Source organism: Allobaculum sp. JKK-2023, from assembly GCF_034745455.1.
GTDB lineage: Bacteria > Bacillota_I > Bacilli_A > Erysipelotrichales > Erysipelotrichaceae > Allobaculum.
Map to the genome: position 1 here is coordinate 2,306,860 of NZ_JAYERV010000003.1, position 922,746 is coordinate 3,229,605.

The 922,746-nt window shown below is 45.4% G+C and carries 687 protein-coding genes, 27 tRNA genes, 21 rRNA genes, 2 other RNA genes, 9 pseudogenes, 3 CRISPR repeat arrays, 2 riboswitches and 2 other annotated features (2 of these 753 cut by a window edge); of the genes and pseudogenes, 472 read left to right on the forward strand and 274 right to left on the reverse strand.

Features of this window, described 5'->3' with window-relative positions; translation table 11 throughout:
- From U4956_RS09300 to cysK, 13 genes are all read left to right on the forward strand, one after another.
- Window positions 1-1,059, forward strand: partial view of an extracellular solute-binding protein gene (locus U4956_RS09300; RefSeq protein ID WP_323090357.1) — the 3' portion only. 249 nt of this gene lie to the left of the window's left edge; 1,059 of the gene's 1,308 nt are visible here — the last part of the coding sequence; its start codon lies beyond the left edge, outside the window; its stop codon occupies window positions 1,057-1,059.
- Window positions 1,060-1,390: 331 nt separating this feature from the next.
- Window positions 1,391-2,791, forward strand: coding sequence for a carbohydrate ABC transporter permease (locus U4956_RS09305; protein WP_323090358.1), 1,401 nt, complete (start codon window positions 1,391-1,393; stop codon window positions 2,789-2,791).
- Complete coding sequence (locus tag U4956_RS09310; protein ID WP_323090360.1) at window positions 2,791-3,669, forward strand: sugar ABC transporter permease; 879 nt, start codon at window positions 2,791-2,793, stop codon at window positions 3,667-3,669. Before U4956_RS09305 ends, U4956_RS09310 begins: the two co-directional genes overlap by 1 nt.
- Before the next feature lie 547 nt (window positions 3,670-4,216).
- Window positions 4,217-7,294 (forward strand): glycoside hydrolase family 2 TIM barrel-domain containing protein, encoded by a 3,078-nt coding sequence (locus U4956_RS09315; protein ID WP_323090361.1) that lies wholly within the window; start codon window positions 4,217-4,219, stop codon window positions 7,292-7,294.
- Window positions 7,295-7,548: 254 nt separating this feature from the next.
- Window positions 7,549-9,591 carry a beta-galactosidase gene (locus U4956_RS09320; protein ID WP_323090362.1) on the forward strand — a complete coding sequence of 681 codons (2,043 nt, stop codon included), beginning with the start codon at window positions 7,549-7,551 and terminating at the stop codon, window positions 9,589-9,591.
- Window positions 9,592-10,316: 725 nt separating this feature from the next.
- Window positions 10,317-10,616, forward strand: a complete 300-nt coding sequence (locus U4956_RS09325) for a type II toxin-antitoxin system RelE/ParE family toxin (RefSeq protein ID WP_323090363.1) — start codon at window positions 10,317-10,319, stop codon at window positions 10,614-10,616.
- Window positions 10,617-10,632: 16 nt separating this feature from the next.
- Window positions 10,633-11,691 carry a HigA family addiction module antitoxin gene (locus tag U4956_RS09330; RefSeq protein WP_323090365.1) on the forward strand — a complete coding sequence of 353 codons (1,059 nt, stop codon included), beginning with the start codon at window positions 10,633-10,635 and terminating at the stop codon, window positions 11,689-11,691.
- A 467-nt stretch (window positions 11,692-12,158) separates the two neighbouring features.
- Window positions 12,159-13,208, forward strand: coding sequence for an A/G-specific adenine glycosylase (gene mutY, locus U4956_RS09335; protein WP_323090367.1), 1,050 nt, complete (start codon window positions 12,159-12,161; stop codon window positions 13,206-13,208).
- Window positions 13,209-13,429: 221 nt separating this feature from the next.
- Entirely contained in the window at window positions 13,430-14,353 is a 924-nt protein-coding gene (locus tag U4956_RS09340) for an HAD family hydrolase (protein ID WP_323090368.1), read from the forward strand.
- A 152-nt stretch (window positions 14,354-14,505) separates the two neighbouring features.
- Window positions 14,506-15,000 (forward strand): S-ribosylhomocysteine lyase, encoded by a 495-nt coding sequence (locus U4956_RS09345; RefSeq protein WP_323090370.1) that lies wholly within the window; start codon window positions 14,506-14,508, stop codon window positions 14,998-15,000.
- A gap of 523 nt (window positions 15,001-15,523) precedes the next feature.
- Window positions 15,524-17,983 (forward strand): preprotein translocase subunit SecA, encoded by a 2,460-nt coding sequence (gene secA, locus U4956_RS09350; protein ID WP_323090371.1) that lies wholly within the window; start codon window positions 15,524-15,526, stop codon window positions 17,981-17,983.
- Window positions 17,964-19,065, forward strand: a protein-coding gene (gene prfB, locus U4956_RS09355) for a peptide chain release factor 2 (RefSeq protein WP_323090372.1) whose coding sequence is annotated in 2 segments (ribosomal slippage) — window positions 17,964-18,035 and window positions 18,037-19,065 — 1,101 coding nt in all. Because the reading frame shifts where the segments join, the coding sequence is not laid out codon by codon here. Before secA ends, prfB begins: the two co-directional genes overlap by 20 nt.
- A 590-nt stretch (window positions 19,066-19,655) precedes the next feature.
- Window positions 19,656-20,588 (forward strand): cysteine synthase A, encoded by a 933-nt coding sequence (gene cysK / locus U4956_RS09360; protein WP_323090374.1) that lies wholly within the window; start codon window positions 19,656-19,658, stop codon window positions 20,586-20,588.
- A gap of 248 nt (window positions 20,589-20,836) precedes the next feature.
- Here cysK and U4956_RS09365 read toward each other — a convergent pair whose 3' ends face one another.
- The 3 genes from U4956_RS09365 to U4956_RS09375 form a co-directional block, all read right to left on the reverse strand.
- On the reverse strand, window positions 20,837-21,310 hold the full coding sequence (locus U4956_RS09365; RefSeq protein ID WP_323090375.1) for a MarR family winged helix-turn-helix transcriptional regulator: 474 nt from the start codon (window positions 21,308-21,310) through the stop codon (window positions 20,837-20,839).
- Window positions 21,311-21,385: 75 nt separating this feature from the next.
- Window positions 21,386-22,765, reverse strand: coding sequence for an MATE family efflux transporter (locus tag U4956_RS09370; RefSeq protein WP_323090376.1), 1,380 nt, complete (start codon window positions 22,763-22,765; stop codon window positions 21,386-21,388).
- Window positions 22,766-23,104: 339 nt separating this feature from the next.
- The gene (locus U4956_RS09375) at window positions 23,105-23,623 is read right to left on the reverse strand and encodes a DUF308 domain-containing protein (protein WP_323090377.1); all 519 of its coding nucleotides are present in this window, start codon (window positions 23,621-23,623) and stop codon (window positions 23,105-23,107) included.
- A 413-nt stretch (window positions 23,624-24,036) separates the two neighbouring features.
- Between U4956_RS09375 and U4956_RS09380 the strand changes: the two genes are divergently transcribed.
- Both U4956_RS09380 and U4956_RS09385 read left to right on the forward strand, forming a co-directional pair.
- Window positions 24,037-24,585, forward strand: coding sequence for a DJ-1/PfpI family protein (locus U4956_RS09380; protein ID WP_323090378.1), 549 nt, complete (start codon window positions 24,037-24,039; stop codon window positions 24,583-24,585).
- Entirely contained in the window at window positions 24,582-25,919 is a 1,338-nt protein-coding gene (locus U4956_RS09385; protein WP_323090379.1) for a hypothetical protein, read from the forward strand. The genes U4956_RS09380 and U4956_RS09385 overlap by 4 nt, the downstream gene beginning before the upstream one ends.
- A 261-nt stretch (window positions 25,920-26,180) precedes the next feature.
- On the opposite strand, the gene U4956_RS09390 is transcribed toward U4956_RS09385, so the two are convergent.
- On the reverse strand, window positions 26,181-27,041 hold the full coding sequence (locus tag U4956_RS09390) for a patatin family protein (RefSeq protein ID WP_323090380.1): 861 nt from the start codon (window positions 27,039-27,041) through the stop codon (window positions 26,181-26,183).
- A gap of 438 nt (window positions 27,042-27,479) precedes the next feature.
- Window positions 27,480-29,324 carry an IS1634 family transposase gene (locus U4956_RS09395; protein WP_323088213.1) on the reverse strand — a complete coding sequence of 615 codons (1,845 nt, stop codon included), beginning with the start codon at window positions 29,322-29,324 and terminating at the stop codon, window positions 27,480-27,482.
- Window positions 29,325-29,620: 296 nt separating this feature from the next.
- Between U4956_RS09395 and U4956_RS09400 the strand changes: the two genes are divergently transcribed.
- The 6 genes from U4956_RS09400 (at window position 29,621) to U4956_RS09425 (ending at window position 32,352) form a co-directional block, all read left to right on the forward strand.
- A tRNA-Arg gene (locus U4956_RS09400) sits at window positions 29,621-29,696 on the forward strand.
- A 102-nt stretch (window positions 29,697-29,798) separates the two neighbouring features.
- Window positions 29,799-29,876: transfer RNA gene (locus U4956_RS09405), tRNA-Arg, on the forward strand.
- 365 nt (window positions 29,877-30,241) lie between these two features.
- The gene (locus tag U4956_RS09410; protein WP_323090382.1) at window positions 30,242-31,012 is read left to right on the forward strand and encodes an alpha/beta hydrolase; all 771 of its coding nucleotides are present in this window, start codon (window positions 30,242-30,244) and stop codon (window positions 31,010-31,012) included.
- 17 nt (window positions 31,013-31,029) lie between these two features.
- Entirely contained in the window at window positions 31,030-31,389 is a 360-nt protein-coding gene (locus U4956_RS09415) for a PTS lactose/cellobiose transporter subunit IIA (RefSeq protein ID WP_323090383.1), read from the forward strand.
- The gene (locus U4956_RS09420; protein WP_323090385.1) at window positions 31,386-31,682 is read left to right on the forward strand and encodes a PTS sugar transporter subunit IIB; all 297 of its coding nucleotides are present in this window, start codon (window positions 31,386-31,388) and stop codon (window positions 31,680-31,682) included. The genes U4956_RS09415 and U4956_RS09420 overlap by 4 nt, the downstream gene beginning before the upstream one ends.
- A gap of 499 nt (window positions 31,683-32,181) precedes the next feature.
- Complete coding sequence (locus U4956_RS09425; RefSeq protein ID WP_323090386.1) at window positions 32,182-32,352, forward strand: hypothetical protein; 171 nt, start codon at window positions 32,182-32,184, stop codon at window positions 32,350-32,352.
- A 336-nt stretch (window positions 32,353-32,688) separates the two neighbouring features.
- Here U4956_RS09425 and U4956_RS09430 read toward each other — a convergent pair whose 3' ends face one another.
- A complete protein-coding gene (locus U4956_RS09430) occupies window positions 32,689-33,312 on the reverse strand; it encodes a histidine phosphatase family protein (RefSeq protein WP_323090387.1) in 624 nt (207 codons plus the stop codon).
- Window positions 33,313-33,845: 533 nt separating this feature from the next.
- Here U4956_RS09430 and tkt point away from each other — a divergent pair.
- Window positions 33,846-35,843 carry a transketolase gene (tkt, locus tag U4956_RS09435; protein WP_323090391.1) on the forward strand — a complete coding sequence of 666 codons (1,998 nt, stop codon included), beginning with the start codon at window positions 33,846-33,848 and terminating at the stop codon, window positions 35,841-35,843.
- 305 nt (window positions 35,844-36,148) lie between these two features.
- A complete protein-coding gene (locus U4956_RS09440) occupies window positions 36,149-36,667 on the forward strand; it encodes a flavin reductase family protein (RefSeq protein ID WP_323090392.1) in 519 nt (172 codons plus the stop codon).
- A 242-nt stretch (window positions 36,668-36,909) separates the two neighbouring features.
- Here U4956_RS09440 and U4956_RS09445 read toward each other — a convergent pair whose 3' ends face one another.
- The 10 genes and pseudogenes from U4956_RS09445 to U4956_RS09485 all read right to left on the reverse strand — a co-directional run bounded on the left by U4956_RS09445 (window position 36,910) and on the right by U4956_RS09485 (window position 43,350).
- Window positions 36,910-38,079 carry an MGDG synthase family glycosyltransferase gene (locus U4956_RS09445; RefSeq protein WP_323090394.1) on the reverse strand — a complete coding sequence of 390 codons (1,170 nt, stop codon included), beginning with the start codon at window positions 38,077-38,079 and terminating at the stop codon, window positions 36,910-36,912.
- Window positions 38,067-38,690, reverse strand: coding sequence for a glycerol-3-phosphate acyltransferase (locus U4956_RS09450; protein ID WP_323090396.1), 624 nt, complete (start codon window positions 38,688-38,690; stop codon window positions 38,067-38,069). Before U4956_RS09450 ends, U4956_RS09445 begins: the two co-directional genes overlap by 13 nt.
- 197 nt (window positions 38,691-38,887) lie before the next feature.
- Window positions 38,888-38,963 (reverse strand) — tRNA-Asn (locus tag U4956_RS09455).
- Between the two features lie 31 nt (window positions 38,964-38,994).
- A tRNA-Asn gene (locus tag U4956_RS09460) sits at window positions 38,995-39,070 on the reverse strand.
- Between the two features lie 463 nt (window positions 39,071-39,533).
- A tRNA-Asn gene (locus U4956_RS09465) sits at window positions 39,534-39,609 on the reverse strand.
- A gap of 169 nt (window positions 39,610-39,778) precedes the next feature.
- A complete protein-coding gene (locus U4956_RS09470; RefSeq protein WP_323090398.1) occupies window positions 39,779-39,982 on the reverse strand; it encodes a hypothetical protein in 204 nt (67 codons plus the stop codon).
- A gap of 18 nt (window positions 39,983-40,000) precedes the next feature.
- Window positions 40,001-40,477 carry a hypothetical protein gene (locus tag U4956_RS09475; RefSeq protein WP_323090401.1) on the reverse strand — a complete coding sequence of 159 codons (477 nt, stop codon included), beginning with the start codon at window positions 40,475-40,477 and terminating at the stop codon, window positions 40,001-40,003.
- A gap of 63 nt (window positions 40,478-40,540) precedes the next feature.
- Window positions 40,541-40,660, reverse strand: a pseudogene (locus U4956_RS14455) (HNH endonuclease); the annotation flags it as partial.
- Between the two features lie 15 nt (window positions 40,661-40,675).
- Window positions 40,676-41,275, reverse strand: coding sequence for an RNA-guided endonuclease IscB (gene iscB / locus U4956_RS09480; protein WP_323090402.1), 600 nt, complete (start codon window positions 41,273-41,275; stop codon window positions 40,676-40,678).
- 530 nt (window positions 41,276-41,805) lie between these two features.
- Complete coding sequence (locus U4956_RS09485; RefSeq protein WP_323090404.1) at window positions 41,806-43,350, reverse strand: transposase; 1,545 nt, start codon at window positions 43,348-43,350, stop codon at window positions 41,806-41,808.
- A 658-nt stretch (window positions 43,351-44,008) separates the two neighbouring features.
- On the opposite strand from U4956_RS09485, the gene U4956_RS09490 reads away from it, so the two are divergent.
- The 8 genes from U4956_RS09490 (at window position 44,009) to U4956_RS09525 (ending at window position 51,581) form a co-directional block, all read left to right on the forward strand.
- A complete protein-coding gene (locus U4956_RS09490; protein WP_323090406.1) occupies window positions 44,009-44,677 on the forward strand; it encodes a hypothetical protein in 669 nt (222 codons plus the stop codon).
- A gap of 69 nt (window positions 44,678-44,746) precedes the next feature.
- Window positions 44,747-45,637 carry a Cof-type HAD-IIB family hydrolase gene (locus tag U4956_RS09495; protein ID WP_323090409.1) on the forward strand — a complete coding sequence of 297 codons (891 nt, stop codon included), beginning with the start codon at window positions 44,747-44,749 and terminating at the stop codon, window positions 45,635-45,637.
- A 173-nt stretch (window positions 45,638-45,810) separates the two neighbouring features.
- Window positions 45,811-46,398 (forward strand): manganese efflux pump MntP family protein, encoded by a 588-nt coding sequence (locus tag U4956_RS09500; protein WP_323090411.1) that lies wholly within the window; start codon window positions 45,811-45,813, stop codon window positions 46,396-46,398.
- Between the two features lie 166 nt (window positions 46,399-46,564).
- A complete protein-coding gene (locus U4956_RS09505) occupies window positions 46,565-47,485 on the forward strand; it encodes a calcium/sodium antiporter (protein WP_323090413.1) in 921 nt (306 codons plus the stop codon).
- A 157-nt stretch (window positions 47,486-47,642) separates the two neighbouring features.
- Window positions 47,643-48,185: a nitroreductase family protein gene (locus U4956_RS09510; protein ID WP_323090414.1), complete on the forward strand. Its 543-nt coding sequence runs from the start codon at window positions 47,643-47,645 to the stop codon at window positions 48,183-48,185.
- 163 nt (window positions 48,186-48,348) lie between these two features.
- A complete protein-coding gene (locus U4956_RS09515; RefSeq protein WP_323090415.1) occupies window positions 48,349-48,882 on the forward strand; it encodes an AAA family ATPase in 534 nt (177 codons plus the stop codon).
- A 194-nt stretch (window positions 48,883-49,076) separates the two neighbouring features.
- On the forward strand, window positions 49,077-49,733 hold the full coding sequence (locus U4956_RS09520; protein WP_323090416.1) for an HAD family phosphatase: 657 nt from the start codon (window positions 49,077-49,079) through the stop codon (window positions 49,731-49,733).
- 222 nt (window positions 49,734-49,955) lie between these two features.
- A complete protein-coding gene (locus tag U4956_RS09525; protein WP_323088133.1) occupies window positions 49,956-51,581 on the forward strand; it encodes a transposase in 1,626 nt (541 codons plus the stop codon).
- Between the two features lie 331 nt (window positions 51,582-51,912).
- On the opposite strand, the gene U4956_RS09530 is transcribed toward U4956_RS09525, so the two are convergent.
- The gene (locus U4956_RS09530) at window positions 51,913-54,699 is read right to left on the reverse strand and encodes a transglycosylase domain-containing protein (protein ID WP_323090418.1); all 2,787 of its coding nucleotides are present in this window, start codon (window positions 54,697-54,699) and stop codon (window positions 51,913-51,915) included.
- Window positions 54,686-55,234 carry a Holliday junction resolvase RecU gene (locus U4956_RS09535; protein WP_416347423.1) on the reverse strand — a complete coding sequence of 183 codons (549 nt, stop codon included), beginning with the start codon at window positions 55,232-55,234 and terminating at the stop codon, window positions 54,686-54,688. Before U4956_RS09535 ends, U4956_RS09530 begins: the two co-directional genes overlap by 14 nt.
- A 385-nt stretch (window positions 55,235-55,619) precedes the next feature.
- Here U4956_RS09535 and U4956_RS09540 point away from each other — a divergent pair, with 385 nt between their 5' ends.
- Together U4956_RS09540 and rnpB are read left to right on the forward strand one after the other, a co-directional pair.
- Complete coding sequence (locus U4956_RS09540; RefSeq protein ID WP_323090421.1) at window positions 55,620-56,069, forward strand: DivIVA domain-containing protein; 450 nt, start codon at window positions 55,620-55,622, stop codon at window positions 56,067-56,069.
- A 20-nt stretch (window positions 56,070-56,089) separates the two neighbouring features.
- Window positions 56,090-56,438: RNase P RNA component class B (gene rnpB, locus U4956_RS09545), an RNA gene on the forward strand.
- A 319-nt stretch (window positions 56,439-56,757) separates the two neighbouring features.
- Here rnpB and U4956_RS09550 read toward each other — a convergent pair.
- The 11 genes from U4956_RS09550 to def all read right to left on the reverse strand — a co-directional run bounded on the left by U4956_RS09550 (window position 56,758) and on the right by def (window position 68,760).
- A complete protein-coding gene (locus U4956_RS09550; RefSeq protein WP_323090422.1) occupies window positions 56,758-57,663 on the reverse strand; it encodes an alpha/beta hydrolase in 906 nt (301 codons plus the stop codon).
- Entirely contained in the window at window positions 57,647-58,516 is an 870-nt protein-coding gene (locus tag U4956_RS09555) for an alpha/beta hydrolase (RefSeq protein WP_323090423.1), read from the reverse strand. Before U4956_RS09555 ends, U4956_RS09550 begins: the two co-directional genes overlap by 17 nt.
- 185 nt (window positions 58,517-58,701) lie before the next feature.
- Window positions 58,702-60,114, reverse strand: a complete 1,413-nt coding sequence (locus U4956_RS09560) for a PTS transporter subunit EIIC (RefSeq protein WP_323090424.1) — start codon at window positions 60,112-60,114, stop codon at window positions 58,702-58,704.
- A 203-nt stretch (window positions 60,115-60,317) separates the two neighbouring features.
- The gene (locus U4956_RS09565; RefSeq protein ID WP_323090425.1) at window positions 60,318-61,295 is read right to left on the reverse strand and encodes a LacI family DNA-binding transcriptional regulator; all 978 of its coding nucleotides are present in this window, start codon (window positions 61,293-61,295) and stop codon (window positions 60,318-60,320) included.
- Between the two features lie 279 nt (window positions 61,296-61,574).
- On the reverse strand, window positions 61,575-61,925 hold the full coding sequence (locus U4956_RS09570; protein WP_323090426.1) for a TIGR04076 family protein: 351 nt from the start codon (window positions 61,923-61,925) through the stop codon (window positions 61,575-61,577).
- A complete protein-coding gene (locus U4956_RS09575) occupies window positions 61,912-62,166 on the reverse strand; it encodes a hypothetical protein (protein WP_323090428.1) in 255 nt (84 codons plus the stop codon). Before U4956_RS09575 ends, U4956_RS09570 begins: the two co-directional genes overlap by 14 nt.
- Before the next feature lie 237 nt (window positions 62,167-62,403).
- Window positions 62,404-62,946, reverse strand: coding sequence for an energy-coupled thiamine transporter ThiT (locus tag U4956_RS09580; RefSeq protein ID WP_323090429.1), 543 nt, complete (start codon window positions 62,944-62,946; stop codon window positions 62,404-62,406).
- A 26-nt stretch (window positions 62,947-62,972) separates the two neighbouring features.
- Window positions 62,973-63,069: riboswitch (TPP riboswitch) on the reverse strand.
- A 262-nt stretch (window positions 63,070-63,331) separates the two neighbouring features.
- Window positions 63,332-64,570, reverse strand: a complete 1,239-nt coding sequence (locus U4956_RS09585; RefSeq protein WP_323088158.1) for an ISAzo13 family transposase — start codon at window positions 64,568-64,570, stop codon at window positions 63,332-63,334.
- Between the two features lie 180 nt (window positions 64,571-64,750).
- Entirely contained in the window at window positions 64,751-65,623 is an 873-nt protein-coding gene (locus U4956_RS09590) for a hypothetical protein (protein WP_323090430.1), read from the reverse strand.
- 300 nt (window positions 65,624-65,923) lie between these two features.
- On the reverse strand, window positions 65,924-67,879 hold the full coding sequence (locus tag U4956_RS09595; protein ID WP_395529363.1) for a ribonuclease J: 1,956 nt from the start codon (window positions 67,877-67,879) through the stop codon (window positions 65,924-65,926).
- 335 nt (window positions 67,880-68,214) lie between these two features.
- The gene (def, locus tag U4956_RS09600) at window positions 68,215-68,760 is read right to left on the reverse strand and encodes a peptide deformylase (RefSeq protein WP_323090432.1); all 546 of its coding nucleotides are present in this window, start codon (window positions 68,758-68,760) and stop codon (window positions 68,215-68,217) included.
- A gap of 59 nt (window positions 68,761-68,819) precedes the next feature.
- Here def and U4956_RS09605 point away from each other — a divergent pair, with 59 nt between their 5' ends.
- The 6 genes from U4956_RS09605 (at window position 68,820) to U4956_RS09630 (ending at window position 76,729) form a co-directional block, all read left to right on the forward strand.
- A complete protein-coding gene (locus U4956_RS09605; protein WP_323090433.1) occupies window positions 68,820-69,140 on the forward strand; it encodes a hypothetical protein in 321 nt (106 codons plus the stop codon).
- 43 nt (window positions 69,141-69,183) lie between these two features.
- Entirely contained in the window at window positions 69,184-70,536 is a 1,353-nt protein-coding gene (locus U4956_RS09610; RefSeq protein ID WP_323090434.1) for an FtsW/RodA/SpoVE family cell cycle protein, read from the forward strand.
- Window positions 70,537-70,831: 295 nt separating this feature from the next.
- The gene (locus U4956_RS09615; RefSeq protein WP_323090436.1) at window positions 70,832-71,041 is read left to right on the forward strand and encodes a hypothetical protein; all 210 of its coding nucleotides are present in this window, start codon (window positions 70,832-70,834) and stop codon (window positions 71,039-71,041) included.
- A 155-nt stretch (window positions 71,042-71,196) separates the two neighbouring features.
- On the forward strand, window positions 71,197-71,706 hold the full coding sequence (coaD, locus tag U4956_RS09620) for a pantetheine-phosphate adenylyltransferase (protein ID WP_323090437.1): 510 nt from the start codon (window positions 71,197-71,199) through the stop codon (window positions 71,704-71,706).
- Complete coding sequence (rnc, locus tag U4956_RS09625; protein ID WP_323090438.1) at window positions 71,703-72,386, forward strand: ribonuclease III; 684 nt, start codon at window positions 71,703-71,705, stop codon at window positions 72,384-72,386. Before coaD ends, rnc begins: the two co-directional genes overlap by 4 nt.
- Entirely contained in the window at window positions 72,386-76,729 is a 4,344-nt protein-coding gene (locus U4956_RS09630; protein ID WP_323090439.1) for a PolC-type DNA polymerase III, read from the forward strand. The genes rnc and U4956_RS09630 overlap by 1 nt, the downstream gene beginning before the upstream one ends.
- Window positions 76,730-76,923: 194 nt before the next feature.
- Here the strand turns inward: U4956_RS09630 and U4956_RS09635 are convergent, their stop codons facing one another.
- From U4956_RS09635 to U4956_RS09690, 12 genes are all read right to left on the reverse strand, one after another.
- The gene (locus U4956_RS09635) at window positions 76,924-77,679 is read right to left on the reverse strand and encodes a ChbG/HpnK family deacetylase (RefSeq protein WP_323090440.1); all 756 of its coding nucleotides are present in this window, start codon (window positions 77,677-77,679) and stop codon (window positions 76,924-76,926) included.
- A 276-nt stretch (window positions 77,680-77,955) separates the two neighbouring features.
- Window positions 77,956-79,401, reverse strand: coding sequence for a PTS transporter subunit EIIC (locus tag U4956_RS09640; RefSeq protein ID WP_323090441.1), 1,446 nt, complete (start codon window positions 79,399-79,401; stop codon window positions 77,956-77,958).
- Window positions 79,402-79,467: 66 nt separating this feature from the next.
- Complete coding sequence (locus U4956_RS09645) at window positions 79,468-80,355, reverse strand: PRD domain-containing protein (protein ID WP_323090442.1); 888 nt, start codon at window positions 80,353-80,355, stop codon at window positions 79,468-79,470.
- An 87-nt stretch (window positions 80,356-80,442) separates the two neighbouring features.
- The gene (locus tag U4956_RS09650) at window positions 80,443-80,919 is read right to left on the reverse strand and encodes a PTS sugar transporter subunit IIA (protein WP_323090443.1); all 477 of its coding nucleotides are present in this window, start codon (window positions 80,917-80,919) and stop codon (window positions 80,443-80,445) included.
- A 236-nt stretch (window positions 80,920-81,155) separates the two neighbouring features.
- Window positions 81,156-81,998 (reverse strand): copper homeostasis protein CutC, encoded by an 843-nt coding sequence (locus tag U4956_RS09655; protein WP_323090444.1) that lies wholly within the window; start codon window positions 81,996-81,998, stop codon window positions 81,156-81,158.
- On the reverse strand, window positions 81,995-83,101 hold the full coding sequence (locus tag U4956_RS09660; protein WP_323090445.1) for a Sapep family Mn(2+)-dependent dipeptidase: 1,107 nt from the start codon (window positions 83,099-83,101) through the stop codon (window positions 81,995-81,997). Before U4956_RS09660 ends, U4956_RS09655 begins: the two co-directional genes overlap by 4 nt.
- Window positions 83,102-83,139: 38 nt before the next feature.
- Window positions 83,140-84,114 carry a N(4)-(beta-N-acetylglucosaminyl)-L-asparaginase gene (locus U4956_RS09665; RefSeq protein WP_323090446.1) on the reverse strand — a complete coding sequence of 325 codons (975 nt, stop codon included), beginning with the start codon at window positions 84,112-84,114 and terminating at the stop codon, window positions 83,140-83,142.
- A gap of 162 nt (window positions 84,115-84,276) precedes the next feature.
- Window positions 84,277-84,801, reverse strand: a complete 525-nt coding sequence (locus U4956_RS09670; protein WP_323090447.1) for a GrdB-related putative oxidoreductase — start codon at window positions 84,799-84,801, stop codon at window positions 84,277-84,279.
- 145 nt (window positions 84,802-84,946) lie between these two features.
- A complete protein-coding gene (locus U4956_RS09675; protein WP_323090448.1) occupies window positions 84,947-86,353 on the reverse strand; it encodes a PTS sugar transporter subunit IIC in 1,407 nt (468 codons plus the stop codon).
- Between the two features lie 254 nt (window positions 86,354-86,607).
- Window positions 86,608-86,937, reverse strand: coding sequence for a PTS sugar transporter subunit IIB (locus U4956_RS09680; RefSeq protein ID WP_323090449.1), 330 nt, complete (start codon window positions 86,935-86,937; stop codon window positions 86,608-86,610).
- Window positions 86,938-87,286: 349 nt separating this feature from the next.
- Entirely contained in the window at window positions 87,287-87,913 is a 627-nt protein-coding gene (locus U4956_RS09685) for an RDD family protein (RefSeq protein ID WP_323090450.1), read from the reverse strand.
- 112 nt (window positions 87,914-88,025) lie between these two features.
- Window positions 88,026-89,930, reverse strand: coding sequence for a BglG family transcription antiterminator (locus tag U4956_RS09690; RefSeq protein ID WP_323090451.1), 1,905 nt, complete (start codon window positions 89,928-89,930; stop codon window positions 88,026-88,028).
- A gap of 136 nt (window positions 89,931-90,066) precedes the next feature.
- On the opposite strand from U4956_RS09690, the gene U4956_RS09695 reads away from it, so the two are divergent.
- From U4956_RS09695 to rrf (U4956_RS09715), 5 genes are all read left to right on the forward strand, one after another.
- Window positions 90,067-90,954, forward strand: a complete 888-nt coding sequence (locus tag U4956_RS09695) for a YitT family protein (protein ID WP_323090452.1) — start codon at window positions 90,067-90,069, stop codon at window positions 90,952-90,954.
- 4 nt (window positions 90,955-90,958) lie between these two features.
- A complete protein-coding gene (locus U4956_RS09700; protein ID WP_323090453.1) occupies window positions 90,959-91,348 on the forward strand; it encodes a hypothetical protein in 390 nt (129 codons plus the stop codon).
- Between the two features lie 597 nt (window positions 91,349-91,945).
- Window positions 91,946-93,474: ribosomal RNA gene (locus U4956_RS09705) — 16S ribosomal RNA — on the forward strand.
- 354 nt (window positions 93,475-93,828) lie between these two features.
- Window positions 93,829-96,709 (forward strand): 23S ribosomal RNA (locus U4956_RS09710).
- A 297-nt stretch (window positions 96,710-97,006) separates the two neighbouring features.
- Window positions 97,007-97,113, forward strand: a 5S ribosomal RNA gene (rrf, locus tag U4956_RS09715).
- The 16S, 23S and 5S rRNA genes sit together here, the layout of an rRNA operon.
- A 128-nt stretch (window positions 97,114-97,241) precedes the next feature.
- On the opposite strand, the gene U4956_RS09720 is transcribed toward rrf (U4956_RS09715), so the two are convergent.
- The 4 genes from U4956_RS09720 to U4956_RS09735 all read right to left on the reverse strand — a co-directional run bounded on the left by U4956_RS09720 (window position 97,242) and on the right by U4956_RS09735 (window position 99,860).
- Window positions 97,242-97,799 (reverse strand): flavodoxin domain-containing protein, encoded by a 558-nt coding sequence (locus U4956_RS09720; RefSeq protein WP_323090454.1) that lies wholly within the window; start codon window positions 97,797-97,799, stop codon window positions 97,242-97,244.
- On the reverse strand, window positions 97,796-98,287 hold the full coding sequence (locus tag U4956_RS09725; protein ID WP_323090455.1) for a MarR family transcriptional regulator: 492 nt from the start codon (window positions 98,285-98,287) through the stop codon (window positions 97,796-97,798). The genes U4956_RS09720 and U4956_RS09725 overlap by 4 nt, the downstream gene beginning before the upstream one ends.
- Window positions 98,288-98,458: 171 nt before the next feature.
- A complete protein-coding gene (locus U4956_RS09730; RefSeq protein WP_323090456.1) occupies window positions 98,459-99,604 on the reverse strand; it encodes a type II toxin-antitoxin system HipA family toxin in 1,146 nt (381 codons plus the stop codon).
- Window positions 99,573-99,860 carry a helix-turn-helix transcriptional regulator gene (locus tag U4956_RS09735; RefSeq protein ID WP_323090457.1) on the reverse strand — a complete coding sequence of 96 codons (288 nt, stop codon included), beginning with the start codon at window positions 99,858-99,860 and terminating at the stop codon, window positions 99,573-99,575. The genes U4956_RS09730 and U4956_RS09735 overlap by 32 nt, the downstream gene beginning before the upstream one ends.
- Before the next feature lie 455 nt (window positions 99,861-100,315).
- On the opposite strand from U4956_RS09735, the gene U4956_RS09740 reads away from it, so the two are divergent.
- The 3 genes from U4956_RS09740 (at window position 100,316) to rrf (U4956_RS09750) (ending at window position 105,447) form a co-directional block, all read left to right on the forward strand.
- Window positions 100,316-101,844: ribosomal RNA gene (locus U4956_RS09740) — 16S ribosomal RNA — on the forward strand.
- Between the two features lie 322 nt (window positions 101,845-102,166).
- Window positions 102,167-105,047 (forward strand): 23S ribosomal RNA (locus tag U4956_RS09745).
- Between the two features lie 293 nt (window positions 105,048-105,340).
- Window positions 105,341-105,447 (forward strand): 5S ribosomal RNA (gene rrf / locus U4956_RS09750).
- A gap of 226 nt (window positions 105,448-105,673) precedes the next feature.
- Here the strand turns inward: rrf (U4956_RS09750) and U4956_RS09755 are convergent.
- The 4 genes from U4956_RS09755 to U4956_RS09770 all read right to left on the reverse strand — a co-directional run bounded on the left by U4956_RS09755 (window position 105,674) and on the right by U4956_RS09770 (window position 110,836).
- The gene (locus U4956_RS09755) at window positions 105,674-106,723 is read right to left on the reverse strand and encodes a MupG family TIM beta-alpha barrel fold protein (RefSeq protein ID WP_323090459.1); all 1,050 of its coding nucleotides are present in this window, start codon (window positions 106,721-106,723) and stop codon (window positions 105,674-105,676) included.
- Window positions 106,713-108,167, reverse strand: coding sequence for a PTS transporter subunit EIIC (locus U4956_RS09760; protein ID WP_323090460.1), 1,455 nt, complete (start codon window positions 108,165-108,167; stop codon window positions 106,713-106,715). The genes U4956_RS09755 and U4956_RS09760 overlap by 11 nt, the downstream gene beginning before the upstream one ends.
- Before the next feature lie 330 nt (window positions 108,168-108,497).
- On the reverse strand, window positions 108,498-109,388 hold the full coding sequence (gene murQ, locus U4956_RS09765) for an N-acetylmuramic acid 6-phosphate etherase (protein WP_323090461.1): 891 nt from the start codon (window positions 109,386-109,388) through the stop codon (window positions 108,498-108,500).
- Between the two features lie 548 nt (window positions 109,389-109,936).
- Entirely contained in the window at window positions 109,937-110,836 is a 900-nt protein-coding gene (locus U4956_RS09770) for a MurR/RpiR family transcriptional regulator (protein ID WP_323090462.1), read from the reverse strand.
- A 101-nt stretch (window positions 110,837-110,937) separates the two neighbouring features.
- Here U4956_RS09770 and U4956_RS09775 point away from each other — a divergent pair, with 101 nt between their 5' ends.
- The 3 genes from U4956_RS09775 to U4956_RS09785 all read left to right on the forward strand — a co-directional run bounded on the left by U4956_RS09775 (window position 110,938) and on the right by U4956_RS09785 (window position 113,002).
- Window positions 110,938-111,117 (forward strand): hypothetical protein, encoded by a 180-nt coding sequence (locus U4956_RS09775; protein ID WP_323090464.1) that lies wholly within the window; start codon window positions 110,938-110,940, stop codon window positions 111,115-111,117.
- 440 nt (window positions 111,118-111,557) lie between these two features.
- Window positions 111,558-112,178 carry a TetR/AcrR family transcriptional regulator gene (locus U4956_RS09780; protein ID WP_323090465.1) on the forward strand — a complete coding sequence of 207 codons (621 nt, stop codon included), beginning with the start codon at window positions 111,558-111,560 and terminating at the stop codon, window positions 112,176-112,178.
- A 149-nt stretch (window positions 112,179-112,327) separates the two neighbouring features.
- A complete protein-coding gene (locus U4956_RS09785) occupies window positions 112,328-113,002 on the forward strand; it encodes a hypothetical protein (protein WP_323090466.1) in 675 nt (224 codons plus the stop codon).
- Between the two features lie 223 nt (window positions 113,003-113,225).
- Here U4956_RS09785 and U4956_RS09790 read toward each other — a convergent pair whose 3' ends face one another.
- Together U4956_RS09790 and U4956_RS09795 are read right to left on the reverse strand one after the other, a co-directional pair.
- Entirely contained in the window at window positions 113,226-114,512 is a 1,287-nt protein-coding gene (locus U4956_RS09790; protein ID WP_323090467.1) for an MFS transporter, read from the reverse strand.
- Window positions 114,513-114,576: 64 nt separating this feature from the next.
- The gene (locus U4956_RS09795; RefSeq protein ID WP_323090468.1) at window positions 114,577-115,914 is read right to left on the reverse strand and encodes a helix-turn-helix domain-containing protein; all 1,338 of its coding nucleotides are present in this window, start codon (window positions 115,912-115,914) and stop codon (window positions 114,577-114,579) included.
- A gap of 262 nt (window positions 115,915-116,176) precedes the next feature.
- Between U4956_RS09795 and U4956_RS09800 the strand changes: the two genes are divergently transcribed.
- Entirely contained in the window at window positions 116,177-117,610 is a 1,434-nt protein-coding gene (locus U4956_RS09800) for an MFS transporter (RefSeq protein WP_323090469.1), read from the forward strand.
- Between the two features lie 581 nt (window positions 117,611-118,191).
- On the opposite strand, the gene U4956_RS09805 is transcribed toward U4956_RS09800, so the two are convergent.
- Entirely contained in the window at window positions 118,192-119,565 is a 1,374-nt protein-coding gene (locus U4956_RS09805) for an IS4 family transposase (RefSeq protein ID WP_323088166.1), read from the reverse strand.
- A gap of 1,203 nt (window positions 119,566-120,768) precedes the next feature.
- Here U4956_RS09805 and U4956_RS09810 point away from each other — a divergent pair.
- From U4956_RS09810 to U4956_RS09915, 22 genes are all read left to right on the forward strand, one after another.
- On the forward strand, window positions 120,769-122,004 hold the full coding sequence (locus tag U4956_RS09810) for a CAP domain-containing protein (RefSeq protein WP_323090472.1): 1,236 nt from the start codon (window positions 120,769-120,771) through the stop codon (window positions 122,002-122,004).
- 259 nt (window positions 122,005-122,263) lie between these two features.
- A complete protein-coding gene (locus U4956_RS09815) occupies window positions 122,264-122,542 on the forward strand; it encodes a type II toxin-antitoxin system RelB/DinJ family antitoxin (RefSeq protein ID WP_323090473.1) in 279 nt (92 codons plus the stop codon).
- Between the two features lie 383 nt (window positions 122,543-122,925).
- Window positions 122,926-124,155 (forward strand): serine hydroxymethyltransferase, encoded by a 1,230-nt coding sequence (gene glyA / locus U4956_RS09820; RefSeq protein WP_323090474.1) that lies wholly within the window; start codon window positions 122,926-122,928, stop codon window positions 124,153-124,155.
- A complete protein-coding gene (locus U4956_RS09825) occupies window positions 124,148-124,621 on the forward strand; it encodes a 23S rRNA (pseudouridine(1915)-N(3))-methyltransferase RlmH (protein ID WP_323090475.1) in 474 nt (157 codons plus the stop codon). The genes glyA and U4956_RS09825 overlap by 8 nt, the downstream gene beginning before the upstream one ends.
- 426 nt (window positions 124,622-125,047) lie before the next feature.
- Window positions 125,048-126,760 (forward strand): hypothetical protein, encoded by a 1,713-nt coding sequence (locus U4956_RS09830; protein ID WP_323090476.1) that lies wholly within the window; start codon window positions 125,048-125,050, stop codon window positions 126,758-126,760.
- 528 nt (window positions 126,761-127,288) lie between these two features.
- Window positions 127,289-128,470, forward strand: a complete 1,182-nt coding sequence (locus tag U4956_RS09835) for a phosphoglycerate kinase (protein WP_323090478.1) — start codon at window positions 127,289-127,291, stop codon at window positions 128,468-128,470.
- A 301-nt stretch (window positions 128,471-128,771) separates the two neighbouring features.
- On the forward strand, window positions 128,772-129,518 hold the full coding sequence (gene tpiA / locus U4956_RS09840; RefSeq protein ID WP_323090480.1) for a triose-phosphate isomerase: 747 nt from the start codon (window positions 128,772-128,774) through the stop codon (window positions 129,516-129,518).
- Between the two features lie 675 nt (window positions 129,519-130,193).
- Window positions 130,194-130,586, forward strand: coding sequence for a hypothetical protein (locus tag U4956_RS09845; protein WP_323090481.1), 393 nt, complete (start codon window positions 130,194-130,196; stop codon window positions 130,584-130,586).
- A gap of 1,020 nt (window positions 130,587-131,606) precedes the next feature.
- The gene (locus U4956_RS09850) at window positions 131,607-132,902 is read left to right on the forward strand and encodes an NlpC/P60 family protein (protein WP_323090482.1); all 1,296 of its coding nucleotides are present in this window, start codon (window positions 131,607-131,609) and stop codon (window positions 132,900-132,902) included.
- A 232-nt stretch (window positions 132,903-133,134) separates the two neighbouring features.
- Entirely contained in the window at window positions 133,135-133,617 is a 483-nt protein-coding gene (ispF, locus tag U4956_RS09855; RefSeq protein ID WP_323090483.1) for a 2-C-methyl-D-erythritol 2,4-cyclodiphosphate synthase, read from the forward strand.
- On the forward strand, window positions 133,614-134,063 hold the full coding sequence (gene dtd, locus U4956_RS09860; RefSeq protein ID WP_323090485.1) for a D-aminoacyl-tRNA deacylase: 450 nt from the start codon (window positions 133,614-133,616) through the stop codon (window positions 134,061-134,063). Before ispF ends, dtd begins: the two co-directional genes overlap by 4 nt.
- A 62-nt stretch (window positions 134,064-134,125) precedes the next feature.
- Window positions 134,126-134,977 (forward strand): bifunctional methylenetetrahydrofolate dehydrogenase/methenyltetrahydrofolate cyclohydrolase FolD, encoded by an 852-nt coding sequence (folD, locus tag U4956_RS09865; protein WP_323090486.1) that lies wholly within the window; start codon window positions 134,126-134,128, stop codon window positions 134,975-134,977.
- Window positions 134,978-135,190, forward strand: coding sequence for a DUF951 domain-containing protein (locus U4956_RS09870; RefSeq protein ID WP_323090487.1), 213 nt, complete (start codon window positions 134,978-134,980; stop codon window positions 135,188-135,190).
- A 176-nt stretch (window positions 135,191-135,366) separates the two neighbouring features.
- Window positions 135,367-136,467: a redox-regulated ATPase YchF gene (ychF, locus tag U4956_RS09875; protein ID WP_323090488.1), complete on the forward strand. Its 1,101-nt coding sequence runs from the start codon at window positions 135,367-135,369 to the stop codon at window positions 136,465-136,467.
- A gap of 372 nt (window positions 136,468-136,839) precedes the next feature.
- On the forward strand, window positions 136,840-137,505 hold the full coding sequence (locus tag U4956_RS09880) for a site-2 protease family protein (RefSeq protein WP_323090490.1): 666 nt from the start codon (window positions 136,840-136,842) through the stop codon (window positions 137,503-137,505).
- A 595-nt stretch (window positions 137,506-138,100) separates the two neighbouring features.
- Window positions 138,101-139,357 carry an ABC transporter substrate-binding protein gene (locus tag U4956_RS09885; protein WP_323090491.1) on the forward strand — a complete coding sequence of 419 codons (1,257 nt, stop codon included), beginning with the start codon at window positions 138,101-138,103 and terminating at the stop codon, window positions 139,355-139,357.
- A gap of 60 nt (window positions 139,358-139,417) precedes the next feature.
- Window positions 139,418-140,296 (forward strand): branched-chain amino acid ABC transporter permease, encoded by an 879-nt coding sequence (locus U4956_RS09890; protein WP_323090492.1) that lies wholly within the window; start codon window positions 139,418-139,420, stop codon window positions 140,294-140,296.
- Between the two features lie 3 nt (window positions 140,297-140,299).
- Window positions 140,300-141,262: a branched-chain amino acid ABC transporter permease gene (locus tag U4956_RS09895; protein ID WP_323090493.1), complete on the forward strand. Its 963-nt coding sequence runs from the start codon at window positions 140,300-140,302 to the stop codon at window positions 141,260-141,262.
- On the forward strand, window positions 141,262-142,041 hold the full coding sequence (locus U4956_RS09900) for an ABC transporter ATP-binding protein (RefSeq protein WP_323090494.1): 780 nt from the start codon (window positions 141,262-141,264) through the stop codon (window positions 142,039-142,041). The genes U4956_RS09895 and U4956_RS09900 overlap by 1 nt, the downstream gene beginning before the upstream one ends.
- A 7-nt stretch (window positions 142,042-142,048) precedes the next feature.
- Window positions 142,049-142,762, forward strand: coding sequence for an ABC transporter ATP-binding protein (locus tag U4956_RS09905; protein WP_323091492.1), 714 nt, complete (start codon window positions 142,049-142,051; stop codon window positions 142,760-142,762).
- 45 nt (window positions 142,763-142,807) lie between these two features.
- A complete protein-coding gene (locus U4956_RS09910; RefSeq protein WP_323090495.1) occupies window positions 142,808-143,455 on the forward strand; it encodes a CBS and ACT domain-containing protein in 648 nt (215 codons plus the stop codon).
- A gap of 409 nt (window positions 143,456-143,864) precedes the next feature.
- Window positions 143,865-145,178, forward strand: coding sequence for a cation:proton antiporter (locus tag U4956_RS09915; protein ID WP_323090497.1), 1,314 nt, complete (start codon window positions 143,865-143,867; stop codon window positions 145,176-145,178).
- Between the two features lie 155 nt (window positions 145,179-145,333).
- On the opposite strand, the gene U4956_RS09920 is transcribed toward U4956_RS09915, so the two are convergent.
- The 3 genes from U4956_RS09920 to U4956_RS09930 form a co-directional block, all read right to left on the reverse strand.
- On the reverse strand, window positions 145,334-145,765 hold the full coding sequence (locus U4956_RS09920) for an SMI1/KNR4 family protein (RefSeq protein WP_323090498.1): 432 nt from the start codon (window positions 145,763-145,765) through the stop codon (window positions 145,334-145,336).
- Between the two features lie 399 nt (window positions 145,766-146,164).
- On the reverse strand, window positions 146,165-147,442 hold the full coding sequence (locus U4956_RS09925; protein WP_323090499.1) for an L-serine ammonia-lyase, iron-sulfur-dependent, subunit alpha: 1,278 nt from the start codon (window positions 147,440-147,442) through the stop codon (window positions 146,165-146,167).
- Between the two features lie 35 nt (window positions 147,443-147,477).
- Entirely contained in the window at window positions 147,478-148,191 is a 714-nt protein-coding gene (locus tag U4956_RS09930; protein ID WP_323090501.1) for a hypothetical protein, read from the reverse strand.
- Between the two features lie 294 nt (window positions 148,192-148,485).
- On the opposite strand from U4956_RS09930, the gene U4956_RS09935 reads away from it, so the two are divergent.
- From U4956_RS09935 to tpx, 11 genes are all read left to right on the forward strand, one after another.
- Window positions 148,486-149,016 carry a DUF3783 domain-containing protein gene (locus U4956_RS09935; RefSeq protein ID WP_323090502.1) on the forward strand — a complete coding sequence of 177 codons (531 nt, stop codon included), beginning with the start codon at window positions 148,486-148,488 and terminating at the stop codon, window positions 149,014-149,016.
- Window positions 149,017-149,477: 461 nt separating this feature from the next.
- Window positions 149,478-150,893 carry a Trk system potassium transporter TrkA gene (gene trkA, locus U4956_RS09940; protein WP_323090503.1) on the forward strand — a complete coding sequence of 472 codons (1,416 nt, stop codon included), beginning with the start codon at window positions 149,478-149,480 and terminating at the stop codon, window positions 150,891-150,893.
- A complete protein-coding gene (locus U4956_RS09945) occupies window positions 150,890-152,548 on the forward strand; it encodes a TrkH family potassium uptake protein (RefSeq protein ID WP_323090505.1) in 1,659 nt (552 codons plus the stop codon). Before trkA ends, U4956_RS09945 begins: the two co-directional genes overlap by 4 nt.
- Window positions 152,549-152,903: 355 nt before the next feature.
- The gene (locus tag U4956_RS09950; protein WP_323090506.1) at window positions 152,904-153,245 is read left to right on the forward strand and encodes a hypothetical protein; all 342 of its coding nucleotides are present in this window, start codon (window positions 152,904-152,906) and stop codon (window positions 153,243-153,245) included.
- Window positions 153,246-153,575: 330 nt separating this feature from the next.
- Complete coding sequence (locus tag U4956_RS09955) at window positions 153,576-157,811, forward strand: DNA-directed RNA polymerase subunit beta (protein ID WP_323090507.1); 4,236 nt, start codon at window positions 153,576-153,578, stop codon at window positions 157,809-157,811.
- Window positions 157,802-161,716 (forward strand): DNA-directed RNA polymerase subunit beta', encoded by a 3,915-nt coding sequence (gene rpoC, locus U4956_RS09960; protein WP_323090510.1) that lies wholly within the window; start codon window positions 157,802-157,804, stop codon window positions 161,714-161,716. Before U4956_RS09955 ends, rpoC begins: the two co-directional genes overlap by 10 nt.
- A 607-nt stretch (window positions 161,717-162,323) precedes the next feature.
- A complete protein-coding gene (locus U4956_RS09965; RefSeq protein ID WP_323090512.1) occupies window positions 162,324-162,704 on the forward strand; it encodes an electron transfer flavoprotein subunit beta/FixA family protein in 381 nt (126 codons plus the stop codon).
- Window positions 162,705-162,797: 93 nt separating this feature from the next.
- Window positions 162,798-163,112 carry a hypothetical protein gene (locus tag U4956_RS09970; RefSeq protein WP_323090514.1) on the forward strand — a complete coding sequence of 105 codons (315 nt, stop codon included), beginning with the start codon at window positions 162,798-162,800 and terminating at the stop codon, window positions 163,110-163,112.
- Between the two features lie 12 nt (window positions 163,113-163,124).
- Window positions 163,125-164,324 carry an electron transfer flavoprotein subunit alpha gene (locus U4956_RS09975; RefSeq protein ID WP_323090515.1) on the forward strand — a complete coding sequence of 400 codons (1,200 nt, stop codon included), beginning with the start codon at window positions 163,125-163,127 and terminating at the stop codon, window positions 164,322-164,324.
- Window positions 164,317-165,723 (forward strand): FAD-binding oxidoreductase, encoded by a 1,407-nt coding sequence (locus U4956_RS09980; protein ID WP_323090516.1) that lies wholly within the window; start codon window positions 164,317-164,319, stop codon window positions 165,721-165,723. Before U4956_RS09975 ends, U4956_RS09980 begins: the two co-directional genes overlap by 8 nt.
- 384 nt (window positions 165,724-166,107) lie before the next feature.
- Complete coding sequence (gene tpx / locus U4956_RS09985) at window positions 166,108-166,599, forward strand: thiol peroxidase (protein ID WP_323090517.1); 492 nt, start codon at window positions 166,108-166,110, stop codon at window positions 166,597-166,599.
- Between the two features lie 366 nt (window positions 166,600-166,965).
- Here tpx and U4956_RS09990 read toward each other — a convergent pair whose 3' ends face one another.
- From U4956_RS09990 to U4956_RS10015, 6 genes are all read right to left on the reverse strand, one after another.
- A complete protein-coding gene (locus U4956_RS09990; protein WP_323090518.1) occupies window positions 166,966-167,388 on the reverse strand; it encodes a PPC domain-containing DNA-binding protein in 423 nt (140 codons plus the stop codon).
- 547 nt (window positions 167,389-167,935) lie between these two features.
- Window positions 167,936-168,952 carry a hypothetical protein gene (locus tag U4956_RS09995; RefSeq protein WP_323090519.1) on the reverse strand — a complete coding sequence of 339 codons (1,017 nt, stop codon included), beginning with the start codon at window positions 168,950-168,952 and terminating at the stop codon, window positions 167,936-167,938.
- 233 nt (window positions 168,953-169,185) lie between these two features.
- Window positions 169,186-170,112, reverse strand: a complete 927-nt coding sequence (locus U4956_RS10000) for a hypothetical protein (RefSeq protein WP_323090520.1) — start codon at window positions 170,110-170,112, stop codon at window positions 169,186-169,188.
- 689 nt (window positions 170,113-170,801) lie between these two features.
- Window positions 170,802-172,043 (reverse strand): hypothetical protein, encoded by a 1,242-nt coding sequence (locus tag U4956_RS10005; protein ID WP_323090521.1) that lies wholly within the window; start codon window positions 172,041-172,043, stop codon window positions 170,802-170,804.
- On the reverse strand, window positions 172,043-172,750 hold the full coding sequence (locus U4956_RS10010) for a C39 family peptidase (RefSeq protein ID WP_323090522.1): 708 nt from the start codon (window positions 172,748-172,750) through the stop codon (window positions 172,043-172,045). Before U4956_RS10010 ends, U4956_RS10005 begins: the two co-directional genes overlap by 1 nt.
- Window positions 172,751-173,361: 611 nt before the next feature.
- Window positions 173,362-173,514, reverse strand: a complete 153-nt coding sequence (locus U4956_RS10015) for a hypothetical protein (protein ID WP_323090523.1) — start codon at window positions 173,512-173,514, stop codon at window positions 173,362-173,364.
- Window positions 173,515-173,610: 96 nt separating this feature from the next.
- Between U4956_RS10015 and U4956_RS10020 the strand changes: the two genes are divergently transcribed.
- The 4 genes from U4956_RS10020 to U4956_RS10035 all read left to right on the forward strand — a co-directional run bounded on the left by U4956_RS10020 (window position 173,611) and on the right by U4956_RS10035 (window position 179,608).
- Window positions 173,611-174,948, forward strand: a complete 1,338-nt coding sequence (locus U4956_RS10020; protein WP_323090524.1) for a helix-turn-helix transcriptional regulator — start codon at window positions 173,611-173,613, stop codon at window positions 174,946-174,948.
- A 277-nt stretch (window positions 174,949-175,225) separates the two neighbouring features.
- Complete coding sequence (locus U4956_RS10025; protein ID WP_323090526.1) at window positions 175,226-177,919, forward strand: cation-translocating P-type ATPase; 2,694 nt, start codon at window positions 175,226-175,228, stop codon at window positions 177,917-177,919.
- 1,103 nt (window positions 177,920-179,022) lie between these two features.
- A complete protein-coding gene (locus U4956_RS10030; RefSeq protein WP_323090528.1) occupies window positions 179,023-179,181 on the forward strand; it encodes a hypothetical protein in 159 nt (52 codons plus the stop codon).
- Window positions 179,150-179,608 carry a hypothetical protein gene (locus U4956_RS10035; RefSeq protein ID WP_323090529.1) on the forward strand — a complete coding sequence of 153 codons (459 nt, stop codon included), beginning with the start codon at window positions 179,150-179,152 and terminating at the stop codon, window positions 179,606-179,608. Before U4956_RS10030 ends, U4956_RS10035 begins: the two co-directional genes overlap by 32 nt.
- A gap of 212 nt (window positions 179,609-179,820) precedes the next feature.
- On the opposite strand, the gene U4956_RS10040 is transcribed toward U4956_RS10035, so the two are convergent.
- Complete coding sequence (locus tag U4956_RS10040) at window positions 179,821-181,194, reverse strand: IS4 family transposase (RefSeq protein ID WP_323088166.1); 1,374 nt, start codon at window positions 181,192-181,194, stop codon at window positions 179,821-179,823.
- A gap of 195 nt (window positions 181,195-181,389) precedes the next feature.
- Here U4956_RS10040 and U4956_RS10045 point away from each other — a divergent pair, with 195 nt between their 5' ends.
- Both U4956_RS10045 and U4956_RS10050 read left to right on the forward strand, forming a co-directional pair.
- Window positions 181,390-181,629 carry a hypothetical protein gene (locus U4956_RS10045; RefSeq protein WP_323090530.1) on the forward strand — a complete coding sequence of 80 codons (240 nt, stop codon included), beginning with the start codon at window positions 181,390-181,392 and terminating at the stop codon, window positions 181,627-181,629.
- A 208-nt stretch (window positions 181,630-181,837) separates the two neighbouring features.
- Window positions 181,838-182,332: a hypothetical protein gene (locus U4956_RS10050; protein WP_323090532.1), complete on the forward strand. Its 495-nt coding sequence runs from the start codon at window positions 181,838-181,840 to the stop codon at window positions 182,330-182,332.
- A 189-nt stretch (window positions 182,333-182,521) separates the two neighbouring features.
- Here the strand turns inward: U4956_RS10050 and U4956_RS10055 are convergent, their stop codons facing one another.
- From U4956_RS10055 to U4956_RS10065, 3 genes are read right to left on the reverse strand one after another with little or no spacing between them, the layout of a single operon-like run.
- Window positions 182,522-182,941, reverse strand: a complete 420-nt coding sequence (locus U4956_RS10055) for a hypothetical protein (RefSeq protein WP_323089020.1) — start codon at window positions 182,939-182,941, stop codon at window positions 182,522-182,524.
- Between the two features lie 18 nt (window positions 182,942-182,959).
- Window positions 182,960-183,769, reverse strand: coding sequence for an ExeA family protein (locus U4956_RS10060; RefSeq protein ID WP_323089019.1), 810 nt, complete (start codon window positions 183,767-183,769; stop codon window positions 182,960-182,962).
- Window positions 183,769-185,034 carry a DDE-type integrase/transposase/recombinase gene (locus U4956_RS10065; protein WP_323089018.1) on the reverse strand — a complete coding sequence of 422 codons (1,266 nt, stop codon included), beginning with the start codon at window positions 185,032-185,034 and terminating at the stop codon, window positions 183,769-183,771. Before U4956_RS10065 ends, U4956_RS10060 begins: the two co-directional genes overlap by 1 nt.
- 163 nt (window positions 185,035-185,197) lie before the next feature.
- Here U4956_RS10065 and U4956_RS10070 point away from each other — a divergent pair, with 163 nt between their 5' ends.
- The 11 genes from U4956_RS10070 to U4956_RS10120 all read left to right on the forward strand — a co-directional run bounded on the left by U4956_RS10070 (window position 185,198) and on the right by U4956_RS10120 (window position 195,911).
- The gene (locus tag U4956_RS10070) at window positions 185,198-185,371 is read left to right on the forward strand and encodes a hypothetical protein (RefSeq protein ID WP_323089017.1); all 174 of its coding nucleotides are present in this window, start codon (window positions 185,198-185,200) and stop codon (window positions 185,369-185,371) included.
- Window positions 185,372-185,895: 524 nt separating this feature from the next.
- On the forward strand, window positions 185,896-187,305 hold the full coding sequence (locus U4956_RS10075) for a transposase (protein WP_323090533.1): 1,410 nt from the start codon (window positions 185,896-185,898) through the stop codon (window positions 187,303-187,305).
- A 13-nt stretch (window positions 187,306-187,318) separates the two neighbouring features.
- Window positions 187,319-187,963 carry a hypothetical protein gene (locus U4956_RS10080; RefSeq protein ID WP_323090535.1) on the forward strand — a complete coding sequence of 215 codons (645 nt, stop codon included), beginning with the start codon at window positions 187,319-187,321 and terminating at the stop codon, window positions 187,961-187,963.
- A gap of 50 nt (window positions 187,964-188,013) precedes the next feature.
- Complete coding sequence (locus tag U4956_RS10085) at window positions 188,014-189,009, forward strand: C39 family peptidase (protein ID WP_323090536.1); 996 nt, start codon at window positions 188,014-188,016, stop codon at window positions 189,007-189,009.
- Window positions 189,010-190,333: 1,324 nt separating this feature from the next.
- On the forward strand, window positions 190,334-191,047 hold the full coding sequence (locus U4956_RS10090; RefSeq protein WP_323090537.1) for a hypothetical protein: 714 nt from the start codon (window positions 190,334-190,336) through the stop codon (window positions 191,045-191,047).
- Window positions 191,048-191,132: 85 nt separating this feature from the next.
- The gene (locus U4956_RS10095; RefSeq protein WP_323090538.1) at window positions 191,133-191,597 is read left to right on the forward strand and encodes a hypothetical protein; all 465 of its coding nucleotides are present in this window, start codon (window positions 191,133-191,135) and stop codon (window positions 191,595-191,597) included.
- 752 nt (window positions 191,598-192,349) lie between these two features.
- Window positions 192,350-192,874, forward strand: a complete 525-nt coding sequence (locus U4956_RS10100) for a hypothetical protein (protein WP_323090539.1) — start codon at window positions 192,350-192,352, stop codon at window positions 192,872-192,874.
- Window positions 192,875-193,252: 378 nt separating this feature from the next.
- Window positions 193,253-193,519: a hypothetical protein gene (locus U4956_RS10105; RefSeq protein ID WP_323090540.1), complete on the forward strand. Its 267-nt coding sequence runs from the start codon at window positions 193,253-193,255 to the stop codon at window positions 193,517-193,519.
- A 3-nt stretch (window positions 193,520-193,522) separates the two neighbouring features.
- Window positions 193,523-193,969, forward strand: coding sequence for a Fic family protein (locus U4956_RS10110; RefSeq protein WP_323090541.1), 447 nt, complete (start codon window positions 193,523-193,525; stop codon window positions 193,967-193,969).
- Between the two features lie 13 nt (window positions 193,970-193,982).
- Entirely contained in the window at window positions 193,983-194,282 is a 300-nt protein-coding gene (locus U4956_RS10115) for an HTH domain-containing protein (RefSeq protein ID WP_323090542.1), read from the forward strand.
- Window positions 194,283-194,399: 117 nt separating this feature from the next.
- The gene (locus tag U4956_RS10120; RefSeq protein WP_323090543.1) at window positions 194,400-195,911 is read left to right on the forward strand and encodes a phosphomannomutase/phosphoglucomutase; all 1,512 of its coding nucleotides are present in this window, start codon (window positions 194,400-194,402) and stop codon (window positions 195,909-195,911) included.
- 215 nt (window positions 195,912-196,126) lie between these two features.
- Here U4956_RS10120 and U4956_RS10125 read toward each other — a convergent pair whose 3' ends face one another.
- Window positions 196,127-197,383 (reverse strand): CAP domain-containing protein, encoded by a 1,257-nt coding sequence (locus tag U4956_RS10125; protein WP_323090545.1) that lies wholly within the window; start codon window positions 197,381-197,383, stop codon window positions 196,127-196,129.
- A 1,328-nt stretch (window positions 197,384-198,711) separates the two neighbouring features.
- Here U4956_RS10125 and U4956_RS10130 point away from each other — a divergent pair.
- The 3 genes from U4956_RS10130 to U4956_RS10140 are packed head-to-tail and all read left to right on the forward strand — an operon-like array spanning window position 198,712 to window position 199,561.
- Window positions 198,712-199,041 (forward strand): DUF6442 family protein, encoded by a 330-nt coding sequence (locus U4956_RS10130; protein ID WP_323090546.1) that lies wholly within the window; start codon window positions 198,712-198,714, stop codon window positions 199,039-199,041.
- The gene (locus U4956_RS10135; RefSeq protein WP_323090547.1) at window positions 199,038-199,256 is read left to right on the forward strand and encodes a helix-turn-helix transcriptional regulator; all 219 of its coding nucleotides are present in this window, start codon (window positions 199,038-199,040) and stop codon (window positions 199,254-199,256) included. The genes U4956_RS10130 and U4956_RS10135 overlap by 4 nt, the downstream gene beginning before the upstream one ends.
- A gap of 2 nt (window positions 199,257-199,258) precedes the next feature.
- A complete protein-coding gene (locus tag U4956_RS10140) occupies window positions 199,259-199,561 on the forward strand; it encodes a hypothetical protein (protein WP_323090548.1) in 303 nt (100 codons plus the stop codon).
- Window positions 199,562-199,959: 398 nt separating this feature from the next.
- Here the strand turns inward: U4956_RS10140 and uxaC are convergent, their stop codons facing one another.
- Window positions 199,960-201,375, reverse strand: a complete 1,416-nt coding sequence (gene uxaC / locus U4956_RS10145; protein ID WP_323090549.1) for a glucuronate isomerase — start codon at window positions 201,373-201,375, stop codon at window positions 199,960-199,962.
- A 485-nt stretch (window positions 201,376-201,860) separates the two neighbouring features.
- Here uxaC and U4956_RS10150 point away from each other — a divergent pair, with 485 nt between their 5' ends.
- Window positions 201,861-203,345, forward strand: coding sequence for an altronate dehydratase family protein (locus U4956_RS10150; protein WP_323090550.1), 1,485 nt, complete (start codon window positions 201,861-201,863; stop codon window positions 203,343-203,345).
- Window positions 203,346-203,424: 79 nt separating this feature from the next.
- Complete coding sequence (locus U4956_RS10155) at window positions 203,425-204,918, forward strand: tagaturonate reductase (RefSeq protein ID WP_323090551.1); 1,494 nt, start codon at window positions 203,425-203,427, stop codon at window positions 204,916-204,918.
- A 338-nt stretch (window positions 204,919-205,256) separates the two neighbouring features.
- Here the strand turns inward: U4956_RS10155 and U4956_RS10160 are convergent, their stop codons facing one another.
- The 13 genes from U4956_RS10160 to U4956_RS10215 all read right to left on the reverse strand — a co-directional run bounded on the left by U4956_RS10160 (window position 205,257) and on the right by U4956_RS10215 (window position 219,264).
- Window positions 205,257-205,904 carry an ATP-binding cassette domain-containing protein gene (locus U4956_RS10160; protein ID WP_323090552.1) on the reverse strand — a complete coding sequence of 216 codons (648 nt, stop codon included), beginning with the start codon at window positions 205,902-205,904 and terminating at the stop codon, window positions 205,257-205,259.
- An 87-nt stretch (window positions 205,905-205,991) separates the two neighbouring features.
- The gene (locus tag U4956_RS10165) at window positions 205,992-206,693 is read right to left on the reverse strand and encodes a hypothetical protein (protein WP_323090553.1); all 702 of its coding nucleotides are present in this window, start codon (window positions 206,691-206,693) and stop codon (window positions 205,992-205,994) included.
- Between the two features lie 146 nt (window positions 206,694-206,839).
- Window positions 206,840-207,337, reverse strand: coding sequence for a transposase (locus U4956_RS10170; protein WP_323091494.1), 498 nt, complete (start codon window positions 207,335-207,337; stop codon window positions 206,840-206,842).
- A 9-nt stretch (window positions 207,338-207,346) separates the two neighbouring features.
- Complete coding sequence (locus U4956_RS10175; RefSeq protein ID WP_323090554.1) at window positions 207,347-208,288, reverse strand: IS110 family transposase; 942 nt, start codon at window positions 208,286-208,288, stop codon at window positions 207,347-207,349.
- A 588-nt stretch (window positions 208,289-208,876) separates the two neighbouring features.
- On the reverse strand, window positions 208,877-209,959 hold the full coding sequence (locus U4956_RS10180; RefSeq protein ID WP_323090555.1) for a hypothetical protein: 1,083 nt from the start codon (window positions 209,957-209,959) through the stop codon (window positions 208,877-208,879).
- 52 nt (window positions 209,960-210,011) lie between these two features.
- Window positions 210,012-210,287: a YiiX/YebB-like N1pC/P60 family cysteine hydrolase gene (locus U4956_RS14460; protein WP_416347414.1), complete on the reverse strand. Its 276-nt coding sequence runs from the start codon at window positions 210,285-210,287 to the stop codon at window positions 210,012-210,014.
- Window positions 210,288-210,543: 256 nt separating this feature from the next.
- Window positions 210,544-212,088: a transposase gene (locus U4956_RS10185; protein ID WP_323088323.1), complete on the reverse strand. Its 1,545-nt coding sequence runs from the start codon at window positions 212,086-212,088 to the stop codon at window positions 210,544-210,546.
- Window positions 212,089-212,286: 198 nt separating this feature from the next.
- Window positions 212,287-212,649, reverse strand: coding sequence for a hypothetical protein (locus U4956_RS10190; protein WP_323090556.1), 363 nt, complete (start codon window positions 212,647-212,649; stop codon window positions 212,287-212,289).
- Between the two features lie 414 nt (window positions 212,650-213,063).
- Window positions 213,064-213,465, reverse strand: coding sequence for a YxeA family protein (locus U4956_RS10195; RefSeq protein ID WP_323090557.1), 402 nt, complete (start codon window positions 213,463-213,465; stop codon window positions 213,064-213,066).
- A gap of 598 nt (window positions 213,466-214,063) precedes the next feature.
- Window positions 214,064-215,602, reverse strand: a complete 1,539-nt coding sequence (locus U4956_RS10200) for a hypothetical protein (protein WP_323090558.1) — start codon at window positions 215,600-215,602, stop codon at window positions 214,064-214,066.
- A gap of 469 nt (window positions 215,603-216,071) precedes the next feature.
- The gene (locus U4956_RS10205) at window positions 216,072-217,445 is read right to left on the reverse strand and encodes an IS4 family transposase (protein WP_323090559.1); all 1,374 of its coding nucleotides are present in this window, start codon (window positions 217,443-217,445) and stop codon (window positions 216,072-216,074) included.
- A gap of 135 nt (window positions 217,446-217,580) precedes the next feature.
- On the reverse strand, window positions 217,581-218,090 hold the full coding sequence (locus U4956_RS10210; RefSeq protein ID WP_323090560.1) for a recombinase family protein: 510 nt from the start codon (window positions 218,088-218,090) through the stop codon (window positions 217,581-217,583).
- 172 nt (window positions 218,091-218,262) lie between these two features.
- Window positions 218,263-219,264, reverse strand: a complete 1,002-nt coding sequence (locus tag U4956_RS10215) for a LacI family DNA-binding transcriptional regulator (RefSeq protein WP_323090561.1) — start codon at window positions 219,262-219,264, stop codon at window positions 218,263-218,265.
- A 1,012-nt stretch (window positions 219,265-220,276) separates the two neighbouring features.
- Between U4956_RS10215 and U4956_RS10220 the strand changes: the two genes are divergently transcribed.
- The 11 genes from U4956_RS10220 to U4956_RS10270 all read left to right on the forward strand — a co-directional run bounded on the left by U4956_RS10220 (window position 220,277) and on the right by U4956_RS10270 (window position 233,821).
- Window positions 220,277-221,341: a TRAP transporter substrate-binding protein gene (locus tag U4956_RS10220; RefSeq protein ID WP_323090562.1), complete on the forward strand. Its 1,065-nt coding sequence runs from the start codon at window positions 220,277-220,279 to the stop codon at window positions 221,339-221,341.
- Complete coding sequence (locus U4956_RS10225; RefSeq protein ID WP_323090564.1) at window positions 221,338-221,859, forward strand: TRAP transporter small permease; 522 nt, start codon at window positions 221,338-221,340, stop codon at window positions 221,857-221,859. Before U4956_RS10220 ends, U4956_RS10225 begins: the two co-directional genes overlap by 4 nt.
- Entirely contained in the window at window positions 221,856-223,166 is a 1,311-nt protein-coding gene (locus U4956_RS10230; protein WP_323090565.1) for a TRAP transporter large permease, read from the forward strand. The genes U4956_RS10225 and U4956_RS10230 overlap by 4 nt, the downstream gene beginning before the upstream one ends.
- A 510-nt stretch (window positions 223,167-223,676) precedes the next feature.
- Window positions 223,677-224,696: a hypothetical protein gene (locus U4956_RS10235; protein ID WP_323090566.1), complete on the forward strand. Its 1,020-nt coding sequence runs from the start codon at window positions 223,677-223,679 to the stop codon at window positions 224,694-224,696.
- Between the two features lie 1,475 nt (window positions 224,697-226,171).
- Window positions 226,172-227,191: a TRAP transporter substrate-binding protein gene (locus U4956_RS10240; protein WP_323090567.1), complete on the forward strand. Its 1,020-nt coding sequence runs from the start codon at window positions 226,172-226,174 to the stop codon at window positions 227,189-227,191.
- A gap of 6 nt (window positions 227,192-227,197) precedes the next feature.
- On the forward strand, window positions 227,198-227,719 hold the full coding sequence (locus tag U4956_RS10245; RefSeq protein WP_323090568.1) for a TRAP transporter small permease: 522 nt from the start codon (window positions 227,198-227,200) through the stop codon (window positions 227,717-227,719).
- Window positions 227,716-229,023 (forward strand): TRAP transporter large permease, encoded by a 1,308-nt coding sequence (locus tag U4956_RS10250; protein WP_323090570.1) that lies wholly within the window; start codon window positions 227,716-227,718, stop codon window positions 229,021-229,023. Before U4956_RS10245 ends, U4956_RS10250 begins: the two co-directional genes overlap by 4 nt.
- A 727-nt stretch (window positions 229,024-229,750) precedes the next feature.
- Window positions 229,751-231,172: a group II intron reverse transcriptase/maturase gene (gene ltrA / locus U4956_RS10255; RefSeq protein WP_323090572.1), complete on the forward strand. Its 1,422-nt coding sequence runs from the start codon at window positions 229,751-229,753 to the stop codon at window positions 231,170-231,172.
- 440 nt (window positions 231,173-231,612) lie between these two features.
- Window positions 231,613-231,840 (forward strand): AbrB/MazE/SpoVT family DNA-binding domain-containing protein, encoded by a 228-nt coding sequence (locus U4956_RS10260; RefSeq protein WP_323090573.1) that lies wholly within the window; start codon window positions 231,613-231,615, stop codon window positions 231,838-231,840.
- A gap of 175 nt (window positions 231,841-232,015) precedes the next feature.
- Entirely contained in the window at window positions 232,016-233,098 is a 1,083-nt protein-coding gene (locus U4956_RS10265; protein ID WP_323090574.1) for an acyltransferase, read from the forward strand.
- Window positions 233,099-233,359: 261 nt separating this feature from the next.
- Window positions 233,360-233,821, forward strand: coding sequence for a hypothetical protein (locus U4956_RS10270; protein WP_323090576.1), 462 nt, complete (start codon window positions 233,360-233,362; stop codon window positions 233,819-233,821).
- Window positions 233,822-233,935: 114 nt separating this feature from the next.
- Here U4956_RS10270 and U4956_RS10275 read toward each other — a convergent pair whose 3' ends face one another.
- Together U4956_RS10275 and U4956_RS10280 are read right to left on the reverse strand one after the other, a co-directional pair.
- Entirely contained in the window at window positions 233,936-234,454 is a 519-nt protein-coding gene (locus U4956_RS10275; RefSeq protein WP_323090577.1) for a hypothetical protein, read from the reverse strand.
- A gap of 56 nt (window positions 234,455-234,510) precedes the next feature.
- Window positions 234,511-235,014 carry a DUF4430 domain-containing protein gene (locus U4956_RS10280; RefSeq protein WP_323090579.1) on the reverse strand — a complete coding sequence of 168 codons (504 nt, stop codon included), beginning with the start codon at window positions 235,012-235,014 and terminating at the stop codon, window positions 234,511-234,513.
- 60 nt (window positions 235,015-235,074) lie between these two features.
- Here U4956_RS10280 and U4956_RS10285 point away from each other — a divergent pair, with 60 nt between their 5' ends.
- The 3 genes from U4956_RS10285 to U4956_RS10295 are packed head-to-tail and all read left to right on the forward strand — an operon-like array spanning window position 235,075 to window position 240,003.
- On the forward strand, window positions 235,075-235,755 hold the full coding sequence (locus tag U4956_RS10285) for a hypothetical protein (protein WP_323090581.1): 681 nt from the start codon (window positions 235,075-235,077) through the stop codon (window positions 235,753-235,755).
- A complete protein-coding gene (locus U4956_RS10290) occupies window positions 235,745-238,207 on the forward strand; it encodes a homocysteine S-methyltransferase family protein (RefSeq protein WP_323090582.1) in 2,463 nt (820 codons plus the stop codon). The genes U4956_RS10285 and U4956_RS10290 overlap by 11 nt, the downstream gene beginning before the upstream one ends.
- Complete coding sequence (locus U4956_RS10295; RefSeq protein ID WP_323090585.1) at window positions 238,204-240,003, forward strand: bifunctional homocysteine S-methyltransferase/methylenetetrahydrofolate reductase; 1,800 nt, start codon at window positions 238,204-238,206, stop codon at window positions 240,001-240,003. The genes U4956_RS10290 and U4956_RS10295 overlap by 4 nt, the downstream gene beginning before the upstream one ends.
- Before the next feature lie 383 nt (window positions 240,004-240,386).
- Here U4956_RS10295 and asnA read toward each other — a convergent pair whose 3' ends face one another.
- The gene (gene asnA, locus U4956_RS10300) at window positions 240,387-241,394 is read right to left on the reverse strand and encodes an aspartate--ammonia ligase (protein ID WP_323090587.1); all 1,008 of its coding nucleotides are present in this window, start codon (window positions 241,392-241,394) and stop codon (window positions 240,387-240,389) included.
- A 361-nt stretch (window positions 241,395-241,755) separates the two neighbouring features.
- Between asnA and U4956_RS10305 the strand changes: the two genes are divergently transcribed.
- From U4956_RS10305 to U4956_RS10360, 12 genes are all read left to right on the forward strand, one after another.
- On the forward strand, window positions 241,756-243,354 hold the full coding sequence (locus tag U4956_RS10305) for an MATE family efflux transporter (RefSeq protein ID WP_323090589.1): 1,599 nt from the start codon (window positions 241,756-241,758) through the stop codon (window positions 243,352-243,354).
- A 228-nt stretch (window positions 243,355-243,582) separates the two neighbouring features.
- The gene (locus U4956_RS10310; protein WP_323090590.1) at window positions 243,583-244,647 is read left to right on the forward strand and encodes a branched-chain amino acid aminotransferase; all 1,065 of its coding nucleotides are present in this window, start codon (window positions 243,583-243,585) and stop codon (window positions 244,645-244,647) included.
- 199 nt (window positions 244,648-244,846) lie between these two features.
- Window positions 244,847-245,470, forward strand: a complete 624-nt coding sequence (locus U4956_RS10315) for a sugar O-acetyltransferase (protein WP_323090591.1) — start codon at window positions 244,847-244,849, stop codon at window positions 245,468-245,470.
- A 230-nt stretch (window positions 245,471-245,700) separates the two neighbouring features.
- Window positions 245,701-245,919, forward strand: coding sequence for a hypothetical protein (locus U4956_RS10320; RefSeq protein ID WP_323090592.1), 219 nt, complete (start codon window positions 245,701-245,703; stop codon window positions 245,917-245,919).
- A 342-nt stretch (window positions 245,920-246,261) separates the two neighbouring features.
- Window positions 246,262-248,304, forward strand: a complete 2,043-nt coding sequence (locus U4956_RS10325) for an LTA synthase family protein (RefSeq protein ID WP_323090593.1) — start codon at window positions 246,262-246,264, stop codon at window positions 248,302-248,304.
- Window positions 248,305-248,968: 664 nt separating this feature from the next.
- On the forward strand, window positions 248,969-250,651 hold the full coding sequence (gene ilvB / locus U4956_RS10330; protein WP_323090594.1) for a biosynthetic-type acetolactate synthase large subunit: 1,683 nt from the start codon (window positions 248,969-248,971) through the stop codon (window positions 250,649-250,651).
- Window positions 250,651-251,214, forward strand: coding sequence for an acetolactate synthase small subunit (gene ilvN, locus U4956_RS10335; protein WP_323090595.1), 564 nt, complete (start codon window positions 250,651-250,653; stop codon window positions 251,212-251,214). The genes ilvB and ilvN overlap by 1 nt, the downstream gene beginning before the upstream one ends.
- 490 nt (window positions 251,215-251,704) lie before the next feature.
- Window positions 251,705-252,724, forward strand: coding sequence for a ketol-acid reductoisomerase (gene ilvC, locus U4956_RS10340; protein ID WP_323090596.1), 1,020 nt, complete (start codon window positions 251,705-251,707; stop codon window positions 252,722-252,724).
- Window positions 252,725-253,069: 345 nt separating this feature from the next.
- A complete protein-coding gene (ilvD, locus tag U4956_RS10345) occupies window positions 253,070-254,728 on the forward strand; it encodes a dihydroxy-acid dehydratase (RefSeq protein ID WP_323090598.1) in 1,659 nt (552 codons plus the stop codon).
- On the forward strand, window positions 254,725-255,930 hold the full coding sequence (locus tag U4956_RS10350) for an ATP-binding protein (protein ID WP_323090599.1): 1,206 nt from the start codon (window positions 254,725-254,727) through the stop codon (window positions 255,928-255,930). The genes ilvD and U4956_RS10350 overlap by 4 nt, the downstream gene beginning before the upstream one ends.
- Window positions 255,914-257,110, forward strand: coding sequence for a threonine ammonia-lyase (ilvA, locus tag U4956_RS10355; RefSeq protein WP_323090600.1), 1,197 nt, complete (start codon window positions 255,914-255,916; stop codon window positions 257,108-257,110). Before U4956_RS10350 ends, ilvA begins: the two co-directional genes overlap by 17 nt.
- Window positions 257,111-257,347: 237 nt before the next feature.
- Entirely contained in the window at window positions 257,348-257,749 is a 402-nt protein-coding gene (locus tag U4956_RS10360) for a RidA family protein (protein ID WP_323090602.1), read from the forward strand.
- Window positions 257,750-257,950: 201 nt separating this feature from the next.
- On the opposite strand, the gene U4956_RS10365 is transcribed toward U4956_RS10360, so the two are convergent.
- A complete protein-coding gene (locus U4956_RS10365) occupies window positions 257,951-258,292 on the reverse strand; it encodes a hypothetical protein (RefSeq protein ID WP_323090603.1) in 342 nt (113 codons plus the stop codon).
- Between the two features lie 530 nt (window positions 258,293-258,822).
- On the opposite strand from U4956_RS10365, the gene U4956_RS10370 reads away from it, so the two are divergent.
- Both U4956_RS10370 and U4956_RS10375 read left to right on the forward strand, forming a co-directional pair.
- Window positions 258,823-259,458 carry a hypothetical protein gene (locus U4956_RS10370; RefSeq protein WP_323090605.1) on the forward strand — a complete coding sequence of 212 codons (636 nt, stop codon included), beginning with the start codon at window positions 258,823-258,825 and terminating at the stop codon, window positions 259,456-259,458.
- Window positions 259,459-259,730: 272 nt separating this feature from the next.
- Window positions 259,731-261,338 (forward strand): LTA synthase family protein, encoded by a 1,608-nt coding sequence (locus U4956_RS10375; RefSeq protein ID WP_323090606.1) that lies wholly within the window; start codon window positions 259,731-259,733, stop codon window positions 261,336-261,338.
- 1,042 nt (window positions 261,339-262,380) lie between these two features.
- On the opposite strand, the gene U4956_RS10380 is transcribed toward U4956_RS10375, so the two are convergent.
- From U4956_RS10380 to U4956_RS10415, 8 genes are all read right to left on the reverse strand, one after another.
- The gene (locus U4956_RS10380) at window positions 262,381-262,623 is read right to left on the reverse strand and encodes a hypothetical protein (RefSeq protein WP_323090607.1); all 243 of its coding nucleotides are present in this window, start codon (window positions 262,621-262,623) and stop codon (window positions 262,381-262,383) included.
- Window positions 262,624-262,792: 169 nt separating this feature from the next.
- Window positions 262,793-262,868: transfer RNA gene (locus tag U4956_RS10385), tRNA-Lys, on the reverse strand.
- 4 nt (window positions 262,869-262,872) lie between these two features.
- Window positions 262,873-262,948 (reverse strand) — tRNA-Thr (locus U4956_RS10390).
- A gap of 2 nt (window positions 262,949-262,950) precedes the next feature.
- Window positions 262,951-263,026, reverse strand: a tRNA-Val gene (locus tag U4956_RS10395).
- 637 nt (window positions 263,027-263,663) lie between these two features.
- Window positions 263,664-263,737: transfer RNA gene (locus tag U4956_RS10400), tRNA-Gly, on the reverse strand.
- A 10-nt stretch (window positions 263,738-263,747) separates the two neighbouring features.
- A tRNA-Lys gene (locus U4956_RS10405) sits at window positions 263,748-263,823 on the reverse strand.
- A 4-nt stretch (window positions 263,824-263,827) separates the two neighbouring features.
- A tRNA-Thr gene (locus tag U4956_RS10410) sits at window positions 263,828-263,903 on the reverse strand.
- Between the two features lie 4 nt (window positions 263,904-263,907).
- A tRNA-Val gene (locus tag U4956_RS10415) sits at window positions 263,908-263,983 on the reverse strand.
- A 654-nt stretch (window positions 263,984-264,637) separates the two neighbouring features.
- Here U4956_RS10415 and U4956_RS10420 point away from each other — a divergent pair.
- Both U4956_RS10420 and U4956_RS10425 read left to right on the forward strand, forming a co-directional pair.
- The gene (locus U4956_RS10420; RefSeq protein WP_323090608.1) at window positions 264,638-265,321 is read left to right on the forward strand and encodes a response regulator transcription factor; all 684 of its coding nucleotides are present in this window, start codon (window positions 264,638-264,640) and stop codon (window positions 265,319-265,321) included.
- Window positions 265,314-266,546, forward strand: coding sequence for a sensor histidine kinase (locus tag U4956_RS10425; protein ID WP_323090610.1), 1,233 nt, complete (start codon window positions 265,314-265,316; stop codon window positions 266,544-266,546). Before U4956_RS10420 ends, U4956_RS10425 begins: the two co-directional genes overlap by 8 nt.
- 148 nt (window positions 266,547-266,694) lie before the next feature.
- Here the strand turns inward: U4956_RS10425 and U4956_RS10430 are convergent, their stop codons facing one another.
- Window positions 266,695-269,187, reverse strand: a complete 2,493-nt coding sequence (locus tag U4956_RS10430) for a hypothetical protein (RefSeq protein WP_323090611.1) — start codon at window positions 269,185-269,187, stop codon at window positions 266,695-266,697.
- A gap of 765 nt (window positions 269,188-269,952) precedes the next feature.
- Between U4956_RS10430 and U4956_RS10435 the strand changes: the two genes are divergently transcribed.
- The 6 genes from U4956_RS10435 (at window position 269,953) to U4956_RS10460 (ending at window position 276,047) form a co-directional block, all read left to right on the forward strand.
- Entirely contained in the window at window positions 269,953-270,162 is a 210-nt protein-coding gene (locus U4956_RS10435; RefSeq protein WP_323090612.1) for a FeoA family protein, read from the forward strand.
- A 35-nt stretch (window positions 270,163-270,197) separates the two neighbouring features.
- Window positions 270,198-270,422 carry a FeoA family protein gene (locus U4956_RS10440; RefSeq protein ID WP_323090613.1) on the forward strand — a complete coding sequence of 75 codons (225 nt, stop codon included), beginning with the start codon at window positions 270,198-270,200 and terminating at the stop codon, window positions 270,420-270,422.
- A 23-nt stretch (window positions 270,423-270,445) separates the two neighbouring features.
- A complete protein-coding gene (feoB, locus tag U4956_RS10445) occupies window positions 270,446-272,587 on the forward strand; it encodes a ferrous iron transport protein B (RefSeq protein WP_323090614.1) in 2,142 nt (713 codons plus the stop codon).
- An 800-nt stretch (window positions 272,588-273,387) separates the two neighbouring features.
- Entirely contained in the window at window positions 273,388-274,254 is an 867-nt protein-coding gene (locus U4956_RS10450; RefSeq protein WP_323090615.1) for a SprT-like domain-containing protein, read from the forward strand.
- Between the two features lie 78 nt (window positions 274,255-274,332).
- The gene (locus U4956_RS10455) at window positions 274,333-274,809 is read left to right on the forward strand and encodes a hypothetical protein (protein ID WP_323090616.1); all 477 of its coding nucleotides are present in this window, start codon (window positions 274,333-274,335) and stop codon (window positions 274,807-274,809) included.
- A gap of 341 nt (window positions 274,810-275,150) precedes the next feature.
- Window positions 275,151-276,047, forward strand: coding sequence for an AraC family transcriptional regulator (locus tag U4956_RS10460; protein WP_323090617.1), 897 nt, complete (start codon window positions 275,151-275,153; stop codon window positions 276,045-276,047).
- 110 nt (window positions 276,048-276,157) lie between these two features.
- Here the strand turns inward: U4956_RS10460 and U4956_RS10465 are convergent, their stop codons facing one another.
- The 3 genes from U4956_RS10465 to U4956_RS10475 form a co-directional block, all read right to left on the reverse strand.
- Window positions 276,158-277,642, reverse strand: coding sequence for a glycoside hydrolase family 32 protein (locus tag U4956_RS10465; RefSeq protein WP_323090618.1), 1,485 nt, complete (start codon window positions 277,640-277,642; stop codon window positions 276,158-276,160).
- The gene (locus tag U4956_RS10470; RefSeq protein WP_323090619.1) at window positions 277,632-279,539 is read right to left on the reverse strand and encodes a glucose PTS transporter subunit IIA; all 1,908 of its coding nucleotides are present in this window, start codon (window positions 279,537-279,539) and stop codon (window positions 277,632-277,634) included. The genes U4956_RS10465 and U4956_RS10470 overlap by 11 nt, the downstream gene beginning before the upstream one ends.
- 72 nt (window positions 279,540-279,611) lie before the next feature.
- Window positions 279,612-279,971: a hypothetical protein gene (locus U4956_RS10475; protein ID WP_323090620.1), complete on the reverse strand. Its 360-nt coding sequence runs from the start codon at window positions 279,969-279,971 to the stop codon at window positions 279,612-279,614.
- Between the two features lie 240 nt (window positions 279,972-280,211).
- Here U4956_RS10475 and U4956_RS10480 point away from each other — a divergent pair, with 240 nt between their 5' ends.
- Both U4956_RS10480 and U4956_RS10485 read left to right on the forward strand, forming a co-directional pair.
- Complete coding sequence (locus tag U4956_RS10480) at window positions 280,212-281,756, forward strand: transposase (RefSeq protein WP_323088323.1); 1,545 nt, start codon at window positions 280,212-280,214, stop codon at window positions 281,754-281,756.
- A gap of 376 nt (window positions 281,757-282,132) precedes the next feature.
- Window positions 282,133-284,358, forward strand: coding sequence for an alpha-galactosidase (locus tag U4956_RS10485; protein ID WP_323090622.1), 2,226 nt, complete (start codon window positions 282,133-282,135; stop codon window positions 284,356-284,358).
- 120 nt (window positions 284,359-284,478) lie between these two features.
- Here the strand turns inward: U4956_RS10485 and U4956_RS10490 are convergent, their stop codons facing one another.
- The 5 genes from U4956_RS10490 to U4956_RS10510 form a co-directional block, all read right to left on the reverse strand.
- Window positions 284,479-285,390 carry an ROK family protein gene (locus U4956_RS10490; RefSeq protein ID WP_323090623.1) on the reverse strand — a complete coding sequence of 304 codons (912 nt, stop codon included), beginning with the start codon at window positions 285,388-285,390 and terminating at the stop codon, window positions 284,479-284,481.
- A 332-nt stretch (window positions 285,391-285,722) separates the two neighbouring features.
- The gene (locus U4956_RS10495) at window positions 285,723-287,315 is read right to left on the reverse strand and encodes a hypothetical protein (protein ID WP_323090624.1); all 1,593 of its coding nucleotides are present in this window, start codon (window positions 287,313-287,315) and stop codon (window positions 285,723-285,725) included.
- A 310-nt stretch (window positions 287,316-287,625) separates the two neighbouring features.
- The gene (locus U4956_RS10500; protein WP_323090625.1) at window positions 287,626-288,927 is read right to left on the reverse strand and encodes an MFS transporter; all 1,302 of its coding nucleotides are present in this window, start codon (window positions 288,925-288,927) and stop codon (window positions 287,626-287,628) included.
- Window positions 288,928-289,282: 355 nt separating this feature from the next.
- On the reverse strand, window positions 289,283-290,659 hold the full coding sequence (locus U4956_RS10505) for an MFS transporter (RefSeq protein ID WP_323090626.1): 1,377 nt from the start codon (window positions 290,657-290,659) through the stop codon (window positions 289,283-289,285).
- Window positions 290,660-291,084: 425 nt separating this feature from the next.
- Window positions 291,085-292,146 carry an AraC family transcriptional regulator gene (locus U4956_RS10510; protein ID WP_323090628.1) on the reverse strand — a complete coding sequence of 354 codons (1,062 nt, stop codon included), beginning with the start codon at window positions 292,144-292,146 and terminating at the stop codon, window positions 291,085-291,087.
- A gap of 373 nt (window positions 292,147-292,519) precedes the next feature.
- On the opposite strand from U4956_RS10510, the gene U4956_RS10515 reads away from it, so the two are divergent.
- Window positions 292,520-293,287: a uracil-DNA glycosylase family protein gene (locus tag U4956_RS10515; RefSeq protein WP_323090629.1), complete on the forward strand. Its 768-nt coding sequence runs from the start codon at window positions 292,520-292,522 to the stop codon at window positions 293,285-293,287.
- A 90-nt stretch (window positions 293,288-293,377) separates the two neighbouring features.
- Here U4956_RS10515 and U4956_RS10520 read toward each other — a convergent pair whose 3' ends face one another.
- The 3 genes from U4956_RS10520 to U4956_RS10530 all read right to left on the reverse strand — a co-directional run bounded on the left by U4956_RS10520 (window position 293,378) and on the right by U4956_RS10530 (window position 295,081).
- Window positions 293,378-294,121, reverse strand: coding sequence for a DUF1828 domain-containing protein (locus U4956_RS10520; RefSeq protein ID WP_323090631.1), 744 nt, complete (start codon window positions 294,119-294,121; stop codon window positions 293,378-293,380).
- A 379-nt stretch (window positions 294,122-294,500) separates the two neighbouring features.
- Window positions 294,501-294,575: transfer RNA gene (locus U4956_RS10525), tRNA-Gln, on the reverse strand.
- Window positions 294,576-294,628: 53 nt separating this feature from the next.
- Window positions 294,629-295,081, reverse strand: coding sequence for a hypothetical protein (locus tag U4956_RS10530; protein WP_323090632.1), 453 nt, complete (start codon window positions 295,079-295,081; stop codon window positions 294,629-294,631).
- Between the two features lie 97 nt (window positions 295,082-295,178).
- Between U4956_RS10530 and U4956_RS10535 the strand changes: the two genes are divergently transcribed.
- The 4 genes from U4956_RS10535 (at window position 295,179) to U4956_RS10550 (ending at window position 298,488) form a co-directional block, all read left to right on the forward strand.
- A complete protein-coding gene (locus U4956_RS10535; RefSeq protein WP_323090633.1) occupies window positions 295,179-296,141 on the forward strand; it encodes a rod shape-determining protein in 963 nt (320 codons plus the stop codon).
- A gap of 148 nt (window positions 296,142-296,289) precedes the next feature.
- Window positions 296,290-296,508: a translation initiation factor IF-1 gene (infA, locus tag U4956_RS10540; protein ID WP_323090634.1), complete on the forward strand. Its 219-nt coding sequence runs from the start codon at window positions 296,290-296,292 to the stop codon at window positions 296,506-296,508.
- Window positions 296,509-296,593: 85 nt separating this feature from the next.
- Window positions 296,594-297,547, forward strand: coding sequence for a DNA-directed RNA polymerase subunit alpha (locus tag U4956_RS10545; RefSeq protein WP_323090635.1), 954 nt, complete (start codon window positions 296,594-296,596; stop codon window positions 297,545-297,547).
- Window positions 297,548-298,260: 713 nt separating this feature from the next.
- Window positions 298,261-298,488 carry a hypothetical protein gene (locus tag U4956_RS10550; protein WP_323090636.1) on the forward strand — a complete coding sequence of 76 codons (228 nt, stop codon included), beginning with the start codon at window positions 298,261-298,263 and terminating at the stop codon, window positions 298,486-298,488.
- Between the two features lie 375 nt (window positions 298,489-298,863).
- Here the strand turns inward: U4956_RS10550 and U4956_RS10555 are convergent.
- The 3 genes and pseudogenes from U4956_RS10555 to U4956_RS10565 form a co-directional block, all read right to left on the reverse strand.
- Window positions 298,864-299,605: pseudogene (locus tag U4956_RS10555) on the reverse strand (carboxymuconolactone decarboxylase family protein).
- A 382-nt stretch (window positions 299,606-299,987) separates the two neighbouring features.
- The gene (locus U4956_RS10560) at window positions 299,988-301,484 is read right to left on the reverse strand and encodes a glycoside hydrolase family 1 protein (protein WP_323090637.1); all 1,497 of its coding nucleotides are present in this window, start codon (window positions 301,482-301,484) and stop codon (window positions 299,988-299,990) included.
- Between the two features lie 280 nt (window positions 301,485-301,764).
- Entirely contained in the window at window positions 301,765-302,550 is a 786-nt protein-coding gene (locus tag U4956_RS10565) for a glucose PTS transporter subunit IIA (RefSeq protein WP_323090640.1), read from the reverse strand.
- 119 nt (window positions 302,551-302,669) lie between these two features.
- Between U4956_RS10565 and U4956_RS10570 the strand changes: the two genes are divergently transcribed.
- Both U4956_RS10570 and U4956_RS10575 read left to right on the forward strand, forming a co-directional pair.
- Window positions 302,670-302,969, forward strand: a complete 300-nt coding sequence (locus tag U4956_RS10570) for an excisionase family DNA-binding protein (RefSeq protein WP_323090641.1) — start codon at window positions 302,670-302,672, stop codon at window positions 302,967-302,969.
- Window positions 302,915-303,262 carry an IS607 family transposase gene (locus U4956_RS10575; RefSeq protein WP_323091495.1) on the forward strand — a complete coding sequence of 116 codons (348 nt, stop codon included), beginning with the start codon at window positions 302,915-302,917 and terminating at the stop codon, window positions 303,260-303,262. The genes U4956_RS10570 and U4956_RS10575 overlap by 55 nt, the downstream gene beginning before the upstream one ends.
- A 210-nt stretch (window positions 303,263-303,472) precedes the next feature.
- Here the strand turns inward: U4956_RS10575 and U4956_RS10580 are convergent, their stop codons facing one another.
- Window positions 303,473-304,894 carry an IS110 family transposase gene (locus U4956_RS10580; RefSeq protein WP_323090642.1) on the reverse strand — a complete coding sequence of 474 codons (1,422 nt, stop codon included), beginning with the start codon at window positions 304,892-304,894 and terminating at the stop codon, window positions 303,473-303,475.
- A gap of 367 nt (window positions 304,895-305,261) precedes the next feature.
- Between U4956_RS10580 and U4956_RS10585 the strand changes: the two genes are divergently transcribed.
- The gene (locus U4956_RS10585; RefSeq protein ID WP_323090644.1) at window positions 305,262-306,998 is read left to right on the forward strand and encodes a zinc ribbon domain-containing protein; all 1,737 of its coding nucleotides are present in this window, start codon (window positions 305,262-305,264) and stop codon (window positions 306,996-306,998) included.
- Between the two features lie 361 nt (window positions 306,999-307,359).
- On the opposite strand, the gene U4956_RS10590 is transcribed toward U4956_RS10585, so the two are convergent.
- The 3 genes from U4956_RS10590 to U4956_RS10600 form a co-directional block, all read right to left on the reverse strand.
- Window positions 307,360-308,454: a PTS transporter subunit EIIC gene (locus tag U4956_RS10590; protein ID WP_323090645.1), complete on the reverse strand. Its 1,095-nt coding sequence runs from the start codon at window positions 308,452-308,454 to the stop codon at window positions 307,360-307,362.
- A gap of 128 nt (window positions 308,455-308,582) precedes the next feature.
- Window positions 308,583-309,272 carry an SIS domain-containing protein gene (locus U4956_RS10595; protein WP_323090647.1) on the reverse strand — a complete coding sequence of 230 codons (690 nt, stop codon included), beginning with the start codon at window positions 309,270-309,272 and terminating at the stop codon, window positions 308,583-308,585.
- Window positions 309,208-309,480: a hypothetical protein gene (locus U4956_RS10600; protein ID WP_323088065.1), complete on the reverse strand. Its 273-nt coding sequence runs from the start codon at window positions 309,478-309,480 to the stop codon at window positions 309,208-309,210. Before U4956_RS10600 ends, U4956_RS10595 begins: the two co-directional genes overlap by 65 nt.
- Window positions 309,481-309,673: 193 nt before the next feature.
- On the opposite strand from U4956_RS10600, the gene U4956_RS10605 reads away from it, so the two are divergent.
- Both U4956_RS10605 and U4956_RS10610 read left to right on the forward strand, forming a co-directional pair.
- A complete protein-coding gene (locus U4956_RS10605; protein ID WP_323090649.1) occupies window positions 309,674-311,440 on the forward strand; it encodes an ABC-F family ATP-binding cassette domain-containing protein in 1,767 nt (588 codons plus the stop codon).
- 480 nt (window positions 311,441-311,920) lie between these two features.
- The gene (locus U4956_RS10610; protein ID WP_323090651.1) at window positions 311,921-312,502 is read left to right on the forward strand and encodes a PTS glucose transporter subunit IIA; all 582 of its coding nucleotides are present in this window, start codon (window positions 311,921-311,923) and stop codon (window positions 312,500-312,502) included.
- 91 nt (window positions 312,503-312,593) lie between these two features.
- Here U4956_RS10610 and U4956_RS10615 read toward each other — a convergent pair whose 3' ends face one another.
- On the reverse strand, window positions 312,594-314,438 hold the full coding sequence (locus tag U4956_RS10615; RefSeq protein WP_323088213.1) for an IS1634 family transposase: 1,845 nt from the start codon (window positions 314,436-314,438) through the stop codon (window positions 312,594-312,596).
- A 214-nt stretch (window positions 314,439-314,652) separates the two neighbouring features.
- Here U4956_RS10615 and U4956_RS10620 point away from each other — a divergent pair, with 214 nt between their 5' ends.
- From U4956_RS10620 to U4956_RS10655, 8 genes are all read left to right on the forward strand, one after another.
- Entirely contained in the window at window positions 314,653-314,910 is a 258-nt protein-coding gene (locus tag U4956_RS10620; RefSeq protein ID WP_323090653.1) for a hypothetical protein, read from the forward strand.
- A 68-nt stretch (window positions 314,911-314,978) separates the two neighbouring features.
- Entirely contained in the window at window positions 314,979-315,581 is a 603-nt protein-coding gene (locus U4956_RS10625) for a hypothetical protein (RefSeq protein WP_323090654.1), read from the forward strand.
- Between the two features lie 827 nt (window positions 315,582-316,408).
- Window positions 316,409-316,630: a helix-turn-helix domain-containing protein gene (locus U4956_RS10630; protein WP_323090655.1), complete on the forward strand. Its 222-nt coding sequence runs from the start codon at window positions 316,409-316,411 to the stop codon at window positions 316,628-316,630.
- 322 nt (window positions 316,631-316,952) lie between these two features.
- A complete protein-coding gene (gene smpB, locus U4956_RS10635) occupies window positions 316,953-317,423 on the forward strand; it encodes an SsrA-binding protein SmpB (protein ID WP_323090657.1) in 471 nt (156 codons plus the stop codon).
- A gap of 431 nt (window positions 317,424-317,854) precedes the next feature.
- Window positions 317,855-318,234, forward strand: a transfer-messenger RNA (tmRNA) gene (gene ssrA / locus U4956_RS10640).
- A 948-nt stretch (window positions 318,235-319,182) separates the two neighbouring features.
- Window positions 319,183-319,545 carry a hypothetical protein gene (locus U4956_RS10645; protein ID WP_323090658.1) on the forward strand — a complete coding sequence of 121 codons (363 nt, stop codon included), beginning with the start codon at window positions 319,183-319,185 and terminating at the stop codon, window positions 319,543-319,545.
- A gap of 157 nt (window positions 319,546-319,702) precedes the next feature.
- On the forward strand, window positions 319,703-320,335 hold the full coding sequence (locus U4956_RS10650) for a histidine phosphatase family protein (RefSeq protein ID WP_323090660.1): 633 nt from the start codon (window positions 319,703-319,705) through the stop codon (window positions 320,333-320,335).
- A gap of 131 nt (window positions 320,336-320,466) precedes the next feature.
- Window positions 320,467-321,432: a ketopantoate reductase family protein gene (locus U4956_RS10655; protein WP_323090662.1), complete on the forward strand. Its 966-nt coding sequence runs from the start codon at window positions 320,467-320,469 to the stop codon at window positions 321,430-321,432.
- Between the two features lie 204 nt (window positions 321,433-321,636).
- Here the strand turns inward: U4956_RS10655 and U4956_RS10660 are convergent.
- Window positions 321,637-321,712: transfer RNA gene (locus tag U4956_RS10660), tRNA-Ala, on the reverse strand.
- 526 nt (window positions 321,713-322,238) lie between these two features.
- Here U4956_RS10660 and U4956_RS10665 point away from each other — a divergent pair.
- Window positions 322,239-323,390, forward strand: coding sequence for a Type 1 glutamine amidotransferase-like domain-containing protein (locus tag U4956_RS10665; protein ID WP_323090663.1), 1,152 nt, complete (start codon window positions 322,239-322,241; stop codon window positions 323,388-323,390).
- A 523-nt stretch (window positions 323,391-323,913) separates the two neighbouring features.
- Here U4956_RS10665 and U4956_RS10670 read toward each other — a convergent pair.
- The gene (locus U4956_RS10670) at window positions 323,914-324,357 is read right to left on the reverse strand and encodes a Spx/MgsR family RNA polymerase-binding regulatory protein (RefSeq protein WP_323090664.1); all 444 of its coding nucleotides are present in this window, start codon (window positions 324,355-324,357) and stop codon (window positions 323,914-323,916) included.
- Between the two features lie 1,112 nt (window positions 324,358-325,469).
- On the opposite strand from U4956_RS10670, the gene U4956_RS10675 reads away from it, so the two are divergent.
- From U4956_RS10675 to pyk, 5 genes are all read left to right on the forward strand, one after another.
- Window positions 325,470-326,156: a Fic family protein gene (locus tag U4956_RS10675; protein WP_323090665.1), complete on the forward strand. Its 687-nt coding sequence runs from the start codon at window positions 325,470-325,472 to the stop codon at window positions 326,154-326,156.
- A gap of 396 nt (window positions 326,157-326,552) precedes the next feature.
- Complete coding sequence (locus U4956_RS10680; protein WP_323090667.1) at window positions 326,553-327,731, forward strand: transposase; 1,179 nt, start codon at window positions 326,553-326,555, stop codon at window positions 327,729-327,731.
- A 188-nt stretch (window positions 327,732-327,919) separates the two neighbouring features.
- Window positions 327,920-328,375, forward strand: a complete 456-nt coding sequence (gene bcp, locus U4956_RS10685) for a thioredoxin-dependent thiol peroxidase (RefSeq protein ID WP_323090668.1) — start codon at window positions 327,920-327,922, stop codon at window positions 328,373-328,375.
- 269 nt (window positions 328,376-328,644) lie between these two features.
- Window positions 328,645-329,607 (forward strand): 6-phosphofructokinase, encoded by a 963-nt coding sequence (pfkA, locus tag U4956_RS10690; protein WP_323091496.1) that lies wholly within the window; start codon window positions 328,645-328,647, stop codon window positions 329,605-329,607.
- 62 nt (window positions 329,608-329,669) lie between these two features.
- Window positions 329,670-331,094, forward strand: a complete 1,425-nt coding sequence (gene pyk / locus U4956_RS10695; RefSeq protein ID WP_323091498.1) for a pyruvate kinase — start codon at window positions 329,670-329,672, stop codon at window positions 331,092-331,094.
- A gap of 77 nt (window positions 331,095-331,171) precedes the next feature.
- Here the strand turns inward: pyk and U4956_RS10700 are convergent, their stop codons facing one another.
- The 3 genes from U4956_RS10700 to U4956_RS10710 form a co-directional block, all read right to left on the reverse strand.
- Window positions 331,172-332,626: an alpha-amylase gene (locus U4956_RS10700; RefSeq protein WP_323090669.1), complete on the reverse strand. Its 1,455-nt coding sequence runs from the start codon at window positions 332,624-332,626 to the stop codon at window positions 331,172-331,174.
- Between the two features lie 387 nt (window positions 332,627-333,013).
- Window positions 333,014-336,358 carry an FtsX-like permease family protein gene (locus U4956_RS10705; protein WP_323090671.1) on the reverse strand — a complete coding sequence of 1,115 codons (3,345 nt, stop codon included), beginning with the start codon at window positions 336,356-336,358 and terminating at the stop codon, window positions 333,014-333,016.
- Complete coding sequence (locus U4956_RS10710; RefSeq protein WP_323090673.1) at window positions 336,358-337,059, reverse strand: ABC transporter ATP-binding protein; 702 nt, start codon at window positions 337,057-337,059, stop codon at window positions 336,358-336,360. The genes U4956_RS10705 and U4956_RS10710 overlap by 1 nt, the downstream gene beginning before the upstream one ends.
- A gap of 917 nt (window positions 337,060-337,976) precedes the next feature.
- Here U4956_RS10710 and U4956_RS10715 point away from each other — a divergent pair.
- The 5 genes from U4956_RS10715 to rpsR all read left to right on the forward strand — a co-directional run bounded on the left by U4956_RS10715 (window position 337,977) and on the right by rpsR (window position 341,492).
- Window positions 337,977-338,864 (forward strand): DegV family protein, encoded by an 888-nt coding sequence (locus U4956_RS10715; protein ID WP_323090674.1) that lies wholly within the window; start codon window positions 337,977-337,979, stop codon window positions 338,862-338,864.
- A complete protein-coding gene (locus tag U4956_RS10720; protein ID WP_323090675.1) occupies window positions 338,839-339,735 on the forward strand; it encodes a DegV family protein in 897 nt (298 codons plus the stop codon). The genes U4956_RS10715 and U4956_RS10720 overlap by 26 nt, the downstream gene beginning before the upstream one ends.
- A gap of 528 nt (window positions 339,736-340,263) precedes the next feature.
- Window positions 340,264-340,557, forward strand: coding sequence for a 30S ribosomal protein S6 (gene rpsF / locus U4956_RS10725; protein WP_323090676.1), 294 nt, complete (start codon window positions 340,264-340,266; stop codon window positions 340,555-340,557).
- 9 nt (window positions 340,558-340,566) lie between these two features.
- Window positions 340,567-341,247: a single-stranded DNA-binding protein gene (gene ssb / locus U4956_RS10730; protein ID WP_323090677.1), complete on the forward strand. Its 681-nt coding sequence runs from the start codon at window positions 340,567-340,569 to the stop codon at window positions 341,245-341,247.
- Window positions 341,248-341,261: 14 nt separating this feature from the next.
- Complete coding sequence (rpsR, locus tag U4956_RS10735) at window positions 341,262-341,492, forward strand: 30S ribosomal protein S18 (protein ID WP_323090678.1); 231 nt, start codon at window positions 341,262-341,264, stop codon at window positions 341,490-341,492.
- Window positions 341,493-341,914: 422 nt separating this feature from the next.
- Here the strand turns inward: rpsR and U4956_RS10740 are convergent, their stop codons facing one another.
- Window positions 341,915-343,153, reverse strand: a complete 1,239-nt coding sequence (locus tag U4956_RS10740; RefSeq protein ID WP_323088158.1) for an ISAzo13 family transposase — start codon at window positions 343,151-343,153, stop codon at window positions 341,915-341,917.
- Window positions 343,154-343,359: 206 nt separating this feature from the next.
- On the opposite strand from U4956_RS10740, the gene U4956_RS10745 reads away from it, so the two are divergent.
- Window positions 343,360-344,253 (forward strand): site-specific integrase, encoded by an 894-nt coding sequence (locus tag U4956_RS10745; RefSeq protein WP_323090168.1) that lies wholly within the window; start codon window positions 343,360-343,362, stop codon window positions 344,251-344,253.
- Window positions 344,240-345,457, forward strand: coding sequence for an IS91 family transposase (locus U4956_RS10750; RefSeq protein ID WP_323090167.1), 1,218 nt, complete (start codon window positions 344,240-344,242; stop codon window positions 345,455-345,457). Before U4956_RS10745 ends, U4956_RS10750 begins: the two co-directional genes overlap by 14 nt.
- A gap of 404 nt (window positions 345,458-345,861) precedes the next feature.
- Here the strand turns inward: U4956_RS10750 and U4956_RS10755 are convergent, their stop codons facing one another.
- Window positions 345,862-347,241 (reverse strand): MATE family efflux transporter, encoded by a 1,380-nt coding sequence (locus U4956_RS10755; RefSeq protein ID WP_323090679.1) that lies wholly within the window; start codon window positions 347,239-347,241, stop codon window positions 345,862-345,864.
- Between the two features lie 82 nt (window positions 347,242-347,323).
- Between U4956_RS10755 and U4956_RS10760 the strand changes: the two genes are divergently transcribed.
- Window positions 347,324-347,947, forward strand: a complete 624-nt coding sequence (locus U4956_RS10760; RefSeq protein ID WP_323090682.1) for a Crp/Fnr family transcriptional regulator — start codon at window positions 347,324-347,326, stop codon at window positions 347,945-347,947.
- Between the two features lie 100 nt (window positions 347,948-348,047).
- Here U4956_RS10760 and U4956_RS10765 read toward each other — a convergent pair whose 3' ends face one another.
- The 3 genes from U4956_RS10765 to U4956_RS10775 all read right to left on the reverse strand — a co-directional run bounded on the left by U4956_RS10765 (window position 348,048) and on the right by U4956_RS10775 (window position 352,098).
- Complete coding sequence (locus U4956_RS10765; RefSeq protein ID WP_323090683.1) at window positions 348,048-349,322, reverse strand: AAA family ATPase; 1,275 nt, start codon at window positions 349,320-349,322, stop codon at window positions 348,048-348,050.
- 165 nt (window positions 349,323-349,487) lie between these two features.
- Window positions 349,488-351,857, reverse strand: coding sequence for a hypothetical protein (locus tag U4956_RS10770; RefSeq protein ID WP_323090684.1), 2,370 nt, complete (start codon window positions 351,855-351,857; stop codon window positions 349,488-349,490).
- Entirely contained in the window at window positions 351,844-352,098 is a 255-nt protein-coding gene (locus U4956_RS10775) for an ATP-binding cassette domain-containing protein (RefSeq protein ID WP_323090685.1), read from the reverse strand. Before U4956_RS10775 ends, U4956_RS10770 begins: the two co-directional genes overlap by 14 nt.
- Before the next feature lie 177 nt (window positions 352,099-352,275).
- On the opposite strand from U4956_RS10775, the gene U4956_RS10780 reads away from it, so the two are divergent.
- Window positions 352,276-353,589 (forward strand): ISL3 family transposase, encoded by a 1,314-nt coding sequence (locus tag U4956_RS10780; protein ID WP_323090686.1) that lies wholly within the window; start codon window positions 352,276-352,278, stop codon window positions 353,587-353,589.
- A gap of 204 nt (window positions 353,590-353,793) precedes the next feature.
- Here U4956_RS10780 and U4956_RS10785 read toward each other — a convergent pair whose 3' ends face one another.
- Both U4956_RS10785 and U4956_RS10790 read right to left on the reverse strand, forming a co-directional pair.
- A complete protein-coding gene (locus tag U4956_RS10785) occupies window positions 353,794-354,252 on the reverse strand; it encodes an ABC transporter ATP-binding protein (RefSeq protein WP_323090687.1) in 459 nt (152 codons plus the stop codon).
- 494 nt (window positions 354,253-354,746) lie between these two features.
- The gene (locus tag U4956_RS10790; protein WP_323090688.1) at window positions 354,747-356,453 is read right to left on the reverse strand and encodes an IS1634 family transposase; all 1,707 of its coding nucleotides are present in this window, start codon (window positions 356,451-356,453) and stop codon (window positions 354,747-354,749) included.
- 728 nt (window positions 356,454-357,181) lie between these two features.
- Between U4956_RS10790 and U4956_RS10795 the strand changes: the two genes are divergently transcribed.
- A complete protein-coding gene (locus U4956_RS10795) occupies window positions 357,182-357,637 on the forward strand; it encodes a hypothetical protein (RefSeq protein WP_323090689.1) in 456 nt (151 codons plus the stop codon).
- Between the two features lie 362 nt (window positions 357,638-357,999).
- Here U4956_RS10795 and U4956_RS10800 read toward each other — a convergent pair whose 3' ends face one another.
- Genes U4956_RS10800 through U4956_RS10810 form a run of 3 tightly spaced genes read right to left on the reverse strand, consistent with a single transcriptional unit; the run spans window position 358,000 to window position 360,512 of the window.
- Window positions 358,000-358,419 (reverse strand): hypothetical protein, encoded by a 420-nt coding sequence (locus tag U4956_RS10800; RefSeq protein ID WP_323089020.1) that lies wholly within the window; start codon window positions 358,417-358,419, stop codon window positions 358,000-358,002.
- A gap of 18 nt (window positions 358,420-358,437) precedes the next feature.
- Entirely contained in the window at window positions 358,438-359,247 is an 810-nt protein-coding gene (locus U4956_RS10805) for an ExeA family protein (RefSeq protein WP_323089019.1), read from the reverse strand.
- The gene (locus U4956_RS10810; protein WP_323089018.1) at window positions 359,247-360,512 is read right to left on the reverse strand and encodes a DDE-type integrase/transposase/recombinase; all 1,266 of its coding nucleotides are present in this window, start codon (window positions 360,510-360,512) and stop codon (window positions 359,247-359,249) included. The genes U4956_RS10805 and U4956_RS10810 overlap by 1 nt, the downstream gene beginning before the upstream one ends.
- A 163-nt stretch (window positions 360,513-360,675) precedes the next feature.
- On the opposite strand from U4956_RS10810, the gene U4956_RS10815 reads away from it, so the two are divergent.
- The 4 genes from U4956_RS10815 (at window position 360,676) to U4956_RS10830 (ending at window position 365,836) form a co-directional block, all read left to right on the forward strand.
- On the forward strand, window positions 360,676-360,849 hold the full coding sequence (locus U4956_RS10815; protein WP_323089017.1) for a hypothetical protein: 174 nt from the start codon (window positions 360,676-360,678) through the stop codon (window positions 360,847-360,849).
- Between the two features lie 665 nt (window positions 360,850-361,514).
- Window positions 361,515-362,189 carry a response regulator transcription factor gene (locus U4956_RS10820; protein WP_323090690.1) on the forward strand — a complete coding sequence of 225 codons (675 nt, stop codon included), beginning with the start codon at window positions 361,515-361,517 and terminating at the stop codon, window positions 362,187-362,189.
- A complete protein-coding gene (locus tag U4956_RS10825) occupies window positions 362,182-363,276 on the forward strand; it encodes a sensor histidine kinase (RefSeq protein WP_323090691.1) in 1,095 nt (364 codons plus the stop codon). The genes U4956_RS10820 and U4956_RS10825 overlap by 8 nt, the downstream gene beginning before the upstream one ends.
- A 1,183-nt stretch (window positions 363,277-364,459) precedes the next feature.
- A complete protein-coding gene (locus U4956_RS10830; protein ID WP_323090692.1) occupies window positions 364,460-365,836 on the forward strand; it encodes an IS1380 family transposase in 1,377 nt (458 codons plus the stop codon).
- Window positions 365,837-366,513: 677 nt separating this feature from the next.
- On the opposite strand, the gene U4956_RS10835 is transcribed toward U4956_RS10830, so the two are convergent.
- The 3 genes from U4956_RS10835 to U4956_RS10845 form a co-directional block, all read right to left on the reverse strand.
- Complete coding sequence (locus U4956_RS10835) at window positions 366,514-366,936, reverse strand: hypothetical protein (protein WP_323090695.1); 423 nt, start codon at window positions 366,934-366,936, stop codon at window positions 366,514-366,516.
- A gap of 1,677 nt (window positions 366,937-368,613) precedes the next feature.
- Window positions 368,614-371,055, reverse strand: a complete 2,442-nt coding sequence (locus U4956_RS10840; RefSeq protein WP_323090697.1) for a hypothetical protein — start codon at window positions 371,053-371,055, stop codon at window positions 368,614-368,616.
- On the reverse strand, window positions 371,042-371,725 hold the full coding sequence (locus U4956_RS10845) for an ABC transporter ATP-binding protein (RefSeq protein ID WP_323090698.1): 684 nt from the start codon (window positions 371,723-371,725) through the stop codon (window positions 371,042-371,044). The genes U4956_RS10840 and U4956_RS10845 overlap by 14 nt, the downstream gene beginning before the upstream one ends.
- A 234-nt stretch (window positions 371,726-371,959) precedes the next feature.
- Here U4956_RS10845 and U4956_RS10850 point away from each other — a divergent pair, with 234 nt between their 5' ends.
- The 3 genes from U4956_RS10850 (at window position 371,960) to U4956_RS10860 (ending at window position 373,651) form a co-directional block, all read left to right on the forward strand.
- On the forward strand, window positions 371,960-372,418 hold the full coding sequence (locus tag U4956_RS10850) for a DUF5684 domain-containing protein (RefSeq protein ID WP_323090699.1): 459 nt from the start codon (window positions 371,960-371,962) through the stop codon (window positions 372,416-372,418).
- A gap of 606 nt (window positions 372,419-373,024) precedes the next feature.
- Entirely contained in the window at window positions 373,025-373,264 is a 240-nt protein-coding gene (locus U4956_RS10855; RefSeq protein WP_323090701.1) for a hypothetical protein, read from the forward strand.
- Window positions 373,265-373,651 (forward strand): type II toxin-antitoxin system death-on-curing family toxin, encoded by a 387-nt coding sequence (locus U4956_RS10860; RefSeq protein WP_323090702.1) that lies wholly within the window; start codon window positions 373,265-373,267, stop codon window positions 373,649-373,651.
- Between the two features lie 338 nt (window positions 373,652-373,989).
- Here U4956_RS10860 and U4956_RS10865 read toward each other — a convergent pair whose 3' ends face one another.
- Window positions 373,990-376,392 (reverse strand): hypothetical protein, encoded by a 2,403-nt coding sequence (locus tag U4956_RS10865; protein WP_323090703.1) that lies wholly within the window; start codon window positions 376,390-376,392, stop codon window positions 373,990-373,992.
- Window positions 376,379-377,062: an ABC transporter ATP-binding protein gene (locus U4956_RS10870; protein ID WP_323090704.1), complete on the reverse strand. Its 684-nt coding sequence runs from the start codon at window positions 377,060-377,062 to the stop codon at window positions 376,379-376,381. The genes U4956_RS10865 and U4956_RS10870 overlap by 14 nt, the downstream gene beginning before the upstream one ends.
- Before the next feature lie 284 nt (window positions 377,063-377,346).
- On the opposite strand from U4956_RS10870, the gene U4956_RS10875 reads away from it, so the two are divergent.
- The gene (locus U4956_RS10875) at window positions 377,347-378,222 is read left to right on the forward strand and encodes a hypothetical protein (RefSeq protein WP_323090706.1); all 876 of its coding nucleotides are present in this window, start codon (window positions 377,347-377,349) and stop codon (window positions 378,220-378,222) included.
- A 243-nt stretch (window positions 378,223-378,465) separates the two neighbouring features.
- The gene (locus U4956_RS10880; RefSeq protein ID WP_323090707.1) at window positions 378,466-378,675 is read left to right on the forward strand and encodes a hypothetical protein; all 210 of its coding nucleotides are present in this window, start codon (window positions 378,466-378,468) and stop codon (window positions 378,673-378,675) included.
- A 394-nt stretch (window positions 378,676-379,069) separates the two neighbouring features.
- Here U4956_RS10880 and U4956_RS10885 read toward each other — a convergent pair whose 3' ends face one another.
- Window positions 379,070-379,252 (reverse strand): hypothetical protein, encoded by a 183-nt coding sequence (locus tag U4956_RS10885; protein WP_323090710.1) that lies wholly within the window; start codon window positions 379,250-379,252, stop codon window positions 379,070-379,072.
- A 213-nt stretch (window positions 379,253-379,465) separates the two neighbouring features.
- On the opposite strand from U4956_RS10885, the gene U4956_RS10890 reads away from it, so the two are divergent.
- From U4956_RS10890 to U4956_RS10910, 5 genes are all read left to right on the forward strand, one after another.
- Window positions 379,466-381,409 (forward strand): DHH family phosphoesterase, encoded by a 1,944-nt coding sequence (locus U4956_RS10890; RefSeq protein WP_395529446.1) that lies wholly within the window; start codon window positions 379,466-379,468, stop codon window positions 381,407-381,409.
- Between the two features lie 2 nt (window positions 381,410-381,411).
- Complete coding sequence (rplI, locus tag U4956_RS10895; protein ID WP_323090712.1) at window positions 381,412-381,864, forward strand: 50S ribosomal protein L9; 453 nt, start codon at window positions 381,412-381,414, stop codon at window positions 381,862-381,864.
- 3 nt (window positions 381,865-381,867) lie between these two features.
- Window positions 381,868-383,220: a replicative DNA helicase gene (dnaB, locus tag U4956_RS10900; protein ID WP_323090713.1), complete on the forward strand. Its 1,353-nt coding sequence runs from the start codon at window positions 381,868-381,870 to the stop codon at window positions 383,218-383,220.
- The gene (locus tag U4956_RS10905; protein WP_323090714.1) at window positions 383,210-384,316 is read left to right on the forward strand and encodes an MBL fold metallo-hydrolase; all 1,107 of its coding nucleotides are present in this window, start codon (window positions 383,210-383,212) and stop codon (window positions 384,314-384,316) included. Before dnaB ends, U4956_RS10905 begins: the two co-directional genes overlap by 11 nt.
- Window positions 384,317-384,673: 357 nt before the next feature.
- On the forward strand, window positions 384,674-385,303 hold the full coding sequence (locus U4956_RS10910) for a phosphoribosyltransferase family protein (RefSeq protein WP_323090715.1): 630 nt from the start codon (window positions 384,674-384,676) through the stop codon (window positions 385,301-385,303).
- Between the two features lie 207 nt (window positions 385,304-385,510).
- Here U4956_RS10910 and U4956_RS10915 read toward each other — a convergent pair whose 3' ends face one another.
- The 4 genes from U4956_RS10915 to U4956_RS10930 form a co-directional block, all read right to left on the reverse strand.
- On the reverse strand, window positions 385,511-387,166 hold the full coding sequence (locus tag U4956_RS10915) for a transposase (RefSeq protein WP_323090717.1): 1,656 nt from the start codon (window positions 387,164-387,166) through the stop codon (window positions 385,511-385,513).
- Window positions 387,167-388,089: 923 nt separating this feature from the next.
- Window positions 388,090-388,374, reverse strand: a complete 285-nt coding sequence (locus U4956_RS10920; RefSeq protein WP_323090719.1) for a hypothetical protein — start codon at window positions 388,372-388,374, stop codon at window positions 388,090-388,092.
- A 15-nt stretch (window positions 388,375-388,389) separates the two neighbouring features.
- Complete coding sequence (locus U4956_RS10925; RefSeq protein ID WP_323090720.1) at window positions 388,390-389,517, reverse strand: hypothetical protein; 1,128 nt, start codon at window positions 389,515-389,517, stop codon at window positions 388,390-388,392.
- 1,168 nt (window positions 389,518-390,685) lie between these two features.
- A complete protein-coding gene (locus U4956_RS10930) occupies window positions 390,686-391,216 on the reverse strand; it encodes a DUF1643 domain-containing protein (protein WP_323090722.1) in 531 nt (176 codons plus the stop codon).
- 927 nt (window positions 391,217-392,143) lie between these two features.
- Between U4956_RS10930 and upp the strand changes: the two genes are divergently transcribed.
- The 13 genes from upp (at window position 392,144) to U4956_RS10995 (ending at window position 403,044) form a co-directional block, all read left to right on the forward strand.
- Window positions 392,144-392,764, forward strand: coding sequence for a uracil phosphoribosyltransferase (gene upp, locus U4956_RS10935; protein ID WP_323090723.1), 621 nt, complete (start codon window positions 392,144-392,146; stop codon window positions 392,762-392,764).
- Window positions 392,764-392,952, forward strand: a complete 189-nt coding sequence (locus U4956_RS10940) for an AtpZ/AtpI family protein (RefSeq protein WP_323090724.1) — start codon at window positions 392,764-392,766, stop codon at window positions 392,950-392,952. Before upp ends, U4956_RS10940 begins: the two co-directional genes overlap by 1 nt.
- A 5-nt stretch (window positions 392,953-392,957) precedes the next feature.
- A complete protein-coding gene (locus tag U4956_RS10945; protein ID WP_323090725.1) occupies window positions 392,958-393,341 on the forward strand; it encodes a hypothetical protein in 384 nt (127 codons plus the stop codon).
- Window positions 393,338-394,045 (forward strand): FoF1 ATP synthase subunit A, encoded by a 708-nt coding sequence (locus tag U4956_RS10950; protein WP_323090726.1) that lies wholly within the window; start codon window positions 393,338-393,340, stop codon window positions 394,043-394,045. Before U4956_RS10945 ends, U4956_RS10950 begins: the two co-directional genes overlap by 4 nt.
- A 181-nt stretch (window positions 394,046-394,226) precedes the next feature.
- Window positions 394,227-394,469, forward strand: a complete 243-nt coding sequence (gene atpE / locus U4956_RS10955; protein ID WP_323090727.1) for an ATP synthase F0 subunit C — start codon at window positions 394,227-394,229, stop codon at window positions 394,467-394,469.
- A gap of 19 nt (window positions 394,470-394,488) precedes the next feature.
- Complete coding sequence (atpF, locus tag U4956_RS10960) at window positions 394,489-395,004, forward strand: F0F1 ATP synthase subunit B (RefSeq protein WP_323090728.1); 516 nt, start codon at window positions 394,489-394,491, stop codon at window positions 395,002-395,004.
- Entirely contained in the window at window positions 394,998-395,531 is a 534-nt protein-coding gene (gene atpH / locus U4956_RS10965; RefSeq protein WP_323090730.1) for an ATP synthase F1 subunit delta, read from the forward strand. Before atpF ends, atpH begins: the two co-directional genes overlap by 7 nt.
- A gap of 15 nt (window positions 395,532-395,546) precedes the next feature.
- Entirely contained in the window at window positions 395,547-397,067 is a 1,521-nt protein-coding gene (atpA, locus tag U4956_RS10970; RefSeq protein ID WP_323090731.1) for a F0F1 ATP synthase subunit alpha, read from the forward strand.
- 1 nt (window position 397,068) lies between these two features.
- Window positions 397,069-397,917: an ATP synthase F1 subunit gamma gene (gene atpG, locus U4956_RS10975; RefSeq protein WP_323090732.1), complete on the forward strand. Its 849-nt coding sequence runs from the start codon at window positions 397,069-397,071 to the stop codon at window positions 397,915-397,917.
- A gap of 18 nt (window positions 397,918-397,935) precedes the next feature.
- On the forward strand, window positions 397,936-399,381 hold the full coding sequence (atpD, locus tag U4956_RS10980; RefSeq protein ID WP_323090733.1) for a F0F1 ATP synthase subunit beta: 1,446 nt from the start codon (window positions 397,936-397,938) through the stop codon (window positions 399,379-399,381).
- Window positions 399,378-399,782: an ATP synthase F1 subunit epsilon gene (gene atpC, locus U4956_RS10985; protein WP_323090735.1), complete on the forward strand. Its 405-nt coding sequence runs from the start codon at window positions 399,378-399,380 to the stop codon at window positions 399,780-399,782. Before atpD ends, atpC begins: the two co-directional genes overlap by 4 nt.
- A 499-nt stretch (window positions 399,783-400,281) precedes the next feature.
- Window positions 400,282-401,184 (forward strand): UDP-N-acetylmuramate dehydrogenase, encoded by a 903-nt coding sequence (murB, locus tag U4956_RS10990; RefSeq protein ID WP_323091500.1) that lies wholly within the window; start codon window positions 400,282-400,284, stop codon window positions 401,182-401,184.
- 174 nt (window positions 401,185-401,358) lie between these two features.
- Complete coding sequence (locus U4956_RS10995) at window positions 401,359-403,044, forward strand: ammonium transporter (RefSeq protein WP_323090736.1); 1,686 nt, start codon at window positions 401,359-401,361, stop codon at window positions 403,042-403,044.
- A gap of 658 nt (window positions 403,045-403,702) precedes the next feature.
- Here U4956_RS10995 and U4956_RS11000 read toward each other — a convergent pair.
- The 3 genes from U4956_RS11000 to U4956_RS11010 all read right to left on the reverse strand — a co-directional run bounded on the left by U4956_RS11000 (window position 403,703) and on the right by U4956_RS11010 (window position 406,590).
- Window positions 403,703-404,680, reverse strand: a complete 978-nt coding sequence (locus U4956_RS11000) for a GNAT family N-acetyltransferase (protein WP_323090737.1) — start codon at window positions 404,678-404,680, stop codon at window positions 403,703-403,705.
- A 246-nt stretch (window positions 404,681-404,926) separates the two neighbouring features.
- Window positions 404,927-406,042 carry a VanZ family protein gene (locus tag U4956_RS11005; RefSeq protein ID WP_323090738.1) on the reverse strand — a complete coding sequence of 372 codons (1,116 nt, stop codon included), beginning with the start codon at window positions 406,040-406,042 and terminating at the stop codon, window positions 404,927-404,929.
- Window positions 406,043-406,374: 332 nt separating this feature from the next.
- Complete coding sequence (locus U4956_RS11010; RefSeq protein WP_323090739.1) at window positions 406,375-406,590, reverse strand: hypothetical protein; 216 nt, start codon at window positions 406,588-406,590, stop codon at window positions 406,375-406,377.
- A 200-nt stretch (window positions 406,591-406,790) separates the two neighbouring features.
- Window positions 406,791-406,906: riboswitch (FMN riboswitch) on the forward strand.
- Window positions 406,907-406,983: 77 nt separating this feature from the next.
- Between U4956_RS11010 and U4956_RS11015 the strand changes: the two genes are divergently transcribed.
- Both U4956_RS11015 and U4956_RS11020 read left to right on the forward strand, forming a co-directional pair.
- On the forward strand, window positions 406,984-407,637 hold the full coding sequence (locus tag U4956_RS11015) for an ECF transporter S component (protein ID WP_323090741.1): 654 nt from the start codon (window positions 406,984-406,986) through the stop codon (window positions 407,635-407,637).
- Window positions 407,638-407,984: 347 nt separating this feature from the next.
- Window positions 407,985-408,452 (forward strand): pyridoxamine 5'-phosphate oxidase family protein, encoded by a 468-nt coding sequence (locus U4956_RS11020; RefSeq protein WP_323090742.1) that lies wholly within the window; start codon window positions 407,985-407,987, stop codon window positions 408,450-408,452.
- Between the two features lie 298 nt (window positions 408,453-408,750).
- Here the strand turns inward: U4956_RS11020 and U4956_RS11025 are convergent.
- The 4 genes from U4956_RS11025 to U4956_RS11040 all read right to left on the reverse strand — a co-directional run bounded on the left by U4956_RS11025 (window position 408,751) and on the right by U4956_RS11040 (window position 413,663).
- Window positions 408,751-408,826: transfer RNA gene (locus U4956_RS11025), tRNA-His, on the reverse strand.
- A gap of 310 nt (window positions 408,827-409,136) precedes the next feature.
- Complete coding sequence (locus tag U4956_RS11030) at window positions 409,137-409,886, reverse strand: class I SAM-dependent methyltransferase (protein WP_323090744.1); 750 nt, start codon at window positions 409,884-409,886, stop codon at window positions 409,137-409,139.
- Window positions 409,887-410,314: 428 nt separating this feature from the next.
- Window positions 410,315-413,107 (reverse strand): hypothetical protein, encoded by a 2,793-nt coding sequence (locus U4956_RS11035; RefSeq protein WP_323090745.1) that lies wholly within the window; start codon window positions 413,105-413,107, stop codon window positions 410,315-410,317.
- A gap of 334 nt (window positions 413,108-413,441) precedes the next feature.
- Window positions 413,442-413,663 (reverse strand): hypothetical protein, encoded by a 222-nt coding sequence (locus U4956_RS11040; RefSeq protein ID WP_323090746.1) that lies wholly within the window; start codon window positions 413,661-413,663, stop codon window positions 413,442-413,444.
- Between the two features lie 797 nt (window positions 413,664-414,460).
- Between U4956_RS11040 and U4956_RS11045 the strand changes: the two genes are divergently transcribed.
- The 4 genes from U4956_RS11045 (at window position 414,461) to U4956_RS11060 (ending at window position 418,538) form a co-directional block, all read left to right on the forward strand.
- On the forward strand, window positions 414,461-415,687 hold the full coding sequence (locus U4956_RS11045) for a peptidoglycan bridge formation glycyltransferase FemA/FemB family protein (protein ID WP_323090747.1): 1,227 nt from the start codon (window positions 414,461-414,463) through the stop codon (window positions 415,685-415,687).
- A gap of 187 nt (window positions 415,688-415,874) precedes the next feature.
- Window positions 415,875-416,537: a hypothetical protein gene (locus U4956_RS11050; RefSeq protein WP_323090748.1), complete on the forward strand. Its 663-nt coding sequence runs from the start codon at window positions 415,875-415,877 to the stop codon at window positions 416,535-416,537.
- Window positions 416,538-416,863: 326 nt separating this feature from the next.
- Window positions 416,864-417,442, forward strand: a complete 579-nt coding sequence (locus U4956_RS11055) for a sugar O-acetyltransferase (RefSeq protein ID WP_323090749.1) — start codon at window positions 416,864-416,866, stop codon at window positions 417,440-417,442.
- 154 nt (window positions 417,443-417,596) lie between these two features.
- On the forward strand, window positions 417,597-418,538 hold the full coding sequence (locus tag U4956_RS11060) for a LysR family transcriptional regulator (RefSeq protein ID WP_323090750.1): 942 nt from the start codon (window positions 417,597-417,599) through the stop codon (window positions 418,536-418,538).
- 224 nt (window positions 418,539-418,762) lie between these two features.
- On the opposite strand, the gene U4956_RS11065 is transcribed toward U4956_RS11060, so the two are convergent.
- The 7 genes from U4956_RS11065 to U4956_RS11095 form a co-directional block, all read right to left on the reverse strand.
- Window positions 418,763-419,416: a nitroreductase family protein gene (locus tag U4956_RS11065; protein ID WP_323090751.1), complete on the reverse strand. Its 654-nt coding sequence runs from the start codon at window positions 419,414-419,416 to the stop codon at window positions 418,763-418,765.
- A 3-nt stretch (window positions 419,417-419,419) separates the two neighbouring features.
- A complete protein-coding gene (locus U4956_RS11070; protein ID WP_323090752.1) occupies window positions 419,420-419,851 on the reverse strand; it encodes a MarR family transcriptional regulator in 432 nt (143 codons plus the stop codon).
- Window positions 419,852-420,295: 444 nt separating this feature from the next.
- Window positions 420,296-420,369, reverse strand: a tRNA-Gly gene (locus U4956_RS11075).
- Between the two features lie 5 nt (window positions 420,370-420,374).
- A tRNA-Asp gene (locus tag U4956_RS11080) sits at window positions 420,375-420,451 on the reverse strand.
- Between the two features lie 8 nt (window positions 420,452-420,459).
- Window positions 420,460-420,533: transfer RNA gene (locus tag U4956_RS11085), tRNA-Gly, on the reverse strand.
- A 5-nt stretch (window positions 420,534-420,538) separates the two neighbouring features.
- Window positions 420,539-420,615: transfer RNA gene (locus tag U4956_RS11090), tRNA-Asp, on the reverse strand.
- Between the two features lie 4 nt (window positions 420,616-420,619).
- Window positions 420,620-420,710: transfer RNA gene (locus tag U4956_RS11095), tRNA-Ser, on the reverse strand.
- Window positions 420,711-421,199: 489 nt separating this feature from the next.
- On the opposite strand from U4956_RS11095, the gene radC reads away from it, so the two are divergent.
- From radC to U4956_RS11135, 8 genes are all read left to right on the forward strand, one after another.
- Complete coding sequence (gene radC / locus U4956_RS11100) at window positions 421,200-421,880, forward strand: RadC family protein (protein ID WP_323090753.1); 681 nt, start codon at window positions 421,200-421,202, stop codon at window positions 421,878-421,880.
- Window positions 421,881-421,935: 55 nt separating this feature from the next.
- Window positions 421,936-422,775 carry a rod shape-determining protein MreC gene (gene mreC / locus U4956_RS11105; RefSeq protein ID WP_323090754.1) on the forward strand — a complete coding sequence of 280 codons (840 nt, stop codon included), beginning with the start codon at window positions 421,936-421,938 and terminating at the stop codon, window positions 422,773-422,775.
- Window positions 422,772-423,365 (forward strand): hypothetical protein, encoded by a 594-nt coding sequence (locus U4956_RS11110; protein WP_323090755.1) that lies wholly within the window; start codon window positions 422,772-422,774, stop codon window positions 423,363-423,365. Before mreC ends, U4956_RS11110 begins: the two co-directional genes overlap by 4 nt.
- Window positions 423,366-423,539: 174 nt before the next feature.
- Complete coding sequence (polA, locus tag U4956_RS11115; protein WP_323090756.1) at window positions 423,540-426,116, forward strand: DNA polymerase I; 2,577 nt, start codon at window positions 423,540-423,542, stop codon at window positions 426,114-426,116.
- Window positions 426,116-426,973: a bifunctional DNA-formamidopyrimidine glycosylase/DNA-(apurinic or apyrimidinic site) lyase gene (mutM, locus tag U4956_RS11120; RefSeq protein ID WP_323090757.1), complete on the forward strand. Its 858-nt coding sequence runs from the start codon at window positions 426,116-426,118 to the stop codon at window positions 426,971-426,973. Before polA ends, mutM begins: the two co-directional genes overlap by 1 nt.
- 225 nt (window positions 426,974-427,198) lie before the next feature.
- Window positions 427,199-427,831 (forward strand): dephospho-CoA kinase, encoded by a 633-nt coding sequence (gene coaE, locus U4956_RS11125; RefSeq protein ID WP_323090758.1) that lies wholly within the window; start codon window positions 427,199-427,201, stop codon window positions 427,829-427,831.
- The gene (locus U4956_RS11130; protein WP_323090759.1) at window positions 427,821-429,128 is read left to right on the forward strand and encodes a DnaD domain protein; all 1,308 of its coding nucleotides are present in this window, start codon (window positions 427,821-427,823) and stop codon (window positions 429,126-429,128) included. Before coaE ends, U4956_RS11130 begins: the two co-directional genes overlap by 11 nt.
- 106 nt (window positions 429,129-429,234) lie before the next feature.
- Window positions 429,235-430,170, forward strand: coding sequence for an ATP-binding protein (locus tag U4956_RS11135; RefSeq protein WP_323090761.1), 936 nt, complete (start codon window positions 429,235-429,237; stop codon window positions 430,168-430,170).
- 198 nt (window positions 430,171-430,368) lie between these two features.
- Here U4956_RS11135 and U4956_RS11140 read toward each other — a convergent pair whose 3' ends face one another.
- The 5 genes from U4956_RS11140 to U4956_RS11160 all read right to left on the reverse strand — a co-directional run bounded on the left by U4956_RS11140 (window position 430,369) and on the right by U4956_RS11160 (window position 436,283).
- Window positions 430,369-430,740 (reverse strand): hypothetical protein, encoded by a 372-nt coding sequence (locus tag U4956_RS11140; RefSeq protein WP_323090762.1) that lies wholly within the window; start codon window positions 430,738-430,740, stop codon window positions 430,369-430,371.
- A gap of 293 nt (window positions 430,741-431,033) precedes the next feature.
- Window positions 431,034-433,532, reverse strand: a complete 2,499-nt coding sequence (locus tag U4956_RS11145) for a hypothetical protein (protein ID WP_323090763.1) — start codon at window positions 433,530-433,532, stop codon at window positions 431,034-431,036.
- Window positions 433,522-434,199 carry an ABC transporter ATP-binding protein gene (locus U4956_RS11150; RefSeq protein WP_323090765.1) on the reverse strand — a complete coding sequence of 226 codons (678 nt, stop codon included), beginning with the start codon at window positions 434,197-434,199 and terminating at the stop codon, window positions 433,522-433,524. The genes U4956_RS11145 and U4956_RS11150 overlap by 11 nt, the downstream gene beginning before the upstream one ends.
- A 51-nt stretch (window positions 434,200-434,250) precedes the next feature.
- Window positions 434,251-435,609, reverse strand: coding sequence for a HAMP domain-containing sensor histidine kinase (locus U4956_RS11155; RefSeq protein ID WP_323090766.1), 1,359 nt, complete (start codon window positions 435,607-435,609; stop codon window positions 434,251-434,253).
- Window positions 435,603-436,283 (reverse strand): response regulator transcription factor, encoded by a 681-nt coding sequence (locus tag U4956_RS11160; protein ID WP_323090769.1) that lies wholly within the window; start codon window positions 436,281-436,283, stop codon window positions 435,603-435,605. The genes U4956_RS11155 and U4956_RS11160 overlap by 7 nt, the downstream gene beginning before the upstream one ends.
- A gap of 732 nt (window positions 436,284-437,015) precedes the next feature.
- Between U4956_RS11160 and fba the strand changes: the two genes are divergently transcribed.
- The 6 genes from fba (at window position 437,016) to U4956_RS11190 (ending at window position 443,703) form a co-directional block, all read left to right on the forward strand.
- Entirely contained in the window at window positions 437,016-437,882 is an 867-nt protein-coding gene (gene fba / locus U4956_RS11165) for a class II fructose-1,6-bisphosphate aldolase (RefSeq protein WP_323090770.1), read from the forward strand.
- A gap of 573 nt (window positions 437,883-438,455) precedes the next feature.
- A complete protein-coding gene (locus tag U4956_RS11170) occupies window positions 438,456-440,375 on the forward strand; it encodes a S9 family peptidase (protein WP_323090772.1) in 1,920 nt (639 codons plus the stop codon).
- A complete protein-coding gene (locus U4956_RS11175) occupies window positions 440,365-440,856 on the forward strand; it encodes a PTS glucose transporter subunit IIA (protein WP_323090773.1) in 492 nt (163 codons plus the stop codon). The genes U4956_RS11170 and U4956_RS11175 overlap by 11 nt, the downstream gene beginning before the upstream one ends.
- A 376-nt stretch (window positions 440,857-441,232) precedes the next feature.
- A complete protein-coding gene (locus U4956_RS11180) occupies window positions 441,233-442,513 on the forward strand; it encodes a UDP-N-acetylglucosamine 1-carboxyvinyltransferase (RefSeq protein WP_323090774.1) in 1,281 nt (426 codons plus the stop codon).
- Between the two features lie 271 nt (window positions 442,514-442,784).
- Complete coding sequence (locus U4956_RS11185; protein ID WP_323090776.1) at window positions 442,785-443,510, forward strand: LytTR family DNA-binding domain-containing protein; 726 nt, start codon at window positions 442,785-442,787, stop codon at window positions 443,508-443,510.
- 19 nt (window positions 443,511-443,529) lie between these two features.
- Window positions 443,530-443,703, forward strand: coding sequence for a hypothetical protein (locus U4956_RS11190; RefSeq protein ID WP_323090777.1), 174 nt, complete (start codon window positions 443,530-443,532; stop codon window positions 443,701-443,703).
- 34 nt (window positions 443,704-443,737) lie between these two features.
- Here U4956_RS11190 and U4956_RS11195 read toward each other — a convergent pair whose 3' ends face one another.
- Together U4956_RS11195 and U4956_RS11200 are read right to left on the reverse strand one after the other, a co-directional pair.
- On the reverse strand, window positions 443,738-443,953 hold the full coding sequence (locus tag U4956_RS11195; RefSeq protein ID WP_323090778.1) for a hypothetical protein: 216 nt from the start codon (window positions 443,951-443,953) through the stop codon (window positions 443,738-443,740).
- Window positions 443,954-444,084: 131 nt separating this feature from the next.
- Complete coding sequence (locus U4956_RS11200; protein ID WP_323090779.1) at window positions 444,085-444,540, reverse strand: low molecular weight protein-tyrosine-phosphatase; 456 nt, start codon at window positions 444,538-444,540, stop codon at window positions 444,085-444,087.
- A 587-nt stretch (window positions 444,541-445,127) separates the two neighbouring features.
- Here U4956_RS11200 and U4956_RS11205 point away from each other — a divergent pair.
- The 9 genes from U4956_RS11205 (at window position 445,128) to U4956_RS11245 (ending at window position 455,141) form a co-directional block, all read left to right on the forward strand.
- Window positions 445,128-445,901 (forward strand): HAD-IIB family hydrolase, encoded by a 774-nt coding sequence (locus U4956_RS11205; protein WP_323090780.1) that lies wholly within the window; start codon window positions 445,128-445,130, stop codon window positions 445,899-445,901.
- 15 nt (window positions 445,902-445,916) lie between these two features.
- A complete protein-coding gene (gene cdaA / locus U4956_RS11210) occupies window positions 445,917-446,966 on the forward strand; it encodes a diadenylate cyclase CdaA (RefSeq protein WP_323090781.1) in 1,050 nt (349 codons plus the stop codon).
- Window positions 446,956-447,846 carry a YbbR-like domain-containing protein gene (locus U4956_RS11215; RefSeq protein WP_323090782.1) on the forward strand — a complete coding sequence of 297 codons (891 nt, stop codon included), beginning with the start codon at window positions 446,956-446,958 and terminating at the stop codon, window positions 447,844-447,846. Before cdaA ends, U4956_RS11215 begins: the two co-directional genes overlap by 11 nt.
- Window positions 447,847-448,025: 179 nt before the next feature.
- On the forward strand, window positions 448,026-449,369 hold the full coding sequence (gene glmM, locus U4956_RS11220; protein WP_323090784.1) for a phosphoglucosamine mutase: 1,344 nt from the start codon (window positions 448,026-448,028) through the stop codon (window positions 449,367-449,369).
- A 114-nt stretch (window positions 449,370-449,483) separates the two neighbouring features.
- Window positions 449,484-450,140: a response regulator transcription factor gene (locus U4956_RS11225; RefSeq protein ID WP_323090785.1), complete on the forward strand. Its 657-nt coding sequence runs from the start codon at window positions 449,484-449,486 to the stop codon at window positions 450,138-450,140.
- Window positions 450,141-450,148: 8 nt separating this feature from the next.
- Window positions 450,149-451,744, forward strand: coding sequence for a HAMP domain-containing sensor histidine kinase (locus U4956_RS11230; RefSeq protein ID WP_323090787.1), 1,596 nt, complete (start codon window positions 450,149-450,151; stop codon window positions 451,742-451,744).
- Window positions 451,741-452,739 (forward strand): Gfo/Idh/MocA family oxidoreductase, encoded by a 999-nt coding sequence (locus U4956_RS11235; protein WP_323090788.1) that lies wholly within the window; start codon window positions 451,741-451,743, stop codon window positions 452,737-452,739. Before U4956_RS11230 ends, U4956_RS11235 begins: the two co-directional genes overlap by 4 nt.
- 339 nt (window positions 452,740-453,078) lie before the next feature.
- Window positions 453,079-454,155: a M42 family metallopeptidase gene (locus tag U4956_RS11240; RefSeq protein ID WP_323090789.1), complete on the forward strand. Its 1,077-nt coding sequence runs from the start codon at window positions 453,079-453,081 to the stop codon at window positions 454,153-454,155.
- 161 nt (window positions 454,156-454,316) lie between these two features.
- Complete coding sequence (locus U4956_RS11245) at window positions 454,317-455,141, forward strand: histidinol-phosphatase HisJ family protein (RefSeq protein ID WP_323090790.1); 825 nt, start codon at window positions 454,317-454,319, stop codon at window positions 455,139-455,141.
- 239 nt (window positions 455,142-455,380) lie between these two features.
- On the opposite strand, the gene brnQ is transcribed toward U4956_RS11245, so the two are convergent.
- Window positions 455,381-456,457 carry a branched-chain amino acid transport system II carrier protein gene (brnQ, locus tag U4956_RS11250; RefSeq protein ID WP_323090791.1) on the reverse strand — a complete coding sequence of 359 codons (1,077 nt, stop codon included), beginning with the start codon at window positions 456,455-456,457 and terminating at the stop codon, window positions 455,381-455,383.
- 149 nt (window positions 456,458-456,606) lie between these two features.
- The gene (locus U4956_RS11255) at window positions 456,607-457,608 is read right to left on the reverse strand and encodes an AraC family transcriptional regulator (RefSeq protein ID WP_323090793.1); all 1,002 of its coding nucleotides are present in this window, start codon (window positions 457,606-457,608) and stop codon (window positions 456,607-456,609) included.
- A gap of 1,466 nt (window positions 457,609-459,074) precedes the next feature.
- Between U4956_RS11255 and U4956_RS11260 the strand changes: the two genes are divergently transcribed.
- A complete protein-coding gene (locus U4956_RS11260; protein ID WP_323090794.1) occupies window positions 459,075-459,326 on the forward strand; it encodes a hypothetical protein in 252 nt (83 codons plus the stop codon).
- Here the strand turns inward: U4956_RS11260 and U4956_RS11265 are convergent.
- From U4956_RS11265 to U4956_RS11285, 5 genes are all read right to left on the reverse strand, one after another.
- Entirely contained in the window at window positions 459,323-459,991 is a 669-nt protein-coding gene (locus tag U4956_RS11265) for a sugar O-acetyltransferase (protein ID WP_323090795.1), read from the reverse strand. The two genes, U4956_RS11260 and U4956_RS11265, sit on opposite strands and share 4 nt — an antisense overlap.
- A 519-nt stretch (window positions 459,992-460,510) precedes the next feature.
- Complete coding sequence (locus U4956_RS11270; RefSeq protein ID WP_323090796.1) at window positions 460,511-461,329, reverse strand: hypothetical protein; 819 nt, start codon at window positions 461,327-461,329, stop codon at window positions 460,511-460,513.
- Window positions 461,323-462,168 (reverse strand): GHKL domain-containing protein, encoded by an 846-nt coding sequence (locus U4956_RS11275; protein ID WP_323090797.1) that lies wholly within the window; start codon window positions 462,166-462,168, stop codon window positions 461,323-461,325. Before U4956_RS11275 ends, U4956_RS11270 begins: the two co-directional genes overlap by 7 nt.
- On the reverse strand, window positions 462,165-462,887 hold the full coding sequence (locus tag U4956_RS11280; RefSeq protein WP_323090798.1) for a LytTR family DNA-binding domain-containing protein: 723 nt from the start codon (window positions 462,885-462,887) through the stop codon (window positions 462,165-462,167). Before U4956_RS11280 ends, U4956_RS11275 begins: the two co-directional genes overlap by 4 nt.
- A 1,415-nt stretch (window positions 462,888-464,302) precedes the next feature.
- Window positions 464,303-464,923 (reverse strand): HAD hydrolase family protein, encoded by a 621-nt coding sequence (locus U4956_RS11285; RefSeq protein ID WP_323090799.1) that lies wholly within the window; start codon window positions 464,921-464,923, stop codon window positions 464,303-464,305.
- Window positions 464,924-465,082: 159 nt separating this feature from the next.
- Here U4956_RS11285 and U4956_RS11290 point away from each other — a divergent pair, with 159 nt between their 5' ends.
- The gene (locus U4956_RS11290) at window positions 465,083-466,456 is read left to right on the forward strand and encodes an IS4 family transposase (RefSeq protein WP_323090195.1); all 1,374 of its coding nucleotides are present in this window, start codon (window positions 465,083-465,085) and stop codon (window positions 466,454-466,456) included.
- A 222-nt stretch (window positions 466,457-466,678) separates the two neighbouring features.
- On the opposite strand, the gene U4956_RS11295 is transcribed toward U4956_RS11290, so the two are convergent.
- On the reverse strand, window positions 466,679-466,927 hold the full coding sequence (locus U4956_RS11295) for an HAD-IIB family hydrolase (protein ID WP_323090800.1): 249 nt from the start codon (window positions 466,925-466,927) through the stop codon (window positions 466,679-466,681).
- A 366-nt stretch (window positions 466,928-467,293) separates the two neighbouring features.
- Between U4956_RS11295 and U4956_RS11300 the strand changes: the two genes are divergently transcribed.
- From U4956_RS11300 to rrf (U4956_RS11315), 4 genes are all read left to right on the forward strand, one after another.
- Window positions 467,294-467,716: a hypothetical protein gene (locus U4956_RS11300; RefSeq protein WP_323090801.1), complete on the forward strand. Its 423-nt coding sequence runs from the start codon at window positions 467,294-467,296 to the stop codon at window positions 467,714-467,716.
- A gap of 483 nt (window positions 467,717-468,199) precedes the next feature.
- Window positions 468,200-469,728 (forward strand): 16S ribosomal RNA (locus U4956_RS11305).
- A 322-nt stretch (window positions 469,729-470,050) separates the two neighbouring features.
- A 23S ribosomal RNA gene (locus U4956_RS11310) occupies window positions 470,051-472,932 on the forward strand.
- Between the two features lie 295 nt (window positions 472,933-473,227).
- Window positions 473,228-473,334, forward strand: a 5S ribosomal RNA gene (gene rrf, locus U4956_RS11315).
- Between the two features lie 173 nt (window positions 473,335-473,507).
- Here rrf (U4956_RS11315) and U4956_RS11320 read toward each other — a convergent pair.
- From U4956_RS11320 to U4956_RS11340, 5 genes are all read right to left on the reverse strand, one after another.
- The gene (locus tag U4956_RS11320; protein ID WP_323090802.1) at window positions 473,508-474,098 is read right to left on the reverse strand and encodes a GNAT family N-acetyltransferase; all 591 of its coding nucleotides are present in this window, start codon (window positions 474,096-474,098) and stop codon (window positions 473,508-473,510) included.
- Window positions 474,099-474,421: 323 nt separating this feature from the next.
- The gene (locus U4956_RS11325; protein ID WP_323090803.1) at window positions 474,422-478,903 is read right to left on the reverse strand and encodes a hypothetical protein; all 4,482 of its coding nucleotides are present in this window, start codon (window positions 478,901-478,903) and stop codon (window positions 474,422-474,424) included.
- On the reverse strand, window positions 478,903-479,571 hold the full coding sequence (locus tag U4956_RS11330) for a DUF6063 family protein (RefSeq protein WP_323090804.1): 669 nt from the start codon (window positions 479,569-479,571) through the stop codon (window positions 478,903-478,905). Before U4956_RS11330 ends, U4956_RS11325 begins: the two co-directional genes overlap by 1 nt.
- Entirely contained in the window at window positions 479,568-481,148 is a 1,581-nt protein-coding gene (locus U4956_RS11335; protein WP_323090805.1) for a hypothetical protein, read from the reverse strand. Before U4956_RS11335 ends, U4956_RS11330 begins: the two co-directional genes overlap by 4 nt.
- Before the next feature lie 132 nt (window positions 481,149-481,280).
- Window positions 481,281-482,261 carry a Wadjet anti-phage system protein JetD domain-containing protein gene (locus U4956_RS11340; RefSeq protein WP_323090806.1) on the reverse strand — a complete coding sequence of 327 codons (981 nt, stop codon included), beginning with the start codon at window positions 482,259-482,261 and terminating at the stop codon, window positions 481,281-481,283.
- A 780-nt stretch (window positions 482,262-483,041) separates the two neighbouring features.
- Between U4956_RS11340 and U4956_RS11345 the strand changes: the two genes are divergently transcribed.
- From U4956_RS11345 to U4956_RS11360, 4 genes are all read left to right on the forward strand, one after another.
- Window positions 483,042-484,570 (forward strand): 16S ribosomal RNA (locus tag U4956_RS11345).
- Window positions 484,571-484,885: 315 nt separating this feature from the next.
- Window positions 484,886-487,767: ribosomal RNA gene (locus U4956_RS11350) — 23S ribosomal RNA — on the forward strand.
- A 294-nt stretch (window positions 487,768-488,061) separates the two neighbouring features.
- Window positions 488,062-488,168, forward strand: a 5S ribosomal RNA gene (gene rrf, locus U4956_RS11355).
- Between the two features lie 350 nt (window positions 488,169-488,518).
- Window positions 488,519-489,406, forward strand: a complete 888-nt coding sequence (locus U4956_RS11360) for a histidinol-phosphatase (protein WP_323090807.1) — start codon at window positions 488,519-488,521, stop codon at window positions 489,404-489,406.
- A gap of 427 nt (window positions 489,407-489,833) precedes the next feature.
- On the opposite strand, the gene U4956_RS11365 is transcribed toward U4956_RS11360, so the two are convergent.
- The 4 genes from U4956_RS11365 to U4956_RS11380 all read right to left on the reverse strand — a co-directional run bounded on the left by U4956_RS11365 (window position 489,834) and on the right by U4956_RS11380 (window position 495,139).
- Window positions 489,834-491,267 (reverse strand): 6-phospho-beta-glucosidase, encoded by a 1,434-nt coding sequence (locus U4956_RS11365; protein ID WP_323090808.1) that lies wholly within the window; start codon window positions 491,265-491,267, stop codon window positions 489,834-489,836.
- Between the two features lie 280 nt (window positions 491,268-491,547).
- Window positions 491,548-493,002: a glycoside hydrolase family 1 protein gene (locus U4956_RS11370; RefSeq protein ID WP_323090809.1), complete on the reverse strand. Its 1,455-nt coding sequence runs from the start codon at window positions 493,000-493,002 to the stop codon at window positions 491,548-491,550.
- A 361-nt stretch (window positions 493,003-493,363) separates the two neighbouring features.
- Entirely contained in the window at window positions 493,364-493,873 is a 510-nt protein-coding gene (locus U4956_RS11375; protein ID WP_323090810.1) for an AAA family ATPase, read from the reverse strand.
- Between the two features lie 378 nt (window positions 493,874-494,251).
- Entirely contained in the window at window positions 494,252-495,139 is an 888-nt protein-coding gene (locus U4956_RS11380) for a MurR/RpiR family transcriptional regulator (protein WP_323090811.1), read from the reverse strand.
- 183 nt (window positions 495,140-495,322) lie between these two features.
- Between U4956_RS11380 and U4956_RS11385 the strand changes: the two genes are divergently transcribed.
- On the forward strand, window positions 495,323-496,558 hold the full coding sequence (locus tag U4956_RS11385; protein WP_323090812.1) for an MFS transporter: 1,236 nt from the start codon (window positions 495,323-495,325) through the stop codon (window positions 496,556-496,558).
- A gap of 806 nt (window positions 496,559-497,364) precedes the next feature.
- Window positions 497,365-498,060 (forward strand): hypothetical protein, encoded by a 696-nt coding sequence (locus tag U4956_RS11390; protein ID WP_323090813.1) that lies wholly within the window; start codon window positions 497,365-497,367, stop codon window positions 498,058-498,060.
- A gap of 369 nt (window positions 498,061-498,429) precedes the next feature.
- Here U4956_RS11390 and U4956_RS11395 read toward each other — a convergent pair whose 3' ends face one another.
- Window positions 498,430-498,798 carry a metalloregulator ArsR/SmtB family transcription factor gene (locus U4956_RS11395; RefSeq protein WP_323090814.1) on the reverse strand — a complete coding sequence of 123 codons (369 nt, stop codon included), beginning with the start codon at window positions 498,796-498,798 and terminating at the stop codon, window positions 498,430-498,432.
- A gap of 172 nt (window positions 498,799-498,970) precedes the next feature.
- Here U4956_RS11395 and U4956_RS11400 point away from each other — a divergent pair, with 172 nt between their 5' ends.
- From U4956_RS11400 to U4956_RS11415, 4 genes are all read left to right on the forward strand, one after another.
- On the forward strand, window positions 498,971-499,186 hold the full coding sequence (locus U4956_RS11400; RefSeq protein WP_323090815.1) for a cation transporter: 216 nt from the start codon (window positions 498,971-498,973) through the stop codon (window positions 499,184-499,186).
- A gap of 15 nt (window positions 499,187-499,201) precedes the next feature.
- The gene (locus U4956_RS11405; RefSeq protein ID WP_323090816.1) at window positions 499,202-501,094 is read left to right on the forward strand and encodes a heavy metal translocating P-type ATPase; all 1,893 of its coding nucleotides are present in this window, start codon (window positions 499,202-499,204) and stop codon (window positions 501,092-501,094) included.
- Window positions 501,095-501,325: 231 nt separating this feature from the next.
- Window positions 501,326-501,970 carry a hypothetical protein gene (locus U4956_RS11410; protein ID WP_323090817.1) on the forward strand — a complete coding sequence of 215 codons (645 nt, stop codon included), beginning with the start codon at window positions 501,326-501,328 and terminating at the stop codon, window positions 501,968-501,970.
- Window positions 501,967-502,563, forward strand: a complete 597-nt coding sequence (locus tag U4956_RS11415) for a hypothetical protein (protein WP_323090818.1) — start codon at window positions 501,967-501,969, stop codon at window positions 502,561-502,563. Before U4956_RS11410 ends, U4956_RS11415 begins: the two co-directional genes overlap by 4 nt.
- A gap of 209 nt (window positions 502,564-502,772) precedes the next feature.
- Here the strand turns inward: U4956_RS11415 and U4956_RS11420 are convergent, their stop codons facing one another.
- The 3 genes from U4956_RS11420 to U4956_RS11430 all read right to left on the reverse strand — a co-directional run bounded on the left by U4956_RS11420 (window position 502,773) and on the right by U4956_RS11430 (window position 505,315).
- A complete protein-coding gene (locus U4956_RS11420; protein WP_323091501.1) occupies window positions 502,773-503,666 on the reverse strand; it encodes an IS630 family transposase in 894 nt (297 codons plus the stop codon).
- Window positions 503,667-504,074: 408 nt separating this feature from the next.
- A complete protein-coding gene (locus tag U4956_RS11425) occupies window positions 504,075-504,998 on the reverse strand; it encodes an IS3 family transposase (RefSeq protein WP_323091464.1) in 924 nt (307 codons plus the stop codon).
- A gap of 17 nt (window positions 504,999-505,015) precedes the next feature.
- Complete coding sequence (locus U4956_RS11430) at window positions 505,016-505,315, reverse strand: hypothetical protein (protein ID WP_323089689.1); 300 nt, start codon at window positions 505,313-505,315, stop codon at window positions 505,016-505,018.
- A 130-nt stretch (window positions 505,316-505,445) separates the two neighbouring features.
- Window positions 505,446-506,968: a CRISPR direct-repeat array (repeat unit 33 nt; unit sequence ATTTCAATCCCCACATCTCATACGAGATGCGAC).
- 564 nt (window positions 506,969-507,532) lie between these two features.
- On the opposite strand from U4956_RS11430, the gene cas3 reads away from it, so the two are divergent.
- The 7 genes from cas3 (at window position 507,533) to cas2 (U4956_RS11465) (ending at window position 515,625) form a co-directional block, all read left to right on the forward strand.
- Entirely contained in the window at window positions 507,533-509,728 is a 2,196-nt protein-coding gene (gene cas3 / locus U4956_RS11435) for a CRISPR-associated helicase Cas3' (protein WP_323090819.1), read from the forward strand.
- A gap of 506 nt (window positions 509,729-510,234) precedes the next feature.
- Window positions 510,235-510,957, forward strand: a complete 723-nt coding sequence (gene cas5c, locus U4956_RS11440; protein ID WP_323090820.1) for a type I-C CRISPR-associated protein Cas5c — start codon at window positions 510,235-510,237, stop codon at window positions 510,955-510,957.
- Window positions 510,957-512,738, forward strand: a complete 1,782-nt coding sequence (gene cas8c / locus U4956_RS11445) for a type I-C CRISPR-associated protein Cas8c/Csd1 (protein WP_323090821.1) — start codon at window positions 510,957-510,959, stop codon at window positions 512,736-512,738. The genes cas5c and cas8c overlap by 1 nt, the downstream gene beginning before the upstream one ends.
- A complete protein-coding gene (cas7c, locus tag U4956_RS11450) occupies window positions 512,738-513,625 on the forward strand; it encodes a type I-C CRISPR-associated protein Cas7/Csd2 (protein ID WP_323090822.1) in 888 nt (295 codons plus the stop codon). Before cas8c ends, cas7c begins: the two co-directional genes overlap by 1 nt.
- A complete protein-coding gene (gene cas4, locus U4956_RS11455) occupies window positions 513,622-514,293 on the forward strand; it encodes a CRISPR-associated protein Cas4 (protein WP_323090824.1) in 672 nt (223 codons plus the stop codon). Before cas7c ends, cas4 begins: the two co-directional genes overlap by 4 nt.
- Complete coding sequence (gene cas1c, locus U4956_RS11460) at window positions 514,290-515,321, forward strand: type I-C CRISPR-associated endonuclease Cas1c (protein WP_323090826.1); 1,032 nt, start codon at window positions 514,290-514,292, stop codon at window positions 515,319-515,321. The genes cas4 and cas1c overlap by 4 nt, the downstream gene beginning before the upstream one ends.
- 13 nt (window positions 515,322-515,334) lie before the next feature.
- Complete coding sequence (gene cas2 / locus U4956_RS11465) at window positions 515,335-515,625, forward strand: CRISPR-associated endonuclease Cas2 (RefSeq protein WP_323090827.1); 291 nt, start codon at window positions 515,335-515,337, stop codon at window positions 515,623-515,625.
- A 169-nt stretch (window positions 515,626-515,794) separates the two neighbouring features.
- Window positions 515,795-517,725: a CRISPR direct-repeat array (repeat unit 33 nt; unit sequence GTCGCATCCCGTCTGGGATGTGTGGATTGAAAT).
- A gap of 823 nt (window positions 517,726-518,548) precedes the next feature.
- Here the strand turns inward: cas2 (U4956_RS11465) and U4956_RS11470 are convergent.
- Window positions 518,549-520,675 (reverse strand): Tex family protein, encoded by a 2,127-nt coding sequence (locus U4956_RS11470; protein WP_323090828.1) that lies wholly within the window; start codon window positions 520,673-520,675, stop codon window positions 518,549-518,551.
- A 441-nt stretch (window positions 520,676-521,116) separates the two neighbouring features.
- On the opposite strand from U4956_RS11470, the gene thrS reads away from it, so the two are divergent.
- The 9 genes from thrS (at window position 521,117) to U4956_RS11515 (ending at window position 532,059) form a co-directional block, all read left to right on the forward strand.
- The gene (gene thrS, locus U4956_RS11475) at window positions 521,117-522,868 is read left to right on the forward strand and encodes a threonine--tRNA ligase (protein WP_323090829.1); all 1,752 of its coding nucleotides are present in this window, start codon (window positions 521,117-521,119) and stop codon (window positions 522,866-522,868) included.
- Entirely contained in the window at window positions 522,847-523,818 is a 972-nt protein-coding gene (locus U4956_RS11480; protein WP_323090830.1) for a hypothetical protein, read from the forward strand. The genes thrS and U4956_RS11480 overlap by 22 nt, the downstream gene beginning before the upstream one ends.
- A 104-nt stretch (window positions 523,819-523,922) precedes the next feature.
- Window positions 523,923-524,123 (forward strand): hypothetical protein, encoded by a 201-nt coding sequence (locus U4956_RS11485; RefSeq protein WP_323090831.1) that lies wholly within the window; start codon window positions 523,923-523,925, stop codon window positions 524,121-524,123.
- Between the two features lie 297 nt (window positions 524,124-524,420).
- Window positions 524,421-525,008: an RdgB/HAM1 family non-canonical purine NTP pyrophosphatase gene (gene rdgB, locus U4956_RS11490; RefSeq protein WP_323091502.1), complete on the forward strand. Its 588-nt coding sequence runs from the start codon at window positions 524,421-524,423 to the stop codon at window positions 525,006-525,008.
- Window positions 525,005-525,523 (forward strand): tRNA (cytidine(34)-2'-O)-methyltransferase, encoded by a 519-nt coding sequence (locus U4956_RS11495; RefSeq protein ID WP_323090832.1) that lies wholly within the window; start codon window positions 525,005-525,007, stop codon window positions 525,521-525,523. The genes rdgB and U4956_RS11495 overlap by 4 nt, the downstream gene beginning before the upstream one ends.
- 896 nt (window positions 525,524-526,419) lie before the next feature.
- Entirely contained in the window at window positions 526,420-527,847 is a 1,428-nt protein-coding gene (locus tag U4956_RS11500; protein ID WP_323090833.1) for an NlpC/P60 family protein, read from the forward strand.
- Between the two features lie 929 nt (window positions 527,848-528,776).
- Window positions 528,777-529,985 carry a M16 family metallopeptidase gene (locus tag U4956_RS11505; RefSeq protein WP_323090834.1) on the forward strand — a complete coding sequence of 403 codons (1,209 nt, stop codon included), beginning with the start codon at window positions 528,777-528,779 and terminating at the stop codon, window positions 529,983-529,985.
- Complete coding sequence (locus tag U4956_RS11510) at window positions 529,978-531,288, forward strand: M16 family metallopeptidase (protein WP_323090835.1); 1,311 nt, start codon at window positions 529,978-529,980, stop codon at window positions 531,286-531,288. Before U4956_RS11505 ends, U4956_RS11510 begins: the two co-directional genes overlap by 8 nt.
- A 444-nt stretch (window positions 531,289-531,732) precedes the next feature.
- Window positions 531,733-532,059: a single-stranded DNA-binding protein gene (locus tag U4956_RS11515; RefSeq protein ID WP_323090836.1), complete on the forward strand. Its 327-nt coding sequence runs from the start codon at window positions 531,733-531,735 to the stop codon at window positions 532,057-532,059.
- Between the two features lie 319 nt (window positions 532,060-532,378).
- Here the strand turns inward: U4956_RS11515 and rpsD are convergent, their stop codons facing one another.
- Window positions 532,379-532,987, reverse strand: coding sequence for a 30S ribosomal protein S4 (gene rpsD, locus U4956_RS11520; RefSeq protein ID WP_323090837.1), 609 nt, complete (start codon window positions 532,985-532,987; stop codon window positions 532,379-532,381).
- Window positions 532,988-533,564: 577 nt separating this feature from the next.
- On the opposite strand from rpsD, the gene U4956_RS11525 reads away from it, so the two are divergent.
- The 9 genes from U4956_RS11525 (at window position 533,565) to U4956_RS11565 (ending at window position 546,120) form a co-directional block, all read left to right on the forward strand.
- Entirely contained in the window at window positions 533,565-534,041 is a 477-nt protein-coding gene (locus tag U4956_RS11525) for a TMEM175 family protein (protein ID WP_323090838.1), read from the forward strand.
- Window positions 534,042-534,587: 546 nt separating this feature from the next.
- The gene (locus U4956_RS11530; protein WP_323090839.1) at window positions 534,588-536,372 is read left to right on the forward strand and encodes a septation ring formation regulator EzrA; all 1,785 of its coding nucleotides are present in this window, start codon (window positions 534,588-534,590) and stop codon (window positions 536,370-536,372) included.
- Window positions 536,369-537,496, forward strand: coding sequence for a cysteine desulfurase family protein (locus U4956_RS11535; protein ID WP_323090840.1), 1,128 nt, complete (start codon window positions 536,369-536,371; stop codon window positions 537,494-537,496). Before U4956_RS11530 ends, U4956_RS11535 begins: the two co-directional genes overlap by 4 nt.
- A complete protein-coding gene (thiI, locus tag U4956_RS11540) occupies window positions 537,480-538,682 on the forward strand; it encodes a tRNA uracil 4-sulfurtransferase ThiI (RefSeq protein WP_323090841.1) in 1,203 nt (400 codons plus the stop codon). Before U4956_RS11535 ends, thiI begins: the two co-directional genes overlap by 17 nt.
- A gap of 159 nt (window positions 538,683-538,841) precedes the next feature.
- The gene (locus U4956_RS11545) at window positions 538,842-539,618 is read left to right on the forward strand and encodes a methyltransferase domain-containing protein (RefSeq protein ID WP_323090842.1); all 777 of its coding nucleotides are present in this window, start codon (window positions 538,842-538,844) and stop codon (window positions 539,616-539,618) included.
- Window positions 539,608-541,104, forward strand: a complete 1,497-nt coding sequence (gene rlmD / locus U4956_RS11550; RefSeq protein WP_323090843.1) for a 23S rRNA (uracil(1939)-C(5))-methyltransferase RlmD — start codon at window positions 539,608-539,610, stop codon at window positions 541,102-541,104. The genes U4956_RS11545 and rlmD (U4956_RS11550) overlap by 11 nt, the downstream gene beginning before the upstream one ends.
- 155 nt (window positions 541,105-541,259) lie before the next feature.
- Entirely contained in the window at window positions 541,260-542,888 is a 1,629-nt protein-coding gene (locus U4956_RS11555; RefSeq protein ID WP_323090844.1) for a hypothetical protein, read from the forward strand.
- A 291-nt stretch (window positions 542,889-543,179) separates the two neighbouring features.
- Complete coding sequence (locus U4956_RS11560; protein WP_323091503.1) at window positions 543,180-544,298, forward strand: alpha/beta hydrolase; 1,119 nt, start codon at window positions 543,180-543,182, stop codon at window positions 544,296-544,298.
- 349 nt (window positions 544,299-544,647) lie between these two features.
- A complete protein-coding gene (locus U4956_RS11565) occupies window positions 544,648-546,120 on the forward strand; it encodes a C69 family dipeptidase (protein WP_323090846.1) in 1,473 nt (490 codons plus the stop codon).
- A 169-nt stretch (window positions 546,121-546,289) separates the two neighbouring features.
- Here U4956_RS11565 and U4956_RS11570 read toward each other — a convergent pair whose 3' ends face one another.
- The gene (locus tag U4956_RS11570) at window positions 546,290-546,547 is read right to left on the reverse strand and encodes a heavy metal-associated domain-containing protein (protein WP_323090847.1); all 258 of its coding nucleotides are present in this window, start codon (window positions 546,545-546,547) and stop codon (window positions 546,290-546,292) included.
- 269 nt (window positions 546,548-546,816) lie between these two features.
- On the reverse strand, window positions 546,817-547,461 hold the full coding sequence (locus tag U4956_RS11575) for a hypothetical protein (protein ID WP_323090848.1): 645 nt from the start codon (window positions 547,459-547,461) through the stop codon (window positions 546,817-546,819).
- Window positions 547,462-547,811: 350 nt separating this feature from the next.
- Between U4956_RS11575 and U4956_RS11580 the strand changes: the two genes are divergently transcribed.
- Window positions 547,812-548,687: a MurR/RpiR family transcriptional regulator gene (locus U4956_RS11580; protein WP_323090849.1), complete on the forward strand. Its 876-nt coding sequence runs from the start codon at window positions 547,812-547,814 to the stop codon at window positions 548,685-548,687.
- 353 nt (window positions 548,688-549,040) lie between these two features.
- Window positions 549,041-549,943, forward strand: coding sequence for a BglG family transcription antiterminator (locus U4956_RS11585; protein ID WP_323090850.1), 903 nt, complete (start codon window positions 549,041-549,043; stop codon window positions 549,941-549,943).
- 363 nt (window positions 549,944-550,306) lie between these two features.
- Here the strand turns inward: U4956_RS11585 and U4956_RS11590 are convergent, their stop codons facing one another.
- The 5 genes and pseudogenes from U4956_RS11590 to U4956_RS11610 all read right to left on the reverse strand — a co-directional run bounded on the left by U4956_RS11590 (window position 550,307) and on the right by U4956_RS11610 (window position 554,641).
- Complete coding sequence (locus U4956_RS11590) at window positions 550,307-551,770, reverse strand: zinc ribbon domain-containing protein (RefSeq protein ID WP_323090851.1); 1,464 nt, start codon at window positions 551,768-551,770, stop codon at window positions 550,307-550,309.
- 78 nt (window positions 551,771-551,848) lie between these two features.
- Window positions 551,849-552,043: a hypothetical protein gene (locus U4956_RS11595; protein WP_323090852.1), complete on the reverse strand. Its 195-nt coding sequence runs from the start codon at window positions 552,041-552,043 to the stop codon at window positions 551,849-551,851.
- Window positions 551,994-552,440: pseudogene (locus U4956_RS11600) on the reverse strand (IS607 family transposase); the annotation flags it as partial. The pseudogene U4956_RS11600 and the gene U4956_RS11595, both read right to left, overlap by 50 nt.
- Before the next feature lie 177 nt (window positions 552,441-552,617).
- Entirely contained in the window at window positions 552,618-554,126 is a 1,509-nt protein-coding gene (locus tag U4956_RS11605; protein WP_323089548.1) for an IS110 family transposase, read from the reverse strand.
- A gap of 272 nt (window positions 554,127-554,398) precedes the next feature.
- Entirely contained in the window at window positions 554,399-554,641 is a 243-nt protein-coding gene (locus U4956_RS11610) for an excisionase family DNA-binding protein (RefSeq protein WP_323090853.1), read from the reverse strand.
- An 81-nt stretch (window positions 554,642-554,722) separates the two neighbouring features.
- On the opposite strand from U4956_RS11610, the gene U4956_RS11615 reads away from it, so the two are divergent.
- On the forward strand, window positions 554,723-554,956 hold the full coding sequence (locus tag U4956_RS11615; protein ID WP_323091505.1) for a class II D-tagatose-bisphosphate aldolase non-catalytic subunit: 234 nt from the start codon (window positions 554,723-554,725) through the stop codon (window positions 554,954-554,956).
- A gap of 193 nt (window positions 554,957-555,149) precedes the next feature.
- Here U4956_RS11615 and U4956_RS11620 read toward each other — a convergent pair whose 3' ends face one another.
- The 4 genes from U4956_RS11620 to U4956_RS11635 form a co-directional block, all read right to left on the reverse strand.
- Window positions 555,150-556,628 (reverse strand): ATP-binding protein, encoded by a 1,479-nt coding sequence (locus tag U4956_RS11620; protein WP_323090854.1) that lies wholly within the window; start codon window positions 556,626-556,628, stop codon window positions 555,150-555,152.
- Between the two features lie 266 nt (window positions 556,629-556,894).
- Window positions 556,895-557,491: an N-acetyltransferase gene (locus U4956_RS11625; protein ID WP_323090855.1), complete on the reverse strand. Its 597-nt coding sequence runs from the start codon at window positions 557,489-557,491 to the stop codon at window positions 556,895-556,897.
- A 359-nt stretch (window positions 557,492-557,850) separates the two neighbouring features.
- Window positions 557,851-559,272 (reverse strand): amidophosphoribosyltransferase, encoded by a 1,422-nt coding sequence (locus U4956_RS11630; protein ID WP_323090856.1) that lies wholly within the window; start codon window positions 559,270-559,272, stop codon window positions 557,851-557,853.
- 174 nt (window positions 559,273-559,446) lie between these two features.
- The gene (locus tag U4956_RS11635) at window positions 559,447-559,722 is read right to left on the reverse strand and encodes a rhodanese-like domain-containing protein (RefSeq protein ID WP_323090857.1); all 276 of its coding nucleotides are present in this window, start codon (window positions 559,720-559,722) and stop codon (window positions 559,447-559,449) included.
- 459 nt (window positions 559,723-560,181) lie between these two features.
- On the opposite strand from U4956_RS11635, the gene U4956_RS11640 reads away from it, so the two are divergent.
- The 8 genes from U4956_RS11640 (at window position 560,182) to U4956_RS11675 (ending at window position 569,357) form a co-directional block, all read left to right on the forward strand.
- The gene (locus U4956_RS11640) at window positions 560,182-561,243 is read left to right on the forward strand and encodes a zinc ribbon domain-containing protein (protein WP_323090858.1); all 1,062 of its coding nucleotides are present in this window, start codon (window positions 560,182-560,184) and stop codon (window positions 561,241-561,243) included.
- A gap of 241 nt (window positions 561,244-561,484) precedes the next feature.
- Window positions 561,485-562,078 carry a gamma carbonic anhydrase family protein gene (locus U4956_RS11645; RefSeq protein ID WP_323090859.1) on the forward strand — a complete coding sequence of 198 codons (594 nt, stop codon included), beginning with the start codon at window positions 561,485-561,487 and terminating at the stop codon, window positions 562,076-562,078.
- A 504-nt stretch (window positions 562,079-562,582) separates the two neighbouring features.
- Window positions 562,583-563,080, forward strand: a complete 498-nt coding sequence (locus tag U4956_RS11650) for a GNAT family N-acetyltransferase (protein WP_323090860.1) — start codon at window positions 562,583-562,585, stop codon at window positions 563,078-563,080.
- 398 nt (window positions 563,081-563,478) lie between these two features.
- Window positions 563,479-564,777 carry a helix-turn-helix domain-containing protein gene (locus tag U4956_RS11655; RefSeq protein ID WP_323090861.1) on the forward strand — a complete coding sequence of 433 codons (1,299 nt, stop codon included), beginning with the start codon at window positions 563,479-563,481 and terminating at the stop codon, window positions 564,775-564,777.
- 61 nt (window positions 564,778-564,838) lie between these two features.
- Window positions 564,839-565,426, forward strand: coding sequence for a CDP-diacylglycerol--glycerol-3-phosphate 3-phosphatidyltransferase (gene pgsA / locus U4956_RS11660; RefSeq protein ID WP_395529323.1), 588 nt, complete (start codon window positions 564,839-564,841; stop codon window positions 565,424-565,426).
- A gap of 309 nt (window positions 565,427-565,735) precedes the next feature.
- Window positions 565,736-566,875, forward strand: coding sequence for a recombinase RecA (gene recA, locus U4956_RS11665; protein ID WP_323090862.1), 1,140 nt, complete (start codon window positions 565,736-565,738; stop codon window positions 566,873-566,875).
- 233 nt (window positions 566,876-567,108) lie between these two features.
- Window positions 567,109-567,717 carry a cysteine hydrolase family protein gene (locus tag U4956_RS11670; RefSeq protein ID WP_323090863.1) on the forward strand — a complete coding sequence of 203 codons (609 nt, stop codon included), beginning with the start codon at window positions 567,109-567,111 and terminating at the stop codon, window positions 567,715-567,717.
- Window positions 567,718-567,911: 194 nt separating this feature from the next.
- Complete coding sequence (locus tag U4956_RS11675) at window positions 567,912-569,357, forward strand: nicotinate phosphoribosyltransferase (RefSeq protein ID WP_323090865.1); 1,446 nt, start codon at window positions 567,912-567,914, stop codon at window positions 569,355-569,357.
- A gap of 114 nt (window positions 569,358-569,471) precedes the next feature.
- On the opposite strand, the gene U4956_RS11680 is transcribed toward U4956_RS11675, so the two are convergent.
- Window positions 569,472-570,761, reverse strand: a complete 1,290-nt coding sequence (locus U4956_RS11680) for a hypothetical protein (RefSeq protein WP_323090866.1) — start codon at window positions 570,759-570,761, stop codon at window positions 569,472-569,474.
- Between the two features lie 1,348 nt (window positions 570,762-572,109).
- On the opposite strand from U4956_RS11680, the gene U4956_RS11685 reads away from it, so the two are divergent.
- The 4 genes from U4956_RS11685 to U4956_RS11695 all read left to right on the forward strand — a co-directional run bounded on the left by U4956_RS11685 (window position 572,110) and on the right by U4956_RS11695 (window position 576,174).
- Window positions 572,110-573,405 (forward strand): peptidoglycan bridge formation glycyltransferase FemA/FemB family protein, encoded by a 1,296-nt coding sequence (locus tag U4956_RS11685; protein ID WP_323090867.1) that lies wholly within the window; start codon window positions 572,110-572,112, stop codon window positions 573,403-573,405.
- 380 nt (window positions 573,406-573,785) lie between these two features.
- Window positions 573,786-573,950 carry an RRXRR domain-containing protein gene (locus tag U4956_RS14465; RefSeq protein ID WP_416347424.1) on the forward strand — a complete coding sequence of 55 codons (165 nt, stop codon included), beginning with the start codon at window positions 573,786-573,788 and terminating at the stop codon, window positions 573,948-573,950.
- Entirely contained in the window at window positions 573,880-575,106 is a 1,227-nt protein-coding gene (iscB, locus tag U4956_RS11690; RefSeq protein ID WP_323090868.1) for an RNA-guided endonuclease IscB, read from the forward strand. Before U4956_RS14465 ends, iscB (U4956_RS11690) begins: the two co-directional genes overlap by 71 nt.
- 51 nt (window positions 575,107-575,157) lie before the next feature.
- On the forward strand, window positions 575,158-576,174 hold the full coding sequence (locus tag U4956_RS11695; protein ID WP_323090869.1) for a hypothetical protein: 1,017 nt from the start codon (window positions 575,158-575,160) through the stop codon (window positions 576,172-576,174).
- Window positions 576,175-576,430: 256 nt separating this feature from the next.
- Here U4956_RS11695 and U4956_RS11700 read toward each other — a convergent pair whose 3' ends face one another.
- Window positions 576,431-577,351 carry an alpha/beta hydrolase gene (locus tag U4956_RS11700; protein WP_323090870.1) on the reverse strand — a complete coding sequence of 307 codons (921 nt, stop codon included), beginning with the start codon at window positions 577,349-577,351 and terminating at the stop codon, window positions 576,431-576,433.
- A 632-nt stretch (window positions 577,352-577,983) separates the two neighbouring features.
- On the opposite strand from U4956_RS11700, the gene U4956_RS11705 reads away from it, so the two are divergent.
- From U4956_RS11705 to U4956_RS11740, 8 genes are all read left to right on the forward strand, one after another.
- Window positions 577,984-578,277, forward strand: a complete 294-nt coding sequence (locus tag U4956_RS11705) for a hypothetical protein (protein ID WP_323090871.1) — start codon at window positions 577,984-577,986, stop codon at window positions 578,275-578,277.
- Between the two features lie 1,181 nt (window positions 578,278-579,458).
- Window positions 579,459-579,692 (forward strand) — a binding site (T-box leader).
- A 38-nt stretch (window positions 579,693-579,730) separates the two neighbouring features.
- The gene (locus U4956_RS11710; RefSeq protein WP_323090872.1) at window positions 579,731-580,774 is read left to right on the forward strand and encodes a methionine ABC transporter ATP-binding protein; all 1,044 of its coding nucleotides are present in this window, start codon (window positions 579,731-579,733) and stop codon (window positions 580,772-580,774) included.
- Complete coding sequence (locus tag U4956_RS11715; RefSeq protein ID WP_323090873.1) at window positions 580,758-581,435, forward strand: methionine ABC transporter permease; 678 nt, start codon at window positions 580,758-580,760, stop codon at window positions 581,433-581,435. Before U4956_RS11710 ends, U4956_RS11715 begins: the two co-directional genes overlap by 17 nt.
- A gap of 351 nt (window positions 581,436-581,786) precedes the next feature.
- Window positions 581,787-582,683 (forward strand): MetQ/NlpA family ABC transporter substrate-binding protein, encoded by an 897-nt coding sequence (locus U4956_RS11720; protein WP_323090874.1) that lies wholly within the window; start codon window positions 581,787-581,789, stop codon window positions 582,681-582,683.
- A gap of 1,345 nt (window positions 582,684-584,028) precedes the next feature.
- Window positions 584,029-585,129 carry a mannonate dehydratase gene (uxuA, locus tag U4956_RS11725; protein WP_323090875.1) on the forward strand — a complete coding sequence of 367 codons (1,101 nt, stop codon included), beginning with the start codon at window positions 584,029-584,031 and terminating at the stop codon, window positions 585,127-585,129.
- A gap of 721 nt (window positions 585,130-585,850) precedes the next feature.
- Window positions 585,851-587,467, forward strand: coding sequence for a mannitol dehydrogenase family protein (locus tag U4956_RS11730; protein WP_323090876.1), 1,617 nt, complete (start codon window positions 585,851-585,853; stop codon window positions 587,465-587,467).
- A 17-nt stretch (window positions 587,468-587,484) separates the two neighbouring features.
- Entirely contained in the window at window positions 587,485-588,129 is a 645-nt protein-coding gene (locus U4956_RS11735) for a bifunctional 4-hydroxy-2-oxoglutarate aldolase/2-dehydro-3-deoxy-phosphogluconate aldolase (protein WP_323090877.1), read from the forward strand.
- A complete protein-coding gene (locus U4956_RS11740) occupies window positions 588,122-589,159 on the forward strand; it encodes a sugar kinase (RefSeq protein WP_323090878.1) in 1,038 nt (345 codons plus the stop codon). The genes U4956_RS11735 and U4956_RS11740 overlap by 8 nt, the downstream gene beginning before the upstream one ends.
- Before the next feature lie 1,466 nt (window positions 589,160-590,625).
- Here U4956_RS11740 and iscB (U4956_RS11745) read toward each other — a convergent pair.
- The 6 genes from iscB (U4956_RS11745) to U4956_RS11770 form a co-directional block, all read right to left on the reverse strand.
- Window positions 590,626-591,912, reverse strand: a complete 1,287-nt coding sequence (iscB, locus tag U4956_RS11745; RefSeq protein WP_323090879.1) for an RNA-guided endonuclease IscB — start codon at window positions 591,910-591,912, stop codon at window positions 590,626-590,628.
- Between the two features lie 367 nt (window positions 591,913-592,279).
- On the reverse strand, window positions 592,280-593,422 hold the full coding sequence (locus U4956_RS11750; RefSeq protein WP_323090880.1) for a hypothetical protein: 1,143 nt from the start codon (window positions 593,420-593,422) through the stop codon (window positions 592,280-592,282).
- A gap of 471 nt (window positions 593,423-593,893) precedes the next feature.
- Complete coding sequence (locus tag U4956_RS11755) at window positions 593,894-595,183, reverse strand: helix-turn-helix transcriptional regulator (protein WP_323090881.1); 1,290 nt, start codon at window positions 595,181-595,183, stop codon at window positions 593,894-593,896.
- A gap of 938 nt (window positions 595,184-596,121) precedes the next feature.
- The gene (locus U4956_RS11760) at window positions 596,122-596,994 is read right to left on the reverse strand and encodes a helix-turn-helix transcriptional regulator (RefSeq protein ID WP_323090882.1); all 873 of its coding nucleotides are present in this window, start codon (window positions 596,992-596,994) and stop codon (window positions 596,122-596,124) included.
- Window positions 596,995-597,315: 321 nt separating this feature from the next.
- Window positions 597,316-598,737: a glycoside-pentoside-hexuronide (GPH):cation symporter gene (locus U4956_RS11765; RefSeq protein WP_323090883.1), complete on the reverse strand. Its 1,422-nt coding sequence runs from the start codon at window positions 598,735-598,737 to the stop codon at window positions 597,316-597,318.
- A 284-nt stretch (window positions 598,738-599,021) separates the two neighbouring features.
- On the reverse strand, window positions 599,022-601,316 hold the full coding sequence (locus U4956_RS11770) for a glycoside hydrolase family 2 protein (protein ID WP_323090884.1): 2,295 nt from the start codon (window positions 601,314-601,316) through the stop codon (window positions 599,022-599,024).
- Window positions 601,317-602,300: 984 nt separating this feature from the next.
- On the opposite strand from U4956_RS11770, the gene U4956_RS11775 reads away from it, so the two are divergent.
- Entirely contained in the window at window positions 602,301-602,774 is a 474-nt protein-coding gene (locus tag U4956_RS11775) for a hypothetical protein (RefSeq protein ID WP_323090886.1), read from the forward strand.
- Between the two features lie 609 nt (window positions 602,775-603,383).
- Here U4956_RS11775 and U4956_RS11780 read toward each other — a convergent pair.
- Window positions 603,384-604,805: a glycoside-pentoside-hexuronide (GPH):cation symporter gene (locus tag U4956_RS11780; RefSeq protein WP_323090887.1), complete on the reverse strand. Its 1,422-nt coding sequence runs from the start codon at window positions 604,803-604,805 to the stop codon at window positions 603,384-603,386.
- A gap of 1,342 nt (window positions 604,806-606,147) precedes the next feature.
- Between U4956_RS11780 and U4956_RS11785 the strand changes: the two genes are divergently transcribed.
- Both U4956_RS11785 and U4956_RS11790 read left to right on the forward strand, forming a co-directional pair.
- Window positions 606,148-608,424, forward strand: a complete 2,277-nt coding sequence (locus U4956_RS11785) for a glycoside hydrolase family 3 protein (protein WP_323090888.1) — start codon at window positions 606,148-606,150, stop codon at window positions 608,422-608,424.
- 523 nt (window positions 608,425-608,947) lie between these two features.
- Window positions 608,948-610,924, forward strand: a complete 1,977-nt coding sequence (locus U4956_RS11790; RefSeq protein WP_323090889.1) for a serine hydrolase — start codon at window positions 608,948-608,950, stop codon at window positions 610,922-610,924.
- Between the two features lie 272 nt (window positions 610,925-611,196).
- Here the strand turns inward: U4956_RS11790 and U4956_RS11795 are convergent, their stop codons facing one another.
- Window positions 611,197-612,090, reverse strand: coding sequence for a class I SAM-dependent methyltransferase (locus tag U4956_RS11795; protein WP_323090890.1), 894 nt, complete (start codon window positions 612,088-612,090; stop codon window positions 611,197-611,199).
- A gap of 363 nt (window positions 612,091-612,453) precedes the next feature.
- Window positions 612,454-613,827: an IS4 family transposase gene (locus U4956_RS11800; protein WP_323088465.1), complete on the reverse strand. Its 1,374-nt coding sequence runs from the start codon at window positions 613,825-613,827 to the stop codon at window positions 612,454-612,456.
- A 798-nt stretch (window positions 613,828-614,625) separates the two neighbouring features.
- On the opposite strand from U4956_RS11800, the gene U4956_RS11805 reads away from it, so the two are divergent.
- From U4956_RS11805 to U4956_RS11855, 11 genes are all read left to right on the forward strand, one after another.
- Entirely contained in the window at window positions 614,626-615,798 is a 1,173-nt protein-coding gene (locus U4956_RS11805) for a hypothetical protein (protein WP_323090891.1), read from the forward strand.
- A gap of 248 nt (window positions 615,799-616,046) precedes the next feature.
- Entirely contained in the window at window positions 616,047-618,329 is a 2,283-nt protein-coding gene (locus U4956_RS11810) for an ATP-dependent helicase (protein ID WP_323090892.1), read from the forward strand.
- Between the two features lie 212 nt (window positions 618,330-618,541).
- A complete protein-coding gene (locus U4956_RS11815) occupies window positions 618,542-619,888 on the forward strand; it encodes a chloride channel protein (RefSeq protein ID WP_323090893.1) in 1,347 nt (448 codons plus the stop codon).
- Between the two features lie 536 nt (window positions 619,889-620,424).
- Window positions 620,425-622,419, forward strand: coding sequence for an NAD-dependent DNA ligase LigA (gene ligA, locus U4956_RS11820; protein ID WP_323090894.1), 1,995 nt, complete (start codon window positions 620,425-620,427; stop codon window positions 622,417-622,419).
- On the forward strand, window positions 622,412-623,533 hold the full coding sequence (locus U4956_RS11825) for a CamS family sex pheromone protein (protein WP_323090895.1): 1,122 nt from the start codon (window positions 622,412-622,414) through the stop codon (window positions 623,531-623,533). Before ligA ends, U4956_RS11825 begins: the two co-directional genes overlap by 8 nt.
- A gap of 226 nt (window positions 623,534-623,759) precedes the next feature.
- Entirely contained in the window at window positions 623,760-624,053 is a 294-nt protein-coding gene (gene gatC / locus U4956_RS11830) for an Asp-tRNA(Asn)/Glu-tRNA(Gln) amidotransferase subunit GatC (RefSeq protein ID WP_323090896.1), read from the forward strand.
- Window position 624,054: 1 nt separating this feature from the next.
- A complete protein-coding gene (locus tag U4956_RS11835; RefSeq protein WP_323090897.1) occupies window positions 624,055-625,425 on the forward strand; it encodes an amidase family protein in 1,371 nt (456 codons plus the stop codon).
- Window positions 625,418-626,842, forward strand: a complete 1,425-nt coding sequence (gatB, locus tag U4956_RS11840; protein WP_323090898.1) for an Asp-tRNA(Asn)/Glu-tRNA(Gln) amidotransferase subunit GatB — start codon at window positions 625,418-625,420, stop codon at window positions 626,840-626,842. The genes U4956_RS11835 and gatB overlap by 8 nt, the downstream gene beginning before the upstream one ends.
- A gap of 85 nt (window positions 626,843-626,927) precedes the next feature.
- Window positions 626,928-627,635: a hypothetical protein gene (locus U4956_RS11845; protein WP_323090900.1), complete on the forward strand. Its 708-nt coding sequence runs from the start codon at window positions 626,928-626,930 to the stop codon at window positions 627,633-627,635.
- Window positions 627,636-628,345: 710 nt separating this feature from the next.
- Window positions 628,346-629,305, forward strand: a complete 960-nt coding sequence (locus tag U4956_RS11850; protein ID WP_323090901.1) for a YcjF family protein — start codon at window positions 628,346-628,348, stop codon at window positions 629,303-629,305.
- A gap of 156 nt (window positions 629,306-629,461) precedes the next feature.
- Window positions 629,462-630,241 carry a DNA polymerase beta superfamily protein gene (locus U4956_RS11855; protein ID WP_323090902.1) on the forward strand — a complete coding sequence of 260 codons (780 nt, stop codon included), beginning with the start codon at window positions 629,462-629,464 and terminating at the stop codon, window positions 630,239-630,241.
- 233 nt (window positions 630,242-630,474) lie between these two features.
- On the opposite strand, the gene U4956_RS11860 is transcribed toward U4956_RS11855, so the two are convergent.
- A complete protein-coding gene (locus U4956_RS11860) occupies window positions 630,475-631,929 on the reverse strand; it encodes a patatin-like phospholipase family protein (protein WP_323090903.1) in 1,455 nt (484 codons plus the stop codon).
- 409 nt (window positions 631,930-632,338) lie between these two features.
- Here U4956_RS11860 and U4956_RS11865 point away from each other — a divergent pair, with 409 nt between their 5' ends.
- The 4 genes from U4956_RS11865 (at window position 632,339) to U4956_RS11880 (ending at window position 636,535) form a co-directional block, all read left to right on the forward strand.
- The gene (locus tag U4956_RS11865) at window positions 632,339-633,058 is read left to right on the forward strand and encodes an ABC transporter ATP-binding protein (protein WP_323090904.1); all 720 of its coding nucleotides are present in this window, start codon (window positions 632,339-632,341) and stop codon (window positions 633,056-633,058) included.
- Window positions 633,051-634,703 carry a hypothetical protein gene (locus U4956_RS11870; protein ID WP_323090905.1) on the forward strand — a complete coding sequence of 551 codons (1,653 nt, stop codon included), beginning with the start codon at window positions 633,051-633,053 and terminating at the stop codon, window positions 634,701-634,703. The genes U4956_RS11865 and U4956_RS11870 overlap by 8 nt, the downstream gene beginning before the upstream one ends.
- A 270-nt stretch (window positions 634,704-634,973) precedes the next feature.
- Entirely contained in the window at window positions 634,974-636,029 is a 1,056-nt protein-coding gene (locus tag U4956_RS11875) for an XRE family transcriptional regulator (protein WP_323090906.1), read from the forward strand.
- Window positions 636,026-636,535, forward strand: a complete 510-nt coding sequence (locus U4956_RS11880) for a PIN domain-containing protein (protein ID WP_323090907.1) — start codon at window positions 636,026-636,028, stop codon at window positions 636,533-636,535. The genes U4956_RS11875 and U4956_RS11880 overlap by 4 nt, the downstream gene beginning before the upstream one ends.
- A 264-nt stretch (window positions 636,536-636,799) precedes the next feature.
- Here the strand turns inward: U4956_RS11880 and U4956_RS11885 are convergent, their stop codons facing one another.
- The 5 genes from U4956_RS11885 to U4956_RS11905 all read right to left on the reverse strand — a co-directional run bounded on the left by U4956_RS11885 (window position 636,800) and on the right by U4956_RS11905 (window position 643,411).
- Window positions 636,800-637,690 (reverse strand): hypothetical protein, encoded by an 891-nt coding sequence (locus U4956_RS11885; RefSeq protein ID WP_323090908.1) that lies wholly within the window; start codon window positions 637,688-637,690, stop codon window positions 636,800-636,802.
- 642 nt (window positions 637,691-638,332) lie between these two features.
- Window positions 638,333-639,220, reverse strand: coding sequence for an ArdC-like ssDNA-binding domain-containing protein (locus U4956_RS11890; RefSeq protein WP_323090909.1), 888 nt, complete (start codon window positions 639,218-639,220; stop codon window positions 638,333-638,335).
- A 106-nt stretch (window positions 639,221-639,326) separates the two neighbouring features.
- Window positions 639,327-641,213: an ABC transporter ATP-binding protein gene (locus U4956_RS11895; RefSeq protein ID WP_416347425.1), complete on the reverse strand. Its 1,887-nt coding sequence runs from the start codon at window positions 641,211-641,213 to the stop codon at window positions 639,327-639,329.
- 4 nt (window positions 641,214-641,217) lie between these two features.
- Window positions 641,218-642,960 (reverse strand): ABC transporter ATP-binding protein, encoded by a 1,743-nt coding sequence (locus U4956_RS11900; protein WP_323090911.1) that lies wholly within the window; start codon window positions 642,958-642,960, stop codon window positions 641,218-641,220.
- Window positions 642,932-643,411 carry a MarR family winged helix-turn-helix transcriptional regulator gene (locus U4956_RS11905; protein WP_323090912.1) on the reverse strand — a complete coding sequence of 160 codons (480 nt, stop codon included), beginning with the start codon at window positions 643,409-643,411 and terminating at the stop codon, window positions 642,932-642,934. Before U4956_RS11905 ends, U4956_RS11900 begins: the two co-directional genes overlap by 29 nt.
- Before the next feature lie 928 nt (window positions 643,412-644,339).
- Between U4956_RS11905 and rlmD (U4956_RS11910) the strand changes: the two genes are divergently transcribed.
- On the forward strand, window positions 644,340-645,704 hold the full coding sequence (gene rlmD, locus U4956_RS11910) for a 23S rRNA (uracil(1939)-C(5))-methyltransferase RlmD (RefSeq protein ID WP_323090913.1): 1,365 nt from the start codon (window positions 644,340-644,342) through the stop codon (window positions 645,702-645,704).
- Window positions 645,705-645,941: 237 nt separating this feature from the next.
- Here the strand turns inward: rlmD (U4956_RS11910) and U4956_RS11915 are convergent, their stop codons facing one another.
- Entirely contained in the window at window positions 645,942-646,289 is a 348-nt protein-coding gene (locus tag U4956_RS11915; protein WP_323090914.1) for a hypothetical protein, read from the reverse strand.
- A gap of 189 nt (window positions 646,290-646,478) precedes the next feature.
- On the opposite strand from U4956_RS11915, the gene U4956_RS11920 reads away from it, so the two are divergent.
- Together U4956_RS11920 and U4956_RS11925 are read left to right on the forward strand one after the other, a co-directional pair.
- Window positions 646,479-647,270, forward strand: coding sequence for a DeoR/GlpR family DNA-binding transcription regulator (locus U4956_RS11920; RefSeq protein WP_323090916.1), 792 nt, complete (start codon window positions 646,479-646,481; stop codon window positions 647,268-647,270).
- A gap of 61 nt (window positions 647,271-647,331) precedes the next feature.
- On the forward strand, window positions 647,332-647,460 hold the full coding sequence (locus U4956_RS11925) for a hypothetical protein (protein ID WP_323090917.1): 129 nt from the start codon (window positions 647,332-647,334) through the stop codon (window positions 647,458-647,460).
- Between the two features lie 157 nt (window positions 647,461-647,617).
- On the opposite strand, the gene U4956_RS11930 is transcribed toward U4956_RS11925, so the two are convergent.
- Window positions 647,618-648,460, reverse strand: coding sequence for an HAD family hydrolase (locus U4956_RS11930; protein ID WP_323090919.1), 843 nt, complete (start codon window positions 648,458-648,460; stop codon window positions 647,618-647,620).
- A 617-nt stretch (window positions 648,461-649,077) separates the two neighbouring features.
- Between U4956_RS11930 and U4956_RS11935 the strand changes: the two genes are divergently transcribed.
- Complete coding sequence (locus U4956_RS11935; protein WP_323090920.1) at window positions 649,078-649,746, forward strand: DeoR/GlpR family DNA-binding transcription regulator; 669 nt, start codon at window positions 649,078-649,080, stop codon at window positions 649,744-649,746.
- Window positions 649,747-649,972: 226 nt separating this feature from the next.
- Here the strand turns inward: U4956_RS11935 and U4956_RS11940 are convergent, their stop codons facing one another.
- Window positions 649,973-651,346 (reverse strand): IS4 family transposase, encoded by a 1,374-nt coding sequence (locus tag U4956_RS11940; protein WP_323090921.1) that lies wholly within the window; start codon window positions 651,344-651,346, stop codon window positions 649,973-649,975.
- 1,371 nt (window positions 651,347-652,717) lie between these two features.
- On the opposite strand from U4956_RS11940, the gene U4956_RS11945 reads away from it, so the two are divergent.
- From U4956_RS11945 to U4956_RS11960, 4 genes are all read left to right on the forward strand, one after another.
- Entirely contained in the window at window positions 652,718-652,873 is a 156-nt protein-coding gene (locus U4956_RS11945; RefSeq protein WP_323090922.1) for a hypothetical protein, read from the forward strand.
- 390 nt (window positions 652,874-653,263) lie between these two features.
- Window positions 653,264-655,501, forward strand: coding sequence for a PTS transporter subunit IIBC (locus tag U4956_RS11950; protein WP_323090923.1), 2,238 nt, complete (start codon window positions 653,264-653,266; stop codon window positions 655,499-655,501).
- Window positions 655,502-655,540: 39 nt separating this feature from the next.
- On the forward strand, window positions 655,541-656,365 hold the full coding sequence (locus U4956_RS11955) for an endonuclease/exonuclease/phosphatase family protein (RefSeq protein ID WP_323090924.1): 825 nt from the start codon (window positions 655,541-655,543) through the stop codon (window positions 656,363-656,365).
- 723 nt (window positions 656,366-657,088) lie between these two features.
- Entirely contained in the window at window positions 657,089-661,954 is a 4,866-nt protein-coding gene (locus U4956_RS11960; RefSeq protein WP_323090925.1) for a Spy0128 family protein, read from the forward strand.
- A 202-nt stretch (window positions 661,955-662,156) separates the two neighbouring features.
- On the opposite strand, the gene U4956_RS11965 is transcribed toward U4956_RS11960, so the two are convergent.
- Window positions 662,157-663,248: a LacI family DNA-binding transcriptional regulator gene (locus U4956_RS11965; RefSeq protein WP_323090926.1), complete on the reverse strand. Its 1,092-nt coding sequence runs from the start codon at window positions 663,246-663,248 to the stop codon at window positions 662,157-662,159.
- A 2,160-nt stretch (window positions 663,249-665,408) separates the two neighbouring features.
- Between U4956_RS11965 and U4956_RS11970 the strand changes: the two genes are divergently transcribed.
- The 4 genes from U4956_RS11970 to rrf (U4956_RS11985) all read left to right on the forward strand — a co-directional run bounded on the left by U4956_RS11970 (window position 665,409) and on the right by rrf (U4956_RS11985) (window position 674,276).
- Complete coding sequence (locus U4956_RS11970) at window positions 665,409-668,402, forward strand: collagen-binding domain-containing protein (RefSeq protein ID WP_323090927.1); 2,994 nt, start codon at window positions 665,409-665,411, stop codon at window positions 668,400-668,402.
- Window positions 668,403-669,143: 741 nt separating this feature from the next.
- A 16S ribosomal RNA gene (locus tag U4956_RS11975) occupies window positions 669,144-670,672 on the forward strand.
- Window positions 670,673-670,994: 322 nt separating this feature from the next.
- Window positions 670,995-673,875: ribosomal RNA gene (locus U4956_RS11980) — 23S ribosomal RNA — on the forward strand.
- A gap of 294 nt (window positions 673,876-674,169) precedes the next feature.
- Window positions 674,170-674,276: ribosomal RNA gene (gene rrf, locus U4956_RS11985) — 5S ribosomal RNA — on the forward strand.
- A 119-nt stretch (window positions 674,277-674,395) separates the two neighbouring features.
- Here rrf (U4956_RS11985) and U4956_RS11990 read toward each other — a convergent pair.
- The 3 genes from U4956_RS11990 to U4956_RS12000 form a co-directional block, all read right to left on the reverse strand.
- The gene (locus U4956_RS11990; protein WP_323090928.1) at window positions 674,396-675,691 is read right to left on the reverse strand and encodes an MATE family efflux transporter; all 1,296 of its coding nucleotides are present in this window, start codon (window positions 675,689-675,691) and stop codon (window positions 674,396-674,398) included.
- A complete protein-coding gene (locus U4956_RS11995; RefSeq protein WP_323090929.1) occupies window positions 675,675-676,643 on the reverse strand; it encodes a LacI family DNA-binding transcriptional regulator in 969 nt (322 codons plus the stop codon). Before U4956_RS11995 ends, U4956_RS11990 begins: the two co-directional genes overlap by 17 nt.
- 160 nt (window positions 676,644-676,803) lie before the next feature.
- Window positions 676,804-677,316, reverse strand: coding sequence for a gamma-glutamylcyclotransferase family protein (locus U4956_RS12000; RefSeq protein ID WP_323090930.1), 513 nt, complete (start codon window positions 677,314-677,316; stop codon window positions 676,804-676,806).
- 452 nt (window positions 677,317-677,768) lie between these two features.
- Between U4956_RS12000 and U4956_RS12005 the strand changes: the two genes are divergently transcribed.
- Complete coding sequence (locus tag U4956_RS12005; protein WP_323090931.1) at window positions 677,769-678,854, forward strand: sugar kinase; 1,086 nt, start codon at window positions 677,769-677,771, stop codon at window positions 678,852-678,854.
- Window positions 678,855-679,389: 535 nt separating this feature from the next.
- Here the strand turns inward: U4956_RS12005 and U4956_RS12010 are convergent.
- The 3 genes from U4956_RS12010 to U4956_RS12020 form a co-directional block, all read right to left on the reverse strand.
- Window positions 679,390-680,766: an IS1380 family transposase gene (locus U4956_RS12010; RefSeq protein ID WP_323090932.1), complete on the reverse strand. Its 1,377-nt coding sequence runs from the start codon at window positions 680,764-680,766 to the stop codon at window positions 679,390-679,392.
- A gap of 445 nt (window positions 680,767-681,211) precedes the next feature.
- Window positions 681,212-682,123, reverse strand: a complete 912-nt coding sequence (locus U4956_RS12015) for an IS66 family transposase (RefSeq protein WP_323091508.1) — start codon at window positions 682,121-682,123, stop codon at window positions 681,212-681,214.
- A gap of 13 nt (window positions 682,124-682,136) precedes the next feature.
- Window positions 682,137-683,597 carry a hypothetical protein gene (locus U4956_RS12020; protein ID WP_323090933.1) on the reverse strand — a complete coding sequence of 487 codons (1,461 nt, stop codon included), beginning with the start codon at window positions 683,595-683,597 and terminating at the stop codon, window positions 682,137-682,139.
- A 905-nt stretch (window positions 683,598-684,502) separates the two neighbouring features.
- On the opposite strand from U4956_RS12020, the gene U4956_RS12025 reads away from it, so the two are divergent.
- The 10 genes from U4956_RS12025 to U4956_RS12070 all read left to right on the forward strand — a co-directional run bounded on the left by U4956_RS12025 (window position 684,503) and on the right by U4956_RS12070 (window position 696,301).
- Window positions 684,503-684,901 (forward strand): hypothetical protein, encoded by a 399-nt coding sequence (locus U4956_RS12025; RefSeq protein ID WP_323090934.1) that lies wholly within the window; start codon window positions 684,503-684,505, stop codon window positions 684,899-684,901.
- Window positions 684,902-685,605: 704 nt separating this feature from the next.
- Window positions 685,606-687,134: ribosomal RNA gene (locus U4956_RS12030) — 16S ribosomal RNA — on the forward strand.
- Window positions 687,135-687,489: 355 nt separating this feature from the next.
- Window positions 687,490-690,370: ribosomal RNA gene (locus tag U4956_RS12035) — 23S ribosomal RNA — on the forward strand.
- Between the two features lie 234 nt (window positions 690,371-690,604).
- Window positions 690,605-690,711 (forward strand): 5S ribosomal RNA (gene rrf, locus U4956_RS12040).
- A gap of 354 nt (window positions 690,712-691,065) precedes the next feature.
- A complete protein-coding gene (locus U4956_RS12045) occupies window positions 691,066-691,677 on the forward strand; it encodes a TetR/AcrR family transcriptional regulator (RefSeq protein ID WP_323090935.1) in 612 nt (203 codons plus the stop codon).
- A gap of 6 nt (window positions 691,678-691,683) precedes the next feature.
- Window positions 691,684-692,580, forward strand: coding sequence for an ABC transporter ATP-binding protein (locus tag U4956_RS12050; protein ID WP_323090937.1), 897 nt, complete (start codon window positions 691,684-691,686; stop codon window positions 692,578-692,580).
- On the forward strand, window positions 692,561-693,346 hold the full coding sequence (locus U4956_RS12055) for an ABC transporter permease subunit (RefSeq protein ID WP_323090938.1): 786 nt from the start codon (window positions 692,561-692,563) through the stop codon (window positions 693,344-693,346). The genes U4956_RS12050 and U4956_RS12055 overlap by 20 nt, the downstream gene beginning before the upstream one ends.
- A gap of 362 nt (window positions 693,347-693,708) precedes the next feature.
- A complete protein-coding gene (locus U4956_RS12060) occupies window positions 693,709-694,221 on the forward strand; it encodes a hypothetical protein (RefSeq protein ID WP_323090940.1) in 513 nt (170 codons plus the stop codon).
- A 78-nt stretch (window positions 694,222-694,299) separates the two neighbouring features.
- A complete protein-coding gene (locus U4956_RS12065; RefSeq protein ID WP_323090941.1) occupies window positions 694,300-694,527 on the forward strand; it encodes a hypothetical protein in 228 nt (75 codons plus the stop codon).
- 106 nt (window positions 694,528-694,633) lie between these two features.
- A complete protein-coding gene (locus U4956_RS12070) occupies window positions 694,634-696,301 on the forward strand; it encodes a hypothetical protein (RefSeq protein WP_323090942.1) in 1,668 nt (555 codons plus the stop codon).
- 419 nt (window positions 696,302-696,720) lie between these two features.
- On the opposite strand, the gene U4956_RS12075 is transcribed toward U4956_RS12070, so the two are convergent.
- The 4 genes from U4956_RS12075 to U4956_RS12090 all read right to left on the reverse strand — a co-directional run bounded on the left by U4956_RS12075 (window position 696,721) and on the right by U4956_RS12090 (window position 700,085).
- Window positions 696,721-697,407 (reverse strand): DNA alkylation repair protein, encoded by a 687-nt coding sequence (locus U4956_RS12075; RefSeq protein ID WP_323090943.1) that lies wholly within the window; start codon window positions 697,405-697,407, stop codon window positions 696,721-696,723.
- Between the two features lie 90 nt (window positions 697,408-697,497).
- Entirely contained in the window at window positions 697,498-698,643 is a 1,146-nt protein-coding gene (locus U4956_RS12080) for an asparaginase (RefSeq protein ID WP_323090944.1), read from the reverse strand.
- 907 nt (window positions 698,644-699,550) lie between these two features.
- Window positions 699,551-699,633: transfer RNA gene (locus tag U4956_RS12085), tRNA-Leu, on the reverse strand.
- A gap of 176 nt (window positions 699,634-699,809) precedes the next feature.
- Window positions 699,810-700,085, reverse strand: coding sequence for a hypothetical protein (locus U4956_RS12090; RefSeq protein WP_323090945.1), 276 nt, complete (start codon window positions 700,083-700,085; stop codon window positions 699,810-699,812).
- 1,006 nt (window positions 700,086-701,091) lie between these two features.
- Here U4956_RS12090 and U4956_RS12095 point away from each other — a divergent pair.
- The 9 genes from U4956_RS12095 (at window position 701,092) to U4956_RS12135 (ending at window position 712,542) form a co-directional block, all read left to right on the forward strand.
- Complete coding sequence (locus U4956_RS12095; protein ID WP_323090946.1) at window positions 701,092-702,294, forward strand: hypothetical protein; 1,203 nt, start codon at window positions 701,092-701,094, stop codon at window positions 702,292-702,294.
- Between the two features lie 50 nt (window positions 702,295-702,344).
- A tRNA-Thr gene (locus U4956_RS12100) sits at window positions 702,345-702,420 on the forward strand.
- Between the two features lie 111 nt (window positions 702,421-702,531).
- The gene (locus U4956_RS12105; protein ID WP_323090947.1) at window positions 702,532-703,593 is read left to right on the forward strand and encodes a M23 family metallopeptidase; all 1,062 of its coding nucleotides are present in this window, start codon (window positions 702,532-702,534) and stop codon (window positions 703,591-703,593) included.
- Window positions 703,594-704,138: 545 nt separating this feature from the next.
- Window positions 704,139-705,512, forward strand: coding sequence for an RsmB/NOP family class I SAM-dependent RNA methyltransferase (locus U4956_RS12110; RefSeq protein ID WP_323090948.1), 1,374 nt, complete (start codon window positions 704,139-704,141; stop codon window positions 705,510-705,512).
- Between the two features lie 3 nt (window positions 705,513-705,515).
- Window positions 705,516-706,406, forward strand: coding sequence for a YitT family protein (locus U4956_RS12115; protein ID WP_323090949.1), 891 nt, complete (start codon window positions 705,516-705,518; stop codon window positions 706,404-706,406).
- Window positions 706,407-706,876: 470 nt separating this feature from the next.
- Complete coding sequence (nagA, locus tag U4956_RS12120) at window positions 706,877-708,013, forward strand: N-acetylglucosamine-6-phosphate deacetylase (protein WP_323090950.1); 1,137 nt, start codon at window positions 706,877-706,879, stop codon at window positions 708,011-708,013.
- Window positions 708,014-708,015: 2 nt separating this feature from the next.
- Window positions 708,016-708,675, forward strand: a complete 660-nt coding sequence (locus U4956_RS12125; protein WP_323090952.1) for a hypothetical protein — start codon at window positions 708,016-708,018, stop codon at window positions 708,673-708,675.
- Window positions 708,676-709,148: 473 nt separating this feature from the next.
- Window positions 709,149-711,722 (forward strand): ATP-dependent Clp protease ATP-binding subunit, encoded by a 2,574-nt coding sequence (locus U4956_RS12130; protein ID WP_323090953.1) that lies wholly within the window; start codon window positions 709,149-709,151, stop codon window positions 711,720-711,722.
- A gap of 58 nt (window positions 711,723-711,780) precedes the next feature.
- Window positions 711,781-712,542 carry an NAD-dependent protein deacylase gene (locus tag U4956_RS12135; RefSeq protein WP_323090954.1) on the forward strand — a complete coding sequence of 254 codons (762 nt, stop codon included), beginning with the start codon at window positions 711,781-711,783 and terminating at the stop codon, window positions 712,540-712,542.
- Between the two features lie 232 nt (window positions 712,543-712,774).
- Here U4956_RS12135 and U4956_RS12140 read toward each other — a convergent pair whose 3' ends face one another.
- The 7 genes from U4956_RS12140 to U4956_RS12170 all read right to left on the reverse strand — a co-directional run bounded on the left by U4956_RS12140 (window position 712,775) and on the right by U4956_RS12170 (window position 721,574).
- Window positions 712,775-714,247 (reverse strand): glycoside hydrolase family 1 protein, encoded by a 1,473-nt coding sequence (locus U4956_RS12140; protein ID WP_323090955.1) that lies wholly within the window; start codon window positions 714,245-714,247, stop codon window positions 712,775-712,777.
- A gap of 179 nt (window positions 714,248-714,426) precedes the next feature.
- Window positions 714,427-715,899: a glycoside hydrolase family 1 protein gene (locus U4956_RS12145; RefSeq protein WP_323090956.1), complete on the reverse strand. Its 1,473-nt coding sequence runs from the start codon at window positions 715,897-715,899 to the stop codon at window positions 714,427-714,429.
- Between the two features lie 444 nt (window positions 715,900-716,343).
- On the reverse strand, window positions 716,344-717,393 hold the full coding sequence (rhaD, locus tag U4956_RS12150) for a rhamnulose-1-phosphate aldolase (RefSeq protein WP_323090957.1): 1,050 nt from the start codon (window positions 717,391-717,393) through the stop codon (window positions 716,344-716,346).
- Window positions 717,362-718,603 carry an L-rhamnose isomerase gene (locus U4956_RS12155; RefSeq protein ID WP_323090958.1) on the reverse strand — a complete coding sequence of 414 codons (1,242 nt, stop codon included), beginning with the start codon at window positions 718,601-718,603 and terminating at the stop codon, window positions 717,362-717,364. Before U4956_RS12155 ends, rhaD begins: the two co-directional genes overlap by 32 nt.
- A gap of 226 nt (window positions 718,604-718,829) precedes the next feature.
- The gene (locus U4956_RS12160; protein WP_323090960.1) at window positions 718,830-720,191 is read right to left on the reverse strand and encodes a rhamnulokinase family protein; all 1,362 of its coding nucleotides are present in this window, start codon (window positions 720,189-720,191) and stop codon (window positions 718,830-718,832) included.
- Window positions 720,192-720,678: 487 nt separating this feature from the next.
- The gene (locus U4956_RS12165; protein WP_323090961.1) at window positions 720,679-721,041 is read right to left on the reverse strand and encodes a helix-turn-helix domain-containing protein; all 363 of its coding nucleotides are present in this window, start codon (window positions 721,039-721,041) and stop codon (window positions 720,679-720,681) included.
- Between the two features lie 443 nt (window positions 721,042-721,484).
- Window positions 721,485-721,574 (reverse strand) — tRNA-Ser (locus U4956_RS12170).
- A 736-nt stretch (window positions 721,575-722,310) separates the two neighbouring features.
- Between U4956_RS12170 and U4956_RS12175 the strand changes: the two genes are divergently transcribed.
- Complete coding sequence (locus U4956_RS12175; RefSeq protein ID WP_323090962.1) at window positions 722,311-723,570, forward strand: tetratricopeptide repeat protein; 1,260 nt, start codon at window positions 722,311-722,313, stop codon at window positions 723,568-723,570.
- Between the two features lie 2 nt (window positions 723,571-723,572).
- On the opposite strand, the gene U4956_RS12180 is transcribed toward U4956_RS12175, so the two are convergent.
- Window positions 723,573-724,142: a hypothetical protein gene (locus tag U4956_RS12180; protein ID WP_323090963.1), complete on the reverse strand. Its 570-nt coding sequence runs from the start codon at window positions 724,140-724,142 to the stop codon at window positions 723,573-723,575.
- Between the two features lie 1,133 nt (window positions 724,143-725,275).
- Here U4956_RS12180 and U4956_RS12185 point away from each other — a divergent pair.
- From U4956_RS12185 to U4956_RS12245, 13 genes are all read left to right on the forward strand, one after another.
- Window positions 725,276-727,387, forward strand: a complete 2,112-nt coding sequence (locus tag U4956_RS12185) for an FHA domain-containing protein (protein WP_323090964.1) — start codon at window positions 725,276-725,278, stop codon at window positions 727,385-727,387.
- Window positions 727,362-728,672, forward strand: coding sequence for a protein kinase domain-containing protein (locus U4956_RS12190; protein WP_323090965.1), 1,311 nt, complete (start codon window positions 727,362-727,364; stop codon window positions 728,670-728,672). Before U4956_RS12185 ends, U4956_RS12190 begins: the two co-directional genes overlap by 26 nt.
- 264 nt (window positions 728,673-728,936) lie before the next feature.
- Complete coding sequence (gene iscB, locus U4956_RS12195; protein WP_323090966.1) at window positions 728,937-730,223, forward strand: RNA-guided endonuclease IscB; 1,287 nt, start codon at window positions 728,937-728,939, stop codon at window positions 730,221-730,223.
- A 147-nt stretch (window positions 730,224-730,370) separates the two neighbouring features.
- Window positions 730,371-732,428, forward strand: a complete 2,058-nt coding sequence (locus U4956_RS12200; RefSeq protein ID WP_323090967.1) for a hypothetical protein — start codon at window positions 730,371-730,373, stop codon at window positions 732,426-732,428.
- Window positions 732,403-735,819 carry an FtsK/SpoIIIE domain-containing protein gene (locus U4956_RS12205; RefSeq protein WP_323090968.1) on the forward strand — a complete coding sequence of 1,139 codons (3,417 nt, stop codon included), beginning with the start codon at window positions 732,403-732,405 and terminating at the stop codon, window positions 735,817-735,819. The genes U4956_RS12200 and U4956_RS12205 overlap by 26 nt, the downstream gene beginning before the upstream one ends.
- A gap of 71 nt (window positions 735,820-735,890) precedes the next feature.
- Complete coding sequence (locus U4956_RS12210) at window positions 735,891-736,142, forward strand: hypothetical protein (RefSeq protein WP_323090969.1); 252 nt, start codon at window positions 735,891-735,893, stop codon at window positions 736,140-736,142.
- A 68-nt stretch (window positions 736,143-736,210) separates the two neighbouring features.
- Window positions 736,211-736,501 (forward strand): WXG100 family type VII secretion target, encoded by a 291-nt coding sequence (locus U4956_RS12215; RefSeq protein WP_323090970.1) that lies wholly within the window; start codon window positions 736,211-736,213, stop codon window positions 736,499-736,501.
- Window positions 736,502-737,056: 555 nt separating this feature from the next.
- Window positions 737,057-737,341 (forward strand): WXG100 family type VII secretion target, encoded by a 285-nt coding sequence (locus U4956_RS12220; protein WP_323090971.1) that lies wholly within the window; start codon window positions 737,057-737,059, stop codon window positions 737,339-737,341.
- Entirely contained in the window at window positions 737,338-737,526 is a 189-nt protein-coding gene (locus U4956_RS12225; RefSeq protein ID WP_323090972.1) for a hypothetical protein, read from the forward strand. Before U4956_RS12220 ends, U4956_RS12225 begins: the two co-directional genes overlap by 4 nt.
- On the forward strand, window positions 737,501-738,067 hold the full coding sequence (locus U4956_RS12230) for a hypothetical protein (RefSeq protein ID WP_323090973.1): 567 nt from the start codon (window positions 737,501-737,503) through the stop codon (window positions 738,065-738,067). The genes U4956_RS12225 and U4956_RS12230 overlap by 26 nt, the downstream gene beginning before the upstream one ends.
- Before the next feature lie 39 nt (window positions 738,068-738,106).
- Window positions 738,107-738,304 (forward strand): hypothetical protein, encoded by a 198-nt coding sequence (locus U4956_RS12235; protein ID WP_323090974.1) that lies wholly within the window; start codon window positions 738,107-738,109, stop codon window positions 738,302-738,304.
- Between the two features lie 162 nt (window positions 738,305-738,466).
- Window positions 738,467-738,751 carry a DUF4176 domain-containing protein gene (locus U4956_RS12240; protein WP_323090975.1) on the forward strand — a complete coding sequence of 95 codons (285 nt, stop codon included), beginning with the start codon at window positions 738,467-738,469 and terminating at the stop codon, window positions 738,749-738,751.
- A 229-nt stretch (window positions 738,752-738,980) separates the two neighbouring features.
- A complete protein-coding gene (locus U4956_RS12245) occupies window positions 738,981-740,396 on the forward strand; it encodes a hypothetical protein (RefSeq protein WP_323090976.1) in 1,416 nt (471 codons plus the stop codon).
- Window positions 740,397-740,701: 305 nt separating this feature from the next.
- Here U4956_RS12245 and U4956_RS12250 read toward each other — a convergent pair whose 3' ends face one another.
- Window positions 740,702-741,622, reverse strand: coding sequence for a hypothetical protein (locus tag U4956_RS12250; RefSeq protein ID WP_323090977.1), 921 nt, complete (start codon window positions 741,620-741,622; stop codon window positions 740,702-740,704).
- A 1-nt stretch (window position 741,623) separates the two neighbouring features.
- Window positions 741,624-742,775, reverse strand: a complete 1,152-nt coding sequence (locus U4956_RS12255; protein ID WP_323090978.1) for a peptidylprolyl isomerase — start codon at window positions 742,773-742,775, stop codon at window positions 741,624-741,626.
- A gap of 1,143 nt (window positions 742,776-743,918) precedes the next feature.
- On the opposite strand from U4956_RS12255, the gene U4956_RS12260 reads away from it, so the two are divergent.
- Window positions 743,919-745,523 carry a transposase gene (locus U4956_RS12260; RefSeq protein ID WP_323090979.1) on the forward strand — a complete coding sequence of 535 codons (1,605 nt, stop codon included), beginning with the start codon at window positions 743,919-743,921 and terminating at the stop codon, window positions 745,521-745,523.
- A gap of 24 nt (window positions 745,524-745,547) precedes the next feature.
- Here the strand turns inward: U4956_RS12260 and U4956_RS12265 are convergent, their stop codons facing one another.
- Window positions 745,548-747,164, reverse strand: coding sequence for a transposase (locus tag U4956_RS12265; protein WP_323089942.1), 1,617 nt, complete (start codon window positions 747,162-747,164; stop codon window positions 745,548-745,550).
- Between the two features lie 616 nt (window positions 747,165-747,780).
- On the opposite strand from U4956_RS12265, the gene sufC reads away from it, so the two are divergent.
- From sufC to U4956_RS12305, 8 genes are all read left to right on the forward strand, one after another.
- The gene (gene sufC / locus U4956_RS12270; RefSeq protein WP_323090980.1) at window positions 747,781-748,596 is read left to right on the forward strand and encodes a Fe-S cluster assembly ATPase SufC; all 816 of its coding nucleotides are present in this window, start codon (window positions 747,781-747,783) and stop codon (window positions 748,594-748,596) included.
- A 5-nt stretch (window positions 748,597-748,601) separates the two neighbouring features.
- Complete coding sequence (locus U4956_RS12275; RefSeq protein WP_323090981.1) at window positions 748,602-749,390, forward strand: SufD family Fe-S cluster assembly protein; 789 nt, start codon at window positions 748,602-748,604, stop codon at window positions 749,388-749,390.
- Window positions 749,380-750,648: an aminotransferase class V-fold PLP-dependent enzyme gene (locus U4956_RS12280; protein WP_323090982.1), complete on the forward strand. Its 1,269-nt coding sequence runs from the start codon at window positions 749,380-749,382 to the stop codon at window positions 750,646-750,648. The genes U4956_RS12275 and U4956_RS12280 overlap by 11 nt, the downstream gene beginning before the upstream one ends.
- 15 nt (window positions 750,649-750,663) lie before the next feature.
- Complete coding sequence (sufU, locus tag U4956_RS12285) at window positions 750,664-751,131, forward strand: Fe-S cluster assembly sulfur transfer protein SufU (protein ID WP_323090983.1); 468 nt, start codon at window positions 750,664-750,666, stop codon at window positions 751,129-751,131.
- On the forward strand, window positions 751,128-752,543 hold the full coding sequence (gene sufB / locus U4956_RS12290; protein WP_323090984.1) for a Fe-S cluster assembly protein SufB: 1,416 nt from the start codon (window positions 751,128-751,130) through the stop codon (window positions 752,541-752,543). The genes sufU and sufB overlap by 4 nt, the downstream gene beginning before the upstream one ends.
- A 43-nt stretch (window positions 752,544-752,586) precedes the next feature.
- Complete coding sequence (locus tag U4956_RS12295) at window positions 752,587-753,426, forward strand: 5-formyltetrahydrofolate cyclo-ligase (RefSeq protein WP_323090985.1); 840 nt, start codon at window positions 752,587-752,589, stop codon at window positions 753,424-753,426.
- Entirely contained in the window at window positions 753,423-754,082 is a 660-nt protein-coding gene (locus U4956_RS12300; RefSeq protein WP_323090986.1) for a GDSL-type esterase/lipase family protein, read from the forward strand. Before U4956_RS12295 ends, U4956_RS12300 begins: the two co-directional genes overlap by 4 nt.
- 214 nt (window positions 754,083-754,296) lie before the next feature.
- Window positions 754,297-755,358 (forward strand): hypothetical protein, encoded by a 1,062-nt coding sequence (locus U4956_RS12305; RefSeq protein ID WP_323090987.1) that lies wholly within the window; start codon window positions 754,297-754,299, stop codon window positions 755,356-755,358.
- 249 nt (window positions 755,359-755,607) lie between these two features.
- Here U4956_RS12305 and U4956_RS12310 read toward each other — a convergent pair whose 3' ends face one another.
- Window positions 755,608-755,814: a cold-shock protein gene (locus U4956_RS12310; protein WP_323090988.1), complete on the reverse strand. Its 207-nt coding sequence runs from the start codon at window positions 755,812-755,814 to the stop codon at window positions 755,608-755,610.
- Between the two features lie 545 nt (window positions 755,815-756,359).
- On the opposite strand from U4956_RS12310, the gene U4956_RS12315 reads away from it, so the two are divergent.
- From U4956_RS12315 to U4956_RS12325, 3 genes are all read left to right on the forward strand, one after another.
- Window positions 756,360-757,802: a leucine-rich repeat domain-containing protein gene (locus U4956_RS12315; protein WP_323090989.1), complete on the forward strand. Its 1,443-nt coding sequence runs from the start codon at window positions 756,360-756,362 to the stop codon at window positions 757,800-757,802.
- A 319-nt stretch (window positions 757,803-758,121) separates the two neighbouring features.
- Entirely contained in the window at window positions 758,122-759,078 is a 957-nt protein-coding gene (locus U4956_RS12320) for a C39 family peptidase (RefSeq protein WP_323090990.1), read from the forward strand.
- A gap of 230 nt (window positions 759,079-759,308) precedes the next feature.
- The gene (locus U4956_RS12325) at window positions 759,309-759,491 is read left to right on the forward strand and encodes a hypothetical protein (RefSeq protein WP_323090991.1); all 183 of its coding nucleotides are present in this window, start codon (window positions 759,309-759,311) and stop codon (window positions 759,489-759,491) included.
- A gap of 300 nt (window positions 759,492-759,791) precedes the next feature.
- On the opposite strand, the gene U4956_RS12330 is transcribed toward U4956_RS12325, so the two are convergent.
- Window positions 759,792-759,876: transfer RNA gene (locus U4956_RS12330), tRNA-Leu, on the reverse strand.
- Window positions 759,877-760,469: 593 nt separating this feature from the next.
- Between U4956_RS12330 and U4956_RS12335 the strand changes: the two genes are divergently transcribed.
- From U4956_RS12335 to U4956_RS12355, 5 genes and pseudogenes are all read left to right on the forward strand, one after another.
- Complete coding sequence (locus U4956_RS12335) at window positions 760,470-760,988, forward strand: hypothetical protein (protein ID WP_323090992.1); 519 nt, start codon at window positions 760,470-760,472, stop codon at window positions 760,986-760,988.
- Between the two features lie 454 nt (window positions 760,989-761,442).
- Window positions 761,443-761,992: pseudogene (locus tag U4956_RS12340) on the forward strand (IS607 family transposase); the annotation flags it as partial.
- 22 nt (window positions 761,993-762,014) lie between these two features.
- Window positions 762,015-763,778 (forward strand): zinc ribbon domain-containing protein, encoded by a 1,764-nt coding sequence (locus tag U4956_RS12345; protein ID WP_323090993.1) that lies wholly within the window; start codon window positions 762,015-762,017, stop codon window positions 763,776-763,778.
- A 404-nt stretch (window positions 763,779-764,182) separates the two neighbouring features.
- Window positions 764,183-765,193 (forward strand): annotated as a pseudogene (locus tag U4956_RS12350) (DHHW family protein); the annotation flags it as partial.
- A gap of 494 nt (window positions 765,194-765,687) precedes the next feature.
- Window positions 765,688-766,998 (forward strand): hypothetical protein, encoded by a 1,311-nt coding sequence (locus U4956_RS12355; RefSeq protein WP_323090994.1) that lies wholly within the window; start codon window positions 765,688-765,690, stop codon window positions 766,996-766,998.
- 207 nt (window positions 766,999-767,205) lie between these two features.
- On the opposite strand, the gene U4956_RS12360 is transcribed toward U4956_RS12355, so the two are convergent.
- Window positions 767,206-767,718: a DNA-deoxyinosine glycosylase gene (locus U4956_RS12360; RefSeq protein WP_323090995.1), complete on the reverse strand. Its 513-nt coding sequence runs from the start codon at window positions 767,716-767,718 to the stop codon at window positions 767,206-767,208.
- 465 nt (window positions 767,719-768,183) lie between these two features.
- On the opposite strand from U4956_RS12360, the gene U4956_RS12365 reads away from it, so the two are divergent.
- Window positions 768,184-769,320, forward strand: a complete 1,137-nt coding sequence (locus U4956_RS12365) for a zinc-ribbon domain-containing protein (protein ID WP_323090996.1) — start codon at window positions 768,184-768,186, stop codon at window positions 769,318-769,320.
- A 203-nt stretch (window positions 769,321-769,523) separates the two neighbouring features.
- The gene (locus U4956_RS12370) at window positions 769,524-769,961 is read left to right on the forward strand and encodes a GNAT family N-acetyltransferase (RefSeq protein ID WP_323090997.1); all 438 of its coding nucleotides are present in this window, start codon (window positions 769,524-769,526) and stop codon (window positions 769,959-769,961) included.
- Between the two features lie 183 nt (window positions 769,962-770,144).
- Here U4956_RS12370 and U4956_RS12375 read toward each other — a convergent pair whose 3' ends face one another.
- The 7 genes from U4956_RS12375 to U4956_RS12405 form a co-directional block, all read right to left on the reverse strand.
- Window positions 770,145-770,804 carry an ATP-binding protein gene (locus tag U4956_RS12375; protein ID WP_323090999.1) on the reverse strand — a complete coding sequence of 220 codons (660 nt, stop codon included), beginning with the start codon at window positions 770,802-770,804 and terminating at the stop codon, window positions 770,145-770,147.
- A 96-nt stretch (window positions 770,805-770,900) separates the two neighbouring features.
- Window positions 770,901-772,916: a hypothetical protein gene (locus U4956_RS12380; RefSeq protein ID WP_323091000.1), complete on the reverse strand. Its 2,016-nt coding sequence runs from the start codon at window positions 772,914-772,916 to the stop codon at window positions 770,901-770,903.
- A gap of 27 nt (window positions 772,917-772,943) precedes the next feature.
- Entirely contained in the window at window positions 772,944-774,728 is a 1,785-nt protein-coding gene (locus U4956_RS12385; protein WP_323091001.1) for a VWA domain-containing protein, read from the reverse strand.
- The gene (locus U4956_RS12390) at window positions 774,725-775,699 is read right to left on the reverse strand and encodes a MoxR family ATPase (protein WP_323091002.1); all 975 of its coding nucleotides are present in this window, start codon (window positions 775,697-775,699) and stop codon (window positions 774,725-774,727) included. The genes U4956_RS12385 and U4956_RS12390 overlap by 4 nt, the downstream gene beginning before the upstream one ends.
- A gap of 502 nt (window positions 775,700-776,201) precedes the next feature.
- The gene (locus U4956_RS12395) at window positions 776,202-777,182 is read right to left on the reverse strand and encodes an aspartate-semialdehyde dehydrogenase (RefSeq protein ID WP_323091003.1); all 981 of its coding nucleotides are present in this window, start codon (window positions 777,180-777,182) and stop codon (window positions 776,202-776,204) included.
- A 178-nt stretch (window positions 777,183-777,360) separates the two neighbouring features.
- On the reverse strand, window positions 777,361-778,746 hold the full coding sequence (locus tag U4956_RS12400) for an aspartate kinase (protein WP_323091004.1): 1,386 nt from the start codon (window positions 778,744-778,746) through the stop codon (window positions 777,361-777,363).
- Window positions 778,743-780,017 (reverse strand): homoserine dehydrogenase, encoded by a 1,275-nt coding sequence (locus tag U4956_RS12405; RefSeq protein WP_323091005.1) that lies wholly within the window; start codon window positions 780,015-780,017, stop codon window positions 778,743-778,745. Before U4956_RS12405 ends, U4956_RS12400 begins: the two co-directional genes overlap by 4 nt.
- A 327-nt stretch (window positions 780,018-780,344) precedes the next feature.
- Here U4956_RS12405 and thrC point away from each other — a divergent pair, with 327 nt between their 5' ends.
- Genes thrC through U4956_RS12425 form a run of 4 tightly spaced genes read left to right on the forward strand, consistent with a single transcriptional unit; the run spans window position 780,345 to window position 783,908 of the window.
- The gene (gene thrC, locus U4956_RS12410; RefSeq protein ID WP_323091006.1) at window positions 780,345-781,835 is read left to right on the forward strand and encodes a threonine synthase; all 1,491 of its coding nucleotides are present in this window, start codon (window positions 780,345-780,347) and stop codon (window positions 781,833-781,835) included.
- Window positions 781,832-782,740, forward strand: a complete 909-nt coding sequence (thrB, locus tag U4956_RS12415) for a homoserine kinase (protein WP_323091007.1) — start codon at window positions 781,832-781,834, stop codon at window positions 782,738-782,740. Before thrC ends, thrB begins: the two co-directional genes overlap by 4 nt.
- Window positions 782,733-783,167, forward strand: a complete 435-nt coding sequence (locus U4956_RS12420; protein ID WP_323091008.1) for an ACT domain-containing protein — start codon at window positions 782,733-782,735, stop codon at window positions 783,165-783,167. The genes thrB and U4956_RS12420 overlap by 8 nt, the downstream gene beginning before the upstream one ends.
- A gap of 12 nt (window positions 783,168-783,179) precedes the next feature.
- Window positions 783,180-783,908 (forward strand): DUF1461 domain-containing protein, encoded by a 729-nt coding sequence (locus U4956_RS12425; RefSeq protein WP_323091009.1) that lies wholly within the window; start codon window positions 783,180-783,182, stop codon window positions 783,906-783,908.
- 239 nt (window positions 783,909-784,147) lie between these two features.
- Here U4956_RS12425 and U4956_RS12430 read toward each other — a convergent pair whose 3' ends face one another.
- Window positions 784,148-785,926 carry an oleate hydratase gene (locus U4956_RS12430; RefSeq protein ID WP_323091010.1) on the reverse strand — a complete coding sequence of 593 codons (1,779 nt, stop codon included), beginning with the start codon at window positions 785,924-785,926 and terminating at the stop codon, window positions 784,148-784,150.
- A gap of 276 nt (window positions 785,927-786,202) precedes the next feature.
- Complete coding sequence (locus tag U4956_RS12435; protein WP_323091011.1) at window positions 786,203-786,784, reverse strand: TetR/AcrR family transcriptional regulator; 582 nt, start codon at window positions 786,782-786,784, stop codon at window positions 786,203-786,205.
- A 299-nt stretch (window positions 786,785-787,083) separates the two neighbouring features.
- Between U4956_RS12435 and U4956_RS12440 the strand changes: the two genes are divergently transcribed.
- From U4956_RS12440 to U4956_RS12460, 5 genes are all read left to right on the forward strand, one after another.
- Window positions 787,084-787,632: a Maf family protein gene (locus tag U4956_RS12440; RefSeq protein ID WP_323091012.1), complete on the forward strand. Its 549-nt coding sequence runs from the start codon at window positions 787,084-787,086 to the stop codon at window positions 787,630-787,632.
- Window positions 787,633-787,807: 175 nt separating this feature from the next.
- A tRNA-Thr gene (locus U4956_RS12445) sits at window positions 787,808-787,881 on the forward strand.
- A 732-nt stretch (window positions 787,882-788,613) separates the two neighbouring features.
- Window positions 788,614-788,868 carry a hypothetical protein gene (locus U4956_RS12450; RefSeq protein WP_323091013.1) on the forward strand — a complete coding sequence of 85 codons (255 nt, stop codon included), beginning with the start codon at window positions 788,614-788,616 and terminating at the stop codon, window positions 788,866-788,868.
- A gap of 17 nt (window positions 788,869-788,885) precedes the next feature.
- Window positions 788,886-789,206, forward strand: coding sequence for an HU family DNA-binding protein (locus U4956_RS12455; RefSeq protein WP_323091014.1), 321 nt, complete (start codon window positions 788,886-788,888; stop codon window positions 789,204-789,206).
- A gap of 70 nt (window positions 789,207-789,276) precedes the next feature.
- Window positions 789,277-790,875: a putative manganese-dependent inorganic diphosphatase gene (locus tag U4956_RS12460; protein ID WP_323091015.1), complete on the forward strand. Its 1,599-nt coding sequence runs from the start codon at window positions 789,277-789,279 to the stop codon at window positions 790,873-790,875.
- 372 nt (window positions 790,876-791,247) lie between these two features.
- Here U4956_RS12460 and U4956_RS12465 read toward each other — a convergent pair.
- Both U4956_RS12465 and U4956_RS12470 read right to left on the reverse strand, forming a co-directional pair.
- Window positions 791,248-791,321, reverse strand: a tRNA-Gly gene (locus U4956_RS12465).
- A 5-nt stretch (window positions 791,322-791,326) separates the two neighbouring features.
- A tRNA-Asp gene (locus U4956_RS12470) sits at window positions 791,327-791,403 on the reverse strand.
- Window positions 791,404-792,032: 629 nt separating this feature from the next.
- Between U4956_RS12470 and U4956_RS12475 the strand changes: the two genes are divergently transcribed.
- The 9 genes from U4956_RS12475 to cas6 all read left to right on the forward strand — a co-directional run bounded on the left by U4956_RS12475 (window position 792,033) and on the right by cas6 (window position 801,417).
- Window positions 792,033-793,331 (forward strand): CRISPR-associated DxTHG motif protein, encoded by a 1,299-nt coding sequence (locus U4956_RS12475; protein WP_323091016.1) that lies wholly within the window; start codon window positions 792,033-792,035, stop codon window positions 793,329-793,331.
- Between the two features lie 110 nt (window positions 793,332-793,441).
- Entirely contained in the window at window positions 793,442-793,798 is a 357-nt protein-coding gene (locus U4956_RS12480) for a hypothetical protein (RefSeq protein WP_323091017.1), read from the forward strand.
- 260 nt (window positions 793,799-794,058) lie between these two features.
- Complete coding sequence (gene cas10 / locus U4956_RS12485; RefSeq protein ID WP_323091018.1) at window positions 794,059-796,449, forward strand: type III-A CRISPR-associated protein Cas10/Csm1; 2,391 nt, start codon at window positions 794,059-794,061, stop codon at window positions 796,447-796,449.
- Between the two features lie 160 nt (window positions 796,450-796,609).
- Window positions 796,610-797,116, forward strand: a complete 507-nt coding sequence (csm2, locus tag U4956_RS12490; protein WP_323091019.1) for a type III-A CRISPR-associated protein Csm2 — start codon at window positions 796,610-796,612, stop codon at window positions 797,114-797,116.
- Window positions 797,116-797,772: a type III-A CRISPR-associated RAMP protein Csm3 gene (gene csm3, locus U4956_RS12495; RefSeq protein WP_323091020.1), complete on the forward strand. Its 657-nt coding sequence runs from the start codon at window positions 797,116-797,118 to the stop codon at window positions 797,770-797,772. The genes csm2 and csm3 overlap by 1 nt, the downstream gene beginning before the upstream one ends.
- A complete protein-coding gene (gene csm4 / locus U4956_RS12500) occupies window positions 797,769-798,746 on the forward strand; it encodes a type III-A CRISPR-associated RAMP protein Csm4 (protein WP_323091021.1) in 978 nt (325 codons plus the stop codon). The genes csm3 and csm4 overlap by 4 nt, the downstream gene beginning before the upstream one ends.
- Window positions 798,743-799,942 (forward strand): RAMP superfamily CRISPR-associated protein, encoded by a 1,200-nt coding sequence (locus U4956_RS12505; protein WP_323091022.1) that lies wholly within the window; start codon window positions 798,743-798,745, stop codon window positions 799,940-799,942. The genes csm4 and U4956_RS12505 overlap by 4 nt, the downstream gene beginning before the upstream one ends.
- A gap of 97 nt (window positions 799,943-800,039) precedes the next feature.
- Window positions 800,040-800,678, forward strand: coding sequence for a hypothetical protein (locus U4956_RS12510; protein ID WP_323091023.1), 639 nt, complete (start codon window positions 800,040-800,042; stop codon window positions 800,676-800,678).
- Window positions 800,656-801,417 carry a CRISPR-associated endoribonuclease Cas6 gene (gene cas6, locus U4956_RS12515; protein ID WP_323091024.1) on the forward strand — a complete coding sequence of 254 codons (762 nt, stop codon included), beginning with the start codon at window positions 800,656-800,658 and terminating at the stop codon, window positions 801,415-801,417. Before U4956_RS12510 ends, cas6 begins: the two co-directional genes overlap by 23 nt.
- 275 nt (window positions 801,418-801,692) lie before the next feature.
- On the opposite strand, the gene U4956_RS12520 is transcribed toward cas6, so the two are convergent.
- The gene (locus tag U4956_RS12520; protein WP_323091025.1) at window positions 801,693-803,552 is read right to left on the reverse strand and encodes an ISL3 family transposase; all 1,860 of its coding nucleotides are present in this window, start codon (window positions 803,550-803,552) and stop codon (window positions 801,693-801,695) included.
- Between the two features lie 225 nt (window positions 803,553-803,777).
- On the opposite strand from U4956_RS12520, the pseudogene cas1 reads away from it, so the two are divergent.
- Window positions 803,778-804,596 (forward strand): annotated as a pseudogene (gene cas1 / locus U4956_RS12525) (CRISPR-associated endonuclease Cas1); the annotation flags it as partial.
- Between the two features lie 27 nt (window positions 804,597-804,623).
- Window positions 804,624-804,884, forward strand: a complete 261-nt coding sequence (cas2, locus tag U4956_RS14470) for a CRISPR-associated endonuclease Cas2 (protein ID WP_395528476.1) — start codon at window positions 804,624-804,626, stop codon at window positions 804,882-804,884.
- 81 nt (window positions 804,885-804,965) lie between these two features.
- Here the strand turns inward: cas2 (U4956_RS14470) and U4956_RS12530 are convergent, their stop codons facing one another.
- Complete coding sequence (locus tag U4956_RS12530; protein WP_323088158.1) at window positions 804,966-806,204, reverse strand: ISAzo13 family transposase; 1,239 nt, start codon at window positions 806,202-806,204, stop codon at window positions 804,966-804,968.
- 286 nt (window positions 806,205-806,490) lie between these two features.
- Window positions 806,491-809,516: direct repeats of the CRISPR family, unit length 31 nt; unit sequence GTTACGTATCGTTCTTATAAAGGTTCAAAAC.
- Between the two features lie 585 nt (window positions 809,517-810,101).
- On the opposite strand from U4956_RS12530, the gene pepT reads away from it, so the two are divergent.
- The 9 genes from pepT (at window position 810,102) to U4956_RS12575 (ending at window position 819,665) form a co-directional block, all read left to right on the forward strand.
- A complete protein-coding gene (pepT, locus tag U4956_RS12535) occupies window positions 810,102-811,304 on the forward strand; it encodes a peptidase T (protein ID WP_323091026.1) in 1,203 nt (400 codons plus the stop codon).
- Between the two features lie 2 nt (window positions 811,305-811,306).
- Window positions 811,307-812,479, forward strand: a complete 1,173-nt coding sequence (locus tag U4956_RS12540; protein WP_323091027.1) for an NADP-dependent malic enzyme — start codon at window positions 811,307-811,309, stop codon at window positions 812,477-812,479.
- On the forward strand, window positions 812,472-813,386 hold the full coding sequence (locus tag U4956_RS12545) for a patatin family protein (protein WP_323091028.1): 915 nt from the start codon (window positions 812,472-812,474) through the stop codon (window positions 813,384-813,386). The genes U4956_RS12540 and U4956_RS12545 overlap by 8 nt, the downstream gene beginning before the upstream one ends.
- A gap of 78 nt (window positions 813,387-813,464) precedes the next feature.
- On the forward strand, window positions 813,465-814,670 hold the full coding sequence (rpoD, locus tag U4956_RS12550; protein WP_323091029.1) for an RNA polymerase sigma factor RpoD: 1,206 nt from the start codon (window positions 813,465-813,467) through the stop codon (window positions 814,668-814,670).
- A gap of 235 nt (window positions 814,671-814,905) precedes the next feature.
- Window positions 814,906-815,247: a hypothetical protein gene (locus U4956_RS12555; protein ID WP_323091030.1), complete on the forward strand. Its 342-nt coding sequence runs from the start codon at window positions 814,906-814,908 to the stop codon at window positions 815,245-815,247.
- A 480-nt stretch (window positions 815,248-815,727) separates the two neighbouring features.
- Entirely contained in the window at window positions 815,728-816,534 is an 807-nt protein-coding gene (locus U4956_RS12560; RefSeq protein WP_323091031.1) for an HAD-IIB family hydrolase, read from the forward strand.
- Window positions 816,509-817,387, forward strand: a complete 879-nt coding sequence (locus U4956_RS12565) for an aldose 1-epimerase family protein (protein ID WP_323091032.1) — start codon at window positions 816,509-816,511, stop codon at window positions 817,385-817,387. Before U4956_RS12560 ends, U4956_RS12565 begins: the two co-directional genes overlap by 26 nt.
- An 845-nt stretch (window positions 817,388-818,232) precedes the next feature.
- A complete protein-coding gene (locus tag U4956_RS12570; protein ID WP_323091033.1) occupies window positions 818,233-819,381 on the forward strand; it encodes an IS110 family transposase in 1,149 nt (382 codons plus the stop codon).
- 50 nt (window positions 819,382-819,431) lie between these two features.
- Window positions 819,432-819,665 (forward strand): hypothetical protein, encoded by a 234-nt coding sequence (locus U4956_RS12575; RefSeq protein ID WP_323091034.1) that lies wholly within the window; start codon window positions 819,432-819,434, stop codon window positions 819,663-819,665.
- A 231-nt stretch (window positions 819,666-819,896) separates the two neighbouring features.
- Here U4956_RS12575 and U4956_RS12580 read toward each other — a convergent pair whose 3' ends face one another.
- Complete coding sequence (locus U4956_RS12580; protein WP_323091035.1) at window positions 819,897-820,478, reverse strand: hypothetical protein; 582 nt, start codon at window positions 820,476-820,478, stop codon at window positions 819,897-819,899.
- Window positions 820,479-820,672: 194 nt separating this feature from the next.
- Between U4956_RS12580 and U4956_RS12585 the strand changes: the two genes are divergently transcribed.
- Together U4956_RS12585 and U4956_RS12590 are read left to right on the forward strand one after the other, a co-directional pair.
- Complete coding sequence (locus U4956_RS12585; RefSeq protein ID WP_323091036.1) at window positions 820,673-821,887, forward strand: SIS domain-containing protein; 1,215 nt, start codon at window positions 820,673-820,675, stop codon at window positions 821,885-821,887.
- A complete protein-coding gene (locus U4956_RS12590; RefSeq protein ID WP_323091037.1) occupies window positions 821,884-822,324 on the forward strand; it encodes a PTS sugar transporter subunit IIA in 441 nt (146 codons plus the stop codon). Before U4956_RS12585 ends, U4956_RS12590 begins: the two co-directional genes overlap by 4 nt.
- A 398-nt stretch (window positions 822,325-822,722) precedes the next feature.
- Here U4956_RS12590 and U4956_RS12595 read toward each other — a convergent pair whose 3' ends face one another.
- A complete protein-coding gene (locus U4956_RS12595) occupies window positions 822,723-823,901 on the reverse strand; it encodes a helix-turn-helix transcriptional regulator (RefSeq protein WP_323091038.1) in 1,179 nt (392 codons plus the stop codon).
- A gap of 920 nt (window positions 823,902-824,821) precedes the next feature.
- Between U4956_RS12595 and agaB the strand changes: the two genes are divergently transcribed.
- The 15 genes and pseudogenes from agaB (at window position 824,822) to U4956_RS12670 (ending at window position 841,166) form a co-directional block, all read left to right on the forward strand.
- Window positions 824,822-825,298, forward strand: a complete 477-nt coding sequence (gene agaB, locus U4956_RS12600; RefSeq protein ID WP_323091039.1) for a PTS galactosamine transporter subunit IIB — start codon at window positions 824,822-824,824, stop codon at window positions 825,296-825,298.
- A 37-nt stretch (window positions 825,299-825,335) separates the two neighbouring features.
- Window positions 825,336-826,130 (forward strand): PTS sugar transporter subunit IIC, encoded by a 795-nt coding sequence (locus tag U4956_RS12605; protein WP_323091040.1) that lies wholly within the window; start codon window positions 825,336-825,338, stop codon window positions 826,128-826,130.
- Window positions 826,120-827,022: a PTS system mannose/fructose/sorbose family transporter subunit IID gene (locus U4956_RS12610; protein WP_323091041.1), complete on the forward strand. Its 903-nt coding sequence runs from the start codon at window positions 826,120-826,122 to the stop codon at window positions 827,020-827,022. Before U4956_RS12605 ends, U4956_RS12610 begins: the two co-directional genes overlap by 11 nt.
- 314 nt (window positions 827,023-827,336) lie before the next feature.
- A complete protein-coding gene (locus U4956_RS12615) occupies window positions 827,337-828,002 on the forward strand; it encodes a GNAT family N-acetyltransferase (RefSeq protein ID WP_323091509.1) in 666 nt (221 codons plus the stop codon).
- Window positions 828,003-828,215: 213 nt separating this feature from the next.
- Entirely contained in the window at window positions 828,216-828,932 is a 717-nt protein-coding gene (gene nagB, locus U4956_RS12620) for a glucosamine-6-phosphate deaminase (protein ID WP_323091042.1), read from the forward strand.
- A gap of 372 nt (window positions 828,933-829,304) precedes the next feature.
- Window positions 829,305-830,123 carry a class B sortase gene (gene srtB / locus U4956_RS12625; protein WP_323091043.1) on the forward strand — a complete coding sequence of 273 codons (819 nt, stop codon included), beginning with the start codon at window positions 829,305-829,307 and terminating at the stop codon, window positions 830,121-830,123.
- A 675-nt stretch (window positions 830,124-830,798) separates the two neighbouring features.
- Entirely contained in the window at window positions 830,799-831,893 is a 1,095-nt protein-coding gene (gene murG, locus U4956_RS12630; protein WP_323091044.1) for an undecaprenyldiphospho-muramoylpentapeptide beta-N-acetylglucosaminyltransferase, read from the forward strand.
- Complete coding sequence (gene murB / locus U4956_RS12635; protein WP_323091045.1) at window positions 831,894-832,814, forward strand: UDP-N-acetylmuramate dehydrogenase; 921 nt, start codon at window positions 831,894-831,896, stop codon at window positions 832,812-832,814.
- On the forward strand, window positions 832,789-833,976 hold the full coding sequence (locus tag U4956_RS12640) for a hypothetical protein (RefSeq protein ID WP_323091046.1): 1,188 nt from the start codon (window positions 832,789-832,791) through the stop codon (window positions 833,974-833,976). The genes murB (U4956_RS12635) and U4956_RS12640 overlap by 26 nt, the downstream gene beginning before the upstream one ends.
- A gap of 751 nt (window positions 833,977-834,727) precedes the next feature.
- On the forward strand, window positions 834,728-835,087 hold the full coding sequence (locus U4956_RS12645; RefSeq protein WP_323091047.1) for an Asp23/Gls24 family envelope stress response protein: 360 nt from the start codon (window positions 834,728-834,730) through the stop codon (window positions 835,085-835,087).
- Between the two features lie 11 nt (window positions 835,088-835,098).
- Window positions 835,099-836,733 carry a DAK2 domain-containing protein gene (locus U4956_RS12650; RefSeq protein WP_323091048.1) on the forward strand — a complete coding sequence of 545 codons (1,635 nt, stop codon included), beginning with the start codon at window positions 835,099-835,101 and terminating at the stop codon, window positions 836,731-836,733.
- A 308-nt stretch (window positions 836,734-837,041) separates the two neighbouring features.
- A complete protein-coding gene (locus U4956_RS12655) occupies window positions 837,042-837,476 on the forward strand; it encodes a Spx/MgsR family RNA polymerase-binding regulatory protein (RefSeq protein ID WP_323091049.1) in 435 nt (144 codons plus the stop codon).
- A 386-nt stretch (window positions 837,477-837,862) separates the two neighbouring features.
- Window positions 837,863-838,594, forward strand: a pseudogene (locus U4956_RS12660) (DUF5131 family protein).
- A 389-nt stretch (window positions 838,595-838,983) separates the two neighbouring features.
- Entirely contained in the window at window positions 838,984-839,883 is a 900-nt protein-coding gene (locus tag U4956_RS12665; RefSeq protein WP_323091050.1) for an ROK family protein, read from the forward strand.
- Window positions 839,884-840,425: 542 nt separating this feature from the next.
- Window positions 840,426-841,166, forward strand: coding sequence for a metallophosphoesterase family protein (locus tag U4956_RS12670; RefSeq protein ID WP_323091051.1), 741 nt, complete (start codon window positions 840,426-840,428; stop codon window positions 841,164-841,166).
- Between the two features lie 348 nt (window positions 841,167-841,514).
- Here U4956_RS12670 and U4956_RS12675 read toward each other — a convergent pair whose 3' ends face one another.
- The 4 genes from U4956_RS12675 to U4956_RS12690 form a co-directional block, all read right to left on the reverse strand.
- Window positions 841,515-841,901 carry a DUF2752 domain-containing protein gene (locus U4956_RS12675; RefSeq protein WP_323091052.1) on the reverse strand — a complete coding sequence of 129 codons (387 nt, stop codon included), beginning with the start codon at window positions 841,899-841,901 and terminating at the stop codon, window positions 841,515-841,517.
- Window positions 841,879-843,060, reverse strand: a complete 1,182-nt coding sequence (locus U4956_RS12680; RefSeq protein ID WP_323091053.1) for a GYF domain-containing protein — start codon at window positions 843,058-843,060, stop codon at window positions 841,879-841,881. Before U4956_RS12680 ends, U4956_RS12675 begins: the two co-directional genes overlap by 23 nt.
- Before the next feature lie 722 nt (window positions 843,061-843,782).
- Window positions 843,783-844,754, reverse strand: coding sequence for an L-lactate dehydrogenase (locus U4956_RS12685; protein WP_323091054.1), 972 nt, complete (start codon window positions 844,752-844,754; stop codon window positions 843,783-843,785).
- A 458-nt stretch (window positions 844,755-845,212) separates the two neighbouring features.
- The gene (locus tag U4956_RS12690; protein ID WP_323091055.1) at window positions 845,213-846,370 is read right to left on the reverse strand and encodes a S1C family serine protease; all 1,158 of its coding nucleotides are present in this window, start codon (window positions 846,368-846,370) and stop codon (window positions 845,213-845,215) included.
- 218 nt (window positions 846,371-846,588) lie between these two features.
- Between U4956_RS12690 and U4956_RS12695 the strand changes: the two genes are divergently transcribed.
- Both U4956_RS12695 and U4956_RS12700 read left to right on the forward strand, forming a co-directional pair.
- Window positions 846,589-848,556 (forward strand): hypothetical protein, encoded by a 1,968-nt coding sequence (locus U4956_RS12695; protein WP_323091056.1) that lies wholly within the window; start codon window positions 846,589-846,591, stop codon window positions 848,554-848,556.
- Between the two features lie 64 nt (window positions 848,557-848,620).
- Window positions 848,621-848,875, forward strand: a complete 255-nt coding sequence (locus U4956_RS12700; RefSeq protein WP_323091057.1) for a hypothetical protein — start codon at window positions 848,621-848,623, stop codon at window positions 848,873-848,875.
- Window positions 848,876-849,173: 298 nt separating this feature from the next.
- On the opposite strand, the gene U4956_RS12705 is transcribed toward U4956_RS12700, so the two are convergent.
- A complete protein-coding gene (locus U4956_RS12705; RefSeq protein WP_323091058.1) occupies window positions 849,174-849,479 on the reverse strand; it encodes a hypothetical protein in 306 nt (101 codons plus the stop codon).
- On the opposite strand from U4956_RS12705, the gene U4956_RS12710 reads away from it, so the two are divergent.
- Window positions 849,478-850,614 (forward strand): glycoside hydrolase family 3 N-terminal domain-containing protein, encoded by a 1,137-nt coding sequence (locus U4956_RS12710; RefSeq protein WP_323091059.1) that lies wholly within the window; start codon window positions 849,478-849,480, stop codon window positions 850,612-850,614. The genes U4956_RS12705 and U4956_RS12710 overlap by 2 nt on opposite strands.
- An 81-nt stretch (window positions 850,615-850,695) precedes the next feature.
- The gene (locus U4956_RS12715; RefSeq protein WP_323091060.1) at window positions 850,696-851,010 is read left to right on the forward strand and encodes a hypothetical protein; all 315 of its coding nucleotides are present in this window, start codon (window positions 850,696-850,698) and stop codon (window positions 851,008-851,010) included.
- A gap of 206 nt (window positions 851,011-851,216) precedes the next feature.
- Here U4956_RS12715 and U4956_RS12720 read toward each other — a convergent pair whose 3' ends face one another.
- The 6 genes from U4956_RS12720 to U4956_RS12745 all read right to left on the reverse strand — a co-directional run bounded on the left by U4956_RS12720 (window position 851,217) and on the right by U4956_RS12745 (window position 857,614).
- Window positions 851,217-853,169, reverse strand: a complete 1,953-nt coding sequence (locus U4956_RS12720; RefSeq protein ID WP_323091061.1) for a M56 family metallopeptidase — start codon at window positions 853,167-853,169, stop codon at window positions 851,217-851,219.
- Window positions 853,166-853,537, reverse strand: a complete 372-nt coding sequence (locus U4956_RS12725) for a BlaI/MecI/CopY family transcriptional regulator (protein WP_323091062.1) — start codon at window positions 853,535-853,537, stop codon at window positions 853,166-853,168. Before U4956_RS12725 ends, U4956_RS12720 begins: the two co-directional genes overlap by 4 nt.
- A gap of 301 nt (window positions 853,538-853,838) precedes the next feature.
- Window positions 853,839-854,684, reverse strand: a complete 846-nt coding sequence (locus U4956_RS12730) for an ABC transporter ATP-binding protein (protein WP_323091063.1) — start codon at window positions 854,682-854,684, stop codon at window positions 853,839-853,841.
- Between the two features lie 4 nt (window positions 854,685-854,688).
- On the reverse strand, window positions 854,689-855,663 hold the full coding sequence (locus tag U4956_RS12735) for a FecCD family ABC transporter permease (protein ID WP_323091064.1): 975 nt from the start codon (window positions 855,661-855,663) through the stop codon (window positions 854,689-854,691).
- Window positions 855,656-856,663: an iron ABC transporter permease gene (locus U4956_RS12740; protein WP_323091065.1), complete on the reverse strand. Its 1,008-nt coding sequence runs from the start codon at window positions 856,661-856,663 to the stop codon at window positions 855,656-855,658. The genes U4956_RS12735 and U4956_RS12740 overlap by 8 nt, the downstream gene beginning before the upstream one ends.
- Window positions 856,664-857,614, reverse strand: a complete 951-nt coding sequence (locus tag U4956_RS12745; protein ID WP_323091066.1) for an ABC transporter substrate-binding protein — start codon at window positions 857,612-857,614, stop codon at window positions 856,664-856,666.
- Window positions 857,615-858,175: 561 nt separating this feature from the next.
- Between U4956_RS12745 and U4956_RS12750 the strand changes: the two genes are divergently transcribed.
- Window positions 858,176-859,549: an IS4 family transposase gene (locus U4956_RS12750; protein ID WP_323091067.1), complete on the forward strand. Its 1,374-nt coding sequence runs from the start codon at window positions 858,176-858,178 to the stop codon at window positions 859,547-859,549.
- Between the two features lie 146 nt (window positions 859,550-859,695).
- On the opposite strand, the gene U4956_RS12755 is transcribed toward U4956_RS12750, so the two are convergent.
- Entirely contained in the window at window positions 859,696-859,986 is a 291-nt protein-coding gene (locus tag U4956_RS12755; RefSeq protein WP_323091068.1) for a hypothetical protein, read from the reverse strand.
- A gap of 208 nt (window positions 859,987-860,194) precedes the next feature.
- Between U4956_RS12755 and U4956_RS12760 the strand changes: the two genes are divergently transcribed.
- Window positions 860,195-860,347, forward strand: a complete 153-nt coding sequence (locus U4956_RS12760) for a hypothetical protein (protein WP_323091069.1) — start codon at window positions 860,195-860,197, stop codon at window positions 860,345-860,347.
- Window positions 860,348-860,498: 151 nt separating this feature from the next.
- Entirely contained in the window at window positions 860,499-861,716 is a 1,218-nt protein-coding gene (locus tag U4956_RS12765; RefSeq protein ID WP_323091070.1) for an NADP-dependent isocitrate dehydrogenase, read from the forward strand.
- A 191-nt stretch (window positions 861,717-861,907) separates the two neighbouring features.
- On the opposite strand, the gene U4956_RS12770 is transcribed toward U4956_RS12765, so the two are convergent.
- Complete coding sequence (locus tag U4956_RS12770; RefSeq protein ID WP_323091071.1) at window positions 861,908-862,795, reverse strand: hypothetical protein; 888 nt, start codon at window positions 862,793-862,795, stop codon at window positions 861,908-861,910.
- Window positions 862,796-863,016: 221 nt separating this feature from the next.
- Between U4956_RS12770 and U4956_RS12775 the strand changes: the two genes are divergently transcribed.
- From U4956_RS12775 to U4956_RS12800, 6 genes and pseudogenes are all read left to right on the forward strand, one after another.
- Window positions 863,017-863,490 (forward strand): IS607 family transposase, encoded by a 474-nt coding sequence (locus tag U4956_RS12775; protein WP_323091072.1) that lies wholly within the window; start codon window positions 863,017-863,019, stop codon window positions 863,488-863,490.
- A gap of 272 nt (window positions 863,491-863,762) precedes the next feature.
- Window positions 863,763-865,271: an IS110 family transposase gene (locus tag U4956_RS12780; RefSeq protein ID WP_323089548.1), complete on the forward strand. Its 1,509-nt coding sequence runs from the start codon at window positions 863,763-863,765 to the stop codon at window positions 865,269-865,271.
- 216 nt (window positions 865,272-865,487) lie between these two features.
- Window positions 865,488-865,595, forward strand: a pseudogene (locus tag U4956_RS12785) (IS607 family transposase); the annotation flags it as partial.
- Window positions 865,596-865,982: 387 nt separating this feature from the next.
- On the forward strand, window positions 865,983-867,356 hold the full coding sequence (locus tag U4956_RS12790) for an IS4 family transposase (protein ID WP_323091073.1): 1,374 nt from the start codon (window positions 865,983-865,985) through the stop codon (window positions 867,354-867,356).
- Between the two features lie 447 nt (window positions 867,357-867,803).
- Window positions 867,804-868,223 (forward strand): hypothetical protein, encoded by a 420-nt coding sequence (locus U4956_RS12795; protein WP_323091074.1) that lies wholly within the window; start codon window positions 867,804-867,806, stop codon window positions 868,221-868,223.
- A gap of 82 nt (window positions 868,224-868,305) precedes the next feature.
- Window positions 868,306-869,451: a transposase gene (locus U4956_RS12800; protein WP_323091075.1), complete on the forward strand. Its 1,146-nt coding sequence runs from the start codon at window positions 868,306-868,308 to the stop codon at window positions 869,449-869,451.
- A 475-nt stretch (window positions 869,452-869,926) separates the two neighbouring features.
- On the opposite strand, the gene U4956_RS12805 is transcribed toward U4956_RS12800, so the two are convergent.
- Window positions 869,927-870,394 (reverse strand): hypothetical protein, encoded by a 468-nt coding sequence (locus U4956_RS12805; protein WP_323091076.1) that lies wholly within the window; start codon window positions 870,392-870,394, stop codon window positions 869,927-869,929.
- Window positions 870,395-870,576: 182 nt separating this feature from the next.
- Window positions 870,577-870,927, reverse strand: coding sequence for a hypothetical protein (locus U4956_RS12810; RefSeq protein WP_323091078.1), 351 nt, complete (start codon window positions 870,925-870,927; stop codon window positions 870,577-870,579).
- Between the two features lie 261 nt (window positions 870,928-871,188).
- On the opposite strand from U4956_RS12810, the gene U4956_RS12815 reads away from it, so the two are divergent.
- On the forward strand, window positions 871,189-872,562 hold the full coding sequence (locus U4956_RS12815; protein WP_323088465.1) for an IS4 family transposase: 1,374 nt from the start codon (window positions 871,189-871,191) through the stop codon (window positions 872,560-872,562).
- A 351-nt stretch (window positions 872,563-872,913) separates the two neighbouring features.
- On the opposite strand, the gene U4956_RS12820 is transcribed toward U4956_RS12815, so the two are convergent.
- Window positions 872,914-874,260 carry a citrate synthase gene (locus tag U4956_RS12820; protein WP_323091079.1) on the reverse strand — a complete coding sequence of 449 codons (1,347 nt, stop codon included), beginning with the start codon at window positions 874,258-874,260 and terminating at the stop codon, window positions 872,914-872,916.
- A gap of 153 nt (window positions 874,261-874,413) precedes the next feature.
- Here U4956_RS12820 and U4956_RS12825 point away from each other — a divergent pair, with 153 nt between their 5' ends.
- The 17 genes and pseudogenes from U4956_RS12825 (at window position 874,414) to U4956_RS12905 (ending at window position 893,487) form a co-directional block, all read left to right on the forward strand.
- Window positions 874,414-876,336 (forward strand): aconitate hydratase, encoded by a 1,923-nt coding sequence (locus U4956_RS12825; protein WP_323091080.1) that lies wholly within the window; start codon window positions 874,414-874,416, stop codon window positions 876,334-876,336.
- A gap of 355 nt (window positions 876,337-876,691) precedes the next feature.
- On the forward strand, window positions 876,692-877,387 hold the full coding sequence (locus U4956_RS12830; RefSeq protein WP_323091081.1) for a hypothetical protein: 696 nt from the start codon (window positions 876,692-876,694) through the stop codon (window positions 877,385-877,387).
- A 74-nt stretch (window positions 877,388-877,461) separates the two neighbouring features.
- Window positions 877,462-878,397 carry a Cof-type HAD-IIB family hydrolase gene (locus U4956_RS12835; protein ID WP_323091083.1) on the forward strand — a complete coding sequence of 312 codons (936 nt, stop codon included), beginning with the start codon at window positions 877,462-877,464 and terminating at the stop codon, window positions 878,395-878,397.
- Window positions 878,398-878,461: 64 nt separating this feature from the next.
- Window positions 878,462-878,684: a binding site (T-box leader), on the forward strand.
- A 301-nt stretch (window positions 878,685-878,985) separates the two neighbouring features.
- On the forward strand, window positions 878,986-880,101 hold the full coding sequence (locus U4956_RS12840) for an ATP phosphoribosyltransferase regulatory subunit (protein ID WP_323091084.1): 1,116 nt from the start codon (window positions 878,986-878,988) through the stop codon (window positions 880,099-880,101).
- Window positions 880,098-880,739: an ATP phosphoribosyltransferase gene (hisG, locus tag U4956_RS12845; RefSeq protein ID WP_323091085.1), complete on the forward strand. Its 642-nt coding sequence runs from the start codon at window positions 880,098-880,100 to the stop codon at window positions 880,737-880,739. Before U4956_RS12840 ends, hisG begins: the two co-directional genes overlap by 4 nt.
- Window positions 880,732-882,045 carry a histidinol dehydrogenase gene (gene hisD / locus U4956_RS12850; RefSeq protein WP_323091086.1) on the forward strand — a complete coding sequence of 438 codons (1,314 nt, stop codon included), beginning with the start codon at window positions 880,732-880,734 and terminating at the stop codon, window positions 882,043-882,045. Before hisG ends, hisD begins: the two co-directional genes overlap by 8 nt.
- Entirely contained in the window at window positions 882,042-883,067 is a 1,026-nt protein-coding gene (locus U4956_RS12855) for a pyridoxal phosphate-dependent aminotransferase (RefSeq protein WP_323091087.1), read from the forward strand. The genes hisD and U4956_RS12855 overlap by 4 nt, the downstream gene beginning before the upstream one ends.
- Window positions 883,068-883,536: 469 nt before the next feature.
- The gene (gene hisB / locus U4956_RS12860) at window positions 883,537-884,115 is read left to right on the forward strand and encodes an imidazoleglycerol-phosphate dehydratase HisB (protein ID WP_323091088.1); all 579 of its coding nucleotides are present in this window, start codon (window positions 883,537-883,539) and stop codon (window positions 884,113-884,115) included.
- Window positions 884,112-884,756, forward strand: a complete 645-nt coding sequence (gene hisH, locus U4956_RS12865) for an imidazole glycerol phosphate synthase subunit HisH (RefSeq protein WP_323091089.1) — start codon at window positions 884,112-884,114, stop codon at window positions 884,754-884,756. Before hisB ends, hisH begins: the two co-directional genes overlap by 4 nt.
- Window positions 884,753-885,544, forward strand: a complete 792-nt coding sequence (gene hisA, locus U4956_RS12870; protein WP_323091090.1) for a 1-(5-phosphoribosyl)-5-[(5-phosphoribosylamino)methylideneamino]imidazole-4-carboxamide isomerase — start codon at window positions 884,753-884,755, stop codon at window positions 885,542-885,544. The genes hisH and hisA overlap by 4 nt, the downstream gene beginning before the upstream one ends.
- Window positions 885,538-886,293, forward strand: coding sequence for an imidazole glycerol phosphate synthase subunit HisF (hisF, locus tag U4956_RS12875; protein WP_323091091.1), 756 nt, complete (start codon window positions 885,538-885,540; stop codon window positions 886,291-886,293). Before hisA ends, hisF begins: the two co-directional genes overlap by 7 nt.
- On the forward strand, window positions 886,290-886,610 hold the full coding sequence (gene hisI, locus U4956_RS12880; protein ID WP_323091092.1) for a phosphoribosyl-AMP cyclohydrolase: 321 nt from the start codon (window positions 886,290-886,292) through the stop codon (window positions 886,608-886,610). Before hisF ends, hisI begins: the two co-directional genes overlap by 4 nt.
- Before the next feature lie 2 nt (window positions 886,611-886,612).
- Complete coding sequence (gene hisE / locus U4956_RS12885) at window positions 886,613-887,041, forward strand: phosphoribosyl-ATP diphosphatase (protein WP_323091093.1); 429 nt, start codon at window positions 886,613-886,615, stop codon at window positions 887,039-887,041.
- A 511-nt stretch (window positions 887,042-887,552) separates the two neighbouring features.
- On the forward strand, window positions 887,553-888,737 hold the full coding sequence (locus U4956_RS12890; protein WP_323091094.1) for a hypothetical protein: 1,185 nt from the start codon (window positions 887,553-887,555) through the stop codon (window positions 888,735-888,737).
- 659 nt (window positions 888,738-889,396) lie between these two features.
- Window positions 889,397-889,946, forward strand: a pseudogene (locus U4956_RS12895) (IS607 family transposase); the annotation flags it as partial.
- Window positions 889,947-889,968: 22 nt separating this feature from the next.
- The gene (locus tag U4956_RS12900) at window positions 889,969-891,720 is read left to right on the forward strand and encodes a zinc ribbon domain-containing protein (protein ID WP_323091095.1); all 1,752 of its coding nucleotides are present in this window, start codon (window positions 889,969-889,971) and stop codon (window positions 891,718-891,720) included.
- Window positions 891,721-892,878: 1,158 nt separating this feature from the next.
- Complete coding sequence (locus U4956_RS12905) at window positions 892,879-893,487, forward strand: hypothetical protein (RefSeq protein ID WP_323091096.1); 609 nt, start codon at window positions 892,879-892,881, stop codon at window positions 893,485-893,487.
- Between the two features lie 142 nt (window positions 893,488-893,629).
- On the opposite strand, the gene U4956_RS12910 is transcribed toward U4956_RS12905, so the two are convergent.
- Window positions 893,630-894,925 (reverse strand): helix-turn-helix transcriptional regulator, encoded by a 1,296-nt coding sequence (locus U4956_RS12910; protein WP_323091097.1) that lies wholly within the window; start codon window positions 894,923-894,925, stop codon window positions 893,630-893,632.
- Window positions 894,926-894,993: 68 nt separating this feature from the next.
- Between U4956_RS12910 and U4956_RS12915 the strand changes: the two genes are divergently transcribed.
- From U4956_RS12915 to U4956_RS12940, 6 genes are all read left to right on the forward strand, one after another.
- Window positions 894,994-895,149, forward strand: coding sequence for a hypothetical protein (locus U4956_RS12915; RefSeq protein WP_323091098.1), 156 nt, complete (start codon window positions 894,994-894,996; stop codon window positions 895,147-895,149).
- Window positions 895,150-895,339: 190 nt separating this feature from the next.
- Entirely contained in the window at window positions 895,340-895,576 is a 237-nt protein-coding gene (locus U4956_RS12920) for a hypothetical protein (protein ID WP_323091099.1), read from the forward strand.
- A 612-nt stretch (window positions 895,577-896,188) separates the two neighbouring features.
- A complete protein-coding gene (locus U4956_RS12925; RefSeq protein WP_323091100.1) occupies window positions 896,189-896,869 on the forward strand; it encodes a hypothetical protein in 681 nt (226 codons plus the stop codon).
- Window positions 896,870-896,928: 59 nt separating this feature from the next.
- Entirely contained in the window at window positions 896,929-897,519 is a 591-nt protein-coding gene (locus tag U4956_RS12930) for a hypothetical protein (protein WP_323091101.1), read from the forward strand.
- Between the two features lie 863 nt (window positions 897,520-898,382).
- Entirely contained in the window at window positions 898,383-899,099 is a 717-nt protein-coding gene (locus U4956_RS12935; protein WP_323091102.1) for a response regulator transcription factor, read from the forward strand.
- The gene (locus U4956_RS12940; protein WP_323091103.1) at window positions 899,096-902,425 is read left to right on the forward strand and encodes a HAMP domain-containing sensor histidine kinase; all 3,330 of its coding nucleotides are present in this window, start codon (window positions 899,096-899,098) and stop codon (window positions 902,423-902,425) included. The genes U4956_RS12935 and U4956_RS12940 overlap by 4 nt, the downstream gene beginning before the upstream one ends.
- A gap of 118 nt (window positions 902,426-902,543) precedes the next feature.
- On the opposite strand, the gene U4956_RS12945 is transcribed toward U4956_RS12940, so the two are convergent.
- The gene (locus tag U4956_RS12945; protein WP_323088133.1) at window positions 902,544-904,169 is read right to left on the reverse strand and encodes a transposase; all 1,626 of its coding nucleotides are present in this window, start codon (window positions 904,167-904,169) and stop codon (window positions 902,544-902,546) included.
- A 536-nt stretch (window positions 904,170-904,705) separates the two neighbouring features.
- On the opposite strand from U4956_RS12945, the gene murI reads away from it, so the two are divergent.
- From murI to U4956_RS12960, 3 genes are all read left to right on the forward strand, one after another.
- Window positions 904,706-905,473 carry a glutamate racemase gene (murI, locus tag U4956_RS12950; protein ID WP_323091104.1) on the forward strand — a complete coding sequence of 256 codons (768 nt, stop codon included), beginning with the start codon at window positions 904,706-904,708 and terminating at the stop codon, window positions 905,471-905,473.
- Window positions 905,474-905,475: 2 nt separating this feature from the next.
- Complete coding sequence (locus tag U4956_RS12955; RefSeq protein ID WP_323091105.1) at window positions 905,476-906,867, forward strand: aminopeptidase; 1,392 nt, start codon at window positions 905,476-905,478, stop codon at window positions 906,865-906,867.
- 261 nt (window positions 906,868-907,128) lie between these two features.
- Window positions 907,129-907,968: a GH25 family lysozyme gene (locus U4956_RS12960; RefSeq protein ID WP_323091106.1), complete on the forward strand. Its 840-nt coding sequence runs from the start codon at window positions 907,129-907,131 to the stop codon at window positions 907,966-907,968.
- 403 nt (window positions 907,969-908,371) lie between these two features.
- Here U4956_RS12960 and U4956_RS12965 read toward each other — a convergent pair whose 3' ends face one another.
- A complete protein-coding gene (locus U4956_RS12965) occupies window positions 908,372-909,673 on the reverse strand; it encodes an IS30 family transposase (RefSeq protein ID WP_323091107.1) in 1,302 nt (433 codons plus the stop codon).
- Between the two features lie 918 nt (window positions 909,674-910,591).
- On the opposite strand from U4956_RS12965, the gene U4956_RS12970 reads away from it, so the two are divergent.
- The 3 genes from U4956_RS12970 (at window position 910,592) to rrf (U4956_RS12980) (ending at window position 915,693) form a co-directional block, all read left to right on the forward strand.
- Window positions 910,592-912,120: ribosomal RNA gene (locus tag U4956_RS12970) — 16S ribosomal RNA — on the forward strand.
- Window positions 912,121-912,472: 352 nt separating this feature from the next.
- A 23S ribosomal RNA gene (locus U4956_RS12975) occupies window positions 912,473-915,353 on the forward strand.
- Between the two features lie 233 nt (window positions 915,354-915,586).
- Window positions 915,587-915,693 (forward strand): 5S ribosomal RNA (rrf, locus tag U4956_RS12980).
- 215 nt (window positions 915,694-915,908) lie between these two features.
- Here rrf (U4956_RS12980) and U4956_RS12985 read toward each other — a convergent pair.
- On the reverse strand, window positions 915,909-916,931 hold the full coding sequence (locus U4956_RS12985) for a hypothetical protein (protein ID WP_323091108.1): 1,023 nt from the start codon (window positions 916,929-916,931) through the stop codon (window positions 915,909-915,911).
- A gap of 874 nt (window positions 916,932-917,805) precedes the next feature.
- Between U4956_RS12985 and U4956_RS12990 the strand changes: the two genes are divergently transcribed.
- A complete protein-coding gene (locus U4956_RS12990) occupies window positions 917,806-919,665 on the forward strand; it encodes an ISL3 family transposase (protein WP_323089107.1) in 1,860 nt (619 codons plus the stop codon).
- 56 nt (window positions 919,666-919,721) lie between these two features.
- Here U4956_RS12990 and U4956_RS12995 read toward each other — a convergent pair whose 3' ends face one another.
- The gene (locus U4956_RS12995) at window positions 919,722-920,597 is read right to left on the reverse strand and encodes a hypothetical protein (protein ID WP_323091109.1); all 876 of its coding nucleotides are present in this window, start codon (window positions 920,595-920,597) and stop codon (window positions 919,722-919,724) included.
- A 14-nt stretch (window positions 920,598-920,611) separates the two neighbouring features.
- Window positions 920,612-922,228, reverse strand: coding sequence for a transposase (locus U4956_RS13000; RefSeq protein ID WP_323089942.1), 1,617 nt, complete (start codon window positions 922,226-922,228; stop codon window positions 920,612-920,614).
- 401 nt (window positions 922,229-922,629) lie between these two features.
- Between U4956_RS13000 and U4956_RS13005 the strand changes: the two genes are divergently transcribed.
- Window positions 922,630-922,746: the 5' end (the start) of an IS4 family transposase gene (locus U4956_RS13005; RefSeq protein ID WP_323091110.1), read on the forward strand. It continues 1,257 nt past the right edge of the window; the window shows 117 of its 1,374 coding nt (coding positions 1-117); its start codon is at window positions 922,630-922,632; its stop codon lies off the right edge, out of view.

Below are 922,746 nucleotides of genomic sequence, written 5' to 3' on the forward strand. Positions count from 1 at the left end.
GCTTTACATCCAAACTGGAACATTACATTTGAATACAAAGTCATTCCGGAGGGATCTGCTGGTGACGAACTCGCAAAAGACCCTGCTGCCGGTCCTGACGTATACCTGTATGCTTCTGACCAGATCGGCCGTCTGATTGAAAAGAATGCCATTTCCCGTTTCGGTGGTGCAAACCTCGATGTGATCAACGAAAGTACAGATCCTTCCCTGGTAAATACTGTTACGTATAATGACGGCGTTTATGGTGTTCCATTTACTTCCAACACTTGGTTCATGTACTACAATAACGAAACTTTCTCTGAAGAAGACGTTAAAAACCTGAACACTATGCTGGAAAAAGGCACGGTAACCTTCCCAATTGATAACTTCTGGTATTCCGCATCCTTCTTCTATGGTGCAGGATGCACAATGTTTGGCGAAAACGGAACGGATCTGTCGGCTGGTGTAGACTTCGACAACGAAAACGGCCTGAAAGCCCTGAACTACCTGATCGACCTGGTCAACAATCCTAACTTCGTCAACGATGGCGTTGGTACTGGTATTGGTTTAAGTAAAGTCCGTGATGGTTCTGCTGGTGACTTCTTCTCCGGTACTTGGGATTACGATGCAGTTGCAGGCGACTTAGGAGACAAACTGGGTATTGCCGGTGCTCCATCCTATGATCTGGATGGCACAGCAACTCCACTTCGTGCGTATCTGACTTCTAAAGCCATTGGTGTTAACCCAAATACTTCCGACCCAGAAGTTGCAAACGCATTAGCTCTGTACCTCGGTGGTAAAGATGCTCAGAAAGCCCATTGGGAACAGCGTTCTATCGTTCCTTGCAACCTTGAACTCTTAGAAGAACCTGATATTGCTTCTTCCGCCCTGGTTACTGCTCAAAACGATACCGTCAGCAACGCTGTACCACAGCCATCCTTCTCCGCTATGGCCAACATCTTCACATATGGTGAAAACTTCGGTAAATCTGTAGTTTCTGGCGAAGTTACAAAAGACAATGCTGCAAGCAAACTGACTGACTGGAACAAACAGATGAACGATGCAGCGAAAGCGGAATAATTCTTCTCTTTTAAAAAGTCTTGAAGCAGTCTGTTTCAATACAGACGAATCTGAATACGCGAAAACACGTATACGTGTTTTTTAAATCCTTACAGGATTTAAAAAACCTTGAACCGTCTGCCTGCCGGTCTTTGTGGCGAAGGTCTGGTCAGACTCTGAAAAAACGGTTTTGAAGAGTTGATTTGAAAAGATATGTGAAGACTCAAAAGGCTGAAACGGTTTGCAATTCTGAAAATATGATGCGCCGCCGGCTTATCGATCTGATGACCTGATGATCGGCTGGCGGCTGCATTCTTTATGATCAGGAATCAAGATTGGAAAGGTAAATCGAATGGCTAAAGAACACAAACGCGGCTTCTTTGCCAGAATGTTCAAAAAGAACACGGAGTTTATTTCTCCTTATACCGTGATGGATGCTGCCCGCCATGGAAACATGAAGACGAAAATCTCGTTCTTCATCATGGGCTTTGGAAACATGGCGTATCATCAATGGATTAAAGGCCTCCTGTTCCTTCTGGTTGAAATCGCATTTATTGCTTTCATGGTTCTTTTCGGCGGTCACTGTCTGGCTATGCTCCCAGGACTGGGTGATGTGGCACAAGGTGAAGTCTGGAATGAAGCCAAAGGTATTTATGAATATACAGCCGGTGATGATTCACTGCTGATTTTGTTATATGGGATCGCAACGATTTTCATTATCGTTGGTTTCTGGATTATCTGGTGCGGCACCGTTAAATCGGCCTACAAAGCCCAGATAATGTATGAAGGCGGAAAGAAACTTCCGACTTTCAAAGAAGATATTGCCGATCTTTTCGACAAGAAGATGCACTACACGCTGCTGACTCTGCCCGTGATCGGAATTATCATCTTTACGGTTTTACCACTGGTCTTCATGATCAGCATGGCGTTCACCAACTACTCCGTTATCGGTAACCACCTGGTTCTGTTTGACTGGGTTGGCTTCAGAAACTTTGGGGAGGTTCTGAACTTTGGCAGTGAGATCGGTTCTCAGTTCTGGGCGGTACTGGCCTGGACACTGACCTGGGCAGTCTGTGCAACGTTCTCGAACTATATCCTCGGTATGATTCTGGCTTTGATCATCAACCGCAAAGATACCAAGGGAAAAACATTCTGGCGTTTCTGCTTTATCTTATCGATTGCCGTTCCTCAGTTCGTATCGCTGCTGATCATGCGTCAGATGCTCAATGAACAGGGTGCTATCAATACGCTGTTATTGAACTGGGGCTGGATCAGTTCGCCGCTGCCATTCTGGACGAATGCAGCCTGGGCCCGGGTGACGGTTATCGTCATCAACTGCTGGCTGGGTATTCCATACACCATCCTGCAGGTAACCGGTATTCTGGAAAGCATTCCTGGCGATCTGTATGAAGCGGCTAAGATTGATGGAGCCAACGCGGTTACGACCTTCTTCAAAATTACGCTGCCGTACATGCTATTCGTAACCACTCCTTATCTGATTACACAGTTCACCGGTAACGTAAATAACTTCAACGTTATTTATCTGTTATCGAGAGGTGACCCGACTCAGGTTGGTCATACTGCCGGTGATACCGACTTGCTGGTAACCTGGCTGTACAAACTGACCATCGACCGCAACTTGTACAACACGGGTGCGGTAATCGGTATCTTCACCTTTATTGTCCTGGCAATTGTTTCTCTGGTGACCTACCGCACCAGTGGATCCTATAAGAACGAGGAGGGCTTCATGTAATGGCAAATAAAGTGATTAACCCGGAATCGTATGCTCTTAAACGAAAAATTGTCAACATCCTGGTTTACATTCTGCTGACGGTTCTCGCCGTGATCTGGGTCATGCCGCTGGTGTGGATCGCCCTGCAGTCGTTCCGTGCAGGACGTGGTGCCTATGTCGCATCCCTGTTTCCTTCGAGCTATACCATTGACAACTATGTGGCGCTGTTCCGGGATACAAACAACCTGAACTTCCCACGTGCATTCATGAACACCTTTATCGTTGCGGTGTTCAGCTGCATTATCTCGGTGTTCTTTACGCTGTCGGTCTCTTTTTGCTTCTCCCGTCTGCGCTTCAAATGGAGAACCCGTTATATGAACCTGTTCATGATTCTGGGGCTGTTTCCTGGATTCATGGCCATGCTGGCAACCTACTTCATTTTGAAGGCATTAGGTCTGACGCAGGGAGATCTGATTAAAGTCGCACTGGTTCTGGTGTACTCCGCCTCAACGGGTATGGGCTTTACAATCTCCAAAGGTTTCTTCGATACCATTCCAAAGGCATTGGATGAAGCTGCGTATGTGGATGGTGCCACCAGATGGCAGGTGTTCACAAAGATCACTATCCCATTATCAAAACCGATTCTGGTCTATACCGCATTACAGGCATTCATGGCTCCATGGATAGACTTCGTTTTCGCAAAGGTTATCTGCGGCGCCAATCAGGATCAGTACACTGTTGCTTTAACGATGTGGAACATGTTAGAGCGTGAATATATCGATACCTGGTTTGTCCGTTTCGCGGCTGCCGCCGTTCTGGTTTCGATCCCAATTTCCATCATGTTTATCAAGATGCAGGGATTCTATACGAACGGTATGGGTGGTGCCGTCAAAGGTTAAACTCAGCTTTATGGACTCTTCAAAGATCGAATGGCGCTTTGCTGTTCGATCTTTTTTTGATTTGTTTAAAATCGGCCCCTGCAGTTTCGATCTGGCTTTACAGGCAGCCAACATTGAAAAACCAGGAAAAGAGAAGCGAAGTAAACATGAGTAAAAATTATTTTTTTATTCGAACCCTGTATCTTGAATTCCAATGGATGGAGAACAGTATTTCAAAAGCGAATCTGGCCTTCCCAAGGAAAGTTTCAGAAAAGAAAAAGGTAAACACAGAAAATGGTTTCGAAGATCACCGCCTTCAGACTATGTTTAAAATCCTTTAAAAATAAAGCGGATATACCTATTCTTTCAATAGACGAAAAGCGATCTGAAAAATTGGCTGAGGGGCAGATTATGGGAAATTATCGAGTTGCTGAAAATCGCTTGTATTTTCTTGGGGCGGGTGTAAATTAATCGAGAATTTACTAAAACTCGAACTAAAATTCTGGTAAAATTTAGTTGTCTAAACATGCTCCTGACGAGAGAAAACTTAGAAAGCAGAGGAAACATTATGAAAGCTGATCACGCAAATCTGGAGTGGCTCAGGGATCCCGAAGTCTATACGGTCAACCGTCTCGATGCCCGCAGTGACCACCGGTACTATCCGGATGCAGAAAGTGCTTTACAGCCAGCAGAAATGATCTGGCGCCAGTCTTTGAACGGCGACTGGAAATTCAGATTTTCCAAGGATAAGGACAGCCGTCCAGCTGACTTTTATGCCAAAGACTATGATGCCAGCGACTGGGAAACGGTTCCTGTTCCTGGCCATGTTCAGTTCTATGGTTACGACCAGATTAACTATGCCAACAAACAGTACCAGTGGGATGGTGTAGATGCCATTCTGCCCCCTGAACTGCCAACTTATAATCCAGCTTTCTCCTACATCAAAACCTTTGAAGTGGACCCGGCTTTAAAAGGCATGCGCAAAGAGCTGGTTTTCAATGGGGTGGAAACTGCTTATTATGTCTGGCTCAATGGCGTATTTGTGGGCTATGACGAAGACAGCTTTACCCCTTCAAGATTTGATGTCACTGACCTGATCAATGAAGACGGTGAAAACGTCCTGGCGGTTGAAGTCTGGAAAGCATCGACCGCAAGCTGGATTCATGACCAGGATATGTTCCGCTTCAACGGAATCTTCCGTGATGTTGAACTGTTCGGTATCCCGGCCTTACATATCAATGACCTGGAAATTCGTACCGAGCTTTCGGATGAATTGACCAAAGCCAGAGTGGACTTTACCCTCAAGCTCAACGAGGCCAAAGCCCATGAAATCCGCCTGCAGATTCTGGATGCAGATGGCCAGGAAGTCGTTGCCGCCAACGCGTGCCAGCGGGCCCAGAATCAGGACCAGTTTTGCGTGAACATGGACAATATCCATCTGTGGAGCGCAGAAGACCCTTATCTGTACCAGGTTGTTCTTTCACTCTACAACGAAAACGGCGAACTGGTTGAAGTGGTTCCTTATAAACTCGGTCTGCGTGACTTCCGGATGGTGGATGGCGTCATGATGCTCAATGGCAAGCGGATTGTTTTTCGCGGCATTAACCGCCACGAATTCAAACACGACAGCGGCCATGTTCTTGATGAAGAAACCATGGTATGGGATATCAAATTCATGAAATCGCACAACCTCAACGCAGTGCGCACCAGCCATTATCCAAACCAGACCAGATGGTATGAACTTTGCGATGAGTATGGTCTGTATGTCATTGACGAAGGCAACCTTGAAGCCCATGGCATGTGGGAAATCATCAAGAAGATTCCTTACGACAAAATGGTTCCAGGTGACAATCCAAAATGGACGGGAACCCTGATCGATCGTGTCACCAGCATGGCTGAACGCGATAAAAACCATCCATCCATTCTGATCTGGTCACCAGGTAACGAATCCTGGACCGGAACCAACCTGAATGCGATGACCAAATATCTGATGGACCGCAACGATGGCCGTCTGGTGCAGTATGAAGGCTGCTACTGGAATGAAGACAAGCAGTGGGAAGTCGAAACCCAGATTGAAACCCGCATGTACCCGCCAGCTGCCGTTGTGGAAGACTACCTGAAATCAAATCCGGCCAAACCCTATATCAACCTGGAGTACTCCCATGGTATGGGCAACTCCTTAGGCGGCCTTTGCAAGTACATCGAACTGGAAGAAAAATATGACCAGTATCAAGGTGGATTCCTTTGGGATTATGCCGACCAGGCAATTGAACACATCGACCAGTGCGGCAAGAAAGCTTTAGGCTATGGCGGTGATTTCCGTGATCGCCATGCGGACTACAACTTCTCGGGCAACGGTGTTCTGTTTGCGGACCGCAAACTCTCTCCAAAAGTGCAGGAGATGAAATACCAGTATCAGGATGTCAAACTGTATCCAAACGAAAATGGCGTCAAGATTTTCAATAAGGCCCTGTTTACCAATACGAATACGTATGATCTCCAGTACACCCTGAGCAAGGAAGGCGAGATTCTTGAACAGGGCATCCTGAGTGCTGATGTCAAGCCAGGCGAAACCTGTCAGATTGATTTTGACTGGAACCTCGATAAATACCGCAATGGTGAAAAATATGATGATGAGCTGGTACAGACGGTTTCGCTTTTACTCAAGGAAGATCGCAAATATGCACCAAAAGGCCATGAAATCGCCTTTGGTCAGAACGTTCTGGGCGCCTACAAGAATCCGGCAATCGCCAATGGCGAAATCAAAATGGTTTTGGGCGACAAGGATACCGGCTTTTATGGCGATGGCTTTGAAATGAAATTTGAACAGGGACTTGGCATGACATCACTTCGGGTGGATGGTCATGAATATCTGGCTTCCAGCGGCAAACCAGCCTTCTTCCGTGCTCCAACGGACAACGAAGCGGGTTACCAGCATGACTATCAGACCTCCATCTGGGCATCCGGCACAATGTTTGAAAAAGTAGACTCCATGAATGCTTATCTGTCCGAGGATAAGAAAACGGGGACCGTGGACTATGTCTATAACGTACCAGGCCTTTCTAAAACCAATGAGCCAGTTCAGGTGAAAGTGACCTACACCATTTCTTATCCTGGTATCGTCAAAATCGATGCCGACTGGAAAGGTCAGGAGGGTTTGCCGGAAATGCCGATGTTTGGAATGGATTTCCGATTCTACAATGATCTGACCCATTTCAATTACTATGGCAAGGGACCAGATGAAAACTACATCGACCGTAAGGATGGGGCAAAACTGGCCGTCCACTCTTCTACGGTCGCCCAGAATATGACGCCATACCTGCTGCCCCAGGAATGCGGCAACCGGACGGATGTTCGCTGGATCGAACTGCTCGATAATGAAGAAAAGGGTCTGCGCTTTACCATGACCGATGCCCCATTCCAGGCCAGCATTCTGCCCTACGATCCATTTATGATCAGTGCTGCCCTCCACCAGGAAGAATTGCCAGATTCTTATTACACCTTCGCTTCCATCCGTGGCTTTAACATGGGAGTTGGCGGGGATGACTCGTGGGGATTGCCAGTTTTGCCAGAGTATTGTCTGCCATCCAATGTGGATCGCCATTTCTCCTTTACCATCACGCCGGTACGGGATGAAAAAGAATAGAGAAAGAACCAGCACTTCATAGGCTGGATAGTGGGGCAGTGGATGACTGATTACGGTGATCAAAACAGTACAATAAAAGAACTCCAAAGATGCCTCTAAGACTGAATCAGTGCCCAACTCAGGAAACGGAATGAAGATTTAAGCATAAAAAACATGTTTTATAAGCGGCTGGGACTGCTTTAAGGCATTTTTTCCCGCCGCCAAAAAGAGGCGTGTGCCTCTTTTTTAGTGGACTTAGAATTGGAGGGACCATCATGTCTCATTTTATTTATGAAGATGAGATCCTGTACGGATCTGCTTACTACTACGAATATCTGCCCATTCGTGATCGCCAGAAGCGTCTGGAAGCCATGCAGAGAGATTTTGATCTGATGAAAAAAGCTGGACTGAATACCATCCGGATTGCGGAAAGTACCTGGAGCACGTGGGAACCAGAAGAAGGAAAGTTTGATTTCTCAGATCTTGTCGATATGCTCGAACTGAGCAAGAAAAATGGTCTGCATGTGATTATCGGCACCCCATCCTATGCTATCCCAGCATGGCTGTATAAAAAACACCCGGAAATCATGGGAGTTGGTGCGGATGGCCGCCCTGCTTTATATGGCCATCGTCAGTCTTTCTATTTAGGCAGCAAACCTTATCAGGAAGCTGTCCGTAAAGTGGACGAAGAGATGATGAAGATCGTCAAAGACTACGATCATGTCATCGGTTTCCAGATCGATAACGAAACGCACCATCAGAATGTGTTCAATCCTGAACTGCAGGAAGCGTTCGTTGAATCTTTGAAAGAACGCTATGGGGATGATCTGGATGCGTTCAATCGTGATTTTGGTCTGCACTACTGGAGTAATGCCATCGCTTCATGGGACGATTTTCCAGCTCTGAATGGGTCGATCAATGCGCAGCTGCTCAATGAATTCGAAAAATTCCGCCGCAAAATGGTTGAAGATTTCTGGGCCATGCAGATTGAAGCCGTGGATCAATATCGCCGCCCAGATCAGTTTGTCACCCAGAACTTTGACTTTGGCTGGACCAACCATTCCTATGGCATCCACCCGGAAATCAACCAGTTCTCGGCGCAGAAACTTTTTGATGTCATGGGCGGAGATATCTATCATCCGTCTCGTGAAGATTTGACAGGAAAGGAAATTTCCTTCGATGGTCATCAGATGTATGCCTACAAGAAAAAACCATACCTGATTCTGGAAACCCAGGCTATGGCTGGAAATGGTTCGACTCCTCTTCCAGGCCAGCTCGAACTCAACGCCATTGCCCACATCGCCAATGGTTCTCGTATGGTTGCGTACTGGCCATTTGCGGCAATCCACCACTCCAAAGAAGCCATGCTCGATGGACTGGTAGGCCATGATCGTAAGTGGACCCGCATTCTGGATGAAGCCACACGAATTTCCAAAGACTTTAAGAAACTCCAGCCTGTGATTGCTGGAACCTATAAGAAAGCCAAAGTCGCTTTACTCATGAACAAAGAATCCCAGTACATGATCAGCCAGTATGACTGGATGGAACAGAGCCGCACCTACAATGCATACAACGATATGATGCGCTGGATGGCTGACGTGCTGTACGAAATGAATATTCCTTACACACTGATCGATCCGGAATATGAAACAGTTGAAGACCTGTCCCAATACGATCTGCTGATTGCTTCGGCTTTCATCTCTACAACCGATGCCATCCAAAATAAATTGCGTGCTTACGTCGAACAGGGCGGCCACTTACTGGCTACCTTCAAAAGCTTCCAGGCCAACGAACGTATCGAACTGTACATGGAAGCCCGTCCTTATAAGATGACTGATGTCTTTGGTCTGGAAACGTCCATTGGCTGTCGTCCAACCCAGAAGGAAATTGAACGGGAAGGCCTGGATCCCCGGGCATTTGTGGAAGAAATCAATCCAACTACAGCCGTGACCGATATGGTTTTCGAAAAAGGGGATACCGAACCTGTTCTCTATCGCAATCAATATGGAAAAGGTACAGCATGGTATTTAGCCGCCATGATTACTTCTGCCAAGCTCAAAGATGTCATGCGTCAGATCCTGATGGAATCTGGTATCCAGCTGGCGAAAGTGGAATATCCAATCGTTGTTGAAAGACTTTACCATGACGATGGTCATGAAGTTGTGTTTGTGATGAACTTCTCTGATCAGAAGCATTATTTCAACGTACCAGAAAATGCCAAACAGATCGTAGTTGCAACCGGTGAAGATGAATTACCATCTTTGGAAAAGACTGTGTGTCTTCATCCATGGCAGGCTCTGGTTTTTGAACTGGCCTAAATTTTTGGCCTGTCGCCTGCAGAACAGACTGAATGGATCCCCATTTTGTCTTTGCGTTTCATTTCTGAATCTGTAAACAATATTTGCCCCGAATCCAGACTGGATTTCCAGTCAGGGTCCGGGGCTTTTTTCGGAAGATACAGGATAAGTAAAGGATAAATAAGATTAGATTGGGTAAGGCAGGCCAGAGAAATGAGGGAAGAAAGAAATTGGATGAAAGAAAGCAGTTGATCAGTTATCAAACAGGAGCAATCGCAGGCGAGTCCTGTTTGGGCTGCTCTGTTCTTGGTTCGAAAAAAGGGCTGTGGTGGTGGAGGAGAAAGTTAGCCTGACGGGCAGTTCTTTTGATGCAAACATTTCGTCTGAAGAAACGAAAATTTCGAAAAAACACATTCATTGTATCTGTTTTACGTATATAGAGATGAAAGGGCGGGAGAACCACAGCCGTTGAATTGGCTTCGGATGGTTTGTTCCTGCCACCACGTGGGCGCCCATTGGTCCAGAGAAAAAGGACAAATTGGCAGACAAGGCAGAGATCTATGGCAAGGAATCATCGATTATCCCAAGGCTTGCAGATAAGCCGGGTAAGACGTATTGATGATTGCTTTTAGACATCTGCCGCAACCTATAAATTTACCTGAAAGGTAAATTTCGTATTTGACGAAAAAGAAACTAGCAGTTAAGATAAATTTACCTAACAGGTAAATTTCGGTTAGGAGAACAGCATGGAAATCATCTACAAGAATCGAAAAATTCAAAAGATTTGCACAGACTGGAGTCTGGCCAGCAAAACTTATGGGAATGAAATGGCAGATAAAATCCACCATCGCATTTACGAAATTCAGTCTGCCGCGAGTGTGGAGATGATGGTGACTTCTAAAATCGGAAGATGTCATCCACTTTCGCAGAATAGGAGAGGACAATATGCGGTGGATCTGGTTTGTCAATACCGACTGGTATTTGAAGTGAAAGAAAAAAGGATTCAAGTCGCAAATATACTGGAAGTAGTTGATTACCATGGATAGTCAGGGGGAGCCTAAGATGACAAGACGAAGTCGAACATACGTTGCCATTCCGCCGGGAGCCACGATTAAAGAGCAGTTAGAGACCAGAGGAATGAGCCAGAAAGAGTTTGCGGCAAGAATGGGTTTATCCGAAAAGCATACAAGTCAGCTGATCCATGGAGATGTCCAGCTTACACCAGAAACGGCAGTTAAATTAGAAATGGTTCTTGGTGTACCAGCTCAGTTCTGGTTAAATCTTGAAGCGATTTATCGAGAAAAAATCATCAAAGTGGAAGCTGAAAATGATATGGATGAGGATGAAGTAATTGCAAGAAAGTTTCCTTATAACGAGATGGTTCAGCATGGATGGATTGCACCGGCCAGAACCACGAAAGAAAAAGTTGTTCACTTAAGAAAGTACTTTGGAGTGGTTAAGCTTTCTCTTTTAGGAAATGAACAGATCACAAAAATCGCCTGCAGAAGATTGAAAACTACAGAGAAGAGTGACCTGGCCCTAATGGCGTGGAGTCAGGAGGCTAAAAAAATGGCTTGTGATCTTCAGGTACCACCATTTGCGGAAAAGAAAATAACGACGGTTCTTCCTCAGATCAGAAAAATGACGACGCAAAAGCCAGAAGAATTTATGCCTCAACTGAAAGAATTCCTTCTGGAGTGTGGAGCAGCCCTTGTGTTTTTACCTCATTTGCAAGGGTCATTTTTGCAGGGGGCTTCTTTTATGGATGGAAATAAAGTCATTGTAGGTCTTACGACCAGAGAATGCGATGTGGATCAGTTCTGGTTCAGCTTATTTCATGAACTGGCCCATATTATTCTTGGGCATCTTCATCAGCCAGAGGGAACGTCAGAAAGCGATGAAAGAAAGGCTGACCAGTGGGCTGAAAACACATTGATTTCTGAAGTCGATTTTGAAAAGTTCCTGGACAGAGAAGACTATTCACAAAAAAGCATTCTTAACTTTGCCCATCAGCTGGATATTGCCCCCGGAATTATTGTCGGCAGACTTCAAAGAGTGGGGCTGCTCAAAGACCATCAGCTGAATACCCTCAAAGAGAAGTATGAGCTTCTGGAGTTTTGAGGTGTGTGATGGTTTCGGGCATATAGAGCAACTGATCAGATCTCTGAATAGAGTTTGAGCAAAAAAATGTCAATCAAACGAGAACCATATTGGAAGGACATGAAGATGATTAAACGTTGTTCTCGTACAGGACAGTCAATCCAGACAAAAGCATTCACTTTTTTCCTGAAACTATTGTAATTTTTGAACGCTATAAAGTTTGAGATCCTTGTATTTTTTGAACAGAAGATTCTGGCATTCCCAGAGAAGCAAAGCGGCCGGAAACACGTTGATAAAGGTGTTTTCCGGCCGCTTTCGGTTTTGATGAATTGTTCAGGTCAGAAACTGAATGCTGAATCAGCCTGGTCAGAACGACAAATCCTTCTGATTTCACTCTACGATGGTTTCGAATAAGGGGCTATACACCATTTTGGTGCTTGAAGCAGTGCAATGAGTTCTCATCTGTATTCGATCAGAATTGAAAAGGGATGAGCTTTTTTCAGGGCGGTAAGTCCGCTATACTATCGGCTATGGATCAGAATTCACTTTTAACATGGTATAACAAAGAAAAACGCGACCTGCCGTTTCGCAAAAACCGCGATCCCTACCAGATCTGGATCAGTGAGATTATGTCCCAGCAGACGCGCATTGAAGCGATGCTGGATCACTATGAGCGCTTTATTGGGCGCTATCCGACCCTGACGGATCTGGCTGGCGCCGATGAGGATGAACTGCTCAAGCTCTGGCAGGGGCTTGGCTATTATTCCCGCGCCCGCAATCTGAAAAAAGCAGCCCAGGTGTGTGTGGAACAATATGATGGTCATCTGCCCGCAACGAAGGCAGAACTCAAGAAACTGCCGGGAATTGGTGACTATACAGCCGGAGCGATTGCTTCGATTGCCTATGGACAGCGGGTCACGGCCATTGATGGCAATGTCATCCGGGTATGCTCCCGGTATTACTGGCTGGAAAATGACTTCAATCAGCCTAAAGAAAAGAAAAAACTCGAAGCTCTTTTGTTGGAGATTCTGCCCGCGTCTGAACAGATGCCGGATTTTACGCAGGCTTTGATGGAACTTGGAGCGAGGGTGTGTCAGCCCAAAACGGCTCGCTGTGACATCTGCCCGTTAAAATCCACTTGTAAAGGGGCTTTGCACGATCACCCTGAAAAGCTTCCGATCGCCCGCAAAGTGGTCGAAAAGAAAAGCGAAGACAAACAGGTCATCATCTGGATGGCCAGACACGAAGGCCAGTGGATGATCCGGGTCCACAAGCGTCCTGCAAAAGGCCTTCTGGCCGGTTTGTATGAATTTGATGATCATCTGCCTGAAACGGTTCTGGATACCTTCCCCCTTGGTGAATACAGTCACATTTTTACGCACCGGATCTGGAATATGAAGGGCACGCTTGTCATTACCGAGTATGATGCATCCTTCATGCCAATGATCCAGTGCGAAACGGAAGCGGCTGTTCCTTCGGCCTTCATGCCGTTTTATGAAAAAGCGCAAGAAATTATCCAGAACCTGGCTGAGAAATGATTTTGACTGTTGTGGCTTGTCATTATATATGGAAAAGACAAAATAACTGAATACAGGCAAGGCAGACAGAAAAACTGGTGCATAGAATTCAGGCTGGTAAAAACAGATGTTGAATTCTGGCCTTTAGAGAGGTCAGGCACATAGAGAAGTCAGGGGTATAGAGATACAGGTACACGGAAACAATAAATAAATAAATAAATAGAGGAAAAGGAGATGGAGAAATGGGTAGTTCAATCAAAATGGTTGTCTGCGATCTGGATGGGACATTGTTGAAGCATCCAAAGAAAATATCGGAACGAAATAAGAAGGCCATCCGCGAGATGCGCAAGAAAGGGGTTCTGTTTGGCGTCTGCTCGGGCAGATCGGCCATTGCCCTGCAAAAGAAGCTCAAAACCTGGGGCATTGACAAGGATGTAGATTTCGTTCTGGGTTTTAATGGCGCAATGTACTGGGATCCCGCAACGGATGAAGTCCAGGCAGCCTATGCGTTGAATGCCGAAGATATTCCTCCAATTTTAGAAGTATGCAAAGGATATCCTTTTTCCTTTTCTCAATACGAAGGACTGAAGATGCTTTCGACCAAAAAGAACTTCCTGACCAGTGCAATGGCCGGGCGCAATGAGCTGGAATTTGTGACCGTCCCCATAGAGGAGCTGAAAAAGCGGACCTATAAATTCATGGCGGTCGGCATGCCCTGGACGCTTTCCAAGTGGCTGAAAAGCGGCAGGAAAGATGAACTCAAGTCAGCTCGCGTATTCCGCTCGGGACCGTTTTTGCTGGAATTCGTCAATCCACATTTAAGCAAGCTTGAAGGCGTGCGCATGGTGGCGAAGAAATATGGCATCAAACTGGATGAGATCGCGGCTTTTGGCAATGATAACAATGACTTGGAAATGATCGAAGGAACAGTTGGTGTTGCCATGTCAAATGCCCTGCCGGCCGTAAAGGAAAAAGCCAGCTATATTACGGATTCTAACTGGAAAGATGGCGTAGCAACATGGGTTGAACAATACGTGCTGGCAGATAATCCGCCAAAACCCGTCATGAAATATAAGGATAAGTACCTGGCGGAAACAACAGCGGCTATTGCTGAGGCTGTCAAGCCTGCTGACGCTGCATCTCCAGCGGCTTCCAGAGCAGTGTAACGAGAACGGCCGGGATTGCTGCTTGAGAACGTGGATTGCTATTGGGGAATCAGAAACGATCGGATCAGATAGAATCGGATTGAATCAGATTCAATCTCAGATCATTTTGAAAAAATCAGAATATGAACCATAAGGAGGACAACAAGGACACTATGGAAGTACAGGAAACAAAACCACAGGTTGAAATTGAAAGCTTTACTCTGGATCATGATGCAGTCATTGCACCCTATGTCCGTCTGATTGATACGACAAGCGGACCCAAAGGGGACACAATTTCCAATTTTGATGTCCGTCTGAGCCAGCCTAATGAAGAGTTTATTGATACAGCCAGTCTGCACACACTTGAGCATCTGCTGGCCAAATATCTGCGCCCGCAGATTGAAGGCTATATCGATTGCTCGCCGTATGGATGCCGGACGGGATTCCATCTGCTGGTCTGGGGAGAACTGTCGAGTCTCGATGCGGCCAGAGCCCTGAAAAAGGCGCTGGAGCAGACGCTGGAGACTTCGTGGCAAGAAGTGCCGGGAACGGCGCGTAAAGAATGTGGCAACTATCGGGATCATTCGCTGGAAGGGGCCAAAAAGTGGGCGGCGAAGATTCTGGAGCAGGGAATCAGCGCTGACGCTTTCGTTCATATCCCTGTCTGATTTGGGCTGGCTTTCTGGCCGGCTCTGGTCGCAGGCCTGGGGCTGTTTCCCGATCGATTCTGATCGGACGCCTGCCCGGTTTCCAGGCCGATTTTGGTCTGGCTTCTGGCTGACTCTGCCCTGATTCTGTTGGCATACAGCCAAAGAGAAATTTTTCTGGCAGCCCTTGGACAATGTGATCCAGCACAGAATCAGCGTTTTGAAAAGTGAAGTAACTGAAAATCAGGGAAGAGCCGCTGTTTTTCCCTGATTTTGTTTACTCTACGTGAAAATTATTATATTATGGACAAGTTTACTAAGGTAAAACATCTTGTTCATATTATTTTTTTGCCTGAATATCTATTTTTTTCAATCAATGGCAAGCGGACTGAAAAAAGTGGAAAAGCGTCCAGAAATGGTTAAAGTGTGTAAAATACGGGTACAAGAGCAGAGTGTGAAGAAGAAGAGACCGCTTGCTTTGGGGTGTTTGAATCCCCTATGCTAAAATGTAATTTGCTAAAGTTTGACTTGAGAGGAGAAATAAATGGCTCTTTTTGGAGGACTGTTCTCGGAAGAAGCAAGAGAACTGAAACGGCTGGAAAAAACAGCAGATCAGGTTCTTGCTCATGAAGATGAGATGAAAGCTTTAACTGACGAACAATTAAGAAACAAAACTGAAGAATACCGGGAACGCCTTAAAAAAGGCGAAACCCTGGATGACCTCTTGCCAGAAGCCTTTGCGACGGCAAGAGAAGCAGCCAGCCGGGTCATCGGTGAAAAACCATATAAAGTTCAGATCGAAGGTTCTGCGGCAATGCACCGTGGTGATATTGCGGAAATGAAGACCGGTGAGGGAAAAACCCTGACCGCGACGATGGCCGTATATCTGAACGCCCTGATGGGAAAAGGCGTACACGTGATCACCGTCAACGAATACCTGGCTGGTCGAGATGCTGCGTGGATGGGTGAAATCTACCGTTTCTTAGGCTTGACGGTTGGCGTAAACAAACGCGAACTGTCTGCGGCTGAAAAACGTGCGGTTTATGCCTGTGATGTAACGTACACCACCAACTCCGAACTCGGATTTGACTATCTGCGTGACAACATGGTAACGGATGTAAATGATCGCGTTTTACGCGGTTTGTACATGGCCATTATCGATGAGGTCGACTCTGTCCTGATCGATGAATCCCGTACCCCGTTGATTATTTCCGGTGGTAAAAAAGACACCGCAAACCTGTATATTGCAGCGGACCGCTTTGTCAAAACTCTGGTAAAACCAGAATACGAATACGATAAACTGTCCAAGGAACAGAAGATTGTTTCCGGTGACTACGATATCGATGAAAAGACCAGACAGGTCATGCTGACAGATTCCGGTGTTGAAAAAGCAGAACGCTTCTTCAACCTGAAAAACCTGTATGATCTGGAAAATACGCAGCTGGTTCACCACCTCAACCAGGCATTAAAAGCCAACTTCATCATGATGAAGGACGTTGAATATGTGGTTTCGGACCAGAAAGAAATCGTCATTGTTGACCAGTTCACCGGTCGTACAATGCCTGGCCGTGCGTACTCTGATGGTCTGCATCAGGCCATCGAAGCCAAAGAATGTGTCCCAATCAAAGAAGAAACATCCACGCTGGCTACAATCACTTACCAGAACTTCTTCCGCCTGTATGAAAAACTGGCCGGTATGACGGGTACTGCGAAAACTGAAGAGGAAGAATTCCTCAACACTTACAACATGCGTGTTGTAGTCATTCCAACCAACCGTCCAATTGCCCGTCAGGATTTACCAGACGAAATCTACGGAAAAAAAGATGACAAATACAAAGCCCTGGTTCGCAAAGTCAAAGAACTCTACGAAAAAGGCCAGCCAGTTCTGGTTGGTACCATTGCGGTAGAAGTTTCTGAACTGATTCACCAGATGCTGCTTAACGAAGGCATTCCCCACGAAGTGCTGAACGCCAAAAACCATGCACGAGAAGCCGAAATCGTTGCCAAAGCCGGCCGGCCAAAAGCCGTTACGATTGCGACAAACATGGCTGGCCGTGGTACCGATATTAAGCTGACCAAGGAAAGCCGCGCCTTAGGCGGTCTGGCTGTTCTTGGTTCTGAACGTCATGAATCCCGCCGCATCGACAACCAGCTGCGTGGTCGTTCCGGACGTCAGGGTGACCCAGGATTCTCGAAATTCTATGTCTCTCTGGAAGATTCTTTGATGGTTCGTTTTGGTACGGACAAGCTGAAATCCCTGTTTGCTTCCCTTGGTGATGAGCAGATTGAATCCAAACAGGTTACCCGTTCCATCACCATGGCCCAGAAGAAAGTTGAAGGCTTCAACTTCGATACGCGTAAAAACCTGCTGGACTACGATGATGTTCTGCGCCGCCAGCGTGAAATCATCTATGATCAGCGCAACAAAGTTCTCGAAAGTGAAGATGTGCATGACATGGTCCGCCTGATTTTTGAAAAAGTCATCGAACAGGCTATTCAGGCCAACCTTTCCGAAGGCCGTAAAGCGGAAGTTGATCTGCCGGGTCTTGTCAAATCGCTGGAAGTTCTTGGGGTAAGTGGTGATCGTGCCATTCACGTTGAAGAACTCGAAGGCAAATCCTACGACCAGCTTAAAGAGTATATCTTTAACAAGGTCTGGGGTGCTTACGAACACGAAATCGAACTGGCCAAAGCACAGTTCTTGCCATTCGAAAAAACCGTTGTTTTACGCAACATCGACCGCAACTGGGTTGAGCATATCGACCGCATGGACAAACTGAGAAATGGTATCTATCTGCGTTCCTATGCTCAGAATAACCCGCTGCAGCAGTACGTTCAGGAAGGTTTCGACATGTTTGAGGACATGAACCGCCGGATTGACCGTGAAATTGCTTCTTACCTGTTAAAAGTACGCATCCGTCAGGAAAAGCCACAGAATAAAGTGGAAGAAGCCAGAAGTGCTCATGAAGCGAGGATGAATAAAAATGGAACTGTTCGAGCTTAAACAGATTCTGTCTACTCACCTGGAGAAGTTGGACGCTCTGGGTGAGTCACTTTGACCTGCCTGAAAAAGAAAAACAGATTCAGGCTTATGACAAACAGATGCTGGAAGATGGATTCTGGAGCGACCAGAAGAAAGCCCAGAATACCATCCGCAAACAGAACTCCCTCAAGGAAATCGTCAGCGGCTATAAAGAGCTGCGTGAAATCTTTGATGGTTTAGCCGAAACGGCTGAAGTTCTGAAAAGCGATCCGGATGAAGAATTACTGGAAATGGCGTCCATGGAAGCTGAAGAAGCGACCGCAAAAATGGATGACTTTGAAGTGAAAGTTCTTCTGTCCGGCGAGTATGACAACTCCAATGCCATTCTCGAGTTTCATCCAGGAGCAGGCGGAACCGAATCCTGCGACTGGACCAGCATGCTCTATCGCATGTATACCCGCTATGCCCAGAACAAGGGCTTTAAAGTCACCGTTCTGGACTTCCAGGAAGGCGAAGAAGCGGGCATTAAGTCGGCTACGATTCTCGTTGAAGGCGAGAAGGCCTATGGCTATCTGAAAGGCGAAAAAGGCGTTCACCGTCTCGTGCGGATTTCTCCCTTTGATGCCGGTGCCAGACGCCATACCTCCTTTGCCTCCGTTGAGGTCATGCCGCAGTTCAATGACGACATTGAAATTGAAATCAAACCGGAAGATCTGATTGTCGAAACCAAGCGGGCTTCCGGGGCTGGCGGCCAGCATATCAACAAGACAGACTCGGCCATCCGTATGGTCCACAAGCCAACCGGAATTGTTGCTACCTGTCAGTCTGGCCGCAGCCAGATCCAGAACCGCGAAGAAGCGCTTAACATTCTGAAGTCCAGACTGTTACAGCGTGAAATCGAGGAGCAGCAAAAGAAGATTGCCGCCCTTAAAGGCGAAACCAAAGCCAATGAATGGGGCAGCCAGATTCGAAGCTACGTTCTGCATCCATATACCATGGTTAAAGATGCGAGAACCGGATACGAAACCAGTCAGGCCCAGTCTGTACTGGATGGAAATCTGGATGGATTTATCTTTGCCTGGTTAAAATCACAAATCGCATAGGCGCAAAACGGCGGCTGTCATTATGGGGGACAGCCGCCGTTTTTGTGTAGATGACGATTCAGAAAGCAGTGATTTGAGGACAATAATCTGAGGACAGTGATTTTAGAGCAGTGATTTTAGAGCAATGAGTTTAGGACAGCAATCCAAAAAGATAGTAGTCAGGGGATAGTGGATTGAGCAGAGCTATTTGAAAGTCTGTGATGAAACGTTTTCTGGATAAGACGGAAAATGCAACAGAAAAATAGAGGGATGCGTGTATACGATCCAGACAAAAATGATTCGTTTCAGAATAAAATGAAACAATTTTCTGTAACGTTTGAGCCTGAGACTTTTCAATCAGCTAAAAGATGGCTATCTTCAGTCCCATAAGCGAGGACAAATTATGCATCTTAAAATTTTGTGTTGTTCTTCCTGCTCCCGCCTTTGATTTCAAAGCGGATAGACTTGAAAACTCAGGCTTTCAATCGTTTGTTTCAAGAGCAGACCAGTCAATTTGAAAGCTGTGGATCTATACGTTTTAGGTCCTTTTATTGATCCATAAACTGTTAAACCGTCAGAAGACAGGAAAGTGAACCCAAAGGAGAAACGAAATGCCTATTCATTCCAGTATGCTCGATCTGGTAGGAAAAACCCCGCTGGTCGAAGTCCAGAACATTGAAAAGAAATATGATCTGCCCGGACACATTGCCGTCAAAGTCGAAGGATTCAACCCCGCAGGCTCTGTAAAAGACCGTGTGGCCGCTAACATGATTAAAACCGCCGAAGCGGATGGCCGCCTCAAACCTGGCACCACCATTATCGAAGCGACTTCAGGCAATACCGGTATTGGCCTGGCTGCTATTGGTGCTTTGAAAGGGTATCCGGTCGTCATCGTCATGCCAGATACCATGTCCGTGGAACGCCGCAATCTGCTTAAGGCCTATGGCGCCAAGCTGGTTCTCACTCCAGGCGCTCAGGGCATGAAAGGGGCGATTGCGAAATCCGAAGAAATTGCCAAAGAAGTGGGCGATGCATGTATTGCCGGCCAGTTCGTGAACCAGGCCAATCCGGCTGCTCATCTTGCAACCACAGGCCCTGAAATCTGGGAAGATACCGATGGTAAAGTCGATATCTTTGTATCCGGTGTTGGAACCGGCGGAACGATTTCTGGTGTTGGTGAGTATCTCAAAGCCAAGAATCCAGACGTAAAAGTTGTTGCGGTAGAACCTGAAACTTCTGCTGTTCTTTCTGGCGAACAACCAGGAAAACACGGAATCCAGGGCATTGGTGCGGGCTTTATCCCCGATACGCTGGATACTCATGTGTACGATGAAATCATCAAGATTACAGACCAGGAAGCCTATGAGGCGGGCCGTGAACTGGCGCAAAGCGAAGGAATTCTGGCTGGAATTTCCTCTGGTGCAGCTTTAGCCGCCGCCAAACAGTTAGCGGCCAAACCAGAAAACAAAGGAAAACTGATCGTTGCATTGTTGCCAGATACGGGGGACCGTTATCTTTCGACACCAATGTTTGCCCAGGAATAACTCCTCTTGCCGATCAATCCTGAATCGAAATCCCATCAAACGAAAAACAGACAATCAAACACTTGGATTGAACCGGAATGCCAGTATTCAATGGCCTTCCGGTTTTTTTTTACTGTATGCCCTGTCCAGCCCACTAAAAAAGCCTGCCTTTCGACAAGCTTGAATCCACTTTGAGGTGGACTGAATTCATCATAAAAACAGAAACAAGGACAGGGGGCTAAGAAAAAGAAGAGAGGAAAGCCACTCTTTTAAGAGGCTGCGGGGAACTGTTCTTTCAGATTCTTTTCCAGAGCTGTCACATAGCGGCGAATGCTTTGGAGCATGGTTTCAATTTCCTGATCGCTCAAGGTTGCCAGCGCAGATTGTTCAGCGGCATGGATTTTTGCCAGATAGGGAAGAAATTCAGCTTTTCCTTTTTGGGTCAGACAGACGCCCTTGCTTTTACGGTTGTTGGGCAGACTGACCAGCTCAATCAGGCCTTTGCTGGTCAGCTTCGTGAGGGCGGAGTTCACAGTCTGAACAGGCAGGTAAAGATTGCGGGCAATGTCAGCCTGCCGAAGAGGTGTCTGATTCTCTTCAATTTCCAGAAGTATCCAGAGTTCGTTTTCCGTAAGGTTCATGGACTTCAGACAGATTTTATACACATCCCAGGCCTGACATTCGAGAGATAGAAAGTCCTGATGGGCTTTTTGAAGATTAAGAGCATGCAAATTCGGCTGCATCACAGTCATCCTCCTGTTTTCTTGATCATATCAAATATTAACTGTTTAATATCATTCCAGAGCGGGCAGCGCTTTTCAGAAAGCGAATTTCTGGATAAAATTCCAGCCGGTTTTGAAGTATCCATACTGATGGCGGAAACAATACACAAGGAAAGCCGTGATCACAACGGCCATCGCTTCCGCTGCGACCATGGAAAACCAGACTCCATTCAGTCCCCAGAAAAGTGGAAAGATCAGAATAAAGCCAATCTGGAAAACAAGGGTTCGAATCAGCGAAATGGCTGCTGAAACGGGGCCGTTGTTCAGAGCAGTAAAGAAGCTGGAGCCAAAAATCGCAAATCCAGAAAACAGGAAAACGGGCGAGCAACAACGGAAGGCCTGAATGGTCAGATCCATCAATTCTGGATCATATCCCGCAAATAAGCTGGCCAGTGGCTCTGCCAGCAATTCCGCCAGACCAAACATTGAGACTGCACCAATCAGAAGAATGACCAGTGATTTTTTGAGCAGGCTGGAAAGCTCCTGATGGCTGGCAGCACCATACTGATAGGAAACGAGCGGGGAAACGCCAATACTGTAGCCGATGGAAACGGCCATGAAGATCATGGAGACATACATCAGCGTTCCATAGGCCGCTACTCCATTTTCCCCCGCAAATCGTAACAGCTGAAAGTTGTACAAAATGGAAATAATCGAAGTTGCGGCATTGGTAAACAACTCTGACATGCCATTGACCATCGCAGATCCCACTTCACGGGCAGTGATGGTAAAACGACAGAAATAAAGAGCGTTTTCGCCTTTTCCAGCCATTGGTTTTACAAAAAAGACCAGACTGAGGAGTGCGGCCAGACTTTGTCCAAGACCTGTCGCACAAGCCGCTCCGGCAGCGCCCCAGCCAAGAGTTCCGACCATCAGCCAGTCCAGAAAGATATTCAGCACGCCTGCGCAAAGAGTAATAACAAAGTTATGCAAAGGTCGTGCAGCGGTGACAAAAATGGTCTGAAAGTACATCTGAATCATCGAACAGGGCAGAAAAGCCAACAGGATAAGCGCATAGGTGTACGCATCCTGGCGAAGCGCGGGCGTACAGCCCATCAGATCCAGAACTGGATTGAGCAGGGCACGTCCGGCCAGACTGGTTCCAATGCCCAGAATAAGGGAAACGACGAACAGTCCCGTCAAAAGCTTCCGGGCTTGATCGGGACGCTTCTGACCGATTGTTTTGGCGATAAGAGCTGAAGAACCGGAACCCATCATATAACCAAGGCTGGTCAGAATTAAGGTATAGGGCATGATAAAGTTTACGGCCGCAAATGACAGCTTTCCGGCAAAATTGGAAAGAAAGAAGCCATCGACGACTCCGTAAATCGATGTTACAACCAGACCGAGAATAGTTGGTAAGGTAAAGCGGAGCAGTTTTTTATAATTGTAGTGCTCCGAGAGTTTAAGCTGCATAAAAACCTCCTGAGTGAGCCGATATCGCAATACAATCCGAAATCGGATTATCCGATATCAGCGAAAACGATAATATCTGATTTCGGATAAAATAAAAAGGAAACCCATACTTTCACAAAAAAAAGAAAAATGGATTGTCGTTTGTAAAAAAGAAAAAGGAAGCTACCTTGTGGAGTTATCGAGCAGCAACTTAAACGACTGTCCTGGAAAAGGTTGAATTCCAAGGATGCAAAAAGACCTGGCTACAGCCAGGTCAAAGAGTCAGCAAACAAGAAGAGGATAGATGAGATGGACTCAGGAACATCAAAAGAGTCACCAAAAAGGAATGTCAGAATCTGATCAGGCTTTGATAAACGCCTGGACAGTCAGAATCACTGCTTCTGCAATCAGGGCAATTCCGGTAAAACTCATGATCATATTGATGACACTTGACGGACGGATCATCAGAATGATTCCGATAAACAACATGATCAAAGCTGCGACCATACTCAGCATCCAGGAGGAAATCCCGGCCCGTTTGAGCACAAGCGATTTCTGAATCTGGGTGATGGAGTTAAAGGTTAACAGGACGCCGGCAACAATTGGGAAAAAGTTAATCAGCATATGGGGCCAGACGGCCAGAATCAGACCAATGATGATTCCTGGGATTCCGATAACCATCGGTGAGAGATTCGTCGATTTTGTGATCACGAAATACTGATACAGATTATAGCCGCCGTAGACAACCAGAAGGATGCCCAGAACACGAACGATGGTTGTCAGAATGGAGCCGGAAAAGAAGCACAGGACAAGGCCAAATAACAGGTACATCAGCGCCATGGATAACATTTCGTTGCGTGATGGATTTAAACGATTCATAAAAGTCCTCCTTTAAAAGATTTCTTGATTTTATTCTGTCTTTATTATCAGTGAAAACGGGCAGTTTTTCTTTGTGCAGACCCGAAGTTTGCAGGCAGCCTGTCCAGATCATAAAAAGCAGATTTTTTAACAGGCTTATTCTAACCAAATCAACCAAACAAAGAAGAAGAAAAATCTTATTAAATTCAGAAGAAATCACATAAAAACAAGAAGGATGAGTACAAAGAGTTGAATGAATTCGGATGGAATTGATGAAAGATAAAAAAGCAAAAGGCAGTACGGAAAGAATTCGAGCAAGGACGAGTCTTTGGAAATAAAAGTCTGAAGATTCTGAAGATAAGGTTTGTAAAAGCCGCATCAGGAGTGTTGCGTTAAAATAGAGAAAGTACGATACGTACGAAAGCGAGGTATTGATGATGAAAAAAGCCGCAATTGTCATGGACAACGGTTTCGAAGAACTCGAAGCCATGGGTCCAATCGCCCTGTTACGCCGGGCTGGAATGCCGGTTGATCTGGTCAGTGCTGCCAATACGGATTCAGTAACGGGTCGTTTTGGCGTTACCTATTCGCCAGCAACTCCTCTGAAAGATTATGATTTCTCAGATGTAGATGTCCTGATCATTCCAGGCGGTGCTCATGCTCCAAAACTTGAAGCCAACGAAAAAGTCAAAGAAGTCATTACTGAGTTCTACAATGACCCTGAAAAATATGTAGCGGCCATCTGCGCTGCTCCAACCATCCTTGGTCATATGGGTCTGCTTGAAGGGAAAGACTACACTTGCTTTACATCAATGAACGATGAATTCGGTGGAACGTATAAAGATCAGCCTGCCGTAGTCGATGGCAAACTGATCACCGGACGCTCTGCTGCAGCCGCGATTGATTTTGCCTGGGCGATTATGGAAACTGTTTTAGGCAAAAAGCACACGGATGAAGTGAAAGCATCCATTTTCACGCTGTGAAATCCATTGAAAAGCAATGGCTTGACTATATAGAAGACCATCTGCAGGAAAGCCATAAAAGTGCATTGGAGGTCAGCCGGACCATTCAGAACTCTCCATTAGAATATGAAGTTCCCAATCAGAGCAGTGCCGTGCCGATTTATACCCGCACGCTTCATCTTCCCAAGTTCTTTACCCAGCAGGATAAAGAGAATTTCGAAAAGCTCTGTCAGACTTTTTATTCGATCTTTGAAAAGACCATCGCTGCTTACCAGAATGATCCAGAGATACGCGCTCTGTTTCACTTCTCGCCAGAACTGGAGGAGCTCATCGCCCTGGAACCTGGCTATCAGGCAGCCATCCCGGTTCTACGCATTGATGTTTTCTATGATGAAGAAACCGGCGATTTCAAGGTCTGTGAGTTCAATACAGACGGAACTTCCGCCATGTACGAGAATGATTTGATGTTTAAGTTTCTGGCCCAGAATAACGTCTGGAAGGCCCTGAAACCAGAGGTAAGTTATATGCCGCTGATGAATCCGTTAGTGGATGCTTTGCTTCTGGATCTGGAACAGGCGACGAAAAAAAAGAAGCCGGTGATTGCCATTTCAGACTTTCTGGAAAATGCGTATCTTCCAGAACTGTATGCGATCGAACAACTCCTTCAGGATCGAGGATATATAGCGCAAGTCGTCGATATCCGCGATCTGCAATATGATGGAGTATCGCTCTACAGTCCCAAAACAGGTGTTTACTATGACGCCCTGTATCGAAGAGCCGTCACGCAGGACGTGCTGGACCATCTCGATGAAATCAAGCCGTTTTTACAGGCTGTAAAAGAGGGGAAGATTGTGCTGGCCGGGGCGTTTAAAACCCAGATTCCACATTCCAAAACGATCAGTGAAGCGCTCTTTGAGCCGGCTTTACAGAAATACTTCACCGAGCAAGAAGTGAAGTGGATTGAGGCACATTTGCCCGAAGCGTTTGATCTGACACCGGAAACTGCCAGACGGGTCAAACAAGACCGAAAGCACTGGATCATCAAGCCCAAAGAAGGCTATGGAGCTAAAGGTGTCTATGCAGGTGTCGATCTTGCCGAAAAACACTGGCCAAAGCTGGTCGATGGTCTGGCCGAGCATGGCTATATCGTGGAAGAATATATTCCCCATTATCAGTCGATGAACATCGATCTGCTCGGACCGGATGGTCTGAAACCGTATTCCAATCTGACTGGTCTGTATGTTTTCAATGGCCGGTTTGCGGGCGTGTATTCCCGCCTGTCCGATGCTGGAATTGTTTCGACGCAATATAACGAGCGTATGGTCCCCACGCTCTTTCTTAAAGAAGACCAGTAAACCAGAAAACTGGAGGATCAGAAGGCTGGAACCCGAGCAAACCCGATGAACGCAAAGAAGCCGGATCTCATTCGATTTGAACAAGATCCGGCTTTTCTGCTGGTCTGTTGACCGGGATTGGTCTGCCTCATACAGAGGCGTAGAGATGTGCTGGACAGTTGGAAAAAGAAAGGGATGGCTGAAAAGTTCTGGTGCAGGGAGCGCTTTGCGGCGATGAGAAGCCTGGAAACAGACGTCACAGCCATTTGATCCTTCTTCCGCTTATACTTCTTGCGCCTGGCTGGCGGGGACAAGGAAGTCTTTAATCTTCTGTCCGTCCTGGAATCCTTTGAGGTACAGGCGATGCAGGTTGTTTGGATTCCGGTCAAGTGTATCGACGCCGCATGTATCATCGGGAGCGACAATCAGAACCTTGCCTTCTTTCTCCAGCTCTTTGGCTTTTGCGACGACTTCGTTATAACGGTCGGCTCTTGAGCGAAGACCCTCAGCGGCTTTGGGGTAACAATGCATGAAGGCAGCAACAGCCTGGTCTTTATAGGGCTTGCGGTCGATATCGCTTGGCTTGGTCAGAATGATAACGGCTTTATCGGCACCAAGTTCGAAGGCTTTATCCAGTGGGATTGGATCTGAGAGGGCACCATCAAAAAATGGCACGCCGGCAATCATATAGGGATGGTTGACAACGGGAATCGAGCAGCTGGCCTTGAAAATGTCGTACCGGTTTTCCTGAAGCCAGTGGCGGTCAAAGTAGGCAGGCTTGCCGGTAATCGCATTGGTCGCTACAACAACCATCTGGATATCAGAGGCATTGAAGGCATCGAAATCCAGCGGGTTTTCGCCATCCTTGTTGGAAAGAGTACTGTAGATGTAGTCCATGTTGATAAACGAACCCGTTTCAAAGTAATTGTGGAATGACATGTATTCTGGTCTTCCGGAATATTCTCGATAAAACATATAGTTCCGGCCGAGCTGATGGGCAATATAGCTGCAGACGTTGGCTGAACCAGCGGAAATTCCAATCGCAATATCGAATTTCACGTCATCAAACATACAGGCGTCCAGAACGCCTGCTGCATACATGCCGCGCATCCCTCCGCCAACATCAATGACTGCGGTTTTCATAAAAAGATTTCTCCTTTACTGATTTACTTTTTTATTTATTCCTTACTTATTGTGCTCATTTTAGATTGGCACTGGATCTGAATCCTGCCAGATGTCAATGGAGTCCTGAATCCAGGAGCTTTTCAGAACAAAGCAGAATCCAGCTTCCATGAAATGGAAGTTTTGCATGACCATTGTAAGGAAAAATAGAAACAGAATGAACGAACAGAAGCGAAAAAGTGCGGGAAAATTCCAGAAGAGCCATGCAAATTCAAAATTCGACAGACCTGAAAGCGGTTTGCCAGAGGAGAAGTGCCTGCAAGAATGATCGGATCCGGATGAAATATCGCTCAAAACGGGTCGGTTTTTGGTGGGACTTGATTTTAAAAGGGGTGTGCAATAAAATAATTGTACGCTCTCTAGTTTTGCAGTTTTTAGAAGATAAAAAGGCCAAATGGCTTAATTTAAAGCACTTTTGGCCTTTTTTACTTGTGCACGAACTTGCGTAACATTTTTGCCTTTCGAATTTTTCAAAAATTTTTTTAAATTTTGTAGAGTAATCACTTCTCTATCTACATTATAGTTAAAAATATCTATAAGTCTGTCTGTTATTACGTTTCTCTCAAATGATGGCACATAATAATCGTTCTTAAGGCGATGAACATTCATTTGTCGGAGTGTTTTAAAAATTTCAAAGCAGCTATCCATGCTTTCCAGATATTGCTCCAGAATTCTGTAGACTAACAGAGCTATGAAGCAGATTAGCAGGTGTCCTTTGATAGCTTCTTCCCGGCTAACGTAGATTGGTCTGCTTTCAAGTTCTGACTTCATGATCATGAAACTTTCTTCAATCTCCCAACGGCTGTGATTAGCTGCCAGTATTTTATTTACATCATCATATAAAAGATCTGTTGCCACGCAATAAAATCCATCATATTGAGCTTCTTCATCGATTCTTGCCTGGTCCAGTTCATAAATTTCGTGATCTGCAACTTCTCCTTCCTGGGTGACGCTCGTTTCTGAGATGTAATATCGTGGATCACGGTTATTATTACTCTTCTTCACTTTCCCCTGTTTAATCAATTTCCTAGCTCGTTCCAATTTCTTTTCACGTATAAATTCATTATATTTCTTATATTTTGTGTTGTATGTAACGACAATGCGTTCCGTCAGCTTCTCCTTTTTTCCGGTTAACTGAGACTTCTTCTCAGTTTCCATCCAAATCTCTTTATAGAAAGTAAGCCGTTTTGTTTCATATTTAATTCCGTCTATATTAATTGTATCCTTTAAGTTATTAATCGAAAACTCGCCTTTAAAGCCGCTTAACTTCCAGCCGTCTGGCTTCAAAGCCCACTCTTTATAATTATTCCTGAGTTTTTTTATAGACTGAGTGACGATATAGGCTCTGTTTTTCTTTCGGTCGTTATAAATCTTATTTTCAAATCCATTCAGTCCGGCATCTGCACATACGATAAATTTTGAGTCTTTAAAATCGGCGTCAATTTTATCCTCGAGAGTTCTAAGTGAAGCTTGTTCATTCTGATTGCCATCAAAGACGATATCTGCCAGGGGGATTCCCTTTGAATCCATAAAAAGACCGTACTGAACAATCGGATTCGGACGATTTTCCTTACTTTTGCCATACTTTCTGAAATCATCTTCATCTTCTGTCTCGTAATAGAAATTTGTGCAGTCGTAAAAGAGAACGGTGGTATCCCTTTCGCATATTTTTGAACTTTGGTCATAAAGCTTTGACTCAATGAAATATCGTTCTGAAGACAGGATTGGGAGTGATCTATAAATATCATCGAGGGAATAAGTTATCGGGTCGAAGAATTTTTTTACTTCGCGAAATACAGATCGCTTAGATCCCGGGAAAACGACTTGAGCACAAACAAGATCAGAAACAATCCTTTCCAATGGAAATTTAAATTGATATTTGGCTTCTATTTCTTCACAAATTCCTTTTATGGAGAGCATGTGAAGAATTTTATTTGGAAACAAGTATCCCACGTTGTAGATTGGAGCATCCATTGGAATCTTCTTGTTTTCATCGAGAACGACATTAACAAGATTTGACCCAGGTGCTTTTCGTTGATCGTCTTTTTCTTTAGCCAGCTTTTTTAAATGAGCAACAACAACCGAGGGATCATTGGTGTTCAGTTTTTTAAACCAGTAAGTCTGGTTGCCCAGTTTTTCGACAACTTCTGTAGACCGTTTCTTGGTCTCTGGATTTGTGTAGTCTGAGATTATAAAAAACGAAACAGAATTTTTTGATTTAGATTGTTTGAGCCGATACGACATATGATCACCCTATTGCATCATATAGAATTACGAAAAAGTACGCATTTTAAATGACTGAAAATTTGACAACAAAAAAAGTCTGCCGTAACTCGCTACTGCTGACTTATAGATTTTTATAATTAAGATGTAAATCACCTATCAAATCTGACTTTTTCAAAAACTGCAAAACATCCGGGTTTGCCAGAGGAGAAGTGCCTGCAAGAATGATCGGATCCGGATGAAATATCGCTCAAAACGGGTCGGTTTTTGGTGGGACTTGATTTTAAAAGGGGTGTGCAATAAAATAATTGTACGCTGTGCCCGTAGCTCAATGGATAGAGTAACAGATTCCGATTCTGGTGGTTGGAGGTTCGAGTCCTCTCGGGTGCGCCATTTTTTTTTTGCCTGTTTTCTCTCAAAACGGCTAAAATAAATAAGAAGCTTGATTTCAGAATTCATCAATTCTGAAGATTGATTCGTTTATGGCGTGAACAGGTCCACATAGCTCAGTCTGGATAGAGCACGTGCCTCCTAAGCACGGGGTCGGAGGTTCGAGTCCTCTTGTGGACGCCACTTTACAGATAAAGCTGCCTATCAAAATGCCTTGCCGCATCCGATGGGCAGCTTTTCGTTTGTCATCCAAAAGCGCTGGCCCCCTTTTCCTGAATGCTCAGACCCGGTCGTTCAGGAGGTTTGATGGATTCAAAAGATTTGGCGCAAATCTGCAAGTGGATCAAGCCAAAACATTGGAGAAGACAATGTGGCGCTATTTGTGTCTGTTTAAAATTTCTTCGAAAACTTGATCATTATTTTCGACAAATCGCCAAAGGCGAATTAAATGGAAATATGAGCTCAAAAAGAGGACTCAAAATGAGTTTATGAAGACCAAAAGGCCGGAAATGGATACAATAGAAAAAGAGGCGAAAGGAAGGGATTTCATGATAGATCGTTTTCCAGTAAGAATGGATCCGCTCAATCGCCTGGGATGGGTGGATGTCTACCTTCCGGATGATTATTTTTATTCCAATCGGCGCTATCCGGTGCTGTATATGTTTGACGGTCAGAACCTGTTTTTTGATCAGCAGGCGACATTTGGCCGTTCGTGGGGACTTAAGGAGTTTCTCGATTCCTGTATGGATCCCTGCATAGTGGTTGGGCTGGAATGTGACCCGAAAGACCAGAACCGGCTTCACGAATACACTCCCTATCCATTGGCAGAAACGTTCTTTGGAGCCACAGTTGGCGCCGGAGCGGTGTTAATGGAGTGGATTGTCCAGGTGCTGAAGCCGATGATTGACCATAAACTGCGAACCTGGCCGCAAAGAGAAGCAACTGCCATAGCAGGCAGCTCCATGGGAGGCTTGATGGCCTTCTTTGCGGTTACCCGGCATAACTCTGTATTTTCCAAGGCGGCTTGTCTGTCGCCGTCCCTGTTTCTTTGTGAAGAAGAAATTTCCAGAGAACTGGAACATGGCGGACTGGATCCGGATACACGGATTTATTGGTCATTTGGATCCAAAGAATTGTCGGCTCCCATGCGTGTGGAAGCAGAAATGCTTCTGGTGGAATACAAATGGGCTCTGGAGCGGCAGGGAGGACTTGGCAAAGTCTCCATTGTCGAAGATGGCTCTCATAACGAAGAGTGCTGGGGAAAACAGAATCCAGAATACTATCGCTTTTTCTGGAATGACCCCAAAGATCTTGACTGAGCTGCTGAGGTAAGGGTATGACAAAAGACGAACTCGATATGGTATCATTTGGCATCATTGCCGATGCCGGCGATGGCAAATCTTACGCGTTTGACGCGCTCAATGCAGCCCGTAAAGGGGATTTTGGCGGCGGTGAAGCTTTGCTTGCCAAAGCTCGGACCGCCATTGAAAAAGGACGGCGTGCCCAGACAGACTTGTTGTTTGCGGAAATGAATGGTGAACATCACGATGTCAACGTTTTGCTGGTGCATTCACAGGACCATCTGATGGATGCCATGCAGACGATGGATCTGGTCACGGAACTGGTTACACAGATTAAAGAACAGAAAAAATTAGAAAAACGAATAGAAGAGCTGGAAAGAAGGGTAGACAAGTGAAAATTGCACTGATCTGTACTGGCGGCCTTTCAACCAACTGGATCATTAAACGGCTGGAAGAATTCGCAAACGATCATAATGAAGTGGTTGACTTAAAAGCGTATGGACTGACGGACTATTATCCAGCAGTTGCGCAGGCTGATGCGGTGCTTCTTGGACCGCAGATCAGCTACTATAAAGGTGAAATTGAACAGAAACTTGGCCATCCAATCGGCGTGATTTCCGCCAATGATTATGCAACGGCCAATGCAGAACATATTTTCGCTCAGGCATTCGAACTGGCAGGCAGGTAGCCTGCTTTTTTTCGTCTTTTGGATATGAAATTCAAATCTTATTCATTTGGTATCTTTGAGATAAAATATCAGTCACTTGAAATAATTTCTTGTCTTAAACAAACAGACCAAATGGATTCAGGCAGCCATGAAAAAGAACAGATGCAAACGATCATTTGTTCGAAGAAAGGGATGAAAAATTAAGAAATGATCAAAAACAGAATTGTATAAATACCCAAATTATCTGAAATTGTCGAATGAAAGTTTTCAGCAGGCATGAAAGTTTTCTTTTTCTTTCAAATCAGTATGATGAAGTGGCAGGCTTAAATGTTTGAGAAACGATACAAAACAACGCAAATGGTTTCATTTTAGCTTTGAACCAATAAAGAGTAATCAATTATTTGGAAAATCTTAACAAAATGCCGTTGAAAGAAGTTTCTGAAACTGATAACATTGAGCCAAGCTCAAATTTTTCATCATCTGAAAAATTTCTGAAAATATTTACAGGAGGAAAACGTATATGGCATCTGCAGTGAACGAGATTCAGTTAAATGACCTCGAAGGAGTTCAGGTTGTAGTCGATGAAGAAAAAGCTCTCTCTTCCAAAAAGCGTGATAACCGTTTTGCTGAACTTCTTGAGTATTTCTGGAATGAAGACGAAAAGGCTGAGGCTGTTCTGAACGAAGACTAGTTCTGGACCAACTGTCTGAACTCAAATAGCTCAGCACTGATAATTTTTGATTGAATAGTTGATAAAAGATGAGGTGATCTTCACGGACAACAAGACTGCCTCTTTTTTTATGCCATTAATTTTATAGTTCGAGATCATTGGCTTTACGGATCGCGACTGTTTCTTTTGTTTTTTTTTGCTGTGGCCAAAGAAAAAGACTGCCAGAAGCAGTCTGAAATCCTGGGCCTGAAAACAGGAACAGCTGGATTCAAAATTGAATCCTGAAAATGGAGAGAATTGAACAGATTTTATGATATTAAACAGTTAATATTTGATAGCCATTCAGAGAAGAGGCTGTTACTGGTCAATCATGACGGACAGCTGCGATGGCGTATCTGGTTTGAGGTCTTTGACATGCTCATTGATGATGTCGTTGAGAGTGAATTTGCCATCTTCATAGTCGAAGTCGTAAATAATGCAGTTATCAAACTTGCGAAGTTTCTTTGCTTTCTTTGGGTCGATGGCATTGGCAAAACGAAATGAGCAGGCACCATGCGCGCAGGCAAGAATCGTATGGCCCGGATCTTTTTCCATAATATCGGTCAGTGTATCGACCATTCGCTTTTCGACCTCTTCACGGGCTTCGCCGCCAAAGGGAACATACATATGGGCCGGATCTTTGCCGCCTGGATTGCCTTTGCTGATTGGTTCGCCTTCAAGAGTGCCGTAGTGAAATTCTTTCAGGCCAGGAACCCGCGTATATGGTTGATCTGTAATCTCCTGAATCGTCTGTTCGGTCCGGCCAAGCGTCGAACAATAATAGGAATCTGGCTCAATGTGGTGTTCGTCCAGCCATTTGCGAACCGCTCTGGCCTGTTTATGGCCAAGCGGAGTCAAAGGGGAATCGCACCAGCCCTGAATCAAATTTTTTTCGTTGAAAAGTGTCTGGCCATGGCGGACCAGGTAAAGTTTCTTTTTCATAATGGCTCCTTTCTGCACAAAACAAAGCGGATTCAAAAAAATACTCCGGAATTCGACAGATGGCTTTGTTTTGCACGGATCCGTAATTTCTTTGTAAATAGAATCGCATCGGATGAAATCGATCCGATATAAGGCACATAGTTAGTCTAGACTTTTCCACAATTCATCGAAAGTGAGAGCCTCAGCTTTTATCTGGCTGGTCGTCCATAGTGGATGAAACTGTAAGATGGCGGTACAATCTGAAAGGAAGAAACTCCCGTATTTTCGGCCTTTTAGCCAAAATGCACAGGAGGAAAAGAGTTTGAAAGAGTTTGAATACAAGAAGATAAAAAGCTTTAGAAGAATGTTCAAAGGGATGAATCCAGAAAAGAAGCTGGGACTTGGGCTGTACACAATCCCTGGCAGACTGGCAGAATAGGAGCAATCCCTGTCGGGATTCCAGAATCGTTTCTTGTGAATATCTAGACTTTTTATACTTTTAAGGTATTCTATAAGCGGCCGTATAGGTAGGCCTGATGGTTAAGGACAACAACATGACAAAAATAGACGAATTATCCGTGAATGCAATCCGGACGCTTGCAGCTGACCAGATTCAGAAAGCAAACTCCGGCCACCCTGGAGCCCCTTTAGGAACGGCTCCAATGATGTATGAACTTTACGCGAATGCGATGAATCACAACCCAAAAAATCCGAAATGGGAAAATCGCGACCGTTTTATTTTATCCGGTGGACATGGCTCTGCTGGTCTCTATGCTTTGCTTCATCTGTTTGACTATGGAATCACTCTGGAAGATCTGAAAAACTTCCGGCAGCTGAATTCCCTGACCCCTGGACATCCTGAATATGGACACACCACTGCTGTTGAATGCTCCACTGGACCTCTTGGTTCCGGCCTTTGCGCAGCGGTTGGTATGGCCGCAGCTGAAGAATTTTTAGCTGATAAATTCAACCGCCCAAATTATCCGATCGTTGATCACTATACCTTTGTTGAAGTCGGGGATGGCGATCTGATGGAAGGAATTTCCCAGGAAGCTCTGTCTTTGGCAGGTACGCTGAAACTGGGCAAAATGATTATTCTTTACGATTCAAACAACATCACCATTGAAGGCGACACTGCACCAGTCTTTAGTGAAGATGTGAATAAACGCATGGAAGCTCTAGGGTATTCCACATGGATTATTGAAGATGGCAACGATCTCGAAGCCATTCATAAAGCCATTGAAGAAGCCAAAGCTGATACAGAGCATCCTTCTTTCATTACTGTAAAAACCAAAATTGGTTACGGTTCTCCAAAAGAAGGCAGTGCCTCCAGCCATGGTGAACCCCTTGGCGAAGACAATGTCAAAGCGCTCAAACGCAACCTTGGCTACCCGGAAGAGGAACACTTCTATGTTCCGGAAGAAGTGTATGCTCACTTCAAAGAACTCTCCAGACGGGGCGAAAAGGCTGAAGAAGAATGGCAGAAAATGTATGACACCTACAAGGCTGAATATCCAGAACTGGAAGCTGAATACCGCGCCATGTTTAACCAAATGCCAGATCAAAAAGCTCTGGAAGAGGCCAACCTGTTTGATGTAACGGACAAACCAGAAGCAACACGTGCTTCTTCTGGAAAAATCCTCAACAAACTCAAAGATGTAATGCCAAACCTTGTCGGCGGTTCTGCTGACTTAGGTCCATCCAATAAGACCATTATGGCAGGGGAAGGGGATTTCTCCCCTGAAAACCGCAGCGGCCGCAACTTCCACTTCGGTGTAAGAGAGCTTGCTATGGCTGGCATTGCCAATGGTCTGGCTTTAGCTGGCTTAAGACCGTATGCCGCAACTTTCTTTGTCTTCTCTGACTATGCAAAACCAATGGCAAGACTGGCTTGCTTAATGGATCTGCCAGTGACTTATGTCTACACGCATGACTCCATTGGTGTTGGTGAAGACGGCCCAACCCACCAGCCAATTGAACATCTGGCAAGCTATCGCTCTATTCCAAACATGGTTGTCTTCCGTCCTGCTGATGCAACAGAAACGGCTGCCGGCTGGACATTAGCTGCCACCCGTGTCGATGGCCCAACGGCCCTGATTCTGACTCGCCAGAATGTTGAACAGGTTCCAACGACATCCAAGGAAGCCTTAAAAGGCGCCTATGTGGTTAAAGAATCCAAAGGCGAAGTTCCAGAAGCGATCTTCATTGCTTCCGGTTCTGAAGTTGCACCAACAATCAAAGCAGCTGAACTTCTTGAAAAAGAAGGGGTAGACTGCCGCGTTGTTTCCATGCCGAGTATGGAACTCTTCGAAATGCAGCCTCGGGAATACCGCGAAAAGATTCTGCCCAGATCCGTCCGCAACCGTGTTTCTGTTGAAGCCTCTAAAGACTTCGGCTGGGGCAAGTACATCGGAATCGATGGCCAGATGGTTGGCATGAAGAACTTTGGTACTTCCGCACCGGGCAGCCTGCTGTTTGAATACTATGGCTTTACTCCTGAAAACATCGCCAAGACGATGCAGGATGTCATTGCGGAAAATAAAGAAGCATAAGCCTTCTTTTGATAGAAGTGAGACGGAAAACATTCTGAGTCTTTGCTTCGGTCTTCTTTGATTCAATTTCACTTGTGTTTTGCCCATCAGGCAGTCAGAGATAAAGAACTTCTGACTGCCTTTTTTTATGACTTCTTTTGGGTCGGGCCGGGTCGATAACAGTCCGAAAAAGATTGGAAGAAGGGATATTGTGCCAGAGAAAATCAAAAAGGGAAGGACCAAAATGCAAATTAAAATTGAAAACGATGGTTTTGTCATGAAAACGCTTGTTCGTGTTATTCTGAAAATAAGAAAGAGGTACTTACATGCGACGAATTCCAATCAATATTTATGAATATGCCGGACAGATTCTTGAACAGCTGCCAAAGGGGATCCTGTTATCTACTCGTGCCGATGACAAGATGGATACCATGGTCATCGGCTGGGGAACATTAGGAACAGATTGGGGATTGCCGGTCTTTACGGTATTTGTCCGCCAGAGCCGCTATACGAAAGTTCTTCTGGACAAAAATCCAGAGTTTACCATTAACGTTCCGCTCAAAGATGCGGATGTACGCCGGATTATTGGCTTTTGTGGAACAAAATCCGGCCGTGATTACGACAAGTTCAAGGAAATGGATCTGACGGTCGTCCCGGGTGAAAAAGTTTTGGCACCAGCTATTGCCCAGTTTCCAATCACGCTGGAATGCAAAGTGATTTACCAGCAGGACCAGGATGCAGCAGCCATTCCAGCCGACATCAAAAAGCGCTACTATCCAACCGGTGACTACCATACGGCTTATACCGGGCAGATCATTAACGCGTACCTGCTGGTTGGCGAATAGACAGATCCAGGCCTTTTGAGGCGAAAAACGACTTGTCTGGCGAAAACTTCAGCCAGAAGAGGCAATCTCCAAAGAAGAGCGCCAGAGCTGAAGCTGCCTGATTTCCAGTTTTTACCTTTTTTCAAATCTCTGTGCTTTCGGCAAAATAGCACCAGACAAAAAAGGTTCTTCTCATGCAAAGAAGAATCTTTTTGTCTGATGCTGTTTTGATTTGTAAACTTGAATGAAGACTGGAATCTGACTTAATCGTTTTTGAAAGAAGCAGCTGAACTCTGAGCAGGCGATGCCGGGATTTTTTCGTTGAGCATGACCGCGCATTCAACCCAGTCGGCCAGGCGTTTGGTATTGTCTGCAAACCAGGAGGGCTTTGAAGAGCCTTCCAGTGGTCTGGCCAGAAGCTTTTCTGTCATTGGACGAATATCAGCCGAGCTTCTGGCATACAGGGCCAGATTGTGGTGTTCGAAAAACTCGGCGTTGGCACTTTCGCAGCCCGGAATTGGATTGGCCAGCAATAAAGGGGTGCTGCAGGCACTGGCTTCGGTGATCGAAAGGCCGCCTGGCTTGGTGATGTAAACAGAACAAAGATGCAAATAGTCAACCATCTGATGAGTAAAACCCAGCGGATGGACATGAGGCTGCCTGGCACGGGTGATCTGTTCTTCCAGTCCCTGATTGCTTGCGCAAAGCACCAGTGCTTCCAGATCCTCCTGGCTTTCCAGCAAAGGAACCAGTTCTTTTAAAATGGAATAGATGCCATTGGTTCCCATACTGCCGCCGCCAATGAGAATATAGCGTTTTGAAGCATCCAGTCCCAGGTTTTGGGCAGCCTGCTGGCGCGAAAGCGGTCTGGAAAAAACTGGGTTGATGGGAATACCGGTTGGAATCAGCCACGAACAAGCGACTCCTTCGGCATGGAACTCATCTGCCAGGGCTGGATAAGGCAGGGTCATCCAGGTCGTGTTCACATCACACTCGAAAGGAATGCAGGTGTAGTCAGTTGGAACCATAATGGAAGGCGGCACAGGATAGCCATGCCTGGCCAGCCAGGTAAGCATGAGGCCGGGATAGGGCTGGGTACAGATGACAATGTCGACGGGATTGGCCTGCAGCCATGCATACAGGGCTTTTGCGGTGTGTGCCTGGACGGCTAAAACAGGATCAGGCAGACCAAAAGCTTTTTCTGCTTTCAGGTACAGTTCGCCAAGTTTATAGACATCGCCAAACAAAGCAGGGGAAAAGCGGACCAGGCTGACATAACTGTCCCCAACGCGATCCGCGGTTTTCTGGGAAAGCAGGGTATACGGATCAAAGAAGTGCGTTTTCCAGCCGCGCAGATTGAGTTCATCTGTAATCGCCTGGCCAGCCACATTATGACCGCCGCCGGTTGAACAGGAAAGAATCAGTGCTTCCATACAAGTTTTACCTCCAGTCTGTTTTTGATTTCTTTGGATAAAGCCATACGCACCAGAACCACGCCAGAAATGAGCAGCAGTCCATAGCGCACAAACAGGTTTACCGGTTCCAGAAAGCTGATGGCGGGACACAGCAAGTAAACAAGAATTGTCAGATAATAGTCTGGAGAAACCTGGATAATCCCTTTAAACAGAAGAAACAGAATCGCAAACGTGCCCAAAGGCCAGAATCCGAGACCGCCCGCCCATAAAGCAGCCAGAACGCCGAAAGTTGTCGTGATTCCCTTGCCGCCGCGAAAATGCGAAAAAATCGAGAAGTCATGGCCCAGAATCGGAGCGGCCATGACCAGACCGAGTCCATAGTTCAATGGATCTGGCGCCTGCAGCAGATAGATCCCGACTGGAAGAAAGCCCTTGGCCAGATCGCCGATCAATACAAAAAGGCCAGCTTGAAAACCTCCATAGCGAAAGGCGTCAAATACGCCGGGATTGTGGTCTGCAGCCTGGGCGGCCATATCACGATGGGCAAAAAACCGCCCATAAAGATGGAAAAACAGAATGCTTCCACAAAGATATCCCAAAAGAATATAGAAAATCAGGATTTTTATCATGCCTCAATTATATCGGCCGGTAGATTGGGCCTATGGCTCGAGGCACAAAAAGATGAAGCGGGAGAATTGAAGCAGGGATGAATGAAGCAGGAGTGAATGAGGCAGAAATGAAAAAACGTGTTGAGGGGCAAACAGAAAGCGTGGGATCAGAAAATAAAAAAATCGCCGATCCAATGGATCGACGATGAATTTTCAAGTGGCGCCTGAAACAAGACTCGAACTTGTGACCTGCCGGTTAACAGCCGGATGCTCTACCGACTGAGCTATTCAGGCAACTTAAAAATAGAAATATAAACAAACAAAATGGCGCCTGAAACAAGACTCGAACTTGTGACCTGCCGGTTAACAGCCGGATGCTCTACCGACTGAGCTATTCAGGCGTCTCTTGATTGCTTGATAAGGATATCATTTTTATCTGGGTATAGTCAACAAAAAAGTTTCGGTTTTTTGGAGAGTTCTATATAGATTGATTTATATATTGATTATAGTTATACTTGCCGCCTGTTTATCCAGCCTACTGTCAGATTTATCTAGAATTTCAAAGAATCTGACGGATTTGCTGATCTATCCGATAAATCTTCAAGGATCAGGCTTACCCAGGGCACAACAATCGGATGGTTGTCGCAAAGACTGCTCTCCGTGAGAAAAAATCGCAGACAATAAGCGACAGAATAAAGGCAGGCCAGTCTTCTTGAGGGACGAAAAAGCGTATTGGAAAAATCTTATGGGACTCTAGGACGGCTTCATTTTATCCGTATAGCAGGATTAGCGAAAAATGGGCTGCGGTGGATAGACAGCAGAAACAAAAAAAACATCCACTTTCGTGGATGGGTCGATTTCAAATGGCGCCTGAAACAAGACTCGAACTTGTGACCTGCCGGTTAACAGCCGGATGCTCTACCGACTGAGCTATTCAGGCGTCTGCTGACTGCTCAATTACAATAGCACAGGGACGGTATCGAATGCAACCGGGAAGTTGAAAAGTATTGTTTTCTGGCTGATAACAGCTCACAAAGTCTGGTTGTCTGTGTTCTTTGTCCGAACGCATCAGATCACTGGTTTTTAGAGTCCTTTATGGGCGCCAAAATCTAGTTTTTCTGGTCTTTGGCTTGTTGCTCAAGCTGCTCTTTGTAAGCTTCTTCGAGAATTTTACGGCCTTCTGGATCTTTTTTAAAATATGTAGCTCTTTCGCGCAAGACAGGATTCTTGATCTCATCCGGATTTGTGCAGGGCAGGTTATCTAATGCGGCAAGGAAACCCCATAGCTTGCTGTGGGGAGGAATTGCCGCCAAGCATCTGCTGTTCGATATTTACAATGCAGCTTTTTGCTTATCAATAAGCCATCCATTTGATGACTCAAGTCTTTTTAATTTCTTCCAGGGAACAGAAGCAGATACCTTGGTTCCATCAAGCATCCTGATATCGAATCTGCCTGATGTTCGTTTTCCAAAGATAAAACACTCTGTTTTCTGGTATCTGATCTTATCGAACAGCTGAAAGCCCATAATGACCTTTGCGGACTGATTCAGTTTTCTGATGCCGCCTTTAGAAGGATTGAATTTATGAATCTGTCGGTTATGACATCGCACTTTCCTGCTAAAAAAGACGGTTTGAGCAGGTCTTGCTTCTGGATGGCCTGCAATGCATCTGGCATCAACGTAGTGCTCTTTGGGAAGACCATGCCCAAGACGTTCTGCTTTGGTCAGATATCCGAATGTTTCTTCTACAGGAATGGGACTGAATTCTGTCTGGGCTCTTTCCAGCAGCGTCTTTCGCATGACCCCCATAAAAGCCGCATCTGCAAATGAAGCCGGCTTAAGAATCTTATCTGGAAGTTTGATATTTCCTTTATGGTATTCCTGATGGCAGTGTTTGCAGAGCGTAACCAGATTTTCCGGACGGTTGCTGCCGCCATCTTTTCTTTGGTGAATATGATGGACCTGCAGTTCCTTATCTTTGGATTCTCCTTTGCAGCACTGGCAAGTTTATCGATCCCGGTACAGTACATAGTCTTTGACGTTGAGCCAGTCTTTCATTTCACCATTCTGGTAATCTTTGCCTTCAGGAAGTTTTTGCCCTGCAAGCTGTGCTTTCAGTTTCTGTGTATCAAAAGAGGCTGCCTCTATCACGATCTTTGAAACAGGTAGGATCTTTGTCACTTTCCGGATGACATTTAAATGGCATGTAATCTTTTGTTCCACAGAAGGCGCCAGCCATCCTTTGTGTTTTGAATGCACCCGGTGGTTAAACCTTGGCTTTCGATATCTTGTTTTGCGGTTTCTTCTTGTTCTTCTCGCCTCTCTTCTTGCGGTCAGTTTTTTAGACACATCGGTTCTCAACTTTGCATCTTCTGCATAGAGTTCTTTTGCGTCTGTACATGGGGACAATCCAATATGTTTAGATCCTGCGTCGACGCCTAATGTGATCTGCTGAACCACATGAGTATCAGGTTCATATAAAAGCTGAATGGTAAAAGGAGTTCTCTTTACGACTTTAGCTTTCTTTGCTTTTAAGAGTCTGCAAACCTTTTTGCATCGTTTGGTCGGCATCAATGGATTGCCATCAATGTCCAGAACATAGATCAAAGCTTCCGTTCCCTGTTTCTTTTCTTTCTGAATCCCACTTTGCTCATCCCATCAATCATTGGATCTGACTTTGATCCTTCTCCTCTGTTTTGAGAAATGGCTGAATTTCATACAAATCAAAATTTTTCGAAAAAAGTTTTCTCCTGCAAAAACAGAACAGTATCTTTCGCGTATATGGAGTCAGAAAGGGTGTCCAAAGCCATGTGAAATCAATTTTGACTGTAAAGAACAAAGACCAAAGCAAAACCTCCTCGCAAAGCATAAAATTCATCAAGCCATAAATTCGATCAGGACTTGAAAAGAACGTTTTTGCGACAGCGTTTTGATGATAAGAATCTGAATATTCGGAGCACTCTCATAAATTCTAGGAGAAATCTGAATAAATTATTAACTAATTATTAATAAAATATTAGCTAAGCGGCTTTTATTAGTTTTGCCTTTCTCAAAGAAAGTTTTGAGAAGCCAGTTTCAGTCGATCTGAAAAAAAGGCCGCACTAAAAAAAGTAGGAATACTAGTTTGTTTTTTTACACTAATTATTAGCTGCCTTTTCCTCTTTTAACCAGGCATCTGTATGAATGTTTACACATACAAGAAAGGTTACAAATGATATCCGGCGCTGAGTACGTGTTTTCGTTTTATGGAGACCGTAATCATTCAGACAACGATTGTTGACTCGCTCACAGCTTGTCCGATTGTTATAAACTGTCTTCCACTCTTTGGTTCCATGCTTCTGCATAGCCCTTTCTCTGGCACTGTTACACTTCAGGTAGACGGAGAGGCCATAGGTACCTTTTGAACATTCGTCACGATGGGAGCACTCCGGAATTCGCTTCATAACATACGGACAGCGATATTTATAGGCATTATGTGTTTTGTCAAAACCAGTACAGTACATCTCTTCGCCTGATTTGCATATTGGCTTGCCGGTAGAGGAAATGGTTACGCTGCCTTTTTCGGTTCCTTTTCCTCTTCTTTTATTGAGGTCGATAACGGGATTGATAGACCAGTTTTCGCACAGCTGAAAAGTCGCTTCATTATCACTGGCGCTGTCCAGACAGAGATGAGTAATGTTTATGTTCGGATATAAGTGCCTGACCTGGTTTATTGCTTTAATCGAAATGGTTGAATCGTGTTCTCTGGCAGATTCGATCATAAAGTGGATTGGCAGATCAATATTTTTATCGGAGTTATGAACAACGTTAAAATAGCCTGTAAAGCCAAAATAGTAATCTCCCTTATCACTGTCAAAACCAATACTGGCATCAGGATCAGAATAACGACGAAGGGTATCAAATTTTTCGGTTCCAGTGTATTCTAATAGATGATGACCTCTGTTGTTTGCGTGAACATAGACAGCGGTTCCATCACCCGAAAGAATGAGATTACCCGGATCGATCAGGCCCATTGCGATAGATGGTTCCACCGCAATTTCTTTAAATAGAGCTTGAAGAATCCTGATAGACCTTTCTGGGTCAATCTCACCCATTTGAGCCTGAATCGCCAGGGAGGTTGTCGCCCCGGGAGGATTCAGGTTCATTTTTTCTCCCTTTCTGGTTGGATTTGGTGTCCCGGACTGATCAATATCAGAATCTGGAGGACTGACAGAGTTTTTTGGCTTTCGTCCCGGCCTGCCTTTTGGCTTTTTAGCTTTCTTAGGCTTATTATTCTTTCCTGCGGGAAGGATGTTCACAGAAATATCCCACAGATAAAGTCGATCCATTAAGGAATAATAGGTCCCGACTGCTGGGTTGCGTCCACTGATGCCGCAAAGTACCCGGAGTAAAAAGTCGTACTCAAGGCGGTCATGCCATAACTGAATACTGGTTTCCTGGAAGTGATACATAAGAACCAGAGAACGAATAAGCATCCGTGGATCGGCAGCAGGTCGCCCTCTGGAGGAATACAGGTGAGAAATCACATCTATAACTGGATCCAGATTAAGCAGAGCGACCTTACCTAAAGCCATGGCGTATGACAGATCGTTAAGCCTGTCAATTTGCGAAGAGTGCATGATGGCTATCCGGCCATTCAGATCCTGTAAAAAATCCTGGTGAGTACTAGAAACGGTTAACATCTCGACTGCTCCTTTCTAAAAGTCATTTTTCTGATCGGCATGAGGCCGCAGAAAGGTGTTAAGTTTTCAACGCTCAATCCAATGCTTAATAAAAAGTTAATATTTATTCAAATAAAAAATACCATTTTTCGCTTCTGAATGTAGGAAAAACGAAAAATGGTGAATATAAAATCCATGACACCTAAAGGTGTTTCGAATTTATGAGAGTCGTCATTCGTTCAAAAAGAAAAACTCACTGACCCCATGGCAAGCCATGGGGGTTGAAATACACCCCTGTTGTTTGACAGGACAGCTTCGGCTGTTGTCTGTGAGTAGCCTTGGTGAATATTGTCTTCGGACGATACGAACTCCGTTGTTTATGTCATCACACCTTTAAGATATCGTTCTAGTCTTAAGCTCTGTGGCTCTGCTTTAAAAGTCTGTTCGGGGTAACAGGCGGTGAGTTTGAGCGTAAAAAGCATTTACAACATTGGCGAAGGACACCTTACAGCCTTCGGGCTGGTTTATTTACCGAAAGGAGGCATCTGTAATGCCGGGAGAACGTGAGGTCAGAAGAAGAGGATAACCAGAATCTATATTTGGATGCGGATCCAGACAGAATGGGAAAGAGACCAGTTTCATCTGGTTCAATTGCGCTTACAATCTTACCTTGCAAAGAATGCAAAGAGAAACGGAAAATGGCGGATTGGGAAAGCTGGTTGAAACTCATGCGAAATCCTGTGCGTATCGTTATACTGACCCCGAAAGGGGTGACGGGCTCTGTAAACACTGCCATCAGGAATACCATAAAGGGAATATCAAACTTCCAGATAAGATTCTTAAGCCGGCTTCACTTGCAGATGCGGCTTTTATGGGGGCCATGCGAAAGACTCTGCTGGAAAGAGCGCAGACAGAATTTGCTCCCATTCCTGTAGAAGAAACATTCGGATATCTGACCCAAGCAGAACGTCTTGGGCATGGTCTTCCCAAAGAACACTACGTTGATGCAAGATGCATCGCAGGCCATCCAGATGCAAGACCCGCTCAAACCGTCTTTTTTAGCAGGAAAGTGCGATGTCATAACCGACAGATTCATAAATTCAATCCTTCTAAAGGCGGCGTCAGAAAACTGAATCAGTCAGCGAAGGTCATTATGGGATTTCAGCTTTTCGATAAGATCGGATACCAGAACACAGAGTGTTTTATCTTTGCAAAAAGAACATCAGGAAGATTCGATATCAGGATACTTGATGGAACTACGGTATCTGCATCTGTTTCATGGAAGAAATTAAAAAGACTTGAGTCATCGAATGGATGGCTTGTGGATAAACAAAAGGCAACAGTATAAATATCGAACAGGAGGTGAGGGCGGCAATTCCTCCCCACAGCAAGCTATGGGGTTTCTCTGCCGCATTAGATGACAACTTTATCGAAGCCGGTTAAGGCAATTGTGATGGACATGGATGGAACCCTGTTAAATGAACGGGACAAGATTTCCCCGGTAACCAGGGACTATCTGATTGGACTGGAAAAACAAGGTGTCCGGCTGGTTCTGGCCAGCGGACGCAGCTATACAAGACTTTTGGGATATGCAGGGCAGCTGGAGATGGAAAAGTACGGCGGCTACCTGCTCGAAATTGATGGCGTGGCTCTGTATGATTTGGCAAACCAGCAGCGGACAAAATTCAAAACCATGAGTCCTGAAGAGATCCACGGTATTTTCTCGTATCTGACGACGCAGAATGCGGAAAGCCAGGCCATGTTTGATGACGGTCTGTTTGACTTCTTTACGCCGGAAATCTATGAAAAGAAAAAGCAGATCCGCCAAGAGCAGAATCTGCCGGATGATTTCCCCTGGACGGCAGGGCCATGGAACTGGCTGACAGACTTCCGGGATGGCTATGGCAATCTGCACTACCTTCAGAGTGCAGATGAAATCAGCTGTCCGATCAATAAATTACAGATCATGCAGGAAGAAAAGCCGTTGGCTGAACTGTTTGAAAGACTTCAGGACAAATTCTCGGATTCATTTGCGATTTATCGTACAACCCCAAGACAGCTTGAGGTTTTGCCTTTTGGCTATTCCAAAGGGATGGGAATTCGTAAGCTGATGGAAAAAGAAGGCTGGGGCAAAGAGGAAGTCCTGGTGTTCGGGGATGGGGAAAATGATGTCTCCATGTTTGGTGAAGTTACGCATTCTTTTGCGATGGGCAATGCCAAACCTTTTGTGCAAAAACGGGCTCGTTATGTCACAGGGACCAACCGCGAAGATGGAATCGTTCAGGCGCTTAAAAAGCTGGGAATTTAACGGAAAATTTACATGGAAACCTGCCAGGAGCGGTAGAATAATAGCCATATGTCTGTCTGTATTCAAAAAAATTGAAGAAGCAAACCGCTGGAATGAGCAGAGAACACTGACTTCTGGCCGGGATTCTTTAGTGATTTGTCGAAGACAGGGATTTGAATTTTGGGAGGGATTGAATGTCTTTTTGGACCATTTTAGTTCTGGGTGCCAGCCTGTCGATGGACGCATTTGCGGTGTCGATCTGTAAAGGTCTGGCCTTGCATCGCGTAAACTGGAAAAATATGCTTTGCGCGGGATTGTGGTTTGGTATTTTTCAGGGGATGATGCCGGCGATCGGTTATATTCTTGGAAATCTGGTTGCGGGAAGTGTTGAAGGCTTTTCAAGCTGGATCGCCTTTGCACTGTTAGCTTTTATTGGCGGCAATATGATTCGTGAATCCTTCAAACCGGAAGAAAAAGCCAATGATTCCATGAAAGCCGGGGAAATGTTTATGCTTGCCATTGCTACTTCGATTGATGCGCTGGCGGTGGGTGTAACCTTCTCGGTTGTACCGGTAGCCATGTTCAGTGGTCTTTCTACCTTTGCCAATACGATGCTTGCCTGTCTGATCATCTGCATCGAAACCGGTCTTTTTTCTGCGTTTGGTGTCAAGCTTGGATCCATTGCGGGTGCGAAATATGAAAACAAAGCCAAACTGGCCGGTGGTGTCGTACTGGTTCTGATTGGTCTGCGAATCGTATTGTCCCACTACCATATTCTTTAATTTCAGAATTCTTGAATTTCAGAAAGTTTGGAACTTCAAAGTTTCTGGTTTGGACACCTGCTGGAATCGTATTGGTTCAAGCAGGTATATTTTTGAAATTCTGCCTTTTCTTTTTGGTGAAAAGCGGGCAGAATTTCGTTTTCAGAAAGGATTAATTTAATATTTTATGGCTTATATCTGGTTGCTTGCCGGCTTTGTTTTGCTGGTCAAAGGCGCTGATTTCTTCGTGGATGGCGCTGCCGGCATCGCCCGGCGGTTTCATGTACCGTCTGTCATTATCGGATTGACGATCGTTGCTTTAGGAACTTCTCTGCCTGAAGCGGCGGTTTCCATTACGGCTTCCGTTACAGGAAGCAATGCCCTTGCCATTTCCAATGTCATTGGCTCAAACATTTTCAATACCTTAGTGGTTGTTGGCGCTTCGGCTTTGATTACACCGTTTTTGATCCAGCGTTCTGTTATCAAACGCGATCTGACGTTCAATATTTTCTGTACGGTCCTGCTTTTTTGCTGCATCATGACTGGTGAAATCAACCGCTGGATGGGGATCGGTTTTCTGGTTTTGCTGATGGCTTACTTATACGTTCTGATTCAGGATGCGATGAAAAATCCGGCTGAAAAAGAAGAGGAAGAGGACCAGAAAGAGCCATGGAAGCTGGCTGCTTTTCTGATTCTGGGCGGAGCGGCCATTATGATTGGCGGCGATGTAACGGTGGACAGTGCCAAAACGATTGCCGCTCAGCTTGGGATGAGCGAAAACCTCATTGGTCTGACGGTCGTATCGATTGGAACTTCACTGCCAGAGCTTGTTACTTCCATTACGGCAGCACGCAAAGGCGAAAGCGGCCTTTCGATTGGAAATGCGATTGGATCCAATATTCTGAACATTCTGTTCATTCTTGGTCTTTCCTCCGCCATCAGCCCGCTGACAGCCAATTTCTTCAACCTGATTGATACGGGGATCCTGATTGCGGTTGCCATACTGATGTTTGTGCTGGCCTGGAGTTCTCCAAAGATGACGCGTTCAAAAGGTGTATTCATGATCGCTTTGTACGCCTGCTTCATGGTTTATACGATCCTTCGATAAGCCAATTGTTCAAAGTCATGGAATAATAGGGAAAACTGACCAGAATCTGATCATCCAGATCCAGGCGGAACGCTTTTGATTCTGGCTGATTTGAAGAAGTGAAGCAGCTGAACAGAATGCAGCATCATTTCGCAAGGTCAGGGAAAGTGAGTAAGATATGAAATTTGAGAAAGTTCTGGAAGGACGGCGCAGCATCCGCAAATACAAAGAAACGCCGGTTGATCATGAAGTTCTCAAACGATTGATCAAGGCAGCTTCCTATGCCCCAAGCTGGAAAAACTCTCAGTGTCCGCGCTGGTATGTCGTGACCCAGGATCACATCCTGGCGGAACTCAAACAGAATGCGCTGCCGCCAGTGAATCAGGCAAAAGTCGAAAAGGCGCCCTGTCTGATTGTGGCCGCTTTTGAAGAAAAACTTTCAGGCATCGGAACCGAACCAGGCGTCTATGCCAATGAAGTCGGGGAAGGGTGGTCCTACTTTGATCTGGGACTTGCGGTTGAAAACCTCTGCCTGGAAGCTTACCGGCAGAATCTTGGAACTCTGATCATAGGCATTCGCAATGAAGAAGTCATTCGTTCTATTTTGAAAGTACCCGCCAGTCAACAGATTGTTGCAGTCATTGCGGTTGGCGTTCCAGACATTGAACCCAAAATGCCAGCCCGGCATAAAATTAAAGAGACGACAGTCTTTGTTGAGTAAGAGGTGCGCTGAAAGAAAGACTTTCGTTTCAATCGGATTTCAAGCAGGAAGTCATTGTGGTTTCCTGCTTTTTCTTTATTGTTGTTGAGTCCCGGGCGCTATCTGGATCTCGGATTCTATCAGGCGCAAATAGACAAGAAATGGTTTAGAACGGAGGAAAAAGATGATTCTTTTAATCACAGGGGCATCCCATACCGGCAAGACAGTTCTTGCCCAGAAACTGCTGGAAAAGTATAAATATCCGTATTTATCGATCGACCATCTGAAAATGGGGCTGATTCGCAGCAAACAGACCACTCTGACTTTGGAAGAGGATGACAAACTGACTGAGTATCTGTGGCCGATTGTCCGGGAGATGGTAAAAACGGCCATTGAAAATAAGCAGAATCTGATTGTGGAAGGTTGTTACATCCCCTTTGACTGGGCGGATGATTTTGAACAGAAATATCTCGACCAGATCCGATATCTCTGTCTGATCATGAGCGAAAAGTATATTCATACTCATTTCAGTGACATCAAGAAGTATGCCTGCGCCATTGAAAATCGTCTGGATGATGAAGGTTGTACGATGGAAAGTGTTCTGGAAGATAACGTCCGCTATCTGGAACAGGCCAGGAAGCATCAGGTAAATTATGCGCTTATCGATGGAAAATATAAGATTGACATTGAGAACAAACTCAAAACATACAGAATCTGACCAATCTTGATCAGTCTGAGCAATGTCATGAAACGGGCGGAAAATTGAGCAGAAAAAAGCAGCGCCTGCAGAAAATAAGGAATTTTGAAGAAATGGTATAAAGAAATGGTACATCAAGAACGTAACGGCAAAAATATGGATTTCTGGCTCTTTCGCTTCTTCGTATAATGAAGAAAAGAGGAGAGAAAACAAAGATGAAACGTGCTGTGATATTTGATATGGATGGCCTGATGATCGACTCCGAACGAGTAACGTTTGAAGGCTATCAGGAGCTTTGTGCCAAAGAGGGAAAAATCCTCGACGAGCCAACCTACCTGCTCTGCCTGGGTAAGCCAGTCCCGGGGATCCACCAGGTTTTCTATGACGCCTTTGGCGATGATTTTCCAATTCCCCGCATTATGAAGGAAAACCATCTTCGAATGGCCCGCGTCTTTGCGAGTGAAGGCGTACCGGTCAAAGAAGGGCTGATCGAACTGCTCCACTATCTTAAGGACAATGGCTATCGGACCATTGTAGCAACCAGTTCGGAACGAAATCGTGTGGATACGATTTTTGAAGAAGCAGGCATTACGGATCTGATTGATGATTCCGTCTGCGGCAGTGAAGTCGAACGCGGCAAGCCCAATCCGGACATCTTCTTAAAGGCGCTGAACAAAGCTGGTGTACGTAAAGAAGAAGCAGTCATCCTGGAAGACAGCGAAAGCGGCATTGAAGCGGGTAGCCGGGCTGGAATTGATGTCATCTGCATTCCGGATATGAAGCAGCCAGAAGAACAATATGCAATCAAGTGCCGATCTCTGGAAAAAAGCCTGCTTTCCGTTTTGCATCAGCTGGAAAACGGTGAACTCTAAGCTGACGACAAACATGAATAGTCAACAAGGCTGCACTTTGTAAGTGCATGACCAATTGCTTTGCAATTTTGATGATTCATCCTTAGATAATCAGGAAAGTAGAAGCACACTGTCTATTTTTCCAACAAACCCTTTAAGCATCAATTAAATTTCATATCTTCCTCGGTAGAACTATACTAAATGTGCTTCTACTTTGAAGCATAGAGGAGTGTGCTTCTACTTATGGCTTATATCAAGGTTCAGAAAATCGTTCGTGATGCTGAAAATAACATAGTCTCTGGGTCCGCGGCCATTGTTAAGTCTATTTATGCGCCAGAGAGGAAAAACCATTCTGCTCAACAGGTTTTAGAACGTCTTGGCAAGGTGATTTCACTTGCTGAGGATAAGAAATCCGGGGTTTTTCTTTCTCCAACACGTGGTTTAGTTCACTATAACGTGACTACGGATACTTTTTCTCCTGTTTCAGAAGAAGAAAAAGAGAACCAATGTAAGCTGGTTTTCCCAGAGCCGCAAATTCATACGGTTTTTGGTGACTCATATCTACTTCTACAATTTTTAGAAAAACGTGGCCTGCTGGAGGTTTTCAAAACGGTTTTTCCAAAAAAAGAAGAACTGGAAAGGGTTCTTGCTCATATTCTTCATGGAGTTCTCAGAGATGGATCAAAAATTGGCTGTGATGATTTTCTTGAAAAATCTTATGCATCTTATTTATTTGAAGACTTGCCAATTCAATCCCTACACTCCGATACAGCTTTTTTCTCTTTGCTGGGAAGCGATAAAACCCGGGTGGCATTCTTCAAAGAGTTTATAAAGCTGATGAAGAAACAAAATCCAAAATTTGGCCAGGGATGCTACGTAGACTCTACTCCTCTTCCAAACCAGATTACCAACAACCCTTTTAATGCACTATGCTGCCATGGACTTTCGTCATCTGAAATTCAAATCCGCCTGGTCTTGGTTTTAGACGATGCGACTGGCCTGCCAGTTTGGTATGACATCATTCCTGGCAATGTGCTGGATTTAAGCACGGTGATGAACATTGTCAATGATGTCGCTTCGACTTTGGATATTGAAATTGAATCGCTGGTTCTTGATGCTGGCTATGTATGTGAGCCGCTGATAGCCGCTTTCCATATTGGAAGTTCAAAATCCGTCATCAGCCGGATGCCAGCCAGACGGGGGTACCCGTTCAAAGAACTCTACTGGCAGTTCAAAGACCAGATAAATAAAGGGAAATACCAGTTTGTTCGTAAGGATCACACCTATTTCGGAAGAAAGAAGAAAATCAAACTATACGGAAAATATGACGAATACGCCTACGTTTATGTAGATCAGAACAATGCGCTTTACCACTTTATTGATTATCTTGAAGACCACAAAGATGAGTTTCAAAAGATGAAGGATAAAGACAAGGACTGGATGACTGTCAAATTCGGATATTTTGTTCTTCTATCCAACATCGATACTTCTCCTGAAGATTTGCTTTATCGGTATTTCTGCCGCACTGAGATAGAGACAGTTTTCAAAACCAGTAAAGAATATTTGGAACTGCTTCCTCTTTCAAAATGGAGCGATACAACAGTCAGAGGGAAAATCCTGCACGATATTATCGATACAATCATTCTGTTGCTCGTTCGAAAACAAATGGAAAATACCGGCGTATCTACATCACGATTATTTGGGAAAACCCAATCGTTGATGTGCTGCCTAGGACCTAATAAAAAAGTTGTGATCGAAGTTCCTAACAAGCACGTAAAACAATTTTATAAAATTTTAGATATAGAAATTCCAACTCATCTAAACCTTGATAAGGAACGAAGTAGAATGCGCGGCTATACTCATCTGTAACAGTCATTGATGTGTATAGCTAAACTAGTTTAAAATCCAAAGTTGTGCTTCTACTTTTTCGATTATCTAAGGTTCATTCTTTCTCATTGACTCAATATCATTTTATGTGTCTGTATCGTCTATTCGGTGCAGACTTTTTTTCTCAAATTCCAGCGAAAGACCAGATTGAAAATTGTCAGACTGAAAGAAGCCGGAGAAAAGAAATCATGCAAAAAACTGATCAAAGCGGCTTTCTGAAGAAGTACGCAAAAAGAAAAAGGATGATCCGCGAAAATCGCTAAGATCATCCTTTGACTGGTTTTTATCCATTGAGCTTGAAAATCCTTCAGGATCAGGCTGTAAAGGCCTGATTCTGATAGAAAGCACGCCGTCTTTGTTCGGCAGGTGAGCTGGCTGGATAGAAGCTGACACTCACATTCGAACGAGTGTGGAAGATGGAGTTCTGGGAGTAGGAAGTAAGGGATCTGGCTGTTGCCACGATCGCATTTTCAATCCCAGAGCTTTCCTCGGCACTTTCTGCAGCATCTTCACCTTCAACAGGAACATCAGGCAGCGCTGGTTCATTCACATCCCCGCCCTGGCCTGGGTTGTTGATGATTGGCTGGTCTGGCTCTTCAGCTGGTGGATTTACCTCACCGCCTGGCTGATTCACATCCCCGCCTGGCTGTTCTGGATCAGGCAAGACTGGTTGCTGGTTGTTATTACCATTGCCATTACCATTACCATTACCATTGCCATTGCCATTGCCGTTGTTATTTCCTGGCTGACTCGGCTGTTCACTTTCTGATGGTTTTTCAGAAGGTTTTTCGGAAGAGTCAACGGCTGGCAGACAGGCTGAACCATTCAGCTCATAGCCATCCGGGCAATGGCAGGCTCCGTTGTCAAAGCTTCCGCCAGAGCCTTCGCAGGCACTTCGCTCGGCATCTTTTTCTTCGGAGTCTGTGTAGTCCTGGTTCACAACAGGTGTACTGTTGGTATCCCCGCGGGAAGCAAATTCACTCTTAATCAGACCGCCATTATAATCGCTGATTCCATCTGGACGTTCGATGGGGTGGTAGTCACCGCCAGTTGCCAGGTAGTCCAGCATGTAGCGGTTAATATGGAAGGCCGTTGCGGCTTCAAGTTCGGTCCAGGTCATGTAGTAACCTTGCATAAAGTAGACTGGCAGGTACCCGGACCATGTTGCAATCGAATAGGTACTGGTGTATCCAAGCGACCATTCGTCTTTCATAACGCCGGATGGAATTCCATATTGGGCGCCTTCGCTGCCCCAGTCAGATGTACCGGATTTACCATAAGCGGTATAGTTCGGGCTGGCGAGAACTTCGTTGTAGTTCTGGTAGCCGCCATAGACAACATCCTTGAGCAGGGTAGACATCATATAGGCTGCCTGCGTTGAAATCAGTTCGTATGTTGTAGAGTTGCCGTTGATTTCCGCATTGTCTGAACGACGGATAATGCGGCGGATGCGGTGGGCATTGACGCGGGTTCCCTGATTGGCAAACATCGAGTAGGCGCTGGCCATCTGAACCGGCGAAGCGTACATGTCGGCACCACCAATGGCGTACTGAGGCGCAAAGCGTTCTGCAACTTCGTCATCAAAGCCAAGATCTTTACAGAACTGGATCCAGTAGGCGGTTCCAGTTGTGTCTACCAGGTCGATCATCGCCTGGGCAGCCGGGGTGTTTTTGGAAACACCAAGGGCTTTGGCCAGAGACATCGGACCATCATATTTACCATCCGCATTTCGCAGGTTGCTTCCGGCATGCCAGTAGTCTTTTGGCTGGTCGACAACGGTGTGCGTGGTAGCCCAGCCAAGAATATCAAAGGTAGAGCAATAGGCGAGCAGCGGTTTCATGGAAGAACCAGGCTGCTTGGTATTGATCGAGTTGTCCTGTTTGACGGAAGAGTCAGAATGGTAATGACGGCCAGGGCCAACCGCAATGATTTCACCGGTGGCGTTATCCACAATTGCGGTTCCGACGTCCATCATTTCATTCGGGAATGGAATGATTTCGCCATTCATGATTTTATCGAGCTCAGCCTGAGCACCGGTGTTGAGGGCTGTGTAAATATCCATCGGGATAATAGCAGGGTCCTGACCGGACAACTGCTGGGCTTCGACAATAACCTGGTCAATGTAGGCCTGGTTTGGATCGATGGTGATTGTTTCTTTCCAGTCGAGCGCAAAGGCTAAGTCAGCATTGCGTTCCAGGTCATATTCTTCCTGCGTAATGTAGCCATGTTTGAGCATCAGCTCAAGGGTCGCGTTGCGGCGTTCCTGGCCCGCGGCAAGGTGGTCAATCTGGCCAGCCGATTCATCGGTGCTGGCGTGAATGTTGTTGAGCGGGTTGTTGGTGTAGGGAGCGTTGATGGAACCTGCCAGGAAGGCAGCTTCTCCAAGGTTCAGCTGAGAAACGTCTTTGTCGAAGTAGTACTTGGCAGCTTTCTGCACCCCGCGGGTATTTCCGCCGGATCCAAACCAGATCCGGTTGAGGTAATATTCAATAATGTCCTCTTTATCGATGGTCTGCTCAGCAATCAAAGACAGGTAAATTTCCTGGATCTTGAGTTTGACCTGCTCCAGTTTGGAGATGGAGCCTTTTTCCGCCAGCATCTTGCTTTCCTGGTTTTTGGTGAAGGCGTTATCGATCATCTGCATGGTCAGTGTCGAACCACCCTGGGAAAAGTTGCCGGATCTCAGGTTGGCAAGACCAGCTGCCATGAATCGGGGCAGGTCGAACCCGTTATGGGTAAAGTAACGGGAGTCTTCGACAGCCAGGAAGGCATCAATGAGGTTTTGCGGAACCTGTTCATAAGTAATATCGTCACGGATTTCGGCACCAAACTCATAGATCATGTTGCCCTGGTTGTCGAAAATCCGGGAGTTGGACATCGTAGACAATCCGTCTTTGGAAAAGCGCATTCCATCCGGATCGTTGATGATATTGACCAGTACAAAGAAGACAGAAACACATCCGACTAAAAACAGAGTCAGAACGGCAACCGCCATCTTGTTCCAGATATCGAGTTTCCGTCTTGGCTTTCGGCCTGAACCGCGGTTTTGGCCAGACGGATTGGAAGCAGACTTGTCGTCTGCGTTTTTATTCGTTTTCATGAACATCTCCTTTCAGATATCGTCTGTCGACTGCTTTAAGGTAGTGGATTCGAGGATACAGCCCCACCTCCAGTAAATCCCCATGTTCTTCAAACCATTCATAGGGGATGGATTGCCGCAAAGAATCGTTGTGGGCTTCGATCATTTCCATGGCGTCCACCAGAAATGTCTTGCGCAGTTTTGTGAACCGTACAATAAAAAAACCAATTCCTCCCTGCTCATGAACCATCTGCAGATGTTCGATCTGGTGGGGCTGGATCAGGTACTTTGGGAAACTGGTCCGGTTCTGGGTCTGTTTGGCTTCGAAGTCAATATATTTTCCCCTGTACAGACCATTATAGTCTGTTGTGGAGGGGGTGCGATAATAGGCTTCGGTGATTTTGGCCCGTCCACGTCTTGGATAATCTACGCTGACAACCTGAATGGGGGTCGGCTTTTTGTAGATCAGGGCAGTCTTTTTTTCTTTGTAATACAAGTTGGAAGCGTTGAGATCGTCTTCCAGGCTCGAACCGCGGTCGGCGTGGTTATCCGACATCCGGGTGACAACCCGTGGGCGGTTGAGCTTGTTCGGGTATTGAACATTGTTAGTCACAGGCAGATTATATAGAAAATAATGAGCTCTTTCAATGAAAGCAGTGTGTGGCAATGGCTTTCAATCGTGGGAAATTGTCGTGAATTAGACTTTATCTAAAGTGATTTTAATCCAGATGCTCAGAGAGTCTTTAAATTGGTGAAGATTATTGTAAGATATCTGCCAGAAACGATCGGGCCAGCCTTAAAATGCCCGAGATGCGCAAGCGGATACATTTTCTTGGACTGAATACAATTGTGATAAAATGTAAAATTATCACAAAAACAGTCGTCCGGGACTTGTCTTGCTTATGCAAAATGCTATAATCATCAAGCATGGAGGAAATTTTATGCCAGTAATTTTGTCAGCACAGGACATTTATGATAAAGAGTTTTCGGTTGATTCGCGCGGTTATTCTGCCGGTGAAGTAGATGCCTACCTGGATCAGATTATTGAAGATTACCAGGAATACGAAGAACAGACCCAGAAACTTTCCAGTGCCCTGGTCAGCTGTGATCAGAAGATCAAGGAACTCAGTGAAGAAAACGCTGGGCTCAAAGCCAGCCAGAAACAGCTGCAAGAACAGCTGGAGTCGGCTCAAAAGCAGCTTGAAGAAGCCAAGGCACAGGCCGCACTGGCAAAAACGAGCCTCGATGATACTTCGGCACCACAGGAAATAATCGATGCTGAGGTCGTTGAACGTTCAACGGCAGTGACTCCACAGTTCAAAGCAGAAAGCAAAGAACCAACGCTGGAAGAAAGAGTCGCTAAACTTGAAAAAGCAGTATTTGGCCGCTAAAATTTTGTTTCAACCTATACAGATGGATGCAGCTGCTGGCGTTACCAGACGTTAGAGGAAAGTCCATGCTCGCACAGTCTGCGATGACTGTAGTGTTTGTGCCAGTCCAATCAATAAGGCTGGGATGCCCGCAAGGGTAGACGGCTGAGTCGAAGCCTAAAGGATTTATCCCATGGCCAAGACCTTTAAAAGTGCCACAGAGACGAAGCTTTTCTGGAAACGGAAAAGGTGGAACGGGTAAACCCCGCAAGCGAGAAACCCAAATTTGGTAGGGGAACCGTCGGATGCGAACTGAAGCGGAAGATGGATGCGAAAGCATAGATAAATTGCTGCACTTACGCAAGTAAGAACAGAACATGGCTTATGAAATCTGTATAGTCCAGCCACTCGAAAGGGTGGCTGTTTTTTCTTTTTTTTGCTTTCTGCGTTTTTCATCCTTCTGGCAGGAACGATTTTGCTGGTTGTGAAAACTTCATTGACTGGAAAAGAAGAATTCGATTCTGAAGGAAGATCCAAAAGAAAAAGGGCAGTTTTGGATAAGGGCGTATCCAGAACTGCCAGGAGAAATAAGCGCGAAAGCGGGCTGAGATGTCAAGGACCAGAATAAGGTCAGTATCGATTCAATTCGTTCAATGTGTCAATCCAGCAAAGTGGTGATCTTTAGCTGGGACAGCGAGAAAAAACAGAATCAGTTTTTGGAGTCAGGATGGGTATGAATTTTGATAAAATCAGCCATCCGTTTCCAGGCATCTTCTGCTTGTTTGGGGCTGTATTCTTTTAAATGTTCATGTGTAAAGCCGTGGCAGACCCCAGGGTAGAAGACAAACTCTGCATTTGTGCCCTGGCTGCTGGCTTTTTTTACAAACTCTTTTTCTTCCTGACACAGGGAATCATACTCGGCGCCGATAACCAGAGCATCGGGAAGATCACTCAGATCGGCCAGCAGCGGCGAAGCCAGCGGGTCCTCCAAGTCTTTCAGATCATTGAAGTACCAGCTGATGTATTGAAGCATGCGGCTTGGTGCAATGGCTTTCGAAGGTTCGAGGGCTTTACGATCGTTTTCAGAAACGGATTGCTTCAATGGAGCATAGTCAAGAATCTGGCCTTGCAGAGCAAGTTTCTTTTCCTTTTTATTGAGCAGACAGATATCGGCTGCAATACATCCGCCTGCACTGTGGCCCATGACAATGACCGAGTCAGAATCCAGATGATAGAGATCGGACTTTTCAAGGATTTTCTGGATGGCCTCATAGCAGGCCAGAGGAGGTTTGGGAAATTTATGCTCAGGTGCAAGCGGATAGTCCACATTGATCAGGGCGCATCCGCTCAGATTGGCCAGTTTCTGGCAATACGGGCCATCGGTTTCGTAATAGCCAAGAACAAACCCGCCTCCATGGAAACTGAAGACGGCTGGCAGAAGTACATTTTCGTCGGCGGATTCAGGACGATAAATCATGAATTCAATCTGCCCGTATTCAGTGAGAACGCAGTCTTTTTCAAAATGTCCTTCCAGAGCTCTGGCTATAATTGGAGCATTCAATTTATCTTTGGATGCTCGATATTCATAAACGGTCTCATCAGGAATCGTATTCATTGTTCTTCTCCAAGGATTTCATCCAGATTTCTGCCAGATATGGCCATACCCGTAAGGCTGGATCTTCGTTTGCCAGCCCTAGGCCGTGACCACCATGAGAAAACAGATGATATTCGCAATTGATTTGGTTATGCATCAGTGTCTGAGCCAGTTCCAGACTTAAATTAGGACTGACTACGGAATCGTCCACTGAATGCCAGATAAAAGTTGGAACAGCACTTTGCGGCTGAACGTAGTTTTTAAGTTTGACGGATTCAATCTGCTCAAGTGAGGGATTCTGGGTTCCATAAAGAACCTGGTTGACCAGTTCAATGTTGCTTGAAGCAGCCGAACAGCTAAAATTTCCGGGATTGTCCGCCACCATGGGATATCCAAGAACCAGACCGGCAGGCTTGAGCTCATTACCCTGGGGAGTGAAGGAAAGCTGACTGACCAGTTCTGGATCATTCCAGCGATAGCCGACTGTTCCCGCTACATGCGCTCCTGCTGAAAATCCAGCCAGGAAGATGGCATCAGAATCGATAAACCATTCATCGGCATGCTCACAAATCAGGTGGATAGCTTCCATCAATTCGATGGACGGCGCCGGGTAGCGAAGTTTGACATTGACTCCTTTTTCCGGGTGAAGACGGTCTGTAGCTACTGTATATTTGAGTACAAAAGTATGGAAACCACGCGCCAGAAAATTCAGCGCGACAGGTTCTCCTTCCTTTGTTGCATGAATCAGATAAGCGCCGCCTGGACAGATAATCAGAGCCGGGCGTTTTGTATAGGTCTGAAAGGAGACGGCTGGGTCTTGAATATAGAGATCCAGAACGGCTTCTTTTGAAATTGGGATTGTTTTTGTGATCATATATAGGGCGGTATAGGGCGGTTTTCGGCCGCGTTCCTTTCTTTTGAAAGTATGGAAAGAAAACCAGAATCTCTGCTGGTTTTCTTTCCACTTTTATTTTAGCTTTTAACTTTAATTTTTAATGAACCGATTGGACAGACCGTTTTTGCACTGTTCCAGTCGGAAAACGGGCGGATCGGAATCCATCAGGCAAGAGCGGTTTTTTTCTGGTCTCTTCTTAAAACAATGAAGGTAATGACTGCGGAACTGACTAAAGCAAGCACGCTGGCAATGACTCCGTTAATCAGGTTAGCGCTGCTTGCACCAGTAAAGCATAAGAGGCTGGTCAGGTTGGTGGATGGAACCAGGGTGGCGGAAATGACTCCGGTCAGTCCAGAATACAGGCCGCCGATAAAGCCGCCGCCAAGCAGCCCTAAGAAAGGGGATTTATAACGGGCGCAGATTCCGTAAAGGGTTGGTTCGGATGTTCCAGCCAGCACGGCAGTGATCGCAAATTCTGCGGCTTCTGCTTTTTCTGCTTTGTTTTTTAAGGCCAGAGCGGCACCGATGGCCGTTCCCATTACTGCGAATGCGGAAATCGTTAAAGCCGGAGCGGCAACACCATCGTAGCCAACTGTGGCAAAAACCTGGAATAAAGCAGCGATGATCATCATATGCATACCGGTCATTACCAGCAGCGGGTACAGACCGGCAATCAGAGCTGTAGCGATAAAGCCAGCATAGTTCCCAAGACCGAGCAGGAAGCCAACCACATAAGTGCCCAGATACGAACCGAGCGGACCGAGAATGCACAGGGAAATGGGCAGCATGACCGCAATGGTTAAGGCAGGTGCAAAGACGTTGCGTAAAGAACTTGGAATTTTCTTGTTGAAGAATTTTTCAATGTAGCTCATGACCCACACATTCAGAATGATCGGGATAACGGTAGATCCATAGTTCTGGAGAAGGCAGGGGATTCCAAAAACAGTAAAGTCATTTACTCCTTCGGTCGCCATGGAAACCAAGGTTGGATGCATCATGATACAGCCAAGCAAAACGCCAAGAACGGGGGTAACTCCAAATTTTTTGGCAGCTGTCAGACCGATTAGAACGGGGAAGAAATAGAAGCCCGCATCTCCGACAAAGGTACAAAGAATATACAGGCTGCTTTCTTCTGTAATCCAGTTGAGCATCCCCGGCCCCAAGATAGCCGGAATCATTTTGAAGAAGGCGCAGGCAACAATGGCTGGAATCACTGGACCCAGGCATCCAGATAAAGCATCAAGAATGCTGCTGCCAATCGATTTGAGTGTGATTTTCTTCTTTTTGGCAGGAGCAGAAGTATTTGCCTGAGCAGCGAATTCTGTTTCAAGCCTGGTCTGGAGAATGTCATAGACCTTGCTGACATCTGGTCCGATGATGACTTGCAGCTGTTCCCCGACTTTCTGAACGCCCAGCGTACCATTGAGCTTTTTGAGTCCTTCAATATCGACCTGATCATAATCGGCAATATTAAAGCGCAGGCGGGTGGCGCAATGGAGCAGGTGGGTGACGTTCTGTTTTCCACCAACCAGCTCGAGAATCTGATCTGAAAGTGTGTCGTAATTTTTCTCTGACATATTCTGTTCTCTCTTTCCTGTTTACATGTTCAGAATAAACTGTTTACCTATCTAAGTCAACCGTTTATTTAACGAAGTTTATGGAATGAATAAACCGTTAACTTAAAAGGGCCTTCCAGTAAGGAAGACCCTGAATTTCATCAACAGGAGAATCAGAAAGAGAAAGCAGAAAGGAACGTGTCCGTTGCGAGTAACAAGGCTTGTCAGGTCGTCTGGTTGATCTGCAAAGAAACTGGAACGGTCAAATGGTCATTGGTTGGATGACCGCCTTCGATCAGGTCAGCGAGCAGGGAAACCGTTTTTTTGGCAATCAGGTCGGTGTTTTCCTCAAGAATCGTCAGGCGGGGAACGGCATACGACCCAAAATAAGGGCTTCCACAGCCAATAACTTTGATTTCTTCAGGAATTCGATAGCCAAGGTCCTGGAGTGTTCGAACGCATTCGAGCGCCAGCGTCTGGGATTCAGCAAAAATACCATCCGCTTCGGGATGATCCATCAACGTTTCCGTGATCATCTCTTTAATGGCCCGGGAATCGTTATGATCATCCGCAAGAATCGTCGGCCAGGCGACGAGTTGGTTTTTTTCCAGCTCCTGATAAAAGCCCCGATACCGATGATCGTTTTTCAGACCAGAATTGGAATTGGAAATATAAAGCAGATTTTTGCACCCGCGGCTGAGCAGGTGACGGGCAGCAATTCGGCCCATGGACAGGTTATCTGCACTGACACTCGGGATTTCCGGGGCAATTTCCAGTCCGGCAGAAACTACCGGAAGGCCAAGATCGGTCAGCTCAGCCGGGTGGTTCAGCATCACACCGACAATCAGACCACTTACTCGATGGCGGCGAAGCCAGGCCGCAAATTCTTCGCTGTTGAGATGTTCATAGGCCGAAGAACAAAGCAAAAGCCCATATCCATAATCATAGGCGGCCGCTTCAATGCGTGAAGACAAAACACCGAAATAGGGAATGTGAGAGAGCGGGACAATGAGTCCAATCGTGTTGGCACTATTGTTGTTCTCTTCGGCAGCCATTGAGGGAAGAGTATAGTTGAGCTCTCGGGCAGCTTTTTCAACTTTATAAATCGTGTCGCGGGAAAAGCTGCCTTTGCCATTCAGGATCCGGCTGACCGCGGCTTTAGAAATGCCGACACGGTCGGCTATATCTTTTAACGATGCCATAGAAACCTCCAGTAAACGATGGGTAAACAAGTTTACTTTATTTCTTTCATCTTGAGGGGTTGGCCTTTCAAAATCAAATGGTTGTCTTCCTGTTAGAGCAGAATTGATCGAAATTTATTGGCTGCTGCTAAAAAGGATGGCGTACCAGTCAATAAGAACAGAAAAAGAAAAGACCTGTTTCCAGGTCTGAAAAGAAGAGTTCTAAAAAGAGAAAGAAGAGGGCGCAGGTCTGCAACAGGCTGCCTGTTTTGGGTGCTGTTGCCTGTCTGGCCTGGCTTTTTATTCGCAACTTTCTGCGCTGGAATTTTGTTCGCTGTAATCTGGATCAGATTCAATTTTTTCCAGATAGAAGCTCATCGGCCGAAATCCATCCGAGCAGCTGACCATCGCTGTTCCCGGCTTTTTCATCCAGCCGTCAAATAGATTGTCAGCGCCACTGGCCAGCGCAAAGATGTAAGGATAAAGGCTTTGCCATGCGCTTGGACAAAAGCCCGGGGGCATAGTGCATTCATCACTGATCCATTCCTGGCCAATATGGAGAGAACAGGGATCAGGTAATGGGTTTTCATACCGGTCTTCCAGTTCGGGATAACGGGCCTGCGCCAGAGCGCTGATCTTAATGCGATACATGGATTTTCTTTCCCTCTTTTTTATGATGATGGCGGTACATCAGATACAGAGCAATGAGCGCAAAAAGAGCAGCTGGAATCAAAAATTCAATCGCCCGTACAACCACAAAGGCCCAATACGGTGCAGATGTGGTGACGGCATGGCTGGAAAAATGGTGAAGGTAGTCGAGCAGACAGGTAAATCCAAACAGGACTGCCATAATTCCAGAGGCCAGCCACCAGAGTTTAATCGTTCTGTTCATATTTTCCCCCCCCCCCTTTTTTGAATAAGGTGATGCAGTGAAATGATTTTTGGCAACTTCATTGTAGCATTGGAATCAGGCGACCACTCAGATCAATATAAGAGTGGCGCATAAAGAAGTGAGGCATAAAGAACGAGGCATAAAGAAAAGGAAGGCTTTCGCCTTCCGTGCACGACAATTGAATGAGTTTCCCTAATCTTATTCTCTTTCTGTTCTTTCATTACTTACTTACTTTAATTACTTATGGGAAACGTTTTTGAAAAAACGTGGTCCCATCGCCTTGATCAGAAGCGGAACCAGAATCAGGCCAACAATGGTGGTTGGAATCAGATACGTTGCCTGGTAGACAATGGATCCCCACAGATCAACACCATAAAAAACAACCCCGCTGATGGTCGATGAGATAAATCGAACCAAGTTGGTGATCAGAACACCGGAATAGAAATATTTATAGTTGGGGAACAGGCAGGCCAGACCATAGGCGCCAAACGCAAAGAAATAGTCTAACAAAAACTGTGTGAATCCCAACAGATACATCTGTCCGGTCATGAACTGAAGCAGAATGGATAAAAGAGATGTCATCAAGCCAAGCTTCCAGCCTAGCTGATAACTTGCCAAAAGCAGAGCGATCGTACCAAGCCCTAACGTTCCGCCATTTGGCATCCGAAAGAGCGGCAGACTGTTGCTTAAAAAGTCAAGGACATAAAACAAAGCCAGATACATGGCCACATAGGCTACGTCCTTGGTCGTCAATTTTGTTTTGACGTTCTGAGTTGTCATAAAAAAATACCTCCATGGAAAGAGGCGCAGTTCGTCTTTCGACTTCCTACGCTAGTTCGAACTAGATCAGGTTCAAAGGGTATTTTTCTCAGCTGCCCTCAGGCAGCACCCCTGTCGTGACAGATTTATTATAAAAACTCAGGGTCTTTTGGCAAATCCCTGCAGTTTGTTTTCCATCGGACGACAGTCAAAAACTAAAAGAATGGTGGTTTCTTTTTGAGCAGCTCTTCAGGAATTCCTCTCAAAGGAAGAAAGTCCCAGATCCAGAAATGAAAAACGCGTCTGTCCACAACGAACAGACGCGATATTTGTTTTTCACAGATGAAAATGCCGGATGGCATCAGAAAAGCGGGATCTTAGGAACTGCGTAAAAATAAATCCCAATTTATTCAGACTTAAGCCCCTTGATTATATAATTCCAATGTGCTTCATTCCCGAAATGTGTGATGTCGATTTTGGACATTTCCTCATCCGATACCTTTTTGCCAATTGGATATTCGTGATCGTCTACAACGCATTTAACCTTCAGTCCGGTTTTTGTCGTTGTTGAGCTGATAAGCTCAACTACTGTCTCGATATCATAAAGCGGTTTGCCCTCCCAGTTTCGGGTGATATAACAAAACAGCCGATGTTCGACCTTGTTCCACTTGCTTGTTCCAGGAGGAAAATGGCTGACCCAGATCTCCAGTCCTGTTTCTTCAGCGAGTTTAGCCAGATCTTCTTTCCATAAACGGCATCTGCTTCCGTTGCTTCCTCCACCATCACAGTTGATGTATAGGCGCTTTGCATTTGGAAAGGTCGGTTTTCCGACAGTATTCCACCATCTGCGGATACTTTCTATGGCAAAATCACTCGTATCGTGATCTGTTCCCAGATTTACAAACCCTGTATTGTTATTGAGAAGATAGACCCCATAAGGATTGACCTTTCCAAGTTCTTTATCCAGAAAGTCATGGTCCAAAACAAGTCTGGGATCATGAGCCGGCCGGTATTCCGTACCGTTATTTTTAAAATTGCCAAGGTTCTCTTTCTTCTTTGTATCTACGGAGATGACTGGGTCCCCCGCGTCAAGGAATTCTTTGACGGTCGCGTTAATCGTCTGAAACTGTTCATCACGGTTTGGATGCGGTTTGCCTGCCTGAAGCATCTTCTTGTTGTTCTGACGGCTATATCCTTCTTTTTCAAGGAGAATGCCAACTTCAGAAGGGGAGACAGAAATCTGATATTCTTCCATGAATTTTTCGGAAATTTTGGATTCAGAAAGAGTGGTCCATGACAATGGATTCATCGGATTGCCATAGGTATGGTCGTCAATGATCATATGAAGGTCATCCAAAATCTCTGGGTGATGGTCTATGACTGTTTTACGGCCTGATCCCTTGAGCCTTTGGCGTCCCTGCTCTGGAGTTGGAACCTCCCCATGAAGTTCTTTTCTGCCCCGCTCAATCGTTTTAGGGTCAGTATGGGTAACGGTCTGGACATAGTGCTGAGTTCCGTATCCACACTTTTCGCAGATCCAGGCAAGAGCTTTTCGATTTGTTGGTTCATCAAAGCTGTCCTGCATGGCATTGTAGAATTCAAGGTAGTAATTAACTTCATCACTGGGTTCGTAGGCTTTCTTCATTATCCATACCTCCAAAGGAAAACGAGTTCTTCGGTTAAAGTATAGAACGAATGGAAGCTAAAATCAGAAACACAGTTTTGTCTCAGTGGATTCGGTCGGACTGAGAAAATCAATTATGGGAATTATGTGTAGCATTAAATATGGAATTACTTTTACGAAGTTCCTTATTGGACAAAAAAGCTAAGAATTTGTATGGCACAAAGTCAGGTAGACAATCTCTACCGGAGAATTGAGTCTGGCCTGGACATCAATGCAGCCAATTCCATTAGAAATCAGATATGGGAAGTTTAACTGCTGTTGATGGTTACGGTTGATCTCCCGGCTGCCATTAAAGATCTTGTAGCCGCCAAGAACCGGCCAGTCGATCTGGGTGCCATGCGAGTTGCCGCAAAGAGCGTAATTGGCATTGAGGGAATTCTGGTCAGCCGCTAATAGATTGTCTGGATAGTGTGATAAGAGCAGGCAGAATTGTTCATTGAGAAAACTGTCTTTGAGAAAGAGCGCATCGGCATTGACATCAAATCCACCTAACCGGATCCCGCTGGCGGACTGGTTTGCCAACAAAACAGAGCGATTGTTGAGCAGCTCAACCTGTGCTTTGCGATAAACGTCTTCAACAATCAGTCGATGGTTTTCGCCAGCCAGATCCTGTTCGCCAAAGACTCCGAATTTTCCAAGCGGAGCGCTGACGGAGGAAATCCAGTTGACCATCTTCTCGCGGACCTCATCTGTCAGTTCGGCATTGGCGGAAAACAAATCGCCGCCAAACAGCAGAACATCCGGATTGAGTTTCTGGACCTGCTTGAAAAGAGCGTCCATTTTTCCTTCGGGATCAGTCTGTTCATCATATTCAATATCACTCAGAAAAACCATGGAGACCTGGTCCATCGATTCAGGAATGAGCGGGCTCGAAATGGTCTCGTAGCGGGTGGTAATGTGTTGAGGATTATAGAAAAAGGCTCGATACAGGGTGACATCAAAACAGAGCATCAGCACAGTCACTGTACCAAGAAAAATCATCAGTATTTTCTGCCAGCGGGGAAGACGACCCATTCCTCTCACTCCTTTCCTGTGGTTTGATTTCAAGTCTTGACTCTGACTTCAGGCCAGAGCTTTTCAATTTCTCAATTATAGAACATCTGCGTACAATTCCAAACTGGCGCAAGAAAACTTGCTGGAATGAAAGCGGACGTGCTTGGCGGATTTCTTCTTCCAGAGAGATTCAGATCCGCATAGGGGGGCAGACTTTGACTTCAACAGGGGGGCTGTTTCTTTCCTGACTGCCAGAACTTGTCATCCATCCAGTCTCTGGAACCGATGAAAAAGGCCCGCATGGACTGCGGGCTGATGAGGCTATTCTTGCGTCGGGGTGTTGGTTGGGCCGTCGGAATGGTTTGCACTGCTGCCATTGTTGTTGTGATCATGATGATCACGATGGCTGTTGTAGTTTCGGCCATTTGGGCGATGGTTCTGCCGGCGGTTCTGGGTGCGCAGCCGATGCTGGGCGGCGATTTCTTCCATCGCTTTGCGGGAGTTCAGGATAACCGGAATGACGATCGGGTTGCGGTGCGTCTTTTTATAGAGATAAGGTTCGAGGGAGGAACGAATGCAGTTTTTGATATCCGCAAAGGTCGTTCTTTCCTTCATCTTATTCTGAAGGGCATTGGCAATGATGAATTCCGCTTCTTTGATCAAAGCCTGTGAGTCTTTTAAGAAGACAAAGCCGCGGCTGACGATGACCGGCCGGCTGAGCAGGGAGTTGGTCGAAGAATCAATCGGCACAATGACTGCAACCATGCCATTGTCAGCCAGGATTCGACGGTCTTTGAGAACAGCAGTAGACAGGCCGGAAATATCGTTGCCATCCACATAAATATCATCACCCTGATAGCGCCAGTCAGACTGAATCACTTCATGGTTTCGTAACAGCAGGACGTCGCCGTTGGCGCAGACGAAGATATTTTCTTTTGGAATTCCCAGTTCCATGGCGCTCTGGCGATGCTGCATGAGCATCTTGTGCTCGCCATGGATGGGCATAAAGTATTTCGGCTTGATCAGCTGCATCATCAGTTTCTGCTCCTGCTTGGAAGCATGACCGGTCGTGTGCAGATTGTTGAGGATCGATTTGTTTAAAACCGTTGCGCCGGAGCGGAACAGCTTATCGACAATCTTGTTAACCGAGGCATCGTTGCCTGGAATCGGGTTAGAGGAGAAGACTACGGTATCGGTGGGTTTGAGGTGAATAAACCGATGGGTACCGTTGACAATCCGGCTCAAGGCTGCTAATGGCTCGCCCTGGCTGCCGGTGCATAAAATGCAGACTTTATCATCCGGGGTTGATCGCAGTTCTTCAGGCGAAAGCAGATCGGAGTTTCTGATCTTGATGACGCCCATTTTGCGGCCGATTTCCACGACATTTTCCATGGACCGTCCAAAGACAGCGACTTTGCGGCCGGTTTTGATGGCCGCATCGATAATCTGCGCAACCCGGTACACATTGGAAGCAAAGGTCGCGATGATGATGCGGTCTTTGGAGTTTTTCATGATCTGCAAAATTTCTCGGGCCACATCTTTTTCCGAAATGGAGAAGCCTTCCACACCGGAGTTGGTGGAATCTGACATGAGCAGATCGGGTTTCAGGGCGCCGATGTAGGCCATTTTCTGGTAATCCGCGTTCTGACCAACTGGCGTCAGGTCGAATTTAAAGTCACCGGTATGAACGATCGAACCGTTTGGTGTGTTGATCATGACCCCTAAAGAATCTGGAATGGAGTGGATCGTGTTGAAAAAGCCAATGTTGAAGTATTTGGTTTTAACAGCCGAATCTTCATTGATTTCAATAATGGGGACTTTGGGGGCGTCTTTATGTTCAGCCAGTTTTTTTTCGATTAAAGCTTTCGCAAAGCGGGGAGCATAAATAGCATCAATGTTCACCTGCTTTAACAGAAACGGGATGCCCCCGATATGGTCTTCATGACCATGCGTGATGACCAGAATCTTGCGCTTGTTGTTGCAGCGAATCAGGTGGTGGTAATCTGGAATGACGTAATCGACGCCAAGCAGTTCATCATCAGGAAAGAGCACGCCGCAGTCGACAATGGCAATTTCATTGCCATGTTCGTAGCAGTACATGTTCTTGCCAACTTCGCCTAAACCGCCCAGGGCATAAATCTGGGTGTCGCCATCGAGTACTTTGGTCTTGTTGGCCGCGTTGTTTGAAGAAATCCGCCGGGGCACACGGACTGTTTTGTGAAAATTGGAATTCTTTTCTTTATGAGTTGATGGGTTGGTATTCTGATTGGTATTCATTGTAGACAATACAGCTTTCATCCTTTCTTAGCCGAATAAGATGGAATCTCCCCGATCCAGACTGGAAGAGTAGAAAACCTGTTCCACAGGTCATCAGACGCAAAAGAACAGACAGAACAAAGGGAACAGAGATTCATGGATTCGTAATAAAACCGGCCTGAAATATGATTGAAGCCGGCTGCTTTCAAAATAGAGGGGGATCCATCGCAATTGAGACAGAACAAGGTGTCTTCATATTGCATTTATTCTACCATGTTCGACCGGTTCAAAGAAAAAAGCGGCTCAATTGAGCCGCAATTCCAGTCTTACATTCCTGAGATCGTTTGATTTCTGTCTTATTCAACCGCGATCATGTCATCCGTTACCTGGTCAACGATCCGGTCATAAAAGAGAATCCCAGAAAGATGGTCAATTTCATGCTGGAGGACAATAGCCGGGTAGCCGGTTTCTTCAATGACAACGTTCTGATCCGTTAACAGATCATAGGCGCGCACTTTGATGTGATTGGAGCGGACAACCGGTCCTTCATGAAGGTCAGGTACACTCAGACACCCTTCGCCCCCTGGCAGATACGCTTTGCGCACACTCTTGGAAATAATTTTTGGATTGGCCAGAGCGTATTCTTTCGTTGTACCATCTTCCATGGGAACGACAACGGCTAAAAGCTTTTTCGGGATTCCAACCTGGATGGAGGCAATGCCTACGGCTGGCGAAAGGTTGCGTTTTTCGCACAGCTCATCATCCTGGCTGTCTTTGACATACTGATACAGTGCCTGCAGCAGTTCTTTGTCTTCTGCATTTAAAGGCAGGGGAACATTCGCACTGGACTGACGAATGCGTGGATCGGTATCAAAAATAATATTTTCATTGGAAAGTTCCATCGTGATCAACTCCTGTTTACTGGTTGTTTAAAACTCAAAGGGATCTTTGCAAAAATTGGATGCGAAATGTTCAGGCCCAGCAAAATGCGCAGGGTCTGTCCTGGTGGCATTGGATCTGCTGGCGTTTGGCAGATCAAAATCAGTTGGCTGCGCGTTTGTTTTCAGGCAGACGTTTCTTGATAGAAAACAGCCGGATCAGAAAGAAAAAGATTGCATCATCATCCGCTTCAGAGATACCTTTGAAGAACAGGCCAGGTTTTCTGAATGAAGATCCAGACCACTGGATTGCGGATTCAGAAAGGAAGGGCCTGTATCATGCCTATTCTAATGGTTTTGCCAGTCGGTTTCAAACGCTGACGAAAGGCGGCACAAAGCTCTGAGATGGATGTGATAGAATAAGAAGAATTCAGGGGGGATGATTTCTTGCAAGCTTCGGCAAAAAAACAGAAAAAAGCAGAAAAGCTCTCTTTGGGCGAACGGCTCAGGCGAGTCGTGATTCCAAAATCTGGAACTGACAAATCCATCACTCTGGCCATGGTCTGTCTGATGATTTTTGGATCGGCGATGGTCATTTCAACCAACCTGGGGACAACCGTCGGGCATGTGAGGGATATGTACATTGGCATTATTCGACAGGGAATGTTCTGCGTTCTCGGGTGGTTCGTCTATTGTTTTCTTTCCTGGGTTTTCAATTATCGACGGGTAAACCGCATTTTGCAGTGGATCCTGGTGGGGGCATACTTTGTCGTTCTGGTCTACACTGCGATTGCCGGAATCGATGTGAACGGTTCTAAAGCATGGATTTCCCTGGGATTGGCAACTGTTCAGCCTTCCGAATTTGGTAAGCCTTTATTGATCCTGATGCTGGCCCTGTCCATCCACAACATGAAGGAGCTGCCAAAAGAGAAGCAGACGTTCTGGCATGTTTTCACGATTCCGCTTGTGCTGCTGCTCTTTTCGGTCGTCTTTGTCGGCGGTCTGCAAAAAGACTTCGGATCCCTGATTATTACATTGGGAATCGGGTTTGTCGGCATCATGGTTCCAAGCTATAAAAATCTGAAAGGCTGGCAGCACTGGCTGCTGTTGTTCTTTCTGGTGATGGTGATCCTGTTTGTGGTGGGCGTCTATGTCACGGACTGGTTTACCGAATGGTTCAGTGATGTTCCACTCCTTCGCCATATTGCCGTTCGAATCGCCAACATGAAAAATCCGTATCTGAGCATTCATGATGAGGGCTATCAGCCAGCCAATGCTTTGTATGGAATTGCGGATGGCGGTCTGTTTGGACAGGGATTTGGCAGTTCGGTTCGTAAATACGGCTTTTTAACCCAGGCAGAATCTGACTATATTCTGGCGATTGTCATTGAAGAAACCGGAATCATCGGCCTTGGTGTCATTGTTGCCTTATATGGTCTGCTGGTGTGGAGACTGCTGTATTGGGCTTTACATGTAAAAGAAGGCGCCGATAAAGTGCTCTTTACCTGCACGGCTGCCTATTTCATGCTCCACTTTATTATCAACGTGGGGGGCGTCAGCACCTTGCTTCCCATGACAGGGGTGCCGCTGCTTCTGATTTCAGCCGGCGGTTCTTCCCTGATGGCGGTCTGCATCGCCCTTGGAATTGCCCAGGCCAGAATTGTGGCGATCCGCCCTCGCATTGAAATGCTGCAGGATATCGAGCACAAAAGCAAAGCGGCCATGGATGAATACCACAACCTTCAAAATGGCAGAAGGCAGAAAAAAACAACGCGTAAGCCGCGCAGAAGGAGAGCATAGGTGGATCCGGTTTCGCCAATTCAGTTAAACGGATCTAACCGGGCAAATTCACTTGCGCCTGATGAAACGGATTCAATTCAGTGCATTCACTCAAGCTGGCAGCCTGGATCAAATCACCAAATCAAATCGAGAACAGGGTGCAAATTGAATTCTTGGCCGGGATTGAATAGAATCGCCGTGCCCAATGTCATAAAATAGAGAAGGAAAGCTGAGTCTGAGGATTCGGCTTTTTTTCAGCCTTGTTTCTTTGCTTTATGAGGAACACCTGACTGGCGAAAGAGGTTCAGTGCTGTTTGTGGATTTTGGATATCTGCCATACAGGCTGCTTCAACAAGAGAACAGCACAAAAGAAAAAAACGGAAAAAAGAACGAACCGAAAGAAAAAATTGGAAGCCATCGAAAAAAGCGCAGTGCCCAAAAACAAATTTGGACAGGTGTTTTCAATATCCGAAAAAACACCGGCTGCCTGGAAAAAAGGCAAGAATCACAAGCAATTGCTTTTTGAAGGGATTACAGTATCCTGGCAGCCTTGCCACACTTTCGGCGGGCACGATAAAAGATCGGATCTTTTTGCTGCCCAATTGCATCGCCTGGCAGGATTCTAAAAAATCAGAAAGCACAGACGCAACAGATCGAATTTTTGAAAGGAAGGTCTTTACAATGAGTACAGGAGTATTTGCGGGATCATTTGACCCGCCAACCAAAGGCCATGAAGATATCATTGAACGCGCAAGTAAACTGTTTGATCGCGTGATTGTCATGGTCAGTCCCAATTCGGCCAAACATGGACTGTTTACGACCGAACAGAAACTTGCCTGGCTTCAGGACATGACAGAAGATCTCGACAATGTCGAGGTGGCTCTCTGTGATGGTCTGACCATTGCCAGAGCCAGAGAACTTGGCGGCACGGTATTGATTCGCTCGATGCGCAATGAGAGCGACTATCTTCCAGAAGCCAACAACGCCTGGCTCAATGCCGAAATGAAGCAGGGAATGGAGACTCTGTTTCTGCTTGGAAAACCGGAACATTCTCTGATTTCATCCAGCAATGTCCGGGAACTGCTCAAATACAACCAGAGCATCGAATTTATGGTGCCGGAATGCGTATTTGAAGCCCTGCAACCCCAGTTTGCCTGCAAGGCAGATGTCAACAAGGAGGAAAAACAATGAAAACTTTGACGGACTGGCTGCGAAGCAAAGGATTTACGCCTGACAATATTCAGCTGTATTACGAGGCGTGTACCCATTCTTCCTATGCCAATGAACACCATTCCGGGATCGATAACAACGAACGTCTGGAATTTGTCGGAGATGCTGTGCTGCAGATCTGGTCTGCCACTGCTCTCTATAAATTAATGCCCAAACTTCATGAAGGGAAAATGACCACTATCCGGGCCCAGACAGTCTGCGAATCCACGCTGGCCAAACTGAACGAGCAGCTTGGCTGGTATAAATTCCTGCGACTTGGAGTCGGGGAAGAAAAAAGCGGGGGACGTATGCGCCCATCTATTCTGGCTGACCATTTTGAAGCGTGCATCGGCGCGATCTATCTGGATCTTGGCTATGAGGCTGCCGCCAAAATCCTCGATGAGTACATGAAACCATTGATCACGGCTGAAAAACCAGAAGATGTAACCGACTATAAAACCCAGCTGCAGGAATACGTGCAGACCGATAACAAACGCACCATCCAGTATCGCCTGCTCGATGAAAGCGGCCCAAGCAATTCCCCGACTTTCAAAATGGGTGTTTTCCTTGATGACATCTGCATGGGGGTAGGCGAAAGCTCAACCAAAAAGAAAGCCGAACAGAAAGCTGCGCGCGAAGCCCTTAGAAAGCTGGCGATTTAATGGCGCGGCCGATCAGTGACCTGCTTGCGGATTGCTTAAGTGCCGACCTTCTTGAACTGCTGCGTGATGCGACGCTGAAAGAAACACCAATTTACCATTCGAAAAGCCAGAAACTGGATATGAAATGGGATCTTCCAGCCCCTTTGCGGCTGGAAGAGTATGAACGGATTGTTCACGAGCTGCGCATGGCGCTCCATACCGATATTCATCTGAATTTAAACTCCACCAGTGCCGAGTGTCCATTAGAGCTTGTTGAGCCCTACCTGAACCGGATCTGCGCACTGGATGTCCAGCTGGAGGCCTTCAAGGGCCTCCATCCTACTTTCAACGGAGCCCAAAGCCTGCTCTATACCACGACGCGCCCGGATAACCATCAGGCGATGCTGGAAAATCGCAGCCGTCTGGAACAGCGCCTGGCAGAGCATGGTCTGCCCTTGCAGGTCATGTGCCAGTATGAAGATCCCGGAGAAATTCCAGGGCCTGTGGCTCCCGTACCAGAAGGCTATGTTCCGCAGGCCTCAAGACCTGCCCCCTTGCACCCCGCCGAAAATAACTACCGCAATGGCCGGTCGGGATCTTATGGAAGCAAGAAAGCGGAAGAAGTCGCCATTCGCGATCTCGTTGACGGGATGCAGTTTGTTACCATCACTGGCCGGGTATTCGCGGTGGAAATCAAGGAAATCCGTTCGGGCCGCAAACTGATGGAGCTTTACATCAGTGATGACGATGAAGCCATTCTGTGCAAGACCTTTGAGCGCCGCAACTTCACGGCTGAGCAGATGGAAGAAATCCGGGTCGGGGATTACCTGCACGTCAGTGGCAATGTCAGCTACGACACCTATAAGCGCAATATTGTCCTGCAGTTCAGCAAAGTGGAACCAGCCCGCAAGCCCAAACGCAAAGATGATGAAATTGAAAAACGAATTGAATGGCACGTTCATTCCACCTTCTCCGAAATGGATGGCGTGTGCGGCATTGAGTCTTTCATTCAGCAGGCCTGGGACTGGGGCATGAAGGGCATTGGTCTTTGCGACCATAACGTCGTGCAGGCCTTCCCAATGGCCCAGCACAAAATTGAAGCTCTCCAGAAAAAAGATCCAAATCGCCAGTTTAAAATGTTGTATGGCTGTGAAATGACGATGGTTTCTTCGGAATACAAGATTGTTCACAACCTGCGGGATCAGCGGCTCGAAGATGCCGAATATGTCATCTTCGACCTGGAAACCACGGGTCTTTCCAATCGCCTGGATGACATCATTGAATTTGGTGCCGTCAAGATGAAGGAAAGTGAAATCATTGACCGCAGGCAGTTTTTTATCAACCCGAAACGGAAAATTCCGGTTTCGATTTCTGAACTGACGCATATTCAGCAGTCCGATGTCGATGACGCAAAACCGATTGAAGAGATGTTTGATGTCATCAAAGACTTCATCGGCGATGCAATCCTGGTTGCCCATAACGCGACTTTCGACGTGGGCATGCTCAACGCGGCGGCCAGAAAACTGGGGCGTCCGGAATTTACCAACCCGGTCATTGATACACTGCCAGCCAGCTATTCCATGATGGATCTGCGCAGCTATCGTCTGGGAAATGTGTGCCGCCATTATGAAGTGGATTATGATGGCGAAGGCGCGCACCGTGCCGACTATGATGCCGAAGTCCTTTCCCAGGTTTTCCTGTACATGCTGCGCGAATGGGGACCTGATGCGACTCTGGAATCCGTCAGCAAGCTGGATAACTCCACGGCCCTGCGTAAAAACCATGGCAAGCACATTACAGTTTTTGCCAAAAACAAACAGGGACTCAAAGAACTCTTTGAACTGGTTACCCTGTCCCATACGACCTATCTCAAATACAACCCGAATGCAACCAACGTAACTGGCGCGCCGATCATCCCGCGCCATGTGCTCGAAGAGTATCATGCCAAAGGCAACCTGTTGTTTGGCTCGTCCTGCCAGAATGGAGAAATCTTCGACCTGGCTCATACCCGTTCCGAAAAGGAACTGGTCGAAGCAGCCAAGTTCTATGACTATCTGGAAATCCAGCCATTAGCGGTCTACAAACATCTGCTCGATATGCAGACCGTCCATTCGGTTGGGGAGCTCCAGCAGATTCTGCGCTTTATTCTGGATGCCGGCGCCAAAGCCGGTGTTCCGGTCATCGCCTCGGGGGACTGCCATTATGTAGAACCCCGTCAAAAGCGAGTGCGCGATGTCTATATCAACGCCAAAACCAGTGGCAATTCCCGCCATCCACTCTATTTTCGAAACTTCCAGCAACGTAAAGAATGCTCTTCGCCCGATCAGCATCTGCTGACGACTGGTGAGATGTTAGCGGCATTTGACTGGCTGGATGAAGCAACAAAGCGCGAAATTGTGCTTGAAAATCCCAATAAGCTGTTTGAGCAGACGGAAGTCCTCTTGCCAATCAAGGACAAACTGTATCCGCCTGATATTGAAGGATCTGACCAGAAACTTTCAGATATCTGTTATGAAACCGCCCGCAAAAAATATGGGGATCCGCTGCCTGAACCGGTTGAAGCCCGCCTGAAACGTGAACTCGATGCGATCATTGGTGCTGGTTACTATGTGGTTTACTACATCTCTCATCTGCTTGTTAAAAAGTCCAATGAAGATGGTTATCTGGTTGGTTCGCGAGGATCGGTTGGATCGTCCTTTGTTGCGACCATGTCGGGAATTACCGAAGTCAATCCGCTTGCGCCTCATTATCTGTGTCCAAACTGCCACCACTTGGAATGGATTACCGATGGCAGTGTGCATTCCGGTTTTGATTTGCCGGATAAAAACTGTCCGGAATGCGGCACACCGATGAAAGGCGATGGGCAGGATATCCCATTCGAAACCTTCTTAGGGTTCCATGGTGATAAGGTTCCGGATATTGACTTGAACTTCTCCGGTGACTACCAGCCAAACGCGCATGCATTCACCAAGACGATCTTTGGGGACGACCATGTCTTCCGTGCCGGCACAGTAGGCACTGTCCAGGAAAAGACGGCTTATGGGTATGTCAAAGGGTATGAAGAAGAAATGGGCCTGGAATACCAGCCGTTTTCTGAATACAAACGGACTGACCTGGCCAATGAATGTGCCGGGGTGAAACGAACAACGGGCCAGCATCCAGGCGGCATCGTTGTTGTGCCGCTGGATATGGATGTCCATGACTTTACTCCGGTCCAATACCCGGCCAACAACCCGTATGCGGAGTGGAAAACCACTCACTTCGACTTCCACCAGATTCACGACAACATCCTGAAATTCGATATCCTGGGCCACGTTGACCCGACGGCCATGAAAATGCTCGAACGCATTACCGGCATTGATGTGACAACGATTCCGATGAACGACGAAGCGACAATGAAAATCTTCTCGTCCTGTGAATCCTTGGGCCTGGATACAACGCTCTATAAAGAAACCACTGGAGCAGCTGGGATTCCAGAGTTTGGTACGCCCTTTGTCCGGGGAATTCTGGAACTGACCAAGCCGACAACCTTTGCCGAGCTGGTTTCGATTTCTGGTCTTTCCCATGGAACCGACGTCTGGCTGAACAATGCCAAAGATCTGATTGATGCTGGAACCTGCAACCTGCGTCAGGTTATCGGATGTCGAGATGACATCATGGTCGATCTGCTTCGCTATGGGGTGCCGAGTAAGGAAAGCTTTACGATCATGGAAAGTGTCCGGAAAGGCAAAGGCCTGAAGCCAGAATGGGAAGAGTTGATGGCTGCGCACAATGTACCGGAATGGTTCATGGATTCCTGCCGCAAAATCAAGTACATGTTCCCGAAAGCCCATGCGGTTGCCTATGTGATGATGGCTATCCGTATCGCCTGGTTTAAAGTCCACCGGCCAAGAGCTTACTATTGCCAGTTCTTCTCGATCCGCTGTGATGCGTATGATCTGGCGATTATGACCAGCGGGCTTGGCGCTATCCAGAAGCGCATGCATGAAATTGCGATGGCCAAAGCCGATAAGACGCAGAGAGTTGAAAAGAAAGAACAGGATCTTTACGACACGCTTGAACTTTGTAATGAGATGTATATGCGGGGATATAAGTTCTCCAATCTTTCCATCACCCGCAGTGATGCCAAGGAATTCATCATGGATCCGGATGATGACAAAGCGATTATTCCACCGTTTACCGCTGTGGATTCCTTAGGCGAAAACGTAGCCAAAACTATTATCAAAGCCCGCAATGAAAAGCCATTTTTGTCTAAGGAAGACTTGCTCAACCGGACTTCCTTATCCAAAACCCTGATCGACCGCCTTGATATGCTTGGCGCTCTGGAAGGGCTGGATGATGAAAACCAGCTGACACTGTTCTAAGCCAGATCTGGCAGCAAGCTGGAATCTCGATCAGACAACCGATTGACTGATCGATCAGACCTGCGATACAAAAAGCCTGAAATTCTCTTGACGTGAGAGAACTTCAGGCTTTTTCAGTTGCATGGATATGCATAGATATATCGGATTAAAGAGAGCGGTATTGGTGGAATCAGTTGTCAGGTCGTGAGGATCGATCAGGCAACATCCGCATAGGTGATAAATTCAATGCCCCGGCTTTCCAGCTCCTCTTTCAGCTCCTGGTCCAGGGCCATATCGACTTCCAGGGTACGGGGATTGAGCAGGGAAGAGGTTTTGAGAAGATAAGCATCCAGATATCCCGGATGGCAGACCAGCGTGGGGATGTTTTCTTCATGATCTTCGTTTGCGATACGGTGCAGGCTGGCTTTGGGATCATAGTCAGCAGCCATGGAATCCATAATCATATCCATCTTTGAATTTCGAAAAGAAACAGGACCAGAAAAACTCATCCCGAGATAGTCGCAGCCATGTTTTCTGGCTACGGCTTCAAGACCTTTGAAGAAATTGTCACTGGCTACGGCGTGGCCTTCAAAATAAACAGGTTTCTGGCCAGTCAGTTCAACAAAGCGCTGGTATTGCGCTTCGATTTCAAGCATGACTTCATCCAGATCGACAAAGTCCTCTTTAGCTGTCCGATACGCTTTCGAAGGCTTGAATTCGCCATTTTCCTGGACAAGGCTGGGGATTAAAGCGGGATCTGTCAGCGGTTTGCCAACACAGATGTTGGTGTGTAAACCAAGGCAGGGATGGTCGTCTTTGACCAGTTCCAGTCCGGCCTTCGTTTCGGGCATATTGACCATGACGCCAACCGATTTGATGATGCCGCCTTTTAAGGCATCCGCAATTCCATAATTGACGCCTCTGGAATAGCCAAGATCGTCGGCGCGCACTAAGATTTGTTTCTTTGACATTGTCATAATTTCCTTTCTGTATCGATTCAATATCTTTTCCACTATCTTTATCTGTCTTTTTTCAGTCTATCTGTTTTTGGACTGCTGTGGAGATCTTTTCGGATTTACGGACGGTTCTTTTTCTGGGAGGGAAAGTTGCGGGCTGCAGGATTGATTTTAAAGAAGCAGCCAGAAATCACCCGAACGCAGAAAAAGGAAAAGGGACAGTCGGCCAGCAGCATGCAGCCGCCTGATGACTGTCCCTGAACTGTCAGGATCAGATCTTTGTTTCTGTCATTAGATCTGAATGATTTCGGAGAATTCTGGCAGTTCTTCTGAAGCGGCAGACGTTTTGGTTTCTTCTTCAAATCCGCCTAAAACATAGGTGGCAACCGCTGCAATGATCATCGAAAGGCAGGAAGCAATCAGACCGTTCATGATATTGGCACTGCCACCGGCTACAAATCCCAGCGTGCCCAAAAAGTTGGTCGCCCCCATCACATAAGTCGTTACATGCGTCAGGCCGGCATATAATCCACCGCAAAATCCGCCAATGGCCAGGGCGATAAATGGTTTCTTATAGCGAAAGCCAAGACCAAACAGGGCAGGCTCCGTTACACCGCCAAGAAAGCCGGAAATAAAGTAAGAAAGAGATTCTGCTTTGCTTTCTTTGTTTTTCTGCTTGAAGAAAGCGCCTAAGGCAATGCCAAAGGCTGCCCATGTGGCGATGCCCCCAGCAACTAAAACAAAGGAATCCGAACCGATCTCAAGCATGGCGGTAATCGCAAACATGATCAGAACAGAATGCATCCCGGTCATGACCAAAAACTCCCAGAGTGCAGCGACAACCGCAACCGCAAGGAATCCGCCAACATTGCCAAAGCTCAGCAGAGCGCTTCCGATGATATTGCCAAGATAGCTTCCAATTGGAGCGCACACACAGAACAGGACCGGAACCATAACAACTAAAGTCAGCGTAGGAACAAAAATTGTACTTAAAGCATCCGGAATGACTTTTTTAAAGAATTTTTCCGGATACGTCATCAGCCATACGCCAAGCAATACCGGTACAACGGATTGGGCATAGCTGGCCACAGGTGCCGGGAAGACACCATAAATATTGATGGTTTCCTGGACTCCGACCAGATTGACAAAATCAGGAACGAGCAGCAGGGTACCCATCATGATGCCCATGGTGACAGAAGCATTGAGTTTTTTGGCAGCCGAGTAGCCGAGAAAGGCCGGCAGGAAATAGTAGAATGCATTGTAAACCATGTTAAGCAGCACGTAAGCGTCACTGCCTTCACTGACAACGTTAAGCATATCTGGTCCGAGCAAAACCAATGCGGTTTTGAACATAGCTGCACCAATCATGACCGGAATCAGGGCAACCATGGAACCGGACAGATAGTTGAGAATGTTGCTTCCCGCTTTTTTCAGCGTGAGTTTTTCTTTGGGACCATCCAGGTTCTCATCGACGGCAGCCTGTTGGGCCAGACCGGTCATTTCGCATAAAGCTGCGTAAACTTTAGGAACGTTCTGTCCAATGATGATCTGGTACTGACCACCGGAGTGGGCAACACCGATGACACCTTTGATTTTTTTGACAACTTCATCATGGGCAAGACTTTCGTCTTTTAAGTTCAGACGCAGTCTGGTCATGCAGTGAGTGGCAAAGGTAATGTTGTTTTTTCCTCCGACTTTTTCAAGAATGTCGGAAGCAATCTGTTGATTCTTTTCCATGTTTTTCTCCTGCTTTTTGTGGTTCTCTTGTATTTCTCATGTGGTATTCGACTACTTTTTAGAACTTTAATTCTGGCTTTCGATAGAATTTTCAGGATGTCTGGCTGGTGAAGACTGAGGATCTGCTTTTTGAACCAGGCGCTGGAGATGGATCATCAGATAGAGCAGCTCATCTTCAGAGCAGTTCGATCCATATTCTTTGTAGAGGTAGTCATTGATTAAAATCAGGCAGCCGTAAGCGTCGAGATACTGCCTTTTCATCAGTTCAAACAGCTCGTAGTTCTGATCGGCGAGTTCTTCATTGGCCTGTTTGCGCTGCACAAAGTAGTTGATGTGCTGGCGAAAACGAAAATAGGAACTGTCGGTGCGGCTGATGTGCAGATCGAAATAGTTTTCGATGATGCCTACAATATTTTTGAGAATCCGGCTGCGTTTTTCTTCAAGCGTTTCCTGACCAGTTTTTGGAGATCCTGCTCTGGCATTGATCAGATGCATGGCAATGCAGCTGATTTCGCCTTTGGGAAGACGGACCTGGAAGTGGTGATTGATGTTTTTGACAATCCAGAGTGCGTAGGAAGTGATCCGGGGTTCGCTTTCTTCAATTTCATGAAGATAGGGAAGATCAACTTCCATGCCGCTTCTTTCACGTTCAATCGCAAATTGGATATGATCGGCCAGGATCACGGTCAGGTTTGGCGACCATTTTTCAGTTGTGGACATCTTGATCTTTTCGACCATCTTGGAGGTCAGCAGCAAGACTTTCTCATCCAGATCGGAAAACAGGTCATACAGACGGCGGTCAACGTTGTAAAAAGTCTGTTCAATTTTGGAATAATCGGTCAGCTCGTATGGCGGAGTCTGAAATCCGAGTCCTTTTCCAAAGACCACAATTTCGCGGTTGTTGTTGTCCAGAGCGATCGCGACGTTATTATTGATTTTCTTGATAATCTTCATCTGCGCGTCCTCCTCTCTGTATCTCTGGTTGTCCTCTTGGCGCCTGATTTCTGGTGGTGCGAAGTATGTGAGGTTTCTGCTTCAATCTTAACCGATCAGCCGGTCCCCTTTGTTCACCATTTTGGGGTTCACCTGGATCTTGCTTGGAAAGCCGTCGGTGAAGATGACCATTGTGGTGGAATCCAGCTGATGTTTTTGGAGCACCTGTGGATCAAATTCCACCAGCAGATCGCCGGCTTTCACTTCATCTCCCTGACTGACCTTGACATGGAAGCCTTCACCATTGAGGCTTACGGTATCCAGTCCAACGTGAACTAGAACCTCCACACCGCTTGGAGTATGAAGACCAAACGCATGCCCGGTCGGAAAGACCGATACAGCACTGCCACTGACTGGAGCATAAATTTTTCCGTTTTCAGGAACGATCGCAAACCCTTCGCCCATCATCCGGCTTGAAAACACTTGATCCGCGACTTCCCCAAGATCGATCAGCCGCCCATCAGCCGGCGCAAGAACTTCAAATTTTGAGGATTTCTGGGGGACTTTCTTTTTAAAACCAAACATCTCTGTAGATCTCCTTTCAAAACGACGGGACCAAAAAAAACTCGGAGACATACCTGTACCAGCAGTAAGAGGTCTTTCTTACTGTGATTGGTGATGCCTCCGAGTGGAGTAACAATCCCGAATGTTTTTTGCAAGAACAATATAGCTCTTTATGAAAACGCTGTCAACAACAATTTTACCGGAATTTGGGGACTTTTCGGTCTTCTATTCTGAATCGTCGCTGAGCCAGGGCAGCATCAGCTTTTCAGAGAAGAATGGTCAGGACGCAGGCTGCCAACCAGATTGCGGACAAGATTTTCGCTGACTGTATCGTAATCGTCATGGTGGGCGCCTTCCAGATAGGCATAACTAACCGCATTACCGGTTGTAGTTGGATCACAGGCATAGCTTTTGCAGGAAGAATGAATCTGGTGGATCCCCGTTTTTTCAATCATTTCTTTCGCGTTAGAGGCATTCATGCCGCTGCCAGCAAGAATCTGAATCTGATCGCCGAATTTTTGCTGCATCGCTGCAATCCGGGGCATGCCATCCATGGCTTTGGGCATCTGCCCGCTGGTTAAAACCCGATCTGCCCCCAGTTCACAAAGAATTTCAAAGGCTTTTTCATAATCCGGTGTGACATCAATGGCGCGATGGAAGACCGCTTCTTTGCCATAGTGGTGAATCAGATCGATCATTTTGCGGGTGGCCTCCTGATCAATCTGGCCATCTTCTTCAAGAAAACCAAAGGCAATGCCATCCGCACCATTTGCAAGAAAACTTCTGGCTTCTTCAAACATGATCTTCTTTTCAAGATCGTTGTAGTGAAAACCCGCGGCTCTTGGACGGACCATGCAGATGACCTGCAGGTCGGTATCGCGTTTAACGGCTTTTAAGGTCGCTTCGGTTGGGGAAAGACCGCCTAAAGCCAGAGCACTGTTCAGTTCAACCCGATCTGCACCGCCATTGGCGGCAGCCAGACAGTCTTCATAGCTGCCCGTGCACACTTCTACGACAGGAAAACTGGATTGAAGAGTCTGGAGAGATTGAGATGACTGGATGGGGTGGGTGGATTGGGTAAGTTGATTTTGATTTGTCATACGTTTGCATTTCCTAGTCTTAACGTGCTGAGGGCATAGATTCTGGCGTTGCTCATCAGGTCATCCACATTCATCCACTCATCTGGCAGATGGGCAATTCCTTTCTGGCCAGGAAAACTTGGCCCGAAGGGAACGATGTTGGGCATTCGCTTGGCATAGGTGCCGCCGGTTGTGGTGACCGGGGTGCCATCGAGATGGCTGATTTCTTCATAAGCTGACTGTAAAACCTGACAGAGCGTTCCGTCTTTTTTGAAGAAAACAGGTTTCCAGTCGCTGACACACTGCAGCTTGTCTTCAGGTTTCAATGTCGCTGCAATCCGCTGTTCAATTTCCGAATTTTCAATGCAGGGCGGATAGGAAACTGAGAAGCTGACCTGACCCGGTGCAATTTTCGTGTTGCGGATGTCCAGACGTCCAAATTCCGGATCGACAACATCCAGTTTCAATGCCCGTTCAGCACTCATGTTATTGAGCAGGTAAGCATTGGTCCAGATAAAAAGGTCGGCAGGGTCTGCAAAATCAATTTCATACACTGAACGGCCTCGTTCAGCATAGACCACTGGAAATTTGCAGTCCGGTGTCCAGCCAGCGATTGGCGGCTTTTTATGTTCCAGATAGGTCGGGATATCATTCATGCCGGTTTCTTCGTTGGTGCCAAACAAAATCCAGATAGGATGTTCTGTTTCCAGATTCAGATCTTTCATGGCTTTCAGTGCATACAGGCAGGAAAGAATCGGGCCTTTGTTATCGAGAACCCCGCGGCCATACAACTTTCCGTCTCGGATTTCGGGCTTGTAGGGATCGGAAGTCCAGCCGGTTCCTTCAGGTACGACGTCGAGGTGGCCTAAAATGCCGATATAGTCATCCCCCTGACCATATTTTACGATACCGACCTGATCAGCGACTACTTCAGTTTCAAAACCAAAGCTTTCGGCCAGTTTTAAGGTTTCATCCAGTGCTTTTCGAACACCAGTTCCATACGGAGCCTTTTCGACAGGTTCGGATTGTTTGGAGTCAATGGAAACAATCTGGCAGATGCCGTCGATCATTTCCTGCTTCTGGGCATCAATGGCTTCAAGAAGCCGCTTTTCATTTTCGTTCATGTCCATTTCCTCTCGTTTGTTCGTTCAAGGATTCAGGGCTATTTCCAGACCAGAGGAGCAGTTCTGGTTTTCATGTAGTTGTCCATCCACTCTTTGGAAGCTTCTTCGAAATACTGTTTTCCATTTTCGTCAAACTGAACCAGATAAACGGTTGGCTTGAGATCTTTGGTGGCTACCGCAAAAGAGAAGCCTTTGATGTTGGTCGCACAGCCCCATTCGCCCTTATTGTTCATGGCAATTAAAGACAGATCGCCCGCTTTTGAGCGTTTCTTTTTCAGTTTTTCATCAAGTTCGGCCACAGCACTTTCGCAGGCTTCCTGCGGGGACATGCCCTCTTTCATGCGGCGGACAATTTCATAGGAGATGCAGCCTTTCATCAGGTCTTCACCAAGACCCGTTGCACTTGCTCCACCTACTTCACTGTCAACATATAAACCACTGCCGATCACTGGGCTGTCGCCAAGCCGGCCGGCCTTTTTCATGAACAGACCCGATGTACTGGTGGCAGCAGCCATTGAACCTTGCTGGTCCAAAGCAACCATGCCGACCGTGTCATGACCAGCATAGGGTTTTAACTCCCGTTCCTGATTTGCTTTATGGTTTTCATCAACCAGCCGGTTGTGATAATGGGTGCGGGCACGATCCGTTAACATGTTCTTTCTTTCAAAGCCATGTTTATGGGCATACTTTTCGGCTCCGGCGCCTACCAGGAAGTTGTTGACTGGTTCTTTGGACAGTCGTCTTGCAACGGAGACTGGATTGGCAAAGTCTTTGATGGCACCGACGGCTCCGATCGAAAGGGTATCGCCATCCATAAAGGCAGCATCCAGTTCGACTTCTTCGTCTTCATTGGGCAGGCCGCCATACCCAACAGATTTATAGTATTCAAAATCTTCAACCGCCCGAATGGCTGTTTCCAGAGCATCGGCTGCGGATGCGTCATGTTCAAGCATGGTTTCGGCTTCACTGATTCCTTCCAGGGCCATGCGCCACGTTGCGATGATTCCGTACATTCTCATTTCCTCCTTAGAAAAAAGAGAGCAGAAGCTCTCTTGGATTTATGTTTTTGATGGGTTCGATTTTATATTTTTCATCCCGTTCAGAGTCTGGAGAAAGGTGCGCTGCAGGCACATGTTTCAGTCCAGATTCACTGACCGGATAAATTCTGGCTGAATTTAATAGCAGAATTCTTTTCTCATTGTTGCGGTGTCTTTGTGATCGGCCAGAGCTGCGCCTAACTGGCACATGTGCTCAAGAGCATCATTCAGACCCACTTCACCTTTTTTCGGGCCTCTGACAATGGGAATCAGGTCTTTGTATTTCGCGATCGTTTCTTCGTTTTCTTTGGACATACAGGCGACGGCAGGAACATCGGTATTCTTGTTGATACTTTCGCACACTTCAGCAGCCATCAGGGCGTAGTCCTTGTAGTTGAACGCTGGACCACAGAAGACGAGATCTGGTTTCAGCTTCAGAGTCAGCGCAGTGATTTTGCGGACGATTTCCTGGGGATTGGCCAGAAACGTTCCATTGCCGCAATACACGCAGGCAACCACTTTTTCATCGTTGGCTTTTAAATAGCGCTCCATCATTACAGCAGGGCCGACTACTTCTTTGGTGGCTTTTAAAGGAACCATTTTATCGTCTTTGGTTCCTTGTCCAGCCTGGATCTGGTCATAGACCATCATGACTTTTTTCATTTCGTTACCTCTTTATACTCTCTTATTCGAGTCGAGAAAAAACAGGGACAGCCCCAGAGCCCTTATGGCACTGGGGCTGTCAAGGTGAATCGAAGGATTCAGGAGGGTTTAGCAGATTGAACAGCGTACAGCAGTGTTGAATCGATCAAAGGTCATCTAAATCCAGATCATCCAGATCGATTTCTTCTTCACCGGAATCGGCAGCCGCTTTTTCTTCGTCTAAATACTGGCGATCCAGGATCTTGATGAATGGCAGGTAAATGAATACGCCAAGAATCAACAGGAAAGCCTGGAACAGGGCGCCGACCCAGTTGGTTGCCAGGAATCCGGAAATGATGACTGGCATGGTCCATGGGATGTTAATGCCATTACATGGCGGGAACATACCCATCGACATTGCAACATAAGTCAGGATAATGTTCAGGGTTGGAACCAGAATGAATGGAATGGCAATGATTGGGTTCAGCACGATTGGCAGACCAAACACGATTGGCTCGTTGATGTTGAAGATACCGGCAACCAGAGACAGTTTGCCCAGTTCCAGAACACGTTTTGACTTACAGAACAACAGCATCGCAATGAGCAAGGATAAAGTCGATCCACATCCACCGAAGGTTGCGAATAAATCCTGGAACTGCTGCGAAATAATATGAGCGCCATTGGCAACCGTGTAGCCGGCAGGGCCAACAGCACGATATAAATCAAGGTTTTCCAAAGCAAGGGTCTGCAGGATCGGATTGAAGACGGCACCGACAACGGAACCACCGTTAATACCGAAGAACCAGAACAGGTGCAGGAAGATGTAGGCGACGATCATTGCACCCAGAGTATCGCCAAGACCAAGCAATGGTGTCTGCAAGAACGTGAAGATGAATTCAAAGGCCGTTGTTTTGCAGGCAACAAAGATCAGGTTGATTAAGAAGAAGACGGTCATGACGATTGTTGCTGGGATCAAAGCAGAGAAAGAAGCAACAACCGTTGGCGGAACACCAGCTGGCATCTTGATAACCCAGCCTTTGCGCTCTACCCATGCATAAAGCAATACAGACGTGATTGCGACGATAATGCCGACAAACAGACCTTTCGATCCGAGCCAGCCAAACTGTAAGCCGCCAACGACTGCGTTTGCGCCTTCAGGAATATTCACCAGTTCGCCTGTTGCATCCATCAAAGAAGAAATCTTCGCATTGAAGGAGAAAGGCATCAGGATGAACCAGGACATTAAAGCAACGGCAGCACCAAAGATTGGCGTCGTTCCTTCTTCGCGAGCCATGGAATATCCAATGCCGACAACGGCGAAGATAGCCATTAACGAGAAGGTTGCATCAGAACATTTCGATAACAGATTGGCAAAGGAGAGATCTCCGATATACCAGTTTTCGACAAAATTCACCCATGCAGTAATTGGGAAGTTTGCCAGAAGCAGGAAGATGGATCCGGCGATTAACAATGGTGTAGAAACCAGGAAACCGTCACGGATCGCAATCAGAAACTTGTTGCGCCCGATGGCACTTGCCAGAGGCATTAACCATTTTTCTAGTTTGTCCATCATAATAATTTGTCTCACTCTCTATGATTGAAATTTGAATTTGAAACGTATCTGTCAGATGAGTGATGGTGGATGACTTGCGCCAGAGTCATTCAGATCCATGACTCATTCTGTACAGAGGATCGGCTTTATGAAACCAGAAGGCAAAGTGGCTGATGGAGAGAAAGTATGCCTTGCGCCAAAAAGCCGGACAGGGGAGTTATAGATCTGGAGCGAAAAGTCGAAAGAACAGGACGCTTCGCTCACGGCCAATGCGATTAAGCAGCAGCTTTGGCTTTTTTCATTTTGGCAATGGCGGTTTTCAGCACTTTTTCGCCGTTCATCATGCCGTAATCACCAGAGTCAATGACCATGATTGGAATGCCCGACTTGCCGTATCGTTCTTCCGTTTCTTTTAAGAGATATTTGACCTGGGGGCCTAACAGGATCGCGTCGGGGCGATCGTTATCGATAATTTCACCGAGTTTTCCATGAGGGAAAGCTTTAACGGTAATTGGCAGGTTATGTTTGTCAGCGACTTTCTGCATGTCGGCTGCTAACATGCTGGTTGACATTCCTGCGGAACAGAACAAATAAACTTTTTTCATGTGTTTCCTCCTTTGTTCTAACTGTCTCTATTCTATTTGAAATATGGGGAAAATATGGTATACGATTTTCCCATCGCGAGGAAGCGCTTTCTCTGATTTCCTCGCTTTTTGAAAAAAATTTTAAATCTTCAATTCATACCGTAATCAGAATCATTATTTATGAGATTCGATTGATTCCCATAAATCACATCTTTTCCTATATTTGTGATTGGATTTCCTAACGCAAGGAAGAAATTCCCCGTTGACAAACAGCTGAAAATGAGAAGTCGAAAAACGGCCAGTCTTTTTTGAATATTCAAAAAAGACTGGCCGCAGTCAAGAGGATCTCAAATCGAAGGAATGAAAAGGTTCAGATAGATTGATCGCGTCCTTTCAGAGCAACTTCTTTTTCGGCTGTTCCAGCCAGATAGTCATGGAGCATCCGTCTGCTTGGCGCACTGAAAGCGATCAGACCGGAAACCAGAGTGATTGCAATGGAAAGATAGAGCAGATAGCCGGAAAAATTCAGACCACTGGCAAGAGAAATCATATCCTGCCAAAGACGGCTTGGATTGAACAGTACGCCTTCCAGAACGAGCAGGCCAAGACCCTGGCGTAAAAGAAGGTCTTTGAAGCGCAGGCTGGATCCGTCTGTCTTTTCGATCTGGATGCCCATTGTTTTCTTTCCAACAGTCTGGCCGGGGTAGATCTTATAGGGAACCCAGACGTAATAGAAGAAAGCCAGAAGAAGTCCAAGTCCACCTAAAATCAGGGCGGTTGTGAGGCTGGAAGCGTCAGCCAGTTTGAAGACATTGACGTGTACCATATTTTCCTGGTCATGAGTCAGAAACATCCAGCCAAGGCAGAGGGGAAGCATCATACATAACGCACCCAGAAACCAGTCAATCAGATAGGCGATCATCCGTTTGGACTGATTGACAGGACATCTTGTCTGATCCAGCAGAGTGAACATTTGCAGCTTAAGATTTGAAAACATCAGCATTTCCTCCTTTTTTTATTTTCGTTTCTCTTTGTTCATTGAGTCCGATTCATCTTATTGATTGCCTGTGGCGGTCTCGGATCAACAGACAAAATTCAGAATGGCAGTATTATTCTTCAAGCAGAATACTCATAAAGGCTTTGTAATTTTTCTGGCGTTTGAGACGGTTGAAGCGAATCTGGTTGGATACGATACTGATCCACCAGTCAAAGAAAACGCGAAGCAGTTCATGGTCACTCGGCCGGATGGCCAGCAGAATGACGAACTCAACATCAAAGGCGCCCCAATGAATCGGATGGTCCAGAAAAGCGATGGAAATAATCGATTCGGCCACATCACAATCCAGAGCATGGGGCAGTGCGAAGCCCATCACAAAGGAAGTCGGGGCAAACTGTTCACGTTCAAGAACACTCTGGGCATAGTTTTCCGGTGCAATGCCAGCATTAATCAGCGGATCAGCCATGGATTTGAGTACACCTTCAACACTTTCAGCTTTGAAGTTTTCGTAAAAATACTCAGGCCGGATCAGGTTCTTGATTTTGGACAGAAATTCCGCATGTCCTTTTTCCTTATCCAGCCGGTTAAGACAGCTGAAAATGGCAGCTTCATTTTCTGGAGTATAGAAAATGGAAAGCTCAATGGTTGGAATGTCCATTGAATGTCCCAAAGGAATCGTGGTCAGAATCAGATCTGGATTCAGTTTTTTCACTTTCTGTTCTTCAAAGGTCTTCTCTACTCCGATAATGTTCATCCGATCTTCAAACTGGGTACGGATTTTGGAAACGACCAGGTTGCTTAAGGCCTGGTCATTGGGAAAGAAAAGCAAAGCGCGATAGCGTTTGGCTGCTGTAGCCCGGTTGTAACTGGCCCCAAAATGTAAAGCCAGAAATCCAAGCTCATCCTGGGAAATCTTCAGACCGGTAATGGCTCGCAGCTTATCCCCGGCACAAACCGCCATATCGAAAATGAGTGGGAAACGCCAGCGAATTTCTTCAAGGTAGAAGTTTTTGATGGAAGTGTCATGATTGAGGCGATCGCTCAGGGAGCGAAGGTGCAAAGACAGTCCCCGGATCAGGTCTTCATCTTCCGTCATGTTTACCCCAAAATGATGATAGATGGAATTGAGCATCTGAATTGTGATGTCATTGAGGTCGTAAACCCAGCCGTTGATTTCGATAATGTTATCGGTATATTCCATCGCCCGCTTACCCAGTAAGAGCAGGGCAACCTGTTCGATTTCATCGTTGTTGACTTTAATGGGGTAGAGATGACTGATTCGCTCGTACAGATCCTGAGCAACTTTATATTCAACTGTCTGTTCCAGTCTGGGTTCACAGGGGCGATCTTCAATCAAGTTGAACTGCATCATTCGTTTTAAGGCGACCCCAATATGCATCAAAATCATTGGGATTTCCATCTCGCGGATTGAATACCCATGACTTTCCATACAGCTGGAGAGGATTTCTTTACACCGATACAGATCAAATTCCGGATACAGGCGGGCAATGCAGTCGAGATTGAAGAAGTTTTCTTCCACTTCCTCCATGAGCAGCCGCTTAAACAGCCGTCTTTTGTCATATTCATCCCCATTAAGGGAAACCTGACCTTTTCGGTAAACCAGATCCAGTTCGGAATCTTCTCTGAGCATTCCCCGGATCGCTTTGAGATCCTGTTCCACCGTATAAATGCTTGCGCAGACCTGATCGCTCAGATCGGTCATGGAACATTCTTTGACCGAAAGCAGCTTTTTGAGAATATAGTTACACCGTTCCTTGGGATTCTGAGGAATTTCTTCTTTATTGATCAGAGAATTTGAACTCGCCTCTAAATGCAGGCGATATCCCTGCTGATAGGAAGACTCGATCCAGCCGTCTTTGATCTGGCTGTTGATGGTTTCGATATCACTTCGGATTGTCCGAGTGGAAACATGCATGATCAAAGCCAGATCCTTTCCTTTCACCCAGTCTTTTTCCTTGTCAAGAAACGCAACAATTTTTGTTTGTCTTTCATTCATCGCGCCAGACCTTCTCTTTCTGTATATAGTATGGAGTTTTATTCCCTGCCAGGCAGACACCATCCTTTCCTAATGCGCGGAAAGAAATGAAGGCGGAAAAAAGTAAACGTTCCCTATACTGTCCGTGGTGATCAAAATGTTCAGAAAATTACTCGACCCAAATTCCATTCACTCCAGAAAACTGCGACTGACTTATTCTCTTGTGCTGATTGTATTCAGCTCCTTGCTGCAGACTTTTGTGCTTCAAACCTTCATGAATCCCTGCAATCTTTTATCCAGCGGATTCACTGGCCTGGCTTTATTGATCAATAAGATTTCGCTGGCCATGGGGATGGATATTCCAACTTCTGTATTGATTCTGGCCCTGAATATTCCCTGTGCCCTGTTTTGCGCAAAGCGGATCTCTAAACGTTTTACGTTTCTGTCTTGCGTACAGTTTTCCTGCACCTCTTTTTTTCTGACTATTTTCAATTTTCAGCCGATTGTGGATGATATTCTGCTCAATATTATCTTTGGCGGATTCCTTTATGGGATGGTCACGGTTATCGCTTTACGGACTGACGGCTCCACGGGTGGAACGGACTTTATCGCCCTGTATGTTTCCGACATTCTGCACAAGAGCATCTGGAACTACGTCTTCATTTTTAATATGTGTCTGATCATTATTTTCGGCGCCATGTTTGGCTGGGAATACGCCGGATATTCGATCCTGTTTCAGCTGATTTCAACCAAGACGATTGATAATTTCTATAATCGTTACGCTCAGGTGATGATCGAAGTGACAACTCAGGACCCAGATACCGTGACTGAGGCTTTCCAGAGAGATTTTCATCATGGGATGAGTGTAGTAAAAGCTTATGGTGCCTATAAACATCAGATTTATTATTTATGCCGCTCCATTATCTCGACCTATGAAGAAAATGAAGTGGTTCGAGCAGTTCGCAAAGCAGATCCAAAGGCGATTATTTATTCGAATCGCATTGATAATTTTTACGGAAGCTTCTATCGTCGCCCTATTGAATAAATCTTTGGTTCAACAAAGCAATCGAAAATGGCGGCTTGCAGGCGGAATCAGCCAAGTTGGCGGTGAAGACCGCCTGCTGGAGAAGTCAGTAGTCGAAGCGCACCGAACAAATACTAAGGAAAGGACATACAGAGCGCCTGATCGGATAGGGACGGTAAATGTAGAAGATAAGCAGAAGACAGAGCTTGTTTTATGCTTTGAAGCAGGCAGTCTGGAAAAGCAGGCGGCCTGCTTTTTAGTCGTTAAGAATAACGGCTTTATGAGAATTTCACCGTTGCCAGGATACGTTTTTTGCCTGAAGGGACTTTACCTTATAACAGTTTCGATTGTATTCAACTCTGTAAATTTGGCAATATCCAGAAAACATCTCAACCAAGTGGCTGCTTTTTTGTGATCCGCCTTTGCCAAAGCAGCAAATAAGGAGAAAGGAATGAACTTTTTCAAAGACTGCTCGATCAGAAATGAAAAGCTGATTAATGATTTGAGAAGCGAAAGATAAATTCCTTGACATCCCCAGATTTGAAGTGTAGCGTTGATGACGCTGGCTTTGGAAATTCGGATGGCTATTCTATTCTGGTAAGAAACAGAGGGGAAGAGCCAGAGAAGATCTAAACCCAGCATGTGAAAACGTAAAATTATTTCACAAAAATGCTTGACTCGGGATACTGCCCGGTGTTATAGTAATTGAGCGTTAAGAAAACGCGGCAACAAAGCCGCTGACCTGGCGCGAATCATCTTTAGATATCGAAGAAATCATTGATTGTGAAATTCTTAAAAATATTTCACAAAAGATGTTGACGAATGATCTGGCTGATGATAAGATAAACAAGCCTTGTGAGGGAAATTGACTCACTCACAAACGGATGGCTCTTTGAAAACTCTGATTACAGACAATTCAATATTCGAAATTAACACGTCGATTCTTGAAACAACACTTAATACTTCAATAATCAATTCACGAAATATAAACGCAATAGCGTTGAGTCAATATCAAATGGAGAGTTTGATCCTGGCTCAGGATGAACGCTGGCGGCATGCCTAATACATGCAAGTCGAACGGAACACTTTTGTGTTCAGTGGCGAACGGGTGAGTAACACGTAGATAACCTGCCCATATCCGGGGGATACGCTTTGGAAACGAAGTCTAAAACCCCATAGGAAAACAGACGGCATCTTCTGTTTTTGAAACAGGCCCTAAAGCCTGGGAGATGAATGGATCTGCGGTGCATTAGTTAGTTGGCAGGGTAAAAGCCTACCAAGACGATGATGCATAGCCGGCCTGAGAGGGCGATCGGCCACACTGGGACTGAGACACGGCCCAGACTCCTGCGGGAGGCAGCAGTAGGGAATTTTCGTCAATGGGCGCAAGCCTGAACGAGCAATGCCGCGTGAGTGAGGAAGGTCTTCGGATCGTAAAGCTCTGTTGCAGGTCAGAAAAGAAGGAAAGAGGAAATGCTTTTCTTTTGATAGTAACCTGCCAGAAAGTCACGGCTAACTACGTGCCAGCAGCCGCGGTAATACGTAGGTGGCAAGCGTTATCCGGAATGATTGGGCGTAAAGGGTGCGCAGGCGGCGTGGCAAGTCTGAAGTGAAAGGTACGGGCTCAACCTGTACAGGCTTTGGAAACTGCCACGCTCGAGGACAGGAGAGGGCGGTGGAACTCCATGTGTAGCGGTAAAATGCGTAGATATATGGAAGAACACCAGTGGCGAAGGCGGCCGCCTGGACTGTTACTGACGCTCAGGCACGAAAGCGTGGGGAGCAAATAGGATTAGATACCCTAGTAGTCCACGCCCTAAACGATGAGGAGCAGGTGTCGGGGGTAATGCCCCGGTGCCGAAGCTAACGCAATGACTCCTTCGCCTGGGGAGTATGCACGCAAGTGTGAAACTCAAAGGAATTGACGGGGGCCCGCACAAGCGGTGGAGTATGTGGTTTAATTCGAAGCAACGCGAAGAACCTTACCAGGCCTTGACATGGGATGCGAAGACTTAGAGATAAGTTGGAGGTTAACATCCACACAGGTGGTGCATGGTTGTCGTCAGCTCGTGTCGTGAGATGTTCAGTTAAGTCTGGCAACGAGCGCAACCCTCGTGATCTGTTACTACCAGTAAGATGAGGACTCAGATCAGACTGCCGGTGACAAACCGGAGGAAGGCGGGGATGACGTCAAATCATCATGCCCCTTATGGCCTGGGCTACACACGTACTACAATGGCGCCTACAGACGGAAGCGAAGCTGTGAAGTGGAGCGAACCCGAGAAAAGGCGGCCCAGTTCGGATTGAAGTCTGCAACCCGACTTCATGAAGTTGGAATCGCTAGTAATCGCGGATCAGCATGCCGCGGTGAATACGTTCCCGGGCCTTGTACACACCGCCCGTCAAACCATGGAAGCCGGCAACGCCCGAAGCCGATGGCATAACCTGAAAAGGAGTGAGTCGTCGAAGGCGGGGCCGATGACTGGGGTTAAGTCGTAACAAGGTATCCCTACGGGAACGTGGGGATGGATCACCTCCTTTCTAAGGAGAAAGTACAAGGAAGCATTAAGTAACTAAGTTGGAGTCTGTAACAGAGTTTTGGAAGAGCGATCTTCCAGGCTGAAATTCATCTTCTTCTCGAAGAACAAAGTTCAAAAGAGAAGTACAGAAGAAACAGTCTAAAACATGGATCTTTGAAAAACGAACATCAGTATAAGACATAACAGAAGGTCTGACGTAAGTTGTAAGTAGCAACGTTACGAAAGTAACCGACTGAAAAGAGAGAAAAAATTCAATCTTTGAAGTCACAAGATTTACCAAGTCAGAAAACAGTTAACAGTTCTTATTAGAAAAATCTCGAAAAAGCATAGTTAAAAACAAGCATATTTGAAACTAGATCAAGCAAGGAAGAGCGTACGGAGGATGCCTTGCCACTCTTGAATGATGAAGGACGCATCAGACTGCGAAAAGCTGCGGGGAGCTGTCAGGAAAGCGACGATCCGCAGGTATCCGAATGGGGGAACCCGGCTGGAGTCATATCCAGTCATCCATATTTTTGATATGGAGAGCAACCCGGTGAACTGAAACATCTAAGTAGCCGGAGGAAAAGAAAACAACAGTGATTTCCCGAGTAGCGGCGAGCGAAAGGGAATTAGCCCAAACCATAGCGATATGGGGTTGTAGGAGCGCACCAGACAAAACGCGAGTGAACAGGAACGTGATGGAAAGCACGGACACAGAAGGTGAAATCCCTGTACTGGAAAGCAAGCGAAGTAGTCAGCGAGATCCTGAGTACGACGGGACACGTGAAATCCTGTCGGAAGCAGGCGGGACCATCCGCCAAGGCTGAATAAGTAAGAGTGAGCGACAGTGAAGAAGTACCGTGAGGGAAAGGTGAAAAGAACCGCGCAAGCGGAGTGAAAGAGAACCTGAAACCGTATGCCTGCAAGAAGTCAGAGCCCGTCAAAGGGTGATGGCGTGCCTTTTGTAGAATGAACCGGCGAGCTGCTTTTGGATGCAAGGTTAAGCAGGAAAATGCGAAGCCGAAGCGAAAGCGAGTCTTAACAGGGCGAATGAAGTAGCCAGGAGCAGACCCGAAACCGGGTGATCTAGCCATGGGCAGGTTGAAGCAGAGGTGAAACTTTGTGGAGGACCGAACCGACCATCGTTGAAAAGCTGGCGGATGACCTGTGGCTGGCGGAGAAATTCCAATCGAACCCGGAGATAGCTGGTTCTCCCCGAAATAGCTTTAGGGCTAGCGTTAATGTAAGCCTGCGGAGGTAGAGCACTGAATTCATGATGGCCCCATCCCGGGGTACTGAATGGAATCAAACTTCGAATGCCGCAAGGAGAAAAGTTGGCAGTCAGAGTGTGGGTGATAAGGTCCATGCTCAAGAGGGAAACAGCCCAGACCGCCGGCTAAGGCCCCAAAATGATGACTCAGTGGAAAAGGATGTGGGGACGCACGGACAACTAGGAGGTTGGCTCAGAAGCAGCCACCCTTTAAAGAGTGCGTAACAGCTCACTAGTCGAGTGGCCCTGCGCCGAAAATGTACCGGGGCTAAGTCATCTGCCGAAGCCGCGGATAAGGATTGAAAGATTTTTATGGTAGGGGAGCGTTGCATGTTCATGGAAGCAGAATCGTGAGAGTCTGTGGAGGGCATGGAAGTGAGAATGCCGGTGTGAGTAGCGAGATGCAGGTGAGAATCCTGCACACCGAAAGCCCAAGGATTCCAGGGGAAGGTTCGTCCGCCCTGGGTCAGTCGGGACCTAATGATAAGCCGACAGGCGAAGCAGATGGAAAGCAGGCGAAGATTCCTGCACCCGCAATAAAGGCGATGGAGTGACAAAGACGGGAAGTGTGACCCTCTTAATGGATTGAGGGCCAAGCGCGGCAGTACGGATCCAGGCAAATCCGGATCAATGTGTACAGAGCGTGAAGGGTAAGCGAAATCGAAAGAAAGTAGCCAAGCACATGGAGCGGCTTTCAAGAAAAGCTTCTAGCTTAAACTTTATTGCGGCCCGTACCAAAACCGACACAGGTGGGCGCGCTGAGCAAGCGAAGGTGAGCGAGAGAACTGTTGCCAAGGAACTCGGCAAAATTGCCCCGTACGTTCGCAAGAAGGGGCGCTCGAGAGAGCCGCAGTGAAAAGGCCCAAGCGACTGTTTAACTAAAACACAGCTCTATGCAAAGCCGCAAGGCGAAGTATATGGGGTGACACCTGCCCGGTGCTGGAAGGTTAAGGGGATCTGTTATCCGCAGGGAGAAGCAGTGGTCCGAAGCCCCAGTGAACGGCGGCCGTAACTATAACGGTCCTAAGGTAGCGAAATTCCTTGTCAGGTAAGTTCTGACCCGCACGAAAGGTGAAACGATTTGGGCGCTGTCTCGGCAGCAGACTCGGTGAAATCTTAGTACCTGTGAAAATGCAGGTTACCCGCAACTAGACGGAAAGACCCCATGGAGCTTTACTGCAGCCTGGTATTGGGTTTTGGATGATCATGTACAGGATAGGCGGGAGGCTATGAAGAAGGAACGCCAGTTTCTTTGGAGCCGCCGTTGGGATACCGCCCCTGATGATTTGAAGCCCTAACGTGAAGAGAGAATCTTACAGACAGTGCCAGGCGGGCAGTTTGACTGGGGCGGTCGCCTCCTAAAGAGTAACGGAGGCGCCCAAAGGTGCGTTCAGTCTGGATGGAAACCAGACAGAGAGTGTAAATGCAAAAGCGCGCCTGACTGCGACACCAACAAGTGGAGCAGGGACGAAAGTCGGGATTAGTGATCCGGCGGTGCCGAATGGAAGGGCCGTCGCTCAACGGATAAAAGCTACCCTGGGGATAACAGGCTGATCCCGCCCAAGAGTTCACATCGACGGCGGGGTTTGGCACCTCGATGTCGGCTCATCGCATCCTGGAGCTGGATTCGGTTCCAAGGGTTGGGCTGTCCGCCCATTAAAGCGGTACGCGAGCTGGGTTCAGAACGTCGTGAGACAGTTCGGTCCCTATCTGTTGTGGGCGCAGGAGATCTGAGGGGAGCTGTCCTCAGTACGAGAGGACCGGGATGGACCTGCCAATGGTGCATCGGTTGTCACGCCAGTGGCACAGCCGGGCAGCCAAGCAGGGAATGGATAAGCGCTGAAAGCATCTAAGTGCGAAGCCAGCCCCAAGATAAGATCTGCGGTAGATAAGACCCCTTGAAGACTACAAGGAAATAGGCTGGGTATGGAAGTTACGTGAGTAATGAAGTTGGCCAGTACTAATCGGTCGAAAGCTTAATCTAAGATAACGAGAGCGCCTGTTGGAGTGATGAAGAATTGATGAAGGATATGGAAGCAGAGTCAAAGAGGCAAGTTAAAGACAATGATTCCAGAATCATTCAAAATCACAGACAGGCGGTAATAAGAAGTAAACGATCAGAAATGATCAGATCATAACTGTAATCAAGGTTATGTCGAAGCTGGTGTTTGTTTTTGAAAGATTCATGTGAAATGAAATCAACCCTCGGTACTCGCAAGAATACTGAAACCGAATCTGTCATTGAATAATCATCCAAAGATGCGCTGATTCAATGAAATGGTATGGTGACGATAGCCAATGGGTCACACCCGTTCCCATCTCGAACACGGCCGTTAAGCCATTGAACGCCGACGATAGTGTAAAAGCAAAAATAGGAAGTCGCCAGACAAAAGCGCAACCCGAAGAATAAAGGAGAAATCCAATATTCTTCGGGTTTTTTGCTTAGATGATGTTGGCCTTTATTTTTCTGTGCGGATTAGGGACATAATTTTTCAAGCCAGACTGGGCGGGCGCTTTCAATCATTGAGATCTGATGGAGTGGTTTTTGTTTCGATTGCGGATACGGCAACAAGGATTGGTTCGATGGCTTTTGGATCACTGATATCGTAAGAAGAGACAATCATCTCACTCATCAGCTTTTCATCTTCAGTTTTATTCTTTTTGGCTTTGATCATACTGGCAAATGCTTTCATCAGCAGTCGATTGCCGGGGGACATCTGATCGTAGTTCAATCCGCCTGGACAATAAAAGGTCAGGGCAGGATCAATTTTCAGCAATTGACTTCCAGCCTCCAGTGCTTTTTGAGAATCAGGAGAAGCGATTGGACTGGCACCAGTGCAAAACAACAGGACAGGTTTCTGAGGATACTTTTGTGCGATGGCTGCCAGTTTGTTCAATTTATAGATACTTCCGGCATGCATCCAGCTGCCCAAGAGCAAGACATCGCAAGCAGACAAGTCGGCTTTGATTGCTTCGGTAAGAGAGTAACAGTCTGCATGGGTCTTTTCGGCAATCCAGTCAACGTATTGTCTGGTAAATCCAGTCTGGGAATGATAAAGAATCGCAAGTTTCATTTGTTTTTTCCTTTCGTTTTCTGTTCGAAGATGTTTACGCCATTGAGAAGGTTGATCAGCAGCGAAAACAGGGCTTGAATTTCTTCCTTTTTCAACGTGGCAAAGAGTTCATTGAGTTGTTCGCGATAAGGCGCAAATTCTCCTTCGAAAAACTGATCGGCTTTTTCAGTAGGAAGAATCATCAAAGAGCGGGGACGATCAGGGTTGTTCTGGATGGTTACAAATCCCTTTTGTTCTAAAGATAAGGCCAGCTTTTTAATGTTCTGCCTGGAACAGCCAAGCAGGTTTCCGCATTCTCCCAGGCTTAATGGCTTTTGAAGTGGGCGGATGGTGGACAGCAGCATGAATTGACGCAGTGTCAGTTCTGGGATCTGTTGATCAAAGACGGTCTGGAGGCGGTTGGTCAGAATAAAGAGCAGATTGAAGATTGCTTTGCATTGATCTGGCGTGGATCCTGAAAACTTCTGGATCAGTTCGTTCTCGTTCATTTTTTCTCCTTTTATAGGTAACTAGTTACGTGTTTGAGAATATGCCTTTATTGGATCGTTTCAAGTCCCATGATCGCAAACAGAAAATTTGGAAAAGAAAAAGGCATGATCTCTTTCTAAATTGGACAAAAAGACCATGCTGAGCGAACAGGGATTGCTGGAAGAAAGAATTTAATGGGTGGTGTGATCTTCCAGAATATCCTTTAGATTCTGGTTTACAGTTTTCTGGATGGATTTGATGATGCTTCTGGCCTCTCTAGCCGAAAGACCGATAGAAAGGGCTGCCTGTTCCAATTCAGAGGGGCCAGGGTTCTTTCCATTGCCATGAATGGTTGTTGCATGTTCACCACCAAAGGAACGACTCCAGGTCAAGTCGTATGCTGGGGAAAGTTTCCATTGACCGTTCTGGTAGAGAAAGGAGAAGTTTTTCGCATGATCATCCCGGTTGTGACTGAAGACGTTGAAGCAGGCCAGCCGGAACATTCGCTTGACTTCTTCCATGTTCTTAGTCACCAACCACGTCAGCTTCAAAAGAATTTCGTAGTCAAGATTAGGAATACGATAGCTGGTTTCCAGCAGGGCGCCGGCTGAAATCATATGAATCTTGCCTTGATCGGTTCGATCAAAACGTTGGCAGCCAAAATAGCCAGTGGTTCTTTCAGAAGGAAATAATCGAAACTCTGGAACTTCAATTTCACATTCCCTGGCGCAGCAAAAATACTGATACTCTTCTTCACCGATCGAAGCCGGATCAAAACTGGCGGGAAATTTTACGATCCATTCCTGTCCATCGATTGTTGTATTGACTTTTGGTCTGGCTCCTCCCGATGATCCACCCATTTCAAATAATGTGTCTAGGCGATCAGAAGGTTTATCTGCCAGAATCCGGGCACACTCCTGGGCAAGGTCGTCAAAAGGCAGAACAGAAAAACTTTCCTGAAGCGCAACAGAAGGACGATACTCTAAAAGGCCTTTGCCATTGCTTCCGACCAGAGCCAGACGTTGGAGCGTGGTCAATGAATTGGGATCGATACTATAAGAACGCAGTAGACGATCCGTCAATAAAGAACCCCAGCCATCCGGAAGACTGTCCGCAAATGCCCCAAACAGACCATCAAAGGGATCATAGGATTTTGGAATGAAAACACCTGGCTTAAGAGGAAGGGAAAAAGGACTGATGGAAAACCCCGCCTGCAGCCATTCGGAACTATACTCAAAAGCAATGCGATGATCCGGAAGTTCGGCCAGTGTTCCAACTTTCTGATCATTCGCATAGACATCGAGACTAATGGGGTTTGGAATTGTTGTTTTGGGCAAGCTGGATCACCTCCTCAATGGACTGGTATTCTTTCTTGCAAAACAGGCCATCAAAACTCTCTGCATCATCAAGTGCTCCCGCGATTTTTAATAAGGAAGTCAGCGAGATTTCATTGGACTGTTCAAATCGCTTAATCGAGCCAAGGCTTACACCGGACAGTTCGGCCAGTTTCTGTTGGGAAATACGTTTTTCTTTGCGTCTTGCTACAACTCTCTCTTTCAGATCATTCTGGATCTGAGGAAGAGTTCGATACATATTGAGATCAATCATAGCTAATATATTAGCGTAAAAACCGCTATATCGTCAAAACAGGCTAATATATTAGCTGCCATTATCAGAATTAGAGTGTGAAAAAAAGAATTTATAAAAAAGCATAAAGTACTTGCATTATGATTGGGATAGAGGTATGATACTCAAGCACTTACGGAAATAATTTCCGAAGCGTCTAAATCATCTTTAGATATCGAATAAAACGTCGATTGTGAAATCCTTAAAAATATTTCACAAAAGGCATTGACTTCTGAATCTGCTGATGATAAGATAAACAAGCCTTGTGAGGGAAATTGATTCACTCACAAACAGATGGCTCTTTGAAAACTCTGATTACAGACAATTCAATATTCGAAATTAACACGTCGATTCTTGAACAACACTTAATACTTCAAATAATCAATTCACGAAATTTAAACGCAATAGCGTTGAGTCAATATCAAATGGAGAGTTTGATCCTGGCTCAGGATGAACGCTGGCGGCATGCCTAATACATGCAAGTCGAACGGAACACTTCGGTGTTCAGTGGCGAACGGGTGAGTAACACGTAGATAACCTGCCCATATCCGGGGGATACGCTTTGGAAACGAAGTCTAAAACCCCATAGGAAAACAGAAGGCATCTTCTGTTTTTGAAACAGGCTTTTAAGCCTGGGAGATGAATGGATCTGCGGTGCATTAGCTTGTTGGCAAGGTAAAAGCTTACCAAGGCGATGATGCATAGCCGGCCTGAGAGGGCGATCGGCCACACTGGGACTGAGACACGGCCCAGACTCCTGCGGGAGGCAGCAGTAGGGAATTTTCGTCAATGGGCGCAAGCCTGAACGAGCAATGCCGCGTGAGTGAGGAAGGTCTTCGGATCGTAAAGCTCTGTTGCAGGTCAGAAAAGAAGGAAAGAGGAAATGCTTTTCTTTTGATAGTAACCTGCCAGAAAGTCACGGCTAACTACGTGCCAGCAGCCGCGGTAATACGTAGGTGGCAAGCGTTATCCGGAATGATTGGGCGTAAAGGGTGCGCAGGCGGCGTGGCAAGTCTGAAGTGAAAGGTACGGGCTCAACCTGTACAGGCTTTGGAAACTGTCACGCTCGAGGACAGGAGAGGGCGGTGGAACTCCATGTGTAGCGGTAAAATGCGTAGATATATGGAAGAACACCAGTGGCGAAGGCGGCCGCCTGGACTGTTACTGACGCTCAGGCACGAAAGCGTGGGGAGCAAATAGGATTAGATACCCTAGTAGTCCACGCCCTAAACGATGAGGAGCAGGTGTCGGGGGTAGTGCCCCGGTGCCGAAGCTAACGCAATGACTCCTCCGCCTGGGGAGTATGCACGCAAGTGTGAAACTCAAAGGAATTGACGGGGGCCCGCACAAGCGGTGGAGTATGTGGTTTAATTCGAAGCAACGCGAAGAACCTTACCAGGCCTTGACATGGGATGCGAAGACTTAGAGATAAGTTGGAGGTTAACATCCACACAGGTGGTGCATGGTTGTCGTCAGCTCGTGTCGTGAGATGTTCAGTTAAGTCTGGCAACGAGCGCAACCCTCGTGATCTGTTACTACCAGTAAGATGAGGACTCAGATCAGACTGCCGGTGACAAACCGGAGGAAGGCGGGGATGACGTCAAATCATCATGCCCCTTATGGCCTGGGCTACACACGTACTACAATGGCGCCTACAGACGGAAGCGAAGCTGTGAAGTGGAGCGAACCCGAGAAAAGGCGTCCCAGTTCGGATTGAAGTCTGCAACCCGACTTCATGAAGTTGGAATCGCTAGTAATCGCGGATCAGCATGCCGCGGTGAATACGTTCCCGGGCCTTGTACACACCGCCCGTCAAACCATGGAAGCCGGCAACGCCCGAAGCCGATGGCATAACCCTTAAGGGAGTGAGTCGTCGAAGGCGGGGCCGATGACTGGGGTTAAGTCGTAACAAGGTATCCCTACGGGAACGTGGGGATGGATCACCTCCTTTCTAAGGAGAAAGTACAAGGAAGCATTAAGTAACTAAGTTGGAGTCTGTAACAGAGTTTTGGAAGAGCGATCTTCCAGATTGAGTGATAGAGAAATCTTCATTTGATCACAACATGGATCTTTGAAAAACGAACATCAGTATAAGACATAACAGAAGGTCTGACGTAAGTTGTAAGTAGCAACGTTACGAAAGTAACCGACTGAAAAGAGAGAAAAAATTCAATCTTTGAAGTCACAAGATTTACCAAGTCAGAAAACAGTTAACAGTTCTTATTAGAAAAATCTCGAAAAAGCATAGTTAAAAACAAGCATATTTGAAACTAGATCAAGCAAGGAAGAGCGTACGGAGGATGCCTTGCCACTCTTGAATGATGAAGGACGCATCAGACTGCGAAAAGCTGCGGGGAGCTGTCAGGAAAGCGACGATCCGCAGGTATCCGAATGGGGGAACCCGGCTGGAGTCATATCCAGTCATCCATATTTTTGATATGGAGAGCAACCCGGTGAACTGAAACATCTAAGTAGCCGGAGGAAAAGAAAACAACAGTGATTTCCCGAGTAGCGGCGAGCGAAAGGGAATTAGCCCAAACCATAGCGATATGGGGTTGTAGGAGCGCACCAGACAAAACGCGAGTGAACAGGAACGTGATGGAAAGCACGGACACAGAAGGTGAAATCCCTGTACTGGAAAGCAAGCGAAGTAGTCAGCGAGATCCTGAGTACGACGGGACACGTGAAATCCTGTCGGAAGCAGGCGGGACCATCCGCCAAGGCTGAATAAGTAAGAGTGAGCGACAGTGAAGAAGTACCGTGAGGGAAAGGTGAAAAGAACCGCGCAAGCGGAGTGAAAGAGAACCTGAAACCGTATGCCTGCAAGAAGTCAGAGCCCGTCAAAGGGTGATGGCGTGCCTTTTGTAGAATGAACCGGCGAGCTGCTTTTGGATGCAAGGTTAAGCAGGAAAATGCGAAGCCGAAGCGAAAGCGAGTCTTAACAGGGCGAATGAAGTAGCCAGGAGCAGACCCGAAACCGGGTGATCTAGCCATGGGCAGGTTGAAGCAGAGGTGAAACTTTGTGGAGGACCGAACCGACCATCGTTGAAAAGCTGGCGGATGACCTGTGGCTGGCGGAGAAATTCCAATCGAACCCGGAGATAGCTGGTTCTCCCCGAAATAGCTTTAGGGCTAGCGTTAATGCAAGCCTGCGGAGGTAGAGCACTGAATTCATGATGGCCCCATCCCGGGGTACTGAATGGAATCAAACTTCGAATGCCGCAAGGAGAAAAGTTGGCAGTCAGAGTGTGGGTGATAAGGTCCATGCTCAAGAGGGAAACAGCCCAGACCGCCGGCTAAGGCCCCAAAATGATGACTCAGTGGAAAAGGATGTGGGGACGCACGGACAACTAGGAGGTTGGCTCAGAAGCAGCCACCCTTTAAAGAGTGCGTAACAGCTCACTAGTCGAGTGGCCCTGCGCCGAAAATGTACCGGGGCTAAGTCATCTGCCGAAGCCGCGGATAAGGATTGAAAGATTTTTATGGTAGGGGAGCGTTGCATGTTCATGGAAGCAGAATCGTGAGAGTCTGTGGAGGACATGGAAGTGAGAATGCCGGTGTGAGTAGCGAGATGCAGGTGAGAATCCTGCACACCGAAAGCCCAAGGATTCCAGGGGAAGGTTCGTCCGCCCTGGGTCAGTCGGGACCTAATGATAAGCCGACAGGCGAAGCAGATGGAAAGCAGGCGAAGATTCCTGCACCCGCAATAAAGGCGATGGAGTGACAAAGACGGGAAGTGTGACCCTCTTAATGGATTGAGGGCCAAGCGCGGCAGTACGGATCCAGGCAAATCCGGATCAATGTGTACAGAGCGTGAAGGGTAAGCGAAATCGAAAGAAAGTAGCCAAGCACATGGAGCGGCTTTCAAGAAAAGCTTCTAGCTTAAACTTTATTGCGGCCCGTACCAAAACCGACACAGGTGGGCGCGCTGAGCAAGCGAAGGTGAGCGAGAGAACTGTTGCCAAGGAACTCGGCAAAATTGCCCCGTACGTTCGCAAGAAGGGGCGCTCGAGAGAGCCGCAGTGAAAAGGCCCAAGCGACTGTTTAACTAAAACACAGCTCTATGCAAAGCCGCAAGGCGAAGTATATGGGGTGACACCTGCCCGGTGCTGGAAGGTTAAGGGGATCTGTTATCCGCAGGGAGAAGCAGTGGTCCGAAGCCCCAGTGAACGGCGGCCGTAACTATAACGGTCCTAAGGTAGCGAAATTCCTTGTCAGGTAAGTTCTGACCCGCACGAAAGGTGAAACGATTTGGGCGCTGTCTCGGCAGCAGACTCGGTGAAATCTTAGTACCTGTGAAAATGCAGGTTACCCGCAACTAGACGGAAAGACCCCATGGAGCTTTACTGCAGCCTGGTATTGGGTTTTGGATGATCATGTACAGGATAGGCGGGAGGCTATGAAGAAGGAACGCCAGTTTCTTTGGAGCCGCCGTTGGGATACCGCCCCTGATGATTTGAAGCCCTAACGTGAAGAGAGAATCTTACAGACAGTGCCAGGCGGGCAGTTTGACTGGGGCGGTCGCCTCCTAAAGAGTAACGGAGGCGCCCAAAGGTGCGTTCAGTCTGGATGGAAACCAGACAGAGAGTGTAAATGCAAAAGCGCGCCTGACTGCGACACCAACAAGTGGAGCAGGGACGAAAGTCGGGATTAGTGATCCGGCGGTACCGAATGGAAGGGCCGTCGCTCAACGGATAAAAGCTACCCTGGGGATAACAGGCTGATCCCGCCCAAGAGTTCACATCGACGGCGGGGTTTGGCACCTCGATGTCGGCTCATCGCATCCTGGAGCTGGATTCGGTTCCAAGGGTTGGGCTGTCCGCCCATTAAAGCGGTACGCGAGCTGGGTTCAGAACGTCGTGAGACAGTTCGGTCCCTATCTGTTGTGGGCGCAGGAGATCTGAGGGGAGCTGTCCTCAGTACGAGAGGACCGGGATGGACCTGCCAATGGTGCATCGGTTGTCACGCCAGTGGCACAGCCGGGCAGCCAAGCAGGGAATGGATAAGCGCTGAAAGCATCTAAGTGCGAAGCCAGCCCCAAGATAAGATCTGCGGTAGATAAGACCCCTTGAAGACTACAAGGAAATAGGCTGGGTATGGAAGTGGAGTGATCCATGAAGTTGGCCAGTACTAATCGGTCGAAAGCTTAATCTAAGATAAACGAGAGCGCCTGTTGGAGTGATGAAGAATGAAGGATATGGAAGCAGAGTCAAAGACGCAAGTTAAAGACAATGATTCCAGAATCATTCAAAATCACAGGCAGGCGGTAATAAGAAGTAAACGATCAGAAATGATCAGATCATAACTGTAACCAAGGTTATGCCGAAGCTGGTGTTTGTTTTTGAAAGATTCATGTGAAATGAAATCAACCCGCGGTATTCGCAAGAATACTGAAATCGAATCTGTCGTTGAATACTCATCCAAGGATGCGCTGATTCAATGCAAAGTATGGTGACGATAGCCAATGGGTCACACCCGTTCCCATCTCGCACACGGAAGTTAAGCCATTGAACGCCGACGATAGTGTAAAAGCAAAAATAGGAAGTCGCCAGACAAAAGCGAAACCCGAAGAATAAAGAAGAAATTCAATATTCTTCGGGTTTTTAATTATCGCTTAGTTAGTCTTAGCTAATGATCATACCACTAATCTGAATTGCAAACGATTATAGACTCAAGCCGAACACAAATGAATAGAATACCAAAATGCCCTGCAGGAAGAGGAGATTCTCCTTGCCTGCAGGGCTTTCAGTCTTTTCAAAATCGAATTGGCCGCATTGGTCTTACTTATACAATTTGTTCAGACCGTACTGATCTGCCTGAACCAGCTGGATCTTTGCACCATTGGGGATAAAGTCCAGCAGCTCAGCATACCGTGGATGCACACGACCAATGACATTGACCTTATCATCGGCTGGATAGTCGGATGTGGTAATCATGATTTCACCCGCATAGCGGCCATAACTTTCATTGTCCTGACATAGACTTCCACGAACACGTCTGACTGTATTGGATGGGGCAATCAATTTTGCTGGATCATGCATCAGACGGCTTTCCGCCAGACGGCGCAGCGTCTTAGGCGAATCAGCCCGGATCGTAAAGGGCTTATCCAGAATGGATGAATCCGCAAAGTCCTCCAGAAGTACAGGGATGAGATAGCACCCCTGCATTGCCTGCTGGATAAAGTTCAGCTCGCGTTCACTTAAGCCGGGATCTCCAACCAGAATCTGGTCGATGCCAAGGCGTTTAAATTGAGTCCATGCCACATACGGTGCCCCATGACGATGGGATTCCAAAGTTGGAAGCCCCTGAAACAGTGGACCGCGCAACACCTCGTCACCGGGGATAAACACAGAAAGATTGGCTGCTGGAACACCTTCGTTCATCGTACAGAATGTTTCCAGATCTAGTCCGGTTTCCGGACGTGGATAGAAGTTGTGCACAAATAGAAGACTGGGATGGCGGGCCAGAAGCCATTTCTTTGTTTCCGTTTCAATCGTTGAAGCATTTAATGCGACAGGAATCCTGAAGGCAATCTGGTCAATTTCCTCCAGAGTAAATCCAAAATCCAGACGCAGAATATCCAGATCCATAGCCCTGGCAAACTCATCCAGAGAGTCAAACCCATATTGGCTGGCTGTCTGGTCGTCCACATCACACATGACCTTCGCTTTTCTTGCATGGAGCTGGTCAACCAGATCTTTGAGTTTGGATGGATCACTCTGCGCTTCGGGAATATGAGCCGAAGTAAAAACCAGAGAACCCTCCTGGATGCAGGAGGGAATCTCTTGGAAGGAACCCGGATATAAAGAAGTTCCTAAATTATTTTGCATCCGCAACAGCGGAGGATTTGATACCAAAGTAGGTGATGATGAAGCCAGCAACATAGGAGATCACCAGACCGATAAAGAAGTTCAGCATGCCACTTGTTCCCTGCATCAGAGGAATGGCAACTAGACCGGATGGTCCAAATGCGTTGGCCATGACGTGTGTCAGCATGACATACGCCCCACCAAAACCGGCACCGAGGCCAGCAGTGATAAACGGTTTACCTAAGGGAAGAGTTACACCGTAAATCAGTGGTTCGCCAACGCCCAGGAAGCCTGCAGGCAGAGCACCGGCAATGATTTTTTCCATTTTGCGGTTGCCAACTTTCTTAGCCTTGATCCAGATCGCAATTGCAGCGCCAACCTGACCGGCACCAGCCATCGCCAGAACTGGGAACAGTGAAATACCGCCCATGGTTTCAAGCTGAATGGTATAAATAGGGATCAAACCTTGATGCAAACCGAGCAGAACCATCGGTAAGAACAGTGCTGCCAGAACATAACCGGAGATCACGCTGATCACTGGGTTGCTCGAGTTCAGAAGCAGAGACAAGCCATCAACGAGCCAGTCGGAAACAAATCCGGCAACCGGCATGATCGCAAAAATCATCAGAAGTCCAGTGATTAATAAGGATAGGAACGGAGTCAGGATCAGGTCCAGCAGATCTGGCATACGTTTGCGGATCCATTTTTCTACGATGGACAGAACCCAGACACCTAAGATGACACCCACAACGCCGCCTTTACCGGTGGTCAGAATGGAGTTTAGAGGAATTTCTTCATTATACAGTCCGAGCATCGTGGAGATCGTAACAATGTTGGCACCAATCGAGATGCCGCCGATCATACCACCCATGGCAGGGGTTGCACCGAACACTTTTGCAGCATTAATACCTGTGTAGATGACCAGATAGCCCAAGAAGGAGCCACCAATCAGGTTGAATACCAGCTGGGACATTGTCCAGAAATCACCTGCAATTGTTCCGGACGAAATCAGCTGACCAATCAACGATCCGAAACCGTTGAACAGACCCGCTGCAATAATTGCTGGCAGCATTGGAACAAAGATGCTTGCGATCATGTTGGCAAAATCTTTAAACGGATTCTTTTTCTGCTGGGCTTTTACCCCTGCTTTGTTGGATTTCCAGTCGCCATCCAGATTCATTTTTTCATCGGCTGGAATTTCGGTATCTGTACCGGTCAGACCAGTCAGATCCTTGAATTCGTCCGTGACTTTCTGAGCCTTGCCAGGTCCTAAAACGATCTGGAAGTAGTTGTCATTGGTAATGACACTTAAAACTTCCGGTGCTTCTTTGATCTCTTCAATCCCGACAAGAGCTGGGTTATTGACATGCATGCGCAGTCTTGTCATGCAGTTTGCGGCATCCTGAACATTCTGTTTTCCACCGACTTTTTCCAGAATGAACACTGCCAGTTCTCTGTTGTTCATAGCGTCTCCTTTCACAATCCCATGGATTGGGTCTTAAATTGTTGCGTTTTGATAGTTGTATTTGCAGGTCAGAGAACGATGTAGTCCGAAATTGGGTATTTCGGAATGAATCAGGTTCTGACCTGAATCAGAACCGATTGACGATCCGATTGATGAAATCGATCAATCAGATCCGCTCAGCCGGATTTCTGTCCTCAAATAATTTTTGTCCTTATTTTTCGGTTCAGCTTCGATGTGCGACTCCTGATTTCTGATCAAAACCAGAACCAGGCATCCGATCCAAAATTGATTCCAGAAATTCAATCTGGAAATCCGGTCCGTAAACCAGGTTTAGAGAATTGGATCAATAAAACCGTTGGCTTCATTTAAAAGCTTGCGGGCTTCAAAGGCATCGACGTCTTTGGAAACCATCACGACTGCCGTTTTGACTTCGTTTTCTGCTTTCTCTAAAGTATCCCTGGCTTTGTCTTCATCGCATCCGGTTAGAGTACGGATAATGTTTACACCTCTGGCACGAAGCTTCTCGTTGGTCATCTTGACGTCAACCATGTAGTTCTTGTAAATCTTGCCTACTGACTTCATCGAAATTGTTGAAATCATATTGAGAACCATCTTGGTTGCTGTTCCGGCTTTTAAGCGGGTAGATCCAGTCAGAATTTCTGCCCCGGGCAACAGTGTGATTGTGTGTTCACAGAGTTTGGAAATGGCACTGTCAGTCGAACAGACGACTGCAGCGGTTGCGCAGCCAAGACTTTTAGCATACTCCAGAGCGCCAATCACATAGGGTGTTCTTCCGCTTGCCGCAAGACCAATGACCATATCGTCTTTGGTTAAATCAATGCCCTTAAGATCCTGCTCACCCAGTTCTCTGGAATCTTCAGCACCTTCTTTAGCTTTGACAAAGGCGCTGTCCCCTCCGGCAATCAGACCGACAACCGTGTTATAATCCACGCCAAACGTTGGCGGGCATTCGACTGCATCCAAGACCCCCAGTCTTCCGCTGGTGCCCGCGCCGCAGTAAATGATGCGGCCATTTTTTTGCAGTGTAGAGGAACTCTGCTCAATCACCTTGACGATCATGTCTTTTGCGTTGGCGACTGCTTTGACAGCGTTCAGATCTTCTTCATTCATCAATGTCACTGCTTCTTCAATACTCATTGATGAGAAATTCTCACTGTTCGGATTTCGTCCTTCAGTGTTTAGTATTGTTAAATCGATCATGTTTTTCTTTTTCCTTCCCTGTGACCACAGCATACTGTACAAAAAAAACGATCACCAGAGTTTGGGACTGTGTTGGATTGTGGATCCGCTTCATGAATCTGAAAGCCATTTCATGTCCAGAACGGTCGTTAAAATGTCCTGTTTGGCTATATTCATGAATGAATATCCGCAGATTCAATATGGTTGAAATGAAATGGAATTCGCACAAAATGGTAATCCTGCCTGTAAAATGATTCTTGAATCGGTCAATTGCGGATCAAAGACCGCAGCCAGAAACCATTCAACAGTCACAGACTGTCAGCCCGCCGGAGGCTGTCCCAAACCTCGGCGGCTTCTCCTTAGCAAGGCATGAAAAAAGATCCAGCCCGAAAGCCAGATCCAGAACATTCATAATCTATACCTATTGTCTACCGCCATTAATCATCTGTTATCCACTGTCCATTTATCCAGGGAACTCTCTTCCCGAATGGAATCCGCTCTTCCCATTCAAGTTGTTTTCCGAAGCGACTCATTTCAGGAAACAACAACCCTAAGCTTCCCTGCAGCATCTATTCCATATCATTGGTCAGAACTTTATCCAAATCCAACTCCGCATCCGGCATTTCAACCTTGGCTTTTTCCAGCGTCTGGCTGCTTTTGAGAATACGCTCATAGTCTTCCTCATAGTTGCTGGCAAGAAACCGACGGTAAATGATATCGATCATGGCAAGCATGCTAATACGGCTTGATCCGGCACCGACTCGGATTTCTTCTTCAATGCGCGGCACATAGAAGACATAATCCGCCAGTCTGGATAGTTCATTGGGTGAATATTGCGTAATCACCACCAGCACGCCACCGGCCTCATGAACCATCCGGGCTACCTTAATCATCTCTTCGGTCTGACCTGTATAGGAGGCAATAAGACAAAGATCCCCAGGTCGTACATTGCCTGCGTCGACCAGCTGGAGATGCAGATCATGAAACAGCAGCACCGGTTTCTGGATCCGGGTCAGCTTTTGCATAAAGTCTTCCACCACCAGATACGACGCACCAATTCCATACAGATGAACCAGCGGGGTCTGCTCCAGACGACGGACGACCGCCTCCAGAGTCCTGTAATCCATCAGCTTCCAGATCTGCCGCAGCGCGGTGATCGATTCTTTTAAAACCTCGCCAACCATCGTGACACTGTCCTGTTTTTCATCGTAGTTGGAAAAATGCCTTGAATTCTGATACCCGATCTCCTCACACAGCGCCAGCCGGAATTCTCCATAGCCTTTAAATCCCAGCTTCTGACAGATCCGGATCAGCGTCGCACTCGAACAGTACCCCGAAGCACTCAGCTCTCGGACATTCATCTCCGTTGCCTGCTTAGGGTGACGTAAAATCGTCAGAATCATCTGCTTCTCCGTTTCTGTAGCCTGCGTTTCCAGATAATTTCTCAGCTCTGATGTTACATTGCGCATGGTTATCCCTCCGTTTCTTGCTGCTTTTCCCTAAATCCTGGGCGATGCCGTCGGTCGACATCGCGGAAATCTGCTGTATATGCTGTATATATGGTATTGTGATGTTCAACGCTTCTGTGATCGATGCCCTTACCAGTATCTATGGCGTGACCAGTACCGATTGTATGGCGATCAATGGTATGGTCAGACAGATGGATAAACAGACAGTTCTACTATCCATTGAATACCGTGGCTCCAGACTCAGTTCTGTCCCCATTATTGGTTCGTCCTTATTCTTATAATCTCGAACCTTGCCCATCGAACCTTGTCCATCTAATCTTGTTCATATAATATGGTATTCAAAACATAAAGGGGCGATTTCGTTGGTTCCAATTGCAGACCAGTGCATTTTTGACGAATCTGATGCGGCCCTCAGCCGATCAAATTCACCTGCAACCATCACAAATCCATCTAACAACGCAAAAAAAACAGTCTGTCTTCACGAACAAAACTGCTTCGCCCTTTGTAGCTAGGCCGTTATATGTATATTCAGGAAAGGCAGATCGTCAGTCATTTGTCGGTTAAAACCGATACTTACTTTTCAGCATTGGCGCGACTGGTTTTATACGACAAAAAGAGAAGGATAAAGACCTGATAGTTAGACAAATCAGTTTGAATTTTGTTAGGTTCTGTGGAAAAATGCGAGTACAATGATTCGAACTATCCGGGATCTGAATATTGAATGCTGACCGGATTGCAGAAAGCGGGGATCCAGATGAACAGACAGGTCACCTCTCAGGAAGAAATTCTGAAAGTCTGCCGTGAGATGATTGCTTCCAATCAGTCTTTAAATCTTCGACAGATAGCGGCTCGGCTGCATGTGGCAGTCGGATCGATTTACCATTATTTTCCCTCGAAGACCGAATTGATGAATGCAACAGTGGAAAGTGTCTGGATGGAGATTTTTGAGGACTATGGGCAGCATCGGTCTTTCACAGGCATTCGTGAGTGCGTGGAATGGCTGTTTGCCTGCTTGAATAAAGCCGATCGGCAATACTCAGGCTTTCTGTCTTTACATGGCCAGATGCTTACGCAGCTGGCTTCCAGCCAGAATCTGGGTGATGAGGAGGCTACAGTCAGTGAGCAGAAGATGTCACAGTCTTTGCACTGGCTTTTAAATCCCCTGAAGCAGGTGATCGACCAGGATCCTGCCTTTCAAAAGCAGCACCAGAATGAAAACTGGAGCAGTGAAGATTATGCTCAAACATTGCTTACCCTGATTCTTTCGTCATTCGTTCTAAAGACAATCGATGAGTCAGTTATCCTTCGTTTTATTGAATATACTGCCGGATGTCAGAAATGAGTCCGGCTTTTTTCTGCTTTTTGTCGGCTGTCGAAAAGAACAAAACTTTCGATGCAATTGCTTGGGACATCGATGCTTATACGCTATACTGTTCAACGTGAACAATGTTCACTTTGAAATAAATGATTTGATCGAGGAGGTTGGAAAGAATGCGAGCGATCTTTGAATCACTATTTGATGTCTGCTATCTGATTTTTGTCATCACCATTGGAATTTTGATGATCAGAAAAGCTAAAGGAAATAAAGAATACACATTGTTTGGAGCAATGGCCGTTGTTCTTGGAGCGGGAGATTCCTTTCATCTGGTTCCCCGTGTCCTTGCGCTTTGCACGACAGGAATGGAAAGTTATACGGCAGCCTTAGGTTTTGGCAAGCTGGTTACTTCGATTACGATGACTTTGTTTTATGTAATGCTTTACTATGTATGGCGGATCCATACGCATACTAAGGCGCGGCAAGGATTAACTTGGGCGGTTTGGATTCTGGCAGTTGTCCGGATTGGACTTTGCCTGTTTCCGCAAAACGACTGGTTCTCAGCAGTGGAGCCGCTTTCCTGGGGCATTTATCGCAACATTCCGTTTGCGATCCTGGGAATTGTGATGATTGTTCTCTTTTATAAGAGCGATGGAAAAAATCCAGAATCATCGTTTCACTGGCTGTGGCTTGCCATTGTTTTAAGTTTTGGCTTTTATATTCCAGTGGTTCTGCTTGCCCAGAAAATTCCGGCTGTTGGCCTGTTAATGATTCCAAAGACCTGTGCTTATGTCTGGATTGTGTGGATGGGCTGGCGGGCTCTTAATCGCTGGCTGAAGCACCAGGTTTAAAGACGTTTTGCGAGCTGATCGGCTGGAATCGGATAGCCTGCCTGGATCAGATTTACGCATTTTGAAGAAAAATGACAAATTTGCAAAAAAAATCCCTCGAAGGAAAAAGGTTGCCCTGCTTCCTCTGGGGGATTTTTTGTTTTGATCAGTCAAAAGCCAAAAGAGTAAAATTTGTGTGGCTTAGGGTAGGCATAAATCAGATTAAAAACGTTAATAATGTAGTTTACTTCTTTTGAAGATTTCCAAAGTGCAGGAAGATCTTTTCGCAGCTTTGACGGTGGACAATCCAGGTAAAAAACAAAACGGTCATACCCAGTCCTGCACCGATCATCATGACGCTCGGCGCACTGAGAAAATCACCGATCCAGCCGAAGACCAGAATCAAAAGAGAGGAGGTCCCATACAGCAGAAGCGTCTGGAAACTGTTGATTCTGGCCCGCATGGATTCGGGAATATAGCTCTGGATAGCCGGAGTACGCAAGGAAAAAGAGATTGATCCCAGCGTGCCAACGCAAAAGCGATTGGCCAGCATGAATGGGTAAGGCAAAAGAAGCAAAATGCCATCCATGAGGTTGTAGACGATCATGACCATCAAACTAAATCCGTAGCGGCGTGATGGCTTGATTTCTTTCAGGTACTGACTGGCCCCGCCAAGCAGCCGGCCCATGCTTTCAGCAACCGAGAAAAAAGAGAAGGATAAGGCACCAAGACCGGGCGTAGACGAGAAAAAGGCGATCAGAATCGGGGAGCAGGCGTTAGCCACGCCATTGCTGAAAGCCGCATAAATAAAAAATGCGAGCAGACCCGGTTCATTTTTGAGATAGGCAAGAACCTTTTTCAGATCCAGCAGCCAGGATTTGAAAGTGATCTCTTTGATGTTTTGCTTGAGATCGTGGCTTAAACGCATATGGCTTTCCACCCATGCCGCAGCTAAAGAAAGGCATCCCTGACTGATCAGAATCATCGGCACTCCGATCCACTCCATTAACAGAGCTGCAATGGGCATCATAATCAAATTGAGCAGAGGATAGACCATCCCGGCGGCCGCATAACTTTTCTGTTCTTTTCCTGGCGTAATGACCATCGGAAGGATCGAGTCGTAGGCCAGTTCATCAACGCTGGAAGAACAAGCCAGCAGCAGGGAATAAAACAGGTAGCCAAGGTAGGAAAAAGGCTGAAACTGCATCCAGAAACCCATGACCAGGTATAACAGGCCATTACAGAAGTCGCCGGCAACCAGAACCGGTTTACGCGGCAGTCGGTCAAACAGCGGCCCGGCGATCAATGGCAAAAACAGAGAAGGGATCAACCGGATGGCCAGCGAGAGCGCTGAAGCAAAGACGGACTGTGTCTGTTCGTAGACGACAAAGGAAAGAGCGTAAATGCCCGCAATGGCGCCGATGCTGCCAAGAATGGTTGAACTCATCAATAAGGTAAAGTTTCGGTTCCAGACCTCACGAGTCTGTTGTGAAGTCTGCTTGAAGTGATTTAATTTGCTTACGTTTTTCATGAAACAATCGTAAAACGGAAGCAAAAAGAAGGCTATCTGTTCTTATTGGGAAAAAATGATCTGTTTAGCTTGCCTCAGGCAGGATAAACAATGGCTTTCCAGGAAAATTTTCCAGAATTGCTGCTGCCTTTGCATATTGACGGTTTGCTTTGAGATACTGAATGACCCATGGCAGGTGAAATTGGGCAAAACCTTTATGTGTATCTGTCTGGGCCAGTTCCTGATAGACATCCAGAAGCAGTTTTCCATAAGCTGGCTGATGAACCCAGTCTTCCTGACTCAAACGGATTTTAGACAGCTCAAAGATCTGATCAATCAATTTTGGATTCCATCCAACATAATCTGCCTGCTTATACAGATCTATTTTCTGCAAGGCTTCTTCTTTACGATTGAGCCACTCCAGACAGATCATCTGCTTATGCAGGTCCATGACGGAAGGATGTTTTACCTGCTCAAGCAGAGCAAGAGCCTGTTCACTGTTTCCTTCTTCCAGTGCCAGACAGCCCAGATTGTAGCGCAGCTGGTCGAGTGAGTCCTCGTCATCCAGTTCAATAAATAACCGAAATGCACGATGAAAATATTCCTTTGCCGCGGGATGATCTTGCATGTTGGCACAGACAATTCCCATGATGTGACTGATTGTAGCCATCAGATATGGATATCCTTCTTTGGCAGCCTGGGTGTAAGCTTTTTCCAGTCGTATGAGAACTTGATAATCGGATTGTCTGCTCTGATAAAGCCCAAAAGCAGCAATCAGCTGGACCCAGCCTTCCTGGCAATAAAACGTTGCCCGGTCAAAATCTTTGGCAATCAGGGAACAGATGGCTTTTTGCTCATTATTCAGACACGGATTCAACTCCTCCGGATCAAAGACTGAAAACAGATCGAACAGCTGAAACAGCCCCATGAATAAAAGGACATCTAAAGAACAGGGATGACTGGAATCAAACAGATTGGAATCTGGAAGAGTTCGAGAGGAGCCATGGAAAAAGCCAGGAACCAGCTTTTCTGAGAACTGCTTTTGGACCTCGTCAATATGGCCGCTGCGCAACCGCTGCCACAGGACAGCCATTTCCCGCGGACTGAACGAGCTGGTTGTTGGGGAGGCTGTTTCTTGTCTAGTGTCGGTTTTTTCTGCTTTCTGCTTTGTTCGTCTATTTTCAGACGGCTTGAGAAATTCATGATCATTGATTTCTTCGGTTTGAAATTCTGGAAGTTCCATTTCCAGTGCTTTAGCCAGGTCTTGTAGAATTGAAATTGCCGGGATGACATTTCCCGATTCAATTTTGGAGTAGTACGAAACGGCGCAGATCCCTTTACAGACCGATTCCTGTGACCATCCTTTCTGTCTGCGGTTTGTTTTCAATAAAAGAGCAGTGTAGCGGGCATGATTGTCGTCCATGAATATTCCTCATTTTCTTTACTTTCTTGGTGCTTTTCTTTCTTTCTTTCTTTCTTTACTTACTTGCTTTCTTGGTGTTTGTGCTTATTTCTCTTTGAGGCATTCTGCTTTTAAGCCAGGTTGAGCAGGATAGGGAGCCATCCCAGCAGAATTGCCAGAGTTTGGATGATTCATCCCAAATGCTTTAAGTCATATGATAAGCATGAATTTTCTGCTTTGTTAAGATTGAATTAACACAATCCCATAAAGGAGGAATTCAATTATGGCAAATGTTGGGCAAATTCCGGCGTTGAGCGATCAACAGCGCAACCTGACCTTTATTGGCTGCCTGCTGCTGGCCCTTTCAATGTCAGCTTTTGGTCTTTCTCTGGCGAATATTCAAGGCGCAGTTCTCGATTCGATGAATGGTGCGGCTTCTTTTTCGCTGGTTACTGCACTTGGCAGTGCGGCTTTATGTATTATGACTCCAGTCGGAGGATCATTGATGGATTTGATTGGTACGAAGAAAGTAGTCCTTTACTTTGGTGCTATGGTTTGCATCTGTGCAATTCTGCTGGCGTTTACAGGAAATCTGTTTTTGTATATCCTGCTTCGTGTCTTATTATCCGGGGCGCAAGGTGCATTTGCATCGGTTCCATTTATTGTTCTCCGTAAACTCTTTGCACCTGAAAAACTGCCAACGTATACGGGCTATCTGTCCGGGGCTCTGGCAGCTGGCGGCTTTCTCGGTTCCTGGGTTGCCGGATGGCTTCTGGATCATTCCATGGTTGGTCTGGCGAGCTGCTTTCCAGCCATCTTTTTAGCAGTTGGGATTTTCCTGATGCTGAAATTCGGACCGGAAGATGTACTGAATCGATCTAAGAAAATTGATCTTCTTGGTGTGGTGATTCTGGCGGTCACTCTATTATCACTGGTCTTTGGCTTAAATTTTGGTCCGACCAAGGGCTGGACTTCGCCGATGGTTCTGCTTTGTCTGGCCGGTCTGGTGATCGGTCTGATCGTTTTGATCTGGTGGGAAAAAAAGACTCCGAATCCATTGATTCCATTAAAATTATTCCACAATAAAGCCTATGTCATCCTGATTGTGGTATCAGGACTTCTGGTCATGTATATGACTGCCATCAATACTTACATCCCACAGGCTTTGCAGAAACTGATGGGACAGTCGGCCGCAATTTCCGGAACTGTTCAGATTCCAAAAACGATCGTCTCAATCATCGTTCCTGGACTGGCCGGTGCCTGGGTTGCCCGCTCTACCAATAACTTCTGGAAGGCACTGGCAGCTGCAGCTGTTGTGCTGATTGTTTCCTGCTCACTGTTAGTTTTCATTGGCCCGAACATGCCGCTCTGGTTTGTCATTACCATGGTTGCGTTTACCGGTGCTGCAGATTCTTTCCGGACTGTATCCACTGTTCCAGCGGCTCTGTCATTGTTAAAGATGCAGGACATGGGAATTGGCACGTCCATGATTGGTTTCATGATTTCCTTATCCGGTGTTCTGGCTTCTGCCTTGTACTCTATCGCTTACAACACTCTGGTTCAGGCAACGCCTGGTCAGCGTGGACTGATCGATGGCATTGATACGGTGTTGTTGATCTCGGCTGCAGCGGCATTAATCGCCTTGCTGCTGGATGTTCTGGTCTTCCGGGTTATTTATCCCAAAGCACTGGCGAAAGCAAAAGCGGAGAATAAATAGGTTTTATCCCCTTAAAAAGAAGAAACAGTCCAAAACAAGGAAAAAAGTACTTCTCAATCCATAAAAAAGTCAGTTCTGCTGCAGATCTGACTTTTTTTGATCTTGCCGCTCAGATAAGACCTGTATAGGAAGACCTGTATAAAAAAGAATAGAAGGCAAATAAGTTCTGAAAAGTCGAGGAAGAAGAAATGAAAATGGATAGATCTGGCGCGGACCAGAAAACGGAAAAAGGGAATGGGAAAGCGGACCAAGCCAGAGTGCTGAATGGATAAAGCGGACGGATTTCGCAGGTCAGGCGTGCAGAAAATGAAGAAAGCGGAGAATTTTTTAAAGGAACAGAACCAATGTCATTTAGCTAGAAAAATATGACCTCAAACTTTGTATAAAAATCAAAGACAAAGTGGATGATAGGAATAGAATTTGCTGCTGATTATATCCATATGCACCAACCAAGCACAAAATATACTGATTGATTTGGCTGTATTCATCAAAATAGGTGCACTAAAAACAACCCTTCGATAAGAGCCGTTTTTAAGAATTGTATGGGTGGTTTGTATCAATAAGATGCGCATATAATGCACTTATCGATAGGTGAACCATATCAAACGATTGGGATGGAGATTTCGCTTGAAGCTCCTTTCCGGCCGAACGGGCAGTTTTTCTCTTAGCAGCTCCTCGGTCAGAGCTTGAAACTCCGCTTTTGTAATTTGACAGATTGTTCGTTTTTTCGTCCATTTCGGAGTAAACGTGTTCCTGATAGCCCGTATCGCCTTAGTTGTATTGATTTGGTATTCATAAGTTGTCTGCTTCTCTTCTTTATTATCCGATTGAGATGATTCAAGAACACACTTTTTGATCTCGGAAACCAGATTGTAGAAGATAAGGGATGAATAAATCTCCTGAATGATGTATTCTGCTTTTATCGAGTGGATACGTTTCATTCCTATTCCATATTTAAGCCAGGAGAAACTCTGCTCGATTCGCCACCTTAGGTGGTAAATAAATCCAAGAGCCTCCGGAGGAAATTCTGCTTCATCCAGATTGGTAATCAGTCCTTCCCAGACGTTGTCGCCAATCTCGATAGCTACCACCCTGCAGTCAAAATCAATAAATTCAGATTCTTGATCAATCTGTCTCATTGATTTTTTGACCAGGTATTTCATCTGGGGGTTTTCTTTTTCCTCTTTTCTTTGGTGGTGGGTAAGAATGCGGCTGATCTGCTGGTCTTCTGTATGGTCAAGCTGTGTATAAGTCAGGCAGCTATACTCTCGTTCTTTCATACGTATGAGGTATTTGTGCCCTAAGGATTCAATAAGCTTACACAATGGATAAGAAAAATACCCTCTGTCCATGACAAAGAGAAATGTCTCGCCAGGATAAGCTTCGTGAATCTCCTTGACCATTTTCATAGCAGCGGCCCGTTCGTCTTTGGACCTCTGGTCTTGAGTGACGATGGCTAGATATTTGTCATTAAGTACGTCATAGGCAGCGTTAATGTGAATACCGGCCCGGATGATGGTTTCCTTGTTCTTGGCATAAATGATGTAGTCAGGTTCATCTTCATTTGGCGCAACAGGTTCATTGGTTCCATCAAAGGCTATTACCCTTAGCCCTTTATATTTTTTATCCATGTAACAAAGTGCCAATGTGGCTTTGTGCAGTGCTGAAAATACGCTGACTGGAGTCTTGGCTTTTGTCTGAACAAGTGCCGAAGCAGATGGTCTTACACTGCCCATGCCGAAATAGTTCATGGATAAATCGGAGAGTGTTGATCCATTCCCGATAATGGATGTATTCAGGAAATGGAACAAGTTTATTTTTGATGATCGATAATGACTTCGTGAGAAAGCTCCTGTTTGAGAAGCAAGAATCTTCTCCTGTTTGTGGGCAAATTCCTCAAGGAATTTCATGAATCTTTGATAAATCACGGACGGCGAAGTAACTTTAGTTGCCATATTTTCCTCCTTATAAAGTTATGTTTTCAACGTGATAAGGATTAAATTAGACAATTATAGAGTTGTTGTCAAAGCTAATTTTCGTTAAACCAGAAAATATAAAATCCACCATCTGTGCACGGATGGTGGACAATACTAACTATCAAAAACTAAGCTAAATGACATTGGGAACAGAACGCGAAAGGAAACTGGATCTGGTGGAAAAAGACCAGCAAAGAAAGGGCAGAAAACCTGGCTTTGCGACGTTCCCCTGTGCAAAGAAAAAGGGAAAGAGCGGATCGGGCAGGACTTTATCCATCAAAATGGTAAATCTAAATATGTGAATAAGAAGGGAATTTGTGGAATTAGAGGAAAAGAATACCGTGAAATCGAAAAAAGTGCGATAGTTAAGCCCGTAGATCTTATTTCGAACTGTGATGAAAATGTTTCAGAAAGCGCTATATCATACTTTTTCTTGAAAACATTCTAAACAAACTCATAAGTTCTCGTGAACGACAAGTAAAGGAAAAATGAGATTCAATGCACCCAATGGACTGCTTTTTTATACTGAAATGCATAATTTGCCTTGCATTGAGCGTCGTGAACGACAAAAATAGAAACAGATAAATTTTCGAACTTATCCGATGACGGTACAATCTTTCTTGGATGAGAGTAATATTTTAATATGGTTTGAATTTGCTCTGATATGTGCTGAAATTGTGTTGTTTCAACTGAAATGAGTGCTCTGTTTGCTTTGTGCCTGGACAAAGGATCTGGCTCAAAGGGCAGAACAATTCTGATTTCTTCCATTCCATCTGCCCGATCCCAGTCCGGAAAACTTCAGCAATTCGCCAGTTTCTGACTTTGTTGGTCAGATCGGAAAAGTCATCTTTAGAAAACCATTGAATCGTTTTCGCCTGCGTCTATTTGCAGGCATAGAGATACCTGTCTTCTTTTTTCGGTTCTGTTTTAAATCTTTGATTGCTTTGATTGTCTGAAATCTGAAACGGCGAGAAACCGACAGGATAAAAATCTGCATCCTATTCCCCTGCTTTTGAATGCAGTTGCTATCGAAGTCCTGGTAGTACTGGTATTTGCATACCCCTAAGCAATGTCCTTTCGGACATCCAACCAACGCAGTCCCTGAAATCTTCCGCTCAGGACGCGTTATTTTTTCCACCTCCAGAATTGTCTGGTGCCTGGAAATAAGAACAGGAGAGAGATATGAGACTAAAATCGTCAAAAGCTGCTGCAGCTCTTCTGAGCGCGGCGCTGGCCGCCGGCTCACTGCCAGTTCTGGCATCCAATGAAAAAACCAGTACTCCATACGTTGAAGCCTATACGATCGAAGAGGGCGACCAGTATTCCTACACGCAGGAAAGCGTTTATGCCTATCCGACACCCGAAGAAATTGCTGCCCTGACCGCTCCTTATCGTGACAACCTCACCGGAAATGGGGTCATTGGATTCTTCCTTTCCTCTGGAGATGATATGGCGGCCGCCATCGTTGCCCGTGGCGTGAATGATGGAATCGTCAATCTATATGATCCCAACGATTGTGCAACGCTTCAGCATATGAAGGATGCTATTTTCTACTTACGCACCGCCAACGAACTGCGCGCCCGTCATGGAGCCAGTCAGTTAAGTGTTGATCCGGTTTTAATGGCCATTGCCATGGTTCAGGCCGATGCGTCCCGAAATGCTCTGGTCCATTCTGAACTGTATCCGGTTTCTGAAAACCTGGCAGTGGGCGGCCAGATTGGAGTTGGCATGGGGGTGACTGATTATGGAAACCCATTTGATCTCTGGTATACAGCTGAATCGATTCGTGACTATAACAACGGCCACTTTCTGAATCTGATTCGTCCAACCTTTGTGACCACTGGCTTTGCGGTTGGAACAAACTGTACGATCTATCCATCTTCCAATACGATTTTCTCCCAGACGTTCAGCTATGGGCCGATTGCAGGCACCACCTACAGCATCGGAGATTATGAAACCAAACTGCATTCCTTTACGGATGCTGGCTTTATTGATCAGGAAAATGGCGAAACCTATCCAATGCATCGTCTGTACAACCCAAACTCTGGCGAACATCTGTTCACTCAGGATACCAATGAAAAAAACGTCCTGGCCTCAATTGGCTGGCAATACGAAGGGATCGGGTGGTTTGCTCCAAGAGAGGGCGGCGAGCCGGTGTATCGTGTCTACAATCCAAACTCTGGCGATCATCACTACACCATGGATCCAGAAGAGCGCATGGCCCTGATTGGTTATGGCTGGATGGATGAGGGAATTGGCTGGTATTCCGATCCCCAGCAGCGTGTGCCGCTGCTGCGTCAGTTTAATCCGAATGCCGTGACCGGCACCCACAACTACACCAAAGACGAAGCCGAAGCAGCAACCCTGATCAGTCATGGCTGGATTGCCGAAGACATCGCCTGGTATGGTGTGCAATAGTCATCTGTTTTCTGTCAATACGTGATTCAATCAATGCATGATATTAAACGGTTAATATTTGATTCAACCAATGAATGAAGCGAAAGAGGCGGCCTGGCTGCTTCTTTTTTTCTGGATTTGCAGATCTGTTTTTTGTCTGAAACCGATCAGAAGGGATGAAATGCGCCGGACAATTCCATCCCCAGACACGAAGCGGAAGCTGACTGGAAACGAGAGAAATTGGACATGGTATAATCTCGAATGAATGGAGGATCGTACGATGGCTCAGACAAACGTTAGCTTTGAAATGAATGAAAAACTTCGCGATCAGATGGAAGAGATCTGCGACGAATTAGGCATGGATCTGGAAGATGCATTTAAACTGTTTGCCAAGAAAATGGTCAACGAGCAGCAGATTCCTTTTGAAGTAACTGTAAACGACATCCCCAATGATGATGCAGACGAAAAAATTATTCGCTTCGTCAAAATCAGTGCAGTCATTGCAGCGGTTGCCGCAGCAGTTTCTTTAGTGATTCATCTTTTCCGCAAACTTCGTTAGTTCGAAAAGAAGATGACCAGGCAAACCTGAGAAAATTCCAATTCAATCAACAACAAAGACGCCAGATCCATCAGAATCAGCTTGTCTGCCAGGCAGGCGCAGGCTCCTTCTGAAAATGATGGCGTCTTTTCTCTTTTCGAACTCTTCTTCTCCAGCTTCCTTTTCGAGCTCTTCTTTTCGAGCTTCCTATGCCGGCTTTCATTTCCAGCTTCCGTTTCCCGTTTTGTCAGGAAGGCGAGCCTTTGCAATACAGTAAAAGTTTCAAAAACAGAATGAAAACGGATGAAAAAGTGTCGGGATCCTTCAAAGACTTCTCTGGCCTTTTCTAAGCGCCTGCCAAATCTGTTAATGTTAAAGCCATGACAGAAAAGGAGTAACTCTACATGCGAGATCTTGAAATGTTTGAAATTATCTCCAGAGAGGAGAAACGTCAGAAAGACAATATCGAACTGATTGCCTCTGAAAACTATGTTTCGCCGGAAATCCGCGAAGCGCAGGGATCTGTTTTAACCAATAAATATGCCGAAGGCTATCCAGGCAAACGCTACTATGGCGGCTGTATTTATGTCGATCAGGCCGAAGAGCTGACCAGACAGCGTGCCAAAGAACTGTTCCATGCTGAACACGCAAATGTCCAGGCTCACTCGGGAAGCCAGGCCAATATGTCTGTATACAACACCGTCCTTGAACCAGGTGATACGGTTCTGGGGATGGATTTAACCAGCGGCGGCCATTTGACGCATGGTCATCCACTGAACTTCTCCGGCCGGACCTATAACTTCATTCCCTATAATGTCGATCCAGAAACAGAACGGATTGACTATGACAAACTGGAAGAACTGGCCATGGAACACCATCCAAAATTGATCGTTGCCGGCGCTTCAGCTTATCCACGCATTATTGATTTTGAACGACTGGGCCAGATTGCCAAAAAATCCGGCGCCTTGCTGATGGTCGATATGGCTCATATCGCAGGTCTGGTTGCGGCTGGACTCCATCCATCGCCGGTTCCTTATGCAGATTTTGTCACGACCACAACTCACAAAACACTGCGCGGCCCCCGCGGCGGTCTGGTTCTTTGCAAGGAAGAATACGCGAAGAAACTGGATTCCAGAACGTTTCCTGGCATGCAGGGCGGACCCCTTGAACATGTCATTGCCGCAAAAGGAATCGCGCTTTATGAAGCCATGCAGCCTGAATTCAAAGAATATGCAAGCCAGATTCTGAAAAACGTCCAGGCTATGGCCAAAGTCTTTGATGAAGAAGGCATCCGTATGGTCAGCGGCGGAAGCGACAACCACCTGCTGCTGCTCGATACACTCTCTTCGCTGAACATGACGGGAAAAGAAGCTGAACGTCTGTTAGACGAAGCGGGCATCACCGTGAATAAAAACACCATTCCATTTGATACCCAGAAGCCATTCATTACTTCCGGCATCCGCCTGGGTTCAGCTGCGATGACAAGTCGCGGGCTGAAAGAAGCTGAATTTGAACAGATTGCACGCTGGATTGTTCAGGTTCTGAAAGCTGGCGATGATCTGAGTGCTCATCAGGTCAGAGAAGAAGTCAGAACTCTTACCGCTAAATATCCAGCTGAGGCGGTATTTGATTAAGCTGTTCTGCATCGGGAAAAACAAAGACGCTTCGCTGCGCAAGCTGGAAGACGAATACAAAAAAAGACTTTCAGCTTTTGACAGACTGGAAGTCGTTGAATTCAAGGATGAACCGGACCTGCATTCTGAACGCGAAAAAGAAGCCTTGCGCATCAAAGAAGTCGAAGGGGGCAGAGTCCTGGATAAAATCCGTCCGGATGACTTTGTTATTTTACTCGATCTGCATGGCAAGATGGTGACTTCGGAAAAGTTTGCGGATCTGCGTGCCGGCTGGAGTGCATCTTCAAGACCATTAGTCTTTGTGATCGCGGGTTCTTTAGGTCCCAGTCAGGCCCTGGTCAACCGGGCTGATTATCGCTGGAAGCTTTCGGATCTGACCTTTACACACATCATGTGCCGGGTGCTGGTTCTCGAGCAGATCTATCGCTCGTTCATGATTGAAAAAGGCCGTCACTATCACAAGTAACCAACATGCAGCCAGTTAACCGGAAAGCGCCCAGTTTTCTGTTTTTTCAACCGATGAGATTTTGAAGATCCATCAAACGGTCTGTTCGCTCAGGCCGTTTTTTCGTGGACTTTTTTACGAAGCAGACATGGCCAAACCTTGATTAAATCAAGACCGGATCCTGACAGATTCAGACAAGATTCTGAAAAGAAGGAGAAAAAGGTCTGGGTATGCAGATTCCCCTTGTATCCATCAGATCTGTAAGATGGCAGGCAAAACGACGATCTAAAAAGGCCAGTTTTCAGGCTTAATGCATAGAAGGGCCGGGACTTGGTATAATTGGGGCGATCTGTGAATTCAGTCAGCCAACAAGATTCACAAAGGCCTCAGCCAGTTTTTCTGACTGGCGAGGAAGAGCGCTGGCTGGTAAGAGATAAGAGGATTTTTATGAAACGAAGCGCAAAAAATTATCTGACTGTGTGCGTCGGTCTGCTGATGATTTATTTTCTGTGTCTGGCTATTCTGGCGGGCAGTGAAGAGCAAAATGCTTTTCTCCGTCTTCATCCCGGGCAGACCAGTGAGATTTCCTTGTGGTGGTATATCGCCATGGGGTTGTGTGGGGCTGTTGCATTGCTTTGTCTGGCATGGATGATTGTTTCGAAACGAAATCAGCTGACCTTTGCCCAGGTGATGGCCAGGCATCTCGATCTGGCTGCCGTTGTAATCTCGCCTGTTCTGGGTGCCGTTGCCGCGGTAGCCGTTGGAATCAATGCCATTGGCAGTCTTCCCCAGATGCACATGCCAAGTTTTTCAAACAATACGAATCCGGTTGCAGACGTAAGCGCAAGTGAGTCCGCCCAGAATACGACGGAAGCTTCTTTACAAGAAGCACCGAGTACGGAAGTCTCACAGGCTCCGATTGAAAACAACCAGGATATCAGTCTGGAAACTTCGCAGTCCATTGCGGATGAAAGCCACTACATTCCCCCAATTCCGGAACTGCCGCCTTTATGGCCTTCGACCAATCTGATTACCAAAGCCCAGGGCGTTCAGACGATCAGCGATATTCAGACGCTCGATGGAAACTATTCTTCCAGCCAGCCCGATTTTTCGTGCCTGCTGGCCAAAGATGCCGCTCAGATCACAACCGATCATGCGGTATTCAATAAAACCGGCTCGGTCAGCGATGGCGCTCTGGCCAGCAAGTACGGCATCAACGCGGCTGTTCTGGCTGCTGACAGTGCTTCGGTGAATATGCTCAGCTCGATCGTTACAGCCAATGGTGATGGGGCCGATGGCGTGGCGGTCAATGGCATGAATGCGACGGCTTCAGTCAATAACTGCGATGTAACGGTCAAAGGTATCAATTCTTCGGCCTATTTTGCAGCCTTCCAGGGCCAGATGCGGGTTTCAGGGGGCAATGGAATTTCAACCACTGATTCTTCGCCTTTATTCGCTCCAAGATCCACGGCTTCCATTCAGGCGGATATGGTCAACTGTCAGACCAATGGCAGTCTTTCGCCAATCGTGCGGGCTTCTGGGGCGTTTGCGGCAACCAATCTCAATGCCAACACCGTACTCTCCAGTTTTGGCCAGATTGAACCAGGCGGAAGCATTACGATGTCTGAGTCTAAATTTACCGTTGGTGCCATTCAGAGTGACACGGGGCATCAGGGCGTTTTCATTTTTGACAACCAGGAGGACACCCAGAAACAAGAGCCAGGCCATTTAAGTCTGACTGGCAACGAATGGATGATCAACCCGGCTTCAGCGGCAGCGCCTTCTGCTTTCAGCTTTGTGGTCAATGGGGCTTCCGCCCAGATTGATCTGACCAGCAATACGATCTACCAGGTCCCGCAGTGTGCGCAGGTTACCAACGGCAAGATGACCATCAACTGCACCAGCCAGGCTTTGTCAGGACCTGTGCTGGTGGATGAAGCGTCCAGCTTTGAACTCAACCTGACCAGCAGCAGTTCCTTCAATGGTCATATCAACCAGGATCGCTCGAGCCAGAATGTCATCGTTCATCTCGATGGCACATCCAGACTGATTTTAACCGGCGACTGCTATTTGAGTGAGTTCAGCAACGATGATCCATCCAATGCCAATATCACTACCAATGGTTTCCACATTTATGTTGGTGGCAATATGCTGATCTGAGCATCAGCCTGAATCAAGCTCTTGAAATCTGTACCCATTGAAAATCAGAAATGTCCATATTTTCTCAAAATCCGGATCCCGTTTCCGGGTTTTTTTGTGGTCAGTTTGAATGGAGCGGCACAAGGATGGACGAAATCAGAAAACAATTTCGCTTTTCTCTTTCTCCAGTCGCTCCAGAAACAATTCCCAAATTCAGCCTGAATCTGACCGGCGAATGTGGGAAAGGTCAGGAGCCATTTCAGGACAGACCACAAAAGAGCCTGACCAATCGGATTTGAAAGCGCATCAATGAAAATAGCGATCATTTTTCATGAATGTTCAGAAAAGTCAAAGGTTGTCTGTGAAGACTTTGACATAAAGGCGGAATGAGAAGGATTCAATCCAAAAAAGAGCGGATATTGTGAAAAACAGGACAAATGCAAAAAAGAGCGGGAGGTGGGTTTTGAGACTTTGCCACAAACAGTTTAGGGGGTGATATACTTTTGAGTATGTAGAGTGCAAATGCACATTTAGGAGGAAATAGCATCTATGGCTAAGAAAACTGTCAAAGATCTGGACGTGAATGGCAAAAAAGTCATTGTTCGTGCGGATCTGAACGTACCCCACAAAGGCAGCGAAATTACAAACGACAATCGTGTGAAAGCTGCTGTCCCAACTCTGAAATATCTGACAGACAATGGCGCCAAAGTCATCCTGATGTCCCACCTTGGAAAAGTGAAGACTGAAGAAGATAAAGCCAAAAACGATCTGGGCATCGTTGCTCCACGTCTCCAGGAACTGCTCCCTGAAGTCACTGTAAAATTCTGCCCTGAAACTCGCGGCGCTGAACTGGAAGCAATGGTTGACGCCCTGAAACCAGGCGAAATTCTGTTAATGCAGAACACTCGCTACGAAAAAGGCGAATCCAAAAATGATCCAGAACTTGGCAAATACTGGGCAGGTCTGGCCGACATGTTCGTAGAAGACGCATTCGGTTCTGTACACCGCGCTCATGCTTCCACGGTTGGTATCCCAAGCAACTTACCAGACAACGCTCTTGGTTTCCTGGTTGAAAAAGAAGTAAACATGCTGGGCAAAGCTGTTGATGACCCTGTTCATCCATTCGTTGCAATCCTTGGCGGTGCGAAAGTATCCGATAAGATCGGCGTAATCGAAAACATGCTCGACAAAGCTGACAAAGTGATCGTTGGCGGCGGTATGGCTTACACATTCGATAAAGCACGCGGCTATAACGTAGGAAGCTCCCTGCTCGAAGAAGACAAAATTGACCTGGCTAAAACCATTATGGAAAAAGGCAAAGACAAACTGGTTCTGCCAGTTGACACAGTTGCAGCTGACAAATTCGCCAACGATGCCAACACAATGGTTGTTGAAGGCAACATTCCTGATGGCTGGATGGGCCTCGATATTGGACCAAAATCCATCGAACTGTTCAAAGATACTCTGCAGGGTGCTAAGACTGTTGTCTGGAACGGCCCAATGGGTGTATTCGAAATGCCTAACTTTGCCAAAGGTACTCTGGAAATCTGCGAAGCAATCTCCGAACTGCCTGATGCAACCACTGTAATCGGCGGCGGCGATTCTGCTGCAGCTGCAATCCAGCTTGGATTCGAAGACAAATTCAGCCATATCTCCACTGGCGGCGGTGCTTCCCTTGAATACATGGAAGGCAAAACTCTGCCAGGTATCGCGATCATTTCTGAACAGTAAAAATTGCTGCCTGAATTCTGACTGGCGAATACCCCTACAGTCTGAACTCTTATCCGCTTAAAAGAGTTCAAGGCTGATCATTATTGCTCTTCAGTCTGCCTTCTTTTTGCTTACTGGAAGGCAGACTCAATTTTCTGTATCATTCACTGCTCGATTTGCCAGAAAGGATGAATCCTGATTCTGGCAGGTTGATTCTTCCTGTTTTCAGATCACAGCCATGCAGCTTTGTCTGGGCAATCAGCAAACTGGTGCAGGCAAACTGAAAACAGGCATCATCATTCATAGAGAAGAGGATATAACCATGAGAGACCAGATTATTGTCGGAAACTGGAAAATGAACAAAAACAATGCTGAAACAAAGGCATTCTTTGAAGAAGTTGACGCAAAAGCGGTCAGCGACAAAGGCTTATACGGTGTCGGCGTTCCTTTTACAGATCTGAAAACTGCTTTAGACGAAGCGAAAAACCTGATCGTTGCTGCTGAAAACGTACACTTCGAAGACAGCGGCGCTTTCACAGGCGAAGTTTCCGTTCCTATGCTCGAAGAACTCGGCGTGAAATATTGCATCATCGGTCACTCCGAAAGACGCCAGATGTTTGGTGACACCAACGAAACGGTAAACAAAAAAGCGAAAAAACTGCTGGCTGCCGGCATCACTCCAATTCTTTGCATCGGCGAAACCGAAGAAGAATATGACAACGGCAAAACAAAAGATGTAATCACTGAAGAACTCAAAGGCTCTTTAGCTGACATCGCTCCAGAAGAATACGCAAATATCGTTCTTGCTTACGAACCAATCTGGGCAATTGGTACCGGTAAATCTGCATCCGTAGAAATCGCTGAAAACTGCTGCAAACTCGTTCGTGACGTTGTAAAAGATATCGCTGGCGAAGATGCAGCTGAAAAAGTACGCATCCAGTATGGTGGATCGGTTAAACCTGGAAACATCGTTGAATATATGGCTCAGCCTGACATCGATGGCGCTTTAATCGGCGGCGCTTCCTTAAAACCAGATTCCTTCATCGAAATCATTGAAAAAACAAAATAAGCTGGCAATCAATCAAAGGTCGTCTTTCGCAGGCGGCCTTTTTCTATGCCTTTTGATTTTCGTTTCATTCGCTCCAAACGATAAGAAAGGACGGTTTCTTTTCGCACAGACAGACTGGCGATGAGATTTGATGGTCACGGCCGGCCCAGGGAAGAGTGGGCAGACAATGTCTTTAATCAATAAACAAAAATAAGAGAATATACTGCTTAAATGCACAAAGCGCACAAATAAGAAAATTGAAAAAGAACAGAAAAGGAATAGAGATGCTGATCAGAACCAATTTTTGACGGACTTTATGGAAAGTTTAGACTGAAATGCAAAAAATACTGGATAGAATCTTTAAACCAGGGGCGAACGATGTAAAATTACCTTAACGAAGCAAAATGGTTCATTCCAGATAGAAAGTTCCAGAAATGCCCGATTTGGATTTAAAAACAACCATAATACTATTCAAATCTGAATAATTCATTCAAAATCCAGAAGGGATCGTTTTGCTGCGCACTTCTGAAAGTGAATTGATGAACATGCTGTCTTAACACATTTCCGGTTTTTATCTTTGTACCTTGATAATTATCTGCTTATGCGGACTGTTAATTTTGTAAAAGCAGAGTATACAATCAAAAAGCCGCTGGCGTTTGGATCAATGTTCATGACATGGAACTGGAGGGAATGACGATGATTAATTTAACGAAAGATGAATTTATCAAAATGATTGTTCGTATAACGTCCACCTATCACGAAGACTGGATGTACTCAAAAGTCCGCGCTTTTGCAAACGGCGTCTATCAGAACTCCATCCCCCAGGAATTGGGCGTAACGGATCGTTTCGTGATTGCCGGATATACAGTTCTGCTGGATAAGGATGTGGAAAGCAGGGAACTGTGCGATCCGGAAGCAGACCTGATGGTCAATTTTCTTCTTCCGCAGACGGGACTGAAAGAATATCTGAAAAAGACGGTCGTGGACTGCGGCTATACGGGAGATGATGTCGATGGCGAAGCCAGCCAGGTCATTCGGGCGATCAAGCAAAAAGGCAAAAGACGCTCGCTGCGTTTTGAAAAGATGTAGCTTCTGCTTTTGATGCCCCACCCAATTGGATACGAATCAAAATCACTGCGAATGCCTGCACCCATGTAAGAAGGGGCGGCATTCGCTTTTCTTTTGCATACCGCCATTCATTCTTCTTTACCGGACTCTTTGAAGGGAAGGCCCGGGGGATGAGTCTGGATGGGCCGGATTTGCGCGGCTGCAAGTGAAAAGTGTGACAGAGGAGGGAAGAGGCGATAAAGAGGAGGGAAGAGCGGAAACGATGAAAAACAATCGCTCGAATTTCTTCAGATTTTTGAGACGGCCAGAATTGGACACCGCCAGAAATTTTAAGAAAATCGCTCGACTTTGCTTCAGTTTTTTTTCAGATTGAAAAAAACATAGTTTAGCCAGAATAGAAAAATTTTCCCACCAATCTGACTGGTCTGAAGTTGGACACACAGTATGTGAAAATAAACGGACAAAAGAGCTGTGTGCTTGTTTCCAGAAGAGGAAATCCCCATAAATTAGGCAGAATTTTGATCCCATACTCTGTGTTTCCCCATTGTTTTTCCAAATGATTCTGATTGTTTTGACACAAAACGGATGAGAAATCATCCTGCGTTTTGTTTGTTTATTCAAAATTTATATAGATGACGATCTTCCTTATCTTTACTTAATTTCAAAAGAGCGGTAAATCGAACAATTTTTGAGCAAGTTTTATAAACTTTCACGACAGAAATGCAATCAATATTCCCTTACGAGTTCTATTTTTGTCCTAAAAGTTAAAATATGCGTAAAAATTGAATGATCCATGCAATAGTGCATAAAAAGTGCGACAAAGTAAATGTGTGAGACTCATGTTTTTAACTCTGGGCGGTTGTCAGACCCCCTTTTCTCGGTGTAACTTATTAAGTGACAAATTCTAAATGTAAAGCGTGCCGGTTATGGTAATCCCTTTCAAGCCGCGCTCCTTCCATTGATCCGCTTCTAAAAAACACAAGCTTGTTTGGTGTAATCTTTAGGGATTGTTCTGAATTTGTTCAGAAAACGAGGTGTCACATGAAATTCTTAGAAAAAGATGGAAATAAATTAGCTGCCGCTCTGACTGTCGCTTCTGCTCTTGCCGCCGGCTATTCCGTACATACAATGTTCTCCGCCCTGAACTCTCCAGTCGCTCTTGCTCAGGAAAACCAGGACGAAAAGCTGGCTAAGGAAGTCAGTGATTCATACTACATCGAAGAACAGGCCGAAACTTCTGTACCGGAAGCTTTATCCCTTGCCGATACCAATTCGATTCCAGAACAGTCAGAAGAACTGAATGTTGTTGAATCGGATTTACAGACCGAACCAGAAGCTGCTCCTGAAGAAATGGCGGCTTCTGAAGAAGTGATTACTCCCGAAGAGCCTGCGGCTTCAGAAGCCCAGCCGGCAGTTCCAGCAGAGGCGGAAGTTCAGATTTATATGGCCCAACAGCCAGAGGCTCCGGTAACCGAAGTTGTGGAACAGCCATCGGTGACGGAAGCGGTTGAACAGGCGCCCGTTGAAATGGAAGCTCAGCCGGCCATTCAGGAAGAGGTCGTACAGCCAGAAGTCCAGCAGCCAGAACCTGCTTTACCAGTGGTTGAGGAAGAAGCCCCAGTCGTTCAGGAAGAAGCTCCAGTGGAAGTGGCTGAACAGATTGCGCCTGAAGAAGTGGTAACGGATGCCAGCGATGGCCCAACTGCCGAAATTTCTCCAGATCCAGTGGCTGAAATTCCAGTTTTGGATGAAGCTCCAACCTATGAAACCGCAGAAGATCCAACGGCTGAAACACCAGAACCAGCTCCGGTAGAGCCAACAGAACCTGCTCCAGCTGATCCTGTTGTCCCTGATCCCGTTGTCCCCGATGATGTTCCTGCTCCAGAACAACCGGTTGAACCACCAGTTGACCCAACGCCAGTGGATCCAGTAGAAGATCCAGCGGATTCTCCAATCGTTGAAGCTCCAAGTGATCAGTATGCGGATCTCAATGCCCGTATTGCCGATGAAGCATTGAAACTGGTTGGCGTGACCGACGGCTGGCAGTGCACTGAAGTGGTTCAGGCCGCTTTAGCCAATGCCGGTGTGCAGGATGCTGCCACCCTGTGGCCGCGTGAATATGAAGCGATGTATGGGTATGCGACGGACAATCCACAGGCTGGAAATCTGGTTTACTACAACCAGGGTGGTGATGGACTTGACCATATTGCTGTTTATATTGGCGATGGTCAGGCTGTTCATGGCAACTACATTACCGATGGCGTTTCTCAGACGGTTGTGGCTAGTGTTGAGGTTCCAGGCTGCACGGATTACACCTACATCCAGGTAGAACGCTAAAGCCAAAGATCTTTCAGATCGGTCAATCAGGCCAGTCAGATCGGTCAGACCAAAGCAGAAGGAAAAAGGCCGTTTCAGTCCATTGCGATTACAGGCCCCAGAATTTTCATTCCAATCGGGAATTGGCTAGAATAAAGGCGGTTCCCTGTCTGCATTTATCTTGAATTTTTAGAGAAACCATATCGACCAGGGAGTTTTCTCTGGTCTTTTTTCATAGAAAGGAAGCCTCTGTATGTTTCGAATTGGACAATCCATCGATATTCATCCTCTTGAAGAAGGACGCCGGCTTGTTCTTGGTGGTGTAGAGATCGACTCTTCCAAAGGACTGGTCGGTCATTCGGATGCCGATGTTCTCACCCATGCCATTGGCGAAAGCATTTTAGGTGCCCTTGCCCTTGGGGATCTGGGCAGTCATTTTCCGGATACGGATCCAGCCTATAAAGGAATCAGCTCCATGATTCTGCTGGAACACATCTATCAGCTGATGAAAGAACAAGGCTATTCGATCGGCAATGTGGATGCGACCATTCTGGCTGAAAAGCCCAAAATCGCTCCTTATATTCCGGCGATCCGTGAAAATCTCGCCACAGCCCTGCATACTGGTCTTGACCAGATTTCCGTCAAAGCCACGCGCGGCGAAAAACTTGGCTTTATTGGCCGTCAGGAAGGAATGGCGGCAATGGCCATCTGCCTGTTAGAAAGGGATCCTGAATGAGAGTTGTCTTACAGCGTGTCAGCCATGCAAGCTGCACGGTGAATGGCCAGGTGACTGGCGCCATTGAAAATGGCCTGTGCCTGTTTGTCGGCTTTGCGCCTGACGATACCGACCGGACTCTTGAAAAGATGATTCATAAAATTCTCAACCTGCGCATTTTTACGGATGAGCAGGACAAAATGAATCTGAATGTGCAGCAGGTGGGCGGAAGCATTCTTTCCATTTCGCAGTTTACCCTGTATGCGAGCTGCGTAAAGGGCAACCGGCCGGGATTTGGCGAAGCGGCGCCTGCGCAAATAGCAAGTCTGATGTATGATAAGTTCAATGCTCTTCTCAAAGAGCAGATTCACACCGAAACCGGCATCTTTCAGGCCGATATGAAAATCGACCTGCTCAACGATGGCCCGATCACCATTGTTCTGGACAGTAAAGAACTCAAATTCTGATCGAATGCCCATCCAGAAGAAAACTGGTCTTACGGTATGAGAAAAAAAAGAAGAGGAAGCCTATGATTTTATATGGAAGTGAACTGGCCGTCAAATTGCAGGGCCAGATGAAAGAAAAGATCGACCGCTTAATTGAACAGGGTGACAGACTGCCTTGCCTTTCTGTGATTCTGGTTGGCGACAATCCGGCCAGTCAGTCCTATGTTCGTTCCAAGGCCAATGCCTGCCATAAAATCGGAATTGAAAACCGGACCATTCATCTGCCGGCCGATATTGACCAGGCCGAACTGGAAAAAGTCATTCAGGCTGAAAACGAAAATCCCAAGGTTGATGGCATTCTGGTTCAGCTGCCGCTGCCCAAGGGACTCGATGAAAAAGCCGCTTTACTGGCAATTTCACCGGATAAAGACGTCGATGGACTCCATCCGGCTAATGCCGGCGCGCTGGTGCTCGATCGAGAAGGATTTGTTCCCTGCACTCCAAAAGGGGTCATGGCGATCTTAAAAGAAGCCGGTCTGGATGATCTGTCTGGCAAACGGGCGGTGGTCATGGGCCGCAGCAATCTGGTTGGCAAACCGGTCGGTCTGCTGCTCCAGAAGAAAAACGCCACAGTGACGACGATTCACTCGCGCACTGCCCATGCAGCCGATATCTGTAAAGAAGCGGATATTCTGATTGCGGCCATTGGCAAGCCAGAATATGTCACAAAAGATTTTGTCAAACCCGGCGCTGTTGTGATTGACGTGGGGATCAACCGCGTCGATGGCAAGCTCAAAGGCGATGTGCTCTTTTCCGATGTCGAACCAATCGCCTCGGTTATCACGCCGGTTCCCAAGGGTGTAGGGCCGATGACCGTGTGCATGCTTCTGGAAAATACCATCGAAGCCTGGAAAAAACACGAGGAAAATAAATAAATGACTGAATGGAATTATGATCTTGGGGATATCGTAGAGATGAAAAAAGAACACCCCTGCCATCTGTCCAAAGAATGGAAAATCATTCGGATGGGTGCGGATATCCGGATCAAGTGTCTTGGATGCCAGAGCAGCGTTCTGATGCCCCGTTCCAAATTTGAAAGCAAGCTCAAACGAATCGTCCGCAAAGCGGATCCGAGTTTGGAAGAATAAGGAAGTTTCGAACCGAAAGTCCGTTTCGAACGAATCCAGATGATTTATTGAAGAACGAAAACTCAGTGGCTGTGCAAACTGTCCGATTTTGAATCCTGGTTATGCCTGACGCCTGAAAAGGGCAGAAGCTGCTGAGGACAGATCAAGAGGATCTGAATGTAGAAAGGAAGATTTTCATGTCATTAACAGCTGGAATTGTCGGACTGCCAAATGTTGGCAAGTCGACTCTGTTTAATGCCATTACCAACTCCCAGGCTGAAGCCGCCAACTATCCGTTTGCGACGATTTCGCCAAACGTTGGCGTTGTTGAAGTCCCAGACGCCCGTGTAAAGCGTCTGTCGGCTTTGTTTCAGCCGAAGAAAACGATTTATACCACTTTTGAATTTACCGATATTGCCGGTCTGGTCAAAGGGGCTTCCCGTGGGGAAGGACTGGGCAACCAGTTTTTAGGCAACATCCGCAATACCGATGCGATCTGTCATGTTGTCCGCTGCTTTGCGGATCCGAACATCACGCACGTTGAAAACTCCATTGATCCAAAACGGGATGCCGAAACCATCAATCTTGAGCTGATCTTGGCTGACTTACAGTCCATCGAAAACCGGATTGCCAAAGTGGAGCGCAAAGCCTCCAGCGGTGACAAATCCGCCAAGGAAGAAATGGCTGTGCTCTCCCGCCTCAAACCGCACCTTGAAGCCGGAAACCCGGCCCGTTCGTTAGAGTTCACAGAGGATGAAAAACAGATTGTACGCAATTATTCACTGCTGACGATGAAACCGGTCATCTACGTGGCCAACATGGATGACGAAGGTTTTGCTGATCCCCAGGCCAATGAATACTATCAGGCATTAAAAACAGTTGCGGATGCCGAACAGGCCAACATTGTTCCAATCTGCGCCCGTCTGGAAGAAGAACTCTCTGGTCTTGAACCAGAAGAAAAAGAAGCCTTCCTGGAAGATCTGGGATTGCCTGAATCGGGTCTGGATACGCTTATTCAGGCTGCTTACAGCGCATTGAACCTGTGCACTTTCCTGACAGCGGGAACGGATGAATGCCGCGCCTGGACATTTAAACGCGGCATGAAAGCGCCGGATTGCGCCGGTGTCATTCACTCTGACTTCAAACGCGGTTTTATCCGGGCGGAAGTCTATGCGTTTGATGATATCGACAAACTCGAAACCGAACAGGCCGTCAAAGAAGCCGGCAAACTGCGGGTGGAAGGGAAAGATTACGTCGTTCAGGATGGCGACGTCATGCATTTCCGCTTTAACGTTTAAAATTCAGTCTGTCTCTTTCTGTTTGCAGAAAGAACAGACTTTTTCTTTGGCAAGAAGAAAATGAGAGAAGAGGCAAGAAGCATTCTGGAAGTAAAGACAGATTGTAAAGAGCAGATGGTTTTGAAAAGCAGAAAGCCAGGTGAGCAGAAAAGCGATTCGAAAGAGAAATGGAGTGCCGGTATTGCAGCAGTTACTCATTGCAGCAGTCAGTCGATGGTTGCGATATCTGGTGAGTATGATACATTGTTCGTTGGCTTTTCTAGAAAAATCTGCAAAACTCAATGTATCCCGTCTGGATGATTCTGTTGTTTGGAATTGTTTTGAGGGAAAACAATCGAATGGCCTCTGGCCAGAAAGGAGATTGTCAGTTCGATGTTATCTATGTTTCGATCGATGAATATCCGGATGATCATTATCCAGATTATTGCGGTCATTCTGGCTATGTCAGTTCATGAAATGGCGCATGCCCTGGCGGCCAGCTGGCTGGGCGACCAGACCGCCAGAAATCGCGGGCGGGTTTCGTTAAACCCATTGGCGCATATTGACTGGGCAGGTCTGCTCTGTCTGCTGTTGTTTGGATTTGGCTGGGCCAAACCAGTGCCCATTGATCCCTGGCACTATAAAGATCCAAAAGCGGGAAGTGTCTGGACAGCTTTTGCCGGCCCGATGGCAAACTTTATTCTGTCGTTTGTGTGCATCCTGATTTTTGAAATCCTGGTGTATTTTACCGGTGGCTTTGTCAGCACAGCTGTAGGGTCGTTTTTGATCTCGACGCTTTCCACGACTGCCATCCTGTCGGCTGGTTTTGGAATTTTTAACCTGATTCCGGTCCCGCCGCTGGATGGGGCCAAAGTGTTCTGGGCTTTTTTACCAGACCGTGAGTATTTCCGTCTGAATAACCCGCCTGCCTGGGTGAACCTGTTATTTATGGTTGTTATTTTCTCGGGCATTCTGAGCAGTCCGTTATCCATTATGCGTTCTACCCTGATTGGCTGGATGGAAAGCGGTGCGCTGGCGATTGTCCGGCTGTTGATCTAAGTCATTGAAAAGGTAAAAATGTCAGCAGGAAAGCTGGAAACCAGCTGAATTCTGTCTGCCTTCGTTTTGATCCGCTCTGTCATGCGACAGGGCTTTTTTTTCGTTTTATTGGGCCTGTGTCTGATTCTGTAATCCTTTCTGTCTTGAATATCCTGTTTTTGGAATGGCTTTGCTTTTGTGATCCAGTCGAGAAAGAGACAGGAATTCTTGTTTCGTAAGACCTTCCACATTCTCGAAAATCTTCCCATTCCATAAAAAATCCCCTGTAAATTTCTCGCTTTTCGAAGCACTATCCCTTGAAAAGAACGAACAGACTGCGCAATTGGATTGGAAATCCAACTTCAGCCCGGATTCTGGCGGGATTTGATGGAAAAGGCGGAAAATTTTGGAAAAAGTGACGAGCGATTTTTGAAAAGCAGGAATGAACATTCTTTGTTAAATTGTTCATTTCTCTGGATTCTGCTGGTTTTCTGTAAGAAAAAATCGTCTTTTTTCAGAAAATAATACGAATTTTCATTGAGTTTGTGAATCGTGATTGTGCTTCTGAAGGATTGTGTTTAAACTTTGGTCTATCTTTTATAGAAAGAGGATACGAATGAACAAACACATCTGGAAATCAGCTGCTGCGATGGCATTAGTTTCTGCTATGGCGGCTGGCTGCTCACAAGGAGGATCTGCTTCCTCAACTGCCAGCTCTGCTGCTGGCTCCACTGATGACTCCACAGCTGCAAGTACGGCCAGTTCAACTGCAAGTACGGCAAGCACAGCTGGGGGAGCTCTTGGTGATACTGTTAAGATCGGCCTGAACTTTGAACTGTCCGGCGGCGTTGCTGACTACGGTACAAAGGAACTTAACGGTGCCAAAATTGCGATCAATCAGTTTAATGCAAGAGAGGACAAACCTTTCACAGTGGAAGGCGTTGAAATCGATGACAAAGGCGAACCTGCTGAATCCATCAACGCAATCCAGAAACTGATTGAACAGGATGGTGTTGTCGGTGTTGTAGGACCTGCTACTTCCGCAAGCTCCATCGCAACGTATGAATTTGCAACTTCCAAAGCGACTCCTGTTCTTTCTCCATCTGCTACCCAGGTAGATGCCATGATGAAACAGGACGGTACTCCATATGAATATGCCTGGCGGATTTGCTTCGAAGACAGCTACCAGGGCAAAGGAATGGCTGACTATGCCTACAACGATCTTGGTTTACGCAAAGTTGCAGTCATCAACGAAGTTTCCGACTATGGAAACGGACTGGCAAAAGCTTTCTCCGAGGAATTCAAGTCTTTAGGCGGTGAAGTGGTTGATGAAACGCAGTACCAGTCTGGCGACAAAGATTTCGCAAGCTTCATCACAAAACTGAAAGACAAAGATTTCGACGGTATCTATATCGGCGGTTACTACAACGAAGCTGCCCAGATCGTGAAAGCAGCTCAGGCAGATGGCATTGACAAACCAATCATCGGCGCTGATGGCTTTGACTCTCAGGACTTCATTGACCAGGTGGGCACAGATGCAGCCAATAACATCTACTACACAACGGCTTATACCGCTATCGATCCATCTGATGAACTGAAAACATTCATCGAAGACTACAAAGCTGAATATGGCGAAGATCCAAGCATGTTTGCTGCCCTTTCCTATGATGCAACCAACCTGCTGCTCTCCAGCCTTGAAGCTTCTGGCGAAACAGGTGCAGCCCTCAACGAAGCGATCAAAAAAGCTGACTTCTCTGGTATTACAGGATCCTTCAGCTTTGACGAATCCAACCACACTCCAGTCAAATCTGTTCTGGTTGTCGAACTGGTTGACGGCGTTCAGTCCAACGTCAAAGAAGTAAAAGCTGAATAATGAAATCCGCTGCAGGGGAAACCTTCCCCTGCATTTTTTTAGGAAGGAGTCCAATCCAATATGAGCCAGTTTCTTCAACAGATCGTCAACGGGCTTTCTTTGGGCAGTATCTACGCCCTGGTCGCTCTTGGCTACACGATGGTGTATGGAATTATCAAACTGATCAACTTCGCCCATGGTGACATCTATATGATTGGCGCCTATACCGCCTTTTTTGTTACGACCTATATGGGCATGAGTTTTCTTCCCGCACTGCTGGTCTGCATGATTGTGTGCGGCATTCTCGGTGTGCTTATTGAGCGCGTCGCCTACAGACCGCTTCGCAAAGCCCCTCGCATTACCGCGCTGATTACCGCCATTGGTGTCAGCTACGTCATCGAGTACACCACCCAGTTTTTCATGGGAACTTCGGTTAAGACTTTCCCGAAGCTTCTGCCAGATACCAGCTGGGTTTTTGGCCCGATTAAAATCACGTACATTCAGATGGTTATCTTTACCGTCACAATTGTTTTGATGGTTCTGCTGACCTTTATTATTCAGAAAACAAAAATCGGCCGCGCAATGCGCGCCGTATCCGCGGATGAAAATGCCGCAAAGCTGATGGGAATTTCGGTGGACAACACCATTTCCATGACCTTCTTAATCGGTTCGGCCCTGGCTGGGGCAGCCGGTATGTTAGTAGGTCTGTATTACAACGCCGCCAGTCCATTAATGGGTATGGTTCCAGGCCTGAAAGCGTTTGTGGCCGCTGTATTTGGCGGAATCGGATCGATTCCGGGTGCCCTTGTCGGCGGTTTGTTTATCGGTATTGCCGAAACCATGGTCGTTGCCTATGGCTCCTCGCTGTATCGTGACGCCATTGTATATGCCATCCTGATCCTGGTGCTGATCATCAAGCCAACCGGTCTGTTTGGCAAAAACGAAAGAGAGAAGGTGTAGTCCATGGCCAGACAGTTATATTCCAGAACCAATATGGTCTGGACCGTCCTGATTCTGTTTGTCTTTTCCCTGATCCAGGTTCTGATCAGTATGGGGGTCATCAACTCTTACTATGAATCCACCCTGTTTACGATCTGTATCAATATGATTCTTGCGGTTTCCCTGAACCTGATTGTCGGAATCTGCGGGCAGTTTTCTTTAGGACATGCCGGATTTATGGCCATCGGTGCGTATTGTGCGGGGATTGTGACGCGCATGATGCCCAACTATGGCGGTATGGTCATTGGTATTCTGGTTGGTTTTGCCATTTCCAGTATTGCCGCGCTGATCGTTTCCATTCCAACGCTGCGGCTTCGCGGGGACTATCTGGCCATTGTTACGCTGGGCTTTTCGGAAATTATCCGTATCTGCATCCAGAATATGAAAATTACCAATGGGGCAGCCGGTCTGACCGGAATTCCAAAACTGACGACCTGGCCGATTCTGTTTGCGGCCGTTGTGGTTTCGGTGATCGTCTGCACGAACTTTGTGCGTTCGGCTCCGGGCCGGGCGGCCAGGGCAATCAACGACGATGAAATCGCCGCTGAAGCCATGGGTGTCAATACAACCAAATATAAAGTCATTGCCTTTGTGGTCGGCGCAATTTTAGCGTCACTGGCCGGCAGCCTGTTTGCCAACTATTTCTATGTTCTGAATCCAAACCAGTTTACCTTCAATAAATCGATTGACATTCTGGTTATGGTTGTCTTTGGCGGTATGGGTTCGATGTCTGCCTCTGTTCTGGCTGCCATTGTCATCGGTATTCTCAATATGTATTTGCAGCAGTTCACAGACCTGCGCATGATTATTTATGGTGCGGCTCTGGTTCTCATGATGATTTTCCGTCCTCAGGGTATCCTGGGTTCCTGGGAACTTTCGATTGAGCGCTGGATGAAAAAGCGCGCCGCGAAAAAGGAGGCAGCCTGATGGAACCAATTCTTGAAGTCACCAATCTGTCAAAAAACTTCGGTGGTCTGGCAGCTGTTTCCGGCATCAACATGAAAATTGAAAAAGGACAGCTGGTTGGTCTGATCGGTCCAAACGGGGCTGGCAAAACCACGTTCTTTAACCTGTTAACGGGCGTCTATGAGCCAAGTGAAGGCCTCATTGAGCTCAACATCGATAACAAGAAAAAACAGATCGGCGGCATGAAGCCTTACAAGATCACCGAACTGGGCCTGGCCCGGACCTTCCAGAACATCCGTCTTTTCAAAAGCATGACGGTTCTGGAAAACGTCAAGCTGGCCATGCACAAAAATGCTGGCTATGGTCTTCCTTCGGCCCTGTTAAGAACATCCAAGTTTTACAATGCCGAACGCTGGATTGAAGAAAAAGCCTGTGAATATTTACAGGAAGTCGGTCTGTACCGCAAGCGCAATGAACTGGCGACCAACCTGCCCTATGGTGAACAGCGTCGTCTGGAAATTGCCCGGGCGCTGGCCACTGAACCGGTGATTCTGTTTCTGGATGAACCGGCTGCCGGCATGAACCCGCAGGAAACCGATGATCTGACGAAGCTGATTTACCATCTGCGGGATAAATACAAGCTGACAATCGTTCTGATTGAACATGATATGTCGCTGGTCATGAGCCTTTGCGAAAACATCTTCGTTCTCAATTATGGTCAGCTGATTGCCCATGGATCTCCTGAAGAGATCAAGAACAACGAATTTGTCATCAAAGCCTACCTTGGAGAGGAGATTTAAGATGAGCCTGCTGGAAGTTAAAGATCTGCACGTCCATTACGGCGTTATCGAGGCCCTCAAAGGGGTATCCATCAAAGTTGAACCGGGTCAGATTGTGACCCTGATCGGAGCAAACGGGGCCGGAAAGACTTCCCTGATGCATGCGATCAGCGGTATTGTTAAGAAAACAGGCGGAGAAATCCTGTTCCAGGACAACTCCATTTATAAATCCTCTCCGCGTTCGATCGTATCGAGCGGGCTGGTCCAGGTTCCGGAAGGCCGGCATGTTTTCCCAGGCCTTTCTGTTTATGAGAACCTGATGATGGGGGCTTACTTAAGAAAAGATAAGAAAAACCTTCCTGACGATCTCAAGAAGATCTATGAACGGTTTCCAATTCTTGAAAAACGAAAAAACCAGGATGCTTCAACGCTGTCCGGCGGTGAGCAGCAGATGCTTGCAATGGGCCGGGCACTGATGGCGCGCCCAAGTCTGCTTTTGCTAGATGAGCCCTCTATGGGTCTGGCCCCGATTCTGGTCAAGGAAATCTTCTCGATCATTTCTGATATCCAGAAAACCGGAACGACCATTCTGCTGGTTGAGCAGAATGCCCGCATGGCCCTTTCTGTTGCGGACTATGCGTACGTTCTGGAAACCGGAAAAGTCGTTCTGGAAGGGCCAGCCGCTGAACTGGCCAAATCGGAAGATGTCCAGAACGCCTACCTGGGCGGATCCGCCAAGTAAAAAGGCGCCAGCGCCTGAGAGTGCAAAACGCACAAAGGAGATCCTATGTTTCGTGTAAACGATTTTATGACCAGAAATCCGATCACGGTCGGTCCGGATGAAAAGATTTCAGCGGTCATCGATCTGATGAAATTCAACAAGATCCACCGTATCCCGGTTGTAGATTCCAGAGATCAGCTGGTGGGGCTGATCACTGAAGGCATGATTGCGGCGGATAATACAGCCACGAGCCTGAGTATTTACGAACTCAACTATCTGTTATCCAAAACAGAAGTCCGTACCGTAATGGTTAAACATCCAATTGCGATCAATCAGAATGCTCTGATGGAACAGGCTGCCGATAAACTGCTCGCGCACGACATCGGCTGTCTGCCGGTTGTGGATGACGACAACAAAGTTGTTGGCATTCTGACGCAGAACGATATTTTCCGCGCGTTTTTGGATATGCTGGCCTGGAACAAGAAAGGCAGCCGTCTGGTTATCCGCGTTCCGGAAGGTCTTGGCATTTTAGGAAAAGTCAGTTCATTGTTTGCAAACCAGGGCATTTCGATCAACTCGATCAATGTCTATGAACTCAATGACAGTGCGGCTGAAATCCTGATTAAAACCAAAGGACCCATTGCCAAAGAGAAAGCGGAAGACATTCTTGGCAAAGAAGGATTTACTCTGTTAAGTTTTGAGGATGCCCAATAAGCGAAAAAAACAGACTGATTTCTGATCCTTTTGAAAAGTAAAAAACAGAGGTTCTAAAACCTCCCAATCAGGGAAGCGTCCAGAACCTCTTTTTTCTTGCCCAAAAGAGCAGAAAAGACGTTTCGAAAGGATTTTCCTGCCCGGTTTTGGCAGGATGGTCTGTGGAAAAGAGTCAAGGACTGAGTCCATAAAAAGCAGAGAATTGAAAGCCAGATTCCCATAAAAAGCTGAAAGCGCTCCATTATTTTCCAAAAAGCCCTCGAATTTATCCAGGAATTCATGGAAGATCTTGAACTTTTGGCGATCCGTCGCAAACTGGAATACGCAAAATGTTTCAACTGGAAACAATGAACCTGCCAGACGAAGAGAGTGCTGCTCTTCTGTTCCGGCAGTGAAGGAAGGAAAAATCATGAATTATGCTCTCAGTGTTGCCTTTGCGATTCTGCTTGGCCTTCTGGTCACACGGATTGGCAACAAGTTCAAGCTGCCGGATGTCACCTCTTATCTGATCGCCGGTCTGCTTCTTGGCCCTTGCCTGCTTGGGGCCTTGAATATTCCAGGTCTTGGATTTCACACGTTTGAGGATGTTGAAATTCTCAGCCCTTTTAATGATGTCGCTTTAGGCTTTATCGCTTTTGCGATTGGCAGTGAATTCCGTCTGTCCCATCTGCGCAAGACCGGTCATGCGGCCGTCATTATCGGGATCATTCAGGCGGTCTGTACGACCCTGGTCGTCGATCTGGTTCTGTTCGGTGTTCATCTGATCATCCCTGAAACGCTTACTCTGAGGGATGTACTCATTCTGGGGGCTATTGCCTCGGCGACTGCGCCAGCGGCTACGCTGATGGTTGTCCGTCAGTATAAGGCCAAAGGGGAAGTGACTTCAACGCTGCTTCCGGTTGTGGCTTTAGATGATGCGGTGGGGCTGGTCCTGTTTGCGGCAAGCTATGGCATTGCGATGAATCTTGGGGATGGCGCTTCGGCTGATCTTCTGACTTTGCTGACGGGTCCGCTGCTCGAAATTGTCTGCTCGCTGGCTGCCGGGGGTGCTCTTGGCTGGCTGCTCACTCATACTGCCCGGATTTTCCATTCCAACCGCAACCGGATCTCGCTGATTACTGCTTTTATTATTTTCGGCGTTACGATTGCCACCATCGAATTCCATGTGGGTTCGATTGAATTTTCGCTGTCGGCACTGTTGGTCAACATGATGCTGGGTACGGTCTTCTGCAACTGCTGCAAGAAGTCGGCGGATCTGATGGATCGGGCGGATCGCTGGTCGGCCCCATTGATGACCTTATTCTTTGTTTTATCCGGTGCCGAACTCAACCTGGCCACCTTCGCCAATCTTCCCGTACTGATCGTCGGCCTGATTTATATTATTTCGCGTTGTGCGGGGAAGTACTTTGGCGCCCGTTTCTCTTCTGCGCTGGCTCATTCTTCCAAGGCAGTCCAGAAGTGGCTTGGAATTACATTGTTCCCGCAGGCTGGCGTCGCTTTAGGGATGGCGGCAACAGTTGGCCAGCGCATGGGAGCGGAAGGCCAGCTGATCCGGAACATTGTTTTGCTTGGTGTCATGATTTATGAGTTGGCCGGCCCCTCCCTGACGAAATATGCGCTGACGCAGGCGGGTGAAATTCATGCCAAAGAGCAATATCTGGCCAGGACTCCTGTTCCTGCTCCAATCGAAGAAGAGCAGGCAGAACCCCAGAGCGCTGTTTAATCCTGCAGGTTTGGGCTTTGGATTCCAAGAGAAAAGAAACGAAAAGAACTGCCCGCGGGCAGTTCTTTTCGTTTCTTTTCTAAAGGGAGACTGAAGGATAGCTGAAGAATAAAGAATAGTTCTGTTTCCAGCATTGAAGATTGAGGATTGAGAATTCAGCTATTTTGCGCAGTCTGGTTGAGCAGATAGAAAAAATGATCGATGCCGGTACAGATTTTCTGCCGGTGATGAAGGTCGTCCAGACGAACAAAGTAGATGTTCTTGGTAAAGGTGTCATAGACAAAATCATCCCCTTCTGCTGAGATCGCAAAGGGAAAGCAGCCTTTGCCAAACAGGTTGGAGGTCTGGCAGATTTCCAGAATGTGGTCCACTGACATCGGGCCGCTGAACAGGGGCAGCATGCCATAGACTTCAAAGGTTTCCTGTCCGGCACGAAGACAGACGGGCTTGATGGTCTGGCAGTTGTACTTCATGTAATAGTCTTTTAGAACCTCAGGAAGATGAAGATCAAAACGTTCTTCCAGTTCAGTCAGTTCCTGGGCACTGACAGGTTCCGGTCTGCTTTCAGGGTTCAGAAATGAATACATATGCCCCTCCTTTTTCCAGTTTCAGTATAAGGGACAGAGTATGCGGATAGAGAAGTCTTTTTCGAACTCTACAGAACTTTAATGTGAAACATGAATATGTGAAAAGATGGAATAAAGACCGGAATGAATAACATTTCATATTAACGGAATGTAACAATTTACATTTATGCTTTGCCTGACTTTGAAAAACGATGGCTTGCATCCATCTGATCCATCTGATGTTTTCCATCCCTGAATCTTTTCATCCCTGAAGGTTAGAAGATTGAACTGTCAAAAAGAACATCATGGAAAGACAAAATCAAAAAAGGTCTTTCTGACTGAAACAAAGCCAGTCCAGAAAGACCCTTGGAAGGTGTTGATTCTGAGTGTCTGCATGCAAAGGTTGGATTTTGACGAATCTTAGTTGTCATCGCCTTCGTCGTCTTCGTTATCTGCGCCTTGGTGCATCATTGGACCAGGCTGGCCATATTTGCCATCTTCCATGACAACGACCGCCAGGCCATCCAGAGAAGTCTCTTTGAGTTCCATGGGCAGTTTCTTGCCGGTCAGATTCATCGTGCGCACAACCATATCAAAGGAAACCCGGTTTTTCTTCACATTGCGCAGATACTTAGCCAGTCTGGCTGCATCGACAGCCCGCGTGGAGGCGACCGCATTGCGTTCAATACACGGGATCATGACATAGCCCATAACGGGATCACAGGTCAGCCCCAGATGATGTTCCAGACCGATTTCAGCGGCACATTCAATCTGCTCATTGCTCATTCGATCGCAGCTGGCGCAAAACGCCGCAGCCATGGCACAGGCAGCACCGACTTCAGCCTGACAGCCCGCTTTGGCGCCTGAGATGGTCGCATTTTCCTGGATCAGGTTTCCGATCAGGGCGGCCACTTTTAAGCCGTTCAGAATGGTTTTGCGGGGCATTTCTTTATCCATTGCGTAGTGATAAACAAGCGAGGGAAGCACACCGCACGATCCCATCGTCGGGGCGGTCACAACCGTTCCGCCTGACGCATTCTGTTCACTGGCTGCATAGGCATAGCTCTGTAAAAGCAGGGCATCTTTATCGGCTTCGTTGTCACAGGACTGGGCGGATTCAAACAGGGCATAGGCCACCCGGTCAAGTTTGAGCTTACCAGGCAGCCGACCGGTTTTGGACAGGCCTTTTTTAACGGAGTTGATCATGGCTTTGTAAATCTTGAGAATATAGGCATCAATCTCCTTGCCCTCAACCTGGGTGACGTATTCATCCAGGCGCAGGTAGTTTTTCTTGCAGTAAGCCTGAATGTCATCGAGCGTTGTATGTGGATAGATGTCTTTGGCACTTTCTGGCATCTGGCCATCGATCATAATCTTGCCGCCGCCAATCGAAACATAGGTTCGCATCAGGGATGTGCCATCGGAGTTGATGGCTTTGATGGTCATTGTGTTGGGATGTTCCTGCGGGGTTTTCCAGTCAAACTCAATGCTGACTTTTTTGCCTTTGAGGGTCTTTTTCAAAATGGCATCGGTTAAATGGCCCTTGCCCGTTAAAGCCAGTGAGCCATAGAGAACAATTTCAAATGCATCCGCCTTTGGCGCACTTTGAAGCATGTCCTGGGCCGCCCGCATCGGGCCAAAGGTATGGGAGCTTGATGGTCCGGGACCGATCTTGAGCAGTTCTTTGATTGTCTGCATAGTTTATCCTTCCTGATTCCTGTCTGTTTTGTGAATTATTGGTCGTTTGACTGTTCCTGTCCCCATGTACTTAAATCATCGGGGAAAGCAACGACGACATTTTCGTCCATGGCCAGAATCTTGATTTCAGCTTCCAGATCAAAATCGGCGCTGGCACTTTGAATATCATAAACACCATGCAAATCGAGATCGACCGAACGCATCTGACCATCGACAATTTCGGCTTCGAGCATGCCCTGCTCAATGGACAGGGCGCCATAGGAATCGAGCAAGGTATTGATTTTGGACGGGCTGAACGTGAATGTGTACACATCTCCCTCCACCTTGGCCGAATCAAATAAAGCCTCACGCTCATCCCGGCTTAATTCCAGAAAAGGATTGGGCAGATGGAACCCATTGTCATCTGTAAGGCCAAGATTGGCAGCCACAGAGGAAGAGCGGGTGCCTAAATAATCGAGATACGTCTTGCCATCCCGTATGTAAAAGGAGGCGAGGGGAAGACCGGATGAAGTGGCTTTGATGGCGACTGCCTGCGGTTTTGAGGTGTAGGCGGCTGAAAAACCGGTTTCCAGGCCGCTGAATTCAATTGTTCCTTCGGCCTCTAAAGAACTGGCTTCGCAAAGCCGGTTGTAGGCGGTAAAAAATGTATCCACAGCGGCGGCTTTCGAACTGGTATTCTGGCAGCCGCCAAGAAGTCCGAGCGAAGAGAGGGAAAGAACGCCGCAAAGTAATCTGGTTTTTGTATTCATGAAATTTCCTTTCCGATCCTGTCTTTTTGAGTTGTTCTTCATGGATTTTCTGATCAGAGAATCTGGTTTGTCGTCAGGCAGGATCACTTTAACTTTATTATAGTAGAGGAAGACTTAGCCGGTGAAATGGCTGGTCTTTTTTCCTGTCTGTCTTTGAAAAGTGAACAGGAAAGTCTTGGATTGTCTTTTTGTTGAACATCAGATCCAGACAGACAAACCGTCAGAAGAGATAAACTTACATTATTTATATAGGAAAATAACCTAAATAAACAGTATATGAGTATGAGGAGGACAATGATGATTCTGTTTTATCCAGGTTCTTTACAGGCTGATCCAGAGGCCATGAAACGATTTGAAGCCATCACCAGAAAGGAAGAAGTTCACTGCCTGTGCGATGAAGACCTTGATCGCTCGCTTAAAGAACTGACAGGTGGCAAGCCGATTGAATATGATCCCAGAAAACTTTCGCAGACGGTGCCGTTTCTGTATTTTTCAGGGTATGAAATCGCGGAGGTATCGCGCCTTCAAAATGAGATCGAAAAGGCAGGTCTGCCCATTGCAGCCATGGCCATTGCGACCGCAAACAATCAGGAAATGCTTCTGAAAGATCTGATGGAAGAAGTGGGACGTGAGGCGGCCTATTTTGCCAGGCGGGAAGAACTGGCCAGTCTGCTTGAGCATATTGATCCCGTAAAGCTCCAGGCCAATCCCGACTATTTCAAGTGTGCCATGTTAGCGGCCAGCCTGCTGAAGGAAGAAGAGCTTTCGGAAAAAATGCTGGATACGGCGCTGACAATCATGCATTCCTTTGAATCTGACCAGTAAGAAGGATTGGATTGGAAAGTGGAAAGAGAGAAGATTTTCGCGCAAGCCAGGGACAGAGCGTAAGAATACGCCCAAAACCGCTCAATGGAACGGATAAAGTCCATCAAAAGCGTGCTGGTGTTGGTTTGCAAAGGCGTTCTGAACGCTTTGGTAGGGACGTTTTGTTAGAGCAAATTCCAGTTTTTGGCTTAAAAACGGAACAATTCAAAAAGAGAGACTCTCTTTTGTGTTGATCCGCTAAAATGAATAGACTGGGCCTTTGCAGGCCGGCTTGAAAAGAACAGTCAGGCCCCCAAAAAAGCGGCTGGACTTTTACTGGATTGCATAAACAAAAACACAGAAATTCAACGTCAGACTCAGTCTTTGATCCTGTCATCTGCCAATCAGAGTGAACCGCTGACCAAAGAAAGCTGGGCCTGCCATCAGAGGATGCATCTCAAACTTTAAGAAAGGGTGAAATCATGCAGATTGTAATTGCAGGATTGGGAAAGGTAGGAACCTTCCTGGCCGGAGAACTTTCCCTGGAAGGACATGATCTGACCGTTGTCGATACGCGATCGGAACGCGTCCGGGCGGCGACCTCGAGCTTTGATGTCATGGGGATGACCGGCAATATTGTCGCTCCAGATACCATCAATGAAACGGGACTGGATGAGGCAGATTTGTTCATTGCGGTGACGACCAATGATGAAGTCAACCTGCTGTCCTGCCTGCTGGCGAAAAAAGCCGGCTGCCATCGGACGATTGCCCGCGTGCGTTCGCCAGAGTATTCCGCGGACATGGACTATTTAAAAGAACAGTTAGGACTGGATATGATCATCAATCCAGAACTGCTGGCCGCTCAGGAAATCGAACGTGTTCTGGCTTTGCCAGGTGCCATTGATGTCGATACATTTTCACATGGCATCGGGGAAATTTATAAATTTAAAATTCTGCCCAATTCCGTTCTGGATGGCCTGGCGGTAAAAAACGTACGATCCCATGTGGCTGATAACGTCCTGCTTTGTGTCGATGAGCGCAATCAGCTCGCTTATATCCCGGATGGCGACTTTGTACTCAAAGGCAAAGATAAGCTGTATTTGGCTGGCAGCCGAATCAATGTCATCAAATTCTTCCGCAAAGCCGGACTGCCGACGGCGCCAACCCAGCGCGTCATGATTATCGGAGCCGGCAAGATTGCTCACTACCTTGTCGAAGATCTGCTTAAAGAAGGGATGGAAGTGACGATCATTGATCATGATCTGGCCACCTGCGAACAATTCGCGCTGCTCCATCCAGGCTGCATCATCATCCATGGCGATGGCGCGGATGCGGACCTGCTGCTGGAAGAAGGGCTGATGGAAATGGACGCCCTGGTTTCGCTGACGGGCTTTGATGAAGAAAATGTCTTTCTGTCCATGTTTGCCCACCGCAAAGCGGGCCTGAAGACCGTTACGAAGGCCAACCGGATGTTTGATGAAGTGATTCAGGATCTGGATCTGGATACTCTGATCAACCCGAAAAAACTGACTGCTGAATTTATCGTGCGTCATGTCCGTGCAATTGCCAACGGCACCGGAAGCAACGTGGAAACCATGCATAAACTGGCCAATGACCAGGTTGAAGCCCTCGAATTTACCGTCTGTGAAAATGCGCCGGTCATTGGCAAGCCGCTCTATCAGATGGATCTCAAGCCGGGGGTGCTGATTGCTTTGATTACCCGGGGAGACGAATCGATTCTGCCGCACGGTTCTGATCAGATGCAGGCTGGTGATTCGGTGGTTGTCATCACCAATAACTGTGGATTTACCGATATTTCGGACATTCTCAACACCACGCCTTATCCCCGTCAGAATCAGTCCACCAGCTCGGCTAAAGGAAGAAAGGTGAAACCATGAATCTAAGAGCCGTTCTGTATGTGCTCGGTCAGGTGTGCAAAGCCGAAGCGGCCTTCTTGCTGCTTCCGATGATCTGTGCGATCTGCTATCAGGAATATAATGTGGCGCTGATTTACTTTCTGGTTGCCCTGCTTTGCCTGGGACTTGGCTTGCTGCTGACCTGGGGCCGAAAATCGATGGGCCGCTTTCGAGCGCGTGAAGGGATGGCCGCGACGGGACTGGCATGGATTCTGATGTCGATTCTTGGCAGTCTGCCCTTCATTCTGGCTGGTGAGATTTCCAATCCGATCGATGCCTTTTTCGAAACGGTCTCCGGGTTTACGACAACTGGCAGTACCATCATTCCGGATCTTTCCACGATCAGCCATGGATCCTTATTCTGGCGTTCTTTTACGCATTGGATCGGGGGGATGGGGGTTCTGGTGTTTTTGCTGGCTCTGCTGCCAAGTACCTCTGCCAAGTTCATGAACCTGATGATTGCCGAATCCCCAGGACCGGATGTGTCCAAACTGGTTCCAAAAGTCAAAGATACCGCCAAGACCTTGTATATGATGTATATCGGCCTGACACTGATTCAGATTGTTTTTCTGCTTTTGGCCGGGATGCCGCTGTTTGATACGCTTTGTCTGACCATGGGCACTGCCGGCACGGGCGGATTTGCGGTCCGGCCTAACGGGTTTGATGACTATACCATGCTCCAGCAGGGAATCATTGCGATCTTTATGATGCTGTTTGGAATCAACTTCTCCTTCTATTTCCTGATGCTGCGCCGCAAATGGAAACAGGCGTTCCACATGGAAGAAGTCCTGACTTATATTGGCATCATCCTGGTGGTGACCTTTGTCATTGTCTTATCTGTCCGGGATCGTTTTCCAGATTTGTGGCAGGCGATTCACCATGTTTTCTTCACTGTCTCGTCTTTGATTACGACCACGGGCTATGCGACGGTTGATTTCAATTTATGGACGCCGTTAGCAAGGACTTTACTGATCATCATTATGTTTATCGGCGCCTGCGCCGGTTCAACCGGGGGTGGAATCAAGGTCAGCCGTTTTAACGTTATGGTCAAAGGCATCAAAAAAGAATTTCGCAATCTGCTTCATCCAGGACTCGTAGAAAAAGTCCATATGGACGGAAAACCGATTGCGCATGAAACCGTTCGGGCCATCAATGTTTTTCTGGCTATTTATCTGATCGTGTTTGTGAGTGTCCTTCTGGTTGTCACGATTGACGGCAAGAATCTGGTGACAAACTTTTCTGCAGTCGCCGCCACCATCAACAATATTGGTCCGGGTCTTGGCGATGTGGGTCCAATGTCTACCTTTGCCGGATTCTCAAATGTGGCAAAACTGGCTTTGTCTTTTGCCATGCTGGCGGGTCGTCTGGAACTGCTGCCGATTATTTTGCTGCTTGTGCCGGCGATGTGGCAGGGAACGCATCGCATTACCAAACGGGATCTGAGTGAGCGAAAAGAAGAATGGGAACATTCCCATGCCAGAAAAGAAGAACCGGATGCACCCTGGGCAGGCGAACAACAGAATTCTTCGGATTCAACAGGAACTCCGCCCCCTGTTGCCCGACATGTGCGCATCCCGGAAGAAGAAGACGATCCGGAAGTGGCAGCCCGAAGACGAAGCCGTCGGATTGCCGGATAACCACTCTCCTTCTTACAGCTTTGAGCACTGCTCCGCTGAATCAGAAACTGGCAAAAGATATTTCTGGTGGAAACCATACCGGTACTGGTCTGGCAAATCTTTCAAATTGAAAACAGAGAATCAAAAGCCTGTCGGCAGCTGCAGACAGGCTTTTTCAGGTTCAGATTTTGGAAAAGAGGGGAGGTTCCATGTTGTCACACGAATCCGATAATCGATTCTACGAAAATATTTAAAGGAATCTGCATCGATCTTGCATAGTATAGTCTGGTATCTATTCTTCTTGACGCTCAAAAGGGGCTGTTTGCTTAAAGCAAACAACCCCCTTGAATCGTCCACTGAAGCAGGACCTCTCTAAATGTATCCCGCAAATACATCCTTCCTCCTCATTCTGTCTCTCTTTTTTACAAAAAACAATGTTCGTTTGTCCATCTTTTATAAGCAGAGCTTAGAACAGTCTTGTTTCAGACAGGAAAGCCAGAAAACAGGGGATAATTTTCAAAAGGCAATTGTGGTTGCAATTTCCACAAAAAAAGAGTATGAGCTGCAGGGCAAATCAGATGGCTTTTTGAACGAAGAGGCACAAACTGAATGGAAGAATCGGTTGATCAGGCTGGGCGTTGAAGTTGAAAAAGTGACAAAGACATCGAAAGGTTGTACTCTGTTCTTTCCTCTTCGGATCCCCCGCCGAAGAAATTGAACAGATTCGCCCTGAAAAGTGATCTTTCAGGCAGATGAAAGGCACAACAAGGGTTTAAAAGTTGAAAATGATATCGAGATGCAAAGCCCGCAGACAGAAAGGATGCGTGTGAAGACCGGAAAAGAGCTGTATACGTCTTTTCAGGATGTAAGTCAAGACTTGTATTTTAACTCAAAATCTGAAAAGGTCCAAAAAATGTATAAAATACCCATAAATTAAAGGGGTTGCAGGGAATCTCATTTGCAAAAGGGTAAGGACCATCATACACTAGTAAATTGCATAATAGCCGAAAACTGGCTGTTGTTCAATACTGAAGAAAGGATCGTGCGCATGGAAGGCAATAAACCATACCAAATCGTTCCGGAAGGAAAAAAAGCATTTAGACGGGACTATTCAAAAGTCTCCGGAAAGCTGGAGCTTCCAAATCTGGTCGAAATTCAGACGAATTCCTACGACTGGTTTACCAAGCAGGGAATTGAAGAAGTTTTCAATGAAATCTTCCCGATTGAAAGTTTCAACAAGAATATCAAACTGAACTATAAAGGATTCCATTTTGCTAAACCAAAATGTACTCCGCAGGAAGCCATGGAGAAAGAGTGCAACTACGCTGCTTCTCTTGAAGTTGACATGGAACTTGAAGTGGTCAACGAAAATGGAGAAGTCATCACCAAAGCAGACAGAGTCTATCTTGGTGAATTTCCCCAGATGACGGAAACTGGTACATTCATCATCAATGGTGCTGAGCGTGTCATCGTTTCTCAGATTGTTCGTTCTCCTGGCGCGTATTTCGCGGAATCTTATGATAACAAGACTGGCCGTCAGAATTACAGTTGTGAACTGATTCCTAGCCGTGGTACATGGCTTGAGTTCATGACCGAACAGAAAAAGAACACGAATGGCCGCGCCATCAATGTTTCCATTGACCGTCGCCGTAAGATCCTGTCCTCGATTTTCTTTAAAGCCTTAGGAATGAGCTTCTCTTTGGAAAAAGGAGAAGACGCTTTTGACACCAAGCCTTTGGATACGTTCCTGAAAGCCATTGGCAAGGAAGCAAAAGACGTGGCTGTCGATGAGGGCAACCGCGAATACATGAATCAGTATCTCATGTTATTCAACGGCTTCTTTGGAAAATCTGAAGAAATCGAAAACACACTGCTCGCTGATAAAGTCAAAACAACAGAAGAAGCCCTGCTTTCTTTCTATGAAAACCAGCGCTCTGACGAAATCCCGACTCTGGATGGATCCATCACCCTCATGCAGGCCAAATTCTTTGACCCGCGCCGTTATGATCTGACCAAAGCCGGCCGTTATAAACTGGGCAAAAAGCTCAATGCTGTAGCCCGTACCATGAATACAACTCTTGCCCACGACATTATTGGCGTAGATGGCGAAGTATTCATGCCAAAAGGAACTCATGTAACCCGTGATGAACGCAACGCTTTGCGCGGCGAACTCGCAAAAGGTCTTTACATGAATCCATATCCTTTCAAACCAGAATTCCTCGAAGCGGATATCGTAACCATTCCTGCCTCTTATAAAACAGGTCTGATTGGCCGTGTCCTGGCTGAAGATATCACGCTGGATGGGGTTCTGCTTGAACAGGGTCAGGTTCTTACTCCTCAGGATGTAGAACAGATCGTAAAATTTGACAAACCTGTCAAGATTTATGCGGGTCTGGTGGCAAAACCTGTCACATTAACAGACGAAAATGTTGACGCCGTCCTCAACTATGGTCAGCGTCTGCTCACCTTAGGCCGTCTGACAGATAAAGATGGCCGTGATCTGGTGAACTCCGATCTCGAACCGATTGCCGGCCGCTACACCATTGGTGTAACACCGGAAAAACTGGATGACGCCGCTGTCTTTGATCTCAAAGGCCGCATGCAGAACGAAGATGTTACGGCATGGTTAATCGGTGCAGCCGTTCAGGAAATCGATGTCGAAGATAAAAATGGCCAGCTGGTTCATATTACCGGAAATGATCCGTTTGCCAATATGCATACCGTGACAATTCCAGATATTTATGCATTCTTTGCCTATGATCTGAATGTTATGGAAGGAATTGGCGAGACCGATGATATCGATATGCTGGGCAACCGTCGGATCCGTTCGGTTGGTGAACTGATCCAGAACCAGTTCCGTATCGGTTTAAGCCGAATGGAACGTGTGGTGAAGGAAAGAATGTCCATCCAGGAAGTTGAAAACATCAACCCGAAAAAACTCACCAACGTTCGTCCATTAACTGCAGCGATTAAAGAGTTCTTCTCTTCTTCTCAGCTGTCCCAGTTCATGGACCAGCAAAACCCACTGGCTGAACTGACCAACAAGCGCCGTATTTCCGCTTTAGGCCCAGGTGGTCTGACGCGTGACCGTGCCGGATTTGAAGTTCGAGACGTTCACTCCTCTCACTATGGCCGAATCTGCCCAATCGAGACCCCTGAAGGTCCAAACATTGGTCTGATTTCCAACCTGACAACTTATGCAAAAATCAACGAATATGGATTCATCCAGACTCCATATCGAATCGTAAATAAAGATGGCACTGTATCCGAAAAGGCGGTATACCTGTCTGCGGATGAAGAAGCCGATTACGTGATCGCCCAGGCCAACGAAGTTCGTGATGGCCGTCTGATCCACGATCGTGTCGTTGCCCGTAAAAATGGCGATACAATCATCGCTGACAAATCCGAAGTCGAACTGGCCGACGTCAGCCCGAAACAGATCGTTTCGGTTGCAACTGCCTGTGTTCCATTCCTGGAAAACGATGACGCCTCCCGTGCCCTGATGGGTGCCAACATGCAGCGTCAGGCCGTACCTTTGCTCCAGCCGCATTCCCCGTATGTCGGCACTGGTATTGAATACAAGATTGCCAAAGACTCCGGTGTTGGTATCGTCGCAAAAGAAGACGGAACCATTACCTATGTAGACTCCCTGCGCATTGTCAACACCGACAAAGCCGGCAAGGAACACACCTACATGCTCCGTAAGTTCTCCCGTTCCAACGCATCGACCTGCATCAACCAGAAACCAATCGTTAAAGTTGGCGAAGAAGTTGAAGCCGGCGATATCCTGGCCGATGGACCATCCATGGAAAATGGCGAACTGGCTTTAGGTCAGAACGTAACCATCGCTTATATGACCTGGTACGGCTACAACTATGAAGATGCCATCATCATGTCTGAACGGATGGTCAGTGATGATGTCTACACCTCAATCCACCTTGAGGAATACGACATCGACTGCCGGGATACGAAGCTTGGACCGGAAGAAATCACCCGTGATATTCCAAACGTATCCGAAAACACGCTGAAGAAACTCGATGAGAATGGCGTCATCCTCAAAGGTTCTGAAGTTCACGAAGGAGATATTCTGGTTGGTAAAGTTACGCCAAAAGGCCAGTCCGAAGTTTCTCCGGAAGAAAAACTGCTGCTCGCGATCTTTGGTGAAAAATCCAGAGAAGTGCGCGACAATTCGTTGAAAGTTCCACATGGCGGCGCTGGTATTGTTCACAGCACCAAAGTCTTCAAACGCGGGGATGGATCCGACCTGCCCCCTGGAGTCAATACCCGTGTCAAAGTCTACATTGCTCAGAAACGTAAGATTTCTGAAGGGGACAAGATGTCCGGCCGTCATGGTAACAAAGGTGTAATCTCCAAGATCATGCCAATCGAAGATATGCCATTCATGTCCGATGGTACCCCAATCGATATCATCCTGAACCCATTCGGTGTACCTTCCCGTATGAACATTGGACAGATCCTGGAAATCCACCTCGGCTATGCAGCCAAAAAACTGAACCAGAAATTCGCGACACCTGTATTCGATGGTCTGTCCAACGAAGATCTGGCTGATGTCATGAAAGAAGCACAGATGACATTCGATGGGAAACAGGTTCTTTACGATGGCCAGACTGGTCTGCCATTCGATGAACGGATTTCCGTTGGTGTCATGTATATGATCAAACTCGCGCACATGGTTGACGATAAACTGCACGCCCGTGCAACTGGACCTTATTCCACCATTACGCAGCAGCCATTAGGTGGTAAAGCACAGAATGGCGGCCAGCGTTTTGGAGAAATGGAAGTCTGGGCACTGGAAGCTTATGGTGCCAGCCATACTCTGCAGGAAATCCTGACCATCAAGTCTGACGATATTCAGGGCCGTATTGAAACCTACGAAGCGATCACGAAAGGTAAAGACATTCCAGAACCAGGCGTTCCAGAATCCTTCCGCGTACTGATCAACGAACTTCAGGGTCTGGCCATTGATGTCACACTGCTCGATGACAACAACAACGTTGTTTCTCTGAACTCTTCCAACAAGAATGACAATGCCGTTGAACATGACGACGATTCCATCATTACAGTTGAAGCCAGAGAAATTCCGGAAGGCGAAGAAGAAGCCGGTGAACCACCTCTTGAAAATGATCTGGATCCATCGGTTGTTGCTGAAGCCTTATCGGGAACAACTTTCGAAGGTGATGACACAGAAGACGAACAGACTGAAGACGACGAGTTTGAAGAAGAACGTAAAGAAGTGGAGGATGTACAGATCGAATGTCAGTAAACAATTTCTCCTCGATTCAGGTCAAACTTGCCTCTCCAGAAGCCATTGAAAAATGGTCGTATGGAGAAGTTCTCAAGCCTGAGACGATTAACTACCGATCCCAGAAAGCAGAAAAGGATGGCTTGTTCTGCGAACGCATTTTCGGTCCAACCAAGGATTATGAATGTGCCTGTGGAAAATATAAGAAAGTAAAGCATTTTAATGGCGTCAAGTGCGAACGCTGCGGTGTTGAAATCACCAAGTCCAGCGTGCGCCGTGAGCGGATGGGTCATATTCACCTGGCCGCTCCAGTCGCCCATATCTGGTATCTGCGCGGAATTCCAAGCCGGATGGCGCTGCTGCTGGATCTGACACCAAAACAGCTGGAAGAAGTTGTCTATTTCGTCAGCTATGTAGTCACGGATCCAATGGACAGCGGTCTGAACTACAAACAGATTCTGTCTGAAAAGGAATACCGTGAAAACCAGGCGATTTATGGCCCAACTGGCTTTAAAGCCAAAACAGGTGCCGAAGCGGTTCTCGAGCTGCTTCAGAATGTTGACCTGGAAGCCGAATATACCAAAGTTACGGAACAGCTTGAAAAAGCAACCGGTGAAAAACGTAAGAAATTAATCAAACGTCTGGACACCATCAACGCTTTCCGTCATTCCGATAACAAACCAGAATGGATGATTCTCCAGAACATTCCAGTCATTCCACCTGATCTGCGCCCAATGCTGCAGCTCGATGGCGGACGTTTTGCGACCAGTGATCTGAACGACTTATATCGTCGTGTCATCACCCGTAACAACCGTCTGAAAAAACTGCTGGATTTAGGCACTCCAAACATCATCGTTCAGAACGAAAAACGTATGCTTCAGGAAGCTGTCGATGCTCTGATCGATAACGGCCGTCGCTCCAAACCAATCACGGGTGCCGGCGGACGTGCCTTAAAATCACTGTCCCACTCCTTAAAAGGTAAACAGGGACGTTTCCGTCAGAACCTGTTAGGTAAACGTGTAGACTTCTCCGGTCGTTCGGTTATCGCCGTAGGACCAGATCTGAAGATGTACCAGTGCGGTATTCCACGTGAAATGGCGATCAACCTGTTCAAGCCATTCGTTATCAACGAAATGGTGAACTCTGAAATCGTCGGCAACGCCAAACAGGCTGAAAAAATGATCGAAGCCCGTGACGAAAGAATCTGGCCAGTCGTAGAAAAAGTAATCGAAGGCTATCCAGTTCTGCTCAACCGTGCGCCTACGCTGCACCGCTTAGGCATTCAGGCCTTCTTGCCAAAATTGGTTGAAGGAAGAGCCATGCGTCTGCACCCGCTGGTATGTACCGCATTCAACGCCGACTTCGATGGTGACCAGATGGCCATTCACGTGCCTCTGTCTGAAGAAGCCCGGGCGGAAGCACTGGTTATGATGCTTGGTTCCCATAACATCCTGGGTCCAAAAGATGGTAAACCTATCGTTACCCCTGGCCAGGACATGGTTATGGGCAACTTCTATCTGACAATGGAAGAAACCAAACAGGAACTGCTCGATGAAGCGGAACGCTATCGTCAGGCCGGTGTCGAAAAAGAAGCAGCAGCCTGGGAACGCTATGCCAACGCCGAAGGTACAGTTTACTCCGATATCGATGAAGTTATGCTGGCTTACAAGACTGGACAGGTTCACCTGCACAGCCGGATTGCCTTGCCAGTATCCGGTCTGAACAAAGAAAGCTTTGGTCCAGAACATGCCAATGATTATCTTGCTACAACTGTCGGTAAGATCATCTTCAACGGTATGTTCCCATCTGACTTCCCATATCTGAACGAAGTTTCCAAAGAAAACTTTGAAAAGACGCCAGAAAAATACTTCATCAAGCCAGGAACCGATGTTAAAAAATTCATCGCGGACCTGCCAACGGTTGAAGCTGTAAAGAAAAAAGACTTAGGTAAAGTTATCGCCGAAGTATTCAAACGCTACAAAGTCGATGACGTTGCCGAAATTCTTGATGAAATTAAATCCCTTGGATTCAAATACTCGACCGTGGCCGGTATCACTGTTGCCCTGTCCGATATCGAAGTTGCTCCAAATAAGGAAAAACATATCGATGAAGGCCGTGAAAAAGCTGACCAGCTCAAACACCTCCAGCAAAAAGGTCTGCTCACCATGGAAGAATGGGAGCGTCACCTCAATAAACTGTGGGCTGATGTCAAAGACGACATTGTTGAAGAGCTGATGAGCAACCTGCCGCGTAAAAACCCAATCAACATGATGGCGACCTCCGGTGCCCGTGGTAATACGTCTAACTTTACCCAGCTGGCTGGAATGCGTGGTCTGATGGCCCGCCCTGCCAAAGGTAAATCCCGTGCCGGTGAATATGTTCCATCCATCATCGAGGTACCAATCTACTCTTGCTTCCGTGAAGGTCTGAACGTATCTGAGTTCTTTATTTCCACTCATGGTGTACGTAAAGGTCTGACCGATACCGCCCTGAAGACTGCCGAATCTGGTTACCTGACTCGTCGTCTGGTTGACGTTGCGCAGGATGTCATCATCAAAGAAGACGACTGCGGAACCGATAGAGGCTTCTGGGTAGAGGATCTCGTTGACCGTAAGACAAACACGGTCATTGAACCTCTGTATGATCGTCTGGTTGGTCGTTACTCCAAACAGGATGTTGTCAATCCGGAAACTGGCGAACTGATCGTCGAATCCGATACGTACATGACGGAAGACATCGCCAAAAAGATCGTTGATGCCGGCGTTACAGGCATGTACATCCGTTCGCCTTTCACCTGCAAATCCACCAATGGTATCTGCGTGAAGTGCTACGGTAAAAACATGGCAACCGGTAAAGTCGTTGAAGTCGGTGAAGCCGTTGGTACAATGGCTGCCCAGTCTATTGGTGAACCAGGTACTCAGCTGACCATGCGTACATTCCATACCGGTGGTGTAGCCGGTGGTGATGGTGGAGATATCACCCAGGGTCTTCCTCGTGTAGAAGAGCTGTTTGAAGCCCGCCATCCAAAAGGTGTTGCCGTTATCGCCCAGATTTCTGGTGAAATCGTCTCCATCAAACGAATTGATGGTACACTGCGCCAGGAAGTTGAAATCAAAAACGAAACCGAATCTGTTTCCCATAAGATCAATGCCAACCAGACCCTGCGTCCATGGGTACAGGTTGGACAGGAAATTGAAGCGGGTCAGCCGCTGACTGAAGGTCCACTGGATCCAAAAGAACTGCTTGCAGTTGCCGGTGTCAACCAGGTACAGAACTATATCCTCAAAGAGGTTAAGAAAGTTTACCAGTCTCAGGGTATCGAAATTTCTGATAAACATCTGGAAGTCATGATCCGTCAGATGATGAAGAAAGTCATCGTCACAGATCCAGGCGATACGGATCTGAATACTGGTGTTCAGTTGTCCTTAAATAACATTACGCAGATTAACCGTGATGCACTGCTGCAAGGTAAAGTTCCAGCGACCTTCCAGCCAATTCTGTTAGGTATTTCGAAGTCCTCTGTTGAAACCGACTCCTTCCTGTCGGCTGCCTCTTTCCAGGAAACCACAAAGGTTCTGACGGATGCCACCATCAAGGGTAAAGTCGACCACCTCGTTGGTCTGAAAGAAAACGTCATTATCGGTAAACTGATTCCTGCTGGTACCGGATGCAAAGGTCACCGGGCCCAGAATGATGAAGTCCGTAAGATGGCTAAGAGACTGCGTGACCGCCGTCTGGCTCGTCAGGTGGAAACGCACCACGATACCAACTTCGAAAAATTTGCCAGCCAGGCCATGAAGGAACCAGAAGAGATTGATCCATTGCTGCCAGAAGTGATTGAAGATCATTCCTTACTGGAAAATGATTCCATCCTCAATGACCCGGAAAGCTTTGCTGAAGCTCTCGAAAAAGCGGACGCAAAATAAGCCAGCAGCTATGCCCATTCAGGCAGAAAACCAGGTTGTCCGTTTTAAAACCTGATCTGCCCGGATTGAAGCCATCCTGGCTAACCTCGGAGTTGCTGCTTTCAAGACATTTCCTCACATCAAAGCCGTTTTCCTCATCGATAGACATCGATAGAAGAAAACGGCTTTTTTGATTTTCATGTGCCAATAGCCAATAGCCAATCGGCTGCAGGTGGCAGGTGGCTGTCTGTTTCACTGTCTGTTTCACGCCGTACCCATGAAAAAGCATTCCGGCTTATGCATTTACGGTTCGCTCCATATGGTCTTGTCCGGTCTTGTCCATTTCATACACTCTTGTCCACTCTAGATGTTCTTATGGCATGGCTTTGTACCTCTTATGCATACTGTGAATGCGTTTTCGAATTTCTGAATAGGCTTTCAAAAAATGGGGAATCGCACTTGCATTCTTGATGATGGAGTTTTATGGTAGGGATAGAAAACATATTGGTGGGACCAATTCGATTAAAGAAATGGTCGTACCAATTTATCCGTAAACTGGAAGCGGTATTCCGCTGCTTTCCAGAGATTCCTTATGAAAAGTCGCTCTGCTCGACAAGAAGGAGAACATATGAAAATTTTAGTCTGCATCAAGCAGGTGCCAGAATCGAATAAAGTTGAAGTCGATCCCGTAACTGGCGTCATTAAACGCGATGGGGCTGCCTGCAAAATGAATCCTTATGATCTGTATGCTCTTGAAACGGCCTTTAGAATCCGCGAAAAAATGGGTGGAACCGTGGATGTCATCTCGATGGGACCTCCTCAGGCTCAGGCAGTCATCCGGGAAGCCTTTGCGATGGGCGCAGATAATGGAACCCTGATTTCCGATCGCGCATTTGGCGGTGCGGATGTGCTGGCAACCAGCTATGCGATCAGCCAGGGCATTCAGGCCAGCGGCGAGTATGATCTGATTCTCTGTGGAAAACAGACCATTGATGGTGACACCGCCTAGGTTGGCCCGGAAATCTCGGAATGGCTGCAGATTCCATCTGTTGCCAATGTCAGAGAAATCCGTGATATCGATGAGGATTCGATTACGATCGCCATGGATCTTCCAGACGAAATTGAAATCGCAAAAGTATCGATGCCTTGCCTTTTAGCTGTGGATAAAGATATTTTTATGCCGCGTCTGCCGTCATACGTACGCAAGATGGCTTCTAAAGACAGAGAAATTACAATTCTCAGTCTGAAAGACATGAATGATAAAGATGCTTCTCATTATGGACTGAATGGTTCCCCAACCCAGGTCCAGCGTATTTTCCCGCCTGATTCTTCCACTCACCAGGAAATTTGGAACGGATCGGGGCCTGTCCTTGCCGACCGTCTGTGTGACAAGCTGACAGATCTGAAATTTATCTAGAGGAGAGAGATCATGGCAAAACTTGTAATTCATCCCGAATATATTGAAGATCCCCAGATTTTAGTTGATATCTGCCCATTCGGGGCAATGGAGTTGACCGATAAAGGCCTGCAGATTAACGCAGCCTGCAAAATGTGCAAACTGTGCGTTCGCAAAGGCCCCAAAGGAGCAGTCACATTTGAAGAAGATGCTCCAAAACCAAGTGTAGATAAATCCAAATGGAAGGGAATTGCGGTTTACGTCGACCATGTAGATGGCAATATCCATCCGGTTACTTATGAGCTGATTGGCAAGGCGAAAGAAATGGCCGAAGTCATTCATCAGCCTGTCTATGCACTGTTCTTAGGTCACAATATTGAAGAACAGGCTCATAAACTGCTTCACTATGGTGTAGATGAAGTTCATGTCTATGACTACCCAGAACTTGCCCGATTTGAAATTGAGCCATACACGGCAGCATTCGCTGACTTTATTGAAAAGATTCATCCTTCCTCGATTCTGACTGGCGCCACCACCGTTGGCAGACAGCTTGCACCGGGTGTCGCGGCCCGCATGAAAACCGGCCTGACCGCTGACTGCACAATCCTGGAAATGGAAGAAAACACCGACCTGTCTCAGATCCGTCCAGCCTTTGGCGGAAACATTATGGCCCATATCAAAACGCCAAATAACCGTCCACAGATGGCCACCGTTCGTTACAAAATTATGAATGCTCCAGAGTATCAGCCAGAAGAAACAGGAACGATCATTGATGAACTCATCAATCCGGAAAAACTTGCTTCTCATGTTGAAGTTCTGGATATTGTCAAGAAGCCAAAAGAAAAAATGATTGAAAACGCCGATGTTCTGGTTGTCGCAGGACGGGGCGTGAAAAAACCAGAAGACCTTGAAATGCTTCAGGAACTCGCTGATCTGCTCGGTGGGCAGATTGCCTGCACAAGACCCCTTGTCGAAGCTGGGGTTCTTCCTGCAACAACCCAGATCGGTCTGTCAGGACGGACCGTTCGTCCAAAACTGATCATTACCTGCGGTGTCTCCGGAGCTGTCCAGTTTACAGCCGGTATGGATCATGCCGATACGATTGTGGCTATCAATGCCGATGCCTCAGCCCCGATTTTCAAAGTGGCCCATTATGGCCTGGTTGGTGATCTGTATGATGTTATTCCTGAATTGATCACCAAAGTGAAAGAACAGAGGAAAGCCCATGTCTGATTACAAACGAGTCGATGCCAATGATATTCTGGCAATTCGCAATATTATCCGTGACGATACCCGTGTTCTGTATGCGGAAAACCTGTCTGATGACTATGGTCATGATGAACTTGGCGGAACTTACTCCATGCCGGATGTCGTCGTTCGTGCTAAAACAGCCGAAGAAGTTTCAAAGATTATGAAATATGCTTCCTTCAACTGCATTCCCGTTACCCCGCGGGGCGCTGGAACCGGCCTGGTTGGGGCAGCCGTTGCGATGGAACATGGCATCATGCTGGATACCACATTGATGAACCAGATCCTCGAGCTGGATGAAGAAAACCTGACGATTACTGTAGAGCCTGGTGTTCTGCTGATGGATCTGGCCGCTTTCGTTGAAGAACACGATTTCTTCTATCCTCCTGATCCAGGGGAAAAATCTGCGACAATCGGCGGCAATATTTCAACCAATGCCGGTGGGATGCGCGCGGTAAAATATGGAGTTACCCGTGATTTTGTCCGCGGCCTGGAAGTCTGTCTGCCCAATGGGGATATCGTCAACTTCGGCGGTAAAGTCGTAAAGAACTCTTCGGGTTATGACCTGAAAGATCTGATCATCGGTTCGGAAGGAACACTGGCGATTATCACAAAAGCCACCTTAAAGCTGCTTCCAAAACCGAAAAAAGCAATCTCCTTGCTGATCCCATTCCCGACACTGAAGGATGCGATCAGTACCGTTCCACTGATTATCAAATCCAAATCGATTCCAACGGCCATTGAATTCATGCAGCGGGAAGTCATCGAAGATGCGGAAGAATATCTTGGCAAACCATTCCCGGATAAGCAGTCCGATGCCTATCTGCTTCTGAAATTTGATGGTAACTCTACCGAAGAAATTGAAGCGGCTTACGATACCGTCGCAAAACTCTGCCTGGACAATGGCGCTGTGGATATTCTGGTTTCTGATACCGAAGAGCGTGAAGAATCCATCTGGAAAGCCAGAGGCGCTTTCTTGGAAGCCATCAAGGGATCGACAACTTACATGGATGAAGTCGACATGGTCGTTCCAAGAAACCGGGTCAATGAAATGGTTGAATACCTGCATGGTCTGCAGGAGGTTGTTGATCTGCGGATCAAGAGCTTTGGCCATGCGGGAGACGGCAACCTTCATGCCTATATGCTCAAAGACGATCTGTCTGATGAGGAATGGGAAAAACGTCTTCATGAAGCCATGGAAGCGGTGTATGCCAAAGCCAGAGACCTTCACGGACAGGTATCTGGTGAACATGGAATTGGCTTTGCCAAAAAACCATACCTGTATGAATCTCTTCCCGAAGATTCGATGGAACTGATGGTCGGCATCAAGAAAGTCTTTGACCCGAAGAATATCCTGAACCCCCATAAGGTTGCCCAGCCTTAATGGAACGAATCCAGGAAGCGGTCAATCTTGAAGCAAAGCAGGGAACAATCCCATCCCGCCCTGCCCAGCAAAGCAATTAAAAACGAAGTACTGAAGTAGATTAAACCATCAGGGATCATGACAGCCTGGATCTGGTGATACAGAATCTGGGTCGATCAGGTCCCTGATTTTTTGGTGAAATGGCCGATATCCATATGGTCATCTCAATATGGAACTGGAAAACAGTCCACTACAATCAAACAAGAAGAAAAGCTGCCGGTGCGCTGATCGTGCCGTTTGTTCTGCCTGATTTTCGTTCGTCTGGCATCATTTTTACTCGCTCCATCCTGACAGCCGGACAGTCAGGTAAAAACGGCAGCTTGAACTGAATTGAGGAGAATTAGTATGACAACATTTTTAGGCAATCCTGTTACTCTGGAAGGAACACCATTGGAACCTGGCATGATGATGCCGGATTTTGAAGTCATTGACGTGGCTCTCAATCCTGTCCATCCGATGGAAACAAAAGGAAAGAAGATCATCCTGGCTGTACCGAGTGCGGATACGGGCGTATGCTCCCTTGAACTGGCCAAATTTATGAATAAAATGAAAGGCCATGAGGATGTAGAAGTTCTTTCCGTCTCCGAAGATCTTCCATTCGCATTGGACCGCTGGTCGAAAACAGAGCAGAATACTGTAATTAAAACGTATTCTGATTACAAAGATCATGACTTTGCAAAGAAGACCGGCACCTACATGAAAGAAAACGGCTTGCTGGCAAGATCTGTTTTTGTCACGGATGAAAATGGCCAAATCGTTTATGTTGAATATGTCGATGAAGTCAGCCATGAGCCAGACTATAAAAAAGCCCTGGCTGCAGCCGGAATTCAAGAGTAATTCGAATTCAGCAGCTCTTTAGAAATCCACTGATTAACTGAGTCACTGGTTAACTGATTCAATTGGATATAGAAGTGGAACCTATAGAATCACCTATCGCTGGTCTGACTCTGGAAAGTATGTCATTTTGGAGAGTATCCATAAATGTGTACAGTTTCTTAGATCGATTCCTGAAGCTACAGGATGGAAGGTAGTGAAAAACAGCTTATCTGTTTCGAAGTTCAGACGTTCAGAAGTATCAGTCCACTCAAGGCAAAGAGAAAGGCCGGAATTCTTCGGGTTGAAGAATTCCGGCCTTTTTGCGACAGGATCGATTAGTCTGAACAATCTCTTTTGGGCTTATTGATTCTGGGTGTGTGTTTTCTTTCAGGAAAAGCAGAACAGGTTCAGTCCGATTTCTTCACTGAATTCGCGATCGACAACGCCTTCGATGATTGTAATGATCATCTCGCAAGTGGCGCTGATATTGGCTTTGTTGAGGTGGCCGCCAAAAACCTGGCCCTGATCATTGCCGGCACTCATATGCAGATGAGAGTAAAACTCGCCATGCATGGTGTTGATTGTGCCAGTCAGCGAAACAATTTCATAAGCTCCTTCAAAGTGGTTGGCATGGTATTGCTTTGTCTTCGTGTCGAACACGCCGACGGTAAAGTCATCGACAGCGCCCAAAGCCTGTACGCTGGCCAGCTTGATGGCTTCTTTTTGGGCAATGATTTTGATCTGTTCCAGAATGTCTTCGCCCGTGTCCAGACGGGCAACGATCGTGTTGTTAAATCTGCGGTAATCCAAGTTCAATTTCTCCTTTATTTTCAATGTCCTGATTCAATCTCCTCATTCTAAGAGGCTTTATGAAACAACTCTGTCAGAGGACTCCGTGGTTCGGGCGCTTCTGATTGAGGTTTACTCTTTATATTATGAACGATAGTTCACCATGTTCATTGAAATGAACTGTCCAAAATCATTTTTATCCTGAGCAAATTCAGCGGTTGTAAATACTCTTTGAAAGGCTGCCATTGCCTTGAAAATCAAAATGGTACTTTTGCATTCTGGCATTCAGACGATTATGAAGATCGATGCACTTTGAGTGAAGAGCCACTTATTTTGCTTACAAGGGATTTACGCTTTTTCTTCTTGTCAGTAAGATCGACGAATTTTATCTGAATGTTTTGTACTGGACTGAACTTGAAGCAGCCTTTGATATAGAAACTCAGATCACGGTCAAAAAGAAATAAGAAAAGCCCCATTTCTGCCTAAGAAATGGGGAAATAAAAGCAGTCTGTTCAACGAAATGGACAATCAGAAAGATAGTCATCTGGAGCAGAGACCGAACAGGATGCTATTGGTTCTTGATGCTCATAAAGGTCATTCCATCAGGCGTATACAAGGTATAGGATCCTGGGAAGCTGTCTTTGAGATTCTCTGGAAGAATGCTGTATCTGTCCTGAACGAAGGCAGGATAGTCTTCAATCGGTTTATCAGGAGAGGCAATGTAGAAATCCATTGGGGCGTACAGGCCAGCGAATGGTTCCAGCATGATCTTGGAAAGATTTCCCTCATGGAGGACTGTATTGACCGGCTGGATTAAGTCGCTTGAAACGACGTGAACTTTCCAGGTATAGTCATCAACTTTGACTGGATCTGAAAGCTTTCCCGTAAATTCGCTATATTCAGAAGCGATGCCTGGCCGGATAGAAAGTCTCGTATTGGTTTCCCGATAGGTTCCATCGGCATTGATCGTCATCGATACACTTGGTCCGCCAGCGCCACCCCAATTCTTCAAGGTGAATTCCTGCCCAGCAAAGCGTTGATATAAAGATGGATCTGTTTCTTCATATCCATCGCCAAGCACATTCCAGGCTACCTGGTCATACAGCCATCCCGAGCCAATCAAGGAATCCTGTTCGGTGCGGCTTGTTGTATAGTTGTGGGAACCTGATTTTGCGTTTGGATTGTAAGCCGAGTAAAGACTGATATCGCCGCCAGAATAGAAAACAGGTTGGGCACCATTGTCCATCTGCCACCCGGCAGCAACCAGAGAGTTGGCTTCATTCAGATCTTTGGTGTAATAATGGTCGCCGCCATCCGCATTAGGATTGTAGACTCTGTAAACAGGCGCGCCTTCTGTCGGCGCCACCCATCCAACACCTTCAAAAATCCATCCTTTTTGGACAAGGTCGGCTTTTTCATCAGAGTTTGAAGTGTAGAAGTGTTCGCCGGTGTGTCCATTATAAAGGCGATAAATGTCCTGACCAGCCATGATAGGCTGATCGTCTGCCAGAACTGGGGCTGAAAACAGAAGTGATGTGCAGCAAACCGCCGCAAATGTAGAAAGAATATTTGTTTTGTGTTTCATACTTAACCTCCGGGATACCTAAGCAGCAAACAAGTTGTTTTCGAACATATACGCAATTCTCATACTCCATTCTATCTGATGCCAGACTCCTGTTATTTACGTTTAATAAAGGAAGATTCGAGCGAATCATAAGAATTGCTATTTCAGTTTGAGAACCTGTGACGTGTCCTGTCAGATGACAGTCAAGTTCTAAAAATCCGCCGGATTTTTCAGTGGCCTGAAAATAATCGCAATCAATACTTTTTCTTGCGCAAAACCGTAAAACCAGTTCCAGCCAGGGCAGTACCGCTGATTGCGAGCAGAGCACTGTATAAGGAACCATCCACAAAGACAGCAGTATCTGGTGATTTTTTGACAGTTGTAGTCGAAGTGGTGCTGGTGGATGGCTGACTGGCGTTCTGGGAAGTCTGAGAAGTACTCAGAACGGCCAGATTGAGCTCAGCCGGACCAGCCAAGGCTGAGTTGCCAAGAGCATTGGCAATGCTGGCAGAGACTTCTTCACCTTTATAGGTCACTCCACTCATCGCTTTCTGTAAAGCAGCGGGAGAACCATCGGCTTCTGTTCCATCATACTGAACATACAGATCCAGCACACCGCGAGTATTGGCAGGAATCTGAACGCTCGAAGGAACATCGGAAGTCAGAATATAACCGGCTGGAACATTGACTGCATAATTGGTATCCAGTGTATAGACAGGAGTACCACCACCAGCAGCTCGATAGTACTTAAAGGTCTGTGAATTGATCAGAGTGCCATCTGGAAGCCACAAGTTAACAGTCAGAGCGGAAGTGGAATCTTTTTTCTGGGCGCCATAGATGGTATTCAATACTGTATCGTCCGTAATAACAGGTATATCGACCATGGAAGAAGTACTGTTGTAAGACTGGCCAGGCGTTGCGAGCAGATAACCTGCAGGAAGATCAAAATCATCATCCGATGCAATTTCACTTCCGGCGGGAACAGTCTGAGTGGCCACAATATATCCGGCTGGATCGACAAAGTTACAGATAGTAGCTGAACTTTCAGGATCGGTTTCGTACCGAACGGCTGGATGGATTTGAGCCACGGAAGCCGGCGCAGAAGCTGCCACAACTGGAGTCGTCGCCAGCATCAGCGTGCAGACTGCACCGAGAATATGTGAACATTGTTTTCTTTTCATGAGTAAATCTCCTCGTATTTTGTTTTTTGCTTGGTATTGATGTGTTATCATCTTAAATGGTATATGTTTCTTTTTCAACCAATAATAAGAATATTAATGAAAATTTAATTTCCGAAGTCAAACGGCAAAGTGAACTATACTATCTAAAAACAATCCATATAGTTGTTTGTTGTGATTTAAATGGAAAGACATGGATTATTTTAAATATTTACAGGAATATTATAAGTGAATTTTCAAAAGTGAAGCCTGATTTTGACTTAAGTAGAAAAGCGAAAAGGTTTTGAACAGCGCACACAAATGCGAACCTGTTCAAAACCTGAAATATGGATCCTGATCTATATATCTGGCCGAATTCTCTGGCTGAAACGCTTGGTTCACGCAGAACTTTCATAAAGGGAGGAGGACTTTGGCTGAACTCATAATTGCCAGAGAGTATACAACTAACGGATATTGGCCAGCTCCTAAAGGAATTGCCATTCTGTTCAGGAGTCCTGTAAAGAGTTTTACCGATCATTGTAAAGCCATGAACATCAAAATCGAAGAAGTGCCATTGCCTTTTCAGTACAGGAATTTTGAAAGACAAGGGGGAAAGGCAAGTGACATCTTCTTCAAGGAGATACGGCTTTTGAGAAGCCGGCCTTTACAGTCATGGTGGGGATATGACAGAGCGAGGACGGCTTTATAGATCTTTACAGGTGGACTATATAATAGTGTGGATAATGGACAATCTGATTTTCATCAGATGTATAGGCATCAATATAAATCAGGACATTCTGGTCATCGATTCTGTAGTAATTTGAAATCCCGGAAGGAAGATTTGAGATTTTCTGAATTTCCAGTTCTCCATTCTCCACAGTCGCAATATTAGTATTCGCATCAAAATCGACATAGAACAGACGATCATCAAAAGCTGCTCCAAGATTTTTTTGGCCTAAATCACCATTCTCGTTTTTTAAAGGTGAGATGGATCCATCCCTGAAATCAAGAAAGTCATAAACAAAATTCTTGATATCGGCCTGGTTTCTTCGTCCAAGAATGATTCCATCCTGAATTGGAATGACAACAGAAGCAACAGAATCGTAGGGAACAGAAGTCAGTTTCCCATCGCGATAATAATAAACATTGATTCCGTTATTACCCTGGGTAGTAAAAGCCGGAATGGAATAATCATCATGGAGTTTAGAGTTGGTAATCATATGCTCATTGCTTTCGCTCGTTTTTGAAGACCAGATCGGAACAACTTCCAGGTTGGAGTCAATCTGATAAAGTGTTTCTACAGAACTGTCTCCTTCAAGTGTCCAGGCAAAGAAGGTCACGATTCCATCGTTTGTCCCAAAAAACGGGGTGATCGAGGCGTCGATTATTGTTCCTTCCCAGATTTTGTTGCCATCTACTGTAATGTAAGCACAATATCCATCATCTGTTGCGGTCACAAGAGACTCATAAAGATGACCATCCTTTTCAAAGAAGTCCCAGACTCTTTGATTGGATTGCGGATCACGGGTATGAATTAGTTCCAGTTTCTGGTTGTCCAGATCATATCGATACTGACTGACGGTTGGATACAGATAGCTGACCGATGGATCCAGAGTCTGAAGATAGAGTGTTTTATTCGTAAGATGGTCATTCTGTAAAAGTTGACCTTCTGTTAGTGTAAGGCCATCAAGCGGATGAATCTCTTTCTGACTGACTTCACTGGTTTCGTTGACCTTACCGGATATGTGGCTTGCAGGTTGATCAGATGTTTCTGAGCTGTTTGACTCATTGGTATTCTCCAATCCAGAAATCTGCTGGTCTTTGGAAGATGAAGTTTCGGTCGTTTCTGGCGGTGATGCAGATGGATTCTGACAGCCAACGAGCAGAAAACCCAGTGCAAAAAGATAAATTAATCCTTTTTCAATATAATGACGGATTCTTCTCAGGAGAGTCATTAGAAGATATAATAGCCGCCATTTGCGTTAAGTGCGGATGACATTTCACCGGCCGAACAGTACCAAATATCAACGGCCATGCTGGGGTTTACATCCCAAAACCAAGTCGTCTGGCCATTTCCGTAACCAATTCCAACAACGCCATGACCAACGTTTGGTCCACCGTTCAAAACGGATGAGTTAACACTATAGATTACTGGATAATTAGCGTTGATATCAGCAACCATGTTTGGGTAGAAATATGACTGCGAGTTATTGCCAAGCTCATAACTAGCGCCGGTAAGCTGGGCAATTACCGGAGCAGCCCTATCTACATAAGTGCCGTAAGAAGGGTTTGTACCCATGCTGGCGGCCAGGTCAGACTGAGAATATTTAATGCCGCGAACATACTGGATGACAATCTGCGCACATGCAGGAATGCAGTAATATCCATTTTCCTGGGTGTATTTGGGAACGTTTAAAATCTTATCTCCAGCACGGGTGGTTGCGGTTTCATTAGCCAGAGGCTTCATTGACTCAATCTTTCTGTTGAGTTTGGCGATGTTCTCTTCAGACCAGAATTCTTTTTCACCTTCTGGGCTGATGGAATTCATTCTGACTTCTTGTTGCTCATCTGTTTCAGTTTCTTCAGCATAGAGGGAAACTGGACTTGAAAGAATAGTTGCTGCTACGGAAAGAGCACAGAACATTTTATAACGATTTTTCATATTTTTCTCCTCATATAGATAAAGTCTTAAGGAACCGCTAAATATTAATTTCCAAAATCAATTGATAATATTCTTTATATAGCAAATTTAGCAGATGACTCTTGGGCTTTATTTCGATGCTGTTCCTTATTGATAAGTAGTAGATAGAGTGCCCGAATCATTTATGTGTCCATGAATGTTCGGGCGGTTCCTGTAAAAAAGCAGTCGACAGAACTTCATATTTTTCTCCTGTTTAAATGAGGATCTTACGCAAATGTGGTTTTTAACACTAATAATCGTGGCAAATGAATAAGCTTGCATCATTCATATTGTTGATTAAATAACAGCGCCTAATTCAAGATGAGTTTTCCTATCCCATTTTGGGTTGTTAAGCTTAATCGCAATTGTCATCGCCGATAATAGTGATGATAGCTAAACACACTATTTACGTAAGAGCCTTAAATGACCATGTTTCTTTTTAGTAGATTCCAATGTTATTGCATGATTCTCTTTTGTCTTTTCTGAAATTTCGATTTCTTTCACCCTTCACCATTTTTGTATTCTTTTAAAAATACACTTCTCTTAGTGGTTTTATTTACGTATAGTTAATTAGCAAGATGGAGGATAAGTAGTTATTCTGATACTTCACCATTTCCTCCGTGAGGCATGATTTCTTTGATCCAGCAATAGTCTTCAGTCTGATGCACAGGGCAAAATAATGGAACTATTGTCAGACCAATTGATAAAACGATAGCGAAAATATGGGTCACTGTTGTTTTTTTCATTTTTTCCACTCCTCCGGTCTTTACAATTTAAGTCTAAAGTGGGTTTGAGAATAAGCAAAGCCCCCTAAAATTCGTGAACTTAACGGTAAAAATAAAATGAATGTATATAGTAATCTTGGTTTTTTTGAAAAGCAGCTACGAAAGAGCTGCGGCTATTCTTTGGAAAATGTGTCACATGATATTGGAATTTCAAAAGGTTTTTTGAGCGAGGCTGAAAATGGAAGAAGAATTTTAAAGCGAGAAGCTTTTACCAGATTTCTGGAACGATATGGAATTGATTTTTCTTTGGACGAATCCCCTGCAAACATGGCCCAGTCTTTATTAAATGATTTTGTATTGGCTTGGATCGATCGAGATTTTGCGGATGAAGAGAAGATCAAAAGAAGGCTGGCGCATAATCGGCCTATCTTACAGAAGTCTTTGGGATGTCTGCATTTACTTCTAATCGATATCTTTTTATCTGTTCACCGTTATGCGCAGGTCCCCGATGTTCGAATGAAGAGATACTTAGAAGAAATTGATGACTATCTGCCTTTCTTCTTGCCAGACGAACAAGCTTTAATCAATTTTCTCAAAGGCTTTGAAGCAGTGAAAAAAAAGAAATATCCAGCTGCACTGGATCGCTATGAGAAAGCTTTGAATATATTAGACCGCAAACAATGGCCGGAACTGGAAGGCATCATCAAATTCCATCTGGCTCATGTCCTGGGGACTACTGTTTCGTTTTTTCAGGCGTATAAAACAGTACAGGAAGCGCGTTCCATTTTTGTCAACCATAACAACCATATACGGATGCTTCTGTGTGATAACAATAGTGCGTCTTATCTCATCAGTATGCAGGAATTTGAGGCGGCCAGGGAGTGCATTCGGAATATGCAGCGTTGTCAGAAACGATGGTTTCATGACAATCAGACCTATTCAAATACAACGACGCTTATGATTCTTGCCTTAACACTGGAGGAAGAATTCGGGCAAGCTGTTCAATTTGTCAAAGATCATCCTTTTCCAATTGAAAATGGTTTTATAGGAAATCTCTCATTGATTCCATATTGCCATTACAGACTGGGACAATATGAAGAATGCCTGAAAGTGATTGAAGATTTATCAAAAGAAAAGCCGACTGCCGATGACTGTGCACTTTTTGAGATTTTAAAGTGCATCCTGAAAAAGGATTCTAAAGGTGTTGAAAAGGCGAAATTGAAAATGGCGCAGATCTGCAGCAGACAAATGAACTGGTGCATGTTAATGGTTCTCTATCAACTGATGATTGCCTATTATGAATCAGAAAATGAAATAGAGCTGCTCAATGAAGCCTATCGTCAGCAAGTGCAAATTTGGCGGCATAAAATGCCTGAATATCATAAAAATTTAAAACAGCAAGACCCAAAAGTTCACACCCAAACTGGTGTTGCTTCCAACAAAGTTGGAGTCTGATTTTCGCTGACAGAGTGGGTGTGATCCTAATTCATCCTGAATTTTCAGGACTTTTCTACCAACTAAACTGTATTCATGAATTCGTACAACTTTTTTAGATCGACCCCTGCTGAATCTATAGGAAAGGATCAGAACGAATTGGACAAGAAATTCAATCTGTCCAAGGCGCAGGCTTTTTGCTGGTCAAAGGACAGAAGCTGTTTAAGAGGGTCGGGCTTGATGGAAAGGGAGAAAATGGAGGCCTGATATAATTTGGGCATCTGAAAGGTGGAATTTGATGCAATTTCATAATCTCTCTGTCCAGCAGACTGCTGAAGAGCTGAAAACCAGCTCATCCAATGGTCTAAGTGGGCAGGAAGCTGAAAGTCGACTATCCAAGTATGGTCCCAATCAGCTGAAGGCCAAGAAAAAACAATCCAAGTTCTCGAAGTTCTTAGATCAATTTAAAGATCCGATGATTCTGATTCTGCTAGCGGCTGCCGCAATTTCGCTGGTGGTTTCCATCATGAATCACGAAGGCATCAAGGGGTTGTTTGAACCGTTTTTAATTGTTCTGATTGTTGTTGTGAATGCGGCAATGGGGGTAGCCCAGGAGGATAAAGCCGAAAAAGCACTGGAAGCTTTACAGTCCTTGTCGGCTCCAAAAGCCCGGGTAATTCGCGATGGAAAAGAAACGTTGGTCGAATCGAAAGATCTGGTTCCTGGAGATCTGATTCGATTAGATGCTGGAGATTTTGTGCCGGCTGACGCTCGGTTAGTCCGTTCATCATCTATGAAATCGGATGAGTCGGCTCTGACGGGGGAAAGTGTACCAGCAGAAAAAGAAGCTACGGCTGTCATCGAAGAAAAAGCACCGCTGGGAGACCGTAAGGATATGATTTACTCTGGCTGTACGATTTCGTATGGCACCGGTATGGCAATTGTTACGGCAACCGGCATGGATACGGAAATGGGTAAAATTGCCAACCTGCTCGACAGTGAGCAGGAGACGATGACCCCTCTTCAGAAAAAGCTCAACCAGCTTGGAAAATATCTGGGAATTCTGGCGATTGTCTGCTGTGCCATTATCTTTGTGATTGGCTTGATGGATGGTCAGAATCCGTTGGAGCTGTTCATGACAGCTGTTTCGCTGGCTGTTTCAGCAATTCCTGAAGGTCTGCCAGCGATTGTAACGATCGTTCTTTCGATTGGTGTGCAGAGGATGGTTAAGAAAAATGCCATTATCCGTAAACTGCCAGCTGTTGAAACATTAGGCTCGGCTTCAGTCATCTGCTCAGATAAGACTGGAACCCTGACCCAGAATCGCATGACGTTAACGGAAGCCTATGTGGATGGTTCCAATGCGATTGAAGACATTACAACATCCAACTCGGATGGTGTTAAAGAATTACTGAAATATGGAACACTCGATTCGGATGGATCGGTTACCTGGGATGGCAAAAAATGGATCCATATCGGGGATCCAACGGAAACCTCAATTGTTATGGCTGCCCAGAACAACGGCATGCCAAAAGATGAACTGAATAAAGAATATCCGCGGATAGCTGATCTGCCTTTTGACTCCGATCGTAAAATGATGACAAGTATTAATAAGGTTGGAGATAAGTATGTAGCCATCACCAAAGGGGCTTTCGACCAGATGCTGCCACGCATTACACATGGCAATACGGAAGAAGCCAAGAAGATTAACCAGCAGATGTCTGAAAATGCACTGCGTGTGATTGCAATTGCCAAGCGTGAATTTGATTCCATGCCTGAAAATATCACCAGTGATGACATTGAAAAAGACCTGACCTTCTTAGGCATGGTCGGTATGATTGACCCACCTAGAGAAGAAGCAGCTCAGGCAGTTGCCGAAGCCAAGAAAGCAGGGATCCGTACTGTGATGATTACGGGAGACCATGTTGTTACAGCCTCCGCAATCGCAAAAAAACTCGGAATCTTGCGTCCGGGTGATAAAGCTGTCACTGGGGCAGATGTCGATGCTATGACAGACCGGGAACTGGAAAAAGAAGCTCCACAGATTTCGGTTTATGCCCGTGTTTCTCCAGAAAATAAAATCCGGATTGTTAAAGCCTGGCAGAAACTTGGCCAGACTGTTGCCATGACCGGCGACGGTGTCAATGACGCTCCAGCCTTAAAAGCAGCAGATATCGGTGTTGCGATGGGGGTTACCGGAACGGATGTTGCCAAAGGCGCTTCGGATATGACACTGAGTGATGATAACTTCGCGACAATCATTGCGGCTGTGCGAGAAGGCCGTGGTATTTATGCCAACATTAAAAACGTTGTTGGCTATCTGCTGGGAACCAATATTGGTGAAGTCCTTGTTGTATTCTTTGTGATGCTGCTGTGGAAACAGTCCGCGCTGCTTTCGATGCAGTTATTATGGATTAATATGGTCACTGATTCGCTGCCTGCCATTGCGCTTGGCATGGAGCCAGTTGATGATGCTGTTATGAATCAGGCGCCAACGCCAAAAAATCAGGGGATTTTTGCGAATGGCTTTGGCACCCGGATTATTTTACAGGGAATGATGTTTGGTCTGCTGGCCATTATTGCCTTCAGAATTGGTGAAACCTGGACCGGTTCGGAAATGGGAGGCCGCAGCCTGTGCTTCATGGTTCTTGCTTGTTCTCAGGTTGTCCAGGCGTATAACATGCGTTCTGAAAAGAGCCTGTTTAAGATTGGTCCATTTACCAATAAGCATCTGAATATGGCTGTAGCAGCTTCGACTGCCATGATGGTCATTGTTCAGTTTATTCCAGGCATTATGACTGCCTTTGGTGTGATGTATCTACCATGGCAGCTGTATCTGATTGGCGTGCTTTTGATTTTTGTTCCTGTTCTTGTGATGGAAATTTCTAAAAAGTTTGGCCTGATCAAGCATGCTGAAAATGTAGAAGAAAAGTACCATGAGAAAGTCGAAAAGGAAATCGACTCTCGGACCTTAGATCCTGAAGACAAATAGTTTCATTTGTTTTGTCTGCAGGATGAACATAGGCGTTCTAAATTTGTAAGTGGTTTTTAAATCACCGGCTCTAAACCATTGGGTGGATTTTCCATCTCACAATTGGTTTAGAGCCTTTTTGTATGCCGTTTAGCAGGCTTTTCCAGAACGTAGGAGAACAGGGTTGCAATATCTTTTCCAATTGCCGAAGCCAGGTGCGTTTCGTTTCAGTGTCTGGATGATTCTGTTCCTGTCATCAATCAGACTGGAATTGAGATGGCTGTCTTGCCGGGAAATGCCGGGACAGGCTTATCAATTCATTGTTTCTTGTTCAATGGAAGCAGGCAGAACCCAACAAATAGGATCCAGGAAACCCCCACCAGAATCCATCCGATCTGGGAATAGTTGAAGGACAGTGTTCCGGCCATCATGCCTTCAGGTTGATGGAAAGAGGGAAAACTATAGCCAACAATCAGCAAAACAACACAAAGTAAAAGGAACCAGTACAGTCTTTTGCTTTCTGGTAATTGCTTCTTCAGCCACACCCAGAGAACTACAATCAAAACAAAGAGAAGAGCCATGATTACAACAACCCATAAACCTTCTGAACCAGAGTGAGACAGAAATCCGAACAAATTGAGTAGGAGAAAAAACAGTAGAAAAAGCCAGAAACGGGATCTTTTTCCGGATGAATTTTTGGTATGCATCGAATCGTCCTCCTTGAATATGATTAGCAAAATATACCTGCAAAAACAGTAAGATGAGGATCCATGTGATCTTTACTCCAAAGCTGTCAATTACATTTGCTTAATCGACATTAAAGAATATAGATAATTTATAAGAGGTTATTGCACTTCGGGTGGATAAAACTGACAAAATAGAGTCTCCTTGGAAAACCGTCTGCCATTTCCCATCTCACTTAAATTGCCTTTTGAAATTTTTAAATCTTTTGAAACATTGTCTAACGAAAAGCTATGCTTCTTTCTGAGCATTTTTTCGATGAAGCCTAAATTATTAACAGCATCCCCACATCTTTCCCCCTTATGTTCTCGAATTTTTGGGGCTATAAATCGTGCGAAGAACATACTAGTATTAAATCACAAAAAAGAAGGAGAAAAATCTTGATGAAGTATTTTAAGACATTGATTTTAGTTCTAAGCCTTTCGTTACTCATCGGAACAGCAATCAGTCCAAAGTTCTGTGAAAAGCATCAAGTAGATGATTATTGTTGGATAGAAGAGGATAGACCTTATGGTGGAACAGAAACAACAATGGAAGACTAATAAATTTAATATAAGATTATGTTCTCTTAACTTAGGAATTATACTGACGCTTACTTTATGCGGATGTCAGGAAGATTTATCTTTGATTTCTGATAGTTTACCTTCGAACAATAGTCAGAGTAGTCAGAGTACTAATATCAGTCAGAGTACCAATATGGAAACGTCAAGTAGCGAAATAAAGACACTGAGTGAAGCAATAGTTGTTCCTCCTTCAACTTTGGACTATGATCAAGTGCCTATTAGTGGGTTGTTTGTTGATTCAAAGAGGTATGAGTATCCTAATGACACTAAATTTATTCTTACCTATTTAAGCGAGGATAACGTCCTATATGGCGAAGGAGATGCATCCAGTGATCGAACAGCCTTATTTTTGGCATCTTATGATTTAAATGATGGAGAGCAATGTCATTTAGCTAGAAAAATATGACCTCAAACTTTGTATAAAAATCAAAGACAAAGTGGATGATAGGAATAGAATTTGCTGCTGATTATATCCATATGCACCAACCAAGCACAAAATATACTGATTGATTTGGCTGTATTCATCAAAATAGGTGCACTAAAAACAACCCTTCGATAAGAGCCGTTTTTAAGAACTGTATGGGTGGTTTGTATCAATAAGATGCGCATATAATGCACTTATCGATAGGTGAACCATATCAAACGATTGGGATGGAGATTTCGCTTGAAGCTCCTTTCCGGCCGAACGGGCAGTTTTTCTCTTAGCAGCTCCTCGGTCAGAGCTTGAAACTCCGCTTTTGTAATTTGACAGATTGTTCGTTTTTTCGTCCATTTCGGAGTAAACGTGTTCCTGATAGCCCGTATCGCCTTAGTTGTATTGATTTGGTATTCATAAGTTGTCTGCTTCTCTTCTTTATTATCCGATTGAGATGATTCAAGAACACACTTTTTGATCTCGGAAACCAGATTGTAGAAGATAAGGGATGAATAAATCTCCTGAATGATGTATTCTGCTTTTATCGAGTGGATACGTTTCATTCCTATTCCATATTTAAGCCAGGAGAAACTCTGCTCGATTCGCCACCTTAGGTGGTAAATAAATCCAAGAGCCTCCGGAGGAAATTCTGCTTCATCCAGATTGGTAATCAGTCCTTCCCAGACGTTGTCGCCAATCTCGATAGCTACCACCCTGCAGTCAAAATCAATAAATTCAGATTCTTGATCAATCTGTCTCATTGATTTTTTGACCAGGTATTTCATCTGGGGGTTTTCTTTTTCCTCTTTTCTTTGGTGGTGGGTAAGAATGCGGCTGATCTGCTGGTCTTCTGTATGGTCAAGCTGTGTATAAGTCAGGCAGCTATACTCTCGTTCTTTCATACGTATGAGGTATTTGTGCCCTAAGGATTCAATAAGCTTACACAATGGATAAGAAAAATACCCTCTGTCCATGACAAAGAGAAATGTCTCGCCAGGATAAGCTTCGTGAATCTCCTTGACCATTTTCATAGCAGCGGCCCGCTCGTCTTTGGACCTCTGGTCTTGAGTGACGATGGCTAGATATTTGTCATTAAGTACGTCATAGGCAGCGTTAATGTGAATACCGGCCCGGATGATGGTTTCCTTGTTCTTGGCATAAATGATGTAGTCAGGTTCATCTTCATTTGGCGCAACAGGTTCATTGGTTCCATCAAAGGCTATTACCCTTAGCCCTTTATATTTTTTATCCATGTAACAAAGTGCCAATGTGGCTTTGTGCAGTGCTGAAAATACGCTGACTGGAGTCTTGGCTTTTGTCTGAACAAGTGCCGAAGCAGATGGTCTTACACTGCCCATGCCGAAATAGTTCATGGATAAATCGGAGAGTGTTGATCCATTCCCGATAATGGATGTATTCAGGAAATGGAACAAGTTTATTTTTGATGATCGATAATGACTTCGTGAGAAAGCTCCTGTTTGAGAAGCAAGAATCTTCTCCTGTTTGTGGGCAAATTCCTCAAGGAATTTCATGAATCTTTGATAAATCACGGACGGCGAAGTAACTTTAGTTGCCATATTTTCCTCCTTATAAAGTTATGTTTTCAACGTGATAAGGATTAAATTAGACAATTATAGAGTTGTTGTCAAAGCTAATTTTCGTTAAACCAGAAAATATAAAATCCACCATCTGTGCACGGATGGTGGACAATACTAACTATCAAAAACTAAGCTAAATGACATTGTGATGGAGAGTTTAAGAAAATTGCTGATATGAATAGCCAATCAGAACAAGCCTCCATTGGAATAATTTCCGCTGATAAAGATTTAGTCATCTATGAAGAAAGTGATCAATCTAATAATACTTCTCGATATTATTTATATGATTTAAAAAACGATAGTGCTAAAGAAATCTACTCAATTGCCAATATTCCAGCTTTGCATTATACACAAGCGGTCATTTCATCAAATGGAATAATGTTTAATTTTTATAACCCAGAGAATGGATTTTAGGTTCTTACGCAAATGTAGTTTTTAACACTGGTGATCAGTAGGGATTGTCCGCAATGACAGTCCCTTTTTTGATCATTTAAATAAATTAATTATCTTTATTAGGTTTGTTAAGCATCTATAATCAATAACCTTATTGCTCATTATTGTTTATTTCATTATCATAGAATTTCATGCTCTTTAAGGGGTTTCTGAAAGGACTGTGGTGACAATGAACAAACTGAGTTTTATCCGTATTCACGAAGAGAATAAGCCTGTTCACGATATTGAGTCCTCTCTCTTTGGTGAAGATTTGATTAAAGATGCTGACCGACAGGATTATCGGGACAAGTATGGCTGCCTCCACTTTTTTCGTATTCATGCTCCAGAAACCGGGAAAATCAGTGGACCAAACGGTGAAAAATGTATTTCCACAAATGGATATCAGGAACGCATCTGTCAGACCATGCCTGTTGGAGGCCAGACTGCTTATGTTCATATTCGCCAGGAACGCCTTGTCTACTTCAATAAGCATGGTAAGAAAGTTACTTTTGTGCTTCCTGTCAAGGGATACCGCTTTAATCAGCGGAAAAGTGACGAACTTACTGTTTTTCTGCTGTCTATTTCACTCTTCTGCTCGGCAAATGTGGCAGCACACGTGTGCCAGTCCATGGGCATTGATGTCTGCCATGATACCTTTGTTACGCGTCGAATTGATTTGACATAATACGTTAATTTTTATTGCAGTTATTTGCTCCAGAAATCTTTCTAAACATCTTGATTTCAATAAATCGATATGAATTATCGCGTCACTTTCTTTTTCAAAAATATGACCCTTGGCTTTTTGATAAAATTAGTTATTGATAATTAAAAATGAGATCCGATGCATTTCTTGCATCAGATCTCGTTTAACTATTCAGAAAGGCAATTCTGTATTTGCCCATTCTTTCGCTTTTTCGAAACTATAGTATTCGTACTGGGCTACAGGGTCTACCGTGTCCCAGATCCGATAAGGCCCAAAGATAAACTCTTCAATTTCAAGACTTTTCATCTCCTGATTTTTACTGCTTCCGTACGCACCAGTTCGGGCCTGTACAAAAACTGTACGGTGATCAGGATCATAGCCTGTAATTGTATAGCGCGGCTCTTCAATGCCATCTGACCTTACAACGACTGCGTGGCAATGCTCCGATGAAAGGTACTTTCGGATGAGATATTCATAGGCCGGAATTTCTTCGTTGCGTGTCTGTACTGCCTGCGCAGCTTCTTCATAGCTTGATCCTTCTTTCTTCAGGTAGTGAAAGAGATCATAAGGATTAAATGTTGAATACATCATCTTCATCTCCAGTTCATTTTAAATGTCAAGTTCACAGTCTTCACGGGCAATGGTTACAATATCAGCTGTGATCTGCCGCTTTTTCTGTGCAGCTGCTTCAATCATGCTTTTGGAAAGAAGCGAATCCATAACCCTTACTGAACCCTGCGAAAAGCGCCAGGCTGCTTCAATGGCATCTTCAGAAAATACCGGTTCTTCGCAGCCCGATTCCTTCAGACACCACTCAACATACTGTCCTGCTTCTTTTCGACTCAGGCCATTTGCGTGATAATTCACGATGATTCGCTGTCTGAGAGATTCGTTGATGCTCTGTTTTAAAATTCGATTCAGTCCGGGAAGACCCGAGAGAATCAGAATGCAGCAGTCACGAGAATCCATTTCAAAGTTCAGAAGCATAACCAGATCCCGCAGAATGGCATTGGATAAATATTGTGCTTCATCAATGATAATCACCGGCGTACATTTCTTTTCCTCGCACTGATAGCGGATTTCATCTTGGATTTGCCGAAACAGGTCAACCTTTTTATATTGCGGCTCAAGACCAAGCTCACTTGAAAGCATCCGAAAGAACTCCGCAACAGTGACAGTTGTCATCTGCAGGTAAATCACTTTAAACGAAGCTGGATTAAGGTTGTTGGTAAATTCACGGATCGCAGCAGTCTTGCCAGTTCCGGGTTTGCCAGTAATCAGACCAATTCCGCGAACCTTTTTTAAATGTTCCAGTCGACCTTCAAGCTGCTGAATATCTTCTGTTTTGTAAAGATGCCGGTAGCGTGAAGATTTCTGAAAGGGCAGCTGCCGCAGGCCAAAGAATAATGTCGGTTCCATTACTGTGTCTCCTTATGCGGGTAAACAATATGGCGTTTGCGATGGGTATAAGCATTTTCATGCTTATCTACCTTTTTTACAGAAATCTGCTTGTTTGAGATCGGATCCAGGATCCATGCCCGATCATCATTAAGAGGGTCGATAAAAATTTCGATTTTCTGCTTCATGAATTCTGAAGGAACTTCGTAAAGGACATTCTGAACCGAAACAGTCGAGTTTGTTTTGACTTTTCGCTCATACCTGCAGACAAAGATAGAATCCAGTTTTTCCAGAGGAATTTTATGGATGTATTCCTGATCCATAAGGAATCTTTCTCTTGGTGTCAGACAGGTACCATCCTCTTTGGCTAGAGAAGAGTGAGGTTTATTGATATACTCAGGGTAGAGATAGTGACTGAACGAGCTTTTTACTTCTGCCAGGTCGTTGAAACTTGTCCAGTCAATCTGATTGAGCCATCCTTCCTTCAGGGTTCGGTTCAATCTTTCTACCTTCCCCTTCTGGGCCCCATCCCGCACAGCACAATAACGCAAAACGATTCCTGCTTGTGCGCAGGCTAAGGCCAGATGGTGGTTTTCATAGGTTCCGCCGTGATCAAGAAGCAGCTTTTCCGGTCTTCCATTCCGAGCGATTGCGTCCTTAAGCACTTCAAGAAAATTCGCGGCATTATCGTGGGTATAGATACCGTACCCAACAACCATCCGGCTGGCATCGTCCACAATGAGCATCAGACAGACTTTTTCACCATTTAAATTCTGCAAGAAAGTGGTGTCTGCCTGCCAGCACTCGTTGGCATGCCGGAACTCAAAAGCCTTCCTGTCCTTATTCTGATGAATGGCAGGGAGCTTTTTTTCTGGTCTGGCCGTTCTGACAAAGCGATCAATTGTTGACTGAGAAAGCGAATCATCAATAATACCCTCGTCTTTCAGCCTTTCTCTCAGCTTCACGTTGGAAATTCTTGGAAACTGATCAAGGATCTGACAGATTCGGCTTTGAACCTGGGGAGTAAGGGCGCGAAACACCCCCTGGTCTTTTCTGCTGCGCGAAATAAGACCATCCAGTCCCGAAGATTCAAAGCAGTGGCACCACCAGAGAAGGGTGCGTGGACTGTAAAACTTTGATACCCCAGTGACAGGGTTCATCAATGGCGATGAAGCGATTTTTTTGGCTAAGGCATGTCTGGATTCATCCTCTTTTTTCCGATGAAGGATAGGGGAAATGACGCCAACTTTCCAGATTGCGATCTTTTCTTTGTTTTCCTGATTCAAGATTTCACCTCCAATAAGATCAATCCCAACATACCATCAAATCGGCCGCTTCTACTATGTCCAAATGATTTGAGTGTGGTCATATGCATAAATTCCATACCCCATAACAGATGAACGACCAGTGGCTTGATATTGGAAAGTGACGCGTAAAAAAAGATTCACTGTGGATGTGAAGAAAATCAACAAGAAAGTCTATGAGCCTCTTAGAAGACTGGGCAAGCTTGCAGGCTGTCCGGCCTCTGGACAACTGATTTTGATGGGCAAGTCTGGTCTGCATAATTCTCCAGTCCTCGGCCGAGTAACGATTAATCAGGCTGCGAATGGTGGATCGGGGTAAATGGAAGTGCGTGGCAGTCGTCTGAAACTGCTCTTTCCCCGGGCCATAAAAATAGCCAAGAACACATACCAGAAAACTATATGTAAAGACACAGAAAGGACATATCCAGAGCGGTAAAAATGCATGATATGGATGTTCACATGTTTTACATTCGCAACGAAAGACGGTCACAGTCAGATGAAATGGTTTTGAATTTTTACTGGTATATAGATAGCGTTGGTAATGGGAATGAACCTTCATTTTGCCAACAGTTCCGCAACAGGGACACTTAGAACGTATCCTTAGAGCATTTTTTAGATCCCGGTCATAACGGTTTTGAAAGTTGGATGAGTATGAACTTGGATCAATGCTTGGGAGTTTTCCGACAATACACATGATAATCACCTTAGAATAATTTTAATCCAACTGTTAACGTTCTAAAATGTAAATTTAATATGATGCAAAAAAGCACAATCCATTTCATACCTGCCTAGGCAGGTATGAAATGGATTGTGCTTGAAATCCCGAAATCTATGTAATACAAGATGCCTCGTAACACCATCACCAGAATCTACAAAAACATTACAATCGTAGATAACCCTGATATCAAGGCCATTGGTGTCGATGACGTCAGTTCCAGAAAAGGGCGAACCTACCACACAGCTATTTACGATCTGAAAACGCACCAGGTTATTGCGCTGCTTGATGGAAGAGATGGCCAGGCACTTAAGGAGTGGCTGAAAAAACACCAGAAGGTTAAGATTGTAACCCGTGATCGTGCTTCCGCTTTTGCTTCAGCGATTTCTGAGATCTTGCCAGACTGTACTCAGATAGCAGACCGTTTCCACTTATTCCAGAATCTTGTAGGCCGTATTAAGGATATTTTGAAGTGTGAAATTCCATCTACACTCTATGTAAAGGATGGAGAGATTACTTCAGTAAAACCTGAGACAGAGAAAGCCGCGCCTGCTGTTGCAGAAAAAGTGGAATATGACAATACACCCGTTGCCGAAACAAACTGCCAGATCATCAAAGACAAAGCCAAAAGTGACGATTTTTACGCAGAACAGTATGAAAGACAGGCAAAAGTCTGTTCTGATAAGTACGCAATGATCTGTTCTTTGCGAAAAGAATGGGCTGAGACCGTGAAGCCTAAGTTCAAGGATTTTCAGGAGAAATATGACATCTCCTATCCTACTTTAAAAAAATACCTGAAGATGACGGAAGAGGAAGTTGAAGGAATAAAAGAGGTTAGAAAGCGACCAAAGTATAAGACAGACATGGATAACTATATCAATATAATTTATAAAATGGTTATTGATGGCCATAAACCCGCTGTCATCTATTCATACCTGCAATCTAAAGGATGCAAGGCCTGTTATGGTACGGTCTTGCATTATATTCATCAGATGAAGAATACTCATATCAAAGACGAACTCATAAAGCCTTTTGACTATGACAGGGGCACTGAAGCGGTTCAGGTCAAACGCTACGACATCGTGAAATACATGGTAACCAGCGATCGGGACAAGATGAAGGAGACTGAAGTTGCGAAAGTGTACGAACAGATTCTGGATAAGTATCCTGCAGTGAGATTCTGCGATCAGCTCTGGAAGGATTTCCATGAGACATTGATGGGAGACAATCCAGATAAACTTGACTGGTTCTGTACCAAATATGAGGAGAGTAGAATCCAAGGCTTTATAAACGGCATAAAAAAAGATATTGCGCCGGTCAAGAACGCAATATCCTATGAGCATAGCAGCGGGTTCGTTGAAGGCGGCAACTGCCGCTATAAGCTTGTCAAACGCACCATGTTTGGCAGAGCCAACATTGAACACCTGTTCCATAAGTTTTATGCCCAATCTAGTATAACGTGTGGTGGATTAAATGCCAGAACTTTGTTAGCAGACTGGATTGAAAAATCACGTTGGGAAGACAAAACGGTCATTTAAACAATGATCATGAATGAGAAACAGTCAGAATGAGAGGCTTCTACTGATCACTAGTGTTAAAAACTACATTTGCGTAAGATCCGGATTTTATACGAACCAATTCTATTCATTTCAAGATGAAAATTTCACCGTTGTTGAAAATGATAACTGTGGATTTCCAATCGAATGTAATGGATTATGGTATTATCTCAAAATTGACAATCAAAACTTAGTAACCCAACTGATCGAGCTCGATTTGTCCACCCGAAATAAAACTGTTCTATACGAAACTAATAATGGAGATAATTATATTTCAGGTCTATATAGCAATGGGAATGAAATGTTTATCACGGTAAACAAGGGGAATGAAATATATCTTGGGCGAGTAGACTTAGAAAACTGCCAGATTGAATATTTGATTCAATCAGATTGGATTGAATCTGTTCAAGTGAACGAGGATTATATTTCATGGCTAGGATCAAATACATTATCTGATCGAGTTCGCCCACAATATTACTTATATGGTATCGGCAAGGGTGTATTGTATCAAAACGATGGCGGACCGATATTCCTTGCGGATAATTCAATGGTCTGGGTCGAGTATAAAAAGAAGGATTCCGAGATAAATAAGGGCGAAATATATCAGAATGGAAATACTGATCTGGTTTTGAAAAACTAATCATCTTTTTTAATCTCGTGCTATCTGTCTTTAGACGAAAGGGTTGACTTATGAAACTATTTAAAGCAATACTTATAACTTTCCTTTTTGTGAACGGATTTCCTCTTTTAGGGTGCTCTAACGCGACCGATCAAACTTCAGAATCTAAAAAAACTTTATTCGAAGAATCTTCACTTCTAAACGACAGAAGTATCAATTCAAGCGATTCTAAAGGAATAGAATTGGTGACTGATTCTTCTTCTGACAGCACATTAAAGGATAGTGAGTCTGAAACCACTAAGTTAGAAAATAGTGCTTACGATAGTAAAAACACAGGAGCAGCTGGAATCAAAATTGGAGCAGAAAATGGTGGGAATCAAATTAGCCAAGAGAAAATAAATTCAGCTGATAAGGTGGAAGGACCTTTTGAATCAAATGATCTGGAGCAGACACGATCGGAAGAAAGCACCAGAATAGTGAATCCAGAAGATCAGGGAGCCCGAATTCTAGTTGATAAGATTCGCCTTCCACTTGAATCTATTGTCCAGGAAAATAACTATTATTGTGTTCCAGCTTGTATGCAAATGGTCCTTCGATATAAAGGGATTGAAAAAACGCAAACTGAACTTGCGGGTGAAATGAATACTAGCCCTACCACTGGGACTGAATACGCGGATTTGACCAGGATAGCTAATAAATACTTATTTCAAAATGAAAATGTAGGACCTAATGAACCAGGATACCATATTCAAAGAATTTCGCGTTACGATACAAATCCTGATTTATATACCCAATTTGAACAGCGGGTGCGACAGGATATCGGTACCAATGATCCAATTTTTGCAGCAGTAGATGTTCAGGCATTATATCCTCAACATAAATCCGCCAATCACATGGTCTTGATTACTGGGTATGCTTTGTTTGCGGAAACAGACAATATTGCTTACTACTACTATATCGATCCCTACTATGAGCAGGACAGTGTATATGGAGGTTTAAAAACCGTGACGGCTGAGCAACTAATGAATGCTATTGTCATCAACGAAGAACCGGCCTATATTTGGTAAATAAAGTTGTCAAACCTGAACGATCAAACCATAGAAGCTTTAAATCAGTCTGATGGTGTTCAAGCAGTTTATCCTAAACTTTTCAAAAGTTTTGTTACCTGCTGATATTTACCACTAGTTTTCCGCTAATAGTAATAATTTCGACATCTAGAAAAAGTCAATGAAACGTTTTGAATTGATGACTTAAAATAAACAGTTATCACATATTAAATCGATTTAATTATATATCATTTCAGATTCTTTTTGTTGCTATAGGTGATATTCTCCAGCGGATGAAACATGAATATTTCACGTTAGGGAAATGTTATGGTAAGTATATGAGTAATACCTTTTAGCCGAGTAAGAGCATAGACACAGCTGGTTGATATAACAGCTGGTTGATATATAGGTAACAAAACGCTGCCTATATCTACTTGTGATTTACGTATCTACTTGTGTTTTACGAAAACCGGAAAGGCAGATAAAGCTGCACCTGGCTATGGAAGGGTACTGATCGAAGGACACTGATCTAGGAACAAGAATAGTCAGGTTGAGATGAATTCAAGTCTTAATATGATGAAACGGAGTGCTTATCGGGATAATGTGGGAAAAGACAGCATTTTGATGGAGAGATAACTTACATTTTGATTTCTTTTGAAAGCCGATATTCTGTAATACTTTCGTAACGTATGTTGTTTAGTCTTCTTAATAGATAAGGGAGGAGATGAATTTGAATTATGGAACCACCGATTTCAATGACACTTGAGGCAAAAGGTAAGCCTCTAGAATTATGGTCTTCATTAAAGTATCTCATAAACAATAGAAAGTGGGATCTTGGTCTCATACGCAAATAGAGTGTATAGTTACTATGACTATTATCGACGATAGTGATTACTGCTTAGAACAGTAACTCACAATACAATATATAAACTCGTTTCGGATTAGGTAATGTTGCTTAATCAACAACGCGAACGATTCCAGCTTATTTATTCGCCAGGATTATCGGTGTTAAAAACTACAATTGCGTAAGATCCGGATTTTGTGCGATGCTTGTTCTAAGACTTGGCTTTCAAATGATTATGAAAATATTCAATCTCCCGTTAATGATTAATTAGGATAGAAATAACTCTTATGTCTATCGTGTCTATCAGGCAGATTTCTTATGAAAACATTTGAAAATTGTGAAACAAACTATTCGGAATAAACATCGCTCAATATCCGATAACAACTATGAGGTATAGCAAATATCTGACGATGACCCTCATGTCATATCACAATCTATAACTGAGCGGCTGCTGGCATAGAGGAACATAAAAACTATTGCCGTTTATACAAGGAGAAAAACGTGAAATTATTGTATGCCTTTGCTTTAACTTCCTCACTTGTAGCTTCAGGTGTCGCACCGGTACCCCATCCGGAAGACTTGATTACAAATGAAGTTACAGCGCTTAAAACCGAATTCAAAGAAGATGAAAAAAACTTAGTGACTCCTGAAGACAGCCTTAAAACACAAGCAGAATTATTGGGGGCTGAAGTGCTGGTTTTTCAGAAAAATACAGAACTAGTAGACAACAGCTCTATTCATTCACAAGAAAGTAGTATCAGCAAAAAAGTCAGATCTGAGAAGACAATTTACTTTATTTCTAAGGACCGGTATTCAAGATCTGTTCAACGCATCGCTAATAGTCATGGTACGAGCACGTACATTGTCAGTAATGCGGCAAGAATTAACTCCACTATTGTGTATGATGTTTATACTGACTCTAGTCAATTTAATCATGGGAAACTTCTGAGTACTTCGGGATCCGTCTCCAATTTTAACTCTGGATTCAGGTTCAGTTATGCTACGGTCGTCTTAGGTTCATCAGGAATTGATTATCCACAGCAGAGCGTTACTTCCACTACTTACTCTTCTTCGTGGAGTTTTAGTGCACCTTCTAACTGGGGATATAATCTGATGGGTAATGGATTCTGCTCGATTGGCTCTACCGTTACAGCCTATATTACACGGGACGGAAATACGTTGTATTCAGGAAGCTGTGTTAATAATGTGGGATAACCGGCCTAAATACAAAAAGCAGCTGGGATTGATTGGATTGTTTTTTCTTGTGGGCTGCTCAAATGCTCCAAAGTACTCAGCTTCCGTGATTGAAGATTACCAGCCCTCTTTCCAGGCCAGTGAATACGATCAGTCCACCGTTTTTTACAATTGGCAGTTTTCTGAAATGGAGCCTTTGTCTCGGCTTCGCGTATCTTTTAAAGATTCTTCTTTCAGCGCAACAACTGTATTTCCAGATTCGTCTAATGTATTAAGCGTCGGAGTTGAAGAAGACGGTAAGATCTATCTGTTTATTGAAGGGACAAATGAAAAAGGCGGATCTTTAGGTGGACTGGGAAGCAGCTTCACTGAAACTGCAAAACCAGGCTGGACTTACATTGAGCCTCATACAACCGAGCAAATCCAGTTCAACCAAGAGTTTCCACTGCTTACCTTTCACTACAACCATTCGCAAGATGAACAATGTAAAGAGGATTGCATGGTCTTCCAAGGAGAATTGCTGGAAGAAGACCCGCAATATTCTGAAATTAATGCCTGGCAATTCCGATAAAGCCACTCTCATGCCCTTTCAGCAATCATCCGTGCTAGTTAGATAGTCCCAAGCTTAATTTAAAATGACAGCTATCGTGATCAGGTGATTTTCCCTTCTACAGCGCACAGGCTTATCTAAGGCATCAGAGACCTGACCGTATGAAGATCTGGTTTTGGACGACTAATTATCTGAAAAGCCAGATCTTTTCTTTTTAAAGGTTTGTTTGGTTGAGAGAACTTTTTAGCTACGTATAGCTTATATTCACAGTTAAATTATAACTATCAGGAGCTATCTCATTCCAAGGTTCCCGGTTTTTCTATGGATATTTGTTTCGGTAAGCCTGAATCACACCAAATTTTTCAGCGATTCTTTGTTTTACGAAAACCGGAAAGGCAGATAAAGCTGCACCTGGCTATGGAAGGGTGCTGATTGAAGGTCACTGATCTGGGAGCAAGAACAGTCATGTTGAGATGAATTCAAGTCTTAATGTGATGAAATAGGGTGTTCATCGGGATAGTGTGGGAAAAAACAGCGTTTTGATGGGGAGATAACTTACATTTTGATTTTGCTGTGTAAAAAATGTTGATGATTCAGATTTATCCATTACAATAAAGACAAAATTACTCTCGTGACCTGAGTTTAAATCATTGAAATCTCAAGAAGGATAGTCTGGCGTATCAAAAAGCTCGCTTTTTCTGTCCTGGCAGATTTGCAGGGATGAAACGTCGAGTCCAGGGAGTGAAGAAATTGAAAACGAAAGGGAGATTGTGATGACCACGATGAAACACGCAAAACGAATCGCAGCGGGATGTGTATCGTTGATGCTGATGGCAGCCGCCTATCTGCCAAGTCAGGTGCAGGCTGCTGGAAGTTATCCGCTGTATCGCCTTTACAATCCAAATACAGGTGAACATTTCTACACTGTCTTTTCAAATGAAAAGAATTCTCTGATCTACAATGGATGGACTTATGAAGGTGTAGGTTGGAACGCTCCGGATGAAGGGTGGTATGTCTACCGTCTTTATAATCCGAATACAGGCGATCATCACTACACGATGGATACTGACGAACGCGATTATTTAGCCCGTATTGGCTGGCGCGATGAAGGGACTGCATTTGCTTCTCCCAGCTTAGGCTGGGAAAATACTGCGACTGCGCAGGGAAAACCAGTTTATCGTCTTTATAACCCGAATGCCACTGTGGGTGCTCATTATTATACCACCAGCGCCCGGGAAGTTAATGCGCTTCACAGACTTGGCTGGCGGTATGAGGGCATTGGCTGGTATGCACTCTAAAATATCAGTCAAAACATGTGAGTTCAAAAAGATAAAATAACCTTAACTTGTTGAATAGAAATTGAATTTGGATTGTATTGAACGCAGAGCTCTTCAATGAGATCTGCGTTTTTTGCATCTGATGGAAAGAGCTAGCTTTGTTCATCAGAGAAAGGAGGATTCTGTAGCGGGAAGTCCAAAGAAATCCAGTTTGCCAGGCAAGTGCTCTTAGACATTAGGACCAGAATTCGCTTGCCCAGACAAAAACAACTGAAAACATCTGAACTCGGAGCCGTGATATGGTAAAAGAGAATTGCAGGCTGGGTGACTGAAACTCGATCAAATGCAACTGAACGATGCAACGATTAGATGGATGGAGATGCGAAGGGGAAAATGAAGATGGCCGATGAATATATTCCACCTTTTACGGTAACTGAAGAGATAACTGGTTTGTTGGGTGAAATTGCCCAATATGTCGAATTGATTACTGCTTTTGAGATGCTTCATCCAAATCCGGGACTGAGAAAAGAGAACCGGCTTCGCTCGATTCATTCTTCACTTGCCATTGAACAGAATACACTGACACTTGACCAAGTCACAGATGTAGTAGATGGGAAAGGGATTCTTGGCCCTCCCAAAGATATCGCTGAAGTCAAGAATGCGTAGGAGGTGTATGACAAGGCATCCTTGTTTGATCCATATAGTGTAAAGGATCTGTTACGAGCGCACACAATCATGATGAATAGGCTGGGTAAAGAGGCTGGACGATTTCGTTCTGGAAATGTCGGAGTCTATAATGGGGACCGACTGATTCATGCGGGAACACCAGCCAATTATGTACCCGATCTGGTCCGCCAGCTCTTCTCATGGCTGAAAAAATCTAAATATCATCCTTTGATTAAGAGCTGTGTCTTCCATTACGAATTTGAATTCATTCATCCGTTTGCGGATGGAAACGGCAGAACTGGAAGACTGTGGCAGTCTTTACTTCTTCAAAAGTGGCAGCCGGTATTTGCGTGGCTTCCGATTGAGACGATGGTCCACGAACATCAGGAAGAATACTATCGAGTTCTTCAAATGGCAGACAATGCAGGAGAGTCGACCTTTTTTATTTGAATTTATGCTGCGGATGATTTGCGAAACTCTCAGACAGATTGCAAAGACCCAAAACGAAAGACAGGATGTCGGTACAAATGTCGGCACAAATGTCGGTACAAATGGCGAACCCAAGGAAGAAAAGCTTCTGCAGCTGCTCAGACAAAAGCAGACACTTAGCGCCAGAAAACTGGCTGCTCTTCTTAACCTGACTCAGCGGCAGGTAGAACGAATGCTGGCGAAACTGAAAAGAGAAGGCCGACTGATCCGCCATGGAGCTTCAAAGAATGGATACTGGGAAGTAGTCGAACAGGATAAATCCCAATTATTTTAGGCCTGAAACTGACTGGTCCTTCAGCTCTTCCGGTCCCCAGTCCTCTTGCTGTCAAACCCTCTTGATATAATGAAAAAGCAACGAATGCAGTTTCGCGAGTCAGAAAGAAGGAACAGTATGAATTTAGATGAACTCCAAAATGGAAGCGATATTCGAGGGGTCGCTCTGGATCTTAACCCAGATGAACCTGTAACTCTCACTGAAAATGAAGTCAGAGATCTTGCCCGCGCCTTCACCGCCTGGCTGCGCAAAAAAACAGGCAAAAAAGATATGACCATCGCGGTCGGCCGGGACTCTCGCTTATCTGGACCAAAACTGGCCAGAGCAGTGATGGACGCCCTGGTTTACGATGGAGTTGATGTGTTTGATACGGGTCTTTCCAGCACCCCGGCCATGTTTATGTCGACTTTGTTTGAAGACTTTGATGCAGATGGAGCCATCATGTTAACTGCCAGCCACATGCCGGCAAACCGGAATGGCATGAAGTTTTTCTATAAAGGCGGCGGTCTGGACAGCGATGAGATCAAAGAATTGATTGATATCGCAAAGAAAAAGAAATTTAATCATGGAAAAGGCGGATCCATTACCAAGTCGGATTTGATGAGTGTCTACTCCGAACACTTACGCAATATCATTACGGAAAAACTGGAAGCCTCGCAGGCGGATGTGAATCCTGAAAACCCGTTGGAAGATCTGCATGTGGTCGTCGATGCCGGCAATGGTGCGGGTGGTTTCTTTGTTGAACAGGTATTGAAACCTTTAGGGGCCAATACAGAAGGATCGCAGTTTCTGGAACCAGACGGAAATTTCCCGAACCATATTCCAAACCCGGAAAATGCCCAAGCAATGGCTTCTTTGATCCAAGCAGTCAAAGAAAACCATGCAGATCTTGGCATTATCTTTGATACGGATGTTGATCGCTCCAGTGCAGTTGACAGCAATGGCAATCCAATCGGCCGCAACGATATTATTGCTTTAGCTTCTGTTCTTGCCGCTAAGCATCATCCTGGAATGACTGTTGTAACCGATTCAGTCACTTCGGATGAACTGGGCGAATTCCTTGAAAAGAAAGGGATTCACCAGCATCGTTTCAAACGCGGTTATAAGAACGTGATCAATGAAGCCAAACGACTCAATGACGAAGGCGTAGATGCCCAACTTGCTATTGAGACAAGTGGACACGCTGCTTTTAAAGACAACTATTATCTGGATGATGGTGCCTATCTGGCTTCCCGAATTGTCGTCGAAGCAGCCAGCCAGTCGATCAGTGATTTGCTTAAAGATCTGGCCCATCCAAAATCAGAAAAGGAACTGCGTCTGAAAATCAACGAAAAGTCCTTTAAAGAATATGGTAAACAGGTCATCGAAGACTTGCAGAATTTTGCAAAGGAAAGTGAATACATTACCGTTGTTGAGCCCAACTATGAAGGCTGCCGGATCCGTTTTGATACTGATCATGGCAGCGGCTGGGCCTTGTTAAGAATGTCCCTGCATGAAAACCTTCTGCCATTAAACATTGAATCCAGTCAGCCGGAAGGTGCAAAGATTATGGCGAAAGAGTTGTATCACTTCCTCAAACAGTATCCTTCGCTGGATCTGAGTCAGATCGAAGAATTCGTCAAAGACTGATGCGCAATATCAGGATTTACGAGATATCCAGCTCTACAGCACATCTCTATAAAATATAAGGAAACAGAAATATCAGAAAACAAAGAAAATCGTCTGCTTTCATCATTCGAAAACGAAGTGAGAAAGCCAGACGATTTTTCTGCTTATGATTGACTTGGTGGTTATCAAGCTAGGGCGAATACCCCATGGCTTGCCATGGGGTCAGTGAGCAACGATTAATAGCCGCTGGCAAGCCACGCCACATCTTCTTCCTGCCAGTGGTAGACAGTCACCAGGGCAATGGCTTCATCGACATCTGGCGTGTAGTTATGGCTGCCGGCTTTTGCGTTTGGATTGTACTGACGGAAAACCGCAAAGCCTTCTTTTTCTGCGGAATACCAGCCGATGCCTTCATCCCGCCAGCCAAGACTGACAAGCGCGTTCTTTTCATCTACGTTGGTGGTGTAGTGATGATCGCCGGCGTTGGGATTATAGATCCGGTAGACCGGAGTGCCTGATTCTTTTGGGGCAATCCAGCCAATTCCTTCATCATTCCAGCCTAATGCGACCAGGCCATCACGTTCGGATGGATCTGCTGTATAGAAATGCTCACCGGAGTTTGGGTTGTACAGCCGGAGCATCTGTACATATTTGCCGCTGTTGAGGGCTGAACTGCTCAGGTTGGATGGCTTCTTATTGGATCCCGTTGGCTGATAAGACTGACCACGCACCTTTTTGTAGTAGGTGTCAAACAGGTTCTGAAACTGACCAATATTCATTGCGCCCGCCGCATACAGATTGCGCTGGGAACAGAAGGTCTGTGAATAACCGAATTTATGGCCATTCGCATTCGTTGTTCCATAGGCCAGACCGGTAACGGTATTGGTGGGCGTCACAATATTGCGATATTGCTGGGTCCCATCCCGCCGGCCAGTCATATAGCGGGCTTTTTCTTCGTCATACCAGCTGCTGTAGGGATTGTCCAGATCCCAGGCGAGGTTTTCAGCGACCTGGTAGCTTTTGGCATGGTAGTTATTGCGGTTTGCATAGTTGAGCTGGACCTGGGCCACAGCCATTAAGGAAGGAGAGACATTGAAATCAGCCAGAGCAGTCTGCTGGGTCTGGTTTTCAATCTGACGATACTGATTCACCCGAGGCAGTTCATCGACAGCCTTTTTCATATTTTTGATGCTGGTAGCATCACTTCCATCAGCTGGATTGGTGAGGCCTTTACCACTGTTGTTGCGTAATCCTTTGGAAGGCTGACCGGTAACGATCCGATAGGCCAGTCGGGCGTCGGCCTGTTGTTCAGCTGAAAGACCGGCTGCTTCATAGGCAAGGTAGCGAAAGAAACCGGCAGAGCCTTCACTGGCCTGATAAGAGCCGGAGGTCTGGACATAAACGGTGTCTTTGGCAAGCAAAGAAAGCGGACTGGCAAAAAGAAGCAGGGCACAGAGCAGAGCGCCTGTTCGATGCCATTTGATTTTCTTCATGATTCTGTGGGATTTTTCCTTTCTAAATCTAAATTCAATGAGTTTACACGCTTTTTTGAAAACTCTTACCATCCATTATCGAAATTTCAAAACTAAAAGTAAAATCGAAGCTGAAAAGGCAGAAAATATTTGGCCGATTCGAACAGATTCCATCAGGAATTCAAACACAGGGGAATTTTGACAACGAAGTCGATTGGAAAGCATCCTGCCCGCTGAGTGGATATTCAAATAAGATATGACCAGAACAGTTAATTTTATTGATAAAAGTGAAAAATGATCAGAAAGTCTGACAGAATCGTGAAAGAGGTTTCTTCGCAAAAAGAAATCGAAAGCGTCCGGATTGTCTGAAAGTGCAGACAATCATTCGCTCTGTGCAAGGAAGAAATCTGTTCGAGATATATCTGAAAAGAGATGTTTTCTATTTCTGCCATAGAAGACCAGAGAAATGGAAGTAGAGTTTTTTAAGGCCAAAACTGCCTATTCTTCAACAGAATACGGTAAAAAATGCCGAGAATCAGCCGGATGATGTCCATCGATGCAATACAGTGGCACGAACGTTGTATACTTTCTTCAGGTGCAGGAAATCTGCGACAGATGTGTTAATAAAAATAATTCAGGTCTGTCTTTATCGACGCTTCATTGAGTTTACCCCACCAATCACCTGTCAAGAAGGCTGTTGTGTCGGAACGGTGAATTCTTCATCAGATGGATTGAAAAAAATTCAGTAGAAAGCGAGGCAGCGCCACCAGGCAGATTCTGGCGGCTCGTCTTACCAACACGATTATCCAACTCAAGACGGTCTTTTCCGTCCTTGTTTTTTTCTGTTTTGAACAATAAACAGAACGTCAGAGCCAAGAATCCAGACACCATAAATATTCCGCCGTTCTCCGGTGTCGGATTGGAGGAGTGCGCCTGTTGGCGGATCTATCCTGCACCTGCACTTTTAAATCGTCTGAAATCTAACCAGCAAAAAGGAAGAATGTTCTCTTTTTGCGGATACCATTTCAGATTTGCGCCTTTGCGCAATCTTTTTGTCTTTGCATGGACCGTGTTCGTGCGAAGACTTTTTTTATGGCCGCAGCCGAAATGGTCCGCCAACGAAGAAAGCTATAAATACAGAAGTTAAAAATATGGAAAGGATATAGAAGGATTACAAGAGTTGTAAGGATAAGAGTTGTAAGGATAAGAGTTGTAAGGATAAGAGTTGTAAGGATATTGAAGATCTGAATTTTTTGAAAGGAATAAGCAGAACGCCAGATTGACAAGTAAACTTGTCATCTTCTATAATTATGACAAGAAAACTTGGCAAGGAGAGTGAAATACTGAGTATGAATAAAGATCAAATCTTACAGGCCAGCCGTAATGAGTATCGTCGACAGGACCTGTCGGAACTCGAAATCAGAGTTCAGAGCGGCTATTGGGCCAGTGTTGCCGGTGCAATTGCACTGGCGGTTGTTATGGTCCTGGGTGGATTTGCATGGGGAGTCGTTTTCTATGCCCCGGTTTTCATTTATTTTTCAATGATTGCTGCGCAATGGACTGTCCGCTTTCTCCGCTTACGCCACAAAACCGATCTGGTTACTGCCATTACCTGTGGCGCCGTGGCCTTGTTGGCGCTTGGTGGTTTTGTGTATCGATTGTTTGGGGGAATTCGATGAATGAAGAGCTGAAGCTGAAAAACCATCTGAAAGAGGCCAGAGCAAAAGCCCACCTTTCGCAGGCCCAGCTGGCCGAACTGGTCGGCGTTTCGCGTAACACCATCAGTTCGATTGAAACAGGCCAGTTTAATCCAACGGCCAAACTGGCGTTGATTCTCTGTATTGCATTGGACAGTAAATTCGAAGATCTGTTTTATTTTCAGGAGGATGAATAACGATGGAAGATATTGCCTTGCTCGTTCTGGGCATTCTGATCAGCATCATGGGAATTGTGAACTGTACCGGAAATATCAGTACGATTCACAGCTACAATCGCCGGAATGTCAAAGAAGAAGATATTCCGCACTATGGAAAAGTCATGGGAATTGGCTCCTTAATCATCGGTCTGGCCTTGATTGTCGCCTATATTCTGAAATTGACGACGAATCTGCCTGCTGAGCCGATCATTCTGCCGGCTTTTATCGCTGGTATTCTTGTCCTGTTGTATGGACAGATCAAATACAACAAAGGGATCTTCTGAACGGGGATCGATTGAAACAAAAATGGCTGCCTGTAATCAATACAGACAGCCGAAAGAATCAGAAGGCAGAACAACTGACTCAAATGGTTGTTCTGCCTTTTGATTTTGGTTTGATTTGTTATCCAGAGATCAGAAATCACTGTTCATTCTGGATATTTCCTCCAGATCCCGCTTGATTTCGGGCTTCCCAAGGAAGCCCGAAAAGAGAGGGCGGGTGTGGCACAATGTATAGAAGGAGGATCAGATGCCGCGATCGTTTCAGTCTATGGCTTTATTCACCGCAGCTTTTCAGGCTGGACGTTCCTGAATGCCACGATGAATAAGGCAGAAAAGAGCACACGGCTCTATGTCCATTCAAAATATGAGTGACGTCTGAAGTCTTGTTTTTGAAGAAAGACTTATTTCTTTTCCAGATCGAATCCGAAGTAGTCAACAGCGTTGTTGTAGCTGATACCTTTTACGATTGGTTCGAGCAGATCATCATCAGCTGGGAATTCACCATCTTCTACCCACTGGCCGATCAGATTGCACATGATGCGACGGAAATATTCATGTCTTGGGTAGGACAGGAAAGAACGGCTGTCTGTTAACATGCCGACAAAGTTGCCAAGCAGACCCAGGTTAGCCAGGGAAGTCATCTGTTTGATCATGCCGGTTTTGTTATCGTTGAACCACCATGCAGAACCCTGCTGGATTTTGCCAACAGCATCAGAGTTCTGGAAGCAGCCGATTACAGTACCGATCAGTTCGTCGTCAGCTGGGTTCAGGGAGTAGATGATTGTTTTTGGCAGGCCGGAGTTGGAGTTTACCGCATTCAAAAAGCCGGACAGCTGAGAAGCTGGAGCGTAGTTGGAGATGCAGTCGAAACCAGTATCTGGTCCCATTTTTTCGTACATCTTCGTGTTGTTGTCACGCAGGCATCCGTAGTGAAGCTGCATGACCCAGTTTCTGTTTTTATATTCGCCAGCAAGGAACTTGAGCAGAGCTGTCTTGTAGGCATCGACTTCACGAGCAGTGAGTTCTTCACCATTTCTCTTCTTTGCGAAGATGGCTTCGATTTCTTCGTCTGCTGCAGGTACGTTTACAACGTAATCTAAGCCGTGGTCAGATACGGAGCATCCGTTTTCCTGGAAGAAGTCGAGGCGGTTCACCAGCGCTTTTTTCAGATCTTCGAAAGTGTTGATTTCGATACCAGCAACGTTTGCAAGCTTGTTGATGTATTCGTTGAAATCTGGCTTGTTGATATTTGTTGCTTTGTCTGGACGCCATGCAGGCAGAACCTGAACGTCAAAGGTTTCGTCTTCTTTGAGCAGTTTGTGCCATTTCAGATCATCAATTGGATCGTCCGTGGTGCAAAGCAGGGTTACATTGGATTTTTTGATGAGGTTGCGCACAGACATGTCATCCTGCTGCAGTTTTGCGTTGGCGAGATCCCAGACTTCTTTCGCTGTTTTTTCACTTAAGACGCCATCATAGTCGAAGAAACGCTGCAATTCGAGATGAGACCAGTGGTAGAGGGGGTTGCCAATGGCTTTGTCGAGAGTTTTTGCGTAGTTGTAGAATTTTTCCCAGTCGGAAGAATCACCGGTGATGTATTTTTCATCGATGCCGTTGGAACGCATCTGACGCCATTTGTAGTGGTCGCCGCCCAGCCAGACTTCAGTGATGTTGTTGAATTTGCGATCTTCATAGATTTCCTGAGGGTTGATGTGGCAATGGTAATCCAGTACAGGAACCTGAGCAGCAAAGTCGTGGTACAGGTGTTTTGCTTCGTCAGTTTTCAGCAGGAAATCCTTATCCATGAATTTTTTCATATATGTATTCTCCTTAACGATTTCAATATCTGTAAAAAGCAGGTAAGTATCTAAACCTATCATAGTTGAAAATGATCAGGAAAACAGTTCAGAGAATCCGCTCCAAGGTGAACTGTAAGCCCTTCAGGCTTTTTCCAGATGTGGAAACCTTTACACAACAGAGTTTACAGAAATCCATCCTTTGGTGCAAGAGAAAACAGAGAAAAAGGCCAAAAAAATTCAAATCATACATTGCGTCGAAAATATCGGAAATCGATGATGAATAAAGTTTATTTTATAAGTCATCTGAATTGACACCCGGGAATGTAAGGGGTTTAGGAAAAAGACGCATGAGAGAATGACTTGAAAAGTTCTGCAAAATTTCTTAAGGATTCCCATTGACATAGGTATGGAAAAAACTGTATAAAATGTGTAAGCCTTTACCCATGAGACGGGTAAAACAACGAGTTCAAGGCTTAAAGGATTGAACGAAAGGATTGAAACGTATGGAAAAGAAATGGATTCAGATTCATCCTTCCGACAAGGTTGCTGTCGCACTGACGCCATTGGCGAAAGGCGAAAAAATCGAACTGGCAGATCGCACAATTGAACTGCAGGAAGATATTGCCCAGGGACATAAATTTGCCCTGGTGCCAATGAGCGAAGGAGAAACTGTAATTAAGTATGGCCAGCCGATCGGAAGGCTGACTGCCCCAGTCCAGGCTGGTGAGTGGGTGCACATTCATAATATGAAAACGCGCCTGGGTGATCTTCTCGAGTATACCTATACCCCCGAGGTGACGCAGATCGAGAAACAGGAAGAGAAAACATTCATGGGCTACCGTCGTGCCAATGGCAAGGTGGGTGTTCGCAATGAAATCTGGATTATTCCAACGGTTGGCTGTGTCAACAACATCGCCCAGGCGATCGAAAAAGGCGCAAGCCATGTTGTTTCTGAAAATATCGAAGCAGTTGCTGCTTTCCCGCATCCATATGGATGCTCCCAGATGGGCGGCGACCAGGAAAATACCAGACAGATTCTGGCTGACCTGATTGAACATCCAAATGCCGGCGGGGTGCTGGTTCTGGGGCTGGGATGTGAAAACTCCAATATTGATGTACTGAAAAACTATCTCAAGGATTACGATCCGGAACGGGTTGAATTCCTTGTCTGCCAGGATGTGGAAGACGAAATTGCAGAAGGAATCAAACGTGTTGAAAAACTGGCCGAAAAAATGAAGGACGATCATCGTGAACCGGTTGGAACGTCCAATCTGATTATCGGCATGAAATGCGGGGGATCTGATGGTCTTTCCGGCATTACCGCAAACCCGACTGTCGGCGGCTTTTCTGACTTGCTGATTGCTCAGGGTGGAACCACGATTCTGACTGAGGTCCCTGAAATGTTTGGCGCCGAAACACTGCTGATGAACCGTGCACAAAATGAAGAAATCTTCAATGAAACCGTTGATCTGATCAATGGCTTTAAAGAATACTTCAAATCCCATAACCAGACCGTGTATGAAAACCCATCCCCCGGAAACAAAAAAGGCGGGATTTCCACACTGGAAGACAAATCCTTAGGCTGCACCCAGAAAGCTGGATCTGCTCCGGTTGAAGGCGTTCTGAAGTATGGCGAACAGGTGAAAAAACACGGCCTGAATCTGTTAAGCGCACCAGGAAATGATCTGGTTGCTTCCACTGCGCTTGCTGCCAGCGGAGCTCAGATTGTTTTATTTACCACTGGGCGCGGTACACCATTTGCTTCTCCGGTTCCAACGATGAAGATTTCGTCCAACTCCCGTCTTGCCCAGGGCAAACACAACTGGATTGACTTCAATTGTGGAGCATTGCTTGAAAACAAGACTCTGGCTGAGCTGAGCCAAGACCTCTTTGATGAAGTCATTGCGGTGGCCAGTGGCAAACAGGTAGCCAGCGAAAGAGCCGGCTTCCACGATATGGCTATTTTCAAACAGGGTGTAACCCTTTAAGAAACCAAAGCAATATCCCCCCAAAAGCAATATCCCCAAAAAGGAATAAACCAAAGAAAGGATCGTAAAGGATCAGTATATGAAAAAACTCTCTTATGAAACCCTGAAAGAACAGGGATACGATGGTTATCTTCTCGAAAGCGCACCGGAAAAAGTGCTGCAGTTCGGTGAAGGGAACTTCATGCGTGCTTTCGTTGACTACTTCTTCAACGAAATGAACAAGAAAGCCGGCTTTAACGGTAAAGTTGTTCTGGTACAGCCAATCGGCAATGGCTCTTTCCGTCTCAACGACAAAATCAATGAACAGGACGGTCTGTACACTCTGTATCTGCAGGGTTTCCAGGATGGCAAAGAAGTCAGAGAAAAAGAAATCATGTCCTCTGTTTCCCGCTGCCTGAATGCGTATGAAGACTGGGATGCCGTTCTCGAAACCGCTTCGAATCCAGATCTGCGTTTTATTTCCTGCAACACCACTGAAGCTGGAATCCACTATGATCCTTCCTGCAAGTTTGAAGATGCACCTGCTTCCTCCTATCCTGCAAAACTGACTCAGTATCTGTACAAGAGATGGCAGAATGGCCTGCCAGGGTTCATTATTCTTGCCTGCGAGCTGATTGATGACAATGGCAAAGAGCTGAAAAAAGATGTTCAGCTGCATGCTAAAGACTGGAACCTGCCAGAAGAATTCCAGAAATGGATCGATGAAGAAAACGTCTTCTGCTCTACACTCGTTGACCGGATCGTTACTGGGTATCCAAGAGCTGAAGCCGCTAAACTGACAGAAGAAAACGGCTACGAAGACAATGTCATGGATACAGGTGAAATCTTCGGTGTATGGGTAATTGAAGGCCCACAGTCCATCTATGATGAACTGCCAATCAAAGAAGCCGGTCTGCCAATCCTGGTTACTGATAATCACAAACCATACAAAGAAAGAAAAGTCCGCATCCTGAACGGTGCCCACACGTCCATGGTTTTAGGTGCATTCCTGGCTGGCCAGAGCATCGTCCGTGACTGCATGTATGATCCAACCATCTCTGCTTACATGAATGAAGCGATCTACAACGAAATCATCCCAACTTTGTCCTTGCCAGCTGAAGACTGCAAAGAATTCGCAGCTGCTGTGACTGAACGTTTCAAAAACCCGTTCATCGACCACGCCCTGCTCGCGATTTCTCTGAACTCCACCGCAAAATGGAAAGCCAGAGTGATGCCTTCCTTAGTTGGTTACGTTGAAAAATTCGGTAAACTGCCAAAAGCCCTGACCACTTCTCTGGCCAGCTACATTGCATTTTACAGAGGTCATGAACTGACTGCCGATGGTCTCAAAGCCATCAATCCTGTAACCAAAGAAGAATACATGATCAAAGACGACCCAGAAGTTCTGGAATTCTATGCGGCCAACGCCGGGCTGTCCAACAAAGAACTCGTTCACAAAGTCCTGACCAACAAAGACTTCTGGGACCGTGATTTAACCGAAATCGAAGGTCTTGAAGAGGCAGTTGTTGAAGCCCTGGATACAATCGACCAGAAGGGTGCAATGGCTGCTATGGAAGCCTGCCTCGAAAAGTAAGTTGGATTGTCGCAGACTGACTTGCTTTTTGACTTGGATTTACCAATTCCCCAAAAGTGAAAGAGCGCTGCAATGTGCAGTTAATCACCAAAACCAGGCCCCTTTTCACAACCCTTGATGAATCAGTGAATCAGATCGTCAGAATACCGCTGACAAATCAAAATAGAAAGAGCAGTTTTCCCATCGCACAGGAAAACTGCTCTTTTTTGTCGGGTTCAGATTAAAAAGATAAACGAAACGGATGTGTTTTCAAAAAAACTAAGAAGCTGAGTCAACGGATCGGCTCAAAAAGCCCCTTAAAGTCACAAAAGAATCCCATTTACAAATTGAGGATGTCTTTACCTGATTGTGTTATTTTCAAGCAGTAAAATTCGATCGGCAGTGACTGCCATTTGCTGATCATGAGTAACCATGATAATGGTTTTTCCCAAATCTTTGAGCTTCAGAAGTAATTTGGCAATCAAATCGCGATTTTCAGGATCCAGATTAGCAGTAGGTTCATCAGCAAGAATCAGGGAGCAAGGGGTGAGTAATAATCTTGCCATCGCAACTCGCTGTTGTTCTCCACCGGAACACTCAGCAACCTTCTTCTTTTCAAATCCTTGCAGAGCAACCAGTTTGAGCGCTTCATGAATCCGTCGTTCAGAGTCTTTTGTTCGAGAATTTTCTAAGACGATTTTCAAATTGTATTTAACACTTTTGTCATCCAATAAAGCGTAATTCTGAAATAGAAAGCCGATTTGGTTGCGCAAAATCTCCCGTGCCTTTGCAGAAAATGGTTTTGGGGCAGGCTGATCAAAAAGCATGAATTCTCCATTATCCGGCTGTTCAAGCAGACCGATAATATTCAGAAGTGTTGATTTTCCTGAACCGGATTTACCTTGAATCGCTACAAACTCTCCCTGCTGAATTGACAAAGTCACATCAGACAGGACCTGCGATTTTCCATATGATTTATTTAATTTGTTGATACGAATAATGTCCATTAACCGATTTCCTCTTTCTATCCAGGTTCAAGATTTGCAGATGAAACTCATTGTCTGCGAAGATAAGAATAGGTCTATCCATCGCAGTTACATTCCTTTTATGGTTGGCAGGATCTTCTTTTTTTCGAACCATGAGATCCAGACCATACTGACCAGTAACTGAAGACTGAATACAAACGGTGGAAAGATTCGAACAAGTCCAATAATCGCTTCATCACTGCGAATATGAGTAATTCCCTCTACGCCTGCCATCTGCGGTCTCCAGAGGGGGATCGTCAGGACTGTTGCCATTAAACAGACCAAAAGGATAAAGAGTAAATGCCTGTAACATGCCCACCTTGTTTTTCCCTGGATGGAAAATACGCTGATTTTCTTTTTCGATACTTGGAGCCAAAAAAATACCAATGTGGAAGCAGTGACCAAAAGTAAAATAATCGGCAGTAGAGCCTGCAAAAACATATCAAAAAAGAGTTGACGATAAAAACCGAGTTTGCGCGTTATAAATGGTGTTGTCAGCATCCAGGAGGCATCGATTCCGTGGCTTTGCTCATAGTTTTTGATACTCGTTAGGGCAGGCGAATCGACTGGAATAAAACAAGTGGTCAGGCTTCCATTGAATGGAATCTGTTGCGCAGGGACAATATCAAGAATGCAGTTTTCAAACGATATAAAACTCGTCCGGGTATCCGGGCGATAGCTCCAGACAGGCTGACTGGGATAGGAAAAAACCTGAACGTTTTCTGCTCCTGATAAATCTTTATATTTCAGGTTTTCCGGAACCAGAATCAAGTGCTCGTTTTCATTGAGGATTTCTTCTATCGATTTTCCGTTTTTATCTTTTAGGACAAAATGTGAGAGTCTTTAGTACGAATTGACACGACAAAAAGACCTCTTTTCAAAGGTCGATTTTTTTATTACCGTCGTTAAAGTCTGCGTTACTCTATTGACGGACGTTGTAAGGGACCATTTTGAAACGTAGCCCTAATTCCTAACTGTTCCAGTAAGAACTGGACTTTCTCTGCCACTTCAGGATCTTTTTCCATTGTCATAGCGACAAGCTTCTGGGCTGTCTGTTCGATTGCTTCTTCTTTCTTCAGCTGCTCAGAGGAAACGGTACTCTGTTCGCTGTCAACAGATTCGGAAACAACCTGATCATCCTCTTCGAGAAGTTCAGTCGGATTGAAATATTCCCCTGTCATGAACATGTGGTATACAGCTACCATCATCTTTCTGGCAATAGCGATTAAAGCGATCTTCTTGCAGCGGCGTCTGCTGATTGCCTCATACTTACCAGAGTAGTAAGGATGCTTAATCGCATTCAAAGCACATTGCACTAATACAGGCTTAAGGTATTTCCCGCCTTTTCCAATCTTTACTGATTTATGCTTGTTGTTGCTCTGATTGCTTTGGGAGCACAGGCCGCACCAGCTGATGAAGCTCTTCTAATTCTGAATCTGAAAGGGTTCGATATCTGGACCAATCTCGGAGAGGATCTGCATGGCAGAAAGTCTTGAAATTCCTGGAACCGACTCAAGAAGATCAAGATAACTCTTGAAAGGAAGCAGTGTTTCGTTCATCATAGTTTCGTAGTCTCGGATCTGGGCGTTGTATGAGTCGATTCTTTCATACGCCTTCCGAAGCTCAAATTTTTGTTCGGGGGAGAACTTTGCGCCGCTAAACGCTTTTAGAAGTTCTTCCTCTTTTTTCTTGCTTTCTTCGACACTTTCGTACTTCATAATCCGGCAGGATTTTCTGATTCGCCGTTTTATTTCTCCAAGTTTCGGTTCGTCTGTCTCCATAAGGTATTCAATAACCTTTCGGGCAGACTCTCCATCAATACTGGTGAAAATCAGATCCATACGGATATTTGCCTCGGTCAGGACGTTTTGAATTCTGCGGACATCATCCTGCTTAGCGTGAAGAATATTTGTACGGCTTCTTGATAAGCGCCGGGATGCCCGTATTGCCTTTTCTGGGATATAGGATTCGCGCAGCAGGCCGTTGATTCCAAGCTCTGCAATCCAGGCACAGTCTTTCTGGTCTGTTTTCTGACCGGCAATTGTTCTGACATGTTTTGGATTTACAATATGAGGTTTCGTTTTGTTCTGTTCGCACACATCATAAACAGGTGTTGAGTATTTTCCGGTTGATTCCATATAGACATCAATAGATTCTGTTACCTGCTTGCCAAGGATCTTTTCCGTCGTTTCTTTAATCCAGTTACACATTTCTGTGAGATCGGTATGATTGGACAAGAATTTTTTAGTTTTGAAAACCAGGGTGTCTTTCTTCTTGTTTGGATCTTTGGCACAGACGCAGGCCCAGACGTTATTTCTATGAACATCAAGTCCAACGCAGACGGACTTTTTAATTCGAATGGCCATTATCGTCATCTCCTTTGAAATAAAATAAGAAGACAAGGGGAAGAAAGTGGCCGACCATGTGAACTCGCCGGCAAGCCGACGGCCAAAACAAAATGTACAGATTGTTCAATACGAACTTCTAACCATGGGTACTATCAGGACCAGCAGTGACTTATAAAAAAACAATTTTATGCAAGAAAGAAGTAATCTTCTGCAAGCAATATTGTGCTATCGTACTTTTTCGTGGCCTTGTCTGCGAGATATCATACCCAAACCCAAAAATAAAAGGGGCCGAAAGGCCCTCCGCATTCTTAACTCATCCATGGGTGGGGTTCTGCGTGCTGAACCCCATGAATAAAAAAAGGGCTGTTTTAACCTGCCGTTAAAAAACAGCGAGTCGCTACAGCCACTTCCTGGAAATCCAGACTGCCTGTTAGGCTCGTTAAAAAGCTCTTTATTCACGGGATGTCGAGCTAAATACTCTCAAATTTCTTCGTTGAAGATGACTTTGCGGGCACATAGGCGAACTATAATTCAAAAGGGGGTTTGAAACTCCGACTGCAGAGTCTCTTTTTTGCAGGCAAATAAAGAACTGCGTTCGCACCCAGATCAGCTGGTCGAACATTTCAAAAATAAAAGATAATCAGAAAAACCGAGTTCTTCAAGATTTACAGTCCCCAATGTTCGGTCCGTCAGACAATAGCTATAGATAACTGCCCGATAGGTAAAGTAGATTCTGTCTTGGTCGACTGAGATGAATGGATTTGGTCCACTTGCATATGGATACTCATAATCGATAACGACTGGAACAACTTCTCCTGTTTCAGGCCAGAGAAGGACGATGGGGATGTGACGATCTGTCTGGGCTGATGTCCGTTCCAGAACCAATACACCATCAGGAGCGTTTTGAACAAAACTTCCATTGGTCGTATAGGGAAGAGTATAGGAATTCACGATCGCATGGCTTTCCAGACTGAATACGTCAATTATATTGGGATACATCGTCTCAAAGGAATTCGGGTCCTTCTGGGCATATCGATTAAGATAAACTAGGTCTTCCAGGAGTACAAAAGAAGAGTAGGCTCCATCATAGAATCCAAGATCATAATCAGACTGAACCTGGAACTCGGAATCCAGGAATAAAAGATGGTTTTCATTATAAAAACTATCTGTCCCGGAAGGATGGATAGAGATCAGAAAAATCCAGCCTTCATTAAACGGAAGAATTTGCCAGCACCTAAAACCTTCCACATTTTGTTCCTGTATCCATTTAAGAGAGTGCTCTTCTATCAAATCCAGATTTTTATCGTATCGGCAGATCACCAGCTCTCGAAATCGGTTTGCTGTAGTCAGAAGCTCAGTTCCATTAAACGCCATACAGTCTGTGTCGCCATAGTCAAATTCCTTGCGCGTTACTTGCACAGGATCTTTGCTTATTTTTTCCAGATATACTTTTCCGCTTTTATCAATACAAGTCTTTCCATAATAAAATTCATCATCTTCAAAAAACATATTGGTAAAATAAAATAAGTTTTTGTCCTTTGAATAACGTTCTTTCTTTTCAACTGTTTCCCATGAGGAAGGCCCATTCAGAGTAGCCAGCTCTTCATCCGTTATGAGAAGGTAATCAGCGGCTGCTAAAGGCTGTTCTTTGACGCAGCCAAATTGAAAAAGAATTAGAGATAGAATCATTATCTTGCAGAGGTAGTTCTGGAGGACCTTTTTTCTTCTAGAACCGTTTTTTTTATGGCTCATAGCGATAAATCAGCTCTGTTGCGCCACCATGAAGCAAATCTGCTGGAAAAATCACACCCGGAGTACTGTGAGGTAGTGTATATCCAGCCCCTAAACGATAAGCCTGATAAACCAGCTGTGAGCAATAAAACGTATCAGTCGTGGTAAGGGTACTCCTCCAATCGTACGGCTTCCCAATCCATTGAGATGCCATAATCGCGGCTTGCTGGTCTTGCTCTATACTTGTAGTGATCACTCCACATTGGTAAATTCTTCTTCCCTGCATATCTTCTCGACTCGGCCAATATCCGCCCACTGCTTGAACACCTGCAGACGGATTTAAAGCTTCTATAGTTTGAGAGCACTCTCATAAATTCTAGGAGGAATCTGAATAAATTATTAACTAATTATTAATAAAATATTAGCTAAGCGGCTTTTATTAGTTCTGTCTTTCTCAAAGAAAGTTTTGAGAAGTCAGTTTCAGTCGATCTGAAAAAAAGGCCGCATTAAAAAAAGTAGGAATACTAGTTTGTTTTTTCACACTAATTATTAGCTGCCTTTTCCTCTTTTAACCAGGCATCTGTATGAATGTTTACACATACAAGAAAGGTTACAAATGATATCCGGCGCTGAGTACGTGTTTTCGTTTTGTGGAGACCGTAATCATTCAGACAACGATTGTTGACTCGCTCACAGCTTGTCCGATTGTTATAAACTGTCTTCCACTCTTTGGTTCCATGCTTCTGCATAGCCCTTTCTCTGGCACTGTTACACTTCAGGTAGACGGAGAGGCCATAGGTACCTTTTGAACATTCGTCACGATGGGAGCACTCCGGAATTCGCTTCATAACATACGGACAGCGATATTTATAGGCATTATGTGTTTTGTCAAAACCAGTACAGTACATCTCTTCGCCTGATTTGCATATTGGCTTGCCGGTAGAGGAAATGGTTACGCTGCCTTTTTCGGTTCCTTTTCCTCTTCTTTTATTGAGGTCGATAACGGGATTGATAGACCAGTTTTCGCACAGCTGAAAAGTCGCTTCATTATCACTGGCGCTGTCCAGACAGAGATGAGTAATGTTTATGTTCGGATATAAGTGCCTGACCTGGTTTATTGCTTTAATCGAAATGGTTGAATCGTGTTCTCTGGCAGATTCGATCATAAAGTGGATTGGCAGATCAATATTTTTATCGGAGTTATGAACAACGTTAAAATAGCCTGTAAAGCCAAAATAGTAATCTCCCTTATCACTGTCAAAACCAATACTGGCATCAGGATCAGAATAACGACGAAGGGTATCAAATTTTTCGGTTCCAGTGTATTCTAATAGATGATGACCTCTGTTGTTTGCGTGAACATAGACAGCGGTTCCATCACCCGAAAGAATGAGATTACCCGGATCGATCAGGCCCATTGCGATAGATGGTTCCACCGCAATTTCTTTAAAGAGAGCTTGAAGAATCCTGATAGACCTTTCTGGGTCAATCTCGCCCATTTGAGCCTGAATCGCCAGGGAGGTTGTCGCCCCGGGAGGATTCAGGTTCATTTTTTCTCCCTTTCTGGTTGGATTTGGTGTCCCGGACTGATCAATATCAGAATCTGGAGGACTGGCAGAGTTTTTTGGCTTTCGTCCCGGCTTGCCTTTTGGCTTTTTAGCTTTCTTAGGCTTATTATTCTTTCCTGCGGGAAGGATGTTCACAGAAATATCCCACAGATAAAGTCGATCCATTAAGGAATAATAGGTCCCGACTGCTGGGTTGCGTCCACTGATGCCGCAAAGTACCCGGAGTAAAAAGTCGTACTCAAGGCGGTCATGCCATAACTGAATACTGGTTTCCTGGAAGTGATACATAAGAATCAGAGAACGAATAAGCATCCGTGGATCGGCAGCAGGTCGCCCTCTGGAGGAATACAGGTGAGAAATCACATCTATAACTGGATCCAGATTAAGCAGAGTGACCTTACCTAAAGCCATGGCGTATGACAGATCGTTAAGCCTGTCAATTTGCGAAGAGTGCATGATGGCTATCCGGCCATTCAGATCCTGTAAAAAATCCTGGTGAGTACTAGAAACGGTTAACATCTCGACTGCTCCTTTCTAAAAGTCGTTTTTCTGATCGGCAGGAGCCTGCAGAAAAGTGTTAAGTTTTCAACGCTCAATCCAACACTTAATAAAAAGTTAATATTTGTTCAAATAAAAAATACCATCTTTCGCTTCTGAATGTAGGAAAAACGAAAAATGGTGAATATAAAATCCATGACACCTAAAGGTGTTTCGAATTTATGAGAGTCGTCTTTGATTATAATAGGGAGCCGCAGCTACAATTCCGGCGTGGCCATAATTTACTGGTCCCAACTTAGCATCCGATACGCAGATCACGCCATCTCGAAGGCTCCAAGTTCCAACTGTTGTCCGTGAAGCTGATTGATCTTTATCACTTACCAACGGGGCTTGGTCTGCGTATTGGAACGCATCTTCTGTTAATTTGTCCACTTCATCCTTGGATATATGAAAATATTTATAAAAATCATTTTCATCTTCACTGATTGATGAAGTGTTTACCATCTCGTTAGCATGGATTGGTGTTGTTAAAGCAGAACTGGCTAACAAAATACAAAAAAATGCTTGTTTTACATTCTTCATTTATAATACCGTCCCTTTCTTTATTTAAAAAATAAATGGATGCTTTATAATTGTCAATAATAAAAACTAAAGAAGTAAAAAATAATGTTAGATTGGCAAAACCGTTAATACCGAAAATGTATTCTCAATTGATGAATTTTGATCGCTATCCGAAAAATGAGTAGGCTCGATTTTTTTCTTATCAAAAACAAAGTATGCCAATAATCACAAAACGTTCTTTTGTGTATACATTTCAATGCCAAAATCGCAAGAATCTGCTCTGTATCAGAAATTTAGATTGGTCTGAACAAAAAACGACTGGAATTCATTCCAGTCGAAGATAAAAAGCGTTGGCAGGTGCAGATAAATAGTCAATGGCGGACAGACTGTTTTGAATTCAATGCCGGGCTTGCAACTGATTTTTCGTAGTTTCAGTCACTTTGAATCGCTGGATTCGACGCTTTGTTCATGCTGCAGGGCGCTGATCGCCGAAGAGGGAACGTCTTTTTCTTCGGTAAAAATGGCGTTGACTACGCCGCGAATGGGCTGGACTTCAAGTTTAACGTAGGTGCCATCTGTCGGCAGTTCGTCCAGACCAAAAGTCAGGTCCTGGCAGTCTCCATTTTCATCACAGGCTGGCAGATTGATCCGATAGTTACATCCGCCGGCACCGGAAAAATCAACGATGCCCCCAGCTTCCCGAACATTTTCTTCCGCTTTGGAGGAATCAATCTGGGCATAATACTCACCGCCGGAAACCATACATCCGCCAAGCATGAGCGTTGAAAAACAGGCAATTGCAATCCCGGTAATCTTTGAAAGAATTGTTTTATTCATGCTGATCACTCCTTTTCGATGATTTGATTGTGACAGGATTGCCTGCAGGCTGCCTGACCGGCTCCGGCCAAAGGACTTTCAGTTGTGCAAGCTGAAAGTCAGATTGCCAGGAAACAAAAAGCTACAAAAAAACTGCATCGCGAAGATGCAGTTTTTTTCAGATTTCGGTATTTATCTTTCTTTGTTTTTGCCTTGCAGTTTTTCTGCTTTGGTCTTGCGGTTTTTCTGGCTTTACCGTAGCCTATTTTTAGCTAATCCAGCTATACGGATAAAATGAAGCTGCCCTAGAATCCCTACGGCTGGTTCCTCTGCTGGGTTGAAAAAAGCTCTTTCACCTTCAGAGCAAGGCTAATGATCCGCTGGCCATTAACCGGGATGAAGGATAAACTTTTCCGTGCCCAACAAACTTGCGTTTGTACAGAGTTGGACTCGCTTCATATATAGCGGACTGCAGATTAAATGCATTTCAAAAATACATTGCAAGACACCTTGGGCTTTCGCCCATGCCGCAATAAAACAAGTGAGGCCACTTCAATCAAGTGGACTAAGAGGCTGAATTTTCAAAGCAGAATGGACTTACATCATTGCTGAATGCCAGTTACGCACATGGTTTTGATGCCTTTGTTTCAGACTTCTTTGTTTCAGTTTTCTTTGCTTTGGACTTTCCTTTTTTGGGAGGAATATAGAATTCGCTGTAATTCTGAGCCCGCCGGGCAATCACATAGGCTGCCGCCTGATGACGGCTGATCCCCAGCTTTTCAGAGTACTTCTCATCCCCAAGAACGGATGACCAGTAAGGGGAGACGTAATAAAGGGGAACACCGCTTTTAAGTGATAATGCTTCACAGTTGTCCATATATCTTAAGTATGGGAAATTTGAAATCATTCGGTTATATTTTCTTTCCCATCTCTTTTGAATCTTTGTTTTCTTCTTCGTAAGATTGATTGTCTCGATGGCAACCCCATAATGGAGCTTCTCTGCTCTGGTAAAAATTTCAGACAGCTTCTGAGCCATAACGGTGGCATTTACCGCTTTGGAGCCTGAATTTGAATAGGTGATATCCTGGGAAGAAACAAATTTTCCCTGGCCGTCACTTTCAGTAACCGAGAAGAATCCATCATTAATATCGATTCCAAGCATTCCCTGTGGTTCATAGGTTTCTTTTTTCTGGATTGTAACCATCGGCTGGATATACAGTCCTTTATCTTTCAGAACAAAACGATAGGAAACAGAGCGGTTTTCGAGATTGTCTTTCAGTTCTTTTTTCAGATATGGAATCCGCACTGCGATGTGATGCTCAGTTTTGTCATCTTTAAACCCGCTTCTAAGAAGCAGACTGAACCAGTCAGAGCCAAGTTTAGATTCTGGTGTTAATTGACACAACTGGTTTCCCTGAGTCTCATCCGAACTGCCAAACAGATAATAGCTTTTCTTTCTGGCTTTTCTCCAGGCCGCTTTCCATTCCTCGTGGTTTGCAAATCCTGCTTCTATTAAATGGTATTGAGCCTTAAAGAGTTTTCTAGATCCAAAGCAGCATGAAAAAGAACTGTTTTCAATTTTTTCTTTCCAGTTAGCCAGTTTCTGCTTCATTCCATGGAGGCGGTTTTTCATGTTGTTGAGTTTTCGCTTCCAGTATCTGTTTTTCTGGCAGTCACCTTTTTGCGGCTTATGCCAGTTTACGCTCTCATGCCATTCTTTATGTTCTTTTTTCTGCTCTTCAAGCAGATCATTATAGGCGTTGATTTTGGCTTCAAGTTCCTCCACCTGTGTCGCTTTGAGAGCGCTCAGAGAATTCATTTTGGTGCGGGCCTGGTTGATTGCCGCATTCGCTACTCTCGATTTAACAGAATACTTTTCGACAAGAGAAGCTTTAATCTCGCCATCTTCCATTCCATGGCAGATCATCACCCATGCCGAATGAACCATCTGCGAAAAATGTTCTGCCATTGTTTCAATATAGGCTCTAAGTTCCGCCAGCTGCGCCACAGCTTCTTCCTTTGGTTTGAGCAGTGATTTTTTATCCAGACATCCTTCTTTACCAAAACGGCCGGAGGAAGTGAGTGTAAACGATTCTTCATCAAAAAGAGCTGCTCTTTGATAAGGGACTTTTTCTCGAATCTTCATTTTTGTCGCCATATATGCAGCTCCTTTCTTTTACAGGCCTCCCAAACTCTTGTTTCTTCCTGTTTGAGAGGTTCTTCAATTGCTTCTTTGGCCTGTTGGGCAATCTTTTTTCTTTGAGAACTTCTCATTCCATACATTTGCCCGGAAAAGAAGGCAAGGAGCGACATCATATCGTCTACCAGCTCCTCCTGATAGTTCTTATCCGGCTTACCCTCGGTCACTATGATTTTGACTCCATGGGCCAATGTCATTTAGCTAGAAAAATATGACCTCAAACTTTGTATAAAAATCAAAGACAAAGTGGATGATAGGAATAGAATTTGCTGCTGATTATATCCATATGCACCAACCAAGCACAAAATATACTGATTGATTTGGCTGTATTCATCAAAATAGGTGCACTAAAAACAACCCTTCGATAAGAGCCGTTTTTAAGAATTGTATGGGTGGTTTGTATCAATAAGATGCGCATATAATGCACTTATCGGTAAGTGAACCATATCAAACGATTGGGATGGAGATTTCGTTTGAAGCTCCTCTCTGGTCGAACAGGTAGTTTTTCTCTTAGCAGCTCCTCGGTCAGAGCTTGAAACTCCGCTTTTGTAATTTGACAGATTGTTCGTTTTTTCGTCCATTTCGGAGTAAACGTGTTCCTGATAGCCCGTATCGCCTTAGTTGTATTGATTTGGTATTCATAAGTTGTCTGATTCTCTTCTTTATTATCTGATTGAGATGATTCAAGAACACACTTTTTGATCTCGGAAACCAGATTGTAGAAGATAAGGGATGAATAAATCTCCTGAATGATGTATTCTGCTTTTATCGAGTGGATACGTTTCATTCCTATTCCATATTTAAGCCAGGAGAAACTCTGCTCGATTCGCCACCTTAGGTGGTAAATAAATCCAAGAGCCTCCGGAGGAAATTCTGCTTCATCCAGATTGGTAATCAGTCCTTCCCAGACGTTGTCGCCAATCTCGATAGCTACCACCCTGCAGTCAAAATCAATAAATTCAGATTCTGGATCAATCTGTCTCATTGATTTTTTGACCAGGTATTTCATCTGGGGGTTTTCTTTTTCCCCTTTTCTTTGGTGGTGGGTAAGAATGCGGCTGATCTGCTGGTCTTCTGTATGGTCAAGCTCTGTATAAGTCAGGCAGCTATACTCTCGTTCTTTCATACGTATGAGGTATTTGTGCCCTAAGGATTCAATAAGCTTACATAATGGGTAAGAGAAATACCCTCTGTCCATGACAAAGAGAAATGTCTCGCCAGGATAAGCTTCATGAATCTCCTTGACCATTTTCATAGCAGCGCCCCGTTCGTCTTTGGACCTCTGGTCTTGAGTGACGATGGCTAAAAATTTGTCATTAAGTACGTCATAGGCTGCGTTAACGTGAATACCGGCCCGGATAATGTTTTCCTTGTTCTTGGTATAAATGATGTAGTCAGGTTCATCTTCATTTGGCGCAACAGGTTCATTGGTTCCGTCAAAAGCGATTACCCTGTGTTCTTTATATTTTTTATCCATGGAATAAAGTGCCAATGTGGCTTTGTGCAGTGTTGAAAATACGCTGACTGGAGTCTTGGCTTTTGTCTGAACAAGTGCCGAAGCAGATGGTCTTACACTGCCCATGCCGAAATAGTTCATGGATAAATCGGAGAGTGTTGATCCATTCCCGATAATGGATGTATTCAGGAAATGGAACAAGTTTATTTTTGATGATCGATAATGACTTCGTGAGAAAGCTCCTGTTTGAGAAGCAAGAATCTTCTCCTGTTTGTAGGCAAATTCCTCAAGGGATTTCATGAATTTTTGATAAATCACGGACGGCGAAGTAACTTTAGTTGCCATATTTTCCTCCTTATAAAGTTATGTTTTCAACGTGATAAGGATTAAATTAGACAATTATAGAGTTGTTGTCAAAGCTAATTTTCGTTAAACCAGAAAATATAAAATCCACCATCTGTGCACGGATGGTGGACAATACTAACTATCAAAAACTAAGCTAAATGACATTGCTCCATGGGCATTAAAAAACTTTTCAAGATAGCCGTATCCAAATCTGGTGAGTCTGTCTTTATGAGTAATATAGAGGACATCAATCTTATTATGAATGACCTCATCTATGAGTTTATTTAGTCCTTTGCGTTCTGTATTCAGGCCGTTGCCAACATCAGAAAAGATCATTGCGCCAGAAGCTTTCTGGCAGAGCCTGCCGATCTGTCTGTCCAGATCACCATGTTTCTTTTGATCATGGGAAGAAACCCTGGCATAGATAGCATTCTTTTTCTCGGAATTGTTCCATAACCCGAGTTTTTTCAGATAATCAATCAGGTCTTTTTTATCGGCATACCAGAACCCGGAAACTGGATCCTGCACCATATTAATCATGCCCTTGTTTTTATGAAGGGCAATTGTATGGTAGTTTTTCCCTACAAGTTTCCCAATTTGTCCAGTGGTATAGCGTTCTCTTCTTAAATCTTCAGGGCCGATCATAATGTCATCACCTGTTTGAATGATACCATAAAAAGTCCACAATAAGTTGAATTATAAAATAGTTATATAGGAATATTGATATCTTGATTCGCCAAGATAAGGTAACAGTTGGGTACCCTTCATATTTTCCAGGATTCACTGATATCTTCAGTCTTCCTGTTTTTCAGGCACCTTATTCTTCTGTCTGGTTTGTAGACATTTTTGTTACGAGAGTACCGGAGAACACAGAGTCGCGGGGATAATCTTTGCCATCAAGAACCTGAACCATGCAGGAAACGGAAGTATCACACAGGTAATTAAGCAGGTTGTCGTACGAGGTGATTTCGCAGGGCGGCATATCGGAGAGCAGGGAGTTGTTATAGCCTGTGATCTGTACCTGATCTGGAATGGAGAATCCATGATTGAGACAGTACTTCATCGCAAAAACAGCAATTTCATCATCCACACAGAGAATGGCATCAAAATCCTGGCCATCCAGGACTTCTCCAACATGCTCGCTCAGTTTCCGAGATGGATCAAGCTGCAAAATCCGGCCTTCAGTGGTGATTCCAGCTTTCTGGCAGGCTTCTTCAAAGCCTTTAACTTTTTCTCGGGCAGAAAAAGTCAGCTTGCGGGTCAGAAGAATTGGTTTTTTAGATCCACCATTGAGAACAACCGTTGCCAGCTCTTTCATGCCTTTGACATCATTACAGCGAATGGAATGAACTTTTGAGTTTTCCAGCAGACCATTCATTAAAATGACCGGAATCTTGCTGGCAGCCTCTTTGATATACATATTGTCCCGGCCGCTCTTTTCGACAAAACCGGATCCGATCAGGAAGATAACATCTACATTCCGCGAAAGTAAAAGCCGCATGGCTTCCTGTTTGTTTTTCAGTTCAGAGCCGGTGCAGGCAAGCAGGGTTGTATAGCCCTGTTTGCGCAGCGCGTTTTGCAGGTAGTAAATGCATTCCGCCTGATATAAGTCACGGGAATCTGTGCTCAATACGCCGGCTAAAGACATGGTTGAAGTCGCCATGCCTTTGGCAAAAGGGTTGACGGAATAGCCCTTTTCATCGATGACCTTCATGATTTTCTCGCGGGTCTTTTCAGAGACGTACCCGGAGTTATTGATCGCGCGGGAAATTGTAGCAATCGAAAAGCCAGTCTCCTTGGCGATATCGTACATATTCATAGAAAAATCTCCTTTGTTTGGTATGGATGATCCGGAAGAAAAAGCAAGAGTTTCTTCTGGAGGACAGACAGGGAATGAAAAACAAATGCAGGAAAATGAAAATAGAGTTCAAAGAATTACAGATGAATGAGAATTCATATCGAATTGTTTTGCTCGGAAAGAAGTGTGGCAGACTCTTTGAGCGATTGTTTTTTTTATATGAAAAAACGAAAGTAAATATCTGTAACCTTTTCCACATTTGAAATTATTATATCGGGCAAATCTTCTGGACTCAACTGGTCAACCTGATTTTTGAAACGGGAAAGAAACAAAATGCTGGGAATGAAAGCGAACAACAATGACCAGCACAGAAAAACAGCAGAGGGAAAAGTTCGATAGATAAAATGAAATTATGCATAATCGAAAATGCAAGTGCACAAAAGAGAAAAGATATAGTCTTTGGCCTGAAAGATATTCCACATTAAATCCCCTGAAAATCCGGTATTTTCCAGTGAAACTTCAATGAAAAGGGTTACGGGATATTTGTTGGCGGACACTCTTGGATTTACCATTGTCTGCATTGGATTTCTCTTCAGAAAAGAGATTGACGGTCCGATAAATTCCAGGCGTGTGACCTGTATCTTCTTTCCAATTGCAATCCAGCAAGCCTTTCAAGCGTTCTTGAACGATCGGTTGGAGGCTTGCTTTTCATTTTTGAATGTGAAGACCAGAGAAGAAAAAAACGGGATCATTTTGCACAAACGTATCAGAATATGAAACGGCTTTCGGAAAGTGTAACAGGGAAATGGTAAAAAGAGGGGAGGAATCAGATGATAATTTGTGAAATATCATTCATTAAATAAAGCTTACATAAAGATTATTTTCGAAAACTAATCGAAATCAATATGGAAATTATGTAAAAAAGGCTTTTTTTGTGGGCAATAAAATTTTCAAAGTAAAGCCCTTACAGTATCTTAATGTCTGTAAAGGGTTACACAATAAGTAATTGAACTCAGAAAAAGGAGAAACTGAAATGAAGCGAATGAAGCAACTGGCAGCCGGTGCGGTCTGCCTGGGCATGGCTCTTACATTTAGCGGATGTTCCTATACGGGCGGAAAACGAATTGTCCGAATTTCCCATGCCCAATCTGAAGAACATCCAGAACATCAGGGCCTGCTGAAGTTCAAAGAAGTCGTTGAAAGCAAGCTCGGCGACAAATACGAAATCCAGATCTTCCCAAATGAGCTGCTTGGCTCGGCGCAGAAGGCAATTGAATTGTGTCAGACAGGTGCGATTGACTTTGTCGTGGCTGGAACCGCAAACGTAGAAACATTTGAAGGCGATTATGAAATCTTCTCGATGCCCTATCTGTTTACCAGCCGGGATGCCTATCACGCTGTCATGAACGATGTGGACTACATGTCCCAGCTCTACAATTCGACCGATGAATCGGGCTTCCGTGTTCTGACCTGGTTTGATGCGGGTGTCCGAAACTTCTATTCCACCAAGAAAATTGGAACGCCAGAGGACCTGAAAGGCCAGAAGATTCGTGTTCAGCAATCTCCGGCATCGGTAGCCATGGTGAATGCCTTTGGAGCAGCTGCCAGCCCGATGAGTTTTGGTGAAGTGTACACTGCCATCCAGCAGGGAGTCATTCAGGGGGCCGAAAACAATGAACTGGCCTTAACCAACAATAAACACGGTGAAGTTGCGAAGTATTACACCTATACCCAGCACCAGATGGTGCCGGATGTATTGCTCGGCAATACAAAATTCCTCGATTCTCTGAGTGATGAAGAATATGACGTTTTTATGGAAGCTGCCCAGGATGCAACGGAACTGGAAATGTCTGAATGGGATAAAGCTGTTGAAGAGGCCTACATCTATGCCAAAGACGTTCAGGGTGTTGAATTTGTCGATGTCGACATTGAGCCATTCCGTGAAAAAGTCCAGGGGGTTCAACAGGACATGATCAAAAAGAACCCGGGTATTGAGGAGATGTATGAGCATATTCAGAAAGTTAATCAGGAATATGAAGACAAGAATTCGAACACGAGTTCAGATACAGCTTTAATCGAGGAAGGAGAAACCAAATGAAAACCGATAAAATCATCCGCAAATGGATGGACAAGATCATCATGGGAGCCTGCGTCTTCATTTTCGGCTTCATGGTGATTCTGGGCACCTACCAGATTGTTACGCGTTATGTTTTCAACGCTCCATCGACCTTCTCTGAAGAATTACTGACTTACAGCTTTACCTGGCTGTCGTTGCTTGCGGGAACTTACGTATTTGGCAAACGCGATCATATGCGTATGGCATTTATTGCGGACAAACTGACCGGCAGGCCCAAACAGATTCTGGACATTGTCATTGAAGTGCTGATCTTTATCTTCGCCTTTTTGACCATGGTCTGGGGCGGCTGGAGCATCATGCAGCTGTCCATGCAGCAAAAAACTGCCTCGCTAGGCGTTTCAATGGGCTACATCTATTCCATCCTGCCTGTATGCGGTGTTGCCATCTGCGTCTATTGCATTTTGAATATCTACGACCTTGCCAAAGGCGAAAAACTGAAATTCGAAAACGGATATGAAGAGAAAGGAGATATCGCATGAGTATCGCAACACTTTCTGGACTGATCATTCTGGTCCTTCTGGCCATCATGCTCATTATGGGGGTGCCGATTGCCATTGCCTTAGGCATCGCCTCTGTCGCAGCTATCTTGCCGATTATGCCCGCAGATGTAGCGGTCGTTACTGCCTCCCAGCGGATATTTTCCGGAATCTCCGTGTTCTCCTTACTTGCCATTCCATTTTTCATCCTGGCTGGCAACATCATGAATAAAGGCGGCATCGCCATCCGCTTAATCAACCTGGCAAAAATTATGACTGGCCGCATGCCTGGTGCTCTGGCCCAGACCAACGCGATTGCCAATATGTTATTCGGTGCAATTTCCGGCTCCGGAACCGCCGCCGCTTCCGCAATGGGTTCTATCATTGGTCCAGTTGAAGAAGAAGAGGGCTACTCAAAAGACTTCTCCGCCGCTGCTAACATTGCCACCGCGCCGACTGGTCTTCTGATTCCACCATCAAACGTTATGATTACTTATTCGCTGGTTGCTGGCGGCGCTTCGGTATCCGCCCTGTTCATGGCTGGCTACATTCCGGGTATTCTCTGGGGTCTGGCCTGCATGGTTGTCATTTACTTTCTGGCCAAAAAGAACGGCTACCGTTCGACGGTGAAATACACCGCCAAAGAAAAAGGCAAAATGTTTGTTCAGGCGATTCCTTGCCTGTTATTGATCATTATCGTCATCGGCGGCATCATCTTTGGTGCCTTTACCGCCACTGAAGGTTCTGTTGTCGCCGTTGTGTATTCCTTGCTGCTTTCGATCTATGGCTACCATTCCATGAAATGGTCCGACGTACCAAAAGTTTTGAAAGAAAGTGCGGAAATGACTGGCATCATCATCTTCCTGATCGGTGTTTCTTCCATTATGTCCTGGGTTATGGCCTTCACCGGCATTCCTCAGATGGTTTCCTCGGCCATCCTTGGCATGACCCACAGTAAAGTCATCATCCTGTTGATGATCAACATCATTCTGTTAATCGTCGGAACCTTCATGGATATGACCCCAGCTGTCCTGATCTTCACTCCGATTTTCCTGCCGATCTGCACGGAACTCGGTATGGATATGATCCACTTCGGAATCATGATCATCTTCAACCTGTGCATTGGCACCATTACGCCGCCAGTTGGAACGACCTTGTTTGTTGGCGTCAGAGTCGGCGGGGTTACAATCGAGTCGGTCTTCAAGCAGCTGCTTCTGTACTTTGGAGCGATCTTCATTGTCCTGATGCTGGTGACCTACATCCCGCAGCTGTCCCTGTGGCTGCCAACGGTAATGGGGGTTTTGAAGTAAGACGATTCATTTAAGACTGATTCACTGTCTGAATCCAGCCGTTTAAAATTTATCCTGTCCATTTGTCCCCGGCTTCAATTCAAAAGCCGGGGACTTTTTGCGGTTGCCTACCATGGCCTTTGAGGATGAAAATCCACTATGGGACAGATCTCTGCAATGCATGGTGGTAAATGTCTTGAAAGTCCAGGGCATAAGAATAGGATTGAACGAGATCTGGACTGTATAATTTATCCAACAATCAGTTTTTTTTTGAATTAAACTTTTATATTTTATGACCGTAGAAGCAGGAAATCCAAAAGTAAAACAACTGGATACACTATAGGTAAAGCACTGATTGGAAGATCTGAACTATACGGTCAAAGTGTTCGGGAGATCAGACTGTATTTCAGGAGTTCCTGAATCTGAGCTTTGGGAATGTGATGTTTATTCATTTATAAGCCGCTTTGGGGTTCTTCATCTTGTAAGTTCAGTCTTAGAATTTCTCTCGAAATAGGAAAGAGGTAAGCCAAAATGAAACGCTTAATGACTATGGATACGCTGGCAGCAGGACTATGCTGTGCAGCTCTTCTGGGTTCCACTCCAGTTCTGGCAAATGATCAGCCGGGAATTTCCGGACAGGATATTTATCGGCTTTATAACGGATACTCAGGTGAGCATTTTTACACTTCAAATCCTGACGAAAAAGCAGCACTCATTCAAAAAGGCTGGGTGTTTGAAGGCGTGGGCTGGATCGCTCCATCAACCGGAGATTCAGTCTACAGACTTTACAATCCGAATGCGCAGGGAGGCGATCATTACTATACGAAAGATCTCGATGAAGCTGATTCTCTGATTTCATCAGGATGGCTGATGGACAATGATGGTCGGCCAGTCTTCTATTCGGGCGGCGATATCAATCTTTATTCTGCCTACAATCCCAATGCAGTGTCTGGTGCTCATAACTATACGACAAACCGCAGTGAGCAAGATTCTTTGATCCATTCAGGATGGCTGTATGATCAGGTTGCCGGGAAAGCGCTGGATAACGGATATGAAGAAACAGATCCATCCTTATATGAACGTTTTGCCGGACAGAAATTTGTCAAAAACATCTGGGGATTTGCGGGGGGACCAAGCGCGTTTCTGACTATTAATGCAGATGGAACTTACCAGGAATCCAATGTAAGACTTTCGGTTCGCCCTGGGATTGGCGCTGAATACAGCGAGTTCACTGGACAGTTTTCAGATCCGGTCAAAGTAGATGACTATACCTGGAAAGTCCATGTGATTTCGAGCAATCTGGTTTTGCCTGTGGATACCATCATTGATGAAGGAAACCAGGGAACCAAGATCATGATGGAGCCATTTGCGGGCCTTTACGCCCCAATGGATTTCTACATTGCGTCTCCCGAAAAGCCCATTGAGGACTATCCGGATTTTATTCAGGCGCAATATAATAAGTATCCAGAGAGTCTTAAAACGGATTTTCCTGGATCCTACGTTCTGTATACGCCTGATGGCATGACTTTTATGAGTGTCGTAAGCGGATAGTTTCTGTGAATTATCAGAGACGGCCTTTAAACGATAACGCCCTGAAATGCAGTACTAATAAAAATGGGATAGTGAGTTTTGGGACTATAGATAAAACATAAAATATGCTTTAACTAAAGAATATATTTCCAACCAATCTACAAATAAGTTATTTAATTGTTAGCTATTTTACCTTAGTCATAATATGACTTAGGTAAAATCCCGTATATTAATTAATTTAGCTTACTCACAACGAATTCAATATACTGCACTTAAAGTTATCTATATTCTGCTAGTATGTATCTTCTCGGGGTATATATTCGCTTTTTTAGTTCTGAAAATGTGGGAGTTATCGTTTAAATTTACGTGAATTCAAAGGTTTTTCAGTTGGTAAATCTGGTCCTTCAAATTTTCTGAAGGTTTAGACTTGTGTGAAAAAGGTGGCTGGACTGCATTTTGATCATGGAGCCAGGGATAAATATAAACGCACGAAAGCAAAAAGATGAAAAATTGAAGTGCTCTTTGCCAATGAAGACGAGAAAAAACAAAAGTATTATCTAAAATATGCGAAGATCTAGCCTTATCAATCGGTTGGATCTTTTTTTGCGTGCAATCTTTTCGGTGTGGGCAGATTGATACCTGAAACCTTATTTTCCCTGCGGCCTTTCTAAGGAAGTGGGCCGGATTCAGCTCCCTGAGTGGGCTTTTAAAGAAACACCAAGTCGAGGATAAAAAAGAGCTGGACCAAGGCAAAATAGAAGTCCGGTAAAAATGTTTTGTCATATAAAAGGAAATCAATGTTAAAGAACAACTTTAGCTGACCAAATCAAATCCAGAATTAAAGTCAGTTCATAAACGGAAAAAGTAAACGGTTGCGGTGAAAAGACATTCTCTTCCATGAATTCCCATAGAGTCGTTAAAAGATCAAACTGTGCAAACTCAGAGGCTGCTTACAGTCAGGGATTGATCCGCTTAAGAGGTAGGAGTCGTTGATTTTGAAGGAAAATGTGTAATAGCTTCCATAAAATGAAGCATATTCCGGCATTTTGTTTCCATAAATTGACGAGAGCAATTTTATACGTGTCAATTGATGTGCCTATAAACAAATCAGGATAGTCTGATAATCTGAATAAGGTTTTTGATTCTTCTGGCAGAATACGGTATAAATAGAGTCCTACACTCATTGTGAATTTGATAACAAAGAGATGAATGGCTTTCTGTCCAGACAGATGACTGAAGGAAAAGAAATTTTGAATGGGAAAGAGAAGTTTCAGGCCTTTTCGACCCTGAAAACGCATTCATCATGGAATGAACAATGGCGATTTGGCTGGACAGGGGCGCTTCTGGAACGAAGGAAGCCATATTTGGCAAATCATTTACTTCCAAAAAGTTCAGGAACCCCTTGCATCTGAAAGCCAAAATCAGTATTCTGTTTCTGTAAGTGTTTACACATAGGGTTACAGAGATTTGTGATCATCAAGAAAGGAGTTCCTCAAATGAGAAAGAGATTGATGAAGATTTTTTCAGGATTTTTCGTCCTCGCACTGGCTCTTGTCATGACAGGCTGCAGTGCTTCCAATGGAAAACGAATCATCCGCATTGCTCACGCGCAGTCCGAAACGCATCCTGAGCATTTAGGTCTGCTCAAATTCAAAGAGATTATTGAAGACAAACTGGGCGACCGTTATGAAGTAGAGATTTTCCCCAATGAGCTGTTAGGCTCTGCACAGAAAGCCATCGAGCTGACCCAGACCGGTGCGATCGACTTTGTTGTCGCAGGTACCGCCAACCTGGAAACGTTTGCCGATGTGTATGAAGTATTCTCCATGCCGTATCTGTTCACTTCCGAAGAGGCGTATCACGAAGTCATGAACGATAACGACTACATGCAGCAGGTTTACCACAGCACAGACGATTCCGGTTTCCGTGTCCTGACCTGGTATAACGCTGGAACCCGTAACTTCTATTCCACAAAACGAATCGAAACCCCCGAAGATTTGAAGGGACAGAAGATCCGTGTTCAGCAGTCTCCTGCATCCGTAAACATGGTCAACTCCTTTGGTGCCGCTGCTTCGCCAATGTCTTTTGGTGAAGTCTATACAGCAATTCAGCAGGGTGTTATTCACGGGGCTGAAAACAACGAGCTGGCTTTAACCAACAACAAACATGGTGAAGTTGCCAAATATTATTCCTATAACAAACACCAGATGGTTCCTGACATGCTGATCGGAAATGCAAAACTGCTCAACGACATGTCTGAAGAAGACCTCAATGTCTTCATGGAAGCTGCGCTGGCTTCGACTGAAGTCGAACTGGCTGAATGGGATAAAGCCGTTGAAGAAGCGAAAAACATCGCCATCAACGAACAGGGTGTTGAATTCATCGACGTTGATGTTCAGAAATTTAAAGACGCCGTAAGCAACGTACAGGAAGACATGCTCGAAGCAAACCCTTCGATTCAGGAACTGTATGACCACATTCAGGCTGTCAATGCAAAATACGAAGGAAAGGAATAATCATTCATGGAAGCTGTAAAGAAAATCCGCAAAGTGATGAATACATGCCTCATGAGCTTATGTATCTTCCTGTTTGCGTTAATGGTGGTTGTGGGAACCTATCAGATCTGTACCCGCTACTTCTTTGGCCGTCCTTCCACTGTATCGGAAGAGCTGCTGACTTACTCTTTTACCTGGATGGCTCTGCTGGCCAGTGCGTATGTATTCGGTAAACGCGATCACATGCGTATGGGATTCATCGCCGACAAAATCAAAGGGAAAGCCAAACAGATTCTGGACATCGTTCTGGAAGTCATGATTTTTGGATTTGCATCCCTGGCGATGGTCTGGGGCGGCTACTCCATCATGATGCTGTCTATGCATCAGAAAACCGCATCCCTGGGAATTCCTATGGGTTACGTCTATACCGTTCTGCCTCTTTCCGGTCTGTTCATTGCGATCTATGCCATCCTGAACATTATTGATATGGCGCATGGCAAAGATCTCGAACTGAAAGATGGTATCGAAGAAAAAGGAGACATCGCATGAGTATCGCAATCCTTTCCGGCCTGATTATCCTTGGCGTTCTGATCGTTCTTCTGATTCTTGGCGCCCCAATTGCGGTGGCACTGGGAATTGCTTCTGTGGCTGCCATTCTTCCGGTTATGCCATTTGACGTTGCTGTCCTTACCGCTTCACAACGTATTTTCTCGGGTATTTCCGTATTCTCGCTGCTGGCTATTCCATTCTTCGTTCTGGCTGGCAACATCATGAACAAAGGCGGCATTGCCATCCGCTTAATCAACCTGGCAAAACTTGTGACTGGTCGTCTGCCTGGCGCGCTGGCTCAGACTAACGTTCTGGCTAACATGTTATTCGGTTCGATCTCTGGTTCCGGTACGGCTGCGGCTTCCGCTATGGGCTCCATCATTGGTCCGGTCGAACTCGAAGATGGATATGATCCTGCTTTCTCGGCTGCAACTAACATTGCCACAGCGCCTACAGGTCTTTTGATTCCACCATCAAACGTAATGATTACTTACGCTCTGGTTTCTGGTGGCGCTTCTGTATCTGCACTGTTCATGGCTGGTTATATTCCTGGCTTCTTATGGGGGCTTGCCTGCATGATCGTTGTTTACTTCATTGCCAAGAAAAACAACTATCGTTCTGAAGTCCGCTACACGGGAAAAGAAGCAATGAAAGTATTCCTGGATTCACTGCCTTGCTTACTGCTGATCATCATTGTTATTGGTGGAATTATTGGTGGTGCTTTCACTGCGACTGAAGGTTCGGTTGTAGCCGTTGTGTACTCGTTAGTTCTTTCCTTATTCTTCTACAAGTCCATTCAGTTCAAAGATCTGTATGGAATCTTCAAGGAAAGTGCTGAAATGACAGGTATCATCATCTTCTTAATCGGTGTATCGTCCATCATGTCCTGGGTTATGGCGTTCACGGGTATTCCACAGATGGTATCGTCCGCAATGCTGTCCTTAACCGATAACAAGTACATCATCCTGCTTCTGATCAACATCATTCTGTTAATTGTTGGTACATTCCTGGATATGACGCCAGCCTGCTTAATCTTCACACCAATCTTCTTACCGGTGTGCGAAGCATTAGGCATGAGCGTGATCCACTTCGGTATCATGATGATCTTCAACTTATGTATTGGTACCATCACGCCGCCAGTTGGTACGACCCTGTTTGTCGGCGTTAAAGTTGGTAATGTAACGATTGAATCGGTATTCAAGCTGCTGCTTGTTTACTTCGCTGCGATCTTCGTAGTCCTGGTTCTGGTGACTTACATTCCTGCCATCTCGTTATGGCTGCCAACTGTCCTGGGTGTCATGTAAGAAACAAAACTGATCTTCTCTGTACAACTCAGTATTGAATATCCTGACCAGAACTGCCTGGTCCAAAAAGGTTTTCTCTCTGACCTTTTCAAAAAACTTTCTTAAAAACGATATGAATCTATCCCCTATATTGTTTTGATCGCCAAAGATATTGTTTTGATCGCCAAAGAGCCGCTCATCCGGCTCTTTTTTTGGTGTGCCGGGCATGGCACTTAACTTGCTGGTGAAAGTCCAGCCACGGGTTTACATCGCCAAGTGTAGAAAAGCCCAAGGGTCCTGACGCAAGAAGGGATCGCGAAGGCAGGGTGTATCAAAACTTCGAGCCTATGAACAAAAACCTGATAACAAGGCCGTCAAGGCGGGAGAGGGCGCCTATGTACCTTAACCCTAATGATGTACGTAGCCGCAGCGGTAAATCAGGAGGCCATGAAGTGAAAGCTAAGTGTCTTACCCCGGGAGATCCCGCAGACGGAGCAAATCCGAGCGCTTTAAAATCAGCAATCGGTCCCTCACGTTCGAAAAAGGTTAACTGCGGGAAGTCAGCAGAGGCCATAGTAGGGAGAAATCCCGAAGGGCCGAACGTAATTATCATGATTCCTCTAGAGTATAAGCTGCTCCAGCTTCGAAGAAAGAACACCACAAGAGTGGAGTCGTAAGCCAGTCGAATGGATCTGTATCGGACGGAAGGTCGGAATAGCTGTAGAGGATAGGAAGGAATCAAGCAGAAATGTCTTTTAGTAGTGATCCTGTAACCAGAGCGATCCTTGAGGAATGGGACTACACATCCAACCTCAGCAAATACGCTTTACAGGATGAGAGAATTGAAGAAGCCATCAAGAAGGTGAAGTCCAATAAAGGAGTCCCCGGAGTTGATGGCATGAAGGTTGATGATCTTGAAGACTATTTTCATGATCACCTTGATGAAATTCGGGAAACTATCCTGAGCAGGAAATACAAACCGCAACCGGTAAAAAGGGTGTATATTCCCAAATCCAACGGTGACAAAAGACCGCTGGGCATTCCAGTAGTGGTGGACCGGGTAATTCAGCAAGCCTTTGCGACTGCTCTATCCAGTGTTTTCGAACCAGAATTTAGCGAGTTCAGTTATGGTTTCAGGCCCGGAAGAAGTGCTCACATGGCAGTCGAGCAGGCCGCGGAGTTTTTGAATGAAGGGTATGAATGGGTCATTGATCTGGATATCCAGAAATTCTTCGACACAGTAAACCACGACAAGCTCATCTCGCTGGTGCGCAAGCGTGTGCCTGAAGACATCACACTCAGCACCATACGTAAATTCCTCAAAGCGGGATATATGGAAAACGGAGTTGTAGTCAAATCCGAACTCGGCCAGCCGCAGGGTGGTTGTATAAGTCCAATACTATCAAATATCTATCTAAATGAGTTAGACCAAGAGTTGACCAAGCGAGGAATCAGATTCGTCCGCTACGCTGATGATACTTTACTTTTCGCTAAATCAGAAAAAGCGGCCAACAGAATCATGAATTCTGTTAGCCACTGGATTGAAAAACACCTGTTTCTCAAAGTCAGCCCGACCAAAACTAAAGTAGTCAGACCGAATAAAGCCAAGTTTCTTGGATTCTCATTCTTCAAAACAAGAGGAAAAGAAGGGAAATGGTGTCCCTGTGCTCATAAAGAGTCCAAAGTGAGCCTATACAGAAAGATCAGAAAGATTCTGTGCCGCAGAAGAGCGGCCGCCAGAAATATCAATGATGTCTTCTGGTCGCTCCATCTGACAATTGTGGGGTGGATCAACTATTACAAGATTGGGCATATTGAATCTTTCTGTAAACGGCTGGGAGAATGGCTCCGCCACAAAGTAAGGGTAGTCATCCTGAAACAATGGAAAAAGAGGAAAACGATATTTAAAAACTTGATTAAGATCAATCGTAGCCTCAAAGGATACCAGAAGGCCGTGAAAGCCCAGCTTGGAATTGATTGGCATCCAGCAGTCCAGGATGAGGAATACATCTACGCCCAGTGTTATACAAGGGTGGGATGGTATCGACTTGGCAATAATCAGATCGTAAACAACCTCCTGCATCCCTATATACTTCAACTTAAAACAAGGCATCGTATGGGACTAATTAACCCAGTCGACTACTTGCACCACGCACTATCTAAGGATTAATTTCTGTTCATGTTAATTACGAAGCGCCGTATACGGATCCGTACGTACGGTGCTGTGAGAGGGAGTCATAATATTAACTTATGACTCTCTACTCGATTGCTTTCGAAGATGAAGAGATCAGATCGAATGCAGAGAGAAAGCCAAGAATGCCTATCGGAATGGAGTGGATATCGGACTCGGAATGGATAGAAGAAATCGGTTCTCTGCAAAAATCAGATGGATCCAATTACGACGATCCGAAAGCGGATGTGGTATAGTTTTCCTATAAATCATACAAATCATACAAATCATACTTTTCATACCTAAATGCAACCCCATCAGAAAGGAGACTGGCTTTCAGCTGTTAATTTTGAAGGAAAATGGCTGCAGAAAGTTTCCATTTTCAAAAATCCGCCAGTATAGAATGAAATGAATAACGACAACGAACAGGAGAAATGAAAATGCGAAAACCAAAAGGAAAATACGCCTGGACCGCAACGGTCGGAGAAAAAGGACAGATCGTGATCCCCAAACAGGCCAGAGATCTTTTTGATATTCATCCCGGCGACCAGCTTGTAATCCTGGGGGATGAAAAACGCGGTATGGCGATTCCACCCAAAGAAAGCCTGGAAATGTTTGCCAACGCGATCTTTGAAACAGATCGGGCAGATCAGCAAGAAGAGCACTGAAAGGCGCTGGATTTTCTGTTCAGAGCTGACTGACTTTTTTAAGACAGGCGGAGCAGAAATGAATGAGCAGCGAAAATAGCAGTAAGAACGACCGGTCGAAAGGGAAAGCCACAACTTTGAGGATGCATGAATTTGAGGAGAGATGAAAAGGTGGATTGGAAATTGAGGCATTACGATGAAAACCTGGTATCTGAACAATATTAAACGGACAACAGTGGCTCTGGTTGTCTTCTATCACGTCTGCTACATCTTTAATGGTGTCGGCATTCTTGGAGCCATTCCCGGCAGTCAGACGCTTCCGTTTTTTGATGACTGCGCTACATTTATTTATCCATGGTTTATGGTTTTGATGTATGTGGTTGCCGGTATTGACAGCTGGTATGCCCTGCAAAAGAAAACAGTCCGTCAGTTTTTAAAAGCCCGGACGATCAAACTGTTGATTCCATCCACGCTGGGGCTGATGGTCTTTCAGTGGATTACGGGATATGTGGGCATGCTGGCCGGCGGGCAGGCTGATCTGATTCCGCCTGCCTTGCGATGGCCAATTGCGGTGCTTTCCGGAACCGGGCCGCTCTGGTTTGTGCAGGTGCTTTACATTTATTCCTTGCTGATCGTGCTCTACCAGAAACTTGATCCTGAAAATAAACTGCGCGCTCTTTGTTCCAAAGCCAATTTCTGGGTTTTGCTTGCGCTGGCCCTGGTCATTTATGCATCGAGTTTTGTTTTGAATCTGCCGGTTTTGACGATGTACCGGTTTGGAATTTACTTTGTCTCGTTCATGATCGGCTATTTGTTTTTCTCCAATGAAAACATTCAACAACTGCCAGCCCGCTATGCGCCATGGCTGATGAGTGCCGCCATTGTGTGTGGTCTTGGCTATGTCTGGCTTTATCATGGACAGAACTTTACCAGCGATGCCATCTTGCAAAGTCTGCCAACCAATCTGTATTTATGGCTGATGGTGCTGGCGATTCTGGGTATTTATCAAAGGTATTTCAATACGCCGACTTCTTTCAGTATTTGGATGAACAAGACAAGCTATGGCGTTTATGTTCTGCATTATCCAATTTTGCAGACAATCTGCTATTTCAATGTACAGATCTTCCATCTGCCAGGCTGGCTCTGTTATCTGGCAGGATTTGTCCTGGTCTATCCGCTTTCTTTATTGCTTGAAGAAATTCTGATCCGGATTCCGCTGGTCCGGGTTCTGGTTCTTGGCTGGTCTTCCAAACCTCATCAAAAACAGATTTCTGGCTGACTGGATGATGAATCTGAATCGATGCTGTCACAAAACGAATTGTGACAGCTTTTTTCGGACAAAAAACAAGAAGGCTTAGAAATCCAGAAGAGCCGAAAGAAGAGGCTGGGAACGAAAGAAGAGGGATTTCAAAGGGATTTTTCTTTGAAATGAACGCGTGATGGTCTTTTATTCCATTTTGAATGAGCAGTGAGAGAATGGCCTGATAAACTGGAAACAACAAGCCTGAAAATGGATCAGGCAAAGAAGGAGAGATATTGAATGAGTTCGTATCAGATCAAAAAAGCCGGTCAGCGGCTGTTCAGAACTGTTAAAAAACCGAAGATGCTACAGACGTCTAACCAGGATTTTGTCATGCCGATTGAGTTTGGCGCCTGGAGCTATGCTTTTGATCACGAAGGCGTGAAATCAGAAGATCTTCGCGAAGGATATGTGCTGGCAGCCATCTATTTCGCTGAAAAAGACAAAGAACAAAAAAGCGATCTTTCGGCAGACAAAACAGAAGCCAACCAGGCTGTCTGCCAGATTTGCATTGACCAGTTTGAACCACAAATTGAGGCAGGAATCCTTTCAAAAGAAAAGGCAATTGGTCTGCTGGCAAGATTAGTGGATTCGATTGACTTCGCAGAAAAGCACTATGGCCATAACGGATATCTCAAACATACCGCCAGACCTTTCCGGGCCCCAATCCAAAAAGCAGTTCAGAATTCTGCTTCTGAATAAAGTCTTAAATCCCGATACAAAAAGCACCCCACCTTTGAGCCAGACGGCCAGGATGGGGTGCTTTTTGTTTGGATGAAACGAATGGATGGACTGAATGAAATGAATGGAACGGATTTACTGGATATGGTAGGTGTCTTTCAGGTGTGTCAACAGTGTGTAGAGCGGTTTATAGAGCAGCAAAATGATGACAAAGTTTCCTGCGCCATGCAGCAGATCAAAAAGCACTCCATTTTGCCACCAGACAAACGCAGCGTTCCACCCCTCCAGACCAAGAAGCCATAAAGCACAGAGCGCGCCAAAACAAAATCCATATCCGGCGCCAATGAACGCCCAGAATAAAGCTGAATGCATAAAGCGAAAGGCCATTGTCAAGGCAAACAGCACAAGCCACACATAGGCATAGGGAAATGACCAGATCCCAATGCCCCAGACCAGCCATTCACAGGCAATGTACACATATACGGCAGCTAAAGCCGGCCAGCCAAAAACCTGCGCCAGCAAGATCACAGCCAGGGAAACTGGTTCAATATTGGGCAGGCTGGCCATCGCCATTTTTGCGACAAAGACCATCGCTCCTAACAGGGCAAACAGGCACAGGCTGCGCAAAGACTGACGGCTTTTTGGTTTTGGCAAGGACACTGGGCCAGGATCAGTGGAGCGAAAACTGGAGCACAAAAAGCGAAAGCGCATCAGTTGACCGTATAGACAAACGAATAGGTGCTTCCGTTTTCAATATTTGTCGAACTGACTCCTACAGATGATTCTTCGCCATTGACTAAAAACTTCCACCAGCCTCCATCTTTGCTGTAGTCAGCTGTTTCACCATCCACTTCAGTGACGAATAAACCATATTCGCCTTGGTCACCGGCAATCAGGCCGGCATCAAGCAGGGCTTGATCGAGCGTGGTTTCCGTGGTGGTCAGTGTCTTTTTGGTGGTCGTTCCATCTTTGTGGATCACCTCAAAGAGATATTCTTTGGCGGCATCCGGGCTGGAACTCTGGGATTGGCCGGCTTGAGCAGACTGGCTGGTGTCCAGAGAATGCAAATCTGCTGCAGAGTTGGCTGAAGGGTTGTTGTTGCAGGCCATAAAGCCAAGAGTGACCGCGATGATCGCCACGACAACCGCCACAATCACGGTCAGTTTTTTCTTCATGGCTGCGGCTTGTTGTTTTTTATTATTTTTATCCGACATTTAGTATCTCCTTCCAGATTTAGATTCGCATCTTAATCTCAACCATTATAATCTGTTGGCATGAAATGGAATGAAAATGATCTTCGTATGGCCCTTCGCTATGCGCATATCAAGGACGAAAAGGCCTCATTGTTTCGAGACTGGCTGATGGCTCTGGAGCCGGTTTTGCAGGAAGTGATCATGCCCAAAGTGACATGGCGGGTGTTTTCCTGTCAGAAAGAGGTGGATGGCATGGCTTTAGAGCCGGGCCATCTGGTCCTGCCCGGAAATCTTGCCAGATCCATGCTGCGTGATTGCCAGCAGGTGATTGTGGCGGCTGCAAGCCTTGGTCATGGATTTGACCGGCAGACCAGTCTTTATGAAGCGTGCAATGAGCCGGCCCGGGCTTTGTTATGGGATGCAGCCGGATCGGTCTGGATCGAAAAAGTAATGGACGAACTTGAAACCGTCCTCAAAGCCCGGCCAGAATTTGAAAACCGATTTTTTACGGATCGATTTTCCTGCGGCTATGGGGATCTGCCGCTTGCTTTGCAAAAAGAAATCGGTGCTTTGCTCAATCTGCCGCTGCGCTGCGGCATTCAGGTGCTTGATTCTTGCATGATGGCCCCAACCAAAAGTATTACGGCTTTCATTGGGGTGGCAGATAAACCGCAGCCTGCCCGCATCCGCGGCTGCGCAGTTTGCAGGATGAACTTGCAATGCACCTATCGCCAGAAAGGAAAAACCTGTCATGAAAGCTGATGTATTCAATCCCGCCAATGGGGTTCTTTTATTGGATGGCGCCATGGGCACCATGATCCAGAAAGCCGATCTGCCGCCCGTGCCGCTGCCGGAGTATTACAACATTGAGCAGCCAGAGGCCATTGTGGCAATTCATCGGGCGTATATCGATGCCGGGGCCAAAGTCATTTATGCTTCTACTTTTGGGGCAAGCCCGCACAAATATGAACAGGAACGCTACACCTATGATCAGGTGATTGAAGCCGGCATTGCCAATGCGAAAAAAGCAGCCCAAGGATCAGATGTAAAAGTGGCCCTGGATTTGGGACCGCTTGGCGTACTGATGGAGCCGATGGGCAAAACAACTTTTGAAGATGCGTATCAGGAATATGCCCAGATGGTCACAGCGGGTGTGGCAGCTGGTGCAGATCTGATTGTCATTGAAACTATGACAGATCTTTATGAAGCCAAAGCTGCGCTGCGCGCGGCCAAAGAAAACAGTGATCTTCCTGTCCTGGTGACCATGACGTTTGAGGCCAGCGGCCGTACCTTTATGGGGACTCCTGTTGAAGCGGCTGCGCTCACTCTGGAAGCCAATGGAGCAGATGCCATTGGGATCAATTGTTCCCTGGGTCCAGACCAGCTGCTGCCCTTGCTGGAACGCCTTTGCAAAGTGACGGCTCTTCCTGTGGCAGCCAAGCCAAACGCCGGCCTGCCTGATCCGTTTACTGGTCATTACCATCTGCCCGATGATGAATTTGCCAGGACGGCGGTGAAATTTATGGAGGCAGGTGTCTCCATTCTGGGCGGGTGCTGCGGAACAACGCCTGCAACCATTCAAGCCCTTGATCAGCTCATTGCCAGACGCCAGGAGCAAAGCTGCAGGGCAGAACGCACGAAACAGGAAGGCATCTGTTCTGCTCTTCGCGTTCTGGATCTGGATGGAATTCGGGTGGTTGGCGAGCGGATCAATCCAACAGGCAAGAAGCGTCTGCAGCAGGCTCTGCTGGAAGGGGATCTGGATCTTTGCGCCCGACTGGCGATTGAACAGAAAGAAGCTGGAGCCGATCTGCTCGATGTGAATGTCGGCATGCCAGGCGTAGATGAAGTCAGCCTGCTTCCGGCTGTTGTCCGCAAAATCCAGAGTGTATGTGACTTGCCGCTTTTGCTGGATTCAAGCAATCCCAAAGCCCTGGAAGCTGCCCTGCGCGTGGTCAATGGCAAGGCGGCGATCAATTCGGTCAATGGCAAACAGGAAAGCCTGGATGCGATTTTGCCGCTGGCTGCCCGTTATCATGCACCCCTCGTCGCCCTTTGCCTGGATGAAAACGGCCTGCCTGATACGGCACAAAAACGAATTGCGATCGCAAAAAGAATTGCCGATGAAGCGGCGAAGTACGGAATTGATCGCAGTCTGTTGTGGTTTGACTGTCTGTCGCTGACCATCTCAGCCCAACAGGACCAGGCCAGAGAAACCCTGAAAGCCATCACCTGGCTCAAAGACAACTGGAAGGCCAGAACCATTCTGGGCGTTTCCAATATTTCCTTTGGCCTGCCGGCAAGACCGATGATGAACCAGACTTTTTTAACTGCTGCCATGCAGGCCGGACTGAATTTTGCCATTATCAACCCTTCGCTGACGGGCCTGATGGATGCGGTGGCCTGCTTTAAAGCGATCAGCGGGGAAGATGAAGGCCTGCGTGACTATGTGGCCCGCTTTGCAAACCGCCCCGACCTTAAGCTAATCCCGACGGCTTCTATGCCCCAGCCTGTGGCAGAAGAAAATTCCTCTTTCGATCATCCGCTGCAAGCAGCGATTTATAAAGGTCTGAGTGCCCAGGCTGCCAAAGAAGCCAGAGCACTGCTGGCCAGTGGCCAGGGGGAGCTGGAACTGACAGAAACCCACCTGATTCCGGCTCTTGACTGGGTAGGCAAGGACTATGAACAGGGAAAACTCTACCTGCCTTCTCTTTTGCAGGCGGCCAGTGCTGCTCAGGCGGTCTTTGAGGTCCTGAAAGAATCGATGGCTGCCAAAGGAGAAAAGCAGACCACCAAAGGCACGATCGTTCTGGCCACTGTGCAGGGCGACATTCACGATATCGGTAAGAACATCGTCAAAACCCTGCTGGAAAACTATGGCTATAGTGTGATTGACCTGGGCAAGGACGTTGCACCGGAAACGGTTGTGGAAGCGGTCGTAAAATATCAGGCTCCCCTTGTTGGCCTTTCGGCTTTAATGACGACCACCCTGCCTGCCATGGAAAAAACAATTGAACAGCTTCACCAGCTGGCCAATCCACCCAAAATTATGGTTGGCGGGGCAGTGGTCACGCCCGAGGCTGCGATCGCAATGGGAGCAGATTATTATTGCAAGGATGCCAGAGAAGATATCGCGGTGGCAGACGAAGTGTTTGGCACGCTTGCCTCTGAATCGGCATCCAGAACGGATCAGCCTCAGGAGGAGCAGCGATGATTTCATTTCCTTTGATTTTTGATGGAGCGTATGGAACCCTTTATGCTCAATTCACTGGCCGACCGTCCACTCTGGTCGACCAGGCATCGATCGATGAGGCCGACCAGGTCATTGCGATGCATGAAGCCTATCTGCAAGCTGGGGCAATGGCCTTAAAAACCAATACCTTTGGCTTGCCCCAGCTTGGTTTGGCCCATCAAGACCGGGCGCAGGCCCTGATTCAGGCGGCAATCGCGTGTGCACGAGCGGCGAGCGAAAAGCAGATCGAAAAAGGAAAGAAAAAACCTTTAATTTTTGCAGATCTGGGTCCGGTTTTGCCGCAGGCAGATCCATTGACTGTCTATTTGCCGCTGGTCGAGACTTTTTTACAGGCTGGCGTGGATGGATTTCTGTTTGAAACCCTGCCGGATATTGACGGTATGGCCGAAATTGCTGCCTTCATCAAAGAACAGTGCCCGAATGCGTTCGTGATGGTCAGCCTGGCGGTCGGCACCGATGGACTCAGCCGCAGCGGCCTTTCCGGGCGAGTGCTGCTTCAAGAGCTGGACCAGATCGAAGCAGTAGATGCCATGGGGTATAACTGTCTGTGTGGTCCGGCGCATATGCACCGCCAGCTCCAGGATTTACCCGCTTTTTCAAAGCCTCTTTCGTTTATGCCCAATGCCGGCTATCCCAGTGTGACCAACCGGCGGACTGTGTATGAAGGAACGCCGGAGTACTTTGCCAGCCAGATGGCGGGCATGGTTCTGGAAGGAGCATCCATTGTAGGCGGATGCTGTGGAACGAGTCCAGATCACATTGCCATGCTGGTCCAGAGTCTGGAACCTGAGCTGGCAGAGTCTGCCAACAAAACGGGTCTTAAAACTCTTCTGACTCTGGATGAAAACGAAAATAAACCGGACAAGGCAGTTTCTGTTCGCCAGCCTGATTTGCTGGACCGGCGGCGCATGGCCGGCCAGAAAGCCATTCTGGTGGAACTGGATCCGCCGGAAAGTGACCATGTCTCCGGATTTTTAGAAGATGCCTCTCGGATTCACCAGGCGGGAGCAGATCTGTTAACCATTGCAGATAACCCGATTGGGCGGCCCCGCGCAGATTCTTCAATCCTGGCCTGCAAAGTCCATCGAGAGCTGGGAATGGATGTCCTGCCGCATCTGACCTGCCGCGATCGAAACTTGAATGCGATTAAAGCTTTACTGCTGGGACTTTCTATGGAAGACGTTCACCAGGTCCTGCTGGTCACTGGCGATCCGCTGCCGCTGGAAAGCCGGGATGAAGTGCGATCGGTCTTTTCGTTTAATTCCCGCACCCTGGCCGCCTTTGTCAGAACGCTCTGCCAGCAGGGGGTCTGCAGACCATTCCATACGCTTGGGGCTTTGGATGTGAACGCCCGCAATTTTGAGGTGCAGCTGCGGCTGGCCAAAGAAAAAGAAGCCAACGGCATCGAAGGCTTTCTTACCCAGCCGGTCTTTTCACCCCGCGCCCTGAAAAATCTGCGCCAGGCCAGAGAAGAGCTTGGTGGCGCCATTTATGGCGGAATCATGCCCATTGTCAGCTATCGCAATGCCTGCTTTTTAAAAAACGAGATCACCGGCATGGATATTCCGGATGAACTGGCTGAAAGCTTCCAGAATAAAACAAGAGAAGAATGTGAAGAAATTTCCAAAGCCTTCTGTTTTGAAAAGATGGAAGAAATGAAGGATCTGGTCGATGGGTTTTATCTGATGACGCCTTTCCGGCGGATCGGTCTGATCTGTGATCTGATCCAGCAGGCCAGAAGACTGGAATCGGTGTGATGAACGAGTCAATGATCCCACCCAAACTGCACAGCAATTTGGAAGGCTCCCTTACCTGAATCATGAAAATCAAAAGCCACAGAAACCGGGTGCTCTCTTTTCTAGAACATGACTGGAGAAGAAGACCGGTTTCTGTGGCTTTTTGGATTGCGTTCATCTTGGATTGCGTTGATCTTGGATCGGATTCATTTTGGAGGAACACAATTGGGACCAGGTTCATGTTGAATCCGATCTTTTGATGGCTCTCTTGAGCAAGGCAAAAGAAAACTGCAGTCTGAATCCTGGACAGGACAAGGCTGCAGTGGGATGGATGGTTCAAATACAGAACAGGCAGCGATTGAAGATTCAAAGCCGAGTCAGTACAAGTTAGATGGATCGATCAATTACAGAAGCTGAATGCCAGCTTCCTGGCAGGCTTTTCGCATGTCTTCTGGCCACAGGGAAGCCTGGACCTCACCAATGTGGGCTTTCTGGAGCAGGAGCATGCAAAGCCGGGACTGACCGATACCGCCGCCAATGGTGTAGGGCAGCTGGCCGTTCATGATTTTCTTGTGGAAAGGCAGTTCGAGCCGGTCAAGAGCATTTTCTTTTTTCAGCTGGGCAAGCATGGCAGTTTCGTCCACGCGGATTCCCATGGAAGAGACTTCAAAAGCAGACTGCAACGGTTCATACCAGAACAGGATATCGCCATTTAAAGCCCAGTCATCATAGTCCGGCGCACGGCCATCATGCTTGTTGCCATCGGGCAGCAAATCCCCGATCTGCATCAGGAACACAGCACCGTATTCTTTACAGATCGCATTTTCTCTTTCTTTTGGACTCAGATCTGGATAGCGCTCATACAGTTCATACGTCGTAATAAAGTGAATATCATCCGGCAGGTGGTTTACAGCATGCGGGTAACGATACCAGACTTCATGTTCCATATGCTTGATGACCTGATAAATGGTCCGGACTTCGCTTTTCAGGGTTTTAAAAGTACGGTCTTCTTTGTTGATGACCTTTTCCCAGTCCCATTGGTCAACGTAGGAAGAATGCAGGTTGTCGAGTTCTTCATCCTTGCGGATAGCGTTCATGTTGGTGTACAGGCCTTCACCTGGCTTGAAACCATATTCGCCTAAGGCGTTGCGTTTCCATTTGGCCAGCGAATGAACGACTTCAATGTCTTCACCAGGCAATGCGGCCATGGTAAAGGAAACCGGTTTTTCAACACCGTTCAGGTTATCGTTGAGGCCAGAAGAACGGGTGACATAAAGGGGTGCTGAAATTCGTTCCAGATGCATTTTTTTGCCAAACTCATGCTGGAAGGTGTCACGGATATATTTGATGGCTTCCTGCGTTTCGCGCACGCTCAAAACGGGATCATAGTTTTCGGGAATATACAGATTCATAAAATTTCCTTTCTTGAAAATGAAACCAAAATGAAAGACTGAAAAAGTATAGCACAATGGATTTTCACCGAAAGGGAAAGCCCTGGCCAAATTGGTCTTCCCTTTGCAGGAAAGATTTGTTTTGTCTTCTTTTTGGCTGAATCGGACATAGGAATCTCATCTCAATTCGAACAGAAAGTCTCTTTTCCAAACTGAAGAAGAGTGGCTCTTCAACACAGGGAAGTCCATGGATGTTCATTTCAGGCGCGTTTTGAGAAACTGAAAAGGCGACATGCTCGGTTGCGATGACCAAAAAGAGGATTACAATCGAGATGCGAAGTCTGAAACAAATGATTCGGATTGCAGGAAAGAAGGGAAGCGGATGAAAATCCATTTTCATGATTCAAACACGCTGCTGATGACAGAAGGACCGATTGGACGGCAGATGATTACCTTTGCGATTCCAATTTTTCTGGGCCAGCTGTTTCAGCAGCTGTATAACACAGTCGATACGATTATTGTTGGCAACCTGTTAGGCGACCATGCTCTTTCGGCTGTTGCCAGCAGCGGCAATCTGATCATGCTTCTGGTCGGATTTTTTAATGGCATGTCGATGGGCGCATCGGTTGTCATCTCGCAGGCCTTTGGCGCCGGTAAGCAAAAAGAGCTGACGCGAACCATTCACACCAGTATTGCGCTGGGTCTGGTTCTGTCAGTGATGCTGGCACTGCTTGGCCGATGGCTTTCCCCGATTATTCTGGTCTGGATGCAGACCCCGCCGGAAGTTCTGCCGCTTTCCAATTCTTACTTTGAAGTCTACTTTACCGGGATTATCGGCCTGGTTCTTTACAATATCTTTTCGGCCATTTTAAGAGCCGTCGGCGACTCGAAGCATCCGCTGTACTTTCTGATGATTTCTTCGGGGCTGAATGTCGTGTTGGACCTGGTCTTTATTGCGGTGTTTCACTGGGGTGTAGCCGGGGCTGCCATTGCCACGGTGATTTCCCAGGCGATTTCGGCCATCCTGGCTTTACGCACCTTGCAAAAAGCCGATGGCCCGCATCGTGTCGACCTGACCAGACTGCGCATTCACTGGCCGCAGTTCAAACAGATCGTCCGCTATGGCATTCCAGCGGGCGTGCAGAATTCGATTATTTCGCTGGCCAATGTTGTGGTCCAGTCCAATATCAACAGTTTTGGCTCGCTGGCCATGGCGGGGTGCGGGGCGTATTCGAAAGTCGAAGGGTTTGTTTTTTTGCCGATTATGTCCTTTGGCATGGCCATTTCAACGTTTGTCGGCCAGAACCTTGGCGCTGGTGACACCGTCCGGGCAAAATCAGGGGCTGACTTTGGGGTGCGCTGTTCGTGTGCGATGGCTGAAATCGTGGGGGTTCTTTTCTTTCTGTTTGCACCATCCATGATCTGGCTGTTTGACCAGAACCCAGAGGTCATTGCCTTTGGTGCCCTGCGGGCGCAGACCAATGCGCTGTTTTACTTCCTGCTGGCGTATTCCCATGCAATTTCGGCTGTCTGCCGGGGCGCAGGCAACCCTGCTGTGCCAATGAATGTGATGCTTGTATGCTGGTGCCTGATCCGGGTCGGTTTTCTGTGGATCACAGCGCCTTTCCATAACATTGCCTTTGTCAACTGGGTTTATCCATTGACTTGGGCGCTGTCGTCGGTGTTCTTCTTCTGGTATTCACATCGCAGGAATTTTTTGACCTCTTCGATTCTGGCGGCTGCTCAAGACGAATCAGCCAAAGAAACAGAGAGCAAGACTGTTTCTTCCCATCCGGCTTCTTTACCAGCTCTGGCTGTGCAAGCCAAAGATGCCCTCAATGAAGAAAACGAAGAATCGATATCTGTTCTGGATTCGATTTCCAGACAGGAAGAGTCTTCCAGATCTGTTTTTGGCGGGACAGGATGTTGCTGCGTGGATGGCGGGCGGAATCTACGGCCAAAACCGCTTGATGAAAACTGAAATTGATTTTTGAATGAAATGTCCAAGAGAGCAAGATCAAAAGCGAGATCAAGAGTGAGCAACTGACTGTAGGGAATGTAAGACTGTTTTCGTCTTTCAGAAAACAGTCTTTTTTCTTTCAAAAAATCTGGAATTTAGAATGGAAACCGGGTCGAAAATTGAACGGTCTGGCAGACAGGTGTATTTTTAAGAAAATTTCATCTACAGATGAGAAAGGATTTTAAGATTATGGATTTTCAGTTTGAACCAAGAAAAGACTTAAAAGAAAAACCACAGGGCCCGCTTGGCTTTGGCAAATACTACACCGACTATATGTTTGTCGCTGACTATGATGCAGATCAGGGCGGCTGGCATGATGCCCGCATCGTCCCGTTTGGTCCAATTGAAATGGACCCCGCCAGCATGGTTCTCCACTATGCACAGGAAACATTCGAAGGTCTGAAAGCTTACCGCACAAAAGATGGAACCATCCAGCTGTTCCGTCCAGAAAAGAACGCGCAGCGTTTTGCCAACTCCAACGATCGTCTTTCGATGCCCAAAGTACCAGTAGACATGTTCGTGGAGGCGATCAAGGAACTGGTAAAAGTCGAAAAAGACTGGGTGCCAGACAATGAAGGGGAATCTCTCTACATCCGTCCATTCATGTTCGCAACCGAAAAAGCAGTTGGTGTTCACCCTGCGACTTCCTACAAATTTATGATCATCCTCTCCCCAGTTGGCGCTTACTATCCAGAGGGCATGGCGCCAGTAAAAATCTGGGTTGAAGATGACTATGTCAGAGCCGCTCCGGGTGGAACCGGCTTCACCAAATGCGGCGGTAACTATGCCGGCTCTTTAAAAGCCCAGGAAAAAGCGGAAGAACAGGGCTATACCCAGGTTCTGTGGCTGGATGGCGTCCACAAAAAATACGTCGAAGAAGTGGGAAGCATGAACGTTATGTTCCTGATCGATGGCGAAATCTGGACGGCACCAACGGAAGGCACCGTATTACCGGGGGTAACCCGTGATTCGATTCTCCACCTGGTTCGTGACTGGGGCTATCCAGTTCATGAAGAACATCTGGCTATTGATGACCTGATGGCCGCTGCCAGAGATGGCCGTTTGCAGGAAGCCTGGGGAACCGGCACAGCTGCTGTTATTTCTCCAATCGGAGAACTTTGCTACAAAGGTGAAAAAGCTACCATCAATCATTTCCAGACTGGTGATCTGACCCAGAAACTGTACGATACCCTGACGGGCATTCAATGGGGCAGCCTTGAAGATCCATATCAGTGGACCTGCACAGTTGACTAACCTTTAAAAATTGAAATTGTTTACAATAGAAGGATGAAAAGGTACATCCTTCTATTTTTATATCCGGCTATTTTTATATCCGGTTTTGGATCCGGCAGGATGGAAACAGCCAGAATGATTGTGAACATCTGCGGATCAGGCCCTTAAAAAATGAAAATGAAGGACTGGATGAAAGTGAAGGACTGGAAAGGAAAAAGAAATGACTGAACGAGAACGCCGCCGTAATGGCCTTTTATATGATTGTTATCGGGTAAAAGACGATTCCTACATGAAAGCCCGCAAATTGCTGCTGGAAGTGAATGCCTGCAGGACCTCTGAGGATGCCAGAGCCTATTTGCAGCAGATGCTTGGCCAATATCCGGACAGTGCCGCCATTGTCCCGCCCTTTTACTGTGATTTAGGGCCGCATATTGAACTGGGGGAAAACACCTTTTTGAACATGGACTGCATGATTCTCGATGAGGCAAGAGTGATCTTTAAGGATCGTTGCGCCATTGGTCCAAGATGCTGCTTTTATACTGCTATTCATCCCATGGATGCCAAGGTACGGGCAACAGGTCTTGAAATCTGCAAACCGATTGTCATTGAAGAAGATGTCTGGATGGGCGGCAGCTGCGTAGTCAATGGCGGCGTGACGATTCATGCCGGATCGGTGATTGGCTCCGGTTCGGTGGTTACCCATGACATCCCGCCTCATGTTTTTGCGGCGGGCAATCCATGTCGAGTCATCCGCGAAATCGGTGAAGAGGAGCAAAAATACTGGCAGGATCAGTACGAGGAGTACCAGAATTTTCTTGCAAACGATCAGAAAAACAATCAATAACGGTCGCTGAAAAATCATCTAGAGATTATAAATTGTACGAAAACTGTATGTGAAAAGAACCTGGATGGATCAGATGGGCAATTGATATGCCTGAAATATGGTAAAGTATGAGCAGCATGAAGAAAAGAAAACGCTTGAAAGAAGGATTCGAATCAGAAGGAACTGCGATCTCTATCCCAAATTGATTTGGAAAATTCTTTAGAGTAAACTTCTGCTAGAGGGTAAAGTCAATGAATCCAATTGTAAAAGAACTGACCGATATCAAGGGAAAGAAGCACATCGTCACATCCATTGAATACGACACACCAACGGAAGCCAGCCAGGACGTAGTTTTTGATACTGTCCGCGATATTCTGGCCAATGATCTCGAAGCTTTTTCCAAGATCACTTTTGATGTGGAGCCAGATGGTTCAAAAGTAAAAGTGGAAGTCAGCGAAAGCCGATCCTGAGAAAAAATCCGCGTCCAATTGTGGGCGCTTTTTTCATATCCGTCTATTTCCAGTGCTTTGCTGTCCGGCGCCTGTGACAGGGAAAATTCCCTTTAAGAAGCGGGCAGCGTCCTTGCAGGAAATCGACCATATGTCAACTCATTATCGAAAGATTGCGGCTGCAGTTTATTTTCTGATGGTAATTCCCCAAAAAACCTTGTATCTTAGCCAAGGAATGCTTAACATTGCCATGCGGAGAACCAACCTCTCCGATAAAGCCTGGCAGGCCCTGCCTGATCCAGTGCTCTTTTTTTGATCGCATTCAGTCCTGACTCCCTGGAATGACTTAGAAAGGAATAGACTATGTGGATTTTTATTGGAACTTTGATCTACCTGCTGTTCTGGCTGACCTGCATTGTAGCCTACACCGTTCATTATCTGACGGATACAATTCAGCTCACCAGCTTTTCACAGGTAATTTATACCCTGAGCGCCGGTACTGAAGGGGCTGAGGGAACTGTCGGGGAAGCCATTGGCGGCTTCTTTCATAACTATTGGCTGCTGCTGATTGTAGGAACGCTGATTTTTGCTTACTACATTTACTTCTGCCTGCAGCACAATAAAGCAAAAAAAGAAGGTCGGACTTTCTTTAATGGCAAACGTGCCGGCTATGTCTTCAACTGCTCCGTTCTTGGTGCAGCATTGGTCATCGGTGGTTTGTTCAGCTCCCAGCTCTATCAGGGGTGGGAAGTATTGGGCATTGGCGAATACCTCGACAATGCCGGTCGTGAATCGACTTTATATGAGGATCAGTTCGTTGAACCAACGGACGTGAAAATTACGTTCCCGGCTCAGAAGAAAAACTTGATTCATATCGTGGTGGAATCGATGGAATCTTCCTACACCAGCCTGGAACATGGCGGCGGCTTTCAGGACGATCTGATTCCTAACCTGTACAATCTGGCAAAGGCCGACAATGCAACTGACTTCTCTGTAAAAGGCACAACGGAATTAAATGGTGCGAATGTCACCAATAACTCTGGCTGGACCGTAGCAGGTCTGGTTGCCATGTCTGCCGGTGTGCCGCTCAATGTCGGCAACGGTCAGTTCAACCATAATTTCTCAGCGTCTGACAAGTTCATGCCGCATCTGACCACGATGGGCCAGATTCTCAAAGAAAACGGCTATAACAACTACTTCATGTGCGGTTCTGATGGAGCTTTCGCTGGCCGAAGCAACTATTATGAGCAGCATGGCGAATATGATATTTTAGACTACGCCCGCGCCGTGCATGATCAGGCGATCCCGGCCGGTTATCGCGTATGGTGGGGATTTGAAGATAAGAAATTGTACAGGTGGGCTGAAAGCAAGCTGACGGAGCTGGCAGGCCAGGACGCACCGTTCAACCTGACCATCATGACGGCCGATACACACTTCGCAGATGGGTACAAATGTGAAGAATGTAAAGACGAACACGAAACCCAATACGAAAACGTGATTTCCTGTACGGACCGCCAGCTGACTGGATTTGTCAACTGGATCCAGCAGCAGGACTTTTATAAAAATACAACCGTAGTGATCACTGGTGACCACCTTTCCATGGATGCCTCTGTTGGCAAAACCACTGGTTCTGGGTATCAGCGCCAGGCTTATTCTGTGATCCTCAACGGCCCGGAGTACACGCTTGATAAAACCCGTGATTACTGCACGCTGGATATGTTTCCAACCATCATGGAAGCGATGGGGATTGAGATTGAAGGCCATCGTTTAGGTCTTGGTGTCAGCCTGTACTCCAATCAGCCAACGCTGATTGAACAGATGGGCCTGGCTGCTTTAAATGCGGAAATCTCTGCAGATTCCAAGTACTATACGGATGTCATTCTTTCTGGTGACGACACCAAACGGCCATTGAAGACCGAAGAGGCAAAGGATACCAACGAAGAAGAAAATAAGGATGACAACCAGAACAGCGAAGCGCCATCCGATCAGCCGCAGGAACAGATCCCGCAGTTCGAACCCGCAACGGGCGGCCAGACAGCTGTTTATCCAACGACACCTGTTGTACAGCCGGATACAAACACCAATACAAATACGTATACCCCGGTATATACACCGACACCAGATTACAACTACACCCCGGTGGATCCAGCCCCAATAACGCCAGTGATACCGGTCGAGCCTGTTACGCCAGTCCAGCCAGTGGATCCGTCCCCGGCTCCTGATGTTCCGGTTGATCCAATTATCCCGGTTGAGCCAACCCCAGAACCAACTCCAGAACCAACTCCGGATCCCACGCCAGTTCCCGATGTTCCAGCAGAGCCGACAACGCCTGTTGAACCATCAGAACCAGTCGTTACCCCCGAACCAGCGCCAACACCCATTGGCTCCCCTGAGGCAAACGAATAATCTGTGCGCTTGTTTTGGACGGATCGAGTTTTAGAAGAGACAATCAAGATTCAATTTGCAGACTGCATCCTTGTGTGGTCTGCTTTTTTTTCGGTCCAATCGGCATCGGTGCCTTCGATCCGTCAACGGTTTTAAACTGGCCAGACCAGACCAAATAAAAGAGACATCATCATGAGATTAAGCAGTTCATATTTGATCCAAGGGCAGTCATTTGTGGAGCTGGATACAGATCCCTTCCAGATCCTTTTCTGTCGCGCAAAGAAAGTAAGGCGGTGCCCTTTGGATCGGGAAATAAAACGGATTTTTGAATTGTAATGCGAAGAGGTACATTTCCAGACTCTTTTGTTGCAAGATGCAAGCCAGATGTCAATGCTTCTTTGATTTCGGGTTTTTGTGTGATTACAATGGAAGAACGCCCGGAAAAACACCGTAAATCGGTGGTCGATCAGTCAATCTGTGCTCAAATTCAGATTGCTGATCTTTTTTCCATCTTCTTTTTTTCTTCGACTTTCTACCCACTGGACGTTTTTAGAAGCTGATGTAAAGGAATGAAAGAAAATGGAAAAAACATGCAAAAAACATAACCGTTTTCAGGGGGCTGTTGAAGGCAAAAACCGTAAGTGTTATAACGGTCGTAACACAATTTGTGAAAAGGAAGGTAATTATGAAAAAAAGCGGTGCTGAAATCATCGTTGAGACCCTGCTCGAACAGGGTGTCGACACTGTCTTTGGCTATCCTGGCGGACAGGTCATTGATCTCTATGACGCCCTTTATGAATATTCGGACCGGCTGAATCACGTGCTGACCAGCCACGAGCAGCACGCCTGTCATGCCGCTGACGGATATTTCCGGGCGACAGGAAAGACTGGAGTCGTCATTGCGACCTCAGGTCCTGGAGCAACAAACCTGGTCACCGGTATTGCGACCGCTTATCTGGACTCTGTTCCGCTGGTCGCTATCACCGGCAACGTTTCAACGTCTTTAATTGGACGGGATTCGTTTCAGGAAGTCGATATTACCGGCGTCACCTTACCGGTAACGAAACACAACTTCTTCGTTCATTCCGTTGAAGATCTCGCCATCACCCTGCATAAAGCGTTTGAAATTGCCAAATCCGGCCGTCCAGGTCCAGTCCTGGTCGATGTGCCAAAAGACGTGCAGCAGGCGGTGACTGAATATAAGCCTTTAGGCCGGGCGCGCAAGATCCCGGAAAAAACCGTGAATGGTTTTCAGATGAAAGAAGCGGCCCGCATGATTAATGCGGCAAGCCGTCCTTTTATCTACATTGGCGGCGGTTCTTTAGGCGCAGATGTCTCCCAGCAGGTGATGGAACTTGCCGAGAAAATTGATGCCCCGATCGGCAGTACATTAATGGGTCTTTCAGCGATTCCAACTGATTATCCAAGGTTTTTAGGCATGCAGGGCATGCATGGCCACTACGCAAGCTCCATGGCTCAGAACGAATGCGACCTGATCATTTCGATCGGCTGCCGTTTTTCGGATCGGGCAACAGGGAATGTTAAAAAATATGCCAAACAGGCCAAGATCATTCAGTTCGATATCGATGCGGCTGAGCTGAACAAGAACATCTCTGTTCACTTAGGCCTGGCCGGGGATATTCATGATGCAGTCTGCCGTCTGATCAGTGAAGTGGAACAGACAGAACATCCGCAATGGCATGCCCGCATTGCTCAGCTCAAACTGGAAGAACAGTTCCAGCAGGATCAGCTTCTTGATCCCCGCAAACTCACTCCGCAGGCACTGATTAACGAAATCACCAAATATACCGACGCTTCGACACCGATTGCGACGGATGTCGGCCAGCACCAGATGTGGGTAGCCCAGTACTATCCATTCCAGAAGCCAAGAACCTTTATTTCTTCTGGCGGTCTTGGAACGATGGGGTTTGGCCTTGGCGCTGCGATTGGAGCCGCCTTTGGTTCGAAAAAGCGCACGATTCTCTTTACTGGAGATGGCAGCTTTGGCATGAACCTGGGCGAACTGGCTACGCTGTATAAAACCCAGGTTCCGGTTGTGATCGTTGTTTTCAATAACGGCACGCTGGGCATGGTTCGTCAGTGGCAGACCCTGTTCTATAACCAGCACTATTCCAATACCGATCTGTCTGACAGAAAGTCAGATTTTGTCAAAATTGCCAATGCTTTTGGCATTCCGGGCTTCCATGTGGATACCCTGGAAGAGCTGCCGGAAACGGTCGCCAAAGCGATGGCCAAATCCGGACCAGTGCTGATTGATGTCAAGATTGATCCAGATGAATTTGTTCTGCCCATGCTGCCGCCTGGTGGAAGTATGGATGACATCATCACGATGCGGGAGGAAATCTGATGGAACGATTTGAAATTGCCTGTCTGGTAGACAACTCGGCCGGTGTTCTGACCCGTGTCACCAGCATGTTTACGCGCCGGGATTTCAACATCAACTCATTAACCGTTGGTGCTACCGAAGATCCTCGCTATTCACGCATTACGATTTCGGTAAACGGAGATGAAAAGATTCGTTCACAATGTGTCAAGCAGCTGCGCAAACTCTACAACGTCAAACACGTCAAGGAAATGGTGGTCAACGACCGCGTCTCTCGTGAACTGGCGCTGATTAAACTGAAAAATACCCCGGAAACCCGCCAGGATATCGTTTCGGCGGTGGATATTTTCCGAAGCAAGATTATTGATTATTCACCCAATACGCTTTGCGTTGAAATCACGGGTGAGTCCAGCAAGATTGATGCGTTTTTAACCGTTGTGGCTCCCTATGGCATTCTGGAAATGAGCCGCACGGGGGTTGTCGCCTTGCAGCGCGGCTGCCATTACTTAACCGATGCGGAGCAGGATGATTTTGCCCTGATGGAACTGAACCGGGCAGCCCGCATTGATCAGCTGGAAGGCAATTAATTGCTGGTTTTTACGGAATCTGAAAAGTCATTTGAAAGGCAACTTGAAAGATCATTTAAATTTGACTTCGCGTTTTGCGAAAGACAGCCAGAAAAACGCTGAACGGATCTGGAGTTGATCCAGGCTCAGTTCAGTCAGTCTGGTAGCAGGATGGGGGAAATGGCAATCTCTGTAAACCGCTTTCAAGAAATGAGAGGACAAAACAAATGAAAACAATTTTCAATGAAAATGAAAAAGCTTGAAATAAAATTCTTGATCTTTTGTTGAAACTGCGTCAAAATTCGCAGACAACAGCCCAAAAAAATTCGAAAAACTCAGAAACGACTTTGACAAAGCCAAAAGCGGGCCGCAAAAAGATGCGCCCTCTTCCCAGATCTGGACAGAAGCCCTGCTCCAGGCAAGACAAGGATCTTCCAGCCAGTCTTGAAAACGAAATGTCAAAGCCATGAGGGATTCGTTCGATACGACTGCGATCAGAAAGGAACTCTTTATGGAAAACAGAATTTTTTATGAACAGGATTGCGACGTTAACCGCCTGAAAGGCAAAAAAGTCGCCATCATCGGATATGGCTCACAGGGCCACGCTCATGCTTTAAACCTGCGCGACTCCGGCGCTGATGTTGTGATTGGTCTGTACGAAGGAAGTAAATCTGCTGCCAAAGCCAAAGAACAGGGCTTTGAAGTTCTTCCAGTCGCTGAAGCAACAAAAGCGGCTGATATCGTTATGGTCCTGATTCCAGACGAAAAACAGAAAGATGTTTACCGTAAGGAGATCGCACCAAACCTGAGTGCTGGCAAAACTCTCGCATTTGCGCACGGCTTCAACATCCACTTTGGCCAGATTGTTCCACCAGCTGACGTCAACGTCATCATGGTTGCCCCAAAAGGACCAGGCCACACGGTTCGTTCCGAATACGAAGCGGGTAAAGGTGTTCCATCCTTAATTGCGGTTGAACAGGATGCGACTGGCGATGCGCTTGACCTCGGTCTTGCGTATGCAGCCGGTATCGGTGCAAGCCGGGCCGGTGTTCTGGAAACGACATTCCGTACGGAAACAGAAACCGACCTCTTCGGTGAACAGGCTGTTCTTTGCGGCGGTGTGGTTGCCCTGATGCAGGCTGGTTTTGAAACCTTAGTGGAAGCTGGTTATGACCCGCGCAATGCTTACTTCGAATGCATTCACGAAATGAAGCTGATCGTCGATCTGATCTATCAGTCCGGATTTGAAGGCATGCGTTACTCCATTTCCAACACAGCTGAATATGGCGACTACATCACGGGTGAAAAGATCATCACTGCCGAGACCAAGAAAGCCATGAAACAGATCCTCAAAGACATCCAGGATGGTACATTCGCCAAAGACTTCCTGCTCGACATGTCCGATGCGGGCGGCCAGGCTCACTTCAAAGCGATGCGCAAACGCGCCAAAGAGCATCCAAGCTCCAAAGTCGGCGAAGAAGTTCGCGCTCTGTACAGCTGGGCTGATGAAGACAAACTGGTCAACAACTAAGTTTCGTCTTTCGATGATTCCCATTCAGGCCATTGTTGATCCAGTCTGCTTCCGTGAAGTCTTCCTGCTTCAAAAAGTAGAAAGATGCCCGAAAGAAGATAGAAAGAAGTCAATGCAAAACTGCCTGAATCTTACAATTTGAACCAATCAAAAGCCCGTTAGCGGGCTTTTGTTCTATCTGGCCATCTAAAAGCCGTCTGGATCCTGGAGAAGTTTTCAGAAGATGGACGAAAAAGAAAAGCGAATGGATGAATCCAGCACAGAACCTAAATTCTCCTATAACCCCTATACATATATACAACCCATACATATACAACCTATATACACATAAAGGAAAATACGAAGATGAAAAGTGATGAGATGAAAAAAGGGCTGGAAAAAGCCCCGCAGCGAAGCCTGCTGCATGCTCTTGGTCTGACTGAAGAAGAAATCGACCGTCCAATCGTCGGCATCGTTTCTTCCTACAACGAAATTGTTCCCGGTCATATGAACCTCGATAAAATTACTCAGGCCGTAAAAACCGGCGTTGCCATGGCTGGCGGAACACCAATCGTATTCCCGGCGATTGCGGTGTGCGATGGGATTGCCATGGGCCACAACGGAATGCGCTATTCCCTGGTGACGCGCGATCTGATTGCGGATTCTACGGAATCCATGGCTTTAGCCCATGCGTTTGACGCCCTGGTGATGATTCCAAACTGCGATAAAAATGTTCCCGGTCTGCTGATGGCCGCTGCCCGGCTGAATCTGCCAACGATCTTTGTTTCCGGCGGTCCAATGTTAGCCGGCCGGATTGATAATCATAAAACGTCGCTGTCCAGCATGTTTGAAGCCGTTGGCGCCTATAAAGCCGGCAAGATCGATGAAGCCAAGCTGCGAGAATTCGAACTGAATACCTGCCCATCCTGCGGTTCGTGCTCGGGTATGTATACCGCCAACTCCCACAATTGTCTGTCCGAAGTTCTCGGTATGGCTTTAAAAGGCAATGGAACCATTCCTGCTGTCTATTCCCGTCGCCTTGAACTGGCTAAACACGCCGGGATGCAGATCATGGATCTGATTGAAAAAGACATCCGTCCCCGTGACATTATGACCGAAGCTGCCTTTAAAAATGCGATCACCGCGGATATGGCGCTTGGCTGTTCCACCAACTCCATGCTCCATCTGCCGGCAATCGCCCATGAATGCGGCATTGATATCGATCTGGATGAAGTAAACCGCATCTCTGAAAAGACACCAAACGTCTGCCATCTCGCTCCTGCTGGCCCAACCTATATGGAAGATCTGGATCAGGCTGGCGGCGTATATGCCGTTCTTAAGGAGCTGGAAGAGGCTGGCCTGATTGATACGAGTGTGATGACGGTTACCGGCAAAACTCTTCATGAAAATATCGCGGATGCCATCAATCTGGATGAAACCATCATCCGTCCAATCGACAATCCATTCACCGCAACCGGCGGGCTGGCGGTCTTAAAAGGCAACATTGCGCCTCAGGGATGTGTCGTAAAACGCTCCGCTGTGGCTCCCGAAATGCTTCGCCATACCGGCCCGGCCGTTGTCTTTGACAGCGAAGAAGAAGCCATTGTCGGCATTTTTGGCGGTCGCGTGAAACCTGGGGATGTTGTGGTGATCCGTTATGAAGGACCTGCTGGAGGACCGGGTATGCGCGAAATGCTTTCACCAACCTCGGCCATTGCCGGGATGGGCTTAGATAAAGAAGTTGCCCTGATTACAGATGGTCGTTTCTCGGGGGCAACGCGTGGGGCAGCGATTGGTCATATCACACCGGAAGCTGTCAAAGGCGGTCTGATTGCCTATGTCAAAGATGGGGACAGGATCTCGATCAACATTCCCGACTACTCCATTGAACTGCTTGTGGATGAAGAAGAACTGGCAAAACGGAAAGCCGAAATGCCGGTCAAAGAAAAGAAAGATGTGAAGGGCTACCTCAAACGCTACTCCCGCCTTGTTTCGGGTGCTGATAAGGGAGCGGTTCTTTCATGATTGACGGGCTCAATCAAAGGCTTCACCAGTTAGCGGTGTTCATGCCGCTCTATGACAATCCGATTTTCTGCGCATTCGTTGAAATGCTGGATGCCCATGCCGAAAAGAGCAGCCGCTTTTTACAGGCGGCTGCCCGGTTTACCGGCCTGCTCTATGAACAGAACACGGATGACTGGGGAGAATACCTGCGCCAGACGATCTTTTCTCTGGATACATGCCTGGCAAGACTGAGCACGCAGACCAACCGGGAATTTCCCGAGCGGATGCTCAACAGCGCGATGAGCGAGCTGAATGCCCTTGGTCAGGCGGCGGCCGTGATTCCGGAAGATTTAGGCCTGAATGGGCGCACCGGCTGGTATGGCAAATGGATCGACATGCAGGCAGAATACCTGAACTGTCTGATGGACATCGATCGCCGTGGAATCGGCATGTTTGCCAGGGCCACTATGTTCCGTCTGAAAAACCAGCCGGAGCTGGAGCTGGCAGCCGTGCGCAATCCGGATCCAATTACATTCGATCAGCTGTATGGCTATGATTTCCAGCATGAGGCGATGATCGACAACACCCAGGCTTTGTTAGATGGTCTTCCAAGTTCCAATCTGCTTTTATATGGCGATGCTGGAACCGGCAAATCCGCCTCCATTAAGGCTTTGGAAAATCACTTTGCCAAGGAAGGCCTGCGCTTAATTGAAGTGTCCAAAGATCGGCTGGATGTTCTGCCGGATCTGTTAGACAAACTGGCTTTAGAACCATTGAAATTTGTGGTTTACATTGATGATCTGTCTTTTGCGGAAAACGATGATTCTTTCTCGGCTCTGAAAGCGGTCCTGGAAGGATCCGTTTCGGCCCGCAGTTCCAATACTGTCATTTATGCCACCAGCAACCGCCGCCATCTGGTCAAAGAATCCATCTCGGCCAGAAGCGGTGATGATATGCACCGCCGGGATACCCTGCAGGAAACCTTATCGCTTTCGCAGCGTTTTGGACTCTGCCTGTTCTTTGAAAAACCCAACGCGAATCAATACCTCGATCTGGTTCACCAGATCGCTCAGGAATATGGTCTGGACCTGACCGGTTCTGAACTTGACCATGAAGCCGAAGCCTTTGCGCTTGCCAAAGGCGGGCGCTCGGCACGCTGTGCCCGTCAGTTTGTTGAAACCCAGGCCGCTAAGAAAGGATTACCGAATGCTCAGTTTAGATAAAATCTACCATGCCAGATACATCCTCAAAGACACGGCCCGGACAACGGACTTGATCCCGGCTTTGAAGATCAAAGAGGGTGTGGATGTCTTCTTAAAAACTGAAAATTTGCAGCGTACCGGCAGTTTCAAACTGCGGGGGGCTTACTATAAAATTTCCCAGCTCTCTGAAGAGGAAAAAAGCCATGGCGTTATCGCCTGCTCAGCGGGCAACCATGCCCAGGGGGTAGCTCTTGCTGCCCAGGAAGCAGGCATTGAAGCCACCATCTGTCTGCCAGAAGGCGCACCGATTTCTAAAGTGGAAGCCACCCGCTCCTATGGAGCCAATGTGGTTCTGGTGCCAGGGGTTTATGATGATGCCTATCAGAGAGCTTTAGAGCTGCGGGATGAAAAAGGCTATACCTTTATTCATCCGTTTGATGATGAAGAAGTCATTGCCGGCCAGGGAACCATCGGTCTTGAAATTCTCGACCAGCTTGATGAGGTGGAAGCCATTGTTGTTCCCATCGGCGGCGGGGGGTTAATCTCGGGAATTGCCTTTGCGGTCAAATCTTTACGCCCGGATGTCAAAATCTATGGCGTTCAGGCCGAAGGGGCTCCAAGTATGGCCAAATCCCTGCTGGAAGACGAAATCATCTGTCTGGAAGAAGCCAGAACGATTGCCGATGGCATCCAGGTGAAAGAACCGGGCGAACATACTTTCGATCTGTGCCGCAAATATGTCGATGAAATCGTCACCGTCAGTGATGATGAAGTGGCTGGAGCCATTTTAAAGCTGATCGAAACGCAGAAACTGATCACCGAAGGAGCTGGCGCGGTCAGCGTAGCGGCTGTGATGTACGACAAGATTCCAGTGGCTGGCAAAAACGTTGTCTGCCTTCTTTCCGGCGGCAATATCGATGTTACGATTCTGTCGAAAGTGATCGAACGCGGCCTGCTCAAATCCGGCCGGTCGGATACTCTGGCGATTCAGCTGGAGGATCGTCCAGGTCAGCTGGCCAAAGTTTCACAGCTGCTCGCTTCACTGAATGCCAATGTTGTCAGTGTCAGCTATGAAAAAGCCAGCGAAGGAACATCCATCACCGCCTGCATTCTGCGCATCAATATCGAAACGCGTGATTTCCAGCATATCCAGGAAGTTCATGATGCCCTGCGTGCCAACGGCCTGCGGCTGGTTGAGTAGTTGAAAGAATGAATTTGAAGAATTGAATTTGGACAGAGAAGAAAAGAGTCAGATGAAAAGTTCCTGACAAATTCCGCTTGTTTTTGGAGCCGGAAAGGCACTTTTCTGTCTTCAAGATCTCTAAAGTCCTATAACAAGATCAGAAAATAAAATCACAAGTCAGCCTGAAAGGGCGTTGTCAGAGAATTGACTGCTTTTTCAGGCGGACCTGCCTGATAGAAAGAAGAGAAATTCAAAATGGAAAGAATCAGCACAGCCAATGCACCAGCAGCGATTGGTCCTTATTGCCAGGCTGTAAGGGTGGATGACTTTGTCTTTACATCTGGACAGATCCCACTCAACCCAAGAACTGGGGAAATCGAAGGCACAACCATCACGGAACAGACTGAACAGGTCATGAAAAACCTGAGCGCCGTTTTAGAGGCTTCTGGCTCCGGATTCCAGCACGCAGTCAAAACAACCTGCTATCTGGCCGATATCGCCGATTTTGCAGCCTTTAACGAAGTTTACGCCAAATACTTCATCAACAAGCCAGCCCGCAGCTGCTTTGCGGTGAAGGACTTGCCAAAGGGCGCTTTGTTAGAGGTTGAAGTCATCGCCAAAGTTGCCAAAGAACACAAAGATTACGTTGTCGACTAAGCAAAGCCTGTAAGGTCAAGTCAAAATCTGAAACTGCCTATCGCGCAGAAGATGGAATTTTGGCTGAGTACGGGTTTTACTGCTTAATTCAGGCCATCATTTGAACAGGATGTTCGAAGGATGGCCTTTTTATTGCTTTTGAATTCTGTTTGACCGATTCGAACGGACAGAAAAAACGCGGAAAAAAGCAGGGAAGACTGATTACTCGTCCCAGGGGGCAATTTCTTCAAGGCGCAAGACTTTCACAATATTTTGATAAGCAGGACCTGCCTCAACGAAAGCATCCAGAACCTCCTGCTCGGTATAATCGTGAAACAGATTTCTGAAGTCTTTGCGAATTCCCAGATAGGCGAGAATTGACCATGACTTGTATCCTTTATAGTTATGTGGGACGCAAAGAATTTTGTCATCCAGAATGCGAGTCGAGACATCCCGGGTCAGATAGGCATAAACGACACGAGCCCGATCGATTTTTGAATATTCCAGATACTCTCTTTTCCTGTTTCCAGGCCTGAGAGCCGGTAAATGAATTCTGTTTTCCATATCGGCAGCATAGCAGCTTTGAACCGCCAAAAAAAGCACAACTGATCATAAGGGGCATCCTGTCTGGGTCATTTCATCGCAATAAAAATTCAAGCTGGTCTGGAACGCTGCCCCGCAGACGACAGGGATGAACGATTCCCATCAAAATAAAGAGAAGTTACTCTGGAAAGCCCTTACAGATCCGACACGATCCGGTGATCTGTTCTGGCCGGCAGACTGAAAAATGGTTTCTGTTTCGCTTTTGGCAAGCAGAAGTGAATGCAGAATGGATTCATATTTCTCGATCAGGATTGAGAAAAAACGATAATGATGGACTGAAGAGGCTGAAACAACGGTTGCACTCCGGCAAAATCTGTAACTGATCGTTTTCAAAGCGGAAAAAGATCGGATGAAAAAACAAGAATTTTATCTGAAGATACTCCTGACAAAACTTCAGGCGAAAAAATGCAATAAGAATATCTGGAAACAGATTACACACCAAAAGAGCTGGAGAGAGAAAGCCGGAAAGTGGCTTTAAAGGAGAGGATAGGATGAATAAACAAAAAATCGGGATGCTTGCCATGGGTGTGCTTTTCATCGGAATTGGAATTGGATTGTTCCGCTATACCGCGGCCGGATCGGATCCTTATACTGCAATGGCAATCAGTATTTCAAATTTAACCCAGATCAATTTTGGAACCTGCATGATGCTCGGCCACCTGATCATTCTCGTACCGGTCTTTTTTCTGGATCGCTCGCAGATTGGCCTGGGCAGCCTGATGAATATGTTTGGCGCCGGCTACATTGCTGATTTTGTATTTTCTGTGACCGGCATGATTTTCCCTGTGAATCTCGTTTCGCAAAGCGTTGCAATGATTCTGGCGATTGCCTTGTTGGCCATCGGCCTGGCTCTTTATATGCTGCCTGATGGCGGCGTAGCTCCTTATGATGCCCTTGCTGTCATTTTGGAAAAACGAATGAATGGGAAAATTTCCTATGGTTTATGCCGCATGCTTACAGATGGCGCCTGCATCGTTCTTTGCCTGCTTTTTTCCTGGCTGGCCGGCAGCAGCCTGATGGGCGTGATCGGAGTGGGAACCATCGTCTGCATGGTTTTTCTTGGCCCGCTGGCCCAGATGTGCCGATCTTATTTCATCGAACATGTATTCAGAGGCAGATTTGCATAAAGCAGATGCCTCTTTTTTTAGCCTGTATGGACGGAAACAAGCCATTGAGGGCAGTTCAGTCAACACTAGAAGCGTTTGAAAAAGTATGTCCACCATCAGGCTTCGGGACGAATGCTTTCTTCGAAATTTTGTCACTCTAAGTGTTTATGGGGATTTTTTTCATCAATGAACGACGCTTACAGAAGCGAAAACAGCGAACAGTTGCTGACAATCACGAAATGTGATGGCTTTGTAATTTTGTTTTCCTCTCAAAGACGACTAGAATAATCATCATGAATAAGAAGAACAGGAAGAATCTTTCCATCTGGATTGGAACCTCGGCCTACATTCTATTTCTGTTAGTCTGCATTGTCTTATATGCGATTGACTACATCACCAATATTGTACAAGTTGAGTCGTTCTCTCAGTTTCTGTATACCATGCAGGTTGGAATGGGAGGGGCCAGTAATACAATCATTCAGATTTTGCAGGGCTTTGCACTGAATTATCTGTTCTGGATCGCCTGTGCAACGATCTTATATGGCGCGTATATGAAGGTTGCCCTGGGCGATCGCAAACGGTTGAAAGAAGGGAAACGGCCGCTCTGGTCCAGCCAGACGATTGTAACTTTGAATTCAACCGTTCTGGTCACGTCTGTCATCACTGCATTTGTGCTTTGTTATCAGGTGAGTCAGGGATATGATGCCCTGAAAATTGACGATTACCTGGAAGAACAATCTACGGTTTCAACTTTGTATGAAGATCAGTATGTAACGACATCTGATCAGTTGCTGAAGTTCCCTGAAAAAAAGAAAAATCTTATCTATATCTATATGGAGTCCATGGAAACCACATACACGGATCAAGCCGATGGGGGAGGATTTGAAGACAATCTGATTCCAGACCTGACACAGATTGCCAATGAAAACACCAATTTTAAAGCGGCAGAGGATTCGAATTTAAATGGCGGCCTGGTCACCAACCAGACAAGCTGGACGGTAGCGGGCATGGTTGCCCAGACTTCCGGAACCCCGCTTGGCGTTGCCAATTCGAAATATAACCACAGCTTTGACGAAAATATGCTGTTTATGCCAAATGTCACTTCACTGGGGGATCTGCTGGAAGAGCAGGGGTACAAGAATGTACTGATGTGCGGTTCTGAGGCCAGCTATGCCGGTCGTTCCAACTATTTTCGCCAGCATGGTGATTATGAAATCATTGACCTCGATGCGGCTCACCAGAGCGGAATGCTGCCTAAAAGCTATCATGAGTGGTGGGGCTTTGAAGATTCCAAGCTCGTTGATTTTGCCAAAGACAAAATTACAGAACTTGCCTCTGAAGATGAGCCTTTTAATTTCACGATGCTGACAGCCGATACCCACTTTAAAGACGGCTATCTCTGCCCGGATTGTCCGGACACGTATGACGAACAATATGAAAATGTCATTGCCTGCTCCGACAAACGGATTGCAGAATTCGTCAGCTGGATCCAGCAGCAGGATTTCGCAAAGGATACGGTGATCGTGCTTTCTGGTGACCATTTATCAATGGACAGCCTGATCAACCAGAGTGTCGGCCTGGATTTTCCACGCCGGACTTACTTTGCGATTCTCAATGGCAAAGAATATACCCTTAACAAAACACGTGAGTTTACAACACTGGATATTTTTCCGACAACATTAGAAGCGATGGGCGTTGAAATTGAAGGCCATCGCTTAGGGCTTGGTACATCCCTGTATGCGGATCAGCCGACCTTATGCGAACAGATGGGCTTTGAAACGCTCAATGAAGAGATCTCCCATCGAAATGTCCGCTTTGAAGAAGAGATTCTCAAAGACGACGGCCTGGAACCAGATGCCGAAAACCTGCCGGTCAAAGTCGTCAAAACGGAGCGCGGATAATCGACAGAAAACTGGACGAATGCGCTCATCCTTTGGATTTAGAGATTCAACCATTTAAGAATGAATCCATCCGAGAGGGAATCGGATGAAGAACGAACCAGACAAAGAACTCAATTGAAAACCATCTTCAAATGACTGCCGCTCATGGAAAAGATGGTTTTTTTATGTCTGTTCGTTCGCTGGCGAATGGGCACGGATCGATTGTTTGGGGCATTTGTGTTCTGGGCGGTCTTGTTTTTTGAAAGCAAGATTGGACAAGATTGGATAGGTGAAGCTTTCTGGTCAGGAAAAAAGTAAGCTTGTGCTGTTTTTGCCGGGAAACCGGACGAATTGGGCAGGAAGATTCGATTCAGGTTGCCTTATTACCCAGTTTCCTACACAATAGAGACATTCCCACAATCTTGCGTCAAAATCATCGTAAATGATTGATAAATCCATCTGATTATAGAGGGATTATCAAATGAATAAAGATGGTTGATGTAAACACGAGAAGAAGGAAGACATGTATGGATAACAGAGAGAAAATTGAAAAGGAACCTGCGCTGAAACCTGAGTATGTGGATTTCATTATTGGTGCAGTCCTTCTGATTGTTGTGGCGGTTGTCACAGTACTTGGAATGCAATAATTGCCTCTGTCTCTGCTGGACCGGAATTCTTTTTCAACTTCGATTCAGAGTGGCTCTGACAAAATGGCCGATGAATTGAACAGGCAGAAAATCGATTCAACAAAGGATTGTAAGCTGGTGGATCAATCTGCGGCCTGAAAAACAGATTCAAATTCTAAAATTCGAAACGATACAACTGATGAAAGGGAGGAGATGTGGGCTCCTCCTTTTTGCACTTCAGCTGACTTGAAACCATCCAATCCAAAAGGGGAGAAGAGAAAGGAAGAGTCCAGGGCGGCAAGAAAAAAATGAGAAAAGAAAAAGGCTTCAGCTGCCCGCAAAAAACCAGCGGTAAAGGCCGCTGGTCAAAGAAAAGGTGTAGAAAGGCCGTCTTTGTGTTTGTTGCACAAAAGAGTCACAAGTGCGCTGGAAGCCGCTTATTTGTCTTTGGAGTCAGAATTCGAAGCCTCATGGTCTTTTGGGGATGCAGTGAGCACATCAAAGTCTCTGGACAGTTTTGCGGATGCCGGAAAGACTTTACGCAGGATCAAAGCGATGGCAAGCATCACAATCGCGAAAATGAGCCATGGGGTATCTAAAGACCAGGCAAATAAGAGAAATCCGACAGCGGCCGCAAAGAAGCAGCATGAGGTCAGAATTAAGGCAGTTTTTGGTTTCATGTCTTCAGTATACGCAATCCGGTTTCAAACGGAAAAAACAGAACCGGAAATATGAAGGCCGGAAAGAATTCGTGAAGATCAAAAGAGAAGACAGGAAGAGAAGACAGGAAGAAAAGAAAAACGGAAATAAAAAACGGACCCGTTGAAGGATCCGGTATAAACAAAAAAATGGTGACTCGGCAGGGATTCGAACCCTGGACCCCTTGATTAAAAGTCAAGTGGTCTACCAACTGAGCTACCGAGTCACAATGGTGCCGACTAGAGGACTTGAACCCCCAACCTACTGATTACAAGTCAGTTGCTCTACCAGTTGAGCTAAGTCGGCAATGGTGGAGGCTAACGGGCTCGAACCGCTGACCCTCTGCTTGTAAGGCAGACGCTCTCCCAACTGAGCTAAGCCTCCATTGCTTAAGTGCTTGATCATTATAGCAAATCAGATCGTCATTCGCAAATACTTTTTTCAAAACTTTTTTGAAGAGAAGTAGGATTTGCGATGACTGGCTGTTCGCCGTAACAACGAGACTTATTATTGCACATTTTTGGCCAGATGCAAGAAGAAACATCAGATTTCTGAAGAAAATATCATGAGAACGTTTACACGCAAAACCGGCTGATTTTTATGCAGAAAGAATGCCCGGCGGCTGGAATGATCCTGAAAAAATACTACTGCCCTGGCAGGGAAAAAGAGAGCGAAGATGCCTGAAAATCGGGAGATTTCGAGATCGGATGGAGTGGCTTTGATTTATCGGCAGGATGACTTGCAATTTTGATTGGGAGAGGCAACAAAGAACAGGCAATGAAGAAAGGTATGAATCAAGACTGGACCTTGGACAGACCAGAGCCTGGGGCAAAATAGCCTGGATACGAGAGGTCTGGATTTGAAATGAGAATGAAACTGGAAAGTGAAGAGCAACGATTCTTCCTGTTTACTGAATAACCTGCATTCCAGATGGATCTGCAGGGAAGAAAAGTGCAAAAAAAATACCAGCCATCTGGCCGGTTATCAAACTCAGATCCGAAGATCTGAAGGAGTAATCGATTGGAGCAGGTGATGAGAATCGAACTCACGTAGTCAGCTTGGAAGGCTGAAGTTCTACCATTGAACTACACCTGCAAAAAATAAATGGTGACTCGGCAGGGATTCGAACCCTGGACCCCTTGATTAAAAGTCAAGTGCTCTACCAACTGAGCTACCGAGTCATGATGGTGCCGACTAGAGGACTTGAACCCCCAACCTACTGATTACAAGTCAGTTGCTCTACCAGTTGAGCTAAGTCGGCAAGATGGTGGAGGCTAACGGGCTCGAACCGCTGACCCTCTGCTTGTAAGGCAGACGCTCTCCCAACTGAGCTAAGCCTCCATCGCCACAACGCTTGACTATAATAACCGATATCCGCAGAGAACGCAAGACAGAAAACGAAAAAAATCAAATTCTGGAAATAAATAAATTTCGAGTCAAAAATAGCTTTATCTAAAGGGGATAACTTGTGGGACTCCGTAAAGAAATTGTATTCATATCCAGATTAAGAGCAAAAATCAATCTGGATTCTGGAAAATTCAGCCGTCAGTTCAGATGGATTCGGACAATTTTATTTGAAAATAATATCAGGTTTGAAAAAAAAGATTTTCTGGCGGGCTTTTTCATCCGTTTTAATCGGATTTTTAAGCTGCTCTTTACAATAGCAGGGATAAAAACGCGAACAGCGACGAAAATGCTCTTGCCAGCAAGATCTGTCGATTTCCAGTTCATTGGTTTGCTCGTTGTACAGGTATAGTTGAAGTAAAGAAGCTGTAACCAGAAATGAGGCTGAATAGTAAAAATCCAGAAGAGAGCAGCCAAACAGATGGAAAATAGAAGCTGCTAGGAATGAACGATTGGCAGAAAGAAAAAACGACAGGTATTGAAATCGATCAGAATTTACTGGTAAGAATCCATAAGAAACGAAGCAACGGATCAAAGAGAAACTGCCCGTCGACTTAAATTCATATTCAAGCGATGAAAGGAGAAATTGCGATGAAAATATTGATTGTTGAAGACGAAGTGAATCTGGCCCATGCAACGGCCGCTATGCTTTCCAATCATGCCTACAATGTTGAGATTGCCACCGATGGCGAAACGGGTGGTGAAAAAGCGAGCAGCGGCATTTATGATCTGGTGATCCTGGACGTCATGCTGCCCAAAAAAGATGGGTTTGAAATTCTGGAAGATATACGGGCTCTTGCTCCGGAAACCAAAGTCATCATGTTAACGGCCCGCGGCGAACTTCCCGATAAGCTGAAAGGATTGAAAAATGGTGCCGATGACTACATGACCAAGCCTTTCCATATGGAAGAGTTGCTGGCCAGAGTTGATATTCAGCTCAAGAAAAATTCACCGATTGAAAAAGACCGGCTGGAACTGGGCAATACGTATCTCGATTTAAAAAGCGGCATGTTCGGTTCGAAAGCTACGGGGGATGCGATGCCTGTTTCCGGGAAGGAATACGCACTACTGGAGTACTTTTTTTCTCATCCTAACCAGATCCTCACCCGTGATCAGATCTATTCCAAAGTCTGGGGCTGGGATAACGAAATTGAATCCAACAACCTTGAAGCGTACCTTTCTTTTCTGCGCAAGAAGCTGCGCCTTCTGGAAAGCAATGTCGAAATTAAGTCTGTGCGCGGCCTTGGATATCGCGTAACCGCCAAAAATGATTGAGTTAAAACGCCGGATGATGGCGATGCTGTTTGGGGTCTTTTCCTTGCTGGTGGTGGTTGTACTTGGTGTTCAGAACTACCAGGAATACGAATCGGAACGCGTTTTTCTGATTGAAGCCTTGAATACGCTTGGCCAGACGGCCAAGCAGTTTTCCGCACCGGATATGGTCGGACCTTATCTGCCCAAAGAGGAGGGTAAGCAGACTCCTGATCTTGACACTCTGTCTTTGATCTACTCCAATCCGGTCTGCATTGTGACCTTTGATAACGGAACACCACTTCAGGTATATGCCTCTGATCTGGAACATGTGGATATCAACAGCGTGATTGACCAGGCAAACCGGATTTATCAGGCGGCTTATCCGGGTGAATATTCGGTTGGCAATCTTTATTTGGATGGAACCTGCTGGCAGCTGACCAAAACGAAAGCTGTCATCTTGATTGATACGATCAAAATCCAGAAGCGGCTTTTTCGCCGGATGATCGGCTCGGCTCTGCTTGCCTGTGGATTTGAGGTCATTCTCTATCTGATTTGCCGGGCTGTGGTGGCAAGGATGATTGCTCCAATTGAGACAACCTTTAAAAAGCAGAGGCAGTTTATTGCGGATGCCAGCCATGAACTGAAAACGCCAGTTGCCGTCATTCTGGCCAACGCGGAAGCAATGCAGCAGGATGACGATCCCAAGTGGCTGACGAACATTGAAGAAGAAGCTATCCGGATGAATGGCCTGATTACGTCTTTGCTGGATCTGGCTCGCTCTGAACAGGCACAGCTTCAGCTTGAACCGGTCAATTTAAGCCGGCTGCTGGAAAAACAGTGCCTGATCATGGAAGCGGCCATGTTTGAAAAGCATCTCGAACTGGTGGAACATATTGAAGAGGATGTTAAAGTCATGGGGCAGCCTTCTTCTTTGGTTCAGGTCATTGCGATTCTGATTGATAACGCCATTGAGCATTCACAAGGCAAAGTTATCGCAACCTTGCGCCGCCAGGGCAAGGAAGTCGTTATGATGATTTCCAATACCGGTGTCCCCATTCCACCTGAAGAAAGAGAGCGGATTTTTGAGCGCTTCTATCGTGCGGACACCTCCCGAAACCGCGCTGCGGGTCGTTATGGCTTAGGTCTTGCGATCGCGAAAAGCATTGTGGAAAGCCATCACGGAAAAATCCGGGTGGAATGCAGCGGTGACGTGACCTCTTTTGTGGTGACTCTGAAAGCGGCCTGAATATCGACTTTTTCAGTTCAGACAATATGGATCTATATTGAAATCTGCTCATAAAAATGAGATCTGCCCATAGAAATCTAGAAAAGCGGCCTTTGAGCGAGTAATACGCCCAAAGGCCGCTTGTTTTCGTTGAGGGGATGAGGGTTGATCAGTTGGCTGGGTTGGCCAATGGTGAATTCTGGCTGTTCTGATCTTCGAAGAAGGTCTGAACCTTTTTGAGAACGGATTGTGGTTCATCAAACAGGCTGATATAGCCATACAGGGAAGACGCTTTGGATTTAAAGGCGCTGCACTTCTGGAACAGCAGAATCAGACTCTTGTACTTGGCATTTTTGGCATCCTGGATCATGTTGAGGGCTGCGCTGTTGCCATCCAGCCCGATTAAAATTGAAGGCTGGCGCTTAAAGATCTCATAGGAAACACTCTTGTAAATGCCCAGTTCTTCGGGCTCCAGTGCAACCCGGATGGGGAGCTTGCTGGCTTTCAGGCGGGCCTCATCGGCTTTTAAAATTGTGCCGGGAACAAACGCAAAGATTTCAAAAGGTTTGGCCAGCTTCTTGTTCTGTTCAACCAGAAAAGCTTCATAGCCTTTCAGTTTGTGGCCAATGACAAAGTAGACTTCTTTTGGATTGAGGGTGATCAACAGATCATTGATCAGTTCTTTGCCATCTGGACGCATCCGGGTAACATGGCGGTCTGAATTGAAGGATCCACCCATCAGGATGATCGGTGTCTTGCCAGTTGGCAGAGGCTTGATTTCGTCCGCAAAAGCCTGTAAAGATGGGGTCCGGTCTTTGGAGGAAGGCGAAACTTCGCCTGTATGGGCTTTTTCAATCCGTTTCTGGTAAAACTCAGTGCAGTTTTGACCTTCGCTCAGTTTCTCGTAAGCTCCCATTTTGTCATGGAAGGCTTTTGTGGCTTTTTCAATGATCGAATCTTCCGTTTTGCGCATGGCTTTAAAATCATTGCGGTCGAGTTTGAGCAACCGCTCAAGCGAGAGCTGTTCATCGACAGAGTTAGAGCCATAGATGGCGCCGCCATCGGTGCCCTGAACGCAGCGGACACCAGCTTTGAGATAAGCCTTGAGTGGGTGGTGAGCGAGACTGGAGAGGTTATTGAGACGGACGTTGGAGGTGATCTGGAATTCCAGCGTGACATGGTCCTCTTTCAGTTTGGATAACAGCTTCTTGCCTTGCACGCTGGCCAGGTTGGCGGTATACAGCCCATGCCCAATCCGCACCGCCGGCATGGGCTGGCCATCGGCCAGACAGTCTTCCACTAATAAAACGGAGTTGAGAACGTTGTCCCGGATGCCATCGTTTTCACCCGCATGAATCCGGATGACAAAGGAGGGTTCGTCCCTGGCAATTTTGACAAGTTGTTCAATGACTGGTTTCAGATCCCGGATATCATTAATTTCTTCACCCAGAATATCAGAACCGGCTACGTAGGGATCCATGGCAACGGCTTTGAGCGTTTCCAGATTGTCCTGATAATCCGCACTCTGAATCTGGTCTTTGACAATGGTTAATGGGATACGGCGCAAGGCAGCCAGAAACAGCATGCGCACACCGGTTTCCTCATAGATGGCCGGCATGGCCTGATGGATTTGCTCCAGCATTCCGGCGGCTGCCTCTTTTTTGACCAGACCGGTATCCGAAATTTCTGCCAGCTGGATGCCTTTGGACTGATACATCCGCCCTACCCAGAGCAGCTTGTCCTGGAACAGACTGAAGTCGGCGTATTTCGGATTCTGGTCATCGGCAAGCATCTGCATGACCATCCGGGCAATATCGGCATCCGGAATCTGATCGACATGCGCCAGCTGGATGGACTCTGCACTGGGGATGCCTTTGGAAAAGACATAGCGGTACAGATAGACTTTTTCCAGATTGGTGAAGACGGCCTGACCATCTTTCATGATGGACAGCGAAGCCCGGATTTTTGGCAGGTTTTGTGGGGCGTTTTCCAGATTGTTTAAAATCAGATCCGCAAAGTTGATGAAGGTGTTGTCATCGATTTTACGATCGAGATACTTGCCTTCCAGCGGACTGTTGGCAAACTGCGCACTGACTTTTGCGCGATCAGCAGCGAGTCTTTCTTCCTGGGCAGCAGAAAGTTTCAGCCCAAGTTTTTTGATGTAATAGAGCGGATAACGAACCTGATGGACAATCCCGAGGGCAATCAAGGTATCTGGATGAAGATTGGCATTCATGTGGGTATGCAGGTCGGTGCGAAATTTCAAATCTTCAAGAATATAGGATTTGATGATCGTCTGCTCCAGATTCAGGCGATAGTTTTTGGTCTGAGACATGAGCGTTTTGGCAATCGCAGGAATGGCAGCCTTGCGCTCGATGGTTCCATCCGGGTAAATGTTGGCGCATTTGGTTCCGCCAAGCCGGAAAATATAGACTTTGTTATTGTCGCTGTCCAGATAGCCGGGGACTGTGCCCTGGATCTGTTTGAGTCCCTTGTCATCAAAGGTCAAAGGCAGATCACAAAGTCTGGCCAGGTTGGTAATCAGATTTCCAGTGTGGTGGTTTGGAGTGCGTAAGGTATAGGAAAGAACATCTCCATCCATCGTCAGATCAACGACGATGTCCTTTTCCTGGTCAAGATAAAAGGTTCCAAATTTTTCCATAGGGCACCTGCTTTCTATGTGTGGGGAAACTGAGAGTCAAAGAATGAGATAGACTCTTGGATTTTCAGCAGCGAAAATCCATATGGGACATGGTTTGGGGCCGAAAGATGGATCAGATCTTCGGTTCAAAGAAGAAAAATTTCTGGTAAAGAAACTGGACTTTTCGGGCAGAAAACTAAAGAGAAACAATAGAGATGAACGACTGGTGCAAGCCAGTTTTTTTGTTGGGTTGATTTTTCAGCTTTCTGGAAACCAGAGAATCTGATCCATTCTATTTTTCGCCTTTGGCAAGGTTGAATGAAAATCTGTTGCCTGACTTTGCCTGCATTTCTGACTGGATGAAAAGGTTCGAAAGGAAAGAAAGAGAATCTGGCAAAGACAGAAGCGCACAAGTGCTCATGCGTCCAACAGGAGAGAAAACCCGGTTCGCCAAACAAAACAAAGAAAAATGAAAAACAGACAGAAATCAGAAAAATCACATATGCCCGATAAAAGGAGTTTTACAAAAGAATTGTGGCCAGCAAAGGATAGAATCGATGAATTCGAAAGGGAACTGACGGGAACCTGAATGAAAATAAACAGGATAAAAGACTCTGTATGACTCTATATATAGAGAGAATACTTACAAAGTTAGGAAATACTAATATGAGGCTTGACCAATACAGTTAGTCGGAGTAAACTTTGAATCGCTTAAGTTAGAGTGAACTAATTCAGATAATGCCAGTCTGAGCGAAGGTTCAGAACTGACAGGGAGGACCTATGTCTATGCCGTTATGTTTCGCAAAGGAAAATACAAATTATACGATTTCGCGCATTACCGGAAAGGATGAGGTACGAAGTCATCTTAGAAATCTGGGGCTGGTAGAAAATGAAACCATCTCCGTGAAGCAGTCTATTGCCGGCAGTCTGATTGTCGAAGTCAAAGGAGTACGGATTGCCCTCAATAAAGATCTGGCCAGACGAATCATGATCTAGACAGACCAAAAAAGAAAAAGACAGGAGAAAACGCAATGACTTTAAATGAACTTCACCCTGGCGACAAAGCCAGAGTCATCAAAATTGCAGCCACTGGTGCCCTGAAGCGCCGGATCATGGATATGGGACTGACCAAGGGATGCCAGCTTCTGGTCCGCAAACTTGCCCCGCTTGGCGATCCAATGGAGATCAATCTGCGCGGGTATGAACTGACGCTGCGCAAACAGGAATGTGAAGCCATTCAGGTTGAGAAAATCTAAGAAAATCAAAAAAGGAGAAGATTATGATCAAGATTGCACTGGCGGGCAACCCGAACTCCGGGAAAACCACGCTGTTCAATGCGCTCACTGGATCCAGTCAGTATGTTGGAAACTGGCCGGGAGTAACCGTTGAAAAGAAAGAGGGCCGCCTCAAAGGACAGCCGGAAATTGTCATTCAGGACTTGCCGGGAATTTATTCACTTTCTCCCTATACGCCTGAAGAGGTTGTTACCCGTAACTATCTGATTCACGAAAAGCCCAATGCCATTCTCAATATCGTGGACGCATCGACTCTGGAAAGAAATTTATATCTGACCAGTCAGCTGCTGGAGCTCAATCTGCCGGTTGTGGTGGCTTTGAATATGATGGACATTGTTCGCAAGCAGAAAGACAAGATTGATGTGGAAGCATTAAGCAGACGGCTGGGCTGTCCGGTCATTGAACTTTCTGCGGCCAGTGGACAGGGAATTGACGAGGTTTCCAAAGCGGCTGTTGCAGCAGCGCTTGGAAAAAAAACACCGCATGTCAGTGAGTTTTCAAAACCAGTTGAAGATGTCCTCAGTTCGATTGAAGTGTTGCTGCCAAAATCAGAAGAAAGCCGCTGGTATGCGATTAAAGTTTTTGAAAACGATGCGAAAGTACTGGATGAGCTCAAGCTGGATCCTGCCAGTCTGAAGAAAATCAACGTCCTTCGTGAAGGACTGGAAACAGAGATGGATGACGATGCAGAGAGTATCATCACGGATGAAAGATACACCTGGATTGCTGGAATTCTTGATGGGGTCTACAAGAAAAACAGAACGCATACGCTGAGTATTTCCGATAAGATCGATAAAATCGTCACCAACCGCTGGCTGGCTCTGCCGATTTTCGTTCTGGTCATGGGACTGGTGTACTACCTGTCGATTTCAACGATCGGCACCTATTGCACGGACTGGGTCAATGATGTCTTTGTTCCGGAATGGTGTCAGGCGAACATGACAACGTTTCTGGAAAGTCTCCATGCTTCGGACAGCGTCATTTCTCTGGTCGTTGATGGCATTATCGGCGGTCTGGGCGCTCCGCTTGGATTCGTTCCACAGATGGCTGTGATCTTCTTGTGCCTGTCTTTTCTGGAAGACTGCGGCTACATGAGCCGGATCGCTTTTATCATGGACCGGATTTTCCGCCGCTTTGGTCTTTCCGGCAAGTCCTTCATTTCCTTTATGGTTTCAACTGGATGCGGAGTTCCTGGCATTATGGCTGCCCGCACGATTGAAGAAGAACGGGATCGGAAAATGACAATGATCGTCACCACTTCGATGCCCTGCGGAGCTAAACTGCCAATCATTGCATTGATTGCCGGAGCCATCATGGGTGGCGCGGATGCATGGTGGATTGCCTGGGCGACATATATCTTTGGCATCTTTGCGATCATTCTTTCTGCCCTGATTCTCAAGCACACAAAGATGTTTGCGGGCGAACCGGCTCCATTTATCATGGAACTTCCGGCTTACCACTGGCCAAGAGTTAATAACGTTCTGCGTCAGACCTGGCAGAGATGCTGGCACTTCATCAAAAAAGCCGGAACGATTCTGTTTGTGTGCTGCGTTGTGACCTGGTTCTTATTAACGTATGGCTTTACGGCTGATGGATTTGGCATGGTCGATGAAGTCGGCCAGTCTTTAATGGCTGCGATCGGCGGCTGGATTGCTCCTTTATTTGCACCACTTGGCTGGGGCAACTGGCAGGCAACTGCAGCTTCGCTGTCCGGATTTGTTGCCAAAGAACAGATTGTTTCGACAATGGGTGTTCTGGTCAATGTCCTCGATGAGACGGGTGAAGATCCAGCGTTATGGACAGCCGTGATGACGATGTTCCCATCTGCATGGGCTGCTCTGTCCTTTTTGGCCTTCAACCTGCTGGATGCGCCATGTCTGGCTGCCATTTCTACGCTGGCTAAAGAGATGAACGATCGCAAGTGGACCTGGTTTGCGATTGGCTGGCAGATGTTCTACGCCTACACGGTTGCCCTCATCATTGATCAGCTTGGCACCTGGTTTACTGGCGGCGGCTTTGGCATTGGAACAGCAGCTGCTTTGGTCATTCTTGGCTGGTATCTCTACATGATTTTCAAGCCAATGAAAAAAAGCGTTCCTTCCCGGGTTGGTATGAATGCTGCCTGAACGAAACTTGATAGAAACCGGTAAGCGCAAGAGTAGTCAAGTCTGAAGAAAACCGGTTGAAATCTGGAAAATCGGCATAGAAAACAAAAGATGCAGGCTGTTGTTTGCCTTTTTGGTACAATACCTGAACCTGACTTTAACCTCTTAAAAAGACTGCAGTTCTGAAGGATGTTCAATGATCTGCGGTCTTTTTACATGTTGCCTTAAAATTGAATAAAATCTGGAATAAAGCTTGAAAAAACATTCAAAATGAATTATAGATTTCGTAGAATCATACCCGCCATTGATACCCAAAAAGAATTCTTGAAACAGCCTGGTTCCAGCAAGGTCAACGGCACGAAAATGTCATCAGTATTGCAGACCAGAATGGAATTCCAGTTCTGGCTTTTGTCGTACATGGATGCGTGAAAAACAGCTGCTTTCCTGTTGGATCCATTTCGGGCGAAGCAAAAATCAGGACTCAAACCCTTGAATAGAAACAGCTTGAATCAGACAGGGAATTCGATGGGCGAAAAATCGGAAAGAAGAAATGGATGTATAAGTAAATCGGTCTTGTTCAGACAAAATAACAATTGATCATGTCTTTTCATGAATGAAAAGCCAAAAAGAGAAATGGAAAAATGATAAACTGGCGGGTATTCATCGCGATCTGCTTTGCATTCTTTCAGGGAGGCGATAGATTTTTCAGGGAAATAAGAATGGCGCAAGGAAAATCAGATATTTTTCAAGCCAGGTAAATGACTTGCCTGCTGTCCATTTGAGGACGGCCCGAAAATACAGGTCTGGAAAGGAGGACAACCATGGCTCGATCAACATCAAAATCCAGAAAACAACGGAAAACCAAGAATATGAAGAAGATGACAGATACGGAAATGACCAACTCAAATTCCGCTCCAGCTTTAAGTTCTGCTACGCTGACGATGACTCGCGGCGTAAGTGAAGACAGGACCGGTGAAGTCTGGCATCAGCTGAATATTCCGGAAATGGTTGAAAAGTCATATGCGGAAATCGTGGAGAAAAAATACGAAGATCATAATCGTGAAGTGGCCAGACGTCATAAACCTGATCCTTTAGGACAGGTCCTGGAACGTGCGGATGGCAGCTATGAGCAGCCCACTGAACGCTGGATGGAAATTTATCTGGACGTCTGCGAAGATCTGCAGATGCTCGGATTCCCCATTCACCTGGCCGACCATGTCAGTGTCCGCCGCACCCTGCGCACTTCACTGGGGAAATGTTATTGTGAAAAAATCTGGGATAAAGAAAGTAAACAGCTGGTCAGACATTATTATATTTACTTTAATCCCGCTCTGTTAGAAGTGGAAAACGAGGAAGTCATTCGTGACACGTTTGCTCATGAGCTGATTCATACCATTGATTCCTGTATGAATCATTCTGAGCGTTTTAAACACTACGCTGCCCTTGCCAACTATGTTTTAGGCTATCATGTCACGACGACCTTCCATAAAGAAACCTACGAAGAGCTGAGTGAACACGATCAGAAGATTTTATCCTTTCGGGCCGAAAATCCTGCCAAAGACCGTTACCAGCTTCAATGCACAGGCTGCAGCAAAATTTACAGCCGCCAGAAAATGTCGGCTGTGGTGAAACACCCGGAAGATTACCGTTGTTCGATCTGTGGATCCAAACTGGTTCGGATCAAGTAATTGTAACAAATTGAGTGGTCTTGAAAGAATCCTGACATCCAGTGTGAGTCCGTTGTCATTAATGATAGAATGTATGGTATGAAAGCATATCTGACAAAATACTGGTGGCTGATGGGGATCATCGGCTCCTTACTGTTGCTGCTGTGTTCGCGCGTGGGCTGGTATGCCCTGGTGAATTTTTTGATTGTGGGCATGGCTGTGTATGTCAATCGTCAGGCTTCCCAGCGCAAGGTCCGGATTGAAGGCAACCTTGCAACCCTGCGCAAAATGAACAAAGTGCAGAAACGAAAGTTTTTAGAGGCTGATGCGAAGGAAGTCCGCACGATTCAGTCTTCAAACCGAATGCTGATGTACTTGTGTCTGGGTGCAGCCATTCTGGATGCCTATACGTTCTTTTATAACTCCAAGGAGAATATTCGAGCGGCATTGATTCAGAATGTGATTCCAGAAACTCTGGATCCATATCTGCTGGCTTTTGGGCTGGCACTGAATCTTGTTTTCTATTTCGCCTTTGTGATGCGAATGAACGAAAACATGGTGAAAGGCGTGAAATAGATCCTGCAGATTCAATGCTGAATCTGACCGACCTGGATCTGCCTGAGCTGGACTCAATCTGAACATCCGGATACACACCATTCAAAGATCCGATTTTTTCTGTCTGCAGCAGAAAGAATCGGATCTTTTTCTATCTTCGTTTCTTTGCTTCCTTCTTTGCTTCTTTGATTCTCTCATTCTGTATTTTTTGACACAAAGAGAAAAGCCAAGGAAGAGAATGCCTGTTTTTCTTTCGATTCGAGTTGAATCAGGGAGTGTCTATTTTGGCTTTCGAACGCTATTCTTGAAAGAGAAGAAGTGGACGAACTCCCCCAATCTGTCTGCGTAAAAAGGTGATCATTATGCAAAATTTTGTTTTCTCCAATGACTTTTACAAGACCATTGATCTGATGGTTCATACCTCAGGTCACGAACGATGCAAGCCTTCTCACAGTTATGGACCGGCGGTCCGCAATTCATATATGCTCCACTATATTCATTCCGGCAAGGGAATTTATCAGACTGGCGGTAAAACGTATTCTCTTCAGGCGGGAGATTTATTTTTGATGATTCCTGGCGAGCGGATTTTTTATCAGGCAGATGAAAAAGACCCCTGGGTGTATTCGTGGATTGGGATTCAGGGGATGAAAGCGGAAGAATACATTCGCCGCTCCTGTCTGTTTAAGCAGAAAGTCTGTCGACTTCCAGAAAATTCGAAAATTCCAGCGATCTTTGAAAAGTTAAAGCCGCTGGAAATTTCAAAAAATTTCGATTTGCTTTATAACTGCTGTGCATGGGAAATGGTCTACCAGTTGGCTGAAGAGTTGCCCGTTGCCCGCCCGAAAGAAGCTTTGCATGCTTCAGACTATATCAACATTATTCTTAATTATATTGAACAGAACTATGATCGTCCCATCAGTGTTCAGGAAATCGCTGACCATATGGCTCTGGATCGCAGCTATGTTCATCGGATTTTTAAAAAAGCCATGGATATGTCCGTCAAGGAGTACATTCTTTCCGTGCGGCTGGCCAATGCCTGCTCTTATCTGCTCTACTCTGATTTGCCAATCGGAGACATCAGCCGCTCGGTCGGATACGAAGATGTCCTGTATTTTTCAAAACTGTTTCACAAAAAGAAAGGAATGTCTCCCAGTCAGTACCGAACTGAAAAACGCGTTGAATATCAGATTCACTCGGGGGCGCATCCTGACCACCTGCCAGAAGCAAAACACGCATTTTCCATGACTTTATCAAAATAGCCGGAGGACAGTACCAGAACTGCGACTGGGATTTCGAATTTCCTTCACTTAAAAGGCCCCCGGAATGGATTCCGAGGGCCTGCCAAAGTAAATCGGTATAGATTTGACAATCAGGCTTGTGATGATGTAGAAAGGGGGACTTCAACGGCCAAGGTAGACTTTTCAAGGCCAAGTGCGGGGGAATAGTCAATTTCAATCGGGTGCATCTGGGCAAGAGTTCCATATAAAGGCCGATCAGCCTGAAGAAACAGTTTTTGATCCTGATCATAGACGCGGCTGGAAAGAACGTACTGACCATGATTGAGAAAAATCTCCACCGAACTTTCGTCACTGAAAATCTCCAGCTCCATACAGGAGTCCAGTTCGATATGACGGGCAGTGCGGCCTTTCCCGCTGCCATCTGGATCAGAAAAACGAAGCGTAAAGAGTTTTTCATCATAAGCCGCTTCAAGATCATGGCGCAGACGCAGAACAAATGGTCTGTTTTCGGGATTCAGTTTTAAAGCAAATGTCCGGGTGTTTAAAACTCTGGCTTTTTTTCTGATGCAGATTGGTTTTTCGACATCTTTTAAAGTCAGAATTTCTTCGACAGGGTATTGGAAAACTCGACCGTTTTCAAAGCGGATCGTGCGCGGCAGACTCAGACAATGCACCCAGTTCTGTTCTTTTTCCGGATTGTCATAGGGGGCATCAGGAATTCCCATCCAGCCAATCACTATTTCACGCCCATGATGATCGACGAAGCTCTGTGGGGCATAAAAATCAAAGCCATAGTCCAGTGTCTGAAAATCTTTGGCGATCCATTGATTCGTTTTGTCCTGGCTGAGCCGGAAAAGACCGTTCTGATAGACGTTTTCGTACTTGTATCCCTGTCTGGGTACGCCCTGGGGACAAGCCATCAGATACAAATCATCTCCATTTGCAATCAGGCCGGGGCATTCCCACATATAGCCAAATTTCTCGGGAGAATGGATGGTCTGAACGTATTCAAGATGACAGAGATTGTCAGGATCCGCCTGATAAAGCAAGGCGCATCCGACATCTTTTCTGGTTCTGGCTCCCAGAACCATCCAGGGCCTTCCCTTGACCACAGTCAATTTAGGATCCCGGACATGGCAGGACATATCCGCCGGATAATCTTCGTTGCGAAGCAGAACCTCTTTGGGCGAAAAGTGCAGCCCATCGGTTGATTCCAGATGGTTGGTATAGTGACCGCGCCCGCTGTATATGTAGTCAAAATCTCCAAAGGAGAGAATATTTCCCGTATAGAAAAGATGCAGCTTTCCTTTCCATGAAAGCGCACTGCCTGAATAGCAGCCATCTTTATCAATGGGCTGATCAGGGACCATCAAAGTTCCCTGGTCGATATAGTGAATCCAGTCTCTGGTCGTATAGTGGCCCCAGGATTTGGACAGGCCAAGATCGGCTGCCGGAGTGTACTGATGGCAGATATGAATCGTGCCGTTGTGATCGCAAAGTCCATTGGGATCTGAGATCCACCCAATATCCGCCATAAGATGAAACTTCTGCCGTCCTTTGGCAGCAGAAGTTTCATCCAGACGACTTTGCAAAGCAGCCTGAATTTCAGTTTTCATGGACAATCTCCATAACCGATTCACCCCAGTTGACTGCTCCGGCATTGGTGATGCGAACCGGCTGCATACTGGTAACAATCAGTGGTGTTTCAGTGGACAGAGATTCGGCTTCAATCGCTTCCAGATCCATTAAAGCCAGCTTCTGACCGGCTTTGACTGTGTCGCCTTCTTTAACATAGAGTTCGAAGGGCTTCCCTTCCAGGCTGACCGTATTCAGTCCCATATGAATGAGAAGTTCCGTTCCATTTTCAGCCCGCAGTCCAATGGCGTGCTTGGTTGGGAAAATCATCAGAACAGTTCCGTTGACCGGAGAAACAACCAGCCCATCTTCAGGAGTAAACACCATGCCATCGCCCATGGCTTTTGAATTGAAAACTGGATCCGAACACTCCTGAATTGGGGCTGCTTTTCCCTTGATCGGGGAATACAGTACATTTTCTTTTACTTCAAGGACAGGAACTGCTTCCTGTTCTTTTTTTGCTTTTGCTTTCTGCTTTTCATCTTTGTGGAACACGCCTAAAGCCATGGTTAAAACAATACCCAGAACTAAAGCGATCAGATGCGCAAGAATGTAGTTCAGATAGCCATTGTTGGCCGGATTGGCAATAGCAAGACCAGGCAGAGCGGTTGTACCAAAGCCAAGGGCAGTCAGATGCGTCCAGTAAACATAGGCTCCGGCGCCGGCGCCAGCCAGGCAGCCGCCAATTAACGGATATTTATGGCGTAAGTTGACGCCAAAGATAGCCGGCTCAGAAATTCCAAACAAGGTAGACAGGAAAGAGGGGATGCAGATTTCGCGATCTTTCACGTTTTTCCAATGTAAGATCAGATAGCCAAGTACCGCACCACCCTGGCCCATTAAAGCAACAGACATTAATGGATTCAGGAAGTTTGTTCCTGTATCAGCGATTAACTGGGCTTCGATTGCCCCGAAAATGTGATGCAGGCCAGTAATCACAATGATCTGCTGAACACCCGCAAATAACATATACCCCAATACACCTAAATTTTCAGTAACCCAGATCAGACCGTAGGTAATCCAGTTCGACAGCGTTCTTCCGACTGGGCCAATCAGTGTGAACAAAAGCAGGGTAGAAACCAGAACAGTCAGCAACGGGGAAACAAGCAGTTTGATGGCATCTGGAATTTTTTTGTCAAAGAACTGATCCAGTTTTGCAACCACATAGCCAATCATCAAAGCAATGATGATCCCGCCCTGGAAACCAACCAGTTCGATTGGAACACCAAACAGGCTAAGTGTTTCAGGTGTGGCAAGTCCCTGGGCTGCATCATAAGCGTTCGTCAGATTGGCCGATAACATGATGGCGCCCAGAACGATACCAAGAATTGGTTTGCCGCCATAGCGTTTGACAGCGGAATAGCATACAGCAAGCGGCAGGACATCAAAGATACCGGCCGATGCAATGGTAACCAGACGGTTGATCGCATAGAGCGTTGCGTTATTTTTGACAAAATCAAGGTTGTTAAGAACACCAGTCAGGCCAAGAAGCAAAGCAGCAGCCAGAATTCCCGGCATGATTTCGATAAAAACATCGGAGAGCGATTTAATCGCGATCTGAAGCGGATTGTGTTTTTTGGATCCGGCTTCTTTAATATCGGTCAGAGACATGTTTTCAGTATGGGTATATTTAGAGAAAACATCATAGACATCATTAACCAGGCCGGCTCCAAAGATCATCTGGAGCTGGTCGCCAGCTACGAACGTTCCTTTACATAAATCGATGTTGTCAAGTTTTTCCATATCCGCTTTGTCATTATCCTTGAGAATAATGCGAAGTCGGGTAGCGCAGTGTGCAGAACCGGCGATGTTGTCCATGCCGCCAACTGCATCGACGATTTCCTTGGAAATCTGTTCATACCTTTCAGTTTTATTCATCTTTTTCCTCCGTGGCAGAAGACCATCTGCAGCTGGCGCTTTCTGTCTTGATTACGGTTACAGTCTATCAGTTTAAAGGGATGGCGAATATTGACGGATGTTGAGCATGTATGGAATTTTGTGAACAAGCATAGCCGTCCAAGACCATCTGTCAGTTTTTTGATTTCTGTAAACGAACGTATCATGTATAAAATATTCCTTACCTATAGATGCTTTTAAAATTTTCTTTTCTTTGGACAACAACGGATATTCTTTTGACCCATATTGACAAATGGTGATTTGTCCACAGCTGTCCATCTGAGTCTTCAGAATTGGATGAAATTCAGTCTCGAATACAAAGTGGTGCGCTTCTGGAAGTAGAAATACAAATTCCGAAGGCAACGAAAGTCCATAAATAGTGTCTGGATCTGTCACCAGGAAAACATCTGGCATGAATCTGTCTGCTGCTTTTTTACTTTTTGACGACTCTCATAAATTCGAAACACCTTTAGGTGTCATGGATTTTATATTCACCATTTTTCGTTTTTCCTACATTCAGAAGCGAAAGATGGTATTTTTTATTTGAACAAATATTAACTTTTTATTAAGTGTTGGATTGAGCGTTGAAAACTTAACACTTTTCTGCAGGCTCCTGCCGATCAGAAAAACGACTTTTAGAAAGGAGCAGTCGAGATGTTAACCGTTTCTAGTACTCACCAGGATTTTTTACAGGATCTGAATGGCCGGATAGCCATCATGCACTCTTCGCAAATTGACAGGCTTAACGATCTGTCATACGCCATGGCTTTAGGTAAGGTCACTCTGCTTAATCTGGATCCAGTTATAGATGTGATTTCTCACCTGTATTCCTCCAGAGGGCGACCTGCTGCCGATCCACGGATGCTTATTCGTTCTCTGATTCTTATGTATCACTTCCAGGAAACCAGTATTCAGTTATGGCATGACCGCCTTGAGTACGACTTTTTACTCCGGGTACTTTGCGGCATCAGTGGACGCAACCCAGCAGTCGGGACCTATTATTCCTTAATGGATCGACTTTATCTGTGGGATATTTCTGTGAACATCCTTCCCGCAGGAAAGAATAATAAGCCTAAGAAAGCTAAAAAGCCAAAAGGCAAGCCGGGACGAAAGCCAAAAAACTCTGCCAGTCCTCCAGATTCTGATATTGATCAGTCCGGGACACCAAATCCAACCAGAAAGGGAGAAAAAATGAACCTGAATCCTCCCGGGGCGACAACCTCCCTGGCGATTCAGGCTCAAATGGGCGAGATTGACCCAGAAAGGTCTATCAGGATTCTTCAAGCTCTCTTTAAAGAAATTGCGGTGGAACCATCTATCGCAATGGGCCTGATCGATCCGGGTAATCTCATTCTTTCGGGTGATGGAACCGCTGTCTATGTTCACGCAAACAACAGAGGTCATCATCTATTAGAATACACTGGAACCGAAAAATTTGATACCCTTCGTCGTTATTCTGATCCTGATGCCAGTATTGGTTTTGACAGTGATAAGGGAGATTACTATTTTGGCTTTACAGGCTATTTTAACGTTGTTCATAACTCCGATAAAAATATTGATCTGCCAATCCACTTTATGATCGAATCTGCCAGAGAACACGATTCAACCATTTCGATTAAAGCAATAAACCAGGTCAGGCACTTATATCCGAACATAAACATTACTCATCTCTGTCTGGACAGCGCCAGTGATAATGAAGCGACTTTTCAGCTGTGCGAAAACTGGTCTATCAATCCCGTTATCGACCTCAATAAAAGAAGAGGAAAAGGAACCGAAAAAGGCAGCGTAACCATTTCCTCTACCGGCAAGCCAATATGCAAATCAGGCGAAGAGATGTACTGTACTGGTTTTGACAAAACACATAATGCCTATAAATATCGCTGTCCGTATGTTATGAAGCGAATTCCGGAGTGCTCCCATCGTGACGAATGTTCAAAAGGTACCTATGGCCTCTCCGTCTACCTGAAGTGTAACAGTGCCAGAGAAAGGGCTATGCAGAAGCATGGAACCAAAGAGTGGAAGACAGTTTATAACAATCGGACAAGCTGTGAGCGAGTCAACAATCGTTGTCTGAATGATTACGGTCTCCACAAAACGAAAACACGTACTCAGCGCCGGATATCATTTGTAACCTTTCTTGTATGTGTAAACATTCATACAGATGCCTGGTTAAAAGAGGAAAAGGCAGCTAATAATTAGTGTGAAAAAACAAACTAGTATTCCTACTTTTTTTAATGCGGCCTTTTTTTCAGATCGACTGAAACTGACTTCTCAAAACTTTCTTTGAGAAAGACAGAACTAATAAAAGCCGCTTAGCTAATATTTTATTAATAATTAGTTAATAATTTATTCAGATTCCTCCTAGAATTTATGAGAGTGCTCTTTTTTATAAGAAACAAGATGAATGCTGATTTTGGAGAAGACAGAGAAGTTATTGAGAAAGACAGAAAAATGAAGATATGTATTTTTGTGGTCTTGATATGGAAGGATGCGAACGCCTTTGAAGGACGGATTGAATCTGCAAAACGACTGTCTATAATCGAAGCCATATGAAACCCGAGAAGGAGAAAAGAATATGCCGATTCATTTTAAAGAGTCTTCAATGACCTTCCATTTGTTTAACCAGAAGTTCAGCTATATCCTGAAAATTCTTCCTGAGGGGATACCCGTTCAGCTTTACTTTGGGGCTCCTTTAATCGATAAAGAGAACTGGGACTATCTTCTTGAATCTGTTCATCGTCCCATGCAGGTCGCCTATTCACTGGAAAAACCTGAATTATCTCTAGAACACCTGCGTCTGGAATATCCATCCAGTCTTTCTGGAGACATGCGCCCGGGAGCCATCGATCTGCTTCAGGAAAACGGCAGCCGGGTTGTGGACTTTCAATATGAAGGGCATTCTATTCAGCGTGGAAAACCTTCGATTGCTCCATTACCTGCATGCTATGTCGAAGAAGATCAGGAGGCTGAAACTTTGCAAATCCGGTTGTATGACAAAGAAATCCAGACTGAACTGGTCCTGTCTTACACTTTGTATGAAGACTGGCCAGTTTTGTGCCGGAATGCACGGATCACCAATTCAGGTTCTCAAAAGCTTGTGCTCAACAAACTGATGTCTATGTCTTTGGATCTGCCTGATGATGACTGGCAGGAACTGGTTCTGCCAGGGGCCTGGGCAAGAGAACGCAATATTGAAGTCCATCCTTTGCACACCGGTAGTCAGTCCATTTATTCGCTGCGCGGACATTCTTCTCATCACTACAATCCATTTCTTTGCCTGAAGCGGCCAGATACCAGTGAAAAGCAAGGAGAATGCATCGGTCTGTCTTTGGTATATTCTGGAAACTTTCTGGCGGATGTAGATGTGAATCCATACCATACCACCCGGATTTCTATGGGAATCCACCCTTATACTTTCTCGTGGCCTCTTGCATCGGGCGAGTCTTTTCAAAGCCCGGAAGTGGTGCTGGTCTACTCGGATGAAGGGCTGAATGCGATGTCGCAGGCATTTCATTCTCTGTTCCGGTCCCGGCTTGCCAGAGGTGAATTTCGCGACAAGCCGCGTCCATTGCTTTTGAATTCCTGGGAAGGCATTTACATGAATGTCGAAGAAAAGAAAGTCCTGGAGATGGCTCAGGCCACGGCAGATCTTGGCCTTGAATTGTTTGTGCTGGATGATGGCTGGTTTAAAGGACGAAACAGTGATCGAAGTGCGTTGGGTGACTGGGTCTGTGATCCAGCAAAACTGCCCGGCGGTCTGAAAAACCTCAGTGAGAAAGTAGAAGCGATGGGACTGCAGTTTGGCCTCTGGTTCGAACCTGAAATGGTCAGCCTGGATTCTGATCTGTACCGAAATCATCCCGAATGGGTGCTTCATGTCCCGCAACGACGCCTGTCAGCTGGACGCAATCAGTTTGTTCTGGATTTTTCTAATCCTGATGTAGTCGATTATATTGCCACGGCAATGGAAGCCATTTTGGATGAAGCAAAGATTTCTTATATCAAATGGGATATGAATCGCTCGTTATCTGAGGTTTATTCCAGCGCCAGCAGCCCCGAGCAGCAAGGAACCATTTATCACCGCTTTATTCTGGGGGTCTATGCGCTTTATGAGCGCCTTACCTGTAAATATCCCCAGATTCTGTTTGAATCCTGCGCCTCAGGAGGTGCCCGATTTGATCCGGGAATGCTTTACTACGCTCCACAGGCTTGGACCAGTGACGATACCGATGCTGTAGAACGTCTGAAAATTCAATATGGCACCAGTATGGTCTATCCGATCAGCTCCATGGGTTCGCACGTATCGGCTGTTCCCAACCATCAGCTTCATCGAAAGACTTCTTTGCAGATGCGATCGGCCGTGGCGATGTTTGGCACGTTTGGCTACGAACTGGATCCGCTGCTTCTCAGCTCTCAGGAAAAGGCAGAGATTCAAGAACAGATTGCTTTTATGAAGAAATATCGCAAATTGATCCAGTTTGGCGAATTTTACCGGCTCCAGTCACCTTTTGAAGGCAATGAGACAGCATGGATGGTGGTTTCACCGGATCGAAAAACTGCTCTTGTCGGCTATTATCGCGTTCTCCAGCAAATCAATGTTGGTTTTCGCCGGCTGAAGCTGCAGGGCCTGCTGCCGGATGCCCTGTATTCCATTTCCAATAAAGAAGAAATGGAATACGGTCTTGAACTTGAGCGGGCAGGAATGGTGCTCAGTGATGACTCTTCCTCAGAAAACCGCAATACAGATGAAGGTGACTATCTGGCAAGATTGTACCTTCTTCAAGCACAAGAGCCAGAGTAGAACACGACAATGTTAGACTTCTGAGAGCATAACTTTTGAAGGGATCATAAAGGAACAACAATAAAGAAACACCAGTTCGATGGATGAACTGGTGTTTTGGTATTTGCACTGTTTGGGATTCTAGAGCTGATCGGTCAGGTCCAAATAATGGTAGAGCGCGCCGATCAAGTTGGCATCGGAACTGAATGTACAGCTGCAGATTTCTGGCTGACTGGCTGGATTGAAAGAAGGCAGCCTCGTAAAAAGTTCGCTCATTTTCTCGTTGAGTGTGTCGACCAGAACGGGTTGTCTGGAGATGCCCCCGCCGATTGCGATCTTGTCGACATCCAGAATGGTCTGTAGACCAAACATGCCGCGGGCTGTTTCAGCGCAAAACTCTTCGAGAGCTTTCTGGGCTTTCTCATCTCCACTTGCATGGAGAGCAAAGAAATCACGTCCAGAGAAAGCAGCCGGATCGATTCCTTTTTGACTGGCCAGACGGTCAGTCAGAGCATGAGTATTGGCGATAAAAGCCCATACCTCAAAGCCATCCTGATTTTTCCAGTGAACAGGGATCATGGAAAACTCGCCAGCGGCATGGGTGCTGCCTCGATACAATTTTCCATTAAGAATGAGAGCTCCACCAATCGCGGTACCAATCGTCATGACGATCCCGTTGGAAACTCCTTTCATTGATCCTTGCCAGAGTTCGGCCTGGGCAGCGGCTTTGGCGTCGTTTTCAAAGACGACTGGAACTGGAATTTCTTTTTCCAGAAGTTCCTTGAGATTCACCTCATGAACATAGGTTAAAGAACCGCCGGTATAGAAATAGCCAGTGTTCGCATCAATGCGGCCTGGAGCAGAGCCTACAACGGCTTCAATTGGCTCGTTTTCATAATGGTGATAAATATTAACCAGGGCCTGGATGTAGTCATCCAGAGATGTCATGGGCGTTGGAACTTCAGACTGGTCGAGAATCTTTCCCTGATCATCCATCAGAGCGTATTTGATTCCTGTACCGCCTACATCAATCCCTAAAAAGCGTCGTTCCATTTTTTAATACTCCTCTCTTATCTGAAAAGCGGTCGAATGCGTTTCAAGCTGGCTGAAGAAAAGCCCTCTCATAAAGTCTGCACCTCGGATCAGTCAGAGTGAAAGAGGAAGAATCCACTTGTCTTATGGACTTTTTTCCTCATTTTTATTGTTACCAATTCATTCAACACTTTGCTTCATACTTTAAAAGTATCTCAGTCTGTTTTGAAAAAGAATCTATGAATTTGCCGGATCGAACTTTCAAACAGAGAAGCCGATCCTTGATTTCAGGTCCCCTTGGACAATTTTGCACTTTGTAGATCTGAATAGGACAGTTTTTTTGAATCTGTCGGTCAGATGGATTTTTTGACCAGATATTTTTGGATCAGATAGGAAGGTGTACAGCTCCAGGCGTGGCAATAGCTGGAAATAATCGGATTTCCATAAGGGGAGTAGTCTGGACGGTCAGGATCGAAAGCTTCCCAGAACGTATCTGCACCCAGTTCAATCATTTTTCCCCAGTAGTCTTTCATCAACTTAACGGCGGCATCGGTTAAGCCGGTTTTAAACAGAGCTTCAGTAATGTGAGAATACATATACGGCGTCGCAATGTCCCGGACAGGAAACAGAGAAGCCAGGGTGTTTTCCATGACACGTTTGGCCTGCTCACAATCTACAGGGACATTGGCAAGAACCATCCAGACCTGCGAAGCGATATTCTTTTCGCCATCCCGAGTCTGGAATAAGCCATCTTCAGCATCGTATAAAGTTGTACGAGCGTAATCAAGCAGCTGAGCGAGCATCTGTTCATAGAAGGCTGGATCCTGATTCATCTGTCGAGTCAGATCAATAAACTGGCGGAGAGCATAAATCGTAACCGCCTGGGCACAGGCTTCTTTGTTGAATTCATTGGACCAGTCTACAAAAACGGGATAGTTTTCATCGAGTTCGATAAATCCTTCTGGGTTTACAAAGCTCAATGCCAGATCCATCTGCTGCTTGGCGGCCGGATACAGATCCTCCAGAACGGTTTTGCGGCCATATTCATTCATGTAGTCGCTCAGGATGGAAATGAAGAATAAGGAATAATCATACAGGAAAGTGTCATCTGCCACTTCCTTGGGGCGCACAAACACATTGGCACTGATCCGGCCATCACTGGCAGGCATTGCTCCAAACAGATAGAGGCAGCGAAGCACCAGGTCTTCATTATGGAAGGTTGCATAGTTGCTGAGCGCTTGGAGTCGTAAATCCCCCATCCATAACCGGCGGTCGCGTTTTGGTCCATCTTCAAAGACATCGGTCATGCAGTCGGCAAGTGTTTTTACCGAAACTTTCCAGATGGCTTCCAGTTCAGGATCTTTTAAATGCAGAGGGGGAATGTCGTTGGTGCTGACCGCATTTTCAGTGATGACAACCGGATTGGTGAAACGAACTTTCCATTTTGGAGAAGTATCCAGCACTTTGATTTCAACAAACCGGAAAGAATAGCGGCGCGGCAGGGTGATTAGGGCTGGAAGTTCATCGATATGCAGAAATTCTTCCTGGATCCAGCTGGAAGAAAGCCAGCCATCATATTCACTGGAAGAATGTGCCAGTTCTGCGGCAACTTCTGCAAAACGAAGCCGAATATGAAGCGGAGCATCCATCGGGGATCCGACAGATTCGGCCTGGATGAAGAAACTTCCGACACGATGGTCATGGAAATCCAGAATGATCGTGTCATCCTGGCCCAGTAATAGCGAGGACAGATTTTCATTGGTTTCTTCAACACCCACTCGTTCGAGCTTGATGGGGTCTTCAATCAGGCGCACGACGCCGGCACCCGCAAAGTTTTCGCGTTTTGGAGCAGGGATTAAAGAACGGCTTTTTTCAAGAAACTGTTCATTGCGCTGAAACTGAATGTCGTTATGAATCTGGAATTTGAAGGCCATAAGAGTTCTCACTTTCTTGTTTCTTATTTCGTTGTCTTTGCAGACTATAGTTTGTTTGTCAGAGAGCGTAAGGTTCATACTCATGCAGAAAACCAGGAAATTGCAATTTTCCAAAGCAGAGGCAGCAGGCTGACGGAAAGCAATGAGGGGAGATGGAGAAGATCAGGATGAATCCCTGTCATGACTGCTGCCAGAACGCTTGGGGAATTTTTGATGGGTCAGAGTAAATCAAAAGTAAATCTTTGCGTCAGGTAAATCTTTGAGGATTGGTCAGGCTTTCTCTTTGATTGTCATCTGGGAAACCATTGAGAAAAAGGAACTTTTAGTGGATTTCAGCAATTTGTTCCAAATCAGCGAGCTCTGCCGCGTTATTGGTGGTTGTGCCTACGTTGTGTTTTTTCTGCAGACGGATCTGGATGAATCCGGCAACGCCAGCAGCTGCAATCAGTCCCGCAAATCCCATCATGGTCATGTAGATGTTTTCTGGCAGAACCAGAGTTGGCGTGATGACGGCGAAGGCTGCACATAACAGACGGGAAGTGCCGTTGATGAATCCCTGGATGCCGCTGCGAACACTCGATGGGAAGGATTCCTGAGTCCAGACTTTATACATGGCTTCACCGGCTAAAGTAGAACCAACGTTCTGGAAAGCCAGGCAAAGAACAATTAAGAGGATGGAAGTTCCGGAGTTGGCAAGACCAACCAGTGCGGCAATCATCACGATAATTCCAATTCCAAAAGCGATGTTGCGATATTTTCCGCCAGCAATTTTGGAGAACAGCTGGGCAATGACCAGGCAGACAAGAGTCAGGACCACGCCGCATCCGGTTGCCAGTGTCTGAGAAGCATTTGCTTTTACAAGCATGAAGGTCTGGAACTGACCGAAGGTATTGGCCAGTAAGTTCCATCCGCAATAGAAGAACAGGATGCAGATCAGAAATGCCAGGTAAGGCTTGGAATGATCTTTGAATAAAACCTGGAATACAGAGGCTTGTTTTGTATTGGAAGCTGTGCTGGTTTCATCAGGCGCATTGGCATGGATTTTTTGAACGGCTTTGTTTTTCGTCCGGTAATAGATTGTTACCAGAGCAATCAGGCAAAGAACACCCATTGCGATGCGGGCCGACCATGCGCCGCCAAGCCCTGAAGTAACGAAGGCAATGAGAGTGGACAGTAAGATACCGATAGTCCAGTAAACCTGCGAACCGGAAACCAGTTCCGCACTGATTTTTTCATTTGGAGCGTCATGAGAGAGCATCGTCAGGCTGACTGGTAAGTCACAACCGCTCGCAAATCCGGCAAGAATGGCGCCAGCCAGTAACATCCAGTAGCTGCTGGCAGCCATGCAAAGAGCGGCACCAGCCAGGAAAACCACATTCATCCAGTCGAAGGCTTTGCGCAGGCCAAATATTTTGGTAATCTGGCCGGTCAGCAGCGAGCCAAGAGCGATCGCAAAGGTCAGAGCACCGGAGATAGTTCCAACCTGGGCGTCACTCAGAACTAAAGCGCTTTGCCAGACTGTGATGGTGCTGGCAAGAGAGACGATGATGCCAGATCCAAGAACGGATCCAAATCCAGCCGCATAAAGAAGCGGTTTGTAGTTTTTAATCGAAGAAGTCGTCATAGTTATGCCTTTCTTTTCCTGTTCGATAAGTGGGAATAGAACTTAAAATGCATGTTTCAACTGCAATATTTTAGAAATCACTAAAATGTATGGGTATGCAGAGTCTGTCTGCCATCTGTTTAGAGGCGGGATCGCGTTTTTCAGTTTTGAGAGATGATCTTTTACGCTGAAAGGGACAGCTTAGAGATCTCTGGGTTATTGATGACTCTGAAATCCAGATTCAACAGGGGGATGGATTTCAGACCTTTTCTGGCGGGGCTTTGCCTGGATGGAAAGAAAATTCCGACAAAAATCCGCCATGGTTAAGGCCGTTATGGATTCAAGTGTTGGTGATGCGGGGAAAACAGAGAGTAAGTCAGTTTGCAACAGAAGTTTTCTTTCCTTTTTCAAGGTCGGCGCGGATCTTTGGATAAACGGAATCCAGATTATAAAAAGCCATGATGATCATGGAAATCACGATGCAGACAATCGGGATGTACAAGTACATCAGGCGAATGGCTGCCAGCGCATTGGCTGTCTGAACTTGGGAGCCGCCGATATAGCCGCCCCAGCTGATTAACAGACCGGAGATACCGCCAGCGGCAGCTTGAGCCACTTTGCCAAGGAAACCATTAACAGCGGACAGGGAACCCGAAGTATCCACACCAGTTTTCCAGATGCCGTAGTCAACAGGATCAGCCTGCATCGAGAAGTAAATTGAGTTTTTCAGACCATATCCAATGGCACTTAATGCGGCACCGATATAGATGGCAATTCGATTCAGGCCGCCGGCCCAGATGACCAAAAGCCCAATCAGCTGCAGGCCGCTGCCCAGTTCAAACAGGGTGCGCTTTTGCATCATCTTCGATAAGAAGGGGACACAAAGGTTTGCACCAACGGGAACGATCGACATGATTGTTGCGACAGTCACGGAAAGCTCAGCACTGCCCAGCACAGCGGTGTAATAGTAGACCAGCGCACCGGCCTGCAAGAAGTAGCCGCCCCACATAAACAGGATATTGAGCGCGAAAATTTTCCAGGGACCATTGTGGGCAAGGGATCGCAGGGCATCCAGCAACGATGTCTTTTCTTCCTTTTCATCTTCGGTGGTGTTTTCATGAACAGTGAAGAACGTGAAGAAGAAAATCAGGGAGCTGATGATGCCGAAAATCAGCATGACGATTCGAAAGCCTTTGCCCATATCAGCCCCGCCCAGGCTGGAAACCAGTTTAAGGGCGAAGGCACTGACAATGCTCGAACCCAGGAAGGCAAAGAACTGACGGGTCGTTGCAAGGTTGGTTCTTTCATCGGGATCTTCACTTAAAGCGGGAAGAATGCTGGCCATTGGAATATTGACGACCGTATACATAAAGGACAGACCAATATAGGTGACATAGCACCAGGCCAGGCGGCCTCCTTCACTCCATCCGGAAGGAACGCTGAAAGCCAAATAGGCAAAGATCGCAAAGGGAATTGCACCCCATAAAAAATAAGGTCGTGATTTGCCCCAGCGGGTGTGAGTATGGTCGATCGCATAGCCAATCAGCAAGTCCGTAATGCCGTCGATAAATCGACAGACAACGAACATGCCTGCGATAGCAAGACCATTGAGGTTGGCAACGTCGGTATAGTAGTAAAGCAGATACAGGGAGATCATCTGCCAGATCAAATTGCAGGCAAAATCCGCAGAGCCGTAGCCAATACGCTGGCGCCACTGCATGGATTTTGTGGGGGATTTCATGGTGGTATCCATAAGTTTTCCTCTCTTCTTTTTTTCTTTGTCAACTTCGTTTGGGCCGGCTTTCTTTGTTGATTGACACCTAAAGAATATTTCGAAAAAGCGTTTTCAAACAGTGTGGATCATGACAAGATGATTTGATTTTTTTTGATGTTTTCCTTTGATAAAGTCCGGTAAGGAAAGACGAATAGTCGCCAAAATACTTTAAATAAAAGATAGACACGACGAAAAGTAGAGAAAATCCGGGGCGTTTTGAGTGGGTTCAAAGAAGAAAAGGCGATCGGACGGGACAGAAACCATCGAGCCAGATAATTTTTGATTATGGCTTGACGGGCAAAAAAGGAGGCTGTCATAAATGAAAGACAGCCTTTTGAAGTACGATGAAAATGATAGAAGATAAATATATAAAATGATTTAGATAGAGTAATATAAATTATTCACTATTCCCGATGGGCTTTGCGGTATTGAGAAGGGGACTGATTCATCCGCTTTTTGAACAGGCGGGTAAAGTGCTCAATCGATTCGAATCCCGCACTGGAAGCAATCTCTGCAACCGAGCGGTCCGAAGTTTCTAATTGCGTGCAGACTTGATCAAATTTGATCTCTTGAACGATTGCAGTAAAGGATTTTTGCGTTGCTTTCTTGAGATATCGCGAAAGATAGGCAGTCGAATAGCCGAAATGGTCAGCCAGTTCGTTGAGAGTAATACTACGATAGTTCTGCTCGATGTATTTAATGATTTCAACCGCCCGATTTTCAAGCTTCTGGGCATGCGGCAGACGAATCTGGTCTTCATAGTTTTGAAGCAACAAGGAAAAAAACAGAACCAGCTGTGAGTTTTTGACCAGGTTGCGATACTCACGGGCGCAAAGCTGCTGATCGAGCATATCCAGCAGTAGTTCCCGGAAGGAAAAGTCAGCCTGGGTAGAAGCATACAGGTAGGCGTTTTGCTGATACAGATACAGGGAGCCGGAGAAGAAATCAGACAGAATGTTGGAATGACACAGCAGGCTGTGAAACATGTTTGAAAAGGCAGTTCGAGAGATCAAGATATTGATGACGATGGAGTCGTCAAACACACCAATCGAATGCTCAGTAAACGGAGCGATCAGGCACAATTCACCAGTATGCAGAACAACTTTTTGCCCATCGATTTCATTGGTGCATTTGCCTTCGAATACGTACAAGATCTCAAAGAACGTATGACGGTGCTTGAAGACAGGTGTATAGCGATTGTGTTTGCACAGCGTAATGGTTTCGTTGTCTTCCAGACGGATTGAACCCATTTGTTCATCACGCATGTCGACCGGATACCAGCTCCCCTCTACTTCGGGAAAGATGAGTCTTTTCTTATACAGCTCGGCTCCCCGATCTTTCCATTGGTCATAAAAATCCGCAAACTGCTCAGGATCTTGCAGAGCATCATAGCGCTGATGGTAAAACTGCTCGTGTTCATTTTCCTGGTACAGATATTCCAGAATTTTTTTCTCGTTTCGTTGCATACATTCCCTTCTTTCTATCCGGACTCTTTTCTTTCTATCCGGACTCTTTCTTTCTATCCGGACTCTTTCTTTCTGAATTTCGACAGGGATGAGGATCGGCCCTGTTCAAAGTCAGATCAGTTCAAATTGCTTGGATCAATAGGAATCGATTTGGTCGTCTGCTGATTCAGACAGATAGAATTGCTTCTCTTAATGATTGTAAAACGATGTACTTTTCTGACAAAAAGAATTTGAGAATCGGTCGAATACCAAGAGAATTCAGAACAGATTGATTTGGGCAGGCAAAGAGCGAAGGGACAAGAGCTGTTTTGTGAAGAAGAATTTGTAGGAGAAAACGATCAGGGTAATAAACAATCAGGATAATAATAGAGGTATGACAAATAGAAATATGACAAAAGAAAACCAACCTTTATCTCCAGCCAAAATTTCTTCGGCTTTGAATTCTGATGAGAATACCGAAAAGCAGACGACTGAATCTTCCTTTGAACAATTCATTGAAGCCATGAAAGCCTGTCGCCATTGTCAGAAAGACTTTGGCTTTGAGCCCCGGCCCATTCAATGGGGAAATCCAGATGCGAAGATTGTCCTGGTCAGCCAGGCGCCCGGGCAGAAAGTTCATGATCTGGGAAAACCCTTTTCAGATCTGAGCGGTAAAAAGCTGCGGCAGAAATGGTTTTATGTCACGGAAGAACAGTTCTATAATCCTTCAAATTTCTACTTTTCCATGGCCGGCCATTGCTTTCCTGGTAAAACCAGTAAAGGCTCTGATCGCAAGCCGCCTAAAGTCTGCTGGCAGCGCTGGACAAGCCAGGAACTGGAGTATTTAAAACAGGCCGAATTGTTTCTGGTCATTGGTCAGGAAGCGGCAAGCCGGCTTTTTCCAAATCAGAAATTTGAAGATCTGGTTTTTTCCCATCAGATCCTCTATGGCAAGCCTTGCTATGTTCTTCCACATCCATCACCTTTGAATTACCGCTGGACGAAAAAACATCCCGAATTTGAAGAACACTGGCTGCCGGAAATTCGCCAGAAAATTTATGAAATTCTTGACCTCCCCCAAGCACAGATGGAAACGTATCGGAATCTCAAATCGCCTCAAAAAGAAAGCTGGCAAAAAGGCGGATCGCAGAAAGAGTGTTGACTGGATCTTGTTTTACGCCAGAAAAAAAAGCGCCAACAAGGATAAGGATCCTCAAGTTGACGCTTTTTCTTTGGGGATAGCCAGAGATATTCAGCTGAAATAATCAATATGGTTTGCTAATTCGGAGAATTTGAAGCATTTGACATCGTATTGGGTGAGGACGTCATCAAAATCTCGAAAGGCAGGATTATTGTCATTTACAATCACGATAAACTCAGATCCTTTATCACGGTTATTTTTAATGTCTTCCCAAATAAAAGCCGAATTCATCGCTTTTTCTTTGGTTGCATGATTCACGGTTACGCAAAGCCGCTCCGGATGCCCCCGATTTTTTGAAAAGCAAAACTGAATAGCTTGATTAAGACCACTTCGACCTTTGATTTCGATGGAAGGCACATACGGTACATCGTTTTCATCAAAAAATAGTTTAACGTCATCCATAAAAAGCGAAGCGACTTGATTCTTAGATGTTATGTACATATCGTCAATCTGAAGCATGATCTGACCAAATGAATGAAGGTCTTGTGGCAGACGCGTGCGCTTGGATTCCACTCGCAGTTCCATATCTGTCAAGGTGATATTATTAATTTCACAAAGATGCTCTATCGCTTCTTTTCTTTTCCCTGTTAGGTTTAAACCTGAGATGGCGAGATTGGTCAGAATGGAACCATCGTCACTGATTACAAAAGAATCGCCGTTTTTTTCGATATAAGCAGAAATCTGATCACCATTTCTGTCGAACAGGGGAAAAAGAAATTCCGTAGACTTTCCAAGATTCCTGATTTTAGTGAAGCGGCGCAGATAATCCAGGTATTCTTGCTTTATGTTGTCCATATTCTCGTCCCCTCCTTTTTTGTATGTGAATCAGTTGAATAGTGTTGGTCTGATATTGATAGGATCTGGTTCTACTACATTCATTTTACGAATGAAGGCAAGGTGATGATCAACCGGATCTTCACATTCAACATCAAATTTGACTGTTGCTCTGGTGCCGTATATTTCGTTGCAAACCTGAAGGTGAGGACTTTCCGACCTATAGGCAGACCATGTTTGGCTTCACCCTGATAGAATGGAAAAAGAGTCATGTCCGAAAGTTTAGAAAAGTAAAGGACAAGGTAAACGCGCTGTCCTTGAAAAGGGATAAGCAGGAAATAAAAAAACGCCTGCCCAAAGCAGACGTTATTACGAAGTCAGTGCTTCGTTTCAATCAAAATGGCTGGAGTAACTGGATTCGAACCAGTGAATGCAGGAGTCAAAGTCCTGTGCCTTACCGCTTGGCTATACTCCAAAATATGATCCTGAAAGTTTTGGGTAGACAGAGATCATACCTGAAGCATTGTATCAAAGGGCCGAAATGATGTCAATCTGGTTTGTAAGTCGGTTCTTGAGGTAGCGGTATTGGGCTTTCAGGGCAGACTCGAGCATATTTTCGATGGCTGAAGCATTGATCCGGCGGGTCTGGTGCAGGATTTCATCACCATCTTTAAGAATTAAAGAAGGGAAAATATAGCAGCGTTCCTTGCCAAAAACAGGTTTGACCTGCAGGCATTCATAGAGAATAGCGGCTTCTTCTTCAGAAAGGGAAGAAAACGAAACACTGTCATCGAAAAAAGCAGCGATCGCTTTTTGCTCGTCAAGGGTACAGTCAGTAAAAAACTGCAGACGCAGATTCAGGGCGTGAAACCAGGAACTGTAGCGGGAAGCAAGATCCAGCTTTTTTAAAGAGCTGGTTTCAGGCAGACTGGGAATCAGGATAAAAAGATCAAGTGGATGGTCTTTAAGGAGTTCTTTCATTCCGGGCCTCCTTTAGTTGTCTAGTTGTTCTAAAGCCAATATACAACATATGTATCTGATGTGTGAGTCGTTCGTCAAAGAAAAAGGAGAAAATGCCATGGTCATAGCGGGAATTGATATTGGAGCTCATTCATTGCGTCTGGTTTTGCCCCACGAGGGACTGGTGTTTGAAGAACCGGCGCTGGGCGCTTTTAATGATAAAAACGAAATTCTGGCCATCGGGCACAAGGCGCTGGAATTGAAAGGAAAAAATGAGAAAATCAAAGTCCTCGCCCCGATTCATGAAGGGACGGTGGATCTGCCGGTTCTGGAAGCCATTTTGGATGAGCTTTGTTATGAGTTCAAACTCTTTCGTATGTTTCAGAAGACCATCCTGCTGGTGAGCTATCCAACCGTTCTTTCCGATGACATGATCGAACGTCTCAAGGATGCCTTTATGACCCTTGGTGCCAACGCGATTTACTTTGATCAGGAGATCTGGATTTCAGCGGTCGGCAGCGGCCTGGACTTATTCCTGCCGGTTTCAAGTTGTGTATTAAATGTCGGATTTTCAAATTGCGACATTGCCTTATTTCATCAGGGCAGTATGGAGGCAAGATGGTCTTCGAGGCTTCACAATGGAGAAAAGGCCGCTGAACTGGTCAGTCGCTGGCTTGAGCGAAAGGAGAATATGGAAGTGTCTCCTTCCACCATCGACCTGCTGGTCCAGAAACTGGGGACAGTGAAATTAACCCAGCAGCCAAAAGCCATCAAAATCCGGGGCATTGACCTCAACAGTCAGGCTTTACGGGAACTGGTCGTCAATGAAAATGACATGGCGGCAATTCTTGCACCGCTGGCCCGTGAACTGGGACAGTGGGTTTCACGGTTTCTTGACAGTCTGGATGAACAGCATCGAAAGGATATTAAGGACCGGGGAATCATCGCCTCGGGTGGAACGATGAAAATCAAAGGGCTGGCCGAGGCGCTGCAGACTCTGGCAGACTGCCCCGTGTATGTGACCGATGCGCCGGATCATACCGCCGCAAAGGGGCTTGAAGCTTTGATGAGTACGCTGTAAAGCCCGAAAAGACCGGTTTGAGACAGGTTTTTGATCCTTAAAAGGTTTAAGAAGATCCTTCAATTGCAAACCGGGACAAATAAAGTTATATTGATATATGGCAATTTGTGCTTAAATTTACAAAAGATAAAGGAGGTCTGGGGACTACATGGCAAAACAGGACATGATCGAACTTGATGGTTTGGTAATTGATACACTTCCAAATGCCGCTTTTAAAGTAAAACTGGAAAATGGACATGAAATTCTCGCCCATGTTTCAGGTAAAATCCGGATGCATCATATTCGTATTCTCCCGGGCGACAGAGTCAGAGTGGATATTTCACCATACGATCTGACTCGCGGCCGTATTACATTCAGATACAAATAAACAAAGCTTTTTTGGCTTCTGGCTGTCCTTAGCGGCGGTCAAAACTGTACCATAAATCAGAACTGGATTTTAAGGAGGTTTCACTATGGAAGTATTTACCAGAGCAACATTCAATCAGCTTCCTGACAGCACGGCTGACCGCGCTTCATTCACATTTGAACCACTGGCAAGAGGATTTGGCACGACGATCGGCAATGCCATCTGCCGCACTTTATTATCAGACCTGCCAGGCACGGCAATCATTGGTCTGAAAGTCGCAGGTGCCGACCCGGATGCTCTTGTTCTGGGTCAGATTGAAGAAGACGTAACCCGTCTGAAACTGAATGCGAAAGCATTGCGCATCGATTCAGGCACCGACGAAGTGGTACCGCTGCACATTTCCAAATCCAATGGCCCTTGCACGATTACTGCAGCCGATCTGATCTGCCCGGAAAGCATTACCGTTGCGGATCCGGACCAGGTCATCTGTCATCTTAAAGAAGGACAGACCCTTGAAATGGATCTGTATGCGGCAGCAGGCACTGGTTATCAGACCGCTTCAGAGATCCGGGAAGAGTACAGAGATCTTCCTGGTGGTGCCGTGACTCTGGATACTACATTTACCCCAATCAAATCTGCGGAGTGCAAATCAGAACCGACACTGCTCGGTCATGATACAAAGTACGATAAAGTCACTTTCGACATTCACACCAACGGCAGCATTACCCCGATGACTGCCCTGACAGATGCCGCTCAGATTCTGATCGACTCACTGGATGAACTCGTTCCGCTTGCAGGAATGGACCTTGAAGAAAGCTTCACTGTTCAGCTGCCAGCACCAAAAGAAACTGCAAAGTCCAGTGCAATGATGATCGAAGATCTTGAACTGTCCGTTCGTTCTTACAACTGCCTCAAACGCGCAGGCATCCAGACTGTAGAAGAACTGACTCAGAAATCTGAAGAAGAGATGATGCATGTCAAGAACCTCGGTAAGAAGTCTCTCCAGGAAGTTAAAGAACGCCTTGAGAGTCTTGGCATGGGCTTTAAGAAGTTTGACTGATTCACCAAGTACGAAGGACAAGGATGCGGATTTCGCCGTGTCCTTTTTCTTTTTAAAATTTCGTGTATAATCTTATCGTTGTAATTTAATTTCAAACAACCTTAGATTTTTCTTTTGAAAGTCCATGTATTCTTCTGCATGCAATTTCACGGGCGGTTTCGATCGGGCTGTTTTCTGGCTTGCCCGTTCTGGCATTTTTTCAACTCCCGTTATTCCAGACGCTAGACGGTCGTGAATTTTCAATCTGACTTTTGATCTCTTTTTTTAGTTTGAATCACTTTGTACATCTTTAGAATTCCATATTCATGATCAATGCGGGCATGCTGCTCAGTTTGGCCTTCCAATTGGATTAAACTGAAAAGGACAAACTGAATTGAAAAGTAATACGGTTGAAACGTTTCTTTTGGGATCGGATTCGGGTCATAAACAATCCAGATTGAAGGGTTTTTCCTTCGAAAACCACAGGTTAACTCAGGCTAACTGAATCCGCTTACAGAACAGAAAGTAAGCAATAGAATGCACTCTTTAGAAAAAGATAAGAACAATCGTATTGAAGCCGTTTTCCAAATTCGCTATCATGAATCTGGCTAAATGTAAGAGAATTTCAGATTTTGTAAATTGTAGTTATATTCCAACAATTCGCCCGATTTCTAACTTTTTTGAAAGAATGAAATCCGGTTTGAATCATATGTTTTAGAAAGAGAGGACTGTATATGGCTAAAAATTATTTCAAGGAATGCAAAGCAATTATTAATGCGATTCTGGAGTCCATGTCCAGTAAAAATGAATTTGATGATTCACAGTATTACACCATCGACATTCTGGACGTAGATGATGACAGCGCAAAAGTAATGGTCTGCGACCAGTACCAGTACCTGGCAAAAGAAGCAGGAAGCTGGGTTGTTCTGCCTGAAGAAAAATCACTCAAGCAGATTGCGTAATCCTAATCGTATCTACGAATAAATTATTCAAAGAAAATAAATGATTCAGAGAAACCGGAACCAATCTGATGGATGGAGTTCTGGATTTTCTGACCTGAAAAAGGGATGCAGGCGGAAGATCTTGCCTCGTGCAAAATTCCAGCCTCATTCCATCGTTTCAATGTAAAAAGCAGAAAAAGTGAAGCCACAGCTGACCTATCATGATCAGCAGCGGCTTCGCTTTTTTCTGGACTCAATCCAGGAATCTGGATTTTTTTTCTTTCAATCGATTTGAATCTTATCTCATGGAAAAAATAGAGGCGAAGTTTGTCGGATTGAAAGTCTGGCAAATTGCAGGCGGAAGCCAAGGTTTTAGAGAAGAGTCTGAAATCCGGTTTATTCAACAGCTTCCAGCCATGTTGTTGAGGCGTTTTTTCCTGGCAGATTGATGGAAAGGTGAGAGAACCAGTGGTTGTCATCTGCGCCATGCCAGTGTTTCGCGTTGGCTGGAATGCGGATTACCGATCCCGCTTCCATCAAAACCGGCTGTTGTTCCCATTGCTGGTACCAGCCTCGGCCGCCGGTGCAGACCAGAACCTGACCACCGCCCTGATCAGCCTGATGAATATGCCAGTGGTTTTTGCAGCCTGGTTCAAAGGTGATGTGGTTGATTCCATCAGCAGCGGGCGCACTGTAGCTCTTGCCTTCAAAGTAGGGAGCAAATTTTACGTTTTCTTCACCAATCTCGTAAGCAATGGAAGCCTGGTATTCTTCTTTGGTCTGCAGGGAACTGGAATAAACTTCTTTCGCCAGACGGAAGGCCGCCCACGCCTTTGGCCAGCCAGTATACATCGCCGTATGCGTAATGGCACCGCTCATTTCATCAGCGGTCACCCCCCTGTTTTTTTGCATTCTGAATATGGTGGGCCAGAGAACTGTCCGTGATGCCCTGACTGGTTAAGGCGCAGACGGTTAACAGACCTCTGGTTTTTACGTCGAGGGATGGGTCGTTCCAGACTTCCCCAAACAGAACGTCATCGTTAAGGTGAGCAAAGAGAGGGGCAAATTCAGAAAGCTGTCTGTGTCCGGTGGTATTGGTAATTGTGGTTCTTACGCAAACAGTGTGTTTAGCTATCATCACTATTATCAACGATAACAATTGCCGCTAAGTCCGATAACCCAAAATGCGATAGGCAAACTCATCTCGAATTAGGTATTGTTATTGAATCAACAATATGAATGATGCAAGCTTATTCATTCGCCAGAATCATTAGTGTTAAAAACTACATTTGCGTAAGATCCGTAATTGTTTCCTGGGATTTCATACTTTTTTCCTTTCAATTCGATTTGTTCGATTTGTTCGAACTGTTTAAAGAAGTTGGCGGGCAATCTTTTGCCTGAAAAACGCGCGTGATAGTCTTTGGGTTTCTATCCTTGTGTGGGTTGTTATTTTTTCTGCTTTTGACTTTTTTGTTTATTCAGAACTGTCGATTGTCTTAAATTTCTGTCGGGCTGAATTTCTATTGCTCTAAGGCAGCCTGGCCATTGCTTTCAATGACCTGCTTGTACCAGTAGAAACTGTCTTTTTTATGGCGGGAGAGATCTCCGGAACCATCGTTTTGCTTGTTGACATAGACCATGCCATAACGTTTGTCCATCTCACCGGTAGAGGCACTGACAAGATCCGTACAGCCCCAGACGGTGTAGCCCATCAGCTCAACGCCATCTTCAACAGCTTCATGCATAGCCTGAATGTGACGCTTCATATAATCGATGCGATAGCTGTCATGAATGCTGCCATCTTCTTCCATCGTATCTTCGGCGCCCAGACCATTTTCCACGATAAATAAAGGCTTCTGATAACGATCGTAGAGCTCGTTGAGGTACCATTTCAGACCATTCGGATCAATGGTCCAGCCCCATTGGCTCGATTTGAGGTAAGGATTTCCGGGACCGCGCATCATGTTGCCGCTGGCGATGGGCACATCTGGATTATCGGTTGCGGTTGTACTGGAGTAGTAGCTGAAGGAGACAAAATCAACCGTTCCTTCTTCGAGGATTTTCTTGTCTTCGTCACTGACTTCAACATAGACCTTATCTTCTTTCCAGATCTGCGGCGCAAAGGCTGGATATCGGCCGCGGACCTGAACGTCGCCGACGTAGTAGTTGGCTTTGCGCATCACTTTCTGCGCTTTGAGGACATCTTTTGGATCACAGGAATAGGGATAGGCAACCCGACCGAGAATCATGCAGCCAACCTGATTTTCAGGGTTGATTTCATGGGCGAGTTTTACGGCCAGCGCACTGGCAATCAGCTGATGATGAACGGCATTATAACGAAGCTGCGGATTGTCCCAGCTTTCATCGACTTGAACTGCGGTTCCCACAGCCGTTTTTTCACCTTCTGGAACAATGCCGCCACCGTTGATGTTGCCATAAACGCCCATGAACAGAATGTTCAGTTCATTGAAAGTCAGCCACAGTCTGACTTCGTTTTTGTATTCTTCAAAAACAGTTTTGCAGTAGCGAAGGAAAGATTCAATCGGCTCACGGGTAGACCAGCCGCGCGTTTTGGATGCCAGCTTGTAGGGCATTTCGTAATGGCTGAGAGTGACGAGCGGTTCAATTCCATATTTCTGAAGTTCATGGAAAACGTTGTGGTAAAAAGCAATGCCTTCAGGATCCGGTTTTTCTTCAAATCCGGTTGGAAACAGGCGGGCCCAGTTGATGGACATGCGGAAAACTTTAAAGCCCATCTCGGCATACAGAGCAATGTCTTCTTTATAGCGATGGAAGAAATCGACAGCTGTGTGGCTCGGATAATACAGATCCGGATCCACGGTCCGGGTGATGTAACGTGGCGCAGTTCTGGATCCACCGGTCATCATGTCCGGTACGGAAAGACCGCGGCGGTGACCTTCCAGGCCGCCTTCAAACTGATGAGCGCTTGTGGTTCCGCCCCATAAAAAATCGGGCGAAAATACACTGGCTGCAGGATTTGGTGTGGTGAAATTCATAGACTGTCCTCACTTTCTAAAAATGGCCGAAAGCAAAGAAGGCTTTGGCTTTGTTGATCTGGCAAAGAGATTTATAGCTTGGAGGAAATGCCACTTCAGTCAGATTCTGGGATTTTGAATCTGACTGGGGCATGAGATTGTGTTTTATTGATACGTTCGAATTCGTTCTTATTTGAATTCGTTCTTAGGGGTGTTCATTCAGTTGCTTTCTGTCTTTTTTGAAGGCTGAATGATGAAGACAGAGCGCGTATGGGCGCATGAAATTGTCAGCAGACTGCTTTCAGACCAGGATCAGCTGTTCCGGGTTGTCCAGATCGAGAGTGACTTCACTGTAAGCAGCTGTATTGGTCAAGATGACGTTGACAATTGGGCTGTATCCGGCCTTTTCAATTTCCTCGATGTCGAAGCGGAGCAATGGCTGGCCGGTCTGGAAGGTTTGATTGTTTTCGACAAGGACTTCAAAGCCTTTGCCTTCCATATAGACGGTGTCGATGCCGATGTGGATCAGAACCTCACGGCCATCATCGGAAACAAGACCGATGGCATGGCGGGTTGGGGCGATCATCATGACCTGTCCCTTAAATGGGGCAGTGATCAGACCGGTTTCAGGGATGATGCCGAAGGTTTCGCCCATCAGGCCGGTCGAGAAGGTTGGATCTGGAATTTCGCTTTTATCGATTCGTTGACCTGTGCAGACATTGACAAATTCGCCTGGACGACTTGTGGAGCGGATTGGATCTTTGACTGGTGCAGGGGTTTGGCTGGCAGCACTTGGTGTGGCAACTTTTTTGCTTTGGTGAACCCAGACTTTCTGGAGAATTACGACCGCAATTGCGGTAACAACGATATCAATCGCCAGCGCAATGATGATGTTGTAGAAGTACTGCATGGATCCATCCCCGATATACATCACAACGGCCGGAAGTCCGGAAGAGCCAGTGGCAAAGCGGTGAGTATGCGTTAATCCGGCATATAACCCGCCGGCAGCGCCGCCGATCATGCCCGCAAACAGTGGATGTTTTTCAGGCAGGTTAATTCCGTAAATCGCAGGTTCAGTTGTGCCCATCAGGCCGGTAATTCCCGAGGAAATACCAATTTGACGGATTTTAACAGTTGGTTATATTGGGTTTTTAAGGAAAAAGCAGTCCATAATGAATATAGATGCGTTATTATAAATCCATGAGAATGAAGGTGTCACAAGCCTGCAAATACCTTGGGGTTGCCAGGCACACCTTATACAAAATGATTGAAGATGGAATGCCTGCCCATCGCTCTATTGGCGGACACTACATGTTTGACCAGGAAGAAATGGATCAATACATTGGCAAAGCTCCTGCTCTTCCTGAACGAATGGCCGTTGGCTATTGCCGGGTTTCAACCAAAATGAGAAAAGATGACCTTGAAGACAAGCAGATGTGGCTGAAATCTATATGCAAAAGCAAGGCTGGAAATATCAAATCATTGAAGATACTGGATCTGGGATGAACTATAAAAAGCCGGGGCTTTTAAAACTGATCGATCTTTTACTGGATCGAAAGATCAGCCATATTGTCATTACCCACAAAGACAGGCTTCTTCGTTTTGGCTTTGAGTTGATTGAATACATTGCCAAAAAGATGGATACAGAAATCGTAGTTCTTAACCAGGGCGAAGAAAGAAACAGCGCCCAGGAATTAACAAATGACTTGATTGCGATCATTACTGTATTTTCAGGACGGCTGTATGGCTCCAGAAGTAACAAGAACAAAAAATCATTGAGGAAAGTAAACGGCTGTTGAAAGCCTAACTATTAAATGTCAAGTGTAAATGCAGAGTAATCAGAAAGAAATCAGTTTTGCCATATGCAGGTACATTTGCCTTGATAGAGAAGGCAATATCTGGATTACGTTTATGTTTTTTGGTAAAAATGGGCACACTAAAAAGAACTTTACAGAAGCAAAATTTCTGAAAGCGGTTTCACGTGCTTGCTGTCAGGAAACAGTCGTGATTCAGACGGATTCCATTGTGGTTTGGGAGCTGTACCTCACCGTATAAACAAACGGATGAATATCTCCAAATTCATCTTCATAGTGATAAACAGCCCTCAAATTCTGCTCTGGAATCTCAGTGGTAATGTTTTGGGAGAACGTTATTCGGGTCTCTTCCGTCAGCTTTAATAGATCTTTGAAATTGATTACGAAATACTCTTTTTCATTTTTCAAAATGGAATAGATATACCGCAAAAGTTTATTGGCGACGGCGACCAGTGCAAGGAAGTGCCGTTTCTTCTGTCCTGCTTTAAGCCGCTCAAACAGCCGGGCAAGGACAGGGTTATGCCTCCTGGCAAATTCGGCAGCGATGACGACAGCGTGCCGCAGGTACCTGGAACCATTTCGGGAGATTTGCCCTTCTGTATGGACAGAAGATCCAGAACGCTTATTCACCGGGTCCAGCCCTGCATAAGCAATTAAGGCGTCAGCACTTTTAAACCGTCCAATATCCATTACTTCAGCCAATACGGTAGTGGCTGTTACTGGCCCAAATCCAGGCATGGAGAGCAGGGCCTGATAGCCAGGCAGCTTTTGACCAAGTTCATGCAGTCTGGCCTTAGAAGCCACCAGAGATGCTCGCAGGGCCATGAGGTGTTCTACGAGGTCTCTGATGATTCTGCGATCAGATTCAGTCGGCTCAGTCTGGCTGAGCGAATCCTTGCAGGCTGCAATCAGCTCGTCCACCTTCTTTTGGCCAAAATGGTTCTTGCTTGCCTTCTGAACCAGTTCCAGTAGTTCCAGATTATCGGCGTGGATGATATCATAGGTGCTGGGATATACAGCTAGTACCTTCAGAAACGTCATCCCTGTCCCGAGTACTTTGGTGAGTTCCGGACAGTGAATATCTGCCATACCAATCAGGCGCGTGGATTCTTGAGTTTCCATCTTCTTAACCTGGTGGTAGCGATGAGTTTCAGATTTTACTTCACTGTAATCCCTTTTTTCGTGGACAAATGAAGGACTCACTGTTTTGAAATCGCGTTCATAAGCGATGATCTGGGCAATGGACTGGGCATCAAGCGGATCAGACTTGCTTCGTTGGTGCAGCTTGCACCAGCTGTTAACGTAAGACGGCTTAAGGATCAGGATCTGTTCCTTTTCGCCAGCCAGGGAGGACAGGTAAGTATAGAAGGTGCGGTAGTAAATACCGGTATCTTCCATAGCGTAGACGATTCGGGTACACTGCTCGTCTGTGTAACTTAAGATGGTCCGACGGAAGTCTTCGACTGAAGATTTAGTGAACTCTACCTTGATTCTTTTCCGACGCATCTGGTCCTTTCTGGATCTGTCAGGATAGACCAGAAGAAGAGCTGCATCAGCTTTTCCTTTGGCGATGTCGATGCCGACATAAGCGATACATTCGGGCTTAGCTTTTTTCATATACGGTAACCTCTCGTAATCAGTTTTGAATTGCACCTCTCTATCAAGACAAACGCAGCCTCGCAAATGGGCAGACACTGATGAAATCAGGCTGAAACTAACTTATTCGAGTATTCGGAGAAGTCTTGAACTTGAGGAATAAGGCTTTATTAGGCGGACATTGGCAAGAAGCCGCAAGGAGAATGACGATAACCTTGGTTCAAAACAGGACCATTATCTTAGATAAAGAAAATGAGAGCAACTCGACCAGGAGTCAGGCGAGAATTTCCTTGGGCTAACCCCCATGGGGGTTAGCCCAAGGAAACCCCATCTGTTGGAGACTCACTTGGTTCTGATTACTCTCATACAATACGAGGAGATGGAGCAGATGAGCAAATCGAAGAAAACGATTCAGATGGTTTCAATCAAATTGAATGATGACCAGCAGATGTTCGCCGAGAATTTGTTTACTGCTTACATGGAAACCTATAACCTGCTCTCTCCTATTGCCTGTTCCATCGATTCTTATGGGCGAAGTGCAGAAAAGATCCGGGACGATCTGCGCAAGCAAAAGCAGGTGTTAAAAGACATCACGACTCATGTTGCAAAAGTAACTGGGGTCGCTTTTCCTGATGGAATGCTTCCATCCTGGCTATGGACAATGGCTTTGCATTCTGCAGTAGCGAACCGCAAGTCTATGGATGAAGAAATCTTCAGGCGGATTCAGGAAGAGCTGTACGCAGATTACAAGATGACGACCCATGAAGCGGCAGTTGTTATGTATGTGGCTAAATCTCCCAAAGTCTTCAAGAAGATCCTTCAAAAAAGAATGTTTGAAGTCCCCAAAAAATTTTCAAACAAAGAGATCAATGGCCATCTGCGGCAATGCGATCCTAAGCGGCTCCACAAACTCATTGCCCATGCAGCAAGAAGATACAGGCAATACCTTCGGCCAGTTCATACGAATAAAAATACATGGATGAAGATCGATAAGAATGGATATAGCATCCAGCATAAAAATGGAACGACTTTTATTTCTATGCACAGCTTAGGCAGCCAGAAAGGATTCAAGGTTGAACTGAAAGGAATCTTTTATACAGCCAAAACAGGCAAGACGAGAAGCAATCTTACTGTTGTCTATGACCGGGACAGGAAATGCTTAGTTTTCCAGAGAACGGTTGAAGTCAGAAACCGCCCGAACCAGTCAGAGACAAAGGTTGGGATGGATGCGGGAATCACGTCACTGCTCAGCACTTCCCATGATATGGCTTCTGCTTCTTTAAAAGAAGAAAAGCTTGCCAAGAAGGAAAAAGAACTGAAAGAGAAAAAGAGCAAGGCGGCTCAAACGCTTGACCATACAACCTTCAAGCAGTTCAGCTATTCTGCTTCTGATTTTCTCAGCCAGCGGGGAATCCAGCGCAACCGGATTCGAGACCGCAGGAAAAATGCCTTAAAAGAAGCAGACCAGATCCAGTTTTTGCTTAACGATCCACAATCAAAATGCTCAGAAGACGAGAAAAAGAAACTGGAAGACCAGATCTATGCCCTTAGACGCAAAGCTAAGCGGATTGAGGAAAACAACCGAAGAGGGAACAAACACTTTCGCAGGCAGTCCCAGAGAATCCAGGATCATTTAAAGACAATCACAAATGAAGAGATTGCCTTAGTTCTCAAAGCAGACTCGGATATTGGGCACATCATCATGGAAAACCTGGACATCAAAGGACAGGCAAGCACCTGGTCAAAACTAAACCGCAGGCTGTCAGGCTGGATTTATGGCCTCTTGCAGGAAAGAGTGGAATACAAAGCTGGATTGAAGTCAATTAAAACTTCGTATGTCAACCAGGCTTACAGTTCCCAATACTGCCATATCTGCGGAAGTAAAATCCAAAGAGACAAATCACATTATGAAAATGCGCGTTGTAAGCTGCATGGACAGTTCAATGCAGATATCAACGCCGCCCATAACCTCGTCTGGATGTATGAAAATCATCCTGAAGTCACCAAATGGACTCCAAGAAAAACGGTCCAGCAGTTTTATGAAAAAAGATCTGAATGTTATAACCAGACTGTCTGCAGCCTTATTGCATCATTAAAAGGGTTAAGCAGTGCAAAATCTGCCTAACCCTGCGTAATTAGTTTTTCTGCACAAAGAATACGAACCAAAAACAAGTGCGAACACCAGGCACGAATACATAGAAAAATCCCATATGAGTTTTGAACTCGTATTTGTTTACTCCCCCTGCCGAAGCTGGCGGCGGAACGATCTTCGGATTGTGCCAAAGCCTCAGGGCTGGTCCTGCGTCGGCAAGGGGGATGCGGGATGCCAGTACTGCGATACTGGGCTGTATCCCATAAAATTTGGATTTGGATTCCCTTCGGGGAGTTTTGGTCCTCAAAGCGGGGCTTAGATAAGGATCTTGTATCTTAACCCTTCTCCCGCCGGCTAATGCCGAACACTGTTCGCAGACAGGGATGTAACCGTTTTATCCTATCAGGGATAAAACAACCTCATTTAACGAAGGGGTTCTGTTGTTTTTAGAAGTCAGACCGCTGACCAGAGAAGCCATACCCTGACCGATATTGGCGCAAAGAACACCAGGACCAAAGATTCCATCGTAGCCCATCTGGGACATCTGCATGGTTCCAAGTGGAGCCAGACCATGGTGAAGACTGAAGATAACCAATGGGGAGTAAAGGCCGCCCATTAACATGGCTTCCAGCCATCCTGCTTTTTCAGACAGGAAGCTGAAGATGAAGGTGAAGATATGGCCGACGTAGTCGCCTAACGGGCCAAGAATGGAGAATCCGAGGATACCCATTACGATCAGTTCGATCATCGGAACGACAACCAGGCGGATGGCCTGGGGAACAATTTTGTTCAGGAACTTTTCAAGCGGCGCCTGGACAAGCATCACCAGAACGATTGGAATAACCGATCCGGTATAGCGGACCAGGTAAAGCGGCAGGCCGGCTAAGGTAACAGGCTCGCCTGCTGCAACCAGAGCGGTCCAGTTTGGATGACAGAGGATTCCGGCTGTAACAGCACCAAGAATTGGGTTGGAATTCAGTTTTCTCGCTGTGGTATAGGCCAGAAGAACTGGCATGAAGCTGAAGGTTGCATCCCCGATCAGGTTGAGGATGATATAGAGATTGGATGTGTTATCGATCCAGTGGAAGGCCATCAATAAGGCCAGCAGGGCTTTGACCATGCCCGCCCCAGCAAGAGCAGGGACAATCGGGGAGAAAATACTGGAGATAAAATCAGCAGCGATATCAAAGGCGCTCTTTTTTTCTTTGCCTTGTGTGGATGCGCCAGAATCGGTTTTTGGGGTGATCAGTTTTTCGACTTCTTCATAGACTTCACCGACCTGCATGCCGATGACAACCTGAAACATCCCCCCTTTGTCGACGACCTGAACCACGTCAGGAAGATCTGAAATCTTTTTTGGATCGGCTTTGGACGTGTCTTTCAGTTTGAAACGAAGACGGGTCTGGCAATGGTGGAGTGAGATGATGTTTTCATCTGTGCCTACATACTCCACAATCTTTTTTGCGAGTTCTTGGTACTTAGCAGTCATGGGGTTCTCCTTTGCTTTCTTGTTTTTACACTTTTATTCTAGAAAGCTTCTGGCTGGATTTCAGACCGCTCTGTGCCAGAATCAGGGGGCGATTTGGCCGATGGATGAAACAAAATAAAACGCGAAGATCATTGATCTTCGCGCATGTCAAAATAGTTCGTAAACCGTTTTTCCCAACGTCTGCCCTGCAGGATTCGATGCTCCAGATTAGCCTGATAGCTGCAAGCAAAAACACCCGAAAACAAGTCATTCAACAAAAAGGCGATGGATTCTTCTGTGGCATAGGTTGCAATCTTGGAATACAGTCGTTCGCGGGAGGCGATATCCAAAACGACGGTTGCTTTGTTGCGCACAATGCTGTCGCCAAGACCAGTCAGAGCGATTATTGGGATGCGCTTTTCCAACAGCAGGTCGAGCTTATTGACAGGAAAACGTTCTGGATTGTTTCCAGAATAGGAAATCATGATGCAGACTGTATCTTCGTTCATCGAAGAGACCAAAAGTCCGGTATCAAAATGAGGGAGAATAACATTGTGACCGATTGCCAGCAGTTTGCGGGCAAACAGTTGTGCCTCAAAGAAGTTTGGGGACTGGGCCAGAATGAGCAGTTTTTTCTTGTGGATGATCAGATCCACGGCTTGTTCAAGCTGATCATACTGAAGCAGATCCATGGTTTCCAGAATCGTCTCTGTCATCAGGGTGGCGATCGCTGGAACAATCTGGTTCAGGGTCTCGCCAGGCGAAAATGGATAATTAGCATCCGTAGCGGCATGGTGAATCGTAATGAAATGAGATTCTTCCAGCAGCTGTTCCATCATGCTTCAGCAGCTGTTCCATCATGCTTTTCCAGCCATCAAAGCCTAATGATTTGGCGAAGCGGGAAAGAGTGGATTTGGAAGTGAAGGTTTCATCCACAATCTGCTGCATGGAAAAGTCCTGAAGGCGGGAATGATTGATGATCAGAAATTCGCCGATCGTCCGGGTGGAGCCAGAACTTTTATAGGCGATTTCTTCGATTTTCTGCATAACAAGCATCTTAAGGTCCTCGCTTTCATTTGTTTTTCCTTCATTATAAGAATTCATGCTGCGCATGAAAAACAGTTTCCGGCTGTTTCATCCGCCTGGCTGCAAAGATCCCGGCTTCTATGCGTCTGGCAGTTTGCCGGATAACTTTGAATTCAGGCGTTTTTCGCGCATAATGATTGCTTGAGGTGATTGTATGCTTTTTTCTGCTTCTGGACTCCATCTGGATTATGGTAATGGAGTGATTTTGAATCATGAGTCGTTAGATGCCCGTGAAGGCGAAAAGATCGGTCTGGTGGGAATGAATGGCTGCGGCAAATCGACGCTGTTAAAGGTTCTGGCCGGCATTGAAACCTGTCAGGGCAAGATGATTCGCACCAATGGAATGAAAACCCATATGCTTGCCCAAAGTCCTGTCTTTGAACAGGAAACCATCTGGCAGGAAATGCAGGCCCAGAATCGTGCTTTAAAGGATCCCAGAGAAGAGTATGAACTCAAAGCCATTCTGACCAGACTGGGACTGGATGACTTTGATCAGAAAATTGCTTACTTATCTGGCGGCCAGCAAAAGCGTCTCGCTCTGGCTCTGGCCCTGGCCGATCGTGCTGATCTTTTGCTTCTGGATGAGCCGACCAACCATCTGGATATTGAAATGATCAGCTGGCTCGAAAACTGGCTGTCGCGATCCAAACAGACTGTCATTACAGTTACCCATGACCGCTACTTCCTGGACCGTTCCTGCACTCGGATTCTGGAGCTGGATCATGGAACCTTGTATTCTCATGAAGGCACGTTCTCCGATTACCTGGAAGCCCGTAACCAGCGGATGCAGGAAGATGTGAACCGCGCTCGAAAACGGGAAAACCTGTATCGCAAAGAACTCGAATGGGTTCGTGCCGGTGTGCAGGCCCGTTCAACCAAATCGAAATCCCGTCTGGACCGCTTTGAACAACTGCGCCAAGAGCGCACCCGGATTCAGAATCAGAATATGGAACTGAACTTTGCGGCAGAGCGACTGGGCAAAAAAACGCTGGAATGGCAGAATATCGGGTTTGCTTATCCAGAGGGGGAGCGGTTGTTTTCCGGTTTTTCCTACCACTGTAAACGCACTGACCGCATTGCGTTTGTCGGTTCGAATGGATCTGGCAAGTCGACCTTCCTGAATCTGGTAGCTGGCCTGCTCCAGCCAACACAAGGCGCTTTTGATCTTGGATCAACTGTCAAGATCGGCTATTTCCGCCAGATCATGCCCATTGAAGACCAGTCCAAACGGGTGCTGGACTATATTGAAGAAACGGCGGCGAAAGTGGATACACTCGATGGTACACTGAGTGCTTCCGCCATGCTTGAACGCTTCTTGTTTGATAAAAACAAACAGTATCTGCCAATAGAGCGGCTTTCTGGAGGGGAAAAGCGCCGGCTGTATCTGGTCAAAGTCTTAATGGAAGCTCCTAATGTTCTCTTGTTGGACGAACCGGGCAATGACCTGGATTTAATGACCATGGAAATTCTGGAAGACTATCTGGATAACTTTCCAGGAATTGTTCTGTTTGTATCGCACGACCGCTACTTTATCGATCGCTCGGCAACAGAAGTCTTTGAACTGCAGCCAGATCGCCAATGGCATCGCTATAGTGGCGGATACAGCGATCTTGTGGCAGCCAGAGAAGCCGAAAAAGAAATCCAGAATGCAGATTCCACGCAGCCAAAAGCCAAAGCCGCCCGCACGCGCAAACCTTCTTTATCGTCTAAAGAAAAGAAGGAACTGGAAGATATTCTCGTTCAGCTGGAAACGTTGCAGAAAAAACGTGACGAACTCAATGACCGCCTGGGGCAGCCAGGCAGTTATCAGGAACTTGCCCAAGTTGAAAAAGAGCGCGACCAGACGCAGGAGAAGATCGACGAGATGGAAATGCGCTGGATGGAACTGGAAGAAAAGAAGGAAAAGCTGGCTGCGGCCTGACCTTCGAGAAGGATGGAAACAACGGGAACCAGATCGGAACCGGGAAACTGGAATTGAAAGACTGAAACTCGAAACCGAAAACTGAAATCAGAAGCCATAATCAGAAACCATAATGGGGAAATGTTTCATCTGGTCATTGCGATCAGATTCAAATATTCCCCTTTTTATAATGGAAATTACAGAAAGCTTTTCACAATCCCGGGATCGGTCCTGGCAGACAGATCTCAACTGATAGGATGCTGATCTCAATAGACAGGATGCCAGGATGACAGGATGACAGAAAAACAGCTTTCTGGATCTTTTTTCTGCTCTTCAAAAGCGCGCAGGACGAAAAACAGGAACCAAAGAAAGATTTCAAAAAAGATAATAAAGAATGTACAGAAAGAGTTGTGAAAATCAAAGGATTATTCCAGAAGGATGGCATAAAATCTGTGCTGGAAATCATCCCAAAATTCTGCTGCATTCTAAGGAGGACCAGTAATGGCTGATTTTTTTGATGATGTAAAAAATGACCTGACAAAAGCGTGGGACGATACAAAGGATGTCTTTGAAAAAGCCAAAGACGACTATGAAGCAGCCGAAGAAGCCAATGCGCAGGCTGCCAATGACTATCATGATCTGTTTGCCTGGGCAGACGGAGATCTGCTTGCGTATCCATACCAGGATGAAAATGCTTCGGATAAGGACAAAGCGATGCGCACGCTGATCACTTTGAAAGTCCATGACCAGAACATCGATTCTCCAGTCGATGGCACAGTTGTTTCGGTTGATCCATCGCAGAACATCATTGTTCTTCAGACTCCAATGGGCAACCAGCTTGGTCTGAAAGTCTGCTCACATGCCGTTGATTTTGAAAAAGACGCTAAAATTCTTGTTTCGGCCGGCCAGAAAGTCAGGCAAGGTGATACGCTTGTCCATTTTATCCAGCCGATTGAAGCCAAATCCAAGCTGTTTGCGATTACACCAATTGATCAAGTTCTCTATCGTGAAGGATATAAACCTCGCCAGAGCCTTGGAAAAGTAAGTCAGGGAGAGCCGGTTCTCGCCCGGGCGGCTAAGTAAAGCGGGCAGAACGCTTTTCAATATTTGGCGTCCAAGTAGAATCAGAACTCTCTAGTTTTGCAGTTTTTAGAAGATAAAAAGGCCAAATGGCTTAATTTAAAGCACTTTTGGCCTTTTTTACTTGTGCACGAACTTGCGTAACATTTTTGCCTTTCGAATTTTTCAAAAATTTTTTTAAATTTTGTAGAGTAATCACTTCTCTATCTACATTATAGTTAAAAATATCTATAAGTCTGTCTGTTATTACGTTTCTCTCAAATGATGGCACATAATAATCGTTCTTAAGGCGATGAACATTCATTTGTCGGAGTGTTTTAAAAATTTCAAAGCAGCTATCCATGCTTTCCAGATATTGCTCCAGAATTCTGTAGACTAACAGAGCTATGAAGCAGATTAGCAGGTGTCCTTTGATAGCTTCTTCCCGGCTAACGTAGATTGGTCTGCTTTCAAGTTCTGACTTCATGATCATGAAACTTTCTTCAATCTCCCAACGGCTGTGATTAGCTGCCAGTATTTTATTTACATCATCATATAAAAGATCTGTTGCCACGCAATAAAATCCATCATATTGAGCTTCTTCATCGATTCTTGCCTGGTCCAGTTCATAAATTTCGTGATCTGCAACTTCTCCTTCCTGGGTGACGCTCGTTTCTGAGATGTAATATCGTGGATCACGGTTATTATTACTCTTCTTCACTTTCCCCTGTTTAATCAATTTCCTAGCTCGTTCCAATTTCTTTTCACGTATAAATTCATTATATTTCTTATATTTTGTGTTGTATGTAACGACAATGCGTTCCGTCAGCTTCTCCTTTTTTCCGGTTAACTGAGACTTCTTCTCAGTTTCCATCCAAATCTCTTTATAGAAAGTAAGCCGTTTTGTTTCATATTTAATTCCGTCTATATTAATTGTATCCTTTAAGTTATTAATCGAAAACTCGCCTTTAAAGCCGCTTAACTTCCAGCCGTCTGGCTTCAAAGCCCACTCTTTATAATTATTCCTGAGTTTTTTTATAGACTGAGTGACGATATAGGCTCTGTTTTTCTTTCGGTCGTTATAAATCTTATTTTCAAATCCATTCAGTCCGGCATCTGCACATACGATAAATTTTGAGTCTTTAAAATCGGCGTCAATTTTATCCTCGAGAGTTCTAAGTGAAGCTTGTTCATTCTGATTGCCATCAAAGACGATATCTGCCAGGGGGATTCCCTTTGAATCCATAAAAAGACCGTACTGAACAATCGGATTCGGACGATTTTCCTTACTTTTGCCATACTTTCTGAAATCATCTTCATCTTCTGTCTCGTAATAGAAATTTGTGCAGTCGTAAAAGAGAACGGTGGTATCCCTTTCGCATATTTTTGAACTTTGGTCATAAAGCTTTGACTCAATGAAATATCGTTCTGAAGACAGGATTGGGAGTGATCTATAAATATCATCGAGGGAATAAGTTATCGGGTCGAAGAATTTTTTTACTTCGCGAAATACAGATCGCTTAGATCCCGGGAAAACGACTTGAGCACAAACAAGATCAGAAACAATCCTTTCCAATGGAAATTTAAATTGATATTTGGCTTCTATTTCTTCACAAATTCCTTTTATGGAGAGCATGTGAAGAATTTTATTTGGAAACAAGTATCCCACGTTGTAGATTGGAGCATCCATTGGAATCTTCTTGTTTTCATCGAGAACGACATTAACAAGATTTGACCCAGGTGCTTTTCGTTGATCGTCTTTTTCTTTAGCCAGCTTTTTTAAATGAGCAACAACAACCGAGGGATCATTGGTGTTCAGTTTTTTAAACCAGTAAGTCTGGTTGCCCAGTTTTTCGACAACTTCTGTAGACCGTTTCTTGGTCTCTGGATTTGTGTAGTCTGAGATTATAAAAAACGAAACAGAATTTTTTGATTTAGATTGTTTGAGCCGATACGACATATGATCACCCTATTGCATCATATAGAATTACGAAAAAGTACGCATTTTAAATGACTGAAAATTTGACAACAAAAAAAGTCTGCCGTAACTCGCTACTGCTGACTTATAGATTTTTATAATTAAGATGTAAATCACCTATCAAATCTGACTTTTTCAAAAACTGCAAAACATCCGGGTTGATCCATCGCAGAACATCATTGTTCTTCAGACTCCAATGGGCAACCAGCTTGGTCTGAAAGTCTGCTCACATGCCGTTGATTTTGAAAAAGACGCTAAAATTCTTGTTTCGGCCGGCCAGAAAGTCAGGCAAGGTGATACGCTTGTCCATTTTATCCAGCCGATTGAAGCCAAATCCAAGCTGTTTGCGATTACACCAATTGATCAAGTTCTCTATCGTGAAGGATATAAACCTCGCCAGAGCCTTGGAAAAGTAAGTCAGGGAGAGCCGGTTCTCGCCCGGGCGGCTAAGTAAAGCGGGCAGAACGCTTTTCAATATTTGGCGTCCAAGTAGAATCAGAACTATCAAGGAGGCTTTTAAGAATGAGTGATTTTTTCAAGGATATTGAAGCAGGTTTCGACAAATTTAAAACAGATGTCGAAAAAGAAGTGGATAAACTGAAAGACGATTTCCACAGTGATGAGAAGAAGGTAGAAGCAAAAGCTGAAGCCGACAAAGCAGATCTGAAGGCAAAATACGAAGCAGATCTCGAAAAAGCAGAAAAGAAAGCGGACGCTGATGAAGCAGCTGCAAAAGCAAAAGAAGCTGAATTCAAAAAAGAAGCTGCAGCCGATGCGGCCGATGCAAAAGCTGATTTAGCCAAAGCAGGTGCTGAAGTCAAAGACAAAACTGCAGCCGCTGTCGAAAAAGTCAAAGCTGGCGCAGCTGATGCCTATGACAAAGCAAAAGACGGTGTCGCAGATGTCTATGACAAAGCGAAAGATGGCGTTGCCGATGCTTACGACAAAGTCAAAGAAGGCGCGGTCAACGCTTATGACAAAGCCAAAGAAGGCGTAACAAAAGCATTTGACAAAGCGAAAGACGATGTCAAAGATTTCAGCGGTGATGTCAAAAAAGATGCAAAAGCTGACGCAGCCAAAGTCGAAGCAGAGGTTAAAAAAGTAGAAGCTGACATCAAAAAGTAGTCAGTCTCAAGCTTTACGCCCATAGAATTACCCCTATTTCCAGTTTACAATTTCCCACTCACATCTGCTGGCAGATGTTTCTATCCCCACTTTGCGGTCGGTCAAACCCGGCCGCTTTTCATTCTTTTTGCAAGTTTTTATCCATCGAGCACTTTCGAATCTTTCCGGCAAAACTTGACCTGGATTCCACCTGATTGTTCTGATACGTTCAGAACGGAATAGGAAACTGTCCTTTGCTCATGGATAAGATCATGGAAACGATCAAATCGTTCATCGGTTGTCGATGATCCTATAAAAAGTCTGAAATTCTGACGAAATTTTGTTGGATTTTCGGCGGGATTTCTATTTCCAGGTTGATAGGAATGGAATGTCTGAGAAAGCCCGCACGCCAGAAGAAAATGGATGACTTTGCAAAACTGAGGATAGAAAAAAGCGAGAAAGAAGAGAGATTTTTACAGACGGGACGGCGGACTGCTAGGGAAAAATAGAAGGAAAGCCTGTACATCTTCTGAAAAACAGCTGAAATTATTTATCTTTGCATATTATGGAGAAGACGCAAGCTGATTGACCGCGAAAAATTGACAGGTTAGTTTGTATCCGATCATGATACGACACGAATCGCTTGGTCAAGTAAAGATATTCAGATATGAAAGTATCTGAATATCTTTTCTCAATTATGGGAACGAAACATGAAGATATCACACAAAATTCGTGGAGTTTATGCCCGAAAACAGCGAAATTAGCATAGTTTTTGACTTCATACAAATCTCTTATTGATTTTTATCGGGTTCAGGGTAGTATTAATGACGAGGAGAGAAAACAGCTTTATGGTCAAAAATAATATTGAAGTCGACATTAAAGTTAAAATTCTCGAAGGTGGATATACCCAGGAACGCCTCGGTTCTAAGATTGGCACAACGTCCCAGTATGTTAACCGTATCATCAAGAAGAAAGATGGTTTGCTCAACAGAACCTTCATCCAGATGATGGAAGCCCTGGGCTACGACATTGAACTGGTCTATGTCCCTTGCGAGAAACGGGATGCCTGATTTCCCGATTGACTGACAATCAAAAATCAGAAAATGGATTCGGGAGAAGCGGGAGCTTCTCCATTTTTTGCTTCCGGAAAAGCAAAATTACTATGAATTCTGGATTCTCTCGTTGCAGCTGACCTCAAAAAACATGTCTCGATGATTTTTCTTGTATCCAGCCCGAACGTTTTTCAAAACGACAAACACGTCCAGGATTAGAAATCTCAGGCCAATTGACCGGTCTTTGAAGAGTTCTGCTATAATGGAAAACCAAGAGATTCATGCTTCCGTATTGTTTTGTCAGTAAGGAAGAGCGCTGTCAGCAGCAGAAAGGCAAGTCATGCAGAATACCAATGAAAAAGGCATCAAGGTGATTGCGGAAAACCGGAAAGCCAGACATGAATATGAACTGCTCGACCGTTATGAAGCCGGTCTGGAGCTGAAAGGAACTGAAATTAAAAGTGTCCGCAAAGGAAAAGTCCAGCTGAAAGATGCTTACATCTCCATTCGCGATGGTCAGGCGACTTTAAAAGGAATGCATATTTCTCCTTATGAATTTGGCAACCGTTTTAACCATGATGAAACCAGGGACCGTCGTTTGCTTTTGCATAAACGGGAAATCCTGAAACTGGATCAGCAGGTCCGCTTAAAAGGAATGACATTGGTTCCTTTGAAGATTTATCTGTCTCATGGACTTTGCAAGCTTGAAATTGCGGTGGCTCGTGGTAAAAACCTGCATGATAAGCGGGAAAGCGCCAAGACCCGTGATGCACAGCGGGAAATTCAGAAAGCCATGAAGATCCGCTATTAAGTCGATCACCATTCAGATTCAAAAGGTTCACACCAGACTTAAAGCACAGGCTGTTTTCTTCTTTTCCATATGCAACGAATTGAAAATCGATCTTCGCAATTCGATTGAGACTCTGCTTATGGAAAGCTGGAAGAAAGAGGTTGTGCTTTTTATCTTTTTAAATGGCTGTTTAAAAAATCAGAAGGATTGTTACTGTTCACACCCTGTGCCAGGGCATGACGAAAAGCCGGAAATTTTATCCCTTTTTTTGAGGGGCGTGAACAGTAACGAAGAATTTGGTCAGAGATTTTAAACTGGAAATCTTCTTTAAGTATCGAGAAAATAAGTCGTGTCAATCGGGATGGGAAACTCTGCAAGACCCAAAAACCTGAGTTGAATTTGTTGACATAAATAAAAATTGCGGTTAAGATAATTATCCAAAGTAATTACGTGGGGATGTTTTTGGCATTCGATGAGTAATTGTCTGGACTCAACTACAGCCGGGTGATTCCGTTAAAAATCATTCAAAATAAACGCTAACAACTTTAACTTTGGCCGCACCAACTACAACGGTGCTGTTGCCTTTGCTGCTTAATTGAACATTTAATCGTTCTGCAGCTTTTCTGAACGAGTTCGCTTTCTTCTAGTTCAGATCACTAGCACAAAGAAGATAAGCTGACAGACCGACTGGATCTGTCGGACGAAAATTCTACAGTCAAACCATCAGGAATTGTGTCTGTCCAAGTCTGATGGAATTCTGGCAGACTAAGCTGTAAACGTTGATTCGTGGGGCGTTGCTTAGACGCGAGTTCGACTCTCGCCATCTCCACCATATGAAATCACCCCCCCCATATCTAAAACGGATATGGGGTTTTTATTTTGCTCATATGTGATTTATGTGCAATATCAACTGCAAAGGTCAAGGCCAGGGAGAATTAGATTTTGCAGGAGCTGCCTGTCATGGTCATGATATTAAGGAATTAACATTTGATCTAGAAAGGTATTGTCTTCACGAGCAAATCCGTTTTTTAAAGCTTTTCAGTCTGTAAGTCTTCCGGCATCCGGGATCCTTGATATCAGAAATGAATATCGGTTTCTGTTGATTGAAGGCAGAACAGATTTTGGAAGATGTATAATGCCTTTTCTTTGTGAATACGGATTGTACTCCAATAGATTCACAGCTGAAAATGTTGGAAATCTGGCATAAAAATGACTTTTTTGAAAAAGTGGATACCAGAAAAATGGCATCAAGACTTCTCTTGTGAACAGAGTATCTATCTAAATATTTCATAAAGAATTGCTGATGTGTACTCAAAATAAATACATAAATGATTCTGTTGCATCTAAATCAAGAACGATTTGGTGGATTGTTTTCAGATAAATGTATAGATAACAGAATCTATTCATGATCAGTATAAAGATATAAAGATTAATGATCGGATGAAGTCCTTTATATTGGCTGGATTAGATACATTGTATTAAAGAAATTAATGTGATATAAATGCGATTTTAATACTGAATTCATACAATTTTTTCTCTGGATCAATAAATGCGGACAAAAAATCACAGAATTACGATTATGTGAAGCAAAAAAATTGAAAAAGATGTGGAAAAACCCTTTGTACTTGTATTAAACTGTGTATAAAGAAAGTCAAAAGAAAAACCACAGTCTGGGTTGTATGTTGAAGGCGCCATTTTACTGACAACCGGACCTGGTTTTGTCAGAAAACGGCAGGAGGGCCTTGACTCCTGCCAGACTGACAAGGAGTGAAGAATAGCCATGTCTAGAAAACCCGATCCTCTTACTCAATACCGCATGCGTGTTCATGAATTCCGCGGATATCGCTATGCAAGTACTCAACCTACAGTAAGTAACCCTTTAACCGGAAAACGTTACTCTAAGCGAATTCACTGGGGTGTTCTCGAAGCGGGCAACCGTTTCGTCCCAAACCGTAACTTCCGCCGCATGCCTCTTGAAGAACAGAAAAAGTTCCTCTTCCCAGAAGAATGGGATCTGTCTGAAGTGGCTGAACTCAGTTCGAAAGCAGAAGATACTCTCTATGCAGAACGCCGGATTCTGCACCCCAAAATGGTTACTGAAGCAATCGAATTGCCTCATCGTCTTCCAACCTATGCTCAATAGGCCAGACTGTTCAGACAGCCTGGCCGCTGTTTTTTATAGAGACGTTTGTGTGGACTGAACTTGTTTGCGGTCATTTTGGATTTGAAGACAGTTTTGAAAGCGGCGACAGAAGCAGATAATGGAAAGCAGCAGGAAAACTGAAAAGGGAGAGAAAAGAATGTCAGTACGATTGTTTGTGGTCCGGCATGGCCAGACGGTGATGAATCAGGAGAAAAGAAGCCAGGGGTGGCTGGATTCGCCATTGACTGAGCGGGGAAAAGTAGAAGCCTTGATTGTCAGAAACTGGCTGAAGGACCGTCATCTTCAGTTTGCGCATGGATATTCAAGTGATCTTGGCCGTGCCAGGCAGACGCTGGGCTTACTGGTCCAGGGTGAATTTCCGACGAATGAGGAAGCAGGACTGCGGGAGATGACATTAGGAAAAATGGATGGCGTACAGGGTTTTGTGCTTGATCCGGCGAAGTGGAATCAGCAGGCTAAAGAATATGGCGGAGAATCATTCGAACATGCCGCTGGCCGGGCGATAGCCAGTCTGTATGCGATTGCCAGGGTGAATTCTGGTCAGAATGTTCTGGTTGTTACCCATGGAATGGTCATCAATTTATTGATGGAAACTTTACCGCCTATCCAGGCTGTTTGGAAGGATACAGACCGGCTGGAGAATGGAATGATTCTGGAGCTGGTTTATACTTGTGGGCAATTATGGCTTTCTGGTGTTCATCTTCCTGTTTCAGAGTATCTGGAAAAGCACAATTTGGAAGAAGAAAAGCAGAAGATAGGGAAATTTTAAAATCACCATGATCTAAGGGATTTCCCATAGGCATTTGCATTAAAATCGGATAGTGTATTGGATGGATTGTCAGTTTCGATGATTTTAAAAAGAACTATTGCGATCTGGATTGGAGTTGAAAGAGGATGTCTATGCGGATTCTGATTTATGGGGCTGGGAGTATCGGCAGCTATCTGGCACATGTTTTATACAGCGCCGGCAATGAAGTGACAATTCTGGCCAGAGGAGAGCGAAAACAGAACCTGGATTACCGGGGGCTGGTTTTGCATCACGTCCTGCAGCGCAAGACCACTTGTGATCATCCAAAAATTATCGATTCGATTGGGGATGAGAAATACGATCTGGTCTTTGCGGCTGTTCAGTTTGGTCAGCTTCAATCGATCTTTGATGACCTTTGTAAAGTCAACAGCTCGGTTGTCGTTCTGGTTGGAAATAATTTCGGGCCAACCGTTACCCGGCAGGAGATTCTGCGCTTTACTGAGCATCCCAAAACAGTCCTGTTTGCGTTTCCGGCCTTTGGGGGCCATCGGGAGAGAAGCCAGATTCGCACAACTCATGTGGGAGCTGGATCGATGACGATCGGTCTTTCCGGATCCAGAACACCGAAGCTGGTTCGCAATATGGTAGAGCGTGCTTTCCAGGGAACGAAATTTGAACTGAACTGGGAAAAAAATATGGATGACTGGCTCAAATGTCATGGCGTCTTCATGCTCCCATTGGCTTATCTTTCTTATTTATATAATTGTGATTTGCGAAAGGTATCCAGTGCTGATTTTCGTCTGGCTATGGATGCAGTGCGCAGTGGGTATGAATTGCTCGGTTCCTGTGGATATGGTCTTGATTCGAGTTATTTAGAGATCGAAGATAATGGGCTGAAAAGTGAAATTAACACCTGCCTGTTCCATGTAGCTGCCAGATCACCTTTTGGCCGATTGATGGTGACAGATCATTGCGCGAATGCGGCAGCAGAGATAAAAGCCATGGATGAAGCTTTTGAAAAAATCCGGGCCCGCAAACCGGAAATGAAAATGCCTGCCTGGGATGAGCTGCGAAACCGTATGCCTTCCTGGCCATACCTGCTTGAAACCTACCGCTAGAACAGCCAGAAAGATGCAAAGGAAAGGCGCAATTTCTGGCTGTCTGGCGTTTTTTGCTTTCTGGTGGATCGAAACATCTGAGTTTGGGGATTTGATTTCTTTGTTTGCCGGTATTCAGTCGAAGCAGGCTGAATCATCTCGTTAAGATTGGAATGCATAAATAAAAAGCACATAGACAATCGTCTATGTGCTGAATCTACACATTGGTGGAGCGTAGGGGGATCGAACCCCTGACCTCATGGCTGCCAGCCATGCGCTCTCCCAGCTGAGCTAACACCCCAAGTGCTCATTGATAATACCATCACTATGAATTCGATGCAACCTTTTTTGTTATTTTTTTCAAGGGCTGACAGACAGAGAGTTACGGTTCACACTCAAATGGAGGTTTGCAGCAATTTTCCTTAAATTGAAGTCGCTTCCAGCTCTATTCATCATATCCTGAGAAAATTTTCTACGCAGGCGGCTGCTTTACTGCATAAGTAGCTTACACCTGTTTTGCATATCGTCTGTCAACAGGGGTGTGAAGAGTAACGACAGAGGCAACTGAAGTGGATTTCCTGACGAAAACACGCCTACCAAATCGAATGCATGTCGCTGACCATAAGAGGAAAACAAATGACCAGGCTGACTGATAAGTGCAGTTTGAAACCTTTGGGAATGAAGGAGGTTCAGGTGAAGGTTTGAATGTTTTGTCAAAAGGAGAAGAGGGAAATACAATGAAAACCAGCGCGTAAACGATTTTTCGATTCTTGCCGTCATAAGATTGTGCTTCCATCGATGCGCGGAAAGGAGGTGGGTGCAGGGGATTGCCAGTTTGCTCTGGCGGTAAGGAAGATGCCTGCACCAACGGAATGAAACTGATCAGTCGCTATCATAAAGATCAGGCAAAAGCACTCAGAGCCTGGTTTGAATGGAACGAACCCTCTAAAGAGATTGAGTCGACAAATTTAGATCCATCATCCTGCTCTAGGCAAAACAAAGAGCAGGAAGCAGGAAAACAACAGAGCCAGACAAACAAAAGGAAAGAAGCTTTTGATCCGGCTTTATCCGCTCTGTTATTCGAAGATCGGATTTTTACTCTGCCAAACAATGCAGATCTGGTCTTTGGCAAGGCACTGCCTGATTCTGTGGATCTGGTCATGGATCGTAAAGATCTGCCCAAAGAAAACTGGCAGTTTTTTGAAAACTGTCCCCATGCTAATCCCTGGATTTTGCCTGTTGACCGATTTGATCCGGCCCTGGGTGCATTGAAAGAAAATAAGGACCCCGTCCGGACGCATATTTTGATGAATACATCCATGATTGATGAAAAGTGGTGCCGCCCAGCTTTAAAACCACTCATTGCACCGGAAGATGAAGTCTGCGTTCTGGCGTTCAGCTTCTTTGACGATACAAAAACGCTTGCTGACTGGAACAAACAATATAAGAAGGGACAGGGGATCTGGTACCGATCCAATACTGATGTGTTCTTCTGGTATGGCCTTAAGGAAAATCAGGTTCACTGGGTCAATTATTTTACGGATGATGTGATCAAGATGCAGGATGCGATCCGAAACTCCAATATTCTGCTTCTGACTGGCGGAGCACCAGATCTGATGATGAAACGGATCCGGGAAAAGAAACTGAAAAAGGTATTGAAGGACTATCAGGGCCTCATTATCGGATATTCAGCCGGTGCTATGGTTCAGCTGGCAGATTACCATATCACGCCGGATGAAGACTATCCGGAATTCTCCTGGCAAAAAGGCATTGGCTGGCTGGAGGATTTTGATGTAGAAGTCCATTACCATCACTCGCGGATTCAAAAAGATGGCATGAATCAGGCTTACAGCGCAAAGCCAAAACCGATTTATGCTATTGAAGAACAGGGCGGTATGATTGTTGCTCCTGATGGAACGAAGAGTTTCTTTGGAAAGGTGGAACGCTTCGATCAAAACCATTCGGATTATGATCTTTGAGTCTTTTGCCAATGGTCTGGTCAATCTCTCCTTTTTGGCAGCTGACCAGTGTTCTGGAGGCGGGCCAGCAGGGATTCTATCCTAAAAAAGAAAAACACAGTTATATTTGATTTGCTTATGAAAGAATTCATCAGTCTTTGACAGGATTCATCAGCGGTTGTTCGGTCTGTGTTCTTTTGCTTGGCAAAGGTTCGCAAACAGTTCTGAAACAGGAAAATTGTTGAAGACCTGCAGAATGTGATTGAATACTTGGCGGGCAATAAACTGGCGGAAAGATAAAATTACCGTAAATAAAGTGAAATGCACGATTTATTTGGCGAGTCATAAAAAAGTCATCCACCTGGATGGCATTTTCTTTGATCTGCTCTTGATTCAGTGGAAAGCCAGATGGGATTTATGCATCATCCTTTGAAAGTTGAGAGGGGTTTTGTATCCTATAAGTGCTTGAAATCTATAGACAAATAAAAAGGCTCCTGGATCAGGAACCTTCGTATTTATGGATTCGGGATGTGGATTGTAAGGGCTAGAGATTTCGGGTAACTGAGCTTAAAGACAGGTCAGCCGAAATAATCGAGGCTTCGATGCGGTTGAGTTCGTCTTTGCGGCGGGATACCGGAACCATAGCTGTGATTTCGTCATCATCATAACCAACAACCATGTTGCGTTCGCTAAGCATAATCGGACGCTTTAAAACAGAAGGGTTACGCTGGATAAAGCGGGTGAGCTGGGCGATCGACATCTCATCCAGGGTGTCTTTTAAGGTGAGATACGCTTTTGAGCGAGTCGAAATGATGTCTTCTGTTCCGTTTTCACAACGGGAAAGCAGATATTTGATTTCAGCTTCGGACAATAAGTTGGAGAAAATGTTCTTCTCGACGAAATTGATGTGGTTGTCCTCGAGCCATTTTTTGGCTTTGCGGCAGCTAGCGCATCCAGGTGAAGTGTAAAACAATACGGCGTTATTCATAATTTTTCCTCCAAAACTTTCCTAAGTTTGTGAATTGGTTTTGTAGTCGTCTTTCTTAATCACATCTTTATCTTAGACCTTACTTGGGTAAAGATGCAATAACTTTTTTAAATATTTATATTGTTTCTTTATCTTTTAGGTGACAGGATCAGCCTTACCTAAAGAACTAAAGAAGGTTTATATCTGATATGTGCGATAAACCAAAGCGAATCGCTTTACAAAATCCATTAAAATCATATTAAAAAAATCTGTATAAAACTAATCCGATGTATGAAAAAATCCCATAAATCGTGATAGATTCTCTCTTTTGATATTTTCAGAATTCCCTTTATCTATCGTTCTACCACCTCTACTTTCTCTCATGTTTTTACAGCTGTAAAAAACAAACCGATTTATTCATAAGTTTCTTGCATGCAATAAAAATTTGTTTTTATTGTTTCAGAAATTAAGAAAATGTAAAAACAAAATGACTGAGATTATTGGGATCAAAATGGCAGAACCAGCACAAATAAAATGCCGCCTGTGCTGAGCATTTCCAAAACCTGCTCTTTGATCGAAAAAGAGTATGCCCCATTCCGATTGAATGAACATTAATCCTGAAAAACAGAGCTGTAAGATTCGAAGATCCAGGGTGGTCTTCTTTTTTTTTGCCTGTCTTCACATTTCGTCCTTATAAGATCGAGCCAATTCGATCAGACCAGAGTCTTTTGTTTCGCATTTTCCTGTTCCTTTGACTGTCGGCTTTCTTTCGATCTGCCGATTGCCAGAGCATGCTTCCACAATGCCTGATTTGGCTGCGTTTTACTCCTTTCAGTTTTGAAAGTTCGAGAATTGAGCAGGAAGTTTCAGAAGAAAAACGGTTTGATCACCGTTTGGCAGACAAGAGAATCTGTAAAGCATTGCAGCAAGCAAAATCTCTGAAAATCAGTCAATTATGGAACGCTGATGGCAAAAGTTGGAGAAACAGATTGAAATGTAAATCTAATTCGGTAAAATTACTGGACAAAGCACCGAAAAGTAACAATAGAAAACCGGAAAATTTGGTTTGTTCTGTTCAGCCGGGAACTTTTGCCTTTATAATGATGCTTAGAGTTATTTAAGGAGAAAATGATATGGATGTTCGAGATTTACTGAAAAACAACCAGAGCTACTACGAAGATTTTATGACGCGCGCAATTTATAACTCCAACGCGCTGGAAGGAAGCACTCTGACAAAGAATGAAACCTATGCACTGACTTTCGATTCCAACCACTGCCCGATCAATGCCAATGCCAAAGAAATTCATCAGGCAATCAACCATAAAAAAGCCTTGGGAATCATGCTGGATCGTGTCAGTCACAACGTTCCATTAACGGAAGAATTCTTAATTATGGAAAACGATGCCGTAAACGAAAATATTCTGTTTGGCGGTGCCTATCGCGAAGATCCGGCTCACGTATCCGGTTCGACAAAAGTTTTCCCAGGACCAGATGAAATTGAAGACTTCCTGCAGGATTTCATCCGCCGCTACAATGAATTTGTTGAAAATGGCTTCACGATGGAAGATGTTGCCGATCTGCACATCCAGTTTGAAAATATTCATCCATTCACAGACGGAAACGGACGGACGGGCCGTATTCTGATCAATTCCATGCTGATCAGTTCTGGACAGGCTCCAATCGTCATTCCTCTGGATATGCGCAATGACTACATTAAAATGCTGGAAACCAACAATGTCAAAAGCATGGCCGATGCTTTCCGTGAACTTCAGGCCATTGAAGAAGAGCGCGCTGAAAATTTCGCTTCTCTTGGCGAATAAAAGAACCGATAAAAGACAAAGACAGTCATCGACTGTCTTTCTTTTTGGATGGTCTTTTAGAAAATGACTGGCCGGCCCAGCCAATGGATGATTCATGCCTTTCCTACGGATCATTCATGCGGATCATGCATACGAATAATTTATACTTGATGATTCATGCTCTTAGATGATTCATCCTCTTACAGGAAAAGAGAAGGAGTGTCTATCTGTTCCTAATTATGCGTTTTATTGTGGCTATATGCTGCTTAATGTATTCATAGAAAAGAGGTGTGCATTCCTCAAAGGTGCCGAAATAGTTGAAAAAGGAGAATTCCCTATTGCGTTATGCGCTAAAAGTGCGTAAAATATACTCATAAATGCGGTAGAAATATCGTTTCGCGAAAGGGGATGTTTCTGTTGTTAAAGACATACAAAACAGAGATCGATCCAACACCAAAGCAGAAGCAGCAGATCAATAAGACGATCGGAACCTGCCGGTATATCTACAACTTCTATCTGGCCCACAACAAAGAGCTTCACGAAGAGGGCAAACCATTCCAGAGCGCAAAGACTTTCAGTGTCTGGCTGAACAATGAGTATCTGCCGGCACATCCTGAGTGCTCATGGATTAAGGAAGTAAGTTCCAAGTCTGTCAGGAAAGCTATGGAAGATGCCAATACAGCGTTTACCCGCTTCTTCAATGGGCAGAGCGGATTTCCAAGATTCAAGAAGAAGTACAAATCTGATGTGAAGATGTACTTTGTAAAGAACAACGAAAAAGACTGCCAGTGTGAACGACATCGGATCAAGATCCCGACTCTTGGATGGGTAAAGCTGAAGGAAAAAGGCTACATCCCGACAATCAGGGAAGGATTTGTCATCCGGAGCGGAACTGTCTCCAGAAAGGCCGGAAGATACTATGTAACGGCCGTGGTAGATCTCCCAGTTTCAGAGAAGCCGACTCCTGCCGGTGATGGCTTAGGCATCGATCTCGGTATCAAGGAATTTGCGGTACTCAGCGACGGAACCGTAAAGAAGAACATCAACAAGACCTCCAGAGTCAGAAAGCTGGAGAAAAAGCTCAAAAGAGAGCAGCGCTGTCTTTCGAGAAAATACGAAGACTTAAAGAAGCGCAAAGATAAACAAAACAAACAGAAAGGAGAAGCTACTCGTCAAAATATTCAGAAGCAAAAATTGAAGGTACAGAAGATTCATCAGAAACTGGACAACATTCGAAGCGACTATATCAACAAATGCGTGAGTGAGATCGTAAAAACCAAGCCGTCTTATATCACCATTGAAAATTTGAATGTATCAGGAATGATGAAAAACAGGCATCTCGCCAAAGCAGTCGCTTCGCAGAAATTCTATGAGTTCAGAGCGAAGCTGACCGCAAAATGCAGAGAAATGGGCATTGAATTAAGAGTCGTAGACAGATGGTACCCGTCAAGCAAGACCTGCCATGCGTGCGGCCGTATCAAGAAAGATCTGAAACTTTCTGATCGTGAGTACGTATGTGAATGCGGCTATCATGCAGACCGTGATGTGAATGCCAGTCTCAATCTGAGAGATGCAAAAGCCTACGTGATCGCCTAAGCAAGTGATTGCAGGCATGTACCGATGGCTTAGTCGGGAATTTACGACTGTGGACTGTATACCACCGGTAGCGTGCTGTTTTTTTGGCCGTGAAAGCACACAGGATGAAGCAGTAAGAAATGTTCGCGAGAACTTTCAACCTCTCAATATGAATATATTTGACCATATTTTGAGTAGCAGGGATTCTGATGTTAGAACCAGGAACTCTGGCTCCGGAATTTACATTGCCAGACCAGAATGGAAATCCCGTTTCCTTGTCTGACTTTCGAGGTCAGAAAGTGATTCTTTATTTCTATCCCAAAGACAACACGAGCGGCTGCACAAAACAAGCGTGTGCTTATCGGGATGCGTATCCGCAGTTTCTCGAGAAGAATGCCAAAGTCATTGGCATCTCCAAGGATACTGTGCGCTCGCATGCCAACTTCGAAAAGAAGTACGAACTTCCATTTACCTTGCTTGCAGATCCGGAGCGTAAAGTGCTCGAGACTTATGACGTGCTCAAAGAAAAAACGATGTACGGCAAGAAGGTCATGGGAACTGTACGGACAACGTATCTGATCGATGAAAATGGAAAAATTGAGAAGGCTTACGAAAAAGTAAAACCCGAACAAGATTACGAAATTCTTCTGGCTGATCTGAGATGAAACCAGGCGAAAAAAGGTAAAGCTGCCCGATTGTTTTCTGGATTTATGATCTACCTTTAGTCTGTTCCGAAACAGAAAAAGAACTGAACTGCGGCCCTTTGCTTCAAGCATAAAAAGGCCGCATTTTTTTGTCGGCGAAAAATTAGCAGGGAATGAAAAGAGAGGAAAATCAGGATGTCGGAAGTATGTTAGAATTAGGGCAACAAAGCAGATCGCAGGCTTATTCCTGCGATTCATATCTGAGGATCTGAAAAGACGGAGGACTAATGATGATTAAAAGAATCGGTGTTCTGACTTCCGGTGGCGACTCTCCTGGAATGAATGCGGCTGTACGGGCGATTACCCGTATCGGAATCAATGCAGGACTGGAAGTTTTTGGCATTTATAACGGATACAAAGGAATGGTAGAAGGTTACATTGAACCTTTGACAACTGAGTCCGTGAGTGAGATTCTGACACGTGGCGGAACTGTACTTGGATCTGCCCGTCTGCCGGAGTTCAAAGATATTGAAGTACGAAAAAAAGCGATTAAACAGTTGCAGCGCCGCGGCATTGAAGCGGTTGTTGTAATTGGCGGCGACGGCTCCTATCGCGGCGCCCTCGAACTTACCCATATGGGAATTAACTGTATCGGATTGCCTGGTACAATTGATAATGACATTACTTGCACAGATTATACGATCGGCTTTATGACCGCGCTTGAAACAGTTGTTGATGCGGTCGATAAACTGCGTGACACCTCTAACTCCCATCACCGCTGCTCCATTGTTGAAGTTATGGGCAACCGCTGCGGAGACCTGGCTTTATGGTCTGGCATCGCATGCGGTGCGGAAATCGTAGTCACCAGTGAAAGTGGATTCGATGAACAGGATATTCTGGATCGTCTTCGCGATCTCGACCAGATCAAGAAGAAAAAACACGCGATTGTGATCATTTCTGAAAAGATCACGGATGTTCACCAGTTTGCCAAACGCGTTACCCTCAATACCGGATTCTCCGGACGGGCAACGGTGCTTGGCCACATCCAGCGTGGTGGATCTCCATGTCCATTCGACCGTATGCTCGCCAGCCAGATGGGCGAAAAAGCGATTGACCTTCTGATGCAGGGGATCGGTGGCCAATGCGTAGCGATCAGAGACAATCAGATCGTAGCTTATCCAATTGAACGAGCATTAGTGATGCCTTCTTCCTCGAAAAAGCCTCTGACAAACTTGTTTGAGCGTCTGGGATAAAAGTCCGGATTTGAGCAATTAAGATAAGCATGGTATAGAATCGTTTTGAAATCAATCGAGGTATATATATGGACAAGAAAACAAAAGTTGTCTGCACGATCGGCCCTGCCAGTGAAGACAAAGAAATGATCAAAAAGCTTGTGAACGAAGGCATGAATATCTGCCGTCTGAACTTCTCTCATGGTGACTACTCTGAACACGGTGCCCGTATCGAGAAGATCCGCAATGTTTCGAAAGAACTCAAGAAACCGATCGGTATCATGCTGGATACAAAAGGTCCTGAAATCCGTCTGGGTGAATTCGAAAATGGCGGCGTTCAGTTCGAAAAAGGTGACGTGGTTACAATCGTCAATGACCCGACTGTAATGGGAACCCGTGAAAAATTCGCGATCAATGTTCCTGAAGTCTTTAATGACGTAAAACCTGGTGACTTTATCCTGATGGATGATGGTAAAATGCGCGTTGATATCACTGAAGTCAACTACGGTAAAGATTTCAAAGGGGTGGTCGCAAACCCACACTTCCTGAAATCCAAAAAAGGATGCAACCTGCCAGGTATCGTTCTTTCCATGCCATTCCTTTCCAAAAAGGATGAAGCTGACTTACGTTTCGGTGCCCAGAACGATGTAGACTACATCGCATTAAGCTTTGTACGTCGCAAAGAAGATGTTCTTGCTGTTCGTGACATCCTGATCTCCGAAGGCAAAGACGATATTCAGATTTTCGCCAAAATCGAAAACCAGGAAGGTTTCGACAACCTGCGCGACATTCTTGAAGTCGCTGATGGTATCATGGTTGCCCGTGGTGACTTAGGTGTTAACGTTTCTCTGGAATACGTTCCAATCTACCAGAAACAGATGATCAAAGTCGCTAACGAAATGGGTAAACCAGTTATCACTGCTACTCACATGCTTGAAAGTATGCAGGGTAACCCAAGACCTACTCGTGCCGAAGCCAGTGACGTTGCCAACGCCATCATGGATGGTACAGATGCCGTTATGACTTCTGCAGAAACTGCAGCAGGTCTCTACCCAGCTGAAGCTGTACACACATTCACTAAGATTGCTGACGCAATCGAACCAATGATCGATTACAAGACCAGACTTGCTGATGGAATTGCATCTTCCAACCGCAACATGTCCGACTCCATCGCCATTTCCGCAGCTGAAACTGCTCTGGCTATGGATATCAAGGCAATCGTTGCCTTCACTCAGTCCGGTCTGACCGCAAAACGTCTGGCTAAATTCCGTCCAGAAGCTCCAATCATCGCCGTTACTTTTGATGAAAAAGTTCAGCGTTCTCTGCTTCCAGTCTTCGGTGTTCAGCCTGTTGTAACTGATGTACAGAACACTCAGCAGAACGATGTTCAGCTGGCTCGCAATATTGCTCTGAAAAATGGACTCCATCATGGTGATAACATCATCGTTGTCGCTGGTTACCCAGTAGGTGCTGGTTCAACCAATATGATGAAAATCGTAACAGTCTAAATCACAACCCGTATACAAACAAAACCACGGCCTGATCACCGTGGTTTTTTCTATGCCATTTTTCCTCTTTGCATTGGCTATTTGAGCTTGAGATCCTTTTTCATCCAGGCGATATCGCTTTGCAGGATATAGATTGAACAGCACCCTGGGGTGCAGTCAAAGACGGCATGGCCGTTCTGATCAATCTGGACGGTGTGATCTTTGCGGGAAATATCTTCAAAAGTCAGCCCGGCATATTCAGGAAACAGCACTGTTTTCTGCTTACCATCGCCTATGGTGAACAACACCAGAACCGGATGACTGGAGCGGGCAATCCAGCAGGCTTTCTGGGCATCTTCATCAAACAGATCTACGATCGGTCCATCGAGCAGATGCGAGCGGATCCACATCATCTGTTCAAGCAGGGCAACTTTAGGAGACTTTGTTTTCCGGACACCTTCCAGATCTCCCAGGAATACGCAGGGAACCTGGCAGCGATAAAGCAGAATCAAAGCATAGGCCGCGGTTTTAAACCAATCCATAATCCAGGATTCAAGCGCCTGACCAGGCTGGGTGTCATGATTATCAACAAACGCCACCGCATAGTCAGGATGCTTTTCACTCAACGTGCCATGAAACAGCGTCCGCACATCATAATTGCCCCCTGAGCGGGAGCAATCAAAAAGATGGTAGTGCAAAGGAACATCAAACAGTTTCATGCAATGTTTTGTATCCCGGATAAACCCTTCCAGCTCCCCTAGATTGCCGCTCCAGTATTCACCAACCGCAAAGGCTCCAGCCTGGGTGTTTTGACGGACATGAGACAGCCAGCCGTCAAAGAAGGTGGAATCGATAGATTTTACCGCATCAAAACGAAATCCATTAATTCCAAACCGGTTCGTATACCAGACACCCCAGCGATAGAGCTCGTCTTTCACCCAGGGAACAGAGTGGTCGATATCCATACCCATGATGTAATCAAAGTTGCCGGATTCTTTCGAAACATGCTCGGACCAGTGATGGCCGTCAAAAAGCAGAATCCAGCGTTCATGGTCCAGAAACCGGTCAGAAGCCTTAAAGCAGGAACTGTTCCAGATAAAGTCCGAATACATTCCCTTGCGACCGGGATAGGTGTAGCGGGAATACAGATCGGTCGTAAAGGGAGCGGCAACGGGATGATTGCGGTCACTTTCTGACATCGGCGTGACCCGGACGGATTCCAGTTCGTCTCCGCCCATCCGGTGATTGAGAATGATATCCGCAATGACCTGAATGTGGCGATCGGATAAAGCTTTGATGGCAGCCTGATACTGACGGACATTTCCATATTTTGTCCGTACGGATCCTTTCTGGTTGAATTCACCAAGATCATAAGGATCATACAGACCATATCCGACATCTTTCTTGCCTTCGCGGCCTTTGGCAGCCGGCGGCATCCAGACCATGGTGACACCCAGTGTTTCCAGATGCGGGGCAGCCTTTTTCAGCCGGGTATAGGTAAATCCGTCAGCTCGTGTATACCATTGAAAATACTGAAGTAAGGTTTCGTTCATAGCAGCAGTTTGTTACTCCTTTCCAGATGGAAGAAAGGCAGGCTGCCGATCTTCAAATCCGATTTATTCATTTCAATTCATATTTTGAATTGATTTTCTAACTGTACCATTGATTTTTACGGGAGGGCGCGAGGTCGATCGATTCTGGTGCAATTCAGACTGAAAGTTTCATGGGGTCCGTCTGGCGAGACCGCTATCGTCTGGTTCCAGAAGTAGAACAAAGCCAATTTACCGTCCGCAGGGGAGTCAGATGCCTGCAAGCCCGGACGCCCGCAAGAGTGGTCTGCAGTCTCACAGTCAGACATCAAAAAAGGCGTGTGATTTTGATCTCACACGCCCTGAAACAGAATCTGCAATGTAAAGCTGAAGCCTGGAAAAGCAGAGAGTCTATTCGACAGCTTTAAGGGATTCAACCATCTGAATATGACGCAGACTGTATTTCATGATGAAGTTAATAATCAAAGTAAAGAGCATGGTCAGACCCACGGAGTAGGCATAGGACTGCCACAGGATGGTCCGTCCGAATCGAACGGTATCCAGCTCCGCCATGGAGATGATCAGACCGTGCAGGTAAATGCCCAGCACCAGACCGACCAGACTGCCGATCAGAGCCAGAATAATGGTTTCGTTATTGACATAGGCATTGACTTCTTTTTCGGTAAAGCCAAGGACCTTGATGGTCGCAATCTCGCGCATTCGTTCACTGATATTGACGTTGGACAGGTTATACAGAACAACGAAGGCTAACATCGCTGCACAGATAATCAGAACCACGACAACGAGTTTGACGGTAGCGATCATTTCTATGAAGTTATCCTGCATGCTCGAATAGAAGGTTACCGAACGGACATCGTCATCCGCCATCAGACTGGTGCCAAGATCCGCTTCAAAGTCCGGATCTACACTTTCGTTCTGGAGAAGAATGGTCGCCGAAGGGGTATCTTCGATGCCAAGCTGATCAAACAGCTTCTGGGTAATGAAGATTTCCTGGCCGGTGTACTGTTCGAAAATACCAGTCACTTTTACTTTGACTTCCTGTTCGTATTCACTGGTCTTGAAGGTCAGCTCATCGCCAACACCAAGGCCAATCCGTTCAGCGGTCTGAACGGAGATCAGAGCCCCATCATCAGTCAGATGATCCAGGGAATCTTCAGACTCAGGATGGAACGTCGTGAAGTTTCCGTATTTTTCAGGATCCGAAATGATGTTGAGGGTTGCCGCAACATCTTTACGGTCATAATGGACGGTAATAGGCAGAGCCTGATAGGAAATCGTCTGATTGACGCCTTCAATATCCTTAAGGCGTTCAGCCAGTGCTGCGGCTTCATCGGCATTCATGTAGTTTTCCGCCTTGACCATGGCATCGTAATGGCTGATCGCTTCATACTGACGTGGAATAATATCGCTCAGTGAGTCATTCAGACCAAAACCGGCTAAGAGCAATGCCGAACAGCCGGAAATACCAATGACGGTCATGAAGAAACGCTTCTTATACCGGAAAAGGTTTCGCAGCGTCACTTTCTGCATGAAGGAAAGACGGCGCCAGAACCACCCCACTCGCTCTAACAGAATGCGTTTACCGGCTTTGGCTGCTTTTGGACGCATTAACTGCGCCGGAACCTCGCGCATTTCCTTCGAGATGGAAACCCACGTGGCGGCAAGTACAATCAGGGTAACCAGGCCGGAAGCCGTTAACATGAGCATCGGCTGGAACTTGAAGTGGATTTCCTCCATGTTGTACATGACACCCCATGAGTTGTAGATAATCAATGGGAAGACAAACATACCCACCGCACAGCCCAGAATCGATCCGAGAATCGAAGCCGAGCCGGCATAAAGCATATATTTGGCTGAAATCTGCATCCGGGAATAGCCAAGCGCTTTCAGGGTTCCCATTTCGTTTCGTTCTTCATCGACCATACGGGTCATCGTCGTCATGCACACCAGTGCAGCGACCAGGAAGAAGAAAACAGGGAAGACAGCCGCAATTCCATCCATACGTTCGGCACAGGCCTGATAGTCACGATAGGAATAGTGGGAGTCCCGGTCGAGCACAATCCATTTGGCCCCCATGACATCGATTTTTTCACGGGCTTTGGCGAGTTGGTCGTGGGCTTCACGGGACTGCTTTTCAAATTCCTTGACACCCTTGTCATATTCTGCCTGGCCATCCTCGAGCTGCTTTTTGCCATTTTCAAGTTCAGCTTTGGAATCTTCCAGTTTCTTTTCACCGTCTTCGATCTGCTTTTTGGCATCCTCGAGCTGGGCTTTGGCTTCGGGCAGCTGTTGTTGTTTTGCCAGCAGCTGATCACGCTGCTCTTCGAGACTTGGCAGCTGTTTGACCCCCTCTTCAATTTGCTCGATTGCATCATCGAGCTTGGCCAGATTTTCGCGCCCAGCCTCTTCTGAACCACCGATCTGGGCAAGAATTTCATCCCGGTTATCATCAGTGGTCATTTCTGCCTGATTGATGCGGTTCATCAGGCTATTTCGTGATTCGCGCAGGGAAGGGAGCAGCAGGCTGTTTGGATTGAGATTTTCCAGACTGTTGATGCGCTCATTCAGGGAATTGAGCTGATCATACAGCTTGGAAATCGTATCTGACGTTGTATTCAACGTCGGCAGCACGGCCAGAGCAGCGGTGAGCTGGGTACGCTGGTCTTGCAGCTCTTCCAGCTGGGCTTCACCGGCTTTAATCTGGGCAATACCGTCATCGAGCTGGTTCAGGCCATCTTCGAGCTGTTTCTTCCCCTCTTCATAGTCTTTCAGGCCGTTTTCGTACTGGGTTTTCGAATCCGCCAGCGTCTGAATCCCTTCGTTGTACTGGCGCAGACCATCGTCGTATTGAGCGCGGGCGTCATCGAGTTTCTTTTTGGCTTCATCAAGTTCATGTTGGCCGTCGAGCAGTTTGTCATTGACTTCCTGCTCTTTGGCATCAAGTTCATCGTTGAAACTCTGAATATCTTTGGCAACCTGATCGTCGGCAATGGATTCAATTCGTTCGAGAACGGGTGTGGTCAGATCAAAGTAGGCATCACTGTATGTATCCAGATCCCGTGCACCCTGAACAATGACATCGGCTTCGGTATAAATATCATTGGCGCGGACATCCTGCGGGACGTAAATAAAGGTATTGACCTGGCCGCTTCCAATTGCTGAGGATCCCAGTTCATAAGACAGATAGTTTGGATTGTAGGCACTGCCTACAACTTTAAAGGTCGTCGTTTTCAAAGAATCATCGACGGGCGTCGAGTTTCCCGAATACAGTTCAATGGTATCCCCGATCTGGAAAGTCGATCCCATGATCTTACCCGTTGCGGATGGTCCCTGAATCAGACATTCGCCATCATTTTCCGGCATCCGGCCTTCAACCAGTCTTGGCTTGTTGATTTTCTGGTCCTCCTGATAGGTGATCAGTTTGACAACCAGCTCCTTGGATTCTTTTTTGGCCAGAAAATCACTGGTGTATTGCCCTTGAACGTCTTCGACACCATGAACATCCTTTAAGGCATCCAGGTCACTCTGGTTGATTCCAATCGTGGAATAGACCTGAATATCCTGGAGGTTGTATTTGTCCATGTAGGCATCAGCCGAGTTGGTCATATCCGGCGCGCTGGCCTTGATCCCCGCAAAAAAGGCGACCCCTAAAGCAACAATGAAGAGAATAGACAAATATCGCCCAAGGGTATGGCGGATTTCAACAAGCAGATCCTTAAACAGAATGGGCGGCATCAGTATTCAATCTCCTGTGCACTCATTGGATGTTCATTGATCTCAATGCTTTCAATCTTGCCAGAGCGGACCTTGATGATCTTGTCTCCGATGGGTGTCAAAGCCAGGTTGTGGGTGATGACAACAACTGTGGTCTTTTCTGTTTTACAGATATCCTGCAGCACCTGTAAGACCTGTTTTCCGGTCTTATAATCAAGCGCCCCCGTCGGCTCATCGCAAAGCAGCAGCCGCGGGCTTTTGGCAATGGCACGGGCAATGGCGACACGCTGTTGTTCGCCACCGGAAATCTGAGATGGGAAGTTGAACTTTCGCTCAGAAAGACCAACCGCATCCAGAGTCTGTTCAATATTCTTCGGTGATTTGGAAATCTGACAGGCCAGTTCAACGTTTTCCATGACTGTCAGATTCTGAATCAGGTTGTAAAACTGGAAGACAAATCCGACATCATCGCGTCGGTAGAGAGTGAGCTGCTTATCGTTAAAGCCGCTGACAATCTTATCGCCAACTTTGATCGTTCCCGAGCTGCATGTATCCATGCCACCAAGCAGATTCAGAATGGTCGATTTTCCGGCACCGGAAGCCCCGGCAATAATGACAAATTCACCTTCATCAATGTCAAAACTGACGCCATCAAGGGCATGGATGACGACTTCCCCCATCGCGTAATCCTTGCGGACGTCTTTGAATTCAATAAAACTCATGGTTCCCCCTTTCTTGTTTTGCGTTGACTGCTCACTCTACATAGCCCTAAAAAGAGCGATGAGCTGTCAGTTCTTTTTTTTGTGTGGTCTTGGATCTGCTTTCGTGCCTTCGTGTCTGTTCGACCAGATTGGCCCATCAAAATGGATCACTCGCTAAATCAGCCGGAATCACAAACGGGGCAGACAGAAGCAGACAGGAGCAGATAAAAGAAAAATCAGAAGCTTTCTGTCCGCTGAAAAGAAGATTTCCTGGTTTTCAACCCGTCCTGAAAACTGGCAGCCAGAGAAGCAGCCAACAAGAAGATCGCAACCGGGTGCCGATCGAAAGGGCAGCAGGCTGCCTAATGCTTAACAGGCTGAAACCGACAGCAGACAAGCAAAGCGACTATATTTTAGCATTCCAGCAGGGCAAACTCTTCCTCTTTCTGAAATGAATCAGTATACAACAGGGCTGTAAGAAAATGCGGCTGAAATGCCATTTGAAAAATTCCTGCGGCGGGCTGGCTGTTTGGGCGGCGTAAAGAGCAAAAGAGAGGTAAAAAGAGAATGAAAGACTTGCCTAAGGCAACCGAAATGCTCCGTCTTTGGGCATATCGAGTTATCTGTCTGGATTGGAAAGGGAAAGAGGCGATGAAAACGGTGCTCATTTTGGCGCAAAAAGACAGAGCGCCAGGATTCATTTCGAGAGAAAAACATTTGGAATCAAAATGAATTGTTCAAAAGAGATGAAATTGCAGACCGAAAAAGATTGGCAGAGCCATTGAAGCGGTATCAAGATCTGCCTAAGTTGGCAGTTTGGCAGGGATGTTCACCTTTAAAAGATTGCCTGCCCGATAAAGTCTGTGTTTGGCATGTCGTCTGCTATGATGAAAACAGAAAATTATGCATGTCCTTAGACATGTTCAGGAGTGATATAGATGAAAACAAAAGTCGTAACAGATTCCGGAAGCGGCCTGACTCAGAAGCAGGCGGACGCCTTAGGAATCGGTTTCCTTCCATTACAGGTTCTCGTCGATGACCAACAGTATCTTGATGGCGTGGATCTGAATACAGAGATGCTGTATGCCATGTTAGAAGATGGCAAAATGCCGACAACTAGCCAGCCACCTTTACTGCTTGAAGAAGAGCTGTTTGAAGAGTTACTCAAAGAGGGTTACACTGACATTATCGCAATTAATCTTTCAAGCGGACTGTCCAGTACCAATGAGATTGTTCAGGCGACGGCTAAACGTTTAGGCCTCACCGTTCATACGCTGGATATTTATACTACGCTGGCCATTCAGAAATACCTGGCAATTGCAGCCAAACAGCTGCTTGACCAGGGCAAAGACCCAGATGAAATCATCCGTCTGCTTTCAGAAGCCGTGGATAAATCCGAAGGGTATCTGATCGTTGACAACCTGGATCATCTGGCAGCCGGCGGCCGGTTAACTCCGCTTGCCGCAAAACTGGGCGGCCTGCTTAAAATTAAACCTGTTTTGAAAGTGGCTAAATCGACAGAAGGAAAAGTTGATTCCTTCGATAAAGTCCGTACTTTCCACAAAGCTGTTGCTAAAGGCGTAGACCAGGTCAAAAGCGCCCTGCAGCCCGGTGTTGACTATGAATTCTTCATTCTCAATGGCAATGATGATGCCATGGCCCAGAAGACTCGTGAACTGCTCAACGCCATCAGCCCTGACACACCGGTTCATACCATGGATATGTTTCCGGTGATCGCCTCGCATACAGGTTTAGGTTCAATTGGGATCCAGTTTATTCCAAAAATTGAAGGGGTTGACTATGATGAAACTCGCATTTGTAACTGACAGCGGAACCGGATTTTCAAGTGAATTCTGGAAGGAAAGAGGCATTTACTCTTTACCTTTACAGCTGACCATCGGTGACAAAACTTTTTCTGAAGGTGAAAATATCACCTATGCGCAAATCATTGAGAATCTGCATCAGCAGGTTCTGATGAAAACTTCGCTGCCATCGCTTGGCCGGATTGAAGATTTATTTGAACAGATTAAAAAAGATGGCTATGATGGCGTCTTCTGTGTCCCAATCTGCCGCGGTCTTTCGGGCACCCTTGATGCCATGGAGTCGGCTGCCAGCCAGGTCGGCCTGAGCTTTTATGGCTTTGACTGCTACACGACTGCCGTCATCCAGGCTCATTGCATCGAAACCGCCAAAGCCCTGTATGAAGAAGGCAAATCCATTGAAGAAATTATGGCGACCCTGGAAGTCATTGCCAAACATGCCGACACGATTGTGCTTTGTGATGATCTCCAGCATATGAAGCGCGGCGGCCGTCTGACCCCCGCAGCGGCCTTGCTTGGCGGACTGTTAAAAATCAAACCGCTGCTGCATGTCAATGAAAGCACCCATGGCAAGGTTGATGTATTTGATAAGGTCAGGACCATGTCCCGTGCCCAGGACCGCGTTGTAGACCATTTTGAAGAGCTTAACCTGCCGCCCAAAGCGGATATCACGGTTGCTCATGTGGACAGTGAAGAAGCCGCCAAAAAATTTGCGGCCAAATTCCGGGCTAAATATCCCGAAGCGACCATCCGGGTCATTGATCTGGTCAGTGCTGTTGGTATTCATACGGGTCTCAATGCCCTTTGCGTTGAAGCCTTTGATCCAGCTGGACGGCCAGTGGATGTATACACGGCTGAAAATTCCATTCAGATCTAATCAGATCGAATTAGGCCCAATCAGATCCATCTTTTCAGATCAGATTTCATCTGAAGTGAGAGAGAAACCAGATTTGAATTCAGAAATCAACCAGACAAATCCCGGCGAAACGGGCACTTCTCCTTCATGGAGCGGTGCTCGTTTCGTCTTTTTTGATGGCTGGATATGGGATTTTATTGCGAAAACAATGTTTTCTTCCAGTTTCTCATGCGCTTTTCCGTCATAGAAAGATCAGCCAGCTGCCCAAAATGTCAGAAAAACGTCCTATGAACGGCTGAGGATGGCCGCTCAAACAGTGAAAAGGCTTTCGAAAACGCTTTCCAGACGGTTTTTTTGAATGATTTATGGGGGCTTCTTATCGCTTCAGGAAATGAAAGGTTGCATCGGAATGAAAAATTTGGTTGAGACTTCGGTTGCTCATTTACGTTTTTTCTGATAGGATAATTCGGCAAGTCATACTTGCTCTCTGCTTTGTAGAACACTGCGTGTGAAAACAAAGCCAAAAGACCAAAGGGAGGTGTACATAAAATGAAAAAATACGAAGCTATGTACATTGTGAATGCATCTCTGGATGAAGCTCAGTTCGATGCTCTTCAGAAAAGACTGTATGCTCCAATCATCGAAAACGGTGGTTCCATCGACAAAGTGGATGACTGGGGTGTAAAAGATTTCGCTTATGAGATCAATCACATGAAAAAAGGCCACTACGTGGTTATGTACTGCACTGCTGACAACGCAGGAATCGAAGAATTCCAGCGTCTGTGCCGGATCAACAACAGCGTAATCCGCACGATGGTTATTAAAAAAGAAGAAGAAAAGTAGAGGAAGCCAATGAACCGAGTAATGTTAACTGGCCGGCTGACAAAAGATCCTGAATTGCGCCGGACTACCAATGGCAATAACATGGTCCGTTTTACTCTTGCGGTAAATCGTTCCTTTCGCACGCCTGGACAACCGGAGGCAGACTTCCTGTTCTGTGTTGCATTTGGGAAAACAGCTGAAAACGTTGCCCGTTACTTACATAAAGGCTCTTTAATTGGAGTTGATGGTTCTATTCAGACTGGTTCCTATGTCAACCAGCAGGGCGTGAAAGTCTATACCACGGACATTATGTGTGACCGGGTAGAATTCCTTGAAAGCCGCAGAGCTTCACAGGAATATGGAGCCGATAACGGTTATAACAATAATAGTTATAATAACGGCTATCAGTCCAATCAGGGCTATTCCAATCCTAGCTATAATAACCAGAATCAGGGATACTCCAATTCCGGTTATAACAATAACCAGAATTATGGAGGCGGCTATCAGGACTCCTATCAGTCCGGCTACAATTCCAGCTCCAATCCTTACGCACAAAGCGTAGACAATGGATTTGGCACGCCAGCTTCTACACCGAAGCCTGAAACACCAAGTTATTCTGCACCAGCTTCTTCCAATACCGACGAGGATACGTCGAGTTTGTTTGATGATTCTCAGACACTTGATATTTCATCAGACGATTTACCATTCTAGAAAGGGGATCCGACATGGCATTTAAAAAACAGCGCATGGGTCGCAAAAAAGTCTGCTATTTCACTAAAAATAAAATCAAAGAAATCGACTATAAAGACGTTGAACTGTTAAAACGGTTCATCAACGCCAATGGAAAAATCATTCCTAGACGTGTAACTGGCACTCGTGCAAGATACCAGAGACAGCTTGCTACTGCGATCAAGCGTGCAAGACAGATGGCTCTGCTTCCATACGTAGTAGACTAATCTATGTAACTTCAAGGTGGGAATCTATCCTGCCTTTTTTTTGTGCCTGCCTGCAGCAGGCACAAGCATCGTTCAAATTCGACGAGCATTCAGAAGAAAATTGAAGAGAATTCAAAAAGTGCTCAAAGAGAGCGCAGGAAGAACGCAAAAAAGCCATCTGTTCATGCCGGAACCTCAGACAATAGAGATTGTCTGAGAACCAGGGAACAAATGGCTTATTTTTATTGAACCAACACGTCATCCAAATGTGTACCCCATCCCCACCACCCTCCCCCATCCCCCCCGCCCCTCGGGTGGTGGGGATAGGGGAGGGTGCTAGGGATGGTTCTTTTCTTTCAAGCATATTCAGCTTTATCCATATGGTTCTTTATCATCTTGTACGATATCATTATCTTAGGAACTGCGTAAAAATAAATCCCAATTTATTCAGACTTAAGCCCCTTGATTATATAATTCCAATGTGCTTCATTCCCGAAATGTGTGATGTCGATTTTGGACATTTCCTCATCCGATACCTTTTTGCCAATTGGATATTCGTGATCGTCTACAACGCATTTAACCTTCAGTCCGGTTTTTGTCGTTGTTGAGCTGATAAGCTCAACTACTGTCTCGATATCATAAAGCGGTTTGCCCTCCCAGTTTCGGGTGATATAACAAAACAGCCGATGTTCGACCTTGTTCCACTTGCTTGTTCCAGGAGGAAAATGGCTGACCCAGATCTCCAGTCCTGTTTCTTCAGCGAGTTTAGCCAGATCTTCTTTCCATAAACGGCATCTGCTTCCGTTGCTTCCTCCACCATCACAGTTGATGTATAGGCGCTTTGCATTTGGAAAGGTCGGTTTTCCGACAGTATTCCACCATCTGCGGATACTTTCTATGGCAAAATCACTCGTATCGTGATCTGTTCCCAGATTTACAAACCCTGTATTGTTATTGAGAAGATAGACCCCATAAGGATTGACCTTTCCAAGTTCTTTATCCAGAAAGTCATGGTCCAAAACAAGTCTGGGATCATGAGCCGGCCGGTATTCCGTACCGTTATTTTTAAAATTGCCAAGGTTCTCTTTCTTCTTTGTATCTACGGAGATGACTGGGTCCCCCGCGTCAAGGAATTCTTTGACGGTCGCGTTAATCGTCTGAAACTGTTCATCACGGTTTGGATGCGGTTTGCCTGCCTGAAGCATCTTCTTGTTGTTCTGACGGCTATATCCTTCTTTTTCAAGGAGAATGCCAACTTCAGAAGGGGAGACAGAAATCTGATATTCTTCCATGAATTTTTCGGAAATTTTGGATTCAGAAAGAGTGGTCCATGACAATGGATTCATCGGATTGCCATAGGTATGGTCGTCAATGATCATATGAAGGTCATCCAAAATCTCTGGGTGATGGTCTATGACTGTTTTACGGCCTGATCCCTTGAGCCTTTGGCGTCCCTGCTCTGGAGTTGGAACCTCCCCATGAAGTTCTTTTCTGCCCCGCTCAATCGTTTTAGGGTCAGTATGGGTAACGGTCTGGACATAGTGCTGAGTTCCGTATCCACACTTTTCGCAGATCCAGGCAAGAGCTTTTCGATTTGTTGGTTCATCAAAGCTGTCCTGCATGGCATTGTAGAATTCAAGGTAGTAATTAACTTCATCACTGGGTTCGTAGGCTTTCTTCATTATCCATACCTCCAAAGGAAAACGAGTTCTTCGGTTAAAGTATAGAACGAATGGAAGCTAAAATCAGAAACACAGTTTTGTCTCAGTGGATTCGGTCGGACTGAGAAAATCAATTATGGGAATTATGTGTAGCATTAAATATGGAATTACTTTTACGAAGTTCCTTATTGCTCTCTACCTGACTTATTCGAAAAGGAACTCTCACCATGACTCATTCTGAAGCTCTCGCTCTCTTTGACCAGATGACTGAATTTCGCAACCTTCAAAAAGGCACTCGCTCTGCTTACCATGCCTGGATCGTCCGCTTTCTCAATCACGCTTCTCCCTCTGACGTCTGCCTCCTCACTCCCTTTGCCGCCAGAGACTACCTCATATGGCTTAAGAAAAACTCCTCCTACGCTCCTTCAACTATTGATGGCGCTGTCTTCGCTATCCGATTCTTCTATGAATCTGTCCTTGGACTCAGTATCCCTTCTAAGCTCATGCCTAAAGCTCTTCACCGCAATCCCGCCCCCACTCCCGGATTCACTCACTCCCAGATCAACATCCTTATTGACTCCTGTACAAATCCTCTTTTAAAAGCCGCTATCCTTCTCGGTTATGACTGCGGCCTGCGGGTTTCTGAAGTTGTTTCTCTTCGTTTCAGTGATTTCAATAAAAAGGACGCTTTGATTACCATTCACAATTCAAAGCGCAACAAGACCCGCAGTGTCCATTACTCCAAAATGACTCAGGAGGCTCTTAACGACTACTATAAGTACGCCTTTTACAACCATCCTGTTACTCCTAAGCCTGACGAATTCGTCTTCCAAGGAAAAAAGCCTGGACGTCATCTCAGCTCCGATTCCCTGTCTCAGAGTTTTAAGAAATACATCCAGGCTTTCGACTTCTATCTTCCCAGTCACAGGTTCCACAGTCTGCGTGTTTCTTTCGCCACCCACATGGCCAAAGATAACTGCAGTCTCTTCGCTTTAAAAGAAGCCATGGGGCATTCCTCTATCGCTTCAACAGCCAGATACATCCGCTTAGATGAAAAAGATCTGGCTGACTTTGGCTCTCCCTGTGAGAGCTGGAAAGGAAAAAATAATGGCAGAAAATAATACTACCTTCTTTTTCAGAGAGATCATATCTGACCAGATCGAAAATGGCAACCTGGTCCTCGATCAACTGAGCTATAAGAACGCCAAGGTCCTTAAAGATATTCGCGAATGTCATACCGAGCAGAAAGGAATTGCCATGTCCTTCTGCCCTCACTGCGGTCATACCGAATACCACAACGGCTCCTGTCACAACGCCTGCTGTCCCTGCTGCGGCACTGCTGCTCGTCTTAAATGGACTCAAAAGCAGCAGGAATACGTGTTAGATGCCGAGTATTTTCATATTGTGTTTACCATTCCTTCTGAACTCAACATACTTTGTCTGTATGACCCTGAATTCATGTACAATTGCCTGTTTGACAGTGTCGGGCAGACTCTTCTTGATTTTTCCGCCAACCCAAAGTACCTTGGCGGAATGCCTGGCTTTTACTGTGCTCTTCATACCTGGGGACAAAAACTTGATCTTCATCCCCACATCCATGTCGTCTTCTGTGCCGGTGCTCTGTCTGACTCAGGAGAGTGGGTGACCCCAAAGAAAACAACCAGAGATGGCAAGACATTCCTGTTCCCTGTCAAAGAACTCGCTGCTCACTTCAAAAACGAATTCATGTCACGGCTCAAAGAACACTTCTCATCGGACGATACCTTTGATAAAAGTAAACTCAATGAGGCCATTCAAGAATCTGATAAAAAGCAATGGAACGTCGAAATCCGTGAATCTACCGGCGATCCATCACACGTCATTGATTACCTTGGACGTTATGTCAACAGAGTAGCGATTACTGAGAGCCGGATCGTATCCTACGAAAACGGGATCGTGAAATTCAAATATAAAGACTATCGAGACAACAATGAGATTAAAACGATGGAACTTACGGGCCAGGAATTTCTGCGTCGGTTTATGATGCATATTCCTCCTCGCTACTTCAACACAAAACGCGGCTATGGTTTCTTAAGCAGCGGCCGCAAAGGTTCTTTGATTCCCAAACTAAAGGAATTGATCAAAGAATCTAAACGTCAGAGTGATAAAGTGATCACTATTACCGATGTAAATCCACCGAAAGAAAATCCTCTGATCCATTTCCTTAGTAAGGTATTTCCCAAGCAGTCAATTGGACGTTGTAAAAAATGCGGTTCAGAAATGGAATATGTCAGTTCCTGGGAATGTTTAAGGCTGTTTGGGGTTCCAAGAACCGTTTTTACATAACTATAACAAGCACATTTTTATAAACACAATCTTGGGGGAAAGGGGGTAGTATGCCTTGATTTTCTAAAACTGGCATCTTCTCTACACTCCTTATAGAAATTAGTACCCCATATAAGATTATTTTAAAAATATATTACGAAAGTCCTGATTTCAAAATATTCCTTTGGTTGATTCGATCGAGGGGGTATGGCCGCAGATCAGGGCTTTTGCGTGTTGGTTCAATAGAAAACTGGGCCTCGCAAGCTCGGCCCAGTTTTCTATTTTATTGCATCGAGTCTGGTCCAGGATGAAGATTCCTTGAAAGTTGAACGACCCTATCGAATGATCATATCAGGGATCTGAGCAAATGATCATATTGAAGGAACGTATCGATCAATCGTATCGAATCCCTAAAACGACAGGCTTTAGATGGTGAAAGAATCCATACTGGAATCCAGTTCGGTCAGTGAAGTCTCGCTTGCTTCCATGCGCATGGGATTGCAGGCGATCAGTAACCCAAGAGCAAGTCCTGCACTGAGCACATCCGCAATCGCCTGGGCCATCAGGACACCCTGATAGGCAAACAGATGTACGCAGACTACTGCAGCAGCAATGAAAATTACGCCTTGCCTGCTGATGGATAACAGAAAGGCCGGCATGACTTTTCCGGCTGCCTGAAACAGGACGGTCAGAAGCAGAACAATGCCCGCAAACACCGTGGTGACAACCTGCCAGCGCAGCATCTGAACACCGGTAGAATTCAAAGCGGCATCCTGAACGAATACCTGCATCAAGGGACTGGCAAAAATCCAGATCAAAAGAGTCAGGACCAGGGATACACTACACATGAACCCAAGGCAGAAGTGAATCAGTTTTTTCAGTTCTCTGGACTGATGTGCTCCAAATAGATAGCCAAATAAAGGGGCTCCGCCAAACGCAAATCCAACCAGCATCAGCTGGGCGATCATATTGATTTTCAATACGATGCCCATGGCCGCAATCTTGTCGTTGCCATAGGGAAGCAGAAATGTATTCATGACCATAATGGTCAGGCTTTGCATCAGATTGCTCAGCGCAGCACTCAGACCAATGCCAAGAATCTGGCGCAGTTCCTGTTTGTTGACATGGCAGTCAGAAATCTGAATCGACAGACTGTGAGTCTTCTTTTTGATCAGCCATAAAAAGTAGATCACGCTGCAAAGATATCCAATGATCGTGGCCACCGCTGCACCCATTGCCCCAAGACCAAAGACTGAAATCAGGATTGGATCTAAGATGATGTTGATGATGGCTCCAAGGATCGTTCCAATCATCGATTCTGTGGCCAGACCTTCGCAGCGCACAAGATTCTGGTGAATGAAACTGACGATGATAACCGGGGCGCACACTGCCAGAACCATATAATATCCATAAGCATGCGACAGAGTATCTGCGTCAGCCCCCATGGCCTGAAGCATTGCAGAGCCAAAAAGGACCATAAGCAGCGCCAGGACAATGCCAGTGGCAATGGCGATATAAAAACAGAAAGAGCTGATGCGTCGACAGCCTTCCATATTCTTCTCGCCAAGAAGACGCGAGATCAGCGTGCTTCCACCCTGGCCAAAAATATTTCCAAAAGCCATTAAAAGCGTAAAGACCGGCGCACAAAGCGAAACTCCTGCAATCAGGTCTGTATCACCTGTCTGCGCGATAAAATACGTATCGGCCAGATTGTAAATCAATGTGACAACCATTCCAAGCACAACCGGAAAAGAGAGCTTGAAATAGCAGCGATATAAATGCTCAGTATCAAATAAAGAATCCATATCCATTCCCTCCAGAATGAATATATCGATTTCCTGCCCGATAGTTTGTGCCCTATGGCACAAAAGAAAGGAAAAGTTGTAGATGAAAGAGATACGCGATCCAGAAAAACTCGAATCTGTCTTTGTCTTACAGAAAGACCATTTCCAGAAACGACCGCCGGTTCTTCGGCTGCTTTCCTTTGAAAAAGGCGAGCTGTTAAATCATCCCCTCAAGCCGCTCAGTCAGTTTCTGATTCTGATCGAAGGCAGTGCGTGTATTTATCATCTTTCGCCCGATGGAGCGATGCGCTATCTGACCAGAGCCTCATCGGGAACGCTTTTAGGCGATATGGAGTTCAGCAAAGTCAAAGGCAATGCCTTCTACACGGAAGCGACGGAAGAGGTTCTCTGCCTGGCAATCCCATTTGCCCAAAACCAGGAGGTTCTGGAAAATGATCCGGTTTTTCTGCGGTTTGTGCTCAGCCAGATGGCCGGAAAGCTGTCCACTTCTTCCACAATGGATGTCGTGGTTCAGTCACTGGAAGAAAAAGTGCTTTTCTATTTGCGAACGAGTGATCCGGATCATGAATTTGCTTCGGTCAATGAAGCCATGCAGGCCCTCAATTGCAGTCGCCGCCAGCTACAGCGCGTTCTCAAAAAACTCTGTGATGAGGGAACACTGATCAAAACCGGCCGCGGTCATTACAGACTTGCTTCTTTTTTATAAGGCGGGCAAATTCATAAACCTGGCCACTCCGCTTTCATCAATCACTCAACGAAACGAAAACAAGCTGCCCGCAAAGACAAACGGGCAGCTTGTTTTCAAGTCAGTCAAAATCAGAAGCAGTAAGTGTGATCAGATCTTCATCGGTAATCTTATCTGATCCAAACAGGCGCGCTGCCTGTCTGCTCATCGCTTTTTCCAGACGCAGCCTGACATAGCGGCCGTTGGCAAAGTCTTTGGGGGGATGAGCGGCGACCTCGTCCAGCTCTAGAGCCATTTTTTCTCTGGCTTGCTGGTTAAGCTGATAATCTGCATCCTTGGCCATTTTCTCGAGAATTTCAAAAAGCTGGCTTCCACTGTAGTTTTCAAAATGCAAAAAGGTCGTAAACCGGGAACGAAGACCCGGATTGGAGTTAAGGAATTTTTCCATCAGGTCCGGATATCCGGCCGCAATCACAACCAGATCATCCCGATTGTCTTCCATTTCCTTGAGCAGGATTTCAATGGCTTCGTGACCAAAGTCTTTTTCGGAAGCGCGGGCAAGGCTGTACGCTTCATCGATAAAAAGAATGCCGCCTTTAGCACGTTGAATGAGAGCCTTGGTTTTTTGGGCAGAAGATCCGATATACTCGCCAACCAGATCCGAACGGTCGCATTCGACCAGCTGCCCCTTGGACAGAAAGCCGAGGTCTTTGTAAATCTGGGCCAGAATCCGGGCTGTGGTGGTTTTGCCAGTGCCCGGATTGCCAATAAAGACAAGGTGACGCGCTGTTGGAATGGATTTGAGTCCGCGTGACTGGCGAAGTCTCGAGATTTCAAGCATGGCAGACAGATCGCGGATTTCTGTTTTGACTTGATCAAGACCAATCAGACTGTCCAGTTTGGCCAGCGATTCTTTGAGTTTTTCAGGCTGCGTGCCCAGAACAGGCTTTTCAATATCAGGTTTGGCAATCGGCTGGATCCAACGCTTTAGCCAATCCGCCTGCAAACCATATGTATGGGCAAGAGTCTGAAAAATTTGGAAAAGCAGGTTCTGGTTAATCGGTGGAAAAGTGGGATCTACACTCTGGAAATATTCATCCGCAAAGCGAAAGTCTTCCAGCAAACTGGAGCCAGAAGCCTTAAACACAGCAGGGGAATAGCTGTCGAGGATTTCGTCAACGGGCAGATTTTTTGTTAACAGACAAGATGAAGCAAATCGGTAAACCTCCTGGCGATCATCGGTGCAAAGTCCCGCAAAGCGGACCAGCTCGTCTTCTAATTTGCGCCGCATATTTTCATTGGTCAGCCCGGCCAGAAAGTCACAGGTGCCATAGGCATTCAGGATCAGGTCCTGAAGTTTGGAGTAATCATTCATACGTTCAGTATAGACATCCATCGCCTGCTCTGATTGATATTTCGCACAATAAGGTGGTGATGGTAGATGGAGGGCTTTGTATATGTCGAGTATTTAGTCAGAGGCTGTTTTTTCAATTTGAAGCGTATTGATAAACTCGCTGGAAGTTGATTAGAATCAAACTTTTGTAGTTTTAACTTTATATGGTCAGATTTCTTCTTTTTTCGACCGCCTTACTCCAAACAGGAATACCGCCAGTAAAATTACAATCAAGAGGACATATCCAGCAAATTTCAGATCTTGAGTCAAATAAGAGAATCCTCCTCCACGTCTGATTTGAAAGATTCCGTAGATCATAGTAATCATGATCTCAATGGCGACTGAACTGATCAGCATCCGACGGTTGAGGTGAACAACAAGCATTTCCCGAGTTTTTCTGGATACCCCGATCCTCCTGAAAAGATATAGATAGTCGTTTGCTTTTTCTTTGGCGATAATCCTCGATATCTGTAAAATAACCAGAAGAACTGAAAATAAAATTAACCCGGAAAACAGATTTAATATAATTTTAGTCTGGTAAATCCTCTGTGTGTGCTCATTGTCGGAGGCGAAATTACGAAAAACCAGCTTATTTTCACTTGCCAGTTTGGATAATCGAATTTCTACCGGTACCTTATTTCGAATATCTTTCAGATCAAGCTCAATGCTGTCTACTTCATCGCCGCTCATAATCAATCCATAGATAAATAAAGGATTGAACTCTCGAAACAGTTCTGGACTGCAGCTTCTCAGAATCCCAGTCACTGGGACTTGATATTGTCTGCCGTCCTTTTCCAGAGTAATGAGGTCCTGAAGCTGGATGGAATCATCAATGGTCCCATCTACAGCCGCACTTAAACCATAGGCGACATCCTTGTTAACCATTCTCATTTTAGGAAGATAAATAATCGCTTCTTTTCCTTGCTTCCATTTTTCCCAGTCCACTTCACCTTCCAAGTCAGCTTTTTTGAGCAGTTCTAATGCTCTCGAATCTCCAATCACATTAATTGACGAATATAGCTCTGTCTGACCATCCTCCGCGGTAAATACATATAAATGGCGACTTGGATCGAGTCGATGCTCCTCAGTATTGTATAAAAGCGACTTTTGAATGTTGTCCCACGACATTTTCATATCATGGCGCATTCTTGATTCCAATCTGATTTCAACATCAGTCCAGTTGCCCAGATCATTCAAGACGTGATCGGGAATAGGGTCTAATGTACAGAAATGGCTGACAGGATCAGCTTTAGGCATCCCTTCAATTCTATAGTCAATATCAGGGTTGTTCAGGAACAGAATTGACTGCACGATTTGACCTCCAAAATAAAGCAGACCGGTCTGTAAAAGAACCAGACAGAAAATCTGCAGCCGATAGGTCCATTTCTGCTGGCTGAAAAAACGTCTGGATGCTTCTTTGACTGTGACAACTTTAGAAGTTACTGGTGTTCTGCGTTTTTTCTTTTTTGTACCTTCCTTTTGAAGCGGGATTTGCCTGATCATGGCTGTGGCCGCTCCCAGAACCAGGGCAGTCAATCCCAGCAGGTATAAAACAAAGCCAAGCAGATACTGGAGCGGAATCAACAGAGCCAGGCCAACAATTAGAACCAGATAAGGGATACGGCCTGCTTTAAATAACATCGCCAGAACATTCAAAATCAGAGTCTTCTGATGAACGCCAAGAATTCGCAGCACCCGTAGCTCCTGTTTTCTTTTCCAGATCCACACCAGCAACAGTTCAATCTGAAGAACAGTTACAAACAGAAGGGCCAATACCACGCAGAGTGTCGGAACAATGTTGGTGGAAGAGAAGGGGTTGCACGAGAAGATGCGGTTCGTATTGGTTTCCACAAGCAGATCTTCTGTAGACACTTTTTTTAAGGCGTCTTCGTAACCTCTTTTCGGCTCAATAAAAGCAACCCGGCTTTCGTCAGATCCAACCGGTTCCTGAACGAAAAAATGAATTAAGGTGCCCGGGCTTTCCCAGTAACTGGTGTAATTTTCCAGCACGCCCGACAGAACGAAGGCCTTCGTAATCTCTTGGGTATCCTGTGAATTTTTATTCTCTGGGTCTTCTTTTCTGATTGTGAGTTCTATCGTCTGCCCGGTTTCATAGCTGATCCCCATGCCATCGAGCGTCTTTGCTTCAATGGCAATCTCATTTTCTTTTTGAGGCAGCCGGCCCGTCTTTAACTGCAGGTTTGCCAGTTCAAAAAATGAAGAATCCGCCGTTCCAATCGACCCGAACTCTTTTTCCGTTTCACCATTCCTCTGAATGACCGTTCCGTTGATTCGCTGGGTTCCTACCGCTTCCAACACCGGATTGTGCTTGAGTTCTGAAAGCTCATTCTCCAAGACTCCGTAATACGCAACGCTCCAGTTTCCGTACTGCTGATCAGCCAGTTTTTGTTGGTAGGTGCGAGTAACAAAACTGAAGGTCATAACCGCCAGACAAAAAATGACTTCCATCCAGAACAGGATGGAAAATTTTCGAACCAGCTTTTTATTCGAAGAAAAGTACCCTCTAGTCTGATTCATAACGCCTTACCTTTCCATCTTCCAAAAGCAGGATTGTATCCGCCTGTTTGGCCAGAGTAAGGTCATGAGTAACAACCAGAATGGTCTGATCGAACAGAAAGCAGCTTTCCTTTAAAAGATCAAAGACCTGTCTGGAACTGATCCGATCCAGGTTTCCTGTGGGCTCATCAGCAAGAATTAAGGACGGAGAGTGATAAAGAGCTCTGGCAATGGCTGTTCTTTGCTTCTCACCACCAGACATCTGGCTGGGAAAATGATCTTTTAAATGGCTCTATTGTACTTTAGGTGGGTGTTTGAATCGAAAAAAAGGGGATGCCATCTTTTTCGACTGATGGCAATCCCCTTAAATAAAGCGTAGATATGAAAAAGGACATGTGTTATCCTTTAGCTTCCAACACAGAAAGGATACAAAAAACACATGACCCACAATCAGCTTATCAAAAATACTCAAAACCTCAAGGGGATTTCCATCTTAAAAATTGAAGAAAGTGCCAATGGAGATACTTTGTATATCCACATTAAGCTTCATAAAAGGCTCCGGGGAATCTGTCCTCATTGCCATAAACATGTGCCTGGATATGATTCAAAAACCCAGGAGCGGCAATGGCGTGCTCTCGACATGGGGACTAAAAAAGTCATCCTGGTCAGCGATGTTCACCGGGTAAAATGCCCTGAGCATGGTGTCGTAACTGAGGAGGTTACCTGGGCCTGGCATCAGTCCCGGTTCACAAAAAAGTTCGAGCAGCAGGTGGCCTACCTCACTGTTCATCAGTCTAAAAAGCTCGTCTGTGAGCAGATGAGAATCAACTGGAGAACTGTCGGATCCATCGTTTCCCGTGTCCAAAAAGCTAAGGAGAAAGATCCTAAAGCGAAGTATAAAAACCTTGAAGCTATCGGGATTGATGAAATAAGCCATAAAAAGGGGCATACGTACCTTACAACGGTCGTAAACCACGTGACGGGAGAAATCATCTGGGTCCATGACGGCTTTGGAAGCAGCGTCCTTGAAAAATTCTTTATCGAAATTGGTCCAGAGGCTGCTTCTAAAATCAAGATGGTCAGTGGCGATGGTGCCAGATGGATTAAAAATACAGTCAGTAAATATGCCCCTCAGGCTGTTTTCTGCATTGACCCATATCACGTTGTCACGTGGGCTCTTGATGCCATGGACACGATGCGCCGCCGCATCTGGCGAGAGGTCTATGAAGCTGAAAAGACTTTACCTAAACGGAAAGCCGGCCGTCCTAAAAAAGGGGAAGAGCGACAGCCCAAGGAATCTAAGGCGCTGAAGCACTCAAAATATCCACTTGGTAAGAATCCGGAAAACCTGACAGACTACCAGAAGTCCAGTCTGGAACAGATTCAGAAAGTCTATCCAAAACTGTTTCGCGGCTATCAGCTGAAGGAGGCTCTCAGAATGATCTTCCATACCGCTGAAGGGGTAGAAGAAGCTCTGAAAAAATGGCTTTCATGGGCGTGCCGGTGCAGAATTCCTGAATTCGTCGAACTGAATAAAAAGATTCGCCGCCACCGCTATTCCATATTGAACACAATGGAATACGGTTTATCGAATGCCAGAATTGAAGCCCTGAATAACAAAATCAAGCTGATAATCCGCAGATCGTATGGATTCGGGAATACTGACAATCTCATCGACATGATCAAGCTGGTATGTTCAAACGTCGGAAGAAATCTTCGCCCGGCGTACAGCGCAGATGTCGACTTCGACTAGGGCAGTCACCTCGCCGGTGGGGCGCTCGCTCGGCTCTAGAAGATTGAAGGGGGCCCTTCCTTCTATCACCTCACTCACGCCTGATCATTTCACAGAACCTGAGAGCGCGCAAGGGGACGCAAGCTTAAACCCCTTGCGCGCTCCCAGAACCTGTGAAAAGCCAGTCTTGCGAGCGAGGCGACAGAAGGAAGGGACAGCGATCGTTCAAAGGGTGTTTTTGTCAGTTTTACCCACCCGAAGTGCAATAGCCTCTTTTAAATCACACAGTACAAGGCTCTTTAACAGTTCGTCCAGCCGCTTCTGATTTCTTTTCTTTCCTGCAAGGTCAGAAACCAGGCAGATATTTTCTTCAGCTGTGAAGTCTTCAATCAGTTCAAAGTCCTGAAAAACAAAGCCGATTTTCTCGGCCCGATAATCATCCAGCATTTCTGGCGAAAAAGAAGAAATGTCTTCTCCATCTATATAGAGATGACCACTGTCTGCCTTGAGAAGACCGCCCAGAATATTCAGCAGTGTTGTCTTTCCGCTGCCGCTTTTTCCAATCAAAGAAGTCATCTTTCCTCTTTCAATTTCAAAAGAACAATCATCAAGTACAATTCTTCTGGATTCCCCTTCCGGATAGGATTTGATTAAATTTTCAATCTTGATATTTTCTTTTATCATAGGCATCTTTCACCATAGTGATCCTTTCTGCAGGCAAATTATCAAACAAGCATTAGGAAAGGATTACTTCTGAAAGATTGATCAATATTTATGCTCCTTACCCAAAAGTTTTGTGGATAGTCTTATATTTACGAAAGTTATCCGCAATTTTAATATTTGTAACGCTTTCGTAACGTTGGCAAAGTATAGAAGATGAATCCGGCAAAGGAGTTTTATGACATCTTACGTAAATAGTGTTTTAACTACTTTTACTATTATTAAAGATAGCGAATGGAACCAAGGACAATAACCAAAAATGTTACAGACAAACTCACCGTGAATTAGGCGGTGTTACTTAATCAGCAACATGAATGATGCAAACTTATTTGTTCGCCAAAATTATTAGTGTTGAAAACTACATTTGCGTAAGAACCTGAGTTAGTTTAGAATTGTAATATCTACCTGACTTTAGGGTCACGTTTTTAAATGTAGTACTCAAAATCCTGGAGAAAACATCAGAAATGTTTCTCCAGGATTTTATTTATTTGAGTTCTCTCTAAGTAATAGTGATCGAGTGGTAAATTATATGTTTTAGATAAGTAATCATTGATATCACATTTCGGACTTATATTTATGAATGTATAGGGGCCTGTTGGAAGTACTTTTAGTTCATGCATAAAGTTATATACTTTTTCACTTCCAAATTTATTTTTTAAAACCTTATATTGAAAAAGCCTCTCAAGCAGGACGCTGAGATAACACACTAAAAAATGCCCTTTGATTCTGTCATAATTCTGTAAGTATACTGGCCTCGCATCTAAAGATGATTTCATCGTCCTGAATGATTCTTCAATATGCCATAATTCATGATAGGTCTGGTAAATAGTCGAATCATCCATTTTGTATTCAGAAGTAATAAGCATATTGAAACCAGCACATTTACGATGCTTTTCAATCAAATTTGTATTTAATACAGCGATAACTTTTTCTTTATTTCCATTATCAGATTTATTCTCTGTCGTAAAAATCATATATTTAGCCGAATCGCCGTAATCAGATTTTTTTGCCGCACTGGCACACAGATTCTTGGCCTTTTCTTCTAATCTAGTAATCTCTCGACGTTTTTTTCTTGCCAAAGAAGGATTGAATGTGACTACTCTTTTTTCAGTGACGGTAAGACTATGCTTTCTTCCGTTTTCATCTCGGTAATCGTATTTATGTTGAAAAAGTTTACTCTTCATTTTGTAAGCCAGCCGGCCATCACGATCTATCACTTCCTGAAACCCCTCATCTTCGATAGCCCACTCCATCTCATCTTCAGGGAGCTGGAGGACTGACTTGGAGAAGATATAGCCATCATGAGCCAAGATCGCATCATGGATGTTTTCGGCACAATTGAGGCCTTTGTCGGCCACTCTGACCGTTTTTCCCGTCACTCCCTGTTTATTTTTAAGGTCATGGAGAACTTCACGCATAACCGGTTTCTCAGACTGATTGCCGGGGTAAAGTCTCATTCCGATTGGAAGACAATTTGCATCAAGTAATAATCCCATACCAATAATAGGATCAGTTCGATTTTCTTTAGACGGACCTTTACGTCGCCAGTCGTCCTGGGCATCTATTTCAAAATAGAAATTTGTACAGTCAAAATAGGTTTGATTTATATCTAGAATGTATGTTTCATGTGTATGATGCGTAAAGATTTCTACTACTTTCTCATATTCGCGTCCGAGCAACTCTAAGCAAGAAAGAGTCTGGTCATAGGAAAACTGTGCCTGGCCATACAGAGTGGGAAATATTTCGTTAACGGTTTTAAATTTAGACATGGGATTACATAGTCTTGAATAGATTAATAACTCAAGACAATCTGACAAGTTATATTCAAATTTGCGCCCGTATTGAAGGTAATCAATATCATTTTTGACATCCAGACGGCGATAAATCGCTGCAGGCACAAAAAAGCCAATGCGTTTTTCTGGAATGTTTTTTTCTATCAATTTTTTCTTGGAGGTCTGAATTTTCCGTTTGTCATTCATCGTTCGCACAGCGGTTGTGTAGAAATTGATTGGATCTTTAACTCCTAGAGATTCTAAATAATCTGCATAACCTAGTGTTTTTATATGTTTTGATTTAGGTAGCTTGGTTTCTGGATCGCGATATGACTCGTAAATTTGAAGATAGATCCCTTTAGCGCGTTTGGATTTTCTGAGATGAAATGCCATACCATATTTTCCCCATAATTAGGTATTACAAGTACTACCATTATAGAGCGCATCTAAAATACTCGCAAGTTTTTTCAAAAAAAAAAGAGCCTTACTTAAGGGCTCAATAAATAAATTTCTAAAATTTTTTTCGCATTTTCTAAAGAAAGTAGTACCCAAACCCTTAAGACGGGTACAATTCTTCTGGATTCCCCTTCCGGATAGGATTTGATTAAATTTTCAATCTTGATATTTTCTTTTATCATAGGCATCTTTCACCATAGTGATCCTTTCTGCAGGCAAATTATCAAACAAGCATTAGGAAAGGATTACTTCTGAAAGATTGATCAATATTTATGCTCCTTACCCAAAAGTTTTGTGGATAGTCTTATATTTACGAAAGTTATCCGCAATTTTAATATTTGTAACGCTTTCGTAACGTTGGCAAAGTATAGAAGATGAATCCGGCAAAGGAGTTTTATGACATCTTACGTAAATAGTGTTTTAACTACTTTTACTATTATTAAAGATAGCGAATGGAACCAAGGACAATAACCAAAAATGTTACAGACAAACTCACCGTGAATTAGGCGGTGTTACTTAATCAGCAACATGAATGATGCAAACTTATTTGTTCGCCAAAATTATTAGTGTTGAAAACTACATTTGCGTAAGAACCTGAGTTAGTTTAGAATTGTAATATCTATTTTAAGATTCTAGTTTCTTAGCGAAGAAGGTGAGGAGATCGTATGAAAGGGAAAAAACGCTTGATCATCATTGCATCATCAATTGTTGTGCTGCTTGTTGGACTGGGAATTGTGATGAACGGGGGACTTCGACAGTCAAAAAATGAATCTCTCAAGCCCAGCCTCCATGGATCATGGAATCCCGAGGGGACTAATTTTATCTGGATTTCATTCAATACGCTGTATTCGAAACTGCCGGAAGGACAATTCGAATATTTTTATTATGATGGCACGATTGATGAAGTAAACCGCTCCGATTCAGAAATAAAGGTATCTTCTGGAGAAGGAGAAGGGCACTTGGATGAGAGTACACAAGAGGTTTTTCTTGACTCTGGTATTCTTGCCAATGAATCTTTCAAGCTGGATTCAGAAGGAAAGCTTGTCAGGCAAGAGAATGGCCAAGCCTTTAATAAATTTGATGATAGCTATGCAACAGTCCTGACAAGCGATACAGAATAATCGTTTTCGTCCATGACTGAGGAATTTGCCCTGTGGCGTTCGAAAGTCAAAGTGTATTTGGAATGGCAGGCTCTTGATCTTTATGTGGTTTTTCTACCATATAAATGGTCAGGAGCTTTTTGTTTTTGCGTTTTTGAAAAGTTACTGTTACGCGTCGAATTGATTTGACATAATACGTTAATTTTTATTGCAGTTATTTGCTCCAGAAATCTTTCTAAACATCTTGATTTCAATAAATCGATATGAATTATCGCGTCACTTTCTTTTTCAAAAATATGACCCTTGGCTTTTTGATAAAATTAGTTATTGATAATTAAAAATGAGATCCGATGCATTTCTTGCATCAGATCTCGTTTAACTATTCAGAAAGGCAATTCTGTATTTGCCCATTCTTTCGCTTTTTCGAAACTATAGTATTCGTACTGGGCTACAGGGTCTACCGTGTCCCAGATCCGATAAGGCCCAAAGATAAACTCTTCAATTTCAAGACTTTTCATCTCCTGATTTTTACTGCTTCCGTACGCACCAGTTCGGGCCTGTACAAAAACTGTACGGTGATCAGGATCATAGCCTGTAATTGTATAGCGCGGCTCTTCAATGCCATCTGACCTTACAACGACTGCGTGGCAATGCTCCGATGAAAGGTACTTTCGGATGAGATATTCATAGGCCGGAATTTCTTCGTTGCGTGTCTGTACTGCCTGCGCAGCTTCTTCATAGCTTGATCCTTCTTTCTTCAGGTAGTGAAAGAGATCATAAGGATTAAATGTTGAATACATCATCTTCATCTCCAGTTCATTTTAAATGTCAAGTTCACAGTCTTCACGGGCAATGGTTACAATATCAGCTGTGATCTGCCGCTTTTTCTGTGCAGCTGCTTCAATCATGCTTTTGGAAAGAAGCGAATCCATAACCCTTACTGAACCCTGCGAAAAGCGCCAGGCTGCTTCAATGGCATCTTCAGAAAATACCGGTTCTTCGCAGCCCGATTCCTTCAGACACCACTCAACATACTGTCCTGCTTCTTTTCGACTCAGGCCATTTGCGTGATAATTCACGATGATTCGCTGTCTGAGAGATTCGTTGATGCTCTGTTTTAAAATTCGATTCAGTCCGGGAAGACCCGAGAGAATCAGAATGCAGCAGTCACGAGAATCCATTTCAAAGTTCAGAAGCATAACCAGATCCCGCAGAATGGCATTGGATAAATATTGTGCTTCATCAATGATAATCACCGGCGTACATTTCTTTTCCTCGCACTGATAGCGGATTTCATCTTGGATTTGCCGAAACAGGTCAACCTTTTTATATTGCGGCTCAAGACCAAGCTCACTTGAAAGCATCCGAAAGAACTCCGCAACAGTGACAGTTGTCATCTGCAGGTAAATCACTTTAAACGAAGCTGGATTAAGGTTGTTGGTAAATTCACGGATCGCAGCAGTCTTGCCAGTTCCGGGTTTGCCAGTAATCAGACCAATTCCGCGAACCTTTTTTAAATGTTCCAGTCGACCTTCAAGCTGCTGAATATCTTCTGTTTTGTAAAGATGCCGGTAGCGTGAAGATTTCTGAAAGGGCAGCTGCCGCAGGCCAAAGAATAATGTCGGTTCCATTACTGTGTCTCCTTATGCGGGTAAACAATATGGCGTTTGCGATGGGTATAAGCATTTTCATGCTTATCTACCTTTTTTACAGAAATCTGCTTGTTTGAGATCGGATCCAGGATCCATGCCCGATCATCATTAAGAGGGTCGATAAAAATTTCGATTTTCTGCTTCATGAATTCTGAAGGAACTTCGTAAAGGACATTCTGAACCGAAACAGTCGAGTTTGTTTTGACTTTTCGCTCATACCTGCAGACAAAGATAGAATCCAGTTTTTCCAGAGGAATTTTATGGATGTATTCCTGATCCATAAGGAATCTTTCTCTTGGTGTCAGACAGGTACCATCCTCTTTGGCTAGAGAAGAGTGAGGTTTATTGATATACTCAGGGTAGAGATAGTGACTGAACGAGCTTTTTACTTCTGCCAGGTCGTTGAAACTTGTCCAGTCAATCTGATTGAGCCATCCTTCCTTCAGGGTTCGGTTCAATCTTTCTACCTTCCCCTTCTGGGCCCCATCCCGCACAGCACAATAACGCAAAACGATTCCTGCTTGTGCGCAGGCTAAGGCCAGATGGTGGTTTTCATAGGTTCCGCCGTGATCAAGAAGCAGCTTTTCCGGTCTTCCATTCCGAGCGATTGCGTCCTTAAGCACTTCAAGAAAATTCGCGGCATTATCGTGGGTATAGATACCGTACCCAACAACCATCCGGCTGGCATCGTCCACAATGAGCATCAGACAGACTTTTTCACCATTTAAATTCTGCAAGAAAGTGGTGTCTGCCTGCCAGCACTCGTTGGCATGCCGGAACTCAAAAGCCTTCCTGTCCTTATTCTGATGAATGGCAGGGAGCTTTTTTTCTGGTCTGGCCGTTCTGACAAAGCGATCAATTGTTGACTGAGAAAGCGAATCATCAATAATACCCTCGTCTTTCAGCCTTTCTCTCAGCTTCACGTTGGAAATTCTTGGAAACTGATCAAGGATCTGACAGATTCGGCTTTGAACCTGGGGAGTAAGGGCGCGAAACACCCCCTGGTCTTTTCTGCTGCGCGAAATAAGACCATCCAGTCCCGAAGATTCAAAGCAGTGGCACCACCAGAGAAGGGTGCGTGGACTGTAAAACTTTGATACCCCAGTGACAGGGTTCATCAATGGCGATGAAGCGATTTTTTTGGCTAAGGCATGTCTGGATTCATCCTCTTTTTTCCGATGAAGGATAGGGGAAATGACGCCAACTTTCCAGATTGCGATCTTTTCTTTGTTTTCCTGATTCAAGATTTCACCTCCAATAAGATCAATCCCAACATACCATCAAATCGGCCGCTTCTACTATGTCCAAATGATTTGAGTGTGGTCATATGCATAAATTCCATACCCCATAACAGATGAACGACCAGTGGCTTGATATTGGAAAGTGACGCGTAAAAAAAGATTCACTGTGGATGTGAAGAAAATCAACAAGAAAGTCTATGAGCCTCTTAGAAGACTGGGCAAGCTTGCAGGCTGTCCGGCCTCTGGACAACTGATTTTGATGGGCAAGTCTGGTCTGCATAATTCTCCAGTCCTCGGCCGAGTAACGATTAATCAGGCTGCGAATGGTGGATCGGGGTAAATGGAAGTGCGTGGCAGTCGTCTGAAACTGCTCTTTCCCCGGGCCATAAAAATAGCCAAGAACACATACCAGAAAACTATATGTAAAGACACAGAAAGGACATATCCAGAGCGGTAAAAATGCATGATATGGATGTTCACATGTTTTACATTCGCAACGAAAGACGGTCACAGTCAGATGAAATGGTTTTGAATTTTTACTGGTATATAGATAGCGTTGGTAATGGGAATGAACCTTCATTTTGCCAACAGTTCCGCAACAGGGACACTTAGAACGTATCCTTAGAGCATTTTTTAGATCCCGGTCATAACGGTTTTGAAAGTTGGATGAGTATGAACTTGGATCAATGCTTGGGAGTTTTCCGACAATACACATGATAATCACCTTAGAATAATTTTAATCCAACTGTTAACGTTCTAAAATGTAAATTTAATATGATGCAAAAAAGCACAATCCATTTCATACCTGCCTAGGCAGGTATGAAATGGATTGTGCTTGAAATCCCGAAATCTATGTAATACAAGATGCCTCGTAACATTACCCAGAAACCAGAACACATTCAGGCTGGTGATTGATCAGATATCGGAATCGTCTTTTCATGACCAAAACGAAAAAAACATCGATGGTATGTTTTGTTTTTTGATTGATTTATCTATACTTTTTGTATGAAAATACGAATTTTAGTGTGTGAAGATGATCGTAATCTAAATCAAAAGATTCAATCGTTGTTAGTCAGTCATGGATATGAGGTGATCAGCTGCCAGACGATTGATCAGTTGTGCGAAAAGGCAACTGATCATATCGATCTGTTTTTGCTGGATGTGCATATGAATGGAGAGTCGGTTTTTGACTGCCTGAACTGGATTCATGGCTTCAGTGAGGCACCGATTTTGCTGTTGAGCGCAGATCTGGAGGAGTCCAGTATTCTGGAAGGATACCGGCTGAATGCGGATGAATATATTGAAAAACCAGTCCGGCCTCAGATCCTGCTGGCCAAAATCAATGCTGCAGTAAAACGCGCAGGCTTGCTTCAGGAAACCATCGAAAAAGAAGGCTGGATTTACAATGTCGAGGAAAGAAAACTCACCGGTGATCAACAGAAAACCATTCAGTTTTCCGTCCCGGGAGCTGTTCTGTTTAAAAAATTGTTTCAATCCTATCCTGCGGTTGTATCCAAGGAAGTTTTAAAAAGTCTGATTTCTGAGGACTGCACGGATGGGTCTTTGCGGGTTCGGTTTGCGGAGCTTCGAAAACAGCTGCCTGATCAGATAGAAATCACTAACCTTCGCGGCAAAGGGTACCAGCTGGTTTTGAACCAACAGGATTTGGGCGATGAATAAGAAATCCACCAAAACAATCTTCCTGACTCTTCTTTTGCTGCTTGCTGGGATGATTGTCCTCATACTGACCGGGGTTGTTCTCTGGATTCTATCCATGTTTAACCGGGAAACAATTTTTATGGGCCTTCAGAGTTCGGCAGCCCAACGCCATGCAAATCTGGCCAACTGGTTTGACCAGATTGAAAGCTGGATCCAGACTCGCTACTTGTTTGAGCAGCTGGTTCAAAGCCCAGTCGTTTTGCTGGGGCTGGTTCTGGCTATTCTCCTTATATTTCTGCTGATGTTCTTTCTGATCCGGACATTTAGGAAAATTGACCAGGAACAGAAGAACATTCAGTTGTATTTGATTGAGGATGAAAAGACAGTGCCTGATCTTGATCTATTATCGATTGGTCGGGATCTTCAGTTTTTTAAAAACCTGAATGAGAAAAAGATCAGCCTGGAAAAAGAAAGAGCCCAGCATAAGAAAATCCAGTATGAAAATGTACTGCACCAGGTGCGATCTTCCCTGAACAGCCTGTATTTTATTGCAGATGAATTGCCAGATCCTTCCATGAAGGAGGAACTGGAAGAAGTTGTTGACAACTGCAATTCTCTGATTCGTAGCAGCCTGATTGATTCCGTTTATGGGCAGGCGAGTCTGAAGCAGATCCTGGAGCTGACCATTCAGAAGAAAAAACGGGAACTGGAACATAAGAATTTATCGATGGATATCTCAATTGAAACAGATGCTCAAATTGTCTGTGATGCCACCTGGATTGGACAGTCTCTGGAAACCATATTGGCTAATTCAATTGAAGCAGCTCCCCAAAACAGTCAGATCCAAATTCGGGTTCTTCGACTTTCGACGAACATTCAGATACAACTGGTCAACCAATTTCAGAATGAATCGTTTCTTGAAGCCGGAAGCCCCAGACGATACCAGTCAAAGTCTGCTGAAAATGGCCATTTTGGAATTGGTCTGGATATTGTTCGAGAGACGATGACTGCCCATCATGGAAAATTTGAAGCCTTAACAACAGAAGGAAAAGCCATTGTTAAATTAACCTTTCCCATCCATGACCTGGAATCGGGCGGAGTTTCTTGATCAGGTTACTGTTCACACCCCTTTGGAATAGTCTGGAGAATGGTATTTTTAATATCCGCTTTGTATAAGGATTGTGATTAAACGGATACGGATTGTCGAACGACTATCTTCACGAAAAGAGTCTTCTCTTTTCAAGCCAATATGAATTCACAGGTATTGAGTAACGAATGATATTGTGATCACCATTTTCTATATTCAAAACAATCAAAACAGTATATGATTGGAATCGTTCTATTACGTCGCGGTCCATATGGACTGTGTGGATTGAAACTTGATCAGGCTGACATGATTTGAGCAGATAAAACCCATGCCCTCAGACATACTATAAAATCCTGTAAAATAGGTATGCTCTGATCAGAAAAACTAAAAGCAGCCTCTTCCCTTAAAGCCAAATGGCAGGGAAGAGGCCGCTGATTACGAATGCGGGAAGGAATAGTTTTGTGATGGGAATATAACTGTTAGAATGACAGACTTGTTTTGCAAAGCCGATTATTAACAGTGATAGTTCATGTAATGCATATTTGCCTTGATCGTTTGATCAACTAACTAATCGGTATATGTCTATCTGTTCAAAATCAAAGGCAATAAAAACATTCCAATTATAAAACCGGCAATAAAAGACAAGGGTATATTTCGTTGTTTTATTCATATTCATATTCATATTCACCTTCTATCAGTTCTGTTTAAGCATCTTTCTTTTGGCTTAATAACGATGCTGGCAGGACTGTTTATTTTACAGGGTACTTAAATAAAGACAGTTACTCTGCCAATCCTTAAATTTTTTTGATTAGTATTCACTTCGTTAGAAAAAGAGTTAGTCTTTAAACGCTCATCAATGGCAATCTCTTAGGTTGATGGGATACTTTCCGGAGAATCAGTGGTTAGTGGGCTTGTTTGAAGAGAACCTAACAATAGACAAACGTACCGAAAGGAATAAGCATAAAGCAGAATTAAATTCATGCATTTATACATCTATCGCAAAACTAAAGAATGTTTTATGTTTATCGGCACGGCTTGATTATTCTAATCCTGAACAATTCATCAAAACCGACAAATGGCCGGAAACACCTTTAAAGAACGTGTTTCCGGCCATCTTATTTTCCACCAAACAGGTGAGTGTAAATCGTTCATCAATCCTGTACAATATTATTCACCCTAAACAACAAAGAAAGGATTTTGAACAATGACACACACCCTGAACAATAGTATGGCCGGTTTTGTTCCTGAATGCAACATTTCATTTAACGGAGGGAATCTTTCTTCCGATACTGGTGCGATTCTCCCCCTCGATTTCATCACTTCTAATTCACTTCTTCAGCCTTTTGCGGATCTTCCTTTTTCAGATGAAAGAGGATCCTGCCACAGCAGAAACTCCAATTTCTCATTATTGACCCAGCAGGTTTTCAAGTATATCCTTGGCTACTCTTCACAGGCGGACCAGGATGTTCTCGCCAAAGATCCAATCCTCTGTCAGTACTTTCAGGGAATCTCTTCCCAAAGCTCTGTCAGCCGGTTCTTCAGCCGTGTCTGCGAGGACACCAATAATGCTTTCTGGCGCGCTTTCATGGATCAGGCCTGCAGATTTATAAGCGGCAGCCAGGACGATATTCTTCTTGATGCCGATTCGAAAAAAAACGATACCTATGGAAAACAGGAAGGTTCTGCATGGATCCATCACTACAGTCAGGTGGGATATCATCCATTTGTCATCAACGAATACAATACGAGAGCTCTTGTCGGGGCATGGCTGCGTCCTGGTTCTACTTACTCTGCCGATGAAGCCGAGCTGATCATGGCCGAAGTCCTGAAAAGACTGCCTGACTACACTGCAGATGGAAGAATGCGGGATATCAAGTTCCGCGGGGACGCTGCTTTTTTCTCGGGCGACCTGATGAACCTGTTTGAAGAACGTTCCAATCCGGTTGGTTATGCCATCAGAGCCAAAGGAACGGGCAGACTTGAAGGCCTGTGCCAGGATGTCTATGACAGTTCCAGTCATAAAGAAGACAGCACTTATACTTCTGCCAGGCCTTTTTACGGAGAACTCCGCTATCAGATGTCCAATTCTTCAAAAAGCAGAAGAGTCTGCTTTAAGCTCTATTTCACCGAAGAAGAGGATAAGAAAGGTCAGGCACAGCTTCTATTGATTCCCCATATTTTTGCGGTAATCACCAATCTTGAAGCCATGACTCCTGAGCAGATCATCAACTTCTACTGCCAGAGAGGCAACAGTGAAAACTACACCAAGGAGCTGAAAAGCGACTTTATGGCAAACACTCTTTCACATCGCTCATTTGAGGCAAATGCGTTTGAATTCCTTTTGAAATGCCTTGCCTATAATCTTTTCCGCTTCTTTCAGTTTCGTGTGATGGAAGGAACAGATCAGAACATCACTGTCAGATCCTTCCGAAGCAGGTACCAGAAAGTTGCTTCAAGACTCAGCCGTCACGCCAAGAGCTTTCATCTGAAGATTGCCAGCTCTTTTCGTCATGCCCAACGGTTCATGCACTATCTTCACAAAGCCAGGACAGTCAGGTGGATAGCGAACTGCCCATGTTAAATTTACTGTATATAAAGCTAATTTAAATTTTTGACAGCCTTCGGACTGTCTTTTTGTCGTGCACAAGCCCAATTTTTCTTCACTATTCGTCCTTTAAAGCCTTCTTTTTTTGCCTTCTGCCGTACCCCTTGTCCATCCCTAATGATGGGGATAACCTAGTAATCTCCATTTTTGTCTTTAATTCGAGAACAAATCCACATAAAACGCATTTGTGAAAAAGCTCATGAATTATTCAGGTTCAATAGACTTGTGGTGGGGACATGACTGCTAAAAATAACAGACTTGCTCTGCAATGCCGATTATTAACGGTTGTGAGTTTGATCATTTGGTCAACTGATTATTGGTTATCTGTTCATCTGTTTAAAACCAAGGGCAATGAGAACGTTCCAATTATGAAACCGACTGTGAAGATGAAAAATATATCTTGCTGTTGGAGATGTGCTTGTTTTAGATTCATTCTCCTTTCGAATTACGATGATTCCAATCAAAGACCCCTTAAAAATAGAAATTTAAAGGATGATCGGACTCACCTTCTACATTTTTATACTTTGTTAGTGTTACGGAAGTGTTACGGAAGTGTTACGAATGATGCTGATCGATTAATATGACCGGTTCTGGAATTTCTTCATTGTTCAGGCAAGGGGACCCAACCATATTGCTATCCAGTTTGAATAAGGTCAGTGACTACCATAATGGAATTTTCTACTCAATTTCGAAGGACTGGTTCTGAGCACATAAACAGCCAGGATCAAAATCAAAATGAGAACTGCACCTGCACAAATCCCAACCTCAAATGAACTGTATGGATCCCAACCATTGTGTAACATGTTGTACATCCACAAGCAGGTGATGACCATTTCAAGGATAAATGTACCTACTAGCAGCCGACGACCGACATCAGTTCCAATCTTCTCACGATATCGTTTTGGGACTCCGATCCGTTTTAAAAGATCCAGGTAGTGGCTGGTTTCTGCTTTTGCTGTGAGTTTTGAAAGCTGAAGAATCACCACAAGGACAGAAAGCAGAATCAGGGCAGAAAACAGGTTGAGAACGATTGAGGTTTTTAAAGACTGCCGCATTTGTTCATTAAAGGAGGCCATATTCATAAATTCCAGTCCGTTTTGGCTTGCCAGTTTTGATAGCCCAAGTTCTACTGGAACCTGGTTGCAGATGTCATTGAGGTTAATCTGAGCAGTATCAATTTCATCGCCATAAACGATAAGGTCGTAAGGTTGACCGGGGAAAAACAGGGAATGGCAATCAAAATTTCGTAAAATTCCGTTTTTTTGCGTGTTGATTCAATAGAAAACTGGTTTGATTACAGGTCTGACACAAGGTCTGTATTGAATGTGAAAAGCACCAGCGTCCACTATTTTTGAAAGTGACGGATGCTGGTGCTTCGTTTTATCCAAGAGTTATCTAGGATAGAAATTCTCTCCGTTCTAAACCAAGGGCTTTAACCATCACACAGTTAGCATCACAATCGCGCGCAGATGACTACTTTTATTTTTTTGAATTTTCAAGCTTGCTTAAAAGAAAAATCAATACTCCTTCTAAGGTTATCCATTTCAAAACGTATTCACAGTTTGTCAGAGGAATAGCTAAACTTGTATCTGGATACTCTATTAACGACAAGGAATCAATTTTCAACACCCAAGGAATCGAAATGCAGAGCACAAGAATAATTACTTCAAGGAACTTTTTCATTTTTTGTACCTATCTATGGGGCATGTAATAACGGCCGGATTGATTATAGTAGGCAAAGTGATTCGATGAATAAGATGCGTATAACGTAACAGAAGCAAATTCACCAATGCCACCAATTACAGTTTCACCTAGCGATGGGATGCCGCTTTCAAAAAAATCTCCGCTAATCATCCAACCAATTGTTTGGGCATTAAGTGGTTATAAATGAATCGAGCCGGAGAATTGTTTGGTCATACCCGTACGGACCCTTTCTTAATTAGATGATTTCAGAAAATATTGAATGCAGATAAAACGGATTGTGGATGAATTAAGTCGATATAGGGATGGTCATCGGTGATTTTCATGAACAAATGTTTGCCCGTTCAAGTATTTACACTTATTTGGTTTCTGGATTCATCTTATATCTTTCTTATACTTGATTATTGTTAAGAAAGTATTACATATACAGAAAATCAGATAATGGGCATGGTCTGACCAGACAAATTACAAGTGACCTCTTCTCTTAAAGCCAGATGGCAGAGAAGAGGCCACTGATTACGAATGCAAAAAGGAATAGCTTTGTGGTGGGGAACATAACCATTCCCTGCATTGGGTGGATTATCGAGAAAGCTAATTCTAGTCCCTCGACTCAGTAATCCTTTTGATGTGAATTACGAGAGATGCTGTTTCGTACTTTATTTTTGGTTGATTAGACATGAGTATAGACCGGATTGATTGGCTGTAATAGATGAATCGTTTCTTTATGAGCGAAACTTTGTTTTCCTTTCCGAATCCTACGAGTTGTTTCAAGAATGCAAAGACTTAATTTCATTTCGCCTCATCGATGATTGGTCATGATTCAAAGATGAAATCTCAGTTTTGCGATATCTTGAAATCCATGGGATTGAGTCCATCCACTTCCCGTAAGTTCTTCTTTTCATCTGACTTTTTTATACTCTTGTAGTGTTACGAGAGTATTACGTGGACACAATTTTTCATATTTATCTTCTCAGAATTTTAAACTCAGCATCATGAAGCAGCTTTATCTAAAAACTTGCGCTTGATATTGGGCACCCTTCAGTATTGGATCCTCAAAGCAGTGTCGAGTTTGGGCTTTTAAAGTCTTTTGTTATAAATGTATAAGCCGCTATAACTAAAGTAAATATGAGAACTGCACCTGCATAAATTCCAACCTCAAATGAATCATTTGGATCCCAACCACTGTGTAACATGTTGTACATCCAGAAGCAGGTGATGACCATTTCAAGGATAAATGTACCCGCCAGCAGCCGACGACCGACATCTGTTCCAATCTTCTCTCGATACCGTTTTGGTACCCCGATCCGTTTTAAGAGATCCAGATAGTGGCTGGTTTCTGCTTTTGCTGTGAGTTTTGAAAGCTGAAGAATCACCACAAGGACAGAAAGCAGAATCAGTGCGGAAAACAGGTTGAGAACGATTGAGGTTTTTAAAGACTGCCGCATTTGCTCATTAAAGGAGGCCATATTCATAAATTCCAGTCCGTTTTGACTTGCCAGTTTTGAGAGCCCCAGTTCCACTGGAACCTGGTTGCGGATGTCATTGAGGTTAATCTGAGCAGTATCAATTTCATTACCATACACGATAAGATCGTAAGGTTTGCCTGGAAAAAATAAGGAATGGGGATCAAAATTACGAAGAATTCCATTGACTGGAATTTCATCTTGCCAACTCTCCTTTTCTAAAGTAACGATATCTCCGGGTTGAATCGAAGAATCGAGGACTCCGTCCAGTGTCAGGGTGATATTTCCGCCCTCTTCGGAATCCATGGTTCTGAAGCGGGGCAAATATAAGATGGCTTCTTTTCCTTTTTTCCAGTTTTCCCAGTCAACGGTTCCATCGATGTCAGCTTTTTTCAACTGCTCGATGGTTTCTGGATCGTTGATCATCCATATCGCAGGATAAAAGGACAATTGACTGTTTTCGTCCTCGTAGATCCCCCAAATGTTTACCAGGCCATCCTGTCTGTCTTTAGATTTATATAGAAATGACTCCTGAAAATTCTCCCATGACATTTTTATATTTCTGATTGCCCTTGACGTATGGACCACTTCAATATCAGTCCACTGATACAGTTCATCCAGAATCTCCGCTGGAATCGGATAGGAGAACCCAATGTATGTTGAACCATTTACAGATCTTTCTTCCACCCGATCACTTCCAGATCTTCCTGTCAGGTAGTAATCGATACTTCGTTGATTTAGAATTCTTGCAGAACCTATAATTTTGGTTCCAAAATACAGCAGGCTGACCTGTAAAAGAAGGAGACAGAAAATCTGCAGTCCATAAATCCATTTATGCCGGCTAAGAGAACGGCGGGAAATTTCTTTAGCCGTAATCGTTTTAGAAACAATTTTGACTTTCGGTTTCTTCTTTTTGGGATTCGTTTTCAGCAGTGGAATTTGATAGATCAAAACACCAGCTGCAATCAGTACAAGGACCTGCAATAAGAGAACATACACAATCAAAGCGGGCAGATATCGTAAAGGAATCAACATGGCCAGAACCAGGATAAGAATCAGATAGGGAATCCGGTAGGCTTTGAAAAGCATCGTGAAAATGTCTTGAATCAATGCTTTTTTATGCACGCCCAGAATGCGCAGCATCCGGACTTCCTGTCTTCGTTTCCAGATCCACACAAAAAGCGATTCCGCCTGTAAGATGGTCAGAAACAGAAAAGAAAGAAGAACACAAAGCGTCACCGGAATATTGCCAGACGAAAACGGATCCCGTGAAAGCAGTCGATTGACATTGGTTTCAATCATACGGTCTTCGGTGGACATTGTATCTATTCCGTCTTCATAACCTTTTTTCGGTTCGATAAATGCGATGATGTTCTTTTCGTTTTGAATCCTCTTTGATGGAATTGGCTGGCTGATAAAAGAGCGGATCAGATTGCCGTTGCTGCTCCAGATGCTGGAGTAGTTTTCAATAATGCCTGAAAGAACAAAGTTTTCTGTAATCTCTTCAAAATCATTGCGGTCATCCGGATTTTCCTTTCGGATTGTCAGTTCGATCGGCTGCCCGGTTTCATAACTGATGCCCATGCCATCTAAGACGGCCGCTTCCATGGCAATTTCGTTTTCGTTTTGGGGCAGACGGCCTGTTTTCAGCTTCAGCCCTGCCATTTCAAAAAAGGAAGGATCCGCAATTCCAATCGATCCGAATTGCTGTTCGATTTCAACCTCTTCGCCTGATCCGCTGCTTTCGATGGTTTGTGTTTTTTTCTGGACCAGCGTTCCTTCGATGGTCTGTGCTCCGACGGTCTCAAACAGAGGATTGAGCTTTAATTCTGAAAGGTCGTTTTCGGAGATGTCGTAGTAGGCAGCCGTCCATCGGCCATAGGTTTCATCTGCCTGCTTTTGCTGGTAGAACTGGGAAAGAGCGCTGAATGTTACAACAACCAGACAGAAAAGCGTCTCAATCCAGAACATTCTGGAAAATTTCCTGACCAGCTTTTTGTTGGAAGAGAAATAGCCTTTAGTCTGACTCATAGCGGCTTACCTTTCCGTCTTCGAGGACCAGAATTTGATCTGCCTGTTTAGCCAGGGATAAATCATGGGTGACAACCAGGATAGTCTGGTCAAAAAGAAAGCAGTTTTCTCTAAGAAGATCAAAGACCTGTTTTGAACGGATCCGGTCCAGATTCCCGGTCGGCTCATCAGCCAGAACCAGAGATGGAGAGGGATAAAGCGCTCTGGCAATTGCAGTCCTTTGTTTTTCCCCTCCGGAAAGCTGACTGGGCAGATGGTCTTTCAGGTCAGTCAGTTCCAGATGCTGGAGCAGCTCATTCAGTCGTTTCTGATTTCTGTCTTTCTGGTAAAGATCCGAAACCAGACAGATATTTTCTTCAACTGTAAAGTCTTCAATCAGTTCAAAGTCCTGGAAGATAAACCCGATCTTTTCGGCCCGATAATCATCGAGCTCATTTTCTGAATATGTGGTGATATCTTCTCCATCCAGATAAATATGGCCCTGATCGGCTGGCATCAGGCCGCCGAGAAGATTCAGGATCGTTGTTTTTCCGCTGCCGCTTTTCCCGACTAAAGAAGTCATCTTTCCAGCTTCGATCGTAAAGGAACAGTCATCCAGAACGATTCGTCTGTCCTCACCTTCAGGATAGGATTTAGATAAATTTTCGATTTTTATATTTTCTTTTACCATAGGCTGTTTTCAATTTAAGCTTCCTTTCTGCATTCAACTTATCAAGGAAGGATTACAGAAGAATTACAGTTGTCTTGGATCCCTGAATAATTCATAACTTTTCTATTTCAAGCCCATAGGCTGGATACAAAACCAGATAAATTCAATGGACTGTACAGGAAACGAGCAGGCATTAAGACCATATAAAATACAATTCTCAATATAATAAAAGTACAGAGAAAGGATGTGTATTTGATGTTATATGGTAACTCTCTGCTCTACTCTGTTCTGGCTTTTGTCTGGTACGTACTGTATGTCATTGGTCTTTGGAAGATGTTCGAAAAGGCCGGTGAGGCAGGCTGGAAATCAATTATCCCGGTTTACAACATCTATATCGAATATAAAATCTGCTGGCAGACAAATATGTTCTGGACTTTTGCGGGTCTGAGCATTTTAAGCGGTCTGCTTTATGGATTGGGCGTAACATATGCGATCATGACTTTGCTTTATCTGTCTTATGCCCTGACTTTAATTAATGCGGTGATTCGGGCTGTGTTCTATTACAACCTCTCCCTGGCTTATGGTCATGGACTGGGCTATTTCTTAGGCCTGTATCTGTTCAACTCGATCTTTGTTATCCTGATCGGATTTGGATCCAGCCGCTATGTTGGCAACCGTTATCATCATTCCGGCGGCCACATGTATGCTCTCTGATCGTTTTAAACTTCAATCTGAGCCATGGGATCCAGGATCAGCTCCGTTCAGTTTCAATTGAAGCTTCTGATTTTTGAGATCCTGATTGAGCTGGAGCGTTTGAAGCGGCTTGTTTTGTTGTGACCACTTCCAGTGCGGCTTGGCCTTATATTCTTACAAACTCAAAAATAGTAAAAGTAAAAATGCTTATAGTTCTCTGAAGCCTTATCGGATGACTATAAGCATTTTTTGTTGAAGGTGCATTTCAAGATAAGCGGTTTGAAAATTGACCTATCTAACATATGACCTTTATCAGCAGGCTTAGAGTTGATTGTTAGATAGAATTTGGTGAGTTTGATTTGGCCTGAGCAGTTGCAAATTTTCGTTAGGCTGACTGACATTTACAACAACTTTATATAAAGTGGATTAGAAGTATAATTAAACAAAATGCCAAATGTTTCCATCGTTTTGTTTATTGGCGATGAATCTCTAGATAGCGGTCTCTGCATCGGCGGTTCATCAAATACAGACAAAACATTATCCATAGCGCCTGTGCAAAGCTGGTCTATTGTGTTTTGATTGATTATAGCTATAATATTAGCTATCCTGGTTGCAGGAGGTAGGATTATGATTATTGATACCAATGCTATGATTTCCATTACTGAGGTAAATCAAAATTTCAGTGCGGCAACGAAACTGGCTGACAGGAAAGGGGAGATAACAATCATGAAAAATAACAGACCCGCCTATATCCTGACTGCTTTCAGAGACGATCAAATTACCTTCCCTGCAAGCCGGGAGATCGATGAGTCTGCAGATAAATTTCTGGAAAAATATAGCAGCGACTTCAGGAAGATGGCAGAGTAGATGAAGTATCCATCCATTGAAAATATACTTCAGCTTCACCGAAAATCTATCCTGCATGATGGAGGTGAAGACGGCAGCAGGGATCAGGGATTGCTCGAAAGTGCTTATTATGCACCTTTAGCATCTTTTGGGTTTGTAGAGGCATATCCTTCAATAGTTGAAAAAGCAGTCAGATTATCCTGGGGTTTGATAAAAAATCATCCTTTTATAGATGGCAATAAAAGAGTTGGTTCATTAACTCTGCTGGTTATTCTGGATCTTAACCAAATCGAACTTTCATTAGATGAAAATGAACTGGCAGCTGAGTCTTATCGCATTGCAAGAGGTGAGCATTCCTACGAAGACTTCCTTGACTGGACGGTGAGCCACATTGCCTGTGATAAATAATTATTCAATTTGTGAATCGCTCCACCTGTACTGACGTTTAGAGGTGGAGCTTCTTTTTTGCCGGTTTTTCCGTCATGCTGCCCGTTCATCAAATACAGAAAATACACTGTTTGCAGCTCCCGTTTGCAAGGCAGGGTCGTTCCAATAAGAGTTTGGCCACTCTCTGCATTGTTTTTGAGTTTACGTGAGTTGAAGACAAATTCGAACCAGATCCGATTAAAGTTGTTGGATCTGTATGGAAGGCCGAATCGAATAAAACGGAATCAGAATGGAAAAGCAGAATTGAAAAAAGCGCCCAGACTGAGCAGGACTTGCTGCTTGTTCCAGGCGCTTTGGAGTTAGTCTGATCGACTGTATAAAGAAAGATCTAACAGGAAGAATATCAGCAGGATCAGGCAGGCAAGGATCAAGTAGGGGAGAAAAGCACCAAATCTATCAGCATGTCTGTAAAGAAGAAACAAATTGACAAGAGTGATAAGCACTTCAGAAGCAAAGAGAATAATCAGCAGACGGTGACGTGTTTTGGCTATAATCTGCTTGCGGTATGAATCCGATACTCCAATCCGCTTAAAAATCCCCAGATATTGATCAATTGCTTCTTTTTCCATGATTCTGGATAGCTGCAAAATCACGATCAGAACAGAGAACAGAATCAGGATGGTGAACAGATTCAATATGATCTGAACCTTGTGATACTGCTCGACTCGCTCATTTTCGGCTAGATTATTGTGAAATACCAAGTTGTTTTCACTCGCCATTTTTGATAGAGCGATTTCTACAGGAACCTGATTACGGATATCGTTCAGTGAGATTCTTAATGTGTCAATTTCTGTGCCACCAATAATTAAGCCATAGACTAATGGCTGGAAATCAAGCGCTTTTGGATCATAATTTCGCAGAATTCCACTGACTGGAATCTGATGCTGAACGCCATTGTTATCTTCCAGAGTGATCATGTCACCTGGCTGAATTGATTTATCGACTTTTCCATCTAGGGCGGGATGAAGGCCATAGGCTGATCTATCACCGCCCATTTTGATTTTTGGAAGATAAAGAATTGCTTCTCCCCCTTTTTTCCAGTTCTCCCAGTCAACTTGACCAATCACATCTTCTTTTTCTAGCTGTTCTATTGTTCGATCGGCTACGACGGGATCGCCAATTATATCGATCGAGGTATAAAGAGCAGCGTTGCCATTCTCATCTACACGAATATTTATGGAACGAAGCGGATCAAGCTGCTGGGTATCAGGATTGTAGAGAAAAGAGTCTTGGATATTTTCCCAGGACGTTTTCAGATTACGGATCGTTCTTGCTTTTTCTATCAACTTAATATCAGTCCACTGTTCCAGAGTAGAGAGAACAGAAGCGGGGATCGGAGTATTTGTCTGGGCACTGATCGGATCCATTACAGGTGCTCCTTCGATTAGAAAATCTCCGACAGTCTCATTTAAAATATAAGTGGATTCTAGAATGTGATTTCCAAAATACAGCAGGCTGATCTGTAAAAGAATGAGACAGAAAATCTGCAGTCTGTAAATCCATTTATACCGGCCAAGAAAACGACGGGATATTTCTTTAGCTGTAATTGTTTTAGAAACGATTTTGGCTTTCAGTTTCTTCTTTTTGGGACTCTTTTTCAGCAGTGGAACTTGATAGATCAAAACACCAGCTGCAATCAATACAAGGATTTGTAATAAGAGAACATACACAATCAAAGCGGGCAGATACCGCAAAGGAATCAACATGGCCAGAACCAGGATAAGAATCAGATAAGGAATCCGGCAGGCTTTGAAAAGCATTGTGAAAATGTCTTGAATCAGGATTTTTTTATGCACCCCCAGAATGCGCAGCATCCGCACCTCCTGTCTTCGCTTCCAGATCCACACAAAAAGCGATTCCGCCTGTAAGATGGTCAGAAACAGAAAAGAAAGAAGAACACAAAGCGTCACCGGAATATTGCCAGACGAAAATGGATCCCGTGAAAGCAGCCGATTGACATTGGTTTCAATCATACGGTCTTCAGTGGACATTGTATCTATTCCGTCTTCGTAACCTTTTTTCGGTTCAATAAATGCGATGATGTTCTTTTTGTTTTGAATCCTCTTTGATGGAATTGGCTGGCTGATAAAGGAGCGGATCAGATTGCCGTTGCTGCTCCAGGTGCTGGAGTAGTTTTCAATAACGCCTGAAAGAACATAGGTTTCTGTAATCTCTTCAAAATCATTGCGGTCATCCGGATTTTCTTTTCGGATTGTCAGCTCGATCGGCTGTCCGGTTTCATAACTGATGCCCATGCCATCTAAAACGGCAGCTTCCATGGCAATTTCGTTTTCGTTTTGGGGCAGATAGCCTGTTTTCAGCTTCAGCCCCGCCATTTCAAAAAAGGAAGGATCCGCAATTCCAATCGATCCGAATTGTTGTTCGATTTCAACCTCTTCGTCTGGTCCGCTGCTTTCGATGGTTTGTGTGTTTTTCTGGACCAGTGTTCCTTCAATGGTCTGGGCTCCGACTGTCTCAAACAGAGGATTGAGCTTTAATTCTGAAAGATCATTTTCGGAGATGTCGTAGTAGGCAGCTGTCCATTTTCCATAGGTTTCATCTGCCTGCTTTTGCTGGTAAAACTGGGAAAGAGCACTGAATGTTACAACGACCAGGCAGAAAATCGTCTCAATCCAGAACATCCTGGAAAATTTCCTGACCAGCTTTTTATTGGAAGAAAAATAGCCTTTAGTCAGACTCATAGCGGCTTACCTTCCCATCTTCGAGGACCAGAATTTGGTCAGCCTGTTTGGCTAGAGACAAATCGTGAGTGACAACCAGGATAGTCTGGTCAAAAAGAAAGCAGTTTTCTCTAAGAAGATCAAAGACCTGTTTTGAACGGATCCGGTCCAGATTTCCGGTCGGCTCATCGGCCAGGACCAGAGATGGAGAGGGATAAAGGGCTCTGGCAATTGCAGTCCTTTGTTTTTCGCCTCCGGACAGCTGACTGGGCAGGTGGTCTTTCAGGTCAGTCAGTTCCAGATGCTGGAGCAGTTCATTCAGTCTTTTCTGGTTTCTTTCCTTCGGGTAAAGATCCGAGACCAGACAGATATTTTCTTCAACTGTAAAATCTTCAATCAGTTCAAAGTCCTGGAAGATAAACCCGATTTTTTCGGCCCGATAATCATCGAGCTCATTTTCTGAATACGTGGTGATATCTTCTCCATCGAGATAAATATGGCCCTGATCGGCTGGCATCAGGCCGCCGAGAAGATTGAGGATCGTTGTTTTCCCGCTGCCGCTTTTCCCGACTAAAGAAGTCATCTTTCCCGCTTCGATCGTAAAGGAACAGTCATCCAGAACGATTCGTCTATCCTCACCTTCAGGATAGGATTTAGATAAATTTTCAATTTTTATATTTTCTTTTACCATAGGTTGTTTCCAATTTAGCTTCCTTTCTGCATCCAACTTATCAAGGAAGAGTTACAAAAGAATTACGGTTGTCTTGGATCTTGAATAGCCCATGCATCAAATATTAACTGTTTAATATCATAGATAAGTTTTTATTCCCTTTCCTTATGAAGCACAACACGGATGTAAGGGAAGAACTGCATGGATAACCAAATAATCGGATGGGATCAGGAAGATAATGGAAGTATCTTACAGACGCTGTCGCTGATCTTTTCGAGACGGTAGGATCGTTGTAAGATAAAAAAATGAAGACAAAATCAATTGCCCAGGCGGGAATGCTTTGTGCAGTTTATGGCGTCATGATTTTTGCCAATACGCTGACCGGACTCTGGGTCGAGTCTCTTTTCCCGTATCTGTTTGCTTTTCCAATTCTGATCTGTGCCATCAAGCAGACCCCGCAGGTTTCATTGTGTGCGCTGGTGGCGATGTTTATTCTGACCTTGATGCTTGGTTCTTTGACGACCTGGCTGATTGCCGGCAGTATGCTGGCGGCAGGATGGGTTTTTGGCTGGGGGATTCATCAGCGCATCGGCCTGGTCTGGACAGCGGCTTTCTGTTTTGGAGTGATGACGCTTTTAAATTATCTGGAAGTGAGTGTGCTTGCAGCAGTATTTGGATATGACATGAGCATGGAAAAAGAATTGTTCCAGTGGATTTCGCCATTTCTTTCCTGGAATGGCCTGCTGCTGATTCTTTCCGGACTGATGGGATTTCTGGAAAGTTTTGCGTTAGCCTGTATGAGTATTGTGGTGGGACTGAAGGTGGATAAAACGCTTACAGTCTCCAATTTGGGTCTGAGGGTGGGGATTCATCCATGGTTTTCGTGGTTGTTTACACTTCTTCTCCCAATCTGGTTTCTGACTTTGACGGGTGTGATATCATGTCCATCAGGAGTCAAAGATTTACTTGTGATTTTAATCGTGGTCTGTTTCTGTGCTTTGATCGCAAAGGGAACGACTGTCCTGGTTCGAAGGGGAATAAAAAAGCACGGACCCTCGATCTATACGACGCTGATCATTCTGGGTGCTTTTATTCCGGGCGTGAATCTAATCTATGCAGCTGTTGGCTGGTGGTCATTGCTTCGACATTCATTTGATTCCACGCGCAATCACAAAGCCTGAAATCCTGCTGACGCTCTTGCAGGAGGATTTTGCAAGATGATCTTGTGGTATCTTGCTGTATGATATGGATTCTTTGTTTTGGATTTACTACAATCAAATGGTATTGCCGCTGCTACTATATAAAAAGCAAACAGGAAAGGCGAACCGGCACCGCCGTCTGAAAACAGGAAATTTCCCGACAGATTTTGACCAATACTCTGCGAAGTAATAGATAGAAGTAATAGATAATAAAGGAGAAAAAGTATGAAAGAAAGCAACAAAGATGAAGGACTCAGAATTAATTCTCTTTCTGAGTTGAGAAAGTATGCCGATCGAGATGCGATAGATCGGATTGTTGCCGAATATGTGATGCTGACCTTTGCTAAGTCCAAGCTGACTGGGCGTCTGGTGGATGCAATCTATAAAGGAAAAAGCATTGATGATCTGAAGGCAATCATTCAGGAAGAAAGATAATCTTTTCCAACAAAGAGAATAAAAAAGAATAAAAAAGAAGAAATGAGACGAAGTTTTGCGGCGGCTGTAAAGTTTGTCTGTCACGGGGCCCCAGAACTAAACTCCATATGAAGATTTAAATACGGAAACGGAAGCCAAAGTCCGCCTGATGGCTGACGGCCCCGTTTGAGACAGATCCGTATCGCTGTCTAGGCAGCAGACAACAGCAGCAGCCTTTGTAAAGGTAAAAAAATGAGTGGTTGGATCCTGGATCTGACCATTTTTATCGGTTCTGTTTGTCCCTGCATCAAGTGACTCAGATCAGGGACTCAAACCGAAAGTATAATTCGAATTTTTGTTTTAAGAGATAGAGATTCCTGAATCGGTGAGCAGCAGGATGAGGCGCTGCAAATCTTCAGGCCAGATCAAGTTTTATGCCATAAGTGGCAACATAATATTCGTTCTGTGCGATTAGACAATTGTCGGGCAGGCAGGCTTTGCCAAAGAGCGCGAAGAACAGAAACTGGCAATGCAGGACAGTCTGGCGGGCAAACTCCAGCTTCAAGTGCTTTTTGGTCAGTCTCGTGCAGTTGGTCATAGAGTGTCTGGACCATTTGGACAGGCGGATCTTGTTTTCCAGGAATGGAATAGCTGAAGGATGGTCGGTGTTGACTGCCTTATTCAGTGGAATAGTCAGGAGAGAAATAGAAATGAATAGAAGTAGGACAAGGACCACCTTTACTGGTACGAGGAGGTACAACGATAGGACAGCGTATCCGCCCTTTATCGTACCGTCTGAAGAGGAAAAATCATGAAACGTTTTAGTAAGTGGCGTTATCTGTATCTGTTCTTGCTGCTTCTTGGCCTGGCCTGCACGGTTTTTTATGGGCTGCGCCAGGAATGGGTAGCCAGCCTTACAGTACTTTTGATCACTCTGATCTCATTTATTCTGTTCAGTACGTTCTGGCGGGCGATAAAACTGAAGGGAATTCAGACAGAAGTCGAAATCAGCCGCGTCCTTGGTAAAGATGCCAAGGATGCGCTCGTATTTGGCGAAGTCGGGATCATGACTTACAATGATGAATACGTCTGTACCTGGATGTCTGATTATCTGCGCCAGATTGCTCCAAATCTGGTCAATCAGAAACTGACCGTTTTTTTTGAGAACATGCGCGATCTGTTTGAAGAGCATGTCGATACCATTACGGGGGAATATCAAGGCCAATATTTTGAAGTCACGCATAAAGAGGGCAGCCAGGTGCTGTTTGTCAAAAACATCACCGATGTTGAAAGTCTCCAGAAACGGATTGACCGTGGTTCCATTGTTGTTGGCCTGCTCAACCTGGATAACTATGATGAATATTCCAGCTATGACAACGAAGAAATTCTCAACGAAATCAATACCCGTATCCGTGGTCCGCTGATCGCCTGGGCGAAAGAAAACGGGATTTTTATCCGCCGGATCCGTTCGGACCGATATCTGCTTTTGATGGATACAGCAATCTTTAACCAGATCCGCCGCCAGAATTTCCAGATTCTGCAGCGAATCAAAGATATTTCAGCCCGGATGGATATTTCGATTACATTATCAATCGTACTGGTGGAAAACAGCCCCAGTTTTCTGGAACTGGATAAGACGCTCAATGAAGTCATGGAAATCGCCCAGTCTCGCGGGGGAGACCAGGTGGCCATTAAAGATGGAACACAGCCGATTGAATTTATCGGGGGCAATTCCGAAAAAGCCAGTCAGCGTTCGAAAGTCCGGGTGCGCATTGTGGGCAGTTCGATTCAGGATCTTGTCCGCAATGCCGATAAGGTCTTTATTCTGGGGCATGTCAATACAGATTTCGATGCCATGGGAGCGGCACTGGCCATGTCCAACTGGGTGCGTGCACTGCATAAAGAACCTTATATTGTTTTGAAAAACGTGCCGCGAGATGCCCAGCTTCAGTCTACGCTGGATGACTATGGCAAATCGCTTAACAGCAGACATCATCTGATTACCGAAGATGAAGCCCTTGAGCTGATGGATCCCAAGAAGGATGTGGCCATTATGGTTGATCACTCCAATCCGCAGATCTCTTCGGGCAAGCGTCTGCTTGAGCACGGCGGCCGGACGATCATTATCGACCATCACCGCCGGTCGGAGCAGTTTCCGGATAATGTCCTGACTTCTTACATTGAATCGCAGGCTTCCAGCACGTGTGAAATGATGACAGAACTGCTGCAGGCTTCAAATGTTTCGATTCCAATCTATGAAATGGAAGCCACAATCATGTATCTTGGAATTCTGGTGGATACAGCCCGTTTCAAGCAGCACACATCTGAGCGAACTTTCCAGGCGGCCGGCATTCTGCGCTCATGGGGTGCCAATGCTGAAACAGCGGAAAAAGCGCTCCAGGAAAGTTATGAGGAATATCGCAAGCGCAGTCAGCTGATTGAGAAAGCGCAGACTTATAAAGATAAATATCTGATTGATGTCCTGCCTGAACCGGTTACGCGCACCGAGCTTTCCCAGATCTCGGATGCCCTGCTAAAATTTAAAGGCTGCCGGGCAGCATTTACGATTGGTACAAACGAGAATAATGGCCACACTGCCATTTCGGCAAGAAGTGATGGAACGGTCAATGTTCAGAAAATTATGGAGAAATTAAATGGCGGAGGCCATTTCGCTGCGGCTGCGGCTGAACGGGATGATCTTACTTTGATTCAGGCGCTCAACCAGCTGAAAGGCCTCCTCGATCAGGAGGGATAAATATGAAAGTAATTTTACTGACTGATGTCAAAAATGTCGGCAAAAAAGATGAAGTCAAGGAAGTGGCAGATGGTTACGGCCGCAACTTTCTGATCAAGAAAGGTCTTGCCGAACCTTTTAACAAAGAAACTTCCAGAGATCTGGATGCCCGCAAAGAAGAAATGCGCCAGCAGGATCTGGAAAATCAGCGTCTGGCCAAAGAAACTGCTGAAAAGCTGAAAGATCTGACGCTTGAATTCAAGCTCAACACTGGTAAAGGCGGCAACACCTTTGGACAGATTTCTTCCAAACAGATTGTTGCAGCTTTAGCTGACCACCAGATCCAGGTGGACAAACGCAAAATCATCATGGATACACCCGTTGATTCCTTAGGCACAACCAAAGTCAAAGTCGACCTGTATAAAGGAAAAATCATCGGAACCATCAACGTGCACGTCAGCGCAAAGGGCGAATAGTCAATGATTCGCGAACTGCCAAATGCCCAGCGCATGGAGCAGTCTCTGCTCGGAGCCATACTCGTATACCCGGAAGTTCTTGCCTTGTGCAGGGATGCCGATCTGAGTGCCTCCGAGTTTTTTGTTCCTGCGCACCAGAAAATTTATGAAGCTTTGCTGGAAGTCACAGACAATGGCCAGCTGCCAGATTTTGAAAAACTGATCCAGCGCCTGACTGAGAATCAGGATCTGGAAGCCACCGGCGGTCTGGAGTATCTGTCTTCCCTGATGGATGCAGCCGTAACCCAGGTTGCTGCATCAACTTACATTGAAACCATTCAGAACAAATCCCAGCTGCGCAAGCTGATTGATGCAGCGGATAAAATCGCTGATGAAGCCGGGACGTCCACAGCTGAAATTGATGCCATTCTTGATGACTCCGAACGAATGTTAATGGATGTCACCAGACGCCGTAAGGGAACCGACTTCAAATCGTCCCGGGATCTGGTCACAGAAATTCGTCATGAGCTGGAAATGATCCGCAACAACCAGGGAGTCAATGGAATTGCCACTGGCTATTCGGATCTGGACCGGATGACCAACGGTTTCCATCGCGGCGACCTGATCATTCTGGCTGCCCGTCCGGCGATGGGAAAATCAGCGCTGGCTTTGAATTTTGCCAACCAGGTTGCCCGCCGCAACGAAGGGGCCGTCGCCATCTTCTCACTGGAAATGCCAGGCACCTCGCTAGTCAAACGACTGCTGGCTGCTGAGGGTCATATTGACTCGAAAAAGCTGACCACTGGCAAACTCGATCCGGATGATCAGAACTCTTTGAACATCGCCTGCAACAGTCTTTCTGAACGCAAGCTGTTTATTGATGACACCAGTATGATCAAAGTCAGCCAGATCTTTTCCAAGTGCCGCAAGCTGCGCAATCAGGAAGGATCGCTGTCCTTGATTGTCATTGACTACCTGCAGCTGATCTCCGGCAGCGGACGCGGGGATTCCCGTCAGCAGGAAGTCTCCGAGATCAGTCGAAACTTAAAGATTCTCGCTAAAGAAATGGACTGCCCGGTCATTGCCCTGTCACAGCTGTCCCGTAAAGTGGAAGAGAGAACCAACCACGAACCACAGCTGTCCGACTTGCGTGAATCGGGATCAATCGAGCAGGATGCCGATATTGTCATGTTCATTTATCGCGAGCAGTATTACAACAGCAACCCGGATGAAGATAATGCCACCGAAGTGGTTGATCTTTCGTTGAAAAAACATCGAAACGGTGAAACCGGAAAAGTCGAACTCGTCTTTGAAAAAGCCTGTTCCTTATTCTCATCCATGGCTGCAGGAAACGGGTTAAACGCCTATGCGGGTTGATTTATTCTGCTCCGGATCCAAAGGTAACTCCTGCCTGGTCCGCACCGCCACCACCTCGATTCTGATCGACTGCGGCCCAAGCACCAAGCGGTACATGATGCAGTCTTTGCAGTCGGCAGATCTGACGCCAGATACCCTTGATGCACTTTTGATTACGCACTCCCATTCCGACCATATCCGCCAGCTGGCCATGTTTACCCAGATTCCGATCTATACATGCTGTCCGCTGAGCGCCAAAGACTATAAGGGCAACCCGGTCCAGCTCGATCTCCATACGGTGGCCAGACCTTCGCGTTTTGTCATCGGCGATCTGACGATCCTAGCCGTCGCTACATCTCATGACTCCGGTCCAAGCATGGGTTTTGTGATTGATGATGGCTTTGAAAAGCTGGTTTATATCACGGATACCGGGTATCTGCCGGCTGAATTGTATCCATCTTTAAGTGGGGCTGACTACTATATTTTCGAAAGCAACCATGATCTGGAAATGCTCCAGCAGACCAACCGGCCTTTCTGGCTCAAACAGCGCATTGCTTCTGATACTGGTCATATGTGCAATGCGGACAGTTCCAGACTGCTTGCCCGCCTGATTACTCCGAAAACATGCCAGGTTGTCCTGGCTCACTTATCTGAAGAAGCCAACACCCCGCAGCTTGCCTTACAGGCGTTTTCTGAGCGGCTCAAGCTGCTTTCCTGGGACACCAGCCACCTGGTCGTTCAGGCCGCTGCCCAATGGGAACCTCTGCATTTTGGATCGATGCATCCCGAAGAAAATCGGAAAACGCAGGCGGAAATCCAGCATACTCCTGCATCACAAAAGGCCAATACCATCCAGAATGGTGAGAAATCCCAGCTAATTGACAGCTCTCAAAAAAAGCAAGGCATCTTGAACAGGCAAACGGCCTCTGAAATTCAGAGCCGTTCAGCCCAGGCTGCATGGCTCACCGAACAGCCAGGACAATCTAGCCGTCCACAGTTTTCAGGTTTTGCGTTTGATTCCAGCCCAGATGAGATTCCAGAAGATGACTTTGATTTTGAACTTCCGGAGATTCCTGGCGGGCTTCTCGAATCGGGTTCGTCCAGACCTTTACACTGACCCAGACAAATCTTTGGGATCAAGAAAAACTCCAAAGGACAGATATCAGCTTTCCCCTATTCATGAGATCTATGATCCATGGTCTGTGGAATTCATGTCCTTTGGAGTTTTTTGCACAGGGAAAAGAGAAAACGAAAAAACAATCTGAAAATCGATCAAATAATTATGAATGAGCAGAAAGATTGGTAAATTTCAAATCAGAAAGTCCAAAGTGATGCGAGTGGATTTATACTTGTCGGTATTCAAACAGGAATCAAAAAGATAATGGATTCAGAGAATATGGATGGAAAATCGCAGGGACAGGCCAGAAATATAGATTGAGATCTGGGTGTGTGCCTGAGGAAAGAAGAAAAGAATATGAAAAACAAGATGGTCAAAACTCAGGAGCTGACAAGCAATGGTCAGGATATTTTACGCGTAACCTTGTCGCAAAAAGACTTCGATCTGCCTTTCAAGATCATCGGCTCAAACAAAGTCGCCTTTCTGGATGTTTCTGGTCAGGCAGACCTGATTGAGCACATGGCCGACCTGCTGGTTGAACAGATGAAAGAAGCAGGGCTCGAGTTTGATACGATTCTCAATCCGGTCTCCAAAAGCAATGCGCTGGCGCATGCTATTGCAATCCGGTGGATGAAAGCTGTCAATCCAGCAATGACTTCTACCGTGGTCGCACGTAAAGCCAAACCTGGTGAACATCATATGGTGGAAGCTGAGTACAAGTCTGTAACAACCAACGGTTTTCAGACGCTGTATCTGACAGAGGACGATGCTGAAAACCTCGAAGGAAAAAAGATTCTGCTGGTTGACGATGTCTATGGGGCGGGGGGAACAACCAGAGCTCTGGAAGAGCTGATTGCCCAAGCAAAAGCAATGAAAGCCGGACATGTGGTCTGTGCCGCCGAGAAACAGCCTGAGCTTCCAGAAGACCTGATTTATCTGTACGATCTGCCCAGCTATCCAGTCAAAGACCAGGACTTGGAAGATTAAAAGCCAGAAATATGGTGAAGAACAAAGATAAGAAGTGCCAGATGGAAGGTTTGGAAGGTTAAAATCTGGTTTTACCTGGTGACTGCTGAGTAACGAGTATAAAAAACGATTTATATATGCAATTTATCCTGAACTTTTCAGGAAAATGTTCCTTAGAGTAAAATACCCCCCGATTTATCAGCTCTAACAGATAGATCGGGGGCATTCTTATATTGACTTTATCAATTTGTCTATATCTTTTTCAGTTACACCAAATTCTTTTAACATCTTTTTCTGTATCGCAGTCAGCTTACGATTTCTGATAAATGGCTCATCATCTCCCTGGCGAACAGCCAGAATCTTATCCAGTTCTTTAATTGTTGCGGGGACAGTAAAGTGCTTTTTATCCTTGTCTCTGATCTTTTTCATACGGGTATAGATCTGGCTGCGAAGAATTGTGGCAATAAAAACAATAAATACCTTTGACCCCAGACTCTCATCACTATGAACTCTGAATCTTTTACAGTCCATTTCTGTTTTTATAAACTCAAAAAGCTTTTCTACTGCGTCCCGATCTCTATAGATTGTCAAAACCTGAGCGGCATCCATATCTTCTGTCGAAGCGATAACGAAGAATCCGAGCATATCCTGTTCATATTCGATGTTGACATCATTTGGTTTGTATGAAACAACCACACCATCAGAAAGCTCCAAATCAAAATATCTGGCATAGCGTTTCGCTTCATCCGCTTTCAGATCGCCTTCTGCGATTCTCTTGTCGAGCTCGCCCTTGTATTTATTCAGAGTTGCCATGAGATGACGTGATTCTTTAAGTTCCAGGGCCTGACTGTAATACAGGTGTCTGTAACAGACTTCATTATCATCTTTAAACAAGGGACCTGGGATTGTAATTCCACAAACATCGTGTTCATCGATATAGGCCTGCCAGTTCCTTTTTAACAGCTTCCCGTGTTCACTGATAAGCTGCTTAACGCAAAGATTATTATCTTTAAGCATCATGATCAGTTTGTAACCCTTGTCGCGAAGAGAGTGCAGAATGTCCTTGGAGAAATATCCTCTGTCCAGAATAAAACCGATAGATTTGTATCCAAATTCACTGCACATTCTAATCATATAAGGGAATTCTGATACATCATTATAGCTTCCCGAATAAAGATCATAGAGAAGAGGAAGATTGTCTTTAGCCGTAGCAGCGATGGCAATATTAACCTGTGGCTTTGTTTTATCATCTTTGGCATAGCCCATTTCAGCGAGTTCGATTCCACAGCCATCAGTATTCATGTTGGTGGCATCGCCATTGACGTAAAGAGTCTCCTGTCTGCTTCTTCCTTTGTTCCACTCCTTCAAAAAAGCGTAAGTCTGTCCTGGAGTAATCGATTGGTTTAGAAAGCGGCTGATAGATGAATCGGATAGTGCAGTATCACTATAAAGAGGATGATCGTATCCCCAGGCAGGAAAGTGCTGCATAACTGAAGATCCTGATAAACAAATATAAGCAGCAAGATCTGCGATAAGATTTGCGTCTTCATCTCCAAATACAAGTTTCAGTTTCTCCAGCAGAGACAGATCTTCCATAAGAGCTCTGGTCATGGCAACTGCTCCAATCCTCTGCACATCAGAGTGGTCGAGATTGGGCTGTGAACGATCTTCTTCAGGCTTCTCAGACTCGAAGAGCTTAAAGTAGCTCTCGTTAGGATACATCGTCTGATTATCTGCTGGATTAATTTTACCAATCAACGTTCTCTGATAGATGTTACACTTTTTCTCCTTGGAGTATTCACGTCCAGTAACGAGATAGATATAGTTACGGGATTTATGAATGTTTTCAGAAGGGACTTGAACAAGAGTTGAGTAATATACCATAATCGTTCCTCTTTATTGTTAAGCGAGATCTGCGTCTTAACTATCTATACCATAATTATACACTGCTTTATACGGAAAACAAGCTATTTTTTTCTTATATAAAGAATAAATAGCTTGTTTTCGCGTTTATGATTTTAATCATAATTGAACACCAGTCACAATTCACTGAAAAGTTCAGGAATTTATTTATATGCTTAAACTTTGCAACGATCTTAACCGAGAATCATCAAATTATAAACTGGTTTATTAAGGACACTCTTATACATTTATCGCAAGCCCGATATAAATCATTTATATCTATAAAAATGAAAATAGAAGAATGCTGTTAGCTAAATGTTTCGGTTACAATTATAGCCGAACTTTGAATGCGGTTCTTGTAGCTAAAAGTGGATATATAGCTTTAATATTACCTTATATAAAGATTTTATAGAGATCTTTCACTTTGTTGCAAATGAAGTGTCAGGGTTCGGTTACAATTTCCTGAAAAGTCCAGATCATCAAAGGAATCACATTCAAAAAAGCTGCCGTTGAGAGTATTTTCTCAACGGCAGCTTTTCTTATCTTCTTTTCTGACGACCGTTAGAATCGGTTGAGCTACCTGGTTTACGGGCAGACTGAAGAGCACCCAATCTCAAGTACAAGTATTTTAATAATCCCTACTATTTCGAGATTTGGGAATGGACCAAGTTATCACCTTTTGATTTTTTCTTCTTCAGTCGGGGAGTAGATGAGTCTATTCATAGCATTCTCATCCATGCCGCTGCTCTTAAGATAGAGAGATAAAATCTGATATCTTCTATCGGATTCGTTCAACTGCTTCTCCATCTCATCAAATTGTCTCATCTGTCTGAGAAAAAATTGAGACCGTCTACGTTTTTAATTTCCTGTTTTTCAATGGTTGTCAGCATAGTTAAATCGTTTTTTTATTTTTCTTCCTCTGTCCAGGAGTAGATGAGTCTATTCATAGCATCCTCATCCATGCCGCTTTTCTTCAATTCACGCAGCTGTTTCTTCAATTCACGCAGCTGTTTCTCTGCTTCACGCGCACGTCTTTCGGATTCGTCCCGCTGTTTCTCTGCTTCACGCGCACGTCTTTCGGATTCGTCTCGCTGTTTCTCCATCTCGTCAAATTGTCTCATCTGTCTGTCTGAGAAAAAATTGAGACCGTCTACGTTTTTAATTTCCTGTTTTTCAATGGTTGTCAGCATAGTTAAATCGTTTTTTTATTTTTCTTCCTCTGTCCAGGAGTAGATGAGTCTATTCATAGCATCCTCATCCATGCCGCTTTTCTTCAATTCACGCAGCTGTTTCTTCAATTCACGCAGCTGTTTCTCTGCTTCACGCGCGCGTCTTTCGGATCCGTCCCGCTGTTTCTCTGCTTCACGCGCGCGTCTTTCGGATTCGTCCCGCTGTTTCTCTGCTTCACGCGCACGTCTTTCGGATTCGTCTCGCTGTTTCTCCATCTCGTCAAATTGTCTCATCTGTCTATCTGAAAAAAAATTGAGACCATCTACGTTTTTAATTTCCTGTTTTTCAATGGTTGTCAGCATGGTTAACCCACCTTTCTCTTCTAAGAATTTGATTTTTTCAGCCTGATTCGGATTGCGGAAAAGCATGCCCATGTATAAAGCGGGATTGACAAGCGATTGACTATCCATATCCTTATCCATAGCCTGATCGTAATCATCACCAATGAAAATCATGGTGATTTCCATTTCGTGCTGGAAAGCAAGAGCATACGGAAGCATATCTTCTGAAAGTTCATCGAGAAGAACCATTTTTGCGTCGTGCCCCTCGATTCTTAACATAAATTCATCGCTATGCAGGCGGATTCGAAGGGAGTGACTCTTTTTTCCTGCAAATGGGAAAATCCAGATGGAACGAACCGGCGTCATTTGCTCATAATTATCGTTTTCAAATCCTGCATCGTCGCTGTTCTTCTGGGATGAGAAAAGACGACTCACATAATAAATCGTACGGTCCACGATTTTTTGAATGGAAATATGATTCTGAATTTCAATATTCAAAAGCATGATTTCCTTGCGGTCATTATGCAGATGACTGAGGTAATCAAAACGGACAGTTCCGGAACTGTCGGTATCTTCAACAGAGGTATGAGCCATTTTCTGATGAAGAACATCGGAATCGAACAGGAACGGACGGGAAGGATCACTGATTAAGCGAATGATTTCTTCAATGGAAAGACTTCCGCATTCTTCTGGATTGGCAAACTTTGCGATAAAAGCCGGAAATAATTTGAATTGAAGAATCAGCTTAATCCATCTATCAATCCAGGGCTTTGGAAAAGCCAGATATTTTGCAGGTTCGGAAAGTGAGTTTTTATCGGGCACGGTATCCTCCTTTTTTTAGAATAACAAGTTTTTATTCAAATAAGTACTGGCACAAGGCTATCTTTTTATCTCAATCGTATTCTGAATATTTTCTATCCACAATCAGCTCTTCAATATTCTTTACCTAAAGAACTGTTGAAGTGATCCTAAATCCGAAGACTACTCAAAAAGCCAATGGGATGGAACTCTGATTCATGTTTTTGTAATTTAATTAGGTTTATTTCCGTCATGCAGATCGGCCAGATCGGGTGAAAACATAAATTTCTAGAGGAAGGATTGCAAACGATGCAATCCTGCTGTAAATCCAGAAATATGATTGGTGCCTTCTCGTGTAATGACTCCTTTCATAGGTCAAGTATAAAACAGATCCTGCGATATCTCAAATATCTACGCAAAATTTACGCATGCTTTTACTTCATGGTTCGCTTTTTCTTATGTTATTCTTGCTCCTATTATTCTTGCTCCGCTTAATTAGCCAGATAACAGATCCGGTAAGGATCTTCCAAACTCTGGCCTGGCCGCAGTGTCGATCAGAGGTTGAGCAGAACACACAAAATATGAAAGTCTTTAGGACATGGAGCGGGAATTCTCGGCCATTCAATGGCCGAGTAGTTCACTACGAATGGATACAACAAAAAGACCTCTTTTCAAAGGTCGGTTTTTTATTACTGTTGTTAAAGTCTGTGCTGCTCCATTGACGGACATTGTAAGGAACTACTTTGGAATGAAGCCACAATTCCTCACTGTTCCAGCAAGAACTGGACTTTCTCAGTCACTTCAGGATCTTTTTCCATTGTCATAGCGACAAGCCCCTGAGTGGTCTGTTCGATTGCTCTTCTTTTTTCAGCTGCTCAGAGTCAACGCTCGAAAGGCCCTTCGCTTCTTAACTCATCCATGGGTGGGGTTGGATGTGCAAAACCCCATGAATAAAAAAAGGGATGTAGTCATTCACTGTTTAAATAGCAGCGAATCATTACAGTCCCTTTTTGTTTATCTTCCATAAAACTGATCTTATGATCTTATGATCTGCCTGCATTGCGCTTTGCTAGGGCAATATCTTTTGTAAGTATCGTTTGCAAGGCTTTTTGCGTGTCCATGCGGATTGGGCGGTGAAACTGACAACTTAGCTGGCTGAGCGGCTTCTGGGCAGAGCAAGAGCGAGCAGGATCTAGAAATTGGTCCGGTTAACGAAGGCCTGGCAGTCAAATGGATACCAGCCTTCACCGGGTTCGAGATACAGGCAATAGCGTGGGGCGCCATCTTCATCGAGTGGTCCATAATGCATCCAGGTATCGCCGTATTTGTCGGCGATCTTTAAGATCTCTGCAAGACAGGGCGCAAAGAAGGGACGGTCAAAGTAGTGAGTGCCCCAGGCCGCCCAGATTTTGTGGTTGGGGAATTTGGAGAGAACTTCATCAATGACTTTGTTGTTTTCATTGATCAGATCCTGATTGGCAAATTCTGTCAGTTCATCCAGATGGGTTGCACGCTGCGGATACAGGCAAAGAATAATCCAGCTGTCATAGCCATAATCGGCAGCAATATGGCGCACGGAACCCAGCGTGGAAGAAGTCTGAGTCGGGGAGCCGACAGACGGGTTGATACTCATGACGATCAATGGATTGTTTCCAACCGTGCCGATGACAAAACGGTTGGCGTTATCTGGTGTGTTTTGATAGATGTATTGTTCTTGAGCCATAAAGGGGGTCCTTTCCAGAAATCCGGCCGATTGAAAAGGGATAAATTCTGGTTGTTTTCATCCAGAATAGATGAAAATTTCAGCTCCAAGAAAAGAGAATCAGCAAAGAACTGAGCAGAAAAGGAAGAAAAACGGAATTGAAATGGTTCACAATTCTTCCGCTTCCCTCAAAAAAAATCCCGCAAGCATATGGATGTTCCGAAAAAATCGACGGATGGATTTCTGTTTCTTTGTCCAGAATAGCATTGGTTTTTGAAAATTCCTTTTCGGATGATCATCAGAATTGACAGAGTGTCGCCATGAAAAAACCGGAAAGGCATTCGAATTATGGCAGCATTGTTCAACAATACGGAAGGGCGAATGTCCTGCCCATTCTGTCCGGGCGGCCCATATGAAAGGATGAATGAAAAATCTGGAAAGATAAAGGGTAAATAAAGATCGGAAGCAGGAGAATAATTGTCTGATCAGAAAGGAAAATTGAATGACGACCGAATAAATTTAACACAATGACGCAGACTGCCCCAAGAAAGCGGGTGAATGGATTCACAAGGCAGTATCAGGGCCAGAATGAAAGACTTGCAAAAGGAAGATGAAAGGGCTTGCGAAGAGTGGAAGGGTACAGGGGATGAAAGCGGCAGGCAAAAGGGTTAGAAAATGGTCTGAAACTGGCTTTTCTCAGTGCGTATCGACAGGAATACTCGAAGATTTCACATCGCAGATCAGTTGCGGCGGCTGACTTTGAAGGATTATATTCATCGATAGTCCGGGCGCGAAGATCTGCTGGCTGGCGTTTGTGTTTCGCGTTCAGACTTTCGAAAAAACCTTCTGATGCATATCTGCCAAAATGGCTGGAAAGACCGGTAGCCTTCCCGTCGTGGAAAGCATTGGTTTTGCTATAATGGGAAGGATAAAGGAAGGTGATTCACTTTGTTAACGGTTTTTGATCATCCCCTGATTAAGCATAAGCTGACAATCATGCGGGATAAGAACACCAGTACCAAAGACTTCAGAGATAATCTTGATGAGATTGGTTCCCTGATGGTCTATGAAGTAACACGAGACTTGCCGCTTGTTGACCACGAAATTGAAACGCCATTGAGCAAAATGTCTGGTTATAAGCTGGCTAAAGACGTTGTTGTTGTTCCAATTCTGCGTGCCGGACTTGGAATGACTTCCGGAATCATGACACTGATCCCGACCGCAAAAGTTGCCCATGTTGGTCTGTTTCGCGACGAAGAAACCCTCGAGCCGCATACGTACTTCGAAAAATATCCGAAGAACATCAAAGATGCGGTCACAATCGTTGTAGACCCAATGCTGGCAACTGGCGGCAGTGCCGTGGCGGCCATTGACATGGTTAAGAAACAAGGCGCACAGAATATCAAACTGGTCTGCCTGGTCGGAGCCGAAGAAGGCGTGAAAAACGTTGAGGAACATCATCCAGATGTTGACATTTATCTGGCTGCTCTGGATGGAAAACTCAATGAAAACGGCTATATCGTTCCAGGTCTTGGCGATGCCGGAGACCGTATTTTTGGAACAAAGTAATGTCTCCTGCTAAGTTCTCTGGTTTTCTGCTGATCAATTTGCTGGTCTGCATCTGGATTGGATATCTTCTGGATTCCTGGACAGGTATGCGCCCGGTGTGGATCATCGTCCTGACTTTGTATGCGATCATTGGAAGCTTTTTTGTTCTTCTGTATCGCAATAAGAAGAAAGGGAAGAAAACCAAATAACAACTATGAGTGATGGACTGAAACGCATCATCAAAGACTCTTTTTACATCACACTCGCACTGGATGCTGTCCTGCTGGTTGTGTTCTGGCTTTTATGGCCGGTATCGAAACGCACCTTGGCCTGCCTGGGTGTTGTCTACGGCAGTGCGGTTGCGATGGCGGGACTTGTCATGATCTGTTCCATGGTCAATGGATTGACTGTGTCCGTCCAGAAAGGAAAGAGCAAAGGAAGAACAGGCTACTATCTGCGGTATGCATTTTACGCAGTCTGCCTGGGACTTGGAGCATGGCTGATGAAATTCAGTGTGCTTGCTATGCTTGCAGGGATTATTGCCCAGAAAGCCAGCCTGGTGCTGTACTCTCTCAAACAACGAAAGGACCGAAAATGAGTGACGTTTCTCAGATTGTAATCCATATCGGCTCCTTTGATTTTCCGATCCACCAGTCGATTCTCGTCTGGCTGGTCATTTGTGTGGTGATGGCCATTGTGGCCTGTATTGCCGGCAAAAAAATTGAAAATGCGGACCCGGCCAAAGCCCCGACAGGCATTGTCTACTGGTCCGAGGAGCTCTACAATCTCTGCCTTTATGTCATTAAGGGCAACCTGAAAGAGCAGACCGTTCATTATCTGCCAATGTTTGGCACGATCATGGTCGGTATGCTGCTTGCAAACCTGGTTGGACTGATTGGCTTTCAGAACCCAACATCCAACGTATCGTTCAACGCAACCCTTGCGCTGATGTTTTTCTTAATGATCCAGACCCACGGCATTACCAAGCACGGTCTTGGTGCCCGCCTCAAAGAGCTGACCGAGCCAATGTGGTTGTTAACGCCTTTGAATATTATTGGAGAACTTGCTCTGCCGATTTCGCTGACCATGCGTCTTTTCGGTAATATCCTGGCTGGATCCATTATTTCTTTACTGATCTACACACTGATCAAATCGATTGCACCCTGGGGCTACCTGGGCCTGACGCTTACCCCGTTTATCCATATGTATTTTGATATCTTCTCGGGCGTGATTCAGACCTATATCTTCTTTACCCTGGGTACCTACTTCCTGGGACAGCAAGTTGTTCCAGACGAAGAATAGTTTTTGTTTTCAGGAAAAGCAGAGACATCTGGAATTCTCTGGACAGCCGATTTGCCTAGCGCAAGTTTGTTCACGACTTGCCTCCAGACGATCGAGAAGGTCTCTGGCTTAAAACTGAAGCAGGCGGACTCTGCTTGTGAGTGATGGTGTCCGCCTTATAAATAAGGAGAAATCAGACATTATGTTTAATGAAGAATTCGTAAGAGGTATGGCAGTACTTGGTGCTGGTATCGCTATGGTCGCTGGTCTTGGTCCTGGTATTGGTCAGGGTTTTGCCGCTGGTAAAGGTGCCGAAGCGGTTGGCCGCAATCCGGATGCATCCGGTAAAATCCAGTCCATCATGGTTCTTGGTATCGCGCTTGCCGAGACCACTGGTATCTATGCTTTGATCATCGCCATTCTGCTTATCTTTGTTAAAGGCTAAGAAAAAGTGGTGAGATCCGATGATTGATTTCAATATTGATAACTACTTAAGAATATCCTGGCCGGATGTTCTTCTGGTATGCATCTCAACATTCATCATCGTCGTCATCTGCAAACATTTCTTCTGGAATAAGCTGTTAGCGTTTATCCAGAAACGGCAGGCACTCATTCAGGACAATATTGACGCTTCTGAAAAACTCAGACAGGAAGCCAAAGTCCAGAAAGACAAATACGATGCCCAACTGGCATCCGCAGGTGCCAAAGCCAACCAGATTATTGATCAGGCCCGCCGCGAAGCGGATGCCGAGAAAACCCAGATCATCGATTCTGCGAAGAATCAGGCCAGAAATATTGAGCGCGCAGCGCATGAAGATATTGAACGCGACAAACTGAAAGCACAGAAAGAAATGAAAGATGCCATTACCGATGTCGCTTTAGCCGCTGCAGGTCAGATTCTTGAACAGGAAATCGATGCCGACAAGCAGAAAGATATTCTCGACAAACTGATTGATCAGGCAGGTGAAGGCAGATGGTAGACAAAAGCCTGCCCTATGCACAGGCTCTGCTGTCCATCGGACAGGATACTGGAGCGGAAGACACTTTTTTAGAAGAACTGGTAAAAACCAGAACCGTCCTTCTGGAAAATGAGCAGCTGATCCAGGTTCTGCGCCATCCGGCAATTTCCAATGTAGAGAAAGAGAAGATGCTTCTCGAAATCTTCAAAGGAGATTTTTCAGAACCGTATCAGGACTTTCTGAAAGTTGTCTGCCGTCATTCGATGGCCGGCTGCCTGGCAGAGATTGCCGACGATTACGCCAGGCTGCTCGACGAAAGCCGTCACATTCAGACGGTAAAAGTCATTTCTGCTGCTCCACTGGATGAAGCACAGAAAGAAAAACTGACCGCTGTTCTCGAAAAGAAACTTGGCGGCCAGGTACGACTGCAGTGCAGCATCGACGAAAAGCTGATTGCCGGTATGAAGATCCAGACCGAAGATTCCGTTCTGGATGCGACCTATCTCGGTCAGCTTGAAAAAATGAAAGAACAGCTTGTCAAAAGCTGAAAACAGGTGATGTGAATGAGTTTAAATCCCGCAGAGATTTCAAAACTGATCAAAGCACAGATCCAGAATGTTGACAAAGATGTAGAAATGAACGAAAGCGGAACCGTCCTCAGTGTTGGGGATGGGATTGCAACCGTTTATGGACTGAAAAACGCTATGATGTCCGAACTTCTTCTGTTCCCGCACGATGTCTATGGCATGGTGCTCAACCTTGAAGAAGACCAGGTCGGCGTTGTTTTGATGAGTGATAATCCGGATATCAAAGAAGGGGATACTGTTAAACGGACTGGCCACGTTGTCGAAGTACCTGTCGGCGACGGCATGTTAGGCCGCGTTGTCAACGCGCTCGGTCAGCCTATTGATGGTAAAGGCCCTATCGAAGGAACCAGCCTGCGTCCGGTAGAACGGGTAGCTCCGGGTGTTATGACCCGTAAAAGTGTATCCGTACCTTTACAGACTGGTCTGAAAATTATTGACTCCATGATCCCAATCGGCCGTGGTCAGCGTGAGCTGATTATCGGTGACAGACAGACAGGTAAAACTGCGATTGCCATCGATACGATCATCAACCAGAAGGGTCAGGGAGTGAACTGTATCTATGTAGCGATCGGTCAGAAAGCATCCACCGTTGCCCAGATTGTTGAAAAACTCAAACAGTTTGGCGCGATGGAGTACACGACCGTCGTTGTCTCCACTGCATCGGAAGCAGCCCCATTACAGTACATTGCACCCTATGCTGGCTGTGCGATCGGTGAAGAATGGATGGAAAACGGCAAGGACGTCTTGATTGTGTACGATGACTTGTCCAAGCATGCCGTAGCCTATCGTGCAATGGCCCTGCTGCTTCGCAGACCACCAGGACGTGAAGCTTACCCAGGTGACGTTTTCTATCTGCATTCCAGACTGCTCGAACGAGCAGCCCGTCTCAATGAAAACCATGGCGGCGGTTCTTTAACAGCCCTGCCGATCATTGAAACCCAGGCCGGTGATATCGCCGCCTACATTCCAACCAATGTTATTTCCATTACCGATGGACAGATCTTCTTAAAGACCGATATGTTCAATGCCGGTCTTCGTCCTGCTGTAGACTCCGGTCTTTCCGTATCCCGTGTAGGATCGGCTGCGCAGGTAAAAGCCATGAAGCAGGTTTCCGGTTCTTTGAAACTGGAACTGGCTCAGTTTGCCGAAATGGAGGCCTTCTCCAAATTCGGATCTGATTTGGATGCTGCAACGGCTGAAGTTCTGAACCATGGTAACCGTCTGACCCAGCTGCTGGTTCAGAAACAGTATTCTCCGCTTTCCATGCCGGAAGAAGTGCTTTCGCTGTTCACGGGCAAATACAAATATCTGCGTACGATTCCAGTCGATAAAGTTCAGGATTTCGAAGATCAGATGCTGATGTTCTTCAAGACCGAACATCCAGAAATTCTCGAAGAGATCGCTGAAAAGAAAGTGCTGGATGACGAACTGACTGCCAGAATCAAGGAGCTGATGGACAGCTTCCTTGAAGATTACAAAGTAAAGGCAGGACTGTAGTATGCCAGCAAGCAAGCAGGCGATTAAAGGAAGAATCGCGTCGGTCGGTTCAACCAAGAAAATCACCAATGCCATGCAGATGGTCGCCAGCGCGAAACTTGCCAAAACACGCACGAACATGGAAAAAAACCGCGAATACGCCAACGGACTCCAGGAAGTTCTCGGTATGGTTCTTGCCAGAGCGGATCAAGGCAGCCGGCTGCTCAAAGATGATCAGTCCAAGCCTTCCTTCCTGTTTGTCATTACGTCCGATATGGGCCTTTGCGGCGGCTACAATGCCAATGTCTTCAAAACCCTTGAAAACCAGCTGCGAGATGTTGATTATGTGGTCATGATCGGCTCTCACGGGGCTTCATGGGCGAAGTCTCGAAATATTCAGCTTCACGAAACGTTCATCGACCTCAATGAAGATGATGCCTACCAGGTGTTGTCTTCTTGCATCGATGAAGCTCTCCGGCTTTTCAATGAGCATAAGATCGGCTCGATCAAAGTGCTCTACACTCGTTACGTCAATACCCTGACTTTCGAACCGGAAGTAGAAACCCTGCTTCCGCCAACGCCGCCAAAAGCGACGCAGGAAAAGAAAGTCAGAGCCCAGACGATTTTCGAACCGGAAAAATCCGTTATGCTCGCTTCGCTGATTCCAATGATTGCCAAATCCGTTCTGTATTCCAAATACATGGAAAGCAAGACCAGTGAACAGGCCTCCCGCCGTATGGCGATGGAAAATGCGACCGATAATGCGGAAGAACTCCTGGATAAACTCAACCTCGAATACAACCGTGTAAGACAGTCTGCGATTACCCAGGAAATTACAGAAATCGTTGGCGGAGCCAACGCCCTGAAGTAGAAAGGATGCGAATCTGTGATGGAAAACAAAGTAGCATCTGCACCAGTCACAAATGACACACAGAATACAGGGGTAGTCACTCAGATCGTCGGTCCTGTTGTCGACATCCGATTTGCCAGCGGCAAACTCCCTGACCTGTTAACCGCAATTAAAATCCCTCTGGCTGACGACAAGTCTCTGACTGTCGAAGTTGCACAGGGAATCGGTAATGACCTTGTTCGCTGCATTGCGATGGGGTCTACCGATGGACTGGTCCGCGGTATGAAAGCAATTGATACGGGAGCACCCATTCAGACCCCAATCGGTGAAGAAGTGCTTGGCCGTATGTTTAACGTCCTTGGCGAGCCGATCGATGAACTTGGTCCGGTCAACGCCAAACACTATGCCCCGATTCATCGGGAAGCGCCAAAATTTGACGAACAGTCAACCACATCGGCGATCCTCGAAACGGGAATTAAAGTAATTGACCTGCTTACCCCATATGCCCGTGGTGGTAAGATCGGTCTGTTCGGTGGCGCCGGTGTCGGCAAAACCGTACTGATTCAGGAGCTGATTCACAACATCGCTTCTGAACATGGTGGTAAATCTGTCGTTGTAGGCGTTGGTGAACGCACCCGTGAGGGAAACGACATGTATTGGGAAATGAAAGAGTCCGGCGTACTGGATAAAACCGTTCTGGTTTATGGCCAGATGAACGAATCTCCAGGTGCCCGTATGCGAGTTGGTCTGACCGGACTGACAATGGCTGAATACTTCCGTGATGTTGAACATCAGGACGTACTGCTCTTTATTGATAACATTTTCCGTTTCACACAGGCTGGTTCTGAAGTCTCCGCGCTGTTAGGTCGTGTACCATCAGCCGTAGGTTACCAGCCAACCCTGGCCACTGAAATGGGTCAGCTGCAAGAACGAATCACTTCGACCAAAGATGGATCAATCACGTCCATCCAGGCCGTTTATGTCCCTGCAGATGACCTGACTGACCCTGCTCCAGCAACAACTTTCTCCCACCTGGATGCAAAAACCGTACTGGATCGTTCCATTGCGGCCCTGGGTATTTTCCCGGCTGTAGACCCGCTGGAATCTTCTTCCCGTATGCTGGATCCTCAGGTCATCGGAGAACGTCATTATAAAGTTGCCCGCGGTGTTCAGGAAATTTTGCAGAAGTACAATGAGCTGCAGGATATCATCGCCATTCTGGGTATGGACGAACTGTCCGAAGAAGACAAGAAGATCGTTAACCGGGCAAGACGTGTCCGTAACTTCCTGTCTCAGCCATTCCATGTCGCCGAAGTCTTCTCTGGAATTAAGGGAGAATACGTTCCTTTGGAAACTACGATCGATTCCTTTGAGAAACTGTTATCCGGTGAATATGACAACCTGCCAGAGCAGGCCTTCATGTTCGTAGGTTCTATTGAAGAAGCTGTCGCAAAAGCAAAACAGATTGAGGAAGACGTCAAGTGATCGATCTCAAGATTGTTACGCCTGAAGGCCGCTATCTTGAAGAACCTGTATCCGCTCTTCACGCCAAAAGTGTTGTGGGTGAATTTACTCTGCTGCCAAACCACATGCCAATTGTCATGTCTTTGGTCCCCTGTAAGCTTACTCTGACGCTTGAGGGTGGAAACAAGGAAGAGTATGCGATTTCTGGCGGTGTTTTACATTTCGATGAAAACAAAGCCACCTTGCTTTGCGATGCCATCGAAGGCAAAGCCGAAATCGATATTCCACGTGCTCAGGCCGCCTACAAGCGCGCCAGAGCACGGATCGAAAAACGTGATTCCACAACCCAGATGCAGCGTGCCGAACTGGCTATGCAGCGTGCCATCAACCGTCTGTCTGTAACTGGCAACCAGCCGAAATAGAAAGGCGATTGATCAGTCTCTGGACTTGTCGAATGCATCAGCCGCTATTCCAGGCAAACCATTACAAGCGCCGTACACTCGTGTCACGGCGCTTTTTTCTGCACGAAAGAGGTGTTTGCCTGCGAGGAGGGAAACAATCGGACAGCAGCCTGAATGGAGCGACAACAGCCGGCTGGTGACAATGGCCAGCAGAGTGGGCAGGCTCCAGAATCAAGTGACAGCAGCCCGAACGGAGCAGAATCAGACAGAGAAAGCGGGAATCAATCAGAAGAAAGCGAACCAGCAGATACTCAGCCGCTCTTTCCCTTCCGGTCGACTTCAGACAATGCCTTTGGAATGCATTGTTCAGGGCGCAATTCACGATATAATTCTCTCAGGCTATCAAGATTATCAAGATAGCGCCAAAAAATCTGGGCTTATTCAGTCCGTTGATCAGACTGAATATCGAGTTCATCCGGCTGCTTTTAAGCTGGCTGTCTGACAAAAACACATTCGAAAAATCAAATCCACTTTAAGGAGGAGTTCTATGAACTATAAAACAGGTGTACAGCTCAAAGACTATACAACTTTGAAAATCGGTGGGGAAGCCGCCCGTTTTTACGAGCCGGAATCTATTGCTGAGATTCAGGAAATTTTAAAAGAACACAAAGAAAGCAATCTGCCGCTGGTGATTCTTGGCAATGGCAGCAATATGTTATTCGAAGATGAGGGCTATGATGGCTCCATCATTCATATTTCTGATAAACTGGCTGGAATTGAGCCAATGGATGAAACAACTGTTCGGGTCTATGCCGGGCAGGAAAACGGCGATCTGGCGCTATGGCTGGCTGATCATGGCCTGGGCGGCTTTGAATTTGCCAGCGGAATTCCAGGTACAGTTGGCGGGGCCGTCATTATGAATGCCGGCGCGTATGATGGGGAATTCAAGGATATCCTGAAATCCGTTGGGTATCTGGATGAAAATGGTGATTTGCACGAAGCTGATGCGACCAATCTGGATTTAGGCTACCGTCACTCCTGGTTTACGGATCATTTTGGGGTGGTTGTCTATGCGGATCTTCAATTTGAACCCAAGCCTTCCAAAGAAGTCCATGCCAAGATTCAGGAACTGCATGATAAACGCTATTCGAAACAGCCAATGGATAAAGCTTCAGCGGGTTCCACCTTCAAGCGCCCAAGCCAGGGCTATGCGTCGGCTTTGATCCATCAGTGCGGCTTGCAGGGCCGGGCAGTAGGCGATGCAATGGTTTCAACCAAGCATGCAGGCTTTTTAATCAACGACGGCAACGCCTCCTGTAAGGAATTTCTGGAGCTGGTGCGCATTGTTGAAGACGAAGTTCTTGCCCAGACAGGCATAAAACTTGATTTAGAAGTGCGTTTTATCCCAAAAAAGACGGATTGAAATCGCTTTCTACAGTTTTTTTGAGTGAGTATGTCGAAAAGATGTGAATATCAGTTGCGATTATCGAGCAACAGTCGTAATCTCTAACCATCCAAAGACGGCAAAGGCGCCGAGACTTCCAAAGACGGGAGTTTCGGCGCCTTTTTCGTTTTTTATAGAAAGAGAGGATGACTTATGGTCAACGAAGTTTTATCTGAGGTTTTCGGAATCTGGTATCTGATCGGTGCATCTCTGGTCTTCTTTATGCAAGCCGGTTTTGCGATGGTCGAAGCTGGATTTACCCGCGCGAAAAACGCAGGCAACATCATCATGAAAAACACGATGGATTTCTGCTTAGGAGCAGTTGCCTTCCTGTTTATTGGCTACTCACTGTTATGTGGTGATGGAAATGGATTCATCGGCTGGGGTCAGAACCCACTGTTCGACTTTGCCGGAACAAACTGGTCTTTATTTACGTTCAACCTTGTCTTCTGCGCAACCGCAGCAACGATCGTATCGGGCGCAATGGCTGAAAGAACGAAATTCCTGTCTTACTGCATTTACTCGATCATGATCTCCCTGGTGATCTACCCAATCGAAGCGCACTGGGTATGGGGTCCAGGCGGATGGTTAACCGCAATGGGATTCCACGATTTCGCCGGATCGGCTGTCATCCACTTTGTTGGCGGCACCTGTGCTCTGATCGGTGCCTCGATGCTTGGACCGAGAATTGGTAAATTCTCCAAAGATGGAAAACCAAATGGTATTCCTGGTCATAACATCACAATTGGTGCTCTTGGCGTCTTCATTCTCTGGTTTGGCTGGTACGGATTCAATGGTGCCGCTGCTGTCAATGGACTTCAGCTTTCTACAATCTTTGCAACAACAACCATCGCTCCAGCGCTGGCTGCCTGCACAACAATGATTTACACCTGGCTGCGTTACGGAAAACCAGATGTTGCAATGACCCTGAACGCAGCGCTTGGCGGCCTGGTTGCCATTACCGCCGGATGTGATGCAGTCAATGCTTTAGGTGCCTTCATTATCGGGATTCTGGCTGGTCTGGTTGTTCCGTTTATCACCTGGCTGCTGGATTACAAATTAAAAGTTGATGATCCAGTTGGCGCTATCCCTGTTCATCTTGGATGCGGCATCCTGGGAACTATCTGTGTTGGTTTATTTGCCTGTGGAACAGATACAATGCCTGTTCCTGTCGGCCTGTTCTATGGCGGCGGCTTCCATCAGCTGGGCATCCAGTTCCTTGGTCTTCTGGCCATTGGTACATGGACTGCCATCACAATCTTTATTACCTTCTACTGCATCAAGAAAACAATTGGTCTGCGTGTGTCTTCCAAAGAAGAAATCCGCGGCCTGGATCTTGAAGAACATGGTCTTGAAACTGCTTATGCCGGCTTTGCAATGGAAACTGAAATGTTATCCGATGACGAACAGCCAATCGTTGAAATCAAAGCTCCAGAAGTCACTCTGGATCAGGCTGTGCCAGCAACCGTAATTGGTGAGGGCAGCGGCATTCATAAAGTTGTTATTGTTTCGGGTATCGATAAGTTCGAACGCCTGAAAAAAGAACTCGAAAAAATCGGTATTGGTGGTATGACCGTTTCCAATGTAATGGGCATGGGTGTTCAGAAAGGACAGCCAGTCTACTACAAAGGTGCTGAAGTCAAATCTCGTCTGTTACCAAAAATGCAGGCTGAAGTGGTTGTATGCAAAGTGCCTGTTGAACAGGTTGTCAAAGCCGCTCAGAAAGCTCTGTACACCGGCAATATCGGTGATGGTAAAGTCTTCGTTTATCCAGTCGAAGATGTTGTCCGCATCTCCACTGGTGCAACTGGCGCCCAGGCACTGGATTACGAAAAATAGACTGCCTGTGACTTTCATGGATTCAGATGCATGATCGGATCCGATTCATGGTCGTGATCTGAACCCTGTCTGAATGTCTTTTGAAATCGGGCCTGATCAAAAAAGACATTCCCTCATCTTCAACCCAATCAAAAACGAATATTTCCACAGCATCCGGAAGGATTCAGAATGCCACGTCTGAATTTTCCTGGATGCTGCCGTGTATAAATAGGTTTTATCCCGTTTTCCCAAGCTTTACCCGGTTTCTGTTCGAATCAGCGATGTCCATTTGCATCCGTTCAAACAGATATTGGACCTGACTTTAAAAAGAACGAACGAGTGATCAGCCTGCCCCACAACAGGCAGACCAATCCACAGGAAATGCTTTTCGGTTTTCGGATCTGTTTTTTCTGCCCTGTTTTGAAGTGGTTTTGAACATGAGCCTGGTCAGAACCTTCAAATCAGCCAAGCAGATCCCTTCTTATTGACTTTGCAGACTGTCCTCCTTTCATCCATACTCTCAAGTCTGCAAACTGACGATGCTAAACCCGCTCCCTTCCGTTCTCCTTAGTAAATCGTGGCAGATTTACAAAACGCCCTCTGACTGTTTGTCCAGAAACAGTCAGAGGGCAGTTTTTTTGTCCTGAAAGGTGAATATGAACTGGACGCTCTTCAGCAATCAGAATGTCCAGGAGCCTGGTTCTTCGTCAAATTCCGGTTCGTATTCTTCTTCGGGAAGGTTCTGGTCTTTAGCCAGAATCAGAAGGTCTTTGCGCCGATTGATGGTCTGATAGCCATTGGCTGCCCAGAATTTTAAAGTTGGTTCATTGTTGGGACGCACGGCCAGTTCAATATGGGCAAAGCGCGCTCGGGCAAGTGCGCCTTCCAGATCCTGAACGATCTGGCGGCCAAGACCCTGTTTTTGCTGGTCAGAAGCAACCATCAACAAGCCAATCCAGGCCTGCATTTCTTTAGGATAGTCCAGAATCAGATCCAGAATGGCCACCAGTTGATCCCCCTGGAAGTAACCCAGATAAAATTTCTGGTCAAGCAGAGTGTGCGGCGGAACGCGGACCAGGTCGGTTTTAACAGAACGTAAAGAAGGCATTGGCGGCTCAAAGCGGAAAAATTTTGGATTGCTTCGCATCAGTTTGAGAATCTGGCCGGCCTGCCGGTCAGAAAGCAGCTTTACGTCAAATTCATTCGACAGATCACGCAGGGAAATCTGATGACGGCAGGGAATTTCCTGATCCCGACACCATTCTTCCAGAATGTCAGCTCCTCTTTCGTTGCGGTACTGGTAATAATCTTCCAGAAGACCTGCCCGGTCCAGCCGGTTTCGGTAATTCTGGAAAGGAGAAGGCTGCCTGAGAATGGTCAGCAGATCCCGGAGAACGGCTTCAGGAACAAAGTCGGTATATTCATCCATAATGTCCAGCTCATGAAGATCGCGGGCTTTCGGAAGCCGTATGAGTTGATGTTTCTGTTCGAGGTCAAGGGCTTCATCCAGACTCATATCCGGATTGCGGTATTTTGGATGGTCAGAAACTTTCCACAAATCACCGGTTGCCACATCCAAGAACAGTTCACTGTCTTTGCCAGTCCAAAAGCATTGTTGGGCAGCGTCTTCCAGATGCAGCATTGCTTTTTCATCCATATCAATTTCCTCTTTCTATTCTGCCTGATTTTGAAAACGAACGGATGACCTGATAGAGGCATCCGTTCCAATTCGGTTTGGGCCATTTCCCAATATGGAGATGGCGCAGATCTTGTATTTCATTTTAATCCAGAGCGATATTTTGCCAACCGAATTTTGGAGGATGTTTTAGTTCTATCCAGAAGACCATCTTTGTTTTGGACTTGAAGCCGGTTTTGGATCAAAGAAAAAGCAGCCAGCATTTTTTTACTGGCTGCGTGCAGGAATTTGAATATCAGAGATCACGATGGTCCGGCTTAGAAGTCCCGGAATGGATTGCCTTCTGGTAAAGCACAGGATAACAGAACAGATCATGAAGGCCATATAGAAATAACAGAGAACGGTACTGACCAGAAATGGATTCCAGGGCAGATGGCCGGATTCATCGACCAGAAACAAAGGAATGCCAATCGCAATTCCATACTGCAAAGCCAGATGGAAGAAGATCGCGAGCACGCTGGCTTTGCCATGGGTTTTCGAATTGACAATTTTCAGGCTGGTCAGCATCATCCCCAGGCTCTGTCCGCGAAAGATCGTCGCAAAGAGGGTGGTGCAGCCAATGCACACCAGCATATACAGTTTGGTCAGCGAAAAGGGGATTTGGGGAAAGGTCCGATCCAGCCACAGACTGATCAGAAAGCAGGCGTACAGATCAATTCCCATCGCCACCGAGCGGCGAAGCAGGGAAACAGTCCGGCCGCGTTCAAAACTGTTGCGATCCATCCGGTGCCGGCTGGGCAGCCATCGCCCGATCCAGGAAACGATGAGTGCGCCTAAAAAACCGCCAAGTGTATTGGAAATCAGATCATCAACATCAAAGAGCCGGTAGTTGCGGGGATAGATCCCCCAAAGTCCTGTCAGCTGAGTTGTCTCAATAAACAGCGAGAACAAGAAGGTATAGAGGATACATCTGGGCAGGCTTTGCTTGAAGTAATAGCGCAGATACATACCAAAAGGCATACACATGAGAATGTTAAAAACATACTCCTTAAACGCCTTGGTCTTGATGGCGGCAATCCAGTATTGCAGGGAGTCTGGTGATCCGTTCAGGTTTTTAAAAATATCGTGAACGAAATTGAAGGGAACCAGCTGCGCTCTGGCCATTTTCAGATTGGATACATATTCAAAACTTGGCAGCGGCAGGGCGGTTAAAAACAGAACCGTCATGACATAGAGCAGAAGCGAATAGACAACCACAATCCGCAAAGACCAGATGGATCCGTACTTATGATAATTCCAGAGAATATAGGGAATCGTGAAGACAAAGGCGACTGCCGGAAAGAAAAAGAACGAGTCTTTAATGACGGAAATATAGGTACTCAAAGTAATCACCTCCAAGAAAGCTGGAAGAAAAAGATTCTTCATAAGACAGGCCTCTTCAAGTATAGCCAGACCAGCCAGACACCATGAAAACATCAATCTTTCACTTCTGTCAGTTCAGTATACGAAAAAGGCTGAAACCAGGAGGAAGCCCTGGAAGATTTCTGATAGAAAAGTAATCGAAACAAGTCCCAAAAAAGCCTGGATTGACCGAAATTCTTCAAGGATTGATTAAAATCCTGAATCCCTGATTGGAATCCCTGATTGGAATCCTTGAAAAGGAAGAGCAGAAAAGGGAAGAGTGGAAAATGAAAAACCAGGTGCTCTGGCCTGGCTTACTTCTTTTCTGGGGGAAGCTGGTTGCGAACCTGAAAAGCGGCCATCAGTTCATTTTGCACAGCTGGGTCACTGACAAGCTGATGATCGATTTCAAAGGCAAGCTGTCCGGTTTTGCTGTTCATCAGCAAGACAACCTGTTTTCCGTTATAGTCAAAACTGCCGCCGGCACGAAATCCCTGCATGGGATCGCCGGCTTTTTTCTGTCGGGCCATATGCGTTCCTTTCCTGCGCTGCTCATAAGCTGGATGGAATCAGTCTGAAACGATCCGCAAAGATCGCCACATCCAATCCAGATCTCTGGCTGAGTTTCAGGAATATTGTAGCGACAGACCGAAAAAAACGACCAGCCAGCGCCGGAAAAAACATTCTTTTTCCGATTCTATGCCCGAAGCGCTATACTATGACATGCATAAAACCTCTTCAGGGCAGGGTGAAATTCCCTACTGGCGGTATACTCCGCGAACCTTCGGGCCGAGCCTGGTGAAACTCCGGCAGCAACAGTTAAAGTCTGGATGAAAGAAGATCTTTTTTTGTGTGCGCTTTTTCCACAGAAAAATGCCAAGAAGCAGTTTTTTGCAGTTTTCTTTGTGAGTGGAGGTGTACATATGAAAAAGATTTCAACAAAGAAAATGACCATTCTGGCACTGTTCAGTGCGCTGGCAGTTGTGCTGTGCCTGTTGTTTCGAGTGCCTTTAGTGCCTTCAGTTCCGTTTCTGACGTATGACCCCAAAGACGTCGTCATCGGGATTGCGGGATTTTTGTATGGACCAGTCAGCGCGTTTATTGTATCGGCCATCTCTTCCTTGCTGGAGCTGATGTTCCATGGCGGCAACATCCTCGACTGGCTGATGGATGTGCTTTCGAGCTGTTCTTTTATCTGCACGGCAGCCTATATCTATAAAAAGCTTCATTCGAAAAATGGTGCTTTTATCGGACTGTGCGCAGGTACAGCGGCGGCTGTGGTTGTCATGGTGATCTGGAACTATTTTGTTACACCGTTTTACTACGGTATGCCCCAGGAAGTCGTCAATGGTCTGCTGCCCGCAATTGCTTTGTTCAATTTCCTGAAAGCTGCCATCAACAGTGTCATCATTCTGCTGGTCTACAAGCCAGTTTCCAATGCGCTGCATAAATCGGGTCTGGTCGATAAACGGGAATCTTCCGTGCCTTCGAATAAGAAGACAATGGCTGTTGTTGGAACTGTAATTCTTGCAACTGTCATTGTGGCGATTCTGGCGACCATGCGTACCCTGGGATAGGGTCCAGCAAATTCTGAACAGAATTCGAATCCAGTCAAGCTTGAATTTCTGAGGATTCTGGTCTGGAAGCCCTTCGAATCGCTGCCATTGTTTCAAAGAGCCAGATGGACTATTTTTCTTGAACTCTTCATCCTGAAAGAGGTTTACAATTCATTTAAGGGATTTGAAAAAGAACTGTTTTGGCGATGGTGCCAACATTCCCTGCCTAAATCATCCCGAAAAATCGGCCTGAAAACCAACTTGACCGAAAAAACGCGTATACTAAACCTGACCCCTAAATAAGGTTCATACTGTCTGATGAACAAATAACTGAAAACTAAGAAAGAGAACGAGGAAAATAATTAAGAATGGAATGCAAGATGAACTTTGAAAAGGCAGCCGCCTTAATGGAAAATAAACTCGGCCCATGGAAAATCATGGCCCTGGCAAGCTGTGTAGACAACTACCCGATGGTACGCAATGTCTCCTGCCTGTTCTACAATGACAAAGTTTATTTCAAGACGGATAAAAATTTCCGTAAGACCCAGCAGCTCTATAAAAACTCCCGCGTGGCCATGTGCTGGAATGGAGTGCAGATCGAAGGAGATGCCGAAATCAAAGGTCTGGTTACCCGCGAACCTGGCCACCGTTTCGAAAAGCTGTACAAACAGTATCTCTGGAAATCCTACAATGCCTACTCTCACGTAGATACCGAGATTCTGGTTGAAGTCACGCCAAAACTGGTTGAAATCTGGGATGAGGATGACCAGGGCGATGCCTATCAGATTTTCATCGACTTTGAAAAGAAAGAAGCCGTTTATAAACCATACGATTAATCTTAAGGCCTGCCGGATTTCCAATCGAGATCTGGCAGGCCTTTTTCTTTAGCCTTCTGAAAGGCAAAATAAGGAGGTCAAAGAGAGAAGAGAAAAGCCTGACTAAAGTCATAGTCATAGAAGCGATAGACGCAATGAAAAAGCCGTCCGGGGATCAGCCATACCCTGTCAGCCAAAGCTGAAGGACAAAAGTGACCAGACACCAGGACGGGGATCCGGCTGCCTGTCAGTGAAGACAGGGCATAAAGACAGAGCATAAAAAAACGTGTCAGTTTCCTGACACGGAGTATTCATAAAATGGGGCGGCTGACGCGATTCGAACGCGCGCATGACGGAGCCACAATCCGTTGAGTTAACCGCTTCTCCACAACCGCCATTTAAGAATGCTTTGTTATAATACAGGGTTGGAAAGAACTTGTCAACAAATTTCTTCAGATAATTTGTTTTTCAAACCTGAGGAGATCGGGCCAAAAACACTTTGAACATTTCTGGTTTGTTTTGAATCCACAAGGTTTCTTTCCGTTGAGTATTGTCGCTGATTCTCAAGAAAAGATCAAGGACAATGACTCGATCACATCGGTTTTTAGCAGGTTTCAGACTCCTCTGCGAGCAGTGTGCGATAATTGATGTCAATTGAGTGGAGAAACGATTGAGAAAGACCATTTCTATGGCTGCTTTCTCAGATCATTCTTTTACAGATCTCGTGGCGAAAAAAGTTGGGATGTTCAGCTCATGCAGTCTGCCAGCACCGGCTGTATCTTCGTAAAGAGCAGTCAGTTTGAAGCCGGCTTCCAGCTGGCCGCCAATCTGTTCTTCGAGCGAATGCGAGAATTGAACGCCTGCATCTTCCCTTTGAAGCTGTTCCATCTGTTTCTTGTTTTTGAGGGGATTAAATGGCATATGGTTGATGATCATCTTTTCCTCTTCATCCACCATATAAATAAGGGGATGATTCATCCCGGCAATCAATACGCCGCCTTTTTTCAGGACCCGCCAGCATTCCTTCCAGATCGGTTTGACATCCTCCACATAGCAATTGGAGACCGGATGAAAGATCAAGTCAAATTCTTCTGCTTCAAACGGCAGCCGCTTCGTCATATCCGCGCAAACGATCCGGATTGGATAGCCTTCTCTTTTGGCTACAAGTCTTTCATTTTCCAGCTGTTTAGACGAATAATCCAATACCGTGCAATCGGCTCCGAGAGCGGCAAAAATCGGCATCTGCTGTCCGCCGCCGCTGGCCAGTCCCAATATCTTCTTTCCTTTCAGATCTCCAAACCATTCGTGCGGAACAGGCCTGGTCGGCGTTAAAACCACCTCCCATTGATCGTGTCTGGCTGCTTCAAATTGTTCATGCGAAATTGGAATGCCCCATTGCCAGCCAGCCTGCACCCATTTGTCGATCGTCTGGGCATTGATTTCTTGATAATTCATTGTCTGCACCTCCTTGTTGAAATCATCGACACCATTTTAACAATTGATGATACTTTGGTTCCTTACAGATTTTATTTATTTCTGAATTATATTGAAATTCATCAGAAAGCAACTTCGAAAAAGAAATTCCAGATCTAACGGTATCCGAAATTTGCAGGCCTGGTTCTATCCCGACAAAAACAGGACTGAAGGGACAATGCGTTCTGGATGATTGTGAGAATTCAATCAATAAAAGACATCGGATGTACAAATGTTCAGAACCGAAATGAAGCATGGAAAGCATAGAAAAACGGCTCTTCCGTTCCAGAACAGAAGAACCGCGGACTGGTGTTTTACGTTTTAAATGCCAGACAAAGGATCAGACAGGATGTAGACGCTCGATTTCGACTCTATCAAGTGCTGATCCTTTTTTTGCGGGCAGCATGCAATCAGAAGCCGGCGTGGTGAAGTTCCTGAATCAGCGCTTTGCGGCGGTGGTTCATTTCTTTGAGCTCATACGCAAACTGCAAAGCTTCATCGTGTGTGGATGGATGATCCGCCGCTTTGCGTAAGGCGGCAGCCAGACGATGGTAATCATGACGTTCATTGGCTTGATCCGCAATGGAATGCGCTGCATTGAGCCAGAGCCTGGCCGTACGATCTGGATCAACGGCATTCAGACGATCTTCATAGTCAATCAGATCATGAATTTGCGGCTCTTTTTCAAGAACGGCTAACAGTTTGTCATCCAGATGCAGCCGGTCATAAACAAGAATCAGCAGCTCAGGCGAGGCTGTAGTTTCCAGTTTCTTCAGGTCTTCGGCCCATTCATCATCCGATTCGAGCTTTTTAAGCAAAGCCAGGTCATCAGGGTCAGCCGCATCGAGAACAAAGATCAGTTCTTTGAGCTGACGGACGGCTAAATCCGGCTGTTTTTCGATCTGGTAAATCTGGATCAGCAGGCGGCAGACTTCTTCTTCCTGCGAGCTGGAAAGCGTACTGGCTCTGGCTTTTTTGAGCTGGACTTGTGCAAGGCCAGGACGGTTATGTTCAATCGCCTGATGCGCTTTTTTCAGCAGGGCCTGTGGGGACGATCCATAGGTCTGCATGAAGCTTGTCGCCGACTGTTCAAGCTGTGGGAAGGCAGCAACCAGATCCAGAATGGCGTTCAGAAGCTGGTGGCGTGCAGCGACAGAAAGGGAATAGTCATCGGCTTGATTAAGAACCGAAGTGAGCAGATTGAGCTTGAGCAAAGCCAACTCTTCTCGATCGAAGTATGGCTTTTCAACCAGGTGGAGCATTGGAAGATCAATCATTGTCCGAACAGGACTTGCCAGATGGTCTTCCATCCACGAGAATGTATCCTTGACCACTAAAGCCGGGGCACCAGCCAGCAGATGGTCAAGTCTGGAGAAGATCTCGTGAACCAGGAAATTTGTTTCCAGTTCATCGTCCATACGAACAGATTCATTGAGATCATTCAGAATATTCCTTAAAAGATCAGAAGCGCTGGCTTCCTGGCGGCTGGCAAACAAAGCAAGCAGCTGGTCATCCAGCCAGCTCAAAAAGGCTCTGGCCTGACGGGATGCTTCGCGTTCCTGGAAACTTCCATCTTTGAGCAGGCAGGCTTTCAGCCGGATATGCGCTTCCTCAAAGATCAGGCCGATGGCCTCTGGATTGGTTTCCAGAGAACCGGCCAGAATGAAATCCTGGAATTCAGGGTGCATTTTGCCATAGGCATTTAATAAGGCAGAAAGATCACCCGAAGACAGCTTCTGTAACAAGGCTTCAAAGTCATAGGGCTTATCGGTCTGGATGCCTGTAAAAGCAGTCCTTGAAGATTCTGCTTTTGGAGCATCGGCTTTGGAAGGTGCATCGGTGAATGCTTCTTCTTTGACCGGTTCAGGGCTGCCCACCAATTTTGTTTTTACGGCTGGGGGTGTGAAGGCATGGATGTCTGGTCGTACTGTCGGCTCCTCATCTGCCGGCGCTGTCCTGGCCTGCGGCTTCTTTTCTTCAAAAGCAGGCTGTGAATGCGTCCTTTCAGATTCAGCCTCAAAAGGAGTGATCTTTACCGTACTGGAATCAGAAGCGGTCGGCTGCATTTGCGGCTTTGACTCAACCGGAGCAGCTGGTTCTGGCGGCTCTGGTCGGAAAAAGGCGTTTTCTTTTTCTGGCTCTGATTCCGGTTTGGACTGAGTCTGCAACGGAGATTTTGTATCAGGGTGAAACGGATCCCAGAACCAGGAGGGATGTGGCTGGTTATTTCGCTCTGGCGCTTTAAAGGTGGACGGCTCTGGCTGCTTTTGTGTCGGCAGGGGTTCATTTTCTGGCTTTTGAAGATCCTGCTGGTTTTGAGCCTGTCTGGCAGCATTCATCCATCTTTCAAACGGATCTGTGAATTCATCTTCTGGATCCTGCAAAGGCTTTTCAGGTCCTGGCCTTTGAGATGCTTCTGTGGCAGCTTCTGGCCGAACAGACTCTGGCTTTGAGTCTCTGACTGACCAGGAATTGAATGGTTCATCGCCTGATTTTTTTAAAGCGGCAGGATCCGGGTGCCAGTATGGTGCACGATCTGGTTCAGTGGCTTTTGGTGCTGGCTTTGTTGGAGTGTGGTAAGCAGAAGATTTAAAATCAGCTTCTGGTTTTTTGAAATCGGCTCCTGGTCCTTCAAAAGCCGATGGCTTTTCTTCTTTTGGAGCCTGTTCATGAGGATGGATGGGAGCGCTTGGGGTTTCCAATCCAAAAAGTTTCTGGAGTTCATCCAATAATGGGTTGGCAGGCATCGAATCATCTGAGGAAGGTGGAGTCACTTTGGGTGTGGCAGGTCCGTCGGGATGAGACCAGGATGTCTTGGGAGCTTCTTTAACGGGTCTTGAAGTCCTGCCAAATGGAGAGGCTTCAGGGCGCAAATAAGCATTTGGATGAGGGATCTGGCGGTCTTCTTTTGATGGGGATTTTGAGGGGGTGTCTGGCGTTTTTCTGGAGGAAGAGGCATTGTTTTCAAGGGCAAACAGCAAGGCGGCTTCATGTTCGCAAAGCTCGCCGCGTCGTCCTCGAAAGCAGGAGCAGGAAATGGAATCAACATATCCATTATCAATGACAGCCCGGGTCTGGTACCCTTCAGGGTTCGAAACGAAATAGGTGTTGTTGTTTTTCATGATCGGTCCCATTTCGTGATTCTGGAATCGACGCCAGCCCTGCATCAGCACGTTCCGGTTAAAACTGTCTTTCCAATCCATAAAATCATCCTTTCTATCTGAGATAAAATTTTTGTGCGCAATGAGTTCTGAATCCAGGAAGATCGTTTCCTTGCGCGCATCATCTTCTATTTTAGGGCGTGTTGACACACGCATCCCCTGAGATGCGCACAGAAAGTCCTTCAAAAAGACAGAACGGAGCAGATAGCCGGATTGAAAAAGAAGCCTGCAGCTGGGCGGAAAAAAGAAAACTGGAACCAGATCAAGATCTTGGTTCCAGAACGGCTGCAAAATTCGTTTTTCCTTTGTTCAAGCTATCGGTGTATTTCCCTGACCTGTTGGCCAGACAGTTAGCGGCGAGTTTAGAAGAGCAGTATTATTCCATCCACTGAGGCTGCGCCTTTTTGCGGATGGCAAAAAATTCACCATCCTTGAAGGCAACGGTCCATGTCAGTCCAGTACCGACTTCAATGCATTTGGTCCCCGGGACCGGTTTGCGCGCAGCGTGGTTAGCGGTGGAAGAAAGGATTCGGTAGCCAAATCCGGCGTGTTCATTCTCTTCAACTCTGACCCAGGCGTGATTACATGATAAATCCATAACTTACACCTCTCATTTTCTAGATTCTCTCTCAGACAGCGCAGCTGGTTGGATGCGGTTAATTTTAATTTATACATTTAAAGCATTAATGCGAATTTCATACTGATCAAAACCCCTCCTTTGTGCAGAAATGAGGAGGGCCGCTCTCATCGAGGTGGAAGCGGAGGGTTAGTGCGAAGAGAAGAAATGAAGTTGAAATAAAGAAAGATAAAACGACTACGATTTGAGTCATCAAACAACTGGTCTGCTGATGAAAACTATAATAAACCAAAATCTGACCTAAGAAAATAAAGCGGTTACATAAAGATTGTATAAATTTCTTAAATTGTCTTTATTTAAAGATGATTTCATCTAAAATTGTTTTGGAAAAAATCAAAAGAAATTTTATTTGCCTGTGGGATTGAGGAATATGCCCATAAATCATACAGTTTTTTGGTACGCCGCAGTCCCTGAACCAGCTTTACGGGGGCTACATAAAGATTTTAAAAGGAAAGATTTGTCTTTCTGATAAGCGGCCTCTTTTTCCGTTTTATAAGGGCCCGCTGAAATGGATTAAGATAAAGTTAATATCGCAAGGGGCAATTCGGATCATGCAATAAGTACCATTTTTGATACGGAAAAATCCGGACTTGACAGCTTTGATCAACCTGGATGCTCTTTTGGATTTCTCGTGCCAGGATTGATCAGATGAGACCGTATAGGTTAGGAAGGGATTGCAAACACCGGGAAAAACAGGGTCAGGTTTGGAGTTGGCCGTGATCCCGCTATAATAACTGCGACAGATAAGGAGTTTGTTCATGTCACACTTTGAATTTAAAACAGAAATTCCACAGGCGGAATTTGATGCGTTTGCGAGCAGTCATGCCCTGAGCAACCTGTTACAGAGCTACAACTGGTCGAAAATCAAATCCAACTGGGGATCGATGCATACAGGCGTTTACCAGGATGGCAAGCTGGTGGGGACTGCCCTTGTTTTGATCAAACAGCTGCCAATGGGGTTCTCCATGTTTTACATCCCCCGCGGACCGATCATGGATTACACCAATTCTGAGCTGGTGAGCTTCTATTTCAGCGCCCTCAAAAAAGAAGGCCGCCGACATCATGCTTTGTTTATCAAGATGGACCCAGCCATTGAAATCGGAAAATATCCTTCCAGTGATCAAGATCGCCCGCGCAACGGCAACGAAAAACTGGTTTCTTCCATTGAAGCGGCCGGAGCCATTCACCAGGGATTCGTTCTGGATCTTTCCCAGGCTATTCAGGCCAGATTTGCCTCGATTCTTGATAAACCGGAAGATATCCTCCAGGCAATGCCCAAGAAGACGCGTAAGCTGATTAAGGAAGCAGAGAAGCGACATCTTGAAATTATCAGCGGCCGGGATGAGCTGCTCGATGACTTTGCGGCGCTGGTTGAAATGACGGAATCCCGCAAGCATGTCAGCCTGCGCAACCGCGACTACTTTGCGCATCTGATTGATACCTATAAAGATGATTCCATCATCATGCTGGCGATGTGTGATCCAGGAAGGATTCTGGCCGAATGCCAGCAGAAACTGGCTGATCTCGAAAGCCAGATTGCTGCTCTGCCAGAAAACCAGAAGAAAAAGCGATTTACGCTCGAAGAGCAGAAAGCCTCAGCTCAGAAGGATATTCATAATATTGAGGAAATTATCAATACTGTCGGTTCAGATCGACCCCGTCCAATTGCCGGGGTGCTGACCGTTAAATACGGAAGATCCTGCGAAATGCTGTATGCGGGCATGGATGATCGTTTCCGCCGCTTCATGCCGCAATACAAAACCTACGTTGAAAACTTCGCCTGGGCTTTTGAGAAAGGCTGTGAGGAGTTCAGCATGGGTGGCGTGGAAGGAAGTCTGGATGATGGGCTGACCCACTTCAAGGACAATTTTGCGCCAATGATTCACGAATATATCGGCGAATTTGACCTGCCTGTCTATGGCCTGCTCTATAAACCGGCCAAAGTTCTCTATGAAAAGAAGCGTTCCCAGTTAAAAGAAGCCTAGACACTCGCTCTTCGCCAAAATCAGGGCTGAAAGCGAAAACAGCGGGCCGCAGGGAAATTCAGCCAGAAATGAGTCAGAAACAATCAGTCTGATTCGAGTAAGACCAGAACATAGTCAATGACCCCACCCAAACTGCCTAGCAATTTGGATGGGGTATCCTTGCCTAACAGGATGAAAGGGACAGAAGATGAGAAAACGAAAAGATCGAACCCGATGGGCCGTGCTTGGCCTGAGTGCCTGCCTGCTTTGCGGATGCCAGGCTGGGACAGGCGAGGCTTCTAAGAGCAGCTATTCAGGCCAGTCAAGCCAGACAACCGGATCCGTTGCTGCCTGTGCACCCGACGATTCAAAGTGCGAAACAAGCCAGACAACCGAAATGCCTTCAGAAAATGATCGAATTGAAGCGTATAACCAGATTGTTTCAGACTTTACAGAAATCAGCTTTGATGAGGCCATCTCGCTTTTTGAAAACGGAAAGAGCGGTCTGGTGTACTTTGGCTTTTCCCGTTGTCCGTGGTGTGAAGAAATCGTTCCCTTGTTAGACAAGGCGGCCAAAGAGCAGGGGGTTGAGGTTTTGTATGTGAAAACCCGTGATGCCATGAAAGAGCGGCTGTATACCGATGAGCAGCGCGATCAGATTGCACCCTATATCGGAAAGTACCTTCAGGACAATGACGAAGGGGTGCCAACCCTGTATGTGCCGTTGGTTCTTGCGATTCAAGATGGCAAGGTTGTCATGGGCCATCAGGGAACTGTTGAGGATCATGATGCCCATGAAAGACTGATGACAGAAGACGAAAAGAAGAAGGTAGAAAACGCCATGGATGTTCTGGCTGCGACCATGAAGTAAACCATGCCAGAAACGACTGGTTTTACCGCCTTGAATTTTCAAATCAGATACGAGGGATGAAAGTCCCTTTTATTTTGGGCAGGCTGCTGGATCTGCTGTTGGCAATTTGAAATGAAAAGATGGGCAAGAAAGCTGTTCAAAGGTAAACTGAGATTGAAAAAGCGGCTCGAAATCGGGCCTGAAGCTTTAAAAATCTAAAAAGCCATGCAGCACTGGCTTTAAGCAAACGCGTTTCTTCAATATCTGAAGGATCTGAAGAAGCGCAGACCAAAGTGACGGTAAAAATATTTAGCCGAAGAGATTGCGAAGATAAAGAGGAGAATCCTGTGACAGAACTTGAAAAAATGCATGCTGGCCTCTTATATGACGCCAACTATGATCCCAGACTGATTGAACTACGGGCACATTGTGCTGATCTTTGTATCGAATATTCCAATACACTTGTTACCAATTCCAGACGGTATGATCTTCTAAAACAACTGCTGGAGGTTGAAGAACTTCCTGAGGGACTGGATATTCGTCCGCCATTTACAGCTGACTATGGCAGCTTGATTCATCTTGGCAAGCGGGTTTTTATCAACGCCAGTTGTTATTTGATGGATGGCGGGGGAATTACCATTGGCAACGATGTTTACATTGGTCCATATTGCGGCTTTTACACCGCAAATCATCCCCTGAATTATACCCAGCGCAACCAGGGGCTGGAAATTGCGAAACCGATTGTGGTTGGCGATAACTGCTGGTTTGGGGCAAACGTATCTGTTATGCCAGGCGTAACGATTGGTTCGGGGTGTGTGATTGCAGCTGGCAGTGTGGTGACCAAAGATCTGCCGGACAATGCCCTGGCTGGGGGAGTCCCTGCCAAGGTTATCCGCTTCATTGATCAGAATGAACGCCAGGACTGAGCCAGGACAGAATTCGATTTGCAGATTCATGGATTCTCACTCTGTGAAAGGGCTGTTCTGGCAGCCAGAGGCAAAATGTGTTCGAAGCAGGAAGAATGGAGCGGGATCTGAGATAATTTAACCCTGAAACGCGATGAAAAAGGAGGCAGCCAATATGTTGGAAGATAAAATTCTGTTGTTTCTGGAAACTGCAAGACGACAATCATTAAACAGAGCCGCTGACGCCATGGGAATTGAGCAGGATGAGGCGGAAGAAATGATTCGTGCCCTCGAACGCAGGCTTAATCTCAAGCTGTTCTCCGAATTTCAGGGTAAAAAGCGGCTGACCCGGCTCGGCGAGAAATTCTATCATGGCTGTAATCGTCTTGAAGAAATGGCCAACGAACTGCTTGAAGAGATGGATTACACCCCGGTTCCGCAGATTCAGATTGGCTTTACCGGCACCCGGGATAATCAGGGGGTTATCGATCTGGTCAGCCAGTACAAAAGCCAGAATTCACAGGTGACGTTTACCTTTCGCAAGGAGGATATCCCTGGGCTGAAAAATGCTCTGGTTGGTGGGGATGTGGACATTGTCTTTGGTCTGCGTTCTGCCTTTGATGAGGACCCAGAGCTGAAGATGGTGGATCTGTTTGAGTATCCACTCTGCCTGATTGTGCCCAAGGATCATCCGTTCGAAAAGAAGAAAAAGATCGCAGTTGAAGATCTTCAAAATGAAAATATTGTTGTGCTCGACCGCCGGCAGGCGGTGACCTTCTTCGTGGATCCGTTGGTTGCCTGTGGCTTAAAAAGAGGCGGTGCCGCGTGGCAGTCAAAAGCCCGCAGTCTGGATGATCTGATTAAAACGGTTCGTCTGGCCAATGGCGTTGGTCTTGCGGTGAAAGAAAATCTGGACCATGATCGACTCAAAGATGAAAAGTTCACTCTGATTGATCTGAAGTTTCCATACGCAGCAATAGTGCGTGATCCGGAAGAAAGACCGGAGATTATAAATTTTGTAGAAGCAGCGGTGGAGTATTTTTTGCCGGAGGCCGCCAAAGAACGGGCTAAAAAAGCCGAAAAGAGAGCCAAAAAAGGTGGAAAGAGCAGCGAGTAAAAATGCTGCTCTTTTTTATCGACCGATAAAAAATCCTGGCTGAAGGCAAACATCAGCAGGGAACACAGAGGATTGAAAAATCTGCGGCTTAGAAGGTTCCAGTTCACACCTCTGGTTATTACAACAGGCGGCATGAACGGTGACTTTTCTTCAGAGTCCCCATTGCGATACTTCCTTATACAGTGACTTGTCTGCTATCACTCCATAGAGCTGTCGACTTGATCTCATTTCCATTCAAAATTACCTTTTCCAGCCCCCAGCTCAAAATGGTACTTCACAAGTCCGGTATCCACTCCGGTAAAAATGCCGTTATCGCAGGAAATAGAAACCTTATTTCCTTTTCCTCGGATTGAAAATGCCTGTTTTGCGAGTGCTGTAGGGGCTAAAAGTGCTGCTTCTACACCATTTTTAAACCAGTCCGGAGCGTCACCTTCATAAGCGCTGACATCAGATGCCTTTTTGGACTTATGAGGCACACCTTGTGTCTGACCAAAACCTACGGCAATGATCCCTACCGGCGTTGCGCCCTCTGACTTCTTTTGAACCCCCTTGCGATTAAAGGTTCCGCCAACCCACCATGTATTCAAACCTAACGTCTGCGCATACAGCATCAGATCTGCACCGCAATACCCACAGAATTCATCAGCTCCTTTAGGACCTGCCATAATAAAAAAGTTATTCACTCCCTTAGCGAGGATCAGCTGAATCACTCTCGGTATTGCGGTGTTGTTATTGGTTATAAGCTTAATGGATAGACCATAATGTTCATTATTCCATCTGACGCGTTCATTGAGCAACGACACGATATCCTTTGGAATCGCCTCGTCCGTGTATTTTCTTACCGTGTGTTTTTCGCACATTGCCTGTTTCATGTCCATACATTAATTCTCCTGCTGATTGATTTCTTTTGCTCTTTGTGCCATCTTTTTTAGGCTTGATGAAACACTCTCTGTTTCTTCTGTTGTCATGTCCTGCGTTATAAAATTTGTCCATCTTTTCTGGAGAGTACGAATTTGCGCTTCAGCATTCTTTGCCTTATCGGTCAGATATACTCTTTTTGCCCGGTAATTGCTCTCGTGTGCTTTTCTTCGAACAAGCCCTTTCTTCTCCATTCCCTGGATTGTTCTTGTCGTTGCCGCTTTATCTACGGTTATCGCAGCGGCCATTTCTTCCTGAGTAAGTCCGTCTTTTTCATACAGCTGTGAAAGATACATCAGTTCCGATGCTGTAATCTCCACCTCAGAGAGTTCGTGTTTAAAGAACAAATTCAGCTGCCGCATCAATACAGTCATACATGTTCCGACTTTATCCATATGCATTCCTCTATTCAGTTGATAAGTCAACAATAGCTGTGTTCTATTGACTTGTCAACTGAAGGGATGGAACAGCATCTGTCAGGGATTTGATCCTCTCAAATAACTTTTAAACGATCTGTAAACGACCTGGCAAAAATTCAAACACAGTCATCCTATTCTGGGTACGGTTCTCGTAACCTGCTGTAATAAAAAGTTGAGGAGTGCTGTTCAATTCTTCTGCTGACAGATGGTGTGCAAAACAGGAATTAGCCAGATAAGGAGCAACTTAACCGGAGCGGGTCGATCGATTTCCCAGAATATTACGAATAAAACCGAATTGAAGTTAGAATTGGGTTCAATGCAGAGAAATTTGCTGCTGAACTGTATTCGGATATGAACAGTAACTATAGAAGCGTCGATGAAATAAAAAAACTCACGGATCTCCGTGAGTGAATGTTCAAATGGAGCAGATGAGGAGAATCGAACTCCCGTATCAACCATGGCAAGGTCGTGTTCTACCATTGAACTACATCTGCATAAATGGCGGTCCAAACGGGACTCGAACCCGCAACCCCCTCCGTGACAGGGAGGTACGCTAACCAATTGCGCCATTGGACCTTTAAAAATGGAGCAGATGAGGAGAATCGAACTCCCGTATCAACCATGGCAAGGTCGTGTTCTACCATTGAACTACATCTGCATAAGTGGCGGTCCAAACGGGACTCGAACCCGCAACCCCCTCCGTGACAGGGAGGTACGCTAACCAATTGCGCCATTGGACCAATTTGGCGGAGAAGGAGAGATTTGAACTCTCGCACCAGTTTCCCGATCTACACCCTTAGCAGGGGCGCCTCTTCAACCACTTGAGTACTTCTCCAAGGATGTGCCGTCTCTTGACTGCCTCGTTATAATAGCATGTCATCTGCGTCGGATGCAAGCACTTTTTCAAAATATTTTTTTGAAGAATTTTTTGAGAACTCGTTCGAAGAAATATTCAGGAAGAAATATTCAGAAAGTTTTGCATGCCATTCGCTTCGGGCAGGAACAATAGTATCATTTGAGCTATCATATGTCACGCAAATTCTTTAAAAAATAGTCTGAAACTGAATATCATCGATACCTATCGTAGAAATCGGGAGGATATTTCAGGTGGTCCGGGATTTGGCGGATCTTTGAAAGGTCTGAAACCTGCTTTGGCTGGCATTTTTCTTTACGGCTCAGACGATATCTCTGGGCTATCGATCGGACGGTCAACAAAATCCTGTCGAGAACAACTGCCAGGTCAAAGACTGAAATGGTCATAATCAAAATACAGGAAAGGACCAAAATCAAAATACAAAGGGTGAAATTCTGCGTATGAGAAAGCATGAAGATTAAAGATTATCGTCTGGATGATCGCCCTCGGGAAAAAGCTTTGCGCTTTGGACTTTCATCCTTATCTGATCAGGAGCTGATCTGCCTGCTGATTGGATCCGGGACGCAAAAAAAAGACGCTTTGCAGATCGCGCAGGACTTGCTGGAAGCAAGCGACAATCTCCATCGTCTTCCTGAGCTGACCTATCCACAGCTGACAGCCATTGAAGGCATCGGGCGGGTACGGGCCTTGCTGATTCAGGGCGCCCTTGAGTTAGCAGCGCGTTGTCATTGTCAGAAAGCCTGTGCGCAGATGGTCACGATTGCCAACACGGATGATGTTGTGGAATGGTTCCAGGCCGAATATGGAAACCAGAAGCAGGAACACTTTGCGGCCTTGTATCTGGATACGAAAGGTCAGATTATCAGGCATTGCCTGCTTTCTTTAGGAACGCTCAACTGTTCCCTCGTTCATCCAAGAGATGCGTTTCGGGAGGCATTTTTGTGCAATGCAGCTTCTGTGATTTTTGTACACAACCATCCATCCAATGACCCAAATCCATCTGATGAGGATCTCGAACTGACGGCCAAACTGCTCCAGACAGCGGGGATCTGCCAGATCCAGATGCTCGACCACATCATTGTCGGCCGTGACAGCGCCTTCAGTTTCCGGGCTCATCAACTGCTTGATTGAATCCCATTTGACAGGCCTTTATAATGGATAGACAGAATTAAGGGGAGGGGACCACATGCGCCGTTTATCCAGAATGCAGAAAATTCTGATCTCACTGATCAGTTTCTTTCTCGTCTTGAGCTGCCTGATGCTTTCGCTGCGGCAGAATACAATTTCCGATCTTGGCTACAGTGCCTGGACATACATCCGCTATGGGTTGTTTGAATCACCGGCGACATCGGTCTCAAATGCGCTGACAGATTTTTCCAATCTCTGGCATGCTTACCAGGACAATGTCTACCTCAATGAGCAGCTCGCCAACCAGCGCTCTTATCAGACCCTGTATGCTCAGGAGCATAATCGAAATCTCGAGCTGCAGGGGCTGCTGGAGCTGAAAAACTCCATGCCTGAGGCGACTCAGATTTCGGCTCAGGTGCTTGCCCGTCCGGGCCAGACTTGGAATCAGACCTTTACGGTTTCGGCTGGGTCGGCCAGTGGCGTAGAAGAAGGGATGGCTGTTGCTTCAGCGTATGGTCTGGTCGGCATGGTCAGTGAAGTCCAGACCAATACTTCGACCGTTACGCTGCTGACAAGCAACGAGCTGCCTAACGATTTTGCCATCCAGATTTCCATGGATGATGGCTCGACAGTTGAAGGGGTCTTTCAGGGCTATGATGCTGCAGCCAATCGTTACGAAATCCGGCTGTTTGACCATGAAGCGGTCGTGCTGCCGGGGCAGAAGGTGGCAACGTCCGGCAAAGGTGGTGTATATGCATCGGGTTTGATGGTCGGGACAGTCACCGGAACGGTCATGAATGATGATGCAGTTGTTTCTACGGTTTATGCCTCACCGGTTGAAGATATCAGCGGATTTTCCTACGTAAATATCTTCTCGAAAGGAACACCGGCGCCATGAAAAAGACCTTTGGTATTCTTTTTGGCTTTTTCTGCCTGGCGATGCTTGACTCCATCTTCGCATTCGCCTTTCCGATTGACTTTACCTATACAAAGATGTCAGCTGCCTGGCATTTCTATCTGGCCGGCATCCTGGTTTTTGTCCGAGACAAACCCTGGCTCAACCGGATGCTGATCGGGGCCTTTGCGGGGATTATCCGGGATTTGTTCTTTACTGGAACGTTCCCGTTCTGCTTTCTTTTCTACCCACTTCTTGGGCTGGCTGCTGGCGTTTATCAAAACAAAGCCCGCAGCATGGAGTCAGCCTGCGTGATTTACATTTCGCTGATCTTTCTGGTGGATTTTATCCCCTATCTTTATCAGCGGATGACGGGGATCACCAATGTGTCTTTGTTTACCTGGTTCTACCATATTGAACTGCTGACGATCCTGACCAGCAGCCTGGTCGTGATTGCCACCATCTATGTCGATCTGGTCATGGATCGTTTCTATCTGTTTCAAAGCCGGATGATCAAACGCAGCCAGAATCGCAGACGGCTCATTGACCGCCGCAAGGTTCCCAATACCAATCACCCCCGACCTTCGGCCTGACAAAATCTGAATCTTGTTGGTTTTCCTTCAGATGAAGCCATTTTTCAGATTGAAAGATTGGATTTTATAGATTTACAGACCAAAACCAGCCGGATTGTATCCGGCTTTTTATCTGTTCAGGATGAATTCATAGAACGCAAAAAACCATGCTAGAATTGTCAGAGAGGTGTGTTTATGAAAAAACTGTTGCTTGTAGACGGAAACTCCGTCCTTTTTCGAGCTTACCATTCAACGATTTACTCCAACCCAATGTCCACATCAACCGGAATTCCGACCAACGCGGTTTTCGGTTTTATTACCATGCTTCAAAAAGCGATTTCCCTAACAGAACCGGACGCGATCCTGGTTGCCTGGGATGCCGGCAAAAAAACATTCCGGCATGACAAGATGCCTGATTATAAAGGAACCAGAAAGCCTCTGGATGAGGAACTGCTCGTTCAGATGCCGATTGTCCGTGAATACCTGGATGCGGTGCAGATCACCCGCTATGAGCAGGAAGGCTATGAAGCTGATGATATCATCGGATCCATGGCCGGTTCGGATCCAGAAATGGAAACAGTGATTCTGACCGGAGATAAAGACCTTTTACAGTTAGTTGATGATCATACCAAAGTCATCATGATGAAGCGCGGTGTGTCCAATTATGAACTGATGGACGAAAAAGCCATCTGGGATAAATATGAACTCAAACCCCAGCAGATCATTGATTTAAAAGGTCTGATGGGCGACCCTTCCGACAACATTCCAGGCGTCAACCGCATCGGTGAAAAGACCGCATTGACCTTGCTTCACCAGTTTGGAACCATTGACGGGGTCTACAAACATATCGATGAAATCAAAGGCAAACGCAAAGAATACCTGCAGGAAGGGGAAGAGATGGCCTATCTCTCGAAAGAAATTGCCACGATCTTCCGCCAGATGAAACTGCCATTTGATCTGCCTGATCTAGCCTATGGTGACGGAAAAGAAACAGAGGCAGATTTCTATCGCAAATATGAGATGAAAAGCCTGTTAGACAAGCTGGACTTCCATCCCGAAGGCAACAAAGACGAAATGACACTCAAAACCGTCACTGCCTTTGATGGCAAAAAGAATGACGGATTGATTCTGCTTCCGCTCGCAAACAGAGAACCGTTCTTCAGCCAGGAGCTGTATGGATTCCTCTATCCGGCAGGCAGTGAAATCCACTATCTGCCAAAAGAAGCTGCCATAAAGGATGAAGCGTTCCTCGATCTGTTAAAAACGGATACCACACTGCAAGCCTGGTCGATTAAAGATACTCTGCATCTGCTCAAAAACAATGGGTTTCCACTGGCAAAGTTTGAACAGGATCTGCATCTGATGATCTTCCTGCTTAATTCTTCGGCAGGGAACACGGAAGATAAACTCAAAGCGGTTGATATTGAACTGTCGACTTCGCTGCATGACTTGAGTCTGAAAAAACAGGGCGGTTTCACCCAAGAGCGTGCTCTGCCTGTGTATGCACAATGGTGTGCGGGTCTTGTCGGCTTAAGCGAACAGCTGCTTAAAGACCTCGAGAAGGAGAATCTGATGATGCTCTATACCCAGGTCGAACGTCCGCTGACCACGATTCTGTTTGAAATGGAATGCCGTGGTATTGATTGTGACAAGACTGTTCTGGAAGAAATTGGCGAAGAGTATACGCAGCGCATGGATGAAATTGCCAGCCGGATTTATGAATATGCAGGCCATAAGTTCAATATCGGCTCGCCAAAGCAGCTGGGTGAAGTGCTTTTTGATCAACTCAAACTCAAAAGCGGCCGCAAACGCTCGACCGCAGCTGATGTTCTGGAAAAAATGCACGGCTCTCACCCAATCGTGGATGAAGTGCTGGAATACCGAAAGTATTCCAAGATCGTCAGCACCTATATTGAAGGTTTATCCAAATACATTGTGGATGGCAAAATCTACACCACATTCAACCAGACCTTGACCACAACGGGAAGACTTTCCTCTTCGGATCCAAACCTGCAAAATATTTCCATCAAGACTGAAGAAGGCCGCCAGATCCGCAAGGCCTTTATCGCGCCGGAAGGCTGCTGGTATATTTCCGCGGATTACTCCCAGATTGAATTGCGCATGCTGGCTCATATGGCCGATGAACAGTTCATGATTGAAGCCTTCCGCAATGATATTGATATTCATAAGCGTACGGCTTCCATTATCTTTGGCGAAGAACCAGATGAAGTGACCGATGAACAGCGCCGGATTGCTAAAACGGTCAACTTTGCGATCATTTATGGCCAGACCGAATTTGGCCTGTCGCAGGAGCTCCAAATCAGCCGCGTCCAGGCCCGGGACTTTATTGCCGCGTATATGGCCAGCTATCCAAATATCCATCGCTACATGGATTCGCTGATTTCTTTCTGCGAAGAACATGGTTATGTGGAAACGATGTTCCACCGCCGCCGCGAGATCCCGGAAATTAAAGATAAAAACTTCATGACCCGTGAGTTTGGCAAACGGGCTGCCATGAATGCGCCAATTCAGGGCTCGGCTGCCGACCTGATCAAAGTGGCCATGATCAAAGTCAATGAAGCGATCGCCCAAAGAGGCCTGAAGAGTGAAATGATCCTGCAGATTCATGATGAGCTGATCTTCAAAGTGCCAGATGAAGAAAAAGATGAAATGGAAAAACTGATTCTGGAAGTTATGGATTCAGCCATGAAACTGCGTGTTCCTCTGAAAGCTTCCATTGGGGCCGGCCGCAGCTGGTACGAGGCGAAATAATGCCGGAAGCCCCTGAGGTCCATAACGTCCTCACCTACTTAAAGGACCAACTCCAGGATGCGGAGATTTTCAAAGCCACGATTACCCATCCCAAACTGGCGGCCAATCTTCCTGTTGAAGAGTTCTGCCAGGACTTGGAGCATCAACATTTTCGCGGTTTTAAACGTCTGGGCAAATATCTGCTTCTGGAGCTGGATGATCTGGATCTGGTGGCGCATCTGCGCATGGAAGGCAAGTTTCTGATTTTGAATTCCATGGCAGAGGTTGAGAATCTCGATCCTCTGAAAGATCGCAAACATATCCATGCCATGTTTGAACTTTCAGACGGCCGGGTGCTTTGTTACAAGGACACCCGCAAGTTTGGGCGGATGTATCTGTATCCCAGAACTGAAAACTGGCAATGCCTGCCAGTATTCAAAAATGTCGGAAAAGATGCTCTGGATCCATCTTTGAAAGAGACGGAACTGTATGAAAAAGCCCGTAAACGCAAGATTCCGGTGAAGACTTTTCTGCTCGATCAGAAAGCCATGGCCGGGATTGGCAATATTTATGCGGATGAGATTTTATACCGGGCAAAAATCTCGCCGCTCATGCCGGCCAGTCAGCTGGATCTGGCGGACTGGAAACGGATCCTGGATGAAACCCGTTGGATTTTAAATCAGGCGATCGAGATGGGAGGAACAACCATCCGCAGCTTTTCCTATGGCGATGGCCATGCCGGCAGTTTCCAGAATGAACTGGCGGTTCATGGAAAAGAAGAAGGAGCCAAGTGTCCACACTGCAGCCAGACCTTGGTTCAGACCCGGATCAACGGCCGCAGCACCTGGTATTGCCCGGATTGCCAGAAGGAAAAATAAAACCAGCAGATCAAAAACCATAGGGATAAAGTTTGAAATTTGATTAAAATAAATTGAATCCGATTTAGATCGACAGGCCAGTCCTGTGATCTGGATCGGATTTTCAGCGCATTCAAACCAGAACAAGATCTGAAAACAGAAGTCTTCAGAAGAAAGCAGCGACTGAAGAAATGAGTCAGAAGAAAGATAGACAGAAATAGATAGACAGAAAGGGAAGTGGTGCAGGTGAATCCATACAGAAGAGTCCAGACTCCCGAATCCAGACAGACGGTCATCGGGATTACCGGGACAATGGGATCGGGAAAAAGCATGGCTGCCTCGATTCTCAAAGAAAGAATTCCAGCCATTGACTGTGATGCGATTAATGCCAGCCTCCAACAGCCAGGCAAACCAGGCTGGCAGGCATTAGAAAAGGCAGGTCTGTTGTATGTCGACCAAAACGGGCAGATGGACAGACAGAAACTGGCGGATGTTCTTTTTGAAGATCCTTCGCTGCGCAAAACAATTGAAGGCCTGTTACAGCCGCTGATTATTGAAGCCATGGATCAATGGATTGAAAGCCAGCAGGGGCTTTGCGCGGTAGAAGTTCCTCTTCTTTTTGAATGCAGCCTCCAGAACCATTTCGATCAGGTGTGGACAGTCTGCTGCGATCGGGAAACCGCCTTGAAGCGCCTCCAGGAAGGGCGCAATATTCCCTGCCAGGAGGCGAAGCGCCGGCTGGCTTTGCAGATGGAGCCAGAAAGAAAAGCAAAGCTTTCGGATGTGGTTTTATTCAATGACAACACACCAGAAGAGCTGCGCAGACAGATTAACCAGCATCTCGACAAACTGATGGAGAAGGATGCCAATGCCCATTGAAATCCGGCTGCCAAGTGATCAGCCGCAAAACTGGCTGGCTATTCTCTGCCTCTTGTATAAGCCATTGGTGGGCAATGAAGCTGTTCTTTTATATGAAACGCTCACCAGTCTGGCTATGACTAACCGCAACGCCCAGACGACCATTGAAGAAGAACAGCTGATCACGCTTTTACAGGCCACCCGAACTTCGCTGACCACCAATCGTGTCCGGCTGGAGAAATTTGATCTGCTGCGCAGTTTTCAAAATCAGCAAAAAGAACTGGTCCGCATTGTTTTGTGCCCAACCAAATCGGCTCAGGACTTTTTATCAGATGAAGTTTTGCGCCGGCTTCTCTACCAGAGTGTGGAACGCGAGGGGGTCAGACAGCTGCAGTCCATTTTTGAAGTGCAGCCGGTCAAAGAACCGGAAGAGGAACTCATTGAAGTAACCCAGATTCTTGACCTGAGTCACTTTGAACAGAACTGGACCGTCCAGAAAGAAGAAGACCTTGGAAGCGCAAATATGGACTGGAGCAGCAGCCGGGAATACGATTTCGACTGGGATGTTTTCTTTCGGAATATGCACCGAACCCTGCCATCCCGGCTTCGAACCAAGGCCAATCTCAACCGGATTGCCTATCTGGCCAATGTATATGGGGTTGATGAAGAAACGATGCGTCGACTGGTCATCCGCCATCTGCGTGACAAACGGACCTGGATTGACTTTGATGCCCTGATCAATGATCTTGGTACAACAACCAAAGTCGTTGAAGGAAAACCTGATGACTATTCGCAATCCCCCGTTTCCTTTCTTAAAGCTCATCAGCCAGGCAATGCCAAAGTTCTTCCCAAGGAACGTTCGCTGCTTTTATCACTGGCCAAAACTCATGAGTTCTCCAATGAACTGATCAATACGATCGTGGAGTATTCTATGGAGCAATGTCAGGGGTCACTGGTTGAAAAGTATGTCCGTACGCTGGCCAATAACATGGCGCGCGCCCATGTGGAAACCAGAGACCAGGCTCTGGAATATTTCAGCCGGACGAAAAACGCGATTTCTTCCAGGAAAAGTTCTAAGGCAGAACCGCCCGTCGAAGCCAATCTGCCAGGCTGGTATGATATTATCCCGACAGAAAAGGGAACTAAGGAAGAAGTGGAAGCCATTCTCGCTTTACAGAAACAAGTGCTGGGAAGTGGCAGTTCTGATTCGGATACCCCTGCAAGTCTGGATGGGCTGGATTCCCTGGATCTGCCAGATCAGCCGGCCGATCCGTCAAAGACTGACGATCAGAACTCTGAGCCACTCTGGTTTGAGTAACTGAGTTTTCGAGCCATCAGATTTGAAAAATAAGCACAAAACCTGAAACGATAACGATAAAAACGATAACAATAACAGAAATCAGAATAAGAAGGGAGGCGGATTCATGGAACCGGTTGATCTGAAATTTGATTTAGACGCAAGTGCCCGTCAGTATCGGGACAATCTGATTGAACGGTTGGAAAAAGACCCAAATGTCCAAAGTTTTCTGACCAAACATAAGCTTGATAAAAGTGTTCTTGAAAAGAATTCCAGCCTGTTTGGCCGCTGGCAAAAGCAGGGAAGAACCTGTAAAGACTGCAAGGGACTCAATTACTGCACCAGTAGAATTCGCGGCGTACGCACGGATCTGGAAGTGGATAGTCAGGGCTTTGTCAGTGAAGTCTATGTGCCCTGTAAGTTTAAAAAAGTGCAGGATTCCCAGATGGCTCATCGGGCGAATTTTACGGTCAGTCACATGCAGGGCAAAGACTACCTCCTGAGTTTTGATCTGCTTTCCCGCACACTCGATAAGGAGTCGCGCGAATACCTGCTCGCTTACAGTCAGGCGGTATCGTCAGTCAACACAGAGTCAGGCTGTCTGTTTTATGGGCAGCCGGGAACCGGAAAATCGACGCTGTTGATGACGCTGGCCAATGAGCATGCCAAACAAGGCAGAAAAGTCGCCTATGTACGAGTACCGCTGCTCATTTCAGAACTCAAGGAAAACCTCAACGACGATGAATACCGCCGCCTGACGCTTTCAAGGCTGCGCTATGCGGATGTGCTCTTTCTGGATGATTTTGGCAGTGAAGCAGCCACTCCCTGGACGCGGGATGAGATTCTCTTTCCTATCCTTGATGAGCGGATGAACAATAAACGCAAGACGTATTTTGCGAGCAACATAGCTTTCCAGGAACTCGAGACCCGTTATCTCATTGACCGTTCAGTAGCGAGTTCGGTAGCCGCCAAACGGTTTATGGACCGGGTGCGCACGCTGGCCAGGCCAATCGAACTGCGTGGAAATTCAAGAAGAAAAGCCCCTGCTTTCAACCAGAATTGAAAAGGACAAAGAAACCACGTCATGATAAATGGTTTTGTTTCGTGCCCACGAGAACTGCACAAAATGCTGAGATGGCTGTGAGCAGATTCACAGTCATCTCAGCATTTTTCTATAGTAAAGAGGTTGAATTGATGGATCCGACAAAAACCCTTCGCAAGGATTATCGATTGCTCAGTGGAGTTTGTGAAAAATAACGCTTTATGGAGCCAGATAATACTGTTCAAAGTAGGTGATACCCGAGTAAGTATAGCCTACCGTCACAACAACAGATGTAGATGTGCTTGTCAGAGGGGCATTGGCAATCCAAGCATTTGTTGCTCCTACATTGATTGCAGCAATTCCCCTAATTGCAATAATCCGATTTGTAGCGAGTTCATGATCAAAAGTTAGTTTCACTTTAACACCACTGCCAGAAAGTGGAGATAACCAGTCACTCGTGATTGTTCCCCAAAGGCGGGGAGTCATTTGCACAGGAGCTGCAGCCGCTTTTACAGCGCAACTGATCGAACTGGCTGGGTTTAACACCAGAAGCGATGCGACAGCCAAGAGCGCAATTCTGGATCTTTTCATATTGTTCTCCTTTCAGTAAGGATATCCTTTCTTCGTTTCAGTAAGGATATCCTTTCTTCGTTTCAGTAAGGATATCCTTTCTTCGTTTCAGTAAGGATATCCTTTCTTCGTTTCAGTAAGGATATCCTTTCTTCGTTTCAGTAAGGATATCCTTTCTTCGTTTCAGTAAAGATATCCTTTCTTGATTCTATTTTTACTGTTTCTTCATTACTGAAGTGTTACTGAGTTGGGGTGAGAATATGAATCTTTTGAAGTTTCAATCGAGTGTAACCATTCATGGAAGATATTTCCATTTAATCTGGACGGAACGTGTTTTTTCGAATACCCCATAGGAAGAAAGCAACCAGAATTCCGAGGATACCGGTTGTCCAAAGCAAGACGTTGACACGTTCATGAATATGCGAAGCTGAAGTGACACAAATGAGCAGAACAGTCATCAGCAAGATGGCCATAAAGGCTGAAAACAGGAACAGATAGAGCTTACGATGAAGGAAGCGGGCCAAAGCATCTACTTTGTTCTGATCTAATCCTGCAAGCTTAAGCCGATGCAGGTAGTTCGTTTCTTTTTCGCGCTGTTTGTTCTCATTTAAGATCAGAATAAACACTCCTGTCGTTAAAGCTGCGAGGCATAAACAGACAATTACCAGAATACGCATCTTTATTTTTTGAAGGCTTACCATATGTTCTGAAGCATAATTCCTGAATTCAATTCCATCGGCAGAACCGAGTCTGCTTAACTCCAACTCTACAGAAAGCTGGTTTTCCTGAGATTTCAGATCAGCATTGACAACGTTGAGCAGCGGGACAGCCAGATGGATGGAATAGGCGGGCAGTTCCAGGGGGATGACGGATTCTTTTGGCTGCCTAATAATTCCGCTTACCGGTATCTGTTCTGTCTGTCCTTCTCGATTCGTAATTTGCAGGATCGTTCCTGGTTTGATTGTCGTCTCAATTTTCCCTTGATCAGCCCCATCCTGAACGGCATTCAGGACACCAGGCTGTGTTTCATGTACAGGTGGCAAAGAGAGAATTGCTTCTTTGCCTTGCAGCCAGTTGTCCCAGTGTACAGTGCCTTCAAAAACCTGCTCCTGCAGGCTTTGAATCATTTCTGGTTGAGAGTAGTAGTAGATTCGTGGATAAAAGCGCCATTCCCCCCGGGAATTGAGAGATAGGGGGCCAGGGACATCAGGCAAACCGAAGTCCGATGGCTGGGTGGAGTAGATCAGGGATTGTTCGAGATCAGGCCAGGCGACTTCGTTATTCATCGTCCAGCCGTAATAATAGACATTCTCCAGATTCCCATTCTTCAGGATCTGGTCTTTCATTTCCTGAGGGACTGGTTCCTGATACTGAAACAGGAATGAGATTGCTGGATGTTCTTCGGTTTCTTCAAGAAAGAAACGCTTTTCCGGAACCAGAATGCTCTGAATTGAGTAGTCTGGAAAGCTGTTCAGGTTGTTGAGTACGATGAGTTCATTGGCAAGCATACCCGCCCCAAAAATCCAGATCACTTGAATGGCAAGAATGATTCCAATCATTGTCAGATAATTTGAGATCAGATAACAAGCCATCCGCTGACGGACTGTTTTTTCACTGATGGGCTGATTTTTTAGGCGTCTGGAATGGTGTATGCGTCTGGCAGCAGGCTTTGGCTGGTACTGGCAGATCGAGCCGGTATAAATGGCCAGAATTCCAAGTCCACAAGGACAAAACAGAAGACTCAGGACGACCAGCAGCTGACTGACCCAGATGGGAGCCTTGATCAGCCAAAGGCTGATCAGAAAGACCAGACCGGGAAGCCAGGCAGCCTTTGCGCAAAGCGTAAGCAAATCCAGACAAAGCCGGGATTTACGGATTCCGAAAACCCGCATCAGCCGGATTTCATTCCGATGCTGATAAATCCAGAGCGCCATGGACTCGACAAGAAACAGAAAGAAAATGAAGACCATGCCAGCCATCAATGTGGTGAAAGGCAGGTTTTCAGCGGAAAGCGGATCCTTCGACATCTCTCGATTGTCGTTCAGATAAATGTGCTCGGGTTCGATATCTAGTGTTTTCCAGACCTTGGAATAGCCAGGTTTCGCCTTAAAAAAGACATTTTCAACGGGTGTGCTTTCAAAAGGCCCGCCGTTTTCCAAACTTGCACAAAAGAAGCGAAGGGTGCTGCCATCGCCATTCCAGAAGCGGGAATAGTTTTCAAGAATGCCGCACAATTGAAAGGACTGTTTTTCCACGTTGCCTTCTTCAGTCTGGACCAGAAGTTCGATGGGCTGACCGAGTTCATAGGAAATTCCCAGTGAATCCAGGGCTTCGGCCTCGACAGCGATTTCGCCAGCCTGCAATGGAAGATCTCCATATTTTAAGCGCAGACAGGCAAGATTAAAAAAGGCATCATCTGCATAGCCGATTGTTCCATAGCTTTGGTGTCCGGTAAAACTTATGCCTTCGTCCGGCTCATTACTGGCTGCTTCTTGCTTGTCGGGCGAGTCTGGCTGTGGGCAAACAACCTGACCGGCAAGAGATTGCGTTCCGATCGTTTCAATCATTGGATTTTCCAGAATTTTTTCCGCCTGCTCAGAAGAAATCTGAAAAACGCCCGTTTCCCAGATCCCATAGCTTTGGTCAGCCAGCTGTTGGGCTTTATTGGATGTATAGCTTTGGATGCTGATGGCAAAAAGTGCCAGCAGAGCGCCAGTCCAGAAACTGATGCGCAGACGGTCGACCAGTCGAGGATTTCCCGAAAAAAATCCCCGTGAACGTCTGGGAATTTTTGGGTTTGTTTTATCCCTCATAAGGGAACACCTTTCCATCTTCGATAACCAGTACGCTATCCGCCTGTTTTGCCAGTCCTAAATCATGGGTGACCATTAAAATGGTCTGACAGAACCGATCGGCACAGTCTTTGAGCAGCCAGAAAACTTCATCCGCGCTTCGAGTATCCAGATTGCCAGTCGGTTCGTCCGCAAACACAATGGCCGGCTGGTGATACAGGGCGCGGGCAATCGCCACCCGCTGTTGTTCGCCGCCAGAAAGCTCTGCTGGAAACTGATTCTCCAGTCCTTTCAGATTTAAGGCTTCTATCAGCTGCGAATACCAGTTGGGCTTTCGCGGCACTCCTTGCAGATCGCTGACAAAGTAGATGTTTTCCTGGGCAGTATAATCTGGCAGCAGTTCAAAGTTCTGGAAAATAAAGCCCGTTTTTTGGGCTCGATAATCGGAGAGTTCTGCATCGGTTTTGTTCTGGATTTCTTCGTCGTCTATTTTTACGATGCCCTGGTCAGCTGCCAGCAGTCCACCAAGAATTCGCAGGAGCGTGGTTTTCCCACAGCCGCTTTTTCCGACCAGGGCAGTCAGTTTTCCTCTCTCCACACAAAAACTGCAGTCTTCCAGCACTGTGCGCTCTGTCCGGCCGCTTCCATAGGTCTTAGACAGATGTTCGACTTCAATACAAGCTTCCATTCCTGACTCACCTCCTGCCTATTACTGTAGGTTTCTTTTGTTACCGCAGCATTACCGACTGTACTGATCAAGCTCTGAACGCGGCAGCAGGACAGTCGCCTGAAAGGTGCCTTTGTCCACTCTGGTTTCGAGATGGCCCTGGTGCGCTTTCAGGACTTTGCGTACAAGATCATGACCAATTCCAAAGTGGCCTGTTCGTTGGGTCTGATAGCGTCTGAAGGCTTCAGGCGCGGCCAGGTTTCCAGAAAACACGCTGGAAGCCATCTTGTCGTCCAGCGTATTTTCAAACTGAATTTGAATCTGGCTGCTGTTAAGCCGGGAGGTGATTCGAAGACTGCCTTCAGGCTTGCAGAAATCGATTGCATTCGCGAACAGAGTTTCAAAAACCTGCTTGAGCCAAAGAGAATTGCCGCTGATGGAAACGGGATCAAGATGCAGGCTGACTCTGAGATGCTTTCGTCTGATTTCTGAGCGTTTTTCATGCAGGCAAATCAGGATCTCCTGGTCCAGATGGAATCTGGCATAAACAGAATGATGAAGTTCGCTTTTTAGCAGAGCAGTGCATTCATCAAGAACAGTTTCGCAGTCCTTCAGATTTGCAGCGAGTTCAGGAATCTGCATGAGCTGCTCTTGTCCGGCTAAGTCATCGAACAGAAAATACAGGGCGGATAATTTTGAAGAGGCCTGGTGAAGAATGTTTTCATACTGTTGACGGGCCTCCTGCTTTTCTTGCATGAGCCGGCCAGCCAGGCTCAGATCGTCTTCTTCTTTTTTTCGAAGCGAAGCGTCGATACCAAGAAGAGGGAATTGCTCCTGGCAGGCCTGGATCTGAATGGATGGCTGGGCTGTGCCTGAAGCCTCATGCACCCTGGCTGAGCTTGGCAAATTGGAGGTTTTTGTTTTGGCCTTGCTGCTACTTGAAACTGGATCGGCAGCCAGTCTGGTTTTTTTTGCGCGCCGTTCTGTCTGTAAAGACGAATTTTCCAGTCTGATGCAAAGCTGATTCTTTTCAAGATTCAGGCGCCAGAAAAACTTGCAGACCAGAACAAGGCCGCCAACCGCCGCAATAAAACAAAGAAAGATCACGCCCATGAGAATCGGATCATGAATCATCAGAGAAACAAGATACCGAAAACCCAGAAGACCATATCCGGATGTCATCCACAACTGCCAGTTGGAGAGCAGACTGGCGGGCTTTCGCAGGATGGTCATCACCTGATCGGCTGGCAGGCTGCCAATCATCCAGAGCGCAGAGAAGACAAGCGTAAGGACTGGACTGAGACCAAGAAAGCTCAATACCCCGATCAGAGTCCATCGGATGGTGTTGTTTCTGTTCTTACTGATTTTTCCGTTTCTTCTATTGTTCCTTCTATTGTTCCTTCTATTGTTTCTGCTGGCTTTTTTCACCATATTCCCTCTTTGAGGCGCAGCCGATAGCCAGTCCCGCGCACACTCTCAAGTTCAAATGCATCTGGAAGTTTTTTGCGCAGTTCAACAAGCCGGACCCGCAATGAAGCCTCAGTGCTTTGGGTGGATATACAGCTGATCAGCATTTCTTTCGAGATAGTTCGGCCAAAATTTCGAAACAGGACCAGAAAGATTTTGGCTGTACTGGGCTGAAACGAGATTTCTGGATTGTCCGGAAAAGAGGCATCTTCGCAAGAAAAAGTCAGTTTCTGTTCCTGTTGGTTCCAGGTCCAGCCCGCATGTTCGATGTTTTCATCACAAAGACCGTTTCGTCTTGCAAACGCGCTGAGGGCCGCAGTCAGAATGCGTGGCTGAAGCGGTTTTGGCATGAAGGTGACACAATCGAGATCGTATCCACGCAAAACAAGATCTTCTTGGGTATCGTTGCTAAAAAAGATAACCGGAACAGAGAAGCTTTTTTTAAGCATGGCAACCGTTGGATAGACACATCCATCCGGCAGATGCACATCCAGTAAAAGCAAGTCTGTCGTTCCGTCCATGGCTTCATACAACTCTTCACAGCTCGCACAGGACTCAGTCTGCCAGCCCTGCTGGTTCAAAGATCGGCAGATCTGTCTTCTTAAAATCGGCTCATCCTCACATAAAAGAATTTTCATTTTGGCTCCTTCCAATCGTTTGTCTATTTTGTTTTTGCAGGCCGGACTGGTTTTTCAAAAACTGTCGAGCTGCCAATGGCATTTTCGTCTTTAAAGAAGAAATTGCTTTTGTTGAAGGTGTCTTCATCCTACTTGAAAAGGATCGCTTTTATTACCGTTTGATGATTTAATGATTTTGTTTTAAAAAATATGACGCTAAGAATCAGGAATGTAAGATTGAAAGCGTTTTGACAGCGGTGTCTTTAGAAAGAAAAGGATTTTCACAAAAGGCTAATTGTGAAATTGTTCGCATATTAATGCCGGGAGCGCACAGGAAAATATTGATTTTTCTGGGCGGATGCAAGATGGAAATTCTCTGCAGCCAGGACAGCTTCGGGAGGGTCTGAACAAAGATAAAATGGCCTGGACAGAGGAAAAACGGAAAATTGACAACAAGATAAAAACGCGAAACTGCGGAAGATTAAGGGAAAATTGTCTCAGGAATTCTAACGGGCCAGTTTGGGGAACGTCCTGGGAAAAAACAGGGCTTGTTTTGCCTGAGAACAACAGGGACAGATAATTTGATCATCAGATACCAAAGACAAACAAATAGCGATATAAAATAATCTTTCATGCATGGATTGATGAATAAAATCAAATGTTTTATGAACGAAAGGCAAGAAGAATCTGTCTTTAATTTCAGGCGGGGTTGGGATAAACTAGTATCGTTGAATAAAGGAGGATTTTCGAGTCATGTTAGTATCTGCGACAGAAATGATTAACAAAGCTCATGAAGGCCACTATGCGATCGGTGCCTTCAACATCAACAACATGGAATGGATCAAAGCCATTCTGCTTGGCTGTGAAGCGAAACAGTCCCCTGTAATCCTCGGCGTTTCCGAAGGTGCAGCAAAATATATGTGCGGTTATAAGAATGCCGTTGACATGGTAAAAAACATCATGGATTTCTATAACATCACAGTACCAGTAGCAATCCACCTTGACCATGGTTCCTACGAAGGCGCTAAAAAGGCCATCGAAGCTGGATTCACATCTGTTATGTTCGACGGATCTCATTATCCAATCGAAGAAAACATCGAAAAATCCAAAGAACTGATCGAACTCGCTCACTCTAAAGGTATCTCCATCGAATGTGAAGTTGGTGGTATCGGCGGTGAAGAAGACGGCGTTATCTCTTCTGGTGAAGTTGCTGATCCAAAAGAATGCAAAGCTGTAGCTGACCTCGGCGTTGACTTCTTAGCAGCTGGTATCGGTAACATCCACGGTAAATATCCAGCAGACTGGAAAGGCCTGAACTTCGAAGTTCTCGGCGAAATCCAGAAAATTACTGATGGTAAACCACTCGTTCTCCATGGCGGATCCGGTATCCCACAGGAAATGGTAAAAGAAGCTATCGTTCTTGGTGTTTCCAAAGTAAACATCAACACAGAATGCCAGCTCGTTTTCGCTGCTGCTACACGTAAATATGTAGAAGATGGCAAAGATCTCGCCAACAAAGGATGGGATCCAAGAAAACTGCTCAAACCAGGAACTGATGCAATCCAGGCTCTGGTTGAAGACTATGTAACCAACTTCCTTGGTTCCGCTAACAAAGCGTAAGATCGCACGCTGAATCATTCAGACCATTCGAATAACAATTGATAAGGAGGGCTCACGCTCTCCTTTTTCTATGTCTGGTTTGTTTTTACCTGGAAAAGAGGGGCTGAAAGACATCAGAAAGTACAGTCTGGTTCAATGCTGGCTGATCAAGGATACATTTTAAATCCAGAATGGCTGGTTTTTTACCGAACTCTGGGGCGGCCTGGAAAAACCGAAACCATTTAATCACAAACTGTTGTAGACTATGAGGGAATATTGTTTTTCTGCCTGCCCATCCTTTTTGTTCCTGACAGGAATTTTCAAGGAATCGGATTCTTGCGGATGGCAGCAGACCGAATTTGAAAGAGAATCTGCATCAATTTTGCAGCCATGCGCGGCTGCCCGGTTTGAAACTGGCGGGGATGGAGGAGATGAAGGGACTGAATCCAGGGATATACGAACAGATGGATTCCAAGAAGGAACAGATTCGAATGAAAAAACGAAAGAAGAGACATGGATCCTTCTTTGTGATCAGGCAGGAAACGTCTATTTTTGCAGATACCTTTTGCATATTTTGAAAAGGAGAAACATGGGATGAACCCAATAGAAATTAAGGATCTCTATTCCTTTACCTTTTATGGCGGGCTGAAAACCAAAGGCAGAAATGTTGTCTTTGTCAAAGCCAAAGCCAATGAAGCCAATAACAATTACGAGTATGATCTGATGCTCTGTAAAGATGGAAAGATCACGCAGCTGACGGATCGCAAAAATGTATCGTCCTATACGTTTGAAGACAAGAAAACGTTATGGTTTACGCTGCCGCTCAAAGAGGACGAAAAGAAAACCGCCTTCTGGCGCCTGCCTTTAAAGGGTGGAGAAGCCATTGTGGCCGAAGTGATCGATCAGCCAGGCGTGCAGATTCTCGATTTCATCAATCCGGATCTGATGCTCTTATCCATTGAACAGGAACCAGAAGATAAACATCCGCATGCCGAAGATTATGAAGTGCTGGCCGAATCACCCTATTACATGAATGGTCAGGGCTTTATTGCCGGCAAGCGGACTCATTACTACCTGTATGAGCGCAAGACCAAAACGCTGTCGGATCCCATCACCAAAGATCTCAGACCCGATGTCTTTACCGTAAAAGATGGCAAAATCTACTTTGCGGCCAATGAAGATAAAGGGGCCAGACAGTCGTTCTTTACCATGTCTTTATATGAATATGATCCAATCGCAAAAACCCGCACCCATCTGATCAATACTCATATGGATCTGTTCAACCTGGATGCGGATGAAAACAGGCTTTTATTCTTTGCAAGTGACGGTAAGCAGATCGGCCTGAACTCCAATCCGAAACTGTACGCCTTCTCACTGGCTGACAAGAAGATCGATCTGATTGCGGACTGGCATGAATGTCTTGGCAATACGGTCGGCACCGATTGCGCCCTGCTCGGTGGCAATGCGACTTGCATGGATAAAAACCGTCTTTGCTTTACGAGCACGATTGTCGACCACAACAACCTGTTTGATATCGATGGCGATGCACTCCACCAGATTCTCGAATGGCCGGGAACCATTCACAGTTTTGGTTTTGCCAAGGGCGTACTTTACTTTATCGGCGCTAGACCAGGTGAGCTGCAGGAGCTATATAAGATGGAAAATGGCGAAGTCAGCCAGGTTTCGGATTTCCATCCCGAACTCAAAGATAAATACATTGCCCAGGCTAAACCAATTTTCTATACCGGCAGCCAGAATTCCAGCCAGCTTGGCTGGGTGCTCTATCCAAAAGATTTTGATCCTGACAAGAAATACCCAGCTATTCTTGATATCCACGGCGGACCGAAAACGGTCTATGGAACAATTTTTTACCACGAAATGCAGGTGTGGGCATCGCATGGCTACTTCGTCTTCTTCTGCAATCCGTTTGGATCGGATGGACAGGGCAATGAGTATGCTGACCTGCGCGGTAAATATGGAACCGATGATTATGAGGATTTGATGAAGTTTACCGATACCGTTCTTGGACAGGTTCCACAGATTGATCCAAAACGGGTAGGCGTGACCGGGGGAAGCTATGGCGGATTCATGACCAACTGGATCATCACCCATACAGACCGCTTTAAAGCAGCGGCCAGCCAGCGCTCGATTTCCAACTGGCTTTCTTTCTGGGGAACCAGCGACATCGGACCAGAATTTGTCGTTGACCAGCAGGCATGCGGTCTGGAAAATCCAGAAAAACTCTGGTGGCATTCCCCAATGCGGACCATTTCAACCGTGAAGACACCAACGTTATTCATCCACAGTGACGAAGACTACCGCTGCCCGATTGAGCAGGGCTATCAGATGCTCAATGGTCTGATCCAGAATGGGGTAGATACCAAGATGGTGCTTTTCCATAAGGAAACGCATGAACTCTCACGTTCGGGCAAGCCGGTTCATCGAGAGCGCCGCCTCGAAGAGATCACCAACTGGATGGATACGTATTTAAAAGGAATAAAAAATGAAGCCTAATTATAAAAGAAAGGAAAAACGCGGACTGGAAAAGCGGCTGACCGCCTGTACCAACGGCAAACTGATGCCGCTGAGTGCGGTAGCCGATCCGGTATTCGCTTCAAAAATGTATGGAGAAGGGGTGGCGATCGTCCCGGAGGATGATCTGATTGTCGCCCCCTGCAGTGCGACGGTGGCCATGGTTCCATACGGAAAACAATCCGTTGGCCTGGAAACCGAAAACGGCGATATGATTCTGATTCATGTCGGCTTTAATGCCGGAATGTATCGTGAGCGCGGATTTGAAACACTTGCTCTTGAAGGAACCCGCGTGCGAGCCGGAACCCCTCTCATTCGGATCAATCGCAAGTATCTCGACAGTCTGAATGTCGATCAGACCGTGTGCATGGTGATTACCAATCTGCGCAGACCCGAGGATGTGCGTGTGCTCGATGGTGATCTTGTCAGCGCCGGCCGCACCCCGGTTCTCGAACGCAAATAACCCGGATTTTCCTGCCGATCTGGCCAGAGGGAAACAGGCTGCGTCCAAGAAGTGATTGTGAAAATCTGTTGCAAATTTAACTTGCGTAAAGCCCTTTCAGAAAGCAGCCCGAGATCTTGCGCTTTTTCACACAAAACCAGTCATAGCCCATGGGAAGTGGCACTGTTGGTCAGATAATGAGCAATTGATGGGCAAAATCAAGAAATTTTAAACCTGCTGCCAGAAGCCAGGATCTTCCTGTACTTTCTGGCAGCTTTACTCTGTCCAAAAAGACTGTATAATCTGATCGGTATACAACCTGAAAACACTTCTTTTCCCTGCATTTTGCTAGGCACAAGCAGGAAGGGTTTGTTACGAGAGGAAGGGACAATCGCATATGGAAGAAGTCATTAAAATCAGAGGCGGAAAACGACTCAATGGAACAGTTACGATTTCCGGTAGTAAAAACTCAACGGTTGCTCTCATTCCCGCGGCCGCACTTGGCTCAGAAAAAGTGACAATCTACGGCGTACCGCAGATTTCTGATGTTGAAGCTTTAGTTGAACTTTTAGAAGAACTCGGCGTTCAGGTCACCAGACCGGATGCTGAGACATTGATTATCGATCCATCTACTATGGAGGACAGACCACTGGTGTCTGCGGCAGTGCAGAAACTGCGGGCCTCCTATTATTTCATGGGAGCGCTTCTTGGTAAGTACGGCCGGGCTCAAATTAAAAACCCGGGCGGCTGCCATCTTGGCCCGCGTCCGATCGATCTTCACCTCAAAGGCTTCCAGGCACTTGGCGCAAGTGTGGATTATGCGGATGACTGCACTGTATTGGTGGCACCGCCTGAAGGGTTGAAGGGAGCCCGGATCTTCCTGGATATTTCTTCGGTTGGTGCAACCATCAATATCATGATGGCGGCTGTATTTGCCAAAGGCCGCACAGTAATCGAAAATGCTGCCCGTGAACCGGAAATCATCGATATCGCCACACTGCTCAACAAGATGGGCGCCCGCATTCACGGCATGGGAACCAGTACCCTGGTCATCGATGGGGTGGAATCCTTGAAAGGATGCATGCATGAAATCATTCCTGACCGGATTGAAGCGGCAACCTATATTCTGATCGGGGCAGCTATGGCCGATGATATGTGGATTCGCAACGTCATTCCCCAGCACTTGGATGCAATTCTGTCCAAGCTGCGTGAAATCGGCGTGAACTACGATTTCACAGGGGATTCGGTTCATATTTATGGCAACGATCACTCGAAGCCATTCCGTCCAACAGACATTACCACCAAGCCATATCCAGGCTTTGCAACCGACGTGCAGCAGCCATTTACAACACTGCTGACCCGTTCGCGGGGAGTTTCTTCAGTGACCGAAGAAATCTACGTCGAACGCTTTAAACACTGCCCGGAACTGGAAAAAATGGGTGCAGATATTCTGGTGAAAATTCCATCCGCGTACATCACCGGTCCAACCTTTCTCCACGGTGCGAAAGTCACCGCAACCGATTTACGGTGTGGGGCCGCGCTGGTCATTGCCGGTCTGATGGCAGATGGTGAAACGGAAATTCATGAAATTAAACATATCGATCGCGGTTACGACAAGCTTGATGCCAAGCTGCGTGCTTTAGGGGCGGATATTCGACGGGAATTTGTGGAAGACTGATTCCCGTCTTTTTTCTTTTCTTCCCCCTTTTTCTTTCCAGTTTTCCTGGTGCCAAGCGCCGCAAAGGGCTGGGATAAAGCGGGTTGAGTCCGGCAGGTGAGATGGAAGTAAATCGCCTGGAATGCTTCCTTTTTCAAAGTTAACGGCCTGTTTGCCAGGAAAGCAGGATTTTGATTTTGTATTCGGTTACAATCAGGATTGGACTTATCCGGTATAGCCCGCCAGGGCATACACTCATCAATGAGAGGATAAGCTGAAAGGAAGGATGTATATGATCAAAGTCGCCATCCTTGAGCATGAAAAGGAAACGAAAGACATTGTCTTTTTGCTGGGAGGATACTTTTCCAGAATCGACTGGACGTTCCGGCATTTTTATAAAGCCAGCATGCTGGCCAGAGCGATGAAAGAGGAAGACTACCAGATTTTCTTCTTTGATGAAATGTTCCAGACTCCAAGACTGGAAAGTGTATTTGTCCACGACAATCCAGCCGCCCTGATTGTCTATCTTTGCAAAGATCCGGCCCCCAAACAGGCAGCGGAAACGAGAAGACGGGTGCTCTATATTTCCAAAGCCAATCTTCGCCAGGATCTGACCAATATCTCGGATCTGATCAAAGCCCAGGCCAGCCAGAAGGAATGCTACTCGCTGGTTTATCAGGGCGTAAAAATCGATATTCCCATTGAAGATATTTACTACTTGGAAAAGATCGGCAAAAATGTGCATTTCCATACCCGGAAAGGGGAATTCCACCGCCGGCTCAATCTGGCTGATCTCGATGAAAGCTTTGCTAAGTATGGTTTTTTGCGCACGCATATTTCCTATCTGGTCAACGGGAAATACCTGACTGGAATTTATAAGGATGAAGTTGAACTGAACCACTCGATGAAAGTTCCGCTTTCCAGAGCCCAGAAAAAGAAACTTGGCCTGAAAGTGCGCCGTTCGGATTCCTCAGAGCCGGAAACATCGTCAGCCAAAGAAGAAGATCTGGGCGAGTAAGAAGGATTGAGCAGCTCAGATGAATGGAATGAACAAGAAGAATTCAGTGAACAAGGTCAGTGAAAAAGAGATCGAAATGAAAAAGCAGAAAGCCTGGAAACCAGCGCTTTGTGTCGACAAGGCACCTTCGGGTGTCTTTTTTTCTGGAGATTCATCTGGCCAGATTCTTACCGCAAGAGCAGACCAAATCTAGTTGCGAAAAGAAAAAGCAGCCTGGCGGCTGCGGGTTACTGGTTGGAAGGGGTGTCCAGACTGGTCTGTTCTGGAGCGTTTGAATCCGGGGCGAGGGGCTGCTTTGATTTGGCCTGTTTGGCAAAGCCTAAACAAAGAAAGCAGCACGCCAAAGGGAAGAAAACCATGTCCCTGAAAATAAAGCAGGAGACCAGAAATAAAACTGTTGTTACATAGCAGGCATGATAGTCTTTAAGATCTTTGAATTTCATTGTGAATGTCGATTCCTTTTCTCTTTTTCTGAAGTATTCTTTCTGTCAGTCTATCAGGCGAAGAGACCGCTTCCAATAGAGAAAGGCGATTTCACACAGAAAGCCAAAATGATCACCGTGGATTTAAAGCATCAGAAAGATGGTTGGCCAGAAATCTCATCAAGACGTTCCTGGCATCCCTGGACAATGTCCTGATATGCCTGCTCAAAGTCACCGCTATACCAGGGATCAAAAATGCTGGAACCATCTTTCTTTAACATTTCAATTTTATGATCCGGATCGCCGCGGACAATGCGTCCCATCAGGCGGCGGTTCGAGTCGTCCATAATATAGATGTGATCAAAGTGATCGTAGTCGGCCTGCGTCATTTGTCTTGCTCGATGTTCTCCAAATGGGATGCCTTTTTCCGTCAGCTTTCTTCTGGCGGGCGGATACATGCAGTTGCCGGTTTCTTCGCTGGAGACGGCAGCACTGTCAATTTCAAACTGAGCATCGAGATGGTGTCTGTGGACCAGATCCTGAAAGATCCATTGGGCCATGACAGAACGGCAGATGTTGCCATGGCAGACAAATAAGATTTTTTCCATGTTTGAATTCTCCTCTGTTTTATTTTTGCGTTTCTGTTTTATTTTTGCGTTTCTGTTTTGTGTTTCTGTTTTATATTTGCATTTCACTTTTTGAATTGTTTTTGCTTTGCCTTGCGCTTTTAGGCGCTGCACTTAATCTTCATTTTAACCACAACCATTATTCTGTAAAAATGAATAAGTCTTATGGAGTGCAGGAGTTTCAGGGATAAAGAAATTTTTGCGTGGCTCTTTGTTTCTTTTACGGCTGGAGGATCGCCGTGGCTTTTTAAAAGCCAGAAAGGACTTGGATGAGCGCATGAGACTTCTGGATCGCTTTTTTAAAGATCCTTGTGGGCAAAGAGAAAATAATTCGTACATTTAAGAGTAAAAATCACATAATTTCTGACAGAGTTTGTTACTGTTAGAGAGAGGATTTTAAAGGCTTCGAAGCGCAATAAAGCCGGATTTTTCGTGGTTTCCGCTTCTTTTTGATCCCGCTTACATTCGCTCTCTGAACTTCGAAAAGGGGCCTGCGGGAATGAATCGATTCTATGATATGATTTAGAAGAATGCAGTTTTAGACTGATTGAGAGAAAGAGGAACATTTTATGAAGCTACTTGCTACAGATTATGATGGGACTTTGAAGTTTGGAAACTCAGTCCTTGAGGAAGATATCGAAGCGATTCGACACTGGCGCGAACTGGGGAACATTTTTGCGATTGTGACCGGACGCTCGAAAGAGTCGATCACTCGTGAACTGGACGAATTCCAGATCCCTGTCGACTACTATGTAACCAATAACGGCGGAATGGTCTTTGATGCCCAGAGCAACACGCTGCTCGAAACCAGTCTGGACAACATCACGGCAATCGATTTGATGTATGCCAGTCATGAAGACCCGGATATCGTCTCTTATATGGTCAACGATGGCGTCAACCGTCACAAAGTCGTGATCCATCCAAACCTGGAGGATCATCGCTATCCTCATATCCAGCCAACCTGGACCGAAGAAGAAATCATGGATTCCGGCCGTTTTGCACAGATCGTATTCTCGTGTACAACTCCGGAAGCAGCACTGAGCCTTGCGGAGAAAATTAACCAGTACTTTGGTTCAACTGTAACCGCATTTGCCAACAACTTTGTTGTGGATGTTGTACCCAAAGGCGTTTCCAAGGCCACCGGCCTTGACTTTGTCGAAGCCTATGCCGATATCGACGATTCGGATACTTACTCCATGGGGGATTCGCACAATGACATTCCAATGCTTGAATCCAATGAGAATTCAGCAGCGCATTCCCTGGCGCCTGAAGAAGTGACGGTCGTCTCCGCACACAGCTTCCCTAGTGTGCATGACTATATCGAATTTGCGCTCGAACAATAAGAAAGAAGGGATCGGATGATTTTATCCGATATTGAACTGATCCTGCGGCTGATTCTGGATGTCTGCGTTTTGTGGGCGCTGATTTATGCCGGAATCCGGATCGTACGCAATAACAGCCGAACTATTCAGATTGTCAAAGGCATTCTTGGTCTGCTTCTGTTCAAGTTGTTTGCAGACCTGCTGCAGCTAAAAACGATCAGTTATCTGCTGGAGTTTGTTCTGCGCTGGGGAATGATCATCGTTTTGATCGTCCTGCAGCCGGAAATTCGTTCGATGCTTGAAAAACTGGGTAAAACCAATGATACGTATGCACCGGACCTGCCGGCAGAGCGGATTAACCACATGATCGATGAACTGGTCAAAGCCGTTTCCGATATGTCGAAAACCAAAACCGGTGCGCTGATCACCTTGCAGATGCGTCAGTCTCTGGAAGACTATGCCAAAACCGGCATTCAGATGGATTCAGATGTCACCAGTGAACTGCTTGAAACCATCTTCCAGTATGGAACGCCGATGCATGATGGGGCAGTCATTATTGATGGTGACAAAATCGAATGCGCAGCTGCCTATTATCCAAGTACTGCCAAAGATCTGCCTTCCAAGTATGGTGCAAGACACCGTGCTGCGGTGGGCATTTCCGAGGTCAGTGATTCGATTACGCTGGTCGTTTCCGAGGAGACTGGCAACATTTCTGTCGCTCAGAAAGGAACACTGACCCAATATACCCCGGAAAGTCTGTACCGTTATCTGACAAGCCGTCTTGGCAAGTCAAATGAAACCAGACCCTCCATGTTCCAGCCCGTCATCAATGCCACTCGCAACTTTTCCAGCTCCTTTGGCAAAAAACAGCACCGCGTGGAAAAAACGGAAAAAGTGGATGATCGGGTAAAACCTTTAGAAGTTGTCAACCTGCTTCCTGAACAGCCGAAATCTGAGGTGCGCCCTGCCAAGCAGCAGACAAAACCAGCTGCACCGTCAGAGGATGTAAATCCTGAAGCAAAGGATGCAAATCCCGCAGCTGAGGACAAGACTGGTTTGAATGGAGGTCAGAAACATGGAGAATAAAGAGAAAAAGCCCGGCCGCGTCCAGAAATTTCTCTCGGGGCTGACAAGGCTTCTTCGCACCATTGCCAGCCGGATTTCCAAGCTGTTCGATCGGATTATCTATAACGACAAGCTTTCTTTGATTGCTTCGCTGGTGATGGCTTTACTGATCTGCCTTTCCATTAACTATCAGGATCTGTCCTTTCGCCTGTTCAACAAGGACGCCGTCACCCTCAATCTGGCGGCGATTCCGGTTGAAGTCCTGGTGGATGACAACACCTATGAAGTATCCGGCCTTCCCACTACAGCTGATATTACCGTAGAAGGGGATGCCGCCGATATTCAGTTAGTCCGCACGCAGAACTCAGCTTCGATCACCGCGGATCTGCGCTCATTGGGCGAGGGAATCAACACGGTTTCCTTGGATGCAGCAGGGCTGCCAACCGGACTCAATGTGAGAGTCAATCCGTCGACTGTTCAGGTCACGCTGGCCAAAAAGTATACCAAAACGTTCTTTATCACGCCGGATCTGATTGTCGGAACCGGCCAGTCGATCAACGCCTATAACAAACCGGCTTTATCGAGCCGCTCGGTTACCGTCCGGGCGACCCGTGATAAACTCAATGCCATCCGGGCGATCCGCGCGATTGTGGATACGTCTGGAAATGAAGGCGGTTTTGTGGCTGAAGTTCCGCTGGTTGCCTATGACAGCCAGGGCAAGCAGGTCAATGTCACCATCAGTCCTTCGACAGTGACCGCTACGGTAACACTGGTCAACAGTTCTTCTTCGACCAATTCTGCACTTTCGCAGGAAGCGTCCGAAAAAGAATCCGAACGCAAGGCCAGTGAGGCCAGTCTGGAGGCGCAGAGCAGCCAGGCCAGCGAGACTTTGGAAGAGTAAACAAAGCAACAGGCAAAGATCCCTTTTCAGTCGTAGATGTTTATCCGGCTGAATTCTGGGAGATTTGTGACTCAGAGAACCCGACCTCTCCTAAGAGCATTCTTTGGGGAGGTTTCTATACTTATCGGCATTCCCAGAGCACAAAATCAGTGCTCGCTGATGGAGAAGGAGGAAAAAGAATGGGAAAATATTTTGGAACGGATGGAGTCAGAGGCCGTGCAAATGAGCAGCTGACTCTGGATATGGCCGTAAGAATCGGTCAATGGCTGGGCTGGTACTATTCTCAGAATAAAGCCCATGCTAAGATTCTGATCGGCCGCGACACCCGGCTTTCTGGTTCCATGTTTGAACTGGGACTGGCAGCAGGAGCTGTCAGCACTGGAGCGGATGTGTATCTGCTGGGGGTCTGCCCGACACCGGCCATCTCATATCTGGTGCGTAATGAAGACTTTGACTGCGGCATTATGGTCTCCGCTTCACACAACCCGTTCTATGACAACGGCATCAAAGTTTTCAACCATCTTGGCATCAAGATGGAAGAAGAAATTCTGCTTCAGATCGAAGACTACATAGATGGCTTAACCGAAGTTCCTTTGGCAACTGGTGAAAAAGTCGGAGAATACTTCGACTGGAATACCGGTCTGGAGTTATACATCTCCTGGCTGAAAAAGACGATTCCAGTCGATTTAACCGGCATGCATATTGCGGTGGATCTGGCCAATGGTTCCGCCTGCTCAACAGCGGTTGAAACGCTTGATGCGCTGGGGGCAACCGTCGATGCGATCAATGCGGCACCCAATGGGGTCAATATCAACTTCAAAGCCGGATCAACGCATCCAGAAGGCCTGCAGCGCTTCGTGGTTGAAAATCAGTGCGATATCGGCCTGGCTTTTGATGGCGATGCCGACCGTCTGATTGCGGTCGATTCCGATGGCCGCCTGATCAATGGCGACTATATCCTCTATATTCTGGGCAAGTATTTACAGTCTGAAGGTCATCTGGCCAACAATATGGTTGTAACCACTGTAATGGCCAATCTTGGCCTGTATAAGGCCCTTGACAAGAATTCCATCGACTACATCCAGACGCCGGTCGGTGACAAGTATGTTCTGGAAGAAATGATGAAGAACAACTACTGGATCGGCGGCGAACAATCCGGCCACATTATCTTCCTGGAAGATGAAGTCACTGGAGATGGCCTGTTTACGGGCCTGAAACTGCTGCAGTGCATGAAGGCAACCGGCAAGACGGTTCAGGAATTGTCCAAAGGCCTGTACATCTATCCGCAGCTGCTGGAAAACGTGGAAGTCGTGGACAAGAACATTGTGCTGGATGATTCGGATATCCAGGCCAAGGTGCAGGAAGTTGCCGATCTGCTTGGAGATGACGGCCGCATTCTGGTGCGCCCAAGCGGAACAGAACCGCTGATCCGCGTTATGGTTGAAGCAGCAACTGACCAGCTCTGTGCGGATTGTGTCCATATGGTTACGGATCTGATTCAAGAAAAAGGCTACGCCCGCTAAATCTCATCCTGAATCCGCCATTTCTTCTGGCCATCCTCAGATTCGAGGAGCTGTGCATGTCATTCGCATCGAAAAGCAGACGAATGTAGATTGTAAATGTGAAAGAAGGTCACTATGAAACGAATTATCAACATCGTAGAAGACGAAAAGGACATCAATAACCTTGTCGCCCAATACCTGCGCAAAGAAGGTTATGAAGTCAATTCGTACTACACTTATGAAGAAGCCAATGCCCACACCAAAGATGATGTTCATCTGTGGATTCTTGACATCATGCTGGACGACAAATCCGGTTTTGATCTGCTTGAAGAAATCCGTGCAGCCAACCCGGATACCCCTGTCATTTTCATGTCCGCCCGTGACAAAGAATTCGACCGGATTATCGGTCTGGAAAAAGGCTGTGACGACTATATCACCAAACCATTCTCCCCGAAAGAACTCGTTTTGCGTGTGAACAATCTGATTAAACGCGCCTATAAAGACACCAACAACCGCATCTTTATCGATGGATATGAACTCGATGAAGAACAGCGAAAAGTTTACTCCGATCAGGAAGAAATTGAACTGACAACCAAAGAATTTGACTTGTTGATGATGTTCATCAAAAACAAAGGCTTTGCGTTTTCCCGTGATAAAATTCTTGAAAATGTCTGGGATGAAAACTACTTCGGAAGCGATCGCGTTGTCGATGATACGTTAAGAAGACTACGTAAAAAACTGCCGAAACTGAATATTCATACGATTTACGGATACGGCTATCGTTTAGGATAGGCTCAGCGATGAAGTTTCCATTTCAGAATTCGTTTCGCAAACTCTCATTGACCCAGCAGATTCTGTCTTTGATTCTGTTGATGGTGGTTTTTCTGTTGTTGTTTTTCCTGTTCTTTTTATCCGACAGCATCAACAACACCATCTCCAAACAGATCTTTGATATGCTTGCTGCCAAGCAGACGCCGGTCATCAATGCTCTGGATCTTGGTAAACAGCCAAGTTCTGATCTGGAACTGTTTAACTATATTTCGGCCGATACCAACATTACGACGATTGTGGTCACCCCCAATAAAGTCGATGTCGTCTCCCGCTCGCCGATTGCGCAGCCTAAAGATGATGAATTCCTGGCTACGCTGGTCGAGCAGGCAAGAGATATGCTCAACACCACCGGTGAAAGCAAGGATTTAGTCGAGACGTATAAAAGCACGAGGTACTACTGCCGCCTGGCCAAGGTGGAGCATAATCAGCACGATTCCGTGGTTGTCTCCTACATGGATGATTCCTATGCGGAAGCCACCCGAACGACGCTGCTGGATTCGACGGTCTACATCACCGTTCTTGTCTTCTTTTTGCTGCTGATGATTCTGCTGTTGTGGGTATTTTCGATCATCCGGCCGCTCAACCAGATCAAGGCGTATATCACCCAGATCAAAGAGGGCAAAGATGTCGATCTGTACATTAACCGGGAAGATGAAATTGGAGAAGTGGCCCAGGAGTTGCGGACTCTGACCACCGAACTGGCCAAGCAGGAAAAAGCCAAGGAAGAAATGATCCATAACATTTCGCATGATCTGAAGACGCCGATTGCAACCATCAAGTCCTATTCGGAATCCATCAAAGATGGTATTTATCCGTATGGGGACCTGGAAAGCAGCGTGGATGTCATTCTGGACAATGCCAAGCGCCTGGAAGACAAAGTTCATTCGCTGCTGTACATGAACCGGGTTGAATATCTGGTTTCCTCGGATGCTGAGGGTGTAACGACCAATATGAAAGATGTCGTTGAAGAAGTTGTTCTGAATGCGAAAGTGATTCGCCCGGAAATCGAACTGATCACCGATGTCGATGAAGTCTACTTCGATGGTCTGTTTGAATCGTGGCGCGTGTGCGTCGAAAACATCCTGCAAAATGCCTTCCGCTATGCGAAGACCTACATCAAGATCAAGGTTCGTGAAGATGAACTGATTATTTCCAACGATGGGCCAAAGATGCCAGAAGACCGGATCGATTCGCTGTTTAAGCCATATATCATGGGGGAAGGCGGCAAATTTGGTCTGGGTCTGTCGATTGTTTCCAAAGTCGTGCAGGCCAATGAGTATAAAGTCAAAGGCATGAACACTGAAGATGGTGTCGCCTTTAAGATTTACCGCGAAAACACAAACAAGAAACCGAACAACCGGTTTAAAAATGCAAATATGTCCCTGAATGTATCGCACTGGTCAGCTGCGAAGAAAAACTATCGCTCCAGCCATGAACGCAAGGGTGATGGAAGTGAAGCTGGCACTGAAACCAAAGAAGGGGCAGACAACCAACCGATAACGAGTCTGGAAGAGAAAAAAGCTGCTCCCGATCAGAAGCAGTGGAAAGGACGCAGTAAAAAATGAAACTTGCGACCATTGGCAGTGGATCGATTGTCGATCTGATGTTCAAGTCCATCGCGGACATTGATGGCATCGAAGTTGTTGCTGTCTATTCCCGAACTATGGACAAAGCCCGCGCATTTGCGGATAAGCACCATGTGGCCAAAGCGTATGACGATCTGGATGCCATGTTTGGCGATCCTGAAATCGACACCGTCTATATTGCTTCGCCAAACTCCCTGCATTATCCCCAGGCAAAAAAAGCCCTGGAAGCAGGGAAGAATGTCATTCTTGAAAAACCATTCACTCCAAGCCGCAGACAGGCTGAAGAACTGTTTGAACTGGCTGAAAAGAATGGCATCATGATTTTTGAGGCCATTACCAACATCCATACGCCGAATTTTGGATTGCTCAAAGACAATCTGCCCATGGCCGGCGAGATTCGTGAAGGCGTTTTCAACTTCTCGCAATACTCGAGCCGGTATAAAAAATATATGGATGGCCTTGTTGAAAATGCTTTTAATCCCAAGATGGATGGCGGGGCTTTGATGGATATTAATATTTATAATATTCATCTGGCTCTGGCTTTATTTGGCAAGCCTGAAGCGGTGACCTATTTTCCAGTTCTTGGCTGGAATGGAATTGATACCTCAGGGGTGCTGATGATGCAATATCCTCGCATGAATATCACCTGCATCGGTTCCAAAGACAGCTCTGCGGATTATCTTGCGACCTTACAGGGTGAGCAGGGAACGTTCCGTATTGTCAATGGCAGCACTGGACGGATGAACGATGTCTTCTTTACCCCGCCGCAGCGTGAGATGGAAAAACAGGAAGATATTCAGATCTCTGTCGATCAGGGGCTGCATATGAGCTACGAGTTCATGGATTTCCTGGTTGCCCTCAACGAACAGAATCAAGAGATGTATGAAGCCTGCAAGAAACAGACTTTGATGGCCGAAGACATTCTCGACCAGGCTCTTGCCCAGCGCAATGCTCTGGCTGCCTCCCGTGCCTGACTTTCTGAGTCGTTTTCGAAGAATAAAATAGTTTAGATCCGTACAAAAGAATCAGTCTCAATTGGCTGGTTCTTTTTGTTTGCTCAGAGTAAGGATAGAATGAGAACGGAAAAAACCAGAATCCGGCAGATTCTGGTTTTTATAACGCGTACTGAGAATCAGTCTCTATTGATATCTATGAGTCTTGTGGTATCTATAAGTCTTGACTGGCTTTGACTGCCCTTGAAGGCGATAGAATCGAAAAACTGATCATCTGTACCGTTTTTGGATCTGGAATCCAAATCAAGAAAAGAAAAAATTCAAAACAATCGTGAAGATGGAGGCAGAAAGAAAATCACTATGAATATGACGGATTTATTTTCCCAGATCAAGGAAGAACGCTTGATAGGCTGGATGGAAAAGCTGATCAATACACCAAGTGTTGTCGGCTACTATCCTGAAATCCATCACCTGCTGGAAGAGTTCGCGGATGAATATGGTTATGAAGTTCTTTATGATAACCGCCATACCGCCTATATTTATCTGAATGGAAAAGATGAAACCAATACGGTCGTTGTTGGTGCTCATCTGGATACGATCGGCATGGTTGTCCGTTCCATTGCCGAGAATGGATGGTTAAATGTCCGTAACCTTGGCGGCGTGAATTTCCATTCTGTAGAAGGTGAAAACGTGTATGTGCACACCCGTCACAATGAGACTTACTCGGGCATGTTAATTAACCAGTCCCATTCCGTGCATGTTTTTGATGACGCCCGCAGCCGCGAACGCGATTTTGCCGAAATGGCCATTGTGCTGGATGAAGATGTTCGTACCAAAGAACAGACCGAAGCATTAGGCGTAAGACCGGGCGACCTGGTCAGCGTGGAACCCCGGTTTGTGACTACGGATTCCGGATATATCAAAAGCCGCCATATTGACGACAAAGCCAATGTTGCCGTTCTTTTTGAAGTTCTGGCCCTGCTTGCAAAAAACAATCTGAAACCAGCTTATAATACCTATTTTGCATTCCCAATCAATGAAGAAATCGGCATGGGCGGCCGTTTTGTACCCGCAGATGCCAATGAATATCTCGCTTTAGATATCGGTCTGGTTGGCGGCCAGCAGTCGGGAGATGAAAAGAAAGTTTCGATCTGTGCAGCGGACCGCGTTACCCCGTATGACTGGGGTTTAACGACTGAACTTTTTGATCTGGCAGAAAAATATGAGATCGGTGCGGTGATGGATATTTTCTATCGCTATTCTTCTGACGCATCAGCTGCTTATCAGGCGGACAATAACCTGGCTCCGGCCTGCATCGGGATGGGCTGCATGACCAGCCATGGCTACGAGCGTACCCATAAAGACGGTGTCTTCAACACGGTAAAGCTGGCGCTGGCTTATTTGCTTGATCGCAGCATGCAATCCAAAGAATTTTAATTCACCGGCTGGAAATGTCTGTTCGCTTATAGCAGGCGCATCGATTGCCTGTTTTTCTGGACCTGGCCTGGACTTGAGTGATTGATTCAGGCTGGTTTCTACCAGATAAATCGCCAATCTGCGCACTATACCCCCAAGGGGCAAGCATAAGGAGAGAAAGTATGATCAAATCCAATCTGCATACGCATTCTTACTACGATGATGGCAAAGATTCCATCGATGAAATGGTTCAGACAGCCGCACAAAAAGGCTTTAGCGTTCTGGGATTTTCAGGTCACGCGTACAATCCGATCGATGATGGCAGCATGACCCCCGAAAAAACGGCTGCCTATCGTCAGGATGTTTTGCGCTGCCAAAAAAATCCGCCAGCAGGAATGGAGATTTTTCTGGGGATTGAAGAGGACAGCCTGTCTCCTGTCAATCCCGATGACTATGACTATGTCATTGGCAGTGTTCACTTCCTGGTAAAAGATGGCCATGCAAGTCCGATCGACTACTCCAAAGAGCGCTTTGAACAAATGCTTGCTCAGGAGTGGAACAATGATATCTATGCGATGAGCGAAGCGTATTATCAGGCGATAAAAGCCCAGGCTAAAAATGATCGCATGCAGATTGTCGGCCATATCGATCTGATCGCAAAATACAATGATGACGAAAAGTACTTCCGCTTTGAGGATCCGAAAATCCTCGCCATGGTCCGGGATGCTGTAAAAGATCTTGTTAAAGCGGGCAAGATCTTTGAGATGAATACTGGCGCGATTTCTCGCGGCTATCGCAGCCAGGCCTATCCGTCTGATCCGATTCTGAATCTGATCTATCAGAATGATGGGAAGCTGTTGATCAATACAGACTGCCACAACCGCGAAGATCTGGATCTTGGTATGAGTGAATGTATTGAGCGCGCCCGCCATGCCGGGTTTACCGATTTGTATACACTGACCAAAGATGGATTCGTTCCCGTATCGATTGATGAGTTTCGAGGATAAATAAAACAAACAGGGAAGCGTGCAATCACCTCAAAGAAGCTGGAATCACTTCAAAAAGGAATAAAACAAAACAGGATCAGTCTGGAAGGATTCCTGATGGAGTCTGATCTGATGAATCAAGACTGGCCAGAATGACAAAAGGCTTTGAACATTTCCACAAGAAGGAAGTTCAAAGCCTTTTTTGGAATAGGGAATGAGGAGGGCATGGCAGGCGACCGGTGAGCTGAATTGTTCCGGATTTATCCTGCCTTTCGTTCTTTCCAGGTGTTGTACAGGCCGATAGCCAGAATGACAATCGCAACTGGGCAGATGAAGGAGAGCAGTGTGCCCGACCATGAAAGAATCGCGTCCAGACCACTGCAGGCTGTGAAAGCGCCGGCAAGGGTGAAGAGAATCAGCCAGGTTTTATAAGAGAATCGGTGGAAGGTCTCTTCAAAGTATTCACTGCAGCAGGCCAGAAGTCCGGAGCAGACATTCAGGCAGGCGATCAGGAAGATCAGGCCGCATAGAATCTGGCCAAAGTTTCCCCAGGTCTGCATGGCGACATAGGAAAGAATCTGGGCCCCATTGGAATACGCCTGGAGAATGGCACTGTTGCGGCTGGTCGCAAAGGCAAGCAGGATATAGACAGCCCCCAGCAGAATGCCGGCCACCAGGGCAGATTTAGCCAGGGCTTTCTGAGGATTGTTCAGGTTCATTTTCTTTATGTTCATCGTAATGATGATACCAAAACAGAAAGCGGCCAGAATATCCATTGTTTGATAGCCTTCGTTGAGTCCAACAAAAAAAGGTGAGGCATCATAAGCGGCAGAGGGTGAGCCAATCTGGGCAGGAGTAAAGAACAGGGGAATGGAAACAAACAAGATCAAAACCAGTAAGATTGGTCCCATGACTTTTCCTAGAATGTCTTTGAGCTTCCCTGGATGGATGGCCATCAGATACGCGACTCCAAAAAATGCAAAGACCGCAGCAATCGGCCAGAAAGAGCCAGGAAGTGCCCAGGTCCACATTTCGAGGGCGGTACTGGCGGTTCGGGGAATGGCAATGCAGGGTCCGATTAACAGATAAACCAGCGTCATGAAAATCGGTCCAAGCGGCTTGTAAATCCGGCTGATCATGTCAGAAGCATTGCCATAGGGGGCGATAATGCAGATCGAGCAGACAGGCATGACCACACTGGTCAGCAGCATTCCTCCTAACGCAAATGGAGTGCTGCTGGCGGCCTGGGCGCCAAGGAAGGGAGCAAAAATCAGATTTCCTGCTCCGAAAAACATGGAAAACAGCGTGATTCCCAACAAGATAATTTTTTTGTTCATGAGAAAATCCTATCAGAAAAATGCAAATACATCCTGAATTGGACGAAAAAAATCGAAAACAGGATGACTGTTCGTGATTATCGGCTGGATGGTCCTTTTAAGAAGAATCAGGCTTTGGACTTCTTGATTTTTGCCTGATTCTCTGCCGTTTATTTCGCGCTGTTTGCCGCATTCGCACCTGCACTCTTTTTAACAGGATCTTCCAGTTCCACAGAAGGCTGAAGGGCAGTCAGACTGGGATTGTTTTTGATCGTTTTTTGGTTGTGGGTTTCTATGCTTCCAAAGCGCTCCAGGGCTTTCAGGCGGTTTCGGTAGGCTGCGGGGGTTGTCTGGGTTCGCAGTCTGAAGGCATTGATGAAACTGGCATCGTTGCTGTAGCCTAAAGAATCGGCAATCTGAGAGATGGTGATGTTGGTGGTTCGCAATATGATTTTTGCCAGCGAGATCTTTAGATTGCTCAGATAACTGATGGGTGTAAAGCCGGTTTCCTTTTTGAACAGGCGGGTGAAGTAGTAAGGAGACAGATGAACCACATCGCAGATCTCAGCCAGAGTGACATTTTCATGGACATGCTGCTGAAAGTAAGTGATGGCCTGTCCGACGGATTTGGAATAGTGTTCAATGTTGTGGACATACATCTGTTCGTTGCTTTCGAGCTGACAGAGGATTTCATAGACCATAATGGACAATTCACGTTCAATTTTCAGGTTGTGATAGATCAGCGTCCGATACGTCTGTGAGAAGGTCTCCACGATCTGTTCAAACTGCGGACAGGAAAAGACTGGAGACGCATTGATCTCAAGCAAGTGTCTGACCAGGCTGGACGAGTCTTTCCCATTGAAGTGGAAAAACAAGAAAGAACAATGGTCTTCACACCAGTAGTGATGGGGATGGAACTGGTCAAGCAGGACAATCTCAGAAGACGAAACAGAGTAAACCTCTTTTTCATATTCAAGTTTAAGAGATCCATCCATAATGATCATCACCAGTGGATAGAAGCCGGATTCTCGATTGATTTCATAATCGGAAGTCACGCGAAAGGACCCACAGTTATAGACATAGTAGTAATAGTGTTTAAAGGTATCTGAGTGAGCGAAGAAACTGATAGTTGAATCTTTGCATACTCCTTTTTCGCTCCAGGCAATCAGCATAAGCGCTCCTTTCAAAGGGCAATTTCAATAAATAAAAGAACAGTTCTATGTCTGTGATTATAAGCAGAGATTGTTAGGATAGACATGTAATGGACAGGAAAAGAAAAGAAAAAGATGAAAAATTACAGATTCTGGTCAGAACTCTGTCTTTACTGGAAAGACATTCAAGCCGTACTTCTCTTTTCTTCTTCAAAAAGGAGATCTTTCCAGACGATCAGGCCGAGCCTGTCTGAATTTGCGATTGGAAAGGCAGAAAACAAAGACCGACACCGGTCTGTTTGATGCCATGTGGAAATTTTACTTTTCTTTACTGCCGCCTGACGGCCTTCTTTTGTCCTTACAAGAAATACCAGGTTGTAGATCCAGAAGAATGCTGATCGCGTTATCTCAAAGCATTTGGGCTGGCTCACCAAGCCAATGCATGGTCAGCCTGCCGACTGCCGGATTTAAGACAGGGGGTGAAAAGAGCAATGCCTTGCTGCACAGTCAGCTTTTCGGGATTTGTTCTTTGCATGAGTCTGAAATCTGACAGAGAACAAAGAATGAACCAAACCTGAACACCCAGAATTTCTGGGAAAACGGCTGATCCCATCCAGACCAGACGAAAACCAGAAAAAAACAAAGAGATCTGTTTCTTACCAGATTGTTTTACTGACAGGCCTAAAGATTTAAAATCAAACCGCCAATCCTCGATTTTGAATCTCCTTTTCATCCCACCATCCCTGTCAGAAAACAAAACCAGATTCGGATTTCGCAATCAGGATTTGGACAGTCTGTTTTTTGCTTGTGGCAGCCACTTGATTACTTGATTGAAGAACTTCTAGAGGAGTTCCTGTTGCCTCCACGCTAAAAGTCTTCAAGAAAGCGATAGCGGGCTGTATAAGGCAAAAATGAGCAGGTGTGAGTGCGAATCAAGCCTTTCGAGATTTCGTTCAGACTTTGGATTTGCACAAATCCATTTTCCGATCTGTCAGATGGATTTGTCGTGAAGTAAAGAATCATAAGGATGTGCTGCAGGCCCTGTAATTCGATCAGAGTCTGAGCATAGACGGATCTTTCCTGGCAATGAAAACAGAACTGCCAGAAATGAAAATTCGAAATGATCCTGCTCTTTTTGTATTTTCCCTTTTGAGTCCAAAAACGAGCAGAAAAAGGAGGATCTGCCTGATCATCAGTTTTTCATCTATCCAAACAAGAGGAAAGGCAAAGCAGCGGCCTTAGATATCTGAACCAGGCTTCTCTCATCCTGGTTGCGAGATCGCACCCTTTGGCAGGAAGACTGAATCCTTTAAACAGACCGCCGGCTCGTGAGATCCTGCGACCTGCCAAACAAAGTCTGCAGGAGCGCGGGTCTGTTCACCCTGCAGGAAGATGGCAGGGGATCCACCGGTCTGGAACTGATCAAGCCAGATTGGATGGCCCTATTGATTCACAATTCACCGTTTCGCACGCCAGGCAGTTTTTCCTTGAATCGAATTTCCATTTTCATTACCAAACTGGCCCTGCCGGCCATTCATCTTCCGCTGGCGGGGCCAAAAATGGTTAGCGGCAAAGTCCGACAAAATCAAACCAGCCAGACGTCAGACCAAAATGGCTATACACAACCAGAAATGCACAAACGATCCTTGAAAATCATTGAGGGATCGTTTGTGCATTTTTTTGATAATCTGTTTTCAATGAATGCTGGAAGGAAATCCGATCCGATGCACGGGTCTTAGTCAAAGACCATAGGCTGGTGATGGCCGTAGTACTGCTTGTCTTCTTCGTTTAAGAAGCGCAGGACTTTACATGGATTGCCGACGGCGATGGCATTGGCCGGGAGGTCTTTGTTGACAAGGCTGCCAGCCCCGATGATCGCATTCTCACCAATGGTAACCCCAGGCAGAATGGTCGCCCCGGCACCAATCCAGGCATTGCGCTCAATATGGATGGGAGCGGTGTATTGCCATAAGGCATGGCGGGCATCGGGATCATTGGGATGAGTGCCGCTGATCAAAGTGACATTCGGACCGATCATGACATCATCATCGATGAAAATATCGCCGTCATCCACCATGCCAAAATTGAAATTGATATAAACGTTTTTACCAATGTGGCAGAACTTGCCCGCCCAGTTGGCATAGAAGCGGCCTTCGATCCAGCTGTTTTCGCCAAATTCAGCCATCATTTCTTTTAACAGAGCCACTCTTTTCGCGCCATCCTGGGTGCCTAACGCATTGAACTGGTCCATCAGCAGCAGATTGTGTTTCTGGACTGCTAAAATTTCGGGGTCATCACAACGATATAACAGCCCTTTCTGGCGGCGTTCATCCATTGTGAGGGACTGCTTCTTTTTTTGATCGGTGGTATTGACCAGAGCAGCGGTGTTGGTTTGCTGATTCATATCGTTCTCCTGTTTCCTTTTCGTATGTTTTTAACTTTTTTCTTGTACTTTTAACTTTTTCTGTTTTTTTTATGCTTGTTCTTGGAGGCGGATTTTGGATCTTTGAGTACTTCTTTGAAACGGCAGAGCATCCGCCTGTGGAAGCTGACTGGCCGGAATGGGCACGGTTTGATTATCTTCGCTTAGTGGAAGGGCTTTTTCAAGATGAAATCCGCAGATTGAGAAAAGAATTGCAGGATTTTGAATGCCGGCTGATCAGATGTAAAAACTGGACCATGACAGGCAAGAAGACTCACCATGAAAAAAGGTCTGCCCAGCTGGCTGGAGCAAACCTGTTTGAAGACTAAGCTGAATGGAAGCAGGGGAGTCTAATTTCTGTTCTGTGACAGTTTGGAAGAAGATCAATTTTCAGGTGGATGGGAATCTGAGTTTTCCGGACCTGGAGAAGCTGCATGCAGGATTTGACCAAAAGAGGCCCACAGATCATTCAGCCGTGCCTGCGCCTGGTCTGGGTGGTCTTTAACCAGCTTCTGGGTGGTCTTTAACCAGCTTCTGGGAGTCCAGAAAGTTGAGAATATCGTGCCGGAACTGCCTGAGCTGCTGTTCGTTATCTTCTTCACGCAGATAGTTTTCCAACTGTCGATGATATTCTTCTTCGATCTGCAACATGGCATTGATACGCAGGCTCTTGCGGGTTTCCTGAATCAGAAGCCATAAAGATATCCCGATAAAGAACAGGATGACCAGGCTGATCAGGAGGTACTGCTGGATCGTATAGCTCAAAGAGGAAACCAGGCTCATTCTGACTCCGCAAAAAAAGCTGAGAGTGCCTGAAAATACAAGACCAATGGCCGCAAGAATCGGAGCAAGTCTGGTGGAGTGAACCGGTGAGAAAATACGGACCACAATCCACAGATTCAGTGCATACAGTCCGCAGCACATAAAACGCATATAGCTCAAATGCGGATCGAAGATGGTCAGAAACGGCTGCAGTGAATCTGAATCGTGATGGACATGAAAGATCACAGTACTGAACATCTGTAAAAATGCATCACTGAGTAAAGCAACAAACAGGTTCAGTCCAAGGGCCAGAAGGATTCTCAGTCGGGTGTCCGACCTGAAAATCAGCCACAGCGTGATGTACAGAATGAATTCATTGACCAGATTCATCCAGAGAACATAGCGATAAGGAGTCACCAGACTGATCGGCTCGAGAATGAACAGAAAGACCAGAAAGACCAGAAATCCAGAGCGCAGACGATTTTCCGTTTTTAAGAAGAAGGCAAAAAACGTTCCGGCTTCAGCAGCCTGAATGACAGCACTGATCAGAGTTAACATGCTTCTTCCTTTCGTTTGATCGCCAGAGCGGCGATGAATTCGCATTGACCATCCCGAATGGCTCGATGCAGCCAGCCATTATTTTTTTTACAAGCGGATTCAATAATGGAAAGTCCAAGTCCATGACCGGTTGGATCGCTTTTTGAAGACTTCCCGGTATACAAACCTGAATCATCCTGAACATCATTGGTGATGGCAATAATCAAAAAATTGCCGACAACATGAAGATCCAGCTCAATAGGGTGTTTACAGGGATCTGGAAACTTCAAAACAGCCTCCATGGCATTATCAATCAGGTTGAACAGGACGGATAGAACGGCTTGAGAATCTACTTCAAGGACAGCAGGGACCGCGGCGGCCACTGAAAACGGAATCCGGTTTTTCTGCAGGACCTGTGACTTGTTTAACAGAATCGCATTGATCAGTGGATGAAAACAGAAACGACGATACAGCCCATCACGCTCCTGTTCCAGCAAAACTGTAGCCCGGTCCAGTCCATTCAGACTGGGTGTTTCTTCCAGAATGGCCTGCAGTTTTTCTGAGAGTTTTTTCATATTGGCTTCGGCCTTCATCTGACAATAGATCTGTTCATTGCGGATCTTGTAGATTTCAATCATTGCTTCCTTCTTTTCTTCTTCCTGGATCTGACCGACCAGACTTGCCAGCAGAGCGATCAGAACCAGGCCGGAAACCAGAAACAGGACGGTAAAAATCCACAGAATCGTCGTCTGCGTAAGGGACGGAAACAGTTTCAGAACCAGCGGATAACTGACCAGGTAGACCAGTTCACAGCAGAGAAAAAGAATGATCAGCCAATGCGAACGCCGGCTCAGTTTCATGACTGGCCTTTCCAGCTGTGCAGCAGGTATTCAGAAAACCTCTCTTTGACCTGTCTGGCATAGGAACGAGAAACGGGAACGAGCCGCTGGTCTTTCATCCGGAAGTCAGTCCCAAGAAAGGTCTGCACATGGGCCAGATTGACGGTAAAAGAACGGTGCGTCCGGCAAAAGAGCACGGGCACTTTTTCAATCGTTTCTTCCATAGACTCTTTCACTTTGAAGGTCTGCGCTGCCGTATAGACCAGGGTGTAGCGGCGGATTCGCTCCAGATAAATGATTTCTTCCGGCTTGAGAACGATTGGGCCATCAAGTGTATGGAGAACAAGATCCGGAAGTTTGGCCTCTAGCTTTGAAAAGGCTCTTCTCAGGGCAAGCGGAAGTCTGGTTTCGATCTGCTGCTTATAAATGAAGTAACAATGGTCAGCTTCATAGACTTCACAGGCTTTTTCGAGAAACTGACTCATAAAAATGATCAGAGCATCGGGATCAATCTGATTGATCCGCTTTCCAAGGGTTACACCATCCTGATTCCCGCCTAAGGCAATATCGAGAATGACAATTTTTGGCCCTTTATGTTGACGGATTGCTTCCATCAGCGAAGCCGGAGTTAAAAACGCATCTACCTTCACTTCGCAAGGGTAGCTGCAGGAACGAACCAGCTGCTGGACTCGCTGGTTTTGAAGAGGATTATCTTCGCAAATCAGAATATGAACAGCCATAGGCATTTCCTTTCTTTTGGATTTCTCAATATCAAACGAATCACTAATGTCTTGAATACTAGCTTTGATCGTTTTTGAAACCACAATCTTCCAACAGTTATCGCCCGACTGTCTGACAGAAGTCTGTCAGGGAAGAGTCTGTGATATCTGAACCTGCTTTTCGCTGGCGGTTACAGAAAACTAAACATAGTGATGATTCATTACTAAAACTATCATAGACGAAAATTCCAGTGAAAAAACACTCTATCCATTCTGTCGCTTGCTTTGGTCAGAATCGTCTGCTTTTTGATCCATTCGTTCCAGAATCCCGAAACGGGCGCTACTCTTTAAACCTTGTTTTCCGCACGATAACTGTCGAAGAAAACAAGAAAGCAGAAGAGAATTGCGGGAAAACAAGGGCAAAAATCACTAAAACTGCCAGAATTCTATTGTAACCATTCTGTGCAAGATCAGGCAATCATTACTTAAAAGATGGTCATTAGCTTTTTCTAACTACAATAGTTTTCGTTGAATATTAGTCATGTTTTCAGGATTCGGTGAAAAAAGCAAACGGTCAAATGGTTAAATTTTTAAGTCTATGAAAAGGAGTCTTCTGTTGAGGAGTCCATGCCCATCTTCTGACGGCCATCCGTAAAATAGTTCGAATTTTTATAAAAATTGACTCAGTCTCTCACCACTGGGTACGCAATCGGAAGGACTCGGTACGCGCCTCTTTTCTGGGATTATGTGAGCTTTATAATTAAAGAAAACATCAGCGTCTGTAGATTTAAAATCCGCAGATCAGGATTGTCCAGAATGCTCATCTGATTTGAAAAAGGACAATGTTTGTGCTTATTTAAATGTTCGTTAGAACTGTGCATAACAGGGCAGGGATAGGTAAAAATGATTTTCGGCTCATTTCATCATCCCCTTCCATCCTTTGAATACCTCAATCCAGCCCAAAAGAGCGGTGGGATGAATAGAGCGGGCGAATCGGCGCATAAAGAAAATAGAAGAGAGAGAAAGTTGGGGGTACTATAATGTTTATTGCTTATTCGACAAAGAATGGAAAGGTGTATGCCAGAGTGGTTCAGTCAAAATGGAAAAACGGGACAAGCCGGCAAATCGTCCTGAGAAATCTGGGCCTGGTCATTGATAAGGAAAAAGGTATTTACAGAAATCGCAAAGAGGGATTAATCTGTTACAACTTGGAAAAGAACGAAATCCGCTCCTGTGAGCCGATATCTTCTAAAGGATAAAATCAAAAATAAGAATTAAAGAAAGACTACGAGTGAAGTGTGAACTGGTTAGAATGGGAAAACTTCCCCTTCAGAAAATGTAAGGTGACCATACAGTTTCTGGAGGGGAAGCTTTTTCTTTTCAATGAAAAAAGATCCGGACGGTCCGGATCAAAAAGAAAGCGGGCAAAAAAGGATTTAGCCAAAGTACGTCTCGATCCATTTGGCAATGCCGTCGTTTTCGTTGGTATCAGTGACAAAATCAGCTGCTTCTTTGACAACATCCACACTGTTGCCCATCGCTATTTTGGTTCCGGCTGCCCGAAACATCGGTAAATCATTCTGGGCATCTCCAATGGCCGCGATTTCGTCTTTTTCATAGCCTAACGCTTCAATGGCAGATCCTTTATTGGTATCTTTGGCGGTAAATTCATAGTAGAACGGAGAAGTAAACATCGAATCGAGAGTTTCCTTGAATGGTTCTGCAATTTCTTTCCAGTGATCTTTAAGGTATTCTTCATCGCCGGCCGTCAGAATTTTGGATGGCCGGAAGTTTACAGACTTTGCCAGATCGGAACTCTCTTTGAGCAGAAAGCCATTGCTGTGGGCTTCGTATTCAATCACGTTGAACTTTCTTCCCCCAGTAGTGATCATGCAGTCAAAGACGTTGTTAACTTGCATATAGTCACCATCTTCAATCATCGGCCGGACATTAAAGGCTTTCAGGTGTTCCAGAACAGCCTGGGCTTCTGCAACGGACAGCGCATGTTCAAAAAGAACTTTACCGGTATTTATTTCTTCGGCTTTCGCCAATGTCATTTAGCTTAGTTTTTGATAGTTAGTATTGTCCACCATCCGTGCACAGATGGTGGATTTTATATTTTCTGGTTTAACGAAAATTAGCTTTGACAACAACTCTATAATTGTCTAATTTAATCCTTACTCAATCAAAAATGCAACCGTTTAAGGAGGAATAAAATGGCAATTAGAGTTACTTCACCACATAAGATTTATCAAAGATTCATGAAATTCCTTGAGGAATTTGCCCACAAACAGGAGAAGATTCTTGCTTCTCAAACAGGAGCTTTCTCACGAAGTCATTATCGATCATCAAAAATAAACTTGTTCCATTTCCTGAATACATCCATTATCGGGAATGGATCAACACTCTCCGATTTATCCATGAACTATTTCGGCATGGGCAGTGTAAGACCATCTGCTTCGGCACTTGTTCAGACAAAAGCCAAGATTCCAGTCAGCGTATTTTCAGCACTGCACAAAGCCACCTTGGCACTTTATTCCATGGATAAAAAATATAAAGAACACAGGGTAATCGCTTTTGACGGAACCAATGAACCTGTTGCGCCAAATGAAGATGAACCTGACTACATCATTTATACCAAGAACAAGGAAAACATTATCCGGGCCGGTATTCACGTTAACGCAGCCTATGACGTACTTAATGACAAATTTTTAGCCATCGTCACTCAAGACCAGAGGTCCAAAGACGAACGGGCCGCTGCTATGAAAATGGTCAAGGAGATTCACGAAGCTTATCCTGGCGAGACATTTCTCTTTGTCATGGACAGAGGGTATTTCTCTTACCCATTATGTAAGCTTATTGAATCCTTAGGGCACAAATACCTCATACGTATGAAAGAACGAGAGTATAGCTGCCTGACTTATACAGAGCTTGACCATACAGAAGACCAGCAGATCAGCCGCATTCTTACCCACCACCAAAGAAAAGGGGAAAAAGAAAACCCCCAGATGAAATACCTGGTCAAAAAATCAATGAGACAGATTGATCCAGAATCTGAATTTATTGATTTTGACTGCAGGGTGGTAGCTATCGAGATTGGCGACAACGTCTGGGAAGGACTGATTACCAATCTGGATGAAGCAGAATTTCCTCCGGAGGCTCTTGGATTTATTTACCACCTAAGGTGGCGAATCGAGCAGAGTTTCTCCTGGCTTAAATATGGAATAGGAATGAAACGTATCCACTCGATAAAAGCAGAATACATCATTCAGGAGATTTATTCATCCCTTATCTTCTACAATCTGGTTTCCGAGATCAAAAAGTGTGTTCTTGAATCATCTCAATCAGATAATAAAGAAGAGAATCAGACAACTTATGAATACCAAATCAATACAACTAAGGCGATACGGGCTATCAGGAACACGTTCACCCCGAAGTGGACGAAGAATCGAACGATTCGTCAAATTACAAAAGCGGAGTTTCAGGCTCTGACCGAGGAGCTGCTAAGAGAAAAACTGCCCGTTCGGCCGGAAAGAAGCTTCAAGCGAAATCTCCATCCCAATCGTTTGATATGGTTCACCTATCGATAAGTGCATTATATGCGCATCTTATTGATACAAACCACCCATACAATTCTTAAAAACGGCTCTTATCGAAGGGTTGTTTTTAGTGCACCTATTTTGATGAATACAGCCAAATCAATCAGTATATTTTGTGCTTGGTTGGTGCATATGGATATAATCAGCAGCAAATTCTATTCCTATCATCCACTTTGTCTTTGATTTTTATACAAAGTTTGAGGTCATATTTTTCTAGCTAAATGACATTGCGGCTTTCGCTCCATTACTTGAAATCAGAAGGCCATGGTGTTTGTCCATCTCGAGCTGTCTGGCAAATCGAAGCATCCCTTTGGCCGGACGACCGCTTGCCAGAGCGAGTCTGACCCCGTTATTTTGCAGATCGATGAGGGCTTTACAAGTTGCGGGGGAGATTTCCTTTTTGTTTGTGACCAGGGTGCCATCAATATCCATAATCAGCAGTTTGATTGGCTTTCTTTCCATATCGAATTTCATCCTTTCTTTTTGAAAATCGTTTTCCCAATACGCATGTGTCTTTCTATGTACTTTTAGATCTTTCAAAAGGATCCATTTATTCTGCATGAGTGGAGTCCCTCTTCTTTACTATTGTCCTCAATTTTTCAAAAATGAACAGGGTGGAATTTGCCAGATTTAAAGCCGGACCATTTCAGAAAATTTATGTTGAAGAAGATTCGAATGTTCATGGAGAAATTTCGAAGAAGATCAAAAGGGGGCTGGTTAATGGAAAAAGGGGGAGATTGTAGCCGATGAGGCGCTGATAGAAAAACAGAGATAAAATAAGAGATAAAATATTAGAGAAAACGGCACCGACCAGAAAAGGAGCAAAGTATGCGTATTGTTAAATCCTATAACAAACAGAATGATGTGACTTATGTTTATGAAGTTCTGGAGCACACCTATGATAAAGAAAAGAAATTTACCCGCTCCAAAAGACGGCTGATTGGCAAAATTGACCCTCAGACAGGCGACATTGTACCCACCGGCACCCGCGGCCGCAAAAATAAAACCGATGAACCGGTCGGACCGGATGGTAAAATCGATTATCAGCTGCGTTATCTCGAAGCCAAAACTGAACTGAAACGGGTCAGTGAGGAAAATGAAAAACTCAAAGCTCAAAATGAATGGCTCCAGAAGCAATACGATTTGTTGACCGAGGGGCTAAGATCCCTGCTGGAACAAAGCCAGAAGGACGGAAGCAAAGAGATATCCACCAAACATACCTGTCAGGTGCCTGTCTATTCGGTCGATTGATCGAAAAAGTTGACAAGCCGATCAGCAAAATGGTAAAAATATTGAATTGGAAGTTTTGAACGAGATTACTGGAATTCGATCACTTTGATCTGAATGCGCTGAAGACACCAACTTGTGAATATTAAAAAATATTTCACAAAAATGCTTGACCTGGGATACCTTCCGGTGTTATAGTAACTGAGCGTTAAGAAACGCGGTAACAAAGCCGATAACCTGACGCGAATCATCTTTAGATATCGAAGAAATCATCTTTTGTGAAATTCTTAAAAATATTTCACAAAAGATGTTGACTTCATATCCGACAGATGATAAGATAAACAAGCCTTGTGAGTGAAATTGATTTACTCACAAACAGATGGCTCTTTGAAAACTCTGATTACAGACAATTCAATATTCGAAATTAACACGTCGATTCTTGAAACAACACTTAATACTTCAATAATCAATTCACGAAATATAAACGCAATAGCGTTGAGTCAATATCAAATGGAGAGTTTGATCCTGGCTCAGGATGAACGCTGGCGGCATGCCTAATACATGCAAGTCGAACGGAACACTTTTGTGTTCAGTGGCGAACGGGTGAGTAACACGTAGATAACCTGCCCATATCCGGGGGATACGCTTTGGAAACGAAGTCTAAAACCCCATAGGAAAACAGAAGGCATCTTCTGTTTTTGAAACAGGCCCTAAAGCCTGGGAGATGAATGGATCTGCGGTGCATTAGTTAGTTGGCAGGGTAAAAGCCTACCAAGACGATGATGCATAGCCGGCCTGAGAGGGCGATCGGCCACACTGGGACTGAGACACGGCCCAGACTCCTGCGGGAGGCAGCAGTAGGGAATTTTCGTCAATGGGCGCAAGCCTGAACGAGCAATGCCGCGTGAGTGAGGAAGGTCTTCGGATCGTAAAGCTCTGTTGCAGGTCAGAAAAGAAGGAAAGAGGAAATGCTTTTCTTTTGATAGTAACCTGCCAGAAAGTCACGGCTAACTACGTGCCAGCAGCCGCGGTAATACGTAGGTGGCAAGCGTTATCCGGAATGATTGGGCGTAAAGGGTGCGCAGGCGGCGTGGCAAGTCTGAAGTGAAAGGTACGGGCTCAACCTGTACAGGCTTTGGAAACTGCCACGCTCGAGGACAGGAGAGGGCGGTGGAACTCCATGTGTAGCGGTAAAATGCGTAGATATATGGAAGAACACCAGTGGCGAAGGCGGCCGCCTGGACTGTTACTGACGCTCAGGCACGAAAGCGTGGGGAGCAAATAGGATTAGATACCCTAGTAGTCCACGCCCTAAACGATGAGGAGCAGGTGTCGGGGGTAATGCCCCGGTGCCGAAGCTAACGCAATGACTCCTCCGCCTGGGGAGTATGCACGCAAGTGTGAAACTCAAAGGAATTGACGGGGGCCCGCACAAGCGGTGGAGTATGTGGTTTAATTCGAAGCAACGCGAAGAACCTTACCAGGCCTTGACATGGGATGCGAAGACTTAGAGATAAGTTGGAGGATATCATCCACACAGGTGGTGCATGGTTGTCGTCAGCTCGTGTCGTGAGATGTTCAGTTAAGTCTGGCAACGAGCGCAACCCTCGTGATCTGTTACTACCAGTAAGATGAGGACTCAGATCAGACTGCCGGTGACAAACCGGAGGAAGGCGGGGATGACGTCAAATCATCATGCCCCTTATGGCCTGGGCTACACACGTACTACAATGGCGCCTACAGACGGAAGCGAAGCTGTGAAGTGGAGCGAACCCGAGAAAAGGCGTCCCAGTTCGGATTGAAGTCTGCAACCCGACTTCATGAAGTTGGAATCGCTAGTAATCGCGGATCAGCATGCCGCGGTGAATACGTTCCCGGGCCTTGTACACACCGCCCGTCAAACCATGGAAGCCGGCAACGCCCGAAGCCGATGGCATAACCTGAAAAGGAGTGAGTCGTCGAAGGCGGGGCCGATGACTGGGGTTAAGTCGTAACAAGGTATCCCTACGGGAACGTGGGGATGGATCACCTCCTTTCTAAGGAGAAAGTACAAGGAAGCATTAAGTAACTAAGTTGGAGTCTGTAACAGAGTTTTGGAAGAGCGATCTTCCAGATTGAGTGATAGAGAAATCTTCATTCGATCACAACATGGATCTTTGAAAAACGAACATCAGTATAAGACATAACAGAAGGTCTGACGTAAGTTGTAAGTAACAACGTTACGAAAGTAACCGACTGAAAAGAGAGAAGAAATTCAATCTTTGAAGTCACAAGATTTACCAAGTCAGAAAACAGTTAACAGTTCTTATTAGAAAAATCTCGAAAAAGCATAGTTAAAAACAAGCATATTTGAAACTAGATCAAGCAAGGAAGGGCGTACGGAGGATGCCTTGCCACTCTTGAATGATGAAGGACGCATCAGACTGCGAAAAGCTGCGGGGAGCTGTCAGGAAAGCGACGATCCGCGGATATCCGAATGGGGGAACCCGGCTGGAGTCATATCCAGTCATCCATGTCTTTGATATGGAGAGCAACCCGGTGAACTGAAACATCTAAGTAGCCGGAGGAAAAGAAAACAACAGTGATTTCCCGAGTAGCGGCGAGCGAAAGGGAATTAGCCCAAACCATAGCGATATGGGGTTGTAGGAGCGCAACAGACGAAACGCGAGTGAACAGGAACGTGATGGAAAGCACGGACACAGAAGGTGAAATCCCTGTACTGGAAAGCAAGCCAAGTAGTCAGCGAGATCCTGAGTACGACGGGACACGTGAAATCCTGTCGGAAGCAGGCGGGACCATCCGCCAAGGCTGAATAAGTAAGAGTGAGCGACAGTGAAGAAGTACCGTGAGGGAAAGGTGAAAAGAACCGCGCAAGCGGAGTGAAAGAGAACCTGAAACCGTATGCCTGCAAGAAGTCAGAGCCCGTCAAAGGGTGATGGCGTGCCTTTTGTAGAATGAACCGGCGAGCTGCTTTTGGATGCAAGGTTAAGCAGGAAAATGCGAAGCCGAAGCGAAAGCGAGTCTTAACAGGGCGAATGAAGTAGCCAGGAGCAGACCCGAAACCGGGTGATCTAGCCATGGGCAGGTTGAAGCAGAGGTGAAACTTTGTGGAGGACCGAACCGACCATCGTTGAAAAGCTGGCGGATGACCTGTGGCTGGCGGAGAAATTCCAATCGAACCCGGAGATAGCTGGTTCTCCCCGAAATAGCTTTAGGGCTAGCGTTAACGCAAGCCTGCGGAGGTAGAGCACTGAATTCATGATGGCCCCATCCCGGGGTACTGAATGGAATCAAACTTCGAATGCCGCAAGGAGAGTAGTTGGCAGTCAGAGTGTGGGTGATAAGGTCCATGCTCAAGAGGGAAACAGCCCAGACCGCCGGCTAAGGCCCCAAAATGATGACTCAGTGGAAAAGGATGTGGGGACGCACGGACAACTAGGAGGTTGGCTCAGAAGCAGCCACCCTTTAAAGAGTGCGTAACAGCTCACTAGTCGAGTGGCCCTGCGCCGAAAATGTACCGGGGCTAAGTCATCTGCCGAAGCCGCGGATAAGGATTGAAAGATTTTTATGGTAGGGGAGCGTTGCATGTTCATGGAAGCAGAATCGTGAGAGTCTGTGGAGGGCATGGAAGTGAGAATGCCGGTGTGAGTAGCGAGATGCAGGTGAGAATCCTGCACACCGAAAGCCCAAGGATTCCAGGGGAAGGTTCGTCCGCCCTGGGTCAGTCGGGACCTAATGATAAGCCGACAGGCGAAGCAGATGGAAAGCAGGCGAAGATTCCTGCACCCGCAATAAAGGCGATGGAGTGACAAAGACGGGAAGTGTGACCCTCTTAATGGATTGAGGGCCAAGCGCGGCAGTACGGATCCAGGCAAATCCGGATCAAGACGTACAGAGCGTTAGGGGTAAGCGAAATCGAAAGAAAGTAGTCAAGCACATGGAGCGGCTTTCAAGAAAAGCTTCTAGCTTAAACTTTATTGCGGCCCGTACCAAAACCGACACAGGTGGGCGCGCTGAGTAAGCGAAGGTGAGCGAGAGAACTGTTGCCAAGGAACTCGGCAAAATTGCCCCGTACGTTCGCAAGAAGGGGCGCTCGAGAGAGCCGCAGTGAAAAGGCCCAAGCGACTGTTTAACTAAAACACAGCTCTATGCAAAGCCGCAAGGCGAAGTATATGGGGTGACACCTGCCCGGTGCTGGAAGGTTAAGGGGATCTGTTATCCGTTAAGGAGAAGCAGTGGTCCGAAGCCCCAGTGAACGGCGGCCGTAACTATAACGGTCCTAAGGTAGCGAAATTCCTTGTCAGGTAAGTTCTGACCCGCACGAAAGGTGAAACGATTTGGGCGCTGTCTCGGCAGCAGACTCGGTGAAATCTTAGTACCTGTGAAAATGCAGGTTACCCGCAACTAGACGGAAAGACCCCATGGAGCTTTACTGCAGCCTGGTATTGGGTTTTGGATGATCATGTACAGGATAGGCGGGAGGCTATGAAGAAGGAACGCCAGTTTCTTTGGAGCCGCCGTTGGGATACCGCCCCTGATGATTTGAAGCCCTAACGTGAAGAGAGAATCTTACAGACAGTGCCAGGCGGGCAGTTTGACTGGGGCGGTCGCCTCCTAAAGAGTAACGGAGGCGCCCAAAGGTGCGTTCAGTCTGGATGGAAACCAGACAGAGAGTGTAAATGCATAAGCGCGCCTGACTGCGACACCAACAAGTGGAGCAGGGACGAAAGTCGGGATTAGTGATCCGGCGGTACCGAATGGAAGGGCCGTCGCTCAACGGATAAAAGCTACCCTGGGGATAACAGGCTGATCCCGCCCAAGAGTTCACATCGACGGCGGGGTTTGGCACCTCGATGTCGGCTCATCGCATCCTGGAGCTGGATTCGGTTCCAAGGGTTGGGCTGTCCGCCCATTAAAGCGGTACGCGAGCTGGGTTCAGAACGTCGTGAGACAGTTCGGTCCCTATCTGTTGTGGGCGCAGGAGATCTGAGGGGAGCTGTCCTCAGTACGAGAGGACCGGGATGGACCTGCCAATGGTGCATCGGTTGTCACGCCAGTGGCACAGCCGGGCAGCCAAGCAGGGAATGGATAAGCGCTGAAAGCATCTAAGTGCGAAGCCAGCCCCAAGATAAGATCTGCGGTAGATAAGACCCCTTGAAGACTACAAGGAAATAGGCTGGGTATGGAAGTTACGTGAGTAATGAAGTTGGCCAGTACTAATCGGTCGAAAGCTTAATCTAAGATAAACGAGAGCGCCTGTTGGAAGTGGTGAAGAATGAAGAAGATGGAAACAGAGTCAAAGACGCATGTTAAAGACAATGATTCCAGAATCATTCAAAATCACAGACAGGCGGTAATAAGAAGTAAAACGATCAGAAATGATCAGATCATAACTGTAACCAAAGTTATGTTGAAGCTGGTGTTTGTTTTTGAAAGATTCATGTGAAATGAAATCAACCCTCGGTATTCGCAAGAATACTGAAACCGAATCTGTCATTGAATGATCATCCAAGGATGCGCTGATTCAATGCAAAGTATGGTGACGATAGCCAATGGGTCACACCCGTTCCCATCTCGAACACGGCCGTTAAGCCATTGAACGCCGACGATAGTGTAAAAGCAAAAATAGGAAGTCGCCAGACAAAAGCAAATCCCTGAAGAATAAAGGAGAAATCCGATATTCTTCAGGGATTTTATTTTGGTTAGTTTAGGCTAATATAGAAATGAAGAATGCTTTTTGAAAAGTGTCCTCCATAGGCCATGCACGCTCGTTGAGTGTTTATCCTGTTCGAGTTTACAGATTCATTTCAATGAATTAGAGGTTCGTTTCAATGAAATGGATTATGGATTGATTCCAGAAATGTGCAACCTGGCGATCATGGTGGCCATCAAGATTGAGAAGATACAGCCGAAAAAGAATGCGCTGATTTTTAGGCTGGACGATTTCCTCGTATGAGTATTGGTATTTCATGCCAATCTGCTGCATGACACCGCCGCTTCGGGGATTTCGAACATCATGAGTGGCTATAAAATAGGGGAAATGATCAGCTTTTAATTGTTGGACAAGAGTCAAAACGGCTTCGGTAATGATTTTTTGATGCCGGAATTCTTTTTTTAGGCCGTAGCCAAGTTCGTAAGGTTCTTTCATGCTGAGTTCGATGTAGCCGATGGGAACATTATCCTCTTTTAGACAGATCGCGTAAGCATAACTTTGATTTTGTACATATTGACTTGCGTAACGCTGTTCAAAGAAAGACCGTGACTGCTCAAGCGAGTCCAAGGGATACCAGGGAAGAAACTGGTTGACGTCTTTATCCTGAAAAATCAGATAAAGGGCAGGCAGATCGGTTTCGGTAAATTTTCTAAGAATCAGCCGCTCAGACTGAATCTCTGGGGAATTTTTCATATTTTCCTCTTCATGAATACAACGAATGTCTGATAGACAATGGGCCTCAGGGAATGAAGCCATCTGGATGGACCATACAGACATTATAAACCAATGGATTCTGACAGGATGAAGTGATTTTTGCTTCCTCTTCCTTATTTTTCCTTTTCTTCTTCCCCTTATTCGTCTTTTCCGGCAATCAGCTGCCTCAATTCCACTACTTTATTCAGATAAGAAAAGCCCTCGTGATTTCTGGCTGACAGCCGGAAAAACGAGAGCTTTGTTTTGATTGAATTGCGTTTTCAACAAATGGATCTGGGATTGAGAGATTCTGGCAGACCCCACTATTCTTCATCAAACAGAGGAGTCTGTTCGAAGGTATTTTCCAGGGGTTCGGCTTTGGACGCATCATCATAGGTACGGATCTGAATTGGATCGATCGCCGAGCGGTCTGGAGATTTGGTGTGGGTGACGCCCAGATGGTTTTTATCATCGTAGTTGGGGATCAGTCGCAGGGTGTAGATGTTTTTAAAAGCGTTGATGACTTCGGCATTGCCCACATTGGAAAAGGCAACAAGCTGCGTGGCGGTAGACTGACACAGGTTCATTAAAGCCTGGATGATATGTCCGCTCTGTACGTAGGCAAAGGGATTGTCTAACAGGAGCAGGTGCCAGGATTTTTTGCCATAAACCTTGGAGACGGTGTCTTTGCGCTGGAAATTGAGCACGGCACTGATGACGACAAAGGCGCATAAGAACCCTTCGGCGCCAGATAGCTTGCCGGCTTCGTTCCATGAAATTTTGATCTGGTTGTTTTCTTCGATTTTGTATAACCGGATCGGAATTCCTGAGATCCCTACCAGCGCATCGTATAAAGCAGCAGCCTGAATGCGCTGCTCAATCAGTGCAGATTGCTTATCCGGGTGGGCATCAATAGCTGTAATCAGGTTGTCGAGGTATTCTTCGAGGCGCGCCTTGGCGACGGCTTCCATTTCTGTCCAGTCCTTGAGTTCGATGTTGAGCATCTTGCGCTGAATGTGACCGACCTGAATGGTGGTATCCTGGTCAATGGCTTTTAAGTTCGCATGCAGATGCGAGATGTAGTCCATCAGGGTCTGCACAAGAGCGGTCCGGTTATCTTTGAGCAGCTTGAGGTCAGCTTCGGTTTTATCGATAAATGTCTGAAGAAGGGCTTTCTTCTGCTCCAGTTCATCAGGCATCGTCGCCGGGTTGGCCAGCAGCGGTTCAATGGCTTCGAGCATCTGGAAGCATAAAGCCAGACGGGAACGATAGGTTTCCTTGGCTTTAGAAAGCTGACGGCTGAAGTCGTTGAAGAAACTGGTTGCCGTTTTCTGCTGGCGGCGTCCGGAAGTGACCAGCTGCGAGAGTGTGGTATCGAGCTGTTCGCTGGTCCAGTCGTTGACCTCCATCGGCTGAGGGTGCAGAACATCTCCTGCTTCATTGGTGCGCAGGCCGACAAATCGAGTCATTTCCAGCAGAGAATCGGCTTCGGTGCTGGCGGAGTTATAGACTTGGTGGAAATGGTCATTCTTTTTGGTCAGAGCTTCTTTATCTTTGAGAAGGGATTGCTGGTCATTGCGAGCTTTGTCAATGTACTCTTTGAGATCTCCTTCATGGCATTCGCTTTGCGGCAGTGGTTTTGGGCTTCCAAAGCGTTCGCTCATCTGTGACTCAAGACCCTGGCGCTTTCCATCAAGGGTGGAGACTTCACGGGTCAGTTCAAGTTTTTCGGATTGCAGCTGATCAATTTCGGATTGAACGTCGGCAATCTCAGCGCGGTTGACATCTTCTGCATGCGTGCTGTACAAAACATCTTTCCAGTCGGCTTCTGTAAGGTTATAGCGTTCCTGCATTGCCGCAAGACGGGATTGATAGAGACGCAGATTTTTACGGGCCCGGTCTCGTTCTTTGACATAGACACCATATTGAGAACTGCTCAGTTCCAGGGAAAGAGAATCAAAGCGCGGCTGAAGTTCTTCAAGCGAGCCGGATGCGGGTTTGGCTTCTTTAAATTGCTCGAAGTAGCTGGTCTGGTCCTTGGTTTCATCCACCTGCGTGGCAAGTCGATCAGACAGGCGGGCGGCATCCAGTTTCTTTGCGGCAAGGGCAGACAGACTGGCCTCGATCGCCTCCAGGTCCTTTTTCATGGAAGCAAGCTGGGCTTGCAGAGTGTCGTATTGCTGCTGGTCGACAATGACTTGTTCGAAAGACTGAACATGTTCGTTCCAGGCGTTCAGAAGCTGCGTTTTCTGGTCGACGGTTTTGTCTGCCTGGCTGCATTGTGTATCCAGATCGGTGATTGCTTTTTGGCACTGATCGATCTTGAGCTTCAGATCGGTCTTCTGGTCGCGCAAAGTCTGGAGGGTGTTTTCCAGCTTTGTCTTTTCCTGATTGAGGGCATCCAGTTTCTGCTCGGTCAGTTTCTCTGTTTCGACTTCCTTGAATAAAGCTTCCAGATCTTTTTGAGACTTGCGGCTGGAAGCCAGGAAGGCTTCATGGCTTTTCTGTTCTTCGGATAAAGAAGCAATGAGCTCCTTTAACTTGGAAGGGAAGATCAGATTGGTGTTGAAATGCAGGTAGGCACTCAGCGAATTGAGTACAGGAGAGGGATTTGGGGTGCTGGAAAGCAGTTCGCGGGAACAGAAGAAAATCGGTTCACTGGTATACAGGTCCCGCTTTTTGAATTCCTCGAGTACCTGGGCGGATAAGTTGTCATCCATAATCAGGGCATAAGGGAAGAAAGGAAAATCGCGGACGAGTTTTTCTTTCATTTTTGGATGCATTGTCGATTCGCGCAGCCACATTGCACCGGTCATCTTCTCAATGCCAAGTTCATCAAGAACCTGATTCATCTCATTGGACAGTTCCAGGCTGGTTCCGGTCTGCAGATTTTCAAGACTGCGTTTGCAGGCAGCAATATCCGCCATGGCCTGATCCTGGTGAGTTTCAAAGCGGGAGATCAGGGCCTGATATTTATAGTCAAAAAGGTCTGACTGCCAGATCTTTTCCAGATCGATTCCCAGCTGAACGGCCAGTGTTTTTCGTTTTTCGAATGCTTTGGCTGCTGCATCCAGAGCGCTGGCATTGAGAGTCAGCTGATTTTGAGTCTGAAGCTTGTCGAGATCGTTCTGGTGAAGCTGATCGTCCAGGCTCTGTTTTTCGGCTCGGGCAGTTTCCAGTTTTGCCTGAAGACTGGCCAGATGCTGCTTTGCCTGATTCAGGCTGTTTTCCAGAGCGCTGGTCAGAGTCTGGTAAAGGGGCTTGTCTTCCATCCAGCTCAGGCTGTGATCCAGACGCAGAGCATTCGCCTTGAGAAATTTTTCTTCGCGCTTGAAGAAATCGTCGACACGGCTTTGGCAGACAGCTGCTTTGGAGGAGGCTTTGCGCGTCTGACGATTGAGTTCATCCTGCTTTTTATGCGCCTCTTTTTCCTCCTGGTTCAGGTTGGTGATCGTCGTCCGCACTGTTTTGAGTGCGTCTTCTTTTTCGCTTAAAGCCTGGCTGTACAGCTGATACAGTCGACTGCCGTAACTGTTGCGTTTCTTTTCGACTTCATCATTAGACAGTTTGGCGCTTTCCGCTTTTTCTTTATATTCCAGATAGGTTTGTTCCGTTTCTTCGACCTGTTCATTCTGGCGGGCACAATCCAGTTTGGCAGCCATCTGTTCCAGTTCAGCTAATTTGGACTGACTGGTTTCCAGATCTTCCGCAACCAGATCAAGTTCGCTGCTGCGGGCGTCGTATTCTTCTTTGTTCGCATACCACTTTTTGGACAGTCCCTCATATTCCAGGTGATCCAGATCAGACTTGGCCTGACGAAGGAGTGCCTCAAGAGTTTCGTCTTCATGCTGGAATTGCGCCAGTGCGTTTTCGATGCCACCCGCAAAGGCCTCCAGCTTTCTGCCGGTGTCATTGAGATCCTGATATTCGCCGGCCAGACTGAGCGATGAAGTATAGAACGAATCGAGCAGTTTCTGAAACTCCTGAAGTTCACCCATGGCTTTGAGGTTGTCTTTATTTTTGGCCTGGAGATCGACAAATTCAGTGGTCATGGAAATGAAATGCGCCAGATGGCTGGAGCGGTCATCCAGGCCGGCTTCCTTATCGATCTTGGCTGCCGCTGCTGGAATCAGAACGCGGCGCAAGAGTTTTTCTTCCGTATCGTATGTCTCGCAGAATTTAGACATTCCGGATTCTTCAAGGTTGAAATCGCGCATCTGCCGCCATTCTGCCGGTTCAATGCCCAGTTCCATCAGGCGAGACTGATAGATCCGATTGTGGCTTGAATTGCCCAGGTTATAGATCGCAAACTGGCTGGGATACTCTTTGGCAAAGCCTTCAAGCATGGATTTAGAGGCCTGAAAAGTTTTATAGCTGCGGCGGCCATCTTCAGTTTCGTCAAGCAGTTCCAGATTGGACAGGGCAAAAGGTTCTGAATCAGAATATTCGCTGATCCAGGCGTATAGATTGATCTTTTCCTGACTGTCCTGGTCCTGAGCCTGCCGACGGTTGATCATCAGGCCGATGCAGAAGCGGCCAGCGTTGCCATCTTTTAACCATTCCTGAACGATGAAGGATGGTTTAGAATCCTTGAAATAATCCGCAAAGGCCCGTTTGGGGAAGTTGCGCTGCCGGCCTGAAATATAGGGAGCGAGCAGCATTTGGGTCATGACAGACTTACCGCCGCCATTTTCCATCTTTAATAAGGTGCTGATGCCATCGATATCCAGGATCTGGTCAGGAATTACATTGCGGCCATAGTTGTATTCGATGTGCGTCAGCCGGATTTGATTGAGCAGGGGCATTATTCATCCTCACATTCTACCGAACGTAAAATCGCAAGCTGGCTGTCAGAGCGTAAAATGCTGTCCATTAACGCGTTCATGCGTTCGGTTAAAAAGATCTGCTCCTGGTCGGGCAGATAAACGACCAGCTTCTGCTTTTCCAGAAATTTCAGCAGAGTCAAAAACAGCTGGGCTTTATTGTTGGCAGCGCGCTTATGAGAAGGATCCGCCAGAAGATTGTTATAGGTATCAACCATACGCTCATACGGAATGTTCCCTGGATTGTCTTTCTGGTCGACACCACTGTTCAGTGCTTTGTCAAAGCGGCTCATCCAGTCCTCAAGGGAAAGAAAATCGCGCAGTCTGCCTCCGCCATACTCCGTAGAGTAAAAAGCATCCAGCAAGACCAGCAGGGCAAACATACTCAGATAGTAGTGGGCATCGTTTTGGTTGGATTTCAGTAAAACAGCTTTTAAATCTGCTTTAGAATAGCCCAGAAACAGATTATCCTGATTGGGGACCAGGTAGATCATTCCCTGACGGGTGACCAGGCGACACTCAAAAGCAGCAGCCGCTGCTTCCAGCTGTTCTAACCTGCCGCTGTCGGCTTCCATCAGCCAGGTATAAGCCGGATCGCTCGAAGGCAGTTCGTGCTTCTGAAGCAGGGTATATAAAATTTCATTGATCATAATGGTTTCCTTTCCAGACTCAGATCCAGACCATCGATGCGGACTAACGCCTCCAGACCATCTTCTTCCATCGCAAATTCAATCTTGCGATTGTTTTTGATGATATTCAGTTTCTGATATTCCTGCAATTCCAGCTGGTTTTCCATTGCTTCAAGGATGGCCAGCGGCAGGGAAAAAGATGTCTGCTCTTCAATAATGATTTCATGGCGTTTGGAAAAGAGGTCACTCAGATCAAAAGAAGTGATTGAGGACAGGCTGGACAACATTTCACGGGCCTGATTCATCGACTCGAATTCATCCCGAAAAAAGATCTGATCCAGAGCCAGCTTATGTCCCGGTTCTTTTACCAGGCGCATCAGCAGAGTCTGGACTTTGTCATTCATCTGCTGCACCTGGCGGATATTTTCTTCTTTCTGACGCTCATATTCGAGCTGATCATAATCAGGATCGACTTCTTCAAGTGTTCCATCCAGCTCATTTACCCGCAGGGAACGATATTCAAAAGCCCGGGCAGGAGTGAACTGCTTGGGCGGGGCTTTAAAGAACAAGGGATGCAGCAGTTCATCAAAATTTTCCAGATTCGAAGGTTCATCCATGATCTTCTGCCAGATTACCTGTCTGAATGGCCGACGCTCATAAAAACTTTGACGCATCTGGAACTGAAGCTGTTCATCAAGGAGACGGGAAAACTGCTGAATGGCTTCAAGAATAGTGGCCTGAGCAAGAATAGAGCGGGAAAGATAGGTGCTGATGTCACTGAGGGAAGCCAGGTCGGCTTCATCCTTGGCTGTAAAGGTTCCGGCAGCCAGAGCGCGCTGGAGCTCCTGGAGCAGCTGATTGACATTGGTCCAGTATCCCTGAAACTTGGTGCGGCTTTCTGAAATGAGGGTATAGGTTGAACGGCTCAATTCTACGTAAGCTTTTTGATCCAGGACAGCTGCATTCGATCGAACCTGCATGGCCTTATTCTGGATTTCAACTTCCTGAATTTTGAGCAGCTGAAAGATTTCCCGAATTTCATCAAGAGCTTTGGAATAGTTTTTGGCTTTCATCTGAAGCTCAAACACAAGGTCCCGAAACTGTAAACGCAGGTTTTCTTCCATCTCGAGCGTAGAGAGCATCAGATGGAATCCATCATCGCTCATTTTGTAAGAGGCTTTTGGGGTTGGACCATCATAGACAACCTGGGAGGTCAGATAATTCAGACGCACCTTCCAGCGGTCATCGCCTTCAATCGGATTAAAGCTGAAGGGAGCTCCCTGATTACATAAGATGCCGGAAACCATTAAGTCGGCTAATTTTGTACACTGTTCCAGATCCAGTTCCTTATGGAACAGTTCACGGTTGCCCTCTAAAATACAGAGAGCAATATCTTCTAAAAAACAGTTTTCACTGGCCAGGGTGCGCTCCATGATGTAACGCAGGACCATGAAAAACAATAAAATCTGTTCATCAAGTCTGGAAAATCCATAACTGTCCAAGGTTCGGCCGCGCTGCTTTAACAAAGAAAACAGCTGGCCAAACAAGGCAATGGTATACATGCGCTTTTCCAGATCACGGTAAAACTCGCTTTGCATGACAGATCTCCTTTCTATCAAAAGGATCAGACATCCTGGTAAAGCGTGTCTGGTCCTTCTGTTCTTGTTTGGACAGATTTTTGCTCTTTCCTTCAAGATGTTTTTTCAAAAAGGAAAGAGCGAAAAAGGCCATCAGGTCTTGTAGTGACTGACATTCAGGATTTCCTGAGGAATATAACGACCCTGTTTCCAGAGATCTGTAACCTGGTCTTTGAAGGCCTGGTCAAAATAGGAAAAAAAGACTGCACCTTCTGTTTCGATCTGTCCTTCCTTATAAATCGGCATCGTTTTTCCGGCAGTCATCTGTTCTCTGGCTTTGTCGATCATGGCCAGATATCCCAGTTTCCAGGGGACAATGGAAAGATCCGGATACCGGCTGGCAAAAGATTCGTAAATCCGCACCCCTTCATAATCCAGATCTCCCCAGTAGTACACCGGATTTAAACTCTGCTTCTGGCTGTCACTTCCAAACTGAAGTAAATCCATGAAGGTACTTTCGATGCGGCGGCCGGCTCCATAAGCCACAGACTGAATCGGAAAGCCTAAAACAGTCGGTTGTTTTTGCTGGAGCAGGTTTCGAATCGATACAAAGGGATCCAGGTTTTCAACAATCAGAAGATTGCCGGGCGCGCTGGATTTGCTGACAACGAATAATGGCTCGCAGGTCTGATAAAAGGCCAGCCGGCTGATATCCAGTGACAGATTTTTACAAAGCCGTTCACCATGTCTGGCGAGGACTTTTTCCTGTCCGAAAATTTCAAAGCTGCGCTCATTACACGAGATCTTTTCACAGAAATCAGGATGAGCATCCAGCCAGTCCTGAAGCGCATAAATCATGAACTGATCCTGCTCGAATTGTGCTGGGTGCTTTTTATAGAAAGCGGCCGAAAGAGGAGGGTGGATCGTTCGATCTGCCTGGATGACTAATGGGGTATGGTCTATTTTTGGTTTTATTTTCCGATAGCGCTGGTATAAGGGTGGTCTTTTCCCATTGAACCCTGAGCTTTTTACAGGCGCTAATTTGCCGGCAGTGACTTGTTTTTCAATAAAGTCAACGCCCTGCTGGTAAGTATCAAATTTTGCGATGAGTTCTTCAACTGGAATTCCGATCATTTTTATATTGTAACAATTTAGAGCTTATCTTGAACGTTTAATCACTTCTTCAGCGAAATTTAAAGCGTATTTCAAAAAACAGGAATATTTCTGGCAAAAAGCGCGCACCAAAGGGTGGTTGCTCTTAAAATCTACACTTGCTAAGATCCGATATTAAGAATCCTCCTGGACATCCAAAGTAAATTCTGGAAGCGAACAATCCTGCCTGGAAAACCTGGAAGAAATCAGGCCTCATTGGTCATTGCCAAAAAAAGTGGCATCGGGCACAGATTCGAATCGTCAGGGACCTGAAATCAGGACGCTTTTCTTGACAGATCCCCTCTACAGGCAGTACTGTAGAAAAGCTGTGAAATGACAAGCTTAAATGCTTAACGTTCCGGCACAGGCAAAAGTGAGGATAAAATCACATATTGTGAAAAATGTTGGTTGTTTCACAATAATGCTTGCATTCGGATGTCTGCGATGATATCCTATATGAGCGTTAAGAAAACGCGGTGACAAAGCTGCTGACCTGACGCAAATCACCTTTAGATATCGAAGTCATCATCTTTTGTGAAATTCTTAAAAAATTTCATAAAAGATGTTGACTTCCGATATGGCAGATGATAAGATAAACAAGTCTTGTGAGGGAAGTTGATTCACTCACAAACAGATGGCTCTTTGAAAACTCTGATTACAGACAATTCAATATTCGAAATTAACACGTCGATTCTTGAAACAACACTTAATACTTCAATAATCAATTCACGAAATATAAACGCAATAGCGTTGAGTCAATATCAAATGGAGAGTTTGATCCTGGCTCAGGATGAACGCTGGCGGCATGCCTAATACATGCAAGTCGAACGGAACACTTTTGTGTTCAGTGGCGAACGGGTGAGTAACACGTAGATAACCTGCCCATATCCGGGGGATACGCTTTGGAAACGAAGTCTAAAACCCCATAGGAAAACAGAAGGCATCTTCTGTTTTTGAAACAGGCCCTAAAGCCTGGGAGATGAATGGATCTGCGGTGCATTAGTTAGTTGGCAGGGTAAAAGCCTACCAAGACGATGATGCATAGCCGGCCTGAGAGGGCGATCGGCCACACTGGGACTGAGACACGGCCCAGACTCCTGCGGGAGGCAGCAGTAGGGAATTTTCGTCAATGGGCGCAAGCCTGAACGAGCAATGCCGCGTGAGTGAGGAAGGTCTTCGGATCGTAAAGCTCTGTTGCAGGTCAGAAAAGAAGGGAAGAGGAAATGCTTTTCTTTTGATAGTAACCTGCCAGAAAGTCACGGCTAACTACGTGCCAGCAGCCGCGGTAATACGTAGGTGGCAAGCGTTATCCGGAATGATTGGGCGTAAAGGGTGCGCAGGCGGCGTGGCAAGTCTGAAGTGAAAGGTACGGGCTCAACCTGTACAGGCTTTGGAAACTGCCACGCTCGAGGACAGGAGAGGGCGGTGGAACTCCATGTGTAGCGGTAAAATGCGTAGATATATGGAAGAACACCAGTGGCGAAGGCGGCCGCCTGGACTGTTACTGACGCTCAGGCACGAAAGCGTGGGGAGCAAATAGGATTAGATACCCTAGTAGTCCACGCCCTAAACGATGAGGAGCAGGTGTCGGGGGTAATGCCCCGGTGCCGAAGCTAACGCAATGACTCCTCCGCCTGGGGAGTATGCACGCAAGTGTGAAACTCAAAGGAATTGACGGGGGCCCGCACAAGCGGTGGAGTATGTGGTTTAATTCGAAGCAACGCGAAGAACCTTACCAGGCCTTGACATGGGATGCGAAGACTTAGAGATAAGTTGGAGGATATCATCCACACAGGTGGTGCATGGTTGTCGTCAGCTCGTGTCGTGAGATGTTCAGTTAAGTCTGGCAACGAGCGCAACCCTCGTGATCTGTTACTACCAGTAAGATGAGGACTCAGATCAGACTGCCGGTGACAAACCGGAGGAAGGCGGGGATGACGTCAAATCATCATGCCCCTTATGGCCTGGGCTACACACGTACTACAATGGCGCCTACAGACGGAAGCGAAGCTGTGAAGTGGAGCGAACCCGAGAAAAGGCGTCCCAGTTCGGATTGAAGTCTGCAACCCGACTTCATGAAGTTGGAATCGCTAGTAATCGCGGATCAGCATGCCGCGGTGAATACGTTCCCGGGCCTTGTACACACCGCCCGTCAAACCATGGAAGCCGGCAACGCCCGAAGCCGATGGCATAACCTGAAAAGGAGTGAGTCGTCGAAGGCGGGGCCGATGACTGGGGTTAAGTCGTAACAAGGTATCCCTACGGGAACGTGGGGATGGATCACCTCCTTTCTAAGGAGAAAGTACAAGGAAGCATTAAGTAACTAAGTTGGAGTCTGTAACAGAGTTTTGGAAGAGCGATCTTCCAGACTGATTAGCTGCAATAGCGGCACTGGTCTTCAGAAATGGAGAACAGTTCCAGTCAGTTCAAAACATGGATCTTTGAAAAACGAACATCAGTATAAGACATAACAGAAGGTCTGACGTAAGTTGTAAGTAACAACGTTACGAAAGTAATGAAAGATTTACCAAGTCAGAAAACAGTTAACAGTTCTTATTAGAAAAATCTCGAAAAAGCATAGTTAAAAACAAGCATATTTGAAACTAGATCAAGCAAGGAAGGGCGTACGGAGGATGCCTTGCCACTCTTGAATGAAGAAGGACGCATCAGACTGCGAAAAGCCGTGGGGAGCTGTCAGGAAAGCGACGATCCGCGGATATCCGAATGGGGGAACCCGGCTGGAGTCATATCCAGTCATTCATATCCAAGATATGAAGAGCAACCCGGTGAACTGAAACATCTAAGTAGCCGGAGGAAAAGAAAACAACAGTGATTTCCCGAGTAGCGGCGAGCGAAAGGGAATTAGCCCAAACCATAGCGATATGGGGTTGTAGGACCGCAATACACAAAACGCGAGTGAACAGGAACGTGATGGAAAGCACGGACACAGAAGGTGAAATCCCTGTACTGGAAAGCAAGCGGAGTAGTCAGCGGAATCCTGAGTACGACGGGACACGTGAAATCCTGTCGGAAGCAGGCGGGACCATCCGCCAAGGCTGAATAAGTAAGAGTGAGCGACAGTGAAGAAGTACCGTGAGGGAAAGGTGAAAAGAACCGCGCAAGCGGAGTGAAAGAGAACCTGAAACCGTATGCCTGCAAGAAGTCAGAGCCCGTCAAAGGGTGATGGCGTGCCTTTTGTAGAATGAACCGGCGAGCTGCTTTTGGATGCAAGGTTAAGCAGGAAAATGCGAAGCCGAAGCGAAAGCGAGTCTTAACAGGGCGTATATAAGTAGCCAGGAGCAGACCCGAAACCGGGTGATCTAGCCATGGGCAGGTTGAAGCAGAGGTGAAACTTTGTGGAGGACCGAACCGACCACCGTTGAAAAGTTGGCGGATGACCTGTGGCTGGCGGAGAAATTCCAATCGAACCCGGAGATAGCTGGTTCTCCCCGAAATAGCTTTAGGGCTAGCGTTAATGTAAGCCTGCGGAGGTAGAGCACTGAATTCATGATGGCCCCATCCCGGGGTACTGAATGGAATCAAACTTCGAATGCCGCAAGGATAGTAGTTGGCAGTCAGAGTGTGGGTGATAAGGTCCATGCTCAAGAGGGAAACAGCCCAGACCGCCGGCTAAGGCCCCAAAATGATGACTCAGTGGAAAAGGATGTGGGGACGCACGGACAACTAGGAGGTTGGCTCAGAAGCAGCCACCCTTTAAAGAGTGCGTAACAGCTCACTAGTCGAGTGGCCCTGCGCCGAAAATGTACCGGGGCTAAGTCATCTGCCGAAGCCGCGGATAAGGATTGAAAGATTTTTATGGTAGGGGAGCGTTGCATGTTCATGGAAGCAGAATCGTGAGAGTCTGTGGAGGACATGGAAGTGAGAATGCCGGTGTGAGTAGCGAGATGCAGGTGAGAATCCTGCACACCGAAAGCCCAAGGATTCCAGGGGAAGGTTCGTCCGCCCTGGGTCAGTCGGGACCTAATGATAAGCCGACAGGCGAAGCAGATGGAAAGCAGGCGAAGATTCCTGCACCCGCAATAAAGGCGATGGAGTGACAAAGACGGGAAGTGTGACCCTCTTAATGGATTGAGGGCCAAGCGCGGCAGTACGGATCCAGGCAAATCCGGATCAATGCGTACAGAGCGTGAAGGGTAAGCGAAATCGAAAGAAAGTAGCCAAGCACATGGAGCGGCTTTCAAGAAAAGCTTCTAGCTTAAACTTTATTGCGGCCCGTACCAAAACCGACACAGGTGGGCGCGCTGAGCAAGCGAAGGTGAGCGAGAGAACTGTTGCCAAGGAACTCGGCAAAATTGCCCCGTACGTTCGCAAGAAGGGGCGCTCGAGAGAGCCGCAGTGAAAAGGCCCAAGCGACTGTTTAACTAAAACACAGCTCTATGCAAAGCCGCAAGGCGAAGTATATGGGGTGACACCTGCCCGGTGCTGGAAGGTTAAGGGGATCTGTTATCCGCAAGGAGAAGCAGTGGTCCGAAGCCCCAGTGAACGGCGGCCGTAACTATAACGGTCCTAAGGTAGCGAAATTCCTTGTCAGGTAAGTTCTGACCCGCACGAAAGGTGAAACGATTTGGGCGCTGTCTCGGCAGCAGACTCGGTGAAATCTTAGTACCTGTGAAAATGCAGGTTACCCGCAACTAGACGGAAAGACCCCATGGAGCTTTACTGCAGCCTGGTATTGGGTTTTGGATGATCATGTACAGGATAGGCGGGAGGCTAAGAAGAAGGAACGCCAGTTTCTTTGGAGCCGCCGTTGGGATACCGCCCCTGATGATTTGAAGCCCTAACGTGAAGAGAGAATCTTACAGACAGTGCCAGGCGGGCAGTTTGACTGGGGCGGTCGCCTCCTAAAGAGTAACGGAGGCGCCCAAAGGTGCGTTCAGTCTGGATGGAAACCAGACAGAGAGTGTAAATGCAAAAGCGCGCCTGACTGCGACACCAACAAGTGGAGCAGGGACGAAAGTCGGGATTAGTGATCCGGCGGTACCGAATGGAAGGGCCGTCGCTCAACGGATAAAAGCTACCCTGGGGATAACAGGCTGATCCCGCCCAAGAGTTCACATCGACGGCGGGGTTTGGCACCTCGATGTCGGCTCATCGCATCCTGGAGCTGGATTCGGTTCCAAGGGTTGGGCTGTCCGCCCATTAAAGCGGTACGCGAGCTGGGTTCAGAACGTCGTGAGACAGTTCGGTCCCTATCTGTTGTGGGCGCAGGAGATCTGAGGGGAGCTGTCCTCAGTACGAGAGGACCGGGATGGACCTGCCAATGGTGCATCGGTTGTCACGCCAGTGGCACAGCCGGGCAGCCAAGCAGGGAATGGATAAGCGCTGAAAGCATCTAAGTGCGAAGCCAGCCCCAAGATAAGATCTGCGGTAGATAAGACCCCTTGAAGACTACAAGGAAATAGGCTGGGTATGGAAGTTACGTGAGTAATGAAGTTGGCCAGTACTAATCGGTCGAAAGCTTAATCTAAGATAAACGAGAGCGCCTGTTGGAGTGATGAAGAATGAAGAAGATGGAAACAGAGTCAAAGAGGCAAGTTAAAGACAATGATTCCAGAATCATTCAAAATCACAGACAGGCGGTAATAAGAAGTAAACGATCAGAAATGATCAGATCATAACTGTAACCAAAGTTATGTTGAAGCTGGTGTTTGTTTTTGAAAGATTCATGTGAAATGAAATCAACCCGCGGTATTCGCAAGAATACTGAAATCGAATCTGTCATTGAATGATCATCCAAAGATGCGCTGATTCAATGAAATGGTATGGTGACGATAGCCAATGGGTCACACCCGTTCCCATCTCGAACACGGCCGTTAAGCCATTGAACGCCGACGATAGTGTAAAAGCAAAAATAGGAAGTCGCCAGACGAAAGCAAGCCCTGAAGGATTGAGAAATCAATCTTTCGGGGCTGTTTTTTATTGCTTTAGTTAGTTGATTCTAATTTCTGGATAACGTTTTTTACTTGATCAAAGAAGGAAGCTGGATTCGGCACTGGTTGCTTTTCGGGTAATGGCAGGGGATTCCTGCTTAATGGAGGCAGAGTGAAGAGATTGAAATGATTTATCTGAAAGAAATGGGAAACGTTTACAGAAAATAAATCGACTAATTTACATTTTTAGAATGATTTTCCTTGGTGTTCTGAAAAAATGGGCCTATCATGTGTTCACGTAATGACAACAGATGTCTACAAAATATAAGCGAAAGGAAGCAGGAAAACATGCTGAAACAGAATCTTCATACGCATACCGCGTATGACCACGGTAAAGATACCGTCGAAGAAATGATCCAGACAGCTCTGGATAAAGGATTTACAACGCTTGGCTTTTCCGGACACGGAACGAATAAGCCCTTGGCGCCTACTTCCATGAGCTCAGAAAACCAGAAAGCCTACAAAGAGGCCATCCGCCAGGCCAAAGAAAAATACAAAGACCAGATTGAAATCTATATGGGGATCGAACAGGATTCGATGGCCCCTTTTGAAGATGATGAGCTGGATTATAAGATTGGCAGTGTCCATTATCTTTGCAGGGACGGACGGGTAGAACCATTGGATGATAATCCGCAGCTCTTTGAAGCAATCCGTGATGAGATGTATGGCGGCAGCATTGAAACAATGGTGAAAGCTTATTATCAGACGGTCGAAGATATGATGGATTTTCAGAACTTTGATATTGTCGGCCACATTGATCTGATCTCGAAGTTCAACGAAAATGAAGAATACTTTGGCTTTGAAGAACCCTGGTATTTAAAGGCCGCCTGCCATGCCATTCAAAAGGGAATTGATCAGGGATTGATCTTTGAGATGAATACTGGTGCTGTTGCAAGAGGTAACCGCCAGACTGCCTATCCATCGGATGCCCTGCTTGACTATATGGCAAGTCATGGGGCTAAGCTGGTCGTCAACACCGATTGTCATGATCGAAACTTTCTGGATTGCCAGATGGAACTCTCGATTGAACGGGCCCGCAAAGCTGGCTTTACCCATCTGATGCGCTTAACACCAGATGGTTTTGTCGAAGAGCCGATAGAACACTATCAGGCATCCAAGAAAATGGCGGTCAAAACAGCCCGGCAATCCCAGATAAGAAGAGCGGTTCTGAAATAATAGCTTGTGCTTTTTGATGGGAAAAATTCGATTTGTCTTTTTTCAAAAAGGCAGACAGGCCCTCATTTCCCCAGCCTTTAGAGGACGGAATACGACGGGTGTATGCAGCCATATTCTGCCTGTTCCCTCCATATTACCCTCCATATTATATGGAAAGAAAATTGGAGAAAACAAAACGGAAATTCAGTTTCCAGACGGCTGGGAAATGAATCGATCACCCCAGTTCAGTCCAAAATTGCGGCTCAACGAAAATCGAGCATTGAAAAAGGCGTCAGACAGATGGTTGTCTGGCGCCTTTGGTCATTTCTGTTCTTATGGAGTTCTGGATCTGGATCTGATGAATTCTGGATCTGATGAATTCTGGAGTTGAAGTCATCTGCCAGAGATTCATCCATTTTGAACGCATCGATTCATCAAACTGTATGGATTAGTCGAGTTCTTCACCGTTCGAAGCAATAACACCCTTGAACCAGTCGAAGGAGTCCTTTTTATAGCGGTCGAGACTTCCGGAACCGTCGTTGTTGCGGTCGACATAAACGAAGCCGTAACGTTTTTTCATTTCGCCAGTACCGAAGGATACACAGTCGATCCAGCCCCATGGCGTATAGCCCATTAAATCAACACCGTCTTCTTCTACCGCAAGTTTCATCTGTTCAATGTGGGATTTGAGGTAGTTGATGCGGTAAGGGTCATGGCAGGTCTTATCTTCTTCGAGAACGTCGATAGCCCCAAAGCCATTTTCAACGATAAACAGCGGCTTTTCGTAGCGTTCATAGAAGGTGTTGAGTGCATAGCGCAGACCTTCCGGGTCAATGGTCCAGCCCCAGTCAGACTGTTTGAGGTAGGGGTTTGGAACGGTGTTGGCTCCACCGCCATCCATGCCATCGCTCTGGACGTTGGCCTGGGAGTCTACGACGTTGGTCATGTAGTAGGAGAAGCCGATGTAGTCAACGGTTCCTTCTTTGAGGGCTTCGAGATCTTCCTCGGTGATGTCGAGATTGAAGCCTTTCCGTTCAAAGTTCTTGATTGCATAGGATGGATAGTGGCCGCGGCATTGGACATCGCAGAAGAACCAGCGGTCGTGCATGCGCTGAACGGATAAGTTCATGTCTGCAGGACGGCAGGAGAGCGGATAGATTGGAACCATGGCGATCATGTTGCCAATTAAAAAATCAGGGTTGATTTCGTGGCCGAGTTTTACCGCTTTGGCGCTGGCAACGAGTTCGTAATGACCGCACTGGTACATCGCTTCTTCAGGATTTGGATACTTCGAGAACATGGCACCGGAGTTGGTCCAGCCAAAGATGTCGTTGGTGTAGTTCATCTGGTTGTTGATCTCGTTGAAGGTCATCCAGTATTTAACTTTGTCTTTGTAGCGTTCGAAGCAGGCTTTGGCAAAGTTTAAGAAGAAGTCGATGGTTTTGCGGTTCATAAAGCCGTCGTATTCACGGGCAAGGTGAACAGGCATTTCAAAGTGGGACAGAGTGATAACGGGTTCGATGCCGTATTTATGCAGTTCATCAAACAGGTCATCATAGAACTGTAAGCCTTCTTCGTTTGGTTCGGTTTCATCGCCATTTGGGAAAATACGGCTCCAGGCAATGGAAGTACGGAAGCATTTGAAGCCGAGTTCAGCCATCAGTTTTACGTCTTCTTTGTAGCGGTGGTAGAAGTCGATACCGATGTGGTTTGGATAGTACTTATCCGGTTCGATGGTTTCGGTGATTTCACGTGGTACACCATGGGCGCCAGCGGTCATAACGTCAGCTACGGAATAACCTTTGGAAGTGTCGAGCACGCCGCCTTCAAACTGATGGGCTGCCAGAGCGCCGCCCCATAAGAAATTTTCAGGTAAACTCATAATTTTTCTCCTCTTAATCTCTTCTCATGGATTGTAGATGAATATAGATAAAGCACAGAACAAAAATACAGGGAGGTAAAGCTTGCAAGAACCGGTCGCAGGACCGGTTGTCCGGTTAATCAGCAGACCAGCAGTTTGGCTGAAGGATGATTCAGTGGATCAATGATCCAACAGATCGATGCTGTTCTGGATGCTGCCTTGGCAAGTCAATGATTGAGGGAATCGTGCCCAGACAGCTCAGAGATCGAATCGGTCTGTCGATCACTGAAGGATTTACAAATTAGTCGTAGATTTCTTCTGCTTTCAGATCAGAGAGATCTTCACCATTGCTTGCGATGACGCGTTTGTACCAGTAGAAGGAATCCTTTTTAAAGCGATCGAGAGTTTTCAGGTCGAATTCGTCGCGGTCAACATAGATGAAGCCATAGCGCTTCACCATACCTTCGTGAGTGGAGATCAAATCGACAGCACTCCATGGGCAATAGCCTAAGAACTCAGTACCATCGGTGATACTCTTCTGGATCTGGGCAATGTGATCCTGATAGTACTTGATGCGGTATTCATCATGAATACGGCCATCTTCAGTGAGGGTATCGTATGCACCCAATCCGTTTTCGGTCACTAATAACGGCAGGTGGTAGCGGGAATACATTTCGCGGGTGGTCGCGCGGAAGCCAACGGGGTCAATTTCCCAGCCGAACTGTGTTTTTGGCAGGTTCGGGTTGTGGATCTGACGGAAAACACCAGGAATCGCGCGCCCGGACTGCTGGTCGCCTAATGTGGCATCGGCCGTTTCAGTCAGGGCATCGAAATCAGCAGCTTCGACAGTTGCGGTGTTGTAGTAGTTAAAGCCAATGAAGTCTGGATGTGCATTTTTCATGGCTTCTTCATCACCAGGTGCGAAGGTTGGGGTTGCATCATGGTCTTTGAGATAGCTCCAGACGATGGCATTGTAGATTCCGTAAACAGCCATATCGAGATAGAGCCAGTTACGGATGGCGTTAAAGTTCTGGGCAGCCAGAATATCTTCTGGTTTGCAGGAAGCAGGATAGACCAGGGAGATGTTTGGAGCGGGACCAATTTTTGCACCAGGAAGCATCTCGTGGCATAAGCACATGGCTTTGGCCTGGGCAACGAGCATGTGATGGTTTTGCTGATAGATTTCCTTTAAGACGTTGGTGCAGCCTTCTGGTAAGTGGAGAGTTCCAATGACAGGTCCCGACAAAGTCAGCACGTTCTGTTCGTTGATGGTTAACCAGTATTTAACGCGATCACCGAAGTTTTCAAACAGAATGGCTGCAAAGTCAACAAACCATTTTACGGATTCCGGGTTGCCCCAGCTGCCGCGTTCATCAAGAGCGGCTGGCATATCGAAGTGGAACATGGTGACGAGTGGTTCGATACCGTATTTCAGGCATTCGTTGATGACGTTGTTGTAGTAGTCAATGCCTTTCTGGTTGATTTCGCCAGTTCCGTTAGGAAGAATACGGCTCCAGGCAATGGAGAAACGGTAAGTTTTGAAGCCCATTTCTGCCATGAGTTTAATGTCTTCTTTGTAGCGATGATACTGGTCAGCGCAGACTTTCAGGTCAGAAGTGCCAGCGGGAACTTGTTTGACGTCCTGGCAGCTTGGGCCTTTACCATCTTCCAGACTGGCTCCTTCTACCTGATAGGCAGAAGTTGATGCACCCCATAAGAAATCTTTGGGGAAAGGTTGATTTTGTGGATGATACATAAACGGCTTCCTTTCTTTGGTTACTTATCATTGACCCTATTATAGAAAAACTCCGTTTTGACTGACTAGACCCAAAATGAAGTTTGGAAAACGTTTTCGTTGTTTTTAAAAAAATGGGCAGGTAAGTCGAAATGAAATTTCGATGGAAAAGGGAAAAAGCGAAATGAGGAAGTTTTTGAGATGTTCATAATGAAAAATGAGCACATCCTATGGCGTGGTTTGGATACCTCACAGCCGTTAGATGTGCTCAGTTCGAGCAAAAGCTCATGATTTTAAAAAGGGAAGGAGTGACTTTGGATGGAAAGGAATGAAATGGCTTCAGGTGTGAGAGACGGAAAGCGTCTGCAATCCTGGAGAGCGGCTAAGGACGCAGATTTTTGATTTCATTGACAATCATCGTCACAGTTTTTTGAGTGGTATCTATCTGGAAGGTGTTGAGGTTTTGGTAGAGCGGGATTCTTGCGATGCTTCGTTCCATGACATCTGCAGTGCGAATTCCGCTTTCAATATCTCTGGATAATCGCTGCCGCAGATTCTTTTCATTTGCGACAAGCGAGATACAGTGCACGATGCAGGCATTTGTCTTTAGGTCCAGCTTTTCAAGGATGGAGTCGATAATCTTTTGTTCGTGCATCACCCAGCAGAAAATAATGTTTTCATAGGCGGAACAGTTTAGAAAGTTGTTTAACACATGGCAGATATTATCCATCACCATGTCTTTGGTTTCTTCAGTGACCTGGAAGGGATCCGCATCCCAGCACCAGTCGCCGTCCAGAAATACGCTGTTGGGTAAACCGCGTTTGATCTGCTGGCAGACGGTTGTTTTTCCGACGCCCATCGGGCCGCCGATTAGATATAGAGTTTTCATCATTCATACCTCCGTAGAGTTTTAATCCCTGGAATTATCATCATTCATACCCGTATAGAGCATTTATCCGTAGAATTTTTATTGCTCCAGCCTGCAATTTTGATGGATGTTGTTGTGTTTCAGGTTTTGCCTGACGGTAGTTTTTGATTTTCCTTTTTTGATGGTCAGGATTACTTACGGCCGGGTAATGATTCTGGTTCTTGTCCTGGTGGTTTTCTTTAAGCTTCCATCCGGAACCGATCAGAAACTGTTTTTTTTAATGTGGCAAGCGTTTAGTGATTTGATTCCCTTGCATAGTTGTATGGCTTTGAAAGAACGGGCATCTCTTCGGAGATGTCCTTTTTTGATTCCGGAAAAACGGGGCAAAAATGCGGAATAAGACTATTTGGTTTCTTCTTCCGCGATCACGCTGCTGGCAGCCTGCCGGTGAGATTCAATGTTCCGGGCGGTCTGGATGCGCAGATCCAGATTCTGGTCGTAGTGTTTCCAGAACAGGACCGAGTACAGGGCGTCAAGAACGTAATCAATGGCACTTTCAGTGGTGTACCAGCTGATTTTTGAATACATTTTTTCACGGGTGCAGATGGGCAAGACGACATTAGCCAGAGTGGACAGGGTGCTGTCACCAATCGAGGTAATGGCGATGATTGGAGTCGAAGCAAGGTAGGCGGTATTGACATTGCGTAGGGTGTCCACCGTTTCGCCAGAATAAGAAATGGCTACAACGACAACATCAGGGGATTCCAGTTCGTGATTGTAGCGCAGCTCGGAATCGGGTGGATAACAACGGGCTCGTTTGCCAATACGGCCCAGTTTGAGCGCAAAACTGTCCCCCAGCATAAGGGTGTTGTGAGAGCCTAAAATGATGACCATGCCAGCCTGGTCGATGAAGTCGGCTGCCTTACGTATACTTGCAGGCGATAAAAGTTCAGCTGTGTCTTCAATGGCTGCGGCTTTGAGCTGGGCAACTTTATGGATAATTGACGCGATGGAATCCTGTCTGGAAAAGGGAATATTGGCGTCGATATCCGGAAAGTGGCTGGAGAGGTATTTCTGTTCTTCAAGCAGGTTCTCCTTAAACGAATCCCAGCCAGAATAGCCTAACTTATGGGCCAGACGAATGAGAGTTGCGTTGGAGGTATAACAGGCTTTGGCAATTTCCTGGATGGTCATATTGGCGATATTGATCTCTTCTTTACAGATGTAATCAATTACGGCTTGCTGGGCATCAGAAAACTTGCCCGCCTTCATTTTTTCGGTCACTAACATAGAAAAATCATATCAACAGAAACGACAGTGCGCCAGTAAGGGTTTTCATCAAAAAAAGGGCGAAACGTCATTCCATCCTTTTTTGCATCTCTTACGTTACAGAATTCTGAGTCGTATAGTTTCTTTGCGCTTAAGAAATGAAGCGATCAGAGAGTTGAGAAAAAACAAGGAGATTTGAGGAAGATGAAAAACTGGATGCGAAAAGCCGATGCCAGACCGGCAGATATGAATCATTTACAGGTGAAATACAATTTGGTACAGATTTCATTCTGGGCAGCAAGCTGTGCAATCTGTGCATTTATCGCCATTTTTTTACAGGCAAAAGGGCTGACCAATACCCAGATTGGAACGGTTACCGGCGGGGCCTGCATTTTAAACATTGTTCTTTCCCCTTTTTTATCTGGATTGACTTCCCGTTTTAATAAAATTTCGCTGCAAGGATATGTCATGGCAGGCATGGCTGTGACTGTCATCGGTTATCTGCTTTGTGCGTATGTGAGTCTGCCAGTCATTGCTTTGATGGTTGTTTACATGATTACTTATTGCGTAAATATTTCGATGGTACCATTGATCGCAAGCATTTCCATGAACTACACCGCTGCTGGCCATGAAGTGAACTTTGGGCTGGCAAGAGGATTAGGATCCATTACGTATGCGATCTGTGCTGTCGGCCTGACACAGATGACAACAATCTTCAATCCGATGATCCTTTCTGTGATTTACCTGATTGGTGTAGCTGCTTTTTTTGCGATTCTGATGTCTACTCCAAAAACTTACGCTGCTGGCAATGAAGAGGCAAAAGGCGGCAGCCTGATCGAAATGGTGGGCAAATATAAAAGCTTCTTTGGAATCCTGATTGGATTTGCATTCCTGTTTACTGCAGTAACCAGCCTGGCCACTTATCAGATCAACATCATTAAAAACCTTGGTGGAACAGAAGCTGTTTATGGAATTTCGGTATTTGCTTCCGCTGCTACAGAGCTGCCATTCATGGCTATGGCCGGTAAGCTTCAAAAACGTTTCTCGGCGATGAACTTAATGGCTGCCGCCGCTGTCTGCTACATTGCCCGCAACCTTCTGATTGCTTATGCACCAACTTTGCCACTGATGTTTTTAGGCCTGATGCTCCAGGGTGCAAGCTATGGTCTGATGACTGCTGTCATTACTGTTTATGTCAATGACCATCTGGAGAGTCAGGATCAGGTGATGGGCCAGACAATGATTACTGTATTAACCTGTGGCGTAGGTTCCTGCCTTGGCAACGTGCTGGGGGGAATCCTGCAAGATACAATGGGGATTGATGTGATGTTCTTCTTTACCTCGATGATGACTTTGATTGGCGCAGCGATCATTATTCTGACCGTTGTTGCATCAAAACGACTGGTGATTCGCCGGATTCGCAAATCGTACCAGATGTAATAATTGTTTCTGACCTGCTTCTTGCAACGAACATAGAGAAGAGGATTTTAGAGAAATGGATTTCGACAGCTTTCCATGGACGAATATTCTGGCGTTCAGGAAGGCTGTTTTTTTGTACTTGATTTGAGCAGGCATGAGCGGGTAAAGGAGAATGAAAGGAAGGAGATCTGGTGGATACAAGAAGGTATTTCTGGCTAGGCTGATCAGGTGAATGATCAGATATGTTAAATATGAATATAAGTATAAAGAAGAGAAAAAAAAGAGAATCCAACAGTCGAAAGTCCCGAAAATGCTCACGGAAAATCGGATCAGAATGACCGCAGTATTTATCATATTTTTATGTGTAAAGTGAAAAAGATGGAAAAGAAAGAAGACAGAAGCAGAGATGAGTTGGGCTGTCTGAACAGGGTTAAAGGATAATATTCACTTTATTTATCACGATTTAACTGATATAAGGATTGGTTTGTAAATCTGAACGTGATCAAATGATCTGTATATATTAAGTATATGACTGAATAAGATAATTCAGAAAATTAATTGTTAAACAATTGTAATCATATCGTGAATCAGCATAAATAAAGATAGACAGAAGTGAAACATAAGGATAGAATAAAGATATAGTTAAGAGACTATTAAGATAAAAATGTTCAGATAGAGCAATGCAGATAAATTGGAAGCTTAAGCGTTTTTATCTTTCACTCTTGGATGAAGAGAAAGGAATATGCCAGCAGAATGGCATTAAGGAATACAAGATGAATCATATAAACCATAGAATTGGAAACAGTCCTGAGAATGGGTCGATAAAAATGATAAAAATATGGAAGAGAAGGGGATGGCGGATTGCGGGAGTCGCTGTGGGCTGCCTGTTTGCGGCTATGATGAGCGTCAGCCTTTCCAAACATGTTCCAGCCGAGATTCAGGGGTATGTGTATCCAAAGGGAACCAAAGTGAGCGAGCAAGAACTCAAGGCGAGTCATAATGGGGAAGAGAATGAGGCAGCGAATGACCTGCCTGAAACAAAAGAAGATTCAGAATTTGGATCTGCATCGAAGGAACAGATTGAAGATACTTCTGCTCCTTTGCAGACGGGCTTCGCAGAGTTTGCTCAACCAGAACCAAAATTAGATGAGGCGCCTGCTGCTCCGGAAAGCCCGGCTATTCTCGATCAATCTGCTGATCAAGTTTCCAACGCCCCTTTGAACCAGGGAACGATCCTGCCAGAAGAAGTGACCGTCCTTTTACAGGATGAAGATCAGACAAATACCTGGATAGAGCCAGCGCTTCCGACTCCTGAACCAGATCAGAATCACCCGATGGAACTGGTCGAGGACTTACCGGCCGCGTTATCACCGGAACAGGTCCCACAGGAACAGGTCATTGAGCAGCCTGCGGAACCTGCATATATTGAACCAACTTATGTAGAACCCGAACCCGTTGAACCAATTTATATTGAACCGGTTTATATTGGACCAGATGAGCCTCTGAATTTTTCTGAATTTTAAGTCATAGATCCTCCTGGATAAATTGCCTCTGATTAAAAGATCGGAGGCTTTTTTACGGCTTAAACGAAGAAGAGCGGGCAGAAAGAATCGGATGGAGAAAGAAAATCGGGAAACGGTAAAAATCTTTACGCTTCAAAGACTATATTTGTAAAAAGCAAAACAGGCATCAGTTGTAAAAACGTTTAAACAAGAAAAACCTTCCTGTTCGTTGGAAATACAGACAGAAAGGTGCAGCAGGCGATCAATCACCGCATGAGTGTTGTATAGAAGATTGAGACATAGAGAAAGGAAAGGGCATCCTTTATGGCTGCAAGACAGGTCTATAAGAGTAAAGACAGGTCTATAAGAGTATAGGAAAGGAAAGGAAATTTATCCTTCTTCCAGGATGTGAGCCAATGCAACTTTGATAATTGAATGAATATGTTCATCATCCAGGGAATAATAAACAGTTTTGCCATCTTTGCGGTTCTTTACCAGCTTGGCGGCTTTTAATGCCCGCAGCTGATGGGAAATGGCTGAACGGGACATAGAAACCAGTTCAGCCAGGTCAGAAACGCAAAGTTCGCCGGCCTCTAAAGCGGTCAAAATCTTCAGGCGGGTCTGATCACCCATGATTTTATAAAAGTCAGCCAGTTTTTCGATTGCTTCCGAGCAGGGCATTGCTTGCTTTGCGGCGGCTACCGCTTCAGGATTCTGAATCTCGTAAACACCAGCTGTTTCAATTTGTTTTGTGTCCATGAGTTCAGTATACATGGTTTGGTAAAAAATCGTAATTTGTATGTGTGAACAGTTGCGCAATTAAGAAACTACGCTATAATCTAACTGTAAACAGTTGAACAACTATTCAACTAACAATATAAAACTCGGTCTTATCCAAAAAGGATTGAGACTGAGACGAAGGAGATTTATTATGAGAAAAACATATAAAATTGAAGTTGACTGCCCAACCTGCGCACAGAAATTAGAAGACTGCGCTTCAGCAACAGCGGGCGTAGAAAAAGCAACCGTGAACCTGATGACTCAGAAGCTGGCTATCCAGGCTGAAAAAGAAGAACAGGATCGCATCATCCAGGAGATTGCGGACAAAATGAAAAAGATCGACGATGATGTCGTGATCTATTTCTAGGCATTAAGAAGCAGCATGACTAAAAAACAAAAGAAAAATCTAAAACGGATTTTGATTACGGCTGTCTGCTATTTTGCGACAGCAATCTCCACGATCTGGATTTCCTGGAATCCGGTCGTTCTCGCTCTGGTCTATCTGGCCATTTACCTGTATATTTCCATGGATGTTCTGAAACGGACGATCAAAAACATTCAAAATAAAGATTTCATGGACGAGAATTTCTTGATGACTGTAGCATCATTAGGCGCCTTCATCCTGGGAGAGTATTCGGAATCTGTTGCGGTTATGTTGTTTTACCAGATCGGAGAGTGGTTTCAGTCTTACGCTCTTGAGCGGTCAAGAAAAAGCATTTCTGCTTTGATGGACATTCGTCCTGAATATGCGAACCTTGAAAAGGATGGGGAAATCGACGAAGTTGATCCAGAAGAAGTGCAGCCTGGAGACATCATTGTCATCAAACCAGGTGAGCGTATTCCGCTGGATGGTGAAGTCATTTCCGGAACCAGCTCGATTGATACATCAGCTCTGACCGGAGAAAGCGTTCCGCGTACTGTCAGAGAAGGCAGTGATGTGATTTCCGGCTGTATCAATAACAGCGGGGTTCTTAAGGTGCGCGTATCCAAACCCTATGAAGAATCTACGGTCAGCCGTATTCTGGATCTGGTTGAAAATGCGACCGATAAAAAGAGCCGATCCGAACAATTTATTACAAAATTTGCGAAGATTTATACTCCGATTGTCGTTTACAGTGCAATTGCCCTGGCGATTATCCCATCGATTATTACTGGCCAATGGCAGACATGGATTTACCGCGCTCTGGAATTTTTGGTTATTTCCTGCCCATGTGCCTTGGTTATTTCTGTACCCCTTGCTTTCTTTGGCGGCATTGGTGGTGCCAGCCGTTGTGGAATCCTGGTTAAGGGAAGCACCTACTTACAGGATCTCTCCGAAGTAAAAACGATGGTCTTTGATAAGACTGGAACTTTGACTAAAGGCACTTTTGAAGTGGCCAGTGTCGAATCTCTGACCATGAGCAATAAAGAACTCCTCAATCTTTGTGCAAAAGCTGAGTCTTTCTCTACTCATCCAATCGCTTTAAGCATTGAACGGGCAGCCGGACTGGCCAATCCAAAAGAGGGTGTAGGCCAGGTTGAAGAAGTGGCTGGAAAAGGCTTGGTTGCGGATGTAGAAGGTAAGAAAATTGCCTGTGGAAACCAGAAACTAATGACAAGCCTGGGTATCCCCGCTCAGGATCTCCCTGATGGAAGTGGTTTTGGTACTGTCGTTTACGTAGCGGTAGATGGTATGTATGCGGGTGTAATTGAAGTTGCGGATGAACCTAAAGAAGAAGCAAAAACCGTCTTTGATTTACTGAAAAAATTCGGTGTGGAAAAATTCGTGATGCTGACAGGTGACAGTGAGACTGTTGCTCAGGCTGTCGCAAATAAGACCGGAATCACCGAAGTCCATGCACAGCTGTTACCGGAGCAGAAAGTTGAAGACCTTGAAAAAATCCTGAATGGATCCCATCAGGGTAAAGTGGCTTACATTGGAGATGGAATTAACGACGCTCCTGTACTGACGCGTGCCGATGTCGGAATTGCGATGGGTGGTCTTGGAAGCGATGCCGCCATCGAGGCAGCCGATATTGTATTAATGGATGACCAGCTGGATTCCTTGATTACAGCTATCCAGATTTCGAAAAAGACTTTACGCATCGCAAAAGAAAATATCGTCTTTGCGATCGCCGTGAAGATTTTGATGCTCATTCTTGGAGCGTTTGGTATCGTAAATATGTGGGGAGCAGTCTTTGCGGACGTTGGCGTCGCCATCTTATGTATCCTGAATTCGATTCGTGCTTTAAACGAAACCAAATATCAAGTAAATGTACCTCAGCCGGCTAAATAACGCCGGCTTTTTTGGTGACCATGCTCAGCGCAATTTTTCAAAGGCTTTTCGTTCAACGTGGACAATGGCTTCTTTTAATCCGGATAAAATAAAAACAATATAGGATTTTATATTCATCTGATATGATTCTCCGGCTCTGCTACAAAATACTAATCGCAAGGTCAGGGACAGTCTTGGGTATAATACCCAAAGAGTTAAAAATGATGAAAAACCAATCTGAAAGGATAAGTTATGAATGAATTGAATAATGAAATAAAGAAGAATACGCCTGACTCATCGGGACCAAACCCAATGATCGCTTCACCAGAAGGTGCTCTTTCATTTTTGTTCGTAATTTTCGCTCTGTTGATGTGGTATGTCTCCATTGACCATTCCTATAATCTGGCAACGCTGATGGCAATTGGCTTTACCTGGCTGATCTTATCAATTGGGGCTTTAATTGCGAGTCTGGTCAATATCATTCGGGGGAGCAGCCGGGGCAATGCTAATCTTTTGGTCACAATATTGTTAGGATTTTTTCCTGGTGTAAATACGATGATTTCAGTATTGTCTAGCATTTCAGGAACACATTACAATCCTTCCATCGTTGGTATGATGTACCTCATCGGAGCAGTTTTTGCGATTGGATCAGCCGTTCCACTTGTCAACAAACCATTTTATATTTTTTTGCGAACGCTATTTGTCGGCCTTGGACTCTTTTTTGTTGGATGGGGAGACGTCGGCAATAATGATGTGATTCTTGCGATTGGTGGATGGTTTTTATTCGCGTTTGCTTTATTGAGTTTTTATTACGGATTATCGGTGCTCTATCTTGCATTAGGCAGCCGTTTGCCACAAGGAAGATCTTTGTCAACACTTTGGAGGGGAAGAAAATGAATACACATCATCATATTGCCAGCCCGAATATGATCAACTCCTTTATCGGTGCAGTGTTCGGAGCATTCTCAGTCCTGACGGCCACTGTAAATTTAAGCTCTGATGCTCTGCTGGCAATGGGAGTGCTGCGGCTGCTGCTGGGAACGATTTTATTTTTAGGCGCCTTAATCAATATTTTCAAAGGGATTCCAAGCGGCAACCTGAATTTGATCAGCGCGGTATGTTTCGGACTCTTTGCGGGTGTACATATAACAATTTCCACGTTAGGATTTCATGGGGTTAGTTGGCAGCCATTGATTTATTGTATCGTTCAACTATTTGGCGGTATTTATATTTTATTGATCTTGCCTGCTTTGCTTGATACCTCATTATCTGCCTGGGGGTGCCAGATGGCTGGGGCTTTAGGCTTGATCAGTCAGGCAATCTTTGGCATGACTTCACTTGTTTTTTTTCATTATGTATCTGGAATCTGGTTCCTTTTATACGCCGTCCTTAATACTTATGCTGGCTTAGCCGCAGTAATTCCTGAGATGCCGCGAGGCCCGGATACACGTGATGTAATAGAACGAGTTTTCAATCTTAATAATTCCTGATTTTTTTCATCGATGCATTTTATAGGAGTTTGTTTTCGATTTGAAGATGCTATATCTCATACTAGTGGTCCTTTGCATTCACATCCACACTAACTCAAAAAATAACATTAGTAAAAATGCTCCTGATCATCATATCTACAATTAAATGATCAGGAGCATTTATTCGTTGAATGAGATTTATTATATGACGAGTCATATAATAAATCTTTCTAACTAGGATTCTTATCGGTAGACTCTGAGATGATTTTGGGATAAAGCCTGGCCAGCTTTGTTCGAGCATCAGTTGTTGTGAACTTCCATTGAACGGGCTGGCATCTTCCCCATCCCTTAACCCAAGCGGTAACTGCAGTTTCAAGCGTTGTGAAGGTTGGGAAACGTTGGTTAAGGCACTGAGTCGATAGAATTTGGATTCCAAGTTCTGCAATATTGACCCAACTACCATGGACTGGCGTCTTATGAATCTCAAATCGGTTTTTCAGTCGGTGAGCTTCTGCAGCTGGAAATGTTTTATATAAAGATTTGGTAGTATGAGTATTTAGGTTATCCATGACCAATATAATCTTTTCCGCGTCAGGATAAGCTATATCCGATAGATATTTAAGCTGCATTGCGAAATCTTTCGCCGTTCTTCTTTTTGATGGATTGGCCATGATTCTACCAGTAGCTGGTTCAATCATCACGAATATGCAGCAGTGCCCGTTTCTAATGTATTCTGAATCTTTAATCTGGTCGCGGCCATCTTTACTCTCAGATTTTGGGCGGGCAGGAATTGGCTCTCTGGCTTCACCATGCAGATCTTTAGGTTTCTCATCTATACAGACTACAGGAAAACGGGAATCGTAAGGTCTGCTATAGACATCTAAGACATCTTCGAGATTATCCACAAATCCAGGATCTTCTGCAGATGGAATACAGTAATACTTCATCTTATGGGGCCTGATCGCATTTTTTCTAAGCGTCCTGCTGATTGCAGACTGGCTGATTGGATATTCGAGAACCACCTTCATTTCTTCTTGAAGGAGTTTTAGTGTCCACCTCGTTCTGCCGTCAGGTGGTGCTGAGCAAGCTTTGGCTATTAGTTTAGCTTCAGCTGCACCATCTATCTTTCGGTTTTGGTCCTATGTCAAGATTTAGTACAACTAAAATAGAGGTTTCTTATCAGTAGAAGCCCTAACTACTTTTTTTCTGCGGCTTTCCTTTAGCCTTATTTGTTCGTTTTCCGTTTCGCCTATCGGCGACCAGCCTCTGCGGCTGGACCGCAGCTCGCTCCGGTGAGGTGTGTGGGACTTTCACTCGTCGCTTGCTCGATGACCATCGTCGCACATTCGGTCTACGGCTGAAAAGGGCCGCTGTCGCTTAAACCCTTGTCAGCCTACGACCGCCTGTGCACTCAGGTCTTCCATCGAGCGAAGCGACGGTGAAAGTCTTTCAAGCTATCTATGATGCCGTATGACAGCTCACGTTCTTGAGCGGCTGCGCCTTTCGAGAACTGGATCCTGGCAACGCGGCTATCATCCTCCACTATCCGTTTTTTCTGCGGATGCAGTTTTCTGTTTTTCATTTGTAAGTGGTTGTGCATTAGAACTTGCCTTCATCTGCTCAAAGGTGTTTGGAGACAGGTAATTGCAGTGGCTATGAATTCGTACCGGGTTATAGAAACTCTCGATATACTGATCGCATAAGCGATAGACCTGCCAGTAATTTTCCAGCTCAAATCGGTTAAGCCACTCTCTTTTGATTAGAGAATGGAAGGATTCAATGCAGGCATTATCGTAAGGGTACCCTTTTTTGGAGTAGCTGCGAATCATATCGGAAGTCAGATTCTGATAGTGGCTGCAGGTAAAATGGATACCCTGGTCTGTATGCAATACAATTGGCCGATCGGATTTTCGCCTGATTTTAGCCGTTTCCAGCGCTTCCAGAACATCTTCAGCCTCCATGGTTCTGGATAACTTCCAGGCAATAATCTTTCTTGAAAAGAGGTCCATGATACAGGTTAAATAGACAAACCCTTCCTGTCGGGTGTGAATATAGGTAATATCAGTACACCAGACCGCATTTGGTTGATCAGGATTGAACTTTTGCTTCAGAATGTTTCTGAGCTTTTGATCCGTTCCTGGGATAATTGAAGGCCGCTGTGGCTTTTTTATCCATTGTGCCCGGATACCCATCTCTTTCATATAGGTACCGACGGTTCGATCTGTAATCGTGTAGCCTTGCCTGCGTAGAAGAACTCCAATCTTCGGGGCACCGTAATTTTGGTGACTCTGATCATATATTTTTTGTATTTGTTTTTTCACATCTTCTTTACGTATCGCCTGATTACTGGGTTTTCGATTCAGGCAGGCATAATAACCAGATCTGGAGAGGCCGAGTAGTTTAAGCACTCTGGCCACGGAGAAGTCTTCTCCTTTTTCGCTTTCTTCGTGTACCAGGCTATAGAGCGTGGAGTTTAATTTCCCAGAATGCTTATAGCTTTTTTTAAGATCTTTAGCGCCTCAAGAGCATCTTTGAGTTCCCTTTGGAGACGGGCATTTTCCTTTTCAACTGGATTGGTATAATGACCAGATCCAATAAATTCCGGTTCACCATCCTCTGAGCGTTTGGCCCGTGTCTTGAATCGACTCAAAGTGCTCAGCCCAATTCCAAGGTTGTCTGCGCATTCTTTCATCGTCAGATCGGGATGGTCTTTAACATATTGAAGAGCGTCTCTTCGCTGCTCTTCAGTAATTTGTTTCCGTTTGTTTGCCATAGAAATACTCTCCTGTTCGTTTCGAATTGTAACTCTATGACATAGAACCGGTTAGGAATAAACTCTATTCGGTTTGTCCACTAATTATTCTAACTTCAGATTCCGTTAATGGCTTCAGGTTTTTTTCTAAATTTCAATCCCCACATCTCATACGAGATGCGACGGAAGGCAGATCAGTTCGTAATGTTTCCGATCCGATTTCAATCCCCACATCTCATACGAGATGCGACGGAAGGCAGATCAGTTCGTAATGTTTCCGATCCGATTTCAATCCCCACATCTCATACGAGATGCGACCAGCTGGCGTCCCTAAAAGAGCATCAGAATGACCAATTTCAATCCCCACATCTCATACGAGATGCGACGGTGCGCTGATCGGCGATGCAAGAGTTTCTTTCTCTATTTCAATCCCCACATCTCATACGAGATGCGACTCAGTGTATTGCCCTCTTCCAGATCAAATCCATAATTTCAATCCCCACATCTCATACGAGATGCGACAAAGCTGGTTGCACTAAATCGGTGCGCGTGAGCCAATTTCAATCCCCACATCTCATACGAGATGCGACGCTGTAGCAGTCCAGAAAACTGATCAGGCTTTCTTATTTCAATCCCCACATCTCATACGAGATGCGACGCTGTAGCAGTCCAGAAAACTGATCAGGCTTTCTTATTTCAATCCCCACATCTCATACGAGATGCGACGGATCGGGTCAAGAGACTGCCGCGGCGTGATCAGATTTCAATCCCCACATCTCATACGAGATGCGACACAGTGTTGACGGCTTGCGCGGTACGAGTGTACAGGATTTCAATCCCCACATCTCATACGAGATGCGACTTCTTCTCGTCCTCAGTCATTATTCATTCCTTTGTGATTTCAATCCCCACATCTCATACGAGATGCGACGTGTACCGGTCTGCAAGAAATCATAAAAGGAATCCAATTTCAATCCCCACATCTCATACGAGATGCGACCAGATGCAGTTAAAGCATCTTTTACACTCTTGACCATTTCAATCCCCACATCTCATACGAGATGCGACTTTTTAACGGACAGCAAAAAGACCTTACGTACGAAATTTCAATCCCCACATCTCATACGAGATGCGACCGACCGGAAGGCCGCTCCAGTACAACACGGATATATTTCAATCCCCACATCTCATACGAGATGCGACTTGCTACCCAGGCTTTGACTAAGGCCAACAATCTTATTTCAATCCCCACATCTCATACGAGATGCGACAAAAAGCTCGCGTCCGAAATCTACGGATGGGAAATTTCAATCCCCACATCTCATACGAGATGCGACTTGAAATCCCTGCCCTGACTAACGTGACGGCAGATTTCAATCCCCACATCTCATACGAGATGCGACAGCTTTTCCGCTGCATCCAGACTCATCTGACACAGATTTCAATCCCCACATCTCATACGAGATGCGACACGGCAGAGATGTAACCATGGATCTGGTAACAGATATTTCAATCCCCACATCTCATACGAGATGCGACAAAATGATTGCTACAACGGACGAGGATCTTGCGATTTCAATCCCCACATCTCATACGAGATGCGACTGAATTACAGTTAAGTTATAGTGATCTTTATAATAGATTTCAATCCCCACATCTCATACGAGATGCGACAGTAAAAAACAATTAGAACATACACTAATCTGGTTGCTATGAAAATAATTTTTAGAAAAAGCTGCGAAAAAACAGATAGATGTCAACGGATGGCGAACAAAGTGAGGTGATTTGTCAAAAATGCTATCGCGAATCTCCCGGCATTTTCATGTGAGCTTGGCATTCGCGCTGGTGATGTATAGTCGCGGGGGTGGCGCTAGATCACCATGATTAGAACTGTAAGGAAGAGTTACGCTCTCGTCTCCAGTTCTAATGATCTATTTTTGAGGGATTAGAGACTCAGATTCTCTCTTATCAGTACGTACCGCCTCTCTATCAAATCAAGCTGCTCTAATGATGGAATCTTGTTATCAGTTTAACTCATATTTTCAAGCGTGTTTCATGTTTCTAGCATAGAGTGTTGTCGCTTGTTGCGAATCGAAATTAAATATCCGCAAGTCAAGCAGACCGTTATTTTAATACAAAACTATAATATTCTTGATAAATCGCATAAACAGTTGGAGAAAATATCTGATCTTCACATATAATTACGTTATTCAATAAATAAAAAGAAAGGGGAGAATTATGAAGGAAAAATGGTGGGGACATGTACGCGAAGATGACCATGTAGTTCAGCCGCTTAAAGAACACCTGGAAAATGTAGGAGAATTGTGTGGTAGATTTGCGAAGACGTTTGGATTCGAAGATGTAGGTAGAGTCTTAGGGGTTCTGCATGATGTAGGTAAATATTCTGACGGTTTTCAAAAAAGGATTCAGGAATCGGGTCCAAAGATTGATCATGCCACGGCTGGAGCGAAACTTTCTCGCGAATATTTTGGCAGGAAATGGAATCTGTTGTTCTCGGATATCTTATTTGGATATGCAATTGCCGGTCACCATTCAGGGTTATGTGATGCTGGAGATGAACATATTGATACCCCAAGTTCGGGGACCTATCAGGGACGGCTGAAGAAGCGGATTCCGGAATTCAATGCTTGGTCTGAAGAAATTCACATTCCGGAAGTAGCTTTTCCGCAATTTCCTCAGAAGATTATCTCCTCTACGGATGATGGAGAAGTTGACTTATATCTATCGTTTTTAACGCGAATGCTCTATTCGTGTCTTGTGGATGCGGATTTTCTAGACACGGAAAACTTCATGAGCAACGGAGAGGTAAAAAGAAATTCCGGTGAATCCTTAAAAACTATTATGGAAAGAGCAACAAATTGTATTGCGCAAAAAGGCTGGCTTAAACCCGCTGATAAGGAAAGTCTGAATGGCAGGCGAAGAGAAATTCTTCAGGCCTGTATTGCTCATGGCAGAAATCAAAAACCTGGTTTCTTCAGACTGACTGTTCCGACAGGCGGAGGAAAGACTGTTTCGTCCTTTATGTTTGCGCTAGAACATGCGGTTAAGAATGGAATGGACCGCATTATCTATGTTGCTCCTTTTACAACAATCATTGAACAAAATGCCAATGTGTTAAAAGGGTTGGCTGGAGAAACCAATGTATTGGAGCATCATTCATCATTTGATTTTAAAGCTTTTGAAGAATTAGAAAAATTGGAATTAGCTGCTGAAAACTGGGATATTCCAATTATTGTGACAACCAACGTGCGTTTCTTTGAATCGTTTTACGGAAGCAAGTCTTCACAATGTCGAAAACTGCACAATGTAGCGAACAGTGTGATCATTTTTGATGAAGTGCAGTCTTTACCGGATGAATATCTTTTACCTTGTCTAGAAACAATCAAACAATTGACACAACATTACGGCTGCTCGAGTGTCTTTTGCACAGCAACTCAACCGTCTTTGGATAAGGTGCTGGGAGATATCAATCCGTTTGAGTTATGTCCTGATGTACAAGAACAATTTGCGGCCTTCAAGCGCCACCTATTTGAAAACAAAGGAGTTATTTCTGAAGAAGAACTGGCAGACCAATTATCGAGAGAGGAGCAAGCGCTGTGTGTAGTGAACACTCGTGCAATCGCCCAGAATCTTTACCATAAGCTTGAAGAAGAGCCTGGATTATTTTGCTTGTCGACTTTAATGACTCCACGTGATCGAAAAGCAGCAATCAAAGAAATCAGGGATCGTTTAGATAGACAGGAAAGATGTGTAGTGATCTCAACGAATCTGATCGAAGCGGGGGTAGATCTTGACTTCCAGAACGTATATCGACAACTTGCCGGAGTCGATTCGATCTTACAGGCAGCTGGTCGAAATAACCGTGAAGGAAAAAGAGACTGGAAAGACTGCAAAGTCTATATATTCCAACTGGAAGGTTTCTGTGCACGTGGAAGTCAAGCTCGAAAGACGAGTGTGGCTGAAGTTTTGCTCAAGAAAGGCAGAAACTTGGAAGATTTGCGGGTTGTTGATGATTACTTTTCTGAACTTTATAGCCTGGATGCGGATGCCCATGACCAGAAAGGGATTCTGAACATGTTTTTGAAACCGGGGAAGGAAGAATTCCGTAAAGCTTCCGAAAAGATGGCCATGATCGAAAAGAGAGGCGTAGATGTGATTGTTCCTGATTCAGAAATCGAAGACCTGATTACAAAACTTCGATATTACGGTGGGCTTTCGAAAGATGATTTTCGCCACCTGCAAAAATTTGTGATTCAAATTCCTTCTTGGGAAAAGGAAAAACTCGTGAAGGATGGGCAAATCACTGAAGTAAAGAACATGGTTAATCTCTACCAGCTCCAAGACAGTACCCGTTATATACCGAAGATGGGACTGGATATAGATCATGAAATTGGTGATGCTCTGTTTTTCTAGTGGGCTTAAATAAAATAAAACCGCACTATAAGTGCGGCTGTAGAAGCTATAAACAACTACATTATATAATTTCAATCCCCAGCCGGTTTGGCTGACAACCTCACTATAGCGCTTTAAACAGGATTGGGCAATATTTCAGAATTTCTGAATATCTGTTTTCGTTGGAGTAATGCTTAGAAATAGCGGTTATTCTTTAGGTAGATAAAAACGAAATTATTCGGATCATAAAGGAAGTGTCTGCTTGATAAGGTTCTTACGCAAAGTCTGTGGTTTTCTAAGAACATTCTGATCCGCCTCTTTTTAAATTCTTTAAGTAAGGGAACGCTGATCAGTGACTCTTAGCGGACCACACAGATTGCGTAAGATCCCTTGATAAAACAGACGCTTTTTTTGTATAAAAATATAGTGACATAAATACTGTCAATATATGCGTGATAATAAAAATGACAAATGAATTCGAAAATTGAATTCTATTTGAGCCACAAATTATTCAGATAAAAAACTTAATGAAAGCGTTGACAATGAAATTACAAATACATAATATAGAATATGAAAAGAGAGGTGAGTATATGACACGTGGATTTAAAATTCGCATTCGCGGTCCAATGGCTTTATTTAGCCGGCCGGAATTGAAAGTTGAACGTTACTCCTATGATGTTCCTACTCCTTCTGCGCTACGTGGCACAATTGAAGGAATTTACTGGCATCCTGGCGTCGACTATGTGATTGATGAGATCAAAGTGCTGAATCCAATCAAAAGAATTGCGGTCAGACGAAATGAACTGAAAAACAAGGCTAAAGACAGCACAATCTTGGAGGCAGGCAACAATACTCATAAGAAACTGTTTATTGATCGAAAAGAGGATATTGCTCAGAGAAATTCCTCTATCTTAACAGATGTTGATTATCTGGTCACATTTCACTTTGAAATTAATGACAAAGCTGATCGAGGGACCACTGAAGAAAAGGTTACAGCTATTCTTAGCAGGCGTCTGGAGAAAGGACAGTGCTATAAGCAGCCATATTTAGGATGTCGGGAATTTGCGGCTCAGCTTGAGCGCTTCGATGGGGATCTTCCTTCTTACTATGAGGATGAAGAGGAAAGAGATCTGGGGATTATGCTTTACGATCTTGATTATTCAGATCCAGCTGATCCACAGGCGGTTTTCTATCATCCTGTAATGAAAAAAGGAGTCATTAGAGTCAAGAAAGAAGAGGTGTATCGCTGATGCTTACAGCTTTGGCTAAATATTATGATGCCCAAGTTCAAAGAGGAGCGATGCCAAAAGAAGGATGGGCGGTAACTAAGGTTTCTGGAGCAATTGAATTAGACGAATCCGGAAAGGTTTTAGCAATTCATGATCTGCAATGGACTGAGGTGATTAAAACCAAAACTAAGAGCGGGAAAGAGAGCGAAAAGAAACGGATTCATCCTGCTTTGATGACGGTTCCTCAAATTCCTGGAAGAACTGTAAATATTGCTCCTGGGTTTTTATGCGATAACACTAAGTATATTTTTGGATTTGAAAAAGGTAAGACAAAAAGCTTTGATAAAAACTTTGAAGCTTTTAGAGATCTCCACCTCAGAATGATTTCTGAGCTTGATACTCCTGCAGCGCGTGCGTTGCGTGAATTCCTTACCCAGGACGAAAACAGGAAGTTGACAGAGGAAGTCGAGAATAGTCTTCTTACAGGAAACTATGTTTTTAGGTTCAATGGAAAGTATTTACACGAATATCCTGAATTTTCATCTGTATGGGACAATAGACAAATCTCATCTTTAGAGGATAAGGAGGGGATCTGTTCCCTCACAGGCATGAAAGATGTGATTGTAGCCACCCACCCATTAATCATGGGCGTTCCCGGAGCTAAGTCGGCTGGGGCTGCTCTTGTCTCCTATAATTCTTCTGCGTTCGAATCCTATGGAAAAACTCAGAATATGAATTCCCATATTGGACGAAGAGCAAGCCTCAAATATACCGCGGCTCTTAATCAGCTGATTGCCAGTGACAAATCACACACTCAGATCGGAGATACGATAATTGTTTACTGGGCTGAAAGTGCGGTTCCAATTTATCAGACAGTATTTTCTGGCATGTTGGGAAATTCTGTGCAAGAAGATACCCAAAAACTGATCGATTCTTTATTTAAGGCTATTCGCAATCACAAAGCAATTGATATTGAAGAACTCAAACTGCAGCAGAAATTTTATATCCTTGGATTATCCGCAAATGCTGCTCGTCTGGTTGTGAGATTCTTTTATGAAGAAACATTTGGGGACTTGATCAAAAATTTTGCTGATCATAACAAACGAATGGAGATTGAAAAACCTGATTATGAGCAACCAGGTCCATTAAGCCCATCTCAGATTGTTTTTGCAACGGTGAGTAGAAAAAGCAAAGATAAAAAACCGTTACCATCTTTGCCAGGAGATTTGATGAGTTCAATTCTCCTGAATACTTCTTATCCAGAAAGCTTGTATGGAAATGTTCTTTTGCGTATCAGAACGGATCCGGCCAGTTTTGATGCAAAGAAAGCCGCAATCCTGAAAGGATATCTCATTAAGAATAAAAAGAATGGAGGATTAACAATGAGCTTGAACGAAGCGAATAATAGTCAGCCCTATGTGCTCGGCAGACTCTTTAGCATTCTGGAATTTTTACAGAAAAGTGCCGCTGGCGGTGATTTGAATTCAACAATCAAAGATAAGTATTTTGCTTCAGCTGCCGCTACCCCAGGAAGAATTTTTCCTTTGCTGATTCATAATTCTGCAAATCACCTCAAGAAGATTAAGCAGGGCGAAAAAGCGGCTGTCTTTTATGACAAAAAGATTGGACAGCTTATTGATCGGCTGGGGACAGCTTTCCCAAACACCCTTTCTTTAGAGGAACAAGGCGAATTTTATATTGGGTACTATCAAGAACGCCAGCACCAGTTTGCTCAAATCAAAGCTGCTAAAGAAGCCAAAACAAAGCAGAAAACTCATGATAATCAGGAGGAAAACAAATAATGTCAGAAGCTATCAAAAATCGTTATGACTTTGTAGTTTTGTTCGATTGCGAGAATGGAAATCCGAACGGTGATCCGGATGCAGGAAACTTACCCCGAGTCGACCCAGAAACGCAGATGGGACTTGTCACAGATGTCTGCCTGAAAAGAAAAATCCGAAATTATGTTCAGGCCACCAAAGAAGGACAGCCGGGTTTTGATATCTATATCTCAGATCAGAATACTCTGAACGCTAATGATCAAAAAGCGCTCGAATATCTGGGAGTAAATGACCTCAAAGAGATTAAGAAAAAAGACCCAGACGCTGATCGGAAAATTCGAGATTTTATGTGCCAAAACTTCTTTGATGTTCGAAGCTTCGGAGCAGTAATGACGACTTTTGTCAAGGGGGCGCTCAATTCTGGTCAGGTCACGGGTCCTGTCCAGCTGACGTTTGCGAAGAGCGTCGATCCAATCTCGCCGCAGGAAATTGCTATCACGCGAGTTGCTGTAACAACCGAGGCAGATGCAGAGACTAAGAAGAATACAATGGGTCGAAAATCTTTTATTCCTTATGGTCTTTATCGGGCAGAAGGATTCGTATCTGCAAACTTAGCCCAAAAAGTAACAGGTTTTTCTGAGGAAGACTTGGAGCTTTTATGGGAAGCAATCACCAATATGTTTGAGCTGGATCACTCTGCTTCCAGAGGAAAAATGGCTGTCAGAGAACTGATTGTTTTTAAACACAACAGTGAATTTGGAAATGCCCCGGCTCATAAGCTTTTTGATCTCGTTAAGGTTAAAAAGAATGAAGGCGTTGAATTTCCAAGAAGTTATGCGGATTATACCATTACAATTGATGAAGAAGCATTACCAGTGGGCGTTGAACTTCAGCGCAAAGATGTATGAGTTTTGAATATGAAGAATCTGAATACCTGATGCTGTCAGGTATTCAGCATTTTTTCTATTGCAGAAGGCAATGGGCACTTATCCATATCGAACAAGTCTGGCAGGATAACGAGCTTACGGTACTTGGAAATGAGGTCCATGAAAGAGTGCACGATCCTGCGCTGAAAGAAAAAAGGAAAAATGTTGTTACAGTTCGAGGAATGAAAATCTCTTCTCGAACAGCCGGAATAAGTGGGGAATGTGACGTTGTTGAATTCATTCAGGCTGATGCAACCGAAGGAGTTTCCCTGCAAGGATATAGAGGAACTTATAAAATATATCCAGTGGAATATAAAAGAGGAAAGCCCAAATCCGGAATGGAAGATATTATGCAGTTGGTCCTTGAAGCAATATGCTTGGAAGAAATGTTTGGAGCAACAATTTCTGAGGGAGCTCTTTTCTATGACCAAATTAAACGCCGTCAGCGAATCGATATTACAACCGAAATGAAAGATGAAGCCAGACAAGCGGTTAAAGAGATGCATCAGCTTATAGAACGTCATCATGTTCCAGTTCAAAAGTATTCTAAAAAGTGTGATCGCTGTTCTTTAAAAGAATTATGCCTTCCTGAGATGCAAAAGCAAAATCCAGAAAAGTATATCGAAGCGTATATTGGGGAATTGCTATGAGAAAGCTTAGAAACAGCCTTTATATTACGAATCCATTAGCCTACTTAACGTTAGATGGTGAAACGGTGGTTATAAAAGATGAAAATAATAAGATTACCGGCAGAATCCCGCTTCACAATTTGGAGGATATCGTTTCATTTGGTTATAGAGGTATGAGTCCTGCATTGATGCGAGCCTGCACAAAAAAAGGGATTATAGTCACCTTTTTAAGCAATAGTGGGAGATTTCTGGCTAGAGTTCAGGGAGAATTCAAAGGAAACGTCTTTTTACGGGAAAAACAATATAAATCCTTTCAGGATAAAGAATACCAGATCGAAATTGCACGAAACTGTATTCTCGGAAAACTTTACAATTCCAGAACTGTATTGGATCGAATGAGAAGAGATCATAAAGGAGCAGTTGACGATAATAAATTGGCAGGTGCTTCAGAAAAAATCAAAGTATGCATTCAAAAGGCAAACCGGGCAGAAAATCCAGTCGAGCTTCGCGCGGCAGAATCGGAAGCAGCGCGCGTTTATTTTTCCGTATTTGATGAAATGATTCTGAATAGAAAAGATTTTAGTTTCCATGGTCGTTCAAGAAGACCGCCCATGGATGAAGTCAATGCCATGCTCTCCTTTGTCTATACGCTCCTGGCTAGCATGTATACCGGTGGGTTAGAAACTGCCGGACTAGATCCATATATTGGATGCTTTCATGTTGAACGATCGGGACGACCTTCTCTAGCTTTGGATTTGATGGAAGAGTTAAGACCTGTGCTAGCAGACCGATTTGTTTTATCGCTAATCAATAAAAGGGTGATAAAGAAATCGGATTTTACAGTTGAAGAAGATGGAGCTGTTCTTCTTAATGAGGATGGGCGCAAGAAAATTCTTATGGAGTGGCAAAACAAGAAGAAAGAAGTGATTACTCATCCGTTTTTAAAAGAAAAGGTAGAATGGGGACTGGTCCCTCTGATTCAGTCAAAACTACTGGCTTCCCATATTCGCGGTGATTTAGACACTTACCCTCCATTTTTCTGGAAGTAAATAGAGGTAGATCATGCTGGTGATTGTAACTTATGATATTGCAGTAAGCACTGCCCGCGGCCAACGACGACTCTCAAAAGCTGCAAGGATATGCACAAATTATGGGCGCCGTGTCCAAAATTCTGTTTATGAGTGTTTGGTGGATGCTACGGAATTCCAATTGCTTAAAAGAGATCTTCTTGAAGTGATCAACACGGATGAAGATACCGTGAGATTTTACAAACTTGGTAATAACTATAAATCAAGAGTTGAATATTATGGTTTAGAGAATGGTACGGCAGTTGACGGTGATCTGATCTTCTAGCGCGAACCCCAAGCTCTCATAAATTCCCTGGGAGATTCGCGATGATGAAATAGACAGATTAAGCTGAAATGTCTACTGTGTATTAACATTTCTCTCATTGCTTCAGAAATTTTTATGAGTAAGAAGTGTTTTACTATTCAAATCGATATATACTTTAATCAAATTTAATGTCGCATCCCGTCTGGGATGTGTGGATTGAAATTATACTCTCCAAAGTTATTAATAAGAAGCATTAGTCGCATCCCGTCTGGGATGTGTGGATTGAAATTTTCTTTTACTTTCTGTTTCTGTGTTTTCGGCATTGTCGCATCCCGTCTGGGATGTGTGGATTGAAATACCAGTATCGCCTTTTGGTCCTTGGGGGCCGGTATCGTCGCATCCCGTCTGGGATGTGTGGATTGAAATGCAAACCACACCGGCACGACTCTGGTATCTGGACTCGTCGCATCCCGTCTGGGATGTGTGGATTGAAATAGGCTGGCCGATAACAAGGTATCGGAATTTTCCGGGTCGCATCCCGTCTGGGATGTGTGGATTGAAATCCCTTGAAAAGTCCGCCCATTTTACCCGCGAGCTTAGTCGCATCCCGTCTGGGATGTGTGGATTGAAATTCTGCTGATCAGCAATATCATTTCCAGCAGACAAATTGTCGCATCCCGTCTGGGATGTGTGGATTGAAATTTTAATTTTTCGGCAATTCGGTTTACCTCGTTAGTCGCATCCCGTCTGGGATGTGTGGATTGAAATATAGTCAGTAGTAAGAATCTGAAGGGCTTCCTCAAGTCGCATCCCGTCTGGGATGTGTGGATTGAAATCAAGGACATGAAGTTGGACGACAAAGGCGGATTTAGTCGCATCCCGTCTGGGATGTGTGGATTGAAATTTCGTTGTAGCACAGAAAATCGATGTCACGACCATGTCGCATCCCGTCTGGGATGTGTGGATTGAAATAATGGTGTTTTTGACCGGTGAAAACGCGGATGCAGTCGCATCCCGTCTGGGATGTGTGGATTGAAATAATTTGCATCGGCTATCTCCTCTCTGCTGTCCTTGTCGCATCCCGTCTGGGATGTGTGGATTGAAATCTCGTTGTAGCACAGAAAATCGATGTCACGACCATCGTCGCATCCCGTCTGGGATGTGTGGATTGAAATCCAGACACGCCCATGGCGGATGAGGTGTAGTTATAGTCGCATCCCGTCTGGGATGTGTGGATTGAAATTGGCTTAAGAACCGCAAGCCGGACGTGTGGCGAGAGTCGCATCCCGTCTGGGATGTGTGGATTGAAATTGCCTCTGCCTTGGGGAGTATCGCGGGCCTGTAAGTCGCATCCCGTCTGGGATGTGTGGATTGAAATTTCCAATTTGTAACTTTTTTGTACGCTGTAGAAGTCGCATCCCGTCTGGGATGTGTGGATTGAAATAATTCATGAGCCTCAAAGACCTTTTGGTCGTACTGTCGCATCCCGTCTGGGATGTGTGGATTGAAATCACACTGTTCACACCATCAAAACGGCCACTGTTCAGTCGCATCCCGTCTGGGATGTGTGGATTGAAATATATCCTGAGCAATGCAGCTCCTCGGCCAGGGTGTCGTCGCATCCCGTCTGGGATGTGTGGATTGAAATTTAACTGGCGTAGCTGAAGAGTAATTAGTTACCCGTCGCATCCCGTCTGGGATGTGTGGATTGAAATACTGCATCTGGCAGGCTGCCCAGAAGGCCTTTTACGTCGCATCCCGTCTGGGATGTGTGGATTGAAATATCCGAGATCTCCAACCGATCCAGTTCTTCTAGCGTCGCATCCCGTCTGGGATGTGTGGATTGAAATACGAGCTGCTGGATTGGCAAGCTGGCGGCCATGGCTGTCGCATCCCGTCTGGGATGTGTGGATTGAAATGGGTTGAAAGCCTTGATTGTCCGGGCGCGCGGCTGCGTCGCATTCCGTCTGGGATGTGTGGATTGAAATTTGAATTGTCTTCTCAGGATTTACTGGAGCTGGGTCGCATCCCGTCTGGGATGTGTGGATTGAAATTTTTTAGAAGTAATCCGTTCTGCCGCTGGTTGGAGTCGCATCCCGTCTGGGATGTGTGGATTGAGACTTTGTTTTTTGGCAGGAAACATTGTCAATGACCAAAGAACAAAATGGCAGGAAACAGGTATTACAAGCGTGTTTCCTGCCATTTTTCGGTTTTGATGGATTGTAAATATCCAAAATTAAAGGTGATTGGGTACACATCCAAACTAAATTGTGTTTTCCCCACTTCTCGGGGTACCTTCAATAATTGGTGTGTGCTTACGCTGTGAAATATTTCCTGGAAGACCATAAAACTGTGCTCTTACCGCTTTTATGGTGATGAAAATTTTCTGTAGCCGTCTTTTCAGCGCCTGTCCCTAACAGACCATCCGCGGCCTCATCAAGCGGGACTTTTCACCGTTAGGGATGTCTTCTGAGGAAGAGAGGGGCAGAAGTGTGACTATCAAGGGTTTAAGCGGAGGGAAATTATTTGAATGGCTGCATCCAGAAGATCTTGACCAATGTTTTCTCCGCACGATCTAAGATCCACCGTTTTACGATCGGCCAACGATTACAATCCTGGCAAGCCGTCAGATACCACTGCCTTATCCGGGTCGGAAAACCTATAGAAAAAGGGTGCTGTCGCTAACATGGTTCTTACGGAACGCCTGCGGTTTTCTAAGAAATATCTCAGCAGCTCCACTTGGAACCTTTTGAGTAAGGAAGTGATGACAAGCACCTCTTAACTGGATACAAAGATTACGTAAGAATCGCTAAAATGGAGTTCACTTTCTATTTTAAATTGGCTCTAGGATCCAAACTGTTTATTATGTGGCCCGATCACATTTTCTCAACCATAAAGCACCAACAAATGTGGAGAACCTGAGCTTTTCAGATTAAATTCTGAATTAGAGCTTGCCCGGTACCATAGACAAGGAAATTCGCTTACGACGAATATCAGTATCGGCAACATATACGGTAACGATCTGCCCTGTATGTACGATCTCATTAGGGTCTTTAACAAACCTATTAGCAAGACGGGAAATATGCACGAGTCCATCCTCATGCAGTCCGATATCCACAAAAGCTCCAAAGGAAGTGACGTTACGGACCGTACCTTGAAGTTCCATTCCAGGCCTCAGATCTTCGATTTCGAGGATTCCTTTTTTTAGGATTGGTCCATCAAGAGAGTCTCGGGGGTCGAGGCCAGGGCTTTCCAATTCTTTGATGATATCCGCAACTGTATAGGTATCACTATTCAACTTTTTGGCCATCTGTTCGGGATTGATCTTTTTGATTTCTGCTTTAAAGGCTTGTGTGTGCAGATCGGCCAGCGAGAGATGAGATTGTTCCAATAGTTTTTCTGTCAGCTCATAGCTCTCTGGATGGATACCAGTGTTATCAAGTGGGTTTTGTCCGTCAGGGATACGTAAAAAGCCGATGCTCTGTTCATAGACTCGAGCGGAAAATAAATCTTTAAGTTCTTCGCGTGTGGTGAATGGTTTAACTGCTCTAGTTTTGAGAATCTTATTGATTTGAGGTTTTTTCAGGCCGGAGACATGTCTCAATAGAGCAGGGGAAGCAAAGTTTATATTTACCCCCACTTGGTTAACAGCTTTATCTGTAACAAAATCCAATGCCTCTTTCAGCTGCTTTTGGGGTACATCATGCTGATACATTCCTACTCCTAGGGATTGAGGGTCGACTTTTACCAATTCAGACAGCGGATCTTGGATTCTGCGGCCAATTGAAATGGCAGAGCGTTTCTCAACAGGTAAATCCGGGAATTCTTCTTTAGCTAGCTCACTGGCAGAGTAGACAGAGGCCCCAGCTTCAGATCCAATGAGATACGAAACATCTGGATAATCTTTAAGGAGATCTGTAATCAAATCGATTGATTCTCGACTTGCGGTGCCATTTCCGATCACGACGACGGTTGGATGATATTTGTTGAGTAAAGCACGAGTTTCTTTGACAGCGGCTTGATAAGCAGGGGAATCAGGTTGTGACTTTTTGCCTTTGCCAACAAATTTAAAAGGATAAACTACGGTTGTATCCAGTAGCTCGCCGGCGGCGCCAAGGACTGCAAGTTTGCAGCCATTCACATAGCCCGGATCCCACGATAGCATCACCTGGCCTTTGAGGGGTCTTGCCATCAGGAGGTGCTCAAGGTTAGCCGCAAAGCCTTTGATTGCATCCTTATAGGCTTTTTCTCGGAGGGCAGAGCGGATTTCGCGTTTGATACTGGGCAGCATTAGGCGGATTAAAGCATCGTGGATAACCGTTTCCAGATAATCATGAGATGGCGAATTGCGTTTGAGCAGCTTCCGTTGGACCATTTGTTCAAGCTTTTCATTGTCACTTGTCAAAGTAACCGTCAATACCTTTTCTTTTTCGCCGCGGTCTAAAGCCAGCAACCGATGGCTGGGAAGCTTATTGAGCGGGTTAGTGAAATCGTAGTATTGCTCATAGATACCCTGGGGATCTTCGGCATCTTTTTTAAGAGAGCTGCTGATGCTTTCATGTTTGAGCAGATTATCGCGGATCATGGAGCGGATATCGGCCATGTCGCTGATCTTTTCGGCGAGGATATAGCCGGCCTGTTCAAGACCTTCTTCGTCTGCTAGTGATTTTGGATCATATTTCTGTTCCCAGATTTTATCTGCCAGGGGTCCAAAGCCTTTGGCAATGGCTTCACTGGCTTTGGTTTTCCGTTTTTCTTTGTAAGGCCGATAAATTTCTTCGAGCGAAGCAAGAGTTTCGGCGCCAAGGATCGATGATTTCAGCTCCTTTGTTAATAGTTTTTTCTCCTCCAGGATTTGCAGGATTGATTCTTTTCTTTCTTGCAGGGAGTTCTGGTACTTCCAGGTCTGTTCAATGGATCGCAACTGGTCTTCGTCAAGATTGCCAGTCTGATCTTTTCGATATCTGGCGATAAATGGGATTGTCGCCCCATCGTTTAAGAGGTCGAGGGCGTGCTGCACCTGAGATGGCTTTAAGCCAAGCGTTTTTGAGATGTTTTCAATCATTGTCATAAACTTAGTGTAGGTTTTAAGCTAGTAAGAATCAAATGGCAACAGGTAATCATCCGGAGGATCCGGTCCCGGAATTAGGTGTGTTCACCTTTTGACAGACAAAATGGATGTGCTTATAATTGGGGCAATGATGCTGATGAGGCCAAGACTTTCGGAATTTGGATCCAGAAAGAAGAGCGGGTGATGCGAGCTCTTTGAAGAATCCGTCAGTTACTCCCTCGGAATCGCCCCTGAAAAGGAGTGCCGTATTGCTGCGTTAAAGCGTTTGAGAGCAGATTCCAGATCGATAATTGGAGTCTGAATTAAGGTGGTACCGCGCGCGAGCGTCCTTAGGGACTCTGGCGCTTTTTTATTTGGAAAAGTGGCCGAGTCCATGCAGCTTTATCTCGCTGCAACAATAAAATCTATAAACCCTATTATATATAGAAAGGATAATTAGATATGGAACTTGTTAATATTCTCGAAGACGAACATCTTTCTACTCTGAACCATTCTGCCGCCCATCTGCTGGCGCAGGCTGTTAAACATCTTTACCCCCAGGCCAAATTCTGGGTCGGTCCAGTTATTTCGGATGGTTTCTACTACGATATGGATCTTGGCGATGTCAATCTGACGGATGCGGATCTGGAAAAGATCGAAAAAGAAATGAAGAAGATTGCCAAAGATGGCAAGCGGATCGTTCGCCGCGAAGTTTCTAAAGATGAAGCCCGCGAAATGTTTAAGGACGATTTATATAAGGAAGATCTGATTGACGGTCTGGAAGATGGAAACATTACTGTCTACAGTCAGGGTGATTTCACAGATCTTTGCCGCGGACCGCACGTAGATTCTGTTAAAGAGCTGAAACATGTCAAACTTCTGAAACATTCTGGTGCTTACTGGAAAGGCGATAAGAACAATAAAATGCTGCAGCGCGTCTACGGCATTGCCTTTGATACGAAAGAAGATCTTGATTCTTATCTGGCAGCTCTGGAAGAAGCAAAGAAACGCGACCACAAGAAGCTGGGCCGCGAAATGAACCTGTTTACAATTTCTGAATATGCTCCCGGTATGCCAATCTTCCTGCCAGATGGCATGATCTTGAGAAATCTGCTGGAAAATTACTGGTACGATACGCACACAAAGCATGGCTACAAATTCATCAAGACTCCAATTATCATGTCTCGTGAACTTTGGGAACGTTCTGGACACTGGGATCACTACAAGCAGAATATGTACACAACAAAGGTGGATGATCGCGACTTTGCGATTAAACCAATGAACTGCCCGGGTGCTCTGCTGGTTTATAACAATGACCTTCACTCCTACAAAGATCTGCCGTTGCGTGTTGGCGAACTGGGACAGGTGCATCGTCATGAAGCCTCTGGCGCATTAAATGGTTTGTTCCGTGTTCGTACGTTTACGCAGGATGATGCCCATATCTTCCTGACTCCTGATCAGATCGAATCCGAAGTGAAAGAAGTCCTGAATCTGATCGATGAAATGTATGGTGTCTTTGGCCTGCCTTATTCTATTGAACTTTCAACTCGCCCAGAAAAAGATTACATCGGAACTGTCGAAATCTGGGATCAGTCGGAAAAGGCTCTTGCCGAAGCGTGTCGGGCAGCGGGTAAAGACTTTGTCATTAACCCAGGAGATGGCGCCTTCTACGGTCCAAAACTGGATATCCATATTAAAGACTCTTTAGGCCGTGACTGGCAGTGTGGAACGATTCAGCTCGATATGAACCTGCCAGAACGGTTCGAATGCACCTATGTCGATGCTGACGGATCCAGAAAAACACCGTTAATGCTGCATCGCGTTGTCTATGGTTCGATCGAGCGCTTTATCGGAATCCTGATTGAGCACTTCGGCGGTCATTTCCCTCTGTGGCTGGCTCCGCGTCAGATTGTGATCATTCCAGTTCATCAGGAAAAACACCTCGAGTATGCTAAAAAGGTAGCCAGCGCTCTTGAAGAAATGGGTATGCGTGTCAATGTGGACGATCGAAATGAAAAATTAGGATACCGTATCCGTGAAGCCCAGATGAAAAAGATTCCTTATCAGATTGTTGTCGGCGATCATGATATTGAGGAAGGAACAGTCAATGTCCGTAAATCAGGATCTAAAGCAGCAACCACGATGGCCCTGGATGAAGCACTGGCAAAATTTAAGAAAGAGGTAGATGATAAATGTCTTTTCGTCATGGATTAAAATGGCTGGCAGCCGCAGGGCTGAGTCTGGCTATGGCTGGATGCAGTGCATCGTCAGCCACAAGTGAATCAAGTGTTTCTTCTGCTAACCCTGCCGAATCTGGTGTGGATCAGGCTGAGGAACTTGCAGGAGATAAACTCTCCGTCCTTTGCCCAACCGGTGCTCCAGCTCTGGCCAGCTTAGGCTTGGCAGATGCAGGTGCAGCAGTTGAGTATGTAGATGGTCAGGATCTGTTGGTCAGTGAGCTTTCAAAGACGGATGGCTATGACATGATCATCGCTCCTGTCAACGTCGGCATTAAAACATGGAAAGATGCTGGGGCTTATCAGCTCGATGGCATTCTTACCTGGGGCAACTTATATGTTGTAAGCCCAGATGAAAACTGGAACGAGTCAGGCAAAACAATCGCTTTATTTGGCGAGCAGGCTGTTCCAGGCATGGTCTTCACCGATCTGTATCCGGATTGCCAGGCCAATATGGAATTCTATCCTTCTGTTTCGGAGGCTTCAGCAGCTTTGTTATCCGGCAAAGCGGATTCTGCAATGCTCGCTCAGCCAGCCGCTGCCGGCGCAGTTGCTAAAGCAGGCCAGGATGGAACGACTCTTTCTATTGTTGGGGATCTCCAGACTGCATGGCAGGATGCGCACGAAAGTGAGCAGAAAGGCTACCCGCAGGCCGCTTTGTTTGTTAAAAAAGACAAAGCGGAAGAATATGCTTCTCAGGTTGATGCTCTGAAGACCTACATCGAAAATGCCACTCCAGAAAAAATCGAAGAGGCTGTCGATGCGTATGGGGCAGAACAGCTCGGCGTACCAAATGCTAAACTTGCAGCCTCGACATGGGATGCTCAGAACATTCACTATGTTGCAGCCAAAGACTGTAAAGAAGATCTGCAAAAATTCCTTGATGTCTTCAAAATCCAGATTCCAGAGGGCATCATTGTCGAATAGTCTATTTGTGCAAGCGTGAAGAGTCAGTCATTTCAAGCCTTTGTGGCCTGAACCTTTTGTTAGACTGAGGATACGAATGGCGAAATGCCAAAAGGAGACTCCTAATGCTGACAGAAGAACAGGCCCATATTCAATGGCTTAAAGACAAGGCTCAGTCGCTTGGACTGACATTTGATCAATATATGTTGTTTCTGATTTTCGAAAGCCTCGACCATTCTCCCGCAATCAACAGCGAGCCTTTAAGCCGGGCTCCATGGATGAATGGCTATGTCAATCAGGATGAAAATCCAGAATCTGGCCTCTAAAAAATCGAAAAGAACAAAAATGGTTATTTAGAGCGATGCTTTCAGAAATACCGCTATAATTAAAGACGTCCCAAATACGTTGTAATAAATATTTTCACAACAACAAAAAGAGAAGAACTGAAGCTGGTTTCAGTCTCTTCTCTTTTTGTTTGCCTGCAGATTGGCACCACTTTGATCGCAAAGATTGATTTCCCCTCAAAAAAGCAGTAAAGAAATTAGAGCAGGGAAGCAATGGCAGAAAATAATGAATTCCAGCCATTGATCCACACAGACATCCCTGCCAAAATGGAGGTCCGCATGAAAAAAGTCTGGATTGCAACCGGAAATACGCATAAAAAAGATGAATTTGCCGCCATGCTTAGCGACGACGTTCAGGTTCTGACTTTAAAAGATCTTGAACCAGGTCTTGAGCCTGAAATTAACGAAGATGGGAAAACCTTTGAAGAAAATGCCCTGATTAAAGCCCGTGCGCTTCATAATATTGTTCATGAAGCCGTGATGTCCGATGATTCCGGTCTGGAAGTGGACGCGCTGGACAAAAAGCCCGGCATTTATTCCGCTCGTTTTATGGGTGAAGATACAAGTTACGAGATCAAAAATCAGGCGATTCTGGACGCCTTAAAGGATCGAGATGACCGTACCGCCCGTTTTGTCTGCGCCATTGCGTGGATTGAAGAAGATGGCACGGAACATGTCTACCGCGGCACGATGGAAGGTGAAATTAACGATAAGATCGAAGGCGCCAATGGATTTGGCTATGATCCTATTTTCTATTATCCGCCTTTTAAAACCACAAGTGCTAACGTGGCCCCTGAGGTAAAAAACTCGGCCAGTCATCGCCATAATGCCCTGATGCAACTGATGAAGGACTGGAAAAATTTATGATTCATGTTGTTTTATATGAACCGGAGATTCCAGCGAATACAGGAAATATTATTCGCACCTGCATGGCTTCGGGTTCCCGCCTGCATCTGATTGAGCCGCTTGGCTTCAGTTTTGATGACAAATACCTGCGCCGTTCTTCAATGGATTACATCAAAGAAGCAGATCTGCATATCCATAAAAACTGGGAAGAGTTTCGCCAAGCCAATCCGGATGGAAAATTCTTCTTCATGACCCGCTATGGCAAGAAAGCACCTGCTGAATTCGATTTTTCGGATCCGGACCAGGAATACTATTTCGTTCTGGGCAAGGAAAGCACCGGTATCGATAAGCATATCCTCAAAGAACATCTCGACACGTGTATGCGCCTTCCGATGAAAGCCAATGCCCGCAGCCTGAATCTGTCCAACTGCGCGGCCATTCTGGTCTATGAAGCCTTGCGTCAGCAGAACTATCCGGGACTGAGCCGGGTGGAAGTCCTCAAGGGTGAAGACTTCCTGGAAACTTTCCCAGACTGAATTTTGCAAGAGACGAAAGCAGGATGGTCTGACAGCGTGAGCTGACATCGAGCAGATATATGCCATATAAAGGATTGGGTTTAGATTTAGATTTAGATCTGGGGTTAGATATAAATATGGAACCAGTCTGGCTTGCTTCTTATAGGTTCTCTGAATCAAGCCATCTATATAAATCAGCCTATACAATCTATATATCAATCAATCAACCTCCCAATATAAAATAGAGATAAAAATAGAGATGGGTCCGTATCCTGACTGATATGGACCCATGTTTTCGTTCTGTTTTTTTTGCAGCGGCGCTGATGAATTGCTGATTCTTGAAAAAGGAGAGTGTTTATTAAGAATACTCGTTAAGAATTCTTGTTAAGAATTATGAATGACCAGCAGATTCTCCTTGCAAAATTCGGCTGGTGTTCTTTCTGAATTCTTTCGTTTGTCTTCATATTTTTGTAAGAGCTTTCTAAAGCTGCGCCTTCCAGTAAAAAATAGCTGTTAACCCTCAAGATGGTTTAATTATCGCATCGAAGATAAAAATCCTGGATTGATGACATTTGATCATATCTTTTTGAGCGATATTTTCAAATGGGCTGGACCTGCGAGAGGTATGGATGGAACAAAATTGAGCTTTCTTTGTGAAAACTGCTCTAGAAAACCGCAAAAATGCTCATTTTTCGTTGACAAACAGTGTTTTCAGCCCTATGGGAAAATAAACCTAAAAATGAGGATATCTCACATAAAATCCCAAAAACAAAAAAACTGCCCTTTAAGTAAAGGGCTATTTTTAAAAAATGGCCATATAAATTCTTAAGAAATTCGAAAGAATTTTTTTACGATTTTTGCCTTCAAAAAAAAGTCGTGTTATCCTAGCTGTGTTCGATAAAGAAGGGAGATACCGAATGAATTTTGTTGAAAAACACAGTAAACTCCTCGCAGTTACTTTATGTCTTTGTGCATTTGGTCCAGTGCTTTCTACGGTTCACGCCTATGAAGTTCAGCCTGGCTGGCATGAAGACGGAGCAACGAGCTACTATATTCTTGACAATCATCAGAAAGCAAAAGGCCTGACAGAAATTGATGGCAAAAAATACTACTTTGGAAGCGACGGTTCCATGCAGACTGGCTGGGCCAATATCGAGAATACAACTTATTATTTCGATAACTCTGGCGAAGCTTTAACTGGTAAGTCTGAAATTCAGGGTGTTACGTATAACTTCCAGGAAACAGGAACACTCGAATCCGGATGGACTGAAGACGGTTCCTACAATAATGAAAAAGGCTTCAAGGTTGCTAACGCCTGGGTCAATGATGACTCCGGGAAATCCTATCTGGATGAAAATGGCAACCCTGTGAAATCTACTTTCGCAGAAATCGAAGGAAGCCGCTACTACTTCAATGATGAAGGAAAAGCCGCTGTCGGCACAGTGGATGTGGATGGCACGACTTATTATACTGACGACCAGGGCATCGTAAGAACTGGCTGGCAGAACGAAAACGGAGCAACCACTTACTACAATGAAGATGGTTCGCTCAATACGGAGGCATACCGCGACATCGATGGTCAGACTTATGCCTTCAACGATGATGGCACGCTGATGACCGGTGGTGAACGCGATGGTTATTCCATTGATGAAACTGGTGTAATCTCCATTGCTCCAGTTCAGGAAGAAACCGCACCTGAAGCAGATCCAGTACCTGTTCCTGAAACTCCAGCTCCTGAAACAACAGTGGAAGACACACTGCCAACTCCAGAAGCCGAAGTTCCAGCTCCAGATTACACAGATGTTGTAGAAGATGGATATGTAGAAGATTACTATGAAGAATACATTCCAGATCCAACACCAGAAGTTGTAGAACCATCTGTTGATGTGTACTACCCAGAAGAACAGGCGCCAATTGAAATCCCAGTTGAACAGGCGCCAATTGAAATCCCAGTTGAACAGGCACCTGTAGAAATTCCTGTTGAACAGGCACCTATTGAAGAAGCACCTGTCGAAGTTCCTGTTGAAACACCTTCCTACGATAAAGCAAGCACCATCCTTGGTGCTGCATTATCCCAGATCGGCGTAAACCAGGACTGCACGATGTTAGTGACCAACTCTCTGGCCGCTGCCGGAATCAGCTTCCATGGCTGGCCCGAAGACTATGCTGCCCTTGGTGACTGGACAAGCAATCCAGTTCCAGGCGACATCATTATCTACTCCGGACACGTTGCTGTTTATGCTGGTGATGGCATGGCTGTACACGGTGGATGGAACGGTTACACAACCGCAATGTTCTCCGTCAACTGCTCCAGTGCCTTAATCGGATATATCCACGTTCGTTAATTGATGAAATCCAGAAGAAGCCGCAAGGCTTCTTTTTTGCGTTTTACAAGGCTTGAAAACAGCCTTTTTCCAGCCTTGTAAAACGCAAACAGCGGTGGGATGAAGAAATTGGACATTCTTCCAAATTATGAGGCTTACAGGCCTCCTATGGGTCTTATAGGCTTTTTGACGTTCGAATGGCTTCTTTGCTTGTCCTGCTTGGCTGGTTTTGGGCAAACATACTTGACCAGAAAAATGAATCAGGCAAATCTTTTCTGGCCAGATTCAGAAACAAAGAGTCCCGTAAGCTGAACAGGCATAAGATGCAAGCTCAAAACCAAACGATTCGGCCTGAAAACCACAGGGTCAGCCGCAGAACCATCAGGATCGACACGTGTTGATTGCTCCCAAAAGGCTGCCAAGGTATGGACAGGGAAGACTTCTGTCTCTTCTTTGAAGAAGATCAGAGATTGCGGTCAGTCCAAAAATGATGGGAGTTATAGGATGCAGGACAGAAAGACTGGCGGGATCCTGATGGGCTGGCGATTCGGTTTGTATGGATGGGAGTGTAGGGAAAGGGGTGGGCAACGTTGTGTTCAGTATGACAGAAGCAGCCTGTAAATTCTGAACTCACGCCCATTGTGGGGCAATCTTTCCACTTAAGGTCCATCCTGGTCCAGACTGACCTGACTTGAAACTGTTTCTTTCTGCCAGCCAAAGTTTGAGCGACTTTTTTGCTTTCTGTTTTGCCCCTTACTGCCCCCTTTTTTGCTGCTTTTTTGCTGCTTTTTAGGTGCTTTTTAGGTTTTGCTTTTTCCTCTGGTGTAAAATTTGATTTTCAATTTTATAGAACCAGAAGACAGAAGAGTGGGACGATGAATTAGACAGCTGAAACTGATAAGATAGGAAACGGACGATCAGAAAGGCTGATCGCATCCGCATATAGAGCCATGAAAGAAATCAAAACAGAAAAATTTACTGAAAATTCGATAAGCATCCGCTGGTTTGCTCCTTTAAAAAAGGAAAGTATTACCGCGTGGAATCTGCTCAACTTAATGTTATCGGGGCGTACCGAAAAATACGACACTCGTGAAAAAGTCTCCAAAGCCGCCTCTCATGCCTATGGCCTGCGCAATGGGTATGGTCTGACGGGCTATGGTGACAAACTGATGATTGAATACCGCATTTCCTGGATCCGCCCGGATCTGATTGATGATCCAGCCTACCCTGGGGAAGTGCTGACGATGATGGATCAGGTGCTCAATCATCCCGTCTTCAAAGAAGAACATCTTAATGAAGCCAAATACCTGCTCTCCAACCGTCTGAGCCAGCTGGCTCAGGATCCGGATTCGAGAGCGCTGCAGGAAGCGATGGCTGCAGCCGGTAAGGGGACAAAACTGGAAATCCGCATGCAGGGTTATCTTGAAGATCTTGACTCTGTCACGCTCGACCAGATCAAAGAGCTGTATGCCTCTTTAAAAGAACTCCCACAGGAAACAATGGTTGTCGGTGTTCTGTCTGATTCTGTCCGGGCGTATCTGGAAGCCAACTATCCCGGTCAGCCTTTACAAACGACATGGCGAGCTTTAAAAGCTTCTGTTCACCCACCTGAAATCCGTCTGGAAAAAGAAATTTCGCAAAGCTCACTGGTTCAGATTTATGAAACTGGCATTCTGCCGCAGGATCCAGAATACTTTGCGCTCATTGTCCTGAATGCCTTGCTTGGCAGCAGTTCCGTTTCCTTGTTATTCGAGATTATCCGTGAACAACATTCCTACTGCTACTCCATCTCCAGTTCTCTGATCCGCTTTGACGGGGTGCTGGTTATCTCAACTGGAACCGATCGGGATCATCTGGATGGCGTCAAGAAACTGATTGCCCAGATTATTGAAGACGTCCGGACGATGAACTATTCCGAACAAACCTTTGAAACGGTCAAAGGCGAAATCTGTGACAACATGGCAGGTCAGAAGGATGCCCCGCTTGGTATGGTCGAGCAGGAGTTCTTAAATGAAATTCTCAACCGACCAATGCGGGTTGAAACCATCATGGAACGCGTTATGGCCGTGACACGTGAAGAAGTCGCCCATGCGGCAGCCAAGCTCAAACTGGCGGCCAGTGCCGAACTGGTTCAAAAGGAGGTCGAAGCCGATGAGTAAACGATTACCGCTTGAACGTCAGATCAGAACTTTACCCAACGGGATGAAAGTCATCCTGATGCATAAGGAAGACTTTTCCAAATCTCTGTTCATGATCGGTATTCCGGCTGGAGGAACCAACATTACGGATCAGATCAATGGCCAGATCATCAAACATCCAATGGGGTGTGCCCACTATCTTGAACACCAGATGTTCCGCCTCAATGGGGAAGATGTCACGTACCCGCTGGCAAGAGTCCGTGCCAAGACCAATGCCTGTACCAGCTATGATGAAACCTGTTACTACGTCTGGACGAATGCCGATCCCTTTGAACCCTTAAAACTTCTGATTGACTTTGTTCAGAATCTTGAAATCTCAGAGGAAAGCGTCAATAAGGAAAAGGGCATCATTTTAAGTGAATATTCCCAATACGAGCAGGAACCGGAATCCAGACTGCTCAATGAGACCTTCAAATCGCTCTACGTCAATCATCCGATGCGGGAAGATATTCTTGGCCGGCCACAAGATATTTCCGGCATGAGCGCCAAGCATCTTCAGGATTTTTATCGGACCTGGTATGATCCGGCTCAGATTGTTCTGGTCGGGATCACGGGTCATGATCTGGAGCCGATCTTTAAATGCATCGAAGAAAAAGAAGCAAACTATCCTTCTTCCTTTGCTTTGGATTCGACAATTGAGCGACTTTTGCCTGAAGAACCAGAGGAAGTCCTGCGCAAAGAATTCGTCCTGCCTATGGATGTGGATCTCAATTATGTCTGCCTGGGGGTCAAACTCAATCCCTGCCGCAAAGATGGCCAGCAGATTGTGCGAGATGATTATATGCTGAATCTGTGGCTGAATGGCATGTTCGGTTCCATGAACCCACAGTTTCAGACCTGGCTGGATACCCATCTGATTGGCGGCATGAGCGGGGCGGAGGGAGATCTCAACCGTGACCATGGCTACATTCTGATCTACGCTCAGAGTGAAGATCCAAGAGCCTATCTTTGGGCCATGGAAGAAGTGCTCAGAAAGAAAGAACCGCTCAGTCAGGATGTCTTTGACAGTCTGCTGATCCGTGAAAAAGCTTCTTCGATTCGTCTGGCTGATCGTTTTGAAGCGCTGGCTTTCCAGAGTGTCGAAGGGTATTTTGAAGGGTTTGATCCTTTAAAAGATCTTGAAGTCCTCGACAGCATCACGCTTGAAGATGTCACCAACTTCATCAACGACCTCGATTTTTCGCAGATCAGCCATACCATCATCCATCCACTTAAAGCTGACTTCAGTCTGGAGTCTGTCCAATCGGAAGCAAAAAACAGCTAGACCGTTTTGAGTCTGCCTGCTTTTGGGCGTTCAGCACTCAGTTATCAGTCCGTAAGCCTCTTGAGTCCTATTCGCTCCATCAACTCAACCAACTCCACCAGCCCCATTCTCTCTGGTCAGAACACCAGAGTGCAGAAAGGGGCTTTTTTGATTTGGTTTTCCAGTATAAACATTCATTTCATCAACATCGGCTTCGATTGCACTCTGCGGCCAGATTCGATTGCTGCTCCCCTTTCTGGTGCAGAAATCAAAGGTGAAGAAAACTCGAAGCGGATTCTTTCTATCTGACGATAACTTTGAAAAAAGATGGATTTATCAGGTTAATCTGCACTGATAAACCGGAAATTTGAATTGTTTATCACCAGATAGCTGATTTGGTGAATTCCAGCCAGTGGCCTAGACTGTAGCCAGATATGAGAAGAGCTTCAAAAGAAAGGAGAGACTATGAATCAGTTCTATCTGGTGGGCAGAATTGCGGCCCTGCCCCAGCTGCAGACAAGCCCGGCCGGCTGGAAAACCTGTCACATTCTGCTGGATGTGGAGCGTCCGTTTGCGAACAGTCATGGCAGCTATGAAAGCGATCTGCTTTCCATCGAGGTCTGGCGCGGTGCTGCGGAAACGTTGTGTGCGACCGCTCAGATTGGCAGCTGGGTAACCGTCCGGGGCCGGATCACAGGCAGCCGCTGCGAATATGAAAAGGAGCGTGAAAAGGAGGAGGCACGCATCTACAACCTGGTTGCCGAAAAAATAGAGTACATTCACTGTCCCTGATTGGACATAACCGGATAAAAACCGGATAAAATCTGATCTGTTTTTTCCTTCGATATAGAGGTGGCAGAGATAGATATGGATTTTATAGGAAGGGCGAAAAGTCTGGAAAATATTTCCGGGGCAAGTGAAATGGAGCTTTTGAAAAACGAAAAGCAAAACTGCCGGCCAAGATCTATCCGATCTGAAAGCAAAAAGAAAGAAGAGAATAAAAAAAGTCCGTTTCTTCCAGACGGACTTTTTTTATTCGTGAAAATCAGCCCTCTTTTCTGATTTCCATGAAAAAAAGAACTGCCCGAGGGCAGTTCTGAACTGGCTGAACTTATCTGTTGTAGTACTCAACGACGAGCAGTTCATTGATTGGCTGATCTTTGAACAGTTCGTTACGTTCTGGGTAACGTACGTATTTACCTTTTCTTGCGTCTTTATCAACTTCTACGAAGTCAACAGTCGCAGTGGCAGCTTCGATCGCGTCTGCGATGAAGGATTTGTTTTTATCTTTTTCAGCAACTTCGATGATGGATCCTGGTTTAACAGCAACGGATGGGATATCCACTTTCTTGCCATCAACGAGGATGTGGCCATGGTTAACGAGCTGACGGGCAGCGCGGCGAGTTGGAGCGAAGCCCATACGATAAACGAGGTTGTCCAGACGGCTTTCGAGCATGACCAGGAAGTTTTCACCAGCAGCGCCTTCTTTGCGGCTGGCTTTTTCGAATAAGTTCGCAAACTGTTTTTCAGAAAGCTGATAAACGTTACGAATTCTCTGCTTTTCCTGTTTCTGGATACCGTAGTTAGTCAGTTTTACGCGACGTGTTTTTCCATGCTGACCTGGAGCATATGGACGTCTTGCGAGTTCCTTGCCTGTTTCTGATACAGAGAAGTTCAGACGGCGGGAGACTTTCCAGGTAGAACCTGTGTTACGAGACATGTATTTTTTCCTCCTATTGTCTTTAGACAAAAACAATAACGGGATACAAATCTCCGCTGCGGGTGCACCAGACGATGTTTTCTACAGCCAGCTTACTGTTACTCACATCTCTTACGCTGCTGCGCCTTGGCCGCGGCTTTGTATGCTGTTAATTATTCATGCCGGACTAGCATACCAAAATTAAATGGCAATGACAACTAGATCATCCAGAGGGATTGTGTGAGCTGGTGGAACTCTTATGGTTTGGGTATGGGAGAAGTCAGATCAGGAAAGAAGAAAAAGCGGGGAACGAAAAGGAGAATGAGCGAAGAAAACGAAGAGCGAAGAAAACGAAGAGCGAAGAAAACGAAGAACGAAGAGAAGGGATAGGATGCCTGGCGGCTGCTGATTTTCTCTTCCGATTTTTTCAGTCATTTTTTCAACCGAGAGAAAGTCCCGCCTCATTATACTTGTTGCAAAAAAAATCGAAAACCAGACTGAAAGGGGATCACGACTTGGCAGGAATCGGATCTTTTCAGTTCTCTGGCGGATTCCATTTGCAAGGCAATCTTCAATTTAAAAAAAGGGGGGAGTATCCATGAATAACCAAAGGATCTATCTGAATAAAGAAAGACTGGTGGCATTGATCGATGCCGTTCTTGCCATCATCATGACTCTTCTCGTCCTCAATCTGCAAAAGCCTGTTCAGCCTACTCTGGCTGGATTCTGGGCTTTGCGCAATTCCTATTTTTCGTATACTCTGTCCTTTTTCTGGCTGGGCATTCTGTGGCTGTCGCCCAACCAGTTTTTTGCGCAGATCAATGTCATCGGCAGTCGGACAGTGATCATTGGCCTTGTCATGTTGTTTGTCTGCTCACTGGTCCCTTATCTGACCATGCTTGCCAGTGATGACTTTCACAGTCAGCTGATTCAGACAATTTTTGGAGTTGGGACGGGATGGTCAACTTGCTGTTTATCGCCTTGCTTCATACTATGGACGAATGTGCGTATGAACCGGCCAGCCTGCCCATCTATATTCATGAACAGACCCGGCTGCTGCTTTACAGTCCGGTGACCAAGCTGGCGGGAATTGGAATCTGCTGGATGGTTTATCCGCCAGCAGTTATGTTTTCGATTGTCTTCTCGATTGTTTTCTCGATTGTTTTCTCGGCTGTTTTCTCCGTTTTGTATACGAACGTTAAACCTTTGAAAATTGGCAGGGCAGACAGAAAGACAGGCGCTGAAGCCAGATCAGTTTATCCATGATGAATTTCCCAGCTGCTTTTTGGAAAACTGATTTTTGAATGATCTTTTGGGGCGAACAGATCTTAAAATGGCTGTATAAATCCGAAAACTCTCGCAGATCTGGCAGTAATTCAAGCAGGATTGCCAGAACCCTGATTTATAATGGAATTGTCATCCAAATCGCAGCCAGGTCCGCTATATGGTTTTGGCTGTCTTGTCCTGATAAAACTGCCCATTGTTCTGCCACACTGACGCAGAATAAAGAATCACTGTATGTAAAGCAGAAAGCCGCTTTCAAAATGCATTACACATAACTGTTGTGTGCAAAGAAAATCGCGTTTGTTATAATGAGAACCGAATGCAAGGGGGATGCTATATGCAAGATGCCTGGAACCAGTTTGTAGACTGGTGTAAGACGATATACACATATGTAACAAGTCATGTACCAATGGATGTCATGATTTATATTGGGATAGCGATTTTAATTCTGATCCTGATCGGAATTATTTCAAGGATGCTCAAGAAAAGACGTGTCTCCAGACGCCTGTCTGAGCTGGAAATTGATGTCAATGAAATCCGGACCAACAGTCTGCAGTCCAAGTACAACAAAGCCATTGCCTTTGCCAGAGCCAATGAAGATCTTTCGGAAAGAGTCAACGAGATTAAACCGAAATACGAAATCTGCATGGAATCGATTCAGGCATGTGAAGACCTGTACGAAAAAGCCTTTGATTTCTTCTCCCGCCATAAATATAAAAAAGCGATCCGCGCGATGGACGAAGTCGAAACTGTACTGGAGGATACCGAAGAAAGAATCCGGATTGTCACTCAGTCTTTGGATAACGTTCTCTCCCGCGAAGCGGAAGTCCGTAAAAAAGCAGAACAGCTGAACGAACAGATCCGCCGCCTGCGCAACGCCTATCTCGATCACAAAGCCGATTACCGCAGTGGTCAGGAATTTATGGATGGTCAGTTAGCTGCCATTGAAGCCAGCCAGGCTGTTCTGGATGAAAAGCTCGAGGGAGCCGCCTTTAATAAAGCAAAAGAAGAAATCGACCATATCAATAGCAAGTGCGCAGAATTTGAACGCTATATGCAGGAATATCCGGCCCTGTATCAGAAAGCCTGTGTTGAACTGCCAAAAGGGATTGAAGAAGTCAAAAAAGCAGCCGGCCGCATGGAAGCCGAGAAAATCGATCCTTCTTATCTGATGATCGATGACAAACTGGATGCGATTCAAAACGCCCTGAAAGACACGCTGATCCGTCTGGATAACGGTAACCTTCAAAATGCAGCCCCGGCTATTGATGCGATCACCGATCAGGTTGTCGCCTTGCAGGCTGACATTGAGCAGGAACATGAAGCGTTTTTGGAAATCCACAAAAACCTTGAAGGCAACTTCGGGGTTGTGGATGATGTGGAACGTGAACTCAATGACATCACTCGTCTGTATGCCTCCATCAAAGACCGCTTTGGTCTGGAAGACTGGACGCGCCGCTTTGCCAAAGCCCGTGAACAGATGGAAGCTTTAAAAAACCAGCGTGACCAGATCCAGAAAGCCCTCGAAGAAAGTGATACCTATCAGGTGGAAGTCATCGATGGCTATCGGACCTTCTCTTTAAAGATCGAATCCTTTGGCAAAGAAGTCAGTGACATGAAACAGATGCTTGTCGGTGCAAGCAGCGATGACAATCGTGCCCGCAAGCAGCTGGTCAAATTGCAGCTGATTCTCAATGAGGTCAGACTCAACACCAGTATCAAAGCACTGCCGGCTATTTCTCAGTCTTTTAACGATGATCTTGAACAAGGCGAACAGAAAATTGCTGACGTGCAGAAGATTCTCAACACATCGCCACTCGATGTCAAAGAGCTCAACAGCAAGCTGCAGGATGCAATCGACTTTATTTATAAACTGTATTCGAACGCAAGCAACCTGGTGGGCGTAGCCGTCATGGTCGAAAACGCAATTGTCTTCGGCAACCGGTTCCGTTCCAGCTACCCGGCACTGGACAGTGATCTGAACAAAGCAGAAATCTGCTTCCAGAACGGGGAATATACCAGAGCCTTAAAGATCGCCATTCAGGCCATTGAAACGCTTCATCCGGGAATTTATGAGAAGCTCGTGGCCCGCAAAGATCCGGCGGTCATGAATCAGGTATGATTTATTTCGACAATGCAGCAACCACTCCTGTCAACCAGGAAGTTGCTGCTCTTTTTGTAAAACTGCTTGGTGAGTATGGAAACCCGGATTCCCTCCACCAGCTGGGCAGAAAGTCACACCGCCTGCTTGAAGAAAGCAGAACCCGCATTGCAAGCATGCTGGAGGCAAAACCGGAAGAAATTCTCTTTACTTCCTGTGCAAGTGAGTCCAATTCCATGGCTGTCGTCGGCTATGCTTTAGCCAACCAGCACCGTGGAAAGCGGATCATCACTTCCAACTCGGAACACAGCTCAACGACTGCGGCAATGAATTATCTCGAATCTCTCGGTTTTGAAATTGTCCGTCTGCCCATTCAAAGCGATGGTCGTGTTCATCCTGAAGATGTGCAGGCAGCCATGACCAAGGACACGATCCTGGTCTCCCTTCTTCATGTCTCCAACGAAATGGGGGCGATCACTGACATCAAAGCCATTGCGGATATCGTTCACCAACATCCGACAGCCGCCTTCCATGCGGACTGTACCCAGAGCTTTGGAAAGCTGGAGATTCCATTTACCGACCTGGATCTGATGACCATGTCCGCTCACAAGATCCATGGCATGAAAGGCTCCGCCCTGCTGAAAAAAAAGAAAAATATCGTCCTGCAGCCGTTGATTTTTGGCGGCCAGCAAGAGCAGGGACTTCGCGGTGGAACCGAAAATGCCCCCGTCCATATTGCTTTGGCCAAAACCATCCGCCTGGCTTTATCGAACCAGAAGAAGAACATGAAACAGATTCAGGCCGTCCGGGATCGAATTCTCGAACGGCTGCCGGAAATTGGCGGCGTGAAAGTTCTTTCTCCAGCCGATGCCAGTCCGACGATTCTGTGTCTTTGTTTTGAATCCATGACCAGCCAGGTTCTCCAGAATGCTCTGGATGAAAAAGGCATCTGTGTGTCGGCCATCAGCACCTGCGAATCCCGCCATGCCGGCGCCAATCCGGTCTTAGTCAACATGGGCTGCACCCCCAAAGAAGCAACCCACAACATCCGCCTGTCTTTTGGCGAAGACAACACCATCCAGCAGGCTGATCAGTTTATCGATACAGTAAAGGAGATCGTAAACGCTTATGGCTTACCACTATGACCATATTCTGATCCGGTACGGAGAACTGTCCTTAAAAGGCAAGAACCGGAAAAACTTCATTCAGAAACTCAAAGACAACCTAAAAAAAGCCCTCGCCGGTTTTAAAGACCTCGAGTTTGTCACTGAATACGACCGCATGTACATCTATCTGCATGGCCATGAACTGGAACCGGTCTGCGCGATTGTTGGCAAAGTGTTCGGGATCTCCTCTTTCTCTCCGGCGATCAAAGTTGAACCGACCATGGAAGACATCCTGGGGGGCGTTGAACATCTGCTTGATCTTGGCACTCCCAAAACGTTCAAGGTGCAGGCAAGACGCCATGATAAAATGTTTCCCGTCAACTCCGATACCATTAACCGCACTGTCGCCAGCATGATTCTGAAAGGCAGCGACTGGAAAGTCGACGTCCATACTCCCGATGTGCTGATCATGATTGAAGTCCGCCAGGATGCAGCCTACATCATGACCGATAAAATCCCGGGGGCAGGCGGCTTTCCGGTGGGGATTGGCGGCCGGGCCATGGTATTGCTCTCGGGCGGTATCGATTCTCCGGTTGCCAGCTATCTGATGATGAAACGCGGAGTTCATATTGAAGCCGTTCACTTTGCTGCTCCGCCTTACACCTCTGCCGATGCCAGAGAGAAAGTCCTCAGCCTTGCCCGTCTGATTGCTCCCTACCAGGGCGATCTTGTCGTGCATGTTGTCCCCTTTACGACTTTGCAGTTAGCCATCTACCAGTATGCGCCGGAAAGCTATGCGATCACCCTCATGCGCCGCATGATGATGCGCATCGCCACCGGACTTGCCAAAGAACGGCATTGTCTGGCGGTGGGCACTGGCGAATCCGTCGGTCAGGTGGCCAGCCAGACGCTGGAGAGCATGTATGTGATCAACAACGTCACCACCATGCCAATTCTTCGTCCGGTTGTGTGCATGGATAAAGTCGAAATCATCAACATTGCCCGGCATATCGGCACCTATGAAACTTCTATTCTTCCATTTGAAGACTGCTGCACCATCTTTACACCAAAAGCTCCAGTCACCAAACCCAAACTGGACAAATGTGAAGAATACGAAGCCCGCTGGGACTGGCAGACTATGGTGGATGACTGCATCAAAATGGTCGAAACCATCCGTGTCCAGCCCGGGCAGTCCCTTCAGAAAGATGAAGAGGATCTGTTCTAGAAAACAGAATTGCAAAACCCAATCTAGACTCAATTTAGACTCAATCCAGTCAGACTGCTCCGCTTTTCATATCCCGCATGGAAACAGAGCAGTTTTTCTTTGCCTGGCCTGGAGGCGCTTTGAATCATCCGCAATCCATGAAAAAGCTATAATAGGGATATGAATTGCCCAATCTGTCACGAGCCCCTTATCCATGAGGGCCGCACCTTTAAATGTAAAAACAGCCATAACTTTGATCAGGCAAGACAGGGCTATGTCAATCTTTCCCGCAAACAGAAAGCCTCAGGCGACAACGCCCTGATGGTCAAAGCCCGTACTGCCTTTCTGGAAGCCGGTCCCTATGATTTTTTAAGACAGGCCATCCTGGAAACCCTGCGCAAGCTTCACCCTGATACCTATCTTGATCTGGGATGCGGGCAGGGATATTACACCCATGTGTTTTCCCAGGCTGCCAAAGAGGCCTATGGCATAGACCTGAGTGTTCCGGCCATTGCCCATGCAGCCGGTCAGGATAAAAAGACACAGTACGTCGTTGGAAGCATTTATGATCTTCCTTTTGCAGATAAAAGCATTGACGCTGCCACATCTATTTTTACTCCCATCCCGGCTCAAGAAGCTGCAAGAGTTCTCAAAGACAATGGCTATCTGATCACCGTCACGCCCGGGACAATGCACCACTATGAACTGAAAGAGCAGCTCTATGCACAAGTCCGGTTCAATCCGCCTTTAGAGCCGATTCAAGGCTTTGAACTGGTCGATCATCAGGAAATCAGTCAGGTTGTGCACGTTGATGATGTGATGACGCTGCTGGAAATGACGCCGTATTTCTATAAAACCCCGAAAGCGGGCATTGAAAAGATTCAGTCTTTGAAAAACGGCCTGGATGTGACCTTTGACTTTGTGCTGAGTCTTTGGAGGAAAATAGATGAAAGTTAAAATCAGACGCTGGGGAATCAATGGCGAAGGGATTGCTTACGTCAACAAAAAAGCGATCTTTGTCGAAGGCGCCATCCCTGGCGAAGTCGTCGATATTATCATTGATGAAGATAAAGAAACCTATGCGATCGGCCATGTCCATCGCATTCTTGAAAGCGCCCCCCGCCGAAGAGAGGCCATCTGCCCGCACTGGCAGACCTGCGGCGGCTGTTCTTTGATGCATGTCGACTATAAAGGTCAGGTGCGCATGAAAGAACATGCCATCGAAGAAGCATTGCGCCGTTATGCCGATTACACCGGTAAAATCGAACCCATGATCAAAAATCCCGATCCGCTTGGCTACCGCAACGCCTGCAAGCTGCCATTCGGACTGGATGAAAATGACCAGACAACAACGGGCATGTTCAAAAAGGGAACCAACGAATTTGTTCCTTTGGATCGCTGTATCATCCACTCCAAAAAACTCGAACATGTCCGCGCGGCTTTGATGCCGCTCGTTCAGCAAGCCGGTCTCAGGCCTTCGACGAAAGATCATCCCGAAGGCCTGATGACGCTGGTTCTCAAAGAATTCGATGGCAAAGTCCATGTTGTCTTTGTGACCACCGAAATGGAAATCCCGCAGCCGCTGGTGGATCAGATTCTGGAAACCATCCCTGAAACGGCCTCGGTCTGGCAGTCCATCAAAGAACCAGAGGATCCAGGCTATGAACTCTTTGGCCAGAAAGTCCTGCATCTTGGCGGGGATATGAAGATGACCCTGCAGCTCGATGATTTTGCGCTCGATCTGCTGCCTAAATCGTTTTTCCAGCTCAACACCCGTCAGGCGGTCAATCTGTATAAAACTATCGCCTCCTGGATTCCGCCTCATTCCGACTTTTTAGTCGAAGCCTATTCGGGCATCGGAGCGATTTCATTATTTGTGGCAAATAAAGCCGACAAGGTTCTGGGGATCGAATATATTGAAGATGCGGTCGTCAATGCCAATGAAAACGCCCTGATCAATGGCAAGGAAAATGTCTCCTTCATCTGCGGCGATGCAGGGGAGGAAATGACAAAACTGGAAAAAAGCAAGATCGATACCCTCATCGTCGATCCGCCCCGTTCCGGCCTGAACAGCCAGATGAAGGAAGCCATTCTGAAATCTGAACCGAAAACCCTGATTTATGTCTCCTGCAACCCTTCCACGCTGGGCAAGGATCTGGCCGTTCTTCAAAGCAAATACGAAATTGAGCGCGTTCAGCCTTTTGACTTCTTCTCCCAGACCCCGCATGTTGAAACGGCCTGCCTGCTTCGACTGAAAGCTCCAGAAAATTTCACATCCGTAAAGGAGAAGGAAAAAACGATCAGCCGCAAGACTTGTAAGCCATCAGCCAGAGACCACCGCCGTCCATCAAAAGACAATCGAAGGCCATCAGGCAGACCGAATGACCGCCGTGGGGGCAACAAGCCTTATCCACCAAGAAACCGGTCGCCAAAAACCAGATAAGCTGCAGCCATCCGCTCCATCTTTTTCATTGAACAGAAATACGAAGCGAAAAGCCCGGAAAGACTTTTCGCTTTTTTACCGTTTCGATAGGATGGAATCATCCAAAGAGAAGAATCAGGACAAGAGAAGAATCGAAAAAGAAAGGAGACTTGCCTATGAAGAATCAGGAAGAAATTTACAGATTTGCGATGAAATATCTTCGTTTGTATACCAACTCCAAAACAACGGAGTTGGATGTGTTTGAAGGATTTTCTGAGCAGTGTTTTGCGTTTGGATTTGAGATGGACTGCGGAAACCGGTTTATCGAGCGGTTTGGAACAAATGCTTTTTATGAAATTGACGGGCTGGAGCAGATCATTGGGGACATTGATGAGATCTCACTGATTACTTCTGCCATTTTTTCGCACTGGCGCTATGTCACCCACTGGTCCTATTGCGAACATTTGCTCGATGAAAACCACCGGACCTGGATGGCCACCGCCTTGGAAAGACTTGCTGAAATGACAAGACCACCCGAACTGGTGGAAGAAGAAAGCCGACAGATTTACAACGCTTCTCCTCTTTTTGAGGGTAAGCTGTGGAAATTCCAGCTCTCCTCACCCAATACAGGATATTGCGCAGCACCCTACCGACCAGACTCTGAAGTTGAGCAGCAGCTGACCATTACAGCGGATGGCCGAATCAAGCTTTTGCGCTATCAATTTGGAACTGCATCAGTCCATCATGAACTGTTTGAAAAACAGAATTATCGCATTGCACCAGAAAGAGCCGCTAAAATCATGGAAGCAGTCAGCGGCTATTTTAAAAAGGAGCATCGAACGGATTTCGTAACGGATATCAGTCCATGGCAGCTGACATTGACCAATGCCGAGGGGAAACGGTATAAAGCCTCCGGCCCATTATGTTACGATCCGCCTACGCCATCGGGTGGCTTATCCGATCTGATCCGGGCAGAGCTGGGCCGTAGTGATCTGCTTGTTTTTGATGGCCTTCCCGATGTCATCCAGCATGTCGAAATTCAGTATTGCCGGTATGCGGAAGATGAGAATTCTCTTTTCGAAGAACAGGAAACAACAGAGAAACCAGAAGTCCTGGCGGATCGCGAGTTTCTGATTCTGGATGGGACCTCTGGTACTTTGGACTATCGAAGAGAAACCAGCTCGGGATTTAAAGAGAACAAAACCTGGAAAGCAAGCCAATGGGTAATGGAAATTCTGGAGGATCTTGTCTGGATTGCGGAAAGTCTGGATGAAGAAGGTGAAATCATGAATGATCTGGATACGATGAATGAAAGCTCATTTTCCAGAAGGAAAGAGAAACTCCGCCGGGCTGATGCGTTATCCTTTCCCAAATATTCTGTCCGGATTACCGCCCGGCATCATGGGCGACTGAAGCAGATCACGAGTTCTTTTGACCAGAATGAACTTCCAGAAGTATGGCTGGATTTTATTGAAGAAATCGAAGATTTCACGGCTTCGTTCAGAACCGGTGAAATCTTCGGGGCCAGCCGCAAGAAAAAAGGATCCTCTGAACAAGACCATTTTATTTTCTGCAATGTTGTCTTTGGTCATGGAAAGCGGACCTACTCATATCTTGCTGATCAGGATGACTTTGCTTTGGAAGATCAGGTGATTGTTCCGGCTGGTGCAGACAATCATGAAGCCATCGCCACCATTCGATCCATCCAGACCTACTCAAAAGAAGAAGCGCCGTATCCTATCGAAAAGATGAAACATATTCTTCGCAAATATAAAGATGAAGCCTCAGATCGGAAGATCAATTGAGAAAGCCAATCGCAAAGAACACCAAGGACACTCAAAAAGAATAAAAAACTGAATGGCTCTCTGCCAGAAAGCAGAATGGATCCCTGGTATGAAAAGACGGACAGATTTTTTCAACTGGAAATCAAACAGAAAAAAAGGCCTGCCGCCTTTTACGGTTCACCCTGGTGCAGGAAGCGTTCAACAGAGGGAACAAAGTAAATTGATTATCCATCCTGAAAGAGAAATTCAATCGAAAAGGATAAGATAGAGTTGATACGTGAAGTGAATACAAAGGGGATGATTTCATTGAAAGTGAAAGTCAGATGGACATGGTCACTTGTCGAAGGCGCAATGATCGCCGTTCCTTTGATTCTGCTTTTTATCAACTGGAAGTACGGTCTGATCGCTCTTGCAATCGATGGCCTGGTCATCATCCTGTACTCTCTGTTGATTTTATATGTTGGCCTGAATACAAAAGTCGGCTTTGGCGCAGCGAAAGTCATCGAGCTGGCCGATAACCGCAAACTCAAGGACAAAGAGAAAAAGACCCTGAAATGGGTGCAGGACAATGCCAGACAACTCGATCTCCTCGATGCAAAACCGTATCCTTTGCATGGCTATCTTCTTGAGCCGGAGCAGCCGCCTAAAGGTCTGGTCTATATGTGCCATGGATTTGGCGATTATTCCTTTACCAGTGTTTTTGACCAGGCTACCCATTTTTATGAACTGGGCTACTCGGTATTCCTGACTCACTCCCGGGGGTTTGGTTCGGATAACGGAAACTGGACGGGCATGGGCACTCTGGAAAGAGAAGACCATGTCAAGTGGATCGAAACCCTGGAAGCGAAAAATCCTGATCTCGATATTTTCCTGTATGGCGTGTCCATGGGTGCTGCCTCAGTCATGAATCTGAGCGACCTGCAAGATCCGCAGATAAAAGGCATCATTGAAGACTGCGGGTATGTCAGTCTGTATGAACAGATGGATCATTCTCTGCTTTCGGTTTTGCAGGTGCCTGAATATCCAACGCTGCAGATCTGTGAATGGTTATGCGAACGCGTCTGCAAGTTTTCGATGAAGGATCTGGATGTACGCCCTAAACTTGCCCGGACGATCTACCCCATTCTGGCCTTTCATGGACGGGAAGATGACTTCGTCCCATTTTCGAACCTTGATCAGGTCATTCAGGCAGCGGGCCCGCATTTGGAAGATGCGTATTTCATTGAAAACGCAGCGCATTGCCAGTCTGCCTGCAAAGAACCACACTTTTACTGGACCCGCATTCAGGCTTTTCTGGAAGAGTATGGAACCAGTCAGAGAGCAGACACGGGACAGCCAATTCTTATTTCCAATGGCAATGAACAGGAAGGAACAGATTTCAAAACGAACAAACAGGATAACGACTTCAGCCATTGCCCAGGCAAGTTTTGATTTGCCTGGCCTGAGATCAGCTTTCAGCTTGCTTCAGTCAGGCACCACTCAAAAAGACGTCATGCGAACCCGGCTTTCCAGACAGGCCGGGTTTTTGTCTGCACTCGCGCACAAAAACAGGGAAGAAGATTCAGGAATAAGTTCAGGGGATGAAACTGTATGAAATAAACTGTATGAAATAAACTGTATGAAATAAACTGTATGAAATAAACTGTATGAAATAAGGAAAGCATCTGAATTAAGAATGGAAATCTGTTAAGCCAAATCAAGGGCACTTTGCGAATGACTGATTTACAATCAGATCGATACGAGCCCAACAGCTCATGTAAAGTTCAGGAGGGAAAATAATATGCCTTGTACAACAATTCTTGTCGGAAAAAATGCTTCTAATAATGGATCAACTTTGATTGCCCGCAATGATGATAATGGAACAGGCCGCTTTGATATCAAAAAATTTGCGGTTGTTCTGCCTTCTATGCAGCCATCTGTTTATCACTCGGTTTTATCCCATGTTGAAATTCCGCTGCCCGCAAACCCCATGCGCTATACTTCGGTTCCAAACATCGAACCAGAAGCGAAACAGCGCGGTCTTTGGGCGGCTTCCGGGATCAATGCAGCCAATGTTGCGATGACTGCAACGGAAACCATTACCACAAATCCCCGTGTTCTTGCGGCGGATCCACTGGTTGAATATGTGCCCGCCGCAAATGGCCAGCCAGAAAAAGCGGGCGGCATCGGGGAAGAAGATATCGTTGTTCTGGTTTTACCTTACATTCAGTCCGCTCGTGAAGGCGTAAAGCGTTTGGGAATGTTACTGGAACAATATGGCACCTATGAGAATAACGGAATTGCCTTTTCAGATCATGACGAAATCTGGTATCTTGAAACTGTCGGCGGCCATCACTGGATTGCACGCCGGCTGCCGGACGACTGCTATTCTGTGATTGCCAATGAATTCTCCATTGACTTCTTTGACCTGGAAGATGCAGTAACGACCCAGAAAAACTTTATGGCCTCGCCGGATATTCAGGAATTTGTCGAAGCCAATCATCTCAATCTTTCCAAAGGAAAGTTCAGTGCCCGGCTTGCGTTTGGCAGCCATACGGATTCTGACCATGTCTATAACACCCCAAGAGTGTGGTATGGTCAGCGCTACTTTAATCCATCCAGTTTCTCGGCCAGTGCCAATGATCTGGTCAAAGGACCAGCCAGCGACACGCTTGCCTGGTGCCTGCAGCCTGAAAACAAAATTACGGTCGAAGACGTGAAATATGTTCTCTCTTCAACCTACCAGGGTACGCCATACAGCGTGTTCTCTGGTGGACCTCAGTCTGGCCTGTTCCGGCCAATTGGGATCAACCGGACCATCTTTGTTTCCATTGCCGAACTGCGCAACGACGTTCCAGCTCCAATTTCCGCTGTCGAATGGATTGCATTTGGATCGAATGTCTATAACACGATTGTCCCTGTCTATACGAACATCAACACCGTACCGGCTTACCTGTCCAATACAACCATGACAGTCAACACCAATAACTTCTACTGGAGCAGCCGCCTGATTGCTGCCTTAGCGGATGCGCATCACGATCAGGAAATCATCTATATCGAGCGTTATCAGGAAGTTGTGGACTCCAAGGCAAGAGCTTTAATGCTCGAAGGGGAAAAGGCTTTCCATGCTGGTGACAATGCCGTAGACTTCTGCGATGCGCAAAACCAGAAGATCTGTGCCATGGTCCAGAAAGAAACCGACGATCTGCTTTATCAGGTTCTTTTCACCGCCTCCATGTTGATGAAAAACGGTTACGCCCGGGCTGACAACTAATCTGCTTATCCCTTGAACTGAATGGATCTTCTCCAGTCTTTGCTTTTGAATTGGCCGACACTCTTTTCGAATACAGGACGCAACGTGGATCGATCCAGTTTTGTGCACTAAAAAACTCCTTCTCTGTGGTGGAAGAAGGAGTTTTTTAATCCCCAAAAAGAGATCAGAGTTATCCACGATGGAACAATGAGAATTTCTTTGCGGCATAGGGTTCAGTGCGGATCCCTTGCAAAGAATAGCCGGTCTGGCCAATGGCCTGCTTCAAAGCTTCCTGATCGAGCGGCTTTTCAGAAAGAATTTCCGTTGTTCCTTTGCGATGGGAAGACGTCACTTTTTTGACGTCAAATTGTTTATAAATGACCTGGTTGATGTGCGACTCACACATGCCGCACATCATGTCATCGATTTTCAAGACTGTTTTTTCCATGTTCTATCGTTCTCCTTGATTGAAATTGCGTAGACGTTCATGAGGTTAGTTTCAACTTACTTAATGATTCAAGCATAGCACAATTCCATCCAGACAGAAATTTCAGTCTGAAAAGAAGTCCAGATCCGACAGGTGGAGATAGATCTGGAAAAAGAGAAAAAAGCAGAGCAGAACCATCGATCTCGTCCATCCAGAGCTGCGCTCAAAAAGGACGAAAAAGCAGCCTCTGCCTGGGTTACCAAGACTTCTTGACCACCAGATTTTATCCTTCAGCAGACCAGAGTAGACTCAGAAAGAGTGTTGAGCTGGCGCAGGGTGCCTGAAATACGGTCAGTCGCAAAATCCATCGTCTCGATGCGGTGTACTTTGCCCGGAAAGCGGCTGCTGACCTCTTCAAACATGTAGTGAACCTGTGGGGCAAGCAGAATCAGATCGTACTGATCATCTTCATTCGTCAGGTTGAATACGCTTTTTGCATCGGCATGAACCAGATCGCTGCCAAGTCTGCGGGTAATCAGACGGGCATACATGGTGGATGTAATGCCGCTGGTGCAGCAGATCAGCATTTCAATGGGCTGATGGAGGTCTGGAATCTTCTCTTCATTGTCGTCCTGATCTTCATCATGATAGAGGCGGTACAGAAAGACTTTGACTTTTTCGATGGAATCATCCAGATCTACGGCCTGGAAATGCAGGAAGAAAACCTGTTCGCCTGTCGCTTTTGCTTCCATGTATAACGAAACAATATCTTCATCAATTTCAATCTGAGCCAGGTATCGATTTGTGCAAAAGGAAATCGATCCACAGTCCGGACAGTGGATGCAAGTATCACTGAGGTTTTGATGGCGCACCCAGTTGAGCATCGCATGGGCATTTTCTCTTGTCTGTGGGGTGGGGGTATACAGCTGTGTCATGATCGTTCCTCCTTTTCCATGAATCTGAATTCGAATGATTTTCGATATCTTCACAAGTGTATGAAATTCGCTTTTGCTTTCGCTTTTTGCATGCTCATTATCGAGAAAGGTCTGCCACAAGGCAATCTTTCATCCGGATCCTGTAATGCCGTTTACACGGAAACCCATTTCAGGGCCGATTTTTTGTAAACGGCATTTCATTCAGTCCGATATATTAAAATCGAAAACGGTTTCACAGTCAATTCAGAAAACGAAACGAAATCATGGCTTTAACGAAGAACATGTCTGTAAAGATAGAGTTTATAAAGAGATATTGTAAAGAGACGTCATAAGAAAGCGAGGAAAAGAAGATGCTGCTGAGTGATAAATTCTGCCTGACTGATTTTTCAGAATCGGAACAGATCGTCGTCAATTATTTGATGGAACAGGGAGAAGCCGTCCGCAACAGGACGACCAAGGAAATCGCCCAGGCGACGTTTACCTCTCCATCCACTCTGATTCGGATCGCCCACAAAATGGGATTTGATGGCTGGGTGAGCCTGCGGGAGGAGTGGCTGAAGGAAAAGAACTATCTGGATACAGTCAATCTGGATGTTGATGCCAACATTCCCTTCAACACCCAGAACTCACAGATTGAAATTGCCCGCAATCTTGCCTTGCTGGAGCAGAATGCCTTGCAGGATACGCTGAATCTTCTGGACAGTGACCAGCTGTTTCAGGCGGTCACCAGGATGGATCATGCGCAGACCCTTTATATTCTGACAGACCCCTTCAATCAGGCCGCTTTACAGTCATTCCAGCTGAACATGCAGCGCCTGCATCGCCATGTCATCATTACCAACTGTCCGGCAACTTCTGCCTATACCGCCACAAAACAGGACTGCATCCTGATCATTTCCTATTCAGGCGAACTGGAAATTCTCAAAGAGTGTGTGGCGATTGTCAAAGAACGGGGACTGTCCTATATCTCGATTACAGGCCTTGGAGATAACTCGATTGAACAGGATGCAGCCGTGGCCCTGCGAATCTGCACCCGCGAAAAACTGACGGACAAAATTGCCAATTTTACCGTTAATATTGCGCTGACGTATCTGATGGACGTGTTGTTTGGCTGCATTTACCAGAAAAACTTTGAGTCCAATCTGTCCAGACGACAGGAGATCGGCCGAATCCTGGAAAAAGACCGACGCCTGAGCTCTCTGGCGGCCCTGGATCGGGAAGCGTAATGCAATAACAGAATGCCTGCTTATGAAATGGGACAGGCATTTTTTGCTGACAAGAAGAAAGGACCATGCAAAGTGGATTGAGCAGCCAAAGAACAGAAAAGCACCTTCCAGATCCAAACGTACCCATGTCAAGGACTGAAATGGACTTCAAAATCAAGAACAAAAAAGCGCATTCGCAAGAGAACAAACGGAACTGAAAGAGAGCAAAAGGAGCGGATGGAAAGAAAAGAGGCAAAAGGGAGGATTCGAAAAAACGCAGGAGAATCAGACAGTTCACAAACAAACAAAGTATTTGCATTTTTTAATCATAGAATTCAAAGCTTTTTTAAAAAGTACAATGCTAAACTGACTTTATGAACAAACGCCAGGAAAATCTGGTGGAGTTTTTGCTTGAAACGCCCCAGGCTACTATCGAACAGATCGCATCCCGCTTTCAGGTTTCCAGCCGGACAGTGCGCAATGATCTCAAAGAACTGAACCTGTATTTATCCAGCCATAACCTGCTGCCCATTGAAGTCAGCCGGGGCAGGTGTATCTGCGATGAAAGTTTTACGCAGATTCGTGACCTGCTCAATCAGGAGCAGCTGTATACGTTCAAACTGACTGCCCAGGAAAGAATCCAGATTGCCTCCTGCATCCTGGCTGACAGTGAAGGCTATATGACTTTGGCTGATCTGGCAGACCGGCTGATTGTCGGCCGTCAGACCATCATCAAAGATCTGCCGGATATCAAACGTCTTTTAGCGGCATCCAGTCTGGAAGTCGAATCTAAAGCCAATCGTGGACTGCTCGTTCTGGGACTTGAATCCAAAAAACGGACCTTGATCGCAGACACCTACAAGCAGGCTTCGGCGATGGGCCGCAAGTATTTAGGCCATACTCTGGTCGACAGCCATCTGTTAAAGAAGATCGTCTTTGAGCAGGAAAAGCAGTTTGATACCTATCTGACTGATACCTCTTTTGAAGAGCTGGTCCGGTATCTGACTATCGCCGTCTCCCGCATCAAAAATAACCACCTGCTCATGCTCGCTGATGTCAGCCCCCTTCAGAATCGCAGTTATCGCATGGCCCAGGAAATTTTCCACTATGTCAGCCAATATGCGGATCTGGTGGTCAACTCCAATGAAATCCAGGCCCTGAGCGAGGTTCTGGCCAGCTGTCAGTTGATCAGCCGTCTTCCAACGTCTTCCAACTACCTGAAAACCCAGCTGCTGACCCCTTCGTTAAATGAGGTTGTTTTATCCCTGGTAGGATAAAACGGTTACATCCCTGTCTGCGAACAGTGTTCGGCATTAGCCGGCGGGAGAAGGGTTAAGATACAAGATCCTTATCTAAGCCCCGCTTTGAGGACCAAAACTCCCCGAAGGGAATCCACAAATCCAAATTTTATGGGATACAGCCTAGTATCGCAGTACTGGCATCCCGCATCCCCCTTACCGACGCAGGACCAGCCTTGAGACTTTGGCACAATCCGAAGATCGTTCCGCCGCCAGCTTCGGCAGGGGGAGTAAACAAATATGAGTTCAAAACTCATATGGGATTTTTCTATGTGTTTGTGCCGGGTGTTCACACTTGTTTTTGGTTCGTATTTTTTGTGCAGAAAAACTAATTACGCAGAGTTAGGCGGATTTTGCACTGCTTAACCCTTTTAATGATGCAACAAGGCTGCAGACGGTCTGGTTATAACATTCAGATCTTTTTTCATAAAACTGCTGGACCGTTTTTCTTGGAGTCCATTTGGTGACTTCAGGATGATTTTCATACATCCAGACGAGGTTATGGGCGGCGTTGATATCTGCATTGAACTGGCCATGCAGCTTACAACGCGCCTTTTCATAATGAGATTTGTCTCTTTGGATTTTGCTTCCGCAGATATGGCAGTATTGGGAACTGTAAGCCTGGTTGACATACGAAGTTTTAATTGACTTCAATCCAGCTTTGTATTCCACTCTTTCCTGCAAGAGGCCATAAATCCAGCCTGACAGCCTGCGGTTTAGTTTTGACCAGGTGCTTGCCTGTCCCCTGATGTCCAGGTTTTCCATGATGATGTGCCCAATATCCGAGTCTGCTTTGAGAACTAAGGCAATCTCTTCATTTGTGATTGTCTTTAAATGATCCTGGATTCTCTGGGACTGCCTGCGAAAGTGTTTGTTCCCTCTTCGGTTGTTTTCCTCAATCCGCTTAGCTTTGCGTCTAAGGGCATAGATCTGGTCTTCCAGTTTCTTTTTCTCGTCTTCTGAGCATTTTGATTGTGGATCGTTAAGCAAAAACTGGATCTGGTCTGCTTCTTTTAAGGCATTTTTCCTGCGGTCTCGAATCCGGTTGCGCTGGATTCCCCGCTGGCTGAGAAAATCAGAAGCAGAATAGCTGAACTGCTTGAAGGTTGTATGGTCAAGCGTTTGAGCCGCCTTGCTGTTTTTCTCTTTCAGCTCTTTTTCCTTCTTGGCAAGCTTTTCTTCTTTTAAAGAAGCAGAAGCCATATTATGGGAAGTGCTGAGCAGTGACGTGATTCCCGCATCCATCCCAACCTTTGTCTCTGACTGGTTCGGGCGGTTTCTGACTTCAACCATTCTCTGGAAAACTAAGCATTTCCTGTCCCGGTCATAGACAACAGTAAGATTGCTTCTCGTCTTGCCTGTTTTGGCTGTATAAAAGATTCCTTTCAGTTCGACCTTGAATTCTTTCTGGCTGCCTAAGCTGCGCATAGAAATAAAAGTCGTTCCATTTTTATGCTGGATGCCATATCCATTCTTATCGATCTTCATCCATGTATTTTTATTCGTATGAACTGGCCGAAGGTATTGCCTGTATCTTCTTGCTGCGTGAGCAATGAGTTTGTGGAGCCGCTTAGGATCGCATTGCCGCAGATGGCCATTGATCTCTTTGTTTGAAAACTTTTTGGGGACTTCAAACATTCTTTTTTGAAGGATCTTCTTGAAGACTTTGGGAGATTTAGCCACGTACATGACAACTGCCGCTTCATGGGCCGTCATCTTGTAATCTGCGTACAGCTCTTCCTGAATCCGCCTGAAGATTTCTTCATCCATAGACTTGCGGTTCGCTACTGCAGAATGCAAAGCCATTGTCCATAGCCAGGATGGAAGCATTCCATCAGGAAAAGCGACTCCGGTTACTTTTGCAACATGAGTCGTGATGTCTTTTTACACCTGCTTTTGCTTGCGCAGATCGTCCCGGATCTTTTCTGCACTTCGTCCATGAGAATTGATGGAACAGGCAATAGGAGAGAGCAGGTTATAGGTTTCCATGTAAGCAGTAAACAAATTCTCGGCGAACATCTGCTGGTCATCATTCAATTTGATTGAAACCATCTGAATCGTTTTCTTCGATTTGCTCATCTGCTCCATCTCCTTTCAACAGCCGTTTACTTTCCTCAATGATTTTTTTGGTCTTGTTGCTTCTGGGGCCATACAGCCGTCCTGAAAATACAGTGATGATCGCAATCAAGTCATCTGTTAATTCCTGGGCGCCGTTTCTTTCTTCGCCCTGGTTAAGAACTACGATTTCTGTATCCATCTTTTTGGCAATGTATTCAATCAACTCAAAGCCAAAACGAAGAAGCCTGTCTTTGTGGGTAATGACAATATGGCTGATCTTTCGATCCAGTAAAAGATCAATCAGTTTTAAAAGCCCCGGCTTTTTATAGTTCATTCCAGATCCAATATCTTCAATGATTTGATATTTCCAGCCTTGCTTTTGCATATAGATTTCAACCACATCGGCTTGCCTTTCAAGGTCATCTTTTCTCTACTTTGAAAATTCAGCCCCTCAGGCCCCCTTGCCAGTACCCTAAAGTCGAAATCACATATGTGCAGGGGGGCCTGAGGGGCTGGTCTTGCTACACATTGATTTATGATTAATTCTTTAAATTTTTAAAAAGGTGTAGTACCCCCTTTCCCCCGTTAGTTTCAATTAACTAGCGGGTATTATGTCGTATTTGATTAGTTCACTGCTCCCTGATTTGACATTCTTTTCGGAAATGTGAAGACTCTTTGCAGTTTTAGCTTTCTTGATGGTAGGGGGATCCGTTACTAAGACTTCTCCAGTAAAATGGTCAAATACTGCTTCTTCTTTAAGATTCTTTTCGTAGAGATCAGCACTGGTATTGACCGTTTCAAGAAGTTCTTCGCGATCCATTCCCATTGCCAGCAGGGATTGAACGTTGGTTCTAAGCTTTCGAGCTTCTTTGGATTGCGATACATTATTTGGAATGAATTCCTTGTTGCAGTCTGTGGGATGCCAGATAGCTTTCTTTTTAAACATGTGATAAATCGATACTAAAATCTTTCGGGCTATGGCGACTATTGCTTGTTTTGGTGTCATCCGCTGCTTCAGGCTTTCAAACTTAATCTTGTAATAAGGAACCTTCTTCGATTTGACCGCTGCCCAGGCCACTTGAATAAGTGTTGGTTTTAGATTAGCTCCACCTTTGGTTACGTGTTTTGAAAACACTTTGCCAGCAGATTCATTGCTTCCTGGAGCCAAACCAGCCCATTTAGCGAACTGAGATGCAGTCTGGAAATGGCTCATGTCTACTCCAATCTCAGCCAGAATCGTTCGAGCGCTTACCCGACTAATTCCAGGCACAGTTAAAAGCAGATCAAAATATGATCTGAACTCACTGTTGATTAAGTTCTGCATCGTCTGATCTAAATCTAGAATCATTTGATCCAGTCGCTTGATATTATCCAGAAGCGTTACAATCTTCTTCTTTGCCCAATCATCTAGTTTTATCCCCCGGCAAGCCTTGAGAATATCTTCCCTTGAAGACTTACATTTTCTGTGTACGCAAGCCATAATCTGATCATCTGTGCAGTCTTCATTTGATATAATCAGATTGGTAATCTTTGTCGCAGAACTGCCTCTGATATCAGAGAAAACTGTATCGAGTTTTAAACCGTGTGAGGCGAAGCAGGCTAGAAGTACGTTGTGTTCAGCGGTCCGATTCTGGACATAATTCTTCCTCATTCGGCTCATTTCTCGCAGATTCCTGATATTTTGTTCTGGAATATAACTGTTTCGGGTCATTCCATTTCTATAGAGGTCACAGATTCGTTCTGCATCTTTTCTATCATCCTTCTCATTCTTTACCAGGGACAGCCATTTAGGATTGCACACACTTACTTCTTGCATGGCTCGTTCAAGAGCGTTAAAGACCGGGTGCCAGTATACACTTGTCGATTCCATGCATACATTGGTACAATCCAGGTCAATTAACCAATCTTTGAACTGTTCAAGATCCTCGTTAAAGATTGGGAAGGATTTTTCGTATTTCGTTATTGTCCCATCCGCATTGACTATTTTTGCGCAAGCGACAAGAAACTTGCTGTGAACATCGATGCCACAAGCATGGGTAAGGACAGGTTTCTGAGAAACAGTTACTGGCCTATGTGTTTTTGTCGAAGATTTGGCTCTTCTCATAGTTAATCTCCTCCAATTTAATATAAGAAGGAGCTATCAGAAGCGTTGCGAACGCAACAACTATCAAACATTAATTAGTAAGACGATGAAATCTACTTTACAGCCTCTAAGGACTTCTGGCATGTTCTCTGGCGCTTCTGATTGTGCAGTCTTTTTGACTGCCTTGATCATGAATATGAAATCCACAAAAGATAAAACGCACTTATTAACTCCTCTTACAGATTAATTGTAATGGATATATCTTATGAACTGAGTCCTTTATTGAGTTCGATTCACCCATTTTCATTGCGGCATGTGGCCGAAGGCCATGGCGTCTTTTTGGTTGAAACCCGGCAATAGCCAACAGCCGTTCGTTCAGGAAGGTCAGGAGCTTTGCCAATGTATTGATCCATTTCTTCCTGGTCAAACATGTAGTGTCCGCCAATAGAGCGATGGGCAGGCATTCCATCTTCAATCATTTTGTATAAGGTGTGCCTGGCAACCCCAAGGTATTTGCAGGCTTGTGACGTCTTCATTCTCATGGATTTATAATAACACATTTATATTCATTACAGACTGTTTTTTTCCTTAAAAACCCAATATAACCAACTGTTAAAATCCGTTCCCGCTACTACATCGGCCAGTCAAAAGTTCAGGCCGAACTTGATAAACTGGTGATGAATCTGAACTACTACGGCATCAACCTGGCTCTTCTTTCCCAGTTCATGCCAATCCAGTACACAAAAGTTCGTGAAGGCAAGCTTGCAAACAAACCAGAAGCCCTCATTCAGGATCGGATCCGCAATACGATTGACGAATATACCTTTGCAACACAACAGGGGCTTCTCTAATTCAAAGTGGCTGTTAAAAACTGGATGCATTTTCTCGTAAAGAGAGGCATCCTGTTTTATTTGTTTTGCTTTGTTACAGATTTCGAAACGACAAATGGCCCAGATAATAAGGGAATTCGTTTCTATGAACAGTCCTGGAAAAGGAAAGGCCATCCAATACGCTTCTGCCTGTCATTCCATACGGATTTTAAAGTTAGTCATTCTTATCTTCCAGAAGCTCTGGATGAACAATTTCATGCAAGGAGTAAAGGAAAAGGTGGTCGTTTTGGTTTGCTTGGGCAAGGATTTTGTCATCAAAGCCGGATTGCGAAAACAAAATGTAATAAAACTCATGGCTGCTTTGCAAAGGAAGAAGCTTCATTTTCAAATCCAGATATTCTGACCATGAAAAGGGAGCGTTTTTGAACTTGCATTCGCCAACTAAGTATTGACTGCCATCAAAAGAAATTCCAAGAAGATCGATTTCGGTTTCAGCTGTATGGTATCCATTTGGATCATCCTTGCATCTGATGGTTGTTTTTCCTGTCCACCGGCCAATCTTAGCCACCCAGAAAGGGAGTTTTCCCATATCTGAAAGCTTATTTACAAATTGATGGCAGATTTCTTCAAAAATGTATGAACTATATTGATGAAGACCAGGCTTGATGATGTATTGAAGAATGCCGTCTGAACGATGGTCAATCAGGGCAGTAAACTGGGGCTGGCAAAACGCATACCAGAATCTGAAAAACTGATCGGCAAGCCGATAAGAACCTCGGTTTTTATTTGCCTTTTGCTTAGGCCCGGCATCAACTGAAAATTCGCGTCGGATCAGTCCTAAATCCTGCAGATTATTCAGGTAAACAGAAGTCTTTGCGGTGTTTTCAATCAAGGCCTTTTGGGAGATGTCATTCACTCTGGTGCATCCAGATGCCACAGCACCTAGAATATCGTTGTAGATGGCGGATTCACGAAGTTCCTGATGAAGAAGGAATTCGGTTTCACTGAAAAGGGCAGATCCTTTCGTCAGAATTCTGGTGAGAATATTATTGTAGAGTCCAAGATCAGGATCAAATTGGTTTAAATAATGCGGGACTCCTCCCAGAACAGAGTAGAGATAGACTTTGTCAAGATCAGAATAGCCAGGAAAGAACTGAATGGCATCATAAAAATTCATGGGTTCCATTTTGTAGATGCCGGTTGCCCTGCCATATAAAGGATTTTTCTGGCCAAGAAGTTCTTTTTCAATGAAACTGATGGAACTGCCACAAAGAATAACCATAATATTTTGGTTTTTAAACTCATGATCCCACAGATTTTGAAGAATTGAAGGGATTTCAGGATTGCCTTTGACCATATACGGAAATTCATCTAAGACCAGAATCCGTTTTTTCTGATCGGAAGAAGAAGTGTGAACAAACGTTCGAAATGCGCTCTCCCAGTCAGAGAAATTGAGGATGAATCCAGAACCGGGAACCGCTTTTTGCATGAGTGCTTGGGAAAATCGTTGAAGCTGGGTGGCGTCTGCGCATTCCGTGCAAGGGAAAAAGACGGCATTTTTATCTTTACAGAATTGAAGAAGTGTTTCGGTTTTTCCAATCCTTCGTCTTCCGTATACGATAATCAATTCGCCAGAAGATTGAGAATATCGGGATTCAAGAAAACTGAGTTCCTGTTTTCTGCCAATAAACATGGTAAGACCTCCTTACTAAATCGTGATTTACTAAATCTAGATTTAGTAAATCACGATTTAGTACTCATGTCAGGTGCAGACTTTGAAAAATTCGGAAATTGCAAAGAAACTGAAGAGATGAGCCGGCTTCGAAATGCGAGATTTGAAGGAAAGAGAAGATGAAAACAGGGCAATGGCAGATCGATCATCTAAGAAGGCAAAAGAAAGACTGGAAAAAGCAAGCCAAAGAAAAGCCGCCCATCCAATGGACGGCGGCCGGCTGATGATCAGATGCAAGGGGAGTCTTTAAAGTTTTTCTGGAAAGCGGGATCAATCTGACTCGGATGGTGTCTGGGATCCAGGGTGGTTTTCTGGTTCTTTATCGAGTCGGCAGGTTCAATCAGGTCTTTCTGGTAGGCAAGGCGGATCGTACCATCATCTGTATAGATCAGACCGCAGTAGGAAAAACCATGGCTTAAAATCAGATGCTGCATGATGTGATTATCCGGATGCGTATCGATGCGCAGAGAAATCGCTCTGGCTTCGCAGAATTGGAGAATTGCATCAAAGATACCTGGGACTTTGCCAGACGAAGCAATTTTATGGATGGCTCCATATTCCAGATCACTTTTCCACTGGCCCTGCTCAATGATGGCATAGGTAGGATCGGCTCCAAAAATCAGGGAGAACACACCAACGATTTCACCGTCCTGTTCAAGAACATACGATTGATGAAGGTCAATATCGTTTTCAATGGCTGAGGTTAAAGGGCGATTGTCTTTCCATTGATTTGGATTGCCGGTGGCTTTCATCAGCGCACGAGCATGGGCATAAATTGCCTGAATGGCAGCTAGATCAGCAGGGGTGGAATGACGAATCTTCATGGCGTTTTCTCCTTCTCTAACCGGTCAGAATTTCTGCGTGCAGACTCTCTGACCAGACTGGATCCAAAATCAATCAGTCAGATTTAGGTTCAGAAACGATTCTAGAACATTCCCCAAAAAGAGGCAGGCAAACTTTAAAAAATGTCCAATCCAACGAAAAAAGCTTCTGAAAATGGAGACGCGAAATCCCTTTCAGAAGCTTGAAATGTCTGTTGAACAAAGACGATGGATTCAGATCACGGATAAATCTCTGACAATCTTCAGTTCATACGATAAGCAAGGAGACTCCATCCAAATTGCGGTGCAGTTTGGAAAAGCCATTGGCCGATGAGGATGAATAAAGGCTGGAAATCGTCTGTTTATTCTACGCCATCGAAGCAATAGGTGCACAGCTTGCACTTGGGCAGGCCGATGGATTCCACCATGTCATCAAGGCGATGATAGCGCAGGGAGGTGAAGTTTGAACGTCTGCGGATTTCTTCCAGCATCTTGGCATAACGTTCACTGTCCGGGTTGGCATATTCAGCCAGAATTTCGGCACTTGGCTCGCCGCCTTCAAGATCCTGAATCACCCGACGCGTAATCAGATCCAGATCAGAAGTCGAGCGGGAGAAGTTGAGGTATTTGCATCCGTATAAAATTGGCGGGCAGGCCGGGCGGACGTGAACTTCTTTGGCACCGGAGTCATATAAGAACTTGGTTGTATTGCCAAGCTGAGTCCCACGGACGATGGAGTCATCAATCAGCAGCAGACGGCGATCTTTGATCATTTCCTGAACCGGAATCAGTTTCATGGACGCAATGTGATTGCGCTGCGTCTGGCTGACAGGCATAAAGGAACGCGGCCAGGTTGGCGTGTATTTGATAAAAGGCCGGGCGTAAGGAATGCCGGTCGCATTCGAATAGCCGATCGCATGAGCAATTCCCGAATCCGGAACACCGGCAACACAATCTACACAGCCTTTGCCTAAGTTGTCGCGTTTGGCCAGCAGGTTGCCGCAGCGGTTGCGCATCTGTTCAACGTTGATGCCTTCATAGGTTGAAGTTGGATAGCCATAGTAAACCCACAAAAAGGAGCAGATTTTCATTTTTTTGCCGGCTCCTTTGAGCACTTCCACCTTTTCTGGGGTGATTTCAACAATTTCACCGGGACCAAGTTCCCCATATGGTTTATAGCCGAGGTTTAAGAAAGAATGACTTTCAAAGGCGCAGCAGTATCCCGAGCCGTCTTCTTTTTTACCCAGAACGATTGGCGTACGGCCGAATTTATCGCGGGCAGCGAGGATGCTGTGGTCTGTCAGCAGCAGCAGGGACAGCGAGCCATCCACAATTTCCTGCAAGTATTTGATGCCTTCCAGAAAAGAATCTTTTGTACAGATTAAAGCAGCCGCCAGTTCGGTTGGATTGACCTCGCCAGTGCTCATTTCATAGAAGTGGTTCATACCGGAATCGAAGCAGAGCTGTTTGAGTTCGGCAATGTTATTGATTTTACCGACAGTCGAAATGGCAAACGAGCCAAGACGGCCATGAATCAGTAAAGGCTGGGATTCGTAGTCGGAAATGCAGCCAATTCCGATGTTGCCTTCAAAGTCATCGAGTTCCCGATCGAATTTTGAACGAAACGGGGTATTTTCGATATTGTGAATGGAACGGACAAAGCCGTTTTCGCCATGAACAGCCAGACCAGCCCGGCGGGTTCCTAAATGCGAATGATAGTCAGTTCCAAAAAACAGATCCAGAATACAGCTGCTTTTTAAAGCAGCACCAAAAAATCCACTCATGATTTTCCTCCTGTTATAGTTCCCTTTGCATCTCTTTGAACGCTTCAGTTCAGAATCGTATTTTATCACCTGCGTCTCATGAACAAAAAAAATCCCCGGCAAACGGGGAGGTGTCATTACAAAATTGTAAAAAACGCAAGGAAATTGCCCGAAACGGGGCTTGCCAAAAGCACTTTACGCAGTGGCTTCTGGACCGGTGTAGTTTTCAATTCCACCGATATCTTCAGCGGCAATTCCACGTTTGGCCAGATCCTCTTTGGCCAGGCCGGCATGGTAGCCAGTCACGCAATATAAGTAGGATCCAGGTTTTATTTCGGCTTCCGGAATTTTTGCAAGAGGGATATTCACAGCGCCAGGGATATGACCTTCGGCATACATTTCAGGCGGACGTACATCAATAATAGGCGTTCCGTCTTCTTTTGCTTTTGCAACATATTCATCAATCGTCATAAGAAATTACCTTCTTTCTGTACGATTATTATAAAAAACGGATCACTCCTTCCTAAGCGGATTGAACGAAAGATCGTACCGGCTTTCAGGCAGGCTGATTGGTGTGATTTATCAATCGGATGAAAATCCTGGTGACTGTGGACTGAGCATGGCAGGGATTTGTGATTGTATTGGAGTCAGGCGAAAGTCTGTCCAAACAGATTTTAAAGTGATAAAGTTTCCCTTCGATCCTTCTTTGTTCTTATCGGGTGCTTCAAGATGCTTTCTTGATGACCACCACAGAGGGGCAGCAGGAGACTGTGGCATTTCAATTTTGCAGGGATTCAACCATGGATAAAATTTACCCCAATCCCCATAGTGAAGGCGGCCTGCCAATTCAACAATGTTTATTCAATGTTTAGAATTTCTGTCGAAAAATCCTATATTCGATCGTTATCATAAAAAAACGGAGGTGATGTTATGAAGTGTCCAAAGTGTGAATACGAAAACCCCTCTGGCGTTCGCTATTGTGTCAAATGCGGTTCGCAGATGATCCCTCCCATTCCACCAGCCAATGGAAAAAATGCTCGTCACCGTCCAAAACGTCAGACCAATACCCATCGCGTTTTAATCACAGCGCTTTCCATTTTTATGGTTATTGGCGTCGGTATTCTGGCTTTGCTTCTGTTTCTGCCGTCTGGCAGTGGTTCTCAATCTGTTCAGACGGCCGTTGTGCCCGATTTTCCTGAAGAAAACACGGATGTCATCGAAGAGGCTGATCTTCAGGAAGATACAGCCGAGTCTCCGGCAAACAATCTGCCCGGCCGCGATTCCAATGATTTTTCCCAGTACGTCAATCTGAATACCCGCACTGTAAAGATCCCGGAATCGGAACTGACGCTGACTTTTCCTGAATACACGGACTATCTGTTTGACTTTGACCAAAACAATGGTCAGATGATTTTTGAAATTCATACCGCTGACAACATGATTGTCACCATTACCTCATCGAGACTGAACGCTTTGCCGTTTACCAAAAGTGAAGCGGAAACGGCCGACAGTCCGACGATCTACCACACCATTCAGGGGGAAGAAACTGAGTATTACTATATTCTTCAGCCAAACTCCTCGATTGTGACTGGAACCATTATCGACTGCGACAACAACCGTTCAACCAGTGTCAATGTGGTCAGTCAGAGTCTGAATTCAACTCTGGAATCTGACTTCTCGCAGGAAAGCAAGAATGATACCAAGGCGGATAAGGAAAACCAGACCTCTGAGGTCTATGCGGGCGGCGACGGTAATTCTGAGATCTCTCAAAATGAAGCCCATCAGTATGCCGCCGATTCAGAAAGCGCCGCTCTGGGGACGGACGAAGCGGGTGTCATTATTGAATCTTCCCCGAAATCCGAAAGCTCTTCAACAGAAGATTCAAATGAAGAGGCTTCTTCCCGCCTGGAAACATCCAAGCGTCCGCTTGCAAATGCAGCTTCGATGAAAGTGCTTGAAGATCTGCTTGCCTCTTCCGGCATCCACAATTAGACAAAATCCATCCAGTTGGATTGAATTTCTTCAAAACCAGGACCAGCCGTCCTGGTTTTTAAATGGCAGAAAAACAGGCAAACCAATCGATCTGCGTTACGATGAAGGAGATCCATACAGAAATTAGAAGATGGAAAACAAAAGTCAAAAGAGGACAGAAGTGGAAAAGGCCGAATTCAAAGAGAAGGGAATTCAGCCATCCCTTTGGAAAAGAGTTGCAAAGCAGGAAAGAAGGAGATTTATGAATCAGAAAGCAGAGCCTGTGGTTGAAATGGATCAGAAAAATCTGACCCGCCCATCGACAGAAAACCAGACCAGTCAGCAAGAAACTGAGTCCAGTCACAAAAATTTTGATCGCCAGATCCCGATGTTTCTGGGGCCGGGGGCTGTACTCGAGGGAGAGATTCAGTTTGGTGATGACGTAAGTGTCTGGCATAACGCCGTGATCCGGACAGAATCTGCTCCGATCACAATCGGATCGGGTTCTAATATTCAGGACGGTTGTGTACTGCATACAGATCCTGGCTATCCGATCGTGATTGGCAAAAATGTCACGATTGGTCATGGAGCCATTGTTCATGGGGCTGTTCTTGAAGATGACTGCCTGATTGGCATGGGAGCTGTCCTTTTAAATGGAGCGCATATTCGCAAAGGAGCCATGGTTGGTGCTGGGGCGGTGGTTGGCGAGGGCAAAGAGATCGGCCCTGGAAAACTTGCTTTAGGCGTGCCCGCCCGCATCATGCGGGATTTGCGGCCAGAAGAAATCGAACAGAACCGCGAGAATGCCCGGCACTATGTCAAACAGGCCCGCATGCGCCTGCATCATATGAAGTAAAAACCAGCCCTCCCATTCCGGCAAGCGCAGACCCAATTCGAGCCGGAAGACAGAAAGCAGAAAAGAACGAGGAAAGACACACGAAATCGACGAATACAACCGCTGAACAAAACTGACGGACACAACTGATAGACACAACAGATAGATAAAACTGATAGACAAAACCGACGGATGAAATCGAAGAAAAACTGATCGATCAGGAAGCGTAAAAGGGGACTTTTTCCTTTTGGTCTGTCAGGATAAATACCTTGTTTTATTGAGTCTGAAACGAAAAGCAACAGACAATGGCAACATGATGTGAAAAATGCGATGGATCTGTAGTCCTGTGCGGCTGACCGGGTACAGGAAGGCTGGGATATTTTCTGATCATTTTGAGGAACTTGAACAGAAAAATGAAAGGAAGAGGACCAAGTGGATTCGAAAAGCTCAAACCTTGAAAGACGCTTTGATATAATCTAACGGACACCGCAGACTTTTCGCAGTGGTTATCCTGGAGGAAGAACGATGCTTGAAATTCGAAATGCAAAGCCTGAAGATCTTGAAAGAATCGCACAGGTTGAAGCGGCAAGTTTTCCGGCGGAAGAAGCAGCCGATAAAAAAACTCTGGAAGGACGTCTGAACGTGTATCCCAATCACTTCTGGCTTCTGGAACGGGATGGAAAGCTTGTCAGTATGGTTGATGGTCTTGTCAGCAACAGTGAAGAACTGCTCGATTCGTTCTATGCCGATCCATCACTTCATGATGAAAATGGCAAATGGCAGATGCTGTTTGGCGTGGAGACGGTTCCGGAATTCCGTAAACGCGGATACGCATCGATCCTGATGAAAGAAGTCATCAAGGACTGTGTCAACGACTCCCGCAAGGGAATTATTCTCAACTGCAAAGAAGAATACGTTCCATTTTATGAACGGCTGGGTTTCAAGAAAACCGGAGAGGCCAAGTCCGAGCATGGAGGCAAGCACTGGTACCGCATGATCATGGATCTGGAAAACCGTGAGTAAAATCAGACGACAAGATAAGCGAGACCCAAGTCTCGCTTTTTTGGCGCCCACCACTCTGCCCGACAAGACTGTCCGAATTTTTATGGCGGTAAGGTGCTTCCCAGGCGCTTTTTGTTTCCAGTCTGTTTCAAAGATTCAAAACAAGATTAAAAAGACGAAAGAAAAAATGCCTTCAGCTGGAAAAGTCTGGAAATCCACGATATTTTTCATGACCGGCTGAAATTCATCCTTGAATGTAAGCCAATACATCAAGGCGGAAAGTGAATAAAGAGCTAACGATTTGCCAAGGTTTCAAAGAATCCTTCCTCGATCGTAAAAAAACTGGTAACCTTTCATGAATCGTCATTTTGATGACGGTTGAATTTGCTTATAATTACATACATACAAAGGAAAAAGCTATGTCATATTATCAGATTCTGAAACAGAGGCGCCTTGATCTGAATCTGTCCATCCAGGATCTTGCGATCCAGACAAGATTGAAGCCTGAATATATACGTGCTATTGAAGAAAACAACCTGGATATCTTCTCGGATGACTTTTCGTATGTCCGCTACTTTGTCCATGGATATTGTGATGCCATTGGAGTCAACTGGAATCTGATCAAAGATGAAGTTGACGCCAATATCAATGCCTATGCGGCAGCCCGCGACCAGGCCCTTCATCAGGCTCAGGTCAAAATGATGGAATCGATGCCATCCATGACCAGCGGCCGTAAAACCACGAAGGCCAGCCGTAAAAAACGCAAACGCCGTTCGTTATTGAACAGCGCCGGTAAATTGTCCCGATCGATCAGCTGGGGCAGCCAGAATAAGCTTTCCCGTCTGATTTTGATCTGTGCCATCTGTGTGGTTGGCGGACTTGCTTTAGTCAGCTACGTTGGCCAGCAGCGTGCCGCACGTTCTTTAGAAGAACAGAAACAGGCAAGAGCGGATGAGCTTAGAGCGGAAGAGGAAACAACACAGCGTCTGGCTGAGGACCGCAAAAGCCGTCAGGATGACAGCTCAACTCCGGCACAGAACTCGATTACTATTGCGACCACATCAACCAAAGGCGTTTATGATCTCAATGGATTCAATCCGGACAATCCGTCGATTCACATCAGCATTACCCCTGGTAATGCCCAGAAGGTAACGATTCTCTGGAACGATACCCCAGCGTTCTCATCGGAAGTTAAAGAACAGTTTGCCTATGTACTCAACGCCACGACGGATGGCACGCTGACCATTCTCTTTGCCGATGAGCAGTCTCAAAGCAAGCTTTCGATCGATGATCTGGAAATTCCATCGGATTACATTCGCGCCGATGCAAACCACCAGGCAAAACTCCAGTTCAACGTCCACTTCACCAAGCCGTCTTCCGACAGTTCTGCCTCCAGCCAGACAGCCGGCCGGTCCGAAGCAGCTCAGTCTGATCCGAATACCGAACCAGTTGTTCCGGCTGACGAGTATACGGAGCCTGTTTATGAGGATCCCTATACGGACTACACCGAGCCAGGCGGTACATATACAGATCCAGTTTACACAGACCCTGAATATACGGATCCTGGATATACAGACCCTGGATATACAGACCCTGGATATAGTGATCCAGTCTACACGGATCCGGGAACGGATGAGTTTCCAATGGATCCTCCAGGCCTTGATGATGGATCCGGCGATGTCTATGTGGATGCTGATGGCAACCCGATTACCTGGTAGTTTCCAGTCTGTAAGCACTGGTTTTTGAATCCGGACGGATTCTGCTCTTTGTGAGGAAAAAATGAAAAAAATGAACTTACCCAATAAGCTGACGGTGATGCGAATGGTCATGGTTCCCATCGTCTGGGCCGCTTATCTTCTGATTCCGGCTGACTGGTGTGTGCTCAATGAAGCCACTGGTCTTTCTATGCGCAACGTGATTGTGCTGCTTTTGTTTGTGATTGCTTCTTTAACGGATATGCTGGATGGCAAAATCGCCCGCAGCCGCAATCTGATTACTTCGTTTGGAAAGTTTCTTGATCCAATTGCCGATAAAATGTTAGTCAACACCACATTAATTCTGCTGGTGTATACCCACGAAGCGGCTGTTCTTCCTGTGTTGTTAATGATTGCCCGCGACCTTGTGGTCGATGGTCTGCGCTTTTCGGCCGCCAGCCAGGGAGAAGTTGTTTCTGCCGGTTTTTCTGGCAAACTGAAAACCGTCTTACAGATGGTGGCGATTCCCTTGTTGTTATTGTGCAATTTCCCATTCAACTATCTCCATCTGCCGGTTGCTGAAATTGCCTTATGGGCAGCCGCAGTGGTTTCTCTGTATTCTGGATGGGTTTACTTTGATCAGCTCAAAGACTACGTACTGGAAACCATGTAAGCCGCGCACCAAGAAGGTGCAAAATCCGCTAAAACCAACGAAAATGATGAAGCAGCCTGCCCAGTGCGGACTGCTTTTCTTCGTTTGAGGAAGACTTTTTCGTATGATGGAAGCAGAAACTTTTAAAAGCGTCTGGCACCACCCGCTTTTGAAAAAAATGCGAAAAAAATAAAGAAATTTTTAAATAGACATCGATACTGTCACAATATCCTGTATAACTACTGTAGAAATGAAGTGATAGAAAATCAGCGCCGGATCTATCCATAGATTCAGCGTATAGATGTACAGATAGAAAGGAAGTCATGAAGTATGGCAGCAAAAAAAGCAGAAAAAGAAAAAACAAAGTCCAAGGACGAACTCCTTGCCGGCGTCATTAAAGACATCGAAAAAGAATACGGAAAAGGATCCATCATGAAACTTGGAGATCGGGCTGGGGTTGACGTTGAACCGATTCCTTCCGGATCCCTTTTGTTAGACAAGGCCTTAGGCATTGGCGGCTACCCCAAAGGCCGCATTATTGAAATTTATGGTCCAGAATCTTCCGGTAAAACCACTCTGGCTTTACACGCCATTGCGGAAGTCCAGAAGCGCGGCGGCCGGGCAGCCTTTATTGATGCGGAAAACGCCATTGACCCAGTTTACGCCAAACATCTTGGTGTAAACATTGATGAACTGATTCTCTCTCAGCCGGATTCTGGTGAACAGGGTCTGAACATCATGTTGATGCTGATTGAAAGCGGCGCCGTGGATCTGGTTGTTGTCGACTCTGTAGCCGCTCTTGTCCCCCAGGTCGAACTCGATGGGGAAATGGGGGAAATGCAGGTCGGAGCGCAGGCGCGTATGATGTCCAAAGCCATGCGTAAACTTTCCGGTATGATGAACCAGAACGACTGCACCGCAATCTTTATCAACCAGCTCCGCTTAAAAGTCGGTGTGATGTATGGTAACCCGGAAACTACTCCTGGTGGATATGCCCTGAAATTCTATGCTTCTGTTCGCATTGAAATCCGTAAGAGCGAAGTCGTGAAAAACGGTACCGAAATCGTCGGAAATAAAGTCAACGTCAAGATTGTTAAAAACAAGGTGGCCGCCCCATTTAGAAAATGCCAGCTTGAAATCACCTATGGCCAGGGTCTGAGTGCTCTTTCTGAACTGGTGGATCTGGCTGTTGAATATGACGTCATCAAGAAATCCGGTTCCTGGTATTCCTATCAGGGAGATAAGATCGGTCAGGGTAAGGAAGCTGCTAAGGAATTCCTGAAAAACAACGAACCGATGCGTACCGAAATCGAAGGCAAAGTTCAGCAGTTGATCCGTGGATCGAACTTAAGCGATGACATTGATGCTGACGATCTGGCCAAGGAAAAAGAAGAGCTCGATTTAAATGATGAAATCGAAGCGGATTTTGAAAATATCGATCTCGAGACCGGCGAAATTATCGAAGAGTAATTCGAAAAGCCAAAGAAAAGCAATCAACCAGTCATTTATAAAAGTGGCTGGTTTTTCTTTTGGATGTCTGAAACTTTTGACCGATTTCACAAATGACTCCCAAAGAAACAACTAAAAATAATCCAAATCTCCCAATATCGCCGTGATTGTCGCCTGGAGTGGCTATAATAGACAAAATGCCTGAAAGAAGGCGGATGATTGTGGCCCGCCTGAACAGAAAGAAGGAAAGAAAAATGGCCCGATTGAATCACGACGCCTATCCCGTTCTTGACCATACATCTCTGGTCAGTCCGGTGGTCTTTGTGGTCGATATGGTCAATGGATTTGTCAAAGAAGGGGCTCTGGCAGATCCGGCGATCGCCAAGTGTATTGCCCCGATTGAAACGCTGCTCAAAAGCTGCACCCCGGTTCAGACGATTTTTGTCAATGATACCCATGAACCGGATGCCGCCGAGTTTGCCAGTTTTCCCCCGCATTGCCTCAAGGGCAGTCAGGAAGCGCAGGTTGTCGATGAATTGCAGCCTTATGTAACCACCGTTCTGGAAAAGAATGCCATCAGTGCTGCGATGGCCCCTGGGTTTTTCGAACTGCTCGCAAATCTTCCTGAAAAGGCAGATCTGATTGTCACTGGATGCTGCACGGATCTTTGCGTCCTTCAGCTCGCCCTGCCTTTACAGGCCTGGATCAATCAGAACAATCGCAAAGGCATGCGCGTTATCTTACCAGTCGACTGTGTGGAGACGTATGGAATTCCGGGCGTTCATGAAGCGCAAAGCTGGAATGAAATGGCCCTGGCCAATATGGCAGCCAATGGCATTGAAGTCGTCAGCTCCATTCAATGACGCCCAAAGCCGGCATGGGCAGCCAGTCTGCTTCGGTTTGGGCAGACCAGCAAAGGTCGAAGGAACAAACCGGAGAAAATCAAACAGAATCACCCTTAAAACCGTTCAGATCCCGCCGGCAGGCCAAGAAAAAGGATCTGATCAAAAAGAAGAAGAGAGCATAGGTTAGAAAGGACCGGCCTCATAGAACAAGCATGAAAGATGGACGTAACTTATCCCTGGTCATGGATTTTTATGAACTGACCATGAGCCAGGTATACATGAACAATCACAAAGATGAAGAAGTCGTTTTCGACCTGTTTTACCGTCGCAACCCGGATAATGGCGGATTTGCGATTTTCGCAGGACTGAATCAGATTATCGAATACATTCAGGATCTGCACTTTGATCCTGAGCAGATTGAATATCTGCGCTCGCTGCATCAGTTCTCCGATGAATTTCTCGATTACCTGGCCGATTTCCGCTTTACAGGCGATATCTGGTCTGTGCCGGAAGGAACACCAGTTTTCCCGTATGAGCCATTGATTAAGGTCAGGGCCCCGCTGATCCAGGCCCAGCTGGTTGAAACGGCGATGCTTCTGGCCATCAACCACCAGACATTGATCGCAACCAAAGCCCGCCGCATTGTGCAGGCCGCCAAAGGCAAGGCGGTCATGGAATTTGGCGCCCGCCGGGCTCATAACTTTGACTCTTCCATTGAAGGCGCCAGAGCCGCTTATATTGCCGGCGTGGCAGGCAGTGCCACAACGGAAGCCGGCATGAAGTTTGGCATTCCAGTTCTTGGAACCATGGCGCACAGTTTTGTGCAAAGCTTTGAGACTGAATACGATGCCTTCCTTGAATATGCCAAGACCTATCCGCAGGCATGCACTGTTCTGATCGATACGTACAACACCCTGAAATCCGGTCTGGAAAATGCGATCCGGGTTGCAAAAGAATATCTCGAACCCAATGGCTACCGTCTGAAAGGTGTCCGTATTGATTCAGGCGATATGGCCTATCTTTCCAAGAAGATCCGCCGCCGTCTCGATGAAGAGGGTATGCAGGACTGTGCCATCGTTGTATCCAACTCGCTCGATGAATATTTGATTGAATCCCTCGTGGATCGCCAGGGGGCAAAAATCGATTCCTATGGGGTTGGTGAAAACATGATTGTTTCCAAAAACTCACCAGTCTTTGGTGCCGTGTATAAAATGTCGGCGCTTGAAGAAGATGGCCAGATGATTCCAAAGATCAAAATCTCGGAAAACGAAGAAAAGATCACCAATCCGGGCGACAAGACCGTATATCGGATTTACAATCTGGAAGATGGCAAGGCCATTGCGGATCTGATCACGCTGGCGGAGGAAGTCATCGATCCGCATCAGGACCTGACGGTTTACCATCCAATGAACAAATGGAAAAACAAGGTCATTGAGGCTGACACATATGAAGTGCGTGAGCTGATGGTGCCAATCTTCCAGAATGGCGAACTTGTCTATAAAGAACCATCCCTGGTGGGGATCCGGGATTATTGTGCCCGTGAACAGGAAACGCTCTGGGATGAAATCAAGCGTTTCTCCAACCCTCAGGAATACTATGTCGACCTCTCGGAAAAGCTGCTTGATCTCAAACTGGACATGATCCAGCAAAATCGCTAGAACTCAAAACAGGCCAGATTCCCAAATGAGAATCTGACCTGTTTTTTGCGCAGGATGTTTAGGCGCATGATGTTTAAAGGAAAGTATGCAAGCGTAAATGACTTCTAAGTTCAGTCAACCGGACTGTGAGGATTGCCTGAGCGCATACAGCTTTTGATAAATCGTATACAGGGACTGGTAATCAAAGACAGACTCAGCCTGATCTTTGGCCATTTGAAGAAAGAAGGATGCGATGTAGATTTCATCGCGTTTGATCATCTGATCAGAAAACCGCAGTGCCTGTTTGATAAATACGGATGGCTTGTGGAAAACAAGCGTTTCCATCAGCGTGATCGATTCATGCAGGCCGGTAATCAGTTTTCGAAACGGCTTATAAGGTTCGATCGCCTGTTTACAATCCTCTTGGCGATTAAGCTGGTACAGGCAGTATGTTTTGAAAATACAGTTGCTTGCAGGATTGAATTCAAGTTCGGACTCGATTTTTTCTATCAAATCCAGACTCTCTTCGTATCGCCCAAGCATTAAGCAGCACCAGACTCTGTTTTCAAGATTGATATCGTCCAGAAAGAAGAGTCCGAGGTTGTGCATAGATTCTGTGCATTCAACCAGTTTCTGGTTGGCCAGCTCGTATTCACCAATCGAAATAAAATAGATGGCTTCCAGCCTGTCCAGATTAAACAGACGCTGATAGTTCCGGTCGTTATTGAGTTCATTGCGGACAATAGGGATCAGTTTATAGGCTTGCATAGGATGATGAAGGAAGACCTGATTTTTCAATTGAAAATACCGGGCAATCGGGTTGAGGTATCGCTCATCATTGCTTTCAGGAGACATGGAATTCAGGTTGTTTAAATAAGACAGAGAGGTCTTGAAATCACGCAGGCTATTGTAGTAGATCCCACAGATCAGATTGATGACATCTTTTATAAATGGCGGAAGAACTGGATAGGCATCAAGAAGCGTATCGATTCGGTCTTTGAGGCCGTCGATGAGTCGGACGGTCTGTTCGTTCTGGTAGGTAGAAACCAGAACCAGTGCTTCAAGTGTTAGAAGGTAATAAAAGCGATCATCATAATCGGACAAGTAATCAAAGTGATAATTCTCCAGCTGATTCTCAATCACCGCCAGCTTCGGATCGTTGATGTAATAAAGATATCGAATGTACTGATGGATCAAAGACAGGATAATCTCGACGTCATTGGAATAGTCGAAAGAAAACTCTGTTCCGAATGACCGGAAAGCCTTGGCGATAAAATCGTCGGGTATCGCTTTTTTAAAACGCTCCATATCACTGATCAGACTGGCTTTTTTCCCTGTATCTGATTCGACATTCTGGAGCGAATAGCCGGTTCTCAACCGGACCAGCTTGAATAGTGCTGCCCGGGCCTTTGAAATAGAATCCATGAAAGACCATCCTTTCTTTAAAACAATGCGAAGATCGAAAAATTCAATGTCATTCCATTAAGCTTCGGTGTTGGAAACTGTTTATGCGAATTTTCGCATAAGATGTCGAACTCGGATTTAGGGACCTGAAGCACAATCTTGATTCAAAATCTATTCCGGCCAGAAAGTATGATCTGGCTGCCCCGAAAATCCAGGCCAGGATGACGATCCATACTCTCTGCTTTGTTTTCAGAAACAAGCCGAATTCACGATTGATCCGGTGGAGGTTCGTCAAAGCAAAAGAAATTGACCAGCAGTATTGATTTATGCGTCCTCTTATAAGGGTCGCTTAGATATGAATCCCCGATCAATAGGCTATTGGTTTTCTTTATATAACGCAGAAATGATGGCTGCCTGTAGGGGGGGATTTCTTGCTGTTTCTAAGGGACTCCTTAGAAATAAGATCTAATGGATAATCATCGAAACTGCTTTATATAAAATGTGTAGCGAATTTATCTATTGGAAATTAATATTCAGCGGTTCCTAAGCGGTTTATTTTCATTTGTCAACTCTATTTTTTTTACGAAATAAATCCCATTGTCTTTCCAAATTCACCGAAATAAACTAGATACGTAACTGGTTATTTTGTAAGTTTGTAAACTTATCCTGAAATGAGATCAAAAGTAACTCTATATTCGCGGCTTGAAAGAAAGTGACTTTTTCCTCCTCCATTTTGAATAATAGGGCAATTTCTGTCTTCCCGAAATGGAAAAAGATAAGAAGAGCCGTTCTCTTGGCTCATTTTCTGGAAAATCAGTATATAGACCATTATAGAGCGAGGCAGTTTCCAAGCATTGAACAAGCAAGTCAGCGTTTTTGAACAGAGTATGGACGGAAATAGATCGGTGCTGCGTTTTATTCTTTGATTTCCTCGGTGAACAAAGAAAAAAGAGCCTTTACATGAATCAAAACTGATCAAACCCAAAGCAGATGATGAAAAACGTTGGATATCTTACCATGCGCCAGCCATTTGGAAAATATGTTGAGTCCCGTACGCCGGCATATTTATAGTTCTCTTAGGCGAAGGCGCGAATACTCTATACTTTATATAAAGTGCTTTTATTATATTTCAGACGTTAGTACTTCCCGTAAAAAAGCCCAAAATAGTATGTAGAGCCACTTTTGGTATTCTCTTAGGTTTATGATTGTCTGATCAAATTCAAACAAAACCCGGAATTCATATTGGCATCATGTTCAAACCTTTACTGTTGGTGCTGAATTTCGGGTTTCGTTTTTTAGAAATTGAATCATAGATGCGCCAGAAAAATGACTTTTGTCTGACGCATCTTGATTTTGAAAGGGAAAAAATATGGATCAATTAGAAACAAAGAAGAGTGTACATGCCCAGCCAATTACTGAGGCGGTTTTTATCGAATTTGCCAGCAGCCACCCGCTCAACAACATCTGGCAGAGTCCGATGATGGGCCATATGCAAGAAAGCAAAGGGAAAAAGGTGCTGTATCTGGGCGTTTTTGAAGGCTCTGAATTAATCGGGGCCTCAAGCGTGGTTCTGGAACCAGCCCACTTTGGGAAGTATCATGCCCGGACAATGAGAGGTCCGCTTCTCAATTATGAAGATACAGGCGAAAGCATTGCCGCTCAGTTAAACGCAATCACAAAATTTCTGAAAAAAGAAAAGGTTCTCTACTGGACGACGGATCCCTATTGCGTTTACAGCAGACGGGATTTAGATGGCAGAATCAATCCGGCTTTTGAAGTCCGAACGGATTTAGTGGAAGCATTCAGAATGAGTGGAGGGATTCACAGCGGCTTTTCAACCGGAATTGACAATCGTCACGAGCCGCGATGGATGTACATTGTCCCTTTAAAAAGTTCAAAAGAAGAAATTCTGCATTCCTTTGAAAGAAAATGCCAGAGAAGTATTTTAAGAGCAAAAGAAAATGATGTAACAGTCCGAGAAGTCAATCAATCGGAATTGCATCTTGTGGATGAACTTTTGAACCAGGCCGCAAAAAAACACAACTTTCAATGGCGCGAAGCCAGCTATAACGAAAACTTATGGGAAGCTTTCCATCCGTCAGGGGCTGTTAAATTCCTGATTGCTGAAGTAAATCTGGATCAATTCACCTCTAAAATGGAAGCTTTGATTGCGGAAAACAGACAGAAACTGTCCAAAGTCGAGGAACAGATCCAACAAGTGCCATCAAAAAAGATGGAAAACAGAAGACAGACGCTCAATGAAATCATCATGAGCCAGAATAAACGCTTAGAGGAAGTGTCGAAATATAAAACGCAGGGCAAAACGCTGCCCCTGGCAGCGGGAATATTTTTCATCTATGGAAATGAAGTGATCTGTTTGATGAGCGGATATGACGACCAATATGCAGGTTTCTGTGGTCCTTATGCCCTGCACTGGGAAATGATTCAATACTGCCTGAATCATGGATTCAATCGATACAATTTATATGGGATATCTGGTGATTTTTCTTCCTCGGCGATTGATCATGGAGTCTATGATTTCAAGCGGGGCTTTAATGGTGAAGTCTTGGAACTCATGGGAGAATTTCAGTTTCCGGTCGACAGAAAACTGTACAAAGCATTCAAATATCTGAAAGCGGTGAAAACAAAACTCAAATCTTTTTAACAAACCAGCCAGAAATACTCGGTCAATGACCCCACCCAAACTGCCTTGCAATTTGGATGGGGCTTGAAATAAGAAGCTTTCATGCATCTTTTTTCAAGCCTGATTGACTAGCCTGAGTCTTAACTGACTACGTTATTTGAGAATCGACCTTTCACAGGTCTAAACAGGCACTCCGGAACGTTCAGCCTAATTCCGGATTCTGCCAATCTGCATTAACCAGCGCTGAGGTCAGGCGCAGTGTGTAGATCAACAAACCTCTTATAACATTGGCGAAGGCTGATGCTTCATACACTTCAAAGGATGCTTTTTGTCCAGAGAAGATTTATTACCCTGGAGGTAAAACGATGGTTTATGTATTAGATATTGACGGTAAACCCTTAATGCCAACCGAAAGGCATGGCAAGGTGCGCCGCCTTTTAAAAGAAAGAAAAGCAAAATTGGTAAAGAAAACTCCTTTTACCATCCAGCTTTTATATGATTCAACAAGATATACCTCTTACTGTCACGCTTGGAGTGGACGCTGGTTCAAAACATATTGGTCTTAGTGCTTCAACCGAGACAAAAGAACTTCTTGCCTGGGATGTCGAGTGCAGAACAGATATTCCTGAGCTGATCTCCACCAGAAGAGAAGCCCGCAAAGCAAGAAGAAATCGCAAGACAAGATACAGAGCGCCCAGGTTTAAAAACCGAGACAAGTCTAAACAAAGTCAGGTTCAGACTGAACAAAAAGATGCTCAGTCTAAGCAGAAAGATATTCAGTCTAAACAAAAAGGATGGCTCGCTCCGTCTGTTGAGCATAAAATCGACACGCATCTTAACCGGATTGCGGCAGTTCAGAAAATTCTTCCTGTGACAAAGATCGTGGTGGAAACAGCCTCCTTTGATACGCAGAAGCTGAAAAATCCTGACATCAGCGGTATTGAATACCAGCAGGGGGAACAGACCGGTTTTTGGAATGTTCGTGAATACGTCCTCTGTCGCGATAATCACGAATGCCAGCACTGTCATGGCCAGACAAAAGATCCAATCCTGAATGTTCATCACATTGAAAGCCGGAAGACTGGCGGAAATTCACCTGCCAACCTGATTACGTTATGTGAAACCTGTCATAAGGAATACCACGCCAAAATCAAGGCCGGAGAAATTAAAGGACCAAAGGATTTCAAGCTTCCTGAACGGGCTGAGTCTTATCGGGATGCCGCCTTTATGGGCATTATGCGCAACACGCTGTTAGAGCGGTTAAAAAAAGCCAATCTCAAGATCGAAGTGGTCAATACCTATGGCTATCTGACAAAGAACAAAAGGACCGAGCTTGGACTGACTAAAGAACACTACAATGATGCCTATTGCATCGCAGGCAATCTGAATGCCAGACCGTTAGACAAATGCCTGTATCTTAAAAAGATCCGAAGACATAACCGGCAGATTCATAAATTCAATTTCAGTAAAGGACATGTCCGTAAGAACAACCAGGCTCCACATCTGGTTGGCGGCTTCTGTCTTTTTGATCAAGTCCTGTACAAAGGACAGAAATGTTTTATTACCGGGCGCAGAGCGACTGGATATTTTGTTTTGAAAACCATTTTTGGAGAAACAATCCATAAATCTGCATCAATGAGGAAACTGACTCTTCTGGAAAGAGCAGACGGATACATCAAAGAAACAGCAACTCGGCAATTCCTCCCCACCCAAACTGCATAGCAGTTTGGGTGGGGTATTCTTGCCTAACATATGAAATATGAGGAGATCAAAATGAAAACAAAAAATCGCTTTATGGCTATTGCGGCAGGATTCACCTGCCTCGCCCTGTTGGCAGCTGTTCCAGTTACAGCCCAGGACAATGATGAAGCCACTCAGAATATCTACCGTCTGTACAACCGGAATACAGGCGAACATTTTTACACGGCTGCTGCCGAAGAAAAAGATGCATTAACAAAAGCCGGGTGGTTCTATGAAGGAATCGGCTGGATCGGATTGACAACCGGTGATGGAGTTTATCGTCTGTACAATCCAAATGCAAAAGGCGGCGACCATTACTACACTACCAATGCAAAAGAAGCCGATGGCTTATGCAAGCTTGGATGGATTTTCGATAACGATGGCCAGCCTGTCTTCATGTCAGGCGGCGATCTCGATCTTTATGTAGCCTACAATCCAAATGCAAGTTCTGGTGCCCATAACTACACCACCAACCGGAATGAGCAAAAGTCTTTGCTTCATGCTGGATGGCTGTATGACCAGGTCGCCTGGAAAGTTGCTGGCCTTGGATCTGCGCTGACTGATCCTGCCATCTTCTACGAAATTGCTGGAAAAACATTCCAGAATAATGTTTACGATTTTGCCGGCGGACCGGGCGTTACAATGGTCATCAACAGTGATGGAACGTTCAGTGAAACTAATGAAAGGATATCCGACCAGGGCGGCTTGGAGATCTCCAGATTTACCGGCCAGCTCTCCATGCCTGAAAAAATCGACGACTATACATGGAAAGTTTCTGTTGCCTCGACCAGCATGACTCAGCCCGCTGGCACAACGATTTCTGAGGATGGAAACACAAAACTTGTCGTTGATCCATTTGCGGGATTCTATGATTCTTCGGAATTCTACATCGCTTCCCCGGATAAACCATTTGAAGACTATCCGGAAATTTTCCAGGCACATGCCAATCCTGTGCCTGATGCTTTCAAGAACAACTTTGGCGATTCCTATATTCTGTACAGTGCAGATGGCGCAACCTGCCTTGGCGTGATGAATCCAGACTGGAATTAGACCGAGACAGACAGACCATTAATGTTCAGTTTTGAAGCTAGCCGATCCAGGCGGAAAGCTTTCTGACAGGAGCAGGCATGAAAGGCTGTTTTTTCAATATTTGTTAACCTAAGTACGGCTGGAAATCACTGGATTTCCAGCCGTTTTAAAGCAGCTGCTATGAAAACTGCCAAAAGCTGTTTACAGAACCGCCAACTGAAAAAATCCCAGAGAAGTTCTCTGGGAAAAGGTTGAAAACAGAATTCTAAACGATATCCTATTGATCCATTTGGGTGTCGTCTTTGGCCGGCGGGGTAATGCTGCGTGTCGAAAGTCTGCGCAGAGCATGGAAAGAAGCCCGCTCGGTCTTTTTTGGTTTTGGTTTTTGAGCAAAGCCAGCTCGGCTGGTTTCTTTTGATGCAGTTTCAGAAACCTGCCTGGCCGGTTCTTGCTGCGGGGCTGACTGGGAGTTTGGTCTGGCTGCTTTTTCTCTGGAAGGCGATCTATACATCTGTGGCTTGATCTCCCCGCGAAAATAATCTCGGATGATCGGGAAGGCCAGAGATTCATAGGCGCCATCGTATAAGAAGCGATGGTGGGCCCCTTCGAGAAAGACGAGATACTTGTTCGGATTTTCGATCTGCTCAAACATGCGGCGGCTTGATTTGAAGGAAATGACTTCGTCGGCCGTGCCATGCATCATCAGGATCGGGCAGTCAACCTGCAAAATGGATCCCCGATAGCGGGAAACCACATTTAAAAACGCTTTGGTCTGATCGGAACTCATCGATCTGGGATCCTTATTGTCACCAGAAGACATCACTTTTCCTCTTGCTGCTTTCTGGATCTTATTGAAGTCAATCGGATAGAAAGCCGGTGCGGCCAGCAGCAGATCTTCTACCGGGTAAACGGAAGCCAGATAGCTGGCCACAACCCCGCCCATGGAAAAACCGAGCAGATGAATCCTGCGTTTTTCATCGACCGCTTTGCGCAGTCTTGCTTCGCAGCGAAGAATCCAGCTGCGAAAATCGGTATCGGAAAGATCTTCCGGGTTGTAATAAGAAAATGTCCAGACTTCAAAGTCTTGTTTTTCGAGGTAGCTGGCCAAAGGGTCCATCTCATGCTCGGTTTTGCGGCCGAATCCATGGATCGTAATGACCAGGTCTTTTTTATGAAATTTTGGAAATTGGAATCGCATATATCCTTTATATCATTTTAATGACTAAATATTCCTGAAACGATTCTTATCATTCTCTTAATATTCCATCGAAAAATTCACTTTTAAAGGGGAGAAAGCGGATCAGAAAGAGAGAAAACAGAGAGAAGCAGCAAAGTGCAGAAAATCGGCAAATAAAAACGGGCCCATAATTATCCGGTCGTGAGAATTTATCCCGGTGAGAATTTATGGTATAAAAATCAGTTTAGAGTTTTATAAATCGAGAGTATATAAATAAAAACAAGAAGAAAAAGTTCAGTTTGGGCAAAGAGAGAATTCCGCCTTTATTCCTCGACTATGCAAAAAAGCATAACCAGTAAAAAGGAAATGCGGAATTTTAGCCTTAAATAGCACAAATATCATCTTAAAAAGTTGACATTCCTCATACCTATGGCATACTTACGAAGTCTTAATTTGTGAAAAAGGCATCTTAACAGAAACTTTACTCGAGTAAAATTTTTTGTGTATCTGCCTTTTACTGTAGAGAACCAGTTTGTTAAACTTTAATCGTCAAAGGGAACAGAACTCAAATCGAGTTGTTCCAGAGGACACCAGGGGAAATATTTGAAAGGTAGAGGTAGACAATCATGACCAAGGAACAGGAAAGAATTAAATTGTATCATTTAAACACATCCAACCGGCGCATCCGCTCCAAGATGATGAGAACTCTGAAACTGACCGGTGAGGGCGAATACGACACCGCCAGCAGACTTCTCAAGGAAACAAGAAGAGAGTTTGATCAGATGCGTCAGGAGAATGCGGACCTGCTCGATAACTCTTCATCAGAAGGAAGTCAGGACGTAGAATCCAATTTTGGTTTCACGGAAGTTTTCCATGATTCCGTCATGATGGCCAATCGCCTGCATTCCAAAAACTGCTCTGCAATTAAATTTCACATCTATAATTAGCGATTTACAGACAAAGTTGAAGGCCGGTTTTCATTTTTTTCAAAATGAAAAAGGACTCAATCCGTCTTATTCTTTTCTGGATTGTCATGGTGATCGCAGTCTTTGGATCTGTGTGCGAACCTGGTTTTTCAGCATGGCGATGAAAAGCTTTGGCAGATCGAAGCATAACTTTTACCAGTCAGACAATGGAAATCTGCTGCCGAAGGACTCTGATATAAGGAGTTCTTCTTTTTTTGCCTGTTTTCATTTATTCAGCCTGGTCTGCTTGCAGCGTCTGGATCTGTTTTGAGATCGCTTTTGTGGAAAGGGAGGGCTTCAGCCAGACTGCCGGGATGAGCTTGCAGTTTCAGCTTTCTCCTGTCGAAAACAGAACAAAATACAGGTTCAGATGGATTCGAGAGAAAATGCCGTCAGACAGGAAGAAACGATCCTGCAAAGGAGGGATAGGCGAAAAGCTCTGGTCGATCTTGCACAGACATGAAGACAGTCTGTCTGAAGCCGCACAGATCCACAGGCGGGCTGCAGGCAAGGCAGCCAGCCCAAATGATCAGCCGCAATCGTTGCTGTTCCTGGTGCTTGAATTTTTGCTTCCGGACAAATTCGAATCACCGCACTGCATCTGTTTTTGAATCTTTTCCATCAAGAATACGCCGGCCACCAGGGGAAGAAAGGGCTGGGCAGAGCAGAAAAAGAGAGAGTCAGAAAACAGAATGGAAGTCCGTAAGCTATTTATGCATCTATGCTGAAATCGACAAGTCAGGTGTTCGAAAATGATCTGGCGATTGCGGTTTGTGTATGGTTTATAGAAATAATTTGGTCCTACCACAAAGAGGACGCCCTAAATATACACTATCTGGCCCCAGAATATCGAATCTTTTTACCTGAAAAATTACTTTTTTTGCGAATCTTTGAAATTTCTTCCTCTCTTTTTTCACTTCTTTTGGGCGAGCGATGTGTTTATGGCTAATAGGCATGAAGAAAGTGTGTTCACATAAAATTGATACATGTTCATAAAATTAGAATCTGAGTATGATGCCCGAGCGCGATAGTGGAGTAGAAATCGTCTTTTTCGAATCGATTTGTCAGAAAATCATTCGTTTTTTCTGAAAATTCCAGAAAATCAAAAATCTGCGCCTCAATTTGAGTTGTGCTTTGTGGGATTCATGGTAAAGTGAAACCACAAATTGGCAGAGAAAAGAAGAGTAACTGTTCTCGAGAGCAAAGAGAGTTTCTGGCTGGTGGAAAGAAACGTCAAAAGGGCAGTGAACATGGTCTTGGAGCCGCATGATCGATTAACAGACATGACGGGAACGCCCGTTACAGCGTTAGAGTATGCATGTACTTGATGAGGCAGTTTCTGGTGACAGGACTGTGAATTTAGGTGGTAACACGAAGTTTCAGCTTTCGTCCTAATGTGATGAAGGCTTTTTTTATTGTTTAAGGAGGGAATGTTTTGATTCGTTTAGAGCATGTTACCAAAACATTCAAGACAAAAGACGGTGACGTACATGCAGTCAAGGATGTCTCCATTCATGTCCGGGAGGGCATGATCTATGGCATCATCGGATTTTCCGGGGCCGGAAAATCCACCCTGGTCCGCTGCATCAACCTGCTGGAAAGGCCAGACGAGGGAAAAGTCATCTTCGATGGAGAAGATCTCATGGAAGCTTCGCCATCCGCACTTCGAAAAGCAAGACAGAAAATGGGCATGATCTTTCAGCACTTTAACTTGCTGCCAGCCCTGACAATCTATGACAATATTGCCCTTCCGCTGAAAATGCAGAAAGTGCCCAAAGCGGAAATTGATCGGAAAGTCATGGAACTGCTCGAACTGATCGATCTGGTGGAGCGCAAAGACTCCTACCCCAGTCAGCTGTCTGGCGGCCAGAAACAGCGGGTCGCCATTGCCAGAGCCCTGGTCAATGATCCCAAAGTCCTGCTTTGTGATGAGGCCACTTCGGCTCTTGACCCCCAGACCACACAGACCATTCTGCGCCTGATCAAACGCATCAACAAAGAGCGCGGGATCACGGTTGTGGTCATCACCCACGAAATGTTTGTCGTCAAGGAAATCTGCGACCGGGTAGCGGTCATGGATTCTGGACGCGTGGTGGAAAAAGGCGATATCGTTCCGATTTTCGTTCATCCGGTTGAAGAAATGACGAAAAACTTTATCGCGACTGCATCCAATTCCAACAAAATCGACGAGTTCATCAAGGCTAAACATCCGCTGACTCAGCTTCACAGCGATCAGCAGCTGGCCAGACTCCAGTACGATCAAAGCAATACCGCCGAGGCGATGATCTCGCACATCTCAAGAATGTTTGATGTCGACTGTTCGATTATCTTTGGCAACGTCGAAATTTTGCAGGACGCTCCGATTGGAACTCTGACGGTAATCTTTACCGGGCAGGATGAGCGGATCCGCAAATCCATCGACTACCTGCGCCAGTCAGGTGTAGAAGTGGAGGTGATCAAGCGTGGACACATTGACTAACATTATTCCAAATGTCATTGAACGGGCTGACATGTTCCCGCAGGCGATTATAGATACGCTGACGATGCTGACCGTAACGGGGGTTGTATCGTTTGTGATTGGGTTGCCAATTGCGGTAATCGTAGTGATCACCAAGCCGGAAGGCATCTGTCCCAATCGGATTGTATTCTGGATTCTGGACAAGATCATCAACCTGTTTCGGGCGATCCCGTTTGTCATTTTGATTCCGCTGCTGGTTGGCGTAACGCGCTTTTTCTTCCATACAACCATCGGAATCAAATCCGCTTTCGTTCCTTTGATTGTGGGAACCATTCCATTTGTGGCCAGACAGATGGAATCCGCCATGGAAGAAATTCCAGGAGGAATCGTTGAAGCCAGTATCTCCATGGGCATGAGTCCATGGCAGATTATCAAAAACGTCTATCTGAAACAGAACATCCCCGGCATGATCCGCGGCATGACGATTACCCTGATTGCTGTCATCGGCCAGATTGCGATCGTCGGAACGGTTGGTGCCGGTGGTCTGGGGGACCTTGCCATCCGCTTTGGCTGGCAAAGACAGATGACGGACATTACCTATGTCGTTTTGATTCTGTTATTAATCATCATTTCGGTGATTCAGTTTTTCGGCGACTGGCTGGTCCGAAAAACAACTCATTAGGACCTGTTCTGAACCATCTATCTGCGGTTTGATCCAGACAGCCTGATCCAGGCGTCCGAATCGGGATGGGCGGAAGAATGATTGATGGAATGAGCGCTCTTCATCAGCCCACGACGCAAAGACGGATGGAGAAAGCCTAAACGCCCAGTAAAAAGAAAAAAGGCCAGACACAAAAGATTTAGAATCTGTATTGAAAAAAACTGTATTGAAAAAAACTGTATTGAAAAAAACTGTATTGAAAAAAACTGTGTTGAAAAATCTGTAAGAAGAAAACAGACGATAAGAAAAATGGATGCTTCATATCCAAAAAAGAAATTAAATTGAACCAAATTGAAAAGGAGACCTTCTGTTATGAAAAAGACAACTAAACTTGCCGCTGCTGCTGCTTTAACTCTTGGATTATTCGGATGCTCTTCCAGTTCCAGCTCTACTTCTTCCACTGCCGGCTCAACCGCTGCTTCCAGTGCGGCTGCAAGCTCTGCTGCTTCCACATCGAAAGAACAGGTGACTTTAAAAGTCGGTGCAACAACCAGTCCGCATGGTGTCATCCTTGAAGAAGCCAAACCATTACTGGCCGAACAGGGAATTAATCTGGAAATCGTTGAATTCTCCGACTATCCAAACATCAACCCATCGACTTCTGATGGATCTCTTGATGCCAACTACTTCCAGCATTTCCCATATCTGGAAAGCTACAATGAAGACAACAGCCTGAGCGAAGGTGTTGATGGCTACCTCGTTTCCGCTGGCGCTGTTCACTATGAGCCATTAGGCATCTACTCTCAGAAACACGACTCTGTTGACGACATCGAAGAAGGTGCGCAGATTGCCATTCCTAACGATGCAACCAACGAAGCCCGCGCGCTGTATCTGTTAGAAGACCAAGGCTGGATCACTTTAAAAGATGGTGTATCGCTCTCCACTGCAACTATTTCTGATATTGCAGAAAACCCAAAAAATCTGGATATCGTTGAAATCGCAGCTGACCAGGTTGCTTCCAAACTTCCAGATGTTGACTACGGTGTCCTCAATGGCAACTACGCTCTGACTTCCAATGTAACTGAAGATTTGCTTGTAACTGAAGCTGCTGATTCTGAAGCGGCCAAGACATATGAAAACGTCATCGCCGTCAAAGAAGATCGTAAAGATGATGAAGCCATCAAGAAACTCGTTGAAGTCCTCAAATCCGATGACATCAAAAACTTCATCAAAGAAGAATTCGGTGCTTTCGCCGTTCCTGCTGAATAGGCATCAATCAGCCTAAGTCGCTCCTTCTTGCATCCATCTCTTTATCCCTGTCAGATAAAATGATAAGACGATTAGAAGAATTAGAGATAGAGAAGAAAGCCCAGAAACAGGCGCAGTAACCGTCTATTGATTTCCAGACCAGTCTGAATCTACAAGATTCGGGCTGGTTTTTTTGTTCTTTAAAATTTTCAGAGATGGACCTGGCGCTCTGGCCTGTAAAGTCAAACGGATCGATTCTGCCTGCTTATGCCCATATAAATAATATTATAAGGAAGAAAAGCCCAGAGAATTGGATTGAAACGTCCAGTCATCGCGTATGGACAATCGGATTTTGGCTGCCAGAGAAGACGAATAAAATAAGAGAAATGGAATAAGCGAATGGGGTGGCTGGATGGCGAAGGGAGGCGAAAGATCGCAAAGAGCCGGGCAGAAAAGAAGTGGTCAAAGACTTGGGTCCTAGAGATCCGATGGCAAAGAACAAAGAGACGATTGTAAAAAAGGGGAAAGTCAGGAAACGGCAGGGAATTCTTACTGGATGATGAAAAAGCCTGACAACGGAAAATGGCGGTCCAGGCTGAAAGGGGATTCATAGCCTCCCGATAAAAGTGTATGAAATCAAAGCATATTTACGGATCAATTCAGACGTCTTAAAAAAAGAAAAACGTGTCCGGATCTGGTCAGATTTCTGACCGTACTGAATTGTCTGGCAAATCGTGACTGCCGACAGTTCAAATTGTGATCTGATTTTGGATGCGAAAGTTTTTTTGAGACACCAGAATCGTTTGATTATCCAAAAAGAATGGAAAAAGGTTACCATTAGATATGCAGGAAGTAATAAAAAATCCAATAAGGATTATTTAGTGTTCTCTGCATCCTTTAAGCGCCTGAACAGACTGTATTCTCTTTCCGTTGCAGAGGCAGACGGTCTTTCTTATCGTTTTCGAGTAGATGTCGGCCAGAGCGTCTTATCTCTCAATTCCGAGAGCAGAGAGATAAACCTTTGCGTAAATTGCGATTTCTATTTCAAAAAGATAAACCGTTTTCAACATGATTCTCAACCCGGAATTCCGCGATTAGAAGTAACTGTATAAATATAGAAAGTAATTCTGCCTGAAAAAGGGCGAAAGCCTTCTAAATATATAAAGAAAAAAGCGGATTATGGGGGAAATCGTTCAGGAAGGCAGCCGCAGACCGATGCACAATGATGAAGAAGGAGTACAGGAAAGCGAATGGATGAAAACTCTTTCATCATAACAAAAAATGCAATGATGATCGCAAATAATAATATCATCTTTCGCGGATTGTTCTGATATTCTTAATGTATCAACAGGAGGGCAAATCACATATGGAAATGACATTACGTTGGTACGGACCTGGACATGACAAAATCACTCTCCAGGATATCCGTCAGATCCCTGGTGTAACTGGAGTTATCACAACTCTGTATGACAAAATGCCAGGCGAAGTATGGACTCAGGAAGAGATCCATGACCTGAAAAAAACTGTAGAAGACGCTGGACTGAATCTGTCCGGTATTGAATCTGTAAACGTACACGACGCCATCAAAACTGGTGCGGCTGACCGTGACAAATATATTGATGCTTACATCGAAACACTCGAAAACCTCGGTAAAGAAGACATCCACCTGGTATGCTACAACTTCATGCCTGTTTTCGACTGGACTCGTACTGAACTGGCACGTGTTCTGCCAGATGGTTCGACAGCTCTGGCTTACAACCAGGAAACAATTGACTCGATGAACCCAGAAAAAATGTTCGATTCGATCGCTGGTGATATGAATGGCACTGTAATGCCAGGCTGGGAACCAGAACGTATGGAAAAGATCAAAGATCTGTTCGAAATGTACAAAGATGTAGATGAAGAAAAACTGTTTGACAACCTCGTTTACTTCCTCAATCGCATTATGCCAGTCTGCGAAAAGTATGACATCAACATGGCTATTCACCCAGATGATCCAGCTTGGCCAGTGTTCGGTCTGCCACGGATCATCACCAGCAAAGAAAAAATCCACCGTCTGATGAATGCAGTTGACAACAAACACAACGGTGTAACATTCTGCGCCGGCTCTTATGGAACAAACATCAAAAACGACCTGCCAGATATGATTCGTTCCTTACCAGGACGTATTCACTTCGCACATGTAAGAAACCTGAAGTTCAATTCCTTTGCACCACTGGATTTCGAAGAAGCACCACACGTTTCTCAGTGTGGAACATTCGATATGTATGAAATTATGAAGGCTCTTCATGACATCAATTTCGATGGCCCAATCCGTCCTGACCACGGCCGTATGATCTGGGGCGAAGTTGGTATGCCAGGTTATGGTCTGTATGACCGTGCACTGGGCGCTACTTACCTCGAAGGTCTGTGGGAAGCAATCGAAAAAGAAGAAAAAGCAAAAGCGAAAGAAGAAGCAAACGCTTAGTTCTGGCTTTTGAAAATCCCCCAATGAAATCGGATGACTACTTTTCTGGACAGAGTTCTGGAATTGTAAATCCAGATCCATCGAGTAAAAGCGGTCCGTTTCATCTCCCCCAAAACATTCATTTTTCTGATTTGCAGAAATGCAGACTCAGCAAGCGGGCGATCGGGTGCCTGGGTTCATGCCCGGTCCGATCGCTTTGCTTCATCTAAAGGTGGATGGAGTTTCGTTTTTGCAATAAGAAAGAAAAAGTAAAAACAACACAAACAACAAAAACAATCTCGGAATCATTTTTCGACCAGTCTGTCTCTAATCTCTATATCTATTCTCCAGATCATCTATTCTCCAGATCGGGATGGGAAGATCGACGGCTGCCCGCCTTTTGTGGGAAATCCAGAGCTGTGTTCATAACTCGTTGCCCAATGGATAGGCAGTGATCTGCTTGTGCCGTCATAGAGGCAAAACAGCGGGTTTCTGATTGCAATCTGTGAGCAGATTTGTGGGCTGGTTTGAGAAAATGAAATCGGGAAATTCCCCTGAAATGGGCATTCAATCTAAAATTTTGACGATGCAGAAATGCAGAAAAATCTGTATGCTTTCTCTCGAAGCAAGAGCAGCAGTCCATAGACCAGTTATGCACAGGCTGGTCTGGAAGACGGTCTGTTCTATTCTTCATCGAGATGAAATCAGGATTGAAAGAAACCAGAAAAAGAAGGTAGACAAAATGAAATTATCTAACGAAGGCTTAAAGGACAGAGCTGCCTGGACTTCCAAAGGCTACTCCGTACCTGAATACAACCGTGAAGAAATGATCGTTGCCACCAAAGAAGCTCCAGTATGGATTCACTTCGGTGCTGGTAACCTGTTCAAAGCTTATCAGGCTAACCTGATGAACACTCTGCTCAACAACGGCAAGATCAACAAAGGAATTATCGCTGTTGAAGGCTTTGATAAAGGCATCATCGACGCCTCCCGCGCTCACGATGACTATGCACTGCTGGCAACTTTAAAATCTGATGGAAGCATCGATAAGACTGTAATCGGTTCTATTGCTGAAGTTGTTTTCCTGGATCCAACGGATGAATCCATTATCAACATCTTCACGAACCCATCCTTACAGATGGCCAGTTTCACCATCACTGAAAAAGGATATGCCTTAACAAACGCTGCTGGCGAATATCTGCCTGCTGTAGCTGCTGACTTCACCCGCGCTCCTGAAAAAGCAGAAAGCTACCTGGGTAAAGTGACTGCTCTGCTGTATGACCGTTTCAAAAAGAATGGTGCACCAATCGCTATGGTTTCCATGGATAACTGCTCCCACAACGGCCAGAAGCTGAAAGATGCCATGATGACTTACGTGGATAACTGGGTTAAAAACGGAATCGTTGAACCAGCTTTCCGCGAATATGTAACAAACGAAGAAAAAGTTACGTTCCCATGGACAATGATTGATAAAATTACTCCTCGTCCTGACACAACAGTTGAAGAACTCTTAGCTGCAGATGGACTGGAAGATCTTGACCCAATCAAAACGCCAAGAGGAAGCTTCGTGGCTCCATTTGTTAACGCTGAAGAAACCGAATACCTCGTTATCGAAGACAAATTCCCTAACGGTCGTCCAAATCTTGAAGACGCTGGTGTCATTTTCACTGACCGCGAAACTGTAAACAAAGTCGAAAAAATGAAAGTGACGACCTGCCTGAATCCATTACATACATCCCTGGCTGTATTTGGATGCCTGCTCGACTACAAGCTGATCTCCAAGGAAATGGAAAACCCAGATCTCGTCGATATGATCAAGATCATTGGTTACGACGAAGGTCTGCCAGTTGTTGTTAACCCTGGAATCCTCGATCCAAAAGATTTCATTGACACTGTAATCAACGTTCGTTTCGGCAACCCATTCATGCCAGACAGCCCACAGCGTATCGCTACGGATACCAGCCAGAAACTGTCTGTACGTTTCGGTGAAACCATCAAATCCTACGTTGCTGAAGGTCTCGACCTTGGCAAACTGTCCCTGATTCCAATGGTTCAGGCAGGATGGATCCGCTACATCATGGGTATTGATGACAATGGAAATGAATTCGAAGTTTCGGCTGACCCATTACTGGATGAAGTTCGTCCAGTTGTTGCGGACATCAAACTTGGTGACCAGGTCACTGAAGAAAAATTAAGACCAATTCTTTCCAACCAGAAGATTTACGGTGTCGATTTATATGAACTGGGTCTTGCAGACCGTATTGTATCCCTCTTTAACCGCATGATCGCCAAGAAGGGTGCTGTAGCCGAGACTATCCACGAAGAAGTTGAAGCTGCTAAAGCTGCAAACCAGAAATAAGGAAGGTATTCAGACAAATGAACGAAGTTTTAAAACGATTTGAAGAAATTGGGATTATCCCAGTCGTTGTCCTGGACGATGCCAAAGATGCTGTACCTCTTGGTAAAGCTCTTGTCAATGGCGGCCTGCCAGCTGCTGAAGTTACATTCAGAACTGCAGCAGCTAAAGAGTCTATCGCTGCGATGCGCAAAGAATGCCCTGAACTGTTAGTTGGTGCCGGAACTGTTCTGACTCCTGCTATGGTTGATGATGCAATCGAAGCTGGTGCTCAGTTCATCGTAAGCCCAGGCTTCGATAAAGAAGTAACAGAATACTGCATTGAAAAAGGAATTCCTGTAACCCCTGGATGCGCTACCCCAGCTGATGTTCAGGCTTGCTATAGATTAGGACTGAATGTTGTAAAGTTCTTCCCGGCTGAACCTTACGGCGGCCTGAAGACGATCAAAGCGATCGCTGCCCCCTACAACATGATGAAGTTCATGCCTACAGGCGGAATCTCCGAAAAGAACATGGAAGACTACCTGAAGGATGATGTCATTCTTTGCATCGGCGGAAGCTGGATGGTTAAAAAAGATATGATCACAAACGGAGAATTCGACAAAATTGAAGAACTCTGCCGCAAAGCAGCAGCTAAAAGAGATGAGGTACGTAAGAATGGCTAAGAAAGATAAAGTTGTTACATTTGGCGAACTGATGCTTCGCCTTGCGCCTGAAGGATACTATCGTTTCGTTCAGGCTGATAAACTGGGCGCAACCTACGGCGGCGGCGAAGCAAACGTAGCAGTATCTCTGGCCAATTATGGTCATGATGCTCACTTCGTAACAAAACTGCCAGAACATGAAATTGGCCAGGCAGCTGTTAACTCTTTACGCAAGTATGGTGTAAACGTTGATGATATCACTCGCGGCGGTGACCGTGTTGGTATCTACTTCCTGGAAAAAGGTGCTTCCCAGCGCCCAAGTAAAGTCATCTACGACCGCGCTGACTCTGCTTTCGCTAAATCTTCTAAAGAAGATTACAACTGGGATGAAATCTTTGAAGATGCAAAATGGTTCCACACAACAGGAATCACTCCAGCTGTAAGCCCAGAAATGGCCGAAATCACTCTGGAAGCTGTTAAAAAAGCGAAAGAACACGGTGTACCTGTCTCTATCGACCTGAACTACCGTAACAAACTGTGGAGTAAAGAAGAAGCTCGCAAAGCAATGTCCGAAATCTGCAAATACGTGGATGTCTGCATTGCGAACGAAGAAGATGCAAAAGACGTATTTGGCATCGAAGCTGCGAATACAGATATCACAAGCGGTGAACTGAACCACGAAGGTTATATCGATGTTGCTAAAAAACTGAAAGACCAGTTCGGTTTTGACAAAGTTGCAATCACTCTGCGTGAGTCCATCAACGCTAACCGCAACCTGTGGTCTGCTATGTTATACGATGGCAAGACTGAAACTCCAGTCTTCTCCAAGAAGTATGACCTGAATATCGTTGACCGTGTAGGTGGCGGTGACTCCTTCGGCGGCGGTCTGATCCATGCTCTGTTAAAGGGGTATGATGATCAGAAAGCGATTGAATATGCTGTCGCTGCTTCTGCTCTGAAACACTCCATCGAAGGCGACTACAACCTCGTCAGCGAAGCTGAAGTTGAAAAACTGGCTGGCGGCGACGCTTCCGGACGCGTTCAGCGCTAGGTTTCATTGATTCATCTTGTTCTGAATGCAGACAGGATCGCCTCCTTTTGATTTGCCTGATCTGATCTTGGTCCTGGCTGGTTCGAATGCCGCCTGCAGGCTTCGAAATTCATGGATTCAGAACGATGATAAGCTCACCAATTGCAAGAAATTGTGATTGGTGAGCTTTTTTTATCTTTGCTTGAATAGATTAATCGAAAAATAAAATATGAATCCTGATTTAGTTTTTTGAGTGGAAAGGCGGAATCCAAGACTATCATTTCTTTTTGAGAACCAAAATATATGCAAATATTTGGCTCTTTTTCGAAATGGAATCATTCCTTATAATTTAATCATCGCAAGTCCGATAAAAATTATCCTGCCTACGTTATTTTTAACAGGGAGACACGGAATGAAGATTGAATACAGATTGAATACAGATTGAATCTTCTCCAGTCTGAGCCTTTGGTCCAAAAAGTTCGCCTGTTAAATCCACAGAAGATGATGATGTTGGCCTGAAACAAGAAAAAATGGCGAATCAGATTTAATCTGCGCCATTTTTGATGAGATCTGTTTGATCTGATTCTAAAGACCGGAGCAAATCTGAAAGACTTGCGGCTTCTTTTCGTTTCCCAAACAGATCTTTGATCTTTTTGCTCTCTTCGGTTTTCCAAGAAAAAAACTGGTCAGAACTACGAATTTTCGAGCCATCACTCTAATCCCTGAATGGTTGATGATCTTTGCGCGAAGATTAGAAAACACTTCTGTCTGACAGATATCGCTGCACTTCCACCCACGGCAGCATCCAGACTGGCCGGCCAAGTGTTTTTGTATCAGCAGGCAAATAACGAGAAGTCTGCTGTGTGCTTTTCAGTGCAACTCAGCTTCAGGGCGCGCTCCAGTTCAAAAACAGATCTTCCTTTCTAGATCTTGTACTCTGATCAGTCACTCCCTTTTTGTAGAAAATCAATGCGAACGAAGGATTGTGGTTGAATCGTTTCTGAATTTTACCTGTTGCAGATCAATACCCCCTGATCAAGTCAGAACGTCGCAACGGCATGAATCCTTATTCTACGCGCAGACTGCTGGATAAAGTCTGCAGGCGGATTCTGCTTCCTTTGATTTTCGTCAATGACCCCACCCAAACTGCATAGCAATTTGGATGGGGTACTGTTGCTTATTCTATGAACAAGACATTTATAAGTCAGTCTCCATAAATGGATGATTGTCTTATAGATGCCGGTTCCATAAGACGTACTGTTTATTTCTTTCGATAAATGGACAGGTACGTCTTTTTTTTGCTCATCATTCCTGCCTTGATTAGCCAGATCAGCTTGAAGATTAAAAAGAGTCAAAGAGAATCCAGAATGTCCACAAAGGTGAGAAGAGCAGGATCCTTGATCCGCTTTACAGTCATCTAATGCGGCAATTCCTCCCCATAGCCTGCTGTGGGGAGGAATTGCCGCCAAGCATCTGCTGTTCGATATTTACAATGCAGCTTTTTGCTTATCAATAAGCCATCCATTTGATGACTCAAGTCTTTTTAATTTCTTCCAGGATACAGAAGCAGATATCTTGGTTCCATCAAGCATCCTGATATCGAATCTGCCTGATGTTCGTTTTCCAAAGATAAAACACTCTGTTTTCTGGTATCTGATCTTATCGAACAGCTGAAATCCCATAATGACCTTTGCGGACTGATTCAGTTTTCTGACGCCGCCTTTAGAAGGATTGAATTTATGAATCTGTCGATTATGACATCGCACTTTCCTGCTAAAAAAGACGGTTTGAGCGGGTCTTGCTTCTGGATGGCCTGCAATGCATCTGGCATCAACGTAGTGTTCTTTGGGAAGACCATGCCCAAGACGTTCTGCTTTGGTCAGATATCCGAATGTTTCTTCTACAGGAATGGGAGCAAATGCTGTCTGCGCTCTTTCCAGCAGAGTCTTTCGCATGATCCCCATAAAAGCCGCATCTGCAAATGAAGCCGGCTTAAGAATCTTATCTGGAAGTTTGATATTCCCTTTATGGTATTCCTGATGGCAGTGTTTGCAGAGCGTAACCAGATTTTCCGGACGGTTGCTGCCGCCATCTTTTCTTTGGTGAATGTGATGGACCTGCAGTTCCTTATCTTTGGATTCTCCTTTGCAGCACTGGCAAGTATATCCATCCCTAGACAGTACATAGTCTCTGACGTTGAGCCAGTCTTTCATTTCGCCATTCTGGTAATCTTTGCCTTCAGGAAGTTTTTGCCCTGCAAGCTGTGCTTTCAGTTTCTGTGTATCAAAAGAGGCTGCCTCGATCACGATCTTTGAGACCGGCAGAATCTTTGTCACTTTCCGGATGACATTTAAATGGCATGTAATCTTTTGCTCCACAGAAGGCGCCAGCCATCCTTTGTGTTTTGAATGCACCCGGTGGTTAAACCTTGGCTTTCGATATCTTGTCTTGCGGTTTCTTCTTGTTCTTCTCGTCTCTCTTCTTGCGGTCAGATTTTTGGATACATCGGTTCTCAACTTTGCATCTTCTGCATAGAGTTCTTTTGCGTCTGTACATGCAGACAATCCAATATGTTTAGATCCTGCATCGACGCCTAATGTGATCTGCTGAACCACATGAGTATCAGGTTCATATAAAAGCTGAATGGTAAAAGGAGTTCTCTTTACGACTTTAGCTTTCTTTGTTTTTAAGAGCCTGCGGACTTTTCCGCATCGTCTGGTCGGCATCAACGGATTGCCGTCAATGTCCAGAACATAGGTCAAAGCTTCCGGCATTACAGATGCCTCCTTTCTGTAAATAAACCAGCCCGAAGACTGTAAGGTGTCCTTCGCCAATGTTGTAAATGCTTTTTACGCTCAAACTCACCGCCTGTTACCCCGAACAGACTTTTAAAGCAGAGCCACAGAGCTTAAGACTAGAACGACATCTTAAAGGTGTGATGACATAAACAACGGAGTTCGTATCGTCCGAAGACAATATTCACCAAGGCTACTCACAGACAACAGCCGAAGCTGTCCTGTCAAGCAACAGGGGTGTATTTCAACCCCCATGGCTTGCCATGGGGTCAGTGAGTGCCAAACATTGCCAGATATCCAGATATCCAGAATGGCCCTGAAGCAGCCAAGGCTTTGGAGAATGGACTCAGGAAGAAATACTATCAATCGCCTGATGCAGCTTCTCGAACTGATACATGACGTCATAAAGATTCTGCCTTTCCGCCTCATCAAATCCAGCCTGAATAAAGAAGTCAGCCACCTGGTAGTGCTGCTGGCGGAAAAGCTGATTGATAAAGGAGAGACACTTACTGAAAAAGGTTTTCTTGCGACCTTTGACCAGTTCAAGAAGCACATCGATCCCCTTTTGAGAGTTTTTATTATCCCGGGCGCAGATCTTTCGCAAGGCAAGAAGTTCTTCTTCCTCATGCTTGTGATCTGCTTCTGGATTCAGCCGATATTGGCAATAGGGTCTAAAGATTGCATTACTTTCCGGATCAACAGGACAAATTGCTTCGCGCTGCGCGATCAGATCCAGGCATTCTTCAAATCGCCGCGTCATCAGCGCGCACCAGATTCGATTTTCAAGGATTCTCTCCTGCTCAATTGTCGGATCAATACTGAGAAGGGAAGTCTGCAGATCGCTCAGACTTTTTTCGGCCTGCATGTAGTTTCCCGTCAGCATAAAATAGATGGCTTCTAATTGATCGAGATTGAATAAGCGCCGATAGTTTTTATCTTTGATCAGTTCACTGCGGATAATGGGAATCAGCTGGTAGGCACGGGAGGTATCATATTGTTCATTGGCCAGTTTCAAATCCAGATATTTCACCAACGTAATGACCTGCGAATTGACAGGATCTGAGTAATCCGTCTGCATCTGTCTGATCAGAGAACCTGCAAGTTTGAGGTCCCGGAGGTAGAGTGCGTGATGAAGACGAATCAGTTTTGAAATGGAATTCAAGGGTGTTGGGAAATACTCATCTACAGCAGCGAGCAGTTCCAGTTTATGGTCCAGATCTGGATCGTTCCAGTCCGAATTTCCAGATGTTTCATGGCTGATCGCAATGAAACATCCAAGCAATACTCCATAGAAGCTACCATCATCAAAGCTGTCTGAATTCTTGTTGACAAGGGTTCGATACTCCTCTTCAATGGGAAGATTCGAAACAAAATCCATATAGTAATGGTTTTGAAAATACATTTGAATGGTTTTTGATAAAGACACGACTGCTTCATCATTCACCAGCACAAAGTCAGCATTTAGCTGTTTTAAAATATTCTGGATCATCTCATCTGAAATTCGTCGTTTCCCAAGTTCCATATCACAGAGAATACTCGCATTTGTGTTCAGAACCCTGGCCATATTCTCAAGACTCAGGCCTCGGTCAGTTCGTAACTGTCTGATCAGACAGCCTCGTAGTCTGTTTTTTGTCGGATCCAATTTCGATCACCACCTTAATTATTCGGTTTCTGTTTCAACGATGTCTTGAGCAGACCAGAAACAGAAGGTTTAACAAGATAAAACAATCAGCCGGCTGAATGAATCAGCGGGCCGAAACAACAATGGAATGGGACAATTCAAGACAATTCTGGCGCTCGATCAAGTGGCTGGGACGGCTGCCCAAAGCTTAAAGAAAATCAAGCGTAGAGTGAAAGACTGCCCGGACAGAAAAAGCGAGCCGGGACAGAAAAAGCTCGAGCACAGGAAGAGTATGAAACCTTTACTTCCAAAACCAGAATCTATTCAAAAGATTGAGCGTTATTTTCCCTCAACTGTCTGATGAAGCTTTTTGAACTGGTACATAATTTCAAACTGATTCTGACTTTCGGCTTCATCAAATCCGGCCTGAATAAAAAACTCTGCCAGCGGATAGTTTTGCTGGCGGATCAACTGGTTAATAAAGGAAAAGCATTTGCTGAAAAAAGTCTTCTTCCGGCCTTTTACAAGTTCAAAGAGGACATCCACAATTTTCTGGGCAGTTTTATCCTCGGTGCACTGTTTCCGGAAGGCCAGAAGTTCTTCTTCCTGGAGTTTGTGATCCGCCTCTCGATCCAGCCGATATTGACAATAGGCTTTGAAAACTGTGTTGCTTGACGAAGGAACAGAATATTCCGATTCACATTGTTCAATAAGATCCAGACATTCCTCATAACGACGAGTGACCAGAGTACACCAGATCCGATTATCAAGAATGGAATATCGGTGAATAGTCAGATGAAGACTTTTAAGGCCAGCCTGCAGATTGCGCAGATTCTGCTCGGCCTGGGTATAATTTCCGATTGTCATCAGATAGACTGCTTCTGCCTTATCGAGATTAAACATTCGCCGATAATTCTTATCTCTGGCCAGATCGTTCCGTATCAGCGGGATCAGCCGGTAGGCTCTGGATGGATCGCCTTCTAAATTTGCCAGTTTCAAATCCAGATATTTTACAAGGTTTGTGACCTGAGAACTCAATGGATCTGAATAGTCAGTCTGAATCTGCCTGATCAAAGAATGAGCTTTTTTAAAATCGCATTGCTCAACGGCATGCAGGAGGCAGACCAGTTTTGAAATGGAATCCAGAGGAGCAGGAAAATGTGAATCTACAGTTTGGAGCAGCTGGAGTTTGGTGTCCAGTTCTGGATCTTCCCATCCAGTTCTTGAAACGACTGATTCATAGCTGACAGTAATAAAACATCCCAGCAGAAGCAGATAAAAACAACGGTCATCCAGGCATCCATAGTTTTCGCTGCTCAATTTCTTGTACTGTTCTTCAATCGCAATATTAAGGCTAAAATTCATATAGTAAAAATTTTTAAAATAGAGTTGAATGGTTTCAATCAGGGATGAAACACTCCAATCATCAACCAGGGTAAAGTCAACGTTGACGGATTTTAGAATTGACTGGATATTCTTGTCGGAAATCCCGCGCCTGCCCAGTTCCATATCGCAGAGGATACTCGTATTCATTCCGGTATCCCGTGCCAGATTATCCAGACTGAGCCGATGCTGGGTTCGAATCCACCTGATCAGACATCCACGTAAGCTGTTTTTTGCTGAGTCCAAATCAAATCCCTCCTGCATTAGAAACAGAAATTTTCAAATGTCCCTTCAGCCATGGAAATTAAGTAAGAGAGGACTTAAAATCAAATTGGAAAAGGAGACATATAAAGAAAATAAAGATCAATGTATTGTTTATGAAACGAATTTTCTCTGTCGTCATCAGTTTACTTCTGACAATTGCAGCGGTTGGCGCAATCGATATAGAACCAAAATATTGCGAAATTCATGACACGTATGATTATTGCTGGAAACTGGCAGAAGGAAAGCAAGGACCAAATTCAAGCGATGACTGACCCTATGACAAACGAATCCCAGATATCAATAAGGCAGCCATCATTGGGCAGCATCTATTGACATCGGGGGTTGACAGGGTGCGCTGGTCAGTTTAACAGGCGCGACGCAACATCTGCATAGAATTTTAACCGCTCATCTAGAAAGATTTCGAAGTTTTATGGCGAAGCGCATGATCAATCGACTCTTTTTGGGTTCAGTATCCTCTGATGCTGGCTGTCACAGAAGACGGTCAGCATCTTTTTTTTTGCCAAGAAATAGTCTCATCTACTTATTGTACGAATATTTTACAAATAAAAAAGATTTCAAAAACAAAATGCATTTCTCTTTGCAAAAAGACGTATCCAGCCATTTCAGAAAGCAGGAAACAGCTTTTATATAATTTTTTGGCTTCTTCATCCAGGATGACTGGCGGATGCTTTGATCTGGTCATTGGTCATGAGCAGCCAAAAAATGGCTTTCTCTTATAAAAGCGAATTGTGGCAAGGCACAAAGACGAAATCAAAGAGAAAGCCGATTCATTCAATTAGAAAACCAATTGATTTTTATTTATTTAAAAATGAAGCATGGTGGACGAGAAGCCGCTCGTCCACCATGAAAAGGAAATGAAGGACCAAAGTCAGAACTGCATTTGGTGATTCGGACTGTTTTTACTGCTGGATAATTTTGTTTTGTTCCAGGTAGTTTTTGGGGGAAGTCCCATACTCCTTCATAAATGCCCGATAGAAGTTGGAGTAGTTGTTAAAACCAGCCTGTGAACTTGCTTCTGTAATATCTGTTCCAGTGAGCATCAGGGTTCTGGCTACTTCCAGCCGCTTTTTGATAACATACTGGTGCAAGGAAATGCCCATGTTGGCTTTAAACAGATGAGAGATGTAGTACTTGGAAACAAAGAACTTGTTGGCAAGATCATCCAGCGACAGATCTTCATCGAGATGAGCCAGGACATGGTTGGTCAGGTTTTCATAGAGGCTGGTTTCCTGAGAAGCCGGTACGGATTCAAGCTGGGCATGAACCAATTGATTCAGATACAAAAGCAGATCGGCCGCATCGATCTGTGACTGCAGGGCTGACCCAAAGGCTTTGCGGTAAAAGTTTTCCAGAATACGAATCAGCTTGGATTGCAGCATCAGAAAATCAATGGTGCTGACATGGAAGATGGCTGAACTGCCCATGTGCGTGAACATATAGTTAAAGGTGGAGTCGATCGAAGTAAGCTGATCCATCCTTTCTTTACTGATCCACCAGGTAAACCGTCTGTAGGGAATGTCATTATCAATCGGACTCAGAGAGTGCGGGGTGTTGGGTTTGATGACAACGATATCATTGGGCTTGAGAATGGTCTTCTGGTTATCGTGATTGTAGACCACGTTACCTTCCAGAAAAAAGAGAATCTCATAGCCAGTATGACGGTGAGGTTCAACGCGCTGAGGAGCGTCATCTTGATAATAATGGAGTTCAAAGTCCGGATATTCCATCGTCTGATTGCCAGACGAGAAGGGACTGATAAGTTTTTCTTTCACGTTCCTATCATAGCAAAAAATGCAAAGTAAAAATTCATGTGGAGCACAGAAATTTGAATTTTCCGGCAGTTGTTTCTCTTACAGGGATGAAATTACAATCCTGCATTTCTTTTAGAACGCAATGAGTCCAAATGTATAAGGTTGAAGATTCGATTGAGATGTTTGGCGTCGAGAGTGGTGAAAATGACGAACACTGGAAATTGCAGCATATAAAAAAGCGAGGCCGAAGCCTCGCTTTTCAAGTGATATTCAATTTGAAGGGCAGGCAGATTCTGGACAATTGATTCAGATCAATTGTCTGGAATCTGACTTTGATGAATTTTAAACAGCAGCGCTGCGTTTTTTCAGTTCGTCCTGCATAGCAGCCAGGTTTTTCTTGGACAGTGGGTACCAGAAAATCAGAATCAGAGCGACGAGCAGGTAGCAGACAGCTGGAACACCAGTGGAGATCGCATAAATTCCGTTCACTGTTTCCAGGGACTGAGTCACTGCAGCACCACCAACAGAAGACTGGTAACCGATCCATGTCAGAGCAAAACCACCAAGACCACCAGCAAATGCCTGACCCAGTTTACGTGCGAAAGAGTAAACACCGTATACGGTACCGCCATCGGAAGAACCAGTTTTTAAAGTCTGGTAGTCAATGATGTCGGAGATGAATGCCCATCCCATCAGATTCGTCATACCAGAACCAAGGTTGGCCAGCAGTAAGAGGGCAAGGAAAGCATAAGCATTTTTAATCTTCAGGATGAAGAGCAGGCCATACACCACCGAAGAGAACAGTAAGCCACAGGAAGCAGCTTCTTTTTTACCGAAACGTTTTGTGATCGTACCCGCAAATGGAGCCAGAATCAGAGTGCATCCAGTCATCATCAGACCAGCCAGAGACATGGCATTAATGTTATTGAAGTAATCCTGGTACAGGTACATGTTCATGGATCCTGCCAGCATGGAAGAAAGTAGCAGCAGGATGGCAGCGACAACGTAGCTGAGCAGAGCACGGTTTGTGAACAGGGATTTCACCAGTTCACCAGTAGACTGCTGTTTCTGTGAAGAACGGTCAATTTCAATTCGTTCGTGAGACCATTTGTAGCATAAGGTATAGCAGATTAAAGCCAGGACAGCGAAGATGCAGGCAACCAGGAATACACGGCCGCCATCCATCACGCTCTGACCGGCAGCATCTTTGATATAGATAATCTGTGGAGTTAAAGATCCAACAAGAGTACCGGCAAAAGCCGCACCTAAAGAGCGGAAGGTGGACAGGGAAGCACGGTGAACAGGGTCATCCGTGATTACAGAAGCCATCGATCCATAAGGGATGTTGATGGAGGTATACATGAAAGAACCCCACAGAATGTATGTAACGAATACATAAACAATTCGGGCAGCCATTGGCAGATGAGCAATCCAGGGAACGAATAACAGTACGCCGGAGCATACAACCGGGATCATCATTCGTTTAATCCAGACGCGATAACGGCCATCCGCATGGGCAGCAGCCCGGTCAACGATACGGCCCATGCCGACATCGGTAAAGGCATCCACACAACGGGATGCAAGGAACAGGGTACCAACGATTGCCCCAGGAATTCCCAGAACGTTGGTGTAGAAGATGGTCAGAAAGGAACTGGCCATAATAAAGAAGAAGTCGTTTCCAAAGTCACCGAACATGTAGCCCAGTTTATCTTTCATTCCGAAAGGCTTATGAACAACCCCTGCCTGTGTGTTTGTTTTAGACATTAGTTTTCTCCTCAATCGATAATTTTCTTTCTTTTTATTTTTGGTTTCGTTGGAATCCAGCCTGAAACCAGGCAGGACGCAACAGAATTTATAGTGCTTAAATACATTAGCGTAGCTTTAAAAAACACTAGATAAGGCCATAAACAAGCTGCTCAAAAAAGAGCAGCTGTCTGTGGTCTGCAATGACTATCCAGAGGCTGAGGGAGTGAGTACCCGAAGCGGATAGCATTGCAAAGAAATTGCGATAAAACGAATTACCTGGTGATTACTGAATCACGAATAGATTACTTCTTAACTTTCTGAAGCTCTGCATTCATGTAATTGACCTTCTTGTCAATCAAAGCCTGTTTTTCAGGAGTAATGACTTCTCCACTAAAACCGCCCATCATTGCTAACAGATCAGTCACTTTCTTGGTGCCAAACATTTTGAGCATTGTGACCTTCATAGGCATGTTGGACAGGGAACTCAGTCCATTGGCAAGAATTTCAGTGGATGCTTCGTTATCAAGCAGAGTGTCGATCGTATCCTCCAGGGAATAGAAGTCTGGGTTGATTTCAGTAACAGTTTCTACTTCATCCAGATCCAGGGTGTCAAACCAGTTGGTTACAGCACCGCCATCTGGATCTACAAAGATGTAGCTTTCTTCTGGCTGGTCAACTTTTTCGAAGATGACTTCATCCGTCATGTTTCCGGCTTTGACAGTGAACTTGTTTTCACCCTCTGTTAAAGCAACATCTTTGAAGACAACTACTTTTTGAGCGGGTAAAGCTGCGATCACTGCACCATCTTTCATCAGGGCTACTTCGCCTTCGAGGTTTGTGTATACCTTGATTTCAATGGTATCGGTCGCACGTTTTCTGAAACGTTTGGACGTGATGTGCAGAACTGGCTGATCTGTCCAGTAAGCCTGGTAGATGTAGAACGCATCTTTTTTGGTTTTGCGGTCGAAAGTGACCAGCCCCTTGTTATTACGGCCTTTTACGCCGCCTTCATCACGGGTATCTACACCGAAGTCAAACATGTTCCATACATGAGTTGCCCATAACCAAGGACGTTCGTCGATGATTCTGGCCATGTGTTCATGGTAGGCAGCCTGATACTCTTCGGAATAGTCACCACGGTGAGGATTGTCACCATGGTAAGTGATAATGCCTTCGCATCCGTATTCAGAAAGACCAAGAGCACGGTCAGGATATTCTTCATGGAATTTATCAACCCATGCTTCGTTACCAGTGAATTCGCCGCCATACCAGCCAAAGTAATGGTTATAGGAGAGAATGTCTGTCAGCTGGTTGTGCGGAGAAGTTTTTGGCAGCATGGAAACCTGAGCCATGGTGGTCAAACGAGTTTTGTCCATTTCATGAACAAGATCGTTGAGACCGTTTAACTGACGGAGCAGTTCATCGGATTCACCAGCGATGGTGATTTCGTTGGAAATTCCCCAGGTTACGATCGATGGGTGGTTATAGTTCTGAACGATGAGTTCTTTCATCTGTTCTTTTGCGTTTTCTTCGGCTTCTGGGCCAGCAATCATTGCAGAAATCATTGGGATTTCAGCCCAGAGAACAAAACCGAGCTCATCGCACAGATCATAGAAATCCTGAGCATGCTGGTAGTGAGCAAGACGGATGGTGTTGGCACCGAGTTCTTTGATCAGACGGGCATCTTCAAGATGGTCTTCGAAATCCAGAGCGTTCCCTTTGCCCAGACGGTCCTGGTGGCGGGAAACACCGCGCAATGGAGTCAGAACACCATTGAGGAAGAAACCTTTCTGAGGATCAACATAGAATTCACGAACGCCAATGCGAATAGAAACTTCATCAACGGTCTCGTTGTTTTCTAACAGAGAGCATTCAACGGTGTACAGATAAGGATCTTTGACACCGTTCCAGAGATGTACATTTTCAATGGTCAGGGTCAGTGTATTTTCTTCTTGAGCAGGAACGGTTGTTTGTGCCACAACGTTTCCGTCAGCATCCAGAACTTTAACTTCCAGACGGCTGATTTCCTTTGGATTGGTGATGTAAGCTTTCACGTTTACATCCGCATCGCTGCCGTGAATGTTGGTATCGATTGCGATTCCATTTCCACCGTAGAAATCCAGGTCGAAGTGGCTTGGTTCGACAACCAGCAGGTTCACATTGCGGTAAAGACCACCGTAGAAGGTGAAGTCAGCTGTCTGGGGGTAGATGTGATTGGTAGAGTTGTCAACTTCGGCTACGATTACGTTAGCTTCGCCAAAACCTGTATTGAGCAGATCTGTGATGTCGAAACGGAAAGTAGAGTAGCCGCCTTCGTGACGACCAGCGAGTTTACCATTGACATAGACGTTGGCTGCCGAGTTGGCTCCTTCGAATTCAAGATAAACACGGGAGTCGGCTTTTCTTTCGAAAGCAGGAAGTTCTTTTGTGTAGTAGAAGGTTTCGCGGGCGTAGTCTGCACCACCATCCTGGCCATCGAATTTATTCCAGGTGTGAGGCAGATCAACAACAACAGAAGCTTCAGGAGCGACAGAGTAGTTTTCAGGTTTTACCTGGGAGAACTGCCATCCATCGTTGAAATTAAATGTTTCTCTCATGTGGGTTCCTTTCTTTTGGATCATCGCGGCTGACGATCAGTGAAAGTGAAGGCTTACAGCTGATGTCGCCGATGATGTCATCGAATTTGATCATGTGTTTCAGAATCTGATTTCGCTCTGAAAACTTACCCTGTGATGATACCGTTGAAAACGCTTGCTAACGATTGCCAGAATTGCTTGAAAGATTGCGTTTTTTGTGCTTTGTTAAAATTTTGATAAATCACAAACCGCCATATTCCACAGTCTCCCACATCCTCTATCAGAATTACCCGATCTGTGGGAAAATAAGGGAGATTGGGAGAGTTGCTCTGGAGGGGATTCAGAACAGAATCCAATTTTCAAGGTTGCACAAACTTCAGAACTGATTGCATATCTTGAGGTGATTCAATCTGTAATCGTTTTAGAGCCATTCAAACGATGAAATAAACCAGCCTTAAATGAACAAAACGGGAATGATTTGGTGTATGTAATTTTACAACTTGTTAAAATCGGATTTTAGAACTGTTCAAGCCGTCAGAAGCCGCGATGAATCGCGGTAAGAAGGCAAATAGAAAGATAGATCGGCTTAGATCACAGAATGCATTTTGATAAAAATGTACAGCTAGATTTACATTTTTACAGACGGAAAATGGAAAAATGACTGAAAACGGTTGCACGAAGGAGAAAAGGTGTGATTGGGAAAAGCTTAGATTCAAAAAGCGAGATGAGATTCAAAAAGATGATGAAGGAAAGTGAATGCAGCTGCAGGGAGATCGAGGCTGGTCTGTATTGGCATTTCTTGCCCTGATATGGACTCAAATCTTCATGGTAAACAGGCGTGGAAAGGATCTCAAGAAAATTGCTGCGTTCAATGAAGCAAAATTCTTATTTTGTTTGAGTCCCTGAATTGTGAAATCGGTCTGGATGGAAAAAATTAAAGTAAGATCAAGGAAGAAAGAGAATTTTGCGATTGAACCAATCATAAGAAACGGAGAATGAATAATTATGGCAAATAATCAAAAGAAGTTTTATCCGGACGAAAAGACATTCATGGAAGCTCTGAAGTTTTTGAATGAGCAGCTCCATTCAGATACTGAACTTGCCCGGATTTACAAAGAACAGGGACCCGATGCGGTCGTCAGGAAGATTATGTCAGAACTGGAGATATTGGGGAATCCATTTTATGATGACCCTGAAGCAGATCTGGCAGTTAACAAAGAAATGAACCAGACCATACCGGTTGATGATGGCTTCCGATCAGAAAAAAGCACTCAGCCTTCACAGATCGATTCGCCAGCCATGGAAAACAAAATTCCAATGGCGAAGTCGGATGTCGGTTCATCGGGCTTTGATCTCGAGAAGTGGGACAAAGAATGCACGGAATTTGAGAAGCAGATGATGGTCGGACAAAGAAATGGTCAGACGACAGTCAATAGAATGACGAAGCCAGAATACCAGCAGTTTTTTAACGGATTTTAACAGCTTCTTCTATATGCAAAGGGCGAGCAAACAGCCAGTATTCTCCAAACTCTGGTCGATCGCTACATTTTTAGCGATGAAAAAATGGATTTACGCGAACTCAAAAAGTATCTTGACTCTCTGGAGCAGTATCCGAATATGCGGGAAAGCTATTTACGGATTTTAACAGAAAGTGCGTCAAACCTATAAAAAAGGGGTGAGAGAAGCCTAAGTGTTTCTCCCGCCCCTGATTTTGTCAGTAGCTGCACTTTTCGTCGCTTTTGTACAAAAAATTATGTTTGGATGAATTGTTCTGATCTGTAAGTGCTGATTTTCTTCTCTGAATACAGTCAGCCAGTTTCTGACTGGTCTGAAAGCAGAAATTTTGAAGTCGGTGTTTCCCGAACATAGAGTAATAATCCTTAAGGTATGGTGTAAAAACTATGATCCTTTCATGGATCAATCCAGATGGCCAGCTCATTGTCTGTCACTGGCGAGTTTGGTGCGTTTGATTGTCCAGGAAGATTGTCAATTGTTTTTATAGAGGGGAGAGGGTGCGCAAACACAAAAAAATGAGGCCGAAGCCTCATTTGAAAGTTTGATTCAAAATTGGGTAGTGCAGATCAGAGATTACTTTTCGTTTCTCTTTTTCAGTTCTGCCTGCATTTCATCAATTTTCTTCTTGGACAGTGGATACCAGAAGATCATGATCAGAGCGATCAGGATGTAACCAACGGCTGGAACACCAGTTGTGATGCCGTAGATACCATCCAGAGTTGCCTGAGTCTGAGTAACGACCTGGCCAGCCACAGAAGATTGGTAACCGATCCAAGTCAGAGCGAAACCGCCAAGACCACCGGCAAGAGCCTGACCCAGTTTACGGGCGAAGGAGTAAACACCATATACCGTACCACCATCGGAAGAACCAGTTTTTAATGTCTGGTAGTCAATGATATCAGAGATGAATGCCCAGCACATCAGGTTGAACAGACCGGAACCCATGTTTGCAACAACTAAGAAGCAAAGATAGATCCAGGCGTTTTTAATCTTTAAGAAGAACATCAGGCCATAAACAGCACCAGCAACCAGTAAAGCAAACGCAGAAGCTTCTTTTTTACCGAAACGTTTTGTGATCGTGCCAGCAAATGGAGCCAGAATGAGGGTGCATCCAGTACCAAGCAGACCGGCAATAGACATGGCGTTGATGTTATTGAAGTAGTCCTGATAGAGGTACATATTCATGGACTGGGTTAACAGCATGGACAGCAGCAGCAAAATCGCAGCGACGATGAAGCTGACCAGAGCGCGGTTTGTAAACAGGGAAGAAATCAGTTCTCCAGCAGTCTGTTTTTTCTGGTTGGTTGTTTCAATGACAATTCGTTCAGTAGACCAGCTGTAGCACAGGTAGTAGCAGATCAGAGCGAGAACCGCAAAGACACAGGCAACCATAAAGACACGTGTGCCATCCATAACGTTCTGACCAGCCGCATCTTTGACGTAGATGATCTGTGGGGTTAAAGAACCAACGATGACACCGGCAAAAGCAGCGCCTAAAGAACGGAAGGTAGACAGAGCAGATCTGTGAACAGGGTCATCAGTGATTACAGAAGCCATCGATCCGTAAGGGATATTGATAGACGTATACATGAAAGAACCCCATAAAATATAGGTGACGAACACGTAAACAATGCGGATGGTCATCGGCAGGTTTGCTACCCATGGTACGAACAGCAGAACGCCGGAACATACAACGGGGATCATCATTCGCTTGATCCACACACGGTAACGTCCATCTGCGTGAGCGACCGCACGGTCAACAATACGGCCCATACCAATATCGGTGAAGGCGTCGACGCATCGAGCCACAAGGAACAGAGTTCCGACAAGAGCACCTGGAATTCCCAATACGTTTGTATAGAAAACTGTCAGGAAGGAGCTTGCCATAATGAAGAAGAAGTCGTTACCAAAGTCACCGAACATATAGCCCAGTTTATCTTTCAGGCCGAAAGGCTTTAAAACAACTTCTGTCTTATATTCATTTTTATTCGACATTTGTTTATTCCTCTCAATAACAATTCTTGGTTGGTTGTACAACGCTCATTTGAAACTGCAAAGAGCAATGGATCGACACTTGCAGCAAAGGCAGGGTCGAAATTGTATAAGTACACACGCAGAACAATTCAACAGCTGTCCGAAGACGGCTATTTCTATCAGGAATGAGCGTTCTGCAGTTCTCATTCCATTCACATCTTTTCTCTTTTCAGAAATACATTCGAACGGTCGAATTCCAGAAAATCCAGTCACTTCGATTTTTTTTAAGTTCAGGATGCAGAGAATTGTGCAGGTGCTGCTGAGGGCAGCCTGCTATTCGAAAGTAAATTCTTCACGCCTGGCGCTTCAAAGACAGCAAACAAGTCCAGAAGGATCTTTCAGAAAAGGAAGAGTCCGCCCGCAAAGCAGAAAATTTACCTGACAGATCTGTTTTCTCATTCTGGAAATTGAGACTGTCTCAGAATAAGGGGTAACCACAGCCAAATCTTTTGGACAATGGAGAAGATTTCTGGGTTTGGCTCAGGGAAGGCTATCCCTCATTGAAATTCAAGTAATCTCTCATTGGCTGACGTTCCTTTCTGTTCATCAGAACTGAGATGGCTCATATTCAGGATCCTTAGTGGTTTTATACGTTTGAATCCCATGGAAATATGCACATGGATTCAAGCCGGGGAAAGTCTATGAAGTTAACTTACACTTTGATGATAAAGGTGAAAGCGTTTGTGTGCGATTGACAGACTTGTTCTTAAGATTGCATATTTTGCACATTGTTAGAAATTGGATAAATCACAATGATCCAGATTGGAGAATCCACCAGTTCCAGAGTTTTTGTAGGAACCCTGAATGATACGAATTGCCAATAAACTTACGTTTTGGATACCCAAAACAACAAGATTGGAATGGCAATCTATAAGTCGGGGAGCAAAAACAACGCACGACTTCTGGATGAAGTACGGTTTCATTATAGGATATGAATAAAAAACAATCTTGTCACATACATCACGCAAATAATGTTGAAAATATCTGTAATAGAATAGGTTTACATCCTTATTTATATGGCTTTAAAGAATGGTTTCCGGGCGGTATCATAAAGAAAGCCAAGGGGACTGCTTCTGGAACTGTTTTTGCAGGCGTCTGGTGAGTTGTGATATATTGCGCTTTCGATTGCAAGAGTTGATGAGTGTGATTTTTTTGTAGGCGATTTCAGAAATCATTCTATACAATGATGTCGGTATGAATATGAAATTCCCCGCTGATCAAAAAGTGCGAGTCACCATCATCACATTTTACAGTATGGTGATTTCGAATTGCGCAGTTGCGATCGGGGCAGGAGAGGACAACAATGAAAAAAGCAAGTGAACAGTTTCAAACGTTTAAAAACGAAAACGGGCCTGTCATCACTACAGTGGATGTTCCTGTAATTGAACAGGACGGCCTGTATTTTAAGGATATTGATGGTTCCGGTATTTTAAAGGAATTCTCCGACTGGAGACTGCCAGCAGAGCAGCGTGCAAAGGCGCTTGTCAAAGACATGAGCACGGATGAAAAAATTGGCCAGCTTTTCGTGACCAGTCGTAACCCCTATACGACTGCAGTCAACCCAATGATGGCAACCTTGAAAAAAGAAGGTGTCAATACAGAGGACACTCCAAAAGAAAATCTGAAAGACGAAACCGGTCTGCTCGATGAAAACGTTCTGGAAAATGTCAGCATTTTCGCTGGCTACACCATTCCAGGCACAACGGATGCGATCAATCGCGACAAGATGAGAAACTTCATCCTGCGTACGAACCCAGATCCAGAAAATCTGACTGACTGGCTCAATCAGCTGCAGAAAACGGCCGAAGCAGATGAACATTTTATCCCTGTTCTAGTGACAACCAACTCCCGTAACGAAAACGGTAAAGTCGTATTCGGTATGAACGACTCCGTTGGTACCTTCCCAACATGGCCAGGCACTCTGGGAATTGCGGCAGCCATCCAGGGTACCGGTAACATCAATATTGCCAAAGACTTCGGGGATGCCATCCGTCGTGAATGGGATGCCGCGGGTCTGAAAAAAGGCTACATGTATATGGCTGATGTCGTCACTGACCCAAGATGGCAGCGTATTTACGGAACCTTCGGTGAAAGTCCTGAACTGATCTCCGAAATCTTTGATGTTCTGGTTCCAGCTGTCCAGGGCAGCGATGAAGGGGTAACGGCAGACGGTGTTGCCCTGACTGTCAAACACTGGCCAGGCGGCGGCGCCCGTGAAAACGGTTTTGACCCACACTACAAAGAAGGCCAGTGGAACGTTTACGCGACAGAAGATTCTTTAACGGACTACCATACAAAAGGCTTCATTCCGGCGATCGCTCACAATGCTGCCAGCATCATGCCTTACTATGCAAAACCTTCTAAAGAAAAATCTGCCCGCCAGCACGGCCTGGATGGCAAAGAAATTACCTGGCAGCCAGTGGGCTTTGCCTTCAACCAGTACATGATCCAGGATCTGCTGCGTGACCAGTTCGGATTCAAAGGCTACATCAACTCTGACTCCGGCATCATCGATAATATGGGCTGGGGAGTTGAAGCACTCGATCGTCCAGAACGAATCGCTTTAGCCATCAACAATGGTGTAGATATGATCTCTGAATCCTATGGAGCAGACTATGCCCGTGAAGCCCTCGCAAGACGGACGAATGGCTACTACGATACCCACCCAATTCCAGAAGGGTATACGCTCGAACAGATTACGCTTGATGACGAAGCCATCAGTCGTGCTGCTCTGCGGACCCTGACTGAAAAATTCGCACTGGGTATGTTCGAAAACCCATACCGTGATGCTAAGAATTCTGAAATGGTGATCACACACGGAAACGATTGGGAAACTGCGATGCAGGTTCACCGTGAATCCGTTGTTCTGCTCAAAAACCAGCAGGTTCTGCCATTAACGGAAACAGCGGGCAAAAAGTTCTACATCCAGGGCTTTGACCAGACCGAAGAAGCAGGCAAGAAATGGACAGAAGCTCTTGTTGCTGAACTGAAAGAACGGGATGTTACTGTTGTTGAAGACTACAAAGAGGCGGATATTGCCATTGTGATGGTTTCTCCAGAATCCGGTAACTACTTCACCGCAACAAAAGGTCTGCTTGAAATTGATCTTTGTGAAAACAAAGTCGTTGCGGACTATTCCGAAGAAGGTCTGCCATTAGAAACTACCCACACGGAAACAACCGTTGCCGGTATTGGCCAGATCAAAGAAATTGTCAAAGATCTCCACGCCCGTGGCGGTAAAGTGATCGGCACCATCAACATCACGATGCCTTGGATGCTTGGCAACCTCGAGCCAGAATGCGATGCTCTGCTGGCTGGATTCAATACCTTCACTGCTGCCTTCTTCGATGTGATCTTTGGTAAATTTGCTCCAGTTGGTGCTCTGCCAATGACGCTGCCAAAGAACGACGAAGTTGTTGCTGTAAACGCTGAAGGAATCTGCGTAACTCCAAATGATCTGCCTGGATATAAGAAAGATGAATATCTGCCAGAAGCCCTCAAAGACGAAAATGGTAAAGGCTACGCGTATAAAGATGCAGACGGCAACTACTACGAATTTGGCTACGGCATGAAATTCTAGTCTGTCTGCTGACTGTCAATTTTTTGTTAAGCTTTAAATAGGCTTTATATACGCTTTAATTATGCTGATCTCGAAAGAAGAAATTCCTTCGAGATCAGCATTTTTCTTTTGAGGCGGTTTTGTGAAGCGGCATTTTTCTGGTTTATTGCCCTTTGCCAAAGCAGAACGGCTGGCGTCATGGTCATTGAATTGCTGAGGACAGAAAAAACACCTGGAATATCCGATATAATGACGAGAATGTAAGAAATCCTAAAATCTGCCGCAATATTTTGAAATAGGGATGGTAGATTAGTTTTATCGGGTGAAAAGCTGCCGAGGCTGTCTGTTTTGCAGCCTGATCCCTGACAGAAATCAGTTTTGTCTAAAGCAGGTTTAAAAATGATTCTTCATAGAGACAACTTGAGCAGGTTGATGTCTTTATTTTGGTCAATGACCCCACCCAAACTGCATAGCAATTTGGATGGGGTATCCTTGCCTATCATATGAAGCAAGAGAAAAATAGAACATTGGAGAAATTGAAAACATGAGGAAAATACCCCGGATAACCGAAAAGGAAAGCCAGACTGGCCCTCTGGATCCCAAATCAGATCCGAACCCATTCAAGCCGAAACGAAAAAAACGGGCGTGTAGGGCAGCAGCCATCTGCGCTGTTGCGACCCTTGGTTCTGTCTTTTCGATGGATATGAATCTGGAAGCAAACGAAGGGGGTTCTCCTTCTGAACAGACGATTCTTGATGAAGAATATGGTCTGGTTGAGTTTGATCAGGAAAATGAGGAAATCTGTGAAGCTGAACCGATTGCCGGCAGACTGGCCAGAGACTACTCCGTTCACCAGCTCAAAGGCTTGCAGGTAGATCTGCAAGCCCAAAAAGAAGATCTGATCGCAAAAGGAAACTGGAATCCTGCCGAGTCTGAACCGGCGAGGATTCAGTCTTTGCTGGATGAAATTGAAAAGAGTCTGCCGCTGATGGAATGTTCATCCGTCTATATGGTTTACAATCCAAATTCCGGAGAGCATTTGTATACGACAAATGACGAGGAGCGGTCAAAACTGGTCAGCCTTGGCTGGAGTGACGAAGGCATCTGTTTTGGAACTCCGGTAAGAGAAGGGGTGCCGGTTTATCGGCTCTATCTTAAAGCAAGCGGTGAACATCTGTATTCGACCAACATGGGCGAAATTCAGATTCTGGAAAGCAATGGCTGGAAAAATGAGGGCGCAAAATTTATGGCCAGCTCTCTGAATGCCATTCCGGTGACCAGGCTGCTGAATCCAAATACTTCGCTGCACCATTTCACCAGTGATGAAGGTGAAATTGAAGCCCTTGTAAAACTCGGCTGGATCAAAGAACACCAGGCATTTTCAGTGGTTCATTCTGTCAGCATTGAACCAGAAACAATCAATGGGATCACGGGCTATGCGGCTTACAACTCCATCGATCAGAAACTGACGGGTCTGCAAAAGCTGAGAACTGGTACTTATTATTTTGACCCGGATCAGGAGGGATGGATGGTCACTGGCTTTAAAACACTGCCCGACGTCAGCGGGCAGCTGCAGGCCTTCTGGTTTCGGGAGAATGGAAAAATGGCTTATGGCGAAGTTGAATTTGACGACGGCTGGCGCTATTTTGATAAGAAAACCGGCGTTATGATCTGCAATGATTTTGTCAAACTGACCAATCCGAAACGGACCTGCTATTTTGATGAAAATGGGCTTCGAGTGAGCGGTAAGAAAATGATCAATGGAAAAAGCTATCTCTTTGACGAGAAAACAGGAGCAATGAAAATGGATCTCGATCAGATTCTGGATCAGGCAGTTGCTTATATCAAGAAGCACAAAAAAGAGGGGGAAGACTATTCGCTGGCCATCCGGGTGCCGGCCCTGGGCCAGAAAGTGAGCTGGAATGACCATTCCCAGCAGTCAGCCAGTGTCATGAAACTGTTTGTCATGGGTGCGATTTTTGAAAAGTATGAGGATTACTGCAGCCGTTATGGAAAGTCTTATATCGATAGTTCTCTAAATTCCATGATTACCTGGTCGGATAATGAGGCCTGGAAAAATCTGGTGGCCAATCTTGGTAATGGTTCGTATGCCCAGGGCTGCGAAAACCTGAATCAGTGGAACAAAGCACATGGCTATCCCGAAACGTCGATGCAGCCGGCAGCCTATCAGAACTTTACCAGCGTGCTGGATGCCAGCAAGATTCTTGAGGACATCGATCAGAGCAAACTCAAACACTCTGCCGAGATGAAAAAACTGATCCAGGGACAGTCCGTAAAGGGAAGACTGCTCAACGGTATTCCACAAGGGATCAGCACTGGAAACAAACCGGGCTGGCTGGACGACACCCAGAATGATTCCCTCATTGTCTGGGATAAAAAAGGCACGTATGTCCTGACTTTCCTTTCCACCAGCCTTCAGGACAATAGCAACGCCCAACGAATCATGGGTGAAGTATCACGCATGGTTTATGAGTGGATGCAGGACAACCTGTACCAATAGATACAGACTGAATTCAGTCTGATTTTGACCTCGATGATTCATCGAGGCTTTTTCCGTTTTGTCCAGATTTGATTCGCTCAAGTGGGCAAATAGAGTCTGCCATGAAAAAAGCCTGCCAGACAGGCAGACTTGAATGGGTTTTGAAAGCAGAAATTCAGGGATTTAAATTTGCGGCCCAGGAAAATGGCTGAAAGTCCAGTCTTTATCCGGTTGTCATCCGTTATTTATCCAGCCATTCTGGTATTTATCCAGCCATTCTGGTATTTATCCAGTCATTCTGGTTTAAAGCTGGTCCAGCGTCCAAAGAGGCCGCAGGGCAGAAGCGCATGTTCTCTGGTAATTGGAAGCAGTGTCTCTCCAACTTCAACATATCCGCCAAACTGACGGCCTACAGTTCTTTCTAAGGTCTGTTTGAGAGTCGTCAGTGGAAAGCCTGTGGTGTACAGGTTGACCAGAAAGAACAGGGCATTGTCACTGAGCAGGTCTTTGGCCTGGTTAATCAGTTCGAAGATATTGTCTTCCAGCTTCCAGACTTCACCATTCGGACCTCGGCCATAGGAAGGCGGATCCATAATAATGCCGTCATATTTACGGCCGCGCCGTTTTTCACGGGCGATAAATTTCATGACATCGTCCACCAGAAAGCGAATCTTTTTGTCTTCCAGATGGTTGAGTTCCATATTTTCTTTCGCCCAGGCATTGATGCCTTTGGACGCATCCAGATGGACGACTTCATCAGCCCCTGCTTTAGCAGCAGCCATCGTTGCACCACCCGTATAGGCAAACAGATTCAAAATTCTCACCGGCCGCTCTGGATGGTCGGCTTTGGCCTGACGGATGGTATTCATGATGAAATCCCAGTTGGCAGCCTGTTCGGGAAACAGGCCGGTATGTTTAAAGCCAGTTGGCGAAATTTTAAAGCGAAGATCTTTGTAGCCGATAGTCCAGAATTCCTTGATCGGCTTTTTATATTCCCAGCTGCCACCGCCTTTACTTGAACGGTGGTAAACAGCGTGGGCTTTTTTCCAGTCGGATTCGTCATCGATCGGCCATAAGGCAACAGGATCTGGCCGGCGCAGAATGACATCATTCCAGCGCTCCAATTTTTCCTTGTTACCGGCATCGAGGACTTCGTAATCCTTCCAGTCGGATGCAATCTGATTCATGTACGCTCACCTCTGCTACCAGTATAGACGATCAAAGGCCGCCAAACTGGAACAAAGCCGATCAAACCTGATGGGCCGGCGTAATCAACTGTCCTTGAATGATTTTTTTTTTCGGCTCTGTGGCACAATGTCATTTAGCTAGAAAAATATGACTTTAAACTTTGTCTCAAAATTGAAGACAAAGTGAATGATCGAGACTGAATCCGGTCCTCATCCATTCATATGCACCAAATAAGCACAAAATATATTGATTAATCTGGATGTATTCGTCCAAATAGGTGCACTAAAAACAACTCTTTGATAAGAGCTGCTTTTAAGAAATTAACAAGCACATAACATTCGTTAAATGCGCGTATAACGCACTTATCGGTAAGTGAACCATATCAAACGATTGGGATGGAGATTTCGTTTGAAGCTCCTCTCTGGTCGAACAGGTAGTTTTTCTCTGAGCAGCTCCTCAGTCAGAGCCTGAAACTCCGCTTTTGTAATTTGACGAATCGTTCGATTCTTCGTCCACTTCGGGGTGAACGTGTTCCTGATAGCCCGTATCGCCTTAGTTGTATTGATTTGGTATTCATAAGTTGTCTGATTCTCTTCTTTGTTATCTGATTGAGATGATTCAAGAACACACTTTTTGATCTCGGAAACCAGATTGTAGAAGATAAGGGATGAATAAATCTCCTGAATGATGTATTCTGCTTTTATCGAGTGGATACGTTTCATTCCTATTCCATATTTAAGCCAGGAGAAACTCTGCTCGATTCGCCACCTTAGGTGGTAAATAAATCCAAGAGCCTCCGGAGGAAATTCTGCTTCATCCAGATTGGTAATCAGTCCTTCCCAGACGTTGTCGCCAATCTCGATAGCTACCACCCTGCAGTCAAAATCAATAAATTCAGATTCTTGGTCAATCTGTCTCATTGATTTTTTGACCAGGTATTTCATCTGGGGGTTTTCTTTTTCCCCTTTTCTTTGGTGGTGGGTAAGAATGCGGCTGATCTGCTGGTCTTCTGTATGGTCAAGCTCTGTATAAGTCAGGCAGCTATACTCTCGTTCTTTCATACGTATGAGGTATTTGTGCCCTAAGGATTCAATAAGCTTACATAATGGGTAAGAGAAATACCCTCTGTCCATGACAAAGAGAAATGTCTCGCCAGGATAAGCTTCATGAATCTCCTTGACCATTTTCATAGCAGCGCCCCGTTCGTCTTTGGACCTCTGGTCTTGAGTGACGATGGCTAAAAATTTGTCATTAAGTACGTCATAGGCTGCGTTAACGTGAATACCGGCCCGGATAATGTTTTCCTTGTTCTTGGTATAAATGATGTAGTCAGGTTCATCTTCATTTGGCGCAACAGGTTCATTGGTTCCGTCAAAAGCGATTACCCTGTGTTCTTTATATTTTTTATCCATGGAATAAAGTGCCAATGTGGTTTTGTGCAGTGCTGAAAATACGCTGACTGGAGTTTTGGTTTTTGTCTGAACAAGTGCTGAAGCAGATGGTCTTACACTGCCCATGCCGAAATAGTTCATGGACAAATCGGAGAGTGTTGCCCCATTCCCGATAATGGATGTATTCAGGAAATGGAACAAGTTTATTTTTGATGATCGATAATGACTGCGTGAGAAAGCTCCTGTTTCAGAAGCAAGAATCTTCTCCTGTTTGTAGGCAAATTCCTCAAGGGATTTCATGAATTTTTGATAAATCACCGACGGCGAAGTAACTTTAGTTGCCATATTTTCCTCCTTATAAAGTTATGTTTTCAACGTGATAAGGATTAAATTAGATAATTATGGAGCTATTGTCAAAGTTAATTTTCGTTAAACCAGAAAACATAAAATCCACCATCTGTACACGGATGGTGGACAAAAACTAAGCTAAATGACATTGCTCTGTGGCATGAAAGAAACTTCATGACTTGGAAGCCAGATGCCGGAATGAAAAAGGTGAATGGATAGGCTTTGTTTTCAATGTAGAAGAGAAGAGAGCAATGCAGGGCGAATGCAGCGAAGAGAGGATGAAGAGAGGATAATGAGAATGCAAATCAAATCCAGAAGAACAGCTGGAATTAATTTGTGCAAGGGGAGTTGTGGAGAGGGGATAGAAGAGTTGTGGGGAAGGGACAGAAGATGGAAAAAGAATTTCCAATTCTGTCCGGTTCATCTGAACAGATAATTTGAGAAATCAGCATAAAATTGAAATGGTCAGGTTTCTGGAGGCTCGGAAACCAAGACAGTTTCGCGAAAATACGCAATCCAAATCCAGGATATCTCAAAAATCGAAAAGACAGAAAGCAGGATCAGGCGATTCAAAGCTTAAAGAAATTCATCAGACAAACCAGAAGGATGAAAACTGAACTTAGAGGTTTTGATTGTCATGAGCAGGTTTGATGAATTTTTTTTCATTCAGGCAAGGATAAGTCATCTGTAAATGGAGGCAGTCCTTTTTGAAATGCGCGGGCAATCTTGCCCGTTGACATAAAGAGAAATGAAATAATAAAGATGTCCTGAAAAGAATAGAAAGGATACACTGCCATGTTTGTACAGTTAATCTGTAAAGATCGTACTCAGGCTCAGATGGATGAGCTTTATGAAGTTTTAGGTGCCCTTGCTGCCAGAGAAGGGGTACAGATTGAAGACCGCGGCCATGATGTAGAAATTCTGGTCTGCCCACAGGGTAAAATTGTCGCGATCGAAGAAGGCAAAGACATGATTCTTTCGGCCAATACCCGTCAGGGCGGCCCCGGATTCCATGCATTTGTGGTGGATCTGTTCAAAGACATTCAGGAAGAAATTCCGGGTGACTATGAAATGATCGATGATACGGAATATGACAAGGACGGAGACTTTGACCGCCTGGTTTCACTTTACGAAAATGAGCTTGACTATGTACGCAAGATGATTCTCGAAGATCCCCAGTTCCGTAATAAGAACTATATGTTTGATGAAACCTACTATCTGCCAAAAGCAGAGAAAGGCAAAGTTTTAACCGCCACCGGTGACATGGATGAAGATGAATTTAAAACCAAGAACCTTTCTGATCTGATGGACCATTTCTATGTCTGGAACAACTGGGATCGGGATGCCCGGTTCTATCGCAATGCAGCCTTAACCCTGCTTGCCAAAGAAGGCTATGGTCAGTTTTCCAAGATGAATGACCAGACCGAAAAAATTGCAGACGAAATCTGCGATGATCTCGAAATTGCCTTCCGGATGGATCCGTCGCTTCCATTACCTTTAAAGGCATACGATGAGTTATGCAAAACTTTAGGTCGTGAAAACAAATTAGAAGGTGCAATCGGAATGGACCGGGAAGCTGTTCAATATCGGACACGCGAAGTCTACCATGTTTTTGAAGATGCGAAGGTTGTCGCTCCGGGTACTGCTGAGAGAAGCTATGACCCCGCTACACAGTCCGTTTTCCTGATGGCCCCCTATAGTGAAGATGAAGAGTGGAACTGGCTGATTCAGGCTTCCAAGCAGCCTTCCATTCTTCCGGATCTGGAAGCAGTCCAAGCCGTTGAACCGATTCATGAAGAAGACGGCCGTGTGATCTGGCTGGATGAATACGAACAGGATGGAATCCGTTATCTGGATGCCATTATCCGTGATGATGAACGCTACCTGTATCTGCATGTGCTTTGCAAGAGCATTGCCGAACAGAGCTATCTTCGCTCCTGTATTTTACAGTCTGGCTTTTATGCCTGATTTTAAGGCTGCATCCTATTTTTCCATCGGCCCAATTTCGTGCCAGCGGATGAATTGCATGCCAAAATCCGAACAACAAATTGAACTGGGATCTTTGCTGATCCCGGTTTTTTTCTGCTCTGTAATCCAGCCGCAGACAGTCAGTGGTGATGTGCTACAATGAAAATTCAGGCAGGATCTGCATCCGCTGCAATTGGGTACAGATCCTATACCGTTTAATTATAAATAGAACAGGAGACCAGGAAGTTATGGAACCTTTAATGGATACGCTCAATGCCAGACAGAAAGAAGCAGCTCTTTGCACGGATGAGCATGTACGCATTATCGCTGGTGCGGGCAGCGGCAAAACCCGGGTTCTGATGGCGCGGATTGAATATCTGCTCAATGAACTCGGCGTCTTTCCCAGCAGGATCCTGGCGATTACGTTTACCAACAAGGCGGCCGCTGAAATGCGCCATCGTCTGCAGCAGCAGTGTCCGCAAGATGCACCGCATGTCCGAATTTCAACCATTCATGCTTTATGTGTCCGTATTTTGCGCGAAGATGCACATAAGATTGGATTCGCGAAAAATTTTACGATTCTTGATCCGGATGACCAGCGGGCCTTGCTGAAAAGATTTTACAAAAATCATGGTCTCAGCTCGAAAGATTTTCCCTATGCCAGAATGCTTGGCTGCATTTCGCGCTGGAAATACAATGGCATCTCCCCAGAAAGTATTCTGGATGATGCCGACTATGGCCTGGAACAGATTCAGGGACAGATTTATCGGGAATATCTCGATGAACTGGACGCAATGAAAGCGATGGATTTTGATGATCTGCTGCTCAAAACAGATTTGCTGCTGAAGACCAGTACACGGGTTCGCACAAAATGGCAGAACCGCCTGGACTATCTGCATGTCGATGAATTTCAGGATGTAGACCCTGTCCAATACGACATTATCAAAAACCTCACCCGCCAGGATGCCATTCTTTGTGTGGTTGGCGATCCGGACCAGACCATTTATACATGGCGGAATGCCAGTATCGGCATCATCATGAATTTCGAAAAGGATTTTACGCCCTGCAAGACCGTTATTCTCGATGAGAACTATCGGTCAACGAAAACAATTCTGGATGCGAGCAATGCCCTGATCCGCAATAACCGCAACCGGGTTAAGAAAGACTTGTTTACGAATAGTAAAGAGAGCTTCCCTTTGCAGTTTAATGAGTCTGATGATGACGAATCCGAAGGATTTTTGATCGCCCGCCGGCTCAATACGGAACACAAAAGCAAAAAATATCAGTGGAAAGATATGGCTGTTCTGTATCGGTCCAACTATCAGTCACGGGCTATTGAAAAGGGACTGCGTTTCTTACAGATCCCGTACCGGATTTTTGGCGGCCTTCGCTTCTATGAACGCAAGGAAGTCAAAGACATTCTGGCGTATTTAAGACTGCTTTCTTCGCCGACCGAAGATGACCATAAACAGCGTTCGCTTGATCTTGCAATAGAAAGAGTGATTAATGCTCCAAGACGGGGTATCGGGGAAAAATCCGTGGACGATATCCGGGCAGAAGCATTAAGCCGGGATGTGAATATGCTTGAAGTCATGCGCAATCCCCAGACGCTCAAACCGGCCTTAACAAAAAAAGCCCAGAAATTTGCGGCCATGATCGATGAACTGAAGTCCAGGCTCAGTCTGTATACCAATCCTGAAGATCTTCCATATATTGTCAACGATATCCTGGATGTAACCGGATACGATACCCTGCTTGAAGAGATGGAAGATGGTGAGGACCGACTGAAAAACGTTAAGGAAATCCAGCAGGACATTGAAGCGGCACTCTCACAGGAGGGCGTCGAAACTCTGGATGATTATCTTCAGCAGGTGACCTTGCTTTCCGAAAAGAACGAGCTTGATCAGAATCCGGATGTCGTGACTTTGATGACGGTGCATGCGGCCAAGGGAACGGAATTTCCGGTGGTTGTTCTGGCTGGCCTCAACGATGGAATTTTCCCCAATGACCGGGCGATCAGTGAAAGCGGATCTGCAGGTCTGGAAGAAGAGCGCCGGCTGATGTATGTGGCCATGACCAGAGCCAAAGAGCATCTGTACCTCAGCTGGAACCATGGCTTCAGCTACCAGACAGGCCATGCAAAAATGCCTTCCCGTTTTCTGGATGAAATTCCAGAGGAGTCTGAAGAAAAGAAAGAAGAAAAGAAGGCCCAAAAGAAGTCTGCAGCCTCGAAAGCCGCCCCTTCGAGTACGCAAGCCTCAACTGGCGCAAACCGCGCAGCTGCCCAAAGGACATCTTCATCACAGCCCAAAACAGATCCAGTCAAGAGTGCCCGGACGCTTGATGCAAGACGCAGACAGACTTCCAAAAAAAGTAAAGTCCGTCCAGGAACGATTGTTTCGCATCCAATGTTTGGTCAGGGGGTCGTGCTGGAAGCCAATGGATTTATCATTACTGTCCAGTTTGGAAGTGCGTTTGGCACCAAGAAAATCAGTAAAGATTATCTGACTTTCCAGGGACAGGATCAATGACCACTCAAAAAGCTGGCTGCAATACAACTGGTGATCCCTGCAACCAGAAGCCAGTCAGCCAGAAGTCAATCAAATGAAAAGCCTTGCCGCTGGCAACTTCCAGGCTGAATCCAGGCTTAGACGCAGAAGAATCTGGCTGGCCTGAATCAAAAGAAAGGTAAGGAAATACAAGGTAATATAAGGGAGTACAACAAAAGAAAAGAGTGAAAAACATGCCCTATAGGATGGATTGCCTGTCTTGTCGAGTCAGGCGGCTGATAACGCAGATTGCTGAAATTTTTATCCTGGCTCTGGCTGGGATTGTCATTGGGACTATTGTTTCCTTATTTGAAGTCCTGTTTGTTAAAGTCCTGAACCAGGTGACGTGGTTTCATCAGAATTATGGCAACTGTCTTTGGCTGTTTACGCTGCCGATTGTTGGAATGCTGATTGTCTGGATGTTTGAGCGCTTTGGCATCAAAGCCAGACAGGGAATTGGCCTGGTTTTCAAGGTGAATCAAGGGACGGAAAAAGCCCTGCCCAAGCGGATTGTGTTCATGATGATGATCAGCACCTGGCTTTCGCATCTGGCCGGAGCTTCCGTTGGCAAAGAAGGGGTTGGGATGCAGATTGGTGCGGTCGTCTCCAACACGATCAGCCGTCAGCTGCCTTATTTCAGGGAACGGAAAACAATTTTTTTGATTACTGGTATGGCCGCTGGCTTTTCCGGGCTGTTTGGAACCCCCTTTACGGCGGTGTTTTTTGCGATGGAAGTTCTGGTCAGCGGTGTCATTGAGTATCGGGCTCTGGCTCCGGCTCTGGCAGCCAGTTTGAGTGCGGCTGGAATCGCCCGCTTGTGCGGCCTTGGCAAAGAAGCCTTTTTGCTGCCGTATTCGTTTGAAATAGGTCTGGTGCATGATTGCTGGAAACTGGCGATTCTGGGCATCCTTTTTGGTCTTGTCGGCGGCTTTTTTGCCTGGTGTATGCATCAGGCGCATCACTATTTCGATCATTCCAGATTGAATCCGTATTACCGAATTGCTTTCTTTTCAGTGGGACTTGCGGGGCTGCTATGGCTTTTCTATGATGGCCGTTATTCGGGATCTGGTGTCAATCTGATCACTTATGCCTGCACCGGCAATCAGATTTATCCGTGGGATTTTGCGCTGAAATTTGGATTGAGTGTTCTGTCCCTCTCTATGGGCTTTATCGGCGGGGAAGTCACGCCGCTGTTTGCGATCGGGGCAAGTCTTGGCGCAATCCTTGGCCCATTGTTTGGCTATCCGCCTGCGTTTGGCGCTGCTCTTGGCTATGCTGCGGTATTTGGGGCCGGAACGAATACCTGGCTGGCGGCAATGATGGTCGGAATGGAAATCTTCGGAATGAATTTCTTTCCGTTTTTCTTTGTCTGCTGCTCGGCTGCTTATCTGGCCAATGGCAACCTGTCTATCTACAGTCTGCAGCGCCGGCTGGATGTCGTCTTCAAACCGATTGAATATCCCAATTCGATCAATGCTGCCAATCGGGCGGTAGATAATCGGGGGATGGATAAAGAGAAACAGGCAGGTCAGGCGAGCTGATCAGAAGTTCGAGCTGATCAGAAGTTCGAGCTGATCAGAAGTTCGAGCTGATCAGAAGTTCGAGCTGATCAGAAGTTCGAGCTGATCAAAAGCTATGGTATGCTTCTGGATCTTCATGTCTGTTGTCGGGTTTGGCGCCCTTTGTTTGTAGACGCCTTTGGCTGCTCTGGCCAGAATAATAAATAAAAGCACGAGACAGGCGAACCATTCGCAAAGCGTTGTGAGAGTTTTCTTTTGCTTGAAAATCATGGGCATTCTGCATTTCGGGATGTCCTTTTTGTGTTTTTTGTCTCATCTTGGCTCGCTTGGAAAAGCCGGGCAGATCTTTGCTACAATATAAGTTGGTATTTTTTGCCACGCTTCTCTGGCCAGAATTGTTTCCTGCTTTTTTCAGGGGAAATTGTCCTCTTTTTAAGTCGGTTTTAATTCTGGAATCGGATTGTATAATCCTCCAAGAGAACGAGAAGACTGGCAGGACAGAGTCTGTCTGAGAAGCAGGGCAGAGTCTGTCAGAAAATTAGAAAAGAGGTGCCTTCATGTCTGAACAAGAACGGATTGAAGAATTGCGCAGACTTCTTGAAAAATATGCGATTGAATACTATGTCGATGACAACCCGAGTGTTTCGGATTTTGAATATGACCGTCTTCTGGAAGAACTTCAGGATTTAGAGTCCAGACATCCTGAACTGTATGATCCAAACTCACCCAGCCAGCGGATTATCGGTAAGGTACTCAATGGCTTTGAAAAAGTCGTTCATGCCCAGCGCATGCTTTCTTTAAGCGACGTCTTCAATCAAGAAGAGCTGAAAGCCTTTGTAGAGCGCATCTGGAAAGATTTTCCCGATGCCACATTTATCTGTGAATACAAATTCGATGGTCTGGCCATGGCGCTGATGTATGAAGACGGCCGTTTCGTCCGGGCCGTGACGCGTGGGGATGGGGATGTTGGCGAGGACGTTACGGAAAATGTCCGGACCATTCCATCGATCCCGATGCAGATTCCTGAAAAAGGGCCGGTTGAAGTGCGCGGCGAAGTGTATATGCCAAAAGCCAGCTTTGAAGCACTCAACAACCTGCAAGAATCACTCCATCTGCCTTTATTTGCCAATCCGCGCAATGCGGCCGCCGGAACGATTCGCAACTTGGATACAGGTGTAGCCCGAAAGCGCCGGCTTGATATGTATCTGTACTACTTTACCAATGGCGAACGCTATGGGGTGCACAGCCAGAAAGAGGCACTGGAAGCCATGAGCCGCTTGCATTTCCGGGTGAGTGATGCGTGGCGTGAGTGCCATTCCTTTGAGGAAATCTGGAAGTTTATCGAAGAAACAGGCCAGAAGCGGGCGAGTCTGCCTTTTGAAATTGATGGCGTTGTCGTCAAGCTCAACCGGTTTGACCAGCAGCAGATTCTCGGAACAACCGCTAAAGCGCCAAAATATGCCACGGCGTATAAATTTCCGGCGGAAGAAGTTGAAACCAGGCTGCTTGATATTACCCTGACTGTCGGCCGCACGGGCAAGATTACGCCAAATGCGGTTCTTGAACCCGTGCGCGTAGCGGGCACGCTGGTTTCTGCGGCAACCTTGCACAATGCCGACCGCATTGCCCAATATGATCTGAAGATCAATGACCGGGTCATTATCCGCAAAGCCGGCGATATTATTCCGGAAGTCGTCAAAGCTCTGCCTGAAAAACGCGATGAAACTATCCGCGATTTTGTCTGGCCGCAAGATTGTCCAGTGTGTGGATCCAGACTGGTCCGCCTGCCGGATGAAGCGGATACGTATTGTGTCAATCCGGACTGCCCGGCCAGAATTCTGGAAAGTATTATTCACTTTTGCAGCCGAGATGCCATGGATATCGATGGCATGGGGTCCAAACGGGTAGCCTGGCTGCATGAACACGGCTATGTCAATTCGATTGAAGATATCTACCGCCTGCATGAACGGCGTGATGAACTGCTCAGCCACAAGGGCTGGTCCGACAAAGGAACCGACAAGCTGTTGGCCGGTATTGAAGCCAGCAAGAAACAGCCATTATCCCGGCTTTTATTTGGCCTGGGCATCCGGCAGGTTGGCTCCAAGGCGGCTAGACTGCTCGCTCAGGAGTTTGGAACGATGGATGCCTTGATGGACGCCAGTGAATCCAGACTGGCGGCGATCAATCTGATTGGCGAAGTATCGGCCAGAAGTATTCGCAGCTTCTTTGATCAGAGCGAAAATCGTGCCCTGATTGATTCCTTAAAAGCCATGGGCGTCAACATGAGCGAACCAAAAGTTGAAAATGCTGCCCCGGATAATCCATTTGCAGGCAAGACCGTCGTTCTGACCGGAACGCTCAGCCAGATGGGCCGCTCCGAAGCCAAAAAGATGCTGGAAGATCTGGGCGCCAATGTTTCTGGATCTGTTTCCAAAAAGACGGATCTGGTCATTGCCGGTGAAAAAGCAGGAAGCAAACTGACAAAAGCCAATGATCTGGGCATTCCAGTCTGGGATGAAGAACGTTTTTTGCGTGAGGTTCATCGTGGATAGCAGAATCAAAGCGTGGACAGTCTGCAGGCAGACAAGAACTTCAAAGTCTTTGCTGAGTCTTTGCCTGGTGCCGATGCTGGTGCTGGCCGGCTGTTCCAAGCAGACAGTCCAGCAGACCTCTAAACCGCTCAAACCTGGTGATTACGCAGCCATTTTGCCGTATCAGACCAGTGATACCCGGGCCAAGCATATTGGTCTGATCAGTGATATTGATATCCGGACGCAGTTAGAGCAAGGGTTGATGGACATCAGCAAAGACTATTTCGATCCAGATACCCATGCCTACGTCAATCATAAGTATCTCGACTATGATGAACTGGATGCTTCCGATGGCAGCCGGGGTCTTTTGGGAACGCTTCGCGATGATAACCCCAATGGACTCAATCCAGGCGCGGATGAAGATTTTGATACGGGCAACGGCCTTGTGAAAGGGCAGATTCTGGTTGCTGATTTGTATGAGCTGGACTTCTTTTCCGGAAATGCGCTCGATGGTATTGCCATTGGTCTGGCTGTAACGGATGCGGTGGAACAAGATGGGGTGCGCTATGAGATCACTCCGGAACGTCTGCGTGATTTTGTCCAGGCTTCCGGCACGAAGATTGTTTCCTACATGCGCGAGCGTTTTAATGATGTCACCCCCAATATTCCGATTTTAGTGGCAGCCTATGAACTCAACACAGATGAAAATGACTCCTCCAAAGGCGGCTATGTCTATGCTGAGTTCTTTGATGGAACCCGCACGACCGATAAGGCGATTTCTGAAGAATATCTGCTGGTGCCCTCCACGGCCTTCAGCCAGGCGCAGCCGGAAATGGCTTCGCAGTTTGAAACCTTCCGGGCTGACGTTGCGCAGATCCTCTCGGATACAACCTACACGACAGGTGAGGCCAAGATTCAGGATGGTTCCGTACAGAAACTGACCCTGACCATTACGGCTCATGGCAAGACGGTCGGAGAAATTCTGGCGGTGATTCAGTCAGTCCGCGAGTATCTGTCTATCTTTGAATCGGAAAACTGTGCCTATAAAGTTATAATCAAAAACAATGGGGATATCTGTGCGCTGATGGATCGTGAACCTGACAGCAAGTCCGTTCAGGTTCTGACGACGTACTAGATTCACCGCAAAAATCCATCCATCCCGGATGGATCGTGCCCTTTTTGGATGGACCGGCCAAAAGCGGCATGAAAAAGCTTGAATCGCAGGCCTGTGGACCATTCATTGATTCATGAAGAATGGACTTCATGAATCAAAAGAGTTGGCAAAACAGGAAACGATAAAAGAAGAGCCGGTCTGGTTCTGAAAGAAGATCAGAATCGTTTGTGATAAAGAAAGGCGAACCATGGAAAAGTTTTCAAATGAATACTTTCGCAAGCTTGCCAACGATCTGAAGTTTGATTTAAGCAATGAAGAGATCGAAGAGCTGAAGAAAGATTTTGTTGAAGTGGAAAAACAGGTTGAACTGTTTGAGACCATTGATACCGAAGGCGTCGAGCCGATGGTCTATCCTTTTGAAGCCCCGACAGCCTTCCTGCGCGAAGATGTTGTGGCAGACGTTCTTGACCAGAAAGAAGCCCTGGAGAATGCACCAGACGTGCGGATGGGCCATGTACATGTGCCAAAGGTGGTGAAATAAAATGGAAAGCAAACTTACTCCAAAACAGTCGGCAGAGCGCATTCAGGCGCTGCAGCCAGTTTTGAACGCAGCCATTACCATCGTGGAAGAACCGGAAGAAAATCCAAATCAGGGTCCTTTAGCGGGTGTGCCCATCGTATTGAAAGACAATATTTCGACCAAAGGCATCCGGACAACGGCCAGTTCGAAAATTCTCGACAACTACGTGCCGGTATATGATGCAACGATCACCAGAAAGTTAAAAGAAGCTGGCGGTGTCATTGTAGCCAAAGCCAGCATGGATGAATTGGGCATGGGTGGCACCAACCGCAATGCTCTGATCGGTCCAGCCCACAACCCCTGGAATCCAGCTCACATTACCGGTGGATCTTCCGGCGGCAGTGCAGCCTTGATTGCAGCCGGCACGACACCCTTGGCGATCGGTACGGATACGGGTGACTCGATTCGAAAACCTGCCGCGTATTGCGGTGTGATCGGGGTAAAACCAACGTATGGACGGATTTCCCGTTACGGCATTATTCCTTATGCTTCCAGTCTGGACACCGTTGGATACTTTACAACCAATATCCGCGATGCGGCCGAGGCACTGGAAATCACAGCCGGCCGCGATGACCATGATATGACCTCTTCCTTCCTTCCGGTTGAAGCGTATGCCAGAAACCTCAACCCAGATCTGAAAGGCCAGAAGATTGGTGTCTTCAAGACTGTCTTAGACCGGGTCAGTGATCCAGTGATTCATCAGGCGTTTGACAATCTGGTTGAACAGATCAAAAGAGCCGGAGCCCAAGTGGTGGATGTCGAAATGGATACGAAGCTGATGGAGCTGATTGCCCCCATCTATAAAACCATTGCCAATGCCGAAGCCACTGCTAACCATTCCAACCTGGATGGCATCCGTTTTGGCGAACGCAAACCTGGCGGCAGCGTCGAAGAAGTGATGACCAACTCCCGTACGGCCGGCTTCTCCAGCTATGTTCGCGCCCGTTTCGTCATTGGTTCCTACTCCTTGTTTGAAGAAAACCAGGATCGTCTGTTCCGCAAGGCCCAGAAGATCCGTCGTCTGATCGTTAAAGCTTACGCAAAATTATTTGAAACCGTTGATGTTATTCTCGCCCCTGCAGCCGTGACAACGGCTCCACTGATCGAGCAGAGCAGTGATGTCCGTTTTGGAGCTGACCGTTTTGAAGAAGAACATCTGCAGCTGGCCAACTTCTCCGGCTATCCATCATTAACCATGCCTCTTGGCCTGGAAGACGGTCTGCCGTTTGGAATCAACCTGACTGCCAGAGCTTTCGAAGAACAGGAACTGTTCAACGTGGCTGCCGGCATTGAAGAGCTGATCGACTGGAAGGAGGAACCCGCAAATGTCTGAGTACCAGGTAACCATCGGAATTGAGATCCATTGCGAACTCAAGACAAAAACCAAAATGTTCTCCGGGGCGCCAACCAGCTTCGGTGAAGTGGCAAATACCCAGACCTCGGTGATTGACCTTGGTCATCCAGGATGCCTGCCCTGTGTCAATAAAGAAGCCGTCCGTCTGGCGATTAAAGCGTGTGGCGGGCTGCACTGCACGATTGATCCGCTGGTAAAATTTGACCGGAAAAACTACTACTATTCCGATCTGCCAAAAGGCTTCCAGATTACCCAGCAGTTCCATCCAATCGGAAAAGATGGCTATGTTACCATCCAGACAGAAGATGGCCCCCGCCAGATTCGTGTTGAACGGATCCATATGGAAGAAGACACAGCCAAACAGTTCCATAAAGAAACCGGAACATATATTGACTTTAACCGGGCCGGAACACCGCTGGTTGAAATCGTTTCCCGTCCGGATATGCATTCCGCTGCCGAAGCAGCTGCCTATGTCGAAGCCTTGCGCCGCATTCTGTTCTATTTGAATGTATCCGATGTCAAAATGGAAGAAGGTTCCATGCGCTGTGACGTGAACATTTCAATTTCCAATGACCCCGAAAAGTTGGGAACCAAAGTTGAAATCAAGAACCTGAACTCCATTGCCAATGTCCAGAAGGCAGTTCAGGCTGAAATTGAGCGTCAGACGGCTTTGCTCGAAGCCGGTGAGCCGATTGAACAGGCAACACGTCGGTTTGATGAACCAACCAAGGCAACGGTTCTGATGCGTAAAAAAGAAGGCACCGTGGACTATAAATATTTCCCGGAACCCAACATTTTCCCAATCCAGCTCGATCAGTCCTGGATTGATTCGATTCTGAACAGTCTGGAAGAACTGCCAGAAGCCCGGATGGCCCGTTTCCAGAAAGATTTTGGTCTTTCTGAATACGACAGCTCCGTACTGGTCAATGACCGTGACATGGCTGACTTTTATGAAGAGGTCATGAAAACAGCCAGAGAGGCCAAGAAGGCTGCCAACTGGGTCATTGTTGAAATGGCCGCCTGGCTCAATAAAAACAACCTCAGTTTTGCCAAAAATCCAGCTTCTGCTGCCGATCTTGCCAGTCTTGTCAACCTGATTGATGAAGGAACAATTTCCGGCAAGCAGGGCAAGGAAGTCTTTGAAGACGTGATGAAGGGTAGAAAGCCTGAAGAAGTCATCAAGGAAAAAGGAATGCAGCAGGTTTCTGATGACTCCACATTAATCGCGATGATCAACCAGGTGCTTGATGAGAATCCAAAGTCGATCGAAGACTTTAAGAACGGTAAAAAGCGTGCCGTTGGATTCTTGATGGGCCAGGTGATGAAAGCGTCTAAAGGACAGGCGAATCCCAAAAAAGCCAACGGTCTGCTTGTTCAGGAGCTCTCAAAGCGATAAAATACAGTTTCGAAAGAATTCACCCGGATTCCTGCCCGACTTATCCAATGTGATATAGTAGGGACACCATGGAGGTCAGAGTAACATGTCAGGTACACCCGCAAAACGAAAACGTCTGAGCAAGCCAAAACGTCAGAAGGTCAAACAGGGCCATAAACTCGTCTGGCTTACGCTCGTGATTATCCTGGTTCCGGTTCTTGTCATTGGCTATGTGCTGCTGACCAGTGCAAAAGAAAGCGATCAGCCGGTTGAAGGCAACCGCTTCGGTCCCAATGATCTGAATCCGAAAATTCAGGAAACGCAGCTTGATTCCATTCAGAATGAACTCATGCAGATTGGTGGCATGGAAACAGCCACAATCGATCTGAAAAGCGCAACGCTGCGCGTTCATCTGAATATGGTCGATTCAGCTGACCAGAACACGCTGGAAGCTGCAGCCCATCAGGCTTACAACATTATCAATGAATATCTGCCGATTGAAACGTATTTCACCAACTCGGCAGAAGGAAAGAACTACGATCTGGAAATTGACTCCTACAACTACATCGTCGATGACAACCACCCAGTCGATAACTGGCGCTTTGTCAAAGTATCCAAAAGTGGTGCCGGTGATCAGGTAACGGATATTATCACCCAGCCGCGCAACGCCGACCTTGCGGAAGCAGTAAAAAATCAGGATATCCAGACACCAGGAACCAGTGATCCAGCCGCTGCCCAGGCCGAAGGAGGAGCTGAAGATACGACGGGAGATGAATACGTCGACCAGGAGTATGTTGAAGGCTATTACCAGTAGTCATCCACAAAAAAACAATCTGGAACTGAACTGAAACAATCTAATATAGATTGTATACAGATCGAAATCCAATGAACTTTCAAAGGCTGTCTTCCAAGCGGAGGACAGCCTTTTTAGACTTTACAGGCATTCTTCACCCTGGCAGAGCACTGCGGGCAAGAAGGTGTGTTTGATGTGCAAAAAAAGAACGAACCAGACGCGGCAGTCTCAACTCTGTGAGAGTTGCAGTCTTCAAAAGAAGGCCTTTGCGTGGTTCGTTCTTTTTGCTTCTGCATCAGCAGATATAAAGCCATGTCGGTACGCGCCAGATGATCGCGTGGATCCGTTTGGATCACGGATAGAAATCGGCCTGCGACAGGCTTTTGATGATCAGAGTATAGTCAATCCATTCGTAATGTGGTTGCCATATGCTCATAGTCCTGTTAAGAACAATCCGACAGGGATGATCATTATCGGTGGAAAAGAAAAGAGGACCAAAAACCGCCAGAAATACGAATCGGCCATTGTGACAAGAAACAGCCCACTCTCTGTAAAGAGGCAAGCGCTCTATCAAAGCCGGAGCTGTAATTGACCTCAAAATTGGGAAAGGGGATATCAAAACACCAAAATTCAGGCGAATTTTTCCTTAAAAATTGGCGGTTTTATATACAGTTTGGATGACAGAGTTCAAAATATGGTTCATAGAGTTTTGTTAGAAAGAGGTTTATCGTATGGAAAACGAAAACAATCATATGCCTGCTGATGATCAGAGCAGGGAGGAAACATTTAATGTCAGCGCTTTGTCAGAAGATAAAGGGGCAAAGTCCATCAACCAGAACCAGAACCATACCGATACAGAAGAAACTGAAATGGAAGATGTAAAACCGGAAGAAGCAGACAACTTTGAAGCTGAAACGGCAGGTAAAACAGATGAAGCAGATGAAAATACTCAGGATGAAGATAGTGAAAATGCAGGGGCAGATTTTCTGCCGATGATCATTAAATCTATTGAAGAAGAGGAACTCAGTGATCTCGAAAAGAAAAAACAGGCAGCCGATAAAACCATTCTTGGATTTGCCGCCACAGCCGCCGCAACCGGAGCCCTTCCTCTGCCATTAGCAGATACTCCGCTTCTGATTGCTCAGCAGATTGCGATGGTTGCCCGCATTACCGATATTTATAAACTCAACCTGAAGAAAAGCGGTCTGAAGTCCCTTGTTTTCACTGTACTTGGCGTATCTGGAACAACTGTTCTTGGCAAAACCATCACCGGGTCCTTATTCAAGGTTATTCCGGGAATCGGATCCATCGGTGGAGCAGCTGTATGCGGATCGACTGCTGGTGTTCTGACTGCAGCTCTGGGTAAAGCTTACTCTGAAATCTGCCAGTCTGTTCTTGTTGGTGATCTCGATGAAGATGATCTGTTTGGACCTGAAGGCAGACGCTTGCTCGAAACATCCTTCAAAAACCATCTTCGCCTGGAAATGGACCAGAAAAACGAAGAAGAAAAAGCCAAAAATGACGTTCTCAAACAGGTTTCCATTCCAGCTGATGAAGATCCAATTGAGATGAAAACAGCCAGCATGCCTGAAGCAGATAACGCGGCACAAACAAGCACAGAAGAAGAAACAGAAACTGATCCGGCAGACAAAGTCCAGCCAACAAAGACTCCATCTGAACCAGACGCTTAACTTTGAGTAGACGAATAAAGTTTGAACAGTCACCAGGATTTATTCCTGGTTTTCTTTTAGGGGATACCTGTATTGTGCGGTTAACGACCATAGGTATGCCATGACTGATCACAATTTGACGACCCCTGAGGCCGATTTTTCGAAAGGAGATTAACCATGAATTTTAAGGAACAAGCCGAATTTGAAAGGGCAAAAGCAGTTCTTGATGATCTCGATGTTCATCTGATTTATAGCTGCCTTGCCGGATCGAAAGCATACGGACGCTCCAGTACGGATAGTGATACTGATATCCGTGGAATCTTTCTTCCAGCTGCTGCTGATGTGCTTTTACAAAAGGATATCGGCACCATCCGCCTCAAAGATGGGGATGTTGAATTCCATCCGATTGCCAAGTTTTTCAAGCTGGCCGCCAACGGGAATCCCAATGTTCTGGAGTGGCTGTTTGTCCGGGAAGACCATCTTTTCAAGATGGATTGCTATGGGCAGAAAATCCGGGAAAACCGCTCGCTGTTTTTAAGCCAGAAACTGTTTTCCTCCTTCTTTGGCTATGCAAACGGAAGCTGGAAAACATTGTCAAAGCTTTTCGAAACGCCAATGAAACCAGGATCCGAGGCCTGGAACAAAGCCAGAAAGCATGCTATGCATATCGAACGACTGCTTGCCCAGCTTGTGCAGATTCTTGAAACCGGAAGCTTCTGTGCCTGGAATCCGGACTATACTGAACCATTTGTGACGCCGGAAAACAGCGAGATACAAAAACCCATCCTGAATCCGGACTATACCTGCTCCTTAAGCAGCCTTCAAAAACGGATCGAGCAGGCGAAAACGGCGGCTATCCTTCCTGAAAAACCAGATTACAAAGCGCTCGACCAGCTTCGTCTTGAAATCATGCAGGATTGGCTCAGAACGTCTCTGAATCTCGGCCCCAAGAATTAATGGAATTTTTACATGAATCCAAGTCGTCCCAAATTTTCTTTACCAATTTTGGCTCATTGTATCAGGGATATATAAATTGTCTCAGAAGGCCATTTGCAGCAGAAGGATCACTTTGATTTTCTCGAAAAGAGAAGATAAACGATAGATAAGGCTGATCACAGAAAAAGAAAACCTGTATATCGTGATGCCGGAAAATTAGAAACGATGGCAGCGGATATACAGGCGGGTCTGGATCAGAACAGGTCGATGATCAATGAGAATTTATCCAGGACGTACCAGGCTAAAGCAAGGTAATACAGGGAACGGAATTTTTTGATGACCAGATCGTATTCATCCGGTAGTCTGCCATCATTGACAATCAGGGCGTGATGGAAGAAGGCCATCAGATCTTCAGCGCCTAACCGGTCCATCTTCAGGTCATCACTCGTTTCAGCCGGGGAAATGGTGACGGTAAAGTTTTGCAGACGATGAAGAATCTCTTTGACAAATGGCAGCAAATGATAGCGCTGATACGGAGAAAGACCGGCGATCAAAGCCAGACACTCTAAAAGCAGTCCCATCTGATAGTCTTTCATGTATTTGTTCTCCAGCTTGCCCGGGCGATAGCCAATGAGCTGGGCAATGCCATCAATCAACAGATCATTGGTCAGTGAGATATTGTTCTTGCTTAAAATGGCAACGGCTGTTCTGGACAGTGTCCTGAAAAGGAACGAATCTTCCGCATAGAACGTATAAATATAGCCTGGAGCCAGGTTCATGAATTTCAAGGCTTCCAGACGTCCCTGTTCAATCTGGCGGATCATGGTCGGCTTATCAAAATCGAGGAAGTAAGCCAGTTTGAGAATCGGGCGGATCATCAGTTCCGTCTGTTCCGTGCAATAAGGAATGTCCTGGCCTGGATCACCAAGGGCAATAATGTCCAGATGATTCATGCCCATTTTCACGGCATCTTCACCAAGCGTGGAGTTGAGAAAGCCGCCATCCGCATAATAATCGTCACCGATTTTAACGTAACTGAAAGCGGGGAAGTAAGCCGCTGAAGCAAGAATCTTATCGATGGCATCCTCTTTGGAAGTCATATCAGCCTTGGTAAAGCGTACGGGCTTGTTGGCAGTCAGGTCCGCTGCCAGGCAGGCATAGTCAATGGGCGAGTTTTTAAAGGCTTCAAAATCGAAAATGCTACCAAAGTTTTCACGCAGGGGCACGACACTTGGACCATTTTTTTGAAAGAGCGAAACAAATTCATTGAAGTCATTGGGTTTAGCTTGGAGGGCCATGTTGCGCTCTGGAAACTGGAACAGGCCAGTGGCGACGGACTGGTTGGAAAAACCATTGATAATCGCATTGAAATCGACGGTTTTATTCATCGCATAAGCCGCTCCGACCAGGGCCCCAATGGAAATGCCGCTGACATAGTCGTATTTTTTCTGCTGCTCAAGCAGAGTGTACAGAGCGCCAATTGTATAACTGCCCCGAGATCCGCCGCCGCCAAGAATCAGGGCATGTCTTGGATCAGACGTGAGGGTCGGCTGACTGGACTTTGGCTGCTGGGCACTGTTTTCATTCTTTGTCTGCACATCCATATGAACAGTAGAAGCGAGGGCTGGATCAGAATCTGGCTTTGAAGTTTCATCTAAAGCAGGATGAACAGAATGAGGTTCATCCGGATTCGTATTTTGTGTAATCATTTTTTGTGTACTTATTTTTTGTGTAGTCATACCTCTATTGTAGTCGTTGTCCATCAAAAACCTCCAAGGTGGCCCAGGTTGAACAATGCGGACGTTGATCCACTCTTCAATCAGACAGGTCTGGCGGAACAGATCTGCAAGAACTGAGGATGAGATCAAGTCAGGGATTTGGAATCAATCAAAATCAAACAGAATTGGCATCAGATGCATGGCTGAAAATTCTGGAAGAAGAGATCAAAAGAAAGTGAAAGGAAAAAGTAAAAGGAAAAACGAAGAAAAAGAGAAGTCTTCTGAACTATCTTTTGGCCACGAAAGAATGATCGCGGGCAATTGACAGAGGTGAATGGTCAGTCTATCATTTTAATCATTACTAAAATGAATGGAACATTGTTTCTGTTCTGGAGGGAATATGATTGAAATCAACCATGTCACCAAACATTTTGGCGACAAAGTCGCGGTTCAGGATCTGACCACTGTGATTCCAGATGGAACCATTACGGGTTTTATCGGTCCAAACGGCGCCGGAAAGACTACGACGATCAATATGTTGACCGGTATTCTCCGGCCTGACGAAGGCGAAATCCTGCTGGATGGTCACAATATCGTTACCGATCCAATCGCGGCCAAAAAATGCTTTGTCCTGGTACCGGACAGTCCGGATGTCTTTTTGCGGCTGACGGGACGCGAATATGTGCAGTTTCTTGGCAAAATTTATGAAGTACCCGCCACGGAAATTGAAGAGAGAATGAATGCACTGGCCAGGGAATTTGAAATGGAAGAGGCGCTTGACGAGCAGATGAAAAGCTATTCGCATGGAATGCGTCAGAAAGCCATCATCATCGGTGCCCTGGTCTGCGATCCGCAAATCTGGTTTCTTGATGAGCCAATGACGGGTCTGGATCCCAATGCCAGCTACCTTCTGAAAGAGAAAATGCGCGAACAGGCCCGCAAAGGAAAGACAATTTTCTTCTCGACTCATGTTTTGGAAGTTGCTGAAAAACTGTGCGACAAGATCCTGCTGATCAACCAGGGAAAACTACGCTATGCGGGAACCCTGGATGGGCTGAAAGAACAGTATCCAGACAGCTCTTTAGAAGAGATCTTCATCAAGGTGGTTCGAAATGAATAAAACCTGGCTGCTGTATAAAACGATGTTTCGTGACGGGTTTAACTTTACCTTCAAAACGAAACAGGGACGCAAGAGTGTTCTGCTTCTGGTCGTCATCTGCCTGGTTGTCCTGATTTATATGGGGATCTACGGGATGATGGCCTGGATGGCTTTTGAGCAGGGGCAGTTTGTGATGACGATTCGCTCCCTGCTGATGATTATCAGTGTTCTGCTGGTGCTCATGCTGATGGCTTCCTTTCCAAGCACCTACTACTTTTCAAAGGATCTGCCTATCCTTCTGGCCATGCCGGTAAAATCCAGGGAAATTATCAATGCCAAGACGCTGATGATCTTTTCGATGGTCGGCCCAATTGTTCTGGCTCTGGTTATGACCTTTGTTGTGGCAGCTGCCAAGTCGAGCATGGTTCCGGCCTTGCAGGCATGGATGCTTTTGATTTATGGACTGTCGAGCAGTGTGGCCACGGTCTTCATTCTGGGCAGTCTGATTGTGCTGCTGATGCGCTTTATCCCGTTTTTTCGAAGTAAAGATAAGTTTGTCATTTTGATGGGCCTGTTTTCTGTGGTTCTGGTGATTGCGATGCTTGCAGCCGTTTATGGCAATATGCCGATGGATGCAGCAGGCAGTGAAGATGATTTTAATGTTGTGGTAGCCTTAGGCGGATCGATTCCGGTTTATCTCTTTCCAGCTGCATGGGCTGCTTTTGAAGGGATTGCTGCTCCTTCACTCTGGACTTTTCTTTTAAATGCGGCTGTTCTGGCGGCCGGTTATGGAATGTTCCAGCTTCTGGTCAGCCGTTTCTATCTGGTGGCTGCAACCAGCGCCATGGGCAGTGCGGCCAAAAAGCACAAAGACAAATCAAACAAGAGAATGTCGGGATCCTTGCTGATGCTGTTTTCACGGGTCGACCTCTATGAATTGATCCGTACTCCGGCCTATTTGAGCAACAATGTTCTTGGAGCCTTCCTGCTTCCGGTTGCCTTCGCAGTTCCGGTGTTTATGATCCTGCACCAGACCGGTCTGGATTCCACGCAGATTTCATTGATGGTGGATTCACTGCTTGAGCAGTATGATCTGTCCTTATTCTGGGTAGCGGTTCTGGTCGGCATGGCAGTCGGCTATCTTGCCGGCGGCAGTACAGCAGTTACCCAGACCGCTATTACCAGAGAAGCCAGTGCGGGGGTAGCCTGGATGAAGAGCATTCCGGTTCCTATGGAAAAGCAGCTGCAGGCCAAGATCAATGTGGCTTTGCTTCTTTCCATGCTCTGCTCGCTGATTCTGATCGGTGTGATTGTCTATATGACAGGTTTTCGGTGGGCTTCGGTATTTGGAGCGATTCTGGGGGCTCTGGTCAGCTGCTATCTGTCCTGCCAGACTTCCTTGCTTGTCGATATCTACCATCCAAAACTGGACTGGGAAGATGAGATGAGTGCGGTCAAGAACAATCTTAACGTGCTGTTTGGCATGATGGTTTCCTTTTTGATGGCCATGGTGATTGGACTTGGTGCCTGGGGTGTTTATGCATTGTCGCATTCCCTGACGATGGCGATTGTCGCCGTATTTATCATTCAGATTCTTCTGGTCGTTTTGCTTTGGAAAATTCCCGCCAGGATGTTCTGGAAATATCTGGGCAATACGACGGCCTGATTGACTGCACCCAGACCAGTATGTGATTTTGAAATCAACTGTCACGGTTTTACCTTAAAGCCTGATAAGCCAGAATGTAGAAGTATGTTCTGGCTTTTTGTTCTGTTTTTTATCGCGTTGTGTTATTGGATTTGTCTTGTAAATGATTTCTCATATGAAGCATGAACTGGGAAAAACTCTTCGGGATCAGACACGCTCCAAAATCGTCTTTTGTTATCTGTTTACAAATCTATTTTCAGATTGTATTCTGTAAACAGAGGAGGTGCTGATATGTTTAGCAAGAACCTGCGCTATTTTCGACTTAAAAAACGCTTAAGTCTTCAGGAGCTGGCTGATCAGGCAGGATGTACTCGAATGGCAATTTCCAATTATGAAAGTGGAAATCGAAAACCTGACATGGCAATGGTTAAGAAACTTGCAGATATTTTAGGCGTACGAGTCATTGATTTTATCCAGACCCATGGCGAAAGTCTCTCTTTTCAGCACGGCGAATTTAGAAAAACGACCTCTTTAAAAAAGAACGATATTGAGCTGATTCAGGCAGATACAGAGGATTATTTTGGACGGCTTTACACTTTGGTTGATGTTCTTGGGGAAGGTGTTCTGCCTGAAAAGCCAGTTTTTAATTCGCTTTTTCCTGATGAAGACGCAGAGAAAAATGGGCTTCGGTTAAGGCGATATTTAAAAATTGACAAAACAGGGCCAGTTGGAAATCTGATCCAGATCCTTGAAAACAAGGGATTTCTGCTTTGTGGCTTGGATGTTGAGAATAGCAGTTTTTCCGGCTTAAATGGAACAGTTGAAGGAAGACCATATATTGTATTCAATACGAATATGAATGCTGAACGCATAAGGTTTACCGTTGCTCATGAATTAGCGCATCTGATGTTTAAGTGGCCTGATACTTTGGAAACTTCGGAGGAAGAAAAGAAAGTCAATGAAATTGCGGGCGCTTTTTTGTTTCCACAATCCGACGCGATTCGAGAATTGGGTCCGAAGAGAAAAGGTATTTTCAGTCGAGATATTATCATGATTTGCCAGGAGTATGGAATTTCAACTTATGCCTTAGTCAAGAGAGCGAGACAGGCAGAAATTATTTCTGAAAAGCTGGAAAAGGATTTCTATATTCGTGCCGCCAAACATGGATGGAAAAAGAACGAACCTTCTCGAATCGAAAAAGAGACGCCAACGATACTTCCTTCTCTTGTTTATCGAGCTGTGTGTGAATCAGAGATCTCTGCTCAGAAAGGGGCTGAACTGTTAAAAATGTCTACTCAGGAGTTTATGAATGAATATTTACCTTTCGGAGAAGTCCTATACGAATGATCTGCAGCGATACAAACGTCTGGATTGATTTCAGTGCAATTGGAAAACTTGAATATCCATTTAGGTTAGCTTTTGAATATTTGATTTATCAGGACACTTTTGACTTAGAACTCCAACAGCCAGAAACTTTACAAAAAGACTTGTTAAAATATGGAGTTAAAGTGACCGAATTTACTATTGAAGAATTCTTTCTGGCAGCCGAAATTAACTCGAAATATCCGCCATTGTCATCCTTCGACAGTGCAGCTTTGGCGATTGCCAAATGTAGAAATATTCCATTATTGACTGGTGATAAAGCCTTGCGTAAGGCAGCAGTGGCTGAAAATGTTGAATTGATTGGAACGATTAAGCTCTGTGACTTGTTGTATTCCCAATCAAAAATTACTCAGCAAGAATATGTAGAGTGCCTGAGGTTGTTTTTAAACGAAAAAAGCGGGCGAGTGCGTTTGCCCAGAAATGAACTCGAAAAACGAATTAGTAATCCTGACGATTATCTGGTTCGTTAATCTCTTAAACTGCTCATCTTTCTGGCAAGTCGTATTTGAAAATAAAAAAAGTAGGCAAAAATCACTTTGATAAGCTCCCTTTTGTTTGAACACATCAAATAAAAGCCTGCCTTCGATCACTTTCATAAAGTGAAGAAAGCAGGCCTTTTTATATCTCATCCTGGTTCAAGACTAGGAATTTTGGATCTTTGCAGCAGTCATCGGAATTGTTTTTTAAACAGACTGAGTTTGATCGGTTCGGTTCGTTCGTTCATTTGGATGTTTTCAGTTTCCGGTAGTCATGGCTTGCGCAATCCGTTGATTTTCAACCTGCCGCAGCTTCCCCATATCTTTTTGATAGAGGGAGATCGTTTCATTGGCCTGTTGGACACCAAAAGTATTCTTTAAAAATGAGCAGGCATCTTCAAGGGCGCCCTCTCGTTCACTTAAAAGCAAGTAAAACTTCGAATAAGCCTGGCGAGTGGATTTTTGCTCAGGACACGCTGCTTCCAGTTCGACCACTTCGCTTTCTTTGGTCAGTGCGCTTTCACAGTGTTCCAGCATTTCCATACGCAAATCTCCATTTTTAATCCGGTTTGCGATATGGTCCAGAATTTCAATCCCTTCGTAGTCTTCTTCGGCAATCTCAGTCAGCCCGGCAAAATGGACCAGGTCTTCCAATAGATCAGGCGTCGTCTTTCTGGCCAGTGTCATCGAAATCAGCGTATCGAAGCATTTGACCATGGACAGGCCAAGAATTCGGAAGAAATAAGCTGGATAGGTCCCCAGGTCCTCGGCAGCCAGGCAGATCAATGCGATTACTTTTTTGTAAAAGAGAAGGGCCTCTTCATAACCTTCAGCTTCAGGCGGCATGAGTGGAAGTTCATCGACAAAGGATTTTACCTGCTTTTTGATTTTGCGCTGAGCATTGGGACTCCGGTATGGATAATTGAATAGTCCGTCAACGAAAGCAGGATATTTTTTCTCAGCTGCTTTCAGATCGATGATCTTTGCTTTCTTGTCCGGAAGCGGCTTATTGTCCTTCGTCAGTTCGAGAAGCAGAGCAAACATCTCTTTATCCTGCTTACTCAGTCGTTTGTAATACTCAAGCAGAAATGTATTCTTCTGCTCCTCACTCATTCCTTTGAGCATGGTTCGAAGTTGCGTTAGTGTCATATTTTATCACTCCTTCAGTATCTCACGCTTGTATGGACCGTTATCTTGAATGCCTGATATTTCTTTTCCTGTTCTTATCTTTATCAGTTTAGCGCGTCAGGCCAGTTTTAAATGATTTAGCTGTAGTTCCCGCGCTTTTTCTAACCGGTAAGTAACTCTATTTGAAACTTTCGAGGGTAGCAGATACGTTTGAATCTCTGTAAGTAAAGTTAATTATAGGCTTTCTATTCTTTGTCCGGATTTCCTGGGTAGAAAAATTTCGGGAACTACAGTTTGGGGATGGTTGATGTGGTCAGCCTGCAATTTGGCAGCAAAAAGCACGCTCTTCAGACAACATGGTGATTCAGAACTTAAGAACCTGAAAAAAAGAGCAGAAGGAAGAAGAGTAGAAGAGAAAAGAGCCACCATGGAAATCCAGATTTCGTTTATCCGGAAAATGAAAGGAAGCCAGAATGGAAAATACATTCTGGCTTCCTGCGACAGGCAAGGACACCCAATCTAAATAGCTATGCAGTCTGGGCGGGACATGAACTGACGGTCCGCTTTTTCTGATGGTTGCTGAATCCAATACTCAGTTTGAATCCATTTGGATACCCGGATGCCTGTGGCTTGTTTAGCTTATCCCTCTTCAGCTTGTCCCTCTTACAGAGTGTTTTGAAGCTGTGTTTTGGGTGGATACGAACTGAGCGCAAAGAGTTCGGGTTTGAGTGCCTGTAAAAGCAGCTGTGAAGTTCTGGCAATGCGCTGCAGGGATTCCTGCAGAAATTCATGGTTTTGTTTATAGCTGGCAATGTAGTTGAACGAGTAGCTGGATGTATCAATGCCCAGAGCCTGGCAGACGACAAAGCTGACCGATTCGGCTTCGATTTCGCGAAGATCGGCCTGCATTTCCAGTATCCGGTCAAATGGAGTCAGCTTTGAGCGGTTGGAAAAATCATGGAGCAGGGCATGGGTGGATTCATGCACCAGGGTTTTGAAGATGTGCTTTTCTTCGAGATTTTCGTTGTAGTAGATCCGATGGTCACCAAACCAGCATTCCCCCATCTGTCCCTCTTTTAAAGAGGCGGGTACAATCGTAAAGCCGGTCAGATCCTCAAGAATTGGGATGCTTTCTTTGAGAAGTGTACACTCCCCGCACAGCGGCTGGGCTTTGGGTAAGGCAGGCAGATCGGCCCCATCAGTCTGCGAGATATCGAAGACGCAGATGCTGCGATAGCTGGTTCTTCTTTCTTCGATCTGGTTGTGACCAATGGTTTTGGAGACTTTGTAGGTGTAGGGGGCCAGAATCCGGATTCCTTTTTCCCCCTCCCGCACATGCCGGTGGAAAACCCGCTTCCAGGTTTTATAGCCGGCGACCAGCGTAGCATGGGGGCATTGCGTGAAGATGAGCAGGCAGTTGCGCGCAGAGTAGCTTGGAAAGTGCGCCATGGTTTTCAGATAGTTCTGGTACGTTTCGCTGTTGGTCAGGGTATTGACGCCCTCCTGTAAGGTGGCCAGCAGCTTTTCAATTGCTTGGTCTTTTTCTTTCATAAGAGATCCTCCAATTGCGTATACGCAAAAAATCCACCCCTGTTTCCAGAAGGTGGATTGGCTGGATTTAAATTTGAAAAAGACCAGAAACGATGGGAAATCGGGATTAATCCATTTCCAGAGCGCCCGTATACAGCTGATAGTATACGCCTTGTTTCTTGATCAGCGAATCGTGGTTGCCACGTTCGATAATGCGGCCCTGATCGAGAACCATGATCGCATCGGAGTTCATGATGGTCGACAGACGATGCGCAATGACAAAGACGGTACGCCCTTTCATCAGCTCGTCCATTCCTTCCTGAACCAGACGTTCAGTGCGGGTATCGATACTGGAGGTTGCTTCATCCAGAATCAGAACTGGGGGGTTGGCAACGGCAGCTCGGGCAATGGCCAGCAGCTGGCGCTGACCCTGAGAAAGGGATTCACCATTAGCATGGATATACGTATTATAGCCATTTTCAAGGTGGTTGATAAAGCTGTCGGCACGAGCCAGTTTAGCCGCTTCAATACATTGCTCATCGGTGGCATCCAGTTTACCAAAACGGATGTTATCCATAATGGTTCCGGAGAACAGCTGCGTATCCTGTAAAACCACGCCCAGTGAACGACGCAGGTCTGGTTTTTTGATCAGTTCAATATTGATGCCATCGTACGTGATGGATCCTTTATTGATGTCATAGAAGCGGTTGACCAGGTTGGTGATGGTTGTTTTGCCAGCACCGGTTGCTCCAACCAGCGCGATTTTCTGACCGGCATGGGCATAGAGGTCGATGTCGTGCAGAACCGTCTTCTCAGGAACGTAGCCGAAAGTTACGTCATCAAAAATCACGTCACCGCGTAAAGGAACCATTTCAAAGTGTCCTTCTGGACGCGGGTGTTTCCAGCACCAGTGACCTGTGTATTCCTGGGATTCAACCCATTTGCCGTTTTCTTCTCTGGCCCGGACCAGAGTTACGACACCCTGATCGGTTTCGGAGGGTTCATCCATTAAAGCGAAGATACGCGAAGCACCAGCCTGAGCCATAACGACCGCATTGATCTGCTGGGAGATCTGGGTGATTGGGTTGTTGAAGGCTTTGTTTAAGGAAAGCATGGCCGAGATTGTACCGATGGTCATGCCAAACATGCCATGAATGGTAAAGTAGGCACCTGCCAGAGCGCAGACGACATAGGAGATATAGCCAAAGTTCATGCACACTGGCATCAAAATATTCGCAAAAATATTGGCTTTGCTGGAAGCCTGGAACAGATTTTCGTTCAGGCGGGCAAATTCTTCTTCAACAGCCTGTTCATGATTGAAGACTTTGACAACGCGGGTGCCTTCCATCATTTCTTCAATGTAGCCGTTGACTTTACCAAGCTGAGCCTGCTGGTCACGGAAGTAGCGGCCAGAGTGGTGGGTGATGGTGCGGGCAATCATTAACATGCAGATGGCAAAGATGAAGGTAATAATCGCCAGAATCCACGACATGGAGATCATGGCAATGACAACCATCAAAATGGAAACCACACTGGAGAAAACCTGTGGAATTGACTGCGAAATCATCTGCCGCAGGGTATCTGTATCATTGGTGTAGACCGACATGATATCCCCATGGGCATGGGTATCAAAGTAGCGGATTGGCAGGGATTCCATGTGACGGAACAGACGTTCACGCACATTGTTCAGGGTTCCCAGAGAAATACGGACCATCATCCGGTTCCAGGTATAGGTGGAGACAATCCCAACCAGATAAATCATGATCAGCTGGCTGATGGCCTGAAGCAGCGGAGTGAAGTCATGGCTGCCAGTTTGAAGCATCGGAGTAATGTAATCGTCAATCAGCGACTGCTGGAAGGTATTGCCATAGACGTTGGCAAACGCAGAAGCACAGATCAGAACGGCGATGAGAAGAACAGACCACTTGTAATCTTTCCAGATCATCTTGAACAGACGGCCCAGACCGGCTGGATTGAGCTTTGGCTTTCCAGCAGGCATGGGTCTTTTTGGCATGGAATTAGGCCCTGGCATCGTCGTCGCCTCCTTTCTGCTGAGCCTGCCACGTTGTGCGGTAGATCTCATTGGTTTTGAGCAGTTCATCATGGGTTCCCATCGCAATCAGATGACCGCGGTCAAGAACCATGATCTGATCCGCATCCTGTAAAGAGGAAACGCGCTGCGAGATGATGATCTTCGTTGTATTTGGGATCTTCGTTTTGAAGGCTTCACGGATCAGGTAGTCCGTCTTGGTATCAACAGCAGAAGTCGAATCATCCAGAATCAGGATTTTCGGCTTTTTGAGCAGAGCTCTGGCAATCGTCAGACGCTGACGCTGACCACCGGAAACGTTGGTTCCACCCTGTTCAATATAGGTGTCGTAGCCTTTTGGCATGCGGGAGATGAATTCATCCGCCTGTGCCAGTCTGCAGGCCTCCACAATTTCTTCATCACTCGCCACTTCATCACCCCAGCGCATATTTTCTTTGATAGAGCCAGAGAACAGAACGTTTTTCTGAAGAACCATGGCCACACTGTCACGCAGGGTTTTCAGATCATATTCGCGCACATCAATCCCGCCGACTTTGACGGAGCCTTTTGTGACATCGTACAGACGCGGAATCAGGCTGACCAGAGAAGACTTGGAAGAACCAGTTCCGCCAAGAATACCTAAGGTTGTACCCGAAGGCAAAGAGAAGTTGATATCACGCAGGACATAGTGACCATCGACCTGTTCGGCATAGTTGAAATACACATGATCGAATTCAATCGATCCATCTTTCACCTCTTTGACGCCATCTTTGGGGGACTCCAGATAAGAAACCTGGTTGATGACTTCGGCAATTCGCTTGGCGCTGGCTGCCGACATGGTGACCATAACCAGAATCATGGAGAACATCATCAAGGACATCAGAAGGTTCATGACATAGGAGAATAACGAGAACAGCACACCGACTTCCATGGAGCCATCGACAATCAGATGCGCCCCGATCCAGGCAATCAGCAGAATACAGCTGTAAACCGCTGCCTGCATGAGAGGCTGGTTGAGGATCATCAGCAGTTCAGCTTTGCGATTGACTTTGTAAATATCGTTGCTTCGTTCGTTGAAACGATTGATTTCATATTCCTCACGAACGAAGGATTTGACCGGCCGGATTCCGGTGATGTTTTCCTGGATTTCTTCGTTGAGGCGGTCATACATCTTGAACATCTTGTTGAAGACAGGACCTGCTTTGGTGATCAGGGTTCCAATCGCAATGGCCAGGATCGCAATAATGCCCAGCAGCCATAAGCCGATCGTCGAACTCAGATACATGACCATGATCAAAGCCATTAAGAAGTTGAGCGGTGCACGGACAGCGACGCGGATAATCATCTGGAAAGAGTTCTGAACGTTGGTCACATCAGTGGTCAGACGGGTGATCAGACCACCGGTTGAATATTCATCGATATTGGAAAACGAGAAATTCTGAATGTTATGAAATTCAGCTTCCCGAAGGTTTTTGGCAAATCCGGCAGAAGCAATCGCTGCATATTTTCCAGACAGAGCGCCACAGATGAGCGCAGAAATGGCACAGGCCATCATCAGGCCTGAATACAGCCAGACATTGTTCATGTTGCCAGGGGTAATTCCCTCATCGACAATCTTTGACATAAAGAAGGGGATCAGAATGTCAAAGAGGACTTCGAGTGAAACAAGAATCGGGGTGAGAATCGTTTCACGCTTGTATTGCTTAATCTGTTTGGCAAGAGTGGCAATCAAGTTTATCTTCCTCCTTACTTTGTAAATTGTGCAGGATCTTTTCTAAAAACGCTTTTCCTTGTTCGAGCTCCTGCACGCTGATACCTTCCAGCATCGTTCCTTCGACTTCCTGAATGGTGTCGTTAAAGCGGGCGATCAAATCTTTGGCTTTGGGTGTCAGAATGATCTGGCGAATTCGGCGATCGTGAGGATCACTGACCCGCTCGATCAGATCTTTGGCCTCAAGGCGGCTGATCATGCTGGAAACAGTGGGGTTGGTAATCTGAAAATAATTTTCCAGATCACGCTGAATGACACGCTGCCCTTTTTCTTCCCTTCGCTTGAGAAAGAGCATGACATCCATCTGGGGCTTGGTCAGATCGGCTTCGCGTACAACACGGTTGACGCGTGCCCTGGTTGCCCGCTGGATCAGACCGATGGTAAACCCAACGCCCTTTGGTGGGACTTCCATTTTTTTCTCCTTTCTGCACAACAATTTCTATTGGCATTCAGGAACAGAGCCATTCTGGCTTCGCAGATCGAAAAGGAGTCTTGCAGAAGTCTCATAGAAATCTCCATGACAATCCCGGATTGAAGAGGGAGAAAGGTCGATCCATAGAATGCTATACAATAGACTGCTATATTATTGATCAACTATATATTTATGTCAATTCAGTTTCCTGATCTTTTGTTTTGAAAACTTGCACTAGATTTTGGTGGGAATTCAAGAAAAATCTGATTCAGATTCGAGGTGTAGAAATGGATTATGACAGGATGATCAAAATAATGAAATCGGCTGTTCATAAAATAAAAATCCAAAAATGAAAAAGGAAATTTTCAGGATCTTACGCAAATGTAGTTTTTAACACTGATGATTCTGGCGAATGAATAAGCTTGCATCATTCATATTGTTGATTCAATAACAATACCTAATTCGAGATGAGTTTGCCTATCGCATTTTGGGTTATCGGACTTAGCAGCAATTGCTATCGTTGATAATAGTGATGATAGCTAAACACACTGTTTGCGTAAGAACCAATTTTCAAGATCAGATTCCACCAGGATAAAAAACGACAACAACAGTTCAGGCTAAAACCGGAGGGGAAAGATTGAAATGAATGACAAGAACTGAAATCAGGAGAACAGAAAGGAGTTCAAATGAAAGGGGAGCAAGAAAAGCAGCTCTCTTGATCTGGCAGACCTGAAAGGACAGGTGAAGAACAAAACGGACAAGATAAAAGAGCCGGGGAAGGAAGAAAACGAAGGATAAAAGATGAATTCCAGAAATGACAGACGAAAAGACTGAAAAGCGAAAATAGAAAAGTCCTGTCGAAGAGAGGAAAGGATCTTACAGGCGGACATGCGGTTTGTTCATCCGCGCAGATGTTAAGATTGGTACTATGAAAAAGAATGATGAATTTGAACTCGAATGTACGGATCTGTCCGATCAGGGATTTGGAATTGGACATCATGATGGGATGACGATTTTTGTTTCAGACCTGCTCCCGGATGAAAAAGCCCGGATTCGAATCATTAAAGTACAGAAAACGTATGCGATCGGTAAAGTAATCGAACGTATCCATACGAGTTCGGACCGCACAGAACCAGTTTGTGCAAAGGCGGGAAAATGCGGAGGCTGCGCACTTTTGCATCTTCGCTATGATAAGCAGCTCGACTACAAAGAAAAGCAGCTGAAGGATCTGTTTAGCAAAGTCGATCCACAAATTGAAGTTCTGCCGCCGCTTGGTATGGAGACTCCCTATTACTATCGCAACAAAGCGCAGTTTCCTATTGGCGTTCAGGGTGGAAAAGTGGTTGGCGGCTTTTATCGGGCCAGGACCAATGAGATTGTGCCCGTTGACGAATGCAGGATTCAGTCTAAAGAGATCAATGCCATTTATAAATGGGTGCTGGATCATTTAAGTGTTCGTCAGGCACAGAATCTGCGCCACCTGTTTATCCGATACAGCGATCAGACCGATCAGGCACAGGTTGTCTTTATCGGAGCGAAGAATATGGATCTGGAAGATCTCACCAGAAAGATGGTGGCTGCTTTTCCGAAGATTACCAGCGTAGTCTTTAATGAAAACAAACGCAGCGACAACGTGATTCTTGATGAACCCTATACGGTTTTATATGGAAGTGACAGTCTGGATGTAAAATGCCTGGATCTCGATATCCGGCTTCATTTTAAAAGCTTCTTCCAAGTCAATCCTGCTCAGATGGCTGTACTCTATGCCACGGCACTGGAACTGGCTGACCTCAAAAAAACAGATGAAGTCATTGAACTGTATTCCGGAACAGGAACGATTGGTCTGCTGGCTGCCAGAAAAGCCGGCCATGTCACCGGTGTCGAGATCGTGCCAGAAGCCGTAGAAAACGCCAGAGAAAATCAGAAGCGCAACCATATTGAAAATGCAGAGTTCATCTGCATGGATGCGACCCAGTTTGCTCACCAGAATACAAAATCGGCAGATGTCGTTCTGGTCGATCCACCCCGCAAGGGGATGACCAGTCAGGGGATTGAGGATATTGCTGCCCTGAATCCGCAGCGAGTGGTCTATATTTCCTGCAATCCGCGTACGCTGGCCAGGGATCTTGGCGAGTTTAAAAAGAAAGGCTATCGAGCTGCCCGGATTCAGCCGGTTGATATGTTTCCCAACACCACGGGGATGGAGTGCGCGGCTTTGATTGTCAAAGAGGATTTTCAATCCCAGAAGAAAAAAATAGCTGAAGAATCATCAGCTCAGGAAGAAAACCAATAAGATCTGGCAAGAACGATCAGTTCTAAGAAGATCAGTTCTAAAAAGACAGCATGGCCTGCAGACGCTTGCCGCAATGAAAGTAGATAGACCAGATTTTCAAACTAGAAGAAAAGGCAGTCAGGATCGAGTGGACATCTCGAAGGTGACTGCCTTTTCTTTGGGTGAGGATATGCGAATTCGGTGTAATGGTGGTTGTCATTGTAAAATGGATGGCATGTCTGATCAGAAAACGGCTGGTTAAATGGCGGCCTGAATGGTGCAGACGGCAGGATTTGCCAGGGCGGGGATGCGCCGGTTGATTTTTTCTAAAAGAGTTCGGTCTGTCGTCAGGACCTTGAGTTCGTAAATGGCTTCACCTTGCCAGTCTTCAATCAGAACTGGATAGAGATCGTAGACTTCAACAAACTGGGCCGCTTCTGGTGTCCAGTCGCTGATCTGAATGTGACTGTTGTTATAGAGAACAGCTGTTTTGGCTTTTTTGCAGACTTCGAACAGGAATTGCAGATCCTTTCTTCGAAAGGCGCCCGCCATTTCAGTCTGGTTCTTTGCTTTATTCATAGAATTTGTGAATTGGAATTTTTTCATTTTTCTTTTCCTCCTTGCTTGCAAATTCAGTATCTGCTTTTTCGAAAAGAGAATCCACTGGAATTTTTGCAACAAAATTTCTAACTTGGTAAACAAAAGAAAAATGGGCGGTATAATTTTTGAAAACAAAATTATTGTTCGCAAGGGGCTTGCGCGGCCCTTTTAAGTCCGAACAGGAAGGGAAGAAAGATGAAAAAGAAGGAATCGCGCCAGAACCAGATTTATGCGCTGCTGATGGAAAATGAGAAACTGTCAGTCAGCGAACTGGCAGACAAGATGAGCGTGACCCGGGAAACTATCCGTTCTGATCTGGATGACCTGGAGCGCAATGGAATGATTTCGCGTGGCCATGGCTATGCAAGGGCCAATCGGAATCTGGTTGAGATGCCCTTTGACCAGCGCCGCGGTGAGCATCTTGAAGATAAAAGGGCTGTCGCCTGGCGGGCGATTGAAGAAATCAAAGACGGAATGACTGTGTTTCTGGACACGGGAACAACTATATTTGCAGGACTGGACCTGCTGCGCTCGAAAAAGGATCTGACGATTGTAACCAATTCTCTGGCGGTTGCCCAGGTAGCAGACAGCCTGAATTTCAAAGTGATTGTCGCTGGCGGACTGCTGATTGGTTTTGGAAAACGATGCGCGGGATTTTTTACTGAGCAGATGATTGAACAGATTCATTTTGACCTGGCGATTCTTGGAACAGATGGTCTGAAAGATCTGAAAGGGTTCGGCGTCTGGATGATTGAAGAGATCGGCTGGGAACGCAAGGTGATTGCCAATGCAAGCCGCAGGATTCTGATTGCAGATGTCTCCAAGTTTGATCAGTACAGTGCTTATCGTTCGGGGATTTTAGAAGAAATGGATCTGCTGATTACCAATTTTATTTCGGAGGATAAACGCAGGGTGCTCTGCGAGCAGATTGACCTGGTTGAAACGGATGGAGTCCAAGAGCGAGTGACGAAAAGAACTGGCCGCTAAAAGACCAGCCAGTCTGACAGATTTGAACAGGATGAAAAGTCACGTCCATCAGGAAAAAGGGATGAAAACAGGAGTGTACAAAGCCTGGTCCCGAATCTTAAATCACGAAAAGGCAAAGAAAACCCGCCGCACATTCCATGCGGCGGGTCAGACAGATATCGGATTCACCAGCCTGAAAATGAGGGCATGAGTTGGGTATGGAGGGCCTCAAACTGCCATTTGAGCCAGAATACAGATTCAAAGCCTCTGTCCAGAAGATCCATACCAATAAAGAGAGGAGGTCTGGTGGTTTTAATCAGAAGGGAAATCATTGTCATTAATGTTGTAAGGCGAAAGGTCGAATCTGGCTATTTTCTGCAGCTTTCAGGAAGTGCTGCCAACAGACCGCAGCCTTTGAGGGCGTAGGCAATCGTGTCCTGGCCATGGTCTTCACAGACAAAGTCAGAAGCTCCAATCGTAGAACTCTGTGCCCAGGGCATGGCAATGCGCAAGGCAGCCTGTTCAAACATGCTTTCATCCGCCTTGCTGTCACCTACAGCCACAAAGCAGGCTCCCTCCAGATGCCAGGCCTCAAGCATCTTTTTGATGCCGGCTCCTTTACTGACGCCTTCAGGATACAGGTCCTGATTGATGGATCCGGCGCTGACCTGGTAAACGCCAGGCGCAGCTTCCAGAATTCTGGCGATTTTTTCTGGATCGGAATCGATCACAGTTATCATGGTGATGTCCTCGCCGCTCCAGTCTTTAATCTGAAGCGGAAATAGATGGTATTTTCTGGCAAATCGTTTCGACTCTTCGGTCCATAAAGTCAGATAGGGCTTCTGGTTGTTGAAAAAGACAGGGATGTTCATTGCTTTGCATTGATCAAAGATGGCTTTCAGGTCTGCGGGGATATAAGTCTGGCGCTCAAGCAGGCGCCGTTTGTGATCATAAATTTCTCCGCCGCCAGCAAGAATGTAGCCATCAAAAGGAAATTTGGCCAGGCCGGGCACACTTAAAACCGAAGTCATTCCCCAAGAAGTGTTCAAAGCCACTTTGATCCCGCGCTTTTGAAGCGATCGCAGGGCATCAAAAGTAGAAGGACTCAAATCTGGATGATTTCCATCCAGCAGTGTTCCATCAACATCAAGAAAAACTGCCTGCAGTTTCTGTCTGGGCCTGGCGGTAATGCGGCCAGCAGAATTTGACATCGATAGTCCAGATCCAGACAAATTTGGATCTGGACTGTCCGGGCAGGCCGAAAAGGAGGGGAGATCTGACGGGGATGACGAAAACGCAAAGATCGCAGCAGCCATGCCAGAGGATAAAAAGGATGGTAAGGTTTTGGTTCAAAACGTGGTTTTGAAAGACTTGCAGACATAAAGGACCTCCTGAAAGCGCTGATTTGTTTTCTATAATTGATTTAGGATGCTTATTTCGGTATGGATTTACGTGGATCTGAAGATGGTTTCATGAGACTGATTTACAGAGCAGACACTCTCTGTTCTTGCTTGGCCGCGTACAGAACAAGGTGCAGAAACTTTGGGGACAGAACTGCTTTGTTTTGGAAAAACGGGCAGGTGTGCCTGCTGATGGTTTCAGTATGGAAGGATGTCGCAGCAATTTCCATCTTGATTTTGATATCCAAATAAAATTCTTTTTTATCAAAAGAAGATCAGCGATAGAATTTTGATATCAAAGTTCGGACCAAAAAATGATCAGAAAAAGGATGGATTTGGAAAGGGGAGTGGAAAGAGGATGCGGAAAAAGGAAGAGCGCCAGAGGCAGATTTTTGACCTGCTTTTGGATCATGAAGCATTGTCGGTAAATGGACTGGCCAAACGGACTGGCCAAACGGACTGGCGTAACGGGCGAGACAATTCGCAGTGATCTGGACGCGCTGGAAAAAGAGGGCTTGATTGTTCGTGGTCATGGTTTTGCCAGAGCCAACCGGAATCGGATTGAACTCCCTTTTGAACAGCGGTGCGCTTCCAATGTGGAAGAAAAAAGAGTGGTGGCATGGCGCGCAATCCAGGAAATCAGGGATGGCATGGTCGTTTATCTGGATACAGGAACAACTATGCATGCCGGTCTGGACCTGCTGCGTTCAAAAAAGGATCTGACTATTGTCACCAATTCTTTGAATGTGGCCGAGACAGGACTGGAAATGGATTTTCAGGTGCTGCTGGTCGGTGGCTTAATTGGTAAACAAGGAAGGCGCTGCCACGGCTATTTTGCCGAACAGATGCTCAGGCAGATTCGATTTGACCTGGCAATTCTGGGAACTGATGGTCTGAAAGACCTTTCTGGCATTGGTGTGGGCAGACCGGACGAGATGGGCTGGGAGCGAAGCGTTCTGGATAGTGCCAATCGGACGATTGTCATTGCGGATAAATCAAAATTCGAAGTAGCCAATGTTTTTCTGGTTGGTTCTCTAAAGGAAGCTGATCTTTTGATCACCAATTTTATTGAGGATGAACTGCGCAATGTCATTTAGCTAGAAAAATATGACCTCAAACTTTGTATAAAAATCAAAGACAAAGTGGATGATAGGAATAGAATTTGCTGCTGATTATATCCATATGCACCAACCAAGCACAAAATATACTGATTGATTTGGCTGTATTCATCAAAATAGGTGCACTAAAAACAACCCTTCGATAAGAGCCGTTTTTAAGAATTGTATGGGTGGTTTGTATCAATAAGATGCGCATATAATGCACTTATCGATAGGTGAACCATATCAAACGATTGGGATGGAGATTTCGCTTGAAGCTCCTTTCCGGCCGAACGGGCAGTTTTTCTCTGAGCAGCTCCTCGGTCAGAGCTTGAAACTCCGCTTTTGTAATTTGACAGATTGTTCGTTTTTTCGTCCATTTCGGAGTAAACGTATTCCTGACAGCCCGTATCGCCTTAGTTGTATTGATTTGGTATTCATAAGTTGTCTGCTTCTCTTCTTTATTATCCGATTGAGATGATTCAAGAACACACTTTTTGATCTCGGAAACCAGATTGTAGAAGATAAGGGATGAATAAATCTCCTGAATGATGTATTCTGCTTTTATCGAGTGGATACGTTTCATTCCTATTCCATATTTAAGCCAGGAGAAACTCTGCTCGATTCGCCACCTTAGGTGGTAAATAAATCCAAGAGCCTCCGGAGGAAATTCTGCTTCATCCAGATTGGTAATCAGTCCTTCCCAGACGTTGTCGCCAATCTCGATAGCTACCACCCTGCAGTCAAAATCAATAAATTCAGATTCTGGTTCAATCTGTCTCATTGATTTTTTGACCAGGTATTTCATCTGGGGGTTTTCTTTTTCCTCTTTTCTTTGGTGGTGGGTAAGAATGCGGCTGATCTGCTGGTCTTCTGTATGGTCAAGCTGTGTATAAGTCAGGCAGCTATACTCTCGTTCTTTCATACGTATGAGGTATTTGTGCCCTAAGGATTCAATAAGCTTACACAATGGATAAGAAAAATACCCTCTGTCCATGACAAAGAGAAATGTCTCGCCAGGATAAGCTTCGTGAATCTCCTTGACCATTTTCATAGCAGCGGCCCGTTCGTCTTTGGACCTCTGGTCTTGAGTGACGATGGCTAGATATTTGTCATTAAGTACGTCATAGGCAGCGTTAATGTGAATACCGGCCCGGATGATGGTTTCCTTGTTCTTGGCATAAATGATGTAGTCAGGTTCATCTTCATTTGGCGCAACAGGTTCATTGGTTCCATCAAAGGCTATTACCCTTAGCCCTTTATATTTTTTATCCATGTAACAAAGTGCCAATGTGGCTTTGTGCAGTGCTGAAAATACGCTGACTGGAGTCTTGGCTTTTGTCTGAACAAGTGCCGAAGCAGATGGTCTTACACTGCCCATGCCGAAATAGTGCATGGATAAATCGGAGAGTGTTGATCCATTCCCGATAATGGATGTATTCAGGAAATGGAACAAGTTTATTTTTGATGATCGATAATGACTTCGTGAGAAAGCTCCTGTTTGAGAAGCAAGAATCTTCTCCTGTTTGTGGGCAAATTCCTCAAGGAATTTCATGAATCTTTGATAAATCTTATGTGGTGAAGTAACTCTAATTGCCATTTTATTCCTCCTTAAACGGTTACATTTTTGATTGAGTAAGGATTAAATTAGACAATTATAGAGTTGTTGTCAAAGTTAATTTTCGTTAAACCAGAAAATATAAAATCCACCATCTGTGCACGGATGGTGGACAATACTAACTATCAAAAACTAAGCTAAATGACATTGATGAACTGCGTCGAAAGATCAGCACAGAAATTGAACTGATTGAAACGGATGGTCAGAAAGAACGCCGAACGTTAAAAATTGAAATTCCTTGCGGAAAAACAGAATCTTGAGGAGGTATCATTTAATCTGTGTGTTTTCAAGAAATAAATTGGATATGAGAAATAAATCCCTGAAAAAGGCTGAAATTTATAAGGTTTCGGCTTTTTTATTTGGGCGCCGGAGATGGTGTAGAGATGAATAGTCGCTAAAATATGGTTAAAATTAAAGAAAATGTCGAAAGCGATTTGCTTGATCTTGGAGATGCGAAATCTGGGAAATCTGAAATGAACAGAATATCCGGTGAAATCCTCTGTTCAGATTGTGTTTTTTTCTTTGGCTTTCCTGAAATTTTCTGGCAGTCTGTCTGATCTTTGTCCCAAAAAGAGGCAGCGGCCAGAAACCAGATCACAAATAGACTGTTTTGCTTTTTTTGGATTTCAAAAACGACTCTCACATTTAGTCCGAATGAGATTGCTGGTAATTTGGAATAAGATAACTCGACAGGAATGCAACTTTACGCAATAAAAAGCGCAATCAAAATGCAAACAAAATCGCAAACAGTCCCTGACTTTAGGGTCACATTTATAAATGTAGTACTCAAAACACTTGAGAACCATAGAAGAGGTTCTCAAGTGTTTTCGTCGTTCAGCTTCTGATCACATAGTACTAATATAATGATAAATGGCTTTAACAGAGTTTTATATAACTAAAAAATAGATTCTGCTTCTTCTTTTTTAATAAATAAAATCAATCGAAAAAAAAGATATTATATATGTTATAATACATCATATTAATTTTATTTTGCTTTAAACGTTGTTACTATCATCCTCAAAAAATGTTAACTTGATTCGATTCAATATAATTCAAATAGTTTAATGTTATAAAACTATTAGAGATAAACTGATTGGTTTATTGTATCGGATGTTATTTATAAATTCAAAGATGATTTTACTTAATGGATTTGAATTTATTGTAATAACACGCCGTAGTTTTCTCCCATAATTGAGTGCTACTTGTACCACAGTTATAGTGCGCCGCAAAAATTCCTGCATTTTTTTCTGAGAATAATGGGCTTTATTTAAAGAGAGAATAAGTAAACATTCAAAAAAATATTTGTATCTTCTAAAGAAAGTAGTACTCAAACCCTGAAGACGGGGCTAAAATATGGTTAAAATTAAAGAAAATGTCGAAAGCGATTTGCTTGATCTTGGAGATGCGAAATCTGGGAAATCTGAAATGAACAGAATATCCAGTGAAATCCTCTGTTCAGATTGTGTTTTTTTCTTTGGCTTTCCTGAAATTTTCTGGCAGTCTGTCTGATCTTTGTCCCAAAAAGAGGCAGCGGCCAGAAACCAGATCACAAATAGACTGTTTTGCTTTTTTTGGATTTCAAAAACGACTCTGACATTTAGTCCGAATGAGATTGCTGGTAATTTGGAATAAGATAACTCGACAGGAATGCAACTTTACGCAATAAAAAGCGCAATCAAAATGCAAACAAAATCGCAAACAATCGAAACAAAACGCATACAATTTCCAAAAAAGCTTGCTTTAAGAACCGGCAGCGGTTACTATAGAGCCATAAATAAAGTGTCAAATGGCAAAGACAGGCCGGGCAGAGCAATGAGCGGCAGAATGAAACAAAACGCAAACAAAGCACAAACGGTTATGCAAACGCTTACGACATTCTAATTGGAAAAAGGAGGAAAAATGAAGCAAGGAAAACAGACCACGATTGTGGTCACCGCCCCTTTGAGCGGGAAAGTGATTTCCATCACGGAAGTTCCAGATCCAGTCTTTTCTGGAAAAATGATGGGAGACGGTGCTGCTATCCTTCCGGAAGACGGAAAGATTTATGCTCCAATCGATGGTACCCTGACAACCATCGCCCCTACCCAGCATGCGTTTGGGTATACCGGTGAAAATGGCCAGGAAGTACTGGTTCATGTCGGCCTGGAAACAGTCGATCTGAATGGGGAAGGCTTTACAGTTCACAAAAAAGCAGGCGACAAAGTCAAAGCTGGTGATCTGGTGGCGGAAGTTGACCTGGAATTCTTAAAGAACAAAGGCCTGAATACGGTCACTCCAGTGGTAATCTGTGGCGGTGCAGATGGTGCAGCCATTGAAATGGTTGGCAGTGAAGTATCCGGCGGCAAATCGCCAATTCTTGAACTTCGGTTTGAAGAAGCGGCTCCAGAAGAAACCAAAGCGGAAACTGTAAAGGAAGAACCAAAGGCGGCTGAGAATAAAAAGACAGAAAAAGAAGAAAAGAAAGCCAAAAAGGAAAAGAAGAAATTCAAAATCAACTTTGAATTCCTCCAGAAATTCGGAAAAGTTCTGATGGTCGTCATTGCTGTTATGCCAGCAGCTGGTCTGATGATCTCTTTAGGAAAACTGGTTGGCATGTGCGCAAATGACATTGCGGTCATCACAACGATCGGCAGTGTTATGGAAAACATTGGCTGGGCCATCATCAATAACCTGAACCTGCTCTTTGCCATTGCGATTGGCGGAAGCTGGGCCAAAGAAAGAGCAGGCGGTGCCTTTGCGGCATGTATTGCCTTCATTTTGATCAATAACATTACTGGTCAGATCTTCGGGGTAACCGATGCAATGCTGGCCGATCCGAATGCATTTACCCACACCTTATTTGGACAGACCATGGCAGTTGACGGCTATTTTGTCAGCGTTCTGGGTGCTCCAGCTTTAAATATGGGTGTATTTATCGGTATGATCTCTGGCTTTACAGGAGCGATTATCTATAACAAGTATTACAACTACCGTAAACTTCCAGATGCACTGGCATTCTTTAACGGAAAACGTTTCGTACCACTGGTTGTGATCGTATGGTCTGTAATCATTGCTCTGATTCTTTCGATCGTATGGCCATTCATTCAGCTTGGAATCAACAGCTTCGGTGTATGGATTGCAACCTCTTCGGAAACTTCTCCGGTTCTTGCGCCATTCATCTATGGAACACTTGAACGTCTTCTGCTGCCTTTTGGCTTGCACCACATGCTGACCATCCCAATGAACTACACGTCCTTTGGCGGAACCTATGTCATCCAGACAGGTGCTCAGGCAGGTGCAGCTGTATATGGCCAGGACCCGCTGTGGTTAGCATGGGTTAACGACCTGATTAACTTCAAGAACGCTGGGGATGCTGCAAGTTACAACGAACTGCTCAACACCGTAACACCTGCCCGCTTCAAAGTTGGTCAGATGATCGGTGCTACTGGTCTGTTAATGGGTTTTGCGCTCGGTATGTATCGCAACGTTGATGCAGATAAGAAAAAACAGTACAAATCCATGTTCATTTCCATCTGTCTTGCCGTGTTCCTGACTGGTGTAACTGAACCACTGGAATTCATGTTCATGTTCTGTGCAATCCCTCTGTACATTGTTTATGCACTGTTACAGGGATGTGCGTTTGCTTTGGCAGGTATCTTCAATCTGCGCCTGCACTCCTTTGGAAACCTCGAGTTCGTCACTCGTATTCCAATGTCCCTGCAGGCTGGTCTGGCTGGTGACCTGTTCAACTTCCTGATTGCATGCGTACTGTTCTTCATTATTGGTTTCTTCGTATCGTATTTCATGATCAAGAAATTCAAATACGCTACTCCAGGTCGTCTTGGCAATTACTCCACCGATGACGATTCCAGTGCAGAGGATGCATCGGATTCCAAATCAAAATCTGGTTCCAAGAGCGGCCAAAACTCTCAGCCAGAACGCATTATTGCTCTGCTTGGCGGACGCGATAACATTAAAGATGTTGATGCCTGCATGACTCGTTTAAGAGTTACGGTTATGGATCCATCTCTGGTTGCTGATCTGGATGCGTGGAAAGCTGAAGGGGCAATGGGTCTGGTGAAAAAAGACAATGGAATTCAGGCCATCTATGGTCCAAAAGCCGATGTCCTCAAATCTGACATCAACGATCTTCTCTAAGAATTTCGGGATTGAATACCCCAGATAAAGGAGTTATCCATGATGAAGATTCTGACGCTCAATACTCACTCTCTTCAGGAAAAAGAAATGGACCTGAAACAGCAGATTCTTGCTGAATTTATTGCAAAAGAACAGCCGGATGTCGTTGCTTTGCAGGAAGTCAATCAGACCATGAGTGCGGATGCGCTGCCGGCTTTACCCCCTCGGTATGTGGCTGTGCAGGATGGCGTGCCCATGAAAGCCGATAACTATGCCAACGCACTTCAAAACAAGCTGATTGCTCTCAATCAGGATTACTATTTTGCCTGGCTGCCCATGAAGGTCGGCTATGACAAATACGATGAAGGCCTGGCTATTTTCTCCAGAAAACCGATTCTGAATGTCCGTCATTTCCAGGTGTCAAAAGATTACGAATATACCAACTACCGGATTCGTATGGCTCTTGGTATTGAAACGGAAGATGGATGGTTCTTCAGCACCCATATGAGCTGGTGGAATGATCCAGAAGAACCGTTTGCCAAAGAATGGAAAAAACTGAAAGAGAAAGTTTCAGATCTGCCGCAAGTCTTCTTGATGGGTGACTTCAATGGGGATGCAAATGTCCGCAATGAAACCTATGATGAGATCAGAAATTCCGGCTGGTTTGATGCTTACGAACTTGCTTTGCGCAAAGACGAAGGCTGGACAGTTTCCGGTACGATTGATGGCTGGCATGACCAGAAAGAAGTCGAACACCGGCGAATTGATCTGATCTGGTCCAAGCAAGCTGTTTGTGTCCACTCCAGTGAAGTGGTCTTCAATGGAGTGAATCAGCCCATTCTTTCCGACCATTTTGGAGTCATGGCTCAGTACGAATCTAAATAATTAAACAAATTGTATACGCTGACTGTCTTTGGATGGTCAGCTTTTTTTGATTCCTGTTTTTCAAAAAGAGAAGCGAGAATAGCCATTTTACATGGACCGTATCTGGAATTCTCATCAAAAAAGTCGATAAAAATAAAAAGCGATAAGGAACAGCAAAGAAATGGCCCTCTACAGGAAGTCGTCATTTCTGCGGTATAGAAAGAGAACCAGCAGCCGATTTATTGGGGTTTTATACCCAACTGATACGAAATGATATGAAACAGTTAGTATTGGTCCGAAGAGAGAAGGCGGAGAATAGAATATTTGTCTGATAAACTGCAAAGGATGATTTTATCAATAAAAGCGACGAGATAGCAGTGATTTTTCGGTTATTTTAAATTTATGCATCTTTATGTTTTGTTAAAGTGAAGACAAAGGAAAAGTCCAAAGAAATGCAGTTTTGTATGGGTGTTTCCTTTGCTTTTTTTCTGCTTGCATTGATTTGAAAAAGTGACGGAAAAAAGGGTTGTCTGAAGAAGGAGACGTGTGATCCGGTGTGATCTGCCTACGGGAAATGCTTCGACGTTTTTAAATTTTCTTAGATTTTCTTGTCTGATCTTCTTGTGATCATGTTTGCTTTTGGAGCTTCACGTTGGATGCCCGCGCAGAAAAAAAGAATACTCAGAATCAGAAAGGATGATTGCAGTGACCGTACATTTCGAAAAAAACAGTCTGGCGAAATGGGTGACGATTTTAACAGCTTTGATTCTAAGCGCCAGCATGGCTCTTTCCATACTCCCAACCGGCGTTTATGCTCAGGATTTTGATGAGTCTGATTCGCCCCAGACAACCGAACCGGCAGGCCAGAGAAGTCAGGTACGGCTGGATGAAAAGCTGACTGATCCAACTACAGTCTTGCAGGCAAGTCCGGATCGGGCAGGGGATGTGCTGACCTCTAAGAATGTGCGTCAGAGCAGCGAAGGATTCAACATTGAACTCTCGGCTTTGTCGAGTGCTGAAAGAATCAGTACGCAGCTCGAAGAACCGATGGACATCGTTCTGGTCCTCGATACTTCGGGAACCATGAAGGTGAATTTTGGCCAGGATTCGTCTGGTCAGAATATGACCCGCATGCAGGCGATGCAAAAAGCTGTCAATGAATTTATCGATGAAGTCCAGGCATCCAACCAGGAAGCAAGTGAAGCAAGTGAACAAAGCCAGATCGGAATCATTACCTTTGGCGATGAAGCCGATCTGAATCTTCCGCTGACCAGTGATCTGAATCAGGCCAGGAAAGTCATTGATGGTCTCAAACCCTTTGGGGTGACGTATACCGATAAAGCGTTTATCAAAGCAAAAGAACTGCTTCAGTCGACGCCTTCAACTGACAATCGCCGCAAAGTTGTGATTTTCTTCAGTGATGGGGTTCCATCCAATGGTTATGGCTTTACCCGCAGTATCGCGGATTCGGCTGTTGAAAATGCCTATCAGATTAAAAGTGACTATCAAGGAACAGTCTACTCGATCGGAATTTTCGGCACGGCTGATCCAGATGCCTCGATTCTGCTTCCGGAAGATAGTCGAAAAGATAACGAGAACCGCTTCATGCAGGCTCTGTCCAGCAACTTTCCAGACGCAAAAAATTACTCAACCAAAGGGGATCTTGGTCTGCGCTATTCCTACCGCTACTATATGAGTGCCCAGGATCCAAGTGCGTTGTTGAATGTCTTCGAGACCATTTTTGAAAGCATGACCATGGAATCCGGCTATCCGATTGAAACCAATCCGGATGCCCCGAGTCTGAGTGGATATACCACGATGACTGACCAGATGGGAGACTGGATGGAAGTCTGTTCAAATCCACTGCTGAATTATCAAGGACGTCAGTACGAGCCGGTTTACATCCAGCAAAAGGGGAATACCACAACGTATCGGTATTCCGGTTTTGTTGAGGGCAATGTGCTGACGGGTCAGAAAATTTACGATCTGGCCGTAACGGTAGAAGTCGATATAAGCACGCATCCAGGCAGGCAGGGGGATGAAGTTCTGTTTCGCTTCCCGGCTGCTTTACTGCCGATGACTTATTATCGGAAAAATGGACAGGAAGATGTGGAAACAATACCGGCCCTGCCAATTTCCCTGCAGTACAAGACCCGGATTAAACCGGCCATGGCCAATACGCTCAACGGTTTAGATCTGGATGCGAATGCACTTCAATGGATCCAGGAGCACCAGGAAAATGATCAGGTTCGTTTTTATGCCAATGTCTTTCAGAAACAGGGAAAGAATGATTTTGAAAGTGGAGCCACCGCCATTTTCCGACCAGCTTCAGAACCAATTCCAGCTTCAGAAACATCCACAGCAGAAAATGACAATACCTGGAGTGATTACCAGCTCGAAAAAGAGGACAATGTCACCGGCAGTGCCTCATTTCGACAGAAGGGAACCATTGAAAACGGCCTGCGCGAGATTCAGTATGGCAACAATGGCGTGATGGTCTATGGCGTCAATACCGATCTGGAAGTGTACAAATTCGTTCAGGCCGACCGGACTTTGACCATTCCGGACCAGGATTTCCGCTTTCTGATTACGCTCAATGATGCCAATGGGCAGCCATGGACCGGAACTTTAGAAGCTGAAAAGCTGACGGAACAAAGCCCGGATACCTATATTGCGATGGATCCGGTTGAGATTGTGAATGGCCAGGGATCTTTTATTTTAAAAAACAGAGAAAAGATCCGGATTCATGCGCTGCCGCTCTATGCCAGTCTCCATGTAGAAGAAGACACCAGTCAGAGCATGCCTGGCTTTACCTCGATCAGTCCGGCTGTTGACACCACTGTCCTGCCGCAGGGAATGGAACCGATTGCGTTTATCAACACCTACCAGCCAGAACCGCTGATCCTGAAGGCTTTGCAGACTGGTTTTAGCGGGGTGAAGAATCTTTCGGGCCGTGAGTGGCAAGAGAGCGACGTATTCCAGTTTCGGATTGATGCCGAAAGCCCAATAGATGCACCGCTTCCATCGCCAAATACGGTCAACGTGACCAGTCAAAGTCCAAATCATGCATTTGCCTTTGGATCTGTGGCCTTTGAAAAGCCTGGTATCTATTCGTATTATGTTTCCGAAAGCCGTACCGGTCAGTATGATCTTCCAGGCATTAAAGAGTCCATGGAAGTCTACCGAGTTACTCTTGAGATCACCCAGAATCCGACAGATGGAAAGCTGACCGCTTCAAAACCAGTAATTGTTTGCCTGCGGGATCAGGATGGAAATAAAACTGAGAATCCACCGGTTGATCAGATTTCCTTTACCAATACCTATTCCGTTGGAAATGCGGTGTATACCCCGATTCTGACCAAGACGCTGGAGGGAGATGTGGATGGACTTCCTGAGGCCATGCAGACGTTCCAGTTTGAAATGAGTACGACAGATCCAAATGCGCCGATGCCAGACGGTGGCTTCCAGACGGATGGAAATACCAGGACACTGATTGTCAACAATGCGGGAACCCTGATTTCCTTTGGCCCGATCAGCTTTACATCAGAAAACGCTGACCATACGTATGAATATACTTTCAAAGAGGTGGCTGGAAGCATAGAGGGTATGACCTATTCGTCAACGGTCTATCATCTTTCCTTAACTGTCACCAAGAGATCTGTCAAAGACGAGGATGTACTTGAAGTCATTCCAACATGGAGTGTTGAGGATGAAAATCGAGAAGAGGAAACTGAGAATTCAGATAACACGCAGACAGATCAGAGGGCACTTCTACCTTTACCAGCCGAGGAGTCTCCAGTCTTTGAAAATACCTATTTCTACCAGCCGGCAGACGTGAAGCTGCAAGGGGAAGTGTATTTCAATGACCAGCTGGTCAAAACCCCGGAATTGTTTACTTTTTCTATGACCTGGGCAGATGAATCGACAAAAGCAGCTTACGAACAGGAAATCATTCAGTTCAATCCTTCCGTCAAGCCAGAGAATGAAATTTTGCAGACACTGCCCAATACCGATGCCGGAACATTCCAGTTCGATACGCTGACGTTTAACAGACCAGGGAACTATTTCTTCAAAATCACTGAAAATGATCCCTATAACCTGGCTGGATATGGAGCTAAGGTTGATCATTCAAGAGATTATGCAGTTGTTCAGGTCACAACCCCAGAAAATCCTGCGATATCCAGCAAGCTTGAAGCGAGCGTGTATTACATCAATGCTAAAAATCCACAGACAACGATCGACAGGGCGCAATTCTATAATTATTACAAAGCCGTGTTTGATCCTGACGAAGCGTTGACCATTCCGGCCATCAAGCACTTCCAGCATAAAAACGGATCTCCATTAACGGAGGCAGAAAAGAATCTGAGTTTTACGTTTGAACTGACTTCATTGGATACACAGGGTGAATCGGTCTATCGTTTCTTTAAAACGGAAGGGGAACAGTTTAATGTTCTCGATGGTGTGACCTACAATGCTCCGGGAACGTATACGTATAAACTCCAAGAAATCCCGCAGTTAGGCGGCTACCCGGCTGGAAATATCGATTTTGATTCGAGCGTGTATACCATCACGGTAAAAGTTGGAACAAAACCAGCCGAAAAGCCGACGGATCCAGACAACCCGGCAGCGGAGACCGATCCGATCAATCCTGAAGAGCAGACCGGCCTTCTCTATATTGAATCCGTAACGATCCTTAAAGATGGAAATAAGATAGACTGGGATAAAGACAAGGAAGAGCTGGATCCGCTGGTTTTCAGCAATTCCTGCAAGCGGACTCCAGTCACCGCGCCTGCCTTTACGCCGGCAAAGAAAATCCTGCGCAATGACACGCTTTCGGAAGGTCAGTTTACATTCCAGTACACAGTCAATTCTGAACAGATCGATGGCTGGGCGGTGAATCTCAATGATGATCTGACCATTGATGAGCAAGGGAATATCACAGTAACAAACAAGGCTGATGGAACCATTCCGCCCCTTTCACTGACCTTTACCCAGCCCGGAACTTACACAGTGACTCTGGAAGAAATTGGTGAAGAGAACGATGAATTTTACTATGACCAGTCCGTTCTGAGCTGGACCTATGTAGTTACCGAAGAAAATGGCCAGCTCAGTTATACGCTGACTCAGCCACCCCAGCCGGCTGCCTTCACCAATGCCCGCAAAAGCCAAAGTCCGCAAAATCCAGGCGGCGGTGGATCCGGAGGCAATGGGAATGGCGGCAATAATGGAGGATCCAATAACAACACGAACAATGGATCCAACAATGGCGGCTCTGGCAATGGATCTAACAATGGTTCGAATAATGGTTCGAGCAATGGGAATGCCGGAAACGGATCGAATAGTGGATCTGGCAGCGGTTCGAATGGTGGTTCCAGTAATGGTTCCAGCAACAGTTCGAACAACTCGAACCACGGAGCAAATCTAGGAGGCACCAATTCTTCTGGTACCCAGCCCACTCAGACAAAAACATCGGGTTCTTCTAAGAGCGCACCAACAGCACTTAGAACGGATACTTATTTCTGGCTGATAAGTGGAACAGCCGCCGCAGCAATCCTTCTTCTTTCTTACATGCAGGAAAAGAAGCTGAAAAGATCCTTGAACAAGCGCTAAACCAGCAGCAGTTCAAGTGGCCAGACTCTGGCAAGAAAACCAGATCACCCAGTAAATCGAATCTGAAATCTGAAAATGACAAAGCCCCCGTACTAGGTGAAACGAGTTTGAATCGTTTGCTCAGGTACAGGGGCATTTTTGGCTTTTTGAACCAGAAAGAAATCTTCTGGGATTGTGGTCTTTAGAAAACAGGTGCTGGTCACTATTGATTGACTGGCTGACCTTTGGCAATTTTGTCTCGCTCAGAAACGCTTTCAGTTTCTGTATGGGGTGGGCAGCAGCTCTGACGTTTGATGATCTGGTAGGGAACCAGGGTTCGAGAAGCCATCAGCCCGGCATTTTCAAGGTGGTTCAGAGCCTGGCTGGCCGCTTCGATTCCAAGCTGGATGGCATTGACATCGATGGAAGACAATGCTGGATCAGTCAACATACAGAAATATGAATTGTTAAAGGAAATCAGCGACAGATCCGTTGGAATGATCAGGCCCATTTCAGCACAGATTTGACGGACGATGATGCCGTAAATATCGTCGCTGACAACGACTGCGGTTGGATAGCTTGGATTTTTGCGATCCAGAAGTTCACGGATTTGCTCGAGGCCTTCATCATCCCCCTGTTCAATTTCCAAAGACAGTTCCGGAAGATTGGGCAGACCGTGCTCATTGAGGTACATTCGATATCCGCGTCGACGACTGGCTGAATAGATCTCACTGGAAGGTGAGCCGATGAAGGCGATCCGTTTATGACCCATATGGGCTAAATGGGCGGTTGCATCGTAGCCGGCCTGAATGTTGTCATTGTCGACACAGACCGTTTCTGCTTTATTGTTGGCGGGCTGGCCGATTTGAACGTAATCGATGCCTTCGTCATAGAGATACTGAATGACCTGATCATCCTTGCGGGAGAACAGAACAATATACGAGCTGGAAAAATCGGCTTTCTGAAGCTGACGGATAGCCTGAATGATTTCCTGATCGTCTTTACCAGTGATCGTTGCACTCAGGCAATGACGCATATTGGCAAACTGAGTGATTCCGCGAATCACTTCCAGATAAAAAGGGTTTTCATAAGCAATTTCAGCTGAAGGCGGCATGATAATCCCCAGAACAGAAAGAGGTTTGTTTTCAGCTGGAGCTTCAGCCGGTGTAGGCGGCTCATATCCAAGCTGGGCCATGGCCTTGCGGACACGGTCCTGGGTGCGTTTAGAAATCGAAGAACTGTTGCGGATGGTACGGGAAACCGTTGAAGGCGATACCTGGGCTAACGCTGCCACATCGCGAATGGTTACTGGCATGGAAGATACTGCTCCTTTCAAAAGCAAAAACAATGGATAAATACATGCTCAAAATAGATATAGAAAAAATCCGATAGAGGTCAATGGTGCATTCCTTCTGGTTTGGATTGTGCAAACAGGCAGAATAGAATGCAGAGACTCAAAGCGGATTAGACTCAAAAATAAATCGTTATCCGATATAAGGATACCGTCTCAGACATGGCACTCTGAAAAATGACTGAGGCAGATTTGGTTTCTGATGCGGAAATTAAATGCAAATGGAATGAAACAGAATAAAACTAAGAGAAATATTCTTTTTCTTAATCCGTTTGTGATCAGAAATCTCCAGACTGAGTTCGGGTATTTGATACGAAAAAGATATCATATTTCACAGACATCTGAGAAAAAAGTTCGAAAATACGGTTGAATATATTGACTGATCGACGGGAATTTATAGGCAGACAGAATTGTTGCCGACCCAAAATCGGGTATTCATACATCAGGGAAGATGAAGCGGCGAAATGCGGTGGAATCGATATGCTTGGTGATCTGCAACTTTGCACAACTTCCAGACAACCTTTAAGAAAATGACCCCATTTATGCTGGGATTTTCGGGTCTATCGCTTTTGGATTCCAGATCAATTCATGGATTGTTTTATGAGGTTACAATGATGAGTCATAAAGAAAGTCGGGACACTGTTGGAGATTGGCAAGGAAAAGACGCAGCTGACTGTTACAGCAGGCGACGGCTGAACAGGTGCTGAAAGAGTGGCGGGCTGTTCGGCTGATCCAGAAAGTGGAATTACAATTTGAAAAGATCAAGAAATTTGCTTTAAGCCCTTGCAGGAATGATTTGAAAGAGCTTTATCTATCGTAAAAATAACATGTTGCAATTTGTGAGCAATCAACTGGATTAAAAATCATCCGTATGGAACAATATAGAGGCTGAGCTGATAGGCACATTAAAAATTAATAAAATAATCTAATAAAGTTTATGTAAATATATAAGTAAATTACTTATACAATCTAAATAAATTGATCGCCATAAAGCTCGCCTGGCCTGCGGTTTTGCAGCAGTCTGATCCCTGTTCTTTCTGAGTCTTGCAAAAAGCGAAGATGGAAAGATGGGACTGAATCTTTTGATCAGCAAGCATAGAGATGGACTGATTTCATCCGGCAGCCAGTACTTGTCAACAGGAAAGAAACAAAAAGACCTGAAACAGAAACCAGGACCAGAAAATAAGTCATTGGTCCTGTCCTCGTTCATGCTTTGCACAGACTACGGTGAATCCAGATTAAAACCTGTCATGAAAGAGAAATCTGTTTCTATCTTGACCAGATCAAGCGTGCGTTCGGTCGTTAAAGCTTTTCAGACCTTCCGGATCCCTTCTTGATTTCGTCATGATTGTGTTTATCGTCAGTCTGGATTTACCACGCACACGCTTTAACTGTTTCTATCTCTTGAATCCTGCCTGCCTTGTCAGTGCGGGTTTGGAAATCGATCACATTGTTTTCATTCATGGTCAGGATGAAAAGTGATCAGAGCCAGACTGAAAATCTGAAAGCCGAAGGCTGCAGAGATGTAGGAAACAGACTGAAAATGTTCAGGAAACCATTCATACCTAACACAGATTTTGAACATTGATTTTAAATATGGATTTGAATTGATGATTTGAGATCTGTTTTTGTGTGTTTTCCAGACCCTTTTCTATGCAAAGTCTGAATTGTTGTTTCTTTATCTCGTGAAACACATGTGAATACAGATTTGTCAGTCGAGGTCATCGGCTGAGTTTTTGTGTCTTATCAAAACTGAGAAGTTGTTGCAAGACATTTTAGATGCAGCCTGGAAATCTGGTCGTCAAGATTTCGGCTGAAACAGTGAAAGATAGAAGTCTCAAAGAAAATCACCACCTAAAGGTGAAGAGTGGGTTTAATAACTGCCGTGCAGGACAGAGGGACTCGTTTTTTATCTGTCTGATACCAAAACGAGAAGCGATCAGCAGTGAATTCATGCAGAAAGCGAGTCTGACAAATAAATATATTCAAAGCATAAAAAATCCCATTTAACATTATATCTTTCAGAAAACGATGAAACAAGAATTCATTTTTTAAGAAATCAAAAAAGACCGAAAAATATCATATAAATACGGATTTATTGAATGAAAAGCGCAGGAATAGACTATGAAAAAATATAACGTAGCAATTCGAAACCTCTCCACTGTTCTCCTTGCACAGACACTGCTTCTGAATGCCCTGCCAACTGCAGTGCATGCTCAGGAGAGTCAGGACAACCACGAAAAGGCCACAGATACCATTAGCGTTACAGTTTCTGATGAAAAGACTGTTTTAAGTGTAAACGGATCTTCAGTTGCTGAAAATATCGATGTTCAAAGTGAAAATTCTGCCTCTTTAGATCAGGAAAACAAACCGGCTCAAGAATCTGATGGCGCCTTACAGGCAGAAAAAACGACGTCAACAGAAGATCGGACTCAGTCAGAAGATTCAGCCAAGGCCAGTGAGAAGAAAGACTTCTCCAACGGTGAATTCGAAGAATCGACTGACCATCCTGGACCAGCTGACGAAAATATGGCAGGTATTCCTTCCGGTGCAGAAGCGGATGAAGCTTTCAGGGAGCGGGATACTGACCAGGTCCGGGTTGATCTGATGCCAACCGATGATCACAAAACCAAATACAACGGCATGGCTGAGTATCGTCCGGATGTAGTCCCTGATGAAGCGCAAAAGGATATGGATGGCAAATACACCTGGCAAAAAACTGGTCAGACTGAAGTTGTAACCGAAGAAATCGATCGACCGGATGTAACTGGACTGACCCCTGTGACTACAACTGAAGATCTGAAAGATGCCGATGGAAAAGTGATCGGTCAACGGATTACAAATTCGTACATTCTGCCTGATGGTATGCCATATCGTGACGTCCAAGAGGACCGTTATGTCTTTGATCAGGATGGCAATCGAATTGAAGATGTCATTGTCGATGAAGAGCAGAGCAGTGTCCTGGTGAATAAAGTAACCACCTACACCGATGCTACAGTTGAACATAAAGTGAATCCAGGATCGGTAACCGTAGAAATGGAAACGCAGACGCGACGGCTTGATGAAAATGGGAAGACCGCAGTGCCAGAACATGAACTGCCAACAGTTGCCGGCGGAACCGTAATCATTAAAGATGACAGCGAGGATGGCAAGTATGCAGCCGACATCACCCTGAAACTGGCGGGAGTTGCCGGTCTGAATGGCGTAACCATTACGGTGATGGGACAAGACGGCCAGCCGCAGACAGCCACTCTTAAAGAAGTGAAGGTTGGAGATGACACAACATATAAACTTTCTGGGATCCATGTCAGTGGTCTGAGTGGAAAAGATGACCAGCTGATTACCATGACGCTGTCTGGAAAACAGATTTATGACATTACTCGCAACACCTCGCAGTCAACCCAGAATTCGGATTTATTGAAAGATCCAAATCAGGTTGTAAATCCAGATCTTCAAAACAGTACCTGGAAAGCCGATTTCCTGTACAGTGATGGCCTGACAGGGTTAGGGGATGCAGGCAATTTCTCTGTTTTTGCCAAAACCTTTAAGTGGACAGGTCATACCAACGCGAATGTTGCGGTTGGAGAAATGGATGCCAGTACTCCATATATCGGAATTGGCTCGGATAAGAATCCATCTGGAAGCGATCGGCTTGATTACTCCAATAAGGACCTGAACTATGTAGGATCCTTCAAAGGCGACGGCAGCTTTGCGATGAATAATACGAATTCATACCTGATCATCGGGGACAAAGAGTATGCAATCAAGCAGAATCCAGATCCGGGCCAGAGAGATTTGTATACGCTGACCAAAACCGATGTAAATGGCAATGTGCAGACGATCTATAAAAACCAGGGCAATATCAAAGGGATTCAGAAAGCAGAAACACCAATCAATTTTGATAAAGCGTTGGGGAAACTTGCCGAGTATGCGGTGAATCTGCAAAACCAGACCAGTGTCGATGCAGGCATGGACGAAGAAGCGAAAAAGGCGGCGCAGGCAGTTGTGGATCAGATTGCCAAAGCAACCGTTCGTGATGATCAGGGAAATAAAGATCTCCGTATCGACTGCTCTGTCTGCCCGACAAATGAAGATGGAATCTATCTGGTCAATATGAGTATTGATGACTTGCGCTCCCTCAACAGCGGTGATCAGTTCATCCATCTGAATAATATGGGGGATAAAAAAGTTCTGATCAATGTCACTGGTCTTGACCAGAACAGGACAGAGTATGATATCCGCGCCAATATCCGTCCAAACGCAACATCGCAGGCTTTCTCTCCATATAATGCCAATGTCATGTTTAACTTTGGAAGTTATAGCGGCCGCCTGAATTTTGATAAAACATGGTACGGATCAGTTCTTGCTCCAAATGCAGTAGTTGAAGTTGGAAACGGCGAGTTCAACGGCCGTCTTATCGCGAACTCCGTGGTGGATGGCCATAACGAACAGCATGGCAATGGTGATAATTGGCATAAAGGGAAAGAAGAAAAAACAGAAGAAGTCACCATGCAGATGTTTGTACAGATGAAAGTCAACATTCAGGAAGCTAAACATGAAAAGACAATTGTTAATGGAATCCCAAATGCTGAGTTCATCCGCTATAATCAGATGTTCTATGTTCCAACTCCAGATCCAGAGACTCCGGAGAATCCAAATCCAGATACTCCAGATCCAGATGAGCCCGGCAAGTCAGTAACTCCTGATAAGCCGGTAACTCCTGATAAGCCGGTAACTCCTGATAAGCCGGTAACTCCCGATAAGCCGGTAACTCCCGACAAGCCGGTAACCCCCGACAAGCCGGTAACCCCAGATAAACCAATCACACCAGGATCGAAGATACCAAAGATGAACGTCAAATCCAGAACCAATGGAAAAACAGAAGACACACTGACAACAAGTGACACTACGATCTTTCAGACTGGCACCCAGACCGTCTCTGGAACACGGACACACCTGCCAAAAATTGAAAAGAAGGCTAAAACCACTCCACATACTGCAGCATTTACTGGTGTGATTGCGAATTTGAGTGTACTTTTTGCTTCTGTTGGTGCAGGTGTATTAAGCCTGATTGGTTTGCATCGTAATAAAAACAGAAAAAATCACAGTCAATACTAAAGTTTTTATCGCTGAATCTCTATTGTGATCAATAAATGTTGATTGTTGATCAGAAGAAAACGTTTTAAATTTTCGACTCCATCACTGATCTATAATATTAAGAAGAGGCATATAAGAAGAAACCTTAAAACCTGCTACCAATTAGAGTAGAGAAGTCAGGGATTCTTCTTTACAGTTAGCTCTTTATGGGACAAAAAAACAGTCCCATCACTTTTTTCTTGACTTTTTTAGGTGATCTGTCACAATGAATCCCTATCGCCACAGGGTGGTAGGGATTTTTATATCCATATATCTATCTCAGATCTAAAAGGGACATTTAGACCAGAATCTGAATATCCTGATTGAATCTTTACGGCCAGAAAAGGTTGAATGTGAAATGTTAAAACATTTTCACAAAAGTGCTTGACCTGGGATACCTCCCGGTGTTATAGTAATTGAGCGTTAAGAAAACGCGGCAATCAAGTCGCTGATCTGACGCAAATCATCTTTAGATATCGAAGAAATCATCGATTGTGAAATTTTTGAAAATATTTCACAAAAGATGTTGACGAATGATCTGGCTGATGATAAGATAAATAAGCCTTGTGAGGGAAATTGATTCACTCACAAACAGATGGCTCTTTGAAAACTCTGATTACAGACAATTCAATATTCGAAATTAACACGTCGATTCTTGAAACAACACTTAATACTTCAATAATCAATTCACGAAATATAAACGCAATAGCGTTGAGTCAATATCAAATGGAGAGTTTGATCCTGGCTCAGGATGAACGCTGGCGGCATGCCTAATACATGCAAGTCGAACGGAACACTTTTGTGTTCAGTGGCGAACGGGTGAGTAACACGTAGATAACCTGCCCATATCCGGGGGATACGCTTTGGAAACGAAGTCTAAAACCCCATAGGAAAACAGAAGGCATCTTCTGTTTTTGAAACAGGCCTTAAAGCCTGGGAGATGAATGGATCTGCGGTGCATTAGTTAGTTGGCAGGGTAAAAGCCTACCAAGACGATGATGCATAGCCGGCCTGAGAGGGCGATCGGCCACACTGGGACTGAGACACGGCCCAGACTCCTGCGGGAGGCAGCAGTAGGGAATTTTCGTCAATGGGCGCAAGCCTGAACGAGCAATGCCGCGTGAGTGAGGAAGGTCTTCGGATCGTAAAGCTCTGTTGCAGGTCAGAAAAGAAGGAAAGAGGAAATGCTTTTCTTTTGATAGTAACCTGCCAGAAAGTCACGGCTAACTACGTGCCAGCAGCCGCGGTAATACGTAGGTGGCAAGCGTTATCCGGAATGATTGGGCGTAAAGGGTGCGCAGGCGGCGTGGCAAGTCTGAAGTGAAAGGTACGGGCTCAACCTGTACAGGCTTTGGAAACTGCCACGCTCGAGGACAGGAGAGGGCGGTGGAACTCCATGTGTAGCGGTAAAATGCGTAGATATATGGAAGAACACCAGTGGCGAAGGCGGCCGCCTGGACTGTTACTGACGCTCAGGCACGAAAGCGTGGGGAGCAAATAGGATTAGATACCCTAGTAGTCCACGCCCTAAACGATGAGGAGCAGGTGTCGGGGGTAATGCCCCGGTGCCGAAGCTAACGCAATGACTCCTCCGCCTGGGGAGTATGCACGCAAGTGTGAAACTCAAAGGAATTGACGGGGGCCCGCACAAGCGGTGGAGTATGTGGTTTAATTCGAAGCAACGCGAAGAACCTTACCAGGCCTTGACATGGGATGCGAAGACTTAGAGATAAGTTGGAGGTTAACATCCACACAGGTGGTGCATGGTTGTCGTCAGCTCGTGTCGTGAGATGTTCAGTTAAGTCTGGCAACGAGCGCAACCCTCGTGATCTGTTACTACCAGTAAGATGAGGACTCAGATCAGACTGCCGGTGACAAACCGGAGGAAGGCGGGGATGACGTCAAATCATCATGCCCCTTATGGCCTGGGCTACACACGTACTACAATGGCGCCTACAGACGGAAGCGAAGCTGTGAAGTGGAGCGAACCCGAGAAAAGGCGTCCCAGTTCGGATTGAAGTCTGCAACCCGACTTCATGAAGTTGGAATCGCTAGTAATCGCGGATCAGCATGCCGCGGTGAATACGTTCCCGGGCCTTGTACACACCGCCCGTCAAACCATGGAAGCCGGCAACGCCCGAAGCCGATGGCATAACCTGAAAAGGAGTGAGTCGTCGAAGGCGGGGCCGATGACTGGGGTTAAGTCGTAACAAGGTATCCCTACGGGAACGTGGGGATGGATCACCTCCTTTCTAAGGAGAAAGTACAAGGAAGCATTAAGTAACTAAGTTGGAGTCTGTAACAGAGTTTTGGAAGAGCGATCTTCCAGATTGAGTGATAGAGAAATCTTCATTTGATCACAACATGGATCTTTGAAAAACGAACATCAGTATAAGACATAACAGAAGGTCTGACGTAAGTTGTAAGTAGCAACGTTACGAAAGTAACCGACTGAAAAGAGAGAAGAAATTCGATCTTTGAAGTCACAAGATTTACCAAGTCAGAAAACAGTTAACAGTTCTTATTAGAAAAATCTCGAAAAAGCATAGTTAAAAACAAGCATATTTGAAACTAGATCAAGCAAGGAAGGGCGTACGGAGGATGCCTTGCCACTCTTGAATGATGAAGGACGCATCAGACTGCGAAAAGCTGCGGGGAGCTGTCAGGAAAGCGACGATCCGCAGGTATCCGAATGGGGGAACCCGGCTGGAGTCATATCCAGTCATCCATGTCTTTGATATGGAGAGCAACCCGGCCAACTGAAACATCTAAGTAGCCGGAGGAAAAGAAAACAACAGTGATTTCCCGAGTAGCGGCGAGCGAAAGGGAATTAGCCCAAACCATAGCGATATGGGGTTGTAGGAGCGCAACAGACGAAACGCGAGTGAACAGGAACGTGATGGAAAGCACGGACACAGAAGGTGAAATCCCTGTACTGGAAAGCAAGCCAAGTAGTCAGCGAGATCCTGAGTACGACGGGACACGTGAAATCCTGTCGGAAGCAGGCGGGACCATCCGCCAAGGCTGAATAAGTAAGAGTGAGCGACAGTGAAGAAGTACCGTGAGGGAAAGGTGAAAAGAACCGCGCAAGCGGAGTGAAAGAGAACCTGAAACCGTATGCCTGCAAGAAGTCAGAGCCCGTCAAAGGGTGATGGCGTGCCTTTTGTAGAATGAACCGGCGAGCTGCTTTTGGATGCAAGGTTAAGCAGGAAAATGCGAAGCCGAAGCGAAAGCGAGTCTTAACAGGGCGAATGAAGTAGCCAGGAGCAGACCCGAAACCGGGTGATCTAGCCATGGGCAGGTTGAAGCAGAGGTGAAACTTTGTGGAGGACCGAACCGACCATCGTTGAAAAGCTGGCGGATGACCTGTGGCTGGCGGAGAAATTCCAATCGAACCCGGAGATAGCTGGTTCTCCCCGAAATAGCTTTAGGGCTAGCGTTAACGCAAGCCAGCGGAGGTAGAGCACTGAATTCATGATGGCCCCATCCCGGGGTACTGAATGGAATCAAACTTCGAATGCCGCAAGGAGAGTAGTTGGCAGTCAGAGTGTGGGTGATAAGGTCCATGCTCAAGAGGGAAACAGCCCAGACCGCCGGCTAAGGCCCCAAAATGATGACTCAGTGGAAAAGGATGTGGGGACGCACGGACAACTAGGAGGTTGGCTCAGAAGCAGCCACCCTTTAAAGAGTGCGTAACAGCTCACTAGTCGAGTGGCCCTGCGCCGAAAATGTACCGGGGCTAAGTCATCTGCCGAAGCCGCGGATAAGGATTGAAAGATTTTTATGGTAGGGGAGCGTTGCATGTTCATGGAAGCAGAATCGTGAGAGTCTGTGGAGGGCATGGAAGTGAGAATGCCGGTGTGAGTAGCGAGATGCAGGTGAGAATCCTGCACACCGAAAGCCCAAGGATTCCAGGGGAAGGTTCGTCCGCCCTGGGTCAGTCGGGACCTAATGATAAGCCGACAGGCGAAGCAGATGGAAAGCAGGCGAAGATTCCTGCACCCGCAATAAAGGCGATGGAGTGACAAAGACGGGAAGTGTGACCCTCTTAATGGATTGAGGGCCAAGCGCGGCAGTACGGATCCAGGCAAATCCGGATCAATGCGTACAGAGCGTGAAGGGTAAGTGAAATCGAAAGAAAGTAGCCAAGCACATGGAGCGGCTTTCAAGAAAAGCTTCTAGCTTAAACTTTATTGCGGCCCGTACCAAAACCGACACAGGTGGGCGCGCTGAGCAAGCGAAGGTGAGCGAGAGAACTGTTGCCAAGGAACTCGGCAAAATTGCCCCGTACGTTCGCAAGAAGGGGCGCTCGAGAGAGCCGCAGTGAAAAGGCCCAAGCGACTGTTTAACTAAAACACAGCTCTATGCAAAGCCGCAAGGCGAAGTATATGGGGTGACACCTGCCCGGTGCTGGAAGGTTAAGGGGATCTGTTATCCGCAGGGAGAAGCAGTGGTCCGAAGCCCCAGTGAACGGCGGCCGTAACTATAACGGTCCTAAGGTAGCGAAATTCCTTGTCAGGTAAGTTCTGACCCGCACGAAAGGTGAAACGATTTGGGCGCTGTCTCGGCAGCAGACTCGGTGAAATCTTAGTACCTGTGAAAATGCAGGTTACCCGCAACTAGACGGAAAGACCCCATGGAGCTTTACTGCAGCCTGGTATTGGGTTTTGGATGGTCATGTACAGGATAGGCGGGAGGCTATGAAGAAGGAACGCCAGTTTCTTTGGAGCCGCCGTTGGGATACCGCCCCTGATGATTTGAAGCCCTAACGTGAAGAGAGAATCTTACAGACAGTGCCAGGCGGGCAGTTTGACTGGGGCGGTCGCCTCCTAAAGAGTAACGGAGGCGCCCAAAGGTGCGTTCAGTCTGGATGGAAACCAGACAGAGAGTGTAAATGCAAAAGCGCGCCTGACTGCGACACCAACAAGTGGAGCAGGGACGAAAGTCGGGATTAGTGATCCGGCGGTACCGAATGGAAGGGCCGTCGCTCAACGGATAAAAGCTACCCTGGGGATAACAGGCTGATCCCGCCCAAGAGTTCACATCGACGGCGGGGTTTGGCACCTCGATGTCGGCTCATCGCATCCTGGAGCTGGATTCGGTTCCAAGGGTTGGGCTGTCCGCCCATTAAAGCGGTACGCGAGCTGGGTTCAGAACGTCGTGAGACAGTTCGGTCCCTATCTGTTGTGGGCGCAGGAGATCTGAGGGGAGCTGTCCTCAGTACGAGAGGACCGGGATGGACCTGCCAATGGTGCATCGGTTGTCACGCCAGTGGCACAGCCGGGCAGCCAAGCAGGGAATGGATAAGCGCTGAAAGCATCTAAGTGCGAAGCCAGCCCCAAGATAAGATCTGCGGTAGATAAGACCCCTTGAAGACTACAAGGAAATAGGCTGGGTATGGAAGTGGAGTGATCCATGAAGTTGGCCAGTACTAATCGGTCGAAAGCTTAATCTAAGATAACGAGAGCGCCTGTTGGAAGTGATGAAGAATGAAGGATATGGAAACAGAGTCAAAGAGGCAAGTTAAAGACAATGATTCCAGAATCATTCAAAATCACAGACAGGCGGTAATAAGAAGTAAAACGATCAGAAATGATCAGATCATAACTGTAACCAAGGTTATGTCGAAGCTGGTGTTTGTTTTTGAAAGATTCATGTGAAATGAAATCAACCCGCGGTATTCGCAAGAATACTGAAATCGAATCTGTCATTGAATAATCATCCAAGGATGCGCTGATTCAATGCAAAGTATGGTGACGATAGCCAATGGGTCACACCCGTTCCCATCTCGCACACAGAAGTTAAGCCATTGAACGCCGACGATAGTGTAAAAGCAAAAATAGGAAGTCGCCAGACGAAAGTAAGCCCTGGAGGATATGAGAAATCATATCCTCCAGGGCTTTTTACATCATCTAGTCCTCTTTTATAAAATGTATAGTCAAATGAATTCCTGTGCTCTTCAAGTATGGAACACCTTACTGGAGGGATGACATCCAGTTTCTTCTTCGGAAAATGATCAGGCAGAGAATATAACGGATGACCTCTTCAGAAGAAAGCAGCAGGTAAATCCAGGTAATCTGGGTTTTGAATAAATACAACCCAAGAAAAGCCAGAGGGACACCAAATACCCAGGTTCCCGTCAGGTCGACAGCCAATAAAACACCAGTGTGACCACCCGAACGTAAGATACCGCCGCCTAATACCATGTTTTGAACCTTAACCAGACTCAGCAGGCCAAATATCAGCAACAGATGGACACAGATTGAAGCGGTTTGCTCATCGACTGAATAAATCTGCACATATAACGGTGCCAGGCAGGCAAGCAACCCGAACAGCAGCAACGAAAACCAGAAGGAAAGCTTCATCAGATCATGAGAATGAGCCAGAGCCAGCTCGTCCTCTTTGCAGCCAAGGTCCTGACCAACCAGGATGCCAGCCGCCTGCGAAAAGCCCATCAACAATCCCATATATAAACTTTGAATTGGAACTGTCATTGTCATGGCTGCACTGCCTGCAAGAGTGGAATGACCATAGACCATCATATAGACGTTTTCTCCAAGGCTCCAGAAAAAATCAGCCAGGACCAGTGGAAGAACAACTTTAAGCAAAGCATTCATGTTCACGTCGCAATGTTCTTTGACGAAAAGCCAGGGCAGATTCTTTCTGGTAAAGTAGAGAACCATTGCGCTCATCAGAAAACTGGAAAGAACAGTTGCCAGGGCTGCCCCATGCATACCCAAGTTCCATCCAAAAATGAATAGAGCATTGAGTAAAGTGTTCGCACCAATTCCGATGGCGGAAGCATAAAAGGGTTCTTTTGGGAATCCAAAGCACCGAAGCATCACCGAATAGATAATAGTAAAGGAGTGAAAGGGCAATGACCAAATGGCGATGCGCAAGTAAGCCGTTGCCAGATCGGCTGCATCCTGGGTATACCACCTCATGACCGGAAAAATGCATGACAACGCACTAATGAATAAGACTGCAACGATAGACCAGCAGCTGATCCGGTGACATAAGGCTGAACTTTCCTGATAGGCCTTACGGCCAGCGTACTGGGCGGCAAAAATGCCAAGCCCTGAGGCCGCGGCGGTCAGAACGGTCTGAAAGATCGAGATATATTTACCCGCAAAGCCGGCAGCGGCAATTGTAGCAACGCCTAACTGTCCAATCATGACCTGATCAATGACTGTTAATGAGTTTTGAACCAGTGACTGTAAGGCTGCTGGTACAGCAATCGCAAAAACGTCATGTCTAAATGTCTTTTCCATATCCAGTACTCTCTCTTTCCAGTAAAACTGGCTTGGAAATAAAGTTAGGGACAGGATTGAAAATCGCTGACAAAGCCGCCTTGGCCTGTTCTTCATAGTTCTGAGCAACTGTGGTCAAAGATGGATGGCAGAAAGCACCACTTTGGATCCCATCAAATCCACAGACAGAAATCTGTTCAGGAACTTGAATATGGTGATCCTGAAGATAGCGGATCAGTTCCAGTGCAAGCAGATCACTGGTACAGAACACCACTGAATGCGAGACAAAAGGCAGCGTCTCATAAAGAAGAAGACGTTCGTTTTTGTCTGGTGGAACAATTTGAATGGTTGTCTTCAAACCCGCCTGAGCCAGCCCTTCTACACGGTCAAGATCTGGATCTTCAGCAGCGAAGATCAGACACAAGACTTCCTTATGACCACGTTCAATCAGATGATGACCTAAAAGTCTTCCGCCATATCGATCATCATTGCTTACTCCGACCGGTTCATCCATTCCGCCGTTGAAAACCACCAGCGGAATATGAAGCTGGTTTTTTAAAGAGGCATAATCTGTCTTGCAGAAGCCGGCGACAATGACACCTTTCATGTTCCAGGTGCTCGCAAACTCTGCAATTTCTTCCCAGTTTGTGGCAGAACGGACAACAAGATCCAGATCATGCTGGTTGGCTTTGACAAGCAGGGCCGACAAAGTCTGGGAAATATAAGGATCTTCAAAAGGTCTTCCGGTATAAATCGGATGGTCATTGACGACAAATCCGATTAAAGAGCGTGGATTACGCCCTAACAAGACTTCAGCCCGCGAAGGAAGGTAGCCGCTTTCCTCAATGGCCTGTAAAACTCGTTTTTCGGTTTCATAAGAGATTTTGTGATGTTTGCCGTTGAGAACATTGGAGACGGTGGCTACTGATAATCCAAGTTTTTCGGCGATATCAATCAGTCTGACTTTTTCCATGGTTCTCATTATAGAAAATGAAAATTTACTCCCAAAATGTTAAATTGTTAACCTGCTTTGGGGCAGGCTGGAATGATGGAAATGGACCAGAATCTGTCAATTAGCAAAACGTGGTCATGCCGAAAAAGAGAAGTGATGATTGGATCGGAGAGTTCGAGATTTACTCCTCCTTTTCTTTCATTGCTAAGATGCAGTTTTTTAATAAATCCTGTTCTTGACGAATGGAGTGTAAGGCCTGCGCATAGGCATTGGCAAGATAGGTCTGGTCAAAGCAGAAATCCTGATATCCTTGAAGGCATTCTTCAAAGTAGAACTTACTGCAAGGAGCCAGATCGTCATCGGTAACCATTTGATAGTAAAAGCACTCTAGCACACAGACTGATCCATCCGGTTTGTGAATGGGCAGTTCAATAGTCTTGCGCTTATAGAGATCAGGATATCCTTCATATTCATCCAGACTGGAAAGATCGGAATCCTCCATACAGAAGCAGCCGACTGGAACCTTAGATGAAGGACTGGGAATTACATCCAGATAGCTGCGGCCAGGAATTCCTCTCATGACCAGCTGATGATCAGGCAGCCAGCCAGAGCCATAAACTTTTGCGGTTGGAGCTCTTCTTTCCATCTGATCAAGATTCAGATTAGAACCATAAGCGAGATAATATAATTTCATACCATTAATTCCTTCCTTTATATATTTATATATTTATTAGAATATAATGCATAGATTAGTAAATATGAAATTGGGAATAGAATCAGGATATAACCAACCAGGTTCAGCAGGAAGAAAACGTGAGAAAAAAAGATCTGGGTGCGTCTGAGACAGCGAGAATCTGGTCCAGTCCCAGCTTTTTTAACTCTCAAAAAGAATGGCGAATCCGCAATGAGCGGCTTTAATTTGATGTCCGGAAATATTCAGAGAATCTATCGGGAATATATCCGGATCGATTTCGAAGATGGAGGAGGACATGCTAGTATTGGATTATCACATGACAGCTGTCCTGACTCTACGGAAGAGCAGCAGATATGGTTTTCGGATAGAATAGCGCATACAGATGCTACTGCTCAAAATATAGTTTTCATCTTGTTTCATCATTAAAACAGGCAGCTGTCCAGGAGGAAACTATGGAAAATTACAATCCGTTGCTGAAGGAACAGACTGGTCCCAAGTTCATCACGATTGGTGAAATAATGCTTCGCCTGACTCCGCCAAACTATGAAAAGATTCGTGTAGCCAACAATTTTGAGGCCAGCTATGGCGGGGCAGAAGCCAATATTGCTATGGCTCTGGCCAATCTTGGCGTAGACAGCACCTTTTTTACCGCTGTGCCTAATAACTCACTGGGAAAAAGTGCGATCCGGATGCTCAGATCGAATGATGTCCATTGCACTCCGGTGATTCTGACCACCCCTGAACAGACACCGACACACCGTTTAGGAACCTATTATCTGGAAACTGGGTATGGAATTCGTCCAAGCGAGGTCACCTACGATCGAAAACACAGTGCAATTACAGAATTCGACTTTTCACAGGTCGACATTGATGCTCTGCTGGATGGGTATGACTGGCTGCACCTGTCAGGCATTACACCTGCTCTTTCTGAAAGCTTGCAGGACTTTATTCTGGATTGTCTGAAGACGGCCAAAGAAAAGGGAATTACCGTCAGCTTTGATGGCAACTTCCGTTCTAAACTTTGGAGTTGGGAAGAAGCACGGGATTATTGTACAAAATGCCTGCCCTATATTGATGTTCTGTTTGGTATTGAACCTTATCATCTCTGGAAAGATGAATCGGACCATTCTAAAGGCGACTGGAAAGATGATATCCCCTTCCAGCCTGATTTTAAAGAACAGGATAAAGTCTTCCGGAAATTCGTAGAACGCTATCCGAATCTGAAGTGCATCGCCCGCCATGTCCGCTATGCGAACAGCGGCAGCGAGAATTCTTTAAAAGCTTACATGTGGTATGAAGGTGAAACCTTTGAAAGCAAACTCTTTACCTTTAATATTCTCGATCGTGTGGGTGGCGGAGATGCCTTTGCCAGCGGCCTGATCTATGCGATGATGCACAATTATGAACCAATGGATATGGTCAATTTTGCGGTGGCAAGCTCTGTGATCAAGCATACAATTCATGGCGATGCGAATATCACGGATAATGTTGAATCTATTCAGAATCTGATGAATATGAACTATGACATCAAACGCTGATTCATTTTCCACCTGATCGAATAAGAATTGACTGGAAAATAGATACGAAACAAAACGAAAAGCTTCAAAATCTTTCTGGTCTGGAATCAACAAAGAAGTGCAGTTCATTATTTTGCCGAATAGTTATGTTCAACCTGAACTCACGAAGGAATTACACCTATTGGACTAAATATAGATAAAAGTTCTTTTCATAAAGTAAATAATAAGGATTAATTTCCAAGTCAAGTGCTTTTCCATAAGTATAAATACACTGATAGAACGGAGGTGAATTCAATCTATAATAAACTGTTTTTACTTTAGCCCGAATAATTCATGGCTTTTTTCACAAAACCATTTTTCGTGTTTTGTCTTCGAAATGCAAACAAATCTTTCTCGATTAGGTTATCCACATGTTTTGCGGTGGAGGGGGGGACTTAATTTTTTCAAAAATGACGGACAAAAACAGGTCAAAATCGTATATAACAAGCTTTTGTGCACGACAAAAAGACAGTCCGAAGGCTGTCAATTTTAAAATTTTACTTTATTTACAGACTGTTTAGCACAAACGAGCGGCTGTCCACCCTATTGTCCTGGACTTTTGCAGATATCGGGTGAATCTGTCGGCATGACGAAATGAACTGGCAATCTTCAAGTGAAAGCTTCGCGCATGAAAGCTCAGCCTTGAAGCAACTTTCTGATATTTTTTACGGAAGGATCCACATGTCATATTCTGATCAGCACCTTCCATCACCCGGAACTGGAAAAAGTGAAAAAGGTTATAGGCAAGGTATTTCAGAAGAAATTCAAAGGCATTGGCTTCGAATGCGCGATGCGAAAGCGTATTTGCCATGAAGTCACTTTTCAACTCCTTGGTGTAGTTTTCGCTGCTGCCTCTCTGACAATAGAAGTCGATGACCTGTTTTACGGTCATGTCTTCGATATTGGTGATTACCGCAAAAATATGAGGGATCAATAGAAGCTGAGCCTGCCCTTTCTCATCCTCTTCTTCGGTGAAATAGAGCTTAAAACAGACCCTTCTGCTTTTTGAAGAGTTGGACATCTGATAGCGGATTTCTCCATAAAAAGGCTTAGCTGAAGTATAAGTGCTGTCTTCTTCGTGGTCGGAACTGTCGTAGGCATCCTGACATAAGCTTTCAAGTTTGTCTGTTCCTTTGGCTCTGATGGCATAACGAACTGGATTAAAACGGCCTTCAAACAGGTCCATCAGGTCGCCCGAGTAAAAAGCGGCGTCTCCACGGAACATGATAATCCGTATTCTGCCAGCCGCAGTCGAGTCAGGCAGCCGCTTGAGGACTTCGGCCATGATCGATTCAGCTTCGTCTGCAGAATAAGTGGATCCAGGACGCAGCCATGCCCCCACAAGAGTTTTCGAGTTGTATTCGTTAATGACAAATGGATGATATCCAGTCTGGCTGTAGTGATGGATCCATGCAGCACCCTCCTGCTTTCCATAGGTATCGGTTTTTGTCGAATCGGCATCAAGAAGAATGTCGTCCTGGTTAGCACTGATAAACTGACAGGCCTGATCCATAAAAATCTGCCAGAAAGCATTATTCGTATCTTCACAGACACGGCTGAAAAAACGGCTGACCGAGCTTTGGGAAGAAATCCCCTGAAAGTACTGACAGAGAATTGGGTCTTTGGCAAGAACCCCCTGATCAGCCTGAGATGAGTAACCAAGGAGATACTTGAAAACCTGCTGGACCATCAAAGAGAAGTTAGAATTTTTCTGATGGCAGGATTGTATTTCGTCCGAAAAAGGAAGGTTGGCATAAGGCTGAAGAAGTGAATTAGAATTGATGAAATCGAGAGGGAGAATTGCACCGGTATCGGAAGAAAGATCCCCTCCATTAAATGAAATGTTGCATTCAGGAATAAAACCGGCCATACTGTTGTTCAGGGTGTGTGTCATTGTTCGAAATCCTTTCTTATTTTGGTTTGGCGACTAATATTGTATAGGAATGATGAACGATTTACACTCACCTGTTTGGTGAAAAGCAAAATGGCCGGGAACACGTTCTTTAAAGGTGTTTCCGGCCATTTGTCAGTTTTGATGAATTGTTCAGGTTTAGCAAAATAATTTCTAGCAACTTTCAATTTCATGGGTATATTTTGAGCGTGAGTTCAGTGTTCAATTGAGGTTAGAATAGGAAGTAAAGAATAAGGAGGGATTTTTATGACAAGAAAATCATTTGACCCTGCTGCATGGTAAGCGTCAAATAAGTCGGACGTTCTAAGTCTGTCCTCCATAAGATAAAATGAAAGGCGACTAAACCACCAGATTGAATGGTGATTTAGCCGCCGTTTTTGCGTCGTAGTTATAGCGAGGTTGCCGGCCCACGATGAAAAGAGCCACTTTAGCAGGGGCTGATTTCACTCTGGGGCATGGCTGCTGAAAGCAGCGGAAGGTAATTATTCTGATTCTGATCAATCTGATCCAGAACAGGAAGGTTGCCTTCGAACTGGTTTTCTGCAGCAGTCGATAGAAGATGATCGGGATATTTAAGGTTCTTAATGATCTCGAGCACTTCCTGCTGGTTTTCAATTCTGGATTTCAGGAACTCCTGAAACTTTTGGGACCATGGCATAAGGAACTCGAAATCCTGATCTGGATCCTCTTCGATTTCTTTAAGCTCGGCCTGCGTGAAAGCGCCTGCTTCGTTCGACAGATAATCCAGATACAGCTGGGCACTATGACCGTTGGCTTTAGCTGTCTCGATCAGAGAAAGAAGGGTGCAGGTATAAGAAACTCCCCCAAGAGACGTGCTGAACAGACTATTGCGGCGGATGAGGTTTATAGGTTTTATAGCCCGTTCCGCTGCGCCATTATCAATAGGCACTGCCGGATCATGGAGGAACACCTTGAATTTTTCCTCATGATTGATGGCGTAGTTCAGTGCATTCTGCATGGTTTCCGAGAAGGTATTGAAAACATCAGGATCCTTAACCAGACCATGGATGTCCTCAAACAGTTTATCAACAAGCCTGCTGATTTTTTCTTCCCGTACTGCCAGACGCTTTTCTGGGGTTTCCTGGTTTAAGGGCGTATTCAGATGATAGATTTCGGCAATTTTGTGGATAATTCGTGCTTCAGGACAGTTGTCATCCAGATCTCCGGTAGTGTTACTCTCAATGATCTGAATGGCATCGACAAAGTTTCTTCGCAGATGCATGAAGCATCCCGAAAGAATGACTGCCCCACAAAGTTTATTGGCGAAAGTGCCGTAGGCTGAAAATGCATCAGAAGTAATTGTTCCCGTGTATCCAATCCCAAGAAGTTCATCAGAACTTCATGGCTTCTGGAATTGGAATAGTGGTAGTACACAATTTTTCTGCCTTTCTGACCAGTCTTTTGCTTGAAACGGGCTTCAGTTCGGTTTTCTGAATTTTTGTTTTGGTCTTTTCTCCTTCCTTATTCTCTTTTTTTGTCAGAGCAATGTTCAAGGCTGCCAGCTGATCCCGGTCAACACGAGTCCCGTCTTTGAACACAATACTCCGGCCGGATTCTTTTCCCAGTTCATGCGTAAGAGGATGACGGCAGCTGGTATTACATGGATTGATGAAAACAACCTCAATTCCATGAGGCTCTGCGACCTGCATCACCCGGTCTCGAATCAAGCTGAAGTCCCATTTTCCTCCTCTGTTATTTACCCAGATCAGATTCTCCATATGGATCTCTTTACACTGATATCTTCGGGCAATTTCGACGATTTCTTCTGCCATCAGCCACTCTGCTTCTTCTTTGAGTCGGGTTCTCTTTTCCCGGGCGCTTTGATAGTTGAACCACCTGGCCTGCTGCCGTCTGGTATCCTCTTCGCCCTTTTTCTGGTAGGCTTTAGCCCGTTTGTATTTCTGATAATTCCGATCAATATTCTCGTTGATTCGGGCAAGCTTTTCATAGAGATTCATCAGCTCTTTCGAGGGAGTCATTTCATTTGAATACGTTTTATCCCTGTAAAGAACCACAGCCGAGTACGGCTTCACCTTTCCAAGATCAACACCCAGAACATTTTTGAATTCCGGATGCTTTTCCGGTTTGACCTCGTAGGGAATCTGACAGATCAGCTTTCCCGTTTTATCTGTATAGAAAAGCGGCTTCGCAATTTTACCGGCAGCCTGCTCCCGGATGAAGGAAGGAAGAATCAGATTGAATGTTTTCCATTCCGGAAGGCCGGTCTTCTGCGCTTCCTTACTGGTCCGAATCTGGACGCTGAACTCGAGTTTCTCGCAATCAAATACGCACATCTGCTTATCGGAATAAGCGTAATCCAGGCGGAATACTGCACTTTCCGGCAGATGGGGCATTTCTTTAGCCTGACAGAGGTTTTTCAGGTTGGTGTTGCTGGGATACAATTCGTTTTCTGCCAGCTCCTTTCGAAGGGACGAACAGATTTTGAACTGATACTTTTGAAGAAGCTCATAGATTTTGACCTGGTCCGCCCGTGAGCGCAGCAGGCTGACCAAATTGAAAATGATAATTCTCATGTACCAGGCGCTGTTGCAGACCTTTCCAGACAGTGGATTTCCAAGAATACAGCCAAAATCATGAAACAGATGCCCCATCAGGCGTTTCTTCTTTTTGCCATCTTCGCCCACCTCTTCCAAAGGGACTTTTTCCATTTTTTTCCGGAGAGTTGCGTCTTTAAGAATCGCCTGGAAAACCATACTGCACTGATCGTAAATGGGTCTGAGTTCTTCAAAGCCTTTCGACTGAATACTTCTGAAAATCATAGACTTCGGCATGGCGGATCACCTCTTTTCTCAACAGAAGTGAAAGCATCAGATTGAGAACTGAACTTTCATTGAGCTGAGTTTAACAGGAATTCTGACAATATTTATGTCTTTATAAAAATTTAACAGATTTTTTTTCGCTTTAATGAGGACCGCCTTTTGTTCCGACAAGCCAAATGCTGAATCCTGGTTTCAGGATTCAGCTCTTTGAACAGGGATGGATCCGCTGCAGTACCTAGCTTCAACCGATGCAAAGCCAAGACATTTTTTCTGCCAGCTGTTGATACAACATAAGACAATTATCATCAATAAGTTACATCAAATATTAACTGTTTAATATCATTGCGATCACCTGCGACGAGCCATACCTCGATGAATCCGGAAAACCAGATCTTGAAAAGATGGAACTGATCACGTTCAATGCCATGAAAGCTACTTACCACAAAGTTGGCGGTGAGGTGGCTGATGCCTGGAGCGTTGGAAAATCGCTGATTTAATCCATTCGGAGTCCAACGGGACTGAACTCAAATGAAAAGTTTGGAAGGCCAAACCTCATAGGGAGATCCCGATTCATCTAATATTTCTTGCAAGCCACAGCCCATGATGTAACGAATCTAGGCTGCGGCTTTTTGAATACAACAAATAGAATTGTTACTGAAACATTCTGCGCTCGGCTTTTGACAAGTTTGATCCAAAGGATCTGCTGATATTTCAGATTGTTGGCTCTTGTGGGTCTAATTGAATTCGTTAATGTTCTCATAACATTCTCTGGCTCAGTGTTTTTCTCAGAGAAAAGAACATCTATCATCCTCAGCGTGTCATCAAATTTTTTTATGGAATATCCATCAGAAAAGAATCAGCAAACTGAAATAGACAGGATATAATCAAGTGACGGTTATTCAAAATGGGGAAGATGTATGAAAAAAAGAATTAGAAAAATCAGTCTTATCCAGACACTGATCTGTCTGGTCGTTTTCATTGTCCTGCTCTATCTTCAGGGTTTTTTCTATTATCCGCAAGAAGTAGTCCGGCTGGCACCATGTATTTTGGTCCTGCTGATTTGTCAGCATTTTTACAGTATCCGGCTTCTTTGGATGATGGTCAAAAAACGTCATACATTTCTGATTCAGATCACTGTATTCGCCATTGCCGGCCTGATCTGGTTTGGACTCGGATGGATTGATCCATACAATACAAGCCCGTTAGCAAGAGTTCCTGACTGGAGTATTGTGCTTGTAGGCTTGTCAGAGATTTATGGCTTGCTTGTGTGGATCTGCGATTGCTTCATAGCAAAAATCCTGAGAAGAAAATCCTGAAAACAGTTCTGACAGATATCTGATGAAAAGCTGGAAGCGGTGAGCAGATCATAGTCATTGCAACGGAAGGAATTCATGCAGACTATCGCGGCCTGACTGTTACAGATATAGTTGTGACAACCATCTCACAACTGCATCCGAATTATCCAGTTCTGTTTTTACAGGTGACAAGCAACGTAGAATTTATTCCTTAAAAAGACCAAATATTTGACAGAACGATATCCGATGCGGTATAAAGAAAAAGCTGTTTTTCAGCTGATGAAAAGCAGCCAGAAACATCGCGGAAATGAGGATCTGGCTTTAAAGATTCTTCAAAGCCCGGAAAAGCTATATTGTGAATATAGAAAATATTTTCACAAAAACGCTTGACCCGGGATACTGCCCAGTGTTATAGTAATTGAGCGTTAAGAAAACGCGGCAACAAAGCCGCTGACCTGGCGCGAATCATCTTTAGATATCGAAGAAATCATCGATTGTGAAATTCTTAAAAATATTTCACAAAAGATGTTGACGAATGATCTGGCTGATGATAAGATAAATAAGCTTTGTGAGGGAAATTAATTCGCTCACAAACAGATGGCTCTTTGAAAACTCTGATTACAGACAATTCAATATTCGAAATTAACACGTCGATTCTTGAAACAACACTTAATACTTCAATAATCAATTCACGAAATATAAACGCAATAGCGTTGAGTCAATATCAAATGGAGAGTTTGATCCTGGCTCAGGATGAACGCTGGCGGCATGCCTAATACATGCAAGTCGAACGGAACACTTTTGTGTTCAGTGGCGAACGGGTGAGTAACACGTAGATAACCTGCCCATATCCGGGGGATACGCTTTGGAAACGAAGTCTAAAACCCCATAGGAAAACAGAAGGCATCTTCTGTTTTTGAAACAGGCCCTAAAGCCTGGGAGATGAATGGATCTGCGGTGCATTAGTTAGTTGGCAGGGTAAAAGCCTACCAAGACGATGATGCATAGCCGGCCTGAGAGGGCGATCGGCCACACTGGGACTGAGACACGGCCCAGACTCCTGCGGGAGGCAGCAGTAGGGAATTTTCGTCAATGGGCGCAAGCCTGAACGAGCAATGCCGCGTGAGTGAGGAAGGTCTTCGGATCGTAAAGCTCTGTTGCAGGTCAGAAAAGAAGGAAAGAGGAAATGCTTTTCTTTTGATAGTAACCTGCCAGAAAGTCACGGCTAACTACGTGCCAGCAGCCGCGGTAATACGTAGGTGGCAAGCGTTATCCGGAATGATTGGGCGTAAAGGGTGCGCAGGCGGCGTGGCAAGTCTGAAGTGAAAGGTACGGGCTCAACCTGTACAGGCTTTGGAAACTGCCACGCTCGAGGACAGGAGAGGGCGGTGGAACTCCATGTGTAGCGGTAAAATGCGTAGATATATGGAAGAACACCAGTGGCGAAGGCGGCCGCCTGGACTGTTACTGACGCTCAGGCACGAAAGCGTGGGGAGCAAATAGGATTAGATACCCTAGTAGTCCACGCCCTAAACGATGAGGAGCAGGTGTCGGGGGTAATGCCCCGGTGCCGAAGCTAACGCAATGACTCCTCCGCCTGGGGAGTATGCACGCAAGTGTGAAACTCAAAGGAATTGACGGGGGCCCGCACAAGCGGTGGAGTATGTGGTTTAATTCGAAGCAACGCGAAGAACCTTACCAGGCCTTGACATGGGATGCAAAGACTTAGAGATAAGTTGGAGGTTATCATCCACACAGGTGGTGCATGGTTGTCGTCAGCTCGTGTCGTGAGATGTTCAGTTAAGTCTGGCAACGAGCGCAACCCTCGTGATCTGTTACTACCAGTAAGATGAGGACTCAGATCAGACTGCCGGTGACAAACCGGAGGAAGGCGGGGATGACGTCAAATCATCATGCCCCTTATGGCCTGGGCTACACACGTACTACAATGGCGCCTACAGACGGAAGCGAAGCTGTGAAGTGGAGCGAACCCGAGAAAAGGCGTCCCAGTTCGGATTGAAGTCTGCAACCCGACTTCATGAAGTTGGAATCGCTAGTAATCGCGGATCAGCATGCCGCGGTGAATACGTTCCCGGGCCTTGTACACACCGCCCGTCAAACCATGGAAGCCGGCAACGCCCGAAGCCGATGGCATAACCCTTAGGGGAGTGAGTCGTCGAAGGCGGGGCCGATGACTGGGGTTAAGTCGTAACAAGGTATCCCTACGGGAACGTGGGGATGGATCACCTCCTTTCTAAGGAGAAAGTACAAGGAAGCATTAAGTAACTAAGTTTGGAGTCTGTAACAGAGTTTTGGAAGAGCGATCTTCCAGGCTGAAATTCATCTTCTTCTCGAAGAACAAAGTTCAAAAGAGAAGTACAGAAGAAACAGTCTAAAACATGGATCTTTGAAAAACGAACATCAGTATAAGACATAACAGAAGGTCTGACGTAAGTTGTAAGTAGCAACGTTACGAAAGTAACCGACTGAAAAGAGAGAAGAAATTCGATCTTTGAAGTCACAAGATTTACCAAGTCAGAAAACAGTTAACAGTTCTTATTAGAAAAATCTCGAAAAAGCATAGTTAAAAACAAGCATATTTGAAACTAGATCAAGCAAGGAAGGGCGTACGGAGGATGCCTTGCCACTCTTGAATGATGAAGGACGCATCAGACTGCGAAAAGCTGCGGGGAGCTGTCAGGAAAGCGACGATCCGCAGGTATCCGAATGGGGGAACCCGGCTGGAGTCATATCCAGTCATCCATGTCTTTGATATGGAGAGCAACCCGGCCAACTGAAACATCTAAGTAGCCGGAGGAAAAGAAAACAACAGTGATTTCCCGAGTAGCGGCGAGCGAAAGGGAATTAGCCCAAACCATAGCGATATGGGGTTGTAGGAGCGCAACAGACGAAACGCGAGTGAACAGGAACGTGATGGAAAGCACGGACACAGAAGGTGAAATCCCTGTACTGGAAAGCAAGCCAAGTAGTCAGCGAGATCCTGAGTACGACGGGACACGTGAAATCCTGTCGGAAGCAGGCGGGACCATCCGCCAAGGCTGAATAAGTAAGAGTGAGCGACAGTGAAGAAGTACCGTGAGGGAAAGGTGAAAAGAACCGCGCAAGCGGAGTGAAAGAGAACCTGAAACCGTATGCCTGCAAGAAGTCAGAGCCCGTCAAAGGGTGATGGCGTGCCTTTTGTAGAATGAACCGGCGAGCTGCTTTTGGATGCAAGGTTAAGCAGGAAAATGCGAAGCCGAAGCGAAAGCGAGTCTTAACAGGGCGAATGAAGTAGCCAGGAGCAGACCCGAAACCGGGTGATCTAGCCATGGGCAGGTTGAAGCAGAGGTGAAACTTTGTGGAGGACCGAACCGACCATCGTTGAAAAGCTGGCGGATGACCTGTGGCTGGCGGAGAAATTCCAATCGAACCCGGAGATAGCTGGTTCTCCCCGAAATAGCTTTAGGGCTAGCGTTAACGCAAGCCAGCGGAGGTAGAGCACTGAATTCATGATGGCCCCATCCCGGGGTACTGAATGGAATCAAACTTCGAATGCCGCAAGGAGAGTAGTTGGCAGTCAGAGTGTGGGTGATAAGGTCCATGCTCAAGAGGGAAACAGCCCAGACCGCCGGCTAAGGCCCCAAAATGATGACTCAGTGGAAAAGGATGTGGGGACGCACGGACAACTAGGAGGTTGGCTCAGAAGCAGCCACCCTTTAAAGAGTGCGTAACAGCTCACTAGTCGAGTGGCCCTGCGCCGAAAATGTACCGGGGCTAAGTCATCTGCCGAAGCCGCGGATAAGGATTGAAAGATTTTTATGGTAGGGGAGCGTTGCATGTTCATGGAAGCAGAATCGTGAGAGTCTGTGGAGGGCATGGAAGTGAGAATGCCGGTGTGAGTAGCGAGATGCAGGTGAGAATCCTGCACACCGAAAGCCCAAGGATTCCAGGGGAAGGTTCGTCCGCCCTGGGTCAGTCGGGACCTAATGATAAGCCGACAGGCGAAGCAGATGGAAAGCAGGCGAAGATTCCTGCACCCGCAATAAAGGCGATGGAGTGACAAAGACGGGAAGTGTGACCCTCTTAATGGATTGAGGGCCAAGCGCGGCAGTACGGATCCAGGCAAATCCGGATCAATGCGTACAGAGCGTGAAGGGTAAGTGAAATCGAAAGAAAGTAGCCAAGCACATGGAGCGGCTTTCAAGAAAAGCTTCTAGCTTAAACTTTATTGCGGCCCGTACCAAAACCGACACAGGTGGGCGCGCTGAGCAAGCGAAGGTGAGCGAGAGAACTGTTGCCAAGGAACTCGGCAAAATTGCCCCGTACGTTCGCAAGAAGGGGCGCTCGAGAGAGCCGCAGTGAAAAGGCCCAAGCGACTGTTTAACTAAAACACAGCTCTATGCAAAGCCGCAAGGCGAAGTATATGGGGTGACACCTGCCCGGTGCTGGAAGGTTAAGGGGATCTGTTATCCGCAGGGAGAAGCAGTGGTCCGAAGCCCCAGTGAACGGCGGCCGTAACTATAACGGTCCTAAGGTAGCGAAATTCCTTGTCAGGTAAGTTCTGACCCGCACGAAAGGTGAAACGATTTGGGCGCTGTCTCGGCAGCAGACTCGGTGAAATCTTAGTACCTGTGAAAATGCAGGTTACCCGCAACTAGACGGAAAGACCCCATGGAGCTTTACTGCAGCCTGGTATTGGGTTTTGGATGGTCATGTACAGGATAGGCGGGAGGCTATGAAGAAGGAACGCCAGTTTCTTTGGAGCCGCCGTTGGGATACCGCCCCTGATGATTTGAAGCCCTAACGTGAAGAGAGAATCTTACAGACAGTGCCAGGCGGGCAGTTTGACTGGGGCGGTCGCCTCCTAAAGAGTAACGGAGGCGCCCAAAGGTGCGTTCAGTCTGGATGGAAACCAGACAGAGAGTGTAAATGCAAAAGCGCGCCTGACTGCGACACCAACAAGTGGAGCAGGGACGAAAGTCGGGATTAGTGATCCGGCGGTACCGAATGGAAGGGCCGTCGCTCAACGGATAAAAGCTACCCTGGGGATAACAGGCTGATCCCGCCCAAGAGTTCACATCGACGGCGGGGTTTGGCACCTCGATGTCGGCTCATCGCATCCTGGAGCTGGATTCGGTTCCAAGGGTTGGGCTGTCCGCCCATTAAAGCGGTACGCGAGCTGGGTTCAGAACGTCGTGAGACAGTTCGGTCCCTATCTGTTGTGGGCGCAGGAGATCTGAGGGGAGCTGTCCTCAGTACGAGAGGACCGGGATGGACCTGCCAATGGTGCATCGGTTGTCACGCCAGTGGCACAGCCGGGCAGCCAAGCAGGGAATGGATAAGCGCTGAAAGCATCTAAGTGCGAAGCCAGCCCCAAGATAAGATCTGCGGTAGATAAGACCCCTTGAAGACTACAAGGAAATAGGCTGGGTATGGAAGTGGAGTGATCCATGAAGTTGGCCAGTACTAATCGGTCGAAAGCTTAATCTAAGATAACGAGAGCGCCTGTTGGAAGTGATGAAGAATGAAGGATATGGAAACAGAGTCAAAGAGGCAAGTTAAAGACAATGATTCCAGAATCATTCAAAATCACAGACAGGCGGTAATAAGAAGTAAAACGATCAGAAATGATCAGATCATAACTGTAACCAAGGTTATGTCGAAGCTGGTGTTTGTTTTTGAAAGATCCATGAGATAAAATGGTTAAGTCGTAAGACAAACCGGTATGGTGACGATAGCCAATGGGTCACACCCGTTCCCATCTCGAACACGGCCGTTAAGCCATTGAACGCCGACGATAGTGTAAAAGCAAAAATAGGAAGTCGCCAGACAAAAGCAAAACCCGAAGAATAAAGGAGAAATCCGATATTCTTCGGTTTTTTTATATTCATAGCCTCATCATATTAAACAGTTAATATTTGATAGCTTCCTTTTGGTTATATGGGACCTCGTCCACGGCGTTAAAATCCTGAACTTCAATGGAACTTTTGCTTCTTATTAAGTCGCAGATCGTTCTTTCCAAATCATATATCGGAATCAGATTAAAATTATTGTCTTTCACTACAAATTTATCCACATATTGGCTTTTCTGCATTCTCTGGCGGAATTTCCAGAGAGAGTCTTCTCAAAATCGGTCAATGACTTTATATCTGATATTAACCGAATCGGTTAACGGAGGTTGGGCTATGAACGAAAGGTTCTTTTTACTGCCAGTAGAAAAACAGCAGGCGATCATCAATGCAGGCTATCAGGTATTTTCCCAAAACTCTTATAAGAACAGCCCTATGAGTGAAATTGCAGATGCTGCTGGAATCAGCAAATCTCTGCTCTTTCATTATTTTCATAACAAGAAAGAGCTGTATTTGTTTTTGTGGGACACCTGCGCAGAAATGACGATTGACTATTTGACAGAGTATGGCTGCTACGAACAAAAAGATTTTTTCGAGAGTATGGAAAGAGGGATGAAGGCCAAAATGGAAATTATCCGCCTTTATCCTCACATGGCGAACTTCACTCTCAGGGCGTTTTATGAAAAAGACCCGGAAATCTGCGCTGCCGTTCAGGAAAGCTATCACAAGTATTTCGATCTGAAAGCGGACAGGGCACTGCTGAACATGAGTCCTGAACAGTTTGTTCCCGGACTTGATGTATCTATGATGTATCGCGAGATGTATTGGGCCTCAGAGGGTTATCTTTGGGAGATGGTGCAGCGGGGCGATGTAGATATAGATCAGATGGAAAAAGATTTTAATAAGCTGATAAACTTTTGGAAAAGCATTTATCTTCAAAGGGAGTGAGACCATATGGACCTGATCAAAACGACAAAGCTTACGAAATATTATGGTAAGTCAAGGGGGATTGCTGACCTTGACCTGACGGTAGAACAGGGCGAATTCTTTGGATTTATCGGTCCGAATGGTGCAGGAAAGTCCACGACAATTCGCATTTTGCTTGGATTGATTGCCCCAACATCGGGCAGTGCGACGGTATTCGGGAAAGATGTCAGCAAGAAAAAGGTGTCGATTTTGCAAAATGTCGGTTATCTTCCTTCAGAAGCATTGTTTTATCCGGGAATGAAAGTAAAAGACATACTCAAGCTGTCCGCTGATTTGAGGAAAAAGGACTGTACTGCAGAAGCCAGATTGCTTTGTGATCGCTTACAGCTGGATACAGACCGAAAGATCGATGATTTGTCCTTTGGCAACAGAAAAAAGGTTGCTATTGTCTGCGCTTTACAGCATAGACCGGAATTGCTTGTGCTGGACGAACCAACGAGTGGACTTGATCCGCTGATGCAAAAAGTGTTCTTTGATATTCTGCAAGAGAGAAACAGGGAAGGGACAACGATTTTTATCTCGAGCCATGTTCTGTCTGAAATTCAGCGCAACTGTTCGCGGGCTGCAATTATCCGAGAGGGCAGAATCATTGCCTGTGACAGTGTGGACGCTCTTTCAAAAACAAGTGCAAAACGCATTGCCATTCACGGCACTGTCAGTCTTGAGCATCTTCATGGTATTCGAGACAGTAAAGTTTCAGAGGGTTCGGTTAGTTTTCTTTACAGTGGGGATATGAATGCCTTGCTGCGGGCGCTGTCTTCAGGCCATGTTGATGACCTTACAATTACGGAACCAGACCTGGAAGAAATTTTTCTGCATTATTATGAAAAGGATGATGAGAGGTATGACACTTGTCAAACATGAATTAAAGCAAGGGAAAACCACCTTTTTGATCTGGACAGCTTCCATTGGATTTCTTCTTGCAGTCTGTATTTTTCTGTTTCCAGAAATGAAAGACCAGATGGATGGTGTCAGTGAAATATTTGCCTCTATGGGTTCTTTTACCGAGGCGTTTGGGATGGATCGTTTGAATTTTGGCACGCTCGTTGGATTTTATGCTGTTGAGTGTGGGAATGTTTTAGGACTTGGCGGCGCATTTTTTGCTTCTCTTTTTGCCGCAGGCATTCTCAGTAAAGAAGAAAAGGACAAAACTGCAGAATTTCTGCTGACACATCCGGTCGGCCGCAAAAGGATGATTACGGAAAAGCTGATGGCGGTACTGATTCTGATTACAGGGATGAATCTTATTCTCTATACCGTTGCGATCGGCTCTATCGCCGCTGTTGGTGAAGAAATCCCTTGGAAAGAAATAGGTCTGCTGCATCTCGCCTATTATCTGCTCCAGCTTGAACTTGCGGGAATATGTTTTGGTATTTCGGCATTCCTTCGCAAAGGAAGTGCGAGCGCAGGCCTTAGTATTGCGGCAATGATGTATTTTCTGAGCCTGGTGGCCAACATTACAGATACCGCTGAGTTTCTGAAATACATAACCCCGTTTGGATATTGTGACGGCGCCGATATTGTGGCAAATGGAAAACTGAATGGTGCAATGGTTGTCATTGGCATAGCCATAGGACTTGGCGGAATCATAATTGCTTATCTGAAGTATACAAAGAAAGATATTCATTAACCGGTGGCATCGCAGAAGAATTCGACGATCAAAACAATTCTGGATACTCCGATCCTGACTGAAGAAGGGAGTCTTGCTGGACAGTCTGAAGAGCTGGCACAGAAAGCAAAAACGACCATTCAGCGGTATCGAAACGGATCGGACGGTTTTGAACTTCAGGATAGTCGAATGTTTTTCGGATCTGATTGATTGTGTAGATCGATATTGAGCAGATTTATAGGTAAAGTTCTCTGGATGACCGGATAGATCCATAACAACAGATGGACACAGAACTGTTTCGAAAAGCTTTCATTTTTAGTCAGCCGTCCTTTATTGTCTGCCTATTGGCGAGTTTATAAAATTGAGAAAAAGGAGAACGTTTTATGCTCACACTTGCAAATATCTTTTTTCCCACTTGGATGCTTGGAGCTATTCCTTCCTATCTCTGGCTGATTATGCTTCCTGTCAATTTTCTGATTGATTCCCTGGTTTTGTTAATATGGGCAAAGGTCAAGAAGATTCAGAAGATCGGGGACTTCTGGAAGAGTTCCATTGTCCGCGTATGGTGCTTCGGGTTTGTATCGGATCTGTTGGCTGCATTCATTTTGTGTCTGTTCTATTTTGGCGGGTATGCTCTTTCGGACTGGCTGAGTCTTACGTTTATCGATGATCTGTTCGGGCAGGCGATGATTGGCTGGGGAAGTTTTCTCTATGGACTGTTTGGCGCTTTGATTGGCGGCTGTTTGATCTATAGCCTGGATCGACGCTGGGGGTTTCGCAAGACGACTTTGAGCCTCCTCCAACAAAAAAGTGTGGCGCTCTGGCTGGCTATTCTTACAGCGCCATGGCTCCTGGCAATTCCAACAGAACTGTTGTACAACAATCTGCTGGCGTGAGGATTTCAGACTGATCGGGACAGATCGTTCATAAGATAGACCATTCAAAAGACAGACCACTCAGAAAGAGTGAGGGGGTTGACTGTTTCCAGAGTTCAGACAGAATCCATTCGTTTCCAGTCTCCTGAAATTGATGATCCTTCAGACAGCTTGCTCTATTCGCTGGACGAGGGATTTTTATTTGCTTTTTTAAAGCGCCCGGTATTGACGCCCAGTATTGAAAAGACAGGCACTTTTTTGAAAAATGATCCTGAAATCGGTGGCAATTTGTCCAATCAAACAGAACAGACGCAACTTTTCCCATAAACTTTTTTGGCTTTGAGAGCTTGGATATAATAAATAATGACAAAATACCATTTGCATTGCTTAAGCCATCAGAGCCTCTGGTGGGAAGAAAGAGAGAAAAGAGAACATGAGTGAATTGCTGGATGTCGAAGAATTCAGTGAGCTGCTAAACAAAATCACCACGCGGGAATTATTGGAGAAGTTGACTGAAACCGTTCAAAGGGCTGATCCTGAGCATAGCCATCATTTGATTGAAGCGATTAAAAATGAGCTCTACTCCATGCAGGATGATCAGTATCAGGCTGAAATGGAGCTTGAAAACGCCAAGAAAGAAGAATATCGCCAGAAGGTCCTCGAAACCATTCGTGAGGTGAAAGAAGAGCATGGGGATCGTGTACTTCACGTCGTTGCCGAAGCCAATGAGGACTATGATGATTGGTATTCTTCGGATGAGCCGGAGTATTACATTGAGGATCCAGAAGGAGTCATCAAGCTGCTCAAAAGGCTGGAGAATATCTTGCTGGAAGCCTCGTGGCCAGATCAATGGCGTTTACGGCTGGAGCTTTTGGAAGAAGTGCTGAACCTGGATCTTGAAATTGATGATTATTATGCTGGTTCATTTGAGACCATTAAAGATGTGATTGAAGAAATAGAGATGTTGACCGATGACGGCATGTCGGTGTCGTCTGTCTGGGATTCGATTGTGGCTTCCTGTCTGCTGAATCAGCAGGAAGATTTGGATACCCGTCTTGCCGACCTGTTTGAAAAGGCAGTCGGCTATGATCTGAGCCTGGATATCTTTACTTCGCCGGCAGTGAATGAGAAATTAGATGCCAAAATCAAATTGACAATCGCAACAAAATGGTTTGACTTACTGGCTTCCGGAGAATTTGGAAATCTTCGAGACGCAGTTGAAAACGGTCTGAAATGGATCCCTGATCTTGAGCTTCAAAAAGAGTACGTTTTGAAACTAGTCAGGTCCATTCCATATTTTCGAAAGAAATTTTTCGAGTCTTATCGTCAGAGTGCTTCCCTTGAAAGTCAAAGTCAGTTTCTTGAACAGCTTCTTGCCAGAATGGAGAATGAACCCTACCGCCGGGCTTTGTGGCATGATGAACTTTCAATGGTTGAACAAAGGCGGGGAAACAAGGAAAAGGCAATTGACCAGCTGAAAAAAGCGATCAATGACAGACCAACGTTTAAGCGCTATTACGCACTGGCCTGCCTCGATCCTGACCGGGACTACCTTCCAGACTTAAAAAGTATCAACGAGGACAAATACCTGTGCACCACTTATTCTGTTCTGGAAGGAAATATCGAACCTGTATTAAGTGAACTGACGCGCGAAGCTGGCCATGTTTCTTCCAGACGAACAGAAATGACTGTTCTGCTGTGTCTGCTGGGGCATTCGATGACCCATAAATCGCTTTTTGCTCTGGCTGAACGATTCTTAATGGAGGGGAACTATGCCAGCTTTGAATCCACAGCATTGGATGAGCAGAAAGTCGATTATTCCATGATCTTTAGTCGGGCTTTTGCGCGTGCCCAGCTTTCTGAAGAAGAGATTCAGAAAGCTCTGGATCTGCTAAATGATCGGATTCTTGAATTCTGTGAAGAAATTACAGCTTCACAGGCCCGTAAAGAATATTTCCGTTGTGCTCAGTTTGTCGGTGCTCTTTACCATGCTCGCTCTTTATATGGAGAAAAAGGGCTATCCGATGATTTTCATGCCCGCTATGACAAGCTGATTAAACGCTATCCGCGTTTTCGAGCTGAAATCAATGACTGGCTATAAACACAGGATTGTAAACTTAATTACGAATGAAATGAGGAATAGAAAATGGCAAAAAAGACAGCGGCAGGAACACGGATCCCCAAGGACCTTCAAAGCCGTTATCAAGCTAGGGCGAATACCCCATGGCTTGCCATGGGGAGGAAAGCCCTCTGAAAGACAAGAAGAAACAGAGAAACCAGACAGGCAAGGTTCTGAAATTCCTGAAGGATCTGACAGATCCTGAAAAGGCCGTTTCTCTCAAGATTCTGCCAACAACGGCTGATTGAAATCCAAAGTGATCAGTGTACCAAAAGAAAACGCCCGGATCGGCTGGTTTTTGAACTGATCTCTGTAAACGAGACATGACATCCAAGGCATGTATCCATTACCGAGACCAGGTTATTTACCAGTCTGATCTGGGCGTTTTATCTTTCAGGAACTTAAGAGAGCTGCCGGCGCAGCTGCCGAAGAGTCTGCTTGGTCGGCTCATCAATCCGGCGGCTGTCAACACATTTGCCAATCGCCGTTCGAATCAGCGTCGGATCCAGTTCTTTGGAAGACAGGGCCGTCATAGCCAGTCCGGGTTTCCAGATCATGAATTCGCAAAGCAGCCAGGCTTTGGCCAGCTGAATTTCACGTTCGTCGCCAGCAGCTGCCAGGGCTTTTTCAAGCCATGTATTGGCAGTTATGGAATCCAGTTTTGGGGCCCGCTTCATGATCCAGATCATTCCCAGCCGTCTGGCATAGCTTTCGGGCCGGTCCAGAAAGGATTGGGCGAGTTCTAAAAGCTCATCAGTCGAAAGACGCGGAAAGGTTAATCCATCTGTCTGGTACCACGACTGAATAAAAGGAAGAAAAGCCAGCAGAGCACGCCTGGCTTTGTCGATGTTCTTGTATTCATTGAGCAGCTGGATATGGATGATATCTTCTTCGACATAAGCGTGAGGCAGAGAAGTCAGAAAAGCTTCTTTCTGCTCAGCATCCAGAGATTTGGCGATAACTTTCAGATCAGGCGTTCTGATCCCAAGAAAGCGATCCGATGGAATGGTCGGAGCCAGTCTGGCATTAAATGTGGCCCGTCTGGAATCCTGTAAAGGAAGCAGTTTGTCTTCTAAGGAAAATTGCATTGAATATCGCCTCCAGTCGGTTTGATCTATATTCTTTGAATATTTGTAATCGGTCTTTGTTTTCCCAATGGTTGTAGTCGGTCTTCAGGATCAGTATTCTCGATACAGCTGGCGGATCTGCTCTTTGGAAAAATTCTGGCTGAGTCCTAACAGTAAAAGAATTCGAGCTTTGTGCGGAGAAAGGCGCAGGGCAGGGATAGTGATCTGTTCTGGATCAAAAACTGGTGAGTCAAAGGCTGATCCCTCTAAAAGACGACTTGAGCGAACGATGACACAATTACCGGTATACGATTCAATCACGTCTTTGATTGCATTGGAATAGTTTCCGGCCCCTGTCCCGGCGAGTACAACACCATCATAAGTATCCAGCATGTAGGAAAGCAGGCTGGGGTCACTGTTGATATGGACATAGAAGATTTCAACCTTCTTATCCAGAGGCCCAGGATTCTGGCAGAAGTGAGAATAGATTGTATGACGGCGATAGGGCTGATGGACCATAAACACCTGATCATCCTGCATATAGCCAACCGGTCCTGGATCGCCGACTTCAAAAGCATCGGTTTTAATGGAGTTGATCTTGGTCAGATCACGGCCGGAATAAATGGTGTCACCAATAACGACCAGAACGCCCATGTTACGGGCATAAGGATGAGCAGCCAGAGCAACGGACTGATAGAGATTCATCGGTCCATCAGCACTGGTGGAAGTAGCCGGCCGCATCGCGCCAGTCATGACAACGGGTTTGGAGACATTCAGGACTAAATTGAGGAAAAACGCTGTCTCTTCAAGCGTATCGGTGCCATGGGTAATCACAACTCCATCAATGGCTGGATCTTCACAAAGGGATTCAACCAGCTTTTTGATTCCAAGTCCGTCTTCGAGAGTAATGTCATTGGAGTCTTTGGAACAATAGGTATGGATATCCAGTTCAGCCAGTTCGTTGATCTGGGGAATGGTTTCCAGAATGGAATCAACTGACAGGGTTCCGGCTTTATACTGGGCCGATTCCCCGATCCGGCCGGATCCGGCAATAGTTCCGCCGGTGGCAACAATCGCAACCTTTTTACGATTGCCGCAAGACGACAGCTTGGTTTCTGATGGATTGTCTGGCCCTTTTTGACGCTCAGAAAACACCGATTGCGCATGGTTTTGGGTGCAGTGAAAAGGAAACTCCGATTTTGCGGCAGAGTTTGGCTCTGCTCGAGTATCGGCAGAAGATGTATTGTTTTCGTTCATAGCCTTATTTTAGAAGATTGACTGTTTCCAAACAATGAATCAACCTTGTAAGCAGGCCAGAAGAAGAAAAAATAAATCTGAAAACCTTCAAGCGTGCAGAAATGAAGAATGGATCTTACGCAAATGTAGTTTTTAACACTAATAACCCTGGTGAATAAATAAACTTGCATCATTTATGCTGTTGATTAAATAACAATGCCTAATTCGAGATGAGCTTGTCTATCACATTTTGGGTTATTACTATTAGCTACAATCGCTATCGTCAATAATAGTAACAGTAGCTAAACACGCTATTTGCGTAAGAACCTGAAGAATTAAAAAAAGCAGGCATGGAAATTTGTTTTCAGGGAATTAGAACTCTGCGTTGGCTTTTTCAGACGATCTGTTCTCGCAAAAACAGACCGCGCCTACTGAGATTGTGCCTGTCAGGCACTATTCAAATGTGCAGGATGATTTCTGGAATGCAAACAGACGCAACACTTGCAGCAATGTAAGCGTTGTGAATTTTTTATCTGGAATAAATTATGACAGGAAATGTCTAATGATTGTCTACTGATGTGAATAGACAAATAAAAAATGGGCTTGAAAAAGGGAATTAAAAAGAAATAAGGTGCTGATCAGAATTGGGGAAATCAAATGACAGTCAGTGTTGTTGAAGACCCTGATCACCGCCTGGGCACAGGGAGTTACAATCGAGATCGAATATAAACAAAAAGTAGGATAAAACCGAAAACAGAGCGAATATGATTCTCAAATCAGAAGGACCGGCCGTATCAGTGACTCTGATCCAAAAGGAGAAGGGAGATATAGAGAAGACCACCAAATAGAGAGAACGGATTTCAGGGCTTTCCCAAAAAGACGTAAAAAAAAAGGATCCGCTTTGATTGCAGATCCTGAGTATTAAAAGTGGTGCGGGCGACAGGACTCGAACCTGCATGCGTAAGCACTAGATCCTAAGTCTAGCGTGTCTGCCAGTTTCACCACGCCCGCGCAAGGACTATTAAACCACGCCCGGACGAAAAATGCAACAGGCCCTGAAAAGAGAATCAACGCCCATACAAAAGTCAGTTTTGATTTCGCCATGGATCAATCTGAATATCTTTAAGTTAAAAAAAACTCTAATAGATTTCATTAAAATCCGATCGAAAGTTACTCGTCCTTTGATGTTACTGGAGAATCGTGGTTGGCCGAGTCCATTCATCGATCTGTTCCTGAAGATAAACCTCCAGTTTTTCAAGAAATTTTTCATCCATGGGAAGAGAAGACCAGACAGCGTTGGTATCATACCCCTGTCCTTCCAGTTCTGGAGCGGACAGCTGAATGGTTACCGGACAATCAACCAGATCATCATCATTGATTTCTTCCTGCATTTCAAGAAGTTTGTCGAGGATAGGGGCGGCAATTTTCTGAATCAGTTCATATTCAAAAAGCTCATCATACATAAGTAGTCAGTATTCCTTTCAATTGTATCCCGTTCAGTTTTTCCAAATTATAACTCAAGGTGGAGAGGGGAACAAGATCATTTTTGTTGGGGAAGTGCTTACAAACAGGTCCAGAATTCCCCGGCATTTCCTATAGTATAGACATATCTTTTCCCATAATTATGCAAAAACACCTCATCTCATAAAATGGAGATGTTTTTTTTGAAAAAAAAGCAGTTTTTTATGCAAATATTCATGAATCAGAGCGCATAGCTGTTTTTGCGATGAACATGCACCATAAAAAGAAAGATTGACTTTCCCGAAAATTATCTGACAATGAAACTTACCCATTTAAAAAATGGCTGAAAATCTAACATTCCCTGGCTCATCGCAAAATGAAATGCCTGATTTGATATGATGGAATCCAGAAAAGCTGTCCTTGTTTTCCTTCTGAAAAGGGGTGAATCCAGGAGTGTTTGAACACAATGCACGAAGCTTTTTTCAAGGAGATGAGGCAGTGACTTTCTTCACACAGAAATCCGAAGTCATGTCCGATTCCTATACCATATTTATTTCTTATCCTGTAGATTGGAAGAAGATGGGCAGATCCCCTACTCTTGAGTCCGAAGAACGCAAGAGTAAAAGGAATAGATCGGCACGCCTGGCCAAAGAATGGATTTTGGCTGGCTGCGAGTCGATCTCGAAACAGAACCCTGATTTAAACCAGGAATGAGTTGGATCTGAAATCGATCCTTTGAACTCTGTAAGAAAACTCTGGAATTCGAAACTGAGTTTTGAACGATGAACTCTGAAATCGAAATGGGAAAGAGCAGCAGAGCAGGATTGAAATCCCAATCTATCGCAATTTGAATATCGAAATATGCAATATCAATACCAAAATATATATATCAAAATATAAGGAAAGATTTCCGCCTGAAGCAGGAAGTCTGGATTTTAAATAGTTGGAAAGGAGGCGTGCGCAATTCCTTTCTTGTTGAACAGACAGGAAAATCCTTGCGCTAAGCTGATGAACGATCGCAATTCTACGGACCTGAATCCTGAAGTGCCAGAAAATGATCCATCTACCAATGAAATTGATGATTTCACCCAGAAACTGCTGGATAAAAAAGCTGAACTGGCTTTATTTCCAGATGATGAGGACTTTACTTCTTCTTCGCTGGTCAATACGATGAACGAAGCCCAGCGCCGGAATGCAGAAGCATCGATGCTTAAAGCGCTTGACCAGTTCCGTAAAGAACGCGGCCAGCAGACCATTGAAGAAGAGGAGCGTGAATACGCCCGCAACAACCCGTCTGAGGCGACAAGCAAAACAAAAGCCAATCCTTCTGGTGTTGGGGCTTCGCATTCTTCAAAAGCAGCTTCAAAGCCAGGCTACGAAGAGATTGAACCCAATCGTTATGAGACCAAAAACCGGGAAGACCATTTTGTCAAACCCGAAACCAGGCCCAGAAAGGAAACGCGCTTTTATCACAAACCGCGCTTCTGGGGTATCGTGGCGATCGTTGCCGTCGTTGCGGCAATCTTTGGTGCCTATGCCTGGAAAGTCACAGTGTATGATCCAATGCATGCCACAGACGTTGAGCAAAACTATGCCTATAACAAGCTGGTCAACTTTGCGGATGAATATCCAATGAAGTCTGATGCCCAGAAACGGGATGTGCTCAATCTGGAAGCGGATTACAACCAGCTGCCAGAAGCCAAGAAAGATGAAATCAACGCGTACTTTGCCAATCCAAAGCATGTCGGTATGACCTTCGTGGACCTGTTGAATTCGACCAGGCAGAGTGTGGCCAATGACCAGAACCCAACTTTCCAGGCTTTGATGGACTATGCGCGCAACTGGGGAACGGCCGATGAAGCCACTCGTGCCGACATCGTCAATCGGATTGATGCTTTCAATTCGCTGGATGAAAGTGCGAAAAACGAAATCAATGCAGTTTTCGTTCCGATTACCGGAAAAGACTTTGCAACGGTTTATAACGAATTCAAAGCCGCCAGTGATCAGGCCGCTCAAAATCAGCCTGGCGCAGCCGGCACTGGCCAGTCTACACCCAGCCAGCGCGCCGAACTTGAATCCCAGCTGGCTCAGCTCAATGCAGACCGGGCCCAGTACGCTCAGTTTTTAGCGGAAGAAGGTCTGGACAATGATGAGATTCTGGCTCAGTATGATGCGGATATCGCACAGATTCAGGCCCAGTTAAACCAATAAACTTAAATTACTTTACATCAATCCCTTTTCGTGTGGTACAATACTTGAGCGCCGACGTAGCACAGTTGGTAGTGCAACGCACTCGTAACGCGTAGGTCGTAGGTTCAAGTCCTATCGTCGGCACCACTTTGAAAAGTCTCCCATATCGATTTCAGATATGGGATTTTTTATTTTCCGGTTTCCATAAGAAATTTCAGCGCAGCGTGCAGGTTTCTGGTTTTTTGCGTATATGAAGATATGAACATACTTCTTAATTTCTGGATTTTGATTCTGGCTTTGTGCCCGATGCAGAATCCTGACACACTTTATCAGCGGCTGGATCAGGAAGCAAAACTCGATGCGATTGTCTCTTCAGATCTGGATGGCTTTCGCCAGCAGATCGAAAAAACAAAACATCAGCTGCAGGAAGGAGAAACCAATATCCATCGCACGTATAACGCTCTGATCAACCAGCGAGATGATGACTGGCAGGAAAAGTCGGCGTTGTTTGCCAATAAAGCCAGGCAGATCGAGCAATCCATCAAGAGTCTGGAGAAAGCTTTAACGATTTTACAGACCATTCAGGAAAAGAATGCCCCGCCAAAACCGGATCCTGGCCATATTCCCGAAGAGGTCTGGAATTCTGTTTTGTCTGTAACCCCTGATCTTCCGCATGGAGCGCCTGGCTATGGGCCTGGATTTGAAAGGGCCTGTCCGGCTTTTGAAGAGCACGATACGACAGAAGGCCTGGATGGACTTGATGGCCTGCCGATCCCTTCCACGCTTGGCCAGTCAAGCAGTCTGAAAATGCCGGCTGCCGGTGTTTTATCTGCCGGAACCTGGGCGTATCCGGGTGGTGGGCTGCATCTGGGGATGGATCTTGCTTTATCGATGTATACGCCGGTCTATGCGCCAGCGGACGGGGTTATTTTGTATGCAGCCGCTCCAGTTGGCGATGGAGGAGGGTATCTTGGCAACTGGTGCGGCTGGCCGTTTGGCGGCGGGAATACCATTGCCATGATCGGTCAGTCCAATGACAGGCTGTATGGGATTACCTTTTGTCATCTGTCCAGCCGGATTCAGGTCCGCGCTGGTCAGCAGGTTCATCAGGGGGATTTGATCGCCTACAGCGGCAATACGGGCAACTCTACCGGACCGCATACGCATCTCGAACTGTTTGATCTGAAAGTCTCCCTGCCCGAGGCCATTCATGCGTTCCAGCAGGGCGCCGATTTTTCGTTTGGTACGGGCTGGGATACGCCGGCAACGTGTTCCTGGATTGCCTGCCGGGTCCGGCCGGAACTCTATTTTGGCCGCTGAAAAGCGAAAAAGGCCGAATCCAGAACAAACCAAAAAAAGAAAAAAGGAAAAAGAAATAAGTCCCGGATAACAGCTGGATCGATCTCTGGATCAGGCTGAAATCCGGGGCTTTTTGAGGATAGATGTCTTTTTTTAAAAAGAAACCGTTTTGACGATCAGCAAGCCAGAGACAAAAACACTTTGTTTCAACAGAATGGACAAAACGGTTAAAATGTCCTGTGTAACGAACAGAAATGAAATCAGAGATACTCCGGTTTAAAGACTTTTCAACGGCAGAGCAGACATTGTTTTCTGTTTCTCTTTTCATGATCGTTCTGCGATAGTTCTGCAATAATTCCGGATTTCTTTTGCGAACAGTGGGATTGTAGGACCATCTTTTGTAGATGAAAATGGTCATTCAGACAGGACAGGTGTTTTGAAGGCTCTATAATGAGTGCGTAAAGAGATGCCATTTCTGACTTAAACAAAGCAGTTGAAAGAGTCATGGAGTGATTTTTGAACCGGAAAAAAAACAGATGTTTTTCCGGACCAGGAATGTGAAAAATATGGATTCTTTATTTGAAAAACGTATGGCAGCGATGCTTGGCGATGAGATGGATGCTTACGTTCAGAGTCTTGAGCAGCCTTTATATCAGGGGCTGCGGATTTCCCCACGCAAGCAGGATCTGGAAATCACCAGAAATCAGCTGCCTTTTTTAGAACTCCCTTCGCGTTTTGCCCGCAATACCTGGTATATCCATGGACAGTACGGGCTGCATCCAGACCATTTACAAGGTCTGTTCTATCTGCAGGAACCCTCCGCCGGTTCAGCTGTAGACGTCCTCAACCCAAAACCCAATGACGTTGTTCTCGATCTTTGTGCAGCTCCCGGATCGAAGAGTACGCAGATTCTCGATCGTCTTGATGGCGGCTTTCTGCTTTCCAATGAGATCGATCCCAGGCGGGCTCAGATTCTGCTTTCCAATATGGAGCGGATGGGTGCCGAAAACTTCATGGTCACAAACATGGACAGCAAGACGCTGTGCAGCCAGATGCCCTCTGTCTTTGACAAAGTCCTGGTTGATGCGCCCTGTTCCGGAGAAGGCATGATGAAAAAACATGAAGCTGCATCCGATCAATGGTCATATCCCAATGTCCTGCTTTGTGCAGCCAGACAGAAGGATATTCTCAAAGAGGCCTGGAAAACGCTCAAACCGGGCGGTCAGCTCGTTTATTCGACCTGCACGTATGCCCGAGAAGAAAACGAAGAGAATGTGGCCTGGCTTTTAGAGACTTTTGAGGATGCCATTCAGCTTGATGTCGATGTTGAATGGGGCAGGCCTGGATTTGAAACGGAAGGCATGGACGCTTCCAAAGTCCGACGGATTTTCCCGATGGATGGCGGGGAAGGCCATTTTGTCGCCCGCTTTGAAAAGAAGGAACAGGAAAAGGATTCAGCCCCCAAAAAAACTGTTCAAAAAGCGAAAGTAGCCAAACCCGAAGAACTGCCCAAAGAAGCTTCAGCGTTTCTCAAAGAACAGATGCCATATGGGTATCAGCATTATCATCTGGTCCGCAATAAAGATGGAGTGGAAGTCTATGGAATGAACTACCCTTTCTTCAATCTGAAAAAAGGAAAAGTGCTTCGTCAGGGTGTGCAGATCGGTGAACTGCTCAAAAACCGTTTTGAGCCGGCGCATGCATTTTATCTGTCGAGTTCCTACGCCCAGCATGGCCTGACCAAGACGGAAACAACCCTCGAACAGATGGATTGTTTCTATCATGGCCATCAGCTTGAGATCAATGCCCCAAAGGGATACCGGGCTTTATGTTATCGGTCAATCCCTTATGGCTTTGGCAAAAGTTCGCAATCAAGGATCACAAATAAACTGCCCAAGGGCCTGCGGCTCAATTCGGGTTCAAAAATTTTAGAGGTGTAATTTATGTCGCAAAATGTACCAACTTCATCCGCAGATAAAAATGCGAAATTCAAACATCAGCTGTATCAATACACATTGCTGATTATTGGAAGCTTATTATTCCCAATCGGGGTTACCTGCTTTATCGTCCCCTGGTCTTTGAATACCGGCGGCCTGATTGGTATTGCCCAGATCCTGTCCTACACACTGATTCAGGGTACAGCTTTATCTGGTGTATTTAACTTTCTGATGAATATTCCACTGTTCATCCTGGCCTGGAGAAAGCTTTCGAAAAACTTTGTCTACAAGACACTTTTGTCTTTGATCATTCAGTCAACGCTGTTATCCGTTCTGCCGGTTCCTTCTGAACCAATTCTGCCGGATGTATTATCCAACGTAATTTTCGGCGCCATTTTAGGCGGTGTGGGGATTGGTCTTTGTCTTCAGTCGGCTGGTTCGGCTGGCGGCCTGGATATCCTGGGCATGTATTTTTCGGTTACGAAACCTGGCTTCTCGGTTGGTAAACTTTCCTATGCGGTGAATGCCTTTGTTGAACTGGCAGCAGCCTTCATCTTTGGTCTTCCAAACGCTCTGTATTCGACCATGTTCCTGGTTCTGGCTTATTTCATCTCCGATAAAGTCCACCTCCAGAATATCTGCATGTATGGTCTGATCATCACCAACGTTCCCGATGTCAAAGAACATCTGTTAACCGATCTGCACCGTGGCGTTACGGCATGGAACGGTTTTGGTGCCTTTACCGGAGATCACAAAGAAATTCTGCTTTGCGTCATGAACCGTTACGAAGTCAAATCCGTTAAGAGAATCGTCCGGACTTACGATCCGAAAGCCTTCTTCATTCTTTGTGAAGGCAAGGCTGTTCTTGGCAACTACGAGCGTCGTCTGATGGAGTAATTTTCCCGCAGATTCCCGGCTTTTTCGATTCTTTGAAAACAGAAATCTGTTTTTGGAAATGAATCATTCCCATAACGAATTAACAAGCATTTTTGAAAATTTGATAAAAAAGAAAACGGCCTTCACCGATATGGCGAAGGCCGTTTTACAATGAGAGGAGATCTCACCCATTCTGTATGTTCATTTCCCGTATGCTCATTCCTTTTTCTAATCGATGAAAGCACTTTTCTTTTGTCAGGCGGGGCAGATTGAGCAATTTTGCGGGGAACGGACCAATGCATTCTGAATGTCGGTTCCATGTGGGAAAGAAAACGGCCTGTCTGATTCAGATGTCCTGAGAGCAGAGTTGATGGATTCTTCATGGATCCTTCTGAAAAAGACCGAATTCATGATCAAGTGAAAGCCAGACAGAAGATCAGACCCGATACAGAAGTGAGAGGTGAGCCTGAAATAAAAGGAGATCAACAATCATGATTATTCAAAGTCAGCGAGTATGGGTAGTCGATACCTGGATGCCAGCTCAGATCGAAACCGATCAGGAAAAAATTAAAGCGGTATGGCCATATGGAACCAAGCCAGTTGATGAGGACTATGGAACTTTGCGTATCGTTCCTGGCTTTATTGATCAGCACACCCATGGCGCCTATGGCTGGGATACCAACGATGCCACTGAAGAAGGCCTGCGCAACTGGATGAAGAACATCGTCAAAGAAGGCGTTACCGGCATTTTGCCAACAACCATTACCCAGTCGGAAGAAGTTCTGACCAATGCTGTCCGCAACGTAGCCAAAGTTGTCCGGGAAGGCTATGAAGGGGCTGAAATCCTCGGAATCCATTTTGAAGGCCCGTACCTTGACCAGGTCTATAAAGGCGCCCAGCCCGAGCAGTATTGTGTGAAACCAGATCTTGAGCAGTTCAAACGCTATTGGGAAGCTTCCGATCATCTGATTAAGCTGATCACCATGGCAACCGAACATGATGAAAACTATGAACTGACCCATTTCTGTGTCGACCATGGCATCGTGGTCAGCCAGGGACATTCCGGTGCGACTTACGAGCAGGCCCGCATGGGAGTGGCCAATGGTGCGATGTCGATGACTCATGTTTATAATGGAATGACTAAATTCCATCATCGTGAGCCCGGACTTGTCGGTGCCGCTTTCCGTTTCCGTGATGTATATGGCGAACTGATCTGCGATGGCAACCATTCGACCTATGAAGCCATTTATGACTTCTACCAGGCCAAAGGTCCAAACTTTGCCATTCTGGTAACGGATTCTTTGATGGTTAAATCTCTGCCGGTCGGAACCCGCGTTCTGTTTGGCGGCAATGAAATTGAACTGATGCCGGATGGATCCGCGCATCTGGTTGTGCTCAAGAGTCTGGCTGGCAGCACCCTCAAGGTCAATCAGGGCCTGAAAGTTCTCGAAGAAGCTGGAGTTCCATGGTTAAGTGCCATCAACTCCTGCACGATCAACCCGGCGACACTGCTTGGCGTCAATGACCGCAAGGGAAGCATTCAGGCAGGCAAAGATGCCGACCTGGTTGTGCTGGCCGATAACTACGATGTAGTCATGACCTATACCAAAGGAAAGAAGGCATTCTGAATATGAAATTTTATCTGCAGACGTTAAAACCTGATGAATTCATGCAGGTGAACCAGTGTGTTACACTCAGCGGGATTTATACCGAACCCATCGACTTTACCCAGGATGAACTGGATGTGAATGCGACTCTTGCATCGCTTCAGGAAGTGATGAGCGAAGACCAGCTGATTTACCTGTTCGGTCTCAATGATACCTTCCGGCATCTGTTAGAAGAGGCCAAGCGTCTGCAGAGTGTATGCAGCCAGGCCCGCCTGATTGTCCCGGCCAATGAACAGGGCTTCATGGCCGTCAAAGCTTCTAAACGTATGGGGGTTCCGGTTGCGGTTGGCGCGATTTTCCAGAGTGAACAGGCGGCCATCGCTTTACAGGATCAGGCCCCGTTATTGTTTGTCAATCTGGAAAAGATTGGCCGTTATACTGACAGCATGCAGGTGCTCAAAGATATTCTGGCTCTGGTGGATGAGGACCAGAAAGAAAACGTAGTTGCTGTCTGCTCCAGCCTGGAACAGGTTCGTTTTGCGATGCGCGCCCAGGCAAAGGCGGTCTGTGCAAATTTTCGAGTTTACGCCCAGATGATGTATGGCAGTGCCGTGCAGTCCGATCTGAGCATTGCCAGAGAAGAATGGCTTCTGACTTACGCCCGGCATGATGTTGTAGAGTAGACCTAAAGAGCGGATTTTAACAGATGGATTTTGCAGGCAGATTGAATGGATCTGTCTTTGAAGCCGAAAATAGACCAGCGTTGCTTAAAAACAGACCATCAAAACCGATGAGTCAAAAACACTGGCCGGTTTTCTGAACAGGAAATCGCTCCATCTAAGAGATTTTGCCAAGACCGAAACCGGTGAGCTGTCTTTTGAAAGGAAGAATCTCCTGGTTCTGCGCAGGATTAAATTCTGCTTAGATTTAAAATCTGCTTCACTTACCGGATTTCTGGCTGTTCGATACGGCTTTTAACGATATAAAACCACTCAAGCTCTCTTTTCGTCCTGTCAGGAAAAGAGAGCTTTTTATCTTGAATTGATGGCTTTTGATCTTTGGACAGAGTCAGGTTTCACTGTTTTAGGCATCACGGAAAGACCTGTTGGGACAAGCGGCTATAATTTGAATGTTAGAAAGGCAAAGGAGGGAGAATATGGAATTTGAAAAGATGTCAGAGAATCTTCAAAAGATTTTGATGCAGGCTATGAATGATGCCAAGGCAAAACAACATGCCAGCGTTGATACCATTGATGTTCTTGAAGCGATTTTCAAAAGCGATGTTCTGAACGGACTGTTTGACCGCTTAAATGTCGATAAAAAGAAGGCACTAGAGATCATTCGCGAAGAAGAGAAGAATATCGTTAAATCCAGCTCTGCCAACGTTAACTTAAGCAACGAAGTTCAGAAGTCGATTGAAAAAGCAGCGAAGTGGGCAGCAGAACATGAAGAAACTTACCTCAGTGTGGCTACACTCTGGATTGCCCTCATGTTTAACAAGTCCTACATCTCCAGAAAACTGGTTCAGGTTTTCAATCTGAATGAGAAACAGTGCTACGATGCTGAACTCGAACGCCGCGGAGGACGCAAAATGGATTCACCAAACGCAGAAGACAACCTTGAAGCTTTGAAGAAATATGGACGTGACCTGGTCGAAGAAGTCCGCGAAGGCAAAATTGACCCCATCATCGGTCGTGACGACGAAATTCGCCGCATGATGCAGATTCTGTCCAGAAAAACCAAAAACAACCCAGTTTTAATTGGTGAACCTGGTGTTGGTAAAACCGCTGTTGTTGAAGGTCTTGCATGGCGGATTTTCAAGGACGATGTCCCTGAATCATTAAAAGACAAAAAACTGATCGAACTCGATATGGGTTCTCTGATCGCCGGTGCCAAATACCGTGGTGAATTTGAGGAACGCTTAAAAGCAATCCTCGATGAAGTCAAGAATTCGCAGGGACAGATCATTCTGTTCATTGACGAAATTCACAACCTGGTTGGCGCAGGAAAAACAGAAGGTTCCATGGATGCCGCAAACCTGCTCAAGCCAATGCTTGCCCGTGGTGAACTGCACATGATTGGAGCCACAACCTTTAACGAATACCGCAAATATATTGAAAAAGATGCCGCTCTGGAACGTCGTTTCCAGCAGGTGCAGGTAAAAGAACCAAACGTTGAAGACACAATTTCGATTCTTCGCGGCCTGAAAGACCGCTTCGAATCCTATCATGGTGTCCATATCAACGACGATTCCCTGGTTGCGGCAGCCAGCCTGTCTGATCGCTACATTACAGATCGTTTCCTGCCAGATAAGGCCATCGACCTGGTTGATGAGGCGTGTGCAACTTTAAAAGTTGAAATGGAATCCATGCCGCAGGAACTCGATGAACTTCAGCGTAAGATTATGCTCCTGCAAATCGAGAAGACATCCTTAATGGATGAAGATGACAAGAAGACCATTGAACGCCGTAAAGAAATCGAAGAAGAAATGGGTCGTCTGCAAAGCAAACGCGATGAACTGTACTCCAAATGGGAAGACGAAAAACGTCTGATCGAACTGGCTAAAGAAGACAAGCAGGCGCTTGAAAAAGCAAAACTTGACCTCGAAACCGCTCAGAACGAAGCCCGCTATGAAGATGCCGCAAAACTGCGTTATGGAACCATTCCTGAACTCGAACGCCGCATTGCCCAACGGCAGGCGGATGAAGCCGGCGAAGACGCCCTGATTCAGGAAACGGTCAACGAAGAAATGATCGCCAAGATCATCTCCCGCTGGACTGGTGTGGAAGTCAGCCGCCTGGTTGAATCCGAACGCAAAAAATTGCTCAATCTCAAATCCGAAATGGAAAAACGGGTTGTTGGCCAGGATCATGCCATTGACCTGGTTGTCGATGCCATCCTGCGTTCCAAAGCACAGATTCAGGATGAAAACCGCCCAATTGGATCTTTCTTATTCTTAGGTCCTACCGGTGTTGGTAAAACTGAAGTCGCCAAGACTCTGGCCAAAGAACTCTTTGATGATGAGCGCCACATCGTACGAATCGATATGTCGGAATACATGGAGAAACATGCAGTGAGCCGTTTAATCGGAGCGCCTCCTGGATATGTTGGTTACGATGAAGGTGGACAGTTAACGGAAGCTGTAAGACGTAACCCATACTCCATCGTTCTGTTTGATGAAGTTGAAAAAGCGCATCCAGATGTATTCAACGTTCTGCTTCAGATCCTTGATGATGGCCGGATCACTGACTCCAAAGGGGTTACCGTAGATTTCAAGAACACGATCATCATCCTGACTTCCAACCTGGGTGCTCAGTACGCTTTTGAATATGCAAAAGAGCCTGAAATCCTGCACGAAAAATACATGGAAGAAGTTAAGAAGCACTTCCGTCCAGAATTTATCAACCGAATTGATGACATCGTTGTCTTCAACGCTCTGTCTGAAGATGCCTTCACGAAGATTGCCCGCAAATTTGTTGGCGAACTTGCCAATCGTCTGGCTGAAAAAGACATTACGCTCCATGTCAGCGACGCTGCCTATGACAAAATTGCTGAAAATGGTGTCGACCCTGTCTTCGGTGCCCGTCCAATGCGCCGGTATATCCAGCGTTATCTCGAGACCGACATTGCCCGTCGGATGATCGAAGAAGGCGTGATGTCCAATGCCTACATTGATGTAGACATCAAAGACGGTCACTTCCACGTTGATATTCGTAAAAAAGAAGAGTAATACTGAATAAAACAAGAAGTCAGGGAAATCTCCCTGGCTTTTTTTGGAAGGTGAACACATGACACTTGCAGAAATTTTAAAAGATTCAAAACGCGTCGTCTTTTTTGGCGGCGCCGGCGTCTCAACGGAAAGCAACATTCCGGATTTTCGTTCCGCAGATGGCCTGTATGGCGAAAAGAAAGAACGAAAATATCCATACCCGGCTGAAACCATGCTGTCGCACTCGTTCTATGTTTCGCACCCGAAAGAGTTCTTCAATTTCTACTTCAATGAAATGATCTATGAAGACGCCGTGCCAAACGATGCGCATAGAGCCCTGGCTGAACTGGAGAAAATGGGCAAACTGACGGCTGTCATCACCCAGAATATTGATGGTCTGCATCAGAAAGCCGGATCGGTCAACGTTCTCGAACTTCATGGCTCTGTTCTTCGCAACTACTGCACCCGCTGCCACAAGTTCTTCACTCTGGAAGAAACCATTGCCAACCGCAACAAAGATGGCATCCCTGTCGATCCGGATGATGGCAGCATCATCAAACCAGATGTTGTTCTGTATGAAGAAGGTCTGGACCAGAACGTCCTCTATCAGGCGGTCAGGCAGATTGAAAGCGCCGACTGCATGATCGTTGGCGGCACCAGTCTGGTTGTGTATCCGGCAGCCGGTCTGCTCCAGTATTTCCATGGCAAATATCTGGTTTTAATCAACCGCGACTCGACTCCATATGATGGCCAGGCGGATCTTGTGATTCATGATTCTATTGGCAAAGTCTTAAAAGCTGCCGTGGAAGATCTGAAAGCCTCCGAAAAAAAGACGGATTGATCCTTCGTCAGGTAAATGTTCAATCCGCATCGAAAACAGACCGAATTTTCGCAAATCGAAAGCAGCTGAATCGTAAAGACTGATTCTTTGAATTGTCCAAAGAGTCCAAAAGAATTCAGACAAAAGACCCCAGAACTGAAGTGGTTCTGGGGTCTTTCCTGTTTTGGAGAATGTTCGAGCGATTTTCGAGTGGTTGTCCAAAAAACACCACACGACAAGGAAAAGAGGCCTGTTAGTCGAGATCTTCGCCGTTGGATTCGATGACTTTCTTGTACCAGTAGAACGAGTCTTTCTTGCTGCGGGAGAAATCACCGGTTCCATCATCGTGACGATCAACGTAGATGAAGCCATAGCGTTTTGCATACTGACCAGTTCCTGCAGAAACCAGGTCAATTGGGCCCCATGTCGTGTAGCCGATTAATGGCACGCCATCTTCGATGGCTTCGCTCATTGCCTGAATGTGGGGACGGAAGTAGTCAATTCGATACTGATCATGGATCGAACCATCTTCTTCCACAGTATCAAAGGCTCCAAGTCCATTTTCAACGACCATCAGCGGCGTATGCGGATAGCGGTCATGGAGTTTGTTGAGAGTATAGCGAAGTCCCTGCGGATCAATCTGCCAGCCCCAGTCTGAAGCTTCCAGATACGGATTCTTGATTCCATAATTCATATTGCCGGCAGTTTTCTGCGCATGGGGATTTGTGCTGACACAGTTGGTCTGATAGTAGGAGAAAGTATACAGATCAACTGTGCCTTCTTTGAGGATGACTTTGTCTTCTTCCGTGATGAAGGAGAAATCAATGCCATGTTCTTTGAAGTAGCGAAAGGCATAACTTGGATATTCACCACGTACTTGAATATCCCCACAGAAACCATTATCCATTTCGTCTTTTTTCAGGCAGGCCATCACATCTTCAGGATTGGGAGCCAGTGGATAAAGAGTGCCATGGGCAATCATGTTGCCAATCATGAAGTCCGGATTGATCTCATGACCGAGTTTGACTGTTAAAGCAGAAGCGACAAATTGATTGTGCAAAGCTTCGAACATCCGCTGCTGGTCGTATTGAAGTTCAGGCAAAGGCAGAGGATGGGTGGAGTGGATGTCTTCTTCTTCCATGATCCCCAGACCATATAAAGCGCCTTGACCACCATGTAGTCCCCGGCAGGGAATGTTGATTTCGTTGAACGTCAGCCAGTATTTCACTTTGTCTTTATAGCGTTCAAAGACAGTTCTGGCATATTTGACGAACAGGTCAATGGTTTTACGATTCGAAAAACCGCCGTATTTCGTCACGATATTCCAGGGAATTTCGTAGTGGCAAAGCGTAACGAGCGGGGTGATGCCGTATTTTGCGCATGCATCCAAAACAGCATCATAGAAAGCCAGGCCAGCTTCATTTGGTTGTTCATCATCCCCATTTGGGAAAATTCGTCCCCAGTTGATGGACAGGCGGAAAACATTGAAGCCCATTTTGGCGAACAATGCGATGTCTTCTTTGTAATGATGATAGAAGTCGATGGCTTCATGCGATGGATAGAAGGCTGTGTCATCAATCACTGGCAGGAAGGTGCGGGGAGTATGGAGATCGCCGCCAAGCAGCATGTCAGGGACAGAAAGCTTTTTGCCATCTTCGAGATAGCCGCCCTCGCACTGGTTGGCTGGAACGGCGCCGCCCCATAAAAAGTCTTTTGGAAAGCTCATGGAAAAATCCTCCTTGATAGTTTGGATACAGACAATGTCTGGGGGACAGACAGAGTCTGGAATACAGATTTGATTTGGATTGAAAGTCAGATCTGGCTGCTGATCGATTTTCAGGGGCTTTCAGCCCAAGAAAAAGCCGGCGATCAAAGGATTGCCGGCAGTCAAATTGAATTTAAAAATTAGTCGATATCTTCACCATTGGATTCGATGACTTTCTTGTACCAGTAGAAAGAATCTTTCTTGCTGCGGGAGAAATCACCGGTTCCATCATCGTGACGATCCACATAAATGAATCCATAGCGCTTTGCATACTGACCAGTTCCTGCAGAAACCAGGTCGATTGGGCCCCATGTTGTATATCCGATTAATGGTACGCCATCTTCGAGGGCTTCGTTCATGGCTTTGATATGTGGACGGAAGTAATCAATGCGATACTGGTCATGGATGGATCCATCTTCTTCAACAGTATCAAAAGCACCAAAACCGTTTTCGACGATCATTAATGGAGTCTGTGGATAACGATCATGCAAAATGTTCAGGGTATAACGCAGGCCTTCAGGGTCAATCTGCCAGCCCCAGTCAGAAGCTTTCAGATAGGGGTTCTTCACACCGGCAGACAGGTTGCCAGCTGTTTTTTCTGCGTCTGGATCTACGGTTACGCAATTGGTCTGGTAGTAGGAGAAGGTATACAGATCCACGGTTCCTTCTTTGAGGATGACTTTGTCTTCTTCCGTGATGAAAGATGGATCAATGCCGTTTTCTTTGAAGTAACGGAAGATGTAGCTTGGATATTCACCACGAACCTGAACGTCACCACAGAAGTCGTTGGCAATCTGATCCTGCTTGAGGCAGGCCATGATGTCGTCTGGATTTGGGGTCAGCGGATAAAGTGTGGAGTGTGCAATCATGTTGCCGATGACAAAGTCAGGGTTGATTTCATGACCCATCTTCACGGTCAGGGCGGAAGCAACGAATTCATTGTGCAGGGCTTCAAAGATTCTTTGCTGGTTGCCTTTCAGTTCAGATAAAGGAATGCGGTCTGTCGAATTGATGTCTTCTTCTTCCATGACACCAAGTCCATATAAAGCCCCCAGGGCACTGTGGCCAGCCATGCAGGCAATATTGATTTCGTTGAACGTCAGCCAGTATTTCACTTTGTCTTTATAGCGTTCAAAGACAGTTCTGGCGTATTTTACGAACAGATCGATGGTCTTGCGATTGGAGAAACCACCGTATTTCGTCACGATATTCCATGGAATTTCATAGTGGCAAAGCGTAACGAGCGGGGTGATGCCGTATTTTGCGCATTCATCAAAAACAGCCTCATAGAAAGCCAGGCCGGCTTCATTTGGTTCTTCATCATCCCCATTTGGGAAAATTCGTCCCCAGTTGATGGACAGACGGAAAACATTGAAGCCCATTTCGGCGAACAATGCGATGTCTTCTTTGTAATGATGATAGAAGTCGATGGCTTCATGCGATGGATAGAAGGCAGTGTCATCGATCGCTGGCAGGAAGGTGCGCGGTGTATTGACATCACCGCCAAGCAGCATGTCAGGGACAGAAAGCTGCTTGCCATCTTCCAGGAACGCTCCTTCGCACTGGTTGGCTGCAACGGCACCACCCCATAAAAAGTCTTTTGGAAAGCTCATATTTGATCCTCCTTGGCAACTCGATTGCCTGTTTTTTTCAATTTAACAGATTTATATATCCCTGACCATCCCTTTTTCTGCCGGAAGTTAAGCGCTTTGTTGCCGTATCAAGGAATCTGATACAAAATAATCTTTTTATGCTTATAAACCAGATTCATCGTTTCGCTGGCAGAGGCGGCCCTGGGCGGCAAGTCAGTTTTCCATCTTTTTCAGGCTGCCGGGCCTGAAGAAAAAGAAAGCGACCTCTTCGCCTACGCCAGGACAGGAATTCTCACTGGAAACAAAGAATCCAGCCTAATGCTGAAATGGAACGGAAAGGGAATGGATGAGATTGATTGTCATGAAGGACCATCAGGCTGGCATGGTGCGCCGCGGCCTTTTGATACGAGCGGCCAAGACAAATGGCACTTGTCAGGATAAGTGGGCAAACTGCCGAAGGCAGTTTTATTTGGTATAGAGGAAACGCTCATCAAGAGTCACTCCAAAAGCATCCGCGACATCTCGAAAATCCTGCGGCTGAATCGTCTGCGCTTTGGCTGGAGACATACTTAAAACCTTGACGAGAATTTCAGCCGCTTTTTCAGCCGTATGCATCAGTCCAAAGGTGGTATCAAAATCTTTACCGGCCGCAAACGTGCCATGGTGGGCCCAGATGGCCAGATCATAGTCTTTCATTTTATTGCTTGTGGCATAGGCGATTTCAATGCTGCCGGGAACCATCCATCCGATCACGCCGACGCCTTCCGGGAAGACAACCGGGCATTCGGTAGCCATTTCCCAGAGTTCGCGGGTGAAGACTTCATCCTGTAAAGGCAAAACGAAAGTCAGGGCAATGAGGTTGGTGGTATGAGCATGGTAGATGATGCGGTAGTCTGGGTTGATGGCGACTTTTACGGCATGGTTCATTAAGTGGCTGGGCAGTTCGCTGGTTGGCTTGCCGCCGTTTTCAAAGCCATAGACGATGCGATAATTTCTTCCAGTTTCGTCCAGCTCGATCAGACCCAGGCTTTCAAGCGGGCGGTCGCTTAAATGACGGAAGAAACGACCGGATCCGGTCACGAGAAAATGCTCACCCCCAAGGTTTTCAACCTGGACGCCAATGGGTGTCCATGGATTGTTTCGATTCAGTTCCGATTTCACGGCTTCAACTTCCGATGGCTTTAAACGATAGGATAAATTGCCGCCATTGCGTTCGTGCCAGCCGAGGTCATAGCCATCGGTTCCCATCTGAATAAAAGATTGTATAAAAGGCTGTTCTAAGATCATCATTTTTCTCTTCTTTCTACAGATCGCCAGTTCGGTTGCAAACTGGCTTGTGGACAGGGATTTCTTTTCTGCTGCCGGAGAGGGCTGCCAGGCAGAATTGGCAGTCTGTTTTTGCCAGAGCTTCTGGAGAGCTGTTGACCGGCAGGATTTCTGTTTTCTTTTCTGGATTTTCTGTTTATGGTTTTTCTTTCTTTCTTTATTTGCGGGCCGAAAGAACATCGTTTTCATAGGTGAGGACATCTTCTAACCAGCCCATGCTGCCATCCACATCATTGCGCCGGCAGTATTCACGCCAGATTTCTTCGAAAGGCAGAGTTTTGAGTTCTTCTTGTAAAACCATCAGTTCGCTGAATCTGTTTTCGTCCTGGAGTTTTTCAAGACGATCATTTGGCTGGAGCAGGGCATAGAGCAGAGCTTTTTGAACATTGCGCAGGCCAACCGTCCAGGCCACGATGCGGTTGATGCTTGCATCAAAGAAGTCAGTGGCCAGGTAAACACGGTCCAGTTCAGGATTGCAGCGAACGATTTCTCTGGCAATTTCACGAGTTTCATCATCAAACAGAACCACATGGTCACTGTCCCAGCGAACCGGGCGGGTAATGTGTAAGGCAAGATCATCAGCTAACAATAAAGCGGCGGAAATTTTATCGGAAACAACTTCGGTTGGATGGTAGTGGCCGTTATCCATCAATGGTGTCAGGTTGTTTTTGATCGCGTATCCAAAAGTCATTTCGGCACTGCCGACAGTGTAGCTTTCCATGCCGATGCCAAAGACTTTGCTTTCCAGGGCAACTTTGACCAGGTCGCGGTCATAGTCCATGCTCAGGATTTTGTCCAGCGCTTGTTTAAACCGCTTTCTTGGAGCAAGACGGCTTCCAGGAACATCTTTGAGGCCATCAGGAATCCAGATGTTCATGACAACTTTCTGACCTGTCTGTCTGGCCATTTCTTCGGAAATGCGGATGCAGGCCTGGACATGATGGATCCAGAATTCAGCCGTTTCTGGATCTGCGCTCGAAAGGGTCAGTCCTTCGGCTTTTGGATGGGAGAAGATAGTTGGGTTGAAATCAAGTCCCATGTCATGTTTTAACGCAAAATCAATCCAGGGCTGGAAATCTTCTGGTTTCAGCTCATCACGATCACGGTCATCTTCTTTCATGGCATAGCTGGCATGAAGATTGAGTTTCATTTTGCCAGGAACCAGGGACAGGACTTTTTCGATATCCTGCATCAGCTCTTCAGGCGTGCGGGCTTTGCCGGGATAGTTGCCGGTCGTCTGAATCCCGCCGGACAGGCTGTCACTGCCATCAAATCCGATGACATCGTCCCCTTGCCAGCAATGCATGCTGACAGGGGTTTGAGCCAGTTTTTCCATGGCTTTTTCAGGGTCGATGCCTAACTGTTCGTATTCGCGTTTTGCGTCTTCGTAATGGGTCATATTGTTCCTCTTTCTAGATCGGATGTTTTGAATTGTGATGGATCTTGCTTGTTGAGAAAGATCGCATAGATCAAATATTAACTTTTTATATCATATTGATTTAAGTTATATTAAAGAGTAGGGAGATCCAGCAGACTGCCAAAGGAAGCAGGCGTTTCTGGATGAACGGAAATCAAAAAATGTATCGCAAAGCAGATCGGCGCAGATCTACTTTAAAAAAGAGAATTCAGTATGTTTTTGGCTGGAAGGAATTTTCCAGAATCGACTGGCACAGAATGTTGTCGTCTGCGGCGTGGATCTGGGCTAACAGGTTGCCGATGGCGGTTGCCTCAACCGGTCCGGCTAAAACAGTCTTGCCGGTCTCTTTGGCAATCAGTTCATTGAGATAACCGTTCTGGCAGCCACCGCCAATGATATTGATGGCTGAATAGGTTTTGCCGGTAAGATTTTCCAGCTCTAAAACAGCCTGTCTGTAGGCATTGGCCAAAGAGCGATAAACGGCATCCGCAATCTGGCCAGGAGTCACTGGAGGCTCAATGCCGCGTTCGCGATAGTCTTCCTGAATCGTTTTGACCATATTGTCTGGGTGCAGGAAGCAGGATTTATTGACATCAAAGATTTCTTCATAAGGATCCTCGCGAGCCAGCTCAACCAGCTTGGCAAAGGAGTATCTGGAGCCCAGGTTGCGCAAGACTTCCTGAATGATCCAGAGTCCCATGACATTTTTAAGCAGACGGATCTGACCATTGGCACAGCCTTCATTGGTAAAGTTCACAGCGCGGGCCGCTTCTTCAATGATCGGTTCATCGAGAATGGCACCAAGCAAAGACCAGGTTCCGGAAGAGAGAATGATCTGATCTTTAAAGGGACTGGCCAGGTAGGCGCTGGCGGTATCATGCGAAGGAACGGCAATGACTTTGCACTCAAAACCGACAGACTGAGCAACTTCAGGACGCAGGTCTCCAATGACTTTTCCAACTGGAGTGACTGGACAGAGCAGATTGGAAGAAATGCCGGCTGCTTCAAGCAGTTCAATCGATGGCTTGCGTTTTTTGCAGTCGAGCAGACCGGAAGTTGATAAGTTGGTGTATTCGTTGCACGTTTTACCGGATAATAGGAAGTTGAGATAATCCGGAACCATCAGGAAGGTTTCAGCCTGTTTGAGGCGTTCATCCTGATAGAGTTGGAAAAGTGTGTTGAAGGGCTGATATTGCAGACCATTGACCGCATACAGACCTTCACAGGAATATTTGTTTAAAAAGGAAGCGGCACTTTGTTCATGGCGATCATCCCGGTACGCAATCGGATGGCCGATAGGGGTTTGATCCTGGTCAAGCAGGACATAATCACAGCCCCAGGTATCAATGCCGATGGTTTCGGGCAGGTAACCAGCTGCTTTGCATTGGCGCATGCCTTCAAGAATTTGATTGAAAAGACCATTGAGATCCCAGCAGCTTCTTCCATTAGTCGATACAAGCTGGTTTTTGAATCGATAAACTTCTTCGAGTTCAAGTTTTTCATTGTTGTAAAGACCGATAATCAGACGGCCGCTGCTGGCTCCAATATCGACGGCTAAATGACAGGACATAGAGAAATTTCCTTTCTGTATAAAGGTTGAATTGGTAAAAGGTGAGACTTGGATAGTGAAAAGTGATAAAAAGCGAAAAGGGGGCAGAATTCCATACAGGGATACAGGCCGATCCTTTCAAAACAGATGACAGAAAATAAAGAGAAATTCATCATGATCATAACGGATTCAATCATTGTTTTCTCCTAAATGCTGTCTTGTTTATGGCTTTATATTAAGTGGTGGAAGCGCTATTGTCGCTATCGCAAGTTAGCAGACTTCCTGTCAGAATTTAATGAAGTGGATGAAGAGATAAAAAGGAAAAAATCCCTGTATCCATGATATCTGATGCAGATGGACGTGGAATGCCGTGGGTTTTGATACCGAGCTTTGAGGATTCAAAAGAAAAAGCCGCCTTCAATTGAAAGCGGCTGATCTGTGCATAGAGAATAGAGACAGGAAATATAATCAGAAAATAAAACAGGGATAAGAGTGCAGATTGTCAGGATTAAAGATGGAGCTGAACGATATCGTCTTTGACACTTTCAACTTCAACAAGACGTTCGCAGAGAATTTTAATGGTCTCTTTGTTCAGTTCAGAAAGCCTGCGGTATTCCTCGATGAGCAGCTGCTCATCGATGGAAAGAACGATGGGTGATGCGTTGGCGGGATCGTCGAGACCCAGCAGATAGGAGATGGAAACATCCAGATAATCGGAAATTGCCTGAAGCTTTTCCTGCGGGATGTTTTTAACCCGGTCTGATTCATATTTTGAAATAGAAGTCGCAGTCACCCCAATGGCGTGAGCTACATCTTCCAGCGTTTTTTCTCGTTTTAAGCGCGCGTCCCGCAATCTCTGTCCCGTTGTCATGCCCTTATTTTATACCGTCACGCCAGAAAAACATGACAGGCTAGCGCAAAAAGATAAATCTTTTCTTGTCGGATACAAATCTGAATTGAATCTACACTTTCCGGACAGAAAAAACAGTTGATATTCAAAAAGCTCTGGATGGGGCGTCATCCAAAAGAGTGGAGAAGTACCTGAAAATGGCTGGAAAGTGACTGGGCAAAAAGTTGATGGTGATCCTGGATTATCGGAAAAATGGAATGAAAAAGGAAGAGCAGAGTTCTCAAAAAGAAACAGGACAGAGCAGGTAAGAATCCGAACAGTCTGGACTTGGGAAGGGCAAAAGAAAAAAAGAAGCAGGGAGATATCTGCTTCCAAATTCCAAAAAAAAAGACCTGAAATTCAGGCCGGTAATCTATACAACGCAAATCAAATTCGTTTTAATTTGATTTGCAGTTATTTTCAAATGGCGGAGTTGCAGGGATTCGAACCCTGGGTAAGATTGCTCCTACACAGCCTTTCCAAGACTGCACCTTAAACCGCTCGGACACAACTCCATTCGCCTTAGCGCCTATTTAGAATACAAAATTCAGAACCAGATGTCAAACAGAAAATTTTATTTTTTTAGAAGTTTGACTGGAACTGATTTTTGTTTTCCAGAAGACATCTTCGCTGAAGATCTTTCCCGGACGCAGGTAAGATACTACCAGAAAGAATCAGAGGCGTCCAGTCAAACTGGATAATTTGTAAAATATTTTATAATCGGATGGAATTATCGTCTGATATAGATAGATCTGAGAATCAAAATAATGGAAATTGCTTAAACTGCATTTTAACAGTTCTTATTTATTGCATCGAGGACAGGATTCAGGATAAATTGTTGAAAGTAAGAGCAGGCTTACTTGAATAGTCAGTCTGCTTTGGCTTCACAATACAAAAGGAGCAGGCTCGATTTTGTTTTTCTGACTTAGGCAGGAGAACTGGCCGAGGGATCCGCTATTCAAATGAATCAGGGAAAGACTGGAGTCTGGATTTGAATCAGAGACTAAAAAACAGGTCTGCTGCAGGCCGATGCTGGTATGGAAGATTGATCTGGAAAAGCCGAGAATTAAGTTCCATCTTAAGGGAGTTCATTCCGAATCAAGGATCGGTACTTTTTCTCTCATAATTTCACACGATCATAGCCGGAATCCCATCATTTTAGCGAAAAGCCTTTTGTATACTGAACTATGCAGTTTTACAGACTGTCTGCGAACTGCTTTGAAACGAATACATATCTGGAGAGGTAGTTTAATGTGGAAATATAAATGTAAAAGCCAGTTTTTCTCTCTGATTGGTGCATTTATCGTTGGATTTGCCATGACGATGTTTTTCAGTTCGAATGTGCTGTTCCAGTCGATTATCGATGAAACCATGCCAGCTGCTGTAGCCGCTGTCTTTGAATCCAATCCATGGCTGATTGGCGTATCCGGAGGCCTTGGTTTTGCAGGATTGCTTAACGTCTTCCTGATCGGAAACCTGATTTCAAGCAAATACCCAGGAACGATGTATCTGTTCATGCTGGCCGCCATCATGCTTCCGGATTATGCGATTTCACTTGGCATGTTCGCCTTACCGATCATGATCGTCGTTGATCTGTATGGATGGATTTCACTGAACTTACAGACAAAGCGTGGCTATTCAAAAGCCAATATTTCTGGTGATGATGAGATCGTCCGGATCTATCTGCTTCACCATAAACTGGATCCAAAGTATGAAGCAGTTGCCCAGGATACGAAGAAGACCCTGTTTAAAGTCAATCTTGCCTATACATTGGGACTTGTTGCTGTGTTCTGTGCGATGTTCTTTCTGGAAAATCTCTTTATCTCTATGATCCTGGTTCTTGTCTGCATCTTTGCTTTTCAGTATCTGGCAAGAATCCGGGCAAGCAGCTACAATTCGATTGCTACAATTCTGATCAACGAATGCAATCCTGAAGGATGTCTTTCCGCCCTGATCTATATGTCAAAAAGTGGAAGTCACTATAAAATTAAAAACAGAGCGCTGTTTGCCCAGTGCCTGATCTATCTGAATGAGCCAAGCCTGGCTCAGGATGTTCTGATTGCCTTCCCGCGTTCGACCACAAATAATCTGATGGCTTATTATTCCCTGATGGGCTATATCTACTATCTGCTCAAAGACGAAAACGGCCTGAATCGATGCAAAGAAGAAATGACCAATCTTCGTCCGCAGCTCGGTGCGATGGGGATGATGGTTAAATCCGAAGAACTGGCTGCTCTTGAAAATAAAATCAATCTGATGAAAGGCGACTTCAATACATGCAAGAAATATTATCTGAACCTGTTGAAGCGCTCGATGACCAATCTGCAGAAGTCTGATTGTGAGTATTACATTGCCCTGATCTCTTTTGTTCAGCAAGACTATGTGATTGCCAAGATGTATTTTGAAAAAGTGCTGGAAACTGGCAATAAGCTATACTTCGTACGCAATGCGAAAAACTATCTGAAAAAAATTGAAGAAAGCCACTTACTTGAAGCGGATGATTTCAGCTGAAATCATCCGCTTTTTTTCATGGCTGCCAAGAGCAGAACCAGTCCATTGGACAGAACATAGGCAGCTTCGCAAAGATAGCTGATACAGCCGCTGGCCGCAAAAACAGCCACACTCAAAATCAGACAGCCAAGCACAAGCTGACAGACCTGACGAAAAAATGGACTGGTCAAGCCATAGACCGACACCCAAAGCCAGATCAGTCCATTGGCGATAATTGCTGTCGTGCAGACCAGGGAATGAAGATCCAGAGTGGCTCCCAGACCAGGATCTTTCCAGGGGATCAGAGCCCCCAAAGCCATGAAGGCCCACATCAGGGCACTCAACCGGCCTTGCACATAATATCCCGCCTGCATGAGTACCCTCCAGGAAAGCCAGCCATCATACCCACAGGCAAACAGACAATAAATTCCCATCAAGAGCAGATGGCCGTTTTTCCAGCCAAGTCCTGTGAGATTTTCCTGAACACGATCAATCTGAAATCCAATCCAGACAGAAAAAAGGACAAGAAGCAGATAAAGAGCCATCAAGCCAGCCGCTTTTGAGTTCTTCGAAGTTAAACGTTGTTTTTGCATATCCGTAGTATGCCAAATCCAGAACAAAGTTGCCCGGTAAAAAGATTCCAGGCAGTCTTTCGTCAAGAAAGCAAAAAGATCACGGCTGCTGATTGAAACGATAGATATAAAGAAAGATTCAAAGCCGGCTGAAGCCATCAAAAAGCAGGATTTTGCCAAGAGAAGACACAAACCAAAGAAATGCAAAAAATTGACCAGGTGGTGATACAGCAATTTGAAGGTCGCGTATATCAGAGTGTCAGCCGCGTTAAAGACTTTGCTGGCTGCAAGTCAGAAGACAAGGGCAGCACTGGCAGTTGTTTGTCGTGGATTCGCTTTCGGCGTTTTCTGTTTTCGATCGTTTGGTCAGATCAGTGATTCAGGCGTGAGCGTAGGAAGAGGTACAGAAAGCTGCCCAGTTCGGGCGAATGCATCCTGTTTTTCAGTTTTTTCCGGTCTGAGCCAAAATCAAGACTCGATAAAAAATTAAAAAAATCTGCAAGAGCGCGAAACGGCATTCGGATTTTGCGTATATCAAGATGTCAGCGGTAAAGAAGCGTCCAGCAGTCGCTTCTAAAAGGCAAGAGCGGCCAAAGTTTCATGCTCATACTCGATTTGTTTTGAACTCTGTTTCCTTTCTCATGCCAGTTTCTTTCCCGTTCAAAACAGGAAACTATCCCATACGGTCCTCTTGTCCTGCTGGCCTTTGTTCCATGTTCTTTCAAGTTTGTCTGGTGCAGTCCTATCAGACAGATTTGAAAAATAAAAAATCGCAGGATCGCGAAACAACAATCGGATTTTGCGTATATCAAGATGTCAGCGGTAAAGAAGCACCCGGTAATCGCTTCTAAAAGGCAAGAGCAGTCAGCTCTTTATCTTCAAGCAAGATTGGTTTTGAGCCCTGTTTCTTTCATGCCAGTTATTTTCGAGACCAGAACAGGAAATCATTCTTGTGGCTTCTTTGCTTTGCAGACTGCTGTACTCTCATTTTCTGGTTCCTGCCTGATGCTGTCCCATTTCAGACAGGTCTCGAAAAATAAAAATTTACAAAAATGCAGAACGCCAGGCCCATCCCGCTCGTATATACAAGTGCCAGCCGGTAAAGCCTGCATTCTTTTCTCAAACCATCCGGCTTAGAAAGGAGAAAAACCAAGATGCATGAATCCTATTCACTTGGCCGTCAGGCAGACCGGCTGGTCGTTTCTGTCTTGCGCCCTGAAGATTTTGACCTTTCCGTTCTGAATCCACAAGATGGATCGGGCCTGTTTCTGGAATGCTCGAGTCAGTCTGCCATCCATTGCCAGGTTGAATATCAGACAGCCGGCTGGATTGGTCTGGATGATTTTCTGGCTCAGATTCAGCTCGATGGCAAAGAAAGCTGCCAGTTTCTGTATGACCTGTTCAGCGCGCTGGCTGTCGGAATGAAAAATCAGCCGGTGATTCTGGATCCGGAAGCCATTCTGCTCAGTTTTAAAGGAGACCAGATTGCACTTTTGCGTGCACCACTCATTCTTGAGCGCTGGATGAAACGAGCGGATGAAATCGATCAATTCCTGCTTTCCCTGATGGACAAACTGCCCTGCAGCCAATACGAAATTCTGGGGCTGCTCTGGAAGCAGCACACCACCCGAGCCTCTTTTGATCAGATGGCTAAAGCAGTTGAAACCTTTTATCAATCACAGATCCCTAAACGCCTGTTTGGACGCAAACCCACCCTTGAGCCATTCGGACTGCGGCATCCCGTCTTTCCCGGAAGCCATGCCCCGACAGCCACTCAAAAACGAGAGCGAAAAAAATTCGGCCGTATAAAAAACAAAGATCCGGCCGGATTCTCACCCCAGCAAGATCTTTCGCAAAAAAGCAGCAGCGATCAGTCCGCTTTCGCTGATGACTCAGGCGTTCAGGATCCAGGCTGGCGCAATCTGTATCTTCAGCAGATGGAAGAAATGCCTTCGGGACTGCCTGTTTATTCCTTGAATGAGAGTGTCCGAGGCAGCGCCAGCGCCGATCATCTTGGATTTCCGGACAGTCTGGCAGCCAGCCCATTTGGTCATGACAATCCGTCTGAATCTCACTACGAGTCAGGGGATGGATTCAAAGCAGGCAGCGGGTACTCGTTTGGCTTTGAAGAAGGTCAGGATCCTTCTTTTCTGGATACCGGATCTTTAAGAAATCAGCCACTCCACAGTTTTCCTGCGTTGGATAAGACGCAGGATGGTGATGGATTCCAGAATGCGCAGCGAGATCTGTCCAGGTCTCAGCCTGGCGCGTTGTCTTTTCAGGAAGAATCAAGCGATCAGGAAGCTTCTTCCTGGCTGCAAGACGATCAGCCGCAAGGATCGATGAAGTCCGATTGGGTGTATCCGAATGATTCGAAAGACAAACTCAGTTCGGATCTTTCCAGCAAGGAGAAGAAATTCACAGATAACTTTACTGCTACAGGCTTAGCCAATCCATTTGAAAGCTGGAGTCCACCGGCTGGTCTTCAAAATCAGTTTGCTGAATCTCAGCAAACGATGAGGCCAAATCGGCCTCCGGTTGATGAACAACGCGGCCTGAACGTTGTTTCTTATGATTCTGTTCCTTACATAAAGGAAACAAAGGAAAGCGGATTGAAGGATCCAAAAGAAAGTGGATTGAAAGGACAGACCAGAAAGGAAGACCAGTCTCGAAATACAGACTCTGTTTGTTCAGATTGGGCCACGCCTTTCCTGCAAGGTTGCCAGCCAGAGAATTCTGCCTTACACATGCAGACAATGACCAGAAGGCCATCTCAGTCCATGGTGCAGTCCAGGCCTCAAAATGATGAACCATTCAATCTATCGATCGACTCTTCGATTGAGCCAATCGAAAATCAGGATCCATGCCAGCAGCCCTTTGCTTCAAAGATGGACTTTATGGATTCAGACCGATTGAGCCGCCGGGAACAGAGAAATCAGGAAGCTCACACCGTCCTGCTGGATACACTCTTTGAACCCTGCTTTCTGGAGATCAGCGGGATGAAATACGCTTTACAGGGGATGGAAATGGTTGTCGGCCGCAGTGCCGACTGCCAGATCCGTCTGCTGGATGGCTCCGTTTCCCAGCATCACGCCCGACTCATCCAGATTGATGGCCGCTGGTATGTGCAGGATCTGAAATCGACTAATTCGACCCTGCTTTGCGGGCGCAAGGTGATCCGTCGGATGCGATTGAAAGAAGGCATGGTTTTGCAGTTTGGAAACCAGAAGGCTGTTTTCCATGGGCAATCACTTTCAGCCCATTAAGCTTCTCAAAGAAAATCCAGGGTGTCGGGTCATTCTGGCCAGCCAGGGTGATGGTCGAAAAGTCGTGATCAAAGAAGTGAAGCTGCAGGCGCATGAAGTCTGGTTCAGCCAGTTTCGAATGGAAGTTCAGGTTTTACAGGCACTGGAAGGAAAATATGCCCCAAAGCTACTGGGTGTCCATGACAGTCCGGCAGCCTGCTGGCTGGTGGAGGAATATCTGGAAGGTGTGGATCTGGGGACATGGCTGCAGTCCAATCCAGCCAAGGCTTTGCGCAAACAGATCTTTCTGGAAATTCTGGAGCGCATCCAGAGTGTTCATGAAGCCGGCTATCTGTATCTCGATCTGAAACCGGAAAACATCCTGATCCATGAAGGTCATGCCTGGCTCATTGATTTCAATGCCTGCCTGCCCATCGGCAGTATCCGGCCGATTCTGGTTAACCGGGATTCCTTGCCTCCAGAAGGTCTTGAGGGGAAGCGGATGAATGAGAAAGCGGATCAGATTGGTCTGGGAAAGTTGTATCTCTTATTTTTCGGACCTTCAAGCATCGCCTGGACCGCCTTAAGCCGAAATCCGGAGCATCGCTTTCGCAACCTGGATGTCTTTGGAGCCCAAATTCGAAAGCCGCCAAGACTGAAAATGGCTCTGCTGGCGAGTATTGTTGCATTTCTTTGCATTGGTGGAATGATCTGGTTTTTCTATCCGGCCCAGGCCAATGCTGCCAATTCGAAACTGCCGGATGCGGTGAAGGTTTGTGAAGAGCTGAAAAACGAGTTGAAAGCTGGAAGTCTTGTGTTGAGTGAAAGTGAATGGATTGTCGATACCCGCAGTTGTCTGGAGGCTTCACATCTGTCTTTAGCCGGCTTTCTGCATGAGCATAAGCCGCAGACCACAAGCTTTCAGGTTGAGTTTTATGATTTTCTGCTTGGACTGCTTCTGTCCAGCGATGTCTCGATTGCTCAGCTTGACAGCCTGCTCGAAAGGCTTTTCCAGCAGGCTGGATGGGTTGAGCAGTTCAAAGACCTTTGCAAAGGATTGATGCAGGCCAGGATCATTCTGGATCCGGACCAGATTCATCAGATGCTGATTGTTCTGGATGCCCATTGTCCGCTCGATGACGAAAGCTGCGCCTGTCTGATGAACTACCTGCTGACCTGTCTTTCACGTAGAGATCAGTCGATTGAACTGCCTGAAAAACTTGAAGAAAATCTGGCTGGAAGCTGTCCGGATCTGTATGAGCTCTATGCCAAACTCACTGACCCCATGGCAAGCCATGGGGGTTGAAATACACCTCTGTTGTTTGACAGGACAGCTTCGGCTGTTGTCTGTGAGTAGCCTTGGTGAATATTGTCTTCGGACGATACGAACTCCGTTGTTTATGTCATCACACCTTAGGATATCGTTCTAGTCTTAAGCTCTGTGGCTCTGCTTTAAAAACCTGTTCGGGGTAACAGGCGGTGAGTTTGAGCGTAAAAAGCATTTACAACATTGGCGAAGGACACCTTACAGCCTTCGGGCTGGTTTATTTACCGAAAGGAGGCATCTGTAATGCCGGAAGCTTTGACCTATGTTCTGGATATTGATGGCAATCCATTGATGCCGACCAGACGATGCAAAAAGGTTTGCAGACTCTTAAAAGCAAAGAAAGCTAAAGTTGCAAAGAGAACTCCTTTTACCATCCAGCTTTTATATGAACCTGATACTCATGTGGTTCAGCCGATCACATTAGGCGTAGATGCAGGATCCAAACATATTGGATTGTCTGCATGTACTGACGCAAAAGAACTCTATGCAGAAGATGTGCAGTTGAGAACCGATGTGTCTAAAAAACTGACTGCAAGAAGAGAGGCGAGAAGAACAAGAAGAAACCGCAAGACAAGATATCGAAAGCCAAGAGTTAACAACCGGGTGCATTCAAAACACAAAGGATGGCTGGCGCCTTCTGTGGAGCAAAAGATTACATGCCATTTAAATGTTATCCGGAAAGTGACAAAGATCCTGCCGGTTTCAAAGATCGTGATCGAGGCAGCCTCTTTTGATACACAGAAACTGAAAGCACAGCTTGCAGGGCAAAAACTTCCTGAAGGCAAAGATTACCAGAACGGCGAAATGAAAGACTGGTTCAATGTCAAAGACTATGTACTGTTCCGGGATCGATACACATGTCAGTGCTGCAAAGGAGAATCCAAAGACAAGGAACTGCAGGTCCATCATATTCACCAAAGAAAAGATGGCGGCAGTAACCGTCCGGAAAATCTGGTTACGCTCTGTAAACACTGCCATCAGGAATACCATAAAGGGAATATCAAACTTCCCGATAAGATTCTTAAGCCGGCTTCATTTGCAGATGCGGCTTTTATGGGGACCATGCGAAAGACTCTGCTGGAAAGGGCACAGACAGAATTTGCTCCCATTCCAGTAGAAGAAACATTCGGATATCTGACCAAAGCAGAACGTCTTGGGCATGGTCTTGCCAAAGAGCACTACGTTGATGCGAGATGCATTGCAGGCCATCCAGAAGCAAGACCTATTCACACCGTCTTTTTCAGCAGGAAAGTGAGATGTCATAACCGACAGATTCATAAATTCAATCCTTCTAAAGGCGGCATCAGAAAACTGAACCAGTCGGCAAAGGTCATTATGAGCTTTCAGCTGTTCGATAAGATCAGATACCAGAAAACAGAGTGTTTTATCTTTGGAAAACGAACATCAGGCAGATTCGATATCAGGATGCTTGATGGAACTACGGTATCTGCATCTGTTTCCTGGAAGAAATTAAAAAGACTTGAGTCATCAAATGGATGGCTTATTGATAAGCAAAAAGCATCATTGTAAACATCGAACAGCAGATGCTTGGCGGCAATTCCTCCCCACAGCAAGCTATGAGGTTTTCTTGCCGCATTAGATGACTTCCGTCCCGACCAGAAGAAACGAAGAATATCTGCTTGATTAAAGGCAGAAAAAAACAGAAAGGAGAATTTTATGCTGCCTATGCCTGTCGTGCAGCCCATGCTGCAGCCCGAACCAATCTCTGTTGAGGTCAACCTGCACCAGTCTCTTACGGGAGAATACCCGCAAGAGACTGATAGCGAAAATCAGAACCTTATCCAGCCAGAAGAAAATTTAAAGCTTGATGAATCTCATCAGGAGCATGAAGGTCAGTCGCAAGGCGGATCTTTGCCAGATGCATCGAATTCTGATCCAGCCACAGTTGTGCCGATCGATGCAGATCTTCAGACTCAGTCCGCAAGCCAGACGGATTGTCCATTCGACAGTCAGCAACAACAGTCGATAAGGAATGAAGAGAGTATCCCACAAGAGATCACGCAAGACGTCAAAGAAGACACCAGAGAAAAAACTGGATCAGAAGTTCCCATCATCGTTCTAGGCAATGATCCGATTACCTTTGAGCTGCCAGACCAGCCCGGATCGGTCATTGAAATTGAAGAAGATGGCAAGATTCAGCACATGTCTGTAGAAGAGGGGCTGACTACGCTGGCTCTTGGAGAAAAAGCAGTCACCGTCCGATTGCTCGATGAGCAGGGTAATGTGCTGCAGATCTGGAAAAGTGAACCTTCCAGTTTGGATTCAACCTGGAATGCACCGGAACCTTCTCTAAGTCCAGACCAGTCATCCCATCCAGTTGCTGTCCTGAAACCCGAGCAGACTACACCAGTGTTTGTCAGCACCTCAAAACCAGCCTCAAAACCACAGTCCAATCCATCAATGGTTGCCGTACAGAATGTTTCCAGTGCCGGAAACTCCGGAAGCAGTACTTCAAAGTTTCAGCTTTCAGAAGACAAGATTTCGTCCAGTCAGAATCTGAATTCTGAAAAAACAGTCGGGACTGTGCCTCTGATTCAGGCACCGGATGTTGATCTTTCGAAGGTCAGCGATGCCATTCAGGCTGCTGATCCGCAGCCGATTCTGGATACGTTGGATTTTACTTTGGCCGCACCGGCTTCTTCGAATCTGATCGCCTCAGCCGCTCAAGAGCAGCCAGCATTGAGTGTTCAAAGTCCCGGATCTGTTCAGGCACCGGCTTCCTTGGATGCTCTGGATCCATCCTCTCTGGCAGATACCCATCTAAATCTGGCAAACACATCTTTGCCAGACCGGTTCTCACCGGCAAAGGACGAGATCACGTTTGCCGCTTCCAAAAATTCTGGTCAGCCTGCTCAGAATTCTATCCAGGATCCTTCTTTAAAGGCAGATGTTTTTTTGCAGAAGCCATCAATGGATGCCTTGGGGATTTCATCCCGTCTGGATCTGGATGCCAAAACTTCTGCCAGCCATGCACTGATCGCCAGCCCAGTCCGTCAGCCATCGGTTTCGGCCGCTCTCAAAGTCGATAAGCGAAGTATTCAGGCAGGAAATCGTCTGTATATCAAAGATCCTTCTGCCTTACAGGTTCATGTCGATCATGGAAGTCTTCAGGCTCTTGAGGTTCGTTCTCAGGCAAGCCAGAAAGTCTATCCCGACCTGGAAGAAGCCGTAGCGGCAGAACGGAATGCGGCCTTTGATGTGAAAGCAAAAATCCAGAGCGAAGATCACCAGAGTTCTACCGTTTCGTGGACTGTGATTCCGATCGGCCAGCCGGTACAAAGTGAACTTAATACCCGAAACGGCCAGATCAACACGGTGTTCACCCTTTCTGAAGAAGGAAAGATTGTCGGCCATCTCCAGGACAAGAGCAGCCAGCCGATTTTGTGCCGTGGTTTTGAGCCGGTGGGGGATAAGTCACTGACACCAGGGGAAACCTTACGGATGTATGTCAATGACCAGCCCGGTACGTACCAGATTCGCATTGATGGCCAGGACATCCAGACAAAAATCGAGCAGGACGAGCTTGGCCAGAATTACCTGTCCGTTCCTGTGCGGCTTGGTTCGAGCAGACTGCGCGTGATGAGAGATGGTAAGACGGTTTATGCCAGTGATCTCAACTGTCATAACCCATTTCAAAGTCTCAAGGTCGTCTTTCCAGTTCTTGGGGCTGCCGCCGGGCTGATTCTGGATGTGCGCCGCCGTCGGATGCTCTGATCGATCCAGCCGATCTAAAGAAGCTGAAGATCTGATCTTTATCGCCCTGTCATCGTATTTTGCGCTGGGAAGTGCCAGCTTGGGTCTTTGGTTTGAGATCTCTGGCCAGAGAACAGACCGCGGCCAAAACGGTTCTTTTCCAACAGAGTCCTATGCGGCTCATGGCTCTGGCCAGATCGGGTGGGATCTGAAAACTGGCCGTCAGATTCCGGTTCTGGTCAACCAGAAAAGAGTAGATCAGATTCAGCTCAAGCCAATGGATCAGATTGAGGTCCTGGGCTGCCGTTTCTGGTATCTGGATCACTGCCTGATTGCATGCGCCAGCGGACTGCCATCTGATCTGCTGATTCAAAACCAACGGGGAAGCGGCATGAAACATCCCCAGCTCCAGCCGTTTCGATCTGAAATGGTGGCCAAAGCTTCAAAACCACCTTTACAGGAAATAGGAAGCTTTCAACTTACCCCGCCAGGTGCACCCTGTGTCTTTGCAATCGAGTCGCCGCCTGATTCCAGTGAACCAAAACCACAGACAATGGCTTCTCCGGCCGGGATGATTGCGATCAGTTCGTTAGCCTCAGCAGTCAGTGGGTTTTTGATGAATCCTTCCAATCCAGCCAGTCTGGCAAATGGTCTGGTCAGCGCCGGAATTACAGCCAGTGCCTTTGCAGGCTGGTATGGGTGGAATGCCCATCGGCGTAAGGCACTTGAAAAACAGAACCGGATTACGCAGATGAATGACTATCTCGCTTACCTGCAGAAAAAACTCAAAGAAATTGAAGATCTGCGCCAGGCAAGAAATGACCGGTTTCTCAAAGAAAAAGAGGTGCTGCTTCAAGTCGACGCGCAAAGTCGGTCCGTTTTATCGCAGGTTCACTGGAAACTGCCGATTGCCATGGCAAGACAGAACTTTGGATCCCTTGATCTTCCCAAGATCGGCTGGCAGATGGCCTCAACAGCCTCAAGACAGGCCGTTGATCAGTTAGCCGCATTGAAACTGGATTGTCTTGGCTGGCAATTTCTGGAACAGGGAAGTGTGCTGTGCCTGAGTCACTGGTCCCTGGCTCAGCTGCACTGGCTGGTCCTGTTCTATGCGTGGCAGGTCTGGAATGAATCCAGAAGACTGGCCTGGATTGGATTTAAAGAGAACCAGATTCCAAAACTTCCATGCTCCTTTCTGGAAGGAAAAACCCTTTATTTTGAAGATGTGCTGGACTTTCTTTCCTGCAAAAGCAAATACCCCGGGATCGAATGGACGATCCTTTCTTGCCGCAAACTCGCAAGACAGGAGCTTGGGGACAAAGATACGCTGGTCGATCTCTACACCAGGCCGGCCCAGACTGACTCTTTGTACTGCTCGATTTTTCCTTCGACCTTTCCATATGCCCACAAAATGCGGCAGGCCAGTTTTCTGGTGCAGGAGAAAAGAGACCAGCCTGATGTCCGACCTTCCTGCCTCAGTCATCAAATCTGCTCGGATCAGTCCAATCTGCTCGTTGAACTGGCTCCGGGTCTGTTCTGGGATCTCAAACAGGAAGGACCACATGCGCTGATTGCGGGAGCAACTGGAAGCGGAAAAAGTGAAGGCCTGTGTTCGATTCTGTTTCAGCTTGCTTTTCAAAACAAGGCCCGCGCCCTTCAGTACGTCCTGATCGATTTTAAAGGAGGATCCTTTTCAACTCCATTTGTCAGTCTGCCCCATACCGCCGGGGTGTTGACGAATCTGACAGGAGCAGGAATTGTCCGGATGGAACAGGCTCTGAAAATGGAGCTGGATCGCAGGCAGGAAGCTGTTTCCAGCTATCTGCATCAGCATCCTGGGATTAGCGGAGAGATCGAAGTCTGCCCGGATCCAGTGGATGGAAAACCATTTTCGGAAATCATCATCTGTGTGGATGAATTTGGCCAGCTCAAAAGCCGGTATCCCGAATTTATGAAATCTCTCCAGGAAACGGCGCGCATTGGTCGATCTCTTGGGGTTCATCTGATTCTTTCCACCCAGAAACCAGCCGGTCTGGTCGATGAGCAGATCTGGGCCAACTCGAAAAGCCGGTTATGTTTTCCGGTTTTAGATGCAGCAGATTCCAAGGAAGTCCTTGGCCATGACAAAGCTGCTCATCTTTCCAAAAGCGGTCAGTTCTATTTGCAGTGTGGAAATGAAATTGAAAAAACAGGCCGTGCCTTTTATCTCAAAGAACCGGCCGATGGAAGTTCCATTCTCAGGCAGTTTGACCAGTCAGAAGGCTGGAAAGAAATCAACCAGATCTCCTTGCAGGAAGCCATGCGTAAAACGATCCTGGCTCGCCAGGAAAAGCGAAACTGGCTGCTGGTTGATGATCCAAGATTTACAAGCGAGAGACTGACCGGAGTTTTGGAAGACCGACTCAACCGGCTTGAGCCATTTGAACTGATTCCGTCAAAAACATATTTTCTGGCTGGCAAGCAAGAGGCGATCGAACAGGCTGCTTTGTTATTTGCAGCTTCCTGGAAAGAGAAGGCAGTTCTGGCTGGATTTTCATCGCAAGCCCTGCCCCAAAATGCTCCGTTTTCAATGAATGCCCAGGCATGTTTTGGTCAAAGTCTGGCCTCCTTATGGCAGTTAGAGAAAAGTGAGCAGCCGATTCTGGTTATCGTCAAACTGGATCAGAATGTGCCACTGATGCTGCTCACCAGACTGTCGCGCCTGACCAGCATTACGCTGCTGGTGGTCTGTGAGCGCATTGAATTTCGCCAGGAAAAAATCCTGGCGCTTGCAGATTACCGCATGGGATGTGGCCTGGAAAGCCGTGATCAGTGTGCACTGCTCTTTGAAGGTAAGCTTTCCAGTCCTGAACCAGCGCCAATTGTGCACCTGCTCGATCAGGGCAAGGTTCGCCGTCTGGTACTCGGCCAGCACTATCCCAAACCGATTTTGTTTGCACTTCCCCAGGGATTTCACCGGGTTCTCAATCAAGCCCGTGCGGAGGAATTGTTTGGCAACAGTCTGTCCGGTCTTGTCGGCGTGGAAGCCGCCAGCCAAAAACCTTACGTTCTGGAAAACTATACCCTGACGCTGGCCTGGTCTTCAGCAGCTGGGAAAAAACCAGCCCGTCAACTGGCAAAGCGGCTGCAGATGGAAGATCCATTGCTTGAACTCAGTCCGGCTCCCGCATCCAGAATGTTGTGCCTGCTGGATTTATCTGATCAGCTCGATGGTACTGCTCTTCTTGTGCAGGCCTGCAAAGTTGGCGATGTTCTTTATTTTGGCAAAGGTCTTAGCAATTTTGCTTATGCTTTGCAGATCAGCATGCCCCTTGATGTGATGGGTTCTGCCATTTTGATCCGCAAAGGACTGACGGTTGATCTTCAGCCTGCCTCCCTGATCGATCAGGAAGACGAACAAGAAAACCGATAGACAGAAAGTCTGTCCAGCACAAATAGCTCAGAAAACAACCCAGAAAATCAGGCTGCGAAAGGAGGGGTCTGATGATTGTCACATTTCAAGTCCTTACGACAGGTCTGATCTACCAGATTCAGATCGAAAAGCCAGCCCGGATGACTCTGCATCGCCTGGCAGTCCTCTGCCATACAGAGTGGCATCTAAACTGCCCGCCGATCTTTTATTCAATGGCTGTCGGTCATTTTCTCGATGAACATACACCGCTGAACCTTTTAGATCTTGTCGAAGGCGACCGGCTGATTGTCGTTGCTGCCAGGTATGCCCTGCTTACAGATTGATCAGCGCCGATTACAAAACACAACTGAAAATCAATTCCGAAGCCAACCCTTCGAAGGAAAGGAAATTTATGCGAATTCAAGCGAACTACAACCAGATCCGATCTACCGGAACCGATATGCAAAGACAATCCGGAGAGTATGAGTCTTTGATGTCTTCCATGCTCTCACGGATGAACGAACTCCAGTCTGTATGGCAAGGCTCTGATTCTCAGGCCTTCATCACCCAGCTCGAAGCCCTGCGTCCAAAAATGCTGCAGCTCAAAAGCGCTATCGACGCCTATGCCACCCTGCTGATCAGCGATGCAGATGCCTACCAGCAGCTTCAGGAAAACCGGACCGCTAATGCCCGCCTCTTATAAGCCAGCCAAGAGCAGACCATCCTCTGGCAGACGGAAGAGAAATACAAAGGAACGCTGGTCAGCAGATCAACGACCCAAAAGTCCTAAAGTCTCTGATCAGTTAGAAAAAGACAGCCCACAGACAGATCTCAGACTTCTGAATTCTGTGGGAACCATCAGACAATCCCGTGCCCGCTCTGATGGATTCAAAGAGCGGCATACCACGCGTCATCTGCTGGAAGACAACCCTGCTGTGCGTTTTTGATGGATAAGAAAGTTCTTTTGCAGACCAAGGAACTCAAGAGAATTGATCTGGTTATTGTTTCCGGAAGGTCTGCCAGTTCAACGCACTCCTAACATAGAAAAACTAAAACTGAATAGAAAAAATGAACCGGAATTCCGTACTCATCGGCCCGGTTTTATCACAGATCGATTTTCTGGAAAATGAAGTTCTCATGCCAGTTTTTGATCGATCTAAAAAGATTGGTCCGCTTGCAGAGCAAATCTTTGCAGACCCATCCGATCTTTGCATGATATCAGAAGACCCAGTGATCCTGGATCCGGAAAGGACTCACCATGGAAGGTGTATTAATTTCAAGTGATATGCTTGATTCGACAAGTTCTCAAGTAACGGCTTTAAAAGTCCAGATGGAGACTCTCTTTGAACAGATCAAACAGGAGATCCGTTCCATGTCCTCATTCTGGGACTCTCCAGCTGCAACGGCTGCCCTTAACCAGTTTGAAATGTTAGCGCCAGTTTTTCCGAAATATATTCAGCTGGTGGAAAACTATTGTACGTACCTCACTCAGACTGCGACAGCCTACCGTGAAAATGAAACTGCTCTTGGAGCAGGTGCATGAACACCTCGTACTATTCCGCTCTTTCGGCGGGTCTGAGCCGGTTTGCCAGTTCGTTGCCGGGCTGGCTGGAAAGCGAAGAAAAAGCCGCCATTCATGCTGCGATCTCGCAGATTCGATCGTGGATCGCACAACAGATCCAGGAGATCAGGGAGATTGAAGATGCAGCTCGACACAGAAACATGTAAACAGCTTGCTTCGGCAATTGCCGGGCTGAAAGGTGCGGTTTCCTTCAGTTATCCATCGCTTCAAAGCCGCCATGCCCAGATTCAGACCAAACTTGATAGTCTTCAGTCGTTCTTTTTGCGGCTGGCTGAGCTGGGAGAAAGTAATGAAAACCAGTTAAGTTCATCCCAGCAGATTCATGTAGCCAATCTGCCAGGTGTCGTTTATAACGGAACATATAAGGGAACTGTAAGTGGGCTGGCCTCTGGTCGGACTGCTGAGGCCATCGGACAGGCCAGCTATGCAGTTGGCGCCACCAGCGCAGCCTACAAAAACGACTATGTGAGCGCCTATGGGGCTGTCAGTGCCCTTGAAGCCAATGCCCAGGGCAAAGCTTACCTGCGGCTGATGAAAAACAAAAAGTTCGATCCAAAACTGGATGTAGAAGCCTCAGCCAGTGCCCATCTGCTTGGGGCCGAAGGAAAAGCAAAAATCGGCAATGACTTTGTCAATGCCGAAATTGGGGCCGCCGCGGAAGTCGGCGCTCTGTATGGCGAAGCCTAGGCAACATTCTCCAAAGACGAGCAGGTTCTCAGTGCCCAGGTGGGTGCTGCCGCCGCGCGCGGAGAATGTTCACTGGCCTTTGAACTGGCCGATGCCAAAGTAACGGTCGGTGTAAGCGGTTCGGTTGGCAGCGTGGAAGCCGGTTTCCGTTATGCCAATGAACCCGGTCATTGGGAAATCAGTACCAATGGCGCCCTGTTTGCGGGCGGCGGCGTCCGCATACAGGTTGAGTATTAATTGAGTATTAATTAAGTATGAATTGAGTAATCAGCAGACAGGGAATTGAAACCGGCTCTCGTCAGAGTCGGAGTGGGCTGGATGTCACCAGCCTGAACTCCCTGTCATTGATTGATGACCAGAAACCAGTCTGGCTCGATCGTCTAGAAAGTGAAAGTCACTATGCAAAAAGAAATTCTGCCGCTTGGCAGTGTCGTCACCCTCAATGAAGGGAAAAAGCGGCTCATGATTGTCGGCCGCCTTCAGAAACATTTAGCTTCGGGTAAAATCTACGATTATTGTGCCGTCCTCTGGCCGGAAGGCATGATTGATTCAGATCGAACTTATCTGTTCAATCATCAGGATGTCGATCAGGTCTGGTTTATCGGACTACAGGATCAGGAAGAATTCGCCTTTCGAAACCAGCTCGACTGGTATGATGCCCATCTTGAAGTCGATGAGCGCTGAGGAACAAACAGCGCTGGCTTGAGGAAAATCCTTAAAATCTGTCAGGCTGATGGTGGATGCGCTAAAATACAATCAATAACAACGGCAGGCTTTTGATTCAATCTTTTTTAAAAAGGATAAAAATCGAAAGCCATGTCCGTTGGATGGTTCAAATGAAAAAGAAAGGAGAGTCGCTCAAACCCGATCTGTTTGTTGAATACAGAATCAGAATTTGAGTGGGAGAAAGAGTATGTTGCTGTTTTCAACAATACTGCCCGCCCGAGCGGATCTTGAGCCTGAAAAATTCTATCAGGCAATGGTGGACTGGAATGCTAAGGCTGCGGATGCCAATCGTGTGGAACCACTGGACTGGAATGGCGAAATGGTCTGTCATTTTCAGAAAGACAATTTATCCCTGGAGTTTGACTGCCTGCCTGATGAAAACCTGTACGGTGCCCGCTTTCTGAAGTCAGAAGATGGAATCAACTGGCGTACGGATGCAATTTTGTTTGGCAATGTCCATCGAATTCTCATCCAGCTGGATCGAACCTATTCGGAGGATGCAGCCAATCTCAATCAGGATTTTTCCACTCCGATGCTGATCAGCGTCATGATGGACAACGACCTCTTTGCCAATGATGACGTTCTGCCTTATAGTGCCAGACCCTGGCTGCTGAATAAATCTGATCGCCCCACGCTCGAAAAGATCTTTTTTGGAGACCATTATCAGAGCATCCCGGTCGTATTGATTACTGGCGATTTTCAGGGGAACCTGCCCGTCAACGCCGCCAGTCTTGCCTGGCGTCTGAAAGGCGCTGCTCATGTTCTGGTCTTAACTGAAGATCAGGAAGGGCCGCAGATTCTGCCTGCGGAAATGCCATGGTGGGGTCATGGCTTTGGGACCAAGATCAATAAACGCTATCAGATCAGCGTGACTTACCCCAACCGCGAGGAGACCACTGAGTTTTTCCGTCCAGAAGATTATCAGGACCGGCAGCAGCTTCAGGACGATATCTGTTCACGGATTTTCCACTACAATCTTCAGCTTGAAAATGGCAATCTGCCTGCCTGGATGGTGCTCAAAGCCCATAAGATCCAGCGTCAGGCTATCGAAGAAACCAGACAATACAAAGACAATGAAGCCAGCATGAATGAAGTTTTCGATCTGCTCAATGAAGATGTCAGTTCGCTGACCAGTCAGATTCAGGATCTTCAGCAGGAAAACCAGGCCATGCTGCTCTCGATTAAAGCTGCTGGCGGCAAAGGCAAAACGGAGGGGCTGCTTGCTTTGGGACAGGAACAGGAACTCTATCCGGGCGAGATCCAGGATTTTGTCCTTGAAGCCATACGGACAGCTTTAAAGCTCAGCAATCCCGAAGGCCGCAAGGCTGCCATCTATGAAGACCTGCTCAAAGCCAATCCTTCAACCGGGGAAATTGAAACCCGGTCCGCTATCATCCGGGACGTTCTTGGCAGAGGGGATGGGCTGGACAAGCATGCTCCTGAACTGAAAAGAGCAGGCTTTACCATCACCGCTGACCATAAGCACTACAAGCTGGTATATGGCAATGATGGCCGCTACACCTTCTCTTTTGGCAAAACGCCCTCAGATTACCGGGCAGCCAAAAACAACATATCCATCGTACTCTCCAAACTGTTCAAATAGCCTCAACCAGCCATTTAGCTGGATTTTGAGGGATTTCTGGCAGACATTTCAATTCTGTCAGGAAGCAGGGAAGATATCATCATTTGGTATCTTCCTTTTTTTTGGCGGCGTTGAAATTTTCTTGTGTGTCTTCGAGAGCACCCCCAAGCTGATGGAAAAAGAGTTTACCAGGTTCCGTATTTTCTTTTCTCCATCAACCTGTGAGGATATCTGGTCTTACGTCCAGCACCATAGAAAAAACCGCCCATCTGTTTTCAGATGAGCGGTCAGTGTAGATCAGTTATGGTGGCAAGAATAAAAGTCGGTTAGTTTGCAGAGCTGGCTTCAGAAGCAGCTTGGGCAAGATCTGGTCTTGTAACCAGGTATTCAGGATTGTTGGCTTTGTAGTAGTCGAACAGGAATTGATCGTTTACTTCAAATTCGTATTTCTTCAGGTAGTAAACTTGGCAGTCTGACTGGATCGTCTGATTGCTGGAAAGCGCAGAGATGATTTTCTTCAGGTTCTTGTCGTAGTCCATGGAAACAACGGAAGCGACATAGTATTCCTTATCATCCGTTGAAGTATCATTGGTAAATACCTGATCGAGAACGCCGTCTTTGGTGGCGTCCTGAATGGCATTGAGCAGAGTCGTCGGCAGAGTTGTATCCGCTGTGGAAACGATCTGTTCACTACCGGTGTACGTTGCGCCATCGGCAGCGTACTGGGCACCGACTTTACCTCCATCCTGGCCATTTTTCAGCTCTTCAAGAGCTTTGTTGGCATTGTCTTCGGAATCAGTCTGGATGATGACAGCCAGAACAGGATCAAAGTTCTGGATGATTTCCTCTTTGGCGTCTGTGAAATATTTTTCCTGCAGACGAGTGGACTGAACACCCGGAATCAGAGCCGTATCGCGGTAGTCTTCCAGACTGTCAAAGCCGATGGCTTTGATCTGATCTTCGAAGCCTTCGCTGGACGCATAATCATCGAGCTGTTCCTGGGCTTCCTGAACAACATCTTCAGGACGCCCGATTTCTTTGTCATAAATCAGGCGGTTGGTCAGTGTCAGAGCCATAGAAGGACCATAGTAGTCTTTGACCAGTGTGTATTCAGTGCCTTTGGTGATCTTCTTGTCACCAACAGTCATGATGACTTCAGAGCCATCTGGAATGGTGGTTTCACCATTTCCGCAGCCCGCGAGCATCAGGGCAGCGGCACTGAGTGCAAAAATCTTTTTCAGTTTCATCTTATTCGCCCTCCTGACTGGAAGCAGTCGAAGATGTCTGATCCGACTGACTGGAAGCAGAAGCTGCAGATTCACTGGAATCGGCAGCCGATTCGCTTGAAGTTTTGTCTTCTTCTTTATCCTCAGAAGTATTTAAAGCCAGGATCGAAGGATCAAGCTGGCTAGTCTGCTGGTTGATGTAATCATCGATCTGCGTCTTGATTTCATCGTTGGCAAACGTCACATTCAGTTTCTGGCCAGCGTTCTGGATAATGAAAGCTTCCAGACCGTTGACTTTGGAGATGATGGTGTTAACCAGGCTGGTTACAGCTGTGTCATCATCGGATTCAAGAATCTTATCAGCATCTGTTTCTTCAACGTGAACCATGTAAAGAACAGGACTGGAAGATTCAACAGTAATCCATTCACTGGTATCTCCGGCATTTAAAGCCAGAGCTTTTTCCAAGACAGCACTGTCAAGCGCCGTGTTGGAAGAGTCGATGTAACCATAGAAACCATTCTTATCTTTTGTATCCGTATCGTCCGAGTATTCAGCGGCAACTTCACCAAAAGACTGGCCATCATCAAGTGCGTTCTGGATTTCTTCCTGTTTTGCTTTTTCATCATCGCTCAGGTTCGCGGCATCTTCGACATTCATCGTCAGAATGGAGATGGTGCGGGCACCTTCTGGAACGTAAGAAGAAAGCAGATCAATGTGTTCACGGATAAAGTTGCCATCCAGAACCTGGATCTTGGCTGCGACTTTACTGTATTCAGCAATTGCATTGTCTCCAGAAAAGCCCATACCCGCTAACTGGCTCATAATAGAAGCTTTCGTTTTTCCTGTGGCATCCGCTTTAATATTGGATTCCAGGTTTTTTTGCATCGTTTTGGCCTGCTCTTCAATTTCAGATGTAGTTTCGATTGTCTGGTCAGTTACCGCATTCCGGTAAAGACTGAACAGAATCCCTGGTTCAGCAACTGTGGAGTTGTCCATCAGTTCAGTACTGGTTACGTTGCCGGCAGTGGTGGAGATCACCACATCGGTTCCATCGGCCTGATGAAGAGTATTGACGTTGTCTTTATTCATGTCCACAACGTAATAAATCAGGACACCAATAAAAAGAACGGCAAGAACACTGACGAACCAGTATTTTCTTAAAAATTCACCCATGTTTCATGCTGCATGCTCTTCCGGAAGCAGCGACTTCCTTTCCTTTGTTTGAACCGGAAGAGGATAGAAAAGGCAGGCACAACCTGCCTGGTCTTCAGAGAATCAGACAAAATTATACGAAAGGTATTAGTAAAATGCAATGAACGAACAAGACAGCCGAAAGTGGTCAACGGATCCGATCCGCAATGAAATCACAATTAATTTTTACTTTATGTGAAACAAAAGTGATAAATGGACTGGCTTTGTTCCTTCAAAGCAGGCACGGCCATCCCGCCTGGAACGGGCAACCGCTGCGTCTGAAAAGCTTACGGCTGCCAAAAGGGCGAAAAAGCAGGGGATTCAAATCGCAAAAGGATGCAGGAAGACTTTTTGAAGGAGGCCCAGATGGAAAGGAAAGACGGAAAGAATCCTCATCAAAAAGCGAAGAACGGAAGAAAAACAGATCAGTCAGCCAAAGAAAGAAGAAAAGGGAGAAACTTCAGAAGACAAGCAGACTGGAACGTTAACCGACCATTTTGATGGTGAATTGATTTGGCTCTGGAAGGATTTAATTTCCATTTTAATAATCGGTTGATAATTTTTAGGCCGTTGTCGTGGACTTTGAAAGAGCGAAAACTGGGAGCGTTCATTTTCCTGATCAGATTGTTTGAAGCCAGAACAAAGCAGGAGAAAGACCAGCAGACTTTTTGGCGAAGATGGAACCCAAACTTCCAGTTTTGATCTTCAGACTGGCCCAGAGCTATTCCTTAATATATGTGGAAGAAATATATATGGAAGACACTCACCTGGCTGCTGGGCTTTCGAAAAAATGGCAAGTCGAGCGATTGGTTTTGACTGCCGGAAATTTTGAAGAAAACCAGATTTAAATCGTTACAGAAAACGCTTTCAATTTGCGATAAACTGTGACCGGAGCCGCTGGGGGATATTTTTGAGGCTTTTTGTTTTCACGTCTTGTTCTTTTTCTTGGCGGGCTTCTTGCTGAATTATCCTAAGATCAACGAAAAAGTAGGACTCTATTGATTCAACTAATGAGTGAGGTGTCAAGTTTGTTTTAGATTAAGTATATAGATGGTATCTACTGATCAGAAACCTATACTAATATAGGGTCCTACCTAGGACTCTATATTAGTGAGGTCCTATTTTATGCCCTATATCAAAGCACAAAAGGTTATTAGAGACACTTCTGGTCAAATCATCAGTGGCACTGCAGCCATTATTGATTCTGAGTATATTGCCGGATCGAAAGGCCATTCCAAAAAGCATGTCCGAGAAAAGCTAGGAAAAGTCCTTTATTTATCAGAGGATAAGAAGACTGGCATTTTCTTATCCCCGACGCGGGGAATGGTTGAGTATTGTTCTTTATCGGATACATTTCAAGAAATTGAGTGCTCTGATTCAAGACTTCAGGGCAATCAAAACTTCCCTGAACCAAAAGTCCATTCGATTTTTGGTGATGTTTACCTTCTTTTAGAGTTTATGGAAAAAGCAGGTCTGACAGCCGTCTTCAGAGAGGTTTTTACCAAGAAAAGCCTCTTTGAGAAGGTGATGGTTCATACTCTTCATCATGTATTGGCGGTTGGATCTCATATTTCATGTGATGACTTTTTGACCTGTTCATTTGCTTCTTATCTGTTCCCAGATCTTCCGTTAGCAGAATTACATTGCGATTCTAGCTATTATGAACAAATGGGAGATGATGATCTCCGTATAAAATTCTTTAGATCTTTCATCAAATTGATGAAGCATTCAACGGGTTATATCGATCAGTATGCAGAATTTGGAAAAGGATGCTATGTTGACTCAACACCACTTCCCAATGAAATACGCAGTTTGATGAGCAATGCATTTTGTTCTCATGGAACGGAGGGCAATTGTCTTCAAACACGAATGTATCTGGTTCTTGATGACAAGTCTGATCTTCCAGTGTGGTATGGACTGACGCCAGGTCATGTGCTGGACTTGAGCACAATCAATACAATTGCTTCCGATACTTTCATTAGTGTCGGAATTGAAATCAGCTCAATGGTTTTAGACGCTGGATATATCACAAAGGATTTCCTGTCTCACTATTCTCAGGATGATGAGAAAACATTTATAGGTAAATCACCGCAAAAGCGGGGATTTGAATTCAAAACTCGTTACCATGAGGTTAAAAACCTCATACCTAACATGAAATACGAGATTATTCGAAATGGAAAATCCTACTTTTCGTTCAAGAAAAAAGTAGTCTTGTTTGGCAATCCCGTCTGGTCCTACATTTATGTTGACCAGAAAAATGCACTTGACTGGCATGTTGATTATGTCCTGCAGCACCCCGAAGAGTATAAGGCAATGACGGGTAAGGACAAGAACTGGAACAGGGTCAAGAACGGCTTTTTCATTCTTTTATCCAACATCGACACAAGCTGCTCTGAGATTCTAAATCGATATATCGAGCGGACTGATATTGAGAGTGTCTTCAAAAGTTCGAAGGACTATGGATCACTTCTCCCGATTAATAAATGGGATAAAAAGAGGGTAGATGGGAAACTCTTTAGCGACATCATTACAACGATTGTTGTTCTGCTTTTGAGAAAGAAACTCATCAAAGGAAAGTTCAGTCTTGCACAATTTGTTGGAAAGCCAAGATCGTTGATGTGCTTTAAAGACAATAATGGTCATGTCGTAATAGAAACTCCGAACAAGCAAGTCAAGGAAATATACAACCTATTTGGTATTCCGATTCCGGCATCTTTAAATTTACCCTGAGATGAGACAAAAAGTGGTACTACATTATTGATTGGTCAACAAACTGCGTTGGAGGTTTTTAACATCCAATGTCCCTGGGATTTCTATGTCCAGAAGTTTGGCGAACTCTTTGACCTTCTTGGTGGGCGTCTCAATATGAGCTATTTCATTGTGGTCGACCAGACACATTAATGAAGAAACTTTCCCAAAAACAGATGGCATAGATTCTCCAGACGGTGATATTTTTTCACGAATTCCACAATAAACTATTAAGCTGATCACATCGTTCAGAATCTTACCTCTAACAGTTTTATCTGTCCATTTGCTTAACGGTAAAAGCTGCAGATACTCTTTGGCTGTTCTGAAAGCCAATTCAATGTCCACTCTGTTAAAATAGTTGTCCAGAATCTCCTCGGGCGTTGCATCATAATTGGAAATCAAAATGAAATATCCATATCTGACAGATTCCCAATCCTTATCTTTGTCAGACATTTTTTTGAAACGCTCTGGATCTTTCATTACTGCTTCTCGATGGTGTTGCAGGGCATTATTTTTATCTACATAAATGTAGTAGTAAACAGGCTGCCCGAACAGCTTGCCTTTCTTACGGAAGCCAAAATACAGATGTCTGTCACGGACAAATTCATATTTACCTCTAGGTATCATGGATTTGATTTCTCTGTATATCGTCTGAGTATGATAGCCCCGCCTGGCCGGACATCGAACAATGAACTTTTTCTCTGTTCCGATGTGATAGGCAGTAAACAGTTCTTTGGAAGCATATCCGGCATCAAGAACAAAATCATCTATTTCTATGTCCAGAGTAATCTTGACATCTTCCATGACGTAAAGAATTGTATTCAGATCAATAACGTTTCCTGGAATAATGTCATACCAGACAGGAAGATCTGTCTGCTCATCAAGAATCATAACCAGGCGAGTCATCACGGTCGATCCACTTACTCCATGACAGCACAGCGCATTGAACGGATTATCAACAATGTCATTTGGAAGAGGTGTCGAATCTACATAACATCCTTTGCCAAAGCCGGGATAAAACCGGCGCATTTCTTTCACATAGCATTCAAAAAAAGTAGTTCTGGTTGCATCGTCACCCATCATCTCAAAGTAGTACGTATCACTTTTGAGAGAACATTGAGGTATGTCCAGAAAAAGACTTCCCATAAATGAGCGCGCAGTAAAATCTTGGCAATTGATATGGCTTCCGTCCTTGGCAACAGTATGGACGAGATGAATAAGTACCCGTTGTAGATCCAATTTGTTGAAAAACGTCTGCTTTAAAGCCTTTAGAAGAGGAGAATTATTCAAAAAGCTGACAATAAGAAAAACATCTCCAAAAATGGAATGGACAGGTGGATCTGGAAAAGTTCGATCTTTTGGCAATCGTAAATCGCCCCTGTCTACCTCAGAAAATTTGTCTTGGTCAGCAGAATACTCAATCAGGCCTCTTGAAGGAGACAAAAATATTCCTGATCGGTGATTTTGGGCCATCCAAATCACCTTGCCAAGATTTTCCCGCAGGATTTGTCGTGAGTGAGATGCTTTTCCTTTGACATATACCGTATCAATGAGTCCAGCCGAACCGGAAAGCACTGTTCCGTCAGAAGACATTTTAACTTTTCGAAGTTTGATAAATGGCATGCTTAGCACCCTCCTTTGTGTAGTCTCAGGTGGTACTACACAAATTATAGGAGTCCTAAAGTGAAAATCAAAACAGATGCTTTATCTATGGTTTAAATTTTATTCCATAAAAATCGGAACAGGCAAAATGGTCATGTAGTACCTCTTTTGCACTTATCTCAGGTTTACAAGCCTATTCGAAAAGAATTTACGGTCCTACTTTTCGGTAGATCTTAGGATTATTCATCTGGCAGGTTCTGGATGATTCTGGCGGTCGTTGTCATGACTTTGCTTATTGTTTTCTGATCCAGATTTTCTGGCGTTTCCTTTGTGTTTTCCGCCGAAACTGTGCTTTCCGCCGAAACGATCGAAAAATCGAATTGTCCTTGCGCAATAAAAACTCTTGAGAAGTCAAATTCCCCGTTTTTGACTGAGATGGATACAATAAAAGCTTGTACGGACGAAATAGACCATTATGGTTGAAAACTTTCGCTCAGGCCTTTGCCTTTAAATCCAGATCACAAAAGGACATGATAAAAAATTGGCTTGAAAATCATCCGAATTGTTTAAGGGCAGGTCGATGGCGGCAAGAAACATGCCTTAGAGTATACTAGAAGGGATAAAGAGAGGTATCACAATGTCAACATTGGAAATCAAAGATCTTCATGTCAGCGTTGAAGATAAAGAGATTCTTCGCGGAATTGACTTGACTGTCAGATCCGATGAAATGCACGCATTAATGGGCCCTAACGGAAACGGTAAGTCAACTCTGCTTGCCGCAATCATGGGCAATCCTAAATATAAAGTTACACAAGGTTCCATCACTCTGGATGGAAAAGATGTTCTGTCCATGCCAGTAGACGAGCGCTCCCGCGCTGGTCTGTTTTTAGGCATGCAGTATCCAAGTGAAGTGCCAGGCGTTACCAACTCCGACTTTCTGCGCACGGCAATCAATGCCCGCAGAGAACGTCCAATTTCACTGTTTCAGTTTATTAAAGGAATGGATCATGCCATTTCAGAATTACAGATGAAGCCAGACCTGGCTCATCGTTTCTTGAATGTCGGATTCTCTGGTGGTGAAAAGAAACGCAACGAAATCGTTCAGATGCTTTTACTGAAGCCATCCCTGGCTATGCTGGATGAAATTGATTCCGGATTGGACGTCGATGCGCTGCGTATTGTTGCGGATGCAATTTTAAATGCCCAGAAGGAAGACCATATGGGTGTTGTCGTTGTCAGCCATTATGCGCGGTTCCTTGACTACCTCAAACCGACTCATGCGCATGTTCTGGTCGATGGTAAAATCGTTGTTTCCGGTGGACCAGAACTGATCCATCGTGTCGACAGTGAAGGATATGACTGGATCGAAAAAGAATACCATGTACAGGCGCGGAAAGAAGAAAAACCAAAACCTGTCCTTCTTGAATCCTGCGGCGCCAAGAAAGTTGAGTAGGACCTATGGAACGGACCTACGAAAACCGCTTTGAGGATCGGATCGAAACAGATCAGCCGCTCGATTTGCATTTTGACCAAAGAGCCAGCGGTAATCTGGTGATTTTTCTGGACGGGAATGCGGATGAGATGTCGATCCATCTGCACGCAGATGCATACAGCTATGTCAAAATCTTCATCCAGAACCGGATGGAGCATCCGTTTACACTCAATCTCAACGCCGATATTGAAACGGATGCCAAGATTGAACTGGGCCTGCTTGATTTGCAGGATGATCCTCTGACATTCAAAGCAGACGGCAGCCTCAACAAACAGGGGGCTACCATGGAACTTTCTACCGGCCAGCTTTGCCTGGGCGGCAAAAAGAAAAAGGCCAATATTGAACTGACAAGCAAGGTTGCTCATACGTATGGCAACATCCATAACTTCGCCGTCGTCTATGATGAAGGCCAGTATGAAATGGTTGCAGCCGGACGAATTGTCAAAGGGGCTTTTGGATCCGAGTCGCATCAGGAAACCCGGGTTCTGACCATGGGCAAAGATCACACCTGCGTGACGCTGCCGATTCTGTACATTGACGAAAATGATGTCAAAGCCAGCCATGCGCTGACCGTTGGCCAGCCGGATGCTGAGCAGCTTTACTACTTGCAATCCAGAGGCCTGTCTACAACTCAGGCCATGGGCCTATTGGCTATTGGTTATTTCAAACCGGTTGTTGAACTGATTGATGATGAAGCTTTAAGACAGGAAATGGAACAGGAAATTGAAAGAAGGGCGGGACTGTATGAACATTAAAGAACATATTGACGAAATCCGCGCGGACTTTCCGATCCTGAAACGCGAGATGAGCGGGTATCCGCTCGATTATCTTGACAGCTGCGCAACGGCTTTAAAACCGCAGTGTGTCATTGATGAAGTTGTCCACTATTACACGTATCTTGGCGCCAATGCCCAGCGCGGTGATTATGAAATGGCTTCTCAGGTCGATTTTGCCCTGGATGAAGCCCGTAAAACAGTCATGAAATTTATCAACGCCAAGCGTAAAGAGGAAATTGTCTTCACATCCGGAGCAACCGAATCTTTGAATCTGCTGGCTTTGATGGTGACCAATGACTTTTTAAAAGAGGGCGATGCGATTCTCACCGCTGAGACTGAACATGCTTCTTCCATTCTGCCCTGGCAGCAGGCCGGTTATGACAAAAAGATTCCTGTCAACTTTATTGAAGTCGACCAGGAAGGCCGGATTACGGTTGACCATGTAAAAGAAGCCTTTGAAAAATATCCAAACACCAAAGTCGTGATGTTCGCGCAGGTCTCCAACGTTCTTGGTTTTACGGCTCCAATTCAGGAAATTGCCAAAGTTGCCCATGAACATGGCGCCTATATGGTCGTTGATGGAGCTCAGTCTGTTGCGCATCAGCTGATTGACGTTCAGGATATGGACTGCGATTTCTTCTGCTTCTCTGGCCATAAACTGTGCGGCCCTACGGGAGTCGGCGTTTTGTATGGTAAATATGAGCTGCTCGATAAACTGCACCCAGTTTTCTATGGCGGGGAAAGCAACGCCCGTTTCTCCCGCAGCTGCGAAAGCCTGATTTTACGGCGGACTCCATTCAAGTTTGAATCGGGAACTCAGCCAATTGAAGGCATTCTGGGTATGGCTGTCGCCATGCGCTATCTGATGCGTTTAGGTCTGCATGATATTCATGTCTATGAAACAGAACTGAAAAAACACTTTCTTGACCGGGCTGAGAAGGAACTGAAAGATAAGATTAAAATCTATAACCCACACAGTGATGGCGGAATTATTACCTTTAACGTTTATGACAAGGGGCAGCTCATTTTCCCGCAGGATATGGCAAGCTTTTTGTCCTCTAAAGGGATTGCAGTCCGTTCGGGCCAGCATTGCGCCAAACTGATGGGCGAAATTCTTGGCGTTCCAGGCACGGTCCGTGCAAGTATCTACTTCTATAACACCTATGAAGACGTTGACCGGCTGGTCGATGCGATTAAAGAAGCTACCGTCGAAAAATGCCTCGACATCTTTTTCTAGAAAGGAGGAGTTTTCATGTCAATTGATCCAACGTATTACCGCGAGATTATCATGGATAACTACTCGTATCCCCGTCATAAAGAACTTACCGATGACAAGGAATATGATCATCGTCATATGGCCAGTGACTCTTGTATCGATGATATTACTGTCCAGGCTAAAATTAAGGACGGAAAGGTTCAGGATGTCCGCTTTGATGGTCAGGCCTGCACCATTTCCACTGCTTCAACTTCCATTCTGACCCACTTATTAGAGGGAAAGACGATTGCGGAAGCAGAAAACATTATCAACAACTATAACAAGATGATTCATGGCCAGCCTTACGATGCAGACGTGCTGGAAGATGCCGTTGCCTTTGAAGGAGTTGCCAAGCAGCCAAACCGGATTGGCTGCGCCACGATTGGCTGGCGGGCTATGGAAGAAATGATTGAAGATTACGAAAAAGATCATCCATCCAAGCAGAAAGAAGAGGCATCCAAATGAGTGACGACATCAAAAAAGATGCTGCAGCCCTGACGGATGAAGAATATAAATATGGTTTCCATGATGAGGACACTTCGGTATTCAATACCGGAAAAGGTCTGAGCGAAGAAACGATCCGTGAAATTTCGGCGATTAAAAAAGAACCGGAATGGATGCTGGATCTTCGCCTGAAGGCCTACCATTCCTTTTTGGAGCAGAAAAATCCAGACTGGGGTCCTGATTTGAGCCATATTGACTTTGATGACTTCACCTACTACATCCGTCCAAGTGACAAGCAGGAGAAAGACTGGGATGAAGTGCCGGAAACCATCCGCAATACGTTCCAGAAACTGGGAATTCCAGAAGCTGAACAGAAATTTCTGGCCGGTGTCTCAACACAATACGAATCTGAAGTGGTTTACCACAATATGCTTCAGGAAGTTGAAGACAAAGGCGTGATCTTCCTGGATACCGACAGCGCCCTGCGTGAGCATCCAGACCTGTTTAAAAAATACTTTGGAACTTTGATTCCCTATACCGATAACAAGTACGCTGCCTTGAACACCGCCGTATGGTCTGGCGGAAGCTTCATTTATGTTCCAAAAGGCGTAAAACTTGAAAAACCATTACAGTCTTACTTCCGCATCAACTCTCAGTCAGCCGGTCAGTTCGAACGAACGCTGATCATCGTTGATGAAGGCGCTGATGTCCATTACGTAGAAGGCTGTACAGCTCCTATTTATTCCAAGGATTCGCTCCATGCAGCGGTTGTCGAAATCTTTGTTCACAAAAATGCCAAATGCCGTTATTCTACCGTTCAGAACTGGTCGAACAACATTATCAATCTCGTCACCAAACGGGCTCTGGTTCATGAAGCCGGCCATATGGAATGGATCGATGGCAACATCGGATCCCATCTGAACATGAAATACCCATCCTGCGTCCTGGTTGGACCGTATGCGAAAGGAACAACAATTTCCATCGCCGTTGCTTCCAAAGACCAGATTCAGGATGCTGGAGCCAAAATGATTCATCTGGCTCCTCATACTTCCAGTACGATTATTTCGAAATCGGTTGCCCGCAATGGTGGTGAAACCAACTACCGCGGCTGGGTTGTCCATGGCAAACGTGCAGACTATGCCAAGTCCAAAGTTGAGTGCGATACGCTGATCCTGGATAAACAGTCCAGATCCGATACCATCCCACTCAACCGCCAGACGAATCAGACCAGCCAGATTGAGCACGAAGCAACGGTTTCAAACATTTCTGAAGAACAGCTGTTCTATCTGATGAGCCGCGGCTTATCCAGAGAAAAGGCAACGGAAATGATTGTGATGGGATTCCTTGAACCATTCACTCGTGAGCTGCCTATGGAATATGCGGTTGAGCTCAACCAGCTGCTCAAACTGGATATGTCCGATTCTATTGGTTAATCCTGAACCCAATCCAGACTGGATCATGGAGCTGAGAATATACATGAATCGAAAAGTAAGGATCCAGAAAAGAAAGCAGATTCCTGACCGGCGTCAAAAAGATCTTCAGATCGCCCTCAGGCTTCTGCCTTTTTTTCACCAAAAATCGTCTGTCGGCCTGTATCTTCCCGTACGCGGGGAAGCCGATGGATTTGAACTTCTGGCAAGACTTGCGGCAGGGAATTTGAAATCCGAAGATCTGCTTTCCTTCATTCGGCAACATCCAGCGCTGACGACAGAGCAGCTGCAGGCCATCCAAGAATTGTCCGTTATTGCGCCGGTTGTGTATGCCCCTAAGGTGCTCTCAAAAACAGAAATGGCAATGTATCCCTTGTTCAAACGCGACCTTGAAAAAAACGAAGTGTATGAGGAAGTGGATGAGAAGGAGCGGAATTGTTCAACTCAAAATGAGTGGTCAGAAAAGGGAAAAGAGAAAAGTGCAGAAAGTCTTGTGGCTTTTTACCAGACAGAAAGAAGACCGGCCTCGTTTGCTCCCTTCACTCCGCAATGGATCGAGGATCTGTACGATCTTTTCAATGTGGAACCTGGTGAGTTTGGTCTGCTGGAACCGTGTCCACGAAAAGGGAAGAAGCCTCTGGAAGTTCCCGAAATGCTGTTGATTCCGCTGCTGGCCTTTTGCGAGGGCTATCGGATAGGCTATGGCGGTGGGTATTACGATCGTTATCTGGCAGCTCATCCAGAATGTCTGCGCATCGGGATTGCCTATGACCAACAGGAAGAAATTTTTGAGCCGCAGCCATGGGATGAAAGACTGGATGTGATTGTTACGCCAACCCGAACCCTGTTCTATGTGCGTCAGGAACGAAAAGAGGATGAATCATGAAAATTGCGATATTTGGCGATTCCAATGTCTGGGGTTTTGATCCCCGCACCGGCTTGCGCCAGTCCAGCCGGTTTGTGAGTGATCTGGCCATATTAGAACCGCACTGGCAGATTGTCGAAGATGGTCTCAACGGCCGACTTTTGGACAGTCAGGAACCGTATTTCTATGAATCAGCCGGTTCCAGACAGATCGCCCGCTTTACTCTTGCGACTGTACCTTATGATTTACTGGTCATTGTTCTTGGAAGCAATGATGCAAGACGAATGTTTAATCGCTCTCTGAAGGGCTGGACGCAATCCTTTGAGCGCTTTGTCAGCCTGTGCAAACAGGCCAACGAAAAAGCCTGTGCAGCTGCCCGCTGCAAGATTGCCCCAATTCTGTTTGTCGAGCCGCCTGCAATTCCTGCCTCCCTTAGAAATAATTATGAAGCCATTGGCAGCTATGGAGAGGAAGGAATGGCTATTCTTGCTGGATGCGGAAAGGTGATTCACCGGATTGCTGATCAAGAGCATTGTTTTGTGCTGGACACTCAGAAAGCGGGTCTTACCGGTGGCATGGTCGATGGAATTCATCTTGATAAGACAGGTCATGAAAAACTCGCCCATCTGTTAGCGGATCGAATTGAACAGATGGTTCGCCAGCGAATCATCACCTGATGCAGATTTGCTTTACCGTTTGTTTCAGGCAGGTCGGTTTTGATCAACGGCTTGTTTCAGGCAGGTCGGTTTTGATCAACGGCCAACTGCCGTACAGTGATGGTTGAAGTCAGTCAGAAGAGCTCCTTGAAGAGTCGGATCTTGGCAGAAAACTGGCAGCCGCCCAAAGACTTGCAGGGAACCTGTTCTGAACGCTTAAGAAAGAAGGATGACAATGAGTGTTTTAGATAATATCAAAGCGTTCTGGTCTCGTTTTGAAGATGAAGAACCAGCTTTGTTAGAAGCTTTAAAAGTCAAAAACTACGAAAAGATCTCTGAGATTCTCGATATGCTCAACGAAGAAACTAATCGGATCAGCGGGGCTCATTTCTTTGTGGAAGATAATTTTGATGAGCCTGAAATGACCTTTGATTCCGGACCCAATAAAACCAGCCAGCTGATCTGTCAGCAGATGAAAAAACTGGCGCCAGCTTCTGTTAAAAAGAGATGGATCATCAATGATACCCTTCCGCCATTAAGCCAGAAGGCCATTGAAGCCAGCCTGCAGATCAAGGATGAGCATTATTCTCTGTTTGACATGACAGCTTTTTATGTCATCAACCAGAAGTCTCATTCTTTTGCAGTCAAGGTTTACTGCCCAGGCTTCTCACTGATTGAAAACCCGGAATATAAGCGGGAAATGTGCATTTATCTGGTCGAACTGGCGATTGGTGAAAATGCTCTGGAATCCTATGTCTCCGAGATTGACTTCCTCGATCAGCCGGAAAATGGTGTTGATTTCTGCAATCTGACTGAACTGTATGAAGTCATTATGGATACTGTCGAAAAGGATAAATGGCAGGATTATAAGCACCCACTGGATATTTACACGGTCTTCAAACCCCATCAGGATTTTGCGAGTGACTCCTTACGCAAGGATATGAAGATGATCTTCACTGTTCATCCTGCCTTAGTTGAAGAAACGCTTGGCAATAAAGGGGATGTTCAGCTCGACTTACAGTCCAAAGATGGTGAATACGGCTACATCTATTACAACAATCCATTCGATAACGAACAGGATGCTAAGTTTCGCCAGGAACTTTCCAGACATATTGAAGCTTTGCTGGCGCCTTTGCACTATGGAAAAGTCATCGGGGGCGCGATCGGGAAATCTTATTCCTATATTGACTTGATCCTATTTGATCCGGCTAAATTTGAGCAGGTCTTCAAACAGATCCAGGATCAGCTCAAAGGCAAAGTCGAACTGTATTACCGGCCCTTTACGCAGGAAGCTTAACCCGGTGCTTTTTTCTCTGGCCAGATTGAAAACTTTGTCTGGAAGACAAGGAGGGCGGGACCAAAAAAATGAATACTGGCTCCAGTCTGCCCGGAAACCAGTTCTGAATGTTCAAAAGTCCGCATCGATGATCATCAGGAAAATTATCTGATGTCAGGTTGATGCGGACTTTTCTTGTTTTTAATCGGGAGAAGTTGGCGGGCAGAGGAAATAAAAAAGCGCCGGAGCGCTTTCAAGTCTGAATGAGAATTATTCAGAAACAGGAGTAACGTTAGCAGCCTGTTTTCCACGATCGCCTTCAACGATATCGTAAGTTACAGTCTGGCCTTCTTCGAGGGAACGGTAACCTTTCTGGTTAATGGAAGAGTAATGTACGAATACGTCTTTTCCATCTTCACCTGTGATGAAGCCATAGCCTTTTTCAGCGTTAAACCATTTCACTTTTCCAGTGTTCATGTTTTTACCTCCCGGAATAGATTGGAAGATTTTTACGATTAAAAATGTGTGACACTTTAATGCGAACCTGGAAAAGCAGAAGCATTCCAGTTACTAAAAATCAATGTTGAATCTATCCTAATCAAAATTATATAGAGACCCGGCCGAATCCGTCAAGATGAAAAATCCGCCTGACCTCTATGTATAAAGATACCATATTTTGGTTAGAACAGAAGGAAAAAACCACAACAAGATGACACAGCCCCCTAAATGAGGTGAAAATGATGGATTCCAGGCCTGTTATGAACGAGACACCATATCCAAGAATACGTGAAAAGGAGAAGCTCAGAATTTTTGCTGCCTCACAAAAAGACGCAAAATGATCGATTTTTAATCGATTGTTCAGTCGTGGACCAAAGTGAAAAAAGCACAGAAAAGAGAATGCAGTCAAAGAAGAGAGAATGCGGGGAAAGAAGCAAGGCCGATTTTCGCGCAGATGTTTTGTGATTTACTCTCCCGAACCAATGTATAATAGAGCCATCAATACTCATATCGGAGGGAAAACCATGTTTATCAAAAATTCCGCTTTAGCCAACGTCATTGCTGGCACTCTCCATACAACACCAGATCAATTAAAAAAAGAAGACCTGCTCGAACTGATCCAGCTGGATGCTTCGGATCGGGACATCGACACTCTGGACGGACTGGAATACGCAACCAACCTGGAACGAATTAACGTCTCCAATAATGCTCTGACCAGTATTGAGCCATTGCGTAATCTGACCAGCCTGATTGATGTCAATGTGTGCGGCAACCGCCTGCGTGATATTGAGCCTCTCGACAATCACTACATGATCGAAAAGCTGAACCTGTCCCGTAATAACCTGTATGTCATGGATATTTCGGCAATCGGCAGCATGATCAATCTGAAAGTCCTCAACCTGAAAAAAGCGAAAATTGACTCGCTGGACTATGTTGAAAACTGCAAGCAGCTGCGCGAAATTCGGATCAATACCGAAAATGGACCATTCAACTACTCTGTATTAGGCCGTCTGCCGAAGCTGACCAAACTGGATATGTCCGGTCTGCGCCGCTTCTATATTGAAGATCTGTCTTTCTTGACTCACATTGAAGATCTCAATCTGGCAACCAACCTGGTCAGCGACATTACGCCGCTCTCCTCCATGAAGCATCTCAAACACCTGGATGTTTCCAATAACCCATACCTGAAAGATTACAATCCATTAAAAGACTTCCCATCACTGGAAAGCCTGAATATGGACTACAATTCAGCTTATGATTTCCAGTTCTTCTCGGATCTGCCAAAACTGCGCAAAATTTCCATGGAACAGACTGGATTCTCGGATATGCGCGATCTTAACCATATTAAAGATCTTGAAGAACTCAACGTTTCCAAAAATGAACTGACCCATACAGATGAGTTTACCAACGTCGAAAACCTGAAAGCTCTCAATGCCGAATTCTGCCAGCTGACTGATATTTCCTTCTTAAAGGATGCACATAAGCTTGAAGTTCTCGATCTGTTTACCAACCGCATCACCAGCATCGACTGCCTGAAAGAATGCAAACAGCTCGTAGATCTGAATGTCGGCCGCAACCAGATTCACAATATTGACTGCCTCAAAGACATGCATGATCTCAAGATTATCTCGCTGGAAAACAACAATATTTCTGACTTGAAGCCATTGTCGGATCTCCATGAGTTGTGCATTGCTGACCTGTACAACAACAATATTGTGGATCTCAAACCGCTGGAAAACCTTGGGTATATCTCTTACCTGCGTCTTGACCACAACATGATCAAGGATCTGCGTCCGCTCTCTAAACTGAACTATCTGCGTCAGCTGACCTTAAAAGCCAACTATATTACGGATGTCTCCCCATTAAAAGACCTGGAACTGCTTGAAGCGCTCCGCCTGGAAGACAACCCGATTGCGGATACTTCAGCTCTGGAAAAAATGGCTTTCTATTCCAAGTTCACTGATTAGCCAATACACTGGACCTGGTTTTATCCATCAGATCCTGTCCTTCTAAACTGACACTCTACATTGAAATGAGATTTTGATCGGAATGGCTTCGTAAGCCAGCAAGAACAGAATCTCATTTTTTGTGCCAGACGGATTTAAGCGAGGCGGATGCTGATCTGCTGATCGGATCGTTGGATTAGAAATGCAATCTGTTTAAGATGAATTATCGCAGTTCTGCGCGTTTTTTGAGAACAAATGTGGATTCTGGTTGTCAATTGCCGCTGGACTTGGCATGCTAATGAAGCAGAAAATTCTGCTCAGGAAGAAAGGAGTGCCGATTTTGAAATCTTGTCTGACTCAAACCAAATACTTACTGATGGTGTGCCTGGTTCTTGCTGGATGCGGCTCTTCGGCCCGATCCTCTACAGCCTCTGTCATCAGCGCAGCCCAGCATCGGGCCAGAAAAAGTGTGGAAGAGGCGGTCGCCCAGCTTTCAATGGAGATGGTTTCTTGCTATAAATTTCCGCCTAAACCAACGCTGACTCAACAGATCGTCAGTGCGGTTGGTGATTGTGTGCGATCAGATCGGCTTAGTGCGGCATCCTCTTTGCAGCAGTCCTCTTCTCCTCAGAATGCCTCTGAATCTGAATCTTCGAATGCCCAACAGCCTCGTACAGCACGAAAACATTCTGATCGTTTTCAGGAATCCTCGTCTTCGTCCAGACTTGCAGGCCCCCAGTCGATTCAGATTTCGCTTCCGCAGAAGGTACAGGAGACGAACTGGCATTGTGCACCAGCCTGCCTGCAGATGATTCTGGAATCTCATGGCGTCTATCGGACTCAGTATGATCTTGGCGTTTTGATGAATACCCAGGAAGAAGTAGGAACAGAACCTGAAGATGTAGCCCGGGTTGCCTCCAACCTTCTCTATGATGCACCTGTGGCCACCGGACCTGATGATCCCGGATATCAGGTGACCAGACTGACTCCCTATGGGGCTACAGAAGAAGATAAAGCTCTTTTTTGTGAGCGCGTCATTCGAGATATCCAGGCCGGAGCTCCAGTCTTTGTCCAAATTGATGTTGCTAATACTTATGGTCCATCGTACGCCCATGTTGTCCATGAAGGATTGATCTATGGAATTGAACTGGATGAAAACGGCACATTGACCCAGCTTCATTTCATTGACCCAAGCTACGACCAGCAAGATGGACAAAATGAAGGCCGTAAAGTCTTTACTGTGGATGAACTGTGGACCGGAATGATTAACAATCAAGAGCCTGCCTATATCTGGTAAAACCAGAAAAGCGGCTTGTTATTCTGCCATATCCATCTTTGCAGATTGCAGCAGGGAAGATATGGCTTTTTTGCCTGACGTGTTTTTCGCAAAAAGCAAATGACTGGAAACTGTTCAGACAGGCAACAGACCAGCATTTTTGACTTCTTTCGTTCATTATGAAAAGAGAGATTTATCCTTGTCTTCCTTTCAATAGGGAACACGAATGAAATGGAAAAGGAGTCAATACAATGAATTGTCCGGAAACAAAAGAAGAGCGCAGGCTATTTGTTGAACAGGAGCTTGCTGCAGCCAGTCTTGGCGGCAAAACAGCCAGTGAGAAAGAGTTGAAAATGGCCGAAGAGTATATCGAAGGAAAAATCAGCCGGGATGAGTTCATGCGCCGGGCTGATGATCTGGAAGCAGAGGACTGAAATAGTTGAAATCGCTGAATAAAGTTCTAATCACCAAAAACAAATCAAATAGAGCCGCAGATTGACTGGATGGAATCCTATGGATCTGCGGCTTTTGTAGTGCAGGAAGGAATGATGAAAGAAATGGTATCTTCTCCTGCCTCCAAGAACATATCGATCAGCCGGTACCAAAAACCGAAGAAGGGAAGAATGGTCAGAGGCGGGAAAAGAAAAAGCCGGCCGCAGATTTGCACCGGCCGGAAAGTTAAGGGAAGAAAACAAAAAAACTCTACGGAATATCCGTAGAGTGTACTTTCGAAATGGTGAGGACGATGCGACTTGAACGCACACGAGCTAAGCTCACTACCCCCTCAAAGTAGCGTGTCTGCCATTCCACCACGTCCTCAAGTGATTTGCTTTTAATGAGTACTTATTTAATATACCGTATTTCGAAGTTTTTGTAAAGAAGAAATTTTCTTTATTTTCGAATCGGCTTGGCTCTGGGTGAGGTGTTCCCTTGAACCGAAAACTATTCTACTTGATCTCACCAAAATAGCAAGTCTATTTCATCAATTTTTCAAAAAATTTTTACTTCTCAATTTAATAAATCTATATAAGGTAAATATAACTTAATATTTGGCGTGAACTGTTCATTTATATCAATCCCTTCATCGATTCTTTTGCCTTGAGGACAAATTCAGTACTGGAAACAATTTCCTGCAAAAGGAAAAATCGTCAAAAACTGCTGGTCAGGAAGGCGCCATCCAATTTTGATGCCTTCTTCTCACCTCGTGCGAGAAGGGAAATCAGAATTCGAAGAGATCTGGTCAAATTCCATAATAATTCCAAGATTATCTTTCAATTCTGTTTGTTTACTCTAAGATGAATTTATTGGATCGTCTTATGCTACAGACCAATATTCTGCCATGCAAGAAAAGGCAGGGAAAATTGGATTGGCTGTCCACCAAGATGATCTCCTATGGAAAAGAAAGGAATATCATGGTTTTTTTCAGCCTGACTATGGCTGTTTATCTGTTTGTTCCAGGTCGTAAGCGAAATCTCGTGCTGCTCATTGCTTCATTGATTTTCTATGGCTGGGGCGGCCCGATGTATCTGTTGCTTTTGCTGACGCAGACAGTGGTCAGCTATCTGTGTGCCCTCCAGATTGCTCATACCCGAAATCCGAAAAAGAAAAAATTCTGGCTGATTGTTGAATGCACCGCCTTGCTGGGGCTGTTAGCTTATTTTAAATACACGCCTTTAATCGCCAGAACCATGCAGTTTCTTTCTGGTTTTCCAGAGTTTATCCCGGATATTATTCTGCCCATCGGGATTTCCTTCTACACCTTTCAGCTGCTCTCTTATGTCATCGATGTCTATTGGGGAAAAGTCGAAGTACAGCGAAAATTTTCAAATCTGCTTTTATATTCTTCACTATTCCATCAATGTATTGCCGGACCGATTGTCCGCTACCAGACGGGATTTAACAGTTGGATAAATAAGGCAATTTTAAAATAATAAGGGCTAAATGATTGAAATTCCGTTATCGGCTCATCCTCCATTTTTCACCTGTCCACTATTCTTTGCATGTCCATCGTCGCCAACATGTCCTTTGTTATCAAGCTAGGCGAATACGCCATGGCTTGCCATGGGGATGAAAGCCCTCTGAAAGATGCTTTTGAGATTCAATAATGGATAAGATGCGACCGACAAAAGCGCTAAAAGAAATTTTTGTCTGTTATATATGAACGTTTACGCCTGAAATCAACATTTTAGAGTTTGTTATGATCATTAATTGCGAACGTTTTTAGTCAACCTGACCATGAAAGGGACATTTGTCAGGCCCATCTGGATAAATAAAATAAATGCGTTTTCGGTCTTTTTATTGCGCATTTTTTGCGTCTGATGTACAATAAATATAGAAATAGAAAGCGCGTAGGTCTGCCAGTATTTTGGAGTTACCAGACATACTTTGTACAGAATGATCAAAACTGATAACCTGCCTTATCATCTTTCTATTGGCGGCCATTATATGTTTGATTCTGAAGAGCTGGATGTCTATCTTGGGAAGACTCCAGAAAAGTCGCAAAGAACCGCCATTGGTTATTGCCGTGTTTCTACAAAGAAAAGAATGGCGGACCTGGAAAGGCAGGCAGATGTTGTTGAGATCTATATGCAGAAGCAGGGCTGGCAATACCAGATTATTGAGGATATTGGATCTGGAATGAATTACAAAAAGCCAGGTCTGCTTAAACTGATCGATCTGCTTATAAACAGAAAAGTCAGCCACATTGTCATTACCCACAAAGACCGCCTGCTGCGTTTCGGCTTTGAACTGGTTGAATATCTTGCCAAAAAGATGGAGACAGAAATTGTAATCATCAATCAGGGAGAAGAACGAAACAGCGCCCAGGAACTCACAGACGACCTGATTGCCATCATTACTGTTTTTTCTGGCCGCTTATATCTTATATGGTTCACGTAGCAACAAGAATAAGGAAATAATTGAAGAAACCAGGAAACTGCTGAAGGAGGACAACGAAGATGAGTCGATCGAAAAAAACAATTCAGATGGTGTCCGTCAGACTGGACAAAAACCAGAGCAGACAGGCAGATAACTTATTTCTCGCCTGGAGAGAAACCTATAACCTTCTTGCTCCTTTTGGCTGTTCCATTGAGTTGATGGGAAAGTCCTGGAAAAAGTGCCGGGACCAAATCCGCGCTGAAAAACGACAGCTTCTTAAAGATACGACCAATCACGTAGCTAAATTGACGGGTATTTCTTTTCCAAAGGGAATGCTTCCTTCATGGCTCTGGACATGTGCTATGCAGTCTATCATCACAAACCGTAAATCCATGGAGGAAGAGATCATCCGCCGTATCAAGGATGAACTCTATACGAAGTACAAGATGAATGCCCAGGAAGCCTCAGTTGTATTTTATGTGGTCAAGACGCCTTCGCTGTTTAAACCAATCATTCGAAATCATCGGTTTGAGCCTCTGGAGATTTCCAATAAAGATATCGCTGGCCGCCTGAAAAAATGCGATCCTGTCAGAATCCACCGGCTTCTCACTCATGCGGCAAGAAGGTATCGGCAGTACCATAAACCAGTTCATACCAACAAAGGCAGCTGGATGAGAATTGACAAAAACGGTTATACAATCCGTCATGAAGAGAATACAACAATCATTCAGCTGATGGGGTTAGGAAACCAGGAGCCATTTGAAGTCAAACTCCGGGGGATTTTCTATACATCCAAAAAAGAAAAGACCAGAGGCAACCTTACTGTGCTCTATGACCGTGAAAAAAAACGTCTGGTTTTTCAGAGACTTGTCGAAGTAAGAAACCATCCTTCCAAGTCAGAGAAGAACGTTGGCGTAGATGCTGGAATTACTTCTTTGCTCAGCACTTCCAATAATATTTTGTCTGCTGAACTTAAAAAGAAGAAAACTGAAGATAAAAAACAGGCGTTGCGCAAAAACAAGAGCAAGGCGGCTGAAACTTTAGACCAAAGAACTTACAAAGAATGCTTTTATCCTGCTTCTGATTTTCTGAGTGCGCGAGGAGTTCAGAGAAACCGGATGCGGGATCGAAGAAAAAATCTTTTAAAGCAGGCTGACCAGGAGAAGTTTGCATCTAAAAAACCGGATCTTTCCCCTCAGGAAAAGAAAGCCTGCGAAGAACGGACATACTCGCTTTTGCGCAAGGCAGAAAGGATCAGAAAGAACAATATCCGCGGTAGAAAGTCCTTTGCCCGCCAGTCCAGAAAGATCCAGGCCCATCTGGAATGCCTGATCAACGAAGAAATTGCTTTGGTCCTGAAGACAGACCAGAATGTCGGCCATATTGTAATGGAAGATCTGGATATCCGAGGGGCGGCCAGCAAGTATAAGCGAATGAACCGCCTGCTTTCGGAATGGATGTATGGCGTCCTGCAGGAGAGAATCGAATACAAAGCCGGCCTGAAGGAGATCGGAGTCTCGTATGTCAATCAGGCCTACAGTTCCCAGTACTGCCACATCTGCGGAGCAAAAGTTACCCGCGACAAATCAGCTCATGAAAAGGCGTTTTGTCCTGTACACAAAGAAATGAACGCCGATATCAATGCGGCGTCCAATCTTGTATGGATTTATGAGAATCATCCGGAAATCACCAAATGGACTCCCCGAGAGAGCATTAAGAAGCTTTATGAAGAGAGAATCGAGCAGTTAAAGAATCAGCAGGAAACAAAACAAGAAACAAAACAAGAAACAAAACAAGAAACAAAACAAGAAACAAAACAAGTAACCAGTCAAGTAACACCATAACTCCCTAACTAACTAACCAAGTAAACAAATGAATAGACAGCCATAATGACTGTCCGAGCTTTCATCAAGCCCGGCCGGAGCTGTTTTGTGAAATCTTCGGGTTTCTTAAAACTCAGGCCTGTACCGCGCCGGACGGGCTTTGAGGGGGACCAATTCTGCGAGATTGGGGTATGCCCCTTAAAATTACAAGCTGTACTTTCCCCGGAAAGTGCGGTGCGTAAAGCGGGACTTAGATAAGATTGAAGATTCAGAGTGGAGTCCAAAAGACAAGGCTTTGGATCACCATTCAATTTAACCCTTCGACCGCCGGCTAATGCCGAACACTGTTCGCAGACAGGGATGAGTACATTTTATCCTTCCGAGGACAAATTCTACTCATTTATTGAAGGGGTTCGAATTCTTCAACGGCCTCCAAAGCGGCAAACAAGGATGGAACCCACAACTCTGCCCAACCCCAACATGACACCCGCACGGAAATTCCGGATGCGCATGCGCTGGCCGAAGATATTCAGGGCCAGATCATGGAAGGTCTGCTGGTACGTGATGGGGCGGTATATGGTGGATATTATTTTGCCGAAGACTCCTATAACACCTATACTCAAGCGCTTGAACGGGCGGCCAAAGAGCTGGAGGGGATTACGGATGTCTATTCGATTCTGGTTCCGAATAACTCCGGCGTCCTGCTTGATCAGGAAACGCTCAATAAACTTGGCGGTTCCGATCAGAAACAGGCCATCGATTATTATTACACCAACTATTCCGATCTGATTCATTCGGTGGGAACGATTGATATACTTCGTGAACATAACAACGAATATCTCTATTATCGGACGGATCACCACTGGACGCCCCTGGGCGCTTATTACGTTTACGAAAATTTCTGCCAGGCAAAGGGCATCGAACCGGTAGATCGATCGACTCTGGAACAGGTTCATTTCGAACCTTTTTATGGCTCGTATGCTTCTCAGCTGCCTGGAGTTAACCTGAATGTAGATCAGTTTGACGGCTGGATTCCAAAAGACACCAACACGATGAAAGTCTTTACGGATGAAGAAGCCAATCCTGGCAGTGATCAGTATTATGAACATGCGATTGTGAGCCCAGATCCGAATATTGATGAATTTAATCAGTACATGCGCCTCATTGCCGGTGATCAGCCTTTTGAAGTCATCGATAACCCGAACATTCAAGATGGCTCTTCGTGTCTGGTGATCAAGGAATCGTATGGAAATGCGTTTGTGCCCTGGCTGGTGAACAACTACGATAAGGTTTACGTCATGGATTTCCGTTATTCTGAGGTACCCATTGTGACCTGGTGCAAAGAACACGAAATCGAGGATCTGATTCTGATCAACAATATGCAGCTGGCAGCTTCCACCAGCGTTGCTGACCGCTATGACGCGCTGCTTCATTGATTGCATTCAATACCAATTCAGAAAGAATCGTCGTTCAATGGTTCGTTGATTTCTGGTCACATCTTCTTGTGTATTGATGAATGAGCCGAAACGGATTATCTGTAAACGCCTGCCTGACAGGATCTACGGACAATCCGCTTTTTGTTTATTTGGAAACATTTGGGCGATTGGTGCGCCTGGTTGAGGAGACCTGTGCATTTTTTCGGATTCGAGACGTTTAAAGCTTAAAATCAGCGCTCCTGAGCTTGATAAAAGTCTTCCGGTGCAAAAAATGATGGATTCCTTGCCGGATAGCCAAGAAAACAAAAGGAAAGTGAAGAAAATTCGCCATAAATAGTGTGAGAAGACTAAAATGATACTAACAAAAAATGAATGGTTGTATAAATACATATTTTATAGTGAGAAATTCATCTGTGATTCAGTTTTTTGGCTGGTCTGGGCGCTTTGAGCCTGTAAAACATGAACAGACAGCCATTCGGGAAAGGAAAGGGAAAATGAAAGGGAAATATTTTGGGTGGCTGCTCGGGGCAAGCCTGGCGATCAGTACGTTGGCTCCAGCTGCCACGGTTCTGGCTGATGAACAGCCAGCTTCACCAGCATGGAGCTTTGATCTGGATGTGGACCAGATTTCAGACTCTACACGAAAATTTGTGCTTCAAAAAGCGGAGGACAGTTTCAGCAATGAAGCATCTGATGTGGATTTCGAAGAGTATGTCCATCAAATTCTGGATCCGTTTGCGTTCATGGATCCTTCGACCATTGGTGCTTTGGGCTTCTTTCTGTATGAAAAAGACTACGATGCAGCGTTGATCCTGGCCCAGAGCATTCAGACGGGTGAAAACAAGCTCAACGACGCCAATGATGCGATGACGATGGAACATTTCAAGCAGTCACTCTCTTATGTGGATGACTGTAACCGTCTGCGTAAATCTGAAGGTGTCAGTGATCTGAAAATTGCTCTTCCATTAATGGCAATTTCCATCGTCCAGACCAACACTTCGGCGCATACTGGCAATCACTCTCAGATTTATCCAGTCGGGGAGAACTTGGCCTGGGGCTATTCTATCGGGAAGCCTATGGGTCAGGGCAATCCCTTTGATGGCTGGTATACGGCCGAGAAAAATGAGTATGAAAAAACTCACGACCGCTCTGTGGCCGGTCATTATTTCAATATCATTGAATCGAAATATGGCTACACAGGGGCAGCCATCAGCACCAATGCGACAATTGGAATGACGTATCCCACCTGCTTTGGTCAGGTTTTCGAATATTCAGGATCCAATCTTGACGCATTCACTTCGGATCAAGTTCGCTCTAAGATTGCAGCCTATGAAAAAGCGCTGGATGATGGCTCGGCTCTGCCAAAAATAGATGGTTACAACGCCATGTTCCGTCTGTACAATCCAAATTCCGGCGAACACTTCTATACGGCTTCTTTTGCGGAGAAAAAGGCTCTGGTCAGCCATGGCTGGTCCTATGAAGGATTTGGCTGGTATGCCCCAGCCAAATCTTCTCAGCCTGTCTATCGCCTGTACAATCCAAACAGTGGTGACCATCACTATACGATCAACCCGGATGAACGCACTCATCTCGTTCAAGTCGGATGGAAAGATGAAGGAACTGGCTGGTACTCCGAAACCGAAGCGGATGCGATTCCGGTTTATCGTCAGTACAATCCGAATGCCAGAAAAGCCGGCAGCCACAACTATACAACCAATAAAAAAGAGGCCGACGGGCTGGTTGCCCGCGGCTGGAAAGATGAAGGCGTTGGCTGGGGAGCTTCTTATGGATGGAATGTTCAATAGCAGATCTTCGCACCATCAAAACAGCTCGCTAGTCCAAGCAATCTTCTGAAGTTTAAACTGAAACTCAGTCAGAAATCAAAAAATGGATCACAAACTAAACCAGATAAACAAACTGAAACTTCCGCAAGAACAGGATCCAATTTCTTCCTGCCTACGACTGATCCAAGTACGTAAGGCCAGATCTGGATTTCTTATGCGGGAGTTTTCTTATTTTGGATCGTCCAGGGCCTCCAGCAAAGCGGGCTTCCAGATGCTGATCAGTTTTTCCAGTGAACAGGCTGCATTGGCCGGTGAAGTAGACGGAACAAAAACAGGTTCAATTCCAGTTCTTGGATACTGAAATTTCAGATAATAGCGCTCCGCTGTCCGCCCGTTACAAAGAACAGTATGAATCTTTGAATGTGCGAGCAAAGCAGACAGGTCTGTCGGGACTACATTTGTAATAGATGCATCACTGGATCCCTTGATCGAGCAGCTGGCAATAACATCCCATACGGCCACATGATGAGTGAGCAGCAGTTTCTTTTTGGCTTCAATCGAGTCTGGAACGGGTTCATCAAATACAGCGGCCAGGACTTTCCAGAACCGATTGCAAGGATGGCCATAAAAGAATTTTTGCTCTCGGGATTTTTCTGAGGGCAGCGATCCGAGAATGAGCACCCGGCTTTGGGAGTCATAAACGGGATCAAATGGATGCGTAACTTTTGTGAGTTCAGCCATACCGATCTCCTTTCAAAGATGAGAATTTTTTCAATGCTGCTTTTCTTGCCTTCAATTACTTTACTCTTCACATTTTGAATCCCTTTGCTTCTTGCCTTCCAAACCAGATTCCTCCCTTTGAAAACTGGAGGGCCGGATTCAGTCAGACGAAATCCGTCCTGTCCACGATCATTCGATTGTCCAGACAGGTGGAAACAGAGGACAGCGCCGATCTGCTTCTGGGGCGGATACAGATGAAAAAGCGAGAAAAAAGCGAGAAAAATATACAGTGAAAGCGGTTGAAACAGGTTCTTTGAGGAGCATGTGAGTATCTTACGTGCAAGATAGACGGCAAACTTTGCTAAATCGATACAATAAAGATACGGTACCTGTCCAATCAGGCCATTTCATATCAGGCATTCCAGGTGCCTGATCAGACGAAAAAACTGTCAGAATTGTTAATTCTGTCAAGAAAGAGAGACACTTATGAAAGTATGTCCAAACTGCTTACATGAAGCCAAGGACGATGATCAGTTCTGCTCCAGATGTGGAACTCCTCTTGCTGGCCCGTCTTCGGAAAATGAGGCGGTTGATTTTACCAAGCCAGACTCTGAATCCTTGCAGCCCCCTTACAGTATGCCGGATCTTCCGGGTCAGTCGGAGTCAGAACAGGCCATTCCACCTCATCCTCACAATGAGAACGAAAGATCTCATCAGTCCAGTGACAAAATCCAGGTCCCGCCTGTTTTTAACAAGACCTCTGAACTGCACAAAGAAAGCGTAAGCAATATGAAAACGGGATTTAAGGAAGGCTGGAACAACCTGCTCCATCCCGAACCCGGCCAGAAAAAGGAACAGACGTATCGTCTATTGCTGTTACTGTTTGCGCTGATTACCATCATTGGCTTATGCATGCCGTTTACCTGGTATGGCTTCAGGGGTGTGCAAGCCGTGAACTTTGCTTTGATCGGCAGTGTCTCGGGTGCTTTGATTTTGATTGCCAAACTGATTGAATGCGGCTTTATCATCCTTAATCGTAAGTCAGCCGTACTGGCCTGTGATGTCATTGCCAGTGCCATTCTGCTGATCAAATCGGTCTTTACATTCTTTGTTGGATCCGTGATCTCTTCCGTTATCCAGTATGAATACTATGGCTATTTTGACAGCTATGATCTGATGGAATCGATCCACCTGACTCATCCAGCATCCGGATTCTGGGTTCTGGTTCTGGCCGCCATTGTTTCCTTTGTGGTGGCAATGGTTTATGTTCTCAAGACTGGCCGCAGCCAGACAACTGCTTCCAGACCCAAGACAGATCTGCCAAAAACACCAGATTTCTCTAAACCGGTTCAGGCCCAGCCTGTCCAGATTCCAACAAAACCTGAAACACCAAAATCAGAAACAGAACCACAGTTTGAAAAACCAGCGGTTCCTAAACCTGAGACTGTTCCGGAAGTGATCGTTCAGACTTCAGAAACTGAAGTTGTACCTTCCAGCACCCAGGAAGCTTTTTCTCAAGAAGAAGCTGCTTCTGAATCAGCGGACACAGTCAAGGAAAGTGAATCTTCAGAAAGTACCGAGCCAGAAGAGAATTCATCGGATTCAAAGTCTGAAGCTGACTGATTTTTTTCAGATTTGACTTTTGTAAGCCATTTGTCACTGCCTGAAAACAGGTGAAGATAAATGGCTTTTCTTCTGGTCAGATTGTGTCTTTCAAAGAAACAAACAACTCAACGGGCACTCTTTAAATGAGGACCGAAGCAGCCAAGCCAAAACAGGTATATCCTGAAATCAAAGAAGAATCTGAAGAAATCGAGGAAATAAGAATGGTATTTACAATTGAAAAGGCGAAATTTAAAGACTTTCCATCTGTTTATGAACTGATCTGTACTCTGGAAGAGTGTCGGCTGGACAAAAAGCGGTTTGAAGAAATCTACCGGTCAATGCTTCAAAATCCTGATCGATATGCTTTGCTGGTAGCCAGAACAGAGAAAGAGGTGATTGGCTTTGCGGATCTTCGTTTTGAAGATCTGCTGCATCATGCCGCGAAAGTGGCAGAACTTCTTGAGCTGGTGATCAATCCGCAATGTCGATCCGAGGGCGTAGGGCAGGCCTTATTTGATAAGGCCTGCCCTATCGCCAAAGAAAGAGGCTGTGTTCAGATTGAATGTTCCAGCAATCAGCGTCGAACCAGAGCCCATGCATTTTATCTTCGCAATGGAATGAAGAATGACCATTATGGTTTTTCTTTGCCGTTAGACTGAGGGCAGTGTTGGAAGATGTCAGTTCAGTTCCATTAAGTCCCTGCTTGATTCAGCCAGCAGCTGACAGGCAGTCTATTCCCCGACTTTGCCCAATGAAAAATCGAGACTTTCCATTTTGAAGGAAAATCTCGATTTTCTTTTTGATTCGAAAAGAATCGATCAGGAGCCTGAAGATGAACAGGCTCAATCAGATTCTTTTTTAGCGGCGTCTGAAACAGCCGTAGGTTTGTTTTTTTTCTGATTGTCGAGGTAGAAATCGATTGCTTTTTCCAGCAGGTCCATTTTTTCTTCAATCGTTTCGGAAGCTCCGATAAAGAAATAGTGAGGATGATCGCTCCAGGTTTCGTAAAGAACATCATCTTCGAAGGCGGCTTCCTCTTTATCTTCCGTGCGGGCTGCGTTGTTGGACAGGGTATAGGAATCCAGTGTGCTTTTGGCCGCTGTTTCAAGCTGGAAGACGGCATCATAGCGGTCATACAGGTCCTCTTTGGTCAGATTGGCGTTTTTGAGAATCTTTTCAAATAAAGGAGGCTCAAGAAAACCAAAGCCATCGAGAGCTCCCCGGTCACAGATCATCAAGACATCTTTTCCATCCTGCAGCAGGGAAGCAGCCTTGGTAAATTCGTCTTCACGAAAGAGCAGGAGTTTGAGGACAAGCGTCTGGAAGTCAAAGTTGTCCATAGAAGAGGGGCGCCCCAGTCCGGCCAGAATGACTTCGGTTGCGGTTTCTGGAGTCACAATGACGTGATAGTCCTTTTTTTCATACCGTTTTCTCATTTCGTCCAGGGATTCTGTCTTGCCTCCTCCAGGGCCTCCGGTCAATACAATTCGAGTCAGTTTCATTGAGCAGCACAGACGCACTCTTTTTCGTGGTTCTGCGCGTTCCTCCTTTCAGTTTTTTTGCCTGCTTTCATCAGGGATTGGGGGCAGGGATGTTTTTTATTGAAGCTTGCCAGCTTGCAGACGAAGAAGTTCGGCCCGGGCTCGAAAAGCGGGCTTGAGGACATCAGGGATGAACTCTGCCATTGAAGTGATCGCTTCAGGAATCCGGCTTAAAAGACCCACAGACGAAACTGATGCTAAAGCAGCTGCCCATTCCCCGGGCTGAATTTGTTGATGGGTTTTAAGCCTTTTGACAAAGGCGGGAAGGAAATACAGGGTTTCCAGTTCATGAAGCGGAGCCTGAGACTGAACCTTTTGAAGAAGAGCCTCCTGGTCGATTGAAACAGGTTTTTGAAGTGCGGCACAAAGATCTCTTCCAGCTGCCAGCAGGAAAACAGCATCATATTCACTGCCGCCCCATCCGCCGTTATAAGAAGTGACCGAGCGGATCCGGACAAGATTTCTGGCATCCATTTTTCGGACTTCCATTCTAATTCTATCTTCCGAAAGAACGTCCTGATACAATCCACGCTTCTTTTTTGGAAAGCGTTCAAAGCTCGGAAAAGCAGAAGGATCTGTAAGACATTTCACCAGAAAGTCAAAGGGAATTTTTGGATGAATGGAAAAGCATTCCAGAATATCCAGCTGAATCAGGTTATCCAGTTTTTCCATTGCCTCCACGAATTGAGAGTTCTGCTTATCCGTGATAAGACTTGTGAGAGTCGCCTGGGAATTTTCAAGCAGAGAAGAAATGTTGGTCAGCCATTCCTCATAATTTTTAGAATAAGATGGACCACTCAGGATGACTTCTGCTTCCTGTCTGCCCTGGCGAAGAACAAATTTTCCTTTTCCGCTCATTAAGCCGCTTCCTGACTTTCGACTCAGCTGGCAGCCAGCTTGCCTGGCGCATGCAAGCAGATTTTCAGCTTGCGCATAGGCCTGTTTAAAAATCGGCTTCTCTCGTTTTTTCCACTCCTTCTGAATGCTTTCATCCATCTGAAACTCATTTTGTTCTGGATCATTCAGATACAAAGTGGCAGAAGCAATGCTGGATTGAATCTGGACAATCCCCGGGTTTTGAGGAGTGTAGACAATCTGACATTCTTCAAGGGTTTTGGCGGGGGGACGATAGATTTCCGGAGTCAGAGTCCATTGCTTTAAAATGTCTTCTGCAAACGCCCGCCATTTTTCCATTTCTGAAAGAACGATCTGGGGGAAGACAGAATTCAGAGTGGTACGGTCGGTCAAGGACAGGTTATTGTGGAGATCAACGCTCAAAGACTGGGTGAGTACAACTGGACGAAAAAGGGCATCCTGAATCTGATCGTTTAGATGAGCAGAGATGGCCGATCGAATTTTCGCAGGATTGATTACTTCCTTTTCAATCTTGTGGTCAATCGCAAAGAATCCAAATACCGGGTTTTGAATCACCATCCGATCCAGCTCAGGAAACCAGGTCTGATCGGAAATTGAATACAGGCCGAGGCTTCCAAACGGCGCAGCAGTCTCAAGCAGCCTGACCCGGTCAACGGAAAACAGATTCAATTGATCTCTTTGGATTCCACATGCATAGCCATTGTTTTTATTCGAGCGGGTAATGGTCGCTTTGAGTCCCTGGAAAACAGGATCCCTTCTTTTGATCATCGCTTTCAATTCATTCCAGCAGGCTTTCATGATTTGAGAGTGGATAAGCTGCTTGCTTTTATCAGGGGCCGAGTCACGGAAACTGTCACAGAGATCCTGGCACAGTTTTTCAATCAAAGCCTGATATCTGGCGTTCTCGTAGGGTTGAATGAGTGGCCATGAGAGTTTTCGCTTCACGTTCACCTGCAGGTGTTCGTGCCTTAAGACCGCATCAAACCAGCATTCGTAGTTGTTCCATCTTACGGAACCGGTGATCGTTGAAGATTCCGAATTATAGAGCTCTTCCAGAGAGTCTTTGAGCAGATGGGTCAGCCTGGATTCCATAACTGTTTCAAATTCCGGGTGCTCTTTGAGCCAGGAAAGCAGATGGGTCTTTTGCTGCATCTGTTGGGCAAGAGGCCCTTTGTTCTTTTTATTCTTTCGACTCACAATTTTCCCTCCTTTCTGCAGCGAGTTTTAATGAAGAGCTTTCAGGAAATTCAGCAGATCCTGTGTGGAAAGAACAGGGATCATTTTGGCGTATTGTCCATAGATTCCAGCAATGGAATCGGCTGTGTTCCATTCGTGCGGCGGCTCGGTATTCAGCCACCAGCAGACTTTGCTGGTGCGGGCGATCTGCTTGAAAATATCTTCACAGGATTCATTTTGATTGTTGCGTGCATCGCCGATAAAGATGGTCATCGTCTCTGAAGTAAACGCCTGCCGGTGTTCTTTTAAGAGCGTCTGGAGCGGTTTGCTGTAATCCGAATAGACCCCGCGGGTTGGAATGGTCGCAAAGACCTGTCGAATGGCTTCCTCCACGTCTTCGGTTTCCATGAGGCGGGAAATGTCATACAGCGAATTGACAAAAGCAAAGACCTGAATTCCGCCAGGAAAGACATCGACCAGCGAATGCAGCAAGGTCAGCATCATCTGACTGGCGCGGATACAGGAGCCGGAAATATCCAGAACAAGGACAATTCTGGTTTTATTGGGACGGGGCTGCCGGAATTGCAGCTGCAGCGGGATTCCGCCCGTTTTACAGGCATTGCGAATGGTTGCTCCCACATCCAGAGTTCTTCTTTCTGTGCTTTGAATGTTACGGCGCATCCGGGTTTTTAAGGCGAGGGCATTTTTTTTGATGGCTTCATAAATCTGCTTCTGCTCTTCAATGCTTAAGCGTGTCAGGTTTGTCTGCAAAAGTTCGTCATCAATCAAAAAGTCCTGGTGCACGGTCTGGACGGCTGAGGTACCACCGTCAAATTCAGGCCGATGGTTTTGAGCGGCAAGCTTTTTGATAAAGTCAGGCACCGTTTCTTTCTGTTTGCGAACGATCTCATCAATACGTTTCTGTGTCTTTTGAATCTCATCCGTCATGGCGCGGGCCCGTTTGTTTTGTTCGGCATCAAAGTGCGAAAGCTGCTTCTGGATTTCACGGTTGAGCTCACTGCGTTTTTGAGCGCCCGCCGACTCCATTTTTTCCATCTCCATGCGGGTCAGGATCAGAAGGTCACTGATCGCTCCTTGCAAAGTGCAGGCTGTCTGGTCGTTTTTTTGAAAAGAATCCAGAATCCATAAAGAAGCCTGTTCCATGGCTGCCGGATACTGACTGCCAAGCAGAAAATTTCCAAAAGCCTGAGGTGAGGCTGTTTTGGTCTTTTCCAGAAGCTGCCCAAGCTCCGTAGCCGTCTGAGGAAAGTTTTGAAAGCCTGAATCTTCGAGCTTTTTTTGAAGCTGCTGGAGGAGTCGAAGCGTGTTCTCAATCTCGCCAAAGGACTTTGAAAATTCGTGCTCCAGCCACTGGTCAAACTTCTGGTCTGCCTCTTTTTGGAGCCGTTCTTTCATTTTTTCCCGCTCACTCTTACTTTCTGCTTTCATGGCCTTCAGGCGCTTGCTTAAGTCGCTTTTGACCCCCTGGAGGGCCTGGTGCTGTTCCTCCTCTTCTTTTTTGTGGGGAATCCTTTCCTGGTTCGCCTGAAAATAGTGAAAAAGCTTGGGAAGCAAGGTCGTCTGTTCAGGTGTTTTTGAAAAGACAACATTGAAGATTCTGATCAGTGTATCGTCTTTTTCTTTCTGTTTTTTTTCCTTCTGGTCTTTTTTCTCGTCAGATTGTTTTTCTGTCTGTTGATCGTTTTCGATTTCAACCTGACTGATCATGTCCAGAGCAGAAAGCTGCTGCCTGGAGGAAACAGAAAACCCATTCTGGTTGAGAAAGTCACAGAATTCAATCAGAAAGCCATTCTGTTCAGGGGCCTGTGTCATCCCATTTCTCCAGAGGCCTCTTCTTCAGATTCAGTCTGCAGGGCCATGCTGGCCAGAATCTGTCTGCAGGGATCAAAAACTGAAGAACAAGTTCCATTGGGCTTTACAAAGCGCTGGTAGTCTTCTTCGTCTTTGAACAGGGCACCGAGTGTACTGACCAGTTTTACATTGGGATCATCAACAGCCGATACCATTTGTCTGGTCCATTCAATGGCCTCAGCAACGGAAGGAACATGATGAAGTTTGGTGGATTGTTTTGCCAGTTCAACCATGACTTGGGCCACTTCCGCAAGGAGGGCTGGATCCGCCTGAACATTGGCTTTGAGAATTTCTAACATTTCGCTCTTGGTTTTTGTCGGAATATACAGGTAGCTGCATCGGCGGCGTAAAGCCTGGGAGAGTTCCCGGTATCGATTAGAAGTCAGGATGACAATCGGTCTTGTTTTTTCGTCTGCATGAACAGTTCCAAGCTGTGGAATCGACAGGGAATAGTCTTCCAGAAATTCGAGCAGCGTGTATTCGATTTCTTCGGAAGCCTTATCGACTTCGTCAAGAAGCAAAACACAGCGCTGGTTGTTTCGAATGGCTTTGAGTAAAGGCCGCTCGATCAGAAAGTCTTCACTGTAAAAGTTCAGGCCGCTCACTGCCTGCAGACATTCATCAATCGACTTGTTTTTGAGGGTTTCCTGCAAAGAGGCAGAAATTGCCTGGATGGTCAGCAGCTGCCGCTGGTAGTCATAGTCAAACAGGATTTTATCGGCTGTCTGTCCTTCATAAAACTGCACCCGGATCAGTTCGGTATTGAGCATGCGGGCAACCGCTTTAGCCAGTTGGGTTTTGCCCACACCTGGATCTCCTTCAATCAGCAGCGGTGTATTGCAGTCGATGGCTGACTTCACCGCATAGCTGATCTGAGGGGAGGGAATGTAGCCAGAGGCCTCTAATCCCTGAGAAATTTCCTTGATTTTCATTTTTTTCTCCTTCTCTTTTGCCGGAAGATATTTTTTAGAAAGCCAAATTTATCTTTCCAGCTGTATCTTTCTGGCTGTATCTTTTTGAAAGACACTTGATTCAACGAAGTGACGATTCATCCACACTGGCAAGTAGCATACTCGAACTGGACTGTTCAAAAGGAATCGCCAGCTCTTTTTGCCTTTGGGCAGCTGCAAGGAAGAATTCCAAAAGCAGATCTTTTTTTGCAAAGAAAGATTTGTTTTTAGAAACGTTTTTCTGCCTGTCTTGGCTTTGAATGTTGCTGTTGTCTTATAATCGACGCTTCACTTTCATATACGCAGCCTTTAAACAAAATGAGTCAGTTCCAGCAAAAAAATAGATTTGACACGTTCAGAATAATGAATGGAAGGATCAAGTGAAAAAAATTCGCAAAAAAAGATGCCAGATTCTGGCATCTCGTATGATTTTGATGGAGGAGCGGGCAGATTTTGCAATGAAGGTCTGTCAGCTTCGGTTTGTTTATTGTTTTTCCATCAGGCAGGCAAGAATCTGCACGGCATTGGAAGCTGCGCCTTTGCGAATCTGATCCCCGCAGCAAAACAGACTGACCGTTTTCTTTTCCGGATCGGCCTGATCATAGCGGATACGGCCGACAAAGACCTTGTCCTGATTGGTGGTGTCAATTGGCATTGGATAGATGTTGTTTGCTGGATCATCGCGCAAAACAACCCCCTTTGAATCAGCCAGTCTTTCGCGCCATACATCCAGATCGACTGGCTTTTTGCATTTTACGGTGATCGATTCGGAATGAGAACGCCATACAGGAACGCGCACACAGGTGCAGTTCACATTCAGTTTCGGGCTGTGCAGGATTTTGCGGCCTTCATTTTGCATCTTCCATTCTTCAGATGTGATGCCGTTTTCATCAAAACCACCGATCTGTGGAATGACGTTAAAGGCAATCTGGTAGGCAAAGGCTTCCGGTTTGGCCTTTTCATCCTTCAGTTCGCGCTCCAGATCCCCAATCCCTTTGACACCGGCACCAGAAACGGCCTGGAAAGTTGTACAGATGACCGATTCAATGTCATAGAGATCGTCAAGATCATGCAAAGCCATTAAGGCGATAATGGTGGAGCAGTTCGGGTTGGCGATAATGCCATTGTGTTTGGCAATATCCTGTGCGTTGATTTCAGGAACAACCAATGGGACGTCTGGATCCAGACGGAAGGCAGAAGAGTTGTCAATAACAACGCATCCAGCTTTCTGAGCCCAGGGCATCCACTTTTTTGTTACATCATTTTCGCAGGCTCCCAGAACGTAATCCACGCCCTGAAAGGAGTCTTCAGTCAACTCTTCGACGATATGACCGTCAATTTCTTTACCGGCAGAACGGGCCGATGCTAAAAGCTTTACGTTTCCTTCAATCTTCTGCTCTTTGAGACATTCAAGCATCTGTCGGCCGACAGCGCCTGTTGCTCCTGCAATCGCAATGGTTTTCATGCTCTTTTTTCTCCTTGTTTGTCTGAGTCTGGCTCAGATTTTTTTCATCACGTTTTTTGTGTTTTTTGTATTTTGATCTGATTGTTTTGGATTGGAACATGTGGTGTTGAGTCAATTCTGGCTGGCCATCTTCTGACTGGAAAAGGCAGAAGGGACAGAGCAGAGTGGCTGGAGGGATCTATTCCGTTTCAAGGGCGACGTTGACCACTTCGATAAAAGGTTCAACTTCAACCGGGCGGATCTGGGAATCATCCGGGTGGACGAATTCTTCATAGATGACGCTGATGGTCCGGGAAAGATCTTTTTCATCCACCGCGATGGTGATGTTGATCTCGTTGGAATCCTGGGCAATCATCTGAATGTTGATTCTTTCGCGGCCTAAAGCTTCAAATAAGCGGCCGGCCATGCCGGGCTGATGGGACATGGAATTGCCAACGGTTGAAACCAGCGCAATGTGTTCCTGGACTTTGATTTCATCCGCATGGACTTCCTTTTTGATCGCATGCAGGATTTCGTACAGGCTGTCATCCACTTCTGCTTTCGAGACGATAACGGTAAAGGAATCAATGCCGCTTGGAATGTGTTCAATGGAAACATTGAAGCGCTCTAACACGGACAGGACTTTGCGCATATAGCCGATTTCGTTGGACATGTGCTTTTTGTAAATATAGATCGACAGAAAGCCAGGCTTTCCGGCCAGACCCGTGATTGGATATTTGCGGGGCACATTCGAGGTTTCCTGAATGATGGTTCCGGCATCGTGCGGGCGGTTGGTATTGAGGATGTGAATCGGGATATTGCTTTCCTTGACCGGGAAGACTGCTTCTTCATGCAGGACAGAGGCACCCATATAGGAAAGCTCACGCAGTTCAGAGTAAGTAATGTGGGTAATGGGTTCCGGGTTTTTGACAACACGGGGATCGGCCATCAGAAAGCCGGAAACATCCGTCCAGTTTTCGTAGACATCGGCATCAAAAATATTGGCCAGAATCGAACCGGTAATATCACCGCCGCCGCGAGAGAAAACCATGATTTTGTCGTTGGAAGACAGGCCATAGAAACCAGGGAAGACAAAGCGGCTGGTCGTATTCATCACCGCACGCAGCCTTGCACGGGTGGCATCCCAGTCGATGCTTTTATCATGGTTGATCCGGATGACATCAGCTGCATCCACAAATGGATAGCCAAGATATTCAGCCATGAGTCTGGCACAGAAGTATTCACCGCGGGAGACGATTTCATTTTGGGTCATGGTCTGCAAACGGGCATACATTTCATCGAGTTCGCGTTCGACTGGATAGTTTAAGCCAAGGCTTTCTTTGATTTCGGTAAAGCGCTCCTTGATCAGCTTGAAGACATTGCTCGCATCGACATGGTACTGGCGATGGGCATCGAGCAGATAGAGCAGGTCCGTAATTTTGGAATCACTGGAATTGCGCTTGCCTGGCGCGGACACGACCACGAACCGACGGTCCGGATCGGATAAGACAATGTTTTTAACTTTTTCAAACTGGCTGGCGCAGGATACTGAAGAGCCGCCAAATTTCGTGACTTTTAAGGTCATTTGTTTTTCCACACTCCTATCATCATTTCCGGATCACGATCGCGTAAGGGCTCAAGCGAGTCGAGTGTCTTGTGCGCAATCAACCAGTATGCGCCAGACGGACCGGAGAGATCTGTGTTTAAAGTTGTATGACTTTTTTGGTCAGGATGCATCATCAGATTGGATTTATTTTTGGAATCGCTTTCCAATCGTTCGGCTTTTTGACATTTTTGCGATGGAATTTCTGCATTGTCAAAGCGGATGGCGGTTTCAAATCCCTCAATTTCGTGCAAGGAAAGGGTCGGATCAGATGGCCGGACAATCCAGTCTGTGCAGATCAGAGTCTGGTTGAGTGTGGAACTTTGATTGAGATGGATCGGCCGCATACGTCCATCCACGGCATCGAGCGCATCGGCGACCAGTGCCTGCGCGGTTGCAAGACCGCCTGCGCCCTGGCCATAGTAGCCAAGCTTGCCAAAGCTGGGTCCATAGACCAGCTGGGCATTGTAGTTTTCCTGAACGGATGCAAAGTAATCCGTCTCTGGTACAAAAACAGGAGCGATCAGGGATGCATGATGGTTGTCCTGGCGCTCAATTCTGGCAATGTGGCGGATTTTGCGGCCGTTCTTTTTGGCCAATGCGATGTCCTGATCGGTGATTTTCGAGATGCCCAGCGGTTTGGGAAGATCCAGAATGGGCGCATGGGTGAGCAGGGAAGCGGCAAGCAGGGTCTTATACCAGACATCAATGCCTTCGATATCGTTTGTCGGATCCGCTTCGGCATAGCCTTTGGCAATCGCATCTTGCAGGGCATTTTGAAAAGAAGTGCCATTGGCTTCCATGCTGGTGAGAATATAGTTGCTCGTTCCATTGAGAATCCCTTCAAAACCAGTCAATTGTTCAGCGCGGGAGAGTTTAAGCAGGGCATCGAGAATGGGAATGCCGCCGCCAACAGTTGCTTCAATGGCAATTTTTCCGCCATGCTGGCTGGCCAGTTCAAGATAGTCAGGCAGATATCTGCTCATAACAGCCTTATTGGACGAGATCACCGTCTTGCCCTGTTCAAGGGCTGTGCGAATCAGGGTGTTGGCCGGTTCCAGTCCGTTAAGACATTCAAAGACAAGATCAATGGCTGGATCGGAAACAATTTCCTGGCCGCGGCTTGTGAAGTACGGTTCGTCTGCCTTGGCGGGTCGGACAAAGACATGTTTCATGTTGAGATCGGGATGATCCTGACAGAGGCTTTCAACGCTTCTGCCGACGGTTCCATACCCTAAAAGGACACAGTTCATATAGACTCCTTGTAGTTTTTTTTCGTGATTGATGCTGATTTTTCAAAGCAAAGCGCCTGATTTTTCTGTCGCTTCAGGGCAGATTTTTTTGTCAGGTCTGTCTGGACAGTTTATCCTTGAATTGCTCTGAATGGTCCTTTTTGTCTTCTTTTCGAAGACATAATGGCTGCTTTGGATAAAAAAACCAGTTTGTCTCATTTGTTTTCAATAAATTTTCAGCGCTTTTACAACGTTTTCCTGCCGGAATTGTTCTCTGTGTAAAAACACTTGTATTTAAAACTTGCACATTGTATCATAGGGCATGTGCAAATTCAAGGAGTGGAATTTATGGAAGTTTATTACCAGTCAACCAGACAGAATACCCATGGAATTGAAGCCAAAGCGGCTGTTCTCCAGGGGATTTCACCAGATGGCGGATTGTACGTCTGGCCAAATCTTGGTGAAGAAAAACTGGATTTAAATGAAGTGTGCAAATCTGATTACAAAGGCATTGCCAGCATGGTCTTTAACCGGCTTCTTTCCGGCTACAGCCAACAAGAGCTGGAGGAGTGCATAGACAATGCTTATTCTCATACATTTAAAGTCGACCAGCCCGACACGATTACCCCGCTGGCAACGGTAGGGGATGTTGAGGTTCTTGAACTGTTCAGAGGACCAACCAGCGCATTTAAAGATGTGGCGCTGACGATCCTGCCCTGGTTTTTATCCAAGGCGCTGGCGGCCACCAATAAAAAAGCATTGATTCTGACCGCAACCAGCGGCGATACCGGCAAGGCGGCCATGTCTGGCTTCCAGGATGTCGACCATACCGGAATTTGCGTCTTCTACCCGGATGGTAAAGTTTCAGCGGTCCAGCAAAAACAGATGGCCAGTCAGCCTGGCAAAAATGTTCGGGTCTTTGGCGTTCAGGGCAATTTCGATGATGCTCAGAGCATGGTAAAAAAACTGTTTTTAGATGAAGAGTTGCGTGAGCGTCTGGCCAGAGAGCAGATTGTTCTTTCCAGCGCGAACTCGATCAATATCGGCCGGCTGATTCCGCAGATTGTTTACTATTTTGATGCGTATCGTCAGCTTGTCTGCAAAGGCAAGATTGCCATTGGTGATTCTGTTTCCTTTTCGGTGCCCACCGGCAACTTTGGCGATGTCTTGGCCGGTTATTATGCTTCGCTGATGGGACTGCCCGTTGAAAAATTTTATGTGGCCAGCAATGCCAACAACGTTCTGACTGATTTCTTAAAGACTGGCGTCTATGATCGCAACCGTCCATTTATTCAGACGATCTCGCCAAGCATGGATATTCTGATTTCTTCCAATCTGGAACGCCTGCTTTACTATGCTTCGGGTAAAGAGACAGACAAAGTAGCCGGCTGGATGAATGATCTGGCAACAAAAGGTTTCTATGAACTCGACAAGCAGACCAAAGAAATCATTCAGTCAATGTTTAAAGGCGGCTATTACGAGGATGAAGCCCTCAGAAAAACCATCAAAGACACCTATGATGCAACCGGCTATGTGCTCGATCCCCATACGGCAGCTGCCTACGCCTTAGCCAAAGAAGCCAGAAAAGACTCGAAGGTTCCAGTGATCGCGCTGGCAACGGCCTCCCCATATAAATTCACGCAGGATGTTCTCGAGGCCCTTGGAATCAGTCAGGAAGATCCATGGAAAGCCATGGAACAGTTATCGGCCATGCATGACGATCCGATCCCGGCACCGCTTGCTGCTTTGCAGAATGCCCCGATTCTTCACGATGCTGTGATCGCTCCCGAAGAGATGAAAGAATCCGTAGCCGCCAAGGCACTGGAGATCTTTCAATGATCACCGTCCGGACTCCGGCAACCAGTGCCAACTGTTCGATTGGCTTTGACTGCCTGGGCCTTGCGCTGGACTGGAAATCAGAGATTTCCTTTGAACCGGCCGAAACCCTGAAAATTACTGGCTGTCCGGCAAAATATGCCGGTGAAGATAACCTGGTGTATCAGTCCTTTGTGTATACGTGCAAAGCCTGCCATGTCGAAGTTCCAGGGGTGCATATCCATATTGATTCGGATATCCCATTTGCCAGAGGCCTTGGATCCTCCTCCCAGTGCATTGCAGCCGGGATTTTAGGTGCTGATGCGCTTTTGGATCTGCATCTGGATGATCGGCAAAAACTTGATCTGGCTACTCAGATTGAAGGACACCCCGACAACGTTGCTCCAGCTTTGCGCGGCGGGTTATGTTCCTGTATTTCCACAGGCAATACGAAAGATGGAAATCAGGAAATTCTGCCTGTTGATTTAGGAGCACATGGCTGGCATGTTCTCGTTGTGATCCCCGATTATGAAGTGAGCACCAAAGAAGCCCGCAAAGTGCTGCCATCTTCCATTTCGCTGCACGATGCAGCGAAGCAGGTGGGACATGCGCTGTTGTTTGAATATGCCTGGGTACATGGGGATGAAAACCTGTTGTATGAAGCCTGCGTGGATGTTCTCCATGAACCAAGCCGAAGCAAACTGATCAAGGATTATCCTGACCTTTACGCTCTTGCCAGAAAAGACAGGATTCCCTTCTGGATCTCTGGATCTGGACCCACTATGGCCTTTGTCAGTCAGAATGAAGATCTGCTTCGCAACCTGCAGCACTACTTAGCCTGCCGCGAAGTTCTTGAAGAGATGGACAGCCATCTGAAACTGCGCCTGTGTAAAGTCAGTGATCAGGGCGCGGAGGTCACCTATGGATAAGTATTATCTGGTCAGTTCCGATATTCTTCCGGATGTCATTGAAAAAGTGGTCGAAGCGCAGAATCTTCTGCGTACCGGCAAAACAAGAAGAATCTGTGAAGCCGTCAAAATGGTCGGCATTTCCCGTGGAACTTTTTACAAATATAAAGACAGCATTTTCCCTTTTGAAGCGGAAAATACAAGCCGCAAAGCCATCATCACACTGGTCATCCATGATGAAAAGGGTGTCCTGTCGATGATTCTGACACGGATCGCGCAGCTCAACTGCAACGTTCTGGCCATCAACCAGACCATTCCGATCAACCGGGTTTCCAATGTCGTTTTGACACTGGACATTACGGATCTTCCTGGCAATGTTGAAGATCTGGTGGCCCTGCTCAAAAAACTCGACCATGTCAACAGCGCTTCGCTGGTCAGCGTTGAGTAAGGCAGAGAGAGAATGAACCTCAATCGAATTCTGTCGTTTCAGTTTGGCATTTTCTTTCTGGTAGCCATGCTGTTGTCTTGCGTAAGCTCGGTTGTTTTCGATCACCAGTTCTATCTGGACCTGTATGAGCGGATTCATCTGGCCGAAAGGGAAGCTATCAGTTCATCCGATCTGGAAAATTCGATTTTCATGATGACCGATTTCGTTGAAGGAAAGCGCGATGATCTCAACGGTACAATCACCTGGAAAAATCAGGTCCAGCCGACCTTCAACACCAAGGAAATCCGCCATATGAAGGATGTCCGCACCCTGTGGCAGCGAGCGTATTGGGTGATGGTGATCTCCTGGATCTTATGCATCCTTGCCGCCATTGGCCTTCTGGCCAGAAACAAGCTGGCTGGACTTTATGATCTGATGCAGGGGCTGCTCGATGGACTGGCCTGCTTTGCGGTCGTGCTGGTTTTCTTTGGCTTCTGGTGGTTCATTGATTTTACCGGCTTCTGGACTTGGTTTCATACGATCGTCTTCCCAGGAAATATGGACTGGCTGCTCGATCCGGCAACGGATTTTATGATTGTGATCTGCCCGGAAGAAATGTTTTCGTCCATGGTTTTTCTGATTGCCAAAAAACTTTTGGCCGGACTGGCTCCAGTTGCGGGGCTGTGTATTCTGGCCCGAAAGACTTTGCCGATTTATCTTGAGGTCCATGATCTGGAAACAGACAAACAGTTGTCTGTCTGATCTGGCCTTTAACCTTTCTTTCAATATCTTTTGTCAAACAAGCCCTGGTTCGTTGAGTCAGGGCTTTCTTATTGGCAGATATGAAAACAGGACAACAGGCGAATGGACAAGAAGAGGTGCATTCAGACTCCGGCTTTGATCAGATGAACAGACAAACCAATGAACAGACAAAAAGCCTCATCCGAAGACGAGGCACGATTGGCAAAATGAGAAGAGAATCCCAAAATGAAATTTGAGGCTTAAAGCACGTGGTAGGCCTGGAGCAGTTTTTCAACATCAGTATTCTTGATCAGGCTGAGCACTTTATGCAGTTCGAGTTTTTCGATCCAGTTGAAGTGCATCTCGCTTAATGGACGACCGTCGCGCAGACTGACGGCTGCTTTGAGCAGGTCACGGATATCGTACTGGCTGCCCCAGACTTCTGGAACACCACGGTCGATATTGAATAACGTATAGACAGCTTCCATGCCTGTACGCATTGCGTATTCAGTTGTGAAGACAGTGTCTCTTGGTGTTTCGACGAATTCACCCAGGAAGGCGAAGTTTTCAGCCCCTTCTGGCACAACCGCCGGACGATCTCCTTTGGCACGCGGCATGAAGTAAGAGGAGGCAAATGGCATCATGACTGGAATGGTGTTGGCCGAGTTGGTGGCGAGATCCTCAATCTGATCTTCTGGCACACCAATGTGGTAGAGCCATTCTTCACAGATTTCTTTACCAGTGCATTCACCCATTGGCTTCTTGATAAAGTCACCTTTTTCATCTGGAGTCAGACCATACAGCCAGACAAGAACCTGGTTTTTTGGCTGGGAATGGAACTGAGGCTGACGGTTGATTGTCCAGGACATCAGCCAGCCAGAGTCTTTGGCAGTGACGATGCCGCCGGTAACGACTTTGCCGGATAATGGATCACGTTTGGTGATCTTTTCGATGTAAGGCAGAATCTTGTCATCAAGGGTATTGACCGTAACGCCCATCCATTTGCATTCTTCTGGATGCGAGTAGAACTTTTCAGGATGACCGAAACTTGGATCCTGAGCGGCAATCCGGCGCCACAGATCGAAGGATCCGCCTTCTTTGATTTCTGGCAAGTATTCGCAGACTTTATCCTGTCCGCCGATCGAAGAGTTTTCAACGTTGCTTCCTAATGTAATGAACAGATAGTCGTTTTCACCCAGATCGAGCGTGGAGTCTGTCCCATCGTGACGTAAGACAACACTTACAGCCCGTTTTTTACCATCAGGCTGAATGTCAAAGTTTACATCCAGAACTTCTGTATTGAAGTGGAACTGGGCTCCATGGTCTTCCAGATACTTCTGCATTGGCAGAATCATGGATTCGTACTGGTTGTATTTAGTGAAACGTAAGGCGCTCAGGGTTGGCAGACCGTCAATATGGTGGATGAAACGAGTCATGTAGCGTTTCATTTCCAGAGCGGAGTTGCAGTTGTAGAACGCGAACATGGTGCGCCAGTAGAGCCAGAAGTTGGTATCGAGAACTTCTTCATCGAAGAAGTCGGTGATGCGTTTGTCCTCGAGTTCTTCATCTGGAGTCATGAAGAATTTCATCAGTTCCATGCAGCCTTTATCGCTGACACCAAACTTGCCATCGGTATGCGCATCTTCACCCTGTTTTTCAGTCACGCGGCATAAGGAGAAGTTAGGGTCTTTTTTGTTGAGCCAGTAATATTCATCCAGAACACTGACGCCATCGGTTTCGATGCTTGGGATAGAACGGAACAGATCCCACATGACTTCGAAATGGTTATCCATCTCGCGGCCGCCGCGCATGACATAACCATTTCCTGGATAGTACCAGCCATCACAGCCGCCGCCAGCCTGTGGGTCGCGCTCGAAGAAATGCAGATGATTTCCAGGCATCTGACCATCACGGATTAAAAAGCATCCGGCTGTCAGAGCAGCAAGTCCAGTGCCGACAAAATATGCGGATTTTTCATCAATGCCTTCCGGTTTTTCCGGACGGGCGAAAGCTTCATAGTTACCACTTGAATAGTACATAGAGTCCTCCTTGAATCAGACAATTCTTTGAACAGAGTCTTCGCAGCGATTCCTCTTTGAGAAGACCTCATCCGATCGGCCTGTTTGCAAAAATTCAGGCGCTTGGTCGACCAGGAGTGAGCGGAGTGTGCTTTGAAGACTGGTTTTGTTCTTGATGGTTGTAGCATACAAGGATTTTAAAGGATGGGATATAAACAGCCGGCGCCGGGTGATCAGATTTTTATCACTGAGGCCAAAGTGTAAAAAAAACAAAAACCGGAAACGAGAAGTTCCGGCTTAAAAGGCTTTATTTGAAGGGGAACGATCAGTTCGAAAGGCTTCAAGCGCTTTGGTGATGGAGCCGCGAATCAGCGTGCTGGTTCGTTCCACAATGTATTCGGGCTTCTCTTTCATCCCGGTTGCGATCCATTCGAGCATGGTGCCCACAAAGGAATACTGGTAGAACTCAGCAATAAAAATCTTGTCCTTTTCGCGCACCGTCATATTGGCGGCTCTTTCTTCCACGACCTCAAGCAGCAGATCGTTAACCACCCGGTTGAGGTATTGTTCGATATTCTCGCGGCGAACCGAGTGATAGACATTGAGTACGAATTCCTTGTTGTCGAGCACTCCATAAAAAATATTGAGATAACCTTCCTGCCAGGTGTCATAGGTATTCTTCTTTTTCAGATATTTGCGGGCTTCTTCCTGACAGGTCCATTCCAGCAGATCATAAATATCCTGGAAGTGATAATAAAAAGTCATGCGGTTCAGACCACAGTCTTCGGTAATATCCGTAACGGTAATTTTGTCGAACGGCTTTTGAAGAAGAAGTTTCTTCAGTGATGCGCTTAAGGCATTTTTCGTGATTTTTGACATGGAAACCTCCCTGAGAAGTCGAGAACAGGATCAGCTGGTCATATACAGGACCATGACCTTCGGATCCGTTGATCCGCAAGTCTTTGCGGATGGAAACAGAAAAAGTATATCCAAAAGCCAAACTCTTTCAAAAGCAGAATTTTTTCAAAAACAGTTTGATCGGGCTGATCAGAAAGAACAAGACCAAAAAGAAGCTGGACGGGCGCACAAGCTGGAAAAACTGTTACAATCAACTCGAAATTTGGATCTGTCCAGAAAAATCGATTCATTCAGAAATGGATCTGGAAAAGAGGAAGTCTATGAAATCATTCATTCTTGCCAGTCAGTCACCAAGACGAAAAGAACTGTTAGGGAAGATTCTGCCTGAATTTGACTGTATTCCTGCCAAAGGAGAAGAGATCTTTGAAGCTGGAGCCATTGATCCAGCTGTTATGAAAGTGGCAGCAGCCAAGGGAAGAGAAGTCTTTGCGGATCATCCGGATGCGATTGTTTTAAGCGCGGATACGATCGTGGTGGATGGCGATCAGATTTTAGGCAAACCCAAAGACAAAGAGGAGGCCAGCAGGACTCTCCATCGGCTTTCTGGACGCTGGCATGAAGTCAAAACCGGTGTGGCTTTATTTGATGGCGACAGACTCCGTCAGCAAGTCGTGACCACTCGTGTTCATTTTCGCCAGCTGAGCGATGAAGAGATTGAAACCTACGTGCAAAGCGGGGGTCCGTTAGATAAAGCTGGCAGTTATGGCATTCAGGATGTCGATTTTGTGGATAAACTGGATGGATCTTTCAGCAATGTGGTTGGTTTGCCCATGGAACTTGTCAAAAACTGGCTTGAGAACTTGCTATAAAGAGCGGTCTCTATGTATAATAGGCAACGGATTTTCCCGAAGCGATTCGAAACGGGCATAAGCCTGTATCGACCCTTTCGATTCTCGAATCCGGCGATCAAAGAATCAGGATTAAAAAGAATTGAAAAAAAGGGTTGCAATGGCTCGGAAAATATCATATAGTAATCAAGCAGTCGCCGATATAGTATAATGGTAATACACGTCCATGGTAAGGATGAGCTCGTGGTTCAATTCCGCGTATCGGCACCATCTTGAATTCTTCACCGGGTACCCTACCCGGTTTTTCTTTTGTCCGACCAGCAGCAGTCATTGCTCTGGCCGTTTTTTTCTGGCCGAATTTTCTTCATCAGTCTAAAGGCTGGCAAAAAGAGTTAGATCCATCTGCGACAAACGTATAGACAAACTTATATTTGAAACTCCCGGCAGAGATAGACAATGCAATCGTAGAAAGAGAAAGACCATATAAGCGTAAAAAGAGAACGACTATACGAGCGTAAAAAAGATGCGACGATTCAAAAATGGACAGGATTGGGCTGACAGCTGGCCAGTTTGGAAAAGCAGGAACTCTTTTCTTACAAGTGATGCACTTTTCCATAACTCTGGTATATCGTAGAAAGAAAAGAAGATGAAATGCCAAAGCGGCATTTTCTTTGAATGGTCTTCTTCACCCCGCCCATTATCTAAAAGAATTTACACAATACAGACGATGCATAAATAAAGCCATCCTGCCCTTAGTGCCCAAAGCAGATTTGAAAGGACAGGGGGATGGTGGAAAAGCAAGGAGACACGGCCGTTTTGTGCAACGAAATTCTAAGGTGATCTTCATGGTGAAAACGCATAAAATCCATACAATTTTGAGACGGAAGTGAGAAAACGAAGACCAAAGGTGTGCATATACTGTTGAAAATAATAGCTGGTGTTTAAAATAATATTTATGTTGTCAGCCTGCATGTTCAGGCCTCAAGAATACAGCTGTATGCGATGGAAAAAGAAACCTGGACGATCAGGGGGCCATCGTTAAATCTGGAAGATCATTCTTCCGAAAATGAAATGAAAAGATCAGAAATCACACTGCTTTTTCATGCCTCCAAGCCTGAATTGGCTCTGGATTTGGAAGCAGGAGAAAGCAGAGCGCGTGTCTGGCAAATATCTTTTGTCTCCATACCCTGTGCCTGTTCTTTTTCATGTATAGCCAATAAGCTGAGTTTGACGGGTATGGTTGAATCTGCACGGTAGACAAAAGGAGTTTAATTATGAGTACTGTAACCAAAAAGGATCTGATTTCTCAGTTTTCCAAAGAGCTTTCTTTACCACTCAAAACTTCAAGTCTTTATGTCAACACAGTCTTTGACCTGATTACCCGAAATCTTGTTGAAGACAATGTCGTCGATCTGACGGGGTTTGGAAAGTTCGTTGTCAAATCCAGAGGCGAAAGGCCCGGCATGAGTCCGGTAACAAAAGAGCAGATTGTTATCCCTGCCAGCAAAACTGTGAAATTCACTTTGAAAAAAGGCTTAAAAGACGCTGTCAACAGTGAAGAAACTGTCACTGGCGATAATTCTGAAAGCAAATAGTTCAACAGGCTGATCGTGATATACTTGTACCATCTAATAAGACTTAGAGATTTAGATAGTAGAGGAAATCATGAATCAGCCTGTTTATGTTATTGGTCATAAACGACCAGATACAGATTCTGTGTGCGGCGCCATTACCCTGGCAGCCCTCAAACAGAAACTGGGGGAAAATGTTGTCCCAGCCCGTCTTGGACATCTCAATCCCGAAACAAAATACATTCTTAACAAAGTCGGAGTGCCAGCCCCGCTGCGACTGACAACCGCGAAAAACTCGCTGGAAGAAATTGAAATTGATGAAGCCATTCTGATCAACCGTCAGGATACCCTGCGCTATGGCTGGGATCTGATGATGAGCAACAATACGAAAACCATTTACGTCCTGGATGACAACGGAGACTTAGCCGGCATGGTCACCCTGGCCGACATTTCCAAAGTCCAGATGCAGGATCTCAACATCACCCGCAATCTTTTAAAAGACACGCCGGATGAAAACCTGCGCGACGTTGTTCATGGCAAGATTCTGTATAAAGGAACCCGGGCCAAGAGCGGCGATGTCCGGATTTCGGATAAGAAGATGATGGAACGGGATTTAACTGGAGCCATCATGGTGCTCAATGATCATGAAGATGACATGATTAAAGCCATGGCAAAGGGGGCTGCGGTCATCATCATTGCCGAAAACTTTGTGCCAAATGACTATATTTTTGAAATGGCCAAATCCATGGGTGTAACCCTGATCAGCACCCCGTATAACATCATGAAGATTATTCAGATGATTTATCGGGCAATTCCGGTCGAATTCATCATGACGCCAAAATCCAAAGCCATTGAATTCCATCCAACGGAATATCTGGAAGATGTTGAAAAGAAAATGCTTCGCACCCGTCACTCTTCCTATCCAGTGGTAGAAGGCAATAAGATTATCGGATCGGTTGCGCGTTATCACTTGTTAAAAGCTGAACCGAAAAAATTCATTCTGGTTGACCACAATGAATCCAAACAATCCATTGATGATCGCGATCAGGGAGAAATTCTTGAGATCGTTGACCATCACCGTATTGGTGACGTGGAAACCGCCCGTCCAATCGTATTTCGCAATATGATTGTCGGCTCTTCCAATACCATCATTGCGATGATGTATCAGGAATACGGAATCCAGATGGATCCAAAAATCGCCCAGCTTGTTCTGTATGCGATGATCAGTGACACGATGAACTTCAAGTCACCGACCTGCACCCCAACGGATATTTTCACAGCCCAGCGCATCGAAAAGGAATATGGCCTGAATGCAGCAGAAATGGCTGAAGATCTTTTCCGTCATACCGCAACAATTGAGGGCAAAGACTTCAAGGAAATCCTGTATCAGGACTGCAAAGAATTCGTTCTGTCCGGCATCAAGACAGCCATCAGCCAGGTGTTCATCTATGACTACAAAGATATCGATAAAATCCGCGATGACTTCAAGAAATTCATGGATGCTGAAGCTGAAAAACTGGGCATCAGCCTGTGGCTGATCGCCTTTACCAACATCGATGGCACAGGATCCAAATTCCTTGTTGCGGGGTCCGATGCCCATATTCTGGACGAAGCCATTCCAGAGTTCGAAAAGAACGGCTATGTTTCCCGCAAGAAGCAGATTGTTCCAGCTGTCGGTGCTGCCTTACGTTAGATTTGTTTCCCAGCCCAAAATGCCAGAAACTAAAAATAAAGACTCAAGTACTCTGCACATTCCATATTTCGAAACTTCAGACCGGTTCGCCGGTCTTTTTTTCGTGGAAGGAAATGGAAATGTGAAGGTGCGAAGACAAAATATGCACGACTTGGAAAAGAAAGCCAGATAAGGGTGTGGAAAAGCAAAAAGAGGACGACAATGACAACTTTTACAGGCGAGGTTTAAAGCAAGGATTGAAAGGGTAAGGAACTGTAGAAGAACAGTCAGCAGAAAGTAAGGGATAAAAAGCAGAGGAGAAAGAGAAAACAGGGGAGAAAGAAGGAAAAGGATACAAAAAAACGGACGATCACTCGTCCGAGAATTCTCAAATGGAGCAGATGAGGAGAATCGAACTCCCGTATCAACCATGGCAAGGTCGTGTTCTACCATTGAACTACATCTGCACAAATGGCGGTCCAAACGGGACTCGAACCCGCAACCCCCTCCGTGACAGGGAGGTACGCTAACCAATTGCGCCATTGGACCATTGAATGTTTTTTGATTTTCTGAAGCGTTATTCTTCAAAACAGCCATCGTTGACTGCTCCGCTATCTTAGCATATGGGAGGAGCCGAGCCAAGTTAAAAGTAAGAGAATACGCAAATAAGATAATGCTTTGATATTTCGAACACAAAATAGTTTGGATGTGTTTTGGATGTGGGGAATATCGGAAAAAGTGAGGTTTTCCCTTTCTTTCTTTTGAATGGAGGACGAGGCTGGACTGTTCATTGAGCATTGAACAGGGATTATTCTTGAAACACTTTTCAGGTGGGCATGGAAGAAAAGCTGAAAAATACCACTCTATTCAAATAATATAAAATAATGTAAAAATATTGGGAATGTAATGGTAATATTAATGAAACTTTAAACAATGGAGTTGTTATAAAAACCAATTGCTCTTCACGGCTGGTATTTTCAAAAAAACCTGAAAAAGCCACGTTCCGGCTCTCATTCAGTCCTGGTCTGGCAGCAGTAAAGAGCAAGACCTGTATCAGATAAGCAAGACCTGTATCAGATAAGCAAGACCTGTATCAGATACAGGAGGACGAATGAGATTCAGAATGCGTGGCAGAAGAACAGGAATACAGGAATATAAGAACGAAAGGATGAGGAAAAATGAAATACATTACCTTTTTAGGGTTGGGACCTAAAGATGGGTACAAAGAGCTGATTACTTTTTTTGAAAATGATGCGGAGAATATTTCCTGCACAAAACTGGTTCAGCACCATATTTATGAAAACTACAAGGATCAGATTGATCAGGTATATGTGTTCACAACTAAAGAATCACATGAAAGATATTTTGACGAATTCTGTCAGATCATTCCTGAATCCATCATTAATGAGATTCAGATTGACCAGAATATTACCTCTGAACTGTTTGTCGATCATCTGATTAACATACTCGATGATTCAGACGATGTAATTTTGGATGTTACACACAGCTTCCGAAAAATTCCGATTCGTCTTCTGTTTGCTTTGCGTTATGTCGAAGCAATGAAGAACGTCAGGATCAGAAGTGTTTTTTATGGGGAAGTAGAAAAGCAGAATACGGAACAGTCTTTCAGCATCGTGCACGACCTTGCTAAAGATTATCAGATGCAGAAAGTTACAGAATACTTATCGCAGTTTGATCGAACATTGATTATTCGCCGTGAAGACTGGAAGGAACTATCACTTGGCGATCAGACAATTGAAAATTTGATGGATGCTCTGGCGCAGTTTAATGAAATGACAGAGTTCTGCAATCTGGATGCAGCCGCTTCTACGGTATTACAGATCTCTGAAAAAGCCAAAGCAATTGTAAACAAGCGCGATAAAGCCTCAGGTGAAAACCCATATATTCTTTTGACGCCTTTGGCTAAGCAGATTCAGGAGAAGTTTGCCAAAGTCAGTCGAAACAACTCAGAGACTCAGAATTTAGTGGAAATCATCTGTGTCCTGCTTCAACATGAGCGCTTTCAGCTGGCAATAACATTTACAGATGAACTGTTCGGAAGGGAATTGATCCGTAATACTGTCGATCCAAATGCCAGAAGGTTTGATGCTGGACAGATCATCAAGCAAATTCATTTCTATGGATCGAAACGCGATAAGGAAAAATTCCCATACAACGCTACCCAATATCTGAAGGAAAAGACAGGGCTGCGGAAGGATGCGCACATTTGGGAGAATCTCTATCAGAGATTTGAGGATTGTTTTGAGCCGTATGGAGACAATATTCAGCGTCTTCAGTCCATCGTAACTATTCCAGGAAACGAAGAAGTCATCCATCATTTCAGCACAGATTGCCGAAATGTGGTCAACCATGCTTCAACTTCTTCTAAAACCAGAAATCTGAAAACGGATATAGAAAAGACGGTTTTAAAAATGTTGAATATCATCCAACAATTTGATCAAATCATAAAAATGTAACCCCTTTTTGAATTGTTGTGCTATATTGATCTACTCGCTCTGTCTGCCATAAAAACAGCTGTTGTGGTTGTCAGAAAGGATAGTGCGTTGCAGGAGGAGTCAAGGTGCTTTTGAACATAACAAACCATGCCAGCCAGTTCTGGTCGAAGTCGCAGACGGAAGCAGCCCGGCAACTGTTTGGAACGGTTATTGATCTGCCGTTTCCTCAGATTCAAGTTCAGATGACAGATAAGGAGATTGACGATCTGGTCGAAATCTATCTTAAGAAAGTGACCGCCTATGAAAATCCGACAGTTCTTTGCCAAGGAGAATTTGTTTTTACTTATCGCATGGTTCATGCCCTTCAAAAAAGAAAGATTCAGGTGGTCGCTGCCCAGGGAACTCTGGAAAGAGAAGAGTACCAGGATAAAGACCAGAATACGGTCAAGCGAACAATCTATCGGTTTGCCAGGTTTTTGAAGTACTGAACGGATTTCTTTTGCGAGTAGAGAAATCCCTTTATAGATAGGGGACGATTGGATGAATACAGTCTGATAACTGGAATCTGATGAGATTCAACTCTTCCAGATTTTAAGCCAGAAACACGGGGGATCTGACAGCCAGAATGCATTTGAAGCACTGTTTCGAAAGCTGATTTCAAAGATCGTTCTTCCAGTCAGTGCATCCCTGAGCAAATCGAAAAAAGAAGAAAAAAGAAGAAGAAAAAGTAGAAAGAGTAGGGAATGTTGTGAATAAGAATATTCTGACAGCCGCTTATGGAACGCTGCTTCACGATGTTGGAAAACCAATGCAGCGAAGCTACAAAAAGTCAGATTTAACCGAACAGGAACTGGATGTAACTCCGATACATCCACGAGGAAAATTCCATAGTCATCTTCATGCCGGATATACAAGCCGCTTTCTTCGACAGTATCTGGGAATGTTTGATGCATTTGAAGCCCAGGTCAGTTCTCATCATCTGAATGATCCGCGCGATCTTGCCACCTGGATTCGAAATGGAGATCGTATTGCGGCAGCAATTGATCGCAAAAGCAATGAACTGGATGATGAAGATCCAAACCAGAAAGTGAAACTCCAGCAAGTCAGACTGGCTTCGATTTTCAGGGAAGTCGATTTCGGCAAGCCTTCCAGACCAGCATGGTTTGAATTGTCTTCTCTGTCAGGAATGGGCGCCCCTCATGAACGAACAGAACCTTTACCAGATTTGTCTGTTGCCATTGCACAATATCAGAAACTGATGGAGTCGTTTTATCAGGAGGTCAAGAATTCAGAGGAACTGGGGAAAAATATCACTTCACACGCTTTGAATCGAATGTACGCTTTGTTTAATCAATACATGGTGATGGTCCCGGCATCAACGTATGAAAGTGGGCAGACCGCTGTGTCCTTGTATGATCATTCAAAGCTTGCCGCTGCCATTGCCGCCTGCCAGGCAACCGGAAATGATAAGACGTATCGAATGCTGGAATTCGATATGTCTGGGATTCAGAAGTTCATTTTTAAAGTGACTGAAGGATCGGATACAAAACAGAAAATTGCGAAGTCCTTACGCGGCCGTTCTTTGATGATCTCATTAATCACAGACATTGTGACGATGAGTTATCTGCATGAATTTGATATGCCACAGGTAAATATCATCTTCAATACTGGTGGCGGTGCATTACTGCTGTTGCCGGATAGCGATGACTTTGAGCTGAAAGTCCAGACAGTATCTGCGAAGCTGCAAAAGGATTTATATTTCATGTTTGGGACAGCAATCACATTTGTCTGGTCTTCAGTCGTATGTGATACAGAGGAGCTGAAGCGGTTCAAGATCGAAAAAGCCATGGATCTCAAAGCCCAGCTTGAAGAAGAAAAAAGCCATAAGTATGCTTCTATTCTTGGACCAGATTTCTTTTACAGACCAGCAGAGCATTCCACATGCTGCGAGCTTTGCGGAAGTTTATCAGACCAGTCAATCTGTAAAAACTGTCAGACCATTCTGGAACTATCGGATCTCCTTGTTCATCATGCTGATCCAGTTTTGCTTTTCTTTTTTGATTACATGCCAAAAAAGCCCAGCCAGAATTGTGTCGAACTGAAGGCAGGACCATGCACGCTTTGGATGATGGATCGCGCAACTGCAAAAAGGTATGCAGGAGAGTGTGAGTACATTGAATCGATGAATACGCCTTGGATGGGCCATACTCGTTTGATTGCCAACAGCATCCCTTTGAATCGGTCGAATGAGGTGATTGCTCTGGATGAAATCTGCGAGACACTTGTCGACGAGTCCTGGGGGGATCCCAAGCTGGGAATCCTCAAGATGGATGTTGATAATCTGGGATCTATTTTTGCCTACGGCCTGCCACGGGGAACAAGATCCTTGTCGAAATACCTCACCTTATCGCGTCTGATGGAAGTGTTTTTTGGACGGACTCTTGTTGAGATTTGTAAGGAAGTTTCAGAACAAGTCAATCCGGATATTGATGAACTCACTTCAAATGGAACGATGTTTTATATCAACTACGCAGGAGGCGATGATCTGGTTATTCTTGGTCCGGCTGCCGGTATTTTGCAGCTGACTCAAAGGATTCACCAGAAGCTTTCTGATTATGTCAAAAATGAGAATATTACTATCTCAGCCGGAATCTGGATTCAGAATCCCAAAGAACCAGTACGCTTTGGCATTCAGTCGGCTGAACGGATGCTTGAATGCTCGAAAGAAAGAGCCGACGCAAAAGGAAATCTTGTGAAAAACGGAGTCACACTTCTGGATACGACTGTTTCTTTTCAGGAATTTGAAAAGATTCTGGAGAATACCGAAGACTGGATTTCATGCATCAGTCGGGGCGCTTATTCAAGAACTGGGTTTTACCGATTGATGAAAATGATTGATACGCCTTCACGGATGGAGTTGTCACGAAGACTCCCCTTGATTTTGTACACACTGGTTCGAAATACAAAAGACAAGGGCTTTCAGATCAAGATGAAAAAACGCCTGAATGAGATTCTTCCTGTTCCTGATGGAAACAAAAGCCTCACTCCAGAAGAGATAGATTTAAGGTTTGAAAAACAGCTCAGCCAACTGGTTCTCGAAATGAAACTGGCTATTATGCAGACACGATCTAAGAGTTAGATCCATTTATTATTATGATATAAATACATCACGATCTATAAACATCACAGATTAATCGGAACAGTGAAGAGTAGACGATCGTTAAAGAGACGAGCGAATAATCGTAAAGACGAGATTAGGTGATCATTAAGGTGATGACCAATAAAGAAAGGAATCAGCTATGCAAAATTATCACAATGCAAACAGGCCAAATCAAAGGGATAACTTGCAGAATAATCGAAACAGACAAAAATTCGATAAATCAAAACCTGGAGATCTTTTTAAAGATGTCAAACAGATCGACCAGCCACTGATGGAAGAGTATGGAAATCGTCCTGAAATTTTCCTGGAAGGAGGACTGTTGTACGAGAATGCCAATAAAATTATCGGTCTGAAAACCCACCAGATCAGAAAAGTGCTCCAGGTAACGAAAGAGGCGCTTACGCTCGCCCATAGTTCAACCGATTTTTCGCAGGCTAAAAAGAAATTATTTGTATTGCTGCCAATGACGGCTTACAACGTTGGCCGCGCTCAAAAAGGTGAAAAGACAAGTTATGAAAGTTTCCTGAAGTTCATTTATGCCAATGTCAATCAGCATTCTATTACGACTGTAGACGATATTGAAATGTTCGATCAGATGATTACATCTATTGTGGCTTATCACAAATTCTTAGGAGGAAAAGAATAATGCTGAATAAGATCTTGAAACTGGAATATGTTATGAAGCTGGAAAGCGGCCTGCACATTGGTGGCAGTGAAGACTCTTTCGATATTGGAGGGGCGGATTCAACGGTAATCAAGAATCCACTCAATAATCGTCCATATATTCCTGGATCCAGTCTGAAAGGAAAAATCCGAGCCTTGCTTACGCAAAAATACGGCGCACTGATTCAGAAAGGAAATGAAAAATATTCGCTTGAAATTTCAGATCCGACTTTAAAATGCATTTTTACCCCACTTGGCGACGGAAGTGAAAAAGAGGGTGTTTTGCAAATCAGCCGAGCTATTTTCCGTGACGCTACTCTTACAGAGAAATCAGCCAGAGTGATTCAGGATTACTTAGGAGAGGGAATATTTACTGAAATTAAAGCAGAGAACTCGATTGACCCTTTAAAAGGAAAGGCTTCAAATCCTCGATTTATCGAGCGAATCCCAGCGGGGGCTTTGTTGGAAGGGGAAGTCATTCTTCAGGTTTTTGAAGGGGATGATGAAGAAAAGATGAAAACATACCTTCTGGAAGGACTGAATCTTCTGGGTATGAATTACCTGGGTGGAAGTGGGACAAGAGGATATGGACGCATCTCCTATCCAGATGGATTGGAATTTAAGGAAGTGATTCTGTGAAACTGTATCGCTTGACATTCTGTGCTGATGGGCAGATTACTCGAATTCCAGATGCACAGACGATCTTTGGTGCTCTGTGTGCAGCTATTCAGATGAAGGATGGGCAGCAGAAAATGGAGGAGTATATTCATTCGCTGAAGACTCACCCCTGGTTTGTTCATACTTCCATGTTTCCGAAAGGACTGATTCCGGCCAGCGCAAAACCACTTCTTTCATTAAGCGAACTGTCTTCTGTGGTAGGCAGTCTTTCCAATGATACGAAATTGTCTGTCCTTTCTGATTTCAAACGTCTGAAAAAATTTCAGTATATGACTGAATCGGTTTTTGAGCATTATATTTTGCAGGGAGATTTCGCTGGCCTGAAACAGAAATTACTGAATTCGGATCAGATCAGAATTCAGCAGAGTGGAAGTCTGTCCATTCTTCAGGAGTCGAAAGATAATCCCTCTCCTTTTTTGGCTAGAACGATTCAGCAGACGCGCAGCGGAGCCATCGATATTCAGAAAGATAAAGATTTGTTTTATCAGAAACAGATGTATCTTTCTGAATCTTCGGAGTTGTGTGTATTTGTAAAAAGTGACTTAGATCCTGAGCAGTTCTGCCCCTATTTCAAGATGCTTGAATATACCGGAATTGGACCTTATCGGTCTTCGGGTTTGAATCTTTTCAGACTAAAAAAGGTGGAAGAGTATCATTTCAACCTGCCTCAGCAGGAACCGTATGCCTTCCTGTTGAGTGGATGTATTCCTGAACAGGGTGAGTTTAACTTTGATCAATCATTTTACAAAATCGAGACTTCCAGTTTTCGAGGCTCATTTTCCATTGTCGGCAACGCATTTACGGGAACGTTTTCCAAACTGAAGGAAGGAAGTTTGATGAAGACTTCTCAGAAGAAAGACTGGTACGGCCAGCTTATTCAGGTCGAAGTCAAAGGAAAGAAACTTTACCATTATGGACTGGGGGTAACAATATGAATGAAAATCGAAAGACTAAAGTCACCATTCTTACTCCGGTTCATGTGGGCAATGGCGTGAATGTTGAACCGGTTTGCTATCTTTGCAAGAACGGTGTTGCTTCACGGTATGCAATTGAAGATTTATTAAGCAGTCTGCCCGCAGAAAAGCTGCTTGATCCCGCCAATTTAAATCGATTAGCAAGAGGATCTGACAGCAAACGCGATTTCTACTCCATTTTTAATACCCGCTCTGTTCCAGAAGCCAAACCTCTTTATTGTCTTGACTGGTATGAGCCAGAAACTTTACAGGCTTATCTGAGCAAAAGCAAAGGAAACCGAAAAGCGGGATCATTGGAAGTTGCGGAACAAGTAAAAGCTCTCAACTTACCGATTATTCCAGGATCCACGCTGAAAGGAGCGATTGAATGCGCATTTAAATATACTTTGCTTAAAAAGAACTACGGTAAAGTATCAAAAAATCTGCTGACGTTCTGTCAGTCGGTGAAAAAAACGACCCCCTCTTTGTTTTATCTTCAGCTGATTTATGGCCTGGATCAGAAGCAGGCCAGTAAATACGATGATTTCGTCAGGGATCTGTATGGTTGCCTGCTGGTTCAGGATCTCTCATTTCGCTCTATGGAACTGCTGGCGGTTGACCGATACTATTATGATCCAGCAAAGACAGAGTATTCCTGTGGACTGAGTGAACATATCAGCAGCGGCGAGGTTGCGCTGACTGAATTCCCTTTTAGGATTGATGAATTCAGAAAAGAACTGCTGGTAAAGAAATATCCAATGGATGCCATACAAAGAGAGTTGATTGAATCTTTCTGTTCTAAAGAAAAGCTCATTGAAGCCATTCGAACTTATTCTACCGACATGATTGAAAATGATGATCTTCCACCAGATCTTGATTTATCTGGATTGGGCAAGGTCAGAATGCTGGCTGAACAACAAAATACAAAGAAAAACAGTTTTGTAATGCGCCTCGGTCAGAACACAACATATTTTTTCAAAACTGTCAGTCGATTATTTTACCTCAATGATCGAGAACTTTTTGAAGAGTATTTTGGTCAGGTTTTTTCGCCAGCCAGTATGAAAGGAAAAAACGCTCCGGATCCTACTGACTTTCCCCGCACTTTTTCTTTTGCGGTAACTCCGACAGACCTATGGGCAACCGGATTTGTTTTGTTTGAATATGCTCACACGAACTGAAATCTGCCTGTTGTTTCCGCAAGGAGCTTGCTTTCACCAGGCTCCTTCCATTCTTATCTATCGCCAGATCCTGCGGCTGATTCACCGCATCTGCTGCATGCAAAAGAGCGAGCGATGCCAAGAATGCCCCTTAAGTTCGAATTGTCGTTATTACTGGATTACTGGAAGCCACTATAAAGGTTATCCTGGGTTTCTTTGTCCGAGTTCACCTTTTGAAAAAAGAAAGTTCAAACCGAAAGAGGAATTGAAAATCCAGTTGTTCTGGATTGGTTCTTGCGAAGAGCTGAAATCGACTGCTGATCTTGCACTCAGTGAAATGAAACAGACTTTGATGAATCAGTTCTTCTACCTAAAGAGCATTCGTCATGAACGGGTTCAGGAAAGCCTGATCAAAATATCCTCTTTAACTTTTATAACGCCAGTCAGGCTGCCGCAGGAATTCCATTCGCCATTGGCACTCACTGCTGAAATGAATGACTGGTATCAGAAATGGTACCAGACAGAGTTCTGCTTGAAATATGATCCAGAGAACCCTGCGCAAGGAGAATGGAAAAGTGGTCCGTACATTCGAATGGAGTCGACAGGGCTGCCAACCAGAAAAATAGCCATTGAAGGTCATACTGGAACTCTTGCTCTATCACAGCCTGTTGTATTGTCGAGTGGGTGGAAAGAGATTGGCCTGGGAAAAACAAATTGTATAGGAGGTGGAAAATTTGAGACTGATCATTCAATTTGATTCCAGCACATTAACCTTTCCAGTGAATTATCATTATCTGGTTCAGGGATGGATTTACAGCATGCTTCCAGAAGATGGATACTGTCAGTTTTTACATAACGAAGGATATCAGGTTGGCAACCAGAAATTTAAGCTTTTTGTCTTCTCAGACCTGCTGGGCCAATATGAGATTCATGGACGATCGATTACATTCCCTCAGGGTTGCCAGCTGGAGATTGGGTCACAATTCGAAGAATTTATTGAGTATCTCTACCAGTTTCTTTTGCAAAACAACCGAATCCTGCTTGGTACCCAGCAAGCTGTGATTAAATCTATTAAACTAGAGGATCTCCTGTATTTTTCAGGAAAAAGGGAAATGGTGATTAAAACAATCTCGCCTGTAACTGCTTACCGCACCATGGATAAACGAGTAGAGTATTTTAGTCCGGAGTCAGATGAATTCTATCAGGCGTGCGTGAATAATCTGAAAAAGAAATTTGCAGCCTGTAATTTGAAAATATCACCCGATTTTTCGATTAAAGAAGTGTGGTCTGCCAAGAAAAGACTGATCCGTTTTAAACAGACTTTTTATGTTTCCTACTCATGTGTTTTTACAATTGAGACTGATTATCCAACATTCGAAATGATTTGGAATACAGGTCTTTCTGCTAAAAGTTCTGCCGGATTTGGGATGATTACAGTTGTCCGTAATCAAGGTCAAAACAGACCCCGAAAAATTGTCGATCTCGATAAGAACTGATAAGTTGAGAAGGTTAAACAGGCATAGAAAATGGATGATTTTTATCTTTTCAAAAGTGGAACCATTCGCAGGAAAAATGGCTCCATCGTACTGGATTGTGATGATGAAGAAATTTTGATCCCTGTGGCACAGCTTCGAACTCTGAATGTGTTCGGGGAAGTGAACGTGAATAAGCGCATTCTGGAGCTTTTTTGGATCTTACGCAAATGTAGTTTTTAACACTAGTGATCAGTAGAAGCCTCTCATTCTGACTGTTTCTCATTCATGATCATTGTTTAAATGACCGTTTTGTCTTCCCAACGTGATTTTTCAATCCAGTCTGCTAACAAAGTTCTGGCATTTAATCCACCACACGTTATACTAGATTGGGCATAAAACTTATGGAACAGGTGTTCAATGTTGGCTCTGCCAAACATGGTACGTTTGACAAGCTTATAGCGGCAGTTGCCGCCTTCAACGAACCCGCTGCTATGCTCATAGGATATTGCGTTCTTGACCGGCGCAATATCTTTTTTTATGCCGTTTATAAAGCCTTGGATTCTACTCTCCTCATATTTGGTACAGAACCAGTCAAGTTTATCTGGATTGTCTCCCATCAATGTCTCATGGAAATCCTTCCAGAGCTGATCGCAGAATCTCACTGCAGGATACTTATCCAGAATCTGTTCGTACACTTTCGCAACTTCAGTCTCCTTCATCTTGTCCCGATCGCTGGTTACCATGTATTTCACGATGTCGTAGCGTTTGACCTGAACCACTTCAGTGCCCCTGTCATAGTCAAAAGGCTTTATGAGTTCGTCTTTGAGATGAGTATTCTTCATCTGATGAATATAATGCAAGACCGTACCATAACAGGCCTTGCATCCTTTAGATTGCAGGTATGAATAGATGACAGCGGGTTTATGGCCATCAATAACCATTTTATAAATTATATTGATATAGTTATCCATGTCTGTCTTATACTTTGGTCGCTTTCTAACCTCTTTTATTCCTTCAACTTCCTCTTCCGTCATCTTCAGGTATTTTTTTAAAGTCGGATAGGAGATGTCATATTTCTCCTGAAAATCCTTGAACTTAGGCTTCACGGTCTCAGCCCATTCTTTTCGCAAAGAACAGATCATTGCGTACTTATCAGAACAGACTTTTGCCTGTCTTTCATACTGTTCTGCGTAAAAATCGTCACTTTTGGCTTTGTCTTTGATGATCTGGCAGTTTGTTTCGGCAACGGGTGTATTGTCATATTCCACTTTTTCTGGAACAGCAGGCGCGGCTTTCTCTGTCTCAGGTTTTACTGAAGTAATCTCTCCATCCTTTACATAGAGTGTAGATGGAATTTCACACTTCAAAATATCCTTAATACGGCCTACAAGATTCTGGAATAAGTGGAAACGGTCTGCTATCTGAGTACAGTCTGGCAAGATCTCAGAAATCGCTGAAGCAAAAGCGGAAGCACGATCACGGGTTACAATCTTAACCTTCTGGTGTTTTTTCAGCCACTCCTTAAGTGCCTGGCCATCTCTTCCATCAAGCAGCGCAATAACCTGGTGCGTTTTCAGATCGTAAATAGCTGTGTGGTAGGTTCGCCCTTTTCTGGAACTGACGTCATCGACACCAATGGCCTTGATATCAGGGTTATCTACGATTGTAATGTTTTTGTAGATTCTGGTGATGGTATCATGGCAGACATCAATGCCCATGGACTGGCACACGTGTGCTGCCACATTTGCCGAGCAGAAGAGTGAAATAGACAGCAGAAAAACAGTAAGTTCGTCACTTTTCCGCTGATTAAAGCGGTATCCCTTGACAGGAAGCACAAAAGTAACTTTCTTACCATGCTTATTGAAGTAGACAAGGCGTTCCTGGCGAATATGAACATAAGCAGTCTGGCCTCCAACAGGCATGATCTGACAGATGCGTTCCTGATATCCATTTGTGGAAATACATTTTTCACCGTTTGGTCCACTGATTTTCCCGGTTTCTGGAGCATGAATACGAAAAAAGTGGAGGCAGCCATACTTGTCCCGATAATCCTGTCGGTCAGCATCTTTAATCAAATCTTCACCAAAGAGAGAGGACTCAATATCGTGAACAGGCTTATTCTCTTCGTGAATACGGATAAAACTCAGTTTGTTCATTGTCACCACAGTCCTTTCAGAAACCCCTTAAAGAGCATGAAGTTCTATGATAATGAAATAAACAATAATGAGCAATAAAGTTATTGATTATAGATGCTTAACAAACCTAATAAAGATAATTAATTTATTTAAATGATCAAAAAAGGGACTGTCATTGCGGACAATCCCTACTGATCACCAGTGTTAAAAACTACATTTGCGTAAGAACCGCTTTTTTACCACCATGGAATTTCGATATTGTTTTTTAACTACTATGGTCGATTGATCGGATCGTTTTTTCCGGTTTCTAAATCTCCAGTTGGAGATATTCTCAGTGCCCAGGCTATTGCGGTCAATGATTCAGGGCAATGCTGCCGTATAGCCTCTGTCATTCAGATTTACAGTCTCAATAACTGCTTATCAATTTTGAAATATTACCACAAGAAGGGAAGTATGACAGCTGACTCCATCATGGTCATTGAGGAAACACTTCAAGAGACTTCGCAATGCAATTCTGTTGAAGAAATTTTATTGCTGGAAGCCAGAGCCAAGAAGAATTACTACAAATGCTTTGACCAGATTCTGTCCAATACAGAGTTTAGTTTTGAAAAACGTTCGACCAGGCCACCCCAAAATGAATTCAATGCTGTGATCAGTTTCGGCTATCATCTTCTCTATGGAACTGTGCTGGCTGAACTGCATCTCAGTAAACTTTATCCGGAACTGGCATTTATCCATAGTGATCAGCGAAGCGGATACGGGCTGCAGTATGATTTGGCAGACATTTATAAGCCTGTTCTGGTTGACAGGTTATTTCTGGGCATGATACGCAGGCACCAATTATTGAAAACGGATTTTGAAAGAAGGGAAGATGGCGGAGTATATCTGACAGTAGATGGAATGAAAAAATGTGCCGCAGCGTATGACAATGAACTTCAAAGAAAAATCAAATATGGAAATCGGATGCGTTCTTATCGCTCGGTGATCCGCTACGATATCCACCAGCTTACGCGGCACCTGCTTGATCCGACTTATCCGCTGAAATTTTATAGTCATAGCTGGTAGCAGTAAGATAAACAGGAAGAGTTTTATATGAATATTATTTGTATTTACAATATTTCTGGACCACTTAGTACTAAGGTCATGAATATTCTTCGAAAATACTTGTTTCATCTTCAACGTTCGGTGTTTCAGGGGAAGCTTACTCCGTCAAAATTCAGAAAACTGCAGGATGAACTTGCTCAAATTAGTCTGAAACCTGAGGACCAAATTAGATTTTTCTTTACCTATCGAGATGAAGAATTATGTGAAAAGACCTTAGGAATGCCGAATAAACCGAGAAATATCATTTGACTTTTTCGACTGACAGGTCAAATAAGGAAGTAAAACCACCTTAGAAATTGACTAAGGAATTGCGTAAAAATAAATCCCAATTTATTCAGACTTAAGCCCCTTGATTATATAATTCCAATGTGCTTCATTCCCGAAATGTGTGATGTCGATTTTGGACATTTCCTCATCCGATACCTTTTTGCCAATTGGATATTCGTGATCGTCTACAACGCATTTAACCTTCAGTCCGGTTTTTGTCGTTGTTGAGCTGATAAGCTCAACTACTGTCTCGATATCATAAAGCGGTTTGCCCTCCCAGTTTCGGGTGATATAACAAAACAGCCGATGTTCGACCTTGTTCCACTTGCTTGTTCCAGGAGGAAAATGGCTGACCCAGATCTCCAGTCCTGTTTCTTCAGCGAGTTTAGCCAGATCTTCTTTCCATAAACGGCATCTGCTTCCGTTGCTTCCTCCACCATCACAGTTGATGTATAGGCGCTTTGCATTTGGAAAGGTCGGTTTTCCGACAGTATTCCACCATCTGCGGATACTTTCTATGGCAAAATCACTCGTATCGTGATCTGTTCCCAGATTTACAAACCCTGTATTGTTATTGAGAAGATAGACCCCATAAGGATTGACCTTTCCAAGTTCTTTATCCAGAAAGTCATGGTCCAAAACAAGTCTGGGATCATGAGCCGGCCGGTATTCCGTACCGTTATTTTTAAAATTGCCAAGGTTCTCTTTCTTCTTTGTATCTACAGAGATGACTGGGTCCCCCGCGTCAAGGAATTCTTTGACGGTCGCGTTAATCGTCTGAAACTGTTCATCACGGTTTGGATGCGGTTTGCCTGCCTGAAGCATCTTCTTGTTGTTCTGACGGCTATATCCTTCTTTTTCAAGGAGAATGCCAACTTCAGAAGGGGAGACAGAAATCTGATATTCTTCCATGAATTTTTCGGAAATTTTGGATTCAGAAAGAGTGGTCCATGACAATGGATTCATCGGATTGCCATAGGTATGGTCGTCAATGATCATATGAAGGTCATCCAAAATCTCTGGGTGATGGTCTATGACCGTTTTACGGCCTGATCCCTTGAGCCTTTGGCGTCCCTGCTCTGGAGTTGGAACCTCCCCATGAAGTTCTTTTCTGCCCCGCTCAATCGTTTTAGGGTCAGTATGGGTAACGGTTTGGACATAGTGCTGAGTTCCGTATCCACACTTTTCGCAGATCCAGGCAAGAGCTTTTCGATTTGTTGGTTCATCAAAGCTGTCCTGCATGGCATTGTAGAATTCAAGGTAGTAATTAACTTCATCACTGGGTTCGTAGGCTTTCTTCATTATCCATACCTCCAAAGGAAAACGAGTTCTTCGGTTAAAGTATAGAACGAATGGAAGCTAAAATCAGAAACACAGTTTTGTCTCAGTGGATTCGGTCGGACTGAGAAAATCAATTATGGGAATTATGTGTAGCATTAAATATGGAATTACTTTTACGAAGTTCCTAAAAAGCCTGTCAGTCGAAATAATTATGTTAAAATGTCGTAGTGCTCATTGGAATAGGTTTATATTTTGTCTCAGTAACGGAAAAATGGCGGAAATCACGAATAACATACTCTATTCTCTGGTTACGTATCGTTCTTATAAAGGTTCAAAACACATAAAATTCGGTTCATCATGCTCTTAAGCCACCTGTTACGTATCGTTCTTATAAAGGTTCAAAACTAAACTCCTCCAAATATTGTTTCATGTCGCTTTCCGTTACGTATCGTTCTTATAAAGGTTCAAAACTGTATGACACGTTTAAGATTCAGGCAAGTGATATGGCTGGTTACGTATCGTTCTTATAAAGGTTCAAAACTTTACATATGCGAGATCTTTAATAGCGCTAAGAAAAGCAGTTACGTATCGTTCTTATAAAGGTTCAAAACGATAGCCCCGCGGCAAAAGGCGCCCATCGCTTTGTAATGTTACGTATCGTTCTTATAAAGGTTCAAAACACATATCCGTTAGCCTTGGCAAAGTCCTCTAACTCGTGTTACGTATCGTTCTTATAAAGGTTCAAAACTCTCCTGTGATATCATGTCTCCCCTGAGGCACATATATGGTTACGTATCGTTCTTATAAAGGTTCAAAACCTCCAATGCCCGCCCTAACTTCATCGGCAGATTATCGGCAGTTACGTATCGTTCTTATAAAGGTTCAAAACTTGATGTCGGTTTCGGATGACTTTCTTGTGTCCCAGTTACGTATCGTTCTTATAAAGGTTCAAAACTAGACCTGGATTTACCATGATTCAGGCAGACTACAAAGTTACGTATCGTTCTTATAAAGGTTCAAAACAAGCTGGTGACGGGTTGCTATACTGTGAGCTGTCCCATGTTACGTATCGTTCTTATAAAGGTTCAAAACCTTATTTCTCCTTTGTGTAAATAAACTTGATTAAATGTTACGTATCGTTCTTATAAAGGTTCAAAACCTTTAATTTCAAAATCTCCAAAAATCATTTCTCGCTCGTTACGTATCGTTCTTATAAAGGTTCAAAACTACCAATCAGGCGCAACGTGGACTGTACTGGAGGCAACAGGTTACGTATCGTTCTTATAAAGGTTCAAAACTCTTTAGTTCTTTAATGTACATGTTGAGCACTTTTTCTGTTACGTATCGTTCTTATAAAGGTTCAAAACCCTGGTACTCCCTTAGTGTTTCTTTTTCTCTGTAGTAGTGTTACGTATCGTTCTTATAAAGGTTCAAAACTTGTTTCGTTGTTTGACATTAAATGTTTCCTCCAAAAGTTACGTATCGTTCTTATAAAGGTTCAAAACCATTTGCGGGATGGATTTCCAGCCTGTAAAGCAAGCGTTACGTATCGTTCTTATAAAGGTTCAAAACCGCGGTTTTTAATGCTTCATTGCGAACCTTTTGAATTGCGTTACGTATCGTTCTTATAAAGGTTCAAAACTGAGACAGCCTTAACCCAGATTTCGCCGATCATTGAGTTACGTATCGTTCTTATAAAGGTTCAAAACTTAACATTTGTTCACGCGTCATATCGATCCTCCAAGTTACGTATCGTTCTTATAAAGGTTCAAAACTCACAATTCAAGTCGTTTGTTTCACACAGAATTTGCTTACGTATCGTTCTTATAAAGGTTCAAAACATCCAGGAATTTGTATCCTTTGCCGGATTTCGTCTGGTGCTTACGTATCGTTCTTATAAAGGTTCAAAACTTGCAATCCTTCAATGACGCCATTCATGTAGCCATGTTAGGTATCGTTCTTATAAAGGTTCAAAACTGATGCCGCAAAAGATGCCTATGACGATCAGTATGACGGTTACGTATCGTTCTTATAAAGGTTCAAAACTTGAAAGGCTTTTCTTTCTTTAAGCACATCTTTCAGGTTACGTATCGTTCTTATAAAGGTTCAAAACCAGATCGACATCAAAACCGGTCTGGAAGTTGAATACGTTACGTATCGTTCTTATAAAGGTTCAAAACTCGCTTGCTGATCATGCCGGCGTTCGATCTCCAACAGTTACGTATCGTTCTTATAAAGGTTCAAAACTTTCTGAATAGCTGCCCATTCCCAAAATTTGGACCAAGTTACGTATCGTTCTTATAAAGGTTCAAAACCATCTACCGTCCCGGTTCCTGTTTTTAAAACCTGAAGCGTTACGTATCGTTCTTATAAAGGTTCAAAACAATGAATCCAGTTTCAGGCATGTCCAGTGCAGTTGGATGTTACGTATCGTTCTTATAAAGGTTCAAAACAGGCTCTGGCTGAATTTATGAGGGAATTTATTCGAGTTACGTATCGTTCTTATAAAGGTTCAAAACCAGTACTTCATTAACTTTTGTTGTCATGGTTTTATCCTGTTACGTATCGTTCTTATAAAGGTTCAAAACGAAAGGAGCGGAAAATGAAAACGATTGGAGACCGAATTGTTACGTATCGTTCTTATAAAGGTTCAAAACATTGGAACAGGCATTGAATTGCCAGCCTGTTTATACAGTTACGTATCGTTCTTATAAAGGTTCAAAACTGCCATGGCCATCGGTATGGTAACCGACAAGTTTAAAAGTTACGTATCGTTCTTATAAAGGTTCAAAACGATAAACCCGTCTTTTTCAGAAAACGCCTTTTCATGTTACGTATCGTTCTTATAAAGGTTCAAAACGATAAACCCGTCTTTTTCAGAAAACGCCTTTTCATGTTACGTATCGTTCTTATAAAGGTTCAAAACCATTGCGCTTGTTTGTCAGATCGTTGATTGTTTCTTCGTTACGTATCGTTCTTATAAAGGTTCAAAACATAAAGGGATTTCAAGCAGATTTCCTGATTTTCCGTTACGTATCGTTCTTATAAAGGTTCAAAACACATAGGCAGACTCGATTGGCCCTGGATCAATAGCAAGGTTACGTATCGTTCTTATAAAGGTTCAAAACCATCGCTTGGTACTGAGTCCCCAGTTTCATAGTTGCGTTACGTATCGTTCTTATAAAGGTTCAAAACGAGTTATAATCATAGTCTTTTCCATACGCTTTACAATCGTTACGTATCGTTCTTATAAAGGTTCAAAACCATGTTCACGGATGTAGAGTCCACGCTTTGAGTCTTCAGTTACGTATCGTTCTTATAAAGGTTCAAAGGGAAAAACCACTTGTAAATCGCATCCATTTTCCTCGCTGATACATATTGTTCTTATAAAGGTTGAGAGAGACACTTAAATATTCAGAAAGCTGGGGTGCAGGGTGATCGGTGGTGGAAAATGTAAATGAAAAGGGAGTATCCAGATCAAGATTTGGGTCTGAAAGGAAAGATCTGTTCGGTTCACTGTACGAAAATTGTCTTTAATCTTAAGATGAGCTTAGTTCAGGACAATTTATTATCTGAAATCTTTAATCATGCGGATGTTCATATTCCAAATACAGGTATCTGTAAGCGGTTGTGGACAGTAAAGTTCTTTTCAAACTGGACAAAGTGGTCAGATCGACTGAAAAATGGCGGTATTCCAACTGGAAAGGGCCTTTCGGCTTAATGACTTTATTCTGTCTTTAAAAATAGGGATTATAATGAAAAGCACGCGCGATTGCGCCCAAAATGGCCTGTCCTGTATTTATGGACAGGTAATTTTTGCATTTTATTGCGATGGATTTCAGGCGCATGTTAATAACGGATAAATAAAGAAATACAGACAGAACAGTGAACAGAAGGAAAAGGAGAACCGATAGATCTATGAGTGTAGTCGATAAGTTTTTGAAATATGTATCTTTTGATACCCAGTCAGATGCCCATTCGTCTTCATCCCCCTCGACGAAAAAACAGCTGGCACTTGCTGAAGAGTTAAAAAATGAACTGGCTGAAATGGGTGTTGACCAGGCTGAGGTTGATCCTTATGGCATTGTTTACGCCTATTTACCAGCCAATACAGAAGATGATCACTATCCGGCAATTGGTCTGATTGCTCATATGGATACGGCTTCTGAAATGAGCGGCAAGGATGTCAGACCACGGATTGTTGAAAACTATGATGGCGGTCCGATCCGGCTGAATGATCAGTTTACGATGAACAGTGAAGATTTTCCTTCGCTGACTCGCTGTATCGGTTCGGATCTGATTGTGACCGATGGCACGACGCTGCTTGGCGGCGATGATAAAGCCGGGATTGCGATTATTATGGATGCCATTGAACGAATTCAGAAATCCAATAAGCCGCATGGCCGGATTTTCATTGCGTTTACACCGGATGAAGAAATCGGACGGGGCGTTGAGAACTTTGATCTTGACAAATTCCCGGCAGATTTTGCCTATACTCTGGATGGCGGCGATATTCGTGAAGTGGATTACGAGACATTTAATGCCGCAATGGCTCATGTTGAATTTAAAGGAAAAACGATCCATCCAGGCGATGCAAAAGGCCGTATGATCAATGCAGCGGCAGCAGCGGTAACCTTTGCGGGCATGCTTCCTCAATGGCAAAGACCGGAGTTTACCGAGGGTTATGAAGGCTTCTTGCATCTGTTAGAAATGGAAGGCGAATGCGAACATGCAAGCCTTTCTTACCTGATCCGGGACCATGATCGCCAGAAGTTTGAACAGAAAAAACAGATTTTGCGGTCTGTCCAGAATTATATCAACGAACTTTATCCCGATTGCTGTAAGCTTGAAATCAATGATCAGTATTACAATTTAAAAGACTACATGTATGGCGATATGACTTCTGTCGATCTGGCCAAACGCGCTCTTGAAGAAAATGGAATTGCTCCTGCCAGCAAGCCGGTTCGCGGCGGAACGGATGGGGCAATGCTGACGGCGCGGGGATTGATCACGCCAAATCTTGGAACGGGCGATGGCAACTGCCATGGACGTTACGAATTTGTTTCAATCAAAGAACTCACCAAGATGGTTGATGTGGTCTGCAGAATTCTGGAGGGATAAGAATGGATTACGCAAAAAAAGCGTTGGAAGCGCATGCCAATTGGCAGGGAAAGCTCGATATTGTTTCCAAACCAAAACTGGAAACGAGTGAAGATCTGGCCATCGCCTATACCCCAGGCGTTGCAGCCCCTTGTCTTGAAATCGAAAAAGACCCGGAAGCAGCTTATGTATATACAGGCCGGGGCAATACCATTGCAGTTGTCTCTGATGGATCAGCAGTGCTCGGACTGGGCAATATCGGCGGACTGGCGGGTCTGCCGGTTATGGAGGGCAAGTGTGTCCTTTTTAAGGAACTTGGCCATGTCAATGCGGTTCCGATCGTTTTGAGCGTTCAGGATCCAGACCAGATTGTCGAAGCCGTGGCTGCTTTAGAACCTTCTTTTGGCGGCATCAACCTGGAAGATATTGCAGCGCCCAAATGTTTTGAAGTGGAAGCAAAATTACAGGAAAGAATGAATATTCCTGTTTTCCATGATGATCAGCATGGCACTGCCTGTGTCGTTCTGGCTGCTATGATCAATGCCTTAAAGCTGACGGGCAAAAAGAAGGAGACAGCGAAAGTGGTCTTCTCGGGAGCGGGAGCAGCCGGCAGTGCAATCGCTAAACTATTAGCCGATTATGGCTTTAAAAACATTCGGCAGTGTGACCTGCAAGGCATTATTACCCCTGAAAATGCTGCAAACCCGATGCAGAAGGAACTCGCAGAACGTTTAAACCCACAAAAAGAAAGTGGAACGCTCAAAGATGCCTTGAAAGGCGCTGATATCTTTATTGGCGTCTCCAAAGGCAATCTGGTCGACCAAGAGATGATCCGTTCGATGAATAAGGATGCGATTGTCTTTGCGATGGCGAACCCGACACCGGAAATTGCACCGGATCTGGCCAAAGAAGCAGGGGCACGCGTAGTTGGATGCGGTCGTTCTGATTATCCAAACCAGATCAACAACGTCCTGATCTTCCCGGCCTTATTTCGTGGCGCCCTGGATGCCAAAGCCACCCGGATTACTGAGGGAATGAAAATGGCTGCTGCAAAAGCGTTAGCAGACCTGATTCCAGAAGATGAACTGCGTGATGACTATGTCATTGTCAGCGCCCTGGATCCTAGAGTCTGCGATGCGGTTGCTGCGGCGGTTGCAAAAGAAGCCAGAGAAGAAGGAGTCGTACGTCATGGATAACGTCGGCCTCGTAGTAGAGGGCGGCGGAACCAAGATTGCGTATTCAGCTGGCGTTTTAAAGTGTTTTCTGGATCACCATATTTATTTTCCATACAGTGTCGGTGTTTCTTCGGGAGCAGAAGTGCTGCTGGCGTATGTCGCCAGACAGCCTGAGCGTCTGGAAGTGACAGCCATCGATGCAGCCAGTCAGAAAGGCGCGATCGGGCTGATTCCTCTGTTTAAGGAAGGCGGTTTGTTTGGCCTCGAAGCCACAAACGATTATATTGAAAAATACGCTCCTTTGGATTTCATGTCCTTTTTCGGCTCAGATACGGACATGGACGTTGGAGTTTACGATATGGAATCAAATTCTATTGAATATTTTGGCAAGCCGTATGTGGATGAGAGCATGACCCTGATTAAGGCAAGCTGCGCTCTTTTGCTGCTGGCTAAGCCATACCGCTGGCGTGGAAAGAAATATTTCGATGCCGGCCTGGTGGATATGATCAGTATTGAACAGGCTGAACGACATGGCTGTGATAAATTCGTGATCATTTCAACCAAAGAAAAAGGGTACCGTCGCAAGCCTGCACCAAAGTGGCAGTTATGGCTTACCAAATTGATTTATCGGGACCCAGTCATTGTAGAAAATCTGAAAAATCGTCACCTCAATTACCAGAAGCAGTGGGACCGGGTCGACCAGCTTGAAGAAGAAGGCCGGGCTCTGGTTATCCGTCCGCAGGTGGATATGGGTGTGACTCGTTATACAACCGATCCGCGCAAGCTTCGTCCGTGGTTTCAGCTTGGTTATGATGAAACACTCGCCAATCTGAAGACGATTGAAGCCTTCTGTGGAATCAAGCACGACGACCTCAGAATTCCAGACCAGAACACGGATCGAAACCTGGAAAAGTCGGTGGTTCGATAGTGCATTTTTTGGATCAAAATCGGAAATCTGTGCCAATATGGTAAAGAACAGGTATCTGCGTTTGAAAGGGAGATTTGAATGGCCGGAAAAACAAGCAAAAAACGTCTGACATTTAATTCGATTGAGGATGTCAAACTCGTACTGGAAGCAGCAAAGGAAACAGGTGAACCATTAGATCAGAAACAGTTTTCTGATGCACTTGCCAAACTGCGTCTGGACGATAACCAGATCAATGAAATGATCGAATGGTGTCAGGAACATAAGATCACCCCGCCTGGGGACGAAGAAGAAGATGTCGATGAAGATCTGCTGGATGCTGATGAGCTGACAGCTGAAGATCTCGATGTCGATCCGGATGATCCGGATGATAACGTCGATGGTGATGCCGAAGACCGTGAAGAAGAACTGGCCAGACTGGAACGCACCTTCGCCGAATCCACCAACAGCAAAACAAGCGACCCGGTAAAAGCGTATCTGAAAGAGATCGGTGCGATTCCACTGTTAACCCCTGCTCAGGAAGTTGAGGTTGCCAAACGCATTGAAGCCGGTGACGAAGACGCAAAACAGATTCTGATTGACTCGAACCTGCGTCTGGTTGTCTCCATTGCGAAAAAATACGTTGGCCGGGGACTGCTGTTTCTGGATTTGATTCAGGAAGGCAACATCGGTCTGATTAAAGCCGTTGAAAAATTCGATTACACCAAAGGATTTAAGTTCTCGACCTATGCCACATGGTGGATCCGCCAGGCGATTACCCGTGCCATTGCGGACCAGGCAAGAACTATCCGTATTCCTGTCCATATGGTTGAAACCATCAACAAGATGACCCGAATCCAGCGTCTGCTCGTTCAGGATCTGGGCCGTGACCCAATTCCAGAAGAAATTGCTGAGAAGATGGAAGATATGACCGCCGAACGTGTAAATGAAATTCAGCGCTCCGCTCTGGATCCGGTTTCGATGGAAACGCCAGTTGGTGATGAAAATGATACCTTCCTTGGAGACTTCATTGAAGATAAATCAACAATGACTCCAGAGGAGTATACTCACAATCAGCTGCTCAAAGAAACAATTGAAGAAGTTCTTTCCACACTGACTGAACGTGAAGAAAAGGTTATCCGTCTGCGCTTTGGCCTGGATAATGGCCGCACCTGGACACTTGAAGAAATTGGTAAGAAATTCAACGTTACCCGTGAGCGGATCCGTCAGATTGAAGCCAAAGCCATTAAGAAATTAAAAGGCCCGCAGCGTGCCAAACTGCTCGCAAACTTCCACCAGGGAAGCTAGCAAAGCAGCAATGAGTAAAGGTGAAAATGCCTTTGCTCTTTTTTCGTGCCCGTTTTTAGCCAAAGAGGGCAGCGACTTGTTGGCCGTATCAATCTGAGCAGATATAAAAGCGAATGATTATAAAAGCAATCAGTTATAAAAATAAATAATTATATTATAAATTGAGTGAGCAAAATAAAACCGATGGAGTTTGGAACGGCTGTTTTGCTTTTGTCCAGCTGATCTGGATTTGTCTTTGGAGGACCAGACACGCCAGACGCACAGAAAGGCCAGACGGAAGAAAGGGATAAAGAAGAAGGAGAAAGAGAAAGAGACAGGAAAGAAGTCAGAAAACTCAGAAAGAGAGCGTAGAAGAAAACCAGATTCAAAGATTAACTCACCGATGAATAAATTCCTTTTCTGGCATTTCAATCGAAATGCGACTGAAGAAAGGATTATGCTTTTAAAGGCAGAATTCTCTTTCAAATTGATGAGAAATCTTAAGAATCACGCAGAAATCGCGAAAGAAAATCAAAAATGGCAAGAAAAAACGTCATCGACTGCTAAGCTGAAAAGGATTTCGCCTTCCTTCTTTTAAGACGAAAGAATCAATCAAACTGCCTGCCAGGAAATACCAGATTGAATCGTCTTTCTGCAGCGCCAACCAAAACTGATCATTTCAGACAGAAGTGAAGAATTCAGAAGGACCAGACGAAAGAACGCAAAGAAAGATCCATTCAGGCGTCCGATTGCATGGCAGGGAAGGCAGATCAGGCGTGGCAGATTCAGCTGTTCGCTGAAGTACAGTACGATAGAATACACGCAAACGACACTCATTTCTGGTCAGAAATGACAACTTAATTTTGACTGTGATCAAACGAATTTTCGCGCAGGATTATTGAAACCAAATGATCGAGAAGCTGAATCGAAAATAAATCGAACAGGGTTGAACTGGGGGGCAGAAAGCAGTGCCTGAAGGAAAGAATCTCTTTCTGCTTTGGAAAATCGCCTGTTTCTGTTTTATTGCTGCGAAAGTTTTACAGACCAGAGACCTATGATGAAAGGCTGTTTTGAACGCATGAAAGAAGCATATTTTTTTGACATTGATGGAACCATATATGATAACAAGTTTCATGAAATTGACCCCGACCTGTTTCGGGAATTTGGTTATCTGCAGGAGAATGGAGCTGATCTTTATCTGATGAGCAGTCGTTCTCCTTATGAGACGATTCACCTGCCGGAAGAGTTTCTTGAGTATCCTTTTGCCGGAATCATTCTGGAAGGCGGAGGGGCTGTCTATGGTAAGGACCTGGATCTGGTGGACGCCTGGCTTATTCCGGGATCCGATATCAAAAAAATCCGCAACTATTGCCGGGACCATGATCTGCTCTGGCGCTATTCCGGTCCAGAAGGAAACTACTTCAATCGCAAAGAAGATCTCGCAACCCGTACACATTGGCGTAAACTGTATTTAACGGTTCCAAAAGTCAAGGAATGGAAAGGTGATGACGTCTGCAACATCCTGATCTGGACCAGAGATGAAAACCAGAAACGAGAACTCCAGGAGCTGCTGACAGATAATTCTGTCGTTGTCTACCCCGACTGCATTGAAGTTCGTGCCAAAGGAATTTCAAAAGAAAATATCATTCGTAAACTTCGCCGAAAAAAGGGATATCAAAGAGTCATCTGCGTTGGTGACGGTCCCAATGATGTCAACATGCTGCGCGAAGCGGATTGCGGCGTCGCCATGAAAAATGCCTGCAAGGAAGCCAGAGAAGCAGCGGACGTGGTGATCGGCTCGGTTGGTGAAGGTGGTGTGACAGTCTGGCTGAAGAACCGGAGAGAAAGAGGTATCCATCATGAGCTCACTTCATATCGAAAATGATCGAATTGCTTTAACAACTGATAATCCAGCTGGTCAGATGATCTCTTTGATTGACCGTAAGCATGGCAATGAAATTCTGTATCAGGCAGATGAAGCCTGGAGCGGACGCAACCCATCTTTATTCCCGATGGTGGGCAGCACCTGGAAAAATGGCGAATACGAATGGGAAGGTAAAACCTATGCTATGAAAAACCACGGTCTGATCCGCTATGAAGATTTAAATGGCGTGGTGAGTGAAGACGGCCAGTCCATTACCTACACCTTTGATTCCAACGATGAAACCCGCAGCAAATACCCGTTCGACTTCCATTTTGAAATGACCTATCATCTGCTTGAAAAGGGAGTCCGGATTTCATATGCGATTACCAACACGGGTAATGTCAGCATGCCATTCAGCTTTGGTCTTCATCCAGCGTTTAAAACCGTACGTTCTGATGGAGAAAAATTTGAAGACTTCTCCATTCACTTTGCTCCGGCAGCCGAAGCTGAACAAATCGTCTTTCAGTCTGACCTTTCACCCGTTGTTCGGGAAAAGAAAGTTCTGGATACCTGGCAGCTCAGCCATGCGGATCTTGCCAAATACGCAACTCTGATCTTTGATAAGATCAGCGCCAGCAGTGCTACTTTGTACTATAAAGATCAGCCAAGAGTAAAAGTTTCCTTCCCGGATTTTCCGCTGGTTGCTTTATGGAATTCCGGCGATGACAATAACTTTATCTGCATTGAGCCATGGTTTGGCCATTCCGACCTGGAGAAGGTAGAAGTGGCTTTTGACAAGCGGGAAAATACAATGCTTTTAGATCCAGCCGAAACCTTCAACTGCTATTACGAAATTGAAACAATGGAAGACTAGGCAGCATCAGCCATTGGCTGGACATTCTTATTCATTTCCAGATTGAAAAGTAAAGCGTCTCTGATCCATTTCCATAAAGATACAAAGACCCATGGAAAGGCAGAGACGCTTTTTCGTGCTCATGATTTTGGATCGGTTGATGCCTGAGTGATTTCAAAATCACGTTCTGGAATCTTGGACTCAAAATGCCCTCTGACTCTGAATAAATGGCTAGAAAAAGACAGAAAAGTTGATGTCTGTTCCACTGATCAGGGAAGCTGGATCGCTTCACAAGCAGACGCCAGATCCAGATTTGACCGGAATTCATCTCGTTCAGACGCCGAGGGATCCACACTAAAGACGTCGCTCTCTTCTTCAAAAGGATTCATTTCCAGATTGACAGAACCAAAGGTTACAAAGACAACGTCAGAACTGGGCTCATTGGAAGCCAGCGTGGTCTCGAAACCGGATAGCGGGATGCCATCCGCCTGAGTGTGATAGATCAGTCCGGAAGTGATCTGAGTCACCGAATTGCTGGAGGGACCTGTATAGAAACTTCATGGCTTGGCAGCCACATGCCGGGATGAAAACAGTGAATAGATATTGAGTGTTAAAAATCTTTCTCCTTAAAATAAATAGTGTAAGGAAAGAACCTGGTAATTGCGTGACTTTTTATTGTGGATTTCCCTGCCGGGTTCAAGGCAGTTATAGAAACTGCTAAGCAGGAATGCCAGAGTACATGCCAGAAGTCTATCGAGGCTGCAAAGTAAAATTCTCCGTCAGAATATCTCTGATAAGCTGATCAGTACGCACCATTCCTGTTTCAGGTTCTTTTTCTTACACTTTGTGGAAAGGAGAACCTATGAATGAACAAAGATAAGATTTCTGACGAAAGCTGTGCTCTTGTTCAGGCGGTAAAAGCGTGTGAACTAACCAGCCATCAACCTCATGAAGAGAAGCTCATTCTTCAGACTGCATGCGGAATGGATGTACATAAGTCATTTATCGTTGCCGTGATCAAGACCACTGATTCTCAAGGAAAGGTGATTACACATAAAAAAAGATTCTCGACTTTTAAAGAAGACTTGATCGAATGCAAGGACTGGCTACTTGAACATGACTGCCATCATGTCTGCACGGAGTCAACAGGTAAGTACTGGATCCCTGTTTTCAATATCCTTGAACCGGCCATGAAGGAAGTTCGCGTATGCAACCCTAAATGGCTGTCTCTTATAAAAGACGAGAAAGATGATAATAAGGACGCTGACCGTATCTGTGATCTTTATCGACATGGAATGACGCGCTCAAGTTATATCCCATCAGCCGATTTTCGAGAACTTAGAGACACTTCCAGACAAAGAAGAAAGTATGTTCAGATGCGAACATCCGAGCACAACCGGCTGATCAATTGTCTTACAACGAACAATTACAAGCTGGATATGGTGTTCTCAGATATCAGAGGCAAGTCTGCAACCAGAATTATCAACTTGATTATATCAGGCAAACCTTACACGGATAAAGATATTCTGAGCTGTGTTCATCCTCGCTGTAAAGCCAAGCGTGAAGATATTCTCAAGGCTTGTGATGGAATCCCATTTACACCATATCAGACAGACCGGCTGCAGATCATCAGAAACCATATTCAGTATCTGGATTCGGAGATCAAACGTCTGGAGGGTCTGATGGACAAGATGCTTTGTAACTATAAGGAATATCGCCGTCTTCTGGAAACCATTCCGGGAATCGATTCAGTCAGCAGTATGTCTATTCTTGCAGAGCTTGGCATTGAAATGTGCCAGTTTAAAAATGCGGCCCAGCTGTGTAAATGGGCTGGACTGGCCCCTGGAAGTGATGAGTCAGCAGGTAAGGTTCACAATCGACATATCACCAAAGGTGGTAAGTATATTAAGCCGCTTCTCGTACAGTGTCCTGGGCAGCGGTTAAAGACAAGAAGAAACCTTACTACGCCTGTAAATTTCAGGAACTGGCTGGGCGCGGCGTCAGCAAGAAAGTAGCCATTATCGCCATCGCCAGAAAGATACTCGTCGCCATTTTCCATATGTTTGTGAAGAAAGAAGAATGGCATCCTTCAGACTGTGACAGCAGTTATGCCCCAAGTGGAGTAACTATCAAAAAAGAAACAAAGAAGCTCAAAAAGTGTGTTGAAATATTGAAGTATCTGGGGCTGGACATGAAGACTGTCGTAAAAGTGGTTACCGACCTTTTTGGATGTACTGTCGATGAAGAAGGAAATGCCTATTCAGAAATGACTGGTGAGATAGTCTTAGACATCCCATAATTCATTAGTACAGACTAACGGGGGAAAGGGGGTACTATGTCCTCAAGTAGCATTTTATGTTGGTATTTCAACAAAATATCAATATCCAATCTACAACCAGGGCTGGCAGACAAAGAATTGCCTTGTTAGCCGAGGGGTTGTTTTCAAAGTAAACAAAAAACGTCTTTGGCCATTTCCGTGGATACCTCGTGGACATCCATAGAATGGCAAAGACGTTTTTTCTTTTGCAGATCAGTTTTTTGGAGATTTGATGAGCATCCAGGTCAGTTTGAATGCGGTATAGAAGCAGAAGAGTAAAGCAGCCCAGCAAGCCACAATGATAATGGTGCTGTAGTGCTGGTCATAGGCATTAAACACCAGAAGAACACCCAGAAGGATGTACAGAACGACTTTTAGATAACATTTGCTGCGCTGATCGGGAGCAATGACAGAATCAACTGTAGGCGTACATTTGGCTGCATCAAATCCTTTGACAGGGACAAGCGTTTTCTGGAATTTGTAGAAACTGTATTCCAGTCCACCCCACAAGGCGACCGTGATGATGATGGCACTCCAGATGGGCCAGTGAAACCAGGTATCAAAGGCAGTAGCCAGAATCATGAAGGTAGCGGCAACAATCAGGTAACGGGATTTGTAGCGATTGAATTTTTTGTAATCAAATTTCGGCAGATATAAAGCTTCGTGAAGATAAGGCGACAGGTAGATTATTCGTCTTTTTTTGTCGATATAGAGATTTTTGCCGACAGGCTGATCGGGATCTGGTGCGATTACCCGGGAATTGGATGGTTTTCGTTCAACGAGGTTACGGGACATGAAGAGTCTTCCTTTCAATCTTTCCCTATTATACGCAACGATATGCCGATCTCCATGCAAAATGTGAAAAGATGGGATTCAAGCAGGAAAAACCGACGATATATTTGCATTTATTAGTATTCGAATCAGGAATTTAGATAAAAATGTGCAAACGCGTCTATAATGAACTCATCAGATAAAGGAGGGCGAAAGCCATGATTTTCGGTCATGATAAGAGCTTCTGGGAAGCTGCGAATGGATCGTTTACCGCCGCTGAAATTTACCAGCAGCCAGAAACCTGGAAGAAAACATTAAAAGAGATCAAAGAAAGAAAAGATGAGATCAAGGCGTTTCTTGATCCATTACTTGCAGATCCAAACCTGGACATTATCTTTACTGGGGCCGGAACCAGTGAATATGTCGGAAATGCACTGTTTACCTTCGTAAATACCTGCACAGGATTCCGTGCTAAATCCTATGCCTCTACCGATTTAGTTGAATCTCCTGAAAGCTATCTCGATAAAAACCGCAAGACTTTGCTGGTCAGCTTTGGCCGTTCCGGAAATTCTCCTGAAAGCATCGGAGCCGTTCAGGTTACTGACACCGTCTGCAAAGAAAATGCCTACCATTTATTCATCACCTGCAACAAAGAGGGTGCCCTGGCCAAATCTGCTGCAACAAAAAGCAATGCGCTCGATATCAACCTGACACCAGAAACTCACGATAAAGGTTTTGCGATGACCAGCTCCTTTACCAACATGATGCTGGCCGCAATGCTCTGCTTCAATCTTGATCATCTGCTCGAAACTGAAGCCCAGCTCGAAGACGTCATTCTCAAAGCACAGCTATTCCTTGATCATGGCTATAAATCCTGTGAAGAACTGGTCAAGACTTACAACTTCAATCGGATCGTTTACCTTGGCGCCAATGTTCTCAAAGGCATCGCTCAGGAATCCCGTCTGAAAATCTGCGAACTGACAGCTGGCCTTGTAGACACTGTATTCGATTCTCCAATGGGCTTCCGTCATGGACCAAAATCTGTGATCAATCCAGATACCCTCACGATTGTTTATGTTTCTGATGATCCCTATCAGCGTCAGTATGATTTAGATCTGATCAGAGAAGTTTCAAGAGAACGCAAGGGAAATAAACTTGTTGCCGTTGCGGCCAGAGATTATGTGGAAATTCGTGATTTAGTCGATCTCTATGTTGATTTTGGTCTGCTTTTCGCTAAAGATAATATGTATCTCGCCTTTGATTACATCCTTGTTGCTCAGGTCATCGCCTTATTCAAGTCGATCTCTCTGGGCGTTACCCCGGATAACCCATGCCCAACTGGTGAAGTCAACCGTGTAGTACAGGGTGTGACCATTTATCCTTATGAAATTCAAAGCGAGACCGAAACAACAGTAGAGGAGAAGAGTGAATGATCGGTTTAATCGTTACTGGCCACGGCCATTTTGCGTCCGGATTAACAGAAGCACTGAATGTAGTTGCCGGACCGGCAGAATACTACTATGCGGTGGATTTTAATCTGACAGATTCTACAGACCTTCTGGCTGAAAAGCTGGAAAAAGCCATGGATGGATTGGCAGATTGCGAATCTGTGCTTGTGCTTTCAGATCTGGCAGGCGGATCGCCGTTCAAGCTGAGTGTTGAACTGGGCTATCCAAGAGGATATGAAGTCGTTGCCGGAACGAATCTGGGTATGCTGCTGGAAATCAACATGGTCAGACAATTCGTAGACGATGTTCATAAACTGGCCAAGCAGGCAGTGACCGTCGGAAAAGATCAGGTTCAGGCTTTTGAATTCAAACAGCCTGCAGCCATCGATGAAGACGAAGAAGATTTTTCTGACGGAATCTAGATTTAGATCTTCATTTCCAGACGTTTGATCGAATTCAAATCATTAACAGTCGAATAGAACGGGTGTCGTGGGGCATCCGTTTTTTTTGCCAAATCAGTTCGGATCGTCCATGTGTCAGTCAGCCCACGAGTTCGTTGGAGTTCTGCTTTGGGAAAACCGGATCTAAAGTGGAAGACGCACTTGGCATGAAAAAAAAGAGCCCGAGTGGACTCTTTTTTCAAGAAAGTTTTAAGAAAGGGAATTTGATTATGAAGTGAGCCTTTCTGGCTCACTTGTAGAATACCGGTTTCTGAACCAATGTCCTATCCGGATGACTTAAAACAACACAAATAGGATTGCATAATCGAATGGTCAGACAAACCAGGAAGGTCGGTTTTCCGTTTTAGAAAAAGCTGGTTTTACTGGTTGATGGACTTGGAATAATCCGTCGGGCTGACACCATACTGGGCTTTAAATTTCCGGGAAAAATAGTGAATGCTTGTAAAGCCGAGCATGTCGCTGATTTCAGAAATCGTATGCTTATGTTCCTGAATCAGCTGTTTGGCTTGCGAAAGCTTCTTTTCCGAAATGTATTGCTTCGGTGAGATCTGCAGGTTGGAGCGAAACAGGTTCTGCAAAGAGGAACGGGAAACAGAGAACTTGGCACACAGATCTTCAACGGTGAAGGCCGAATAGATGTTGTTGTTGATGTAGACAAGAATCTCGTTGAGCAGCGTATGTTCGTAGTGAATCTGCATCGGATTGACGTTCGCATCTATTGCATGCTTGTGATCAAACTGGTGAAGCAGAATCATGACTTCCTTCAGATACAGAATGGAAAGTTCATTAGACAGATAGTCGTCACTCTGGATGGCCTTCATAAACCGGCAGAGGACCTGGTAAATATCTTTGCGGCTGTGAAAGATCCGGTTTTCAAGGGCTTCGGGCAGAGCGTCGTTCATCCGGAAAATAACCGTCAGATAGGAACAGTTCTGGTCTGGTCCGGTGTGATGGCAGTGAAACTGGCCAGGGGCATAGACCATCAGGTCGTATTTTTCCAGGTGGAAATCTTTCCCTTCGACGGCTGTTTCCATCGAACCATGGTCAATGTAGATCAGCTCATAATACTGATGGGCTTCGCCGGGAAAGACATAATCGCCTTTGCGCACCTGATAATAGGTAGCCAGAATTTCTTCAATATGCAGTCTTGTTTCGATAGGTTCAAAAGTGATCGGCTCAGGCAGTCGCAGTGTCTGGCAGTTATGCGGAATGGAATAGACCATGGCCTCAGAACTGACAGAAATGGAAATCAGTCCGTAGCGCACATTGCGGTTCAGCTTGACGATGCGGTGAACAACAAATTGTTCATAGGAAGCATCCGGCTGATCGCCTTTCTGAACGACAAGCAGAACAATACCGGATTTACAGCCGATATAGACCGGATCTTTGGAGACAGAGACATGAGTCACTGTCTTGTTCTTTAGTGGGATGGATTCACCTTGATAGGTTCCATCAAAAGCAGCTTTACTCAGATCTGGGAGTTCGTAGAAAATCTCCCCATACGGCTGAAACTGATAATGGGTTGTACGCTTGAGCATGACTTCCTCCTGACGGGTCTTTGCAGACTCGTTTTTTTCTTCTCTGGCCGCTTTAAAAGGCACAAATCAAAGCGCATGAGTTTTTTGATACTGAAAAGTATAAGCCTGAGGGAAATCTGAGTAAAGATGAGGAAGAATCTGTAAAAACAGAAGGGAAAAATGGGTGAAAATGAAGCAGAAATTGAAAGGTTAAAAGCAGTGTCTGGATTGTTTTGAAGCCAATACACTAGTTTTCTCCATAAAAGTACACATTTTTGAAGCGAAATCAAGGGAAATGCATTTTTTAGTTCTGTGCATTATGAATGACCTGAATTCAACAGAAAAAAAACATATGAAGTGCCGAAAATCATTCCTGTTGAAAAGAGATAAATAGAAAACACAAAGATGAGCGATGCATAAAGGAATATTTAAATCTGTCAGAAGGGCTGGAAGGCTGTGTGATCCAGATCGTCGATTGGCCTTTGGTTTTTACTGGAAGGACTATCCATTTTATCATAACCTGAATTGTACAATACAAACAGTAAACGCTTACACCTGACCATTGACGGCATGTAACGTTAACGATATCTTTACATTTGAATTCAGACACAATTGTTCTGCCTGAGAAGTCAAAGAACGGCAGGATTAAACTTAAATCTTATTTTTATCATTATTGTATCCCGCTTACCTCTCAAAAATTACCGTAAATTAACCCATAATTATTCGACAAATCAAATAAAATGTACAAATTGCTTCATAATTTTGACAAAAATAAGGTTTTGTTTGGCTTTATCAGGCTAAATTCCGAAAATGAATATTAAAAAGTGCAAATAATGACGTGATTTGTGTAACGCCGAATCTATAGAATCTTCTATAATGGAAACATCGAAAGCGCTTGAAAGAGAAGCAAGCTTTGACATTAGAAAGGAGAAAAGATTTATATGCCGAATATTGTTGCTACTCGTATTGACAACCGCCTGATTCATGGACAGGTGGCTACTCAGTGGTCAGGAGTTGTAGGAGCGAATTTATTGTTAGTTGCCAACGATGCAGTCTCTAAAGACCAGCTCCGTCAGGGTCTGATGAACATGGCTGCTCCAGGTTATGCTCAGACTCGTTACTTCAGTCTGGATAAGACGATTAAGGTCATCGGAAAAGCCAGCCCAAATCAGAAAATTTTCCTGATTCTGGAAACACCACAGGACGCACTCAAACTCGTGGAGGGAGGCGTTCCCATCAAGACTCTCAACATTGGGAATATGCATATGCACCCAGGCAAACGCCAGGTTGCAACCAGCGTTGCTGTTGACGATGATGATGTGGCTACATTCAAAAAACTGCAGGATCTCGGGGTTACCCTTGAAATCCAGCGCACTCCAAACACAGCAAAAGAAGACGTATCGAAACTCTTCAGCTGATCTTACAATCGAATAACCGAAACTAAAGGAGACTACTATGCAAGTTATCTTATTGGCAATCGTAACTTTCCTGTTCGCGATTGACCAGTTCTCCCTGACTGAGATCATTTATCGTCCGATCTGTGCTTGCCCGATTATCGGTGCAATTTTAGGCGACGTAAATACAGGTCTTGTTTTGGGTGGTACTTACGAACTGATGATGATTGGTTCCATGCCAGTCGGCGGTGCACAGCCAGCCAACGTAGTAATTGGCGAAGTTGTTGCCATGGTATTCGCAGTAAAAGCCGGGATGGAAGTCGAACAGGCTTTAGGCGCTGCGATTATCTTCTCTGTATTTGGTACTTACGTTGTAACAATCGTGTTCACGATTGCTTCTTCCTTCAACTCCTGGTGCGATGAAACCTGCTCCAAAGGGGAAACAAGCGGCGTGAGCAAAGCAATTCTGACTGATGTTATTCTGCTTGGCGGTCTGTTCGCCGTCATCGCGATCCTCGCTTACTTTGCAGGTGAAAGTATTCAGCCAGCCATGGAAGCTTTATCTACAAATGCAGCCTGGTTCATGTCCGGACTTGGTGTTGCCGGCGGCATGATGCGTTTCGTCGGATTTGGTGTTCTGTTAAAAATCATGCTTTCCAATGATATGTGGGGCTATTTCCTTTCTGGATTTGCAATGGCTCTGATCGTCGGAAATATCGAAGCTTTATCTGCAGCTACTCTGGTTATCGTTGCTTTCATCGGTATTGGCGTAGCTTTAAGCAACTACTTCACTTCTGTGAATATTAAAGAAGCTGCTGCAAATGCAGGGTTAGGAGATTTCTCGGATGGCATCTAAAGGTAGTGAACTCAACCTCCAGGATCTGCAGTATTATACAGATTTGACGCCAGCTCCAAGAGTTGACAAAGCAACTCTGAATAAAATGATCTGGCGCTCCTGTAACCTTCAGATCTGCTTCAACTATGAACGTATGCAGGCGATCGGCTGGCTTTGGGCTATGCTTCCTGGTCTGAAAGCTGTTCATAAAAACAAAGAAGATTTGGCCATGTCCATGTGCCAGAACCTTGACTTTATCAACACCCATCCATTTATCGTAACGTTTGTTATGGGTCTTGTTCTTTCCATGGAACAGAACAAAATGGATATCCAGACAATCCGTGCCGTTCGTATTTCTACAGCCGCTCCTCTTGGCGGTATTGGTGACGCTCTGTTCTGGTTTACACTGATTCCAATCATCGCAGGTATGACTTGCGGTATGGCAATGAGCGGAAACATGATGGGACCAATTCTGTACTTCGTTCTTGCATTCGGAATTGAAATGGTTCTTCGTTATATTCTGATGTACTGGTCTTACAACATCGGTCTTGATGCTGTTCGGATGATGACTGCAAACGCGAAAGAATTCACCCGCGCTGCTTCCATCCTCGGTGTCTTCATTGTTGGTGCTTTAACTGCAAACTATGGCGGTGGAACGACAACAGGTATGGTATTCGCCAATGGTGAAAAACCAATTGTTCTTCAGGAATACCTCAACCAGATTCTGCCTTGCCTGCTTCCTTTACTGCTGACTTTGCTGATGTACTTCCTGCTGAAAAAAGGCTGGACTCCGATCAAATGTATCCTCCTTTTGCTGGTGATCGGTATCGTTGCTGGTGCATTCGGTATCCTCGGTTCTGGTTACAAACCATTTGTTCCGGTTCCATGGGCTACTTCAGTTGATTTACTCTAAAATCAAAAAGCGAAAAACTCCGCGCCAGCGGAGTTTTTTGTTGAAAAGATGAAAAGAAAAGAAGCCGGAAGATGAAAGAATAGGCTGATAAGACAATGAGGGAAGGACAAAAGTCTGGCAGAAAGCGGGAAAACACAGAAACAGCAAGCCATTTTGAAGGCAATGTCAAGATGGAGGCGATATTGAAATTCCTGCCAGAAAGGATGAGAATTGAGAGATTACTTTGCTTTTGTTATGGTTTAACTATGAATATCCAAAAAATGAACCCAAATAAAATAAATCGCAACGAAATGACCCCAGTAGAAACAGATAGAATGCCTGCCAAGTCTCAAACCAATCGGGAGCCTTCCAGTAAGACTGACGAGCTTGAACTGCGTCCATTTAGACGTTCAAATTCTGAATATGAAGAAGTATACCAGCTTTATCATGATGCCTTTCCCGACAGTGAAAGAAAACCAATGGAGATGGTTCTTCAATCTGTCCAAAAGGGAAGAATGGAGGCATACTCTGCATTTGACCACAATGAATTTGCGGGTCTGCTTTTTCTTGTAAACGGCCAGCAGGCAGATATCCTTGATTATCTGGCTGTCAATCCAAAACTTCGTGATCGGGGAATTGGCTCCCGCCTGTTATCGTGGCTGAAAGACCATCGTTCTAAGCCATTCATCATTGAAATTGAATCTACATTCACTGCATCGGATCAGATTCCAGCCCGCCGCAAGGCCTTTTATCTTCGCAACAACATGATCGACTGCAATCAGGAAATCCAGCTTTTTGGCGTTGAAATGGAGCTGCTCAGCTATCCGACACCGGTCACCTACGATCAGTATTACAACGTCCTTTCAAGCTATCTGGATACTTTTCCACAAATCGACTACCACAATTGTCTGGCTGCTCTGCCACTCAGACAGGAACCTTCAAAAAGGACATCTTCACTGCAAGAAGACTACAGGGAACAAACAGAGAAGAGAAACAGCTGAAGTTAGGTTCATCATGGAAAGTCATCCCGATTCGTTAGACAGGTTGAAAAGAGAAAAAGAAGAGAGAAAAAAGAAAACAAGGTCTGGAAAGTTCAAAGCTGAACAACCGCTTATAAAAATCGGTAAATGATCGCAATTTCCGACTATTTTGAGAGTGTAAGCCTTATAATAGTGACGTTATTGCCACGATCAGAGAAGGAGAAAAGTAAGAGTATGAAAGTTATTGTCACAAAAGATTATGACGGTCTGAGCAAAGAAGCCTTCAAAGTGATGAAGGCTGTCCTGGATGAAAAACCAAATGCGGTTTTAGGTCTGGCGACTGGAAGCTCACCTGAAGGTCTGTATGCAGAAATGGTCAAAGACCATGAAGAAAATGGAACATCCTATAAAGATGTTGTGACTTACAACCTTGACGAATATGTAGGCATCGATCGCAACGATCCTCAGTCCTACTATACGTTCATGAACGATCATCTGTTCAAACACGTTGATATCAACCCAGACAACACGCATGTTCCTTATGGTTCTACAGCTGAAGATGCCAAGAAATATGATGATGAAGTGAAAGGCGTAGATATTCAGCTGCTCGGAATCGGCCGCAATGGTCACATCGGTTTCAACGAACCAGGAACACCATTCGACGAAAGAACACACATCGTTGAGCTGACAGAAAGCACAAGAGATGCCAACAAACGTTTCTTCGATGACGACATCACTAAAGTTCCAGAAAAAGCCATCAGTCAGGGAATTGGAACTGTTATGGACGCCAAGAAAATTCTGCTGATTGCCAATGGGGCAAGCAAAGCGGATGCTGTTAAAGCCATGATCGAAGGACCAGTTACGACCGAATGCCCAGCTTCTGTTTTACAGAACCATCCAGACTGCGTCGTCATCGTTGACGCAGAAGCTGCCTCCAAACTTTCTAAGTAAACTTTCTAAGTAAACTTTCTAAGTAAACTTTCTAAGTAAGTTTGAAGCGATAAACTTGAAGAACGATCGAAAAAAGGATCGTCTGAAGCAGATAAATCAGAGGAGTTTTCATTGGCTCCTCTTTTTCTTGTATCTTTTTATCTCTTCTGGTTATCTCTTCTGGATCAGCGCTTTTCATCCAGGTTCCTATTTGCTGCAGTCTGAAGTCTGTTGTTTTATTCGCTTGGCCGTTTTTCCTCTTTCCATGCCTGAAGGCCGGCTGGGACAGAGGATTTTTATGGCTTCTTTTCATATGGTTTCCAACAGCGCATCTGCTCAAAAGAAAAGACGACAGCTCTTTTGAAATTTGGCGCTTTTCGCTAAGATAGCTGTATGAGTAAAAATTCTAAATCTAATAAATCAAAGACAAGCGTCAGTGTCATCATTTTCCGCGTTCTGGCACTGGTCGCCCTGGTTGTCTTCCTGTTTGCAGGATGGAAACTGTATGGAGTGTGGAGTGAAGGCCACCAGCTGGAAAAAGAAACGGAAGAACTGGCTCAATATCTGACGCCCGGACAGCAGATTGAAGACCAGACCACAGAAACCAATCACATCGATTATTTCTCGGTGGACTGGGCCGGCTTGAAAGCTGCCAACCCAAATGTCGTAGCCTGGGTTATTGTACCGGGAACCGGCATTTCGTATCCGGTCGTGCAGGGGGCAGACAATGATTACTATCTGACCCATACCTATACTGGAGCTTACAACTCCTGGGGATCGATTTTTCTGGATGCTGCCGCAAATCCAAACTTTCTGGATGATAACTCCCTGATCTATGGACATTCCGTTTCCGATGTGGGCGGCATGTTTACCAGCCTGAAAAATTTCAGCGATCAATCCTTTTTCGATTCGCATCCTTACTTCTGGCTGCTCACGCCTGAGCAGAACTATCGCTGCAATGTCATTGCCTTCTATCAGGGTTCAGATGATGCAGCTGTGTATCTGACCGATTATGCTGGCCAGCAGGATCAGGTCATGGCAGATGTGTACAGTCAGGCGCTCTATACGCGGGATATGGATCTGACCAACCGTAATTTTGTGACCCTTTCGACCTGTAACCTGGATTATGGATTCTCTTCCAATCAGCGAATTGTCCTGATGGGCGCTTTGCAGGAATGGAATGAACTCATTCCGCAAAGTGAAGCTTCGTAACCGATGCTCAAAGAAAGAAAGCTGGAAATGTACGGATGGAGGAAAACAGAAAGTCCGTCAAAAGGCAGACTAATCTGCCTGGATCCATCACAAATCTACATTTTGATCTGCACTTTTCCATTCTGTTTTCAAGAAGCCTGATCTTTTCTCTAAAGGTCAGGCTTTTTCTATGTGGCTTGATTATAATGAGAAAGGTTATAGATCAACAAAGATCACTGATCGCAAGGTTTTCTGCTTTTCTATTTCAAATGAATCTGTCATAGGGGCTGCAACCAGCTGCAAAGATGAAAAATCAATCAGTGGTTATGAATGATGGCTATGAATAATGGCTATGAATATTTGCGTATCGGATCAGAGGAAGAGTAAAATAAAAAAATCCGTCTTCGCATTGACCATCCGTCATTTTGCTTGGAAGATGGCAGAATCGAAATGGATGCCAGAGTTTATCTTTCAAAAATTGCTTTTGTATCGCTCATCAGCAATTCTGAATCTGGACCATTGAAAACAACCCAAAAACAGCCCACAATAGTCAGGTAGCACCCACTCCCGACTGATCAGGTTTGATCGCGCTGGATCAGGAAATCTGTTATACGCCTGTCGCTTTTCTGTCAAAGCGGAAAGCTTTCAAGTGGGCAGATTCTGAGAGGATATCCTGTTGGAGATTTGATATTTACTATGAAAAAAATTTGTATCGCTACCGGGGGAACTGGCGGACATATTTATCCGGCTTTAGCCCTCGCTCAAATATGGAAAGAACAAGAACCAGACACTGAACTGGTTTTTATTGGAAATGATGACCGGATGGAAGCCCAGATTGTTCCGAATGCGGGCTATCGCTTCCTGCCGGTTCACGCCTCTGGTCTGACTGGCGGCGTTGTTCAGAAGCTGAAAGCCATCTGGCTGATGTTCCAGGCCAGAGGTCAGGCAAAAACGTATCTGAAACAAGAAAAGCCAGATCTTTTAATCGGTTTTGGCGGTTATGTCTGTGCACCGGCGGCCATGGCAGCCCACTCCCTTGGCATTCCTGTCATGCTTCATGAACAGAACTCTGTTGTCGGCAAGGCCAACAAAGTGGTCAGCCGCTATGCATCCGGGATTGTCACCTGCTATGACAAGGCAACCAACTTTTTTGGAGCGGATAAGGCCCGTCAGCTGGGCAATCCGCGTTCCTCACTGGCAGCCCGCATTGAAAAAGATCCAGAGTACTTTGAATCTCTGGGCCTGGACCCAAACTTGAAGACCATCATGATCGTGATGGGCAGCCTTGGCAGTTCTTCAGTCAACGAACTGATGAAAGAAGCTCTGAGCAAAGTGGATCCATCTTTGCAGATTCTGTATGTCTGCGGCAAAGATAATGATTCTGATTTGCATCTGTTTGATGCCTTCCCGAATGTCCATACTGTGCCGTATGTCGATGCTCTGCGCATTTATGCGATGCTCGATGGCATTGTGTGCCGGGCGGGGGCGACTACGCTTTGTGAGGTAACAGCCTCCGGAATTCCGGCGGTGATTATCCCAAGTCCGTATGTTGCAGAAAACCACCAGTACTACAATGCGCGCATGTTATCGGATAAGCATGCCGCTGTTTTGCTGGAAGAAAAAGATCTCAATGCCGATTCGCTGTCTGAAGCAATCGCAACGGCTTTTCTGGATGAAGAAAACCGCCAGAGACTGGCTCAAAACGCCTGGAATCTGGGCACCCGAAAAGCGGCTGAAAATATGATTGACTGGGCCAGCCAGATGATTCAAGACAAGGGTGGAAAACAGTAAATGAGCCTGAAAGACACTCTTTATCGTCTGGGCCAGGTTTGGGAGCGCGAACCTCTTTCCAGACATACAACATATAAAATTGGCGGCAAGGCTGATTTCTTTATTGAAGTCGACAGCGTGGAAAACCTGGTTACTTTGATTGAACTGCTTGAAAACAATCAGGTGGACTGGCTCGTTCTTGGCAACGGCAGCAATGTCCTGATTGATGATTGCGACTATCATGGCGTTGTGATTTCGCTCAAATCTGGTTTTGACGCTTTCACCTTTGAAAAAGGCAATATTCTCAACGCCCAGGCTGGCTGTTCGATCATCCAGCTGAGTTTTGAGGCCATGGATCATGGCCTTTCCGGTCTGGAATTTGCTTCCGGAATTCCAGGCAGTATTGGCGGTGGCATTTATATGAACGCCGGCGCCTACCGTTCCGATCTTTCTGAAATCTTAATCGATGTCACAATTCTGCGCGATGGCCAGATTGTAACGCTGCCCAAAGCAGAACTCGATTTTACTTATCGTCACTCTCTGTTCCAGACCCACAAAGACTGGATTATTCTTTCGGCCCGTTTTGCTCTAGAACCCAAAGAAAGAACCCAGATCAAAGCGCTGATGGATTCTCGAAAACAGCGCCGGCTGTCCAGTCAGCCCATCTCCAGACCCTCTGCAGGGTCGGTGTTTCGAAACCCGGAAGGGATGAATGCCTGGCAGGTGGTGGACAATCTAGGCTATCGCGGCAAAGCGATCGGCGGGGCAAGAGTAAGCGAAGTCCATTCGAATTTCATTGTCAATGAAGGCAGTGCTACGGCTCATGATGTCGATTTACTTATCCGGATGATTCAGAAAGATGCCTGGGAAAAATTTGGTGTTCGACTGATCACGGAAGTAGAAAGGATCAACTGGCATGCCGAAGATGACTCTCTTTGCTAAGCGTGAGACAAACCTTGATCCCATGCAGGCGGCAAAAGATGACCGTCCAGTCTGGCTGAAAATCGGAACGGGTGTTTTGATTTTTGTGCTGATCTGCACGTTCGTCTATCTATTCTGTCCGTATACCCGCATACAGGCTCTGGTCTGTTCTGGAAATTACTATTTCACTGCGCAGCAGATTTATGGCATTGCGGATGTATCGGTCAACCAGCGGACTTACCTCAATCTGCCCCAGCAGATGGAAAAGAAACTGCTGGCCAACCCGCTTATTGAATCGGCTGATGTTTACTATGATGGCCAGGTCCTGAACTTGGATATTCAGGAAAAAACGATCATTGGCTACTATGAAGAAAACGGGGAAAACTATCTGTTAACCAGTCAGGGTGAAAGAATTCCTGTGACCAGTCAGACCGAACTGCGTACATTGGTGCATTATCCATTGTTAGCGGATCTTTCGCCGGAAGTTCTGGATTTGATTGCCAAAGAAGTCCGGGAGCATCCAGATCAGCTGACCCGTTCTGTCTTTGAAAAGATCGCTGAAATTCTTCCATGGCAGGAAAGTTATGACAAGAATATGCTCAAGCTCGTTTTGCAGGATGGAAATACCATTTTTACCTCGATTCCATCGCTGTTCATGATGAGCACGTATCAGCAGGTTCTGGTCAACCTGCAAGGCGAAAATGTCTGCCTGATGCTCGATGGCGACAATGGAGTTGTCAATAAAATTGCCTGCTCCTATATGTATCTCTCACCGGAAGAACGTGCGGAAAACCGTGAAATTCCAAAGAGCGTGCTCGATCAGAATATCTATCCAACCCCACAGGAAAACGCCCGGCAGACGGATTCGTCTACAGATCAAAGTCAGACGGACCAAAACCAGACCGCAGCTGACCAGAATCAAGCTGCAACAGACCAGAATCAGGCGCCTGCGCCATCTGAAAATCAGGATCCAAATGCTCAGCAGACACCAGCTGCTGACCAGACTCCAGCTTCGCAGCCAACTTCCGGGCAGATTCCAGAAGACCTTTCGACCATTACGGACTGGGAAGGCTCGGCTGTCGACTATATGCAGCATTCGCCATCGACCAATCTGTTTTATAATACCGACAATGGCATTTACTACACCTATGATGCAGCTTCGGATACTTTCTATCCATACTAGATCCTGCGTCCTGTCCGGCGACTATTCCGATCCTCTGTAAGTGATGAATGACCGTTCGCATTTTCTGTGAACGGTTTTTTTTGCTGGTCGTTTTCATGCCTTGAACCAAGGCCGATCTCAGAATAAAGAAGAGACATGAATTCGATGAGAAGACGCCGCATGAAGGAAGGCGGGAATACAGATTCAATGAAAAAGAGCAGAGGACACAAGGAAAGACGAAAGGAAAACTGTATGTTTCTTTTTGGAAATACCCGAAACGGGCTGAGAATCGCTTTTTTGATGGACGAAATTTTAACGTGAAAGTTGAAAGGATGAATCGTTGCGAGTTTGTTTTGTCAGATACGCAAGCATCGCAAAAAAAGAAAAAATCGATGTTGGATGTTCATCCCGGCAAGGGGAGAACAAAAAATGGGAAATTAGACCATAATTTACATAAAAATATGGCTTAACGCATCATATCTGCCTGACTGTATAGTGAATATGATCTGTAACCGTTTGAAAAATGCTGGGGCAAAACATCTTTGTGGGTGGTTGGTGTGAATGGCCACACTCGTTTTTGTTTTATAGAAAAAATGCTTATAATATACCCGATGCCATAAACATCTTTGAAAACCATTTCTTGCAAGGCCTATCACATACCCCTGTTTTTGACGGGCCTGCAAAATAGAACAGGTTTTGCCTGAATGTCTTAAGACATTCATGAAGTTCGTAAAAATACGTACGACTCACAAACATCGTACTGGAGGAAAACATGCCGATTCATAAATCTACCGAATATGGAGACATTGAAATTTCATTAGATGCCATTGCCAACCTTGTAGGCGGAACTATCAATGAATGTTATGGAATTGTCGGAATGGCCAGCCAGAAGGTCGTGAAAGATGGCTGGGCTGAACTTCTGAAACGGGAAAACTATTCTCGCGGCGTAATCGTCCGCCAGGATGGTAATTCTTTAATTCTCGATATCTATGTAATCGCTCTGCAGGGAATCAAACTGTCCGAAGTCATGGTTGCCGCGCAGCAGCGTGTTCGTTATGTTCTTGAAAAAACCCTGGAAGTCAAAGTTGAAGCTGTCAATCTCAACGTTCAGGGCGTCAGAACTGTTAAGTAAGGAGACGCGCAATGGAACGGATTGACGGTAAAATTTTTAAAGAAATGCTGCGTTCCGGCATGAATAATCTGGCCAACAACCAGGCCAGAATTGATGCCTTGAACGTATTTCCGGTTCCAGATGGAGACACTGGAACCAATATGTCTTTGACTTTTACAAACGGAGTCAAAGAAGCCCTGAAATGCCCGGAAGATACAGTAGGGGCCATTGCCAAAGTTCTTTCCCGTGGTCTTTTAATGGGTGCCCGTGGTAACTCTGGTGTTATCACTTCTCAGATTTTCCGCGGCTTCTATCAGGCTGTTGAAGATCTGGATACTCTGGATGCCATGCAGCTGGCGTCGGCTCTGGTCAACGGAAGCCGGGTTGCCTACAAAGCGGTTATGCGTCCTGTAGAAGGAACAATCCTGACAGTTATCCGTGAAGCGGCGGATTACACCTATGCCTATACAGCAACCGATGAAATCACAGACTGCACCGAGGTCATGAAGAAAATGGTTGAAGAAGCCAAGATCTCTCTGGATACGACACCAGATCTTTTGCCAGTCTTAAAAGAAGTCGGTGTTGTTGACTCTGGTGGTGCAGGTCTTTTAGCCATTCTGGAAGGAATGACTCTTGCCATGGAGGGCAAACCGGTTGAACTCGAACAGTCGGCAGCCGCTGGTGAAAGTGCACAGGCTAAAGTCGAAGGCGGCGAAGGCGAATATGGTTTCTGCACGGAGTTTATTCTCCAGCTGTCTTCCAGAGGAATGAAAAACTTCTCCGAAGCGAAATTCAAAGACGAGCTTGCTGCGATTGGCAACTCGATCGTCTGCGTACAGGATGAAGACCTTGTCAAAGTTCATGTTCATACCCTTGAACCGGCCACTGCGATTCGCATGGGTAAACGTCAAGGACGCTTCATGAAACTGAAAGTTGAAAATATGTCCGATCAGCACGAGGAAATTCTCAGCCGTGAAAAAGAGCAGGAAGAAGAGCTTGCTGGCGAACATAAGAAATATGGTCTGATTGCGGTGGCTGCTGGGGATGGTATCCAGAAAATGTTCAAAGAACTGCGTGTGGATATTGTAATCTCCGGTGGACAGACGATGAACCCTTCCACGGAAGACTTCATCAGTGCCATCAAAAAGCTGAACTGCGATCATATCTTCGTCTTCCCAAATAACTCCAACATTGTCATGGCTGCTCAGCAGGCTGCTGATGTTATGGAAGACAAAGATGTTCATGTCCTGCCTGCCAAGACAATCCCTCAGGGTCTGTCCGCATGTATCATGTACAATCCAGATGCTTCTCTGGAAGACAATCTGGCTGACATGGAAGAGGCGATCGGCGGCGTGAAAACCGGTGAGGTTACTTATGCCATTAAAGATACAACCTATGAAGGTCTGCCAATCAAGGCTGGACAGTACATGGGTATTCTGGGCAAAGCAATTGTCGATGCCCAGGAAGACATGATGGCAGTAACCAGAGATCTTTTAAAGAAAATGATCGATGAAGACTCCGAGCTGGTTACCCTGATCTATGGCGAAGACGCCATGAAAGAACAGGCTGACGAGCTGGCCGACTTTATTGCTTCTTTCTCCGAAGCTGAAGTTGAAGTCTACAACGGAAAACAGCCGGTCTATTCATTCCTGATTGGTGTTGAATAGCCGCCGCAGAAAATGGAATCTGTTAAAACCGGGAATCCTGCGTGACACAAAGGTTCTTTTCCTTCACAATATGGAGGCCTTTTCCATGGCTTCCGATTTACTGACAGATTCTAAGATCCATCGAAGCAAAAATCAGCGGGTTGAACGGCCCGCTTTTATTTATGGCGGAAAGTAAAGCTATATGCATTGTTAAATAACATTAATTACATTTCGTACAAATCTTATACAGGCAAAAATCCAAATAATCACTCTGGACGGTGATATCCTTGATTTATAAAGTCGGGAAGCCGGCTGAAGAGAGGCTTTATATGGTCATTATCTATACATCACCAGGGTGTGCAAGCTGTCGAAAAGCTAAAAAGTGGCTTCAGGACAACCACATCACTTTTCTTGAAAAGAATATTTTTTCGAACCTAATGCAGGAAAGCGAGATCAAATATCTTCTTTCCCGTTGCGAAAACGGCACTTCCGATATTATTTCTACCCGCTCCAAAGCCTTCCAGACCTTGAAGCGCAGCCTTGATGACTACTCACTCAATGAGCTGATCAAACTGATTCAGAAAAACCCATCGATCTTAAAGCGACCGATCATGTTATCGGAACGAACCATTGTCGTTGGCTATGACGATGATGAAATCACGGCTCTGGTTCCAATGGGACAGCGGCGCATAGAAGAAGATTATATGGATCATCTTGCCAGCACAACCGTAGTCCTGAAAGCCCGTTCGAAAAAAAGAGCTTAGTTTCAGAAAAGTCAGGCGAACAGTTTGTAAAAATCTGACCAGAAAAGTTCATGCCATAACAAATTGGCATGAACTTTTTTTGTTGGATTCAAGTGATGTGGAACTGATCGAAAAATGTAAAGAAGAAAAAGGACACCCTGGACCAATCAGTAAACCGGCCAGTAGAAAGGTTTTTCAGCCAAAAGATTCTCCATTGGCTGGCTTGTCTATTTATCCCTTGACAGACTTTTTCTATCGGATCGGAAAATCCATTTGGAACTGAATCAGGATACTCTTACATTGACCATTGACAAGTCATGACCAGCCGATCTGGAAATCATTCTGGGTGTCGATTATGATGGAAAAAGAGAAGAAGAGAAGAGCAAGAAGAGAAGGGGAGATGGAAGATGGCAGTCTGGAATCCGTGGCGTGGTTGTCATCGATGCAGTGATGGCTGTCTGCATTGCTATATTCATAAAGGAGATGCCCGGCGAGGTGTCGATACCAGCCAGATTGTTCAGACAAAAGATTTTTTCAAACCGCTGGAAAAAAAGAAGAATGGTGAACCAAAGTTAAAAGCAGGGATAGTTTATCTTTGTTTTTCAAGTGACTTTCTCATTGAAGAAGCAGATCCATGGCGGCCGGCCTGCTGGCAGATGATCAAACAGCGTCCGGATTGTATGTTTCTGTTTCTGACCAAATGAATTAGGCGCTTTCTTGAATGCGTTCCTGCTGACTGGGGGGCAGGATATGACAATGTGATTGTCGGCTGCACAGTGGAAAATCAGCGAAATGCCGATGTAAAACTGCCGATTTTTCAGCAACTGCCAATCCGGCATAAGTGCATTGTTGTTCAGCCGATGATTGGGACGGTTAGTCTTGAATCCTATCTGGAGGGAATTGACTTGGTCGTTGTCGGAGGTGAATCAGACCGTAACGGCCGCCTGCTTGATTATGCATGGGTTTTGGATTTGAAAGACCAATGCATCCGTCAGAATGTGAGTTTTGAGTTTCGTCAGTGCAGCACCAATTTTCGAAAAGATGGCCGGCTTTATCGAATTCCAACTCGGCAGCTAAGTCGACAGGCCAGAAAAGCCGATATCAATTATCGGGCGAAAAACCTCGACACAGCGCTTTGATAGCCAGACAGAAGATGTCCTTTTGAATAGGACCTTTTGAAAGATGTCAGTGCCAGGCAGAACATAAAGCGTTTTCTCCCTTTGCAAAATCTTGTATCCAGATTCATCCTTTTTTTCTTTTGGACATCCAGAATATCAGAAGAGTGGAATTGAACTCGTTCCAGCCCAAAATTCTGAGACCAACTTGAAATCAATAGGCTTTTCCTTTTGTTTAAAGCGCTTTTCTATTCATAGGGGAACAGAAAGCGCTAAGAACTGGATTGTGCTCAAAGTAAAGAGCAGACTAGAAAATTTATGTCTTTGAATGAAGAAGGATAAGTTGCCGAAAAAAGAATCATAAATACTTTGGCTATGATAAACTGAATTCAGAATTCCCAGGAGGAAATAAAATGAAATATTCAATCGGTATTGATATTGGAGGTTCAAATACCCGCGTTGCGCTCGTCGACGAGAATATGAACCTGATTGAACGAATCCAGTTCAGAACCAATCCAGATGATCCACAGGAAACCCTGGAAAAAATCAGGGAAGTCATTCAAGGATTTGATAAGGACATCGTTGGGATCGGTGTATCCTGCCCAGGACCGCTTAACCTGAAAACAGGCTACATCATTAATACGCCTAACCTGAATGAGTCCTGGTGGACATTCTCCATTCCAGAAACAATCACGAAAATGACAGGTCTGCCATGCTACCTTGAAAATGATGCGAACCTGGCTGCACTTGCTGAAGCTGTAGTCGGTGATGGCAAGGATAAAGACTTTGTTCAGTTCTTAACGGTATCCACAGGTTTAGGGTCTGGACAGGTTGTTCACAAAGAAATCGTAAATGGTGCTCATGGTTTCGCTCACGAAGTTGCAAACTGCATCTTATGGCGCAATGGACCTAGCCATGGCCGTTTAAGCCCGGGTGCTGTTGAAGCCATCTGCTCTGGTACAGCCATTACAAAGCGGGCCCGCAAAGCCGGTCTGGATGTTGCTCACGCTGGTGAAGTTAATGACCTGGCTGTTCAGGGCGATGAAACAGCGGCTGAAATCATGGATGATGCTAAAGAATATCTGGCTAACATGATTGCAACGCTGATTGCGGTAACTGATCCTGAAATCGTTATCCTTGGCGGTTCTGTTGCCATGAAGATCGACGGCTTTGTTAAAGATGTTGAAGATCGCGTAAAAGTAAAAGTCTTCCCACCGGTAGATCAGTATGTCGACGTTCGTCCATCTTCACTTTCTGAAGATTCGGGCCTGCTTGGTGCGGCTTATCTGGCTTTCTCCAAAGCTGGCAAATAAGCAGACAAATCTGATCCCCCGTTCTGGTTTTCAAAAGATGCTCAGAAAAATTGATCCGGATTTTTACTTTAAGAATTGAATTGAAGCGGCCATCGGCTTTGTCCGGCGGCCGTTTTTTCGCGGGTACGTTTTTTAGAAATTTTGCTTACAAAGATCGGAATTTGTGATAATATCTTCGGCTATGATTTATAATTATCTGAAATAAAGACCGTTTAACACAAATGATCTTATTTTCAGTAAATTCGATCATATGTCGATTCATATAACCAATCTTTGTGGAATCAAACATAACAATACTCGATATTTCCTGAAAATATGATTATTTAAAATCAAACAGACAGATTAAGATGTAAATTATGATCAATACAGAAAATTGCCGTTAGTTTTTGTGATCATCCGGAAACCGTTTACACAATGCCGCGAAATGCAACTATTTGCCATAAATTCGTTATCTTATTTAAAATGTATACAAACAAGACTGATTTTCAGATAAATTAGAAATAGTTCGGCAGAAAAAGAGATTAGATTTGAGAGGTTAAGAGATGGTCTATCTTACCAGTGATACACATGGGGCGTTTGACATTCATAAAATTAATCCCCGGGAGTTTATTCCGGGGCAGACAATGACAGATCAAGACTATCTGGTAATTTGCGGTGACTTTGGTTGTATCTGGGATGGTGGAAGCTCGGACCGGTTCTGGATGAACTGGTTTGAAAGCCTGCCCTGGACAACTGTCTTCATCGATGGAAACCATGAGAATTTTGATGTTCTCAATACTTTTCCAGTGGTGGACTGGAAAGGGGGCAGGGCAGCGCAGATCCGGAAAAATGTTTTCCACTTGCTGCGCGGCGAAGTCTATGACTTCGGTGGAAAAAGCTGGCTGGCTTTAGGAGGCGGTTTTTCCCATGATGTAGAATTTCGCAAGCAGGGGATGAACTGGTGGAATGAGGAGATTTTCTCCAGAGAAGAAGCAGAGCATGCCCGTATGATTCTGGATGAGAGAAACTGGAAAGTTGATGTGGTCTTAAGCCATGATGTCCCGGCTGCTCATTCACTTTCAACTAAATATCCTGTGAACATGGATTTGTACAGTGATGATCGAATCAACCAGATTGATTTTCTGGAAGAGATTCGCAAGAAACTGGACTACAAGATCTGGTTCTCAGGTCATTACCATCTGGATTCCATAGAGATTCTGGACTCCAGGCCACATTGCAACCTGTTTAATACGGTCGAAGAGGTGGATCAGCTGATTGAACAGGCGAATCAAGTCAGTCAGTAAAACAAACAGACGCTGCAAAAATGCCAGAATTTCTGATCAGCACATCAAAAGTTCTGGCATTTTTATTTGGTATGACTTGAATTCCTGTAACTATATAAATTCCCGGCCCTATTATATTCCGGCCCTATTATATAGGATTCACTAAGCTCGCACGTTTGATGATCTGGTCCTGGGGCTTAGCCCTATTTTCCGATTGGTAATTGGAAAATAGGGCAGTGCAAGAAAAAGCGCTGGCGGACTTTGAACAATCAAAGCAGCCAGCGCTTCAAGGGCAGGATTTCTGGATTTTGATTCTGTGTCTTATTGGGACAGAACTGAATCCCCGGTACAACTCATGACCGCAAAGAGTCAGCGCATCCAGATGTAGTCATAGGGGAAAACATAAATCAGCCGATAGATCCAGCAAACGAGCATGGCGCTAATCCAGATCCATACAAGTATCTGGGCTGCCTTCCGATTTTTTTTCCAGAGAAGAAAAACTAGAAGACCCAGAATGATTGAAGGGATAAGCATCGGATGCCAGGTCAGCGAAAGGCGCCAGTTGCCCATCAGAAGAGCAATCAGGGCGCGGGTCATTCCACAGCCGGGACAGCGTATGTGGGTGACTGCATAAAACGGACAATGGTAGCCGATAACCAGAACCACAATCGCCAGCAGGCAGATCAGCAGAAGTGATTTGCCATAGCGGTGAAAATAAGAATTTGGGCTGGTTTTAGTCGTTTTCAGCCATGCCATTGATCTGGTCCTGAATGATCGCAAGAGCTGCTGGCTGGAGAATCAGACCAAGGATTGCCGCAATCACGCCAACGCTTGGCTGACGGCCTTCATTGAGTTCATACAGTGTGTTTCCAGCTTTCCAGAAGTAGTAGATTGAATAGATTCCACAGGTCAGGAAAGAATAAACCAGAACCAGAATTGGATCGGTTAATGGTCTGCGGCCGCGGGCGATGCAAAGTTTGTTGATGTCAGCAGCAATCAGATAGAACCAGACAAGTTCAAAAATTCCACAGGTGACGATGGATAACAGCAGATACAGCATGATATTGCGGGTTGGGACAACACCTTCCACATTGGAAGAGGTGTAGTTGTTATGGGAGTAGCCCCCACGATCATCAAAAGACTCACCAGTTGTGGAATAAGAACGGGAGCTGTCATCTGGCAGGTATTGGGCAAATGGAGTATCAGCCAGGTGTTTCCAGTCATCGTAGCCTTCTCTCCATACGTAAGTCGAACCATCAATAATTCCCTGATGGATGTTGCGGATCATCACTTCGGTGGAGAATGGACCAACGGTGCGGTTTTTAACCACATAGAACCAGCGCTGATCTTCGGCTTCCTCATTGCGTAAAACCGACTGTGGCTGGGTGTAAGAGCCAGATTCCGAAACTGTGTTCTGTTCAAAAACAGGCGCTTCTGGCTGGGCTGGAGCAGTTTCCTGATTGTTATCCCTGCCATATAAAGCAGTGTTTTTCAGGTATGTCCATTCGTCCATACCTTTGGTCCAGACATAGGTTCTTGGTGTAACCGTTCCATCGACAATTAAGTCCAGGAACTGGCTTCTGGAAAAAGGACCTTTGGATTTTCCAGATTCTACATAATACCAGCGCTCGCCCAGATCCTGGACAGGTTCACTTGGATCCGTCTGGGTTTCAGCCTGTACAGACTGGTCTTCAGTATTTTCAAACGTGGCGATTGGTTCGTTGTGATAAGCAGGTTCGGAGGAGTCAGACTGAACTTCATTGGAAACTTCCTGAACGGCTTCCTTTGAAAGATCAGCGGATCCTTCTATGTTTGTATGATCTTCTGCCGCTTCGAAATTAAATGGATGACCACATTCCTGACAGAATTTTGCATTGTCATCCGATTCGGTATGGCAGACTGGACATTTTTTCATCTCATAATCTCCTTTAAGTCGTCTCTAAGATATTCGTGCGTCTGAAGTATGGCAGACAAATCTTAAAAGATGCTTAACAGAAACACTGTTTTCAAGAAATATTTTCCGATTTCTGTATGTTTTCATTTTTTCTGGTTTGATCTGGACCGATTTGTCTGCCGGATCTGAATAGATGCCTCCCAATTTTATTTGTTCATTTTCTGATCTTTCATGAACTGGGACGTTTGCAGATCAGACCAATTTCAGAACTGGAGACTGAAATGGGCAGTGAATTTGTATTGCCTTCAGTCTACCTGAATTTATGGCGGCAGGTATGAAACTTACTCACGAACGTGGTATCTGACTTGGATAACTGTTCATTTGAGCGAGGATCAAAAAGAATCACCAGCGAAAGAAGCAAAAGAAAGAAGGTAGGGAGCAGGGAGTGGAGAGATTCGATGAATAAACGAAAACTTAAGCAGTTAAGCCGGTCAAATTCCCAGAAAAGCGCAATGGGCAGACCAAAAGTCATTTTATAAAAACGCCGGCTGAAGGAACAGGATATTCAAAACAGGACCCACAGGATCTAAAGAACAGAGCCGCAAATAAAAAGAGAACCATCCAATGGACAGTTCTCTGATCATGTGACTGTATCCCTGTACGATAAAGACTTTCCTTCTCACAAAAGTCTTCAGAGGATTTCCAATGAAGCGGATCCTTCAAAGGAATGGGAAAACCGGGGATTAGTCAACGTCGATGATATCGGCGAGATTCTCTTTAATGGTTGAAACCAGAGTGTTGAAAGAATTGTTGAAACGGTTCTGGTCGTTTTCGTTGAGTGGCAGAGTCAGAATCTGAGTCGCACCATTACTTCCAATAACGGTTGGAGTGGAAATAAAGTAACCATACTGACCATACTGACCATCCTGATAAGAGGAAACTGGCAGAATGCAGTGTTCGTTGTTCAGGATCGCAGAAACAATCCGTTTTAAGGCAAGACCGATACCGTAGTAGGTGGCTTTCTTCAGATCGATGATCTTATAGGCTTTGTCACGCACTTCAATATAAACGTTTTGCAGTTTGAGTAAGGAGATCTGTTGTTCATCGAGGTATTCAAGCAGCGATTTGCATCCGATGTAGCTGTTTGTCCAGCTTACGAAGGAAGAGTCACCGTGCTCACCTAAGATATACGCGTGGATGTTGGAAGGAGCAAATCCGAGCAGATCGGAAAGTTCAACACGCAGACGGGCAGTGTCGAGAACAGTACCGGATCCGATGACGTGTTCTTTTGGCAGACCGGAAGACTTCCAGGCAACATAGGTCATGATGTCAACAGGGTTGTTGGCAACAACGAGGATACCTTTGAACTTGTTGGCTTTGAGCTGTTCGCAGATTCCTTTTGTGATTTTGGCGTTGATTTTTACGAGTTCCAGACGGGACTGACCTGGTTTCTGTGCAGCACCAGCAGTCAGAACTACGATGTTGCAGAATTCGGCATCAGCGTAAGTTCCAGAGTAAACCTTCATTTTTGTATCGGCATAAACCAGACCATCGGTCAGGTCCATCGCTTCACCACGTGCTTTGTCTTCGTTTACATCGACGAGAACCATTTCGTCGATTCCTTTTTCCTGCAGCATTGAATAGGCAAAAGACATGCCTACAAAGCCCGTTCCGACAAGCATAATGCGGCGTTTGGTAATTCTTTCATCTGACATTAGTAAATCCTCCTGTTTGTCTCATTATAAGGCTTTTGAGCGAGAAATGAGGAGAAAAAATGTCAGTGGAAAAGAAAAGGAAATCAGAGTGTATGAAAGTTAGTGTATCCTTATTTTTGATTCCAGCATACGCTACTTAAAGATCAGATGAATTGACAGCTATGATCTGAAAAACACTGGACTCTCTGAAAAAGAGAAGTGTCTGGATCGGATTTGATTTGATCTCTTTATGTTCATAAATGGCATATTTTAATATTGAATCAGACCGCTTTCTCTTTCTGTACGGACAGGATTCAGAAACAGCTCCAGATATAAAAAATCCCGCTGCCAAAAAGGACAGCGGGAAGAAATAATGAAGCGGATCAATGGAATGACTTCAATCCAGAAACTCGGTCAGCCGGATCTGGGAATGGCTGGGTTCTAGATTGCGGATCCGTAGACAGAAAGAATAGAGTCGATCATTCTGCTTCGGAACCATGCAGCGTGATGTCCAGTTCGACCTGCTCACCATTCCGGTCAACAACCATCTGCACGACATCACCGACAGCATGTTTTTTCAGGATGTTTTTTACCTCAGCGTTCGAACTGATTTCCTGGCCGTCGAAAGAGACAATGCGGTCTCCCATTTGCAGACCAGCTAAATCAGCAGTTCCGCCTTCAACAATCTGAACGATGTAGACGCCAGGTTCCATGGTCCGGTTCTGGCCATAGTAAGTGGAATTCTGAACCTGCTGCAAGGAAACGTTCAGGACTGGACGGGTGGTTACCTGACCATGAGCCACGAGATCATCAATGACGGAAGTGACATCTGAAATTGGAATTGCAAAGCCCAGGCCTTCGATACCCGTATCGGATTGCTTGGCATTGACAATACCAATCAGTTCACCATTGACATCAAACAGACCGCCGCCGGAGTTTCCAGGGTTGATGGCAGCATCCGTCTGAAGCAGAGTCATAGTTTCATTATCGATGGTAATTTCACGGCCGACGGCTGAGATGATTCCTGTTGTCACGGTGCCCCCCAGAGATCCAAGCGGGTTACCGATGGCGATCGCTGCTTCACCGACCTGAATGTCATCCGAACTGCCGATGGTAGCCGGGCTTAAATCCGTCGCATCGACTTTAATGACCGCAACGTCGGTCTGAGGATCAGTGCCGACCAGTGTGGCTTCATATTCCTGGCCGTCATAGGTTTTGACCTTAATGGAATTTGCTCCATTGACTACATGGTTGTTTGTGACAATGTAGCCGTCCGCAGAAAGGATAACGCCGCTGCCGGCGCCCTGCGAAACGTACTGTCCAAAAATGGAATTTCCGCTGGATACGGATTCGGTAGAAATTTCAACAACCGATGGTTTCAATTTCGCGACAATATCCGAGATATCTAATATTTTTACACTTGTATTTCCATCCAGAGAGGATGATGTTTTGTCTGTGATTGGCGCTGTAACAGACCCAGACTGTTTTTGATCAATTGCATAGGAAGCGCCTGCATAACCGGCTACACCGGACAAAACAACGGCAGAAATACCAATTGCCGCAGTAATTCCGATGACAGCTCCGTTTCTCGCGGTGGACTTGCGTTTGGGCACACGTGGTGGAATGTTATTTTCCATAATCTTATTTTTGATCCTTTCTATCTGAAATACGCTAAAAAAAAGCGTGTTTTGTTTGTTCTTTTTCTAGTTCTGAATCAAGTATAGAAAAACTTTTTAAAGGAAGATTAAAAAATGCTCTTGTCAATGATGCATTAGTTGGGAGTTGAAAACAGTAATTATGTCATAGGAAAATGGAAGGAATGCTATACTTATAGAGACAGACAGGAGGTTTATTCATGTCACCAAAGAAAACAGCTGATGTCAAAGCAGATGCAGCAGCAACTGTAAAAAAAGCTGCCGCTAAGAAAACTGCGACCAAAAAAGCAACGACTAAGAAAACTGCAGCCACGAAGACTGCTTCAGCAAATAAAGCAACAAAAACCGCTGAAAAGAAAGTAGCGGCTGCCAAAGAAGCAGAAGTGATCGCTGAATCTTATCAGACACCTGCCGAGATTAATGCAGCACTGAACACATTAAAGGAAGAAACTATTGACGGTGAAAAATATATTGAAGCCGTCGATCAAGTAAAACCATACGTACCAGAAGAAATTAAAGAAGAACCAAAAGCTCCAGCCAAGAAAGCTGCCGCTAAAAAAACTGCGGCTAAAAAAGCACCAGTGAAAAATGAAACCCCAGCTCAGGTAGAAGCTGCCAAAAAAGCAGAAGTGATTGCTGAAAGCAACCAGACTCCAGCCGAAATCAAAGCGGCTGAAGCAACACTGAAAGCAGAAGCCATCGCCGGCGAAAAATACATTGAAGCCGTCGATAAGTTAGCAGAAGAAAAAGCTGCTGCTCCAGCTCCAAAAGCTCCAGCCAAGAAAGCAGCTGCGAAAAAGCCCGCGGCTAAAAAAGCTGCCAAAAAAGAAACTCCAGCTCAGGTAGAAGCTGCCAAAGAAGCAGAAGTGATTGCCGAAAGCAATCAGACTCCAGCCGAAATCAAAGCGGCTGAAAAGACACTGAAAGCAGAAGCCCTCGCTGGTGCCAAGATTATCGAAGCGGTCGATGCAGTGAAAGATACTCCATATACGCCAGAACAGCTCAGCCGCCAGACTCTGGCTGCTAAAGCATTCGCTGAAGGCTGCGCCCAGAAAAACCTGGCTGCCCGTTCTAAGGCTGCTGCCGCGAAAGCTGCAAAACTGTATAAGAAACCTGCCAAATCTGCTAAAGCCGTATCTGCTAAAGCAGCTGGCAATCAGATTGCCAACGATATCATGAAAGAAGCTCAGGCAGAAAACAGACTGCTCAAGCTGATCAAGGAAGTTCCAGGAACTTCTTACGAAGTGGTTATTGCCGAAATTGAAAAGAATGCTGCTATGGAAAGTCGTAAAGCCCTGGCTGCTAAAGCCAAAAACGCCCCAGAAGCGAAAACTGCTGAAGTACCAGAAGAAGAAAAGAATGCTTTCTATGATTCTTTAGACGATTACACATTGCTTGAAATGGCTAAGACCCTCGGGCTGGATATCGATATGGATACCCTCAAAAACGAGCTGACCCATGCCATTGATCTGGATGAACAAATCGATCAGTATATGAAAAAAGCAATTACCGCAAATAAGGACTATACATTTGCGGTTGATGGATTCGACACTTCCGTCATTCCATACTTATGCCGCCGCATTGCTGCAACTCTGCCAAACAAAGCGGCTGACAATGTTGATCTTGCCAAGAAAATCAACGCGGATATTGACCGTATCCTGATTAACGACGGCCTGAACGATTCTGCAATCTACAAAGATCTGCTTGATGACGTTCGCAAGATCCTTATCTATGCACAACACAACAACCTGCATACTCTCGAAGAAGTAGGGAAGATCATTCCAGCGGATCTGAACAAACTGGTCGACCGCTTTATGACTGTTGCTTACACAATCCTGCCAGGCTGGCAGTACAACGACGTGAAGTACTATGAAGGCTTCATCTATGGTGTTATGGCTCAGTTTGATGATCTGGTGAACTGGCAGAACCGTGCATTAATGGATATTGCCGACCTGTACATCAAACATGGCGACTACCAGAATGGAAACAGCGGATATGGCTATGTTCTGCGTGAAAACCAGCTCAAAGACCAGATCTACTATCGTTTTGCTCATGTCTATGAACCATTCGATCTGCAGCGCGCAAAAAACATCGCTCAGGATGCCTTACGCGTAATCGATGGCCGTTACGACTACTATCCAAAAATTCTTGAAATTCTTCAGAAGTAAATCATCCCTGACCACAGACTGAAAAAAGTCAGGTAAGATTACAGGACAGGAAGTGAGGACTAGAATGGCAACTGCTCAAATTCCACAGTGGATCTTTTCATGCCTGGATCAGTATGCAAACTGTGCATGCGGGATTCGTATTGTCAAGAAAATGGGAAAAGAAGGCCTGTTAAATGCTCTGGAAGCCAAAGGCTATCCATGTGAGCTGGAAATCATCGCCGACCCGAAAGACACCAGCGAGTTCCCAGAAGACGGAACATACATCCTGACACTGAAGAGCACTGAACGTCACAATAAAGACACTGACGAAAAAGAATAAACCAGTCAGGCTGCAAAAAGCCGCCTGACGTGAAAGCCAGTCTTTACAGAAACTGGACCTTTACACCCATAGCTCTCTGCTTGATTCCAGAAAGGGAAGGCAGAGAGCTTTTTTGTATCGGATTTTAGCACGAATTGAATGAGGACGAAAACAGGATTGAACAGTCTGGATTCAGGATAGAATGAGATGAAAACAGAAATTGACTTTTCGAAAGAAAGCGGGATGATGCAATGAATAACAGAAATTTTAATCGAAAACTAAATCGAAAACTGAAATGGAAACCAAAACAGTTCCAGAATCAACAGATGGGCAGCCAGCTCGCCGCATTCATGCTGACCTTATCCTTGGCCGGTTCTTTAGCAGGATGCGCCAGACCGAATTCAGACTTGTCAGCGTCGGCGTTTTCAGACACTGCCCCAAGCACAGAAACAGCTGCAGTGATCTCTTCCAGTGACGATGCAGGCAGTGAGTCAAGTTCAAAGAGTGCAGCCGACACCAGCCAGCAGGCCTCAAACCAGAGTTCGTCTTCTTCGGACTCCAACCAGACTGCAAGCAAGTCTTCATCAACAACAGCAACTACACAAACCAAATCAGATACACTCATGGAGGATCTTCTGGCGATCGACCAGAAGCAGGTGGAAGCCATTCTGGACCAGATGAGCCTGGAAGAAAAGTGTGCGCAGATGTTTATTGTTGAACCGGAAGCTTTACTGCCGGATGCATCTGCTGCTCCAAATGAAAATGGGGAAGTGACAGTGACTGACTACAGCCAGATTGCTGCTATGCAGCAGTCCATTCCCGTGGGAGGAATCATTCTCTTTGGGCGCAATCTGCAAAGTGCTGACCAGGTTCAAAACCTGCTTGCTCAGACCAATCAGGCTTCCATCAATCAACTTGGACTTCCAGCCTTACTTGGTATCGATGAAGAAGGCGGAAGCGTGGCAAGAATAGCCAGAAGCGGCATTCTGGGCCAGATCGATGAGCCAGGGGCGCAGGAGATTGCTGATACGGGAGATGCAAATCAGGCGTACCAGGAAGGAAGCAAGATTGGCAGGCATCTTCATGATCTGGGATTCAACCTGGATTTTGCTCCCGTGATGGACGTGCTGACCAATCCCAATAACCCGGTGATGCAGGACAGGACCTATGGCAATGATCCTCAGAAAGCTGCCCAGTTTGCGCTGGCTTTTGGCCAAGGATTGTTAGATCAGGATGTATTGCCGGTTTACAAGCACTTTCCAGGCCATGGCGATACAGCCGAAGATTCGCATGAAGGCTATACGTACTCAAATAAAACGCTCGATGAACTGCTTTTTTGCGAGTTGATTCCATTCCAGGAGGCGGTAGATGAAAAGATGCCTTTGATTATGGCTTCTCACATTGCTTTACCCAATGTCACCAATTCTCAGCTTCCAGCCACTTTATCACCGGATATTCTGACCGGTATCCTGCGCTATCGGATGGGGTTTCAGGGACTGATCGTAACGGATTCGATGGAGATGAAGGCCATCACGAGCCGCTATTCTTCTACGGATGCGATAGGCGGGGCGATCAGTGCCGGAACAGATCTGATTTTGATGCCGGAAAACTTCCAGAGTAACTATTGGACTTTGGTGGATAAAGTCAAAAGCGGCCAGATCAGCGAAGATCGAATTGATGAATCGGTTCGCAGAATTATTCGCGTAAAACTTGCTCTGGCCAAAAGTCAGAACCAGCTCTCGACAGAATTCGATCAGTAATTCACAATGGAAGCAAAGATAAGCTTTGTCATTTGTTCATTGAGCAGATGAATGGATGGATAAACAGAAAGGAGAGAAGGAATGGATCGAACACAGAAACTGCTGCTTTTAGGAGCTACCTTATTGGTCGTCTGGTTTGGCTTTACTTTGCATGATGACTGGGTTCATTTCAATGAATCGCTGCCGATGATTATGGCGGCAAACGATCTGCAAGATCCCGCAGAGACAAAGTGGCTGTTTTTTAATGTGGTTATGTTCAGAGGAGCGCTCTTTCTGATTCCAGCTTTGATCCTGGCTTTTTTCGCAATTACAAGCTTTATCCGGGATTACTCGGTTCCAGGAGAACGATTTTCTTTTTTACGCAGGATCTTTCGTAAAGATCATCATAAGAAGTGATCTCTTCATTCCAATTCACATCAAAGGGATGGTTGCCGTATCAGGTTTCCGTCCCTTTTGACGCTTTTCAAAAGAGAGGACAGTCAGAGATTCAGGATATTGGCTGCAAGCCAAAGAATGAAATGAAAAGCAGGACATCCAGTTTGGATCTCCTGCAATTCAGAAGTGAGTAGTTCATAAGCAGATCAAAGAAAGAAGGGAAGAACTTAAGGTTGGTCATTAAAAACAGGGACTATTGCAATCGTCCAGCCATCCTCAGTGATGGGCTCAGCTAAAAGATTCTCTATCTGGGTTGTTTTTGAAAAGACGCATTTGCCATCCTTTGTATAGGCGTCAATCGTAACATCATCAGTTTGATTCGTAACTGCACAAGTGAATAATTCTCCCTGTCTGATTGGGATATCACCAGTATATACAGAATTGTTCTCGCTGGGCTGGTAATGCACTTCGAGGCGGACGATATCGTCTCGGCCAATTTTGATCTGGAGACGGTTCATAAGCTCGAAGCGATCAAAACTTCTAATATTCTTCTGGTCAGCCTTGTTGTTTATGAAGGTAAGGGTCTGAAGATTGGCAATAGATCGGAAGGCAAACAGCGCACAATCGGACAGTATAATTGGTTCCATACTAGGTGAATTTGGCTGATTGAAGGAGATCGTCATTCCATACGGTTCTTTTTCGGTCTGTAAAGAGGTGGATTCAATGGTCCAGTCAGGTGGATAGGGAAGAGCGCCTTCTACCTTGCCAACCGCGGAAGGATCTCCAACGTAGGCAGTTTTTACAGAATTGATCACCTCATTTTCTTCGACCATCGAAGCCCCTTCTATATTCAGGCTGACGTCCCTGGAGTGATCGTTTGTCTGGTCTTTCTTCTTTGAAGAATCACGTAAAATCCAGATCCTGAAGTCGTCAGTGACATTTGAAATTGTCACGGAATCATCAGCGGTCAATTCAAGAGGATCTCCAATCAGCTGATGCCGGTTGAGTGAGACAGCCTGAATTTTGAAAGTTGAATCCGTTTGATCGGCCTTGAGGATTACCTCATTCTGGACCGGATGGAAAACCGGAGAGGAATACCATATATCCGATTCATTGATATTCATGGAAAGATAAGCAGAAGCTTTTTCGGCCGGAGTTCCAAGACATCCCGTCAAAACAACAGCCATTGCGCATGCCGCTGCAAGAGCTGTTTTTGAATGGGCAGGTGGAGTATGAATCAGGCGGATTCTCTCTTTAATACTCAAAGCGCCAAAACAGGGAACCAGAAGCAGCTGACGTTTTCTGCCAGGCAGTGTGCATTGCAGCAAAGCGCTGGCATAATCGGCTTTGGCTGCGCCATCCATATCGGCTACAGCCTGTTCATCACAGGCTTTTTCGATTTCCTTGTTCAGAGTGGTATAGGCAAACCAAAGAATGGGATTGAACCAGTAAACGGCGAGCAATACAAAAGCCAAGGCTTTCCAGAGAGGATCCAGACGCGCAATATGGGTCGTTTCATGCGTTTCAACACTAGGCAGCAGGTTTGAATCCATGGTGGTCGGAACAAAGATCTTCCAATGCCAGAGTCCCCAGACAAAAGGTTCCTGGATCTGATCTGACTTCCAGATTCGATCGGTGAGCGGCAGGGCAGCAGCCAGCTTGTATCGGATCCGTAAAAGACGAAACAGGCCATAGCCCAAAATTAAAAAGATTCCTGCGATCCAGATTCCATTCAGAGCCGAAAGCAATGGCTGGCTTCTTTGAATCCGCGCAGACCAAAAGGCCAGCTGCAAAGAAGAAGATTTGGTCTGATCTGCTGGTTTCGTCAAGCTTGGATTTTGGTCTGGATTCATTTCGTTGTGAGCAGGCAGATCCACTTTCGCTGCCTGATCCGATTGGATGGCTTCAAAGAGCGCGTCATCAGACGCAAAATTCTGGCCATATTGTTTTTGCATGGAATCTGAGCTCCAGTTTGTTTGGCCAATTGAATCCGGAAGCGTAAAGGGCAGAGTAAACGACCAGGATAAAGGCAGAACCAGCCGCAGGGACAGAAGACCATAGAGCAGGATTTTCAGCCTGGCGGATGTTTTAGAGAAGGTTTTGTCAAAAAGCAGAATGGCTCCAAACATCACGCTTGCGACTAAAGAGACAATCACGATGTCGATAAAAAGATCGGTCATTTTGGATTCTCCTTTCGGATCTCATCAATCATTTTCTGCAGCTCATCGACGTCTTCTTCTGTCAGATGAACCTTGCGGGTGAAGGCGGCCAGAAAAGAAGGGACTGAGTTGGAGAATTTCTTTTCAATCATGTTTTCGATTTCTTCTTCCTGGGCCTGCTGCCGACTGATCAGAGCATGAACCTGCCTGTTTTCAACCTGGACAATTCCTTTTTCAGCCAGGCGTTTAATGACAGTATAGGTTGTTGTCCGTTTCCAGCCGAGTTTCTCCAGGCAGGCTGCCGCTAACTCTGGCTGAAGGCAGGGTTCTAGGTCCCACAGAATCTGCAGAAACTGGTATTCGCTTTCGTTAATCCGGATCCGTTCCATCAGCTTCTCCTTTCTGTCTATAATAGTAGACTTTCTATTTATATTCTACATTTGTAGACAAAAAACACAATGACTTCTTGCTTATGAATTCTTCTGATTTGAGAAGACAGACTCTGCAAACTGGAAAAAAGTGTCAGGAAGATGGAAGTGTGCAGACAGTAAAGGGCAGTAAAGGGATGAAAAGACAGGCAAAGAAAAAGCAGCAGGCATTCCTGCTGCAAATCTTGAAGAAGAATGGACATAAAGCTCTTCGAGGAAGGGAAGAATCTGACTAACAGATTCCAGACGAGATTGAGCTTTGTCAATCAGATTCAAGTAATCGATACGTGACCATCGTCGGTTTGTCCGTCCAGGGGTCTTTTTCGATGTAGGCATCCAGATTGAAGACAGTTCTTAACATCTCAGTAGTCATGATCTCTTCTACATTTCCTTCATAGCGAATCTGGCCATCTTTCATAGCGACCAGATAGTCGGAAAAGCGGGCTGCCAGGTTGAGGTCGTGAATGACCAATGCAATGGTTTTATGCTGCTGACGATTCAGCTTTTCAAGCAGCTGAAGAATTTCCAGCTGATGGGCCATATCCAGATAGGTGGTTGGCTCATCCAGCAAAATGATTGGGGTATCCTGAGCTAAAGCCATCGCAATCCAGGCTCGCTGACGCTGACCACCGGACAGCTGATCGACAGCCCGATTCGCCAGAGTATCCACACGCGTTTCCTTCATCGCCCAGTCGATGATTTTGCGATCTTCTTCGTTTAAAGCTCCAAAGCCTTTCTGGTACGGATACCGGCCAAAGCCCACCAGTTCACGGACAGTGAGTCCTGCCGGGGCCTGTGGGCCTTGCGGAAGCAGTGCCAGTTTGCGGGCGATTTCTTTGGTGGGCAGATCTTTCATGTTCTGACCTTCCAGAAGTACTTCTCCAGACTGAACCGGAAGAATCCTGGCCAGCCCTTTGAGCAGCGTGGATTTGCCGCAGCCATTGGGGCCAATGATGCTGGTGATTTTTCCTTTCGGAATTCGAACATTCATCTCTGGGATGATCGTCTTGCCAGAGTATCCCAGTTTCAGATGCAGTCCTTCCATGGCGGGTTCTGTGGTCTTGGAAGAATTGAAGGAATCAAAGGAATTGGTCTTGTTTTCTGTCATCGAGTCACTCCTTTACAAGCAGATACAAAAAGTATGGAGCACCAATTACGGCTGCCGTAATGCCAACCGGCATTTCATATGGTAAAAACCAGGTACGGGAAATAATATCGGCCCACACCAGTAAAACCCCGCCAGTCAGCGCGCTGACTGGAAGCAGATGGATATAGTTTGGACCAGCCAGCTTTCGCGAAAGATGCGGCGCAACCAGTCCGATAAAGCTCAGCCCGCCGCCAATGCTGCAGCAAAAGGCACTCAAAGCGACCGCACTGATCAGCAGAATCCGGGATTCTTTATTCACATCAATGCCGATGCCAACTGCCGTATCATGGCCAAGCATCAGACCGTTGAGGGTTCGAGAACGGGAGTAGACAAGCCAGCCCAGGATCGAGATCCCGATCAACAGCAGAATGATATTGGGCCAGTCAGCCCCCCAGATATTGCCTGCAATCCAGTTCTGGACAAACGCATACTGGGAATCCGGCATTTGGAGCATCAAAATCGTGGTCAGAGAACTGATGGCAAGCGAAATGGCTACACCCATCAAAAGCATGCGCTTCGGATGAACCTTGCCATGCCAGTACGACAGCCGGTATTCAATCCAGAACGTCAAAGCTGAGCCGATGAAAGCCAGAATTGGCATCATCAGCGAATAGCTCAAGGAAGAGCTGATCTGGCCGCCCTCGAAAAAGACAATAAACACAGCAATGGCAAGTCCGGCTCCGGCATTAATGCCCAGAATGCCTGGCTCAGCCATGTCATTGCGGGTTACGCCCTGTAAAACAGCTCCGGAAAGAGACAGTCCGATGCCGACCAGAATGCTGCCCAGAACTCTGGGCAGGCGCAGGTTGAGCAGAATCGGATTTCCAGAAAACAGTTCAAGAATTGGAATCTGAGCATATCCTGCGTTGAGATCAATCAATAAACCAACGACCAGCAAAAGAGAAAGCACACTGATCAGCAGGACGTCTTTTCTACGCATCTTCTGCCCCCTCCTTGCGACATATGGCAATAAAAACTGGAACGCCGACAATCGCAAAAATAAAGCCGACCGGCGTTTCACTTGGCGCATTGATCGTCCGGGAAATCAGGTCGGCTGCAAGCATCAGCGCACTGCCAAGAACCATTGAGCAGGGGATCACCGCTTCATAGCGGTTGCCCACAAACCGGCGGACCAGATGGGGAACCAGCAGACCAACAAATCCCACTGGTCCGGCCAGGGCCACGCTGGTTCCCGAAAGCAAAAGCACAATCAACAGACACATCAGTTTCGAACGGTTGAGATTAATCCCCAGTCCCTGAGCCGCTTCATCTCCCAGTGAAAGAATGGAGACCTGTCTGGAAAGCAGAATGCCGGCAACGATCGCAGCCAGCAGAATCGGGGCAGCAATTTGAAGCTGATCCATCCGGATACCGGCAGTTCCTCCGGCCGTCCAGAAGGTTAATGATTGTCCAGTATTGGTCAGAATGGAAATTCCCTGGGTGAGCGCCGTTAAAAGCATGCTCACGGCAAGCCCGGCCAGAACCAGTCTTGCGGCATCCAGCTTGCGCCGTTTGAGCAGCAGCAGTCCGAAGACCAGAAAAATTGCCATCGCAGCCCCCAGAAAGGAAGCTAGAATTGTAAAGCCAAAACTGACATTGCTTAAAAACGCCAGACACATCGCCAGCCCGAATGAAGCCCCGGCGTTGATGCCTAGAATTCCGGAATCCGCCAGAGGATTACGGGTCATCCCCTGCATTATCGCCCCAGCTCCGGCCAGCCCTGCACCGACAAGAATGTCACCGATTGTTCGCGGCAGCCGCAGTTCCAGAATGGCAATCTGCTGGTGGTCCGTCATATCGCCCAGAAAGAAGGCACTCAGAACTTTCTGCCAGGAAATCTGTGTGCTTCCCAGGAATATAGAAAGAATCGCAGTGAAAATCACTGCGATCATTGCGGCCACCAGAAAGAAGATTGTTTTCTTCGTACTGGTCTTCATCATTTAGTTCTCCTTGAAATTCTCAAAGAATTCGATGAACATGTCTGCCTGCTTATTTAAGGTGATTGGATCGCGATGCATGAAGGCAACCTGTTCATAAGGAAGAGTGCGGCCTTCGTTAACGGCGGGCAGCGCATTCCACATATTGGAGGAAGTTACGAAAGCCGGGTCCGTCCCATCCAGGACACCATATAAAATGAAATCGCCGGCATATTCTGGTAAAGCTTCCAGCGAGATGACTTTGTAGGTTTCATCGCCATCGACCATTGTGGACTGAATGGCTTCTGGCGCTTTCAGATCCCACATGTCATACAGGATCGATCCGCCGCGGGCAAAGTGGCTGCCCATGGTATAGATTTCCTGCGGCCACATTTCCAGAATGGAAACGGTCCGGCCGTTGACGATGGACTGAATTTCGTCTTTCTTGGATTCAACTTTTTCATTGAACGCAGCGATGTACTCGTCTGCTTCTTTGGATTTGCCAACCAGGTCAGCAATATAATGGAAAGTCTCTTCATCGGAACGTTTCCCATCCTGGATGTAAACCGTAGGGGCGATTTTGGAATACTTGTCGTAATCCGCTTCCGTGATGGTGACGATCAGATCCGGCTTGGCAGCGGTGATCTGTTCGAGAGACGTTTCAGCCGAAGTGATGTTCATCGGCTCAATGCCTTCAGTCATCCCCTCTAAATAAGGATTGTTGAGGGCGTAAGGGGAGGCGATAACTGGTTTTACATCGACAGCGAGAAATTCGCCTAAATAATAGTCACTGACGATTTTTTCAGGATTAACTGGGATTTCTACTTCGCCTTTATCGGTTTCAACCGTCCGCGTTTCGGAGCTGGTTGAAGGATCAGAAGACTGACAACCGATCAGAAAAAGAGCCATAGCCAATCCGGTAAACAGGACAGCCGCTTTAGCCATCCAGCTGGTCTGTTTCAGAGTATGCGTCATGATTCACTGTTCCTTTCTCTGTGCATGAACGAAGTTAGTTTACACTAACTGAATGCCATGTGTCATTTACTTCACCTGCATTTTGCGCTATATAACTCAAAAACAGGGTCTGATTTGCACAAGTAAGTGGTTCCAGACTTTTGCTGAAAAATTGATTTTTCGAAACAGATTTTCTGACTGGACATTCTGGATTGAATCTGAGCAGCCAGCCTGCCGCTTGCCGAGTCATCATTACAGATGGCAGACCAATCAGAAGAAAACCTCTGATTCGTTTCTGAACCAGAGGAAGTGAGAATCAAAAGTTATCATGAAAAGCAAAGAAGAATCTGCATTCCATTCACGAAAAAGGGAATAGAACGGATTTTAACAGAAAGGCAATCCCGCTCTTTGTCTTAGAAATTATAGGGCAATGTCATTTAGCTTAGTTTTTGTCCACCATCCGTGTACAGATGGTGGATTTTATGTTTTCTGGTTTAACGAAAATTAACTTTGACAATAACTCCATAATTATCTAATTTAATCCTTATCACGTTGAAAACATAACTTTATAAGGAGGAAAATATGGCAACTAAAGTTACTTCGCCGTCCGTGATTTATCAAAGATTCATGAAATTCCTTGAGGAATTTGCCCACAAACAGGAGAAGATTCTTGCTTCTCAAACAGGAGCTTTCTCACGAAGTCATTATCGATCATCAAAAATAAACTTGTTCCATTTCCTGAATACATCCATTATCGGGAATGGATCAACACTCTCCGATTTATCCATGAACTATTTCGGCATGGGCAGTGTAAGACCATCTGCTTCGGCACTTGTTCAGACAAAAGCCAAGACTCCAGTCAGCGTATTTTCAGCACTGCACAAAGCCACATTGGCACTTTGTTACATGGATAAAAAATATAAAGGGCTAAGGGTAATAGCCTTTGATGGAACCAATGAACCTGTTGCGCCAAATGAAGATGAACCTGACTACATCATTTATGCCAAGAACAAGGAAACCATCATCCGGGCCGGTATTCACATTAACGCTGCCTATGACGTACTTAATGACAAATTTTTAGCCATCGTCACTCAAGACCAGAGGTCCAAAGACGAACGGGCCGCTGCTATGAAAATGGTCAAGGAGATTCACGAAGCTTATCCTGGCGAGACATTTCTCTTTGTCATGGACAGAGGGTATTTCTCTTACCCATTGTGTAAGCTTATTGAATCCTTAGGGCACAAATACCTCATACGTATGAAAGAACGAGAGTATAGCTGCCTGACTTATACAGAGCTTGACCATACAGAAGACCAGCAGATCAGCCGCATTCTTACCCACCACCAAAGAAAAAGAGAAAAAGAAAACCCCCAGATGAAATACCTGGTCAAAAAATCAATGAGACAGATTGATCCAGAATCTGAATTTATTGATTTTGACTGCAGGGTGGTAGCTATCGAGATTGGCGACAACGTCTGGGAAGGACTGATTACCAATCTGGATGAAGCAGAATTTCCTCCGGAGGCTCTTGGATTTATTTACCACCTAAGGTGGCGAATCGAGCAGAGTTTCTCCTGGCTTAAATATGGAATAGGAATGAAACGTATCCACTCGATAAAAGCAGAATACATCATTCAGGAGATTTATTCATCCCTTATCTTCTACAATCTGGTTTCCGAGATCAAAAAGTGTGTTCTTGAATCATCTCAATCAGATAATAAAGAAGAGAATCAGACAACTTATGAATACCAAATCAATACAACTAAGGCGATACGGGCTATCAGGAACACGTTCACCCCGAAGTGGACGAAGAATCGAACGATTCGTCAAATTACAAAAGCGGAGTTTCAGGCTCTGACCGAGGAGCTGCTCAGAGAAAAACTGCCCGTTCGGCCGGAAAGGAGCTTCAAACGAAATCTCCATCCCAATCGTTTGATATGGTTCACCTATCGATAAGTGCGTTATACGCGCATTTAATGAAGGAAAAACCGGTTCTTGTAAACCTTATAATTTTATGAAATCTTAATTCGAATAACGAAGCGACAGATGTAAACAATGGCATAAAAAACCGGCGAACCGTAAGGTCAGAGCCAGAAAGAAGTTCAGAAAAACTGAGAAGAGGGATTGTTGATGAGATCCGGATAGAGTTCGTCAGCCGAAATTTTAAGCTCGTCAATCATGATGTGCATCAGTTTGATGACATTCGGGCGATCAAGCCGGATGGATTGTGAACATTTCTCGGGATTTTTACGACCTGCCGATCCATAGGTATCGATCTGAAACCAGTGCGTCGGCCCTTGCTGAAACACGAAATACTCTGCATTTACACTTTGCTGAGGGATGAATCGCTCCCTGGATCCCTTTTTCAGGTTTGAAATTTCGATCTTTGCCATAAGCTTCTCCTTTTCGCAATTCCAGGATAGCATCACCAGGCGTTCAATACAGCTGCCTTTTCTTTACTGGCCAGGTAAATTTTGGAAAAGGAAGCAAAGACATCCCACTTTTTGGATTCAATCTGGTTTCTGGCAGGATTTCTTTGCCAGAGAATTCTGTAGTCGGACTGACAGGATGCTAAAATGAAAGACAAATGGAGAACGAACTATGTCCAATACATGCAAAGAAGAATATCAGCATCAGCTCGAACGTGCGAACAAAGAAATTGCCGCTTTGAAAAAAGCAAAAACCGGCTGGATGGTTGCTGCAATCATTCTTCTGATTCTGTTTGCGATTACGCTGGCTTTAAAGTTGGCCTAGGACTGGAGACAGTCCTTTTTTGCTGCCTGCTTTTTGGAATAAAACCGCAGAAAAGCGGACAAGAGAAGGGGAAATAAATCCTGAAAGGCACTGAAAAATTGAAAACAAATGTAACCCTGATTAAGATTGGATCAATGTGAGGAAAATTGATATGAAAATTCAAATGAAGACCCCATTGGTTGAAATGGATGGGGATGAAATGACTCGTGTTCTGTGGCAACAGATCAAGGAAATCCTTCTGGAACCTTATGTAGATCTTTACACAGAATATTATGATTTGTCCTTACCCATCCGGGAAGAGACAAAAGATCAGGTGACGGTTGATGCGGCTAATGCCAATAAAAAATATGGAGTTGCCGTAAAATGTGCGACCATTACGCCAAATGCGCAGCGCGTAGAAGAATACAATCTGTCTCAGATGTGGAAATCCCCGAATGGAACCATTCGTGCGATCCTCGATGGAACGGTATTTAGAACTCCGATTATGGTCAATGGAATCGTTCCGGCTGTCCGCACATGGCAAAAGCCAATTACGATTGCCCGTCATGCGTTTGGCGATGTCTATAAAGCAAGCGAAATCCGCGTGCCCGAGGCTGGAGTGGCCAGACTGGTTTTTGAAGGCGAAGATGGCCAGGTAATCAGTGAAGAAATCGCTGCCTTTGAAGGTCCCGGCGTTTTACAGGGTCAGTTCAATAAAGACAAGTCCATTGAGTCGTTTGCGCGCAGCTGTTTTGAATATGCACTGTCCAAAAATGAAGACTTATGGTTCTCCACGAAGGATACCATTTCTAAAAAGTACGATCACCGTTTTAAAGATATCTTTCAGGAGATCTATGACAATGAATATAAAGAAAAATTTGAGGCCAGAAATCTGGAATATTTCTATACTCTGATCGATGATGCGGTTGCCCGCGTAATCCGCTCCAAAGGCGGCTTTATCTGGGCTTTGAAAAACTACGATGGGGATGTCATGTCAGATATGGTTTCCACCGCTTTCGGTTCTCTAGCCATGATGACTTCTGTTCTGGTTTCTCCAGAAGGAAACTACGAATATGAGGCAGCCCATGGAACGGTAACCCGCCATTACTACAAATATCTCAAAGGTGAAGAAACCTCGACCAACCCGGTTGCGACCATTTTTGCCTGGAGCGGCGCTTTGAGAAAACGCGGTGAAGTTGATGATCTTCCTGATTTAGTGGCTTTTGCTGATCATCTGGAAGAAGCAACCCTCGAAACCATCGAAGCCGGTGAAATGACAGGTGATTTAGTGGGTCTTTGGACAAGAGAAGACATTCCTGCCGTCAAGCTCAACTCCACGGACTTTCTGAAAGCCATTGCCAGCCGCCTGGATGCCAAACAGAACGCCTAAGCGCTTTTGAACGCTCATTTTTACATGCAAAAAGTCTTCTGCAGATCTGGCTGGATTTGATTCCAGATCCAAAAAGCAGAAGACTTTTTTGGTGGTTTCAGGAATTCAGAGAATTGGAACGATCATGACCTGGCTGAAAACGCCAACTGGGCAAAAACCAGATCCAGTCTAGAATCAGATCCAGTCAAGAATCAGGCTTCAGTAATCGAAACTTCTTCTTCTTCTTCTTCTTCGTCTGGCTGTGGGAACCGGACTTTGTTGTGGATGGCTTTGGCCTGTGTCTGCACGGTATTCATCATCTGAGTGCCAAGAATCTGTTTGAGAACCATGTAAAGCAGCACATAGACCAGAATCGGGATGATGATTGAAGTGATCAGCAAAGTCGCAATACTGTTGATCAGATTGCTGATCAGAGTTTTTGCCTCTTCAATGACATTGGCAATGCCAGATGTAATTCCGCCAATCCAGGATTTCGTGCCATCGACCAGCTTTTCCCAGAGATTCCTGTCTTTTTCCTGTTCTTCCAGCGTATCCTCGGCCAGTTTGCTGACTGCTTCGCCCTGTTCAATGGTCTGGGCAACTGGATCTTGAATGGTCTTTTCCATCCATTTAGACAGCTCTACGCTTCCGGGAACCACAGTAAGAACGACGATTCCGATGATTGCAGCTTTTGCGGCAATTCTTTTTGACAAGAGGCTGGCCTCTGGTCTCCAGGCATGCCAGGCGAAAATCAGACACGCGGTTGGCAGCAGAAAATAAAACGAAAGATAGACGCTGCCGGATAAAAGAATTTTCTCCATTAGAATCCCGACCATTACAACAAACAGGTACCCGCTCATTTTCATCAGCATATCTGCAATCGGAGTCCCTGTATCGTCCGGAAGCAGACTGATCGCATTGGCTCCTCCGGCACAAAGCCCGCTGAGCGTCAGAACCTGCATCTGTTTTTCGTTGAGATAGCTTGTGGTTGGCGCCAGCATTTCTGGATGACTGCTCAGATACCAGCCAGTCACCAAAGATATAATCGCCAGGATGAACAGACCAACTGCCCTTTTGTTTTTCGATAATTTGTTTTCCAAAATGAAGCTCCCTTCTTTTCTTGCTCTTTGCTTACCATGCGTCTGATGATGTGAAATTGTCAATGGGTTACAGAAAAATATCGTAAACTCAATGAATAACTGGCAATACTACAAAAAAATCCATCCGTAACAAGAACGGATTTTAACAGTTGGTTATATTGGTTTTTTAAGGAAAAAGCAGTCCATAATGAATATAGATGCGTTATTATAAATCCATTAGAATGAAGACGTCCCAAGCCTGCAAATACCTTGGGGTTGCCAGGCACACCTTGTACAAAATGATTGAAGATGGAATGCCTGCCCATCGTTCTATTGGCGGACACTGCATGTTTGACCAGGAAGAAATGGATCAATACATTGGCAAAGCTCCTGCTCTTCCTGAACGAATGGCCGTTGGCTATTGCCGGGTTTCAACCAAAAAGAGAAAAGATGACCTTGAAAGACAAGCAGATGTGGTTGAAATCTATATGCAAAAGCAAGGATGGAAATATCAAATCATTGAAGATACTGGATCTGGGATGAACTATAAAAAGCCGGGGCTTTTAAAACTGATCGATCTTTTACTGGATCGAAAGATCAGCCATATTGTCATTACCCATAAAGACAGGCTTCTTCGTTTTGGCTTTGAGTTGATTGAATATATTGCCAAAAAGACGCCATGGCCTTCGGCCACATGCCGCAATGAAAATGGGTGAATCGAACTCAATAAAGGACTCAGTTCATAAGATATATCCATTACAATTAATCTGTAAGAGGAGTTAATAAGTGCGTTTTATCTTTTGTGGATTTCATATTCATGATCAAGGCAGTCAAAAAGACTGCACAATCAGAAGCGCCAGAGAACATGCCAGAAGTCCTTAGAGGCTGTAAAGTAGATTTCATCGTCTTACTAATTAATGTTTGATAGTTGTTGCGTTCGCAACGCTTCTGATAGCTCCTTCTTATATTAAATTGGAGGAGATTAACTATGAGAAGAGCCAAATCTTCGACAAAAACACATAGGCCAGTAACTGTTTCTCAGAAACCTGTCCTTACCCATGCTTGTGGCATCGATGTTCACAGCAAGTTTCTTGTCGCTTGCGCAAAAATAGTCAATGCGGATGGGACAATAACGAAATACGAAAAATCCTTCCCAATCTTTAACGAGGATCTTGAACAGTTCAAAGATTGGTTAATTGACCTGGATTGTACCAATGTATGCATGGAATCGACAAGTGTATACTGGCACCCGGTCTTTAACGCTCTTGAACGAGCCATGCAAGAAGTAAGTGTGTGCAATCCTAAATGGCTGTCCCTGGTAAAGAATGAGAAGGATGATAGAAAAGATGCAGAACGAATCTGTGACCTCTATAGAAATGGAATGACCCGAAACAGTTATATTCCAGAACAAAATATCAGGAATCTGCGAGAAATGAGCCGAATGAGGAAGAATTATGTCCAGAATCGGACCGCTGAACACAACGTACTTCTAGCCTGCTTCGCCTCACACGGTTTAAAACTCGATACAGTTTTCTCTGATATCAGAGGCAGTTCTGCGACAAAGATTACCAATCTGATTATATCAAATGAAGACTGCACAGATGATCAGATTATGGCTTGCGTACACAGAAAATGTAAGTCTTCAAGGGAAGATATTCTCAAGGCTTGCCGGGGGATAAAACTAGATGATTGGGCAAAGAAGAAGATTGTAACGCTTCTGGATAATATCAAGCGACTGGATCAAATGATTCTAGATTTAGATCAGACGATGCAGAACTTAATCAACAGTGAGTTCAGATCATATTTTGATCTGCTTTTAACTGTGCCTGGAATTAGTCGGGTAAGCGCTCGAACGATTCTGGCTGAGATTGGAGTAGACATGAGCCATTTCCAGACTGCATCTCAGTTCGCTAAATGGGCTGGTTTGGCTCCAGGAAGCAATGAATCTGCTGGCAAAGTGTTTTCAAAACACGTAACCAAAGGTGGAGCTAATCTAAAACCAACACTTATTCAAGTGGCCTGGGCAGCGGTCAAATCGAAGAAGGTTCCTTATTACAAGATTAAGTTTGAAAGCCTGAAGCAGCGGATGACACCAAAACAAGCAATAGTCGCCATAGCCCGAAAGATTTTAGTATCGATTTATCACATGTTTAAAAAGAAAGCTATCTGGCATCCCACAGACTGCAACAAGGAATTCATTCCAAATAATGTATCGCAATCCAAAGAAGCTCGAAAGCTTAGAACCAACGTTCAATCCCTGCTGGCAATGGGAATGGATCGCGAAGAACTTCTTGAAACGGTCAATACCAGTGCTGATCTCTACGAAAAGAATCTTAAAGAAGAAGCAGTATTTGACCATTTTACTGGAGAAGTCTTAGTAACGGATCCCCCTACCATCAAGAAAGCTAAAACTGCAAAGAGTCTTCACATTTCCGAAAAGAATGTCAAATCAGGGAGCAGTGAACTAATCAAATACGACATAATACCCGCTAGTTAATTGAAACTAACGGGGGAAAGGGGGTACTACACCTTTTTAAAAATTTAAAGAATTAATCATAAATCAATGTGTAGCAAGACCAGCCCCTCAGGCCCCCCTGCACATATGTGATTTCGACTTTAGGGTACTGGCAAGGGGGCCTGAGGGGCTGAATTTTCAAAGTAGATGGATACAGAAATCGTAATTCTTAACCAGGGCGAAGAAAGAAACAGCGCCCAGGAATTAACAGATGACTTGATTGCGATCATTACTGTATTTTCAGGACGGCTGTATGGCCCCAGAAGCAACAAGACCAAAAAAATCATTGAGGAAAGTAAACGGCTGTTGAAAGGAGATGGAGCAGATGAGCAAATCGAAGAAAACGATTCAGATGGTTTCAATCAAATTGAATGATGACCAGCAGATGTTCGCCGAGAATTTGTTTACTGCTTACACGATAACGCCCTGAAATGCAGTACTAATAAAAATGGGATAGTGAGTTTCGGGACTATAGATAAAACATAAAATATGCTTTAACTAAAGAATATATTTTCAACTAATCTACCAATGTCATTTAGCTTAGTTTTTGATAGTTAGTATTGTCCACCATCCGTGCACAGATGGTGGATTTTATATTTTCTGGTTTAACGAAAATTAGCTTTGACAACAACTCTATAATTGTCTAATTTAATCCTTATCACGTTGAAAACATAACTTTATAAGGAGGAAAATATGGCAACTAAAGTTACTTCGCCGTCCGTGATTTATCAAAGATTCATGAAATTCCTTGAGGAATTTGCCCACAAACAGGAGAAGATTCTTGCTTCTCAAACAGGAGCTTTCTCACGAAGTCATTATCGATCATCAAAAATAAACTTGTTCCATTTCCTGAATACATCCATTATCGGGAATGGATCAACACTCTCCGATTTATCCATGAACTATTTCGGCATGGGCAGTGTAAGACCATCTGCTTCGGCACTTGTTCAGACAAAAGCCAAGACTCCAGTCAGCGTATTTTCAGCACTGCACAAAGCCACATTGGCACTTTGTTACATGGATAAAAAATATAAAGGGCTAAGGGTAATAGCCTTTGATGGAACCAATGAACCTGTTGCGCCAAATGAAGATGAACCTGACTACATCATTTATGCCAAGAACAAGGAAACCATCATCCGGGCCGGTATTCACATTAACGCTGCCTATGACGTACTTAATGACAAATATCTAGCCATCGTCACTCAAGACCAGAGGTCCAAAGACGAACGGGCCGCTGCTATGAAAATGGTCAAGGAGATTCACGAAGCTTATCCTGGCGAGACATTTCTCTTTGTCATGGACAGAGGGTATTTTTCTTATCCATTGTGTAAGCTTATTGAATCCTTAGGGCACAAATACCTCATACGTATGAAAGAACGAGAGTATAGCTGCCTGACTTATACACAGCTTGACCATACAGAAGACCAGCAGATCAGCCGCATTCTTACCCACCACCAAAGAAAAGAGGAAAAAGAAAACCCCCAGATGAAATACCTGGTCAAAAAATCAATGAGACAGATTGATCAAGAATCTGAATTTATTGATTTTGACTGCAGGGTGGTAGCTATCGAGATTGGCGACAACGTCTGGGAAGGACTGATTACCAATCTGGATGAAGCAGAATTTCCTCCGGAGGCTCTTGGATTTATTTACCACCTAAGGTGGCGAATCGAGCAGAGTTTCTCCTGGCTTAAATATGGAATAGGAATGAAACGTATCCACTCGATAAAAGCAGAATACATCATTCAGGAGATTTATTCATCCCTTATCTTCTACAATCTGGTTTCCGAGATCAAAAAGTGTGTTCTTGAATCATCTCAATCGGATAATAAAGAAGAGAAGCAGACAACTTATGAATACCAAATCAATACAACTAAGGCGATACGGGCTATCAGGAACACGTTCACCCCGAAGTGGACGAAGAATCGAACGATTCGTCAAATTACAAAAGCGGAGTTTCAGGCTCTGACTGAGGAGCTGCTAAGAGAAAAACTGCCCGTTCGGCCGGAAAGGAGCTTCAAGCGAAATCTCCATCCCAATCGTTTGATATGGTTCACCTATCGATAAGTGCATTATATGCGCATCTTATTGATACAAACCACCCATACAATTCTTAAAAAAGGCTCTTATCAAAGGGGTGTTTTTAGTGCACCTATTTTGATGAATACAGCCAAATCAATCAGTATATTTTGTGCTTGGTTGGTGCATATGGATATAATCAGCAGCAAATTCTATTCCTATCATCCACTTTGTCTTTGATTTTTATACAAAGTTTGAGGTCATATTTTTCTAGCTAAATGACATTGACTAATCTACAAATAAGTTATTTAATTGTTAGCTATTTTACCTTAGTCATATTATGACTAAGGTAAAATCCCGCATATTAATTAATTTAGCTTACTCACAACGACTTCAATATACTGCACTTAAAGTTATCTATATTCTGCTAGTATGTATCTTCTCGGGGTATATATTCGCTTTTTTAGTTCTGAAAATGTGGGAGTTATCGCTTACATGGAAACCTATAACCTGCTCTCTCCTATTGCCTGTTCCATCAATTCTTATGGACGAAGTGCAGAAAAGATCCGGGACGATCTGCGCAAGCAAAAGCAGGTGTTAAAAGACATCACGACTCATGTTGCAAAAGTAACTGGAGTCGCTTTTCCTGATGGAGTGCTTCCATCCTGGCTATGGACAATGGCTTTGCATTCTGCAGTAACGAACCGCAAGTCTATGGATGAAGAAATCTTCAGGCGGATTCAGGAAGAGCTGTATGCAGATTACAAGATGACGGCCCATGAAGCAGCAGTTGTCATGTACGTGGCTAAATCCCCCAAAGTCTTCAAGAAGATCCTTCAAAAAAGAATGTTTGAAGTCCCCAAAAAATTTTCAAACAATAGAGATCAATGGCCATCTGCAGCAATGCGATCCTAAGCGGCTCCACAAACTCATTGCCCACGCAGCAAGAAGATACAGGCAATACCTTCACCCAGTTCATACGAATAAAAATACATGGATGAAGATCGATAAGAATGGATATGGCATCCAGCATAAAAATGGAACGACTTTTATTTCTATGCACAGCTTAGGCAGCCAGAAAGAATTCAATGTTGAACTGAAAGGAATCTTTTATACAGCCAAAACAGGCAAGACGAGGAGCAATCTTACTGTTGTCTATGACCGGGACAGGAAATGCTTAGTTTTCCAGAGAATGGTTGAAGTCAGAAACCGCCCGAACCAGTCAGAGACAAAGGTTGGGATGGATGCCGGAATCACGTCACTGCTCAGCACTTCCCATAATATGTCTTCTGCTTCTTTAAAAGAAGAAAAGCTTGCCAAGAAGGAAAAAGAACTGAAAGAGAAAAAGAGCAAGGCTGCTCAGACGCTTGACCATACAACCTTCAAGCAGTTCAGCTATTCTGCTTCTGATTTTCTCAGCGAGCGGGGAATCCAGCGCAACCGGATTCGAGACCGCAGGAAAAATGCCTTAAAAGAAGCAGACCAGATCCAGTTTTTGCTTAACGATCCACAATCAAAATGCTCAGAAGACGAGAAAAAGAAACTGGAAGACCAGATCTATGCCCTTAGACGCAAAGCCAAGCGGATTGAGGAAAACAACCGAAGAGGAAACAAACGCTTTCGCAGGCAGTCCCAGAGAATCCAGGATCATTTAAAGACAATCACAAATGAAGAGATTGCCTTAGTTCTCAAAGCAGACTCGGATATTGGGCACATCATCATGGAAAACCTGGACATCAGGGGACAGGCAAGCACCTGGTCAAAACTAAACCGCAGGCTGTCAGGCTGGATTTATGGCCTCTTGCAGGAAAGAGTGGAATACAAAGCTGGATTGAAGTCAATTAAAACTTCGTATGTCAACCAGGCTTACAGTTCCCAATACTGCCATATCTGCGGAAGCAAAATCCAAAGAGACAAATCTCATTATGAAAATGCGCGTTGTAAGCGGCATGGACAGTTCAATGCAGATATCAACGCCGCCCATAACCTCGTCTGGATGTATGAAAATCATCCTGAAGTCACCAAATGGACTCCAAGAAAAACGGTCCAGCAGTTTTATGAAAAAAGATCTGAATGTTATAACCAGACCGTCTGCAGCCTTATTGCATCATTAAAAGGGTTAAGCAGTGCAAAATCCGCCTAACCCTGCGTAATTCGTTTTTCTGCGCAAAAAATACGAACCAAAAACAAGTGTGAACACCAGGCACGAACACATAGAAAAATCCCATATGAGTTTTGAACTCATATTTGTTTACTCCCCCTGCCGAAGCTGGGGCGGAACGATCTTCGGATTGTGCCAAAGTCTCAAGGCTGGTCCTGCGTCGGCAAGGGGGATGCGGGATGCCAGTACTGCGATACTGGGCTGTATCCCATAAAATTTGGATTTGGATTCCCTTCGGGGAATTTTGGTCCTCAAAGCGGGGCTTAGATAAGGATCTTGTATCTTAACCCTTCTCCCGCCGGCTAATGCCGAACACTGTTCGCAGACAGGGATGTAACCGTTTTATTCTATCAGGGATAAAACAACCTCATTTAACGAAGGGATGGAGGGCAGTCAGAATCCAGTCAGAATGCAGCCGGAAATGGATATTGCTGTGGCTGAAAAATGAAAAGAAGAATCAGCAAATCGTTTTCGCAAATTCCTTTAAAGCATTGAAACCTTCCTCATGATAGGGGAGGGCTTTTTCTTTGTGGTTGATCTGCCAGACATATTTGCGGCCGGAATCCAGCATCATGGTGACAGTGCTGGAAAACATCGAGAGGCCATTGGCTGGACGGATCCTGACGGACTGGATCTGGTCGCGGTCAATTCGAATGGGCTCCGCGGGTGAAAACTCAGAACGGCTTGCTGTCCGCAATGCGTTCTGGCGCCCCTTTTTTAAAGGCTTGAGATGTAAAGCATCCTGTTCAACCAGAACCAGATAGCCGCCATACGCCTGATCGACATCCTGGGTCATCGCAGTGCCCACGCCGCCTAAAACCATAGCGCTAGTCGGGAAAGTCGAGTAAACAATCAACGCGGGCAGCAAATCGCTCCGGTTGAAAATAGCATTCACTTTCATAGAGGTGTTGAAATCTTCAATCATGAAATAAACCTGCTTTCAATTAGGTTAAGTATAGCAGTTCAAGAGGATGGAACAACTTCAGATTTTTAACCAGGAAACCTGCATCAACGAATGGATCTGTTTCTGACTGAGTTCATACAAGTTGATAGGCAGAAAATATCTTGTCGACAGAAAATCATTGATCGCACATTTGGTGCTGCAGTTCACAAAGCGCAAGGATAGCTATAGTGAAAAAGGTCAAGGTCGCGTTTGACCTTCAGCTTTTCAAACAGCGCAGCAACCACGAAGAATCCGATCAATTTGACGAGAGATTTTGTCTGGATCAGTTCGTCTTTGGATTGTCGTTCGTTTTTGCGCTTATCATTCATCGTCTTAACCGCCGCTTCATAAAAAGAGATAGGATCGTCAATGCCAAGGGATTGAAGAGAGTTGACATAGCCCAAAGTCCTGATGTGACAGGATCGAGGCTGTTTCTTTTCGACATCTCGATAGGAATTGTAGATCTGAAGATAAATTCCTTTTGGGCGTTTCGTTTTTCGCAGATAATAAGCCATTCATTTCCTCCTGATAAACGCAAAATTGGACAAGACAGGGCTCGATTCAAAGTGGTTTTCTGGATTTAACTATAAGGCAAACTGCGCTTTCTTTCGAATGCGATTGGCAATGTCATTTAGCTTAGTTTTTGTCCACCATCCGTGTACAGATGGTGGATTTTATGTTTTCTGGTTTAACGAAAATTAACTTTGACAATAGCTCCATAATTATCTAATTTAATCCTTATCACGTTGAAAACATAACTTTATAAGGAGGAAAATATGGCAACTAAAGTTACTTCGCCGTCGGTGATTTATCAAAAATTCATGAAATCCCTTGAGGAATTTGCCTACAAACAGGAGAAGATTCTTGCTTCTGAAACAGGAGCTTTCTCACGCAGTCATTATCGATCATCAAAAATAAACTTGTTCCATTTCCTGAATACATCCATTATCGGGAATGGGGCAACACTCTCCGATTTGTCCATGAACTATTTCGGCATGGGCAGTGTAAGACCATCTGCTTCAGCACTTGTTCAGACAAAAACCAAAACTCCAGTCAGCGTATTTTCAGCACTGCACAAAACCACATTGGCACTTTATTCCATGGATAAAAAATATAAAGAACACAGGGTAATCGCTTTTGACGGAACCAATGAACCTGTTGCGCCAAATGAAGATGAACCTGACTACATCATTTATACCAAGAACAAGGAAAACATTATCCGGGCCGGTATTCACGTTAACGCAGCCTATGACGTACTTAATGACAAATTTTTAGCCATCGTCACTCAAGACCAGAGGTCCAAAGACGAACGGGGCGCTGCTATGAAAATGGTCAAGGAGATTCATGAAGCTTATCCTGGCGAGACATTTCTCTTTGTCATGGACAGAGGGTATTTCTCTTACCCATTATGTAAGCTTATTGAATCCTTAGGGCACAAATACCTCATACGTATGAAAGAACGAGAGTATAGCTGCCTGACTTATACAGAGCTTGACCATACAGAAGACCAGCAGATCAGCCGCATTCTTACCCACCACCAAAGAAAAGGGGAAAAAGAAAACCCCCAGATGAAATACCTGGTCAAAAAATCAATGAGACAGATTGACCAAGAATCTGAATTTATTGATTTTGACTGCAGGGTGGTAGCTATCGAGATTGGCGACAACGTCTGGGAAGGACTGATTACCAATCTGGATGAAGCAGAATTTCCTCCGGAGGCTCTTGGATTTATTTACCACCTAAGGTGGCGAATCGAGCAGAGTTTCTCCTGGCTTAAATATGGAATAGGAATGAAACGTATCCACTCGATAAAAGCAGAATACATCATTCAGGAGATTTATTCATCCCTTATCTTCTACAATCTGGTTTCCGAGATCAAAAAGTGTGTTCTTGAATCATCTCAATCAGATAACAAAGAAGAGAATCAGACAACTTATGAATACCAAATCAATACAACTAAGGCGATACGGGCTATCAGGAACACGTTCACCCCGAAGTGGACGAAGAATCGAACGATTCGTCAAATTACAAAAGCGGAGTTTCAGGCTCTGACTGAGGAGCTGCTCAGAGAAAAACTACCTGTTCGACCAGAGAGGAGCTTCAAACGAAATCTCCATCCCAATCGTTTGATATGGTTCACTTACCGATAAGTGCGTTATACGCGCATTTAACGAATGTTATGTGCTTGTTAATTTCTTAAAAGCAGCTCTTATCAAAGAGTTGTTTTTAGTGCACCTATTTGGACGAATACATCCAGATTAATCAATATATTTTGTGCTTATTTGGTGCATATGAATGGATGAGGACCGGATTCAGTCTCGATCATTCACTTTGTCTTCAATTTTGAGACAAAGTTTAAAGTCATATTTTTCTAGCTAAATGACATTGATGCGATTGGAATAAAAAAATCCGTCTTGCTAAAGACGGATTTTGAAGAGGATTAGACTGGATTGCGACTGAATGAACAGAGGTTTAAAGTCCGATCCAGACCAATTGATTTCTTACAGGATCACCCGCCAGTCAGAGGGCTGGAGAGCTTGTTCCTGGGCTTTTTTTACTGCATCAAAATCAATAGTGCGGCGTTGGCCAACATAAATATTGGCGGGACGGATCAGCTTGCGGTTGGATTGTCTGTTTTCAAGGTGATGAGCAATCCATCCAGCACAGCGGCTGATCGCAAACAAGGGGGTGTAGAGGGCCTGGTCAATGCCTAACAGGTGATAGGCAAAACCGGAATAGTAGTCAACGTTGGCGCAGACGGTATTCCCTTTAACCTTTTTCATCGTGCGGCAGGCGGCTTTTTCAAAGCGCTCCATCAGATCGAAGGTGGCTTCTTCGCCTTTTTCTTGAGCCAGAATCCGGACTTCTTCCTTGATCAGCTGACAGCGCGGATCACTGCGGGTATAGATCGCATGGCCGATGCCATAGATCAGACCGGAGCCATCGCCGGCTTCTTTGCGCAGAATTTTCTCGCACAGTTCGTTCATTTCTTCATCTGTTGATTCGGAATTAAGTGTTTTGAGCAGCATCTGGGTCTGGCTGCCAACCTTTCCGGCTGCCCCGCCATGTTTGGGTCCTTTTAAAGAACCGATCGCAGCGGAAATGCAGGAATAAATATCCGTTCCGGTTGACGAAATCACGACGTCCGCAAAAGTCGAGTTGTTTCCGCCGCCGTGATCCGCATGAACCATCATCAGAACATCAAGCACGCGCGCTTCCTGTTTGGAATAGGGCTGATGATCGCGGGCCATCCACAGAACATTTTCCGCAAAACCGCCATGCGGCAGGGGATACGACGAGATCTTCTTTTTGGAATACACCGAAAAGACAAACAAGGGCAGAGAAGACAGGATGCAAAGACCTTTCATCATTCGATCTTCCAGACTGTCAGTTTCCGGATTCAGGTCCTGTCCAAACAGTTTAAGAACCTCAATCTGCATAGCATTGAGCAGATTTTTCGTCCGGTAATTTTCAAAAACCAGCGAATTGGAAAAGTTATGTTTGAGAACGAACTGGAACTCAGCCAGTTCGGACGGGGTAGGCAGATTTCCAAAAATCAGCAGAAAGGCAGCTGTCTCATAGCCCTGAATTTTATTGGTGGATTTTTCCAGCTTTACCAGATCGTTGAGGCTGTAGCCGCGGTAAATCAGCTCGCCATCGATTGGTCGTTTGTGGTTGTTGACCATTTCATATCCGATCACATCACAGATTCTGGTCAGTCCTACTTTGACACCAGTGCCGTTTTCGTTGCGAAGACCTTGTTTCACATGGTACTTCGAATACAGCTCTGGCGCGATTGCGTTATCTGGTTCATTGGCCAGATATGTTTCTTTCAATCTTCCACTCATTCAAAAGACTCCTTTTGTCAGATTTTTGACAATATAGCACAGACAAAGCGGAAAATGGATGGTGAAAAACGTGTCCAGCCGTTTTCTGAAAGTTTTTGCATCTGTTTTCGAATAATTTGCGCTATCATGGGAAAAAACTAGAAAGGAAACTCTATGCCAAAAAATCTGACACAGAAAATTCTGGATGCCCATATCCAGAGTGGAGATAAAATTCCATCCAGCCCGGTTGATGTAAAAATTGACCAGACGCTGACCCAGGACGCAACAGGAACCATGGCCTACATTCAGCTTGAAGCCATGGGGGTTGATCAGGTTAAAACGGAACTTTCCGTATCCTACGTTGACCACAACACGCTGCAGTCCGGTTTTATGAACGCGGATGACCATGCTTACCTGCAGTCGGTTGCCGCCAAACATGGGGTGCTGTTTTCAAGGCCTGGCAACGGCATCTGCCATCAGGTTCATCTTGAACGTCTTGCAAAACCCGGTAAGACACTGATCGGTTCCGACTCCCATACGCCAACGGCCGGAGCCCTGGCTTCCATTGCCATGGGAGCGGGAGGTCTGGACGTTGCAAAAGCCATGGCCGGTCTGCCTTACACGATTCCCTATCCAAAAGTTGTTGAAGTCCGTCTGGAAGGAAAACTTCCGCATGGGGTTTCCAGCAAGGACATTATTCTTGAACTGTTAAAACGCCGTTCCGTTAAAGGCGGAGTCGGCAAGATTTTTGAATATACTGGTGAAGGCCTGAAAGATTTGAGTGTTTACCAGCGGGCAACCATCACCAACATGGGGGCTGAACTGGGGGCAACCACTTCGATTTTCCCTTCGGATGAAAGAACGCTTGAATTCTTAACCAAACAGAACCGTGCCCAGGACTGGAAAGAACTCAAAGCCGATCCGGATGCCACATATGATGAACTGGAAGTGATCGATCTTTCTACACTCGAACCGGCAGCAGCCTGCCCCAATTCACCCGATGCAGTCAAAGCGATTGATGAACTCAAAGGCCAGAAAGTCGATCAGGTCGCCATCGGCTCGTGCACAAACTCCGGTTTTGAAGACATGATGAAAGCCGCTGCGATTCTGAAAGGCAAAACCATCGCGCCCAATGTCTCGCTGGTGGTTTCGCCAGGAAGCCGTCAGGTGCTGATCAAACTGATGGAAAATGGCGCTTTGCAGACCTTTGTGAAAGCCGGAGCCAGAATTCTGGAATGCACCTGCGGACCCTGCATTGGAATGGGTCAGTCCCCAAAGAGTGAAGGCGTTTCGCTGCGGACCTTTAACCGCAACTTCTATGGCCGCTCGGGCACCAATTCAGCCGGTGTCTACCTGGTTTCTCCAGAAGTTGCTGCCGCCAGTGCCATCGCGGGTGTCTTTGCGGATCCAAGAGAGCTCGACTATCAGGATTCCGATTTCGAACAGATCGATTATGTTGATGATTCGATGATTCTGTATCCATCCAAAAATCCGGAAGAAGTCGAAATTATTCGTGGGCCCAACATCAAACCGCTGCCGCTCAATGACAAGCTGCCAGATTCGTTTGACAAGAAAGTGGTCATCAAACTGGGTGACAACATCACCACTGACCACATTGCGCCAGCTGGTGCCGAAGTTCTTCCATATCGCTCGAACATTGAAAAACTGTCGACATTTGTTTTCCGCAACAATAAAGAAGGCTTTGATCAAGTCTGCAGGGAAAATCATGGCGGCATCATCGTTGCCGGTGAAAACTATGGACAGGGAAGCAGCCGTGAACATGCGGCTTTAGCCCCAATGTATCTGGGCATCAAAGCCGTCATTGCCAAATCCTTTGCCCGCATTCACCTGGCGAACCTGATTAACTTCGGGATCCTGCCGCTGGTTTTTGAAAACCCGGCGGACTATGACACGATTGATGAAATGGACGAACTTGTCTTTGACCATCTTGAGGATCTGTCGGCAGAACAGCCACTGGTCATTCACAACAAGACCAAAAATCTTGACTATGCTCTGACCCCTCAGTTTGGCGTCCAGGATATTCCTGTACTCAAAGCGGGTGGAACGCTCAACTACATCCGTTCCATGCAGGACTAACCAAGCCAAAAAACAGGCTGGCAGGAAGTCAGAAATAAAAAACAATTTGAAATCAAACAGGAAAGCTGTTTCTTGACGGAAACAGCTTTCCTGTTTTTTGCATGTGGCTGTTTTTTGTGACTGGCTGTTTTCTGCTGGGTCCTTTGCAGAACTGGAGGGGAGGCACCGAAAGGTTCGAGTGGAGCAGGGGGATAAATTGAAAGTCTGTCCTTCAACCGTATGCCATTTTTAGCTGGTCACTCTTTTCAAAAGCTGGCAGATGGACTTTTACAATGAAAGCAATCCAGACTCTGAACTTGAATCAGAGCCTGCGGCGTTAAACTTCAACAAAAAGTCACAAAGAAAGAGGACCTTTATGAATCAAGAAAATACCAAATTCATCCCATCTGACAGCCATGCCAGTCCCAGTGTGATGCAGGAGCAGAAGATGGAGATGTTTGTCCCGGCCCGAATCGGCGACAGCTATTGCGTGTCGCCCGATCCGGCTTTGCAGTTTGTCTTTGCCATGTTTGCACTGATGACCTGGCTTGGAACGATTGTTCCGCTTGAGCCGGATGCGATGTTTGTGACCGGCTTTTTACAGCTTTCCTTAGGGGTTGCCGCCTTTACGGGCAGCCGCATGAATCTGCGAAGACAAGATCCGCATGGCAATATCAACCTGATTCTGTCGGTTATTTTAGGGTTTGCGGGCGGCCTGACCCAGATTGCCAAAGCGTACGTGATGATGAAAGCGCTGGAAACGACGTTTCATTCGTGGATGTTATCGACCATTTTGCTTGTCGGCGGTCTGTATATGCTTTGCTTTCTGCCGCTTTTAAAAGAGGCCCCCGCCTATGTGTTCTGTGAACATGCCTGTGTATGCACGGGCTTTATCTGCATGGGAATTGCCGATCTTTTAAGCGTGGCTCTGTTGAAGCAGATCGGCGTGTGGTTCTTATTTGTCTTTGCCATTTTGGCTTTATATCAAGGCGTGAGTGAGATGTATGCGCTTCATGGCAAAAAGATCTGGCAAGGTCCAAAAATGCCTTTCCATTCTGCGAAAAATCGATAAGGTCAGAGTATACGTTAGAGAAATCACAAACAAAGAAACCTGAACAAACAGAAGAGAAACAGAAAAGAGGAACTATGCCCCAAAACCAAAAACACCATCTGGAAACGATGGGTTCTCAAGGAAAAAATACGTTGAATCCGAAAGCAGATTCAGCTCGCAAAAAAGCGGTGTTCATCGACCTGGATGGTACGTTATGGGACCGGGAAGCTGTGCCGGCTTCGGCCTGGAAGGCGATTGAAAAAGCCAGAGCCAATGGCCATCTGATCTTTGTCAACACGGGGCGAAGGCATGTGGATATTCCGCAGTTTTTATGGGATGCCGATTTTGACGGCTATTGTCTGGCGACCGGGATGCAGATGTTTAAAGGCAAAGAATTGCTTTGCCAGAGCTATATCGATCCCGAAAAAGTGAACAAAATGATCACGTATCTGAAAAGCCAGGATTCCGGCTATGGCCTGGAAGGCAATGACTGGGGATTTGATGATCCAAAATACGCATTCAGACGCATGATCTTTTTTGCCAAGGAAGACCGCAAAGATCCATCCCTTCGTTATCCGCTTTCCCATATTGAACCTGAAAACTATGACGAACTGGTCAAGATCATTTTTGACTCCGATAAACCGTATGATCTTGAACCGGTTGCCAGAGAACTTGGTTTCGATATTATTCAGTACAAAAACCGCTTCAACCCTTCGGGTGGTGCCGGATCCTTTTTCCGGGGTGAGCTGACGGATGTTCACCATAATAAAGCAATGGCTATGGAAGAAATGCTTGAAGCCATGGGAGTTTCCGGCCAGTATGACATCGCTGCAATTGGAGATTCCGAAAATGATATTCCCATGTTAGAGGCCGCAGACTATGCGATCTGCATGGGCAATGGAACTTCGGCAACAAAAGAAAAAGCAGATTATGTAACGACCAGTCTGGATCAGAATGGCCTGTACAATGCGTTGGCGTGGCTGGGCTTATTCGAACCGGAAAAGAACACAAAAGAAAACGAACATGACTAATTTTCTGAAAAGAGTTTCAAAAGATTTGACAGAAAATACCGCACTGTCTAGAATTCTTGTAAATTTAGCGGCAAAGAAGGGAACAGTAGAGTCGGGGCGTGTTCAGAGAGCTTCTGGTTGGTGCAAAGAAGCCATAAACCGATTTGAAACACATCCTGGAGCCGGATTCAGGAAATGGGATCCCGGTTGTCCTCGTTATCGGACGGACTGTTTTCAGTCGCTGAGGCAGTTTTCGTGAGGAAACTGTGAATAAAGGTGGGAACACGAAATGAACTTTCGTCCTTTTGGATGGAAGTTTTTTTATTCTCTGCCCACTGAAATCACAACCGCCATCCCTCGAAACTGTAGGAAAATCAAAGGATTCTGAACAGACAAAAAAACAGAATGCTTTTGCCTGTCCTGATTCTTTTGAAAACAAAAGAAAACCCGATCGCAAAGCCTGGCCAGAAAACAGGAGAAAGGACCCTGAAAAGATACTGGACAGTTGCGATGAATGAAAGATACAAAAAAAACAGAAATCCGTACCTGACTGGATCACGGATTCAGTCAGGCAGAAAGAGTGGATCAGGCACTCGGAAAGGAAACGCGATGGAACTCAGGACACCCCTTGGCAACCGGGATATCCTGGCTGGCGATATGCGCAAGCGCAAAGAGCTGGCCAGCCGGATTTCACAGGTCTTCGACCGTTTTGGTTTTGAAGAAGTCCAGACCCCGGCCCTTGAATACTATCAGACCTACAATCAGGCATTTGCCAATCTGCAGGATCGAACCATGCTCAAGCTGATTGATGAAAATCAGGACATTCTTACGCTGCGAATGGATATGACGGTCCCAATTGCACGCCTGGCCGCGACGTCTTTGCAAAACGCCCAGCTGCCGCTTCGGCTTTCATATCTCAGTGATGTCTGGAAATTTCGTAAGGCCTTTACTGGCCGTTGTGCCCAGACAACTGACTGCGGGATTGAACTGATCGGAAGCGACCAGGATGCAGAAGTCGTTGTCTGTGCGCTCGAAGCCTTAAAAGCCTGTGAGCTGCAGACCTGCCGGCTTGAATTTTCCGATGCAAGACTGCTGGAAAATGCAGCGGCTAAAGTCTTTGCAAACCCCGCGGACATCCGTACCCTGGCGGATCTGACGGACCGTAAATCCATGGTTGAACTCGGTCAGTTTCTCGACCGGTTCGATCTGCCTTTAAACGTTCGGGAGTACTTCATTCAGCTGCCCTTGTTAGATGGAGGACTGGATGTGCTGGAAAAAGCCAGACAACTGGCTTTTGATGAGGAAACAAGACAGGTTCTTGATTCCCTCAGAAAACTTGGAGAATTTTTAACTGAGCTGGGCTATGGCGACAATATTGGCTTCGATTTAGGAAAACTCCCTCACCTCAATTATTATTCCTCCCTGATTTTTGAAGCCTATGTTCCAGGCGCAAGCGGCCCCGTACTTTCGGGCGGCCGCTATGACAACCTGATGGCCTGCTTTGGCCGGGATCTTCCGGCTGTCGGCTTTGCGTTCAAAATTGACCCGCTTGCAGACCTGTTTGAGATGGAAGACAACCGGACGCTGACGATCATCCGTTATCCGTCTTCGCTGGCCATCAGTGCCTTTGAACTGGCCAGAGCCAAAAGAATGGAAGGGTCAGTCAGACTGGTCTGTGATGAGACCATCGACGAGCTGATTCTTGAAGAGGAGGAACGACCATGAGTTTACGGATTGCCTTAACCAAGGGCAGACTGGAAGAGAAAACGCTGACCATGCTGGAAACGGCCGGCTATGGAACCGAAAAGGTGCGCAATAAGGGACGCGCTCTTGTTTTAGCGGATACCGTGCATGATCTTGATTATGTCCTTGTAAAATCCAATGACTGCATCACCTATGTCGATCATGGGGCAGCGGATCTGGGTGTGGTGGGCAAGGATACTTTGATGGAAAACGAAGAAGCCTCCAATTACTATGAAATGCTCGATCTGAAAACGGGCAAATGCTGTTTTATTGTCGCGGCTCTGCCTGAAGCCAACCTCTTTTCCAAAAAAGGCCGGATCCGCATCGGAACCAAATACCCACATGTGGCTAAAGCTTATTTTCTGTCCCGAAACATGGATGTTGAAATCATCAAGATTGATGGTTCGGTAGAACTTTCGCCACTGATCGGGCTGGTCGATGGCATCGTGGACATTATGGAAACTGGCAGCACTTTGCGTGCGAATGGTTTACAGGTGCTTGATACCGTAGCCGAAATTTCAGCCCGCGTAATTGTCAATAAAGCCAGCTGGAAACTGAAAAAAGAAGAAATTACCCAGGTCCTTTCGGATCTGAAAAAGGCGGTGGATGAGAATGCTTAAATCCTTACATAAAGAAAACCAGAAAGAACTGGCCAGCTATCTGGCGGGTCGGGCTTATGAGATTTCACCGGGAACATTGATGACGGCTTCCAATATTATTGAAGATGTGCGCAGACGCCAGGACGAAGCGCTCAAAGACTATACGGAAAAATTTGACTCGATCCGACTGAAGACTTTACGCGTACCGACAGAAGAAATCGAAGCCCAGGCAGCCAAAGTGGATCCTGCTTTTCGGGCTGCTCTGGAAGAAGCAGCAGAGAATATCCGCTATTTCCATGAAGCCCAGATCCAGCATGGATATGAGCTCCAGAAAGAAGATGGGATCTACTTAGGGCAGCGGGTTCTGCCTTTGGCTTCTGTAGGAATTTATGTTCCAGGTGGAAGAGCTCTTTATCCCTCTTCGGTTTTGATGAATGCCATTCCCGCGAAGATTGCGGGGGTTAAACGGATTGTCATGGTGACTCCGCCCGCAAAAGAAGGCGGCCTGTCTCCAAAACTGGCTGCCGCAGCCCAGGTGACTGGTGTCGATGAAATCTATACCGTCGGCGGTGCCCAGGCAATTGCTGCGCTGGCTTACGGAACGGAAAGTATTGCTCCCGTTGATAAAATTGTCGGCCCTGGCAACGTGTTTGTTGCCGCCGCCAAGAAAATGGTCTTTGGCAAAGTTGATATCGATATGATTGCCGGGCCGAGTGAAATTCTTGTCATTGCGGATGGCACGGCGAATCCAAGACAGGTTGCGGCAGATCTGCTCAGCCAGGCCGAACATGATCCAATGGCTTCCTCCATTCTGGTTTCGACCAGTGCGAAACTGATTGATGCCGTCAACAAGGAACTGCGCAAGCAGACGGATGCGCTGCCGAAAAAAGAAATCATTGAACAATCTCTGGCTGCTTATGGAACGAGCGTTTTGGTGGATACCTTGGAAGAAGCCATTGAAATTTCCAACGAAATCGCTCCGGAACACCTGGAACTTCAGATCGAAAACCCAAAAGCCTATCTGCCGCTGGTCACAAACGCCGGTTCGGTATTTCTTGGGTATACCACCTGTGAAAGCATTGGCGACTACTTTGGGGGAACCAACCACGTGCTGCCAACCAGTCAGACGGCTAAGTTCTCCAGTGCTCTTTCTGTCGACGCGTTCATCAAAAAGTCATCCTATCTTTACTACACACCACAAGCCCTGGCCAAGCATGGTCACAAGATTATTCGCATGGCCCAAGAGGAAGATCTTGAAGGGCATGCCAATGCGATCCGGGTGCGCCTGGAAGATGATCCTGGTATCTCTGGGGAGGAAGGCCAATGAGTTTATATACCGCCCACAGCCAGCAGGGCCTGTTACTCAATGCCAACGAAAACGCCAACGCCCCATGCCCGGAAGTGCTTGAGGAGTTTTATGAAGCCGTAAAAGAAGGAGCCCTCAACCGCTATCCTGAAGACAGTGCCCATCTGTTAAAACAGCGCTATGCCAGCCTGTACAACCTGGATCCCGCCGGAATTATTGTGGGAAACGGATCCGATATGACTTTACAGATCATGATCAATACCTTATGCCGCGATGGGAAAAAACTGGTGACTCTGGATCCGGATTTTGGCATGTACCACTTCTATACGGCGGCTATGCAGTCAGAAATCCTTCCCTTTACGACTGACTGGAATGGTGATTTTGATCTGGATGCTTTCATTGAAACCATCCAGACATCCAACACGGGTCTGGTGCTGTTCTCCAATCCGAACAACCCGACTGGTCATTTGTTAAGCCGGGATAAAATTCTCAGACTGGCCAAAGCCATTGATCCGATTGTTCTGGCCGTGGATGAAGCCTATATGGATTTTTCTGATCAGTCCATTCTGGGTGTCGTGCAGGATCTTGACAATGTGATCGTCACTCGCACACTGTCCAAATCGTGGGGTCTGGCCGGCATCCGAGTCGGTTTTCTGATCACCAATCCAGCTCTCGCAAACAGGCTGGCCGAGTGGAAAGTCGTTTATTCTGTTTCGACTCTGGATCAGCTGGCTGCTCTGGCGGGGCTGAATCATCCTGAACACAACGAAAACTATATTGAGCTGGTTCGCAAAGAGGCGGTGCGCATTGAAAAACGGCTGGACCAGATAGAAGGGCTGGAACATGGTCCCCTGCATGCCAATTTCTATGCCCTGACCACGGGCAGTCCTGAGCAGAACCAGAAAATCGAAGCGGCTCTTCAGGCCAGAAAGATTGCCGTCCGCACATGGCCTGATCATTCCCGTATCCGGATCACGATCGCCCTTCCTGAACACAATGACCAGGTGCTGGACGTTCTGGAAACCGTGATGCCAGCTTTCTAGTGTTCTGGAGTTCAAGTCCTGGTCTGGATTTGAAGGCTACAAGGGTACGAAGAGTATCAAATACCTGTTGGATCGTATCCGAAATTGATTTGATTTGAAATCAATACTGCTTGTGAGTGTCAGAAACAGATCGTGATTTCCCCTGTCATTGCTGACGATAAGCCCGGAAAGGGAGAAACTTCCAGTCATGCTCTTTAAATAATATCTCTCTAAATAATATAATAATATCTCTCTAAATAGTATATAGAAAGAAAATGGAAGCGATTCATCGGCCAGGCTGCTCAGATTTTTTACTCGTCCAACCAGAAAAAGGATCAGAAAATGGTGAGAAAAGAGTGGGGAAATAACAGTGAAGTCCGAAAAACAAGCAGAAAAGGAAAGTCTAAACGGTCAAAAAAATTGAAGAATGAATTCGAAAATTAAGGATTGTAAGATCCGAAGATCAGGAAAATAAAGAAAGGAGACCCTTATGCGTTCTGCCCAAGCAATACGGAATACCAAAGAAACGCAGATTGCCATGGAACTGAATCTTGATGGCACCGGCCAGGCCCGCATTCAGACGCCCATTGGCTTTTTCAATCATATGCTGGAGTTATTCGCCTTCCATTCCGGAATGGATCTGTTTCTGGAAGCGGATGGGGATGTAGATGTCGACGACCATCATCTGGTCGAAGATACCGGAATTTTATTGGGAACATTAGTCGGCCAGGCTCTTGGTGATAAGCGCGGCATCTGTCGATATGGAAACTGTCGGCTGCCGATGGACGAAAGCCTTGCCCAGATTGATCTGGATTTTTCCGGCCGACCGTATCTGGTCTTTGAAGGGGAATTCCATCGCGATGCAATTAAGGATTTTTCAACTGAAATGGTCGAAGAATTCCTGCGGGCGTTTGCGTTCAACGCGCGGATGACCCTGCATGTTCGTTTTATTGGGAAAAATGATCATCATCAGATCGAAGCCATTTTTAAGGGACTGGCCAGAGCAATGAAAGAGGCTGTATTTGTCGAGTCAGACAGGCTGCCTTCGACCAAAGGAGTGCTGGAATGATCGGAATTATTGATTATGGAATGGGAAATCTGCATTCAGTTGCTTCGGCTTGTGCGTATCTGGGTCTGCCGGCTTTGATTTCCTGTGATCCGGATGAACTGAAAACTTGTGACAAACTGATTCTGCCTGGTGTTGGTGCATTCGGGGATATGGAAAAAATTCTGCGCGAAAGCGGACTGGATCAATGGATTGTCAAGCAGGTCACTGAAGAACAAACACCACTTTTAGGCATCTGTCTTGGCATGCAGGCTTTGTTTGAAAAGTCTTACGAGTTTGGAGAATACGATGGCCTTGGTTTTATGGAAGGCCAGGTGATTGCCATGGAACCTGTTTGTTTCCATGAACAGAACAAAGAACAGATCCTGCCGGTGCCGCAGATTGGCTGGAACCGTCTTCATATTTCAACGGATTTCCCCCTGTATGAAGCGATTAAGGAGGATCCATATGTGTACTTTGATCATTCCTATTATGCCACCAGATGGAACCCGGCTGATCTTGCGGCGTATGCCCAATATGGACCATATGTGGTACCGGCAGTCGTGATTCATCACAATGTGATGGGCTGTCAGTTCCATCCTGAAAAATCCGGTACAACCGGTCTGAAAATCCTTGAGTGGTTTGGAAGGGAGTTTATGCGATGATCCTGCTTCCCGCAATTGATATTCTTGGCGGTCAACCTGTACGCCTGCGTCAGGGTGACTACAACCAGGCAAGCCAGGTGGCAGCTTCGGTTTTAGAAACGGCTCGCAGCTTTGAACAGGATGGAGCCGAGTTTATTCATCTGGTTGACCTGGATGGAGCCAGGGCTGGTCATCCGGTCAATGAAGAACTGATTCTTGAAATTGCAAACACGGTTTCGATTCCAATCGAAATCGGCGGCGGAATCCGTACAGAAGAACAGGCCCGACGCTACCTGGATGGCGGCGTCCACCGGATTATTTTATCCACCGCAGCCCTTGCCTGTCCGAAGCTTGTTGAAACACTTTGTAAAGCCTATCCGGGCCGGATCGCGGCTGGGCTTGACTGTAAAGACAACCGCGTAAAAGTCGCTGGCTGGCTGGAAGATGGCGGTGTCGAAATTGAAGAAGCCATCGCCCGTATGGAAAAACTGGGGGTCGCGACCATTATCATTACCGATATTTCCAAAGACGGCATGTTAACCGGTCCGGCCTTTGATCTGTACCAACGACTGGCTCCACTGACCAACTGTGATCTGATCGCTTCTGGCGGTATTGCTTCCCTTGACGATCTCAGAAAACTGAAAGCAGATGGCGCAGTCGCGGGGGCCATTACAGGCAAAGCCATTTATGCAGGCAATATTGACCTGAAAGAGGCGATTGAAGCAACCCGTGATTCAGATTCTGATCTTGAATGCTTTGCGACAGACTTGGCTGCTCAGAAAATCGACAAGGAGGGCAGTGCATGTTAACCAAACGAATTATTCCCTGCCTGGATGTGCGCGATGGCAAGGTCGTCAAAGGCGTTCATTTTGTTGGGATTCAGGAAGTTGGCGATCCGGTTGAACTGGCGAAAAAATACAATGACCAGCGCGCTGATGAACTTGTCTTTCTGGATATTACAGCGACCTGGCAGGGCCGCAAGACGATGGTCGATGTTGTACGCAAAGTGGCCGAACAGGTCTTTATTCCGTTAACCGTAGGCGGCGGCATTTCCTCAATTGAACAAATCCGGGATCTGCTCAGCAATGGCGCGGATAAAATTTCGCTCAACTCGGCTGCTCTCGATCATCCAGAACTGATTGAACAGGCAGCCAGAGCTTATGGTAGCTCTTGTGTGGTTCTGGCCATTGATGCCAAAAAGATGCCCGATGGCACATGGCATTGTTTTAAAGCTGGCGGGCGGATGGATACGGGGAAAGATGCCATTGAATGGGCCAAGGAGGGCACCAGACTGGGAGCAGGGGAGATTTTGCTGACGAGTATGGATGCCGATGGCACCAAGCAGGGTTTTGATCTGGAACTTTGTAAAGCCATCAAAAAGGAAGTACACGTCCCGGTCATTGCTTCGGGCGGTTGTGGAAAACTGGAAGATTTTGCTCAGGTTTTTGAAGAAGATGCAGCAGATGCGGCTTTAGCGGCTTCGCTTTTCCATTACGATGAACTAAGCGTAATGGATGTCAAAGAAGACTTAAAACGGAAAGGAATCGAAGTACGATGATTGCGGTGGATTTTGAAAAAGGCGGTGGTTTGGTTCCGGTGATTGTTCAGGATGCTGAAGATGGAACCGTGTTGATGCTTGCCTATATGAACCAGGACGCCCTCGAGAAAACCCTGGCCACTGGTCTTGCGACATTCTGGAGCCGAAGCCGCAATGCACTGTGGACCAAGGGTGAAACCTCGGGCAATTACCAGCATGTCCAGTCGATTGCGATCGACTGCGACGAGGATACGTTATTACTGAAAGTCAAAGGCGATGGCCCGGCCTGCCATACCGGCAATCGGACATGCTTTTATCGAGCATTGGAGGAAGAATAGACATGAGCGAAGAGACAAAAAATGCCCAGACACCCCAAAAAGCACCTGTGGCTCCAGCAGCCGAAAAAGAAGATGCACTGAAAGAAGTTCTGGATCAGATGGATGAGCGGGAAATGTTTAAAGTTTTGTATAACACCGTACTGGAACGACAGCTCCATCCAGAAGAAGGATCGTATACTTCCTATCTGTTTGATAAAGGTGAAGGCAAGATTCTTAAAAAAGTCGGTGAAGAATGCACCGAAGTCATCATTGCTTCTTTGAGTCAGAGTAAAGACGAACTGGTCGGTGAAATCTCCGATCTGCTTTACCATCTTATGGTCCTGATGGCGGCTAAAGGAGTTTCGCTGGAGGATGTGGAACAGGAACTGGCAAGACGCCATCAGAAAGAACATAACCTGAAAGCCGAGCGCCGCCCGATCACGCAGTATTAACTATATTTTCAAGTCAGAATGTGTATCTCTTTTTAATTCAAAATGAATACCGCCAGCCTGTCAGAGACTTCTGCAGGCTGGCGGTATATTTTTATGTACGATCGTATTTAAAAAGAAAGCGCCTTCTGCCTATTCAGGGCGTTTTTAAATTGATAATTTTATGTGAAGTGGTTAGCTGCTGAAGCCTGAAATTTTTCCTGAAATCAAACAAATTTTTTGAAAATAATGATAGATATCGTACTGTGCTAAGAAATAACATTGATGAGAATATGTGAGCACCATTTTATGGCTCAATAAATTTCCATAGACCTCTCGCCTTTTTGTCCACTTTCTTGCAAAATAGTCATCACGAACGAATTTTTGAGTTTTTAGACAATAACGATGCCGGATTAAGATTTGAACAGCGTCTCGATTTGTTTAAAAAATATCCAGGAAAAGCCGCGATTCAGAATTCTGTCAGGGGTGCGGCGTGTCTGAGAACAAACACTTTTTAGAAAGCGAGGATTCTTAAATGAATTTCAAAAATAACGTTATGATGAAAAAAGCATTTGGTGCAGCAGCTGCCGCAACAATGATTTTCTCTACAGTTGCAGCTCCAGTATTTGCCAACGAAACAGTAATCGTTGCTCAGGACAACGCTGCAAACGATTTAAATAACTCTGTAAGTTTTTCTGGAATGGCCAGATTAAATGGGATGGACAAAGTCAACACTGCTTCTTTGACTCATGAATTCCGTATTTCCGAAACTGTAGTCATGGATCTGAAAGAGTTCAAAGCTGCTCTGAAAGCTGAAATCGCAAAAGACGGCAAAAATGATCTGACACTGAGTGGTCTTGATGTAAACCTGAACCGTACAAAAGTCACAACGGTTCTCACGCTGCCAGAAGGGATCAAGTTTGATGCAAAAGTGGCTCGTGAAAACAGCATCGTTGTCGCTGGATCTAACGCTGAACTTGAAAGCATTTCCTTAGTGAATGGTGCCGTAGAATGCACAATGAATTACAATGTTCAGGCTCTGCTTGAAGACGCTGCTAAAGACGAAAAAGCATCTCTCGTCACTCTGATTGATGAACTGCCAGATGCAGTTGACTTCAACATCGACCTGGCTGGTCTTGCTTTTGACACCACAAAAGTAAAAGCTGGCGATAAAGTAGACTTCAACCTGTCTGCGATGTCCGACTTCGACTTCTCTGCAAAAATCAAAGATTCTACAGATGGTTACATCGTAAACACAACTGTTCGTACTGAAGCAAAACTGAACGGTGTAAACGTTGAAGTCTCTGATGCAGTCACAATGTTCCGCCTGTACAACCCTAACTCCGGTGAACATTTCTACACGGCTGACTCGAATGAAAGAGCACAGCTGATCGTAAAAGGCTGGAACAACGAAAATATCGGCTGGTATGCTCCAGAAACATCCGATAAGCCCGTTTACCGTCTCTACAACGAAAATGCTGGTGACCATCACTACACCATGAACGGCGAAGAAAAAGACGCTCTGGTAAACCTGGGCTGGAAATACGAAGGCATCGGCTGGTACTCCGCTGATGAAGAAACTGGAAAACCACTGTTCCGCGCTTACAACCCAAATGCTAAAGCTGGTTCCCACAACTACACTCTCGACAAGACTGAACAGGATCACCTGGTAAGCCTTGGCTGGGAAGATGAAGGAATCGCCTGGTACGCTGTTAAGTAGTCAGACCAGTCACTGATTCTCAATTCAATCGAAATACTGTTAACAAGATCTGAAGACACTCTTCGGATCTTTTTTTGTTGTCTGCCAAAGAAGGAAAGTCAACGGTCAAAAGTAATGGTCAAAAGCAGCTGGGCATTCAAGGAAAAACAGGGCTTTGTCGCAGCCGGGATTTAACAGTTGGATAAATAAGGCGATTTTAAAATAATAAGGGCTAAATGATTGAAATTCCGTTATCGGCTCATCCTCCATTTTTCACCTGTCCACTATTCTTTGCACATCCGTCGTCACCAACATGTCCTTTGTTATCAAGCTAGGCGAATACGCCATGGCTTGCCATGGGGATGAAAGCCCTCTGAAAGATGCTTTTGAGATTCAATAATGGATAAGATGCGACCGACAAAAGCGCTAAAAGCAATTTTTGTCTGTTATATATGAACGTTTACGCCTGAAATCAACATTTTAGAGTTTGTTATGATCATTAATTGCGAACGTTTTTAGTCAACCTGACCATGAAAGGGACATTTGTCAGGCCCATCTGGATAAATAAAATAAATGCGTTTTCGGTCTTTTTATTGCGCATTTTTTGCGTCTGATGTACAATAAATATAGAAATAGAAAGCGCGTAGGTCTGCCAGTATTTTGGAGTTACCAGACATACTTTGTACAGAATGATCAAAACTGATAACCTGCCTTATCATCTTTCTATTGGCGGCCATTATATGTTTGATTCTGAAGAGCTGGATGTCTATCTTGGGAAGACTCCAGAAAAGTCGCAAAGAACCGCCATTGGTTATTGCCGTGTTTCTACAAAGAAAAGAATGGCGGACCTGGAAAGGCAGGCAGATGTTGTTGAGATCTATATGCAGAAGCAGGGCTGGCAATACCAGATTATTGAGGATATTGGATCTGGAATGAATTACAAAAAGCCAGGTCTGCTTAAACTGATAGATCTGCTTATAAACAGAAAAGTCAGCCACATTGTCATTACCCACAAAGACCGCCTGCTGCGTTTCGGCTTTGAACTGGTTGAATATCTTGCCAAAAAGATGGAGACAGAAATTGTAATCATCAATCAGGGAGAAGAACGAAACAGCGCCCAGGAACTCACAGACGACCTGATTGCCATCATTACTGTTTTTTCTGGCCGCTTATATCTTATATGGTTCACGTAGCAACAAGAATAAGGAAATAATTGAAGAAACCAGGAAACTGCCGAAGGAGGACAACGAAGGTGAGTCGATCGAAAAAAACAATTCAGATGGTGTCCGTCCGACTGGACAAAAACCAGAGCAGACAGGCAGATAACTTATTTCTCGCCTGGAGAGAAACCTATAACCTTCTTGCTCCTTTTGGCTGTTCCATTGAGTTGATGGGAAAGTCCTGGAAAAAGTGCCGGGACCAAATCCGCGCTGAAAAACGACAGCTTCTTAAAGATACGACCAATCACGTAGCTAAATTGACGGGTATTTCTTTTCCAAAGGGAATGCTTCCTTCATGGCTCTGGACATGTGCTATGCAGTCTATCATCACAAACCGTAAATCCATGGAGGAAGAGATCATCCGCCGTATCAAGGATGAACTCTATACGAAGTACAAGATGAATGCCCAGGAAGCCTCAGTTGTATTTTATGTGGTCAAGACGCCTTCGCTGTTTAAACCAATCATTCGAAATCATCGGTTTGAGCCTCTGGAGATTTCCAATAAAGATATCGCTGGCCGCCTGAAAAAATGCGATCCTGTCAGAATCCACCGGCTTCTCACTCATGCGGCAAGAAGGTATCGACAGTACCATAAACCAGTTCATACCAACAAAGGCAGCTGGATGAGAATTGACAAAAACGGTTATACAATCCGTCATGAAGAGAATACAACAATCATTCAGCTGATGGGGTTAGGAAACCAGGAGCCATTTGAAGTCAAACTCCGGGGGATTTTCTATACATCCAAAAAAGAAAAGACCAGAGGCAACCTTACTGTGCTCTATGACCGTGAAAAAAACCGTCTGGTCTTCCAGAGACTTGTCGAAGTAAGAAACCATCCTTCCAAGTCAGAGAAGAACGTTGGCGTAGATGCTGGAATTACTTCTTTGCTCAGCACTTCCAATAATATTTTGTCTGCTGAACTTAAAAAGAAGAAAACTGAAGATAAAAAACAGGCGTTGCGCAAAAACAAGAGCAAGGCGGCTGAAACTTTAGACCAAAGAACTTACAAAGAATGCTTTTATCCTGCTTCTGATTTTCTGAGTGCGCGAGGAGTTCAGAGAAACCGGATGCGGGATCGAAGAAAAAATCTTTTAAAGCAGGCTGACCAGGAGAAGTTTGCCTCTAAAAAGCCAGATCTTTCCCCTCAGGAAAAGAAAGCCTGCGAAGAACGAACATACTCGCTTTTGCGCAAGGCAGAAAGGATCAGAAAGAACAATACCCGTGGTAGAAAGTCCTTTGCCCGCCAGTCCAGAAAGATCCAGGCCCATCTGGAATGCCTGATCAACGAAGAAATCGCTTTGGTCCTGAAGACAGACCAGAATATCGGTCATATTGTAATGGAAGATCTGGATATCCGAGGGGCGGCCAGCAAGTATAAGCGAATGAACCGCCTGCTTTCGGAATGGATGTATGGCGTGCTGCAGGAGAGAATCGAATACAAAGCCGGCCTGAAGGAGATCGGAGTCTCGTATGTCAATCAGGCCTACAGTTCCCAGTACTGCCACATCTGCGGAGCAAAAGTTACCCGCGACAAATCAGCTCATGAAAAGGCGTTTTGTCCTGTACACAAAGAAATGAACGCCGATACCAATGCGGCGTCCAATCTTGTATGGATTTACGAGAATCATCCGGAAATCACCAAATGGACTCCCCGAGAGAGCATTAAGAAGCTTTATGAAGAGAGAATCGAGCAGTTAAAGAATCAGCAGGCAACAAAACAAGAAACAAAACAAGAAGTAAAACAAGAAACAAAACAAGTAACCAGTCAAGTAACACCATAACTCCCTAACTAACTAACCAAGTAAACAAATGAATAGACAGCCATAATGACTGTCCGAGCTTTCATCAAGCCCGGCCGGAGCTGTTTTGTGAAATCTTCGGGTTTCTTAAAACTCAGGCCTGTACCGCGCCGGACGGGCTTTGAGGGGGACCAATTCTGCGAGATTGGGGTATGCCCCTTAAAATTACAAGCTGTACTTTCCCCGGAAAGTGCGGTGCGTAAAGCGGGACTTAGATAAGATTGAAGATTCAGAGTGGAGTCCAAAAGACAAGGCTTTGGATCACCATTCAATTTAACCCTTCGACCGCCGGCTAATGCCGAACACTGTTCGCAGACAGGGATGAGTACATTTTATCCTTCCGAGGACAAATTCTACTCATTTATTGAAGGGTAGGTAAGAGGACTCGCCGTTTAGCCCACTTTGGCTTTCAGATTCAGGATCGTCTGTGATCAATCATGACAAGACAATCCGGCAAAGTCTGGCTGCCACTCGTTCTTTGCCCAGGCTGCCGGTTCTTAGAAACCTGAAAGAAAATCTACAAAAAATCTTTATAAAACCTTAGATCAAATCCATCACGGATCCGATTAAAATGAAACCAGTGATGAAACGAGTGATGGACAAAGAGAGAGTAAAAACAGGTTTGATTGAATGCAGCAGGAAAATATAAATCATAAATTCTGCTTTTTAAGGGTATCTGAGATGACAGGAATCATTGGATCCTGAACAATGATCTCGAAAAAGACCAGAACGGATTTTAACAGTTCAGAAGACAGAATACCGAATCAAACCAAAATCGACAAAAAATCGACATTTATCCCACGAATTTGGAAATCTAGTGGCCATATCTATTTGAAAAAGGATATAAACAAATCATATAGATCGATAGAAAAACACAAATAGGGATGGAATTCTGTCGCATGAATCTTCTTGGGACGATGGAAAGTGTCCGGATCGATCTGGCCATTTTGCAGCTTTGGGCAGACGCTTTTATCCAGAATCATTTCGAAAAAGCAAAGCAGTCCTGAGCAGTGCGGTGCAGACAGAGAGACAATTCTTCAAAAAAGACAGAGTGAAGTCTATGAGCGAAGATGTCTGTTCGGATTCTGTCACGTTCAACGGATTTTAAATCATTAAACCGGAATAGAAAAGGAGGGCTTTATGAAACAGAGTATTTTCAATCTGGTTTGCTGGTGGGGATTTGGCATGTTGGCTGCCCTCTTGCTTCCCGCAAACGCGCTGTATTATTCCACTGTCAGTGTTGCTTTACTCGTTACATCCGTTCTGATAATGTTCACGCTTCATCAGCACACGACACTCATCTATCTGAGCGCCTTCTTTGCCGGCGGCGTGATTTCGTGCCTGCTCATGGGCCGTGGTGAACTGGAGTTGATTGCCTTCATGTTGATTGTCTGCTTATGTTATCCGGGTGTCTATATTCTTTGCAAACCGGGTCTGAAAAAGGCGGCTTTACGTTCAGTGATTCTGCTTGTGTGGATTCTGTTTATTCTCACTCTGCCAAAACCTATGGTTCCTGGCATGCTGGCGAGCAGTTTTCTGACAATGGCGGCCATGCAGCTGGCTGCCTATCGCATCAATCCATTCCAGCTGTCCATGTGGAAAGACTATTTCCACCAGAAACAGGAGGCTGCCCGCCAGCGGGCTCATCATCATCAGATTGAGCGCCAGATGGCCCAGAAACTCAACGACCTTTCCCGAAAACTCTCGGAAGGTTCTGTTTCGTCCTATCGCAAAAATGTATCCGCCTGAGCAATCAGGCGGTTTTTGTTTGAAAAACCACTCTGCAAATTATCATTTTGAGCCCTCAAGGCTTTCAAAAAAAGTATGGATATCAATAAAAGTTCCTGAACAAAAGCTGTAATTTCTTGTTGTTTTTAATCCATCAAGTCTGCTATACATTCCAGGCGTCGGGCATTTGATGGTTGTATAGCATTGTTTGCTGTTCATAAATTTCAACTAAATGATCGTTTTGTTTCGTTTCCTTATAGTGATAGATCAGAAGGTGAAGGGTGAGCAGAGCCATTGCCCAGTTTGCAGTCCGGTAGCAAATAGAAAACATTTTCGCTTTTTCCTTCTCAATTCGATCTTCTCTATTTCTGATGACTGCTTTAATCAGGATATAAAATGCTTCATCATCTTCGCTAAGAGTGCAGTCCTTATACGATTTGATCGATTTCAGGCATCCTTTGTAATCTTTGAGTCGAAGCAGGCTGTAGGGTTCAAGAATAAAATTACCAGGGTGTCTGGAATTAAATTCTGATTTATGGTCATGAATAAACTGAAGCGCTCTGTCAAAATGTCCTGCCAGCATTTCCATCATGATTTTATTTGACACAGCCAAAGAATAGAAGCCGTGATCCTGAAAAGTATTCTTGTGCAAAATGACTTTATCAACAATACTTATAGCCTTTTCATATTGGCCCATCAGACAAAGATAGACTGCTTTATTGTTGTAAGTACTGACTATGCGTAAATAATTTGCATCATGGATAAAACAGTTCTGAGCCTGGTTAACAAGATCAAGTGATTGCTGAAACGATACATATTCCGAAACTGCGCAGGCGAGATTCTGTTTGATGACCCCTTCCAACTGCGGCCATTTTTTTCCATCCATTTCCCTAAGAGCCCTTTCAAATAGCTCGACAGCCTGGTTGTTTTTTCCTTGCCTTCGATCCATATATCCTTTGTTAAACAGCAGAAATGCTCTGACATCCGGAGAGAAATAAGAAGCAAAGTTCTTTGAATCGTTGAGCTGTTCTTCCTCTTCTTTGTCTATTGACTTTCGATAATAAAAATAAGTTTCAAAGACAGTCAAATAGAGGCAAGCAAATGAATTTAATAGTTGTATTCGATTATCTTCTACCCATTTTTCGATCTCATTTTCCTGGCTAAAGTTGCAGTAAATAAACGATAAAGCTAATTCATCCAATTTATTTGAGGCTGTCTCAACAAGCTCCAGATCAAAATTGAATTGTGGATAAAATCGTTTTGTAAAGTTCAGAAAGACATCTTCCTTCATTCTTCTTTTACCATTCTCCATCTCAGAAAGATTCCCTTTGGATATATTTAGACACATCGCAGCTTGCTCAATTGTCAAATTGCTGCTCAGACGTAATCTTTTTTCAATCAAGCCCAGCTTTTTAGGTTCGATTTCAATATTGATTTTGTTCTCAAACATCTTGCTCATTTTTTATATTGTCCCCTTTAAATTAATATGCAAACATTAAAGCATCAATTGCGAGAGGAAAAAAGACGATGAAATATTTAATCCTTATAAAACCTATACTTATCATCCTGCTATCAGCCGCAGTGCTCATTCCACCTAAATATTGTCCAATCCATAAAACTGTTGATTTCTGTTATAAAGAGCAAATAGATAAAAACGGTGGGCTTGGTCAATCTGACCATTAAAATGAAAAGCCGTATGAAGAGGGGAAAACATGTATAAGTGTGATCGACTACTATTTTACAGGAACCACTCGAATCAATTATGAATGCATTAACCCATTCTTTAAATGATTCGAGAGTACAAGCAACCGTCACGACAACACACTATAGACTTTAACGAGGTGAATTTTATGAAAAATTACTAACAGGTTTTATGACTGCGTTACTCACTTTAGGATCGGCTTCTCCGATTTATGGCTTAGAAATTCCCGACCACCAAGAAGTGAGTATTCCCTTTGATACCGACAAAATGCTTTCTGTAAAATTTACAGAGAAGGAGTTTATCGATTCACTTACCGATCAAGGGTTTGAAGTAAAAAAGTCCAACTGTCGACAGCGGAAAAAAACTGCTTATGAAAAGCGCTTTTCTGAAAATAAATCCGTCCCTTAGAAAGCAGTGCAAGCAACAAGATTTGTTATTCAAATTCCTGTACGAAGTGGGCCAGCAGCTCCTAGTACAGCATTTTTGAAGTTTCAATGAATAACTGAAAATGGGTAGTACAGCGTTTTTGAAGTTTCGATGAATAACTGAAAACGGGCAGTCACCATAAATATCCTAAAAGTTGGGTATTATCAACTTAAAAAGCATCTTCGATATTCACCGATAAATAGAAAACCCTGTACTAGGTTAGCAGAATGCTTTTGTTATTTCGAATGAAAATATGGTCCAAATAGCAAGTTTATAGTTTGAATAGGAGAAAATTTATATGGAGTATTTACGTCTGCTTTTCTACAGGAATCCCTAATCGTTTATAAATGTCTACTTTGTTTTATAAATGATTAGGGAGCTAATTACTCTGACAGACTGGCAAAAGTTCTTTGATTAGTTTGACTAAAAATGTTTGTGATTTGTAAACAAAGTATTACTTAAAGTGTTGACTGTAGATTTTACGAAAACAAATAAATATTTACATTATCGTACGCTTTTGTCAGTCACATCCTACCCTGTAACTTTTAAATTATTGCCCATAAGGATAATAGTACTTAGAAAGGGATTTTAAAAATGAAAAAAGTATTAAGCACACTGTTGTCAAGCTCTGTTATTATCTCTCTACTTAGCGGAGCATGCAGCGTACCGGTATTGGCACAAGATACCTACCAACCAATCTCAACAATTTCGGCATCTGGAGAAAAGAAAGTTGTCTATGATGAAGAAAAGAAAACATATTATTTTCAGAATGTCACTTTAGATGAATATCTAGAGGCATGCTCGAAAAATAATAATGGAACAGAGATTGTTACTAAGATGCCGGATTCTCTTGAGAGAGCAAATACCTTCGTTCAAAATATCGTTGCCAGAACTAGTGTTCCAGGCCCAGATTTTTCCCAAATTTCTCTTGCATGTGCAGTTAATATGAACTGTCAATATGTAAATTACAACGGAACCCTATACGTTCAATTTGTATCTATCATCGGGAATACGATGTCAACAAACGTTGAGAATGGATATTATACTTTCACATCTACGCCTTCTCTAACCGCTCGAATTAATAATGGTGGAGCAACATTCTCAGCTGTAGGAAGTGTTCAACTTGAAAATACAGTTAATATCAACCTTGGTGGCTCTATCCACACGAGTTGGTTTACTATTAGTGGATCTGTATCGGGGGCTTGCCGCTGCCGCAGTAGACTCATGTCAGTTAATTTTCAATATAATCTACCATTAATCAATGTGGTAATGTAGATAGGGTACCAGTGAAACAAACAATAACTTTTCCTATTGTCATGTGTGGTGTCCTGACCATGGTGGGATGCCATTCTTCTGACAGTCAGCTTTCCTTTACATCTACAAGCAACAATCTTTATACCTACTACTATGGTCAGAATCTCAATGATCTATTTACGGGTGAGGATGCGACATTGCTGTATAGCGTGGCAGACGATTTTAATGGACCTATGCCAGTCGTTGAAATTGAGTTCAATGAAAATCTCTACAACCACACTCAAACCGTGCCCGTTAGTGTGACCAGTGGCTCTGATTCAATTGCTCGGACAATCCAACTGATTATTCTGGACCAATACCCACCTGAAATCACGGTAACGCTGCCTGAAAAGCCAGATAAGTATGATCAGATAACTGATATCATCCAAGTTCAAGACCAAGTCGACTGGACTGGTGCTATATATGAAATTCCGTTTATTGCCCAATTTAATGCGAGTACGATCAATTATGACCAGCCTGGCTGGTATGCCTATACAACGGTCAACCATAATCAAGTCATTTTTCCATTTAACGAGCTATTAGATCGAGATTCGAAAGTTGAAATTATTGCCTGGGATGGCCATGGCAATTTCAGCCGGAAAACTGTAGAAATCCCTCAATTACCGGAATAGTTAATTGGTATTCAAATTGCTTATACAGAATCGATTTATCAATAACTGCCAGGAGTGCCTTTTATAAGGAAGGCTCCTGGCTGTTATCCATTAGTAAAAACTCAATTTCTTCTTTCTGGAACTCAGAAATCTGACGATAGTGAACATTTAAGTCATATTTCGTTGATACAGAGTCGTCAAACTGTTTTCATGCGAGGATCCATTAACTGAACAACTCCTTGGTCAGAAATTCAATATGAACGTCTATCAGATGAATCCATACGTCAGTCCAAGCTATTCTTATGTTGCGAATATTGTTGATGGGCTATAGATACATCATCTGCTTTTATTTGTCCTGTCTTTCCTTTTCGTTAAGATAAACTGAATTTTTTGTTTCGCCTTATTGTAAAAACCTATCCGCCTGAGTCATCAGGCGGTTTTTTAATGGGGCAGCTCTCACAGAAATAGGCGGTAGGGGCACTTTCAATTCAAAAGGACTAACAAAACCGCAATCTTGCAAGGAAAAGGAGAGTTTTAATTTTCATCTCGTTATCCTTTATAATGGAAAAGATGGTGTTGGAAGCTGTAAATCAGGCTGAAACATGAGCATTCTGTTTTCAGGGGCCGCCTGGATCCAGATAGATGCCGTTCTTATTTCCAGAGCGGGTGACGTCTGCGATCTTTGAAGAAGCACCAGTGCAAAGTGGATTCAACCCTCTGAATTCTCATTGAAAAGCCAGAAAGAAGAATCTGAATCAAGCGGCCAATGGATTTGCAGTTTCAGGTTTCACACAGAAAACACCTTTAAAGAAGCAGGATTCTGTTCAACTTTCGAACTGGATTCTGGCTTTTTGATCTCGAAAAACAGAAAAGGAGACATGCATATGGAACATACCATTCTAGTTGCTGAAGACGACTCGGGTCTGCGCGAGGCGATCAGCATTTATCTGAAATCGCAGGGGTATAAAACCCTGCTGGCTGAAAATGGCAAGGTGGGTCTGGATTTATTGCGCAAGACCCCAGATGTCCATCTGGCTATTGTCGATTTGATGATGCCAGTGATGGATGGCTTGACGATGATTCAGGAAATCCGCAAGACCAATGACTTCCCAATCATTATTCTTTCTGCCCGCAGTGAAGAAGTGGACAAGATTAATGGTCTGACAATGGGAGCAGATGACTATCTGACCAAGCCGTTCTCATCGATGGAATTATTAGCCCGCGTAAACGCAGCTTTACGTCGATATGAGCAGTTTCTGGAAATGAAATCATCGAGCGGACCGAAAAAATCTGAAGTCCTGGTCAATCGTGGACTGGAACTCAACTCCGTGACCAAAGAAGTCAAAGTCGAAGGAAAACCCGTTCATCTGACTCCAAAAGAATTCATGATTCTCGAACTGCTCATGCGAAATCCTGGCAGAGTGTTCTCTGCTGCCGAAATCTATGAAGCCATCTGGAAAGAAGATGCGATTTCAACCGAAACCATTACGGTTCATATCCGGAAACTACGCGAGAAGATCGAAGAAAATCCAAAAAAGCCAGTCTACTTGCAGGTTGTCTGGGGCCTTGGCTATAAACTGCGCAAGGAAACTGATCAATGAAGCTGAAAAAGAAAATTCCTGTCTTTTCGATTCTGCTTACAACCGTCATCCTGGTCCTGTCCATTCTGGCCACGCAGATTTCTTCGCGGATTTATGTATCAACCAATGCCCAGAAGATCATGCTGGTGAATAACTTTGCAGATCAGCTGGCGGATAACGCCATCTATCGGGCCCGCAGCCTGGATCCGGAAGCCAACTGGCTGATTTTGCAGGATGATCCACCCCAGTCAGTCCGCTCGTATATTGAAACGAATCTGTCGAGTCTGATTCATCTTAATGGGGATCAGATGTCCAAAGACTCGAATCTGGCCTGGATTATCACTTACAAGGGCAAGCAGTATAAGCACAACTGGAAAGATGCCTATGATCAGGATCCTGCAGCTTTGGATTATACGATTCGATCAGAGAATGGAAAAATTACATACCAGGGAACAAACGTCCCTTCGAACACGTTTTCCCGGGTATTGTCCTTACAGGTCAATCCTTCTGTTGTACCGGAAGACAGACTGACCAGTCAGGGAACGGAATATAAATATTCGCTGACTCTGCCTGGCGATTTTTCGATTCGGTATTATATCCCGGCAGAAATAAAATCCAATGGCGGTTTGATTGCCAGTACAGCAGCAGATCTTGATCATCGCAACCTTTTCTTTTCGATCCTTGGCGGATCGGGCGTGATTTTCCTGCTGATTCTGGTTGTCCGCTGGCGGATTGAAAAAGACGCCTGGATGCTTTCACACTTCCGTAAGCTGCAGGCTCTATTTGCCTGGCTGACTTTATTTTTGGTTGGATGGGGATGTGGAATTGCGGTTGCAGCCACATGCGAGGCGAATGCGAGCGGAACACTGGCTTTGATGTTCAAATCCTTTGGCATGAGTACTCAGCAGGCTTCTGTTACGTCTTTTGGCTGTGCGCTGTTGCTTTGGGCTGTTCTTTTTGAGGTTATCAGTCTTGGCTGCCTGTATATAAAGTCGATCATTTCCGAAGGTTTTATCCGCTATCTCAGTGAAGATACGCTTACTTCAGAGTTGATCCGCAAAGGACAGGCTGAAGTTTCGGAAGCTTTTCAGTCTGAAAAGGGGTCCAGAAGTGGTCTGCATCTGGCTTTAACCGCTTTGATTTTCTGCAGTATCGTCGCCCTGGTGATGGCCATTGCGGCTCGCATCAGCATGGTCTGGCTGCTGATTGCCTTTATGGTGGCCCTGGTTGTGTCCTTCCTTTTTATCATGGGCGTCTATCATACGATGTCGAACAGCTATACCCAGGTTGAAGAAGCAGCTTCGCAGCTTGCTCAGGGTAACTTTAATGACTTGGAAGAAAAGACGATCGGCTACTATCAGACCTTATATGATCTGATGGTTGATGCAGCCAAATCCAGCAGAGAAGCGGTGAAAGAAGGTCTGGCCAGCCAGATCTCCAAAACCCAGCTGATCAGTAATGTCTCTCATGACTTAAAAACGCCGGTGGCCGGCATTCAGTCTTATTCAGAGCTGATTACCATGACCGACAACATGGACGATATTCATGAGTACGCTAAGCGGCTTTCCAATTACGCGATGCGCTTGAATGATTTGATTACCGACTTGTTTGATATTGCCAAGGCGACAAGCGGCGATATCAAGCTTGAACCCATTGATCTTGATTTAAGTGAGCTGGTCATGCAGGTGGCAGCGGAATGGGATGATCAGTTCCAGCAGAAAAACCTGCAGATGGTTTTCGATCTGGAAAAAGAAGCCATTCTGCATCTTGATCCAGGAAAGACCGTCCGGGTTATCGAAAATCTGCTCTCGAATATTTACAAATATTCACTGCCCAATACACGTGTCTTCATTGAGCTGCATGCCCGGGATGGCTTGTATCAGCTGGTATTGAAGAATACCTCCAGCGCGGAGATGAACTTTAATCCGGATCAGATCGTCGAACGATTTGTACGCGGGGATGCCAGCCGCCATGAAAAGGGAAGCGGCCTGGGGCTGGCGATTGTTAAAAGCTTTGTGGAAATTCAGCAGGGAACATTCGAAGTCAAAACGGACGGTGACCTGTTCAAAGCCTGCATCAGCTTCGCCATTCCTCCAGTACCGGTTGTTCCGATCCCTGCAGAGGAACCCAAGCCAAAACCAGTGCCCATTTCTTCAGATGCGGATGGATCCACTCTGGCTTCAAAACCGGCTTCTGATTATTCAGAAAAGAAAGAACTTGCTCACTCTTCAACCTCATCTTCAATTGACAGTCTTTATGAGCCGTCTTCTTCCAGATTGGCTGCCTATAAAGAGACACCGACCACAGCTTTGAACAGTTCAGTGAATTCGGAAAGCCAGCCGGTAAGCAAAATGGTCAGTGCACAAGCCAGCATCAGTTCAACTGGTTCAGTTTTACCCGCTCAGAGTGTAAAGCCTGAGACTGTCAGGCCAGATTCAGCAGCTTGTTCTTCAGCTCAGCCTGAAATCGGTGGTGTACAGGAATCAAAAGCTGGAATCAGTGAGATGGAAGTGGTAAATCCGATCTCGACCAGTCCAGTCGATCCGATTTTACAGGCAGCAGCCGCCTCGCTGCAGGCTTCGAATGCGGCCGGGCAGAACCAGTCTGCTTTGGCTGAAGCTGAAAGTCGGATGCCGGTGGTTCACCCAGAAGATCTGCCAGGGCCGGTAGATTTTACCGATTCTTCTTCATCACTGAGTTCTTCCACTCAAGAAGAACTGCAAAGACGAAGTGGATCGAAAGAATCGACAGTTCCAGGGGATTCGGCTTCTTTACAGTCTTCTGCCCAGACCAAACCGGAAATTCCATCTCAATCCCTACCAGCTTTCTTAACATCAACGATGGATGAAACAACGGAACTGATCATTGACGAGACACCGGCTCTGCCGGCAGAAGCTTTGGTGGAGTCTGCTCTTGATGAAGAACCGGAAGAAGAACCATTGACCACCTCGTTTGCGCTGCCGCAAAACCAGCCAAAAAATGAAAAGAATGAGCGCAAAGATTCTGATCCAAAGAATGAAGAGACAACCTCTGAAGTCGTTGACTGCCAGATGGCTGCTTCTTCGAAACCCGTTGATGATCCTTTGATGGCTATTGAACTGGAAACCGATCCAATTAAGAAGGCTTCAATGATTTCCGCCCTGAGCGCTTATAAAGATCTGAGTGAAAACAGTCAGAAAATTGTTGCCCAGACGATCGGCCAGGCGATTTCAGAGATGAACGAGGCCCATCCAACCAGGGGATTGGAGCGCAGAACGGACAGATCAGATTTGAATCAGGAAACTGCGGATCATCCGGATGTGCATAAAATGGATAATGATAAAGCCAATTTGGATAATCAAGAATAGAATGATTAAGAATAAATCGTTATGGTTTTTTTCTTATTTGGATGATCCTTAGATAATCGAAAAAGTAGAAGCACAACTTTGGATTTTAAACTAGTTTAGCTATATACATCAATGACTGTTACAGATGAGTATAGCCGCGCATTCTACTTCGTTCCTTATCAAGGTTTAGATGAGTTGGAATTTCTATATCTAAAATTTTATAAAATTGTTTTACGTGCTTGTTAGGAACTTCGATCACAACTTTTTTATTAGGTCCTAGGCAGCACATCAACGATTGGGTTTTCCCAAATAATCGTGATGTAGATACGCCGGTATTTTCCATTTGTTTTCGAACGAGCAACAGAATGATTGTATCGATAATATCGTGCAGGATTTTCCCTCTGACTGTTGTATCGCTCCATTTTGAAAGAGGAAGCAGTTCCAAATACTCTTTACTGGTTTTGAAAACTGTCTCTATCTCAGTGCGGCAGAAATACCGATAAAGCAAATCTTCAGGAGAAGTATCGATGTTGGATAGAAGAACAAAATATCCGAATTTGACAGTCATCCAGTCCTTGTCTTTATCCTTCATCTTTTGAAACTCATCTTTGTGGTCTTCAAGATAATCAATAAAGTGGTAAAGCGCATTGTTCTGATCTACATAAACGTAGGCGTATTCGTCATATTTTCCGTATAGTTTGATTTTCTTCTTTCTTCCGAAATAGGTGTGATCCTTACGAACAAACTGGTATTTCCCTTTATTTATCTGGTCTTTGAACTGCCAGTAGAGTTCTTTGAACGGGTACCCCCGTCTGGCTGGCATCCGGCTGATGACGGATTTTGAACTTCCAATATGGAAAGCGGCTATCAGCGGCTCACATACATAGCCAGCATCAAGAACCAGCGATTCAATTTCAATATCCAAAGTCGAAGCGACATCATTGACAATGTTCATCACCGTGCTTAAATCCAGCACATTGCCAGGAATGATGTCATACCAAACTGGCAGGCCAGTCGCATCGTCTAAAACCAAGACCAGGCGGATTTGAATTTCAGATGACGAAAGTCCATGGCAGCATAGTGCATTAAAAGGGTTGTTGGTAATCTGGTTTGGAAGAGGAGTAGAGTCTACGTAGCATCCCTGGCCAAATTTTGGATTTTGTTTCTTCATCAGCTTTATAAACTCTTTGAAGAATGCCACCCGGGTTTTATCGCTTCCCAGCAAAGAGAAAAAAGCTGTATCGGAGTGTAGGGATTGAATTGGCAAGTCTTCAAATAAATAAGATGCATAAGATTTTTCAAGAAAATCATCACAGCCAATTTTTGATCCATCTCTGAGAACTCCATGAAGAATATGAGCAAGAACCCTTTCCAGTTCTTCTTTTTTTGGAAAAACCGTTTTGAAAACCTCCAGCAGGCCACGTTTTTCTAAAAATTGTAGAAGTAGATATGAGTCACCAAAAACCGTATGAATTTGCGGCTCTGGGAAAACCAGCTTACATTGGTTCTCTTTTTCTTCTTCTGAAACAGGAGAAAAAGTATCCGTAGTCACGTTATAGTGAACTAAACCACGTGTTGGAGAAAGAAAAACCCCGGATTTCTTATCCTCAGCAAGTGAAATCACCTTGCCAAGACGTTCTAAAACCTGTTGAGCAGAATGGTTTTTCCTCTCTGGCGCATAAATAGACTTAACAATGGCCGCGGACCCAGAGACTATGTTATTTTCAGCATCACGAACGATTTTCTGAACCTTGATATAAGCCATAAGTAGAAGCACACTCCTCTATGCTTCAAAGTAGAAGCACATTTAGTATAGTTCTACCGAGGAAGATATGAAATTTAATTGATGCTTAAAGGGTTTGTTGGAAAAATAGACAGTGTGCTTCTACTTTCCTGATTATCTAAGGATGATTCTTCTCCTGCTTTTCGGTTTGAAAAATACTGATCCTGGTCAATGTGACCAATCTGGACGAACTAACGACCAGACAAGGCCATTCTTGAAAAGATGAGTATCCTGACGCACAAATATGTTAAATTGATGGCGACAAAAGAACTGAAAAGTTCAGCTGCCAAAGGAAGTCGAAAATAAGGATCAAAGACCCTTCAGATGAAACCCGATCTCACCTGCATCAAAAAGATGTAAAGCGATCCTCGCAGAGGTGGAAATACTTCCCTAAAAAGAGTTGATTACCCGCTCCAGGGCAGCATGCAGAACAGAAAACGGGCTCCTTCGGGAGCCTTTTTTCTGTTCATTTTTGTACATCTAGCTCAGACTGGAGTATATTTTGAAAAGGTGATGCTATGAAACCCAGTGACCCGATTGGTGTATTTGATTCAGGTTTAGGCGGCCTGAGTGTAGTCGATACTCTGCGCCGGATGATGCCTGATGAACAGATTTTATATTTTGGTGATTCCGCCAGAAATCCTTACGGAACCAAGACGATGGACGAAGTCCGCCAGTACTCCTTTGAAATCGTCGAGCAGTTTCGAAAACAGAATGTCAAGGCCGTGATTATCGCGTGCAACACCGCAACCAGTGCTGCGGCAAAAGAACTGAGAAAAGCTTTCGATTTTGATATTGTAGGCATGGAACCAGCCTTAAAACCGGCTGCCGAAATGAAAACCCCCTCAAAAATTGCCGTCTGGGCTACCGAGCTGACACTCAACCAGGAAAAGTTCGCTCATCTGATGGAACGTTTCGATTCTAACCACGATATTGTGCGCGTGCCATGTTCCAGACTGGTCGAACTGGTTGAAACAGACCAGCTTGAGGACCAGCAGACGGTAGACGCAGCTTTGAAGGAATATCTCAGTCAAAGCGAAGACGCTGAATTTATTGTGCTTGGCTGCACCCATTTTCTGTTTTTCAAAGACCGGCTCCGACAGCTTGCCGGCGGCCAGGTTCAGATTATTGATGGGAATGCAGGAACAGTCAATCGTCTGCATTCTTTGCTGGAACAGAAAGGCCTTCTGGCGCCTGCTGCGAAGGGGTCATTAACGATTGATAATTCTCAACCGGAAAAGATTGATTTATCCTGGAAGCTTTATCACAGTCTGGAGGAAAAATGAGTATGAATAAACAGAATGTCTGGCTTGCTGCTTCATTGGAACAGAAGCAGGAAATCATGACTCTGGCCGATAACTATATGAATTTTCTTTCTCTTGCCAAAACTGAACGCCGCTTTGTCAAAAGCGCCATCCAGCTGGCAGAGGGATTCGGCTATAAAAACATTAACGAATATGTAGAAAATAACCTGCCCTTACACCCTCAGGATAAGGTGTACTACAACATGATGGACAAAGCCGTTGTCCTGTTCCATGTTGGCAATCAGCCGTTAAGCCAGGGAATGAATATTCTTGGCGCCCACATTGATTCGCCAAGACTGGATGTCAAATCTCATCCACTCTATGAAAAAGATGGCATCTGCCTGCTGGATACTCACTACTATGGCGGGATCAAGAAATATCAGTGGGTAACTGTACCTTTAGCTTTATATGGCGTGGTCTACTTAAAAGACGGAACCCATGTAGATGTTGCAATTGGCGATCATGACGAAGATGAAGTCTTCATCGTGACTGATCTTCTGGTCCATCTGTCCCATAAACGGATGACCAAATCCGCGGATGAAGTGGTTGAAGGAGAACAGCTGAACGCTCTGTTTGGTTCGATCCCTGAAGCGGACTGCGATAAAGATCCAGTCAAAGCGAACATCCTGGCTTTACTGAAAGATCGCTATGGAATTGAAGAAGAAGACTTTGTCAGTGCCGAACTTGAGCTTGTCCCGCTTGGCAAAGCAAGAACCTGCGGCTTTGACCGTTCTATGGTCCTTGGCTATGGTCAGGATGATAAAGTCTGTGCCTATACCTGCTTACTGGCGCAGCTTGAAACTTCCAACGAAGAAATTGAACGGACTTCTGCCTGCCTGCTGGTCGATAAAGAAGAAATTGGCTCCATGGGCGCTAGCGGTATGCAGTCTCGCTTCTTTGAAAACCAGGTGGCTGAACTGATGAATGCGCTGGGTCAGTATAACGAACTCAATGTCCGCCGGGCTTTGCAGAATTCTTTCATGTTGTCCTGCGACGTAGCGGCTGCCAACGATCCAAACTATTCAGAAGCTTCTTCGCCAAATGGCAATATGGCTGACTTTGGCTATGGTGTCTGCGTTTCCAAGTATGTGGGTTCTCGTGGCAAACATGGCTCCAATGATGCCAGTGCAGAATACCTGTCGAAGATTCGTCAGATGCTGGCCAAGGATAACATCGTCTGGCAGACTGGTGAACTTGGAAAAGTCGACCAGGGCGGCGGCGGAACCATCGCCTACATTCTGGCCAACTATGGCATGCAGGTCGTTGACTGCGGCGTGCCTTTGATGAATATGCACGCTCCATATGAAGTTTCCAGCAAAGCAGATATCTATTCTGCCCTGCAGGTCAATAAATCATTCCTCAAAAACATGAAGTAAACCGATCTCTTGATCGATCGGATTGAAAAAGGTTCTGGTCCACGCTTACTGGATCAGAACCTTTTTATGTGAGGGGCATGCAGCCAGAGTTAAAGACCAGAATCCAAAGATCAGAGAAGTCATAAAAATCACATCACCAAAAGCGAAAGCCACCCAGCTGCAGCAGAACCTTGCAATCTTTCAAAACTGCCAGAATGAATCAACGCTGGAGGTTGCACGCCGAAAAGAAAACTGGAAGAATGGTAACGATTGGAGGAAATCATGTCCAAACGAAGAAAACGTCGCTCAAAAGTCCGCCTTCATCGCGTTCTCATATTACTTTTCACTGCAGCTCTTATCCTGTATTGCCTGATCATTGCGGTTGGCTTTGTTCGAAATCTTTTTCACCGCCCAGCCAGGCTTCCCGAAGAAGAAAAGACTGAACAATCCATGATTCAATCCGGCTATGCCCAGGCCTGCCCGGATGAAATCGCAAGCCTTACCCGTTTTGGAATCGATGTCTCCCAATACCAGGAAAGCATTGACTGGAACTCTGTCAAAGAATCTGGAGTTGAATATGCCTTTATCCGGGTAGGGGCCAGAGGATATGTCTCTGGGGAAATCTACGAAGACGAGACATTTCTGGAAAATCTCTATGGAGCCAAAGAAGCGGGAATCCCAGTAGGGGTGTATTTCTTTTCGCAGTCGGTCAGCAATGAAGAAGCTGTGGAAGAAGCAGAATATGTCCTGAGTGTTTTGAATGGTTACTCGCTTGAACTGCCTGTTGTCTTTGATTTCGAACTGCCTGCTGATGAACAGGCGCGCACCCATGATCTTAACAGCAGCGAAATTGCCAGTCAGGCACAGGTTTTTCTGGAGCATATCCAGCAAGGTGGATATCAACCGATGCTCTATCTCAACAGCGGGCTGTTTTCCATCTACGAAAATGCCGGCCTCACTGAGCAGTGGCCAATCTGGTATGCCGAATATGGAGTCAGTCAGCCTGATCGGTGCGGTTTGGATATCTGGCAATATTCTGAAACTGGAACAATTCCGGGAATCTCTGATCATACAGTTGATCTCAACTTGATGCGTCAGGATTTCCTGAAAATCCAGTCCTGATTGAAATGTGAAATATTCTCCTGCCTTTATCGATAAAAGGGCAGGATTTTTGCTAAAATCCCGTAAAATGATGGACAAAATAGTAGCAGGCAAAATTTTGTGTCGTCTACGTAAATTGAAATAGTAAATTCCAACCCTAAAAGCGCTTTATTTCGTTTGGAATTTACTCCTTCAAAAACATAGAACTAAAGGCTATTTTCAAAAAATTAAGACCAGAAATACATAGGATAAGTTCCAATTTGATACAATGAATAGGCCTAAGAGTCTTTAGGAAAACACGACAAAAAGAGCAGTTGTTTATGGGATATCTCCATTTGAATGAGTTAATTCCAACTGCTCTTCTTTCATTTACTCGCCCTCAGTATATCTGGTTTCAGCTTTTAGCGGGTCAAGATTTTAGCTTTTAGTCTCTTTTTTTGATCAATGCAGGTCGAAGCAGAACCTCGTCTTTGTCTACTGTCTCAATACAAAGATCTTTGGGTAGAGATTCATCGTTGAGAAGGAAGACAATGTTTTCGATAGGGGTTTTATTGAATTTATGAATTCTTCGATATGAGTTAATATGCGAAAAAATCAGATTCAAATCCTTCTGAGATCTAAGTCCTAACTGACGTAAATCAGTCTCTTTTGGGCAAATATATCGCAGGAGAGTATGATTTTTTTCCACTTCTGCTTTTTGAGATGACCGCATAGGATCGCAATAGAAGATTCGAACACCAAGTCGTTCGATTTCTTCTGCCTTTGTAAATTCTGACCCTCGATCGGTTAAAATTACATTGAAGTATTTTTTGAATCGAGTTGATCCAAGCCAGTTTCTGATGGTTCGAACGCCGCTCAGCATCTCCTGGGCGGTTTTTTCATCGTGATAGATCCCAATCATGAATGATGACTCTGGATGAATAAAGGTCTGGATGAACGGCCCGTTAGAGACATCGTTATAAACCGTATCCATTTGCCACACAATCGTGTCAGGATGGGCATCCATATAAGCCTTGAAATCCTCATTGGTTCTTCCTTTGAGGTACTTACGGTCGACGCGCGGTTTGTAAACGGCCTTCTTAGCGGCTTGCTTGCGATTGACGGTTCTCCGCTTTGTGAACTGGTCAACACCATAAGGCTTGAAATACCCGTCGTTTACGAGGCTGTGAATACGGCGGCTGCTCAAAGTGATCTCCGGATGGTTTTCCAGAATCACCTCAATGGACTGTCCCTTGCTCATACAGCTGCTCAGAAGGTTGCCAAGGCTGTCAAATTCCTCGGGGGACATATTGAGTCCGGTTCTTGAATCAGAGAGTTCCTGGGTGTATTTCTGGTGGGCAACCTCTGCGTCGTATTTGTATTTGTATTGAACGCACGTTCTGATCTTTGAGCATCCGTTACAGACAAGTTTCCTGTCCCTGATCTTGCAGGGCATGGGTTCAGCGCGCTCGCAGGGAGAAAGGCATTTATTGTTGCGGATTTTTCCGTTGTAAGGGCAACCGGTTTTGATGTAAACGCAGTCTCGGATGACATTTTTAATAACCACAGAAGATTCCTTATACAACGGAGCAGGACAGTAGATCCGATGCTTCTTAACCTCCTTTCCAATGGTGCTGTTGTCCTTGCCGATAACCTGAGCGATGGCGGTTTTGGGAGAGCCATTATTAAGGCCTTTCTGGATTGCCTGACGGTCCTCCAGAGTCAAATGACTATTTTTAGCTGACATGGAATAAGTCCTCCTTCCAGTGGGCCAGAAATCAAAGAGAGTGAGGACTCAAAAATGAATCAAGTACAGCTTACCTGAACAAGTGGAATTTGAGAGTGCAAAAATAGTGGAAGTTAGTTGTGTAGGGAAAAGCGCCAAAAGAGTTGGAATTTAATATGAATTGGAAGTTGGAATTTCATGAAAGACTAAATTCCAATTTTGGTTCTTACGCAAATAGCGTGTTTAGCTACTGTTACTATTATTGACGATAGCAATTGTAGCTAATAGTAATAACCCAAAATGTGATAGACAAGCTCATCTCGAATTAGGCATTGTTATTTAATCAACAGCATAAATGATGCAAGTTTATTTATTCACCAGGGTTATTAGTGTTAAAAACTACATTTGCGTAAGATCCCCAATTTTTTCCGCCAGGGTTGGAATTTACTATTTCAATTTACTTGAAAAGTTCAGGTGAATAGTTTTGCTTGACAGAAAATGGCAAAAAGAAGTATTCTGTACAAGCTTTGAAATTTGGTAACAACAAAATTCAGAGCTGGGAATTTCTTTGTGAACTTATAAAATGATTTCACAAAAGCGTTTGACCCGGGATACCACCCGGTGTTATAGTAACTGAGCGTTAAGAAACACGGCAACAAAGTTGCTGACCTGACGCGAATCATCTTTAGATATCGAAGAAATCATTGATTGTGAAGTTCTTAAAAATATTTCACAAAAGATATTGACTTCCGATATGGCAGATGATAAGATAAACAAGCCTTGTGAGGGAAGTTGATTTACTCACAAACAGATAGCTCTTTGAAAACTCTGATTACAGACAATTCAATATTCGAAATTAACACGTCGATTCTTGAAACAACACTTAATACTTCAATAATCAATTCACGAAATATAAACGCAATAGCGTTGAGTCAATATCAAATGGAGAGTTTGATCCTGGCTCAGGATGAACGCTGGCGGCATGCCTAATACATGCAAGTCGAACGGAACACTTTTGTGTTCAGTGGCGAACGGGTGAGTAACACGTAGATAACCTGCCCATATCCGGGGGATACGCTTTGGAAACGAAGTCTAAAACCCCATAGGAAAACAGAAGGCATCTTCTGTTTTTGAAACAGGCCCTAAAGCCTGGGAGATGAATGGATCTGCGGTGCATTAGTTAGTTGGCAGGGTAAAAGCCTACCAAGACGATGATGCATAGCCGGCCTGAGAGGGCGATCGGCCACACTGGGACTGAGACACGGCCCAGACTCCTGCGGGAGGCAGCAGTAGGGAATTTTCGTCAATGGGCGCAAGCCTGAACGAGCAATGCCGCGTGAGTGAGGAAGGTCTTCGGATCGTAAAGCTCTGTTGCAGGTCAGAAAAGAAGAAAAGAGGAAATGCTTTTCTTTTGATAGTAACCTGCCAGAAAGTCACGGCTAACTACGTGCCAGCAGCCGCGGTAATACGTAGGTGGCAAGCGTTATCCGGAATGATTGGGCGTAAAGGGTGCGCAGGCGGCGTGGCAAGTCTGAAGTGAAAGGTACGGGCTCAACCTGTACAGGCTTTGGAAACTGCCACGCTCGAGGACAGGAGAGGGCGGTGGAACTCCATGTGTAGCGGTAAAATGCGTAGATATATGGAAGAACACCAGTGGCGAAGGCGGCCGCCTGGACTGTTACTGACGCTCAGGCACGAAAGCGTGGGGAGCAAATAGGATTAGATACCCTAGTAGTCCACGCCCTAAACGATGAGGAGCAGGTGTCGGGGGTAATGCCCCGGTGCCGAAGCTAACGCAATGACTCCTCCGCCTGGGGAGTATGCACGCAAGTGTGAAACTCAAAGGAATTGACGGGGGCCCGCACAAGCGGTGGAGTATGTGGTTTAATTCGAAGCAACGCGAAGAACCTTACCAGGCCTTGACATGGGATGCGAAGACTTAGAGATAAGTTGGAGGTTATCATCCACACAGGTGGTGCATGGTTGTCGTCAGCTCGTGTCGTGAGATGTTCAGTTAAGTCTGGCAACGAGCGCAACCCTCGTGATCTGTTACTACCAGTAAGTTGAGGACTCAGATCAGACTGCCGGTGACAAACCGGAGGAAGGCGGGGATGACGTCAAATCATCATGCCCCTTATGGCCTGGGCTACACACGTACTACAATGGCGCCTACAGACGGAAGCGAAGCTGTGAAGTGGAGCGAACCCGAGAAAAGGCGTCCCAGTTCGGATTGAAGTCTGCAACCCGACTTCATGAAGTTGGAATCGCTAGTAATCGCGGATCAGCATGCCGCGGTGAATACGTTCCCGGGCCTTGTACACACCGCCCGTCAAACCATGGAAGCCGGCAACGCCCGAAGCCGATGGCATAACCCTTAAGGGAGTGAGTCGTCGAAGGCGGGGCCGATGACTGGGGTTAAGTCGTAACAAGGTATCCCTACGGGAACGTGGGGATGGATCACCTCCTTTCTAAGGAGAAAGTACAAGGAAGCATTAAGTAACTAAGTTGGAGTCTGTAACAGAGTTTTGGAAGAGCGATCTTCCAGACTGATTCGCTGCAATAGCGGCACTGGTCTTCAGAAATGGAGAACAGTTCCAGTCAGTCACAACATGGATCTTTGAAAAACGAACATCAGTATAAGACATAACAGAAGGTCTGACGTAAGTTGTAAGTAGCAACGTTACGAAAGTAACCGACTGAAAAGAGAAGAAGAAATTCGATCTTTGAAGTCACAAGATTTACCAAGTCAGAAAACAGTTAACAGTTCTTATTAGAAAAATCTCGAAAAAGCATAGTTAAAAACAAGCATATTTGAAACTAGATCAAGCAAGGAAGGGCGTACGGAGGATGCCTTGCCACTCTTGAATGATGAAGGACGCATCAGACTGCGAAAAGCTGCGGGGAGCTGTCAGGAAAGCGACGATCCGCAGGTATCCGAATGGGGGAACCCGGCTGGAGTCATATCCAGTCATCCATGTCTTTGATATGGAGAGCAACCCGGTGAACTGAAACATCTAAGTAGCCGGAGGAAAAGAAAACAACAGTGATTTCCCGAGTAGCGGCGAGCGAAAGGGAATTAGCCCAAACCATAGCGATATGGGGTTGTAGGAGCGCAACAGACAAAACGCGAGTGAACAGGAACGTGATGGAAAGCACGGACACAGAAGGTGAAATCCCTGTACTGGAAAGCAAGCGGAGTAGTCAGCGAGATCCTGAGTACGACGGGACACGTGAAATCCTGTCGGAAGCAGGCGGGACCATCCGCCAAGGCTGAATAAGTAAGAGTGAGCGACAGTGAAGAAGTACCGTGAGGGAAAGGTGAAAAGAACCGCGCAAGCGGAGTGAAAGAGAACCTGAAACCGTATGCCTGCAAGAAGTCAGAGCCCGTCAAAGGGTGATGGCGTGCCTTTTGTAGAATGAACCGGCGAGCTGCTTTTGGATGCAAGGTTAAGCAGGAAAATGCGAAGCCGAAGCGAAAGCGAGTCTTAACAGGGCGAATGAAGTAGCCAGGAGCAGACCCGAAACCGGGTGATCTAGCCATGGGCAGGTTGAAGCAGAGGTGAAACTTTGTGGAGGACCGAACCGACCATCGTTGAAAAGCTGGCGGATGACCTGTGGCTGGCGGAGAAATTCCAATCGAACCCGGAGATAGCTGGTTCTCCCCGAAATAGCTTTAGGGCTAGCGTTAACGCAAGCCTGCGGAGGTAGAGCACTGAATTCATGATGGCCCCATCCCGGGGTACTGAATGGAATCAAACTTCGAATGCCGCAAGGATAGTAGTTGGCAGTCAGAGTGTGGGTGATAAGGTCCATGCTCAAGAGGGAAACAGCCCAGACCGCCGGCTAAGGCCCCAAAATGATGACTCAGTGGAAAAGGATGTGGGGACGCACGGACAACTAGGAGGTTGGCTCAGAAGCAGCCACCCTTTAAAGAGTGCGTAACAGCTCACTAGTCGAGTGGCCCTGCGCCGAAAATGTACCGGGGCTAAGTCATCTGCCGAAGCCGCGGATAAGGATTGAAAGATTTTTATGGTAGGGGAGCGTTGCATGTTCATGGAAGCAGAATCGTGAGAGTCTGTGGAGGACATGGAAGTGAGAATGCCGGTGTGAGTAGCGAGATGCAGGTGAGAATCCTGCACACCGAAAGCCCAAGGATTCCAGGGGAAGGTTCGTCCGCCCTGGGTCAGTCGGGACCTAATGATAAGCCGACAGGCGAAGCAGATGGAAAGCAGGCGAAGATTCCTGCACCCGCAATAAAGGCGATGGAGTGACAAAGACGGGAAGTGTGACCCTCTTAATGGATTGAGGGCCAAGCGCGGCAGTACGGATCCAGGCAAATCCGGATCAATGCGTACAGAGCGTGAAGGGTAAGCGAAATCGAAAGAAAGTAGCCAAGCACATGGAGCGGCTTTCAAGAAAAGCTTCTAGCTTAAACTTTATTGCGGCCCGTACCAAAACCGACACAGGTGGGCGCGCTGAGCAAGCGAAGGTGAGCGAGAGAACTGTTGCCAAGGAACTCGGCAAAATTGCCCCGTACGTTCGCAAGAAGGGGCGCTCGAGAGAGCCGCAGTGAAAAGGCCCAAGCGACTGTTTAACTAAAACACAGCTCTATGCAAAGCCGCAAGGCGAAGTATATGGGGTGACACCTGCCCGGTGCTGGAAGGTTAAGGGGATCTGTTATCCGCAAGGAGAAGCAGTGGTCCGAAGCCCCAGTGAACGGCGGCCGTAACTATAACGGTCCTAAGGTAGCGAAATTCCTTGTCAGGTAAGTTCTGACCCGCACGAAAGGTGAAACGATTTGGGCGCTGTCTCGGCAGCAGACTCGGTGAAATCTTAGTACCTGTGAAAATGCAGGTTACCCGCAACTAGACGGAAAGACCCCATGGAGCTTTACTGCAGCCTGGTATTGGGTTTTGGATGATCATGTACAGGATAGGCGGGAGGCTATGAAGAAGGAACGCCAGTTTCTTTGGAGCCGCCGTTGGGATACCGCCCCTGATGATTTGAAGCCCTAACGTGAAGAGAGAATCTTACAGACAGTGCCAGGCGGGCAGTTTGACTGGGGCGGTCGCCTCCTAAAGAGTAACGGAGGCGCCCAAAGGTGCGTTCAGTCTGGATGGAAACCAGACAGAGAGTGTAAATGCAAAAGCGCGCCTGACTGCGACACCAACAAGTGGAGCAGGGACGAAAGTCGGGATTAGTGATCCGGCGGTGCCGAATGGAAGGGCCGTCGCTCAACGGATAAAAGCTACCCTGGGGATAACAGGCTGATCCCGCCCAAGAGTTCACATCGACGGCGGGGTTTGGCACCTCGATGTCGGCTCATCGCATCCTGGAGCTGGATTCGGTTCCAAGGGTTGGGCTGTCCGCCCATTAAAGCGGTACGCGAGCTGGGTTCAGAACGTCGTGAGACAGTTCGGTCCCTATCTGTTGTGGGCGCAGGAGATCTGAGGGGAGCTGTCCTCAGTACGAGAGGACCGGGATGGACCTGCCAATGGTGCATCGGTTGTCACGCCAGTGGCACAGCCGGGCAGCCAAGCAGGGAATGGATAAGCGCTGAAAGCATCTAAGTGCGAAGCCAGCCCCAAGATAAGATCTGCGGTAGATAAGACCCCTTGAAGACTACAAGGAAATAGGCTGGGTATGGAAGTTACGTGAGTAATGAAGTTGGCCAGTACTAATCGGTCGAAAGCTTAATCTAAGATAAACGAGAGCGCCTGTTGGAGTGATGAAGAATGAAGGATATGGAAACAGAGTCAAAGACGCAAGTTAAAGACAATGATTCCAGAATCATTCAAAATCACAGACAGGCGGTAATAAGAAGTAAACGATCAGAAATGATCCGATCATAACTGTAACCAAGGTTATGTTGAAGCTGGTGTTTGTTTTTGAAAGATCCATGAGATAAAATGGTTAAGTCGCAAGACAAACCGGTATGGTGACGATAGCCAATGGGTCACACCCGTTCCCATCTCGAACACGGCCGTTAAGCCATTGAACGCCGACGATAGTGTAAAAGCAAAAATAGGAAGTCGCCAGACAAAGTTAAAGCCCTGAAGGATAAAGGAGAAATCTGATATTCTTCAGGTTTTTTTGTTGCTTCACATACTCTGACTTGTCGTAAAAATAAAATAGGAAGTCAACAGACAAAATGAATTCCTGAAGAATAAAGGAGGAATCCGATGTTCTTCAGGAATTATTTGTTGGTTGAAAATCGGAGGGTTTCTTAAGTGGACATAAGAATCTTATCAGATCTTTATTGCTTTACAATGTCCATGAAAGTCATACCGTCCGGTGTATATAAAACGTACGAATTAGGAAAATCGTCTTTGATATAATTCTGATACTTTGCATATTGTTGCTGAACAAAAGCCGGAAACTCCTCGATGGGTTTATCAGGAGAGGCGATGTAGAAATCCATTGGTGCGTAAAGCCCCGTAAATGGTTCAACCATGATCATTTTCCCGTTTCTTCCTTCAGGAATAATTGTGTTGACAGGCTGTACTAAATCGCTTGAAATAACATGCACTTTCCAAGTGCAGTCATCGACTTTGATTGGTTCGGAAAGTTTTCCAGTAAACTCGCTGTAATCATTATTTATTCCTGGAATCATTGAAAGTTTCGTGTTTGTCTCGTGGTATGTTCCATCTGCATTAATAGTTAAAAATGCACTTGGTCCGCCAGCGTATCCCCAAATATTTTTTACAAATTCTTGCCCAGCAAAACGTTCATATAACGTTGGGTTTGTTTCCACGTATCCTTCTCCAAGCACTTTCCAAGCGACTTGGTCATACATCCATCCAGAATTTATCAAAGCGTCTTGCTCAGCGCGACTGGTTGTATAATTGTGTGAACCGGATTTTGCGTTTGGATTATAGGCTGAGTACAGATTGATTTCTCCGCCTGAATAGAAAACGGGTTGGGTATTATTATCTATTAACCACCCTAAAGAAGCCAAAGATTTAGCTTCTTCCAGATTGGTTGTATAGTAATGATCGCCGCCATCTGCATTGGGATTATAGAGGCGGTAAACGCCTTCTCCTTCATATGGAGCTACCCAGCCAACTCCTTCAAACACCCAGCCCGCGGTTACGAGCGTGGATTTTTCATCAGACGCTGACGTGTATAAGTGCTCTCCAGTGTTTTCGTTATAGAGTCGGTAAATATTCTGACCAGCAGTATCTGACAGATCTTCTGCCAGTAGGGGTGTGGTAAGCAGAAGCGATGCACAGCATGTTGCAGCCAATACCGAACTCATTCTTGATGCTTTGTTTTTCATGTAAATCTCCTTTAAAACTGAAAACAGTTAACAGCTGCATTCAGAATCATGTAGAAGCAAAAAAAGTTACATAGTTGCAATTACAGCCCTGATTCAAATGGATTTTCATCCGTGTATCCTAATACTGCCTATTCTAAATTATTTTAATGTAGTTGAATTATCTCCATAAATAGCCCAAGATCAGGTGATTATCTACCTAAAATGCCGTTAATATTCCTCATTGATCAGAAGGCTATATATTCATGCTTATTAGACCTCGTTAATATATCATGTATTGATTGTATCTAGTGGTGAGTCTCAATTGCATTTAGCTAAATCCTGTATAGATAAATTTAGGGACGTTCGCCTTGCTTAAAGTAACAAGAATGAATGATTTATTTATCAAAAAATCATTGTGATGAGACACGCGCGTTCCGTTGCATTGACTTTTACATTAATGAGACTTTGCGTCATTAGAGCTCTGCACTTTATATAAAGATCTAATGGTAATTCGATCTTTTGAGAATAAATATAGACGTCATTGGGACAGATCTTTAGGATGATACGCCGAATATTTTAAACGAGAAACTCCATTATAATCGACTGGATTTCTGACAATAACTAAATCATAGTCCTGGTTCAACTTATAAAAGTTATATTTCCCAGAAGGAATATCATTAATTTTTGGTTCTTACGCAAATGTAGTTTTTAACACTGGTGATCAGTAGGGATTGTCCGCAATGACAGTCCCTTTTTTGATCATTTAAATAAATTAATTATCTTTATTAGGTTTGTTAAGCATCTATAATCAATAACCTTATTGCTCATTATTGCTTATTTCATTATCATAGAATTTCATGCTCTTTAAGGGGTTTCTGAAAGGACTGTGGTGACAATGAACAAACTGAGTTTTATCCGTATTCACGAAGAGAATAAGCCTGTTCACGATATTGAGTCCTCTCTCTTTGGTGAAGATTTGATTAAAGACGCTGACCGACAGGATTATCGGGACAAGTATGGCTGCCTCCACTTTTTTCGTATTCATGCTCCAGAAACCGGGAAAATCAGTGGACCAAACGGTGAAAAATGTATTTCCACAAATGGATATCAGGAACGCATCTGTCAGATCATGCCTGTTGGAGGCCAGACTGCTTATGTTCATATTCGCCAGGAACGCCTTGTCTACTTCAATAAGCATGGTAAGAAAGTTACTTTTGTGCTTCCTGTCAAGGGATACCGCTTTAATCAGCGGAAAAGTGACGAACTTACTGTTTTTCTGCTGTCTATTTCACTCTTCTGCTCGGCAAATGTGGCAGCACACGTGTGCCAGTCCATGGGCATTGATGTCTGCCATGATACCATCACCAGAATCTACAAAAACATTACAATCGTAGATAACCCTGATATCAAGGCCATTGGTGTCGATGACGTCAGTTCCAGAAAAGGGCGAACCTACCACACAGCTATTTACGATCTGAAAACGCACCAGGTTATTGCGCTGCTTGATGGAAGAGATGGCCAGGCACTTAAGGAGTGGCTGAAAAAACACCAGAAGGTTAAGATTGTAACCCGTGATCGTGCTTCCGCTTTTGCTTCAGCGATTTCTGAGATCTTGCCAGACTGTACTCAGATAGCAGACCGTTTCCACTTATTCCAGAATCTTGTAGGCCGTATTAAGGATATTTTGAAGTGTGAAATTCCATCTACACTCTATGTAAAGGATGGAGAGATTACTTCAGTAAAACCTGAGACAGAGAAAGCCGCGCCTGCTGTTCCAGAAAAAGTGGAATATGACAATACACCCGTTGCCGAAACAAACTGCCAGATCATCAAAGACAAAGCCAAAAGTGACGATTTTTACGCAGAACAGTATGAAAGACAGGCAAAAGTCTGTTCTGATAAGTACGCAATGATCTGTTCTTTGCGAAAAGAATGGGCTGAGACCGTGAAGCCTAAGTTCAAGGATTTTCAGGAGAAATATGACATCTCCTATCCTACTTTAAAAAAATACCTGAAGATGACGGAAGAGGAAGTTGAAGGAATAAAAGAGGTTAGAAAGCGACCAAAGTATAAGACAGACATGGATAACTATATCAATATAATTTATAAAATGGTTATTGATGGCCATAAACCCGCTGTCATCTATTCATACCTGCAATCTAAAGGATGCAGGGCCTGTTATGGTACGGTCTTGCATTATATTCATCAGATGAAGAATACTCATCTCAAAGACGAACTCATAAAGCCTTTTGACTATGACAGGGGCACTGAAGCGGTTCAGATCAAACGCTACGACATCGTGAAATACATGGTAACCAGCGATCGGGACAAGATGAAGGAGACTGAAGTTGCGAAAGTGTACGAACAGATTCTGGATAAGTATCCTGCAGTGAGATTCTGCGATCAGCTCTGGAAGGATTTCCATGAGACATTGATGGGAGACAATCCAGATAAACTTGACTGGTTCTGTACCAAATATGAGGAGAGTAGAATCCAAGGCTTTATAAACGGCATAAAAAAAGATATTGCGCCGGTCAAGAACGCAATATCCTATGAGCATAGCAGCGGGTTCGTTGAAGGCGGCAACTGCCGCTATAAGCTTGTCAAACGTACCATGTTTGGCAGAGCCAACATTGAACACCTGTTCCATAAGTTTTATGCCCAATCTAGTATAACGTGTGGTGGATTAAATGCCAGAACTTTGTTAGCAGACTGGATTGAAAAATCACGTTGGGAAGACAAAACGGTCATTTAAACAATGATCATGAATGAGAAACAGTCAGAATGAGAGGCTTCTACTGATCACCAGTGTTAAAAACTACATTTGCGTAAGATCCTAATTTTTTTATAGATCAAAGAATCTTTAGTTATAACAACTCTAAAAACCCCTTCTGATCCGCCTGAGGAAAGGTATGATAAATCCTTTTCTGCACCGAAACCACCAGGTTGAACGGGGGCGTTTATTGCAGACAACATTTTCGCTTCACCGGTCTCTTGTGGGAACCAATAATATGTGGATTTGAAAGTTCTATCTCCCGGGGCGTTATATAACTCGCAAACGATTGTTCCAGTTTCTAAAGGAATAATCTGGTGGGCTCTAATGTCAGTTGGAACTTCTTTGAGATCCTCGCCATCAAAGAAAACCAATTTCATAACTGAACCGTCCATATACTCAAAAGAGATTCTTTTTACGTTTTCTTGCATTTCGATCCCTTTTAGCAGCCTAGGAGATAAAGAACCAACAGTTGCTTTTTTCTCCCATACTGTTTTGCATCCTTCATCTGTAATCATTAACAACTCAAGTGAGGAGTAATCGTTTTCTATCTTTTCTACCAGTCCATAAAGTTCATCATCTATAATAGAAAATACAACTGCACCAGATAAACTAGAAATGGTAGCGGAAAAAAATAGTTTGTTGTCACAAAAGATTTCGTTAATAAGTCTATTATTTTCTATGCGTATCCTGCTTTCGTAGAGTTTTTCATTTTTGATAAGAAAGTCCCAAACTCTAATTCCTGAATCAGGATTTCTAGAACTAATTAGCTTTAATTCTTCAGTTTCACAATTCCACCCATATAAATTAATAGTGGGAAATAAGCCCGATGAACAATCTAAAGTTTGGAAGAAAAAACAATTATCAAAACCTGAGTTAGGCTGTATTGAAATATTAATCCTGAGATGAGACAAAAAGTGGTACTACATTATTGATTGGTCAACAAACTGCGTTGGAGGTTTTTAACATCCAATGTCCCTGGGATTTCTATGTCCAGAAGTTTGGCGAACTCTTTGACCTTCTTGGTGGGCGTCTCAATATGAGCTATTTCATTGTGGTCGACCAGACACATTAATGAAGAAACTTTCCCAAAAACAGATGGCATAGATTCTCCAGACGGTGATATTTTTTCACGAATTCCACAATAAACTATTAAGCTGATCACATCGTTCAGAATCTTACCTCTAACAGTTTTATCTGTCCATTTGCTTAACGGTAAAAGCTGCAGATACTCTTTGGCTGTTCTGAAAGCCAATTCAATGTCCACTCTGTTAAAATAGTTGTCCAGAATCTCCTCGGGCGTTGCATCATAATTGGAAATCAAAATGAAATATCCATATCTGACAGATTCCCAATCCTTATCTTTGTCAGACATTTTTTTGAAACGCTCTGGATCTTTCATTACTGCTTCTCGATGGTGTTGCAGGGCATTATTTTTATCTACATAAATGTAGTAGTAAACAGGCTGCCCGAACAGCTTGCCTTTCTTACGGAAGCCAAAATACAGATGTCTGTCACGGACAAATTCATATTTACCTCTAGGTATCATGGATTTGATTTCTCTGTATATCGTCTGAGTATGATAGCCCCGCCTGGCCGGACATCGAACAATGAACTTTTTCTCTGTTCCGATGTGATAGGCAGTAAACAGTTCTTTGGAAGCATATCCGGCATCAAGAACAAAATCATCTATTTCTATGTCCAGAGTAATCTTGACATCTTCCATGACGTAAAGAATTGTATTCAGATCAATAACGTTTCCTGGAATAATGTCATACCAGACAGGAAGATCTGTCTGCTCATCAAGAATCATAACCAGGCGAGTCATCACGGTCGATCCACTTACTCCATGACAGCACAGCGCATTGAACGGATTATCAACAATGTCATTTGGAAGAGGTGTCGAATCTACATAACATCCTTTGCCAAAGCCGGGATAAAACCGGCGCATTTCTTTCACATAGCATTCAAAAAAAGTAGTTCTGGTTGCATCGTCACCCATCATCTCAAAGTAGTACGTATCACTTTTGAGAGAACATTGAGGTATGTCCAGAAAAAGACTTCCCATAAATGAGCGCGCAGTAAAATCTTGGCAATTGATATGGCTTCCGTCCTTGGCAACAGTATGGACGAGATGAATAAGTACCCGTTGTAGATCCAATTTGTTGAAAAACGTCTGCTTTAAAGCCTTTAGAAGAGGAGAATTATTCAAAAAGCTGACAATAAGAAAAACATCTCCAAAAATGGAATGGACAGGTGGATCTGGAAAAGTTCGATCTTTTGGCAATCGTAAATCGCCCCTGTCTACCTCAGAAAATTTGTCTTGGTCAGCAGAATACTCAATCAGGCCTCTTGAAGGAGACAAAAATATTCCTGATCGGTGATTTTGGGCCATCCAAATCACCTTGCCAAGATTTTCCCGCAGGATTTGTCGTGAGTGAGATGCTTTTCCTTTGACATATACCGTATCAATGAGTCCAGCCGAACCGGAAAGCACTGTTCCGTCAGAAGACATTTTAACTTTTCGAAGTTTGATAAATGGCATGCTTAGCACCCTCCTTTGTGTAGTCTCAGGTGGTACTACACAAATTATAGGAGTCCTAAAGTGAAAATCAAAACAGATGCTTTATCTATGGTTTAAATTTTATTCCATAAAAATCGGAACAGGCAAAATGGTCATGTAGTACCTCTTTTGCACTTATCTCAGGTTAATGTCATTAGGAATGGATGAAAAAATTTCAGATACTGGATAATAATTTTCACTTTTCTCTCTAGCAAGCAATGTCATTTAGCTTAGTTTTTGATAGTTAGTATTGTCCACCATCCGTGTACAGATGGTGGATTTTATGTTTTCTGGTTTAACGAAAATTAACTTTGACAATAACTCCATAATTATCTAATTTAATCCTTATCACGTTGAAAACATAACTTTATAAGGAGGAAAATATGGCAACTAAAGTTACTTCGCCGTCCGCGATTTATCAAAAATTCATGAAATCCCTTGAGGAATTTGCCTACAAACAGGAGAAGATTCTTGCTTCTGAAATAGGAGCTTTCTCACGC

Coding starts and splice junctions, on each gene's coding strand:
- U4956_RS09305 (WP_323090358.1), top strand. CDS start 1,391: ATGGCTAAAGAACACAAACGCGGCTTCTTTGCCAGAATGTTCAAAAAG.
- U4956_RS09310 (WP_323090360.1), top strand. CDS start 2,791: ATGGCAAATAAAGTGATTAACCCGGAATCGTATGCTCTTAAACGAAAA.
- U4956_RS09315 (WP_323090361.1), top strand. CDS start 4,217: ATGAAAGCTGATCACGCAAATCTGGAGTGGCTCAGGGATCCCGAAGTC.
- U4956_RS09320 (WP_323090362.1), top strand. CDS start 7,549: ATGTCTCATTTTATTTATGAAGATGAGATCCTGTACGGATCTGCTTAC.
- U4956_RS09325 (WP_323090363.1), top strand. CDS start 10,317: ATGGAAATCATCTACAAGAATCGAAAAATTCAAAAGATTTGCACAGAC.
- U4956_RS09330 (WP_323090365.1), top strand. CDS start 10,633: ATGACAAGACGAAGTCGAACATACGTTGCCATTCCGCCGGGAGCCACG.
- mutY (WP_323090367.1), top strand. CDS start 12,159: ATGAGCTTTTTTCAGGGCGGTAAGTCCGCTATACTATCGGCTATGGAT.
- U4956_RS09340 (WP_323090368.1), top strand. CDS start 13,430: ATGGGTAGTTCAATCAAAATGGTTGTCTGCGATCTGGATGGGACATTG.
- U4956_RS09345 (WP_323090370.1), top strand. CDS start 14,506: ATGGAAGTACAGGAAACAAAACCACAGGTTGAAATTGAAAGCTTTACT.
- secA (WP_323090371.1), top strand. CDS start 15,524: ATGGCTCTTTTTGGAGGACTGTTCTCGGAAGAAGCAAGAGAACTGAAA.
- cysK (WP_323090374.1), top strand. CDS start 19,656: ATGCCTATTCATTCCAGTATGCTCGATCTGGTAGGAAAAACCCCGCTG.
- U4956_RS09365 (WP_323090375.1), bottom strand. CDS start 21,310: ATGCAGCCGAATTTGCATGCTCTTAATCTTCAAAAAGCCCATCAGGAC.
- U4956_RS09370 (WP_323090376.1), bottom strand. CDS start 22,765: ATGCAGCTTAAACTCTCGGAGCACTACAATTATAAAAAACTGCTCCGC.
- U4956_RS09375 (WP_323090377.1), bottom strand. CDS start 23,623: ATGAATCGTTTAAATCCATCACGCAACGAAATGTTATCCATGGCGCTG.
- U4956_RS09380 (WP_323090378.1), top strand. CDS start 24,037: ATGATGAAAAAAGCCGCAATTGTCATGGACAACGGTTTCGAAGAACTC.
- U4956_RS09390 (WP_323090380.1), bottom strand. CDS start 27,041: ATGAAAACCGCAGTCATTGATGTTGGCGGAGGGATGCGCGGCATGTAT.
- U4956_RS09395 (WP_323088213.1), bottom strand. CDS start 29,324: ATGTCGTATCGGCTCAAACAATCTAAATCAAAAAATTCTGTTTCGTTT.
- U4956_RS09410 (WP_323090382.1), top strand. CDS start 30,242: ATGATAGATCGTTTTCCAGTAAGAATGGATCCGCTCAATCGCCTGGGA.
- U4956_RS09415 (WP_323090383.1), top strand. CDS start 31,030: ATGACAAAAGACGAACTCGATATGGTATCATTTGGCATCATTGCCGAT.
- U4956_RS09425 (WP_323090386.1), top strand. CDS start 32,182: ATGGCATCTGCAGTGAACGAGATTCAGTTAAATGACCTCGAAGGAGTT.
- U4956_RS09430 (WP_323090387.1), bottom strand. CDS start 33,312: ATGAAAAAGAAACTTTACCTGGTCCGCCATGGCCAGACACTTTTCAAC.
- tkt (WP_323090391.1), top strand. CDS start 33,846: ATGACAAAAATAGACGAATTATCCGTGAATGCAATCCGGACGCTTGCA.
- U4956_RS09440 (WP_323090392.1), top strand. CDS start 36,149: ATGCGACGAATTCCAATCAATATTTATGAATATGCCGGACAGATTCTT.
- U4956_RS09445 (WP_323090394.1), bottom strand. CDS start 38,079: ATGGAAGCACTGATTCTTTCCTGTTCAACCGGCGGCGGTCATAATGTG.
- U4956_RS09450 (WP_323090396.1), bottom strand. CDS start 38,690: ATGATAAAAATCCTGATTTTCTATATTCTTTTGGGATATCTTTGTGGA.
- U4956_RS09475 (WP_323090401.1), bottom strand. CDS start 40,477: ATGGGGGTCATGCGAAAGACGCTGCTGGAAAGAGCCCAGACAGAATTC.
- U4956_RS09485 (WP_323090404.1), bottom strand. CDS start 43,350: ATGTTAACCGTTTCTAGTACTCACCAGGATTTTTTACAGGATCTGAAT.
- U4956_RS09490 (WP_323090406.1), top strand. CDS start 44,009: ATGCAAAGAGAAACGGAAAATGGCGGATTGGGAAAGCTGGTTGAAACT.
- U4956_RS09495 (WP_323090409.1), top strand. CDS start 44,747: ATGACAACTTTATCGAAGCCGGTTAAGGCAATTGTGATGGACATGGAT.
- U4956_RS09500 (WP_323090411.1), top strand. CDS start 45,811: ATGTCTTTTTGGACCATTTTAGTTCTGGGTGCCAGCCTGTCGATGGAC.
- U4956_RS09505 (WP_323090413.1), top strand. CDS start 46,565: ATGGCTTATATCTGGTTGCTTGCCGGCTTTGTTTTGCTGGTCAAAGGC.
- U4956_RS09510 (WP_323090414.1), top strand. CDS start 47,643: ATGAAATTTGAGAAAGTTCTGGAAGGACGGCGCAGCATCCGCAAATAC.
- U4956_RS09515 (WP_323090415.1), top strand. CDS start 48,349: ATGATTCTTTTAATCACAGGGGCATCCCATACCGGCAAGACAGTTCTT.
- U4956_RS09520 (WP_323090416.1), top strand. CDS start 49,077: ATGAAACGTGCTGTGATATTTGATATGGATGGCCTGATGATCGACTCC.
- U4956_RS09525 (WP_323088133.1), top strand. CDS start 49,956: ATGGCTTATATCAAGGTTCAGAAAATCGTTCGTGATGCTGAAAATAAC.
- U4956_RS09530 (WP_323090418.1), bottom strand. CDS start 54,699: ATGAAAACGAATAAAAACGCAGACGACAAGTCTGCTTCCAATCCGTCT.
- U4956_RS09535 (WP_416347423.1), bottom strand. CDS start 55,234: ATGTCGGATAACCACGCCGACCGCGGTTCGAGCCTGGAAGACGATCTC.
- U4956_RS09540 (WP_323090421.1), top strand. CDS start 55,620: ATGCCAGTAATTTTGTCAGCACAGGACATTTATGATAAAGAGTTTTCG.
- U4956_RS09550 (WP_323090422.1), bottom strand. CDS start 57,663: ATGAATACGATTCCTGATGAGACCGTTTATGAATATCGAGCATCCAAA.
- U4956_RS09555 (WP_323090423.1), bottom strand. CDS start 58,516: ATGATCACAAAAACAATCCCAATTTCAAAAGAAGCCGTTCTGGATCTC.
- U4956_RS09560 (WP_323090424.1), bottom strand. CDS start 60,114: ATGTCAGAGAAAAATTACGACACACTTTCAGATCAGATTCTCGAGCTG.
- U4956_RS09565 (WP_323090425.1), bottom strand. CDS start 61,295: ATGGCATCGTTAAAAGATATAGCCGACCGTGTCGGCATTTCTAAAGCC.
- U4956_RS09570 (WP_323090426.1), bottom strand. CDS start 61,925: ATGTATCGCATTAAGATCAGCGCTCTGGCGCAGGCCCGTTATCCCGAA.
- U4956_RS09575 (WP_323090428.1), bottom strand. CDS start 62,166: ATGAACAGAACGATTAAACTCTGGTGGCTGGCCTCTGGAATTATGGCA.
- U4956_RS09580 (WP_323090429.1), bottom strand. CDS start 62,946: ATGACAACTCAGAACGTCAAAACAAAATTGACGACCAAGGACGTAGCC.
- U4956_RS09585 (WP_323088158.1), bottom strand. CDS start 64,570: ATGAAGAAAGCCTACGAACCCAGTGATGAAGTTAATTACTACCTTGAA.
- U4956_RS09590 (WP_323090430.1), bottom strand. CDS start 65,623: ATGGGTCGTCTTCCCCGCTGGCAGAAAATACTGATGATTTTTCTTGGT.
- U4956_RS09595 (WP_395529363.1), bottom strand. CDS start 67,879: ATGAATACCAATCAGAATACCAACCCATCAACTCATAAAGAAAAGAAT.
- def (WP_323090432.1), bottom strand. CDS start 68,760: ATGGAACTTTCCAATGAAAATATTATTTTTGATACCGATCCACGCATT.
- U4956_RS09605 (WP_323090433.1), top strand. CDS start 68,820: ATGCGAAATGTTCAGGCCCAGCAAAATGCGCAGGGTCTGTCCTGGTGG.
- coaD (WP_323090437.1), top strand. CDS start 71,197: ATGAGTACAGGAGTATTTGCGGGATCATTTGACCCGCCAACCAAAGGC.
- rnc (WP_323090438.1), top strand. CDS start 71,703: ATGAAAACTTTGACGGACTGGCTGCGAAGCAAAGGATTTACGCCTGAC.
- U4956_RS09630 (WP_323090439.1), top strand. CDS start 72,386: ATGGCGCGGCCGATCAGTGACCTGCTTGCGGATTGCTTAAGTGCCGAC.
- U4956_RS09635 (WP_323090440.1), bottom strand. CDS start 77,679: ATGTCAAAGAAACAAATCTTAGTGCGCGCCGACGATCTTGGCTATTCC.
- U4956_RS09640 (WP_323090441.1), bottom strand. CDS start 79,401: ATGGAAAAGAATCAACAGATTGCTTCCGACATTCTTGAAAAAGTCGGA.
- U4956_RS09645 (WP_323090442.1), bottom strand. CDS start 80,355: ATGAAGATTATCAAGAAAATCAATAATAACGTCGCGATCGCTCTGGAC.
- U4956_RS09650 (WP_323090443.1), bottom strand. CDS start 80,919: ATGTTTGGTTTTAAAAAGAAAGTCCCCCAGAAATCCTCAAAATTTGAA.
- U4956_RS09655 (WP_323090444.1), bottom strand. CDS start 81,998: ATGACAAATCAAAATCAACTTACCCAATCCACCCACCCCATCCAGTCA.
- U4956_RS09660 (WP_323090445.1), bottom strand. CDS start 83,101: ATGAACGAAAATGAAAAGCGGCTTCTTGAAGCCATTGATGCCCAGAAG.
- U4956_RS09665 (WP_323090446.1), bottom strand. CDS start 84,114: ATGTACGGAATCATCGCAACGTGGCGCATGGCCCTGGAAGGAATCAGT.
- U4956_RS09670 (WP_323090447.1), bottom strand. CDS start 84,801: ATGAAAAAAGTCATGATGGTCTATGACCAGATCCAGGCTGGACAAGGA.
- U4956_RS09675 (WP_323090448.1), bottom strand. CDS start 86,353: ATGATGGACAAACTAGAAAAATGGTTAATGCCTCTGGCAAGTGCCATC.
- U4956_RS09680 (WP_323090449.1), bottom strand. CDS start 86,937: ATGAAAAAAGTTTATTTGTTCTGTTCCGCAGGAATGTCAACCAGCATG.
- U4956_RS09685 (WP_323090450.1), bottom strand. CDS start 87,913: ATGTTTTCAAATCTTAAGCTGCAAATGTTCACTCTGCTGGATCAGACA.
- U4956_RS09690 (WP_323090451.1), bottom strand. CDS start 89,930: ATGAATGAAAGACAAACAAAAATTGTTGCGTTTCTTGACAAGGAAAAA.
- U4956_RS09695 (WP_323090452.1), top strand. CDS start 90,067: ATGTTCAGAAAATTACTCGACCCAAATTCCATTCACTCCAGAAAACTG.
- U4956_RS09720 (WP_323090454.1), bottom strand. CDS start 97,799: ATGAAACTTGCGATTCTTTATCATTCCCAGACTGGATTTACCAGACAA.
- U4956_RS09725 (WP_323090455.1), bottom strand. CDS start 98,287: ATGAACGAGAACGAACTGATCCAGAAGTTTTCAGGATCCACGCCAGAT.
- U4956_RS09735 (WP_323090457.1), bottom strand. CDS start 99,860: ATGTATCGAACTCTTCCTCAGATCCAGAATGATCTGAAAGAGAGAGTT.
- U4956_RS09755 (WP_323090459.1), bottom strand. CDS start 106,723: ATGCAAAATAATTTAGGAACTTCTTTATATCCGGGTTCCTTCCAAGAG.
- U4956_RS09760 (WP_323090460.1), bottom strand. CDS start 108,167: ATGAACAACAGAGAACTGGCAGTGTTCATTCTGGAAAAAGTCGGTGGA.
- murQ (WP_323090461.1), bottom strand. CDS start 109,388: ATGATCGATTTAACAATACTAAACACTGAAGGACGAAATCCGAACAGT.
- U4956_RS09770 (WP_323090462.1), bottom strand. CDS start 110,836: ATGCGCAATGTAACATCAGAGCTGAGAAATTATCTGGAAACGCAGGCT.
- U4956_RS09775 (WP_323090464.1), top strand. CDS start 110,938: ATGTTCAACGCTTCTGTGATCGATGCCCTTACCAGTATCTATGGCGTG.
- U4956_RS09780 (WP_323090465.1), top strand. CDS start 111,558: ATGCTGACCGGATTGCAGAAAGCGGGGATCCAGATGAACAGACAGGTC.
- U4956_RS09785 (WP_323090466.1), top strand. CDS start 112,328: ATGCGAGCGATCTTTGAATCACTATTTGATGTCTGCTATCTGATTTTT.
- U4956_RS09790 (WP_323090467.1), bottom strand. CDS start 114,512: ATGAAAAACGTAAGCAAATTAAATCACTTCAAGCAGACTTCACAACAG.
- U4956_RS09795 (WP_323090468.1), bottom strand. CDS start 115,914: ATGGACGACAATCATGCCCGCTACACTGCTCTTTTATTGAAAACAAAC.
- U4956_RS09800 (WP_323090469.1), top strand. CDS start 116,177: ATGGCAAATGTTGGGCAAATTCCGGCGTTGAGCGATCAACAGCGCAAC.
- U4956_RS09805 (WP_323088166.1), bottom strand. CDS start 119,565: ATGGCAACTAAAGTTACTTCGCCGTCCGTGATTTATCAAAGATTCATG.
- U4956_RS09810 (WP_323090472.1), top strand. CDS start 120,769: ATGAGACTAAAATCGTCAAAAGCTGCTGCAGCTCTTCTGAGCGCGGCG.
- U4956_RS09815 (WP_323090473.1), top strand. CDS start 122,264: ATGGCTCAGACAAACGTTAGCTTTGAAATGAATGAAAAACTTCGCGAT.
- glyA (WP_323090474.1), top strand. CDS start 122,926: ATGCGAGATCTTGAAATGTTTGAAATTATCTCCAGAGAGGAGAAACGT.
- U4956_RS09830 (WP_323090476.1), top strand. CDS start 125,048: ATGAAACGAAGCGCAAAAAATTATCTGACTGTGTGCGTCGGTCTGCTG.
- U4956_RS09835 (WP_323090478.1), top strand. CDS start 127,289: ATGGCTAAGAAAACTGTCAAAGATCTGGACGTGAATGGCAAAAAAGTC.
- tpiA (WP_323090480.1), top strand. CDS start 128,772: ATGAGAGACCAGATTATTGTCGGAAACTGGAAAATGAACAAAAACAAT.
- U4956_RS09845 (WP_323090481.1), top strand. CDS start 130,194: ATGATTAATTTAACGAAAGATGAATTTATCAAAATGATTGTTCGTATA.
- U4956_RS09850 (WP_323090482.1), top strand. CDS start 131,607: ATGAAATTCTTAGAAAAAGATGGAAATAAATTAGCTGCCGCTCTGACT.
- ispF (WP_323090483.1), top strand. CDS start 133,135: ATGTTTCGAATTGGACAATCCATCGATATTCATCCTCTTGAAGAAGGA.
- dtd (WP_323090485.1), top strand. CDS start 133,614: ATGAGAGTTGTCTTACAGCGTGTCAGCCATGCAAGCTGCACGGTGAAT.
- folD (WP_323090486.1), top strand. CDS start 134,126: ATGATTTTATATGGAAGTGAACTGGCCGTCAAATTGCAGGGCCAGATG.
- U4956_RS09870 (WP_323090487.1), top strand. CDS start 134,978: ATGACTGAATGGAATTATGATCTTGGGGATATCGTAGAGATGAAAAAA.
- ychF (WP_323090488.1), top strand. CDS start 135,367: ATGTCATTAACAGCTGGAATTGTCGGACTGCCAAATGTTGGCAAGTCG.
- U4956_RS09880 (WP_323090490.1), top strand. CDS start 136,840: ATGTTATCTATGTTTCGATCGATGAATATCCGGATGATCATTATCCAG.
- U4956_RS09885 (WP_323090491.1), top strand. CDS start 138,101: ATGAACAAACACATCTGGAAATCAGCTGCTGCGATGGCATTAGTTTCT.
- U4956_RS09890 (WP_323090492.1), top strand. CDS start 139,418: ATGAGCCAGTTTCTTCAACAGATCGTCAACGGGCTTTCTTTGGGCAGT.
- U4956_RS09895 (WP_323090493.1), top strand. CDS start 140,300: ATGGCCAGACAGTTATATTCCAGAACCAATATGGTCTGGACCGTCCTG.
- U4956_RS09900 (WP_323090494.1), top strand. CDS start 141,262: ATGGAACCAATTCTTGAAGTCACCAATCTGTCAAAAAACTTCGGTGGT.
- U4956_RS09910 (WP_323090495.1), top strand. CDS start 142,808: ATGTTTCGTGTAAACGATTTTATGACCAGAAATCCGATCACGGTCGGT.
- U4956_RS09915 (WP_323090497.1), top strand. CDS start 143,865: ATGAATTATGCTCTCAGTGTTGCCTTTGCGATTCTGCTTGGCCTTCTG.
- U4956_RS09920 (WP_323090498.1), bottom strand. CDS start 145,765: ATGTATTCATTTCTGAACCCTGAAAGCAGACCGGAACCTGTCAGTGCC.
- U4956_RS09925 (WP_323090499.1), bottom strand. CDS start 147,442: ATGCAGACAATCAAAGAACTGCTCAAGATCGGTCCCGGACCATCAAGC.
- U4956_RS09930 (WP_323090501.1), bottom strand. CDS start 148,191: ATGAATACAAAAACCAGATTACTTTGCGGCGTTCTTTCCCTCTCTTCG.
- U4956_RS09935 (WP_323090502.1), top strand. CDS start 148,486: ATGATGATTCTGTTTTATCCAGGTTCTTTACAGGCTGATCCAGAGGCC.
- trkA (WP_323090503.1), top strand. CDS start 149,478: ATGCAGATTGTAATTGCAGGATTGGGAAAGGTAGGAACCTTCCTGGCC.
- U4956_RS09945 (WP_323090505.1), top strand. CDS start 150,890: ATGAATCTAAGAGCCGTTCTGTATGTGCTCGGTCAGGTGTGCAAAGCC.
- U4956_RS09950 (WP_323090506.1), top strand. CDS start 152,904: ATGTATCCCGCAAATACATCCTTCCTCCTCATTCTGTCTCTCTTTTTT.
- U4956_RS09955 (WP_323090507.1), top strand. CDS start 153,576: ATGGAAGGCAATAAACCATACCAAATCGTTCCGGAAGGAAAAAAAGCA.
- rpoC (WP_323090510.1), top strand. CDS start 157,802: ATGTCAGTAAACAATTTCTCCTCGATTCAGGTCAAACTTGCCTCTCCA.
- U4956_RS09965 (WP_323090512.1), top strand. CDS start 162,324: ATGAAAATTTTAGTCTGCATCAAGCAGGTGCCAGAATCGAATAAAGTT.
- U4956_RS09970 (WP_323090514.1), top strand. CDS start 162,798: ATGGATCTTCCAGACGAAATTGAAATCGCAAAAGTATCGATGCCTTGC.
- U4956_RS09975 (WP_323090515.1), top strand. CDS start 163,125: ATGGCAAAACTTGTAATTCATCCCGAATATATTGAAGATCCCCAGATT.
- U4956_RS09980 (WP_323090516.1), top strand. CDS start 164,317: ATGTCTGATTACAAACGAGTCGATGCCAATGATATTCTGGCAATTCGC.
- tpx (WP_323090517.1), top strand. CDS start 166,108: ATGACAACATTTTTAGGCAATCCTGTTACTCTGGAAGGAACACCATTG.
- U4956_RS09995 (WP_323090519.1), bottom strand. CDS start 168,952: ATGAAACACAAAACAAATATTCTTTCTACATTTGCGGCGGTTTGCTGC.
- U4956_RS10000 (WP_323090520.1), bottom strand. CDS start 170,112: ATGAAAAGAAAACAATGTTCACATATTCTCGGTGCAGTCTGCACGCTG.
- U4956_RS10005 (WP_323090521.1), bottom strand. CDS start 172,043: ATGACTCTCCTGAGAAGAATCCGTCATTATATTGAAAAAGGATTAATT.
- U4956_RS10010 (WP_323090522.1), bottom strand. CDS start 172,750: ATGAAAAATCGTTATAAAATGTTCTGTGCTCTTTCCGTAGCAGCAACT.
- U4956_RS10015 (WP_323090523.1), bottom strand. CDS start 173,514: ATGAAAAAAACAACAGTGACCCATATTTTCGCTATCGTTTTATCAATT.
- U4956_RS10020 (WP_323090524.1), top strand. CDS start 173,611: ATGAATGTATATAGTAATCTTGGTTTTTTTGAAAAGCAGCTACGAAAG.
- U4956_RS10025 (WP_323090526.1), top strand. CDS start 175,226: ATGCAATTTCATAATCTCTCTGTCCAGCAGACTGCTGAAGAGCTGAAA.
- U4956_RS10030 (WP_323090528.1), top strand. CDS start 179,023: ATGAAGTATTTTAAGACATTGATTTTAGTTCTAAGCCTTTCGTTACTC.
- U4956_RS10035 (WP_323090529.1), top strand. CDS start 179,150: ATGGTGGAACAGAAACAACAATGGAAGACTAATAAATTTAATATAAGA.
- U4956_RS10040 (WP_323088166.1), bottom strand. CDS start 181,194: ATGGCAACTAAAGTTACTTCGCCGTCCGTGATTTATCAAAGATTCATG.
- U4956_RS10045 (WP_323090530.1), top strand. CDS start 181,390: ATGAATAGCCAATCAGAACAAGCCTCCATTGGAATAATTTCCGCTGAT.
- U4956_RS10050 (WP_323090532.1), top strand. CDS start 181,838: ATGAACAAACTGAGTTTTATCCGTATTCACGAAGAGAATAAGCCTGTT.
- U4956_RS10055 (WP_323089020.1), bottom strand. CDS start 182,941: ATGATGTATTCAACATTTAATCCTTATGATCTCTTTCACTACCTGAAG.
- U4956_RS10060 (WP_323089019.1), bottom strand. CDS start 183,769: ATGGAACCGACATTATTCTTTGGCCTGCGGCAGCTGCCCTTTCAGAAA.
- U4956_RS10075 (WP_323090533.1), top strand. CDS start 185,896: ATGCCTCGTAACACCATCACCAGAATCTACAAAAACATTACAATCGTA.
- U4956_RS10080 (WP_323090535.1), top strand. CDS start 187,319: ATGAGAAACAGTCAGAATGAGAGGCTTCTACTGATCACTAGTGTTAAA.
- U4956_RS10085 (WP_323090536.1), top strand. CDS start 188,014: ATGAAACTATTTAAAGCAATACTTATAACTTTCCTTTTTGTGAACGGA.
- U4956_RS10100 (WP_323090539.1), top strand. CDS start 192,350: ATGACCACGATGAAACACGCAAAACGAATCGCAGCGGGATGTGTATCG.
- U4956_RS10105 (WP_323090540.1), top strand. CDS start 193,253: ATGGCCGATGAATATATTCCACCTTTTACGGTAACTGAAGAGATAACT.
- U4956_RS10115 (WP_323090542.1), top strand. CDS start 193,983: ATGATTTGCGAAACTCTCAGACAGATTGCAAAGACCCAAAACGAAAGA.
- U4956_RS10120 (WP_323090543.1), top strand. CDS start 194,400: ATGAATTTAGATGAACTCCAAAATGGAAGCGATATTCGAGGGGTCGCT.
- U4956_RS10125 (WP_323090545.1), bottom strand. CDS start 197,383: ATGAAGAAAATCAAATGGCATCGAACAGGCGCTCTGCTCTGTGCCCTG.
- U4956_RS10130 (WP_323090546.1), top strand. CDS start 198,712: ATGAATAAAGATCAAATCTTACAGGCCAGCCGTAATGAGTATCGTCGA.
- U4956_RS10135 (WP_323090547.1), top strand. CDS start 199,038: ATGAATGAAGAGCTGAAGCTGAAAAACCATCTGAAAGAGGCCAGAGCA.
- U4956_RS10140 (WP_323090548.1), top strand. CDS start 199,259: ATGGAAGATATTGCCTTGCTCGTTCTGGGCATTCTGATCAGCATCATG.
- uxaC (WP_323090549.1), bottom strand. CDS start 201,375: ATGAAAAAATTCATGGATAAGGATTTCCTGCTGAAAACTGACGAAGCA.
- U4956_RS10150 (WP_323090550.1), top strand. CDS start 201,861: ATGGAAAAGAAATGGATTCAGATTCATCCTTCCGACAAGGTTGCTGTC.
- U4956_RS10155 (WP_323090551.1), top strand. CDS start 203,425: ATGAAAAAACTCTCTTATGAAACCCTGAAAGAACAGGGATACGATGGT.
- U4956_RS10160 (WP_323090552.1), bottom strand. CDS start 205,904: ATGGACATTATTCGTATCAACAAATTAAATAAATCATATGGAAAATCG.
- U4956_RS10175 (WP_323090554.1), bottom strand. CDS start 208,288: ATGGCCATTCGAATTAAAAAGTCCGTCTGCGTTGGACTTGATGTTCAT.
- U4956_RS10180 (WP_323090555.1), bottom strand. CDS start 209,959: ATGATTCTATCTCTAATTCTTTTTCAATTTGGCTGCGTCAAAGAACAG.
- U4956_RS14460 (WP_416347414.1), bottom strand. CDS start 210,287: ATGCAGGGAAGAAGAATTTACCAATGTGGAGTGATCACTACAAGTATA.
- U4956_RS10185 (WP_323088323.1), bottom strand. CDS start 212,088: ATGTTAACCGTTTCTAGTACTCACCAGGATTTTTTACAGGATCTGAAT.
- U4956_RS10190 (WP_323090556.1), bottom strand. CDS start 212,649: ATGAAGAATGTAAAACAAGCATTTTTTTGTATTTTGTTAGCCAGTTCT.
- U4956_RS10195 (WP_323090557.1), bottom strand. CDS start 213,465: ATGAATAAAACAATTCTTTCAAAGATTACCGGGATTGCAATTGCCTGT.
- U4956_RS10200 (WP_323090558.1), bottom strand. CDS start 215,602: ATGGCGACAAAAATGAAGATTCGAGAAAAAGTCCCTTATCAAAGAGCA.
- U4956_RS10205 (WP_323090559.1), bottom strand. CDS start 217,445: ATGGCAACTAAAGTTACTTCGCCGTCCGTGATTTATCAAAAATTCATG.
- U4956_RS10210 (WP_323090560.1), bottom strand. CDS start 218,090: ATGATCGGCCCTGAAGATTTAAGAAGAGAACGCTATACCACTGGACAA.
- U4956_RS10215 (WP_323090561.1), bottom strand. CDS start 219,264: ATGAATATGTACGATATCGCCAAGGAGACTGGCTTTTCGATTGCTACA.
- U4956_RS10220 (WP_323090562.1), top strand. CDS start 220,277: ATGAAGCGAATGAAGCAACTGGCAGCCGGTGCGGTCTGCCTGGGCATG.
- U4956_RS10225 (WP_323090564.1), top strand. CDS start 221,338: ATGAAAACCGATAAAATCATCCGCAAATGGATGGACAAGATCATCATG.
- U4956_RS10230 (WP_323090565.1), top strand. CDS start 221,856: ATGAGTATCGCAACACTTTCTGGACTGATCATTCTGGTCCTTCTGGCC.
- U4956_RS10235 (WP_323090566.1), top strand. CDS start 223,677: ATGAAACGCTTAATGACTATGGATACGCTGGCAGCAGGACTATGCTGT.
- U4956_RS10240 (WP_323090567.1), top strand. CDS start 226,172: ATGAGAAAGAGATTGATGAAGATTTTTTCAGGATTTTTCGTCCTCGCA.
- U4956_RS10245 (WP_323090568.1), top strand. CDS start 227,198: ATGGAAGCTGTAAAGAAAATCCGCAAAGTGATGAATACATGCCTCATG.
- U4956_RS10250 (WP_323090570.1), top strand. CDS start 227,716: ATGAGTATCGCAATCCTTTCCGGCCTGATTATCCTTGGCGTTCTGATC.
- ltrA (WP_323090572.1), top strand. CDS start 229,751: ATGTCTTTTAGTAGTGATCCTGTAACCAGAGCGATCCTTGAGGAATGG.
- U4956_RS10260 (WP_323090573.1), top strand. CDS start 231,613: ATGCGAAAACCAAAAGGAAAATACGCCTGGACCGCAACGGTCGGAGAA.
- U4956_RS10265 (WP_323090574.1), top strand. CDS start 232,016: ATGAAAACCTGGTATCTGAACAATATTAAACGGACAACAGTGGCTCTG.
- U4956_RS10270 (WP_323090576.1), top strand. CDS start 233,360: ATGAGTTCGTATCAGATCAAAAAAGCCGGTCAGCGGCTGTTCAGAACT.
- U4956_RS10280 (WP_323090579.1), bottom strand. CDS start 235,014: ATGTCGGATAAAAATAATAAAAAACAACAAGCCGCAGCCATGAAGAAA.
- U4956_RS10285 (WP_323090581.1), top strand. CDS start 235,075: ATGAAATGGAATGAAAATGATCTTCGTATGGCCCTTCGCTATGCGCAT.
- U4956_RS10290 (WP_323090582.1), top strand. CDS start 235,745: ATGAAAGCTGATGTATTCAATCCCGCCAATGGGGTTCTTTTATTGGAT.
- U4956_RS10295 (WP_323090585.1), top strand. CDS start 238,204: ATGATTTCATTTCCTTTGATTTTTGATGGAGCGTATGGAACCCTTTAT.
- asnA (WP_323090587.1), bottom strand. CDS start 241,394: ATGAATCTGTATATTCCCGAAAACTATGATCCCGTTTTGAGCGTGCGC.
- U4956_RS10305 (WP_323090589.1), top strand. CDS start 241,756: ATGAAAATCCATTTTCATGATTCAAACACGCTGCTGATGACAGAAGGA.
- U4956_RS10310 (WP_323090590.1), top strand. CDS start 243,583: ATGGATTTTCAGTTTGAACCAAGAAAAGACTTAAAAGAAAAACCACAG.
- U4956_RS10315 (WP_323090591.1), top strand. CDS start 244,847: ATGACTGAACGAGAACGCCGCCGTAATGGCCTTTTATATGATTGTTAT.
- U4956_RS10320 (WP_323090592.1), top strand. CDS start 245,701: ATGAATCCAATTGTAAAAGAACTGACCGATATCAAGGGAAAGAAGCAC.
- U4956_RS10325 (WP_323090593.1), top strand. CDS start 246,262: ATGTGGATTTTTATTGGAACTTTGATCTACCTGCTGTTCTGGCTGACC.
- ilvB (WP_323090594.1), top strand. CDS start 248,969: ATGAAAAAAAGCGGTGCTGAAATCATCGTTGAGACCCTGCTCGAACAG.
- ilvN (WP_323090595.1), top strand. CDS start 250,651: ATGGAACGATTTGAAATTGCCTGTCTGGTAGACAACTCGGCCGGTGTT.
- ilvC (WP_323090596.1), top strand. CDS start 251,705: ATGGAAAACAGAATTTTTTATGAACAGGATTGCGACGTTAACCGCCTG.
- ilvD (WP_323090598.1), top strand. CDS start 253,070: ATGAAAAGTGATGAGATGAAAAAAGGGCTGGAAAAAGCCCCGCAGCGA.
- U4956_RS10350 (WP_323090599.1), top strand. CDS start 254,725: ATGATTGACGGGCTCAATCAAAGGCTTCACCAGTTAGCGGTGTTCATG.
- ilvA (WP_323090600.1), top strand. CDS start 255,914: ATGCTCAGTTTAGATAAAATCTACCATGCCAGATACATCCTCAAAGAC.
- U4956_RS10360 (WP_323090602.1), top strand. CDS start 257,348: ATGGAAAGAATCAGCACAGCCAATGCACCAGCAGCGATTGGTCCTTAT.
- U4956_RS10365 (WP_323090603.1), bottom strand. CDS start 258,292: ATGGAAAACAGAATTCATTTACCGGCTCTCAGGCCTGGAAACAGGAAA.
- U4956_RS10370 (WP_323090605.1), top strand. CDS start 258,823: ATGAATAAACAAAAAATCGGGATGCTTGCCATGGGTGTGCTTTTCATC.
- U4956_RS10375 (WP_323090606.1), top strand. CDS start 259,731: ATGAATAAGAAGAACAGGAAGAATCTTTCCATCTGGATTGGAACCTCG.
- U4956_RS10380 (WP_323090607.1), bottom strand. CDS start 262,623: ATGAAACCAAAAACTGCCTTAATTCTGACCTCATGCTGCTTCTTTGCG.
- U4956_RS10420 (WP_323090608.1), top strand. CDS start 264,638: ATGAAAATATTGATTGTTGAAGACGAAGTGAATCTGGCCCATGCAACG.
- U4956_RS10425 (WP_323090610.1), top strand. CDS start 265,314: ATGATTGAGTTAAAACGCCGGATGATGGCGATGCTGTTTGGGGTCTTT.
- U4956_RS10430 (WP_323090611.1), bottom strand. CDS start 269,187: ATGGAAAAATTTGGAACCTTTTATCTTGACCAGGAAAAGGACATCGTC.
- U4956_RS10435 (WP_323090612.1), top strand. CDS start 269,953: ATGCCGTTATGTTTCGCAAAGGAAAATACAAATTATACGATTTCGCGC.
- U4956_RS10440 (WP_323090613.1), top strand. CDS start 270,198: ATGACTTTAAATGAACTTCACCCTGGCGACAAAGCCAGAGTCATCAAA.
- feoB (WP_323090614.1), top strand. CDS start 270,446: ATGATCAAGATTGCACTGGCGGGCAACCCGAACTCCGGGAAAACCACG.
- U4956_RS10450 (WP_323090615.1), top strand. CDS start 273,388: ATGGCTCGATCAACATCAAAATCCAGAAAACAACGGAAAACCAAGAAT.
- U4956_RS10455 (WP_323090616.1), top strand. CDS start 274,333: ATGAAAGCATATCTGACAAAATACTGGTGGCTGATGGGGATCATCGGC.
- U4956_RS10460 (WP_323090617.1), top strand. CDS start 275,151: ATGCAAAATTTTGTTTTCTCCAATGACTTTTACAAGACCATTGATCTG.
- U4956_RS10465 (WP_323090618.1), bottom strand. CDS start 277,642: ATGAAAACTGAAATTCAGGCTGCTTTGCAAAGTCGTCTGGATGAAACT.
- U4956_RS10470 (WP_323090619.1), bottom strand. CDS start 279,539: ATGAATAAAACTGAAAGGTATGAACAGATTTCCAAGGAAATCGTCGAT.
- U4956_RS10475 (WP_323090620.1), bottom strand. CDS start 279,971: ATGCCAGATGTTTTCCTGGTGACAGATCCAGACACTATTTATGGACTT.
- U4956_RS10480 (WP_323088323.1), top strand. CDS start 280,212: ATGTTAACCGTTTCTAGTACTCACCAGGATTTTTTACAGGATCTGAAT.
- U4956_RS10485 (WP_323090622.1), top strand. CDS start 282,133: ATGCCGATTCATTTTAAAGAGTCTTCAATGACCTTCCATTTGTTTAAC.
- U4956_RS10490 (WP_323090623.1), bottom strand. CDS start 285,390: ATGGAACGACGCTTTTTAGGGATTGATGTAGGCGGTACAGGAATCAAA.
- U4956_RS10500 (WP_323090625.1), bottom strand. CDS start 288,927: ATGACGACTTCTTCGATTAAAAACTACAAACCGCTTCTTTATGCGGCT.
- U4956_RS10505 (WP_323090626.1), bottom strand. CDS start 290,659: ATGGATACCACCATGAAATCCCCCACAAAATCCATGCAGTGGCGCCAG.
- U4956_RS10510 (WP_323090628.1), bottom strand. CDS start 292,146: ATGCAACGAAACGAGAAAAAAATTCTGGAATATCTGTACCAGGAAAAT.
- U4956_RS10515 (WP_323090629.1), top strand. CDS start 292,520: ATGACAAATAGAAATATGACAAAAGAAAACCAACCTTTATCTCCAGCC.
- U4956_RS10520 (WP_323090631.1), bottom strand. CDS start 294,121: ATGGACAACATAAAGCAAGAATACCTGGATTATCTGCGCCGCTTCACT.
- U4956_RS10530 (WP_323090632.1), bottom strand. CDS start 295,081: ATGAAAGAACTCCTTAAAGACCATCCACTTGATCTTTTTATCCTGATT.
- U4956_RS10535 (WP_323090633.1), top strand. CDS start 295,179: ATGGTCATAGCGGGAATTGATATTGGAGCTCATTCATTGCGTCTGGTT.
- infA (WP_323090634.1), top strand. CDS start 296,290: ATGGCAAAACAGGACATGATCGAACTTGATGGTTTGGTAATTGATACA.
- U4956_RS10545 (WP_323090635.1), top strand. CDS start 296,594: ATGGAAGTATTTACCAGAGCAACATTCAATCAGCTTCCTGACAGCACG.
- U4956_RS10550 (WP_323090636.1), top strand. CDS start 298,261: ATGGCTAAAAATTATTTCAAGGAATGCAAAGCAATTATTAATGCGATT.
- U4956_RS10560 (WP_323090637.1), bottom strand. CDS start 301,484: ATGAATTTCACCACACCAAATCCTGCAGCCAGTGTATTTTCGCCCGAT.
- U4956_RS10565 (WP_323090640.1), bottom strand. CDS start 302,550: ATGGGCACAACTGAACCTGCGATTTACGGAATTAACCTGCCTGAAAAA.
- U4956_RS10570 (WP_323090641.1), top strand. CDS start 302,670: ATGAAGGTGTCACAAGCCTGCAAATACCTTGGGGTTGCCAGGCACACC.
- U4956_RS10575 (WP_323091495.1), top strand. CDS start 302,915: ATGCAAAAGCAAGGCTGGAAATATCAAATCATTGAAGATACTGGATCT.
- U4956_RS10580 (WP_323090642.1), bottom strand. CDS start 304,894: ATGAAAAAAGCTAAGCCCGAATGTATCGCTTATGTCGGCATCGACATC.
- U4956_RS10585 (WP_323090644.1), top strand. CDS start 305,262: ATGAGCAAATCGAAGAAAACGATTCAGATGGTTTCAATCAAATTGAAT.
- U4956_RS10590 (WP_323090645.1), bottom strand. CDS start 308,454: ATGACTGCTAAGTACCAAGAACTCGCAAAAAAGATTGTGGAGTATGTA.
- U4956_RS10595 (WP_323090647.1), bottom strand. CDS start 309,272: ATGATGGAACAGCTGCTGGAAGAATCTCATTTCATTACGATTCACCAT.
- U4956_RS10600 (WP_323088065.1), bottom strand. CDS start 309,480: ATGCAGAAAATCGAAGAAATCGCCTATAAAAGTTCTGGCTCCACCCGG.
- U4956_RS10605 (WP_323090649.1), top strand. CDS start 309,674: ATGCTTTTTTCTGCTTCTGGACTCCATCTGGATTATGGTAATGGAGTG.
- U4956_RS10610 (WP_323090651.1), top strand. CDS start 311,921: ATGGCTGATTTTTTTGATGATGTAAAAAATGACCTGACAAAAGCGTGG.
- U4956_RS10615 (WP_323088213.1), bottom strand. CDS start 314,438: ATGTCGTATCGGCTCAAACAATCTAAATCAAAAAATTCTGTTTCGTTT.
- U4956_RS10620 (WP_323090653.1), top strand. CDS start 314,653: ATGGGCAACCAGCTTGGTCTGAAAGTCTGCTCACATGCCGTTGATTTT.
- U4956_RS10625 (WP_323090654.1), top strand. CDS start 314,979: ATGAGTGATTTTTTCAAGGATATTGAAGCAGGTTTCGACAAATTTAAA.
- U4956_RS10630 (WP_323090655.1), top strand. CDS start 316,409: ATGGTCAAAAATAATATTGAAGTCGACATTAAAGTTAAAATTCTCGAA.
- smpB (WP_323090657.1), top strand. CDS start 316,953: ATGCAGAATACCAATGAAAAAGGCATCAAGGTGATTGCGGAAAACCGG.
- U4956_RS10645 (WP_323090658.1), top strand. CDS start 319,183: ATGTCTAGAAAACCCGATCCTCTTACTCAATACCGCATGCGTGTTCAT.
- U4956_RS10650 (WP_323090660.1), top strand. CDS start 319,703: ATGTCAGTACGATTGTTTGTGGTCCGGCATGGCCAGACGGTGATGAAT.
- U4956_RS10655 (WP_323090662.1), top strand. CDS start 320,467: ATGCGGATTCTGATTTATGGGGCTGGGAGTATCGGCAGCTATCTGGCA.
- U4956_RS10670 (WP_323090664.1), bottom strand. CDS start 324,357: ATGAATAACGCCGTATTGTTTTACACTTCACCTGGATGCGCTAGCTGC.
- U4956_RS10675 (WP_323090665.1), top strand. CDS start 325,470: ATGGATGTTCGAGATTTACTGAAAAACAACCAGAGCTACTACGAAGAT.
- bcp (WP_323090668.1), top strand. CDS start 327,920: ATGTTAGAACCAGGAACTCTGGCTCCGGAATTTACATTGCCAGACCAG.
- pfkA (WP_323091496.1), top strand. CDS start 328,645: ATGATTAAAAGAATCGGTGTTCTGACTTCCGGTGGCGACTCTCCTGGA.
- U4956_RS10700 (WP_323090669.1), bottom strand. CDS start 332,626: ATGAACGAAACCTTACTTCAGTATTTTCAATGGTATACACGAGCTGAC.
- U4956_RS10705 (WP_323090671.1), bottom strand. CDS start 336,358: ATGCCGCCCATTCTGTTTAAGGATCTGCTTGTTGAAATCCGCCATACC.
- U4956_RS10710 (WP_323090673.1), bottom strand. CDS start 337,059: ATGAGTTTTATTGAATTCAAAGACGTCCGCAAGGATTACGCGATGGGG.
- U4956_RS10715 (WP_323090674.1), top strand. CDS start 337,977: ATGAAAACAAAAGTCGTAACAGATTCCGGAAGCGGCCTGACTCAGAAG.
- U4956_RS10720 (WP_323090675.1), top strand. CDS start 338,839: ATGATGAAACTCGCATTTGTAACTGACAGCGGAACCGGATTTTCAAGT.
- rpsF (WP_323090676.1), top strand. CDS start 340,264: ATGAAAAAATACGAAGCTATGTACATTGTGAATGCATCTCTGGATGAA.
- ssb (WP_323090677.1), top strand. CDS start 340,567: ATGAACCGAGTAATGTTAACTGGCCGGCTGACAAAAGATCCTGAATTG.
- rpsR (WP_323090678.1), top strand. CDS start 341,262: ATGGCATTTAAAAAACAGCGCATGGGTCGCAAAAAAGTCTGCTATTTC.
- U4956_RS10740 (WP_323088158.1), bottom strand. CDS start 343,153: ATGAAGAAAGCCTACGAACCCAGTGATGAAGTTAATTACTACCTTGAA.
- U4956_RS10745 (WP_323090168.1), top strand. CDS start 343,360: ATGACTCATTCTGAAGCTCTCGCTCTCTTTGACCAGATGACTGAATTT.
- U4956_RS10750 (WP_323090167.1), top strand. CDS start 344,240: ATGGCAGAAAATAATACTACCTTCTTTTTCAGAGAGATCATATCTGAC.
- U4956_RS10755 (WP_323090679.1), bottom strand. CDS start 347,241: ATGGATTCTTTATTTGATACTGAGCATTTATATCGCTGCTATTTCAAG.
- U4956_RS10760 (WP_323090682.1), top strand. CDS start 347,324: ATGAAAGAGATACGCGATCCAGAAAAACTCGAATCTGTCTTTGTCTTA.
- U4956_RS10765 (WP_323090683.1), bottom strand. CDS start 349,322: ATGGATGTCTATACTGAACGTATGAATGATTACTCCAAACTTCAGGAC.
- U4956_RS10770 (WP_323090684.1), bottom strand. CDS start 351,857: ATGAATCAGACTAGAGGGTACTTTTCTTCGAATAAAAAGCTGGTTCGA.
- U4956_RS10775 (WP_323090685.1), bottom strand. CDS start 352,098: ATGTCTGGTGGTGAGAAGCAAAGAACAGCCATTGCCAGAGCTCTTTAT.
- U4956_RS10780 (WP_323090686.1), top strand. CDS start 352,276: ATGACCCACAATCAGCTTATCAAAAATACTCAAAACCTCAAGGGGATT.
- U4956_RS10785 (WP_323090687.1), bottom strand. CDS start 354,252: ATGATAAAAGAAAATATCAAGATTGAAAATTTAATCAAATCCTATCCG.
- U4956_RS10790 (WP_323090688.1), bottom strand. CDS start 356,453: ATGGCATTTCATCTCAGAAAATCCAAACGCGCTAAAGGGATCTATCTT.
- U4956_RS10795 (WP_323090689.1), top strand. CDS start 357,182: ATGAAAGGGAAAAAACGCTTGATCATCATTGCATCATCAATTGTTGTG.
- U4956_RS10800 (WP_323089020.1), bottom strand. CDS start 358,419: ATGATGTATTCAACATTTAATCCTTATGATCTCTTTCACTACCTGAAG.
- U4956_RS10805 (WP_323089019.1), bottom strand. CDS start 359,247: ATGGAACCGACATTATTCTTTGGCCTGCGGCAGCTGCCCTTTCAGAAA.
- U4956_RS10820 (WP_323090690.1), top strand. CDS start 361,515: ATGAAAATACGAATTTTAGTGTGTGAAGATGATCGTAATCTAAATCAA.
- U4956_RS10825 (WP_323090691.1), top strand. CDS start 362,182: ATGAATAAGAAATCCACCAAAACAATCTTCCTGACTCTTCTTTTGCTG.
- U4956_RS10830 (WP_323090692.1), top strand. CDS start 364,460: ATGACACACACCCTGAACAATAGTATGGCCGGTTTTGTTCCTGAATGC.
- U4956_RS10835 (WP_323090695.1), bottom strand. CDS start 366,936: ATGGCCTCCTTTAATGAACAAATGCGGCAGTCTTTAAAAACCTCAATC.
- U4956_RS10840 (WP_323090697.1), bottom strand. CDS start 371,055: ATGAGTCAGACTAAAGGCTATTTCTCTTCCAACAAAAAGCTGGTCAGG.
- U4956_RS10845 (WP_323090698.1), bottom strand. CDS start 371,725: ATGGTAAAAGAAAATATAAAAATCGAAAATTTATCTAAATCCTATCCT.
- U4956_RS10850 (WP_323090699.1), top strand. CDS start 371,960: ATGTTATATGGTAACTCTCTGCTCTACTCTGTTCTGGCTTTTGTCTGG.
- U4956_RS10855 (WP_323090701.1), top strand. CDS start 373,025: ATGATTATTGATACCAATGCTATGATTTCCATTACTGAGGTAAATCAA.
- U4956_RS10860 (WP_323090702.1), top strand. CDS start 373,265: ATGAAGTATCCATCCATTGAAAATATACTTCAGCTTCACCGAAAATCT.
- U4956_RS10865 (WP_323090703.1), bottom strand. CDS start 376,392: ATGAGTCTGACTAAAGGCTATTTTTCTTCCAATAAAAAGCTGGTCAGG.
- U4956_RS10870 (WP_323090704.1), bottom strand. CDS start 377,062: ATGGTAAAAGAAAATATAAAAATTGAAAATTTATCTAAATCCTATCCT.
- U4956_RS10875 (WP_323090706.1), top strand. CDS start 377,347: ATGAAGACAAAATCAATTGCCCAGGCGGGAATGCTTTGTGCAGTTTAT.
- U4956_RS10880 (WP_323090707.1), top strand. CDS start 378,466: ATGAAAGAAAGCAACAAAGATGAAGGACTCAGAATTAATTCTCTTTCT.
- U4956_RS10885 (WP_323090710.1), bottom strand. CDS start 379,252: ATGACCAACTGCACGAGACTGACCAAAAAGCACTTGAAGCTGGAGTTT.
- U4956_RS10890 (WP_395529446.1), top strand. CDS start 379,466: ATGAAACGTTTTAGTAAGTGGCGTTATCTGTATCTGTTCTTGCTGCTT.
- rplI (WP_323090712.1), top strand. CDS start 381,412: ATGAAAGTAATTTTACTGACTGATGTCAAAAATGTCGGCAAAAAAGAT.
- dnaB (WP_323090713.1), top strand. CDS start 381,868: ATGATTCGCGAACTGCCAAATGCCCAGCGCATGGAGCAGTCTCTGCTC.
- U4956_RS10905 (WP_323090714.1), top strand. CDS start 383,210: ATGCGGGTTGATTTATTCTGCTCCGGATCCAAAGGTAACTCCTGCCTG.
- U4956_RS10910 (WP_323090715.1), top strand. CDS start 384,674: ATGAAAAACAAGATGGTCAAAACTCAGGAGCTGACAAGCAATGGTCAG.
- U4956_RS10915 (WP_323090717.1), bottom strand. CDS start 387,166: ATGGTATATTACTCAACTCTTGTTCAAGTCCCTTCTGAAAACATTCAT.
- U4956_RS10920 (WP_323090719.1), bottom strand. CDS start 388,374: ATGCTGACAACCATTGAAAAACAGGAAATTAAAAACGTAGACGGTCTC.
- U4956_RS10930 (WP_323090722.1), bottom strand. CDS start 391,216: ATGGCTCAAGAACAATACATCTATCAAAACACACCAGATAACGCCAAC.
- U4956_RS10940 (WP_323090724.1), top strand. CDS start 392,764: ATGTCTCCTGCTAAGTTCTCTGGTTTTCTGCTGATCAATTTGCTGGTC.
- U4956_RS10945 (WP_323090725.1), top strand. CDS start 392,958: ATGAGTGATGGACTGAAACGCATCATCAAAGACTCTTTTTACATCACA.
- U4956_RS10950 (WP_323090726.1), top strand. CDS start 393,338: ATGAGTGACGTTTCTCAGATTGTAATCCATATCGGCTCCTTTGATTTT.
- atpE (WP_323090727.1), top strand. CDS start 394,227: ATGTTTAATGAAGAATTCGTAAGAGGTATGGCAGTACTTGGTGCTGGT.
- atpF (WP_323090728.1), top strand. CDS start 394,489: ATGATTGATTTCAATATTGATAACTACTTAAGAATATCCTGGCCGGAT.
- atpH (WP_323090730.1), top strand. CDS start 394,998: ATGGTAGACAAAAGCCTGCCCTATGCACAGGCTCTGCTGTCCATCGGA.
- atpA (WP_323090731.1), top strand. CDS start 395,547: ATGAGTTTAAATCCCGCAGAGATTTCAAAACTGATCAAAGCACAGATC.
- atpG (WP_323090732.1), top strand. CDS start 397,069: ATGCCAGCAAGCAAGCAGGCGATTAAAGGAAGAATCGCGTCGGTCGGT.
- atpD (WP_323090733.1), top strand. CDS start 397,936: ATGGAAAACAAAGTAGCATCTGCACCAGTCACAAATGACACACAGAAT.
- U4956_RS10995 (WP_323090736.1), top strand. CDS start 401,359: ATGGTCAACGAAGTTTTATCTGAGGTTTTCGGAATCTGGTATCTGATC.
- U4956_RS11000 (WP_323090737.1), bottom strand. CDS start 404,680: ATGGATGAAAAAGCAATGCTGCATCTGGAAGACGCTGCCCAACAATGC.
- U4956_RS11010 (WP_323090739.1), bottom strand. CDS start 406,590: ATGGCCCGACAGAAAAAAGCCGGCGATCCCATGCAGGGATTTCGTGCC.
- U4956_RS11015 (WP_323090741.1), top strand. CDS start 406,984: ATGAAAAAGATTTCAACAAAGAAAATGACCATTCTGGCACTGTTCAGT.
- U4956_RS11020 (WP_323090742.1), top strand. CDS start 407,985: ATGGAATGCAAGATGAACTTTGAAAAGGCAGCCGCCTTAATGGAAAAT.
- U4956_RS11030 (WP_323090744.1), bottom strand. CDS start 409,886: ATGAATTATCAAGAAATCAATGCCCAGACGATCGACAAATGGGTGCAG.
- U4956_RS11035 (WP_323090745.1), bottom strand. CDS start 413,107: ATGGATTGGAAAGACAGTTTTAACCGGAACGTGCTGATGCAGGGCTGG.
- U4956_RS11040 (WP_323090746.1), bottom strand. CDS start 413,663: ATGGATTTATCATGTAATCACGCCTGGGTCAGAGTTGAAGAGAATGAA.
- U4956_RS11045 (WP_323090747.1), top strand. CDS start 414,461: ATGTCACACTTTGAATTTAAAACAGAAATTCCACAGGCGGAATTTGAT.
- U4956_RS11050 (WP_323090748.1), top strand. CDS start 415,875: ATGAGAAAACGAAAAGATCGAACCCGATGGGCCGTGCTTGGCCTGAGT.
- U4956_RS11060 (WP_323090750.1), top strand. CDS start 417,597: ATGTTGGAAGATAAAATTCTGTTGTTTCTGGAAACTGCAAGACGACAA.
- U4956_RS11065 (WP_323090751.1), bottom strand. CDS start 419,416: ATGGACATGAAACAGGCAATGTGCGAAAAACACACGGTAAGAAAATAC.
- U4956_RS11070 (WP_323090752.1), bottom strand. CDS start 419,851: ATGGATAAAGTCGGAACATGTATGACTGTATTGATGCGGCAGCTGAAT.
- radC (WP_323090753.1), top strand. CDS start 421,200: ATGAAGATTAAAGATTATCGTCTGGATGATCGCCCTCGGGAAAAAGCT.
- mreC (WP_323090754.1), top strand. CDS start 421,936: ATGCGCCGTTTATCCAGAATGCAGAAAATTCTGATCTCACTGATCAGT.
- U4956_RS11110 (WP_323090755.1), top strand. CDS start 422,772: ATGAAAAAGACCTTTGGTATTCTTTTTGGCTTTTTCTGCCTGGCGATG.
- polA (WP_323090756.1), top strand. CDS start 423,540: ATGAAAAAACTGTTGCTTGTAGACGGAAACTCCGTCCTTTTTCGAGCT.
- mutM (WP_323090757.1), top strand. CDS start 426,116: ATGCCGGAAGCCCCTGAGGTCCATAACGTCCTCACCTACTTAAAGGAC.
- U4956_RS11130 (WP_323090759.1), top strand. CDS start 427,821: ATGCCCATTGAAATCCGGCTGCCAAGTGATCAGCCGCAAAACTGGCTG.
- U4956_RS11135 (WP_323090761.1), top strand. CDS start 429,235: ATGGAACCGGTTGATCTGAAATTTGATTTAGACGCAAGTGCCCGTCAG.
- U4956_RS11140 (WP_323090762.1), bottom strand. CDS start 430,740: ATGAAAAGATCCAGAATTGCGCTCTTGGCTGTCGCATCGCTTCTGGTG.
- U4956_RS11145 (WP_323090763.1), bottom strand. CDS start 433,532: ATGAGGGATAAAACAAACCCAAAAATTCCCAGACGTTCACGGGGATTT.
- U4956_RS11150 (WP_323090765.1), bottom strand. CDS start 434,199: ATGGAAGCTTGTATTGAAGTCGAACATCTGTCTAAGACCTATGGAAGC.
- U4956_RS11155 (WP_323090766.1), bottom strand. CDS start 435,609: ATGGTGAAAAAAGCCAGCAGAAACAATAGAAGGAACAATAGAAGGAAC.
- U4956_RS11160 (WP_323090769.1), bottom strand. CDS start 436,283: ATGAAAATTCTTTTATGTGAGGATGAGCCGATTTTAAGAAGACAGATC.
- fba (WP_323090770.1), top strand. CDS start 437,016: ATGTTAGTATCTGCGACAGAAATGATTAACAAAGCTCATGAAGGCCAC.
- U4956_RS11170 (WP_323090772.1), top strand. CDS start 438,456: ATGAACCCAATAGAAATTAAGGATCTCTATTCCTTTACCTTTTATGGC.
- U4956_RS11175 (WP_323090773.1), top strand. CDS start 440,365: ATGAAGCCTAATTATAAAAGAAAGGAAAAACGCGGACTGGAAAAGCGG.
- U4956_RS11180 (WP_323090774.1), top strand. CDS start 441,233: ATGGAAGAAGTCATTAAAATCAGAGGCGGAAAACGACTCAATGGAACA.
- U4956_RS11185 (WP_323090776.1), top strand. CDS start 442,785: ATGATCAAAGTCGCCATCCTTGAGCATGAAAAGGAAACGAAAGACATT.
- U4956_RS11190 (WP_323090777.1), top strand. CDS start 443,530: ATGAATGGAATGAACAAGAAGAATTCAGTGAACAAGGTCAGTGAAAAA.
- U4956_RS11195 (WP_323090778.1), bottom strand. CDS start 443,953: ATGAAATTCAAAGATCTTAAAGACTATCATGCCTGCTATGTAACAACA.
- U4956_RS11200 (WP_323090779.1), bottom strand. CDS start 444,540: ATGGAAAAAATCTTATTTGTCTGCCATGGCAACATCTGCCGTTCTGTC.
- U4956_RS11205 (WP_323090780.1), top strand. CDS start 445,128: ATGAAGCTACTTGCTACAGATTATGATGGGACTTTGAAGTTTGGAAAC.
- cdaA (WP_323090781.1), top strand. CDS start 445,917: ATGATTTTATCCGATATTGAACTGATCCTGCGGCTGATTCTGGATGTC.
- U4956_RS11215 (WP_323090782.1), top strand. CDS start 446,956: ATGGAGAATAAAGAGAAAAAGCCCGGCCGCGTCCAGAAATTTCTCTCG.
- glmM (WP_323090784.1), top strand. CDS start 448,026: ATGGGAAAATATTTTGGAACGGATGGAGTCAGAGGCCGTGCAAATGAG.
- U4956_RS11225 (WP_323090785.1), top strand. CDS start 449,484: ATGAAACGAATTATCAACATCGTAGAAGACGAAAAGGACATCAATAAC.
- U4956_RS11230 (WP_323090787.1), top strand. CDS start 450,149: ATGAAGTTTCCATTTCAGAATTCGTTTCGCAAACTCTCATTGACCCAG.
- U4956_RS11235 (WP_323090788.1), top strand. CDS start 451,741: ATGAAACTTGCGACCATTGGCAGTGGATCGATTGTCGATCTGATGTTC.
- U4956_RS11240 (WP_323090789.1), top strand. CDS start 453,079: ATGAATATGACGGATTTATTTTCCCAGATCAAGGAAGAACGCTTGATA.
- U4956_RS11245 (WP_323090790.1), top strand. CDS start 454,317: ATGATCAAATCCAATCTGCATACGCATTCTTACTACGATGATGGCAAA.
- brnQ (WP_323090791.1), bottom strand. CDS start 456,457: ATGAACAAAAAAATTATCTTGTTGGGAATCACGCTGTTTTCCATGTTT.
- U4956_RS11255 (WP_323090793.1), bottom strand. CDS start 457,608: ATGCTGATTGCCTGGAGCGAAAAAGGAGTATGCAAAGATTCAACTATC.
- U4956_RS11265 (WP_323090795.1), bottom strand. CDS start 459,991: ATGAATCAGCAAACCAACACCGCTGCTCTGGTCAATACCACCGATCAA.
- U4956_RS11270 (WP_323090796.1), bottom strand. CDS start 461,329: ATGTTAACTCTGATCAGTGCTGTCATTCAGGCTGCTGAAGCCGGAACG.
- U4956_RS11275 (WP_323090797.1), bottom strand. CDS start 462,168: ATGAAACTGAGCCGGCGTTCGCATTGGCTGATCATTCTTTTTCTCTGC.
- U4956_RS11280 (WP_323090798.1), bottom strand. CDS start 462,887: ATGGCTGTTCATATTCTGATTTGCGAAGATAATCCTCTTCAAAACCAG.
- U4956_RS11285 (WP_323090799.1), bottom strand. CDS start 464,923: ATGACATTGGCGAAAGCCGAAGAAATAAATACCGGTAAAGTTCTTTTT.
- U4956_RS11290 (WP_323090195.1), top strand. CDS start 465,083: ATGGCAATTAGAGTTACTTCACCACATAAGATTTATCAAAGATTCATG.
- U4956_RS11295 (WP_323090800.1), bottom strand. CDS start 466,927: ATGGAAAGAAAGCCAATCAAACTGCTGATTATGGATATTGATGGCACC.
- U4956_RS11300 (WP_323090801.1), top strand. CDS start 467,294: ATGCGTATTGTTAAATCCTATAACAAACAGAATGATGTGACTTATGTT.
- U4956_RS11320 (WP_323090802.1), bottom strand. CDS start 474,098: ATGAAAAATTCCCCAGAGATTCAGTCTGAGCGGCTGATTCTTAGAAAA.
- U4956_RS11325 (WP_323090803.1), bottom strand. CDS start 478,903: ATGCCCCTGCTCAATCAAATCCGGCTGACGCACATCGAATACAACTAT.
- U4956_RS11330 (WP_323090804.1), bottom strand. CDS start 479,571: ATGATCAATGAAATTTTATATACCCTGCTTCAGAAGCACGAACTGCCT.
- U4956_RS11335 (WP_323090805.1), bottom strand. CDS start 481,148: ATGCAAAGCGAGTTTTACCGTGATCTGGAAAAGCGCATGTATACCATT.
- U4956_RS11340 (WP_323090806.1), bottom strand. CDS start 482,261: ATGATCGGAATTCCAGTTGAAGAACTCATCGCAAAATTTGATACTTAC.
- U4956_RS11360 (WP_323090807.1), top strand. CDS start 488,519: ATGCTGAAACAGAATCTTCATACGCATACCGCGTATGACCACGGTAAA.
- U4956_RS11365 (WP_323090808.1), bottom strand. CDS start 491,267: ATGAGTTTACCTGAAAATTTCTTATGGGGCGGCGCTCTGGCAGCCCAT.
- U4956_RS11370 (WP_323090809.1), bottom strand. CDS start 493,002: ATGTATCATCCACAAAATCAACCTTTCCCCAAAGATTTCTTATGGGGT.
- U4956_RS11375 (WP_323090810.1), bottom strand. CDS start 493,873: ATGATGAAAACTCTATATCTAATCGGCGGCCCGATGGGCGTCGGAAAA.
- U4956_RS11380 (WP_323090811.1), bottom strand. CDS start 495,139: ATGTTAGTGACCGAAAAAATGAAGGCGGGCAAGTTTTCTGATGCCCAG.
- U4956_RS11385 (WP_323090812.1), top strand. CDS start 495,323: ATGAAAAACTGGATGCGAAAAGCCGATGCCAGACCGGCAGATATGAAT.
- U4956_RS11390 (WP_323090813.1), top strand. CDS start 497,365: ATGATAAAAATATGGAAGAGAAGGGGATGGCGGATTGCGGGAGTCGCT.
- U4956_RS11395 (WP_323090814.1), bottom strand. CDS start 498,798: ATGGACACAAAACAAATTGAAACAGCTGGTGTTTACGAGATTCAGAAT.
- U4956_RS11400 (WP_323090815.1), top strand. CDS start 498,971: ATGAGAAAAACATATAAAATTGAAGTTGACTGCCCAACCTGCGCACAG.
- U4956_RS11405 (WP_323090816.1), top strand. CDS start 499,202: ATGACTAAAAAACAAAAGAAAAATCTAAAACGGATTTTGATTACGGCT.
- U4956_RS11410 (WP_323090817.1), top strand. CDS start 501,326: ATGAATGAATTGAATAATGAAATAAAGAAGAATACGCCTGACTCATCG.
- U4956_RS11415 (WP_323090818.1), top strand. CDS start 501,967: ATGAATACACATCATCATATTGCCAGCCCGAATATGATCAACTCCTTT.
- U4956_RS11430 (WP_323089689.1), bottom strand. CDS start 505,315: ATGGCAAACAAACGGAAACAAATTACTGAAGAGCAGCGAAGAGACGCT.
- cas3 (WP_323090819.1), top strand. CDS start 507,533: ATGAAGGAAAAATGGTGGGGACATGTACGCGAAGATGACCATGTAGTT.
- cas5c (WP_323090820.1), top strand. CDS start 510,235: ATGAAAGCGTTGACAATGAAATTACAAATACATAATATAGAATATGAA.
- cas8c (WP_323090821.1), top strand. CDS start 510,957: ATGCTTACAGCTTTGGCTAAATATTATGATGCCCAAGTTCAAAGAGGA.
- cas7c (WP_323090822.1), top strand. CDS start 512,738: ATGTCAGAAGCTATCAAAAATCGTTATGACTTTGTAGTTTTGTTCGAT.
- cas4 (WP_323090824.1), top strand. CDS start 513,622: ATGAGTTTTGAATATGAAGAATCTGAATACCTGATGCTGTCAGGTATT.
- cas1c (WP_323090826.1), top strand. CDS start 514,290: ATGAGAAAGCTTAGAAACAGCCTTTATATTACGAATCCATTAGCCTAC.
- cas2 (WP_323090827.1), top strand. CDS start 515,335: ATGCTGGTGATTGTAACTTATGATATTGCAGTAAGCACTGCCCGCGGC.
- U4956_RS11470 (WP_323090828.1), bottom strand. CDS start 520,675: ATGACAATGATTGAAAACATCTCAAAAACGCTTGGCTTAAAGCCATCT.
- thrS (WP_323090829.1), top strand. CDS start 521,117: ATGGAACTTGTTAATATTCTCGAAGACGAACATCTTTCTACTCTGAAC.
- U4956_RS11480 (WP_323090830.1), top strand. CDS start 522,847: ATGTCTTTTCGTCATGGATTAAAATGGCTGGCAGCCGCAGGGCTGAGT.
- U4956_RS11485 (WP_323090831.1), top strand. CDS start 523,923: ATGCTGACAGAAGAACAGGCCCATATTCAATGGCTTAAAGACAAGGCT.
- rdgB (WP_323091502.1), top strand. CDS start 524,421: ATGAAAAAAGTCTGGATTGCAACCGGAAATACGCATAAAAAAGATGAA.
- U4956_RS11495 (WP_323090832.1), top strand. CDS start 525,005: ATGATTCATGTTGTTTTATATGAACCGGAGATTCCAGCGAATACAGGA.
- U4956_RS11500 (WP_323090833.1), top strand. CDS start 526,420: ATGAATTTTGTTGAAAAACACAGTAAACTCCTCGCAGTTACTTTATGT.
- U4956_RS11505 (WP_323090834.1), top strand. CDS start 528,777: ATGAAAGAAATCAAAACAGAAAAATTTACTGAAAATTCGATAAGCATC.
- U4956_RS11510 (WP_323090835.1), top strand. CDS start 529,978: ATGAGTAAACGATTACCGCTTGAACGTCAGATCAGAACTTTACCCAAC.
- U4956_RS11515 (WP_323090836.1), top strand. CDS start 531,733: ATGAATCAGTTCTATCTGGTGGGCAGAATTGCGGCCCTGCCCCAGCTG.
- rpsD (WP_323090837.1), bottom strand. CDS start 532,987: ATGTCTCGTAACACAGGTTCTACCTGGAAAGTCTCCCGCCGTCTGAAC.
- U4956_RS11525 (WP_323090838.1), top strand. CDS start 533,565: ATGAATAACCAAAGGATCTATCTGAATAAAGAAAGACTGGTGGCATTG.
- U4956_RS11530 (WP_323090839.1), top strand. CDS start 534,588: ATGCAAGATGCCTGGAACCAGTTTGTAGACTGGTGTAAGACGATATAC.
- U4956_RS11535 (WP_323090840.1), top strand. CDS start 536,369: ATGATTTATTTCGACAATGCAGCAACCACTCCTGTCAACCAGGAAGTT.
- thiI (WP_323090841.1), top strand. CDS start 537,480: ATGGCTTACCACTATGACCATATTCTGATCCGGTACGGAGAACTGTCC.
- U4956_RS11545 (WP_323090842.1), top strand. CDS start 538,842: ATGAATTGCCCAATCTGTCACGAGCCCCTTATCCATGAGGGCCGCACC.
- rlmD (WP_323090843.1), top strand. CDS start 539,608: ATGAAAGTTAAAATCAGACGCTGGGGAATCAATGGCGAAGGGATTGCT.
- U4956_RS11555 (WP_323090844.1), top strand. CDS start 541,260: ATGAAGAATCAGGAAGAAATTTACAGATTTGCGATGAAATATCTTCGT.
- U4956_RS11565 (WP_323090846.1), top strand. CDS start 544,648: ATGCCTTGTACAACAATTCTTGTCGGAAAAAATGCTTCTAATAATGGA.
- U4956_RS11570 (WP_323090847.1), bottom strand. CDS start 546,547: ATGGAAAAAACAGTCTTGAAAATCGATGACATGATGTGCGGCATGTGT.
- U4956_RS11575 (WP_323090848.1), bottom strand. CDS start 547,461: ATGACACAGCTGTATACCCCCACCCCACAGACAAGAGAAAATGCCCAT.
- U4956_RS11580 (WP_323090849.1), top strand. CDS start 547,812: ATGCTGCTGAGTGATAAATTCTGCCTGACTGATTTTTCAGAATCGGAA.
- U4956_RS11585 (WP_323090850.1), top strand. CDS start 549,041: ATGAACAAACGCCAGGAAAATCTGGTGGAGTTTTTGCTTGAAACGCCC.
- U4956_RS11590 (WP_323090851.1), bottom strand. CDS start 551,770: ATGGCTTTGCATTCTGCAGTAGCGAACCGCAAGTCTATGGATGAAGAA.
- U4956_RS11595 (WP_323090852.1), bottom strand. CDS start 552,043: ATGAGCAAATCGAAGAAAACGATTCAGATGGTTTCAATCAAATTGAAT.
- U4956_RS11605 (WP_323089548.1), bottom strand. CDS start 554,126: ATGAGAAGAGCCAAATCTTCGACAAAAACACATAGGCCAGTAACTGTT.
- U4956_RS11610 (WP_323090853.1), bottom strand. CDS start 554,641: ATGAAGACGTCACAAGCCTGCAAATACCTTGGGGTTGCCAGGCACACC.
- U4956_RS11620 (WP_323090854.1), bottom strand. CDS start 556,628: ATGTTTATTGGCAGAAAACAGGAACTCAGTTTTCTTGAATCCCGATAT.
- U4956_RS11625 (WP_323090855.1), bottom strand. CDS start 557,491: ATGAAGATTCGTCATTCCACCCCTGCTGATCTAGCTGCCATTCAGGCA.
- U4956_RS11630 (WP_323090856.1), bottom strand. CDS start 559,272: ATGAGTGGATTTTTTGGTGCTGCTTTAAAAAGCAGCTGTATTCTGGAT.
- U4956_RS11635 (WP_323090857.1), bottom strand. CDS start 559,722: ATGACGATTGATGAATATGTTGCAAAAGCAAAAGAAGACGGAACGCCT.
- U4956_RS11640 (WP_323090858.1), top strand. CDS start 560,182: ATGAAGTGTCCAAAGTGTGAATACGAAAACCCCTCTGGCGTTCGCTAT.
- U4956_RS11645 (WP_323090859.1), top strand. CDS start 561,485: ATGAATCAGAAAGCAGAGCCTGTGGTTGAAATGGATCAGAAAAATCTG.
- U4956_RS11650 (WP_323090860.1), top strand. CDS start 562,583: ATGCTTGAAATTCGAAATGCAAAGCCTGAAGATCTTGAAAGAATCGCA.
- U4956_RS11655 (WP_323090861.1), top strand. CDS start 563,479: ATGTCATATTATCAGATTCTGAAACAGAGGCGCCTTGATCTGAATCTG.
- pgsA (WP_395529323.1), top strand. CDS start 564,839: ATGAAAAAAATGAACTTACCCAATAAGCTGACGGTGATGCGAATGGTC.
- recA (WP_323090862.1), top strand. CDS start 565,736: ATGGCAGCAAAAAAAGCAGAAAAAGAAAAAACAAAGTCCAAGGACGAA.
- U4956_RS11670 (WP_323090863.1), top strand. CDS start 567,109: ATGGCCCGATTGAATCACGACGCCTATCCCGTTCTTGACCATACATCT.
- U4956_RS11675 (WP_323090865.1), top strand. CDS start 567,912: ATGAAAGATGGACGTAACTTATCCCTGGTCATGGATTTTTATGAACTG.
- U4956_RS11680 (WP_323090866.1), bottom strand. CDS start 570,761: ATGGATTCTATTTCAAAGGCCCGGGCAGCACTATTCAAGCTGGTCCGG.
- U4956_RS11685 (WP_323090867.1), top strand. CDS start 572,110: ATGGATCAATTAGAAACAAAGAAGAGTGTACATGCCCAGCCAATTACT.
- U4956_RS14465 (WP_416347424.1), top strand. CDS start 573,786: ATGCCAACCGAAAGGCATGGCAAGGTGCGCCGCCTTTTAAAAGAAAGA.
- iscB (WP_323090868.1), top strand. CDS start 573,880: ATGATTCAACAAGATATACCTCTTACTGTCACGCTTGGAGTGGACGCT.
- U4956_RS11695 (WP_323090869.1), top strand. CDS start 575,158: ATGAAAACAAAAAATCGCTTTATGGCTATTGCGGCAGGATTCACCTGC.
- U4956_RS11700 (WP_323090870.1), bottom strand. CDS start 577,351: ATGCGATTCCAATTTCCAAAATTTCATAAAAAAGACCTGGTCATTACG.
- U4956_RS11720 (WP_323090874.1), top strand. CDS start 581,787: ATGAAAAAGACAACTAAACTTGCCGCTGCTGCTGCTTTAACTCTTGGA.
- uxuA (WP_323090875.1), top strand. CDS start 584,029: ATGGAAATGACATTACGTTGGTACGGACCTGGACATGACAAAATCACT.
- U4956_RS11730 (WP_323090876.1), top strand. CDS start 585,851: ATGAAATTATCTAACGAAGGCTTAAAGGACAGAGCTGCCTGGACTTCC.
- U4956_RS11735 (WP_323090877.1), top strand. CDS start 587,485: ATGAACGAAGTTTTAAAACGATTTGAAGAAATTGGGATTATCCCAGTC.
- U4956_RS11740 (WP_323090878.1), top strand. CDS start 588,122: ATGGCTAAGAAAGATAAAGTTGTTACATTTGGCGAACTGATGCTTCGC.
- iscB (WP_323090879.1), bottom strand. CDS start 591,912: ATGCCGGAAGCTTTGACCTATGTTCTGGACATTGACGGCAATCCGTTG.
- U4956_RS11750 (WP_323090880.1), bottom strand. CDS start 593,422: ATGATCCAGAATATTTTAAAACAGCTAAATGCTGACTTTGTGCTGGTG.
- U4956_RS11765 (WP_323090883.1), bottom strand. CDS start 598,737: ATGTCTAAAACAAACACACAGGCAGGGGTTGTTCATAAGCCTTTCGGA.
- U4956_RS11770 (WP_323090884.1), bottom strand. CDS start 601,316: ATGAGAGAAACATTTAATTTCAACGATGGATGGCAGTTCTCCCAGGTA.
- U4956_RS11775 (WP_323090886.1), top strand. CDS start 602,301: ATGGCAAATAATCAAAAGAAGTTTTATCCGGACGAAAAGACATTCATG.
- U4956_RS11780 (WP_323090887.1), bottom strand. CDS start 604,805: ATGTCGAATAAAAATGAATATAAGACAGAAGTTGTTTTAAAGCCTTTC.
- U4956_RS11785 (WP_323090888.1), top strand. CDS start 606,148: ATGAAAAAAGCAAGTGAACAGTTTCAAACGTTTAAAAACGAAAACGGG.
- U4956_RS11790 (WP_323090889.1), top strand. CDS start 608,948: ATGAGGAAAATACCCCGGATAACCGAAAAGGAAAGCCAGACTGGCCCT.
- U4956_RS11795 (WP_323090890.1), bottom strand. CDS start 612,090: ATGAATCAGATTGCATCCGACTGGAAGGATTACGAAGTCCTCGATGCC.
- U4956_RS11800 (WP_323088465.1), bottom strand. CDS start 613,827: ATGGCAACTAAAGTTACTTCGCCGTCGGTGATTTATCAAAAATTCATG.
- U4956_RS11805 (WP_323090891.1), top strand. CDS start 614,626: ATGTTTGTACAGTTAATCTGTAAAGATCGTACTCAGGCTCAGATGGAT.
- U4956_RS11810 (WP_323090892.1), top strand. CDS start 616,047: ATGGAACCTTTAATGGATACGCTCAATGCCAGACAGAAAGAAGCAGCT.
- U4956_RS11815 (WP_323090893.1), top strand. CDS start 618,542: ATGCCCTATAGGATGGATTGCCTGTCTTGTCGAGTCAGGCGGCTGATA.
- ligA (WP_323090894.1), top strand. CDS start 620,425: ATGTCTGAACAAGAACGGATTGAAGAATTGCGCAGACTTCTTGAAAAA.
- gatC (WP_323090896.1), top strand. CDS start 623,760: ATGGAAAAGTTTTCAAATGAATACTTTCGCAAGCTTGCCAACGATCTG.
- U4956_RS11835 (WP_323090897.1), top strand. CDS start 624,055: ATGGAAAGCAAACTTACTCCAAAACAGTCGGCAGAGCGCATTCAGGCG.
- gatB (WP_323090898.1), top strand. CDS start 625,418: ATGTCTGAGTACCAGGTAACCATCGGAATTGAGATCCATTGCGAACTC.
- U4956_RS11845 (WP_323090900.1), top strand. CDS start 626,928: ATGTCAGGTACACCCGCAAAACGAAAACGTCTGAGCAAGCCAAAACGT.
- U4956_RS11850 (WP_323090901.1), top strand. CDS start 628,346: ATGGAAAACGAAAACAATCATATGCCTGCTGATGATCAGAGCAGGGAG.
- U4956_RS11855 (WP_323090902.1), top strand. CDS start 629,462: ATGAATTTTAAGGAACAAGCCGAATTTGAAAGGGCAAAAGCAGTTCTT.
- U4956_RS11860 (WP_323090903.1), bottom strand. CDS start 631,929: ATGATTACACAAAATACGAATCCGGATGAACCTCATTCTGTTCATCCT.
- U4956_RS11865 (WP_323090904.1), top strand. CDS start 632,339: ATGATTGAAATCAACCATGTCACCAAACATTTTGGCGACAAAGTCGCG.
- U4956_RS11870 (WP_323090905.1), top strand. CDS start 633,051: ATGAATAAAACCTGGCTGCTGTATAAAACGATGTTTCGTGACGGGTTT.
- U4956_RS11875 (WP_323090906.1), top strand. CDS start 634,974: ATGTTTAGCAAGAACCTGCGCTATTTTCGACTTAAAAAACGCTTAAGT.
- U4956_RS11880 (WP_323090907.1), top strand. CDS start 636,026: ATGATCTGCAGCGATACAAACGTCTGGATTGATTTCAGTGCAATTGGA.
- U4956_RS11885 (WP_323090908.1), bottom strand. CDS start 637,690: ATGACACTAACGCAACTTCGAACCATGCTCAAAGGAATGAGTGAGGAG.
- U4956_RS11890 (WP_323090909.1), bottom strand. CDS start 639,220: ATGAAAGAAAAAGACCAAGCAATTGAAAAGCTGCTGGCCACCTTACAG.
- U4956_RS11895 (WP_416347425.1), bottom strand. CDS start 641,213: ATGCCAAAAAGACCCATGCCTGCTGGAAAGCCAAAGCTCAATCCAGCC.
- U4956_RS11905 (WP_323090912.1), bottom strand. CDS start 643,411: ATGGAAGTCCCACCAAAGGGCGTTGGGTTTACCATCGGTCTGATCCAG.
- rlmD (WP_323090913.1), top strand. CDS start 644,340: ATGAAAAAGAATGATGAATTTGAACTCGAATGTACGGATCTGTCCGAT.
- U4956_RS11915 (WP_323090914.1), bottom strand. CDS start 646,289: ATGAAAAAATTCCAATTCACAAATTCTATGAATAAAGCAAAGAACCAG.
- U4956_RS11920 (WP_323090916.1), top strand. CDS start 646,479: ATGAAAAAGAAGGAATCGCGCCAGAACCAGATTTATGCGCTGCTGATG.
- U4956_RS11925 (WP_323090917.1), top strand. CDS start 647,332: ATGAAAACAGGAGTGTACAAAGCCTGGTCCCGAATCTTAAATCACGAA.
- U4956_RS11930 (WP_323090919.1), bottom strand. CDS start 648,460: ATGTCAAATTCTGCTGGCCGCATTACCGCCAGGCCCAGACAGAAACTG.
- U4956_RS11935 (WP_323090920.1), top strand. CDS start 649,078: ATGGACTGGCCAAACGGACTGGCCAAACGGACTGGCGTAACGGGCGAG.
- U4956_RS11940 (WP_323090921.1), bottom strand. CDS start 651,346: ATGGCAATTAGAGTTACTTCACCACATAAGATTTATCAAAGATTCATG.
- U4956_RS11945 (WP_323090922.1), top strand. CDS start 652,718: ATGGTTAAAATTAAAGAAAATGTCGAAAGCGATTTGCTTGATCTTGGA.
- U4956_RS11950 (WP_323090923.1), top strand. CDS start 653,264: ATGAAGCAAGGAAAACAGACCACGATTGTGGTCACCGCCCCTTTGAGC.
- U4956_RS11955 (WP_323090924.1), top strand. CDS start 655,541: ATGATGAAGATTCTGACGCTCAATACTCACTCTCTTCAGGAAAAAGAA.
- U4956_RS11965 (WP_323090926.1), bottom strand. CDS start 663,248: ATGCCAGTAACCATTCGCGATGTGGCAGCGTTAGCCCAGGTATCGCCT.
- U4956_RS11970 (WP_323090927.1), top strand. CDS start 665,409: ATGAAAAAATATAACGTAGCAATTCGAAACCTCTCCACTGTTCTCCTT.
- U4956_RS11990 (WP_323090928.1), bottom strand. CDS start 675,691: ATGGAAAAGACATTTAGACATGACGTTTTTGCGATTGCTGTACCAGCA.
- U4956_RS11995 (WP_323090929.1), bottom strand. CDS start 676,643: ATGGAAAAAGTCAGACTGATTGATATCGCCGAAAAACTTGGATTATCA.
- U4956_RS12000 (WP_323090930.1), bottom strand. CDS start 677,316: ATGAAATTATATTATCTCGCTTATGGTTCTAATCTGAATCTTGATCAG.
- U4956_RS12005 (WP_323090931.1), top strand. CDS start 677,769: ATGGAAAATTACAATCCGTTGCTGAAGGAACAGACTGGTCCCAAGTTC.
- U4956_RS12010 (WP_323090932.1), bottom strand. CDS start 680,766: ATGACACACACCCTGAACAACAGTATGGCCGGTTTTATTCCTGAATGC.
- U4956_RS12020 (WP_323090933.1), bottom strand. CDS start 683,597: ATGCCGAAGTCTATGATTTTCAGAAGTATTCAGTCGAAAGGCTTTGAA.
- U4956_RS12025 (WP_323090934.1), top strand. CDS start 684,503: ATGAAAAAAAGAATTAGAAAAATCAGTCTTATCCAGACACTGATCTGT.
- U4956_RS12045 (WP_323090935.1), top strand. CDS start 691,066: ATGAACGAAAGGTTCTTTTTACTGCCAGTAGAAAAACAGCAGGCGATC.
- U4956_RS12050 (WP_323090937.1), top strand. CDS start 691,684: ATGGACCTGATCAAAACGACAAAGCTTACGAAATATTATGGTAAGTCA.
- U4956_RS12055 (WP_323090938.1), top strand. CDS start 692,561: ATGACACTTGTCAAACATGAATTAAAGCAAGGGAAAACCACCTTTTTG.
- U4956_RS12060 (WP_323090940.1), top strand. CDS start 693,709: ATGCTCACACTTGCAAATATCTTTTTTCCCACTTGGATGCTTGGAGCT.
- U4956_RS12070 (WP_323090942.1), top strand. CDS start 694,634: ATGAGTGAATTGCTGGATGTCGAAGAATTCAGTGAGCTGCTAAACAAA.
- U4956_RS12075 (WP_323090943.1), bottom strand. CDS start 697,407: ATGCAATTTTCCTTAGAAGACAAACTGCTTCCTTTACAGGATTCCAGA.
- U4956_RS12080 (WP_323090944.1), bottom strand. CDS start 698,643: ATGAACGAAAACAATACATCTTCTGCCGATACTCGAGCAGAGCCAAAC.
- U4956_RS12090 (WP_323090945.1), bottom strand. CDS start 700,085: ATGTATGATGAGCTTTTTGAATATGAACTGATTCAGAAAATTGCCGCC.
- U4956_RS12095 (WP_323090946.1), top strand. CDS start 701,092: ATGAACGATCGCAATTCTACGGACCTGAATCCTGAAGTGCCAGAAAAT.
- U4956_RS12105 (WP_323090947.1), top strand. CDS start 702,532: ATGAACATACTTCTTAATTTCTGGATTTTGATTCTGGCTTTGTGCCCG.
- U4956_RS12110 (WP_323090948.1), top strand. CDS start 704,139: ATGGATTCTTTATTTGAAAAACGTATGGCAGCGATGCTTGGCGATGAG.
- U4956_RS12115 (WP_323090949.1), top strand. CDS start 705,516: ATGTCGCAAAATGTACCAACTTCATCCGCAGATAAAAATGCGAAATTC.
- nagA (WP_323090950.1), top strand. CDS start 706,877: ATGATTATTCAAAGTCAGCGAGTATGGGTAGTCGATACCTGGATGCCA.
- U4956_RS12125 (WP_323090952.1), top strand. CDS start 708,016: ATGAAATTTTATCTGCAGACGTTAAAACCTGATGAATTCATGCAGGTG.
- U4956_RS12130 (WP_323090953.1), top strand. CDS start 709,149: ATGGAATTTGAAAAGATGTCAGAGAATCTTCAAAAGATTTTGATGCAG.
- U4956_RS12135 (WP_323090954.1), top strand. CDS start 711,781: ATGACACTTGCAGAAATTTTAAAAGATTCAAAACGCGTCGTCTTTTTT.
- U4956_RS12140 (WP_323090955.1), bottom strand. CDS start 714,247: ATGAGCTTTCCAAAAGACTTTTTATGGGGCGGCGCCGTTCCAGCCAAC.
- U4956_RS12145 (WP_323090956.1), bottom strand. CDS start 715,899: ATGAGCTTTCCAAAAGACTTTTTATGGGGTGGTGCCGTTGCAGCCAAC.
- rhaD (WP_323090957.1), bottom strand. CDS start 717,393: ATGAAAACGATGTTCTTTCGGCCCGCAAATAAAGAAAGAAAGAAAAAC.
- U4956_RS12155 (WP_323090958.1), bottom strand. CDS start 718,603: ATGACCCATTACGAAGACGCAAAACGCGAATACGAACAGTTAGGCATC.
- U4956_RS12160 (WP_323090960.1), bottom strand. CDS start 720,191: ATGTCCTGTCATTTAGCCGTCGATATTGGAGCCAGCAGCGGCCGTCTG.
- U4956_RS12165 (WP_323090961.1), bottom strand. CDS start 721,041: ATGACAACGGGACAGAGATTGCGGGACGCGCGCTTAAAACGAGAAAAA.
- U4956_RS12175 (WP_323090962.1), top strand. CDS start 722,311: ATGTGGAAATATAAATGTAAAAGCCAGTTTTTCTCTCTGATTGGTGCA.
- U4956_RS12180 (WP_323090963.1), bottom strand. CDS start 724,142: ATGCAAAAACAACGTTTAACTTCGAAGAACTCAAAAGCGGCTGGCTTG.
- U4956_RS12185 (WP_323090964.1), top strand. CDS start 725,276: ATGCATGAATCCTATTCACTTGGCCGTCAGGCAGACCGGCTGGTCGTT.
- U4956_RS12190 (WP_323090965.1), top strand. CDS start 727,362: ATGGGCAATCACTTTCAGCCCATTAAGCTTCTCAAAGAAAATCCAGGG.
- iscB (WP_323090966.1), top strand. CDS start 728,937: ATGCCGGAAGCTTTGACCTATGTTCTGGATATTGATGGCAATCCATTG.
- U4956_RS12200 (WP_323090967.1), top strand. CDS start 730,371: ATGCTGCCTATGCCTGTCGTGCAGCCCATGCTGCAGCCCGAACCAATC.
- U4956_RS12205 (WP_323090968.1), top strand. CDS start 732,403: ATGTGCGCCGCCGTCGGATGCTCTGATCGATCCAGCCGATCTAAAGAA.
- U4956_RS12210 (WP_323090969.1), top strand. CDS start 735,891: ATGATTGTCACATTTCAAGTCCTTACGACAGGTCTGATCTACCAGATT.
- U4956_RS12215 (WP_323090970.1), top strand. CDS start 736,211: ATGCGAATTCAAGCGAACTACAACCAGATCCGATCTACCGGAACCGAT.
- U4956_RS12220 (WP_323090971.1), top strand. CDS start 737,057: ATGGAAGGTGTATTAATTTCAAGTGATATGCTTGATTCGACAAGTTCT.
- U4956_RS12225 (WP_323090972.1), top strand. CDS start 737,338: ATGAACACCTCGTACTATTCCGCTCTTTCGGCGGGTCTGAGCCGGTTT.
- U4956_RS12230 (WP_323090973.1), top strand. CDS start 737,501: ATGCAGCTCGACACAGAAACATGTAAACAGCTTGCTTCGGCAATTGCC.
- U4956_RS12240 (WP_323090975.1), top strand. CDS start 738,467: ATGCAAAAAGAAATTCTGCCGCTTGGCAGTGTCGTCACCCTCAATGAA.
- U4956_RS12245 (WP_323090976.1), top strand. CDS start 738,981: ATGTTGCTGTTTTCAACAATACTGCCCGCCCGAGCGGATCTTGAGCCT.
- U4956_RS12250 (WP_323090977.1), bottom strand. CDS start 741,622: ATGAAACTGAAAAAGATTTTTGCACTCAGTGCCGCTGCCCTGATGCTC.
- U4956_RS12255 (WP_323090978.1), bottom strand. CDS start 742,775: ATGGGTGAATTTTTAAGAAAATACTGGTTCGTCAGTGTTCTTGCCGTT.
- U4956_RS12260 (WP_323090979.1), top strand. CDS start 743,919: ATGCCCTATATCAAAGCACAAAAGGTTATTAGAGACACTTCTGGTCAA.
- U4956_RS12265 (WP_323089942.1), bottom strand. CDS start 747,164: ATGCCATTTATCAAACTTCGAAAAGTTAAAATGTCTTCTGACGGAACA.
- sufC (WP_323090980.1), top strand. CDS start 747,781: ATGTCAACATTGGAAATCAAAGATCTTCATGTCAGCGTTGAAGATAAA.
- U4956_RS12275 (WP_323090981.1), top strand. CDS start 748,602: ATGGAACGGACCTACGAAAACCGCTTTGAGGATCGGATCGAAACAGAT.
- U4956_RS12280 (WP_323090982.1), top strand. CDS start 749,380: ATGAACATTAAAGAACATATTGACGAAATCCGCGCGGACTTTCCGATC.
- sufU (WP_323090983.1), top strand. CDS start 750,664: ATGTCAATTGATCCAACGTATTACCGCGAGATTATCATGGATAACTAC.
- sufB (WP_323090984.1), top strand. CDS start 751,128: ATGAGTGACGACATCAAAAAAGATGCTGCAGCCCTGACGGATGAAGAA.
- U4956_RS12295 (WP_323090985.1), top strand. CDS start 752,587: ATGAATCGAAAAGTAAGGATCCAGAAAAGAAAGCAGATTCCTGACCGG.
- U4956_RS12300 (WP_323090986.1), top strand. CDS start 753,423: ATGAAAATTGCGATATTTGGCGATTCCAATGTCTGGGGTTTTGATCCC.
- U4956_RS12305 (WP_323090987.1), top strand. CDS start 754,297: ATGAGTGTTTTAGATAATATCAAAGCGTTCTGGTCTCGTTTTGAAGAT.
- U4956_RS12310 (WP_323090988.1), bottom strand. CDS start 755,814: ATGAACACTGGAAAAGTGAAATGGTTTAACGCTGAAAAAGGCTATGGC.
- U4956_RS12315 (WP_323090989.1), top strand. CDS start 756,360: ATGTTTATCAAAAATTCCGCTTTAGCCAACGTCATTGCTGGCACTCTC.
- U4956_RS12325 (WP_323090991.1), top strand. CDS start 759,309: ATGAATTGTCCGGAAACAAAAGAAGAGCGCAGGCTATTTGTTGAACAG.
- U4956_RS12335 (WP_323090992.1), top strand. CDS start 760,470: ATGGTTTTTTTCAGCCTGACTATGGCTGTTTATCTGTTTGTTCCAGGT.
- U4956_RS12345 (WP_323090993.1), top strand. CDS start 762,015: ATGAGTCGATCGAAAAAAACAATTCAGATGGTGTCCGTCAGACTGGAC.
- U4956_RS12355 (WP_323090994.1), top strand. CDS start 765,688: ATGAAAGGGAAATATTTTGGGTGGCTGCTCGGGGCAAGCCTGGCGATC.
- U4956_RS12360 (WP_323090995.1), bottom strand. CDS start 767,718: ATGGCTGAACTCACAAAAGTTACGCATCCATTTGATCCCGTTTATGAC.
- U4956_RS12365 (WP_323090996.1), top strand. CDS start 768,184: ATGAAAGTATGTCCAAACTGCTTACATGAAGCCAAGGACGATGATCAG.
- U4956_RS12370 (WP_323090997.1), top strand. CDS start 769,524: ATGGTATTTACAATTGAAAAGGCGAAATTTAAAGACTTTCCATCTGTT.
- U4956_RS12375 (WP_323090999.1), bottom strand. CDS start 770,804: ATGAAACTGACTCGAATTGTATTGACCGGAGGCCCTGGAGGAGGCAAG.
- U4956_RS12385 (WP_323091001.1), bottom strand. CDS start 774,728: ATGACACAGGCCCCTGAACAGAATGGCTTTCTGATTGAATTCTGTGAC.
- U4956_RS12390 (WP_323091002.1), bottom strand. CDS start 775,699: ATGAAAATCAAGGAAATTTCTCAGGGATTAGAGGCCTCTGGCTACATT.
- U4956_RS12395 (WP_323091003.1), bottom strand. CDS start 777,182: ATGAAAACCATTGCGATTGCAGGAGCAACAGGCGCTGTCGGCCGACAG.
- U4956_RS12400 (WP_323091004.1), bottom strand. CDS start 778,746: ATGACCTTAAAAGTCACGAAATTTGGCGGCTCTTCAGTATCCTGCGCC.
- U4956_RS12405 (WP_323091005.1), bottom strand. CDS start 780,017: ATGAACTGTGTCCTTTTAGGGTATGGAACCGTCGGCAGAAGCGTTGAA.
- thrC (WP_323091006.1), top strand. CDS start 780,345: ATGGAAGTTTATTACCAGTCAACCAGACAGAATACCCATGGAATTGAA.
- thrB (WP_323091007.1), top strand. CDS start 781,832: ATGATCACCGTCCGGACTCCGGCAACCAGTGCCAACTGTTCGATTGGC.
- U4956_RS12420 (WP_323091008.1), top strand. CDS start 782,733: ATGGATAAGTATTATCTGGTCAGTTCCGATATTCTTCCGGATGTCATT.
- U4956_RS12425 (WP_323091009.1), top strand. CDS start 783,180: ATGAACCTCAATCGAATTCTGTCGTTTCAGTTTGGCATTTTCTTTCTG.
- U4956_RS12430 (WP_323091010.1), bottom strand. CDS start 785,926: ATGTACTATTCAAGTGGTAACTATGAAGCTTTCGCCCGTCCGGAAAAA.
- U4956_RS12435 (WP_323091011.1), bottom strand. CDS start 786,784: ATGTCAAAAATCACGAAAAATGCCTTAAGCGCATCACTGAAGAAACTT.
- U4956_RS12440 (WP_323091012.1), top strand. CDS start 787,084: ATGAAATCATTCATTCTTGCCAGTCAGTCACCAAGACGAAAAGAACTG.
- U4956_RS12450 (WP_323091013.1), top strand. CDS start 788,614: ATGGAAAAAGAAACCTGGACGATCAGGGGGCCATCGTTAAATCTGGAA.
- U4956_RS12455 (WP_323091014.1), top strand. CDS start 788,886: ATGAGTACTGTAACCAAAAAGGATCTGATTTCTCAGTTTTCCAAAGAG.
- U4956_RS12460 (WP_323091015.1), top strand. CDS start 789,277: ATGAATCAGCCTGTTTATGTTATTGGTCATAAACGACCAGATACAGAT.
- U4956_RS12475 (WP_323091016.1), top strand. CDS start 792,033: ATGAAATACATTACCTTTTTAGGGTTGGGACCTAAAGATGGGTACAAA.
- csm2 (WP_323091019.1), top strand. CDS start 796,610: ATGCAAAATTATCACAATGCAAACAGGCCAAATCAAAGGGATAACTTG.
- csm3 (WP_323091020.1), top strand. CDS start 797,116: ATGCTGAATAAGATCTTGAAACTGGAATATGTTATGAAGCTGGAAAGC.
- U4956_RS12505 (WP_323091022.1), top strand. CDS start 798,743: ATGAATGAAAATCGAAAGACTAAAGTCACCATTCTTACTCCGGTTCAT.
- U4956_RS12510 (WP_323091023.1), top strand. CDS start 800,040: ATGCAAAAGAGCGAGCGATGCCAAGAATGCCCCTTAAGTTCGAATTGT.
- U4956_RS12520 (WP_323091025.1), bottom strand. CDS start 803,552: ATGAACAAACTGAGTTTTATCCGTATTCACGAAGAGAATAAGCCTGTT.
- cas2 (WP_395528476.1), top strand. CDS start 804,624: ATGAATATTATTTGTATTTACAATATTTCTGGACCACTTAGTACTAAG.
- U4956_RS12530 (WP_323088158.1), bottom strand. CDS start 806,204: ATGAAGAAAGCCTACGAACCCAGTGATGAAGTTAATTACTACCTTGAA.
- pepT (WP_323091026.1), top strand. CDS start 810,102: ATGAGTGTAGTCGATAAGTTTTTGAAATATGTATCTTTTGATACCCAG.
- U4956_RS12540 (WP_323091027.1), top strand. CDS start 811,307: ATGGATTACGCAAAAAAAGCGTTGGAAGCGCATGCCAATTGGCAGGGA.
- U4956_RS12545 (WP_323091028.1), top strand. CDS start 812,472: ATGGATAACGTCGGCCTCGTAGTAGAGGGCGGCGGAACCAAGATTGCG.
- rpoD (WP_323091029.1), top strand. CDS start 813,465: ATGGCCGGAAAAACAAGCAAAAAACGTCTGACATTTAATTCGATTGAG.
- U4956_RS12560 (WP_323091031.1), top strand. CDS start 815,728: ATGAAAGAAGCATATTTTTTTGACATTGATGGAACCATATATGATAAC.
- U4956_RS12565 (WP_323091032.1), top strand. CDS start 816,509: ATGAGCTCACTTCATATCGAAAATGATCGAATTGCTTTAACAACTGAT.
- U4956_RS12570 (WP_323091033.1), top strand. CDS start 818,233: ATGAACAAAGATAAGATTTCTGACGAAAGCTGTGCTCTTGTTCAGGCG.
- U4956_RS12580 (WP_323091035.1), bottom strand. CDS start 820,478: ATGTCCCGTAACCTCGTTGAACGAAAACCATCCAATTCCCGGGTAATC.
- U4956_RS12585 (WP_323091036.1), top strand. CDS start 820,673: ATGATTTTCGGTCATGATAAGAGCTTCTGGGAAGCTGCGAATGGATCG.
- U4956_RS12590 (WP_323091037.1), top strand. CDS start 821,884: ATGATCGGTTTAATCGTTACTGGCCACGGCCATTTTGCGTCCGGATTA.
- U4956_RS12595 (WP_323091038.1), bottom strand. CDS start 823,901: ATGCTCAAGCGTACAACCCATTATCAGTTTCAGCCGTATGGGGAGATT.
- agaB (WP_323091039.1), top strand. CDS start 824,822: ATGCCGAATATTGTTGCTACTCGTATTGACAACCGCCTGATTCATGGA.
- U4956_RS12605 (WP_323091040.1), top strand. CDS start 825,336: ATGCAAGTTATCTTATTGGCAATCGTAACTTTCCTGTTCGCGATTGAC.
- U4956_RS12610 (WP_323091041.1), top strand. CDS start 826,120: ATGGCATCTAAAGGTAGTGAACTCAACCTCCAGGATCTGCAGTATTAT.
- U4956_RS12615 (WP_323091509.1), top strand. CDS start 827,337: ATGCCTGCCAAGTCTCAAACCAATCGGGAGCCTTCCAGTAAGACTGAC.
- nagB (WP_323091042.1), top strand. CDS start 828,216: ATGAAAGTTATTGTCACAAAAGATTATGACGGTCTGAGCAAAGAAGCC.
- srtB (WP_323091043.1), top strand. CDS start 829,305: ATGAGTAAAAATTCTAAATCTAATAAATCAAAGACAAGCGTCAGTGTC.
- murG (WP_323091044.1), top strand. CDS start 830,799: ATGAAAAAAATTTGTATCGCTACCGGGGGAACTGGCGGACATATTTAT.
- murB (WP_323091045.1), top strand. CDS start 831,894: ATGAGCCTGAAAGACACTCTTTATCGTCTGGGCCAGGTTTGGGAGCGC.
- U4956_RS12640 (WP_323091046.1), top strand. CDS start 832,789: ATGCCGAAGATGACTCTCTTTGCTAAGCGTGAGACAAACCTTGATCCC.
- U4956_RS12645 (WP_323091047.1), top strand. CDS start 834,728: ATGCCGATTCATAAATCTACCGAATATGGAGACATTGAAATTTCATTA.
- U4956_RS12650 (WP_323091048.1), top strand. CDS start 835,099: ATGGAACGGATTGACGGTAAAATTTTTAAAGAAATGCTGCGTTCCGGC.
- U4956_RS12655 (WP_323091049.1), top strand. CDS start 837,042: ATGGTCATTATCTATACATCACCAGGGTGTGCAAGCTGTCGAAAAGCT.
- U4956_RS12665 (WP_323091050.1), top strand. CDS start 838,984: ATGAAATATTCAATCGGTATTGATATTGGAGGTTCAAATACCCGCGTT.
- U4956_RS12670 (WP_323091051.1), top strand. CDS start 840,426: ATGGTCTATCTTACCAGTGATACACATGGGGCGTTTGACATTCATAAA.
- U4956_RS12675 (WP_323091052.1), bottom strand. CDS start 841,901: ATGGCATGGCTGAAAACGACTAAAACCAGCCCAAATTCTTATTTTCAC.
- U4956_RS12680 (WP_323091053.1), bottom strand. CDS start 843,060: ATGAAAAAATGTCCAGTCTGCCATACCGAATCGGATGACAATGCAAAA.
- U4956_RS12685 (WP_323091054.1), bottom strand. CDS start 844,754: ATGTCAGATGAAAGAATTACCAAACGCCGCATTATGCTTGTCGGAACG.
- U4956_RS12690 (WP_323091055.1), bottom strand. CDS start 846,370: ATGGAAAATAACATTCCACCACGTGTGCCCAAACGCAAGTCCACCGCG.
- U4956_RS12695 (WP_323091056.1), top strand. CDS start 846,589: ATGTCACCAAAGAAAACAGCTGATGTCAAAGCAGATGCAGCAGCAACT.
- U4956_RS12700 (WP_323091057.1), top strand. CDS start 848,621: ATGGCAACTGCTCAAATTCCACAGTGGATCTTTTCATGCCTGGATCAG.
- U4956_RS12710 (WP_323091059.1), top strand. CDS start 849,478: ATGGAGGATCTTCTGGCGATCGACCAGAAGCAGGTGGAAGCCATTCTG.
- U4956_RS12705 (WP_323091058.1), bottom strand. CDS start 849,479: ATGAGTGTATCTGATTTGGTTTGTGTAGTTGCTGTTGTTGATGAAGAC.
- U4956_RS12715 (WP_323091060.1), top strand. CDS start 850,696: ATGGATCGAACACAGAAACTGCTGCTTTTAGGAGCTACCTTATTGGTC.
- U4956_RS12720 (WP_323091061.1), bottom strand. CDS start 853,169: ATGACCGATCTTTTTATCGACATCGTGATTGTCTCTTTAGTCGCAAGC.
- U4956_RS12725 (WP_323091062.1), bottom strand. CDS start 853,537: ATGGAACGGATCCGGATTAACGAAAGCGAATACCAGTTTCTGCAGATT.
- U4956_RS12730 (WP_323091063.1), bottom strand. CDS start 854,684: ATGACAGAAAACAAGACCAATTCCTTTGATTCCTTCAATTCTTCCAAG.
- U4956_RS12735 (WP_323091064.1), bottom strand. CDS start 855,663: ATGCGTAGAAAAGACGTCCTGCTGATCAGTGTGCTTTCTCTTTTGCTG.
- U4956_RS12740 (WP_323091065.1), bottom strand. CDS start 856,663: ATGATGAAGACCAGTACGAAGAAAACAATCTTCTTTCTGGTGGCCGCA.
- U4956_RS12745 (WP_323091066.1), bottom strand. CDS start 857,614: ATGACGCATACTCTGAAACAGACCAGCTGGATGGCTAAAGCGGCTGTC.
- U4956_RS12750 (WP_323091067.1), top strand. CDS start 858,176: ATGGCAACTAAAGTTACTTCGCCGTCCGTGATTTATCAAAGATTCATG.
- U4956_RS12755 (WP_323091068.1), bottom strand. CDS start 859,986: ATGGCAAAGATCGAAATTTCAAACCTGAAAAAGGGATCCAGGGAGCGA.
- U4956_RS12760 (WP_323091069.1), top strand. CDS start 860,195: ATGTCCAATACATGCAAAGAAGAATATCAGCATCAGCTCGAACGTGCG.
- U4956_RS12765 (WP_323091070.1), top strand. CDS start 860,499: ATGAAAATTCAAATGAAGACCCCATTGGTTGAAATGGATGGGGATGAA.
- U4956_RS12775 (WP_323091072.1), top strand. CDS start 863,017: ATGAAGACGTCCCAAGCCTGCAAATACCTTGGGGTTGCCAGGCACACC.
- U4956_RS12780 (WP_323089548.1), top strand. CDS start 863,763: ATGAGAAGAGCCAAATCTTCGACAAAAACACATAGGCCAGTAACTGTT.
- U4956_RS12790 (WP_323091073.1), top strand. CDS start 865,983: ATGGCAACTAAAGTTACTTCGCCGTCCGTGATTTATCAAAGATTCATG.
- U4956_RS12795 (WP_323091074.1), top strand. CDS start 867,804: ATGGAAACCTATAACCTGCTCTCTCCTATTGCCTGTTCCATCAATTCT.
- U4956_RS12800 (WP_323091075.1), top strand. CDS start 868,306: ATGAAGATCGATAAGAATGGATATGGCATCCAGCATAAAAATGGAACG.
- U4956_RS12805 (WP_323091076.1), bottom strand. CDS start 870,394: ATGATTGAAGATTTCAACACCTCTATGAAAGTGAATGCTATTTTCAAC.
- U4956_RS12810 (WP_323091078.1), bottom strand. CDS start 870,927: ATGGCTTATTATCTGCGAAAAACGAAACGCCCAAAAGGAATTTATCTT.
- U4956_RS12815 (WP_323088465.1), top strand. CDS start 871,189: ATGGCAACTAAAGTTACTTCGCCGTCGGTGATTTATCAAAAATTCATG.
- U4956_RS12820 (WP_323091079.1), bottom strand. CDS start 874,260: ATGAGTGGAAGATTGAAAGAAACATATCTGGCCAATGAACCAGATAAC.
- U4956_RS12825 (WP_323091080.1), top strand. CDS start 874,414: ATGCCAAAAAATCTGACACAGAAAATTCTGGATGCCCATATCCAGAGT.
- U4956_RS12830 (WP_323091081.1), top strand. CDS start 876,692: ATGAATCAAGAAAATACCAAATTCATCCCATCTGACAGCCATGCCAGT.
- U4956_RS12835 (WP_323091083.1), top strand. CDS start 877,462: ATGCCCCAAAACCAAAAACACCATCTGGAAACGATGGGTTCTCAAGGA.
- U4956_RS12840 (WP_323091084.1), top strand. CDS start 878,986: ATGGAACTCAGGACACCCCTTGGCAACCGGGATATCCTGGCTGGCGAT.
- hisG (WP_323091085.1), top strand. CDS start 880,098: ATGAGTTTACGGATTGCCTTAACCAAGGGCAGACTGGAAGAGAAAACG.
- hisD (WP_323091086.1), top strand. CDS start 880,732: ATGCTTAAATCCTTACATAAAGAAAACCAGAAAGAACTGGCCAGCTAT.
- U4956_RS12855 (WP_323091087.1), top strand. CDS start 882,042: ATGAGTTTATATACCGCCCACAGCCAGCAGGGCCTGTTACTCAATGCC.
- hisB (WP_323091088.1), top strand. CDS start 883,537: ATGCGTTCTGCCCAAGCAATACGGAATACCAAAGAAACGCAGATTGCC.
- hisH (WP_323091089.1), top strand. CDS start 884,112: ATGATCGGAATTATTGATTATGGAATGGGAAATCTGCATTCAGTTGCT.
- hisA (WP_323091090.1), top strand. CDS start 884,753: ATGATCCTGCTTCCCGCAATTGATATTCTTGGCGGTCAACCTGTACGC.
- hisF (WP_323091091.1), top strand. CDS start 885,538: ATGTTAACCAAACGAATTATTCCCTGCCTGGATGTGCGCGATGGCAAG.
- hisI (WP_323091092.1), top strand. CDS start 886,290: ATGATTGCGGTGGATTTTGAAAAAGGCGGTGGTTTGGTTCCGGTGATT.
- hisE (WP_323091093.1), top strand. CDS start 886,613: ATGAGCGAAGAGACAAAAAATGCCCAGACACCCCAAAAAGCACCTGTG.
- U4956_RS12890 (WP_323091094.1), top strand. CDS start 887,553: ATGAATTTCAAAAATAACGTTATGATGAAAAAAGCATTTGGTGCAGCA.
- U4956_RS12905 (WP_323091096.1), top strand. CDS start 892,879: ATGAAACAGAGTATTTTCAATCTGGTTTGCTGGTGGGGATTTGGCATG.
- U4956_RS12910 (WP_323091097.1), bottom strand. CDS start 894,925: ATGAGCAAGATGTTTGAGAACAAAATCAATATTGAAATCGAACCTAAA.
- U4956_RS12915 (WP_323091098.1), top strand. CDS start 894,994: ATGAAATATTTAATCCTTATAAAACCTATACTTATCATCCTGCTATCA.
- U4956_RS12920 (WP_323091099.1), top strand. CDS start 895,340: ATGACTGCGTTACTCACTTTAGGATCGGCTTCTCCGATTTATGGCTTA.
- U4956_RS12925 (WP_323091100.1), top strand. CDS start 896,189: ATGAAAAAAGTATTAAGCACACTGTTGTCAAGCTCTGTTATTATCTCT.
- U4956_RS12930 (WP_323091101.1), top strand. CDS start 896,929: ATGGTGGGATGCCATTCTTCTGACAGTCAGCTTTCCTTTACATCTACA.
- U4956_RS12935 (WP_323091102.1), top strand. CDS start 898,383: ATGGAACATACCATTCTAGTTGCTGAAGACGACTCGGGTCTGCGCGAG.
- U4956_RS12940 (WP_323091103.1), top strand. CDS start 899,096: ATGAAGCTGAAAAAGAAAATTCCTGTCTTTTCGATTCTGCTTACAACC.
- U4956_RS12945 (WP_323088133.1), bottom strand. CDS start 904,169: ATGGCTTATATCAAGGTTCAGAAAATCGTTCGTGATGCTGAAAATAAC.
- murI (WP_323091104.1), top strand. CDS start 904,706: ATGAAACCCAGTGACCCGATTGGTGTATTTGATTCAGGTTTAGGCGGC.
- U4956_RS12955 (WP_323091105.1), top strand. CDS start 905,476: ATGAATAAACAGAATGTCTGGCTTGCTGCTTCATTGGAACAGAAGCAG.
- U4956_RS12960 (WP_323091106.1), top strand. CDS start 907,129: ATGTCCAAACGAAGAAAACGTCGCTCAAAAGTCCGCCTTCATCGCGTT.
- U4956_RS12965 (WP_323091107.1), bottom strand. CDS start 909,673: ATGTCAGCTAAAAATAGTCATTTGACTCTGGAGGACCGTCAGGCAATC.
- U4956_RS12985 (WP_323091108.1), bottom strand. CDS start 916,931: ATGAAAAACAAAGCATCAAGAATGAGTTCGGTATTGGCTGCAACATGC.
- U4956_RS12990 (WP_323089107.1), top strand. CDS start 917,806: ATGAACAAACTGAGTTTTATCCGTATTCACGAAGAGAATAAGCCTGTT.
- U4956_RS13000 (WP_323089942.1), bottom strand. CDS start 922,228: ATGCCATTTATCAAACTTCGAAAAGTTAAAATGTCTTCTGACGGAACA.